Annotated in this window: 792 protein-coding genes, 4 tRNA genes, 17 pseudogenes and 2 riboswitches (1 of these 815 running past the window's edge); of the genes and pseudogenes, 467 read left to right on the plus strand and 346 right to left on the minus strand. The window is 73.3% G+C overall.

Annotation, left to right across the window (positions count from 1 at the left end; translation table 11 throughout):
• Positions 1-540: the end of a ribonuclease Y gene (gene rny / locus ACQP10_RS09815; RefSeq protein WP_386150344.1), read on the plus strand. It extends 1,071 nt beyond the left edge of the window; only the last 540 of its 1,611 coding nucleotides appear in the window; its start codon lies beyond the left edge, outside the window; it ends in the stop codon at positions 538-540.
• A gap of 188 nt (positions 541-728) precedes the next feature.
• On the opposite strand, the gene ACQP10_RS09820 is transcribed toward rny, so the two are convergent.
• The 5 genes from ACQP10_RS09820 to ACQP10_RS09840 all read right to left on the minus strand — a co-directional run bounded on the left by ACQP10_RS09820 (position 729) and on the right by ACQP10_RS09840 (position 6,210).
• Positions 729-2,609, minus strand: a complete 1,881-nt coding sequence (locus ACQP10_RS09820) for a S9 family peptidase (RefSeq protein ID WP_433541244.1) — start codon at positions 2,607-2,609, stop codon at positions 729-731.
• Positions 2,610-2,903: 294 nt separating this feature from the next.
• The gene (locus ACQP10_RS09825; RefSeq protein ID WP_346020682.1) at positions 2,904-3,854 is read right to left on the minus strand and encodes an amino acid ABC transporter permease; all 951 of its coding nucleotides are present in this window, start codon (positions 3,852-3,854) and stop codon (positions 2,904-2,906) included.
• Positions 3,851-4,519 carry an amino acid ABC transporter permease gene (locus tag ACQP10_RS09830; protein ID WP_346020681.1) on the minus strand — a complete coding sequence of 223 codons (669 nt, stop codon included), beginning with the start codon at positions 4,517-4,519 and terminating at the stop codon, positions 3,851-3,853. The genes ACQP10_RS09825 and ACQP10_RS09830 overlap by 4 nt, the downstream gene beginning before the upstream one ends.
• Positions 4,520-4,599: 80 nt before the next feature.
• Complete coding sequence (locus ACQP10_RS09835) at positions 4,600-5,412, minus strand: glutamate ABC transporter substrate-binding protein (protein WP_179818838.1); 813 nt, start codon at positions 5,410-5,412, stop codon at positions 4,600-4,602.
• Positions 5,413-5,454: 42 nt separating this feature from the next.
• Complete coding sequence (locus ACQP10_RS09840) at positions 5,455-6,210, minus strand: amino acid ABC transporter ATP-binding protein (RefSeq protein WP_433541245.1); 756 nt, start codon at positions 6,208-6,210, stop codon at positions 5,455-5,457.
• Positions 6,211-6,435: 225 nt separating this feature from the next.
• Between ACQP10_RS09840 and miaB the strand changes: the two genes are divergently transcribed.
• From miaB to ACQP10_RS09855, 3 genes are all read left to right on the plus strand, one after another.
• Positions 6,436-7,953 (plus strand): tRNA (N6-isopentenyl adenosine(37)-C2)-methylthiotransferase MiaB, encoded by a 1,518-nt coding sequence (gene miaB / locus ACQP10_RS09845; RefSeq protein ID WP_346020680.1) that lies wholly within the window; start codon positions 6,436-6,438, stop codon positions 7,951-7,953.
• A 533-nt stretch (positions 7,954-8,486) separates the two neighbouring features.
• Positions 8,487-9,008, plus strand: a complete 522-nt coding sequence (locus tag ACQP10_RS09850) for a hypothetical protein (RefSeq protein WP_433541246.1) — start codon at positions 8,487-8,489, stop codon at positions 9,006-9,008.
• Between the two features lie 44 nt (positions 9,009-9,052).
• Positions 9,053-9,730, plus strand: a complete 678-nt coding sequence (locus ACQP10_RS09855) for a class III extradiol dioxygenase subunit B-like domain-containing protein (RefSeq protein WP_346020678.1) — start codon at positions 9,053-9,055, stop codon at positions 9,728-9,730.
• Here the strand turns inward: ACQP10_RS09855 and ACQP10_RS09860 are convergent.
• Positions 9,703-10,650, minus strand: a complete 948-nt coding sequence (locus tag ACQP10_RS09860; protein ID WP_346020677.1) for a ribonuclease Z — start codon at positions 10,648-10,650, stop codon at positions 9,703-9,705. The genes ACQP10_RS09855 and ACQP10_RS09860 overlap by 28 nt on opposite strands.
• A 19-nt stretch (positions 10,651-10,669) precedes the next feature.
• Between ACQP10_RS09860 and ACQP10_RS09865 the strand changes: the two genes are divergently transcribed.
• The gene (locus ACQP10_RS09865; RefSeq protein ID WP_312873059.1) at positions 10,670-11,191 is read left to right on the plus strand and encodes a methylated-DNA--[protein]-cysteine S-methyltransferase; all 522 of its coding nucleotides are present in this window, start codon (positions 10,670-10,672) and stop codon (positions 11,189-11,191) included.
• A gap of 38 nt (positions 11,192-11,229) precedes the next feature.
• On the opposite strand, the gene ACQP10_RS09870 is transcribed toward ACQP10_RS09865, so the two are convergent.
• Positions 11,230-11,550, minus strand: a complete 321-nt coding sequence (locus tag ACQP10_RS09870) for an antitoxin (protein ID WP_346020675.1) — start codon at positions 11,548-11,550, stop codon at positions 11,230-11,232.
• A 98-nt stretch (positions 11,551-11,648) separates the two neighbouring features.
• On the opposite strand from ACQP10_RS09870, the gene miaA reads away from it, so the two are divergent.
• The 6 genes from miaA (at position 11,649) to ACQP10_RS09900 (ending at position 18,188) form a co-directional block, all read left to right on the plus strand.
• A complete protein-coding gene (gene miaA, locus ACQP10_RS09875) occupies positions 11,649-12,569 on the plus strand; it encodes a tRNA (adenosine(37)-N6)-dimethylallyltransferase MiaA (RefSeq protein ID WP_346020674.1) in 921 nt (306 codons plus the stop codon).
• Positions 12,570-12,679: 110 nt separating this feature from the next.
• On the plus strand, positions 12,680-13,489 hold the full coding sequence (gene dapF, locus ACQP10_RS09880) for a diaminopimelate epimerase (RefSeq protein WP_189244852.1): 810 nt from the start codon (positions 12,680-12,682) through the stop codon (positions 13,487-13,489).
• A 191-nt stretch (positions 13,490-13,680) separates the two neighbouring features.
• Positions 13,681-15,957 (plus strand): tetratricopeptide repeat protein, encoded by a 2,277-nt coding sequence (locus tag ACQP10_RS09885; protein ID WP_346020673.1) that lies wholly within the window; start codon positions 13,681-13,683, stop codon positions 15,955-15,957.
• Between the two features lie 154 nt (positions 15,958-16,111).
• On the plus strand, positions 16,112-16,870 hold the full coding sequence (locus ACQP10_RS09890) for an SDR family NAD(P)-dependent oxidoreductase (protein ID WP_433541247.1): 759 nt from the start codon (positions 16,112-16,114) through the stop codon (positions 16,868-16,870).
• A gap of 127 nt (positions 16,871-16,997) precedes the next feature.
• Complete coding sequence (locus ACQP10_RS09895; protein WP_433541248.1) at positions 16,998-17,360, plus strand: phosphomannose isomerase type II C-terminal cupin domain; 363 nt, start codon at positions 16,998-17,000, stop codon at positions 17,358-17,360.
• Between the two features lie 150 nt (positions 17,361-17,510).
• Complete coding sequence (locus ACQP10_RS09900) at positions 17,511-18,188, plus strand: HNH endonuclease family protein (protein ID WP_433541249.1); 678 nt, start codon at positions 17,511-17,513, stop codon at positions 18,186-18,188.
• On the opposite strand, the gene ACQP10_RS09905 is transcribed toward ACQP10_RS09900, so the two are convergent.
• The 4 genes from ACQP10_RS09905 to ACQP10_RS09920 form a co-directional block, all read right to left on the minus strand.
• Complete coding sequence (locus ACQP10_RS09905) at positions 18,189-18,569, minus strand: PepSY domain-containing protein (RefSeq protein WP_399499731.1); 381 nt, start codon at positions 18,567-18,569, stop codon at positions 18,189-18,191.
• A gap of 229 nt (positions 18,570-18,798) precedes the next feature.
• Positions 18,799-18,984, minus strand: coding sequence for a hypothetical protein (locus ACQP10_RS09910; RefSeq protein ID WP_433541250.1), 186 nt, complete (start codon positions 18,982-18,984; stop codon positions 18,799-18,801).
• Between the two features lie 2 nt (positions 18,985-18,986).
• Entirely contained in the window at positions 18,987-20,051 is a 1,065-nt protein-coding gene (locus tag ACQP10_RS09915; RefSeq protein ID WP_433541251.1) for a sensor histidine kinase, read from the minus strand.
• Positions 20,048-20,728, minus strand: coding sequence for a response regulator transcription factor (locus tag ACQP10_RS09920; RefSeq protein WP_399499729.1), 681 nt, complete (start codon positions 20,726-20,728; stop codon positions 20,048-20,050). The genes ACQP10_RS09915 and ACQP10_RS09920 overlap by 4 nt, the downstream gene beginning before the upstream one ends.
• Positions 20,729-21,151: 423 nt before the next feature.
• Between ACQP10_RS09920 and ACQP10_RS09925 the strand changes: the two genes are divergently transcribed.
• On the plus strand, positions 21,152-21,424 hold the full coding sequence (locus ACQP10_RS09925) for a hypothetical protein (protein ID WP_433541252.1): 273 nt from the start codon (positions 21,152-21,154) through the stop codon (positions 21,422-21,424).
• Between the two features lie 175 nt (positions 21,425-21,599).
• Here ACQP10_RS09925 and ACQP10_RS09930 read toward each other — a convergent pair whose 3' ends face one another.
• From ACQP10_RS09930 to aceB, 6 genes are read right to left on the minus strand one after another with little or no spacing between them, the layout of a single operon-like run.
• A complete protein-coding gene (locus ACQP10_RS09930) occupies positions 21,600-22,340 on the minus strand; it encodes an IclR family transcriptional regulator (RefSeq protein ID WP_179818822.1) in 741 nt (246 codons plus the stop codon).
• A 29-nt stretch (positions 22,341-22,369) separates the two neighbouring features.
• The gene (locus ACQP10_RS09935) at positions 22,370-23,608 is read right to left on the minus strand and encodes a (Fe-S)-binding protein (protein ID WP_433541253.1); all 1,239 of its coding nucleotides are present in this window, start codon (positions 23,606-23,608) and stop codon (positions 22,370-22,372) included.
• A gap of 1 nt (position 23,609) precedes the next feature.
• Positions 23,610-23,798, minus strand: a complete 189-nt coding sequence (locus tag ACQP10_RS09940) for a hypothetical protein (RefSeq protein ID WP_433541254.1) — start codon at positions 23,796-23,798, stop codon at positions 23,610-23,612.
• Positions 23,795-24,979, minus strand: a complete 1,185-nt coding sequence (locus ACQP10_RS09945; protein WP_433541255.1) for an FAD-binding oxidoreductase — start codon at positions 24,977-24,979, stop codon at positions 23,795-23,797. The genes ACQP10_RS09940 and ACQP10_RS09945 overlap by 4 nt, the downstream gene beginning before the upstream one ends.
• Complete coding sequence (locus ACQP10_RS09950; protein ID WP_433541256.1) at positions 24,979-26,436, minus strand: FAD-linked oxidase C-terminal domain-containing protein; 1,458 nt, start codon at positions 26,434-26,436, stop codon at positions 24,979-24,981. The genes ACQP10_RS09945 and ACQP10_RS09950 overlap by 1 nt, the downstream gene beginning before the upstream one ends.
• Positions 26,437-26,474: 38 nt before the next feature.
• Positions 26,475-28,061 (minus strand): malate synthase A, encoded by a 1,587-nt coding sequence (gene aceB / locus ACQP10_RS09955; protein WP_389997282.1) that lies wholly within the window; start codon positions 28,059-28,061, stop codon positions 26,475-26,477.
• 233 nt (positions 28,062-28,294) lie between these two features.
• On the opposite strand from aceB, the gene ACQP10_RS09960 reads away from it, so the two are divergent.
• Positions 28,295-29,098: a DUF4097 family beta strand repeat-containing protein gene (locus ACQP10_RS09960; protein ID WP_389997285.1), complete on the plus strand. Its 804-nt coding sequence runs from the start codon at positions 28,295-28,297 to the stop codon at positions 29,096-29,098.
• Positions 29,099-29,307: 209 nt separating this feature from the next.
• The gene (hflX, locus tag ACQP10_RS09965; RefSeq protein WP_346020661.1) at positions 29,308-30,765 is read left to right on the plus strand and encodes a GTPase HflX; all 1,458 of its coding nucleotides are present in this window, start codon (positions 29,308-29,310) and stop codon (positions 30,763-30,765) included.
• Positions 30,766-30,933: 168 nt separating this feature from the next.
• On the opposite strand, the gene ACQP10_RS09970 is transcribed toward hflX, so the two are convergent.
• The 6 genes and pseudogenes from ACQP10_RS09970 to ACQP10_RS09995 all read right to left on the minus strand — a co-directional run.
• Complete coding sequence (locus ACQP10_RS09970) at positions 30,934-32,520, minus strand: SpoIIE family protein phosphatase (RefSeq protein ID WP_433541892.1); 1,587 nt, start codon at positions 32,518-32,520, stop codon at positions 30,934-30,936.
• Positions 32,513-34,204 (minus strand): hybrid sensor histidine kinase/response regulator, encoded by a 1,692-nt coding sequence (locus ACQP10_RS09975; RefSeq protein WP_399499722.1) that lies wholly within the window; start codon positions 34,202-34,204, stop codon positions 32,513-32,515. Before ACQP10_RS09975 ends, ACQP10_RS09970 begins: the two co-directional genes overlap by 8 nt.
• A complete protein-coding gene (locus ACQP10_RS09980; RefSeq protein WP_399499721.1) occupies positions 34,201-35,211 on the minus strand; it encodes an ATP-binding protein in 1,011 nt (336 codons plus the stop codon). The genes ACQP10_RS09975 and ACQP10_RS09980 overlap by 4 nt, the downstream gene beginning before the upstream one ends.
• On the minus strand, positions 35,199-35,600 hold the full coding sequence (locus ACQP10_RS09985) for an anti-sigma regulatory factor (RefSeq protein WP_346020658.1): 402 nt from the start codon (positions 35,598-35,600) through the stop codon (positions 35,199-35,201). Before ACQP10_RS09985 ends, ACQP10_RS09980 begins: the two co-directional genes overlap by 13 nt.
• Positions 35,597-35,977, minus strand: a complete 381-nt coding sequence (locus ACQP10_RS09990; protein WP_218911627.1) for an STAS domain-containing protein — start codon at positions 35,975-35,977, stop codon at positions 35,597-35,599. Before ACQP10_RS09990 ends, ACQP10_RS09985 begins: the two co-directional genes overlap by 4 nt.
• 143 nt (positions 35,978-36,120) lie before the next feature.
• A pseudogene (locus ACQP10_RS09995) lies at positions 36,121-36,921 on the minus strand (STAS domain-containing protein); the annotation flags it as partial.
• A gap of 757 nt (positions 36,922-37,678) precedes the next feature.
• Here ACQP10_RS09995 and ACQP10_RS10000 point away from each other — a divergent pair.
• From ACQP10_RS10000 to ACQP10_RS10015, 4 genes are all read left to right on the plus strand, one after another.
• Positions 37,679-38,887, plus strand: coding sequence for an amidohydrolase family protein (locus ACQP10_RS10000; RefSeq protein ID WP_179818810.1), 1,209 nt, complete (start codon positions 37,679-37,681; stop codon positions 38,885-38,887).
• 244 nt (positions 38,888-39,131) lie between these two features.
• Positions 39,132-39,980 carry a DegV family protein gene (locus ACQP10_RS10005; RefSeq protein ID WP_346020656.1) on the plus strand — a complete coding sequence of 283 codons (849 nt, stop codon included), beginning with the start codon at positions 39,132-39,134 and terminating at the stop codon, positions 39,978-39,980.
• A 174-nt stretch (positions 39,981-40,154) separates the two neighbouring features.
• A complete protein-coding gene (locus ACQP10_RS10010) occupies positions 40,155-41,174 on the plus strand; it encodes a ComEA family DNA-binding protein (RefSeq protein ID WP_346020655.1) in 1,020 nt (339 codons plus the stop codon).
• A 113-nt stretch (positions 41,175-41,287) separates the two neighbouring features.
• Positions 41,288-43,636, plus strand: coding sequence for a ComEC/Rec2 family competence protein (locus tag ACQP10_RS10015; RefSeq protein WP_433541257.1), 2,349 nt, complete (start codon positions 41,288-41,290; stop codon positions 43,634-43,636).
• Positions 43,637-43,675: 39 nt separating this feature from the next.
• Here ACQP10_RS10015 and ACQP10_RS10020 read toward each other — a convergent pair whose 3' ends face one another.
• Positions 43,676-43,894, minus strand: a complete 219-nt coding sequence (locus ACQP10_RS10020; protein ID WP_346020653.1) for a hypothetical protein — start codon at positions 43,892-43,894, stop codon at positions 43,676-43,678.
• A 155-nt stretch (positions 43,895-44,049) separates the two neighbouring features.
• Between ACQP10_RS10020 and holA the strand changes: the two genes are divergently transcribed.
• Positions 44,050-45,021, plus strand: a complete 972-nt coding sequence (holA, locus tag ACQP10_RS10025) for a DNA polymerase III subunit delta (protein WP_346020652.1) — start codon at positions 44,050-44,052, stop codon at positions 45,019-45,021.
• Positions 45,022-45,260: 239 nt separating this feature from the next.
• Here the strand turns inward: holA and rpsT are convergent, their stop codons facing one another.
• Both rpsT and ACQP10_RS10035 read right to left on the minus strand, forming a co-directional pair.
• Positions 45,261-45,533: a 30S ribosomal protein S20 gene (gene rpsT, locus ACQP10_RS10030; protein WP_179818807.1), complete on the minus strand. Its 273-nt coding sequence runs from the start codon at positions 45,531-45,533 to the stop codon at positions 45,261-45,263.
• Positions 45,534-45,681: 148 nt separating this feature from the next.
• On the minus strand, positions 45,682-46,680 hold the full coding sequence (locus tag ACQP10_RS10035) for a hypothetical protein (RefSeq protein ID WP_346020651.1): 999 nt from the start codon (positions 46,678-46,680) through the stop codon (positions 45,682-45,684).
• A gap of 30 nt (positions 46,681-46,710) precedes the next feature.
• Between ACQP10_RS10035 and lepA the strand changes: the two genes are divergently transcribed.
• Positions 46,711-48,591: a translation elongation factor 4 gene (lepA, locus tag ACQP10_RS10040; RefSeq protein WP_389997312.1), complete on the plus strand. Its 1,881-nt coding sequence runs from the start codon at positions 46,711-46,713 to the stop codon at positions 48,589-48,591.
• A 132-nt stretch (positions 48,592-48,723) separates the two neighbouring features.
• Entirely contained in the window at positions 48,724-49,935 is a 1,212-nt protein-coding gene (hemW, locus tag ACQP10_RS10045) for a radical SAM family heme chaperone HemW (RefSeq protein ID WP_346020649.1), read from the plus strand.
• A gap of 18 nt (positions 49,936-49,953) precedes the next feature.
• Here the strand turns inward: hemW and ACQP10_RS10050 are convergent, their stop codons facing one another.
• On the minus strand, positions 49,954-50,769 hold the full coding sequence (locus ACQP10_RS10050) for a DUF3097 domain-containing protein (protein ID WP_179818803.1): 816 nt from the start codon (positions 50,767-50,769) through the stop codon (positions 49,954-49,956).
• Positions 50,770-50,929: 160 nt separating this feature from the next.
• Here ACQP10_RS10050 and hrcA point away from each other — a divergent pair, with 160 nt between their 5' ends.
• The 3 genes from hrcA to ACQP10_RS10065 are packed head-to-tail and all read left to right on the plus strand — an operon-like array spanning position 50,930 to position 53,887.
• The gene (hrcA, locus tag ACQP10_RS10055) at positions 50,930-51,943 is read left to right on the plus strand and encodes a heat-inducible transcriptional repressor HrcA (RefSeq protein WP_189245084.1); all 1,014 of its coding nucleotides are present in this window, start codon (positions 50,930-50,932) and stop codon (positions 51,941-51,943) included.
• A 12-nt stretch (positions 51,944-51,955) separates the two neighbouring features.
• Positions 51,956-53,098, plus strand: a complete 1,143-nt coding sequence (dnaJ, locus tag ACQP10_RS10060) for a molecular chaperone DnaJ (RefSeq protein ID WP_346020648.1) — start codon at positions 51,956-51,958, stop codon at positions 53,096-53,098.
• A gap of 57 nt (positions 53,099-53,155) precedes the next feature.
• Positions 53,156-53,887: a 16S rRNA (uracil(1498)-N(3))-methyltransferase gene (locus ACQP10_RS10065; RefSeq protein ID WP_346020647.1), complete on the plus strand. Its 732-nt coding sequence runs from the start codon at positions 53,156-53,158 to the stop codon at positions 53,885-53,887.
• Between the two features lie 25 nt (positions 53,888-53,912).
• On the opposite strand, the gene ACQP10_RS10070 is transcribed toward ACQP10_RS10065, so the two are convergent.
• Positions 53,913-54,566, minus strand: coding sequence for a hypothetical protein (locus tag ACQP10_RS10070; RefSeq protein ID WP_346020646.1), 654 nt, complete (start codon positions 54,564-54,566; stop codon positions 53,913-53,915).
• Complete coding sequence (locus ACQP10_RS10075) at positions 54,563-55,042, minus strand: SigE family RNA polymerase sigma factor (RefSeq protein ID WP_179822874.1); 480 nt, start codon at positions 55,040-55,042, stop codon at positions 54,563-54,565. The genes ACQP10_RS10070 and ACQP10_RS10075 overlap by 4 nt, the downstream gene beginning before the upstream one ends.
• 286 nt (positions 55,043-55,328) lie before the next feature.
• Here ACQP10_RS10075 and ACQP10_RS10080 point away from each other — a divergent pair, with 286 nt between their 5' ends.
• From ACQP10_RS10080 to era, 7 genes are all read left to right on the plus strand, one after another.
• Entirely contained in the window at positions 55,329-55,679 is a 351-nt protein-coding gene (locus ACQP10_RS10080) for a histidine triad nucleotide-binding protein (protein WP_179822871.1), read from the plus strand.
• Positions 55,680-55,771: 92 nt separating this feature from the next.
• The gene (locus ACQP10_RS10085; protein ID WP_179818799.1) at positions 55,772-56,833 is read left to right on the plus strand and encodes a PhoH family protein; all 1,062 of its coding nucleotides are present in this window, start codon (positions 55,772-55,774) and stop codon (positions 56,831-56,833) included.
• Between the two features lie 19 nt (positions 56,834-56,852).
• Entirely contained in the window at positions 56,853-57,335 is a 483-nt protein-coding gene (gene ybeY / locus ACQP10_RS10090; RefSeq protein ID WP_179818798.1) for an rRNA maturation RNase YbeY, read from the plus strand.
• On the plus strand, positions 57,332-58,651 hold the full coding sequence (locus ACQP10_RS10095; RefSeq protein ID WP_179818797.1) for a hemolysin family protein: 1,320 nt from the start codon (positions 57,332-57,334) through the stop codon (positions 58,649-58,651). Before ybeY ends, ACQP10_RS10095 begins: the two co-directional genes overlap by 4 nt.
• Positions 58,652-58,841: 190 nt before the next feature.
• Positions 58,842-59,513, plus strand: coding sequence for a hypothetical protein (locus tag ACQP10_RS10100; RefSeq protein WP_433541258.1), 672 nt, complete (start codon positions 58,842-58,844; stop codon positions 59,511-59,513).
• A 25-nt stretch (positions 59,514-59,538) separates the two neighbouring features.
• The gene (locus ACQP10_RS10105) at positions 59,539-59,871 is read left to right on the plus strand and encodes a cytidine deaminase (RefSeq protein ID WP_389997326.1); all 333 of its coding nucleotides are present in this window, start codon (positions 59,539-59,541) and stop codon (positions 59,869-59,871) included.
• Positions 59,872-59,888: 17 nt separating this feature from the next.
• Entirely contained in the window at positions 59,889-60,809 is a 921-nt protein-coding gene (gene era / locus ACQP10_RS10110) for a GTPase Era (protein WP_189244819.1), read from the plus strand.
• Between the two features lie 34 nt (positions 60,810-60,843).
• Here era and ACQP10_RS10115 read toward each other — a convergent pair whose 3' ends face one another.
• Entirely contained in the window at positions 60,844-62,655 is a 1,812-nt protein-coding gene (locus ACQP10_RS10115; RefSeq protein ID WP_433541259.1) for a serine/threonine-protein kinase, read from the minus strand.
• 150 nt (positions 62,656-62,805) lie between these two features.
• Here ACQP10_RS10115 and ACQP10_RS10120 point away from each other — a divergent pair, with 150 nt between their 5' ends.
• From ACQP10_RS10120 to ACQP10_RS10130, 3 genes are all read left to right on the plus strand, one after another.
• Positions 62,806-63,960: a transporter substrate-binding domain-containing protein gene (locus ACQP10_RS10120; protein WP_433541260.1), complete on the plus strand. Its 1,155-nt coding sequence runs from the start codon at positions 62,806-62,808 to the stop codon at positions 63,958-63,960.
• Positions 63,957-64,982: a hypothetical protein gene (locus ACQP10_RS10125; RefSeq protein WP_389997336.1), complete on the plus strand. Its 1,026-nt coding sequence runs from the start codon at positions 63,957-63,959 to the stop codon at positions 64,980-64,982. Before ACQP10_RS10120 ends, ACQP10_RS10125 begins: the two co-directional genes overlap by 4 nt.
• A gap of 174 nt (positions 64,983-65,156) precedes the next feature.
• Positions 65,157-66,620, plus strand: coding sequence for a serine hydrolase domain-containing protein (locus ACQP10_RS10130; RefSeq protein ID WP_433541261.1), 1,464 nt, complete (start codon positions 65,157-65,159; stop codon positions 66,618-66,620).
• Here ACQP10_RS10130 and ACQP10_RS10135 read toward each other — a convergent pair.
• From ACQP10_RS10135 to ACQP10_RS10145, 3 genes are all read right to left on the minus strand, one after another.
• Positions 66,575-67,204 carry a response regulator transcription factor gene (locus tag ACQP10_RS10135; protein ID WP_433541262.1) on the minus strand — a complete coding sequence of 210 codons (630 nt, stop codon included), beginning with the start codon at positions 67,202-67,204 and terminating at the stop codon, positions 66,575-66,577. The genes ACQP10_RS10130 and ACQP10_RS10135 overlap by 46 nt on opposite strands.
• A complete protein-coding gene (locus ACQP10_RS10140) occupies positions 67,195-68,319 on the minus strand; it encodes a sensor histidine kinase (protein WP_399499712.1) in 1,125 nt (374 codons plus the stop codon). Before ACQP10_RS10140 ends, ACQP10_RS10135 begins: the two co-directional genes overlap by 10 nt.
• Positions 68,320-68,435: 116 nt before the next feature.
• Complete coding sequence (locus ACQP10_RS10145; RefSeq protein WP_189244813.1) at positions 68,436-68,681, minus strand: DUF2630 family protein; 246 nt, start codon at positions 68,679-68,681, stop codon at positions 68,436-68,438.
• A gap of 311 nt (positions 68,682-68,992) precedes the next feature.
• Here ACQP10_RS10145 and leuA point away from each other — a divergent pair, with 311 nt between their 5' ends.
• Complete coding sequence (gene leuA / locus ACQP10_RS10150; RefSeq protein WP_179818788.1) at positions 68,993-70,705, plus strand: 2-isopropylmalate synthase; 1,713 nt, start codon at positions 68,993-68,995, stop codon at positions 70,703-70,705.
• Positions 70,706-70,906: 201 nt separating this feature from the next.
• Here the strand turns inward: leuA and ACQP10_RS10155 are convergent, their stop codons facing one another.
• Positions 70,907-72,190, minus strand: coding sequence for a phosphatidylserine/phosphatidylglycerophosphate/cardiolipin synthase family protein (locus ACQP10_RS10155; RefSeq protein WP_399499710.1), 1,284 nt, complete (start codon positions 72,188-72,190; stop codon positions 70,907-70,909).
• Positions 72,191-72,718: 528 nt separating this feature from the next.
• On the opposite strand from ACQP10_RS10155, the gene ACQP10_RS10160 reads away from it, so the two are divergent.
• Together ACQP10_RS10160 and ACQP10_RS10165 are read left to right on the plus strand one after the other, a co-directional pair.
• Positions 72,719-73,345 (plus strand): Ohr family peroxiredoxin, encoded by a 627-nt coding sequence (locus ACQP10_RS10160; protein WP_346020640.1) that lies wholly within the window; start codon positions 72,719-72,721, stop codon positions 73,343-73,345.
• 217 nt (positions 73,346-73,562) lie between these two features.
• Entirely contained in the window at positions 73,563-74,114 is a 552-nt protein-coding gene (locus ACQP10_RS10165; RefSeq protein WP_179818787.1) for a hypothetical protein, read from the plus strand.
• A 54-nt stretch (positions 74,115-74,168) separates the two neighbouring features.
• Here the strand turns inward: ACQP10_RS10165 and ACQP10_RS10170 are convergent, their stop codons facing one another.
• Together ACQP10_RS10170 and ACQP10_RS10175 are read right to left on the minus strand one after the other, a co-directional pair.
• Positions 74,169-76,436 carry a multicopper oxidase family protein gene (locus ACQP10_RS10170; RefSeq protein WP_433541263.1) on the minus strand — a complete coding sequence of 756 codons (2,268 nt, stop codon included), beginning with the start codon at positions 76,434-76,436 and terminating at the stop codon, positions 74,169-74,171.
• Positions 76,433-76,894 (minus strand): DUF6220 domain-containing protein, encoded by a 462-nt coding sequence (locus tag ACQP10_RS10175; protein WP_433541264.1) that lies wholly within the window; start codon positions 76,892-76,894, stop codon positions 76,433-76,435. Before ACQP10_RS10175 ends, ACQP10_RS10170 begins: the two co-directional genes overlap by 4 nt.
• 459 nt (positions 76,895-77,353) lie before the next feature.
• Between ACQP10_RS10175 and ACQP10_RS10180 the strand changes: the two genes are divergently transcribed.
• Together ACQP10_RS10180 and ACQP10_RS10185 are read left to right on the plus strand one after the other, a co-directional pair.
• Positions 77,354-77,575 carry a hypothetical protein gene (locus tag ACQP10_RS10180; protein ID WP_346020637.1) on the plus strand — a complete coding sequence of 74 codons (222 nt, stop codon included), beginning with the start codon at positions 77,354-77,356 and terminating at the stop codon, positions 77,573-77,575.
• Positions 77,576-77,770: 195 nt separating this feature from the next.
• Positions 77,771-78,166: a GNAT family N-acetyltransferase gene (locus ACQP10_RS10185; RefSeq protein ID WP_346020636.1), complete on the plus strand. Its 396-nt coding sequence runs from the start codon at positions 77,771-77,773 to the stop codon at positions 78,164-78,166.
• Positions 78,167-78,295: 129 nt separating this feature from the next.
• Here ACQP10_RS10185 and ACQP10_RS10190 read toward each other — a convergent pair whose 3' ends face one another.
• Both ACQP10_RS10190 and ACQP10_RS10195 read right to left on the minus strand, forming a co-directional pair.
• Positions 78,296-78,850 carry a YciI family protein gene (locus ACQP10_RS10190; RefSeq protein ID WP_346020635.1) on the minus strand — a complete coding sequence of 185 codons (555 nt, stop codon included), beginning with the start codon at positions 78,848-78,850 and terminating at the stop codon, positions 78,296-78,298.
• Positions 78,851-79,015: 165 nt separating this feature from the next.
• The gene (locus ACQP10_RS10195) at positions 79,016-79,714 is read right to left on the minus strand and encodes a TetR/AcrR family transcriptional regulator (RefSeq protein WP_389997395.1); all 699 of its coding nucleotides are present in this window, start codon (positions 79,712-79,714) and stop codon (positions 79,016-79,018) included.
• A 115-nt stretch (positions 79,715-79,829) separates the two neighbouring features.
• Between ACQP10_RS10195 and ACQP10_RS10200 the strand changes: the two genes are divergently transcribed.
• From ACQP10_RS10200 to ACQP10_RS10210, 3 genes are all read left to right on the plus strand, one after another.
• The gene (locus ACQP10_RS10200) at positions 79,830-80,180 is read left to right on the plus strand and encodes a YrdB family protein (RefSeq protein WP_346020633.1); all 351 of its coding nucleotides are present in this window, start codon (positions 79,830-79,832) and stop codon (positions 80,178-80,180) included.
• Between the two features lie 75 nt (positions 80,181-80,255).
• Positions 80,256-81,200 carry an NAD-dependent epimerase/dehydratase family protein gene (locus ACQP10_RS10205; RefSeq protein ID WP_346020632.1) on the plus strand — a complete coding sequence of 315 codons (945 nt, stop codon included), beginning with the start codon at positions 80,256-80,258 and terminating at the stop codon, positions 81,198-81,200.
• 16 nt (positions 81,201-81,216) lie between these two features.
• The gene (locus ACQP10_RS10210) at positions 81,217-82,125 is read left to right on the plus strand and encodes a Gfo/Idh/MocA family protein (protein WP_433541265.1); all 909 of its coding nucleotides are present in this window, start codon (positions 81,217-81,219) and stop codon (positions 82,123-82,125) included.
• A gap of 220 nt (positions 82,126-82,345) precedes the next feature.
• Here the strand turns inward: ACQP10_RS10210 and ACQP10_RS10215 are convergent, their stop codons facing one another.
• The 3 genes from ACQP10_RS10215 to ACQP10_RS10225 form a co-directional block, all read right to left on the minus strand.
• Positions 82,346-83,356, minus strand: a complete 1,011-nt coding sequence (locus ACQP10_RS10215) for an acetamidase/formamidase family protein (protein WP_346020630.1) — start codon at positions 83,354-83,356, stop codon at positions 82,346-82,348.
• 245 nt (positions 83,357-83,601) lie between these two features.
• A complete protein-coding gene (locus tag ACQP10_RS10220; RefSeq protein ID WP_346020628.1) occupies positions 83,602-85,008 on the minus strand; it encodes an APC family permease in 1,407 nt (468 codons plus the stop codon).
• Positions 85,009-85,093: 85 nt separating this feature from the next.
• Positions 85,094-86,182, minus strand: coding sequence for a substrate-binding domain-containing protein (locus ACQP10_RS10225; RefSeq protein ID WP_346020627.1), 1,089 nt, complete (start codon positions 86,180-86,182; stop codon positions 85,094-85,096).
• 68 nt (positions 86,183-86,250) lie between these two features.
• Between ACQP10_RS10225 and ACQP10_RS10230 the strand changes: the two genes are divergently transcribed.
• Positions 86,251-86,718 (plus strand): MarR family winged helix-turn-helix transcriptional regulator, encoded by a 468-nt coding sequence (locus ACQP10_RS10230; RefSeq protein WP_346020626.1) that lies wholly within the window; start codon positions 86,251-86,253, stop codon positions 86,716-86,718.
• 13 nt (positions 86,719-86,731) lie between these two features.
• Here ACQP10_RS10230 and ACQP10_RS10235 read toward each other — a convergent pair whose 3' ends face one another.
• On the minus strand, positions 86,732-88,117 hold the full coding sequence (locus ACQP10_RS10235) for a Glu/Leu/Phe/Val family dehydrogenase (protein WP_389997416.1): 1,386 nt from the start codon (positions 88,115-88,117) through the stop codon (positions 86,732-86,734).
• 155 nt (positions 88,118-88,272) lie between these two features.
• On the opposite strand from ACQP10_RS10235, the gene ACQP10_RS10240 reads away from it, so the two are divergent.
• Positions 88,273-89,826 carry an alkaline phosphatase D family protein gene (locus ACQP10_RS10240; protein WP_346020624.1) on the plus strand — a complete coding sequence of 518 codons (1,554 nt, stop codon included), beginning with the start codon at positions 88,273-88,275 and terminating at the stop codon, positions 89,824-89,826.
• A 103-nt stretch (positions 89,827-89,929) separates the two neighbouring features.
• Here the strand turns inward: ACQP10_RS10240 and rocD are convergent, their stop codons facing one another.
• From rocD to ACQP10_RS10265, 5 genes are all read right to left on the minus strand, one after another.
• Positions 89,930-91,150 (minus strand): ornithine--oxo-acid transaminase, encoded by a 1,221-nt coding sequence (rocD, locus tag ACQP10_RS10245; protein ID WP_389997422.1) that lies wholly within the window; start codon positions 91,148-91,150, stop codon positions 89,930-89,932.
• Between the two features lie 57 nt (positions 91,151-91,207).
• Complete coding sequence (gene ddaH / locus ACQP10_RS10250) at positions 91,208-92,002, minus strand: dimethylargininase (RefSeq protein WP_179818766.1); 795 nt, start codon at positions 92,000-92,002, stop codon at positions 91,208-91,210.
• 147 nt (positions 92,003-92,149) lie between these two features.
• Positions 92,150-92,623 (minus strand): Lrp/AsnC family transcriptional regulator, encoded by a 474-nt coding sequence (locus ACQP10_RS10255; protein WP_179818765.1) that lies wholly within the window; start codon positions 92,621-92,623, stop codon positions 92,150-92,152.
• A 151-nt stretch (positions 92,624-92,774) separates the two neighbouring features.
• Complete coding sequence (locus tag ACQP10_RS10260; protein WP_399499701.1) at positions 92,775-93,458, minus strand: response regulator; 684 nt, start codon at positions 93,456-93,458, stop codon at positions 92,775-92,777.
• Positions 93,455-94,717, minus strand: a complete 1,263-nt coding sequence (locus ACQP10_RS10265; protein ID WP_433541266.1) for a sensor histidine kinase — start codon at positions 94,715-94,717, stop codon at positions 93,455-93,457. The genes ACQP10_RS10260 and ACQP10_RS10265 overlap by 4 nt, the downstream gene beginning before the upstream one ends.
• A gap of 179 nt (positions 94,718-94,896) precedes the next feature.
• Here ACQP10_RS10265 and ACQP10_RS10270 point away from each other — a divergent pair, with 179 nt between their 5' ends.
• Positions 94,897-95,127, plus strand: a complete 231-nt coding sequence (locus tag ACQP10_RS10270; protein ID WP_346020619.1) for a hypothetical protein — start codon at positions 94,897-94,899, stop codon at positions 95,125-95,127.
• Positions 95,128-95,255: 128 nt separating this feature from the next.
• Here ACQP10_RS10270 and ACQP10_RS10275 read toward each other — a convergent pair whose 3' ends face one another.
• Entirely contained in the window at positions 95,256-95,960 is a 705-nt protein-coding gene (locus ACQP10_RS10275) for a DUF5941 domain-containing protein (RefSeq protein ID WP_179818760.1), read from the minus strand.
• On the minus strand, positions 95,957-97,543 hold the full coding sequence (locus tag ACQP10_RS10280; protein WP_346020618.1) for a CDP-alcohol phosphatidyltransferase family protein: 1,587 nt from the start codon (positions 97,541-97,543) through the stop codon (positions 95,957-95,959). Before ACQP10_RS10280 ends, ACQP10_RS10275 begins: the two co-directional genes overlap by 4 nt.
• A gap of 164 nt (positions 97,544-97,707) precedes the next feature.
• On the opposite strand from ACQP10_RS10280, the gene recO reads away from it, so the two are divergent.
• Both recO and ACQP10_RS10290 read left to right on the plus strand, forming a co-directional pair.
• Positions 97,708-98,445, plus strand: a complete 738-nt coding sequence (recO, locus tag ACQP10_RS10285) for a DNA repair protein RecO (protein WP_179818758.1) — start codon at positions 97,708-97,710, stop codon at positions 98,443-98,445.
• Positions 98,442-99,221: an isoprenyl transferase gene (locus ACQP10_RS10290; RefSeq protein WP_179818757.1), complete on the plus strand. Its 780-nt coding sequence runs from the start codon at positions 98,442-98,444 to the stop codon at positions 99,219-99,221. The genes recO and ACQP10_RS10290 overlap by 4 nt, the downstream gene beginning before the upstream one ends.
• 51 nt (positions 99,222-99,272) lie before the next feature.
• Here ACQP10_RS10290 and ACQP10_RS10295 read toward each other — a convergent pair whose 3' ends face one another.
• The 6 genes from ACQP10_RS10295 to ACQP10_RS10320 all read right to left on the minus strand — a co-directional run bounded on the left by ACQP10_RS10295 (position 99,273) and on the right by ACQP10_RS10320 (position 103,422).
• Complete coding sequence (locus ACQP10_RS10295) at positions 99,273-99,821, minus strand: CGNR zinc finger domain-containing protein (RefSeq protein ID WP_355641538.1); 549 nt, start codon at positions 99,819-99,821, stop codon at positions 99,273-99,275.
• 116 nt (positions 99,822-99,937) lie between these two features.
• Complete coding sequence (locus ACQP10_RS10300; protein WP_179818755.1) at positions 99,938-100,342, minus strand: Fur family transcriptional regulator; 405 nt, start codon at positions 100,340-100,342, stop codon at positions 99,938-99,940.
• The gene (locus tag ACQP10_RS10305) at positions 100,339-101,172 is read right to left on the minus strand and encodes a metal ABC transporter permease (protein ID WP_386150273.1); all 834 of its coding nucleotides are present in this window, start codon (positions 101,170-101,172) and stop codon (positions 100,339-100,341) included. The genes ACQP10_RS10300 and ACQP10_RS10305 overlap by 4 nt, the downstream gene beginning before the upstream one ends.
• A complete protein-coding gene (locus ACQP10_RS10310) occupies positions 101,169-101,921 on the minus strand; it encodes a metal ABC transporter ATP-binding protein (protein WP_346020949.1) in 753 nt (250 codons plus the stop codon). Before ACQP10_RS10310 ends, ACQP10_RS10305 begins: the two co-directional genes overlap by 4 nt.
• Positions 101,922-101,956: 35 nt before the next feature.
• Positions 101,957-102,949, minus strand: coding sequence for a metal ABC transporter substrate-binding protein (locus ACQP10_RS10315; protein WP_346020616.1), 993 nt, complete (start codon positions 102,947-102,949; stop codon positions 101,957-101,959).
• A 68-nt stretch (positions 102,950-103,017) separates the two neighbouring features.
• On the minus strand, positions 103,018-103,422 hold the full coding sequence (locus ACQP10_RS10320; protein WP_346020615.1) for a DUF6703 family protein: 405 nt from the start codon (positions 103,420-103,422) through the stop codon (positions 103,018-103,020).
• Positions 103,423-103,613: 191 nt separating this feature from the next.
• Between ACQP10_RS10320 and ACQP10_RS10325 the strand changes: the two genes are divergently transcribed.
• The 4 genes from ACQP10_RS10325 (at position 103,614) to ACQP10_RS10340 (ending at position 109,899) form a co-directional block, all read left to right on the plus strand.
• Positions 103,614-103,892: an antibiotic biosynthesis monooxygenase family protein gene (locus ACQP10_RS10325; protein ID WP_179818752.1), complete on the plus strand. Its 279-nt coding sequence runs from the start codon at positions 103,614-103,616 to the stop codon at positions 103,890-103,892.
• Between the two features lie 193 nt (positions 103,893-104,085).
• Entirely contained in the window at positions 104,086-105,471 is a 1,386-nt protein-coding gene (locus ACQP10_RS10330; protein WP_179818751.1) for a glycine--tRNA ligase, read from the plus strand.
• Between the two features lie 382 nt (positions 105,472-105,853).
• Positions 105,854-108,496, plus strand: coding sequence for a pyruvate, phosphate dikinase (ppdK, locus tag ACQP10_RS10335; protein ID WP_346020614.1), 2,643 nt, complete (start codon positions 105,854-105,856; stop codon positions 108,494-108,496).
• Positions 108,497-108,660: 164 nt separating this feature from the next.
• A complete protein-coding gene (locus ACQP10_RS10340; protein WP_346020613.1) occupies positions 108,661-109,899 on the plus strand; it encodes a deoxyguanosinetriphosphate triphosphohydrolase in 1,239 nt (412 codons plus the stop codon).
• A gap of 151 nt (positions 109,900-110,050) precedes the next feature.
• On the opposite strand, the gene ACQP10_RS10345 is transcribed toward ACQP10_RS10340, so the two are convergent.
• Positions 110,051-110,950, minus strand: coding sequence for a peptidoglycan DD-metalloendopeptidase family protein (locus ACQP10_RS10345; protein WP_399499809.1), 900 nt, complete (start codon positions 110,948-110,950; stop codon positions 110,051-110,053).
• Positions 110,951-111,177: 227 nt separating this feature from the next.
• Between ACQP10_RS10345 and dnaG the strand changes: the two genes are divergently transcribed.
• From dnaG to ACQP10_RS10365, 4 genes are all read left to right on the plus strand, one after another.
• Positions 111,178-113,037, plus strand: a complete 1,860-nt coding sequence (dnaG, locus tag ACQP10_RS10350) for a DNA primase (RefSeq protein WP_346020612.1) — start codon at positions 111,178-111,180, stop codon at positions 113,035-113,037.
• A 184-nt stretch (positions 113,038-113,221) separates the two neighbouring features.
• Positions 113,222-114,325: an RNA polymerase sigma factor RpoD gene (rpoD, locus tag ACQP10_RS10355; protein WP_346020611.1), complete on the plus strand. Its 1,104-nt coding sequence runs from the start codon at positions 113,222-113,224 to the stop codon at positions 114,323-114,325.
• 269 nt (positions 114,326-114,594) lie between these two features.
• Positions 114,595-115,899 carry an MGH1-like glycoside hydrolase domain-containing protein gene (locus ACQP10_RS10360; protein WP_346020610.1) on the plus strand — a complete coding sequence of 435 codons (1,305 nt, stop codon included), beginning with the start codon at positions 114,595-114,597 and terminating at the stop codon, positions 115,897-115,899.
• Positions 115,896-116,357, plus strand: a complete 462-nt coding sequence (locus ACQP10_RS10365) for a hypothetical protein (protein ID WP_346020609.1) — start codon at positions 115,896-115,898, stop codon at positions 116,355-116,357. Before ACQP10_RS10360 ends, ACQP10_RS10365 begins: the two co-directional genes overlap by 4 nt.
• Before the next feature lie 131 nt (positions 116,358-116,488).
• Here ACQP10_RS10365 and ACQP10_RS10370 read toward each other — a convergent pair whose 3' ends face one another.
• Positions 116,489-116,803, minus strand: coding sequence for a YtxH domain-containing protein (locus tag ACQP10_RS10370; protein ID WP_346020608.1), 315 nt, complete (start codon positions 116,801-116,803; stop codon positions 116,489-116,491).
• A gap of 168 nt (positions 116,804-116,971) precedes the next feature.
• Between ACQP10_RS10370 and ACQP10_RS10375 the strand changes: the two genes are divergently transcribed.
• The 3 genes from ACQP10_RS10375 (at position 116,972) to ACQP10_RS10385 (ending at position 118,804) form a co-directional block, all read left to right on the plus strand.
• A tRNA-Asn gene (locus ACQP10_RS10375) sits at positions 116,972-117,047 on the plus strand.
• Positions 117,048-117,163: 116 nt separating this feature from the next.
• On the plus strand, positions 117,164-117,787 hold the full coding sequence (locus tag ACQP10_RS10380; RefSeq protein WP_433541267.1) for an FMN-binding negative transcriptional regulator: 624 nt from the start codon (positions 117,164-117,166) through the stop codon (positions 117,785-117,787).
• 228 nt (positions 117,788-118,015) lie between these two features.
• Positions 118,016-118,804, plus strand: coding sequence for an enoyl-CoA hydratase-related protein (locus ACQP10_RS10385; RefSeq protein ID WP_346020606.1), 789 nt, complete (start codon positions 118,016-118,018; stop codon positions 118,802-118,804).
• On the opposite strand, the gene ACQP10_RS10390 is transcribed toward ACQP10_RS10385, so the two are convergent.
• Positions 118,799-119,299, minus strand: coding sequence for a DUF402 domain-containing protein (locus ACQP10_RS10390; protein WP_433541268.1), 501 nt, complete (start codon positions 119,297-119,299; stop codon positions 118,799-118,801). The two genes, ACQP10_RS10385 and ACQP10_RS10390, sit on opposite strands and share 6 nt — an antisense overlap.
• Before the next feature lie 149 nt (positions 119,300-119,448).
• A complete protein-coding gene (galK, locus tag ACQP10_RS10395) occupies positions 119,449-120,576 on the minus strand; it encodes a galactokinase (RefSeq protein WP_433541269.1) in 1,128 nt (375 codons plus the stop codon).
• A 172-nt stretch (positions 120,577-120,748) separates the two neighbouring features.
• Here galK and ACQP10_RS10400 point away from each other — a divergent pair.
• The 3 genes from ACQP10_RS10400 to ACQP10_RS10410 all read left to right on the plus strand — a co-directional run bounded on the left by ACQP10_RS10400 (position 120,749) and on the right by ACQP10_RS10410 (position 122,045).
• A tRNA-Ile gene (locus ACQP10_RS10400) sits at positions 120,749-120,822 on the plus strand.
• Positions 120,823-121,204: 382 nt separating this feature from the next.
• Positions 121,205-121,600, plus strand: coding sequence for a DUF2809 domain-containing protein (locus ACQP10_RS10405; RefSeq protein ID WP_433541270.1), 396 nt, complete (start codon positions 121,205-121,207; stop codon positions 121,598-121,600).
• A gap of 175 nt (positions 121,601-121,775) precedes the next feature.
• Positions 121,776-122,045 (plus strand): hypothetical protein, encoded by a 270-nt coding sequence (locus tag ACQP10_RS10410; protein WP_346020602.1) that lies wholly within the window; start codon positions 121,776-121,778, stop codon positions 122,043-122,045.
• 47 nt (positions 122,046-122,092) lie between these two features.
• Here ACQP10_RS10410 and ACQP10_RS10415 read toward each other — a convergent pair whose 3' ends face one another.
• The gene (locus ACQP10_RS10415) at positions 122,093-122,521 is read right to left on the minus strand and encodes a DUF6463 family protein (protein WP_346020601.1); all 429 of its coding nucleotides are present in this window, start codon (positions 122,519-122,521) and stop codon (positions 122,093-122,095) included.
• Positions 122,522-122,694: 173 nt separating this feature from the next.
• Here ACQP10_RS10415 and ACQP10_RS10420 point away from each other — a divergent pair, with 173 nt between their 5' ends.
• The 3 genes from ACQP10_RS10420 (at position 122,695) to ACQP10_RS10430 (ending at position 127,691) form a co-directional block, all read left to right on the plus strand.
• Positions 122,695-123,144, plus strand: coding sequence for a GNAT family N-acetyltransferase (locus ACQP10_RS10420; protein WP_433541271.1), 450 nt, complete (start codon positions 122,695-122,697; stop codon positions 123,142-123,144).
• 172 nt (positions 123,145-123,316) lie between these two features.
• Positions 123,317-124,189: a class I SAM-dependent methyltransferase gene (locus tag ACQP10_RS10425; RefSeq protein WP_433541272.1), complete on the plus strand. Its 873-nt coding sequence runs from the start codon at positions 123,317-123,319 to the stop codon at positions 124,187-124,189.
• Between the two features lie 328 nt (positions 124,190-124,517).
• Positions 124,518-127,691: an amidohydrolase family protein gene (locus tag ACQP10_RS10430; protein ID WP_399499693.1), complete on the plus strand. Its 3,174-nt coding sequence runs from the start codon at positions 124,518-124,520 to the stop codon at positions 127,689-127,691.
• 53 nt (positions 127,692-127,744) lie between these two features.
• Here the strand turns inward: ACQP10_RS10430 and ACQP10_RS10435 are convergent, their stop codons facing one another.
• A complete protein-coding gene (locus tag ACQP10_RS10435; RefSeq protein ID WP_399499692.1) occupies positions 127,745-129,001 on the minus strand; it encodes an MFS transporter in 1,257 nt (418 codons plus the stop codon).
• A 118-nt stretch (positions 129,002-129,119) separates the two neighbouring features.
• On the opposite strand from ACQP10_RS10435, the gene ACQP10_RS10440 reads away from it, so the two are divergent.
• Complete coding sequence (locus ACQP10_RS10440; protein WP_433541273.1) at positions 129,120-130,025, plus strand: LysR family transcriptional regulator; 906 nt, start codon at positions 129,120-129,122, stop codon at positions 130,023-130,025.
• Between the two features lie 102 nt (positions 130,026-130,127).
• Here ACQP10_RS10440 and ACQP10_RS10445 read toward each other — a convergent pair whose 3' ends face one another.
• Positions 130,128-131,126, minus strand: coding sequence for a helix-turn-helix domain-containing protein (locus ACQP10_RS10445; RefSeq protein ID WP_389997484.1), 999 nt, complete (start codon positions 131,124-131,126; stop codon positions 130,128-130,130).
• A gap of 151 nt (positions 131,127-131,277) precedes the next feature.
• On the opposite strand from ACQP10_RS10445, the gene ACQP10_RS10450 reads away from it, so the two are divergent.
• Positions 131,278-134,223, plus strand: coding sequence for a S8 family serine peptidase (locus ACQP10_RS10450; protein WP_433541274.1), 2,946 nt, complete (start codon positions 131,278-131,280; stop codon positions 134,221-134,223).
• Positions 134,224-134,305: 82 nt separating this feature from the next.
• Here ACQP10_RS10450 and ACQP10_RS10455 read toward each other — a convergent pair whose 3' ends face one another.
• Entirely contained in the window at positions 134,306-134,788 is a 483-nt protein-coding gene (locus ACQP10_RS10455; protein ID WP_399499690.1) for a DUF1992 domain-containing protein, read from the minus strand.
• A 307-nt stretch (positions 134,789-135,095) separates the two neighbouring features.
• Here ACQP10_RS10455 and ACQP10_RS10460 point away from each other — a divergent pair.
• The 6 genes and pseudogenes from ACQP10_RS10460 to ACQP10_RS10485 all read left to right on the plus strand — a co-directional run.
• Positions 135,096-135,539, plus strand: a pseudogene (locus ACQP10_RS10460) (MauE/DoxX family redox-associated membrane protein); the annotation flags it as partial.
• A 166-nt stretch (positions 135,540-135,705) separates the two neighbouring features.
• Positions 135,706-136,224, plus strand: a complete 519-nt coding sequence (locus ACQP10_RS10465) for a hypothetical protein (protein WP_346020592.1) — start codon at positions 135,706-135,708, stop codon at positions 136,222-136,224.
• Positions 136,221-138,140 carry an ABC transporter ATP-binding protein gene (locus ACQP10_RS10470; RefSeq protein ID WP_433541275.1) on the plus strand — a complete coding sequence of 640 codons (1,920 nt, stop codon included), beginning with the start codon at positions 136,221-136,223 and terminating at the stop codon, positions 138,138-138,140. Before ACQP10_RS10465 ends, ACQP10_RS10470 begins: the two co-directional genes overlap by 4 nt.
• 77 nt (positions 138,141-138,217) lie before the next feature.
• Positions 138,218-138,676, plus strand: coding sequence for a S26 family signal peptidase (locus ACQP10_RS10475; protein ID WP_346020590.1), 459 nt, complete (start codon positions 138,218-138,220; stop codon positions 138,674-138,676).
• Positions 138,677-138,751: 75 nt separating this feature from the next.
• Positions 138,752-138,913, plus strand: a complete 162-nt coding sequence (locus ACQP10_RS10480; RefSeq protein ID WP_179818726.1) for a hypothetical protein — start codon at positions 138,752-138,754, stop codon at positions 138,911-138,913.
• A gap of 257 nt (positions 138,914-139,170) precedes the next feature.
• Positions 139,171-139,881: an NADPH-dependent F420 reductase gene (locus ACQP10_RS10485; protein ID WP_433541893.1), complete on the plus strand. Its 711-nt coding sequence runs from the start codon at positions 139,171-139,173 to the stop codon at positions 139,879-139,881.
• Between the two features lie 115 nt (positions 139,882-139,996).
• Here ACQP10_RS10485 and ACQP10_RS10490 read toward each other — a convergent pair whose 3' ends face one another.
• The 6 genes from ACQP10_RS10490 to ACQP10_RS10515 form a co-directional block, all read right to left on the minus strand.
• Positions 139,997-140,455 carry a hypothetical protein gene (locus ACQP10_RS10490; RefSeq protein ID WP_399499688.1) on the minus strand — a complete coding sequence of 153 codons (459 nt, stop codon included), beginning with the start codon at positions 140,453-140,455 and terminating at the stop codon, positions 139,997-139,999.
• A 561-nt stretch (positions 140,456-141,016) separates the two neighbouring features.
• Positions 141,017-142,471: a multicopper oxidase family protein gene (locus ACQP10_RS10495; RefSeq protein ID WP_433541276.1), complete on the minus strand. Its 1,455-nt coding sequence runs from the start codon at positions 142,469-142,471 to the stop codon at positions 141,017-141,019.
• Positions 142,468-142,842, minus strand: coding sequence for a hypothetical protein (locus ACQP10_RS10500; RefSeq protein ID WP_346020585.1), 375 nt, complete (start codon positions 142,840-142,842; stop codon positions 142,468-142,470). Before ACQP10_RS10500 ends, ACQP10_RS10495 begins: the two co-directional genes overlap by 4 nt.
• Before the next feature lie 12 nt (positions 142,843-142,854).
• The gene (locus tag ACQP10_RS10505; RefSeq protein ID WP_433541277.1) at positions 142,855-144,069 is read right to left on the minus strand and encodes an amidohydrolase family protein; all 1,215 of its coding nucleotides are present in this window, start codon (positions 144,067-144,069) and stop codon (positions 142,855-142,857) included.
• Positions 144,070-144,523: 454 nt separating this feature from the next.
• Positions 144,524-146,785, minus strand: coding sequence for an alpha/beta fold hydrolase (locus tag ACQP10_RS10510; RefSeq protein WP_433541278.1), 2,262 nt, complete (start codon positions 146,783-146,785; stop codon positions 144,524-144,526).
• Positions 146,786-146,793: 8 nt separating this feature from the next.
• Positions 146,794-147,747, minus strand: coding sequence for an ABC transporter ATP-binding protein (locus ACQP10_RS10515; RefSeq protein ID WP_346020582.1), 954 nt, complete (start codon positions 147,745-147,747; stop codon positions 146,794-146,796).
• 164 nt (positions 147,748-147,911) lie between these two features.
• Between ACQP10_RS10515 and ACQP10_RS10520 the strand changes: the two genes are divergently transcribed.
• A complete protein-coding gene (locus ACQP10_RS10520) occupies positions 147,912-149,162 on the plus strand; it encodes a sensor histidine kinase (RefSeq protein WP_346020581.1) in 1,251 nt (416 codons plus the stop codon).
• Positions 149,147-149,818, plus strand: coding sequence for a response regulator transcription factor (locus ACQP10_RS10525; protein ID WP_346020580.1), 672 nt, complete (start codon positions 149,147-149,149; stop codon positions 149,816-149,818). The genes ACQP10_RS10520 and ACQP10_RS10525 overlap by 16 nt, the downstream gene beginning before the upstream one ends.
• A 259-nt stretch (positions 149,819-150,077) precedes the next feature.
• On the opposite strand, the gene ACQP10_RS10530 is transcribed toward ACQP10_RS10525, so the two are convergent.
• The 4 genes from ACQP10_RS10530 to ACQP10_RS10545 form a co-directional block, all read right to left on the minus strand.
• Positions 150,078-150,719, minus strand: a complete 642-nt coding sequence (locus ACQP10_RS10530; protein ID WP_433541279.1) for a TetR/AcrR family transcriptional regulator — start codon at positions 150,717-150,719, stop codon at positions 150,078-150,080.
• A 173-nt stretch (positions 150,720-150,892) separates the two neighbouring features.
• Positions 150,893-152,677, minus strand: coding sequence for a bifunctional metallophosphatase/5'-nucleotidase (locus ACQP10_RS10535; protein WP_433541280.1), 1,785 nt, complete (start codon positions 152,675-152,677; stop codon positions 150,893-150,895).
• Positions 152,678-152,930: 253 nt separating this feature from the next.
• A complete protein-coding gene (locus tag ACQP10_RS10540; RefSeq protein WP_389997514.1) occupies positions 152,931-153,530 on the minus strand; it encodes an NADAR family protein in 600 nt (199 codons plus the stop codon).
• Between the two features lie 178 nt (positions 153,531-153,708).
• The gene (locus ACQP10_RS10545; protein WP_433541281.1) at positions 153,709-154,230 is read right to left on the minus strand and encodes an O-acetyl-ADP-ribose deacetylase; all 522 of its coding nucleotides are present in this window, start codon (positions 154,228-154,230) and stop codon (positions 153,709-153,711) included.
• Positions 154,231-154,408: 178 nt separating this feature from the next.
• On the opposite strand from ACQP10_RS10545, the gene ACQP10_RS10550 reads away from it, so the two are divergent.
• The 4 genes from ACQP10_RS10550 (at position 154,409) to ACQP10_RS10565 (ending at position 157,867) form a co-directional block, all read left to right on the plus strand.
• The gene (locus tag ACQP10_RS10550) at positions 154,409-155,161 is read left to right on the plus strand and encodes a peptidylprolyl isomerase (protein WP_346020575.1); all 753 of its coding nucleotides are present in this window, start codon (positions 154,409-154,411) and stop codon (positions 155,159-155,161) included.
• 157 nt (positions 155,162-155,318) lie between these two features.
• On the plus strand, positions 155,319-156,080 hold the full coding sequence (locus ACQP10_RS10555) for an NUDIX hydrolase (protein WP_433541282.1): 762 nt from the start codon (positions 155,319-155,321) through the stop codon (positions 156,078-156,080).
• Between the two features lie 263 nt (positions 156,081-156,343).
• The gene (locus tag ACQP10_RS10560; RefSeq protein WP_433541283.1) at positions 156,344-157,468 is read left to right on the plus strand and encodes a GH12 family glycosyl hydrolase domain-containing protein; all 1,125 of its coding nucleotides are present in this window, start codon (positions 156,344-156,346) and stop codon (positions 157,466-157,468) included.
• 237 nt (positions 157,469-157,705) lie between these two features.
• Positions 157,706-157,867, plus strand: coding sequence for a hypothetical protein (locus ACQP10_RS10565; protein ID WP_179818717.1), 162 nt, complete (start codon positions 157,706-157,708; stop codon positions 157,865-157,867).
• A gap of 72 nt (positions 157,868-157,939) precedes the next feature.
• Here ACQP10_RS10565 and ACQP10_RS10570 read toward each other — a convergent pair whose 3' ends face one another.
• The 11 genes from ACQP10_RS10570 to ACQP10_RS10620 form a co-directional block, all read right to left on the minus strand.
• Positions 157,940-158,521 carry a nitrate reductase molybdenum cofactor assembly chaperone gene (locus ACQP10_RS10570; RefSeq protein ID WP_389997522.1) on the minus strand — a complete coding sequence of 194 codons (582 nt, stop codon included), beginning with the start codon at positions 158,519-158,521 and terminating at the stop codon, positions 157,940-157,942.
• A 330-nt stretch (positions 158,522-158,851) separates the two neighbouring features.
• Positions 158,852-159,580 carry a respiratory nitrate reductase subunit gamma gene (gene narI / locus ACQP10_RS10575; RefSeq protein WP_433541284.1) on the minus strand — a complete coding sequence of 243 codons (729 nt, stop codon included), beginning with the start codon at positions 159,578-159,580 and terminating at the stop codon, positions 158,852-158,854.
• A complete protein-coding gene (gene narJ, locus ACQP10_RS10580) occupies positions 159,577-160,203 on the minus strand; it encodes a nitrate reductase molybdenum cofactor assembly chaperone (protein WP_433541285.1) in 627 nt (208 codons plus the stop codon). Before narJ ends, narI begins: the two co-directional genes overlap by 4 nt.
• Entirely contained in the window at positions 160,200-161,879 is a 1,680-nt protein-coding gene (gene narH, locus ACQP10_RS10585; RefSeq protein ID WP_346020569.1) for a nitrate reductase subunit beta, read from the minus strand. Before narH ends, narJ begins: the two co-directional genes overlap by 4 nt.
• A 79-nt stretch (positions 161,880-161,958) precedes the next feature.
• The gene (locus ACQP10_RS10590; protein WP_433541286.1) at positions 161,959-165,624 is read right to left on the minus strand and encodes a nitrate reductase subunit alpha; all 3,666 of its coding nucleotides are present in this window, start codon (positions 165,622-165,624) and stop codon (positions 161,959-161,961) included.
• Positions 165,621-166,835, minus strand: a complete 1,215-nt coding sequence (locus tag ACQP10_RS10595; protein WP_346020567.1) for an MFS transporter — start codon at positions 166,833-166,835, stop codon at positions 165,621-165,623. The genes ACQP10_RS10590 and ACQP10_RS10595 overlap by 4 nt, the downstream gene beginning before the upstream one ends.
• A gap of 215 nt (positions 166,836-167,050) precedes the next feature.
• Positions 167,051-168,301 carry an NAD(P)/FAD-dependent oxidoreductase gene (locus tag ACQP10_RS10600; protein WP_346020566.1) on the minus strand — a complete coding sequence of 417 codons (1,251 nt, stop codon included), beginning with the start codon at positions 168,299-168,301 and terminating at the stop codon, positions 167,051-167,053.
• A 324-nt stretch (positions 168,302-168,625) separates the two neighbouring features.
• Positions 168,626-170,170, minus strand: a complete 1,545-nt coding sequence (locus tag ACQP10_RS10605; RefSeq protein ID WP_433541287.1) for a PucR family transcriptional regulator — start codon at positions 170,168-170,170, stop codon at positions 168,626-168,628.
• 151 nt (positions 170,171-170,321) lie between these two features.
• A complete protein-coding gene (locus ACQP10_RS10610; protein ID WP_433541288.1) occupies positions 170,322-171,239 on the minus strand; it encodes a neutral zinc metallopeptidase in 918 nt (305 codons plus the stop codon).
• A gap of 37 nt (positions 171,240-171,276) precedes the next feature.
• Positions 171,277-173,793, minus strand: a complete 2,517-nt coding sequence (locus ACQP10_RS10615; RefSeq protein WP_346020563.1) for a PEP/pyruvate-binding domain-containing protein — start codon at positions 173,791-173,793, stop codon at positions 171,277-171,279.
• A complete protein-coding gene (locus ACQP10_RS10620; RefSeq protein ID WP_346020562.1) occupies positions 173,790-174,590 on the minus strand; it encodes a TetR/AcrR family transcriptional regulator in 801 nt (266 codons plus the stop codon). Before ACQP10_RS10620 ends, ACQP10_RS10615 begins: the two co-directional genes overlap by 4 nt.
• 271 nt (positions 174,591-174,861) lie before the next feature.
• Here ACQP10_RS10620 and ACQP10_RS10625 point away from each other — a divergent pair, with 271 nt between their 5' ends.
• The gene (locus ACQP10_RS10625; protein ID WP_399499676.1) at positions 174,862-175,440 is read left to right on the plus strand and encodes a TOPRIM nucleotidyl transferase/hydrolase domain-containing protein; all 579 of its coding nucleotides are present in this window, start codon (positions 174,862-174,864) and stop codon (positions 175,438-175,440) included.
• Positions 175,441-175,524: 84 nt separating this feature from the next.
• Here ACQP10_RS10625 and ACQP10_RS10630 read toward each other — a convergent pair whose 3' ends face one another.
• A complete protein-coding gene (locus ACQP10_RS10630; RefSeq protein WP_346020560.1) occupies positions 175,525-175,977 on the minus strand; it encodes an NUDIX domain-containing protein in 453 nt (150 codons plus the stop codon).
• Between the two features lie 283 nt (positions 175,978-176,260).
• Between ACQP10_RS10630 and ACQP10_RS10635 the strand changes: the two are divergent.
• A pseudogene (locus ACQP10_RS10635) lies at positions 176,261-176,683 on the plus strand (RrF2 family transcriptional regulator); the annotation flags it as partial.
• 326 nt (positions 176,684-177,009) lie between these two features.
• Positions 177,010-178,203, plus strand: coding sequence for a globin domain-containing protein (locus ACQP10_RS10640; protein WP_346020559.1), 1,194 nt, complete (start codon positions 177,010-177,012; stop codon positions 178,201-178,203).
• Between the two features lie 30 nt (positions 178,204-178,233).
• On the opposite strand, the gene ACQP10_RS10645 is transcribed toward ACQP10_RS10640, so the two are convergent.
• Positions 178,234-179,811, minus strand: coding sequence for an FAD-dependent oxidoreductase (locus ACQP10_RS10645; protein WP_433541289.1), 1,578 nt, complete (start codon positions 179,809-179,811; stop codon positions 178,234-178,236).
• Between the two features lie 91 nt (positions 179,812-179,902).
• Positions 179,903-181,216, minus strand: a complete 1,314-nt coding sequence (locus ACQP10_RS10650) for an NAD(P)/FAD-dependent oxidoreductase (RefSeq protein WP_399499673.1) — start codon at positions 181,214-181,216, stop codon at positions 179,903-179,905.
• Positions 181,217-181,399: 183 nt separating this feature from the next.
• Here ACQP10_RS10650 and ACQP10_RS10655 point away from each other — a divergent pair, with 183 nt between their 5' ends.
• Positions 181,400-182,143 (plus strand): maleylpyruvate isomerase family mycothiol-dependent enzyme, encoded by a 744-nt coding sequence (locus ACQP10_RS10655; RefSeq protein WP_346020556.1) that lies wholly within the window; start codon positions 181,400-181,402, stop codon positions 182,141-182,143.
• 96 nt (positions 182,144-182,239) lie between these two features.
• Here the strand turns inward: ACQP10_RS10655 and ACQP10_RS10660 are convergent, their stop codons facing one another.
• On the minus strand, positions 182,240-182,791 hold the full coding sequence (locus tag ACQP10_RS10660) for a hypothetical protein (RefSeq protein WP_389997568.1): 552 nt from the start codon (positions 182,789-182,791) through the stop codon (positions 182,240-182,242).
• A 102-nt stretch (positions 182,792-182,893) separates the two neighbouring features.
• Between ACQP10_RS10660 and ACQP10_RS10665 the strand changes: the two genes are divergently transcribed.
• The 14 genes and pseudogenes from ACQP10_RS10665 to ACQP10_RS10730 all read left to right on the plus strand — a co-directional run bounded on the left by ACQP10_RS10665 (position 182,894) and on the right by ACQP10_RS10730 (position 194,947).
• Positions 182,894-183,292: a DUF1622 domain-containing protein gene (locus ACQP10_RS10665; RefSeq protein WP_399499670.1), complete on the plus strand. Its 399-nt coding sequence runs from the start codon at positions 182,894-182,896 to the stop codon at positions 183,290-183,292.
• A gap of 127 nt (positions 183,293-183,419) precedes the next feature.
• Positions 183,420-183,692 carry a hypothetical protein gene (locus ACQP10_RS10670; RefSeq protein WP_346020553.1) on the plus strand — a complete coding sequence of 91 codons (273 nt, stop codon included), beginning with the start codon at positions 183,420-183,422 and terminating at the stop codon, positions 183,690-183,692.
• Between the two features lie 227 nt (positions 183,693-183,919).
• A complete protein-coding gene (locus tag ACQP10_RS10675) occupies positions 183,920-184,105 on the plus strand; it encodes a hypothetical protein (RefSeq protein ID WP_179818701.1) in 186 nt (61 codons plus the stop codon).
• Between the two features lie 209 nt (positions 184,106-184,314).
• Positions 184,315-185,954, plus strand: a pseudogene (locus tag ACQP10_RS10680) (carbamoyltransferase family protein).
• Positions 185,951-187,003, plus strand: coding sequence for a glycosyltransferase family 2 protein (locus ACQP10_RS10685; protein WP_433541290.1), 1,053 nt, complete (start codon positions 185,951-185,953; stop codon positions 187,001-187,003). The pseudogene ACQP10_RS10680 and the gene ACQP10_RS10685 overlap by 4 nt, the downstream one beginning before the upstream one ends.
• Positions 187,004-187,173: 170 nt before the next feature.
• The gene (locus tag ACQP10_RS10690; RefSeq protein ID WP_346020947.1) at positions 187,174-188,271 is read left to right on the plus strand and encodes a glycosyltransferase family 9 protein; all 1,098 of its coding nucleotides are present in this window, start codon (positions 187,174-187,176) and stop codon (positions 188,269-188,271) included.
• Positions 188,272-188,350: 79 nt separating this feature from the next.
• Positions 188,351-189,544 carry a glycosyltransferase gene (locus tag ACQP10_RS10695; protein WP_179818698.1) on the plus strand — a complete coding sequence of 398 codons (1,194 nt, stop codon included), beginning with the start codon at positions 188,351-188,353 and terminating at the stop codon, positions 189,542-189,544.
• Between the two features lie 2 nt (positions 189,545-189,546).
• Positions 189,547-190,110 carry a D-sedoheptulose-7-phosphate isomerase gene (locus ACQP10_RS10700; protein ID WP_362746502.1) on the plus strand — a complete coding sequence of 188 codons (564 nt, stop codon included), beginning with the start codon at positions 189,547-189,549 and terminating at the stop codon, positions 190,108-190,110.
• Positions 190,107-191,465 (plus strand): D-glycero-beta-D-manno-heptose 1-phosphate adenylyltransferase, encoded by a 1,359-nt coding sequence (gene rfaE2 / locus ACQP10_RS10705; protein WP_346020549.1) that lies wholly within the window; start codon positions 190,107-190,109, stop codon positions 191,463-191,465. Before ACQP10_RS10700 ends, rfaE2 begins: the two co-directional genes overlap by 4 nt.
• Before the next feature lie 16 nt (positions 191,466-191,481).
• Positions 191,482-192,162 carry an SDR family oxidoreductase gene (locus ACQP10_RS10710; RefSeq protein ID WP_346020548.1) on the plus strand — a complete coding sequence of 227 codons (681 nt, stop codon included), beginning with the start codon at positions 191,482-191,484 and terminating at the stop codon, positions 192,160-192,162.
• Positions 192,153-193,343 (plus strand): glycosyltransferase family 9 protein, encoded by a 1,191-nt coding sequence (locus tag ACQP10_RS10715; RefSeq protein WP_433541291.1) that lies wholly within the window; start codon positions 192,153-192,155, stop codon positions 193,341-193,343. Before ACQP10_RS10710 ends, ACQP10_RS10715 begins: the two co-directional genes overlap by 10 nt.
• Entirely contained in the window at positions 193,340-194,302 is a 963-nt protein-coding gene (locus ACQP10_RS10720; protein WP_399499667.1) for a UDP-glucuronic acid decarboxylase family protein, read from the plus strand. The genes ACQP10_RS10715 and ACQP10_RS10720 overlap by 4 nt, the downstream gene beginning before the upstream one ends.
• A gap of 88 nt (positions 194,303-194,390) precedes the next feature.
• Positions 194,391-194,678, plus strand: a complete 288-nt coding sequence (locus ACQP10_RS10725; RefSeq protein WP_389997590.1) for a type II toxin-antitoxin system Phd/YefM family antitoxin — start codon at positions 194,391-194,393, stop codon at positions 194,676-194,678.
• Complete coding sequence (locus tag ACQP10_RS10730) at positions 194,675-194,947, plus strand: type II toxin-antitoxin system RelE family toxin (protein ID WP_346020544.1); 273 nt, start codon at positions 194,675-194,677, stop codon at positions 194,945-194,947. The genes ACQP10_RS10725 and ACQP10_RS10730 overlap by 4 nt, the downstream gene beginning before the upstream one ends.
• Here ACQP10_RS10730 and ACQP10_RS10735 read toward each other — a convergent pair.
• Positions 194,916-195,443 carry a GNAT family N-acetyltransferase gene (locus ACQP10_RS10735; protein WP_346020543.1) on the minus strand — a complete coding sequence of 176 codons (528 nt, stop codon included), beginning with the start codon at positions 195,441-195,443 and terminating at the stop codon, positions 194,916-194,918. The genes ACQP10_RS10730 and ACQP10_RS10735 overlap by 32 nt on opposite strands.
• Positions 195,444-195,506: 63 nt before the next feature.
• Positions 195,507-196,688: an ROK family transcriptional regulator gene (locus tag ACQP10_RS10740; protein ID WP_346020945.1), complete on the minus strand. Its 1,182-nt coding sequence runs from the start codon at positions 196,686-196,688 to the stop codon at positions 195,507-195,509.
• Positions 196,689-197,127: 439 nt separating this feature from the next.
• Between ACQP10_RS10740 and ACQP10_RS10745 the strand changes: the two genes are divergently transcribed.
• Positions 197,128-197,616, plus strand: a complete 489-nt coding sequence (locus ACQP10_RS10745) for a hypothetical protein (RefSeq protein WP_433541292.1) — start codon at positions 197,128-197,130, stop codon at positions 197,614-197,616.
• 53 nt (positions 197,617-197,669) lie between these two features.
• On the opposite strand, the gene ACQP10_RS10750 is transcribed toward ACQP10_RS10745, so the two are convergent.
• Positions 197,670-199,109: a hypothetical protein gene (locus ACQP10_RS10750; RefSeq protein ID WP_433541293.1), complete on the minus strand. Its 1,440-nt coding sequence runs from the start codon at positions 199,107-199,109 to the stop codon at positions 197,670-197,672.
• 44 nt (positions 199,110-199,153) lie between these two features.
• Entirely contained in the window at positions 199,154-200,113 is a 960-nt protein-coding gene (locus tag ACQP10_RS10755; protein ID WP_346020540.1) for a LysR family transcriptional regulator, read from the minus strand.
• A 157-nt stretch (positions 200,114-200,270) separates the two neighbouring features.
• Between ACQP10_RS10755 and ACQP10_RS10760 the strand changes: the two genes are divergently transcribed.
• Both ACQP10_RS10760 and ACQP10_RS10765 read left to right on the plus strand, forming a co-directional pair.
• Entirely contained in the window at positions 200,271-200,492 is a 222-nt protein-coding gene (locus tag ACQP10_RS10760; protein WP_179818689.1) for a DUF6158 family protein, read from the plus strand.
• A gap of 164 nt (positions 200,493-200,656) precedes the next feature.
• Positions 200,657-201,313 carry a neutral zinc metallopeptidase gene (locus ACQP10_RS10765; protein ID WP_433541294.1) on the plus strand — a complete coding sequence of 219 codons (657 nt, stop codon included), beginning with the start codon at positions 200,657-200,659 and terminating at the stop codon, positions 201,311-201,313.
• A 73-nt stretch (positions 201,314-201,386) separates the two neighbouring features.
• On the opposite strand, the gene ACQP10_RS10770 is transcribed toward ACQP10_RS10765, so the two are convergent.
• The 5 genes from ACQP10_RS10770 to ACQP10_RS10790 form a co-directional block, all read right to left on the minus strand.
• On the minus strand, positions 201,387-202,232 hold the full coding sequence (locus tag ACQP10_RS10770) for a patatin-like phospholipase family protein (protein ID WP_433541295.1): 846 nt from the start codon (positions 202,230-202,232) through the stop codon (positions 201,387-201,389).
• 99 nt (positions 202,233-202,331) lie between these two features.
• Positions 202,332-203,168: a carbohydrate ABC transporter permease gene (locus tag ACQP10_RS10775; protein ID WP_346020537.1), complete on the minus strand. Its 837-nt coding sequence runs from the start codon at positions 203,166-203,168 to the stop codon at positions 202,332-202,334.
• Positions 203,169-203,244: 76 nt separating this feature from the next.
• Positions 203,245-204,186: a carbohydrate ABC transporter permease gene (locus tag ACQP10_RS10780; RefSeq protein ID WP_399499662.1), complete on the minus strand. Its 942-nt coding sequence runs from the start codon at positions 204,184-204,186 to the stop codon at positions 203,245-203,247.
• The gene (locus ACQP10_RS10785) at positions 204,183-205,523 is read right to left on the minus strand and encodes a substrate-binding domain-containing protein (RefSeq protein WP_346020536.1); all 1,341 of its coding nucleotides are present in this window, start codon (positions 205,521-205,523) and stop codon (positions 204,183-204,185) included. Before ACQP10_RS10785 ends, ACQP10_RS10780 begins: the two co-directional genes overlap by 4 nt.
• A gap of 2 nt (positions 205,524-205,525) precedes the next feature.
• A complete protein-coding gene (locus tag ACQP10_RS10790) occupies positions 205,526-207,040 on the minus strand; it encodes an alpha-N-arabinofuranosidase (RefSeq protein ID WP_389997609.1) in 1,515 nt (504 codons plus the stop codon).
• Between the two features lie 175 nt (positions 207,041-207,215).
• Here ACQP10_RS10790 and ACQP10_RS10795 point away from each other — a divergent pair, with 175 nt between their 5' ends.
• Positions 207,216-208,211 (plus strand): LacI family DNA-binding transcriptional regulator, encoded by a 996-nt coding sequence (locus tag ACQP10_RS10795; protein ID WP_346020534.1) that lies wholly within the window; start codon positions 207,216-207,218, stop codon positions 208,209-208,211.
• A 155-nt stretch (positions 208,212-208,366) separates the two neighbouring features.
• Positions 208,367-208,852 (plus strand): redox-sensitive transcriptional activator SoxR, encoded by a 486-nt coding sequence (soxR, locus tag ACQP10_RS10800; RefSeq protein WP_346020533.1) that lies wholly within the window; start codon positions 208,367-208,369, stop codon positions 208,850-208,852.
• A gap of 103 nt (positions 208,853-208,955) precedes the next feature.
• Here soxR and ACQP10_RS10805 read toward each other — a convergent pair whose 3' ends face one another.
• Positions 208,956-209,834 (minus strand): sugar phosphate isomerase/epimerase family protein, encoded by an 879-nt coding sequence (locus ACQP10_RS10805; protein WP_346020532.1) that lies wholly within the window; start codon positions 209,832-209,834, stop codon positions 208,956-208,958.
• Complete coding sequence (locus tag ACQP10_RS10810; protein ID WP_346020531.1) at positions 209,834-210,757, minus strand: aryldialkylphosphatase; 924 nt, start codon at positions 210,755-210,757, stop codon at positions 209,834-209,836. The genes ACQP10_RS10805 and ACQP10_RS10810 overlap by 1 nt, the downstream gene beginning before the upstream one ends.
• A 316-nt stretch (positions 210,758-211,073) precedes the next feature.
• Here ACQP10_RS10810 and ACQP10_RS10815 point away from each other — a divergent pair, with 316 nt between their 5' ends.
• The 5 genes from ACQP10_RS10815 (at position 211,074) to ACQP10_RS10835 (ending at position 215,081) form a co-directional block, all read left to right on the plus strand.
• On the plus strand, positions 211,074-211,616 hold the full coding sequence (locus ACQP10_RS10815) for a helix-turn-helix domain-containing protein (protein ID WP_433541296.1): 543 nt from the start codon (positions 211,074-211,076) through the stop codon (positions 211,614-211,616).
• Between the two features lie 88 nt (positions 211,617-211,704).
• On the plus strand, positions 211,705-212,229 hold the full coding sequence (locus ACQP10_RS10820) for a TIGR02611 family protein (RefSeq protein WP_346020529.1): 525 nt from the start codon (positions 211,705-211,707) through the stop codon (positions 212,227-212,229).
• 189 nt (positions 212,230-212,418) lie between these two features.
• On the plus strand, positions 212,419-212,946 hold the full coding sequence (locus tag ACQP10_RS10825) for a hypothetical protein (RefSeq protein ID WP_346020528.1): 528 nt from the start codon (positions 212,419-212,421) through the stop codon (positions 212,944-212,946).
• Between the two features lie 242 nt (positions 212,947-213,188).
• Positions 213,189-213,983: an SDR family NAD(P)-dependent oxidoreductase gene (locus tag ACQP10_RS10830; RefSeq protein ID WP_346020527.1), complete on the plus strand. Its 795-nt coding sequence runs from the start codon at positions 213,189-213,191 to the stop codon at positions 213,981-213,983.
• Positions 213,984-214,070: 87 nt separating this feature from the next.
• Positions 214,071-215,081 carry a hypothetical protein gene (locus ACQP10_RS10835; RefSeq protein ID WP_433541297.1) on the plus strand — a complete coding sequence of 337 codons (1,011 nt, stop codon included), beginning with the start codon at positions 214,071-214,073 and terminating at the stop codon, positions 215,079-215,081.
• Here ACQP10_RS10835 and ACQP10_RS10840 read toward each other — a convergent pair.
• Both ACQP10_RS10840 and ACQP10_RS10845 read right to left on the minus strand, forming a co-directional pair.
• Positions 215,066-216,439, minus strand: a complete 1,374-nt coding sequence (locus tag ACQP10_RS10840; RefSeq protein ID WP_433541298.1) for an MFS transporter — start codon at positions 216,437-216,439, stop codon at positions 215,066-215,068. The two genes, ACQP10_RS10835 and ACQP10_RS10840, sit on opposite strands and share 16 nt — an antisense overlap.
• Before the next feature lie 429 nt (positions 216,440-216,868).
• Positions 216,869-217,189 carry a GroES family chaperonin gene (locus ACQP10_RS10845; RefSeq protein WP_179818675.1) on the minus strand — a complete coding sequence of 107 codons (321 nt, stop codon included), beginning with the start codon at positions 217,187-217,189 and terminating at the stop codon, positions 216,869-216,871.
• Between the two features lie 77 nt (positions 217,190-217,266).
• Here ACQP10_RS10845 and ACQP10_RS10850 point away from each other — a divergent pair, with 77 nt between their 5' ends.
• Both ACQP10_RS10850 and ACQP10_RS10855 read left to right on the plus strand, forming a co-directional pair.
• Positions 217,267-218,877, plus strand: a complete 1,611-nt coding sequence (locus ACQP10_RS10850) for a DUF885 domain-containing protein (RefSeq protein ID WP_346020524.1) — start codon at positions 217,267-217,269, stop codon at positions 218,875-218,877.
• A 4-nt stretch (positions 218,878-218,881) separates the two neighbouring features.
• Positions 218,882-220,162: an ArgE/DapE family deacylase gene (locus tag ACQP10_RS10855; protein ID WP_433541299.1), complete on the plus strand. Its 1,281-nt coding sequence runs from the start codon at positions 218,882-218,884 to the stop codon at positions 220,160-220,162.
• A gap of 6 nt (positions 220,163-220,168) precedes the next feature.
• On the opposite strand, the gene ACQP10_RS10860 is transcribed toward ACQP10_RS10855, so the two are convergent.
• A complete protein-coding gene (locus ACQP10_RS10860) occupies positions 220,169-220,507 on the minus strand; it encodes a rhodanese-like domain-containing protein (RefSeq protein ID WP_346020522.1) in 339 nt (112 codons plus the stop codon).
• Positions 220,508-220,602: 95 nt separating this feature from the next.
• On the opposite strand from ACQP10_RS10860, the gene ACQP10_RS10865 reads away from it, so the two are divergent.
• A complete protein-coding gene (locus ACQP10_RS10865) occupies positions 220,603-221,169 on the plus strand; it encodes a TetR/AcrR family transcriptional regulator (protein ID WP_346020521.1) in 567 nt (188 codons plus the stop codon).
• Positions 221,170-221,371: 202 nt separating this feature from the next.
• On the opposite strand, the gene ACQP10_RS10870 is transcribed toward ACQP10_RS10865, so the two are convergent.
• On the minus strand, positions 221,372-223,768 hold the full coding sequence (locus ACQP10_RS10870) for a helicase-associated domain-containing protein (RefSeq protein ID WP_389997637.1): 2,397 nt from the start codon (positions 223,766-223,768) through the stop codon (positions 221,372-221,374).
• 434 nt (positions 223,769-224,202) lie between these two features.
• Positions 224,203-224,718: an ATP-binding protein gene (locus tag ACQP10_RS10875; protein WP_346020944.1), complete on the minus strand. Its 516-nt coding sequence runs from the start codon at positions 224,716-224,718 to the stop codon at positions 224,203-224,205.
• A gap of 184 nt (positions 224,719-224,902) precedes the next feature.
• Between ACQP10_RS10875 and ACQP10_RS10880 the strand changes: the two genes are divergently transcribed.
• From ACQP10_RS10880 to ACQP10_RS10890, 3 genes are all read left to right on the plus strand, one after another.
• The gene (locus ACQP10_RS10880) at positions 224,903-225,763 is read left to right on the plus strand and encodes a helix-turn-helix domain-containing protein (protein WP_376770491.1); all 861 of its coding nucleotides are present in this window, start codon (positions 224,903-224,905) and stop codon (positions 225,761-225,763) included.
• Positions 225,764-226,000: a DUF397 domain-containing protein gene (locus ACQP10_RS10885; RefSeq protein WP_179818668.1), complete on the plus strand. Its 237-nt coding sequence runs from the start codon at positions 225,764-225,766 to the stop codon at positions 225,998-226,000.
• Positions 226,001-226,125: 125 nt separating this feature from the next.
• Positions 226,126-226,446 (plus strand): hypothetical protein, encoded by a 321-nt coding sequence (locus ACQP10_RS10890; RefSeq protein ID WP_389997639.1) that lies wholly within the window; start codon positions 226,126-226,128, stop codon positions 226,444-226,446.
• Here the strand turns inward: ACQP10_RS10890 and ACQP10_RS10895 are convergent.
• Entirely contained in the window at positions 226,443-227,024 is a 582-nt protein-coding gene (locus tag ACQP10_RS10895) for a histidine phosphatase family protein (protein ID WP_346020517.1), read from the minus strand. The two genes, ACQP10_RS10890 and ACQP10_RS10895, sit on opposite strands and share 4 nt — an antisense overlap.
• Before the next feature lie 196 nt (positions 227,025-227,220).
• Here ACQP10_RS10895 and ACQP10_RS10900 point away from each other — a divergent pair, with 196 nt between their 5' ends.
• From ACQP10_RS10900 to ACQP10_RS10950, 11 genes and pseudogenes are all read left to right on the plus strand, one after another.
• Positions 227,221-228,081: a Gfo/Idh/MocA family protein gene (locus tag ACQP10_RS10900; protein ID WP_346020516.1), complete on the plus strand. Its 861-nt coding sequence runs from the start codon at positions 227,221-227,223 to the stop codon at positions 228,079-228,081.
• A 405-nt stretch (positions 228,082-228,486) separates the two neighbouring features.
• Positions 228,487-229,449 (plus strand): helical backbone metal receptor, encoded by a 963-nt coding sequence (locus ACQP10_RS10905; RefSeq protein WP_179818664.1) that lies wholly within the window; start codon positions 228,487-228,489, stop codon positions 229,447-229,449.
• A 204-nt stretch (positions 229,450-229,653) separates the two neighbouring features.
• On the plus strand, positions 229,654-230,658 hold the full coding sequence (locus tag ACQP10_RS10910) for a FecCD family ABC transporter permease (protein WP_179822825.1): 1,005 nt from the start codon (positions 229,654-229,656) through the stop codon (positions 230,656-230,658).
• A complete protein-coding gene (locus tag ACQP10_RS10915; protein ID WP_433541300.1) occupies positions 230,655-231,659 on the plus strand; it encodes an ABC transporter ATP-binding protein in 1,005 nt (334 codons plus the stop codon). Before ACQP10_RS10910 ends, ACQP10_RS10915 begins: the two co-directional genes overlap by 4 nt.
• Positions 231,660-231,684: 25 nt before the next feature.
• Positions 231,685-232,362 (plus strand): adenosylcobinamide amidohydrolase, encoded by a 678-nt coding sequence (locus ACQP10_RS10920; protein WP_179818663.1) that lies wholly within the window; start codon positions 231,685-231,687, stop codon positions 232,360-232,362.
• 39 nt (positions 232,363-232,401) lie between these two features.
• Complete coding sequence (locus tag ACQP10_RS10925; protein ID WP_179818662.1) at positions 232,402-232,998, plus strand: Uma2 family endonuclease; 597 nt, start codon at positions 232,402-232,404, stop codon at positions 232,996-232,998.
• 174 nt (positions 232,999-233,172) lie between these two features.
• Entirely contained in the window at positions 233,173-234,894 is a 1,722-nt protein-coding gene (locus ACQP10_RS10930; protein WP_346020513.1) for a hypothetical protein, read from the plus strand.
• Positions 234,895-234,971: 77 nt separating this feature from the next.
• Positions 234,972-235,634 (plus strand): annotated as a pseudogene (locus tag ACQP10_RS10935) (serine/threonine-protein kinase); the annotation flags it as partial.
• Positions 235,635-235,932: 298 nt separating this feature from the next.
• Positions 235,933-236,514 carry a hypothetical protein gene (locus ACQP10_RS10940; protein ID WP_346020967.1) on the plus strand — a complete coding sequence of 194 codons (582 nt, stop codon included), beginning with the start codon at positions 235,933-235,935 and terminating at the stop codon, positions 236,512-236,514.
• A 79-nt stretch (positions 236,515-236,593) separates the two neighbouring features.
• The gene (locus ACQP10_RS10945; protein ID WP_433541301.1) at positions 236,594-237,808 is read left to right on the plus strand and encodes a sensor histidine kinase; all 1,215 of its coding nucleotides are present in this window, start codon (positions 236,594-236,596) and stop codon (positions 237,806-237,808) included.
• 159 nt (positions 237,809-237,967) lie between these two features.
• Positions 237,968-238,657 carry a response regulator gene (locus tag ACQP10_RS10950; RefSeq protein WP_179818659.1) on the plus strand — a complete coding sequence of 230 codons (690 nt, stop codon included), beginning with the start codon at positions 237,968-237,970 and terminating at the stop codon, positions 238,655-238,657.
• On the opposite strand, the gene ACQP10_RS10955 is transcribed toward ACQP10_RS10950, so the two are convergent.
• Positions 238,597-239,301: a hypothetical protein gene (locus tag ACQP10_RS10955; protein WP_179818658.1), complete on the minus strand. Its 705-nt coding sequence runs from the start codon at positions 239,299-239,301 to the stop codon at positions 238,597-238,599. The two genes, ACQP10_RS10950 and ACQP10_RS10955, sit on opposite strands and share 61 nt — an antisense overlap.
• A 425-nt stretch (positions 239,302-239,726) precedes the next feature.
• Between ACQP10_RS10955 and ACQP10_RS10960 the strand changes: the two genes are divergently transcribed.
• From ACQP10_RS10960 to ACQP10_RS10970, 3 genes are read left to right on the plus strand one after another with little or no spacing between them, the layout of a single operon-like run.
• Positions 239,727-240,656 (plus strand): alpha/beta hydrolase, encoded by a 930-nt coding sequence (locus ACQP10_RS10960; protein ID WP_433541302.1) that lies wholly within the window; start codon positions 239,727-239,729, stop codon positions 240,654-240,656.
• A gap of 33 nt (positions 240,657-240,689) precedes the next feature.
• A complete protein-coding gene (locus ACQP10_RS10965; protein ID WP_179818656.1) occupies positions 240,690-241,145 on the plus strand; it encodes a GbsR/MarR family transcriptional regulator in 456 nt (151 codons plus the stop codon).
• 9 nt (positions 241,146-241,154) lie between these two features.
• Complete coding sequence (locus tag ACQP10_RS10970; protein WP_179818655.1) at positions 241,155-241,967, plus strand: class I SAM-dependent methyltransferase; 813 nt, start codon at positions 241,155-241,157, stop codon at positions 241,965-241,967.
• A 120-nt stretch (positions 241,968-242,087) separates the two neighbouring features.
• Here the strand turns inward: ACQP10_RS10970 and ACQP10_RS10975 are convergent, their stop codons facing one another.
• Both ACQP10_RS10975 and ACQP10_RS10980 read right to left on the minus strand, forming a co-directional pair.
• Positions 242,088-242,741, minus strand: a complete 654-nt coding sequence (locus tag ACQP10_RS10975) for a TetR/AcrR family transcriptional regulator (RefSeq protein WP_179818654.1) — start codon at positions 242,739-242,741, stop codon at positions 242,088-242,090.
• 210 nt (positions 242,742-242,951) lie between these two features.
• Positions 242,952-243,797, minus strand: coding sequence for a class I SAM-dependent methyltransferase (locus ACQP10_RS10980; RefSeq protein ID WP_179818653.1), 846 nt, complete (start codon positions 243,795-243,797; stop codon positions 242,952-242,954).
• 229 nt (positions 243,798-244,026) lie between these two features.
• Here ACQP10_RS10980 and ACQP10_RS10985 point away from each other — a divergent pair, with 229 nt between their 5' ends.
• The 3 genes from ACQP10_RS10985 (at position 244,027) to ACQP10_RS10995 (ending at position 246,479) form a co-directional block, all read left to right on the plus strand.
• A complete protein-coding gene (locus ACQP10_RS10985) occupies positions 244,027-244,980 on the plus strand; it encodes an anion permease (RefSeq protein WP_399499651.1) in 954 nt (317 codons plus the stop codon).
• Positions 244,977-245,612, plus strand: a complete 636-nt coding sequence (locus tag ACQP10_RS10990) for a DUF47 domain-containing protein (RefSeq protein ID WP_312873029.1) — start codon at positions 244,977-244,979, stop codon at positions 245,610-245,612. Before ACQP10_RS10985 ends, ACQP10_RS10990 begins: the two co-directional genes overlap by 4 nt.
• Positions 245,613-245,792: 180 nt before the next feature.
• Entirely contained in the window at positions 245,793-246,479 is a 687-nt protein-coding gene (locus ACQP10_RS10995; protein ID WP_346020508.1) for a hypothetical protein, read from the plus strand.
• Between the two features lie 93 nt (positions 246,480-246,572).
• On the opposite strand, the gene ACQP10_RS11000 is transcribed toward ACQP10_RS10995, so the two are convergent.
• Positions 246,573-246,839, minus strand: coding sequence for a carboxymuconolactone decarboxylase family protein (locus tag ACQP10_RS11000; RefSeq protein WP_346020507.1), 267 nt, complete (start codon positions 246,837-246,839; stop codon positions 246,573-246,575).
• A gap of 406 nt (positions 246,840-247,245) precedes the next feature.
• A complete protein-coding gene (locus tag ACQP10_RS11005; RefSeq protein WP_346020506.1) occupies positions 247,246-247,989 on the minus strand; it encodes a class I SAM-dependent methyltransferase in 744 nt (247 codons plus the stop codon).
• A gap of 127 nt (positions 247,990-248,116) precedes the next feature.
• Between ACQP10_RS11005 and ACQP10_RS11010 the strand changes: the two genes are divergently transcribed.
• The 10 genes from ACQP10_RS11010 to trpS all read left to right on the plus strand — a co-directional run bounded on the left by ACQP10_RS11010 (position 248,117) and on the right by trpS (position 258,470).
• Positions 248,117-249,067, plus strand: a complete 951-nt coding sequence (locus ACQP10_RS11010; RefSeq protein WP_433541303.1) for a phosphotransferase family protein — start codon at positions 248,117-248,119, stop codon at positions 249,065-249,067.
• 144 nt (positions 249,068-249,211) lie between these two features.
• Positions 249,212-249,724 carry an AAA family ATPase gene (locus tag ACQP10_RS11015; protein WP_433541304.1) on the plus strand — a complete coding sequence of 171 codons (513 nt, stop codon included), beginning with the start codon at positions 249,212-249,214 and terminating at the stop codon, positions 249,722-249,724.
• 92 nt (positions 249,725-249,816) lie between these two features.
• On the plus strand, positions 249,817-250,146 hold the full coding sequence (locus ACQP10_RS11020; protein ID WP_346020503.1) for a glyoxalase superfamily protein: 330 nt from the start codon (positions 249,817-249,819) through the stop codon (positions 250,144-250,146).
• 14 nt (positions 250,147-250,160) lie between these two features.
• A complete protein-coding gene (locus ACQP10_RS11025) occupies positions 250,161-251,000 on the plus strand; it encodes a phosphotransferase family protein (protein ID WP_433541305.1) in 840 nt (279 codons plus the stop codon).
• Positions 251,001-251,245: 245 nt separating this feature from the next.
• The gene (locus ACQP10_RS11030; RefSeq protein ID WP_179818646.1) at positions 251,246-251,581 is read left to right on the plus strand and encodes a YciI family protein; all 336 of its coding nucleotides are present in this window, start codon (positions 251,246-251,248) and stop codon (positions 251,579-251,581) included.
• Between the two features lie 4 nt (positions 251,582-251,585).
• A complete protein-coding gene (locus ACQP10_RS11035) occupies positions 251,586-253,319 on the plus strand; it encodes an RNA polymerase sigma factor (RefSeq protein ID WP_433541306.1) in 1,734 nt (577 codons plus the stop codon).
• 18 nt (positions 253,320-253,337) lie between these two features.
• Entirely contained in the window at positions 253,338-255,410 is a 2,073-nt protein-coding gene (locus ACQP10_RS11040) for a DUF6421 family protein (protein WP_346020500.1), read from the plus strand.
• Positions 255,407-256,048, plus strand: a complete 642-nt coding sequence (locus tag ACQP10_RS11045) for an SDR family oxidoreductase (RefSeq protein WP_346020499.1) — start codon at positions 255,407-255,409, stop codon at positions 256,046-256,048. Before ACQP10_RS11040 ends, ACQP10_RS11045 begins: the two co-directional genes overlap by 4 nt.
• A 166-nt stretch (positions 256,049-256,214) precedes the next feature.
• Positions 256,215-257,279: a threonine aldolase family protein gene (locus ACQP10_RS11050; protein ID WP_346020498.1), complete on the plus strand. Its 1,065-nt coding sequence runs from the start codon at positions 256,215-256,217 to the stop codon at positions 257,277-257,279.
• 153 nt (positions 257,280-257,432) lie between these two features.
• Positions 257,433-258,470, plus strand: a complete 1,038-nt coding sequence (trpS, locus tag ACQP10_RS11055) for a tryptophan--tRNA ligase (RefSeq protein WP_346020497.1) — start codon at positions 257,433-257,435, stop codon at positions 258,468-258,470.
• A gap of 178 nt (positions 258,471-258,648) precedes the next feature.
• Here trpS and ACQP10_RS11060 read toward each other — a convergent pair whose 3' ends face one another.
• Positions 258,649-258,948, minus strand: coding sequence for a DUF3467 domain-containing protein (locus ACQP10_RS11060; protein ID WP_218911607.1), 300 nt, complete (start codon positions 258,946-258,948; stop codon positions 258,649-258,651).
• Between the two features lie 122 nt (positions 258,949-259,070).
• Positions 259,071-259,721 carry a DUF305 domain-containing protein gene (locus tag ACQP10_RS11065; protein ID WP_433541307.1) on the minus strand — a complete coding sequence of 217 codons (651 nt, stop codon included), beginning with the start codon at positions 259,719-259,721 and terminating at the stop codon, positions 259,071-259,073.
• Between the two features lie 120 nt (positions 259,722-259,841).
• On the opposite strand from ACQP10_RS11065, the gene ACQP10_RS11070 reads away from it, so the two are divergent.
• Positions 259,842-260,576: a DUF3105 domain-containing protein gene (locus ACQP10_RS11070; protein WP_389997697.1), complete on the plus strand. Its 735-nt coding sequence runs from the start codon at positions 259,842-259,844 to the stop codon at positions 260,574-260,576.
• Positions 260,577-260,709: 133 nt separating this feature from the next.
• On the opposite strand, the gene ACQP10_RS11075 is transcribed toward ACQP10_RS11070, so the two are convergent.
• The 3 genes from ACQP10_RS11075 to ald form a co-directional block, all read right to left on the minus strand.
• A complete protein-coding gene (locus ACQP10_RS11075; RefSeq protein WP_346020494.1) occupies positions 260,710-261,522 on the minus strand; it encodes a DsbA family protein in 813 nt (270 codons plus the stop codon).
• Between the two features lie 50 nt (positions 261,523-261,572).
• Entirely contained in the window at positions 261,573-262,049 is a 477-nt protein-coding gene (locus ACQP10_RS11080; RefSeq protein WP_389997699.1) for a vitamin K epoxide reductase family protein, read from the minus strand.
• 320 nt (positions 262,050-262,369) lie between these two features.
• A complete protein-coding gene (gene ald / locus ACQP10_RS11085) occupies positions 262,370-263,485 on the minus strand; it encodes an alanine dehydrogenase (RefSeq protein ID WP_346020492.1) in 1,116 nt (371 codons plus the stop codon).
• 367 nt (positions 263,486-263,852) lie between these two features.
• Between ald and ACQP10_RS11090 the strand changes: the two genes are divergently transcribed.
• Positions 263,853-265,079, plus strand: a complete 1,227-nt coding sequence (locus tag ACQP10_RS11090; protein ID WP_433541308.1) for a SecDF P1 head subdomain-containing protein — start codon at positions 263,853-263,855, stop codon at positions 265,077-265,079.
• An 89-nt stretch (positions 265,080-265,168) separates the two neighbouring features.
• Here the strand turns inward: ACQP10_RS11090 and ACQP10_RS11095 are convergent, their stop codons facing one another.
• Both ACQP10_RS11095 and ACQP10_RS11100 read right to left on the minus strand, forming a co-directional pair.
• On the minus strand, positions 265,169-266,545 hold the full coding sequence (locus ACQP10_RS11095) for an NCS2 family permease (RefSeq protein WP_346020490.1): 1,377 nt from the start codon (positions 266,543-266,545) through the stop codon (positions 265,169-265,171).
• A 51-nt stretch (positions 266,546-266,596) separates the two neighbouring features.
• Positions 266,597-269,008: a molybdopterin cofactor-binding domain-containing protein gene (locus ACQP10_RS11100; protein ID WP_433541309.1), complete on the minus strand. Its 2,412-nt coding sequence runs from the start codon at positions 269,006-269,008 to the stop codon at positions 266,597-266,599.
• A 96-nt stretch (positions 269,009-269,104) separates the two neighbouring features.
• On the opposite strand from ACQP10_RS11100, the pseudogene ACQP10_RS11105 reads away from it, so the two are divergent.
• Both ACQP10_RS11105 and ACQP10_RS11110 read left to right on the plus strand, forming a co-directional pair.
• Positions 269,105-269,395, plus strand: a pseudogene (locus tag ACQP10_RS11105) (PucR family transcriptional regulator ligand-binding domain-containing protein); the annotation flags it as partial.
• Positions 269,396-270,194: 799 nt separating this feature from the next.
• On the plus strand, positions 270,195-270,854 hold the full coding sequence (locus tag ACQP10_RS11110; protein ID WP_433541310.1) for a PucR family transcriptional regulator: 660 nt from the start codon (positions 270,195-270,197) through the stop codon (positions 270,852-270,854).
• On the opposite strand, the gene ACQP10_RS11115 is transcribed toward ACQP10_RS11110, so the two are convergent.
• Entirely contained in the window at positions 270,841-273,741 is a 2,901-nt protein-coding gene (locus ACQP10_RS11115) for a BTAD domain-containing putative transcriptional regulator (RefSeq protein ID WP_433541311.1), read from the minus strand. The two genes, ACQP10_RS11110 and ACQP10_RS11115, sit on opposite strands and share 14 nt — an antisense overlap.
• A gap of 991 nt (positions 273,742-274,732) precedes the next feature.
• On the opposite strand from ACQP10_RS11115, the gene ACQP10_RS11120 reads away from it, so the two are divergent.
• The 4 genes from ACQP10_RS11120 to ACQP10_RS11135 all read left to right on the plus strand — a co-directional run bounded on the left by ACQP10_RS11120 (position 274,733) and on the right by ACQP10_RS11135 (position 279,441).
• Positions 274,733-276,025 carry a helix-turn-helix domain-containing protein gene (locus ACQP10_RS11120; RefSeq protein ID WP_433541312.1) on the plus strand — a complete coding sequence of 431 codons (1,293 nt, stop codon included), beginning with the start codon at positions 274,733-274,735 and terminating at the stop codon, positions 276,023-276,025.
• A 145-nt stretch (positions 276,026-276,170) separates the two neighbouring features.
• Positions 276,171-276,797 carry a copper resistance CopC family protein gene (locus ACQP10_RS11125; RefSeq protein WP_433541313.1) on the plus strand — a complete coding sequence of 209 codons (627 nt, stop codon included), beginning with the start codon at positions 276,171-276,173 and terminating at the stop codon, positions 276,795-276,797.
• Positions 276,794-278,854, plus strand: coding sequence for a cytochrome c oxidase assembly protein (locus tag ACQP10_RS11130; RefSeq protein WP_433541314.1), 2,061 nt, complete (start codon positions 276,794-276,796; stop codon positions 278,852-278,854). The genes ACQP10_RS11125 and ACQP10_RS11130 overlap by 4 nt, the downstream gene beginning before the upstream one ends.
• A gap of 176 nt (positions 278,855-279,030) precedes the next feature.
• Positions 279,031-279,441, plus strand: coding sequence for a sensor histidine kinase (locus ACQP10_RS11135; RefSeq protein ID WP_346020483.1), 411 nt, complete (start codon positions 279,031-279,033; stop codon positions 279,439-279,441).
• 35 nt (positions 279,442-279,476) lie between these two features.
• Here the strand turns inward: ACQP10_RS11135 and map (ACQP10_RS11140) are convergent, their stop codons facing one another.
• A complete protein-coding gene (map, locus tag ACQP10_RS11140; protein WP_433541315.1) occupies positions 279,477-280,325 on the minus strand; it encodes a type I methionyl aminopeptidase in 849 nt (282 codons plus the stop codon).
• Between the two features lie 44 nt (positions 280,326-280,369).
• Between map (ACQP10_RS11140) and ACQP10_RS11145 the strand changes: the two genes are divergently transcribed.
• Positions 280,370-280,549: a hypothetical protein gene (locus ACQP10_RS11145; protein ID WP_179818628.1), complete on the plus strand. Its 180-nt coding sequence runs from the start codon at positions 280,370-280,372 to the stop codon at positions 280,547-280,549.
• A 154-nt stretch (positions 280,550-280,703) separates the two neighbouring features.
• On the opposite strand, the gene ACQP10_RS11150 is transcribed toward ACQP10_RS11145, so the two are convergent.
• On the minus strand, positions 280,704-281,282 hold the full coding sequence (locus tag ACQP10_RS11150) for a hypothetical protein (protein WP_346020481.1): 579 nt from the start codon (positions 281,280-281,282) through the stop codon (positions 280,704-280,706).
• Positions 281,283-281,411: 129 nt separating this feature from the next.
• On the opposite strand from ACQP10_RS11150, the gene npdG reads away from it, so the two are divergent.
• Complete coding sequence (gene npdG / locus ACQP10_RS11155; RefSeq protein ID WP_179818626.1) at positions 281,412-282,077, plus strand: NADPH-dependent F420 reductase; 666 nt, start codon at positions 281,412-281,414, stop codon at positions 282,075-282,077.
• Between the two features lie 156 nt (positions 282,078-282,233).
• On the opposite strand, the gene ACQP10_RS11160 is transcribed toward npdG, so the two are convergent.
• From ACQP10_RS11160 to ACQP10_RS11175, 4 genes are read right to left on the minus strand one after another with little or no spacing between them, the layout of a single operon-like run.
• Positions 282,234-282,839, minus strand: a complete 606-nt coding sequence (locus ACQP10_RS11160) for a response regulator transcription factor (protein WP_389997741.1) — start codon at positions 282,837-282,839, stop codon at positions 282,234-282,236.
• Positions 282,836-284,047 (minus strand): sensor histidine kinase, encoded by a 1,212-nt coding sequence (locus ACQP10_RS11165; protein WP_433541316.1) that lies wholly within the window; start codon positions 284,045-284,047, stop codon positions 282,836-282,838. Before ACQP10_RS11165 ends, ACQP10_RS11160 begins: the two co-directional genes overlap by 4 nt.
• Before the next feature lie 10 nt (positions 284,048-284,057).
• A complete protein-coding gene (locus tag ACQP10_RS11170) occupies positions 284,058-284,834 on the minus strand; it encodes an ABC transporter permease (protein ID WP_346020479.1) in 777 nt (258 codons plus the stop codon).
• Entirely contained in the window at positions 284,831-285,757 is a 927-nt protein-coding gene (locus ACQP10_RS11175) for an ABC transporter ATP-binding protein (RefSeq protein WP_346020478.1), read from the minus strand. Before ACQP10_RS11175 ends, ACQP10_RS11170 begins: the two co-directional genes overlap by 4 nt.
• 256 nt (positions 285,758-286,013) lie before the next feature.
• Here ACQP10_RS11175 and ACQP10_RS11180 point away from each other — a divergent pair, with 256 nt between their 5' ends.
• Together ACQP10_RS11180 and ACQP10_RS11185 are read left to right on the plus strand one after the other, a co-directional pair.
• Positions 286,014-287,186, plus strand: a complete 1,173-nt coding sequence (locus ACQP10_RS11180) for a trans-sulfuration enzyme family protein (RefSeq protein WP_346020477.1) — start codon at positions 286,014-286,016, stop codon at positions 287,184-287,186.
• Positions 287,187-287,223: 37 nt separating this feature from the next.
• Positions 287,224-288,135, plus strand: coding sequence for a threonine/serine dehydratase (locus tag ACQP10_RS11185; RefSeq protein ID WP_346020476.1), 912 nt, complete (start codon positions 287,224-287,226; stop codon positions 288,133-288,135).
• A gap of 49 nt (positions 288,136-288,184) precedes the next feature.
• Here the strand turns inward: ACQP10_RS11185 and panB are convergent, their stop codons facing one another.
• Entirely contained in the window at positions 288,185-289,030 is an 846-nt protein-coding gene (gene panB, locus ACQP10_RS11190; RefSeq protein ID WP_346020475.1) for a 3-methyl-2-oxobutanoate hydroxymethyltransferase, read from the minus strand.
• Positions 289,031-289,193: 163 nt separating this feature from the next.
• On the opposite strand from panB, the gene ACQP10_RS11195 reads away from it, so the two are divergent.
• From ACQP10_RS11195 to ACQP10_RS11225, 7 genes are all read left to right on the plus strand, one after another.
• Positions 289,194-290,396, plus strand: a complete 1,203-nt coding sequence (locus ACQP10_RS11195) for an MFS transporter (RefSeq protein ID WP_433541317.1) — start codon at positions 289,194-289,196, stop codon at positions 290,394-290,396.
• A 292-nt stretch (positions 290,397-290,688) separates the two neighbouring features.
• Complete coding sequence (locus ACQP10_RS11200) at positions 290,689-292,272, plus strand: MFS transporter (protein ID WP_346020473.1); 1,584 nt, start codon at positions 290,689-290,691, stop codon at positions 292,270-292,272.
• A 7-nt stretch (positions 292,273-292,279) separates the two neighbouring features.
• Positions 292,280-292,900, plus strand: a complete 621-nt coding sequence (locus ACQP10_RS11205) for a TetR/AcrR family transcriptional regulator (protein WP_433541318.1) — start codon at positions 292,280-292,282, stop codon at positions 292,898-292,900.
• Between the two features lie 70 nt (positions 292,901-292,970).
• The gene (locus tag ACQP10_RS11210; protein WP_399499641.1) at positions 292,971-295,076 is read left to right on the plus strand and encodes a hypothetical protein; all 2,106 of its coding nucleotides are present in this window, start codon (positions 292,971-292,973) and stop codon (positions 295,074-295,076) included.
• The gene (locus ACQP10_RS11215; RefSeq protein ID WP_346020470.1) at positions 295,073-295,573 is read left to right on the plus strand and encodes a hypothetical protein; all 501 of its coding nucleotides are present in this window, start codon (positions 295,073-295,075) and stop codon (positions 295,571-295,573) included. The genes ACQP10_RS11210 and ACQP10_RS11215 overlap by 4 nt, the downstream gene beginning before the upstream one ends.
• Complete coding sequence (locus ACQP10_RS11220) at positions 295,570-296,961, plus strand: hypothetical protein (protein ID WP_433541319.1); 1,392 nt, start codon at positions 295,570-295,572, stop codon at positions 296,959-296,961. The genes ACQP10_RS11215 and ACQP10_RS11220 overlap by 4 nt, the downstream gene beginning before the upstream one ends.
• The gene (locus tag ACQP10_RS11225; protein WP_346020942.1) at positions 296,961-297,551 is read left to right on the plus strand and encodes a TetR/AcrR family transcriptional regulator; all 591 of its coding nucleotides are present in this window, start codon (positions 296,961-296,963) and stop codon (positions 297,549-297,551) included. Before ACQP10_RS11220 ends, ACQP10_RS11225 begins: the two co-directional genes overlap by 1 nt.
• A gap of 44 nt (positions 297,552-297,595) precedes the next feature.
• Here ACQP10_RS11225 and ACQP10_RS11230 read toward each other — a convergent pair whose 3' ends face one another.
• The 7 genes and pseudogenes from ACQP10_RS11230 to ACQP10_RS11260 all read right to left on the minus strand — a co-directional run bounded on the left by ACQP10_RS11230 (position 297,596) and on the right by ACQP10_RS11260 (position 306,475).
• Positions 297,596-297,952, minus strand: coding sequence for an MmcQ/YjbR family DNA-binding protein (locus tag ACQP10_RS11230; RefSeq protein ID WP_346020468.1), 357 nt, complete (start codon positions 297,950-297,952; stop codon positions 297,596-297,598).
• 93 nt (positions 297,953-298,045) lie between these two features.
• Positions 298,046-299,830 (minus strand): NAD+ synthase, encoded by a 1,785-nt coding sequence (locus ACQP10_RS11235; RefSeq protein ID WP_386150979.1) that lies wholly within the window; start codon positions 299,828-299,830, stop codon positions 298,046-298,048.
• 147 nt (positions 299,831-299,977) lie between these two features.
• On the minus strand, positions 299,978-300,925 hold the full coding sequence (locus ACQP10_RS11240; protein ID WP_399499639.1) for a TolB family protein: 948 nt from the start codon (positions 300,923-300,925) through the stop codon (positions 299,978-299,980).
• Positions 300,926-301,035: 110 nt separating this feature from the next.
• The gene (locus ACQP10_RS11245) at positions 301,036-303,069 is read right to left on the minus strand and encodes a sensor histidine kinase (protein ID WP_433541320.1); all 2,034 of its coding nucleotides are present in this window, start codon (positions 303,067-303,069) and stop codon (positions 301,036-301,038) included.
• Between the two features lie 2 nt (positions 303,070-303,071).
• A complete protein-coding gene (locus ACQP10_RS11250; RefSeq protein WP_433541894.1) occupies positions 303,072-303,719 on the minus strand; it encodes a response regulator in 648 nt (215 codons plus the stop codon).
• A gap of 198 nt (positions 303,720-303,917) precedes the next feature.
• A pseudogene (locus ACQP10_RS11255) lies at positions 303,918-304,990 on the minus strand (AfsR/SARP family transcriptional regulator); the annotation flags it as partial.
• Positions 304,991-305,110: 120 nt separating this feature from the next.
• Positions 305,111-306,475: an MDR family MFS transporter gene (locus ACQP10_RS11260; RefSeq protein ID WP_433541321.1), complete on the minus strand. Its 1,365-nt coding sequence runs from the start codon at positions 306,473-306,475 to the stop codon at positions 305,111-305,113.
• Between the two features lie 47 nt (positions 306,476-306,522).
• On the opposite strand from ACQP10_RS11260, the gene ACQP10_RS11265 reads away from it, so the two are divergent.
• Positions 306,523-307,500, plus strand: coding sequence for an ArsR/SmtB family transcription factor (locus ACQP10_RS11265; protein WP_399499635.1), 978 nt, complete (start codon positions 306,523-306,525; stop codon positions 307,498-307,500).
• Between the two features lie 63 nt (positions 307,501-307,563).
• On the opposite strand, the gene ACQP10_RS11270 is transcribed toward ACQP10_RS11265, so the two are convergent.
• The 3 genes from ACQP10_RS11270 to ACQP10_RS11280 are packed head-to-tail and all read right to left on the minus strand — an operon-like array spanning position 307,564 to position 310,222.
• Positions 307,564-308,658 carry a terpene synthase family protein gene (locus tag ACQP10_RS11270; RefSeq protein ID WP_346020462.1) on the minus strand — a complete coding sequence of 365 codons (1,095 nt, stop codon included), beginning with the start codon at positions 308,656-308,658 and terminating at the stop codon, positions 307,564-307,566.
• The gene (locus tag ACQP10_RS11275) at positions 308,658-309,197 is read right to left on the minus strand and encodes an EF-hand domain-containing protein (protein ID WP_346020461.1); all 540 of its coding nucleotides are present in this window, start codon (positions 309,195-309,197) and stop codon (positions 308,658-308,660) included. The genes ACQP10_RS11270 and ACQP10_RS11275 overlap by 1 nt, the downstream gene beginning before the upstream one ends.
• 35 nt (positions 309,198-309,232) lie before the next feature.
• Entirely contained in the window at positions 309,233-310,222 is a 990-nt protein-coding gene (locus tag ACQP10_RS11280) for a terpene synthase family protein (protein ID WP_346020460.1), read from the minus strand.
• Positions 310,223-310,514: 292 nt separating this feature from the next.
• Here ACQP10_RS11280 and ACQP10_RS11285 point away from each other — a divergent pair, with 292 nt between their 5' ends.
• Entirely contained in the window at positions 310,515-311,876 is a 1,362-nt protein-coding gene (locus ACQP10_RS11285; RefSeq protein ID WP_179818595.1) for a glutamine synthetase family protein, read from the plus strand.
• A 91-nt stretch (positions 311,877-311,967) separates the two neighbouring features.
• Here the strand turns inward: ACQP10_RS11285 and ACQP10_RS11290 are convergent, their stop codons facing one another.
• Complete coding sequence (locus ACQP10_RS11290) at positions 311,968-312,264, minus strand: STAS domain-containing protein (RefSeq protein ID WP_346020459.1); 297 nt, start codon at positions 312,262-312,264, stop codon at positions 311,968-311,970.
• On the minus strand, positions 312,264-316,433 hold the full coding sequence (locus tag ACQP10_RS11295) for a SpoIIE family protein phosphatase (RefSeq protein ID WP_346020458.1): 4,170 nt from the start codon (positions 316,431-316,433) through the stop codon (positions 312,264-312,266). The genes ACQP10_RS11290 and ACQP10_RS11295 overlap by 1 nt, the downstream gene beginning before the upstream one ends.
• A 432-nt stretch (positions 316,434-316,865) precedes the next feature.
• On the opposite strand from ACQP10_RS11295, the gene ACQP10_RS11300 reads away from it, so the two are divergent.
• Positions 316,866-317,591 carry a PaaI family thioesterase gene (locus ACQP10_RS11300; RefSeq protein WP_346020457.1) on the plus strand — a complete coding sequence of 242 codons (726 nt, stop codon included), beginning with the start codon at positions 316,866-316,868 and terminating at the stop codon, positions 317,589-317,591.
• A gap of 238 nt (positions 317,592-317,829) precedes the next feature.
• On the opposite strand, the gene ACQP10_RS11305 is transcribed toward ACQP10_RS11300, so the two are convergent.
• On the minus strand, positions 317,830-318,702 hold the full coding sequence (locus ACQP10_RS11305; protein ID WP_346020456.1) for an alpha/beta hydrolase: 873 nt from the start codon (positions 318,700-318,702) through the stop codon (positions 317,830-317,832).
• A 369-nt stretch (positions 318,703-319,071) separates the two neighbouring features.
• Here ACQP10_RS11305 and ACQP10_RS11310 point away from each other — a divergent pair, with 369 nt between their 5' ends.
• Together ACQP10_RS11310 and ACQP10_RS11315 are read left to right on the plus strand one after the other, a co-directional pair.
• Entirely contained in the window at positions 319,072-322,122 is a 3,051-nt protein-coding gene (locus tag ACQP10_RS11310) for a bifunctional [glutamine synthetase] adenylyltransferase/[glutamine synthetase]-adenylyl-L-tyrosine phosphorylase (RefSeq protein WP_433541322.1), read from the plus strand.
• A 162-nt stretch (positions 322,123-322,284) separates the two neighbouring features.
• A complete protein-coding gene (locus ACQP10_RS11315) occupies positions 322,285-323,550 on the plus strand; it encodes a hypothetical protein (RefSeq protein ID WP_389997845.1) in 1,266 nt (421 codons plus the stop codon).
• Between the two features lie 226 nt (positions 323,551-323,776).
• Here ACQP10_RS11315 and ACQP10_RS11320 read toward each other — a convergent pair whose 3' ends face one another.
• From ACQP10_RS11320 to glnA, 3 genes are all read right to left on the minus strand, one after another.
• Positions 323,777-324,715, minus strand: a complete 939-nt coding sequence (locus ACQP10_RS11320) for an LLM class flavin-dependent oxidoreductase (RefSeq protein WP_399499630.1) — start codon at positions 324,713-324,715, stop codon at positions 323,777-323,779.
• Positions 324,716-324,727: 12 nt separating this feature from the next.
• Positions 324,728-325,504 (minus strand): C40 family peptidase, encoded by a 777-nt coding sequence (locus tag ACQP10_RS11325; protein ID WP_433541895.1) that lies wholly within the window; start codon positions 325,502-325,504, stop codon positions 324,728-324,730.
• Between the two features lie 322 nt (positions 325,505-325,826).
• Complete coding sequence (glnA, locus tag ACQP10_RS11330) at positions 325,827-327,251, minus strand: type I glutamate--ammonia ligase (RefSeq protein WP_433541323.1); 1,425 nt, start codon at positions 327,249-327,251, stop codon at positions 325,827-325,829.
• A gap of 261 nt (positions 327,252-327,512) precedes the next feature.
• Between glnA and ACQP10_RS11335 the strand changes: the two genes are divergently transcribed.
• Positions 327,513-327,974 (plus strand): RDD family protein, encoded by a 462-nt coding sequence (locus ACQP10_RS11335; protein ID WP_346020452.1) that lies wholly within the window; start codon positions 327,513-327,515, stop codon positions 327,972-327,974.
• A 33-nt stretch (positions 327,975-328,007) separates the two neighbouring features.
• On the opposite strand, the gene ACQP10_RS11340 is transcribed toward ACQP10_RS11335, so the two are convergent.
• From ACQP10_RS11340 to ACQP10_RS11380, 9 genes are all read right to left on the minus strand, one after another.
• Positions 328,008-328,814, minus strand: a complete 807-nt coding sequence (locus tag ACQP10_RS11340; protein ID WP_346020451.1) for a class I SAM-dependent methyltransferase — start codon at positions 328,812-328,814, stop codon at positions 328,008-328,010.
• Positions 328,815-328,829: 15 nt separating this feature from the next.
• The gene (locus tag ACQP10_RS11345; protein WP_179818585.1) at positions 328,830-329,510 is read right to left on the minus strand and encodes a DUF4191 domain-containing protein; all 681 of its coding nucleotides are present in this window, start codon (positions 329,508-329,510) and stop codon (positions 328,830-328,832) included.
• 163 nt (positions 329,511-329,673) lie between these two features.
• On the minus strand, positions 329,674-330,603 hold the full coding sequence (lipA, locus tag ACQP10_RS11350) for a lipoyl synthase (RefSeq protein ID WP_346020450.1): 930 nt from the start codon (positions 330,601-330,603) through the stop codon (positions 329,674-329,676).
• Positions 330,604-330,761: 158 nt separating this feature from the next.
• Positions 330,762-331,439 (minus strand): lipoyl(octanoyl) transferase LipB, encoded by a 678-nt coding sequence (gene lipB / locus ACQP10_RS11355; RefSeq protein ID WP_189244613.1) that lies wholly within the window; start codon positions 331,437-331,439, stop codon positions 330,762-330,764.
• A gap of 28 nt (positions 331,440-331,467) precedes the next feature.
• A complete protein-coding gene (locus ACQP10_RS11360) occupies positions 331,468-332,205 on the minus strand; it encodes a peptidase E (protein ID WP_346020449.1) in 738 nt (245 codons plus the stop codon).
• Between the two features lie 36 nt (positions 332,206-332,241).
• Positions 332,242-333,135: a TIGR01777 family oxidoreductase gene (locus ACQP10_RS11365; RefSeq protein WP_346020448.1), complete on the minus strand. Its 894-nt coding sequence runs from the start codon at positions 333,133-333,135 to the stop codon at positions 332,242-332,244.
• Between the two features lie 237 nt (positions 333,136-333,372).
• Positions 333,373-334,824: a 2-oxoglutarate dehydrogenase, E2 component, dihydrolipoamide succinyltransferase gene (gene sucB / locus ACQP10_RS11370; protein ID WP_433541324.1), complete on the minus strand. Its 1,452-nt coding sequence runs from the start codon at positions 334,822-334,824 to the stop codon at positions 333,373-333,375.
• A 39-nt stretch (positions 334,825-334,863) separates the two neighbouring features.
• Positions 334,864-336,243 (minus strand): dihydrolipoyl dehydrogenase, encoded by a 1,380-nt coding sequence (lpdA, locus tag ACQP10_RS11375; protein WP_346020446.1) that lies wholly within the window; start codon positions 336,241-336,243, stop codon positions 334,864-334,866.
• Positions 336,244-336,459: 216 nt separating this feature from the next.
• The gene (locus ACQP10_RS11380; RefSeq protein WP_346020445.1) at positions 336,460-337,947 is read right to left on the minus strand and encodes a leucyl aminopeptidase; all 1,488 of its coding nucleotides are present in this window, start codon (positions 337,945-337,947) and stop codon (positions 336,460-336,462) included.
• A 128-nt stretch (positions 337,948-338,075) separates the two neighbouring features.
• Between ACQP10_RS11380 and ACQP10_RS11385 the strand changes: the two genes are divergently transcribed.
• The 3 genes from ACQP10_RS11385 (at position 338,076) to ACQP10_RS11395 (ending at position 340,557) form a co-directional block, all read left to right on the plus strand.
• A complete protein-coding gene (locus tag ACQP10_RS11385; protein ID WP_346020444.1) occupies positions 338,076-338,423 on the plus strand; it encodes a GntR family transcriptional regulator in 348 nt (115 codons plus the stop codon).
• Positions 338,424-338,502: 79 nt separating this feature from the next.
• Complete coding sequence (locus tag ACQP10_RS11390; RefSeq protein ID WP_346020443.1) at positions 338,503-339,570, plus strand: hypothetical protein; 1,068 nt, start codon at positions 338,503-338,505, stop codon at positions 339,568-339,570.
• Between the two features lie 63 nt (positions 339,571-339,633).
• Positions 339,634-340,557 (plus strand): lysostaphin resistance A-like protein, encoded by a 924-nt coding sequence (locus ACQP10_RS11395; protein ID WP_433541325.1) that lies wholly within the window; start codon positions 339,634-339,636, stop codon positions 340,555-340,557.
• A gap of 7 nt (positions 340,558-340,564) precedes the next feature.
• Here the strand turns inward: ACQP10_RS11395 and ACQP10_RS11400 are convergent, their stop codons facing one another.
• Complete coding sequence (locus ACQP10_RS11400) at positions 340,565-341,386, minus strand: adenosylcobinamide-GDP ribazoletransferase (RefSeq protein WP_399499628.1); 822 nt, start codon at positions 341,384-341,386, stop codon at positions 340,565-340,567.
• 48 nt (positions 341,387-341,434) lie between these two features.
• On the minus strand, positions 341,435-342,736 hold the full coding sequence (locus tag ACQP10_RS11405; protein ID WP_433541326.1) for a bifunctional adenosylcobinamide kinase/adenosylcobinamide-phosphate guanylyltransferase: 1,302 nt from the start codon (positions 342,734-342,736) through the stop codon (positions 341,435-341,437).
• Between the two features lie 111 nt (positions 342,737-342,847).
• Here ACQP10_RS11405 and ACQP10_RS11410 point away from each other — a divergent pair, with 111 nt between their 5' ends.
• Entirely contained in the window at positions 342,848-343,054 is a 207-nt protein-coding gene (locus ACQP10_RS11410; RefSeq protein ID WP_179818572.1) for a hypothetical protein, read from the plus strand.
• A gap of 227 nt (positions 343,055-343,281) precedes the next feature.
• On the opposite strand, the gene ACQP10_RS11415 is transcribed toward ACQP10_RS11410, so the two are convergent.
• Complete coding sequence (locus ACQP10_RS11415) at positions 343,282-344,280, minus strand: aldo/keto reductase family protein (protein ID WP_179818571.1); 999 nt, start codon at positions 344,278-344,280, stop codon at positions 343,282-343,284.
• 55 nt (positions 344,281-344,335) lie between these two features.
• Between ACQP10_RS11415 and ACQP10_RS11420 the strand changes: the two genes are divergently transcribed.
• Together ACQP10_RS11420 and ACQP10_RS11425 are read left to right on the plus strand one after the other, a co-directional pair.
• Positions 344,336-345,634 carry an SMI1/KNR4 family protein gene (locus ACQP10_RS11420; RefSeq protein WP_346020439.1) on the plus strand — a complete coding sequence of 433 codons (1,299 nt, stop codon included), beginning with the start codon at positions 344,336-344,338 and terminating at the stop codon, positions 345,632-345,634.
• Positions 345,635-346,053: 419 nt separating this feature from the next.
• Positions 346,054-346,191: pseudogene (locus tag ACQP10_RS11425) on the plus strand (IS5/IS1182 family transposase); the annotation flags it as partial.
• Positions 346,192-346,206: 15 nt separating this feature from the next.
• On the opposite strand, the gene ACQP10_RS11430 reads toward ACQP10_RS11425, so the two are convergent.
• The 3 genes from ACQP10_RS11430 to ACQP10_RS11440 all read right to left on the minus strand — a co-directional run bounded on the left by ACQP10_RS11430 (position 346,207) and on the right by ACQP10_RS11440 (position 349,392).
• Positions 346,207-347,616: an FAD-dependent oxidoreductase gene (locus ACQP10_RS11430; RefSeq protein ID WP_346020438.1), complete on the minus strand. Its 1,410-nt coding sequence runs from the start codon at positions 347,614-347,616 to the stop codon at positions 346,207-346,209.
• The gene (locus tag ACQP10_RS11435; protein ID WP_433541327.1) at positions 347,510-348,613 is read right to left on the minus strand and encodes a transposase; all 1,104 of its coding nucleotides are present in this window, start codon (positions 348,611-348,613) and stop codon (positions 347,510-347,512) included. Before ACQP10_RS11435 ends, ACQP10_RS11430 begins: the two co-directional genes overlap by 107 nt.
• A gap of 167 nt (positions 348,614-348,780) precedes the next feature.
• The gene (locus ACQP10_RS11440) at positions 348,781-349,392 is read right to left on the minus strand and encodes a DUF3043 domain-containing protein (RefSeq protein WP_179818569.1); all 612 of its coding nucleotides are present in this window, start codon (positions 349,390-349,392) and stop codon (positions 348,781-348,783) included.
• Between the two features lie 148 nt (positions 349,393-349,540).
• Here ACQP10_RS11440 and ACQP10_RS11445 point away from each other — a divergent pair, with 148 nt between their 5' ends.
• The 7 genes from ACQP10_RS11445 to ACQP10_RS11475 all read left to right on the plus strand — a co-directional run bounded on the left by ACQP10_RS11445 (position 349,541) and on the right by ACQP10_RS11475 (position 355,171).
• Positions 349,541-350,398 (plus strand): PspA/IM30 family protein, encoded by an 858-nt coding sequence (locus ACQP10_RS11445; protein ID WP_281395018.1) that lies wholly within the window; start codon positions 349,541-349,543, stop codon positions 350,396-350,398.
• Positions 350,395-350,673, plus strand: a complete 279-nt coding sequence (gene pspAA / locus ACQP10_RS11450) for a PspA-associated protein PspAA (protein WP_179818567.1) — start codon at positions 350,395-350,397, stop codon at positions 350,671-350,673. The genes ACQP10_RS11445 and pspAA overlap by 4 nt, the downstream gene beginning before the upstream one ends.
• Positions 350,674-350,682: 9 nt before the next feature.
• Entirely contained in the window at positions 350,683-351,594 is a 912-nt protein-coding gene (gene htpX, locus ACQP10_RS11455) for a zinc metalloprotease HtpX (protein WP_433541328.1), read from the plus strand.
• A 4-nt stretch (positions 351,595-351,598) separates the two neighbouring features.
• On the plus strand, positions 351,599-352,171 hold the full coding sequence (pspAB, locus tag ACQP10_RS11460) for a PspA-associated protein PspAB (RefSeq protein WP_433541329.1): 573 nt from the start codon (positions 351,599-351,601) through the stop codon (positions 352,169-352,171).
• A 181-nt stretch (positions 352,172-352,352) separates the two neighbouring features.
• Positions 352,353-353,033, plus strand: coding sequence for a TetR/AcrR family transcriptional regulator (locus ACQP10_RS11465; RefSeq protein WP_433541330.1), 681 nt, complete (start codon positions 352,353-352,355; stop codon positions 353,031-353,033).
• Positions 353,030-354,256 carry a cytochrome P450 gene (locus ACQP10_RS11470; protein ID WP_433541331.1) on the plus strand — a complete coding sequence of 409 codons (1,227 nt, stop codon included), beginning with the start codon at positions 353,030-353,032 and terminating at the stop codon, positions 354,254-354,256. Before ACQP10_RS11465 ends, ACQP10_RS11470 begins: the two co-directional genes overlap by 4 nt.
• A 165-nt stretch (positions 354,257-354,421) precedes the next feature.
• Positions 354,422-355,171, plus strand: a complete 750-nt coding sequence (locus ACQP10_RS11475; protein WP_346020433.1) for an SIMPL domain-containing protein — start codon at positions 354,422-354,424, stop codon at positions 355,169-355,171.
• Between the two features lie 98 nt (positions 355,172-355,269).
• Here the strand turns inward: ACQP10_RS11475 and nadA are convergent, their stop codons facing one another.
• Entirely contained in the window at positions 355,270-356,424 is a 1,155-nt protein-coding gene (gene nadA / locus ACQP10_RS11480) for a quinolinate synthase NadA (protein ID WP_179818563.1), read from the minus strand.
• A 252-nt stretch (positions 356,425-356,676) separates the two neighbouring features.
• Between nadA and erpA the strand changes: the two genes are divergently transcribed.
• Complete coding sequence (gene erpA, locus ACQP10_RS11485; RefSeq protein ID WP_179818562.1) at positions 356,677-357,030, plus strand: iron-sulfur cluster insertion protein ErpA; 354 nt, start codon at positions 356,677-356,679, stop codon at positions 357,028-357,030.
• Positions 357,031-357,149: 119 nt separating this feature from the next.
• Entirely contained in the window at positions 357,150-358,136 is a 987-nt protein-coding gene (locus tag ACQP10_RS11490) for a carbohydrate kinase family protein (protein ID WP_346020432.1), read from the plus strand.
• Between the two features lie 60 nt (positions 358,137-358,196).
• Here the strand turns inward: ACQP10_RS11490 and ACQP10_RS11495 are convergent, their stop codons facing one another.
• Positions 358,197-358,466, minus strand: a complete 270-nt coding sequence (locus ACQP10_RS11495) for a sulfurtransferase TusA family protein (protein ID WP_179818560.1) — start codon at positions 358,464-358,466, stop codon at positions 358,197-358,199.
• A gap of 28 nt (positions 358,467-358,494) precedes the next feature.
• Positions 358,495-359,631, minus strand: coding sequence for a cysteine desulfurase family protein (locus ACQP10_RS11500; protein WP_346020431.1), 1,137 nt, complete (start codon positions 359,629-359,631; stop codon positions 358,495-358,497).
• Positions 359,632-359,845: 214 nt separating this feature from the next.
• Between ACQP10_RS11500 and ctaC the strand changes: the two genes are divergently transcribed.
• The 4 genes from ctaC to ACQP10_RS11520 all read left to right on the plus strand — a co-directional run bounded on the left by ctaC (position 359,846) and on the right by ACQP10_RS11520 (position 364,081).
• Positions 359,846-360,601 carry an aa3-type cytochrome oxidase subunit II gene (gene ctaC / locus ACQP10_RS11505; protein ID WP_355645117.1) on the plus strand — a complete coding sequence of 252 codons (756 nt, stop codon included), beginning with the start codon at positions 359,846-359,848 and terminating at the stop codon, positions 360,599-360,601.
• Positions 360,602-360,627: 26 nt separating this feature from the next.
• A complete protein-coding gene (gene ctaD / locus ACQP10_RS11510) occupies positions 360,628-362,259 on the plus strand; it encodes an aa3-type cytochrome oxidase subunit I (RefSeq protein WP_399499807.1) in 1,632 nt (543 codons plus the stop codon).
• Positions 362,256-362,651: a cytochrome c oxidase subunit 4 gene (locus ACQP10_RS11515; protein WP_179818557.1), complete on the plus strand. Its 396-nt coding sequence runs from the start codon at positions 362,256-362,258 to the stop codon at positions 362,649-362,651. The genes ctaD and ACQP10_RS11515 overlap by 4 nt, the downstream gene beginning before the upstream one ends.
• A gap of 251 nt (positions 362,652-362,902) precedes the next feature.
• Positions 362,903-364,081: a L,D-transpeptidase gene (locus ACQP10_RS11520; RefSeq protein ID WP_346020429.1), complete on the plus strand. Its 1,179-nt coding sequence runs from the start codon at positions 362,903-362,905 to the stop codon at positions 364,079-364,081.
• A 287-nt stretch (positions 364,082-364,368) separates the two neighbouring features.
• Here the strand turns inward: ACQP10_RS11520 and qcrB are convergent, their stop codons facing one another.
• The 4 genes from qcrB to ctaE are packed head-to-tail and all read right to left on the minus strand — an operon-like array spanning position 364,369 to position 368,552.
• Positions 364,369-366,009 (minus strand): cytochrome bc1 complex cytochrome b subunit, encoded by a 1,641-nt coding sequence (qcrB, locus tag ACQP10_RS11525; RefSeq protein ID WP_346020428.1) that lies wholly within the window; start codon positions 366,007-366,009, stop codon positions 364,369-364,371.
• Positions 366,006-367,112 carry a cytochrome bc1 complex Rieske iron-sulfur subunit gene (gene qcrA / locus ACQP10_RS11530; protein WP_399499622.1) on the minus strand — a complete coding sequence of 369 codons (1,107 nt, stop codon included), beginning with the start codon at positions 367,110-367,112 and terminating at the stop codon, positions 366,006-366,008. Before qcrA ends, qcrB begins: the two co-directional genes overlap by 4 nt.
• Positions 367,109-367,918: a cytochrome bc1 complex diheme cytochrome c subunit gene (qcrC, locus tag ACQP10_RS11535; protein ID WP_179818553.1), complete on the minus strand. Its 810-nt coding sequence runs from the start codon at positions 367,916-367,918 to the stop codon at positions 367,109-367,111. Before qcrC ends, qcrA begins: the two co-directional genes overlap by 4 nt.
• A 16-nt stretch (positions 367,919-367,934) precedes the next feature.
• Positions 367,935-368,552, minus strand: a complete 618-nt coding sequence (gene ctaE / locus ACQP10_RS11540; RefSeq protein WP_179818552.1) for an aa3-type cytochrome oxidase subunit III — start codon at positions 368,550-368,552, stop codon at positions 367,935-367,937.
• 197 nt (positions 368,553-368,749) lie between these two features.
• Here ctaE and ACQP10_RS11545 point away from each other — a divergent pair, with 197 nt between their 5' ends.
• The gene (locus tag ACQP10_RS11545; protein ID WP_179822795.1) at positions 368,750-369,148 is read left to right on the plus strand and encodes a response regulator transcription factor; all 399 of its coding nucleotides are present in this window, start codon (positions 368,750-368,752) and stop codon (positions 369,146-369,148) included.
• A 21-nt stretch (positions 369,149-369,169) separates the two neighbouring features.
• Positions 369,170-370,216 (plus strand): anthranilate phosphoribosyltransferase, encoded by a 1,047-nt coding sequence (gene trpD, locus ACQP10_RS11550; RefSeq protein WP_346020426.1) that lies wholly within the window; start codon positions 369,170-369,172, stop codon positions 370,214-370,216.
• A 100-nt stretch (positions 370,217-370,316) separates the two neighbouring features.
• Here the strand turns inward: trpD and ACQP10_RS11555 are convergent, their stop codons facing one another.
• Both ACQP10_RS11555 and ACQP10_RS11560 read right to left on the minus strand, forming a co-directional pair.
• Positions 370,317-370,604, minus strand: coding sequence for an Lrp/AsnC family transcriptional regulator (locus ACQP10_RS11555; protein WP_179818550.1), 288 nt, complete (start codon positions 370,602-370,604; stop codon positions 370,317-370,319).
• 42 nt (positions 370,605-370,646) lie between these two features.
• The gene (locus ACQP10_RS11560; protein ID WP_399499621.1) at positions 370,647-372,371 is read right to left on the minus strand and encodes a DEDD exonuclease domain-containing protein; all 1,725 of its coding nucleotides are present in this window, start codon (positions 372,369-372,371) and stop codon (positions 370,647-370,649) included.
• Between the two features lie 151 nt (positions 372,372-372,522).
• Between ACQP10_RS11560 and ACQP10_RS11565 the strand changes: the two genes are divergently transcribed.
• From ACQP10_RS11565 to ACQP10_RS11575, 3 genes are all read left to right on the plus strand, one after another.
• Positions 372,523-373,479: a hypothetical protein gene (locus ACQP10_RS11565; protein ID WP_433541332.1), complete on the plus strand. Its 957-nt coding sequence runs from the start codon at positions 372,523-372,525 to the stop codon at positions 373,477-373,479.
• The gene (locus ACQP10_RS11570; protein WP_433541333.1) at positions 373,404-373,844 is read left to right on the plus strand and encodes an NYN domain-containing protein; all 441 of its coding nucleotides are present in this window, start codon (positions 373,404-373,406) and stop codon (positions 373,842-373,844) included. The genes ACQP10_RS11565 and ACQP10_RS11570 overlap by 76 nt, the downstream gene beginning before the upstream one ends.
• Positions 373,845-374,138: 294 nt before the next feature.
• The gene (locus ACQP10_RS11575; protein WP_433541334.1) at positions 374,139-375,080 is read left to right on the plus strand and encodes an NlpC/P60 family protein; all 942 of its coding nucleotides are present in this window, start codon (positions 374,139-374,141) and stop codon (positions 375,078-375,080) included.
• On the opposite strand, the gene ACQP10_RS11580 is transcribed toward ACQP10_RS11575, so the two are convergent.
• The 4 genes from ACQP10_RS11580 to ACQP10_RS11595 form a co-directional block, all read right to left on the minus strand.
• Positions 375,031-376,251, minus strand: coding sequence for a sensor histidine kinase (locus ACQP10_RS11580; RefSeq protein ID WP_433541335.1), 1,221 nt, complete (start codon positions 376,249-376,251; stop codon positions 375,031-375,033). The genes ACQP10_RS11575 and ACQP10_RS11580 overlap by 50 nt on opposite strands.
• A complete protein-coding gene (locus ACQP10_RS11585) occupies positions 376,248-376,964 on the minus strand; it encodes a response regulator transcription factor (protein WP_346020421.1) in 717 nt (238 codons plus the stop codon). The genes ACQP10_RS11580 and ACQP10_RS11585 overlap by 4 nt, the downstream gene beginning before the upstream one ends.
• Positions 376,965-377,032: 68 nt before the next feature.
• Positions 377,033-377,737 carry a VanZ family protein gene (locus tag ACQP10_RS11590; protein WP_346020420.1) on the minus strand — a complete coding sequence of 235 codons (705 nt, stop codon included), beginning with the start codon at positions 377,735-377,737 and terminating at the stop codon, positions 377,033-377,035.
• Between the two features lie 134 nt (positions 377,738-377,871).
• On the minus strand, positions 377,872-379,113 hold the full coding sequence (locus tag ACQP10_RS11595; protein WP_433541336.1) for a serine hydrolase domain-containing protein: 1,242 nt from the start codon (positions 379,111-379,113) through the stop codon (positions 377,872-377,874).
• A 594-nt stretch (positions 379,114-379,707) separates the two neighbouring features.
• A riboswitch (cyclic di-AMP (ydaO/yuaA leader) is annotated at positions 379,708-379,867 on the plus strand.
• 109 nt (positions 379,868-379,976) lie between these two features.
• Here ACQP10_RS11595 and ACQP10_RS11600 point away from each other — a divergent pair.
• The 4 genes from ACQP10_RS11600 to ACQP10_RS11615 all read left to right on the plus strand — a co-directional run bounded on the left by ACQP10_RS11600 (position 379,977) and on the right by ACQP10_RS11615 (position 384,034).
• Positions 379,977-380,513, plus strand: coding sequence for a C40 family peptidase (locus tag ACQP10_RS11600; protein WP_346020418.1), 537 nt, complete (start codon positions 379,977-379,979; stop codon positions 380,511-380,513).
• Between the two features lie 201 nt (positions 380,514-380,714).
• Positions 380,715-381,521, plus strand: a complete 807-nt coding sequence (locus tag ACQP10_RS11605) for a hypothetical protein (RefSeq protein WP_346020417.1) — start codon at positions 380,715-380,717, stop codon at positions 381,519-381,521.
• A gap of 156 nt (positions 381,522-381,677) precedes the next feature.
• The gene (locus ACQP10_RS11610; RefSeq protein WP_433541337.1) at positions 381,678-382,907 is read left to right on the plus strand and encodes a M48 family metallopeptidase; all 1,230 of its coding nucleotides are present in this window, start codon (positions 381,678-381,680) and stop codon (positions 382,905-382,907) included.
• Complete coding sequence (locus ACQP10_RS11615) at positions 382,904-384,034, plus strand: glycosyltransferase family 4 protein (RefSeq protein ID WP_346020415.1); 1,131 nt, start codon at positions 382,904-382,906, stop codon at positions 384,032-384,034. Before ACQP10_RS11610 ends, ACQP10_RS11615 begins: the two co-directional genes overlap by 4 nt.
• A 92-nt stretch (positions 384,035-384,126) precedes the next feature.
• Here ACQP10_RS11615 and ACQP10_RS11620 read toward each other — a convergent pair whose 3' ends face one another.
• Positions 384,127-385,920, minus strand: coding sequence for an AMP-dependent synthetase/ligase (locus ACQP10_RS11620; protein WP_346020414.1), 1,794 nt, complete (start codon positions 385,918-385,920; stop codon positions 384,127-384,129).
• A gap of 200 nt (positions 385,921-386,120) precedes the next feature.
• Here ACQP10_RS11620 and ACQP10_RS11625 point away from each other — a divergent pair, with 200 nt between their 5' ends.
• The 7 genes from ACQP10_RS11625 (at position 386,121) to ACQP10_RS11655 (ending at position 392,380) form a co-directional block, all read left to right on the plus strand.
• Positions 386,121-386,888, plus strand: a complete 768-nt coding sequence (locus tag ACQP10_RS11625) for a metallophosphoesterase family protein (RefSeq protein ID WP_179818537.1) — start codon at positions 386,121-386,123, stop codon at positions 386,886-386,888.
• Positions 386,889-387,017: 129 nt separating this feature from the next.
• The gene (locus ACQP10_RS11630) at positions 387,018-387,455 is read left to right on the plus strand and encodes an SRPBCC family protein (protein WP_355645028.1); all 438 of its coding nucleotides are present in this window, start codon (positions 387,018-387,020) and stop codon (positions 387,453-387,455) included.
• A 73-nt stretch (positions 387,456-387,528) separates the two neighbouring features.
• Positions 387,529-388,698: an ArsA family ATPase gene (locus tag ACQP10_RS11635; RefSeq protein WP_433541338.1), complete on the plus strand. Its 1,170-nt coding sequence runs from the start codon at positions 387,529-387,531 to the stop codon at positions 388,696-388,698.
• Positions 388,691-389,341, plus strand: coding sequence for a hypothetical protein (locus ACQP10_RS11640; protein ID WP_433541339.1), 651 nt, complete (start codon positions 388,691-388,693; stop codon positions 389,339-389,341). The genes ACQP10_RS11635 and ACQP10_RS11640 overlap by 8 nt, the downstream gene beginning before the upstream one ends.
• Before the next feature lie 51 nt (positions 389,342-389,392).
• Positions 389,393-390,337, plus strand: a complete 945-nt coding sequence (locus ACQP10_RS11645; RefSeq protein WP_179818533.1) for an ROK family glucokinase — start codon at positions 389,393-389,395, stop codon at positions 390,335-390,337.
• Positions 390,338-390,470: 133 nt separating this feature from the next.
• Positions 390,471-391,178: an endonuclease/exonuclease/phosphatase family protein gene (locus ACQP10_RS11650; RefSeq protein WP_179818532.1), complete on the plus strand. Its 708-nt coding sequence runs from the start codon at positions 390,471-390,473 to the stop codon at positions 391,176-391,178.
• A gap of 68 nt (positions 391,179-391,246) precedes the next feature.
• Positions 391,247-392,380, plus strand: coding sequence for a hypothetical protein (locus ACQP10_RS11655; protein ID WP_346020409.1), 1,134 nt, complete (start codon positions 391,247-391,249; stop codon positions 392,378-392,380).
• Positions 392,381-392,500: 120 nt separating this feature from the next.
• On the opposite strand, the gene ACQP10_RS11660 is transcribed toward ACQP10_RS11655, so the two are convergent.
• A complete protein-coding gene (locus ACQP10_RS11660; protein WP_346020408.1) occupies positions 392,501-392,992 on the minus strand; it encodes a hypothetical protein in 492 nt (163 codons plus the stop codon).
• A 66-nt stretch (positions 392,993-393,058) separates the two neighbouring features.
• Positions 393,059-393,823: an alpha/beta hydrolase gene (locus ACQP10_RS11665; protein WP_179818529.1), complete on the minus strand. Its 765-nt coding sequence runs from the start codon at positions 393,821-393,823 to the stop codon at positions 393,059-393,061.
• Between the two features lie 149 nt (positions 393,824-393,972).
• On the opposite strand from ACQP10_RS11665, the gene ACQP10_RS11670 reads away from it, so the two are divergent.
• The 3 genes from ACQP10_RS11670 (at position 393,973) to crcB (ending at position 395,917) form a co-directional block, all read left to right on the plus strand.
• Positions 393,973-394,770, plus strand: coding sequence for a lysophospholipid acyltransferase family protein (locus tag ACQP10_RS11670; protein WP_346020407.1), 798 nt, complete (start codon positions 393,973-393,975; stop codon positions 394,768-394,770).
• Positions 394,771-394,877: 107 nt separating this feature from the next.
• Entirely contained in the window at positions 394,878-395,546 is a 669-nt protein-coding gene (locus tag ACQP10_RS11675; protein WP_433541340.1) for a fluoride efflux transporter FluC, read from the plus strand.
• Positions 395,543-395,917, plus strand: a complete 375-nt coding sequence (crcB, locus tag ACQP10_RS11680) for a fluoride efflux transporter CrcB (protein ID WP_346020405.1) — start codon at positions 395,543-395,545, stop codon at positions 395,915-395,917. The genes ACQP10_RS11675 and crcB overlap by 4 nt, the downstream gene beginning before the upstream one ends.
• A 178-nt stretch (positions 395,918-396,095) precedes the next feature.
• Here crcB and ACQP10_RS11685 read toward each other — a convergent pair whose 3' ends face one another.
• The 6 genes from ACQP10_RS11685 to ACQP10_RS11710 all read right to left on the minus strand — a co-directional run bounded on the left by ACQP10_RS11685 (position 396,096) and on the right by ACQP10_RS11710 (position 403,928).
• Positions 396,096-397,067: an acetylxylan esterase gene (locus ACQP10_RS11685; protein ID WP_346020404.1), complete on the minus strand. Its 972-nt coding sequence runs from the start codon at positions 397,065-397,067 to the stop codon at positions 396,096-396,098.
• Positions 397,068-397,246: 179 nt separating this feature from the next.
• Positions 397,247-398,110: a homocysteine S-methyltransferase gene (gene mmuM, locus ACQP10_RS11690; RefSeq protein ID WP_389997943.1), complete on the minus strand. Its 864-nt coding sequence runs from the start codon at positions 398,108-398,110 to the stop codon at positions 397,247-397,249.
• A 339-nt stretch (positions 398,111-398,449) separates the two neighbouring features.
• Entirely contained in the window at positions 398,450-400,042 is a 1,593-nt protein-coding gene (locus ACQP10_RS11695; protein WP_433541341.1) for a DUF885 domain-containing protein, read from the minus strand.
• 345 nt (positions 400,043-400,387) lie between these two features.
• Positions 400,388-403,024: a VIT domain-containing protein gene (locus ACQP10_RS11700; RefSeq protein ID WP_433541342.1), complete on the minus strand. Its 2,637-nt coding sequence runs from the start codon at positions 403,022-403,024 to the stop codon at positions 400,388-400,390.
• Positions 403,021-403,152, minus strand: a complete 132-nt coding sequence (locus ACQP10_RS11705) for a hypothetical protein (RefSeq protein ID WP_433541343.1) — start codon at positions 403,150-403,152, stop codon at positions 403,021-403,023. Before ACQP10_RS11705 ends, ACQP10_RS11700 begins: the two co-directional genes overlap by 4 nt.
• The gene (locus ACQP10_RS11710; RefSeq protein WP_433541344.1) at positions 403,149-403,928 is read right to left on the minus strand and encodes a MerR family transcriptional regulator; all 780 of its coding nucleotides are present in this window, start codon (positions 403,926-403,928) and stop codon (positions 403,149-403,151) included. The genes ACQP10_RS11705 and ACQP10_RS11710 overlap by 4 nt, the downstream gene beginning before the upstream one ends.
• A gap of 109 nt (positions 403,929-404,037) precedes the next feature.
• Between ACQP10_RS11710 and ACQP10_RS11715 the strand changes: the two genes are divergently transcribed.
• Positions 404,038-404,505, plus strand: coding sequence for a Dps family protein (locus ACQP10_RS11715; RefSeq protein ID WP_179818520.1), 468 nt, complete (start codon positions 404,038-404,040; stop codon positions 404,503-404,505).
• A 129-nt stretch (positions 404,506-404,634) separates the two neighbouring features.
• On the plus strand, positions 404,635-405,177 hold the full coding sequence (locus tag ACQP10_RS11720; protein WP_399499610.1) for a GNAT family N-acetyltransferase: 543 nt from the start codon (positions 404,635-404,637) through the stop codon (positions 405,175-405,177).
• An 86-nt stretch (positions 405,178-405,263) separates the two neighbouring features.
• Here ACQP10_RS11720 and ACQP10_RS11725 read toward each other — a convergent pair whose 3' ends face one another.
• Both ACQP10_RS11725 and ACQP10_RS11730 read right to left on the minus strand, forming a co-directional pair.
• Positions 405,264-406,058: an MOSC domain-containing protein gene (locus tag ACQP10_RS11725; RefSeq protein WP_433541345.1), complete on the minus strand. Its 795-nt coding sequence runs from the start codon at positions 406,056-406,058 to the stop codon at positions 405,264-405,266.
• A gap of 138 nt (positions 406,059-406,196) precedes the next feature.
• Complete coding sequence (locus ACQP10_RS11730) at positions 406,197-407,708, minus strand: glycosyltransferase family 39 protein (protein ID WP_433541346.1); 1,512 nt, start codon at positions 407,706-407,708, stop codon at positions 406,197-406,199.
• 203 nt (positions 407,709-407,911) lie between these two features.
• On the opposite strand from ACQP10_RS11730, the gene ACQP10_RS11735 reads away from it, so the two are divergent.
• The gene (locus tag ACQP10_RS11735; protein ID WP_433541347.1) at positions 407,912-408,136 is read left to right on the plus strand and encodes a DUF6203 family protein; all 225 of its coding nucleotides are present in this window, start codon (positions 407,912-407,914) and stop codon (positions 408,134-408,136) included.
• Positions 408,137-408,159: 23 nt separating this feature from the next.
• Here ACQP10_RS11735 and ACQP10_RS11740 read toward each other — a convergent pair whose 3' ends face one another.
• Both ACQP10_RS11740 and ACQP10_RS11745 read right to left on the minus strand, forming a co-directional pair.
• Positions 408,160-411,315, minus strand: a complete 3,156-nt coding sequence (locus tag ACQP10_RS11740) for a KAP family P-loop NTPase fold protein (protein ID WP_433541348.1) — start codon at positions 411,313-411,315, stop codon at positions 408,160-408,162.
• A 441-nt stretch (positions 411,316-411,756) separates the two neighbouring features.
• Positions 411,757-412,668 (minus strand): bifunctional helix-turn-helix transcriptional regulator/GNAT family N-acetyltransferase, encoded by a 912-nt coding sequence (locus ACQP10_RS11745; RefSeq protein WP_433541349.1) that lies wholly within the window; start codon positions 412,666-412,668, stop codon positions 411,757-411,759.
• Positions 412,669-412,975: 307 nt separating this feature from the next.
• Here ACQP10_RS11745 and ACQP10_RS11750 point away from each other — a divergent pair, with 307 nt between their 5' ends.
• From ACQP10_RS11750 to thiI, 7 genes are all read left to right on the plus strand, one after another.
• Entirely contained in the window at positions 412,976-413,965 is a 990-nt protein-coding gene (locus ACQP10_RS11750) for a lactonase family protein (protein ID WP_433541350.1), read from the plus strand.
• Positions 413,966-414,214: 249 nt separating this feature from the next.
• Positions 414,215-415,750: a N,N-dimethylformamidase beta subunit family domain-containing protein gene (locus ACQP10_RS11755; protein WP_399499607.1), complete on the plus strand. Its 1,536-nt coding sequence runs from the start codon at positions 414,215-414,217 to the stop codon at positions 415,748-415,750.
• Between the two features lie 452 nt (positions 415,751-416,202).
• Positions 416,203-417,228, plus strand: a complete 1,026-nt coding sequence (locus tag ACQP10_RS11760) for a 6-phosphofructokinase (protein WP_179818512.1) — start codon at positions 416,203-416,205, stop codon at positions 417,226-417,228.
• 91 nt (positions 417,229-417,319) lie between these two features.
• Positions 417,320-418,039, plus strand: a complete 720-nt coding sequence (locus ACQP10_RS11765) for a GntR family transcriptional regulator (RefSeq protein WP_346020389.1) — start codon at positions 417,320-417,322, stop codon at positions 418,037-418,039.
• Positions 418,040-418,054: 15 nt separating this feature from the next.
• Entirely contained in the window at positions 418,055-419,320 is a 1,266-nt protein-coding gene (locus ACQP10_RS11770) for an MFS transporter (RefSeq protein ID WP_346020388.1), read from the plus strand.
• 585 nt (positions 419,321-419,905) lie between these two features.
• Entirely contained in the window at positions 419,906-420,319 is a 414-nt protein-coding gene (locus tag ACQP10_RS11775; RefSeq protein WP_433541351.1) for a hypothetical protein, read from the plus strand.
• A gap of 707 nt (positions 420,320-421,026) precedes the next feature.
• The gene (thiI, locus tag ACQP10_RS11780) at positions 421,027-422,229 is read left to right on the plus strand and encodes a tRNA uracil 4-sulfurtransferase ThiI (RefSeq protein WP_179818508.1); all 1,203 of its coding nucleotides are present in this window, start codon (positions 421,027-421,029) and stop codon (positions 422,227-422,229) included.
• 29 nt (positions 422,230-422,258) lie between these two features.
• On the opposite strand, the gene aroF is transcribed toward thiI, so the two are convergent.
• A complete protein-coding gene (gene aroF, locus ACQP10_RS11785) occupies positions 422,259-423,296 on the minus strand; it encodes a 3-deoxy-7-phosphoheptulonate synthase (RefSeq protein WP_346020386.1) in 1,038 nt (345 codons plus the stop codon).
• Between the two features lie 448 nt (positions 423,297-423,744).
• Here aroF and ACQP10_RS11790 point away from each other — a divergent pair, with 448 nt between their 5' ends.
• From ACQP10_RS11790 to ACQP10_RS11805, 4 genes are all read left to right on the plus strand, one after another.
• Positions 423,745-424,365, plus strand: a complete 621-nt coding sequence (locus tag ACQP10_RS11790) for a molybdopterin-dependent oxidoreductase (RefSeq protein WP_346020938.1) — start codon at positions 423,745-423,747, stop codon at positions 424,363-424,365.
• 49 nt (positions 424,366-424,414) lie between these two features.
• Positions 424,415-424,852, plus strand: coding sequence for a hypothetical protein (locus ACQP10_RS11795; RefSeq protein ID WP_433541352.1), 438 nt, complete (start codon positions 424,415-424,417; stop codon positions 424,850-424,852).
• A gap of 17 nt (positions 424,853-424,869) precedes the next feature.
• Complete coding sequence (locus tag ACQP10_RS11800) at positions 424,870-425,616, plus strand: sensor histidine kinase (RefSeq protein WP_433541353.1); 747 nt, start codon at positions 424,870-424,872, stop codon at positions 425,614-425,616.
• Between the two features lie 93 nt (positions 425,617-425,709).
• A complete protein-coding gene (locus ACQP10_RS11805) occupies positions 425,710-426,483 on the plus strand; it encodes a LytR/AlgR family response regulator transcription factor (protein ID WP_433541354.1) in 774 nt (257 codons plus the stop codon).
• A 550-nt stretch (positions 426,484-427,033) separates the two neighbouring features.
• On the opposite strand, the gene ACQP10_RS11810 is transcribed toward ACQP10_RS11805, so the two are convergent.
• From ACQP10_RS11810 to ACQP10_RS11825, 4 genes are read right to left on the minus strand one after another with little or no spacing between them, the layout of a single operon-like run.
• Complete coding sequence (locus ACQP10_RS11810; RefSeq protein ID WP_399499603.1) at positions 427,034-428,668, minus strand: amidohydrolase; 1,635 nt, start codon at positions 428,666-428,668, stop codon at positions 427,034-427,036.
• Between the two features lie 55 nt (positions 428,669-428,723).
• Complete coding sequence (locus ACQP10_RS11815) at positions 428,724-430,007, minus strand: MFS transporter (RefSeq protein WP_346020382.1); 1,284 nt, start codon at positions 430,005-430,007, stop codon at positions 428,724-428,726.
• A 20-nt stretch (positions 430,008-430,027) separates the two neighbouring features.
• A complete protein-coding gene (locus tag ACQP10_RS11820) occupies positions 430,028-431,695 on the minus strand; it encodes an urease subunit alpha (protein WP_433541355.1) in 1,668 nt (555 codons plus the stop codon).
• Positions 431,692-432,264, minus strand: a complete 573-nt coding sequence (locus tag ACQP10_RS11825; protein WP_179818498.1) for an urease subunit gamma — start codon at positions 432,262-432,264, stop codon at positions 431,692-431,694. The genes ACQP10_RS11820 and ACQP10_RS11825 overlap by 4 nt, the downstream gene beginning before the upstream one ends.
• Positions 432,265-432,372: 108 nt before the next feature.
• Here ACQP10_RS11825 and ACQP10_RS11830 point away from each other — a divergent pair, with 108 nt between their 5' ends.
• On the plus strand, positions 432,373-433,527 hold the full coding sequence (locus ACQP10_RS11830) for a PucR family transcriptional regulator (RefSeq protein WP_433541356.1): 1,155 nt from the start codon (positions 432,373-432,375) through the stop codon (positions 433,525-433,527).
• A 134-nt stretch (positions 433,528-433,661) separates the two neighbouring features.
• Here the strand turns inward: ACQP10_RS11830 and ACQP10_RS11835 are convergent, their stop codons facing one another.
• Positions 433,662-434,510 (minus strand): deoxyribonuclease IV, encoded by an 849-nt coding sequence (locus ACQP10_RS11835; protein WP_179818495.1) that lies wholly within the window; start codon positions 434,508-434,510, stop codon positions 433,662-433,664.
• A gap of 305 nt (positions 434,511-434,815) precedes the next feature.
• On the opposite strand from ACQP10_RS11835, the gene ACQP10_RS11840 reads away from it, so the two are divergent.
• From ACQP10_RS11840 to alc, 9 genes are all read left to right on the plus strand, one after another.
• Positions 434,816-435,487 (plus strand): 2-oxo-4-hydroxy-4-carboxy-5-ureidoimidazoline decarboxylase, encoded by a 672-nt coding sequence (locus ACQP10_RS11840; protein ID WP_389997997.1) that lies wholly within the window; start codon positions 434,816-434,818, stop codon positions 435,485-435,487.
• A gap of 100 nt (positions 435,488-435,587) precedes the next feature.
• Positions 435,588-435,902 (plus strand): hydroxyisourate hydrolase, encoded by a 315-nt coding sequence (gene uraH, locus ACQP10_RS11845; protein ID WP_433541357.1) that lies wholly within the window; start codon positions 435,588-435,590, stop codon positions 435,900-435,902.
• Positions 435,903-435,910: 8 nt separating this feature from the next.
• Entirely contained in the window at positions 435,911-436,885 is a 975-nt protein-coding gene (pucL, locus tag ACQP10_RS11850; RefSeq protein ID WP_433541358.1) for a factor-independent urate hydroxylase, read from the plus strand.
• 2 nt (positions 436,886-436,887) lie between these two features.
• Positions 436,888-437,748 (plus strand): FAD binding domain-containing protein, encoded by an 861-nt coding sequence (locus tag ACQP10_RS11855; RefSeq protein ID WP_433541359.1) that lies wholly within the window; start codon positions 436,888-436,890, stop codon positions 437,746-437,748.
• The gene (locus ACQP10_RS11860) at positions 437,748-438,221 is read left to right on the plus strand and encodes a (2Fe-2S)-binding protein (protein ID WP_355644350.1); all 474 of its coding nucleotides are present in this window, start codon (positions 437,748-437,750) and stop codon (positions 438,219-438,221) included. The genes ACQP10_RS11855 and ACQP10_RS11860 overlap by 1 nt, the downstream gene beginning before the upstream one ends.
• Positions 438,222-438,340: 119 nt before the next feature.
• A complete protein-coding gene (locus ACQP10_RS11865; RefSeq protein ID WP_433541360.1) occupies positions 438,341-439,765 on the plus strand; it encodes an 8-oxoguanine deaminase in 1,425 nt (474 codons plus the stop codon).
• Positions 439,766-440,020: 255 nt separating this feature from the next.
• Positions 440,021-441,202 carry a glycerate kinase gene (locus tag ACQP10_RS11870; RefSeq protein WP_346020374.1) on the plus strand — a complete coding sequence of 394 codons (1,182 nt, stop codon included), beginning with the start codon at positions 440,021-440,023 and terminating at the stop codon, positions 441,200-441,202.
• 164 nt (positions 441,203-441,366) lie between these two features.
• Positions 441,367-442,803 carry an allantoinase AllB gene (gene allB / locus ACQP10_RS11875; protein ID WP_433541896.1) on the plus strand — a complete coding sequence of 479 codons (1,437 nt, stop codon included), beginning with the start codon at positions 441,367-441,369 and terminating at the stop codon, positions 442,801-442,803.
• Positions 442,800-443,753: an allantoicase gene (gene alc, locus ACQP10_RS11880; RefSeq protein ID WP_433541361.1), complete on the plus strand. Its 954-nt coding sequence runs from the start codon at positions 442,800-442,802 to the stop codon at positions 443,751-443,753. The genes allB and alc overlap by 4 nt, the downstream gene beginning before the upstream one ends.
• 172 nt (positions 443,754-443,925) lie before the next feature.
• Here alc and pknB read toward each other — a convergent pair whose 3' ends face one another.
• The 4 genes from pknB to thiO all read right to left on the minus strand — a co-directional run bounded on the left by pknB (position 443,926) and on the right by thiO (position 448,196).
• Positions 443,926-445,902: a Stk1 family PASTA domain-containing Ser/Thr kinase gene (gene pknB / locus ACQP10_RS11885; protein ID WP_389998009.1), complete on the minus strand. Its 1,977-nt coding sequence runs from the start codon at positions 445,900-445,902 to the stop codon at positions 443,926-443,928.
• A 175-nt stretch (positions 445,903-446,077) separates the two neighbouring features.
• Positions 446,078-446,836, minus strand: coding sequence for a thiazole synthase (locus ACQP10_RS11890; protein WP_433541362.1), 759 nt, complete (start codon positions 446,834-446,836; stop codon positions 446,078-446,080).
• A 5-nt stretch (positions 446,837-446,841) separates the two neighbouring features.
• A complete protein-coding gene (thiS, locus tag ACQP10_RS11895) occupies positions 446,842-447,036 on the minus strand; it encodes a sulfur carrier protein ThiS (RefSeq protein WP_376770490.1) in 195 nt (64 codons plus the stop codon).
• 2 nt (positions 447,037-447,038) lie between these two features.
• Positions 447,039-448,196, minus strand: coding sequence for a glycine oxidase ThiO (gene thiO / locus ACQP10_RS11900; RefSeq protein WP_346020937.1), 1,158 nt, complete (start codon positions 448,194-448,196; stop codon positions 447,039-447,041).
• Positions 448,197-448,543: 347 nt separating this feature from the next.
• Between thiO and ACQP10_RS11905 the strand changes: the two genes are divergently transcribed.
• From ACQP10_RS11905 to thiE, 3 genes are read left to right on the plus strand one after another with little or no spacing between them, the layout of a single operon-like run.
• The gene (locus ACQP10_RS11905; protein WP_389998013.1) at positions 448,544-449,701 is read left to right on the plus strand and encodes an NAD(P)/FAD-dependent oxidoreductase; all 1,158 of its coding nucleotides are present in this window, start codon (positions 448,544-448,546) and stop codon (positions 449,699-449,701) included.
• Between the two features lie 47 nt (positions 449,702-449,748).
• Complete coding sequence (locus ACQP10_RS11910) at positions 449,749-450,123, plus strand: Rv2175c family DNA-binding protein (protein WP_189244522.1); 375 nt, start codon at positions 449,749-449,751, stop codon at positions 450,121-450,123.
• Positions 450,101-450,742 carry a thiamine phosphate synthase gene (thiE, locus tag ACQP10_RS11915; RefSeq protein ID WP_399499598.1) on the plus strand — a complete coding sequence of 214 codons (642 nt, stop codon included), beginning with the start codon at positions 450,101-450,103 and terminating at the stop codon, positions 450,740-450,742. The genes ACQP10_RS11910 and thiE overlap by 23 nt, the downstream gene beginning before the upstream one ends.
• A 155-nt stretch (positions 450,743-450,897) precedes the next feature.
• Here thiE and ACQP10_RS11920 read toward each other — a convergent pair whose 3' ends face one another.
• Positions 450,898-451,965, minus strand: a complete 1,068-nt coding sequence (locus ACQP10_RS11920) for a polyprenyl synthetase family protein (RefSeq protein ID WP_179818475.1) — start codon at positions 451,963-451,965, stop codon at positions 450,898-450,900.
• Between the two features lie 257 nt (positions 451,966-452,222).
• Here ACQP10_RS11920 and metF point away from each other — a divergent pair, with 257 nt between their 5' ends.
• Positions 452,223-453,173, plus strand: a complete 951-nt coding sequence (metF, locus tag ACQP10_RS11925; protein WP_346020368.1) for a methylenetetrahydrofolate reductase [NAD(P)H] — start codon at positions 452,223-452,225, stop codon at positions 453,171-453,173.
• 28 nt (positions 453,174-453,201) lie between these two features.
• Here metF and ACQP10_RS11930 read toward each other — a convergent pair whose 3' ends face one another.
• Both ACQP10_RS11930 and ACQP10_RS11935 read right to left on the minus strand, forming a co-directional pair.
• On the minus strand, positions 453,202-453,774 hold the full coding sequence (locus ACQP10_RS11930; RefSeq protein WP_433541363.1) for a GNAT family N-acetyltransferase: 573 nt from the start codon (positions 453,772-453,774) through the stop codon (positions 453,202-453,204).
• Positions 453,775-453,850: 76 nt separating this feature from the next.
• Complete coding sequence (locus ACQP10_RS11935) at positions 453,851-454,345, minus strand: YbaK/EbsC family protein (RefSeq protein WP_179818473.1); 495 nt, start codon at positions 454,343-454,345, stop codon at positions 453,851-453,853.
• Between the two features lie 119 nt (positions 454,346-454,464).
• On the opposite strand from ACQP10_RS11935, the gene ACQP10_RS11940 reads away from it, so the two are divergent.
• Together ACQP10_RS11940 and ACQP10_RS11945 are read left to right on the plus strand one after the other, a co-directional pair.
• Entirely contained in the window at positions 454,465-455,289 is an 825-nt protein-coding gene (locus tag ACQP10_RS11940) for a L,D-transpeptidase family protein (RefSeq protein ID WP_433541364.1), read from the plus strand.
• A gap of 407 nt (positions 455,290-455,696) precedes the next feature.
• Entirely contained in the window at positions 455,697-456,143 is a 447-nt protein-coding gene (locus ACQP10_RS11945; RefSeq protein ID WP_189244516.1) for an SAV_6107 family HEPN domain-containing protein, read from the plus strand.
• 30 nt (positions 456,144-456,173) lie between these two features.
• Here the strand turns inward: ACQP10_RS11945 and ACQP10_RS11950 are convergent, their stop codons facing one another.
• The 8 genes from ACQP10_RS11950 to ACQP10_RS11985 form a co-directional block, all read right to left on the minus strand.
• Entirely contained in the window at positions 456,174-457,373 is a 1,200-nt protein-coding gene (locus ACQP10_RS11950; protein WP_433541365.1) for a PP2C family protein-serine/threonine phosphatase, read from the minus strand.
• Between the two features lie 148 nt (positions 457,374-457,521).
• Positions 457,522-458,016 carry a transcriptional regulator BldD gene (gene bldD / locus ACQP10_RS11955; RefSeq protein ID WP_179818469.1) on the minus strand — a complete coding sequence of 165 codons (495 nt, stop codon included), beginning with the start codon at positions 458,014-458,016 and terminating at the stop codon, positions 457,522-457,524.
• 234 nt (positions 458,017-458,250) lie between these two features.
• Entirely contained in the window at positions 458,251-459,219 is a 969-nt protein-coding gene (locus ACQP10_RS11960; RefSeq protein ID WP_433541366.1) for a universal stress protein, read from the minus strand.
• Complete coding sequence (locus tag ACQP10_RS11965) at positions 459,216-460,640, minus strand: amino acid permease (RefSeq protein ID WP_346020363.1); 1,425 nt, start codon at positions 460,638-460,640, stop codon at positions 459,216-459,218. The genes ACQP10_RS11960 and ACQP10_RS11965 overlap by 4 nt, the downstream gene beginning before the upstream one ends.
• Before the next feature lie 153 nt (positions 460,641-460,793).
• Positions 460,794-461,729: a carbamate kinase gene (arcC, locus tag ACQP10_RS11970; protein WP_346020362.1), complete on the minus strand. Its 936-nt coding sequence runs from the start codon at positions 461,727-461,729 to the stop codon at positions 460,794-460,796.
• A gap of 3 nt (positions 461,730-461,732) precedes the next feature.
• Positions 461,733-462,737 (minus strand): ornithine carbamoyltransferase, encoded by a 1,005-nt coding sequence (gene argF, locus ACQP10_RS11975; protein ID WP_346020361.1) that lies wholly within the window; start codon positions 462,735-462,737, stop codon positions 461,733-461,735.
• Between the two features lie 64 nt (positions 462,738-462,801).
• Positions 462,802-464,046 carry an arginine deiminase gene (locus ACQP10_RS11980; protein WP_179822775.1) on the minus strand — a complete coding sequence of 415 codons (1,245 nt, stop codon included), beginning with the start codon at positions 464,044-464,046 and terminating at the stop codon, positions 462,802-462,804.
• Between the two features lie 95 nt (positions 464,047-464,141).
• Positions 464,142-465,566, minus strand: coding sequence for an amino acid permease (locus tag ACQP10_RS11985; RefSeq protein WP_433541367.1), 1,425 nt, complete (start codon positions 465,564-465,566; stop codon positions 464,142-464,144).
• Between the two features lie 357 nt (positions 465,567-465,923).
• Between ACQP10_RS11985 and pyrR the strand changes: the two genes are divergently transcribed.
• The 24 genes and pseudogenes from pyrR to asnB all read left to right on the plus strand — a co-directional run bounded on the left by pyrR (position 465,924) and on the right by asnB (position 496,797).
• Positions 465,924-466,490, plus strand: a complete 567-nt coding sequence (pyrR, locus tag ACQP10_RS11990; protein ID WP_346020359.1) for a bifunctional pyr operon transcriptional regulator/uracil phosphoribosyltransferase PyrR — start codon at positions 465,924-465,926, stop codon at positions 466,488-466,490.
• Positions 466,487-467,422, plus strand: a complete 936-nt coding sequence (locus ACQP10_RS11995; protein WP_179818457.1) for an aspartate carbamoyltransferase catalytic subunit — start codon at positions 466,487-466,489, stop codon at positions 467,420-467,422. Before pyrR ends, ACQP10_RS11995 begins: the two co-directional genes overlap by 4 nt.
• A complete protein-coding gene (locus ACQP10_RS12000) occupies positions 467,419-468,723 on the plus strand; it encodes a dihydroorotase (RefSeq protein ID WP_389998028.1) in 1,305 nt (434 codons plus the stop codon). The genes ACQP10_RS11995 and ACQP10_RS12000 overlap by 4 nt, the downstream gene beginning before the upstream one ends.
• A gap of 248 nt (positions 468,724-468,971) precedes the next feature.
• A complete protein-coding gene (carA, locus tag ACQP10_RS12005; protein ID WP_399499596.1) occupies positions 468,972-470,204 on the plus strand; it encodes a glutamine-hydrolyzing carbamoyl-phosphate synthase small subunit in 1,233 nt (410 codons plus the stop codon).
• On the plus strand, positions 470,197-473,532 hold the full coding sequence (gene carB / locus ACQP10_RS12010) for a carbamoyl-phosphate synthase large subunit (RefSeq protein WP_433541368.1): 3,336 nt from the start codon (positions 470,197-470,199) through the stop codon (positions 473,530-473,532). The genes carA and carB overlap by 8 nt, the downstream gene beginning before the upstream one ends.
• 253 nt (positions 473,533-473,785) lie before the next feature.
• Positions 473,786-474,637 carry a dihydroorotate dehydrogenase electron transfer subunit gene (locus tag ACQP10_RS12015; protein WP_346020355.1) on the plus strand — a complete coding sequence of 284 codons (852 nt, stop codon included), beginning with the start codon at positions 473,786-473,788 and terminating at the stop codon, positions 474,635-474,637.
• Positions 474,627-475,601, plus strand: a complete 975-nt coding sequence (locus tag ACQP10_RS12020; RefSeq protein ID WP_346020354.1) for a dihydroorotate dehydrogenase — start codon at positions 474,627-474,629, stop codon at positions 475,599-475,601. The genes ACQP10_RS12015 and ACQP10_RS12020 overlap by 11 nt, the downstream gene beginning before the upstream one ends.
• Positions 475,598-476,310: pseudogene (gene pyrF / locus ACQP10_RS12025) on the plus strand (orotidine-5'-phosphate decarboxylase). The gene ACQP10_RS12020 and the pseudogene pyrF overlap by 4 nt, the downstream one beginning before the upstream one ends.
• A gap of 186 nt (positions 476,311-476,496) precedes the next feature.
• Entirely contained in the window at positions 476,497-476,820 is a 324-nt protein-coding gene (mihF, locus tag ACQP10_RS12030) for an integration host factor, actinobacterial type (RefSeq protein WP_012889515.1), read from the plus strand.
• A gap of 197 nt (positions 476,821-477,017) precedes the next feature.
• Positions 477,018-477,590: a guanylate kinase gene (gene gmk, locus ACQP10_RS12035; RefSeq protein ID WP_179822772.1), complete on the plus strand. Its 573-nt coding sequence runs from the start codon at positions 477,018-477,020 to the stop codon at positions 477,588-477,590.
• A gap of 12 nt (positions 477,591-477,602) precedes the next feature.
• Positions 477,603-477,869, plus strand: coding sequence for a DNA-directed RNA polymerase subunit omega (gene rpoZ, locus ACQP10_RS12040; protein ID WP_179818449.1), 267 nt, complete (start codon positions 477,603-477,605; stop codon positions 477,867-477,869).
• Positions 477,870-477,877: 8 nt separating this feature from the next.
• On the plus strand, positions 477,878-479,206 hold the full coding sequence (coaBC, locus tag ACQP10_RS12045; protein WP_433541369.1) for a bifunctional phosphopantothenoylcysteine decarboxylase/phosphopantothenate--cysteine ligase CoaBC: 1,329 nt from the start codon (positions 477,878-477,880) through the stop codon (positions 479,204-479,206).
• Positions 479,207-479,298: 92 nt separating this feature from the next.
• On the plus strand, positions 479,299-479,667 hold the full coding sequence (locus tag ACQP10_RS12050; protein WP_346020351.1) for a hypothetical protein: 369 nt from the start codon (positions 479,299-479,301) through the stop codon (positions 479,665-479,667).
• Between the two features lie 403 nt (positions 479,668-480,070).
• The gene (gene metK, locus ACQP10_RS12055; RefSeq protein WP_179818447.1) at positions 480,071-481,258 is read left to right on the plus strand and encodes a methionine adenosyltransferase; all 1,188 of its coding nucleotides are present in this window, start codon (positions 480,071-480,073) and stop codon (positions 481,256-481,258) included.
• 182 nt (positions 481,259-481,440) lie between these two features.
• The gene (locus tag ACQP10_RS12060; protein WP_433541370.1) at positions 481,441-483,750 is read left to right on the plus strand and encodes an ATP-binding protein; all 2,310 of its coding nucleotides are present in this window, start codon (positions 481,441-481,443) and stop codon (positions 483,748-483,750) included.
• Positions 483,751-483,874: 124 nt separating this feature from the next.
• On the plus strand, positions 483,875-484,513 hold the full coding sequence (locus ACQP10_RS12065; protein ID WP_433541371.1) for a hypothetical protein: 639 nt from the start codon (positions 483,875-483,877) through the stop codon (positions 484,511-484,513).
• Positions 484,426-485,427: a LuxR C-terminal-related transcriptional regulator gene (locus tag ACQP10_RS12070; protein ID WP_433541372.1), complete on the plus strand. Its 1,002-nt coding sequence runs from the start codon at positions 484,426-484,428 to the stop codon at positions 485,425-485,427. The genes ACQP10_RS12065 and ACQP10_RS12070 overlap by 88 nt, the downstream gene beginning before the upstream one ends.
• A 497-nt stretch (positions 485,428-485,924) precedes the next feature.
• Positions 485,925-488,086 (plus strand): annotated as a pseudogene (locus tag ACQP10_RS12075) (primosomal protein N').
• Between the two features lie 645 nt (positions 488,087-488,731).
• Positions 488,732-489,847 (plus strand): hypothetical protein, encoded by a 1,116-nt coding sequence (locus ACQP10_RS12080; protein ID WP_433541373.1) that lies wholly within the window; start codon positions 488,732-488,734, stop codon positions 489,845-489,847.
• 39 nt (positions 489,848-489,886) lie between these two features.
• Positions 489,887-491,269, plus strand: a complete 1,383-nt coding sequence (locus ACQP10_RS12085; protein ID WP_433541374.1) for a hypothetical protein — start codon at positions 489,887-489,889, stop codon at positions 491,267-491,269.
• Positions 491,270-491,476: 207 nt separating this feature from the next.
• Positions 491,477-492,025, plus strand: a complete 549-nt coding sequence (gene def / locus ACQP10_RS12090; RefSeq protein ID WP_179818445.1) for a peptide deformylase — start codon at positions 491,477-491,479, stop codon at positions 492,023-492,025.
• A 5-nt stretch (positions 492,026-492,030) separates the two neighbouring features.
• Complete coding sequence (fmt, locus tag ACQP10_RS12095; protein WP_346020344.1) at positions 492,031-492,978, plus strand: methionyl-tRNA formyltransferase; 948 nt, start codon at positions 492,031-492,033, stop codon at positions 492,976-492,978.
• 196 nt (positions 492,979-493,174) lie between these two features.
• Positions 493,175-494,620, plus strand: coding sequence for an RsmB/NOP family class I SAM-dependent RNA methyltransferase (locus ACQP10_RS12100; protein WP_399499590.1), 1,446 nt, complete (start codon positions 493,175-493,177; stop codon positions 494,618-494,620).
• Between the two features lie 320 nt (positions 494,621-494,940).
• Positions 494,941-496,797: an asparagine synthase (glutamine-hydrolyzing) gene (asnB, locus tag ACQP10_RS12105; RefSeq protein ID WP_433541375.1), complete on the plus strand. Its 1,857-nt coding sequence runs from the start codon at positions 494,941-494,943 to the stop codon at positions 496,795-496,797.
• On the opposite strand, the gene mptB is transcribed toward asnB, so the two are convergent.
• Positions 496,782-498,419, minus strand: coding sequence for a polyprenol phosphomannose-dependent alpha 1,6 mannosyltransferase MptB (mptB, locus tag ACQP10_RS12110; RefSeq protein ID WP_433541376.1), 1,638 nt, complete (start codon positions 498,417-498,419; stop codon positions 496,782-496,784). The genes asnB and mptB overlap by 16 nt on opposite strands.
• Before the next feature lie 242 nt (positions 498,420-498,661).
• On the opposite strand from mptB, the gene rpe reads away from it, so the two are divergent.
• The 12 genes and pseudogenes from rpe (at position 498,662) to ACQP10_RS12170 (ending at position 509,706) form a co-directional block, all read left to right on the plus strand.
• Positions 498,662-499,339 carry a ribulose-phosphate 3-epimerase gene (gene rpe, locus ACQP10_RS12115; RefSeq protein ID WP_179818440.1) on the plus strand — a complete coding sequence of 226 codons (678 nt, stop codon included), beginning with the start codon at positions 498,662-498,664 and terminating at the stop codon, positions 499,337-499,339.
• 161 nt (positions 499,340-499,500) lie between these two features.
• On the plus strand, positions 499,501-500,328 hold the full coding sequence (locus ACQP10_RS12120; RefSeq protein ID WP_346020341.1) for an oxygenase MpaB family protein: 828 nt from the start codon (positions 499,501-499,503) through the stop codon (positions 500,326-500,328).
• Positions 500,329-500,454: 126 nt separating this feature from the next.
• A riboswitch (FMN riboswitch) is annotated at positions 500,455-500,585 on the plus strand.
• A 150-nt stretch (positions 500,586-500,735) separates the two neighbouring features.
• Positions 500,736-501,838 (plus strand): annotated as a pseudogene (gene ribD, locus ACQP10_RS12125) (bifunctional diaminohydroxyphosphoribosylaminopyrimidine deaminase/5-amino-6-(5-phosphoribosylamino)uracil reductase RibD).
• Complete coding sequence (locus ACQP10_RS12130) at positions 501,819-502,427, plus strand: riboflavin synthase (RefSeq protein WP_179818438.1); 609 nt, start codon at positions 501,819-501,821, stop codon at positions 502,425-502,427. The pseudogene ribD and the gene ACQP10_RS12130 overlap by 20 nt, the downstream one beginning before the upstream one ends.
• Complete coding sequence (locus ACQP10_RS12135) at positions 502,424-503,089, plus strand: nicotinamide mononucleotide transporter family protein (protein WP_433541377.1); 666 nt, start codon at positions 502,424-502,426, stop codon at positions 503,087-503,089. The genes ACQP10_RS12130 and ACQP10_RS12135 overlap by 4 nt, the downstream gene beginning before the upstream one ends.
• Positions 503,086-504,477: a bifunctional 3,4-dihydroxy-2-butanone-4-phosphate synthase/GTP cyclohydrolase II gene (locus ACQP10_RS12140; RefSeq protein WP_433541378.1), complete on the plus strand. Its 1,392-nt coding sequence runs from the start codon at positions 503,086-503,088 to the stop codon at positions 504,475-504,477. The genes ACQP10_RS12135 and ACQP10_RS12140 overlap by 4 nt, the downstream gene beginning before the upstream one ends.
• Positions 504,474-504,959 (plus strand): 6,7-dimethyl-8-ribityllumazine synthase, encoded by a 486-nt coding sequence (gene ribH / locus ACQP10_RS12145; RefSeq protein ID WP_389998077.1) that lies wholly within the window; start codon positions 504,474-504,476, stop codon positions 504,957-504,959. The genes ACQP10_RS12140 and ribH overlap by 4 nt, the downstream gene beginning before the upstream one ends.
• Positions 504,960-505,283: 324 nt before the next feature.
• Positions 505,284-505,742, plus strand: coding sequence for a PH domain-containing protein (locus tag ACQP10_RS12150; protein WP_346020336.1), 459 nt, complete (start codon positions 505,284-505,286; stop codon positions 505,740-505,742).
• 180 nt (positions 505,743-505,922) lie between these two features.
• Positions 505,923-506,813: an AAA family ATPase gene (locus ACQP10_RS12155; RefSeq protein ID WP_346020335.1), complete on the plus strand. Its 891-nt coding sequence runs from the start codon at positions 505,923-505,925 to the stop codon at positions 506,811-506,813.
• Entirely contained in the window at positions 506,797-507,963 is a 1,167-nt protein-coding gene (locus ACQP10_RS12160) for a vWA domain-containing protein (RefSeq protein WP_433541379.1), read from the plus strand. Before ACQP10_RS12155 ends, ACQP10_RS12160 begins: the two co-directional genes overlap by 17 nt.
• Positions 507,956-509,062: an XdhC family protein gene (locus tag ACQP10_RS12165; protein WP_179818432.1), complete on the plus strand. Its 1,107-nt coding sequence runs from the start codon at positions 507,956-507,958 to the stop codon at positions 509,060-509,062. Before ACQP10_RS12160 ends, ACQP10_RS12165 begins: the two co-directional genes overlap by 8 nt.
• A gap of 50 nt (positions 509,063-509,112) precedes the next feature.
• Entirely contained in the window at positions 509,113-509,706 is a 594-nt protein-coding gene (locus ACQP10_RS12170; protein WP_346020935.1) for a nucleotidyltransferase family protein, read from the plus strand.
• Position 509,707: 1 nt separating this feature from the next.
• Here ACQP10_RS12170 and ACQP10_RS12175 read toward each other — a convergent pair whose 3' ends face one another.
• Complete coding sequence (locus ACQP10_RS12175) at positions 509,708-510,595, minus strand: endonuclease/exonuclease/phosphatase family protein (RefSeq protein ID WP_179818431.1); 888 nt, start codon at positions 510,593-510,595, stop codon at positions 509,708-509,710.
• Between the two features lie 227 nt (positions 510,596-510,822).
• On the opposite strand from ACQP10_RS12175, the gene ACQP10_RS12180 reads away from it, so the two are divergent.
• From ACQP10_RS12180 to ACQP10_RS12215, 8 genes and pseudogenes are all read left to right on the plus strand, one after another.
• Entirely contained in the window at positions 510,823-511,863 is a 1,041-nt protein-coding gene (locus ACQP10_RS12180; RefSeq protein ID WP_179818430.1) for an LLM class F420-dependent oxidoreductase, read from the plus strand.
• Positions 511,864-512,202: 339 nt separating this feature from the next.
• A complete protein-coding gene (locus ACQP10_RS12185) occupies positions 512,203-513,513 on the plus strand; it encodes a dicarboxylate/amino acid:cation symporter (protein ID WP_346020331.1) in 1,311 nt (436 codons plus the stop codon).
• A gap of 242 nt (positions 513,514-513,755) precedes the next feature.
• Entirely contained in the window at positions 513,756-514,853 is a 1,098-nt protein-coding gene (locus ACQP10_RS12190) for a M24 family metallopeptidase (protein WP_433541380.1), read from the plus strand.
• A 25-nt stretch (positions 514,854-514,878) separates the two neighbouring features.
• The gene (gene efp / locus ACQP10_RS12195; RefSeq protein ID WP_179818427.1) at positions 514,879-515,439 is read left to right on the plus strand and encodes an elongation factor P; all 561 of its coding nucleotides are present in this window, start codon (positions 514,879-514,881) and stop codon (positions 515,437-515,439) included.
• Complete coding sequence (nusB, locus tag ACQP10_RS12200; RefSeq protein WP_179818426.1) at positions 515,439-515,849, plus strand: transcription antitermination factor NusB; 411 nt, start codon at positions 515,439-515,441, stop codon at positions 515,847-515,849. The genes efp and nusB overlap by 1 nt, the downstream gene beginning before the upstream one ends.
• Before the next feature lie 124 nt (positions 515,850-515,973).
• Positions 515,974-516,730 (plus strand): annotated as a pseudogene (locus ACQP10_RS12205) (methyltransferase domain-containing protein).
• Positions 516,731-516,767: 37 nt separating this feature from the next.
• A complete protein-coding gene (gene dinB / locus ACQP10_RS12210) occupies positions 516,768-518,006 on the plus strand; it encodes a DNA polymerase IV (protein WP_433541381.1) in 1,239 nt (412 codons plus the stop codon).
• A gap of 147 nt (positions 518,007-518,153) precedes the next feature.
• Positions 518,154-518,552 (plus strand): DUF3040 domain-containing protein, encoded by a 399-nt coding sequence (locus ACQP10_RS12215; protein ID WP_346020328.1) that lies wholly within the window; start codon positions 518,154-518,156, stop codon positions 518,550-518,552.
• A gap of 51 nt (positions 518,553-518,603) precedes the next feature.
• On the opposite strand, the gene ACQP10_RS12220 is transcribed toward ACQP10_RS12215, so the two are convergent.
• The 4 genes from ACQP10_RS12220 to ACQP10_RS12235 all read right to left on the minus strand — a co-directional run bounded on the left by ACQP10_RS12220 (position 518,604) and on the right by ACQP10_RS12235 (position 523,456).
• Positions 518,604-518,975 carry a hypothetical protein gene (locus ACQP10_RS12220; RefSeq protein WP_433541382.1) on the minus strand — a complete coding sequence of 124 codons (372 nt, stop codon included), beginning with the start codon at positions 518,973-518,975 and terminating at the stop codon, positions 518,604-518,606.
• The gene (locus ACQP10_RS12225) at positions 518,885-521,074 is read right to left on the minus strand and encodes a transglutaminaseTgpA domain-containing protein (protein ID WP_433541383.1); all 2,190 of its coding nucleotides are present in this window, start codon (positions 521,072-521,074) and stop codon (positions 518,885-518,887) included. The genes ACQP10_RS12220 and ACQP10_RS12225 overlap by 91 nt, the downstream gene beginning before the upstream one ends.
• Positions 521,075-521,183: 109 nt before the next feature.
• Entirely contained in the window at positions 521,184-522,440 is a 1,257-nt protein-coding gene (locus tag ACQP10_RS12230; protein ID WP_389998102.1) for a DUF58 domain-containing protein, read from the minus strand.
• A complete protein-coding gene (locus tag ACQP10_RS12235) occupies positions 522,437-523,456 on the minus strand; it encodes an AAA family ATPase (protein ID WP_386151042.1) in 1,020 nt (339 codons plus the stop codon). Before ACQP10_RS12235 ends, ACQP10_RS12230 begins: the two co-directional genes overlap by 4 nt.
• A 376-nt stretch (positions 523,457-523,832) precedes the next feature.
• Here ACQP10_RS12235 and mraZ point away from each other — a divergent pair, with 376 nt between their 5' ends.
• The 18 genes from mraZ (at position 523,833) to ACQP10_RS12325 (ending at position 545,749) form a co-directional block, all read left to right on the plus strand.
• Positions 523,833-524,264 (plus strand): division/cell wall cluster transcriptional repressor MraZ, encoded by a 432-nt coding sequence (gene mraZ, locus ACQP10_RS12240; RefSeq protein ID WP_346020324.1) that lies wholly within the window; start codon positions 523,833-523,835, stop codon positions 524,262-524,264.
• A gap of 219 nt (positions 524,265-524,483) precedes the next feature.
• Positions 524,484-525,488, plus strand: a complete 1,005-nt coding sequence (gene rsmH, locus ACQP10_RS12245) for a 16S rRNA (cytosine(1402)-N(4))-methyltransferase RsmH (protein ID WP_346020323.1) — start codon at positions 524,484-524,486, stop codon at positions 525,486-525,488.
• Complete coding sequence (locus ACQP10_RS12250; RefSeq protein ID WP_433541384.1) at positions 525,475-526,131, plus strand: hypothetical protein; 657 nt, start codon at positions 525,475-525,477, stop codon at positions 526,129-526,131. The genes rsmH and ACQP10_RS12250 overlap by 14 nt, the downstream gene beginning before the upstream one ends.
• 958 nt (positions 526,132-527,089) lie before the next feature.
• A complete protein-coding gene (locus tag ACQP10_RS12255; RefSeq protein ID WP_346020321.1) occupies positions 527,090-528,784 on the plus strand; it encodes a peptidoglycan D,D-transpeptidase FtsI family protein in 1,695 nt (564 codons plus the stop codon).
• Positions 528,785-528,824: 40 nt separating this feature from the next.
• Positions 528,825-530,384, plus strand: a complete 1,560-nt coding sequence (locus ACQP10_RS12260; RefSeq protein WP_389998107.1) for a UDP-N-acetylmuramoyl-L-alanyl-D-glutamate--2,6-diaminopimelate ligase — start codon at positions 528,825-528,827, stop codon at positions 530,382-530,384.
• On the plus strand, positions 530,381-531,790 hold the full coding sequence (locus ACQP10_RS12265; protein ID WP_389998110.1) for a UDP-N-acetylmuramoyl-tripeptide--D-alanyl-D-alanine ligase: 1,410 nt from the start codon (positions 530,381-530,383) through the stop codon (positions 531,788-531,790). The genes ACQP10_RS12260 and ACQP10_RS12265 overlap by 4 nt, the downstream gene beginning before the upstream one ends.
• Complete coding sequence (gene mraY, locus ACQP10_RS12270) at positions 531,787-532,845, plus strand: phospho-N-acetylmuramoyl-pentapeptide-transferase (protein WP_179818413.1); 1,059 nt, start codon at positions 531,787-531,789, stop codon at positions 532,843-532,845. Before ACQP10_RS12265 ends, mraY begins: the two co-directional genes overlap by 4 nt.
• The gene (gene murD / locus ACQP10_RS12275; RefSeq protein WP_389998114.1) at positions 532,827-534,284 is read left to right on the plus strand and encodes a UDP-N-acetylmuramoyl-L-alanine--D-glutamate ligase; all 1,458 of its coding nucleotides are present in this window, start codon (positions 532,827-532,829) and stop codon (positions 534,282-534,284) included. Before mraY ends, murD begins: the two co-directional genes overlap by 19 nt.
• A 338-nt stretch (positions 534,285-534,622) precedes the next feature.
• Complete coding sequence (gene ftsW, locus ACQP10_RS12280; protein ID WP_312872989.1) at positions 534,623-535,855, plus strand: putative lipid II flippase FtsW; 1,233 nt, start codon at positions 534,623-534,625, stop codon at positions 535,853-535,855.
• Entirely contained in the window at positions 535,852-536,937 is a 1,086-nt protein-coding gene (murG, locus tag ACQP10_RS12285; RefSeq protein WP_433541385.1) for an undecaprenyldiphospho-muramoylpentapeptide beta-N-acetylglucosaminyltransferase, read from the plus strand. The genes ftsW and murG overlap by 4 nt, the downstream gene beginning before the upstream one ends.
• 135 nt (positions 536,938-537,072) lie before the next feature.
• Positions 537,073-538,479 carry a UDP-N-acetylmuramate--L-alanine ligase gene (gene murC, locus ACQP10_RS12290; protein ID WP_346020315.1) on the plus strand — a complete coding sequence of 469 codons (1,407 nt, stop codon included), beginning with the start codon at positions 537,073-537,075 and terminating at the stop codon, positions 538,477-538,479.
• Between the two features lie 295 nt (positions 538,480-538,774).
• Positions 538,775-539,443, plus strand: coding sequence for a cell division protein FtsQ/DivIB (locus ACQP10_RS12295; protein WP_433541386.1), 669 nt, complete (start codon positions 538,775-538,777; stop codon positions 539,441-539,443).
• A 222-nt stretch (positions 539,444-539,665) separates the two neighbouring features.
• Positions 539,666-541,087: a cell division protein FtsZ gene (gene ftsZ, locus ACQP10_RS12300; protein WP_389998126.1), complete on the plus strand. Its 1,422-nt coding sequence runs from the start codon at positions 539,666-539,668 to the stop codon at positions 541,085-541,087.
• A gap of 91 nt (positions 541,088-541,178) precedes the next feature.
• The gene (locus ACQP10_RS12305) at positions 541,179-541,883 is read left to right on the plus strand and encodes a YggS family pyridoxal phosphate-dependent enzyme (RefSeq protein WP_386151049.1); all 705 of its coding nucleotides are present in this window, start codon (positions 541,179-541,181) and stop codon (positions 541,881-541,883) included.
• 120 nt (positions 541,884-542,003) lie between these two features.
• Positions 542,004-542,507: a cell division protein SepF gene (locus ACQP10_RS12310; protein ID WP_179818405.1), complete on the plus strand. Its 504-nt coding sequence runs from the start codon at positions 542,004-542,006 to the stop codon at positions 542,505-542,507.
• An 82-nt stretch (positions 542,508-542,589) separates the two neighbouring features.
• Positions 542,590-542,877 (plus strand): YggT family protein, encoded by a 288-nt coding sequence (locus ACQP10_RS12315; RefSeq protein WP_179818404.1) that lies wholly within the window; start codon positions 542,590-542,592, stop codon positions 542,875-542,877.
• Positions 542,878-542,926: 49 nt separating this feature from the next.
• Entirely contained in the window at positions 542,927-543,784 is an 858-nt protein-coding gene (locus ACQP10_RS12320) for a DivIVA domain-containing protein (protein WP_346020312.1), read from the plus strand.
• Between the two features lie 42 nt (positions 543,785-543,826).
• On the plus strand, positions 543,827-545,749 hold the full coding sequence (locus ACQP10_RS12325) for a hypothetical protein (RefSeq protein WP_389998132.1): 1,923 nt from the start codon (positions 543,827-543,829) through the stop codon (positions 545,747-545,749).
• Between the two features lie 113 nt (positions 545,750-545,862).
• On the opposite strand, the gene ileS is transcribed toward ACQP10_RS12325, so the two are convergent.
• Positions 545,863-549,027, minus strand: coding sequence for an isoleucine--tRNA ligase (gene ileS / locus ACQP10_RS12330; RefSeq protein WP_399499579.1), 3,165 nt, complete (start codon positions 549,025-549,027; stop codon positions 545,863-545,865).
• Between the two features lie 484 nt (positions 549,028-549,511).
• Here ileS and ACQP10_RS12335 point away from each other — a divergent pair, with 484 nt between their 5' ends.
• From ACQP10_RS12335 to ACQP10_RS12345, 3 genes are read left to right on the plus strand one after another with little or no spacing between them, the layout of a single operon-like run.
• Positions 549,512-549,916, plus strand: coding sequence for a TraR/DksA family transcriptional regulator (locus tag ACQP10_RS12335; RefSeq protein ID WP_229810913.1), 405 nt, complete (start codon positions 549,512-549,514; stop codon positions 549,914-549,916).
• A gap of 23 nt (positions 549,917-549,939) precedes the next feature.
• Complete coding sequence (gene lspA, locus ACQP10_RS12340; RefSeq protein WP_433541387.1) at positions 549,940-550,479, plus strand: signal peptidase II; 540 nt, start codon at positions 549,940-549,942, stop codon at positions 550,477-550,479.
• Entirely contained in the window at positions 550,479-551,408 is a 930-nt protein-coding gene (locus ACQP10_RS12345; RefSeq protein ID WP_179818399.1) for an RluA family pseudouridine synthase, read from the plus strand. Before lspA ends, ACQP10_RS12345 begins: the two co-directional genes overlap by 1 nt.
• A gap of 168 nt (positions 551,409-551,576) precedes the next feature.
• Here ACQP10_RS12345 and ACQP10_RS12350 read toward each other — a convergent pair whose 3' ends face one another.
• From ACQP10_RS12350 to ACQP10_RS12380, 7 genes are all read right to left on the minus strand, one after another.
• Positions 551,577-552,200 carry a hypothetical protein gene (locus ACQP10_RS12350; protein WP_433541388.1) on the minus strand — a complete coding sequence of 208 codons (624 nt, stop codon included), beginning with the start codon at positions 552,198-552,200 and terminating at the stop codon, positions 551,577-551,579.
• Positions 552,149-553,216 carry a serine/threonine-protein kinase gene (locus ACQP10_RS12355; protein ID WP_433541389.1) on the minus strand — a complete coding sequence of 356 codons (1,068 nt, stop codon included), beginning with the start codon at positions 553,214-553,216 and terminating at the stop codon, positions 552,149-552,151. Before ACQP10_RS12355 ends, ACQP10_RS12350 begins: the two co-directional genes overlap by 52 nt.
• Positions 553,217-553,277: 61 nt before the next feature.
• Entirely contained in the window at positions 553,278-553,598 is a 321-nt protein-coding gene (locus tag ACQP10_RS12360) for an AzlD domain-containing protein (RefSeq protein WP_179818397.1), read from the minus strand.
• On the minus strand, positions 553,595-554,275 hold the full coding sequence (locus ACQP10_RS12365) for an AzlC family ABC transporter permease (protein ID WP_346020307.1): 681 nt from the start codon (positions 554,273-554,275) through the stop codon (positions 553,595-553,597). The genes ACQP10_RS12360 and ACQP10_RS12365 overlap by 4 nt, the downstream gene beginning before the upstream one ends.
• A 211-nt stretch (positions 554,276-554,486) precedes the next feature.
• Positions 554,487-556,772 (minus strand): protein kinase domain-containing protein, encoded by a 2,286-nt coding sequence (locus ACQP10_RS12370; RefSeq protein ID WP_433541390.1) that lies wholly within the window; start codon positions 556,770-556,772, stop codon positions 554,487-554,489.
• 49 nt (positions 556,773-556,821) lie between these two features.
• Positions 556,822-557,604, minus strand: coding sequence for a hypothetical protein (locus ACQP10_RS12375; protein WP_433541391.1), 783 nt, complete (start codon positions 557,602-557,604; stop codon positions 556,822-556,824).
• A complete protein-coding gene (locus ACQP10_RS12380; RefSeq protein WP_433541392.1) occupies positions 557,541-558,965 on the minus strand; it encodes a protein kinase domain-containing protein in 1,425 nt (474 codons plus the stop codon). The genes ACQP10_RS12375 and ACQP10_RS12380 overlap by 64 nt, the downstream gene beginning before the upstream one ends.
• A gap of 316 nt (positions 558,966-559,281) precedes the next feature.
• Between ACQP10_RS12380 and ACQP10_RS12385 the strand changes: the two genes are divergently transcribed.
• Entirely contained in the window at positions 559,282-560,202 is a 921-nt protein-coding gene (locus ACQP10_RS12385) for a chorismate mutase (RefSeq protein WP_346020304.1), read from the plus strand.
• Positions 560,203-560,331: 129 nt separating this feature from the next.
• Here ACQP10_RS12385 and ACQP10_RS12390 read toward each other — a convergent pair whose 3' ends face one another.
• Positions 560,332-561,723 (minus strand): amino acid permease, encoded by a 1,392-nt coding sequence (locus ACQP10_RS12390; RefSeq protein WP_346020303.1) that lies wholly within the window; start codon positions 561,721-561,723, stop codon positions 560,332-560,334.
• A gap of 148 nt (positions 561,724-561,871) precedes the next feature.
• Here ACQP10_RS12390 and dnaE point away from each other — a divergent pair, with 148 nt between their 5' ends.
• Positions 561,872-565,393: a DNA polymerase III subunit alpha gene (gene dnaE, locus ACQP10_RS12395; RefSeq protein ID WP_346020302.1), complete on the plus strand. Its 3,522-nt coding sequence runs from the start codon at positions 561,872-561,874 to the stop codon at positions 565,391-565,393.
• 91 nt (positions 565,394-565,484) lie between these two features.
• On the opposite strand, the gene ACQP10_RS12400 is transcribed toward dnaE, so the two are convergent.
• Positions 565,485-567,761 carry a transglycosylase domain-containing protein gene (locus ACQP10_RS12400; RefSeq protein ID WP_389998153.1) on the minus strand — a complete coding sequence of 759 codons (2,277 nt, stop codon included), beginning with the start codon at positions 567,759-567,761 and terminating at the stop codon, positions 565,485-565,487.
• 73 nt (positions 567,762-567,834) lie between these two features.
• Positions 567,835-569,151 carry a UDP-N-acetylglucosamine 1-carboxyvinyltransferase gene (gene murA / locus ACQP10_RS12405; RefSeq protein WP_179818384.1) on the minus strand — a complete coding sequence of 439 codons (1,317 nt, stop codon included), beginning with the start codon at positions 569,149-569,151 and terminating at the stop codon, positions 567,835-567,837.
• A gap of 107 nt (positions 569,152-569,258) precedes the next feature.
• Between murA and ACQP10_RS12410 the strand changes: the two genes are divergently transcribed.
• Complete coding sequence (locus tag ACQP10_RS12410; protein WP_312872982.1) at positions 569,259-569,801, plus strand: hypothetical protein; 543 nt, start codon at positions 569,259-569,261, stop codon at positions 569,799-569,801.
• Positions 569,802-569,808: 7 nt separating this feature from the next.
• Here ACQP10_RS12410 and ACQP10_RS12415 read toward each other — a convergent pair whose 3' ends face one another.
• A complete protein-coding gene (locus ACQP10_RS12415; protein ID WP_346020300.1) occupies positions 569,809-571,203 on the minus strand; it encodes an amidase in 1,395 nt (464 codons plus the stop codon).
• 132 nt (positions 571,204-571,335) lie between these two features.
• Entirely contained in the window at positions 571,336-571,836 is a 501-nt protein-coding gene (gene ybaK / locus ACQP10_RS12420) for a Cys-tRNA(Pro) deacylase (RefSeq protein WP_346020299.1), read from the minus strand.
• 99 nt (positions 571,837-571,935) lie between these two features.
• On the opposite strand from ybaK, the gene hisD reads away from it, so the two are divergent.
• The 9 genes from hisD (at position 571,936) to hisF (ending at position 578,236) form a co-directional block, all read left to right on the plus strand.
• Complete coding sequence (hisD, locus tag ACQP10_RS12425) at positions 571,936-573,243, plus strand: histidinol dehydrogenase (protein ID WP_179818380.1); 1,308 nt, start codon at positions 571,936-571,938, stop codon at positions 573,241-573,243.
• Positions 573,240-574,310 carry a histidinol-phosphate transaminase gene (locus ACQP10_RS12430; protein ID WP_179818379.1) on the plus strand — a complete coding sequence of 357 codons (1,071 nt, stop codon included), beginning with the start codon at positions 573,240-573,242 and terminating at the stop codon, positions 574,308-574,310. The genes hisD and ACQP10_RS12430 overlap by 4 nt, the downstream gene beginning before the upstream one ends.
• Complete coding sequence (gene hisB / locus ACQP10_RS12435) at positions 574,307-574,924, plus strand: imidazoleglycerol-phosphate dehydratase HisB (protein WP_189244444.1); 618 nt, start codon at positions 574,307-574,309, stop codon at positions 574,922-574,924. Before ACQP10_RS12430 ends, hisB begins: the two co-directional genes overlap by 4 nt.
• Positions 574,925-574,958: 34 nt before the next feature.
• Complete coding sequence (locus ACQP10_RS12440; RefSeq protein ID WP_179817687.1) at positions 574,959-575,114, plus strand: hypothetical protein; 156 nt, start codon at positions 574,959-574,961, stop codon at positions 575,112-575,114.
• Complete coding sequence (gene hisH, locus ACQP10_RS12445; protein ID WP_346020298.1) at positions 575,108-575,743, plus strand: imidazole glycerol phosphate synthase subunit HisH; 636 nt, start codon at positions 575,108-575,110, stop codon at positions 575,741-575,743. Before ACQP10_RS12440 ends, hisH begins: the two co-directional genes overlap by 7 nt.
• Before the next feature lie 197 nt (positions 575,744-575,940).
• Entirely contained in the window at positions 575,941-576,282 is a 342-nt protein-coding gene (locus tag ACQP10_RS12450) for a hypothetical protein (protein WP_346020297.1), read from the plus strand.
• Positions 576,283-576,286: 4 nt separating this feature from the next.
• Complete coding sequence (gene priA / locus ACQP10_RS12455; RefSeq protein WP_179818375.1) at positions 576,287-577,009, plus strand: bifunctional 1-(5-phosphoribosyl)-5-((5-phosphoribosylamino)methylideneamino)imidazole-4-carboxamide isomerase/phosphoribosylanthranilate isomerase PriA; 723 nt, start codon at positions 576,287-576,289, stop codon at positions 577,007-577,009.
• A gap of 2 nt (positions 577,010-577,011) precedes the next feature.
• Positions 577,012-577,464: a RidA family protein gene (locus ACQP10_RS12460; protein ID WP_346020296.1), complete on the plus strand. Its 453-nt coding sequence runs from the start codon at positions 577,012-577,014 to the stop codon at positions 577,462-577,464.
• 1 nt (position 577,465) lies between these two features.
• Positions 577,466-578,236: an imidazole glycerol phosphate synthase subunit HisF gene (gene hisF, locus ACQP10_RS12465; protein ID WP_179818373.1), complete on the plus strand. Its 771-nt coding sequence runs from the start codon at positions 577,466-577,468 to the stop codon at positions 578,234-578,236.
• A gap of 38 nt (positions 578,237-578,274) precedes the next feature.
• Here the strand turns inward: hisF and ACQP10_RS12470 are convergent, their stop codons facing one another.
• The 5 genes from ACQP10_RS12470 to ACQP10_RS12490 form a co-directional block, all read right to left on the minus strand.
• A complete protein-coding gene (locus ACQP10_RS12470; protein WP_433541393.1) occupies positions 578,275-578,856 on the minus strand; it encodes a DUF732 domain-containing protein in 582 nt (193 codons plus the stop codon).
• Positions 578,857-579,556: 700 nt separating this feature from the next.
• Positions 579,557-580,951: a glutamine synthetase family protein gene (locus ACQP10_RS12475; protein ID WP_399499573.1), complete on the minus strand. Its 1,395-nt coding sequence runs from the start codon at positions 580,949-580,951 to the stop codon at positions 579,557-579,559.
• A 277-nt stretch (positions 580,952-581,228) separates the two neighbouring features.
• Positions 581,229-581,390 carry a hypothetical protein gene (locus ACQP10_RS12480; protein WP_179818369.1) on the minus strand — a complete coding sequence of 54 codons (162 nt, stop codon included), beginning with the start codon at positions 581,388-581,390 and terminating at the stop codon, positions 581,229-581,231.
• 94 nt (positions 581,391-581,484) lie between these two features.
• The gene (locus ACQP10_RS12485; protein ID WP_433541394.1) at positions 581,485-581,979 is read right to left on the minus strand and encodes an ABA4-like family protein; all 495 of its coding nucleotides are present in this window, start codon (positions 581,977-581,979) and stop codon (positions 581,485-581,487) included.
• Positions 581,976-582,917, minus strand: coding sequence for a hypothetical protein (locus ACQP10_RS12490; RefSeq protein WP_433541395.1), 942 nt, complete (start codon positions 582,915-582,917; stop codon positions 581,976-581,978). The genes ACQP10_RS12485 and ACQP10_RS12490 overlap by 4 nt, the downstream gene beginning before the upstream one ends.
• An 87-nt stretch (positions 582,918-583,004) precedes the next feature.
• On the opposite strand from ACQP10_RS12490, the gene ACQP10_RS12495 reads away from it, so the two are divergent.
• Positions 583,005-583,754 carry a MerR family transcriptional regulator gene (locus tag ACQP10_RS12495; RefSeq protein ID WP_346020290.1) on the plus strand — a complete coding sequence of 250 codons (750 nt, stop codon included), beginning with the start codon at positions 583,005-583,007 and terminating at the stop codon, positions 583,752-583,754.
• Between the two features lie 41 nt (positions 583,755-583,795).
• On the opposite strand, the gene ACQP10_RS12500 is transcribed toward ACQP10_RS12495, so the two are convergent.
• The gene (locus ACQP10_RS12500) at positions 583,796-584,449 is read right to left on the minus strand and encodes a TIGR03085 family metal-binding protein (protein ID WP_346020289.1); all 654 of its coding nucleotides are present in this window, start codon (positions 584,447-584,449) and stop codon (positions 583,796-583,798) included.
• Positions 584,450-584,630: 181 nt separating this feature from the next.
• Between ACQP10_RS12500 and ACQP10_RS12505 the strand changes: the two genes are divergently transcribed.
• From ACQP10_RS12505 to ACQP10_RS12525, 5 genes and pseudogenes are all read left to right on the plus strand, one after another.
• Positions 584,631-586,472: an ABC transporter ATP-binding protein gene (locus tag ACQP10_RS12505; protein WP_346020933.1), complete on the plus strand. Its 1,842-nt coding sequence runs from the start codon at positions 584,631-584,633 to the stop codon at positions 586,470-586,472.
• The gene (locus tag ACQP10_RS12510; protein ID WP_433541396.1) at positions 586,469-588,241 is read left to right on the plus strand and encodes an ABC transporter ATP-binding protein; all 1,773 of its coding nucleotides are present in this window, start codon (positions 586,469-586,471) and stop codon (positions 588,239-588,241) included. Before ACQP10_RS12505 ends, ACQP10_RS12510 begins: the two co-directional genes overlap by 4 nt.
• Positions 588,242-588,428: 187 nt before the next feature.
• Complete coding sequence (gene ppk2 / locus ACQP10_RS12515) at positions 588,429-589,385, plus strand: polyphosphate kinase 2 (protein ID WP_392572135.1); 957 nt, start codon at positions 588,429-588,431, stop codon at positions 589,383-589,385.
• Positions 589,386-589,539: 154 nt separating this feature from the next.
• A complete protein-coding gene (hisI, locus tag ACQP10_RS12520) occupies positions 589,540-589,887 on the plus strand; it encodes a phosphoribosyl-AMP cyclohydrolase (RefSeq protein ID WP_179818363.1) in 348 nt (115 codons plus the stop codon).
• A gap of 89 nt (positions 589,888-589,976) precedes the next feature.
• Positions 589,977-590,036 (plus strand): annotated as a pseudogene (locus ACQP10_RS12525) (hypothetical protein); the annotation flags it as partial.
• An 18-nt stretch (positions 590,037-590,054) separates the two neighbouring features.
• On the opposite strand, the gene ACQP10_RS12530 reads toward ACQP10_RS12525, so the two are convergent.
• Positions 590,055-590,204, minus strand: a complete 150-nt coding sequence (locus ACQP10_RS12530) for a hypothetical protein (RefSeq protein ID WP_433541397.1) — start codon at positions 590,202-590,204, stop codon at positions 590,055-590,057.
• A gap of 95 nt (positions 590,205-590,299) precedes the next feature.
• On the opposite strand from ACQP10_RS12530, the gene ACQP10_RS12535 reads away from it, so the two are divergent.
• From ACQP10_RS12535 to ACQP10_RS12590, 12 genes are all read left to right on the plus strand, one after another.
• A complete protein-coding gene (locus ACQP10_RS12535; protein ID WP_433541398.1) occupies positions 590,300-590,512 on the plus strand; it encodes a Trp biosynthesis-associated membrane protein in 213 nt (70 codons plus the stop codon).
• A 122-nt stretch (positions 590,513-590,634) separates the two neighbouring features.
• On the plus strand, positions 590,635-591,084 hold the full coding sequence (locus ACQP10_RS12540; RefSeq protein WP_399499569.1) for a DUF4190 domain-containing protein: 450 nt from the start codon (positions 590,635-590,637) through the stop codon (positions 591,082-591,084).
• Between the two features lie 125 nt (positions 591,085-591,209).
• Positions 591,210-591,641: a DUF2752 domain-containing protein gene (locus tag ACQP10_RS12545; RefSeq protein WP_346020932.1), complete on the plus strand. Its 432-nt coding sequence runs from the start codon at positions 591,210-591,212 to the stop codon at positions 591,639-591,641.
• Positions 591,642-591,808: 167 nt separating this feature from the next.
• Complete coding sequence (trpC, locus tag ACQP10_RS12550) at positions 591,809-592,618, plus strand: indole-3-glycerol phosphate synthase TrpC (RefSeq protein WP_179818360.1); 810 nt, start codon at positions 591,809-591,811, stop codon at positions 592,616-592,618.
• Between the two features lie 51 nt (positions 592,619-592,669).
• A complete protein-coding gene (gene trpB / locus ACQP10_RS12555; RefSeq protein WP_312873378.1) occupies positions 592,670-593,860 on the plus strand; it encodes a tryptophan synthase subunit beta in 1,191 nt (396 codons plus the stop codon).
• Positions 593,861-593,931: 71 nt separating this feature from the next.
• On the plus strand, positions 593,932-594,729 hold the full coding sequence (gene trpA, locus ACQP10_RS12560) for a tryptophan synthase subunit alpha (protein WP_179818359.1): 798 nt from the start codon (positions 593,932-593,934) through the stop codon (positions 594,727-594,729).
• A gap of 535 nt (positions 594,730-595,264) precedes the next feature.
• Complete coding sequence (locus ACQP10_RS12565; protein ID WP_346020284.1) at positions 595,265-595,771, plus strand: MauE/DoxX family redox-associated membrane protein; 507 nt, start codon at positions 595,265-595,267, stop codon at positions 595,769-595,771.
• Positions 595,771-596,535: a DsbA family protein gene (locus ACQP10_RS12570; protein ID WP_433541399.1), complete on the plus strand. Its 765-nt coding sequence runs from the start codon at positions 595,771-595,773 to the stop codon at positions 596,533-596,535. Before ACQP10_RS12565 ends, ACQP10_RS12570 begins: the two co-directional genes overlap by 1 nt.
• Before the next feature lie 26 nt (positions 596,536-596,561).
• Positions 596,562-597,689 carry a prolipoprotein diacylglyceryl transferase gene (gene lgt, locus ACQP10_RS12575; RefSeq protein WP_433541400.1) on the plus strand — a complete coding sequence of 376 codons (1,128 nt, stop codon included), beginning with the start codon at positions 596,562-596,564 and terminating at the stop codon, positions 597,687-597,689.
• Positions 597,686-598,402 carry a VIT1/CCC1 transporter family protein gene (locus tag ACQP10_RS12580; RefSeq protein ID WP_346020282.1) on the plus strand — a complete coding sequence of 239 codons (717 nt, stop codon included), beginning with the start codon at positions 597,686-597,688 and terminating at the stop codon, positions 598,400-598,402. The genes lgt and ACQP10_RS12580 overlap by 4 nt, the downstream gene beginning before the upstream one ends.
• Entirely contained in the window at positions 598,399-599,583 is a 1,185-nt protein-coding gene (locus tag ACQP10_RS12585) for a hypothetical protein (RefSeq protein WP_433541401.1), read from the plus strand. The genes ACQP10_RS12580 and ACQP10_RS12585 overlap by 4 nt, the downstream gene beginning before the upstream one ends.
• A 168-nt stretch (positions 599,584-599,751) precedes the next feature.
• A complete protein-coding gene (locus ACQP10_RS12590; RefSeq protein WP_433541402.1) occupies positions 599,752-600,381 on the plus strand; it encodes a hypothetical protein in 630 nt (209 codons plus the stop codon).
• On the opposite strand, the gene ACQP10_RS12595 is transcribed toward ACQP10_RS12590, so the two are convergent.
• Complete coding sequence (locus ACQP10_RS12595; protein WP_433541403.1) at positions 600,347-601,945, minus strand: bis-aminopropyl spermidine synthase family protein; 1,599 nt, start codon at positions 601,943-601,945, stop codon at positions 600,347-600,349. The genes ACQP10_RS12590 and ACQP10_RS12595 overlap by 35 nt on opposite strands.
• Before the next feature lie 268 nt (positions 601,946-602,213).
• Here ACQP10_RS12595 and gltB point away from each other — a divergent pair, with 268 nt between their 5' ends.
• Complete coding sequence (gene gltB, locus ACQP10_RS12600; RefSeq protein ID WP_433541404.1) at positions 602,214-606,719, plus strand: glutamate synthase large subunit; 4,506 nt, start codon at positions 602,214-602,216, stop codon at positions 606,717-606,719.
• 15 nt (positions 606,720-606,734) lie between these two features.
• Positions 606,735-608,213, plus strand: a complete 1,479-nt coding sequence (locus ACQP10_RS12605) for a glutamate synthase subunit beta (protein WP_433541405.1) — start codon at positions 606,735-606,737, stop codon at positions 608,211-608,213.
• Between the two features lie 221 nt (positions 608,214-608,434).
• On the opposite strand, the gene ACQP10_RS12610 is transcribed toward ACQP10_RS12605, so the two are convergent.
• Entirely contained in the window at positions 608,435-609,082 is a 648-nt protein-coding gene (locus ACQP10_RS12610; protein ID WP_346020276.1) for an O-methyltransferase, read from the minus strand.
• A gap of 183 nt (positions 609,083-609,265) precedes the next feature.
• Here ACQP10_RS12610 and ACQP10_RS12615 point away from each other — a divergent pair, with 183 nt between their 5' ends.
• From ACQP10_RS12615 to ACQP10_RS12655, 9 genes and pseudogenes are all read left to right on the plus strand, one after another.
• Positions 609,266-611,044 carry a S8 family peptidase gene (locus ACQP10_RS12615; protein WP_433541406.1) on the plus strand — a complete coding sequence of 593 codons (1,779 nt, stop codon included), beginning with the start codon at positions 609,266-609,268 and terminating at the stop codon, positions 611,042-611,044.
• A gap of 231 nt (positions 611,045-611,275) precedes the next feature.
• A complete protein-coding gene (pyk, locus tag ACQP10_RS12620) occupies positions 611,276-612,706 on the plus strand; it encodes a pyruvate kinase (protein WP_179818347.1) in 1,431 nt (476 codons plus the stop codon).
• A 93-nt stretch (positions 612,707-612,799) separates the two neighbouring features.
• A complete protein-coding gene (locus tag ACQP10_RS12625; protein WP_346020274.1) occupies positions 612,800-613,261 on the plus strand; it encodes a hemerythrin domain-containing protein in 462 nt (153 codons plus the stop codon).
• A 235-nt stretch (positions 613,262-613,496) separates the two neighbouring features.
• Positions 613,497-614,009: an acyl carrier protein gene (locus ACQP10_RS12630; RefSeq protein ID WP_433541407.1), complete on the plus strand. Its 513-nt coding sequence runs from the start codon at positions 613,497-613,499 to the stop codon at positions 614,007-614,009.
• 688 nt (positions 614,010-614,697) lie between these two features.
• Positions 614,698-616,701: pseudogene (locus ACQP10_RS12635) on the plus strand (condensation domain-containing protein); the annotation flags it as partial.
• A 137-nt stretch (positions 616,702-616,838) separates the two neighbouring features.
• Positions 616,839-618,275 (plus strand): annotated as a pseudogene (locus ACQP10_RS12640) (amino acid adenylation domain-containing protein); the annotation flags it as partial.
• Between the two features lie 87 nt (positions 618,276-618,362).
• Positions 618,363-618,644, plus strand: a complete 282-nt coding sequence (locus ACQP10_RS12645; protein WP_433541897.1) for an acyl carrier protein — start codon at positions 618,363-618,365, stop codon at positions 618,642-618,644.
• Complete coding sequence (locus ACQP10_RS12650) at positions 618,641-619,495, plus strand: thioesterase II family protein (RefSeq protein ID WP_346020271.1); 855 nt, start codon at positions 618,641-618,643, stop codon at positions 619,493-619,495. Before ACQP10_RS12645 ends, ACQP10_RS12650 begins: the two co-directional genes overlap by 4 nt.
• Complete coding sequence (locus tag ACQP10_RS12655; RefSeq protein WP_433541408.1) at positions 619,474-620,511, plus strand: LLM class F420-dependent oxidoreductase; 1,038 nt, start codon at positions 619,474-619,476, stop codon at positions 620,509-620,511. The genes ACQP10_RS12650 and ACQP10_RS12655 overlap by 22 nt, the downstream gene beginning before the upstream one ends.
• 138 nt (positions 620,512-620,649) lie before the next feature.
• Here ACQP10_RS12655 and ACQP10_RS12660 read toward each other — a convergent pair whose 3' ends face one another.
• On the minus strand, positions 620,650-620,952 hold the full coding sequence (locus ACQP10_RS12660) for a helix-turn-helix domain-containing protein (protein WP_346020269.1): 303 nt from the start codon (positions 620,950-620,952) through the stop codon (positions 620,650-620,652).
• Positions 620,953-621,018: 66 nt separating this feature from the next.
• Here ACQP10_RS12660 and map (ACQP10_RS12665) point away from each other — a divergent pair, with 66 nt between their 5' ends.
• Positions 621,019-621,801, plus strand: coding sequence for a type I methionyl aminopeptidase (gene map, locus ACQP10_RS12665; protein ID WP_346020268.1), 783 nt, complete (start codon positions 621,019-621,021; stop codon positions 621,799-621,801).
• 150 nt (positions 621,802-621,951) lie between these two features.
• On the opposite strand, the gene ACQP10_RS12670 is transcribed toward map (ACQP10_RS12665), so the two are convergent.
• Positions 621,952-622,644 carry an aspartate/glutamate racemase family protein gene (locus tag ACQP10_RS12670; protein WP_346020267.1) on the minus strand — a complete coding sequence of 231 codons (693 nt, stop codon included), beginning with the start codon at positions 622,642-622,644 and terminating at the stop codon, positions 621,952-621,954.
• A gap of 77 nt (positions 622,645-622,721) precedes the next feature.
• On the opposite strand from ACQP10_RS12670, the gene ACQP10_RS12675 reads away from it, so the two are divergent.
• Complete coding sequence (locus ACQP10_RS12675; protein WP_346020266.1) at positions 622,722-623,642, plus strand: LysR family transcriptional regulator; 921 nt, start codon at positions 622,722-622,724, stop codon at positions 623,640-623,642.
• 20 nt (positions 623,643-623,662) lie between these two features.
• Here the strand turns inward: ACQP10_RS12675 and ACQP10_RS12680 are convergent, their stop codons facing one another.
• Positions 623,663-624,625 (minus strand): VOC family protein, encoded by a 963-nt coding sequence (locus tag ACQP10_RS12680; protein ID WP_346020265.1) that lies wholly within the window; start codon positions 624,623-624,625, stop codon positions 623,663-623,665.
• 96 nt (positions 624,626-624,721) lie between these two features.
• Between ACQP10_RS12680 and ACQP10_RS12685 the strand changes: the two genes are divergently transcribed.
• The gene (locus ACQP10_RS12685) at positions 624,722-625,300 is read left to right on the plus strand and encodes a TetR family transcriptional regulator (protein WP_346020264.1); all 579 of its coding nucleotides are present in this window, start codon (positions 624,722-624,724) and stop codon (positions 625,298-625,300) included.
• Positions 625,301-625,388: 88 nt separating this feature from the next.
• Entirely contained in the window at positions 625,389-625,529 is a 141-nt protein-coding gene (locus ACQP10_RS12690; RefSeq protein WP_346020263.1) for a hypothetical protein, read from the plus strand.
• Between the two features lie 76 nt (positions 625,530-625,605).
• On the opposite strand, the gene ACQP10_RS12695 is transcribed toward ACQP10_RS12690, so the two are convergent.
• The 10 genes and pseudogenes from ACQP10_RS12695 to ACQP10_RS12740 form a co-directional block, all read right to left on the minus strand.
• Complete coding sequence (locus ACQP10_RS12695) at positions 625,606-626,982, minus strand: MFS transporter (RefSeq protein WP_399499559.1); 1,377 nt, start codon at positions 626,980-626,982, stop codon at positions 625,606-625,608.
• Positions 626,963-630,964 carry an AMP-binding protein gene (locus ACQP10_RS12700; RefSeq protein WP_433541409.1) on the minus strand — a complete coding sequence of 1,334 codons (4,002 nt, stop codon included), beginning with the start codon at positions 630,962-630,964 and terminating at the stop codon, positions 626,963-626,965. The genes ACQP10_RS12695 and ACQP10_RS12700 overlap by 20 nt, the downstream gene beginning before the upstream one ends.
• Entirely contained in the window at positions 630,961-637,680 is a 6,720-nt protein-coding gene (locus ACQP10_RS12705) for an amino acid adenylation domain-containing protein (protein WP_433541410.1), read from the minus strand. Before ACQP10_RS12705 ends, ACQP10_RS12700 begins: the two co-directional genes overlap by 4 nt.
• Complete coding sequence (locus ACQP10_RS12710; RefSeq protein ID WP_433541411.1) at positions 637,673-640,954, minus strand: non-ribosomal peptide synthetase; 3,282 nt, start codon at positions 640,952-640,954, stop codon at positions 637,673-637,675. Before ACQP10_RS12710 ends, ACQP10_RS12705 begins: the two co-directional genes overlap by 8 nt.
• A 104-nt stretch (positions 640,955-641,058) precedes the next feature.
• Positions 641,059-641,244, minus strand: a pseudogene (locus ACQP10_RS12715) (MbtH family protein); the annotation flags it as partial.
• An 11-nt stretch (positions 641,245-641,255) separates the two neighbouring features.
• Positions 641,256-643,310: an SDR family NAD(P)-dependent oxidoreductase gene (locus ACQP10_RS12720; RefSeq protein WP_433541412.1), complete on the minus strand. Its 2,055-nt coding sequence runs from the start codon at positions 643,308-643,310 to the stop codon at positions 641,256-641,258.
• The gene (locus ACQP10_RS12725) at positions 643,256-646,873 is read right to left on the minus strand and encodes a type I polyketide synthase (protein ID WP_433541413.1); all 3,618 of its coding nucleotides are present in this window, start codon (positions 646,871-646,873) and stop codon (positions 643,256-643,258) included. Before ACQP10_RS12725 ends, ACQP10_RS12720 begins: the two co-directional genes overlap by 55 nt.
• 226 nt (positions 646,874-647,099) lie before the next feature.
• Positions 647,100-652,844, minus strand: a complete 5,745-nt coding sequence (locus ACQP10_RS12730; protein WP_433541414.1) for an amino acid adenylation domain-containing protein — start codon at positions 652,842-652,844, stop codon at positions 647,100-647,102.
• Between the two features lie 681 nt (positions 652,845-653,525).
• Positions 653,526-654,296: a transcriptional regulator gene (locus tag ACQP10_RS12735; RefSeq protein ID WP_346020257.1), complete on the minus strand. Its 771-nt coding sequence runs from the start codon at positions 654,294-654,296 to the stop codon at positions 653,526-653,528.
• Between the two features lie 62 nt (positions 654,297-654,358).
• Positions 654,359-654,432: transfer RNA gene (locus ACQP10_RS12740), tRNA-Leu, on the minus strand.
• A gap of 128 nt (positions 654,433-654,560) precedes the next feature.
• Between ACQP10_RS12740 and ACQP10_RS12745 the strand changes: the two genes are divergently transcribed.
• From ACQP10_RS12745 to ACQP10_RS12770, 6 genes are all read left to right on the plus strand, one after another.
• Positions 654,561-655,154: an ANTAR domain-containing response regulator gene (locus ACQP10_RS12745; protein ID WP_189245018.1), complete on the plus strand. Its 594-nt coding sequence runs from the start codon at positions 654,561-654,563 to the stop codon at positions 655,152-655,154.
• A gap of 523 nt (positions 655,155-655,677) precedes the next feature.
• Entirely contained in the window at positions 655,678-656,847 is a 1,170-nt protein-coding gene (locus ACQP10_RS12750; protein WP_386148674.1) for a branched-chain amino acid ABC transporter substrate-binding protein, read from the plus strand.
• A 162-nt stretch (positions 656,848-657,009) separates the two neighbouring features.
• Positions 657,010-657,978 carry a branched-chain amino acid ABC transporter permease gene (locus tag ACQP10_RS12755; protein ID WP_346020255.1) on the plus strand — a complete coding sequence of 323 codons (969 nt, stop codon included), beginning with the start codon at positions 657,010-657,012 and terminating at the stop codon, positions 657,976-657,978.
• Positions 657,975-659,123: a branched-chain amino acid ABC transporter permease gene (locus ACQP10_RS12760; RefSeq protein ID WP_346020254.1), complete on the plus strand. Its 1,149-nt coding sequence runs from the start codon at positions 657,975-657,977 to the stop codon at positions 659,121-659,123. The genes ACQP10_RS12755 and ACQP10_RS12760 overlap by 4 nt, the downstream gene beginning before the upstream one ends.
• On the plus strand, positions 659,120-659,944 hold the full coding sequence (locus tag ACQP10_RS12765) for an ABC transporter ATP-binding protein (RefSeq protein ID WP_312872973.1): 825 nt from the start codon (positions 659,120-659,122) through the stop codon (positions 659,942-659,944). The genes ACQP10_RS12760 and ACQP10_RS12765 overlap by 4 nt, the downstream gene beginning before the upstream one ends.
• Entirely contained in the window at positions 659,934-660,719 is a 786-nt protein-coding gene (locus ACQP10_RS12770) for an ABC transporter ATP-binding protein (RefSeq protein WP_246423901.1), read from the plus strand. Before ACQP10_RS12765 ends, ACQP10_RS12770 begins: the two co-directional genes overlap by 11 nt.
• A gap of 121 nt (positions 660,720-660,840) precedes the next feature.
• Here ACQP10_RS12770 and ACQP10_RS12775 read toward each other — a convergent pair whose 3' ends face one another.
• Positions 660,841-661,410, minus strand: a complete 570-nt coding sequence (locus tag ACQP10_RS12775; RefSeq protein ID WP_389998268.1) for a DUF4352 domain-containing protein — start codon at positions 661,408-661,410, stop codon at positions 660,841-660,843.
• A gap of 411 nt (positions 661,411-661,821) precedes the next feature.
• On the opposite strand from ACQP10_RS12775, the gene ACQP10_RS12780 reads away from it, so the two are divergent.
• The 3 genes from ACQP10_RS12780 to ACQP10_RS12790 are packed head-to-tail and all read left to right on the plus strand — an operon-like array spanning position 661,822 to position 664,298.
• A complete protein-coding gene (locus ACQP10_RS12780) occupies positions 661,822-662,685 on the plus strand; it encodes a transporter substrate-binding domain-containing protein (RefSeq protein WP_346020252.1) in 864 nt (287 codons plus the stop codon).
• A 3-nt stretch (positions 662,686-662,688) separates the two neighbouring features.
• Positions 662,689-663,540 carry an amino acid ABC transporter permease gene (locus ACQP10_RS12785; RefSeq protein WP_346020251.1) on the plus strand — a complete coding sequence of 284 codons (852 nt, stop codon included), beginning with the start codon at positions 662,689-662,691 and terminating at the stop codon, positions 663,538-663,540.
• The gene (locus ACQP10_RS12790; RefSeq protein WP_312872968.1) at positions 663,537-664,298 is read left to right on the plus strand and encodes an amino acid ABC transporter ATP-binding protein; all 762 of its coding nucleotides are present in this window, start codon (positions 663,537-663,539) and stop codon (positions 664,296-664,298) included. Before ACQP10_RS12785 ends, ACQP10_RS12790 begins: the two co-directional genes overlap by 4 nt.
• Positions 664,299-664,625: 327 nt before the next feature.
• On the opposite strand, the gene ACQP10_RS12795 is transcribed toward ACQP10_RS12790, so the two are convergent.
• Complete coding sequence (locus tag ACQP10_RS12795; RefSeq protein WP_386148686.1) at positions 664,626-665,048, minus strand: PaaI family thioesterase; 423 nt, start codon at positions 665,046-665,048, stop codon at positions 664,626-664,628.
• A 68-nt stretch (positions 665,049-665,116) separates the two neighbouring features.
• Here ACQP10_RS12795 and polA point away from each other — a divergent pair, with 68 nt between their 5' ends.
• The 5 genes from polA (at position 665,117) to coaE (ending at position 672,113) form a co-directional block, all read left to right on the plus strand.
• Positions 665,117-667,834 carry a DNA polymerase I gene (polA, locus tag ACQP10_RS12800; protein WP_346020250.1) on the plus strand — a complete coding sequence of 906 codons (2,718 nt, stop codon included), beginning with the start codon at positions 665,117-665,119 and terminating at the stop codon, positions 667,832-667,834.
• Between the two features lie 86 nt (positions 667,835-667,920).
• Positions 667,921-669,057, plus strand: a complete 1,137-nt coding sequence (locus tag ACQP10_RS12805) for a polysaccharide deacetylase family protein (RefSeq protein WP_346020249.1) — start codon at positions 667,921-667,923, stop codon at positions 669,055-669,057.
• 250 nt (positions 669,058-669,307) lie between these two features.
• A complete protein-coding gene (gene rpsA / locus ACQP10_RS12810; protein ID WP_179818319.1) occupies positions 669,308-670,795 on the plus strand; it encodes a 30S ribosomal protein S1 in 1,488 nt (495 codons plus the stop codon).
• 113 nt (positions 670,796-670,908) lie between these two features.
• A complete protein-coding gene (locus ACQP10_RS12815; RefSeq protein ID WP_346020248.1) occupies positions 670,909-671,415 on the plus strand; it encodes a GNAT family N-acetyltransferase in 507 nt (168 codons plus the stop codon).
• A 98-nt stretch (positions 671,416-671,513) separates the two neighbouring features.
• The gene (gene coaE, locus ACQP10_RS12820; protein ID WP_346020247.1) at positions 671,514-672,113 is read left to right on the plus strand and encodes a dephospho-CoA kinase; all 600 of its coding nucleotides are present in this window, start codon (positions 671,514-671,516) and stop codon (positions 672,111-672,113) included.
• A gap of 115 nt (positions 672,114-672,228) precedes the next feature.
• Here the strand turns inward: coaE and ACQP10_RS12825 are convergent, their stop codons facing one another.
• Positions 672,229-676,491, minus strand: a complete 4,263-nt coding sequence (locus ACQP10_RS12825) for a pentapeptide repeat-containing protein (RefSeq protein WP_433541415.1) — start codon at positions 676,489-676,491, stop codon at positions 672,229-672,231.
• A 70-nt stretch (positions 676,492-676,561) separates the two neighbouring features.
• Positions 676,562-677,986, minus strand: a complete 1,425-nt coding sequence (locus ACQP10_RS12830) for a TIR domain-containing protein (RefSeq protein ID WP_433541416.1) — start codon at positions 677,984-677,986, stop codon at positions 676,562-676,564.
• A gap of 114 nt (positions 677,987-678,100) precedes the next feature.
• Here ACQP10_RS12830 and ACQP10_RS12835 point away from each other — a divergent pair, with 114 nt between their 5' ends.
• The gene (locus ACQP10_RS12835; protein ID WP_433541417.1) at positions 678,101-679,291 is read left to right on the plus strand and encodes an SLC13 family permease; all 1,191 of its coding nucleotides are present in this window, start codon (positions 678,101-678,103) and stop codon (positions 679,289-679,291) included.
• 73 nt (positions 679,292-679,364) lie between these two features.
• On the opposite strand, the gene ACQP10_RS12840 is transcribed toward ACQP10_RS12835, so the two are convergent.
• The 6 genes from ACQP10_RS12840 to ACQP10_RS12865 form a co-directional block, all read right to left on the minus strand.
• Positions 679,365-680,330, minus strand: coding sequence for an inositol monophosphatase family protein (locus ACQP10_RS12840; protein WP_433541418.1), 966 nt, complete (start codon positions 680,328-680,330; stop codon positions 679,365-679,367).
• 56 nt (positions 680,331-680,386) lie between these two features.
• Positions 680,387-681,172 (minus strand): hypothetical protein, encoded by a 786-nt coding sequence (locus tag ACQP10_RS12845; protein WP_346020243.1) that lies wholly within the window; start codon positions 681,170-681,172, stop codon positions 680,387-680,389.
• A 9-nt stretch (positions 681,173-681,181) separates the two neighbouring features.
• Positions 681,182-682,192 (minus strand): hypothetical protein, encoded by a 1,011-nt coding sequence (locus ACQP10_RS12850; RefSeq protein ID WP_179818313.1) that lies wholly within the window; start codon positions 682,190-682,192, stop codon positions 681,182-681,184.
• A 317-nt stretch (positions 682,193-682,509) separates the two neighbouring features.
• Positions 682,510-683,283, minus strand: a complete 774-nt coding sequence (locus tag ACQP10_RS12855) for a sporulation protein (protein WP_346020242.1) — start codon at positions 683,281-683,283, stop codon at positions 682,510-682,512.
• A 162-nt stretch (positions 683,284-683,445) separates the two neighbouring features.
• A complete protein-coding gene (locus tag ACQP10_RS12860; RefSeq protein ID WP_433541419.1) occupies positions 683,446-684,726 on the minus strand; it encodes an SPFH domain-containing protein in 1,281 nt (426 codons plus the stop codon).
• Positions 684,723-686,429 (minus strand): SPFH domain-containing protein, encoded by a 1,707-nt coding sequence (locus ACQP10_RS12865; RefSeq protein WP_433541420.1) that lies wholly within the window; start codon positions 686,427-686,429, stop codon positions 684,723-684,725. The genes ACQP10_RS12860 and ACQP10_RS12865 overlap by 4 nt, the downstream gene beginning before the upstream one ends.
• Before the next feature lie 450 nt (positions 686,430-686,879).
• On the opposite strand from ACQP10_RS12865, the gene uvrB reads away from it, so the two are divergent.
• Positions 686,880-688,991, plus strand: a complete 2,112-nt coding sequence (gene uvrB / locus ACQP10_RS12870; protein WP_312872963.1) for an excinuclease ABC subunit UvrB — start codon at positions 686,880-686,882, stop codon at positions 688,989-688,991.
• 118 nt (positions 688,992-689,109) lie between these two features.
• On the opposite strand, the gene ACQP10_RS12875 is transcribed toward uvrB, so the two are convergent.
• The 4 genes from ACQP10_RS12875 to ACQP10_RS12890 all read right to left on the minus strand — a co-directional run bounded on the left by ACQP10_RS12875 (position 689,110) and on the right by ACQP10_RS12890 (position 692,345).
• The gene (locus tag ACQP10_RS12875) at positions 689,110-689,979 is read right to left on the minus strand and encodes an ion transporter (RefSeq protein ID WP_346020239.1); all 870 of its coding nucleotides are present in this window, start codon (positions 689,977-689,979) and stop codon (positions 689,110-689,112) included.
• A gap of 237 nt (positions 689,980-690,216) precedes the next feature.
• A complete protein-coding gene (locus ACQP10_RS12880; RefSeq protein WP_346020238.1) occupies positions 690,217-690,831 on the minus strand; it encodes a hypothetical protein in 615 nt (204 codons plus the stop codon).
• Positions 690,832-690,893: 62 nt separating this feature from the next.
• Entirely contained in the window at positions 690,894-691,484 is a 591-nt protein-coding gene (locus ACQP10_RS12885) for a DUF4126 domain-containing protein (RefSeq protein ID WP_346020237.1), read from the minus strand.
• Between the two features lie 195 nt (positions 691,485-691,679).
• Positions 691,680-692,345 (minus strand): TetR family transcriptional regulator C-terminal domain-containing protein, encoded by a 666-nt coding sequence (locus ACQP10_RS12890; protein WP_433541421.1) that lies wholly within the window; start codon positions 692,343-692,345, stop codon positions 691,680-691,682.
• Between the two features lie 61 nt (positions 692,346-692,406).
• On the opposite strand from ACQP10_RS12890, the gene ACQP10_RS12895 reads away from it, so the two are divergent.
• Entirely contained in the window at positions 692,407-693,888 is a 1,482-nt protein-coding gene (locus ACQP10_RS12895) for an MFS transporter (RefSeq protein ID WP_433541422.1), read from the plus strand.
• A gap of 81 nt (positions 693,889-693,969) precedes the next feature.
• On the opposite strand, the pseudogene ACQP10_RS12900 reads toward ACQP10_RS12895, so the two are convergent.
• A pseudogene (locus tag ACQP10_RS12900) lies at positions 693,970-694,722 on the minus strand (acyltransferase); the annotation flags it as partial.
• A gap of 157 nt (positions 694,723-694,879) precedes the next feature.
• On the opposite strand from ACQP10_RS12900, the gene ACQP10_RS12905 reads away from it, so the two are divergent.
• The 12 genes from ACQP10_RS12905 (at position 694,880) to rpoB (ending at position 710,138) form a co-directional block, all read left to right on the plus strand.
• Entirely contained in the window at positions 694,880-696,550 is a 1,671-nt protein-coding gene (locus ACQP10_RS12905; RefSeq protein WP_346020233.1) for a CTP synthase, read from the plus strand.
• 44 nt (positions 696,551-696,594) lie between these two features.
• Positions 696,595-697,260 (plus strand): NUDIX domain-containing protein, encoded by a 666-nt coding sequence (locus tag ACQP10_RS12910; protein WP_386148688.1) that lies wholly within the window; start codon positions 696,595-696,597, stop codon positions 697,258-697,260.
• A gap of 12 nt (positions 697,261-697,272) precedes the next feature.
• Positions 697,273-698,199 (plus strand): tyrosine recombinase, encoded by a 927-nt coding sequence (locus ACQP10_RS12915; RefSeq protein WP_179822715.1) that lies wholly within the window; start codon positions 697,273-697,275, stop codon positions 698,197-698,199.
• A 99-nt stretch (positions 698,200-698,298) separates the two neighbouring features.
• Entirely contained in the window at positions 698,299-699,258 is a 960-nt protein-coding gene (locus ACQP10_RS12920; protein ID WP_179818304.1) for a ParA family protein, read from the plus strand.
• 173 nt (positions 699,259-699,431) lie between these two features.
• The gene (locus tag ACQP10_RS12925) at positions 699,432-700,280 is read left to right on the plus strand and encodes a segregation and condensation protein A (protein ID WP_346020231.1); all 849 of its coding nucleotides are present in this window, start codon (positions 699,432-699,434) and stop codon (positions 700,278-700,280) included.
• Positions 700,277-700,837, plus strand: coding sequence for an SMC-Scp complex subunit ScpB (gene scpB, locus ACQP10_RS12930; protein ID WP_346020230.1), 561 nt, complete (start codon positions 700,277-700,279; stop codon positions 700,835-700,837). Before ACQP10_RS12925 ends, scpB begins: the two co-directional genes overlap by 4 nt.
• Entirely contained in the window at positions 700,834-702,495 is a 1,662-nt protein-coding gene (locus ACQP10_RS12935; RefSeq protein WP_433541423.1) for a pseudouridine synthase, read from the plus strand. Before scpB ends, ACQP10_RS12935 begins: the two co-directional genes overlap by 4 nt.
• Positions 702,496-702,578: 83 nt before the next feature.
• Positions 702,579-702,938 (plus strand): chorismate mutase, encoded by a 360-nt coding sequence (gene aroH, locus ACQP10_RS12940; RefSeq protein WP_399499540.1) that lies wholly within the window; start codon positions 702,579-702,581, stop codon positions 702,936-702,938.
• A 115-nt stretch (positions 702,939-703,053) separates the two neighbouring features.
• Complete coding sequence (locus ACQP10_RS12945; RefSeq protein WP_346020228.1) at positions 703,054-704,169, plus strand: prephenate dehydrogenase; 1,116 nt, start codon at positions 703,054-703,056, stop codon at positions 704,167-704,169.
• A gap of 152 nt (positions 704,170-704,321) precedes the next feature.
• A complete protein-coding gene (gene cmk, locus ACQP10_RS12950; protein ID WP_346020227.1) occupies positions 704,322-704,978 on the plus strand; it encodes a (d)CMP kinase in 657 nt (218 codons plus the stop codon).
• Positions 704,979-705,007: 29 nt separating this feature from the next.
• Positions 705,008-706,393 carry a ribosome biogenesis GTPase Der gene (der, locus tag ACQP10_RS12955; RefSeq protein ID WP_346020928.1) on the plus strand — a complete coding sequence of 462 codons (1,386 nt, stop codon included), beginning with the start codon at positions 705,008-705,010 and terminating at the stop codon, positions 706,391-706,393.
• Between the two features lie 274 nt (positions 706,394-706,667).
• On the plus strand, positions 706,668-710,138 hold the full coding sequence (rpoB, locus tag ACQP10_RS12960) for a DNA-directed RNA polymerase subunit beta (RefSeq protein WP_433541424.1): 3,471 nt from the start codon (positions 706,668-706,670) through the stop codon (positions 710,136-710,138).
• Between the two features lie 168 nt (positions 710,139-710,306).
• Here rpoB and ACQP10_RS12965 read toward each other — a convergent pair whose 3' ends face one another.
• From ACQP10_RS12965 to ACQP10_RS12990, 6 genes are all read right to left on the minus strand, one after another.
• Entirely contained in the window at positions 710,307-711,890 is a 1,584-nt protein-coding gene (locus ACQP10_RS12965; RefSeq protein WP_433541425.1) for an MFS transporter, read from the minus strand.
• Positions 711,891-711,894: 4 nt separating this feature from the next.
• Complete coding sequence (locus tag ACQP10_RS12970) at positions 711,895-712,575, minus strand: LppX_LprAFG lipoprotein (protein WP_346020224.1); 681 nt, start codon at positions 712,573-712,575, stop codon at positions 711,895-711,897.
• A gap of 211 nt (positions 712,576-712,786) precedes the next feature.
• The gene (locus ACQP10_RS12975) at positions 712,787-715,957 is read right to left on the minus strand and encodes a S8 family serine peptidase (protein WP_433541426.1); all 3,171 of its coding nucleotides are present in this window, start codon (positions 715,955-715,957) and stop codon (positions 712,787-712,789) included.
• 149 nt (positions 715,958-716,106) lie between these two features.
• Positions 716,107-716,988: a hypothetical protein gene (locus tag ACQP10_RS12980; protein ID WP_433541427.1), complete on the minus strand. Its 882-nt coding sequence runs from the start codon at positions 716,986-716,988 to the stop codon at positions 716,107-716,109.
• 98 nt (positions 716,989-717,086) lie between these two features.
• Positions 717,087-718,145, minus strand: coding sequence for a CU044_5270 family protein (locus ACQP10_RS12985; protein WP_433541428.1), 1,059 nt, complete (start codon positions 718,143-718,145; stop codon positions 717,087-717,089).
• Entirely contained in the window at positions 718,145-718,729 is a 585-nt protein-coding gene (locus ACQP10_RS12990) for an RNA polymerase sigma factor (protein ID WP_433541429.1), read from the minus strand. The genes ACQP10_RS12985 and ACQP10_RS12990 overlap by 1 nt, the downstream gene beginning before the upstream one ends.
• A 29-nt stretch (positions 718,730-718,758) precedes the next feature.
• Between ACQP10_RS12990 and ACQP10_RS12995 the strand changes: the two genes are divergently transcribed.
• Positions 718,759-718,998: a hypothetical protein gene (locus ACQP10_RS12995; RefSeq protein WP_433541430.1), complete on the plus strand. Its 240-nt coding sequence runs from the start codon at positions 718,759-718,761 to the stop codon at positions 718,996-718,998.
• Positions 718,999-719,117: 119 nt separating this feature from the next.
• Here ACQP10_RS12995 and ACQP10_RS13000 read toward each other — a convergent pair whose 3' ends face one another.
• Positions 719,118-719,597 carry a MarR family winged helix-turn-helix transcriptional regulator gene (locus tag ACQP10_RS13000; RefSeq protein ID WP_312872956.1) on the minus strand — a complete coding sequence of 160 codons (480 nt, stop codon included), beginning with the start codon at positions 719,595-719,597 and terminating at the stop codon, positions 719,118-719,120.
• Positions 719,598-719,941: 344 nt separating this feature from the next.
• A complete protein-coding gene (locus tag ACQP10_RS13005) occupies positions 719,942-720,532 on the minus strand; it encodes a malonic semialdehyde reductase (protein WP_433541431.1) in 591 nt (196 codons plus the stop codon).
• A gap of 155 nt (positions 720,533-720,687) precedes the next feature.
• Between ACQP10_RS13005 and ACQP10_RS13010 the strand changes: the two genes are divergently transcribed.
• Positions 720,688-721,677, plus strand: a complete 990-nt coding sequence (locus ACQP10_RS13010) for a cation diffusion facilitator family transporter (protein WP_433541432.1) — start codon at positions 720,688-720,690, stop codon at positions 721,675-721,677.
• Positions 721,678-721,692: 15 nt separating this feature from the next.
• On the opposite strand, the gene ACQP10_RS13015 is transcribed toward ACQP10_RS13010, so the two are convergent.
• The 7 genes from ACQP10_RS13015 to ACQP10_RS13045 form a co-directional block, all read right to left on the minus strand.
• On the minus strand, positions 721,693-722,457 hold the full coding sequence (locus ACQP10_RS13015; protein ID WP_433541433.1) for a hypothetical protein: 765 nt from the start codon (positions 722,455-722,457) through the stop codon (positions 721,693-721,695).
• 706 nt (positions 722,458-723,163) lie between these two features.
• Entirely contained in the window at positions 723,164-724,582 is a 1,419-nt protein-coding gene (locus ACQP10_RS13020) for an aminopeptidase P family protein (protein ID WP_346020220.1), read from the minus strand.
• Between the two features lie 181 nt (positions 724,583-724,763).
• Complete coding sequence (locus tag ACQP10_RS13025) at positions 724,764-726,080, minus strand: ABC transporter substrate-binding protein (protein WP_433541434.1); 1,317 nt, start codon at positions 726,078-726,080, stop codon at positions 724,764-724,766.
• Positions 726,081-726,089: 9 nt separating this feature from the next.
• Positions 726,090-727,250, minus strand: coding sequence for a branched-chain amino acid ABC transporter permease (locus tag ACQP10_RS13030; protein ID WP_433541898.1), 1,161 nt, complete (start codon positions 727,248-727,250; stop codon positions 726,090-726,092).
• Positions 727,251-727,386: 136 nt separating this feature from the next.
• Positions 727,387-728,277: a branched-chain amino acid ABC transporter permease gene (locus tag ACQP10_RS13035; protein ID WP_346020218.1), complete on the minus strand. Its 891-nt coding sequence runs from the start codon at positions 728,275-728,277 to the stop codon at positions 727,387-727,389.
• Positions 728,274-729,170: an ABC transporter ATP-binding protein gene (locus ACQP10_RS13040; RefSeq protein WP_386149446.1), complete on the minus strand. Its 897-nt coding sequence runs from the start codon at positions 729,168-729,170 to the stop codon at positions 728,274-728,276. Before ACQP10_RS13040 ends, ACQP10_RS13035 begins: the two co-directional genes overlap by 4 nt.
• A gap of 142 nt (positions 729,171-729,312) precedes the next feature.
• Positions 729,313-730,164 (minus strand): ABC transporter ATP-binding protein, encoded by an 852-nt coding sequence (locus tag ACQP10_RS13045; protein ID WP_346020217.1) that lies wholly within the window; start codon positions 730,162-730,164, stop codon positions 729,313-729,315.
• Between the two features lie 293 nt (positions 730,165-730,457).
• On the opposite strand from ACQP10_RS13045, the gene ACQP10_RS13050 reads away from it, so the two are divergent.
• The 3 genes from ACQP10_RS13050 (at position 730,458) to ACQP10_RS13060 (ending at position 733,869) form a co-directional block, all read left to right on the plus strand.
• The gene (locus ACQP10_RS13050) at positions 730,458-731,657 is read left to right on the plus strand and encodes a PucR family transcriptional regulator (RefSeq protein WP_346020216.1); all 1,200 of its coding nucleotides are present in this window, start codon (positions 730,458-730,460) and stop codon (positions 731,655-731,657) included.
• 193 nt (positions 731,658-731,850) lie between these two features.
• The gene (locus tag ACQP10_RS13055; protein WP_179818291.1) at positions 731,851-732,279 is read left to right on the plus strand and encodes a CBS domain-containing protein; all 429 of its coding nucleotides are present in this window, start codon (positions 731,851-731,853) and stop codon (positions 732,277-732,279) included.
• Positions 732,280-732,657: 378 nt separating this feature from the next.
• Complete coding sequence (locus ACQP10_RS13060) at positions 732,658-733,869, plus strand: RNA-guided endonuclease InsQ/TnpB family protein (protein WP_433541435.1); 1,212 nt, start codon at positions 732,658-732,660, stop codon at positions 733,867-733,869.
• A 29-nt stretch (positions 733,870-733,898) separates the two neighbouring features.
• Here ACQP10_RS13060 and ACQP10_RS13065 read toward each other — a convergent pair whose 3' ends face one another.
• Complete coding sequence (locus ACQP10_RS13065) at positions 733,899-737,240, minus strand: S8 family serine peptidase (RefSeq protein ID WP_433541436.1); 3,342 nt, start codon at positions 737,238-737,240, stop codon at positions 733,899-733,901.
• A gap of 452 nt (positions 737,241-737,692) precedes the next feature.
• On the opposite strand from ACQP10_RS13065, the gene ACQP10_RS13070 reads away from it, so the two are divergent.
• Positions 737,693-737,947 (plus strand): Smr/MutS family protein, encoded by a 255-nt coding sequence (locus ACQP10_RS13070; protein ID WP_179818289.1) that lies wholly within the window; start codon positions 737,693-737,695, stop codon positions 737,945-737,947.
• Between the two features lie 132 nt (positions 737,948-738,079).
• Here ACQP10_RS13070 and ACQP10_RS13075 read toward each other — a convergent pair whose 3' ends face one another.
• Positions 738,080-738,718 (minus strand): GntR family transcriptional regulator, encoded by a 639-nt coding sequence (locus ACQP10_RS13075; RefSeq protein WP_346020213.1) that lies wholly within the window; start codon positions 738,716-738,718, stop codon positions 738,080-738,082.
• Between the two features lie 109 nt (positions 738,719-738,827).
• Here ACQP10_RS13075 and ACQP10_RS13080 point away from each other — a divergent pair, with 109 nt between their 5' ends.
• The 9 genes from ACQP10_RS13080 to ACQP10_RS13120 all read left to right on the plus strand — a co-directional run bounded on the left by ACQP10_RS13080 (position 738,828) and on the right by ACQP10_RS13120 (position 750,561).
• The gene (locus ACQP10_RS13080; protein ID WP_433541437.1) at positions 738,828-740,840 is read left to right on the plus strand and encodes a beta-galactosidase; all 2,013 of its coding nucleotides are present in this window, start codon (positions 738,828-738,830) and stop codon (positions 740,838-740,840) included.
• Positions 740,837-742,219 carry an aminomethyl-transferring glycine dehydrogenase subunit GcvPA gene (gene gcvPA, locus ACQP10_RS13085; protein WP_346020211.1) on the plus strand — a complete coding sequence of 461 codons (1,383 nt, stop codon included), beginning with the start codon at positions 740,837-740,839 and terminating at the stop codon, positions 742,217-742,219. Before ACQP10_RS13080 ends, gcvPA begins: the two co-directional genes overlap by 4 nt.
• Complete coding sequence (gene gcvPB / locus ACQP10_RS13090; RefSeq protein WP_346020210.1) at positions 742,216-743,775, plus strand: aminomethyl-transferring glycine dehydrogenase subunit GcvPB; 1,560 nt, start codon at positions 742,216-742,218, stop codon at positions 743,773-743,775. Before gcvPA ends, gcvPB begins: the two co-directional genes overlap by 4 nt.
• 295 nt (positions 743,776-744,070) lie before the next feature.
• Positions 744,071-745,054, plus strand: coding sequence for an ATP-NAD kinase family protein (locus tag ACQP10_RS13095; protein WP_433541899.1), 984 nt, complete (start codon positions 744,071-744,073; stop codon positions 745,052-745,054).
• Complete coding sequence (locus ACQP10_RS13100) at positions 745,051-745,806, plus strand: SDR family NAD(P)-dependent oxidoreductase (protein WP_179818283.1); 756 nt, start codon at positions 745,051-745,053, stop codon at positions 745,804-745,806. The genes ACQP10_RS13095 and ACQP10_RS13100 overlap by 4 nt, the downstream gene beginning before the upstream one ends.
• Positions 745,807-745,839: 33 nt before the next feature.
• Positions 745,840-747,135 (plus strand): ABC transporter substrate-binding protein, encoded by a 1,296-nt coding sequence (locus tag ACQP10_RS13105; protein WP_346020207.1) that lies wholly within the window; start codon positions 745,840-745,842, stop codon positions 747,133-747,135.
• A gap of 5 nt (positions 747,136-747,140) precedes the next feature.
• The gene (locus ACQP10_RS13110; RefSeq protein ID WP_389994467.1) at positions 747,141-748,079 is read left to right on the plus strand and encodes a carbohydrate ABC transporter permease; all 939 of its coding nucleotides are present in this window, start codon (positions 747,141-747,143) and stop codon (positions 748,077-748,079) included.
• Positions 748,080-748,090: 11 nt separating this feature from the next.
• The gene (locus tag ACQP10_RS13115) at positions 748,091-748,966 is read left to right on the plus strand and encodes a carbohydrate ABC transporter permease (protein ID WP_346020205.1); all 876 of its coding nucleotides are present in this window, start codon (positions 748,091-748,093) and stop codon (positions 748,964-748,966) included.
• 2 nt (positions 748,967-748,968) lie between these two features.
• Positions 748,969-750,561, plus strand: a complete 1,593-nt coding sequence (locus ACQP10_RS13120; protein ID WP_433541438.1) for an amylo-alpha-1,6-glucosidase — start codon at positions 748,969-748,971, stop codon at positions 750,559-750,561.
• A 125-nt stretch (positions 750,562-750,686) separates the two neighbouring features.
• Here the strand turns inward: ACQP10_RS13120 and ACQP10_RS13125 are convergent, their stop codons facing one another.
• A complete protein-coding gene (locus tag ACQP10_RS13125) occupies positions 750,687-752,060 on the minus strand; it encodes a condensation domain-containing protein (RefSeq protein ID WP_433541439.1) in 1,374 nt (457 codons plus the stop codon).
• A gap of 360 nt (positions 752,061-752,420) precedes the next feature.
• Here ACQP10_RS13125 and ACQP10_RS13130 point away from each other — a divergent pair, with 360 nt between their 5' ends.
• The gene (locus tag ACQP10_RS13130; protein WP_346020202.1) at positions 752,421-754,271 is read left to right on the plus strand and encodes a glycoside hydrolase family 15 protein; all 1,851 of its coding nucleotides are present in this window, start codon (positions 752,421-752,423) and stop codon (positions 754,269-754,271) included.
• Between the two features lie 30 nt (positions 754,272-754,301).
• Here the strand turns inward: ACQP10_RS13130 and dhaM are convergent, their stop codons facing one another.
• The 3 genes from dhaM to dhaK are packed head-to-tail and all read right to left on the minus strand — an operon-like array spanning position 754,302 to position 756,503.
• Complete coding sequence (dhaM, locus tag ACQP10_RS13135) at positions 754,302-754,673, minus strand: dihydroxyacetone kinase phosphoryl donor subunit DhaM (protein ID WP_179818276.1); 372 nt, start codon at positions 754,671-754,673, stop codon at positions 754,302-754,304.
• Positions 754,673-755,452 carry a dihydroxyacetone kinase subunit DhaL gene (dhaL, locus tag ACQP10_RS13140; protein WP_346020201.1) on the minus strand — a complete coding sequence of 260 codons (780 nt, stop codon included), beginning with the start codon at positions 755,450-755,452 and terminating at the stop codon, positions 754,673-754,675. Before dhaL ends, dhaM begins: the two co-directional genes overlap by 1 nt.
• A 58-nt stretch (positions 755,453-755,510) precedes the next feature.
• On the minus strand, positions 755,511-756,503 hold the full coding sequence (gene dhaK, locus ACQP10_RS13145; protein WP_399500578.1) for a dihydroxyacetone kinase subunit DhaK: 993 nt from the start codon (positions 756,501-756,503) through the stop codon (positions 755,511-755,513).
• 194 nt (positions 756,504-756,697) lie between these two features.
• Between dhaK and ACQP10_RS13150 the strand changes: the two genes are divergently transcribed.
• The 5 genes from ACQP10_RS13150 to ACQP10_RS13170 all read left to right on the plus strand — a co-directional run bounded on the left by ACQP10_RS13150 (position 756,698) and on the right by ACQP10_RS13170 (position 762,162).
• On the plus strand, positions 756,698-757,855 hold the full coding sequence (locus ACQP10_RS13150; protein WP_433541440.1) for a hypothetical protein: 1,158 nt from the start codon (positions 756,698-756,700) through the stop codon (positions 757,853-757,855).
• Positions 757,856-757,994: 139 nt separating this feature from the next.
• The gene (locus tag ACQP10_RS13155) at positions 757,995-758,768 is read left to right on the plus strand and encodes a cyclase family protein (protein ID WP_346020198.1); all 774 of its coding nucleotides are present in this window, start codon (positions 757,995-757,997) and stop codon (positions 758,766-758,768) included.
• On the plus strand, positions 758,765-760,543 hold the full coding sequence (locus ACQP10_RS13160) for a thiamine pyrophosphate-binding protein (RefSeq protein WP_433541441.1): 1,779 nt from the start codon (positions 758,765-758,767) through the stop codon (positions 760,541-760,543). Before ACQP10_RS13155 ends, ACQP10_RS13160 begins: the two co-directional genes overlap by 4 nt.
• Positions 760,544-760,788: 245 nt before the next feature.
• Positions 760,789-761,541: a lysophospholipid acyltransferase family protein gene (locus ACQP10_RS13165; RefSeq protein WP_346020196.1), complete on the plus strand. Its 753-nt coding sequence runs from the start codon at positions 760,789-760,791 to the stop codon at positions 761,539-761,541.
• Between the two features lie 69 nt (positions 761,542-761,610).
• Positions 761,611-762,162 (plus strand): hypothetical protein, encoded by a 552-nt coding sequence (locus tag ACQP10_RS13170; RefSeq protein ID WP_346020195.1) that lies wholly within the window; start codon positions 761,611-761,613, stop codon positions 762,160-762,162.
• Between the two features lie 58 nt (positions 762,163-762,220).
• Here the strand turns inward: ACQP10_RS13170 and ACQP10_RS13175 are convergent, their stop codons facing one another.
• Positions 762,221-762,685, minus strand: a complete 465-nt coding sequence (locus ACQP10_RS13175; RefSeq protein WP_346020194.1) for a MarR family winged helix-turn-helix transcriptional regulator — start codon at positions 762,683-762,685, stop codon at positions 762,221-762,223.
• Between the two features lie 67 nt (positions 762,686-762,752).
• Between ACQP10_RS13175 and ACQP10_RS13180 the strand changes: the two genes are divergently transcribed.
• The 3 genes from ACQP10_RS13180 to ACQP10_RS13190 all read left to right on the plus strand — a co-directional run bounded on the left by ACQP10_RS13180 (position 762,753) and on the right by ACQP10_RS13190 (position 765,321).
• Complete coding sequence (locus tag ACQP10_RS13180) at positions 762,753-763,505, plus strand: dienelactone hydrolase family protein (protein ID WP_346020193.1); 753 nt, start codon at positions 762,753-762,755, stop codon at positions 763,503-763,505.
• A 111-nt stretch (positions 763,506-763,616) separates the two neighbouring features.
• Positions 763,617-764,216, plus strand: coding sequence for a DUF1349 domain-containing protein (locus tag ACQP10_RS13185; RefSeq protein ID WP_346020192.1), 600 nt, complete (start codon positions 763,617-763,619; stop codon positions 764,214-764,216).
• Between the two features lie 115 nt (positions 764,217-764,331).
• On the plus strand, positions 764,332-765,321 hold the full coding sequence (locus ACQP10_RS13190) for a serine hydrolase domain-containing protein (RefSeq protein ID WP_346020191.1): 990 nt from the start codon (positions 764,332-764,334) through the stop codon (positions 765,319-765,321).
• Between the two features lie 15 nt (positions 765,322-765,336).
• On the opposite strand, the gene ACQP10_RS13195 is transcribed toward ACQP10_RS13190, so the two are convergent.
• Both ACQP10_RS13195 and ACQP10_RS13200 read right to left on the minus strand, forming a co-directional pair.
• Positions 765,337-765,699, minus strand: coding sequence for a hypothetical protein (locus ACQP10_RS13195; RefSeq protein ID WP_346020190.1), 363 nt, complete (start codon positions 765,697-765,699; stop codon positions 765,337-765,339).
• 77 nt (positions 765,700-765,776) lie between these two features.
• The gene (locus ACQP10_RS13200; RefSeq protein ID WP_399500573.1) at positions 765,777-766,799 is read right to left on the minus strand and encodes an SDR family oxidoreductase; all 1,023 of its coding nucleotides are present in this window, start codon (positions 766,797-766,799) and stop codon (positions 765,777-765,779) included.
• Between the two features lie 351 nt (positions 766,800-767,150).
• Here ACQP10_RS13200 and ACQP10_RS13205 point away from each other — a divergent pair, with 351 nt between their 5' ends.
• Positions 767,151-767,537, plus strand: coding sequence for an SPW repeat protein (locus tag ACQP10_RS13205; protein ID WP_346020188.1), 387 nt, complete (start codon positions 767,151-767,153; stop codon positions 767,535-767,537).
• A 163-nt stretch (positions 767,538-767,700) separates the two neighbouring features.
• Here the strand turns inward: ACQP10_RS13205 and ACQP10_RS13210 are convergent, their stop codons facing one another.
• The 3 genes from ACQP10_RS13210 to ACQP10_RS13220 all read right to left on the minus strand — a co-directional run bounded on the left by ACQP10_RS13210 (position 767,701) and on the right by ACQP10_RS13220 (position 770,250).
• The gene (locus ACQP10_RS13210; RefSeq protein WP_346020187.1) at positions 767,701-768,555 is read right to left on the minus strand and encodes an alpha/beta fold hydrolase; all 855 of its coding nucleotides are present in this window, start codon (positions 768,553-768,555) and stop codon (positions 767,701-767,703) included.
• Between the two features lie 94 nt (positions 768,556-768,649).
• The gene (locus ACQP10_RS13215; RefSeq protein ID WP_346020186.1) at positions 768,650-769,273 is read right to left on the minus strand and encodes a DJ-1/PfpI family protein; all 624 of its coding nucleotides are present in this window, start codon (positions 769,271-769,273) and stop codon (positions 768,650-768,652) included.
• A gap of 2 nt (positions 769,274-769,275) precedes the next feature.
• Entirely contained in the window at positions 769,276-770,250 is a 975-nt protein-coding gene (locus ACQP10_RS13220) for a GlxA family transcriptional regulator (protein ID WP_346020185.1), read from the minus strand.
• A gap of 171 nt (positions 770,251-770,421) precedes the next feature.
• On the opposite strand from ACQP10_RS13220, the gene ACQP10_RS13225 reads away from it, so the two are divergent.
• From ACQP10_RS13225 to ACQP10_RS13235, 3 genes are all read left to right on the plus strand, one after another.
• Entirely contained in the window at positions 770,422-770,754 is a 333-nt protein-coding gene (locus tag ACQP10_RS13225) for a putative quinol monooxygenase (RefSeq protein ID WP_179818258.1), read from the plus strand.
• A gap of 231 nt (positions 770,755-770,985) precedes the next feature.
• Entirely contained in the window at positions 770,986-771,729 is a 744-nt protein-coding gene (locus tag ACQP10_RS13230) for a DUF899 domain-containing protein (RefSeq protein WP_399500572.1), read from the plus strand.
• A 277-nt stretch (positions 771,730-772,006) separates the two neighbouring features.
• Complete coding sequence (locus tag ACQP10_RS13235) at positions 772,007-772,819, plus strand: hypothetical protein (protein ID WP_433541442.1); 813 nt, start codon at positions 772,007-772,009, stop codon at positions 772,817-772,819.
• Positions 772,820-772,916: 97 nt separating this feature from the next.
• Here the strand turns inward: ACQP10_RS13235 and ACQP10_RS13240 are convergent, their stop codons facing one another.
• Positions 772,917-773,249 carry a hypothetical protein gene (locus ACQP10_RS13240; RefSeq protein ID WP_346020182.1) on the minus strand — a complete coding sequence of 111 codons (333 nt, stop codon included), beginning with the start codon at positions 773,247-773,249 and terminating at the stop codon, positions 772,917-772,919.
• A gap of 169 nt (positions 773,250-773,418) precedes the next feature.
• On the opposite strand from ACQP10_RS13240, the gene ACQP10_RS13245 reads away from it, so the two are divergent.
• The 3 genes from ACQP10_RS13245 (at position 773,419) to ACQP10_RS13255 (ending at position 776,896) form a co-directional block, all read left to right on the plus strand.
• Positions 773,419-774,579 (plus strand): acyl-CoA dehydrogenase family protein, encoded by a 1,161-nt coding sequence (locus tag ACQP10_RS13245; RefSeq protein ID WP_399500570.1) that lies wholly within the window; start codon positions 773,419-773,421, stop codon positions 774,577-774,579.
• Positions 774,580-774,749: 170 nt separating this feature from the next.
• Positions 774,750-774,974 (plus strand): hypothetical protein, encoded by a 225-nt coding sequence (locus tag ACQP10_RS13250; RefSeq protein WP_433541443.1) that lies wholly within the window; start codon positions 774,750-774,752, stop codon positions 774,972-774,974.
• Positions 774,968-776,896 carry a SpoIIE family protein phosphatase gene (locus ACQP10_RS13255; protein WP_433541444.1) on the plus strand — a complete coding sequence of 643 codons (1,929 nt, stop codon included), beginning with the start codon at positions 774,968-774,970 and terminating at the stop codon, positions 776,894-776,896. Before ACQP10_RS13250 ends, ACQP10_RS13255 begins: the two co-directional genes overlap by 7 nt.
• Here ACQP10_RS13255 and ACQP10_RS13260 read toward each other — a convergent pair.
• Positions 776,854-777,210 carry an STAS domain-containing protein gene (locus tag ACQP10_RS13260; RefSeq protein WP_389994533.1) on the minus strand — a complete coding sequence of 119 codons (357 nt, stop codon included), beginning with the start codon at positions 777,208-777,210 and terminating at the stop codon, positions 776,854-776,856. The two genes, ACQP10_RS13255 and ACQP10_RS13260, sit on opposite strands and share 43 nt — an antisense overlap.
• Before the next feature lie 139 nt (positions 777,211-777,349).
• Here ACQP10_RS13260 and ACQP10_RS13265 point away from each other — a divergent pair, with 139 nt between their 5' ends.
• Both ACQP10_RS13265 and ACQP10_RS13270 read left to right on the plus strand, forming a co-directional pair.
• Positions 777,350-781,525: a SpoIIE family protein phosphatase gene (locus tag ACQP10_RS13265; protein ID WP_433541445.1), complete on the plus strand. Its 4,176-nt coding sequence runs from the start codon at positions 777,350-777,352 to the stop codon at positions 781,523-781,525.
• A complete protein-coding gene (locus tag ACQP10_RS13270) occupies positions 781,522-781,845 on the plus strand; it encodes an STAS domain-containing protein (protein WP_399500567.1) in 324 nt (107 codons plus the stop codon). Before ACQP10_RS13265 ends, ACQP10_RS13270 begins: the two co-directional genes overlap by 4 nt.
• A gap of 197 nt (positions 781,846-782,042) precedes the next feature.
• Here the strand turns inward: ACQP10_RS13270 and ACQP10_RS13275 are convergent, their stop codons facing one another.
• Positions 782,043-783,023 carry an SPASM domain-containing protein gene (locus ACQP10_RS13275; protein WP_433541446.1) on the minus strand — a complete coding sequence of 327 codons (981 nt, stop codon included), beginning with the start codon at positions 783,021-783,023 and terminating at the stop codon, positions 782,043-782,045.
• Between the two features lie 246 nt (positions 783,024-783,269).
• Positions 783,270-784,337 (minus strand): glycosyltransferase family 2 protein, encoded by a 1,068-nt coding sequence (locus ACQP10_RS13280; protein ID WP_433541447.1) that lies wholly within the window; start codon positions 784,335-784,337, stop codon positions 783,270-783,272.
• Between the two features lie 684 nt (positions 784,338-785,021).
• Between ACQP10_RS13280 and ACQP10_RS13285 the strand changes: the two genes are divergently transcribed.
• Together ACQP10_RS13285 and ACQP10_RS13290 are read left to right on the plus strand one after the other, a co-directional pair.
• Entirely contained in the window at positions 785,022-785,732 is a 711-nt protein-coding gene (locus tag ACQP10_RS13285; protein ID WP_433541448.1) for a D-glycero-alpha-D-manno-heptose-1,7-bisphosphate 7-phosphatase, read from the plus strand.
• A complete protein-coding gene (locus tag ACQP10_RS13290) occupies positions 785,729-786,664 on the plus strand; it encodes a glycosyltransferase (RefSeq protein ID WP_346020173.1) in 936 nt (311 codons plus the stop codon). The genes ACQP10_RS13285 and ACQP10_RS13290 overlap by 4 nt, the downstream gene beginning before the upstream one ends.
• A gap of 256 nt (positions 786,665-786,920) precedes the next feature.
• On the opposite strand, the gene ACQP10_RS13295 is transcribed toward ACQP10_RS13290, so the two are convergent.
• The 5 genes from ACQP10_RS13295 to ACQP10_RS13315 all read right to left on the minus strand — a co-directional run bounded on the left by ACQP10_RS13295 (position 786,921) and on the right by ACQP10_RS13315 (position 791,423).
• The gene (locus tag ACQP10_RS13295) at positions 786,921-787,685 is read right to left on the minus strand and encodes an SDR family NAD(P)-dependent oxidoreductase (protein ID WP_433541449.1); all 765 of its coding nucleotides are present in this window, start codon (positions 787,683-787,685) and stop codon (positions 786,921-786,923) included.
• 16 nt (positions 787,686-787,701) lie between these two features.
• Positions 787,702-788,142, minus strand: a complete 441-nt coding sequence (locus ACQP10_RS13300) for a MarR family winged helix-turn-helix transcriptional regulator (protein ID WP_346020171.1) — start codon at positions 788,140-788,142, stop codon at positions 787,702-787,704.
• Positions 788,139-788,708: an NAD(P)H-dependent oxidoreductase gene (locus ACQP10_RS13305; protein ID WP_346020170.1), complete on the minus strand. Its 570-nt coding sequence runs from the start codon at positions 788,706-788,708 to the stop codon at positions 788,139-788,141. Before ACQP10_RS13305 ends, ACQP10_RS13300 begins: the two co-directional genes overlap by 4 nt.
• 163 nt (positions 788,709-788,871) lie before the next feature.
• On the minus strand, positions 788,872-790,497 hold the full coding sequence (gene pruA / locus ACQP10_RS13310; protein ID WP_346020169.1) for an L-glutamate gamma-semialdehyde dehydrogenase: 1,626 nt from the start codon (positions 790,495-790,497) through the stop codon (positions 788,872-788,874).
• On the minus strand, positions 790,497-791,423 hold the full coding sequence (locus ACQP10_RS13315) for a proline dehydrogenase family protein (RefSeq protein WP_346020168.1): 927 nt from the start codon (positions 791,421-791,423) through the stop codon (positions 790,497-790,499). Before ACQP10_RS13315 ends, pruA begins: the two co-directional genes overlap by 1 nt.
• A 103-nt stretch (positions 791,424-791,526) precedes the next feature.
• Between ACQP10_RS13315 and ACQP10_RS13320 the strand changes: the two genes are divergently transcribed.
• On the plus strand, positions 791,527-792,594 hold the full coding sequence (locus ACQP10_RS13320) for a PucR family transcriptional regulator (protein WP_346020167.1): 1,068 nt from the start codon (positions 791,527-791,529) through the stop codon (positions 792,592-792,594).
• Positions 792,595-792,772: 178 nt separating this feature from the next.
• Here ACQP10_RS13320 and ACQP10_RS13325 read toward each other — a convergent pair whose 3' ends face one another.
• Positions 792,773-793,936 (minus strand): glycosyltransferase, encoded by a 1,164-nt coding sequence (locus ACQP10_RS13325; protein ID WP_346020166.1) that lies wholly within the window; start codon positions 793,934-793,936, stop codon positions 792,773-792,775.
• 188 nt (positions 793,937-794,124) lie between these two features.
• Positions 794,125-795,984, minus strand: a complete 1,860-nt coding sequence (locus tag ACQP10_RS13330; protein WP_179818237.1) for a SpoIIE family protein phosphatase — start codon at positions 795,982-795,984, stop codon at positions 794,125-794,127.
• Between the two features lie 174 nt (positions 795,985-796,158).
• Here ACQP10_RS13330 and ACQP10_RS13335 point away from each other — a divergent pair, with 174 nt between their 5' ends.
• Positions 796,159-796,833: an ANTAR domain-containing response regulator gene (locus ACQP10_RS13335; protein WP_346020165.1), complete on the plus strand. Its 675-nt coding sequence runs from the start codon at positions 796,159-796,161 to the stop codon at positions 796,831-796,833.
• 133 nt (positions 796,834-796,966) lie between these two features.
• Here ACQP10_RS13335 and ACQP10_RS13340 read toward each other — a convergent pair whose 3' ends face one another.
• Positions 796,967-797,338 (minus strand): STAS domain-containing protein, encoded by a 372-nt coding sequence (locus ACQP10_RS13340; RefSeq protein WP_179818235.1) that lies wholly within the window; start codon positions 797,336-797,338, stop codon positions 796,967-796,969.
• A gap of 193 nt (positions 797,339-797,531) precedes the next feature.
• On the opposite strand from ACQP10_RS13340, the gene ACQP10_RS13345 reads away from it, so the two are divergent.
• The 3 genes from ACQP10_RS13345 to ACQP10_RS13355 all read left to right on the plus strand — a co-directional run bounded on the left by ACQP10_RS13345 (position 797,532) and on the right by ACQP10_RS13355 (position 800,222).
• Positions 797,532-798,308, plus strand: a complete 777-nt coding sequence (locus ACQP10_RS13345) for a SigB/SigF/SigG family RNA polymerase sigma factor (protein ID WP_179818234.1) — start codon at positions 797,532-797,534, stop codon at positions 798,306-798,308.
• Between the two features lie 120 nt (positions 798,309-798,428).
• A complete protein-coding gene (locus ACQP10_RS13350) occupies positions 798,429-798,884 on the plus strand; it encodes an ATP-binding protein (RefSeq protein WP_433541450.1) in 456 nt (151 codons plus the stop codon).
• A gap of 27 nt (positions 798,885-798,911) precedes the next feature.
• The gene (locus ACQP10_RS13355; protein ID WP_179818232.1) at positions 798,912-800,222 is read left to right on the plus strand and encodes an NAD(P)/FAD-dependent oxidoreductase; all 1,311 of its coding nucleotides are present in this window, start codon (positions 798,912-798,914) and stop codon (positions 800,220-800,222) included.
• Between the two features lie 236 nt (positions 800,223-800,458).
• On the opposite strand, the gene ACQP10_RS13360 is transcribed toward ACQP10_RS13355, so the two are convergent.
• The 4 genes from ACQP10_RS13360 to ACQP10_RS13375 form a co-directional block, all read right to left on the minus strand.
• Positions 800,459-800,641, minus strand: a complete 183-nt coding sequence (locus tag ACQP10_RS13360) for a hypothetical protein (protein ID WP_346020163.1) — start codon at positions 800,639-800,641, stop codon at positions 800,459-800,461.
• 2 nt (positions 800,642-800,643) lie between these two features.
• Positions 800,644-801,528 (minus strand): hypothetical protein, encoded by an 885-nt coding sequence (locus tag ACQP10_RS13365; protein ID WP_346020162.1) that lies wholly within the window; start codon positions 801,526-801,528, stop codon positions 800,644-800,646.
• A gap of 5 nt (positions 801,529-801,533) precedes the next feature.
• Positions 801,534-802,202, minus strand: coding sequence for a hypothetical protein (locus ACQP10_RS13370; protein ID WP_346020161.1), 669 nt, complete (start codon positions 802,200-802,202; stop codon positions 801,534-801,536).
• A 289-nt stretch (positions 802,203-802,491) separates the two neighbouring features.
• Complete coding sequence (locus ACQP10_RS13375) at positions 802,492-802,926, minus strand: hypothetical protein (protein ID WP_346020160.1); 435 nt, start codon at positions 802,924-802,926, stop codon at positions 802,492-802,494.
• 114 nt (positions 802,927-803,040) lie between these two features.
• Here ACQP10_RS13375 and ACQP10_RS13380 point away from each other — a divergent pair.
• Positions 803,041-803,114: transfer RNA gene (locus ACQP10_RS13380), tRNA-Pro, on the plus strand.
• 107 nt (positions 803,115-803,221) lie between these two features.
• Here ACQP10_RS13380 and ACQP10_RS13385 read toward each other — a convergent pair.
• Positions 803,222-803,830: a helix-turn-helix domain-containing protein gene (locus ACQP10_RS13385; RefSeq protein ID WP_346020159.1), complete on the minus strand. Its 609-nt coding sequence runs from the start codon at positions 803,828-803,830 to the stop codon at positions 803,222-803,224.
• Positions 803,831-803,917: 87 nt separating this feature from the next.
• Between ACQP10_RS13385 and ACQP10_RS13390 the strand changes: the two genes are divergently transcribed.
• Both ACQP10_RS13390 and ACQP10_RS13395 read left to right on the plus strand, forming a co-directional pair.
• Positions 803,918-804,544, plus strand: coding sequence for a class I SAM-dependent methyltransferase (locus ACQP10_RS13390; RefSeq protein WP_346020158.1), 627 nt, complete (start codon positions 803,918-803,920; stop codon positions 804,542-804,544).
• Positions 804,545-804,585: 41 nt separating this feature from the next.
• The gene (locus tag ACQP10_RS13395) at positions 804,586-805,089 is read left to right on the plus strand and encodes a DinB family protein (protein WP_346020157.1); all 504 of its coding nucleotides are present in this window, start codon (positions 804,586-804,588) and stop codon (positions 805,087-805,089) included.
• Positions 805,090-805,217: 128 nt separating this feature from the next.
• Here the strand turns inward: ACQP10_RS13395 and ACQP10_RS13400 are convergent, their stop codons facing one another.
• From ACQP10_RS13400 to ACQP10_RS13410, 3 genes are all read right to left on the minus strand, one after another.
• The gene (locus ACQP10_RS13400) at positions 805,218-805,784 is read right to left on the minus strand and encodes a hypothetical protein (RefSeq protein WP_346020156.1); all 567 of its coding nucleotides are present in this window, start codon (positions 805,782-805,784) and stop codon (positions 805,218-805,220) included.
• A gap of 228 nt (positions 805,785-806,012) precedes the next feature.
• Positions 806,013-808,016 (minus strand): family 43 glycosylhydrolase, encoded by a 2,004-nt coding sequence (locus ACQP10_RS13405; protein WP_346020155.1) that lies wholly within the window; start codon positions 808,014-808,016, stop codon positions 806,013-806,015.
• Between the two features lie 289 nt (positions 808,017-808,305).
• On the minus strand, positions 808,306-810,066 hold the full coding sequence (locus ACQP10_RS13410; protein ID WP_433541451.1) for a family 43 glycosylhydrolase: 1,761 nt from the start codon (positions 810,064-810,066) through the stop codon (positions 808,306-808,308).
• 948 nt (positions 810,067-811,014) lie between these two features.
• Between ACQP10_RS13410 and ACQP10_RS13415 the strand changes: the two genes are divergently transcribed.
• On the plus strand, positions 811,015-813,759 hold the full coding sequence (locus ACQP10_RS13415) for a beta-L-arabinofuranosidase domain-containing protein (RefSeq protein WP_433541452.1): 2,745 nt from the start codon (positions 811,015-811,017) through the stop codon (positions 813,757-813,759).
• An 80-nt stretch (positions 813,760-813,839) separates the two neighbouring features.
• Here ACQP10_RS13415 and ACQP10_RS13420 read toward each other — a convergent pair whose 3' ends face one another.
• The 3 genes from ACQP10_RS13420 to ACQP10_RS13430 all read right to left on the minus strand — a co-directional run bounded on the left by ACQP10_RS13420 (position 813,840) and on the right by ACQP10_RS13430 (position 818,459).
• Positions 813,840-815,426: a cellulose binding domain-containing protein gene (locus tag ACQP10_RS13420; protein WP_433541900.1), complete on the minus strand. Its 1,587-nt coding sequence runs from the start codon at positions 815,424-815,426 to the stop codon at positions 813,840-813,842.
• Between the two features lie 124 nt (positions 815,427-815,550).
• Entirely contained in the window at positions 815,551-816,837 is a 1,287-nt protein-coding gene (locus ACQP10_RS13425; protein ID WP_346020151.1) for a cellulose binding domain-containing protein, read from the minus strand.
• Between the two features lie 809 nt (positions 816,838-817,646).
• Positions 817,647-818,459, minus strand: coding sequence for a class I SAM-dependent methyltransferase (locus tag ACQP10_RS13430; protein ID WP_399500553.1), 813 nt, complete (start codon positions 818,457-818,459; stop codon positions 817,647-817,649).
• A gap of 407 nt (positions 818,460-818,866) precedes the next feature.
• Between ACQP10_RS13430 and ACQP10_RS13435 the strand changes: the two genes are divergently transcribed.
• Both ACQP10_RS13435 and ACQP10_RS13440 read left to right on the plus strand, forming a co-directional pair.
• Positions 818,867-819,517, plus strand: coding sequence for an MFS transporter (locus ACQP10_RS13435; RefSeq protein WP_433541453.1), 651 nt, complete (start codon positions 818,867-818,869; stop codon positions 819,515-819,517).
• A gap of 11 nt (positions 819,518-819,528) precedes the next feature.
• A complete protein-coding gene (locus ACQP10_RS13440) occupies positions 819,529-820,083 on the plus strand; it encodes a hypothetical protein (RefSeq protein ID WP_433541454.1) in 555 nt (184 codons plus the stop codon).
• A 58-nt stretch (positions 820,084-820,141) separates the two neighbouring features.
• On the opposite strand, the gene ACQP10_RS13445 is transcribed toward ACQP10_RS13440, so the two are convergent.
• The gene (locus ACQP10_RS13445) at positions 820,142-820,711 is read right to left on the minus strand and encodes a TetR/AcrR family transcriptional regulator (RefSeq protein WP_433541455.1); all 570 of its coding nucleotides are present in this window, start codon (positions 820,709-820,711) and stop codon (positions 820,142-820,144) included.
• 142 nt (positions 820,712-820,853) lie between these two features.
• Positions 820,854-821,828 carry a hypothetical protein gene (locus ACQP10_RS13450; protein WP_433541456.1) on the minus strand — a complete coding sequence of 325 codons (975 nt, stop codon included), beginning with the start codon at positions 821,826-821,828 and terminating at the stop codon, positions 820,854-820,856.
• 208 nt (positions 821,829-822,036) lie between these two features.
• On the opposite strand from ACQP10_RS13450, the gene ACQP10_RS13455 reads away from it, so the two are divergent.
• From ACQP10_RS13455 to ACQP10_RS13480, 6 genes are all read left to right on the plus strand, one after another.
• Positions 822,037-823,584, plus strand: coding sequence for a flavin-containing monooxygenase (locus tag ACQP10_RS13455; protein ID WP_433541457.1), 1,548 nt, complete (start codon positions 822,037-822,039; stop codon positions 823,582-823,584).
• Positions 823,581-824,645 (plus strand): zinc-binding dehydrogenase, encoded by a 1,065-nt coding sequence (locus ACQP10_RS13460; RefSeq protein WP_433541458.1) that lies wholly within the window; start codon positions 823,581-823,583, stop codon positions 824,643-824,645. The genes ACQP10_RS13455 and ACQP10_RS13460 overlap by 4 nt, the downstream gene beginning before the upstream one ends.
• A gap of 339 nt (positions 824,646-824,984) precedes the next feature.
• Positions 824,985-825,902 (plus strand): NADP-dependent oxidoreductase, encoded by a 918-nt coding sequence (locus ACQP10_RS13465; RefSeq protein WP_433541901.1) that lies wholly within the window; start codon positions 824,985-824,987, stop codon positions 825,900-825,902.
• 649 nt (positions 825,903-826,551) lie between these two features.
• Complete coding sequence (locus tag ACQP10_RS13470) at positions 826,552-828,465, plus strand: hypothetical protein (RefSeq protein ID WP_433541459.1); 1,914 nt, start codon at positions 826,552-826,554, stop codon at positions 828,463-828,465.
• A complete protein-coding gene (locus tag ACQP10_RS13475) occupies positions 828,462-829,088 on the plus strand; it encodes a hypothetical protein (protein WP_433541460.1) in 627 nt (208 codons plus the stop codon). Before ACQP10_RS13470 ends, ACQP10_RS13475 begins: the two co-directional genes overlap by 4 nt.
• Before the next feature lie 7 nt (positions 829,089-829,095).
• Positions 829,096-829,398 carry a hypothetical protein gene (locus tag ACQP10_RS13480; RefSeq protein WP_346020142.1) on the plus strand — a complete coding sequence of 101 codons (303 nt, stop codon included), beginning with the start codon at positions 829,096-829,098 and terminating at the stop codon, positions 829,396-829,398.
• Between the two features lie 20 nt (positions 829,399-829,418).
• Here ACQP10_RS13480 and ACQP10_RS13485 read toward each other — a convergent pair whose 3' ends face one another.
• Positions 829,419-830,480, minus strand: a complete 1,062-nt coding sequence (locus ACQP10_RS13485; RefSeq protein WP_433541461.1) for a ferritin family protein — start codon at positions 830,478-830,480, stop codon at positions 829,419-829,421.
• Between the two features lie 249 nt (positions 830,481-830,729).
• Between ACQP10_RS13485 and ACQP10_RS13490 the strand changes: the two genes are divergently transcribed.
• Positions 830,730-831,245, plus strand: a complete 516-nt coding sequence (locus tag ACQP10_RS13490) for a MaoC family dehydratase (RefSeq protein WP_179818213.1) — start codon at positions 830,730-830,732, stop codon at positions 831,243-831,245.
• Between the two features lie 20 nt (positions 831,246-831,265).
• A complete protein-coding gene (locus ACQP10_RS13495) occupies positions 831,266-832,429 on the plus strand; it encodes an acyl-CoA dehydrogenase family protein (protein ID WP_389994642.1) in 1,164 nt (387 codons plus the stop codon).
• 10 nt (positions 832,430-832,439) lie between these two features.
• Here the strand turns inward: ACQP10_RS13495 and ACQP10_RS13500 are convergent, their stop codons facing one another.
• Together ACQP10_RS13500 and ACQP10_RS13505 are read right to left on the minus strand one after the other, a co-directional pair.
• Complete coding sequence (locus tag ACQP10_RS13500) at positions 832,440-834,140, minus strand: MFS transporter (RefSeq protein ID WP_433541462.1); 1,701 nt, start codon at positions 834,138-834,140, stop codon at positions 832,440-832,442.
• 15 nt (positions 834,141-834,155) lie between these two features.
• Positions 834,156-835,301, minus strand: a complete 1,146-nt coding sequence (locus tag ACQP10_RS13505) for a polysaccharide pyruvyl transferase family protein (protein WP_346020138.1) — start codon at positions 835,299-835,301, stop codon at positions 834,156-834,158.
• A gap of 287 nt (positions 835,302-835,588) precedes the next feature.
• On the opposite strand from ACQP10_RS13505, the gene ACQP10_RS13510 reads away from it, so the two are divergent.
• The 3 genes from ACQP10_RS13510 to ACQP10_RS13520 all read left to right on the plus strand — a co-directional run bounded on the left by ACQP10_RS13510 (position 835,589) and on the right by ACQP10_RS13520 (position 838,048).
• Entirely contained in the window at positions 835,589-836,521 is a 933-nt protein-coding gene (locus tag ACQP10_RS13510) for a Ppx/GppA phosphatase family protein (protein ID WP_346020137.1), read from the plus strand.
• A gap of 103 nt (positions 836,522-836,624) precedes the next feature.
• Positions 836,625-837,383, plus strand: a complete 759-nt coding sequence (locus ACQP10_RS13515) for a DUF1206 domain-containing protein (protein ID WP_346020136.1) — start codon at positions 836,625-836,627, stop codon at positions 837,381-837,383.
• Between the two features lie 221 nt (positions 837,384-837,604).
• Complete coding sequence (locus ACQP10_RS13520; protein WP_389994655.1) at positions 837,605-838,048, plus strand: ATP-binding protein; 444 nt, start codon at positions 837,605-837,607, stop codon at positions 838,046-838,048.
• A 48-nt stretch (positions 838,049-838,096) separates the two neighbouring features.
• Here the strand turns inward: ACQP10_RS13520 and ACQP10_RS13525 are convergent, their stop codons facing one another.
• The 4 genes from ACQP10_RS13525 to ACQP10_RS13540 form a co-directional block, all read right to left on the minus strand.
• A complete protein-coding gene (locus ACQP10_RS13525; protein WP_179818207.1) occupies positions 838,097-839,086 on the minus strand; it encodes a helix-turn-helix transcriptional regulator in 990 nt (329 codons plus the stop codon).
• Between the two features lie 186 nt (positions 839,087-839,272).
• Positions 839,273-840,541, minus strand: coding sequence for a M20/M25/M40 family metallo-hydrolase (locus ACQP10_RS13530; RefSeq protein ID WP_346020134.1), 1,269 nt, complete (start codon positions 840,539-840,541; stop codon positions 839,273-839,275).
• 23 nt (positions 840,542-840,564) lie between these two features.
• Positions 840,565-842,637 (minus strand): prolyl oligopeptidase family serine peptidase, encoded by a 2,073-nt coding sequence (locus ACQP10_RS13535; protein ID WP_433541463.1) that lies wholly within the window; start codon positions 842,635-842,637, stop codon positions 840,565-840,567.
• Between the two features lie 2 nt (positions 842,638-842,639).
• Complete coding sequence (locus ACQP10_RS13540) at positions 842,640-843,818, minus strand: C39 family peptidase (RefSeq protein ID WP_346020132.1); 1,179 nt, start codon at positions 843,816-843,818, stop codon at positions 842,640-842,642.
• A 195-nt stretch (positions 843,819-844,013) separates the two neighbouring features.
• On the opposite strand from ACQP10_RS13540, the gene ACQP10_RS13545 reads away from it, so the two are divergent.
• Complete coding sequence (locus ACQP10_RS13545) at positions 844,014-844,976, plus strand: sugar kinase (protein ID WP_346020131.1); 963 nt, start codon at positions 844,014-844,016, stop codon at positions 844,974-844,976.
• A gap of 187 nt (positions 844,977-845,163) precedes the next feature.
• Here the strand turns inward: ACQP10_RS13545 and ACQP10_RS13550 are convergent, their stop codons facing one another.
• Positions 845,164-846,366 (minus strand): M20 family metallopeptidase, encoded by a 1,203-nt coding sequence (locus ACQP10_RS13550; protein ID WP_399500543.1) that lies wholly within the window; start codon positions 846,364-846,366, stop codon positions 845,164-845,166.
• 298 nt (positions 846,367-846,664) lie between these two features.
• On the opposite strand from ACQP10_RS13550, the gene ACQP10_RS13555 reads away from it, so the two are divergent.
• Positions 846,665-847,279, plus strand: coding sequence for a class I SAM-dependent methyltransferase (locus tag ACQP10_RS13555; protein ID WP_433541464.1), 615 nt, complete (start codon positions 846,665-846,667; stop codon positions 847,277-847,279).
• A 113-nt stretch (positions 847,280-847,392) separates the two neighbouring features.
• Here the strand turns inward: ACQP10_RS13555 and ACQP10_RS13560 are convergent, their stop codons facing one another.
• The 3 genes from ACQP10_RS13560 to ACQP10_RS13570 all read right to left on the minus strand — a co-directional run bounded on the left by ACQP10_RS13560 (position 847,393) and on the right by ACQP10_RS13570 (position 849,175).
• Positions 847,393-847,803: a RidA family protein gene (locus tag ACQP10_RS13560; RefSeq protein ID WP_346020128.1), complete on the minus strand. Its 411-nt coding sequence runs from the start codon at positions 847,801-847,803 to the stop codon at positions 847,393-847,395.
• A gap of 125 nt (positions 847,804-847,928) precedes the next feature.
• Complete coding sequence (locus tag ACQP10_RS13565; protein WP_433541465.1) at positions 847,929-848,510, minus strand: AAA family ATPase; 582 nt, start codon at positions 848,508-848,510, stop codon at positions 847,929-847,931.
• A 227-nt stretch (positions 848,511-848,737) separates the two neighbouring features.
• Positions 848,738-849,175, minus strand: coding sequence for a hypothetical protein (locus tag ACQP10_RS13570; protein WP_346020125.1), 438 nt, complete (start codon positions 849,173-849,175; stop codon positions 848,738-848,740).
• Here ACQP10_RS13570 and ACQP10_RS13575 point away from each other — a divergent pair.
• Complete coding sequence (locus ACQP10_RS13575; RefSeq protein WP_433541466.1) at positions 849,167-849,502, plus strand: nuclear transport factor 2 family protein; 336 nt, start codon at positions 849,167-849,169, stop codon at positions 849,500-849,502. The genes ACQP10_RS13570 and ACQP10_RS13575 overlap by 9 nt on opposite strands.
• On the opposite strand, the gene ACQP10_RS13580 is transcribed toward ACQP10_RS13575, so the two are convergent.
• Entirely contained in the window at positions 849,471-850,088 is a 618-nt protein-coding gene (locus ACQP10_RS13580) for a DUF4232 domain-containing protein (RefSeq protein ID WP_433541467.1), read from the minus strand. The genes ACQP10_RS13575 and ACQP10_RS13580 overlap by 32 nt on opposite strands.
• Positions 850,089-850,452: 364 nt before the next feature.
• Here ACQP10_RS13580 and mtnA point away from each other — a divergent pair, with 364 nt between their 5' ends.
• The 17 genes from mtnA (at position 850,453) to ACQP10_RS13665 (ending at position 870,813) form a co-directional block, all read left to right on the plus strand.
• Positions 850,453-851,433 (plus strand): S-methyl-5-thioribose-1-phosphate isomerase, encoded by a 981-nt coding sequence (mtnA, locus tag ACQP10_RS13585; RefSeq protein ID WP_346020122.1) that lies wholly within the window; start codon positions 850,453-850,455, stop codon positions 851,431-851,433.
• A gap of 308 nt (positions 851,434-851,741) precedes the next feature.
• On the plus strand, positions 851,742-852,506 hold the full coding sequence (locus tag ACQP10_RS13590) for a peptidoglycan recognition protein family protein (protein ID WP_346020121.1): 765 nt from the start codon (positions 851,742-851,744) through the stop codon (positions 852,504-852,506).
• A gap of 130 nt (positions 852,507-852,636) precedes the next feature.
• Complete coding sequence (locus ACQP10_RS13595; protein WP_346020120.1) at positions 852,637-854,445, plus strand: methylmalonyl-CoA mutase family protein; 1,809 nt, start codon at positions 852,637-852,639, stop codon at positions 854,443-854,445.
• Positions 854,442-856,604 carry a methylmalonyl-CoA mutase gene (scpA, locus tag ACQP10_RS13600; protein ID WP_346020119.1) on the plus strand — a complete coding sequence of 721 codons (2,163 nt, stop codon included), beginning with the start codon at positions 854,442-854,444 and terminating at the stop codon, positions 856,602-856,604. The genes ACQP10_RS13595 and scpA overlap by 4 nt, the downstream gene beginning before the upstream one ends.
• The gene (meaB, locus tag ACQP10_RS13605; RefSeq protein WP_179818194.1) at positions 856,588-857,556 is read left to right on the plus strand and encodes a methylmalonyl Co-A mutase-associated GTPase MeaB; all 969 of its coding nucleotides are present in this window, start codon (positions 856,588-856,590) and stop codon (positions 857,554-857,556) included. The genes scpA and meaB overlap by 17 nt, the downstream gene beginning before the upstream one ends.
• A gap of 550 nt (positions 857,557-858,106) precedes the next feature.
• Positions 858,107-859,441 carry a cytochrome P450 gene (locus ACQP10_RS13610; RefSeq protein WP_346020118.1) on the plus strand — a complete coding sequence of 445 codons (1,335 nt, stop codon included), beginning with the start codon at positions 858,107-858,109 and terminating at the stop codon, positions 859,439-859,441.
• Positions 859,438-860,322: a terpene synthase family protein gene (locus tag ACQP10_RS13615; RefSeq protein ID WP_399500535.1), complete on the plus strand. Its 885-nt coding sequence runs from the start codon at positions 859,438-859,440 to the stop codon at positions 860,320-860,322. Before ACQP10_RS13610 ends, ACQP10_RS13615 begins: the two co-directional genes overlap by 4 nt.
• Before the next feature lie 5 nt (positions 860,323-860,327).
• The gene (locus ACQP10_RS13620; protein ID WP_433541468.1) at positions 860,328-860,993 is read left to right on the plus strand and encodes a hypothetical protein; all 666 of its coding nucleotides are present in this window, start codon (positions 860,328-860,330) and stop codon (positions 860,991-860,993) included.
• A gap of 64 nt (positions 860,994-861,057) precedes the next feature.
• Positions 861,058-862,017, plus strand: a complete 960-nt coding sequence (locus ACQP10_RS13625) for a hypothetical protein (RefSeq protein WP_433541469.1) — start codon at positions 861,058-861,060, stop codon at positions 862,015-862,017.
• A 212-nt stretch (positions 862,018-862,229) separates the two neighbouring features.
• The gene (locus ACQP10_RS13630) at positions 862,230-864,713 is read left to right on the plus strand and encodes a nitrate- and nitrite sensing domain-containing protein (protein ID WP_433541470.1); all 2,484 of its coding nucleotides are present in this window, start codon (positions 862,230-862,232) and stop codon (positions 864,711-864,713) included.
• A 98-nt stretch (positions 864,714-864,811) separates the two neighbouring features.
• Positions 864,812-865,234 carry a roadblock/LC7 domain-containing protein gene (locus ACQP10_RS13635; protein ID WP_189248461.1) on the plus strand — a complete coding sequence of 141 codons (423 nt, stop codon included), beginning with the start codon at positions 864,812-864,814 and terminating at the stop codon, positions 865,232-865,234.
• Positions 865,234-865,620 (plus strand): DUF742 domain-containing protein, encoded by a 387-nt coding sequence (locus tag ACQP10_RS13640; protein WP_179818189.1) that lies wholly within the window; start codon positions 865,234-865,236, stop codon positions 865,618-865,620. Before ACQP10_RS13635 ends, ACQP10_RS13640 begins: the two co-directional genes overlap by 1 nt.
• Positions 865,601-866,206 (plus strand): GTP-binding protein, encoded by a 606-nt coding sequence (locus tag ACQP10_RS13645; protein WP_179818188.1) that lies wholly within the window; start codon positions 865,601-865,603, stop codon positions 866,204-866,206. The genes ACQP10_RS13640 and ACQP10_RS13645 overlap by 20 nt, the downstream gene beginning before the upstream one ends.
• Positions 866,207-866,401: 195 nt before the next feature.
• Positions 866,402-868,429, plus strand: coding sequence for a CehA/McbA family metallohydrolase (locus tag ACQP10_RS13650; protein ID WP_346020113.1), 2,028 nt, complete (start codon positions 866,402-866,404; stop codon positions 868,427-868,429).
• Between the two features lie 236 nt (positions 868,430-868,665).
• On the plus strand, positions 868,666-869,085 hold the full coding sequence (locus ACQP10_RS13655; protein ID WP_346020923.1) for a hypothetical protein: 420 nt from the start codon (positions 868,666-868,668) through the stop codon (positions 869,083-869,085).
• Between the two features lie 104 nt (positions 869,086-869,189).
• Positions 869,190-869,732: a phosphatase PAP2 family protein gene (locus ACQP10_RS13660; RefSeq protein ID WP_346020112.1), complete on the plus strand. Its 543-nt coding sequence runs from the start codon at positions 869,190-869,192 to the stop codon at positions 869,730-869,732.
• 127 nt (positions 869,733-869,859) lie between these two features.
• Complete coding sequence (locus tag ACQP10_RS13665; protein ID WP_433541471.1) at positions 869,860-870,813, plus strand: hypothetical protein; 954 nt, start codon at positions 869,860-869,862, stop codon at positions 870,811-870,813.
• Positions 870,814-870,871: 58 nt separating this feature from the next.
• Here ACQP10_RS13665 and ACQP10_RS13670 read toward each other — a convergent pair whose 3' ends face one another.
• Both ACQP10_RS13670 and ACQP10_RS13675 read right to left on the minus strand, forming a co-directional pair.
• On the minus strand, positions 870,872-871,144 hold the full coding sequence (locus tag ACQP10_RS13670; RefSeq protein ID WP_346020110.1) for a zf-TFIIB domain-containing protein: 273 nt from the start codon (positions 871,142-871,144) through the stop codon (positions 870,872-870,874).
• Positions 871,145-871,190: 46 nt separating this feature from the next.
• Positions 871,191-872,231, minus strand: coding sequence for an aminoglycoside phosphotransferase family protein (locus tag ACQP10_RS13675; RefSeq protein ID WP_433541472.1), 1,041 nt, complete (start codon positions 872,229-872,231; stop codon positions 871,191-871,193).
• A 293-nt stretch (positions 872,232-872,524) separates the two neighbouring features.
• Here ACQP10_RS13675 and ACQP10_RS13680 point away from each other — a divergent pair, with 293 nt between their 5' ends.
• Positions 872,525-873,334, plus strand: a complete 810-nt coding sequence (locus ACQP10_RS13680) for an HAD-IIA family hydrolase (RefSeq protein ID WP_246423893.1) — start codon at positions 872,525-872,527, stop codon at positions 873,332-873,334.
• A 55-nt stretch (positions 873,335-873,389) separates the two neighbouring features.
• On the plus strand, positions 873,390-874,028 hold the full coding sequence (locus ACQP10_RS13685; RefSeq protein WP_346020108.1) for a hypothetical protein: 639 nt from the start codon (positions 873,390-873,392) through the stop codon (positions 874,026-874,028).
• Between the two features lie 97 nt (positions 874,029-874,125).
• Here the strand turns inward: ACQP10_RS13685 and arfB are convergent, their stop codons facing one another.
• Positions 874,126-874,548 carry an alternative ribosome rescue aminoacyl-tRNA hydrolase ArfB gene (arfB, locus tag ACQP10_RS13690; protein WP_189248450.1) on the minus strand — a complete coding sequence of 141 codons (423 nt, stop codon included), beginning with the start codon at positions 874,546-874,548 and terminating at the stop codon, positions 874,126-874,128.
• Between the two features lie 304 nt (positions 874,549-874,852).
• Here arfB and ACQP10_RS13695 point away from each other — a divergent pair, with 304 nt between their 5' ends.
• The 4 genes from ACQP10_RS13695 (at position 874,853) to ACQP10_RS13710 (ending at position 878,620) form a co-directional block, all read left to right on the plus strand.
• Positions 874,853-875,701, plus strand: coding sequence for a hypothetical protein (locus tag ACQP10_RS13695; protein WP_389994729.1), 849 nt, complete (start codon positions 874,853-874,855; stop codon positions 875,699-875,701).
• A gap of 287 nt (positions 875,702-875,988) precedes the next feature.
• On the plus strand, positions 875,989-876,360 hold the full coding sequence (locus ACQP10_RS13700; RefSeq protein ID WP_433541473.1) for a hypothetical protein: 372 nt from the start codon (positions 875,989-875,991) through the stop codon (positions 876,358-876,360).
• A 264-nt stretch (positions 876,361-876,624) separates the two neighbouring features.
• The gene (locus ACQP10_RS13705) at positions 876,625-877,854 is read left to right on the plus strand and encodes a cytochrome P450 (protein ID WP_346020105.1); all 1,230 of its coding nucleotides are present in this window, start codon (positions 876,625-876,627) and stop codon (positions 877,852-877,854) included.
• Between the two features lie 193 nt (positions 877,855-878,047).
• Positions 878,048-878,620, plus strand: coding sequence for a putative glycolipid-binding domain-containing protein (locus tag ACQP10_RS13710; protein WP_346020104.1), 573 nt, complete (start codon positions 878,048-878,050; stop codon positions 878,618-878,620).
• Here ACQP10_RS13710 and ACQP10_RS13715 read toward each other — a convergent pair.
• Positions 878,580-880,013 (minus strand): MFS transporter, encoded by a 1,434-nt coding sequence (locus ACQP10_RS13715; protein ID WP_389994736.1) that lies wholly within the window; start codon positions 880,011-880,013, stop codon positions 878,580-878,582. The genes ACQP10_RS13710 and ACQP10_RS13715 overlap by 41 nt on opposite strands.
• Before the next feature lie 290 nt (positions 880,014-880,303).
• Between ACQP10_RS13715 and ACQP10_RS13720 the strand changes: the two genes are divergently transcribed.
• The 5 genes from ACQP10_RS13720 to ACQP10_RS13740 all read left to right on the plus strand — a co-directional run bounded on the left by ACQP10_RS13720 (position 880,304) and on the right by ACQP10_RS13740 (position 885,917).
• Positions 880,304-881,257, plus strand: a complete 954-nt coding sequence (locus tag ACQP10_RS13720; RefSeq protein WP_433541474.1) for an STM4015 family protein — start codon at positions 880,304-880,306, stop codon at positions 881,255-881,257.
• Between the two features lie 76 nt (positions 881,258-881,333).
• Positions 881,334-882,710 (plus strand): STM4014 family protein, encoded by a 1,377-nt coding sequence (locus ACQP10_RS13725; protein WP_433541475.1) that lies wholly within the window; start codon positions 881,334-881,336, stop codon positions 882,708-882,710.
• Between the two features lie 50 nt (positions 882,711-882,760).
• Positions 882,761-883,564: an STM4013/SEN3800 family hydrolase gene (locus ACQP10_RS13730; protein WP_346020101.1), complete on the plus strand. Its 804-nt coding sequence runs from the start codon at positions 882,761-882,763 to the stop codon at positions 883,562-883,564.
• Complete coding sequence (locus ACQP10_RS13735) at positions 883,558-884,937, plus strand: STM4012 family radical SAM protein (protein ID WP_433541476.1); 1,380 nt, start codon at positions 883,558-883,560, stop codon at positions 884,935-884,937. Before ACQP10_RS13730 ends, ACQP10_RS13735 begins: the two co-directional genes overlap by 7 nt.
• 137 nt (positions 884,938-885,074) lie before the next feature.
• A complete protein-coding gene (locus ACQP10_RS13740; RefSeq protein WP_179822671.1) occupies positions 885,075-885,917 on the plus strand; it encodes an STM4011 family radical SAM protein in 843 nt (280 codons plus the stop codon).
• A 104-nt stretch (positions 885,918-886,021) separates the two neighbouring features.
• Here the strand turns inward: ACQP10_RS13740 and ACQP10_RS13745 are convergent, their stop codons facing one another.
• From ACQP10_RS13745 to ACQP10_RS13775, 7 genes are all read right to left on the minus strand, one after another.
• Entirely contained in the window at positions 886,022-887,053 is a 1,032-nt protein-coding gene (locus tag ACQP10_RS13745; protein ID WP_346020099.1) for a DUF6745 domain-containing protein, read from the minus strand.
• Positions 887,054-887,066: 13 nt separating this feature from the next.
• Positions 887,067-887,393: a hypothetical protein gene (locus tag ACQP10_RS13750; protein WP_179818172.1), complete on the minus strand. Its 327-nt coding sequence runs from the start codon at positions 887,391-887,393 to the stop codon at positions 887,067-887,069.
• Between the two features lie 140 nt (positions 887,394-887,533).
• Positions 887,534-888,187, minus strand: a complete 654-nt coding sequence (locus ACQP10_RS13755; protein ID WP_346020098.1) for a heme oxygenase (biliverdin-producing) — start codon at positions 888,185-888,187, stop codon at positions 887,534-887,536.
• Positions 888,188-888,286: 99 nt separating this feature from the next.
• Positions 888,287-889,459, minus strand: coding sequence for an acyltransferase family protein (locus tag ACQP10_RS13760; protein WP_389994754.1), 1,173 nt, complete (start codon positions 889,457-889,459; stop codon positions 888,287-888,289).
• On the minus strand, positions 889,452-890,189 hold the full coding sequence (locus ACQP10_RS13765) for an alpha/beta hydrolase (protein ID WP_346020096.1): 738 nt from the start codon (positions 890,187-890,189) through the stop codon (positions 889,452-889,454). The genes ACQP10_RS13760 and ACQP10_RS13765 overlap by 8 nt, the downstream gene beginning before the upstream one ends.
• Before the next feature lie 266 nt (positions 890,190-890,455).
• Positions 890,456-891,112 (minus strand): response regulator, encoded by a 657-nt coding sequence (locus tag ACQP10_RS13770; protein ID WP_179818167.1) that lies wholly within the window; start codon positions 891,110-891,112, stop codon positions 890,456-890,458.
• Positions 891,109-892,416, minus strand: coding sequence for a sensor histidine kinase (locus ACQP10_RS13775; protein WP_433541477.1), 1,308 nt, complete (start codon positions 892,414-892,416; stop codon positions 891,109-891,111). The genes ACQP10_RS13770 and ACQP10_RS13775 overlap by 4 nt, the downstream gene beginning before the upstream one ends.
• 280 nt (positions 892,417-892,696) lie before the next feature.
• Between ACQP10_RS13775 and lon the strand changes: the two genes are divergently transcribed.
• The 7 genes from lon to ACQP10_RS13810 all read left to right on the plus strand — a co-directional run bounded on the left by lon (position 892,697) and on the right by ACQP10_RS13810 (position 902,824).
• A complete protein-coding gene (gene lon / locus ACQP10_RS13780) occupies positions 892,697-895,066 on the plus strand; it encodes an endopeptidase La (protein WP_346020094.1) in 2,370 nt (789 codons plus the stop codon).
• A gap of 228 nt (positions 895,067-895,294) precedes the next feature.
• Complete coding sequence (locus ACQP10_RS13785) at positions 895,295-896,428, plus strand: Fic family protein (protein ID WP_399500524.1); 1,134 nt, start codon at positions 895,295-895,297, stop codon at positions 896,426-896,428.
• 456 nt (positions 896,429-896,884) lie between these two features.
• Positions 896,885-897,847 (plus strand): ATP-binding cassette domain-containing protein, encoded by a 963-nt coding sequence (locus ACQP10_RS13790; protein ID WP_179818163.1) that lies wholly within the window; start codon positions 896,885-896,887, stop codon positions 897,845-897,847.
• Positions 897,844-898,500 (plus strand): methionine ABC transporter permease, encoded by a 657-nt coding sequence (locus ACQP10_RS13795; RefSeq protein ID WP_179818162.1) that lies wholly within the window; start codon positions 897,844-897,846, stop codon positions 898,498-898,500. The genes ACQP10_RS13790 and ACQP10_RS13795 overlap by 4 nt, the downstream gene beginning before the upstream one ends.
• Positions 898,501-898,647: 147 nt before the next feature.
• The gene (locus ACQP10_RS13800; RefSeq protein WP_179818161.1) at positions 898,648-899,487 is read left to right on the plus strand and encodes a MetQ/NlpA family ABC transporter substrate-binding protein; all 840 of its coding nucleotides are present in this window, start codon (positions 898,648-898,650) and stop codon (positions 899,485-899,487) included.
• 178 nt (positions 899,488-899,665) lie between these two features.
• Positions 899,666-901,210: an AMP-binding protein gene (locus ACQP10_RS13805; protein ID WP_179818160.1), complete on the plus strand. Its 1,545-nt coding sequence runs from the start codon at positions 899,666-899,668 to the stop codon at positions 901,208-901,210.
• 288 nt (positions 901,211-901,498) lie between these two features.
• A complete protein-coding gene (locus ACQP10_RS13810; protein WP_433541478.1) occupies positions 901,499-902,824 on the plus strand; it encodes a trypsin-like peptidase domain-containing protein in 1,326 nt (441 codons plus the stop codon).
• A 202-nt stretch (positions 902,825-903,026) separates the two neighbouring features.
• On the opposite strand, the gene ACQP10_RS13815 is transcribed toward ACQP10_RS13810, so the two are convergent.
• From ACQP10_RS13815 to ACQP10_RS13855, 9 genes are all read right to left on the minus strand, one after another.
• A complete protein-coding gene (locus ACQP10_RS13815; RefSeq protein WP_346020090.1) occupies positions 903,027-903,764 on the minus strand; it encodes an ABC transporter permease in 738 nt (245 codons plus the stop codon).
• Between the two features lie 121 nt (positions 903,765-903,885).
• On the minus strand, positions 903,886-904,770 hold the full coding sequence (locus tag ACQP10_RS13820; RefSeq protein WP_399500521.1) for an ABC transporter ATP-binding protein: 885 nt from the start codon (positions 904,768-904,770) through the stop codon (positions 903,886-903,888).
• Positions 904,771-904,807: 37 nt separating this feature from the next.
• Positions 904,808-905,122 (minus strand): transcriptional regulator, encoded by a 315-nt coding sequence (locus tag ACQP10_RS13825; RefSeq protein ID WP_346020088.1) that lies wholly within the window; start codon positions 905,120-905,122, stop codon positions 904,808-904,810.
• Positions 905,119-905,745: a hypothetical protein gene (locus tag ACQP10_RS13830; RefSeq protein WP_346020087.1), complete on the minus strand. Its 627-nt coding sequence runs from the start codon at positions 905,743-905,745 to the stop codon at positions 905,119-905,121. The genes ACQP10_RS13825 and ACQP10_RS13830 overlap by 4 nt, the downstream gene beginning before the upstream one ends.
• Before the next feature lie 122 nt (positions 905,746-905,867).
• A complete protein-coding gene (locus ACQP10_RS13835) occupies positions 905,868-906,845 on the minus strand; it encodes an amino acid ABC transporter ATP-binding/permease protein (protein ID WP_433541479.1) in 978 nt (325 codons plus the stop codon).
• Positions 906,755-907,720, minus strand: coding sequence for a hypothetical protein (locus tag ACQP10_RS13840; protein WP_433541480.1), 966 nt, complete (start codon positions 907,718-907,720; stop codon positions 906,755-906,757). The genes ACQP10_RS13835 and ACQP10_RS13840 overlap by 91 nt, the downstream gene beginning before the upstream one ends.
• Positions 907,717-909,582, minus strand: coding sequence for an ABC transporter ATP-binding protein/permease (locus ACQP10_RS13845; RefSeq protein WP_433541481.1), 1,866 nt, complete (start codon positions 909,580-909,582; stop codon positions 907,717-907,719). The genes ACQP10_RS13840 and ACQP10_RS13845 overlap by 4 nt, the downstream gene beginning before the upstream one ends.
• A gap of 21 nt (positions 909,583-909,603) precedes the next feature.
• Entirely contained in the window at positions 909,604-910,371 is a 768-nt protein-coding gene (locus ACQP10_RS13850; RefSeq protein ID WP_389994795.1) for a cytochrome d ubiquinol oxidase subunit II, read from the minus strand.
• A 15-nt stretch (positions 910,372-910,386) separates the two neighbouring features.
• On the minus strand, positions 910,387-911,571 hold the full coding sequence (locus ACQP10_RS13855) for a cytochrome ubiquinol oxidase subunit I (RefSeq protein ID WP_346020083.1): 1,185 nt from the start codon (positions 911,569-911,571) through the stop codon (positions 910,387-910,389).
• A gap of 215 nt (positions 911,572-911,786) precedes the next feature.
• Here ACQP10_RS13855 and ACQP10_RS13860 point away from each other — a divergent pair, with 215 nt between their 5' ends.
• Entirely contained in the window at positions 911,787-912,116 is a 330-nt protein-coding gene (locus tag ACQP10_RS13860; protein ID WP_346020082.1) for a PadR family transcriptional regulator, read from the plus strand.
• 153 nt (positions 912,117-912,269) lie between these two features.
• Here the strand turns inward: ACQP10_RS13860 and ACQP10_RS13865 are convergent, their stop codons facing one another.
• The 3 genes from ACQP10_RS13865 to ACQP10_RS13875 form a co-directional block, all read right to left on the minus strand.
• A complete protein-coding gene (locus ACQP10_RS13865) occupies positions 912,270-913,160 on the minus strand; it encodes a carbohydrate ABC transporter permease (RefSeq protein ID WP_346020081.1) in 891 nt (296 codons plus the stop codon).
• Positions 913,161-913,220: 60 nt separating this feature from the next.
• Positions 913,221-914,129, minus strand: coding sequence for a carbohydrate ABC transporter permease (locus ACQP10_RS13870; RefSeq protein WP_346020080.1), 909 nt, complete (start codon positions 914,127-914,129; stop codon positions 913,221-913,223).
• 213 nt (positions 914,130-914,342) lie between these two features.
• The gene (locus ACQP10_RS13875; RefSeq protein ID WP_433541482.1) at positions 914,343-915,605 is read right to left on the minus strand and encodes an extracellular solute-binding protein; all 1,263 of its coding nucleotides are present in this window, start codon (positions 915,603-915,605) and stop codon (positions 914,343-914,345) included.
• Positions 915,606-915,899 lie beyond the last annotated feature (294 nt).

Here is a 915,899-nt window from a genome sequence, read left to right on the forward strand (position 1 = left end):
GAGTCGGCCCACATCGCCGGGATCATGGCCGCCGAGCTGCGGCTCGACCCCACGCTGCTCAAGCGCTGCACCGTCCTGCACGACATCGGCAAGGCCCTCACCCACGAGGTCGAGGGCAGCCACGCGCTCATCGGCGCGGAGATCGCCAGACGGTACGGCGAGCACGAGGACGTCGTCCACGCCATCGAGGCCCACCACAACGAGGTGGAGGTCAAGACCGTCGAGGCGGTGCTGACCCAGGCGGCCGACGCCATCAGCGGCGGCCGGCCGGGCGCCCGGCGCGAGTCGCTGGAGGCGTACGTCAAGCGGCTGGAGCGGCTGGAGGAGATCGCCACCTCCTACGACGGCGTCGACAAGGTCTTCGCCATGCAGGCCGGCCGGGAGGTCCGCGTCATGGTGAAGCCCGACGGGGTGGACGACATCCAGGCCCAGGTGATCGCCCGCGACGTGGCCAAGCAGGTGGAGGAGGAGCTCACCTATCCCGGGCAGATCCGCATCACGGTCGTGCGGGAGTCCCGCGCCACCGAGTTCGCACGCTGAACCCGCCCGGCCCACTCTCCCGTCCGTCCCGGCCGGTCCGCGCTCCGGCCCGCGGGACGGCCCTGACGGGGGCCGAACCCGCCGGTCTGTGCCCACCGGTCCGCGGGGTGGCCGGGACGGGCCGGTCCGCGGGACGGCCGGGACGGGCCGGTCCGCGGGACGGCCGGGACGGGCCGGTGCCGGGCCTCTCAGACTCGGAAGATCTGCTGGTAGAAGGCGAGTTCGGTGGCCAGGGCCGCGCTGCGGGTCTCCACGCGGCGGAAACCGTGGGACTCGCCCTCGAAGGTCATGTAGGTGCACGGGACGCCGCGCTCGGCGAGCGCGTCGGCGAACGCCCGCGACTGGGCGGGCGGCACCACCGGATCGGAGAGACCCTGCAGGAGCAGCATCGGGCAGCTCACCCCGGCTACCCGGGCGAGCGGCTCGCGGGAGGCGTACAGGGCGGGGTCCTCCGGGCCGACGAGCCACTCGACGTAGCGGGACTCGAAGTCGTGGGTGGCGGCGACGAGCGGGCCGAGCGCGCTCACCCCGTAGTAGGAGACACCGCCGGCGAACGCGTCGGAGGCACAGCAGGCCGCCATGACGGTCCAGCCGCCCGCGCTGCCGCCCCGGATCGCGATCCGCGCCGGATCGGCCAGCCCCTGAGCCGCCAGCCACCCGGCGGCGGCGATCACGTCCTCGACGTCCACCACCCCCCACTCGCCGCGCAGCCGGTCGCGGTAGGCGCGGCCGTATCCGGTGGAGCCGCCGTAGTTGACGTCGAGCACGCCGATGCCCCGGCTGGTGAAGAACGCCTTCTCCAGTTCGGGTGCGCTCGTGCTGTGCGAGGTGGGGCCGCCGTGGACGGACACGATGTAGGGAGGGGCGCCCTCCCCGCGGCACCGTGGGTTCGACGGCGGGTGGACGAACGCGTGGACCCGCCGGCCGGACCGGCCCTCGATCTCCACGCTCCGCGCGACCGGGAGGTAGGCGGCCTCCGGCGGCTCCTCGGCGTCCTGCCGGAGCTCCTCGGCGCGTCCGGTCGGGAGGTCCAGGCGAACGATCGAGCGGGGCGTCGCCGGGCCGTACCCGATCCCGGCGAGTGAGCGCCCGTCGCGGTCGAGGACCGGGGCCCAGCCGGTGTAGGGCACGTCCAGGTCGGTCAGCGTGCCGTCGGCCGGGTCGAGGACGCCCAGCCGCAGGTCTCCCCGCCCGTGCAGGACCGCGATCCGCCCGTCGTCCAGCACGGCGTAGGGGTGGGCGCCGAGCTGCCACAGCGGCCCGGCGAACTCCTCCTCCGCCGGGTGGAGCGCCTCCGGAGCGGTGCCGTCCAGTGCGATCCGGTAGAGGTTCCACCAGCCCGACCGGTCGGAGACGAGGTACAGGTGGCGGTCGCCGCACCAGCGGGGGGCCAGCACCGACTCGGCGGGCCCGCCGCAGAGCGTCCGCGAGCGGCCGTCCGCCAGGCGGGTGATCCGCAGCTCTGTACCGTTCCACGGCATGCGCGGGTGGTCCCAGCAGATGTAGGCCAGGTGCTCCCCGTCGGGGGAGAGTTCCGGGTAGGCGTAGAAGTCGCTCCCGCCGACGTGCTCGTGCGGCTCGGCGGAGCCGTCCAGCGGGACCGAGACGATCGAACGGCTCACCCGGCCGTCGTCGTGGTGCCGCTCCCGGACGCACCAGACCCGGCCGTCGCGGACGGTCATGTCCGCGTAGCGGAGCGCCGCGTCCCGGTCGGGCTCCGGCGTGATCGGACAGGGCTCGCCGTCCGCGAGCACCAGGTGAAGGCGCTGGTCGGCGAGGTTGGCGAACACCACGCCGCCGCCGGGGACGACCGCGTAGGAGCGTCCGCCGTACTCGTGGACGCGGGTCCGGGCGCTCCACGGCGCGGCCAGCAGTTCGTGGAGCGCGCCGTCGGGGTCGCGCCGCATGATCGTGGTCCGCCCGCCCTCGGCGGGGCGGTCCTCGGTCCACCACACCTGCCCGCCGGCCACCGTCGGGTACGCCGGGCGCGGCCCGGACCGGGCCACCTCGGCGGTGGATATCGGCGAAGGCCAGGTGGCGTACGGCAGAACGGCCTGCTCGGGGGACATGACGTCATCCTGCCCGATAACTCGGCGCGTGTCGTCCATATGGCCCCCATCCCGCGCGGGCGTCGGACCCCGGCCCCCCGGCACGGCGCCGCGACCCCGGTACGGCCGGCACGACCCCGGTACGGCACCGCGACCCCGGTACGGCCGAAACGATCCGGTACGGCCGGCACGACCCGGTACGGCTTCCGGACGGTTCCGGGAAACGGTGGAGGGCGGTCACCGCGAGTCGCGGTGACCGCCCTCGGAAAGGCCGGTCGCGGGCGCCGCCGTACCGGCGTCCGGGGAAAGCCGGGGCTAGTCGTCCCCGGTGGCCACGCCGCCCGGCGCGCCGGGGGCGGCGACGGAGTCGGCCGGGGCGACCGGCCGGGCGGCCGTCCTGCGGCTGCGGCGGCTGCGCCGCTCCAGCCACGTGGCCAGGGCGCCGACGATCAGGTTGATGATGATGTAGACGACCGCGATGACCATCACCGCGGGGATGATGTTGTTGAAGTTGGACGGCAGCACCCGCGCGCCCGCGTTCAGCAGGTCCTCGAAGGAGACGATGAAGCCCAGGGCCGTGTCCTTCAGCAGCACGACGAGCTGCGCCACGATCGCCGGCATCATGGCCGTGACCGCCTGCGGAAGCAGGATCATCCGCATGACCTGCCCCTTGCGCAGCCCGATCGCCAGCGCCGCCTCCGACTGGCCGCGCGGCACGGACAGGATGCCGGACCGCACGATCTCCGCCAGCACCGACCCGTTGTAGAGGACCAGGCCGGTCACCACGGCCGTGAACGGGGTCACGGTCAGCCCGAAGACCGCGCTTCCGCCGTACATCACCGCGAAGATCATCATCAGCAGCGGGATCGCCCGGAAGAACTCGACCACGGCACCCGCGGGAACGCGGATCCAGGAGTGCTCGGACAGCCGGGCGATGCCGAACACGAAGCCGAACGGCACGGCGATCACCGCGGCGACCAGCGCGGCGCTGAGGGTGTTCAGCAGGCCGGGGAGGATGAGGTTGACCCACACGTCGCCCCGGAGGAAGGGGGTCCACAGGGCCGCGTCGAGCTGTTTCTTCTCGTCGAGCTTCGTGATCAACGCGTAGACGGCGAACAGCGCGACGAGGACCACCAGGACCGTCAGCACGGTGTTCCGCAGCCGCGCCTTCGGCCCGGGCACGTCGTACAGGACGCTGGCCCGCTCGGCGGGGCGGGTCCGCTCGCGCGCCGGCTTGGGTTCCGCGGTCAGGGTGGTGCTGGTCATCGGATCACCGCCAGTCGCTTGGACAGCCAGGTGAACAGCAGTCCGGTGGGCAGGGTCAGGACCAGGAACGCCACCGCGAACCCGAAGAAGATCGGCACGACCGCGTCGCCGTGCGACTCGAACAGCGTCTTCATGGTCAGCGACGCCTCACCGACGCCGATGGCGGCGGCGACCGTGGTGTTCTTGATCAGCGCGATCAGGATGCTGCCCAGCGGAGCGACCACCGACCGCAGCGCCTGGGGCAGCACGATCAGCCGCAGGTTCTGCATGAAGGTCAGGCCGATGGCCCGGGCCGCCTCCGCCTGGCCGACCGGCACGGTGTTGATCCCGGCCCTGATCGCCTCGCAGACGAACGCCGCCGTGTAGGCCGACAGGCCGATGATCGACAGCCAGAGGTAGTTGGTGGACAGGCTCGTGGAGAACGAGACGTCCAGGACCAGCCCCAGGCCCAGGCCGCAGAACACGATCACCAGGGTCAGCGGGGTGTTCCGCACGATGTTGACGTACGCCGTGCCGATCGTCCGCAGTACGGGCAGCGGGCTGACCCGCATCGCGGCGAGGATCGTCCCGAGCACGAGCGCCATGAACCCGCTGGCCAACGTGAGCCGTATCGTCAGCCAGAAGGCTTCCCTGATGGCCGGGAATTCGTCGATGAGTGCCTGCACTCGTCCCTCCAATGGCCGTCGGCCGGGGCGCGTGGACGCCCCGGCCGACTCATGGCCGATCAGTGTCGATCAGTGCCCGGTCAGTACCGCTCCACGGTCGGCGGGTTCGCGAAGAACTTGCCGAACTCGCCGAAGTTGGCGTCGACGGCCTTCTTCCAGCTGCCGTCCTGGAACATCTTCTCGATCGCCTTGTTGAGCTTCTCGCGGGTGTCCTTGTCGTCCATCTTGACGCCGACGCCGTACTTCTCCTCGGAGAAGGGCTTGCCGACGAGGCGGAACTTGCCGGGCGACTGGGCGGCGAACCCGGCGAGGATCGTCGCGTCGGTGGAGATCGCGTCCACCTGCTTGTTCTCCAGCAGCGGCAGGCAGGCGCCGTAGCCCTGCTGCTCGGTGAGGTACTGGCCCTTCCAGGCGTCGCCGAACTTCTCGACCAGGCGCGCGGGCGAGGACGAGCCCTGGGCGCCGCAGACCTTCTTGGCCTTCAGGTCCTCCACGCTGTTGATCGACGTGTCGTCCGCGCGGGTCAGGATGTCCTGGCCGGTCACCAGGTAGGGGCCGGCGAAGCCGACCTTCTTCTTGCGGTCGTCGGTGATCGAGTAAGTGGCGATCACGATCTTGACCTGGCCCTGCTGGATGAACGACTCGCGGTTGGCCGAGATGGCCTCCTTGAACTCCACCTTGTCGTCGGCGTAGCCGAGCTCCTTGGCGAGGTACTTCGCCACGTCGACGTCGAAGCCCTTGAACGAGCCGTCGGGCTGCTTCTGGCCGAGGCCGGGCTGGTCGAACTTGATGCCCACGACGAACTTGTCGTCACCGCCGCCGCTGCACGCGGTCAGGCCGGCCGCCATCGCCGCCGCCGCGAGCACCACGGCTCCAACACGACGTACACGCATACTGCTACCTCGTCTTTCGTTAAAAAAGGGGGGTCAGAGCCGTCAGTGCGTAAGGATCTTGGAGAGGAAGTCCTTGGCGCGCTCGGTCCGGGGAGCGGTGAAGAACTCGTCGGGGGCGTTCTCCTCGACGATCTGGCCGTCGGCCATGAACACCACCCGGTCGGCCGCGCGGCGGGCGAACCCCATCTCGTGGGTGACGACCACCATCGTCATGCCCTCGGCGGCGAGCCGCACCATGACGTCGAGCACCTCCTGGACCATCTCGGGGTCCAGCGCGGACGTCGGCTCGTCGAAGAGGATCATCTTGGGGTCCATGGCGAGGGCGCGGGCGATGGCCACCCGCTGCTGCTGGCCGCCGGAGAGCTGCGCCGGGTACTTCGACGCCTGCGCGCCGATCCCGACCCGTTCCAGCAGCTCCATGCCCCGGCGCTCGGCCTCGGCCCTGGCGACGCCCCGCACCTTGATCGGCCCCAGCGTGACGTTCTCGAGGATCGTCTTGTGCGCGAACAGGTTGAAGGACTGGAACACCATGCCGACCTCCGACCGCAGCCGGGCCAGGGCCTTGCCCTCGGCCGCGAGCGGCTGCCCGTCGAAGGTGATCGTTCCCCCGTCGATGGTCTCCAGCCGGTTGATCGCCCGGCACAGAGTCGACTTGCCGCTGCCCGAGGGGCCGATGACGACCACGACCTCGCCGCGGGAGATGGTCAGGTTGATGTCGTGCAGGACGTGAAGGCTGCCGAAATGTTTGTTCACGTCCTTGAGCACGACAAGAGGAGTCGCGTCCCCGTTCTCCGTCATGGAGCACAACGTAAAGCCGTGAAGGGCACCTCGGGCTAACCCTGCGGTACCAATAAGGTCACGACCTGGAGATATGCCATGAAATAGGGATGAATTCGTGTCAGGACCGTTCCGGAGTGTCAGATTCGCGCGAGAACCGCCGGGTCGGGTGCCGGTTCGCATGGTCCGGTCAGCCCGGCGGCCGTACCGGGGGGCCGCGCGGAGCGCCTACCCTTGTCTGTTGAGATGACTGCCACCGTGGAGAGCACCCGCACGTACGAGGTCCGTACCTACGGGTGCCAGATGAACGTGCACGACTCCGAGCGCCTGTCGGGCCTTCTCGAAGACGCCGGATACGTCCCGGTGCCCGAGGGGGAGACGGCCGACGTGGTCGTGTTCAACACCTGCGCCGTCCGGGAGAACGCCGACAACCGCCTTTACGGCAACCTCGGCCACCTGCGCCCGACGAAGGTGAGCAGGCCCGGCATGCAGATCGCCGTGGGCGGCTGCCTGGCCCAGAAGGACCAGGGGGAGATCGTCCGCAGGGCGCCCTGGGTGGACGTGGTGTTCGGCACCCACAACATCGGCTCGCTGCCGGTGCTGCTGGAGCGGGCCCGCGTCCAGCAGGAGGCGCAGGTCGAGATCAAGGAGTCGCTGGAGACCTTCCCCAGCACGCTGCCCACCAAGCGGGAGTCCGCCTACGCCGCCTGGGTGTCGGTCTCGGTCGGCTGCAACAACACCTGCACGTTCTGCATCGTGCCGTCGCTGCGCGGCAAGGAGAAGGACCGCCGCCCCGGCGACGTCCTCAACGAGGTGCGCACCCTGGTCGACCAGGGGGTCCTGGAGATCACGCTCCTCGGCCAGAACGTCAACACCTACGGCGTGGAGTTCGGCGACCGCTTCGCCTTCGGCAAGCTGCTGCGCGCCTGCGGTGACGTCGACGGGCTGGAGCGGGTCCGCTTCACCAGCCCGCACCCGGCCGCCTTCACCGACGACGTCATCGCCGCGATGGCCGAGACGCCCAACGTGATGCACCAGCTCCACATGCCGCTGCAGTCGGGCTCCGACCGCGTCCTGAAGGCGATGCGCCGCTCCTACCGCGCCGAGCGCTACCTCGGCATCATCGAGCGGGTCCGCGCGGCCATGCCGGACGCGGCCATCTCCACCGACATCATCGTGGGCTTCCCCGGCGAGACCGAGGAGGACTTCCAGGCCACCCTCGACGTCGTGCGCGCCTCGCGCTTCGCCAACGCCTTCACCTTCCAGTACTCCATCCGGCCCGGCACGCCCGCCGCCACCATGGACGACCAGATTCCCAAGGAGGTCGTGCAGGAGCGCTACGAGCGCCTCGTCGCCCTGCAGACCGAGATCTCCTGGGAGGAGAACAAGAAGCAGGTCGGCCGGACTCTCGAGGTGCTGGTGGCCGAGGGCGAGGGCCGCAAGGACGAGGCGACCCACCGCCTGTCCGGCCGCGCCCCCGACAACCGCCTGGTGCACTTCACGCCGAGCGCCCGGGACGGCGACGCCGCCGGGACGCCGCGCCCCGGCGACATGGTCACCGTCGAGATCACCTACGCGGCGCCGCACCACCTGGTCGCCGACGGCCCGATGCTGGGCCTGCGCCGTACCCGCGCGGGCGACGCCTGGGAGGCCAGGCAGGCCGCTCCGGCCGCCTCCGGCGGCGGCGTCCTGCTCGGCATGCCGGCGATCGGCCGGCCCGCCCCGCTGCCGCAGGAGGCGCAGGGCTGCTCCGTCCGCTCCTGATCCGCACGATTTCTCCGGCCGGCGTCCTGGCGTTCCCGGTCCCGCGCGCCCGGCGCGGGACCGCCCGCCGAACCGCCGGTCGAAGCGGTTTTCCGGGGTGACGCCGGGACGCCTCCGGCCGCCGCGACCCCGCCGGGTCCCGTCGATGACAAGTCGTGATTCCGTTGTGATCGGTGTGCGATCACACCTTTCCTGTGGCTAGTGTGGTTCGGCGCCCGCGGAAGCCGTGGAGGTTTCCCCCCGATAACCGCAGGGAGTTGTTCCGAATGCGCGTCCCCTCATCTCCGGGTCACCCTCAACAGCCCGGAGATCATGTCCCCTCGTCTCCGGGTCACCCTCAACAGCCCGGAGACCCCGTTTCCTCGTCTCCGGGCCATCCCCGACAGCCCGGAGACCCCGTTCCCTTCTCGCCGGATCACCCCCGGCGGCTCGGGGAGACCGAGATCCTCGCCGGTCCCGCCGGTGAGCCTTCCCCCGCCGGTGATCCCACCGGCAAGCCCGCCCCCACCCGCAGGCGGAAGCGCGGTCCGGCCATGACCGTCGCCTCCGCCGTCGCCGGGGTGGCGGTGGCCGCCGTCGTGGGCGGCGGCATCGTCTTCGCCGTCGCCGGTGGCGACGACCCCGCCGGCCCGTCGGCGCCGAAGGGCACCGGAACCAGCCAGGAGGCCCGGCAGGATCCGGCCTCCGGTGAGTCCGGGACCCGGTCCGAAGACGCCTCTTCGGACGGATCCGCCGAGTCCGGCGGGTCGGACGAGTCCGCCGAAGTCGGTGACTTCGGCGGATCGAGCGGCTACGACGGGTCGGGCGCCGAGGGCGCCGGCGGCGGCGACGGCGCAGCCGCGAGCGGCTCGCAGAGCGGCTCCGGCTCCTCGACCGGCAAGACGGCGAACGGCAAGACGACGACCGGAAAGACGACGAACGGCAAGACGGACTCGTCCACACCGGCCAAGGAGCACCAGAGCGGCACCGGGCAGCCCTCGAGCGAGGACGGCCTCACCGACCCCCGCTCGGACGGCCCTCCCGGCTCCGTCCCTCCGCTGTCTCCCACCCGCTGACGATCGGCGGCGGCGTCAGGCACGCGATCCCTTAGTCTGGCCGGGTGCTTGTCGCCGCCGCCGTGTGTCCTCACCCGCCGTTGCTGGTCCCCGAGCTCGCCGGCGCGGCGAGCCCCGAGCTCGACGACCTCCGTGCGGCCTGCGTAGCCGCGCTGGGCGCGCTGCGCGACTCCCGCCCCGACCGGATCGTGGTGGTCGGCGGGGCGGATCAGGCCGGCGACCACGGGGCCGACGCCTCCGGGAGCCTCGCGCCCTGGGGCGCCGGCGTCCGGACCGGGGAGGGAGAGCCGGTCCTGCCCCTCTCCCTGACGATCGGGCGCTGGCTGCTCGACCGGGCGGGAATGGCCGCCTCGGCCTTCCACGCGGTGCCGTTCGACGCCTCGGCGGCGGAGTGCGCCGCGCTCGGCGCGCGGCTGGCGGGCGGGCCCGGCCGGGTGGCGATGCTCGTCATGGCCGACGGCTCGGCCCGCCTGACGGAGAAGTCCCCCGGATACCTCGACCCCCGCGCCGAGCCGTACGAGGCCGCGATCGTCGGCGCGCTGGCCCGGGGCGCGGCCGCGGAACTCGCGGCGCTCGATCCGGACGAGGCCGCCGGGCTGCAGGTGGCCGGCCGCGCCGCCCTCCAGGTCCTCGCCGGGGCGGGCGGCGCGCTGAACGGCGAGGTGCTCCACCACGCCGCCCCCTACGGCGTCGGCTACTTCGTCGTCCGCTGGACCGGATGATCGCGGCGCGGGACCGGGACGCGCATCAGGTCGTGGGCGAGCACCACCTCGCCGTCGAAGGCCAGGCGCGCCTCCTCCGTGAAGCGGGGCTCGTCGGCGGCGTCGTAGCGTTCGGAGACGTGGGTCAGCACCAGGCGGCGCACCCCGGACTCGGCGGCGACCCGGCCGGCCTGGGCCGCGGTCAGGTGACCGTACCGCGCGGCGAGGTCCGACTCCGTGGACAGGAACGTGGACTCGATCACCAGCAGGTCCACGCCCTCGGCGAGCGCGAAGACGCCGTCGCACAGCGCGGTGTCCATGACGAACGCCGCGCTCTGGCCGGGACGGGGCTCGCTGCACTCGGAGAGGAGCACGACCGACCCGTCCGGGGCCCGCACCGAGCCCTCGCGCTGGAGCTCGCCGATCGCCGGGCCCTGGACGCCGCGCTCGGCGAGCCGCCCGGGAAGCATCCGCCGGCCGTCCGGCTCGTCGAGGCGGTAGCCGTAGGACTCGACGGGGTGGGAGAGCGGCCGGGCGGTGAGGGTCACCGGCCCGGCGTCGAAGGACGGCGCCGGACCCGAGAACGGGCACTCCTCGATCACCGAGGTGTCGGCGAAGACGCTGGCGTGGCGCAGCCGCCGCCAGTAGGTCTCGCCGCTCGCCGGGTAGGCCGCCCGCACCCGGTGGGTGACGCCGTCCCTGGCGATGCGCTGGACGACGCCCGGGACCCCCAGGCAGTGGTCGCCGTGGAAGTGGGTGACGCAGATCCAGGTGACGTCGTGGGAGCCGACGCCCGCCCGGATCATCTGGCGCTGGGTACCCTCTCCGGGATCGAACAGGAACCCCTCACCATCCCATCTCAGGAGATATCCGTTGTGGTTACGGTGGCGGGTGGGGACCGCGCTTGAGGTGCCGAGGACGACGAGTTCGCGAAGGGACACGGTGCACATGGTAGGAACGGTGGCGTTCGGAAGCGTCCCGACCCCGCTGGGGGACATGCTGGCCGCCGTCACCGAGGACGGGGTGGCGGGTGTCGGCTGGAGCCACGGCCGCGAGGAGAGGCTTCGGGAACGGCTGCTCGCCCGCCTGGGGCTGGCCGAGGTCGGCGACCCCGCGCGCACGGCGCCGGTGCTGGACGAGCTGGCCCGCTACTACGCGGGGGAGCTGCGGGTGTTCGGGTCGCCGGTGGACTGGCGGCTGACCACGCCGGTGCAGCGCAGGGTGCTGGGCACCCTGTACGAGACGGTCGGGTACGGCGAGGCCGTGACCTACGGCGAGCTCGCCGCCCGCAGCGGGACGGGCGTCCCCGCGCGGGCCATCGGCTCGATCATGGGCGCCAACCCGATCCCCGTCATCGTCCCCTGCCACCGGGTCGTCGCCGGGAACGGCCTGGGCGGCTTCAGCGGCGGCGAGGGCGTGGAGTCCAAGCGGTGGCTGCTGACCCTGGAGGGCTACCTGCAGCCGATGCTCGACTGGGGCTGACCTCCGGCCGGGCCGGCCGGGGAAGCCGGCCCGGGACCCTAAGGAGCCGGCGGCGTCCCGGGACGGCCGGGGGCCGGCGGCGCGTCGGTGTCGGCCTCGGGCCGGCCGGGCGACGTGCCGTGCTCGCCGTATCCCGCGGCGGTGCCCGCCTCGCCGTACCCGCCGGTCCGGCCGGGCTCGCCGGGCCGGGCGGTCATCCTCTCGGCCGCCTTCCGGGCCTTCTGCGCCGCGAGGTTGATCTTGTCGTCGTACTTGCCGTGGCTCTTCTGCTTGGCGATCCGCTCGGCCCTGTCGATGCCCTTCCTGGCGAACTCCCCGGCCCGTGGGTTGCTCCGCAGCATCTCCCTCAGCTTCTCCATGATCGACATGGCTGTGCCCCCGTTCGACGTGACCTGAGGTCAACCGGATGCATACCCAGCGGGCTCACCCATACCCGGGGGGTTGACACACTTGTCCCGTGCGTCAGCTACCAGTCATCGCCGTCGTCGGCCCCACGGCGGCCGGAAAGTCGGATCTCGCCGTCGACCTCGCCCTCCGGCTGGGCGGTGAGGTGATCAACACCGACTCCATGCAGCTGTACCGGGGCATGGACATCGGTACGGCGAAACTGACCCCGGCGGAGCGGCGCGGGGTCCCCCACCACCTGCTCGACGTCTGGGACGTCACCGAGACCGCGAGCGTGGCCGAGTACCAGGCGATGGCCCGGCCGCTGATCGAGGAGCTGCGGGCGAAGGGGACCGTGCCGATCCTGGCGGGCGGGTCAGGGCTGTACGTGCGGGCCGCCCTCGACGACCTGGAGTTCCCCGGCACCGACCCGGAGGTCCGCGCCCGCCTGGAAGCAGAGCTGGAGCGCCTCGGCCCGGCCCCGCTGTACGAGCGGCTGCGCGAGCGCGACCCGAAGGCGGCCGGGGCGATCCTGCCGGGCAACGGCCGCAGGATCGTCCGCGCGCTGGAGGTCATCGAGATCTCCGGGCGTCCCTTCTCGGCCACGATGCCCTCCTACGACGCCGTCTACGACAGCGTGCAGATCGGCGTCGAGGTGCCGAGGGACGTGCTGGACGAGCGGGTGGCGCTGCGCGTGGAGCGCATGTGGGAGGCCGGGCTGGTGGACGAGGTGCGGTCGCTGCTGCGGCGCGGCCTGGCCGAGGGCCGTACGGCGAGCCGCGCGCTGGGCTACGCCCAGGTGCTCCGCTTCCTCGACGGCGAGTGGACCGAGGAGCAGGCGAAGGCGGAGACGATCCGGGCGACCCGCAGGTTCGTCCGGCGCCAGGAGTCGTGGTTCCGCCGCGACCCGCGGGTGGTGTGGCTCCCGCAGGAGGACCCCGCCCTGCTCGGCCGCGCGCTGGCCGTGGTGGAGGGCGCCGCGCCGGCGAGGTGACCTCCGGGGCCTGCCCGCGATCCGGTCGGGTCAGCCCGGGGACGCTCGCGATCGGTCCGGGGCGGGTCCGCGATTCTCCTCCCGATCCGCGGCGTGCCTACAGTTGGGACATGCGATTCGTGAAGGGCCACGGCACCGAGAACGACTTTGTGATCCTCCCCGACCCCGACGGCGAGCTGGAGCTGTCGGCGGCGAGGGTGGCCGCGCTGTGCGACCGGCGCGCCGGGATCGGCGCCGACGGTGTGCTGCGCGTGACGCGGACGAAGCTCAGCCCGGAGGTGGCCGACCAGGCCGGCGAGGCCGAGTGGTTCATGGACTACCGCAACGCCGACGGCGGCGTCGCGGAGATGTGCGGCAACGGGACGCGTGTCTTCGCCCGCTACCTGGTCGAGTCGGGGCTAGCGGACGAGGGCGAGTTCGGCGTGGCGACCCGCGCCGGGGTCAAACGCGTACGGCTGGCCCGCGGCGGCGGCGACGTGAGCGTGGACATGGGCGCGCCCCGGGTGCTGGGGGAGAGCCGGGCGGTCGTGGGGGGCCGCGAGTACGAGGGTGTCCGCGTCGACATGGGCAACCCGCACCTGGCCTGCGTGATCGGCGACCCGGTGGCCGGGCTCGACCTGACCCGGCAGCCCGCGTTCGACCCCGAGGTGTTCCCACACGGGGTGAACGTCGAGCTGCTCAACGCGGTGGGCCCGCGCCGGGTCGTGATGCGGGTCCACGAGAGGGGTGTGGGCGAGACGCGGTCGTGCGGGACCGGCACCGTGGCCTCGGCGGTGGCGGCCGCGCGGCTGGCGGGGGAGACCACCGGCACCTGGGAGGTGGAGGTCCCCGGCGGCACCCTCACCGTCACCCTCGACGAGCACACCAGCCACCTCGCGGGACCCGCGGTGCTGGTCGCCTCGGGGGAGATCCTCATCTGACGGCGGGCCGGACGGCGGACGGGGCACGACCGGGCCGGACGGCGGACGGGGCACGACCGGATCGGCCGGAGGAGAGGACACGACCGGGCCGGGTGGCGAAAGGGGCACGACCGGACCGGCCGGGGCATCGGACCCGGTGAGATGGTCAAGTCGTTTGGGGCATGGTCGCCGACCTGGCAGACTGACGTCCCATGGACGTGGACATCTGGTCCTGGGTCGGCGACACCCAGCGGCAACTGCACGAAGACGGGAACACCGGCCTGGCGATGGCGATCGGCGACGTGCCCGCCCAGGCACTGGAGGGCCGGTACGCGCAGCTCGACGTGCTCGCGCCGGCCATCGCCCAGCAGGCGGGAACCATGGGGCAGCCCTGGCTCGAGTTCTACGCCCGTTACTGGCACCTGGTCGGCCGGATCGGTGACCGCGCCCAGGGCGCGGTCGCCCTCGCCGACGCCGAGGCGCTGGCCGAGTTCGCCCGGCGCGAGGACGTCCGCGACTGCCCGGCGGCCCCCGGAGCCGTCATCGCGCTGGCCGTCACGCAGGCGAACACCGACGGCCCCGGCTACGCCGCCGAGCGGCTCGCGTCCCTGGGCGCCCTCGACGTCGCGCCCGCCTCCCCGGCCTTCGCCGCCGTGGCCGAGCAGCACGCCGCGGCCCTGATCGACGCCGGCCGCCCGGTGGAGGCGGTCGCCCACGCCGAGGCCGCCGTGGCGGCGCTGCGCGAGGCCGGCCGCGAGGCGAGCTGGGAGCTGGGGGCCGCCTCGGCCCGCGCGCTGCTGGCCGCCGGGCGTCCGGAGGACGCGCTGACCGCACTGGACGCCGCGACCGACTTCAAGCCCGACGACCCGGTGGCCAAGGCGCACCGCGAGGGCGTGCTGCGGGCGTTCACGCTCGCCACGCTCGACAGGGCGCCGGAGGCCGTCGAGGCGCTGCCCGACCTCGACGTGGTGGCCGACCACCCGCGGGTGTGGCTGGAGTGGGCGCGGGCCATCCGCCTCCTCTCCGGCTCGGAGCAGATCACCAACAGCTGGCAGCTCGGCCGGGTGCTCAAGCAGTGGATCGACTACTTCGCCATGATGGGCGGCCACCGCGCCCGGGTCGACCTCGCGATCATCGCCGGTCACCTGGCCGTCGCCCGGCAGGGCGCCTGGCAGGCCCGGCTGCTCGCCGACCTCGCCGGATCCGCGGCCGGCGAGCTGCGCGAGTCCGGTGACGTCGCCGGACGGGTCGCCGAGCTGCGCGCCGCCGCCGACGCGGCCACCCCGGTCCCGGCCCCCGGCCCCGAGGCCGAACTGGTCGCCTACTTCGACGCCGCTGACGGCTTCAACGCCGACCCCGAGCGCTGGGCGGGCTGGCTGGCCCCGCTGGCCGGGCGTGACCTGGAGGCCACCCGGCGGCAGACCACCACGATGGGCTTCCTCGGCTACCCCTCCCAGGGCGCCGACACCTACTGGACCCTCCTGGTCGAGTCCGGCGACGTCGCGGCGGCCGACCCGCAGGACATCGCCTACATCACCGGCCTGCTGGTCGAGGCCCGCCAGGACGAGCGGCTGGAGCAGCTGGCCGAGATGCTGCCCGCCGCGCAGCGCCACCTGGCCCTGGGCCGCCTGCACCGGGCGCGGGAGCGCTGGGAGCAGGCCGCGACCGAGGCCGAGGCGGCGGTGACCGCCGGCGCGGGCATCGAGGCGAGGCGGCTGTGGGCCGGCGCCGTGCAGCAGTCCGGCGACAACGCCAAGGGCGCCGTGATCCTGAAGGAGATCATCGACTCCGACGAGGCCGAGGCCGAGGACGTCTGGCGGATGATCACCATGGCGACGGCCGCCGAGGACTGGGAGACGGTACGGCTGGGCGCCGCCAAGGTCGGCATGCCGCTGCAGTCGACCGAGGGGCCGATCGAGGAGGAGCTGGGCCTGGTGCGCGTCATCCTCCCCGCGCCCGACGGCAGCCAGCGGGCGGTCATCAGCCTGCGCACCGGCCCGGCCACGGCCCGGCTGGCCATCCCGCAGCCCCCCGGCATGGACTACAACGCCGGTGACCTCGTCGTCTTCGACCCGCAGCTGCTGGAGCCGATCCCGGAGAAGCCGGAGGAGCAGGAGAGCTTCATCCCGCCGTTCGCGGCGGTCAGCATGCTCCGTCCCGGCGGCTACACGAGCTGGTTCTTCGACGGCGCGGCCCCGAGCGAGGCCGACTGGGCCGAGTTCAATGAGGTCCTGGCCGAGCGCGGCTGGCCGATGTGGGTCTACAGCGACGAGAACTACACCGTGACCAACCCGGCCAACGGCGAGCGGGTCCCCGGGGTGTTCGGCTGGATCGCGGTGCCGCCGAACGTGACCCCGGTCGAGGTGGACGCCCTGCTCGACGACGCCACCGAGCGCTGGGTCCACCCGCTGGCCTGGCTCGACCTGGCCAGGTCGATCGGCGTCGAGGTGGAGCGGCACGAGCGCATCGTCAAGGAGTACGGCCTGTAGGAGGCCGAAGCCGCGGGGCCGGAGTCCCGGTCGGAACCGCCGGCCCGGAGCGCCGCGCGCGCATCGACCGCCCGTGAGGGAAGCCCCCTCACGGGCGGTCGGCGTTCACCTCTAGAATCTCGTTCGGTAATTTCCGCGAACGGGGAGGAACCGGATGCTGGACCGATTCCGGCTGGACGGCAAGGTAGCGATCGTCACCGGAGCCTCCTCGGGGCTGGGCGTGGCGTTCGCCCGCGGTCTGGCCGAGGCGGGCGCGGACGTCGTGATCGGCGCGCGACGCAGGGAGCGCCTGGATGAGACCCGCGCGCTGGTCGAGGAGACCGGCAGGCGGTGCGTCGCCGTACAGACCGACGTGACCAGCCCCGACGACTGCCGGAGGCTGGTGGAGACCGCCGTCGCCGAGCTGGGCGCGGTGGACGTCCTGATCAACAACGCGGGCGTCGGCACGGCGGTGCCGGCCCTCAGGGAGACCCCCGAGCAGTTCCGCCGGGTCGTGGACGTCAACCTGCACGGCACCTACTGGATGGCCCAGGCCTGCGCCCAGGTCATGCGTCCCGGCTCCTCGATCGTCAACGTCGGCAGCATCCTGGGGGAGACGACGGCCGAACTGCCGCAGGCGGCCTACAGCGCGTCCAAGGCGGGCGTCATCGGCCTCACCCGGGACCTGGCCCAGCAGTGGACGGGCCGCCGGGGCATCCGGGTGAACTGCCTGGAACCGGGGTTCTTCGCCTCGGAGATGACCGAGCAGTACGCCCCGGAGTACATGGCACGGCAGCTGGAGACGCGGGTGCTGATGGGCCGCGCGGGCGATCCGGCCGAGCTCGTCGCCGCCGCGGTCTTCCTCGCCTCCGACGCCGGCTCCTACGTGACCGGCGCGGTGATCCCGGTGGACGGCGGGATCCTCGTCACCTGACCGGGGCGTCACCTGACCGGGGCGAGCCGCCCGTTCACGCGGAACATGTGCGTTCGTCATGAAGGCATGCGAGAGTGCCTCTTACCCGAGTCACCTGACAGGCTCGGGGGGAGTGAATGGAGGAGACGTGCAGCAGACCGACCGGCTCGGCGCGGTTATCCGGGATGAGCGTCCCTGGGGCGGTTTCGAGCGGTACACGCTCAACGAGGAATCCACGGTGAAGATCATCGAAGTGGCGCCGGGGCAGCGGCTCAGCCTGCAGCGGCACGAGCACCGCGACGAGCTCTGGGTCGCCATCGACCCCGGCGCGGTGTTCGAGATCGACGGCGAGCGGATCGAGCCGGCCGTCGGTGACCGGGTGCTGATCCGGGCGGGCCAGACCCACCGTCTCAGCTCCTCGGGACCGGCCACCCGGATCCTGGAGATCGCCTTCGGCCACTTCGACGAGGACGACATCGAGCGGCTGGAGGACTCCTACGGCCGGGCCTGAGCCGCCGGGAGGACCAGGGGGACGAAGGGTGGCGAAGTGGGAGATGTCCTCCCGCTTCGGGCTCACCGCAGCGTTGAGGTTTTGGTGGCCGCCTGTCGGTGGTGGGGTACTTTGCCACTTCATGGGTAACGAAGCGGTGTGAGAGGTGGCATGATGCGATCGGCGCTGGGACGGAGCGCGGTCGCCGCGGCGATGGCGTTCGCGCTGGCCGGCTGCGGCGGTCTGACCGGGGCCGCCCCCGGCGACGGGCAGGGCGCGGCCGGCGGGAAGACCGCGGCCCAGGCGCTCAAGGATCTCGACAGGCTGCAGGTCAAGGGCCGGGCCCCGCTGACCGGCTTCGACCGTGAGGAGTTCGGGCCCGCGTGGTCGGACGTCGACCACAACGGCTGCGACACCCGCAACGACATCCTCAAGCGCGACCTGAAGGACGAGAGGTTCAAGTCCGGAACCCACGACTGCATCGTGGTGAGCGGTGTCCTGGACGACCCCTACAGCGGTAAGACGATCAATTTCGAGCGCGGCCAGAAGACCAGTTCGGCGGTGCAGATCGACCACGTGGTCGCCCTCGCCGACGCCTGGCAGAAGGGCGCCCGGCAGTGGCCGGAGAGCAAGCGCAAGGAGCTGGCCAACGACCCGCTGAACCTGCTGGCCGTGGACGGCCCGCTGAACAGCCAGAAGGGCGCGGGCGACGCGGCGACCTGGTTGCCGCCGCGCCGCGCCTACCGGTGCCCCTACGTCTCCCGTCAGATCCAGGTGAAGGTCAAGTACGACCTGTGGGTGACGGCCGCCGAGAAGGACGCCATGCGGACCGTCCTGAAGTCCTGCTGATCAGTCGTCCAGCTTCCGCTTGACCCGGGTGACCTTCCCGGTGGCGGCCGACACGTGGACCTCGTACTCCCAGCGGCCCTTACGCAGCTCGACCTTCCAGACCCGGCGGCCGTGCTCCCACTCCCGCTCGACCTCGGTCACCCGGGCGCCGGGCACCCGCTTCCGGGCGATCCGTACGGCCTCGCGGTAGGAGATGCCCGCGGTGGTGACGGTCGCCGCGGCGGGCATCGCCACGGTGGTGGCCGTCGCGGCGCCGGCGGAGAGGGGGGCGCCGGCCGCGGGCCGGGCGGCGGCGAGGACGGTCCCGCCCTCGCCGAACAGGAGGGCTGCGGTGGTCGCGGTGGCGGCGGTCGCGAGGGCGACCTTGGTGATCTGTCTCATGTGCCCAGGTTCGCCGCGATCACGATAGCGCCGCGTTAAGCCCGCCCTAAAACAAGCCGCGCTCTTTCCCGGGGCGCCGCCGGCCCCGAAGGACGTCACGCCTTCGCCGTACACCACCGCCGGAACGTCATGCCCGCCGGATCGCCCGCCCTCCGGGCGCGCCGCGCCGTCCCCGGGACGCGGCCATGCCGTGCGGACCCGTGCGGACCCGTGCGGACCCGTGCGGGCCCTACGCCCCGCCCAGCAGGAGGGTGACGCTCGCGCCGCCCGTGGCGGAGCCGCCCAGGGACAGCGAGCCGCCCGACGACTCGGCCGTGCGGCGGGCGATGTCGAGGCCGAGACCGGTCGATCCGGCGCCGCTCCTGCCGCGTTCCGGCGGCGCGGCGATGCCGAAGCCGGGCCCGTCGTCGGACACGGTCAGCAGCGCGCCGCCGTCCGCCGCCGCCAGCCGTACGGCGAGGCCCGCCCCTCGGGGGTGTGCGCGAACACGTTGCCCAGCAGCGCGTCCACGCAGGCGGCCAGCTCGTCGGCGGGAACCGCGACGGGGAGCGGCCCCGGGGCCAGGTCGAGGTCGAGCCGCCGGCCCTGGTCCTCGGCCAGCACCGACCAGAACGCGACCCGGGCCGAGACGACCGCCGCCGCGTCGCAGCCGGCCCGGTCCCGCGTCCGCCGCCTGGCCTCGACGATCACCGAGGTGACGGCCCGCTCCAGGGCGTCCACCCGGGCCTCGATCCGGGCCGCCTCGCCGGGGTCGGCCAGCGACTCCGCCTCCAGTCGCAGCCCGGTCAGCGGGGTGCGCAGCCGGTGGGACAGGTCGGCCGCGTTCTCCCGCTCCTCGGCGAGCAGGCCGGTGATGCGCTCGGCGAGATGGTTCAGCGCGAGGCCGACCGCCCGGACCTCCGGTGGGCCGCCGGGCACGGTCCTGGCCGCCAGATCACCGCGGGCCAGCCGGTGCGACACCCCGGCCAGGGCCGAGACCGGCCTGGTCACCGCGCGGGCCAGCCGGTCGGCGACCAGGACGCCGAGCCCGGCCAAGGCCACGCCGAGGGCCGCCAGCCCGGCCCACACCCGCGCCACGCCCTCGGTCAGGTCGGCGTCGCTCAGGTGGACCCGCACCACGGCCGTGCCGCCCGGCACGCCCTGGACGGCGACCAGGACCTCCCGCCCGCCCGGCACCGCGGCCGTGACGCTGCGGCCCCGGGCGGCCAGCTCGACGGCGGGGGAGCGCCGGGCGGGGGCGCCGACGACCCGCCCGTCCGGGAAGAAGACCGTCACCGGGTGCGCCGCCCGCTCGGTGCCGAGCCGCAGCGTCTCGACGTCCACCGAGCCGACCGTCACGGCCACCGAGTCGGCCTCGCTCTCGGCGGCGCTCATCGCCCGGCCCTCGGCCGCCGTGCGGACCAGCAGCGCGAGCGGGACGAGCAGGGCGATCAGGACGAGGGAGGTGGTCGCCGCGACCAGCAGGGCCAGCCAGCGCCTCATGCCGGGGCGGCCAGCCGTACGCCGACGCCGCGCACGGTGTGCAGGTACCGGGGAGCCGCGGAGGTCTCGCCCAGCTTGCGGCGGAGCCAGGAGAGGTGGACGTCCACCGTCTTGTCGGCGCCGCCGTAGGGGATCTGCCAGACGTGGGTGAGCAGCTCCCGCTTGGTGATCACCTCGCCGGGCCGGGAGGCCAGGTAGTGGAGCAGGTCGAACTCCTTGGGGCTGAGGTCCAGCGGCGCGCCGTCCAGGCTCGCCTCCCTGGTGCGGGCGTCCACCCGCAAGGCCCCGACGGCCACCGCGCCGTCGGCGCGGCCGGCGCCGGCGCGCCGGAGCACGGCGCGGATCCGGGCGTCGAGCTGGGCGGCGGTGAACGGCTTCACCACGTAGTCGTCGGCTCCGGCGTCGAGCAGCCGGACCATCTCCGCCTCGCCGTCCCGGGCGGTCGCCACGATCACCGGGATCCGGCTGACCGCCCGGAGCATGCGCAGCAGGTCGAGGCCGTCGAGGTCGGGCAGACCCAGATCGAGCACGACCAGGTCGGGGCGCTCCTCGACGGCCAGCCGGAGACCGTCGAGGGCGGCGGCGGCCGACGCCACCGCGTGGCCCCGGTCGCGCAGGGCGCGGGTGAGCGAGGCGCGGATCACGGCGTCGTCTTCGATGAGCAGCACATTGGACATTTGCCGCAACGGTAGCCCGGTTGTGACCCTCGGCATAAGCACGTTATCGACGTCTTAACCACGCCTTAGCCATCGCGCTGGGAGAGTGGGACCCGTGAGCAGGCGCATTCCCCTCGCCGCCGCCGCGGGCTGGCTGATCACCGCCGCCATCGCGACCGGAGCGGGCGTCACGGTGATCGGTGTCCTCGGCGAGCCGCTGGCCGACTCCGCCGGTCGTCCGCTGTCCGCGCGGGAGGTCCGCGAGGCGCTCGCCCGCGCGACCCCGGCCGCGGACGTCACCGCCGCGGGCCCAGCCCCTCCGCGGGCCCGACCGCCGCGGGGCCGGCGTCCACCGGCGCGACCGAGGCGCCCGCGGACGCCCCCGCCGAAGACCCCGCCGCCCCCGGGCCGTCAGCCACTCCCACGGCCGTTTCCGTGACCCCCGTGACCCCCGTGACCCCCGCGCCCACCGCCGCCGGGTCGCCGCCCGGCCACAGCCGGCTGATCGCCACGGCGGGCGGAAACGTGATCGCCCGCTGCGACGGGGGACTGGTGACCCTGCGGTCGTGGAGCCCGGCGCAGGGCTTCCACGTCGACAAGGTGGACCGGGGGCCGGACCGCCGGGCCCGCGTCGAGTTCGAGTCGGAGTCCGGCGAGGTGAAGGTCGAGATCCGCTGTTCGGCCTCGGACACCCCGGTGCACACCCTCGACGACTGACCCCGCGCCCGCTCCGGTCGCGGGGTACCCGCCAGGACCCGGTCCTCCCCGCCCGGACACGCGGACCCGGCCGCCCGCGTTCCCGCGGACCCTGTGATCAGAAGCCGATCGCGCGAACCCGGCGCGGACCCGGCGGTCAGAAGCCGATCCCGCGGACCCGGCGCGGATCCTGTGGTCAGAAGCCGAGTTCGGTGCGGAACGCCTCGGCGATCTCCCTCATGCCCCCGGCCAGCTCCTCCCGGTCGAGGGCGTCGATCCGCTCGGCCGGACCGGACACCGACATCGCGGCCACCACCCGCGAGCCGTCCCGCACCCCGACGGCCAGGCAGTGCACGCCCAGCTCCTCCTCGCCCAGGTCCGTCGCGTAACCGCGCCCGCGTACCCGCTCCAGCTCCGCGAGCATGCCGGGCAGGTCGGTGATCGTGTTGGCGGTCCGCCGCGGCATGCCGGTCCGCTCCACGATGGAGGCCACCTCGGTGTCCGGCCGCGCGGCCATCAGGACCTTGCCCACGGCCGTGCTGTGCGGCAGCACCCGCCTGCCGACCTCGGCGAACATCCGCAGCCGCCGCGGGGAAGGCACCTGGGCGACGTAGACCACGAAGTCGCCCTCCAGCACCGCGAGGTTGGCCGTCTCGCCGGACAGCTCGACCAGCTTCGCCAGGTACGGCTGCGCCCAGGTGCCGACCATGCGCTCGGCCACCCCGCTGAGCCGCAGCAGCGCGCCGCCCAGCGCGTACCGCCGGCCCTCGTCCTGGCGCACGTACCCGCGGTCGACCAGCGCGCGCAGCAGCCGGTGGATCGTCCCGTACGGCAGGCCCGTCCCGGCGGCGATCTCCGACAGCGTGGCCTCGCCGCCCCGCTCGGCCAGCGCCTCCAGCACGTCCAGTGCCCGGTCGACCGACTGCACGCCGCTCATGCGATTCCCCTGTCCGATCCGTCCTACGCTCACGGCACCTTCGCCAGGCCCCGCAGGGAGGCGTCCAGGACCTGCGCGGTGTGCGCGACCGGCAGCTCCGGGCCGCCCCGGCGGCGCAGGGCCGCGGTGATCTGCATGGTGCAGCCCGGGTTGGCCGAGACCAGCAGGTCGGCCCCGGTGGCCAGCACCCGTTCGGCCTTGCGGTCGCCCAGCTCGCGCGCCGCCTCGGGCTGCAGCAGGTTGTAGGTGCCCGCCGAACCGCAGCACACGGCCGCCTCGGCGACCTCCCGCACCGTGAGGCCCGGGATGGCGGCCAGCAGCGCGCGCGGCTCCGACCGTATCCCCTGGGCGTGCGCCAGGTGGCAGGCGTCATGGTAGGCCACCGAGAACCGCAGCGGGTGCCGGGGGGCCACCGGGCCGAGGGCGGCCAGATGCTCGGCCAGGTCGGCGGTCCGGATCGCGCGGGCCCGCTCGGCCCACTCGCCGCCGAGGATCTCGGCGTACTGCTTCATGGTCGATCCGCAGCCCGCCGCGTTGACCACCACCGTGTCCACGCCGACCCGCTCGAAGGCGGTGATCGTCCGGCGGGCGAGGCGTACGGCCTGCTCCTCGCGCCCCGCGTGCAGCGACAGCGCCCCGCAGCACCCCTGCGACGGCGGGATGACCACGTCGCAGCCCTCCATCGCGAGCACCCGGGCGGTGGCCGCGTTCACCTGCGGAAAGAACTCGCCCTGCACGCATCCGGTGAGCATCCCGACCGTGGCCCTGCGCCGGCCGACGGCCCTGACCCGGCGCGGCAGCCGTACCCGGGCCGGCACGTCGGGGGCGAGACCGGCCATGGCCGCCAGGGACGGGTTGATCCGCTCCAGCCGCGGCGCGATCCGGCGGCGCGCCCCCGCGGACAGGCGCAGCGGCAGCCGCAGCGCCCGCAGCCGCCGGGGGTAGGGGAAGAGCTGAAAGACGATCTCCCGCAGCGCCCGGTCGGCGGGCTCCCTGACGTGCTCGCGCTCCACCACGGCACGGGTCTGCTCGATGAGCCGGTCGTAGCGCACCCCGGAGGGGCAGGCGGTCACGCAGGCCATGCAGCCCAGGCACGCGTCGAAGTGCCCGGCCATCTCCGGGGTCAGCGGGGTGCCGCCGACGTGCTGGCCCATCAGGTGGATCCGGCCGCGGGGGGAGTCCATCTCCTCGCCCCACAGCACGTACGTCGGGCAGGTCGGCAGGCAGAACCCGCAGTGCACGCAGTCGGCGATCAGCTCGGGGTCCATGTCACATCCCTCCAGGGAGGCGGCCGGGGGACATCCTGCGGTCGGGGTCGAGGCGCTCCCTGACCCGCCGCATCAGCGGCAGCGCGCTCACCGGCCCCCAGGGGTCGACGGCGGTCATCAGCGCGGGCGGCGCGGCGACGACGGTCAGCCTGCCGCCGAGGCCGGCCAGGCCGTCCCGGACGGACGTCACGAACCCCGCGAACTCCGGCGGCGCGACGCCGGAGGGCAGCCCGGCCCGCAGAACGCCCGACGCGACCGACCCGCGCACCCGGGCGGGCAGGACGCCGTCCGCCACCGCCCGCAGCGCGCCGCCGGCCCGGCCGGGCGGGAACCGCAGCTCCAGCAGCGTCTCCTCGCCGGGCGGGACCCCCACCACGCGGGCGCCTCATCGGTGACCCGCGCCGGACAGTGTCCGTCCAGCAGGTCCCGTACGGCGCGCGCCCGCTCCTCGGCCGCGGTCCCCTCGACCAGGACGGCGAGCGAGGGCTCCCGGCCGGGGCCGGGCAGGTCGGCCTCGATCGCGCTCGGCTCGGCGGGGGAGGCGGCCAGCAGCCCGGCCAGCGCGTCCAGCGCGTCCCCCGACGGATCGGACGGCCAATCGGACGCGGGCGGCTCCGCGACGACCCAGCGGCGGACGGGCGGGACGGGGTTGAGGCGGAAGACCGCCTCGGTGATGACGCCGAGCGTGCCGTGGGAGCCGGTGAACAGCTTGCCCAGGTCGTATCCGGCGACGTTCTTGACGACCTTGCCGCCCGACCTGGCGACCGTGCCGTCGGCCAGCACGACGGTGACGCCGATCAGCAGGTCGCGAGCGGTGCCGTAGCGGAACCGCAGCGGACCCGCCTCGGCGGTGGCGAGCGTGCCGCCGACCGTGGCGCCGCCGTCGGGGACGTCGAGGCAGAGCCGCTGCCCCCGTTCGGCGAGGACGGCCGCCAGCGTCCCCATGGTCGTGCCCGCCATGACCCGGACGATCAGGTCACCCGCGGCGTGTTCCGGCACCCCGTCGAGGCGGCCGGTGCCGACCACCAGGTCGCAGCGCTCGGGTGGCAGGCCACGGTGCGGCTTGGTGCCGCCGCCCACCGGGACCACGGCGAGGTCGTGCGCGGCCGCGTGGCGCAGCAGCGCGGCGACCTCACCGGTGCTCTCCGGCAGCGCCACCCAGCGGGGCCGGACGCCGGACACGGCGTCACCGGGCCCGGCCTCCTGGACCGCGACCCCCGTCCCGTACGGCGCGGCGGCCTCGCGCGCGGCCGTCCCCGCCGCCCGGTCCGGGCCCGTCCCGGGCTCGGGGACGGTCCGCCCGGCCGTCCGATACGGCGCCGCCCCGTGCGGCGCGGTCTCCCGTGGCGTGTCCTCGCGCCGGCCGTCCATCAGAACTGCTCCGCCCGTCCTGACTCGACCAGGGGGTGCGCGCCCCTGCGGACCCCGGGGACCTCGCCGCACAGGCGGGGGGTGGGGAAGATCTTGCCGGGGTTCGACAGGCTCCGGGGGTCGAAGGCGCAGCGCACCCGCTGCATGGTGTCGAGATCGTCTTCTGAGAACATCTTCGGCATATATCGGGATTTGTCCATGCCGACGCCGTGCTCGCCGGTGATGGACCCGCCGTGCTCCACGCACAGGTCGAGGATCCGCCCCGAGACCAGCGCGGCCCGCTCGGCCTCCCCCGGCCGGGCGTCGTCGAACAGCACCAGCGGGTGCAGGTTGCCGTCCCCGGCGTGGAAGACGTTGGCCACCCGGATGCCGTGCTCCCGCGACAGCCGGTCGATGCTCGCCAGCACCCCGGGCAGCGCGGTCCGGGGCACCACCCCGTCCTGCACGATGTAGGCGGGGCTGATCCGGCCCACCGCGGCGAAGGCGGACCTGCGGCCCTTCCAGATCGCGGCGCGCTCCTCCGGGCCGTCGGCGGTCCGCAGCTCGAACGCGCCGCTCTCCCGGCAGATCCGGGTCACCTCCTCGTACTGGCGGGCCACCTCCGCGGCGGGCCCGTCGAGCTCGACGATGAGCACCGCCCCGGCGCCCTCGGGGTAGGCGCAGGCCACCGCGGCCTCGGCCGCCTCGATCGCCAGGGCGTCCATCATCTCGATGGCGGCCGGCACGATGCCGCCGCCGATGATCGCCGACACCGCCCGGCCGCCCCGTTCGATGCCGTCGAAGGCGGCCAGCAGCGTCGTCACGGCCTCCGGCGCCCGGGTCAGCCGTACGGTGATCTTGGTGGCGATGCCGAGCGTGCCCTCCGAGCCGACGAACACCCCCAGCAGGTCGTAGCCGGGGTCGTCGTCCGACAGCTCGACGATCTCGCCGTCGGGGGTGACGACCTCCAGGCCGAGCACGTGGTTGACCGTGAAGCCGTACTTCAGGCAGTGCGCGCCGCCGGAGTTCTCCGCCACGTTGCCGCCGATCGAGCAGACCTGCTGGCTGGAGGGGTCGGGCGCGTAGTAGTAGCCCAGGTCGCGCACGGCCTCGGTGATCGCGAGGTTGGTGACCCCCGGCTCCACCACGGCCCGCCGGGCGGCCATGTCGACCGACAGGACACGCCGCATCCTGGAGGTGACGATCAGCACCCCGTCGGTGCGGGGCAGCGCCCCGCCCGACAGGCCCGTGCCGGCGCCCCTGGCCACGAACGGCACACCGTGGGCGCCGCAGAGCCGTACCACGGCCGCGACCTGCTCGGTCGTCTCCGGCAGCACGACGATGCCGGGGACGGCCCGGTGGTGGGTCAGCCCGTCGCACTCGTAGGTGCGCAGCCGTACCGGATCGGTGATCACAGATCCGCGGCCGAGGACCTCCTCCAGCCGCCGGGTCAGCTCCGCGAGCGGCTCCGCCGCCATCGCCCCTCCTTCCATGCGCCCCGCGCGGTCACACCGCCTCAGGGCATCCGCGCGTAGGCGGGCAGGGTCAGGAACTCGGCGAAGTCGTCGTCCAGGGCGACCTCCTTGAACAGGGCGGTGGCCTGGGCGTAACGGGCCTCGTCGTAGCCCGGCTCCGTCCTGATCCCGTCGAGCTCCTCGTCGATGATCCGCTCGACGAGCTCCCTGGTGACCACGGCCCCGGTGTCGGCCAGTTCGATGTCGTTGTGGATCCACTGCCAGATCTGCGACCGGGAGATCTCCGCCGTGGCGGCGTCCTCCATCAGGTTGTGGATCGCCACCGCGCCCTGCCCGCCCATCCAGGCCGCCAGGTAGCGCAGCGCCACGTCCACGTTGTTGCGCAGCCCGGCCTCGGTGATCTCACCCGGCGTCTTGGAGACCGCCAGCAGGTCCTCGGCCGTCACCCGGACGTCCTCGCGCAGCCGGTCGAGCTGGTTGGGACGGTCGCCGAGCACGCCGTCGAACACCTCGCGGCAGATCGGCACCAGGTCGGGGTGGGCCACCCAGGACCCGTCGAAGCCGTCGCCCGACTCGCGGGTCTTGTCGGCCCTGACCTTCTCCAGCGCGACCCGGTTCACCTCGGGGTCCCGGCGGGAGGGGATGAAGGCCGCCATGCCGCCGATCGCGTGCGCGCCCCGCCGGTGGCAGGTGCGGACCAGCAGCTCGGTGTAGGCGCGCATGAACGGCGCGGTCATGGTCACCGCGTTCCGCTCGGGCAGCAGGAACTCCCGGCCCCGGGTGCGGAACTTCTTGATCACGCTGAACAGGTAGTCCCAGCGGCCCGCGTTGAGGCCGGCGGAGTGCTCGCGCAGCTCGTAGAGGATCTCCTCCATCTCGAACGCCGCGGGGTAGGTCTCGATGAGGACGGTCGCGCGGATCGTGCCGCGCGGGACGCCGAGCAGCTCCTGGGCCCGGACGAAGACGTCGTTCCAGAGGCGGGCCTCCAGGTGCGACTCCATCTTCGGCAGGTAGAAGTAGGGGCCCCTGCCCTTGTCGATCTGCCGCCGGGCGCAGTGGAAGAAGTAGAGACCGAAGTCGACGAGCGAGCCGGAGGCCGGGGACCCGTCGACGACGACGTGCTTCTCGTCCAGGTGCCAGCCGCGCGGGCGGACCACGATGGTGGCCAGCTCCTCGTCCGGCCCGAGCGCGTAGCTCTTGCCGCCGGAGGAGAAGTCGATGGCCCGGTCCAGCGCGTCACGCAGGTTGAGCTGGCCGCTGACGGTGTTCTCCCAGGTGGGGGCGTTGGCGTCCTCGAAGTCGGCCAGCCACACCTTCGCCCCGGAGTTCAGCGCGTTGATCGTCATCTTCCGGTCCACCGGACCGGTGATCTCCACACGGCGGTCCACCAGGCCGGGCGCGGGCGGGGCGACCGTCCATTCCGACTCGCGCACATGCGCGGTCTCGGGCAGGAAGTCCAGGGTGCCGCCCGCCGACAGCTCCGCCTGCCGCTCCTGGCGGGCGCGCAGCAGGTCGAGACGGCGGGGGCCGAACTCGCGCTGGAGGGCGGCCACGAAGGCCAGCGCCTCCGGCGTGAGGATCTCGTCGAACCTGTCCAGCACGGGGCCGGTGATCTCAACGCCGTCCATACGCTTCCTTTCCGTATTGCGGAAAAACAATTCTGGGATGTGGAATAGACGCTACTGGGCGGGTCCCGGCCGGTCAATGGTGGGGTGTTCCTCAGGGTGCGCTCGGGGGAGTCCCGGATGCCCCCGGCCGCCGGGCCGTGTGAGAGTTGTCCTCGCCTCCCCGCGGCGGGGAGCGGCCGAGGCACGGGACGGGCGGAGACCCCCCGGCCGAGGCGTGCCGAGGAAAGGGACCCATGAAGAAGAACCTGGTCGTCGCCGGGGCGCTCCTGGGCGCCGTCGCCCTGCTCTCCGGCTGCGGGGTCGGCATCGGCTTCGGCCCGTCCGAGCAGGACGTCGTCTCCTACGACGTCACCGGTTCCCTGAAGGCCCTGGACGTCGCCACGGACTCGGGGGACATCGTGGTCGGCGCCTCGGACCGGCAGGGTGTCCACGTCACCGAGACGCTCCGCTGGCGCGGCAAGAGGCGACCCGAGACCGAGCACCCGGTCCAGGGCGGCACGCTCACCCTGCGCCAGAAGTGCGCCGGCAGCTGCGAAATCCACTACAAGGTCGAGATCCCGCAGGGGCTGAACGTCGCGGCCGACACCGAGTCGGGCACCATCACCCTGCGCGGCCTGAAGGGGACGAAGGCGACCGCGAGGACCGGCTCCGGCGACATCGACGCCGGCTCCTCGGAGGTCGGGGACCTCACCGCCGAGACCGGCTCGGGCACCATCACCCTGCGGAGCCTGAAGAGCGAGGACGTGCGGGCCGAGACCGGCTCCGGCGACATCACCGCCCGCTCCCTGACCGCCCGGCGGCTCACCGCCGAGGCCGGCTCGGGGACGGTCGAGGCGGCGTTCGTCATCGCGCCGGACCAGGTCGCCGCCGTATCCGACTCGGGCGACGTCACCCTGCGGCTGCCGCGGAACACCTACGCGCTGACCCTCGACACCGGTTCCGGCGACAAGACCGTCCAGGTCGGAAACGACCCGGCCTCCCCCAGGAAGGTCAAGGCGCGCACCGGCTCGGGGAACATCGGCGTGCTGCCCTCCTGAGCCTCCCCTCCTGAACGGCCCGACCTGCGTACGGCGGGCGGCGGGCGGCGCGGATCCCGGCCCGGCGGCGGCGGAACGGCCGGGACGCGCTGCGGGTCCTTACCGCGAAACAGCCGATAACCGGGTGAGAATGGCGGTGCCCGCGTGGCACCATCGAGGGAAGATACCCGGAGGGTTCAGGCGTTGTTCTCTGTGAGATGAGGACGCGTATGAACCATGCATCTGAATGGAGCAACGACATAGACACTCGTGAGCCGCTGGACATCGACCTGTTCGACGAGCCGATCGACACCGGTGAGCTGGACCTGGCGGACCGCCAGGCACTGCGCCGGGTCGTGGGACTCTCCACCGAGCTTGAGGACATCACCGAGGTCGAATACCGCCGGCTGCGACTCGAGCGGGTCGTCCTGGTCGGCGTCTGGACCTCCGGCACGGCGGTGGACGCCGAGAACTCACTCCTGGAGCTGAAGCTGCTCGCCGAGACCGCGGGTTCCGAGGTGCTGGAAGGTCTGATCCAGCGCCGTCAGAAGCCCGACACGGCGACCTACATCGGCTCGGGGAAGGCGCAGGAGCTCGCCGACGTCGTCTCGGTCACCGGCGCCGACACCGTCATCTGCGACGGTGAGCTGAGCCCCGGCCAGCTCCGCCAGCTCGAAGACGTCGTCAAGGTCAAGGTCATCGACCGGACCATGCTGATCCTGGACATCTTCGCCCAGCACGCCAAGAGCCGCGAGGGCAAGGCCCAGGTCGAGCTGGCCCAGCTCAACTACCTGCTGCCGCGGCTGCGCGGCTGGGGTGGCAACCTGTCCCGTCAGGTCGGCGGGCGGGCCGCGGGCGGCGTCGGCATCGGCGGCCGCGGCCCCGGTGAGACGAAGATCGAGCTGGACCGCCGCCGGATCCGCGAGCGGATGGCCAAGCTGCGCCGGCAGATCGCCGAGATGACCACCGCGAGGGAGACCAAGCGGGCACGCCGAGTGCAGCGCGAGGTCCCCGCCGTGGCCATCGCCGGTTACACCAACGCCGGCAAGTCGTCCCTGCTGAACCGGCTGACCGGCGCCGGCGTGCTGGTCGAGGACGCGCTGTTCGCCACGCTGGACCCGACCGTCCGCCGGGCGCACACCCCCGACGGCCGCCTGTTCACGCTGGCCGACACCGTCGGGTTCGTCCGGCACCTGCCGCACCAGCTCGTCGAGGCGTTCCGTTCCACGCTGGAGGAGGTCGGCGACGCCGACCTGATCCTGCACGTGGTGGACGGCTCGCACCCCGACCCGGAGTCCCAGCTCGCCGCCGTGCGATCCGTGCTCTCCGACATCGAGGGCGCGCTGGACATCCCGGAGATCGTGGTCATCAACAAGGCCGACGTCGCCGACCCGGTGGTGCTGGCCCAGCTGACCGCGCGGGAGAAGCACACCGTCGTGGTCTCGGCCCGCACCGGCGCCGGGATCGACGAGCTGATGGCCGTCATCGAGCGCGAGCTGCCCCGCTTCGACCAGGAGGTCAGGATGCTGGTGCCGTACCAGCGCGGTGACCTGATCTCCCGCGCCCACGCCGAGGGCGAGGTCATCGACGTGGAGCACACCGAGGACGGCACGATCCTGCACGCCAGGGTCATGCCCAGCCTCTTCGCGGAGCTGGAGCGGACCGCCAAGCCGGTCGAGACCGTCTGAGCCGCCGTCCCCTCGGGGCCGGTCCGCGTCGCCGGACCGGCCCCGAGCCGTGTCCGAGGTCCTCCGGCGGTCTTCGTCCCGAACCGGGCCCGCGAGGCGCCCGCCGTCCCGGGCGGCCTTCGTACGGTCCCAAGCCCCTTCGTACGGTCCCGGGGTCTTCGCGCGGTCTCAGGCGGCCTTCGTGCGGCAGAACGCCACGAGGGCGACGTCGTCCTCGCGGGCGCCGAACTGCCGGATCAGCCGGTCGCAGAACAGCTCCAGGTCCTCGTCGGGCGCCTCGGCCATGGACCGCACGATCTCCAGGCTCTCGTCGAGCAGTTTGTCGCGGTCCTCGATGAGCCCGTCGGTGAACATCAGCACGGACTCCTCCTCGCCCAGGGTGAGCCGGTCGACGCGGTAGGTCTCGTCCGCCACCCCCAGCAGCAGGTTGCCCAGACCGTGGTAGCGGGTCTCGCCGCCGATCAGCAGCGGCGGGATGTGCCCCGCGTTGGCGATCTCCATCTCGCCGGTCGCCGGATCGATCAGGACCAGGCACACGGTCGCGGTCATGCGCGGGTGGTAGCACCGCAGCACGTTGTTCAGCAACGCCATGGACGCGCCCAGGTCCACGGGGCCGAGCAGGGAGGCGCGCAGCGCGTGGCGGAGCTCCGCCATGACCGTCGCGGCCAGCAGGGAGTGTCCCTGCACGTCGCCGATGGCCAGCAGGACCCGGTCGCCCAGCCGCAGCACCTCGTAGAAGTCGCCGCCGACCTCGATGTTGTCGACGGCCGGCTGGTAACGCCAGCTGATCTCCAGCCCCGGGGTGTCCGGGATCCGCGCCGGCAACAGACTCCGCTGCAGCGTCAGGGCGATCGCGTGCTCCTCGGCGTAGGCGCGGAGGGCGTCGGCGGTGAGGGCCAGGGCCTGGCCGAGCTGGCGCAGGATGTTGGTCTCGTCGGGGTCCAGCGGCGGGGCCGCGTACACCCCCAGGCAGACCGGCGGGCGGCCGACCTTGGTCCGGCAGAACACGGCCGTGGCACTGCCGCCGTCGTCGACGCCGGCGTCGGGCATCATCTTCAGCCACTCATCCGCCGGGGCCGTGAACACCTGGGTCCCCGCGGCGTTGCCCAGCGACATCGCGCCGATCCGGAGCAGCAGGTCGGGAGCGACGGCCCTGGAGACGGCCACGGTGGACGGCGGCATCACGACGAACCTGCGGGTCCGGCCGTCCGGCGGGATCGCCAGCGCCCCGGCACGCCGGCCGAGGATCCGGGAGGCGCCCTCGACGGCCGTGCTCAGCAGGGCCTCGAAGGTGTCGGCGGAGTTCATCTCCAGGGTGACCTCGGTGAGGGTCGCCAGCCGGTCCGCCATCCGCTCGGCCCGCTGCCGGGCACGGTAGTAGCGCAGCGTCGCCTCGACCGTGGCGGCGAACTCGTCCGGCTCGACCGGCTCGGCGAGGTAGGCGTCGGCCCCGCGTTCCAGCCCCTGGGTCCGGTCGGCGGGGGTGATCGCCGCCCCGGAGATCTGGATGACCGGGATCGAGGACGTCGCCTCGTCGGCCTTGATCCGCTCGCAGACCTCGTAGCCGCTCATGTCGGGCAGCCGTACGTCCAGGACCACCAGGTCGGGGCGGAGGTCCCGGACCTTGCCCAGCGCCTCCACGCCGCCGGTGGCCTGCAGCACCTCGTGCCCGGAGCGGCGCAGCCAGCTGGACAGGATGTAGAGCTTGGTCGGTGTGTCGTCCACGACCAGCACGGTCGCCGGTCCGTCAGGCATCGTCACGCCCCAGAGCCTCTCGTACGGTCTCCAGCAGGTTTTCCTTCCGCAGTCCCTGCTTGGACAGGACTCTGCTGACGCCCTGGGGGTACTGGTGGGAGGTCGCGAGGGTCACGACGATCACCGGTACGTCGCGTAGCCGCTCGTCGGAGGCCATCCGCTCGATCAGCGCCGCGCCGTCGAGGCGGGGCATGAGCAGGTCCACCAGCGCGAGGTCGGGCCGCTCGTGCCTCATCATCTCCAGCGCGACCTCCCCGTCCGGGGCCTCGTCGACGTGGGCGGCGAACCCGGCGAGCATGCGCCGCACGGTGGCCCGGAACTCCTCGTTGTCGTCGACGACGAGGATCCGCCCGACCACCGGCTCCCCGTCCTGCCGGTGCGGCAGCCGTACGGTGACCCGGGTGCCCTCGCCGAGGGCGCTGTCCAGTTGGAGCGTGCCACCCATCGCCTCGGCCAGGCGGCGCGCGTACGGCAGGCCGAGGCCGGTGCCCTTCACCTGCACCTGGATCGGTCCCGGGACCTGGAAGAACTCCTCGAAGACACGCTCCAGGTGCTCCTCGGGGATGCCGACGCCGGTGTCGGTCACGGTGAAGACCATCTCCTGGGTGGGGGCGTCGGCCCGCACGTCGAGCCTGACCTCGCCCTCCTGGGTGAACTTCAGCGCGTTGGACAGCAGGTTCCGCAGGATCCGGGTGAGCATCACCTCGTCCACCAGCATCTCCGACGCCTCGCCGGGGGCGTCCACCGAGAGCGTGATCCGGTCGTTTCCGCTGGTGGGGCGCAGCGTCATCCGCAACCGCTCGGTCAGCGCGACGAGGTCGACCCGGGACGGATGCGGTTCGAGCCGCCCGGACTCGGCCTTGGCCATGTCGAGCAGCTCGCTGACCATCGTCAGCAACGTCTCGGCCGAGGAGCCGATGAGCTGGATCTGGTGATGCTGCTCCTCGGCCAGCGGCTCGCCCCCGGGGCCCACCAGGAGCCGGACGAGGCCGATGATCGAGTTCAGCGGGGTGCGCAGCTCGTGGCTGACCGTGGCCCAGAACCTGTTCTTGGCGTCGCTCGCCGCCCGGAGCTGCCGGGACTTCTCGTCGAGCTCGGCGTACAGGGCGACCACGCCGCGGTTGGTCTCCTCCAACTCCTCGGAGAGCTGGTTGTACAGGGCGACCACGCCCTGGTTGGTCTCCTGGAGCTCGGCGTTGAGCTGCAGGACCTCCTGGAGGGTCTCGGCGAGCTCGCGGTTCTGATGCCGCAGCTCGTCGACGGCGGTCGCCGGTGTCAGCCTGGCGAGCCGCGCGCGGATCTCAGCCACCGAACGGTCGGGCCGCCCCGCGGGAAGCCGTTTCAGCATCGTCACCCGTCCCCCGGCGGGGTCGAACTCGATCTCGTCGAGGAGACGCCCCGCCAGCGTCACGCCGTCCGCCGACCGGAAACCGGTTGTCGCGGGAAGATCAATGGTCACGACCAGGGCCTCGCCGTCCAGCAGGAACGCGGCGTACGCCTCGCGACCCTCGCCCAGCACCTCCCGGCTGATCTCGCTCAGAGCGGTGGCCACCCGGATCTGGTCCTGGGAGGCCAGCCCGACCGCCTCCGCCGCCTCGCGGCCGAGCTTCCGCATGACGAAGATGTCGGAGTCGTCACGGACACGGATCCGGATCAGCTCCTCGCCGGCCGTCCGGCCCGTCATGTGCCGGTCCTCACCGCGACCACGCAGGCGTCGTCCCTGCGGGTCCCGGCGTCCCGCAGCAGCGTGGCGGCGACGACGGAGGGGGAGCGGGTGACGAGCCCCGGATAGGAGGTGATGTCCCACCGGTCCGACAGCCCGTCGGAGTGGAGCACGACCACGCCTTCCGGCGGCATGTCGTATTCGTACTGGCGCAGGGTACGGGCCTGGTGCCCGGCGATGCCCGGCACCGAGATCATCCCCTGGCGGCCGTCCTGGGAGGCGATCCAGGCGGAGACGTTGCCGAGCCCGGCGAAGGTGATCCTGCCCGCGGCCCGGTCGACGTGGGCCACCGCCGCGGCGCCGCCCCTGGTCTGCCGCATGCCGCCGTGCAGCCGTTCGAGGATGGTGACCGGGGACTGGTCCGCGTCCTTCAGGAACAGCCGCACCGCCTCCTGCGACGCCTGGGCCGCGAAACTTCCGTGCCCGAGCCCGTCGCAGAGCATCACGGTCGTCGTGGTGCCGGTCTCGACGACCGCGAACGCGTCGCCACAGACCATCTCCTCACCGATGGGGCGAGTGACCCCGCTGACCCGGGCCGCGGGCCGCGGGGCGCCGCGGGTGGCGAAGTACATGCCGAGCACAGTGCCCCGGCCGGGCATGGAATGAACCTCGTACCCATCGGCCATGCGGGCGATGCCGCCGAGGCCGATGCCGAGGGTGCCCGTGGTGGAGTAGCCGTCGCGCAGGGCGCGGGTGACGTCGCGCATGCCCGGACCCCGGTCGAGCGCGACGACCTCGATCGCCTCGGGCATCTCCGGGTGCGGCCGGATCAGCATGACCCCCTCGACCGCGTGCTTGACCAGGTTGGACGCCGCCTCGCTCACCGCGACCGCGACCCGCCCGGCGTCCTCCTCACCGAACCCCCGCGCCTCGGCGAGCGCGACCGCGACCCGCCGCAGGGCGCCGATCGCGCTGGCGTCCTCGGCCCGCCGCCAGGTGTCGTTCTGGGAACGGATCACCTTGCCCATTTGGTCACCGTCACCAGCGTCCCCTCGCCGGGAGCCGACTTGAGCTCGAACTCGTCCATCAGCCGGCGTGAACCGCTGAGCCCGAGCCCGAGCCCGCCGCCGGTGGTCCACCCGTCGGTGAGCGCCTGGTCGAGGTCGGGAATGCCGGGGCCGTCGTCGCTGAAGGCGAGCCGCAGGCCCCGTCGCACGCCGTTGTGCACGACCTCGATCCGAACCTGCCCGCCTCCCGCGTAGACCAGGGCGTTACGGGCCAGTTCACTGGCCGCGGTCACGACCTTCGTCTGGTCGACGAGAGAGAGGCCGACCTCCACGGCGGCGGTCCTGACGCGCTGACGGACCAGCACGATGTCGCTGTTGCCGTGGATGGGCAGCTCGGCGGGGGTAGTCACCGTGCTGCCGTGGCGATCTCGGAGCCGTCGATGTGGTTCAGCAATGCGACACCCTTTTCGAGGTTGAGGGCGGTGCGCACGCCGCCCAGCGAAAGGCCCAGCTCCACGAGGGTGATCGCCACGGCGGGCCGCATGCCCACGACGACCGTCTCGGCGTCGAGCATGCGGGAGATGGCCGCGATGGTCGCCAGCATGCGGCCGATGAACGAGTCGACGATCTCCACCGCGGTGATGTCGATGATCACACCGCGGGCGCCGGTCTCCACCACCTTGTTCGCCAGGTCCTCCTGGAGCGCGAGCACGCTCTGGTCCTGGAGGTCGATCTGGATGGAGACGATCAGGATGTCGCCGAGCTTGAGGACGGGTACGCGATCCATCACTCCTCCACGGTCCGCAGGGCGACGCGGGACCCGCGATTTCGGACGATCTCGACGCCGCTCTCGCGCAGCGCGTGGGCGAGGGCGTCGGCGAGCGTGGCCTTGGTCACGATGTCGCCGAACTCGATGCCCAGCGTGACGATGGTGTGGGCGATCTGCGGGCGGATGCCGGAGATCACGCACTCGGCGCCCATCAGCCGGGCCGCCACCACCGTCTTGAGGAGGTGCTGGGCGACCTGGGTGTCCACCGCGGGCACGCCCGTGATGTCGATGACCGCGTGCTCGGAGCCGGTGTCCACCAGCGTCTGCAGCAGCTTCTCCATCACGACCTGGGTCCTGGCCGAGTCGAGCGTGCCGACCAGCGGTACGGCGACGATGCCCTCCCAGAGCTTGACCACGGGAGTGGAGAGCTCGAGGAGCTGCTCGGCCTGGTCGAGGATGATCTTCTCTCGGGTCGCGCTGTAGGTCTCCATGGTGAAGAGGCCCAGGTCGTCGACGAGCCGGGAGAACCAGAGGAAGCCCTGCAGCGCCTCGGAGGAGCCGTCGTCGCTGACGCTCTCGTAGATCGCCTCCTTCAGCCCGAACACCACGGTGGCGGTCTCGGTCGGGGTGAAGCCCTGGCGGGCGCGGTTGCGGGAGAGCTCGGCGAGCAGCCCGCGCAGTTCGCTGGAGCCGTCCGGGTCGCCGGAGTCGCCGAAGGACCGGACGAGGGCGTTGTAGAGTTCACGAAGCTGACCGTTGAGGTTTCCACGGTCGACGTGCCCGCTGGAGGAAGCTCCCGCTATCTCGAGCCAACGCCTGAAGATCTGGTCTTCATGCGTGGCCAGAAGTGTTTCGATGCGATGCCGACCGGCGTCCGCGGAGACCGACAAGGTAGCTCCCATGCTTACAGCTGACGGGTGGTTCCACGAAAGATTACATGCTGGACCCCGCTTCGATGGCATTTGTGCTGGTAGGGAGGCTTGGCGGGAGGGGGCGCCCCGGGGCCGTCGCGCGGACCCGTCGTGACGCCCTCGGTCCTCCGCCGTGCGGAGCCGTACGCGCGGGATGGTGCGGGATGGTTCCGCGGCGTGCGGGCCGTACGCGCCGGGTGGTTCCGCGCCCGCCGGGGTGACCGTTTCCGGCCACGCGCCGGAGGCGTCCCCGTCGCCGCGGGTGCTCAGGCTAGATATTCCGCCGGCCGGATTTCAATGGTTCCGCTTGCGGCCGGGGGCCTTGATGGAATGGACTGAGGGTTCCGAGAAACCGTACAGAAGTTGTTAAAAGCGACATTTTCCCGCCGAGGGCGGGATCGCCATGATAAAAACTTCGGCAAGACGGCACGCCGGAAGGTGTCCCGGGGTCCGCTGTTACGGATGAGGAAAAAGTGGCCTGAGCTGCGAGAGGGTCCCTCACTCCGGGCGCGGCTCCCGGGTCGGCCGGTGGGTGGTGGTCACGGTGAAACGGCGTTCTTCCCAATTAGCCTGTACAGCAAGCTCACTTGTGAAATAACGTAACTGAACTGAAATCGCCTGATCATGATCCCGGCGCCACCGCCGCCCCATCAACGAGCAAGCGGATAAGAGCAGGAGACCCCCCGATGTCGTCCGGATGCACAGCGATCCCGGCGGGCACGGCGTCCGGCACCGGCCGGGGCGGCCCGGCCCGGTCGCGACAGGTCTCCTCCCCGACGCCTCCCCCCGCGCACAAGGCGGTGATGCGATGACGGTCCGCCTCCTGACCAACATCGGCCGGCTCTGGACCGGCAACGACGTCTGCAGCAACGGCGCGATCCTCGTGCACAACGACCGGATCGCCTGGGTCGGCCGCGCGGCCGACCTCCCGCAGAGCGTTCCCGGTGTGGTGGACGACATCGTCGACGTCGACCACGTGGAGAACCTCGGCGGCGCGCTGGTCACCCCCGGCCTGATCGACGCCCACACCCACCCGGTCTACGCGGGCAACCGCTACGCCGAGATGGCGATGCGCTCCAGCGGCTCGTCGATGTCCGCGATCACCGCCGCCGGCGGCGGTGTCGGCTCCACCGTCACGGTGACCCGCGGCACCGACCCGTGGACCATGTGCAACGGCGTCCGCGAGCGCCTGCGCGAGTGGCTGCTCAGCGGCACCACCACCGTCGAGGCCAAGACCGGCTACCACCTCACCCGCGACGGCGAGCTGGCCGACGTGCGGCTCCTGCGCGAGCTGGAGAAGGAGCCGATGATGCCGCGCGTGCACGTCACGTTCATGGCCGCGAACGTCGTCCCTCCGGAGTACTTCGGCCGCCAGCGCGACTACGTCGAGGCCGTGGGCTCCTGGTGCGCCGACGCGGCGGCGGCCGGGGCCGACAGCGTCGACGTCTACTGCGACGAGGGCCACTTCACCACCGACGAGGCCCGCTGGGTGCTCGCCTCCGGCCGCAACGTCGGCCTGTTGCCCCGCATCCACGCCGGTGTCCACAGCCGCCGCGGCGCCGTGCAGCTCGCCGCGGAGATGGGCTGCGCGTCGGCCGACCTGCTCCACCACACCTCCGACGACGACATCGCGCTGATGGCCAGGTACGGCGTTCCCGCCGTGGTCTGCCCGGGCACCGCCCTCCAGCACGGCAGCCTGCCCCCGGTGCGCCGGATGCTGGGCCAGGGCGTCACGGTCGCGCTCGGCAGCGACCACAACCCCGGCCACTGCGGCATCACCTCGATGTCCCTGGTCATCAGCCTCGCCGTGGCGGCCTTCGGCATGAGCGTCGGCGACGCGCTCCGCGCGGCCACCCTCGGCGGAGCCACCGTCCTGGGCGCCCCCGACCGGGGCGTCCTGGCCCCCGGACGGCTGGCCGACATCGTCCAGTGGGACGCCGACCACGAGGGCGCCTTCGCCTGGGCCTTCGGTCTCAAGCCCCGCCGCGTCTGGCGCGGCGGCGTCCCGGTCCAGTGACCGTCCCGGTCCGGTGAACGGGCTGCTCCCGTGATCAGGGTGGTCCGGTCACCGGGGTGGCCCGGTGGACGGGCCGATCCAGCGATCAAGGCGATCCGGTGGTCGAGGCGGTCACCCGGATGGCCCGATGAGCGGGGTGGCCCGGCGATCCCGTGATCGGGCCGGGCCGGTCACCGCGGCACCGCCCGCCGGGTCCGGCGACGGCGCCCCGCATCCGGCCGGTCCCGCCGGGTAATCTCGGCATATGCCGCCATCGGTCGCCGTCGTCACCGACTCCACCGCCTACCTCCCCGAGGAGGCCGTCTCCCGCCTGGGGATCACCGTGGTGCCGTTGCAGGTCGTCGTCGGCGGCAGAGGACTCGACGACGTGGCCCAGATCGACGGCGCGGGGATGAACGACGCGCTCGGCGAGTGGGCTCCGGTGACGACCTCCAGGCCCGCGCCCCAGCGCTTCGCGGACGCCTACGAGGCCGCCGCAGCGCGGGGCGCGGCCGGGATCGTCTCCATCCACCTGTCGGGGGAGATGTCCGGCACGGTCGAGGCGGCCCGCGCCGGGGCCGAGGACTCGCTGGTTCCCGTCGAGGTCGTCGACAGCGAGTCGATCGCCATGGGCCTCGGCTTCCCCGTCCTCGCCGCCGCCGAGGCCGCCGCGCGGGGCGCCACCCGTACCGAGGTGGCCGACGCCGCCCGCCGCCGCATGAAGGCGACCCGCAGCTTCTTCTACGTCGACACCCTCGAACACCTGCGAAGGGGAGGCCGGATCGGCGCGGCGGCCACGCTGCTCGGCTCCGCACTGCGGACCAAGCCGCTGTTGCACATCGCCGACGGCGTGATCGTCCCCCTGGAGAAGGTCCGCACCGCCTCCCGGGCCATCGCCCGCCTGGAGGACCTCGCCGTCCAGGCCGCGGGGAGCGGTCCGGTGGACATCGCCGTCCAGCACCTCGCCGCGGAGGACCGTGCCGGCGCCATGGCCGCGCGGCTGCCCCAGCGCGTCCCCGGACTCGCCTCGGTGACCGTGGTGGAGGTCGGCGCGGTGATCGGCGCCCACGTGGGCCCCGGCATGCTGGGCCTGACGGTCTCCCCGCACTGCTGAACCCCTTACCCGGCTTCCTCAGGCGTAGGGCCTTGGGAGCCCGCGTCTCCCCGCGGCGCCGGGACCGGGCGAAACCGGGCGGGCTTTTCCACAGGCCGTCCAGGGAGGGCGGGTTGTCCCCAGAACGGGATTCGGCCCGGATACGGTCGGCGAGGCCGCCGTAGCGTCCCGGATGTGCGGATCACCGACCACGACACCGAGCGGTTCCGGGCCGAGTCGCGGCTGCGGGCGCTGACGGCGCCCGGCCCCGCCGGCCCGCCCTCACCCGGCCAGTTCCGGCCTGGCGACCCGTTCACGCCGCCCGCCGGCTCGCTCCCGCCGGGTGGCTCATTCGCGCCGCCCGGCGGTCCGCTCCGAACTGGAGGCCCGCTCCGGTCCGGCGGCCTGTCTCCGCTCGCGGACGATCCGTCCTCGCCGGGCGCTCCTCTGCCCGGCGGTTCCGTCGCGCGTCCGCGTTCCGCACCCGTCCCCCCTTCCGTCCCCACCTCCTTCGAGGCCCTCCGTACGGCCATCGCCGCGCAGGCCCCCGCGCTCGCACCGAGCGGCCCCGGCCTGCGCCTGCTCCTCCTCATCGCCCTGGCCGCGGCCGTCGCGGGCGGTCTCTACGCCTGGCGGTCCCAGCCCGAGCCCGAGCCGCTCACCCCGCCCGTCCCCGTCTCCGGCGCTCCGCTCGCGGCTCCGGCGCCCCCGATTCCCTCCGCGTCGCCTGACCTCGCGCGGCAGGGCCCGGAGCCGCCGGGGCCGGGTGCCGCGGGAGCCGGCCGGGCCCCCGGAGCCGTCCCCGAGGTCGTGGTCCACATCACCGGCAAGGTCCGCCGTCCGGGTGTGATCACCCTGCCCGCGGGTTCCCGGGTCACCGACGCGGTCCGGGCCGCCGGGGGCGTCCGCCGGGGGGCCGGCACCGGCCACCTCAACCTCGCCCGCAGACTCGTCGACGGCGAGCAGATCGACGTCGGCGCACCGGGACCCGCCGCCGCGCCGGCCGGGGCCGATCCCGCGGAGGCCGTCATCGACCTCAACACCGCCACCCCGCAACAGCTCGAACAGCTGCCGGGCGTCGGCGAGGTGCTGGCCCGCCGCATCGTCGAATACCGCGACGGGCACGGCGGGTTCCGCGCCGTGGAGCAACTCCGCGAGGTCAGCGGCATCGGCGATCGGAAGTACGCCGAGATGAAGGACAGGGTGCGGGTGTGACGCGGATTCTCGGCCGGAGGGACCGGATGCGGGGTGTGGCGCGGATTCTCGGCCGGAGGAGCCGAGCGCGGGATGTGGTGCGGACCCTCGACGGGAGGGATCGTGCGGAGGGTGTGGCGCGGATCCTCGGCCGGACTCCGCGACTCGCCCTGCCCGCACTCGCCTCGTGGGCGACCGCCCTCGTCCTTCTGGGCTGCCCGGCACCGGCGGGCGCCGTCACCGCCGTGCTCGCCGCCGTGGCGGCCCTCGGTACGGCCGCGGGCGCGCGTGTGCTGAGAACGCACCCCGCCTGGCGGAACACGGCCCTCGCGGTGCTGGGCTGCGTCGCCGCGGTCGCCGGGACGGTGGCGTTCCGGGTCCACGCCGTCGGCACGGGCCCGGTGGCCGAGCTCGTCAGGAGCGGAGTCCCGGCGGGGATCGAGGCGGTGCTGACGGGAGACCCCCGGGAGCTGCCCCGGCGCGCGGGCCCCTACCGCGGGGAGAGCTTCGCGGTGCCCGCGAGGGTCGAGTCGGTCGAGACGGCGCGCGGCAGGGTGGCGTTGCGCGCCCCGGTGATGCTGCTCACCACGGGCGGGGAGTGGCGGCCGCTGCTGCCCAGCCAGCGGGTCGCCGTCCGGGGCCGGTTCGTCCACGCGGACTCCGCCGAGCTGCTCGCCGCCGTGGTGCTCGTGCGCGGGCCGCCGCGGGTCCTGGGCGCGCCCTCCTGGGAGCAGCGGGTGGCCGGGGCGCTCCGCTCCGGCCTGCGGGAGGCCGCCGCGGTGCTGCCGCCCGACGAGCGCGGTCTGCTGCCCGGACTGGTGGCCGGTGACGTCTCCGGGATGGACCGGCAGGTCACGGCCGACTTCAAAGCCGCCGGGCTCAGCCACCTCACCGCGGTCTCCGGAGCCAACCTGGCGATCGTGGCCGGAGCGGCGATCGCCCTGGCACGTGTCGCGGGGCTCCCCCTGCCGGCCAGGGCGGTGCTCGCGGCGGTGGCCATGCTCTCCTTCGCCGTGGTGGCCCGGCCGTCGCCCAGCGTGCTGCGCGCCCTCGTCATGGGCCTCGTCGCGGTGGTGGCGCTGGGCACCGGCCGGTCCCGCGACGGGGTGGCGGCCCTGTCGGCGACGGTTCTCGGGCTGATCCTCTTCGACCCCGCCCTCGCCCGCTCCTACGGCTTCGCGCTGTCGGTCTGCGCCACGGGCGGCATCCTGCTCCTCGCACCGCGCTGGCGCGACCGCCTCGCCACCCGGCTGCCCCGCTGGGCGGCGGAGGCGGTCGCCGTGCCCGCGGCGGCGCAGGCCGCCGTCACCCCCGTGCTGGTCCTGATGGCCGGGCAGCTCGAACCGGTGGCGATCCCGGCGAACCTCCTCGCCGGGCCCGCCGTCGCGCCCGCCACGCTGATCGGGTTCCTCGCCGCGCTGGTCGCCCCCGTGCAGATGGATCTCGCCCGGCTGCTGGTCCGCCCTGCGGGGCTGGCCACCGGGTGGATCATCGCGGTGGCCGGGCGGGCCGCCGGGCTCCCGCTGGCGGTGATCCCGTGGCCGGGCGGCGTGCCCGGTCTGGTGGCGCTGGCCGTCACCGTGCCCGCCGCCGTCCTGGTGCTGCGCCACCGGCGGCCGCGCCTGGTCGTCCTCGCCCTGGCGGCCGGCGCGGCCGCCGCGGTGGCCGTGGCCGGGCCGGCCATGTCCCGCTGGCCGCCCGAACGCTGGCTGCTGGTCGCCTGCGACGTCGGCCAGGGAGACGCCCTCCTGGTCGCCGCCGGCCCCGGGCGGGCCGTGGTGGTCGACGCCGGGCCCGATCCGGTGTCCACCGATCGGTGCCTGCGCGCCATGGGGATCCGCCAGGTGCCGCTGGTCATCCTCACCCATCCGCACCTCGACCACATCGGCGGCCTGGACGGGGTCCTCCGGGGGCGCGAGGTGGGAGCGGTGGTCGTCACCCCGCACGGGGGATCCGGGCCCGGACGGCTCCGGCTGAGCGGCGACCTCGCCCGCCGGCGGATTCCCGAGTGGGCGGCGCGGCCGGGCGTGAGCTGGACCTTCGGCCCCTCCCGGCTCACGGTCATCGGCCCGCCGGAGGGCGCGCCCGCCGCCGGCGGAGGGGAGGAGACGGCCGTGAACAACGCCAGCGTCGTGGTCCACGTGAGCTGGGCGGCGGGGTCGGCGCTGCTCAGCGGGGACGCCGAGACGGAGGCCCAGGCGGAGCTGCTGCGACGGGGCCTGCCCAGGGCCGACGTCCTCAAGGTCCCTCACCACGGGTCCGCCAGGGGCGACCCCGGCTTCCTCGCGGCCACCGGTGCCCGGGCCGCGCTGATCAGCGTCGGAGCGGGCAACGACTACGGTCACCCCGCCCCCGCGACCCTGGCCCGGCTCGGTCACCTGGGCGTGCGGGTCTACCGCACCGACCTGTCAGGAGATCTCGCCGTGGTGGCCGGGAAGGACGGCCTGGCGATCGTCGTCAGGGGGCGCGGTCCACCGCCGTGAGGCCCCGCCGGATTCCGCCGGGCGCCTTCCGGCCCTGGCTCAGGTCAGAGCCGGGGCCGGGGCCGGGGCCAGAGCGGGGGGCGGAGCCAGGGCCGAGGCGGAGGCCGGGGCCGGGCGGCGGAACTCGGTGTTCACGTCGGCGGCGTAGACCGAACGGCCGCAGCACGCGCAGCGGTACACGACGGGCCCCTCGTCAAGAGGCGACCCGCAGCGCGGGCAGGTGTTACGGCAGACGGCGGAGCGCATCATGGGGTTCATCGAAACTCCTTGAGCGTGGAGACCCCGGGCTTCAGCCGTGGGGAGGATGTCAACTCCCTCGGCTGCTCCACAGCGTGCCCGAGGACGACCGCGTCCGGGTCGCGAACGGCTTGCTGATTGCGATTCGGTCACCCGCACGTGGCATGCTGCTGGGCATGGCGGCGAACGACCCGGCACGGGTGACACTGGTGGTCGGCGACGAGGAGTTGCTGGCCGATCGCGCGGTGGGCGAGGTGATCGCGGCGTGCCGTGCCGCCGACTCCGGCGCGGAGGTCCACGACCTGGTCGGGTCGAAGGTCGAGCCGGGGGAGCTGACCCGGTTGTCCTCGCCGTCGCTGTTCGGCGGCGGGACCGTGGTGGTGATCCGCTCCGCCCAGGACCTCGTCAAGGACGTCGTCACCGAGATCGTCTCCTACACCGCCCACCCGGCCGAGGACACCGTGCTGGTGCTCGCGCACGCCGGCGGGGCCAAGGGCAAGGCACTGGCCGACGGCGTCAAGAAGGCCGGCGCCCACGTGGTCACCGTCACGAAGCTGACCAAGCCGGCCGAGCGGCTGGCGTTCATCAGGACCGAGATGAAGCGGGCAGGGCGGTCCATCGGCGCGGACGCGGCGGCCGCGCTGCTCGACGCGGTCGGCAACGACCTGCGGGAGCTGGCCGCGGCCTGCAACCAGCTCGCCTTCGACACCCCGGGCAAGACCATCGACGAGGCCGCCGTCGCCCGCTACCACCGGGGGCAGGCGGAGGTCAGCGGGTTCACCGTGGCCGACTCGGCCGTGGAGGGCCGGCTGGGGGACGCGCTGGAGCAGCTCCGCTGGGCGCTGGCCACCGGCACGGCCCCGGTCCTGCTGGTCAGCGCGCTCGCGGGGAGCCTGCGCTCGCTGGCCAAGGTGGGCGGCGCCCCGCGCAACCTGCGGGGCGGGCAGCTCGCGAGCCACCTCGGCATGCCGCCGTGGAAGATCGATCGGACCAGGAAGCAGCTGAACGGCTGGGGCCCCGAGGGCATCGCCCGCGCCCTGCAGGCCGTCGCCGCGGCCGACGCCCAGGTCAAGGGCGGCGGCGCCGACCCGGCCTACGCGCTGGAGCACATGATCCAGACCGTCGTCGCCAGCCGTACCGGTCGGTAGGTTCTGTTCCGTGGATCCCCGCCGCAGGCGGGACGATCCACGAAAGGGAACCCGGCCGCCCCGGCCGGCGCCGGCACGGGACCGGGGCGTACGAACGGCCGGCCTCGCCCGCTCGCGGTACGCGGCGGACGCGGTGGGCGGCCGGCGGCCCGGAGGCGGGCGGGGCGGGATACGGGGCGGGCCGGAAATGCCGGAGCGCCGCGGCCCCGAGGGGACGCGGCGCTCCGAAAGAACCGGTATTACTTGGCGGCCGACAGGGCGGCGACGCGCTGGGCGATCGCCGACTTGCGGTTGGCAGCCTGGTTCTTGTGGATGACGCCCTTGCTGGCGGCCTTGTCCAGCTGGCGGGAGGCGGCGCGCTGCAGCACGATGGCCTCGTCGACATTGCCCTGCTCGGCGGCCTCGCGGAACTTGCGGATCGCCGTCTTCAGGGACGACTTGACAGCCTTGTTACGCAGCCGGGCCTTCTCGTTCTGCCGGTTGCGCTTGATCTGGGACTTGATGTTCGCCACGAAGAAGCCTCGGTGAAAGTTGTCGGAGTGGGGCGCGCGGGCAGAGAGGGCGCGCCACACGCAGTTGAACAGGCTACCAACGGACCGGACGATCGCTCAAATCGACAGCCGGGTCAGAAGGATGCCCGACAAGCTTACCCTTCTTCCGTCAGGGCCGGAACCAGAACCGCCGGTACTCCTCCCAGTCCTGTTCCGTGGCGGCGAAGTCCACGTACAGCGCCAGCCCGAACCGCTCGCGGCGCTCGCCGTGGGCGGTCAGCGCCAGCCGCGCGCCCCGCGCCGCCGTCGCGACGCTCTCGGCCCCGTCGGACCACGACATGGCGTGGTCGTGGTAGGCGGGCGCGCCGATGAGCAGCGTCTTGTCCGGGGGCACGAGGTCCAGGGCGAAGACGGCCTGCCGTACGACGTGGCCGCCGTAGAGCAGCTCGGAGGGGAGGAAGGAGTCGTAGGTCATGATCGCGACCTGGTCGACGCGGGCCGCGACCTGGCGGAAGTAGTCCGGCGACCAGTACTTGTCGTGGCCGATGACGCCCCGCACCACCGGCCGGGTCAGCGGGAACGGCTCGATCTGCGGGGTGGAGGTGGACAGCGGGCCGTCGCCGAGGACCGGGCGGGTGCGCTCCAGCAGGTCCAGGAAGTCGGCGTCGCCGTCGCCGACCGGCTCGAAGTTGTAGTGGACGCCGTCGAAGCCCAGCGCCATGACCGAGCGCGCGCTCTCCACGACCCGGTCACGGACGGCCCGGTCGTCGAGGTCCAGGAAGCCGTCCACCTTCTGCCCGAGCCACGCCGACACCCGCACGTCCGGCAACTCGGCGTGCCACCGCTTCACGAGGTCGCGCGCCCCGGGACTCCGGTCGGGCAGCGAGCCGTCGGCGTTGAACGGCCCGGTGTGGACGTACACGTCCTTGATCCCGGTCCGGCGCAGCCGGTCGGCCAGGCGTTTGAGGTCCGCCGCGCTCTTGCGGCCGTCCACCCAGGCGTGGCCCAGCCACAGGGCGTCGTGGCCGCTCGTCTTCGCCCAGGACGCCGGGGTCCCGGTAAACTGCAGGGTGAGGGTGGCCGCGGCCACCCCCGGGAGCACAAGGAGGACGGCCGCCACCACCGCGAGAAACCGCAGGCCGCGCCGTGCTCTGGTCCGGGCAATCACCCGGACATGTCACCATGGAAGACGGCTGGGATGCCAGCCGTAGATCTCGTCAATACTGCGAAACGGACACCGGTGCGCATTCAGCCTGGCCAGACCGATCCCGCGGTGATCCGCAATTTCTGCATCATCGCGCACATCGACCACGGCAAGTCCACCCTTGCCGACCGCATGCTGCAGATCACCGGCGTGGTCGACGACCGCTCCATGCGCGCCCAGTACCTCGACCGGATGGACATCGAGCGCGAGCGCGGCATCACCATCAAGTCGCAGGCGGTCCGGCTGCCGTGGAAGGCCGGCGAGACCGACTACGTCCTCAACATGATCGACACTCCGGGGCACGTCGACTTCACCTACGAGGTCTCCCGGTCGCTGCAGGCGTGCGAGGGCGCGATCCTGCTGGTCGACGCGGCGCAGGGCATCGAGGCGCAGACGCTGGCCAACCTCTACCTGGCGATGAACGCCGACCTGACGATCATCCCGGTGCTCAACAAGATCGACCTGCCCGCCGCCCAGCCGGAGAAGTACGCCGCCGAGCTGGCCCACCTCATCGGCTGCGAGCCGGAGGATGTGCTGAAGGTCTCCGGCAAGACCGGCGAGGGCGTCCGGGAGTTGCTGGACCACGTGGTCCGGCAGGTGCCGGCCCCGGTCGGCGACGCCGACGCCGCCGCCCGCGCGCTGATCTTCGACTCGGTCTACGACACCTACCGCGGCGTGGTCACCTACGTCCGCGTCATGGACGGCCACCTGGGCAAGCGCGAGCGCATCCAGATGATGTCCACCGGCGTCTCGCACGAGACGCTGGAGATCGGCGTCATCTCGCCGGAGCCGAAGATCGCGGAGAAGGGCCTGGGCGTCGGCGAGGTGGGCTACCTCATCACCGGCGTGAAGGACGTCCGCCAGTCGCGGGTCGGTGACACGGTGACGTCGGCCGCCCGGGGCGCCACCGAGCCGCTCGGCGGCTACGAGCATCCCAAGCCGATGGTCTTCTCCGGCCTGTACCCGATCGACGGCGACGACTACCCCGAGCTGCGCGAGGCCCTGGACAAGCTCCAGCTCAACGACGCCGCCCTGGTCTACGAGCCGGAGACCTCCGCCGCCCTGGGCTTCGGCTTCCGCTGCGGCTTCCTCGGCCTGCTCCACATGGAGATCGTCCGCGAGCGCCTGGAGCGGGAGTTCAACCTCTCGCTCATCTCCACCGCGCCCAACGTGGTCTACCGGGTGATCATGGAGGACGGCAAGGAGGTCGACGTCACCAACCCCTCGGAGTTCCCCACCGGCAAGGTGGACAAGGTCTTCGAGCCGGTGACGAAGGCGACCGTGCTGGTCCCGTCGGAGTTCATCGGCGCCATCATGGAGCTCTGCCAGAACCGCCGGGGCGCCCTGCAGGGCATGGACTACCTGTCCGAGGACCGCGTCGAGATCCGCTACACCATGCCGCTCGGCGAGATCATCTTTGACTTCTTCGACCAGCTCAAGTCCCGCACCCGCGGCTACGCCTCGCTCGACTACGAGCCGCACGGCGAGCAGGAGGCCGAGCTGGTGAAGGTCGACATCCTGCTCCAGGGCGAGGCCGTCGACGCCTTCAGCGCCATCGTCCACAAGGACAAGGCGTACGGCTACGGCGTGGAGATGGCCAAGAAGCTGCGCGAGCTCATCCCGAGGCAGCAGTTCGAGGTGCCGATCCAGGCCGCGATCGGCGCCCGGGTCATCGCCCGCGAGAACATCCGCGCCATCCGCAAGGACGTCCTCGCCAAGTGCTACGGCGGCGACATCTCCCGTAAGCGCAAGCTGCTGGAGAAGCAGAAGGAAGGCAAGAAGCGGATGAAGATGGTCGGCCGGGTGGAGGTCCCCCAGGAGGCCTTCGTCGCCGCGCTGTCCACCGAGTCCTCCGCCGACAAGACCAAGAAGTAGGGTCTCCGCCGCCCGCCGCCCGCCGCCGGGGAAGCGGCGGGCGGGGTCCCGGCGATCGGCGCGTACGACGAGGCCGCCCGGGCGGTGGGGGCGCGGTACCGGGCATCCGTCCCGGGGCGGCAGACTTGACCCGTGCCATCCACACTTCCCGACGGCGACCCCGTACCGGCCTCCGGCCGGCTCCCCGGCAGCGCACTGCGCGGGCTCGGTGAGCGGCCGTTCGGCTTCTACGTCCACGTGCCGTTCTGCGTGACCCGCTGCGGCTACTGCGACTTCAACACCTACACCGCCTCCGAGCTGGGGCCCGGCGCCTCGCACGCCGACTACGCCGCGACCGCCGTCGCGGAGGTGCGGCGGGCGCGAGCCGTCCTCGGCGACGCGGACCTGCCGGTCGAGACGGTGTTCTTCGGAGGCGGCACCCCCACCCTGCTGCCCGCGGCCGACCTGGTCCGCATCCTCGGCGCGATCGACGAGGAGTTCGGGCTCGCCCCCGGCGCCGAGGTGACCACCGAGGCCAACCCCGAGTCGGTGGACCCGGCCTACCTCGCCGGGCTGCGCGACGGAGGGTTCACCCGGGTGAGCTTCGGCATGCAGAGCGCCCGCGAGCACGTGCTGCGGGTGCTGGAGCGCGGCCACACCCCCGGCCGGGCGGCGCACGCCGTACGGGAGGCCAGGGAGGCCGGGTTCGGCCACGTCAACCTCGACCTGATCTACGGCACGCCCGGCGAGAGCGACGACGACTGGCGGGCCTCGCTGGCCGCGGCGATCGAGGCGGGGCCCGACCACGTGTCGGCCTACTCGCTGATCGTGGAGGACGGCACCCGCCTGGCGGCCAGGATCAGGCGCGGCGAGCTGCCGATGCCCGACGACGACGTGGCCGCCGACCGCTACCTCATCGCCGACGCCATGCTCGCCGAGGCGGGCTTCGGCTGGTACGAGGTGTCCAACTGGGCGACCTCGGAGGCCGCGCGCTGCCGGCACAACCTCCTCTACTGGACGGGCGGCGACTGGTGGGGCGTCGGTCCCGGCGCGCACAGCCACGTGGGCGGCACCCGCTGGTGGAACGTCAAGCACCCGGCCGCCTACGCCCGCCGCCTGGCCGAGGGCGTCTCGCCCGCCCACGCTCGCGAGGTGCTGTCGGCCGAGGACAGGACGGTCGAGCGGCTGATGCTGGAGTTGCGGCTCGCCCAGGGCTTCCCCCTGGCGGAGATCGAGCGGCCGCCGGTGGTCGCCCGGGCGCTGGCCGACGGGCTGCTGGAGGTCGAGCCGTTCAAGGCGGGCCGGGCGGTGCTGACGCTGCGCGGCCGGCTGCTGGCCGACGCCCTGGTCCGCGACCTCACCTGACCGCGCCGGGCGCCGGTCTCAGCCGTCCTCCTGCGGGACGGTCACGAAGTCGATGAGCCGCTCGACCGGGCCGAGGAGCTCCGGCTCCAGGTCGGCGTAGGTGGTGACCGAGCCGAGGATGCGCCGCCAGGCGTCGGCCGGGGCGAGGTCCCAGCCCAGGGCGGCGATGACCCCCTCCTTCCACGGCACGCCGCGCGGCACCCGCGGCCAGGCGCCGATTCCCAGCACCGACGGCTTGACCGCCTGCCAGACGTCCACGAACGGGTGCCCGACGACCAGCACGTACGGCGAGGCCACCCGGTCGGCGATCCGGCTCTCCTTGGACCCGGCGACCAGGTGGTCGACCAGCACGCCCAGGCGGCGCTCCGGGCCCGGCCCGAACTCCTCGACGATCTCCGGCAGGTGGTCCACCCCTTCGAGGTACTCCACCACCACGCCCTCGACGCGCAGGTCGTGGCCCCAGACCTTCTCCACCAGCGCGGCGTCGTGCACGCCCTCGACGTAGATCCGGCTCTCCCTGGCCACCCGGGCGCGCAGCCCCTCCACGGCGACGGAGCCGGAGGCGCTGCGCCGCGGGGCGCGGGGCGCGGCGGCCGGCCGTACCAGGGTCACGACCCGGCCCTCCAGCAGGAACGCGGCCGGCTCCAGCGGGAACACGCGCCGCCGCCCGAAACGGTCCTCCAGGGTGACGGCCTCCTTGTCGCAGGCCACCACGGCGCCGCAGAAGCCGCCGTCGGCGTCCTCCACGACCAGGTCGATCTCGGCGGGGACCTGCGGGATCGTCCCCCTGCCCGGACGCCGCCAGTCACCCGCCAGCACGTCGCGTTCGTACACGCCGGCCGCACCTCCTCGCACCTCGCCGATCAAGGGGACGCTAGCAAAGGGCCGTCGCCTTATCGCACCCCGTCGGCAAGAGCCGTACACTTGGCACTCGGGAACACAGAGTGCCAGACTCCGCGTTCCCGGTTCGGCGCAGGGCAAGGAGGTGAGCACGTTGGTCGATGACCGCAGGCTTGCGGTGCTTCGGGCCATCGTCGAGGACTACGTGTCCACCAACGAGCCGGTGGGGTCGAAGGCGCTCGCCGAGCGGCACAACCTCGGCGTCTCGCCCGCCACCATCCGCAACGACATGGCGGTGCTGGAGGAGCAGGGATACATCGCCCAGCCGCACACCAGCGCGGGGCGGGTGCCCACCGACAAGGGCTACCGGCTGTTCGTCGACCGGCTCTCCCAGGTCAAGCCGCTGTCGGGCGCGGAGCGAAGAGCGATCGAGAGCTTCCTCGCCGGCGCGGTGGACATCGACGACGTCGTGACCCGCACGGTGCGGCTGCTGGCGCAGCTCACCCGCCAGGTCGCCGTGGTGCAGTACCCCACGCTGACGCACTCCACGGTCCGGCACGTCGAGCTGGTCCCGCTGAGCGAGCGCCGGCTGATGTTCGTCCTCATCACCAACACCGGCCGGGTCGAGCAGCGCGTCGTCGAGCTGCCCGAGGTGGTCGACGAGACCCGCGTCGCGCACCTGCGCGCGACCCTCAACGCCTCCCTCGACGGCTGCGGGCTGACCGAGGTCCCCGACAGGGTGGCCGATCTGCCCTCGCGGCTCCCGACCGAGGACCGCCCGCTCGCCGCCACGATCCTGTCGGTACTGCTGGAGTCGCTGGTCGAGCGGCATGATGAGAAGATCGTCTTCGCCGGGGCGGCCAACCTCGCGGGAGCCGACCTCAGCGTCGGCCTCCGTGACGTGCTGGAGGCCTTGGAGGAGCAGGTCGTGCTGATGCGCCTGCTCGGAGAGACCTCGGACCTGTCGGCGCTGACGGTGCGGATCGGCTCGGAGAACCCCTACACCGGTCTCCAGGGCACGTCCATCGTCGTCGCCGGGTACGGTTCGGGGGACAAGCAACTGGCCAGGCTCGGCGTGCTGGGCCCGACGCGAATGGACTACCCGGTCACGATGGGCGCGGTGCGCGCGGTGGCACGCTACGTCAGCCAGATCCTGGCTGCATCCTAAGAGGTCAACTAAGTGGCTAAGAGCGACTACTACGGCACCCTCGGGGTACGCCGTGACGCCAGTGCGGAGGAGATCAAGAAGGCCTACCGCAGGCTGGCGCGCGAGCTGCACCCCGACGTGAACCCCGATCCTGAGACGCAGGAGAGGTTCAAGGAGATCACGCAGGCCTACGAGGTCCTGTCCGATCCCAGCAAGCGGCAGATGTACGACATGGGTGCCGACCCGTTCGCTCCCGGCGGGGGCGCGGGCGCCGGGGGCTTCGGCGCGGGCTTCCCGTTCAGCGACATCATGGACGCCTTCTTCGGCGCGGCGGCCGGCGGCGGCGGTCGCGGGCCGCGCTCGCGCGCCCGCCGGGGCCGCAACGCCACCATCCGCGTGGAGCTGGACCTGCGCGAGGCGGCCTTCGGCACCACCCGCGAGCTGGTCGTCGACACCGCCGTGCTCTGCGAGGTCTGCTCGGGCGCGGGCGCCGCGCCCGGCACCCACCCCGACACCTGCGACATGTGCCACGGCCGCGGCGAGGTCTCCCAGGTCACCAGGTCCTTCCTCGGCCAGGTCATGACGTCCCGGCCCTGCCCCCAGTGCGGCGGCTTCGGCTCGATCATCCGCAACCCCTGCCAGGAGTGCTCCGGCGACGGCCGGGTCCGCACCCGGCGGACCATCAAGGTCCGCATCCCCGCGGGCGTGGAGGACGGCACCCACATCCAGCTCGCCGGCGAGGGCGAGGTCGGCCCCGGTGGCGGCCCGCCCGGCGACCTGTTCCTGGAGATCGTCGAGCGTCCGCACGATGTCTTCGAGCGGCGGGGCGACGACCTGCACTGCACCGTGCAGATCCCGATGACCGCCGCCGCGCTCGGCACCATCCTGGTCATGGAGACCCTCGACGGCACCGAGGAGCTGGACATACGGCCCGGCACCCAGTCCGGCCAGACGATCCCGCTCTACGGCCGCGGCGTCCAGCGGCTCAACGAGACCGGCCGCGGCGACCTGCTGGTCCACGTCAACGTCGAGACCCCCGCCAAGCTCGACCCCGCCCAGGAGGAGCTGCTGCGCGAGCTGGCCAGGCTGCGCGGCGAGGAGCGCCCGCCCGGCAAGTTCGCCCCGGGCCAGCAGGGCTTCTTCTCCCGCCTGCGGGACGCCTTCAATGGCCGCTGACCCTCGGCGGGGCGCGGGCGGCGCCTCCCGGGTCCGCCGCGGCGTCCCCGCCGCCGCATGACGGCGCCGGTCTTCCTGGCCGACCCGGCCGACCTGGGCCGGGAGGGGTTCACACTCGCCGGTCCTGAGGGCCGGCACGCGGCCGCCGTACGGCGGCTGCGCGCCGGGGAGCGGCTCGACCTGACCGACGGCGCGGGCGCCGTGGCCGAGTGCGTGGTGGACGACGCCGGCAAGGACTCCCTGCGGGTGCGGGTGCTGCGCCGCTACGAGGTGCCCGCGCCGCGTCCCCGCCTGGTCGTCGTCCAGGGCCTGCCCAAGGGCGACCGGGGCGAGCTGGCCGTGGAGATGATGACCGAGGCCGGGGTGGACGTGATCGTGCCCTGGGCCGCGGCCCGCTGCGTGACCCAGTGGAAGGGGGAGCGGGCGGCCAGGTCGCTGGCCCGCTGGCGGTCCACGTCGCGGGAGGCGGCCAAGCAGTCGCGCCGCTTCCACCTGCCCGAGGTGACCGACCTGGCGAGGACCGCCGAGGTCGCCGCCCTGCTGTCGGCGGCGGCGCTGGGCGTCGTGCTGCACGAGGAGGCCGCCTCGCCGCTGTCCGGCCTCCCGCTGCCGGCCGACGGGGACATCGTGGTGGTCGTCGGCCCCGAGGGCGGGGTCTCCGAGGAGGAGATCGCCGCCTTCCGCGCCGCCGGGGCCGCGCCGGCGCTGCTCGGGCCGACGGTGCTGCGCACCTCGACGGCCGGGGTCGCGGCCGCGGCGGTGCTCCAGGCGCGCACCGGCCGCTGGTAGGCGACCGGCGGCGGATCGCCGCCGGTCAGTGGCTCACCGGGGTGGGCGCGCCCTCGCTCGGCGTGGGAGGCTGCTCGTCCGGCTGGGGACAGCCGGACGGCGGGCACGGGCTCTCGGGCTGGCCGGTGGGCTCGGGCTCCGCGGTCGGCGTGGCCGGGCACTCCTCGGAGACGTCACCGGGCGCCGTGTCGTCCGCGGGCGCCGTGGGGCAGCCGTCCGACGGGGTGGGTTTCGGCGTGGGGGTCGTCTTGGGCGTGGGTGTCGCCTTCACGCTCGGCGCCGTGCTCTTGGAACGCTCGGTCGGCTCCGGCGGGGGCGGGGCGCTGGACGTCCTGGGGACGACCGGGACCCGGTTGTCGTTGTTCGCCGGTGGGCGCGAGGTGGCCGACATGTCGGGCGCGGTGGACTGGGTGAAGTTCACCTCGCCGCTGTAGACCTCCTGGATCACCTGCTCGCGCAGCTGGGGGACCATCATCACGACGGTCGCCGCGACAAGGACCGCTCCAGCGACGGAGGCGCCGGCGCGCCACCACACCAGCCCGCGGAGTCCGCGGAGCCCGCGACGCTCGATCCGGGCCCGGATGATCTCCAGTCCGTCGGGGGAGGGAACGACCGAGTTCGCCTCCGCGTTGAGGGCACGGCGCAGCAGCTCGCCGTACTCATCGGGGGACTCGGTCATGACAGTTGCTCCAGTGTGGTTCGTAGGGCGGCCATGCCGCGAGCCGTGTGGCTCTTGACCGCGCCTTTGCTGATTCCCATCGCGTCGGCGATCTGCGCCTCGGACAGGTCACCGTAATAGCGCAGGACCAGTGCCTCGCGCTGCCGGGCGGGCAGGGCGCGCAGCGCCTCGATGACGGCGGAGCGCTCGAACTCGCCGATCGCGCCGTTCTCGGCGCTCGGCGCGTCCGGCATGCCCTTGGGGGCGTACTTCTCCACGACCGCCCGGTGCCGCAGCACCGAACGAGATCGGTTGACGACCGATTGGCGCAGGTAGGCGAGTGCCTTGTCGGTGTCGCGCAAACGGCGCCAGGCGCCGTGGATGGCGACGAACGCGTCCTGCACGACCTCCTCCGCGGTTGCCACATCGCGGACGAGCAGAACAGCGAGACGCACGAGCGACCGATAGTGCGCGCTGTAGAGCGCGGTCACGGCCATGTCGGCGTCCCAGCCGACGGGCACCGCCCCGAGCGACCTGTCGGCCACGAGGGTCTCGGTGGTCACATCAGTGGGACGCTCGGCCTTCCCAGAGGGTTTACGCTCTTCCGGTTCATTAGGGGGCATGACCCAGTCGTGTCCTCGGCCCGGCGGCCATGTCGTGCGAATCGCAATGGTCTGTAGTTGTTGAAGTTTCGCACATCCACCATATCCGTGTGGATCTTTCTGCGCCGGGGATGGACCATCACCGATTGACAACGCCCGGACCGGATAGGGTGCCCGCATGGTGAGTGAAGCCGACTGCCTGTTCTGCAGGATCGTGGCCAAGGAGATCCCCGCGCGGATCGTTCACGAGACCGACCGCACGCTGGCCTTCCGTGATGTCAATCCGCAGGCGCCGACCCACGTTCTGGTGGTGCCGAAGGACCACTACCCCACCGCCGCGGCCCTGGCCGCCGCCGACGACGGGCTCACCGACGAGGTGATCAGGGCGGCCCACGAGGTCGCCGAGCAGGAGGGGATCGTCGAGTCCGGCTACCGGCTGGTCTTCAACACCGGCCCCGGCGCCGGTCAGACCGTCTTCCACGTGCACGGACACGTGCTCGGCGGGCGCGGCCTGAACTGGCCGCCCGGCTGACAACCGGGAGGCGTCACGGGGCCCATCACGGATACCATGGCGTAGAAGTCACACTCCGATATCTGGAGGCGAACAGGCCGAAAGGCCCGCCTATGTCCGAGACAAACGATTCCAACAGAACGTCGCCGCGGTCGAAGACCCCCGGGCGCACCCAGGCGAAGGTGGTGATTCCGGACGAGCACTCGATGGTCAGCCTGCTGGGCTCGGGTGACGAGCTGTTGCGGGTCATCGAGGGAGCCTTCCGGGCCGACATCCATGTCCGGGGCAACGAGATCACCATCACCGGCAGCCCGGAGGAGAGCGGCACCGTCGTGCGCCTCTTCGAGGAGCTCACCGAGCTCGTCCGCGGCGGCGCCGAGCTCACGGCGGACGCTGTGGAGCGCAGCATCGCGATGCTGCGGATGACCTCCGAGCGCCCCGCGGAGGTGCTCTCCCTCGACATCATCTCCTCCAGGGGCCGGACCATCCGCCCGAAGACGGTGAACCAGAAGCGGTACGTCGACGCGATCGACAGGCACACCATCGTCTTCGGCATCGGCCCGGCGGGCACCGGCAAGACCTACCTCGCGATGGCCAAGGCCGTGCGGGCCCTGCAGGAGAAGAAGGTCAACCGGATCATCCTCACCCGCCCGGCGGTCGAGGCGGGGGAGCGGCTGGGCTTCCTGCCCGGCACCCTGTACGAGAAGATCGACCCCTACCTGCGCCCGCTGTACGACGCGCTGCACGACATGCTCGACCCCGAGTCGATCCCCCGGCTGATGGCGGCCGGCACGATCGAGGTCGCCCCGCTGGCCTACATGCGCGGCCGTACGCTCAACGACGCCTACATCATCCTGGACGAGGCGCAGAACACCTCGCCCGAGCAGATGAAGATGTTCCTGACCCGCCTGGGCTTCAACTCCAAGATCGTCGTTACCGGCGACGTCACCCAGGTCGACCTGCCGGGCGGCACCCAGAGCGGCCTGCGGGTGGTGCAGGACATCCTCGACGGCATCCCTGACATCCATTTCAGTAGGCTGACCAGCGCCGACGTGGTCCGGCACAGGCTGGTGAGCGACATCGTCGACGCCTACGGCCGCTACGACGAGTCGCAACGGCAGAGCGCGCCGCAGCCGATCAAGGGCGTGGCCAAGCGTCCCCGAGGAAGATCGTGAAAGTAGTGGAGAACGACCGGTGAGCATCGAGGTCAACAACGAGTCCGGCGTCGAGGTCGACGAGGGTCTCCTCGTCTCGCTGGCCGGCCACGTGCTGGAGCGGATGGACATCAACCCGCTCGCCGAGCTGTCGATCCTCATCGTCGACGAAGAGGCCATGGCGGTTCTGCACGAGCAGTGGATGGGGGAGCCCGGCCCGACGGACGTGCTGTCCTTCCCGATGGACGAGCTGCGGCCCGGCGGCGGCAGCGGCGCCCGGCAGGAGGGCGACGCCCCCGCCGACCCGGCCCTCCTCGGTGACGTGGTGCTGTGCCCGCAGGTCGCCGCCAGGCAGGGGGCCGAGGCGGGACACGGCACCGAGGCCGAGCTGGAGCTGCTGTGCACCCACGGCATCCTCCACCTGCTCGGCTACGACCATGCCGAACCGGAGGAGCACAAGGAGATGTTCGGCCTCCAGGCCGAACTGCTCGAATCGTGGCGGGAGGTGCGCGCCCAGCGGTGAACGGTGCCAATGGGTGGTTGTTCTCGGCGGTCGTCCTGGTCGTGGTCGCCGGCCTGATAGCCAGCGCGGAGACGGCGCTGACGCGCATCTCGCGGGTCCGGGCCGAGGAGTTCGCCCGCGAGGGGCGCCGGGGCTCCGCGCGGCTGCAGGAGATCGTCGCCGACCCGCCCCGCTACCTCAACCTGCTGCTCCTGATCCGGCTGAGCTGCGAGATGATCGCCACGGTGATCGTCACGCTGCTGTGCATCGACTGGCTCGGCGACCAGGGCTGGGCCTACACCGCCGCCGCGGCGATCATGATCGTCGTCAGCTACGTCATCGTCGGCGTCTCCCCGCGCACGCTGGGCCGCCAGCACGCCGAGCCGGTCGCGCTGGCCAGCGCCTCCCCGGTGTACGGCCTCACCCGGATCTTCGGCCCGCTGCCCAAGCTGCTCATCCTGCTGGGCAACGCCCTGACGCCCGGCAAGGGCTTCCGGGAGGGGCCGTTCACCTCCGAGGCCGAGCTGCGCGACCTGGTCGACCTGGCCGAGGAGCGCAGGGTCATCGAGCCGGACGAGCGGGAGATGATCCATTCGGTCTTCGAGCTCGGCGACACCATCGTCCGCGAGGTCATGGTGCCCCGCACCGACATGGTGTTCATCGAGCGCGGCAAGACCCTGCACCAGGGCCTGTCGCTCGCGCTGCGCAGCGGCTTCTCCCGCATCCCGGTGGTCGGCGAGAACGAGGACGACGTCATCGGCATCGCCTACCTCAGGGACATCGTGCGCCGGGTGCAGGAGGCGGGCGAGGCGGGCCGCGCCGAGCAGGTCGAGACGATCATGCGTCCGGCCGCCTACGTCCCCGAGAGCAAGCCGATCGACCAGCTCCTGCGGGAGATGCAGGCCCGCCGCATCCACCAGGCCATCGTGATCGACGAGTACGGCGGGACGGCCGGCCTGGTGACGATCGAGGACATCCTGGAGGAGATCGTCGGGGAGATCACCGACGAGTACGACCAGGAGGCCCCGCGCGTCGAGCCGCTGCAGGACGGTTCGGTCCGGGTGACCGCCCGGCTCCCCGTGGGGGACCTGGAGGACCTGTTCGACGCCGAGCTGGAGGTCGACGACGTGGAGACCGTCGGAGGACTGCTGGCCCACGCGCTGGGCCGGGTGCCGATCGCCGGCTCCGAGGCCGTCGTGAACGGCCTCAGCCTGACGGCCGAGAGCCTCGCCGGGCGGCGCAACCGGATCGGCACGGTCCTCGTCCGGCGGGTTCCCCCGGAGGAGGAGGCCGACCCGGCCGAGACCGCCCCGGAGCACGACCAGAGCAGGGCCTGAGGGACCCGGACATCCGGCCGGGGCCGGGATTCCCGGCCCCGGCCGGGACCGGCCCGCGTCGCCGTACCGGAGGCGTGTGAGGCGGGTTGGCGGGGTCCTGGGTGTTTGCCGATGATTGCCGCTTTTGCCAAGAGGGAAGGAAGCGGATCGGCGGGGGCGGGGGCCCACGCCCGACATCGGGGGAACGGACATGGGGCGGGGGACTCGGACCCCGGGGATCCGGGCCGCCGCCGCGGTCGCGGTCTGCGGGCTGCTGGCGGTGGCCCCGATCGCGTGCGGCACCGGGCCGGCGCGATACACCCGGGCGGACGCCAGGGCGGAGCAGGCGCGGCTGCGCGGCCTGCTGCCGCTCCAGGAGGACATGCCGGAGGGGTTCTCGGCCCGGCCGCGGGACGGCTGGCGGCCCCCGTTCCGCGCGGAGAACCCCGAGTGCCGGACCGTCCTGAACATGGCCGGGGGCGGCTCGCCGCGCCGTACCGCCGAGCCCCGGGTCACCGTGACCTACCAGGGCGACGACGTGGGCGAGCTGGCCGGGGTCGCTCTGGTGTCCTACACCGGCGCCGGCGCCGCCCTCCGCTTCGCCGAGATCTCCGACGCCCTGGACGGCTGCCCGGTGGCGGCCGGTCCCCTCGCCGGCCGTGGCACCTCGCTGCGGGTCTCCCCCCTGGAGGTGGACGTGCCCGGCGACGTGCGGGCCGGGAGGCTGCGCGGCCGGCTGAACGGCTACCCGTACGAGCTGCACGTGGTCTTCGCCCGCGTCGGCAACACCGTCGTCTCGCTGGTGCACAGCGGGATGGCCGGGATCGACGAGGAGAGCACGCGGAGGCTCGCCCGGCTCGTGGTCGGCCGCCTCTCCGCCTGATCCGGCGGCTGAATACCCTTGTGCCGTGAGCGACGCGAACCTCGACCCCGAGGACAACAAGATCATCGTGCTGGCCCGTTCCGCCCGCGCCCGCAACGGCACCGCCGAGGGGGCCGCGGTGCGCGACGAGACGGGCCGGACCTACGTGGCGACCAACGTGGCGCTGCCCTCGCTGACGCTGTCGGCGCTGCAGGTCGCCGTGGCCATGGCCGTCTCCAGCGGCGCGGAGTCCCTGGAGGCCGCGGCGCTGGTCACCGCGGGCGACGGCCCCTCCCCGGAGGACGAGCGGGCCGTGCGCGACATGGGCGGCGAACGGCTGCTGGTGGCCGGTCCGGACGGGACACCGCGTCAGAGCTGAGCCGACGATCGGGGACAATGGGTGACGTGAGTTCTCCAGCCGCTGATTTCCACGCCGGTTTCGCCTGTTTCGTCGGACGGCCCAACGTCGGCAAATCAACGCTGATGAACGCGTTGGTCGGCACGAAGGTGGCCATCACCTCCTCCAAGCCACAGACGACCCGCCGCGTCATCCGGGGCATCGTGCACCGCCCGGACGCCCAGCTCATCATCGTCGACACCCCCGGCCTGCACCGTCCCCGGACCCTCCTGGGCGAGCGGCTCGACAGCCTGGTGCTGTCCACGCTCACCGAGGTGGACGTGATCGGCTTCTGCGTGCCGGCCAACGAGCCCATCGGCAAGGGCGACCGGTTCATCGCCGAGAAGCTCGCCGCCGTCAAGAAGACCCCGGTCGTCGCCGTCGTCACCAAGTGCGACCTGGCGACCCGCGAGCAGATCGCCGCGCAGCTGATGGCCGTGTCGCAGCTCGCCGAGTTCGAGGAGATCGTCCCGGTCTCGGCGGAGAGCGGGGAGCGGCTCGACGTGCTGCGCGACGTGCTGGTCGGCAGGCTTCCGGCCAGCCCGCCGCTGTACGAGGGCGGGCAGCTCACCGACGAGCCCGAGCAGGTGCTGGTGGGCGAGCTGATCCGGGAGGCGGCCCTGGAGGGCGTCCGCGACGAGCTGCCGCACTCCATCGCGGTCGTCGTCGACGAGATGGTGCCCCGCGAGGGCCGCGACGACCTGCTCGACATCTACGCCCACATGTTCGTCGAGCGGCCCTCGCAGAAGGCCATCGTGATCGGGCACAAGGGCAGCCGTCTCAAGGAGGTCGGCAGCCGGGCCCGCGGTCACATCGAGGCGCTGCTCGGCACCCGGGTGTACCTCGACCTGCGCATCAGCGTCGCCAAGGACTGGCAGCGCGACCCCAAGCAGCTGCGCCGGCTGGGCTTCTACGACTGACGGCGCCGGATGCGGCGGGCCCGTTCCGGAGGACTCAGGGACGGGCCTCGAAGGAGTTGAACGCGACGTCCAGCCCGGAACCGCCGCGCCGGCCCCGGGCGAAGACACCGATGGAACCGGCGGTCAGCGGCCGGGCCCGGTCCACCCGGGAGATGACCTCCTTGCCGTTGACCCGCAGGCTCAGCGTGGTCCCCGTCGCACCGCCGCGGCAGACCGCCTGCAGGACGGTGAGCCGGCCGGGACGCAGCCCCGGGACGCGCCGCACCGCCGACGGCGTCTCGCCGCTCCGGGTGATCGAGGCGCCGCCGTCGCCGGTGAGCGCGAACTCGTAGCGCTCGTCCGTCGCCTTCCGGCCGCGGCAGAACACCCCGAAGTCCCCCTTGCCGGAGATCAGGCGCGCCTTCACGGTGATGACGGTGTTCCGCAGCGAGGCGGTGACGGGGGCGGTGACCGGGAGGCTCGCGCCGGCCCGGACGGTGAGCCGGTAGGCGCCGTGGTCCGGCCGGTGCTTCCCGGCGTTCCCCGCCGCCGTGCTTCTCCAGCCGCCGGCGCCGCCGAAGTCGTCCTGGAACGGCAGGGCGCGCTCGGCGGTGGGCCGGGCGGTGCGCTTCGCGGGCGCCGGCGAGGACGGGGGCGACGATGTGGGCGACGCCGTCACGGGGGCGGGCCCGACGCTCGCCGGGGCGGTGGGCAGGGCCCGCGACGCGACGTCGCCGGGCGCCGGGTCCCGGGGCAGGAGCCAGGCGGCCCCGGCGATGACCCCGGCGAGGACCAGACCCGCCGCGGCGGGGATGAGATGCCGCCTGACCTGCCGCGCCGTGTCGGGGACCGCCGCCGCGTCGGTACGGCGGGCCGCGCCCGGATACCCGGAGACGGCCGGTACGGCGGGCGGCGGGGCCTGACCCGGAGCCGCCGCGACCGGCGGCGGGGCGGCTCCGGGACCGGGAACGGGCAGGTCGGCTCCCGGACCGGAAATGGGCGGGGAGACCGGTTCCGGAACGGCGGGCGGCGGGACCGGCGCGGCCCCCGCGGCGGGCGGCCTGGGCGGGGCCGACGCGGCGGCCGGGTCGCTGACGCCGGTCAGGGCGCGGACGATGTCGCGCACGTCCGGGCGGCGGCCGGGATCCTCGGTGAGGGCGCTCGCCACGAGGTCGCGCAGCGGGCCGGTCAGGCCGGCCAGGTCGGGCCCGGGGCGGAGGACCCGCGCGGTCTCCTCGGGGTCGCCGGCATCACCGTGCGGCTCGCGCCCGGCATGGCCGTACGGCTCGCGCCCCGTCGCCGCGTACAGGACGGCCGCGCCCCAGGAGAAGACGTCCGAAGCCGCGGTGGCCGCCTCGCCGCGCGCCCGTTCGGGCGGCGTACCGCCGCCGGGGGCGTCGTGGCGGGGAAGGAAGGAGAGACCGAAACCGCCCACCCTCGGCCCGAGCGGGCTCATCAGGATGTCGGACGGCGTCAGCCGCCCGTGTGGGACGCCCGCGGCGTGGATCGCCTGCAGGGCGACGGCGGCGGACACGGCCAGTGAGCCGAGGCCCGGCCCGGTCAGCGGGCCCTGACCCTCGACCCGCTCGCGCAGGGAGGGGCCCTCGACGTGCTCGGTGACGACGTAGGCGCGGTCACCGTCGAACCCCGCCGAGATCAGCGGGACGATGCAGCGCGGGGCGACCCGGGACGCGGTGCCCGTCTCCTGCTGGAACCGCCACCGGACGCCGGGATCGGCGGTCAGGGCCGGGTCGAGGACCTTGACCACGACCTGCTGGCCGGCGGGGTCGTGGGCGAGGAAGGCCTCACCGGCGGCGTCCCGCCCCAGCCTGCCGGCCACGCGGTACGGCCCAATGATGAGATCCATCATCCCCCGTTCCTGACATTCGGTACTGGATCTTAGGGGGTATTCCGGTCACCGCGGCGGGGAAGCGGTTTGATCTCGTCTTGATGAAGGACCTCCTCGCGGCCGGGGCCACGTCATAGCCTGCCTAACGAGCAGGGGGTCCGTGGGGTTATGACCGAAGAACATGAGGACGTGACGGCGCCGTCCGGGAAGGCCGGTCTGTTCGCCGGGAAGCGGTGGCGTCCCGGCTCGTCGGCCGGCACGCCCGACCCGCGGGCCGACGAGCCGCCGCACCTCCCGGCCGATCCCGTGCCCGACCCGTTCCCGCCGCCGGAGCCGCAGCCGGTCAAGAGGTTCCGCCGCTTCCGGATCGCCGCCTGGATCGCCCTGGTCCTGGCCGCGATCGTGGTCGGCGCGTCCATCCTGGTGACGAAGGGGCCGCCCACCGAGGCGGAACTGCGGGAGCGGGCCGGGCTGTTCAACAAGGACCGGCTCCGGATCGGCGTGAAGTCCGACACCCCCGGCATCGCGCTCCAGGAGAAGACGGGCAGGCGCGCCTTCACCGGGTTCGACATCGAGATCGCCTACATGATCGCCGCCGACCTGGGCTTCTCTCGGGACAAGGTCGACTTCCTGGCCATCGAGACCGAGGACAGGGCGCGCATGCAGGCCCAGGACGTGGGGGGCCGGTTCGTCATGGTGGACCTGGTGGTCGCCACCTTCAGCGTGACACCTGAACGGCAGCAGAACCCGGCGGTCGGCTTCAGCACGCCCTACCTCTACACCGAGCAGTCCGTGGTGACCCGGTCCGACTATCCCGGGAAGGTCACCTCGCTGGGGCAGCTGGAGGGCAAAAAGGTCTGCACGCTGGGCACCTCGACCTCCGAGGACGAGCTGGAGCAGGCGACCAGGGCCACCGTCACCGCCCGGAACCTCATCAGCGACTGCGTCGAAGGTCTCAAGAAGGAGGAGTTCGACGCGGTGACCACCGACGCGGCGCTCCTGGCCGGGTTCGTCGCCGAGTCCGGTGGCAGGCTGCGCCACCACGACATCGCGCTGGAGAAGACGGAGATGTGGGCGGTCAACGCCGGCCCCAACGCCGCCCTGCGCACACTGGTCGACCTCTCGCTCTACCGCTCCTACGCCGACCCCCAGGACCAGCGGTGGGAGCAGGCGTACCAGAGGTACATCGATCCGCTGCTGGCGGTCGAGGCCAACCGCGGGCTGAACGTGGCGCAGAAGGAACAGCCCTGCGCGCTGCCCCCGGAGGTACGCCGATGGCCGTGGGAGCGCTCGCTTCCCGTCCAGGAGTGCTCAACCCGTTGAGCGGCATCGGACGGACCAAGCGCACGTCCAGAGAGCAGCCCAGGAACCAGGAGTGGCTGCTCGCGCTGCTCCCGGCCTTCCCGCTGCTCCTGCTCACCATGCGGCTGTGGTACGCCAGCCGCCAGGACACCCAGACCCTGCTGCTGCTGGTGCAGAACGTCAGCCCGCTGGGCCTGCTCACCGCCGTGCTGCTGACGACCGTGTGGATCCTGCCGGCCCTCGTCCTGAGCGGGCGGATGCTCGGCGCCCTGTACTGGATCAGCACGCGGGGCTGGACCGGCGCGGACCGCTCCTCCTGGTTGCTGCGCGCCGCCGAGCGCCTGCCCGGCTGGGTGGTGGTGCTGGCGGTGGTGGTGGGCCTGTTCTCCTGGGAACTGCGGTTCCTGCCGACGCTGGAGATGCTGGCGCTGACCACCGCCGGGCTGACGGTGCGCGACCGCTTCCCCGGCAGGAGGACGCTGCGGGTGGCCGTCTGCTACGTTCTGCCCGCGGTGGCCGCCGTGCTCGTCTACGCCGCGCTGTGGCCCGCCATCGGCCAGGCGGTCGCCGCGCGGGACGTGACGACCTCGATCCTGCTCATCCTGCCGCCGGGGATCGCGGGCCTGCTGACCGGCCCGGTGCCGAGGGCGCTCGCCCGGCTGTTCACCCACGGGCTCGCCGTCGTCGTGGCGGTCTTCACACCGTTCCTGGTGGGCGTGGTGGTGATGAAGGCGCCGATCCTGCCGCTGACGGCGTTCCAGATGACGGCGGACGGGGAACGGGACGCGCCGCGGGTGCTCGTGGGCTACCTGGTCACCAGCGACGACCAGATGGTGACCGTGCTGGGACGCGACGGTCAGGTGAGCTTCGTCCGCGGTGACCGGCTGGAGTCGAAGGTGCTCTGCCCCGACCCCGACGGGGCGCCCATGACCTGGGTGAACCTGCACGGCTGGTACGTCGAGAAGAACGTGCTGTCGTGGCTGGCCCCGGCCCCGCTGCAGACACCGGCCGACCCGCGCTGCCAGGGCCGCTCCGCGGACTGAGCGGGTCTCCGGCCCCGCCCGCCCGTCGTCATCCGGGGCGGCGCGCGGCGGCGTTCCGGCCGTCCTGATGGGCCCGTCGGCGACCGGCGGCCCGCCGTACGACGGTTTCCCACCGCGAAAAGGGAGGTTTTTCGCAATGGTCCCGGGCCGGAACGGGCGGCTAGCGTCCGGCGGGTGTTTCTGAGAACTCTCATCGCGATCTGCATGGCCGTGCTTCCCGCGGCCGGAGCCGTCCTGCCCGGGGCCCCGCCGGGGACCTCGCCCGAAGCCGCCCCGCCCGGCGGCGTCACCCCCGCGGCGATCGCCGCGTTCGTCGCGGACTACCGCGAGGAGACGGGGCTGCCCGGGGTGGCCGTGGCGGTCACCAGGGGAACGGAGGTCGTCCACGCCTCGGGGTACGGCGTGACCGCCGCGGGCGAACCGGTGACGGCGGACACCCCCATGCCCGTCGCCTCGGTCAGCAAGTCCTTCACCGCCCTGGCCGTGATGCGGCTGGTGGAGGCGGGCAGGATCGGGCTCGACGACCCGGTCCGCCGCCACCTGCCCGAGTTCACGATGGCCGACCCCCGGGCGGCGAAGATCACCGTACGGCAGTTGCTCCACCAGACGTCGGGCATGGCGGACTCGGCCTTCCACGAGCGGAGCCTGCCCCAGCCCACCACGCTGAAGGGCGCGGTGGCCCGGCTCAGGACGGCGAGGCTCGCCGCGGAACCGGGAACCGTCTTCAGCTACCACAACACCAACTACCAGGTCGCCGCGCGGCTCGTCGAGGTGGTGAGCGGCCGGCCGTTCGCCGAGTACCTCGACGCGCAGGTGTTCGCCCCGCTCGGCATGCGCCACAGCCGGACGGTCGACACCGACCGGGACCTGCCGCCCGGCTCACGCGGCCACCTGTACATCCTCGGCCGGGCCATCGCCCTGCCGGAGCCCACCGCGTTCGGCAACGGCTCCGGCGGCGTCCTCACCACCGCGAACGACATGGCCCAGTGGCTGATCGCGCAGCGGGACGGCCGCATCTCCCCGCGGACCGTCGAGGAGATGCGCACCCCCTCCGCGCAGAACGACGAGTACGCCCTCGGCTGGATGCTCGACGAGACGAAGCGCGGCACCCCCGTCGTGGAGCACGGCGGCGACCTGTTCACCGCCACCGCCGAGCAACTGCTGATGCCGGCGTCCGGGTACGGCGTCGCGGTCATGGCGAACACCGGCATGGCCTTCGCCGACGCCGGAGCCCTGATGGACGGCCTGGTCGCCCTGATCGAGGGGGAGAAGCCGGAGATCCCCGCCTCGCCCTTCTTCGTCACGGACCTCGTGTTCGCGCTGCTGATCCTGGTGACCGCCGGGCTGGCGGCGCGGGGGGTGGCCCGCTCCGGGCGGTGGGCCGCCCGCCGCTCCGGGTGGCGGTGGTGGCTGGGGCTGCTGCCCCATCTGGGGCCGCTCGCGCTGTGCGCGGCCGTCGTGCCGATCTTCCGGATCCTCGCCCGGGGGAGCGACATCTCCTGGATCCAGGTGGTCTACTTCTACCCGAGCTTCATGGCCTGGCTGGTGACGGCCGCGGTCGCGGGCCCGGTGCTGGTGGCGGCGCGCCTGGTTCAGACGTCGAGATACCGCAGGATCGCCAGCACCCGGCGGCTGTAGCCGGGGGTCCGGGCGAGGCCGAGCTTGTCGAAGACGGCGTTGACGTGCTTCTCGACCGTGCTCTGCGACACGTGCAGCCGCTCGGCGATCGCGGTGTTGACCATGCCCTGGGCCAGGTGCTCCAGGACGGCCCGCTCCCGGTCGGTCAGCGTGTCCAGCGGGGCGCGGGTGAGCAGCCGCCGGACCACCTCGGGGTCGAACACCGTGCCGCCGGAGCCGATCCGCTCCAGGGACGCGAGGAACCCGGCCACCTCCGACACCCGGTCCTTGAGCAGGTAGCCGAGGCCCTCCCCGGGACCGGCGAGCAGCCGGGAGGCGGAGGACGGCTCGACGTACTGCGACAGCACGAGCACACCGACGTCCGGCCACCGGCCGCGGATCTCCAGGGCGGCCCGCAGCCCGTCGTCGGTGTGCGACGGCGGCATCCGCACATCGACGATCACCGCCTCCGGCCGCGTTCCGGCCACGGACTCCAGGAGCGCGGCGGCGTCGCCCACGGTCGTCACCTCGTGCCCGGCGTCCCGCAGCAGCCGGGCCAGCCCCTCGCGGAACAGCACGGAGTCGTCGGCGAGGATCAGGCGCACGGCAGCCTCGCGGTCACCGTCGTCGGGCCGCCCGGCGGGCTGTCCACCGCGAACGTCCCGTCGAGTGCCCGTACCCGCCGGGCCAGCCCGGCGAGACCGCCGCCGTCCGGGTCGGCGCCGCCCCGGCCGTCGTCGGAGACCGTCACGGTCGCCTCCTCCTCCGTCACGCGCAGGCCGACCAGGATCGCGCCCGCCCCGGCGTGCTTGCTGGCGTTGGTGACGGCCTCCCTGACCACGAAGTAGGCGCAGGTCTCCTGCTCCGGCGCGAGCCGCCCGGGTGAGTCGTAGGAGACCGTCACCGGTACCGCGGAGCGATGCGCCACCTCGTCCAGCGCGGCGCGCAGGCCCCGCGAGTCCAGCTCGGCCGGGTAGATCCGCCACGCCACGTCGCGCAGCTCGTCGAGCAGCCGCCGGGCCTCGGCGTACGCCTCGTCGATCAGGGCGGGCTCGGCCGCGTGCCGTGCCCGCCCCAGCAGCATCGCCAGCGTCACCCCTCGCTGCTGGACCCCGTCGTGCAGGTCGCGCTCGATCCGGCGGCGCTCGTCGTCGACGGCCCGTACGATCCCGGAGCGCGAGGCGGTCAGCTCGGCGATCCGGCCCCGCATGGCCTCGTCCCGCCCGAAGGGCGCGAGACGGTCGGCCAGCCGGCGCTCCAGGCCGACCAGGACGGCGCCCCAGCCGACGGACAACGCCAGCGCGGTCAGGCCGAGGACGATGCCGTACACCGAGCTGTCCCCGGTCACCCGCACACCGGGCAATCGGAGCGGGATGGGATGGGCCTCCCCCGAGACGAGCTGCCCCGCCCCGCCGTACAGCAGGAGGACGGCCAGGAACACGCCCGCGAAAACCAGGTAGCCGCCCAGGACGCCGAGGGCGCCTCGCAGCAGGAGGTAGGCGCGTCCGCCGCGCCCGCCGATGCCGCCGCCGCGGTGGTGGTCGTACCAGGAGGCCAGGCGGCGCCGTTCCAGACCGACCAGCGCGGCCGTCGCCCTCCGCGCGCGCTCGCCCCCGACCGCCCAGGAGACGCAGATCCACCCCAGCCCGGCCAGGCCGGTCGGCACGCCCGCGGCCACGCCGACGGCTCGTCGCAGCGGCGACGTGAGGGCTCGGGGCATGGCCGCAGTCTAACCGCGCGGACCGTGCCGGTCGCGGGCGCCGGCACAGCCGGACGGCGGCTCCCACCGGCCGGCTCCCACCGGCTCCTGCCGGGTTCTACCGCTTCTACCGGCTCCTACTGGCGGTAACCCTCCACCTCGCCGACCGGGCGCGGCGCCGCCGAGTCGGGGTCCTCCCCGGCGTCCCGGCGCGCCCGGCGCTGCCGCAGCAGGTCCCACGCCTGGTCGAGGGCCTCCTCGACCTGCCGGATCCGGTTGTTCTCCTCGTACGAGGAGATCCCGCCGGAGGCCAGCCGCCGGCGCAGGTCGTGCTCCTCCTCGATGAGGTCGTGGATATGGGCGAGAATGTCGGTGTCCTTCATGGTCTCCCCAGATCGGATTCGGCGGTAGCGTCACTCTAACCCGGCCGATCCGGCCCGCCCCTGGCGGCGTACCGAGCCGGACGGGGTCCCCACGGTCGGCGGCGCCGTGTCACGCCTCCCCTGTGACCTGGGACGTCTCGATTCCTGAGATACGCGGGTGTGGATTTGGGACAGTCTGCTAACGTGCTAGGCATGCTGCGCGGGCTGCTTCTTAGCTGCCGCGACGAGGGCCTGTAAGAGGCCGGCCTCCTCGTCGCGGAGCGAGCCATGCGCGTCGGCCACGATCGTTTTCCACGTCGAGGAGCCATTGCATGTATCCGCAGCAGCAGCCCAGCCCCATGCCGTTCCGGCGCTACCAGCCCTTCACCCCGGTCAGGCTCGACGACCGCACCTGGCCCGGCAAGGTCATCGAGACCGCGCCCCGGTGGTGCGCGGTGGACCTGCGTGACGGCAACCAGGCGCTGATCGACCCGATGGACGCCCACCGCAAGCTCAAGATGTTCGAGCTGCTGGTGAAGATCGGCTACAAGGAGATCGAGGTGGGCTTCCCCGCCGCCTCGCAGACGGACTTCGACTTCGTACGGCAGATCATCGAAGAGGACCGCGTCCCCGAGGACGTGGTGATCCAGGTCCTGACCCAGGCCCGGCCCGAGCTGATCGAGCGGACCTTCGAGTCGCTGCGCGGCGCCAGGCAGGCCATCGTCCACCTGTACAACTCCACCTCCACGCTGCAGCGCCGCGTGGTGTTCGGCCAGGACCGCGACGGCATCACCGCGATCGCGGTCGAGGGCGCCAAGCTGTGCAAGAAGCTGGCGGCCGAGCTGGAGGACACCGAGATCTACTTCCAGTACTCGCCCGAGTCCTTCACCGGGACCGAGCTGGAGTACGCCGTGGAGGTCTGCAACGCCGTCAACGACGTCTGGCAGCCCACCCCCGACCGCAAGGTCATCGTGAACCTGCCGGCCACCGTGGAGATGGCCACCCCCAACGTCTACGCCGACCAGATCGAGTGGATGCACCGCAACCTCGCCTACCGCGACTCGATCGTGCTGTCCCTGCACCCGCACAACGACCGGGGCACCGCCGTGGCCGCCGCCGAGCTGGGATACATGGCCGGGGCCGACCGCATCGAGGGCTGCCTGTTCGGCAACGGCGAGCGCACCGGCAACGTGTGCCTGGTCACGCTGGGGATGAACCTGTTCTCCCAGGGCGTCGACCCCGAGATCGACCTGTCCGACATCGACGAGATCCGCCGGGTCACCGAGTACTGCACCCAGCTGCCGGTCCACCCCCGCCACCCCTGGGGCGGCGAGCTGGTCTACACCGCCTTCTCCGGGTCCCACCAGGACGCGATCAAGAAGGGCCTGGAGCACCTGGAGCGCGACGCGGCCGCCGCGGGCGTTCCGGTGGACGAGTTCACGTGGGCGGTGCCGTACCTGCCGATCGACCCCAAGGACATCGGCCGCACCTACGAGGCGGTCATCAGGGTCAACAGCCAGTCCGGCAAGGGCGGCGTCGCCTACATCATGAAGGCCGACCACAGCCTCGACCTGCCGCGCCGCCTGCAGATCGAGTTCTCCCGGGTCGTCCAGGCCCGTACCGACACCCTCGGCGGCGAGGTGAACCCGGCCGAGATGTGGGAGGTCTTCGCCGACGAGTACCTGCCGAACCCGGCGCGCCCCTGGGGCAGGCTGGGCCTGCTGGCGCACCGCGGCGTGTCCACGGTCGACGAGAAGGACGTCATCAGCGTCGACCTGCGGCTGGACGGCGAGATCCGCGAGGTCGAGGGCGTGGGCAACGGCCCCATCTCCGCCTTCTGTGACGCCCTGACGCGGAGCGGCTTCCCGGTGCGCGTCCTGGACTACGCCGAGCACGCCCTGAGCGCCGGCACCGACGCCAAGGCGGCCTCCTACATCGAGTGCGAGGTGGCGGGCCAGGTGCTGTGGGGTGTGGGCATCGACGCCAACACCACCACCGCCTCGCTCAAGGCCGTCATCTCCGCGGTCAACCGCGCCGCCCGCTGAGGGCCCGGGGTCCCGGCCGGGCGGGTGAGCCCGCCCGGCCGGGACCCCGGGGCGCCGGCCGTACGGCGTGCCGCCCGGCCCTGAGGCGACGGCCGTACGGCGTGCTCCGGTCCCTCTCACGTGCGGTCGGCGGGCGAGAGGGCGTCCCGCGGCGGGCGCCGAGCCGACGAACGCCCGGCGGGATCGCACCGGAGGGTCGGCTCAGGCCGCGGACACCGGTACGGCGGCGGCGCGGGCCTTCTCGAAGTTGGCGACGTAGCGCTGGTAGACGGCCTTGTCGTTGAGCCGCAGCATGGTCTCGTCGTTGCGGCGCAGCGACGTCTCGTTGTAGTTGTGGCTGCCGGTGAAGACCCAGCGGGCGTTCCGGTCCCCGTCGTAGGAGCCCTCGACGAGCAGGTACTTGGAGTGGATGCGGCCGGGCAGCGCGTTCCCGTCGCCGAGGGCGCGCAGCTCGACGCGGGGCTCGGCCAGCAGGAGCCGCTTCACCTCGTCGTCCATGATCCCGTAGACGATCTGCACCGAGCAGCCCCGGGCGGCCAGGTCGCGGAGCCGCTCGGGGATCGCGACGCGGTAGGTGTCCCACTCCGACATCCCGACGCGGATCTTCGTGCGGCCCTCGCAGGAGACCTTGTCGAGGTACTCGGCGACGGGGTCGGTGGAGGCGTCCGTGCCCGCCCGTGGGAAGAAGTGGGCCCGCACCGAGCCGCCGGCCGCGCCGGTGGTGACGACGCGGTAGTAGTCGAGGTTCTTCCGCTCCGCCGCGAGGTCGGCGAAGTAGCCGTCGTACGCCTGGTACAGCCGCCGGTTCCCGGTCAGGACGACGGCGTTGTTCCAGTACGTCGTGGAGTTCAGGTCGGTGAGGTTGGCCGACGACTGCACGACCACGTTCGAGGCCCCGCCCGTCCGGGAGAACGTGTAGAACTTGTTGTGCTGGCCCTTGTCCCCGATGCAGGCCGCCGTGCCGCCCGACATCGGGCCGGTGCAGACGTGCACCCACGATCCGGCCGAGGTGTCCGTGCCCAGCTCGGCCGCCAGTCGCGACGCCACGGTGGCGCCGCGCTTGTCGCCGTCCAGGATCACCCGCACCTCGACGCCGCGCCGGTGGGCCCTGGCGAGCTCGTCGGCGAACTCCGTGCCGGCCGTACCGGACATGACGAAGTGCGCGACCTGGATCCGCGCCCCGGCGGGGGTCTGGTGGATCAGGTCGCAGAGCCTGCGCACGATGGCGGCCGGGTCGCCCCCGACGGGCTCGCTGAAGACGGCGTCCGTGGTGACGGGGGTGTTCGGCGCGGTCGCGCAGGTACCGCCGCTCGCCGCGGTCGTGCCGCTCGCCGGAGTCGCGTCGTTCACCGTGGTCGTGCCGCTCGCCGGGGTCGCGTCGCCTGTCGCGGTCGTGCCGCTCGCCGCGGCCACGCCGCCTCCGATGATCGTCGTGGTGGCCATGGCGGCCGCCGCGGCCAGTGCGGACAGGAACCTTCTCGGCATGGATCACTCCTCACAGAGCGACGGAATCAGCCTTCTCCGTCGTATTTCTCGAACGGGACGGTCTTCTGAAGACGGTACGTCACCGGATAGTGCATTACACGGCCGATTCGGTGCCGGTTTCCGAGACCCGGCAGAGATCCTGGACGGGCCGATGGCGGGGCCGGGAACGGCGGCCTGAAGATCTGGACAACGGCCGGCGAACTTCTCCCGAAACGGTCTCCCGCCGGCTCGACCGGTTGTCCTCGCGGGCAGGCTTCCGGCCCGCCTTCGGGGATCGGCTGCGGCCCCGACCGGTTTCTCCACGGGGTGGGCCTCGCCTCACCCGGCCCTTCGCCGTCGATCGGCCTCCGCCTTGCCCGGACCTCCTCCGGGGCCGGGTCGCGCCCCGTGTCGGTCCTGGCGTGGAGGGTAGATAAGCACCATTTCGAGTAGTTCGCGCAGGTCATGGCCCCGCGTGGTACGGCGGGCCCGTCACGACGGGGTGCCCGGCCGTACCGAGCGCGGGGATCGGGGGATCGGGGGACGACCATGAACGATGACGTGCGATTCGGACAGGGAATGCCCAACGAGGCCGCCGCGCCGAGCAGGTCGGCGGTCTCCGACCGGCCGACGGCCGACGCCTCCGACTACTCGGGACCCGGCGTCGAGGCCGAGATCCGCGTCGGCGGACCCCGGGCCGCGGCCGACGCCGGCGGACCGCGGAGCGGCGTCGGCGGACCCCCGGACGAGGGTGGCGACGGCTACGTCACCCTCTACACGGCCCGGGCCTTCTCCACGGACGGCGCGGGGCGGGTGACGACCGAGGACGGGGTGCTCGACCTCCCGGTGAAGGCCCCCCGGGAGCTCGGCGGGCCCGGCGGCGCGCCCAACCCCGAGCAGCTTCTGGCGGCGGCGTACGCCACCTGCTTCCACAACTCCCTCGCGCTGGTCGCCGGCCGGGAAGGGGTGAGCACCGCGGACTGCATCGTCGAGACGGCCGTCGAACTGCGCAAGCGCGGGAAGCACGACGACTACGCGATCGGCGTCGAGGTGGCGGTCAGCCTGCCGGGCGTGGACCGGGACCTCGCCGGCCGCCTCGTCCGGCGGGCCCACGAGCACTGCCCCTACTCCAAGGCGCTGCGCGGAAACCTCCAGGTCGGGGCGCGCCTCGCCTGAAGGGAAGCCCCGCGTCGAGCCCGGACCGACCACGACCCCGCCCCGGTCCCGGCCGGTTCCGGTTCCGGTTCCGGTTCCGGTTCAACCTTGCCCGGGACATCGCGCGATGCGAGCCGACCGCATACCCGAAGCGGGGTAGTGAACCCCCATCGCGGTGACGGCGTGGCGCCATCGGCCGGAGATCGGTGGTCCGTCACTTTGGACGGGGGGTAAAGGCATGCAACGCGACACCGTCGTGCGCTCCATGCACGACCTGGGACTGGCCATGTGGTTCGGCGGCTCGCTGATGGGCGCCGTCGGCCTGAACGGCGCGTCCGGAGCGGTCAGCGACAGGCGCGAACGGACCCGGGTGGCGAACGTCGGATGGAGCAAGTGGACCCCGGTCAACGCCGCGGGCATCGCCATGTACCTCGCCGGCTCCGTCGGCCTGCTGGCGGCGAACAAGGGCCGCGTCGCGACGCAGAAGGGCGTGGCCGGGAACACCATCGGCAAGACGGTGCTCAGCGGCGCGGCGCTGGCGGTGACCGGCTGCAGCAGGATGCTCGGCGCGAAGATCGAGCAGGCCGGCGACGTCCCCGCGGAGTCGGGCGTCGAACCCTGCGCCGAGACCCCGCCGGACGTCGCCGGCGCCCAGAAGCGGCTGCGCGTCGTGCAGTGGGTGATCCCCGCGCTCACCGGCGGGCTCCTCGTCCTGAACGCACTGCACGGCGAGCAGCAGAGGCCGGGACAGGTGTTCCAGGGAGTGCTGCGCAGGCTCCTCGCCAACTGACGGCCCGCCGCGCCGTGTCCGGGGCGCGGCGGGCCCGCGCCGGGTGAAGGGCCCTCAGCCGCCGTGGGCGCCGTGGAACGGGGTGGTCACGTCCTCGTAGTTCAGGTGCAGGACCATCCCCTGGTCGGCGTGGGCGAGGTTGTGGCAGTGGTTCATCCACAGACCCGGATTGGCGGCGCGGAAGGCGACCTCCCACACCTCGCCGGGGCGCACGTCGAAGGTGTCCAGCCAGAGCGGGCTGCCGCTCGTCGCCCGCCCGTCGCGGGAGAGCACCAGCACCCGGTGACCGTGCAGGTGCCAGGGGTGGGTGTCGCGGCTCCGGTTGACGACGGTGAAACGGATGAGCTCGCCGTCCCTGACGACCTGGGTGGGGATGGACGGGAACGCGCGGCCGTTGACCGTGTGCGCGTACAGGGGCCGGCCGCCGGAGGACGTCAGGCCGCGGTCGAGCACGAGGGTGAATCGCCGGTCGAAGCGGCTGCCGGGGCCGAACGGCGTGCCGGCCGGGGTCCCGTACCGGGTGAGGTCGAGCTCCGGCCAGCCCGCGCCGTCCCCGGCGCTCCCCGCGGACCCGGCGCCTTCTTGCGGCGACAGCCGCAGACCCTCCGTACGGTCGTCCACCGCGAGCAGCACCGTCCGCGCCGCGGGCATGGTGAACGCGAGGTCGTAGCGGCCTCCCGCGGGCAGCCGCAGCCCGACCCGGCCCAGCTCGCCGGGGCCGTTCAGGTCCTGCCCGTCCACGGCCACCAGCCGGTACGGCGTGCCCGTCAGGGTGAACCGGTGCGGCGTGTTGTCGGTGTTGACCAGGCGCAGCCGTACGGGGGTGCCGGGGGCGGCGGACCGTTCGATCGCCCGGTCGTGGTCGCCGAGCACCGTCACGCCCCCGAAGGTGTGCACCGGCAGGGTGAGGTCCAGGCCCGGCGTGGACGCGGCCGGCCCGCCGGTCCCGGCCCCGCCGTCCCGTGTCCGCCCGGTCTCCCCGTCGGATGCCGGATCTGAGCCGGACCCGGAGATCTGATCGGCCGGTCCGCCGGCCCGGCGGGTGACCACCAGCATGCCGTACAGACCCTTCCGGACGCCGATGTCGGAGACCTCGTGCGTGTGGTACCAGTAGGTCCCCACCTGATTCGCCAGGAACCGGTAGGTGAACTCCTGGCCGGGCCGTACGGCGTCCTGGGTCAGGCCCGGGACGCCGTCCTCGCCGGCGGGCACGTCGTAGCCGTGCCAGTGGATCGTCACGCCCGACGTGACGTCGGCGTTGCGTAGCCGTACCTCGACCAGGTCGCCCTCGACGGCGGTGATCGGCGGGCCGGGCACCTTGCCGTCGAAGGTCCACGCCGCCACGCGGCGCCCGGAGGACAGGGTGACGGTGGCGGTGCGGGCGGTCAGCGCGAACCGGCGCGTCGTGCCGCCCGGCGCGGGTTCGGAGGGCCCGCGCAGCGAGGTCATCGACCGGACGTCCCCCACCCCGGCATCGTGGACCTCCGGCGCGGGCTCTCCCGTGGCGCCCCCGCCGCTCCCGTGCGCCTCCGGCGCGTGCTCTCCCGTGGTGTCCGTACCCACCGCGTGCTCTGCCGTGGCGCTCCCGCCGCTCCCGTGCGCCTCCGATGCGTGCTCTGCCCCCGAGCCCGCGCCCGTGCCGGTCGCGGGCTCATCGGCGGTGTGGGTTCCGGTCGTGCCCGCCGTACGGCCGTCCGCCGGGTGCCCGGCGGCCAGGTGGCGGGTCGGCGGGCCGCCGCCCGCGTCGGTCTCCGGGGCGGGGACGAACGCCAGCCCCGTCCCGGCGAGCCCCGCCGCCAGGGCCGCCGCGACGGCGGCCCTGGCGGCGCCAACCGGCAGGGACCGGGGCGCCGAGACGATCCGCCAGGTGAGGAGCACCGCCGCCCCGACCAGGGCCACCGTGACCAGCCCGGCGCTCCAGGTCGCCGGGTAGCCGAGCAGCAGCGCGTACGCCGGCCCGGCCACGGCCGCGTAGCCGGCGCCCAGCAGCGGGACGACGACGGCGGGCCGCCCCGCCAGGTCCGCCCGGCCGCCGCGGGCCGCCCTGACCAGGCGCGGTCCCGCCACCGCCGCCGCGACGCCCCCGGCGACGGCGAGCAGCGGGAGCGTGAGGGTGACCTTCTCCTGGACGAACCACCAGCCCGCGCCGGCCAGCACGGCGGCGGTGGCGGCGCGGGCCACCGACAGGACGGCCGCCGCGACGAACAGGGCCAGCGCGATCCCGGACCGCCGGGCGGCCGCCGCCGCGCCCGCCCCCAGCCACGTCGCGGCGGTCAGGACCGCGACCAGCAGGTCGAACGTGATGAGGGTGCCGACGCTCATGGCACGCGCGCCGCGGGCTCTCCCGGTGCCGTTCCGCCGGCCGCGGCTCCGGCCGGGGCCGCGGCCAGCGCCCTGGCCCGCCGCAGGACCAGGCCGGCCGAACCCATGACGGCCATGCCGTTGATCGCGTGCAGGCCGAGGACGGCCAGGCTCGCGGTGGTGGTGTAGCCGGTGTCGTCGTTCAGCGCCCTGCCCAGGACCACGATCAGCGCCTGGACGACCACCAGGCCCAGCGGCAGCAGGGTGAGCCCGATCAGCCGCCCGGGCGCCTTGGCCAGCGCCGCGGCCACGGTGGCCAGCAGCGACAAGATCGGGATGACCATCATGCCGAACGTGTCGTGCAACGCGAACGAGCCCTCCTCCATCGGCCTGTCGAACGCGCCGACCGCCGCCAAGTAGAACTGCACGACCACGGAGGCCAGCAGCAGGCCGGCCAGCGCGACGTAGAGCTTGCGCACGGTTTCACTCCTTCCTGTCCATCACCTCCGCCCGTCATCGGACGGTCACTGGCGATGGTGTCCGACGCGGTCCGTTTCGTCGTCCGCCGGCCGGAGGCGAACGGCCTACTCTCGGGGCGGTACGGATCACCCCGTGGTGTACGCCGCCCGCGGTGCCCGCCGTAGCCGGGCCGCGGTCCCGGAGGGAGCGCCGGCCGCCGGACCGCTCGGCGGCGGGGCGGTCCGGCCGGACGGATCCGCCGGACGAGTCCGGCGACGCCCACGGCTGCGGCGGGCAGGTGGACGACGATCGCCCGGCCGAGCCCGTCCTGCGGGAAGGACTCGGCGAACGGCCCGCCCGGCCACATGTCCATGCGCTGCACTCACCGTGTCATTGAGGCCGGGACAAAGCCCTGCCTCATCAAGGTCCTGGGCAGTACGGTTCAAGGTGTTCCGGCGATCGGCGGGAGACTGGGGACCATGACCATGCGCTGCACTCAATGTGACGGTACGGACCTGGAGCCGGGATTCGTCGAGGACGCTGGAGAGCACTCACGGGGATACGGCCGCTGGATCGCGGGTCCCCTGGAGCGCGGTCCGCTCGGCAACGCCAAGCGTATGGGAAAGACGCGCTGGATCATCGAGGCGTTCCGCTGCATCCGCTGCTCCCACCTCGAATTGTTCGCCCGTTTCAAAGAATGAGGGCCCGATGCGGAGCAGGCTGGGTCTCGGGTACGGAATGCTTTTCGTCTTGCCTCGCGCATTTGAAGGGTGAGGATGGCTTTGACCGGCTGACCCGCGCGGGGAGCAACGAGCCCGCGACCTGTGCTACCGGGTTGGAAGGGGGCCGCTGAAAACTCGTTGCCGGCGGCGTGAATGCCTTCTTACGATCATTTCGTGACGATTGCATACGAGTGGCGGGGCCACTTCGACAATACGGCGATCAACGCACTGCACGCGGAGGGCTTCGGTCATGCGCCTCTGAAGGATGACTGGTGGGCTCAGGTCAACCGGCACAGCCTCGGGTGGGTCTGCGCCACGGAAGGCGGCGAGCTCGTCGGCTTCGTCAATGTGGCATGGGACGGCGCCGTCCACGCCTTCATCCTCGACACCCTCGTGACGGAAAGAGCCCGGCGGCGCGGTGTCGGGACCGAACTCATCGCCGTCGCCGTCAGAGAGGCCCGCGCAGCCAAGTGTGAATGGCTCCACGTCGACTTCGACGATGACATGAAGGACTTCTACTTCGGGGCCTGCGGGTTTCAGCCGACTCCTGCCGGCCTCATCGCTCTGTAGCCAGGCACGATACGGCAGCCGCTTTCCGGCTCGGGATCCGCGGCAGCCCTGCGACCTGTGTCGTCAACCGGAAGGGGCCAGGCAGCGCATGGCGGCAACGGCCTTCGAGGTTGTGACGCGTCCCAGACGCTAGTGGCTCTGGGCGGGTCTGCCGCCGAAGCGCCAGGGACGGACCTCCGTACGGACGTCACCGCCGGACGGCAGCAGCGCCGCGGCGGCTTCGCGGTCCGGCGCCTCTGCCAGGGCCGCCCGGCCGAGCCGCGTCTCGCCGTCGAGGGAGAGCAGCTCGCCGTACACGATCAGGTGTTTCGACGTGACCGGCGCGGGGGCGGACTCGCCCATGGCGATCACCAGGAACCGGCCGTAGCCGTCCACGGCCTCGGTGAATTCCCACATGGTGCGGCCCAGGGCGTTACGGAAGCGGCACAGCAGCACCGACTCGAAGACGCCGGCCCGGTGGTACGGCTCCTCGTAGGCGAACGTGCGGGCGGCTTCGGTGTCCGGAAGATCGACGATGTGCAGGCTGCCGGTCGGCTCGGCCTCGTCGCCATGGCCGGTCATCGTGGGGCCGCGGGCGACCAGCAGTTCGGCGTACCCGTCCATGAAGGACCAGTGCTCCTCGCTCAGCCTCACCTTGAGCCCGAACGTGCCGGGGCGGTCACGGCCGTACACGAAATACTCCATGACCGTCCAGCCTAGACGATCATGGCGACGGAGCTCCTTCGGCCGGGAACGGCGGCGGAACTCCTTCGACCGGGACGCCCTGCCCGGCGACTCCGTGATCGGCGGGCCGCCCCACGCCTCCTGGTGCGGCTCCCGGGCTAGTCCGGGAGCCGCACCAGGACGGGCTCAGAGGGGCAGGCCGAGGTAGGCGGCGTGGGAGCGCATGGCGTGGTCGAAGGCCGGGTCGCGGTTGAGGATCGCGTTGTTGAACTGGCCGAACAGCTCGAAGCTGACCCAGCCGAACAGACCGGTCCAGGCGACCAGGGCGCGGGCGACCACGTCGTCGGGGATGTCCGAGATGATCTCCCGCACCCGGGCGGCGTCCTCGGCGAACGCCGCCGACGGGGGAGGGACGACGTCCGGCGGGTTCAGCGCCCCGGCGTGGTAGGCGTCGGAGACGATGCGGCCGTAGACGACGGTGTCGCGCACGGCCGCGGCGACGGTGTCCTGCGGCGCCTGGTAGCCGGGCACGGGCGAGCCGTACAGCAGGGCGTACTCGTGCGGGTGGGCCAGCGCCCAGTCCCGTACGGCGTGGCAGACCGCCAGCCACCGGCCGGTGTGGTCCTCGCGGGGCGTGGCCGCGTCGGCGTTCTCCACGGCCTCGCCGAGGGCGTTGTAGCCGTCGATGATGAGGGTCGTGAGCAGGTCGTCCCTGGAGGGGAAGTAGCGGTAGATCGCCGAGGAGACCATGCCCATCTCCCGGGCGACGGCCCGCAGTGAGAGCCCTGCGGCCCCCTCGGTGGCGAGCTGCCGGCGCGCGATGTCGGCGATCTCCCTGGTCAGCTCGGCTCTGACCCGTTCCCGTGCTGTTCGGCTTGAGCTCATGGCCAGGACGATATCAGAGCGGCGAAAATAAAAGAGAGCACTGCTCTTGACGAGCAATGCTCTTTTGGGAGAGCATTGCTCTCGCAGCGAAGCGTCCACCTCATCGGAGCCCCCCATGCTGAACCTCGCCAAAGGCGCGAACCTCCTCGTCATGTTCCTGCTGGAGCTGGGCGTCCTCGTCGCGGCGGGGGTCTGGGGCTTCACCGCCGGCTCGAACTGGCCGATGCGGCTGCTCCTCGGGCTGGGCGCCCCGGTGGCGTTCGCCGTGGTCTGGGCGGTCTTCGGCGCGGGCGGCGGCGCCAACGCGCCGATCCCGGCCACCGGGCTCGCCCGGGTCGCCCTGGAGGTCGTCTGGTTCGGTGGCGGCGCCGTGGCCCTGGTGGCGGCCGGCCGTCCCGGCGTGGGCGTGCTGCTCGCCGCCGTCTATCTCGTCAACGCCGCGCTTCGGCTGCTGTGGAACCAGTAAGAGCCGGCGAGATCCGGTGAGCGCAGGCGAGAACCGATGAAAGCCAGTGAGAGATCAGTGAGAAGGAGAACGACCATGGGCAAGCACGTCGTCGCGGGAGCCGGGCAGGTCGGCTCGCAGGTGGCCCGGCTGCTGGCGGAGCGGGGCGACGAGGTCGTCCTCGTCAGCCGGTCCGGCTCCGGCCCCGAGCTGCCGGGCGTCCGCCGGGTCGCCGCGGACGTGGCCGACCGTGATCGGATGGCCGCCCTCACCCGGGGCGCCGCCACGCTGTTCAACTGCGTCAACCCGCCCTACCACCGCTGGGCCGAGACATGGCCCGGGATGGCCGCCTCCATGCTGGGCGCCGCCGAGACCTCCGGCGCCGGATACGTCATCCTCGGTTGCCTGTACGGCTACGCCGCCCCCGACCGGCCGATGCGCGAGAGCGACCCGCTCACCCCGCCCAGCGCCAAGGGCGCCGTCCGGGTGCGCCTGTGGCGCGACGCCCTCGCCGCCCACGAGGCCGGCCGGGTCAGGGTGACCGAGCTGCGGGCCTCCGACTACTTCGGCCCCGGCTCGCTGGACCAGGCGCACCTGGGCGAGAGGTTCGTCCCCCGGCTGCTCTCGGGCAGGGTCGTCCGCTTCGTCGGCGACCCCGAGCAGCCGCACAGCTGGACCTACACCCCCGACGTGGCGCGGGCCCTGGTGACGGCGGCCGGGGACGACCGGGTCTGGGGACGCGCCTGGCACATCCCCACCGACGCGCCGCTGTCCGCCGCGCGGGTCGCCGACCGGCTGTGCGCGCTGGCCGGGGTCCGCAACCCCGGCGTCAGGGCGATGCCGCACTGGCTGGTCCGCACCGCGGGCGCCTTCTCGCCCATGCTCGGCGAACTGGAGGAGCTTCGGTACCAGTTCACCCGGCCCTTCGTCCTCGACTCCACCGATTTCCAGACGACCTTCGGCATGTCGCCCACCCCGCTCGACGAGGCGCTGACCTCGACGATCGCATGGTGGCGGAACCGTCTCGCGGCGGCGGCGTAGGCCGTACGCTCTGAGCATGCAGATCGCCATGATCGGCCTGGGGGACATCGCGGAGAAGGCGTACCTGCCCGTACTGTCCGCATTGCCCGGCCTCGACATCCACCTCAGCACCCGCAACCGCGACACCCTCGACCGCCTCGGCGACGCCTACCGGATAGCGTCACGCTCCACCTCGGTGGACGAGGTGATCGAGGCCGGGGTCGAGGCGGCCTTCGTGCACGCCGCGACCGCCGCGCACGTCAAGGTCGTCGAGCCGCTGCTCCGGGCGGGCGTCCACGTCTACCTCGACAAGCCGATCGCCTACACCTACGCCGAGTCCGAGCGCCTGGTACGGCTGGCCCGCGACATGCGGCGGTCGCTGCTGGTCGGCTTCAACCGCCGCCGGGCGCCGTCCTACAAGAAGCTGCGCGACCTGCCCCGCGACCTGGTGGTCATGCAGAAGAACCGCAGGAACCTCGCCGAGGACCCGCGCACCGCGATCTTCGACGACTTCGTCCACGTGGTGGACACGCTCAGGTTCCTGGCGCCCGGCCCGGTCGAGCACACCCGGATCCGTACCCGGGTCGCCGACGGCCTGCTGGAGCACGTGACGCTGGAGCTGTCCGGCGACGGCTTCACCACGTTCGGGATCATGAGCAGGACGAGTGGCGCGTCCGAAGAGACCGTGGAGGTCATGGGCGGGGGCGTCAAGCGCCGGGTGGTGAACCTGGCCGACGTGATCGACTACGCCGATGAGGAGACGCTGACCCGGCGCGGCGACTGGGTCTCGGTCGGCGAGCAGCGCGGCATCGCGGAGGTCTGCCGGGAGTTCCTCGACGCGGTCCGCTCCGGCACCGTCGTCGACGCCGGCGACGCCCTGGTCACCCACGCGATCTGCGAGGACATCGTGCGGGCGGCGATCCACCCGGCGACCGACGCGCTCTAGGGTCGTCCGGACCGTCCGGGTCGTTCGAACCATCAGAGCGGTCCGGGCGGTCCGGGCCATCCGAGCCGTTCCGGCCATCGGGGCCATCAGGGCTATCGGGGCCATCAGGGCCGTCTGAGCCGTCCGGGCCGCGTCGCAGGACGGCCCGGACGGCGGTGGGGGCGGACGCCGCGGCGGGGGGAGACGTCGGACCCGCCCCCGGTCGGGAGGACGGAAAGCGTCAGCGCTGTTCCAGGTAGATACGGCCGAGGGCGCGCAGCCGCTCGTGGGCCGACTCGTAGACGGCCGGGCCCCCGAGGTACGTCTTGGGGACCTTGGCGACCATCGTGTAGTTGGTGTCGCAGACGTTGCCGACCGGCGCCTCGCCGATCTGGCTGACGAGCTGGTAGGCGTCCAGGGCGTCCAGGCCGGTGACCTCCGAGGCCCAGGTGACCAGGTCGTGCTGGCTGATCCGGTAGGCGTCCTCCAGCGGGCGGGCCGAGCCGGTCGACATCAGGTGGGTGTCGTCCTCCAGGCGCGGCCACGGGGTGGCCACCCCCTTGATCAGCTCCACCGCGACGACGGTGTTCATCGCCGCCTCGACGGCGGTGCCGCAGACCTCGCCGTGCCCCTGCCGGGCGTGGCCGTCGCCGACCCCGAAGAGGCCGCCCTCGACGTTCACGTTCAGGTAGACCGTGACCCCGGCCCGCAGCTCGGGGGTGTCCATGTTGCCGCCGTGCGTGTCCGGGGTGATCGTCATCCGCGTCTCGGACGCGGCGGGCGCCACGCCGACCGTGCCGTGCATCGGGTCCAGCGGCAGCTCGACCGTGAAGTCGCCGTTGCGCGCGTGGTAGCGGGCCACGCCCGCCTCGACGTCGATGTCGTAGCGCCAGACGACCTCCGGCAGCGTCGGGGCGAGCATCGCCGTCGTGTGGGTGGGCGTGAGCGCGCCGAAGTGCGGGAAGGTGGCCGACACCGCCCAGTCCCTGGCCGGTTCGATGGAGACGAAGTGCAGGGCGAGCGTGTCGCCGGGCTCGGCGCCCTCCACGTGGAAGGGGCCGGTGACCGGGTTCAGGTAGGGGAAGTCGCAGACGCGCGAGGGCAGGTCGTCGACGGAGCGGACCCGCCCGGCGAAGCAGTCCTCGGTGTACATCTCGACGATGGTGCCGGGCTGGATCCGCCGTACGGCGGGCCGTCCGCCGAAGGTGTAGCTCAGCTCGGAGAGCTCGGGCCGGTAGGAGACGACGTTCACCGCGCGCCTCCCGCCCGCCCGCGACGGGCCCCGGCGCCGGGTGCCGCGGGGGACGGGGCGAAGGGCGGGCTGAGGGGTGGGCACCCCTCGGCCTCGGTGAAGGTGTCGAACACGGAGATCATGTCTTTCCTTGTCTCGGTCGGGTTTCCGGTCACGGGGTTCCGCTCCGCCACCGGTCGGCAGGCCCACGGGATCGGCGGGCCGGGGCGCGCCATCCGGTCACGGCCGTGCCGGGCGGGCGGGGCTCACTTCTTCACCCAGGGCTCCGGCACGTCGTCGTGCATGCCGGACAGCCTGGGGTGGCGGCCCATGGCGTAGGAGACGGCCAGCAGCACGACGCCGAGGGCGATCCAGGACAGTCCCAGCGCCTTGGCCTCGAAGCTGGCGTTGATCACGACGTAAGCCAGGATCACGAAGCCGATGATCGGGGCGAACAGGTGCCGCCACAGGTCGCGGCTGCGCCGCCGTACGACGTAGTGGACGACCACCGACACGTGCAGCGCGAGGAAGGCGACCAGCGCGCCGAAGTTGACCAGCCCGCTGATCAGTGGGATGCCGTTGTCCGGGCGGGTGGTCAGGTACAGGCCGACGACCAGGGAGATCGCCGCCGTCAGCAGGGTGGCGTTGACCGGCACCCGGTGCCGGGGGTCCACCTTGGCCAGGAAGGAGGGGAGCTGGCGGTCGCGGGCCATCGCGTACAGCAGCCGCGAGGTGGCGGCCTGGGCGACGAGGGAGTTGGCGAAGCCCCAGGCGATGGCGGTGGCCACCGCGGTCAGGATGCCGAGCCAGCGGCCCCCGGCGAACTCGGCGACGTCGTAGAACGCGGTGCCGGCCGGGTCGCCCTGGGACAGCAGCCGGCCGCGGTCGGGGGTGAGCAGCGCGGCGACCCAGGTCTGCGCGATGAACAGCGCGCCGGCCAGGCCGAGCGCGGCGATCATCGACTTGCCCAGCCGGCGGCTGTCGACCTGGCTCTCCTCGGCCAGCGTCGAGATGCCGTCGAAGCCGAGGAAGGACAGCACCGCGATCGAGACCGCCCCGAAGACCAGCGGCCAGGAGAACGTCGAGGAGTCGAACAGCGGGCTGAGCGCCCCCACCTGGGCCTTGCCCGACAGGAGCGCGACCGCGCCGACGATCAGGAAGATCGCCAGGACGATCAGCTCCGCGACCAGCATGATCTTGGTGACGCGCGCGGTCATCTGGATGCCGGTGTAGTTCACGACCGTGTTCAGCAGCACGAACACGATCAGCCAGCCCCAGATCGGGATGAAGGGCACGAACGACGCCATCGCCGCGCTCGCGATGAGGTAGAGCAACGCCGGCACCAGCACGTAGTCGAGCATGATCGCCCAGCCGGACAGGAAGCCGGCCGGGGCGGCGATGCCCCGTCCCGCGTAGGTGTAGACCGAGCCGGCCATCGGGAAGGCGCGGGCCATCTGCGCGTAGGACGACGCGGTGAACGCCATGGCGATCATGCCGATGGCGTAGGTCAGCGCGACCATGCCCCCGGAGCCCTGGTAGACGCTGCCGAAGATGCCGAACGGCGCGATCGGGACCATGAAGATCAGGCCGTAGACGAGCAGGTCGGTGAAGGTGAGAGATCTGCGGAGTTCCTGCTGGTAGCCGAACTGCTCGAGGGAGGGCTCGGTGGTCATGGAACGAGCTCCTAAACGCCGGAGAGGGGGTCCGGTCGTACCTTAGGGGCGATTTTTCCGAATGAAAAGTTTTCTACGGAAAGTTTTAATGGACGATGTCGAAGTCCAGGCCGTCCGCCCGGCCGAGGTGGGCCTGCCGCCGCACCCCCCGGTTCAGCAGGGTCAGCCGCCCGCGCGCGGTGACGACCGAGGTGCCGTCGGCCACCGCGTCCACCGCGGGCACGGCCAGCGTCCCGGCCCGGGACGCGAGCGCGGCCAGCATCAGCACCGCCTCGTAGCACCCCTGGCCGTGCCCGTTGAGCAGCGGCGCGTCGGGGCCGAACCTGCGGACGTAGCGCTCGCCGAGGCTCAGGCTCTCGTCGGTGACCAGGCTCGCGAAATACCCCATCGCCCCGTACAGCTCCCCGGTCGCGTCGCCGCCGATGCCGAGCAGGCCGTGCTCCTCCAGCGCCCCGCACAGCCGCGGGTGCGACAGCCCGGCCTCGGCGAATGCCCGGTTGAAGGAGACGAGGTCGCTGCCGATCAGGCTGACCAGCAGGGCGTCGGCCCGGCAGGCGGTCAGCTCGGCCAGGATCGGGGCGAAGTCGCGCACGCCGTACGGCACCAGCCGCTCGCCGGCCACCTCGGCGCCGCGCGAGCGCAGGCGGCGCCGGGCCGTCTCGTGGACCAGGCGCGGCCAGACGTAGTCGTTGCCGAGCAGGAACCACCGGCGGGCCCGCCGCCGGTCGATCAGCCAGTCGAGGCCCGGCCGCAGCTGCCGGCCCGGCGTCTCACCGAGGAAGTACACCCCCGGCGCGTGCCCGCCCCCCTCGTACGGCGGGGCGTAGACGAACGGCACCCGGCCGGCCAGCGCCCGCACGACCGCGATCCGCACATCGCTGCCGTGCGTGCCGACCACCGCGTCGATCACCCCGCCGGCCGCCAGCCCCGCGACCTCGGCCGCCACCCGCGCGGCCGGCCCGCCGCCGTCGACCAGCACCAGCTCGACGGGCCTGCCGAGCATCCCGCCCGCGAGGTTGACCTCGTCGGCGGCGAGGATCGCGCAGTTGACCGCGCACGGGCCGACGAGGCCGAGGACCCCGGAGAGCGGCACCACGAGCCCGACGCGCAGCGCGGCGCTCCGCAGCAACCGGGCTTCCAGCGGTTCCATGACGGGCGTGACGGCGTCTGCCACACTGCGGAGTATCCTCCACAGCCGACGGCGCCGACAGGCCCGTCATCCAACCGAGACGGGAGCGTCACGTGGCGACCACCGGGCTGGGCTCCTCGCTCGCCTACCTGCTCAGCCGAGCCGAGCGCAGCGTCAACCGCGGGCTCGCCGCCGCGGTGACCGCCGAGGGCGTGACCGTCGAGCAGTGGCGCATCCTGCGCGCCCTCGCCGACGGCCGGGGTCACTCCATGGGCGACCTGGCCGAGGCGGTGCTGATGCCCCACCCGACGCTGACCAAGGCGATCGACCGGCTCATCGACCGCTCACTCGTCTACCGCGGCCACGACCCGGCCGACCGCCGCCGGGTCGCGGTCTTCCTCGCCGACCGGGGCGCCGAGCTGCTCGGCCGGGTGGAGGGCGGGGTGACCGACCACCACCGGCTGATCGAGGCGGCCTACGGCACCGAGCGCACCGAGCGGCTCATGCGTGACCTGGAGGGTCTGGTCGGCGCGCTGGAAGAGGAGGACCGGCCCGCCCGCGCCGGGCGGACCGGTCCCTGACCCCGGGGGCGGCTCAGGGGTAGAGGCCCCGCATCCGGTGGGTCTCGGCGACCCGGCCCACGCCGATGACGTGCGCCGCCTCACGCAGGGTGATGCCGCGCTCGGCGGACATCGCCGCGACCGCGTCGAAGGCGTCCTCCATCAGCCCGCGCAGCTTGGCGTCCACCTCGCCCGCGCTCCAGGAGCACGCCTGGAGGTTCTGCACCCACTCCAGGTAGGAGACGATCACCCCGCCCGCGTTGGCCAGGATGTCGGGGACCACCGTGGTCCCGGCGTCCGCGAGGATCCGGTCGGCCTCGGGCGTGGTGGGGCCGTTGGCTCCCTCGACGACCAGCCGGGCCCTGATCCGGGACGCGTTCTCCGCCGTGATCACACCCTCCAGCGCCGCGGGCACCAGCACGTCCACGTCGAGTTCCAGCAGCTCGTCGTGGGACAGGGCGTCGGCGTGGCGGTAGCCGTACACGCCGCCGGTCTCCTCGGCCCACGCCCGCAGGGCGTCGACGTCCAGGCCGGAACGGTCCACCACGGCACCGGTGACGTCGGAGACCGCCACCACGCGGCAGCCGGCGTCGGCGAAGTACCGCGCCGCGCCCGCGCCGACCTTGCCGAACCCCTGCACCGCGACGGTACGGCCGGCCGGGGAGCCTCCCAGGGCCTTGAGCGCGGAGATCAGCACGCCGCGCGAGGTGGCCCCGGCCCGCCCGGCGGAGCCGCCGAGGATCATGGGCTTGCCGGTCACCACGCCCGGCACGGGACGGCCGGCGTTGATGGAGTAGGTGTCCATGATCCAGGCCATGGTCTGCTCGTCGGTGCCGACGTCGGGGGCCGGGATGTCCCGGTCCGGGCCGATGATCGGCATGATCTCGTTGACGTAGCGGCGGGTGACCCGCTCCAGCTCCCGCGTGCTCAGCGAGGCCGGGTCCACGGCGACGCCGCCCTTGGCGCCGCCGTACGGGATGCCGACCAGGGCGCACTTCCACGTCATCCACATGGCCAGTGCGGTGACCTCGTGGATGTCGGTGGAGGGGTGGAAGCGGACGCCGCCCTTGGCGGGGCCGCGGGTGGTGTTGTGTTGCACCCGGAAGCCCTGCACGACGTCCATCCGGCCGTCCTCGCGGCGGACGGGCACCGAGACGGTGAGCGAGCGGCGGGGCGTGGCCAGCATCGTGCGCAGGCCGTCGTCGAGTCCGAGCCGGTCGGCGGCCCGGTCGAGCTGGAGTAACGCGGAGTCGAGCGCCTGGCGGCCCGGGCCGATGAGGGTGGTCGCCGGCGTCGTTGACGGCACCATGGTGGTCATGAAGGACAGCCTCCGTAGGGCGGGCGAGGCGCCGTTGCCCCGCCCGGAACTGTTGGTGACGATCACATTAGTAACGGGTTTTTTGCCCGCCAAGCAGGGCATGTTGCGTTCGTATGAACGTTTTTTGTGCGTTCCCCCGCTTGCGGGCCTGATCCGTTGCCACCGATCAGATCAGGCGAACCGGGCGAGGGGAACGCGCCGATCCGGCAGGCTTCTCCGTAGAAGCCTGCCGTTCTGTACTGTTTGAGGGGTCTGAGGTGCCGGAACTTGTCGTCGGTCCGATGCTGCGCTACGTGGACGAGACCGATGCGTCGGTGTGGGTGGAGACCAGCGAACCCTGCGAGGTGACCGTCGAGGTCGGCGGGACGCGGTCGCGGGCGGCGACGTTCACCGTGCACGGCCACCACTACGCGATCGTCGACGTCGCCCATGAGGGGACCTACGAGGTCCGCCTCGACGGGCAGGTCGTCTGGCCGCTGCCCGACCATCCGCCCAGCCGCATCCGCCTCCTCGGGCCGGGCGGCCCCCGCCGGGTGATGTTCGGCTCGTGCCGCACCAGCGTCCCGCACGACACGCTGCACACCATCTCCCACGGCGTGGACGTGCTGCGCGCCTACGGCTGCACGATGATGGGGGCGCCCGAGGAGGACTGGCCCGACCTGCTCCTGCTGCTCGGCGACCAGGTCTACGCCGACGAGCCGTCCAGCGAGATGCTGGAGTTCATCAAGAACCGCCGGGACGGCGAGCCGGTCGGGGAGATCGCCGACTTCGAGGAGTACGCCGAGCTGTACCGCCAGGCGTGGACCGACCCCGAGATCCGCTGGCTCCTGTCCACGGTGCCCACCGCGATGATCTTCGATGACCACGACCTGCGCGACGACTGGAACACCTCCACCACCTGGCGTGAGCAGATGGCCCGGGTGTCGTGGTGGCCGCGCCGGGTGATCTCCGGGCTCGGCGCCTACTGGGTCTACCAGCACCTGGGCAACATGTCGCCCGAGGAGCGCGCCTCCGACGACGTGCTGACCAGGTTGTGCAAGGCCGAGGGCGACGGGGCGGAGATCCTCGACGCGTTCGCCGAGCACTCCGACGCAGTCCCGACCGACAACCGGTGGAGCTACGCCCGCGACCTCGGCGACACCCGCCTGATCATGCTCGACTCCCGGTGCGCCCGCCAGCTCGATCCGGGGGACCGGCGCATGATCGACCCGGTGGAGTGGGAGTGGTTCACCGAGCAGCTCCGGCGGGAGGGCGTGAAGCGCTTCCTGATCGGCACGTCGGTGCCGTTCCTGTTGCCCGCCGGGATCCACCACATCCAGAACTGGAACGAGAAGCTGGCCCAGGGCGGCTGGGGTCCCAGGGTGGCGCGCTGGTCGGAGCGGCTGCGCCAGTACGTCGACCTGGAGCATTGGGCGGCCTTCCGCCGCTCCTTCGAGGACATGGCCCGGCTGCTGGCGCGGACGGACAAGCCGGTGATCATCCTGTCCGGCGACGTGCACTACTCCTACGTCGCCAAGGCCGACGGGCTGCCGGTCTACCAGCTCGTCTGCTCCCCGATCCGCAACCCGCTGAGCCGTACGCTCCGCCTGGCCAACATCGTCGCCCAGTTCGGCGTCGCCACGCTGATCGGCGGCTGGCTGGCGCGTATGGCGAAGATCCCCAAGCCGTCCATGAAGTGGCGGATCGCCCACGGGCCGTGGTTCTCCAACGCGGTGGCCACCCTGACGCTGGACACCGACCCGCCGTCGGCTCGCTGGGACACCGCTGCGGCCACCGAGATCTCCGAGGTCAGCACGGTCCGGCTGCCCTGACGCGGCCCGCCCTGACACGGCGCCGCCCCGGTACGGCGCCGCCCCGGCACGGCCGCGCGGACCGCGGGCCGTACCGGGGCGGCGGAGGGAACACGCCCGCCCGTCAGGCGGTGCGCTCCCGCAGCTCCCTGATCGCGTCGGCGAGCTGGTCGACGGCCCAGACGAGGTCCTCCTCGGAGACGACGATCGGCGGGGCGAGCCGGATGGTCGAGCCGTGGGTGTCCTTGGCGAGGACGCCGCGGCGCATCAGCGCCTCGGAGACCTCGCGGCCCGTCGCCACGGACGGGTCGACGTCCACGCCCGCCCACAGGCCGCGGCCGCGCACGGCCACCACGCCGTGGCCGATGAGCGTCCGCAGCCGCTCGTGCATGACCGCGCCGAGCTCCCTGGCCCGCGCCTGGTACTCGCCGGTGCCGAGCATCTCGATGACGGCGTTCGCCACCGCGCAGGCCAGCGGATTGCCGCCGAAGGTGGACCCGTGCTGGCCCGGCCTGATCACGCCGAGCACGTCCTCGTCGGCGGCGATCGCCGAGACGGGGACGACGCCGCCGCCCAGGGCCTTGCCCAGCACGAAGACGTCCGGGACGACGCCTTCGTGGTCGCAGGCGAAGGTGTCGCCGGTGCGGCCGAGGCCGGACTGGATCTCGTCGGCGATCATCAGGATGTTCCGCTCGGTGCACAGCTCCCGCACCTGGGTGAGGTAGCCGTCCGGCGGGACCAGCACGCCGGCCTCGCCCTGGATGGGCTCCAGCAGCACGGCGACGGTGTCCTCGTCGATCGCCTCGCGGATCGCCTCGACCGAGCCGTACTTCACGATCCTGAAGCCCGGCGTGTAGGGGCCGAAGCCGCCGCGCGCGTCGGGGTCGGTGGAGAAGCCGACGATCGTGGTGGTGCGGCCGTGGAAGTTGTCCTCCATCACGATGATGTTGGCCCGGTCCTGCGTCACGCCCTTGACCTCGTAGCCCCACTTGCGGGCCACCTTGATCGCGGTCTCCACGGCCTCGGCGCCGGTGTTCATCGGCAGGACCATGTCCTTGCCGGTGAGGTCGCCCAGCCCGGCCGCGAAGGCGGCGAACTGGTCGTGGAAGAACGCGCGGCTGGTGAGGGTGAGCCTGGACAGCTGCTCCTGGGCCGCTGCGATGATCTTCGGATTTCCGTGGCCGAAGTTCAGCGAGGAGTAGCCGGACAGGCAGTCCAGGAACCGTTTGCCCTCCACGTCGGTCACCCAGGCGCCCTGCGCCTCGTGGATCACGATGGGGAGCGGGTGGTAGTTGTGCGCGCTGCGGCGCTCGCTGAGTTCGATGAACTCGTTGGTGCTGGTCATCCGATGTTCGCCGTTCCTCTGGTGCGGTTCCTTGCTGTCAGGCCGTCCTGCCTGTGTTCATCCCCGGATCTCCAGCGTGCAGCACTTGGGTCCGCCGCCCGCCTTGCGCAGTTCCGACAGGTCGACGGGTACGACCTCGAAGCCGCGGCGCTTGAGCTCCAGTTGGAGGTCGGCCGCCTCCGTATTGATCACTACGTTGGTCCCGTCGCTGACCGCGTTGAGCCCCAGGACGGTCGCGTCGTCCTCGGTGGCGATGACGGCCTCGGGGAACATGGTGCGGAGCACCTCCTGGCTGCCTGCCGAGAAGGCCCCTGGGAAGTATGCCACGTTATGTCCGTTTAGCGGGAAAAGCGCGGTGTCGAGGTGGTAGAAGCGCGGGTCCACGAGCTGCAGGGTCACCACCGGCAGGCCGAGGAACTCCTGGGCCTCCTTGTGCGCGGTGATGTCGGTGCGGAAGCCGGTCCCGGCCAGGATCACGTCGTCGAGCGTGAGGAAGTCGCCCTCGCCCTCGTTGGTGAAGGCCGGCTCGCACACCCGCTCGTAGCCGTTGGAGGTGAACCAGTTCAGGTAGGCGGGCCCCTCGGCGGCGCGCTGCGGGTAGGTGAACCGCGCGCCGTACACCCGGCCGCGGACGACCAGCGCGCCGTTGGCCGCGAACACCATGTCGGGCAGGCCCTCGATCGGCTCGATCAGGCTGACCTCGTGCCCGAGTTCGAGGTAGACCTTCCGGAGGGTCTCCCACTGCAGGATCGCCCGGTCCCGGTCGGCGCCCGCCTCCGGGTGCATCCACGGGTTGATCGCGTACTCCACCGCGAAATGGTCGGGCCGGCACATGAGGTAGTGCTTGGACATGCGAAACCCCGCAAAGGACGTCGTGGTGAGAAACGGCGGCGGCCATCGGCTGAGACCGTCGCGGTGAGAACGGCTACAGCCTAGGAACGCGGGTTCACGCGGGCCAAGAGCACGACCATGCGCGTCCGCGCCGGTTCCTTGCGTGTTTCACGGGGGGAACGGGGATTCGTTGTGCGTGACGATGAGCGGGGTGTCGATGAGCCGGGAGAGCACGATGGAGCTCTTCGTCCGCACCACGAACGGCTCCGCCGCGATCCGCTCGATCACCCGCTCCACGTGCCGGACGTCGGTGGCCCTGATGTGCAGCAGCGCGTCGGCCTCGCCGGTGATGGTGCAGGCGGAGACCACCTCGGGATGGCGGGCCACGGCCACCCCGATCTCCGGCGGCGAGGTCTTGCCCGCGCAGAACAGCTCCACGTACGCCTCGGTGGTCCACCCGAGCGCCGCGGGCTCCACCCGCGCGGTGAACCCGGTGATCGCCCCCCGGTCGCGCAGCCGGTCGACGCGGCGCTTCACGGCCGACGCCGACAGGCCCACCCGCTGCCCGATCTCCGCGTAGGTGGCGCGGGCGTCCTCGACGAGCGCCCCGATGATGTCACGGTCAAGCCGGTCCAACTCCACCGCTGCTTTCTAACACAGCGGGCCGTACGGCCCGTCCGCGGCCGTCCCGGGCGCGGCCACCCCGGCCGGGACCGTACGGCCCGCCGCGCCCGTCGCACCGCGCCCGTCGCACCGCGACCGCTCCGCCGTGACCGCCTCAGCCGCGGTCGTCTCAGCCGTGGTCGTCGAGGAGCCCCGCCTCGTGGACCAGCAGCGCGATCTGGACGCGGTTGTTGAGGCCGAGCTTGGCGAGGACGCTGGAGACGTGCGTCTTGACCGTGGGCACGCTGAGGAAGAGCACCGCCCCGATCTCGGCGTTGGACCGGCCCTGGCCGACCGCGACGGAGACCTCCCGCTCACGGTCGTTCAGCACGGCCAGGCGCTCCCTGGCGCGGGCGCGCCGCAGGTCGGGAGCGGGGTCGGCCACCCGGTCGATGAGGCGCCGGGTCACCGAGGGCGACAGCACCGGGTACCCCCGCGCCACCTGGCGTATCGCGGTCACGATCTCACCGGGCGGGGTGTCCTTGAGCAGGAACCCGGCCGCCCCGGCGCGCAGGGCGCGCAGGACGTGCTCGTCGGCGTCGAAGGTGGTCAGCACGATGACCTCCGGCGCGGCGCCGCGGGCGCGCAGCCTCTCGGTGGCGGCCAGCCCGTCCATCGCGGGCATCCTGATGTCCATCAGGACCACGTCGGGGGCGTGCCGGGCGACCAGGGGGAGGACCTCCGTGCCGTCGCCCGCCTCGGCGACCACGCGGATGTCGGGGGCGCCGCCCAGCATCATCGCCAGACCGGCGCGGACCAGGGGATCGTCATCGGCGATGAGCACGCCGATCGGCATGGGGGCGGGGCCGGTCATGGCGGCCATGGTAGCCAGGCCGTCAGCCGCCGGCCGCCCGCGACGCCGGGCCCGTGCTCCAGGCGACCGCCCGCCAGGGCGACGCGCTCGGCCAGCCCGGCCAGACCCTGCCCCGGCCCCGTTCCGGGCACGGACGAGCCGGGCCCGCCGTACGCGGTCACCGCCGGTCCGGTGGGCTCTGCGGGCTCGGCGGACGCGGGCGCGGACCCCGAGGCGTCCGATGCGTCCGGCGCGGCGCCGGGTGCCTCGGGTGGAGCGGTGTTGCGCACCTCGACGGTCAGCCCCGCCCCCGGCGCCCCCGCGAGCCGGACCGTCACCCGGGCGCCGGGCGCGTGCTTGCGCGCGTTGGTCAGGGCCTCCTGGACGACCCGGTACGCGGTGCGGCCCGTCAGGTCGGGGGCGGTCCCGGTGAGATCCTCGCCGAAGGTCACCTCCATGCCCGCCCGGCTCGACTCGGCGACCAGCTCCCGGACGTCGGCGAGGGTGGGCTGCGGCAGCTCGCCGACCGGCGCCCGGAGCACGCCGATGACCTCGCGCAGGTCCTGCAACGCCTGGTGGGCGCTCTCCCGGATCACCTTGGCCGCCCGGGCGACGTCCTCGGGCGGGACGCCGGGGTTGTACTCCAGCGCGCCGGCGTGCACGCTCAGCAGCGACAGCCGGTGCCCGAGGACGTCGTGGATCTCCCGGGCGATCGCCTCGCGGACCCGGTGCTGGGCCTGCTCGGCGCGGAGCGCCGCCTCGGTCTCGGCCCGTGCCGCGCGGTCGCGCAGCGACGCCGCGAGCCTGCGCCGGTGGTGGACGAACAGGCCCCAGCCCACCGCGGCCCCCTGGAGCGAGACGCCCAGCAGGAACACCAGGAGCGGAGGGTCCTCGGGCTCGGGGCGCAACACGGCGAACCCCAGCGCCGCCACCAGGCTCAGCGCGAAGACCGCCGACGTGGTGCGCGGCGGCCGGTGCACGGCGACCGTGAACAGCACGGCCAGCATCGCGCCGCCGACCGTCTCGGAGAACGTCGACAGGACCGTCAGCACGACGGCCAGCTCGACCGGCCGGCGACGGCGCAGCCACAGCGCGGCGCAGCCCAGCGCGCCGGTGATCTGGTCGAGGTGGAACAGCCACTTCTCCGGCCGGGGGTAGACCTCCAGCCGCATCTCCGATATCACGATCCCGAAGACCACCGTCAGCAGGAACAGCAGGAAGTCCACGGCCCAGTCACGGGGGCTGCGCCGGACACCGGCGGCGGGTGCGGATCCGTTCATCCCGCCAAAGCCTAGGAGCCGGAAAGGGGACGCCGCCCGTCGCGGGCGGCGGGCGATACCAAAGTCGCACGGGACACCTACCTTCGTCCGCGGCGGCGCCCGGGAACGGCGACGCTCGTCGAAGCGGGGGATCCCGACGGCCGATCTTCGCCGGGACGCCGGTCCCTAGCGTTGGATCCATGGGCAAAGCCGTTCAATTCATCGGATTCGTCATGGTCCTCCAGGGCGTCAGCGGGACGATCGACCGCCTGTTCGTCCAGCCGTTCATGGGAGTCTTCCTCAACTTCTTCAACCGCGTCATCATCCCCCGCCTGGACTTCCTGACCGGCTACGAGGTCTACGCGAACCTGAGCCTGGCGGTCCTGGGCGCCGCCGTGCTCGTCGCCGCCGATCGGTTCGGGGCGTCATGACGGCCGCGGGCACCCCGCGGGAACCGGGGGCCGGCGGGACGGCCCACCCGGAGACGGCGAAGGGGCCGCGGTGATCCCCCGGATCCGGGGGATCACCGCGGCCCCTTCCGCGGGACCGGTGCGGCGGATCAGGCGGGCTCGCCCGTCACCTGCTCCTGCGCCTCCTCGGGGGAGGCCTCCAGGTCGTCGCTCGCGCTGGCCTGCATCGCCGACTGCTTGTCGAGGCGCACCCAGCTCGTCACGCTCTCCACGGCGAACAGCACGCCGAGATAGACGGTCAGCGCGGCCAGCACCCAGGTCAGCACGCCCAGCGCCGCGCCGGCGCCGATCAGCAGCAGCCGGATCTCCCAGCCCAGGCCGGCCCGGAACACCCAGTCGGGCGGCCAGATGCTCTGCCGGGTGCGGTACACCGTGTCGTAGGTGTGGTAGCCGATCACGTACAGCAGCACGTACATCAGCCACTTGGGCGCGTCCGCCGCCAGGCCGATCAGGATGATCGTGAGGAACTCGGTGGCCCGGATCAGCGGCGGCAGCAGCCAGTCGATCCGGCCCAGGTGGTCGCGGGCCGCGGTCGGCAGCACGAGGACGAGCATCACCACCGGCGGGAGCAGCAGGACCGGGCCGTCCTTGAGCATCCCGGCCGCCGCCATCGCGATGATCAGCACGAGCGCGGCGACCGCGGCGGGCACCGCGGGCAGCCCGGGACCGATCCTGCCGCGCAGCGCCGTCACCAGCGGGCCGTCGTCGCGGTAGGCGAGCAGGCGGGCGGTCTGGATGCGCAGCCGCTCCTCGTACGGGTCCGGGACGGGCGTGGTCTGCGGTTGGGTGATCATGCGAGCGACCTCATCAGACGTCCGGTGAGCGTATAGGTGGCGGCGATGCCGCCCCAGATGATCAGCGTGATGAAGGTGATCCTGGCGTCGAAGAGGGCGCTGACGATCGCGATCGCCGCGAAGCGCTCACCGATCGGGAAGACGATCATCTTGCGGGCCCAGTACACGGCGCGGTTCCGGCCGGCCTTGCTCCACATCCTCAGCAGCCCGCGGATGCCGCCGCTGCGCGCGATCCGGCGCTGCTCCAGCGCCAGGCGCAGGTCGGTGTCGGGGCTGATCGACAGGGGCATCGACGGCAGCGGCGACGGCGGCTTGCGCCGGTTGGCCGCGCCGAAGGAGAAGTCCAGCAGGTGCTTGGCGGACTGCAGGGCCAGCGCCACCAGCGCGAGCGTCCACACGTCGCCGACACCGGACACGGCCGCGCCGATCGCCAGGCCCGCGAAGACCACGTACTCCTTGAAGCGGTCGAAGGTGGCGTCCAGCCACGCCCCGAGCACCCCGAACTTGCGGGCGTACCGGGCGACCTGGCCGTCCACGCAGTCGAACACGAACGCGAAGTAGATCAGGATGCCACCGGCGATCATCCCGGCCCGCGCGCCGGTGGCGAAGCACGCCGCCGACGCCACGCCCAGGGCGATCGAGATCAGCGTGACCTGGTTCGGGGTGAGCCCGCGCCGGGCCGCCCAGCGGGCGATGAACCGCGAGTAGGTGCTGACGAAGAAGGTGGTGAAGAAGCCGTCGGCGCCCTTGACCGCGTTGTTCAGCCGGGCGCGGTCCTCGTCGAAGGTCGCCATCTCGGCCACGGCCTCGTCGGCCTGCTCGGGCGAGGTGACCCGGCGGAAGAACAGGTCGCGGCGGCCGCGGATGCCGACCGAGACGCCCCGCCGTACCAGGCCCAGGACCAGGAGCTGGACCAGGTCGTCCTCGGGGCCGAACAGGTGGGCCATGTCCGCCAGCTCGCGGGCGGCCTCGGCCAGCGTGGGCGCGTGCTTGCGGTGCAGGTGCAGCGGGCCGAGCGCGATGGCGTTGGGCCGGGTCACCGCGTGGAATGCCGAGCCGACGGAGATGATCCGGGACCTGGCGGCGCGCAGCCGGACCGGCAGGCCCTCGTACACCCGATCGCCGATCTCCGGCTCGGCCTCGCTGATCGGGATGTTCGGGACGATGAGATCGCCGTTCTCGTCCTCCTCGCGGTCCTCGCGGGGCTCCTTGGCGATCAGCGCCAGCGCGCCGCGCTTCGACTTGGTGATCTGGTAGATCAGCTCGTCGTGGATCAGCGAGTTGGACGGGAGGATCAGCAGGTTCTCCTCGCTGTCCTCGACCGCGTCGGCCAGGGCGCGCAGGTCGCCGGCCAGATCCGCGGTCTCGACGAGCGTGCCGGGGAAGCCGCGGTAGGCCGGCGCGTCGGCGACGCGGGCGATCGTCACCGGCGCCGGATCGAGGGAGGCGAGCTGTCCGTGCAGCTTGCCGATCACCGTGGGGCAGCCGGGGAGCGCGGGCAGCGTCAGCGCGGCGGGCGGCGCCGGCTGGCCGGGGACGTCATCGTGGCCGGGCGATGAACCCAGCAGGACCACGCGGGGCATGGCACCCTTTCGTGCGGGGGCGGGGGTGGAACATCAAGGCGGGGGGTTCGCCGAGAGCCAAAGTTTAGTTAGTTTCGGGTGAACAACGCGCACTCGTGATCGTTCCGTGCCGGTGGACCGGGTAAAACGGCCTTTCGTCCCGGTCACCGCACTAAACTGATCCGGTGAGTCTGTACCGTGACGAGGGCATCGTGCTGCGCACCCACAAGCTGGGCGAGGCCGACCGCATCGTCACCGTGCTGACCAGGCGCACCGGCAAGATCCGCGGCGTCGCCAAGGGCGTCCGGCGCACCATGTCCCGCTTCGGCGCCCGGCTGGAGCCGTTCACCCACGTCGACCTCCAGCTGCACAACGGCCGCACCCTCGACGTGATCACCCAGGCCGAGACGATCCACCCGTACGGCGAGGCGCTCGTCCACGACTACCCCCGCTACACCGCGGGCAGCGCGATGCTGGAGACCGCCGACCGGCTGATCATGGGGGAGAAGGAGCCCGCGCTCCGCCAGTTCCTGCTGCTGGTCGGCGGCCTGCGCACGCTCGGCTCCGGCGGGCACGAGCCCAGGCTGGTGCTCGACGCCTACTTCCTGCGCTCGCTGGCCGTCGCCGGCTACGCCCCGGCCCTGGAGGCGTGCGCCCGGTGCAAGGCCCCCGCGGTGCGGGCGTTCGCCATCGTGGCCGGGGGAGTGGTGTGCGGCGCGTGCCGCCCGGCCGGCTCCGCCGTACCCGCGGGGGAGACCATCGCCCTGATGAGCGCGCTGCTCAAGGGCGACTGGGCGACCGCCGACGCCTCCGAGGGGCGCCACCGCGCCGAGTGCAGCGGCCTGGTGGCCGCGTATCTCCAATGGCACCTCGAACACGGAATACGCTCTCTTCGACACGTAGAAAGGGAGCCCGCCTCGTGAACGTCCGCCCACCGGCACCGCACCCCTCCGGAGCCGTCCCACCCCCCATCCCGCGCGACCTGGTGCCCCGGCACGTGGCGATCGTGATGGACGGCAACGGCCGGTGGGCCAAGCAGCGCGGGCTGCCGCGCACCGAGGGCCACAAGGCGGGCGAGGCGTCGCTCTTCGACGTGATCGAGGGCGCCATCGAGCTGGGCGTCCCCTACCTGTCGGCGTACGCCTTCTCCACCGAGAACTGGAAGCGCTCCCCGGACGAGGTGCGCTTCCTGATGGGCTTCAACCGCGACGTCATCCGCCGCCGCCGCGACCAGCTCCACGCGATGGGCGTGCGGGTCCGCTGGGCGGGCCGCCCGGGGCGGCTGTGGAAGAGCGTCATCGGCGAGCTGCAGGACGCCGAGCGGATGACCGAGCGCAACTCCACCCTGACCCTGCAGTTCTGCGTCAACTACGGCGGGCGCGCCGAGATCGTGGACGCCGCGGTCCGCCTGGCCGCCGACATCGCCGCCGGGCGCGTCAAGCCCGACCGGGTCAAGGAGTCGACCTTCGCCCGCTACCTCGACGAGCCGGAGATCCCCGACGTCGACCTGTTCGTGCGCTCCTCCGGCGAGCAGCGCACCTCCAACTTCCTGCTCTGGCAGAGCGCCTACGCCGAGATGGTCTTCCTCAACCGCCTGTGGCCCGACTTCGACCGCCGCGACCTGTGGGAGGCGTGCGAGACCTACGCCAAGCGCGACCGCCGGTACGGCGGAGCGGTGCCCAACGAGGTCTCCCGCTGACATCGTGCGCCTGACGCCGGGCCGCCGGGCCCGGCGTCACGCGGACGGGGCTCAGGCGCGGCGGCGGGCGCGGTAGGCGGCGACGTGCATGCGGTTGCCGCAGGTGCGGCTGTCGCAGTAGACGCGCGAGCGGTTGCGCGACTCGTCCAGGAAGAAATGGTCGCAGTCGGGGGCCGAGCAGCTCCGCAGGCGCTCCCACTCGTCCTCGACGAGCAGGTGGGCCAGGGCGACGCCGAGGTCGGCCGACAGCCGCTCGGCGAGCGACGCGCCCGGCGCGAAGTAGTGGATGTGCAGGGGGTGGCCGTCGTGCTCGGCCAGGGTAGGGGTGATCCTGGTGCCGCCCAGCAGCGTGTTCAGCCGGATGATCACGGTGGCCCGGTCGGGGGCGACGATGACCCGGTGGAAGGACTCGCGCAGGGCCCGGACCTCGGTCAGGTCGGCGGCCCGCAGCCTGCCCACGTTGCTCACCTGCTGACGTTCCACGAACTCGCCGAGCGCCCGCAGGTCGCCCAGCCCCTCCTCACCTCCGACGGAGGGGGAGGTGTTGATCAGGTCGATCAGAGTGGCGAGTGAGTACACCATGTCATGGGCGAATGGCATGTTGACCCCTGTTATATGTGGTTTTCGCGGGAACACGCACGGCGACCGGCCGTTTCGGAAGCGTATCCCGCGAACGGCCCCGCGGGGGCATCTCACGGATGGACGCCGCGGACCGGTCAGGAGCGGGCCGCCGTTCCGGCGGCCTTCGCCGCCGAGCAGGAGCCACAGGTGCCGAAGACCTCGACCGTGTGGGTGACCTCGGTGAAGCCGTGCTCGGCCCCGACCGCCTCGGCCCACCGCTCCACCACGGGCCCGGCCACCTCGACCGTCCGCCCGCAGACGCGGCAGACCAGATGGTGATGATGGTCACCGCTGGCGCAGGCGCGGTAGACGGACTCCCCGTCGTCCGTCCGGAGCATGTCGACCTGACCGCCGTCGGCGAGGTTCTGCAGCGCCCGGTAGACCGTGGTCAGGCCGATCTTCGCGCCCTGCGCGCGCATCTCGGCGTACACGTCCTGGGCACTGCGGAAACCCTCGCTGCTGCGAAGGACGGCGTGTACGGCATCGCGCCTGCTGCTCATGGCGTGGACTCCTGTGATCGGCTGCGGCGTACGAATCTACCGAGCCCCAGGGCGAGGACGAACCCCGCGAGGGCGACCACCACGATGATCGCACCCGGCGGCACCTCCACGTAGAACGACGAGGTGAGCCCGCCGACCGTGGCGAGCACCCCGAAGACCATGGACAGCAGCATCGTGGCCCGGAACCCCCGGGTGAACTGCTGGCTGGTCGCCACCGGGACCACCATCAGCGCGCTGACCAGCAGCAGGCCCACCACCCGCATGGCGATGACCACGGTCAGCGCGGCGGTGACGGCGATCAGCAGGCTGAGGAAGCGCACCGGCAGGCCGCTGGCCCTGGCGACCTCCTCGTCCTGGCACAGCACGTACAGCTCGCGCCCGAAGACGGCGACCACGCCGAGCACGGCCGCGGCCAGCAGGCCGATCGCCCACACGTCCTGGGCGGTGACGCTGCTGATCGAGCCGAACAGGTAGGACATCAGGGTGGTGTTGCTGCCGCCCGGGGCCAGCGAGATGAGCAGCGCGCCCCCGGCGATGCCGCCGTAGAACAGCAGGGCGAGCGCCACGTCGCCGCTGGTCCTGCCGCGCGCCCGGACCAGCTCGATCGTCACGGCGCCCAGCACCGAGACCGCCACCGCGGTCAGCACGGGGGCGGTGCCGGTCAGGAAGCCGAGCGCCACGCCGGTCAGGGCGACGTGGCCGATGCCGTCGCCGAGCAGGGCCAGGCGGCGCTGGACGATGAACGTGCCGATGGCCGGGGCGGCCAGGCCGACCAGCAGGGCCGCGATCAGCGCCCGGCGCATGAGGCCCAGGCTCAGTAGTTCGATCACGGCGTGGGCCTCCAGTCGAGCGTGCTCACGGGGTTCTCCTCGGCGTGCGGGTGCACGTGGTCGTGGCCGGGCAGGGCGTGGGCTCCGACGGCGCGCGGCGGCGGGCCGTCGTGGCAGACGCAGCCGTCGCGCAGCACCACGGCGCGAGTGATCAACGGCTCCAGGGGGCCCAGCTCGTGCGCGACCAGCAGGACCGTCCTGCCCTGGGTGACGAGCGCGGACAGGGTGTCGGCGAGGAGCTGCTGGCTGTCGGCGTCCACCCCGGCCGTGGGCTCGTCCATGACGTAGGTGTCGGGTTCCCCGGCCAGGGCCCGGGCGATCAGCACCCGCTGCTGCTGGCCGCCCGACAGGGCCTGGACCGGGTCGCCGGCCCGGTCGGTCATGCCCACGGCGGCGAGGGCCCGTTCGGTCGCCTCTCGGTCGGCCGCGCTCGTCGGGCGGAACCGCCGCTGCCGGGCGATCCTGCCGGAGGCGACGACCTCGCGGATGGTGGTCGGCACGCCGCCGCCCACCGACAGCCGCTGGGGCACGTAGCCGATCCGCCGCCAGTCGCGGAACCGGGCGGGCGGCCTGCCGTACAGGAGGGTGGTGCCGCCGGTCAGCGGGGTCAGGCCGAGCAGCGCGCGGATGAGGGTGGACTTGCCCGATCCGTTCGCGCCCAGCACGGACACGACCTCGCCGGGTTCGACGGTCAGGTCGATGCCGCGGAGCACCGGGCGGCGGTCCAGGCTCACCTGGCCGCCCTTCATGGTGAAAACCGCTTGGTCAGAAGTCACGATGGCCCTTACGAGCAGCGGAGCGCTGCCTGGAGTGCGGTGAGGTTGCGGCGCATGGCGGAGGTGTAGTCGCCGCTCGCCGGCCGGCTCTCGATGGGGTCGAGGACGGCCGTCTTCGCGCCGACCTCGCTGGCGAGGACCTCGGCGACCTTGGGGCTGACGAGGCTCTCGGTGAAAATGGTAGTCACTTTCTCACGGCGGGCCACCTCGGCCACCTGGGCGAGGCGGGCGGGGGCGGGCTCGGCGTCCGGGTTGACGCCGCTGACCCCGATCTGACGGAGCCGGTAGCGGTCGGCGAGATAGGCGAAGGCGGCGTGGCTGGTGACGATCGCGTTCGAGGCGCACGTCCGCAGGCCCCGCGTCATCTCGCCGTCCAGGGCGGTCAGCTCGGCCGCCACCTCGGCGGCGCGCTCCCGGTACCCCTGGGCGTGGGCGGGGTCGGCGGCGGCGAGCCGCTCGCCCAGCTTGGTGGCGACCGTCGCGAAGCGGGACGGGTCAAGCCAGATGTGCGGGTCGTAGGAGATCGGGGAGCCGCCTTCCCCGGCGTGCTCGTCGCCGTGTTCTCCGGCGTGCTCCTCGTCCGTCTCCCCGGCGTGCTCGTCGGCGTGGTCGTCCCCGGCGGTCGCGGGGAGGGTCCGCACCGCGGTCGCCGCGTCGAACCCCCGGTCGGCGGCGTGCTGCTCGACCGCCTCGTCCACCGCGGGCTGCACGCCCCTGATGTAGACGACGAGTCCGGTCTCCTCCAGCCGGGCCACCTGGATGGGCGACAGCTCCAGGTCGTGCGGCTCGACGCCGGGCTTGGCCAGGCCGGTGACGGCGATGTCGGGTCCGCCCACCCGCTCGGTCAGCCACTGCAGCGGGTACATGGCCGCGCTGACGCCGAACGCGCTCCCCGCCTTACCGGAGTCGGCCGAATCGGAGTCGGCCGAACCGGAGCCGCAGGCCGCGGTGGTGGCGAGGACGGTCATCAGGGCGAGCGCGCCGGCAGTATGCATGGGCATACGTCGGGGGAAATCCGACTTCATGTCCATCAGTATGGACGTGAATGAAAATGATTGTCAAAATCAGGCTAGAAGGCTCCGAAGCGGTCGGCGGCCAGCAGGACCAGGAAGGTGACCAGCACCACCCGCAGGACGCGCCCCTTCACCCCCAGCGACGGCCACGACATGTAGGCCAGCCAGACGACGAACGCCAGCACCGGCAGCACCGCCACCCCGCCCCAGGCGGACGGCACCGCGAAGCCCACCAGGAGCAGCACCACCAGCAGCGCCGGCAGGATCCACCGGGGAAGCCCGAACAGGAAGACCAGCGGCGCCGCGCTGCGCCGCTCGACCGTGCGCCGCAGGCCCGTGGCGCCCGGGGTGAGGAAGTGCTCGCCCGGCGGGAGCGGGCGGCCGCCCCGGGGGCGTCCTCGCTCCGGGGGACGGCTTCTGGCCAGAGGGTGCGCGGGGCGCTGACTTCGTTTGTCGGCCACGGCCCGAGCCTAACGCCGCCCTCCCCGCGACGGCACGCGCGGCACGGCCCTCTCTCCGACGGCGCGCGGCGCGACCCTCCCTGAGGTGGCACGCGCGGCACGGCCCTCTCTCCGACGGCGCGCGCGGCGCGGCCCTCCCTGGGCGGTACGTGCGGCGCGGCCCTCCCGGGCGGTTCTGGCATGCTGGGCGGATGCTCGCAGTCATCCGCTACTCGGTGCCCGCCGCCCGGACCGGGGAGTTCCTGGCCCAGGTCCACGACATCGCCGACACGCTGGCCGCCCAGCCCGGTCACATCAGGGGCCGGGTGACCAGGTCGGTGGACGACCCGGAGCTGTGGGCGCTGGTCAGCGAATGGGAGGGGGCCGGGTTCTACCGGCGGGCTCTGGGCGCGGCCCGGATGGCGATGTACCCGCTCATGACGCTGATGATCAACGAGCCGAGCGCCTTCGAGGACGTCGCGCGGGCCTGACGGGCCGCCGCCGGGGGACGGGCTCCGGGGAACCGGCGGACCGCCGTCCGCCGCTTTTCCCGGAACGTTCCCGCGGGCTTTTCAATGACAAGACGGACGGGCCGGTCCGGGCGGGCACCCCGCCCGCCCGGCTCCCCTAAGCTGGAGCCCAACGATTCCTCGCCGACCTCCAGCCGGATGGAGATTTTCCCTTATGGCACGCCGTACGGACATCATGGACACCATCGTCAGCCTCGCCAAGCGACGTGGTCTTGTCTACCCCTCCAGCGAGATCTACGGCGGCCTGCGCGCCTCCTGGGACTACGGCCCGCTGGGAGTGGAGCTCAAGAACAACGTCAAGCGGCAGTGGTGGAAGGCCGTGGTGCAGGGCCGCGACGACGTGGTCGGCCTCGACTCCTGCGTGATCCTGGCCCCCGAGGTGTGGCAGGCCAGCGGTCACGTCGAGACCTTCACCGACCCGCTCACCGAGTGCCAGTCGTGCCACAAGCGCTACCGCGCCGACCACCTCGAGGAGGCCTTCGAGGAGAAGCACGGCCACGCCCCGGAGCGCGGGCTCGCCGACATCACCTGCCCCAACTGCGGCAACAAGGGCGCCTTCACCGAGCCCCGGCAGTTCAGCGGCCTGCTGAAGACCTACCTCGGCGCGGTCGAGGACGAGTCCGGCCTGGCCTACCTGCGGCCCGAGACCGCCCAGGGCATCTTCATCAACTACCTCAACGTGCAGCAGTCGGCGCGCAGGAAGGTCCCGTTCGGCATCGGCCAGATCGGCAAGTCGTTCCGCAACGAGATCACCCCGGGCAACTTCATCTTCCGCACCCGCGAGTTCGAGCAGATGGAGATGGAGTTCTTCGTCAAGCCCGGCAGCGACGAGGAGTGGCACCAGTACTGGATCGACGAGCGCTACCGCTGGTACACCGACCTCGGCATCAACCCCGAGAACCTCCGGCTGTACGAGCACCCGCAGGAGAAGCTGTCGCACTACTCCAAGCGGACCGTCGACATCGAGTACCGCTTCAACTTCACCGGCAGCGAGTGGGGTGAGCTGGAAGGCGTCGCCAACCGCACCGACTTCGACCTGACCGCGCACGGCAAGGCCTCCGGCACCGACCTCAGCTTCTTCGAGCAGGAGACCGGCGAGCGCTACGTCCCGTACGTGATCGAGCCGGCGGCCGGCGTCGACCGCGCCACGCTCACCTTCCTGATCGACGCCTACACCGAGGACGAGGCGCCCAACGCCAAGGGCGTCATGGAGAAGCGCACGGTCATGCGCCTGGACCACCGCCTCGCCCCGGTCAAGGTGGCCGTGCTGCCGCTGTCGCGCAACGCCGACCTGTCGCCCAAGGCCCGCGACCTGGCGGCCGCGCTGCGCCGCCGCTGGAACGTCGAGTTCGACGACGCGGGCGCGATCGGCCGCCGCTACCGCCGCCAGGACGAGATCGGCACGCCGTTCTGCGTCACCGTCGACTTCGACACCCTTGAGGACCAGGCGGTGACCATCCGCGAGCGCGACTCGATGGCCCAGGAGCGCGTGGCCCTCGACCAGGTCGACTCCTACCTCCGCAAGCACCTCAACGACTGACCCGCCGCCGGCCTGCTCGGCGTCCCGTCCCGTTCCGTACGGCCCCCGCCTCCCTGCGAGGCGGGGGCCGTACGCGTTCTCCGGGGATCTCGCCCCGCGCGGCCGTGCGGACGCCCGGGGCGGGAGCCGTACGGATGCCCGGGGCGGGAGGCGGGTGAATGCCCGGTGAATTGGTTTACACCAATTGGTATAAACCAATTCTACGGCGGGCCGATATGACGGTTTATTTGGCTCTCCTTTGGATTGGATTAGACCGCCAAACGCCCCCTGACAGGCCAAAACACACTGCATACCGATGGGTGACGTTTCATCATCTTTTTCGTCGGTAGAGTCCGGAGTGAGGCGGTGACACACGTCGCTTGAAGTCGCAGAAGGAGCAGCCGTGCCCAAGTACGTTTACGACTTCACCGAGGGCAACAAAGATCTCAAAGATCTGCTCGGCGGTAAGGGGGCCAACCTGGCGGAGATGACCAATCTCGGCCTGCCGGTGCCCCCCGGCTTCACCATCACCACCGAGGCGTGCCGCCACTTCCTGACGGAGGGCCGGCTCCCGGACGGGCTGGAGGAGGAGACCTCCCGGCACCTTTCGGCGCTGGAGGCGAAGATGGGCCGCCGCCTGGGACAGGCGGACGACCCGCTGCTGGTCAGCGTGCGCTCCGGGGCCAAGTTCTCCATGCCGGGCATGATGGAGACCGTCCTCAACATCGGGCTGAACGACGAGTCGGTGCACGGCCTGGCCAAGCAGTCCAGCGGCAACGAGCGCTTCGCCTGGGACTCCTACCGGCGCCTCATCCAGATGTTCGGCAAGACCGTCCAGGGCATCGACGGCGAACTGTTCGACGACGCCCTGGAGGAGCTCAAGGCCGGCCGCGACGACCTCGACCTGGAGGCCGCCGACTTCCAGCGCCTCGTCGAGACCTACAAGGGCATCGTCCGCGACCAGACCGGCGAGGACTTCCCCGCCGACCCGCACCGCCAGATGCGCATGGCGGTCGAGGCCGTCTTCAGGTCGTGGAACGCCCCGCGCGCCATCCTCTACCGCCGCCAGGAGCGCATTCCCGCCGACCTCGGCACCGCGGTCAACGTCTGCTCCATGGTCTTCGGCAACTGCGGCATGGACTCCGGCACCGGAGTGGCCTTCACCCGCGACCCCGGCACCGGCCACCAGGGCGTCTACGGCGACTACCTGCAGAACGCCCAGGGCGAGGACGTCGTCGCGGGCATCCGCAACACCCTGTCGCTGCAGGAGCTGGAGCGCATCGACAAGCCCGTCTACGACGAGCTCATGCAGATCATGGCCACGCTGGAGAACCACTACCGCGACCTGTGCGACATCGAGTTCACCGTCGAGCGCGGCAAGCTGTGGATGCTGCAGACCCGGGTCGGCAAGCGGACCGCGGGCGCGGCGTTCCGCATCGCCGTACAGCTCGCCGAGCAGGGCCTGATCAGCATGGACGAGGCCGTCACCCGGGTCACCGGCGACCAGCTCGCCCAGCTCATGTTCCCCCGCTTCGCCGGGGACGCCGACGCCAAGAAGATCGCCAAGGGGATGAACGCCTCCCCGGGCGCGGCCGTCGGCAAGGCCGTCTTCTCCTCCGAGCGGGCCGTCGAGCTCGCGGACAGGGGGGAGAACGTCATCCTGGTCCGCCGTGAGACCAACCCCGACGACCTGGCCGGCATGATCGCCGCCCAGGGGGTGCTGACCAGCCGCGGCGGCAAGACCTCGCACGCGGCCGTGGTGGCCCGCGGCATGGGCAAGACCTGCGTCTGCGGCGCCGAGGAACTGGAGGTCTCCACCCAGGACCGCTCGTTCACCGCCCCCGGCGGCGTCGTGGTCAACGAGGGCGACGTCATCTCCATCGACGGCTCCACCGGCGCGGTCTACCTCGGCGAGGTGCCCGTGGTGGACTCCCAGGTCGTGGAGTACTTCGAGGGCTCCGGCGACCACGAGGACGAGCTGGTGCGGGCGGTGGACCGCGTCATGCGGCACGCCGACGGGATGCGGCGGCTGGAGGTGCGGGCCAACGCCGACAACGCCGAGGACGCCGCCCGCGCCCGCCGGTTCGGCGCCGAGGGCATCGGGCTGTGCCGTACCGAGCACATGTTCCTCGGCGACCGGCGGCAGCTCGTCGAGGAGCTGATCCTGGCCGAGACCGACGCCGAGCGCGAGCGGGCGCTGGAGGCCCTCCGCCCGCTGCAGCAGGGCGACTTCGTGGAGCTCTTCCGGGAGATGAAGGGCCTGCCGGTCACGATCCGCCTGCTCGACCCGCCGCTGCACGAGTTCCTGCCCGACTGCACCGACCTGTCGGTGAAGGTCGCCCTCGCCGGGGACCGGGCCGACGAGAAGGATCTCAAGCTGCTCGCCGCCGTCAAGCGGCTGCACGAGCAGAACCCGATGCTGGGCCTGCGCGGCGTACGGCTCGGCCTGGTCATCCCCGGCCTGTTCGCCATGCAGGTCCGGGCGATCGCCGAGGCGGCCAGGACCGTCGAGGGGACCCGCGCGGAGATCATGATCCCGCTCGTCGCCGCCGTGCAGGAGCTGGAGAACGTCCGGGACGAGGCGCGGGCGATCCTGGCCGAGACCGGCGTCGAGGCCCTGGTCGGCACGATGATCGAGGTGCCGCGGGCGGCGCTGACCGCCGGGCAGATCGCCGAGGCCGCCGAGTTCTTCTCCTTCGGCACCAACGATCTCACCCAGATGACCTGGGGCTTCTCCCGCGACGACGTCGAGGCCGCGTTCTTCTCCCGCTACCTGGAGCTGGGCGTCTTCGGCGTCTCCCCGTTCGAGTCGCTGGACCGCGACGGCGTGGGCCGGCTCGTACGGCTCGCCGCCGAGGAGGGCCGCCGGACCCGCCCCGACATCAAGCTCGGCATCTGTGGCGAGCACGGCGGTGACCCCGACTCCATCCACTTCTGCCACGAGACCGGGCTGGACTACGTCTCCTGCTCGCCGTTCCGCATCCCGGTGGCCCGGCTGGAGGCGGGCCGCGCCGCCCTGGTCTGCGCGGACTCCGACACCCGCTGACCCTCCGGGGACCGGAGACCGGGAGACGGGGGACAGAGGAACAGAAGGGCCCGGTGGGCGGCCCGCGTGACGCGGGACCCGCCTGCCGGGCCGCCGGCGCGGCGTCCGCTGTTTTCCTGTAGTTCGGAATGGATTGGCGGACGCCGGATAAAATCACTGCACTTATGCACGGTTACGACGAACACGACCAGGCCAGATGGGTGCCGGAACCCCCCGGCAACCCGGAGCGAGGGCCGTTCGAACGCGACCGGGCGCGGGTGCTGCACAGCGCGGGGCTGCGGCGGCTGGCCGCCAAGACCCAGGTGGTCGGGCCGGGCGAGACGCTCGGCAGCGGGCAGCACATCCCCCGCACCCGGCTGACCCACTCGCTGGAGTGCGCGCAGATCGGCCGGGAGATGGGGCAGGCGCTCGGCCGCGACCCCGACCTGATGGAGACCGCCTGCCTGGCCCACGACCTCGGCCACCCGCCGTTCGGGCACAACGGGGAGGCCGCGCTCGACGAGGTCGCGGCCCCGTGCGGGGGGTTCGAGGGCAACGCGCAGAGCCTGCGCCTGCTGACCCGGCTGGAGGCGAAGGTCCTCACCGAGGACGGCCGCAGTGTCGGGCTCAACCTCACCCGCGCCTCCCTGGACGCCACGATCAAGTATCCCTGGACGCGCCGGACGAGCCCCAAGTACTGCGCCTACGACGACGATCTGCCCGTCTTCACCTGGATCAGGGAGGGCGCGCCCGAGCGGCGGGTCAGCTTCGAGGCCCAGATCATGGACTGGGCCGACGACGTCGCCTACTCCGTGCACGACCTGGAGGACGCCCTGCACGCCGGGGACGTCGTGCTGGAGGCCCTGCGCGACCCCGCCGAGCGCCGCGAGGTGTGCGTGACCACCGCCTCCTGGTACGCCCCGGACGCCGACCCCGGCGAGCTGGAGCACGTCTTCGCCCGCCTGGTCGCCCAGCCGATCTGGCCCCGCCACTTCGACGGCTCCCTCGGCGACCTCGCCGCGCTCAAGGCCCTGACCAGCGAGCTCATCGGCCGCCTGTGCCGGTCGGCGCAGGTCGCCACCCGAGAGGAGTACGGCCCGGCGGCGGGCCGCCACGACGCCGGCCTCATCGTGCCGAGGACCACCCGGCTGGAGTGCGCGGTGCTGAAGGGGCTCACCGCCCACTACGTGATGACCCGCGACGTCCACCACGCCAACCAGGCCAGGCAGCGCGAGCTCATCCGCGAGCTGGCCGACCTGATCATGCGGGGCGCCCCGGAGACGCTGGAGCCCGCCCTGCAGGCGGCCTTCGCCAGGGCCGCCGACGACGCCGGGCGGCTGCGGGTGGTCGTCGACCAGGTCGCCTCGCTGTCGGACACCGCGGCCGTCACCTGGCACCGGCGCCTGACGAACTGGACCCGCTGACCGGCGCGGGCCGCGGCCTCACCCGGTCACGCGCCCGGCCCGGCCGCGCCCGTCAGGTCATGCGTCCCGTCGGGCCGGCGGGTCCGGGCCGGTCGCACGGCCCGGTCGTACGGCCCGGTCGTACGGCCGGGTCGCGCGGAGGGTACGGAGGTCAGCCGCCGCTGAGCGTGCCCACCGTGATGTGCTTGTCGTCGGGCCGCGGCGGGCGCTCGGTGGGCTTGGACTTCGGCTTCGGCTTCGAGGCGCACAGGGTCGTGCACCTGGGTGCCGCGCCGGTCCGGTTCCTGACGGCCGTCATCTCGTCGCGCGGGGACAGGGTGCGGTTGCCGTTGAGCCAGGCGTCCAGGTAGTTCCACGGGTTGACCATGCCGCGCCGTACCCACCAGAGCGAGGGGTCGGTCTTCCAGGAGATCGCGAAGTAGAGGTTGCTGGCCGTGGAGCGGGCGTTGCCCGAGTTGCCGACCTGGCCGAGGATCTGGCCGGCGGTCACCCTCCGGCCCGGGACGATCCCCGGGGCGACCCGCTCCAGGTGACCGCCGAGGTAGCGCACGCCGTCGTCGCCGACGACGGTCACGAAGCGGCCCTCGCGGTCGGCGCCCCGGTCGGTGGAGGCGGTCCACCGGTTCTTGACGTTGACCTCGTCGACCACGCCGTTCACCGGGGAGACGAACGAGCAGCCCTTGGCCGCCCAGATGGTGGTCTTGGGCAGCACGAGGAGCTGGCTCTGGTACGTCACCCGGCACCCCTGGACGGGGAATGAGTAGGTGAAGTCGGAGAGCTTGGGTGGCGGCACCCGCACCGGCTCGTCGGCCTTGGGGCGCCGCAGGGTCTGCGGTGGCACCCGGGGGGCGGGCGTCCCCGTGGCTCCCGGTTCCGGGCTTCCCGTCGCCGCCGGGGTCTCCGGGGTCGCCGTGGCCGTCGCGGCGACCGCCTGGGAAAGGGGGGCCGGTCGCGCGCTGACGCTCGTCGTCCCGCCGGCCGAGCCGCAGGCCCCGGTGACGAGCACCGCGCCGGTCACGACGGCCAGTCGTGCTTTGTGCCCCGATCGCATGATCTCCACCCGCGTAACCTATCGAGAAACAGCCCTTACATTTGTAACCGACCTCATTGCCCGTCATGAACCATTTGGGAAAGTCCGCCGTCCCGCGGCCCCGTCCCGGCCCCCGGCCGCGGAGACGCCGCGGAGAAGCCGTGAGCACGCCTCGGGGGCGCCGCGGGGGCGCCTCGGGAACGTCGCGGGGACGCCGACCTGTCGGGACGCCCGACTAGACTCGCGGCGTGGCAGGCCGGATCAGTGACGACGACATCGCGCTCGTACGGGAGCGCTCACCGATCGCCGACATCGTGGGCGAGCACATCCAGCTCCGCAACGCGGGCGGCGGCAACCTGAAGGGGCTGTGCCCCTTCCACGACGAGAAGAGCCCGTCGTTCAACGTCACGCCCGCCCGCGGCTACTGGTACTGCTTCGGCTGCGGCGAGGGCGGCGACGTCATCACCTTCGTCCGGCGGCTGGAGCACCTGTCGTTCGCCGAGGCCGTCGAGCAGCTGGCGAACCGCGCGGGCATCCAGCTCCGCTACGAGCAGGGGGGATACGTCCCCGGCCGGGAGCAGGGCGAGCGCAGCCGGCTGATCGAGGCACACCGGGCGGCGGCGGAGTTCTACGCCTCCAGGCTGACCGCCCCGGAGGCGGCGGCCGGGCGCAGGTTCCTGTCGGAGCGCGGGTTCGAGCGGGCCGACGCCGAGCGCTTCGGCGTGGGATACGCCCCCGCCGAGTGGGAGGCGCTCGTCCGGCACCTGATGGCCCGCGGGTTCACCGCCGCCGAACTCGTCAAGGGAGGGCTGGCCAAGGAGGGGCGCCGGGGCCCGATCGACCGGTTCCGCGGGCGGCTCATCTGGCCGATCCGCGACATCACCGGCGACGTGATCGGCTTCGGCGCGCGCAAGCTCAACGACGCCGAGGACGGCCCGAAATACCTCAACACCCCCGAGAGCCCCCTCTACAAGAAGAGTGAGGTCCTCTACGGCGTCGACCTCGCGAAGCGGGAGATCTCCCGGCGCTCCCAGGCGGTGATCGTCGAGGGCTACACCGACGTGATGGCCTGCCACCTGTCGGGCGTGCCGACGGCGGTGGCGACCTGCGGCACCGCGTTCGGTGCCGAGCACATCAAGGTGCTGCGGCGGCTGCTGCTCGACCAGTCGGGCTCCCACGGTGAGGTGATCTTCACCTTCGACGGCGACGCGGCCGGCCAGAAGGCGGCGCTGCGGGCCTTCGCCGACGAGCAGAAGTTCGTCACCCAGACCTTCGTGGCCGTGCAGCCCGACGGCCTCGACCCCTGCGACCTGCGCACCGGGCGCGGCGAGGCCGCGGTGCGCGAGCTGATCGCCTCCCGCGAGCCGCTGTTCGCGTTCGCGATCCGCAGCGTGATCTCCCGCTACGACGTGACGACCAACGAGGGCCGGCTGTCCGCCCTGGACGCCGCCGCGCCGATCGTGGCCGGCATCAAGGACCGCGCCCTGCGCCAGCTTTACGCCGTCGACCTCGACCGGTGGCTGGGCTTCAACAACGAGCGGTTCGTCATGGACCGCATCGCCGAGATCTCCGTCTCCGCCGACCGGCAGCAGCAGCGGCCCCAGCGGCCCGCCGGGCCGAGGAAGGTCGCCGACCTCACCGATCCGGGCGTGCGGACCGAGGCGGAGGTGCTGAAGCTGGCCGTACAGCGTCCCGCGCTGCTCGGGCCCGGGTTCGACGCGATCGGCGCCGAGGCGTTCACGCTGCCCGAGCACGCCGCCCTGCACAGGCTGATCACCGGCGCCGGGGGCGCGGCCGCCGCCGGGCCGGGCGGGCGCGAGTGGGTCGACCGCCTCCTCGCCGGGGCGCCCGACGACCTGCGCGGTACGGTGACCCGCTTCGCCGTGGAGGAGCTGCGCGTCGGCGTGGAGATCGAGGAACGATACGCCTCGGCCATGCTGGCCGCCCTGGAGCTCATCTCGGTGTCGCGGGAGATCGAGCGGCTGAAGTCGCGGATGGAGCGGACCAACCCGGTCGAGGAGCAGCAGGAGTACAACCGCCTGTTCGGCGAGCTGGTCGCGATGGAGCAGCAGCGACGGGTACTGCGGGAACGCGCCGCGGGAAGCTGAAGCGTAATGGTCTTTGATTTCCACACCGTCATTCGGCCAAACCCTAATGAGGTCTCGATTCGATAATGATCGCGGCCTTACCTTCGGTTACAAAAATGGGTCTGCCATTTTGACTGCCTAATACAGCAGACTGTCTCCCGTGGGTGCATCGGTGCTGCCAAGTGGGCCGCCATCGGTAGACCAGGTGGCCGACCTCGTCGCGAAGGGAAGAGAGCGCGGGAGCGTCACGGTCGATGACGTGGCCGCCGCTCTCGACAAGTCCGAGCTGCCGTCCGACGCGCTCGAACGCGTCGTGCGGATGCTCGCCGAACAGGGAGTGGAGGTCCTCGAGCCCCAGGGCGACGAGGAACCGGGCCGCTCGGATGAGGAGGACGTCGGCAGACGCGCGCCGACCAGCGATCTGGTCCGCATCTACCTGCGGGAGATCGGCCGGGTGCCGCTGCTCACCGCCGAGGAGGAGGTGGAGCTCGCCAAGTCGATCGAGGCCGGGTTGTTCGCCGAGGACAAGCTGACCGGCGTCGCCTCACGCCTGGCCTTCCCGGAGTTCCGGGAGCTCGTCTGGGAGGGCAACCGCGCCAAGCAGCGCCTCATCGAGGCGAATCTGCGGCTCGTCGTCTCGATAGCCAAAAGATATGTGGGCCGCGGGATGCTGTTCCTGGACCTTATCCAGGAGGGCAACCTCGGGCTCATCCGGGCGGTCGAGAAATTCGACTACACCAAGGGCTACAAGTTCTCCACGTACGCCACGTGGTGGATTCGCCAGGCGATCACGCGGGCGATCGCCGACCAGGCGCGCACCATTCGCATTCCGGTGCACATGGTCGAGACGATCAACAAGCTCGTCCGGGTCCAGCGCCAGCTCCACCAGGACCTCGGCCGCGAGCCCGCGCCCGAGGAGATCGCGCTGGAGATGGACCTCCCGATCGAGCGGGTGATCGAGATCCAGCGCATCGCCCAGGAGCCCGTCTCGCTGCAGTCGCCGATCGGGGAGGAGGACTCCGACCTCGGTGACTTCATCGAGGACGCCGACGCCGTCGTGCCGATGGAGGCGGCCGCCTTCATCATGCTGCAGGACCAGCTCGACGACATCCTCGCGACGCTGTCCGAGCGTGAGCAGCGCATCATCCAGCTGCGCTTCGGCCTGGCCGACGGCCACCCCCGGACACTGGAGGAGGTCGGCCGGGAGTTCGGCGTGACGCGGGAGCGGATCCGCCAGATCGAGTCCAAGACGCTGGCCAAGCTCCGCCACCCGACCCGCGCCCAGATGCTCCGCGACTACCTCGACTGAGCGTCCGCCGGGACATCCGTACGGCGAAGGCCCCGGGAGCGACCTCAGCTCCCCGGGGCCTTCGCCGTTCCCGGAGCCGTTCCCGAGATGTCCCGAAGCCGTTCCCGGAGCCGTTCCCGGAGCCGTTCCCGAGATGTCCCGGAGCCGTTCCCGGAGCCCGTTTCCGGGGTGTCCCGGCGCGGTCGCGGCCCGCCCGGCGGCGGGGCGCGAATCGGCCGATAGCAGATCCGAACCTTTTCTCCTCGTCGATGCGGGAGCAGACTGGGCGAATGGAAGCGCGGCCCGCGTTGGACAACGGCGCGCTCGGGCGTGAGGCGTGGTCCGTGCTCGACGCGAACCGGACGGGCTCCTGCACCGTGCCCGCGCCCGGCCTCTACCCGCACCAGTGGAACTGGGACGCGGCCTTCGTCGTCGCGGGCCTGGCCCGCTGGGACACCCGCCGGGCCGGCACGGAGCTGCTCAGCCTGATGGAGGGCCGGTGGCGCACCGGCATGGTGCCGCACATCGTCTTCCACCCCTCCCGCCACTCCCACGCCGAGACGTACTTCCCCGGCCCCTCGTTCTGGCGGTCGCAGGACCGCCCGGAGGCCCCGAACCGGGTACCCACCTCCGGGCTGACCCAGCCGCCGTCGCAGGCCCTGGCCCTGTGGTGGGTGTGGCGGCACGCGACCGACCGCGACGAGGCCGCGGCGCTGGTCCGCCTGGTGTACCCGATGCTCGTCGCGCAGCACGACCACCTCGCCGCCACCCGGGACCTCGGCGGGGGAGGGCTGGCGGCGATCGTGCATCCCTGGGAGTCGGGAATGGACGACAGCCCCGTCTGGGACGCCCCGCTGGACGCGTTGCCGTCCCTGCGCCCCGCCTACCACGGCGGGGAGCGGAGCGGTGAGGCGCAGACCGGTCACCACGACCGTTACACCTGGCTGGCCGCCCGCTACCGCGACTCCGGCTACGACCCCGCCTACCTGCGCGACCACCCCTTCGCGGTCGAGGACCCGATGTTCAACGGGATCTGGCTGGCCTCCTGCGAGGCGCTCGCCGAACTGGCGCCGGTGGCGGGGGCCGACCCCGCTCCGCACCGGGAGGCGGCGGAGCGGATCCGCGCGGCGCTGCTGGACCGCCTCTGGCTCGACGGCCTCTTCCACGCCCGCGACCTGCGGACCGGACGGCTCAGCCCGGTCTGCGCGGTCGGCTCCTTCGGGCCCCTGCTCGACCCGGGGCTGCCGTCCGACCTGATGGCCACGCTGGTGGGCGTGCTGGAGTCGCCCAGGTTCATGGGCGCCGCCGGATACCCGGTGCCGAGCTGTGAGATCCGCTCCCCGCAGTTCGACCGTTCCCGCTACTGGCGGGGACCGTCCTGGGTGATCACCAACTGGCTGCTGCTGCGGGCGGCCGACGCGCACGGCCGTACCGAGCTGGCCCGGCTGCTGGCCGCCGGCACCCTGCGCCTGGTACGGCAGGCGGGCTTCCGCGAGTGCTTCGACCCCTTCGACGGCAGCGGCCGGGGCAGCCGCGACTTCTCCGCCTCGGCCGCCCTCACCCTCGACCTGCTCGCCGATAGCGTGGCCGTATGAAGCTCTTCAACCGCATGCCCGCAGAGGTCCGCGAGGCGGTCACACCGCCCGACCGGGTGCTCACCTACGCCGACGGACCCGACGGCTACGTCATCGCCACCGACCGGGCGCTCTACATCCGGGGGGCCCGGCTGCCGTGGTTCCGGGTGGACCGGGGGCTGTGGGACGAGGAGGGCCTGACGGTGGTCACCACGTCGGGCGAGGAGCACCGGGCGCTGCTGCCCGAGCCCGGCCGCGTCCCGGAGGCCGTGCGGGAGCGGGTGACCGCCTCGATCGTGGTGAGCCAGTATGCCCCGCTGGACGCGCGCGGGGGAGTGCGGCTGGTGGCCAGGAGGACCGACGACGACCGGACGGTCTGGGAGTTCGTCTTCGACAGTGGCATGGACCCCGAGGACCCGGGCCTGCGGGCCCTGGCCGAGCAGGCGCTCGAGGAGGCCCGCCGCAGCTTCGGCGTCTGAAGGCCGCCCGATGCCCCGGTGGCCCGGTGGCCCGGAGAGACGTTTCATGGCGGGACCGGCCGCCTCTCCACCCCGGACACGACGAAGGCCCCCGGAAAAGGGGCCTTCGTCGTGCTCGCGCACCTTGCGGTCTAGTAGGGCCCGGCCGCGGTCTGGGTCTCCTTCTGCGGCCAGCCGGTGCCCGTTTCGTCGCTCTCACCGGCCTGCGAGCCGTTCTCGGACTGCAGGAAGGGCAGCTTGTTCTTGGCCACACCGCCCACCTTGGTTCTGGCCATGTCGGTGGCCTTCGAAACCCGTGCGCCGACGAGGCCGGCGGCCTCCTGTACGGCGGGGCTGTCGGCCACCCGCTCGGCCATGCGCTTGATCTGCTCATAGCGCTGCCGACCGGCCCGGCTTCCCAGGACGTAGCCCACCGCGAGACCCGCCCCGAACATCAGTCGATACATCTCAACCTCCACATCCGCGCTTCGCGAGGACCCCCTACCCATGGATGGGCGGTCCTCTCCGACCTACCCGCGAGCTTCGATGCGACACACACTCTCAGAGTGCGCTAATCTATTCCTGCGCCGCGAGGAACGGGGAGAACTTCCCCCCCGACCAGCGCGGAGCCGCAATCCCGTGTAGCTCAATCGGCAGAGCAGCCGGCTGTTAACCGGCAGGTTATAGGTTCGAGTCCTATCGCGGGAGCCAACGAAGGCCCCGGGAGCCCCGCTCCCGGGGCCTTCCGCGTTCCCGCCGCCCGCTCTGTCTCCCGTCGGCGTCTCCAGTCTCTGCCGGACCTCCTCGACCGGAACGGAAAGAAGACCATGTACGTCCCCGCCCACTTCGTCCCCGACGCCGACGCCGTACGCGACCTCCTGGCCGACCCGGGTGCGGCGGATCTGGTCACCGTGACCCCGGCCGGGCTTCTCGCGACGTTCCTGCCCTTCGTGTACGACCCGGACAGCGGCCCGCACGGGGCGCTCCTCGGCCACCTCGCCCGCAACAACGAGCAGTGGCGGCAGCCCGCCGAGGGCGAGGTCCTCGTCATCGTCCGCGGCCCGGACGCCTACGTCACGCCCTCGTGGTACGCGACGAAGGCCGAGCACGGCCGCGTGGTGCCGACCTGGAACTACGTCACCGCCCACGTCTACGGCCGGCTGGTCGTCCATGACGACCCGGCCTGGACGGAGATGGTGGTCCGCAGGCTCACCGAGCTGCACGAGGCGGGGAACGACCCGGCCTGGTCGGTGGACGACGCCCCCGCGAAGTTCGTCGCCGGCCAGCTGCGGGCCATCGTCGGGGTCGAGGTGGTCATCAGCCGCGTCGAGGCGAAGTTCAAGCTCAGCCAGAACCGGCCGGGGCCGGACATCGACGGCGTCATCGCCGGGCTGGAGGAGCGGGGCGACACCGCGAGCGCCGAGGCCGTACGCGCCGCCCGGCCTCGATAGCCGGGCGACACGGGGCTTCGCGGGCCTGGGGCGGAGCGGCGCGGGGGTTCCGCCGGTCCGGACGGCGGGGCCGTGCCGTTCGGCGGGTGGCGTTGCGGGGCTGAGCAGAACATGGTTCGGTGTTCTGGTCGGCGCCCGTCCGGTGACGGGATGCCCGGCGGCGCAGGAGCGTTCCCCGGTGTCGGAAGGCGCTCCGATGTGAACGGCCGAGGGAAGGGACGGGCGGACATGGCGGACCCGGTGCTGTCGTCGATCGACGAGGGCGTGCTGACGCTGACGTTCAACCGCCCCGACCGCCTCAACGCGTGGACCGACGCGATGGGACGCCGCTACTTCGACCTGCTCGCCGAGGCGGATCGGGACCCGGCGGTCCGGGTGGTCGTCGTGACCGGCGCGGGCCGGGGCTTCTGCGCGGGCGCGGACTTCGAGGACCTCACCGCGGTCCTGAACGGCTCCTACCGCCGGGAGGGCGAGCCCGACCGGCGCTCCGTCACCCTCCCGGCCACGCTCGGCAAGCCCGTCATCGCCGCGGTCAACGGCGCCTGCGCCGGGCTCGGCATGGTCTGCGCCCTCGCCTGCGACCTGGTCTTCACCGCGGACGAGGCGAAGTGGACCACCGCCTTCGCCCGGCGCGGCCTGATCGCCGAGTACGGCCTGTCGTGGATCCTGCCCCGGCTGATCGGCCAGGCGCGGGCCATGGACCTGCTGCTGTCCGGCCGTACGTTCACCGGGGTCGAGGCGTACGAACTGGGGCTGGTCAGCCGCTCGGTGCCGGGGGAGAGCCTCCTGGCGGAGACCGCGGCCTACGCCCGCGAGCTGGCGCTCCACAGCTCGCCGACGTCGATGGCCGTGATGAAGCGCCAGATCCGGGGCGACTGGAACCGGACCCTGGAGGAGGCCGAGGCCGCCGCGGTCCGCCTGATGGCCGAGTCGTTCGGCCGCCCGGACGTCACCGAGGGCGTGGCGGCCTTCCTGGAACGCCGCGCTCCCCGCTTCCCCCCGCTCCCGCGCTCATGAGACCAGGGAGAGCCAGTGGGGCGCGGGGCCGAAGGGTTCGGTGCGGGCGGTGACGGCCTCCAGCAGCAGGGCGGCCGAGGCGCGGGCGCCGTCGACGACCTCGGGCGGGTAGGCGTAACGGACCCGGTGCTCCTCGAACTCGTCCTCGTCGTCCAGGATGATCCGCCCGTCGCGCATGCGCAGCACGTCGAGGTCGAGGTCGACCATGGTCACCTCGCCGTCCCGCCACTGCGGCACGGTCGAGATGTCGCAGTAGATCTCCGCCTTGTACGGCGCTGCGTTGAAGCAGGCCGTCCACCAGGCGTCGCGGGGGAAGAGCATCACGGACGCGTGCTCCCAGGTGACGGACGACTCGTGGCCCCGGCGGGCGACGGTGCCCACCGGGCAGCCGGTCCAGACACCGTGCTCGTCCTCGCCGAGGAGCACGGTGGGGTGATGCCAGTGCAGGGAGCCGTCGTACTTGCGGTAGACCACGTTCACGATCTCGGAGGACATCCCTCGACGATACGGGCCGACGGCTGTCCGCGCATTCTCCGCTTTCCGGATGAGTCGAAGGCGTCGGTGGCAGCCGCCCGGTCTGAACCCGCTCCTCCGCCGCCTCGGTGCCGAGGCCGTCACCTCGTCACCGGGACGGCAGAAGAGGGTCACCGGAGACGACGGGCTCCGGCGGCCGGGACGGCGGGGTAGATCTCCGGCCGGGCCCAGCCGCGCTCGGCGTAGGCGAGGACCACCGAGTCCTGTACGGCCTGCACCCGGTCCTCGGCGACCAGCGCGATGGCCGACCCGCCGAACCCGCCGCCGGTCATCCGCGCCCCCCGCGCCCCGCCGCGGACCGCCGCCTCCACGGCCACGTCCAGCTCCGGGCAGGACACCTCGAACTGGTCGCGCAGCGACAGGTGGGAGGCGTTCAGCAGGGCGCCGATCTCCTGGACGGCCCCGGCTCGCAGCAGCCCGATAACCGCCTCGACCCGGTGGTTCTCGGTCACCACGTGCTGGGTGCGCCTGCGCTCGTCGCCGCTGAGCCGCCCCAGGGCGGCCGCCAGGTCGGTCACGTCGCGCAGCGCGGCCACGCCCAGACGCCTGGCGGCGTCCTCGCAGTCGCGCCGGCGCCGGGCGTACTGGCCGTCGGCCAGCTCGTGGCGGACCCCGGTGTTGATGATCAGCAGCCGCAGACCGTGCGCGGCGAGGTCGAACGGGACGTTCCTGCTCCCCAGGCTCCGGCAGTCGAGGAAGAGCGCCCTGCCCTCCTCGGCGAGCGCGGAGGCGGCCTGGTCCATGATCCCGCAGGGCATGCCCACGAAGTCGTTCTCGGCCCGCTGCGCGACCTGAGCGACCTCCATCTTCGTCATGCCCAGGCCGTACAGGTCGTTGAGGGCGGTGCCGACCGCCACCTCCAGCGCCGCGCTGGACGACAGCCCCGCCCCCTGCGGGACGTCCCCGTCGATCACCAGGTCGGCGCCCCGCACCGGGCGCCCCCCCTCGCGCAGCGCCCAGAACACTCCGACGGCGTAGCGGGCCCAGCCCGCGGCCCGCTCCAGATCCTCGACGGTCTCGACACCCCCCGGCTCGGCCGCCTGGAGCGAGCGCAGCCGTACGACGCCGTCCTCGCGCGGCGAGACCGCCGCGGTGACCCCCCACGGCACCGCGAACGGCAGGACCAGCCCGTCGTTGTAGTCGGTGTGCTCGCCGATCAGGTTGACCCGTCCCGGAGCGTGCCACACCCCCTGGGGCTCCGTGCCGAAGGACTCACGAAAAGCATCAACAACGCGCATGGTCAAACACTCCTCAACAAGGTCCCTCCGTAGAGTAGCGAGTCCGGAACGCCCCTCCGACCTCGCAGGTCCCCAGAGGTCCCCAAAGGTCACAGCTTGAACGCGCCGCGCTCGCCGGATGTGCGAACGGGCCCGACCTTTGGTTGAATGCCGCAGTACGGCATGCGCGCGAGGGGCGGTAGCTCAGCCGGTTAGAGCAGGGGACTCATAATCCCTGGGTCGCGGGTTCGAGTCCCGCCCGCCCTACCTCTCGTGACCACCTCGGATGTGCCTTCAGCCTGCCTGATCGCGGGCAGGGGCGGGCTTGCGGTGTCCGATCGTCTGCGGCTGTCTCTTCCCAGCGCCTTCCTACACAGCCGCAGCACCCCCCCGCGCATCGCCCGCCGCGGCATCGAGTCCAGCCAGAGACCGGGGCGCCGCCGCTGGGTCGCCGAACGCGCAGTCTCCCGGTCGGCCGACCGCCGCCTACGCCGACGCTACGAACGTCGAGCCGACCACTCCGCATCCTTCATCGCAATCGCCGCAGCCCTCATTTGCCACCGCCGACTCGCCAGATGAGTCGCCGTCCAAGGGGCGAGCTCTATGATCGGTTCGCCCTGATCGTTGAGTTTCGGAAGGTGTCGATCCCATGCGCCGCGCCATGGTCCTCCTGGGTGGCGTCGCCCTCGCCGTCGGCGCGTTCGTCCTCTTCTACCGGGGCCCGGGGCAACCGTTCATCCGCGGCTACGTGAGCGACGTCGTCGCCACCATGCTGGTCTACGCGTTCCTGGGGCTGCTGTGGCGCACCACCGCCGCACGCCGCGCCCTGGCCACGGCCGCGATCGCCGTCGCTGTCGAGGTCTACCAAATGGTCGGCACGACCCCGCCGGGCGTCGGCGGTGTCCTGGTCGGCGCGTTCCCCGACCCATGGGACCTGGTCGCCTATGCCGTCGGTGTGGTCGCGGCCGTGGCCTGGGAACGCCGATCGGTCCGATCCGATGATCGGACCGGCGGACTCTCGGACGCCACCCCACCGGCACGCTGACGGTACGGTCCCCACGGCGGCGAGGTCATCGGATCCGTCGTCGGCGTCACCGCCGCCCGGTGCCCATGGGCGCGAGGGCGACGGCTGCCGGCCGTACCCGTGATGGTGCCGCGCCCGCCCCTTAAGTCGGACGCGGCGGGATGCGAACCGGGTTGCCGGTGGCGCTCAGCCGTCGGTGCGGCTCCAACCCGAACACGGCGTTGGCGAGCCTGGACTCGACGTCGCGACGGAGTTGTGCCCGCACCTGGCCGCCGGAATGGTCCTGAACGCCTTCCACACCGTGCTGCAGTGGTGGAGCGACAGCGACGGCACCGAGGATCCCGCCGCACTGACCGGCCGGTCCTTCGCCGTCATCGCGCCGGCCCTGGACGCCGTGTGCGTGCCTGGGCGCGAGGCTCGGGCCTGTCGCCTTCCTGGGGAGGCCCCCGGCCGGACACGGCCGTGATCCGCGCGGGTTGCGGGACGCCCCGGTCCCGGGGCGGTGAGGCTTGCTCAGGATCGGCCGCGGGGGCGGCGTCTGACGGTGATGTCCGCCGCGATGAGCAGCCCGGAAGGGATGACTCCGAGCAGGAAGCCGCTCGGCCCGATCAGGCCGACGGCCAGCGCCGCCCAGACGAGGATGGTCCAGCCGACGTACCCGGGAACGCGTTGTCCCTGCCGCCCCGCCCGCGCGACCAGCAGCCCCAGCAGCCCCAGCACCACGACGAATCCGCCGGGCAGCGCCCAGAACGTCGCCACCGAGTCGCTGTCCGGGGCAGGGTCGTGGAGGTCCCCGGCGAGCCAGCTGGACCAGGGGGCGAGGGGAGCGAATACGGCGGTGTGCGCCACGGCGATCAGGATCATGGAACGGCCGGCCCATACGGTGAGCCGGCTCGGGAGCGTGGACAACGCGGGTGGATGAGTCGTGGATGTGGTGCTCATGGTGGCCAGTTTCTCCGGGCGGCGGTCCGGTGTGCTCCCCCGTGGGAGGGATGCGGTTCCCTCGCTCCGGGGGGTGACGCACCCGGGTCCGCGCCGCCGGCTTCACATGATTAATCATGATCGCTAATGTCGTCGGTGTGTAGGTCATACTCACGACCGCACAGGTCGAGGACGTGCCCGCGCTCGTCGCCTCGGCCGCCGCGCTCTTCCGGGAGGACGGCGGCAGGCGGGATCCGTTCATGGACGTGGACTGGCCGTCGAGGGACGGGCACGACTACTACCGGGGGATGGTGACGGGCGCGAGGAGCCTGGCGCTGCTCGCCCGGACCGGTTCGCCCGACGGGCCGGTGGTCGGTCATCTCACCGCCCGGCTGCGGGGCCGGGACGAGCTCCGTCCGGACGCCGTCGTGGCCGAGCTGGTCAGCATGCGGGTGGACGAGGAGCATCGGGGGCACGGCGTGGGGGCCCGGCTCGTCGAAGGATTCTTCGCGTGGGCCGGGGAGCGGGGCGCGAACCAGGCCGTGGTGTCCGCCTACGCGGCCAACACCGGCGCCATCCGCTTCTACCGGGCGCGCGGGTTCGTTCCCGAGCACATCTCGCTTCGGGCGGACCTCGACGGGTGAACCGCCGACAGCCCTCGGCGGGCATAGACCGCCTTGGGACCGAGCGTGAACGCGGTCCTGCGACGGGTACGGCGCGCTCATCGCAAGCGGGCTCCGTCACCGGCGTCGAGCACCTGCCCGTCCGCTTCGAATTCGATGGCTTCCGCGCGGTGGTCGTCGTTACCGTGTCACGGTGATCTACGAGCATCCTTTGGCGTACGTGCTCGGGCTGGAAGGCATCGCCCTGATGCGGGCCTACACCGGCGAGCACGACCGGGCGTTCGTCGAGGCGCGCCTGGCCGAGATCCGCGGGTTCCTCGACGACGACTCCCTGGCCGGCGCCGCCGTCGAAGTGACCCGCGTTGACGCCGTGGAGGGTTACCGGATCTGGTCGCGGACCTACGACGGCCCCAACGCCACGTTCGACCTCGACGAGCCCTTCATCAGGGAGATCGTCGACGCGTTGCCGGCCGGCGACGCCCTGGACGCGGCGTGCGGCACCGGGAGGATGGCGGCCTACCTGGCCGGTCGCGGCCATCGGGTGCGCGGCGTGGACAGCTCGCCCGACATGCTGGAGCGGGCGCGCGGCAGGGTGCCGCAGGCGGAGTTCCGGCTGGGCGAGCTGTCCTCCCTGCCGGTGCCCGACGAGTCCGTCGACCTGGTGGTCTGCACGCTGGCGTTGACGCATGTGCCCGTGCTGGACCCGGTGCTGGCCGAATTCGCCCGGGTGCTGCGGCCCGGCGGACACGTGGTGATCGCCGACATCCACCCCGAGGGCGTGGCGCGGGGGGTGGTCCCGCCCGTACGGCTGCCGGACGGCCGGCCGGGGAGGGTGGCCACCTACCGCCACCTGGTCGGGGACTACATACGGGCCGCGCTGGCGGCCGGGCTCCAGGCGCGGCGTTGCGAGGAGCCCAGGCATCCGCCGGGGGAGCCGCGCGAGCGGACCGACGCCCTGCAGCCGTGGGACGTGTGGCCGTGGGCCCTGTACGACCTGGCGCCCGAGGCGGCGCACGCGGCCATCGCCGGGACGCCGTCGATGCTGTTCTGGCACTTTCAGCGCTAGGTTCCGGGTGGATCATCCCGGCCGCCGCGGTCGCCCGGGCGGGCTCGGCCCGATCCGAACCTGAGCGTGATCACGAACGGGCGGGGTCGGCCGATCGGTCCCGTCCTCGCGCCCCGGCGGGTGCCGTCCCCGGAGAGCCCCCACGGGGGCCGACCGCTCACAGATCGATCTCAACCGCTCGCCCTGCTCCATGTGCCGTTGGGCGGCGACTGGCGTCCGCTCATCGCACCGGACGCCGCCGGCTTCCATGGGACGACCGCTTCAAGGTCATGATTCGGAGATCGCGGCAAATCGCCAAAAAGCGTGAAATGTAGGAGGAAAAGCTCTAGTGCCTCCCACCCCGACGTCCCCCGACGCGCCCGTCTCCACCACCGAATCGGCGTTCCGTCCGTCCCGCCGGGCCGTCCTGGCCGGCACCGTGACCGCACTCGCCGCCACGCTCATCCCCACCACCGCCACCCGCGCCCGAGCCGACGAGGCCCGCGGCGGCGGGAACACCTCCGTCACATCCGGCACCGACTTCGCCGTCGTACCGTCACCTGACGGCCGCATGCTCGCTCTCGACATGCTCGGCGTCCTGTGGGTCTGCTCCGCTTCCGGCGGCACCGCCCGCCGGCTCACCAGTGACCTGTACGACATCGCCCAGCCCGACTGGTCCCCGGACGGGTCCACCATCGTGTTCCAGTCGTACCGCGACGGTGTCTTCAACCTGTGGACGATCCGGCCCGACGGATCGGCGATCACCCGGCTGACCACCGGCCCGTTCGACCACCGCGAGCCCCGGTACAGCCCTGACGGGCGCACCATCGTCTACTCTTCCGATGCCGGTGGCAGCTACGGCATCCACCTGCTCGACGTCGCCACCGGCGCGACCCGCGCCCTGACCGACACGTCCGCCGAGGAGTACGAACCGGCCTGGTCGCCCGACGGGACCAAAGTGGCGTTCGTCGTCTCGGACTCCAGGATCGACGTCGTCGACGTGGCCACCGGCGCCCGCAGCACCGCGGTCACCGTTCCCGCCGGCCAGGTCATCCACCAGCCATCATGGATGCCGAACGGAAGGGACATCGCCTACCACCTCTTCCACGCCGGCGCGAACGACCTGGCCAGCACCGCGGGCACGCTCGTCACCGGCGAGGAGGTCTTCCCGTTCCAGGCACGGTTCACCCCGGACGGACGCTACTTCTACACCTCCGCCGGCACCATCCGGACCCGCCGCCTCGGCTCCACGTCCGCCGGCACGGTGGGCTTCACCGCCGCGCTGACCGTGACCACTCCGAAGTACAGGAAGAACGTCCGCGTGTTCGACGCGCCCGGGACATTCCAGGCCGTCGGCATCGGCAGCCCGACCGTGTCCCCGGACGGGTCCACCATCGCGTTCCGCGCACTCAACGACATCTACACGATGCGGATCGGGCACAAGCCGGTCCCGCTGTTCCGCGACCGGTGGTGGAAGGCGGACCCGGACTTCTCTCCGGACGGACGGCACCTGGCGTTCGTCACCGACCGCACCGGCACGCTCAACATCTGGGCCCGGGACCTGACCACCGGCACGGACCGCCAGCTGACCCGGCTGACCGACTCCGCCGCCCTGTCGGTCCGGTGGTCCCCCGATGGGAAGGAGATCGCCTACCTGGATCAGGACGGCGCGCTGTGGGTCCTCGACGTCGCCACCGGGGACATCCAGAAGGTCTTCGACGCCACCTTCGAACCAGGCCGGCCGACCTGGTCGCCCGACGGGAAGACGATCGCCCTGGCCGCGGTCGTGCCGTATTCGCGGCGCTACCGCGAGGGCCTGTCCAAAATCCTTCTCGTCGACCGGGCGACCGGCGCGGGAACGTACATCGACCCGGCCCCGCACCGGTCCCTGCAGACCCGCGGCGACGACGGCCCCGTCTGGTCGCCGGACGGCACCATGCTCGCCTTCGCCATGGAATCGCTCCTGTGGGTCCTGCCGGTCGACAGGACCGGACGGCCCACCGGCCCGGCCCGCCGGATCACCCGAGAGCTGTCCGACGCCCCCGTCTGGGCCGGAGACTCCGCCACCCTGCTCTACCTGAACGGCGGGCGCCTGAAGACCGTTCGCGTCGACGGCAAGCCCGGCCGATCCATCCCGATCCCGCTGACCTGGCGAAACGACCCCGGCCCCGACCAGATCGTCATCCACGCCGGCCGCATGTGGGACGGCGCTTCCGCGACCGTCGCCCGCGACGTCGACATCATCGTGCGCGGCCAGCGCATCACCGCGATCGAGCCGCACCGGGACGGACGGCCCGGCACTCTGATCGACGCCGGCGACAAGTTCGTCATGCCCGGCCTGATCGACATCCATCACCACCGCGAAATGCAGGGTTACGCCTACGGGTCCCGGCAGGGCCCGCTGTGGCTCGCCCTCGGCATCACGACGACCCGCTCACCCGGCTCGCCCGCCTACCACATGGTCGAAGAGCGCGAGTCGGTCCAGTCCGGTGTCCGGCTCGCACCGCGCTACCTGGGCACCGGTGAGGCCATCGACGGGCCGCGCATCTACTACAACTTCATGCGCCCGACGTTCTCCCACGACCAGCTGCGGCTGGAGCTCGAACGGGCCGCCAGCCTCGACTATGACCTGATGAAGTGCTACGTGCGGCTGCCGGTCGTCTGGCACAGGGAAGTCATCGACTGGGCCCACCGCAACGGCAGACCGGTCACGTCCCACTACCACTATCCCGCGATCGCGATGGGCGGCGACCAGACCGAGCACGTCGGCGCCACCAACCGGTTCGGCTACTCGCGCACCGTCACCAATGTCGGCTCCGCCTACTCGGACGTCGTCTCCATGTTCAACGCGTCGAAGATGGCCAGAACCCCGACCCTGTTCGGCTCCAGCACCCTCTACAAGGAGGACACCTCGCTGGTCACCGACGAACGAGTCCGCCGGCTCTACCCGAACTGGCGGATGAAGAAGCTGGAGGAGTCGGTCACCTCGGCGCGGACCGCCGACCAGACGGCGACCCGGGAGAACCTGGCCAACCAGGTCGCACAGCTCGTGGCGATGGTCCGCGGCGGCGGCGTCGTCACCGCCGGCACCGACGCGCCGATCGATCACCTCGCGATCAGCCTGCACATGAACCTGCGGGCCATGGTCAAGTACGGCCTGACCCCGCTGGAGACGCTCAGGACCGCGACCGGTACGTCGGGGGCGTACCTCGGCCAGCCGCTGGGCAGGATCGGCAAGGGCATGTACGCCGACCTGGCCATCGTCGACGGCGACCCGCTGTCCCGCATCGAGGACGCCGCGAACGTCACCGCCGTCGTCGTCGGAGGGAGGCACCACACGGTCGAGCAGTTGCTCGCGCCGTACCCGTCCTCCACGACGACCGACCAGGCCTCGTCCGGTGCCCCGGCACCTCGCGGCAAGGTCAGGGCCCGCGTGCCCGCCCACCCCGGCACCGCGGACTTCTGGTGGAACAGCTCCACCGAGCTGGAAAGGGCCCGCACCTCCTGCGGCCACGACCACTAGGACCTGTCTCGTGGGCCATCTGAGCCAGGGCGGCGGGCTCTTCGGCCCCGGTCTCAACGGGCCCGCCCTCCCGGCAGGGCCGGTGTCCGGCGCAGCAGTACGGCCAGCACCCCGGTGGCCAGCAGGAGCACGGTGGCGAGCGCGACGACGCCCGGCCAGGCGGCGGCCGTCCAGGCGGGTCCGGCGAGGCTGCCGAAGACCGACGAGCCCAGGTAGTACGTGAACAGGTAGAGCGAGGCGGCCTGGCCGGTGGACACGCCGCCGGCGTGCGCGCGGGCGGGCACCCACCCGCTGGCGAGGCCGTGGACGGCGAAGAAGCCCGCGGTGAGGAGTGCCAGCCCGGCCACGACGACCGGCAGCGAGGACGGCAGGGTCAGCAGGGCTCCGGCGACGGCGAGGAGGCAGCCCAGCGGCAGTACGGCGCGGCGCCCGCGGACGTCGGCGAGCCGGCCGAAGGCGGTGGAGCTGAGGGTGCCGAGCGGGTAGACGAGGAACACCAGGCTCGCGACGCCGAGGCCGAGGCCGAACGGCGGCCCCTGGAGCCGGAAGCCGACGGTGTTGAACACGGCGACGAGGGCTCCCATGGAGCAGCCGCCGATGGCGTAGAGGGTCACCAGCCCCGGGTCGGAGACCGCGCGCAGGCTCATGCGCAGCAGGGCGCGGGCGCCGGCCGGGGCCGGGACGAACCCGCGTGAGCGGGGGAGCAGCAGGCGGACGGCGACGGCGCACGCCAGGCCGAGGACCGCGGCCGCGGCGAGCGCCCAGCGCCAGCCGGCGGCCTCTCCCACGGCGCCCGTCACGAGACGGCCGATCATGCCGCCCAGGGCGGTGCCGCCGACGTACAGCCCGGCGGCGCGGGCGTGCGTCGAGGGGTGCAGTTCCTCGCGCAGGTAGGCGGTCGCCACGGCGGGCAGCCCGGCCAGCACGATGCCCTGGAGCAGGCGCAGCGCGAGCAGGGCGGACCAGCCGGGGGCCAGCGCGCACCCCGCCGCCACGACGGCGGAGGCCGTGACGGACAGGTGGATGAGGCGGGTGCGGCCCAGCACGTCGGACGTGGGACCGGCGACCAGCAGGGCGACCCCCAGGCCCAGCGTGGTCAGCGAGACGCTCAGCGTGCTGTCCCCGGTGGAGACCCCGAACTGCGCCGAGAGCTCGGGCAGGATCGCCTGGGTGCTGTACAGCAGGGCGAAGGTGGCCACCCCGGCGGCGAACAGCGCCACGACCACGCGCCGGTAGGCGCGCGACCCGGGCAGGTAGCCCTCCGGCGGGGCGCTCGGCCGGGGCGCCGCCTCCACGGTGTGCCGACTCATACCTGTCTGTTCCTCGGTGTGGTGGATTCTCACTGACCTTCCGAGTCTCGGGCGCGACACCTGATACGTCCAATGTGCGTTCCGGTCGGTTTCGATACGCGAGGCGTATGATTAATCCGTGCTGCTCCGGGATCTCGCCTGGCTGGCCGCGCTCGCCGACCACGGGCACGTCACCGACACCGCCGCGGTCCTCCGTACCAGCCAGCCGACGCTGTCGCGGGCCCTGGCCCGCGTGGAGGCCGAGCTCGGCGCCCGCGTGTTCGAGCGGGCGCACGACGGCGTGCACCTGACGCCCACCGGGGAGATCGTGGTGGCCGCCGCGCGGGACCTCACCGCCCGCTACGACCAGCTGCTCTCCGACCTCGGGAGCGTGCTCGACCCGGACACCGGGGTGGTACGGCTGGCCTTCCTCGACTCCATCGCCACCTCGCTCGTCCCCCGGCTGCTCCGCTCCTTCCACGGGCACGCGCCCCGGGTACGGGTGCTGCTGAGCCAGGAGCCCGCCCACGAGATCGGCCGTGACCTCGGCACCGGGGCCGTGGACCTCGCCATCACCTCCCCCCGCCCGCCCGGCGACCACGGCTGGCACCCCCTGCAGGAGGAGCGGCTGGTGCTCGTCGTACCGCCCGGCCACCGCCTGCGGGACCGCGGACGGGTCCGGCTGGAGGAGCTGGCCGGCGAGGAACTCGTCACCACACCGGCCGGCTTCGGCTACCGCGTCCTGGTCGACGCCCTCCTGCGGGACGCGGGGGTCTCTCCGGCGATCTCGTTCGAGAGCCAGGACCTCGCCACCATCGAGGGCCTCGTCGCCGCCGGGCTCGGCGTGGCGATCGTCCCCGAGCCCTTCGCCGGGCAGTCGGGCACCGTCGGGCTTCCCATCGCCTCCGAGGGCGCCCGCCGTACCATCGGCCTGACCTGGCGCACCGACCGTCCGCTGCCCGCCCCGGCCGCCCGCTTCCGCGACTACGTCACCGGGTCGGCGCGCCGGCCCGCCGCTCCCGGGTCGGTGGGCGCACCGGTCTGATGGGTGTCCCGGCCCGGCCGGGGTTCGTCCGCGCCGGGTTCGCCAGAGCCGTGTTCACCCTTGCCGCGTTCGTCAGAGCCGGGTTCGTCCCTGCCGGGTTCGTCAGAGCCAGCCGCGGGCGGCGGCCGCCGCGCCGGCCTGGAAGCGGGTCGTCACGCCGAGCCGCTCGACCACGGCGGCGATCTTGCGGGTGGCCGTCCGCGCGCTGACGCCCAGGTGCCGGCCGATGGCCTCGTCCTTGAGGCCGGCGTTCAGCAACCGCAGCACGAGCAGGTCCTCCTCGGGCGGCCGCTCGTCCGTCGTCTGTGGCAGGCCCGTCAGCGGCCGGCCGCGTTCCCAGTAGACCTCGAACAGCTCGACGAGCGCGTCGAGCAGCCGGGAGGGGTGCAGCAGCGCGATGTTGTCGTACACCCCGTCCACCAGCGGGAACAGGCCGACCCTGCGGTCGGCGATGCGCAGCTTGAACGGCAGGTGCTCGACGAAGCGGGAGCGTTCGCCCTCCTCGGCCAGCCGTACCAGGGTCTCCAGGCGGCCCGGGCGGTCCAGGGAGTCGGCACAGTAGACCACGCGGATGTCCACGCCACGCGTCAGCAGGCTCCGGGTGCCCGCCAGCTCCGACTCGTTGGTGTCCGCCGAGTCGTCGGGGCGGCCCACGTAGGGCGGGCGGTCGAAGCCGAGCAGCTCGGTGCTGACCGTCCGCTGCACCTCGGTGATGACCCGCTTGACGGACTCCTCTCCCGCCAGGACCTCCACGACCCCGGCCGGGCCGGCCTCCATCCGGCCCGAGTGGTAGAGCTGGGTGAAGTCCGAGACGACCGTCCTGACCGCGGCCAGCCGCGTCTCGGTCTCCAGCCGCCGCCGGTCCACCAGCCACTCGATCGCCGCCTCCGGGGGCACCGCCTCGTACCGGCCGGGCCCGCCGCGGCGCAGCAGCCCGGCATCGGCCAGGTGGGCCAGCGCGGAACGCACCCGGGCCGGGCCGACGCCGAGTTCGGCGGCCATCTCCCCCGTCCGCCGGCCGGGCCGGCGCAGCAGCAGCCGGTACACCCGTTCGTCGAAGTCCGTGACGCCCACGGCGCCGAGCACGGACCGATCGCCCACGGAGCACCTGCCGAAATGTCGTTTTTGGTCATGTGGCCGAAAATGCCAGCACTATATCTCGACAGGGATCAACGCCGGACGCTTGACTCCGTAGCGGCCCTCCGGTGATCTCCCCGGACGGGTGACCAGTCTCTTCCCCCTCAGAGGCGCAATGTTCCGCAACCCCCGCGTCCATCGTGTGTCGGCGCTGGCCGCCGCGCTGGCGGTCACCGCCATCGCCCCGGCCGTCGCCCAGCCCGCCGCGGCGTCGGCGCCCCCCGCGACCGCCCCCACGGCGTACATCGTCACCCTGGCCGAACCGCCGCTGGCCACCTACGACGGCGGTACGGAGGGCATCGCCCCCACCAGGGGCCGCAAGGGCAAGAAGGTCGACACCACCAGTTCCCACGCCAGGCGCTACCGCGACCGCCTGACCGACCGGCAGAACAAGGTGGCCCGCAGCGTCGGTGCCGCCGCCACCGGCCACCACGCGGTCGCCTCCAACAGCTTCACCGCCCAGCTCACCCCGGCCCAGGCGCTGCGGTTGCACGCGACCCAGGGCGTGGTGTCGGTCGTCCCCGACACCCTGCGCAAGGCCCTGGACGACCGCAACTCCACCGACTTCCTCGGCCTGTCGGGCGACGCCGGCCTGTGGTCGAAGCTCGGCGGCGTCGGCAAGGCGGGCAAGGGCGTCGTCGTCGGCGTCATCGACACCGGCATCTGGCCGGAGAACCCCTCCTTCGCCGCTCCGGCCCTCGGCACGGAGCCGCCCACGAACGCCGACCCGTACCGGCCCTACCTGAAGGACGGGGCCACGGTCATGAAGAAGGCCGACGGGGCCACGTTCACCGGCCTGTGCCAGACCGGTGAGGAGTTCGCCGCGAGCCTGTGCAACCAGAAGGTCATCAGCGCCCGGTACTTCGGCGAGCAGTGGCTGAAGGGCAACCCGCCGGACAAACGCGCCGACTACGTCTCCCCGCGGGACGCCCAGGGTCACGGCTCGCACACCGCCGGCACCGCGGCGGGCGACCACGCCGTCCAGGCCACGGCGAACGGCGTCGACTACGGTGCGATCTCCGGCGTCGCCCCCGGCGCGGCCGTCGCCGTCTACAAGGCCCTCTGGCAGGGCAAGGACGGCGGCGTCACGGGCGGCTACTCCTCCGACCTCATGGCGGCCGTCGACCAGGCGGTCGCCGACGGCGTCGATGTGATCAACTACTCGGTCGGCGGCATGTTCGAGTCGGCGGCCGACGACCCGGTCCAGCGCGCCTTCCTGGCCGCCGCCGAGGCCGGGGTCTTCGTCGCGACGGCTGGGGGCAACTCCGGTCCCGACCCGTCCACGCTGGACAACACGATGCCGTGGACGACGACGGTCGCGGCCGGCACGATCGCGCTCTGGCAGGCCGAGGTCCGGCTCGGCGACGGCACGGTCGTCCGCGGCGTGAGCACCACGGTCGTCGCCCCGTTCGGGCCCAAGCCGCTGGTCACGGCACTGTCGGTGAAGACGGACACGGCCACCGAGTCCGACGCGCAGATCTGCGCGGCCGGCTCGCTCGACCCCGCCAAGACCGCCGGGAAGATCGTCTACTGCCTGCGCGGGACCACGGCCCGCGTGGACAAGTCGGCCGAGGTCAAGCGGGCCGGAGGCGTCGGCATGGTGCTGGGCAACCCGACCGACCAGAGCACCGACGCCGACCTGCACTCCGTGCCGACCGTGCACGTCAACGCCCCCGACGCGGACAAGGTCGCCGGCTACGCGGCCACCGCGGGCGCGACGGCCACGTTCGCCCCGGCCGCCTCCGGTGGCGAGCCGTACCCGCAGGTCGCGAGTTTCTCCTCGCGCGGCCCCTCGCTCAGCAACAACGGTGACCTGCTCAAGCCGGACGTCACCGCGCCGGGCGTGGCGATCCTGGCCGCCGTGGCGCCTCCCGGCAACGGCGGCAAGGACTTCGACTTCTACTCCGGCACCTCCATGGCCACCCCGCACGTCGCCGGCCTGGCCGCCCTCTACCTCGGCGAGCACCCGCTCCTGTCGCCGATGGCGATCAAGTCGGCCATGATGACCACCGCCTACGACACCAAGACCCCGGACGTGTTCGCCCAGGGCGCAGGGCACGTCGATCCGGCCCGCATGCTCACCCCGGGCCTGGTCTACGACGCGGGCGCCGAGGACTGGTACGGCTACCTGGAGGGCAAGGGCGTCAAGACCGGCACCGGCGCCAAGCCGCTGGCCGGGACCGACGTGAACTACCCGACGATCTCCGTCGGCGACCTCTTCGGCTCGCGGACGGTCACCCGCAAGGTCACCGCCGTCACCCCGGGCGTCTACCACTCGGCGATCGAACTGCCCGGTTTCAAGACCAAGGTCAAGCCGTCCACGCTGGTCTTCAAGAAGGCGGGTGAGACCAAGGAGTTCACCGTCTCCATGGAGATGCTCCCGTCGGCCACCACGGACACCGTCGTCGGGCGGCTCACGTGGACCGGCGCGGGCACGACCGTGCGCAGCTCGATCGTCGCCACCCCGCTGAGCGCGCGGGCGCCCGCCGAGGTGAAGGGCGCCGGCACCGACGGCTCGGTGGGCTTCGAGGCGACGCCCGGGACGAAGAAGTTCTCGGTCACCCCGTACGGTCTCGTGTCGGCGGACGAGGTGCCGGGCACCGTCAACGAGAGCGAGGTGTGGGGCCGCGACATCCCGGTCACGATCCCCGAGAACGCCAAGGCCGCCTCGTTCAAGCTCAGGGCGGCGAACCCCGAGGCCCAGGTCGGCGGAATCCTCTTCTACGAGGAGAACGGCACGCGCGAGCTCGTGTCGTGGGTGTTCAGCCTGGACGGCGACCACCGCGCCGTGCTGCCCCACCCGCGCCCCGGCAGGTACACCCTGGTCGCGCTCACCCTCGGGGACCTGCCCGGGACCACGTCCACCGACTTCCTCACCCAGGTCAACCTCGTGACCGCCGACAACGCGCGCGGCACGCTCACCCTGACGCCGAGCAAGCCGAAGGCGACCGTCGGCACACCGATCCCGCTGACGGCCTCCTGGACGAAGGCGACGCAGCGGACGAACACCGGCTACGTCGAGTACCCCAACGGCTTCGGGACGATCGTCACGATCAACTGACGCGGTTCCGCCGTCCGGCTCCCGGGCCCCCGTCCGCCATCCGGCGGGCGGGGGCCCGTCGGCTTCACCCTCTCCCGCGTCGTCATCCTCTCCGGCGGAACAGGCCGAACGGCCCCCGTCTCCTCGGCGGGGGAGCGGGCTCGGGCCCCGGGGTCTCCTCCCGGGCCGGATGACGGTCGCGCCAGTCGCGGACGGCCTCCTCGACGTCGAAGGGCATCAGGTTCAGCGGGGGACCGGACAGGGCCTTGCGGTGCCCCTCGACGATCTCCTCGTTGATCTCCCCGATGATCCGGCGGACCTCGTCCTCCGAGCGCGCCTCGGCGGCCGCGGCCCGCGCCTCCTCGGCCTTCTTACGCAGGGCGAGCGTGCCGGGCAGCGGGAACGACAGGCCCTCCGAGTGGAGTTTCTGCTTGATCCACCACATCTCCTCGTACGGCTCGCCCTCGCCGGGCAGCGGTTTGCCCGCGCCGGGCAGGTCGTTGAACGCGCCGCGCTCCGCGGCCTCACGGATCTGCCGGTCGACCCACGTCTCGAAGTTGACACCGAGTGGCCTGCGTTCCGTCATCGCCCGCCTCCAGCACGCCGGACAGTGGCGTTTTCGAGCATAGCCACCGGCGTCGGCCGCCCCGGCGGGCCCTGCCCGGACGGGCGGACGAACAGACGAACGGACAGACGGGCGGGCGGACGGGTGACCGGAGCCGCCGGTGCCGCGGTCCCCGCCCGTCGTCCGCCCGGTGACCCGGACAGGGCGGGCACGCGGCTCTCCGGGTTCCACCCGGGGCACGAACGCCGGTGCGGGAGGGGGCTGGCGGAATGCGGTGTATCGACATACCGTGTCATGGTCCGGTTAAGATCATCATTTCTCTGCTGACATGTCCGCTGATACGTCCGCCGGTCTTCCTCCCCCCATTCCGGAAGGCGGAGCCGTGGTCCATCTGGTCATCGGGTGCCGATTCATGATCGGTGTCATCTTCCTCATCGCCGCCGCCGGGAAGCTGGGCGGTCCCGGCCGGTTCGGCGCCTTCGTGCGGTCGCTGCGCCGGATGGAGGTGCTGCCCCCGGGCCTGGTACGGCCGGCGGCGCTGGCGTTCGCGGCGGCCGAGGTGGTGATCGTGCTGCTGCTGGCCGTACCGGCGCGGGCGACGGGGACGGCGGGGTTCGGCGTGGCCGCCGCGCTGCTGGCCGCCTTCACCGCCGGCATCGCGATGTCGCTCGCCCGGGGCAACCGGGAACCGTGCTCGTGCTTCGGCCGGTCCGAGACGCCGCTGGGCGCCGGCCACGTGGTCCGCAACCTGCTGCTCGTCGCGGTGGCGCTGCTGGGCCTGGCGACCTCCGCCGCCTCTCCCGCCGGGCGGGGCCCGGAGTTCGGCGAGGCGGCGGTCGCCGGGCTGGCCGGGCTCGTCGCGGGCGTCCTGGTGACCGTGATCGACGACCTCGTCGCGCTGTTCCGGCCGGCGCGGAACACAAGCGATAGGAGAACCCATGACCGCTCTCGTCGCCGTACTCACCGTGGTCTCGCTGCTCAACCTGCTGCTCACCGTCGGTCTGCTGCGCAAGGTCAGGGAGCAGGCCGACCGGCTGGCGGAGGTCGAGGCGGGCGTGCCGCCGATGCTGCCGGACGGCGTGGAGATCGGTGACTTCGCCACGGTCACGCTCGACGGCGAGCCGCTGACGCGGGCGGACCTCACCGGCGAGGTGTACGTCGGCTTCTTCAACTGGAACTGCGAGGTCTGCCACGACCGCCTGCCGCAGTTCATCGCCGAGGCGGAGCGGAGGGCCGACCCACGGCAGGTCCTCGCGGTGGTGCGCGGCACGCCGGAGCTGGCGGTGGAGATGACGTCACGGCTCGACCCGGTGGCGCGGGTCGTGGTGGAGGAGAAACGCGGTCCGGTGCAGGTCGCCTTCCACCTCTACGCGACCCCGGCGTTCTGCGTCCTCAACCCCGACCACACCATCCGGGCCAGCGGATACGAGCCGGGCCTGGCGGCGGCGAGGCCATGACCGGCCCGTCGGGGACCGGGGAGGAGCGCGAGTCCGGTCCCGCCGGTCCCGCCGGTCTCACCGTCCCGTCGCCGACCGGCGGCGAGCCCGCGACCCCGCCGCGGACCGGTGACGGCACGGCGGCCCGGATCGTCGAGGCGGCGCGGCTCGCCGTACGGGCGGCTCCCGGGCGGCTGGCGCTCTACGTCGTCGTGACCCTGGTGTCGGCGGCGCTGCCGGTCGGCACCGCGTGGCTCACCCGGGCGATCGTCAACGGCCTGACCGGGGACTCCAGCCTCGGTGAGCCCGCGCTGCTCGCCGGGGCCCTGGGCGCCACGGTGCTCGGGTCGATGGCGCTGACCGCCGCCGGGACGTTCCTGCGCGCCGAGGTGGAACGGGAGATCGGCGCCCTCGCCAAGGAACGGCTGTTCACCGCGGTGGCGCGGATCCGCGGTCTCGCACCGTTCGAGGACCCGGCCTTCCTCGACCGGCTGCAGCTCGCCGACGAGTCCGGCGGGCGCGGGCCGAACCGGGTGATCGAGGGACTCCTCGGCGTCTCGCGCAGCGCCCTCACGATCTCCGGGCTGCTCGGCCTGGTGAGCGCGCTGAGCCCGCTGATGGCGGTGATCGTGCTGCTGTCCGGCGTCCCGGTGCTCGCCGCCGAGCTCCTGCTCGGCAAACACCGCGCGGCCGCGTTCTGGGAGATCACCCCGGCGGAGCGGCGGGAGATCTTCTACCGCGACCTGCTCGCGACGGAACGGGCCGCCAAGGAGGTGCGCCTCCTCGGCCTGGGCGGGTTCGTGCGCGGCCGGATGCTGGCGGAACGGCGGGCGCACGAGGCGACGCAGCGCCGGGTGGACCGCCGGGAGTTCGCCGTCCGGGCGGGCCTGGGCCTGGTCGGTGTCGCGGTGCTGGTGCCGGGACTGGTGTGGGCGGTCGCGGCGGCGCGCGCCGGCCGGCTGAGCGTCGGTGACGTCGCGATGTTCATCACCGCCGTCATGGGCGTGCAGGCGGCGCTCGGCGGCGTGGCGCAGGACATCGCCAGGGCGCACGAGTCGTTGCTGCTCTTCCGGCACTACCTCACGGTGCTGCGGGGTGTCCCGGACCTGCCGGTGGCCGTACGGCCGGCCGCGCTGCCGCCGCTGCGGCGGGGCATCGAACTGCGGGACGTGTGGTTCCGCTACTCCGAGGGCCACCCCTGGGTGCTGCGCGGGGTGAACCTGGTGATCCCGTACGGCCGGGCCGTCGCCCTGGTGGGGCTCAACGGCGCGGGAAAGTCCACGCTGGTCAAGCTGCTGTGCCGCTTCTACGACCCGACCCGGGGCGCGGTGCTCTGGGACGGCGTCGACATCCGCGAGGCCGATCCGGACGCGCTGCGCGGGCGGATCAGCGCCGTGTTCCAGGACTACATGGACTACGAGCTGACCGCGGCCGAGAACGTCGGCGTCGGCGACCTGGACGCGCTGCACGACCAGGACCGCGTCGAGGCGGCGGCGCGGCGGGCGGGGGTGCACGAGACGCTCGCCGCGCTGCCGGACGGTTACCGGACCCTGCTGAGCCGCCGGTTCACCAGCGACGTGGACAGGGAGGCGGTCGGGGTCGGCCTGTCCGGCGGGCAGCGGCAGCGCGTCGCGCTGGCCCGCGCCTTCATGCGCGCCGACCGGGACCTCGTCATCCTCGACGAGCCGAGCGCCGGGCTGGACGCCGCCGCCGAGCACGAGGTGCACACGAGCCTCAAGGAGTACCGGAACGGCCTCACGAGCCTGCTGATCTCGCACCGCCTGGGCGCGGTCCGGGACGCCGACCGCATCGTGGTGCTGTCCGGCGGCGTGGTCGTGGAGGAGGGGAGCCATGACGAGCTGGTCGCCGCCGGCGGTGAGTACGCGCGGCTGTTCACCCTGCAGGCGTCGGGATACCGGTCCAGGACGGTGGTGTGACGTGGAGTCGGCGGTCCGGCACGGGGACGGCGGTGCGATGTGGGACCGGCGGGACGGGACGAGGACGGTGGTGTGACGTGTGGTGGTTGATCCCCGCGGCCCTGGCCGTGGCCGCCGCTGCGGCGCTCCGGTGGGCGCGGCGGCTCGTGGTGGCGACGGTCAGCGGGCCCAGCATGGAACCGGCCTTCGCGGACGGGGACCGCGTGCTGGCCAGGCCGGTGCGGCCGGGGCGGGTCCGGCCGGGGCAGGTGGTCGTGGTGCTGCCCGAGTACGAGGGCGTCCGGCCGCGACGGCCGGCCCGCCGGCTGCTGATCAAACGGGTGGCGGCCGTGCCGGGCGACCCGGTGCCGGACGGCCTCGGGCCGGCGCTGGCCGGGGCCGCGGGCACGCCGGTGCCGAGCGACCGGTTCGTGCTGCTCGGGGACAATCCTGGGCACAGCGTTGACTCCCGCCAGGAGGGATTCTTCGCCGCCGCCCGGATACAGGGCGTCGTGGTGAGGCGGCTCGGAGAGACCGCCGGAAATAATTCACAATGAGCGCATTGACGTATTTAGTTGATGCAAGTAAGACTATGGATAAATTAATGACCGTTCCGGCGAAAGGTCTCTGAGATGAAGCTCGTCAACGGCGTCACCGACCGGATCATCTCCCTTCTCGGCCGTAAGGCGACCGCGCACGCGACGCCCGTCAAGGGCAGCTGCGTGTCCGGATGTGGCGGCGACGGCGTCTGGACCGGCGCGAAGGCCGACGGCGGCAGGCGTCCCTGCTGCTGATCCGCGTCCGGCGTGCGGCGGGCACCCGCCCGCCGCACGCGTTCCGGAATTCCGGTCCGCGCCGTCTTGCCTCGAATCACCGTTAATCGCTCCGGAATCCGGAGGGGAATTCCTTTGCGTGGCGCGGAACGCGCGACGGCGGCCATTTCGCGTACGATCGGTTTTCCGGTGGCGCCCGCCTCCACGGCCCGTCCGGGGCCGCGCCGGCCCGCTCGTCCCGGGGCCCGGAGCGGACGGCCACGCCGCATTCCCGGAGAATCCCTGGAGCGACCATGAGGATCGGCATCATCGGCGCCGGAAACATCGGCGGCGCCCTCACCCGGCGGCTGACGGACCTCGGTCACGAGGTGACGGTGGCCAACTCGCGCGGCCCGCAGACCCTCGCCGACCTGGCCTCGGAGACCGGGGCGAAGGCGGTGACCGTCGAGGAGGCGCCGCGCGGGGCCGACCTCGTCGTGATCACGATCCCGGAGTGCCGGGTGCCCGAGCTGCCTTCCGGCCTCTTCGACGGGGTGCCGGACGACGTGGTCGTCGTCGACACCGGCAACTACTACCCCCGGCAGCGTGACGGCCGCATCAAGGAGATCGAGTCCGGCCTGCCGGAGAGCCGCTGGGTGGAAAAGCGCCTCGGCCGTCCGGTGGTCAAGGCGTTCAACAACATCTACGCCCGGCACCTCGCCGAGCACGGCCGTCCCGCCGGGGCCCCGGGGCGCGTGGCCCTGCCGGTCGCAGGCGACGACGAGGCCGCGAAAAGGGTCGTCATGGACCTGATCGACCAGCTCGGCTTCGACCCGGTCGACGCCGGCGGCCTGGACGACTCCTGGCGCCAGCAGCCCGGCACTCCCGTCTACGCCACGGACAAGGACGCCGAAGGGGTCCGCGAGGCACTGGCCGGGGCGAGCCGGGAGCGCGGCCCGGAGTGGCGGGCCACCGACGGCAGCCCGGGCACCTTCATGGCCCCGGCCTGAACCACACCGGCCCGAACGCGGTGGCCTGGACATCCTGACCCGGCGATCAAGCCCGGTCGGGGTGATCCGGGCGTTCCGGCCCGGGCGGGGCCGGAACGGTCCGGCCGGGCGCCGGTCAGCGGCTGATCGCCTCATAGGCCGCCACGGTGGCGAGGCTGTAGCCCAGATGCGGGACCAGGTCCGACAGCCAGCCCTCCGTCCCCCACTCGCGAGGGTCGGTGAGCCCCAGCGTCACCATCGGCGCGTTGCCCGCGACCATCACCGCCGCGCCCACGGCGAGCACGGCCAGCGGCCGGGGGAGACGGGGCACGGCCCGCCGGAACAGCCCGTAGGCCACCCCCACTCCGAGGCCGGCCGCCATGCCGAGCAGCGGGCCGATGCCCTCCTTGCGGTGCTCGGCGGTCTCCTCCTCGCCCAGGTCGAGGCCGGTCTTGCCGGCGAGGATCCCCGCGGCCTGCTCGGGCGTGGAACTCGGCCCCCGGCCGCGGACGGCCATGTCGAGGTAGGTCAGGGCGTTGAGGGTCACGGTTCCGGCGGCGCCGGCGATCAGGCCGTTCCTGCATGCGTGGGCCACTGCTGGTCCTCACCTTCCGTGTGGGGTCCTCCGGCGGGCCGACGGGACGCCCGCGGCGGCCGGTGGGACGGCGCGGGCGCCGCGGCGTGCGGCCTGCCGGTTCCCTACCCCGGCGTCCGGTTCGTACGGCCAGGCGTTCCCGAAGCCGTCCTCAACTCACGGCCTCGGAGAGTAGATCGCCATCGGTCCGGGCGCCGCGAAGGCGGTGACGGGGCCGAGCGGGCGCTGATGTTCTGCAGGCGGATCGGCTTCGGCGACCAGGACGTCACCGCCGGCAACGACCCCATCGAGCAGGAGAAGGCGATGCCGTGAAGCTCTCGGGGCGGCGTGGGTCGGTCCACTGCGCCACGCGGGTGCCGACCGCCTTCGGGGCGGGGCACGCGATGCCACATCCATCCCGGGTCGTCATCGCGTGCGACCGGAGTCGCACCCGGGCATCTCTCCTGTGCGACCGCGGAAGGTGGCGGGACTCCTGCGGTCGCATCTCGGCGCGGTGCCATCGGACGGTGGACTCATGTGCTTCGCGGGCCGCGGCCTGCCGGGGTCCTGGGGCTGAGCGCTTCAGACGACCTCGAAGGTGGCCATCATGACCATGTCCTCGTGTTCGAGGTTGTGGCAGTGCAGCACGTAGCGGCCCCGGTATCCGGTGAACCTGGTGATGATCTCGACTACCTGGTTGTCGCGGACCTCGACGGTGTCCTTCCACTCGGGCGTCGCGGTGACAGGCTCGCCGCCCACACTGAGTACCTGGAAGGGGACCAGGTGCAGGTGGAAGGGATGGGTCACGTCGCTGGAGATGCGCCAGATCTCGATGTCCCCCAGCCGGGGGCGGGCGTCGATCCGGTTGGGGTCGAAGGGTTTGCCGTTGATCAGCCAGCCGGTGCCGTGATGGGTTTTGCCGCTGGTGAACCGGAACTCCCGGGTCACCGCCGCCTGCCTGGGGTCCAGGCGCTCGATGCGGGACAGTGTCGCGGGAACTCTGCTGTCGTCGGGCTCGTCGCGGTCTACGGTGAAGCGCATGATCTGGGCCTGGCGGCCTTCTCCGGCCAGGTTGCGCAGCTCGATGTGATCGCCCGGGCGGTGGCCGGAGAAGTCGACCACGACATCGGCGCGCTCCGAGGGGGCCAGCCGGATCTTGTCGACCGGCCGTGGCGCGGTGAGCAGACCGCCGTCGCTGCCGATCTGGACGATCCGCGCGTTGTTCGACAGGGACAGCTCGTAGGCCCGGGCGTTGGAGGCGTTCAGCAGACGCAGCCGGTAGCGGGCTCCGGCCACCTTCAGTTCCGGCCACGGCGCGCCGTTGACCAGGATGACGTCGCCGAGTACGCCGCCCATGCAGGCCTCAAGCACCCCCATCCTGTCGGGGTGGGCCGGGTAAGGCATGGAGCCGTCCTCCGCGAAGGAACGGTCACAGATCATCAGCGGGATGTCGCGGTCTCCCTCGGGAAGCGGCAACGCCGCTTCTTCGGCGTCCTCCACCAGGAAGAAGCCGGCCAGGCCGCGCCAGACCTGGAGGCCCGTCCGGTCCATGCGGTGGTCGTGGTACCACAGGGTGGCGGCCCGCTGCCGCAGGGGAAACCGGTAGTCGCGGGCGGTACCGGGCTGCACCAGGTCGGTCGGGAAGCCATCGTGTTCGGGTGGGGTGTGCCCGCCGTGCAGATGCAGCACGGTCGGCACGCCCAGCCGGTTGATCACCCGCACCGTCGTCGCCTCCCCGCTGCGCGCCCGCACCGTCGGCCCGGGGAACTGCCCGCCGTACGTCCACACCGGTGTGCTCAGGCCCGTCAGGATCTCCATCCGAGTCTCGCGTTGCTCGAACTCGTAGTGCCCCGGCCTGATGGGCTCGGCGACCTTGGGGATCGGCAGCGGTACGGTGAACGGCCCGGGCAGCGCCGCGGTACTGGTCAGCAGCCGGGGTTGTGCGGCACGGCCGGGGATCAGCGAGCAGCCGGGGGCCGCGACGAGCGCGGCCCCCAAGCCCAGCAGGCTTAGCGCCTGCCTCCTGCTCATCGTCATGCCGCCGCCGCCTGCCGCCGTCCGCCGAACGGCGTCACCTGGCCGAGCAGAAGCATGCTGAAGCCGAACATCGCCACCCCGAGCGGCACGTGCAGCGATTTGACGTGGGCGAAACCCAGCGCCATCTGCGTGAGTACCAGTACGAGCTGGATCGCGCCGGAAACGGCGAAACGTGCCGGGCCCCGGCCCGGACGCCACACCAGGATCGCGGCCACCAGCTGGGCCACCGTGGTCAGCAGGAGGACCAGGGCGGTTGCGCTGTGCAGCGCCCGGCCATCGGGGGAGGACAACAACAGTCCGGCGGTGACGGCCTGGACGAGGAGCGCGACGGTCTGCAGCGCCACCGCGCCCCGGAAAATCTTCATGAACATGGGTCGTGCTCCTCAGCGGGTCTGGCGGACGCCGCGTCGCCAGACCTCGGCGATGGCGCGGGTGGCGGTGATGTCGCTGGTCGGGTCGCCGTCCACCAGCAGCAGGTCGGCACGCGAACCGGGCGCGATGCGGCCGCGGTCGGTCAGTCCGAAGTGCTCGGCGGGAACGCTGGTGGCGGCGGCCAGAGCGGCTTCGGGGCTCAGGCCCGCCTCAGTGAGCATGAGCAGCTCCCGGTGCATGGCGACTCCGTGCACCGGGGCGAAGAAGTTGGCGTCCGTACCGGCCAGCAGCGCCACCCCGGCCTCGTGCAGGGCCCGGGTGGCCCGGCGGGCGGTGGCGGGGCCTTCCGGGTGAACGGGCACCGCCGAGTAGTCCCGGTCGATGATGGCCTTGTCCCGATCGGACAGGCGGGCGGCGATCCGCTCGTCGCGCACCAGCTCCACCCCGGCCGGGTCCTGCGCGATCGCCTCGATGTAGGCGAGCGTGGTGATCACGAAGGCTCCGTGCGCCGCGATGCGGGCGGCCAGGTCCTCCACGGACGGGTCGCCCGGCTCGCTGTGGTGGAAGACATGCGCCAGGCCGTCGATGCCCGCATCCAGCGCGACGAGCGTGTCGTGCGCCGTCGCGACGTGCGCGATGGTCTTCAGCCCGGCCGCGTGGCCGGCCTCGACCAGAGCCGCCACGACCTCCGGGTCCATGACCGGCAGGTCCAGCCCGGCGGTGCAGCCGTCGTCGATCACGATCTTCAGGTAGTCGATGCCTTCGGACAGCCGCGCCTCCACGAACGCCTTGGCCTGCCCGGCCTCGGCGATCGTGTCGAAGGGCCCGACCGCGTCGCCCAGCCATGCCAGCGAATCGGCCTCGGCGGCCATGATCTGGCTGGGGTGCCCGTTCGGCGCGGTGGCGAGAACCCCCGCACTGCGCAGGTCGGCCACGTCGTCGCGTTCGGCAGCCAGCCGGCGCTGACGGGCCAGGTTGCCGGGCAGGCAGAACATGTCGAGCTCGGTGGTCACCCCGAAGGTCAGCGCCTGGGCGAGCATGCCGTCCGAGACGTGGGTGTGCGCGTCGATCAGGCCCGGCAGCAGAGTCTTGCCGGCGCCGTCGATCTCCACGTCCGCAGGTCGCCCGTCGGGCTCCGCGACCCGGTCATCAATGATGAGGATGTCCGCGCCGGGCAGAGTGCGCTCGCCGTCGAAGAGACGGACGCCGCGGAGAAGAGTACGCAATGGTTGCTCCTTTAAGTTGATTCCAGCCCAGATAGTACTGCATCTAACTATAAGATGCTGAACTAGATTCGGCCGCGCCCCCCTCTGACGGCTTCCGAAGACACGGCCGGGCCTTTGCCGGCTTCAAGAGGGATCCGGGGGATGAGCGGTAACCGACCGTCCAGTGGCGTTGGCGAGCGTCGGGGCGCGGCTTACCGCCACTGGCCGTTCTGATCCGGCTGGTCGCCGGCCTGTACGGTGCCGGTCGAGATGGTCGCGCCATGGCGTGCCCCATCGCATGGTGGGCGCCGTGGTGGGTGTCGTCGCCGCGATGTCCGGGCGGACAGCCGCCGTAGGGCGGCAGGCGGGTGAGGGCGGTGGGGTGGCCGAAGCCCAGGGCCACGCCGGCGACCAGGCCGATGAGCGACCAGATGGGAAAGATGTGGACGTGGAAACGGGGTCGCGCGGTCGGTGGTCACCCGGTGGCCTGGCAGGTGGTGCCCGGAGGCGGGAGTCTCAGGCTCGTCAGGTAGCGGTTGACGTGGGCGGTGACGCAGCCGCCCTTACCGTAGAGGTAGAGCATGTGGCCGTGTCCCTCGTACCGGATGCTCGACGAGCCCGGCACATGGCGGATGATGCTCGCGACCTCATCGTGATCCGTCCAGCTGCCGACCCCCAGAAACGGCGCCAGCCCACGGGCGGGCAGCGGCGCCGGCGGGTTGGTGACGGGCGCGGGCCAGCCGACGCAGGCCAGCGGCCACCACGCCCGCTGTCCCGCGAAGTTCGGCGACAGCTCCTGCGCCCTCCCGAGCGCCCTGCGGTAGGCGGCGTAGCTCCCGTACCCCGCGCCGTCCAGGCAGTGCGTCATGTTCTGCCCGATGAGCGAGGGGACTTTGGGGCTGGCCGAGGCCTGTCTGACGTAGTCGGCGAACCCCGAGGCGTCGCCGTCGGCGGCCTTCTTGATCGCGTCGGCCAACTGGACCCAGCGCGGGACCTCGGGCTCCTGACCCGGTGAGGTGAAACTGGGGGCTGCGGCGACCTTCAGGTCGAGCCCGGTGTAAGCGGCCCCGGACGGATCGTTTTTCACCGGCACCGGTGAGCGGTCCGCGGCGGTCACCAGCCGGCGCCACACCTCGCCGACGTCCTGGCCGCGCAGGGCGCAGGCCGTGGCCGAACGGCACCAGGCGGCGAACCGCTCCATCTGCCGCTCAGCCCGCTCGTACATGCGGGGCTCTTCGGCGGCGGTGTCCTCGACGTGACCGGTGGTGCCGTCCATGACCATGGCGCGGATGCGGGAGGGGAACAGGCGAGCGTAGGCGGCCGCGGGATGTCCGCCGTAGGAGTTGGCGAGGAAGCTCAGCCGTTCTTCGCCCAGGGCGACGCGGACCGCCTCGATGTCCCGTGCGACGGAGGCCGAGTCCATGTGGTCGAAGAACTCCGGATCGGCGGCGCGGCACCGTTGTGCGTGTTCGCGGTTCGTCCGCGCGAGCGCGGCGTACTCGGCACGGTCGTCCGGCAGGGTGATCCACGGGCCGGTGGCGAGGCACGCGTACGGCAGCACGCCGCCGGGCTTGACGGTGTTGCGCGGGGCAAAGCTGATCACGTCGAAGCGGTCACGCAACTGCGCGAACTTCCCGTGGAACTGCTTCAGGTCGTCGATGCCCGACGCTCCGGGGCCACCGGGGATGGAGAAGACCGTGCCGATCCGGCGTTCGCTGCCGGAGGCGGGCAGAAGGCCGAGCGGGATGGTGATCTTCCGCCCTGCGGGCTTCTTCCAGTCGAGGGGCACCTGGACAGAGGCGCACCGCATGTCCCGGGGGGCGTCCTTGTCCTCGCACGGCCGCCAGGCCGGCGAGGACGGCCCGGTATCCGCCGAGTCGCCGGAAACGGGCACCGCCACCAGGCCGGCCAGGAGCGTTGCGGCGGCGCCGACGACCATGACCCCGCCCTTGCGTCCCTTCCGCGCGGTGACCGCCGCGCCCGCCGTCAGCGCGGCGGCGAGGTAGGCGACGAGCAGCGCGGCCGCCGCCGGCGGGGACAGCAGGCCGCCGCCCACCCCGGCGATCTGGGTCGGCAGATTATCGATCATGTACGAGCCGGCCTGCGCCCGCAGCGGCGACGGCAGGGCCTGAGCGACGACCGGGAGCACCAGGAAGATCATGACGAGCGCGACCAGACTCCCGGGAGTGGAGCGGAGCGCCGCGCCCACCCCCAGCCCGATCAGCGTCGCAGCCGCCATGGACAGCCCGGCGACCACCACCGAGGCGAGCACTCCCGGGTCGGAGAGCGGGGTGCCCAGGGTCTGCCCGTCGATCAGCAACTGACCGGCGCGCTCGCCGAGCACGGCCTGGGCGGCCAGGTGCATGGCGAATGCCAGCAGCTGACCGGCGACCAAGGTGACGGCGGCCAGGCCAGGGATCTTGGCGAACAGGAACAGCTGCCGCCGCGGCACCGCCACCAGGCTCGTACGGATCATCCCGGTGGCGTACTCGGAGGTGATCGTGAGCGCGCCCAGCGTGCCGAACACGAAGTAGGCCAGAGGCAGTCCGGTTCCCAGCCCGTTCCCGTTGCCGGTGAAGCGCAACCGCTCCTCCGCCGTCTGGTGGTCGAACCCCCGGCCCATCAGGTACGCCACCCCCGCGCAGGCCAGCACGGCGAGCAGGGAGGCGGCCAGCAGATAGGCGTTCGAGCGCAGCGAGCGGAACTTGTACCACTCTGAGGCGACGGCATCCGCCATCCGGTCCATCATCGGGCCACCTCCGCGGTGACGGGGCGGGCGCCGTACTCGACGCTGTCCTCGGTGAGCTCCATGAATGCCTCCTCCAGCGAGGCGCTGCGTGGTGTCAGCTCCCGTAGCGCGATTCCGGCCCGCAGCGCCAGATCGCCGATCCCGGCGGCGTCCAGGCCCCGTACGGACAGGCCGCCGGTCCCGGGCCTGTCGTGCGTCGGCGGGTCCGCGTGCTCGGCGGTGACGGTCGCGCCGTGCGCGCGCAGGATCTGCGCCAGCCGTTCCGGGTGCGTCGCGCGCACGAGCACGTCGCGCTGGAAACGTGCGGCGAGCGCGTCCGTGGTCGTGTCGGCGATCAGCCGGCCGCGTCCGATGACGACGACGTGGTCTGCGGTGAGCGCCAGCTCGTTCATCAGATGGCTGGACAGCAGGACGGTGCGGCCCTGGGCCGCGAGCGAGCGCAGCAGGTCGCGGATCCAGCGGATGCCCTCCGGGTCCAGCCCGTTCAGCGGCTCGTCGAACATCAGCACCGCCGGGTCGCCCAGGAGCGCTGCCGCGATGCCCAGCCGCTGCTTCATGCCGAGGGAGAACCCGCCGATCCGCCGGTCCGCGACATCCTCCAGACCGACCTGGTCGAGGACCTCGGCCACCCGCCGGGGGCCGATGCCGTTGCTGCGTGCCAGGCAGCCGAGATGGGCGCGGGCCGTGCGGCCGCCGTGCACCGCCCCGGCATCGAGCAGCGCACCCATCGTGTGCATGGGCCGGCGCAGCGACGCGTAGGGGCGCCCCTCCACCAGCGCCGCGCCCGCGGCGGGGATCTCCAGCCCGAGTGCCGCTCGCATGGTCGTGGACTTGCCGGCGCCGTTCGGGCCCAGGAATCCGGTGACCAGGCCCGGTTTCACCGTGAAGGTCAGATCGTCCACGGCGAGCGTGCGACCGTACCGCATGGTCAGTCCCCTCACTTCGATCACGTCTCACCCTCATTCGTCTGTCTGATCACGCCCGACCAGCCTCGTGATCCGTGGCCTCGGCCTCCATGGGTGCGGTCCCACCGGCCGGGGTGGGAAAACGCCACCCCGGGGGTAGGTCTGGACCCACCGCCTTTCTCCTCATGGCAGGGCAGACTGCATCTGTGATGGGGACACGACCCTCGCGCGGCGGGCCGGCACGGAAGGCGGTCACCGGTCTGGCGGCGTACGCGCTGAACGGGGTGACCGGCCTGGCGTTGAACGCTGTCACCGGCCTGGCTGCGCTGACGCTGCTCATCCTGGTGTCGGCGAGCGCCGCCCTGGTGCCGGTGGCCGGTCTCGGGTCGGCGTCGCTCGCCCGCGTGCTCGTGGCCGTCCGCCACCTGGCCGGGTTCCAGCGCCGCTGGGCGGGTCAGGTGCTCGGCCTGGACAGCGCCGTGGACGGTGCCGGAGCCGGCGATCCCGGCCACTCGCGCGAGACCGGCGGGAGGCGGCGGGCCGGTCCGGCGTCCGCGCTGCGCGACCCCGGCACGCGGCGCGAGCTGGCCTGGCTGGCCGTGCACGGCGTCACGGGCCCCGCCCCCGTGGCGGTGGTGTGGGTGATGCTGTCCGCCCTGGACTACGTCTTCCTCCGGCTGCAGCCGGCCGAGACAAGCGTGCTGAACACGTTCGCTCTCAGCTTGTCCACCGTGGCCATCGCCGTGGTCGTCCTCATGGCCGTCCCGCTGTTCCGTACCGGCCAGGCACGGCTGGCGCGGCGGCTGCTGGACGCGGGGCCCACACCGGACGCGCGGATTCGGGAGCTGACCGCGTCACGGGCCGCGGTGGTCGACGCGCGCGCGGCCGAGCTACGCCGCATCGAACGCGACCTGCACGACGGCGCGCAGGCCAAGCTGATCGCCGTCCGCATGCACCTGGGACTGGCCCGCGGCTCCCGCGACCCGGACGAGATGCTGCGGATGATCGACGAGGCGCGGGAGATCGCCGGTCAGGCTCTGACCGACCTGCGCGACCTCGTGCGCGGCATCCATCCGCCCGTGCTGACCGACCGCGGCCTGGCCGGCGCCATCGAGGCGTCCGCGCTGCTCTGCCCGATGCCGGTCGAGGTCGACATCGACCTGCCCGGCCGCCCACAGCCGCCTGTGGAGTCCGCCGTGTACTTCGCCGCAGCCGAGGCACTGGCCAACGTGGCCAAGCACAGCGGCGCCTCACGCGCGTGGGTGCGACTGCGGCACACCGCCGGCGTACTCCGTCTGACCGTGGGCGACGACGGCCACGGCCCGGTCCGCCGCGACGGGGGCACCGGCGTGCGCGGCATCGAGGGCCGCCTGTCCGCCTTCGACGGCTCGCTCACCGTCAGCAGCCCTCCCGGCGGTCCGACCGAACTGACCATGGAGGTCCCGTGCGCGTTGTCATAGCCGAAGATCTCGCCCTCCTGAGGGACGGGCTGATCCGCCTGCTGTCGGCGAACGGCTTCACCGTCGTGGAGGCGGTGGACAACGGGCCCATGCTGCTGGCGGCGCTGGTCCGGCACCGCCCCGACGTGTCCGTGATCGACGTACGGCTGCCGCCCGGCTTCACCGACGAGGGCCTGCGCGCCGCGCTGGAGGCACGCGCCCGGGTTCCGGGACTGCCCGTGCTGATCCTGTCGCAGTACGTGGAACAGCTGTACGCCAGGGAGCTGCTGTCCGACCGCTCCGGCGGGGTCGGGTACCTGCTGAAGGACCGGGTGGGCGACGTCGACCGGTTCGTCGACGCGGTACGTCAGGTCGCCGCCGGCGGCACCGCGATGGACCCGGAGGTCGTCTCCCAGTTGCTGACCCGCCGCGACAGGGACGAACCGCTGGCCGCGCTGACGGCCCGGGAGCGTGAGGTGCTGACGCTCATGGCGGAGGGCATGTCCAACCTGGCCATCGCCGCCCGCTTCCACGTCACCGACAAGGCGGTCGGCAAGCACACGAACAACATCTTCGCCAAGCTCGGCCTTCCTCCGTCCGACGACCACAACCGGCGCGTCATGGCGGTCCTGACCTATCTGCAGGCCACGCCCGTCCCGCCAAGATCACCGATGTAGGCCGCCCTCTCGGGTCGCGCTCTCACGGCGCCGGCGATCAGGCCGTTCCTGCATGCGTGGGCCACTGCTGGTCCTCACCTTCCGTGTGGGGTCCTCCGGCGGGCCGACGGGACGCCCGCGGCGGCCGGTGGGACGGCGCGGGCGCCGCGGCGTGCGGCCTGCCGGTTCCCTACCCCGGCGTCCGGTTCGTACGGCCAGGCGTTCCCGAAGCCGTCCTCAACTCACGGCCTCGGAAAGTAGGTCGCCGGTGGGCCGGTGGTCAGCGACCCGGGGTGGAGGGCTCGGGCGGTCCGGCCGGCCCGGGGTCGGAAGGCGCGGGTTCGCGGGTGAGCGCGTCCATCGCCGTCGCCACGATGGCCTCCAGCGTGGCGCGGTCGGCGCCTCCCTGACCCGAGACCCGCAGCCCCGCGATCACCGCGTTGACGAAGCGGGCCAGGGAGCCCGCGTCGCGGGAGGAGGTGATGCCGCCCTCGCGCTGCCCCGCCTCCAGCGCCGCGCGCATGACGGCCAGCCGGCGCGCGGTGTCGCTTTCCAGCATCCCGGCCGCCTCCGGGTCCCGGTCGGCGAGCTCCACGACCGTGTTGACGGCCAGGCAGCCGCGCCGGTCGTCCGGGTCGTCGCCGATCACCATGGCGAACAGGGTGCGGATCCGCTCCGCGCCGGGCCTGCCCTCGTCCTCCAGGACGGCGAACTGGGCGGCGTTCATGGTCTCGATGTAGCGGGCCAGCGCGCGCTTGAACAGGTCGTGCTTGCTGGCGAAGGCGTTGTAGATGCTGCTGCGGCCCAGTCCGGTGGCGTCGCACAGGTCCTGGGTCGAGGTGGCCTCGTAGCCCTTCTCCCAGAAGGCGTGCATCGCCGCGTCCAGGGCCCGGTCCTCGTCGAACGTCCTCGGCCGTGCCATGCGGTCACCGTAGCACTTTTGGAATGATCGGTACAGTACGGCTCGCACCCCGCCGGGAGCCGCTTACGGCGAGTGGCCTTCGAGGGCCACGAGGACGGTACGGCCCACGTGGCCTTCCGGCGTACGGCCCGCGCGGCGACGACCGCCGCGCGGGCCGTACGGTCGGCCGGGGGTCAGCGCAGCGCGGTGGCCCGGTCGAGGGCCGGGGGCGTCACGGGGCCCTGGGCGAAGTGGGCGCGGAACGCCTCGTAGTCGCGGCTGCCGCGCACGGCGTCGGTGAACCCGGCGAACGCGGTGTAGCCGTCATCACCGATCAGGGTGTAGGCCAGGGCGGCGAGCCGGTAGGTGCGCCCGGTCTCCAGGGGCCTGCCGTCGATCAGGACGTCGGCGGGGTTCACCCGGTCGCCGACCGGCCGGGTGGCGTCGTAGGAGTAGCGGACGTTGCCGGAGACGGCCAGCGGGGCGAAACGCACCGAGCCGTTCGCCTGGGTCTGCCACTGCTGCTCCAGTGCCTGCTCGATCGCCGCGCCGGTGACGGAGACGGTGACCACCGGGTTGGCGTAGCCGAAGGCCGACCACGCCTCACCGAACAGCACCGTGCCGTCGGCGTCGGCCGGGTTGGTCCCCCTGGCGTACCGCAGGTCGCCGCGGAGCGCCACCGAGCCCTTGACCGGGGCGACGGCGACCATCGCGAGGTCGGCGTTCCCGCCCGGGGTGCGCCGGGAGTCGGCGTACTCGGCGTCGGCGGCGAAGTTGCCGAGCGTGCTCTCGCCGTCGGCGTCGCGGGTCCGCGTGAGGTCCCCGGTGATCGTGCCGACCGGCCGGGCGTAGGTCTGCCCGCCCCGGTTCACCCAGTGGTCGACGAGCGTGACCATCTCGGGGTCGGCGGGCACGTCACGGGTGACCGGGTGGTTGACCGAGGTGGTCGCCGAGCGGATCACGTCCCGGGTGGCCGGGTCGATCCGCAGGTTGATCTCGTTGATCAGCCTGCCGTGGTTGGCCGCCTCGACCACCGGGCGCGGGTCGCCCGCCGGGTCCGGCACCGAGCAGTTGAACAGGGCGTGCCAGTGGCCGGTGACGATCGCGTCGATGTCCGGGGTGACCTGCCGGGCGAAGTCGAACACCGGGCCCGTGGGGTTGGCGTTGCACCGGTCGTAGACGTCGCCCGCGGTGCCGCCCTCGTGCACGTTGGCCACGATCGCCTCCACGCCCCGGCGCTTCAGCTCGGCGGCGTAGCGGTTGGCGGTCTCCACCAGCGAGAGGTTGTCCAGAGTCGGCTGGTAGGAGGTCGAGCCGCCCACCGTGGTGGGGGTCGTCAGGTTGATGAAGCCCACCGGGATCTTCGGCCCGCGTTCCGGCTTCACCCACCGGATGACGTACGGCGCGAGCAGCGGCTTGTCCGACCCCTTGGCGGTGATGTTCGCCGAGGAGAACGGGAAGTCCGCGCCGTGGAAGCGCCGGCCGGTCGAGTCGGTGAAGCAGCTGTCCACGTCGACCTCGCCGAAGCAGCGGCCCTTGCCCATGTGGTCGCGCAGGAACGACGGCGACAGGTCGAGCTCGTGGTTGCCGACGGCGCTGAACTCCACGCCGACGCGGTTGAGGAACTCGATGGTCGGCTCGTCGGCGTGGTAGGCGACCTCGGTCGGCCAGCCGCTGAAGTTGTCGCCGGTGGAGAAGGTGATCGAGTTCTTGTGGCCGGCCCGGAGCCGCTTCAGGTGGGTGGCGATGTAGGGAGCGCCGCCGACCACGATCGTCCTGCCCTCGGCGTCCTTGACGGTGCCGTTGGCCGCGTCGTCGTGCGGGCGCAGATAGCCGTGCAGGTCGGTGATGGACAGCAGTTGCACGTCCACGGGCCGCTCGTGCGGCGGCCGGGCCTGGGCGATGCCCGGCTGGGTCGTGACGAGCGCGGTCAGGGCCAGGCCCGCCACGATGGGGAGCCTTCGGGGGAGGAGTCGCACGCGTGTTCCTTGGGGTCGTACGGGTTGGAGATCCCGTACAGCCGATCAGGCGCGCCTTACGACTTTCCACCAATTAGTTATCAAAAAGGAGAAATCTGAGGACTGCCCCCCAAGCTCCTTTTTGTTAATCAGTGTCGGCTTGCATCACCAAGCTGGCCTTATTTTTGAATTGTTCCTTATTTTGCCTTCTAGGGTTATTGTCCTTTTAGCCTGAAATGCACCTTTCTGTCCCCTCGATGACGCCGGTCCCGGCTCACCCCGCCCCGGGGAGGGTCGTCCCCGGCTCCCCCGGGTCGCCGTCCGCCAGGGCGTCGCGGGCGTCCATGAGGGCGAAGCCGAGGAGGTTGGACCCCCGCCAGGCGGTGGGGGAGGCGGCGCGCGCGTCGTCCGCCGCGAGCCCGATGCCCCAGACCCGGTCCACCGGGCTGGCCTCGACCAGGACCCGGCCGCGGGTACCCAGCAGGAACCCCCTCAGCTCCGGGTGCGCGCCGAACTTCGCGACACCGCCGCGCACCACGATCCCGTAGCGATGCTCGCGCCAGACGGCCTCGTCGAAGCCCCGGACCTCGCGGCCGAGCCGCTTGACCTCACCGGGATGCCGGGCGCCGAGGATTCGTTCGGCGGTCTCGTCGTCGCCGAACAACCACGCCTTGCGGGCCATCATGTAGTGCTCCGCGGAGCGGAAGACGTGCCCGTCCACCGTGAAGGGGGCCTCCCACCACTGGCTGAGGCACCCCGGGCCGACGCCTCCGCCGCGTGGCGGCCGGTGCCCCCAGAAGAACAGGTGGCGGAGCGCCACGCCGTTCCGCTCGGCGGTCACGGCCTCGGCGACCGAACGGGGGAGTCTGCTCATTCCGGACACCGGCTCACCATGTCACGCACGGCCGCGGCCGGGCCACCGGATTGACGGGCGCACCGCCTCAGCGCTCCACCGCCTCAGCGCCCCACCGCCCCGGCACGCCGCCGCCCCGGCACGCCGTACGGCTCAGCGGACACGGAACCACGGCGGGTCCGGCCGGCCGGGCACGGGACTACGGCCGGTCCAGCAGGCTGAGTGCCCGGTCGAAGGCGGCGTGGGCGTCCGCGGTGAACAGGACGAACCGCGCTTCCGACACCCGAGTGGCCGTGGCGCTCACGGTGCCGACCGCGATGCGGGCGGCGTCGTCCATCGGCCAGCCGTACACCCCCGCCGACACCGCGGGGAAGGCGACACTGGCCGCGCCGAGCTCGTCGGCGACCCGCAGCGACTCGCGGTAGCAGGAGGCGAGCAGCTCCGAACGGTCCTCGCCGGCGGAGAAGACGGGGCCGACGGTGTGGATGACCCAGCGGGCCGGCAGCTCGCCCGCGGTGGTGGCCACCGCCATGCCGGTCGGCAGCCCGTTGACGTAGCGGGAGGCGCGCAGCTCGCGGCACTCGGCGAGGATCGCCGGGCCGCCGCGCCGGTGGATCGCCCCGTCGACCCCGCCGCCCCCGAGGAGCGAGGAGTTGGCGGCGTTGACGACGGCGTCGACGTTCTGGGTGGTGATGTCCCCGAGGACCAGCGTGATTCTCATCGAAACTCCTTGAGCGTGGAGACCCCGGGCTTCGGCCGCGGGGAGGAGACCAGGCCCGTGATCTTCCACCGCGGCCGGTCTTCTCACATCCCGCCGGTGCGCCGAGCCAGGTCCTTGACGTCCTCGGTCAGATCGATTAGACCTCAGGAGGTCGTCGATCATCTCCCGGGAGGACACCATGTTCGACAGAGCGTTGCCGCGACGCGCGGCACGCGCCGCGATGGTCATGGCGGCGGCGGGCTCGCTGGTCACATCGGGAGTGATGCCCGCTTCGGCGGCCGAGGCCGGGGGCAGGCCGCCGAGGCCGACGAATGGTCCGTGTCAGTACACCCCGACCCCGGACGAGCCGGCCGCGCGCAAGGTGCCGCTGCCGGCGGACCCGCATCGCACCCCCACCCGCTCCGTCTCCGCGGTCCTCAAGACCAACCACGGCGACATCGGGCTCACCCTCGACGCGGCCAAGGCCCCCTGTACGGTGCAGAGCTTCGTGCACCTGATCCGGCACAGGTTCTACGACGCCACCTCGTGCCACCGGCTGACCGCCTATGACCGGCTGAAGGTGCTGCAGTGCGGTGATCCCGACTTCACCGGCGAGGGCGGACCGGGCTACCGGTACAAGGACGAGCTGCCCACCGATCTGCCGCCGTGGCCGGGTGACTCCACCGGGCAGCGCAGGACGTACGCGCGCGGAGTGCTGGCCATGGCCAACGCCGGGCCGGACACCAACGGCAGCCAGTTCTTCCTGGTCTACGGCGACTCCGGGCTGGCGGCCAACTACACGGTCTTCGGGACGGTCGACGCCGCCGGGCTCGCCGCCCTGGACCGCATCGCGGCCGGTGGCATCCAGCCCGTCGAGGGAGGCCCGACACCGCCGGTGGACGGCAGGCCCGCCCTCCCGGTCGACATCGGCGACGCCCGGATCCGGCACTAGTCGTCCGCGGTGACGCCTCCGCGACGGGTCGTCCGCGGAGGCGTCACCGCCGAACGCCGTTCCACCGCCGCGACCGTACGGCGGACGCGCCGGGGACCGGGCGGCGGGCACGCGCGAGGAGAGGGTGTGGGGCGTGAGGGCCGACGGAGACTCCGGCGTGCCGGGATCCTTGAGGAGGGTGCTCGCCGACGTCGCCGCCGAACGGGCCGCGCAGGACGCCATGTGGGGGATACAGGAGCACCCCGACGGCACCGGCCCCGAGGGCACGGCCGCCGCCGACCGCGCCAAGCGCGACCTCGACGAGGCCAAGCGCGTGGGCGGGGTCACCTGGCGGCACATCCTGCGCGAGGAGGTCCTGGAGGCGTTCGCCGAGGACGACCCCGACCTGCTGCGCGGCGAGCTGATCCAGGTCGCCGCCGTCGCCGTCAAGTGGGCGCAGGCCCTCGACCGGCGCGCCGCGACCGCGCCGCATCGGGTGCGCCGGACCCGGTTCACCGCGATCGTCGACGTGCACGTGATGTTCGTCCGCGACGGCGCGCTGCTGCTCGGGCGGCGGGCGAACACCGGGTACGGCGACGGCCTGTGGCACCTGCCCAGCGGGCACCTGGAGGCCGGGGAGCCGGTGCTCCGGGCCGCGGCCCGCGAGGCGGCGGAGGAGGTCGGCGTCACCGTCGACCCGGCGGACCTGACCTTCGTCCACGTCATGCACCGCGCCCCCGACCGGGTCGGGCTGTTCTTCCGGGCCGAGCGCTGGACCGGCGAGCCGTACAACGCCGAACCCGGCAAGTGCGACGGCCTGGCCTGGTATCCGATGGACGGGCTGCCCGCGGACATGGTCGACTACCCCGCGGCGGCCCTGCGGGCGATCGCGGAGGGGCGGGGCTTCGCGCTCCACGGCTGGGACGACCCGGAAAGCTGAGCCCGGGGGCGGTGAGCCCAGAGCGGTGAGCCTGGAGCGCTGAGCCCGGGGCGGCGGCCCCGGGCGTCCGGCGGCCTCCGGCAGGGTGGAGACGGGTGAAATTTTCACGGAACCCGCGACCCGCCGATGAGGATCGCACCTGGTGACCGGCCGGACGCGGCGCGGTACGACCGGGAGACCGTTTGCAGCGAGGAGACCGGACTTTATGGTGCGTCGTGCAGGAGGGACCCCACAGACGTTCGCGACCCCCGGAGCAGCGCACCATGACGGACACGAGAGAACGACGCGGCATGAGCCGGGCCGTCGCGGTGATCCTCGCCGCGCTCGGCCTGGTCCTCGCGGCGGGAGCGGTCGCCGCCCCGGCACGCGCCGACACGACCATCTGCGAGAAATACGGCTCGACCACCATCCAGAACGGCAGGTACATCGTCCAGAACAACAACTGGGGCGACGACACGACCCAGTGCATCAACGTCACGGGCACCGGCTTCACCGTCGCCCAGGCGAGCCACAACAAGCCGACGAACGGCGCGCCGGGCTCGTACCCGTCGATCTACGCCGGCTGCCACTACGCCAACTGCACCTCCGGCAGCGGCCTGCCGATGCGGGCCAGCGACAGCCGGTTCAACGGCGTCCAGACCAGCGTCAGCATGACCTACCCCGGCAGCGGGGTGTACGACGCCGCCTACGACATCTGGTTCGACCCGACCCCGCGGACCGACGGCCAGAACACCGGCGCGGAGATCATGGTGTGGCTCAACCGCGCGGGGCCGATCCAGCCGGTCGGTTCGCGGGTGGGCACGGTCAGCCTCGCCGGGGCCACCTGGGAGGTCTGGTACGGCAACATCGGCTGGAACGTGATCTCCTACGTCCGCACCTCGGCGACGAACTCGATCGGCTTCGCCGTGCGCACCTTCGCCGACGACGCGATCAACCGCGGCTACGCCCAGCGGTCGTGGTACCTCACCAGCGTCCAGGTGGGCTTCGAGCCCTGGGTGGGTCAGACCGGCCTGGCGGTGAACGACTTCTCCTACAGCGTCGGCGGGAGCGACGGCGGCGGCCCCGGGAACGGCGGGGGCGGCTGCTCGGCCGCCGGGGCCGCCCCGGCCCAGTGGTACAACGGCTACGTCGTCGATCCGGTCACCGTCACCAACACCGGCTCTGCTCCGACCAGCGGCTGGACCGTCACCTTCACCCTCCCGGCGGGGCACACGCTCTCCGGCTCCTGGAACGCCGTCGTGACCACCAGCGGGCAGACCGTCACCGCGCGCAACGCGAGCCACAACGGCTCCCTCGCGCCCGGCGCCAAGGCGAGCTTCGGCTTCCAGGTCACCCGTCCCGGCGGCAACCTCCAGGTGCCCTCCGGCTACACCTGCGCCGCGTCCTGACCCGGCCCCGGGGGCGCGGCACGCGCGCTCGGCCGTACCCCCGGGCCGTTCCGCCTCCCTCGCCCCCGACGCCTCGACCGGCATCGGGTTCAACGGCTCCTACGGCGCCGGCGACCCGGCCCCGGCCGCGCTCACCCCGAACGGCGCGCCCCGCACGGTGTCCTGAGGAGCGGAAGCGGCCGCGGCGGGTTAAACGAACTGCGAAATGTCGGTGGGGCAGGCAAGAATGATCTCATCATGGTCATCTCACCTTCGCTCCCGTTCGCGGCCACGACGTCCCCCAACGGCGACATCGTGGTCTTCTACGTCGGTCCCGAGCCGCGCATGACGCCCGAGCAGGCGCTCGCGTTCGCCGACCGGCTGCGCGACATGGCCGCCGAGCGCCTCGCACCCGCCTGACCCGCACCCGTCCCCCTCGACCGGCCTCCCGGCGTCACCGGGTGGTGAACCGGGCCGGTTCACCGTACGGCGTTACCAGGCGGTGAACCGGCTCCGCGCGGCGCAGGGCACCGGGCGTCGCTCGCGCGGGCCGGCCTGGGGAATGGTCGCCTGCACCGCGGCCACGATGTGGGCGTACGGTGATCCCTCCTCCTCCAGTTCCCCGCGCAGCTCCGCCAGGTCCGCGCGGTGCTCGCGCAGCAGCTGCACGGCCGGATCCACGGCGCCGCGGGCCGAAAGCTCGCACACCGCCGCCAGGTGGTCGGCCGGCTGCTCGCCGGACAGGCCGAACCCCGCGGTGCGGAAGGCGTTCTCGAACCGGTGCAGAGTCTCCTGGCGTTCGGCCGCGTCGCCGGGGGAGTGGCAGGCCAGGCGGAACCGGCGGTTGCGTCCCGGGCCGAGCACCGCGGTGTGGTGCGCCTCCAGGGCGGTCTGGGACGTGGCCGCCACGTGGACGAGGAAGGCGGTCAGCCGGTTGCGGACCTCGCCGAAGGGAAGCGTGGCGACCGATCTCGCCAGGAGCGGCCACGCCTCCCGCAGCCCCTCGTCGGGCCGTCCGAGCAGTACCGAGGCGACCATGTGGGCGGTGCGCACCCCGCCGTCGAGAACGCTCATGACGACGCGGCGCCCGTCGCGGCTCGTGCCGGCGCGGCCGACGGTCCTCGTCCGGTTCTCTCCCGGGCGACCTGTCGGGCGGTCATCATTGTGGGAATCCCTTCCGGACCCTGGGGCGTCATACGTGCGGGGACCAGCTTTTCGGGATGGCCGGTCGGCGCGGCAGGGTCTTTGGTCGGGCCGCTTGGGACTAAGGTCCTTAAGTTCACATAAAGCAGGAAATATCCGGTGGCACGGCCGACGGCGCGGTGCGGTGGGTGACGGCGCGGCGGGTGGCGGCGCCGCCGGCCGTACGGCGGACGCCCGCCCGCCGTACGGCCCGCGGGTCCGTCAGCGGGTCGGTTCCCATCCGCGCCGGGGCGCCGTCAGGCCGCGCCGGTCGTCCCGGCTGCGGTAGACGATGTAGGGGCGGGTGAGATAGCCGACCGGCGCGGTGAGCGCGTGGACCAGCCGGGTGAACGGCCAGATCGCGAACAGCACCAGCGCGCTGAGCGCGTGCAGCCGGAACAGCGGCGGGGCGCCCGCCATCAGCTCTCCCTCCGGGTGGAGCAGGAAGATCGACCGGAACCACGGGGAGATCGTCGTGCGGTAGTCGTAGCCGCCGCCGATGACGTTGGCCACGACCGTCGCGGCCAGGCCGAGCGCGATGGTCAGGGCGAGGACCGCGTACATGAGCTTGTCGTTGCGGGTCGTGGCGGTGAACACCGGGCCGACGGTGCGGCGCCGGTAGACCAGGATCGCCAGGCCGCCCACGGTCGCCACACCCGCCAGCGTGCCGAGCACGACGGCCGCGACGTGGTAGGCCGTCTCGCTCACCCCGGCGGCCTCGGTCCAGCCCTTGGGGACCACCAGCCCGCCGACGTGGCCGAGGATCACCAGGAGCAGGCCGAAGTGGAACAGCGGGCTGCCGGCCCGCAGCAGCCGGGACTCGTACATCTGCGACGAGCGCGTGGTCCAGCCGAACCTGTCGTAGCGGTAGCGCCATACGTGACCGAGCACGAAAACGGTCAGGGCCATGTAAGGGGCCACCACCCACAGCGCCGTGTCCAGGGCGTTCACCGGTCGCCTCCCGCGATCGCGTAGGGCTCCAGCCCGACCTCCTCGGCGGGTGGTCCCTCGGCCGCCAGGCGCAGCGCCGCCTCCTGCTCCCACGGGCGGGCCGGCGGAAGGGTCGCCTGCACCGCGGCCACGACGTCGGCGTACGGCGACCCCTCCTCCCGCAGCGCCCGCGTCAGCACCGCCAGGCCCGCGCGGTGCTCGCGCAGCAGCCGCATGGCGGGCCCGGCGGCGCCGCGCGCCGACAGCTCGCACACCACCGCCAGGTGATCGGGCAGCTCCTCGCCGGAGAGGTCGAATCCCGCCGCGCGGACCGCGTGCCTGAACCGCAGCAGCGCCGCGCCGCGCCTGCGGGTGTCGCCGTAGGCGTAATACGTCAGGTACGGGCAGCAGCGCCGTTTCAGGTCGAACGTCGCCACGTAGTGCGTCTCCAGCTCCCGCCGCGGGGTGGCGGCCACGTGGCGGAGGAAGGCGGCCAGCCGGGCGCAGACCTCCCCGAAGGGGAGCGCCTCGACCGACCTCGAAAGGAGCGGTCGCGCCTCGTACAGCCGTTCGTCGGGGTAGCCGAGCAGCACCGAGGCCACCATGTGGGCGGTGCGCAGCCCGGCGTCGTCGAGAGCGCTCATGGCTTCCTCTCATCGTCGTGACGAGGGCCCTCGTCGGGGCGGGGGAAGAGGCCCTCGGGGACGCCCTTGCCGTCCCAGTTGAGGAGGTTGACCCGGCCGCGGAGCCGGTCGGCCTCGGCCAGGCCCTCGGTGGTCTGCCGGTCCTTGAGCGCGTGGAAGGTCTCCACGGAGACCGGCGCGGGCATGCCGGACGCCTCACCGAACGGACCGCCCATGCCGGGGCCGCCCTCGCGGTCGAGGCTGCAACCGGTGGCCGTCTCCTCCAGCCACGCGCCCTGCTCGGCGTGCGCCCGGGGGATGACGTAGCGCTCGTCGTAGGCGGCGATGGCCAGCAGCCGGTACATCTCCTCGATCCGCTCGCCGGTCATGCCGACGGACTCGGCGATCGAGGGGTCCGGCTGCTGCCCGAGGTTGTCGCGCCGCATGTGGGAGCGCATCGCCGCCAGCCTGTGCAGCACCGCGCGGACCGGCTCGGGGTCGCCGGCGGTGAACAGCCCGGCCAGATAGTCGATCGGGATGCGCAGCGTGTCGATGGCGCCGAACAGGTTGCCGGCGTCCTCGCCGTCGTGGCCGGTGCCGGCCAGCGCGTCGACGACCGGCGACAGCGGCGGGACGTACCAGACCATCGGCATGGTCCGGTACTCCGGGTGCAGCGGCAGCGCGACGTTGTAGTCGAAGATGAGCTTGTACACGGGGGAGCGGCGGGCGGCCTCCAGCCAGTCCTCCGGGATGCCCTGCGCCCTGGCCGCCGCGGCCACCTCGGGGTCGTGCGGATCGAGCAGCACGCTCCGCTGCGCCTCGTACAGGTCCTTCTCATCCGGTACGGCGGCGGCCTCGGCGACCCGGTCGGCGTCGTACAGCAGCAGGCCGATGTAGCGCAGCCGCCCGACGCACGTCTCGGAGCAGACGGTGGGGATGCCCACCTCGACCCGCGGGTAGCAGAAGGTGCACTTCTCGGCCTTGCCGGTGCGGTGGTTGAAGTACACCTTCTTGTACGGGCAGCCGGTCACGCACATCCGCCAGCCGCGGCAGCGGTCCTGGTCCACCAGGACGATGCCGTCCTCGGAGCGCTTGTACATCGCGCCGGAGGGGCAGGAGGCCACGCACGAGGGGTTGAGGCAGTGCTCGCAGATGCGCGGCAGGTAGAACATGAACGCCCGCTCGAACTCCAGTTTCACCTCCTCCGAGACCTTGCGCAGCACCGGGTCGGCGGGCGCCAGCTCCGGCCCGCCGGCCAGGTCGTCGTCCCAGTTCGCGCTCCAGGTGATCTTGGTGTCCTCGCCGGTGATGAGCGACCTGGGCCGCGCGACCGGGGTGTCCTCCTGCGCGGGGGCGGAGAACAGCCGGTCGTAGTCGTAGGTCCAGGGCTCGTAGTAGTCCTGGATCGACGGCATCAGCGGGTTGGCGAAGATGGACAGCAGCTTGCGCAGCCGCCCGCCGGCCCGCAGGTGCAGCCGGCCGCGCCGGTTCAGCTCCCAGCCGCCCCTCCATTTCTCCTGGTCCTGGTAGGTGCGCGGATAGCCCTGGCCGGGACGGGTCTCGACGTTGTTGAACCAGACGTACTCGACTCCGGCCCGGTTGGTCCACGCCTGCTTGCAGGTGACCGAGCAGGTGTGGCAGCCGATGCACTTGTCGAGGTTCATCACCATGGCGAGCTGCGCCATGACCCTGGTCATCGCCCGCTCACCTCCTCCCGCTCGAAGGGCACGAAGGGCACGAAGGGTTCGAAGGGACGGCGCGGTTCCGTGGCGGGCATCAGTAGTCGACCTCCTGCGAGCGGCGGCGGACCACCGTGATCTCGTCGCGCTGGTTGCCGGTCGGGCCCAGGTAGTTGAAGGCGAACGTGAGCTGGGCGTAGCCGCCGATGAGGTGGGTCGGCTTGACCAGCAGGCGGGTCAGGGAGTTGTGGATGCCGCCGCGCCGGCCGGAGGTCTCGCTCTTCGGCACGTCCACCACCCGCTCCTGGGCGTGGTACATGTACACCGTCCCGGTCGGCATGCGGTGCGAGACGACCGCCCGCGCCACCACCACGCCGTTGCGGTTGACCGCCTCCACCCAGTCGTTGTCGGCGATGCCCGCGCGGGCGGCGTCGGCCGGGCTCATCCAGATGGTCGGCCCGCCCCGCGACAGCGACAGCATCAGCAGGTTGTCCTGGTACTCGGAGTGGATCGACCACTTGGAGTGCGGGGTGAGGTAGCGCACGACGACGCCCTCGGCGCCGCCCTCCCCGAGGCCCGGCTCGCCGAACAGCGCGGTCATGTTCAGCGGCGGCCGGTAGACCGGAAGCGCCTCCCCGGCCTCGTGCATCCAGTCGTGGTCCAGGAAGAAGTGCTGGCGGCCGGTGAGGGTGTGCCAGGGTTTGCGGTGCTCGACGTTGACGGTGAACGCCGAGTAGCGGCGCCCGCCGGTCTCGCTGCCCGACCACTCCGGGGAGGTGGTCACCGGCACCGGGCGGGCCTGGGTGTCGGCGAAGGTGATCCGCTTGTGCTCGTCGGCGAGGCCGTCGAAGGAGGTCCCGGTACGGCGGGCCAGCGTGGCGAACCCCTGCGCGGCCAGCCGCCCGTTGGTGGTGCCCGACAGGGCGAGGATCGCCTCGCACATGTCGACGTCGCGGGCCAGGGACGGCCTGCCGTCGGCCGCGCCGCCGCGGACGGCGCCGTTGAGGCTCCGCAGCCGGTCCACCTCCTCGGCCACGTCGTAGGTGACGCCCTTGGTCGTGGCGCCGAGCCGGTCCGTCAGGGGGCCGAGCGCCGCCATCTTCTCCGCGACGGCGCCGTAGTCGCGCTCGACCGTCACGATCTTCGGGAAGTCCCGGCCGGGCACGGGCGTCTCCCCGGTCAGTCGCCAGTCGCGCACCCGGCCGTGCGGGGTGGCCAGCTCGTCGGGGGTGTCGTGCAGCAGCGGCACCGCCACCACGTCCCGCCGTACCCCGAGGTGGGTGCGGGCCAGGGCGCTGAACGCCTTGGCGATGGCGGCGAACGCGGCGAAGTCGGTGCGGGTCTGCCAGGGCGGGTCGATCGCGGGGGAGAAGGCGTGCACGAACGGGTGCATGTCGGTCGACGACAGGTCGTGCTTCTCGTACCACGTCGCGGCGGGCAGCACGATGTCGGAGAACAGCGTCGTGGACGTCATGCGGAAGTCCAGCGACAGCAGCAGGTCGAGCTTGCCCTGCGGCGCCTCCTCGCGCCAGCGCACGTCGCCGGGCCGCTGGTCGGGCGCGGCCTCCTCCGCCCGCACCGAGGAGTCGGCGCCCAGCAGGTGGCGCAGGAAGTACTCGTTGCCCTTGGCAGAGGAGCCCAGCAGATTGGCCCGCCACACCGTCAGCACCCGCGGCCAGTTGCCCGGCGCGTCGGGGTCCTCGCAGGCGAAGCCGAGGGCGCCCGAGGCGACCCGCTCGGCGATGTACGGCCCCGGCTTCAGCCCCGCCGCGGCGGCCTCGTCGGCCAGGTCCAGGGGGTTGCGGTCGAACGTCGGGTACGACGGCATCCAGCCCAGCCGGGCCGACTGCGACAGCAGGTCCGCGGTGGACTTCCCGGCGAACGAGCCGTCGCCGAGCGGGGAGGAGACGGTGTCGGCGGTGTAGGTGTCGTAGCGCCACTGGTCGGTGTGCAGGTACCAGTAGGCGGTGCCGATCATCTGCCGGGGCGGGCGTGCCCAGTCGAGCCCGCCCGCGAGCTGCGCCCAGCCGGTGACGGGCCGGCACTTCTCCTGACCCACGTAGTGCGCCCAGCCGCCGCCGTTGACGCCCTGGCAGCCGGTCAGCGTGGTCAGCGCCAGGAACGACCGGTAGATCGTGTCGGAGTGGAACCAGTGGTTGGCGCCCGCCCCCATGATGATCATCGAGCGGCCGCCGGACTCCTCGGCGGTGCGGGCGAACTCGCGGGCGATCCGCGCCGCCCGCGCCGCCGGCACCCCGGTCACCGCCTCCTGCCAGGCCGGGGTGTACGGCTCGGCCGCGTCCTCGTAGGAGGCCGGCCAGCCGCCCGGCAGGCCGGGGCGGGCCACGCCGTACTGGGCGAGCAGGAGGTCGAAGACCGTGGTGACGAGGCGGTCCGCGACCCGCAGCGCGGGCACCCCGCGGCGCAGCACCCCGTCGCCGTCCGGCCGGTCGAACCGGGGCAGCGCGACCGGTACGGCCTCGGCCCCGGGCAGGCCGTGCAGGGACGCCGCCGGGTCGATGTCACCGAGGTCGAGGTTCCAGCGGCCCTCGCCCTCGGCGGAGTAGCGGAAGCCGAGCGAGCCGTTGGGCACGGCCGGCCCGCCGGTCGTCCGGTCCAGGAGCACCGTCTTGAACGCCGCCTCCGCCCCCTCCTCGCCGAGGTCGGCGGCGGTCAGGAACTTCCCGGGCACCAGGGAGCCGTCGCGCTCCTCCAGCGCGACCAGGAACGGCAGGTCGGTGTGGCGCCGGACGTAGTCGTCGAAGTACGGCGTCCGCCGGTCGACGAAGAACTCCTTCAGGATCACGTGGCCCATGGCCATGGCCAGCGCGCCGTCGGTGCCCGGGTGCGGGGCCAGCCACTCGTCGGCGAACTTGGTCGCGTCGCTGTAGTCGGGGGAGACGACCACGACCTTCTGGCCGCGGTAGCGGGCCTCGGCCATGTAGTGCGCGTCGGGGGTGCGGGTGACCGGAACGTTGGAGCCCCACAGCATCAGGTAGGCGGCGTCCCACCAGTCGGCCGACTCCGGCACGTCGGTCTGGTCGCCGAAGACCTGCGGGGAGGCGACCGGCAGGTCGGCGTACCAGTCGTAGAACGACAGCATGGTGCCGCCGATCAGCGAGACGAACCGGGATCCCGCAGCGTGGGAGACCATGGACATCGCGGGGATGGGGGAGAACCCGGCGACCCGGTCGGGGCCGTACGTCCTGATCGTGTGCACGTGCGCGGCGGCGATCATCTCCGTCGCCTCGTCCCAGGTGACGCGGACCAGGCCGCCCTTGCCCCGGGCCGACTGGTAGCGGCGGCGCCGTACCGGGTCGGAGACGACGTCGGCCCAGGCGGCCACCGGGTCGCCGAGCCGCGCCTTCGCCTCCCGGTACATCTCCACCAGCACGCCGCGGGCGTAGGGGAAGCGGACCCGGGTGGGGGAGTAGGTGTACCAGGAGAACGCGGCGCCCCGCGGGCAGCCGCGCGGCTCGTACGCCGGCCGGTCGGGCCCGACGCTGGGGTAGTCGGTCTGCTGCGCCTCCCAGGTGATGATCCCGTCCTTGACGTAGACCTTCCACGAGCAGGAGCCGGTGCAGTTCACCCCGTGCGTGGAGCGCACCACCTTGTCGTGGCTCCACCGGTCGCGGTAGAAGGCGTCGCCCTGGCGGCCGCCGATCTGATGCAGCGTCCGCAGGTCGGGGGACACCTCCCCGGGGCGCAGGTGGCGGCCCAGCCGGAGCAGGGCGTCGCTGACGGGTCCATCCACGGCGGTCATGCGGTGCCCTCCTTCGGCTCCTTCGCGCCGAGCGCGAAGCGGCAGTAGACGAACGCGGCGGCGGCGACCGTCGCAAGCAGCATCAGCCCGATGGCGTAGGAGCCGGTCGCCTGGTAGATCAGCCCCATCACGATCGGCGGCAGGAACCCGCCGAGCCCGCCGGCCGCGCCGACCACGCCGGTCGCGCTGCCGACCATCGGGCCCGGGATCATCCGCCCCAGCAGGGCGAACACCGCGCCGTTGCCCACGCCGAGCGCCGCGGCCATGGCCAGGAAGGCGGCCGTGGCCAGCGGCATCGCCGGGGTGAAGGCCACCACGACCGCGCACGCCGTCACGACCGCCAGCGCCACGGCCAGCACCGGGCGGCCGCCCAGCCGGTCGGACAGCCAGCCGCCCGCGGGCCGGGCGAGGGTGGCCAGCACCACGAACCCGGCGGCCCGGGCCGCGGCGTCGGCGGTGGTCAGGCCGTAACCGGACTTGAGGTACAGCGGCAGGTAGACGCCGAAGGCGACGAACCCGCCGAAGGTCAGCGCGTACATCGCCGCCAGCTCACGGGTGACGCGCAGCCGCGCCGCGGCGAGGAACCGGGTGGTGAACGGCTCGGCGGCCGGCCGGGTGCCCGGGGCGTTCCGGCCCACCAGCCAGAAGACCACGCCGACCACGACGAGCGCGGCGGCGACCACGAAGAACGGCGCCCTGCGCCCGTAGGAGTCCGCCAGCCACGGGGTGGCGAAGCCGGAGATCGCGGTGCCGATGTTGCCCATGCCGAAGATCCCCAGCGCCAGCCCGCGGCGCTCCGGCGGATACCACGCGTTGACGTACGGCACGCCGATCGCGAAGGTCGCCCCCGTCATGCCGAGCAGGAACCCGCCGGTCAGCAGCGCCGGGTAGTTCTCGACGAAGGCCAGGAACATCACGGGCACCACGCCCAGCAGGCTCGCCACCGCGAAGACCGCGCGCCCGCCGTAGCGGTCGGTCAGCCCGCCCAGCACGATCCGGCCCAGCGACCCGACGATGACCGGGACGGCGACCAGGATCGACACCTCGCCGGGACTCAGCCGGAGAAGCTCCTGGTAGGCCGGGCCGAGCGGGCTGAGCAGGGCCCAGGCCCAGAAGTTCACCGCGAACGCGACCGTCGCCAGTATCAGCGCGACCGTCGCGCCTCCTCCGGCTCCGGTCGCCCGCGGGGCGGTCTGCGGGGTGGTCCTCATCGCGATGAAAGCCTCCGGTCCCTGGCGGCGAGCGTTCGGAGGTACCTTCCCCGGATGGCTGGTTGAACATCAGGGTCTTTGGTCCCACCGCCTCGGCCCAATGGCACATACCGGTCAGGAGGCGGCAAAGGTTCTCATGCCACCGCCGCCCGCGCCGGGCGGCGCGGGCGGCGGTGGGTTCGCTCAGATGATGAGGTTCTCCGCGGATGGGCTCCTCAGCGGGTGGGGTCGAAGTCGCGCAGGGCCCCGGGCTGCTTGCCGGTGGTGATCTGCTCGGCGAGCATGCGCCCGGTCACCGGCCCGTGGGTGAACCCCCACATGCCGTGCCCGCCCGCGACGAACCGTCCCGGCGCGTTGGTCGCGCCGACGAGCGGCCGCCCGTCGGGCGTGACGGGGCGGGGGCCGACCCAGGTGTCGGTGCGCTCCTCCCAGGAGACGCCGGTCAGCAGCGGCCGGGCGGACTCGATGATGGACTGGACCCGCCGCGGCTCCAGGGGGGCGTCCGCGTCGCGGAACTCCATCGTCCCGGCGACGCGCAGCCCGCCCTGGTACGGCGTGCAGGCCACGCGTACGGCGGGCAGGTAGATCGGCCCCGGCACCGGCTCGGTGGTCGGCACGGTGAAGGAGTAGCCGCGCCCGGCGCGCACCGGCGTCCGCACCCCCCACTCCCGGCCGAGCACGTTCAGCCAGGCGCCGGTGGCCAGGACGACGGCGTCGGCGGTGACGCCGTCCCCCGCGCCGGACCGGACGGTGAGCCGGCCCGCGTCGTCATCCACCCCGGTCACCCGGAAGCCGGACCGGATGACGCCGCCGCGGGCGACGACCGAGCGGGCCAGCGAGCGGGTGAACTCCCCGGGGTCGACGTAGCGCTGGCCGTCCAGCCGGATCCCGACCCGCACCCCGGAGGAGAGCTGCGGCGCGTACCCGGCGAGGCGGTCGCGGTCGAGCACCTCGTAGTCGATGTGCAGCCCGGACCGGTTGATGCGGCGCAGCTCGTGCAGGAGGCCCACGGCCTGGCGCGAGGTCTCGAACCCGGCCAGGATCGGCGCCTCGATCGTGGGGGACTCGACGCCGTTGGCGGTGAGCACGTCGAACGCCTCCAGGCACTCCTCGTTGAACGGGAGGTTGGCCTGTACGGCGCGGCCCCACGACCGCCAGGTGCAGTTGGCGGCGAACCGGGTGAGGAAGGACCACAGCTTCGTGTCCAGCGTGGCCGGCACGTGCAGCGGGGCGCTCGGGTCCAGCAGGGAGCGCATGCCGTAGCGCAGCACCCCGGGCTCGTTCAGCGGGATGGCCAGCCCCGGGGAGAGCCAGCCCGCGTTGCCCCACGACGCGCCCGCGGCGACGCCGTCGCGGTCGACCACGGTGACCTCCACGCCGCGCTCCTGCAGGAACCAGGCGGTGGACAGTCCCACCACGCCGGCGCCGATCACCACCGCCGTGCGCGGTCCGCCCTCGATGCCCATGACAATCTCTCCGCTCCGACTCGTCCGCTCGCCGTACGCACGGCGTCCGGCGGACGTACGCTCGTCGTACGCCCGACGCGGGTCTTGCCCACGTGGCACGAGCATGACGCGCCCGGCGTGGGAACGGTCTGTCTGTGCCGGACAACCGGGGGCGCCGGGCTTGTCCGGCCGCGACAAACACCCGGGCCGCCGGGACGTTCCCGGAGATCCCGCATCACCTTCGGGAGACGCCGGGATGTTCCCGGGGGCCGCCGGGACGCCTTCGGGAGCCGCCGGTCCCGGGAGCCGCCGCGGACACCGGGAGGCCGGGGCCGCCGCCCGGGGTCAGGACCGCTCGTCCTGCCCGGCGGCCAGCGCGATGATCATCGCCAGCCGCTTCTCCGGCAGCTCCAGCTGCAGGTTCGTGATCTCCCTCATCCGGCGCAGCCGGTAGCGGACGGTGTTGGGGTGGACGCCCAGGCGGCTCCCGGCGGCGACCGGGTCCCCCTGCTCCTCCAGCCAGGCGCGCAGCGTCGCGATGTACCGGGTGCCGTGCTCGGCGTCGTGCCGGGTCAGCTCGGCGACGGGTCCGCGGGCCGGGACGCGCCCGGCGGAGGCGGCCGCCCGCAGGCGCTGCAGCAGGATCCCGTCCCACGACTCGTCGTAGACGACCGCCAGGTCGCCGCCGGGCCGGGCGGCCCGCAGGGCGAGGCTCTCGTCGGCCTCCTGCCGGCTCGCGGGCAACTGGCCCAGGTCCGCGGCTCCGCCGACGCCGGCGAACACGGTGACCCGCCGCGGCAGGACGTTCACGATCGAGGCGAGCCAGTCGCGGGCGGGCCCGGGGTCGCCGCCGCAGGGCAGCACGGTGTACAGGGTGTTGCCGAACAGCGCGCTGCGTCCCGGCCGGGACCAGCCGAACCCCGTGGTCGCGCGTTCGAAGGCCAGCAGGATCGCCGCGTGCCGCTCCTCGGCGACGTGGGCCTGTAACGCGATCACCCGGAACCGGCCCCGGGGCAGGCCGAGCCTGCTGACCAGGGATGGCGCCTCGGCCGTGCCCTCCAGCAGCCGGATGACGAGGTCCGACTCCACCTGGCGCTCCAGATCGGCGCCGACCCGGGACCGCAGCAGGTGCAGCGCGACGGCCCGCGCCCCGTCCACGAGGACGACCCGGCGCTCCTCGGGCAGCGGGCGCTCGCACTCCACCCAGATCGAGCCGAGCAGCTCGCGTCCGGCGCGCACCGCGACCACCATGCGTCCCCGCAGGCCGTGTTCGGGCGAGGGCTCGACGAACAGAGGCTCGTCGGAGGTCGTCAGGTGCGCGAAGACGCCCCCGCGCTCGAACAGCCGGCGCATCGCCTCCGGCACCCGCCGGCCCAGGATCGTCTCCAGCCGTGCCGGGTCGGCGGCCTGCTGCGAACCGGAGTAGGCCAGCACCCGCGACATCTGGTCCTCGATCGTCACCGCGGAGCCGACCTCGGCCGCCAGCGCGTCGGCCAGGGCGAACAGGTCGGTGGGCCCCCGCCCGGCGTCGGTCTGGCGGCCCTCGACCACCAGCCCGTACACCACGCCGGCCAGCTGGCTCCACGACACCTCCGGCTCCACCAGCAGCACGGCGATCCCGGCGTCCCGGGCGCCGGCCAGGGCCTCCTCGTCCAGCGGCGGCCGTCCGCGCACCAGCACCGCGGCGGCCCGCGCCGCCCGGGCCAGCCGTACGGCGTCGGCCGCCGAGTCCACGCCGACCGACAGGAACACGTCGCCGGTCGCGGGGTGAGGGTCGGTCGGGTCGTGCACCGCCACGCTGCGCAGCTCCACCGCCCGCGACGCCGGGGCGCAGCACAGGCGGGCGCCGTACCCGCCGAGGACGTTCACCAGCCGGTCCAGTCTCAGCACGCGCCCACCTCCCTCACCGTGCCGCCCGTGCCCGCCGGGACACCCGCGCCGCCCGTACCCGTCGTGCTACTCGTACCCGCCGCGCCGCCCCCACCCGCCGTGCCGCCCGTGCCGCCCGTGCCGTCCGTGCCCGCCGGGGCGGCTCCGCCGGTCACGACACCGCGGACGGCGGGGCCGCCCAGGTGTCGCAGGCGGCCGGGGAGACCGTGCGGAGACCGCGGTCGAACCAGTGGCCCCGGTGGGCGCCGGTGCCGTGGGTGCGCGGGCCGTCGTCACCGTCGTCGCCGGCGGCCCGGATCGCCTCCGACAGGGCCGTCCAGTCCGGCGCGGTGCGGGACAGGGAGCCGCGCACGCTGCCCAGGAACACCCCCGACAGGCAGTCCGCCTGCAGCTCGTAACGGCGGTTGAGCTCGGCCCGGCGGGTACGGTCCGCGCGGGCGCGGGCCTCGTAGCGGGCCCGGAAGCCGGTGAGGCTCTGCAGGTGGTGACCGTACTCGTGCGCCGCGATCTTCAGCGGGTACAGGTCGGTCCGGCCCTCGATCCAGTCGCCGGTGAGCGGGAACACCACCGTGGCCTTCTCCGTGCAGTAGAAGGCCGCCGCGCCGGTGGGCCAGGGTACGCCGCACACGCGCTCGGCGGGCTCCTCGTAGAAGCGGACCGTGGGCGCGCGGAAACGCAGTCCGGCACGCGCGAAGTGGCCGGACCACGACCTGTTCAGGCACCCCATGATCGCCGTGAGGTACTCCCGCGACCGGGGGATCCCGCCGTCGACGAGCGGCGGCTCCGGGCACGACGTGACCGCCGGCCTTCCCCTCCCCAGCGACGGGCTCCCGGCGGACCCGGCCCGGCCGGCCGTTCCGTGAGGCCGCGCGGCCGTCCCGTACGGCGCCGCCGCCGGGAGGACCCGCGTGGCGGCGTGCGGATCCGCGACCGAGTCGGCCCGCGCGGCCGCCCCGTACGGCACCGCGGCCAGGAAGGCGGTCAGGCAGGCGACCACCGCGGGGGCGGTCCGGCGGACGGCGGCGGCGGGGCGCCGCGGACCGGCGCCGATCGGGGGGAGGCATCGCATGACCGGCAGCTTAGAGCCCCGGCGCCGCGTGCCGCCGTCAGGCGGTGAGGACCTCCACGGTGCCGCGCTCGCCGTCCACCCTGATCCGGTCGCCGTCGCGCAGGCGCATGGTCGCGTTGCCGGTGCCGACCACCGCCGGAATGCCCAGCTCGCGCGCGACGATCGAGGCGTGCGACAGGGGCGCGCCCATGTCGGTGACGACGGCGGCGGCGCGGGGGAACATCGGGGTCCAGCCGATGTTGGTCAGCGTCGTCACGAGGATCTCGCCCGGGGCGAGCCGGTCACCGTCCTCGGGGGAGTCGATGACGCGGGCCGTGCCCTCGACGATCCCGGGCGCCCCGGGGAACCCGGTGACCGTCTCGCTCACCGGCACGCCGCCGCCCCGGGCGTCGAAGAGGTCACGCCGCCGGTCCGGGTCGGCGGCCCAGCGCTCGGGGTCGAAGCGGCCGACGATCAGCGTGGGGTAGGCGGGCAGGGCGGCGTAGCGCTCGTAGGTCGCCCGCCGTACCTCGACATGGTCCAGGGGGCTATCGTCGCCGCGCAGCAGGGCGATGACCTCCTGGATCGACAGGAAGAACAGGTCCTCGCCGCGGCCGGTGAGCTCCCCGGCCCGCAGCACGAGGTCGCGGACCGCCCAGAAGGCCCTGATCACCTCCGAGCGGGTCGCCTCGCGGTCGCGGACGACCGCGTTCCATCGCGCCACCCGCCGCCGCGTGGCGGCGACCCGGCGAGGGAAGCGTTCCCCGAACCGCCGCCAGGCCGCCTCGCCCGCCTCCCGGCGGCGGGTGAACAGCTTCTCCTCCCGGTCCTCGGCGCCGGACATGGCGGCGAGCTGCGCGTCGACCCACCGCGGGTCCTCGCCGGGCCGGGGGACCGACAGCTCGAACTCGTGCGGGCCCCGGTGCCCGTACTCGCGGGCGAACGTCTCCCGGTCGATCTCGCCCCTGGCCAGCCTGCCCAGGCCGACGATCGGGCCGAGGCTGGCCAGCTCCCCGTCGGCCCCGGCCCCGGTGAGCATCGCCTCGGCGTCGATCTCACCCACCAGCCTGCGCAGCCGGTCGCGGGTCATGACCAGGGTCGCGCCGCCCTGCCGCCCGGCGGCCTCCAGGGACCGGCACGCCTCCACCAGGTACGGCAGCAGCTCCCCCTCCCACAGGGCGGCCAGCTCGCCGGGGGAGGCCGTCGCGGCGATCCGCCCGCGCAGCCGCGCGTTGCGCTCCCGCGCCGTGGCGAGGAAGGCGGGCATCCGCGCGAGGTTGACCCGCACCCGCCGGCGCAGCGTGAAGGCCAGGGGCAGCACGGCCCTGATGATCTCCCAGCGGGAGGCGGGCAGCGGCGGCACGTCCAGGCCGGGCGGGAGCCTGCCGAAGACCTGCTCGGTCGCGCCGAGCCGCCCCTTCATGCCCAGCGCCGCGGCGATCGAGTGCATCACGCTCAGGTTCATGTAGAACCGGCCGCCGATGTTGCCGACCAGGTCGAAGCCGGGCAGCGCCGAGGCCGACATGGCCTCGGTGATGAAGAGCCGCACCACCGACCAGGTGCAGGGCGTCATCACGTCGGGGATGGCCTCGCCGAGGTTGGCGGAGGTCCACAGGTAGTCGCCTTTGAGGGTGTCGTTCCACTCCTCGACGCGTCGCCGCAGGCCGGTGACCGGGCGGGCCTGCAGGATGTGGAGCGTGCCGTCGTGCAGGGCCCACTCGACGTCCATGGGCGCGCCGTACAGCTCCTCGATCTCCTCGCCCAGCCGGGCCAGCCGTACGGCCCGCGCCCGGTCGAGCACGGGACGGCGGCGCAGGTCGTCCGGGACCGGCTCCTCGCGGGTGCCGCCGGCCGTACGGACCGTCATGACGGTCTTGTCGGCGACGCGCTCCTCGGCGACCTCGCCGGTGGACCGGTCGACCACGACCGTGTCGGGCGTCACCAGCCCGCCGACGACGGCCTCGCCCAGACCCCAGGAGGCGTTGAGCACGATCCGGTCGCGGGCGCCGGTGACCGGGTCGGCGGTGAACATGACGCCGGCCGCGTCGGCGGGCACCAGCTCCTGGACGACCACGGCCAGCGCCACGTCGTCGTGCGGGACGCCCTGGCCGGTCCGGTAGGCGATGGCCCGCTCGGTCCACAGCGACGCCCAGCAGCGCGCGACCGCCGCCACCAGGCCGTCGGCGCGGACGTTGAGGTAGGTGTCCTGCTGCCCGGCGAAGGACATCCCGGGCAGGTCCTCGGCGGTGGCCGACGACCGCACGGCGACCGGGACGTCGTCACCGAGCTTCGCGTGGGCGGCGAGGATCTCCGCGGCGGTCTCCGCGGGGACCTCCCGGCCGGCGAACAGCTCGGCGATCCGCCGGGCGGCCCGGTCCGCGGGCAGGCCGGCGACGGCGCGCGTGATCTCGTCGTGCAGGCCGTCGCGGGAGACGAAGTCGCGGTAGGCGCCGGTGGTGACGCAGAAGCCGCCGGGGACCGGCAGGCCCGCGCGGGCCAGCCGGGCGAGGGAGGCGCCCTTGCCGCCCGCGGTCGCGAGGTCGGCTGCGGCGTCGGACAACGGGATGACGTTCATCGGGGGGTCTCCTCGGTGCCCAGGGACAGGCACAGCTTGTGCCGCGCGCTCTCCAGGACGAAGTCGATGTAGCGCAGGGTCGCCCGCCGGATCTCGCGGGCGTCGTCGTCGGTGGGCGCCGTGCCGGACTCCAGCGTCCGGCCGCAGGCGTCCGCGACCAGTTCCGCCAGCCGCCCGTCGTCCGGGACGTACGTCCCGGGCAGCATGCGGGGGATGGTCAGGAACCCGTAGAGGATGGAGGAGAGGGCCGTCACGTGCTCGGCGGGCGTCAGGTCGGCCCGCAGCGCGCCGTGCCGGGTCAGCTCGGCGAGGTAGGGGCCGAACCCGGCGCGCAGCTCGGCGTCCGCCCGGTCGTCGCGCTTGGCCCGGGTGAGCCCGCCCAGCACCGCCGAGTCGCCGAGGAGGCTCGCCCGTAGCAGGGGTCTGCGGAGCAGCCCGGCTGCGAGCAGGCCGAGCAGGTCGCGGAGCCGGCCGGGGGTGTCCTCCGCGCGCCGCCGCACCTCGGCCGCCATGTCGGCCCGCTCCCGGCGCAGCAACGCGGCGAACAGCTCCTCGCGGGTCCGCCAGTGCAGGTAGATCGTGCCCTTGGCGACCCCGGCGCGCCGGGCGATGTCCCCGATGGTGGTGGCGTCGTAGCCCCGGTCGAGGACGAGTTCGCCGGCGGTGTCGAGGATGCGGTGCGCCCGCTCCAGGTGCCGGGCGGCGTCCCGCGGGGGCCGGCCGGGCCGCCTGGGCCGCGCCCCGCCTCCCGGCCCGCCTTCCGTCCCGGTCCCCGGCCCGTCTTCCGAGGCGGCCATCGGCCCGTCTCCCGGGCCGTCTTCCGCTTCGGTCCCCGAGCCGTCGTGGGGTCTGCTCTGTGCCGTCATGTCCGTGTGAACCAGCCGTCCCGAGAATTTTGACCAAAACCCGCTGTTCGGTCATTTAATTGATAGCACACCTCCGGCCGGCCCGGCGGGGAAGGGTGATCGGGAACCGCTCCCGCCGCTCCGCGGTCGTGCTCCGCGGCCGGTGACCTTCCGGTGCGTAAAAGAGGATGAACCTCTCCGGGCCCGGTGCCAGGCTGGTCTCGTGAGTGACACGCGGACCGTGGTCCTGGTCGAGGGAGTCAGTGACAAGTCGGCCGTCGAGGTGCTGGCCGAACGCCGTGGCCGGGACCTGGCGGCCGGGGGCGTCTCCGTCGTGGCGATGGGCGGTGCCACGAACATCGGGGCCCATATCGGCAGGTACGGCCCTGCCGGTCACGGTCTCCGGCTGGCCGGTCTGTGCGACGCCGGGGAGGAGGGCGACTACCGGAGGGCTCTTGAGCGCGCCGGTCTCGGATCCGATCTCGACCGGAGCGGTCTGGAGGCGCTCGGGTTCTTCGTGTGCGTCGCCGATCTGGAGGATGAGCTGATCCGCGCCCTCGGCGTCGCCGCGGTCGAGCGCGTCCTCGACGCCGAGGGTGAGCTCGGCTCGTTCCGCACGCTGCAGAGGCAGCCCGCGTGGCGCGGGCGCGCCGCGCACGACCAGCTACGCCGGTTCATGGGGGCAGGGGGCGGCCGTAAGATCCGCTACTCCGGCCTGCTCACCGCGGCACTCGAGCCCGGCCGCGTGCCGCGGCCGCTGGACATGCTGCTGGCCCACCTGCCGGGCGGCCGGGGACGGTGATCGGGCTGTCGTCCCGTCTCACCTGCCGCGCCTCCACCATGTGCCCGCCCGGCGCCAACGGGGCCGGGCCGCCCGCCAGGCCGATCACTCGCCTTTGCCGAGGATCAGAAGCCGATGTGACTCCTGCAGTCCCTCCGGGAGGTCGCTCGGTGTGAACCACTTCGCCTCCAGGATCTCGAAGGAGTCGATTTTCAGGGTGCCGCCGATGAGCGCGGCCTCGTAGGCCACCTCCACCCGCAGCCTGTAACCGCTTTTGAGATACGCGAGGTCGCCCACCTGGACCCGCAGTCCGGTCTCCTCGCGCACCTCGCGGACAACGGTCTCCTCGAACCTCTCGCCCTTGATCGCGTAACCCGTCGGCAGGCCCCACTGCCGCCCCTCAGGCCACATCCGGTGCCGAAGAAGGAGCACGCGTCCCTCCTCGTCCCGAACGATCCCGGTGACCCCGACCATGAACTTCGCCTGGAAGATCCACAGCACCCGCCACTGGATCGGCCCACGAATGAGCCGCCACGCCGCTGCGACCAGCTTCTTCACGATGATCTCCTCTGTGGTCCGGCGACCCTTCCCGGTCCTCATGCGGGCCGGGGACCTGCGACGACGCCGGTGCGGTGACGACGGTTCCGCTCGTACGAACATTCCGCAGCACCGTGCCGGACCTCAGGGGCTTCCGCAATCGGATCGGCTCAGATGCCTTCGTTCGCGGTGGAGAGACGCGGCTCCACCTGTCCTCATGGCTAGCACGGCGGCGTGGCCACGGGGGCGGGCCACGCCGTCCCGGCCGGTCGCCGGGGCCGACGGGACGGAATACCGTGATTACATGCGTCTGACCGCCTTCACCGACATCTCGCTCCGTATCGTGATGCGGCTGGCCGTGGCGGACGGCGAGAAGCAGCCCACCACCCGGTCGGTCGCCGAGGTGCTGGCCGTGCCGTACACCCACGCGGCCAAGGCGGTGGCGCGGCTGAGCGAGATGGGACTGGTGGACACGCGGCGCGGGCGCGGGGGAGGGCTGCGGCTGACCGGGGCGGGTCGCCGGGCGTCGGTCGGCGCCATCGTCCGCGCGCTGGAGGGGGACGGCGACGTGGCGGGCTGCGAGGACGCGGTGCCCTGCCCGCTGCGGGCCGCGTGCCGGCTGCGGGGGGTGCTGGCAGGGGCCAGGGAGGCGTTCTACGCCGCGCTCGACCCGATCACGGTCGACGACCTGGTGGCGGAGCCGACCGGCCCGGTGCTGATCGACCTGCTGCCGCCGAGGGTGTCGTCCGGCGGGCCGTCCGGGACGACGCCCGGGGCCGCGTCCGGAACGGAGGCCGGTGTGGTGCCCGGGACGCCGTTCGATGGGTCCTCCGAGGTGACGCCGGGAGTGTCCTCCGCCACGGTCTGACGTCCCGGCGTGGCACCGCCCCCGCCGGAACCCCGCCGAACAGCGGATTTTCGGATGATGTGACTTTCGGCCCTACGACGGGTGACTTCCGGCCCCGGGGGCGGACGGCAACGCGGTCCTTAATATGTATGTGAGATGCAAATTAAGTTGGCTGCGTCTTCCCCGCACCTGTCGTAGGAGGTCACATGCTGTCCGCGGAGTCCGCAGCGATCGTCCGTAGCACGCTGCCGGTCATCGGAGCATCGCTCGACGACATCACCGCCCGATTCTATGGCTCGATGTTCGCCGATCGGCCGGAACTGCTCGACGGCCTGTTCAACCGCGGCAACCAGGCCAGCGGAGCACAGCGCCGCGCCCTGGCCGGCTCCATCGCCGCGTTCGCCACGATGCTGCTGGACAACCCCGACGAGCGCCCCGACGCGCTGCTGGCCCGCATCGCCCACAAGCACACCTCGCTTGGGGTCACCGACGACCAGTACGTGATCGTCCACAAGTACCTCTTCGGCGCCATCGCCGAGGTGCTGGGCGACGCCGTCACCCCGGACGTCGCCGCGGCCTGGGACGAGGTGTACTGGCTGATGGCCGGCTCGCTGATCGCCATGGAGGCCCGCCTCTACGGCGAGGCGGGCATCGCCGACGGTGACAGCCGGCGTCAGTGGCTCGTCGTCGAGCGCCGCGAGGAGACGCCCGACGTGGTCTCCTTCCTGCTGCGCCCGGCCGACGGCGGGCCGGTCCCGCCCGCCCGTCCCGGCCAGTACGTCAGCGTCGAGGCGCGCATGCCCGACGGCGTGCGCCAGCTCCGCCAGTACAGCCTGTCCGGCACGGACTCCGAGGGCACCCGGCGCATCACCGTCAAGCGGGTGCGCGGCGAGGGCGGCCCGGACGGCGAGGTCTCCAACCTCCTGCACGCCACCGTCCGCGAGGGGGACGAGCTCACCCTGACGACGCCCTTCGGCGACGTGGCCCTGGAGGACGGCGACGCGCCGCTCGTGCTCGCCTCGGCCGGCATCGGCTGCACCCCCATCGTCGCGATGCTGGAGCACCTGGTCGGCACCGGCTCCACGCGGCGCGTGCTGGTGCTGCACGCCGATCGCTCCCCGGCCGACCACGCGCTGCGCGAGGACACCGAGCGGCTGGTCGCCGCGCTGCCGAACGCGACGCGGATCCTCTGGTACGAGGCCGGCGCGACCGGCGACGAGCGTTCCGGGTGGATGGACCTCGCCGGGGTGGAGATCCCCGAGGGGGCGACGGTCTACCTGTGCGGCCCGCTGCCCTTCATGCGGGTGACGCGCTCGGCGCTGATCGGCGCGGGCGTGGCGGCGCGGGACGTCCACTACGAGGTCTTCGGCCCCGACCTGTGGCTCGGCGCGGAGGACTGAGGCCCGCCCGCACCCGCGGAGCCGGCTCCGTCACCGTCCGCGGGGGTCCCGCGCGGGACCCGCTCCGGAACCGTCCGCGGGATCGGCTTCCGGACCGGCCGCGAGGCCCTCGACCGGGGCCAGCGGCTCGGTGGCCGGTCCCTGCAGGACCTCGCCGTCCACGCCGAAACGCGAGCCGTGACAGGGGCACTCCCAGGTGCGCTCTGCGTCGTTGAACCCCACCACGCATCCCATGTGGGTGCACACCGCGGACACGGCGTGCAGGCGGCCGGCCTCGTCCCGGTGGACGGCGCACCGCTCCCCGCCGATCTTGAGCACCGCGCTCTCGCCCGGCCGGAGCGCCTCGGCGTCCCCGGCCGGTCCCGCACCGAAGCGGTCGGCGACGAAGTGCCGCGCCACCGTGGCCTGCATGCGCAGCGCCGCGCCCGCCTCGCGCACCGGGTGCAGCCGGCGGGGGTCGTACAGCTCGGCCCAGGGGGATTCGCCCCCGGTGATCAGCTCGGCCAGCAGCCGCCCCGCCATGACCCCGTTGCTCATGCCCCACCCGCCGAACCCGGTGGCGACGTAGGCGTGCCGCGCCCCCGGGTGCAGGAGGCCCACGAACGGCAGCCGGTCGGTGGTGTGGTTGTCCTGGGCCGCCCACCGGTGGGACACCTGCTCGGCGCCGAACCGGTCGGCCATCCAGGAGGCGAGCCGGGTGAAGCGGTCGCCGACCCTCCCGGCGCCCGGCTTGAACGCCTCACCGGTGACGATCAGCAGCCGGCGGCCCTCGCCGTACGGGGCGGTGCGGACCGAGCGGGTGTTGTCCTCGGTGGTGACGAACATGCCCTCGGGCGCCCGGTCCGCGGGCACGGCCGCCGCCACGACCAGCTCGCGGCCCGGCTCCATCCGGGAGAACAGCAGCGCCCGGTCGAAGACCGGGTAGTGCGTGGCCACCACCACGTCGCGGGCGGTGACGGTGACGCCGTCGGCGGTGGTGACGCGGCATGGATCGCTCTCGGACAGCTCCGTCACCCGGCTGTGCTCGAAGACCAGCGCGCCGCCGGCCACCAGCGCGTCGACCAGGCCCAGGAGGTAGCGGCGCGGGTGGAACTGTGCCTGGTCGTCCACCCGCACCGCCCCGGCGACCGGGAACGGCAGCGGCGTCTCGGTGACGAACGACGCGGGCAGCCCCGCCCGCGCCGCCGCCTCGGCCTCGGCGCACAGCTCCTCGGCGCCGTCGGCCGACTCGGCGTAGGTGAACGCGGGCATCCGCTCCACCTCGGCGTCGATCCCCAGCTCGCGCGCCGTGCCGATCAGGTGCTCGATCGCCGCCTGCTGGGAGGCGGCGTACAGCCGGGCGGCCTCCGCGCCCGCCGACTTCTCCAGGTGGGCGTAGATCCGCGTGTGCAGGGCGGTGAGCTTGGCGGTCGTGTTGCCGGTGACGCCCCCCGCGACCCGACCCGCCTCCACCACCGCCACCGTACGGCCCGCCCGCTGGAGCTCCCAGGCGGCGCTGAGCCCGGCGATCCCCGCGCCGACGACCACGACGTCGACCTCCAGGTCCTGGACCAGGGTCGCGTGCGGCCGGCCGGGGGCCGATTCCATCCAGTAAGACTGCGTCGTCATGCTCGCCGCCCCTGCCCCCGCCGCCGCCCGTCACACGCGGGGACGGCTCCGCGGGCCCGCGCGTGGAGCCCGCTTCCGCCGCCGGAGCCGGTCAGCGGCCGCTGAGGCCGTCGGGCCGCTCGGGGGAGGAACTGGTCAGCGGGACCGAACCGCCCCGGACGAGGTCGAGCTGGACCATCTGGCGCGGCAGCAGCGCGTCCAGCAGCCAGTTCCCCGCGATGCGGGTCCGGCCGCCCGGCACGGCCAGCAGGTGGTAGCCCCGGGTCACCGCCTTGGCCGGCAGGCCCGACAGCGGCACGCCCAGCGGGTTCGCCGCGGCCTTGAGCCCGCCCAGGTCCACGACGAACCCCAGGTCGTTGTGCCGGTACGGCTTCCGCTCGGCGCGGCCGTAGGTGGCGGCGACGTTGCGGGCCACCTGCTTGCCCTGGCGGCTGGCGTGCTGGGCGGTCATCGCGGTGAACTTGCCGGGGTTGGTCAGGTCCGGAACCGCCGCCGCGTCGCCGCAGGCGAAGATCTCCGGGTGGCCGGGGACGTTCATGTACTCGTCCACCAGCAGCCGGCCCTTCTCGGTGGGCAGCCCCATCGACTCCACGAACGGGTCGGGTCGCACGCCCACGCACCAGATCAGCGAACGGGTCGGCACGAACTCGCCGTCGGAGAGCTTGACCCCGTCGGCGTACGCCTCGGCCACGCTGGTGCCGGTGCGGATCTCCACGCCGCGCTCGGACAGGGTGCGCTGCGCGGTGTCCGACAGCCGCCGGTCCAGCTCCGGCAGGATGCGCGGGGCCAGGTCGGCGAGGATCCAGCGGATCGGCTGGTCGCGCAGGCCCGGCCGCCGCCGGACCGCGTCGCGGGTGAGCAGCTGCCCCTGGGCGGCCACCTCGGTGCCGGTGTACCCGGCGCCCACCACGACGAACGTGCAGCGCGCCCGGCGCTCCTCGGGGTCGTCGGAGGCGTCGGCCAGCTCGATCTGGCGGATCAGGTGGTCACGCAGGTAGAGGGCCTCGGCGACGCTGCGGAAGCCGTGCGCGTGCTCGGCGACCCCGGGGACGGGCAGCAGCTTGTTGACGCTGCCGACGGCCAGCACCAGGCGGTCGTAGGACAGGTCGCGGCGGTTGCCCTCGGCGTCGACGCACGTCACCCGCCTGGCCTCGACGTCCACGGACTCGGCCGAGGCGAGCAGGTGCCGCACCCCCGGGCAGTTGCTCGCCAGCGGGATCGCGACCTTGCGCGGGTCGAGGACGCCCGCGGCCACCTCGGGCAGCAGCGGGAGGTAGAGGAAGTAGTCGGTGGGGTTGACGAGGACGATCTCGATGGCTCCCCGGGCCATTCGGGCGAGGGTGCGTGCGGCGGTGAACCCCGCGAAACCGCCCCCCACGATGACGACTCTCTGCCTGTCGGCCATTTCCGGTGGGTCCTTCCACGTCGCGGAACTGCTGTCCTAGCCGGGTGCCCGTTTTGGGAACGGGCAAGCCTCCGCGCGGGCAAAAGGGCGGGGCCGTACGGGAGGCGGGCCGTACGGAGGGCGGGTGGGGGGCCGTACCGGGGCGGGCCGTTCGGGGGCGGGCCGGGCGGGTACCGGACCCGCATGAGCACAGAGAGCACTTCGGGGCACGGCGGCCGGGAGAACGCCGAGGCGCGCCTGGCCTCCCTCGACCCCTTCGACATCTTCGACGCCGAGGCGGCCCGCCTGGACCGCTTCTTCTCCGGGCTCGACGCCGGAGGGTGGGCCCGCCCCTCGCGGTGCGGGGGCTGGTCGGTGCGGGACGTCCTCGCCCACCTGGCCGGGGAGGAGCTGTACAACCACGCCTGCCTGGACGACGACCTGGAGGGCTTCCGCGCGAGGCTCGAACGCGAGGGCGTCGGCGGCGGCTACAACGGCTTCAACGAATGGTGCGTACGGCGCCGCCGCGACGTCCCCGTCGAGGAGGTGCTCGACGAGTGGCGCCGGGCCAACGGGGAGACGCGCCGGCGCATGCGCGAGCTGGGACGCGACGCCGAGCTGCCGACCATGGCCGGGCCGTACCCGGTGGGCCTGCAGGCGTTCCACTACGACTCCGAGTACGCCACCCACGCCGACGACGTCGGGGCGCCCGTGGGGGACGACGAGGTCGGCGGGCGCGCCCGGTGGCGGGCGGCGGTGGGCGCGTTCGTCCTCACCGAGCGGGACTCCCCGGCCCGGGCCGAACCGGACGGCGACCGGGTCGCGGTGCGGATGGACGGCCGGAGCGAGCGACTGCCCGTGGCGGAGTTCGTCGACGCCACGGTCGGCCGGCTGCCCGAGGGACGTCTCGACCCGGAGCTGCGGGACGCCCTGCGCTGCCTGGCCTGAGACCCCGGGCGGGAAGGATCCGGACGGAAGGCCCCGGACGGGGCCGGCCGTCCGCCCCCGGGTCCTTCGACCTCCCGGACCGACCTCCCGGACCGGTCAGTCCTCGGTGACCTCCTCGACCAGCACGGCGGTCCCCTTCCTGAGCGTCACCTTGGCGCGGACCTCCTTGCGGGCGCCCAGCGCCTTCCTGAGCTGGTCCACGGTGCAGCGGTGCGGCACCTTCCCCTTGTCGCAGATCCTGCCCCGCTGGTCGAGCACCAGGGCGTGCGGGCTGAGCGGGACGGACTGGGTGTCACCCGCGCCGGTCAGCACGTCCAGCGTGTCCGGCTGCGCCGGGTTCATGCCGAGGTTGCCGAGCAGGTAGATGGCCTGCTCCGCGTCGTCGGCCTCGTCATCCCGGGCGGCCACGTCGGGGTCCGCCGTCGGCTCCGCGGAACCATCCGCGGAGCCGTCCGAGGACTCGTCCGGGAAGGTGGGCACGGCGGAGACCGAGGGCTCCCCGGCGGGGGTGCTCTCCGCCGGGGCGGGAGAGGAGACCGCCGGGGACGGCGGGGGAGCGGCCGCGCCGCCGTCCGCCGAACACGCGGAGAGCCCGGCGGCGAGTACGGCCAGCAGGAGGACACGGGGCATCGTCAACGAACCGCTCATGGGGCGCAACGATCTCACGCCTCCCGGCGCGAGGGCGAACTCACGCTCCGGGACCGACCGGGCCGAGGGGTCCGCGTGCCCGGCGGCGGGTAACAGCACCACATGCCGGAACTCCTGCCCGAGGAGACGCTTCGGGAGGTCGTCAGCCTGTTCGTCCGCCTCGTCGAGGCGGCGGGCGCGCTGGTCATCTTCGCCGGCGCGGCCGTGGCGTTCGTGCGGTTCCTGCTGGTCGCGGTGCGGCGGCGGGAGGAGCAGGGGTTCGTGGGCGTACGCCTGTTCCTGGGGCGGTTCCTCGTCCTCGGGCTGGAGTTCCAGCTCGCCGGGGACGTGCTGCGCACGGCCGTGGCGCCGAGCTTCGGCCAGATAGGCCAGCTCGCCGCGATCGCGGCCATCCGGACGGCGCTGAACTTCTTCCTCGGCAAGGAGATCGAAAGGGAGGGCCGCGTGGTGGACGCCGCCCGGCCTCCGGCGCCCGGAACCGCCGGAGGGCCCGGCCGATGAGGTACGGCGCCGCCCGGCCCCCGCGTCCGGCACCCTCCGGAGCCCGCCGGGTCCGGCGGATCGGGTACGGCGCCGCCCGGCCCGGCAGGGCGGGCCGGGGAGGACGGAGAGGACGGTGGGGCAGGGAATGGGAGAGATCATCCAGGCGGTCGTCAACCTGATCGTCGCCGCCGGGGTGGTCGCCGCGCTGGCGGCTCTCCCCACCGCCGGGCCTCGTACCGCGGTCGCGGTGCTGCTGGACTTCCTCCTCGCCGCGGGGCTGCTGCGCCTGTCGCAGGCGCAGACCTGGACGGCGATCGCCACCGCGGCGCTCACGGCCGTGATCCGCAAGATCGCGGTCGCGGGTTTCTCCGTGCCCGTGCGGCGGTCCCCTCCGGCGGCCGGGACGCGGCGGGACTGACGGGCTTCTCCCCGTTCGTGTGACGGCTTCCGGCGGACGGCACGGGGGCCGGTCGGGTCTCCTCCTGCTCGGGCGGCGGCCCGGTTCCGCAATATTTACCTCCGCCCGCTATAAGGGCCCGCCCGATGGATAGGGAAGCCTCCGCGTGCGAAAGGCCACGCCCCCCGGAAGCCGGGCGCGTCGTGCCGGGGTTCGGGGGGATCTTCCGAGGAGGCAGGAGAGCACCCATGACCGAGACCGATCCGGAGCGCGACAACCCGCCGGCGCAGGTGCCCGACGACCGGGTGGACACGGCCGGGGCCGAGACCCCGGAGGGCGTCGACACCGAAGGCCCCGAGCCGCAGATGATCGACGACCGCAAGGGCGTCGCCGGATCCGAGGCGTGGGACCTGGATGAGACCGAGGGGCGCTGACCCGGGGACGGCGACGGAGGGGCGGTGACCGAGGGGCGGTGACCGCCCCTCCTGTATGACACACCGACCGGGCCCGTCGGCCAGGAGAAAAATTCCACAGAGTGATGTTTAGCGATGTTTGCTTCTCTTAGAGGCTCTTTTCCCGGAATGTTCGTTTTGAGAAGCGCTGCTCTCGGTAGTTAAGTAACTACATCACGAGAGGCGACTCAATGAGATTTCTCGGGATAAATGCGATCTTTCATGATCCGGCCGCCGCGTTGGTCGTCGACGGAGAAGTGGTCGCGGCGGCCGAGGAGGAACGCTTCAGCCGCCGCAAGCACGGCAAGCGCCCGGTGCCGTTCTCGGCGTGGGAACTGCCCGAGCGGGCCGCGGCCTGGTGCCTGGCCCGGGCCGGGCTGCGCCCGGAGGACCTGGACGCGGTGGCCTACTCCTACGACCCCGACCTGGTGGTGCCCGGCGGGCCGGGCCAGGATCCGGGCTGGGAGGAGCTGCGCACCACCTACGCCCGCCGCGCCCCGTCCTTCCTGGCCGGCGCGCTGCCGGGGCTGGACGCGGCGCGGGTGCGCTTCGTGCCCCACCACATCGCGCACGCCGCCTCCGCGGGCCTGGCCGCGCCGTTCACCGACTCGGCCGTCCTGGTGTGCGACGGCCGCGGCGAGGCGGTCTCCCACCTGGCCGGCGCGTATCGCGGCGGCTCCCTGGAGATCCTCGCCGCCCAGGGACTGCCGCACTCGCTGGGCCTGCTGTACGAGAGCCTGACCACCCACCTGGGATTCCTGCACTCCAGCGACGAGTACAAGGTGATGGCGCTGGCCTCCTACGGCCGCCCCCGCTTCCTGCCCGAGCTGCGCGCGCTCGTCTACCCCACCGGGGACGGCGGGTTCCGCACCGAACCGGTGGACTGGAGCGTCTTCGCCAAACCCCTGCGCCCGCATCGGGAGTGGACGGGCGAGCACGCCGACCTCGCCGCCAGCGTGCAGGCCAGGCTGGAGGAGGTGCTGGTGGACCTGGCGCGGTGGCTGCACGGCCGTACCGGCCGGCGCGTGCTGACGATGGCCGGCGGGGTGGCGCTGAACTGCGTGGCCAACACCCGCATCGCCGAGGCCACCCCGTTCGAGCACGTGTGGGTGCAGCCCGCCGCAGGGGACGCCGGCACCGCGCTGGGCGGCGCGCTGCACCTGGCGGCGGCGGCGGGGAGCCGGTCGCGCCGATGCCGGGCGCGGATCTGGGCCGGTCCTGGAGCGAGGCGGAGCTGGCGGCCTGGCTGCGGACGGCGAACGTCTCCTGCGAGCGGCCGGCGGACCTGGCCGCGGCGGTCGCCGACGAACTGGCCGCCGACCGGATCGTGGCGTGGTTCCAGGGGCGCAGCGAGTACGGTCCCCGCGCGCTGGGGCACCGGTCGTTGCTGGCTCATCCGGGGCACGCGGCCAACACCGAGCGGCTCAACGACGTCAAGGGCCGCGAGCAGTTCCGCCCCATCGCCCCCATGGTGCTCGCCGACCGCGCGGGACGGATCTTCAGCCGGGGGCCGGTGCCGAGCCCGTACATGCTGTTCGTCCACGACGTGGCGCCGGAGTGGCGGAGCCGGATCCCGGCGGTGGTGCACGTGGACGGCACCGCCCGCGTCCAGACCGTCGAGCCGGGGAGCGAGCCGTTGCTGGCGCGGCTGCTGGAGGAGTTCGAGGCCCGCACCGGGTTGCCCGTGCTGGTCAACACCAGCCTCAACACCGCGGGCCGGCCGATGGCCGACGATCCGCGGGACGCGCTGGAGTGTTTCGGGTCGGCACCGGTGGACGTTCTGGCGCTGGGACCGTTCCTGGTGCGCCGGGCGGGGGTGTTCGCCGCATGATCACCGTGGTGGTCCCGACCGTGGGCCGGCCGAGCCTCGCCGCGACGCTCGCCGCACTGGACGCGGGCCTGGACGTCATCGTCGCCGACGACCGTCCGGAGAGCGCCCGCGCCGCACCCCTTCCGGTGCCGGACGGGGTGCGGACGGTGCGTTCGGGCGGCAGGGGGCCGGCCGCCGCCCGCAACGCCGGCTGGCGGGCCGCGGACACCCCGTGGATCGTGTTCCTGGACGACGACGTGCTGCCCGCGCCCGGCTGGGCGAAGGCGCTCCGCGCCGATCTGGACGGCCTGCCCGCCGATGTGGGGGGCAGTCAGGGCCGCATCCACGTGCCGCCGCCCGAGGGCAGGCGGCCGACCGACGACGAGCGCAACACAGCCGGGCTCGCGGGCTCCCACTGGATCACCGCCGACATGGCCTACCGGCGCGAGGCGCTGGAGCGGGTCGGCGGGTTCGACGAGCGCTTCCCGCGCGCCTACCGGGAGGACGCCGATCTCGCACTGCGGGTGAAGGCCGCCGGCTACCGCCTGGTCAAGGGCGAGCGCGTCACCGGTCATCCGGTGCGCGAGGACGGGCCGTGGGCGAGCGTGCGCCGCCAGCGCGGCAACGCCGACGACGCGCTGATGCGCCACCTGCACGGCCCGGCCTGGCGGGCGGCCATCGGAAGCGGCTCCGGACGGCTGCGCCGCCACGCGCTGACCACCTGCCTCGGCGGGCTGGCGCTCCTCGCGGGCGCGCTGCCCATGATCGCCGGGATCGCCGGCCCCGGCGCACCGGCCCGCGGCCGGGCGGCCGGACGGGCACGTGACCGGCGGGTTCGGCGTCCGGCTCTCCAGGAACGGGGCCGGAGCCCGGCGCGCGCGCTGGCCAGGGGAACCGCGGCGGCGGCCGGGGCGGGCTGGCTGGCGCTGACCGCCGAGTTCGCCTGGGCCAGGATCGCCCCGGGGCCGCGCACCCCCGCGGAGATCGGCCGGATGCTGATCACCAGCGTGCTCATCCCACCGGCGGCCTGCGCGCACCGGCTGCGCGGCGAGTTGCGGATCCGGCTGTGACGGGCCCCGTGAACGGCACGGCGAACGGCCCGGTGAACGGCCCGGTGAACGGCCCGGCGAGCGGCGACGCGGCCCGCTCCACGCCCGCCGTGACCCGTGCCGCGTCCGCCGTGACCGCCGCGACCGGCGCCCCGGCCCGTGCCGTCAACGGCGCCCCGGCCGGCACCGTCCTGGTCGTCCGCCTCGACAACGCGGGGGACGTGCTGCTCGCCGGCCCGGCCGTCCGCGCCGTCGCCGCGTCGGCCCGCCGGGTGGTGCTGCTGGCCGGGCCCAACGGCCGGGCCGCGGCCGGGCTGCTGCCCGGCGTGGACCGCGTGCTGGAGTGGCGGGCCCCGTGGATCGACCCCGACCCGCAGCCGGTGACCGGCCCGCACGTCATCCGGCTGATCAGGCTCATCCGGGAGATCGCCCCCGACCAGGCGCTGATCCTCACCTCCTTCCACCAGTCGTCGCTGCCGCCGGCGCTGCTGCTCAGGCTGGCCGGGGTGCCCCGGATCGCCGCGATCAGCGAGGACTACCCCGGCTCGCTGCTGGACGTCCGCCACATCGTGGACGAGACCGCGGACGTGCCCGAAACCGAGCGGATGCTCGCGGTGGCCCGCGCCGCCGGCTTCGGCCTGCCGCCCGGCGACGACGGCCGGCTCGCCGTACGGCGTCCGCTGCCGTCGGTCGCGCACCTCACCGGGCCGCCCGGCTACGTCGTGGTCCACCCCGGCGCCTCCGCGCCGGCCCGGGCCTGGCCGGAGGGCCACTGCGCCGAGGCGGTCCGGGAGCTGGTCCGCGCGGGCCGGCGGGTCGTCGTCACCGGGGGACCCGGCGAGTGCGAACTGACCCGGCGGGTGGCCGGCGGCGCCGGGTACGCCGGGACGGGCGGCTCCGACGCCGGAGAGGCCGTTCCGGAGGCCGGGGGAGCCGTCCCGGACACCGCGGAGGCCGTCCGGGACCTCGGCGGACGGACGTCCCTCGCCGAGCTGGCCGCGGTGCTCGCCGGGGCGAGCGCGGTCGTGGTGGCCAACACCGGCCCCGCCCACCTGGCGGCGGCGGTCGGCACACCGGTGGTCATCCTGTTCGCCCCGGTGGTCCCGGCCGTCCGCTGGGCCCCGTACGGCGTGCCGTCGGTGCTGCTCGGTGACCAGGGCGCCCCGTGCGCGGGGAGCCGCGCCCGGATCTGCCCGGTGCCCGGCCACCCGTGCCTGTCGTCGGTGTCACCCACGCGGGTCGTCGAGGCCGTCGGCCGCCTGGCGCCCGTGAAGGAGGCCGTGCCGTGAGGGGGGCCGTGGCAGAGGAGAGGGCCGTGAGGGCGCCGGCGCAGGAGGCCGTGCCGTGAGGTGTGAAGGAGGTCGTGTCATGAGGATCGCCCTGGTGTCGGAGCACGCCAACCCCCTCGCGGCCGTCGGCGGCGTGGACGCGGGCGGGCAGAACGTCCACGTCGCCGCCCTGGCCGCCGCCCTCGCCGAGCGGGGCCACGAGGTCACCGTGCACACCCGCCGCACCGCGCCCGACCAGCCGGAACACGTCTCCGCCGGACCCGGGCTGACCGTCGAGCACGTCCCCGCCGGGCCCGCCGAGGACCTGCCCAAGGACGAGCTGCTGCCGTACATGCCCGCATTCGGCGCCCATCTGGCGCGGCGGTGGGCCGAACGGCCACCCGACGTGGTCCACGCCCACTTCTGGATGAGCGGGCTGGCCGCCCTCGCCGCGGCGCGGGACCTCGGCGTGCCGGTCGTGCAGACCTTCCACGCCCTGGGCGTGGTCAAGCGGCGCTGGCAGGGCCCGGCCGACACCAGCCCGCCCGGACGCGTCGCCGCCGAGACCGACATCGCGCGCCGGGCGCACGCGATCGTGGCGACCTGCCGCGACGAGGTGAGCGAGCTGCTGCGCATGGGCGTCGGCCACGAACGGATCGCCGTGGTGCCCTGCGGGGTGGACCTGGAGCTGTTCCGCCCCGACGGGCCGGTCGCCCCGCGCGGCCCGGCGCCGCGGGTGCTCTGCGTCGGCCGGATGGTCCCCCGCAAGGGGCTGGACACCGTCGTGCGGGCGCTGTGCCGGCTGCCGGACGCCGAGCTGCTCATCGTCGGCGGCACGCCGCGCGACGACGAGGCGGTGCGGCTGGCCGGCCTGGCCACGGCCTGCGGGCTGACCGGCCGGGTCCACCTGCTGGGCAGCGTCGGCCGCGCCGAGGTGCCGGCCCTGATGCGCTCGGCCGACGCGCTGGTGACCGTGCCGTGGTACGAGCCGTTCGGGATGGTCCCGGTCGAGGCGATGGCCTGCGGGGTGCCCGTGGTCGCCTCCTCGGTCGGCGGACACCTCGACACCGTCGCCGGCTGCGGCGTGCTGGTGCCGCCCCGCGACCCGCGAGCCCTGTCGCGGGCCCTGCTCGACGTGCTGGGCCGCCCCGAGCTGCGGGCGTCGCTCGCCGAGGCCGGCCGGCGGCGCGCCGTCACCCGGTACGGCTGGCCGCGGGTGGCGGCCCGCACCGAGTCGGTCTACCTGGACGTCCTCGCGGGCCGCGGGGCCCGGGTCGCCGTGGCGGGGGGATGACCGTGCACCCGCACCTGTCGCGCCTGCGCACCGCGCTCCGCGCGATGGACGCCGACACGGCGACGATCTCCGTGTGGGGCCGCAAGCTCGCGGCCGTGCTGGGCGGCGGCGGCAGGCTGCTGGTCTGCGGCAACGGCGGCTCGGCGGCCGAGGCCCAGCACCTGACCGCCGAGCTGGTCGGCCGCTACCGCGCCGACCGGGAGCCGTACGCGGCGATACCGCTGCACGCCGACACCTCGGCGGTGACCGCGATCGGCAACGACTTCGGCGCCGATGAGGTCTACGCCCGCCAGGTGCGGGCGCACGGCCGTCCCGGTGACGTGCTGATGTGCCTGTCCACCAGCGGGCGCAGCCCGAACGTGCTGGCCGCGGCGCGCGCCGCCCGCCGGACGGGCATCGCGGCCTGGGCGCTGACCGGCCCGGCGCCCAACCCGCTGGCCGCTCTGTGCGACGAGGTCCTGGCGGTGCCCGCCGGGGACACCGCGACCGTGCAGGAGGTACACCTCGCGGTGATCCACATGCTCTGCGACGCGGTGGAGGACGCGATGGAGGAGGCGACCGGATGATCGCGCGGCCGATCGTCGTCATCGGGGACACGCTGCTCGACGTGGACGTCGAGGGCGACGCCGAACGGCTGTGCCCCGACGCCCCCGTGCCGGTCGTGGCGGGCAGCCAGGAGCACCGCCGCCCCGGCGGGGCGGGGCTCGCCGCGGTGCTGGCCGCCGAGGGCGGCGCCGAGGTGGTCCTGGTCGCCGCCTTCGGCGACGACCACCCCGGCCGCTGCCTGCTGGGCCTGCTGTCCGGCCGGGTCGAGGTGGTACGGCTGCCGCTGCAGGGCACCACGATCACCAAGACCCGGGTGCGGGCCCGGGGGCAGACCATGCTGCGCGTCGACACCGGTGACGGCCGGGCGGACCCGGCCCTCGACGCCCGCCGGGCCGGGCAGGTCGAGTCGCTGCTCCGCGGCGCGGGCGCGGTCCTGGTGTCCGACTACGGCCGCGGCGTCGCCGAGGTCCTGGGTCACTTCCTGCGCGGGGCGGCCGTACCGCTGGTGTGGGACCCGCACCCGCGGGGACCGCTGCCCCCGCCCGGCTGCACGCTGGTCACCCCGAGCGAGTCCGAGGCCCGGACGCTGAGCGCCCAGCCGCGCCTGTCGCCCGACCGGATGGCCCGCCACCTCGTCCGGACGCTGCGCGCCGAGGCGGTGGCCGTGACGCTGGGCGGGGAGGGCGCCGTGCTGGCCCGGCGGGGCGGCCGGTCCACGCGGATGCCGCCGCCGGTGTGCTCGACGGGCCCGGACGCCTGCGGCGCGGGCGACCGGTTCTCCGGGGCCGCCGCGCTCGCGCTGGCCTCCGGCGCGTCGGTGGAGGAGGCCGTCGGGACCGGCGTCGCCGAGGCCGCCCGGTTCGTGGAGAACGGCGGGGCGGCGATGGTGCGGACGCCCGCGCCCGCGCCCGGGGACCGGCCGCGCACGGCCACGGAGGTGGCCGAGGTGGTCCGGGCCACCGGCGGGCGGCTGATCGCGACGGGCGGCTGCTTCGACCTGCTGCACGCCGGGCACGTCAGCCTGCTGCGCCGGGCGCGGGCGCTGGGGGACGCGCTGATCGTGTGCGTCAACTCCGACGCCTCGGTGCGGCGGCTGAAGGGCCCGGGGCGGCCCGTGGTCGGCCAGCGGGACCGGGTGGAGGTGCTGCGCGCGCTGCAGTGCGTCGACGCCGTGGCCGTGTTCGACGAGGACACCCCGGTGGCGATGATCGAACGGCTCCGCCCCGACGTGTGGGTCAAAGGCGGCGACTACACGGCGCTGGACCTGCCCGAGGCCGAGACCGTCCGCCGGACCGGGGGAGAGAGCGTGATCCTGCCGCTGGTGTCCGGCCGGTCCACGACCAATCTGATCGCGGCCGCGAGGGCGGCCAGGTGACCGAGGGGGAACGTCGATGCTGGGGAACATCCTGATCACCGGTGGATCGTCCGGGCTGGGCCGGGCCGTGGCCGAGGCCGTGGCCAAGGAGGGCGGCCGGCCGCTGGTCGTCGACGTCCGCCCGCCCGGGAACGGCGTGGACCACGTCCTGGCCGACGTGGCGGACCGCGACCGGGTGGAGCGGGCGGTGGCCGAGCTGGCCGGGACGGCCGGAGGTCTCGACGGGGTCGTCACCGCCGCCGGCATCGACGCCTGCGGCCGTCTGGAGGACGTGTCCGCCGCCGCCTGGGAGAAGGTCGTCGCGGTCAACCTGCTCGGCACCGCCGCGACGATCCGCGCGGCCCTGCCCCACCTGACCGCCTCCGGCGGCCGGATCGTCACCTGCGCCTCCACGCTGGGCCTGCGCGCCCTCAGCGACGCCACCGCCTACTGCGCCTCCAAGTTCGGCGTGGTCGGCCTCACCCGCGCCCTGGCCGCCGAGCTCGCCGGGCAGGTGGGCGTCACCCTGCTCGTCCCCGGCGGCATGCGCACCCACTTCTTCGACGACCGTCCCGACCGGTACAGGCCCGGCCCCGACGCCGGGCTCAACGCCCCCGAGGACGTCGCGGCCGCCGTGGTCTTCGCCCTGTCCCAGCCCGCCGGCTGTGAGATCCGCGAACTCGTCGTCTGCCCCGCCACGGAGACCTCATGGCCGTGACCGGCGCCGGCCACCCGGCGAGCCCGGTGAGCGCGGACGAGGCCCGCCCCGGCACCCGGCACGAACCCGGCGCCGGAGCGGGCACGCCCGCGGACCGCGCCTCGCCCCTCCCCGGAGACGTCCCCGGAGACGTCCCCGGCGGCGCCGCCGGGGACGGGCGGCCGGTCATGGTCGTGCTGCGCGGTCTGGGCCTGGGCGACCTGCTCACCGCGGTTCCCGCCCTGCGCGCCCTGCGCCGCGCCTTCCCCGCCCACCGCATCACCCTGGCCGCCCCCGCCCCGCTGGCGGGCCTGCTGCCGCTCATCGGCGCCTGCGACGACCTGCTCGACGTCACCGGACCCGGTCCCGTCCCCCTCCACCGCCCCGACCTGGCCGTCAACCTCCACGGCAGCGGTCCGCAGAGCACCGTCGCCCTGCTGGCCACCCGTCCCAGGCGGCTGATCAGCCACGCCCACCCCGGCCTGCCCCTCCTGCCCGGTCCCACCTGGCCCGCCCGGTCGCACGAACGCGTCCGCTGGTGCGACCTGCTGACCTGGCACGGCATCCCCGCCGACCCCACCGACCTGGCCCTGAGGCCGCCGACCACGGCCGGGCACGCCCCGGGCGGGTCCACCCCGGCGGAACGGCCGGCCCTCTCCGGCCCGACCCCCTCCGGTCCGGCCCCCTCAGATCCGGCCCGCTCCGGTCCGGGCCCCGTCATCGTCCATCCCGGGGCCGCCCACCCCGCCCGGCGCTGGCCGCCGGACCGCTTCGCCGCGGTCGCCGCCGCGCTGCACCACGCCGGGCACGACGTGCTGGTCACCGGGACCGCCGCCGAACGCGGCCTCGCCCGGCGGGTGGCCGCCGCGGCCGGCCTGCCGGACGAGGCGGTGACGGCGGGCCGTACGGACGTCACCGGGCTGGCCGCGCTGGTCGCCTCCGCCCGGCTCGTCGTCTGCGGCGACACGGGCGTGGCGCACCTGGCCGGCGCGTTCGGCACGCCCTCGGTCGTGCTGTTCGGCCCGACGCCGCCCGCGCTGTGGGGACCGCCCGAAGGACCCCACGCGGTCCTGTGGCACGGCGACCCCGGCCACCCGCCCGGCGACCCGCACGCCGGCCGTCCCGACCCCGCCCTGCTGACCATCGGCGTCGAGGAGGTCCTCGACGCCGCGACCGACCTACTGGAGGTGACCGTCCGATGAACACCCGACGCGCAGTCGTCACCGGAGGCGCCGGCTTCCTCGGCTCCTACCTGTGCGAACGCCTGCTGGCCCGCGGCGCCACCGTGATCTGCATGGACAACTTCCTGACCGGATCGCCGCGCAACGTCGACCACCTCCTGGGCCGCCCCGCCTTCCGGCTGCTGGAATGCGACCTGACCGGGTTCGTCCACGTCCCCGGCGACGTCGACCTCGTCCTGCACCTGGCCTCGGCCGCCTCCCCGGCCGACTACCTGCGCCACCCCATCGAGACCCTCAAGGTCGGCAGCCTGGGCACCCTGCACGCCCTGGGCCTGGCCCGGGAGAAGGACGCCCGCTTCGTCCTGGCCTCCACCAGTGAGGTCTACGGCGACCCCCAGCAGCACCCGCAGACGGAGACCTACTGGGGCAACGTCAACCCCGTCGGCCCCCGCAGTGTCTACGACGAGGCCAAACGCTTCGCCGAGTCCCTCACCACCGCCTACCGCAACACTCACGGCACCGACACCGGCATCGTGCGGATCTTCAACACCTACGGGCCCCGCATGCGGCCCCACGACGGCCGGGCCATCCCCACCTTCATCCGCCAGGCCCTGTGCGGCGAACCCCTCACCGTCACCGGCGACGGCTCCCAGACCCGCTCCATCTGCTACGTCGACGACACCATCGAGGGCATCCTCGCCCTGGCCGACAGCGACTTCCCCGGCCCGGTCAACATCGGCAACCCCACCGAGATCACCATGATCGATCTGGCCCGCACCGTCATCGAGCTGACCGGGTCGGCCTCACCGATCCGCTTCATCGACCGCCCGGCCGACGACCCGGCCGTGCGCCGCCCCGACACGACCCTGGCCGCCACCCGCCTGGGCTGGCGGGCCGAGGTCGGCGTCACCGAGGGCCTGCGCCGCACCATCGCCTGGTTCGAGGCCGAACTCCGCCGCACCGAGGAACTGGTCGGCTGAGGGTGCCGCCCAGCCGGCCCGGTGAACGGCTCAGACGTCAATGGCCGGAATGCTGGCCGGTCTTCTGGCCAGAAGATATCGTTTCATCATGGAGATGATTCCGATCAGCGAGGCGAAGGACCGGCTGACCGAACTGGCCGACCGAGCCGCCCGGGAACACGACCACTTCACGATCACGCGTAACGGACGGCCTCACGCGGTGATCATGTCTGTGGCCGAGTGGGAGTCCCTGCAGGAAACGCTGGAGATCCTGGCCGACCCGGAGATGCGGGCCGACCTGATGGAGGCGGCGGCCGCTGGAGCGAGAGGCGACCTGACGACCGAGGAGGAGATGGCCGCTGTCATGGCGGCACGCCTCGGCAGGGCGAGCGCGTGAGCGATCGCTACACCGTTCTTCTCGCACCACCGGCCCGGCGTGCCCTGGCGACGGGTCTGCCCGAGTCGGTGGCCGGTGCGGCGTGGGAGCTGATCACCGGCGCGATCGCCGACGAGCCGTGGCGGGTGGGTAAACCGCTCCAGGAACCGTATGAGGGGCTGCATGTCGCCTGCCGGGGCACCTACCGGGTGGTCTATCTCATCGATGAAGACAAAAGGACCGTGACGATCCAGGCGATCAAACACCGTCGAGACGCCTACCGTCCATGATGGACGGCCGGGGGGTCTCCCAGACGATCTCGCCGTCCACGGTGGCGGGGGTCGGGGTGAGGCCGGCGTGGCGGGCCACGGCCGCGGAGGCGGCGTGGCCGGGGTGGATGGCGGCGGAGAAGGAGCGCACACCGTGTTCCCGCAGCCAGGCGACCATGGCGGTCGCGGCCTCGGCCGCCAGGCCCCGGCCCTGCCAGGGGGTGCCGACGACCCAGGCCACCCAGGCCCGGCCGGGGGTCACGGTGGCCTGGACGTAGCCGGCCAGGCGGCCGGTCTCCGTCACGCGGATCACCCAGTTGAGCCAGGCGTCGTCGCCGCCGGGCGGTCCGGCGACCATGCGGGCGTAGCGGTCGCGCAGCTCCCCGGCGGTCGCGGGGGAGCCGCCGGTGAACTCGTGCAGGGCGGGGTCGTCCAGCGCCTCGGCCATCTCGGCGGCGTGCTCGACCGCCAGCGGGAGAAGGGTGAGGCGCGCGGTCACGATCACTTCGGCGTTCATGGGCGGCGAGTGTCCCACGATCCGTGGCCGCCGGTCGATCGGAACACCGCCCGGCGAGGCCGGTCAGGGACGGCCGGGCACGTGGTCGGCGGCGCCGGGGGCCAGGACGTGCTCGATGACCATGACGGCGGCGCCGATCACCCCGGCGCGGTCGCCCAGGTCGCTGGCGGTGATCGTCAGGTGCTGGGTGGCCAGGGGCAGGGACCTGCTGTAGATGACCTCGCGCAGACCGGCGAGGATCTGCTCCCCGGCCTCGGCCACGTCGCCGCCGACCACGATCACCGAGGGGTTGAAGAAGTTCACGATCGAGGCGAGGACCTCGCCGATCTCCCGGCCGGCCTGACGGATGAGCTGGACGGCCTGGGTGTTGCCGCTCCGGACGAGCCGGACGATGTCGCGGCCCCCGGTCGCCTCCACGCCGGCCTCGCGCAGCCGGGCCGCCACGGCCGCGCCGCTCGCCACGGCCTCCAGGCAGCCGCGGTTGCCGCAGCGGCAGACGACGTCGAGGGTGGGGGAGACCTGGATGTGGCCGATGTCGCCGGCCGCGCCCTGGGCGCCCCGGTGCAGGCGGCGGTCGCTGATGATGCCACAGCCGATCCCGGTGCCGACCTTGACGAAGATGAGGTGGTCGGCCTCGGGGCGGGCGGCCCAGTGCTCGCCCAGGGCCATGATGTTGACGTCATTGTCCACCAGGACGGGCGCGCCCAGCCGCTCCCCGAGCCACTCCGGGACGGGGAAGCCGTCCCAGCCCGGCATTATCGGCGGATTGACCGGCCGTCCGGAGCTGTGCTCCACCGGGCCGGGCAGGCCGACCCCGATGCCGCAGACCTCCCCGACGGTGTGGCCGCTCTCGGCGAGCATCTCCTCGAAGGTCCGCTGGAGCCAGCGAAGCGTCTCCTCGGGTCCGCGGTCTATCGGCACCTCCGCCGCGCGCTCGGCGAGGACCTCGGTGCCGAGGTCGGTGACCGCGACCCGGGCGTGGGTCGCGCCGAGGTCGGCGGCGAGGACGACGCGGGCCGAGCGGTTGAAGGTGAAGGCGACGGCCGGGCGGCCCCCCGAGGAGATGGCCTCCTCGGCCGGGACGACCCACCGCTGGCTCACCAATGCGTCGAGACGCTGCCCGAGCGTCGATCTCGCCAGGCCGGTGAGCTGCACCAGCTCCGCCCGGGTACGGGCCTGACCGTCGCGCAGGATCTTCAGCAGCGCCCCCGCGCCCGCGTCGGGACCGTTCGCCTCGCTCGGCATGCGCACAGTCAACACTCCTCGTTCACGCGTGGCCGCGGCGACTTACGTCCACTCTCCCCGTCATTATGCCCAAATGATCGCTACTTTTGTACGGCCCTCGCCATAAGAGGGGCGTACAGCGGCCTCATAAGGCGGCGGCGATCTACCGGCCCGTTCTGTTCGGCCGGACGGCGGAAGGCGGGGGAGGGCGAGCCTCGCTCCGGAGCCGCTGACCGAGCGTGACGAAAACCGCCCCCGCCGTCATTCTCCGCTACCGGATGGTAAGTCGGCCGGATCAATGGTTTCCCCTTTCCTGAGAAGGACGCCGATTTCCGCTCCGATCCGGGTGGAATCCCAGTTGTACGCCGTCTCCACGCCGTCGGGAGAATCCCGGCGGCCGGCCCGGCGCCCCGTCGGCCCGGGCGCCGCCCGGGCGTGACCAACGGATATGGGGGGTCACATGATCAAGATCAGCTACGCTCTCGCCGCCGGCATCGTGGCGGGCTCCGGCCTCGTCGTCCCCGCCGCCCTGGCGGCCCAGCCCGCGGCGGCGGGCACGGCCACCACCCGCGTGGCCGTCGGCGAGCCCTTCCAGCGGTACGTAGCCGGTGACGACGGCGGGTACGGCAACGGTGGCGGCAAGGGCCACCGCTGGGACAAGGGCCAACATTGGGACAAGAGCCAGCACTGGGACAAGAGCCACCACGAGAACATGGGCCACAAGAACATGGGCCATGAGAACGAAAGCGAGAAGGGTTACGAGGGCGAGAAGAACTACGAAGGCCAGAAGGGTTACGAAGGCGAGAAGAGCTACGAAGGCGAGAAGGGTTACGAAGGCGAGAAGAGCTACGAGGGCGAGAAGAACTACGAGGGCGAGAAGAACTACGAAGGCCAGATGCCTTACGAAGGCGAGAAGGGTTACGAGAGCGAGAGCGGTTACGGAGGCTGACGACGCGCTCCTCGCTGCCGCGCGGCCGGTCCGGCCGGCCGCGCGGCCCCGCGTCAGGGGGCGCCGGGCGGACGCGGGGCCCGGCGGAAGAAGGCCGCCACCGCGTAGGGGTCGACCGGGTCGGTCAGCAGCGCCAGCATCTCCTCCCGCCGCTCCGGGGCCACCTTGAACGGGTGGCCGAAAACCCGCGGCCCCCGGCCGTCGCCCAGCAGCCGGGTCAGCATCAGGTCGCCGGGCACGGCCTGCCGCGACAGCAGCTCGTCGGTCACCGTCACCGGCCCGTTCCCCCCGGGTCCGGCGTCGCGCAGGGTGACCTCCTCCCCCTCGACGCCCAGGACCTCCCACAGGCGCAGCGGCGTGCGCCGCCAGGACTCCAGCAGCTCCACCTCGTCGTCGCGCAGCCACACGCCCCGCGCGTCCAGGAACTCTCCCACCACGTCGTTCTCGAACAGCGCGAGGTCGGCCAGGGCGGGCTCGGCCACCCGGACGCTCAGCGCCACCAAGTCGTCCACCAGGCGGCGGCGGGCCGGGCGGTCACCGTACGCGGCGAGCCGCCGGAACAGGTGCTCCGCCCGCGCGGGCAGCGGGTCGCCGGGGTCGGTGCGGCAGGCGGCGTACTCGGCCGCGTCCCGCTCGGCCGGCGCGAGGCCGGGCGCCAGGGACAGCGCCTCCCCGATGAGCCCGGCCGCCTCGAACGACCGCCCCTCGCCCTCGGCGGAGCGGGCGGCCAGCAGCAGCGCGGCCGGCTCGGTGCGGGGGAGCGCCTCCAGCACCCGGGGGGAGAGGGGCTCGCGCTCGACCTCGTCGGCGATCCGCTCCAGCACCTCCGGCGAGCGCGACAGGTACGTGACGGCCCTCGACAGGTCCGCCCCCTCGTCGTAGGTGCGCAGCGCGCTGCGCGACAGGGTCAGCCGCATGATGTCCAGCGGCGAAAGGCCGGCGACCGACCCGGTGTCCCAGGGGGTGCCCACGACGCCCACCCGGCCGCCCCGCACCTCCAGCGAGGCCCCCCGCAGCAGCGGCGCCAGCGGCGGGAGCGGGTCGGCGAAGGTCTCCGGGGCCCTGGCCAGCAGCTCCAGCACCACCGCGTCGATCGGGACGCCGGGGGAGGGCTCGATCCCCTCGGCGAAGGAGCGCAGCGCGTCGAGCGCACGCTCGCCGAACTCCTGGGCGACGAGCATCGCCCGGTCGGCGGGGAAGGAGTCGAGCTTCACGGTGGACGGCTCCAGCCGGCCGTCGCGCAGGCGCAACGCGACGACGTCCTCGGCCGCCACGTCCGCCAGCCAGCCCGCGGGCCCGGCCAGGAACGGCCCGCCCTCCTCGGCCACGGTGCGCACCCGGCCGCCGCCGGCGAGCGGCAGCCCCTCGCCGTCGGCCAGCCGCGCCCACAGCCGAAGGTCGTCGGCGGCGGCCAGCCGATCGGCCGCCAGTTCGGCCCGGGTGGCCAGGTGCGTCAGCACCGCGCCCTCGCACAGCGTCAGAACCTCGCTCATCCGACCATTGTGGTCGACCGTGCCGGACGCCGTGACACGCCCGGTCAGGGAATGGTGCCGAAGCGCGGGTTGCGGCTCAGCCAGGAGGCGTAGAAGGCGTTGCGCCGTACCGCGTCGGCATGGGCCGCCTTGGCGTGCTCGGCGACCGAGTCCGCGACCCGCGCGGGGGCCGCCTCCGGGTGCCAGCCGAGGATGTGCCGCCAGCGCAGCGGCGCGCCGGCGAGCGGCACCGCGGTCAGCCCCGGGGTCGGCTGGAAGGTCGCCTGGCACAGTACGGCGGCGCGCCCGACGGAGGCCAGGTGCAGGCACGTGGCCACGTCGGTCTCGTAGATGGTCAGGGGCGTGAAGCCGGCACGGGCGCAGGCGGCGGCGAAGCAGTCGCCGAAACACCCGTCGCCGGGGGCGACGGCCCACCGCTCGTCGGCCAGCTCGGAGAGCTCCACCTCCGCGCGCCCGGCCAGCGGGTGGTCCTCGCCGAGCAGCACGAAGACGGGGTCCAGCCCGATCGTCCGCCACATCACCGGCCCCTCCAGGGGCGGCGGGCTCTCGCCGCAGGTGCCGACGACCGCGAAGTCGAGGCGGCCGAGCGTGACCATCGTGGCGAGCTCCCTGGCCGACCACGAGGTGCAGGTGCTGACCGGTGTCGAGGGCCACTCGGTGGCCAGCCGGTCGACCAGGCCGCCCAGGACCGGCCCGTTGGTGGCGCCCAGGCGGTAGCTGGGCGCGGTGCCGCCGGCGTTGGCGAACCGCACCGCCTCCTCCTGGAGTTCGCGGGCGGCGGGCAGCAGGACTTTCGCCCTGGCCAGCACCAGCTCGCCGAGAGGTGTGGGTCGCGCGCCGGTGTGGTCGCGCCGGAACAGGGCTCCCCCGAGTCCTCGCTCTATCCGCTTGAGCTGGGCGGTCAGCGCCGGCTGGGCCAGCCCGAGGTGGGTCGCGGCCTTGGTGACGCTCCCGGCCTCGGCGACCGCCCGCACGATCCTGAGGTGTCGAAGCTCGAGGTCCATACCGGGACGGTAAAGCGACGGCGGTATACCCGCAATGTGGCGGAGTCATGAAATCTGACGGAATTTAGTGAAATCGGGTGTGGGCGAGATCGTCAACGCGGGACGGGAGGGGAGAGAGGAAGGTGAGGGAGGGCGGTGACGGGGTAGGCGAGTCCCTATGACGATGGGAATCGACCCGAAGGACCTCTCCGAGGAAGACCTGCTCCGCGAGCTGCGGCACATGCACGAGACGCGGACGGAGACGCTCATGCACGGATCGGACGACGCGCTGGCGAACCACACCGTGCGCACCGGGGAGCTGGAGCAGGAGTACCTGCGCCGCCACCCCGAGCGCGACGTCGACCCGGAACGGCTGCGCGAGGGCGCCCGGCAGCGGTGACCGTACGGCCGGCCCCCGCCGCGACCGCGCGCCGCGGCGGGGGCCGGTGACGTGCCCGGCCTCCGGCCCCTTCGCAGAACTTTCGTCCATACGGCTCAACGGTCTTCCGCCGCGCCCGATCCGCGCCTACTTTCGAGGCAGGATCCGGCCGGCGGGAGGCCTCTGTGCGCGTGCGGCGATGGAAGGCGCTCTGCCTCGTGGTCGCGTGGTCGTCCCTGGCCGCGGTGGCCGGCCCGGCGAGCCCGGCCGCGGCGGCGCGGAGCGCGGACGACATGGGCCAGGACGTCTCCACGGCGGTCTACGTCGTGGACAGCTACTGGCGGACCCACTGGTCGCGGTTCTTCACCGGCAAGTACGTCCCCCCGGCCGTGTACGGCGGCTACCGCAGGGGCGTGACGAAGCCGCCGCTGTGCGGAGGCCGGCGCCTCGGCTACGACAACGCCTGGTACTGCATCGAGGACGACTACATCGCCTGGGACCTCGACCTCATGGCGCAGGGCTACCGCATCGGCGACGCGTGGGTGTACCTCGTCGTCGCCCACGAGTGGGGCCACGCCGTGCAGGCGCGGCTGCGCGACTCGCTGGTGATGTCCACCTACGAGCTCCAGGCCGACTGCCTGGCCGGCGCCGTGCTGTACGGCGCCGCGGCCGACGGCGTGCTGCGGTTCGAGCGGGGCGACCTGGAGGAGATCGCCGAGATCCACCGGAGGCTGGGCGACGAGACATCCTGGACCGATGTGACCGACCACGGCACCGCCGCCCAGCGCACCTCCTCCTTCAACCGCGGCGCGAGGTACGGCGTGCGCGGCTGCCTGCCCTGACACCGCGCCGCCGTACGGCCCTGCCGCGCCGGACCCGCCGCCCGCCGTGTGACCGGCCCCGGCCGCGCGGCGGTCAGGCCCGCCAGACCCGGCCCACCTCGTCCGCGACCGCGGGCGCCTGGGCGAGGCCGGCCTCGAAGGCGGGCTTCCACAGGCCCGGGTCGAGGACGTCGGCGCCGAACACGGCGACGGCCGCCTCGCCGGGCGCCACGTGGGCCACCGGGACGCCGCCCAGCTCGGCGATCTCGTCCCGGTAGCGCGTCCTGGGCGTGAAGTGCGCCAGTGGCTCCAGGACGACCACGGCCGAGCTGCCCGCCGCCAGGTCGGCGTTGGTGGCCGAGCGCACCCCGCCGTCCATGTAGCGGCGCCCGCCGATCTCCACCGGCGCGAACACGCAGGGGACCGCGCAGCTGGAGGCGACCGCCGCGGCCAGCGGCGCGCCGGAGTCGCGGTCCCAGACCGTGAACTCGCCGGTCCCGGCGTCGACCGCGGTGATCAGCAGCCGGCGGTCCGGCCACTCCTTCACCGGCAGCCGCTCGCCGACCGACTCGATCCTGGCGGCGCCCTCGGCGGCCAGGGCCAGCTCGCCGATCCGCCGCCGGGCCTCCCGCGGCTCCAGCGACGGGTCGTACAGCAGGCCGAAGGCGGCCATCACCGGCTCCATGTCCACGGCCGGCCGCGCCGCCGTCCCGGCGCCCGTCCCACTGGCTCCGTTCGTCCCGTCCGCCTCGGCGGCGACCGCGCTCTCCAGGTCGGCCCCGGTGGCGACGAGCGCCCCCACCACCGACCCGGCCGAGGTGCCGACCACCAGGCCGGCCTCTCCCAGGTCCAGGCCCGCCTCCCGCAGGCCCGCCACGATCCCCGCCTCCCAGGCGATTCCCGCGATTCCTCCGCCGCCCAGCACCAGTGCTCTCGTCATACGCCCATTCTCACCGTCATCCGCCCGGACCCTCCGGCCGGATCTCGTGCGTACCCCCGGGCCGGGAGCCCATTCCGCCCCGGCCCGCCAGGGCGTCCCTCACCCCTTCAGGCCCGAACGGGAGATGCCCTCGATCACCCAGCGCTGGGCGGCGAGATAGATGACGATCACCGGGGCGCTGGCGATCACCGCGCCGGCCATCAGCAGGTCGTAGCGGACGCTGTTGGCGCTCTGGAAGTTGCCCAGGCCCGCGGGCAGGGTCAGCGACTCGGGGCTGAGCAGTACGTACAGCGGCCACAGGAAGTCGTTCCAGTTCGTCAGGAACGACAGCAGGAACAGCGTCACCAGCGCGGGGCGGGCCAGCGGCAGCGCGATGGCGGTGAAGATCTGCCACCGGTTGCCGCCGTCCAGCTCCGCGGCCTCCTCCAGCTCCCCGGGCAGCGTGATGAAGAACTGCCGCAGGAAGAACACCCCGAACGCGCCGGCCGCGGCCGGGACGATCACCGCGGGCAGGCTGTCCACCCACGCCAGCTCGTTGACGATCAGGAAGTTGGGGATCAGCAGCACCACCGGCGGCACGAACAGCGTGGCCACGATCGTCCCGAAGAGCAGGTTCCGGCCGCGGAAGCGGAGCCGGGCCAGCGCGTAGGCGGCGGGCGTGGCGGTGACCAGGACGAGCACCGCGTGCCCGGTGGCGGCGGCCAGGCTGTTGAGGAACCAGCGCAGCGCCGGGCTGTCGGCGCTGCCGAGGACCTCCCGGTAGGCGTCGAGCGTGGCCGGGTCGGGCACCCACCGCGGCTCCGTCGAGCCGGCGGCCTCGCGGGTCTTGAAAGAGGTGACGACCATGTAGACGAGCGGGCTCAGGTAGAGCGCCGCGATCACCGCGAGGACCAGGTGCAGCAGGGTACGGCGCAGCCGGCGGACGTCCCCGGTCACGGCTCCACCACCTCCGCGGGGATCACGGGGATCGTGGGGGTCACGGTTTTCCCGCCTTCCTTCCCGAGGGCCCCGGTCATGCCTTCCTCCTGTCCCGGAACGCGCCGAAGACCAGCCCGCTGGCCACCATCAGGAAGGCCGCGAGGATGAAGCTCATCGCCGAGGCGGTGCCCATGTCGAACTGGCGCAGGCCGGTCTCGGCGATCAGGTAGATCGCCGTCTTGGTCTGGTCCGCGGGGGCGCCCCGGGTGATGAGGTAGGACTGGCCGAACATGTTGGCCGAGGCCAGGATCGTGGTGTTGACCACGAACAGCATGACCGGCCGCAGGCCGGGCAGGGTCACCGCGCGGAACCGGTCCCAGGCCGAGGCACCGTCCACCATCGCCGCCTCGTGCAGCTCCCGGGGGATGTCCTGCAGCCCGGCGAGGAAGATCACCGCGTTCAGGCCGAGCGTCCACCACACCGTCACCCCGACGAGGGCGACCCAGGCGGCCGGCACGTCGGTGGTCCACTGCACGTCCAGGCCCAGGTAGTGGTTGACCAGGCCGATGTTGCCGTCCAGCAGGAACTGCCAGACGACGCCGACGACCACGACGCCCAGCACGTAGGGGGCGAAGTAGACGGCCCGGTAGAGGTTGCGCCCCCTGAACCGGCCGTTCATCAGCAGCGCCACCAGCAGCGGCAGCAGGATCAGCAGCGGGACGGAGAAGACGGTGAAGATCCCGGTGGCCCGCATCGCCGACCAGAACCGCGACCCGTCGACGCTCCCCGGGTCGAACAGGTCGGTGTAGTTCTCCAGCCCGACGAACGGCTTGGCCGGCAGGTTGATGTCCCACTCGTGCAGGCTCGTCCAGAACCCGAAGCCGATCGGCAGGATCATGAAGACGGCGAACAGCACGAGGTAGGGGGCGCAGAACGCGTACGGCGTCCAGGACCGCATCCTGCTCGCGGTCCCGGGGGACCCGCCCGGTCGCGCCGCCCCGCGTAGTTCCCCCACCCCGGCCGGCAGGCCGCTCACCGACCGTACTTCCGCTTGTTGTCGGCCAGCAGCTTGTCCGCCGAGGCCACGCCCTCCTTCAGCGCCTCCGCGGGGGACGACTGCTTCAGCACGGCCTTGGCGACGGCCAGTTCGAGGGCCTTGCTCTGCACGTCGCCGACGCCCGGGACGGCGGGGATGAAGTGGAACACGTCCGGGTCGGCGGCCAGCTTGATCTGCGGCAGGTCGGCGATCTGCGGGTCCTGGCGGGCGGAGTTGCGGGCCGGGATCATGCCGGCCCTGGCCCACTCGGCCGACAGGCGGCCCATGTGGTCGATGAAGAACTTGGCGGCCTGGACCTTGTCGGGGTCCTTGCCGGCCTGGGAGGTCATCACGAAGTTGTGCGAGGAGCTCCACATGGCGGCGGTGCCGCCGATGTTCGGGATCGGGGACATGCCCCACCTCAGCGACGGGGCGTTGGTCTTCAGGTCGTTGATCTGCCAGATGCCGTCCCAGGTGAGGCTGACCTTGCCGTTTTTGAAGGCGGCGTACTGGCTGTCCTGGGCGACCTCGGCGGGGCTGTATCCCCTGTCGATCTGCTCGACCATCCAGGCCAGGGCCTTCTCGCCCTCGGGCCCGCCCCACAGCGCCCTGGCGCCGTCCTCGCTGTAGAGCTCGCCGCCGAACTGCCACAGCAGGCTCATGAACATCAGGTGCGCCGGCCACTTGTTCGGCATCCAGAACGGGTTGGCGACGCCGGCCTTCTTCAGCTCCGTCAGCGCCTTCTCGTAGCCCTCCCGGTCGGCGGGCGCCTCCTTCAGCCCGATCTTGTCCAGGTGCTCGGTGTTCCAGTAGTCGGCCAGGCAGTGCACGTCCAGCGGCACGCTGTAGCGCTGGTCCTGATAGACGCCGGCCTTCCAGATGGCGGGGATGTAGTCGGACTCGGTCAGCCCGAGCGAGCTCACCACGTCGTCCAGCGGCAGCAGCGTCCTGCGGGCGGCGAAGGTGCCGACCCAGTCGATGTGGATCACCGCCACGTCCGGGCCCTTGCCCGCGGCGATGGCCGTCGGCATCGCCGGGTAGAGGTCCTCCCAGCGCCGGGTGACGTTGCGGACCTCGATGCGGCCGGCGAACCGCTTGTTGAACTCCTCCAGCATCTTCCGCATGTGCGGGCCGTCGCCGCCGGTGAAGCCGTTCCAGTAGTCGAGCGTCACCTTGGGGCCGGTGTACTCCCCGCCGGAGAACGCCGGCGCGGGGGAGGCGGGCGCGGAGGAGTCCGCCCCGATCTTCGTGCCGCCTCCGCAGGCGGTCAGCGCGGCGGTGAGCCCCACGGCCCCCGACAGGCCGAGGAAGGAGCGGCGGGAGAACGGACTGGTCATTGTCACTCCTGGGGGGACGCGAGGGCGAAGCGGACGATGTTCCAAGAGGAGGGGGAGAGCCGGAGCGAGGCGCGGCGGCCTTCGACGCGGGCGCCGGAGCCGGGGCGGGGGACGACGCGGCCGGGCGCCTCGGCGGAGTTGGCGGCCGAGGGGTCGTCGTCGGCGAGCTCCAGGTGCTCCACCGCCCGCATTCCCCCGGGAAGGGCGATCTCCAGGTCGCACGGGGCGTTCCGGTCGCGGTTGACGGCGAGGAGCGTCGTCTCGCCGGTCGCCTCGTCGTGGGTGGCGGTGGCCCAGATCGCCGGGACGTCGCCGTACCTGGCGGTGGGGATCAGCGCGCACTCGGGCTCCACCCGCAGCACCTGGCCGCGGGCGTGCCGGGCGGTCAGCGCGAAAGGGTGGAAGATGGTCTGCCGCCAGGCCGGGCCGCCGGGCTCGGTCCTGATCGGGGCGATGACGTTGGCGAGCTGGGCCTGGCAGGCGACGCCGACCCGGTCGGCGTTGCGCAGCAGCGTGATCAGCAGGCTGCCGACGACGACCGCGTCGGTGACGTCGTAGGTGTCCTCGATCAGCCGGGGGTGCTCGGTCCACCCCAGCGAGGACTCGCCGCCGAACCGGCTCTGGTACCAGACGTTCCACTCGTCGAAGGAGAGCATGATCTTCTTCTTGCTGCGCAGCTTCGCGCCGACGTGGTCGGCGGTGGCGGCGATGGAGCGGATCATGTGGTCCATGTCGGCGCCGCTGGCCAGGAAGGAGTCGGTGTCGCCGTCCGTGGGGTCGTAGTAGGCGTGCAGCGAGATGTAGTCGACCATCTCGTAGGTGGCCTCCAGCACCTCGGCCTCCCACGAGCCGAACGTCGGCATGCCGCTGTTGGAGCTGCCGCAGGCCACCAGGGACAGGCCGGGGTCGAAGCGCTTGAGCGCCCGCGCGGTCTCGGCGGCGAGCCGGCCGTACTCGGCGGCGGTCTTGTGCCCCATCTGCCAGGGGCCGTCCAGCTCGTTGCCCAGGCACCACAGCCGCACGTCGTGCGGCTTGTCCACGCCGTGCGAGCGGCGCAGCTCCGACAGGGCGGTGCCGCCGGGGTGGTTGGCGTACTCCACCAGCTCCAGCGCCTCGGCCACGCCTCGGGTGCCCAGGTTGAGCGCCATCATCGGCTCCACCCCGGCCTTGGCGGCCCACGCCATGAACTCGTTCAGGCCGAAGCGGTTGCCCTCCAGGCTCCGCCACGCCAGGTCCAGGCGGGCGGGCCGCTCGTGGACGGGACCGACTCCGTCCTCCCAGCGGTAGTTGGAGACGAAGTTGCCGCCGGGGTAGCGGACCACGGTGACCCCGAGCTCGCGGGTCAGCTCCAGCACGTCGGTGCGGAAGCCGTCGGCGTCGGCCAGGGGGTGGCCGGGCTCGAAGACGCCGGTGTGGACGCAGCGGCCCATGTGCTCGACGAACGAGCCGAAGAGCCGGGGATCCACCGGGCCGATCCGGAAGGCGGGGTCCAGGGTGAGGCGGGCGGAGGGGGGCACGGCAGACCTCTTCTTGCGGGGGCTTGCGTGAATAGGGAAGTTTGTACAACGTTGTTTCAACGTTGTAAACAGTCGCTGCCGCAGTCGATACCCGGGCGTTACGATCGACGGGTTCGCATCTCGCGCGGGCCGGGAAGGGCGGCGCGACCGGGGAGGATGGGAAGAGGACGTGGGAGTGAGCCTGCGCGACATCGCGCGCCTGGCGGGGGTGTCGGTGAAGACGGTCTCCAACGTCGTCAACGGATACGCCCACGTCTCGCCGGAGACCCGGGCGAAGGTGGAGAAGGTGCTCGCCGAGCTCGACTACCGCCCCAACCTGTCGGCGCGGAACCTGCGGCGCGGGCGCACCGGCGTGATCGCCCTGGCCCTGCCGGAGCTCGACGCGCCCTACTTCGCGGAGCTGTCCCGGTTCGTCATCGACGCCGCGGCCGAGCACCGGTGGCTGGTCGTCATCGAGCAGACCGACGGCGGCCTGGACCGGGAGCGGCAGGCCCTCGACGGGGTCCGCGACCACCGGGTGGACGGGGTCATCCTGACCCCCTTCGCGATCGGCGCCGAGGAACTGGCGGCCCGCACCGACGACACCGCCCTCGTCCTGCTCGGCGAGCGGATCCACGACGGCCCGGCCGACCACGTCGCCATCGACAACGTCCGGGCGGCCCGCGACGTCACCGAGCACCTGATCGGCCTCGGCCGCACCCGCATCGCCGCCCTCGGCGCGCAGGACAACTCCGCCAGCGGCACGGCGCCGCTCCGCCTGGCCGGGTACCGCCAGGCCCTGGCCGAGCACGGGCTGCCCGAGACGGTCGCGAAGGTGGAGCGCTACCACCGGGCCGAGGGCGCGGCGGCGATGGCCGGCCTGCTGGCCCTGGACCCGCGGCCCGACGCGGTGTTCTGCTTCAACGACCTGCTGGCGCTGGGCGCGATGCGCACGATCCTCGCCGCGGGGCTGCGGGTGCCCGAGGACATCGCGCTGGCCGGGCTCGACGACATCGAGGACGGCCGCTACAGCACGCCCACCCTCACCACCGTCGCCCCCGACAAGGCGGAGCTGGCCCGCATCGCGGTCGACCTGCTCCGGCAGCGCATCGACGGCCGGCCGGGCCAGCCTCCCCGGGAGGCGCGGGCCGGCTACCGCCTCGTGCCCCGGGAGAGCACCCTCGGGAGGTGAGGGCGCCGCGGTTTCCCTCGCGGCCCGGGACGGCCGCGGCTCCCGCGCGGCCCGGGACGGCCGCGGGCCGGCGAGGCGGCAGGGCGCGGCCCGCGTGGACGTCGCGGCCCGGGGCGGAACCTCAAGATTGGTGGAGGTAGCGGTACGATGCGCCCGTGCCCAACTCCGAACTCACCGTCGGCCAGCTCGCGACCCGCAGCGGCGTCGCCGTCTCGGCGCTGCACTTCTACGAGGCCAAGGGGCTGATCCGCAGTCGCCGCACGGCCGGCAACCAGCGCCGCTTCACCCGTGACACGCTGCGCAGGATCGCCTTCATCCGGGTCTCGCAGCGGGTGGGCATCCCGCTGAAGACGATCCAGGCCGCGCTGTCGGCGCTGCCCGAGGAGCGCACCCCCACCCGCGATGACTGGGCGAGGCTGTCGGCGACGTGGCGATCGGAGCTGGACGACCGGATCAAGCAGCTCCAGCGGCTCCGCGACGGCCTGACCGAGTGCATCGGCTGCGGCTGCCTGTCCCTGGACCGCTGCGCGCTGGCCAACCCCGACGACGTGGCGGCGGCCCGGGGGCCGGGCTCGCGGCTGATGGTCGGCCGCCCGCGTCCGCGCCCGTACACCGGCGAGATGTGCGAGCCCGCGGGCTGATCGTCCCGCCGTACGGCCCGCCGGAGTCGCGCGGCGAGAGGCCCGGGCGTCCCGGAAGGCCCGGGACGCCCGCCGTACGGCCGGGGCCTCCTCGCAGGAACGGTCAGAGACCGTGGGCGCGCAGCCAGTCGCGGTTGGCGCGCTGGTCGTCCAGGATGCGGCGGATGTCCTGGCCGGAGCCGGGCACGTCCTGCTCGACGACCAGCCAGCCCTCGTAGCCGTCCAGCCCGGCGAGGACCCCGGCCAGATCGACCTCCCCGGCCCCGAGGGCGGGGAAGCCACCGCCCGCGACCACCGCGGCCAGGTCGCCCCCGGCCGCCCGTACCCGGTCGCGCGCCGCGCGGTCGGCGTCCTTGAGGTGGACCTGCCGGATCCGGCCGCCCCAGTCGCGCAGCGCCGCCACCGGGTCGCCGCCCGCCAGCCACAGGTGCCCGGTGTCCAGGCAGAGGGAGACGTCGGTGAGCTCCAGCAGCCGCTCGACCTCCTCGGCGGTCTCCACCAGGGTGCCGAGGTGGTGGTGGAAGACGGGCTCCAGGCCCCGGGCGCGGCAGCGGTCGGCGGCCTCCTGGACCCGGGCGGCGAAGCCCGCCCATCCGGCGGCGGGCAGGCCCGGGGCGCCGTCGCGGGCGACCCGCGGCGGGTGGTCGGGGCAGGCGAGCGTGGGCCGCGGCGCGAACCGGCCGTCGGCGGGCGCCGCGTCGGCGAACACCGCCAGGGCGGCCTCCAGCCCCGGCAGGCCGGCCGAGAACGCCCCGGCGTCCTCGTAGCGCAGGTCCACCCAGCCGCCGGCCAGGCCCATCCCGGCCCGCTCCAGCCGTTCCCGCAGCTCATCGCCGGTGCCCAGATATCCGATCGGCCCTGAGTCGATCCCGTCGTATCCGGCTCCGGCCAGCGCGCCGAGCATGGTCGCCGGGCCTATCGGCGCGTCGTCTGCCCGGTAGATCCCGAAGTTGACGGGGGCGTTCGCGACCTTGATCGACATCACTGCTCCAGGTGTCGCCGCTCCAGGTGGGCCAGCCAGCGGAGGGGGTTGTCACGGGTGATCAGGCGGATGGTGTCCTCGGTGATCCCAGCTTCGCGCATCCTGGGCAGGAACGTACGGAACAGGTGGCCGTAGCCGGCCCCGCCGTACCGCTCGATCTCCGAGACCATCGACAGGCCGCTGCTGAGCAGCAGCCGGTGGGCGTGTCCCTCCTCGACGAGGGCGAGGGCGTGCCGGAGCCGGTCCGGCCCGAGGGAGGAGAGGCAGACGTAGCCGCCGGCCTCGGCGACCTTGTGGGGGACCGCGTGGTCGGTCCCGGCGTCGGCGACGCTGACGCGGCAGGCGGGCAGCCCCTCGCCGAGCAGGATCTCCAGCAGCGCCACGGCGCCGCGGTGGTGGACCGCGACCGGCAGGCCCGAGGCCAGGGACGCCCGGGCGGCGGCGACCGCGCAGCGCTCCTCGGCGGGGGACGGTTCGCCGTCCCAGGCGCCGATCTCGCCGATCACACCGGGCCGGACGCCGGTGCCGTCCAGGCCGTCGCGGATCTCGGCCAGCAGGTGGGCGGTGAGCGTGTCCACGTCGGCGTCGAGCGCCCAGGCGGGCGTGAACGGGCCGGCGAAGAAGCCGGTCCCGGCCACCACGCCGACCCGGCTGCGCGCCGCGACCTTGGCCAGGGCCGCGGCGTCGCGCCCGGCGCCGATGCAGCTCAGCTCGACGACCAGGCCGAGGGCGTCGTACCGGCGCAGGCCGCACAGCTCCTCGGCGACGGCGTCCTCCTCGTCCAGCCAGTGGTTGGGGTCGGAGGCCGTGCCGGCCGCGCAGCGCAGGTCGCTGCGGAGGTGCTCGCGGGGGAGGACCGCCCCCTCGATGGCCGGCGGGGGGCACGGGCCGTTGACGGTCATCACGAGATTTGCCTCATGCATGAACGGACATTAGCCCATATTTGGGGTGAAAATCGAAGAAGGCCACAGGACTTTACCTTTCCGGCTTTAGTTGGACTAGCAAACTATTGACGGGATGTGCGCTGGTGTGTGACCCTCTGGGCGTTCATGCACGTGCATCACGGGCGGTCGAAGGTCAGGGTCCCGCCCCCGACCGTGCATGGCGGTCTGACCATTGCTCCGCGAAGGGAAGCCGTACATGCGAAGAAGTCTGTTCAGCGGGCTCGCCGGGTGGTGCGCGGGGTTGGCGTGGCCATCGGTGTTTTCACGGATCGTTCCGATTCCCCTACGCCCGGTCATGGTCGGGTGGCACGACGATGGCCGGCGGCTGCGTTACCGGTACCGGCTCTATCCGGACGCCGTCCAGCGTGAGGCGTCGGCGCGGGCGTTCGGGTGCGCGCGGGTGGTGTTCAACGACGGGCTGCGCGCACGCCAGGCGGCCCGTGAGGCGGGCCTGCCGTACGTCTCCGACGGGGAGTTGTCCAAGCGGGTCATCACCGAGGCGAAGAAGACGCCGCAGCGCTCCTGGCTGGGCGAGGTCTCGGCGGTGGTGCTTCAGCAGGCCCTGGCCGACCTGAACGCCGCCTACCGCGCCTTCTTCGCCTCGATCACCGCCAGGCGGAAGGGGCCGAAGGTCGCCGCTCCCCGGTTCCGGTCGAAGAAGGACGCGGCCGGGCGGTACTTCGCGTCGTTCGTGGTCGAGACCGGCGCGGACGTGATCGTCAAGGACGCCGGCTGGAACGCGAACCTGGCGGGCGGCGCGTCCACCACCTTCGGGTTCGGCGCCTCCTCGGCCGGGGCCAACGGCGTCCCGGCCACCGTCGCCTGCACGGCGGGCTGATCCCGCGCGCCTCCGGCCGGAAAACGGCGGGAACCGGCCGGAGGGGCTCCCTCTATCCTGGAGCGAAACCGACCGTACGGGGGAGTACGTGACGATCTCCGGTGGAACGCCCGACGCCCGGGGCGGGACCGCCCGCCAGCCGAGAGCCGCGGATCTCCGCGGCGAGACCGGCGGCCCGTCCGTGGCCGGGGACGAGGACCCCGGCCACGCCGGGGACGCGACGGTCCGCCGTTCCGGCATCCAGGGATGGCTCGACGGCATCCGGTCCACCCGCACCGGACACCTCACCCTGAAGTTCGTCATCGGCGTCATCGGCGCCGTGCTGGTCATCGGCGGCCTCATCATGGTCCCGTTCCCCGGCCCCGGCTGGCTGGTGGTCTTCGCCGGCCTCGCCGTCCTGGCCACCGAGTTCCACTGGGCCCGCCGGCTGCTGGAGTTCGGCAGGCGGACCCTCGCCGCGTGGACCGCCTGGCTCGGCCGCCGGGGCTGGACGGTCAGGATCCTCGTCGTCCTGGCCGCCGCCGTCGCCGCCGCCGCCATCGTCTACTACGGCCTCAAGCTGAGCCTGGACATCGACCTGATCGAGGAGGCCCGCCGCCTCCTCGACCGCTGAACCCGCCGCCCGGGTACGGCCCGCGGCGGACGGGACCCGGCGGACGGGACCCGGCGCGGGGCGCCGCCCGCCGGTGAGTCCCAGAGCAGCCTTTACCCTGAGCCGGCGGTCACATAGCGATTCCAATGCGTCACACTCCGTAGTCTCTCTGAGTCTGATCCCCAAGGACACAAAGGAGAGTGACACTCGATGCGTGCCCTGTCTTCGATGATCGCCCTGGCGGCGGCCGGAATCGTCGCGGTGACCGGTACCGCGGCCCACGCCGACTCGGTCAACCTGCGCGCCAGGGTCATGCCCGGCCAGGAGGTGATGCTCACACCCGAGCTCATGCCCACGGCCGCCTACCGCGGCAACGTGCTGGTCAAGCTGGAGAACAACAACGTGCCCACCGAGGTGCGGGTCGCCAACTGCCGGGGCCGCTCCATCGGAAAGGTGGAGATCGCCCCCAACGACCACGCGCCCCGGGTCGCCGCGACCCTCTCCCGGCGCGCCGTCCGGAACCTGGGCCGCACGGACCAGGACGACGCCGCCCAGAGCGGCCCCGCCCAGACGGACACCCGCGGCGCCACCCAGACGGACACCCAGGGCGCCTCCCGGACGGCCGCGCGGGACGCCCAGACGGCCCCCCGGACCCACCTCGCCCAGTCCTGCCTGCGCTTCAAGGTCAAGAACCTCGGCCAGACCCCGGCGGTCATCAAGGGCATCGGCTACTTCTGACCGTGCGGCGTGGAAACGACACCTGAGTGAGGCGGGGACGGCCGGCACGGCCGTCCCCGCCTCGCCGTACGCCCGGTCCCCGCCTCCCGCAAGCCCGGCCGCCCCGCCGCGCCGTTCGGGTCGCCGTCCGCCTCGCCGTACCGGCGAAACCGCCCCCGGCCAGGGCTCGTTCCGGCCGGATGCCACCCTGGAAATCCGGGGACGCCGCCCCGGGCGAGCGAGAGCGAAGGGAAGGCGGCAAAGTGCGCATCGACCTCACCGACAGGACCGCGGTCGTCACCGGCTCCTCCCAGGGCATCGGTCACGCCATCGCCACCGGCCTGGCCCAGGCCGGCGCACGGGTCGTCCTCACCGGACGCGGTGCCTCCTCACTGGACGACGCGGCCGGGCGGCTGCGCGGCACGGTGCCGGACGCCGAGATCGTCACGGTCGTCGGGGACCTCGCCACCGAGGACGGCGCGGCCACGCTGGCCGACGCGGTCCCCGAAACCGACATCCTCGTCAACAACCTCGGCATCTACGGCTCCCGCCCGCCCCTGGAGATCACCGACGCCGAGTGGCGCGCCTACTTCGACGTGAACGTCCTCAGCGCCGTACGGCTGACCCGCCACTACCTGCCCGGGATGATAGGGCGGGGCTGGGGGAGGGTGCAGAACATCGCCAGCGACTCCGCCGTCGTCATCCCGGCGGAGATGATCCAGTACGGCATGTCGAAGACCTCCCTGCTGGCCGTGTCCCGCGGGTTCGCCAAGGCCGCCGCCGGAACCGGCGTCACCGTGAACTCCGTGATCGTCGGGCCGACCCACACCGGGGGTGTGGAGGACTTCGTCTACGAGCTGGTGGACCGGAGCCTGCCCTGGGAGGAGGCGCAGCGCGAGTTCATGCGCCTGCACCGTCCGCAGTCGCTCCTGCAGCGGCTCATCGAGCCCGAGGAGATCGCCAACATGGTCGTCTACCTCAGCTCCCCCCAGGCGTCCGCGACCACCGGCGGCGCCCTCAGGGTGGACGGCGGCTACGTCGACGCGATCCTGCCCTGAGGCCGGGCCGCGCCCGGGACCCTTGTCACGCCAACCGATCCGTTATAGATCACGAAGTATGAGGTGTATCCGGCTTAGGCTGCGGCCGTGCCCATGATCGCTGGTCTCCGCCGAACGATCCGCCGAACGGCCCGCCATACGGCCCGCCGAACGGTCCGCCGCGCCGCCGCCGTGGCCGCCGCCGTGGCGCCGGTCGCCGCCCTCGCGCCCGCCGCGCACGCGGCGCCGGCGGTGACCGCGGCGGTGGTGGTCGACGTCAAGCTGACCGGGACGGGCGTGACCGTCCACGAGAAGACGGCCGACCCGGTCAAGGTGACCTCCTACACCCTCGGCAACGTCGCCTACCTCCGCCGCAACGGCCGGTTCGCCAAGCAGATCGGCTACCAGGAGATCACGGTCGCGCCGAAGGGTCGCAGGGCCGTCGCGGTGCCCACCACCTACGTCAACGACCACGACTCGGTGCTCCTCGCCGACCTGACCGCGAACACCGGCTCGAAAGTCCAGACCGTCGCCAGGCCGCTCATCGCCAAGTTCGCCCACTGGTCGCGCGACGGCGCCAAGGCGGTGCTGACCGTACAGCGGAAGAACGGCACGAGCTGGGACACCATCGGGTTCGCGGTCGTCGACGCCGCCGCGAGGACCACGCGGGCGGTGACCGTGCCGGGGGCGGACAGGGCGGCCAGGTTCCGCTGGGGGCCCGGTGGCACGGAGGTGGTGACCGAGCACCAGGGCGGCACCCGCTTCTACGGCCTCGACGGCCGCGTCCGGCGCACCTTCGCCAAGACGGGCGCGCCCGCCGGGGGCGAGGACGCCTTCTCGCCCTCCGGGAGCGCCTTCCTGACCTGGTGCCCGCTGACCTACGCCGAGCCCGTCTGCGTCTGGAACCGCACCACGGGCGCACTGTCGGCCAAGGTGAACATCCGCGCCCAGGCCCTGCTGGGCTGGTGGGACGACAGGCACCTCATCGCCGTCGTCCCGTCCGGCACCGCCTACCGGGCCGTCGTCGCCGACCTCACCGGGAGGAGCACACGGGTGCTGGCCGACATCCCCGCCGCCGACTGGAAGGCCAGGGTCTACCTCAGCTACACCCGCCCCTGACCCGTCGTCCCGGCCTCCTCCGGCCCGCCGCGCGCACCTCGCCGCCCGGCGGGCCGTCTCCGCGTCGCGGGCCGTTCCCGCGCCGCCGGCCGTACGGCGGTCTCACCCGGAGGCCGCGGCCCCGCTCGGAGCCGGGGCGTGAACCTCCGGGGCACGGCGGGCCCGCCGCCAGCCCGCCGCGGCGAGCAGGCCGGCGAGGCAGCCCCCGCGCCCGCGACCGCGAGCGTCCGGGAGACGCCGAGGTGGTCGGCGAGGACCCCGCTGAGGATCATGCCCACTCCCTGCGCGCCGGTGAGGGCCGAGCCGGCCAGCCCGAGCAGCCGGCCGCGCCGCTCGGGCGGGGCGAGCCTGGTGAACTCGGTGTTGGCCGTCACCTGGTAGGCGCTGAGCAGCCCGCTGAGCGCCCACAGCGCCAGCGCCGGCACCAGGCCGGGGAGCAGCGCGGACAGGACCAGCGGGAGGCCGGCGGCCACGGCGAGCGGCCCCAGCGACGCGAGCCGCGCGGGCAGGGGGACGAACCGGGTGAACAAGAAGACCCCCGCGACGGTGCCCAGCGGGACCGAGGCCATCAGCAGCCCCACCTCCCGGCTGCCCAGCCCCAGCTCGGCGGCGTACGGCGCGGCCAGGGACTCGGGCACGACGTGGACGCCGGCGAGCAGCGCCAGCGCGAGCAGGCTCCGCAGCGGGGGACTGGCGAGGATCCGCCGGGCCCCGCCCTCCGGGGCGCGCGGCCGCCGCCTCCCACCGGGCCTGCCGGGCCGGGCCGCCGGCCGGTGGCGCAGCCCCCACCGGGCGACCGGCGCCATCAGCGCGAAGGCGGCGGCGTTGACGAGCAGGGAGCCGCCCGGCCCGACGGCCGCCACCAGGACGCCCCCGGCGGCGAACGCGACGAGGGCGATGAGCTGGTTGGTGAGGGTGAGAGCCGCCACGCCGAGGGAGTAGGCCTCACCGGTCAGGATGTCGGGGGTCATCGCCATCTGCGCGGTCCGCGCGGGCGAGTCGATCAGCTGGACGAGGAACACCAGGGCGCACAGGACCGTCAGCGGTATCCCGGGGACGGCGATCAGCGCGACGAGCACCGCCCGGGAGAGGGCGCAGACGGCCAGCAGCGTGCGGCGCGGGTAGCGGTCGGCCAGCCCGCCCAGGACGGACCCGCCGACGATGGCCGGCAGCAGGGTCAGCGCGTAGACCAGCGCGGTGACGGCCGGCGATCCGGTCCGCTGGTAGGCGAGCACCGCCAGGGCGACCCGGGCGATCTGGGTTCCGGCGCGTGACAGCACCGCGGTCAGCCACAGCGCGCGGAACTCCGCCACGCCGAAGACCGCCCGGTACGTCGCCGGGCGGGCGGCCTCGCTCATCGCTCTCCCCGTCGGATCGTGGGTGCGGCGCCCTCCCTCCCCGCGGACGGGAGGGCGGCCGGGGATGAGATCAGTTCCAGATGACGTCGCGGCGGATGCGCACGGGACACCTCTCCTTCACGATCGGGGGGACGCGTGATGCCTCGGACGGCACACGCGGGTCAGGTCCAGACGATGTCGCGGCGGATGCGCACGGGATTCCTCCCTTCCCGGGTTCGGCGGGCGGACCGCGGTGCCGGTCAGGGCCGAAACGGACCGGTCCGGCCCCGGCCGGATTTCCGGCGGCCGGAGATCACGGTAATGAGGCGGACGGCGGCCGTCATTGACGTCACGCGCACGGTTCCTTGCCGATTCGCGCACTCGCCGGGAGGGAAGGGGCGAGGGCGCTCAGCGGCGCCGGCGGTGTCGGGCCGGCGCCGGCGGGGCGCGTCAGAGGTACAGGCCGGTGCCGTTGTCGGTCTGCTGGGTGGCGATGGCGTGCAGGTCGCGCTCGCGCAGGACGAGGTAGATCTGGCCGTGCACCTCGACCTCGTACTGGTCCTCGGGGTTGAACAGGACCTTGTCCCCGACCTTGACCGCGCGGACGTTCGCGCCCGCGCCGCAGACCTGACCCCAGACGAGCCGGTTGGCCATCTTCACCGTCGCCGGGATGACGATCCCCGCCGTGCTGCGCCGTTCCTCTGACTCCGGCTCCACCTTCACCATGACGCGGTCGTGGAGCATCTGGATCTCGAACTTCGGGTCACCCACACCACGAAGCTTATGGGACGGGCGGGGCGGCGCCCGTCAAACCCCGGAGCCGGCCCGCGGCAGTAGGCTCACGGAGCATGACGGAGCTCTCCCCGGATCCGGTCGGCGACTACATCGACTGGTATCTCGACGCCAACCCCATCTTCGCCGCCCTCATGGGCGCCGAGGGTCGCGACAGGACCCTCGGCGACTTCACGGAGGGGGGCATCCTCGCCCGCGAGCGCGAGTCCCGCCGCTGGCTGGAGCGCCTCCAGGCGGTCCCCGGCGGGGACTTCGAGGAGCGGATCGACCGCGAGCTGGTGATGTCCGGGCTGCGCGGCGATCTGGCCCAGGGGTCCTGGCCCGCCTGGCGGCGTGATCCGTCGGTCTACACGGGGCCGATCTTCAACTCGATGTTCACCCCGTTCATGCACCGGCTGGCCCCCGAGGCCGAGCTGGTCGAGGCCGCCGTCGCCCGGCTCGCCGAGGTGCCGGGCGTCCTCTCGGCCTGCCGGGCCAACCTCGACCCCGGGCTGGCGAGCCCCCTGCTGGTCGAGCGGGGTCTGGGCCAGGCGCGGACCGCCCGGCGCCTGCTCACCGAGACGATCCCCGGCCAGGTCGCCGACGAGGCCCTGCGGGCCAGGCTGGCGGCGGCGGCCGAGCCCGCGGCGGCGGCCTTCGACGAGCTGGCCGCCTTCCTGGAGGGTTTCCGGGCCACCGGGACCTGGCGGATGGGCGAGGAACTGTACTCCACGCTGCTGCGCGACCGGGAGATGCTCGGCTACGGCGCCGACGAGCTGCTGCGCCGGGGGCAGAAGGCGTACGAGGAGCTGGACGCCGAGATGCGGGAGATCGCCCGGTTGCTGCCCGGCGGCTCCGAGGACTGGCACGCGGCCATCACGGCCCTCCAGGACGACCACCCGCCGACCCTTGAGGACATGCGGGCGGAGTACGAGGCCGAGACCGAGCGGGCCAGGAGGTTCGTGCGCGAGCGCGGCCTGGTGACCTTCGCCGACGGCGAGGAGTGCCGGGTGGTGCCGTCGCCGGAGTTCCAGCGGCCCATCCTCGCCGTCGCCTCCTACATGATGCCCCCGCCGCTGTCCACCTCCCGGCTCGGGCACTTCTTCGTGCCGTTCACCCCCGACTCGTTCACCGGCGAGCAGGTGCGCCAGCGGTTGCGCACCAACGCCAGGGCGCAGATGCCCTCCATCGCCGTCCACGAGGCATACCCCGGTCACCACTGGCACCTGTCCTGGATGGCGGGCAACCCGCGCCGGGCCCGCAGGCTGTTCCGCACGCCGTACTTCACCGAGGGCTGGGCCCTGTACGTGGAGAAGGTCATGCGGGAGGAGGGATACTTCACCACCCCCGCCCAGGAGCTCGCCCACCTGGAGTTCCGCCTCTTCCGGGCGGCCCGCATCGTCGTGGACGTCTCGCTGCACTGCGGCGAGATGACCGTCGAGGAGGCCGAGACCTTCATGACGGAGAGGACCTCGCTGACCCCGGGCACGGCCAAGGGCGAGGTCAACCGCTACTGCGCCTGGCCCACCCAGGCCCCGTCGTACCTCACCGGCGCCCTGGAGATCGACCGCATTCGCGCCGACTACCTCGCCGCCGGTCGCGGTGACCTGCGTTCCTTCCACGACGCGCTGGCCGGCTCCGGCGGCCTGCCCCTCGGGCTGGCCCGCCGGGTCGCCATGGAAGGCTGACGGCATGCGCGAGGGCGTGGCGGGCGGGGTGTCCCCCGACGAGGCGAGGGTGCTGGCGGCGATCGACGAGGCGGAGACGGTCCGGCTGCTGGCCGAGCTGGTGCGGACGCCCAGCGTGACCGGCACCGACGCCGAGTCGGAGCTGCAGCACCGCTGCGGGCGGCTGCTCTCGGAGGCGGGCATGGACGTCGACGTCTGGAAGCTCGACCTGGACGCCCTGCGCGCCGACCCCGGCTTCCCCGGCACCGAGGCCCCTCGCACCGAGGGCTACGGCGTGGTCGCCGTCACCGGGGGCGAGGGCGAGCCCGCCCTGGTCCTGCAGGGGCACGTGGACGTGGTGCCCACCGGCGACCTGGCCAAGTGGGAGGGCGGCGACCCCTTCGGCGCCCGGATCACCGGTGACGTCCTGCACGGCCGGGGCGCCTGCGACATGAAGGCCGGGCTGGCGGCCAACCTCGCGGTCGCCGCCGCCGTCCACCGCTCGGGCGTACGGCTGGCCCGGCCGCTGGCCGTGCACTGCGTCGTGAGCGAGGAGGACGGCGGCCTGGGCGCGTTCGCCACCCTGGCGCGCGGCCACCGCGGCGAGGCGGCGGTGATCACCGAGCCGACCGGCGGGGCGGTCATCACCGCGACGGCCGGCGCGCTGACGTTCCGTGTCGAGGTCGCCGGCCGGGCCGCCCACGGCGCGACCCGCTACGAGGGCGTCAACGCGCTGGAGGCGTTCTGGCCGGTCCTCACGGAGCTGCGGCGGCTGGAGGCCGACCGCAACCGCGACCCCGATCCGATCTTCGCGGGCAACCCGCTTCCCTACCCGATCGAGATCGGCACGGTCCGCGCGGGCGACTGGGCCAGCAGCGTGCCCGACCTGCTGGTCGCCGAGGGCAGGATGGGCGTGCGGCTGGACGAGGACCCGGCCGAGGCCCGCCGCGCCCTGGAGGAGGCGGTCGCCGGGATCGGCGATCCGTGGCTGCGCGCTCACCCGCCCGTCGTGACCTGGCCCGGAGGGCGGTTCGCGAGCGGCCGGGTGCCCGCCGGGCACGAGCTGCCGGCCCAGGTCGCGGCGGCGGTGGCCGACGTCACCGGGACCCGGCCGGCCGAGACGGCGGCGCCGTACGGCAGCGACCTGCGCCTCTACGCCGCGGGCGGGGTGCCGGCCCTGCACTACGGCCCGGGAGACGTCCGCCTCGCCCACGCCCCGCGCGAGCGGGTCGGCCTGCGCGAGCTGCGCGACGTCACCCGGGTGCTGGCCCTGCTGGCGGTGCGCCGCTGCGGGGTGCGCGGCTGACCGCCGTCAGTGGACGGCGACGCCCGACTCGACGGGCAGCCCTGCCTCGACCCAGTCCTGGATGCCCTCGCGGTACTTGCGGACGTTGGTGTAGCCGAGGCCGGTCAGCCGCCGGGCCACCGCCTCGCTGTTGCCGCAGGCGGGGTTGGAGCAGTAGGTGACGATGGCGGCGTCCTTGTCGGGGAGCAGTTCGGCGGCGCGGTCGGCCACCTCGTTCTCGACCAGGGCGAGCGCGCCGGGCAGGTGCTGCTGGGCGTAGTAGTCGCCGCCGAGCGCGTCCACGACGACGACGGTGCCCGTCTCGATCGCGACCCTGAGCTCGTCACGGCTGATCAGTGCGGTCATGGCTGGCCTCCTCGGCCATAAGTGGACTATAGTCCGTTTGTGTGAGCGATATGGAATTTAACGGACCGCGGTCCGCTTCGTCAAGCGAGCCGCCGGTGCCGCCCGCCACGCGGCCCAGGGAGCGGGCCGACGCCGCGCGCAACCGGGCGAAGGTGCTGGCGGCGGCGGCGAAGCTGTTCCGGGACAGGGGGGTGGACGGCGTCTCGATGGACGCGGTCGCGGCGGAGGCGGGCGTGGGCAAGGGCACGCTCTTCCGGAGGTTCGGCGACAAGTCGGGACTGGCCGTGGCGCTCCTCGACGAGCGCGAGCGCGAACTGCAGGCGGCGATCCTGTCCGGGCCCGCGCCCCTCGGGCCCGGCGCTCCGGCCGCCGAACGGCTCGCGGCGTTCGTGGACGCCTACCTTGAGCACCTGCTCGGCCACCTCGACCTGGTCCGGATGTCGGAGACCGCGAGCCCCGGCGCGCGCTACCGGATCGGCGCCTACCGGTTCTGGTGCCACCACGTGGCGATCCTGCTCGCCGAGGCCCGCCCCGGGTGCGACGCCGGCCCCCTGGCGCACGCCCTGCTCGCCCCGCTGGCCGCCGAGCACATGACGGCTCTGGTCGCCGAGTACGGCGAGGCGCGGGCCAGGGAGGCGGTCCGGGCGCTCGTTCTGGGATGAGGCCGGAACCGCGCACGCCGGCCGCCACCTCACCTCCTTCCGCCTCCGGCCGTGGCGACCGCGACGGCTTCGGCGGGGCCGGGTGGGGACGCCGCGGATCTCGGTGGGGCTGGGCGCGGACACCGTGGATCTCGGTGGGGCCGGGTGGGGACGCCGTGGATCTCGGTGGGGCCGGGTGGGGACGCCGCGGACCTCGGCGGGATCAGGCGTAGGCGCCGCGGACCTCGATGATGTCGGCCAGCGGGAACTCCAGGTAGTCGCCCGCCTCCTCGCACCACGCGTCGAGCACGCCGCTGCGCAGCTCCCCGTGGCTGACGGTGGCGGTCAGGCCGTCGGCGAGCGTGATCGCGGCCCGGACGCCGCGGTCCACCACGAAGCCGAGCAGCGACTGCTGGGCCGTCGGCAGCCGGGAGGCCATCCGGCCGATGACCGCCCAGGTCCGGCCGCCGGCCTGGGCGACGTGGTTCTCGGCCGACAGCAGCCGCCGGGCGTGCTCGCCGGGATCCGGCGGCGGCTCGACCAGCGGGTGGGGCGGCTGCTCCAGCTCGGCGACCCGGCCGCCGGGCAGCAGGATCAGCCGCCCGTTCTGCGGCTCGTCGACGCGGGCGCGGCGGACGGTGATCTCCCCGGTGTCCTCGACCGGGACCGGCGCGTAGCCGTTCTCCCGGAGCGCGGCGAGGGTACGGTCGGCGGGCTGCGCGCTGGCCAGCACGGTGGGCGCGAGCAGCCGCAGGCCCAGCCGGGACAGTCGCCGGTGCCCGGCGATCTCGGCCAGCAGGGCGGGATCGGACGCCTGCACGATGCAGGCGACCGTGGTGACGGTGACCTCGCCGTGCCGCCTGGCCACGTCGCGCACGAGGTAGTCGAGGGGCTGCGGCACCGCGCCCACCTCGGCCAGGTCGGCCAGCAGCGCGTCGGCGGTGTGCCCGGCGTCCATCGCCCGGCGCACGCTCGCCGGGGTGAACCGCCACACCGACGCGGTGCCGCGCGACTCGCGGTCGGCGGCGCGGTCCAGCAGCTCGGCCAGCTCGGCGGAGGGCGGGCCGGTCACCACGGCGGTGAGGTCGGCGCCGAACAGCGCGCTGCGGCGCACGCTGGCCAGCGCCCGGACGGAGCACTCCACCAGCACCGGGTCGTTCTCCACCGCCGGCGCGCAGTCGTCGTTCTCGTCCCCGGCGACGGCGTCCAGGGAGGCCAGCGCGCGACCGAGGTCGGTGACGGCGTCGCAGGCGACCAGCCCGAGCATCCGCGCCTCCTCCAGCACGGCCGGGGCGCACTCGGCGAGCAGCGGCATGTCGAGCAGCGGGGCGTGCCAGTGGGCCGCTCTGACGAGCCCGTCCATGTCGGTGCACGCGGTGCTCGCCGGCAGCCGGGCCAGCACGCCGAGGACGGCGCGCCGGGCGCGGGCGACCGAGGCCCCGGCGAGGTCGTCGCCGAGCACGGTGCCGTACCTGCCGTCCACCCGGCGCAGCGACGAGCGCTCCATCCGCCACCACGCCGACAGCAGCACCCGCAGCCGGGCGGCGGAGTCGTCCAGGCGCCAGCGGTCGAACTTCTCGGTCGGCATCAGGCCGCCGGCCGGCTCGTCCCAGGCCAGCAGCCGGGCCACCGCGCAGACCTCCAGCAGCAGCCGGGTCTCGTCCTCGTCGCAGCCGGTGTCCCTGGCCAGCCGCCGGACCTCGCGCACGCCGATCCCGCCCGCCTTCAGCAGCGGCAGCGGGATCTTGGCGGTGTTCTCCAGCATCGCCGAGCAGCGTTCCACCACGTGCGGGGCGGCGAGCGTCATCAGGTGGTCGACCGTCTCGGGATCGACCGGGACGCCCGCGAGGTCGGGCGGGACGGGGGTGAAGGGCGGGTGGTAGCCGGGGCCGCGTACGGCGAGCGCCACCTCCCGGGGCATCTCGGCGACGTTCCAGCTCGGCCGGAAGAGCAGCCCGTGGTCGCCGGCCCATTTCTCCGGGGTGCCCGGCGCGACGAAGCGCCCGCCGTCGACGTCGCGGACCGGGCCGTCCCAGGCGAACCCCTCCAGCAGCCGCCGGGTGCCCTCCGGCGCCCGCCCGATCATGGCCGTGACCCGGCCGGGGTCGGACAGCACCTCGATGATCCGGGTGACGGTGCGGCGCTTGGGGCCCTGCGGCAGGCCGAGCGTCCTGGCCAGGGCCCGCAGCGCGTCGGCACTGACCGTCCAGGAGTCCAGGTAGTGGGTGAGCGGCTCGCCGAGCCCGCAGGGGGCGGTCCACCACCGCGCGACCCCCTCGGCGACACGGATGCGTCCCTCGGCGTCGGGCCAGGCCAGGGCGTGGTCGAACAGCCGGTCGATCCAGGGGGCCACCTCGGCCTCGGGGACGCCCATGAACCGGGCCAGCTCCTCCAGCCAGACCCGGCCGCCGAGGGCAAGCGACGCCTGCGCCACCTCGATGGCGGGCAGCGGAAGGCCCCGCATGACCCCGATCACCGCGAAGCCGCTGCCCAGCCGCTGGGCGAGGGTGTCGATGCGGCGGGGCCACGGCGGGGCGATGGCGTCCGGCCGGTTGGCCAGCAGCCGGGTGAGGCGGTCTTCGTCGAGGGTCTTCAGCCAGCCGAGCAGGTCATCGTCCATCTCGCAGCTCTCTCAGGAATCTCGCGCGGGGACTCTCCGCGAGCCATAGGCATCCACGGTAATGCAGAGGGCATCCCGGGAGGCATGCACCGCGCAGAATGCAATGAGTTCCCCGCCGGTGACCATCTGTTCTCTGGCCGGGTCCCGGGGCCGCCCGAGGGGAGTCGGATGGCGGCCCCGGAACCGGGCCGGCGCCAGATGAGGGGAAGAGGCGGCGCCTTCCGGGAAGGACTGTGGGGTGTGCGGGCTTCAGGGAGGGGCTGGACTTCGGGAGGGGCGAGGAGGGGGCGCCGGGGGACGGCGACGGGTCGAGGGGGCGGGTCCGCCTCGCGGGACGGGGCCGGCCGTTCTCCGGCGGGGGCGTCCCGCGGCGGCCGGTCGGGCTCCGTGCCGTGGATCTCCGCGGCGGGGCGGGACGATCCACGGCACGGAGCCTAACCGAGGACGGCCCAGACGATTTTGCCGTACGGGGCCAGCGGGGCCCAGCCCCAGCGGAGGCTGAGCGAGTCGACGATGTGCAGCCCGAGGCCGCCGACGTCCAGCGGGGAGGGGTCGCGGAGCGCGGGGAAGCCGGCGCCGGGGTCGTTGAGCGCGCAGACCACGAGGCCGTCCCGGCGCAGCAGGGAGAGTCTGATGGGCTCCTTGGCGCGCGTCTCGGCCAGCCGCAGGCCGTGCCGGAACGCGTTGGTGGCCAGCTCCGAGACGATCAGTTCCATGCTCTCGCTCAGGTCGGCGAGGTTCCAGCCGGTCAGGGTGCCGGTGGCGAAGCTGCGCGCCGAGTGGACCGACTCCGCGCTCGGGGGGAGCACGAAGGTGGCGCTGGCCGGAGCCGGGGACCCGGACAGGAGGTCGCGCGCGGCGTCGGGCCACCAGCCCACGGGCGGCCACCAGTCGAGCGCCGTCCACGACGTTCTGGGGGGAGCGGTTTGGGCGGACTGCACATGGATCATCATGGTGCAAACTCCTGTGCAGGTGCAAGAGCGAATGCACGTGCATTGGGCGTGTGCAAGCGCTACGGTTACCGGTAAGTCGGTCGATCAACGCGGAAAGGGGATTTTCCGCGGCCAAGCAAGTCACGGGCCGCGAAGTGACAAACTGTCGATCAGGAAAGCGAGCGAGGAGCACCACGTGTCCATGGACCCGCCCGGTACCGGTTCCACCGTTCGGCGCATCATGCTCGGCGCGAGCCTGCGCCGCCTGCGTGAGGAGAAGGGACTCACCCGCGGGGCCGCCGGATTCCACATCCGCGCCTCGGAGTCCAAGATCAGCCGGATGGAACTCGGCCGTGTCGGTTTCAAGACCCGCGACGTGGAGGACCTGCTCACCCTGTACGGCGTGCTCGACGACGCGGAACGGCGCGGCCTGCTGGAGATGGTCCGCGAGGCGAACACCCCCGGATGGTGGCACAAGTACGGCGATCTGCTGCCGAACTGGTTCACCACCTACGTGGGGCTGGAGGAGGCGACGAGTGTGATCCGCACCTACGAGGTGCAGTTCGTGCCCGGCCTGCTCCAGACGTCCGACTACGCGCGCACCGTGATCCGGCTCGGCTACCCGGACGCGCCGGAGGCGGAGATCGAGCGCCGTGTGCACATGCGAATGCAACGGCAGGAGCGCTTCACCCGCAAGGACGGCCCGCGCCTGTGGGCGGTCATCGACGAGGCGGCCCTGCGCCGGCCCATCGGGGGCAAGGAGACCATGCGCGAGCAGATCCAGCACCTGCTGGAGGTCGCCGCGCTGCCCAACATCACCCTCCAGGTGATGCCCTTCAGGTTCGGTATGCACGCGGCCGAGGGGGGCGCGTTCAGCATCTTACGGTTTCCCGAGTCCGACCTGTCGGACGTCGTTTACGTCGAGCAGCTCTGGGGTGCCCTCTACCTGGACAAACGTGAGGACGTCGATCCCTACCTCACGGCCATGGAGCAGCTGTGCGTGGAAAGCACCACGCCCGGGGGCACCGCCGAGATCCTCGGCGACCTTCTCGGAGAGATCTAAATGGAGAAGACCTACAACGGCATGCCCGCCACCGATCTGGCGGGAGCCAGGTGGCGCAAGAGTCGCTACAGCAACTCGCAGGGCAACTGCGTCGAGCTGGCCGAGCTGTCGGACGGCAGCATCGCCGTCCGCAACTCGCGTTTCCCCGACGGCCCGGCCCTGATCTATACACGCGACGAGATCCGCGCCCTGGTGCTCGGGGTGAAGGACGGGGAGTTCGACAGCCTCACCGTGTAACAGTGTTTTTACATCCGGCTCATCTGGTTAACAGGGTCGCGCCGGAGGCGTAACCGGGGGAGCGGCACGAGGGACGAAAGTGGGTCCCACAGTTGATTGGGGGGCTTCCGACCGTGCTCGACCAGATGACCTTGTATCCCGTGTCCGACGACGTGCTGTTCGCACCGGGCGGGCGCGTCGTGATCCGCACCTACGGTGTGGCCTCGCCGGCCGCGGAGGACGGAACGCCCGCCCCGGTGACCTACCGCACGTGGGTCACCGGGGTGCGCGACAGGCCCCGCTACTGGCGGTGGCGGCACTTCGAGGAGGCCCGCCGCGGCCACCACGGGGTCATCGAATGGCTGACGGGCCGCGGACCGCAGCCCGGCCCGGCGGTCCCCGGCGAACCGGCACCCGCCGCTCCGGAGGTCCCCGCCGGGCCGGTTCCCGGCGGGCCGGTCCGCTAAAGCGGGGCGTTCCAGCTGAGCACGACCGGTTCGGCGTGCTCGTACCCCAGCCGGGAGTAGGTGCCGGTGTCCAGCCGGAAGAGCCTGCCGTCGGCGGGGGGAAGGTCCAGCCAGCGGGCGCACAGCACCCGCAGGAAGTGCCCGTGGGCCACCAGCGCCACCTCGCCGCCGGCGGCGCGGACCCGGCCGATCACCCGGTCGGCGCGGGCCCCGACCTCCGCCGCGCCCTCACCGGGGTGGTCGGCGTCGCCGGGGACCACCCCGTCACGCCACAGGTACCAGCCGGGCCGGTCCTCGCGGATCGCCGAGGTGGTGATCCCCTCGTACCCGCCGTAGTCCCACTCCCAAAGGTCGGGGTCGATCTCGTAGTCGGTGAGGCCGGCGAGCTCCGCCGTACGGCGGGCCCGCGTCGCCGGGCTGACCAGCACCAGGTCGAAGGATCGCTCCGCGACCAGCCGGGCGAGCGCCCGCGCCTGGGCCTCCCCCTTCTCGGTCAGCGGCAGGTCCGTGCGCCCGGTGTGGCGGCCGTTGCGGCTCCACTCCGTCTCACCATGCCGTAGCAGGAACATCTCTCTCATATGCCACCCATCATGCCGGTACGGCCGGCCCGGCGCCCCCGCCGCCCCGGCCGAGGCGCCCCTCGCGCGGCCGGTCCGGTGTCTTCGTCGCCCCGGCGGGAACCCCGCGCGACCGCCCGGCCCTCCCGCCGTCCGGCCCCTCCGCTCCGGTGGAGCGCCCCCGTCCGGCGGACCGCCCCGTGAGAAACTTGGGGGCGTGACGATATCTGTGGGCCTGGTGGGTGCCGGGCCGTGGGCCGAGAAGGTGCACGCGCCGATGCTGTCGGCCGGACCGCACACCCGCCTGACCGGCGTGTGGGCGCGACGGCCCGGAGCGGCGGCAGGGTTCGGCGTCCCGGTCTTCGAGCGGATCGAGGAGCTGTTCGACAGCTGCGAGGCGGTCGCGTTCGCGGTGCCGCCCGCCGTACAGGCCGAGCTGGGCGTGCGCGCCGCCAAGGAGGGCAAGGCGCTGCTGCTGGAGAAGCCGCTCGCGGCCGACCTGGAGGGGGCCCGGCGGCTGGCGGACGCCATCGCCGAGGCCGGGGTGCCCTCACAGATGGTCCTCACCTGGCGCTACTCGCCGGCCACCCGGGCGTTCCTGGCCCGGGTCTCGGCGATCGAGCCCTTCGGGGGCCGGGCGGCCCACATCTCCGGCGCCCTGCTCGGCAGCGGCTTCACCAGCCCCTGGCGGCTGGAGCGCGGCGCGATCCTCGACGTCGGCCCGCACATGATCGACATGCTGGACGCCGCGCTCGGCCGGGTCACCGCGGTCCGCGCCCACGGCAACACGCGGGGCTGGGTCGGCCTGCTGCTGGAGCACGAGGGCGGCGCGGTCAGCGAGGCGTCGCTGTGCATGAGCGTGCCGGGCGACAAGCCGCCCGCCACCGTCGAGGTCTACGGCAAGCTGGGCACGGAGGCCATGGACGGCGACCGGCTCGGCCCCGACGTCTTCTCCGTGATGCTCGCGGAGTTCGCCGAGACCGTGCACGGCGGGGGCGGCCACCCCCTCGACGCCGCCCACGGCCTGCGCCTGCAGGAGATCATCTCGGCCGCCGAGGAGCAGCTCACCCGGGCCTGACGGCCGGGCGCCGTGCCGCCCCGCGCCATGGGACACCGTGCGGCGGCGCGCGGCGCACCGCGGGCGGAGTCCGGACGTCCCCGGGCGGCCCGAGGCGTCCCCGGGCGGCGCGGGGGCGTGACCGGGCGGCCCGAGGCGTCCCCGGGCGGCACGGGGACGTGGCCGGGTGGTGCGGAGCCGATCCGAGGACCCCATGTCACGACTCCCCGGGGAATTGGTAACGTTTGCCCGACGCGCAGCGTGTAGCGAAGTCCGGTGTGAGTCCGGCGCTGTCCCGCAACTGTCATGGTCCCCAAGGGGCCGAGCCAGGTCGCCTCCGCTGTGCCGACGTCGTCAACCCTCGTGGAAAAGGGTGATCCGTCATCTCTACGGGTCTCTCGGTTCCGGCAACTGAAAGGACCTCGGTTGAGGCCCGTACGCCCCGTTCTCGCCGGCGCCCTCCTCGGCGTGCTGGCCCTGTCCGGATGCGGCCAGAACTCCTCTTCGTCCCCCGCGTCCCCCGCCGTCTCCTCGGGGACGGGCTCCGCGCCCGCCGCCCAGGCGGCCGGGTTCCCCGTCACGGTCCAGGCCGGCAACGGCTCGGTCACCATCGCCAGGAAACCCGAGCGCGTCGTCTCCCTGTCGCCCACCGCCACCGAGAGCCTGTTCGCGGTCGGCGCCGGGACCCAGGTCGTCGCGGTGGACGACCAGTCCACCTACCCGGCCGAGGCTCCCAAGACCGACCTGTCGGGGTTCAAGCCGAACGCCGAGGCGATCATCGCCCAGAAGCCCGACCTGGTCGTGCTCGCCAACGACATCGACGGCATCGTCGCCAAGCTGACCAAGGTCAACGTCCCCGTCCTGCTTGAGCCCGCGGCCACCAAGCTCGACGAGACCTACGACCAGATCGGCGACCTCGGCGCCGCCACCGGCAACAAGCCCAAGGCCGACGAGGTCGTGGCCGGGATGCGCAAGCGGATCGACGAGCTGGCCGCCGCCGCGCCCAAGGACAAGAACCTCACCTACTACCACGAGCTGGACACCACGCCCTACTCGGTGACGTCCAGCACGTTCCTCGGACAGATCTACGGGCTGTTCGGCCTGACCAACATCGCGGACAAGGCGCCCGACCCGGCCGGCGGCTACCCCAAGCTCTCCGCCGAGTTCGTCGCCCAGGCCGACCCGGACCTGGTCTTCCTGGCCGACACCAAGTGCTGCGCCCAGACCGCGGCCACCCTCGCCAAGCGCCCCGGCTGGTCCAAGCTCTCGGCCGTCAAGAAGGACCGGGTCGTCGAGCTCGACGACGACGTCGCCTCCCGCTGGGGACCGCGCGTCGTGGACCTCGCCGAGAAGGTCGGCGAGGCCGTGCGGAAGGCCGCGGCCGACTAGTTGACCCGCTCCGCCCGCTCCTCCGGTGTCCCCGGCGCCCGCGCCGGGGACACCGTCCGCACCGAGGAAGACGCCCGCGCCGGGGACACCGCTCCCGGGGGGCCGCCGTCGCACGACCCGGACCGGGGAACGGCCGGGTCCTCCCGCCGCGCGGAAACCGGCGACCGCGCCGGACACCCGGGACGCGCGGCCCGGCTCCGGCCGGTGGCGGCGCTGACCGCGGTCGGGGCGCTCCTGGCGAGCGCCCTCGCCGCGCTGCTGGTCGGCGCCGCCGACATCCCGCCGGGAAAGGTGGCGCTGCAGCTGCTCGACTGGCTGCCGTTCGTCTCGGCCGACCCGGGACTGGCGCCGGTCGAGCAGGGCCTGCTGTGGGAGCTGCGGCTGCCCAGGGTCCTGCTCGCCGCGGTCGTCGGCGGCCTGCTCGCCTGCGCCGGAGCCGCCTACCAGGGCGTCTTCCGCAACCCGCTGGCCGATCCGTACCTGCTGGGCGCCGCGGCGGGCGCGGGCCTGGCGACCACGGCGACGGTCGTGTTCGCCAGGGGCGACGACCAGTCGCTGATGATCCCGGCGGCCGCGTTCGCCGGGGCGATCGGCGGGGTCCTGCTCGCCTACGCGCTGGGCAACATCGCCGGCCCCGGCGGGGGCACCGCCACGCTCGTCCTGGCGGGCGTGGCCGTCACCTCCTTCCTCACCGCCATCCAGACCTTCCTGCAGCAGCTCCGGGTCGAGGAGCTCCAGCGCATCTACTCCTGGATCCTCGGCAACGTCGGCGGAGGCTGGAGCCAGCTCGGGCTGGTCGCCCCCTACGCGGCGGTCTCGGTGGCGATCATGCTGTTGCACGGCAGACTGCTGGACGTCCTGTCCGTCGGCGACGACGAGGCCGCGAGCCTGGGACTCAACGTGGCCAGGGTCCGGTTCGCCGTACTGCTCGCCGCCTCACTGGCCACCGCCTCGGCGGTGGCCGTCAGCGGCCTGATCGGGTTCGTGGGGATCGTGGTCCCGCACGCGGTCCGGCGTCTCGCCGGCGGGTCCTACCGGGTCGTCCTTCCTCTCTCGCTGCTCGGCGGCGGCGCCTTCCTGGTCCTCGCCGACCTCCTGGCCAGGACCGTCCTCGCCCCGGCCGAGCTGCCCATCGGCGTGGTCACCGCCTTCGTCGGCGCGCCGTTCTTCGTCGCCGTGCTCCGCGTGACCAGGAGGGCGGACGCGTGAGCGGCCGGGACATGGGCGGGGGAGCGGCGATCCGCCGAATCGCGGGTGGGAGCGGCGTGGACGACGGAGACGGCGGGGACGGCCGGGACACGGCGGGCGGTGTCGAGGTACGCGATCTCGAGGTCGTGCTGGAGACGCGGACCGTGCTGTCCGGCGTCGGCCTGCGGGTGCGCCGCGGCGGCTGGCTGGCCGTCATCGGGGCCAACGGCGCGGGCAAGTCCACGCTGCTCAAGGCGGTCGCCGGGATGCTGCCCCACTCGGGGGAGGTGCTCATCGACGGCACGCCGGTCCGCGCGCTCAAACCCCGGGAGCGGGCGAGACTGCTGGCCTACGCCCCCCAGGCACCCGCCCTGCCGGGCGACATGACCGTCTTCGACTACGCCCTGCTGGGCCGCACGCCGTACATCCCCTACCTGGGGCGCGAGGGCCGCCGCGACCGCGAGGTGACCGCGTCGGTGCTGGAGCGCCTCGACCTGTCGGCCCTGGCCCGCCGCCCGCTCGGCCGGCTGTCCGGCGGCGAGCGCCAGCGCGTCGTGCTCGCCAGGGCGCTGGTCCAGCAGGCCCCGGTGCTCCTGCTCGACGAACCCACCACCGCCCTCGACCTGGGGCACCAGCAACAGGTCCTGGAGCTGGTCGACCGGCTCCGGCTCGCCGACGGGCTGACCGTGGTCACGACCCTGCACGACCTGGGCGTCGCCGGCCAGTACGCCGACATGATGACGCTGGTCGCCGGGGGCCGGGTCGCCGCGTCGGGCTCCCCGGCGGAGGTGCTGACCGGCGAGCTGATCGCCGAGCACTTCGACGCCCATGTCCGCGTCGAGACGGACCCTTGGGGCCGGCCGCAGGTCCACCTGGAACGGCCCGGCCGCCCCGGACGGCGAGGCCGTCCGGACCGGGAGGACCGCTCGGACCGCCTGGATCGGGAGGACCGTACGGACCGGGAGGGACATCCGGACACGCCGTCCGGGCCCGGTGCCCGCGGGGAGGACCCGTGCCGCTGATCCACCGCGTTCCCCAGGAGGGCCCGTGCTGCTGAGTCACCGTGTCGAGGACGGGGTACGGCTCGCCTCGCTGCTGTGGAAGTTCGGCCCCGGCTGGCGGGCGATCTCCTCGGCCATGGTCGGCGGCGGCATCGGCCCGGTGGAGTGGGTGCTCAACGCCCAGGTCCCGGGCGGCTACGCGCGGATGGACCCGGTCGCCCACCTGCTGGAGATGGCCCCGCCGGGCCGCGGCGTCGGCATGCTGACCGCCGCGTCCGTCGAGAGGTTCACCCGGGCCGTCGACGGGGGAGTGGAGGTGGCCGCCACCACCGGGCTGCGCGTCCCGACCTGGGCCGCCGCCCCCGAGGGCGCCGCCGACCCGGAACTGGCCCCGATGCACCTGCCCGGCACGATCAACATCATCGTGGCCGTGCCGGTCGCGATGAGCGACGCGGCCCTGGTCAACACGGTCATGACGGTGACCGAGGCCAAGACCCAGGCGCTCGTCGAGGAGGGGTTCCCCTGCACGGGCACCGCCTCCGACGCGGTCTGTGTGGCCGTACGCGACGACGGGCCCGAGGAGCCGTTCGGCGGCCCGCGCTCGCTCTGGGGCGCCCGCGTCGCCCGCGCCGTCCACTCCGCCGTACGGCGAGGCGCCCGCGACTGGGCGGGGCGTGACCGGAGCATTACCCGGGGTGAGGAGGTTTCCGGAACTACCATGTGAGCGAGGGCCGGACTCCCGATACTTGGGCAGGTGACCGCTATGGCGACGACAGAACCTACGACAGGGCACGCCCCCGAACGGACGGTTCTCCGCGGAAAACCGCCGTTCAGCGTCGACGACCTGCTGACGTTCCCCGACGACGGGAACCGCTACGAGCTCTTCGACGGGAGCCTTCTGGTGAGCCCTTCTCCCACCCCCATGCACCAGCGCGCCCTCGCCCGCCTGCTGAGGCTTCTTGAGGACGCTGCGCCGCCGGAGTTCGAGCCGCTGCCGGAGGCCAACCTCGGGATCGGCCCCCGAGACTTCTTCATCCCCGACCTCGTCGTGGTGCCGACCGAGGCCGTCGAGGAGACGGAGCTCATGTTCGCCCCCGACGACATCCTCCTGGCCGTGGAGCTGGTCAGCCCGACCACCCGTAAGCGCGACCGGCACATGAAGCGTTCGGCCTACGCCGCCGCCGGGATCCCCTTCTACTGGCGGATCGAACTCGCCGAGGGTCCGTGCCTGTACGTTCACGAGCTGGCCGACGACGAGTACAAGCCCGCGGTGAAACACGAGGCCGGTGAGACCGCGAGACTGGTGGCCCCCTTCGAGGTGGGCTTCGACCCGGCGGTGCTCCTGCGACCCCGCGGCTGACCCCGGCGGCCGTCCCGCGGGCCGGTGCTCCCCGGCCCCTGGACCGGGCCCTCCCGGCCAGGTGGGACCGGGCTTCCCGGGTGTGAGCGGACGGATTCCCTCCGTATCCCTTCCGCGCCCTTGACTTCTGCTCTACGGTTGCCAGGCTGTCCTTATCCCCCCTGTGGAGTGGCCATGCGGCGGTTGGGCTCGGCTCTGGTGTTCCTCGGCGGCCTCGGTGTGGTCGTCGCCATGACGGCGCCCGCGCTGGCGCACGAGCATCCCAGCGGGATCACCGATCTGGTGACCCCCGCGGTCGTGCGGGTCGAGGCGACGGCGCGCGTCGACGTCACACTGCTCGACCACATCGGCGAGCTCGTCCACGTCGAGCGGAGCTACGAGGTGCCGATCGGTTCCGGCACCGGGACGGTCGTCACCCCCGAGGGCACCGTCGTCACCCTCACCCGGGTGGTCAAGAGCGCCAAGGACGTCGAGGTCTACGCCGCGAACAGGATCTTCGCCGAGCACCACAAGGTCAAGATCCCCGCCGACTTCGAGCGGCACCACGCCAAGGACGACCGGATCGACCACCACCTGCAGGAGTGCTATCCGCCCAAGCGGCCCACGGCGACCTGCATCTTCGACGTGACCACCGAGATCCGCGTGTTCCCGAACATCTCTCCCCCCGACCGGAAGGGGTTCAAGGCGGAGATCGTCACCACCGCCGACAGCCCCGACGGTCCCGCCGTGCTGGCCCCGGCCGGCCGCGCCGACGGCGGCACGGGCATGCCCACGGCCCCGCTGGCGGCCTCGGTGCCCGACAAGGAGGGCTCGCCGGTGTCGGTCGCCGGTTTCACCGGGCGGCCCGCCGCGAACCTGCCGGAGACCGTGGACATCGCACACCTGCGCGCCGGCGGCGCGGGCGAGGGCGGCCGGCGCTTCAAGGACCCGGAGGGCAAGGCCGACGAGCCGAAGAAGCTGGGCGCCCTCATCGACCGGGGTCTGCTCGGCGGGCCGGTGATCGAGGACCACAAGGGCGAGGTCGTCGGGCTGCTGGCCGGCGGCGGTGACGACGCCCGGATGCTCGGCGTCCGCGAGGTGGCCAGGGCGCTGGCCGAGGCCCGGGTCACGCCCCGGCGCGGCCCGATCGACGCCGCCTTCGAGCAGGCGCTGACCCGCTTCCACACCGGCTACTACGGCGACGCCGTACCGGCCTTCCAGCGGGTCCTGGAGCTGTACCCGGGGCACACCGTGGCCGCGACCCGCCTGAAGGAGGCCCAGGCCAAGCGCGGCACCGCCGAGGACAAGGGCGCCGCCCAGGCGCGGTCCTCCCTGGCCGACGACCGTCGCGGACCGCCCCTGTGGATGTTCCTCGCGGCAGGCGGCGTGCTGGTGGCCGCGGTGCTGGCCGCCGCGCTGCTGCTCTGGCGCCGCGGCGCCGCGACGGGGGCGCCCGGGACATCCGGAAGGTCCGGGACGTCCGAGGGGCCTTCCGGGGAGGAGACCGAGGTGGCGGGGCCGCCGACGCCCGTCCCGCCGCCGTTCCGGCCGCCCGCGGAGGCGGCCGACCCCACGGTGGCGGTCAACCGGTCCTTCCCCGCGCTGCCCAGGACGCCCTCCGGCCCCGGCCGTTCGGTGCTGGTCGCCCGCGACCCCGGAGCGGACCCGGGCGGGACGGGCGCCCGGAGCGCGGAGACCGGCGGGACGGGTGCCCGGAGCGCGGACACAGGCGGGACGGGCGCCCGGAGCGCGGGGACCGGCGGCGGGGCGGCGGAGGGTCGCGGCCCCGGCACCCTCTCCGAGCAGGAGACCCGGCCCACCGGGACGGGCCCGCAGCGGTACTGCACCGCCTGCGGCATGCGGCTGGGGCCCGCGCACCGGTTCTGCGGCTACTGCGGCCACCCCTGTGAGACGTGACGACCGTGAACGAGAGAAGCCTGATCGGCCAGGAGATGGCCGGATACCGCATCGAGGACGTCATCGGCAAGGGCGGCATGGCCGTGGTCTACCTCGCGGTGGACCCCCGGCTCAACCGCCGGGTGGCGCTGAAGATCCTCAACCCGTTGCTCAGCGAGGACGACCGGTTCCGGCGGCGCTTCGTGCTGGAGTCGCGGACGGTCGCGAGCATGGACCACCCCAACATCATCCCGATCTACGAGGCCGACGCCGCCGCCGACGGCACCCTCTACATCGCGATGCGCTACGTCGACGGGCCCGACCTGCGGCGCCTGTTCTACGACCGGGGGCCGATGCCGGTCAGCCAGGTCAACCGGATCTTCGCCCAGGTCGCCGCCGCGCTGGACACCGCGCACGCGCACGACCTGATCCACCGCGACGTCAAGCCCGCCAACATCCTGATCGCCGGCCACGCCGAGGGCGACCACGCCTACCTCACCGACTTCGGCATCACCAAGCACCGCACCTCGCTGTCCGGGCTGACCGAGACCGACCAGTTCATCGGCACGCCCCGCTACATGGCCCCCGAACAGATCAACAAGGAGCGCATCGACGGCCGCTGTGACCAGTACGCCCTGGCCTGCGTGGTCTACGAGGCGCTGTCCGGGCGGCTGCCGTTCGAGCGCGACAACGAGATCGCGCTGCTGTGGGCGCACCTCGCCGAGACGCCCACCCCGCTCACCGCGCTCCGGCCCGAGCTGCCCCTGGAGGTGGACGGGGTCATGGCGCGGGCGCTGGCCAAGTCACCCGAGCAGCGCTACGACACCTGCGCCCGGTTCGTCGCCGAGTTGCGCGACGCGATCAGCGGCCGGCCGTACGAGCCCGTCGCGGGCATCGCGCCGGCGGGGACGGCGGGGACGGCGGGAGCGGCGGGGCGGTCCGAGGCGCGGTCGGACCGGACGGGGAGCGGACCGGGCGGGGAGCGGGACACCGGAGAGCGACCCGGCGGGGCGCGGGCCGGCGCGGCCCGGCGGCCGGCGGATCGTCGTCGGCGCGGCGGTGGCGATAGCGCTGATCGTCGCGTTGGTGGCGACGCTGGCGACGGTCCTGCGCGGCGGCGACGAGTGGGACTCCTACCCGGGCTCGCCCGCCGTGCCGATCGCCTTCGAGCATCCCGGCGGCTGGGAGCCGCGCCCGCACGCCGACGTGTTCGTGGTGGCCTCGCCCCGGGCGGAGGACTTCCGGGCGCTGTTCGGCACGCCGGTCACCGCCGACTGGGCGACCGTCAACCGGATCATCCGGGACGCGCCGGAGGACGCCGTCGGCGTCTACGCGCAGACGCTGGGCACGCTCGACCCGCGGGGGAACGCCCAGCAGCTCCAGGAGACCCTGCAGTCGTCGCTGCCGGGCACGGTCAACGTGTTCTCCGAGGTGGTCCAGGTGCGGGTGGGCGGGCAGCCCGGTGTGCGGCTGGAGGGGTCGATCGCCGACCCGCAGCGCGGCGGCCGGCTGGACTTCACCGGCTGGGCCGTGGAGCGACCGGACGAACCGGCCCTTGTGATCTACTTCTGCGCGCCGACCGCGTGCGACGACGCGCTCGCCGACCGATTTGTGCGGAGTGTCTCATTTCAGACGTTCTGACTTGCAGGCGGCTTGCAAACGGGTTGGCCGGGCGATCCGCCCTATATGAAGAAGGGGCGCGGCGGTCTAGTCTCCCCGCATGGCGGTTCCCCTCCCCCTTCCCCGGCGCCTCCGTGCGGCGCCGCTCGTCCGGCATCTCCGCACACTGCCCACCCCCGACCTGCTGATCGGCTGCGCGGTCATCGCCCTGGGCACGCTGGAGGCGTTCACCGTGGCGGCCGACTACGGCGCCACCGAGACCCCCGAGCTGTGGTGGATCGGCCAGGCCCTCGTCACGGGCCTGCTGATCTGGTTCCGGCGCAAGGCGCCCGTCGCGGTCTTCATCCTGATGATCCTCGCCCAGTACGTCTGGCACCGGCAGGGCTACGAGGCGTGCCAGACCTGGCAGCTCGCCTCCCTGCTGATCGTCTTCCACACGGTCGGCGCCGAGCTGAACCTCAAGCGGGGCCTCGCCTGGGCCACGGCCGGGATCCTGGTCTTCGACTCCGGCGCGGTCGACCACCGCTGGCTCCCCTTCGACGAGGTCATCTTCCTGACGGTCATCTTCGGCGCCGCCTACCTCACCGGTTTGGCCGTGCACGCCTACGCCGCGCGGGCCCGCCGCCTGGCCGAGCACGCCGAGCGTGTGGAACGTGACAGGGAACGCAGGGCCGCCGAGGCGGTCGCCGAGGAGCGGACCCGCATCGCCCGCGAACTGCACGACGTGGTCGCGCACAGCGTCAGCATGATGGTCATGCAGGCCGGGGTGCTGCGCCGTACCGGCTCCGGGGACGGCGAAGCATTGCTCGGCATCGAGCGGACGGGCCGCGAGGCGGTCGAGGAGCTGCGCGTCATGCTCGGCGCGCTGCGCATGCCGCTGGACGAGGCCATCCCGCAGCCGGGCCTGGACATGCTCACCGGCATGGTCGGCACGCTCGCCTCCTCGGGCCTCAGCGTCGCCCTCGACGTGACGGGCGAGCCGGTACGGCTCGCGCCGGGCCTGGACCTGTCGGCCTACCGCATCGCGCAGGAGGCCCTCACCAACGCCGTCAAGCACGCCGGCGAGTCCGACATCCGGATCACGCTCTCCTACCTTCCCGACCGCCTGGAGATCGAGGTGGTCGACGGCGGCGGCACCGCCGCGCCGGAGCTGTCGGCCGGCCTGTCGACCGGCAACGGCCTGATCGGCATGCGGGAGCGCGCCGAGCTGTTCGGCGGCGGCTTCGAGGCGGGCCCGCGCCCCGAGGGCGGGTTCCGGGTCCACGCGTCCCTGCCGATCAGGCAGGAGGTGTTCGCCGGTGGACGGGCCGGATAGACCGGGCGGACCGGTCCGCTCCGTCGGCGGGCCGAGCGGATCGAGCGGGTCGGGCGGGCCGAGCGGGCCGAGCGGGCCGGTGCGTGAGCCGGCCCGCGGAGCGGGCGGGAAGACCAGACGATCCCTGCGGGCCGCGGCGCGGCCGGATGAGGAGCGGAGATGAACAGCGGACAGGGAACGGACACCGGCGTCGTCCGCATCGTGATCGCCGACGACCAGGCGATGGTGCGCGCGGGGCTGCGGCTCGTCGTGGAGAGTGAGCCGGGCATGGAGGTGGTGGGCGAGGCGTCCGACGGCGTGGAGGCCGTCGCGGTGGCCCGCCGTACCCGGCCGGACGTCGTGCTGATGGACATCTCCATGCCGCGCATGGACGGCCTCGCCGCGGCCGGGCAGATCCTCGGCTGGCCCGACCCGCCGAAGGTCGTCATGCTCACCACCTTCGACACCGACGAGAACCTCTACGCGGCGCTGCGCGCGGGCACCAGCGGCTTCCTGCTCAAGGTGTCGCCGCCCGAGCAGCTCGTGGAGGCCGTCCGCGTCGTCGTGGGCGGTGACGCGCTGCTCGACCCGGCCGTCACCACCCGCGTCATCGCCTCCTTCGCCGGCCGCCACGAGCCCGCGCCGCCGCCGCACCTCGCCGAGCTCACCCCCCGGGAGCTGGAGGTCCTGCGCCTGCTGGCCCGTGGCCTGACCAACGCCGAGATCGCCCGCGAGCTCTTCGTCGGAGAGGCCACGGTCAAGACCCACGTGGCCCGGGTGCTGATGAAGCTCCACCTGCGCGACCGGGCTCAGGCGGTGGTGTTCGCGTACGAGTCGGGGGTCGTACGGCCCGGCGCCGCGGTCGGGTAGTACGAGACCCACTCCTCACGGCTCATCCGGAGCATCTTCACGCCGAGCGAGCCGAGCGCGACCACCGGGGCCGCCCACAGCACCACGGTGACGGGACCGTACTCCACGAGCATGGAGGCGACGTATCCGATCCCCGCGACGAGCGGGACCCACCAGTGCGCGAAACCGGCCCGCCAGACGCCGACCAGCAGGATCGGCAGGCCGAAGATGGCGAGGAAGATCCAGGGCATCTGGAAGCCGAAGACGAAGCCGGGGAGGTCCATCATCTCGTTCAGGATGCGCTGGGCCTCCTCGGGGCTGTAGTGGCGGCCCAGCCACCACTCCACCGGGTCGCTGAGCAGCAGGCCCGAGAGGTTGACGAAGCCGAGGGCGACCAGCGGGCCCATGATGTGCCCGAAGACCGCGGCGCGGCGGCGCATCACGTGCATCAGGGCGAGGGCGGCCAGGCCGAGCAGCAGGTAGGCCCAGTGGTACAGCACCGACTGGACCTGGGCGAGCGCGGGGTTGTCGCCGTAGCTGACGGCCTCCCGGCTGTCGCCCCAGGTGCCGGGGTCGATGACGACGGCGATCGCCTGCAGGAGGGGTGCGACGATCAGCAGCGTGCCGGAGGCGACGCGCCGGAACGTGGCGGAGTCCTTGAACATGGGGTTTCCTTGCGGGTTCACGGGGCGTTTCCCACCCCGCGTCCGCGGGGCGTTTCCGCGCCCCTGATGCCTGTGCGGGGCTCGCGGCCCTCCCGGGCCGCCTGCGACGGTCCTTCTCCCGGAGCCGCCGCGGTCACGGCCCCTCTTCCGGGCCGCCCGCGACGGTCCCTCTTCTCGGGACCGTCCAGAGGAAGGTAGGCCGCTGCCCCGCCCCGGGTCGTCCGCCTCCCGGCTGATCCGCCGTCCCCCACGCGGGCTAACGCCCCGTCCGGTGACGGGGCAGACGCCGGCGGGCGCGCGGCGGCCGGAGGCAGGAGCGCGCCGGTCGGCCAGGAACACCGGCCCGGTGATGCGGCTTCCAGATTGACATTGCTAGCTATTTCAGTCATGTTTGAAATAGCTAGCAAACAAGTATGGAGCAAGCCATGGAACACGTGATCTTCAACAGCCTCGGCACCCGCTGCGCGGGCGATCTCTACCTGCCCGAGACGAACGACCCGGTCCCCGGGCTGGTGCTCGGGCACAGCGGGGTGATGGTCAAAGAGGCGCTGGCGTTCTTCGCGCCGTACTTCGTCAAGGCCGGCTTCGCGGTGCTGGCCATCGACTACCGCACGGTCGGCTCCAGCGAAGGCGAGCCGCGCGGCCTGGACCACCCGGAACGGCAGGTGGAGGACTTCCGCAGCGCCGTGTCCTATCTGCAGACCCGTCCCGAAGTGCAGCCGGAGCGGATCGGGGTGTGGGGGGTGAGCATCGGCGGCTCGGTGGCGACCCAGGCCGCCGTGCTCGATCGGCGCATCAAGTGCGTCGTCGTGCAGAGCCCCAGCGTGTGGAACGGATGGCGGTACATGGAACGCCTCCTGGGCCGTGCCGGTGTCCACGCGCTGCGCGACCGGCTGCAGCAGGACTGGCAGCGGCGCTACGAAGGCGGGCAGAGCGCTCGCGTGCCGCACCTGACGCTGGAGGGCGACAGCGTGAAGGACACCCCGGACATGTCGACCCGCCTGTTTCCCACCTACCGCAACGAGAAGACCCTCGACTCGGCCGAGCGCCTGCTCACCTTCGCACCGGAGAACCTCATCCACCGGCTCGCGCCGACGCCGCTGCTGATGATCGCCAACGGCGGCTGGGACCCGTACCACATGCTCGAGGAGGCGCAAAGCGCCTTCGCCAAGGCGGGCGAGCCCAAGCGGCTCGCGGTGCTGCCCTACGACGTGCTCGGTCTCTACACCGGCCCGGGACTGGAGGAGGCGATGGCGCTCGCGATCGACTGGTTCGACCTCTACCTGCGCAGGACCCGGCTCGCGGACATCACCCCGACACCCACCTACGAGTCGGTGGCCGCCATGACACAGTGAACCGGCACACGGTCAACAACGGAGGATACGACGATGAGCACTGAGGAACAGCAGGACCGGCTGCTCCGCTGGGTGGAGCGGGTGGCCGCCTTCTGCGTCGAGGAGTGGGGGCTGCCGCCCATCACCGGACGCATCCTCGGCTGGCTCATGATCTGCGATCCGGCCGAGCAGTCCGCCGGGCAGATCGCGGAGGTCATCCAGGCCAGCCGGGCCTCGCTCACCTCGAACATGCGGTTTCTCACGGCCATCGGCCTGGTCAAGAAGGTGAGAAGGCCCGGCGATCGCGTCTCCTACTACCGCATCGAAGACGACGCCTGGCAGAAGGTCATCCAGCGCAAGCTCGAAAGCCTGAGCGCGTTCGGCGAGATCGCCGACGAAGGGCTCGACATCGCGGGCGGCGAGGGGGACCGCACCGAGCGCATCAAGGCCGCCCACGACTCCCTGACGTGGCTGCAGAGCCTCGCGGCCCGTCATCCGCTACGCCGTTAAGGAATCCCCATGCACCGCTGGCAACCCAAGCTCGGGCTGATCCAGGAAACGCTGCTGCTCACCCTCTACGCCAGAGCCCTGGACGCCGGGCGGCCCAGCCCGATCCTCGGCGACACGCTCTCCGCCGACCTGGCCGGCGACATCGACTACGACTTCGGCAAGCTGAAGGTCAAGCCCAACCTCGTCCTCACCACGGCACTGCGCGCCAAGAAGCTCGACGGCGTCGTCCGCGCCTACATCGCCGCTCACCCCGGATGCGTGGTGCTCGACCTGGGCTGCGGCCTGGACACCAGGATGTTCCGCTGTGATCCCCCGCCCGGCGTCGACTGGTACGACATCGACTTCCCGGAAGTGGTGCACCTGCGGGCCGGATGTCTGCCCGGCCGTTCCCACCTGATCGGAGCCGACCTCACCGGCTCCGACTGGCTCACGGCCATCCCCGGTGACCGGCCGGCGATGGTCGTCGCCGAAGGGCTGCTCCCCTTCATGCCCGGCGACTCCTTCCAGGCGATGACCCGCGCGCTGGCCGGGCATTTCCCTTCGGGCGAGCTCGCGCTCAACGGCTACACCCGCTTCGCCGCCTGGGCCATGAAGTACCACCCGACCATCAAGGCGCTCGGCATCAAAGCCGCCCAGGGCTTCGACGACCCGCACGAACCAGAGTCCTGGGACGCCGGCCTCGAACTGATCGAGGAGCAGATCCTCACCCGCGCACCGGAAACAGCCCGGTTCCCGCAACCCCTACGCGCGCTGACCCGTCTCACCGCCCGCAGCACGGCCTTGTCTCGGCAAGGGGCACGCATTCTCCGCTACCGGTTCTGAGCCCGTGCGGGCGGCGAGGTCGCCAGCAACCTCCCAGACCGTCATCGACATGACGACGCTCACCCTAACGATCGATCGTCAGGACGCGGTGTGTTTCCGCCGTATTCCGGCCGTACCCGCTTAGGAGGCGGGACGCGGGGCGATGCCGCGCATGAGGGTGGTGACGACGCCCTCGGCGAAGTCCGGCTCCGCCTCGGCCGGAGCCGGGCCGGAGCCGAGCAGCAGGCGGGGCAGGACCTGCTCGTGGCAGGCGCCGACGATCAGCATCGCGGCGGCTTCGGCGGAGGCGTCCGGGGACAGGCGGCCGAGGTCCTGCTCGGCGCGCAGGTAGCCGGCCAGGATCGCCTTCAGCCCGTGCCCGTCTCCCAGCGGGTTCGGCATGGCGTCGAACAGCCGCATGACCTCGGGCTGGGAGAACAGACCCGCGAACGCGGGCAGGAACGCCGCGTGCAGGGCCAGGCCGTACCCGACGCAGGCGCGGAGGTTGGCCTCGACGTCACCCTCGCCCGCCCTGACCGGCAGGCCGCCCAGTGCCCGCTCGACGTTGCGGACGTGGGCGTGCAGGGCGAGCGCGATCAGCTCCTCCTTGCCCGCGAAGTGGTTGTAGAGGACGCCGTCGGCGACCCGCGCCTCGCGGGCGATCTCCCGTACGGTGAGCCCGGCGGTGCCGCGCCGGGAGATCAGGCGCTCGGCGGTGGTGACGAGGTGCTCGCGCAGGCTCTGCCCGCCCTCGCCCTCGCCGTCCCGCAGGACGGCCGCTTTTCTCGGTGACATCGCGTCCCATCGTAGTCAGGCGTCCCCGCCCCGGCCGCCCCCGCGGGGCCGGGGCGGGGACGGGGGACGGCCCGGCCGGGTGAGCGGGCCGCGCGGCGTCCGGGGACGGACGCCGTTCAGCAGGGCCCATGAGCGCGCCATGGGAGCGGGCCGCGCGGCGGGCGGGGACGGACCGGGCGGACCGGCCGATCGTGCGGGTGGGCCGCGAGGTCAGGGACGGGCGGCGGTGACCAGCCAGGCGGCGCCGCGCAGCCGTACGGCGCCTGCCTGCTCGAAGGGGCGCAGCGCCTCGACGAGCGCCTCGCGGGCCTGGGCGGCGGCGGCCGGATCGACCTGGTCGAGCAGGAAGCGGACCGGGCCCCAGGCGCCGAGGAACGCCCCGGCGTCCTCGGCGTCGCGCCCCCAGTGCTGGGGCGCGTCCACGGCCGTCACGTCCACCTTCCCGAATCCGGCGCCGGACAGCACCTCCCGGACGCGGCCGGGATCGGCCAGCGACTCCGGCCCGGGTCCGCCGTGCTCGGTGGTGGCGGGCCGCCGCGGCAGGTGCCGGGCCATCGCCGCGAAGACCTCGCCCAGCTCGTTGTCCTCCATCCTGCGCAGGGAGAGGAACGCGAGCCGTCCGCCGGGGCGCAGCGCGCGGCCGATGTTGGCGAACGCGGCCACGGGGTCGGCGAAGAACATGATCCCGAACCGGCTGACGGCCACGTCGGACCCGGCGGCGGGGAAGGGGTGGACCTGGGCGTCCCCCTGCTCGAAGGTCACGTTGGCCAGGCCCTCGGCGGCGGCACTCGCCCGTGCCCGCGCCAGCATCGGCGCCGACAGGTCCACCCCGGTGGCGTGGCCGAGCGGGGCCCGCCGCGCGGCCAGGCGCGTCACCTGGCCGTTGCCGCACCCGATGTCGAGCACCCGGTCGCCCTCGCCGACGGCCGCCGCGTCGAGCAGGTGGTCGTTGAACCCGCTGTTGACGGCGTCGTAGCGGTCCTGGTTGCCGGCCCAGTGCTCGCCCTCGTAGCCGTTCCACGCCTCGGCCTGGTGGGTGTTGACGACGGATCCCATCGGATCTCCTCTCGGGGCCGCCCCGGGGCGACCGTACGTGCTTCTCCAGTCGTTATGAACGTATGTTCATGAACGCTCGTTCATAATGGGACGCGCAACGGCCCGTGTCAATCACGGGTGCGGGTGGGGAATCGTCCGGAAACGGAGTCGGGGAACGCCCGGTCGGGCAAGCTTGAAGAGACGGCGCGCCACCCGACGCGGCGCCGCCGCCGGCCGGATGGGGGGACGTGTGCAGCTCGACGTCGTCGTGCTGGGCGCGGTCGCGTGCGTGTTCGCGGTCGTGTCCGGGGCGAACGACGGCGGCGCGCTGCTGGCGACCGGCCTCAAACTGCCCAGCGTGCGCCCGGCGGCGGGCATCCTCGCCCTGACGGCGGCGCTCGTGCTCGTGCCGCTGGCCTCCCAGCGGGTGGCGCTGACGTTCGTGACCCGGCTGGGCGGGTTCGGCGGCCCCGGCGGCCGGCAGGCCATGACGATCGCCGTGCTCTCCGCCTTGGTCGTCGTCGCGGTGCTCAGCGGCTCGGGCCGCCCGACCAGCCTCACGCTCGCCGTCGTCGGCGGCCTGGCCGGCGCCGGCATCGGCTGGGGGCTGCCCGTCTCCGGCGGGGCGGTCGCACTGGTCCTGGCCGTCGCCCTGGCCGCGCCGTTCGTCGGGGCGCTGGTCGCCTGGGTCGTGGCGCGGCTGCTGGGCCTCGCCACCCGGCGCGGCCTGCGCCGCTGGCACCTGGCCGGATTCGCCCTGCAGTGCGTCGCCTACGCGGCCAACGACGGACAGAAGATGCTCTCCGTCTTCATGATCGCGCTGGGCGTCTCCCGGGCCCCGTTGTCCGTCACGTCCGCCGCGGCCGCCCTGTTCGCCGCCGGGACGCTGTACGGCCTGCCCCGGGCCGGCCGTACGCTCAGCCGGGAGATCATCGTCTCCCGGCCGCTGCACGGCGTCGCCGCCGAGCTGGCCTCCGGCGCCGCGGTGGTCGGCTGCGCCGCGGCGGGGATGCCGGTGAGCATGACGCAGGCCATCGCCGGCGCCCTGATCGGGGCGGGCGTCTCCCGGGGCGGCGGCAGGGTCCGCTGGCCCGCCGCGCTCAGGATCGTCGTCGCCTGGGCGCTGACCCTGCCCGCCGGCGGGCTGCTGGCCGGGGTGGTGGCGCTCGCCGTACGGCTGGCGGAGAGGGGGGCCGGGCTGTGAGGCGGCGGCTGCGGCGGATCCGCGACCTGCTGACCGGCCGGATGGACAGCACGCTCGCCGACGCGTTGATCGGCCAGCTGGAGGCCACCAAGAAGGGCGCCTGGCTGGCCCTGTCCATGATCGGGGGAGAGGTCGGCAGGGCCGGCGCGCACGAGCGGATGCGCGCCATCGAGCACCTGGGCGACGAGGAGCGCCGGCGGCTCGTGGCGGAGCTGACCGACGCCGTCGTCACGCCCATCGACCGGGAGGACCTGTACCGGCTGTCGCGCGCCATCGACGACGTGCTCGACTCGCTGCGCGACTTCGTCCGGGAGTCGCACCTGTACCGGGTGCCCGAGCAGATCCGCTTCTCGCCGCTGCTCGACCAGGTGATCGTCGGCATCGAGGCGCTGGAGAACGCGGTGACCGGCCTGTCCGCCAGGCCCGCGGCGGTGATCGAGGACGCCCTGGAGGCCAAGAAGGCCGGCGGCGCGATCCGCAGGATGTACCAGTACGAGATCTCGCGCATCTTCTCCGGGAAGCTGACCGCCGAGGCGATGAAGGAACGCGAGCTGGTCCGCCGCCTGGAGATCGTCGGCGTCGCCATCGGCAACGCCGCCGACGCCATCGCCGACGGCGCGATGAAACGCTGACCCGCCGTCTCCCGCCTGCCGTCCCGCCTGGTTCACATCGATCATGACGATACGGCCGGCTCACCGCGGGTGCGGCGGTGACGCCGTCACGATCGACGATGCGCGCCGGCGATCGCGGCCGGTCGCGTCCCCCTGAAGGCCGCCCTTGCGGGGCCGGCGCCGGACGGCCAGACTGCGCGCATGATCTCTCACGGCGGCGGGTGGGCCGGCGAGCGGAGCGGGCGGATCGAGGAGCTGGGCGGGCTGATCCACGCGGGGCTGCGCGGCGGCGACCTCGATGCGGAGCTCGTCGTCGAGCTGGCCTTCCTGATGGAGGAGCACGGCCGGGTCGGTCCGGCCACCCGCGAGGTCGTCGAACGCCCGATCGCCCATCTCACGCCGGCCGACCTGGCCCGGTTGGGGCGGCGGCTGCTCGGCGACATCGGCTTCGGGCCGAGCTTCGTCCTCGACCCGGGCCTGTGGACGGAGCTGGAGCGGGAGCTCGGCGTCGTGGAGCGCGACGTCCGCGCCGCCGGGATCACCGGGGAGCTGCGGCTGGTCATCCCCGACTGGGACGACAGCGGTCACGCCTGGGTGGAGTTCCGGGGGGCGACCCAGGGCAACGGAATCCGGCCCGGCGGGGGAGGGCTCGCCGGGGTCGCCGACGCCGTGCAGGAGGTCGTCATGGAGATGGCCTGGACGGTCTGGCCCGTCTGCCCCGAGCACGACCGCGGCCTGCACGTCGCCCGGGAACGCGGACGGGCCGTCTGGCGGTGCACCGCGGGAGGGTCGCACGCCGTCGCCCCGGTGGGGGAGCTGGGACACGGCCGTCCGGCCGTCCGGGCCCACCGGCCGCCCGCGACACCGCCGCCCCCGGCTCCGCGCTAGGGGCTTCCGGAACGGCGTCGTCGTTCTGGCTCCGAACCGCGCGGGCCCGGCCCGATCGAACGATCTCGGGCCGGGCCGCGATTCGCCGGCCGGTCAGCTCGACAGGCCGGTGAACACGGTCGACTCGCGCCAGGCGGCGACCAGGTGGAGCCGGACCGCGGTTTCCCCGGCCGCCGCGGCGTCCTTGGTGTGGTAGTCGACGCAGAAACCGCAGCCGTTGATCTGGCTGGCCCGCAGCATCACCAGGTCCTGGACGGCCTTGGGCAGCGATGACTGCTCGATGGCCAGGGCGACGTTGTAGATCCGCTTGCTGATCTTGGCGCCGAGCTCGTTGCCCATCAGGTTCATGCGGGGTTCCATGACTTCGTCCTCACTCGTGGGGTCGCGCACCATGTGGATCATCCGCGCGGCGGCCTGACGGACATGGAGATGCCGGTGACCCGATCCCCGTGACAGGCGGGCGATGTGACGCTCGCCACTGTCCACGGGTGTCACGGAACGGGAGGGGAGACCACCTTGTGCTGCTGAGTACGGGCTCCTCGGAACCGGTGTGGGTTCCCGAAGACATCCCACGGCGCCAGGATCTGTCCGAAGCTCGGATCATGAGGCGGGCCGGTGTCCGGGGGGCGACACCGGCCGGGCCGGTGTCGGCCTGACGCGGCCCATGCCCATGCCCGCCGACCTGGCCGAGCCGGTTCGGGAACGTCCGGCAGGACGTCGTCCGATGCTCTCGTCGGTGCCGCGTCGCCAGGGACCGCCGGGCGAGCTAGCCGTCCAGCGGGAGGCGGTAGACGGACACGTGGGACGGCGAATCGGCGGTGAACTCCGTCCCGGACCAGTCGGCGTGCCTGCTCTCCAGCGCGAACCCGGCGAGCCGGGCCATGAGATCGAGTTCGGCCGGCCAGATGTAGCGGTGCGGGCTGCGGGACAGACGGGCCTGTCTGCTCTCGTCGAACCTGAAGTGGTGGGACACGACGTGCTGGCGCAGCACGTCGTAGGTGTCCAGGCCGATGTAGCCGGGTTCGTGGTGCCACACCGTGGCCTGCTGCCCCGGTGGGAGCCTGCGCAGCTCCGGCACCCAGAGTTCGATCACGAACCGGCCGCCCGGGACGAGGTGGCGGGCGGCGTTGCGGAAGCACTCGACCTGCTCGGCCTGGGTGAGCAGGTTGGAGATCGTGTTGTAGACGAGATAGACGAGTGTGTACTTCCCCGGCGCGACGGCGGTCGCCATGTCGCCGACGATCACCGGGATCGTCGTCTCGTCCGCCTTCGTCCGCAGCCGGTCGATCATCGGAGCCGACAGCTCGATACCGGTGACGGGCACCCCCCGTTCGGCGAGCGGTACGGCCACGCGGCCGGTTCCGACGGCGAACTCGAGCGCTCGTCCGCCCTCCGCCAGCTCGGCGAGGCGGTCCACGGCCGGCCCCAGGACCTCGGGAGCGAACATGCCGGTGCCCGGCGTGTCATAGCGCTGGGCGGTTTCGACGTCCCAGATCTCTTCCTGACGCATGGCGGCAACGGTGGCAACGGACGCACGGTTTGTCCAAAGGTTTTCGCTGCCCGTGGTTTTCGATGCCCGCGCCGCCGGCTGAGGAAACGGATGGAATCCGAGGCCCCGTCTTCGCCAGGATGAGGACATGAGCGTTCCCGCCACCGGCGTCCGCCTGCCCTGGCACGCCGTGCCCGAGAAGATCCGCCTGGCCGTCGAGGACCACCTGGGCGCGCCGGTCGCCGAGGCCGTGACGCAGACCGGAGGGTTCTCGCCGGGCGCCGCCGTACGGCTGAGGCTGGCGGACGGGCGGCGCGCGTTCGCCAAGGTCGTCGGCCCGGAGCCGAACCCGCGCAGCGCCGACATCCACCGGCAGGAGATCCGCATCGCCGCGGCGCTCCCCGACGCCGCGCCCGCGCCCAGGCTGCTGGCCTCCTTCGACTCCGGCGGCTGGGTGGCGCTGCTGTTCGAGGACGTGGACGGCCACCCGCCCGCCGAGCCGTGGCACGCCGCCGAACTGGAGCGGGTGCTGGACGCCCTGGACCGGCTGGCCGCCGCGCTGACCCCGTCGCCCATCGCGGCGCCCACCCCTGAGGAGCGGTTCGGCGAGGAGTTCCACGGATGGCGGCGTCTGGTCGCGGCCCGCGACGAGGGCGCCGACGACCTGGCCGGGCTCGACCCCTGGGCCGCGCGCCACCTGGACGCGCTGGCGGACCTGGAGACGGGCTGGCCGGCCGCCGCCAGGGGAGAGACCCTGCTCCACGGCGACATCAGGGCCGACAACCTGCTGCTCACCCCCGGCGAGGTGATGGTCGTCGACTGGCCGTGGGCGTTCGTCGGGGCGCCGTGGCTGGACCTGCTGCTGATGCTGCCCAGTGTCCGGATGCAGGGCGGCCCGCCGTGCGAGGAGGTCTTCACCGCCCGCCCGGTCGCCCGGGACGCCGACCCGGAGGCGGTGACGGCGGTGCTGGCCGCGCTCGCCGGTTTCTTCGTCGGCCACTCCCGGCGGCCCGCCCCGCCGGGCCTGCCCACCCTGCGCGCCTTCCAGGCGGCCCAGGGCCGGACCGCCCTGGAATGGCTCCGCGCCCGCCTGCCGTAGCCGCCGGGTCCCATGCCCGCCGACCCCGGGAGCCGCGGCCCTCCTGGCCACCGGCCCTCTGATCGCTGTCGCCGACCGGGACGGCAGGCGTTGTCCTTCGCGCGTCCGTCGTGCGACGAACCCCGGAACGACGAGGAGACGAGGATGTTTCTGATCACTGGTATCCAGGCGGCGGGGAAGTCGACCGTCGCGCAGCTGCTCGCCGAGCGGCTCCCGCGCTCGGTGCACGTGCGCGGAGACGCGTTCCGCCGCATGGTGGTCGGCGGACGGGAGGAGATGACCCCCGAGCCGTCCGAGGAGGCCCTGCGGCAGCTCCGGCTGCGGCACCGGCTGACCGCCCAGGTGAGCGAGACCTACGCCGAGGCGGGGTTCACCGTCGTCGCACAGGACGTCATCCTGGGCGGTCTCCTGACCGAGACGGTCGAGATGATCAAGATCCGCCCGCTCCGGGTGGTCGTCCTCGCCCCGCGCCCGGAGGCCGTGGCCGCCCGCGAGGCAGGACGCGGCAAGGACGCCTACGGGCTGTGGGCGATCGAGCAGCTGGACCGCGTGCTGCGTGAGGAGACGCCCCGCATGGGCCTGTGGCTCGACACCTCGGACCAGACTCCCGCCGAGACGGTGGATGCCATCCTCGCCGGCGCCCGCGGCGAACCCTGACCGCGGTCACCGGCCGCCGCCCCGCGGGTCGCCGGAGGCCGATCGGCCGTATGGCACGGACCCCGGTCGTCGTGGTCTGGAAAGATGATCATATGGATGAGCTGATCCCCGTTCTTCGGGTCGAGGACGCCGCGGCGGCGGCCGGGTGGTACGAACGGCTGGGTTTCACCAAGCAGTGGGAGCACCGGTTCGAGCCGGGCTTTCCCGCTTTCGTCGAGGTCGCCCGGGACGGGATGCGGATCTTCCTGTCCGAGCACGAGGGTGACGCGCGCCCCGGCACGCTGCTGTACCTTCGGGTGGCCGACGTCGACGCCGTGGCCGCCGAGTTCGGCGCGCGGGCGCGGGACGTGCCGTGGGGCCGCGAACTCGAACTCCGGGACCCCGACGGGAACCGCGTCCGGGTCGGCACCCCGACGGACTGACGGAGGAGCGGAACATGGACGAGCCGGTGCCCGACGACCTGCTGGAGATCGCCGACGCCCTCCTGCCGGGCGCCCCGCTCGGTACGGCCCGCCTCTTCAGCGGCGGGATGCACGACGTCGTCCTGCTCCCCGGGGTCGCGGCGGTGCGGGTCACCAAGCGCCCGTCGGGAGCCGCCGCCCTGCCGCGCCGTACCGAGCTGCTGCGGGTGATCGCCGAGGCCGGCCTGCCGTTCGCGGTGCCGGAGCCGCTGACGCCGGTGACGATGTTCGGGGAGCGCGCGGCCGTCGCCGTCTCGTGGCTCGACGGCGCCGCGATGCCCGACGGCGAAGGCGACCCGGAGAGGATCGGCGAGCTGCTGCGGGCGCTGCGGGAGCTTCCCGTCACCGCGGAGCTCCGGGCGGTGCTGGGCGCGCCGCGCACCTACACCGGCGGTGACCACTGGTCGGGGATCCTGGCCGAGGAGGTGCTCCCGCGCCTGCCCGCCAGATGGCGGGAGGAGGGCCGGCGGCGTCTCGACGACGCGCTGGCCCTGGAGGAGGTCCCCGACGCCCTCGTCCACGGCGACCTCGGCGGCGGCAACGTCCACTGGGGCGAGGACGGCAAGCTGGTCGGCGTCCTGGACTGGGACCGGGCCCACCTGTTCGACCCGGCGGTCGACGCCGCCTTCATCGGATGGATACACGGCTGGGACAACGTCCGCGCCGCCGTGGACGGCGACACCTACCGCCGCGCCCGGGTCTGGGACCGTGCGTTCGGCGTCACGCACCTCGTCGCGGCGCTCGACGGCGGGCCGATCGCGAACGCCGAGAGCTACGTCCAGCACATCGTCGCCTGGCTGGAGCAGTACGGCTGACCGCGGCGGTACGGCCGAGCGTCGGCTGACCGCGGCCCGCCGCCTCGCCGGCCATGACGATACGGCCGCATGGCCGCCGGACCCGCGGGGATCCGGCCATGTCGTCATGATCGACGCGGGCGGCCCCCGGAAGATCGATGGAGCGCGGATTTTCCCGGAGTGACGCCGTCCGGAATCGGGGGGCCGGTTCGTCATCCTGATGAGCCCCGGAACCGGGGACCGGCAGGAGACACCTGGGAGCGAAGATGAAGTACATGATGTTCGTGTGCAGCGACACCGAGCCCGACACCGACACCGGCGACATGCCCGACATCGAGAAGTGGGTGGCGGAGAACGACTCCCGGGGCCGCCGCCTGGAGGGCAGCGTGCTGGGGCCGACGTCCGCGGCCACCACGGTCCGGGTCCGCAACGGGCGGCTGCTGGTCTCCGACGGGCCGTTCGCGGAGACCAAGGAGGTGATCGTGGGCTACGACCTGCTGGAGTGCGCGGACCTGGACGAGGCGATCGAGGTGGCCCGCGCCCACCCGATGGCCCGCAACGGACGGCTGGAGCTGCGCCCGCTGGTCGACCTGGACGACTGACGGCGTGACCGATACGACGCCCGCGGCCAAGGCGGCCAAGGCGGCCAAGGCGGCCAAGGCGGCCAAGGCGGCCAAGGCGGCCAAGGCGACCAAGGCGGCCAAGGCGACCAAGGCGGCCACGACGCCCGCGGCCAAGGCTGCGGCGCCCACGGCCAAGGCCACGGCGCCCGCGACGTCCGCGGCCGCCGTGGCCGGCGCCGTCGCGGCCGCGGGCGCCGACGCCTACCCGCGGATCGTCGCCGCGCTGATCCGCGTCACCTCCGACTGGACACTGGCCGAGGACTGCGCCCAGGAGGCGATGACGCTCGCCCTGCAGCGGTGGCCGCGGGAGGGCGTGCCGGGCAATCCGGGCGGCTGGCTGATGACGGTGGCCCGCAACCGCGCGATCGACGTGCTGCGCCGCGCGTCGGTCGAGCGCCGCAAGCTGGCCGAGCTGGCGGCGCTCGCCCTCACCGATCCCGGCCCGGCCTCCGAGGAGCCGCCGGCGGAGGAGGTCGTGGACGACCGGCTGCGGCTGATCTTCACCTGCTGTCATCCCGCGCTCTCCATGGAGGCGCGGGTGGCGCTGACGCTGCGGACGGTCTGCGGCGTGCCGACCGCCGACATCGCGCGGGTCTTCCTGGTCGGCGAGTCGGCCATGACCCGCCGCCTGACCCGGGCCAAGACGAGGATCGCCGACGCCGGAATCCCCTACCGGGTGCCGACCGGCCCGGCGCTCGCCGAGCGGCTCCCCGGCGTCCTGGCCGTGCTGTACCTGCTGTTCACCCACGGCTACAACGCGGACGGCCGGCCCGCGTTCGCCGACGAGGCGATCCGCCTGGCCCGGCTGCTGCGGGAGCTCATGCCCGGCGAGGGCGAGGTGACCGCGCTGCTGGCGCTGTTCCTGTTCCAGCACTCCCGGCGCGACGCCCGCCGCGACGACCGCGGTGACCTGCTGACCCTGGACCGGCAGGACCGGCGCCGCTGGGACCGCGCCGCGATCGCCGAGGGCCTGCGCCTCCTCGCGGAGACACCGCAGGGCGGTCCGTACGCGCCGGAGGGCGGCGCATACGCGCCGCAGGGCGATCCGTACACGTCACAGGACGGCCCGTACGCGCTGCAGGCGCGGATCGCCGCCCGCCACGCCACCGCCGCCTCCGCCGACGCCACCGACTGGCCCGCCATCGCCGCGTGCTACGACCGGCTGGCCGGGATCCAGCCCTCACCGGTGGTCGAGCTGAACCGCGCGGTGGCGCACGGCTACGCGCACGGGCCGGAGGCCGGGCTGGCCCTGCTCGCCGGGGTCCGGGCCGGGGGCGCGCTGGACGGCCATCCCCTCGTCGTCGCGGCCGAAGCGGACCTCACCGCCCGCAGGGGAGGCAGGAAGACCGCGACCGGGCCGCCGCGCTGTTCCGGCAGGCCGCGGCCGCGGCGCACTCCGAACCCGAGCGCCGGGCGTTGCTCGACCGCGCTGACGAGTCGGCGCGTCGTCACCCGGCGGGCGGTACGGCGGGCCGCTGACGCCCGGACGGCGGCGTGGCGCGACGCTCAGGCACACGCGAACCCTCCTCTCCTTCACCCGGCCGCGACGCCTCCGGCCGGGTCGGTCCGCCCGTCACCCGGAGGGCGGCGCGATCCTCCGCACCCCCGTCCGGCCGCGACCTCTCCACCGGGGCGGCCCCCATGCCAGCCGAAGGATGCCGTAAGGGACATACCAAAAATCGGACAGGGTGTGTATATTTTTCGGTGCAAGGACTGATCTAAGGGAGGATTTATCGTGCGAGCGTTCCCGCGGGTGCTCTTCGACGAGGCACACAGCGAGTCATGGACGATCCGCCGGGAGGTCGCCGAGACGATGAATCCCGGGCACCCCGACGACAACAGCTACGCCCGCGCCGCCGACGTCCTGCGCCGCCTCGGCCACACCGTGACCGCGCACACCGAGGGGCCGATCACCCCGGCCCTGCTGACGGGACAGGACGTCTTCGTGATCGCCCACCCGTCGGCCGACCGCTGGGAGCGCACCACCGGCCTGGGCAGCCCCGTCTTCCCCGTGGAGGAGCTCGACGCGATCGAGGAGCATGTCCGGGGCGGCGGCGGCCTGGTCGTGCTCGCCGAGTGCGAGCAGGAGAAGTACGGCAGCAACCTCACCGACCTGCTCGCCCGCTTCGGCGTCGGCGTCGAGCACCTCACCGTCCAGGACCCGCGCAACGCCCACAACGGCGTGGCCGCCTGGGTCCTCGGCGCGCCCGCCGCGACCGAGGGCGAGAACCCGCTGGCCGGCGCCCGCCGCGCCTGCTTCTACCGCGCCGGGGTCCTCACCGCCCCCGAGGACGCGACCGTGCTGTTCTCCACCTCGCCCACCGCCGACCCGGCCGGCCGCCCGCTGGCCGTGGCCGTACGGCACGGCGAGGGCCGCGTCGTCGTGCTCGCCGACTCCGACCTGTTCGGCGACGACTCGATCGGCGACTACGACCACGCCGTGCTGTGGGGCAACCTCGTCACCTGGGCCGCGCGGATCCCCGCCGCCCGGACCGCCGCCACCGGCGAGACGGAGGCGCGGGCCGCCTTCCGCGAGCTGAAGGAGGCCGTCGAGGCGCTGAAGCCGCTGCAGGCCAAGGACGGCTCGGTCGAGCGCGACCACGGGCGGGCGGCGGAGCTGGTCGCCGAGATCGCCGGTCACGTCACCCGGCTCGCGCCCCGCTTCCCGCACGACGAGGCGTACCTCGCCGCGGTCGTCGCCGACCTGAACAGGTGGGCCGAGCAGGGTCTGGGCGTGCCCGACTTCCTGGACTCGCTCAACGCCTTCCACCCCGACACCCAGCGGGTCGACGGCCTGGAGCACCTGGTCGTCTTCCCGATGTACACCCAGAACGGCACGACCTTCCGCTACCTGGAGGCCGTCTGGATCCGCACCGTCTGGCCCGAGTGGCTGGCCGAGCTGGAGCGCACCCGCTACGACAACCCGCTGTTCGTGCCGATTGCCTTCGAGGACTTCACCTCCGGCTACGACACCAACTCCGCGGTGCTGTTCCCGGAGACCGTCGCCGTCCGCGAGACCCCGTCCCGGTTCACCTGGGGCGGCATCTTCTGCGACCGCGAGGCGGCCCGGTTCCGCGCGGTCAGCGGCGCCGCCGCGAGCACGCTGAAACTGGCGCTGCCGCCGGACGCCGCCCGGCTCGTCGCCTCCCAGGAGCTGGCCCAGGACACCTTCGTGCTGTGGGACCTGATCCACGACCGCACCCACAGCCACGGCGACCTGCCGTTCGACCCGTTCATGATCAAGCAGCGCATGCCGTACTGGCTCTACTCCCTGGAGGAGCTGCGCTGCGACCTGACCGCGTACGGCGAGGCCGTGAAGCTGGAGGCCGAGGGCGTGCCGCACGCCCGCTACGTCCAGCTCGCGATCCTGTTCGACCGGCTGTTCCGCTTCCCGATCACCGGTGAGCGGGTCCGTAACTACGACGGCCTGGGCGGGCAGCTCCTCTTCGCCTACCTGCACCGCAACGACATCGTCCGCTGGACCGACAACCGGCTGAGCATCGACTGGACCCGCGTGGCCGGTGGCGTCGCCGACCTGCGCGCCGAGGTGGAGAAGCTCTACCGCGACGGCATCGACCGCTCCAAGCTCGCCCACTGGCTGGCCGCGCACCAGCTCGTCGCGACCTACGTCGAGCCGCACCCGGCCTCGGTCTGGGCGCGCGGGGTGGACGCGCTGCCGGTGGAGGGCTTCCCGAAGGCCGTGGTGGACGCGGTGCTGCCCGACGAGTTCCCCCTGAGCATGTTCTACGAGGCCCTGCGTCGTAAGCTCACCGACGTCATCGACTCCACGAAGGGGATCCGAGCATGATCATCCTCGTTGCGGGCGCGGCGGGCCCCGCGGGCCAGGCGTTCGTCCGCCGCTTCACCGACAAGGGCCACACCGTCATCGGCGTCGACAAGTCCGGGGCCGACGGCACGCTCGCGGTCGACCTGCTCGACCTCGACGCCGTGAAGCGGCTCGCCCGCGACGTCGAGGCCGAGCACGGCCGCGTGGACGGCATCGCCCACCTGGTCGGCGGCTGGCGCGGCGGCAAGACCTTCGCCGAGACGAAGCTGGAGGACTGGGACCTGCTTCACGACCTGCTGGTCCGCACCCTCCAGCACGTCACGCTCGCCTTCGAGCCGCTGCTCAAGGCGAGCGAGAAGGGCCGGTTCGCCATCGTCTCGGCCACGGGCGCCCAGCGTCCCACCCAGGGCAACGCGGCCTACGCCACCGCCAAGGCCGCCTCCGAGGCGTGGACGCTGGCCTTCGCCGACGCGCTGTCCGGCACGAACGCCACGGCGAATATCCTGGTCGTCAAGGCCCTGGTGAACGACGCCATGCGCGCCGCGAGCCCGGAGCGGAAGTTCCCCGGCTTCACCGACGTCACCGACCTCGCCGAGGCGTTCGACGCGCTGTGGGAGACCGACGCCAACGGCACCAGGATCGACCTCACCCGCGGGTAGCGCCCGCGGGGACACCCGCGGGCGGAGTTCCCGCGGGGACGACATCCATGAGCGGCGCCCGGAGACGGGCGCCGCACCGCACGAGGTCCCCCGCCCGCGGGCGGGGGCACGACGCACGACAGCGGCCCGCCGGCGCACGGCGGGCCGTACCGTTCGAGGGGAAGACGTGACCGACGCCATCCGCAGGCACGACCCGCTGGTGAAGAGCTTCGCCAGCGACAACTACGCAGGAATCCACCCGGAGATCCTCCAGGCGATCGCCCTGGCCAACGAGGGCCACCAGATCGCCTACGGCGCCGACGTCTACACCGAGGCGCTGCAGGAGGTCTTCCAGCGGCACTTCGGCCCGGCGGCCGAGGTGTGGCCGGTGTTCAACGGCACCGGCGCCAACGTGGTGGCGCTGCGGGCGATGACCGCGCACTGGGAGGCGGTGGTCTGCGCCGAGTCGGCGCACATCCACACCGACGAGGGCGGCGCGCCGGAGCGGGCGGCGGGCCTGAAGCTGCTGACCGTGCCCACCCCGGACGGCAAGCTCACCCCCGAGCTCATCGACCGGCAGGCGTGGGGGTTCGGCGACGAGCACCGCGCCCAGCCGAAGGTCGTCTCGATCACGCAGTCCACCGAGCTGGGCACCCTCTACACCCCTGAGGAGATCAGGGCGGTCTGTGACCACGCCCACTCCCTGGGCATGCTCGTCCACCTCGACGGCTCCCGCATCACGATCGCGGCCGCCGCGCTGGACGTGCCGATGCGCGCGTTCACCACGGACGCGGGCGTGGACGTGCTGTCCTTCGGCGGCACCAAGGCCGGGATGATGTTCGGCGAGGCCGTCGTGGTGCTCAACCCCGACGCCGTCCGCGGTCTGCGCTACATCCGCAAGACCCAGATGCAGCTCGCCTCCAAGATGCGGTTCGTCTCGGTGCAGTTCGAGGCGCTGCTCGCCGGGGACCTGTGGCGGCGCAACGCCCGCAACGCCCTCGCCATGGCGCGGCGGCTCGCCGACGCCGTCCGGGAGATCCCGGGGGTGGAGGTGCCGCGCCCGGTGGAGGCCAACGCGGTCTTCGCGATCCTGCCGCGCGACGTCACCGAGCGCCTGCAGAAGCGCTACCGCTTCTACACCTGGAACGAGGCCACCGGCGAGGTGCGCTGGATGACCGCCTTCGACACCACCGAGGCCGATGTGGATGCTTTTGCCGCCGCGGTGGCCGAGGAGATAAGGTCGTCGGTATGACGACGCGCAGCACGGGGCTGTGGCGGGCCGCACATCGGCGGACCCGCTTGCCAGCCTGACTGCGCACCCGAACGGCCGCCGTGAACCGGCGGCCGTTTCGCGTTGTACGGCTCGCCGGGCGCGGACGGCCTCCTTCCACCAAAAGGAGCGACCATGACGAAACGTGTTTTCTCCGCCTTCACCGCCAGCGGCCACCTCACGCTCGGCAACCTCCTGGGCGCGATGCTGCCCGCCGTACGGCTCCAGGACGAGGCCGACTGCGTCTACGCGGTCGCCAACCTGCACGCGCTGACCGTCAAGCACGACCCCGCCCTGCTGCGGGAGCGCACCCTGGAGATGGCCACCCTGATGCTGGCCTGCGGGATGGACCGCTCGCTCGTCTACATCCAGTCGGAGGTGCCCGCGCACACCGAGCTGTCCTACCTGCTGGAGTGCACCGCTCACTACGGCGAGATGCGGCGGATGATCCAGTTCAGGGAGAAGTCGGCGGGCAACGAGGAGGTGCGGCTGTCGCTGCTGACCTACCCCGCGCTGATGGCCGCCGACATCCTGCTGCACCGGGCGCACCAGGTGCCGGTGGGGGAGGACCAGCGCCAGCACGTCGAGCTGACCCGCGACCTGGCCCTGCGCTTCAACCACCGGTACGGCGAGACGTTCACGCTGCCGGAGGCGGTGCATCCGCCGGTGGCGGCCCGGGTGATGGACCTGGCCGAGCCCACCGCCAAGATGAGCAAGTCGCGGGGATCGGCCGGGACGATCTACCTGCTCGACGACCCGGCCGACGCGCACCGCAAGGTCATGCGCGCGGTGACCGACTCCGGCGGCGAGGTCGTCCACGACCCCGCGAACAAGCCCGGCGTCTCCAACCTGCTCACGATCCTGTCGGCGTGCACCGGCAGGCCGGTGGAGTCGTTCTCCTACGAGGGCTACGGCGCGCTGAAGCGGGACGTGGCCGAGGCGGTGGTGGAGACGCTGCGGCCGATCCGGGAACGGCACGCCGAGCTGTCGGCCGACCCGGCCGAGCTGTCGCGGATCCTGACGGGCGGCGCGGCGCGGGCCGCCGAGCGTACGGCCGGCCTGATGGCCGCGGCCCGGCAGGCGATCGGCCTGCCCTCGACCGCGCTGCCCTCGACCGCGCTGCCTTCGACGGCTCCGGCCACGGCCGCACCGTCCTCCGCCGCGATCCTTTGAAGAGCGCGCCGTTCTGAAGGGCATGCCGTTCTGAAGGGCATCGCTTCAAAGGGCATCGCTCCGGAGGGCGAGGCTCTGAAAGGCGAGGCCCCGAAGGGTACGGCGTGCCCGCGGCGGCCGTCGCCCGGCGCCGGCCGAGCCGCGGGGAATCCACTCCGGCGGACGGGTCCCCCGCGGCTCAGTTCTTCTGGCCGGTCTCCTTCTCGTAGGCGGTGAGCTGCTGCTCCAGTGCCTTCATCAGCTCGAACACCTGGCTCGGGGGGAGGCGGATGCGGCTGACGATCCGGGTCGGCACGCTCACGAAGTGCTGGCCGGAGGAAGGGTCGTTGGCGAGCTGCGGCGGTCTGGTGATCACCGCGAAGTCGAGGACGAAGCCGTCCTCGGTGTGCCACACGGAGGCGAAGTTGGCGTACTGTCCCGCCTCGACCTCGGCCGAGATGCTCACCTCCAGGCGGTTCTCGGGCTCGTCGTTCACCATGGGTGCTGTCTCCTCAGGGCCGGATCGCGCCATCCCGTCCCGGCCGGAGACCGGCCATGCGGGAGCGCGGCGCAATCAAGGGGGTGGCGGTCGAAGGGGCGGTCGGGCGGTCGCGGGGGCGGTCAGCGCGTGGGAGGCAGCGGCTGGGCGCCGCGCTTCCGGAGCATGTCGGTCATCAGCGTGATCTCGCCCGTCTGGCCTTGGACGATGTGCCGGGCCAACGTCGCGACCTCGGGGCGGTCCGACTGCCTGAGCAGGGCCTCGGCCATCTCCACGCCGCCCACGTGATGCCGGATCATGAGCTGCAGGAACAGGATCTCCTGGTCCCTTCCGGCGGCCTCGCGGAGCTTCTTGAGCTCCTCCGGGGTGGCCATGCCCGGCATCTTCGCCGAGGCGGTGGCCGACCCGGCGTGGCCGTGGCCGCCGGCCATCCACGCCATCGGCGGCCGTTCGGACGACTGCTCCAGGTCCCACTGCTGCAGCCAGCCCATGAAGATCCCACGCTGGGCGGTCTGCGTGACGATGATGTCGTAGGCGAACCGCCGCAGATCCTCGTCGGTGCTGCCGTCCCGGGCGATGAAGGCCATGTCCACGGCCTGGGCGTGGTGCGTGGCCATGTCGCGGGCGAACCCGGCTTCGGCGGAGGCGTCGGTCGGGTCGGTGTTGCGGCCCATGACCAGCAGGAAGGCCACCGCCAGGACCAGGATTCCGGCCAACGCGGCGACCGCCGTACGGCGCCGGGGCTTGGGTGCGTCATCGACAAGGGGTTCCATCGCTCACCCAGAGTACCCATTGAGTTGAATCGGTGCTGTGTCACACGTTGTGATTTGTTTATTCCTGGCACACCCGCCTAGGGCATAGTCTGACCCGGAATTGGTCGCTATGGAGGGTCGATGTCGAAGGACAAGACGCAGGCGAGGCGGGAGCATCTTGCCCGGATGCGTGCGGAGCAGAAGCGCAAGGAGCGCCGGACCGCCTTTCTGATGTGGGGCATCGGTGGCGCCGTCGTCGTCCTGCTCGTCGGTGCGGTCGCCTTCTACATGGTCAACGTGCGGACGACCACCTCGCTGGACGCCGTCACCACCGCCGCCTACCCCGGCGCCCAGCACGTCGAGACCAAGGTGACCTACAAGGAGAACCCGCCCATGGGCGGGGCGCACAGCTCCGCCTGGCAGACCTGCGCCGTCTACGACCAGCCGATCAACAACGAGAACGCCGTCCACTCGCTGGAGCACGGCGCCGTGTGGATCACCTACCGGCCCGACCTGCCCAAGGACCAGGTGGACAAGCTCAAGGAGCTCGCCTCCCGCGACTACATGCTGATGAGCCCCTATCCGGGGCTGCCCGCGAATATCGTGCTCAGCTCCTGGAACCGGCAGCTCAAGGTGGACAGCGCCGACGACCCCCGCCTGCCCAAGTACATCGCCAAGTACCGCAACAGCGGTGACCAGGCCCCCGAGCTGGGCGCCTCCTGCAGCGCCGGCGTGAACACCACCACGGCCGAGGCGCCGATCCCGGCGACCGCCCCTTCGCCCGGCGCGTCGGACGCTCCCTCGCCGGGTGTGTCGGACGCCCCGAAGCCGAGCATGTCGCCCGAGTCGTCGGCCTCGCCCAGCCCGAGCTCCTGACCGCCGGTTCCTGACCGGCGGTCTCCGGCCGCCGGTTCCCGGTCACCGCGGTCCGCACGGACACGCGAAGAGGCCGCCGCCCCATCGGGCGGCGGCCTCTTCTGTGTCGTCTTCTGTGTCGTCCGAGGCGCGGCTACTGGTCGGAGGGGGCGGGGGAGGAGCCCGCCGCCGCCAGGAGCTCGTCCAGGGCGGCCGGAGAGGAGGCGATCTGCCCGACCTGCTCCTGGGTCAGGTCCTTGCCGTTGAGCTTCAGCGTCGGCGTGCCCTGCACCTTCTGCTCCTCGGCGTACTTGGTGGCCTTGTCGATGTCGGCGGCCTTCTGCATCCCCGTCACGCACTTCTCGAAGTCCGCGCTGTAGAAGCCGAGGTCGCGGGCCCAGGACAGCAGCTCCGCGTTCTCGAAGCCGTTCTTGCCCTCCACCGGCTGGTGGGCGTACAGCGTCTTGGCGTACGAGGCCCACTTGTCGGCGGGGGCGCAGAACGCCGCGTTCGCCCCGCGGCGCGAGACCGAGGGCAGGGGCTCGGCGAAGGAGGGCGCCTTGAAAAGCTGGAACGGGCGGTAGATCACCCTGGCCTTGCCCTCCGCGGCGGCCTTCAGCAGCGCGTCGCCCGCCGCCTCGTCCAGGCTCTTGCAGGCGGGGCACTGGAAGTCCTCGAAGACCACCAGGGTGGGGCCGGCGACGCCCTCCTTGCTCATGAGGATCGACCCGTCCTCCTGCCGGGTGGTCGGCGCCAGCGGCCCGGTGTAGGCGACCGCCTTCGGCGCGCCGTCGCCGTCGCCGGAGTTGTTCTTGACGACGACGAACCCGACCACCGCCGCCGACACCAGGACGAGGCCTCCGGCCACGCCCAGCAGCAGTTTGCGCTGCTTGTCGCGGGCCGCCTGGCGCTTGCGCTCCTCCGCGAGCTTCTCCCTGGCGGTTCCTTGCCGGGCGCTCTTGCTCATCGTGTCGTCTCCTGGGGAATTTTCGGTTTTCAACGGGTGGTCAGGTGTTCTCAGGTTCCGCTGCCGAGCCTGCGGTACTCGTCCGTCAGCACCAGGCCGAGCAGCAGCACGGTGATCACGTGTACGGCCGTGCACCACAGGCAGACCTTGCCGAGGACGAGTTCGGCGGTGACGAGGTACACCACGAACAGCGTTCCGACGATCACGGCGGCGAGGCGCCCCCAGCGCAGGACCGGGTGGGCCGAGGACCACGCCGCCGGGACGACCAGCGCGCCGAAGCCGACGAAGAACACCAGCCCCAGCAGGGGAACGGGGATGCCGAACAGCTTGGAGTACTCGCTGGTGGTGACGGAGGCGCAGTCGATCGTCGCGCTCTCCGAGCAGATCAGCGGCACGTCGTTGTAGTGGACGACGGTGAGGTACACGGAGACCGCCAGACCCACGAGGGTCAGCAGGCGCATCGCCGTCAGCAACCCGGGCGAGCGCACCGGTGCCGTACCGACCCGCGGGTCGATGTTTCCCACCATGAATGATCCTTCTCCTGGGCAGGGGACTGCGCTCCGCCGCCGGTCGTCCAGGCGCGGGCTCCGCAGGCCCGACACTTGGCCGGGCATCGTATGTTAGATTGCCACAGATAAGAAGATCGTTAATAAAGCGGTGGTTTGACCGCTTTCAGATGATTTCTGGTGGTCCGGGGCTCACGCGGACACAGGTGTCGCCCGGGTGCGGGTCCACCCGGGCGTGACGGCGGCCCGAAGCGCGCGCCGGACGAGAACGAACCCCCGGCGCGGGCGGACGTCAGGCGGAAACGGGCGCCGGGCGGGACGGGCCCCGGCGCGGGCGGACGTCAGGCCAGGATCCGGTCCAGCGGCACCGCCTCCAGCCCGTGCGCCTCGGCCACGGGCTCGTTCGTCAGGTGCCCCTCGTGCGTGTTCAGGCCCAGGGCCAGCGCGGGGTCGCCGCGCAACGCCTCCCGCCAGCCCAGGTCGGCGATGGACACCGCGTAGGGCAGGGTCACGTTGGTCAGCGCGTACGTCGAGGTGTGCGGGACCGCGCCCGGCATGTTGGCCACGCAGTAGAAGACCGAGTCGTGCACCTGGTAGGTCGGCTCGGCGTGGGTGGTGGGACGGGAGTCCTCGAAGCAGCCGCCCTGGTCGATGGCGATGTCCACCAGGACCGAGCCCGGCCTCATCCGCGCCACCAGCTCGTTGCTCACGAGCTTCGGGGCCTTCGCGCCCGGCACCAGGACCGCCCCGATGACCAGGTCGGCGGCCAGGACCGCGCGCTCGACCTCGAAGGTGTTGGAGGCGACGGTCTGGCAGTGCCCCTGGTAGATGACGTCGGCCTGGCGCAGCCGGTCGATGTTCTTGTCCAGCAGCACCACCTCGGACTGCATGCCCAGCGCGATCACCGCGGCGTTCATCCCCGACACCCCGGCGCCGATCACCACCACGTTGGCCGCGTGCACGCCCGACACCCCGCCCATCAGGACACCGCGTCCGCCACCGGACCGCATCAGATGGTAGGCGCCCACCTGCGCGGCGAGCCGTCCGGCGACCTCCGACATGGGGGCCAGCAGCGGCAGCGCGCCGTTCGCGGTCTGCACGGTCTCGTAGGCGATCCCGGTGACGCCCGCGTCCAGCATGGCTTTGGTGCACGGCTCCGACGCCGCCAGGTGCAGGTAGGTGAACAGCACCTGGCCCTTGCGCATCCGGTGGTACTCCTCGGAGACCGGCTCCTTGACCTTCAGCACCAGGTCGCCCTCGGCCCACACGTCGTCCGCGGAGGCGACGATGGTCGCCCCCACGGCCTCGAAGTCGGAGTCGGGGATGGACGACCCGGCTCCGGCATCCTTCTCGACGAAGACCTCGTGGCCGTGCCGGATGAACTCGTGGGCTCCGGCGGGGGTCAGGGCCACCCGGTACTCCTGGTCCTTTACCTCGCGAGGAACGGCGATCTTCATGGCACCTCCAGGTTTCGCGCCTGTGTCCTCCTTCACTCTCGGTTCCCTGCAAAGAGAGCACTACGCACATGCTGCAAGGAATCGACCCCCCTTGGTGACAGGTTGTCAAACACGGTGGATCCTCATCTTTCCGGAAGCCACCTTGACCGTCCGGTTACCCCCTCCTTTGACTGATCGGTAGGCTCGCCGCGAGCACAGCGAGGGATGCGGAGACATGCCGATGGGGAAGCACGCCGGTCCGGGCAGGCGGGCCGCGCCGAAGGGAGCTCCACCCGCGCACCCGGGGCGGGCGGAGCCCCTGACCGCCCCCCTCGGCCCACCGGGTCCGGAGGGGCCCGCCGGGGCCCCCGACCCCACGTCAGGCGGGATGCCGGACGTCCTCGGGACGTACGGCGCCGCGCCCTCCGGCGCCCCGGATCCCGCGCCGGGGAGCGCGCCCCGTCCGGGCGGCGGCGCCCCCGGGCCCGCCGGAGACGACATCCCGGGCACCCCGGGCCCGGCCGGGCCGGTCCCGCCCATCCCGCCCGTCCCGCCCGGCCCGCGCGGACCGGGCCGGCCCGGTGATCCTGGAGCCGTCCCCGGTCCCGAGGCGCCCGGCGACCCCCGGGCGAGCCGGCTCACCACGGGCGTCCTGATCGCCGCCCTCGTCGTCGTCGTGCTGGTCACCGGCGTGCTCGCCACCCTCGCCGTCCTGATGACCCGGAACCCCGACGCGCCGCTCGGCGCCAAGCCGCCGCAGCGGCTGGCCGCGCCCATCCACTTCGCGCCGGTCCTCGCGGCCCAGCCCGGCCCGTGCGCCAGCGCCGAGGACATGCCCGACGAGGCGGGGCAGACCTGCTACACGCTGGCCGAGGGGGTCAGCGTGAACGCCGTACGGAAGATCGAGACGGTCCGCGACGCGAACGGCGGCTACGCGGTCAGGATCGCCTTCGCCCCCGCCTTCCGCGACCTGATCAACGACCTGACCAAGGACGCGCTCAACCAGCAGATCGCGATGGTGGTGCAGGAGAAGGTGGTGTCGGCCCCGCGGGTGGCCCAGGAGATCACCGACGACAGCCTGAGCATCACCGGATTCGCCACCAAGGAGGAGGCGGACGCCCTCGTCTCCCGGCTGGGCGGCGTCCCCGGCACGACCGTCCCGTCCACGCCGCCCCCGGGGCGGCCCCAGCCGAACCAGTCGATCTTCACGCCCCCGGGTTCCGCGGACTCCGCGGGCTCCGACCCGGCCGCGACGCCCCCGGCGACCCAGCCCGCGACGCCCCCGGCGACGCAACCCGCGACGCCCCCGGTGACGCCGCCCGCCGCGCCCGCCACGAGCCCCGCCGCCGCGCCCGCGACGACGGCCCCACCGAGGGGGGCCACGGGCGGTCCCACCGCCCCGGCGGACTCCACCGCCACCGCGACGGGCACCGGGAGGACCACCGCGCCGGACGGCGCCATCGCGCCCGCCGGAAACGGTCACAACCCCCGGTACCGCACGTGCAAGGAGGCGGTCGACGCCGGGTACGGCCCCTACACCAGGGGCGTGCACGTCGAGTACGGCTGGTACAAGGACGTGGACGGCGACGGCGTCACCTGCGAGACCGGGAACTGACCCGCCGCCCCCGGGGCGTGCCGCGCCATCCGAACCGGCCGGCCGGCCGGGCGGGGCGGCACGTCGGTGCGCCGCCCCCGGCGGGACGCCTACTCGACCAGTGCCCGGATGCCCTCGATGCCGAAGTAGGCCACGAAGACCAGCGAGACCACCCAGAGCAGCCACGGGATGCTGCGGGAGCGGCCGAGCGCCGCCTGGATGACCGTGTAGCTGATCACGCCGGCGCCGACGCCGTTGGTGATGCTGTAGGTGAACGGCATCAGGATGATCGTCAGGAACGCCGGGACGGCCAGCGCCAGGTCGTCCCACGGCACGTTCCTGGCCTGGGTCATCATCAGCGCGCCCACCAGCACCAGCGCCGGGGCCGCCGCGGCGGCCGGGACGACCGACGACAGCGGGGTGAAGAACATCGTCACGAGGAAGACGCCGCCGGTGGTCACCGCCGCCAGGCCGGTCCTGGCGCCCTCGCCGACCCCGGCCGCCGACTCGACGAACACCGTGTTCGCCGAGGCGCTGGAGAAGCCGCCGACCGCGGCGGACACGCCGTCCACGGTCAGGATGGCGCCCAGCCGGGGCACCCGGCCCTCGGCGTCGACCAGTCCGGCCTCGTCGCTGACCCCGATGATCGTGCCCATCGCGTCGAAGAACCCCGACAGCACCAGCGTGAACAGCACGACCAGCGCGGTCACCACCCCGGCCCGGGCGAACCCGCCGAACAGGTCGATGTTGCCGATCAGCCCGAAGTCGGGCATGGCCACCACGCCTTCGGGGATCTTCGGCACCACGACGCCCCAGCTCGCCGGGTCGATCTTCGCCACGCTGTTGACCACGATCGCCAGCACGGCGGTGACCACGATGGCGATCAGGATGGCCCCAGGCACCTTGCGGACGAACAGCACGATGACCAGCAGCAGGCCGAAGCAGAACACCGCCACCGGCAGGCCCGTCAGGTGACCGGTCGTGCCGAGCTGCACCGGCGATCCCGTGCCCTTGCCGACGAAACCGGCGTCCACCAGCCCGATCAGCGCGATGAACATGCCGATGCCCACGCTGATCGCGTGTTTCAGGGCCAGGGGGATCGAGTTCATGATGAGCCGGCGCACCCCGGAGACGGCCAGCAGGATGATGACCACACCCTCCAGCACGACCAGCCCCATCGCCTGCGCCCACGTCATGTACGGTGCGGCCTGGTAGGCCACCACGGCGTTCAGGCCCAGCCCGGCCGCCACGCCGAAGGGGGCGTTGCCCACCAGGCCGATCAGGATCGTGCTCACCGCCGCGGCGACGATGGTGGAGGTGGTGAGCTGCGGGATCGACAGCTTCGCCCCGGTGACGTCGGTGGCGCCGCCCAGGATGAGCGGGTTCAGCAGGATGATGTAGGCCATCGCCATGAATGTGGTCAGGCCGCCCCTGACCTCCTGGCCCACCGTCGACCCGCGCGCCGTCAGCTCGAAGAACCGGTCCATGAAATCCCTTTCGAACAGGAATGACCGGATTTTCGCTACTTGAGTGCTATGTCAGAGTGACCGGTCCCCCGCCCAGTTACCGTACCGGCTTCCGCCCATCGCGATGTCGTGGGGGCGGATCGGCACGCGGGGCAGCCGCAGCCCGGTGGCCGCCCGCACGGCCGCCGCCACCGCCGGGGTGGACGACAGCGTCGGGGGCTCGCCCGCGCCCCGCAGGCCGTACGGGGCGTGCGGGTCGGGGTTGGCCAGGACCGACACCCGCATGGGCGGCATGTCGAGGATCGTGGGGATGAGGTAGTCGGTGAAGGACGGGTTGAGCACCCGCCCGTCCGCGACCTGGACCTCCTCCATCAGGGCCAGCCCCAGCCCCTGCGCCGAGCCGCCGTGGATCTGTCCCTCCAGGGCGATCGGGTTCAGCACCCGGCCCACGTCCTGCACGGCCGCCAGCTCCACCACCTTGACCAGGCCCAGCTCGACGTCGACGTCCACCACGGCGCGGTGCACGCACAGCGCGAGCTGGGCGTGGGAGTCGCCCTGGCCGGTGACCGGGTCCATCGGGAAGGTCGGCCGGTGCCGGTAGACCCTGGTCTCCTCGACGGCCCCGGCCCGCTCCAGCGTCTCCGCCAGGGTCTCCCCGTCCGCCCGCAGGGCCGCCAGCCGCTCCCGTACGGCTCGGCAGGCCGCCCGTACCGCGCCCCCGGTGACGTAGGACTGGCGCGACGCCGAGGTGGACCCGGCCGAGCCGACCGTCGTGTCCGCCTGCGCGACCGTCACCCGTTCGACGCCCAGCTCGGTGCGGGCGATCTGCTCTTGAACCGTCACCAGGCCCTGCCCCACCTCGGCGGCGGCGGTGCGCACCAGGACGTGCGGCTCGCCGCCGAGCAGCTCCACCCGGACCCGGGCGGTGGAGTGGTCGTCGAAGCCCTCGGAGAAGCAGATGTTCTTGATGCCCACGCCGTATCCGACGCCGCGCCGTACGCCCTCGCCGTGGGTGGTCTGCGCGACGCCGCCGGGCAGGTCCAGCAGGTCCGGCGTGGCCGCCGCGCCCGGGTCCGGGACGCTCGCCGCGTCCGGGACGCTCGTCGCGGTCACGGCCGCCGCACGGGCCGGTTCGGCGGGCGGCGGCACGGCGACCGGTCCGGCCGTACGGGACGGTTCAGGGGGCAGCGGCATGGCGGCGAGCTCGCGCAGCATGCCCGCCAGCGGCGCGGGGGAGTCGATCACCTGCCCGGTGGCCAGCCGCGACCCCTGCGACACCGCGTTGCGCACCCTGATCTCGACCGGGGACAGCCCGCACGCCTCGGCCAGCCGGTCCATCTGCGACTCGTAGGCGAAACACGCCTGCACCGCGCCGAACCCGCGCATCGCCCCGCAGGGCGGGTTGTTGGTGTAGACGCCGTAGGCGTCGATCCACACGTTCGGCACCTCGTACGGTCCCACCCCGAGGGACGCCGCGTTGCCGACGACCGCGGGGGTGGAGGAGCAGTAGGCGCCGCCGTCGAGCAGGATCTCCGCCCGGACGTACCGCAGCCTGCCGTCGCGGTCCGCGCCGTGCTCGTAGCGCATCCGGGCCGGGTGGCGGTGGACGTGGCCGAAGAACGACTCCTGGCGGCTGTAGACCATCTTCACCGGCCGCCCGGTGCGCAGCGCCAGCATGCACGCGTGGACCTGCATGGACAGGTCCTCGCGGGCGCCGAACGCGCCGCCCACCCCGGCCAGCGTCAGCCGTACCAGCTCCGGTGGCAGGCCCAGGCAGGGCGCGATCTGGTCGCGGTCCACGTGCAGCCACTGGGTGGCGACGAACAGGTCCACGCCGCCGTCCTCGGCCGGTACGGCCAGCCCCGACTCCGGCCCCAGGAACGCCTGGTCCTGCATGCCGACCTCGTACTCCCCGGTGACCACCACCGGGGCGGTGAAGTCGCCGCCGACCCGGACCGGCTGGTGGCGCACCACGTTGCCGCCGTCGTGGACCGCCGGGCAGGACGGGTCGAAGACGGCCCGGCGCGGGTCGGTGACCGCCTCGGTGACCTCGTAGTCCACGACGATCGCCGCGGCCGCCCGCCGTGCCCGCTCCGGATGGTCGGCGGCGACGATCGCGACCGGCTCGCCCTGGTAGCGGACCCGGTCGGCCGCCAGGACCGGCTGATCGCGCCGGTCCAGGCCGTAGAACAGCTCGCCCGGAACGTCCTCGCAGGTCAGTGCCGCCAGGACGCCGGGCATGGCCAGCGCCGGGCCCACGTCGACGGAGCGGATCCGGGCCGAGGGATGCGGGCCGCGCAGCGTCGCCCCCCACACCATGTCCGCGAGGTAGAGGTCGGAGGAGTAGGCGAACTCGCCCGTCACCTTCAGCGTCCCGTCGGGGCGCGGCGCGCTGCGCCCGATGCCCAGATCACGCCCGACGCCCGGACCGTGCCCGCGCTCCCGGCTCTGACCCCGGTCCGGCCGGGTCTCGGTGCCGCTCATTCCTGCAGTACAGCAGCAGGAACGGGGTCCGGACAGGCAAGGACACGACGAAACCCCGGACGGGCCCACCGGCGGTTCTTGTAGTTTCATCCAATTATGCGGATACGTGACCTGCTCGCCGTCGAGGAGCTCCGGCTCACCCTCCTCGCGGGCGAGGAACACCTGGACCGGAGCTTCACCGGCGTGCAGATCACCGACCTGCCCGACCCGGGACGCTACCTGTCGCCCGGCGAGCTGGTGCTCTCCGGGCTCATGTGGCGCACCCGCCCCGAGGACTCCGAACGGTTCGTGCGCCGCCTGGTCGAGGCCGGGGTGGCCGCGCTCGGCGCCGGCCGGGCCTGGCTCGGCGCCGTCCCCGACGACCTGGTGCGGGCGTGCCGGGAGTACGACCTGCCGCTGATGGAGGTGCCGGTCGAGGTCTCCTTCCGGACCGTCGCCGAGACGATCACCCCCCGGCACGCCGAGCTGCGCGACGCCCTGGGCCGCCACCGCCGGATCGTCGCCGCCGTCGCCGAGGGCGCGGGCCTTGAGGAGCTGTTCGCGCTGATGGACGCCGAGCTGCGGATGACCGGCGCGGTCGTCTCGGCCACCGGCGCGGTCATCGCCGGGACGCTCCCGGACACGAACACGAACACGAACACGAACACGAACACGAACACGAACACGGACGCGGGCACGGCCGCCGTTCCCGGCGCCCGGATCGGGGCCGGGGCGGGACGGGGCTCGGGCGGCGAGGCCGTCGCCGCCCGGCTCGCCCGCGAGTTCCTCACCGCGCCCCGGCTGCCCCACGTGGTCCGCACCCCGGCCGGGACCTTCACCCTGTTCGGCGTGGGTCGCGAGCACCGGGCCGCCGGGTGGGCGCTGGCCTGCGGCGGCGACCTGATCGCCGAGACGGACCTGGGCTTCGAACTGGCCGCCTGCGTCGCGCTGGAACGCGGCCGGATGGAGGAGGGGCGGCGGGTCGAACGCCGGCTCGCCGGGCAGCTCGTCGCGCTGGCCGCCTCCGGGGCGGGCGACCAGGCCGAGCTGGGGGCTGCGCTGCGGACCTGCGGGATCGGCCCGGCCGAGCCGTACCGCGTGGTGAGCGCGACCGTGACCGGGCCCGGCGCGGCCCGGAGGCCGACCCGGCCGCGCTCGGCGGCCGGATCCTGGAGGAGCTGCTGCGCCCCGGGCCACTGCCGCCGCGGTGACGCCCGACGGGGCGCTGGCGCTGGTACCGCTGGCCGCCGGCGCGGTGAGCGGCCCCGGCGGGTCGTCACGCGGCACGGCGAGCGGCCCCGGCAGGACTGCTCCGGCGGGTCAGGCGGCCGCCGGTGCGGCCGGGTCGCCGGACCGCGCGGACGGCGGGCGGCCCTGGACGGCGGACGAGCCGGCCGGGGCGCTGCGGGCCGGGACGGAGGTGCTGGCGGCGGGGCTGCCCGGCCTACGGGTGTCGATCGGGGTGAGCGCCGCGCTGACCGGCTCGCCCGCGCTCCGGGGCGGCCTGGAGGAGGCCGGGCACGCCCGGCGGCTGGCCGAGGCGCGCGGCGGGGGAGTCGTCACCAGCGACGAGATCTACACGCACGCTCTGCTGCTGGCGACGGTTCCCGGCGACGTGCGGCGGTCGTTCACCGAAAGGACGCTGGACCCGATCCTCGACTACGACCGGCGCCACCGGTCGGAGCTGCTGCGGACACTCGAGGTGTTCCTCGACTGCGCGGGGTCCTGGAACGCCTGCGCCGAGCGCCTCCACGTCCACGTCAACACGGTCCGCTACCGCATCCGCCGGGTGGAGGAGCTGACCGGACGGGACCTGTCGACGATGACCGACCGGGTGGACCTGTTCCTGGCGCTCAGGGCGTCATGACCCCCCTGCGTACGGGGGCCGCCTCCGCACCACGCGCCTCCCGCAACGCGGCCTCCTCCTCGGCCAGTTGCCTGTCCAGGTCCTTGATCCCCATCGCCTGTGCGCCCGCAACGGACCGCGCCAGATGGTCGGCGGCCTCGTCGATCTCACCGAGGAGACGCGAGGCGCGGGCCAGACCGAGCAGCAGGTAGGGCTCGGCGATGTTGGCCTTCGCGGCGCGCACACATGTCAGTGCGTTCTCGTAACAGGCCTTTGCTGAGGCGGGGTCCCCCCGGTCGACGTGGACCTCCCCAAGCTTTTCCAGCACGATGGCTTCGTGGTAGGAGCGAAACCCATCATCTTTGCGGATCTTGTCAAGGGCGTCGTTCAGGACGGCCAGTGCCTGGTCCAACCGGCCCAGCCGACGGTGCGCCAGCCCGATGTAGGCCATCGCGTAGTGCTCCCCTGACCGGTGGCCGATCGCCTTGGACACTCTCAGCTGCTCTTCGGCGCAGCGGAGCACTTCCTCATGGCGTTCTTGATAGTTGTAGATCACTGCCAGGCTACCGAGCGCCTTCTGCTCGCCGTGCGGGTCGGACAACTGCCGACAGAGATGCAATTGCCTCTGGAGGTGGGGCACGGCCTCTGCGGCGCGGTTGTTCATCTCCAGGGCGATCGCTACATAGTTGTGCGCGTTGGCCTTGATGTCGCGGTCGTACAGGCGGCGCCCTGTCTCAAGGGTCTGCCGACTGATCAGAAAAAGGTCTGAAGAGGCTCCGGAATAGTAAAGAAACCAGTAGAACGCGAAGGCCAGAGCGACGCCGAGACGAGCTGTCCGTTCCTCTGCAGCGGCCATGGCCTGCGAGGCCGCGGCCACGAGAGCGACCCGCTCGTGCTCCAACCATTCATGGGCCCCATCCGGGGAAATGAGGGGGAGGGGAGTCACGTCTACGGTGACTCCCGCCGACGTCCAGCGGGGATATCGCGGATGCTGGAGGAGCTTCGCCGCCAGGCAGACCGCCGAGATGTAGAACTCCAGCGCGCGGTTCAACATCTCGTCCAAGGCCTTGCGGGTCTCCCGATGCAAGGCCTGCTCGCTCGCGAACAGGCGCACCAGGTCGTGCAGCCGGTACCTCCCGGCCCCGTCGGCCTCCACGAGGTGGCCGTCGGCCAGCCGTTCCAGGGCGCGCTCGGCTTCTTCAGCGGGGACGTCCAGGAGGGCGCCGACGACGTGCGGCGTCACGTCGGGCACCCGCAGCACCCCCAGCGCGCACAGCGCGCGGGCGGCCTCGCGGTCGAGGTGGTCGGCGCTTCCGGTGAGCAGGTCGTAGCTGACCCCCAGGCTCGACCGCACCGCGATGTCGCCCGCCTCCAGCTCCCGCAGCCGCCTCCGCTCGTCCCGAAGCCGCTCCACCAGGTCGGCGACCTCCCACCGGGGCCGGTTCGCCAGCCGGGCCCCGGCGACGGCCACGGCCAACGGCAGTCCGCCGCACAGCTCGACCAGGCGTGCCGTGGCCTCCGGATCCCGTCCGGTCCGCTCGGCACCCGCCAGCTTGGCCAGCATGGTGGTCGCCTCCACCTGCCGCAGCCGGCCGATCGGCACGTGGACGCAGTCGTCGACCAGGGCGAAGGTCCGGCGGCTGTTCACCAGGACCGTGTTGCCCTCCGGCACCGAGAGCAGGGGGCGGACCTGGGGGAGATCGACCGCGTCGTCCAGCACGACGAGGAGATTCCTGCCGTCGAGCAGGCTGCGCCACAGCGCGGCGGCCTCGTCGACGTCGGTGGGGACGGCCTGCGGGGCGACCCCCAGGGCCCGCAGGAACCTGCCGAGCACCTCCAGGGGTTCCAGCGGTCGCAGGCCGGGGGTGGCCCCGTGCAGGTTCGCGTAGAGTTGCCCGTCCGGGAAGCGATCGCGGACCGCGTGCGCGGCCCGGATTGCCAGGGCGGACTTGCCCGCCCCCGGCGGCCCGGTGATCGCGACGACGTGGTGGGGCAGGCCGCCGTCCCAGGGGGAGAGCAACGACCTGAGCCGGACCAGTTCCTCGGCGCGGCCGACGAAGCCACCCGGGTCGCGCGGCAGCTGACGGGGGACCGGAACGTTCCCGGCGGTCACGGAGGTCCCCGCGGAACGCTCCGGTCCGGGAGACGCCGGGCGGGCGACCTCGGTGGAGGAGATGATCCGACGGTGGAGGTCCCGGAGCGTGGGGGAGGGTTCCAGCCCGGTCCTCTCCATGACGGCCTTCGCCAGCCGCTCATAGGCGTGAAGGGCGGCGGCGCGGTCCCCTGCTCCGTGCAGGGCGAGCATGAGCTGTCCCCAGAGCCGCTCCCGCGTCGGGTTGGCGCCGGCCGCGGCGCGCAGGTCCGGCACGGCCTCGGCGTATCTTTCCAGGACGAGCCGGATCTCCGAGAACTCCTCCAGCGCGGCGAGGCGCTCCTCATCCAGGCCGGCCGCCGCGTCGTTCAGGACCCGGGTTCCCCTGGCGTTCGTGAAGGGATCACCCCGCCACAGTTCGAGGGCCCGCTGGTAGTGGTGGTGAGCGGCCTCCGCCTGGTGGTCCTGGGTGGCGCGCCTTCCCCGGCGGACATGCTCGCGGAAGGCCAGCAGGTCGAGATTATCCTCGCCGAGGGTTACGAGATAGGTGTTCGCCTGGGTCTCGATCGGGGCCGAGCGGGGGGCGTCGGGGGAGAGGAGCCGCCGCAACGTGTGGACGTACGTCTTGAGGTTCTGCTCGGCGGAGGCCGGGGGCTCGTCGCCCCAGAGCGCGTCCGTCAGATACTCGAAGGATGCCGGGGTGTTGGCCTTGAGGAGCAGTGCCACCAGGAGTTGGCGCTGTTTCAGGCGGGGGATGGGGATGAGCCGTCCCTCGCCGTTGCGAACCTCCAGACCGCCGAGCATCAGAAATGTCATTCGTTGAGTCCCATGGTCAAGTGCGCCCAGGGTTCCCCGGGCGTCTCCAACGAATTCATCCAGCTTGATGGCATTCAGCTTACCGATCAAGATGTCAAGGCAAAAATTTTCCGCTCATAATGTATCCCCGGTGTATCTCAGATTTTTGTTCGCCGCTGACATCGGCGAGATGTCGAATGCATGACCCCTATGAGGCGGGGGCGGTGGAGCTGAGCGTGCTTTCCCTGGAGGGCTCCGAGGTCCGTGAGTCTCGTCCGGCGGCGACTGGCGGTCGGTGGCCGCTTTTGGAAGGGATGACTCGCAGGTCACGCGGGGTGCCGGTTGCCCTGATGCCGGATGGGAGGGGGATCAGGGGCGCAGAAGGAGTGGGGGTGGGCATGCCAAAGGGCGTGACGATTGGCATGGCCGGTCCGTTGGGTGAAGCGCATGCTTTCCTTCAGGCGTGCGGCCGAGTGTCATGTCGGAGCATCTAACGGAGGAGCCGGCTGAAAATTTCTTTCCGTGCTTCCGCTCGCTGCATTTTTGTCAAGGATTCTTTTCTTGCTTCCGATGTCTGGAAAATATTCACTCCAAGCCGGCTCGGTTTCGGTCGGCGGAGGTGTGGGAGTCGCCTCGCTCGAAGCATTTATTCACCCATGGACGAAACGGGCGCCCTATGTGTTTCCACGGTGGGGGAGCCGTGGAAGCACATAGGGCGCCGGGTCGCTGCGAGGTCACGTGGCCGGCTCCGGGGTGGAGGAGTGCGGACAGCCGACCCCGCTTCAGCCGGGCTGGTTCCAGCCGAGCATCGACCCTGCGTACAGAGCCGACGCATGCTGGGTGCTTCCCTGTAAGGGGGCAGACGAATCGGCGCTGGCGGCCGTAGCATGGCCTGCGACGGAGAACGCTGCGACCAAGAAGGCGGCGAGGGCGGGCAAAGTGAGGCGTCGGCGCACGGGGGAGGCTCCTGTCGTGGGTTCTGCTGCTGGAAAGACATTTTTCAAGGAGTAACGTGACTGGTCAAGACTTGGTCGGGCAACGCATCAAAACCGTTCGCCGACAGCGTGGCCTTTCGCAGGCCCAGCTCGCCCACCCGGAATTGTCGGATAGCTATGTCTCTCTCATTGAGAGCGGGAAGCGTACCCCGACGCCTGCGGTTCTCGAACTTCTGGCCCGCAAACTCGACTGCTCTCTCACCTATCTCGTTAACGGTGTGACGACCGAGCAGATGCAGGAGATCGAGCTCAACATCGGCTACGCCCGGATCGCCCTGGAGAACGGCGAGGTCGTAGAGGCACGGGCACGTTACGCGGAGGTCCTGGCGGATGAGGGCGTCGTCGGGCTCCCTCAGCTCAGGCAGGAGGCCGAATACGGTCTGGCACTCGCGACCGAGGCGTGCGGCGACCTGGACGGGGCGATCACCCTGCTCAACGGGCTTCGCCGGGACGACGCGGGAACGATGTCGCCCGAGCGTCACGTCGCCATCGTGGTCGCGCTCTCGCGTTGTTACCGAGAGCAGGGGGACCTGGGTCGGGCGGTGGAAGTCGTCGAGCAGATCCTGGGCGGTGCGGTACGGCCCGCCTGGACCAATGATCTGGTGAAGCTGGGCACCCAGCTTCTGGCGGCCTACATAGACCGGGGGGACATGCTCCGCTCCCGTCAGTTCGCCGCCGAACTGCTCGCCGCGGCGGAGCTTCTCGGTACCCCGCTGGCGATCTCCTGGGCGAACTGGAGCGCAGCCATCGTCGCCGTTGAGACCGGGCACGAAGACGAGGCGGTCGCATACGCGGAAAGGGCTTTCGCCGTCCAGTCCGAGCAGGAGGATCCCCGCCTTCTCGCGTTGCTCCGTACCGACTATCTCCAGGTCATGCTGCTGGCACGTCCCGCGCAAGCCGAGACCTGGCGCGAAAGCCTGGTGAAGCTGGAGGGCGAACTGCGGGAGAGTTCCTCCACCCCGATCAACAAGCTGCGTTGCACGATGAACCTCGTTCGTGCGGAGTTGATGCTCTCGCGTCCCGAGCAGGCGAATGCCCACATCCGTGCCGCCTACGACATCCTCAACGGATTGCCGCATGCGCTGCAGGCTGAGGCGCGTGTTCTCCTCTGTGAGACTTTCGCGGAGGTCGGCATGCACGAGGAGGCTCTGCGGGAGTTCGGCAAGGCGGAGCAGGCATTGACGTATCTGCCGTCCACCCGCTCCACCGCCCATCTCTGGCTGTCCGCCGCGCAGGTCCTGGAGCGGATCGACGAGCCCAAGCGCGGGGCCGACGCCTACCGGCGGGCGCTGGCCTGCGTCGACCTGTAGGCCGCCCGGTGCCTGTGAAGGCCGCACCTCAGCTCTCACACCGTCCCGCCCCGCCTCCCCGGTCCTACGGCGCCCCACGACGCGCCGTGGGACCGGGGCGGGGACTTCGGGACCGCTTGGTGGCGTCGGTAGCCTGGGAATCGCCATGAAGACTTCCCCAGTCGCGGCTGTGCTCGCGCTCCTCGCCGCTCTCGTACTCGGTACGGCGTTCGCCTCGCCGGCCCTCGCCCACGACGCCCTCAAGAGCAGCTCGCCCGCCAAGGACGCCAAGGTCGAGAGCCTCGACGAGGTGAAGCTGACGTTCACCGCCTCGGTGCGCTTCCCGGCCGTGGTCGTCCGGGGCCCGGACGACGCCGCCCACCAGGACGGCAAGCCGGTGGTCGACGGCCCCGTGGTGACGCAGAAGGTCAAGGCGGACCTCCCGCCGGGCCGCTACGTCATCGCCTACCGGGTCGTCTCCTCCGACGGTCACCCGATCGAGGGGGAGATCCCCTTCACGCTGAAGGGATCGCCCTCGCCCTCCGCCCCGGCCACTGCCGAGGCGGAGGCGTCGCCGTCCCCGGCCGCCTCCACGCCCCCGGCCGTCTCCGGCCCGGGAGCCTCCGGGGAGACCGCCGGTGCCACGGGTGCGGCGGACGCCCCGGCGGCGGCCGGTGAGCCGGCCTCCTCGGGCGGGATGCCCGGCTGGCTGTGGCTGGTCGTCGGCGGCCTGGCCGGCATCGGCATCGGCATGTTCTTCAGCCTGCGAGGAAAGGGCCGGAAGCAGTCGTGAGCACCCGGGAGGAGGCCGCGCGGGCCGTACCGGACGCGCCGGACGAGCGGGGGTGGACCACCCGGGCGGTGTGGCTGGGGCTCGCCGTCGCCGGAGCGGCCCTCGTCGCGCTGGTGATCGCCATGTTCGCCGGCGGCGCGGCGACCCCGCGCATCATCCCCGGCCTGCCCGACGAGGGCGCGGTGACCCGGTGGGGCCTGCCGGTGGCCAAGCTCACGATGGACGCCGCGGGCGTGGTCACCGTGGGCACGCTGCTGGCCGCGGCCTTCTTCTTCCCGGTCGACAAGGGCCTGCTCGGCAAGCCGGCCCTCGGCTACGTCAGGGCCGCGTCGTGGTCGGCGCTCGTGTGGGCCGGCGCGGCGGCCGCGACGATGGTGTTCACCCTGTCCGAGGTGCTGGGCCTGCCCGTCGCCGACGTGCTCGGCGGCGACGAGCTCACCAGCTTCGCCAGCCAGGTGTCCCAGGGCATCGCCCTGACCCTGGTCGTGCTGTTCGGGGTGGCGATCGCGCTGTTCGCCCGGGGGGCGATCACCGCCGGCACCGCGGCGGGGCTGCTGGCCCTGGCCCTGGTGACGATGCTGCCGCCCGCGCTGACCGGCCACTCCGCCTCCTCTCCCAACCACGACCTGGCCACCAGCGGTGTGGCGCTCCACCTGCTGGCCCTCGCCCTGTGGGTGGGCGGGCTCGCCGCACTGTGCGTGCACGCGCTGCGGGGACAGCCGCAGCTGGAGGTCGCCGCGGCCCGGTTCTCGGCGATGGCGCTGTGGTGCTACGTCGCGGTGGGCCTGTCCGGCCTGTTCAGCGTCATCGCGCGGCTCACCTCGATCTCGGAGCTCTTCACCTCCGCCTACGGCCTGCTGCTGGTCGCCAAGACGGCGGCGTTCGCGCTGCTCGGCGTCTTCGGGTGGTGGCACAGGAAGCGCACCCTCCCCGGGCTCGCCGGCGGCGGGCGCGGCGGGTTCGCCCGGTTCGCCTCCGTCGAGCTTCTCGTCATGTTCGCGACGGTCGGGCTGGCGGTCGCGCTGGGCCGTACCGCGCCGCCCCCCGCGGTCCTGCCGGTGGACCGCGCCTTCGAGGCGCTCGGCTTCAGGATGCCGCCGGAGATCTCCGTGGCCAACCTGGCCACGCTGTGGTGGTTCGACCTGTTCTTCGCCACCGTGGCGGCCGTCCTCGGCGGCCTCTACCTCGCCGGGGTCGTACGGCTCCGGCGGCGCGGCGACTCCTGGCCCTGGGGGCGCACCGTCTCCTGGTTCATCGGCGTGCTGATCCTGGTGCTCTCCACCCAGAGCGGCGTGGCCCGCTACGCCAAGGTGCTGTTCAGCGCTCACATGGCCGAGCACATGACGCTGTCCATGCTGGTGCCGATCCTGCTGGTGCTGGGCGCCCCCGTCACGCTGGCGCTGCGCGCGCTCAAGCCCGCCGCCCGGCGCGGTGACCGCGGCCCCCGCGAGTGGCTGACCACGATCCTGCACAGCCGGTTCGTCCGCTTCGTGGCCCACCCGGGGATCGCCACGGCGATCTTCATCGCGTCGTTCTACATCCTGTACTTCACCCCGCTGTTCCCGGCCGCGATGGAGGAGCACCTCGGCCACATCGCGATGACGCTGCACTTCCTGCTCAGCGGCTCCCTGTTCTTCTGGGTGATCATCGGGGTGGACCCGGCGCCGCACCGGCTGCCGCACTTCGCCAAGCTGCTCCTGCTGTTCGTCACGATGCCCTTCCACGCCTTCTTCGGCATCGCGCTGATGAGCATGGGCACCGTCCTCGCCCCGGAGTGGTACGAGCAGCTCGGCCGTGCCTGGGGCACCTCCGCCCTGGCGGACCAGCGGACGGGCGGCGCCATCACCTGGGGCTTCGGCGAGATCCCGACGCTGCTCGTGCTGCTCGCGCTGGGCTTCCAGTGGTGGCGCGACGACGACCGCAAGGCCCGCCGCAACGATCGCCGGGCCGACGCGGTGGCGGCCCGCACCGGTGGCACCGGCGACGCCGAGCTGGACGCCTACAACGACTACCTCGCCAGGCTCAACCGGCGGGACCGCACCGCCGAGCCCGAGTAGGCGGCACGGCGGACACTTCCTCCCTTTCGCGGCGATGGCTCCGGTAGCCTGAGTTCGGGGGGTTCGGGCATCCGCAGCGACGGCCGCGCAACGAGGCGCGCCGCGCCCGCTCACGGATCAGCCACGTGGCCGGCCGGAGGGCCGGCGGGCGCCACGCGCGCCGGGAAGGTCGAGGAGTGTCCGAGGAACCGCGCACGCGCGAGGGGTGGAGGCCGGCTCTCGCCGGGGAGCTCCGGGAGCGCCTGGACGCCTGGAGCGGTCGCACCGGGATCGCCGTCGAGACCTGGGCGCTGCCCGGCGAGGAGGCGTCAGCCGAGGTGGCCGGGGCCGTACTGGCGGTGCTGGAGGAGGCCCTGGCCAACGTCGAACGGCACAGCCGGGCCCGGGTGGTCTCCGTCGCGGTCACCCTGGGCCGCGGCGGCCTGCGGATGACGGTGAGCGACGACGGCGCCGGTTTCGCCGGGCAGGCCGCCGGACGCGGGGTGGACGCCATGCGCGGCCGGTTCGAGGCCCTCGGCGGCACGCTGAGCGTCCACGGCGTCAAGGGGGAGGGCACCACCGTCACCGGGACGCTGCCCCGCCGGTAGGCGGGCCCGAAGCGGCGGGGCGGGGCGGCAGAGCGTCAGGGCAGGGTCAGGATCTCGTGGCCCGTCTCGGTGACCAGGATGGTGTGCTCGAACTGGGCGGTCCGCCTGCGGTCCTTGGTCACGGCGGTCCAGCCGTCCGGCCAGACGTCGTACTCGATGGTGCCGAGGGTCAGCATCGGCTCGATCGTGAACGTCATGCCCGGCACCAGTGTGACCGCCACCGACGGGTCGTCGTAGTGCGGCACGATCAGGCCGGAGTGGAACGTGGTGCCGATGCCGTGTCCGGTGAAGTCGCGGACCACGCCGTAGCCGAACCGTTTGGCGTACGCCTCGATGACCCGGCCCACGACGTTGAGCTGGCGGCCGGGGGCGACGGCCTTGATGGCGCGGGCGGTCGCCTCGCGGGTGCGCTCGACCAGCAGGCGCGACTCCTCGTCGACGTCGCCGACCAGGAAGGTGGCGTCGGTGTCGCCGTGCACGCCGCCGATGAAGGCGGTGATGTCGATGTTGACGATGTCGCCGTCGCGCAGCACGGTGTCGTCGGGGATGCCGTGGCAGATCACCTCGTTGATCGAGGTGCACAGCGACTTGGGGTATCCGCGGTAGCCGAGGGTGCTGGGGTAGGCGCCGTGGTCGCAGAGGAACTCGTGGCCGATCCGGTCGAGCTCGTCGGTGGTGACGCCGGGCGCCACGTGCCGGCCGACCTCCTCCAGGGCCTGGGCGGCGAGCTTTCCGGCCACCCGCATCCGCTCGATGATCTCCGGGGTCTTGATGTCGGACTCGCCGAGACTGGGGGCCTTCTTCCCGACGTACTCCGGCCGCGCGATGCTGGAGGGAACCTTGCGGGTGGGTGAGATCCGTCCGGGCTGGAGCAGTGTCGTCATGGTCCCCCAGTCTAGTTGGCTTCCCACTGGGCAGGATTGCCCCCATGAGGGATCAGTGGTGGTTCTGCCTGAAGCACATGGCGGTCGAGCCCGACGAGGGCTGCCCCAACAAGGACCGGATGGGCCCCTACGGGACCCGTGAGGCCGCGGCCGACGCGATGAAGACCGCGGCCGAGCGCAACGAGGCGTGGCGGGAGGCCGACCGCGCCTGGGACGACGACTGAACGGCGGGCCGGCCGCGCCGGGGGCCGGCGGTCGGGGAGGCCGCCGGCCGCGTCCCGGGCATCCTCCCGGACATCGTTCCGGACGGTGTCCAGGAGGGTGATCGCGCGGGGGAGCGGCCGGACCGGGACCGGCCGGATGACGGCCGTCGCGCCGTCACTCGGCGACCTGGGGGCCGCTGACCCTCTCCAGCAGCCGGGCCAGCCGTTCGCGCAGGCCCGGCCGCCGGCCGGTCTCGCCCGCGGCCATGCTGACCAGGTGCTGGGCGCCGTCGAACGACAGCGGCGCCCGCTCGGGGACGGCCAGCGCCTCGTGGGCCAGCCCCTCCAGGTCGGGGTCGCCGCCGTCCAGGGCGAGGATCGTCGCGCCGGTACGGCGGGCGTCGCCGACCCGTTCCAGCAGCGCCTCGGGGGCCCGGTCCTCGGTCACCACGAACAGGGTCTCGCCCCGCCCGGCCCGTTCGATCCGGTCCAGCCCGATCCGCAGGTGCGCGGGAGCGCCCGGGGGAGGGCTCCAGCGCACCAGCGTCGGGGCGAGCTGCGGCAGGCCCGCCAGCCGGGCCTCGTCCCCGAGGTGTGCGGCCAGGTGCCAGGGCTCCTCGGCGGGGGTGCCGACCACCAGCAGGCCGCCGGGTGACCGGGTGGTGCGCAGGGCCAGGCCGAGCGCGCGGGTGCGCTCCACCCAGCCGGTCGAGCCGAGGATGTCGCGGAGGAGTGCGACCGACCGAGCGTCCATCGGATCATCGTGCACCAGCCGCCGGGGTCCCGCCAGGAGATCGCCGGACGCGCCTGGCATGATCTGGGGATGTGGCGGGGCCGGGCGTCCCCGGGCGTCCGGCCGGCCGACGATCATGAGGAGCGATGAGTGAGCACTGATATCCCGGACGTGAGCGGCATCTCGATCGGCATCCTGGGCGGGACCGGCGACCAGGGCAAGGGACTGGGCCGGCGGTTCGCCCTGGCCGGTCACACCGTGCTGATCGGCTCGCGCAGCGCCGACCGGGCGCGGGAGGCGGCCGAGAGCGTCGGCGGGCCGGTCCGCGGCGCCGACAACCGGGCCGTGGCGGCCGAGGCCGACGTGGTGATCGTGGCGACCCCGTGGGAGGGGCACCGGCCCACCCTGGAGTCCCTGCGGGACGAGCTGGCCGGCAAGATCGTGATCGACTGCGTCAACCCGCTCGGCTTCGACAAGAAGGGCGCCTACGCGCTGGACGTCGAGGAGGGCAGCGCCGCCCAGCAGGCCGCCTCGATCCTGCCGGAGAGCCGCGTGGTCGCCGCCTTCCACCACGTCTCCGCCGTCCTGCTGCTGGACCCGGAGGTGGAGCGGATCGACCTGGACGTGCTCGTGCTGGGCGACGACCGCGAGGCCACCGACACGGTCCAGGCGCTGGCGAGCCGCATCCCGGGCGTCCGCGGCGTGTACGGCGGACGGCTGCGCAACGCCCGCCAGGTCGAGGGGCTGACCGCCAACCTCATCTCCATCAACCGCCGCTACAAGGCCCACGCCGGTTTCCGGGTCACCGACGTCTGACGGCCGGCCCACCGGCCCGCCGGTCACGGCTCCCCGGGGCCGACGGGACGGGCCCGCCGCGCCGGGTTCGGCGGCGGACCCGGCGGTCCCGCGGACCCGGCCCGTCAGGTCCAGCCCGCGTCCCCGGCGGTCCTGCGGGCCCGGCCCGTCAGCCCGTCAGATCCAGCCCGCGTCCTCGGCGATCCGGATGGCGTCGACCTTGTTGCGGGCGCCCGTCTTGGAGACGGCGTTGGTCAGGTAGTTGCGGACCGTCCCGACCGACAGGTGCAGCCGCCCGGCGATCTCCTCGGCCGGGGCGCCCCGGGCGGCCTCCTTCAGCACGGCGGTCTCGCGAGGGGTCAGCGGGCTCGCGCCGTACGCGAGCGCCGAGGCGACCAGCTCGGGGTCCAGCACCCGCAGCCCCTGGGCGGTGCGCCGGACCGCGTCCGCCAGCCGGTCACCGGGGGCGTCCTTGACCAGGAACGCCTCGATGCCCTCGGCCAGGGCCCGGTGGACCTGCCCGGGCTGTCCCATCGCGGTGAGCACCAGGACCCGGCAGCCGGGCACCTTCTCCCGCAGCTCCACCGAGGCGGTGATGCCGTCGATCCCCGGCAGCTCGATGTCCAGCACCGCCACGTCCGGCCGGGACCTCAGGGCCGCGTCGACGATCTCGTCGCCGCGGGTCACCTCGGCGACCACCTCGATGTCGGGCTCCAGCCGCAGCAGCGCCCCGAGCGCGGCCCGGATCATGTGCATGTCCTCGGCGAGCAGGACCCTGATCACGTCGTCACCGCCGCGTCCCCCGTCGTCGTCTCCGGATCCCCGGCGGCCGCGTCCGGGCCCCTCCGCACCCACCGGCTCCCGTCCGCCCGCCTCCGCGGGGTCCCCGGTACGGCCGGCAGCTCCATGACGAGCCGGAACCCGTCGCCGGCGCGTTCGGCCACGACCGAGCCGCCCAGGCCCGACGCCCGTTCCCGCAGTCCGGTCAGCCCGCCGCCGTCCGCCGCGCGCCCGCGGGCACGGTCGTTGACCACCTCCAGCCGTACGGCGCCGCCGTGCGCGGAGGTGCTGATCGAGCAGGTCGTCGCCTGGCTGTGCCGTACCACATTGGTGACCGCCTCGCGCACCGCCCAGGCCAGCGCCTCGTCGGCCTCGCGCGAGACCTCGACGTCGGCCAGGTCGGTCCGGCAGCTCACCCCGGACGCCTCCAGCAGCGCCACCGCCCGGTGCACCTCCCCGGTCAGCGACATCTCCCGGTAGCCCCGCGCCACCTGCCGCACGTCCTGGGCCGCCTCCCTGGCCACGCCGACCAGCTCGGCCAACTCCGCCTCGGCCGCGGCGGGGTCGCGCCTGACCAGCCTGCGCGCGAGATCGCCCTTGAGCGCGACGGCGGTCAGGCTGCTGCCCAGGCCGTCGTGCAGGTCGCGGGAGATGCGCAGCCGCTCCCGGAGCACCGCGGCCTCGGCCAGCTCGGTCCGCGCCTGCGCCAGCTCGCGGCTGACCACGACCAGCCGGGTCACACCGTAGATGACGAAGCCGGTGATGAAGAGGGTGGTGACGCCCTGGAAGGCGTACAGGAACTTGGAACCCGGCATCCCCGCGCTCCACGCGGCGGCGAAGTGGATCACCGTCATGGGGACCAGGAACCCCAGGGCGAGCGGCGGTCGCAGGCGCAGCAGCACCGAGCCGAGCAGGATGCTCGGAGTGCCCCACCACCAGTTCCCGGTCCCGTTCGGCAGGAGCGGTATCGGGGCGTAGGCGGCGATGGTCTGCACCACGATCCCGAGGGTCACGCCGCCCGGCTCCGCGCCGCGCAGGGCGGCGCGGACGTGCCGGAAGTGGGGGACGAAGAAGGCGGGGAGCACGACCGAGAACACGGTGACCGCGGCGAGCCCGCCGGAGCGGACCATCACGATCACCGGGGAGATCGTGAAGCCCGCGGAGAGCAGCACGACCAGGCCGACGGCCAGGCGCTGGGGGGTCATTCGCATGTCACGGTGATTATTGCCTCCGGGGGTCCCAGCGGAACCAGCGGGATACCGCGAACAGCCCGATCGCCGCCCAGACGGCGAGTTTGAGCGCGGGCCCGGCCGCCGCCGCGAGGTCGCCGCCGAAGGTGCCGTCCGCCGCGTACGCGATCCGGGCGATGTCGGCGACGGCGTCGGTGGGCAGCAGGCCGAGCAGCGTGCTCACCCAGCCGGGGAGCATCTCGGTGAGCGGCCCGAAACCGCCCGCGCCGACGCCCGCGAGCAGGAAGAACGGCATCGTCATGACGGCCCCGACCTCAGGCCGGGGGACGAGCGGGGTGAACGCCGTCCCCAGCAGGCACAGGACGGCGGCGCCCGCGACCACCGCCACCAGGAGCAGCAGCGGGTCGCGCGGGACCGGCAGGCTCGTCAGCGCGTACAGCGCGACCGAGACCACCGCCGCCAGCAGGGTGTTCTGCAGCACGAGGTTGAGGACCCCGCCGCCGAGGATGTCGCGGTCGGCCATCCCGGTGGCCCGCAGCCGCTTGAGGAGGAGTTGGTCGCGGCGGGTGGTCAGGGTGTTCACCACCTGGCCGAACGTCGCGAGGACCAGCAGCATCGACAGGATCCCGAGGTGCTGGGCCACCACGGCCTCCGGGTGGCCCGGCTGGAGGCGGTCCGCCATCACCGGCAGCCCGACGCCCAGGAGCAGGAAAAGAGTCACGGACGTGCTCAGCGCCGTCCGGTCCCGCCAGAACAGGCGGGCGTCGAAGCGGGCCACCGTCACCAGATCGCGCGCCGCCACGGTCACGCCACCTCCTTCGCGTGCTCGTTCTCCGGACGCCCGTCGGCGTCCGCGGCGAGGTCCAGGAACAGGTCTTCGAGGGACGCCGTGCGGACCTCCAGGCCGTGCAGGCGCAGGCCGCGCTCGCCGGCCCAGTTCAGCAGGGTCCGCGCGGCGAGGTCGGGGTCGGCGACCCGGTACACCGCGGTCCGGCCCTCCACCGAGGACGGCGGGAGCGGCAGCTCCTCCGGCGTGACCGCGCCGGGGAGCTCGAAGGCGACCCGGCCGGTCTGGGCGGCGAGGGTCTCGGCCATGCCGCCGCTCGCCACGACCTCCCCGTGATCCATGATCGCCATGCGGGAGGCCAGCCGCTGGGCCTCCTCCAGGTAGTGCGTGGTGAGCAGGACCGTGGTGCCCTGCCCGGCGAGGTCGCGGATGACGTCCCAGGTGTTCCGGCGGGCCTCGGGGTCCATGCCGGTGGTCGGCTCGTCGAGGAAGAGCACGTCGGGCCGGCTGAGGATGGCCAGGGCCAGGTCCAGGCGGCGCTTCTCCCCGCCGGAGAGCTGCCGCACCTTCGTGCCGGCCTTGGCGGTCAGCCCGGCCATCTCCAGGGCCTCGTCACGCGGCCGGGGGGCGGCGACGAAGTCGCGCCAGGCGTCCACGGTCTGCGCCACGGTCAGGTCAGGGAAGAACCCGGCCTCCTGGAGCATGATGCCGCAGCTCCGCCGTACCTCCGTGCGGTCTTCGACGGGGTCGAGGCCGAGCACGCGCACCGTGCCGGCGTCGGGGGCCGCGAAGCCCGCCAGTACCTCCAGGGTCGTGGTCTTGCCGGCGCCGTTACGGCCGAGCAGCGCGAAGACCTCGCCCTGCGAGACGTCGAAGGAGACGTCCCGGACGGCGGCGAAGTCCCCGTAGTGCTTACGGAGGCCGTCCACCAGAATCGCTGTCATGCCTCCGATGCTGGCGGGCGGACGCGCCCGGCGACAGTGAGGAATTCACAAATCCCCCGGAAGGCATGGAAGGCGCGTGAGACCGGGCCCGGAGCCCCTGTGAGACCCTCTCCCGCCTCTTCTGGCTCTGCCGTCTCCTCCGGTTCCCCGGGCCGGGCCCCTTCCTCCCCGATCGGGGCGCGATCCGGCCGGATGACGGGCCGATCCCGTCGCGCCGGATCTGACAGCGGGCCTCCCCGCGGGTCATCCTTGTCGTATGAGCGAGCTTCGCCCCGAGACGCGTGTCGTCCACCACCCGCAGCCGTCCCTTGAGGGCAGCCGGCCCATCGCGGTGCCGATCTACCAGACCTCCGGCTTCGTCTTCGAGGACCCGTCCGTCTTCGCCGACGGGATGGGCCGCCCGGACGGTTCCTTCGTCTACGGGCGGCTGTCCAACCCGACCGTCCGGTCGCTGGAGGAGGCCGTCGCCGGCCTGGAGGGCGGTGTCGGCGCCGTGGCCACCGCCTCGGGCATGGGGGCGATCAACTCGGTGCTGCTCGGTCTGCTCAAGCCGGGTGACCACCTGATCGCCCAGCGGGCCCTCTACGGCGGCACCGCCGGGATGATCAACGACCTGGTCACGAGGTTCGGGATCACGGTCTCCTACGTGCCCGAGGACGACCCCGGGGCGCTGCGCGCGGCCGTACGGCCGGAGACGAAGGTCGTCTACCTGGAGACCATCGCCAACCCGGTCACCCAGGTCGCCGACCTGCCCGGGATGTGCGCCGCGGCGCGCGAGGCCGGGCTGGTCTCGGTCGTGGACAACACCTTCGCCTCGCCGATCCTGTGCCGCCCGCTGGAGCACGGCGCGGACGTCGTGGTGCACTCCTCCACCAAGTACCTGAGCGGGCACACCGACGTCCTCGGCGGCGTCGCGGTCTTCGCCTCCGACGAGCTGTACCGGAAGGTGTGGCACTTCGCGGTCGAGCTGGGCGCCACCGCCGACCCGTTCGCGGCCTGGCTCACGCTGCGCGGCATGCAGACCCTGCCGCTGCGCATGGAACGGCACTGCGCCAACACGCGCGAGCTGGCCACCCGCCTGGCGGGCCACCCGGCCGTCACGGCCGTCCACTGGCCGGGCCTGCCCTCCCACCCCTCGCACGAGCTGGCGGTCAAGCTGCTGCCCGACTTCGGCGGCGTCTTCTCCTTCGACCTGGCCGGCGGGCGCGCCGCGGGGGAGAGGTTCATGAGTTCGGTACGGCTGGCGCTGCTGGCCCCGTCGCTCGGCGGCGTCGAGACGCTCATCCTGCACCCGGCGACCACCTCGCACCGCTCGCTGACGGCGGAGGAGCTCGCCCGGCACGGGATCGGCGAGGGCACGGTCCGGGTCGCGGTCGGCATCGAGCACATCGAGGACCTCTGGGCCGACTTCAGCCAGGCCCTCTCATGAGGGCCCGCCGGCCGGGAACGACGGGGAGAGATCACCGATGAGCGTGTCGATCGACGACGTGACGCTGGCCGCCGGGCGCCTGGCCGGGCGGATCCGCCGTACCCCGGTGCTGGAGGTGTCGCCGGAGCTGTTCCTGAAGCTGGAGCTGACCCAGCACACCGGGTCGTTCAAGGTGCGGGGCGGTTTCAACCGGGCGCTGGCCGCGGGCGACCTGCCCGCGGCCGGGCTGATCGCGGCGAGCGGCGGCAACCACGGGCTGGCGGTGGCGTACGTCGCGCGGGAGCTGGGCGTCCGGGCGGAGATCTTCGTGCCCACGGTCTCCAGCCCGGTGAAGGTCGCCGGGCTGCGCGCGCTGGGCGCGGAGGTCACGCAGACCGGCGCCGTCTACGCCGAGGCGTACGAGGCGTCGCTCAAGCGGGCCGCCGAGACCGGCGCCCTTGAGGTCCACGCCTACGACCACGCCGAGGTGGTGGCCGGGCAGGGCACGGCCGGGCTGGAGCTGCTGGAGCAGACCGGGGGCGTCGACACGGTGCTCGTCGCGGTCGGCGGCGGCGGGCTGCTCGGCGGGATCGTCGCCGCGCTGGACGGCCGGGCGCGGGTGGTGGCCGTCGAGCCCGAGCGCATCCCCACCCTCGACCGCGCCCTGGCGGCGGGCGGGCCGGTCCGGGTCGAGGTCGGCGGGATCGCGGCCGACTCTTTGGGCGCCAGCCGGATCGGGGCCATCGGCTACGGCCTCGCCCGCGCGGCGGGGGTGCGCGGCGTCCTGGTCGGCGACGAGGACATCGCCGCCGCCCGGCTGGAGCTGTGGCGGTCCTTCCGGGTGGCCGCCGAGTACGGCGGGGCCGCCGCCTACGCGGCCCTGCGGTGCGGGGCGTACGTCCCGGCCCCAGGGGAACGGGTGGCCGTGGTCGTCTGCGGCGGCAACACCGACCCCTCGACCCTGGTCTGACCGCGCCGCCGTACCGGCCCGCGGGCCGGTACGGCGGCGCGGCGGCGCGTCAGTGGTAGCTGTGCTCGGCGGCCGGGAAGGCCCCGCCGACCACCTCGTCGGCGAAGGCGCGGACCGCCCGGTCCATCTCCCCGGCGAGGTCGAAGTACTTCTTGACGAACTTGGCGGGGTGGGGGGTCAGGCCCATCAGGTCCTGCCAGACGAGCACCTGCGCGTCGGTGGAGGGCCCGGCGCCGATGCCGACGGTGGGGATCGACAGCGACCGGGTGACCCGCTCGGCGAGCTCGGCCGGGACGCACTCCAGGACCACGGCGAAGGCCCCGGCGTACTCCAGGTCCTTGGCGTCGGACATCAGCTCGTCGCCGGCCTGGCCGCGGCCCTGGACGCGGTAGCCGCCGAAGGTGTTGACCGACTGGGGGGTCAGACCGAGGTGCGCCATGACCGGGATGCCCGCCGAGACCAGCGCCTCGACCTGCGGCAGCACCCGGCGGCCGCCCTCCAGCTTGACCGCGTGCGCCCCGCCCTCCTTCATGAAGCGGGCGGCCGTCTCCAGGGCCTGCTGGGGGGACGCCTGGTAGGAGCCGAACGGCAGGTCGGCCACCACCATGGCCCGCGACGACCCGCGCACCACGGCCGCGGTCAGCGGCAGCAGGTCGTCGACGGTGACCGGCAGCGTGGAGTCGTAGCCGTACACGACCATGGCGGCCGAGTCGCCGACGAGCAGCACCGGGATTCCGGCCTCGTCGAACACCTTCGCGGTCATCGCGTCGTACGCGGTGACCATCGGCCACCTCTCGCCGCGCTCCTTGGCGGCGGCCACGTCGCGGACGGTGACCCTTCGTCCCGCCTGGCCGCCGTAGAGAGCGGTCGGCCGGCTCGTGACGGAAGAGGACATGGGAGCCTCCCTGTGAAGTCTCGAGGCGCCCCAGTGGCGTCCCCGGACGTCTTCGATGATTGCACGCGCTCCGGAAGGTGCAACACCCCCGCACCGCCAGGTAATCCAGTGGCGATCTTGTCGGGGGCATAGGACAGAATGCACCCGGAGGTAAGCAATAAAAATGGCCATCGAACCTTACCGTCGTCTGCTCGCGCTTCCCGGTGTGCGAACGCTGCTGCTGGTGGGCATGATCGCCCGCATCCCGTCCACGGCGACGGGCATCACGCTGACATTGCACATCAACAACACCCTCGGCCTGGGATGGCTGGAGGCAGGTGGGGCCGGCGCGGCCACGACGGTGGGGATGGCCGTCGGGTCGCCGCTGGCCGGGCGGTTCGTCGACCGGTACGGCCTGCGCCCGGTGCTGTTCGTGACCACCTTCGCCCAGCTCGCCTTCTGGTCCACGGCGTGGGTGCTGCCGTACCCGGTGCTGGTCGTCGCCTCTGTGGTGGCCGGACTGCTGGCCCTGCCGGTGTTCAGCGTGATCCGGCAGTGCCTGACGGCCCTGGTCCCGCCCCACCAGCGCCGGATCGGTTTCTCCCTCGACTCGATCATGGTCGAGCTCTCCTACATGACCGGGCCCGCCCTCGGCGTCCTCGGCGTCACGCAGCTGGGCAGCGCGTGGACGATGAGCGCCGTCGCGATCGGCCTGACCGGCTCCGGCGCGGCCCTGATCCTGCTGAACCCGCCGATCCGTTCGGCCGAGGAGCTCTCGGCCCCGGCGGAGCGGGTGTCGCGCCGCCGATGGCTGACCTCCGGCGTCGTCGCGCTGCTCGGCACCGCCGCGGCGGCGACGTTCGTGCTGACCGCCTCCGAGCTGGCCCTGGTGGCGGCGGTGAAGGACGCCGGCGACACCGCGTGGAGCGGCGTGGCCATCGGGGTGTGGTGCCTGTACTCGCTGGTCGGCGGCTTCGTGTACGGCACGCTGCCCCGGGGCGCCTCGCCGCTGGTCCTGATCGGCGGGATGGGCCTGCTCACCGTGCCGGTGGGGCTGGTGAGCGGCGACTGGCGGTGGCTGCTGCTGGCGCTGCTGCCGGCCGGCCTGCTGTGCGCGCCGGGGCTGTCGTCCACGGTCGAGAGCCTCAGCCGCCGGGTCCCGGCCCCGGCGCGGGGAGAGGCGATGGGCCTGCACGGCACGGCGCTGCTGATCGGCGGCGCCGCCTCGTCCCCGATCGCCGGGGCGATCATCGACCACGGCGGGCCGGGCTGGGCCTTCGTCACCGCCGGGCTGGTGGCGACGGGGATGGTGCTCGTCGCGCTGCCCTTCTGGCGGCGGATGCCGGACGAGATCCCGGAGGAGCGGCCGGTGGCCGCCGCCGTGTGAGGCGCTCCGTCCCGGGGCGGCGAATCCGGGACGGCGAATCCGGGGCGGTGAATCCGGGACGGCGATTCGGGTGGGGGCCCGGGGCCGGCCGGGCCGGTGGGCCCGGCCCGGCCGGCGGGTCCTCCCGGCGGCCCGCCCCCGGCGGCCTGGCCTCGCCTCGGCAGCCCGGCCCCGCCCCGGGATGTTTCCGGCGGATTGACATCCGGTAAATACGAAACGAAACAGTTGCGTATCGGAACCATGAGCGATACGGTCCCGTTGCGAAACTTAATCGTATCGAAAACGGGGACCCATGGAACCGCAGCTCGGCCACCCGAGACGATGGCAGGTACTGGGAGTGCTGGTCTTCAGCCTCCTGGCCGTCGTCCTCGACAACACGATCCTCAACGTCGCCCTCAAGACGATCGCCGACCCCGAGGAGGGGCTCGGCGCGACCCAGAGCCAGATGGAATGGGCGATCAACTCCTACACGCTCGTCTTCGCGGGCCTATTGTTCACCTTCGGGGTGATCGGCGACCGCACCGGCCGCAGGCGCATGCTGCTGGTCGGCATGGCGCTCTTCGGCCTCGCCTCGCTGGCCAGCGCCTACTCCCAGGATCCGGGCCAGCTCATCGTGGCGCGGGCGTTCATGGGGGTCGGCGGCGCCGCGATCATGCCGGCGACCCTCGCCATCATCTCCAACGTCTTCCCGCCGCAGGAACGCGGCAAGGCGATCGGCGTGTGGGCCGGGGGCGTCGGCCTCGCCGTGGCGATCGGCCCGATCACCGGCGGCCTGCTGATCGAGCACTTCTGGTGGGGCTCGGTCTTCCTGATCAACCTGCCGATCGTCCTGGTCGCCATGGTGCTCATCACCCTGGTCGTGCCCGAGTCGCGCGACCCCAGGCCGTCCAGGCTCGACCCGGCCGGCGTGCTGCTGTCCATCATCGGCCTGGTCGCCCTCACCTACGGCATCATCCGGGGCGGTGAGCTGGCCACCGTCGCCAGCGCGGAGGTGCTCGTCCCGACGCTCCTCGGCGTGGCCGTACTGGGCCTGTTCGTCTGGTACGAGCGCCGCGTCGACCACCCGGCCTTCGACGTCACCTACTTCCGCGACGCCCGCTTCGCCACCGCGGTCGGCCTGATCGGCATCGTGTTCTTCGCGATGATGGGCGCGATGTTCTTCCTGGTCTTCTACCTCCAGGTCGTCCTCGGCCACACCCCGCTGCAGGCCGGCGCGCTGATGATCCCGTTCGCCGCGGCCCAGCTCATCTTCGCCCCGCTCAGCCAGCGGATGGTCCGCCGCTTCGGCGGCAAGCCGACCGCCACCCTGAGCATGCTCGTCGTGGCCGGCGCGCTGGCCTCCTACGCGCTGATGGACCGGAGCACGCCGCTCGTGGTCATCGAGATCGTCTTCTTCGTCCAGGGCGCGGCCATGGCCAACATCATGCCGCCGGCGACCACCGCGATCATGGAGGCCCTGCCCAGGGAGAAGGCCGGTGTCGGTTCCGCCATGAGCAACACCGTCCGGCAGGTCGCGGGCGCGCTCGGCGTGGCCCTGCTCGGCTCGGTGCTGTCGGCGACCTACCGCGACGAGATCGCCCCCGCGCTGGGCGGGCTGCCCGAGAGGCTCAGGCACGTCGCGGGCGAGTCGCTGACGGACACGATGGGCGTGGCCCAGCGCCTCGGCGCGCGCGGCGCGGCCCTGGTGGAGCCCGCCAAGGCGGCCTTCCTGGACGGCATGCACGTCACCGCGCTGGTCTCGGCGGCGATCGCGCTGATCGGAGCGCTGGTGGCGCTCAAGTGGCTGCCGTCCGGCGACGGCGGCGCGGCCGTCGCTCCCGCCTCCGGCTCCGCAATCGGGGAGAGGGACCGCGACAGGGAACCGGCAGTAGTGTAGACGTGCGATGAGCACGACTGACGAGACGCGAGCGGCCCGCCCGGCGGGTCGCCCCCGCAGCGCCCGGGCGGAACAGGCGATCATCGACGCCACCCTCGACCTGCTCGGCGAGGGCATGAACATCGCCGAGCTGTCGATCGAGGCGATCGCCGCCCGGGCCGGGGTGGGCAAGACCACCATCTACCGGCGCTGGGCCAACAAGGAGGACCTGTGCGTCGACGCCCTGGCCCGGCTCAAGTCGCCGCTGCCGGAGCTGCGGGGCGAGTCGGTCCGCGAGGATCTCGTCGCCTACCTCGAGGTCGTCGTGCGCGACTCGTGTGACGCGCGCCGACGATGCGTGATGAGCATCGTGATGAACGACGCCGAGCGGCACCCGCGTCTCGTCGGGCGGGTCCGCCAGGCCCTGATCGAGCCGCGCCGGGAGGTGCTGGCCGCCGTGCTGCGGAGGGGCGTCGCCACCGGCGAGCTCCGGGCCGACCTCGACCTGCCCGTCGTGATGGCGGCGCTGATCGGCACCGTCACGTGGTACATGCGCGACGCGGGATCCGACGGGGCCGTGGAGTCGCCGGTCGGCATCGCCGAGCGGATCGTCGACCAGCTCCTGGCCGGCCTGGCGCCCGCCGCCTGAGGACCGGCCCGGGCTCGATGCACGAAAACAGGCCTGGGCAAAAGATGAACATTGTTCTACTCTCGCGGCCATGCGCCCGTTACGCGGGGCCGCGACCGCCGTCGCGCTGACCCTCGCCCTGCTGCTGCCCGCCTCCGCGGCCCTCGCCCACGAGGAACGCCCCGTGAAGCTCCCCGACGGCACGGGCAGCGTCCCGGTGCACCGTACCGGGGAACCCGACCTGCTGGTCTGCAAGAGCGACCGCGCCGACTTCGGCAGGCGGATCGCGGACTTCCCGCCCGACCTCAGGCGGCGCAACCTGGAGCTGTTCGACCGCTGCCAGGAGCAGGGGTACCGCCACCTGCAGGAGGCGGTGGACAAGGTCGACCGGCCCGGGACGAACATCGCGATCCTGCCCGGCGTCTACCTGGAGGAGCCCAGCCTGCCGGAGCCCACCGGCGACTGCGCCCGCCTGCCCGCCCGCTGGTCGGCCTGGGGCTACCAGATCCTCTCCTACGAGCAGCAGCGGCAGTGCCCGCACAACCAGAACCTGGTCGCCATCCTCGGGATCAAGGACCTGCAGATCGAGGGCACCGGCGCGAAGCCGACGGACGTGATCATCGACGCGCAGTACCGGAAGCTCAACGCGATCCGCGCCGACACGGCCAACGGGATCTACTTCCGCAACTTCACCGCCCAGCGGACCACGTTCAACTCGATCTACATCCTGGCCGCCGACGGGTTCGTCATCGACACGATGCTCACCCGCTGGAACGACGAGTACGGCTTCCTGACCTTCGCCAGCGACCACGGCCTCTACACCGACTGCGAGTCGCACGGCAACGGCGACTCCGGGCTCTACCCGGGCAGCGCCTCGAACATCAACGACGGCCGGGGCCACGACGTGCCGCGCTACTCCATCGAGATCCGGCGCTGCAAGAGCCACGGCAACATGGTCGGCTACTCCGGCACGGCGGGCGACTCGGTGTACGTCCACGACAACGAGTTCTTCGACAACATGGGCGGCGCCTCGATGGACAGCGCGTTCGCCGGGCACCCGGGCCTGCCGCAGAACCACGCCCGCTTCGAGCGCAACCGGATCCACGACAACAACCGGGACTACTACCGGTACGTCGCCGACGGCACCTGCGCCAAGCCCACGGCCGAACGCGGCTACGAGCGGGGCGTCGTCTGCCCCCAGATCGGCATGCCCCGGGGCACCGGGATCATCACCGCGGGCGGCAACTGGAACGTCTTCCGCGACAACTGGATCTGGGGTCACGAGTCCGCCGCCTTCGACCTGCTCGCGGTGCCCGCCTTCATCCGCGGTGAAGGGGCCCTGGGCAAGCAGTTCGACACCTCCCACCACAACCTCTACGAGGGCAACCACCTCGGTGTGACGCCCGAAGGCGTGAGCCGCCCCAACGGCGCCGGCGTCTCGTGGGACGGGCAGGGGACCGGCAACTGCTGGCAGGACGACGCCGGCCCCTCCGCCCCGTGGGCGCTGCCCGCCTGCGGCTCGGCCGGACCGTCCCGGATCCTCGGCGAACCGGTCAAGCTCGCCAAGGGCTACCTGTGCAACGACTACAGCATCCGTGAGCGACGCCTCCCGGCCGGCTGCGAATGGTACGGCGCGGCGGGCGTGGCCAGGGTCGAGGTGCAACTCGCCCTCGCCGGGTCCCTCGCGCTCGGCCTGGTCGCGGTCCTGCTCCGGCGTCGCGCGCTCCGCTCCCGGGCCGGTCTGGCCGTCACGGTCGCCGGGCTCGCGGGCCTGACCCTGGACGTCCTCGGCGCGGCCTACGGCCACACCCCGCTGCCCGCCGCCGCCCTGGTGCTGATGGGGGCGTGGTGGATCGGCGCGGGCCTGCTGTGGCTGCGGCCCGGCGGCCGGTCACGCGCCGGGACCGGGGCCGGGGAGGCCGGAGCCGAGGCCGCCGACGGGACCGGCGCCGGAGTGGGAACCGGAGCCGAAGGGCCGCGGAGAGGCCGGGGGTTCGGCTGGTTCACGGTCGTGCTCGGCGTCCTCGCCCTGGCCGACGCGTTCGACAAGGCGGTCGTGATGATCCCGCTCCTGCCGGTCGGCCCCGGCTGGATCCGCGGCCTGCTCTGCGGGGTCTGGGTCCTCTGGGCGGTCGTCCTGCTCGCCCGCAGGCCGAGCCGTACGGCGGCGGCCCCCGTCGAGGAGGTGCCCGCGTGAGGCGTTCACCGTCCGCCGAGGGGGCGCGGACCCGTCCCGAGCCGGCCCCCGGCCTCTCGGTGGCGCGACCGGCACGCCACCGGGGAGGGCGGCCGGTGGCGCGGCGGGCCGTGACGGTCCTGGGGGCCTGCCTGCTGCTGGCCGCCTGCAACGTCTCCACCGGCCACCACAACCCCGGCACCGACCACAGCGTGGCCACCGCGCCCCCGCCCTACGACACGTACGGGGCCCCCAAGGGGCCGACGGTCGAGATCACGGTCACCGGCGGCCGGGTGACCCCGCCGCCCGGCCGCGTCGAGGTCCCCAGGGGACAGGCGGTCCGCCTGGTCGTCACCTCCGACGTCGCCGACGAGATCCACGTCCACGGCTTCGACCTCACCCGCCGCCTGGAGCCCGGCAGGCCCGTCACCCTCGACGTCGTCGCCGACCGTACCGGGCTGTTCGAGGTCGAGACCCACGAGTCCGGCCTCGTCCTGACCCAGCTCGTCATCCGATGACGCGCCTCCTCGCCCACGGACTGGGAAGCCGGCACGACCTGCCGATCCCGCTGTTCTACGCCTTCGCCGGGGCGTTCGCGGCGCTGTTCGTGTCGTTCCTCGGGCTCGCCCTGCTCTGGGCCGACTCGCGGTTCCGCGGCGGGGCGGCCGGTCGGCCGGTACGGCTCCCCGAGGGAACGCGGATCCGATGGACGCTGCGGGTCATCGGGCTGGCCGGGGCCGTCTTCACCGCGGCCTGGATGCTCCTCGGACCCGACGATCCAGGCCGGAACCCGGCGGCCCACCTGGTCTACGTGATCCTCTGGACGGGACTGATCCCGGCGTCGCTGCTGTTCGGGCCGGTATGGCGGCTCCTCAACCCGCTGCGCACGATCCACCTGCTGCTCGGCGGCCGGGACAAGGGGCCCGCGCCGTTCGGCTACCGGCCCGCCGCGCTCGGTCTGACCGCCTTCGCCTGGATGGAACTGGCCTCGCCCGCCCCCGCCTCGACGACCACGCTGGCCGTCTTCCTCACCCTGTACGGCGCCGCCCACCTGGCCGCGGCCTTCCGGTACGGGACGCGGTGGTTCGACCGGGCCGACGCCTTCGAGGTCTACTCCGCCCTGATCGGCCGCCTCTCGCCCCTCGGCCGCAGGGACGACGGCAGGCTGGTCCTGCGCAACCCCCTCGACGGGCTCGACGCCCTGCGTCCGGCCCCGGGGCTGGTCGCCGTCGTGTGCGTGCTGCTCGGTACGACCGGATACGACGGGTTCTCCGACTCCCCGTGGTGGGTGGAACTCCTGCAGACCGGGCCGCTGGGCCGTACGGTCACCGGGACGCTCGGCCTGCTCGCCGCGATCGGCCTCGTGGCGGCCCTCTACCGGGCCTGCACCGCCGCCGCGGGGCTCATCGGCCGGGTCAGGACCGGGGCCGCCGTGCCCGTGCCGTCCGGGAGAGCGGGAGGCACGGTGGGCGAGACGTCCGGCGTGACCGGTAAGGACGGAGCGGCCGGAGGAGACGGTACGGCGGGAGAAGACGGGGCGGCCGGGAGAGCCGGGGCGACCGGCGGGCGCGGCATGGCCCGGATGTTCGCCCACTCGCTGGTCCCCGTCGCGGTCGGCTACCTGATCGCCCACTACTTCTCGCTCCTCGTCATCGAGGGACAGCGGGCGGTCGTCCTCTCGCTCGGCCTGGACCGGACCGTGGACCCGGACGTGGTGGGCCCCGGCGCGATCGCCTCCGTCCAGGTGCTGGCCATCGTGGCCGGACACGTGCTCGGCGTGGTCGCCGCCCACGACCGCTCCGTACGGCTCTTCACGCCGGAGAAGGCGGTCGCCGGGCAGATCCCGCTGCTGGTCCTGATGGTCTGCTACACCATCGGAGGGCTCATCCTGCTGTTCGCGGCATGATGGACGCCGTGGGATCCTCCGTACGCAGAAGTCCGGTCCAGCAGCGCAGCGTGGAGCGGGTGAACCAGATGCTCGACGCGGCGGCGGCCCTGCTCGACGAGGGCGGCTACGACGCGTTGAGCACCCGGGCGGTGGCGGCCCGCGCCGAGGTGCCGATCGGTTCGATCTACCGTTTCTTCCGCGACAAGCGCGGCCTGGCCGACGCCCTGGCCAGACGCAACCTGGAGCGCTTCCTGGCCAGGATCGAGCGGCGGCTCACGGGGGCGGCGGACTGGCCGGACATGGTGGACCTGGTGGTGGACGAGTACGTCGAGATGAAGCGTACGGTCCCGGGCTTCGCGGTCATCGACTTCGGCGAGAACCGCGCGGTGTCCGAGTCCCTCGCCACCCACCTCGCCGACCGGCTCCTCCCGGGGACGGCGGACGGTCTCGGCGCGGACGATCTGAACCGTTCGCTCCGCGTCGCCGTCGAGGCCGCCGACGCGCTCCTCAAGTTCGCCTTCCGTGAGTCTCCCGGCGGTGACCCCTCCTACATCGCCGAGACCAAGCACCTCCTCCGCGCCTACCTGGAACGCGCCCTACCTCACTGAGCCACGGGTACCCTCCGCTGGAGCGGCTCCACCACGCGGTCCTCTCAGTCCAGGAGAGCGGACAGGCGTTCGGGGGCGACGGTTCGGTAGGCGTCGGTGACGATCTCGGCGATCTCGGCCCAGTCCTGCGGAACGTCCAGACGGACACCGAGCCAACCCCGGTGGCCGACGTACGGCGGGCGGAAGAAGCGCTCGGGGTCCTGCGCGATCAGGGCCTCCTGGACACCGGGCGGGGCGGCGCACCAGAAGGCGAGCCGATCGTCGTGGTGATGGTCGGCGTACATCACGAACGTCTTCTTGCCCCGGATGAACCAGGTCGGTTCGCCGTGGCTGAGCCGTTCGGTGGTCTCGGGCAGCGCGAGGCAGAGCCGGCGCAGGGACTCCAGCGGGTCGTCGGCCATGATCGGACGGTACTTCACCGGGAGAGGGGACGGTACCTTCCGAGCGTCTCAAGAGCAGCGGCGCGGCCTTGCCCGCCGCCGGGCGTCCGGATCTCAGGGAGCCTGTTCGCGCCAGCGGTTGGTGATGGGGAGGCGGCGGTCGCGGCCGAAGTTCTTCGGGGTGATCTTCGGGCCCGGCGGGTACTGACGGCGCTTGTACTCGGCGAGGTCCACCAGGCGGATGACCCTGGCCACCAGCTCCGGGTCGTGGCCGGCCGCGACGAGCCGGGCCGAGCCCATGTCCTTCTCGACGTAGTCGCCGAGCAGCGGGTCGAGCACGTCGTACGGCGGCAGGGAGTCGATGTCGCGCTGGCCGGGCCGCAGCTCCGCGCTCGGCTCCTTGGAGATGGAGTTCTCCGGGATCGGCGGCCGGTCGAAGCCGTACAGGAAGTCGCCGGAGGTGCCCGCCTGGGCGTTGCGCCAGCGGGACAGTTCCCAGACCTGGGTCTTGAGCACGTCCTTGATGGGCGCGAAACCGCCGGCGGAGTCGCCGTAGAGGGTGGAGTAGCCGACCGCCAGCTCGCTCTTGTTGCCGGTGGTGAGCACCAGGTGGCCGTGCTCGTTGGACAGGCCCATCAGGATCATGCCGCGCACCCGGGCCTGGAGGTTCTCCGCGGCCAGGCCGGACAGCTCGATCTCCTTCTCGAACGCCTCGACGATGTCGGCGATCGGCACCACCCGGGTGTTGATCCCCTGCCGGTCCACCAGCTCCTGGGCGTCGCTCAGGGAGTGCTCGGAGGAGTAGCGCGAGGGCAGCATGACCGTGTGCACCCGGCCGGGGCCGACGGCGTCCGAGGCGATCGTGGCGACCAGCGCCGAGTCGATCCCGCCGGACAGGCCCAGGATGACCGACCGGAACCCGTTCTTGAAGACGTAGTCGCGAAGCCCCAGCACCAGGGCCGAGTAGACCTCGGCGAGGTCGTCCAGGCGCGGCGCCACGGAGGGGGGCTGCGGGGTGTACGGCTCGACGGGGAAGGCGGCCAGCTCCACCCGCTCCACCGTGATCACGGTGCCGTCGTGGGCGTCCACCTCGAACGACCCGAGACCTCCGTACCGGGCCTCGGGCAGTTCCAGGTCGGTGACCAGGAGTTCCTCGGAGAACTGCGCGGCCCGCGCGACGAGCTCGCCGGAGGCCGAGACGATGATCGAGTCGCCGTCGAAGACCAGCTCGTCCTGCCCGCCGACCTGGTTGGCGTAGGCGAGGGCGCAGCCCGCCTCCCGCGCCCGCCGGGAGACCAGCTCCAGCCGGACGTCGTCCTTCTCCCTCTCGTACGGCGAGGCGTTCGGCACCACCAGCAGCCCGGCCCCCGCCTCGGCCACGACCGAGACCGGCCCGCCGTCCTGCCACAGGTCCTCGCAGATCGCGATCGCCACGTCCACCCCGTGCAGGCGGAAGATCGGCAGGCGGTCGCCGCGCACGAAGTAGCGGTACTCGTCGAAGACGCCGTAGTTCGGCAGGTGATGCTTGGCGGTCCTGGTGACGACCCGGCCGCGGTGCAGCAGCGCGGCGGCGTCCAGCGGGGCGCCCTTGGGCTGCCCGACCCGGGGCGCCAGGCCGGCCCGGTCGACGTAGCCCACCACCACCGGGATCTCGCCGAGGCCCTCGTCGGCCAGCCGCCGGGCGACGTCCTCGATCGCGGCGATCGACGCCTCCACGAACGAGCTGCGCAGCACGAGGTCCTCGGCCGGGTAACCGGTCAGGAACATCTCGGTGAAGACCACCAGGTGCGCGCCCCGGTCCGCGGCGCGCCCGGTCCACTCGACAAGCCTGTCCGCGTTGCCGGCGATGTCGCCGACGACGGGGTTGGTCTGGGCCAGGGCGATACGGAGTTGAGCCACGCCCCCACCCTATTCCCGGCCTCGTGGGAGGCGGCTGCGGGGCGATCGGGACGTCCCGGAGCCGGCGGGCGGCCGGTCCGGGGAGGGAGCGGCTCCCGCCGGAGCGGCCGGTGCGGGCCGCCCGGGGAAGGGGGCGGCCCGTATCCGTCAGCCGGTGACGCCGAGCAGGCCGAGCCTCCGCGCCGAGGCGGGCTCGGTGACGCGCCGGACCTCCTTCCCCGAGCGGTCGAGGACGACGAGCGTGTTGGCCGAGGCGCCCTTCACCCGGACGGCCAGGCGGCCGTCGCGCAGGTAGTGGGCGCTCAGTGCCCTGCCCTTCACCGGGAGGGCGATCTTCTTGCCGGTCATCGTGTCGTAGACCGACGGGTTGTACCAGGCGGGCCAGGAGCCGTCGCCGCCCGGGGCGTTCGCGGAGATCGTCTGCACCACGACCCGGCGCCCGTCGGGCGAGACGCTCCCCACGTGGTTGGCGAGCCCGATGCCGGGCGCCTTGCGGGAACGGTGGGTGCGGGTGTCGAGCAGGTGGACGCCGTCGGTGTCCCCGGCGTAGCCGGCGAGCGTCCGGCCGTCGGCCGACCACGCCAGGTGGCAGGGTCCGGGGGTGCGGCCGAGGACGGTCACCCGCCCGCCGGAGGCGCCGACCGCGGCCACCGTCGCGGCTTCCGAATCGCCCCTCCTGGGGAAGGCGATCCGCCTGCCGTCGGCGCTCCAGGCGGGGGTCACGCACGGCCCGCCGTAGGCCGCGCCGACGGCGACGACCTTGTCCCCGGCGGCCGACCTGACGTGCAGGCGGCCCTTGTCGTCGATCCAGGCGACGCGCCCGCCGTCCGGCGAAGCGGAGAACTGCCCGACGAAGGAACCCTTGTCCGACGGGATGGTCACCTGCCGCCCGCCGGGTCCGGTCGTCACCCGGACGCCGCCGTCCTTGTAGTCGAAGTAGACGCCGCGTACGGTGGCCGCCGCGCGGGCCGGGGCCGAGGCCGCCGCGGGGTTCGCGGCGGAGGCGGCCGTCCCGGCGGACGCCTGGGCGGGGGCGGAGAGAGCGGGGGCGGTCACGGCGAGTGCGGCGCCGGCGACCAGGGCCCGGTATTTCACAACGATCTCCTCGGAACGGTTCGTCTGCTCGTTGTTAGAGCGCCGAGTGGCGCAGAAGGTTCACATCCGCCCGGAACCGGAACGTCGTCTCCGCCCGCCCGGTGGAGGGCTCACAGCCGCCCGGCCGGGACCGGAGGTTCGCGGCCCGCCGGGAGCGGCAGGACGGCCTCCACGACGGTGCCGCCGCCCGGGGCCGCGCCGACCACGCACGTCCCGCCCAGCTCGGCGGCGCGCTCGCGCATCGACAGCAGGCCCACGCCGGAGCGGGCCGTCCCCGGCAGCCCCTTGCCGTCGTCCTGCACCCGTACCGTCAGCGACTCCCCGCGGGCCAGCGAGACCGTCGCGGTCCGGGCCCCGGCGTGCTTGCGGATGTTGGTCAGCGCCTCCTGGGCGATCCGGTAGGCGGCCACCTCCGCGGCGGCGGGCAGGTCGGACAGGTCGCCCGCCGTCTCCACGGCCACCACGGGGTCCCCCTCGGCGGCCAGCGCCCGTACGGCCCCGGCCAGGCCCAGCTCGTCCAGGGTCGGCGGGCGCAGGCCGTACACCAGCTCCCTGACCTCCCGGCTGACCGTGTCCATGGCACCGCGCAGCTCGGACAGCAGCAGGTCGGCCGAGTCGGGGGAGGTGCGCAGGGTGATCCTGGCCATGTTGATCGACATGGCCATGTCGGTCAACGCGTGCCCGAGCCCGTCGTGCAGGTCGCGGCGCAGGCGGCGGCGCTCCTCCTCGCGGGCGCTCAGGATGCGCTCGCGGGAGCGCCGCAGGTCGGCGGTCATCCGTACGGCGTGCACGACGTCCGCCACGTACGGCGTGGCCGCCGCGATGAGCCGGTCGTTGTGCGCGGCGGCGAACCGGCGGGGGCCGGGGGAGCCCAGCAGCAACCGCCCGACCGGCTCCCCGTGCCAGACCAGCGGCACCGCCCGCGGGGTGGGGCCGAGCAGCCCGATCTCCGCCGGCCTGCCCTCCACGCCGTCCGCCTCGACCGCGACCCCGGTGACGCTCAGCACGTCACGGATCACCGCGGCCATGGCGGCGAGCGCGTTCGCCGGCTCGGTCTGGGCGGACTCCGCGGCCAGCCGCGCGGTCAGCGCCCGCGGGTCGCCGCGCGTGCCGTACAGGAGCCGGTCGGCCCACAGCCGCAGCACGCGGCGGAGCGGGTGGAAGACCGCGCCGGCGAACAGCGCCGCGATCGCCCCGCCGACCGGGGCGTAGTCGGACAGGAACAGCCCGGCCACGGCGCCCGCGCCGAAGTAGACCACGCTGACCGCGGCGATCAGCCCGGCGGCCACGAAGGCGCGGCCGGCCACGGTTTCGATGCCGTAGAGCCGGTAGCGCAGCACGGCGAAGGCGATGGAGACCGGGATCAGCCCGGTGAGGACGGTCGCCGGCAGCCACCAGGCGGGACCGCCGAGCAGGACGACCACGTACAGGCCGAACGTGCTCAGCGGCCAGGCGATCTGGCGGCGCAGCACCGGGTCGGCGCCCCGGAAGCGGACGGCCAGGGAGATCAGGGCCAGGACGGCCATGGCGTTGATCGCCCACGTCGAGGCCAGGAGCATCCACTTCATGTGGGGGGCCAGCGCCTCGACGGCGAACGGGTTCGGGACGACCCTCGGCAGCGGGTAGTTCCGGAGCGACGGGGTCGGTCGGGTGATCGCGCGGAACCCCTCCGCCGCCATGACCGTGAACGCCAGCGCCGCCACCGGGCGCCAGCGCCGCGAGGGCAGCCGCCCGTCAGGGGAGTACAGCGGCAGTACGGTGGCCAGCAGGATTCCGCCGAAGATCCAGCCCAGGCCGGAGATGTGGCGGTAGTACCCGGCGGCCGCCATCGCGCCGTCGGCGCCCGAGCGCAGCATCATGGCGCCGGCGAAGGTGCTGACCGCGCAGCCGAACCCGCCCAGGCACATCAGCCACGCGGTGGGCGGGCGCGAGCGGTGGGCCAGCAGGAACGCCCCCACCAGCGGGAAGGTCACGCCGACCGACATCTCCGGGGTGGCGGGCAGGTCCCCGGCCCAGCCCGGCGGGAGCTGCCGGTAGGTGACGTAGCCGACGACGGTGAGCGTGACGGACACGACGGCCGACACGACGGCGACGACCCGCCGGGGCGAGGTGAGCAGCGCGCGCCGGGCGGACCACCCCGCCACCGCTACCTGCCCGGTCCGCCGGGGTTGACCAGCCCCGACTCGTAGGCCGCGACGACGAGCTGGGCGCGGTCGTGCAGCCCGAGGTGATCCAGGAGCCTGGTCACCGACTGCGCCACCGAGTGCTCGGGCACCGACAGGGTCGCGGCGATCTGGCGATTGGTGAGCCCCCGGGCGACCAGCTTCATCAGGTCCAGATCGGTGTCGCCGAGGCCGGCGAGGGCGGGCGGGACCGAGGGGTCGGCCCGTCCGGCGAAGGCCGCGATCAGCCGGGTGGTGACGGCGGGGTCGATCAGCGCGTCCCCCGCCTGCGCGGCCCGCATCGCGCTGATGAGCTGCTCGGGGGCGGAGGTCTTGAGCACGAAGCCGCTCACCCCGGCGCGCAGCGCCGCGTACAGGTTGTCGTCCGTGCCGAACGTGGTCATCATGATCACCTTCGGCGGCGCGTCGTCGGCCAGGATGCGCCGCGCGGCGGTCAGGCCGTCCAGCCGGGGCATCTGGATGTCCATCAGCACCACGTCGGGGGAGGTCTCGCGGACGGCCGCGATCGCCTGCTCGCCGTCCTCGGCCTCGGCGACCAGCTGGAAGCCGGGCTCGCTGTCCAGTACGACCCGCAGGCCGGTGCGGACCAGCGCCTGGTCGTCGGCCACCACCACGCGCAGCGTCCGCGGCCCGCTCGCCTCCACGGAGGCCGTAGAGGCCGTAGAGGCCGGGGAGGCCGCGGCGTCCCGGGCCTCCCCGGCGGCGGGCGACGCGGGCGGCAGGTCCAGATGGGCGGCCTGCGCCAGCATGTCGGACTCCAGGCGCTGCAGGGCCGGGCCGAGGTCCAGGCCCAGCTCCTCGCGCAGCAGCGTACGGGCGCGCCGCAGGGCGCCCAGCGCGTCCCCTGCCGGCCGCTGCGGTAGAGCGCCAGCGCGAGCAGCCGCCAGGCCTCCTCCCGCAGTGGGTGGGCGGAGGCGTGGGCCTCCAGGTCGGCCACCAGCGCGCCGGACTGCCCGAGCCGCAGGCCCGCGTCGGCGCGGCGCTCCACCGCCACCAGCCGCAGCTCCTCCAGCCTGCCCGCCTCGGTCGCCGCCCACTGCAGGTCGGAGAACTCGGCCAGGGCCGGTCCCCGCCACAGCGCGAGGGCCCGGCCCAGGCGCTCCCACACCTCGGCCGGCTCGCCCGTCGCCTTCACCGCGCGCTCGAACGTCCAGGCGTCCACCTGGTCGGGGGCCGCGCGCAGCGCGTAACCGGGCGGGGCGGAGACCAGGACCTCCGCCTCCTCCCGGGGGGCGCGGCCGGGCTCCAGGGCGCGCCGCAGGCGCGAGACGTATCCCTGGACGGTGGACAGGGCCTGGGCGGGGGGCTCACCGGGCCAGAGCTCGTCGATGAGCATGCTCACCGGTACGGCACGGCCGCCCGCGACGAGCAGCCGGGCCAGCACGGCCATCTGGCGCTGCCCGCCGAGATCGACGGGGTCCCCGCCATGGCATGCCTGGAACGGTCCCAGGGCCCGAAATGTCAGCATCGCAGGCGTAAGCGTAGAGCCACCGCGTCCAATGTCATACCAGCCCCACCTGCCATCGTTCGCCGACTGAAGAGAATCATCGGGAGTCGAAACCCCACATTCAAGGTGGGCGGCGGCACCACTTCGGTCACAGATCTCCACCCCGAAAGGGGAAAATCCCTTTAGGGGTGAAATAACCGAATATGTAGTGCTATGCCGGGAGTTGGCGGGTGCGCCGGACGGCGCGGCGGCCGCTGCCGCAGCCGATACCGCAGCCGGTGCCGAAGCCCCGGCCGGTACCGTTGTCGCAGCCGGTGCCGAAGCTGCGGCCGGTACCGCTGCCGCGGCCGGTGTCGCGGCGTTCCACGCCCAGGCCGGCGTCGCTTCCGGGGGAACCCGGCTCGGTTCGCGCATCGCCCCAGCCCTCCATTCCATGACCGGGGGACCGTACCGCGCGGGAACAGCAATCGGATCAACAACGGTTCAACGCGCCCGGCACACCGGGACCGTACGGCGGCCCGCGGCGTACCCGGCGCCGCGGGCCGGCCGCCGTGGTCACGCCTCCGGGGAGGCCGCGCGGCGGCGCAGGGCCGGGCGGATCGCGAGCAGGCCCGCCGCCGCGACCAGGATGACGCCGCCGACGGTCAGCCACAGCGTGACGGGGCCGGCCGCGAGCAGCCGGGTCCCGACCAGCGGGGCGAGCATCGCCCCGCCCGACATGGCCAGGCCGTACATGCCGGCGTAGCGTCCGCGCAGGTGGGACGGGGCGAGGATCGCCACGATCGCGCCCGGCAGCCCCGCGGTGAGGATCTCGCCCAGCGTCCAGACGACCACGCCCACCGCGTACCCGGCGATGCTGGAGACGAAGGCGGTCAGCGCGAAGCCCGCGCTGATGACGATCAGGCCGGCGGCGAACACGGTGCCGGGGTCGCGCCTGCCGACCCAGTCGCCGGTCAGCGGCTGCAGGACCACGATCAGCACGCCGTTCACCGCGATCACCAGGCCGTAGTCGACCGTGGAGAAGCCCGAACCGCTCATCGCCACCGGCAGGGTGGTGAACACCTGGGAGTAGGCCATGTTGTACAGCAACGAGATCAGGCAGTAGACGATCATCAGCCGGTCGCCGAGCAGCGCGGCGAGCCCGCCGCGCGGCGCTCCGGTGCGACCCCCGGGCGATGCCCCGCCGTCCTGGAGTCTGTCGCCCTCATCCCGGAGTTCGCCGCCGTCCTGGGATCCGCCGTCCTGGGATTCGCCGTCCCCGCCCCGGGGCCCGGTGCGGCCCGCGCGCCGGGGCAGCGTCTCGGGCACCGCCCGCCACACCAGCAGGCCGAAGGCCAGCGAGGTGAGGGCGTTGACGGCGAACATCCAGCCGTACCCGGCGCGGGCGAGCCAGCCACCGGCGACCATCGCCACCGAGAAGCCCAGGTTCAGCGCCCAGAAGAGCAGGCCGTAGGCGCGCGGCCGGTCCGCGGGGGAGACGAGGTCGGCCACCAGCGCGTTGGAGGCGGGCCGGTAGGCGTCGATCGCCAGGCCGAGCACGAACATCGACGCCACGATCGCCGGGAACGAGCTGCTCGCGCCCAGCGCCGCCATGCCGGCGGCGGTCGCCGTCATGCCGCCGGCCAGCGTGATCCGCCTGCCGTACCGGTCGGCCAGCCAGCCCGCCGGGACCTGGGAGATCAGCGAGCCCGCCCCGAACACCGTCATCACCGTGCCGGCCGCGGCCAGGGACATGCCGCGGGACTCGATCAGGTAGACGCCGATGAACGGCTGGACCATCATGCCCACCCGGTTCACCAGCGTGCCGGCCCACAGCGCCCAGAACGGCCGGGGCAGGCCGCCCAGCTTCGACCGCAGGAAACCGGGGGAACCGGGGGAGCCGGACGGTGAACCGGGCCCGGCGAGGGTCGTGCTCGTCATGACGGCAGGATTGGACAGGCGGGCGGCCGGGCGCGAATCTTTTAGCCGTGCCTAAAAAGTCCTGCCACATCGAGTGGATCTTCGCCCCCGAGGACGTCGCGCGGATCCGCTTCGCGTTCTCCCCGCTCTGTGAGCTGGTGGCCAGCCTGCGGGTGATCCGCCACCCGGCCCGGCACTCCCTGCACCTGCCGTGGGTGCGCGCGGTGCGCGACCGGGTGGCCGCGCTCGACATGGCGGAGCTGTTCGCGCTGGTCCCGGTCCGCGGTTACCTCGTCGACTTCATCACCCCCACCCCCGAGACCCCGCTGCCCGACTTCGCCGCCGAGCTGGACCGGGTGCGGCGCACACCCCCGGAACGGGCGGCCGAGGAGGCGGGCTGGGTGGAAGGGGCCGACCCCCGGATCATCGCGCGGTTCACCGCCGACCCCGAGGCCGGGGTGGCGCGCGTCGCCGACGCCCTGGAGCGGTACTGGGAGGCGGCGTTCGCCGAGTTCTGGCCGCGCGTCCACGGCCTGCTGGAGGCCGACGTGCTGCGCCGCTCCCGCAGGCTCGCCGCGGGCGGGGCCCGGGAGCTCTTCGCCGACCTGCACCCGAACGTGAGCTGGCGCGGCGACCGGCTCGCCGTCGTCCGGAACTGGGAGTACTCGGCGCCGATCGGCGGCGACGGCCTGGTGCTCGTGCCGACCGCCTTCCACTGGCCGGACACCGTCGCGATGGTCGAGCCGTACCAGCCGATGCTCGTCTACCCGGCGACGGGCGTCGGCACGCTGTGGACCGACGGCCCGCCGCCCGCCCCCGACGCCCTCGCCGCGCTGCTCGGCCGTACCCGGGCCCGGATCCTCACCGCCCTGGGCGAGCCCGCGACCACCTCGGCGCTCGCCCGGCGGATGGACCTCACCCCCGGGGCGGTCAGCCAGCACCTCACCGTCCTGGCCGGCGGGGGGCTGGTGACCCGCCGCCGTCTCGGCCGCGAGGTCGTCTACCGCCGCAGCCCGGTGGGCGACTCCCTCGCCTGCGCCCCCTGAGCCGCCGGGCCGGGTCGTGCCGATCCGGGGCGGACGGGACGCGCCGGTCCCGGGCCGCCGGACCTACCCGCTCCGGGCCACCGGCCCGTAACCGTCCCGGGCCGCCGGGCCGGCCGTGCCGTACCGGCTGGACTCCAGGAGCCACTCCAGTTGCGCCCGCGGCGCGGCCAGGAAGGCGCACGCGACCTTGCTGACGTCCCTGGCCTGGGCCGCCGACAGCGCGAACCGGTCGAACAGGCGGGGCAGCCGCCGGGCCGCGGCGCGCTGGTCCTCGGCGCGCTCGGCGATCCGGTCGCTCACCCAGGCGACGGCCTCCGTCTCCGAGAGCCCGAACGCCCGCGCGGCGACCGTCACGTAGTTGTGCACGTCGCCGTTCGCCCGCTCCTTCGGATACGACGCCACGTCGTTGCACCAGGCCGTCACGTCGTTGCAGGCGTCCAACAGCGTCCGCCAGGTCACGCTCTCCCGCAGCCCCGGCGGCACCTCCACCCCCAGGCAGGGCTCCACCAGGTCGAACAGGTACGGCCCGGCGGTGCCCCGGCGCAGCGCCGGGTACTCCGCGGGCGAAGGCACCCGCCCGGCGCACCGGTTCTCCGCCTCCGCGCGGCAGGCCGCCCCCTGGGCCACCAGCCCCCGGGCGAACCGCTGCCGCCACCGGGCGCTCATCCGCCCGGCCGTGGCCCGCCACAGGCCGGCGAACGACGCCTCCACGGGCGGGCGCTCCCCGTCGGACCCACCGGCCGGGCCCGGCACGAGCGGCGACGCCCGGGTCATGAGGCCGAGGCGGGCGAAGGCGGCGTCCACGGTCTCGGTCACCCGCCCGGCCGGCTTCTCGTCCCACTCGTCGTCGAAGCAGAACAGCCAGGTCAGCCACTTGGCGAACAGCAGCGTCGCGTCCTCGCCGGCGTCGGCGAGCGCCCGGCCCGCCATCCGCTCGAACCGCGCCCCCGGGGGCGGCTCCAGCCCCGTCTCGCGGGCCCACCCGGCGAGCGACGCCCCGATCCGGTCGATCGCGGGGTGCATGCGGCAGGGCGCGCCCATCGCCGGGACGCGCTCGACGAGGGGCAGGAGCAGGGACGCGGCCGTGACGGGGGCGTGGGCCCGGGACGGCCACCGCTCCACCTCGCGGGGCGCCGCCCCGCATGTCCTGGCGAGCACTACAGCGGCCCGAAGAGCCAGTTGCCGGCCGCGTTCGGGTCGGCGCTGGTGTAGTACTGCCGGACCGCCTCGACCAGCTCGCCGACCGAGATGACCCCGTCCCGGTCGCGGTCGAGCCGGTCGAACGCCACGTCCACGTCGTCGTGGGCGGTGCCGAAGGCGGTCAGCGCGATCCGCAGGCCGGCCGGCCGGACCGACCCGTCCCCGTCGGCGTCGCAGAGCCGCGCGACCGCCTCGGCGGCGGGCCGGAACACCGGGTCGAACCGGTCGCCCTCCACGAACGCCGAGATCATGCCCGCCCGGAAGCCCTCCGGGGAGATCACGCCGTCGCCGCCGGTCGCGGCCGACAGCGTCGCCCAGACCGCCTCCAGCCCCCCGACGAGCCGGTTGCCCGCCGGAGAGGTCGGTGACTCTCCGAAACCGACCAGGATCCTGGCGCCCAGCCCGAGCATGTCGTCCCGTACGGCCCGGCCGTCGCCGTCGACGTCCAGGTGCCCGAAGGCACGGTCTAATTTGTGCTTGAGAAGTTCGGTGCTCACGGTAGACCCCCGTGTTACGTGAATGGCGCGAACGATTACGCTAGGTGACGATAGCGAGGTGATTCCAAGAGCCATTCCAGGTAGGCCCTGGGAATGGTCAAGAAAGCGCACGTGACCTGGATCACCTCCCGGGCGGCGGCGGTGTCGAGGCCGCGTCGCTCCACCACCTGCGGGATCGCGCGGGCGGCCGTCCACAGGTCGTCCATCCGCTCGACCAGCCGGTCGGTCACCCACACCACGGGGTCCCCGCCGCCCGCGCCGTTCCCGCCGTCGGGCCCGGCCGTGCCGTTCCGGCCGCCCGTGGAGCCGGTGAGCCCCGCCGTGGTGCCGGTGAGCCCTGCTGTGGTGCCGGTGAGCCCGGCCGCCGCCGTCAGGTAGCCGCCCCCGGCCATCAGGTCCGTACACCACGTGACCACGTCGCAGCTCGCCTCGACGACCGCCGCCCAGTGCGGGCTCCGCCGTACGGCCGCGGGCGCCTCCACCCCGGCGCACGGCTCCACCAGGTCGAACAGGTAGCGGCCGAAGCGGTCCCTGCCGAACGGCGGGTAGTCCCCGGCCGCCGGGGCGGCGCGGAGCAGCGCCGCGCGCTGGGCGGCCAGCCCGGCCAGGAACCCCTCGCGCCAGCCGTCGCTCATCCGCGGCGCGCAGGCCCGCCACAGGTCGGCGAACGCCCGCTCCACCGCCGCCGGGCCCGGCTCGTCCCCGCGCGCCACCCGCGGCACCCCGGCCAGCGCCGCGGGGTCCTCGCGCGCCGCGGACATCCAGACCAGCCAGCGGGCGAACATCGTGGCCGCGTCCGTGCCGTACCGGGCGAACGCCCTCCCGGCCAGCAGGTGCGCGCCCCCGCCGGGATCGGCCCGCAGGCCGTGCCGCCGCGACCAGGCGATGGCCGCCGCCTCGATCCGGTGCACCGACGGGTGCACCGGGCACGGTACGGCCAGCGCCGCGAGCCGCTCGGTGAGCGAGATGGGCGGCGCGGCGGGCGCGGTGCCGCCCGCAGGTCCGTGCCGCAGTCCGGTGCGCATCGTCTTCCTCCCCGGGAGAACAATCGGTCCGTTCCGGCCGGGAACGAGTGACCACCTTGATCTGGTCGGCGGGGTTTTAGCCGCTTTGACCTGGGCAAACTCGGTTCCGGCTGCTGGGAGTCTCGCACCACCGGTCACGCCGGACGGCCGGGACGCGCCAGTCGCCGGGCCCGCGGGCGGTGCGGCCGATGCGCCTTCCCGCCGCTCTTCTCGTAACGTGTGCGAAACACCAAGCGGGCAGACTGATACGCGGCCAGGAGTGTCGCACCCGGTCGGTAATGGAGGAGGAGCCGTGGACCGCCAGCAGGAGTTCGTTCTCCGCACCCTTGAGGAACGCGACATCCGGTTCATCCGGCTGTGGTTCACCGACGTGCTGGGCTTCCTCAAGTCGGTGGCCATCGCACCCGCCGAGCTGGAGGGGGCATTCGCCGAGGGCATCGGCTTCGACGGCTCCTCGATCCAGGGCTTCGCCCGGGTCTACGAGTCGGACATGCTCGCCAAGCCCGACCCCTCGACGTTCCAGATCCTGCCCTGGCGCAGCGAGATGCCGGGCGCGGCCAGGATGTTCTGCGACATCCTCATGCCGGACGGGTCACCCTCCCACGCCGACCCGCGCTGGGTGCTCAAGCGCACCCTGGCCAAGGCCTCCGACATGGGGTTCAGCTTCTACACCCACCCCGAGATCGAGTTCTTCCTGCTGAAGGAACGGCCGCAGAAGGGCGCCCGTCCCGAGCCGATCGACGACGGCGGCTACTTCGACCACACCCCGCACAGCTCCGGCCACGACTTCCGGCGCAACGCGATCATGATGCTGGAGTCGATGGGCATCTCCGTCGAGTACAGCCACCACGAGGGCGGCCCCGGCCAGCAGGAGATCGACCTGCGCTACGCCGACGCGCTGACCACCGCCGACAACATCATGACGTTCCGCCTGGTCATGAAGGAGGTCGCGCTGGAGCAGGGCATCTGGGCGAGCTTCATGCCCAAGCCCTTCACCGAGCAGCCCGGCTCGGGCATGCACACCCACATGTCGCTGTTCGAGGGCGACCGCAACGCCTTCTACGAGCCCGGCGCGGAGTACCAGCTCTCCAAGGTCGGCCGTTCCTTCATCGGCGGCCTGCTCGCGCACGCCGCGGAGATCACCGCCGTGTGCAACCAGTGGGTCAACTCCTACAAGCGGCTGTGGGGCGGCGCCGAGGCGATCGCCGGGGCCGGCGGCGAGGCGCCGAGCTACATCTCCTGGGGCCACAACAACCGCTCGGCCCTGGTGCGGGTGCCGATGTACAAGCCGCACAAGGGCGGCTCGACCCGCATCGAGTTCCGCTCCCTGGACTCGGCCTGCAACCCCTACCTCGCCTTCGCGGTGATCCTGGCCGCCGGGCTGAAGGGCATCGAGGACGGCTACGAGATGCCCCCCGGCGCCGAGGACGACGTCTGGGCGCTGACCTCGGCCGAGCGCCGGGCGCTGGGCATCCGCCCGCTGCCGCAGTCGCTGGACGAGGCCATCTCGGTCATGGAGCACAGCGAGCTGGTCGCCGAGACCCTCGGCGAGCACGTCTTCGACTACTTCCTGCGCAACAAGCGCGCCGAGTGGCGCGACTACCGCCGCCAGGTCACCGAGTTCGAGCTGGGCCGCTACCTGCCGGTGCTCTGACCGGCGGGGCTCCCCGGCCCGGCGTACCACCGGCGGGGTCCCACGGCCCAGGGGCCCGGCCGGCGACGCCGGCGGGGCCCCTGGCGCGCGCCTACTCGGGTCTTCTGTCGTGGACGGTGGCGAGCTCGGCGAGCCCCGAGATGGCCAGGACGGGGGACAGCAGGTCGTTGGCGATGACCGTGATGCGGTCGGCGTGGGTGAACAGGACGCTCAGGCCCGCGCTGTCGAGATACTCGACGTCGGTCAGGTCGAGGACCAGGGGGCCCGGGGCGCGGTCGAGGGCGGCGGCGAGAACGTCGGTGTTGCTCATGTCGATCTCACCGGCGACGGTCAGGAGGGCGACCCCGTCCGGGCGGTGTCCGGGGGTGAGGGTAAGGGGCGTGGTCATCAGGCGATCCTCATGAGCATGTCGACGGTGGTGCCGGACGGGCCGGGCGTGATGGTGACCTGTTGCATCATGGCGCGCATCAGGGCGACGCCGCGGCCGCGGTGGGCGTTCGCCTCGGGCCGGGGAAGTTTCCATCGGCCGCTGTCGGCGACGGTGAGGCGCAGGTTGTCGACGAACGCCTCGGCCCTCAGGCGGACGATGTCGCCGGGGGCGTGGCGGTGGCCGTGCTCGATGGCGTTGGCGCACGCCTCACCGGCGGCGACGAGGACGTTCTGGATGGTCTGGGCGGGCAGGTCGCACTGGGCGAGCCAGTTCCGCAGCGCGCTGCGGACGGGTGCGAGCTGGGACGACTCGGCGGGGAAGGACACCTCCAGCGGCGTGGGGTGGCGGTAGAGCAGCAGGGCGACATCGTCGTTGTAGCCGTCGGCGGGCGCCAGGCGGCTCATCACCTGCGTGGCGAGATCGTCGACGGCGGCGTCCCGGCCGTCCTGGACGGCCCGGCTGGCCCGGTCGATGCCCGCGTCCAGCGGGTGACGGCGACGCTCGACCAGGCCGTCGGTGTACAGCATGAGCGTGGCGCGGGCGGGGATGACGGTCTCGCTCTCGGGGCGGGCCCTGCCCGGCCGGGCGGCCAGGGGAATGGAACGCCCGCCGTCGAGCAGGCTGGTGGTGCCGTCGGGGTGGGCGAGGATGCCCGGCGGGTGCCCGGCGCTGGAGTAGGTCAGGAGCCCGGTCACCGGGTCGAGGACGCCGCAGAAGGCGGTGGTGCACTTCGCGCCGGGGACGCCGGCGGCGAAGTGGTCCAGGGCCATGAGGGTGCGGGCCGGACTGGCGTCCTGCAGGAGCAGCGCGCGGCACGCGCTTCGCAGCTGCCCCATGACGGCGGCGGCCTCCACGCCGTGCCCGACGCAGTCGCCGACGACGATGCCGATGCGCCCGTCGGGCAGGGTGATGGTGTCGTACCAGTCGCCGCCGACCTCCAGGGGGCGGGTGGCGGGCTCGTAGCGGACGGCGAACCCGTCGGGAAGCCGGGCGGGACCGAGGATGGCGCGCTGCAGCGCGATCGCCGTCTCGCGTTGCTGGTCGATCTGGTGGGCGCGGACCAGACCCTGGGCGAGATATCCGGCCAGCAGCGACAGCAGCAACTGGTCCTCGCCGGTGAAGGGCCGGTGGCCGCCCAGATCGACCCACAGCGCCAGCGGGCCCTCGGGATGCTCCAGCAGGACTCCCATCCCGGTGCGGTCGGCGACGGGAGCCAGCGGAGGCCGCTCCCGCAGGCCGGCGAGCGCCCGGCGGTGTTCGGCGGAGAGCCCGTGCCAGCTCATCGACTCGTCGGTGGCGGTCAGGGTGGGCTCGTCGCCGTCGAAGACGGCGGCCAGCACGCACCGGGCGCGCCACAGGCCGTGCAGCTCCCGCAGGGCGCCGGCCAGCGCGTCGGGGAGGCTCACGGCCCGGGACAGGGTCGTGCTCAGCGAGGCGAGGGCGCTCTCACGCTGGATGGCGTAGTGCTCGGCGGTGACGTCGCGGAACGTGCCGACGACGACGCGGCGCCCGGTGTCGGGGTCCTGCGCGTGGTTGAAGCTGGCGCTGACCCACACCCGGTGCCCGTCGCGGTGGATGACGGGGATGGTGTAGCCGCCCTTGTCGCGGCCGAGAAGGTCGGAGAAGGCGTCGGCGACCTGCCGGTGGGCCTCCGGGTCGGTGTCGGCGTCCGGCCACCACGGGTGGATGGGCGCGTAGGGCAGGTCCTCCGGGCCGTAGCCGAGGACGTCGGTGAACGCGCTGTTGATCTCGACGACGGCGCCGTTCTCGTCGCAGACGAAGAACGCCTCCTGCAGCGAGTCCACCAGGGCGGTGCGCCAGCGGGCCTGGTGCTGGCGCAGGCGCGCCATCTCCATGTTGGCCCGCACCCGGGCGAGCAGCTCCGCGGCGGCGAACGGCTTGACCAGGTAGTCGTCGGCTCCGGCCCGGAGGCCCTCGATGGACTCCTCCTGGCCCGCCCGCGCCGACAGCAGCAGGACGGGGACGGCCGCGGTGCGCGGGTCGCTGCGCAGCGCCGAGACCAGGGCCAGGCCGTCCATGCGGGGCATCATCACGTCGCTGACCACGAGGTCGGGCGCGTCGGCGCGGATGGCGTCCAGGGCATCCCACCCGTCGCCCGCGGTGCTGACGAGGTATCCGGCGCCCTTGAGAAGACGGACGAGGTAGTCGCGCATGTCGGCGTTGTCGTCGGCGACCAGCACCCGCGCCGAAGCGGCCGGGCCGGCGCCGGGGGAGGCGGAGGCGTCGTGGGGCGGCGTCTCCGCGGCGTCCGCGGTGAACGCGGCGTCGTCCGCCGGCAGCCAGCGCAGCGCCTCCTGGACGTAGGGGGCGGCGGCGGCGGAGCCCGCGGCGGCGGAGTCGGCGGCCGTCCCGACCGCCTCGGGGGGCAGGTGCGCGGAGCCGAACGGCAGGCTGATCGTGAAGCGGGTGCCCTCGCCCTCGGCGCTGTCGGCGACGATGGTGCCGCCGTGCAGGCCGACCAGCTCCCGGACGAGGGCCAGTCCGATGCCGCTTCCCTCGTTGGACCGCGAGCGGGCGTTGTCGATGCGGTGGAACCGCTCGAACAGCCGCGGCAGCTCCTCGGCCGGGACGCCGATGCCCGTGTCGGTGACGGTCACCACCGCGTGGTCGCCCTCCCCGCGCACCGTGACGCCGATCGAGCCCTCGAAGGTGAACTTCAGGGCGTTGCTGAGGAGGTTGAGGATCACCTTCTCCCACATGCCGCGGTCGATGTACACCGGCTCGTCCGTGGGGGCGCAGTCGACCCGGAACTCCAGGGCGGCCCTGTCCACGGCGGAGCGGAAGAGGCTGGCCAGCTCGGCGGTGACCGCGGCCAGGTCGACGGGTTCGTAGTGGGCCCGCATCCGGCCGGCCTCGATGCGGGAGAAGTCCAGGAGGGTGTTGACCAGCTTGCCCAGCCGCAGTCCGTTGCGGTGGATGGCCTCCAGTTCGTCGCGCACCTGCGCGTCGGCCCCCTGCAGCCGGGTGCGCAGCTCCTCCACCGGCCCCATGATCAGCGTCAGGGGGGTGCGGAACTCATGGCTGATGTTGGAGAAGAAGACGGTCTTCGCGCGGTCCAGCTCGGCCAGCTCCTCGGCTCGCCGCTGCTGGGCCTGGTAGCTGCGGGCGCTGGCGATCCCCGCCGCGACATGTCCCGCGGCCAGCTCGATGAACCCGCGGTAGGCGTCGTCCAGGGGCCGGTACCGGTTGAGCGCGGCCACCAGGAATCCGTACGGCGTGCCGCCCTGCTGCAGCAGCGGCACCACCAGCGCCTGCGTGGGCGGTTCCGTCCAGTCCCCGGACGGGAGGTCGGTGAACGCGTCACCGCCGAGTGCCACGAGCACCGGCTCCCCGCGGGTCGGCGCCGCCGTGGGCCACATCCCGTCCGGATCGTCGAGCGGCAGGGTGGCCGGGGCGACCGGGTGCCCGGCGGGGATCCCGGTCGTCCCCGCCAGCCGCGCGCAGCCGTCGTCGAGCAGGTAGGTCAGCGTGAACGGAAGGTCCTGCAGGTTGCGGCCGAGCTGGCGGCAGGCGAAGGCCAGCATCTCCTGCTCGGTGCGGACCACACTCGGATCGGAGCCGAGGTCCCGCAGCGTCGCCATCCGCCGCTCGCCGATGACCCGATCGGTGTCCTCGCTGACGACGCACAGCATGCCGACCACCGTGCCGGCGTCGTCCCTGAGGGGGCTGTAGGAGAACGTGTGATAGGTCTCCTCCGGGTAGCCGGCCCGCTCCAGGAACAGCAGCAGGGCCTCGTCCCAGGTCGCCTTCCCCGTGGACAGCACGGTGTCGATCCGCGGGCCGATGTCGCCCCAGATCTCCGCCCACACCTCGTCGGCCGGCCGGCCCAGCGCCCACGGGTACTTCCGGCCCAGGGTGTCGCGGCGGTAGGCGGCGTTGCAGAAGAAGGTCAGTTGCGGCCCCCACGCCATCCACATGGGGAACCGGGACGCCAGCAGGATGCTCACCGCCGTCTGCAGGCTCTGCGGCCACTCGGCCGGCGGCCCGAGCGGGGTCGCCCGCCAGTCCACCACCGCCAGGTTTTCGCCGACCTCGTCGTCGGCGGCGAACACCTGAGCCCCGGCAGCTCTCACCGGTCCGTGCTCAGCGTCGTCGCGGTGCGTCATCTGACACCCTTTCTTCGCGCCGGGCCCAGCCTCGCGCGCCGGGTTCGTCACCGTGCCGCCGCACGACAGGCGCCGTCCCCGCCTGCGGAGATCGGTGGCGCGGCCTGCGGGGCCGGCTGACCGTCCACCGGACGAATCTGCATAAACCAGGGCATTGGTGAGGCGACGGTGACGGGCAGCATATCTCACCGAAGTGCGGAATCCGGCCGCGGAAGTACCGCACGGTGCCCTATCCTTGCCCTCCCGTGCCGCCGCGATCCGCGTCTCCCGGCGAGACCCGCCGACCGCCCCGCGGCCGGGAACGCCCGTGACCGGCGGGACGTCACGGACCCCTGATTCGGCGGGTACGCGATGGCTCCGGTAAAATCGGTCGGTCCGTTTAAAACGATTTCTTAACGAACCAATCGCCGTGAAGGCAATAGGAGGTGCGGCATGACGACGGCTGCCGAGCTGCAGACCGTGCTGACCGTTCCGGCGCGTTTCCGCGGGCCGGAGGGCACCGCGAACGGCGGATGGATCGCGGGCACGGTCACCGAGGCGTTGCACGGCGCCCGGCACGACTCGGCCGTCGAGGTCACGCTGCACGCGCCCACCCCGCTCGACACCGAGCTGGAGCTGCGCCACCTGGCCAACACCGCCACCCTCACCCACGACGGCACCCTCCTGGTGGAGGCCATCTCGGTCGCCGAGGAGCTCGACGCCCCGGGGTTCGTGCCGTTCAACGAGGCGGCCCGCGCCGAGGGCGGCTTCGCCGGCTTCACCGCCCACGCCTTCCCCGGCTGCTTCTCCTGCGGTCTGCGCACGCCCGGCGACGGCCTGCGGATCTTCCCCGGCCCGGTGGCCGACACCGGCCTGGTGGCCGCCGGCTGGCGGGTGCCGATGACCGTCACCGACACCGACGGCGTCGTCCCTGACGCGATCGTCTGGGCCGCGCTCGACTGCGCCACCGGCTGGGCGCATTTCAAGCCCGGCGAGTTCGCCCTGCTCGGCCGCCTCACCGCGCGGGTCCACCGCCGCGTCTACCCCGGCGGCACCTACTCCGTGGTGGCCCGCGCCACCGGCCGCGAGGGCCGCAAGATCTTCGGTGAGAGCGCCGTGTACGAGGTGGACGGCACCCTGGTCGCCGCCGCCAAGGCCACCTGGATCGCCCCCGCCTGATCCGCCGTACAGCCGGATCCTCCAGACCGCCTGATCCCTCCGGAACGTCTGGTTTTCCGGGCCGTCTGGTTTTCCGGGCCGCTCGACCCGCCCGCCGCCGTCGCGGCGGGCGGCCGTCCTCAGAGAGCGCGGGCGGCCCGCTCCCGGAGGCGGGCGCGGCCATACCCCGCCGGAACCGCCCCACCGGCCGGCGGCGCCCCGGCGCGGGGACCGTTCCGGGAGACTCCGTGCCCGCGGATCAGCGGGTCAGCCGGTCGGCGACCAGCGAGGCGCAGCGGTCGTCGAACAGGATCGTGTAGTGGTTGCAGTCGTCGACCACCTCGTCGCGCAGCCCCGGCAGCCGCCCGGCCCAGACGGCCGCGACCTCCTCGGGCAGCATGCCGACCGGCTGGTCCAGCAGCCCGCGCGGCGCCCGCAGCAGCGACAGCGGCGACCGCGCCGCACGCAGCGCGTCGCCGATCGCCTCTCCCTCGGTGAGCAGCCACCGGCCGTCCCGGCGGACCGGTTCCGCCTGGACCCGCGAGCGCACGGCCCCCTCCGGGCCGGTCGCGTCGTAGCGGACGTACTCCTCCACCTCCGGCCGCCAGGCGCCCGCGAAGGCCGGGTGGGCGCGGAAGAAGTCCACGTACGCCTCGACGCTGGGGAAAGTCCGCTCCAGCCGGGTGAGGGCCGGGCCGAGCGTGGCGGCGAGCACCGCGTCGGGGTCGGCGCCCGGGGCCTGCGGCAGCGGCAGCCCGCCGTCGATCAGCACGACCTTCGCGTAGTCGCGGCCGGCCGCGGCGAGGGCGGCGACGTAGGCGCCCATCGAGTGGCCGGTCAGCACGATGTCCCGCGCCGCGCCCACCGAGTCGGCCACCAGGTTCACGTCCTCGGCGTGGTGGGGCAGGCCGTACGGGCCGGGGAGATCGGCGCTGTGGCCGCGGCCCCGCAGGTCCATCGCGACGAGCGACCAGCCGGCCGGCAGTCGCCGGGCGACGGCGCCCCAGGACATGAGGGAGGCGGTGATGCCGTGCACCGCCACGACCACGCGCGGCCCGGTGCCGAACCGCGCGACGCGCAGCGCGCCGCCGGGGACCGCGACCTCGCCGAAGACGGGACTCACAGCGCTCACCGGCTCACCACGCTCTCCTCGGAACCCAGGTTCCGGCCAGTCTGCCACCCCGGTCACCGTCCGGTCATCACGATCCCCCGAAAAGCGGCATCGGGGACTCGCGGCGCTGCGCCGTAAGATCCGGTCATGAGGTCCTGAAGGTCACCGCCGTGCGTCTCCGGCCGCCGGGGCGGACCATCGGGGCGTCATCCGCGCTCGTGACCGTGAAGACTGCTCGTGACCATGAGACGACTCGTGACCGTGAAACGACTCGTGACCGTGAAAACTGCTCGTGACCATGAGACGACTCGTGACCGTGAGACGGCTCGTGATCGTGAAGACGACTTGTGACCGTGAGACGACGGAGGGCCGGTGGGGACCGTGCCACGCATGCAGACGACCGCCGGGCGGCTGGCCCGGCTCGGCTTCGCCGACGGAGCCAGGGCCGAGCGGCTGCTCGGTGAGCTGGGACCCGAGGCGGCCGGTGACCTGGACCTGCTCGACGCCCTGGTCGGCACGGCCGACCCCGACCTGGCCCTCACCTCCCTCACCCGGCTCGTCGAGCGGGACCCCGGCGGCCCCGGAGACTCCGGCGGTCTCGGATACCCGAGCGGCTCCGGGGACCCGAGCGGTCCCGCCGCCCCCGGCCTCCTCGGCGCGCTCCGCGCCGACCCGGGCCTGCGCGCGAGGCTGCTCGGCGTCCTCGGCGTCAGCGCCGCCCTCGGCGACCACCTGGTCAGGCACCCCGAGCACGTCGCCCTCCTCGCCGGCGAGCGGGCCGTACGGCGCCCCGCCTCCCGGGACCTGCGGGCCGGGCTGCTGCGCGCGGTCGGCGCCGACCCCGGCGACCCCCGGCCCCGCGCGGCCGGACACGGCACCGAGACGCTGTCGGCGCTGCGCGCCGCCTACCGCGGCCGGCTGCTCCACCTGGCCGCCCGCGACGTCACCGGCGCCGCCTCCCTCGCGGAGGTCACCTCCGAGCTGTCCGACCTGGCCGGGGCCGCGCTGGAGGCGGGCCTCGCCGTCGCGCGGGCCGAGCACCCCGGCTCCGAAGCGGTACGGCTGGCCGTCATCGGGATGGGCAAGTGCGGGGCCCGCGAGCTGAACTACATCAGCGACGTCGACGTCGTCTTCGTCGCCGAACCGGCCGAGGAGGGCGGCGACGAGACCGAGGCGGTCCGGCACGCCACCCGCCTGGCCCAGGGCATGATGCGGGCCTGCTCGGCCACCACCCCCGAGGGCGCGCTGTGGGAGGTGGACGCCGCGCTGCGCCCCGAGGGCAAGGCCGGACCGCTGGTCCGCACCCTCGCCAGCCACCTGGCCTACTACCGGCGCTGGGCCAAGACCTGGGAGTTCCAGGCGCTGCTGAAGGCCCGCCCGGTCGCCGGCGACACCGAGCTCGGCGAGCGGTACGTCGAGGCGGCGAACGAGATGGTCTGGCAGGCCGCCACCCGCGAGAAGTTCGTCGAGGACGTGCAGGCCATGCGCCGCCGCGTCGAGGACCACGTCCGCAGGGACACCGGCGAGGCCGCCGAACGCCAGCTCAAACTGGGACCCGGGGGCCTGCGCGACATCGAGTTCGCCGTCCAGCTCCTCCAGCTCGTCCACGGCCGCCTGGACCCGCTGCTGCGCCGCCGCGCCACGCTCCCCGCGCTCGCCGCCCTGTCCCGCGGCGGCTACGTCGGCCGCGACGACGCCAGGACCCTCGCCGAGGCGTACGCGTTCCTGCGCCGGGTCGAGCACCTGCTCCAGCTCCACCGGCTGCGCCGTACCCACGTCGTGCCCGCCGACCCCGCCGACCTGCGGCGGCTGGGCCGGGCGCTGGGCATGGCCGGTGACCCGGTGGAGGCGTTCACCGCCCGCTGGCGGCGGCACGCCATGGAGGCCCGGCGGCTGCACGAGAAGCTGTTCTACCGGCCGCTGCTGCTGGCCGTGGCCCGGCTGCCCGAGTCCGAGACGCGGCTGTCGGCCACCGCGGCCCAGGCGAGGCTGGAGGCGCTCGGCTACACCGACCCCGCCGGGGCGCTGCGCCACATCAGCGCCCTCACCAGCGGCGTCTCCCGTCGCGCGGCGATCCAGCGGACCCTGCTGCCGGTCATGCTCGGCTGGTTCGCCGACGCCCCCGACCCCGACGCCGGGCTGCTGGGCTTCCGGCGGGTCTCCGACGAACTCGGCACCACCCCGTGGTACCTGCGGCTGCTGCGCGACGAGACTGCGGTGGCCGAGCGGCTCGCCCGGCTGCTGGGCACCAGCCGCTACGCCACCGGGCTGCTGCTGAACGCCCCCGAGGCGGTGGCGATGCTCGGCTCGGACACCGAACTGGCCCCCCGCCTCCCGGAGGCGCTGCTGAGCGAGGCGCGGGTCACGGCGGGCCGCCAGACGACGGCCGAGAACGCGGTCGCCGCGGTGCGCGGCCTGCGCCGCCGCGAGCTGTTCCGTACGGCCGTCGCCGACCTCACCGGGCACCTCGACGTCGAACGGGTCGGCCAGGCGCTGTCGGCGCTGAACGACGCCACCCTCCAGGCCGCACTGGACGCCGCGATCGACAAGGTCGAGATGGAACGGCGTGCCCCGCTGGGCACGAGGTTCGCGGTGATCGCCATGGGCCGTCTCGGCGGTGCCGAGCCCTCCTACGGCAGCGACGCGGACGTGATGTTCGTCCATTCGCCCCTGGAGGGCGTCGCCGAGCGGGAAGCCACCGCCGGCGCCCACGCGGTGGCCAACGAGCTGCGGCGCCTGCTGGCGCTGCCCGCCCCCGACCCGCCGCTGCTCATCGACCCCGACCTGCGCCCCGAGGGCCGTCAGGGGCCGCTGGTGCGCACCCTCGCCTCCTACGCCGCCTACTACCGGCGCTGGTCGTCGCCGTGGGAGTCGCAGGCGCTGCTACGGGCCAGGCTCTCGGCCGGCGACGCCTCGCTCGGCACCGCCTTCCTGGAGCTGGCCGACCCGCTGCGCTACCCGGCCGACGGCATCCCCGACACCGCCGTGCGGGAGATCCGCAGACTCAAGGCTCGTATGGAGGCCGAGCGGCTGCCGCGCGGCGCCGACCCGGCCCTGCACACCAAGCTCGGCCCGGGCGGGCTGTCCGACGTGGAGTGGGTGGCCCAGCTCCTCCAGCTCCGTCACGCCGGGCGGCTGCCGTCGCTGCGGACCACCCGCACCCTGGAGGCGCTGCGCGCCGCCGTCGCCGAGGACCTGCTGCCGTCCGACGACGAGGCCGCGCTCGCCGAGGCGTGGCGGTTCGCCTCGCGCGTCCGCAACGCCATCGTCCTGGTCAGGGGCAGGGCCGCCGACTCCATCCCGGTGGACGTCCGCGAGCGCGCGCTCATCTCCCAGGCCCTGGGCTACCCGCCGGACGGCACCGAGGACTTCGTGGAGGACTACCGCCGCGTCACCCGCCGCGCCCGGCGCGTCATGGAACGGGCTTTCTACGAGGACTGACCGACGCCGCCGGACATCGGGCCCGCGGGCCGTCCCGGGGTGGTGTCCCGGGGCGAGGGTTCGTTGTGGCCGCTCCCGGTCGTCCCCGTCTCTTTCGCCGATCCCATTGCGCCCCGTGGGACGGACGTGTATCAACGGTGCGGGTGATCCACATTGATATCGGTGTACATCGACCTGGCCATCGGCCTGGTGCTTGCCTTCCTGTTCCTCTCGCTCATGGTGAGCGGAGCCAACGAGGCCCTCGTCCGGCTGTTCGGCATCCGTAGCAAGTTCCTGTGGGCCTACCTCCGCGACACCCTGGACGGCGGCCGGGGGGACGGCCGGTCATGGGTTCCGGCGAAGGTGACGGACGTCTTCGCCCGGTTGCCGTTCTCCGGCGCCGACCCGCGCCCCCGCCACGAGGCGGAGCCCGCGCCACCGGTCGTCGAGCCGGTGCCCGCCGGCGTCGCGCCCGACGCCGTGTCCGTCTCCGGGCCCACGCCCGCCGACCCCGACCCCGTCGACCTCGCGCCCGCCGATCCAGCGTCCGCCACCGGTGCCGCGCCCGCCGATCCAGCGCCCGCCACCGGTGCCGCGCCCGCGGGGACGGCGCCCGCCGCGGACGCCGTGTCCGCCGGCGTTCCCGCGTCCACCGGTGATCCCGTGTCCGCCGCCGACTCCGGGCCCGCCCCGCGGGTGGACATGACCGAGCGCCTGTACGAGCGGTTGCGCGAGATCGACCACCCCAAGGGCGCGCGGACCAGCATCTCCGACATCCCGCCCGAGCGGTTCTCCGGGGCGGTGATGGAGCTGGTCGCCGCCGAGGAGGGCGGGGTCGAGGGCCTGCTCGCCAAGCTGGAGGCCATCGGCAGCCCGCTGGCCGGCCACCTGCGGGGCGTCTGGGAGAGCGCCCAGCGCGACCTCGGCCGGTTCCGCAAGGGCGTGGAGAACTGGTTCGACGGCGAGATGGAACGGCTGTCCGGGCTGTACCGCCGCTACGTCAAGTGGGTGATCTTCGTCCTCGCGCTGGCGCTGACGCTGGTGTTCGGCATGGACTCCCTGGAGTACGGCAAGACCCTGCTGCGCGACAACGCCTACCGGGCGGGGGTGGCCGCCATCGCCGGAGGCGGCGGCGAGGGCCTCGCGGCGCTGCGGGAGAAGTGCGCCGTGTCCGGCACCGCCGAGCCGTACGACTGCGTGACCGAGGCGTTCAGCTCGCCGGCGCTGGTCAAGATCTTCGACCACTCCCTGGTGAGCGTGACGATCCCCCCGGACGGCGAGCGCGACCCCTCCTTCAACTGGAACGGCGCCTCGTGGTGGGACCGGCTGATCAGCCCCGGCCACTGGCCCGGATACCTGATCACCGTGGTCGCCCTGCTGTTCGGCGCGTCCTTCTGGTGGGACGTCCTGCGCCGCCTGACCGGCCTGCGCGACCGCCGTTCCGGATAGGGCCGGTACGGCCACGGCGGCCAGGCAGGCGCGGCCGCCGCTCCGGATAGGGCCGGTACGGCAGCGGCGGCCCGAGACGGTTCCCCGCGGTTCCGGCGGCCGTCCCCGTGGTGTCTCCGCGCCGGACGGGCCAGCCGTCGTGGTGTCTCCGCGCCGGGCGGGCCAGCCGTCGTGGTGTCTCCGCGCCGGGCGGGCCAGCCGTCGTGGTGTCTCCGCGCCGGGCGGGTCAGCGGCCCCGCAGCGCCGCCAGGATCCGGTCCACGTGGACCAGAGGGTCGTCGCCGATCGGGCGGAGCACCACCGTGCCGGCCCCCGCGGCCCACAGCGCCCTGACGTGCTCGGCGGCCTCCTCGGCCGTGCCCGCGGCCATCGGCGCCTCGTCCGGGGCGATGCCCAGGAACGACGCCGTTTCCTCGGCGGAGGGCCGGACGGCCTCGCGGACCCGCGCGGGGTCGTCGCCGACGTACAGGTGGGTGAACACCGCCACCTCGTGGCCGCCGTCCGGGCGGTCACCGCCGTCCGAGCCGTGCTCGCCGTCCGGGCCGTCACCGGCGGCCTGCCCGCCGGCGCCGATCAGCTCACGGGCTCCGGCGATCCGCTCGGGGCCGAACCCCTCCGGCAGGATCGTCCCCTGCGCCACCCGCCCGGACAGCTCCAGTGAGCGCGGTCCCATCACCCCGGCGAGCACCGGCGGCGGCACGGCCGGCGGATGCACCAGCCGCATCCCGTCGAGCCGTACGGCCCGGCCCCGCGTGGTGACCGTCTCGCCGCGCAGCAGCGCCCGGACCGCCAGGACGGTCTCCTCCAGCAGCGCCAGCGGCGAGGGCACGGCCGCGCCCGCCCGCCGCATCCAGTCCTGGACGCCGTGGCCGATCCCGGCGGCGAGCCGGTTCGGATGCATGCGCGCCAGGTTGCCCAGCTCCATGGCCAGCAGGACCGGGTTGCGCAGCGGAGCCGGGGTGATCCCGATGCCGACCCGGATCCGCCCGGTCACGGCGAGCGCGGTGGCGGCCGAGGAGACGGCCCCCGTCCAGCCGAGGTCCTCGACCACCCAGACGTCGTCCACCTCCGTGGCGTCGAGGTGGCGGCAGAAGGGGACGAGCGTCTCCGGGGGGAGGTCGCGGTCGAACATGACGCCGAGGCGCATGGGGACTCCTGAGATCATCTTCGCGGATCCTCACCGTAGCGGGAAGGCGCCCGGACGGTCACGGAGGGCGGGACGGTCCACGGCGCCGATCCGAGGGGTCGCCTCGGGCCCCAAGGGGGGCAGGTATCGGAAGTAGCCGGCGAGCCCCTTGACGGCGGTGACCGGGTCGATCCGAACCTCGGTGCCGGTCCGCAGCGCGTTCACCATCTCACCCCCGCCGACGTAGATGCCGACGTGGTGCGTCTTCACCGTACGCTTGCCGACCTTGCCGTAGAACACCAGGTCGCCGGGGCGGGCCTGGTCGGCCGGCACCCGGGTGAGCCGTCTGACGTGGTCGTCGGTGTTGCCCGGCCCCAGGACGTCGCGGCCGTAGGCCAGGTGGTAGACCCACCTGGCCAGCCCGGAGCAGTCGAGGCCCAGGGTCGTGGTGGCCGGGCAGGGCCGGATCCGGCCGGTGTAGCCCTGGCAGGTGCCGTAGGAGGGGCCGGGTGCGGCGTCGTGGCCGCCGCCCCAGGAGTAGGGGATCGACCCGCCGGACCAGCCCGGCCGGTGGCCTCCGGCCTCGATCGAGAAGGCGATGGACGTCACCCGGTTCAGGGCGGCCGGCAGGAGCGGCGCGGAACCGCTGGTGAGCACCAGGACCCCGGCGAGCACGGCCGCGACCGCCCGCCTGCGGCGCCGGTCCGGGTCGCCTGCGGCCGTCGGGTCCGCCGAGGCCGCCGGATCGCGGCGTCCGGTGCCGCCTCCGGGCCGCGCCGTGTCCACCGCGGCCCGGTCGCCCGGGTCGTTCCGCGAGATCCGCGCCATCCCGCTCACCCCCGCTCCTCGGCGCAAGTCAGGTCAATTCTGCCTAATCCACTCGCCGGTCGCGCTCGATCGTCCCTTCCGCCGGCCCGCCCGAACCGGGGGAGGAGCCATCGGGGGCGGGGAGGAGCCCATCAGGAGGAGGGGAGGAGCCATCAGGAGGAGGGGAGGAGCCGTCAGGAGGAGGGGAGAGGATCGGCGGGAGCGGAGGAGCAAACGAAGAGCCCGTGGCAAGGCGCACGGCCTTCCCACGGGCTCTTCGATTCCACGACCTCGCGGCGCCGCCTCGCGTCACTCCTCGCGAGGCCGGCCGCGCGGTGACCGATCAGACGTCGTAGTACAGCTCGAACTCGTGCGGGTGCGGGCGCAGGCGCAGCGGGTCGATCTCGTTCTCACGCTTGTAGGAGATCCAGGTCTCGATCAGGTCCGGCGTGAACACGCCACCCTCCAGCAGGTACTCGTGGTCGGCCTCCAGCGCGGCCAGCACCTCCGGCAGCGAGCCCGGCACCTGCGGGATGTCACGGGCCTCCTCCGGCGGAAGCTCGTACAGGTCCTTGTCGACCGGCTCGGGCGGCTCGATCTTGTTGCGGATGCCGTCGATGCCGGCCATGAGCTGGGCGGCGAAGGCGAAGTACGGGTTGCAGGACGGGTCCGGCACGCGGAACTCGATGCGCTTGGCCTTGGGGTTGGACCCGGTGATCGGGATGCGGATGCACGCCGAGCGGTTGCGCTGGGAGTAGACCAGGTTGACCGGCGCCTCGTAGCCCGGGACCAGGCGGTGGTAGGAGTTGATCGTCGGGTTGGTGAAGGCCAGCAGCGACGGGGCGTGCTTGAGCAGGCCGCCGATGTAGTAGCGGGCGGTGTCCGACAGGCCGGCGTAGCCCACCTCGTCGTAGAACAGCGGCTCGCCGTCCTTCCACAGCGACTGGTGGCAGTGCATGCCGGAGCCGTTGTCCCCGAAGATCGGCTTGGGCATGAACGTGACCGTGTGGCCGTACTCCTGCGCCGTGCTCTTGACGATGTACTTGTACAGCATCATCGTGTCGGCGGACTTGAGCAGCGTGTTGAAGCGGAAGTCGATCTCCGCCTGGCCGGCGGTGCCGACCTCGTGGTGCTGCATCTCCACCTCGACGCCGGCGTCGATGAGGCGGCGCACCATCTCCGAGCGCAGGTCGGTGAAGTGGTCCATCGGCGGCACCGGGAAGTAGCCGCCCTTGAAGCGCGGCTTGTAGCCGAGGTTGCCGCCGTCCTGGGCCTTGCCGGTGTTCCAGGCGCCCTCGATGGAGTCGATGTGGTAGAAGCTCGAGTGGGCGCTGGTCTCGAACCGCACGTCGTCGAAGATGTAGAACTCGGCCTCGGGGCCGAAGTAGACCGTGTCGGCGATGCCGGTGCCCTTGAGATACTCCTCCGCCTTGCGGGCCACGTTGCGCGGGTCGCGGCTGTAGGCCTCACCCGTCAGCGGGTCGTGCACGAAGAAGTTGATGTTGAGCGTCTTGTGCTGCCGGAAGGGGTCCAGGACCGCGGTGGACGGGTCGGGCAGCAGCAGCATGTCCGACTCGTGGATGGCCTGGAAGCCGCGGATGGACGAGCCGTCGAACATCAGACCGTCGGTGAAGACGCTGGCCCCGAAGTTCTCCGCGGGGAAGGTGAAGTGATGCGTCGTCCCCGGCAGGTCGGTGAACCTGACGTCGACGAACTGCACGCCTTCGTCCCTGATGAAATTCAGGACGTCGTCGGCGGAGTTGAACACGCGAACCTCCCAAGGGACACGGGCTGACAGTGCCGAACGTAGGACTGCGCCGTTACCACTCCGTGTCTCGACTGTTTCACTCATGTTAAGCACGACCTCCGTCCACGGTAGCCGCCCGGACACGCCCGGTTGCGCTGATACATCGACTTTTGCCGGAGTTTCACGTCCCGTCGCCGACTCTCGTCCGTCCTCGCCCGTACGGTCCCGGTGACCGGCGCGGGCGGATTCGGGGGCGGCGGCGCGGGCGGATACCTTTGGGGCATGAGCAGCAGGCAACCCCGCTGGACCCAGACGTGGCTCGGCGGCGTCCGATCGGCAGGAGTCGACCTCGGTCGCCCGGGGGAACGGCTCGGCCTGCCCGAGCACGGCAGCGGATCGGTCGCGGGGTTCGGCCGCAGGCTCGGCGCACTGGTGATCGACTGGCTGATCTGCGCCTGGGCCATCACCCAGGGGCTGCTGCGGATCGACCCCACCCAGGGAAGCTGGATCCCGCTCCTGGTCCTGGCGGCCGAGTACATCCTGCTGGTCGGCACGATCGGCATGACCCTCGGCATGCGCCTGCTCGGCATCCGGGTCGCCGCGCTCGGCGGCGGACGGCCGCCCTTCCTCTCCGTGGTGGTGCGGACCGTGCTGCTCTGCCTGGCCGTACCGGCCATGATCTGGGACCGCGACCAGCGCGGCCTGCACGACCGCGCGGCCGGCACCGTGGTCGTGCGCATCTGAGCTCCGCGGCGCCGAAAGGGTACGGCGCGGCGGTCAGGCGGGCCGGGCGCAGCTGAAGATCGCGGTGCCCGGCAGGTGGCGGCCGCGCAGCGGGCTCCAGCCGCCCCACTCGCGCTCGTGGCCGTCCGGCCACTCCGGCTCCACCAGCCCCTCCAGGACCAGCCCGGAGGCGACGACGTGCCCGATCCAGTCGGCCAGCGTGCGGTGGTGCTCGACGTAGGACGGCCGCCCGTCGTCGCCGATCTCCACGTACGGGGAGCGGTCGAAGTAGGACCGGTCGGCGGTCAGGCCGCGCGGGCCCGGGTCGTCGGGGAAGGCCCAGCGGATCGGGTGGCTGACCGAGAAGACCAGGCGCCCACCGGGACGCAGCACGCGGCGGGCCTCGCGGAGCACCGCCCCGGCGTCGGCGACGAACGGCAGCGCGCCGTACGCCGAGCACGCCAGGTCGAACGACTCCCCGGCGAACGGCATGGCCTCGGCGTCGGCCTGGACCACCGGCAGCGGCTCGCCGCCGTCGCCGCCCAGGTCGATCCGGCGGGAGTGCTGGAGCTGGCGGAAGGACAGGTCGAAGGCCGCGACCCTGGCGCCCCGCGCGGCCAGCCACCGGCCGCACTGCCCGGCTCCGCAGCCGATCTCCAGGACGTCCTTGCCCTCGACGTCGCCCAGCAGGCGCGCGTCGGCCTCGTCCAGGCCCTCCGGACACCAGACGAAGCCCGCGTCGCGCAGGAACCCGCCGTGCTCGGCCTGGTAGTCGTCGGCGGCGGAGTCCCACCAGCCGCGGTTGGCCCGGGAGGTGCCGGCGGCGTCCACCCGGCGCCGTGCCACCCCTGCGAGGTCCATCGGCGGGCCGGCCCGTCAGCGCATCTTCGGGCGGGGCATCCGGCCGCCGCGCGGCAGCGGGCCCTTGGGCATCGGCAGCGTCTGCGGGAGGGCCTTCAGCCGGTTGTTGACCTCGTAGACGGCGGGCTTCTTGAGGTTGCGCGGCAGCTTCATCAGGTGCCGCTGCAGCTTGCCGATCGGGATCTGCCCCTCGCCGTCACCGGACTGGATGTCGTAGACCGGGACGTCGAGCGCGACCCGCTGGACGCGCTTCTTCTCCGCGACGAGCATCCGCTGCACCCGCGAGCCCGGCCCCTCGGAGACCAGGACGATGCCGGGGTAGCCGACCACGCGGTGCACGATGTCCTGGTCGCGGTTGACCGCGACGGCCGGGGTCACCTCCCAGTTGCCGCGCATGCTCTGCAGGATCGCCGCGGCGGCGCCCGGCTGGCCCTGCAGCATGGAGTACTGGGCCCGCTGGGCGAGCTGGCCGAAGACGACCAGCCCGACGATGAGGGCCGCCATCACCCCGATGAGGAGGAGGTACCAGAACCAGCCCGTGACCAGACCGAGCACGACGAACAGCACAAGCGTGCCGAGCGCCGACGCGTAGACGATCGGCATCCCCTTGGGGTTGGCCTGCTTGATGATCTGAGCGATCATGCGGAGCTGCTTGACGCGCCCCGGGCGCTCTTGGTCTTCGGGCTTCTTCGCCATAGTTATGAAGGATACAAATCGAGTGGGCAAGAGATGAAAACGTGACCTGATGGCCGACCGGCCCGGCCCCCGCCCAGCCCCCGCCCGCGCCGCCGCGGGTACACGGTGACGCGGGCACACGGCGGGCGCGGCCGGGAGCCGTACGGCGGGCCGTACGGCGGCCTCAGGCGTTCTGGCGGGCCTCGATGGCCTGCTGGTACAGACGGCCGGCGCGGTAGGAGGAGCGGACCAGCGGGCCGGACAGGACCCCGGCGAAGCCGATGGCCTCGGCCTCCTTCTGCAGCTCGACGAACTCCTCCGGCTTCACCCAGCGGTCCACCGGGTGGTGGCGCGGGGTGGGGCGGAGGTACTGGGTGACGGTCAGCAGGTCGCACCCGGCCTCGTGGAGGTCGCGCATGGCCTGCAGGACCTCCTCGCGCTCCTCGCCCATGCCGAGGATCAGGTTGGACTTGGTCACCAGACCGGCCCGCCGGGCCTTGGTGATCACTTCCAGGGACCGCTCGTAGCGGAACGCGGGGCGGATGCGCTTGAAGATCCGCGGCACGGTCTCGATGTTGTGGGCGAACACCTCGGGCCGGGCGGAGAAGACCTCCTCCAGCTGGGCCTGGTCGCCGTTGAAGTCGGGCACCAGCAGCTCGACGCCGCAGCCGGGCACCGTCGCGTGGATCTGCCGGGCGGTCTCGGCGTACAGCCACGCGCCGCCGTCGGGCAGGTCGTCGCGGGCGACGCCGGTCACGGTGGCGTAGCGCAGGCCCATCTGCCGGACCGACTCGGCGACCCTGCGCGGCTCGTCGGTGTCGTACTCGGCGGGCTTTCCGGTGTCGATCTGGCAGAAGTCACAGCGCCGGGTGCACTGGTCGCCGCCGATGAGGAACGTGGCCTCGCGGTCCTCCCAGCACTCGTAGATGTTAGGACAGCCGGCCTCTTCGCAAACCGTGTGCAGACCCTCGCGTTTCACCAGCGACTTCAGCTCGGTGTACTCAGGGCCCGTCTTCAGCCGGGTCTTGATCCACGGGGGCTTGCGCTCGATGGGGGTCTGGCTGTTGCGAACCTCCAGGCGGAGGAGCTTTCGGCCTTCAGGAGCAACGGTCACGCCATTCAGCTTATGTCCCCGGCGGACAGCGGACGCACCCGGTACCCCGTGGCGACCTGCGGCGCGCCGCCCGCCCCGCGCGGCGGATCGGGCCCTCGGACCCCGCTCCCGGCCCGAGGTTCCCCGGCCCCGCCTCCCGGGCCGCCCCACCGGCGCGCCTAGGGGCGGAAGAGGTCCTCCTCGAACAGCTCGAAGGCCCGCGCGCCGAGCGCCTCGGCCAGGCGCTTCTCGGCGTACGGCGTGACCTCGTCCACCACGATCCGGCGGCCGGTCTCGGCCGACAGCGAGGACACCCCGGCGTCGCTGATCCCGCATGGGACGATCCGGTTGTACCAGCTCGGGTCGTTGGCGCAGTCGAGCGAGAACCCGTGCATCGTCACGCCCCGCGACACCCGGATGCCCACCGCGCCGACCCGGCGGTCCGGCAGGCCGTGCGAGGGGTCGCCGGCCACCCAGACGCCGCTGCGCCCCGGCACCTGTACGGCGGGCACCCCGAAGTCGGCGCAGACGCCGAGCAGGGTCTCCTCCAGCAGCCGGACGTAGGAGGCCACGTCGAGCGGCCCGCCGAGCTTGACGATGGGGTAGCCGACGAGCTGGCCGGGACCGTGCCAGGTGATCCGGCCGCCCCGGTCGACGTCGATGACCGGGGTGCCGTCCGTGGGCCGTTCGCCGGGGGCGGTGCGCTTGCCGGCCGTGTAGACCGGCGCGTGTTCGAGCAGCAGGCAGGTGTCGGGGATCTCACCGGCCACCCGGCGGGCGTGGAGCCGCCGCTGAAGATCCCAAGCCTGTTCGTAGGGGAAGTCGACACCGAGACGGACTATCGCCAGGTCACTCACGTACCAAGAGTAGTTGACCCGGCCCCGCTCATGCGGTGAGAAGCCGGGGCTCTATGCGGAGCTCTTTGACCCCTCCGGCGCCGTCGTGCTCGACCCGGTAGGCGTAGCCCTTCGGGGAGACGGTGACGGCCTGGATGAACTCGGTGCCGACGTAGTGCAGCCCGACGCCCTCATCGGCGGCGTAGCCGCCCGGCAGCTCGCCCGAGGCCACCGACCCGTGCAGCAGTTCGCGGCGCTGCGGGTCGGAGTCGTAGTGCACGCCGCAGGAGTAGGGGAGCAGCCCCAGGCCGTCGGCCCACACCCGGAGCTCGGGGCCGAAGGAGTCGGTGTTGCCGCCCACGTGCCAGCACAGCGCCCCGGCGCTCTGCCCGGACAGCACCACGCCCGCCCGCCACGCCTCGGCGAACGCGTCGTCCAGGCCGTGCAGCCGCCACAGCGCCGCGAGGTTGGCCACGCTGCCGCCGCTGACGTAGATGACGTCCTGGCTGAGGATCCACTCGCGCGGGTCGGCGACGTTGGGCATCGGGAACACGGTCAGGTGGCTGACCTCGACGTCCCAGTCGCGGAACGCGCCGTACATCTTCAGCAGCCAGTCGGCGTCGTCACCCGTGGCGGTGGCCAGCAGGCCCAGCCGGGGGCGGTCCTGCCCGGTCAGGTCGAGGGCGTAGCGCAGCAGCGGGCTCGCCTCGATGAACCCGTGACGCTCGGTCTGGCGGAAGGAGCCGCCCCCGATGGCGAGGATGTGCGACTGCCCGGACCTGCCCATATGTTGATCTCCCGGTGACTTCGGCGGAAACGGACCCTAGAGTACGGCGGCGAGTGCGTCGTCGAGACGGATATGCCGGAACGAGTGCCCAGCCTCCAGCAGCCGCCGCGGCAGCACCCGCTGGCCGATCAGCACGCCCTCCTCGGCGAACTCGCCGAGGACCGCGCGCAACATGAAGCCGGGTACGGCCACCGGCATCGTCGGCCGGTGCACGGCCCGCCCGAGCGCCCTGGTGAACCGCTCGTTGGTCACCGGTTCCGGCGCGGTGAGGTTGACCGGCCCCGACATCTCCGGGTCGTTCAGAATGTACCGCACGGCCCCCACCCAGTCGTCGAGGGAGATCCACGACATGTACTGCCGGCCCGACCCCAGCGGGGCGCCCGTCCCGGCCCGGAAGAGGGGCAGGATCCTGGCCAGCAGGCCACCGTCGCGGCTCAGCACCAGCCCGGTGCGCAGCAGCGCCACCCGGACGCCCGCCTCTGTGGCGGGCCGGGTCGCGGCCTCCCAGGGCACCACCACGTCCCGGGCGAGGAAGCCGGAGCCCGCCGGGGACGTCTCATCCACCTCGCGGTCGCCGGTGTCGCCGTAGAAGCCGGTCGCCGAGGCAGACAGCAGCGCCGGCCCGGCCGGCAGCTCCGCCAGGGCCCTGGCGACGGTCGCGGTCCCCTCCACCCGGCTGCGGACGATCTCGCGCTTGTACTCCTCGTTCCAGCGCCGGTCGCCGATGCCCGCCCCGGCGAGGTGGACCACGGCGCGGGCGCCCTCCAGCACGGCCGGGTCGAGAGTCCCCTCCGCCGGGTCCCAGAACGCCTCGTCCGGGCCCTGCGGCGCCCGCCGTACGAGCCTGACCACCCGTGTGCCGTCGGCCCGCAGGGACCGGACCAGGGCGGATCCCAGCAGGCCCGACGAGCCGGTCACGATGATCGTCATATCGTCCAATGTAATCGACCTCCCCTCCGGTCTTCGGAAGGCGGAGGCCGCCGGATTCACCCGGGCGCGGCCGTACCGGAAACCGGGACGGCGGGCACGCGGCGCCGTGGTGGCGACCGGGGATTCCCGGGCAGCCGGGCGTGGCCGTACCGGAACCCGGGCCGCCAGGGTCCCGGGAGAAACGGACCGGGCCGACCCGCGTGACGCGGACCGGCCCGGAACGGGGAACCGGAGTGACTAGGCGTTCAGGCCCAGCTGGTTCTCGAAGCGGCCCTCCTCCAGGCGACGCTTGATCGTCGTCAGGAAGCGGGCGGCGTCGGCGCCGTCGACCAGGCGGTGGTCGTAGCTGAGCGCGAGGTACACCATCGAGCGGACGGCGATGACCTCGCCCTCGGGGGTGTCCACGACGACCGGGCGCTTGACGACCGCGCCGGTGCCCAGCATGCCGACCTGCGGCTGGTTGAGGATCGGCGTGTCGAACAGCGCGCCGCGGCTGCCGGTGTTGGTCAGCGTGAACGTGCCGCCGGTCAGCTCGTCCGGGCTCACCTTGTTGGTGCGGGTGCGCTCGGCCAGGTCGGCGATCTTGCGGGCCAGGCCCGCGATGTTGAGGTCACCGGCGTCCTTGATCACCGGGACGATCAGGCCGCGCTCGGTGTCGGTCGCGAAGGCCAGGTGCTCGGCGTCGAAGTAGGTGACCTCGTTGGTCTCGCTGTTGATCGTGGCGTTCAGCTTCGGGTGCTGCTTGAGCGCCTCGATGGTGGCGAGGGCGAAGAACGGCATGAACGACAGCTTGACGCCCTCGCGCCGCTGGAACTCGGCCTTCGCCTGGTCACGCAGCCGCGCGATCTTGGTGACGTCGACCTCGACCACGGTGGTGAGCTGGGCCGAGACCTGCAGCGACTCCACCATGCGCTTGGCGATGGTCTGACGCAGCCGCGACATCTTCTCGGTACGGCCGCGCAGCGTGGTGTCCACCGCGACCGGCTCGGGAGCCGGGGCGGCGGCCTGCGGGGCCTGCTGCGCCTGCGGGGCGGCGGCCTGCTGGGCGGGAGCCTGGACCTGCTCACGCTGGTTGCGGGCGGCCTCCAGGACGTCCTGCTTGCGGATGCGGCCGCCGACGCCGGTGCCGTTCAGCGTCTCCAGGTCGACGTTGTGCTCGCTGGCGAGCTTGCGCACCAGCGGCGTGACGTACGGGCTCTCGCCGGCCGGAGCCTGCGGGGCCTGCTGCTGCGGGGCGGGCGCCTGCTGCGGAGCCGGGGCCTGCGGCACGGGGGCCGGGGCCGGGGCGGGAGCCTGGACCTGCGGCTGCGGGGCCGGGGCGGGCGCCTGCGGGGCGGGCTGCGGGATCGACGAGATCGGCTGGGCCGGCTCGGGCTCGGGCTCGGGCTCGGGCTGCGGCTCCGGCTCGGCGGCCGGGGCGGCCTCCTGGGCCGGGGCCGCGGCGGCCGTGCCGCCCTCGTCGATGATCGCCAGTTCGGCGCCGACCTCGACGGTCTCGTCCTCACCGACGACGATCTTGGTGAGGACGCCCGACGCCGGGGAGGGGATCTCGGTGTCGACCTTGTCGGTCGAGACTTCGAGGAGCGGCTCGTCGGCCTCGACGCGCTCGCCTTCCTTCTTCAGCCAGCGGGTGACGGTGCCCTCGGTGACGCTCTCGCCGAGCTGGGGCATCTGTACGGACTTCGGCATTGGTGTCTTCTCTCGTGCTTTCCGAGTGAGGGCCGGTGGTTAGTTGTGGACGTGCAGCGGCTTGCCGGCCAGGGCCAGCATGGCCTCGCCGACGGCCTCGGACTGGGTGGGATGGGCGTGGATCAGCTGCGCGACCTCGGAGGGCAGGGCCTCCCAGTTGTAGATCAGCTGACCCTCGGTCACCAGCTCGCCGACGCGGCGGCCGACCATGTGCACGCCGAGCACCGGGCCGTCCTTCTCGCTGATGACCTTGACCGCGCCCTGCGTCTGCAGGATCTGGCTCTTGGGGTTGCCCGCCAGGTCGTAGGTGAACTCCACGATCTCGTGGCCGCGCTCCCGGGCCTGGGCGGAGGTGATGCCGACCGAGGCGACCTCGGGGTCGGAGTAGGTGATCCGCGGCACGCCGTCGTAGTCGATCGGCACCGGGTTCAGCCCGGCGATGTGCTCGGCCACCAGGATGCCCTCGGCGAAACCGGCGTGGGCGAGCTGCAGGGTGGGGATCAGGTCGCCCACCGCGTAGACGCCCGGGACACTGGTCTGGCAGTACTCGTTCACCACGACGGTGCCGCGCTCGATCGCGATCCCGGCCTCCTCGAAGCCCATGCCGGAGGAGACGGCGCCGCGGCCGACGGCGACGAGCAGCAGCTCGGCGTCGAGGGTCTTGCCGCCGGCGAGCGTGACGACCACGCCGGTGTCGGTCGTCTTGACGCTCTCGAAGAAGACGCCCAGCTCCTGCTTGATGCCGCGGCGGCGGAAGGCCCGCTCCAGCAGCTTGGAGCTGGACTCCTCCTCCAGGGGCAGCAGATGCGGCAGTGCCTCGACGATCGTCACCTCGGCGCCGAAGGAACGCCAGACGCTGGCGAACTCCACGCCGATGACGCCGCCGCCCAGGACGACCACCGAGCTCGGAACGCGGTCCAGCTTGAGGGCGTGCTCGCTGGTGATGACCCGCTCGCCGTCGATCTCCAGGCCGGGCAGCGTCCGGGGCGCCGAGCCGGTGGCCAGCACGATGTTGCGGCCCTCGTAGACCTCCGAGCCGACGGCCACGCGGTTCGGGCCCACCAGGCGGCCCTCACCCTCGACGATCGTGATGCCCTTGCTCTTGAGCAGGCCCTGCACGCCCTTCCAGGCGCGGTTGACGATCTTGTCCTTGAACGCGTGGACGCCGTTCATGTCGATGCCCTCGAAACGGGCCCGGACGCCGAACGCCGCGCTCTCCCGGGTCTCGTCGGCCACTTCCGCCGAGTGCAGGAGGGTCTTGGTGGGGATGCACCCCCGGTGCAGGCAGGTGCCGCCGATCTTGTCCTTCTCGATCAGCGCGACGCTCTTGCCCAGCTCGGCGGCCCGCAGAGCGCAGGCATACCCCCCGCTGCCGCCCCCCAGGACGACGATGTCGTAGGGGCCGCTGCCATCAGCCACAGGAAAGCTCCTTGTCGGATCGAAATACCGTCTTCACGGTCGTGCCCGGCCCGCCCCGCGAACGGCGCGGGTGCGCCGCACGCGTCCGCCCCGCGGGGTGCGGACCGCCGCTCGCGCCGGGACCCGGCCCGTCGGCCGGGCCCCGGCGACCGCATCTTTTCATTTGTCCGCCCCGCGCGCCGCCCGCTCGGGGCACCGTCCGGGGCGGTGTGCCGGTCAGCCCGCGTAGCGCTCGGCGATGCCCACGAGGGTCCGGGTGATCGCCCCGGTGCCGCCCTTGGGGGTGTAACCGTGCGGCTCGCCCTTGTTGAAGGCGGGACCGGCCATGTCGATGTGCGCCCAGCTCACTCCGGCGGGCACGAACTCCCGCAGGAAGATGGCCGCGGTCAGCATCCCGCCGAAGCGCTCGGGGTGCAGGTTGGCGATGTCGGCGACGGGGGAGTCCAGGCCCTTGCGGAGCTCCTCCGGCAGAGGCATGCCCCACGCGGCCTCGCCCTGCTCGCCGGCGACCTCGACGACGGTCTCGCGCAGCGCGTCGTCGTTGGCCATGACGCCGGCCGTACGCCAGCCGAGCGCCACGATCTGGGCGCCGGTGAGCGTGGCGACGTCCACGATCAGGTCGGGCTCGTCCTCGGCGGCGCGGGCGATGCCGTCGATCAGGACCAGGCGGCCCTCGGCGTCGGTGTCGAGGACCTCGACGGTCTTGCCGGCGTAGCTGGTGAAGACGTCGGAGGGGCGCTGCGCGGTGCCGCTCGGCATGTTCTCCGCGAGGCACAGGTAGCCGACCGCGTTGACCTTCAGGCCGAGCCTGGCGATCGCGACGAGCGCGCCGAAGACCGCACCCGCGCCGCCCATGTCGGACTTCATCCAGTCCATCGAGGCGGTGGGCTTGAGGGACAGGCCGCCGGAGTCGAAGGTGATGCCCTTGCCGACGAAGGCGACCCGCTTGGTGGCCTCGGGGTGGCTGTAGGCGAGGCGGACCAGGCGCGGCGGGTTGGCCGAGCCCTGGCCGACGGCGACGATGCCGCCGAACCCGGCCTCCTTGAGCTCCTTCTCGTCGAGGACCTCCACCGACAGGCCCGCCTGCGAGCCGGTCTCCTGGGCGATCTCGGCGAAGCGGGCCGGCCACAGGTCGGAGGGCGGGGTGTTGACCAGGTCGCGGACGAGGGAGACGGACTCGGCCACGGTGACGGCGCGGTCGACCGCGGCCTGGGCGCCCTCGGCGCGGCTCAGCACGGTCAGCTCGCCGACCGGGGCGGTCGGCGCGTCGCCGGTGCGGTACCTGTCGAAGGAGTAGGCGCCGAGCAGGGCGCCCAGCGCGACGGCCCCGGTCCGCCCGGCGTCGGCGGCGGGCAGGGCGACCGCGGCCCGGGCGGTCCCGGCCAGCGCGCGGGTCGCGGCACCCGCGGCGCGGCGCAGCACCTCGGGGTCGTGGTCGCCCTCGGGGGCGTCGCCGAGACCGGCGACGACCAGGAGGGGAGCGCTCAGCGCGCCGAAGGTCGGAACCTTCGCGATCTCGCCCGCCTTGCCCTTGACGCCCATGGCGTCGAGGGTCGCGGCCAGCCGGCCGCCGAGCGCGTCGTCGAGGCCCTCGGCCCCCGGAGCGGGGACGGGACCGTCGGGGCTGCTGTGGACGCCGACGACCAGGGCATCGGTATCAAACGAGACAGCGTTGTCAGTTGAGTTCAGCCGCACAGTGGTCACGTCGCCCGATGCTAGTCGTGCTTGGGGCCAACCCGTAAACGCGGGTTCGTCCTACGAATCGGTGAGTCTCCAGATGGAACCATTTTTATTAGCACCATCAAGAGCATGGTGCTACTGTAACTAGCACCATGCTGCTCACTTTGGACTTGAACGATCCCCGTCCCCTGCACGATCAGGTGGCCGGGTCGATCCGGCGGGCCATCGTCGAGGGCTCCTACGCCCCGGGCGACCGGCTCCCGCCCGCCCGTGACCTGGCGGGCGCGCTCGGGATCAACGTCAACACGGTGCTGCGGGCGCTGCGCGAACTGCGGGACGAGGGCCTGCTGGAGTTTCGCCGCGGGCGCGGCGTCAGCGTGCTCAGCAGGCCCGACGCGCGCGCGGCGCTGCAGGAGGCGGCGCGCGAGCTGCTCGCCGAGGCCGACCGGTACGGCTACGGCCCCGAAGAGGTCATCCACATCATCCGGGAGCTGTCGTGAACCGGCCCCCCGTGGTGGAGCCCCTCCCGCCGGGCCGCGCCCGGCCCTCACCCCACCCCCATCTGACCGAGGAGACGCCATGACCTTCCGAAACCCCGGCAGGGGCGACATCCCGGCCGGCGCAGGCCGTACCGGCTCTGCCGCCGGGCGGTCCGGCGGCTCCGGCCGGGGCCGCCGGACCGCCGTCACCGTCGCGGCCGTCTGGGGCACGCTCATCTGCGCGGCCCTGATCGCCGCTCCCCTCGCGCTGCGCGACCGCCTGCCCGACCCCCTCGCCACGCACTGGAAATCGGCCGGTCCCGACAGCGCGATGTCCTTCGGCGCGGGCCTCGCGCCGAGCCTGGTCCTCTGGGGCGTCGCCTGGGCGTTCCTGCTCGTCTCGGCCGCCCACGGCGAGGTGCTGAACCGCCGGGGCGGACGGGCGGGCTGGTGGGGCTTCCTGGTCGGCGGGTCGGTGTTCGCCCTGGGCGTCTCGGGCTCCATCCTCCTCGCCAACCTCGACGTCGCCGACTGGCGGCAGGCCGCGATGCCCGGCTGGGCGGTCCCCGCCGTGCTCGGCACGGCCGCCGTGACCGGCGCGCTCGCCGGCTACCTCGGCCGGGGCGAGCCCGACCGGCCGATCGAGCCCGGGGACGCGCCGGCCATGCGGCTGCGGCCGGGGCAGCGGGCGGTCTGGGCCGGCCGCGCCACCAACCGCTGGCTGCTGTGGCTGTCGGCCGCGATGCTGCTGGCCGGTGTGGTCTCCGGCGCGTTCCTCGTCCTGGGGGCGCCGGTCGGGGAGACCGCCTGGGTCGCCATACTGCCGCTGCTGCCCCTGGCGGTGATCGTGTCCCTGATAAGCGATGTCCGCGTCCGCGTCGGCCCGGACGGGCTGCGCGTCGGCTTCGGCCCGCTCTCCTGGCCCGCGTTCCGGGTCCCCACCGGGAAGATCGCGTGGGCCGCCGCGGAGCGGCGCAGCCCCGCCGAGGTCGGCGGCTGGGGCCTGCGGGGCCTGCCCGGCACCGGGAGGCTCGCCGTCATGGTGCGCGGCGGCGAGTGCCTGGTCGTCCGGCGGGCCGGCGGTGGGGAGCTCGTCGTCTCCGTCGACGACGCCGAGCGCGCCGCGGCCCTGCTGAACGCCTACGCCACCGAGGAGGCCGCCGTGTGACCCACTCGGACGGCCCGATCCCCCCCCAGCCCCCCAGCCCCCGAAGTCACGAAAGGCGACGTCATGCCACGCAGATCCGCCGACCTCCCGCTGTTCCTGCTCGTCACGTTCGCCCTGTCCTGGCTGGCCGCGCTGCCCGTCTGGCTGGCCGACGCCCCCATAGGCTCCCCGCTGTTCACGGTGGTCGGCATCGTGCTGATGTTCACCCCCACCTTCGGGGTCCTGGCCGTGTGGCTGTACGGCAGGCGCCGCGGGGAACCCGGGACCTCCCCGCGCGAGTGGGCCCGCCGCACCGGGCTGACCCTCGGCGATCGCCGGGGCCGCACCCTCGGGCTGGTCGCGACGGCCTGGCTCGGCGTTCCCGTCCTCACCATCGTGGCGATCGCGCTGAGCGCCGCCCTCGGGCTGCTCTCCGTCGACCTGGACGGTCTCAGCCTGTTCCGCCAGGGCCTCCTCCGCGCGGGCCAGGAGCAGGCCGCACAGCCCGACCCCACGATCATGGCCCTCATCCAGGGCGTCACGATCTTCCTGATCGCCCCGCTGATCAACTCGATCGCGGCCTTCGGCGAGGAGTGGGGCTGGCGCGGCTGGCTCCTGCCCAGGCTCATGCCGCTGGGCACCTGGCGGGCGCTGCTGGCCTCCGGGGTGATCTGGGGCGCCTGGCACGCCCCGCTCACCCTGCGCGGCTACAACTATCCCGAGCTCGGCGCGTGGGCCGCGCCCATGTTCGTCATCTTCTGCGTGGCCTTCGGCTCCCTGCTCGGCTGGCTCCGCCTGCGCTCCGGCAGCGTCTGGCCCGCGGTCGTCGGCCACGGGGCGCTGAACGCCTCGGCCGGTCTCGTCGTGCTGGTCGGCGACGCCGCCGCGCCGCCCAACCTGGTCGTCGCCGGGATCACCGGCCTGGTCGGCTCGGCACTGATCGCCGTGCTGACCGCCGCGCTGTTCCGGCTCCGCCCGGTCACCGCGCCCGCCCCGGTCGCCGTCTGAACGACGGTCAGCCCGCGACCGCCGCGCACACCAGCAGCGCGGCGGTCGCCGCGACCTCCACGAGCGCGCCGAGCACGTCACCGGTGACCCCGCCCAGCCGCCGCACGGCCCTGCGCCGCAGCGCCCAGGCGGCGAGGAGCCCGGCGAGCACGGCCGGCGCGAACCACCCCCACGGCACGGCGTACGGCCCCCGCCACGCCACGCCGTACGCCAGGGCCGTCACCCCGGCGAGCACCGGCGCGGTCACCGCCAGCGCGGCGCCGCGCCGTACGGTGCCCGCGACCGTCGCGCCGAGCCCGTCCGGGCGGGCCGGCGGGACGGACGGCAGACAGGCCCAGGTGAGCGCCAGCCGCCCCGCCGCGCAGGCCGTCACCAGTGAGACCGGCCCCAGCCCCGCCGAGACCGCCTCCTCCAGCGCCGCGACCTGGAGCAGCAGCGTGAGGACCAGCGTCACGACGCCGAACGGGCCTATGTCGGACCGCTTCATGATCTCCAGCGCGCGGTCCGTGGGCCTGCCGCTGCCCAGGCCGTCGGCCAGATCGGCCAGGCCGTCCAGGTGCAGGCCCCGGGTCAGCAGCGCCAGGGAGCCCACGGCCAGCACCGACGCCGGGAGCGGCGAGACCCCCGCCCACAGCGCCGCCGCGAGCACGGCGGCGCCGATCGCCCCGAGCAGCGCGCCCACGAACGGCGCGGCCGTCATCGCGACCCCGGCGGCCCGGCGGTCGACCACCACCGGCGACCGGACCGGCAGGACGCTCAGCGTGCCGACCGCCAGGCGGAGCCCGTCCGCGAACGTGGACGGGCGGGGCGAGGAGGGGCCTGCGGACATGACCGCCGATCGTAGCCGCCCGTCACCCGCCGTCCGGCGACCGCGGGGTCAGACGGGCAGGGGGAGGAGGCGGCCGGCCACCACGAGGGCCACCTCCTCCGACTCCAGGGCCAGCCGCTGGTTCAGCCGGCCGAGGACGTCGCGGAACATCCGGCCGCCGGCCGTGGCGGGCACCACGCCCAGGCCGGTCTCGTCGGAGACGGCCACCACCCGGCGGCGGGTCTCCCGCCAGGCGGCGACCAGCTCGTCGCACCGGGCGGAGACCGCCCCCAGGCCGCCCACGCCGCCCACGCCGCCCACGCCGTCCGTGTGGTCCTTGTCCTGGTCCTCGTCCCGCGCGCCGTCCGGGCCGCTCTCGTCGTCCGTGCGGTCCGGGTTCTCCGGTTCGCCCGGCCAGGCGCCGTTCTCGTCGAAGACCGCGGCCACCCAGGTGCCGAGCCCGTCGACGAGCAGGGGCGGCCCCGGGGTCCGCAGCAGGCCGGCGAGGTCGATCGTCTCGGCCGTGCCCCAGTGGGCCGGCCGGCGGTCGCGGTGGGCCCGCACGCGGCGGGCCCACTCGGCGTCGCCGTCGCCGGACGGCCCGGTCGCCACGTAGAGGACCTCGGGTTCGGCCGCCAGCCGCAGCTCGGCCTCGGCCGACTTGCCCGACCGCGCCCCGCCCAGCAGCAGGGTCCGCGGCGGCCGCGGAGCGCGGGCGGGCGCGGGCCCGGCGAGGTCGAGGACCGTCCCGTCCGGTACGGCCAGCACCCCCCACAACGCGGCCCGCCGGGCGAGCTCGGCCTCCGTCGGCACCCGGTGGTCCACGTCCACGGCCACCACGCGCGTCCGCTCGTCCACCACCCCCCGCCGCCGCATGTCCCCGAGCCGTTCCGGCCGGTCCAGCACGTCCATCAGCACCAGGTCGCAGGCGTCCCCGCGCCCGCCGTCCGGGGCCGCCGAGGGGCCGGAGACAGGCGCGGAGGGCGAGAGGGACGACGGGGACGACGGCGGCGAGACGGGCGAGGCCGTCGTGTCGAGGATCCGGCCTCCGCCGGGAGTGACGAGGACGAGGCCGTCGGCGGTGGCCGAGACCCGGTGCCCCGGCGGAGGCGGGTCGCCGGCCGCGAGCGGGAGCCGTACGGCGCCGGCGGCTCCGAGGGCGGGCCCGGGAGCCGTTCCGGAGGCGGGTCCGGGAGCCGGGGCGTGGGAGGGGACGCCCGCGGCGGAGCCGGTCAGGGGGACGGACGCCTCGGTGACGACGACCTCGGTGGGGCGGCGGTGGCCGGGGGAGAGGCGGGCGCACGAGGCGCACCCGCAGCCCGGGACGGGCCACCCTCCGCCGCGCGCCGTACCGGAGATCAGGACTTTCACCGCCCCAGCGTACGGGCGCGGCCCCGCGATCATGCCCGGGGACGACCGGCGAGGTAGGGTTCGCTGAGCGGTCGGAGGGCGCCGGCGGCATCGGCGGAAGGAGCGCGGGACATGGCGTGGTACTGGCGTTACGAGGACGCGAACGGCGATCCGGTGACCGTGGAGGCCGTGCCGTCCGAGGCGTTCACCAGTCAGGCGGACGCGGAGTCGTGGCTCGGCGAGACGTGGCGCGAGCTGCTGGAGGCGGGCGTCGAGAGCGTCAGCCTCCTGGAGGGCGACCGGGTGGAGTACGCGAGGATGTCGCTGCGCCCGGCCTGAGACGCGGCAGTCCGGGGTCGACGAGGCCGGGGCGTGCGTCCCGGGTTTTCGGCGGTGAACCGAAGCCGCCGAGCGGAAATCCGGCGAGGGCCCCCGGCCCCCGGCCCCCGGCCCCCGGCCCCCGGCCCCCGGCCCCCGGCCCCCGGGCCGGTGGCCGTGGCGGCCGCGCCGGGCCGCCACGGCCCATGGTCCCGCGGTGTGCGCGGCGACCGCGGTGACCGCGGTGACTACGGGCGCTTCGCGGGGCTGACGGTCTTGGCCGGGTCCCGCTCGACGATCGGGTCGAGGATGCCGTCGATCTTCTTGAGCACCTCGGCGTCCAGCTTCACACCCGACGCCTTGACGTTGTCACGCACCTGCTCGGGCTTGGTCGCGCCGATGATGGCGGAGGCCACGTTCTGGTTCTGCAGCACCCACGCCACCGCGAGCTGGGCCATGCTCAGTCCCAGGTCGGCGGCGATCGGCTTCAGCTCCTGGACGCGGGTGAGCACGTCGTCGGTCAGCATGCGGGAGATGAAGTTGCCGCCGCTCGCGTCGGTGGCCCGGGAGCCGGCCGGCGGCGGCTGACCCGGCAGATACTTGCCGGTGAGCACGCCCTGCGCGATCGGCGACCAGACGACCTGGCTGAGGCCCTCCTTCTCGCAGAGGGGGACGACCTCGGACTCGATGACCCGCCACAGCATCGAGTACTGCGGCTGGTTGGAGACCAGGCGGTCGAAGCCCATCTCGTCGGCGATCTTCAGGGCCCGGCCGATCTGCTCGGCGGTCCACTCGCTGACGCCGACGTAGAGGACCTTGCCCTGCCGTACGAGGTCGTCGAAGGTCTTGAGGGTCTCCTCGAGCGGCGTCTCGTTGTCGAAACGGTGGGCCTGGTACAGGTCCACGTAGTCGGTCTGCAGGCGGCGCAGCGAGCCGTGGATGGACTCGGTGATGTGCTTGCGGGACAGACCACGGTCGTTCGGGCCGGGACCGGTGGGCCAGAAGACCTTGGTGAAGATCTCCAGGGACTCGCGGCGGACGCCCTTCAGGGCGCGGCCCAGAACCTCCTCCGCCTTGGTGCCGGCGTAGACGTCGGCGGTGTCGAAAGTGGTGATCCCCTCGTCGAGCGCCGCCTGGACGCACGCCTTGGCGGCGTCCTCCTCGACCTGGGAACCATGGGTGATCCAGTTGCCGTAGCTGATCTCGCTGACCATGAGACCGCTGCGGCCGAGATGCCGAAATTCCATACGCCGACCCTAGTAGGTGCCATCCGACCGACCGATTCGGGATACTCTGCCCGGCGTGCTGCGCTTGATCACTTCTCGATGGGTACGGCTCGGCCTCGCGGCCGCCGCCGCGGCGGTGATCGTCGTGGTGATCATGCGTCTGCGGGGCCGTCCGGTCGCTCCCGCCGCAGGTCCGCGACCGGTCTCCGCCCCCGCGCCCGTCTCCCCGCCCGCGCCGGGACCCGGGCCGAAGTCCGAGGGGCGGTGGCCGCCCGTCCCGATCCTCGGCGTCCCCACCGCCGACGACCTGAGGCGATACGACTCCAGGACCCGCCTGCCCCGCTTCCTGACCGCGGAACGGCCGCCGCGACGTCCCCTCGACGGCCCGGCCCGGCGCCGCCTGACCCGCTGGGGCGCCGTGGCCGCGGCGCTGGTCCTGCTGGCCGCCGGAGCGCAGGCCCTGGAGAGCGGGGTCTTCTCGGGGGGAGCCGGGGCCAGGGCGGTTCACGCGGAGAAGGACCGTGCCCAGGACGTGCCGGACTGCGAGCCCGGCTGGGGCGGCGTCGTCACCTGCACGACCCTGGAGGAGTCGTCCCTGGACTCCTTCGAGAACCCGGGCGGGTCGGAAGACGACCCGGCGGCCCGCGCCGAGGCGACGGGCGTCCCGTACCCCCCGTACCCCCCGGAGACCGGCTCCCCGAATGATCCGGCCGAGCCGTACGGGGACTCCGGCGTCCCCGACGCCGACTGCCGCCCCGGGACCGCCCGGCCCCGCGTGCGCGCCGTGCCGCCCCGGGTCACCCGGGCGGTGAACCGGCAGTGGACGCGGATCGAGCGGTGGCTGCGGAAAAACGCGCCGAAGACCTACGAGACCCTCGCCGGACCCGGCCGGGCCCGGACCATCGCGGTCGCCGAGGCGCAGATGGGCCTGCGCTTCCCCAACGACCTGCGGGCCTCCCTGCTGCGGCACGACGGCACGGTCGCGGCGGGGCGGGCCTGGCCGTTCGGGCCGCTGGACAACGGGCTCATGAGCGTGCGCGGGATCCGCGACACCTGGCGCATGCTGTGCGGGATCGACGACACCGACGACACCGCGGATCCGTCGGACCCGCGGTCGGAGTGGTGGGACGGGCGGATGATCCCGTTCGGCGCCGACGGCAGCGGAGACCACCTGGTGGCCGACTCGCTGCTCCGCGACATCGGGGAGCACGACCACGAGGGGAGCCTGGGCTTCGAGCCCGGAGGCGTCCCGGTCCGCTCCTACTACGCGCTGCTGAAGGCCACGGCCGACGCCCTGGAGACAGGCGGGACCGTCGGGTACTGGAAGCCCCTGGCAGCCGACGGCGAACTCCGCTGGGACGTGCAGGACAGCTGAGGCGGCGGTCGAGCGGCGCTACGGCGCGGCGGCGCCGTAGCGGACCCGTCCGTCGCGGCGGCGCCGTACCGGACCCGCCCGGAGCACGGGTACGGCGCGGGCACCGGGCAGGAACGCGTCGGCCCCGCCCTCCGGAAAGGGACACCGTTGGCGAAGTAGATGAGATTGAAGCGGCCCCGTGATCACTGTGAACACGGGGCCCTGTCACACGTCATGTGTACCTGGCCGGCTTCGCCGCTGAGAGCATCAACGCGCCTGCGAGGATAGGGATGAGGTGCGGGAGCTAGATGATCAGGGCGATCGCCGTTCGGATGAGAGGCTCCCTATTCGGACTCACTCCAGAGGTACCAGGGGCCGTGCCAGTGTTCGTAGAGGTCCTCGCCCGCGGACACCGCCGCCATGCCTTCGACCCGATCCGCTACAAGCGGCGCAACGTCGTCGAACGCTGCTTCAACCGGCTCAAGCACTTCAAGGGCATCGCGACCCGCTACGACAAGCTCGCCGCCCACTACCGATCAGCCGTGACCATCGCCTGCCTACCGCTCTGGCTCAGATGATCCGCAAAACAGAACCTAGGAAGGGGCTCCGCGCCCGCCGGTGCCCACGCCGGCCGCGAGATCGGCTTCGGGCCTCGGTGCGGCCGGCGCCGGGCGGCTCAGCAGTCCCCACAGGATGCGCAGCGCGACGGCGGGGGCCAGGAGCCTGGCGGGCGCGTCGATCAGGTTGAGGACGCGCAGGAACGCCGCCCCCACCACGGGGTCGGTGGTCGCGGCGGCGTGCACCCGGTTGACGTAGGCGTTGACGAAGCGGACCGTCGCCGTGCGCCGCCCCTCGACCCCCGGGAACCGCAGGTCGGTCCCCACCGAGATCGACCAGGGGGCGTCGATGATCCTGGCCGCGCCGCGGAAGAACCGCCGCGCCAGGCCGTCGGCCCCGCGGGTGAGCAGGCGGCGCAGCAGCAGCGCCTCAAGCGCGGCGACCGTCATCCCCTGCCCGTAGACGGGGTTGAAGCTGCACAGGGCGTCGGCCATCACGAGGTAGCCGTCGGGGAAGCGCCGCAGCCGCTCGTAGCGCCGCCGCACGCTGGCCGGGTAGCGCATCCGCACCGGCGCGCTCAGCGGCACCGCCGACCGCACGACCTCGGCGATCTGCGGCGCGGTGAGCGTCGCGGCGTACCGCGCCATGCCCTCGTCGTCGGTGGGCGGCTCCTCACCCAGCATGCCGGACAGGACGACGGCGAACGTGCCGTTCTCCTGCGCGGCCACGATCCCCGCGCGCGGCAGCTCCGGGGTGGCGTTGGTGAAGGCGCCCAGCAGACCGCCGAGATGGTGCGGCTCCCGCCGGTAGGTGCGGGTCACATAGGTGATGCCGACGCGCACCTGCTCCTGCGCGGCGGGCGCGTAGCCCAGCTCCTGCAGCCAGACCGGGCTTCGGGAGCCGCGCCCTCCGGCGTCCACGACCAGGTCGGCGTGGATGACCGACTCCGCGGCCGACGCCGTGTCCCCGGCGCGGGGCCGCACTCGCACGCCCGTGACCCGTCCGGAGCCGGGCGCCGCGACGAGGCCGGTCACCTCGCACCCGGCGACCAGGTTCACGCCGGGCAGCGCCGCCACCCGGGCCCGCACCACGTGTTCGAGGAGCGGCCTGCTGATTCCGAACGCCACCAGGGGGGAGGGCACCCGGCGCATCCGGTAGCCGTCGTTGTACCAGTGGACCTGCTCCTGAAGGTCGATCAGGGGCGCGCCCATGGCGGCCAGCTCCTCCGTCAGGCCGGGGAACAGCTCGTCGAACGCCTCCCTGCCGCGGGCCAGCAGGACGTGGAGCTGCCGGCCCTGCGGCACGCCGCGACGGCTCGCCGCCTCCTCGGGCAGCAGGTCACGGTCCACCACGGTGACCTCGGCATGGGTTTCGCTGAGCGCGCGGGCGGCCAGCAGCCCGCCGATGCTCGCGCCGATCACAACCGCACTGTCGGTCCGCTCCATGCTCAGCACGGTAGGCCGCCGGTCGCCGGCCCCTGTATCGCCCGTTGCTCAGTTGGCGAGCCGTCTTCGCGCCGCACCGCGAGGTCACCGGCGCGGGCTTGCCCAGAGGCAGCGACAGTGGCCCGGTCTGCCAGCGGACCGGACCGCACGCGGGTCGAGGATCGGAGATTTGGCGGATCGTGTCCGGCGGCTGCTCATCAGGAGTCCGCCAGCGCAGGTGATCGTTGATGGTCACGTACTGCTGGATCCACACGTGGCGTAAGTTCTGCACTGCGGGGATGTCGCGCAGCCATGCAGGTGCGGTCTCCGAGTAGACCGCGCGCAGCACGCCGTGCCCATCAGCTCCGATCTCGTGGCCGAGCTGGATGCGCTCGGCCTTGTTCTTGGGCAGCCGAAAGTCCTCGATTCGCACCTCGTACCGGTCAAACCGTCCGGGTTCGGCCTGGGTCAGTAGCCAGTCCGGCGCTGCCGCGGCCAGTGCACTGAGAGCGGCTCGTGCTGTTTCATGCACTTGCTCCAGCCGGTTCATCGTGCGCATGGCCATGAGCACGTGAGTGGAGTCGGTGCGCTGCCGGCCGCCGGCTCGTAGCAATCCGGCGGTGACGGCGCGCTCCAGAATCATGTCGAGCAGGCTCTGTTCAAGCGATCCCGTGATCAGGCGATCGCGGAACTCGCTGAGCACCGAGTGGTCGAAGCCGGCGTCGGTCAGCTCCAGCCCGAGCGCGTACTTCCAGTCGATCCGCGCTCGCACGGCCTCGGCCGCCTGCCGATCGGACAATCCCTCTCCGAACTGCAGGATCGACACCAACGCCAGACGGGCAGGGGACGGTACCGGGCGACCGCGGGTGGAGAAGGCTGCAGCGAAGTCCGCGTCCTCGAATAGGACGCCCAACGCATCCCGTATACGAATCGCCAGGCTCCCTTTCGGGAAAGCCGCCCGGGCCACCGCCAGAGTGGCGGCCGGGATCTGGTCTGCACCGGTCGAACGCAGCGACACCCACGACTCCATCCGCGAGCAGGAACAACGAAAGCGGCCCCGTGATCACGGATGTGATCACGGGGCCGCTGCTTTTGATCTACTTCGCCACCGGTGTCCCGGAAAGGAGGACGGGGCCACGGGCACCGGCCTTCGAGGGCCGCCGTCCGTCCGCTGTCTTCGGGCCGTTACTTCTTCGGCGGGACGGGCCTGCCGCCGGGCAGGAGGGTGGGCGGCGGGAAGCGCAGCTTGCGGATCTGCAGCCCCCGCATGGCGGCGTAGAAGCCGACGCCCCGGACGTTCTCGCCGGGGAACTTCTCCGCCGCGAGCTTCTTGACCCGCCAGGCCACCCAGACCGAGGCCAGCACCACGCCGACCATCATGACCGGCCAGCCGATCGTGACGACGGCGATGTTGACGGCGGTGCGGAAGTCCTGGTCGGGGAAGGGGATCCAGGTGATCAGCAGGACCACCACCATGAACGGCAGGAAGTACTGGCTGACGAGGCGACGGGAGTCGACCCAGTCGCGGGCGAACTTGCGGACCGGGCCCTGGTCGCGGGCCGGGAGGTAACGCTCCTCGCCGCGCATCATGCCCTCGCGGGCCCTGACGCGCTCCTTGGCCTGGCGTTCGCGGAGCTGGCGGTAGGCCTCTTTGCGGTCCTTGGGGGCGGTCACCGGCTGGCGGCGGCGGCCCTCGGCGTCGCGGCGCTTGGGTGTGGGACGCCCCTTGCCCGCAGGTTTAGGATCGGGAGCGGAGGCGGGGGAGTCGTCCGCGGTGGTCTGGGTACGTCGGAACACATCGCCAGCCTACCGGGACTGCAACTTAGTGACGCCCCCGTACGTTATGCGTAGGGTGAACCTAGGTGGATTCCGGTTGTTCTCCCAGGGGGCCGGAGATCACCCGGGTGGCCCGAAGCGCATTTGAAGAAGGGGACGGCCGACGCGCATGAGCGTGATGAAGAGACTTTCCATGATCTTCAGGTCCAAGGCGAACAACGCCTTGGACAAGATGGAGGATCCACGCGAGACCCTCGACTACTCCTACCAGCGGCAGTTGGAGTTGTTGCAGAAGGTGCGCAGGGGGGTCGCCGACGTCGCGACCTCGCGTAAGCGGGTGGAGCTGCAGATCAACCAGCTGGAGGCCCAGTCCCGCAAGCTTGAGGACCAGGGCCGCAAGGCGCTCAGCGTGGGCCGCGAGGACCTGGCGCGCGAGGCGCTGACCCGCCGCGGGGCCCTCCAGACGCAGATCGCCGACCTGCGGGTCCAGCACGACAACCTCCAGGGCGAGGAGGAGAAGCTCACCACGGCCTCCCACCGCCTCCAGGCCAAGGTCGACTCCTTCCGCACCCGCAAGGAGACCATCAAGGCCACCTACACCGCCGCCGAGGCGCAGACGCGGATCAACGAGGCGTTCTCCGGCATCTCCGAGGAGATGGGCGACGTCGGCCTGGCGATCCAGCGGGCCGAGGACAAGACCGCCTCGATGCAGGCCCGCGCGGGCGCGATCGACGAGCTGCTCGCCAGCGGCGCGCTCGACGACTTCAGCGGCCAGCGCGGCGACGACATCCAGGCCGAGCTCGACCGCATGGGCGGCGGCCGCGACGTGGAGCTGGAGCTCGCCCGGATGAAGGCCGAGCTGGGACAGGGCCCGGCGCCCCAGGGCGCGATCGAGTCCGGTCCGGCGCAGCAGGGCCACGCCCCCTCCTACCAGCAGGCGCCGCAGCAGTACCAGCAGGCGCCCCAGCAGCCGCAGCCGCACGCGCAGCCGACCCAGGAGTACGGCCAGCCGGGGGAGGGCCGGTGATCGTCCGCATCATGGGTGAGGGGCAGGTCCAGATCGCCCCGGAGGACCTCGACGTCCTCAACGCGCTCGACGGCCGGCTGGAGGCCGCGATCGAGTCCGGTGACGAGGGAGCCTTCCGGGGCTGCCTGCACGACCTGCTCGACAAGATCCGCCACGTGGGCAGGCCGCTGCCGGACGACAGTCTGGAGTCCTCCGAGCTGATTTTGCCTCCGGCCGACGCTTCCATGGACGAAGTACGGGAGATGCTCGGGGATGAGGGGCTGATTCCCGGCTAGTTTGTCCATATGACGGCAGCTCGCGATCGATTTGTCAAAGATCGGGGTCTGACCAGGCGCATGGTCCTGACCATGTTCCTGCTCGGGCTGCTGTACGTCGTGTTCGTGAGCGTGCTGATCTCCCTGGGCGTCCGGGCGGTCGTGGTGCTGCTCATCGCGGGCGGCATCCTGCTGGTGCAGTTCTTCGCCTCCGACCGCATCGCCCTGTTCGCCATGCACGGGCGGGTGGTCGAACCGCGCGAGGCCCCCGCCCTGCACGCCCTGGTCGACCGCCTGTGCGCGCTGGCCGACATGCCGAAGCCGCGGGTGGCGATCGCCGATTCGGACGTCCCGAACGCGTTCGCCACCGGCCGTAACCAGCGCACCTCGGTGGTCTGCGTGACGACCGGCCTGATGCGCCGGCTGGACGAGCCGGAGCTGGAGGGCGTCCTCGCCCACGAGATGTCCCACGTGGCCCACCGGGACGTCGCCGTCATGACGATCGCCTCCTTCCTCGGGGTGGTCGCCGGACTGATGACCCGGGTGGCCCTCTACAGCGGCCTGGGCGGGCGGGCCCGTGACGACCGGGGCGGCCCGCCGGTCGGGCTGATCATCCTGCTGGTGTCGGTCGTGGTGTACGCGGTCAGCTTCCTGCTGATCCGCGCCCTGTCGCGCTACCGCGAGCTGGCGGCCGACCGGGCCGGCGCGCTGCTGACCGGCCGCCCCTCGACGCTGGCGAGCGCGCTCACCAAGATCAGCGGGGACATGGCCCGCATCCCGACCCGCGACCTGCGCGAGGCCGAGCCGTTCAACGCCTTCTTCTTCGCCCCCGCGGTGTCGGGGCGCACGACCATGGCCGCGCTGCTGGCCACCCACCCGCCGCTGGAGCGGCGGCTGGAGCAGCTCGCCAGGATCTCCGCCGACCTTGGCCGGGGGGTGTGACGCGGTGAAGCGGTGGTGGGACGCGATGCTGGGCCGTACCGAGCCGGAGCAGCCGGACCTGGACGCGCTGTTCGCGCTGCCGTCGGCGGCGGTGACGTTGCAGGCGGCGACCGGGCTGGCGCCGACCGGACACGGGTCGGTCTGCTTCCGCTCCGCTGAGGGTGAGGCGTTCAACCGGCTGCAGGAGGAGGTCGTGGACCTGCTCGCCGCCGGGAACGGCCCGGCGGTCGAGGAGACGCAGGACCCCTACGGCTACACCTGGCTGTTCGTGCGCCATTCGCCCGACCGGCTCGGCGAGCTGGTCACCGACCTGCACGCGGTCAACTCCTCGCTGGAGTCGGCGGGGTTCGGCCCGTCCCTGCTGTGCTCGCTGGTCTGCTTCTCCGCCCCGACCGGCCGTGGCCTGGCGCTGGTCTACCTGTACAAGCGCGGCACCTTCTACCCGTTCGCCCCCCTGTCGGGGCAGCACCGCGACGGCGCACTGGAACTCCAGGTGCGCGCCGCGCTGGGGGACGAGCTGCCCGTCGAGCCCGACCTCGACCGCTGGTTCCCCCTCTGGGGCGCCCCGGGCCTTTAGGGCTGTTCCTCGAATCAGGTCCGGAGCCGGCGGAAGGCGGTGGACGTGAGTGGCGTGGCCCGCTCGCCAGGACCGGGCGCGGCCCGCGGAGTCCGTTAAAGCAATCGCTTGACTTACGACGACCCGCGTTGATTACCTGGACATGACAAAGGGGAGCGCCGGTGCGTCACGTCGGAAGTCAATGAGCGCGGTCCGGGCCGAGCGGCTCAACGCCACCCGTGAGCAGATCATGACCGCCGCCGAGCGGCTGTTCGCCGAGCAGGGCGTGTCGGCCGTCTCCAACCGCCAGATCAGCCTGGCCGCCGGTCAGGGCAACAACGCCGCCGTCGGTTACCACTTCGGCACCAAGGCCGACCTGGTCCGCGCCATCGTGCGTAAACGCACCGACGACGTCGAACTGCTGCGCCGCCGCATGCTGGCCGAGATCGAGGGCTCCGCCGACGTGCGCGACTGGGTCGGCTGCCTGGTCCGCTCGCTCACGGAGTACCTGGCCGGTCTCGGCGCCCCCACCTGGTACGCCCGCTTCGCCGCCCAGGTGATGACCGATCCCGCCCTGCGCCAGATCATGAGCGAGGAGGCGCTGACCTCGCCGACCCTGCAACGCGTCGTGGACGGCCTGCGGCGCTGCCTGCCCCGGCTGACCCCCGAGGTGCGCGCCGAACGTGCCGACATGGCCAGCCGGCTCATCGTGCACATGTGCGCTGAGCGGGAGCGCGCCCTCGCCGAAGGCCGTCCCACCGTACGGCCGAGCTGGCACGACGCCGCGACCGGGCTGATCGACGTGGTCACGGCGATCTGGACGGCCCCCGCCACCACCGCCCCGGCGGGCCGGCCCCATCGAACGGAAGGAACACCGTCATGACGGCCATCCCTGACCAGGACACACCCGGCACCCTGCCCGAGTTCCCCGGAGTCAGGGCGGCGGCGTGCCCGTTCGACCCGCCGCCGGCCCTGCAGGCGCTCCAGCGGGAGGCGCCGCTGACCCGGGTACGACTGCGCGACGGCGGCACCGCGTGGCTGGTCACCGGGTACGCCGAGCAGAAGGCGGTGCTGAGCCATCCGCAGGTCAGCTCCGACATCACCAGGCCCGGCTACCCGCTGCCGCTCCAAACCCCGAGGCGCCCCGACGGCTCGATCAGCTTCATCCTCATGGACGACCCCGAACACCACCGGTTGCGCCGCATGGTGCAAGGGGCTTTCACCGTCAAACGGGTCAAGACCATGCGTCCGGCCGTGCAGCGCATCGTTGACGGCCTCATCGACGACCTGCTGGCCGGCCCGAAGCCGGTGGATCTGGTGGAGTCGTTCGCGCTGCCGGTGCCGTCGCTGGTGATCTGCGAGCTGCTCGGCGTCCCGTACGCCGACCATGGTTTCTTCCAGGACAACAGCAGGATCGTCGTCAAGCGGGACGTGTCGTTCGAGGAGAGGGCGGCCGCGGGCGGGCGTCTGAGGCAGTACCTGGACGGGCTCGTCGGCGACAAGCTCGTCCATCCCGGCGACGATCTGCTGTCCCAGGTGGCCGCCAGGGTCACGGCGGGCGAGCTGACCCGGCAGGAGGCGGCCCAGATGGGCGTGCTGCTGCTCGTGGCCGGCCACGAGACCACCGCCAACATGATCGCGCTCGGTACTCTCGCGCTGCTCCGCCACCCCGAGCAGCTCGCCCTGCTGCGTGGGAGCGACGACCCCTCGCTTATCGCGGGCGCGGTGGAGGAGCTGCTGCGTTACCTGAACATCACCCACGGCGGACGCCGCCGGGTGGCGAAGGAGGACATCGACGTCGGCGGCCAGATCATCCGCGCGGGCGAGGGCATCATCGTGGCCAACGACATCGGCAACCGCGACCCCGAGGTCTTCCCCGCCCCGGACGAGCTGGACGTGCGCCGCGACGCCCACCGGCACGTGGCCTTCGGCTTCGGCGTCCACCAGTGCCTCGGCCAGCCCCTGGCCCGAATGGAGCTGCAGGTCGCCTATGACACCCTCTACAAGCGCATCCCCACCCTCGCCCTGGCCACCGAGTTCGAGAAGATCCCCTTCAAGCACGACGGTCAGGTGTACGGGGTGTACGAACTCCCCGTGACCTGGTGAAGACGTCACCGGCCCGAAATCTCCGGAGTGCGGTGCCTGCCACGCGCGGCGATGCGGGCCAGGCCGCCGCGCCGGCGGGAACACGCCGTAATCTGCTCCTCAAGACATGACAGGGCGCGCGGGCGGCTCCCCGGCGGGCCCGCCGCCCCGTGGTGCCATGACCCCATGATCAAGGTATTTCACGCCCTGGCCGCCGCCGCGGCGGCGGCCGCGATCGCCACGGCGGGCATGTGCGGCACGGCCCTGGCCGTCACCGATCCCGGCGTCGGCCCCGCCGTCGGAGCGGCGCGGGCGGCGGCGGACGACTACCCGCCGAAGGTCACGGTCATGGGGGAGGGCGAGCTGCTCGTCACCCCTGACATCATGCGGCTCAACGCCGGCGTCGAGGTGCGCACCGACACGCCGGGACAGGCCTTCTCCCAGGCCCGCCAGGCCGCCGCCAGGCTGACCCGGGCGCTGCTCGACGCGGGCATCGCCCCCAAGGACCTGCGGACCACCGAGCTCTCCCTCGCCCCGGTGTACGACGACTACCCGAAGATCGCCGGATACCGGGCGGCGCAGGGCGTCGAGGTCGTGGTGCGCGACCTGGACAACGCCGACAAGGCGGTGGACACGGTCGTCTCCGTCGGGCCCGAGGCCCGGCTGAACGGCGTCTCCTTCGAGCTCTCCGACAACAACGCCGCGCTGCGGGCCGCCCGGGACCGGGCGTTCGCCGACGCCAAGGCCCGCGCCCAGCAGTACGCGAGGCTGGCCGGCGGCACGCTCGGCGACGTCCTGACGATCAGGGAGCAGGACGTCACGCCGCCGCGGCCCATCATGTTCGCCGCCGCCGGGATGGCCGACCGCAGCTCGATCAGCCCGGGCCAGCAGAACGTCTCGGTGCACGTCCAGGTGGTCTACTCGATGATGGTGTAGCCGCCCGTCCCCGGCCGCCCGGGAAGCGGCGGCCGGGGACCTTCGCGGTGGCCGTGCCGGGCGCCGTCCCCGGCGGCTCCCGGACGGCCCCGGGGCCGTCAGGGCAGCGCGAGCATCCGGTCGAGGGCGACCTTCGCCCAGTGCGCGGTGTCGTCGTCGACCGTGATCTGGTTGACGACCTGCCCGGCGGCGAGGGACTCCAGCGCCCACACCAGGTGCGGCAGGTCGATCCGGTTCATCGTCGAGCAGTAGCAGACGGTCCGGTCGAGGAACGTGACGTTCTTGTCGGGGAACATCCGGGCGAGCCTCTTCACCAGGTTCAGCTCGGTGCCCACGGCCCAGGAGGAGCCCGCCGGCGCCCGCCGCAGCGTCTCGATGATGTACTCGGTGGAGCCGATGTGGTCGGCCTTGGTGACCACCTCGTGGCGGCACTCGGGGTGGACCAGCACGTTGACGCCGGGGATGCGCTCCCGGACGTCGTCGACGCACTCCGCGCTGAAGCGGCCGTGCACCGAGCAGTGCCCCTTCCACAGGATCATCTTGGCGTTCTCCAGCTGCCCGGCGGTCAGCCCGCCGTTCGGCCGGTGCGGGTTGTAGACGACGCAGTCGTCCAGGGACAGGCCCATCTCCAGCACCGCGGTGTTGCGCCCCAGGTGCTGGTCGGGCAGGAACAGCACCTTCTCGCCGCGGGAGAAGGCCCAGTCGAGGGCGCGCCGGGCGTTGGAGGAGGTGCACACGGCGCCGCCGTTGCGCCCGCAGAACGCCTTGATGTCGGCGCTGGAGTTCATGTAGGTGACCGGGACGGTGACGTCGGCGATCCCGGCGTCCTGCAGCGCCTCCCAGCACTCCTCGACCTGGTCGAAGGTGGCCATGTCGGCCATGGAGCAGCCGGCGGCGAGGTCGGGCAGGACGACCCTCTGCGCGTCGGAGGTGAGGATGTCGGCCGACTCGGCCATGAAGTGGACGCCGCAGAAGACGATGTACTCGGCGTCGGGCCGGGCGGCGGCCTCGCGGGCCAGCTTGAACGAGTCGCCGGTCACGTCGGCGAACTGGATGACCTCGTCGCGCTGGTAGTGGTGGCCCAGCACGAAGACCCGCTCGCCCAGCGCGGCCTTGGCCCGCCGGGCCCGCTCCACCAGCGCCGGGTCGGACGCGGGCGGCAGCTCGCCGGGGCAGTCGACACCGCGCTCGCTGTGCGGGTCGGTTCCCCGGCCGAGGACGAAGAGCGGAAGGCCGGTCTCGGTGGTCGTCACGACCACCACCCCCTTATCGTCGAAGTGACGACTAATGATGACACACGGCCGGGGGTTTTTGTTCCCGGGGGAGTCGATCGGGGTGAACGTCCTGATCGGGGGCGGTCACGGCCGTCCGGACGGGGCGGCGGCGGGAGACCGGAGCCCGCAGGAATGTGTAGGCCCGCGCGGGTGTTGGTAGCGTCTTAGTAGGACGTCAGAAACAGACAACCGTCCCGAACGGGCGGTTGACGCAGACGCGGGAGTCACCACATGTCGGTTGAGAGCAGCGAGACCACGGCGCAGGGCCTGATCCTCAGCGACGCCGCCGCCGCCAAGGTCAAGAGCCTGCTGGAGCAGCAGGGCGAGGAGGGGCTCCAGCTGCGCGTGGCCGTGCAGCCCGGCGGCTGCTCCGGCCTGCGTTACCAGCTCTTCTTCGACGACCGTTCGATGGACGGCGACATCGTCTCCGACTTCAACGGGGTCAGCGTGGTCACCGACCGGATGAGCGCCCCCTACCTCACGGGCGCGACGATCGACTTCGTCGACACGATCGAGAAGCAGGGCTTCACGATCGACAACCCCAACGCCACGGGCTCGTGCGCCTGCGGCGACTCTTTCAACTAGTCGCAATACGATGGCCCCGCCGGGTGAGCTGACTCACCCGGCGGGGCCGTCGTGTGTTCGCACGCCTGCAACCGCCCCCCGACCATGTTCCGGATGCCGACAACGAGGAGAAGAACCCCGTGCGCATCGCCGTCACCGGTTCCATCGCGACCGACCACCTGATGACCTTCCCGGGGCGCTTCAGCGACCAGCTGATCGCCGGCCAGCTCGATCGGGTGTCCCTGTCGTTCCTCGTGGACGACCTGCAGATCCGCCGTGGCGGCTGCGCGGCCAACATCGCCTTCGGCATGGGGTGCCTCGGCCTGCGGCCCATCCTCGTCGGCGCGGTCGGCGCCGACTTCGCCGACTACCGGTCCTGGCTGGAGCGGCACGGCGTCGACTGTGATTCCGTGCACACCTCCGAGCTGCACCACACGGCCCGGTTCCTGTGCACCACCGACGACGACCACAACCAGATCGCCTCCTTCTACACCGGCGCGATGGCCGAGGCGCGGCTGATCGAGCTCGGCCCGATCGCCGAGCGGCTCGGCGGCCTCGACCTGGTGCTGGTCGGCCCGAACGACCCCGACGCGATGCTGCGGCACACAGAGGAGGCCCGCCGGCGCGGCATCCCCTTCGCCGCCGACTTCTCCCAGCAGATCGCCCGCATGTCCGGCGACGACATCCGCCCGCTGCTGGACGGCGCCGCCTACCTGTTCAGCAACGACTACGAGAAGGGCATGATCGAGCAGAAGACCGGACTGTCCGCCGAGGAGGTCCTCGACCGCGTCGAGGTCCGCGTCACCACGCTCGGTCCCAAGGGCGTCGCGATCGAGCGCAGGGGTGAGCCGATCCTGCGCGTCCCGGCCGTCCCCGAGCTGGGCAAGGCCGACCCCACCGGCGTCGGCGACGGTTTCCGCGCCGGATTCCTGGCCGGCCTGGCCTGGGGCCTGTCCCTGGAGCGCTGCGGCCAGCTCGGCAACCTCACCGCCACCCACGTCCTGGAGCACGTCGGGGGGCAGGAGTACCGCCTCGGCCAGCGGGTCTTCCTCGACCGCTTCGCCGCCGCCTACGGCTCCGAGGCCGCCGACGAGATCTCCCGCCACGTGCGCTGCCAGCACCCCTAGGACCCGCTCCGCGGATCGCCCCGCGACGGGCGGGGCGATCCGCGGACGGGACCCGGTGGCTCAGTAGTTGCGCCGCACGTGGATGGCCCAGCCGCCCGAGGGGAGCTCGTGGCTGGCCACGTGGTGGTGCGACTTGAGGCGGCACCAGGCCGGGATGTCGGTGAACGCCGCGGGATCGTCGGCGAGGACCGACACGATCGCCTCGCGCGGGACGTCGTTGATCTGCTGGGCGAGCATGATGATCGGGATCGGGCACTTCTTGCCCAGCGCGTCGATGGTCAGCGCCGGGGGCTGCCCGGCCCCCTCCGCGGTCGTCTGGCCGGCCGTCATGTCACTTCACTCCCCGAAGAATGGTCAGTCACGGCTGCATTCCCGCGTCCTCGCGGATCCTCTTCACCATGTCCGGCAGGACGGCGAGGAAGCGGTCGACGTCCGCCGCGGAGGCTCCCCGGGGCAGCGACACCCGGAGGTTCCCGTGTGTCAGCACCCCCATGGCCTCCAGAACATGCGACGGGCGAAGCGTGCTCGCCGTACACGAACTGCCGGACGACACGGCGAACCCCGCCCTATCCAACTCCGTCAACAGGGCTTCACCGTCCACGTAAAGACACGAAAAGGTGACAATGTGCGGGGCGCGGGCCACGGGGTCGCCGATGACCTCGACGTCCGGCACGGTCCTCGGCACCTCGCTCCTGATCCGGTCCACGAGCGCGGAGAGGCGGGCCGACTCCCGGGCCGCGTCGGCGGCGACGGCCCGCAGCGCGACGGCCGCGGCGATGATCGCCGGCACGTTCTCGAAACCCGGGACCCGCCGTCGCTCCCGGTCGTCCTCCGGCAGCGGGGAACGCCACCGGACGCCCTTGCGGACCGCCAGCACCCCGACCCCGGCCGGACCGCCCCACTTGTGCGCGCTCGCGGCCAGCACCGACCAGCCGGCGGGCACCGGCGCCCGGCCGACGGTCTGCGCGGCGTCCACCAGCAGCGGCACGCCCGCTTCGGCGCACGCGGCCGCCGCCTCGGCGACCGGCTGCAGGGTGCCCACCTCGTGGTTGGCGCTCTGCAGGCAGGCCAGGGCGGTGCCCTCGACCCCGGCGGCCGCGCCGAAGGCGGCCGGGTCGACCGCGCCGGCCCGGTTCACGCCCACGGTCTCGACCGTGCCGCCGTCGCGCTCGTGCAGCGCGGCGGCGTGCAGCACCGCGGAGTGCTCCACCGCGGAGACCACCAGGCGGCGGCCCGCGCGGCGGCGGCCCAGAAGCGCGCCGAGCACGCCCAGGTGCACCGCCTGGGTGCCGGAGGCGGTGAAGGAGACCTCGTCGGGCCGGGCGCCGATCACCTCGGCGACCTCGGCGCGCGCCTGTTCCAGTAACATCCTTGCGCGGCGGGCCGGGCCGTACAGCCGAGCCGGGTCGGCCCAGCCGGCGTCGAGCGCCTCGATCAGCGCCTCGCGCGCCTGAGGATGCAACGGTTCGGTGGAGGCCGCGTCGAAGTACGCCATTCCTCAATCGTCGCACCGCGTGGTGGAACCGGGGGCTGCGCGGGGGGGCGAGCCGGGTCCGCGCTAGTGTGTCCTCCAGCGTAAAGCTGTGAACTACGAGTTGTTAATACGAACAAACGACCGCCCAGGAGTGACTTCTGGGCTTCATCTGTGGGGTAGGCGATCCGTGAGTCCGACCCGCCGTTCTGCACGGCGTCCGTTGGCCCGCCGCCGGGTGCCACGCGCTGCCGCTCTGGCGCTGCTGCTGGTGTCCGCGACGGCGTGCAGTGCCGATGAGTGGAAGCGTGCCGGCATGCCCGTCGGCGTCACCAAGCAGGCCGAGACGGTCCAGAGTCTGTGGAACGGATCCTGGATCGCCGCTCTCGCCACCGGTGTGGTCGTGTGGGGCCTGATCCTGTGGTCCGCGGCCTTCCACCGTAAGAGGAAGAACTCGAAGGAGGAGCTGCCTCCCCAGGTCCGCTACAACCTCCCGATCGAGATCCTCTACACGGTGGTCCCGATCATCATGGTCGGCGTGTTCTTCTACTTCACCGCCCGGGACGAGACCTACATCGACAAGATGTCCGGCAAGCCGGACGTGAAGGTGAAGGTCGAGGCGTTCCAGTGGAGCTGGCGCTTCACGACCGACTACAACGGCAAGCAGGTGCAGACCGTCGGCCGGCCGGTCAGCGACTACACCGACGGCCCCCAGCTGTGGCTCCCGGCCGGAAAGAAGGTCGAGTTCGAGCTGCAGTCGCCGGACGTCATCCACTCCTTCTGGGTGCCGGCCTTCCACTTCAAGCGTGACGTGATCCCGGGCGTGGTGAACAGGTTCGAGGTCGACACGCTGAACGTTGACAAGCCCACCGTTCTCGCCGGCCGATGCGCCGAGCTGTGCGGTGTGGACCACAGTCGCATGCTGTTCTCGGTGAAGCTCGTTCCCCAGGCCGAGTTCGACCAGTACGTCGCTAGTCAGGCGGGTGCCCAGTGACCGCACTTAACGAACCCCTCACCTCCATGCCGGTGCCGGACCGCAAGGGCTCCGTCATCGTGAAGTGGCTGTCCTCCACCGATCACAAGATCATTGGGCACCTCTACCTGATCACTTCGTTCGTGTTCTTCCTGATCGGCGGCGTGATGGCGCTGATCATGCGGGCGGAGCTGGCCCAGCCGGGTCTGCAGGTGACCACCAACGAGCAGTTCAACCAGCTGTTCACCATGCACGGCACGGTGATGCTGCTCATGTTCGCCACGCCGCTGTTCGCCGGCTTCGCCAACGAGCTGATGCCGCTGCAGATCGGCGCGCCGGACGTGGCCTTCCCCCGGCTGAACATGGTGAGCTACTGGCTGTTCACCTTCGGCAGCCTCATCGCCCTGTCGGGCTTCCTCACCCCGGGCGGCGCCGCCGACTTCGGCTGGTTCGCCTACACCCCGCTGTCGAACGCGATCAGCTCGCCCGGCATCGGCGGCGACCTGTGGATCATGGGCCTGACCATCTCCGGTCTGGGCACGATCCTCGGCTCGGTGAACTTCATCACCACGGTCGTCACCATGCGCGCCCCCGGCATGACCATGTTCCGCATGCCGCTGTTCACCTGGAACGTCCTGCTCACCTCGATCCTGGTGCTGATGGCCTTCCCGGTGCTCGCCGCCGCCCTGCTGGCCCTGGAGGCCGACCGCAAGTTCGGCGCGCAGATCTTCGCCACCGAGACCGGCGGCCCGATCCTGTGGCAGCACCTGTTCTGGTTCTTCGGCCACCCCGAGGTGTACATCATCGCGCTGCCGTTCTTCGGCATCGTGACCGAGGTCATCCCGGTCTTCAGCCGCAAGCCGCTGTTCGGCTACATCGGCCTGGTCGGCGCGACCATCGTCATCGCCGGCCTGTCGATCACCGTGTGGGCGCACCACATGTTCCCGACCGGCCAGGTCCTGCTGCCGTTCTTCTCGTTCATGACGTTCCTGATCGCGGTCCCGACCGGTGTGAAGTTCTTCAACTGGATCGGCACCATGTGGCGGGGCCACCTGTCGTTCGAGTCGCCGATGCTGTTCGCGGTCGGCTTCCTGGTCACCTTCCTCTTCGGTGGCCTGACCGGCGTCATCCTCGCCTCGCCGCCGCTGGACTTCCAGGTGTCGGACTCCTACTTCGTGGTGGCGCACTTCCACTACGTCGTCTTCGGCACCGTGGTGTTCGCGATGTTCTCCGGCTTCTACTTCTGGTGGCCGAAGTTCACCGGAAAGATGCTGGACGACCGGCTGGGCAAGTGGCACTTCTGGACGCTGTTCATCGGCTTCCACACCACCTTCCTGGTGCAGCACTGGCTGGGCGCCGAGGGCTTCCCGCGCCGCTACGCCGACTACAGCCCGATCGACGGCTTCACCGACCTGAACATGATCTCCTCGGTCGGCGCCTTCATCCTCGGCGCCTCCACGCTGCCGTTCCTCTACAACGTCTGGAAGACGGCCAAGTACGCGCCGAAGGTCACGGTGGACGACCCGTGGGGTTACTGCAACTCCCTGGAGTGGGCGACCTCCTGCCCGCCGCCGCGGCACAACTTCACCTCGCTGCCGCGCATCCGCTCCGAGCGTCCGGCCTTCGACCTCAAGTACCCGCACGTGACCGCTCCCCGTGAGCTGGAGGACGCCCGATGAAGGTTCAGGGCTGGTTGTTCATCCTCTGCGGCGTCTTCTTCGCCGCGGTGGACGTCGTCTACTGGTACTGGTCCAAGGAACCGGTCGGCACGACGGCGATGGCCATCTCGGTGGGCTTCGCCTTCATGATCGGCTACTACCTGATGTACACCGCCCGCCGCATCGGTGACCAGCCCGAGGACAACAAGCAGGGTGAGATCGCCGACGGCGCCGGAGAGCTCGGCTTCTTCAGCCCGCACAGCTGGTGGCCGCTGTTCGTCTGCCTGGCCGTCGCGCTCACCGCGGTCGGCCTGGTCATCGGCTGGTGGCTGTTCATGATCGGCGTCTTCGCGGTCATCATGAGCATGATCGGCTTCGTCTTCGAGTACTACCGGGGGCACTTCTCCCACTGACCGGCCCCGCCGGTCCCCGACCCCGCGCGACCCGGCCTCCGCGAACCCCCGCCACAGCGGGGACCCGCGGAGGCGGGACCTGGAAGCGGGCCACGGAAAGTTTCCGTGGCCCGCTTTTTGGCGTTTGTTAGCTGCACAAGACGGATGTCCTCCGTAGTGATCCCCTTACTCCGGGTAATAACTGAATTAGTGGTTCAGTACCGGGACAGGGAGTTCATGTGCGGCAGGCGATCCTTAGTCCGATATGGGGGGTGAGCCTGCTGGCCCTGGCGCTGGCGGCCGCCTCCTGCTCGGACAGCACCTCCACCCGGACGGCGGGCACGCCGGGCGCCACGCCGCGCGCCGACGCCGCCGTCGCCGTGACCCCTCTCAACGGGGCGGTCAACGTGCCGACCGACGCGACCATCCTGGTCTCCGCGCGCGGCGGCACCCTGAAGGACGTCACCGTCGCGGGCCGGAAGGGTCCCCTGCCGGGCGCGCTGAGCGCCGACGGCACCCGCTGGCACAGCTGGGGCACGATCCCGCCGGGGGGCTCCTACCGGGTCACGGTGACCGCGGTGAACCCCGACGGGAAGCTCACCCAGACCACCAGCTCCTTCTCGACGGTCAAGGCCCAGGAGGCCTTCTCGATCGAGAGCGTCCAGCCGAACAAGGACGACACCGGGCTGACCGTCGGCGTCGGCATGCCGATCATGCTCACCTTCGACAAGCCGATCACCGACCGCGTCTCGGTCGAGCGGAACCTGGTGGTCACCGCGTCCAAGCCGGTCTCCGGCGCCTGGCACTGGTTCGACGACAAGACCGTGCACTTCCGCCCCAAGACCTTCTGGCCGGCCCACACCAAGGTCAGGCTGGAGGCCCGCCTCGCCGGGGTCCGCGGCGGCAAGGGCCTGTACGGCAAGCGGAACCTCACGCTGGACTTCAAGGTCGGCCGCTCGCAGATCACCCGGGGCAGCACCGACACCCACTACCTGACCGTCAGGCGTGACGGCAGGAAGGTGCGGGTGATGCCGATGAGCGCCGGCCAGGGCGGCGTGTGGAAGTACTACACGACCAGCGGCATCCACCTGGCCATGTCGCGCGAGAACGTCACGGTCATGACCTCGCCCGGGATCGGCCCCGGCGAGTCGGGCTACTACCAGATGACCGTCTACGACACCGTGCGGATCTCCAACAGTGGCGAGTACGTCCACGCCGCGCCCTGGTCGGTCGGCTCACAGGGCAACTCCAACGTCAGCCACGGCTGCGTCAACGTCAGCCCGGCGGACGCCAAGTGGTTCCTCGACAACACGCTGATCGGCGACCCGATCATCATCACCGGCTCGCCGCGCCCGCTGGAGCCCACCAACGGCTGGGGCCAGTGGCAGGAGAACTGGAAGGAATGGCTGAAGTGGAGCAGCACCAAGCACTTCGTCACCGAGGAGCTGTGACCACCCGCCGGACGCCCTGAGCGGGCCGTACGGGCGACCGCCGCCCCGCCCCGGACAAGAGGGCCGGTGAGCCCGTACGGACGTCCTGGGCGGGCCTCGGGGGCCGGGTCCCGATCGAGGGGCCGGTGAGCCCGTACAGGCGCCCCGGGCGGCCGTGGGGGCGCCCTCGGTCCAAGGACCCCGCGGGACGCCGGCGGAAGAGCCCTGAGAGACCCTGTGGAGACGGAGAAGGGCCCGGACACCGTGGCGGTGTCCGGGCCCTTCTGCCGTGGCGGATCAGCGGTGGGTCAGTGGGTGAGGGACCTGTCCTCGCCCGACCCGATCGCGGCGTGCTCCTCGCCGTGGCCGTGGCCGTCGTCCAGCGGGATCTTCTCGCCGCCGTAGGCCCGGCTCAACTTGACGCGGAGCCTGCCGAGCGGGCCGCGCAGCTGCTTGGGCGGCACGCCGTCGCGCTCGCCGTCGCCGTCGGCACCGGGGAGCACAGGGACCGGCGCCTTGCCGCGCACGTGGGCCTCCATGACCGGGTTCGGCGGGACGTGGACCTCGATGTACTCACCGTTGGGCAGGCGCTTGATGACGCCCGACTCCACGCCGTGCCCGATGACCGCGGCGTCGCTGCGCTGCAGGCCGAGGCAGATCCGGTAGGTGACGTAGTAGGCGATCGCCGGGCCGAGGAAGACCATCACCCGGCCGACGTAGGTGGTCGCGTTCAGCGAGATGTGGAAGAACGAGGCCAGCTCGTCGTTGGCGCCCAGCAGCCACAGGACACCGTAGAAGGTGACCGCCGCCATGCCGATCGAGGTGCGGTGCGGGTTGTTGCGGGGCCGGTCGGCGATGTGGTGCTCGCGCCGGTCGCCGGTGACCCACTGCTCGATGAACGGGTACAGCGCCAGGCCCGTCATGATGATCCCCATCGGGACCAGCGCCGGGATCAGCACGCTCATCGGCAGGGTGAAACCGGCGATGTTGATCTCCCACGGGGGCATCAGGCGGAGGGAACCCTCCAGGAAGCCCATGTAGAAGTCCGGCTGCGAACCCGCCGAGATGTCCGCCGGGGTGTAGGGGCCGAACAACCAGATCGGGTTGATCTGGGCGAAGGCGCCCAGCAGCGCGATGACGCCGAAGGTGAACATGGTGTAGGCGCCGGCCTTGACCATGAAGGCGGGGTAGAACGGGGCGCCGACGACGTTCTCGTTCGTCCGGCCCTTGCCCGGCATCTGGGTGTGCTTCTGCACCCACATCAGGATCAGGTGGGCGGAGATGAGCGCCAGGAGGATGCCCGGGATGAGCAGGATGTGCAGCGAGTAGAACCGGGAGATCACGTCCTCGCCGGGGTACTCGCCGCCGAAGAGGAAGAACGTGATCCAGGTGCCGACCAGCGGCAGCGAGATCGCCACACCCTCGGTGATCCGCAGACCGGCGCCGGAGAGCAGGTCGTCGGGGAGGGAGTAGCCGGTCAGGCCCTCGAACAGGGCCAGAGTCAGCAGCAGGACGCCGATCAGCCAGTTCAGCTCACGCGGCTTGCGGTACGCACCGGTGAAGAACACGCGGAGCGAGTGCACCATCATGCCGCCGACGAACAGCAGGGCCGCCCAGTGGTGCATCTGCCGCATCAGCAGGCCGCCGCGCACGTCGAAGCTGATGTGCAGCGTCGAAGCGTACGCCTCGGACATCATGATGCCCTTGAGCGGCTCGTAGGAGCCCTCGTAGGGGACCTCGCCCATGCTGGGCTTGAAGAAGAACGTCAGGAACGTGCCGGTCAGCAGCAGGACGATGAACGAGTAGAGGGCGATCTCACCCAGCAGGAAGGACCAGTGGTCGGGGAAGATCTTCCTCAGGTTGCGCCTGAGGAAGTTTCCGCCGCCCAGGCGGTCGTCGAGGAAGGAACTCGTTCCCGCGATGGGCTTCGGAACGGTCGTGATGCTCACGCGTGGCCTCCGTTCTCACGGACCTCGGCCTCGGCGTCCCCGCGCTCCCAGAAGCTGGGACCGGGCGGGACGGAGAAGTCCGCCGTGGCGACGAGGAAGCCCTCCTCGTCGACGTCGATGGGGAGCTGGGGCAGAGGCCGGGCCGCCGGGCCGAAGATCACCTTGGCGCCGTCGGCGGCGTCGAAGGTGGACTGGTGGCACGGGCACAGGATGTGGTGCGTGGTCTGCTCGTACAGGGCCGCGGGGCAGCCGACGTGCGTGCAGATCTTCGAGTACGCCACGATGCCCTGGGGCGCCCAGTTCAGGTTCGTGCCGGACTTGAGCTCCTCCGGCCGGAACTTGAGCAGGATCAGCGTGGCCTTGGCCAGCGCGTTCAGGTCGTGCTCGTACCCTTCGGGGACCACGGAGAGGATGCCGCCGGGGGAGTTGAAGTCCGCCGCGCGGATCGGCGCGCCGGTGCCCTCGACGACGAGCCTGCGAGGCTTGCCGTCCTTGGTCTTCTCGCCCCAGACGGTGTGCCGGAGCTTCTCGGGGAAGTCGCTGTAGCGGGGGCCGAGGTCGCGCAGGACGACCAGCGGCACCAGGCCCAGCGGGGCCGCGGCGAGCAGCAGCGTACGGCGCAGCAACGGCCGCTTGACGAAGCCGCTCTCGTCGACGCCGTGCTTGAACGTCTCGGTGACGTACTCGCGGGTCCGGTCGTCGGAGGCCATCGGGTGGCGCTCCTGGACCATGTTGTACTTCGGCATGACCAGGCGGACCCAGACCACCATGCCGGCGGCCATGGCCAGCAGCGCGAGGGCGAGCGAGCCGCCCAGGGCCACGTTGGAGGTGCGCGCGGAGTCGATGTCCCCGACCTGGAAGACCACGTAGGAGACGATGAAGGCGATGCCCCCGAGCAGGGTCAGGAGGAAACAGAAGGCGGCGATCCGCTCGCCCTTCCTCGCGGTCGCCTCGCTCTGCGGGACGACCCCGGGGACACCCTGGTCCCCGGGGTGCTCGTCGCCGCCGAGCACGGACGTGCTCGTGGCGGGCGAGGGAGTGCCGATCACGCGCTTGGGGACGCGGCCCTCGGGCTGTTCGATGTCGTGGTTGTTGTCAGTCATTTGGCCTGTCGCTTCTTCGCGGTGATCCAGATGGCGGCCAGGACGAGCAGGCTGAGACCGACGATCCAGGCCGTCAGACCCTCGGTGACCGGGCCGATGCGGCCGAGACCCGCGCCGCCCGGGTCGACCTGGCTGCGGACGCCCGTGATGTAGGCGATCATGTCCCGCTTCTGCTCGGGCGTGATGATGCTGTCGTTGAACACCGGCATGGCCTGCGGGCCGGTGATCATGGCCTCGTAGATCTGCGTCGGGGTGGACTCCGTCAGGTTCGGGGCGTACTTGCCCCGGGTCAGAGCGCCACCGGCGCCGACGAAGTTGTGGCACTGGATGCAGTTCGCCCGGAACAGCTCACCGCCCTTGGCCGGGTCGCCCTTGGCCGGGTCGACCTGCTCGGCCGCGGGAACGGTGGGGCCGCCGCCCAGCGACTCGACGTAGGCCGAGAGCTGGCGGATGGTCGTCTCGTTGACCCACGGGGGCGGCGGCTTGCGCGGCGCCTGGGCCTCGGGCCTGGCCAGCGGCATGCGCCCGCTGCTGACCTGGAAGTCGACGGCCGCGGCGCCGACGCCGACCAGCGACGGAGCCACGTTGCTGCCTTCGGCGTTGAAACCGTGGCAGCTGGCGCAGCTCTGCTGGAAGAGCTTCTTGCCCTCGGCTACGTCGTCGGCCCGGCCCGCCGCGATGGAGGCGTCGGCACGCCCCGTCGTCGAGGCCACGAAGGTGTAGATACCTCCGAGCAGCCCGAGAGCCAGAAGCAGGACGGCGTATCTCGCGAGGGGATGCCGCCGTCCAGCGGTGATCCTAGTCACAGAGATCCCCGATTCCTTAGTGAATGCCGTAGATGGTCACGAAAAGGCCAATCCAGACCACGTCGACGAAGTGCCAGTAGTAGGACACGACGATCGCGCTGGTCGCCTGCTCACGGGTGAAGCGCTTCGCGGCGTACGTGCGTCCCAGCATGAAGAGGAACGCGATCAGTCCACCGGTCACGTGAAGGCCGTGGAAGCCCGTGGTCAGGTAGAACACCGAGTCGTACGCGGAGTGCGACAGGGTGTGCCCCTCGTGGACCAGCTGGCTGTACTCGTACAGCTGGCCGCCGACGAACACGGCGCCCATCAGGAAGCTGACGATGTACCAGAAGCGCAGCTTGGCGACCTGGCCCTTCTCGGCTGCCCACACGCCAAGCTGGCAGGTCACACTCGACAGAACCAGGATGATCGTGTTGACCAGCGAGAACTGGACGTTCAGATGAGCCTCGGGCCAGGGCATGCCCCGGCCGATGCTCACTGACCGGATGGTGAAGTACATCGCGAACAGCGCCGCGAAGAACATGAGCTCGGAGGACAGCCAGACGATCGTCCCCACGCTGACCAGGTCGGGCCTGCGGGACGAGTGTGCTGTCGTCGTCGTTGAGATTGCGGATGCTGTCGCCACGCCCAGCATTATTGCGGCTCCCCTGCTCGGGTCGCCGCACGGCCCCCCGATAGGGGCCTCGAATGCCACTGTAAACAGGACGAACAGAGTTTTCCGTCCGTCAGTGCCTCCGCCCTGGGATCGCGGGCGAGGTGACCGGTAGCATCCCAGGTGACCATACATCGACAAGGGATGAGTGAGCGCAGACCGTGAGCACCGACGACAAGATGAGGGTCCTCGTCTACAGCGACGACGCCGCCACCCGGGAGAAGGTGCGGCAGGCCATCGGCAGGCGCCCGGCCGCCGACGTGCCCCTCGTGGAGATCGTGGAGTGCGCCACCCACGCCAAGGTCGTCCAGCACTTCGACTCCGGCGAGATCGACGTGGCGGTGCTCGACGCGGAGGCCCAGCCGGCCGGCGGCATGGGGGTGGCCCGCCAGGCCAAGGACGAGGTCTACGACTGCCCGCCGATCTGCCTGCTGATCGCCCGCCGGGACGACCGCTGGCTGGCGGAGTGGTCGCGGGCCGACGCCGTCGTGCCGCAGCCGATCGACCCGGTGACGCTCGCCGACGCCATCGCCGGCCTGATGCGCCGGCGGCTGTCCGGCCGTCTGACCGCCCACTGACCCATCCGCTGGAGACCTCTCATGGACGCGCGCACCACCTGGCCCGCGCTGCTGTCGGCCCTGATCGCCGGTGAGCACCTGACGGCGGACGAGACCGCCTGGGCGATGAACGAGATCATGTCCGGTACGGCCACGCCCGCGCAGGTCGCCGGCTTCGCCGTGGCGCTGCGGGCCAAGGGGGAGACGGTCGCGGAGGTGACCGGCCTGGCGCGCACGATGCTGGAGCACGCCACGCCGCTGACCGTCGAGGGCCGCGTCGTCGACATCGTCGGCACCGGCGGCGACCGCGCCCACACCGTCAACGTCTCCACGATGGCCGCGATCGTGGCCGCCGCCGCGGGTGCGCGGGTCGTCAAGCACGGCAACCGCTCGGCGTCCTCCTCCGTGGGCGCCGCCGACGTGCTGGAGCACCTCGGGATCGTGCTCGACCTGCCGCCCGCCGCCACCGCCCGGCTGGCCGCCGAGGTGGGCATCGCCTTCTGCTTCGCGGCCTTCTACCACCCGGCGCTGCGCTTCGCCGGTCCGGCCCGCAAGGAGCTGGCCGTCCCGACGGTCTTCAACTTCCTGGGCCCGCTGACCAACCCGGCCCGGCCCCAGGCCCAGGCGATCGGCATCTTCGAGCCGCGCATGCTCCCGGTGATCGCCGGCGTGTTCGCCGAGCGCGGGGTGTCGGCGCTGGTCTTCCGGGGCGACGACGGGCTGGACGAGCTCACCACCGCCACCACCTCCACGGTCTGGGTGGTGCGCGACGGCGACGCCACGCAGACCGTCTTCGACCCGGCCGTGCTGGGCATCCCCAGGTCGGCCCCGGACGCGCTGCGCGGCGGCGACGTGGTCTTCAACGCCCAGGCCGTCCGCGACCTGGTCGGCGGCAGGACCGGGCCGGTCCGCGACGCGGTGCTGCTCAACGCCGCCGCCGCGCTGGTCGCCCACGACGGCCCGGGTGACGACCTGGACGCCGCGATGACGGCCGCCTACGCCCGCGCCGTGGAGGCCGTCGACTCCGGCGCCGCCGCCGCCCTCCTCGACCGCTGGATCGCCGCCAGCCGGTCACTGAAGCGGGTCTGAGCCCCGGGCCGGCCCCCGTGGGCCGGGCCCGCGCCCGGCCGGGAGCCCGGCCCCGGACCCGCCGGCCGGCCCCGGATCGCGGGAGCCGGCCGGGGAGACGTCAGTCGGACTCGCCGAGGCCGATCGAGAAGGCGGCGTCGAGGTCGTGCCGGGAGTAGGTGCGGAAGGCGACGTTGGTCTCGGTGTGCAGCACCCCGGGCACCTTGTTGATCCGGCCCGGGATGACCTCGGCGATCTCCTCGTAGGAGGGGACGCGCACCATCGCCATCAGGTCGTACTCGCCGGTTATGGAGTACACCTCGCTCACCCCGTCGAGCTCGGCGATCGTCTGGGCGACCTCGGGGATCCGGTCCACCTCGGCGGTGATGTGCACGATCGCGGTGACCACGGGCTTCCTCCTCGTTGAGTGCGGCTTGCAGTCCAGAAGCTATCAGCGCTCCGGGCGGCCCTCACGCGGCCGGTGGGGCTCGATCCCACGGTAGGCGTGGTCGATGCGGGCCCGCAGCCTCCCGGCCCCGTGCACCGGCAGGCTCCAGGTACCCTCCACCTGCACCAGCCGCACGCCGGGGCCCTCCAGCCAGCGCAGCACGCACTCGGTCTCCTCGGCCAGGGCGGCCGGCAGCGGGCCGGGCCCCGGCACGACGGTCTCGGCCGTGGCCACCAGCGCCTCCACGAAGGGCGTGGGGTGGACGCCGCGGGCCATGACCCCGGCCGAGACCAGCCGGCCGTGCCGTACGACGTGGACCTCCCAGGCGCCGTCCGCCGCGGGGGCGGCGGCGACGAGCTGGGGGAGGGCGGTCAGCGCCCGCAGCCGCTGCATGCGCGCGGCGACCCGGACGTAGGCGGCCAGCCGGTCGCGGTCGGCCGCGGCCTCCTCGTAGCGCTGGTCGAGCGACAGGCGCGTCATCCGCGTCTCCATCGCGGCGAAGACCGCCGAGGCGTCCAGCTCCATCGCCCGGCGCGCGGCCTCGGCGAGCTCGCCGTACTCCTCGGCGCTCTGGCGGCCCTCGCAGGGCGCGCCGCACCGGCCGATGCCGAACAGGGCGCAGGCCGGGCGCCGGGCGCGGGCGGTGATCCGCTCGGCGCACTGCCGCAGCGGGAACGTCTCGTGCAGGGCGACGCGGGCGTCCTCGGCGGCGCGGGAGCCGCCGAACGGGCCGAGGTAGGCGGCGCCGTCGTCCCTGACCTCGCGGACGACCGACAGGCGGGGGAAGGGCTCGACGGTCAGCTTCAGCCAGACCGCCCGCTCGGGGAAGCGAGAGCGGCGGTTGTAGCGCGGCTTGGCCGAGCCGATCAGCCGCAGCTCCCTGACCTCGGCCTCCAGCGGGGTCGCGCAGACGATGGGCCGGACCCGCTCGGCCAGCCCGACCATCTCGCGGATCCGCGGGCGGGTCTCGCTCGCGGTGAAGTAACTGCGCACGCGGGTGCGCAGGTCGACGCTCTTGCCGACGTACAGCGGGTCGCCGCGGTGGTCCTCGAAGATGTAGACGCCCGGGGCGGCGGGCACCGCGTCGGCGAGGTGGCGCTTGCGGCGCTGCTCGGGGGTGGGCGCGCGGGTGAAGCCGCGCAGCTCCTCCAGGGTGTGCACGCCGAAGGAGCCGGCCCGCTCCAGCAGCGCGTGCAGCACGTCCACCGTGGCGCGGGCGTCGGCCAGGGCGCGGTGGCGGGGCTCGGTGCCGCTGAAGAGCCGGGCCAGCGTGGCCAGCTTGCAGTTGGGGGCCTCGTCGCGGGTCAGCAGCCGGCGGGCCAGCACGACGGTGTCGACCACCGGGTGGTCGGGCGGGGGATGGCCGTGGGCGGCGCAGGCCGCCTTGACGAAGCCCACGTCGAACCCGGCGTTGTGCGCCACCAGCGTCGTCCCGCGGGCGAACTCCAGGAAGGACGGCAGCACCGCCTCGATCTTCGGGGCGGCCACGACCATGCTGTCGGTGATGCCGGTCAGCACGGAGATGAACGGAGGGATGGGGGACCCGGGGTCGACCAGCGTGGCGAACTCGCCCAGGATCTCGCCGCCCCTGACCTTGACCGCTCCGATCTCGGTGATCGCGTGCTCGGCCGCGGAGACGCCTGTGGTCTCCAGGTCGAACACGACGAACGTGATCTGGTCGAGGGGGGTGCCCAGCTCGTCCAGCGTTCCCTGTACGGCGTACTCCACGGCTCAAGACCATAGAAGCCCCCACCGACATTCACCGTCCGGCCCCCGGCACGCGCAGGTCGGGCCGGAGCCGGTGATCTCCGCTCAGGTCGGTGCCGTCGCGGGCTGGCCGTACCCTTGACGTCAAGACCGATCCGAGTAGGGGCCCGTGATGAGTTCAGCCGGAGAGGGCCTGTCTCGTCCGTTACCCGAGCAGGTCCGCTCACACGTCGTGGAGCTGGCGGCACAGATCCTGGGGGCGATGCCCGCCGCCGCCGTGCCCTCCCAGCTCAAGGGGATCGCGAAGTTCGATCCGCGCAAGCGGGCCAGGCTGGGCAGCGCGCCGATCGCCGCCCAGCTGGAGAACGACAAGGAGTTCCGGGAGCTGGTCGCCGAGGCGCTGGCGGCCGAGTGGCCCGACCTGGTGGCGAGCCTCGCCGAGGGCGTGGCGCCGCCGGCGGCCGAGCCGTCCCTGGTGGCCGCCGCGGCCTACCTCACGCGTCCGCCCGGCTGGGCGGACATGGTCGAGGCCGCCCGCGACGACCTGGAGCGGTCGGCCGCCGTGGCCGAGGGCTCGGCGATGGAGCAGACCGTCACCCGGCTGCGCGAGCAGCTCGCCGCGCAGAAGGCCGCCGCCAAGGAGGAGGGCGAACGGCTGCGCGAGCAGCTCAAGGGCGCCCGCTCGGAGATTTCCGACCTGCGCCGCCGGCTGCACGACGCCCGCGAGCGCGCCCGTGCCGCCGAGGCGCGGACCGCCGAGGCGGAGGAGGAGGTCCGCGAGGCCAAGGCCGCCGCCGCGTCGGCGGGCAGCGCGGGGAGAGCGAGCTGCGCCGCCTGCGCGAGCGCCTCGCCGACGCCGAGCGGCAGCTGGAGACCAGCCGCAGGGCCGCCCGCGAGGGCCGCAGCCTGGAGGACGCCAAGGTCCGCATGCTGCTCGACGCCCTCCAGGACGCCGCCGCCGGACTGCGCCGGGAGCTCGCCCTGCCCTCGGGCATCAACCGGCCCGCCGACTCGGTGCTCTCGGTGGCGCCCGGCGGGCAGGGGGCCCAGGCGGTGCCCGCGCGGGCGCTCGCCGACGACGACCCGGCACTGCTCGACCAGCTGCTCGCGCTGCCGCAGATCCACGTGATCGTGGACGGCTACAACGTCACCAAGACCGGGTACGGCACGCTCACCCTGGCCGACCAGCGCGCCCGGCTGCTCACCGGCCTCGGCGCGCTGTACGCGCAGACCCGGGTCGAGCTGACCTGCGTCTTCGACGGCGCCGAGCTGAACGGCCCGGTGCCGGTGTCGGCCCCGCGGGGGGTGCGGGTGATGTTCAGCTCCCCGGGGCAGATCGCCGACGACCTCATCCGCCAGCTCGTCCGCGCCGAGCCGGTCGGCCGCGCCGTCGCGGTGGTCTCCTCCGACCGCGAGGTGGCCGAGTCGGTCCGCCGGATGGGCGCCCGGCCGGTGCCCTCGGTGCTGCTGCTGCGGCGTCTCGGGCGCGCCTGAGGCCCGCACGCGGCCGGCGGCCACCCGTGGGCCACCGGGTGCCCGCCCGGGGCTCCGGGGCCCTTCCCGGTCCTTTCCGTGCCCGTCTCTCCTGAGCCGGCGCCGCCGCGCCGGGCGGGCCGACCGGCCGGAGTGCGCCGGATCGTCAGGAGAGATCGCTTCGAAACCAAGTAAAACCTCCGAAAAGGTGAGCCGGTCCTTACCTGTTCTGTACTATTTCGCCCCAGGTCTTCGCACTGGGGAGGCGGCACTGTGGCCGTGGCGGGTAAGCCGGTTTGGTTCGGACGTGTACCGGTGGCCGCGGGGCTCGCCCTCGCGCTGTTCCTGGTGCCGGTGGGCGGTGCGGCCGCCGATCCGAGGCCCACGGTCGCCGAGGCCAAGCGGAAGCTGGCGAAGCTCAACGACCAGGCCGACAAGATCGTTGAGAAGTACAACCAGGCGGGCGAGAAGTGGAAGAAGGCCCGCAAGAAGTACAAGGCGCTGGACGGTGACCTCGCCCGCCAGACGGCCAAGGTCGCCGACCTGCGCAAGGAGCTCGTCACGATGGCGGTCAGCTCCTACCAGTACGGCTCCGTGACCGGCTGGGAGGGCCTGATCAACCAGGGTGACCCCGGGGCCCTGCTGAGCAGCATGGCCGCGGCCGACCAGATGGCCGCCGCCCGCGCCCGGTACCTCAACGCCTTCGACGAGGCGACCAAGACGCTGCGCGACAACCGGAACCAGGCCAAGGCCGCCCTCAACGAGGCCGACAAGACACGTGACGAGCTGGCCGACGAGAAGGCCAAGGTCGAGAAGATGGTCAGGGCCCAGACCAAGCTCCTGAACGAGCTGGGCACCTACCAGCAGGGCAATCCCAACAGCACCGGGATCAAGTACAACGGCCCGGCCTCCGGCAGCGCCCGCACCGCCCTCGCCTTCGCCTACGCCCAGATCGGCAAGCCCTACCGGTTCGGCGGGACGGGGCCGGGCGGCTGGGACTGCTCCGGGCTCGTCCAGGCGTCCTGGCGCAGCGGGGGTGTCAGCCTGCCCCGCACGACCTGGGAGCAGTGGAGCTGGGGGGCGAGCCGCCGGGTGCCGGTGAGCGCCCTCCAGCCCGGGGACCTCGTCTTCAGCCACGGCCTGGGGCACGTCGGCATCTACATCGGCGGCGGGAAGATGGTCCACGCCCCGCAGACCGGCGACGTCGTCAAGATCTCGCCCCTCCGCAGCGGCCTGGTCGGCGCCGTCCGTCCCTGAGCCGGCCCTCCCCGGGTCGCGTCGACCGCGAGGCCGGCGAGGCCGGGCCGGTCTCGGCCGCCGGCGCGCCGGGAAGCCGCACCGTGACGAGGAGACCCCCGTCGGGGCGGGGGACGAGGTCGAGGGCCCCGTCGTGGGCGCGGACGATGCTGTGCACGATGGCCAGGCCGAGCCCGACGCCGGCGTGTTCGCCGGTGCGTACGCGCTCTGTTCCGCGCCGGAAGGGTTCGGTGAGGGTCGGCACCAGTTCCGGTGGGAGCCGGCGACCCGTGTTCTCGACCCGCAGCACGCTCGTGCCGTCGTGCGCCTCGGTATGGACCGTCACGGTGCCGCCGGCGGGGAAGTTGTGGACGATGGCGTTCTGGACGAGGTTCGTCACCATCCGCAGCAGGAGCTCGGCGGAGCCGTCGGCCGGGGCCGCCCCGCCGGTGACGTCCAGCGTGATCCGGCGCCGTTCGGCGAGGGGGAGCAGGGTCTCGGCGGCTTCCTCGGCGAGGAGGGAGAGGTCGACGCCCTCGCGGGTGAAGTTTCCGCGGTCGCCGCGGCTGAGCAGCAGGAGGGCCTCGGTGAGGCCGATCGCCCGCTGGTTGACGGTGCGCAGGCGTTCGATGAGTTCGTCCCGGTTCCGCGCGGGGTCCTGGCGGGCGACGTCGAGGAGCGTCCGCGAGATCGCCAGCGGGGTTCGCAGTTCGTGGGAGGCGTTCGCGGCGAACCTCTGCTGCTCGGCGACGTGGGACTCCAGTTGTTCGAGCATCGAGTCGAACGCGTCGGAGAGCTCACGGAATTCGTCCTGGCGGCCCTTCATGCGGATCCGGTGGGACAGCGACCCGTTCCCGGCCGTCCGGACCGCCTCCGTGATCTGGGTGAGCGGGGCGAGCATCCGGCCGGCGAGGATCCATCCGCCCAGCAGGCCGAACGCCAGCAGAAAGGCCAGTGCCTGGGCCGCGCGGGGGACGAAGGCGCGCTGGAGGTCGGTGCGGTTGGGTATGAGCCGCGGGGACGGCGCCCCGGGCCCGCCGCCCCACGGCCCGGTCATGAGCGTGCCGTCGGGTACGTAGCGCAGCAGGAACACCCACACCACGGCCAGCAGGAGAGCGCCGGCGAGCAGGAGGAACCCGGCGTAGCTGATGGTGAGCCTCAGCCGGGCGCTGAGCCCCGGGCGCCTGGTCACGAGTGCCGCCAGGGCGGGCGGGACCCATGCCCTGTGTCGACGCGGGTGTCGACGCCGGTGTCGATTCGGTAGCCGACGCCCGGCACCGTGGCGATGAGCCATGGTTCACCGAGCCGTTTGCGCAATGCGGAGACGGTGATGCGGACGGCGTTGGTGAAGGGGTCGGCGTTCCCGTCCCAGGCCCGCTCCAGCAGCTCTTCGGCGCTGACGACACCGCCTTCGGCGGCGACGAGGACTTCGAGCACGGCGAACTGCTTGCGGGTGAGCGCGACGTGGCGTCCGTCCCGGAAGACCTCCCGGCGGAAGGGGTCCACCCGCAGGCCCGCGATCTCCCTGACCGGGGGCCGGGCGTGCGCGCGTCTGCGGTCGAGCGCCCTCAGCCGCATCACGAGCTCCCGAAGGTCGAACGGTTTGGTGAGGTAGTCATCGGCGCCGAGCCCGAACCCCGAAGCCTTGTCGTCGATCCGGTCGGCGGCGGTGAGCATGAGGATCGGGATGCCGCTGCCGGAGGCGACGATGTGCCGGGCGACCTCGTCGCCGGAGGGGCCGGGGATGTCGCGGTCGAGGACCGCGAGGTCGTAGGAGTTGACGCTGAGCAGTTCCAGGGCGGAGTCGCCGTCGCCGGCGATGTCGGCGGCGATCGCCTCCAGCCGCAGACCGTCACGGACGGCTTCGGCCAGGTAGGGCTCGTCCTCCACGATCAGTACGCGCATGTCCGAAGCCTAGGCAGTACGACATATCGCCGGGGTATGCGAGGACGCGTGCGCACCGGGCACGCGGCTCAGTCCGCCGATGCCGGCGCGGGGCGAGGCCGCTCCGACGGCGCCTCCGCCGTGGTGCGCCACCAGCGGCGCGACGCCAGCGCGGCCAGCGCGGCGCCGGCGGCGTTGACCAGCACGTCGTCCACCGACGACACCCGGTCCAGCCACAGAACGTACTGTGCGGTTTCGACCACGACCGAGCAGCCTGCCCCGAGCGCCAGGATCCGCGGCACGGACGCCAGCGCCGCGAACCGCATCGGGGCGAAGAACCCCAGCGCCGCGAAGACCAGCAGGTTGCCGCCGATGCCGACGGGCCCCATGGTGAGCAGGTCCCGCAGCGGGACCAGACTCACCCGGCCGGGGACGACGCCCGCCCCCGGGCCCGGCATCATGGTCATCCATACGAACGGCACCGTCCCGTAGACCATGCCCACCTCGGCCAGCGACATCCGCCAGGCCGACGCGGTGTCGGCGGCACGCCGGCGGCGCGCCAGAGCCCACGCCGCCAGGGCGGCCGGCGGCAGCGCGACCAGCGTCATGAGCAGCACGCCGTTCTCCGTGTCGAGGCAGCCGTGCCACCGGCCGGCCAGGCACCTCGGAGCGGACATCATGAGCGGCCGCCGCACGACGAACGCCACGCCCGCCAGGCCGAGGATCGCCAGGCCGGCGAGCACGATGCCGCGCGCGCGGCGGAGCGGTGCTGGCAGGGATGCACTTCGGTTCATGCCTCCCATTGGAGACGGAGGGCCGTTGCGGTGGCGTATGCGATTTCGGATACGTCCGCGATACACGGAGTCCCCGGCATCACCACCCGGCACCTCCGCCCCGGGCCCGCAGCCGACTCAGCCGCCGGAACGTCTCAGCCACCACCCCCGCCGCCGGGTGAGGCCCCGGTGACGGCCTGCGTCTCCCGCCCGATCATGTCCTGCAGCGACACGCCGTCGGAGTCGCGGTTGGAGAGGATGACGCCGACCCAGCCGGTGTCGGGGTAGATGCTCCAGTTGGCGCCGACGCCGGGGTTGCCACCGGCACGCTGGAACATCCACTGGCCGTTGACGATGTCGATCGGGATCCCGTACGCCCCGAACGACGCCGGTCCGTGGGGGATCTTGGCCGCGGTGAGCACGTCGGCCCAGGGCCGGTCCAGCACCGTGCCGTCGCGCAGCGCGTGTGCGAACCGGACCAGATCCGGCGCGGTGGCGAAGCCGCCGTCCCCGGGGGCGTCGATGAAGCCGCGGCCCGGGTTCTTGCCCAGTACGTACGGGTACGGGCTGCCCCTGTCCAGGTTGCGGAGGGCGTCCACCACGCTGCCGTCGGCCAGCTTCATGTACGGGTGCGCGATGTGCTCGCCGGTGAGCCACCGCGGCCTGGTGTGGAACGCCGAGCCGGCCATGCCGCAGCGCTTGAAGATGTTCTCCTGGACGTAGTCCCAGTACGTCATGCCGGTCACGGCCTCCACGATCAGCGCGGGAATGGTGACCTCGGCCTCCGCGTGAGCGGTGGTGGGAGTGCCCGGGACGCCCACCGGTCTCGCCTGCCGGGCGCGCCGCACGTAGTGGTCGTGCACCTCGTCCCGGCTCTGGAAGACGCGTCGCACGTCCTCGTCCGGCATGTCCAGCCCCGAGGTGCCGGACAGCAGGTGGTGGATGGTCACCCGGTCGGCGATCTCCGGGGCGAAGCCCGTCAGGTGTTCGCCCACCGTGTCGGTCAGCCGCAACCTGCCCCGCTGCGCCAGCTGCAGAACGGCCACCGCGTGGAACGGTTTGCCGGCCGAACTGAGACTGAACGCGGTGTTCTCGTGGTTGCGGATCCCTCTCTCCTCGTCCGCCATGCCGTAGCTGCGGGACAGCACCGTCCGGCCCTGGTGCGACAGCAGCACCACACCGGAGAACCCGCCCTCGGCGGCCAGCCGCGCCACGTACCGGTCATAGGCCCCGCCGGGCAGGGTGTCCGGCGGGATCCGGCCGTGTCCGGACGATTCGGTGTGGCCGGTCCCGGCGCTCACCAGCGGCGTGCCGGCCGCCACCGCGCCGGCGGCCGCCAGCCCGCCCCATTTGACCAGCCGCCGCCGGTCGATGCCGGGTAACGAATCCGAGCCCATGATCATGGTCCTTTCCGGCCGATGAAGCCGGTGCCGACAGTGATGCGTGATGGTTCACGCCTTCACTGAAGACGCGGGGCCGTTGCGGCGGCGTATGCGGTTTTCGATACGTCCGCGATACACGGAGTCCCTTGCCGCGAGCCGGGTATGAGGAGGCGGCGGCATGATCGGCCGCGTCGCCTGATCCGGCGACCTGGGAACGGAGGCCATCACCCCTGCCCGGAGCGCCGCGACGGCGACATGGAGCGCGAGAACCCGTGCGTGTCCGTCCCCGGACGGCCGGGCATTCCGCCAATGATCTTAACCATTATGTGATCTGCACCACAAAAATCATGATTTTTCGGTTTGATCACAGAAGTGTGACGAGCGTCATATTCACCCGATGAAATCGGTCCCTGAACAGCGGCTCGGCGATCACCGGAAGCGTTGTCGATCTATGTTTCTTTTGCGATTCCTTTGCCGAATCGTGAGGAGCGGGGGTAACTTCTGGCGTCGCGGCGAGCAAGCCATGCCGCCGCGCCGGGCCCGGTCCGTCATGCCGGAGCCCATGAAAGATCCATTCGGCCGCCGCGCCCGGCGAGAGACGCTCCCACCTGCGGCGGCCTGCCGAGTCCGTGCAGCCAGGAGGCACGGAGCCGGGGACCCACCGGCCGTGAGACACGGCCAGGGGTGAATCGGCGCGTCCGACGCGCCGTAGGGCTTCTTCCCTGCCCGAACCCGTCAGCTAACCCGGTAGGCGTCAGCGGAAGTCCCAAGGAGAAATCCTGTCTACCACCCTGCTTAACCCCCGTTCGTCGCGCTTTCTTCGCGTTTGTGCCAGTGGTTTCGCCCTCACCGTGACCGCCTCCGCCGGAGCGGTCACGATGAGCTCCACGGCCGCGCTGGCCGACACGGAAACCGGCTCCGTTCTCCAGGTCAGAAGCACCGCCTCTCGGGTTGAGAGCCCGGTCGCCGCCTCCGCCGCCTCCGCGGCGCACGTCAGCGCCAAGAAGACGGCGAAGGCGAAGAAGACCACGCTGAGCAGGACCGCGCTGCAGAAGGTGAAGGCCGCGAGGGCCGTCTCGACGGCCAAGAAGCAGATCGGCGATCCGTACCGGTGGGGAGCCTCCGGTCCCGGCGCGTTCGACTGCTCCGGTCTCGTCCGGTACGCGTGGCGCAAGGCCGGCGTCTCCCTCCCCAGGGTCACGACCAGCCAGTACCGATCCGTGCGGAAGAAGGTCTCGTGGAGCAGCCTGCGCCCCGGTGACCTGCTGTTCTTCTACGGCAAGGGCCACGTGGGCATGTACGTCGGCAAGGGCAGGATGGTCCACTCGCCGAGCAGCGGCAAGACCGTCAGGGTCGTCCCCCTGAAGGGGTACTACCGGTCCTCCTTCTCCGGGGCGGTCCGGCCCGGAGCCTGACGGATTCCGGCCGCCGCCCGCCAGGGAGGTGACCGGGAAGACGGCCCCGCCCGTCCCGCGAAGGGACGGGCGGGGCCGCCGCGCATCCGGGGCCGGTCCGGCCCGGGACGTGCCGCGACGCCGCCGGACCCCGCGGCGCGCCCGCCGCGCCACCGGGACGCCGCCGGTCGGCGTCCGGGGCCCGTCGCTACCATCGGGCGTGTGCGCGTCCCGACAGAGCAGCGCGTCCCGGCGGAGCGTCGTGCCGTGCTCGCCGGGATCCTGGCGATGGCGGGCGCCGCCCTGGTCACCGGCGCGAGCCCGTCTCCCGCGCCGCGCGATCCGTGGCCCGGCGACTCCGTCACCGTCCGCGGCGAGCACTCCGTCGTGATCGGCCACCGTGTCCCGCCGTCCCGCCTCGCCGACCTGGCGGCCAGGGCCGACCGCGCCCGCCGTACGGTCCTCGAGGTCTGGGGGCCGGTCCGGGCGGTGGTCCTGTTCCCCGCCGACGACGCCGAGGCGGCGGCGCTGGCCGGCGCCTCGCCCGCCGCCGTCGCCGGCCTGGCCGCGCTGGCGGACGCGGGCCGGGTGATCGTCCTGCCGTCGGGGTACGCCAGGCTGAGCGGGACCGGCCGCGACGTGGTGCTCGCCCACGAGCTCACCCACGTGGCCACCGGCGCCACCCGCGGCGGCCGGGTGCCGGTCTGGCTGTCGGAGGGGTTCGCCGACTACGTCGGCTATCGTGACGCCGGGATCGCGACCGCGACGGCCGCCGCCGAACTGGCCGCGGAGGTGCGCGAGGGCCGGCTGCCCGCGCGGCTCCCCGGCCCCGCCGACTTCGCGGCGGGCGCCCCGCGGCGGGCGCAGGCGTACGAGGAGGCGTGGCTCGCCTGCCGCTATGTCGCGCAGCGGTACGGCGAGCGGGCCCTGGTGAGGCTCTACGGTAGCGATGTCGGCGGCGTGCCGGGCCTGTCCCCGGCGGAGTTCACCGCCGGCTGGCGCGACCACCTGAGGAGGGAGCTGGGTTGACGTCCTCCCCACGCCCGAGGGCGGGGTCCCCGCGACTCGGAGGGACCCGATGACGGACCCCGCGACGGGCCCGGCGACGCCGGACACGCCGGACACGCCGGAAGCGGCGAAGGCGACAGCGGCGGCAGCGGCACCCGCGGGGGTGCGGGCCGCCGGATGGGCGCTGGCCGCCCTGGGCGCGGCCACGGTCGCGGTCGTGGCGCTCACCACCCCTGGCGGGCCCTGCCGTCCGCCGCCCCGGCCGTCGCGCCGGACCCGGCGCGCGACTTCACCGCCGGGCAGATCGCCCGCTCCGAGGCGTTCGACGCCGCGCTCACCGCGCCCGCCTACCTGTCGCTCGGGCTGACCCTCCTGGTCGCCGGGGTGCTGGTGGCCACTCCGCTGGGCGCCCGGCTGCTCGGCCGGTTGCGCGGACCCTGGTGGGCGCGGGCGCTGCTCGGCGTCGCCGGGCTGTCGGCGGCGGTCGAGGCCCTGCGCTGGCCGCTGGGCATGTGGTCGGAGACGCAGCTGCGCGCCTACGGCCTGTCCACCCAGACGTGGCCGTCGTGGACCGCGGACCGGCTCAAGGACATCGGCGTCCGGACCGCGCTGCTCGCGGTCATGGTGCTCGCGGTGGTGGCTTTGGCCCGGCGCTTCCGGCGCTGGTGGATACCCGCCGCGGTCGGTGCGTTCACGCTGACCGTGGCCGCGTCCTTCGCCTACCCGGTGGTCATCGAACCGCTCTTCAACGACTTCACGCCGATGGCCGCCGGGCCGCTGCGCGACGACCTGCTGGCCATGGCCGCCCGCGACGGCGTGCCCGTCGAGGACGTCCTGGTCGCCGACGCCTCCCGGCGCACCACCGCGCTCAACGCCTACGTCTCCGGGTTCGGCGCGACCCGCAGGATCGTGGTCTACGACACCCTGCTCCGGGCGCCCGCCAGGGAGGTCGAGCTGGTGGTGGCGCACGAGCTGGGTCACGCCAAGGCGGGCGACGTGCTGTACGGCACGCTCGTCGGGGGGCTGGGCGCCGCCTTCGGCGCCTGCCTGCTGTACCTGGTGCTCGCCGCGGGCCCCGTGCGGCGGCGCGCCGGCGTCGCCTCGGCGGCCGACCCGCGGGCGGTGGGGCTGATCATGGGGCTGATGAGCCTGGCCACGGTGCTGTCCGGACCGGCGCAGAACCTGGTCAGCAGGCAGATCGAGGCCCGCGCCGACGCGCACGCGCTGGAGCTGACCCGGGACCCGGAGACGTTCGTCGCGATGCAGCGGCGCCTGTCGGTCACCAATATCTCCGATCTCTCGCCGGACTTCCTGGAATATGTTCTCTATGGTTCTCACCCGACGGCGCCGCAGCGGATCGCCATGGCGCGCTCATGGGCCCTGCTGAACGGCGTTCCGGAGCCGTGAGCCGCGCGCTGTTCCTCACCAACGACTTCCCGCCCCGGCCCGGGGGCATCCAGGCGTTCGTGCACGGCCTGGCCGCCGGCCGCCCACCGGGGTCGGTGGTCGTCTACGCCCCGCGCTGGTCCGGCTGCGAGGACTTCGACGCCCGCCGGCCGTACCCGGTCGTGCGGCACCCCACCTCGCTGATGCTGCCCACCCGCGGGGTCGCCCGCCGGGCCGCCGAGGCCATGGCCGCGTACGGCTGCGACACGGTGGTGTTCGGGGCGGCGGCCCCGCTCGGGCTGCTCGCGCCCGCGATGCGCGCCGCCGGGGCCCGCCGGATCGTCATGGTCACCCACGGGCACGAGGCGGCCTGGGCCGGCGTCCCCGGCGCCCGCGGGCTGCTGGCGAGGATCGGCGAGCACGCCGACGTGGTCACCTACCTGGGGGAGTACACCCGGCGGCGGCTGGAGCGGGTGATCCCCGCGGGGAGGCTGGCCCGGCTCGCGCCCGGCGTGGACACCGGGGCGTTCCGGCCCGGCGCGGGCGGGCGCGAGGTGCGCGCGGCGCTGGACCTCGGGGAGCGGCCGGTCGTGGTCTGCCTGTCCAGGCTGGTGCCGCGCAAGGGCCAGGACGTCCTGCTGCGGGCCTGGCCGCTCGTGCTGCGGGCCGTGCCGGAGGCCGTGCTGCTGATCGTCGGCGGCGGCCCCTACCACCGCACCCTGGAACGGCTGGCCCGGCCGCTGGGCGACGCGGTGCGGATCACCGGCCCGGTGCCGTGGGCGGCGCTGCCGGCCCACCTCGACGCCGGGGACGTGTTCGCCATGCCGTGCCGTACCCGGCTGGGCGGCATCGACTTCGAGGGGCTCGGCATCGTCTACCTGGAGGCTTCGGCCAGCGGCCTGCCCGTGGTGGCGGGCTCCTCCGGCGGGGCCCCGGACGCGGTCCTGCCGGGGGAGACCGGCGTGGTGGTGGACGGCACCCGCCCGCGGGAGGTGGCGCGGGCCGTGACCGGGCTGCTGGAGGACCCGGAGCGGGCGCGGAAGATGGGCGAGCGGGGGCGCGACTGGGTCACCCGCGAGTGGGGCTGGGACCTGGTGTCCGCCCGCTTCGCCGAGCTGCTGCGGGACCCGGCGCCCGCCGGGCCGTGAGCCGGGCTCGATGTACGGCGGCGCCCGGCCCGAGGCAGGCCGGGCGCCGATCGTGCGGCGGGACGGGACGGGGCCCCGCCGGCCGTACGGCGTCAGCCGTACAGGGCGTCGATCCGGTCGGCGAAGTCGCGCATCACGATGTTGCGCTTGATCTTGAGGCTGGGCGTGACGTGCCCGGTCTCCTCGGTGAGGTCGGTGTCGAGCACCGTGAACTTCTTGATCTGCTCGGCCTTGGACACCGAGCGGTTGGCGGTGTCCACCGCCTTCTGCACCTCGGCGAGGACGGCCGGGTCGGCGCTGAGCTCGGCCAGGGAGGCGCCCTCCCTGCCGTTGGTCTTCTTCCACTGCTCCAGCGCCTCGGGGTCGAGGGTGATGAGCGCGGAGACGAACGGCCGGCCGTCGCCGACCACCATCGCCTGACTGACCAGCGGGTGGGCGCGGATGAAGTCCTCCAGCGGGCCGGGCGCGACGTTCTTGCCGGCGGCGGTGACGAGGATCTCCTTCTTGCGGCCGGTGATGCGGAGGTAGCCGTCCTTGTCCAGCTCGCCGACGTCGCCGCTGTGGAACCAGCCGTCGGCGTCGATCACCTCGGCGGTGGCCTTCTCGTCCTTCCAGTAGCCGTGGAAGACGTGACGGCCCTTGATCAGGATCTCGCCGTCGTCGGCGATGGCGAGCGTGACGCCCGGGAACGGCTTGCCGACGGTGCCGATCTTGTTGGCGCCGGGCATGTTGACCGCGGACGGCGCGGAGGTCTCGGTCAGGCCCCAGCCCTCGAAGACCTCGATGCCCACGCCGCGGAAGAAGTGGCCGAGCCGCTCGCCCAGCGCCGAGCCGCCCGACACCGCGGCCGACAGCCTGCCGCCGGTGGCCGCGCGGAGCTTGCCGTACACCAGCCGGTCGAACACGGCGCGCTTGATCTTCAGGCCGAGCCCGGCGCCGCCGGAGGACTCGGCGCGGCTCCAGGCGATGGCGACGGCGGCGGCGGCGTGGAAGATCTTGCCCTTGCCGCCGGCGGCGGCCGTCTGCTCGGCGCTGTTGTAGACCTTCTCGAACACCCGGGGCACGCCCAGCAGGAACGTCGGCCGGGCGCCCTGCAGGTCGGGCGCGACGTTCTTCATGTTGGGGGTGTGGCAGATGATCGTGCCCGTCTCGACGAGCACGATCTCGATCATGCGGGCGAAGACGTGCGCGAGGGGCAGGAACAGCAGCGCCGCCCGGTCATCCCTGGTGAACAGGGCCTCCAGCGGGCCGGACGCCACGTTCCGCGCGGTGAACAGCAGGTTGTCGTGGGTCAGCCGGCAGCCCTTGGGCCGGCCGGTGGTGCCGGAGGTGTAGACGATGGTGGCCAGGTCGGCGATGCCGCGGGAGGTCCTGCGCTCGGTCAGGGTCTCGTCGGACACCCCGGCGCCGGCCGCGCTCAGCTCCTCCAGGGCGCCGTCGTCGATGCGCCAGACGTCCTTGAGGCCCGGCAGCTCGTCCATCACCTCGCGGACCGTCTCCTCGTGCGAGGCGAGCTCCACGAAGGCGGCCCTGGCGCCGCTGTCGGAGACGATCCACCTCACCTGGTCGGCGGAGGAGGTCTCGTAGATCGGCACGCCGACCGCGCCGGCTGCCCAGATCGCGTAGTCGGCGACGGTCCACTCGTAGCGGGTGCGCGACATCAGGGCGACCCGGTCGCCCGGCTCGATGCCGGCGTCGATCAGGCCCTTGGCCAGGGCGGCGACCTGGTCGCGGAACTCCCGGGCGGTGACGTCCTTCCACTCCTCGCCGACCTTGCGGCGCATGACCACGGTGCCCGGCTCCCGATCGGCGCGCTGGAACGGCGTGTCGGTCAGATTGGCGGAGGAGGGGACATCCACCAGCACGGGGACGCTGTACTCGCGCACGGGCACTCCTGAGGTCGCGCGGATAGATGGTCTGCCTGGAGGTTCATCGCGACATGTTACGCGTGGGTAAGGCCGCCGACCAGGCGCTGTCCGAGGCGGATTCACGGTATCAGCCTTGCCGTCCAGGGCGGCTGTGCCGTACCGGTCGCGGCTTAGTTGTTACTTATGTCCGCTTTCTTGGACTGGTTAGTATGTCCGCCATGCGGGTTCATGTCGTCAGTGATGTGCACGGTAGGACCGACGCCCTGGCCCGCGCGGGAGAGGGGGCCGACGCGCTCGTCTGCCTCGGGGACCTCATCCTGTTCATCGACTACGACGACCACTCCCGGGGCATCTTCGCCGAGCTGTTCGGGGCCGAGCAGGCCGCCCGCTTCATCGCGCTGCGCACCGCCAAGCGGTTCGGTGAGGCGCGGGAGATGTCGGCGGCGCTGTGGGCCTCCCTCGGCGGCGACCCCCGCGACCACATCGAGCACGCCGTCCGCCGGCAGTACGCGGAGATCTTCGCCGCGATGCCGATCCCGGCCTACCTCACCCACGGCAACGTGGACCTGCCCCGCCTGTGGCCCGACTACCTGCGGGAGGGCCACCGCGTGCTCGACGGGGAGACCGTGGAGATCGGCGGCCTGCGGTTCGGCTTCGTCGGGGGCGGGCTGCGCACGCCGTACCGGACGCCGAACGAGATCGACGACGAGGAGTTCGCCCGCAAGGTGGAGGCCGTCGGCGAGGTGGACGTGCTCTGCTGCCACATCCCCCCGGCCGTCCCCGAACTGCTCTACGACGTGGTCGCCCGGCGCTTCGAGCGGGGCAGCGAGGCCACGCTGGAGGCGATCAGGCGGACCCAGCCGCGCTACGCCCTGTTCGGCCACGTCCACCAGCCCCTGTCGCCGCGCACCCGGATCGGCCGGACCGAGTGCCTCAACGTGGGCCACTTCCGCGGCCGGGGGACGCCCTTCGTCCTGGAATGGTGAGCCTCGTCCCGGAGCGGTGAGCCGGACGCCACGGCGGTGATCCGGGCGGCCGGATCGGCGCCGTCCGGGAGGGAACGGCGCGGTGCGCCGGAGGTCCGCTGGGAAACCGGGAACGAGTACGGTAACCCCATGGCTGATCGAACCTCCTCCAGCATCACGATCGACGCCGCCCGTCCGGCCGTCATGGCCGTGATCGCCGACTTCCCCTCCTATCCCCGGTGGGCCGGCCAGGTGAAGGAGGCCGAGGTCCTGTCCACCGGGCCGGACGGCCGTCCGGCCGAGGTCAGGTTCGTCCTGGACGCCGGCGTCATCAACGACGAGTACACCCTCGCCTACACCTGGAACGGCGAGGAGTCCGTCGGCTGGCGGATCGCGAAGGAGGGCCGGATGATCTCCGGGCTCACCGGACGTTACGTCCTGGCCGAGCGGGGCAGCGGCACCGAGGTGACGTACGAGCTCGCCGCGGACCTCAAGGTCCCGATGATCGGAATGATCAAACGAAAGGCCGAGAAGGTCATCGTCGACACCGCCCTGAAGGGACTGAAGAAGCGCGTCGAGGCCTCGTGAGGCGCGGCGGCCGGGCTCCGGCGGCGGGCCGTACGGCGGCCGTCCCGGGCGGTGCGGCGGGCCGGGAGGTCGCGTGAGCCGGGTCCTGCTGTTCACCGGCAAGGGCGGCGTCGGCAAGACGACCGTGGCGGCCGCCACCGCCACCCTCGCCGCCCGCTCGGGGCACAGGACGCTGGTGCTCTCCACCGACACCGCACACTCGCTGGCCGACGCGCTGGGCGTGACGGCCGGGGACGGCCCCGCCGAGGTCGCGCCCGGCCTGCACCTGTACCAGGTGGACACCCAGAAGGCGCTGGAGCGCCAGTGGGGCGAGCTGCGCGACTACGCCAGGGACGTCCTCGCCGACCTCGGCCTGGACGAGATCACCGCCGAGGAGATCACGGTGCTGCCCGGCGCGGAGGAGGTCATCGCGCTGCTGGAGCTGCGCGAGCAGGCCCGCGACGGCCGGTGGGACGTGATCGTCGTCGACTGCGCGCCCACCGCCGAGACGCTCCGGCTGCTCGCCCTGCCCGAGGCCCTCGACTGGCACGTGAACCGGCTGCTGCCGACCGGCCGGCGGCTGCTGCGCGCGCTCTCGCCGGTGGTCCGCAGGGTGGCCCAGGTGAACGTGCCCGAGGACCACGTGCTCGGCGCGGGGGAGCGCCTGCACCGGAGCCTGATGGAGGTCCGGGAACTGCTCACCGGCCCCGGCGCCAGCGTCCGGCTGGTCCTCACCCCCGAGGCCGTCGTGCTGGCCGAGGCCCGCCGCACGCTCACCTCGCTCAGCCTGTACGGCTACCGCGTCGACGCGGTGATCGCCAACCGGGTCTTCCCCGCGGGCGGGGCCGACCCGTGGCGGCGCGGCTGGGTGAAGGCCCAGACCGGCCACCTGGCGGAGATCCGCCAGTCGTTCTCCCCGCTGCCCCTGCACACCGTGCCCTACCTCGACGCCGAGCCGATCGGCGCCGACGCCCTCGCCGAGGTCGCCGAGGCCGTGTACGGCGGGACCGACCCCTTCGCGCCGCCCGCCGGGGACCCGCCGCTGCGGATCACCTCTGAGGGAGAGCTGGTCCTGGCGCTGCCGCTCGCCGAGCGGGGCGAGGTGGACCTGGCGCGCAAGGGCGACGAGCTGATCGTCACCGCCGGCTCCCACCGGCGGGTGCTGGCCCTGCCCGCGGCCCTGTCCCGCAGGCGGGTGCGCGAGGCCGTGCTCCGCGACGGGCTTCTCCGGGTACGGTTCGAGTCGGGAGGGCCAGATGACTGACATGACCGACAAGACCGGCAAGGCGGAGAACGCCGGGGCCGACGCGCGCGGCGACGTGTGGGGCGACGTGAGCGACGCGGTGCGGGACGACTCACGCGGTGGAGCGCGGGACGACGTGTGGGGCGACGTGAGCGACACGGTGCGCGACGACGTGCGGGACGACTCACGCGGTGGAGCGTGGGACGAGGCGCGCGGCGTGCGGAGCGACGCGCGCGCCACCGCCGGGGACCCGCTGGGCAGCGCCGTCGAGGAGGCGTTCAAGCTCTTCGACTCCCTCCAGCAGCGGGCCGCCAGGGAGCTGGGCAAGACCCTGGTCAGGGGCGCCGTCCGGGACGTCCGGGGCACCGTGGGCGGCGTCTTCGGCGGCGGCCGTACAGCCGGCCGGGACGTCTGGGAGGAGGCGGTGTCCGAGCACGACGAGTACATCTGCCGGGCCTGCCCCGTCTGCCGGGCGATGGCGGACCGGCGGGACCGGGAACGGGAGTCGGGCGTCGCGGTCACCGACCACCTGGTGCAGGCGGGCAGCGAGCTGTTCGCCGCCTTCAGGACCGCCGTGGACGGCCTCAACCGGCCCTCGCCCGCGCAGCGGGCCCGGGAGCGCCGTCGTGACGAGACCCCGGTGGAGCACATCGACCTGGGGTGACCCCCGGAGCGGAACGACCGGGGGCGGACCCCGGCGAGAGAGGTTGAGAAAATGGCGCTGACCATCGGCGTTGACATCGGCGGCACCAAGGTCGCGGCGGGCGTGGTCGACGAGGACGGCCGCATCGTCGAGAACCTGCTGAGGCCCACCCCGGCCCAGAGCCCCGAGAAGGTCGCCGAGACCATCGCCGAGGTGGTCAGGGAGCTGTCGAAGGGCCGCTCGATCGAGGCCGTGGGGCTCGGCGCCGCCGGGTTCGTCGACGAGACGCGCTCCGTCGTGCGCTTCGCCCCCAACCTGGCCTGGCGGGAGGAGCCGCTGCAGAAGAAGGTCTCCGACCTCGTCGGCCTGCCCGTCGTGGTGGAGAACGACGCCAACGCGATGGCCTGGGCGGAGTCCCGGTTCGGCGCCGGGCGCGGCGAGACCCACCTGGTGTGTGTGACCGTCGGCACCGGCATCGGCGGCGGCATCGTGCTCGACGGCGCCCTCTACCGGGGGCGCTGGGGCATGGGCGCCGAGCTGGGCCACATACAGGCGGTCCCCGGCGGACGCCTGTGCGGGTGCGGCAACCTCGGCTGCTGGGAGCAGTACGCCAGCGGCAACGCCCTGGTCCACGAGGCCAAGGAGATCGCCACGGCCGAGCCGGGCCGGGCGGCCCGGCTGCTGGAGATCGCCGGCGGCACGCCCGACCGGATCGAGGGCCAGGAGGTCACCCAGGCGGCGGGCGAGGGAGACCCGGCCGCGCTGGCCGCGTTCTCCTCGATCGCCGGGTGGCTCGCCCAGGGGCTGGCCGACCTCACCGCGGTCCTCGACCCCGGCTGCTTCGTGCTCGGCGGCGGCGTCTCGCGCGCCGCGGAGTTCTGGTTCGACGAGGTTCGCGACACCTACGCGCGGATCGTGACCGGCAGGGGGCACCGCCCGCCGGTCGAGATCCGCCTCGCCGAGCTGGGCGCGTCCGCGGGCCTGGTCGGCGCGGCCGACCTCGCCAGGCGGCTCTGACGGGCGCCGGGCGGCAACGGGCGGGGACGGGCGCCGAAAGGTGTCGGGCGCCGAAAGGTGTCGGGCGGCGGAAGCGGGGCAGGTGCCGGACCGTGACGGTGCGGGACGACGGCGGACGCCGGGCGGTGACGCGGTGACGGTCAGGATCGCCGGCTACAACGTGCGCTCCATGAAGGACGACACCGCCGCGCTGAGCCGGGTGATCGCCGCACTCCGTGCCGACGTGCTCTGCGTGCAGGAGGCGCCCCGTTTCCTGCGCTGGCGGCGCAGGCGCCGGGAACTGGCCTCCTCCGGAGGACTGACACCGGCCGCCGGCCGCCGCTCCGGCGGGGTGGCCGTCCTGGTCGGCCCGGACGTGCGGGTGCTGCACGGCACGGGCCACCACCTGCGGTGGTTCCCCGGCCTGGAGCGGCGCGCGGTCGCGATCGCCGTGGTGGAGGCGCGCGGGCAGCGGCTGGCGGTCGGCTCGGTCCACCTCGACCTCGACCGGGGCGCCCGCCTGTACCACGCGGTCGAGGCGCTGGCCCTGCTGCGCGCGACGGCCCGCCGCTTCGACGCCCTGCCGGTGCTCGCCGGGGACCTCAACGAGCAGTCCCACGAGCCGACCTGGCGCTACCTCGCCGGGCGGCTGACCGACTGCCACCCCGTCTCGCCGCGCGGCGACGGCCTCACCTTCCCGGCGCGCGGGCCGCGGCTGCGCATCGACGCGATCTTCGCCGCCGGTGACCTGCGGGTCGTGTCCTGCGGCGGGGGCGAGGCCGACCCCGCCGACCTGGCGGCGGCCACCGACCATCTTCCGGTGGTCGCGGAGCTGAGCCGGTCGGCCGGCCGGAGCGGCTGAGCCCTTCCCGGGGTCCCGGACGGGGGAGCGGCACACGTGATCCTCTCCGGCCCCGTACCATTTGGTGCATGACCCGTCGCCTTCCGCGGCGTGCGCTGGCGCTGTGCGCGGGAGGCATGCTCCTGTTGTCCTCGCACCCGTCCGCCGCACTCGCCGAGCCCGCCGACCCGCCCTCGGCCGGGGGTGCCTGGCAGACGCCGACCAGCGCGCGCCTGAGCAGCGACGGGTCGCTGTCCGACGTGGTCGGGCTCTCGGCGAGCAGCGCCTGGGCCGTGGGCCAGCAGAGCGTCTGGGACATCTGGCAGAGCCGCGGGGCGATCGCCCACTGGGACGGCTCGGCCTGGAGCGAGGTCGGCGTCCGCAACGACCCCACCGGAGCCGGCGTCCTGCGCTCGATCGCCGCGGGCTCCCCGACGGAGCTGTGGGCCGTCGGCGAGGGTCACGACGGCCTGCCGTACGTGGCGCGGGGGGACGGCACGGGTTTCGACCGGTTCGCCGTCGACGAGCTGCGCGTGGGCGACTGGCTGGGCGGGGTGGCCGCGGGCGGGGGCCGGATGGTCTCGGTCGGCCGCCGCGGCAAGGACCCGATGATCCTCACGGTGACCTCCGCCAAGCGGAAGGTCACCAAGCTCAAGGGCGAGGGCACGCTGTACGGCGTGGCGCTCTCCGGCAAGGACGACGGCTGGGCGGTGGGCGACGACGGCGACGGGCCGCTGCTCGCCCGGCTCTCCGACGGGCGGTGGAAGACCGTCAAGGCCCCCCGCGTCCCCGACGGTTACCTCCGCGACATCCACATCGACGGGCCGAAGCGGGCGCTGGCGGTCGGCGGCGTCTACCGGGGGGAGTCCGGCGAGGCCGGCCCGCTAGTCCTGTCGTGGAACGGCAAGAAGTGGTCCCGGGTGCGCGTGCGCGGCGACCGGATGAACCTGTACGGGGTCACCGGCGACCGCAAGGGGCACTTCTGGATCTCCGGCGTGGACCTGAAGCGGCCGGGGGAGGCGTTCCTGCTGCGCTACGATGGCCGCACGCTCAAGTCGGTGCACGGCGCCCCGGCCGAGGCCCGGCGCACCGTCCGGCTCCAGTCGGTCGCCTACCTCCCCAAGGACGGCGGTGTGCTGGCCGTGGGCCACGTCGTGGACCCCAAGGGCCGCTACACCGACGTGATCGAGCGGTTCGGCGCCCCGGAGCGGGCCAAGTCCTGACCGCTCCGGGCCCGCCCCGCCGCGCTTCCGCGCTCGGCCGCCGTTCCCTCGGCCGCAGCCGTTCTCCGATCGCCGTCGTCCGGTCGGCACCGTGCCGCGACGTCCCGGCCGCGCGCCGTGTCAGACCACGGCGCCGTCGTCCCAGCCGGAATCGCTGGGCGGGCCGTCGCCCATCCGCACCACCAGCGCCACGAAGCCGCCGATGAACGCGGCGACCGCGGTGAAGAGCACCCAGCCGGGCAGGCTCCAGCCGAAGGCGGCGCTGAGCAGCAGGTAGGCGGGACCGCCGAACAGACCGAGCCAGGCGATCTTCGTGGTGGCGTCGGTCTTGGGCAGCGGGGGCGGCGGCGGGGGCACGTAGTGGCCCTCGTCGTCCGGATCCTCCCGGTTCTCCCGGTCCTCCTGGCCGTCGCCGCCGGGAGCGTCGCCGTCGCCGTATTCGTCCTCGGCGAGGAGCTCCTCGTCCGAGCGCTTGACCACCCGCCGGGAAGGCTCCGCCGGGAGGTTCTCGCTGTCCGGCCACGGCTGATCCGCCGAGTCGCGCTCGGCGGTGTCGTTGAAGGACGCGACGATCTGACGCCAGACCTCGTCCTCATCGCTCTGCGGTGTCACTTAGCTGGGCCCGTTACTCATCGGGCGGCCTCTTTCTCCCGGAAACCGCACATCCCCCACCCGCGTTCAACTTCCCTGCAAGGGTACAGAGGCGTTCGTGTCGATGAACTCCAGGCTCCTCGCAAAGATCTGTTCGGCGTCGTTGTCGAGCGTCGCGACGTGATAGCTGTCGCGGAGTTCCACCACATCGAGATTCCCCCTCGTCAGCCTCTCACGCAGAATACGCACACTGGTCGGTTTCACCACATGGTCCTGCGGACTGTGGAAGACCAGCACCGGCTGGGTGATCTTTCCCAGGTCGGCCTGGGTCAGGGCCCACAGCCGGGGGAGGGTGGCGGCGGCCTTGACCGGCGTGCGCGTGTACCCCAGTTCGGACACCCCCTCCTTCTTGATGTCCCCGGCCACTCCCGGCACGGAGGAGACCACCAGCCGCAGCAGCGGCGCGAGCCTCAGAAGTGGGACGTCGTTGGCCACCGAAGGGTTGACGACCACCACGCCCCTGATCGCCTGGCCGTGCACCTCGGCCAGCCGCAGCGCCAGGCAGCCGCCCAGCGACAGGCCCATCGCGAACACCTCGGCGCAGTCGGCCCGCAGCCGGGCCAGCGCCTTGTCCAGCTCGGCGTACCAGTCCTCCCAGCGGGTGTGGCTCATTTCCTGCCAGGTGGTGCCGTGGCCCGGCAGGCGGGGCAGCGACACGGTCAGGCCGGCCGCGGCGAGATATTCGCCCCAGGGGCGCAGCGACTGGGGCGAACCGGTGAATCCATGACAGAGCAGCACGCCTATCTGTCCACCTCTGTGGTGGTACGGTTCCGCACCAGGCATGACTGGCATCGCAGCTCCTTGTCAGGTCCGCCCGATCGTCGCACGAGTGGGCCGTGTTTTGCGAGGGGTGGATTTGGGTGGTTTCGCGGTGTAGTTGGCTGAGTCTGAAAGTGCGAAGATAACTCCAGTTCGACGCCTGTCAACCGAAGGAGCCCCGCGTGTTCTACTGGGTGGTGAAGGCCATCCTCTGGCCTTTCCTCCATCTCATCTTCCGCCCGTGGGCGGAGGGGGTGGAGAACGTACCCGCGGAGGGGCCGGTGATCCTGGCCGGCAACCACCTGTCGTTCGCCGACCACTTCTTCGGGGCGCTGCCCCTGCCGCGCAAGGTGATCACCCTCGGCAAGTCCGACTACTTCACCGGAAGCGGCCTCAAGGGGGTCGCCAGCAAGGCGTTCTTCAGCGGCGTGGGCACGGTCCCGATCGACCGCTCCGGCGGCAAGGCCAGCGAGGCCGCGCTGCGCACCGGCAAGCGCATCCTCTCCGAGGGGCACGTGCTCGCGATCTACCCGGAGGGCACCCGCACCCACGACGGCCGCCTCTACAAGGGCAAGACCGGAGTGGCCCGCCTGGCGCTGGAGTCCCGCGTGCCGGTCATCCCCTGGGTGATGGTCAACACCTTCGAGATGATGCCCCCCGGCCGCCCGCTGCCCAAGCTGGGCATCCGCCCGGGGGTGAGGTTCGGCAAGCCGCTCGACTTCTCCCGTTACCACGGGATGGAGGAGGACCACCTCGTCCTGCGGGCCGTCACCGACGAGATCATGTACGCGCTGATGGAGCTCTCCGGCCAGGAGTACGTCGACAAGTACGCCGCCACCGCCAAGGCCGAGGCGGCCCGCGCCGCCAAGGACGCCGCCCGCGCCGCCAAGGAGGCGGCGAAAGAGGCGGCGAAGGAGGCCGCCCGTGCGGCCAAGGAGGCCAAGGCCGCCAAGAACGCCAAGGACTCCGGGCACGACTAGGGCCTCCGTCCGACGGCTCCTCGCCGTGGCGGGAGCGGTCCCGGACGGCCGCCGGGGAGGGCCCGGGAGTGAAGGAAGCCCGCCGGGCGGACCCTAAGCTGGCTGTCATGGCCGCCGAGCCCATCGACTCCGACGTCGATCTCACCGACGAACGCCAGCGGGGCGAGCTGAGCCGCTCGCACCACGCCGTCCTGGCGTTCATCGCCGCCGGCGGTGCCGCCGGAGCCACGGCCCGGTACGGCGCCGGCCTGCTGTGGCCCACCCCGGACGGCTCCTTCCCGTGGACCACACTGGGCGTCAACGCGGTCGGCTGCCTGCTGATCGGCGTCCTCATGGCGGTCCTGGCCGCCGCGTCGGCGGCCCCGGCCTGGGTCCGGCCGTTCCTGGGCACCGGGGTGCTGGGCGGGTTCACCACCTTCTCCACCTTCTCGGTGGACATCCAGGGCCTGCTGCTCGGCGGGCGGCCCGGCGTCGCCCTCGCCTACCTCGCGGCCACCCCCGTGGCAGCCCTGATCGCGGTGACCGCCGGGTCACGTGTCGCCCGCGGGCTCCTGTCCGGGGCCGGTTCCGGGAGCGAAGCCGGAGGCGGTGCCGAAACCGGAGTCGGTATCGAAACCGGAGTCGGCGCCGGAGCCGGAAGCGATGCCGGTGCCGGAGCGGCGGAGCGGCGGGCGCCGTCGGAGGCGCGGAGGACGCGGGAGGCGGAGAGGACGCGGGGACCGGGGGGAGCCGGGGAGGGGCCGGAGAGGCCGAGGACCGACGGGAGGGCGCGATGAGCTGGCTGCTGGTGCTGCTCGGGGGCGCCCTCGGCGCGCCCCTGCGCTACCTCATCGACCGCGCCGTCCAGGCCCGCCACGCCACGACCTTCCCCTGGGGCACCCTCGTCGTCAACATGACCGGCTCGCTGATGCTGGGCGCGCTGACCGGGGCGGTGCTGTCCGGGATCGTGGGCACCGGCCCGCAGCTGCTGCTCGGCGCCGGCCTCTGCGGCGCGCTGACGACCTACTCGACGTTCTCCTACGAGACGCTGCGGCTGGCCGAGAGCGGGGCCAGGACGCTCGCCGTCGCCAACGTCGCCGCCTCGGTCGCCGCCGGCCTGGGCGCGGCGACCGTCGGCTTCGCGCTGGCCCGCGCCTTCACCGGCTGACCGCCGCCGTCCCCGCCCGGCTTCCCGTACGGGCTCCGGTCCGGCTTCCCGTACAGCCTCCCGTAGGGACTCCGGGCCGGCTTCCCGTACGGGCTCCGGTCCGGCTTCCCGTACAGCCTCCGGACCGGGCTCCCGTGCAGCCTCCCGTACGGGCTCCGGACCGGCGGCCCGGCCGCGTTCAGCGGCCGGCCGGCAGCTTCCGCGCCACCCTCAGGTGCTCGGTCACCTGGGCGGACTCGCCGCCCTCGTGCCCGTTGAAGTGCCACACCCGGATGTCCTTGGGGCCCGCGTAGTGGTTGTAGGCCGCGAACACCGTGGACGGCGGGGTGACGCCGTCGCGCAGCCCCACCGAGAAGAGCGCCGGGGTGGTGTTGCGGGCCGCGAAGTTCACGCCGTCGAAGTGGTCGAGGGTGGCGAACACCTGGTCGAAGCGGTGGCGGTGCGCCTTCAGGAAGCGCCCGAGCTCGGCGTAGGGGTCCTCGTCGGTGATCACGGCGGCGTGGCGGATGTGGGACATGAACGGCACGTCGATGAAGGCGAACAGCAGGTCCGGGACCATCGAGCTGACCGCCATCGCGATGGCGCCGCCCTGGCTGCCGCCCGAGACGACCACGCGGGAGGGGTCCACCAGGGGGTGGGTCCGGGCGGCCTCGACGGCCCGGACCCCGTCGGTGTACAGGCGCCGGTAGTAGTAGTCGTCCGGGTCGAGCACCCCGTGGGTGAGCTTTCCGCTCACCTCCGGGCCGGTGCCCCCCACCGGGTCGGGGGTGTCGCCGACGCGCCAGCCGCCGCCCTGCCCGCGCGAGTCCATCACGAAGACCGCCCAGCCGGCCGCCGGCCAGGTCAGCCAGTCGTGCGGCAGGCCCCGGCCGCCGCCGTAGCCGATGTACTGCACCACGCACGGCAGCGGCCCCTCGGCCGCGGCCGGCGCGAGCAGCCAGCCCCGGATCTCGTGCCCGCCGAAACCCGCGTAGCGGACGTCGAAGACGCGCACCAGCGCGAGATCGGTCTCCACCTCGGTGAAGACCGCGCCCAGGTCGTGGGCGCGGCTCTCGGCCAGGGTGCGCTCCCAGAAGGCGTCGAACCCCTCGGGCTCGTGACGGTCGGGACGGTACTCCAGCAGCTGTGCCAGCGGCATGTCGACGAACAAGAGGTCTCCCGGGATCGGGGCGTGCGCGAAGGCCGGGAGGACCCGGCCGGTGCCGCGCCGTACCGGCGGTACAAAGCGGTGTTGTTGGGGTTATTGTCGCGATTAGCCGTTGTTTGCGCCAGGGATGGGCGGCTTCCCGGAACCGCCCGGGAAGCCCGGCGCCAGGGAAGTCCCGCCGCTCAGCCGGTCCTCAGGTGCCGCCGGATCTGGCGGATGTGCTCCGGCGTGGTACGGCAGCAGCCGCCGATGAAGTTCGAGCCGGCGGCGTGCCACTCGGCCGCCGCGGCGCCGAACTCGACCGGGTCGGCCAGGCCGAGCCAGCGGCGGCCCGCCGGGTCCCAGGTCTCACCGGAGTTGGGGTAGACGATCACGGGCTTGCCCTGGACCTGCCCGATGAGGCTGTTGACGTGCCGCGGCGCCGTGCAGTTCACGCCGACGGTGATCACCTGCGGGACGCCGGCGAACAGCGCGGCGGCCTCCTTGAGCGGGGTGCCGTCGTTGATGTGCTCGCCGTCCCGGCAGGAGAAGCTCACCCATCCCCGCATCCGGGGGGTCTCGGCGAACAGCCGGGCCAGCGCCCTGGCCTCCGTGTAGGAGGGGATGGTCTCGCAGGCCATCAGGTCGGCGCCGCTGCCGGCGAGGATGTGCCAGCGGTCCCGGTGCCAGCCGACCAGACCGTCCTCGTCGAGGTCGTATTCGCCGGTGTACTCGGCGCCGTTGGCGAGGGAGGCCCCGTACGGTCCCACACTGGCCGCCACGGTGCCCTCGCCGTACTGGTCGCGGGCCTGCATGGCCAGGCGAACGGACAGCAGGATCAGGTTCTCGGCCTCGGCGGCGCTCAGCCCGCGGCGCATGAACGCCGGGACGTTGGCCTGGTAACTCGACGTGATCGCGACGTTGGCTCCGGCGCGGAAGTAGTCGAGGTGCGCCTGCCGGATCACCGAAGGGTCCTCCACCAGCAGCTTCGCCGACCAGAGCTCGTCCTTGAGGTCCGCGCCGAGCGTCTCCAGATGTGTGGCCAGTCCGCCGTCCAGAATCACCATCTCGCCACCCTAAGGCACCGGAGGCGACGTCCCGCCGTCCGGAAGATCTTCGGAAAGGGCCCGCTCGGGCCGGGAGGACAGCATTCCCGCCACCCCGCGGATCACTGGGGGCGGAGGTAATAAATCCATGTGACCGGCGTGGGTTTACCGCGGGCCGGCCGTCCGCCCGACCGGCGGCCGGTCCGCGACGCCGGGCCGTACGGGCAGGGGCCGGTTCGCGACGCCGGGCCGTACGGGCAGGGGCCGGTCCGTGACGCCGGGGCGGGCGAGGCCGGACGGGCGGGGCGTGGGCGGACCGGTCCGTGACGCCGGGGCGTGGTGGGCCGGTCCGTCCGCCGGTCAGAGCCGGCGCAGGGCCTCGGTGAGGCTCGACAGGCCCACCGGGCCCAGCTCCAGCGCCGCGGTGTGCCAGCGCCGCAGGTCGAAGCCGGCGCCCAGCCGCTGCCGGGCCTCCTCGCGGGCGGCCAGCCAGGCACGCTCGCCGAGCTTGTAGGAGGGGGCCTGCGCGGGCCAGCCGAAGTAGCGGACCACCTCGTTGTGCACCCGGTGCGGCTCGCAGCGGCCGCGGTCCCGCAGCACCTCGCACGCCCGCTCGAAGGTCCACCGGGAGCCGTCGGGCAGCGGCAGGTCCAGGTGGACACCGAGGTCGATGACGACCCGGGCCGCCCGCAGGGCCGACCCGGCCAGCATGCCCAGCCGGGTGCCCGGTTCGTCGAACCAGCCCAGCTCGTCGGCCAGCCGCTCGGCGTACAGCGCCCAGCCCTCGCCGTGCCCGCTCACCCAGGAGGCCAGGCCGAAGCGCGACAGGCCGTCGCCGACCACCCGCGTGGTGCCGATCTGGAGGTGGTGACCCGGGACGCCCTCGTGGAAGACGGTGGTCAGCTCGTTCCAGACCTCGAACCGGTCCCGCCCCGGGGTCACGGGCCAGTTGGTTCGACCGGGCCGGGACAGGTCCTCGCTGGGGCTCATGTAGGAGGCCGCGCCCGCGCTGGCGTCGAAGGACAGCACGACGTCCACCCGGCGCAGCGGCTCGGCGATGTCGAAGTGGGTGCCGTGCAGCCGCTCGATCGCCCGGTCGTGGCGCTCCTGCAGCCATTCCCGGTAGGCGTCCCGGCCCTCGACGTAGTAGGTCTCGTTGAGGATCGCGGTCGCCTCCTCCACCGAGGCGCCCGGCCGCACCCGGTCGGCCTCGGCGGCCAGCTCGGCCTCGATGCGGGCCAGTTCGGCCCAGCCCCACTCGTAGGCGTCGACCAGGTCGATGTCGGCACCGAGCTGGAGGCGCGAGTGCACGGCGTACCGCTCGGCGCCGACCCCGTCGGCCTCGCTCGCCCGGGGCGCGTACTTCTCGCGCAGGTAGCGGGCGGCCTCGGCGTAGCCCGCGTGCGCGGCGGCGGCGCTCTCGGCGAGCTCGTCCCGGAGCGGGCCGTCGCCGTAGGCGTCCACCAGGGACCCGTGCGTGCGGTCCTCCGCGAAACGCGCGGCCTGGACCGCGGCCTCCAGCGCCTGCCGGCGCGCGGCCCGCAGCCCCTGTTCCAGACCGGCGGAGAGGCTCGTCTGCCAGCCCTGGAGCATGCGGGGGATGGCCGCGAGCCGCGTCGCGACGTCGCGCCACTCGTCCTCGGTGCGGTGCGGCAGCAGGTCGGTGCTCTCCCACAGCTCGCAGACCAGCCCGAACGGCGCGCACACCGCGCGGAGGTGCTCGCCGGTCTCGTGCAGGCCAAGCTCGGCCTCCAGCCGTTCCCGCAGGTGGGCGGCGGCCCGCACGTCGGCTTCGCCGAGCGGCTCCAGGGAGGAGAGCCTGGACAGGGTCTCCTTCATCAGCGACGCGCGGGCGGCGTGGCCCTCCGGGCTGTAGTCGGTGGCCGGGGCGAACGGGACGTCCATGCCGTCCATGCCGGCGGCGACCGGGTCGAGGGCCGCCGAGCGGGTCACGTACTCATCGCAAAGCGCAAATATCGGGCTGGTCACCCCGGCACTGTAACCCACCGGTCAGCCGGGGAGCCCGGCGTTTTCCGGGCCGCCGGGCGCCCGGCCTGGACCGTTCGAGGGCATGGCGTCCCTCCCTTCCACCGGACCTGTCCCGGCCTCGGACCTGGCCTCGGACCCGTTCCCGCCTCGGCCTCGGACCCGTTCCCGCCTCGGCCTCGGACCCGTTCCCGCCTCGGCCTCGGACCCGGACCCGTTCCGGACCCGGACCCGGACCCGTTCCGCCCCGGAGCCGGGCGGCCTCCCGGTCCGGGGCGGGACGCGTCCTCCGGATCGGGAGAACGCGTCCGTTCAGCGCTTCCAGAACGGCCGGCGCCGGCCGGGCTCGCCGGAGCCTCCGGTCCCACCCGGCTCACCCGGCCCGCCGGATCCGGCGGAGTCACGGAGGGCGGACAGGACCTCGACGGCCCGGCGCCACAGCGCGTCCGGGTCGCCGCCGGCCTGCAGTTCCTCGGCCAGGGCCGCGAGCCCGGTGTGGCCGCCCAGGTACGCGGCGAGGGCCGCGAGGCGGCTGCCCAGGTCGTCCAGGTAGCGCAGCTTCGCCGCCGCCGGGAGGGACTCCGCGGCGCGCAGCCGCTCCAGCTCCTCGCCGAGCCTGACCCGCAGCGTCTCCGACGGCCGGGCCGTACCGGACACCCGCGGGGCCGGCGCCTTCGCCGCGCGGGCGAAGCCCGGGGCGGGCGCGAAGGCAGGGGCGGGGCCGCCGAACTCCGGGGAAGGGCCGGACGGGGCCGGGCCGCCGGGCGCAGGCATCGGCCCGGTGGCCGCGACCGGCATCATGGGCATCGCGGCCTGCATCATCGCCATCGGCGCGCCGCCCGATCCCGCCCAGCCGGAGGGCGGTTCCACCGGCTGGATCACGTGGTGCTCCGGGCCGCCCTCGGCGACGACCCTGGAGTCGACCGCGACGAAGGCGGTGAACCGGCAGAGCACGCCGTACCCGAGGGAGGTCGCCACGATCTCCTCCTCCAGCGACCGGTCCCCGGCGGCGTAGCGGTCCTCCAGCTCGCGCAGCCGGGCGCGCGCCCAGATCGCCCGCATGGCCGGGTTGCTCCCCCGGACGCCGGTGACCCTGCGCTCCCACGGCCGCCCGGCGGCGTCCAGTCCCCGGACGGTCAGCGCTCCGGCCGCGTCCCCCCGGTACCGGCCGTGGACGGTCAGCGGCACGCCGTGGTGGATCGAGCCGAGGCGGCCGGTCGTGTCCGGGACGAGGCTCAGCCCGTCGGCCTCGAGGGACAGGTCGGTGACCAGCGGGGCGGCGATCCTGCGGTGGATGTGCTCCATCGCCTCGTCCAGCCGGTCCTCCGACTCCACCAGCTCGCAGCGGCCCGCGCCGAGACCGGCCAGCCTGCCGAGGAACCCGGCGTTGACCGCGCGGTCGATGCCGACCGTGTGCACCCGCGTCCCCGCCAGCCCGCCGCCGATCCGCTCCAGGATCTCGTCCTCGTTGCCGACCTGGCCGTCGGTCACCAGGACCAGGACGCGGTCGGCCGGACCGGCGGCGTTGGCGGAACCGACGGCACCGGCCGGACCGGCGGGGCCGCCGGAGGGCGCGGAACCGGCGGAGGGCACGGTGCCGGCCGTCCGGGCGGGGTCCCCGGGCGCTCCGGGACGTCCGGGGGGCATGGGACCCGGGCGGCCGTTCAGCAGCGCGACGGCCTCCTCCAGCGGGGCCAGCATCTCGGTGCCGCCGCGCGCCTCCAGCCGGGACAGGTGCTCGACCGCCCGGTAGCGGTTGCGGTCGGTCGCCTCCACCAATCCCTCGCCCAGCCCGGCCGGCCGTTCCACCACGTGGTCGAAGGACAGCACGGTGAACCGGTCGCCGTCGGTGAGGGTGTCGACGATGCGCGCGGCGGCGCGCCGGGCGGCGACCATCTTCCAGCCGCCCATGCTGCCCGAGCGGTCGAGGACGAGCACGACGTCCTTGGAACCGGTCGCGGCGGGCGCGGGGCCGGGCACGACGGTCAGCGTGAACGTCCCCCCGGCCGGTTCGGCCGCGCCGGTCGTGCCGGAAGGCGTTTCGCCCGCACCGGGAACCTGCCCGGCCGCTTCGGCGCCCGTCCCGGCCGCTCCGGCGGACGTTTCGCGCGCTCCGGAAGCCGCTCCGGCCGGGTCGGGGACCAGCGTCAGGGAGGTCGAGGCGTCGAAGGCCAGGCGCAGGACGAAGTCGCGGTCCAGCCGTTCGCCGGGCCGCAGGCCGACCGTCACGCCCTCCTCGCCGTCCTCTTGGAGGACCGCGTGCAGGCTGGAGCGGATCCCCCGCAGCTCCAGCCCGGCGGGATCGACGGTGACCGCGAGCGAGAGCCGTACCGGGGCCGGGAAACCGGGCAGCAGCACCGGAGGGGTGATCCGGGAGGCGTCCGGGACCGCGTCGGTGTCCGGTGACCGGCCGTCGCCGGCGCGCTCGCCGTCGAGCGGGGCGCCGGGGATGTAGCGCGGGGCCACGACCAGCGGGAAGCGGAAGGTCGCGGCGCCGTCCTCGTACGGCAGCGGCTGGCTGAGCGTCAGGCGTACGGTGACCCGCTCGCCGGGCACGATGTTGCCGACCCTGATGGTGAAGACGTCGGGCCGGTCCTCCTCGGCGATCGCGGCCCGCCTGCCCTCGGCGAGGGCCCGGTCGTAGTCGGCCCTGGCCTGCCCCCGCTCTTTGAGGATCCCCTCGACGACCCGGCCGTCCGCCTCCATCCGGAAGGCCGTGACGGCGGCCCGGTCGGGCAGCGGGAAGACGTAGGTGGCCTCCAGCGCCACGTCGTGCGGGTTGCGGAAGACCTGGGTCACCTCGGCCCCGGCGACCAGCCCGGACACCGCGGCGGTGACGTCCACGCTCTCCAGCGGCAGGTTGCCGCGTTCGGTGGCGAGCGCGCCCAGCCCGGCGTCCGGGACCGGCGCGTACTCCTCCGGGCTGAGCGTTCCTATCGAGCTGATCATCGCTGCTCTCCTTCCGGAGGGATGAGGTCGTGTTCACGCAGGACCGCGAGGAGCGCCCGGGACGCGGCGCCGATCGCGATGAGGTCGTCCGGGGAGGGCGCGCGGCCGCCGTCGAGCAGCAGCGTCACGCCCGGTGCGAGCCGTACGCCGTGGACGGCCACGGCCGGCGGCCCGCTCGGGGGCGGGGCCTGCGGCCTCGCGGTGGCCGGCGTGTCCGGAGGCTGAGGCTTCGTGCCGGGGGACTGCGGCCCCACGGCGGCGGGCGAGGAGGTGGGCGGCCCGGCTTCCGGGTGTGGTGCGGGCCGGCTCCCGGCCGGGCGGGGCGCGCGCCGGAGGGGCCGCGCAGCGGCCCCGGGCGCCGCCGGTCGCGGGGGAGGGGCGGGTACGGCGGGCGGGCGGCCGGTGGGCGACCGCGGGATGCTCGGCGGTGCGCCGGGCGGCGCGGCCGATGACGGGGAAGTGTTCGGAGGTGCGCCGGACGGCGGGGAGGGGCGGGTACGGCTCCGGTCGCGGCGGGCGGCGTGGCCCAGAAGCGCGGGCGCGCGGCACGCGGCGCGGCCGGTGGCCCGGCGGACGGTCCGGCGGGTGACCCCGCGGGCGGCTCGGGGATGTCCGCGATCGCCTCCAGCGTCCGGTCGGTGGCTCCGGCCAGCTCGGCCTGGATCTCGGCGATGGTCCGGCCCTCGGCCTGGCGGCGCTTGACGGCGACGAGTTGGAGCAGGTGGCGCCTGCCGTACAGGGCGACGCGGCCCCGGCGGGTCAGGGGCGGGTCGAGGAGCCCGATCGTGGCGTACCACCGGATGAGGCGCTCGTTGGGCACGTCCCTGACGCGCCCGCTGAGCTGGGCGGTGGGACCCAGCAGGGCCGTCGCCTGCTCGGCCAGTTCGCCGATCGTCCACTCCATGTTCCCACAGTGACACTGTCATCATGACACTGTCAACATAAGGAGCCGTTCGGTGGGTATGGGCGTTTGGGACATAGAAGGACATAAGACGAGAACGGGGAGATATCTCATGTCCACGATCACCAGCCCGCTCACTCCCGAGAACAAGAAGGTCATCGGCGAGACCCTCCAGGGATCGCTCGTCGACCTGCTGAACCTCTCGCTCGTGGGCAAGCAGGCGCACTGGAACGTGATCGGCCACAACTTCCGCTCCCTGCACCTGCAGCTCGACGAGATCGTCGCGGCCGCCCGGGAGCACGCCGACACCGTCGCCGAACGCGCGGTGGCGCTGGGATGCAACCCCGACGGCCGGCCGTCCACGCTGGCCAACACGAACGAGCTGCCGCAGCTGGAAGCGGGCTACATAAACGACGGCAAGGTCGTCGCCGCCATGACGGACATCCTCGGGTCCATCATCCGCCGGATGCGGGAGCGCGTCGCCGCCACCGAGAAGCCGGACCCGGTGACCCAGGACATCCTCATCGAGATCACCCAGGACCTGGAGAAGCACCACTGGATGCTGGAGGCCCAGCGCTAGGTCCGCCTCGCCGCGCCGGACCCGCCCGGCGCGTCCCCGGCGCTCCGGCCTGATCGAGGCTGGAGCGCCGTTCCGTTCGGAGTTCTTATCGGTTTGCCGCCGACCGGCCCGGTCCGATAGGAAGCTCGCGTGCTGAGAGGTGACAAGGTCGGGCTCAGGGCCCGGCACGAGGACGACATCCCGATTCTGCAGACCGAGCTCTACGACGACGTGGTCAACACCTCGCGGTCCGTGGGCCAGCCGTGGCGGCCGATCACGCCCGGCTCGAAGGATTCGCAGTTCGCGGTGGACGACAAGGAGCAGGGGCACGCCTCCTTCTCGGTCGTGGAGTTGGACGGCGGCACGCTGGTCGGCGCCGCGACGCTGTGGGGCATCGACAACCACAGCCGGTCCGCGCACATCGGGCTGGGGCTGCGGCCGTCGGCCCGCGGCAAGGGCTACGGCACCGACGTGGTCGCGGTGCTGTGCCACTACGGTTTCGTCGTGCGCGGCCTGCATCGGCTGCAGATCGAGACGCTGGCGGACAACGCCGCGATGCTGCGCTCCGCCGAGCGCAACGGCTTCGTCCGCGAGGGCGTGCTGCGCTCGGCGGCCTGGGTGATGGGCGAGTTCCTGGACGAGGTGCTGCTCGGTCTCCTCGTCCAGGACTGGAAGCCGGACCCGAAGGGCTAGGCCGCGGCGCCGTCCGGGGATTCGGCCGCCATCGAAGGCCGCCATCGAAGGCCGCCATCGAAGGCGGCCACGGGGCGCCTGACCGGCTAGCCTGGCCGGACTTCGTCGCCGACTCTCAGCTCGCCGAGGTTCCTGGGCACCAGGCGGATGCCGAACCAGGTCTTTCCGTCCCAGCGACGGTGTTCGGCCAGGGTTCTCAGGGGTTCCTTGCCGCGCTCCTGAGTGGTGGGGTCCCAGATGGTGGCGGCGCAGCGGTCGCACGACTCCGAGACGCGGAAGTCGATCTCGCCGATGCCGACCGACGCCCAGGCGTCCTCCGCGAAGGGTTCCGCGCCGTCGATGACGGCGTTGGGCCGGAAGCGAGCGATGTCGAGGGGGCCCGGGGGGTGCTCCCCGCGGTCCAGGGCGCCTTCGGCGATCCAGTCGTCCAGGCGCTGGAGCGAACTCCTGGAGACGAGATGGAGGGGCCCGTCCCAAAGGCCGGCGTACTCCCCGGCACCGGCCCGGCGTGCGGGCTCGTCCAGCCGGATGAGGCGGGCGGGCCTGCCGAGCAGGCGGGTGAACCACTCATGGGCGTCGGCGTGGGCGAGCATGGCTCGGTCGAGGTTGGAGCAACCCATCGGGACCGTGTCCCCGGTGGCCGGGGGGACCCTGAGCTCGCCCATGCCCTTCGCCGACAGGCGGAGGCCGCCTTCGGGGGTCTCGGCGGCCGAGACCGAGAGGAGGCGGGGGTGTTCGCCCACCCAGATCAGTTCTCCCAGCGGGTCCACCACGCCCCAGCGGCGGTCGCCTTCCAGGCCCCAGGGGAGGACTCGGGCGGATGGGCGGAGGATGCCTTTGGTGGATTTGATGGGGTAGGTGCGGATCTCCGCTAGTTCCATCGGCCAAGGATAGGAGGAAGCGCTCTCCTGGAATATGGGAGCGTGCCCACTGGACGTCCGGAGCGGAGGCACGGGCCCGTCCGGAATGGGGGTTCGCCTGCTCTTCGGTGGCGCGGCCGTGGAATCGGTCGCCGTCCGTCAGGCCGGCGGCGCAGGTGTGGAGGTGGCGGCGTCACGGGCGCCGCCGGACCGCCGCTCCACCCCGGCGCGGGGCCGGTAGAGCGTGAGACGGATGGAGCCGAACCGCCTGGTCGGCCCGGCGGCGGAGAAGGCGCTCCTGAGCGCCACCAGACGAGGGTCGGCGGCGTAGACCCTGTTGATCCGCGCCGACACCAGCCAGATCCGGCTCGCCCCGGCCGCCGCGGCGGTGAACTCGGAGGCGGTGCGCGGCTCGTACCGGCCGGGCGCGCGGGTGAGGTCCACCAGACGCTCGTACGGCCCGCCGTAGACGGCGACGAACAGCCGGTATCGGTACGGCACGAAGAGCACCCGGTCACCGGGCCGCACCTCGGCGTCGAGGGTGGCGGCCAGGGACCGCAGGTCGTCGGGGCGGCTGTCCGGCGTGCGGAGCGCCTCGTGCGCCGGGAGGGCCGTCGCGGCGACGAGCAGGACGGCGGGCACGGCGACCGCGAACCGCCATCGGCCCGCGGTCGCGGCGAGGCGGGTCAGGCCGATCCCGGCGGCGAGCGCGATCCCGGGGACCACGACCAGCACGTACCGGGGATGGTAGATCGGCGCCACCTGCGACACGGCGAACGAGATCGCGAACGGCAGGACCGCCCAGGCCGCGACGAGCGGCGTACGGCGGGCCGACCATCCGCCCCACACCGCCAGGCCGAACACCGCCGCCGCCCCGGCCGCGCTCCCGGCCACCCCGATCGGGAAGGCCGCCAGCTCCGGCGGACCGGGGGAGCGCAGCCAGAACAACTGGGTGTCCCGCTGACCGGCCGCGACCACCACGAGCGGCGCCAGCACGACCCCGGCGCCGGCCACGGCGAGCAGCCACGGCGGCCACGGCGGCCGCAGCGGCCCTCGCGGCGGGTGTGACGTGGGAGAGGACCGGGGTCGCCGCGGCGGTCGCGTCCCGGGGACGGCCCGTCCGGCGGCGAGTACGGCGACGGCGTGCGCGGCCAGCAGGAGCAGGGCGTACAGGTGCAGCCACCCGAGCAGGGCGACCGCCGCCCCGTACCCGGCGAACCGTCGCCGTGACGGCCGCTCCAGCGCCGTGACGAGCAGCCACGTGGCCAGCACGGCGACCGCGCTGACCAGTGCGTAGCCGCGCGCCTCCTGGGCGTAGCGGGACATGATCGGCAGGACGGCGTACAGCAGGCCGCTCCACAGGCCGGCCGCCGGACCGGCGAGGCGGCGGCCCAGGACGGCCACGCCGTACGCGGCGGCGGCGAACGCGAGCAGCGACGGCAGCCGCAGCGCCAGCTCGACGGGGCCGGAGGCGCCGAGCGCGGCGAACGGCCGCATGAGCAGGTAGTACAGGGCGTGGACGGTGTCGATGTCGGCGAGGAGCGCCCGCAGCTCGGGCAGGGACATGCGGGCGGCCATGCCGGTGACCGACTCGTCCCGCCACAGCGACGGCACGGTGATCCCCCATCCGGCGATGGCGGCGGCCATCAGCGGGGGAACGGCGACGGCCACCCGGCGGCGCCATGAGGCGGTCGCGCCGCTTCCGGTCCGGGGGCGGGGTCGTCGGGGGAGGACTGCGCGCACCCGTTCACCGTAGTAGCAGGTCCGGGCAGGTCAGCCGCCATGGCCGCGGGCCGGGCGGCTGAGGCCGTCGTCTGGCATGCGGGGCGGGGGCCGGGGTAGAGGAGACGGAGGCTAGCTGAGAGAGGGAGAAGATGAAGAGGATCCTGCAGCTCGTGGTGACCCGCTGGCTCTCCAAAACGCCCCTCGGGCTCGCCGTGCTCGGGGCCGGATGGCTGATCATGCGCAAGCGCCGCCGCGACCAGGCCGCCGATCCCCGCAAGGAGACGCTGCGTCAGCCCGGCCGCGGCTCCAGGAACGTCCCCACCTGGCGGGGACCCTCCGCCCGGGGCCGCAAGCAGGCGACCGTACGGCGGTGACCGCCCCCCGGGAGGCGGGGCGTTCAGAGGAGGTGGCGGGCCAGGGCGGCGACGGGGTGCGGGAAGCGCAGCAGGTTCCGCAGCGGGTCCAGGTGGGCGACGTCCCCGTCGCCGTCCGTCCCCGGCGGTCCCCACGGCCCGGACGGTCCCGGAGGCCCGTACGGCCCCGGGGGGCCCGCCTCGCGGACCGCCGCCAGCCCGCACTCGCGTACGGCCCGCTCCCAGGCGGCGTCGTCGCCCGCGGCCGCCTCCAGCCGCTCCAGCGCGGTCGTCCCGCCCGTCTCCCGGGCCAGGGAGGTCAGCAGGTGCGGCCAGTGGATGGTCAGCGCCGCCAGCTTGGCGACCTCCCCGTCGGAGGCGGGGGCGGCCCCGGCGAGCGTCCGCCGGTAGGCGATGAACGAGTAGAAGCGGAAGACGTTGACGTAGCGCTTGATCTCCCGGGGGTTGAAGAACATCAGGGCAGGCAGGACGAACTCGATGGCCCGGTAGGCGTTCTCGTCGCTGTAGAGCTCGTCGAAGACCCGGTCGGCCGCCTCGCGGGTCGCCGTGGCCAGCCCGCCGATCGCGTCCGAGCAGTCCACGCCCAACTCCTCCTGGGCCCGCCGCGCCGCCTCGTCCAGGGTCGCGGCCGTCGGCCGGAGCGCCCAGATCGCGTCCTCCAGACGGCTCACCAGCGACGGGTCCGGCGGCCTCACCGGCCCCGGCCGGGGTACGGCGAGCGGCACGTCGAGCGGCGTGCGCGCCCCGGGGACGTCCGGGCAGGGCGTCCCGGCGGCGTTCCTGTCCCCGTCCCCGCCCGCGTCTTCGGCCTCCTCGGCCCCGCCGTTCCCCGCGGAGCGCCGGTCCCCGGCCTCCCCATCGGAACCCGTCCCCGGGGCGTCGGTGACCTCCGGCATGCCCAGCAGCGCCCGGACGAAGGCCGGCAGCCGGTCGGCGTCGTCCAGCAGCGGCACGCTCAGCGGCAACTGCACGATTTTCTCCAGGAACCGCCAGCCCAGCCCGGACCGCCCGTCGTCCGGCAGCGTCTCGGCCAGCTCCCGGTAGGCGGCCTCGACGTGCGCGGCCACCACCTCCGGCTCCATGGCCAGCACGAACACGCAGTTGGGGAACTCCCCGGCGAGGAACAGGTTGATCGCCTCGATGACCTGAGCCACCGTTCCCGGCGAGCACCGGTCCAGGTCGTCGACGAACACCACCAGGGGCCGCTCCTCGGTGGCCACCAGGTCGAGCACCTGCCGCATGTCGGTCTGCACCAGGTGCAGGAAACCCGCCCTGGACCGGTAGCCGGGGCCGCTCAGCAACTCGCCCGCCGGGCCGTCGGCCGAGCCGGGGGCGAACAGGTCCGGCTGGCTGACCAGGTCGCAGAAGGCGTTGCCGGCCGACTCCCCGAAGAACCTCGCCAGCCGTACGGCTCCCGCCCCGACGGCGGTGACCGCCCCGGCCGCGCCGACCGCGGCGGCCGCGTTCGACAGCAGGGCGGCGAACGCCGGCAGCAGAGCGGCCCCGGCGAGCAGCGCGCCGGTGAGGACCAGGGCGGCGAGCAGGCCGAGGGCGAGCGGCACCAGCCGGGTCACCGCGAGCTGGTAGGCGCGGCGGCGGACCGCCTCGGGGTCGATCCTGGACAGGTTCAGCTCCAGCCAGAACCGCTCTCGTTCGGTGCGGGGCAGCCGCCGGGTGACCTGGCTGATGATCTCGTGAGCCAGCCCGGCCCAGACCTGCTCCCCGCTCTGGTACATCCACGGGTTGAACCACACCGTCGGCCGCCAGTCGGCCCGCCGCACCGGCAGGGCCCCGGGTTCGGCCCGGCCCGCGCCGCCGCGCCGCCGCCGTCCGGCCCTGGACAGCACCTCGGCGTTGGTCAGGTCGCCCGCCCCGCCGGGGTCCGGCAGGTGGATCTCGGCGGGGCCGTCCCCGGCGGCCCCCGGGTCCAGGAGGTCCTGGATCATCCGCATCAGGGAGGTCTTGCCGGCGCCCCACGGACCCTTGACGCCGATGGTGAGCGGCGGCCGGGTCTCGGGGTGGCGGACGAACGCGGCGATCGCCTCGGCGTAGATCCGGTGGCCGAGCTGGTCGTCGGTGGTCCACCGGTCGGCGGTGAGCCTGGCCCGGGGCTGTACGGCCCGCCGCCCGGCCCGCCACCGCCGCAGCAGCGCCGACGTCCGCGCCCGCTCCGCCGGGCTCAGCCGGGAGTAGCCGAAGGCCCGCACGTCGGGGTGGGCGAACAGGGCCGTCTCGCCGAGCAGCCCCCAGTGCCGCAGCTCGGCGGCGTCGCCGAGGATCTCCTCGACCGGCTCGCCCTCCTCCAGCAGGGAGGCGCCGCGCAGCACCTGCCGGGCGTGCTCGCTCAGGTGCAGCTCGTAGACCCGCCGCACGATCTCGGTGCCCGAGGCCGGGGGAGCGGGGTCGCCGAGCACGGTGAGGGTGCGGGCGAAGGCGGCGTGCACCGGCGAGGGCGCGGGCGTGGCCGGGAGACGGGGCCGGGTCAGCGGGACGTCCGCGGCGGGGCCGTACGCCAGCAGGATGGGGGTGCGGGGGGAGGAGACGGCGGCGTAGTGGCGCAGCGCGTGGGCGTGCAGGTCGCCGACGGTGACCGCGCCGCGCGCCGGGTCGGCCGCCAGGGCGGCCAGGCCGTCGGCCAGGACGCCGGTCAGGCTGGGGGCGGGGCCGTGGGCGGGTTCGCCGAACCGCAGGGCCAGGGTGAGCGCCGCCGCGGACAGGCGGGGCTCCCCGGCCACGCCGAGCTGCCTGACCGGCGGGGCCGAGCCGTCCAGGGCGCTCCAGCCGAAGTCCACGACCAGCAGCACGGCCGCCGCCGCCGACTCGCCGACCCGCCGTCCGAACGCGCCGATCATGGAGCCGAGCTGGCCGGAGGTCCAGGCGTTGCCGCCGGGCAGCCGGATCATCAGCACGTCGCCGTCCCCGGCCGACCGCAGGAAGTCCCACACCCGGCCGCCGTCGGCCCGCGCGCCCTCGCCGGGGCGGGCGTCGACGGTGAAGCCCTCGGCGCGAAGCACCGCCGCCAGGCGGGTGTCCGGCCGTCCGGCGGCCGGGGGGTCGAAGGGCCGGTCGGGTGTGGCGGGCGGCGAGTCCAGGAAGACCAGGGCCCGTCGCGCGCCCGTCCGGGTGGCGGCCCCGGGGGTCTCGGGGATCGGGTCGGCGAACGCGAGTCCTTCGCTCAACGGTCCTCCCGGGGCGGCGGCGGGGAGTCTCACGCGGGGTCCGCGTGAGACCCATCGGATCTGGTGAGGGCACTGCCGGGTTCACCCGACAGGGGAATCGCTTCCTTGATATGGTTCCTGTGTTCGAAACGGGCAGGGCTTGTCCGTCGCCCACCTCGGCCGAGGAAAGCGAGAAGCCGCTCTCTTCGGGGAGCGAAGGAGTCACGTGGATCCACTGTGGACCCGCAGGCGTCCCCAGATGCGGATCTTGATGATAGGGCGGCCAGATTTGAAGGACGCCCACCCGTGTCCTTGCGAGAACTTTGCCTTCGCCCGGCGTGCGACGCCGCGCCGGGGGCGGCTCCACCGCACCGGCCACCGCCCGCCCCGGCTTCCGGTCATCCTCACCTGTCCGCCCTCCATCCCGACTCGGCCTCCGCCGCGCCTCCCGGGCGGAGCGCGTCAGAGGTCCATCGCCCAGATCTCCTCGACGAGGTCATCCAGCCGCCGCTCCTCGACCGGCTCGAAGCCCGCCGCGCGGTAGATCCGCCGGGCACTGGTCAGCACGCTCCTGGTCGACAGCTCCATGCGCCGGTAGCCCGTCGCCCGGGCGAAGGCCACGCACTCGCCGACGAGCCGCCCGCCGATCCCCAGCCCCCGGGCGGACGGCTCGACCAGCAGCATCCGCAGCAGCGCCGTCCCTTCGTCCTTGCGGACGCAGAACACGCATCCGGCCCGCTCGCCGTCCACCTCGGCGATCCACCCGGCCTCGCGCCGGGGGTCGTGGTGGTCCACGTAGTCGGCCACGATCCTGGCCACCAGCGCCTCGAAGTCGGCGCCCCAGCCGTACTCCTGGCTGTAGAGCACGCCGTGCCGGTGCACCACCCATCCCAGGTCGCCGGGGCGCGGCGGGCGGATGACGTACGGCTCCGCCCGCCGGGCGGGGGCGAGGACCTCCCGGATGGCCGCCATGCTCGCCACCAGCCGCCGCGCGTCCTCCTCGGTGATCCCCTCCAGCAGGCCCCGCACCTCGGCCGCCGAGCGTTCGTCGAGGGCCGCGAACGTGGCGCGGCCGGCGGCGGTCAGCGAGACCACCTGCCGCCGCGCGTCGGCCGCCGACCGCTCGCGGGTGACCAGGCCGTCGCTCTCGAACCGCCCGAGGATCCTGCTCAGGTAGCCGGCGTCGAGACCGAGCAGCCGCCGCAGCTCGCCGGTCTCCATCCGGTCTCCGCCGTTCAGCTCGAACAGCACCCTCACCTCGGTGAGGGAGTAAGGGGTGTCCAGGATGCCCTGGTGGAGCACGCCGATGACACCGGTGTAGAAGCGGTTGAACGCGCGGATCTCCGCCACACGGCGGTCGATGTCCGAAATCATGTATGACACGATCAACCATTTATGTGACTGAGTCAATGAATCAACCGGGCCCTCGCGGGAAGGCGGCACGCGGTGTCCCCCGGGCCCGGCCCGCCCGGCGCGCCTCCCGGGTCACCCGGTCCTCCTCGGAGGGGCGCCTCCCGGAACGGGCAGGGGGTGCGCTAGGTTCGCAGACTGGCGGGGACGGGCGAAAAGACCCGGGAGGGTCCGGGAACGCCCGGGAGGGCCCGGGAAGGCCCAGAACGGCACGGGAAGGTCAGGAAGGGTTCGGGGGCCGCGCGCCGGCCTCCACGGCTGCGGGAGCATGATGGCGGAGATCGCGTACATCGGCGGCTACACACCGGGCGGCACGCCGGGGACCGAGGGCACCGGCCCGGGGATCACCCTGATGGAGCCGGCCGGACTCACCCGGGTCGCGGAGACGCCCGCCCCGAGCCCGTCGTTCCTCGCCGCCCACCCCCGGCTGCCGGTCCTGTACGCGGTGGGCGAGGGGGAACCCGGCACGGTCGCCGTCTTCGCCCGTGCCGCCGACGGGACGCTCACCGAGACCGACCGGCGGCCCAGCGAGGGGAACACCCCCTGCCACCTGGCCGTCGACCCCTCCGGGACCCTGCTGTCGGTGGCCAACTACGGCGACGGCGTGGTCAGCGTGTACCCCATCGACGAGACCGGCGCCCTCGCCGCCCCCCAGGTCTTCCCGCACCGCGAGGACTCCCACGCCCACCAGTCCGTCTTCGGGCCCGACGGCGTGCTGTACGTCTCCGACCTGGGCACGGACGAGATCCGCCGCTACCTGGTCCCGGGCCCCGGCCGGGCCGGGGACCGGGTGACGCCGCACCCCGGCGGCCCGGTACGGCTGGCCGAGGGCATGGGCCCCCGGCACATGGCCCGGGTGGGGGAGCGCTGGTACGTCGCCGGGGAACTGGACGGCACGGTCCGCGCCTACGACGCCGGCGACGACGGCTGGCGGGAGGTCCGGGCCGTCCCGGCCGGCGCGGCCGATGGCGAGAACCACCCCTCGCACCTGGAGGCGTCCGGGGACGGGCGCTTCGTCTACGTCGCCAACCGGGGCCCCGACACGATCGCGGTGTTCTCCGTGCCCGACCTGGAACGGGTCGCCGAGGTGCCCTGCGGCGGCGCGTGGCCCCGGCATTTCGCCGTCGCCGGTGACCGGATGTACGTGGCCAACCAGCGGTCCGCGGGCGTGGCCGTACTGCCGATGAGGGACGGCGTCCCGGGGGACGCCGCGGGGGTGTTCGCCGTCGGCACGCCCTCGTGCGTCCTGCCGCTGTCCTGACCGGGTCCCGCCCCGGCACCCCGCCCGTCGCGGTGGTCCGGGACACCGGCCCCGTCCGCCACGGCCGTCCGGGACGCGGGGTCCGGGCCGCTCACCGGGCCCGTTCCGCCTCCGCGGCGGCCGTTCGGTCCTCGCGCCGGGTCCGTTCCGCCTCCGCGGCGGCCGCCCGGGTCCGCGTTCCGCCGCCGAAGCGCCAAGGACCGGTCAAGTCGCGGACGGGGCGCCCGGCGGGCGGCGATGATGCCGGGCATGTCTCGCGTGCCCTCGCATCTGGCGGTCACCCTGCTGGTGACCATGGCTCTGGTCATCGGGTGCGCGGCCGCCACCCGTCACCCCGCCGGCACCCTCGCGCCCTCCGGCTCCCGCTCCGCCGCGCCCGGTGACGCCCGCGGCGGGGACGCCGCCGCGGGGAACCCCGGGGCCGCCGGAGGCGCCACCGCCGCCGAGAACGCCAGGCCGGGCGACCCGCACTGGCGGCTGCGCCGCCTCGGGGCCGCGCACGAGATCGAGGGGTTCGCCGACCGGGTCAGCGTGCTGCCGGGGGAGAGGTTCCGGCTGTACGTCTCGACCACGGCCGACCACTACACCGCCACGGCCTTCCGGATGGGCTGGTACGGCGGAGCCGGCGCGCGGCGGGTGTGGCGGGTGGCCGGGCTGCCCGGCGTCCGGCAGCCTGCCCCGAAGGTCGTCGCCGCGACCCGCACGGTGACCGCCGACCACTGGAGGCCGGGACCGGAGGTGGACACCACCGGCTGGCCCGCGGGTTCCTACCTGATCCGCCTGGACGCCGCCACCGGAGGCGGCCGCTACGTCCCCGTCACCGTCAGGTCCGCCTCGGCGCGGGGGAGCATGGCGGTCGTCAACGCGGTCACCACCTGGCAGGCGTACAACTACTGGGGCGGCCGCAGCCTCTACGTCGGCCCCGGGGGTTTCGAGGAGCGTTCCCGGGCGGTCAGCTTCGACCGCCCCTACGACACCTCCGGCGCCCGGCTGTTCCTGGACATGGAGTACGACGCCATCGCCCTCGCCGAGCGCACCGGCGTCCCGCTCGCCTACCTCACCAGCGTGGACCTGGACGAGGACCCGCACGCCCTCGACGGCGCCCGGGGCCTGGTCTCCCTGGGGCACGACGAGTACTGGTCGCCGCGCATGCGCCGCGCCGTCGAGACCGCCCGCGACCGGGGCGTCAACATCGCCTTCCTCGGCGCCAACGCCGTCTACTGGCGGATCAGGTTCGCCGCGACGCGGCTGGGCCCCGGCCGGCTGGTCGTCTGCCACAAGGACGCCGCCGAGGACCCCCGCACCGACCTGTGGCGCGACCACCGCCCGGAGAGCTCGCTGACCGGGCCGATGTACGACTGCTATCCCGCCGAGGCCGCCTACGTGGTCCACCGCCCGGGGAGCTGGATCTTCCGGGGCACCGGCGTACGACGCGGCACCCGCTTCCCCGGCATGGCGGGGGTGGAGACCGACCGGATCGGCCGGGACGCGCCCCGCCCCATGGAGGTGCTGTCGGTCTCGCCCGTCGACTGCGGCGGGCGGTCCACGGTCGCGCACAGCGCCTACTACACCGCGCCGAGCGGCGCCGGGGTGTTCAACTCCGGCACGATGCGCTGGGTCTGCGCGCTGCGCGGCGCCCGCTGCGGGCACGGCGTCACCGGGCAGGCCAGGGCGTTCGTCCGCCGCAGCACGGTGAACATCCTGCGGGCCTTCGCCGCCGGTCCGGCCGGGCGCAGCCACCCGGCCGAGGACAACCTCGCCACGGTGGGCCTCGGCGCGCGCTGACCCTGCCCGGAGGGGTCCATGGCGGGGGCCCGTACGGGCGACGCCCGGAGGGCTCCGGGGCGGGGGCCGTACGGGCGACGGGCGGAGGAGCCCGCGGCGGCCCGTACGGCCGGTCCCCGGAGGCGCCGCGGCCGGATCGGGCCGGTCCCCGAGCGACATAGGGGTCGGCCCGGATCATGCGGCGGGGCCCGTGTCGCGCGGCCCGGATGGGGGAAGGTACCCCCTCGTTCCTCCCGGACCGCACCGGCCCGGCCCGGCGCCGCGGACACCCGGAAACGGGCCCGCCGGCGCACCGGCCAGGGGAGGTGCGGACATCGTCGAAGTCTCCTCCATTTGGTCTAGACCATTGGTCTTTCAGCAGGCAGAATGCGTGAAGTCGGCGCGGGAGACCCCGCCGGTCGTGTCACCCCATTCGGTTTGGCTGTCTTGTTTCGGAACCACCGGAGGATGCCATGCGTATCGGAGTGCTAACTGGGGGCGGCGACTGCCCCGGACTGAACGCCGTGATCCGCGCCGTCGTGCGCAAGGGTGTGGGCGTCTACGGACACGAGTTCGTCGGATTCTGCGACGGCTGGCGCGGCCCGCTCGAAGGTGAGACGGTGCCACTGGACATCCAGGCGGTCCGAGGCATCCTGCCACGCGGCGGGACCATCCTGGGCTCCTCCCGGACCAACCCCCTCAAGATCGAAGGCGGTGTCGAGAAGATCAAGGGCAACCTGGCCGAGGCCGGGGTCGACGCCCTGATCGCCATCGGCGGCGAGGACACCCTCGGCGTCGCCAAGCAGCTCTTCGACCAGGGCGTCAAGGTCGTCGGCGTGCCGAAGACCATCGACAACGACCTGAACGCCACCGACTACACCTTCGGGTTCGACACGGCCGTCAACATCGCCGTCGAGGCGATCGACCGGCTGCACACCACCGCCGAGTCCCACCACAGGGCGCTGATCTGCGAGGTGATGGGCCGCCACGCCGGGTGGATCGCCCTGCACGCGGGCATGGCGGGAGGCGCCAACGTCATCCTCATCCCGGAGAAGCCGTTCGACATCGACCGGGTCTGCGCCTACGTCGAGTCCCGCTTCCAGACCCGGTACGCGCCGATCATCGTGGTCGCCGAGGGCGCCCACCCGATCGAGGGACAGATGACCCTCCAGGCCGGCGAGCTCGACGCGTTCGGCCACGTCCGGCTGGGCGGCATCGGCGAGATGCTGGCCAAGGAGATCGAGAAGCGGACCGGCAAGGAGGCCCGCACCACCGTGCTCGGCCACATCCAGCGCGGCGGCACGCCCACGGCCTTCGACCGGGTCCTGGCCACCAGGTTCGGCCTGCAGGCCATCGACGCCGTCCACGACGGCGAGTTCGGCGTCATGGTGGCGCTCCGGGGCACCGACATCGTCCGGGCCGGTCTCGGCGAGGCCACCAAGGAGCTGAAGACGGTGCCGGTCGGACGCTACGAGGAGGCGGAGGTCTTCTTCGGCTGACGGGAGTCGCCGGGCCGGCCGACGGGAGTCGCCGGGTCTCTTGCCTACCGGCATAGATACAACAATGTATCTATGCCGGTAGGCTGTTTGTATGGCCGAACCCGCGAAGCGCCCCTCCGCCGCCCACACGGCGTACACGGTGACCAAGGAGCTGATCCTCTCCGGTGAGCTGCCCGGCGGCAGCCTCATCAGCGAGGGGGAGATCGCCGAGCGGGTGCGCGTGAGCAGGACGCCCGTCCGGGAGGCGTTCCTGCGCCTCGCGTCGGAGGAACTGCTGACGCTTCACCCCAAGCGCGGCGCGGTGGTGGTGCCGGTGCCGCCGGGAGAGGCGGCGGACGTGCTGGACCTGCGGCTGGCGCTCGAACGGTCCGCGGCGGAGCGCATCGCGCGCACCGGCCTGCCGGACGAGCACCACGAGAGGATGCGGGAGCTGCTGAGACGCCAGCGCGCCCTCGCCGAGACCGCCGACGTCGACCGGTTCGCCGAGGCCGACGAGTCGTTCCACCGTTGCATCGTCGAAGCGTCCGGGAACCGGTTGGCCGACCGGTTCTACGCCACCCTCGGCGACCGGCAGCGGCGCATGAGCATCTCCGCGCTGAGACCGCGACCGGAGCGGCTCTCCCTGCTGGCCGACGAGCACGAGGCCCTCCTCGGCCACCTCCGCGACGGCGACGCCGCCGCCTTCGCCTCGGCCCTGCTGAGCCACCTCACGGCGACGCACGGCTCGCCGTGGCCGTCCCGGGCGAGCGACGAAGCCCCGGCCACCCAACATTCCGTACGGCCTCAGCCGTATCCGACGAACGACGCGTAAGGTCCGACCCTCCCCATGCTCGAAACCCAGCAGGCCGTCCCGTCGCCTGCCGCCGCGCCCCGATCGGACTCCTGGCGGATCGTCGCCGCGGCGATGTTCGCCTGCGGCTGGGGCGGCAACCAGTTCACCCCGCTGCTGCTGATGTACCGCCGGCTGGGCGGCTACTCCGCGCTCAGCGTCGACGCCTTCCTCGGCGCGTACGTCGTCGGGCTCGTGCCGGGCCTCCTGCTCGCCGGGCCCGTCTCGGACCGGCGCGGGCGGCGCCCCGTGCTGGTGGCCGGCGCCGTCGCCTCGGCCGTCGCGAGCCTGGTGCTCTGCTTCGGCGGCCAGAGCGCCTGGGCCATCTACGCGGGCCGGCTGATCACCGGGGTCGCGGTCGGCACCGCCATGTCGGTGGGCAGCAGCTGGGTGAAGGAACTGTCGACCGGGGCGGACGGCGGGCTCGCCGCGCGCCGTGCCGCGCTGTGCCAGACGGCCGGATTCGCGCTCGGCGCGGGTGTCGCGGGCGCGCTGGCCCAGTGGGGGCCGTGGCCCATGGTGACCCCGTACGTCGTCCACCTTCTCCTCGCCGTGGCGATCCCCGTGCTGCTCCTGCGGGTGCCGGAGACCCGGCCGCCGCTCCCGCGCGCCACGGGTTCGGCCCGGGATCTCCTCGCGGCGCTCGCGAGCGACCTGCGCGTCCCCGCGCCGGCCCGCAGGCGGTTCCGGCTCGTGATCCTGCCGATGGCGCCGTGGGTGTTCGGCTCGGCCGGGCTGGCGTACGCGGTCATGCCCCAGCTGGTCGGCTTCCGCGTGGGGCACTGGGGGCTGGCGTACGCGACCGGCCTCACGGTGCTGACCCTGGGAGTGGGCGTGGCCGTGCAGCCGGTGGCCAAGAGGCTGCACGGCGAGGAGGGCGCCCGTACGGGACGGGCTCCGGTGGCGGCGATGGCGGTGATGCTCCTCGGCGCGGTGCTGTGCGCGGCGAACGCGCTGCTGCTGTCACCGTGGCTGGCGGCCGCCGCCGCGGTCGCCCTGGGAGCCGGCTACGGCATCGCGATGGTCTCCGGGCTGCAGGAGATACAGCGGATGGCCGGTGCGGACGACCTGGCCGGCCTGACCGGCGTCTACTACGCGCTCGCCTACTCGGGTTTCCTGCTCCCCACCGTGCTGGCCACCCTGGCGGGGTGGCTCTCCTACCCGGTCATGCTGACGGTGGTGGCCGTCGTGGCGCTGATCTGCCTGGGCCTCGTCGTGAACGGCGTCCGCGTCGCGGCGGCGGCGGTCCCGGCGCGAAGGTGACGGCGGTCCCGACGCGGGCGACGCGCGCGTCCGGACCGGACAACGCGTCCGTCCGGTATCCGTCCCCGAGTCGCCGGGGCGACGCGCGCCCGGGCCGGACAACGCCGTCCCCATCCCCGAAGTGACATGCGCGCCCGGGCCGGACAACGCCGTCCCCATCCCCGAAGTGACATGCGCGTCCGGGCCGGACGACGCCGTCGCCATTCCTCAAACGGCGGTAACTCCCGCCTTTCCGCTTCAGAAGCCGGGCGGAATCATTTCCCCCAGAACGTGGGAGCGGGCCGTGATGACCTACCCGGCCATTGCGTCCCGGGATCGTGGGAAATCTTCGCGGAGAAAGCCCGCCACCGAATGGGCGCTACATAGGGTGACCGAGTGATTTCTCTCGGTTTCCGGGTTGAATCGAAAGGTAATTCGTGCGGATCAATGCCTTTGCTTCGGTGTGATAAGCGCCGGACTTTCCGCGACTTACCGTGGGACTTGCGGTTCTGTGCCGCTCCGGCGCCGTCTTCGGCGCCGATTCCACGTCTCACTCAGCCCCGGGTGTCGGCCGGGCCGGCCCCGTACGACATGGAGTGATCTCCGATGACCAAGACGAAGAACGCGATAGCCGCCGGCGCGCTGCTGGCCTCCGCCCTCGCCGTCCCCGTGACGATGTCCGCCCAGCCGGCCAGTGCCGGAACCACCGTCGAGACCGCCTCCACGTCCGCCCTCGTCTCCGCGGCGACGCCCTGCTGGAAGAAGAGGAACCCTGAGAGGTGCTTCGCCCGCCGCGGTGGCGGTGGCGGTGGAGGCGGCGGTGGCGGAGGTGGTGGCGGCGGTGGCGGTGGCGGCGGCGGTGGCGGTGGCGGAGGTGGAGGCGGCGGTGGTGGCGGTGGCGGCGGCGCCAACGTCTCCAACACCAACACCAACATCAACACCGTCGGCGGTGGCGGCGGCGGTGGCGGCGGCGGCGGCGGTGGTGGCGGCGGCGGTGGTGGTGGTGGCGGAGGCGACTGATCCGCCCCGGTCGGCACCGATGCCGAAGAGTCGCTGAACGGTCGTGGCGCTCCTTTCCTCCCGTCCCGAGGGGCGCGCGGAAAAGGAGCGCCCGCACCGTGGAGCCGTTCCGCGTCCCAGGGCCGTTCCGCGCCCCGGAGCCCGCCTTTCGAAGTCGAACTTTCGGATCCCGCCTTTCTCGCCGGGTCTTCGCCGCGCCCTTCGCACCGGGATTTCCGTCCCGGTCCTTTCGGCCGGTCTTTTCGCTTCGGGACTTTCGTGTCGCGTGCGTCACGTGTCGCGTGCGTGCCGTGTCTCGTGTCCTCGTGCGGCGTATCCCCGCGCCGCTTTTTTCCGTGCCGGGTTCTCCTGCGCGGCGCTTTCCCGTGCCGTGCGGGCGGCCGATCCGGCCCGCCGCCCTGTGCCGTCCGCGCCCCCGGCGTCCTCCGTGCCCGCCGCCCGTGCCGCCTCGTGCCGTCCGCGCCCCCTTCGTGCCCGCCGCTGGGTGACCGCCGTTCCCGCCCCGTCCCCGCCCCCGGCCTCGCCCGTGTCCCGCCCGCGTGCCCGCCTGCCCGCCCCCGTCCTGTCTCCGTACCGCCTCCGTGCGGGCGCTGGTAGGTCATGACGGCGACTAAAGTGGCGAGGTCGAGCCATTGCCTTTACGCGGTACCACGCCAGACTTGGCCGTGCCCCTACATTCCCCTCGAAGCGCCACCGGAGGTTGCACCATGACCATGTCCGCCTTGGGCGAGCCCTGCGTGCTGCTCAAATTGGGCGAGGTCGTCCTCAAGGGGGACAACCGCGAGCTTTTCGAGCGGCAACTTCAGTCCAACATCAAGGCGGCGCTGAAGGGCTTCGGCCTGAAGCTGGACGTGCGCCAGCGACACGGCGTCATCGCGATCTTCCTGCCGGACGGCACCGGCGTCGAGGTCGCCGACGAGGTGGCCCGGCGGGTCGCCTGCGTCCCCGGCCTGGTCTGGGTCCACCGGGCCTGGCGGGTGGAGAAGGACCCCGGCGCGGTGACCAAGGCGGCGATCGAGCTGCTGGCCGACCGGGAGGACGTCAGGCGCGGCGTCTCCTTCGCCGTCCGCTCCCGCCGCCGCGACAAGCGCTTCCCGCTGACGTCCATGCAGCTCGACCGCACGGTCGGCGGGGAGATCAACGACATCTACGGCCTTCCGGTCGACCTGAAGAACCCCGGCCTGGTGGTCTCCATCGAGGTCGACCGCGACGAGGTGTTCGTCTTCACCGGCGGCCTGCCCGGCCAGGGCGGCCTGCCGGTCGGCGTCAGCGGTCGCGGCCTGGTCCTGATGTCCGGCGGCATCGACTCGCCCGTCGCGGCCTACCGGATGATGCGCCGCGGCCTGCGGGTCGACTTCCTGCACTTCTCCGGCATCCCGTTCACCACATCGGAGTCGATCTACAAGGCGTACGCGCTGGTGCGGGCGCTGGACAGGTTCCAGGGCAGGTCCCGGCTGTGGGTGGTGCCGTTCGGCAAGGCCCAGCAGTCGATCAAGGCGTCCGGGCAGGACCGCCTGGCGGTCATCGCCCAGCGGCGCCTGATGCTCAAGACGGGCGAGGAGGTCGCCCGCCGGCTCCGCGCCGGAGCGCTGATCACCGGCGACTCCCTCGGCCAGGTCTCCTCGCAGACCCTGCAGAACATCACCGCCCAGGACGACGCGGTGGACATGCCGATCCTGCGCCCGCTCATCGGCCTGGACAAGACGGAGATCATGGCCGAGGCCCGGCGCATCGGCACCCTGGAGATCTCCGAGCTCCCCGACGAGGACTGCTGCACCCTCCTGGCGCCCCGCCGGGCCGAGACCGCCGCGAAGATCGCCGATCTGAAGCAGATCGAGCGGCGGCTCGACGCCGAGGAGCTCGCAGTACAGCTCGCCGGCTCCCTCCAGGAGTACAAGATCGAGGACTGAGCCGGTCCGGCGAGGCGCGGGAGCGGGTGTCAGGCGGGCGTCAGCAGCTCGCCGGCGGCCGTCTTGCCCAGCAGCGCCGGGAACCGCCGCATGACGTCGGCCAGTTCGGCGAGGTCGCCGTCCACCAGTGCCTGGGGTCCGTCGCAGAGCGCCTGCTCCGGGTGCGGGTGGACGTCGACGATCACACCGTCGGCGCCGACCGCGACGGCGGCGCGGGTGAGCGGGAGCACCAGGTCGTGCCGGCCGCCGGAGTGGGACGGATCGACGATCACCGGCAGGTGCGACAGGCGCTGGGCGACCGGCACGGCCGAGACGTCCAGGGTGTTACGGGTGGCGGTCTCGAATGTGCGGATCCCGCGCTCGCACAGCACGACGTCCAGGTTGCCGCGCTGGGCGATGTACTCGGCCGCCATCAGCCACTCCTCGATGGTGGCGTTCATGCCGCGCTTGAGCATGACCGGCCTGCCCGACCCGCCGACCGCCTGCAGCAGGGCGAAGTTCTGCGCGTTGCGGGTGCCGACCTGGAGCATGTCGGCGTAGGAGGCGACCAGCTCGACGTCGTGGGCGTCGACGACCTCGGTCACCACCGGCAGGCCCGTCTCCTCGCGCACGTCGGCCAGGATGCGCAGGCCCGCCTCACCGAGGCCCTGGAAGGCGTAGGGGGAGGTGCGGGGCTTGTAGGCGCCGCCCCGCAGCAGGGTCGCGCCCGCCGCCTTCGCCATCTCGGCGGCCTGGAGGGTCTGCTCGGGCGTCTCCACCGCGCACGGCCCGGCGATGAGGGTCACCGTGCCGGGCCCGATGGGTACGCCGCCGACCCGGACCGTGGACCGCTCGGGGTGGTTCTCCCGGCTGACCAGCTTGTACGGCGTGCTCACCCGCATCACGTCAGCCACCCCGGGCATGGCGCGCAGGTCGAGGGCCTCGAACCGGGCGACGTCGCCCACCAGGCCGATGATCGTGCGGTTCACGCCCCGGCTGACGAACGCCTCGCCGCCGGTCGTGCCGATGATCTCCACGATCGCCTCGACGTCCGAGGGGTTCGCGCCGGGGCTCATGACGATGACCATGTCTCTCCTTGGTGGAAGTTCGCCGAAGACCGGCGGGAGATCCTCCGAAGGGCCCCGGGGAAAGCGAAAGGCCCCGGGTCCTTGGTGGACCCGGGGCCTTCGTTCGCCTGGATGTCAGCGCAGCATCCGGTGGCGATCGGTCCGACCTACGGGTCCGTCGCCATACCAAAACCAGAACGCGGTACGCATCGCGGGCAATACTAGCGCACGGCCGACGCCGGTCCGTCCCGTGAACCGCCGACGCCCTATGAACCGCCGACGGCCCGCGAACCGCGGCCCGCCCGTGACCACGCCGACCGCCCGCGAACCACGCCGCTCCGCCCCGTGAGCCGCCGCTCCGTGCCCCGGCGGCCGGTCCGCGCCGTGAGCGGCGGGAGGGGGCACCGGAACGGCGCCGGAGTCGCGGTGGCAGGATTACCCCGTGCCGTCGGGGAAGGCGAGGGGAATGATGGTGGAGCAGTCCGAACCTCCACGGGAGGAACCTCGCCTGCCTCCGGGACAGTACGTCCCCCGGGGCCGGCCGGTGATCCACTACGGCAGGGTGCCGACGTTCCGCCCGGCGACGTGGGAGTTCCAGGTCATGGGGGCGACGGCCTCCGGCGGGCAGCACCGGTTCACCTGGCCGCAGTTCTCCGAGCTGTCCCGCACCACGGTCCTCGCCGACTTCCACTGCGTCACCAAGTTCTCGATCATGGGCAACGAGTGGGGCGGGGTGGCCGCCACGACGCTGATGGAGCTGGCCCCGCCGGCGCCCGAGGCCAGGCACGTGATGATCTGGGCCGAGTACGGCTACAGCGCCAACGTGCGGATGGCCGACTTCACCCGCGACCACACGATCTTCGCGCTGGAGCTGGACGGAACACCCCTCTCCCCCGAGCGCGGCTTCCCGGTCCGGCTGGTCGTCCCCCACCTGTACGCGTGGAAGAGCGTCAAGTGGGTGCGGGCCGTGGAGTACATGGTCGAGGACCGGCGCGGCTTCTGGGAGGACCGCGGCTACCACAACGTCGCCGATCCCTGGAGCGAGCAGCGCTACTCGTATCAGGAGGAACCAGGCGAAGGCCCACCCTGATCCGGGTTTTCCCGTGTTGGGCCGTAATGGTTTGACTACGGTTTGCGCCATGTCGACCAGCGGCTGGGCGCTCCTGTGCGCCGCCAGTGTGCTCCTCGGGTTCGTCCTGTCCCGGTGGGCGGCCGCCCACCGGAAGCCGCAGGGGCCACCGGAGGAGGCGACCGAGGCGGCCGAGGCGGCTGAGGCCACCTTCGCCACCCTGCACGTCGCGGCCCGGGCGGCCCCGTCGCTGCGGACCGGCCTGAACCGCGGCTCCGCCCGCGAGGCCGTCCACCACCTGCGCGCCCTGCTGGGCGCCGACGCCGTCGCGGTGACCGACACCGAGGAGGTCCTCGCCTGGGACGGCCCGGCCGGCTGCCACCGCGGCCACGCGGTCCGGCACGCCCGCGCCGCGCTCGCCGCGGGCCGCCCGCTCACCGTGGCGGGGGACGTTGTGGCCTGCGGCACGCCGGGCTGCGCCGTACGGGGGCGGCGGTCGCGCCGCTGACGGTGGACGGCCGGGCGGTGGGCACGCTGGCCGCCTACGGCGCCGAGGCCGGCGAGCCGCTGGTCCGGACCGTCGCCGAGCTGGCCCGCTGGGTCTCCGGCCAGCTGGAGCTGGCCGAGCTGGACGCCTCCAGGCGGCGTGCGACGGAGGCGGAGACCCGGGCGCTGCGCGCGCAGATCTCCCCGCACTTCGTCTACAACTGCCTGACCACCATCGCCTCGTTCGTGCGCACCGACCCCGAGCACGCCCGTGAGCTGCTGGTCGACTTCGCCGACTTCACCCGGTACGCGCTGCGCAGCGGCGGCGACCTCACCACCCTGGCCGACGAACTGCACTGCGTGGACCGCTACCTGCAGCTGGAACACGCCAGGTTCGGCGACCGGCTCCGCTTCACCGTCGAGGTCGCCCCCGAGGTGCTGTCGGTGCCGGTCCCGTTCCTGTGCGTGCAGCCGCTGGTGGAGAACGCCATCAAGCACGGCACCGCCCTGTGCGGCGGCGCGGGGCGGGTGCGGGTGGTGGCCGTGGACGCCGGGCCCGAGGCCCACATCAGCGTGGCCGACGACGGCCTCGGGATGGACCCGGAGCGCGCCAGGACGCTCCTGGGCACCGAACCGGGCGACCGGAGGGACGGGGGCGGCATCGGCCTGTCCAACGTGGACGTGCGGCTCCGCCGCATCTACGGTGAGGACTACGGGCTGGTCCTGGAGACCGCGCCGGGCGCGGGGACGACCGTCCGGCTGCGCGTCCCCAAGCTCCTCCTCTGAGCCCCTCCCCTCCAATAGCTATTTGTAGTCATAGCATTACCTAAAGTTGACATGTCTCTTGCGGTGAGCGCGGTTCCAGAGCAGCGTGGGGGCATGCTGCGAGTCCTGGCCGTCGACGACGAGGTCCCCGCGCTGGAGGAGCTGGCCCACCTCCTGCGCCAGGACCCCCGCATCGAGCGCGTCTCCACCGCCGAGGGCGGGGTCACCGCGCTCCAGGACATGGTGCAGATGGTCGGCTCCGGAGAACGGCTCGACGGGGTGTTCCTCGACGTCCGGATGCCCGGCCTCGGCGGCTTCGACCTGGCCCGGCTCATCGGGGCCTTCCCCAACCCGCCCCGCCTGGTGTTCGTCACCGCCCACGAGGACTGCGCGCTCCAGGCGTTCGAGGTGGAGGCGGTCGACTACCTCCTCAAGCCGGTGCGGGCCGACCGGCTGGCCGAGGCCGTGCGCCGCCTGGAGTCCGCCGCGTCCCCGACGTCGCCCCAGGGGGAGCCGCACGCCGAGGACGTCATCCCGGTCGAGCTGGGCGGGCGGACCAGGTTCGTCGCCCGGCAGACCGTCCGGTTCGCCGAGGCCAAGGGCGACTACGTCCGGCTGCACACCGTGGACGGCGCCTATCTCGTACGGATGTCGCTGGCCGCGCTGGAGCGGCGCTGGGCCGCCTCCGGCTTCATCCGCGTCCACCGCAGCACGCTGGTGTCGGCGCGGCACGTCAGCGAGCTGCGCTTCGACGGCGGCCGGGTGGTGCTCCAGGTGGGCGAGGAGACCCTGCCGGTCAGCCGCCGCCACACCCGGCAGGTCCGCGAGCGGCTCGTCCGCCAGTTCCAGGACCGGCCGGTGCCCTCCGGCGCGGCCGGCGGATCATGAGTCCCGGACCCCGATGCTCATGTGTCTCATGGTGCGGACGGGGCTCATGGGGTCTCCGGCGACCGTTCGTCGTCTCCCGGGTGCCGCTCGTCGCGCCGGCACCCTCCGTACGGCGACAACTACGCGCCGCTGACCGCGCTGCGCGTGAACCCCGGCTCACCCGCGGGGGCGCCGCTCTACTGTTCTCACAACCGGAGAGCCGAAACCGCCGGGTCAGCGGGGGGGACGAGGGGCTGGAAGGCCCCTGACGTGGTCTGACGCGGCGGGATTCCGGGTGGCCGATTCCCGCGCCACCCGCGCCGGGCCCAGAGCTCGGGGGAGGGCCCGGCCGGCTCCGGTGCGACGGGACGCCCGTGCCGCCTCTGGCGGTGGGAAGCCGTGATCCGGTCCGCGGGGGCGGCCGGATCGCGGGAACGGGCGTCCCGCTCGGGCCCGCCGACCGGCGCGACCTGTCCGGCGGCGCGGGACCACCCGCGCCGCGGGGAAAGGCGCGGGCGGCGGGGGACCGCCGCGTCACGGGGGGTGGCGCGGCGGTCCGGAGGGGACGGCGTCAGCGGGCGAACCCCGCCGCGTCGTGGACCAGGACGCCACCCACCGCGGTGGCCAGCACCGTCAGGTCGCGGATGTGCTCGGCGGGCACCGCGAGCAGGTCGTCCGACAGCACGGCGAAGTCGGCGAGCATGCCCCGGGCGAGGGTGCCCTTGCGGTGCTCCTCGTGCGCCGCGTACGCCGAGCCGACCGTGTAGGCGCGCAGCGCCTGCGTGACGGTCAGCGCCTCGTCCGGGTTGAACGGGGCCCCGGACGCGGTCCGCTGGTTGACGAGGTCGTGGATGCCGAGCAGCGGCGCGCCGTCGGCCACCGGGCAGTCGGAGCTGCCGGGCAGCGTGATCCCCGCGTCGAGGAACGAGCGCTGCCGGTAGCAGCCGCGCGAGCGTTCCGGGCCCAGCGCGGCGAGCATGCCGTCGCCCAGCTCGGAGACGAACCGGCCCTGCGGGACCGGGACCACGCCCAGCCGGGCGATCCTGGCCACCTGCGCCTCGCTGGTGACCGCGCAGTGCTCGATCCGGTGGCGGATCCCGGGCCGCGGGTGCGCGGCCTGGGCCTCCTCGTAGGCGTCCAGGATCACCTCCACCGCGTGATCGCCGATGGCGTGCGCGGCGATCTGCCAGCCGGAGGCGTGGGCACGCAGGACGAACGCGCGCAGTGCCTCGGCCTCCTCCTGCAGCAGCCCCCGGTTGCCCGGCTCGCCCTGGTAGTCGCAGCACATGGCGGCGGTCCTGCCGATCAGCGAGCCGTCGGAGAACAGCTTGACGGGGCCGATCCGCAGCCGCTCGTCCCCGAGCCCGGTGCCGATCCCGAGGTCCAGTCCGAACCCGTCCGGCCCCACCTCGTGCAGGTTGGGCGAGCCCGGCATGAGGGTGGCGCGCTGCAGCAGCAGGCCGCGCCGTACGGCCTCCTGGAAGGCGGCCACGTCCCGGGCGCCGTTGCCGGCCAGGCCGCGGCCCACGCCCGGCTCGGTGAAGCTGGTCAGGCCCTCGGCGGCGGCCACCCGGCTGGCGAGCGCGATGCCCTCGACGTAGTCGTCGTGGGGGACCGGCCGCAGCACCCGGAGGGCGAGGTCCTGGGCCTGCTCGGCGAGCAGGCCGTCCGGCAGGCCCGCCGCGTCGCGGCCGACCGTGCCGCCGGGGACCTCCGGGACGTCCTCCAGCCGGGAGAACCCCATCAGGGCGAACGCCGCGGTGCTGGCGACGCCCATGTGCGCCGAGACGTGCTGCAGCCAGACCGGGCGCCCGCCCGCGGCCCGGTCGAGGGCCTCGCGGGTGGGGTGCTGCCCGCCCAGCTTGTTCTGGTCGTAGCCGGCGCCGCGCACCCACGCGTCCGGCGGCAGGCCGGCCGCCCGCTCGGCGACCTTGGCGTACAGCTCCTCCAGCGAGGAGACCCGGCCGGCCCGCAGGTCGAGCTGGCGCAGTTGCTGCCCGCGCATGCTCAGGTGGTGGTGGGCGTCGTTGAAGCCCGGCACCACCCGGGCGTCGCCGAGGTCCACCACCACGTCGGCGGTGACCCCGTCCAGCTCCTCGTCCAGGCCGGCCACCCGGCCGCCGAACACCCCCAGCCGGGTGGCCCCGGGCCGGCCGGGGTCCAGCGTGGCGAACCGGCCGTTGACGAACAGGGCGTCCAGGCGCATGACGATCCTTCCCTCCGCCCCTTCCGCGAAGGGGGCGTGCTCGGACTTGTTCTTCTCAGACGCTCGCCGGGACCGGCTCCACGGCGGCCGCCGAACGGCGGTGCAGCGCGGCGACGCAGGCCATGGTGAGCAGGATGATGACGAGGTACTGCGCGACGACGGTCCAGATCGTGCCGGACCAGCCGAGCAGCGCCTGGGCGATCATCGGGGTGGTGCCGCCGATCAGCGCGCCGCAGAGCTGGTAGGCCAGCGAGATGCCGGTGTAGCGGACCCGCGCCGGGAACGCCTCGGCGAGGAAGCCGGCCAGCGCGGCGTAGGAGGAGCCGCCGAACACGATGCTCAGCGCCAGGCCGAGCGTGGCCAGCACCGGGTCGCCGGTGCCCACCAGCCAGAACGTGATCGGCGTGCAGACGAGCAGCACCGTGAAGGCGATCAGCATGTAGCGGGCGGCGCCCATCCGCTGGCCGAGCACCGCGCCCAGCGGCTGGGTGACGAACTGCACGACCGACACGATGAGCAGCACGTTCAGCATGGTGCTCTTGGTGATGCCCAGATCGGTGGTGGCCCACGACAGGATGAAGGTGTTGGTGAAGTAGGCGGAGGCGATGCCGACGCCGCTGGCGCCGATGCCCAGCAGCACCAGCGGCCACGCCGAGCGGAAGACCTCCACGACCGGCAGCTTGGCGACCTCGCGCTGCTCGCGCATCCGCACGAACTCCGGGGACTCCTCCACCCGCAGCCGGATGACCATGCCGATCACCAGCAGCACGGCCGACGCCAGGAACGGGATGCGCCACCCGTACGACATGAAGCTCTCCTCGGGCAGGAGGCTGACCAGCGCGAACACGCCGGTGGCGAGGATCGACCCGGCCGGGGAGCCCTGCTGGGCGAAGGCCGCGTAGAAGATCCGCTTCGGCCCGGCGTGTTCGGCGGCGATCAGCACCGCGCCGCCCCACTCGCCGCCGACCGCGACGCCCTGCACCAGGCGCAGCCCGGCCAGCAGGATCGGGGCGAGCACCCCGGCCGTCGCGTAGGTGGGCAGCACGCCCACCAGCGTGGTCGCGCCGCCCATCAGTAGCAGCGTGGCCACCAGGGTGCGCTTGCGGCCGATGCGGTCGCCGAGGTGGCCGAAGATCACGCCGCCCAGCGGGCGGGCCAGGAAGCCGACCCAGAAGGTGGCGAAGGAGGCCATCACCCCGGCGGCCGGGTTGACCTCGGGGAAGAAGAGCTTGCCGAAGACCAGGGCGGAGGCGGTGCCGTAGATGTAGAAGTCGTACCACTCGATGGAGGTGCCGACGAAGGACGCGATGCCCGCGCCGCGGGCGTTCGGGGAACTCATATGGGGATCACCAGGGGGTTTCAGGCGAAGTGATGGAGACGGGCGAGCGGGACCTCGGTCGCGGGCGCCAGGTCCACCTCGGCGCCGTCCACCAGGACGGGGCCGGGCTCGCGGGGCACCTCGACCCGCGGGGTCGCGGTGTTGCGGCACATGTCGGCCCTGGTCAGACCACGTGACCGCCGGACGGCCGCGTACCGCACGCCGGTGGGCAGCGCGTCGCGGGCCTCGGCGGACTCCAGCGCCTCGTGGGCGACGAAGATCCGTGACAGCCGGCTCGGCGCGTCGCCGAGCCCGCCGAAGTAGGGGCGGTAGGAGCGCGGCTGGGTCAGCCGGGTGGAGCCCGAGCCGCTGCCCGAGACGCCGTGGGCCACGAAGCCGCCCTTGAGCACCAGTTCGGGCTTGGCGCCGAACCACGCCGGGTGCCACAGCACGATGTCGGCCAGCCGCCCCGGCAGCAGGGTGCCGACCTCGTGGGCCATGCCGTGCGCGACCGCCGGGTTCAGCGTCAGCTTGGCCAGGTAGCGCAGCGCCCGCTCGTTGCCGGCCCGGCCGTCCGGCAGGCCGGGGCCGCCCTCCCCGGCGCGCAGCGCCTGCAGGTGGGCGACCTGCCAGGTGCGGCGGACGGTCTCGGCGACCCGGCCCATGCCCATCGAGTCGGAGTTGACGATGCTGATCGCGCCCAGGTCGTGCAGCACGTTCTCGGCGGCGATGCCGTGCACCCGCAGCCGGCTCATCGTGACCTCCACGTCGCTGTCGATGTGGTGGTTCTGCCGGTGCACGGTCATGGTCATCGGGAAGAGCTCGCCGGCCGTGTTGACCGTGTAGGGGATGGTCGGCGTGGTGGAGGAGGCCAGGATGTGCGGCTCGGAGAGGACCTCCAGCAGGTCCGGGTGGCCGCCGCCGCCCTCGACGTGGTAGGCGTGCACCGTACGGCCCCGCGTGGCGGCGACGGTGTCGGCGAGATAACCCGACTCGTTCATCGAGTCCGAGTGCAGCGCCACCGGCAGGTCCGCCCCCTCGGCCACGCCCAGGCAGGTGTCCACGATGCGCGGGGTCGCCCCGAAGTCCTCATGGATCTTGAAGCCGCCGGCCCCGGCCAGCACCGCCTCCTCCAGCAGCGTCGCGGAGCTGGAGGAACCCCGGGCCAGGAACGCGACGTTCAGCGGGGTGCCACGCCAGGCGCTCATCAGCGTGTGCAGGTTGTGCGCCGGGTTGCAGCCGACGTCCCACACCCCGCCCAGGCCCATGCCCACGACCGTCGTGACGCCGGAGGCCAGCGCCGCCGGGGCGATCTCGGGCGACGACAGGTGCACGTGCGAGTCCACGACGCCGGGGGTGGCGATCAGCCCCTCGCCCGTCACGATCGCGGTGTGGGAGTCGATGACCGCGCCCTGGAACGGCACGATCCGGCCGTCCTTGACGCCGATGTGGGTCTTGCGCACGCCCAGCACCGGGTCCATCAGCACGACCCCGGCCACCACCAGGTCGAGCGCGGACTCGCGGTCGCCGCGCGGGGCGGCCAGCAGGCCGTCGCGCAGGGTCTTGCCGCAGCCGCCCAGCAGCTCGTCGCCGTGGACGACGTCGTCGTGCTCGACCTCGACCCACAGGCAGGTGTCGCCCAGCCGGATCCGGTCACCGGCGGTCGGGCCGTACAGCGCGTTGTAGGTGCCGCGGGTGACCCGGCTCATGACGACCTCCGCACGATGTGAACCTCCACGGTCTCGCCCGGCGGGAAGGCCGTCGCCGTCCCCGCCGGGATGTCCAGCCGCATCCCCGCGGCCCGCTCCCGGTCGAGGACCAGGGCGGCGTTCACCTCGGTCAGCGGGAAGTGCGAGGAGACGTAGACGGTGCGGTCGCCCTCGTTGCGGACGGTCAGCGCGGACCGCTCGCGCCCGGCGTTGAGCTCCACCGCCCCCTCGCCGGTCTCCACCCAGCCGGGTCCCCGCCCGGCTGGGGCGCCGAACGGCGCGTCCACCGCGACCAGGGCGGTGCCGCTGGGGAACAGCGCCTCCACCTGCACGTGCGTGACCAGGGACGGCACGCCGTCCATCACGTCGTCGGCGGTCAGGAGGGTCCGGGCCGCGGAGACGACCTCCTCCAGGCTCTCCCCGTCCCAGGCCCGCTCCAGGATCTCGTCGCAGATCAGGGCGATCGCCTCGGGGGCGTTGAGGCGGCGGCCCCGGCTCCTGCGGCGGCGCGCCAGTTCGGCGACCGTGAAGATGGTGAGCCGTTCCTGCTCACGGGGTGTCAGGTGCACAGCGCCGGTACCGCCCTCCGATGGCCTGGGTTTCCGCCCACCGTATGGGCAGGTCAAACGGGTAGCCAACGGTCATACAACGCGTGAACCGGCCGCTAAATTGTGCATGTGAACAATCCCGTGCTCTCCCGGCTCGCCCTCGCCCGCCTCGCCGACCTGGAGGAGGTCATCGTGGCCTGGGCCGACAAGGTGATGGCGCTTTCGCCCTACGACCAGGGGCTGGTGCCGCGCGAGGAGGTCGAGGAGGGCGCGCGGATCGGGTTCGCGCTCATCCTGCGCCGCCTCGCCGAGGGCACCACCCCGCCCGAGCTGGTCACGCACTCCGAGAGGTTGGGGGAGCGGCGCGCCGGCCAGGGGGTGCCGCTGGCTTCCCTGCTGGCCGCGGGCCGGCTGGACGCGCGGGCGCTGTGGCAGAGCCTGATCGATCGGGCCGGTCCCGGCGATCTGCCCGAGCTGCTGGGCGGCGCCCATCTGGTCTGGGAGGCGGTGGAACGGCACGTCACCGGCCTGATGGCGGGCTACCAGCGGGCTGTGCTGGAGATGGGACGGCAGCGCGAGGACCAGCGGCGCGCGTGGTTCGCCCGGCTGCTCGACAACGACGGCCGCAACCCCGACGTGGTGCGCGACGCCGGGCGGGTGCTCGGCCTCGACATCGCGGGGCGGTTCTCCGTGGTGGTGGCCGACCCGGTGGTGGGCGCCGGGCTGCGCGCCGCCGCCACCGCGGTCGCCGCCGCGGGCCTGCGCGGCCACCGCCACGAGTCGCCCACCGGCGACGTGCTCGTCGTCCAGCTCCCCACCAGGCCGGCCGACCCGGAGAAGGCCGTGCTGGGCTTCCTGCGGGAGGTGCCCTGCGGGGTGTCGCCGCCGGTGGACGGCCTCGCGAAGGTCCCGCACGCCGTACGGCTGGCCACGGCGGCGGCGCGGACCGTCCGGCCGGGCGCCGGGGGACCCCTGCGCCTGGAGGACCGCTGGCTGGACGTCTTCGCCGCGCACAGCCCCGAGCTGGCCGCCGAACTCGCCGGCCGGGTGCTGGGCCCGCTGGCCGCCGTCGGGGAGGCCGAGCGCGACCGGCTGCTGGAGACCGTGCGGACCCACCTGGCGGGCACCGGGTCGATCGCCGACACCGCCGCCGCGCTGTACTGCCACCGCAACACGGTCCAGCACCGGTTCGCGAGGTTCAGGGAGCTGACCGGGCGGGACGTGCGGGCCCCGGCCGACGGGGCCGTCGTCGCGCTGGCGCTGAGCGCCGCCGGGCTGCGCTGAACGGGCGGGGCCGGCCGGTCCCTTCGCGCGGTGACCTCTTCGCGCGGTGACCTCTTCGCGCGGTGGTCACGGCCCCCGCCTCCCGCGGTACGGCGGGCCCGCGCCGCGGCCCGCCGTACCGAAGACGCCGGGTGTCAGGCGCCGGGCGCGTCGCGGAGCTTCTTCAGCAGCTCGATGTCCTCGCGGTGCTTCTCCGGGCCGCCCGGGGTCTCCACGCACAGCGGGATGCCCGCCGCGACCGGGTGGCGCATCAGGACGGCGAACGGGTCGATGCCGATGTGACCCGCGCCGATGTTCTCGTGACGGTCCTTCTTCGACCCGTGGGGGTCCTTGGAGTCGTTGGCGTGGATCAGCCGGAGCCGCCCGGGGGCGACCGCGTGCAGCGCGTCGAGCGTCTCGGCGACCCCCTCGGCGGTCGAGAGGTCGTGGCCCGCGGCGAAGGCGTGGCAGGTGTCGAGGCAGACGCCCGCCCTGGGATGCCAGTCGAGGGCCGCGAGGTAGGCCTCCAGGTCCTGGACGGTCGCGCACAGCATCGCGCCCTGCCCGGCCATCGGCTCCAGCAGCAGGTCGGGGCCGTCCTCGGGGATCTCGTCGAGCAGGGGGAGCAGGTGCTCGTGGAGCTGGCGCATGGCGTCGTCACGAGACTGGCTGACCGCCGAGCCGGTGTGGACCACCACGCCGGGGGCGCCGATCGCGTACGCCCGCCGGAGGCCGTGCCGGACGACGGCGGTGGACTTCTCCAGGGTCTCGGCGCTCGGCGTGCCCATGTTGACGAGGTAGGGAAGGTGGATGAAGGACAGCATGCCCGACTCGCGCAGCAGGGCGTCCTGGGCGGGGTCGCCGTCGGCGAGCGCCCAGCCGCGCGGGTTGGTGACGAACACCTGGATCATTTCGGCGCCGATGTCGGCGGCGCACTTCAGGCCGCCCTTGCCCAGGCCGCCGGTGACGGAGACGTGTCCGCCGATGAGGGAGAGAGAAGACATGGTGCCGTCAGTTTAGGCGCTGGGCCCGACGTCTCCCGGCCGCTCCCCGGCGACATCCCGGGCGCCCTCCGGAGGTGACCGGTTCGTCACCGTTCCGACAGGCGGCACCGGAACCCGGGAGGCGGTCGTGGCCCACCGGCCCGCTGTGATCCGCGAGCCCGTCGCGGAACCGGGCCGCCTCCCCGCGGCCCGCCGGCCCGTCGTCGGTCTTTTGGAGCATGACACGAAAATCCGGGACGAACCTTTAGCCCGGTTGGGAGTTCCCGCTGCTGGACCGGGGCGACGGCGCTGTGTGTACTGCTCACATGCCCAACATCGACGCCACCGCGCCGGCGGGGCCCGCCGGGTTCAACGCGCTCGGGGCCGCCGGGGCCGAGGCCGGGCTGCTGGCGTGCTGCGCGTCCCCGGTCTTCGCCCGGGAGGTGGCCGCCCGGCGCCCCTACCGCGACCTCGCAGCGCTGGAGTCGGCGGTCGAGGCGGCCGTGCTCGGCCTGCCCTGGCCGGAGGTGCTGACGGCGCTGGCCGCCCACCCCAGGATCGGCGAACCGCCCCGCGACGGCGGAGCCGCGTCCGGCGCGACCGGTCGCGGCACGGACGCTCCCGGTGTGACCGGCCCCGGTGCGGACGGGGCGGGCGCGGCGGGCCGGGATGCGGCAGGTGACGGCGGCGGCCCGGTGCCGCCCGGCGCGGGCGGGCGGGAGGCGTCCTGGTCACGGCGGGAGCAGTCCGGGGTGGCGGGGGCGGACCCCGCCGTGCTCGCCGCGCTGGCCGAGGGCAACCGCGCCTACGAGGCGCGCTTCGGCCACATCTACCTGGTCCGCGCCGCCGGCCTGACCGCCGGGGAGATGCTGGACCGCCTGCGGGCACGGCTGCGCAACGACGAGGAGACCGAACGGGACGTCGTGCGGACCGAACTGGCCGGGATCGCCCGGCTGCGCGTGGCGCGGCTGCTGGAGGACCCGGAGGGAGCGGCGTGACGGCCGGGCGCCCCGGGACGGGGACCCGCCGGGCGGCCGGGCCGGGGAGACACGGGAGTCCCGCGACGGGAGCCCGCCCGGACGTGGGGGAGGGAGGCGCGTGAGCCTGTCCACCCACGTCCTGGACGCCTCGCTCGGCCGGCCCGCGACGGGCGTCGCCGTACGGCTGGAGCACGGCGGGGAGGTGCTGGCCGAGGGCGTCACCGGCGCCGACGGCCGGATCGACGGCTGGGCGACGACCGATACGGGCGCCCACCGGCTGGTCTTCGCCACCGGCGAGTACTTCGCCGCCCAGGGGATCGTGACCTTCTACCCGGAGGTGACGGTCGACTTCACCGTCGCCGACCCCGCCGAGCACCACCACGTCCCCCTGCTGCTGAGCCCGTTCGCCTATTCGACGTACCGAGGGAGCTGAGACGAGGCATGGCGGTCGTGCTGGGACCCAACCGTTACGGCAAGGCGGAGATCCGCCTGGTCCGCGTCGTCCGGGACGGCGTCGTCCACCACATCAAGGACCTCAACGTCCGCACGTCCCTCTCCGGGGCCATGGACGACGCGCACCTGACCGGGGACAACTCCGCGGTCCTGCCGACCGACACGCAGAAGAACGTCGTCTACGCCTTCGCCAGGAAACACGGCGTGGACCAGATCGAGGACTTCGCGCTGCTGCTGGCCCGCCACCACGTGGACGCCCACCCCTCGATCCACCACGCCCGGGTGGAGATCGAGGAGTACTTCTGGGACCGCGTCCCCCCGCCGGACGGCGGGGACGAACGGCACTCCTTCGTCCGCTCGGGGCGGGAGGTGCGCACCTGCGTCGTCCACCACGACCGCGACGGCACCTCCACCGTGGTCTCGGGCCTGCGGGACCTGGTGGTGCTGAACTCCACCGGCTCGGAGTTCCACGGCTTCATCCAGGACGAGTACACCACCCTGCCGCCCACCCGGGACCGCGTCCTGGCCACCGAGGTCTCGGCCCGGTGGCGGCACCTGCCGGACGGCTTCCGGCCCGCCGCCGAACCATCCGGGGCGTCCGAACAATCCGGGGCGCCCGAGCCGTCCGGGCCGCCCGGCCCGCCCGTGCCGCCCCGGCCGTACGGCTTCGGCGAGTCGTACGAGGAGGTGCGGAGCCGCCTGCTGGAGGCGTTCGCCGGGACGTACAGCCTCTCGCTGCAGCAGACCCTCTACGCGATGGGCGACCTGGTGCTCCGGACCTGCCCCGGAATCTGCGAGGTACGGCTGGCGATGCCCAACCGGCACCACTTCGCGGTGGACCTGACCCCGTTCGGCCTGGACAACCCGGGCGAGGTCTTCCACGCCGCCGACCGCCCCTACGGGCTGATCGAGGGCACGGTCCTCGACGACGCGGCCCCCGACGCCCGCTTCGCCTGGGAATGACGGTGGACTTCCTGAGGCCCGCGACCTGGGCCGAGGCGCTGGAGGCCAAGGCGGAGCGGCCGGAGGCCGTGCCCGTCCAGGGCGGCACCGACGTGATGGTCGAGCTCAACTTCGACGTCCGCCGGCCCGACGCGCTGCTCGACCTGAACCGGGTGGCCGCGCTCGGCGAGTGGGGCGCCGAGGAGGACGGGCGGCTCCGGGTCGGCGCGGGCGTGACGTACGCGCGGCTGATCGCCGAGCTGGGGGACCGGCTGCCAGGGCTGGCGCAGGCCGCCCGCACGGTCGGCTCGCCGCAGATCCGCAACCGGGGCACCGTGGGCGGCAACCTCGGCGCGGCCTCGCCCGCCGGGGACGGCCACCCGCCGCTGCTCGCCGCCGGCGCCGAGATCGAGGTCGAGTCGGCCGCCCGGGGGGTGCGGATGATCCCGGCGGAGGAGTTCTACCTCGGTGTCAAGCGCAGCGCCCTGGAGCCCGACGAGCTGATCCGGGCGTTCTGGACGCGCCCGGCGGGCGGCCCGCAGTACTTCTCCAAGGTCGGCACCCGCAACGCCATGGTGATCGCGGTCTGCTCGTTCGCGCTGGCCCTGCACCCCGCCGAGCGGCGGGCCGGCACCGGCATCGGGTCGGCCGCCCCCACCCCGCGCCGGGCGGTCGCGGCCGAGGAGTTCCTCGCCGCCGAGCTCGACTGGGACACCGTCCGGCTCGCCCCCGGGCTGCCCCGGCGGTTCGGCGAGCTGGCCGCCGGAGCCGCCTCACCCATCGACGACGTGCGCGGCACCGCCGCCTACCGCAGGCACGCCGTCGCCGTGCTGGCGCGCCGCACCCTGACCTGGGCCTGGCACGACCTGTGGAAGGAGGGCTGATGCGCGTCAGCCTCACCGTCAACGGCCGGCACCGTACGGCCGACGACGTCTGGGAGGGCGAGAGCCTGCTGTACGTCCTGCGCGAGCGGCTGGGGCTGCCCGGCTCCAAGAACGCCTGCGAGCAGGGCGAGTGCGGCTCCTGCACGGTCTACCTCGACGGCCTGCCCGTCTGCGCCTGCCTGGTCGCGGCCGGGCAGGCGGAGGGCCGGGAGGTCCGCACGGTCGAGGGGCTGGCCGGGGACGGCCGGCTCGACCCGGTGCAGGAGGCGTTCACCGAGTGCGGCGCCGTCCAGTGCGGCTTCTGCACCCCCGGCCTCGTCGTGCAGGCCCACGACCTGCTGAACCGGACTCCCCGGCCCACCGACGCCCAGATCCGCGAGGCGCTGGCGGGCAACCTGTGCCGGTGCACCGGCTACGAGAAGATCCTCGACGCGGTACGGCTCGCCGCCACGCGGAAGGCGGCGACCCCGTGACCGGCCCAGGACTCCCGGGCGACCTCCCGGACGGTTTCTCCACGGATCTTCCGGGTGGTTCCGCGGGCGGCCTTTCCGGTGGACGGGAGGCCGCGGGCGCGCCGGCCGCACCCGGGGCGGTGGGCGGTGGGCCGGCCGTACCGGGGACCGAGGCGGGCGGCGCGCTGGTGATCGAGAACGCCTATCTCGTCCCGGTGACCGGCCCGGAGATCCCATCGGGCCACATCGTCGTCCGGGGCGACCGGATCGAGGCGATCGGCCCGGGACCGGCGCCGGACCTCCCCGGCGCGCGCCGCGTCGACGGCACCGGCTGCCTGGCCACGCCGGGCCTGGTCAACACCCATCACCACCTCTACCAGTGGGCCTCCCAGGGGTTCGCCCGGGAGGCCACGCTGTTCGAGTGGCTGGTGGCGCTCTACCCCGTCTGGGCGGCGATGGACGCCGAGGTAGTCAGGGGGGCGGCCGGCGCCGGCCTGGCCCACCTCGCCCTGTCCGGCTGCACCACCTCCGCGGATCACCACTACGTCTTCCCCGCCGGGCGCGGCGACCTGCTCGCCGCCGAGATCGACGCGGCCCGCGCGGTCGGCGTCCGCTTCCACCCCGCCCGGGGCTCCATGGACCGCGGCGTCTCCGACGGCGGCCTGCCCCCGGACGAGGTGGTGGAGGACCTCGACACGATCCTCACCGCGACCGCCGAGGCGATCGACGCCCACCACGACCCCTCCTTCTCCTCGAAGCTGCGGGTGGCGGTCGCGCCCTGCTCGCCGTTCTCGGTCAGCACCGAGCTGATGACCGAGTCCGCCGCGCTGGCCAGGGACAGGGGCGTGCGCCTGCACACCCACCTCGCCGAGACCCTCGACGAGGAGGAGCACTGCCTGGCCCGGTACGGCGTGCGCCCGGTGGACCACATGGAGAAGCTCGGCTGGCTCGGCCCGGACGTGTGGTTCGCCCACGCCGTCCACCTGAGCGACGCCGACATCGACCGGCTCGCCCGCACCGGCACCGGCACCGCGCACTGCCCCAGCTCCAACGGGCGGCTCGGCGCGGGGATCGCCCGGGTCTCGGAGCTGCTCCGCCGCGGCGCGAACGTCGGCCTCGGGGTGGACGGCAGCGCCTCGGCCGAGCTGACCTCGCTGGCCGGGGAGATGCGCCAGGCGCTGCTGTTCCAGCGGGCGAGGTACGGTCCCACGGCGCTGACCGCCCGGCAGGCCCTTTCGGTCGCCACCCTCGGTGGGGCGCGGAACCTGGGCCGCGAGGCGGAGCTCGGCTCCCTGGAGCCGGGCAAGCTCGCCGACATCGCGCTGTGGCGGATCGACTCCTTCGCCGGGGCCGTCGCCGACCCGGTGCACGCCCTGGTCCTCGGTACCCGGCAGCCGCCGCTGGCCCGGCTCCTGGTGGGCGGCGAGACGGTCGTGGCGGACGACGAGCTGCGCACGACGCCGCAGGACGAGCTCGGCCGGGCGGGCGTCGAGGCCCATCGCCGCCTCGTGCGCCTGGCCGGCGAGCGGGGCGTCCCGCCTCTGACCCCGTCCCCGCGTTCATGACGTCCGTGGTGTCCGCAGAACCCGTGATGTCCGGAGAGCCCGGGGCATCCGGAGAACTCGGGACGCCCGGGGAACCCAGGACGTCCGGAAAGCCCGGGACGCCCGGAAAGCCGGGACGCCCGGAAAGCCGGGACACCCTGGAAACCCCTTTCCGAAGGGATGTGATGATGGTGGACCACCTCACCGGGCCGGGTCCGGTGCCGCCCGGGTGCGCCGGGCGGGCCGCGCCGGCCCGCCGTACACCAGGGAGCAGGGTTGTCTGAGTCGTCGGGACACGTCGTCATCGCCCCGGACAAGTTCAAGGGGTCACTGACCGCGGCCGAGGTCGCGGCGCGGGTGGCCGCCGGGCTCGGCCCGGACGTCGCCACGGTCGCGGTGCCGGTGGCCGACGGCGGTGACGGCACCGTGGACGCGGCCGTCGCCGCCGGGTTCGACCGCGTCGAGGCCGAGGTCACCGGGCCCACCGGGGAGCCGGTCCACGCCGCCTACGCCTGGCGCGAGGCCGGCGGGACGCCGACGGCCGTGGTCGAGCTGGCCGAGGCGTCCGGGCTGCGCCGCCTGCCGGACGGGCCGCGGGCGCTCACCGCGACCAGCCTGGGAACCGGCGAGCTGATCGCCCACGCCGTACGGCGCGGCGCGCGGCGGATCGTGCTCGGCCTGGGCGGCAGCGCCTGCACCGACGGCGGCACCGGCATGATGACGGCGCTCGGCGTCCGGTTCCTGGACGCGGACGGGCGGGAGCTGCCTCCGGGCGGTGCGGCCCTGGCCGATCTCGACAGGATCGACGCCTCCGGGTTCGAGGCGTCCGGACTCGGCCCGTCCGGCGGCGTGGAGTACATCGTCGCCGGCGACGTGGACAACCCGCTGCTCGGCCCGCACGGCGCCGCCGCCGTGTACGGCCCGCAGAAGGGCGCCGGCCCCGAGGACGTCGCGCTGCTGGAGAAGGGCCTGGTACGGCTCGCCGCGGTCGCCGCGCACACCCACGGCCTGGCCGGTGCCGCCGAGCACGACGGCGTCGTGCGCGCCATGGGCGTGGCCGCCCGGCCCGGCGCGGGCGCCGCCGGGGGAGTGGGCTTCGCCGCGCTGGCCTTCCTCGGGGCGGACCTGCGGCCCGGCATCGAGTACCTGCTCGACCTGCTGCGCTTCCACGACCGGCTCCCCGGCGCCCGCCTGGTGATCACCGGGGAGGGGGCGCTGGACGAGCAGACCCTGCGCGGCAAGGCCCCCGCGGGCGTCGCGGTGGCGGCGGCCAAGGCGGGGGTCCCGGTCGTCGCGGTGTGCGGGCGGCGGACGCTGGACGACGAGGAGCTGGCCGCGGCCGGCATATCGGCCGCCTACGCCCTCACCGACCTCGAACCCGACCCGGAGGTGTGCATGGCGCAGGCGGGCCCGCTGCTGGAGCGCCTCGCGCGCCGGATCACCGCGGAACACCTGTGACCATGGCCGGGAGCCCGCGAGTTCCGGAGGGACGCCTGTGACGAGAGCCGGGAAGCCCCTGCGAACAGCCGGGGAGCGCCGTTGACGGAAGCGGAGGACGGCCCGTGACGAGCCGGGGAGCGGACGAACGGAGGCCGGACCTGGTGGTCCGGTCCCGCCGGGTGATGCTGCCCGGCGGCCAGGCCCCGGCGGCGGTGGCCGTACGGGACGGCAGGATCACCGGCCTGCACCCCCACGACGCGCCCCCGGACGCCGCCGAACGGGTCGACCTCGGCGACGTCGCGCTGCTGCCGGGCCTGGTGGACACCCACGTGCACGTCAACGAGCCCGGCCGGACCCACTGGGAGGGCTTCGCGTCGGCCACCCGGGCCGCCGCGGCCGGCGGCGTCACCACGATCGTGGACATGCCGCTCAACTCGCTGCCGCCGACCGTGGACGTGGCCGCGCTCGACGTCAAGAGGCGGGCCGCCGGGGGCCGGTGCGCGGTGGACGTCGGCTTCTGGGGCGGCGCGGTCCCCGGGAACGCCGCCGCCCTGCGGCCGCTGCACGAGGCCGGCGTGTTCGGCTTCAAGTGCTTCCTGTCGCCGTCGGGCGTGGAGGAGTTCCCGCCGCTCGACGACGCGGGGCTGCGGCGGGCCATGGCGGAGATCGCCTCCTTCGACGGCCTGCTGGTCGTCCACGCCGAGGACCCGGCGCTGCTCGCCGACCCCGCCGGGCCCGGCTACGCCGACTTCCTCGGCTCCCGGCCCGGCGAGGCCGAACGGCGGGCGGTCGAGCGGGTCGTGGCGCTGGCCGGGGAGACCGGCGCGCGGGTCCACATCCTGCACGTGTCCTCGGCGCTGTGCCTGGAGCCGCTGGCCGCGGCGCGGGCGCGGGGCGTGCGGGTCACCGCCGAGACCTGCCCGCACTACCTGGCGCTGACCGCCGAGGAGGTGCCGCCCGGCGGCACCGCGTTCAAGTGCTGCCCGCCGATCCGCTCGGCGGCCAACCGCGACGCGCTCTGGCGCGGGCTGGCCGAGGGGGTGCTGAGCTGCGTCGTCTCCGACCACTCGCCGTCCACGCCGGATCTGAAGGTGCCCGACTTCGCCCGCGCCTGGGGCGGCGTCTCCTCCCTCCAGCTCAGTCTGTCCGTCGTCTGGACCGAGGCGGCGCGGCGCGGATACGGCCTGGAGCACGTCGTCCGGTGGATGGCCGCCGGCCCCGCGGCGCTGGCCGGCCTGACCCGCAAGGGCGCGATCGAGACGGGCCGCGACGCCGACCTGGTGGCCTTCGACCCGGACGCCGAGCACACCGTGGACGCCGCCGCCCTGCACCACCGCAACCCGGTCACGCCGTACCACGGCAGGACGCTGCGTGGCACGGTCCGCGCCACCTGGCTGCGCGGCCGCCTCACGGGCGGCGGGCCCGACGGCGAGCCCGGCGGGGTCCTGCTGCGGCGGCCCGCCCCGGAACAGGCCGAGCCCGGTCCCGGCACCCCGGAACGGGCCGAGCCCGGCTCCGGCGCCCCGGAACCCGGCGAGCCCGAGCCGAGCCGGTCGGAGCCGTCCGCGGCGCGTCCCCGCACGCCCTCCCGCCCCGGCACCGGAAGGACCCCGGCGTGAACGACTTCACCACCCTGCCCGACCTGGCGCTGCGCACCCACGGAGGCTCGGTCGTCGCGGCCAGCGACGAGTCCTTCGCCGAGCGGGAGAACCTCATCCGGCCCGGCCCGCCCGGCTTCCAGGCGCACACCTTCGGCGCCAAGGGCCAGGTCTACGACGGCTGGGAGACCCGGCGGCGGCGCGAGCCCGGCCACGACTGGGCCGTGGTCCGCCTCGGCGTGCCCGGCGTGGTCCGCGGCGTCGTGATCGACACCGCCTGGTTCAGGGCCAACCACCCGGCGCACGCCTCCGTCGAGGCGGCCGAGGTCACCGGTCATCCCACCGCGGTGGAGCTGGCCGGCGCCGAATGGGAGGAGATCGTCCCGCGCGCCGCACTCGCCGGGGACGCCGAGCACCGCTTCGCGGTGACCGGGGAACGGCGCCGCACCCACGTGCGGCTGAACATCTTCCCCGACGGCGGCGTGGCCCGGCTGCGCGTGCACGGCGAGGCCAGGCCGGACCTGACGGTCTACGACGGCCTGGGCCTGGACCTGGCCGCGCTGGAGAACGGCGGGCTGGTCACCGGCTGCTCCGACGGGTTCTACTCCCCGCCCGGCAACGTCATAGCCCCCGGCCTCGCCCGGCACCAGGCCGAGGGCTGGGAGACGGCCCGCCGACGCGACGGCGGCAACGACTGGCTGGTGATCCGCCTGGCCGGACCCGGCGTCATCAGGCTCGCCGAGATCGACACGACGAACCTGCTGTTCAACGCCCCGGCCGCCGTGTCGCTCCGGGGGACGGCCGACGGCCGCACCTGGACGGAGCTGCTGCCCAGGACCCCGCTGCTGCCCGACACGCGCCACCGCTTCCGCCTCGCGGACGCGCCGGTGACCACCCACGTCAGGGTGGACGTCTTCCCCGACGGCGGCCTCGCCCGGGTCCGCCTGCACGGCCTGCTCCACCGGCCCTGAGCCGTACGGCCGGCCGTGACGCGCGACCGGCCGCGAGCCGTGCCGTCCGGAACGCGCGACCGGCCGTGAGCCGTACGGCCGGTCAGACCCGCGAGCCGTACGGCCGGTCAGGTCCGCGACCCGCCGAGCGCGCGACCGGTCGAAGCACACGACCGGCCGGAGCGCGCGCCGGTCAGAACCAGAGCGTCACCTCGGTGCCAGGCGGGACCTGCTGGCCGGCCCCCGGGAGCTGCGCCACCACCATCCCCCGGCCCAGCCCCTTGCGCATCTTCACCGTCACCCCCGCGGCGCGCAGCTCGTCGCGGGCCGCCTTGACCTCTTTGAACATCACGTTGGGGATGACGATCACCTGCTTGTCGTCGCCCTCGCCGGGCTGGCCGTCGTTCTCCCACGGCCAGTGCCAGCCGGGGTTGTTGCACTGGGAGAGGGTCATCCGCACGACGGCGCCCTTGTCCACCTCGGCCCCGGGCTGGGGGTCCTGCGCGATGACCGTGCAGGGGGTGGCGGCGTCGGTCTGCTCGACGAACTCCGGCAGGAAGCCCGCGGTGCGCAGCGTGGCGTCGGCCTGGTCACGGGGCATGCCCTTGACGTCCGGCAGGAGCAGGCCCGCGCTGACCACCAGGGAGACCTTGCTGCCCTCCTTGACGGGGTTGCCCACCGCCGGGATGGTCCGGATGACCTGGTTGCGCGGCACGGTGTCGTTGCCCTGCCGCCGGATGTTCCCGGTGACCAGCTTGACCTCGGCGAGCTTCGACCGGGCCGCGTTCTGGTCCATGCCGACGACGTTGGGCACCGGGACCCGCTTGGGGCCCGCCGAGGCGATGAGGGTGAGCCGCGACTTCGGCTCGACCTCGGTGCCGCCGGCCGGGTCGGTCGACAGGACGTTGTCCTTGGGGACCTTCTCGTCGTACTGGGCCTGGCCGACCACGACGGTGAAGCCGAGCCGTTCGGCCTCGCTCTGGGCCAGCTTGACGTTCATGCCCACCAGCGAGTCGGGCACCTTGATCGTGCGGGTCTGGGAGAACCACCAGCCGGTCAGGCCGATCCCGGCCACCATGACCAGGGCCAGCGTGATCAGGAACCACGTGGGCCGCCGGGACCCGCCGCGCCGCGCGGCCGCCCTCGGCTCCGGCCCGGCCGGGGTGCCGGGGTGGCCTGCGGCGGGGGTGGTGAGCAGCTCGCCGCGCGGCTGGACCAGGGTGTGGTTGACGGCCGGCTGCACCATGGTGGCGCCCGCCGGCCCCGGGTGCTCCGCGGGCCGTACCGGGGTGGCCGGGACCTGCGGCGCGGGGCCGCTGTCCATGGGCAGCGCCCGGTGCGCCTCCACCGCGGCGACCAGCATCGCGGTGGCGTCCGCCGGACGGCCCTCGGGGTCGCGGGCCGTGGCCCGGGCCACCAGCGCGTCGAGCTGCGGGGGGATGTCGGGCAGCAGGCTGGACGGCAGCGGCACGGTGTCGTGAACGTGCCGGTAGGCCACCGACATCGGGGTGTCGCCCTCGTACGGCTGGCTGCCGGTGAGGAGCTCGAACAGCATGATCCCGGCCGCGTAGACGTCGCTGCGGGCGTCGGCGGCCGCCGCCGTCACCTGCTCGGGCGACATGTAGGCGATGGTCCCGATCATGACGCCGGTCCGCGTCTGGTTGGTCGCCTCGATCGCGCGGGCCAGACCGAAGTCCACCACCTTGATCCGGCCGTCGTCGCTGAGGAGGACGTTCTCCGGCTTGACGTCGCGGTGGATCATCCCCGTCTGGTGCGCGGCGCCCAGCGCGGCGAGCACCGGGATGATGACCTCCAGGGCCTCGCGGGCGGGCAGCCTGCCGCGGGAGCGGAGCACGTCGCGCAGGGTGCGTCCCGGGACGTACTCCATCGACAGGTAGACGTTGCCGCCGTCGGTGCCCTGGTCGAAGACGTGCACCACGTTGGGGTGCGACAGGCTCGCCACCGACTTCGCCTCGCCGATGAACCGCCGGACGAAGGAGGGGTCCTCGGCGAGGGATCGGTGCATCACCTTCACGGCGACCGTGCGGTCGAGCCGGATGTCCATGGCCAGGTAGACGGTCGCCATCCCGCCTCGGGCGATCCGGGACTCGACGCGGTAACGCCCGTCGAGGAGTCTCCCGACCAGGGGGTCAGTAACCGTCGTGTCCACCCGGCTGAGTTTACGGGCGTTTTGGCGTCCGCAGGGTGCCGGTGTTCCAAACCGATGCCGAGAAGTTGACTGTTTTCTGCGGATTCCGAGGGCATTCCGAGATCCGCGGGGCAGGTCACCGCGCCCGTCGCCGATGATCCGCCCCCGGCCGGTTGCCCCCCGGCCGGGGGCCCGCTCAGGGGGTCATGGGCGAGGACGCCTCCGCGTAGCGGCGCCGGGGGATCCGGCCCGCCAGGCGGGCGGCCCGCCCCGCGGCGACCGCCGACCGCATGGCCTGCGCCATCAGGTCGGGCCGCTGGGCCCGGGTCACCGCCGTCGCCAGCAGCACCGCGTCGCAGCCCAGCTCCATCGCCAGGGCCGCGTCGCTGGCGGTGCCGATCCCGGCGTCCAGGATCACCGGCACCCCGGCCGCCTCCACGATCAGCTCGATGTTGTGCGGGTTGCGGATGCCCAGGCCGGAGCCGATCGGCGCGCCGAGCGGCATCACCGCCGCGCAGCCCGCCTGCTCCAGACGGCGCGCCAGGGCCGGGTCGTCCCCGATGTACGGCAGCACCGTGAACCCGTCGGCCACCAGCCGCTCGGCCGCGTCGAAGGTCTCGATCGGGTCGGGCAGCAGGGTGCGCTCGTCGGAGATGACCTCCAGCTTGATCCAGCCCGTCTCCAGGGCCTCCCTGGCCAGCCGGGCGGTCAGCACCGCCTCCTGGGCGGTGAAGCAGCCGGCGGTGTTGGGCAGGACCCGGATGCCGCGCCGGCGCAGCACGTCGAGGACGGAGCCGCGGGCCGACGGGTCCAGCCGCCGCATCGCCACCGTGGTCAGCTCGGTGCCCGAGGCGGCCAGCGCGGCGTCCAGGACCTCCAGCGAGGGCGCGCCGCCGGTGCCCATGATGAGCCGGGAGGCGAACTTCTCGCCGCCGATGATCAGGTCGTCGTCCACGTCCCTCAGCCTCCCTGCACCGCGGTGAGCACCTCGACCGCGTCCGCGTCGGCGAGCGCGGTGGAGTCCCACGCGCCCCGCGAGACGACCTCGCCGTTCACGGCGACGGCCACCCCGTTCCGGGTCTCGGTCAGGGTCTTCACGGCCTCGGCGACGGTGGCCCCGGAGGGCAGCTCGTGTGCGACGCCGTTGATGGTCACGTTCAACGATGCTCCTGGAAGCGGAGGGGTGAGCAGATCTTCAGAAGGCCTGGGTCGCCGTCGCCCGCGCACAGGTCGGCGGTCAGCGGTGCGAGCAGCACCCCGTTGCGGTGGTGGCCGGTGGCCAGCCACAGGCCCGGCGGGCCGGCCGGGCCGATCACCGGGAGGTTGTCCGGCGTGCCGGGGCGCAGGCCCGCGACCGCGTCGGAGAGCTCCAGCTCCGTCACCCCGGGGAGCAGTTCCCGGGCGTCGCGCAGCAGCTCCCACAGCCCGCCGGCCGTCACCCTGGTGTCGAAGCCCATCTCCTCCTGGGTGGCCCCGACGACCAGCTCGCCGTCCGCGCGCGGGACGAGGTAGACGTGCGAGCCGTGGACCGTGCCGCGCACGCAGCGCCCCAGGATCGGCTCGGGGGAGCGCAGCCGCATGATCTGGCCCTTGACCGGACGCACCGGCGGCAGGATCCCGGGCGGCAGCCCCTCGATCGCGGCGGGCGCGCCCGCGCCGCCGGGCTCCCCGGACCACGCCCCGGTCGCCAGGACCACCCGGTCGGCCCCGACGGTCCCGCCGGTGGCCGGCCGTACCCCGGTGACCCGCCCGGCGGACGTCTCCAGGGCGGCGGCGCGCGTCCGCAGCAGGGTGACGCCCCGGCGCTCCAGGGCCGTCAGCAGGGCCGCGGTGACCTTCCTGGGGTCCACCCAGGCGTCCCTCTCGGCGAGCATGCCGCCGCGGACGGACGGGGCCAGCATCGGCTCCAGGCGGCGGCACTCGCGGCCGGTCAGCCGCCGGGCGGGCAGTCCCAGCCCGGTGGCGAACGCGGCGATCTCCTCCAGTGCCGCCATGTCGTCGGCGCCGAAGGCGACGTCGAGGGTGCCGCCGTCGCGGTAGTCGAGGTCGCCCGCCTCGCGGCCGGCGTCGGCGGCGAGCTCCGCGGCGAACGACGGCCACCTGTCCAGTGAGGCCAGGCCCAGCCGCAGCAGGGGCTCCTCGGTGTAGGTGACCTCGCTCACCGGCGCCAGCATGCCCGCCGCCGCGTGCGAGGCGCCTGAGGCGGGGGCCGGGTCCATCACCGCGGCCCGCAGGCCCCCTCTGGCGGCGCGCCAGGCCACCGAGAGGCCGATCACCCCTCCGCCGACGACCAGGAGGTCGAACCGCTGCGGCATTCCCATCCCGCTCCCTTCGCCGGCATGACCCGGATCAGGTTCCTGGCGGTCGAGGGCCCGCTCGCGGTCGCGCCCGGTCGCGGCCCGCCCGCGTCGCCCGGCGGCGCCCACCCGGGGCGCTCCGGTCGCGGTGCGTGGCTCCGCGCTCCTCGGCGGTCTCGCGGCCCTCCTCTCAGCCCGGTGCGTGCCGGGCTCCCGCGCGTCTTGACATCCCCACCATAAGGGGTGCCTCCGGTCTCTCCGACGCGGGCATGGCGCCCCGTGTGGGTTGAATGTCGGTTTCAGCGCACGTAGCAGATAGCCGGGGGTCCTCCGGACGCCTAGGCTGATGAGGTGTGAATCATGTCGTGGTGGTTGGCGCCGGCCTGGCCGGCGTGCGCAGCGTCGAGGCGTTACGGGCCCGAGGGTTCGCCGGCACGATCACCCTGATCGGGGAGGAGCGGCACCGGCCGTACGACCGCCCTCCCTTGTCGAAGGCCGTCCTGCTCGGCGGCACCGACTCCACGGTCGTCGACTCCGATCTCGGCGCCCTGGAGGTCTCCTTCCGCCCGGGAGCGGCCGCCAAGGGGCTGCGGCCCGGCGTGGTGGAGACCACCGAGGGCGAACTGCCCTATGACGGGCTGGTCATCGCCACCGGCGCCCGCCCGGTCCGGCTGCTCGGCGACGGCCCGCAGCACGTCCTGCGCACGATCGACGACGCCCTCGGGCTGCGCGCCCTGTTCGCGCCGGGGGTCAAGGTCGCCGTCGTCGGCGCGGGCTGGATCGGCGCCGAGGTGACCACCGCCGCGCGCCGGGCCGGCTGCGAGGTCACCGTGGTCGAGGCCGCCGACGTCCCGCTGGCCGCCGCCCTCGGCCCGGTCGGCGCCTGGACCGTCCCCTGGTACGAACAGGCGGGCGTGGACCTGCGGCTCGGCTCCGCGGTCGCCTCCGTCGACCACGGCGGGCTGACCCTGGCCGGCGGCTCGGCGGTCGAGGCCGACGTGGTCGTCACCGGTGTCGGCGTCCGCCCCGCGGTCGAGTGGCTGGCCGGCTCCGGCATCGGGCTCGACGACGGCGTCGTCACCGACGAGCACCTGCGCACCTCGCTGCCCGGCGTCGTCGCCGTGGGCGACTGCGCCGCCTGGTGGTCGCGCCGCTACGGCCGCCGCCTGCGGGTCGAGCACTGGGACAACGCGCTGAACGCCCCCGAGGTGGCCGTGGCCTCCCTGATGGGGGAGGAGGCGGTCTACGACCCGGTGCCCTACTTCTGGTCGGAGCAGTTCGGCCACATGGTCCAGTACGCCGGCCGGCACGACGGCGGCCGCATGGTCATGCGCGGCGACCCCGGGACCGATCCGAAGTGGGGGGCCTGCTGGGTGGACGACCGCGACCGGCTCGTCGCGGTGCTGTCCGTCGACCGGCCCCGCGATCTGGTCCAGGGCAGGCGCCTCATCGAGGGCGGCCGTCCCCTCGATGTCGAGCGTCTGGCCGACCCTGCGGTAGCGTTGCGCGACTGCGCGGCGTGACCCGCGCCGGTGTTTGGCGAAAGGCTCGATGTGGTAGTGGTGGATTCGTGACGCTTTCTGTTGCGCAGATCGACCGGGAGACCGACCAGCTGGTGGGCGAGTGGCTCACCCTGACCGAGGTGGCCCGGAGGCTCGGCCTCAGTGCCGGCCGCGCCAAGCAGCTCCTCAAGGACCGCAAGCTCATCGGGGTGCGCCGGGGCGGGGGAGAACCCCAGATCCCGGCCGTGTTCCTGTCCGACGGCGACGTCCTGAAGGGACTGCCGGGCACGCTCACCGTGCTGCTCGACGCCGGATACGACGACGTCGAGTCGCTGCGCTGGCTCTTCACCCCGGACGACAGCCTGCCGGGATCGCCGGTGGAGGCGATCGCCGCGGGCCGCCACACCGAGGTCAAGAGACGTGCCCAGGCCCTCGCTTTCTGACGCCCGCCTGTACCTCTGCACCGACGGCCGCCGCGACCGCGGCGATCTCGCCGACTTCCTCGACGCCGCCCTGAGCGGCGGCGTCGACATCGTCCAGCTCCGCGAGAAGGGCCTGGAGGCCCGCGAGGAGCTGGCGCTGCTGGAGGTCTTCCGCGACGCCTGCGACCGGCACGGCCGGCTGCTGGCGGTCAACGACCGCGCCGACATCGCCTACGCGGCCCGGCCCGACGTGCTCCACCTCGGCCAGGACGACCTGCCCGTGCCGGTCGCCCGCGACATCCTCGGCGACGACATCCTCATCGGGCGTTCCACCCACGCCCCCGAGGAGGCGTCCGCCGCGGCCGTCGAGCCCGGCGTCGACTACTTCTGCTGCGGCCCGATCTGGCCGACGCCCACCAAGCCCGGGCGGTCCGCCCCGGGCCCCGGCCTGCTCCGGCACGCCGCGGCCCTCGCGACCGACCGGCCCTGGTTCGGCATCGGCGGCATCGACCTCGCCAACCTCGACGAGGTCATGTCGTACGGCGTGCGCCGGGTCGTGGTGGTACGGGCCATCACCGAGGCCGACGACCCCAAGGCCGCCGCCGAGGAGTTCAGACGGCGGCTGACCGCCGGGGGCTGACCGCACGCGGCCGAGCCGGCCGTACGGCCCGGCCGCGACCGGTCGAGACCGGTCGCGCCGTGCCCTGATCCGCGTGCGCCACGCCCCGGGCCCGTACGGCGGGGCGTGCGTGCCCGTACGGCGGTCCTTGCGGGCCGTACGGCGGGGGCGGGCCGTCAGGTGCGGCGGGACGTCGCGGCCACGGCCAGCTCGGCCAGCGCCGTGCGGGCCTCCGAGGTGATCGGGGCGTGCTCCAGCGAGCGCAGGGCGTCGTCGAGGTACTCCTGGATCAGGTGCTCGCACGCGGCGAGCGCCCCGGTCTCCTGGATGATCTGCCGCAGCCGGTCCACCCCGGACGCGTCCAGTGCCGGGTCGCCGAGCATGGCGCGCACCTGGGCGGCCTGGGCGGGGGAGGCCGCGGCGAGGGTGCGGGCGATGAGCATGGTCCGCTTGCCCTCGCGCAGGTCGTCGCCGGCCGGCTTGCCGGTCTCCAGCGGGTCGCCGAACACGCCGAGGATGTCGTCGCGGAGCTGGAAGGCGATGCCCACGCACTGGCCGTACTCCTCGCAGAGCCGGTCGATCCACGGCTCGCGTCCCCGCGTGGCCAGCACCAGGCCCAGCCTGAGCGGCTGCTCCACCGAGTACTTCCCGCTCTTGAACAGGGCGACCCGCAGCGCGCTGTCGAAGGTGCCCTCGCCGTGGGCCTGCTCCAGCAGGTCCAGGTACTGGCCGCACATCAGCTCGGTGCGCATGTGGTCGTGGACGTCCTGGGCCGCGGCCAGGGCGGCCGGCGGCAGCCCGCTGGACCGCCACATCTCACCCGACCAGATGAGCATCAGGTTGCCCAGCAGGATGGCGGCGCCCAGGCCGAACTGCTCGGCCGAGCCGTGCCAGCCGGCGTCCTCGTGCAGTGACTGGAACCTGCGGTGCGCCGCCGGCATGCCCCGGCGCATGTCGCTGGCGTCCATCACGTCGTCGTGGACCAGCGCGCTCGCCTGGAGGAGCTCCAGGGACGCGGCCGCGTTGAAGAACGCCGGGTCGTTCCCACCGCCCGCGCCGCGCCAGCCCCAGTAGCAGAAGGCCGGGCGCAGCCGCTTCCCCGTGGAGAGGAAGTCCTCGGCGGCGGAGATGAGCGGGGCCGCCTCGGGTGCGCTGACCTGGGGCCGCTGCCGGTCGACGAACTCCCGGAGGGCGCGATCCACCTCAAGGCGGACGATGTCGAGCGTGGCTGCGGAAGTGGTCATGCCCAGACATTATCGGTCCAAGCGGACGGATTCCTATCGGCGGGACACTACGGCGTTTCGCACGCACCGTTACCGGGGGAAGGAACACCCGAAAGGCCGCCCGAGCAGGGGAGGCGCCGGGGACCGGGCCGCGCGGGCGGCATCGCCACCGCGAATCCGGTGACGCGGCGCGACCGCGCCACCGGAAACAGGGCGACGCGCCACGAAGCGCATCCGACAAGTACGGCGGGCGGCGGTGCGCCAAGTACCCTAGGGGCATGGCTTTGGGTCGCCCGTCCGTCCTCCCCGATCGCGTGCCCACCGTCCGCGAGCTTCTCGCCGCCGGTGACCGCTCCTTCTCCTTCGAGTTCTTCCCGCCGAAGAACGCCGAGGGCGAGCGCCAGCTCTGGCGTGTCATCCGGGAGCTGGAGGCGCTGCGTCCCACCTTCGTGTCGGTGACCTACGGCGCGGGCGGCGGCACCCGCGACCGCACGGTGGAGATCGTGGAGCGGCTCGCCCACGAGACCACGCTGACCCCGGTCGCCCACTTCACCGCGGTCAACCACTCCCTGCGCGAGCTGCGCCACCTGGTCGGCCGGTTCGCCGGCGCGGGCGTGCGCAACATCCTCGCGGTGCGGGGCGACCCGCCCGGCGACCCCACCGGCGAGTGGGTGCGCCACCCCGAGGGCGTCCAGTACGCCGAGGAGCTCGTCCGGCTGATCCGCCAGGCCGGCGACTTCTGCGTGGGCGTGGCCGCCTTCCCCTACAAGCACCCCAGGTCGGCCACGGTCGAGGCCGACACCGAGTACTTCGTGCGCAAGTGCCGCGCGGGCGCCGACTACGCGATCACCCAGATGTTCTTCCGCGCCGAGGACTACCTCCGGCTGCGCGACCGGGTGGCGGCCGCCGGCTGCGACACGCCGATCATCCCGGGCATCATGCCCGTCACCCAGATGAGCACGATCGCCCGGTCCGAGCAGCTGTCGGGAGCGCCGTTCCCGCCGGAGGTCGCGGCGCGGTTCGAGGCCGTCGCCGACGACCCCGCCGCCGTGCGCCGCCTGGGCATCGAGCACGCCGTCGAGCTGTGCCGGACGCTCCTCGCCGAAGGCGCGCCGGGCATCCACTTCATCACCTTCAACCGCTCCAGCGCGACCCGCGAGGTCTTCCGGGCGCTCGACATCGTCCCCGGCGCCCCCGCCGCCCCGCAGGCCGCCTCCCTGACCGCCTGAGGCGGCCCGGATCCCCGGGCCGCCCGGCTCACGTGTCCGCGGGCCGCCCGGCCATCGGCTTGAGGGGGAGCACCGTCCCGAGGATGGCGTAGCGCTCGTGGCCGCCCGGGAAGACGAACCGGGTGATCAGGTCGACGAAGCCCATGCTGTGGTAGAGGTGCCTGGCCGTGGTGGGCCGGTCGCGGGTCGACAGCACGGCGGTGCGCTCCGGCCGGCCGCCGCACACCGCGACGACCATCGCCCGGCCGATGCCCCTGCCCTGGTGGTCGGGGTGGACGTGGACCTCGGCGAGGTCGAAGGCGTCCCCCAGCCAGCCCCGCGCGCTCCCCTCGCCGTTCCGGTCGGCGAGGGCCCGCATGACCACGTCGTGCCACCACTGCCCGGGGACCCCGTGGAAGCCGTAGGCGAGGCCCACCGGCGTGCCGGCGGCGTCCTCGGCGAACACGCAGGAGAACCCGGGCTGGACGGAGTGGTTCTCCATGATCGTCCTACGCCCGGGGACCTGGTCCTTGGGCGGGCGCATCGCCGCGGTGTAGACGGCGAGGACCGCGTCCAGCCGGGCGGTGAACTCAGCGGGGCCGACCCTGCGCAGTCCGATCACCTTACGCACCCTAGCAGGGACGATGCCGCCCGAACCGGACTGAGCCGGGAAAAGAGCACCCGATGGTACGGCACTCCTACCCGGCGGTGGCCTTCTCCTCCACCTCGGCCGCGACGCCCCCGGTGAGGCGGAGCAGCTCGGCGAAGGACGTGGGGAAGACCGTGTGCGGGTGGCCCGCCGCCGCCCACACCGTCTCGTACCGGTCGAGCCAGGTGTCGACCAGGGTCCGCAGGGGGGCCGGGTGGCCGACCGGGGCCACCCCGCCGATCACCTGGCCGGTGGCCGCGCGGACGAAGTCGGGGCTCGCGCGCCGTACCTTCGCCGCGCCGACCGTCCGGGCCACCAGGGCGGTGTCCACCCGGTGCGCGCCGCTGGTGAGCACCAGGAGCGGCTCGCCGTCGGCGTCGAAGACCAGGCTGTTGGCGATCGCGCCGACCTCGCAGCCCAGCCGGGCCGCGGCCGTCGCCGCGGTCGGGGTCGCCTCCTCGAACACCACGATCTCACCGGTGGCGCCGTGCTCGCGGAGGACCGCGGCGACCTTCTCCACGTTCGGATGCAACTTTTCTGGCACGCGGCCACTCTAAACGTTCGACCAGCGCATGCCGTCTCATTTACCCGTGACGGGGACGGGACGCCGATGCACTATGGTCCCTTGATCCGAAAATCGCAGTGAAGAGGGAGATGACGCGAATGAGAGTCCGACGGCGGCTCGGAGCGGCCGCGCTGGCGGCGGCGGCCCTCCTCGTCTCCTCGCCCGGCCTCGCGAGCGCCGCGGCGGCTCCCCGGACCCCGGCGGGAGCCCTCCCGGCCGCCGCGGTCCAGGTCACCGCGGCCGGCGCGGCCGCGGCCCCGATGGCGGCGCCCGCGTTCACCGCGCCCGGCCGGACGCTCCGGCTCGGCGCCAAGGGGGCCGAGGTCAAGATGCTCCAGACGCGGCTGCGGCAGCTCGGCTACCTGCCGGGCACCGTCGACGGCCGGTACGGCGGGAGCACCCTGACCGCGCTGTGGGCCTTCCAGAAGGTCAACGGCATCGCGCCGACCAGCACCGTGGCGAGCAGGACGTGGCGGGCGCTGGAGGCCCCGCGCGCCCCGAGGGTGCTCGTGCCGGGCGGCCGGGCGACCCGGGTCGAGGTGAACCTCACCCAGCAGGTGATGGTCCTGTACGTCGGCGGGAGGGTGCGGCTGATCAGCCACATCTCCTCCGGCAGCGGGATCCCCTACTGCGAGACGGCCACCTGGAACGGCCGGACCCAGCGGTTCTGCGGTGACGCCCGCACACCGACGGGCGACTACCGGACGACCTGGCGGCGGAGCGGCTGGCACACCTCCTACCTCGGCAAGCTGTACAACCCGATCTTCTTCAACGGCGGCATCGCCCTGCACGGCGCGCTGTCGGTGCCGCTGGCCCCGGCCTCGCACGGCTGCGTGCGGCTGCCGATGAACGTCGCGTCGGTGCTGCCCAAGCTGCTCGGCGCCGGGGTGCCGGTGCACGTCCGCGGGAGGTTCGTGCGTTAGCCCCGCGGGGCGCGTCCGCCGTTCCCGTCGTGGGACCGGCGCGGCGGCCCCGCGGACAGGCCCTCCGGCCGCCTCCGAGCCCCTGTTCGGGGGTGGAGAACCCCGGGAGATCCCCTTCTCCCGGGGTTCTCGCCTTTCCGGGGGATCGAACCTTTGTTCGCTGCTTTGCTTGACAGCACAGATGATCGAATTTATGTTCGATGTAAAGGCGTGAGACTCGCGGCTCGCGTCCAGGGGCGGCCGTCCGGCGGTGCCGTCGTCACGGCGGCGCCGGCGCACCGGAACCGGACGGGGAGAGGGGAAGCTCCTCGTCCGGCCGCCCGGCGGATTTGTCGGTGGCGTCTGCGAGCCTTGACACCACCGGCGAGAACGCCGGGAGCCGCTTGCGACCAAGGAGGTTGAAGCGCATGATCCATCGACCCGGCGACTCGGGCGGGCCCCGGCTGTCGCCCACGGTCCGGGCGCATCTGGCCGATGCGCGCGACTGCCTGGAGGAGGCCGCCGCCGCGACGACCCCCGCCACCCGTTACGTCGCGGCCCACCTGGCGGCCCTGCGTGCCGCCGCCGCGGTCCTGGCCGCCCGGCCGCGCCCCATGGACGGCCGCAGGCGCAGGCTGCGCAGCGCCTGGGAGCTGCTGCCCGAGGCGGAGCCCCGGCTGGCCGACTGGGCCCCCTACTTCGAGATGAGCGCCACCAAGCGCGCCTCGGCCGAGGCCGGCATGACGCGCGTGGTGTCGGCGCGCGACGCCGAGGAGCTGATCTCCGAGGCGGAGCGGTTCGTCACCACCGTCGAGAAGATGCTCGGCGTGCCCGTCCAGCCCACCCTGCCCGGCAGCGTCCCGCTGGCCGGCTGACCCCTTCCCGCCGCGCGTCCGGCCCGGCGCTCAGGAGACCGCCGAGGGGGCCGAGGCGTCCGCCCGGTGGCGCAGCAGGAGCATCGCTGCGTCGTCGCCCAGCGGACGGCCCACGTGCCGCAGCAGGTCGGCGCGCAGGGCGTCCAGCGCCAGCTGCGGATCCGATCCGCCGAGCAGGTGCGCCCGAGCCTCCAGCGGGTAGAAGTCGCCCGCCCCGTTGCGCGCCTCGATGACCCCGTCGGTGTAGAAGAGCACCTGCTCCCCGGGCTCGAAGGGGACGCGGTACGGCGCCGGCTCGCTGACCCGCAGCACGCCCATGCCCAGGGGCAGCGCCTCCTCGGGCGGTTCGGCGAACCACTGCTTGCCGTCGGCTCCCAGCACCATGGGCGGCGGATGACCGCAGTTGACGACGGTGATGGAGGCGTCACCGGTGATCTCGGCGAGGATCGCCGTCACGAACTGCTCGCCCGACAGCTCCCTGCTCAGGGCGTTCTCCAGTCGGGTCACCACGCCCAGCAGCCCGGTCTCGTCGTGGGCGGCCTCCCGGAAGGCGCCCAGCACCACCGCGGCCGTCTCCACGGCCTCCAGGCCCTTGCCCTGCACGTCCCCGACGACGATCCGCACCCCGTGCGGGGTGGTGACCACGTCGTACAGGTCGCCGCCGATCCGTGCCTCGGCGGTGGCGGAGGTGTAGGAGACGGCCACGCCGATCTCGGGCCCGGCCCGGCGCGGCACCGGCCGCAGCAGCACCCGCTGGGCGGCCTCGGCCACCGAGCGGACGTCGGCGAGCTGCCGCTCGTGGCGGAGCCGGCCGGCGCTGGCCAGCACACCGGCCACGGTGACGCCCAGGATGGCCATCATGGTGATGTTGGTGCGGGAGCTCCACAGGACCTGGTAGTGCAGGCCGAGGGCGACGCACAGCGCTAGCGCGACGATCCCGACCACCGTCGTCCTGCCCAGGCCGCAGGCGACGCTGGCGAAGGCCGGGCCGAGGGCCAGCAGGGGGAGCAGCCCGGTCTCCGGGCCCGAGCCGAGGTCGGCCAGGGCGACCACGGCCATGACGACGAAGGGCAGCAGCCGGAGGGTGTCCTGGGTCCTGCTGGCCCCGACGGAGGTCAGCAGGCGCAGGAAGGCACGTGTCTTGGTCGAGCCGAGCACCGCCATGACGACGTCGAGGCGGCTTTTCGGGGACGGAGGAGAGTGACCATGCCGGTCTTCTCTCCGTGCCATGTTCACCACATCTCGCTAAACGCCGTATTTGCCTTTTCCTACCACAGCGGAGGTCTTCCGTGGCGGGATGCGAGTGATCTCCCAGAGAGGCGGCGTGTCGCGCTCCGCGGCCGTGGGCGCGCCACCGGCGGCGCGCCCACGGAAGGGGTCAGAACGACTCGACGGCGCGGCGCGCCTCGGGGTCGAGCACGCCCCAGTTGATGAGCTCCTCGGTGAGCTCGGCCGGGGACTTGTCGTAGATCACCGCCAGGGAGCGGAGGTCCTCCTGGCGGATGGACAGCACCTTGCCGTTGTAGTCACCACGCTGGCTCTGGATGGTGGCGGCGTAACGGGCCAGCGCGCCGGCCTTCTCCTTGGGGAGCTGGGCAAGGCGCTCAAGGTCGATGACAAGCTTCGGCGTCGGGCCGAGCGGGCTCGGGGCGGCGCCGCCGGGCAGCAGCTCCGAAACCGGCACACCGTAGAAATCAGCCAGCTCGGCAAGCTTCTGGACCGTCACGGCGCGGTCCCCCCGCTCGTAGGAGCCGACCACGACCGCCTTCCAGCGCCCACGGGACTTCTCTTCGACTCCGTGCAGGGACAGGCCCTGCTGGGTGCGGATGGCACGGAGTCGTGCACCCAGCGACTTGGCGTACTCAGACGGCATAGTGTGGCCCCCCGGCTCTGTTATGCACTGCTTTCACTTGATTGTGCTCCCTCGCAACTTATGCCCCAACCCGCTGGGTTGGTGCGCGGGGCAGGGACCTTCGGTGACTGGAGCGTCAGGGTTTACCCGATAAGGCCGCGAGGTGCGGTTACGGACAGTGACGGTAAAGCTGTGGGCGCTCAAGGTCAAGCTGATTGGAAAAAAGATGCGGAATCCGGTCCGGTGGGTTCCGCCTCAAAGGCCGCAGTTGTCCCGCATGGGCGATACGGCCCCATGGGTCGCCGTGCCGGACGGCATGGCGCCCCGGGCGCTTCCGGCCGGTTCGGCGGGCCTCGGCGGCGGGGTGCGGGGCAGCATCATCACCGGGCACCCCGACGCGCGTATGATCTTCATCGACGTGTCGCCGAGGAAGACCCGGCGCAGCGGTCCGGTCGTGCTGGAGGCGCAGACCAGCAGCGCGCCCTCGCACTCGGCGCCGCCGAGCGCGGCCGCGACGTCCCCGCCCTCCAGCACCTGCGTCGTGACCTCGACGCCGCACCCGCGCGCGGCCTCCCGGAGGTCGGCGGCGGCCCGCTCACGCAGCCGGTCGAGCGTCTGCTCGGCCGCCTTCACCCGCATCCCCCGGCTCACGACCAGGGTGATCAGGTGCAGCGGAGCCCCCAGCGCCGCGGCGATCTCCACGGCCGGCCGTACGGCGTCGTCGGAGGCGGGGCCGCGACGGTAGGCCACGGCCAGCCGCCGGATCGCGGGCGGGTGGTCCTCGGCGTACCCGCGCGGGGCCAGGGCGACGGGCACCGGGGAGGCGTGCAGGAGCTGGTCGGCGGTGCTGCCCAGCGCGATGCGGCTCCGGGCGCCCCGGGGCGCGGAGCCGATGACCACCGCGTCGGCGCCGAGCCGCCCGGCGAGCCTGACCAGCCCGCGCCCGCTGCCGCGGTCCGCCTCCAGGACGTAGTCGATCGGCACGTCCCGCACGTCGGCCAGGGCCAGCCGCGCCTGCTGCAGCGCCTGGGCGGCCTGCGCGGTGATGTAGGCCCGCCACTCGGCGTCGACCTTTCCGGGGCCCGGCGTGGGCCAGGCGGGCGGGTGGACGTGGGCGACGGTCAGCCGTGCCCCGGCCTGCCTGGCCAGCAGCACGGCCAGCGCCAGCCCGTCCCTGCCCCGTGTCTCGGGGATGAACCCGGCGAGGATGTGCTCGATCTTCATCGGACGCTCCGGTTGAGACGGGAGTGGCGGTAGCCGTACAGGAGGTAGGCGAGCAGGCCGACGGCCATCCAGGCCGCGAACGCGAGCCAGGTGACGGGCGCGAGCCCGGCCATCACGACGAAGCAGAAGATCACGCCGAGGATCGGGGTGACCGGGAAGAACGGCGTGCGGAAACTGCGCGGCAGCTCCGGGCGGGTCCGGCGCAGCACGAGAACGCCCGCGTTGACGATCGCGAAGGCGAACAGGGTGCCGATGCTGGTCGCCTCGGCGAGCTGGCCGAGCGGGACGAACCCGGCCAGCACCGAGACGAACAGGGCCACGATGAGGGTGTTGGCGATCGGGACCTGGCGGCGCGGGTCCACCCTCTGGAAGACCTTCGGGATCAGGCCGTCGCGCGACATCGCGAACAGGATGCGGGTCTGGCCGTACAGGACGGTGAGGACGACGCTGGCGATGGCGACGACCGCGCCGAAGGAGATGATGATCCCCGGCCAGGTCGCCCCGGTGGCCCGGTCGGCGACCAGGGCGAGACTGGCCTCGGTGGAGTTCGGGTCGAACAGCCGCCAGTGCATGGCTCCGACGGCCGACAGCGCCACGGCGACGTAGACGGTCGTGACGATGACGAGGGACAGGATGATCGCCCGCGGCAGGTCGCGCCTGGGGTCGCGCGCCTCCTCGCCGGCCGTGGAGGCGGCGTCGAAGCCGATGTAGGAGAAGAACACCTGCGAGGCGGCGGCGGTGACGCCGGCCACGCCCAGCGGGGCGAACGGCGTGAGGTTGCCCGTGTTGAACGCGCTGAAGGCCACCACGCAGAAGAACGCCAGCACCGCGATCTTGATGAGCACGAAGAAGGCGTTGGCGGTGGCGCTCTCGGAGGCGCCGCGCAGCAGCAGCCAGGTGGCCAGCAGCACGATCAGGATCGCGGTGAGGTTGAGCACGCCGCCCTGGTCGCCGGGGGAGTGGGTGATGGCGTCGGGCAGACGGGTGCCGGCCAGGTCCGAGAGGAAGCGGTTGAGGTACTCGCCCCAGCCGACCGCCACGGCCGCCACCGAGACCGCGTACTCCAGCATCAGGCACCAGCCGCACACCCACGCCACCAGCTCGCCCATCGTCGCGTAGGCGTAGGAGTAGGACGAACCGGAGACCGGGATCGTGCCGGCCAGCTCGGCGTAGGACAGCGCGGAGAACAGCGCGGTGACGGCGGCCAGCACGAAGGAGATCACCACCGCCGGGCCCGCCTTCGGCACGGCCTGGCCGAGGATGACGAAGATGCCGGTGCCGAGGGTGGCGCCGACGCTGAAGAGGGTCAGCTGCCACATGGTCATGGTCCGGCGCAGCTCGCCGCCCTCGCCGTGGCCGCCCTCGGCGACGATCTCGTCGGCCGGCTTGGTGCGCAGCAGCCGGCGCGCCATGGAGACCATCCGGTCCCCCTTCCCCTCGTCCCGCACGGCGCGCGGCCCGCGCCCGTCTTGTCCCTCTCGTCCCTCGCGGAGGGCACTACCCCGGCCGGGCGCCCCGAACGCCGCCGGGCCGTACGGCCGGCCCCGGACGCCGCCGCGGCCGGTCCCGCGCGGTCACAGCGTGCTGGCCAGCGGCCAGGTGGCGTTGGGCGTGACGATCGTGCCGGCCTTCCCCTCCAGGATCAGCGCCGCGTCCTCCAGCCTGCCGATCGCCGCCATGTCGCCGGTCGTCTCGACGAACCGGGCGACCGCCTCGACCTTGGGCCCCATCGAGCCGGCCGGGAAGTGCTCGGCGCGCAGCTCGTGGGGCGTGGTGTGACCGATCTCCTCCTGCCGCGGGGTGCCGAAGTGCCTGGCGACCCGCGGCACGTCGGTCAGCGACATGAACACGTCCGCCTCCAGCGCCTCGGCGAGCACCGAGGCCGTCAGGTCCTTGTCCACCACCGCCTCGATCCCCTGGAGCTGGCCGACCTCGTTGCGGATGACCGGGACGCCGCCGCCGCCGGCGCAGATCGTCAGGACGCCGTCGCGGACCAGGCGGCGGATCAGCCGGGTCTCCACCACCCGCTGCGGGGCCGGGGAGGGCACCACCCTGCGCCAGTGGGCGCCGTCCCGCTTGACGATCCAGCCGTATTCGGCGGCCAGCTTCTCCGCCTCCTCCTTCTCGTAGACCTGGCCGACGAACTTGGTGGGGTCGTCGAAGGCGGGGTCCACCGCCGAGACGAGCGTCTGGTTGATCAGCGAGGCGACCTGGCGCCCCGGCAGGGCGTTCTGCAGCGCCTGCAGCAGCCAGTAGCCGATCATGCCCTGCGTCTCGGCGCCGATCGTGTCCAGCGGGTACGGCCGGCTCAGGTTGGGGTCGTGGGCGCTCTCCAGGGCCAGCACGCCCACCTGGGGACCGTTGCCGTGGGTGACGATGAGCTCGTGCTCGACGGCCAGCCTCGCCAGCGACGCCGCGGCGAGGCGGACGTTCTCCCGCTGGACGTCGGCGTCGGGCCGCTGTCCCCGCCGCAGCAGGGCGTTTCCTCCGAGGGCTACCAGGACGCGCACGGCTCAGCCTCCCAGGGTGGCCACCATGATGGCCTTGATGGTGTGCAGACGGTTCTCCGCCTGGTCGAAGACGATCGACCGGGGCGACTCGAAGACCTCGTCGGTGACCTCCAGGGCCTCGTGGCCGGTCCTGGCGTACAGCTCCGCGCCGACGCGGGTCTCGCGGTTGTGGAAGGCCGGCAGGCAGTGCATGAACCGCACCCGGGGGTTCCCCGTGGCCCGCACCGTCTCCGCGTTCACCTGGTACGGCATGAGCAGCGCGATGCGCTCGTCCCAGACCTCCTCGGGCTCGCCCATGGACACCCACACGTCGGTGTAGAGGAAGTCCACGCCCCGCACGCCCTCCGCCACGTCCTCGGTGACGGTGAGCCGGGCGCCGGTCCGCCCGGCGATCTCCTCGGCGGGCCGGACGACCGTCTCGGCGTCCGGCCACAGCGCCCGGGGCGCCACGATCCGCGTGTCCATGCCGAACATCGCGCCGGTGACCAGCAGCGAGTGGCCCATGTTGTTGCGGGCGTCGCCGAGGTAGGCGAAGGAGAGCTCGCGCAGCGGCCGGTCGCCGTGCTCGCGCATGGTGAGCATGTCGGCGATCATCTGCGTGGGGTGCCACTCGTCGGTGAGGCCGTTCCAGACCGGCACGCCGGAGAAGGCGGCGAGCTCCTCGACGTCGGCCTGCCTGCTGCCGCGGTACTCGATGCCGTCGAACATCCTGCCCAGTACCCGGGCGGTGTCCCTGACCGACTCCTTGTGGCCCATCTGCGTGCCGGCGGGGTCGAGGTAGGTGGCGTGGGCGCCCTGGTCGTGCGCGGCGACCTCGAACGCGCACCGGGTCCGGGTGGAGGTCTTCTCGAAGATCAACGCGATGTTCCTGCCCCGCAGGCGGGGCGTCTCGGTGCCGGCGTACTTGGCGGCCTTGAGATCGGCCGACAGCCGGACCAGGAAGGCCAGCTCCTCAGGGGTGAAGTCGAGCTCCTTGAGGAAGCTGCGGTTGCGCAGGTTGAGTGCCATGTCGTCCCGTCTCTCCTGTCCCTCCGCCGTCCCCGCCGCGGCGTCGGGGCGGCCGCCGGGAACCTCAGATGCCGTCGCGTTCGAGGGGGCAGCTCATGCAGCGCGGACCTCCCCGGCCCCGGCCGAGCTCGCCGCCCGGGGTCGTGATCACCTCGATGCCGTTGGCCCTCAGGTGCTCGTTGGTGGTGGTGTTGCGCTCGTAGCCGATGACCACGCCCGGCTCGACGGCCAGCATGTTGCAGCCGTCGTCCCACTGCTCCCGCTCGGCCGCGTAGACGTCCTGCGTGGGGGTGAGGATCTCGATGTCGTCCAGCCCGATGGCGCGGGCGATGGCCCGGTGCATGTCCTCGGGGGCGTGGTCGGTGATCTTGAGCTCCTTCTCGGTGTCACCGGGCTCGACCGTGTAGGAGGGCAGCATGCCGAGACCGGCGAACTTGGTGAACACCCCGACGTCCACGTTCGTCATGACGGTGTCCAGGTGCATGAACGCCCTGGCCTTCGGCAGGTGCAGCGCGACGATCCGCTCGGCCCCGCCCCGCGCGAACAGGCTGCGCGCGAGCATCTCCACCGCCTCCGGCCTGGTGCGCTCGCTCATCCCGACCAGGACCGCCCCCCGGCCGATGACCAGGACGTCGCCGCCCTCGATGGTGGCGGGCGCCGCGGACATGCCGGGCATCCAGACGTCGTAGCCGTCCTCGCCCGGCCGGTCGTAGCCGGGGGCGAACATCGGGTGGTAGCGGTAGACCGCCTGGTAGTTGACGGTCTCGCGCTGGCGGGCCTTCCTGCGCATGGCGTTGATCGACACGCCGCCGTAGATCCAGCAGGAGGTGTCGCGGGTGAACAGGTGGTTGGGCAGCGGCGGCAGGACGAACCCGTCGGCGTCGCGCGTGTGGAACGCCAGGCTCTTGGGATCGGTGCCCCGCTCCACCAGCTCGCGCTTGGTGATGCCGCCGACGAGGTAGCGCTGCAGGTCGGCCGCCTCCATCGAGTCGAGCGCGTTGCGCAGCGCGTCGACGGCCATCGGCCCGAAGTAGCGCTCGTCGATGATGTTGTCGAGGATGTACTTGCGCGCCTCGGGGATCTCGATGGTCTCGCGCAGCAGGTCGGCCAGCAGGTGCACGGTGACGCCCCGCTCGCGCAGGATGTGCTCGAACTCCCGGTGCTCCTCCATCGCGCGCTCCACCCACAGCACCTCGTCGAAGAGGAAGTCCTCCTTGTTGGAGGGGGTGAGGCGGCGCAGGGCCAGTTCGGGCCGGTCCAGCAGGACCCGGCGGAGCCTGCCCACCTCGGAGTCGACGTGGAAGGTCATCTCTTTCATCCTCCGTGTTCCTCGATGCTCCCCGGGTGCGTTTCGGCCCGGTTCTCCGTGGTCTTCCCGGTTTTCCGGGTTTTCCCCGGCGGTCGTCATCCGGGCCGCCCGGGCGGCGGGGCGGGCGCCGTCTCCCGGGCGCCGTACTCCCCGCGTTTCGCCTTCGTCCAGATGTAGACGGGGATACCCACGAGCATCATCAGGAAGCCGATGAAGGCGGCCTCCTGGCCGGCGCCGTACAGCATCCAGAAGCCGAACAGCAGCGCCGTGACGGCGACGGCCAGGTCGCGGCCCAGGCGGGCCCCGCTGACCCGGCGTGCCCCGGTGACCAGCCAGAAGAGCTGGGCCGCGGCGGAGAAGAAGTAGGGGACGACGGTGGTGAAGGTGCCGATCAGCAGGATCTTCTCGAAGCCCCTGGTGGTGCCGAAGTAGTTGTAGACCACGACCAGGGAGGTCAGGGCGGTGCCCACGACGACGCCGAACCACGGGGAGCCGCGCCGCGACTCCCGGGCGAAGACGCGGGGGAACAGACCGTCCCTGGCCGCGGCCATGGGCATCTCGGCCACCAGCATGGTCCAGCCGTTGATCGCGCCGATCCCGGAGACGACGGCGCAGGCCGCCATGACGCCGCCCCCGACGCCGCCGCCGAACATGGTGTTGATCGCGTCGGCGAACGGCGCCCTGGAGTGGGTGAGCGCCCGCTGCGGGATGACCCCGAAGATGGCGATGGTGCTGAGCAGGTACATCGCGGTGCAGATCAGCACGCCGTAGACGCTGGCCCGGCCGACGTTGCGGGCCGGGTTCCTGATCCGCTCGGCCACGATGGTGACGCTCTCGACGCCGGAGTAGATGAACAGGGCGAGCGCGCCCGCGGTGGACAGGGCGGCGAGCCAGCCGCCGCCGGTGGCGTTGAAGGAGCCGAAGTTGGCGGCGCGGACGAAGAACAGCCCGGCGACGGCGACGAAGACCAGCGGGATGAACTTCAGGACCGTGGTGACCACGGCGAAGGTGCCGATGTTGCGCACGCCGCTCAGGTTGACCATCGCGGGGATCCACAGGGCGGCGAGGGCGAGCAGGGTCTGCGCGGCGGGGGAGTCCCAGCCCAGGAAGTAGTCGGCGTAGTTGACCCAGACGACGGCGATCGCGGCGTTGCCGATCCAGGCGGTGAGCCAGAACGACCAGGCGTTCCAGAAGCCGGGGAACTCGCCGAAGGCGTCCTTGGCGTAGGCGTACGGCCCGCCGTCCGCGGGCACCCGCGCGCCGAGCCTGCCGAACACCATCGCCAGGGCGATGGCGCCGACCGACACCAGGGCCATCGCCAGGATGCTGACGGTGCCGTAGGCGGCGAGCGCGGCCGGCAGCAGGAACACGCCGGTGCCCACGATGTTGCCGACGACCAGGGAGACGGCCGCGGGGAGACCGAGCGTGCCGCGCCCGGCGCCGGAGGCCCCCGCCTCACCGTCGCCGGGTGCGGGCCCGGCCGCCGCACCCGGCGGACGGCCCTCGGACGATCGCTCCATCTCTCGCGCCCCCCGCGCACATGTCGACTCTGTCCTCGGAGTTCGCCGGCGGCAAGGAAGGGGTCCCCGGGGATGTAACGGGCGAAACGCCATTTATCCCCATAAAGAGGATTCGCCGCGGGAGGGGTGTGCCGCGGGCCGGTCCCCGGCCGTGCCCGGGAATGCGAGAACCGTTGGGGGATTTATCGCCTGATGATACCTATAGTGATTAATGTGGCTTTAAATGATCTATATCCCGGTATGGCACTGTTGGGGGTGTGGAGGGGCTGGTTGGGAGGCATCGCGGCGCGCCTGCTACCGTGAAGCCGTCAACTCCCTTTAAGACCCGTCCCGTGAGGCGGGAAAGGTGGTGTTCTTTTGGCTGACGCCGTTTCGCATGCCCAGGACGCGCGCGCGGTCCTCGAGGGACCCGACATCAACCGCGCCCTGATCCGCATCTCCCACGAGATCCTCGAACGCACCAAGGGCGCCGAGGACATCGTCCTCCTCGGCATCCCCACCCGGGGCGTCCATCTGGCCCGCCGCCTGGCCGGCCACATCGGGCGCTTCGAGGGCCGCCCGGTGCCGGTCGGATCGCTCGACATCACGATGTACCGCGACGACCTGCGGCTGCGCCCGGCCAGGGCCCTCGGCCGCACCGAACTGCCCGCCGACGGCATCGACGGCAAGGTCGTCGTCCTCGTCGACGACGTCCTCTTCTCCGGCCGCACGGTCCGCTCCGCGCTCGACGCGCTCAACGACCTGGGCCGCCCGCAGGCCGTGCAGCTCGCCGCCCTGGTCGACCGCGGCCACCGCGAGCTGCCCATCCGCGCCGACTACGTGGGCAAGAACCTCCCCACCTCCAAGTCCGAGATCGTCAAGGTCTACCTGGAGGAGAACGACGGCCGCGACGCCGTCCTGCTGCTGAAGGGGGAGGCACGGTGAAGCGCCACCTCATCTCCGCGGCCGACCTGAGCCGCGACGACGCCCTGCTCATCCTCGACACCGCCGACGAGCTGGCCAAGATCTCGGACCGCTCGATCAAGAAACTGCCGACGCTGCGCGGCCGTACCGTGGTGAACCTCTTCTTCGAGGACTCCACCCGGACCCGCATCTCCTTCGAGGCGGCGGCCAAGCGCCTGTCGGCCGACGTGATCAACTTCTCGGCCAAGGGCTCCAGCGTCTCCAAGGGCGAGTCGCTCAAGGACACCGCGCTGACCCTGGAGGCGATGGGCGCCGACGCCGTCGTCATCCGGCACAGTGCCTCCGGCGCGCCGCACCGCCTGGCCGGCTGGGTCCGCGGCAGCGTCGTCAACGCCGGCGACGGCACCCACGAGCACCCCACCCAGGCGCTGCTCGACGCCTTCACCATGCGCCGCCGCCTGGGCCCGCTGGACGGCAGGAAGGTCACCATCGTCGGCGACGTGCTGCACAGCCGGGTGGCCCGCTCCAACGTGCTGCTGCTGAGCACGCTCGGCGCCGAGGTGACCCTGGTCGCCCCGCCGACCCTGCTGCCGGTGAACGTCGGCTCCTGGCCCTGCGAGGTCTCCTACGACCTCGACGCCATGCTGCCCAAGTCGGACGTGGTGATGATGCTGCGCGTCCAGCGCGAGCGGATGAACGCCGCGTTCTTCCCCACCGAGCGGGAGTACAGCCGCCGCTACGGCCTCGACCGCGACCGCGTCGCCAGGATGCACGACGACGCCATCGTGATGCACCCCGGCCCGATGAACCGGGGCATGGAGATCGCGGCCGAGGTGGCCGACTCACCGCGCTCGACGATCGTCGAGCAGGTCGCCAACGGGGTGACCACGCGCATGGCCGTCCTGTACCTGCTGCTGGGCGGCGCCGACCTCGGGGGGGAGATCCGACAGTGAGCGAGCAGCGAAGCACCGTCGTCAGGGGAGCGAGGATCCTCGGCGGAGAGCCGGCCGACATCCTCATCCGCGACGGGATCGTCGAGGAGGTCGGCCAGGGGCTGACCGGCGACGAGACGATCGACGCCCGGGGCCTCATCGCCCTGCCCGGCCTCGTCGACCTGCACACCCACCTGCGCGAGCCGGGCCGGGAGGACGCCGAGACCGTCGAGACCGGCACCCGCGCCGCCGCCCTGGGCGGTTACACCGCCGTGCACGCCATGGCCAACACCGACCCGGTCGCCGACACCGCCGGCGTCGTCGAGCAGGTCTGGCGCCTGGGCCAGGAGGCCGGCCACTGCGACGTGCGCCCGGTCGGCGCCGTCACCGTCGGCCTGGAGGGCGAGCGGCTCGCCGAGCTCGGCACGATGGCCGACTCCGCGGCGCAGGTCCGGGTCTTCTCCGACGACGGCAAATGCGTCTCCGACGCGGTGCTCATGCGCCGCGCCCTGGAGTACGTCAAGGCGTTCGACGGAGTGATCGCCCAGCACGCCCAGGAGCCGCGGCTGACCGCCGGCGCGCAGATGAACGAGGGCGCGGTCTCCGGCAGGCTCGGCCTGACCGGCTGGCCCGCGGTCGCCGAGGAGGCGATCATCGCCCGCGACTGCCTGCTGGCCGCGCACGTCGGCTCCCGGCTGCACGTCTGCCACGTCTCCACCGCCGGCTCGGTGGAGATCATCCGGTGGGCCAAGTCCAAGGGCTGGGACGTCACCGCCGAGGTGACCCCGCACCACCTGCTGCTGACCGACGACCTCGTCGAGGACTCCCCGGTCGGCGCCTACAACCCGATCTACAAGGTCAACCCGCCGCTGCGCACCCGCGCCGACGTCGAGGCGCTGCGCCTCGCGCTGGCCGACGGCACGATCGACTGCGTCGCCACCGACCACGCCCCGCACCCGGTCGAGGACAAGGAGACCGAGTGGTCCGCCGCGGCGATGGGCATGATCGGGCTGGAGACAGCGCTGTCGGTGGTTCACGAGGCCATGGTGGAGACCGGCCTGCTTGACTGGTCGGGTGTCGCCGAGCGCATGTCGTACGCCCCGGCCAGGATCGGCCGCCTGGCCGGTCACGGCCGCCCCGTCGAGGCGGGCGCCCCGGCCAACATCACGCTCTACGACGCCTCGGCGCGCGCCGGGGTGGACCCCTCGGCCTTCGCCTCGCGCAGCCGCAACACGCCGTACGAGGGCAGGACCCTGCCCGGCCGGGTCGTGGCCACCCTCCTGCGCGGCAGACCGACCGTCCTGGACGGCAAGCTCGTCTGACGCCCGGCCCGCCGCCCGCCGTACGGTTCACCCCGCGCGGTGGGCGCCGGGGCCGCCCGGCCCCGGCCCGCGGAGGGCGCGGGGCGCCGGGGGAGGCGCGTGGACGCTTGGTCGCCGGCCCGTGCCCGGGGGACGGGCGGGCGGAGCCGGGCGGAACGGCGCGTCTCACATCGTGGAGGCACCCTCCACCACCATGCCTGATATTTCATACTTTGCGGAGCAGTGACCGATATGATCGGGGTTTTCGAGTGACCGCAGTGCTAGTGCTGGAAGACGGCCGCGTCTTCCAAGGGGCGCCCTACGGCGCCGAGGGAGAGACCTTCGGCGAGATGGTCTTCAACACCGGGATGACCGGCTACCAGGAGACGCTCACCGACCCCTCGTACCACCGCCAGATCGTCGCGATGACCGCGCCGCACATCGGCAACACCGGCGTCAACGACGAGGACCCCGAGTCCTCGCGGGTCTGGGTCGCCGGCTACGTCGTCCGCGAGCCCGCCCGCGTCACCTCCAGCTGGCGCGCCCGCCGCTCCCTCGACGACTACCTCCGGGAGCAGGGCGTCGTCGGCATCGCCATCTCCGGCACCCGGGCCCTCACCCGCCACCTGCGCGAGCGCGGGGCCATGCGCGCCGGGATCTTCTCCGGCGACGCCCTCGCCCCCGTCGAGGAGCTGGTGGAGCGGGTCCGGCGCAGCCCCGGCATGGAGGGCGCCGACCTGGCGGAGGAGGTCTCCACCGCCGAGCCGTACGTGGTGCCGGCGATCGGCGCCAAGCGCTTCACCGTGGCGGCCGTGGACCTCGGGATCAAGGCGATGACCCCCCACCGGATGGCCGAGCGCGGCTGCGAGGTGCACGTCCTGCCGGCCTCCAGCACCGCCGAGGACATCCTCGCCGTCGACCCCGACGGCGTGTTCTTCTCCAACGGCCCCGGCGACCCGGCCACCGCCGACGGCGCCGTCGAGGCGCTGCGCGGCGTCCTCGCCGCGGGCCGGCCGTTCTTCGGCATCTGCTTCGGCAACCAGATCTTCGGCCGGGCCCTGGGCCTCGGCACCTACAAGCTGCGCTACGGCCACCGCGGCGTCAACCAGCCGGTCCAGGACCGGAGCACCGGCAAGGTGGAGATCTCCGCGCACAACCACGGCTTCGCCGTACGGGCACCGCTGGACGGGCCGTTCGACACGCCGTACGGCCCGGCGGAGGTCACCCACGTCAACCTCAACGACGACTGCGTCGAGGGGCTGCGGCTCGTCGACCGGCCGGCCTTCAGCGTCCAGTACCACCCCGAGGCGGCGGCCGGCCCGCACGACTCCGCGGGGCTGTTCGACCGGTTCTGCGACCTGATGGAGCAGGCGAGGGGACGAGCGAGCGGAGTGGGCGGCGACGAAGGAGCCGGCCGCGCAGCGAGTGAGGAGCCGAGCGCGACCGTGAACGCGGAGCAGGCGAACGCGACCATGAACACGAGGGGTGGTAAGGATGCCTAAGCGCACGGACATCCGGTCGGTCATGGTGATCGGCTCTGGGCCGATCGTGATCGGCCAGGCCTGCGAGTTCGACTACTCCGGCACCCAGGCGTGCCGCGTGCTGCGCGCCGAGGGCTTCCGCGTCATCCTCGTCAACAGCAACCCGGCCACGATCATGACGGACCCGGAGTTCGCCGACGCCACCTACGTCGAGCCGATCACCCCGGAGATCGTCGAGAAGATCATCGCCAAGGAGCGGCCGGACGCCCTGCTGCCCACCCTCGGCGGCCAGACCGCGCTGAACACCGCGATCGCGCTGCACGAGGCCGGGGTGCTCAAGGAGTACGGCGTCGAGCTGATCGGCGCCGACGTGGACGCCATCCAGGCGGGCGAGAACCGCGAGATGTTCAAGGCCATCGTCGCCAAGGTCGCCGCCGAGCGGGGCCTGAACGCCGAGTCGGCCCGCTCGGTCGTCTGCCACACCATGGACGAGTGCCTGGCCGGCGCGGCGGAGCTGGGCTACCCGCTGGTGGTGCGCCCCTCCTTCACCATGGGCGGCGTCGGCTCCGGCTTCGCCCACGACGAGGACGGCCTGCGCCGCATCGCCGGGGCCGGCCTCGACGCCTCCCCGACCAGCGAGGTGCTCCTGGAGGAGTCCATCCTCGGCTGGAAGGAGTACGAGCTGGAGGTGATGCGCGACAGGGCCGACAACGTCGTCATCGTCTGCTCCATCGAGAACCTCGACCCGATGGGCGTGCACACCGGCGACAGCGTCACCGTGGCCCCCGCGCTGACCCTGACCGACCGCGAGTACCAGAACATGCGCGACGTCGCCATCGCGGTCATCCGCGAGGTCGGCGTGGACACCGGCGGCTGCAACATCCAGTTCGCGGTCGACCCGCGCACCGGCCGCATGGTCGTCATCGAGATGAACCCCCGGGTCTCCCGCTCCAGCGCGCTGGCCTCGAAGGCCACCGGCTTCCCGATCGCCAAGATCGCGGCCAAGCTCGCCATCGGCTACACCCTGGACGAGATCCCCAACGACATCACCCGGGAGACCCCGGCGTCGTTCGAGCCCTCGCTCGACTACATCGTGGTCAAGGTCCCCCGCTTCGCCTTCGACAAGTTCCCCGGGGCCGACGCGACGCTGACGACCCACATGAAGTCGGTCGGCGAGGCCATGGCCATCGGCCGGTCCTTCCCCGAGGCCCTGCAGAAGGCGCTGCGCTCCCTGGAGAAGAAGGACGCGGTCTTCACCTGGGCCGGGGAGCCGGGCGACAAGGGCGCGCTGCTCGCCGCCTGCCGCGACCCCCACGACGGCCGCCTGCGCACCATGCAGCAGGCCATCCGGGCCGGGGCGACGCCCGAGGAGCTGTTCGAGGCCACCTCGGTGGACCCGTGGTTCCTCGACCAGCTCTTCGCGATCGAGGAGGTCGCCGCCGAGCTGCGCCGGACCCCGCGGCTCGACGCGGAGGCGCTGACCCTGGCCAAGCGGCACGGCTTCAGCGACGCGCAGATCGCCGAGCTGTGCGACATGACCGAGGAGCGGGTGCGCGACCTGCGCCACGCGCTCGGCGTGCGGCCGGTCTACAACACGGTGGACACCTGCGCCGCCGAGTTCGCCGCGCGGACGCCCTACCTGTACTCCACCTACGACGAGGAGACCGAGGTCCCGCCGGGCGAGCGGCCCAAGGTCATCATCCTCGGCTCCGGGCCCAACCGCATCGGCCAGGGCATCGAGTTCGACTACGCGTGCGTGCACGCCTCCTTCGAGCTGTCGAGGGCCGGCTACGAGACCGTCATGGTCAACTGCAACCCCGAGACGGTCTCCACCGACTACGACACCTCCGACCGGCTCTACTTCGAGCCGCTCACCCTGGAGGACGTCCTGGAGGTCGTCCACGCCGAGCAGCAGAGCGGCACGGTCGCGGGCGTCATCGTCCAGCTCGGCGGCCAGACCCCGCTGGGCCTGGCGCAGGCGCTCAAGGACGCCGGCGTCCCGATCGTCGGCACCTCGCCGGAGTCGATCCACCTGGCCGAGGAGCGCGGCGCGTTCGGCCGGGTCCTGGCCGAGGCGGGCCTGCCCGCGCCCCGGCACGGCACCGCGACCGGCGAGCAGGAGGCTCTGGAGATCGCCGCCGAGATCGGCTACCCGGTGCTGGTGCGGCCCTCCTACGTCCTCGGCGGTGCCGGCATGGCCATCGTCTACGACGACGAGACGCTGGTCACCTACATGTCCCGGGCCGGGGCCGCCAGCGACCACCCGGTGCTGGTGGACAAGTTCCTCGACGAGGCCGTCGAGATCGACGTGGACGCCCTGTTCGACGGCGAGGAGCTCTACCTCGGCGGCGTCATGGAGCACATCGAGGAGGCCGGCATCCACTCCGGCGACTCGGCGTGCTCGCTGCCGCCGATGACACTGGGCAGCCACGACATCAAGCGCATCCGCACGGCCACCGAGGCCATCGCCCGCGGCGTGGGCGTGCGCGGCCTGATCAACGTGCAGTACGCCATGTCGGCGAACATCCTGTACGTGCTGGAGGCCAACCCGCGCGCCAGCCGTACGGTGCCGTTCGTCTCCAAGGCCACCGCGGTGCCGCTGGCCAAGGCGGCGGCCCGGGTGATGATGGGGGCGAGGATCGCCGAGCTGCGCGCCGAGGGCATGCTCCCGGCCGAGGGCGACGGCGGCACCCTGCCGCTGGACGCGCCCATCGCGGTCAAGGAGGCGGTGCTGCCGTTCAACCGGTTCATCCGCAGCATGAACGACGCGGTGGACACGGTGCTGGGCCCGGAGATGCGCTCCACCGGCGAGGTGATGGGCATCGACGAGTTCTTCGGCATCGCCTTCGCCAAGTCGCAGGCCGCCGCCTACGGCTCGCTGCCGGTCAAGGGGCGGGCGTTCGTATCGGTGGCGAACCGGGACAAGCGCGCCATGATCTTCCCGGTGAAGGCGCTCGCCGATCTCGGCTTCGAGATCCTGGCCAGTGAGGGTACCGCCGAAGTGCTGCGCCGCAACGGCGTCCATGCCAAGATCGTGCGCAAGCAGAGTGACGGGCCGGGCCCCGACGGTGAACCGACCATCGGCCGGCGGATCCTGGAGGGCGAGGTGGACCTCATCGTGAACACGCCCTTCGGCAGCCCCGGCCAGTCCGGGCCGCGGCTGGACGGCTACGAGATCCGCACCGCGGCCGTGCTGCGGGGCATCCCGTGCATCACGACCGTCCAGGGTCTGGCCGCCGCCGTGCAGGGCATCCAGGCGATCGTCCGCGGCGACGTGGGGGTACGGTCCCTCCAGGAGCACGCGGAGCGGATGAGGGGACGAGCGAGCGGAGTGGCCGGTGAAGAATGAGCCGTCCGCGAAGCGAGTGAGGAGCCGGACGCGACCGTGTGGACGAGCGGATGAGGGGATGAGCGAGCGGAGTGGCCGGTGAAGAATGAGCCGTCCGCGAAGCGAGTGAGGAGCCGGACGCGGCCGTAGGCGCCGCCGAACGCGGGGATGACCGGGAAGGGCGGAGACAGGGGGCGAGCGAAGGGGACCACGGGCACGGCGGATCTGCGGGGCGACGCCCCAGGCGGAGGTGAGGAAGACGCCTGTTACTCCGGTGCAGGTGACCGGCACGGTGCTGACGACGCGCCGGGTCGACGCTTACCATGCGCTGACCGTGGTGGCGCCCGGCATCGCCGAGCGTTTCCGGCCCGGTCACTTCGTGGCGGTGGCGGTCGGCGGCGCGCGGACGTCGTCGCTGACCCGCCGCGTCTTCTTCGTCCACGACGTCAAGCCCGACTACGGCGGCACCGTGGAGTTCGTCTTCACCGTGCGCGGCCCGGGCACCGAGTGGCTGGCCGAGCGCCGGGCCCGCGACACGCTCGACCTGGTCGGCCCGCTCGGCCGTCCCTTCCCGCTGCCCCGCGACCCGGTGGGCTGCGTCCTGACCGGCGGGGAGCACGGCTCGGCCGCGCTGTTCCCGCTGGCCGACGCGCTCCAGCGGCGCGGCTGCCGGGTCGACTTCGTGCTCGGCGCGGCCTCCGCCGACCGGGTGTTCGGCGCGCTGCGCGCCCGCCGGATGGGGGAGACCACCACGCTGACCACCGAGGACGGCTCGGTGGGGATGCGCGGCAAGGTCACCGACGTGCTGCCCGGGGTGATCGCCGACGTGCGGGCCGACGCGGTCTACGCGTGCGGCCCGATGGCGATGCTGCGTGGCGTCACCGCCGTGGCGGTCGAGTTCGACATCCCGGTCCAGGTGGCCGTGGAGGAGCGGATGGCGTGCGGGATCGGCGTGTGCATGACGTGCGTGCTGCCGGTCATCGGGGACGACGGCGTCACCCGGATGGTCCGCTCGTGCGTCGAGGGCCCGGTCTTCCGGGGCGAGCGCGTCCGGTTCGACGACGTCGGAACGATCCCGTTCGACGCGCTGGGAGCGCCCGGTGGGGGATCGCGGCATGCCGGTTGACATGCGCACGTACCTGGGACATGTGGAGCTGGTCAACCCGATCACCACGGCCGCCGGGTGCGCCGCGTCGGGCGCCGAGCTGGCGCAGTTCTTCGACCTGGGCCGCATCGGCGCGCTCACCACGCGGTCGATCACGATGGCCCCCAGGGCGGGCCGTCCGACGCCCAGGATGGCCGAGACGCCCTCGGGCATGCTGAACGCCGTCGGGCTCCAGGGGCCGGGCGTGGACGCCTTCCTGGAGCGCGAGCTGCCCTGGCTGGCCCAGCGGAGCGTCCGGACGGTGGTCTCCATCGGCGGCGGCACCGTGGCCGAGTACACCGCCCTGGCCCGCAGGCTCACCGACGCGCCCGGGGTGACCGCCGTGGAGGTCAACCTGTCGTGCCCCAACATCGAGGACCGCGGCCGGGTCTTCGCCCGCGACGGCGCCGCCTCGGCCGAGGTGATCGCCTCGGTGCGCTCGGTGATGCGCTACGACGTGCCCGTGGTGGCCAAGCTCTCCCCGGACGTGCCGGACATCGTCAGCGTCGCCCGCGCGTGCGTGGACGGCGGCGCCGACGCCCTCTCGATGATCAACAATCCGCTCGGCATGAGCATCGACACCGAGAGCATGCGGCCCGCGCTCGCCGCGGTCACCGGGGGGCTGTCCGGCCCCGCCGTGCGGCCGCTGGCCGTACGCTGCGTGTGGCAGGTGCACGCCGCGCTGCCCAGCGTGCCCATCATCGGCATGGGCGGCGTGCTGACCGGCCGGGACGCCTTCGAGCTCATCCTGGCGGGCGCCTGCGTCGTCGCCGTGGGCACCGCCCTGTTCCACGACCCCTACGCCTGCATGCGGATCCTGCGCGAGCTGGAGGAACTGCTGGCGGCCCGGGGGTTCAACCGGCTCGCCGACGCCGTCGGGCTGGCCCACCGCCCGCCGGGCGCGTCGACCCGGCACCGTACAGACCTGGAGGAGAGTTCCCTGTGAGGCCCGCACCCATCGCCGTAGCCCTGGACGCGCCCGACCTGGAGACCGCGGCCCGCTGGGCGAGCCTGGTGACGCCCCACGTCAGCACGATCAAGGTCGGACTGGAGCTCTACCTCCGCTACGGCCCCGAGGTGATCGCCTCGGTGCGCGGGGCGAGCGGCGTCGACATCTTCCTCGATCTGAAGCTGCACGACATCCCCAACACCGTCGCCGGCGCCGCAAGGGCCGTAGGACGGCTCAGGCCCGCCATCCTGACCGTCCACGCCGCGGGCGGCCCCGCGATGATCTCAGAGGCCGTACAGGCCCTTCCGGACACGAGGATCGCGGCCGTGACGGTGCTCACGTCGCTGTCGGAGGCCGACCTGGAGCGGATCGGCCTCGCCGGCCCGCCCGGCGACGCGGTGCGCCGCCTGGCGGCCATGGCCGTCGGCGCGGGCGCCCAGGCGCTCGTCTGCTCGCCGCAGGAGGTCGCCGCGGTGCGTGGGGAGGTGGGGCCGGACGTCACCCTGATCACCCCGGGGTGCGCCCCGAGGGCTCCGGAAGTCAGGACCAGGCGCGGGTGGCCACGCCGGAGCAGGCGTTCGCCGACGGGGCCGACCTGCTCGTGATCGGCCGCCCGATCACCGGTTCGGCCGACCCCGGCGCGGCGGCCGCGGGCATCGCCGCGGCCCTCCGGCGGAGCGCCGCAGCGGGCGATCGGCGAGTGTGATCTTCGTCGCTGAAAACGCCCCGTAGACCGTACTTTCATCGACACCGAGTCACAATCTCGTCACGCAGGGCGACAAAGTAGATTTTCTAAGGGGAGAAACTGGCCTTGACGTTGCTTGAAACGTCATGACCAGCTAGTTTCCCTTCCCGTCCGAGTACATCGACAGGAAATTCGAGGTGACCCGGCGTGGCTCTTCCTCCCCTTACCCCTGAGCAGCGCGCCGCAGCCCTAGAGAAGGCTGCCAAGGCCCGCCGAGAGCGTGCCGAGGTTAAGAACCGTCTCAAGCACGGCGCCATCTCTCTGGCTGAGGTGCTCAAAGACGGGCAGGCTGACGACGTCATCGGCAAGATGAAGGTCTCGGCTCTTCTGGAGTCGCTCCCCGGCGTGGGCAAGGTCCGCGCCAAGCAGCTCATGGAGCGGCTCGGCATCGCCGAGTCCCGCCGCGTGCGGGGCCTGGGTGCCAACCAGCGGGCTTCACTCGAGCGTGAGTTCGGCGGAGCCGAGAGCTAGTCTCGGTTCAAGTACGACCATGTTCGTCCCGTTTCGGCGGGAAATGTCATCACGGGGGGTCTGGAGTGTCCGGAACGACGCGGCAGGGCGGAAGCCCTGCCTCGGGGAAAGCCGCTGAAAGCGGGTCCGGCGGCTCCACCTCCTCGGCCGCGGGCCGGGGGCGGGCGCGAGTCCTCCCCGGCCCGGCTGGCAGGCGCCTGACGGTCCTCTCGGGGCCGTCGGGCGTCGGCAAGTCCACGGTCGTCGCCGAGCTCCGGCGGGCACACCCCGAGGTGTGGCTGTCGGTCTCGGTGACCACCAGGAAGCCCCGTCCGGGCGAGACCCACGGCGTGGAGTACTTCTTCGCCGACGACGAGGAGTTCGACCGCCTCGTCGCCTCCGGCGAACTGCTGGAGTGGGCCGAGTTCGCCGGCAACCGGTACGGCACGCCGCGCGGCCCGGTGCTGGAGAAGCTCGCCGCCGGGGTGCCCGCCGTACTGGAGATCGACCTGCAGGGCGCGCGGCAGGTGCGCGCGACCATGCCCGAGGCCCTCCTGGTCTTCCTGGCCCCCCCGACCTGGGAGGAGCTGGAGAAGCGCCTGCGCGGCAGGGGCACCGAACCCGAGGACGTCATCGAGCGGCGCCTCGCGGCCGGCCGCGTCGAGATGGCGGCCGAGCGCGAATTCGACCTGACCCTTGTCAACACGTCCGTCCAGGATGTATGCCACCGGCTGATAGCCTTGATGGCTGATGCTCCCGAGGCCTCGCGCCCCGGCCGTTCACCTAGCTAGGGGAAATCACACGTGGCTACCAACGCCTCCTCCTATTCCGAAGGCATCACCAACCCGTCGATCGACGCGCTGCTGGACATCGTCGACAGCAAGTACAGCCTCGTGATCTTCGGTTCGAAGCGGGCGCGGCAGATCAACGCCTACTACTCGCAGCTCGGCGAGGGCCTGCTCGAGTACGTCGGCCCGCTGGTCGAGACCCACGCGCAGGAGAAGCCGCTGTCCATCGCGCTGCGCGAGGTCAGCGAGGGCCTGCTCACCGCCGAGCCGATCGAGGGCTAGTCGCACCGATGACGTCTGGCGAGGGCGTGACGGCGGGCCGCCCGGCCGCGCCGGACGAGGGCCCGATCGGCGATCCGGCCGGCGACCGGCACGGCGTCCCCGCGGACGCCGCGGCGCGCGCGGAGGGCCGGTCGCCCCGCCCCTCCGTCGTCCTCGGCGTCAGCGCGGGCATCGCCGCCTACAAGGCGTGCGAGCTGCTGCGCCTGTTCACCGAGTCCGGCCACGACGTCCGGGTCGTCCCGACCCGCGAGGCCCTGAAATTCGTCGGCGAGCCCACCTGGGCCGCGCTGTCCGGCAACCCGGTCGCCACCGACGTCTGGGACTCGGTGCACGAGGTCCCGCACGTCCGGATCGGCCAGGGCGCCGACCTGGTGGTGGTGGCGCCCGCCACCGCCGACGTGCTCGCCCGCGCCGCCCACGGGCTGGCCGGCGACCTGCTGACCAACACCCTGCTCACCGCGCGGTGCCCGGTGGTGTTCGCCCCCGCGATGCACACCGAGATGTGGGAGCACCCGGCGACCAGGGCCAACGTCGCCACGCTCCGCGAGCGCGGCGCGATCGTCATCGACCCCGCCGTGGGCCGCCTGACCGGCGCCGACACCGGCCGCGGCCGGCTGCCCGACCCCCGCGAGATCTTCGAGGTCTGCCGCCGGGCGCTGCGCGGGCGCGGCGCCGACCTGGCCGGCCGCCGCCTGGTGATCTCCGCCGGCGGCACCCGCGAGGCCATCGACCCGGTCCGCTTCATCGGCAACCGCTCCTCGGGCCTGCAGGGGTACGCCCTGGCCCGCACGGCCGTCGCCCGCGGGGCGGAGGTCACCCTGGTGGCCGCCAACGTCTCACTGCCCGACCCGGCCGGGGCGACGGTGGTCCGGGTGGAGTCGGCCCTGGAGCTGCGCGAGGCCGTCCTGGCGGCGCTGGAGGACGCCGACGCGGTCGTCATGGCCGCCGCCGTGGCCGACTTCCGGCCCGTCGCGCCGCAAGACTCGAAGATCAAGAAGACCTCGGCCGGGCCCGAGCCGGTCCACCTGGTCGAGAACCCCGACATCCTCGCCGAGCTGGGGGAGCGCCGCCGCGAGGGGCTCAAGCCGTACCCGCGGGTCATCGTGGGCTTCGCCGCCGAGACCGACGACGTCCTGGCCAACGGCCAGGCCAAGCTCGCCCGCAAGGGCTGCGACCTGCTCGTCGTCAACCAGGTGGGCGCGGGCCTGGCCTTCGGCACCCCGGACAACGCGGCCGTGGTGCTGGGCGCGGACGGGGAGCGGGCGGAGGTGCCCCGCGGCCCCAAGGAGGACCTCGCCGACGTGGTCTGGGACCTCGTCGCCGAACGCCTGGCCTGACCGGCCGCCCGCCGGTGCTTGCCGGGGCCGCCCTCCCGGCGGATACTGCGTCCGGAAGGTCGTGGAACGCGTCCGGCGGGGAGGAGTCGACCATGCCGGTGTCCGCCGCCGTCCGGGCCCGGTGCCGCGCCCTGCTGCCCCCCGGTGAGGACATCCGCTACGTCCTGCCCGCCCTGTCGGTGGGCTCGCCGGGGATGGCCACGTTCCTGATCGTGGTCTCCAGCCGGTCGATCTTCGTGCTGTCCACCCGGTTCTTCGACCAGAACATGCCGACCTCGGTGTACGCCACGCACGCGCGCCGTACCCGCCTGGGGCCGGTCGAGTTCTCGGTGGGCGCGGCCATCGCGCTGGGCGGCATGGTCTTCGAGATCGAGGAGGAGTACGCGGCGGTGGTCGCCGCCGCGGACGCCGAGGTCTTCGCACCCGAGACACTGCCCCCGGACCCGCTCCCCGACCTCTGACCCGCCCCGAGGGGGCGCCGGTGTCTGGACCGAGGAGTGAGCGAGCGCAGCGAGCGAACGACGAGGGAAGACACCGGGCTCCAGCCCCCGAGCCGCGACGCGCAGCGTCGCCATGAGCCTGTGCGAGGGGGCGCCGGTGTCTGGACTGAGGAACGCAGGAGCGGAGCGACGAAGTGACGAGGGAAGACATCGGGTCTGAGCCCCCGAGCCGCGACGCGCAGCGTCGCCATGAGCCCGCGAGGCACGATACGAGGTGCTGAGCCGGGCCCGACACGAGATGATACGAACGTGATGGTTTCGCGGCGCCGTCACAGGTGGGGCTAGACTTCGGCGAAGCGCTACTGGCGTCGTGCCGATGCCAGAGCCCTGAACGCCAGCAGCCGCTGCATGAGGAGCCACTGACTTGTCCCGTCGCCTGTTCACCTCCGAGTCGGTCACAGAGGGCCACCCGGACAAGATCGCCGACCAGATCAGTGACGCGATTCTCGACGCCATGCTCAAGGGTGACCCCAGGAGCCGTGTCGCGGTCGAGACGCTGATCACCACCGGCCAGGTCCACGTCGCCGGAGAGGTGACGACGGAGACCTACGTCGACATCCCCGGTCTCATCCGGGAGAAGATCCTCGACATCGGCTACGACGCCTCCCACAAGGGCTTCGACGGCGCCTCCTGCGGCGTCTCGGTGTCCATCGGGGCCCAGTCGCCCGACATCGCCCAGGGCGTCGACGACGCCTACGAGGCCCGCGAGGGCGAGGCCGGCGACGAGCTGGACCGCCAGGGAGCCGGGGACCAGGGCCTGATGTTCGGCTACGCCTGCCGGGAGACCCCCGAGCTGATGCCGCTGCCGATCACCCTCGCCCACCGCCTGTCCGAGCGCCTGTCCCAGGTCCGCAAGAACGGCACCGTCCCCTACCTCCGCCCGGACGGCAAGACCCAGGTCACCATCGAGTACGACGGTGACAAGCCGGTCCGCCTCGACACCGTCGTCGTCTCCACGCAGCACGCGGCCGAGATCGACCTCAAGGAGATGCTGGCGCCGGACATCAAGGAGCACGTGGTCGACCCGGTGCTCGCCGGCCTGGACATCGACACCGAGGGTTACCGCCTGCTGGTCAACCCCACCGGCCGCTTCGAGATCGGCGGCCCCATGGGCGACGCCGGCCTGACCGGCCGCAAGATCATCGTGGACACCTACGGCGGCATGGCCCGCCACGGCGGCGGCGCCTTCTCCGGCAAGGACCCGTCCAAGGTGGACCGCTCGGCCGCCTACGCCATGCGGTGGGTCGCCAAGAACATCGTGGCCGCCGGTCTGGCCGACCGCGCCGAGGTCCAGGTCGCCTACGCCATCGGCAAGGCGCACCCGGTCGGCGTCTTCGTCGAGACCTTCGGCACCGAGAAGGCGCCGATCGAGAAGATCCAGGAGGCCGTGCTCAAGGTCTTCGACCTGCGCCCGGCCGCGATCATCCGTGACCTCGACCTGCTGCGCCCGATCTACTCGGCGACCTCCGCCTACGGCCACTTCGGCCGGCCGGAGTTCTCCTGGGAGGCCACCGACCGGGCCGACGCCCTGCGCGCCGCCGCCGGCCTGTAGACCGGGCCGCGGACCATCCGCCCGGCAGCCCCCGTGAGACGGCTCACGGGGGCTGCGCCGTTCCGGCGACCTTGATCGCGAACCGGTCACCGGCGGGAGTAGTTTCTCCTTGAAGGATCTTGGGGGAGAACGTGGACGGGCGGTCGGGGGCGGGCGAACCGCCCGCGGAGATCACAGGTTTCGTGGGGCGCAAGAAGGAGGTCCGCCAGATCAGGCGCCTCCTTCAGGCGTCGAGGCTGGTCACCGTCACCGGTGTGGCGGGCGTCGGCAAGTCGCGGGTGGCGGTGGAGGCCGCCTCCGGGGTGCGCCGGGCCTTCGCCGACGGCGTCCACGTCGTGGAGCTGGCCGGGGTCGGCGACCCCGGCCACCTGGAACGGGCCGTGGCCCGGGCGCTCGACCCGACCGGCACGCTCGCCGGCCCCGGGGACCCGGGGCTGGCCGGACTCCTCGGCGACCGGCAGGCGCTGCTGGTCCTCGACTCCTGCGAGCACCTGGTGGACGCCTGCGCGGCGCTGGCGCAGACCCTGCTGGAGAACAGCCCCGAGCTGAGGATCCTGGCCACCAGCAGGCAGCCGCTCGGCGTGCCGGGCGAGCACATCGTGGCGCTGCCGCCGATGGCGCTGCCCGGCCCGCGGGCCGGGACCTCCCTGGCCGCGCTCGCCCGGCACGACGCGGTCGCGCTGTTCCTGCAGCGGGTCGCCGCGGCGAACCCCGGCTACGCGCCCACCGACGCCGACGCCGCCCGGATCGCCGAGATCTGCGTCAGGCTGGAGGGGATCCCGCTGGCCATCGAGCTGGCCGCCGCCCGGGCCCGCGAGATCCCGCTCGGGTTGATCCTGCGCTTCCTCGATGACCGGCTCTGGCTGCTGGCGGGCCGTACGGCAGGCGGGCGGCACCCGACCGTCGGGGCCACCGTCGAGTGGAGCCACGAGCTCTGCACCGCCGACGAGCGGCTGCTGTGGGCGCGGCTGCCGGTCTTCGTCTCCGCCTTCGACGCGGCCGCGGCCGAGGCGGTGTGCGCCGACGGGGAGCTGCCCGCCGAACGGGTGCTCCCGGCACTGCTGGGGCTGGTGGACAAGTCGATCGTCGTGCCGGTCAGGCAGGAGGAGGACACCGTCTACCGGCTGCCGGGCATCATCCGCGAGTACGGCGTCGCGGCCGGGGGCGTCGACCGGGAACGGCTGCGCCGCCGCCACCTGGAGTACTACGCCGGCCTGGCGCAGCGGGGCCGGCGCGCCGGCCGGTACGGCGACCAGCTGCGGATGTGGATCCGGGTCCGGCGGGACTGGCCCAACCTGCGGGCGGCCCTGGACCTGTGCGCCGAGGACGCCGCCCTGCGCGAGATCGGCCTGATGACGGCCGCCGCGCTGTGGTACCTCTGGGTGGCCTGCGGGATGCTCCGGGAGGGCCGCCACCACCTGGAGCGGCTGCTGGCCCTCCCCGGGCCGTGGGACGACGCCCGCGCCTGGGGGACGCTCACCCTCGTCTACATCGCCGAGGCCCGCGGGGACCTGGAGCCGGCCCGGTCGCTGCTGGAGGAGTGCGACAGGCACTCCCCGCCCGGAGACCCCCTGATCCCCCTGGTCCATCTCAAGATGAGCGGCACGGTGGCCTTCCTGGAGGGCGACACGCGCGGCGCGGAGCGCATGCTGGGCGAGGCGGCCGAGCGGCTCGTCCCCGACGGGGAGGTGCCCGAGGTGTTCCTGCCCGCGCTGATCGAGCTGGGCACGAGCCTCGCCTGGGGCGGGGAGACGGCGCGGGCCGGGGAGGTCTTCCTGGAGTGCCGCCGGATCTGCGCCGAGCTGGGGGAGGAGTGGGCGAGCGCCTACGCCGACTACGGCCTGGGCCTGGTCGCGCTGGCCGAGGGCGACGCCGGCCGGGCCGCGGCGTACGCGCGCGACTCCCTGCGGGTCAAGCGGCGGCTGGCGGACGCGGTGGGCATCGTCTTCTGCCTGGAGCTGCTGGGCTGCGCCGCGGCCTGCGACGGAGACCTGCCCCGGGCGGGGCGGCTGCTCGCCGCGGCGCGGGCCGGCCGGAGCGACAAGGGGCTGCCGGAGGGGGGCTATCCGGTGATGACGGCCGACAGCGCCCGCTGGGCCGAGGTGGTGGACAGGGGCCTTCCGCCCCGGGAGGCCGAACGGGCGGCCCGCGAGGGCGCGGGGATGGGCCTCGCGGAGGCGGTCGCCTACGCGCTGGGCGAGGAACCCGGAGGGGACGCCGGGGACGCCGGGGAGGTCGGAGACGCCGGAGACACGGTGGGCGCGCGGGGCGGGGCCGTACGGGACGCCGGGGACTGGGCGCCGCTGACCCGCAGGGAGCGGGAGGTGGCCGAACTGGTCGCCGACGGGCTGACCAACCGGCAGATCGCCCACCGGCTGATGGTCGTCCAGCGGACCGTCGACTCGCACGTCGAGCACATCCTGGCCAAGCTGGGCTTCTCGGCACGCGCCCAGGTCGCGGCCTGGGCGACCCGGCGCCGCCGGGACGCGTGAGCGCCGGCTGCTAGGTTCTGTTCCGCCGGAGCACCGGAGAAGCCGAGAGCCGGAGGACCGGGGACGGAGAGGGGGTGCGGCGATGACGGCACGGCCGGGGAGACGACGGCCGGGGAACCTCCCGGTGGACCTGTCCAGCTTCGTGGGACGGGCCGGGGAACTGACCGACGGCGCGCGCCTGCTGGCCGGCGCGCGGCTCCTGACCGTCACCGGTCCCGCCGGGGTGGGCAAGACCCGCACCGCGCTGCGCCTGGCCGGCGGCCTGCGCCGCCTGTTCCCCGGCGGGGTGTGGCGGGTCGAGCTGTCGGGCACGGACGACCCCGCGGCGGCCGTCGCCGCGACGCTGGGGCGGCACGCGCCCTTCCCGGCACGGGACGCGGCGCCGGGCGGGGCGCGGGATGTGGAGCCGGAGGCGGGAGGTGGCGGGCTCCGAGACGCCGCGCCGGGCACGGCACGGGACGCGGTCACCGAGGACGCGGCTCCCGGAAGCCCGGCTCCGGCGGGTACGGCTCCGGCGGCCCCGAGGCCGCGTGACAGGCGGATGCTCATCGTCCTCGACACATGCGAGCACGTCCTCGGCGAGGCGGCCCGCCTGGCCGGGGCCCTGGTGGCCGACGTGCCCGGGGTCACCGTGGTGGCCACCAGCCGCAGGCCGCTCGGCCTGCCGGGGAGCGGGTGCTGCGACTGTCGCCGCTGCCGCCCGCGGACGCCGTACGGCTGTTCGAGGACCGGGCGGTGGCCGCCGATCCCGGCTTCGCGCTGACCGCCGCCGCCGCGCCGGCGGTCGCCGAGATCTGCGACCGGCTGGACGGGCTGCCGCTGGCCGTCGAGCTGGCCGCCGCCCGGATGCGCTCGATGTCGGCCGGGGACCTGCTGGAGGAGCTGCGCCACCGGTTCACCCTGCTGGGCGGGGTGAGCAGGAGCGTGCTGCCGCGCCACCGGGACCTGCGGGCGGCCGTGCAGTGGAGCCACCGGCTGTGCGACGCCGAGCAGCGAACGATGTGGCCGCTGCTCGCGGCCCTGCCCGGCCCCTTCGACCTGGCCGGTGCCGAGCGGGCCTGCGCGACGGCGCTCGGGGCGGACCGGGTGGCGCCGGTCCTGACCGGGCTGGTCGAGTCGTCGGTGGTGCTGCGCGAGCCGGGGGACCGCTACCGGATGCCGGAGCCCTACCGGCGGTTCGACCCCGAGCACCCGGGGCGCTCCGAGTACCCCGGGCACTCCGAGTACTCGGGGACCCTTGAGCACCCGGGGCACCCGAAGCGCCTGGAGCGTCTTGAGCCCGCCGAGCACTCCGAGGCCGCCGGGCACTCCGGGCCCGCAGAGCCCGCCGAGCACTCCGAGCGCCCGGTGGGGCACCGGGTGCGGCCGTCCGCGCCGCGGCAGCCGCGCGGCGTCTGGCGGCCGGCCTGCGGGGCCCTCCAGCCGGCGCGGATGAGGCAGGCGGTCGCCGGGACGCTCAGCGCCCGGGAGCTCCAGGTGGCCGAGCTGATCACCGAGGGGCTGTCGAACCCGCAGATCGCCATGCGGCTGGGCATCGCCAAACGCACCGTGGACGCCCACGTCCGCAACATCCTCGCCAAGGGTGGGCTGGCCTCCCGTACCCAGGTGGCCGCCTGGGTGGCCGAGAGCGACCGTCCGCCGCCCGCGCGCGCCTCCGGGGACGACACCGTACGGTGACCCGGCCGCCGGCCCGGAGGCCGGTGACGGCGCGGTCACCGTATGGCGGCCGGCCTGAACGGCCGGGGGCGCCTGAGGACGGCCGGAGGCGCCCGGGGACGCCCAGGGACGGGCTAGGGGAGGGCCGGGGACGAGCTCCGTATAGGCACATCAACCGATGCGGAACGCCCGGCCGGGCCGTCATCATGGACGCGGCCAGTGGGGCACCACGCGTGTCCCGGCTTTCCGCAGCGTTCGGGTGGAGCTTGGGAGGGGTCCCCTTCCGCCTGATTGTCGCCGGGACGCGCCCCGTGTCGGGCGTGACCCACTGGCCTTCACGCGTCTTCCACCCGGTGGCGCGGCGCCGGCGCGGCCCGGGCGTCCGCCGCCGGGTGGGGTGATTCTCCCGTGCCCGGCGGGGCGTCCGGGTCTGGTAGACCAGGTGGGTGACCGAGACCCGACCCGCACCCGTCGCCCGTCCTTCCTGTGACGAGGGCGCGCTGCTGCCGCTCGACGCCGTGCGCGGGGAGCGGGCCGGGGAGGCGGCGCCGGGTGCCGTGCGGCGGGCCGGGGAGGCGGCGCCGGGTGCGGTGCGGCGGGCCGGGGAGACCGCCAGGGGGGTGCCGGAGCCGGCCGCCGTGCTGCCGGTCGCCAGGGTCGCCGTGGACACCCCGTTGCCCCACCTCGACCGGCCGTTCGACTATCTCGTCCCGGCCGCCATGGACGCCGAGGCGGTGCCGGGCGTGCGGGTCCGCGTCCGCTTCGCGGGCAAGCTCGTGGACGGGCTCCTGCTGGAGCGGACCGAGGCCAGCGAGCACCAGGGCAGGCTGGCCCGCCTGGAGCGGGTGGTCTCCCCGGAGCCGGTGCTCACCCCCGAGATCGCCGCTTTGGCCCGCGCCGTGGCCGACCGCTACGCCGGGGCCATGGCCGACGTGCTGCGCCTGGCCGTGCCCCCGCGCCATGCCCGGGCGGAGGCGGAGGAACGGCCGGAGACGCCCGGCGGTCCCGGCTCCGCGCCGACCGCGGACGGCCCGGCTTCCGAGGACACGCCCGCCGGTTCCGCCCCGGGCGACGACCCGTCCGGCGGCCCCGGTTCCCTTCCGGCTCCTGGCGGCCCCGGCCCCTGGGCCGACTACCCCGACGGGGAGGCGTTCCTTTCGGCCCTGGCCGAGGGACGCGCGCCGCGCGCCGTGTGGACCGCGCTGCCCGGCGTCACCGCCGACGGCCCCGAGTGGCCCCGCGCCGTCGCGGTCGCGGTACGGGAGACCCTCCGAGGCGGCCGGGGGCGCTCGTGGTGGTGCCCGACGGCAAGGACGTGGCGCTGGCCGACGCGGCGCTGACGGCCGTCCTGGGTCCGGGCGCGCACGTCGCCCTCACCGCCGACCTGGGGCCCGCCGAGCGCTACCGCCGGTGGCTGCGGGTCGCCCGGGGACGGGTGCGCGCCGTCGTCGGCACCAGGGGCGCGGCGTTCGCTCCGGTCGCCGGCCTCGGGCTGGCGGTCATCTGGGACGACGGCGACGACCTGCACGCCGAGCGGCTCGCGCCGTACCCGCACGCCCGCGAGGTGCTGGCGCTGCGCGCCCACCAGAGCCGCGCCGGCCTGCTCGTCGGCGGGTACGCCCGTACCGCCGAGGCCACCCGGCTGCTGGCCACCGGCTGGGCCGGCGCTCTCGTCGCCGCCCGCCAGACGGTCCGGGCCAGGGCGCCCTGGGTACGGCCGGCCGGCGAGGACGCGGAGCTGGCCAGGGACGAGGCGGCGCGGGCCGCCCGGCTGCCCAGCCTCGCCTGGCGGGCACTGCGGGCCGGCTTGGAGCGCGGCCCGGTGCTGGTGCAGGTCCCGCGGCGCGGCTACCTTCCCGCGCTGGCCTGCCTGAACTGCCGGGCGCAGGCCCGCTGCGGGCACTGCTCGGGGCCGCTCGCCCTGCGGTCGGGTCACGCCGTGCCGTACTGCCGCTGGTGCGGGCGGATCGCCGGCGACTGGCGCTGCCAGGCCTGCGGCGCGTCCCGGGTGCGCGCGCAGGTCGTCGGGGTCCGCCGGACGGCGGAGGAGCTGGGGCGCGCCTTCCCCTCGGTCCCGGTGCGGACCTCCGGCCGGGACGGCGTGCTGACCACGATCGGCTCAGGCCGGGCGCTGGTGGTCGCCACGCCCGGGGCCGAGCCGGTGGCCGAGGAGGGCTACGCCGCCGCCGTGCTGCTGGACGGCTGGGCCCTGCTCGGCCGGCCCGACCTGCGGGCCGCCGAGGAGACGCTGCGCCGCTGGATGAACGCCGCGGCGCTGCTGCGGCCCCGCGCCGAGCTGGTCGTCATGGCCGACTCCGCGGTGCCGGCCGTGCAGGCGCTGCTGCGCTGGGATCCCATCACCCACGCCGAGCGGGAACTGGCCGACAGGACAGAACTGGGTTTCCCCCCGGCGGTGCGGATGGCGACCCTCACCGGCTCGCCGGCGGCGGTCAGGGAGATGCTCGGCGAGGTGGCGCTGCCGGACGGGGCGCAGGTCCTGGGACCCGTCCCGGTCGAGACGCACAGGGGCGACCAGGTGCGGGAACGCGCCATGGTGCGGGTCTCGTGGGCGTCGGGGACGGCGCTCGCCGCCGCGCTGAAAGGGGCCGTCGGAGTGCGCTCGGCACGCAAGAGCCCGGAGCCGGTCCGGGTGTGCATTGACCCTCTCGATGTGATTTGACGTGTTTCCCCGATTCGCGGTGCCGTCGGTAAGCCGTTAATTTTCCCCTGTGTCGATCGAATGGGTGAATCGGGCCGTCGCCGACCTGCGCGAGTGGGGGCGCGCGCGGGGCGTCGACGTCGACGTCGACGAGGTCCGGCTGCTCTGCGACTACGCGAGCGACTATCTGAACGTGCACGAACTGGGGGACTTCACCCCGGTCACTTTCGAGGAACTGCTGCTCGACATCTATCCGCGGAAGGTCATCGCCCCGCCGGAGAGCGCCGCCGAGACCGTCGCCGCCGCCCGGACGCTCGTCGACTTCCTGCTCGCCACCGAGGAGATCGGCGGCAAGATGGCCGCGCGGATGCGCTCCACCCTCGACCGGATCGAGCCGGAGATGCCGGTGGCGCTCGCCGACACCTCCCTGTTCGGCATGGCCAAGAGCCTGTTCAGCGCCATGGGCGCCGACTCGCTGGAGCAAGGCGACGTGTCGGTGTCGTCGGCGGCCGAGGTCGACGGGCCGGACGGGGAGCACGGCGCCGGGTCGTGCGACTGTCCCGCCTGCTCCCCGCCGCTCCCGCCGGTACGGCTCGCGCCCCGCGAGGAGCTGGCCTCCGACGCCCTGCGGGTGCCCCTGGTGCGCGACGCCCGGCGGCTGGCCCAGTGGATGCTGGCCGGGGGCCGCACGCCGACCGTCAGGGGCGGCTGCGGGTCCGCGACGCCGCCGAGGCCCGCGCCCAGCTCGGGGTGGCCGACCCGGCCCTGCTGTGGGACCTCGCGGTCCACGCGGGCCTGGTGCGGGTCGAGCGCACCGCCGTCTTCGACGGAGACGAGCCCGGCCCGCTCGACGTCTGGGCGGCGGTCGTGGGCTTCCTGCTGACCTCCGGCACCGGCGGCGCCGTCACCGGGCACCCGGCCCTCGACGAGGAGATCTACACCCTGCTCGACATGGCGTACCGCCTCCAGGAGCCCGTGCCGCTGCCCGCGGTCGCCGAGCACCTGGAGGGGGTCGGGCTGCTGGACGACGGGCCGGTGGACCTCATCGCGCTCGTGCGGCGGCTGGCCTACTGCGGGCTGGCCGAGGCCGACGTGGACGACCACCCCGACGGCGACGGCGAGGACGACGGCGAGGCCCCGGAGGTCCTGGAGCTGACCCCGCTGGCCGTGTGGGGCATGCGGAAGCTGTACGGTGACTTCGGCATCGAGGCGCCCGAGGCGGCCGACATGGTCGCCGTCGGCGCCCCCGAGCTCATCGAGGAGCTGCTGTCGGGCATCCCCGAGGAGATGGCCGAGGCCGACATCGAGGGCTGGCTGCGCGGCAGGCCCCCGCTGGAGGCCGCCGCCGAGCTGCTCGACGCGGCCTCCGGCGCGCAGTCGGTCGTCAGGGGCGTCGCGGTGTCGATCGTCGACCGGCTCGGCCCGGAGGCCGAGGAGGCGGTCCGCGGCCGTCTGGACGAGGCCGAGCTGCGCCCGCACGCCATCCACTGGCTCTCCGCCCGTGGACTGCCCGCCCCGGCGCTCACCCCCGACGAGGCGCTGTGGATGAGCGTGGACATGCTCGCCCTGGCCATCTCCGCCGCCGAGGACGACCCCGAGGCGTTCGCCGAGAACATCTCGGCCTCAGGCCCGCCGGCCCACGTGATCGAGGAGATGTGGCGGGTGGACCACCCCGAGGTCGTCGAGGTCCTGGAGCTGCTCGGCCGCTCCATGCGGGACCAGGCGACCGCCAAGGCCGCCCGCAAGGCCGCTTTCAAGGCGCGCTCCCGCGCCATCGGTTAGCCGTACACCCGTGAGGCCCGAGTGCAGTAAGTTGCTCGGGTGGCAAAGAGCGGGAACTCCGGCAACGTCTTCGATCTCGGCGAGCTGCGCAGGCTCGTGGAGGAGCTGGGATCGGGGTCGCGCGAGGCGCGTGCCGCCGTCCTCGACGAGGTCGCCGCGGACGGCGGCGACTGCGACTGCCCCGGCTGCGGCCCCGACGCGCTGAGCTTCCCGCCGGTCCGGCTCGCCCCCGACGGGGAGCTGGCCGCCGCCGTCCTGGAGGTCCCGCTGGTGCGCGACGCCCGGCGGCTGGCCGCGTGGACCGGCACCCGCCAGGTGACGCCCGAGGGCCTGCTGCCCGACCCGTTCCTGCCCTGCGCCGAGCTCGGCCTGCCCGGCCCGTCGCGGCTGCACCTGCTGTGGGTCGTCGCGGTCAACACCCGCATGATCCGCATCATGCGGGGCGTGGCGTCGCCCGGCCCGCTGGCGCCGTCGGCCTCGCTGCCCCCCGCGGCGCTGCTGGAGTTCTGGGACGGCGTGGTGATGGACGTCCTGGACCGCGCCGACGAGTCGCTGACCGGCTCCGCCGTGGTCGACGACCACCTGGCCGAGATGCTCGCCACGATGTACGCCGTGCACGACGGCCTGTCCCGCGCCACGCTCGTCAAGGGCATCCTGCAGTCCCACGAGGTGGCCTGCCAGGCCCGCCCGGCGGAGATGCGGGCGCTGGCCGCCGCGCTGCCCGGTGAGCTGGAGGCGGCACTGGAGCTGCTGGGCTACTGCGGGCTCGTCGAGACCTCCGGGGCGGGCCTGCCCCGGCTGACCCCGCTCGGCATGTGGGCCGTCCGTCAGGACCTGCTGCGCGAGGGCCACGACGCGCCCACCGCGTCCGAGGTCGCGGTCTTCGCCGGCCTCGACGCCGCCGAGCTGGTCGAGGCGATCACCGACCGCTCGGCCGCCCCCAGCGCCGTCGCGGTGTGGCTCGCGTCCCGCGCGCCCGAGGTCGCGGCCCGGGAGCTGGTCAAGATCGCCGCGTCCGGCACGGCCGCCCAGCGCGCCACCGTCGGCTCCATCCTGGAGGAGCTCGGCCCCGAGGCCGAGGCCCCGCTGCGGGAGGCGCTCGCCGAGCCCGCGATGTGGCGTTACGCCGCCTCCTGGCTGCACATCCGCGACCTGCCCGCGCCCGCCCTCACGCTCGCCGACCGCACCTGGCTCACCGTCGACACCCTCGCCGCGATGACCTGCCCCGGCCGGGCCGCCGACGTGGCGCGCGAGTTCGACCTGCTCGAACCCGGCGAGGACCCGGTCCGGGTGATCGAGGAGATGGCCCGTGCCGGCCACCCCGAGACGCTCGCCGTACTCGACCTGCTGGCCGCCCGGCACGGCGAGCCGGCCGTCGCCAAGGCCGCCCGCAAGGCCGCGATGAAGACCCGCTCGCGCTGACCCGCCCGCCGCCCGGCCGGGGGAGACCCCGTGTACGGCGGGCCCGGTGCGTGCCCGGCCGGTCCGATCCGCGGGGGACGCGATCCCGCCGCCGGGCCTCCGCCCGGCGCGTTCCCGGCCGGACCGGTGCCGGGCCGACGGGCCCGGTGGACCCGGTCCGGGCCCTTAGACTTGGGGGAATCCCCTTAAAAGCGTGAGGAGAGCCTGTTGGCCATTCAGTCGATCCGCCTTTTCGGCGACCCGGTGCTGCGCACCCCAGCGGAGCCGGTGAAGGACTTCGACAAGGAGCTGCGCAAGCTCGTCAAGGACCTCACCGACACGATGATGGACGCCCCCGGGGCCGGCCTGGCCGCCCCCCAGATCGGCGTCGGGCTGCGCGTCTTCACCTACTACGTGGACGACCAGCTCGGGCACCTGATCAACCCCAACCTCGACCTGTCCGACGACCAGGACACCGAGGGCGAGGAGGGCTGCCTGTCCTTCCCCGGTCTGTCGTTCCCCACGCCCCGGGCGATCCGGGCCGTGGCCAAGGGGTTCAACATGCACGGCGAGCCCGTCACCCTTGAGGGCACCGACCTGATGGCCCGCTGCTTCCAGCACGAGACCGACCACCTCGACGGCATCCTGTTCATCGACCGGATGGATGCGAAGCAGCGCAAGCTCGCCATGAAGGCGATCCGCGAGGCCGAGTGGAACGGGGTGGCCGCGCCCGCGATCAAGTTCTCCCCGCACACCACCCACGGGAAGGCTCTGTAGGAACCTTGCGCCTGGTCTTCGCCGGTACCCCGGACATCGCCCTGCCCTCGCTGCGGGCCCTGCTCGACTCCTCACGCCACGAGGTGGCCGCCGTCGTCACCCGGCCGGACGCCCAGTCCGGCCGCGGCCGGAAGGTCCACCCGAGCCCCGTCGCGGAGCTGGCGGAGGAGTCGGGCATCGAGATCCTCCGGCCGCAGAAGGCGGGCGACCCGGAGTTCCTGGACCGGCTGCGCCGGATCGCCCCCGACTGCTGCCCGGTGGTCGCCTACGGCGCGCTGCTGCCGCAGGACACCCTCGACGTCCCGCGCCACGGCTGGGTCAACCTGCACTTCTCGCTGCTGCCCGCCTGGCGGGGCGCCGCCCCGGTGCAGCACGCGATCCTGCACGGCGACGAGATCACCGGCGCGACCACCTTCCGGCTCGTCAAGGAGATGGACGCGGGCCCGGTCTACGGCGTCCTCACCGAGGAGATCCGCGCCTCCGACACCAGCGGCGCCCTGCTCGCCCGGCTCGCCGAGTCCGGCGCCGGGCTGCTCGCCGCCACCCTGGACGGGATCGAGGACGGCACGCTGGAGGCCGTCCCGCAGCCCCCCGAGGGGGTGAGCTTCACCAAGAAGATCACCGTGGACGACGCCAGGGTCGACTGGTCGGCGCCCGCCATGCGGATCGACCGGCTGGTCCGCGCCTGCACGCCCGTCCCCGGCGCGTGGACGGAGTTCCGCGGCCAGCGGCTCAAGCTCGGCCCGGTGCGGCCCGCCCCCGAGGCCGCCGGCCCGGACGCCCCGGCCGCCGGCCGGATCCTGGCGTCCAAGAGGTCCGTGCTGGTCGGCACGGCCACCTGCCCGGTCGAGCTGGGCGAGGTGCAGCCGCAGGGCAAGCGCGTGATGAGCGCCCTGGAGTGGGCCCGCGGCGTGCGGCCCGGCGACGACGACCTCATGGGCGGCGCGTCGTGAGCGGCCGGGGAGCGGCGGCGCGTCCCGCGGCGGGAACGCCGGAGGCGGCGGGCGAGGCGGAAACGGCGGGCACGGCGGCGGTCGTGGTGGCGGACGCGGCGGGCACGGTCCCGGCCGGAACGGCGGTTCGGGCGGCCACGGCAGCCAGGGCAACCAGAGCGGCCGGGGCGCGGGCGGCGGCCGTTCGCGGCGGCCGGTGCGCGACGAGCCGCGCAACACCGCCTACGACCTGTTGCGCGCCGTCGACGAGCGCGACGCCTACGCCAACCTGCTGATGCCCGCGCTGCTGCGGGAACGCCGCCTGACCGGGCGCGACGCCGGCCTGGCCACCGAGCTGGCCTACGGCACCCTGCGCGGCCTCGGCACCTACGACGAGGTCATCGCCGCCTGCAGCGACCGCGCCCCCGAGGAGGTGGACCCGCCGCTGCTCGACGCCCTGCGCCTCGGCGTCCACCAGCTCCTCGGCACCCGGGTGCCGCCGCACGCCGCCGTGGGCACCACCGTCGACCTGGTACGGCTCCGCGTCGGCGTGGGCGCGTCGAAGTACGCCAACGCGGTGCTGCGCAGGGTGGCGACCCGGTCGCGCGAGCAGTGGCTGGAGATCGTGGCCCCCGATCCGGAGACCGACCCGGTCGGCCACCTGGCCGTGGTCCACAGCCACCCCCGGTGGATCGTCACCGCGCTGCGCGACGCCGTGGGCGGCGGCTTCGACGAGACGGCCGCGCTGCTGGCCGCCGACAACGAGCGCCCCCGCGTCACGCTGGTCGCCCGTCCCGGCCGCGCGTCGGTCGAGGAACTGCTCCTGGCCGGCGCCCGGCCCGCCGCGTACTCCCCCTACGCCGCCCACCTCCCCGAGGGAGACCCCGGCTCCGTCCCGGCGGTGGCCGAGGCGCGCGCCGCCGTACAGGACGAGGCGAGCCAGCTCGTCGCGCTGGCCCTGACCCGCGTCCCGGTGCCCGGCCGCGACACCCGCTGGCTCGACCTGTGCGCGGGGCCCGGCGGCAAGGCGGGCCTGCTCGACGCGATCGCCACGCACGGCGACCCGGCCGCCCTCGACGCCGGAGCCGGTACGGCCGCCGGGGCCGGGGAGCCCGCGACCACGGCGACCGGAGCCGGCGGGGACGGCCCGGAGGGGCCGGCCGGCTTCGGGGGCGGGGCCCGGCTGCTCGCCGCCGAGCTGCAGTACCACCGCGCCCGGCTGGTCCGGCAGGCCACCCGCGAGGCGGCGGTGATCACCGCGGACGGCACGGTCCCCGCCTGGCGGGCCGGGGCGTTCGACCGGGTCATGGTCGACGCCCCCTGCACCGGCCTGGGCGCGCTGCGCCGCCGGCCGGAGGCCCGCTGGCGGCGCGACCCGCGCAGCCTGCCCGAGCTGGGACGGCTGCAGCGCGCGCTGCTGGACTCGGCCCTGGAGGCCGTCCGGCCCGGCGGGGTCGTCGCCTACGTCACCTGCTCGCCGCACCTGGCCGAGACCTCCACCGTGGTCGGCGACCTGCTGCGCCGCCGCGACGACGTCGAGGCCCTCGACGCCCGCGCGTACCTCCCCGGGATCGAGGGGCTGGGCGAGGGCCCGTACGCCCAGTTCTGGCCGCACCGGCACGGCACCGACGCGATGTTCCTGGCCCTGCTGCGCCGCCGCTGAGCCGCTTTCTCAGGCCCGCCGGGCGGCCCGGCCGCCGAACCGCCTTCCGCTCCCCGGCCCGCCGGGCGGCCCGGCCGCGCGCCGGGCGTGGCGGCCGTCCCCGGGGCGGGTGACCGTACGCTGGGAGACGGGACGGGGGCCGGGCGGGCCCGCCGCGCCGCGGACTCGCTGGCGCGTCCCTGTGGACCTGACGGCCTCACCGGGTTCCAATGGTCTTTTGCGCGTTCGCGGGCGCTCACCGGCCGCCGCACCGACGTGGCGGCGGGTACGGCGGGCCGTCCCGGGCGCGTGACGACCGGCGACGGGACGAGGTGCGGAAAATGTGCGGAATCTCCGGTTGGGTGGACTTCGACCGCGACCTCGGGCAGGCGGGTCGCACCGCCCTGGCCATGACCGCCACCATGGCCTGCCGGGGGCCCGACGACGAGGGACTGTGGCTGGCCCCGCACGTGGCGCTGGGACACCGGCGGCTGGCCGTGATCGACATCGAGGGCGGCCGGCAGCCGATGGCCGCCGAGGAGGACGGCCGGCCGCTGGCCGCCATCACCTACAGCGGAGAGGTCTACAACTTCCGCGAGCTGCGCGACGAGCTCGCCGCCCGCGGCCACCGCTTCCGCACTCGCAGCGACACCGAGGTCGTGCTGCGCGCCTACCTCCAGTGGGGCGACGACTTCGTCACCCGGCTGAACGGCATGTTCGCCTTCGCGATCTGGGACATCCGCCGCGAGGAGCTGCTGCTGATCCGCGACCGGATGGGCGTCAAACCGCTGTACTACCGGCCGACCCCGGCGGGTGTGCTGTTCGGCTCCGAGCCCAAGGCGATCCTCGCCAACCCGCTCGCCCGCCCGGCGGCGGTCGACGCCGACGGCCTGCGCGAGCTGCTCTCACTCGTCAAGACGCCCGAGCACGCGATCTACCGGGGCATGCACGAGGTCCGTCCCGGCCAGATCGTCACGGTGAGCCGCCGGGGCCTGACCCGGCGCCGCTACTGGCGGCTGGAGGCGCGCGAGCACACCGACGACCTCGACACCACCGTCCGGACCGTGCGCGGACTGCTGGACGACATCGTCGAGCGCCAGCTCGTCTCCGACGTGCCGCTGTGCACCCTGCTGTCCGGCGGCCTCGACTCCAGCGCCATCACCGCACTGGCCGCGAAGGCGTCGAAGGAGCACGGCGCGGGCGGCATCCGGTCGTTCGCCGTCGACTTCGCCGGCTACAGCGAGAACTTCCGGCCCGACGAGATGCGCGACACCCCCGACGCGCCCTACGTCCACGACGTCGTACGGCACGTCGCCCCCGACCACAGCGACATCACGCTCGACTCCGCCGACCTCATGGACCACTCCGTGCGCGCCGCGGTCCTGCGGGCCCGCGACCTGCCCGTCGGCATCGGGGACATGGACGCCTCCCTGCTGCTGCTGTTCACGGCGGTCCGCCGGCACTCCACCGTGGCGCTGTCCGGGGAGTCCGCCGACGAGGTGTTCGGCGGCTACCGCTGGTTCCACGACCCGGAGACGGTCGCCGCCGACACCTTCCCGTGGCTGGTGACGCCGGGGGCCGGGCGGTTCGGCGGGCTGGCCGCGCTCCTCGACGACTCCCTGCTGCGCAAGCTCGACCTGCCCGCCTACCGCGCCGAGAGCTACCGCCAGGCGCTCGCCGAGTCGCCGCGCCTGCCGGGCGAGAGCGGCCTGGAGCGGCGCATGCGGGAGATCTGCCACCTGCACCTCACCCGGTTCGTGCAGGTCCTCCTCGACCGCAAGGACCGCATGAGCATGGCCGTGGGGCTGGAGGTCAGGGTGCCGTTCTGCGACCACCGCCTGGTGGAGTACGTCTTCAACACGCCCTGGTCGATGAAGACCTTCGACGGACGGGAGAAGAGCCTGCTGCGCGCCGCCACGGCCGACGTGCTGCCCCGCTCGGTCCTGGAGCGCCGCAAGAGCCCCTACCCCTCCACGCAGGACCCCGGCTACGACGCGGCGTTGCGCGAGCGCGCGGCCCGGCTGCTCGACCGCCGTGACATCCCCGCCGCACCGCTGATCGACGCAGGTAAGGCACGGGACGCGCTCGCCAGGCCCGCCGGCCCCGGCGGCGCCCCGGACGGGGTCCGGGCGCAGCTGGAGGGACTGCTGCCGCCCACCGCCTGGATGGCGGAGTACGACGTTCAGCTCGTCCTCTGATCCGCGCGTCCCGCTCCAGCGGGGAGCGCGGGGCCCGGCGGCAGCGGCCGGGCGCCCAGCCGCCCGGCCAGGGCCAGCGCCACGACGCAGGCGATGACGACGTCGGAGGCCAGCGGGGCCACCCAGGGGCGGTAGACCTCGGCGGCCCAGCGGACGAGCGGGGCGGGCGGGAGCGCGAGCAGCCCCACGGCGCCGGGCAGGTAGACGAGGCTCGTCACGACGCCGCGGACCAGCATCAGCCCGTCCAGGCGGCAGGCGGGCATGAGCGCGAGGAGCGGGAACAGCAGGGCGTCGTACCAGGGGTGTTGCATCGGCGAGGTGAGCAGCCAGCCCAGGCAGCACGCCAGCGCCGGCCGTACGGCCTGCAGCCCGGCCTGCGGTCCGGCCAGTGGACCGGCCAGTGGTCCGGACGGCGCGGCGGGCAGCCGGAGGCACAGCAGCGCGGCGGCCAGGACGGCCGCGCCGAGGGCGAGCCGCCCCTCCAGCGCGGCGGCCTCCGGCCCCTCGCCGAGCGCCGCCGCGACCACCCGCCACGGGTCGGCCAGCGCGCGGGAGGCGACCTTGCCGGCGACGTTCGCCAGCGCCTCCGGGCCCCGCGTGGCATAGGCCGCCGCCAGGGCCGCGAGCGTCCCGGCGGCCGTGGCCGCCAGCGTGGCGGGCGACCGGCGGGCCGCCCAGAACAGGCCGGCCCCGGCCAGCGCGAACGGCGCCTTGACGGCGGCCGCCGCGCCGAGCAGCACGCCCGCCACCAGGCCGCCGCCCACGCCGCCGCTCGCTCCGCCCCGGCCGCCCGAGCCGCCGCGCGGACCGGTGCCCAGGTCGCCACGGCGGGCGGCGAGGAAGGCCCCGAGCAGCAGGAGCGTCCCCAGCCCGTCGACGTGGCCGCCGGCCACCACGTGCCACAGCATCAGCGGGTTGAGGCTCCACAGCAGGTGGGCGCGGACCCGCCGGGCGCGGCCGGGCCCGGCCAGCCGGTCCAGGAGGAGCGCCGACAGCAGGAACGCCAGCCCGGCCATCGCCTTCCAGGCGAAGACCGTGCGGGCCATCGACGCGCCGCCCAGCCACGAGGCGGCCTGCTGCGCCCAGGTGGCCACCGGCCCGTACACCGACGGGGCGTTCCGCCAGGCCGGCGGGGCGAACGCGCCGACCGGGTCGCCCACGGCGTGCAGCCACGCCGGGGCCGTCACGTACGGGTCGTGCCCCAGCGCTGCGATGCGCCCGTAGACCGCATAGTTGAGCACGTCGGTCGAACCGGCGGGCGGCACGAGGACGAGGGCGAGGACGGCCGCCGCCGAGACCGCGAGCATCGGGCCCGGCGCGGGACGCCAGCCCCGGCGCAGCGCGTACAGCCCGGCGCCGGTCCCCAGCGCGCCGGCGACGATCGCCGCGGCGCACAGCAGGATCACCGGGGTGGCGGCGGGCGCGGCCGAGAAGGACCAGGGCGGGCCGTCGCCGCCGAGGGCGGGCACCGCGGCCGAGGGACCCGCCAGGCAGAGGAGCAGCACGGCCGCGACGGCGGAGCCGGTCAGGGCGAGCCCGGCGCGCCCGGCGAGCCGCGCGGCCCGGCGGGGAGCGGGGGCGAGCACCGGCTCCGGCATCGGCTTCCAGATTAGAACACCCACGAACGTAGATCATCTACGACGTTCCGGGGTCCGGCGTCCGGGGCGGCCCGGCGCGGGAACGGCGCTCGCCGGGCGGTGAAGGGGGGCGAGGCGATGGAGGGCGGTGAAAGGCGACGGGGAGAGCCGGTCAAGTGATCGGGAGGGCCGGCGGGGTGACCGGGGCGGCCGGGGGAGGGCCGGCGGGGTGACCGGGGCGGCCGGGGGAGGGCCGGCGGGGGCCGCCCAATAGACTCGGCCGCATCATGGCCGTACAGATCTCACCCAGCATCCTGTCCGCCGACTTCGCCCGTCTCGCCGAGGCGGCCGCGGCGGTTCCCAACGCCGACTGGCTGCACGTGGACGTCATGGACAACCACTTCGTGCCCAACCTGACCCTCGGCCTGCCGGTCGTGGAGTCGCTGCTCAAGGCCACCTCGCTGCCGCTCGACTGTCACCTCATGATCGAGGACCCGGACCGCTGGGCCCCGGCCTACGCCGAGGCGGGCGCGGGCAGCGTGACGATCCACGCCGAGGCCGCCAAGGCGCCGGTCCGCACCCTGCGCGAGATCCGCGCCGCCGGGGCGCGCGCGGGCCTCGCGCTGAACCCGGCCACCCCCGTCGAGCCGTACGAGGACCTGCTCGGTGAGATCGACATGCTGCTGCTCATGACGGTCGAGCCCGGCTTCGGCGGGCAGAGGTTCCTCGACATGGTGCTGCCCAAGATCCGCCGGTCCCGCGAGCTGATCGACGCGCACGGCGGCCGGCTCTGGCTGCAGGTGGACGGGGGCGTGTCGGAGCACACCATCGAGCGCTGCGCCGAGGCGGGCGCGGACGTCTTCGTGGCGGGCAACGCCGTCTACGGCGCCGACGACCCGGCCCACGCGGTGGACGTCCTGCGCTCCGTCGCAGGCAAGATCGGCCCGGCCGGCGAGAACGCCTGACCGGCGAGATCGGCCCGGCCCGAGAGAACGCCCGGCCCGAGAGAACGCCCGGCCGGCCCGTCCGCTCCCGCCGGGGTTCTGTCATGCTTGTGTCATAGGCCCGAGACGTGTCGCCCCCGGTCACCCGGGGGTGCCCACGCGTTCACGACGGGAGGTGACGCATGGATCACGGGCTGTTCGGACCGGGCTCGGTGACCTGGCGCGTGATGGGCGAGCCGATCCTGCTGGTCGGCGGGTTCAGGGCGCTGCTGATGCAGGGCCTGCACCCCAGGGCGATGCGCGGGGTCGCGCAGAACTCCGCGCTGATGGACCCGGCCGAGGCGTGGTCGCGCTTCCTGCGCACCTCCGAGTTCGTCCGGGTACGGACCTACGGCACGACCGCCGAGGTCGCCGCGGCCGGGGCCAGGGTCAGGAAGATCCACTCCCGGCTCCGGGCCTTCGACCCCGACACCGGGGAGCGCTACCGCCTCGACGACCCCGACGCGCTGGCCTGGGTCCACGTCGGCGAGGTCGACTCCTACCTGTCGGTCGCCCGGCGGGCCGGGGTGCGGCTGAGCGACGCCGAGGCCGACCGGTTCGTGGCCGAGCAGCGGCGCGCCGCCGAGGTCGTCGGCCTCAGCCCGGACGCCGTGCCCGGCTCGGTCCGCGAGATGCGCGACTACATCGAGGCCCGCCGTCCCGGCCTCTACTTCGCCCCCGAGGTGCCGCACCCGCTGCGCCAGTCGATCACCCAGTCCATCAGCGCGCCGCTCCCGCCGTACCTCCTGCCGTTCAAGCCGGTCCTGCCCGCGCTGACCGTGCTGGCCTTCGCCACCATGCCGCGCTGGGCACGCAGGCTGTACGGCCTGCCCGGCACGCCGTTCGGCGACCTGTGGGCCACCGCCACCCTGCGGGCGCTGCAGACCGGCATCGGCCTGGTCCCCACCCCGGTGCGCTACAGCCCCGACGCCCGCCGGGCGCGGCGCCTGACGGCCGGGCGGGCCGCCTGAGCCGTCCGGGCCGCCCTTGAGGGGGTTCCGGCATTCGGTAGGGGTGTTCCATGCGGTTTGCCGCGCGTGGCACACTGATGTACGGGGACGCCGACCTTCGGCGAGGCGTTCCTTGAAAGGCAAGAGCAGCGTGCTCCGGGGTCGGTGAAACTCCGAACCGGCGGTTACAGTCCGCGACCCGGTCGAATCCATCGACCGGTTGACCCGGTGGAATTCCGGGACCGACGGTTAAAGTCCGGATGGGAGGAAGCGCGCGAGCGGGAGGAGTGTCTTCGGGCACCCTTCCGCCGATGACGGTGCGGGCCGCCGCCGCGAGCGGCGCGCGTGCCGTCGTGATCTCCCCCGGGGCCGCCGTGGCAGGCAAAGCTACTGGCGACGAGGAGACCCGGGTGACTGATCTGGCGCACATGCGCCGGGCGATCGAGCTCGCCGCGCGCGGACACGGCACCACCAGCCCCAACCCCGTGGTCGGATGCGTCGTCCTCGACGCCTCGGGCCGGGTGGCGGGGGAGGGGTTCCACGCCCACGCCGGCGGCCCCCACGCCGAGGTGGTCGCGCTGCGCGCCGCCGGCGAGCGCGCCCGGGGCGGCACCGCCTACGTCACCCTCGAACCCTGCGACCACACCGGGCGCACCGGGCCCTGCTCCGCCGCGCTGCTGGCGGCGGGCGTCGCCCGCGTCGTCGTCGCGGTGCGCGACCCCAACCCGCAGGCCGCCGGCGGCGCCGAACGCCTGCGGCGGCACGGGGTGACGGTGGAGACCGGCGTCCTCGCCGCCGAGGCCGAGCGCGGCAACGCCGAGTGGCTGACCTCCGTACGGCTCGGCCGCCCGCACGTCACCTGGAAGTACGCCGCGACGCTGGACGGCCGCTCGGCCGCCGCCGACGGCACCAGCCAGTGGATCACCTCCCCCGAGGCCCGCGCCGACGTGCACCGCCTGCGCGCCGAGGCCGACGCGGTCGTGGCGGGCATCGGCACCGTCCTCGCCGACGACCCCTCCTGACCGCCCGCCCCGCCGGCGGGCCGCCCGCCCGGCAGCCGCTGCGCGTGGTCGTCGACTCCGCCGCCCGCACCCCCGCCGGCGCCCGCGTCCTGGACGGCGAGGCGCCCACCCTGGTGGCGGTCGCCGCCGACGCCGACCCCGTCGCGGTCAAGGCCATCGCCGGGCGGGCCGAGGTGGTGCGGTTGCCGCGGCGCGAGCCGTACGGCCTCGACCTGGCGGAGCTGCTCGCCGAGCTGCGCCGCCGGGAGGTCGTCGGCGTGCTGCTGGAGGGCGGGCCCACGCTCGCGGGCTCGTTCCTGCGCGAGGGCCTGGTGGACCGGGTCGTCGGCTACCTCGCGCCCGCGCTGCTGGGCGCGGGGGCCGCCGCGCTCGGACCGGCCGGCGTCGCCACGATCGCCGGCACCCACCGGCTGGAGTTCGAGGATGTCACCCCCACCGGCCCGGACCTGCGGCTCACCGCCCGGCCGATACCCCTTCGAGGAGATGCGGATGTTCACCGGAATCGTTGAGGAGCTCGGCGAGATCGCCGCGGTCGAGCCGCTGCCGGACGCGGCGCGGCTGTCGGTCCGCGGCCCGGTCGTGACCGCCGACGCCCGGCACGGCGACTCGATCGCCGTCAACGGCGTCTGCCTGACCGTGGTGGAGGTGGACGGCGACGTCTTCACCGCCGACGTGATGAAGGAGACCCTGGACCGCAGCTCCCTCGGGGCGCTGCGGCCCGGCTCCCCGGTCAACCTGGAACGGGCCGTCCGCGCCGACGCGCGCCTGGGCGGCCACATCGTCCAGGGTCACGTCGACGGCACCGGCACACTGCTGTCACGTGAGCCGGGCGAGCACTGGGAGGTCGTCAGGATCTCGCTGCCGGCCGAGCTGAACCGCTACGTGGTCGAGAAGGGCTCGATCGCGGTGGACGGCGTCAGCCTGACCGTGGCGGGCGTGGACGGCGAGAGCCTCACCGTCAGCCTGATCCCCACCACGCTGCGGCTCACCACCCTCGGCGCCAAGCGGCCGGGCGACCCGGTGAACCTGGAGGCCGACGTCATCGCCAAGCACGTGGAGAAGCTGACCGCCGGATACGTCCCCGGGGGCCGGGCGTGAACTGGGCGCAGGCGGGATTCGAGGTCCTCGGCACGAAGGTGCTCTGGACCGACCTGGTCGGCAACGTCGCCGCCCTGGCCACGGTGCTGCTGGCGATGCGCAGGTCGCTGTGGACCTGGCCGGTGCAGCTCACCGGCGCGGTGCTGCTGCTCGTCGCCTCCCTCACCGCGCACATCACCGGCAACGCCCTCAAGCAGGTCATGTTCGGCGGCCTGGCGATCTACGGCTGGTGGCGCTGGTCGCGCGGCATCCGCGACGGCGGGAGCCTGCCCGTGCGGCCCGCACGGCCCGCCGAACGCGCCGGGATGATCGCGACCCTGCTGATCGGCACGATCGCGGTGGGCGTCGTCTTCTACGTCGCCAAGCTGTCCTGGGGCGCGGCCGTCCCGCCGCCCGAGGGCTACTACCTGGTCGCCGCCGACGCCTACATCTTCGTCGGCAGCGCCGTCGCCACCTGGGCGCAGGGGCGGGCGCTGGTCGACTTCTGGATCGTCTGGGTGGCCGTCGACCTGGTCGGCGTGCCGCTGGCCTTCAAGTCCGGACTCGTCGTGTCCGGGGCGGTGTACGGGGTGTTCTTCGTGCTCGTCCTGGCAGGGCTCCTGAACTGGCTCAAGGAGTACCGCTCCTCCCGGGCGGCACTCGTCCCCGAGGAGGCGCTGTGACCGTGCTCGACCCGATCGAACGGGCCATCAACGACATCCGCGACGGCCGCCCCGTCGTGGTCGTCGACGACGAGAACCGCGAGAACGAGGGTGACATCATCTTCGCCGCGGCCCGCGCAACCCCTTCGCTGCTGGCCTTCACCATCCGCCACACCAGCGGCGTGATCTGCGTGTCGATGCCCGGCGAGGCCCTCGACCGGCTCGGCCTGCCGCTGATGGTGGCCGACAACCGCGAGCGGCTGCGCACCGCCTACACGATCAGCGTGGACGCCCGCGACGGCGTGACCACCGGCATCTCCGCCGCCGACCGGGCCAAGACGATCCGCACCCTGTGCGACTCGGCGACCGAGCCCTACGAGCTGGTACGGCCCGGCCACGTCTTCCCGCTGCGCTACCGCGAGGGCGGCGTGCTGGCGCGGCGCGGCCACACCGAGGCGGCCGTCGACCTCGCCAGGCTGGCGGGGCTGACCCCGGCGGGCGCGCTCGCCGAGGTCGTCAACGACGACGGCACCATGAAGCGGCTGCCCGAGCTGCGCGAGTTCTGCGACGAGCACGACCTGGCGCTGGTCTCCATCGAGCAGCTCGCCGAGTTCCGCCGCAGGACCGAGCGGATGGTGAACCGGGTCGCCGAGACCCGGCTGCCGAACCGCCACGGGATGTGGCGCGCCTACGGCTACTCCAGCGCCCTGGACGGCGGCGAGCACCTCGCCCTCGTCTACGGCGACCTGGAGGACGGCGAGAACGTCCTGGTCCGGGCCCACTCCGAGTGCCTGACCGGCGACGTGCTCGGCTCGCTGCGCTGCGACTGCGGGGTGCAGCTCGACAACGCCATGTCGATGATCGCCGAGGAGGGCCGCGGGGTGGTCGTGTACCTGCGCGGCCACGAGGGGCGCGGCATCGGGCTGCTGGCCAAGCTCCGCGCCTACAGCCTGCAGGACACCGGCAGCGACACCGTGGACGCCAACCTGGAGCTCGGGCTGCCGGTGGACGCCCGCGAGTTCTCCAACGCCGGGCAGATCCTCTCCGACCTGGGCGTGAAGTCGGTCCGGCTGCTCACCAACAACCCGGCCAAGCTGCGCGGGATGGACGGCTACGGCGTCAAGGTGCTCGGCCGCGAGCCGATGCCGGTGGCGATGAACCCGTACAACGAGAGGTACCTCACGGCCAAGCGTGACCGCCTCGGCCACGACATCGGACAGGAACCACCGGGAGGGGCGATGACCCGAGAGATCGGCGGGCGGACCGCGCCCGGCGCACCGGACGTGCCGGGCACGCCGGGCACGCCGGGCACGTGGGACGCGGCGGCGGTGCCGGGCGCCGCCGGCGCGTCGGGCACGGCGGACGTGCCGGCCGCGCCGGGCGTCCGCGGCGGGCGGGAGGACGCGTGAGCGGCACCGGAAGGCCCCCGGCCGACGCCGCCGACGCCGCCGGGCTGACCGTCGGCATCGTGGCCGCCCGGTGGCACGCGGAGATCACCGACCGGCTCGTGGAGCGGGCCGTCCAGGCCGCCCGGGACAGCGGCGCCGCCGAGACCGTGGTCCGGGTGGCCGGGTCGCTGGAGATCCCCGTCGTGGCCCAGGCGCTGGCCGCCCGCTGCGACGCGGTCGTCGCCCTCGGGGCGGTGATCCGCGGGGAGACCGCCCACTTCGACTACGTCTGCGACTCGGTGACCTCCGGCCTGACCCGGATCTCCCTCGACGAGCGGACGCCGGTCGGCAACGGCGTGCTGACCTGCGAAACCCTCCAGCAGGCGCTCGACCGCGCCGGGCTGCCGGGCAGCAAGGAGGACAAGGGCTACGAGGCCACCGTCGCCGCCCTGGAGACCGCGCTGCTGCTGCGCGACCTCGCCCCCGGCGAGGCGGCCCGCTAGGGACCCCGCGGGTCCCGGCCGCTTCCGGGGCCCGCTTCCAGGGTCCGCTTCCGGGATCGTCCCGCCCGCTCCCGGGGTTCGCGGGCCGGCCCGCCGGTCCCGTCGCGGCCAGGCGGCCCGGTGGCCCGTGCCGTCCGTGCCGTCCGGGCCGTCCGGGCCGTCCGGGCCGTCCGGGCCGTACAGACGCCCGCCGGTCCGCCGCGGCGCGGTCCGGCCGAGCCGCGGGCACGGGCCGCCGGGGGTGTGCGATAGATTTCGTCAGGTGCCGTGATTGCCGTCACAACCGCTCTGAGCGGCGGTTTCCCGAAGGATCGTGATCATCCAGTGAGCCCCGAGAGCGTCCCCGCGCCCGCGCTGCCCGTCGTGTGGCGGCCGAAGAAGGGCCGGGTCGTGGCCTACGGTTTCGCCGGGTTGGTCATGCTGGGCGCGCTGGTGATGGCGTTCGTGCTCCCCGAGCCGTTCGGCCTGGCCGACCGGATCGCGATGGTCGCGCTCGGCGGGGTGATCGCCTGGCTGCTTCACCGGCTCGGGAGGTGCCGGGTGGAGGCCGACGAGCAAGGCGTCACCGTGGTCAACCCGCTGCGGGTGCACCGCTACGAGTGGCCCGAGGTCCTGGGGGTGACGCTGGTCGAGAGCGAGCCCTGGGCCAAGATCGACTTCGCCGACGGCGCGACCGTCGGCGCCATGGGCCTGCAGGGCTCGGAGAAGGACCGGACCGTACGGCAGGTCCGCGAGCTGCTGGCGCTCATCCGGGAGCGCGGGGAGACCGAAGAGCGCCGCTGAACGCCGCCGAGCGTCACTGAGCGCCTCGGGCCCGGTCCACCCGATGGGGCCGCCGGATCCGGGAGCCGTCGAGCGCCGTCGAGCGCCGCCGGGACCGGCTGGTCCGCCGGAACCGGACACCGCCGGAACCGGACACCGCCGGAACCCCTGGAAACGGGTGGGCGGGCGTAGCCTGATGTGGTGCGGACGACCGACGTGTCAGACCTCGGCTCGCCCGGCGAGCTGGCCGGGCTGCTCGACCGGCAGGCGTACCTCGCCGGCGAGGGGCTGGCCACCGCCGCCTTCCTGGCGCTGCGGATGGGCCGCCCGCTGCTGCTGGAGGGCGCGGCGGGGGTCGGCAAGACCGAGCTGGCCAGGGCCCTGGCCGCCGTGCTGGACGCGCCGCTGATCAGGTTGCAGTGCTACGAGGGCCTCGACGGCCCCCAGGCCCTCTACGACTGGGACTTCGCCCGCCAGCTCCTGCACCTCAAGGCCGCCGAGGCGGGCGGGGCCGCCGACCCGGCCCGCCTGGAGACGGAGGTCTACGACCGGCGCTTCCTGATCGCCCGGCCGCTGCTGCGGGCGATCGAGACCTGGCCCAGCGTGCTGCTGATCGACGAGGTCGACCGGGCCGATGTGGAGTTCGAGGCGATCCTGCTCGAGGTGCTCTCCGACTTCGCGATCTCCGTCCCGGAGCTCGGCACGATCCGCGCCGAGCGCCCCCCGGTCGTCGTGCTGACCTCCAACCGCACCCGCGAGGTGCACGACGCCCTGAAACGGCGCTGCCTCTACCACTGGCTGGAGCACCCCTCCTTCGACCGCGAGGTCGAGATCCTGCTGCGCCGCCTGCCCGCCTGCTCCGAGGCGCTCGCGCGGCAGGTCGCCCGCGCGGCCGGGCGGCTGCGCGGGGCCGACCTGGTCAAGCCGCCGGGGATCGCCGAGACCCTCGACTGGACCGAGGCCCTGCTGACCCTCGGCGCCCGCGACCTCGACCCCGCCCTGGCCGCCGCCACGCTCGGCGCCCTGCTCAAGCACCGGGAGGACCACGAGGCCGCGCTCGGGAACGGGCTGTTCGATGACCTCCGCCGCTGACGGCCGTGATCCGGCCGACCGTGATCCGGGCGGCCGTGATCCGGGCGGCCGTGATCCGGCCGACCGCGACCTGGTCGCCGTCATGACCGGTTTCGCCCGGACACTCCGGGCCGCCGGGGTCCCCGCCGACCACGCCAGGACCCAGGGGCTGCTGCGCGCGCTGTCCCACCTGGACGCCGCCCGGCCCGGGGACGTCTACTGGGCCGGCCGGCTCACCCTGTGCGCCTCCGCCGAGGACCTGCCCCGCTACGACCGGGTGTTCGCGGCCTACTTCGGGGGCCTGCGGGCGGGTCCCGCCCGGTCCGCGACGGTGACCGTCACCCGGCACGTCGCCACCCTCGCCGGCGAGTCCGGCGACGGCGGCGAGCGCGAGTCCGCGGCGCGGCCGGCCGGCGCCAGCGAGCTGGAGGTGCTGCGCAACCGGGACGTGGCCAGGCTGACCGCCGCCGAGCTGGCCGAGGTGCACCGGCTGCTGGCCCTGCTCCGGGCCGGGCGCGAGCGGCGCAGGTCGCGGCGGTCCCGGCCGTCGCGGCGCGGACGGCTCGACCCCGCCGCGACGATCCGCGAGACCCTGCGGCGCGGCGGGGAGACCGCCCGGCTGCGCCGCCGCGTCCACCGCACCAGGCCCCGCCGGGTCGTGCTGATGATCGACGTCAGCGGCTCCATGACCCCCTACGCCGACACGCTGCTGCGCTTCGGCCACGCCCTCGTCGCCACCGAGCCCGGGGCCACCGAAGTGTTCAGCGCCGGCACCCGCCTCACCCGCGTCACCGCCGAGCTGCGCCGCCGTGACCCGGCCGCCGCGATGGACGCCGTGTCCCGCGCCGTCCCCGACTGGAGCGGCGGCACCCGCCTGGGGGAGGAGCTGCGCCGGCTCCTCGCGCTGAACGACGCCCGCGGCGCGACCGTGGTCATCGCCTCCGACGGGTGGGAACGCGGCGACGTCTCGCTGCTGGGCGCGCAGATGGCCCGGCTGTCGCGGGTGGCGCACCGGGTGATCTGGGTCAACCCGCACCGGGGGCGGGAGGGCTACCGGCCGCTCACCGCCGGGATGCGCGCGGCCCTGCCGTACGTCGACGACTTCGTCGCCGGGCACAGCCTGGCGGCGTTCGAGGAACTGGCCGCGCTCCTGGGAGGGGCTCATGCGTGATGTGTTGTCGCAGATCGTGCGGTGGTGGGCGGCCGGTGAGACGTTCGGCCTGGCCACCGTGGTGAGCACCTTCCGCAGCGCGCCCCGCCCGCCGGGCGCCGCCATGGCCGTGTCCGGCGAGGAGGCCGAGGGCAGCGTCTCGGGCGGCTGCGTCGAGGGCGCCGTCTACGAGCTGGCCCGCGAGGTGGCCGCCTCCGGCGTCCCGGTTCTGCAGCGGTACGGCGTGAGCGACGACGACGCCTTCTCGGCCGGTCTGACCTGCGGGGGCATCCTCGACGTGTTCGTCGAGCCGGTCTCGCGCGAGGCGTTCCCCGAGCTGGGGGAGGTGGCCGGGTCGGTGTCCGCCCGCGAGCCGGTGGCGGTGGCGACCGTGCTGTCCGGGCCCGGCCGGACCGGCGCCCGCCGGATCGTCTGGCCGGACCGGGCCTCCGGCTCCCTCGGCGGGGACCGGCTGGACGACGCCGTCGACGACGACGCCCGCGGCATGCTCGCCCAGGGGATCACCGGGATCCGCCGGTACGGCCCGCACGGCGAGCGGCGGCTCGACGACCTGGCGGTCTTCGTGCACTCCTTCGCCCCGCCGCCCCGGATGCTGGTCTTCGGCGCGATCGACTTCGCCGCCGCGGTGGCCAGGATCGGCAAGTTCCTCGGCTACCACGTGGTCGTCTGCGACGCCCGGCCGGTCTTCGCCACGGCCAGGCGCTTCCCCGACGCCGACGAGGTCGTGGTCAGGTGGCCGCACGACTACCTGACCTCGATCACCGTGGACGAGCGCACCGCGATCTGCGTGCTCACCCACGACCCTCGCTTCGACGTGCCGCTGCTGGAGGTCGCGCTGCGCACCCCGGCCGGCTACGTCGGCGCGATGGGCTCGCGCCGTACCCACGAGGACCGCCTGGAGCGGCTGCGGCAGGCCGGGCTGGGGGAGGCCGAGCTGGCGCGGCTGCGCTCGCCGATCGGGCTCGACCTGGGCGCGCGGACCCCCGAGGAGACGGCGGTCTCCATCGCCGCCGAGCTGGTCCAGCTGCGCTGGGGCGGTTCGGGACGGCCGCTCACCGGCGGCTCCGGGCGCATCCACGGGGACGGGGTCAGGCGGTGACCCGAGGGACCCCGGGCGCCCCGGGGACTCCGGAGCCCCCGGACCCGTGGATCCACGGGGCGGGCGGACCCGCCGAGCCGCTCACCGCCGGGCTGCTGCTGGCCGCCGGGGCGGGCTCGCGGCTCGGCACGCCCAAGGTGCTGGTCGAGTTCCGGGGCGAGCGGCTGGTCGACCGCGGGGTGCGGACGCTGCGCGAGGGCGGCTGCCACCCGGTGGTCGTCGTGCTCGGGGCCGCGACCGCACAGGTGCGCGGGGCGGTGACGGTGCGCAATCCCCGGTGGCGCACCGGCATGGGCTCCTCCCTGCGCGCCGGCCTGGCCGCGCTGCCGGACGACGCCGAGCGGGTCGTGATCGCCCTGGTGGACCAGCCGTTCGTCGGCCCGGAGGCGGTGCGGCGGCTGATCCGGGCCGCGCGGCAGGGCGCGTCGGTGGCCGTCGCGGCCTACGGCGGGGCGCCGAGGAACCCGGTGCTGATCGCGAGGGAGCACTTCGGGAGGGTCGCCGCGATGGCGACCGGCGACGTCGGCGCCCGGCCGTTCCTGCGGGCCCACCCCGAACTGGTCGTCGCGGTGGCCTGCGACGACGTGGGCGACCCGGCCGACATCGACACCCCGGCCGACCTGTCGGCGCTGCGGGAGCGGTGACCTAGAAGCGCAGGGTGGCCACGGCCGCGCGGTGGTCGCTGCCCGCGGCCTCCTCGACCGCCGCGCCGGTGGCGACCAGGCCGCGGTAGAGGATGTGGTCGGGCCGGGTGACGGGGAAGGACGCCGGCCAGGTGAAGCCGAGCCCCGACCCCGCCTCCTGCTGGGCGTCCAGCAGCGGGGGCACCAGGCCGGAGCGGTTGCGGTCGGTGGTGGCGGTGTTGAGGTCGCCGAGCAGGAGCAGGCGCCGGCTGGTGTCGGCGTCGATGATCCGCCGGACGTAGGAGAGGTTCTTGTCGCGCATGGCCGTCTCGCCGGGACGGGCCGAGGCCAGGTGCATGACGTAGACGGTAACCCTGCCCTTGGGGGTGCTCAGCACGGCCCGCAGCGCCCGCGCCCAGGCCAGGCCGATGTCCGCCTTGCGAGCCTCGATGATCGGGAACCGGCTCCACAGGCCCACCGTCGTGACCTGGTAGTGGTACGGGAGGGCCTCGCCGAGCGCCTTCGCCGCCGGGCCGCCCGGGGTGAGCTCCTGCACGGCGACGAGGTCCCTGCCCTCGGCCAGCGCCCGTACGGCCCGCCCGGAGGCGGCGTTGGTCACCCCCACGTTGAGCGTGGCGACCGACAGGTCGCTCGGCCCGCCGGGCGGCCTGCGCAGCAGGGCGGGGCCGAACATGACCCCCCACACGGCCGCCGGGACCAGCGCGGCGGCGACGGCCTTCCACGAGCGGGCCGGCAGCGCGCCCAGCAGCAGGAGCGGTACGGCGACGCCGAGCCAGGGCAGCCCGCTCTCCAGCACCGGTGTGAACCCGCCGAGGTCCGGCAGGAGCCCGTGGCCGCCGAGGACCAGGGCCAGCGCCCCCGCCAACACGATGATCATCCGCTCGAGCACTGCGCTGCTCCCCGCCCGCTTGACCATGATCCTCCACTGCCCCCGGAACGCGTACGCTACCGGCTTCGCGGCGCGAAGGGGGGCGCTTGGTGGCCGGCCGGTGAGTCGATAGCCTGTCCTGTGAAGGCAGCGGAACATCATTCGGTTTCCCGAGGCCGCCCGGGCGACCACGTAAGCCGGCGGGGCCCGCGGGCGGACCCGGACGCGTGCGGAAGGACGATCTCACGATGCGCATCGGCATGGCCCTGAACTACTCGGGGGGCTTCAAGGAGACGGTGGCCGAACTGGCCGACTACGAGAAGGCGGGGCTCGACATCGTCTTCGTGGCCGAGGCGTACAGCTTCGACGCGGTGAGCCAGATGGGCTACATCGCGGCGAGGACGGAACGGCTGCAGATCGCCTCCGGCATCCTGCCGATCTACTCCCGCACCCCGACCCTGCTGGCCATGACCGCCGCCGGCATGGACTACGTCTCCGACGGCCGCTTCACCCTGGGCCTGGGCGCCTCGGGGCCGCAGGTCATCGAGGGCTTCCACGGCGTGCCGTACACCGCGCCGCTGGGCCGTACCCGCGAGGTCGTGGAGATCTGCCGCCGGGTCTGGAGGCGCGAGCGCCTGACCTACGAGGGCAGGTACTACAACGTCCCGCTGCCCGCGGACCAGGGCACCGGCCTGGGCAAGCCACTGAAGATCATCAACCGTCCGGTCCGGGACCGCATCCCCATCGTGATCGCCGCCATCGGGCCCAAGAACGTCGAGCTGGCCGCGGAGCTGGCGGAGGGCTGGGAGCCGATCTTCTACATGCCGGAGAAGGCCGCCGACGTCTGGGGGGCGTCCCTGGCCGCGGGGAAGGCCAGGCGCGACCCGGCCCTGGGCGAGCTCGACGTCATCGCCCAGGCGCCGCTGGCCATCGGCGAGGACGTGTCGGAGTGGCTGGAGCTGGGCCGGCCGATGGCCGCCCTCTACATCGGCGGCATGGGCGCCAAGGGCAAGAACTTCTACAACGACCTCGCCCGCCGCTACGGCTACGAGAAGGAGGCCGAGCAGATCCAGAACCTCTACCTCGACGGCAAGAAGGACGAGGCCGCCGCGCTCGTCCCCGGGGAGCTGCTGGAGCAGATGTCGCTGATCGGCCCGGAGAGCCACGTCCGCGAGCGCCTGGCGGTGATGCGGGACTCGGGCGTCACCACGATCAACGTCGCCCCGCTGGGCCGCACGCACGCCGAGCGGGTCCGGCTGATCGAGAAGGTCAGGGACCTCGCGTCCTGACCCCGCGCGTCTTTTCCCGGAAGGGGGCACGGCTCAGGCCGGCCCCCTTCTCGCGTCCGGGGGCCCGCCGTTCCGCGCCGGTCATTGACAAACCCTCTGATCTTTCCTGAAATGTGAGGTGGATCACAGAGAAAGGGGGAATCATGGGGCGAACCGGCTGGTTTTACCCCCTCGTGAGGTTCTCTCCGGTGATCGTGTGGCTCGTCGAGCGGCTGCACGTCGATCTGTGCCGCACCAGCAGCCGTCTCTGTCGCTGACCCCGGTCCACCCTCGATCACCCCCTTTCCTCACCGGCACGACCGTGTCCGCTCCGGCGTGCCTTTTTCCGAAAGTCTCTTCATGAAGAAGTTCTCCTTCTCCCTGCAACTACTGCTGGGTCTGGCCGTCGGCATCGTCCTCGGCTTCGTCGCCCGGGCCGGCGACGTCGCCTGGCTCACCGCCACCCTGACCGAGGTCGGCAAGATCTTCGTCCAGCTCCTCAAGCTGGCCGTCCCGCCGCTGGTCTTCACCGCCGTCATCGTCAGCGTGGCCAACCTGCGCAACGTCAACGGCGCCGCCCGGCTGGCCGGCAAGACGCTGCTGTGGTTCCTGGGCAGCTCGCTGATCGCCGTGGCGTTCGGCATCGGCCTCGGGCTGCTGCTCAACCCGGGACAGGGCGTCACCATCTCCACGGCGGGCGCCAAGGCCCCCGACCTGGAGGGCGCCGGCACCTGGGTCGACTTCCTGACCGGCATCATCCCGACCAACATCGTGACCTCCTTCACCGAGGTCAACGTCCTGCAGATCGTCTTCCTGGGGGCCGTCCTCGGCGCCGCCGCCATCGCGGTGGGGGAGAAGGCCAAGCCGTTCCTCGACCTCGGCCAGTCCGTCCTGGAGCTGGTCCAGAAGGCCCTGTGGTGGATCATCCGGCTGGCCCCGATCGGCACCGCCGGCCTCATCGGCAAGTCCATCGCCACCTACGGCTGGGACCTGCTGGCCCCCCTCGCCAAGTTCAGCGCGGGCGTCTACATCGGCTGCGCCCTGGTCCTGCTCGTCAGCTACCCGCTGCTGCTGGCCCTCGCCGGCAAGGTCAGCCCGCTGACCTTCTACCGCAACGCCTGGCCCGCCATCGAGCTGGCCTTCGTCTCCCGCTCCTCGGTCGGCACCATGCCGCTCACCCAGCGCGTCACCACCGAGCGCCTCGGCGTGGACCGCGACTACGCCTCCTTCGCCGTGCCGTTCGGGGCGACCACCAAGATGGACGGCTGCGCCGCGATCTACCCGGCCCTGGCCGCGATCTTCGTGGCGCAGGTGTTCGGCGTCCCGCTCGGGGTGGGCGACTACCTGCTGATCGCGTTCGTCTCCGTGGTCGGCTCCGCCGCCACCGCCGGCCTGACCGGCGCGATCGTGATGCTCACCCTCACCCTCAGCACGCTCGGCCTGCCGCTTGAGGGCGTCGGCCTGCTGCTGGCGATCGACCCGATCCTCGACATGATCCGCACCGCCACCAACGTGGCCGGCCAGATGGTCGTGCCGGTCATCGTGGCCCGCTCCGAGGGCAGGCTCGACGAGGCGGTCCTCAACGCCCCGCCGCAGCCGCTGGACGAGGCGCCCGCTCCCGCCCCCACTCCCGGCCGCGGCCGCGGCGGAGCCGAGCCGCTTCCGGCCTGACGCCCCACGCCTGAGGGCGGGTCCCGGTCCACCGGGGCCCGCCCTCCGCGCGTTCCGCGCCGGATGCCCGTACGGGCGCCCCGCCCCGCCCGCCGGTGATCCGTACGGCGCGCCCGTACGGGGGCCGCCTCGCCCCTGCCCGCCGTGATCCGTACGGCGCGTGCCCCGTCCCGGCCGGGTGGCGCGGAAAGTCTGGCCGGGTGGCACGGGAAGAATCGTGAAACGGGCAATACCATGCCTTAATGACCGTCACCCATGCCCGGCGCCGCGAGCGCCTGGCGGCCCTGCTCCCCGCCTGCGAGGCGGACGCGATCCTGGTCACCGGCGGCGTCAACGTCCGCTACCTGACCGGCCTGGACAGCTCCAACGCGGCCCTGCTCGTCCGGGCCGACGCCCGCGCCGCGCTCGCCACCGACTCCCGCTACGCCGAGACCGCCCGGCGGGTCTGCCCCGACGTCGAGGTGATCGAGGACCGCGACGTCACCGGGGCCCTGGCCACGGCCGCCCTGGACGGCTCGCCGCCCGGCCGCCTCGCCGTCGAGGCCCACCGGATGACGGCGGACGTCTACTTCACGCTGGGCGGGGACCTGCTGCGGCTGTCCGGCCTGGTGGAGTCGGTGCGCCGGGTCAAGGACGAGGAGGAGATCGGCCTGCTGCGCACCGCGTGCGAGCTGACCGACCGGGCGTTCGCCGAACTGCTTCCCACGCTGCGGCCCGGCCTGACCGAGCGGGAGGTCGCCCGGACGCTGGAACGCCTCATGGCGGACCTGGGCGCCGACGCGCCCGCCTTCGCCACGATCGTGGCGAGCGGGCCCAACGGCTCCATCCCGCACCACTCGCCCTCGGACCGGCCCCTCGCCCGCGGCGACCTCGTCACGATGGACTTCGGGGCGCGCTACGGCGGCTACCACGCCGACATGACCCGGACGGTGGCGATCGGCGAGCCCGCCGGCTGGCAGCGCGAGCTGTACGACCTGGTCCGCGCCGCCCAGCGCGCGGGCCGCGAGGCCGTACGGCCCGGCGCCGCCACCCGCGAGGTGGACGCCGCCGCCCGCGACCTCATCGCCGAGGCCGGCCACGGCGGGCACTTCGGCCACGGCCTCGGGCACGGCGTCGGACTGGAGATCCACGAGGTGCCGTTCCTGTCTCCGGCCCCGGCCGCCGCGAAGACCGAGCCAGGGCGCGGGCACGCTAGACTAGAGGATCGAGTACCGGTCACCGTTGAGCCCGGGGTCTACATACCTGGCAGGGGCGGCGTCCGCATCGAGGACACGCTCGTGACACGTGATGACGGACCGGAACTTCTCACACGGACGACCAAAGAGCTGCTTGTCCTTTAAGAGCGGCCGTACGCAGGAGAAACTAGTGGCGACGACGAACGACCTCAAGAACGGCCTGGTGCTCAAGCTCGATGGCGGCGAGCTCTGGACCGTCGTGGAGTTCCAGCACGTCAAGCCCGGCAAGGGTGGTGCGTTCGTCCGCACCAAGCTGAAGAACATCCTGTCGGGCAAGGTCGTGGACAAGACCTTCAACGCGGGCGTCAAGGTCGAGGTGGCCAACGTCGACAAGCGGGAGATGCAGTTCTCCTACATGGACGGCGACGAGTTCGTGTTCATGGACACCGAGACCTACGACATGCTCAACGTCTCCAGGGTCGCGGTCGGCGACGCCGCGAACTACCTGCTGGAGAACATGCTCGCCACCGTGGCGATCAACGAGGGCAACGTCCTGTACGTCGAGCTCCCGGCGGCGGTCGAGCTGACCATCGCCGAGACCGAGCCGGGCCTGCAGGGCGACCGCTCCACCGGCGGCACCAAGCCCGCCAAGCTGGAGACCGGCGCCGAGATCAAGGTGCCGCTGTTCATCACGACCGGCGAGAAGGTCAAGGTCGACACCCGCACCGGCGATTACCTCGGCCGCGCCTGATGTCGGCACGCGGTAAGGCGCGCAGGCGCGCGCTCGACATCCTGTTCGAGTCGGAGGCGCGCGGCGAGGACCCTCTCAAGATCCTCGCGGAGCGCCTGGAGCGGGCCGACCCGCCGGTCAACGAGTACACCGCGGCGATCGTCGAGGGCGTGTGCCGTCACCGTGACCGCATCGACGAGCTGATCACCACGTACTCCGAGGGCTGGACCCTCGACCGCATGCCCGCGGTCGACCGCAACCTGCTGCGCGGCGGCACCTACGAGCTGCTGTGGATGCCCGACGTCCCCGAGGGCGTCGTCATCAGCGAGTGGGTCGGTCTGGCCTCGGAGCTGTCCACCGACGAGTCGCCGCAGTTCGTCAACGGGCTGATGGCGCGGTTCAAGCAGCTCAAGCCCTCCCTGGCGCTGTAGGGCCCGGCTCCGGCCGGCCCCTGCGACCCCCGCCGCCCCCGGTTCCCCGGAGGGCCGCCGGGGGCCGCGCGCGGGCGCGGCCGTAGGCTGGGCTGGTCACCGGCCAGAGGGAGGCGATCCGAAGTTGCGCGCCGTAGGCACTTCACGGCAGTCAGGTACCCCGGCGGTCCGCACCGCCGTGGTCTGGGACGTCCTGCGGGCGGTGCTCGCCGAACGGTCGTCCGCCACCGGCCGGGACCGGCTCGACATCGTCGACGCCGGGGGCGGCACGGGGGGCTTCGCCGTACCGCTGGCCGAGCTGGGGCACGCCGTCACGGTCGTCGACCCCAGCCCCGACTCGCTGGCGGCCCTGGAGCGGCGCGCCGCGGAGGCGGGGTGGGCGTGCGCGCCCTGCAGGGCGACGCCGCCGACCTCGGTGACCTGCTCCCGGCCGGCTCCGCCGACCTGGTGCTGTGCCACAGCGTGCTGGAGTACGTCGAGGACCCGGCTGGGGCGCTGGCCGCCATGGGCGGCCTGCTGCGCGCGGGCGGCGTGATCAGCGTGCTGGCCGCCAACCCGGTCGCCGCCGCGCTGCACCGTTCGGTCGCCGGCCGGTTCGACGAGGCCCGCGAGGTCCTGGGCGATCCCGAGGGCCGCTGGGGCGACCGCGACCCCACGCCCCGCCGCTTCACCCGCGAGGCCCTGTCCGGGCTCCTCGCCGGGGCCGGGTTCACCCCGGCGACGCCCACGGCGTGCGGATCTTCGCCGACCTGGTGCCCAGCCGGCTGCTCGACGGCGAGCCGGGCGCGGCGCGCGCGCTGGTCGCGCTGGAGCAGGCGGCCGCCGCGCACCCGGTGCTCCGGGACATCGCGACCCAGCTGCACGTCCTCGGCCACCGATGAGGGTTGTGCCGAACGCCTGTTCCCATAGGATGGCGGGGTGTCGAGGAAACAGCAGGTGCCACGTCCCGGGCCGGCGCTCGGCACCGACGACACCGGCTGCCCGATCCTGCACGTCGACATGGACGCCTTCTACGCGAGCGTCGAACTGCGCGAGCGCCCCGAGCTGCGCGGCGTCCCCGTCATCATCGGCGACCCCGGCGCGCGGGGCGTGGTGCTCAGCGCGACGTACGAGGCCAGGCGGTTCGGGGTGCACTCGGCGATGCCCATGACCCGGGCCCGCCGGCTCTGCCCCCGGGCGGTGGTCATCCCGCCCAGCCGGCACAAGTACGCGGAGGTCTCCCGCGGCGTCATGGAGATCTTCCGCTCGATCACCCCCGACGTGGAGCCGATCGCCTCCGACGAGGCGTTCCTCGACGTCGGCGGGGCCCGCAAGCGGCTCGGCCGCCCCGCCGTGATCGCCGCGGCGATCCGCGAGCGGGTCGTCCGGGAGCACGGGATCACCTGTTCCGTCGGGGTGGCCGGCAGCAAGTTCGTGGCGAAGCTCGCCTCCCAGCACTGCAAGCCCGACGGCCTGCTGGTGGTGCCCGCCGACGAGGTCGTCAGCTTCCTCCACCCCCTGCCCGTCGCGGCCCTGTGGGGCGTCGGCGAGCGCACCGAGCGCTCCCTGGTACGGCTCGGCATCAAGACGGTCGGCGACCTCGCCCACACCCCGGTCGACGCCCTCCGGCGCGAGCTGGGCCAGGCGGTCGGGACGCACCTGGCCGAGCTGGCCTGGGGGCGCGATCCGCGCCCGGTGCGGGCCGACGTGCCCGACAAGAGCATCGGCGCCGAGGAGACGTTCGCCACAGACGTCGGCGACCCGGTGGAGATCCGCCGAGAGCTGCTGCGTCTGTCGGAGCGGGTCGCGGCCCGGCTGCGCGAGGGCGGCCACGTGGGCCGCACGGTCAGCGTCAAGCTCCGCCGCGCCGACTTCAGCACCATCACCCGGTCGCGGACCCTGCGGGAGCCCACCGACGTCGCCCATGACCTCTACACCGTCGCCTGCGAGCTGTACACCGCCTCTGGCCTGGGCCGGACGCCGCTGCGGCTGGTCGGGGTGCGGGTGGAGAACCTCCGCCCCGCCGCCGAGACGCCCCGGCAGCTCGGGCTGGGGGAGCGGGAGAAGGGCTGGCGGGAGGCGGAGCGGGCCATGGACCGGGCGGCCCGCAGGTTCGGACGAGATGTGGTGCTCCCGGCTTCTCTTGTCCGCCCTCCGTTTGATGAAATAGATCTATGACGTCACCTCCGGTTTGGACTACGTTGGACGTTTTCTTTCGTCTACGTCTACAGCCTCGTATTCTGGGGATAACCGACCGCGAGGTTCGGACACCCCGTGTCGTCCGTCACCGTCTTCCCCGTCCTGGGGCTGTCCTTGGGAGGCGCCGTGCCGCTCTCTGAGCACGAGCAGCGCTTGCTCGACCAGATCGAGCAGGCCCTCTACGCCGAGGACCCGAAGTGGGCCAACACCGTCAGGATCAGTGACCCGCGCAGCCATTACCGGCGCCGCCTGGTGAAAGCCTCCATCGGCTTCGTCCTCGGCATCGCCCTGCTGATGGTCGGCGTCGTGATCAACAAGATCCCCATCGGTGTCGGCGGTTTCGTGGTCATGCTCGCCGCGTGTCTTTGGGGTCTGTCCAGCTGGAAGAGGATGAACGGCTTCGGCGACGCTCCAGGGGCCAAGCCGGGCCGGCAGAGGGGCCGGGCGGGCCACCGCCCGGGGCCCCGGCAGACCTTCATGGAGCGGATGGAGGAACGCTGGCGCCGCCGGCACGATGATCGCTAGGGTCCGTCCGGGCCGCCTCCGTCAGGGAGGCGGCCCGTTCCGATCCGGTGGTCAGACGCGGCCGGTCAGCCGCCCGCCGGTCAGGCCGTCCAGCCTGGCCGTCAGCCGCAGCCGTGCGCCCTCCAGCCGCTCGGTGGCCTCCAGCAGGCGCCCGCCCGTCCGGCGTATCCGCAGGAGCGTGGACGGCGGCAGCAGCACCGCGCGGATCCGCCGGCCCCGCGTCACCCGGGCCGCCAGCGCCCGCCGTACCAGACGCAGGTCCTCCCGCAGCGGGCCGGTCTCGCCGGGGGTCCGGGCGAACATCATCCGCTCCACCAGGGTGGCGATCCTGGTCAGCGCGGCGGTCTCGTCGGCGTCGAACCCGTGCTGCCCGGCCAGCCGCCCGGCCAGCGCGCGGGGGCTCTCGCTCGGCAGCCGGCCCATGCCGTAGTCGCACAGGGCGTCGTCCAGCTCGGCCCAGGCCGCCGAGACCGCCCCTCCGGCGCGCCGCGGCCGGCCCGGACCTCCGCCGCCCCGGCGGGCGCCGGCGCGGACGGGCCGCCGGGCGCCCCGGACGGGTCCCGGGAGAGGGACCTGCGGCGCCGGGAGCGCAACTCCCAGCGGAGCGCCGCCGGCACCAGCGCCACCAGCAGCACGGCCAGCAGGCCGAGGCCGATCCAGGCGGCGACCGGCACCCCCTCGTCCACCGCGACCGGCACCCCGGTGAGGTCGCGCTGCAGCGTCCGGTCGTCGCGGGAGCGGGCCGAGGGGTCGCGCGGCGTGTCCGTGCCGCCCGAACCCGTCTCCGGGGTGGAGTCCGGCCCGTCGGAGTCGCCCGTGTTCACCTGGGGGCGGGTGTAGACGGGCACCGACGCGGTGCCCTGGCCCGCCGACCCGGCGGGGGTGGGCTCGAACCGCAGCCAGCCGGTCCCCTCGAAGTACAGCTCGGGCCAGGCGTGCGAGTCGTGGGCGCGCACCTGCCAGACGCCGGAGACGTTGGTGCCGCCGGTGTAGCCGATGGCGACCCGGGCGGGGATGCCCAGGACCCGGGACAGCACCGCCATCGAGGCGGCGAACTGCTCGCAGTAACCGGTCCGGCTGCGCAGCAGGAAGTCCGCCAGCGCGGAGCCGGTGTGCCCCCGCGTGGCGAGGCTGTAGGTGAAGCCGCCCTCCTTGGTGAAGAACTCCTGGAGCTGGACCGCCTTCTCGTACGGGCCCGCGTCGTCCTTCGTGACCCGCCTGGCCAGCGCGCGGACCTCCCGCGGCAGGTCCGCGGGCAGCCGGAGGTAACGCTCGCCGACCGAGGCGGGCGGGGGCCCGGCCGCCCTGAGCGCCTCGGCGGTGGGGTTGGGCTCGGCGGTGGTGACCCGGTAGGTCATCCCCCTGGCGGTGTCGCTGGTGGAGAACACCATGAGCGTGTCCCGGTCGGGCCGCCAGTCGCCCTCGATGTCGACCCGGCCCGCGGGATACGGCAGCGGCAGGAAGCTCATGCCCCTGACGTCCTCGCTCACCGCGATCGTGGTGGTGGCGCGGGTGACCGGCGTGGCCGGGGCGAGCCCCGGCGGCGCGGGCAGCGGTCCCTCCGAGGTGCGGTCCTCGGGGCGGCCGTGCGGATCCGACATCGTCCACTGCTCGCCGTCGAAGATGTCCAGGGCGTACGTCCGCAGGTAGCGGGACAGGCCGTCGCTGCTCGTGTAGGTCAGCACGGTGGAGTTGTCCGGCAGCGACAGCAGCCCCCGCATGCTGACCATCGGGTTGGAGACGCTGATCGAGTTGCCGCCCCGCCCCCTGCCGTTGCCCACGCCGAAGCCGAACAGCGGATCGGGCTCCAGGGCGGGCAGGAACGCGGGCACCAGGACGGCCAGCGCGACCGCGGCGAAGCCGATGCGCTTGCCCGACATGCGCAGCGTCCCCGCCTCGGCGTCGGACGGTCTCGGCGCGACGAAGGAGGGGGCCCGGCGCACCAGCACGGCCTTGCCCCAGTGGCTGATCCGTTCCCGCCCGTCGGCGGCCAGCAGCCCGAGGTAGCCGGCGGCCGCGATGATGAACGCCAGCCAGTTGATCGGGTCGGCGATCACCGCCGCCGGGACGGTGAACAGCGTCAGCAGCGGCAGCCCGGCCAGCGCGGCCCGGCGCATCCGGACCGCCAGCAGATCGACGACGATCGCGATCAGGCCGACGCCGCCGCAGGTCAGCAGGACGATGCCGGGGTTCGGCGGTACCGGGGCGGCGTAACGCTGGATGTCGGTGAAGCCGGTGGCCAGCAGCCCGCCCAGCGCGCGCACGGACGAGACGGTGGGCACCAGGACGCCCCACGCCTGCTCCCGGGCGAAGGCCGCGGTCAGGAAGATCAGGACGGCCAGCAGCTGGAGCGGCGGCACCAGCCGGTTCGGCAGGGTGTAGCGGCCGGCCAGCAGGCCGGTCCCGGTCACCACCAGGATGACCCCGAGGCTCGACCAGAACCAGGCGCCGCCGGAGAACAGGGGGTAGAGGGCGATCGCGACCGCTCCGGTGGCCACGCCCGCCGCGGCGGTGAGCCTCATACGGCGCCTCCACCGGCTACGAACCGTCGCATACGGTGCGTCCGCCGGTCGCGGACCGCCCGACAAGCCCCGGCGGTGCCTCCGCCGGGTGCGAACCGTCCCTGAAGCCTCATGCGGCACCTCCACTGGTCGCGAACCGCCCGCGCTGCCCGGCCTCCGGCCACACGTCGGCGATCGAGACACCGGACGGCAGGCGCACGACGCGCCAGCCCGCCCCGGCGAGGACGGCCTGCGCCGCCCGGTACTCCTCGTTCGAACCGAGCTCCGGGCGCTCCCACCCGGCCACGTCCAGCAGCACGGCCACCCCGGTCATGTTGCCGTGCCTGAGCCGGGCCAGGGCCTCGGCCTGCTCCACGTCGATCCCGCCGAGCACGGCCACCACCAGGCCGTCGCCGCCGCCCTGCCGCAGCGCGCCCACGCCGTACTCCAGCGAGCGGGCGGAGCCGGTGCGCACCACGGCCAGGGCGTCCAGCAGCGACCAGCTCGCCCCGACGTCGTCCAGGTGCTGGGCGCCCTGGTCGGTGACCAGCCGCAGGCCCAGCCCCTCGCGGGCGAGGTGGACCCCGATGGACGCCGCGACCGAGACCGCCACCTCGAACGACGAGCGGGGGCCCTCGCCGCGGTGCGCGTACCTGCGGGTGTCCAGCAGGAGCGCGCCGCGGCTCTGCCACTGCTGCTCCTCGCGCCGCACCATCAGCTCGCCGTACCGGGCGGTCGAGCGCCAGTGCACCCGCCGCAGGTCGTCGCCCTGCCGGTACTCGCGGGGCGCGACGTCGTCGTCGCCCGCCGCGGCGACGCTCCTGGTACGGCTCTCGCCCCCGCCGCTCCACTCGCCGGAGAGGCGGACGTGCGGCAGCGCCACCACCCGTGGGGTCACCACGAGGGTGTCGCTGATGGTGAACGACCTGGTCAGCTCCACCAGGCCGAACGGGTCGCTGATCCGGACCGTCAGCGGCCCGATGGGGAAGCGGCCGCGCAGGTCGGACCGCACCCGGTAGTCGATCTCCCGGATGCCGCGCGACTCGACCCGGTCCAGGATGAACCTGGGCCGGGCCCCGAGTGCGTAGGGGACGGTGTCCTCGATCAGCAGCAGGCCGGTCGGCAACCGGGTGATGTTCTCCAGGCGGAGCGTCACGGTGGCGTCGGTGCCGGTCTCGGTCCTGGGCGGGTCCAGCCGCCGCGCGCAGCTCAGCCGGTAGCGGGTGCGGGCCACCACCACGGCCGCCAGCAGCGGCAGGGCGGCGATCAGCACGCCGATCCTGAGCAGGTCCTGCTCCCCGAGGGCGACGGCGCACAGCATCGCCGCGAGGCCGGAGGCGATGAACGACCGGCCGCGCGACGTCAGAGCCCTGAGTCCCGAGGTCACTTGGCCGGGGCCTCGGGGACGGGCACCCGCCGGACCAGCTCGGCCACCACCTGCTCGGGCATCCGGCGCTGGCCCTGGGCCTCGACGCTGGGCAGCAGCCGGTGAGCGAGCACGGGGACGCTCAGCTCCTGGAGGTCGTCGGGGATGACGTAGTCGCGGCCGGAGAGCGCGGCGTGCGCCCGGGCGGCCCGGACCAGCTGCAGGGTCGACCGGGGGGAGGCGCCCAGCCGCAGGTCGGGGGAGGTGCGGGTGGCGGTCACCAGGTCGACGGCGTACTTCTTGACCGACTGGGAGACGTAGACGGCGCGCACCGCGTCGATCAGCGCCCGCACCTCGGCGGTGGTCGCCACCGGCTCCAGCTTGTCCAGCGGGGAGGCGGCGCCGTGCACGTCGAGCATCTCCAGCTCGGCGCTCGCCTCGGGGTAGCCCATCGCGATCCGGGCGGTGAAGCGGTCGCGCTGCGCCTCGGGAAGGGGATAGGTGCCCTCCATCTCGATGGGGTTCTGGGTGGCGATCACCATGAAGGGACCGTCCAGCACGTAGGTCGAGCCGTCCACGGTGACCTGGCGCTCCTCCATGCACTCCAGCAGCGCCGACTGGGTCTTCGGCGAGGCCCGGTTGATCTCGTCGCCCACCACGATGTTGGCGAACACCGGTCCGGGCTTGAACTCGAACTCCCTGGTCTGCTGGTTGTAGGCGCTGACGCCGGTGATGTCGCTGGGCAGCAGGTCGGGGGTGAACTGGATCCGGCGCACCGGGCAGTCGATGGACCGCGCCAACGCCTTGGCGAGCATGGTCTTGCCGACTCCCGGCACGTCCTCGATGAGCAGATGGCCTTCGGCGAGGAGAACGGTGAGGGTGAGGCGGACGACGTCGCCTTTGCCCTCGATCACCGACTCGATCGCCTGGTGGATCCGCTGGGCCGTGACCACCAGCTCGTCGAGCCGGGGAGGGACGTCATGGGTTACTGCCACCAGGCCTCCATGAGGGTGCGGCGGTTTTGCGCCGGGGGTCATATTTCGGGGCTTTTAGCGCCCCTTTTCATTGTGGGTACCGACATTACGATGTCGGAAGTTCCCCGGCGACCCAATGTGGGCATGAAACCTCATTTCGGGCTCTCGGCCGCGCCGGGTCCGCGGCGGATCCCCGCCGGTCCGCCGATTTCATGATCGTTCGGCCATGGGTCGTCTTCCCGACACGCCCGTGACGTGCCGGGGCCGCCCACCCCCTCCACTCCGCTCCACCCCTCCTGACCTGGGATTTCTTCACCGAAGTCGATCGCCGGGAGATGCGGAATCAGTTGACGGTGGAGAGAAGTGGAGTATGGTGGTGCGCAGTGGAGAGCAGGGACGAAAGTGGTCTGCCCTCCGCAAGGCACGGGAGGTGGGGCCGGTGTTCCTCGGCACTCACCATCCGCGCCTCGATGACAAGGGACGGCTGTTCCTGCCGGCGAAGTACCGCGAGGAGCTGGCGGAGGGTCTGGTGATCACCAAAGGCCAGGAGCGCTGCCTCTACGTCTTTCCCGTAGAGGAGTTCAGGCGCATCACCGAGGCTCTGCGCACCGCGCCGGTGACCGCCAAGGCGGTCCGCGACTACAGCCGTGTCCTCTTCGCCAGCGCGTCCGACGAGGTCGCCGACAAGCAGGGCCGGATCACCGTCCCGCAGTCCCTGCGCGAGTACGCCGGCCTGAGCCGCGACTGCGCGGTCATCGGCGCCAACACCCGCCTGGAGATCTGGGCCTCGGGTGCCTGGGACGCCTATCTGGCCGAGCAGGAGCAGGCCTTTTCCGACCTGTCGGAGGAGGTGCTGCCAGGGATCTTGTGACTCCACGGTCGACTCATCGGTGAGAAAGTCGTTCGGCGAGGTCTCCACCCGCAACCACGCGCCCGTCAGCTGATGCACCTTCCCCGGTGTCAGGTGACGGGCCGGCACGCGGGTGCGGATGGGGACCTGGCCGGGCGGCCCGTGGTGGGGGCCAGCAGGAACACCGGTGAGCGTCGCCGCACATCCGCGAGCGATGCGGCAAGAGGGGGTTTGCGCTTCATGCGCGCTGACAACGACATGTCCGATCTTCCGGGCCCGGGCGCGGCTCCGGGCGGCCACGTGCCCGTGATGCTCGATCGCGTGCTCGAACTGCTGGCCCCCGCGCTGGCGGGTCCGGACCCGGTGGCGGTCGACGCCAATCTCGGCCTCGGCGGCCACGCCGAGGCGCTGCTGGCCGCCCACCCCTCGCTGCATCTGGTCGGCATCGACCGCGACCCCGCCGCCATCGAGCGCTCCACCGCCCGGCTGGCGCCGTACGCCGACCGGATCACCCTGGTCCGCGCGGTCTCCGACGAACTGCCCGAGGTGCTGGCCCGGCTGGGCCGGCCCCGGGTCGACGCCGTCCTGTTCGACCTGGGCGTCTCCTCGCCCCAGCTCGACGAGGCCGAGCGGGGCTTCGCCTACTCCTACGACGCGCCCCTGGACATGCGGATGGACCCCGACCAGGAGCTGACGGCCGAGGTGGTCGTCAACACGTACCCGGCCGCCGAGCTCATCCGGATCCTGCGGGATTACGGCGAAGAGCGATTCGCCCCGCGTGTCGCGCGCCTAATCATCAAAGAAAGGGGCAACGAGGCCATAACGTCTACCAAGCGGCTCGCGGAGATCGTCCGTACGGCGATCCCCGCCGCCACGCGACGGACCGGGGGCAACCCGGCCAAGAGAACATTCCAGGCGTTGAGGATCGAGGTGAACGCGGAGTTGACGGCGCTGGAACGTGCGCTCCCCGCGGCGCTCGACGCCCTGACGCTTGGCGGGCGCGTGGTGGTGCTCGCCTACCACTCCCTTGAGGACCGGCTGACCAAGCAGGTCCTGGCGGCCCGGACCAGGGACACCAGCCCTCCCGGGCTGCCGGTCCCGCTGCCGGCCCACCAGCCGCGGTTCGCGCTGCTGACGAGGGGTGCCGAACTCCCGAGCGAAGAGGAGGTGGCCCGCAACCCGCGGGCGGCCTCCGCCCGGTGCCGGGCTGCAGAGAGGATCCGTGAGGCAGTTGACGAGGAGTGACACAGACGTCCGCGCCGCGCCGGGCCGCGCCGCGCGGCCTGGGCGCGTCTCCCGCGCCGTGCCGCGGGGACGCGGGGCCGCCGCGCCCGCCAAGCCCGCGCCCGCCCCGAGTCGGCCCGTCGAACCCGCCAAGCCCGCTCAGGGCCGGTCCGCCGCGCCCGCCAAGCCCGCGCCCGTCAAGCCCGTCAAGCCCGCCGCGCCCGTCAAGGCCGCGCCCGCCAAGCGCGCGCCGAGCAGGTCCGCGCCGAGCAGGTCCGCGCCGAGCAGATCCGCCGCCCGGCCCTCCGCCGCCCGTACGGCACGGCCGCCCCGGCAGGGCAGGCCGCCGCGCGCTCCCTTCGTGCTGCTCGTGGTGGGCCTCCTCTGCGGCGGGCTGGTCAGCCTGCTTCTGCTGAACGTCGTCCTCGCCCAGGACTCCTACCGGCTCAACGAACTGCGCGACGGCATCAGCAGGCTCCAACTGCAGAAGGCGGACCGCGAGAACGAGAACGCCCGGCTCGGCATGCCCGAAGAGCTCGCCAAGCGAGCCGGGCTGCAGGGCCTGGACCGCGACTGGGACAGCATGCGCACGATCGACAGCCGGCCCGCCGGCCAGGGCCAGGCGCCCGTCACGCGCGAGCGGGTGGAGGGCACGGGCAGGTGAGGGAGACCGGCGGGCGGGGCTCCGGCCCGGGCCGCGGCGGCTCCGGCGGCCCCGCCGGAGGATCCGGCCGCCGGGTCCCGAAGGGGCCGGGCCGGCCCGGCAGACCGGGCGGCCCGGACGCCTCCAAGGGGACGTCCGGCCGGGGCGGCCCCGAGCAGGAAGGCCCCGCCGGCCGGGGAGGGTCCTCCCCGGCCGGCGGGCAGCCGTCCCCGGAGGGCTCCGGCCGGCGCCCGGACGCCTCCGGGCGCTCCGGCGGGCCCCGGCGCGCCGGGGGATCCGGGCGCCGCGAGGAGACCGGCGGGGCGGGCGGGTCCTCCCGCGGCCGGTCGCCCGGCAAGCCCGCGCGCCCCGAGGGCTCATCCGGCCGTTCCCCGCGCCCGGAGTCCGCGTCCGGGCGGCCCTCCCGCGCGGAGGGAGCCGGGGGCCGGGGCGCCCGCTCCGGCGGCGCGGGCGGATCCGCCTCCGCCGGCCGGAACGGCGGCTCCGCCGTACCGCCGGGCAGGCCCCGCGCCGGGTCGCCGGCCCGGGACGCCCGCGACACCGGGGACGGCCCCGTCCGCGGCGGGCGGCCCGGATCCGCCTCCGCGAAGCCCCCGGCCGCCAGGACCGGTCCGGCCTCCGGGAAGCCCCCGCCCCTCCGAAGTCCTCCGCCTCCGCGAAGCACCCGGCCTCCGGCCGGCCCGCGACCGGCAGGCCCGGCCCCGCCGGCGCGGCGGGCAGGCCCGGTCGTCCGCCGGGGCCCGAGGCACCCCGCAGGCCGGGCCGCTCCCCGCGCCCCGAGGAGCCGGCGGGTCCCGCGGGCCGGCCGCGCGTCCGTCCGGCCGGCGACCAGGCGCGCCCGCCCCGGCCCGCCCCGGCGACCGGCGGGAACGGAGGCGGCGGCAGGCCGCCCGCGCGCCCGCCCGCGACGCTGCGCCTGGGCAACCCCGGCCGGCGGATCAGCGTCGGCCTGATCGCGATGACCTTCGTGCTGTCCATCTTCGCCGGGCGGCTCATCCAGCTCCAGGGCCTCGACTCCAAGGTCTACGCCGCCGAGGCGGCCAAGCAGCGGGTCCAGGGCGAGAAACTGACCGCCCGTCGCGGCTCCATCACCGACGCGGCCGGGCACGAGCTCGCGCTGACCCGGGAGGCGCGCGAGGTCTACGTCGACCCCTCCGAGGTCAAACCGGCCGTGCGCGACCAGATGGCCACCTTCCTCGCCACGGAGCTGGGCCAGCCCAAGCAGGACATCGCGACCAAGCTCGCCGTACCCGGCAGCCGCTACCAGAAGCTGGCCTCCGCCGTGGAGCCGTCCGTGGCCGGGCGGATCATGCAGGGGGCGTCGAAGCTCAAGTTCAAAGGACTCGGCACCCGGAGCCGGTACGTGCGCGACTACCCCGGCGGCGACCTCGCCGGGACCCTCCTCGGCTTCGTCGGCGACGACGGGAACGGCCTGAGCGGGCTGGAGAGCACCTACGACACCCTGCTCGCCGGCCGCGACGGCGAGCAGATCATCGAGACCGGCCGCGCCGGGCAGCGCATCCCGATGACCCGCAGCACGGTCAAGGCGCCCGTCGAGGGCAGGGACGTCCGGCTCACCATCGACCGCGACATCCAGTGGGCCGCCCAGCAGGCGATCGCCGAGGAGGTGAAGGCCACCGGCGCCCGCACCGGCAGCGTCATCGTGATGGACGCCCGCGACGGCCGCGTGTACGCCATGGCCAACGCCCCCGAGCTCGACCTGAACGACTGGCGGCGGACCTCACCCGAGAACTGGGTGAACCGCGCCGTGACCGACGTGTTCGAGCCGGGCAGCACCAACAAGGTCATCACCGCGGCGGCCGCCCTGGAGTCGGGCGCGCTGCGGCCGGACACCGCCATGCGGGTCCCGGACAACATCCGGTGCGCCGACCAGGTGCTGCGCGACTCCCACCCGCACCCCGTGGAGCGGCTGACCTTCTCCGGCGTGGTCGCGACCTCCAGCAACGTCGGGACGATCATGGCCGCGCAGAAGATCGGCGACCAGCGGCTGTACGAGATGATGCGGCGCTTCGGGTTCGGCGCCAAGCCGGGCAGCGGCCTGTACCGCGAGGAGGGCGGCCTGCTGCCCGACTGGCGGAACTGGTCGGGCAGCCAGCGCTGCACCATCGCCTACGGCCAGGGCGTCTCGGTCACCGCGCTGCAGACGGCCAGCGTCTACCAGACCATCGCCAACGGCGGCGTGCGCGTCACCCCGACGATCGTGGCCGGCACCACCGACGAGCGGGGCGCGTTCACCCAGGCCGCGCCCGCCGCGCGGACCCGGGTGATCAGCGAGCGCACCGCCAGGGACGTCGCCGGGATGCTGGAGGCCGCGGTCGGCGCCGAGGGCACCGGCAACCTGGCCGCCATCGACGGCTACCGGGTGGCGGGCAAGACCGGCACCGCGATGCGCTACGACGCCGAGTGCCAGGGATACTGCGGGTACACCTCGACGTTCGTCGGCTTCGCCCCGGCGGACGCCCCACGCCTGGTGGTCCTGGCGGTCGTGCAAGATCCTCAGAAAGCCCACTACGGTGGAGAGGTCGCAGCCCCGGTATTCAAGAAAGTGATGACGTTCGCGTTGAAGAGCCAGAAGATCCCGCCCACCGCGACCAGGCCGTCGGCCTCGGTGCCGATCCGCACCGGCCGCTGACGAGGGAAGGTACGCTCTCGCCGTGCGTCCCCCGTCGTCCATGCGACCCTCAACCAGTTCGCCCCGGCCGCTGTCGGGGCTGGCGAGCCTGCTCGGCGCGCCCTCCGGCACGTCGCGGGCGCCGCTCGCCGCGGTGTCCGGGGTCACCATCGACTCCCGCCGGGTCCGGCGCGGAGACCTCTACGTCGCGCTGCCGGGCGCCACGGCCCACGGCGCCGACTTCTGCGCCCAGGCCCTCGCCGCCGGCGCCGCCGCGGTCCTGACCGACCAGGCGGGCCGGGAGGCGGCGGTCGCGACCGGCCTGCCGGTCCTCGTCGTGCCCGACCCGCGCGCCGTGCTCGGCCAGGTCTCCTCCTGGGTGTACGGCGCGCCCGCCGCCGCCATCACGCTCATCGGCGTCACCGGCACCAGCGGCAAGTCCACCAGCACCTTCCTGCTGGAGGCCGGGCTGCGGGCCGCCGGGCACACCACCGGCCTCGTCGGCGGCGTGGAGATCCGCGCCGGCGACCTGCGCTTCGAGTCCACACTGACCACCCCGGAGGCCAGCGACCTGCAGGGCCTGTTCGCCCTCATGCGCGAGCGGGGCGTCACCGCCGCCGCGATGGAGGTCTCCAGTCACGCGCTGGCCCTCGGCCGCGTCGACGGGATCCTCTACGACGTCGCGCTGTTCACCAACCTGTCGCAGGACCACCTCGACTTCCACCGCGACCTCGACGACTACTTCGCCGCCAAGGCCCGGCTGTTCACCCCCGAGATGAGCCGCGCCGGGGTCGTCAACATCGACGACGCCCACGGCCGCGAGCTCCTCGGCACGGCGAAGATCCCGATGACCACCTTCTCCGCCCAGGGGGCCGCGGAGGCCGACTGGCGCGCCACAGACGTGCGCCTGAGCGGCGACGGCAGCTCCTTCCGCGTGGTGGGCCCCGGCGGCGTCGAGGAGGACGCCACGGTGGCGCTGCCCGGCCCGTTCAACGTCGCCAACGCCCTCGGCGCGATCGTCGCCCTGGTGGAGGCGGGGGTGCCGCTGCGCGCCGCCGCGGCCGGGATCGGCACGCTGGCCGGGGTGCCCGGCCGGATGGAGCGGGTGCCGGGCGCCGACGGCTTCGAGGCCATCGTGGACTACTCCCACAAGCCCGGGGCCGTGGAGTCGGTGCTGCGCTCGCTGCGCGAGGTCACCGAGGGCCGGCTGACCGTGGTGCTGGGCTGCGGCGGCGACCGCGACCGCGGCAAACGCCCCATGATGGGCGCCGCCGCCGCCCGGCTGGCCGATGTGGCCATTCTCACCAGCGACAACCCCCGCTCGGAGGACCCTCTGCGGATCCTGGCCGAGATGATGGACGGGATCCTCGGCGTGTCTCCGGAGGAGCGGGCTCATGTGATCATTGAGCCGGACCGGGCCGCGGCCATCGATCTGGCGATCGGCCGCGCGGGTCCCGGCGACGTGGTCGTCGTGGCCGGCAAGGGGCACGAGCAGGGCCAGTACGTCGGCGACCGGGTCCTCCCGTTCGATGACAGGCAAGTGGTGGCCGACGCGATCGGCAGACGGCGGAGCCGTACCGGGCGCCAGGCGTGTATGGAGAGTAAGGAAGCCTCATCATGATCCCGTTGCCGCTGGGCAGGATCGCCGAGATCACCTCGGGCGCCCTCGCGGGCATGGCCGACCCCCGCGCGGTCGTACGCGGCCCGGTCGTCGTGGACTCCCGGGCCGTCGAGCCGGGGTCGCTGTTCGTCGCCGTCAAGGGCGGGCGGGCCGACGGGCACGACTTCGCCGCGGCCGCCGCGGAGGCGGGCGCCGTAGCCGTGCTGGCCTCCCGGCCCGTCGAGGCCCCCGCGGTCATCGTCGGCGACGTCGTGGGAGCCCTGGCCGACCTGGCCACGGCGGTCTGCGCCGGGCTGCCGGCGGCCACGGTCATCGGTGTGACGGGCTCGGCGGGCAAGACCACCACCAAGGACCTGCTGGCCCGCCTCACCGCGCGGATCGGCCCCACGGTCGCGCCGGTCGGCTCGTACAACAACGAGATCGGCCACCCCCTGACGGTGCTGCGGGCCGACGAGAGCACCCGCTACCTGGTGCTGGAGCTCAGTGCCCGGGGGGTCGGGCACATCGCCCACCTCGCCAGGATCGCCCCGCCGAAGATCGGCGTGGTCCTCAACGTCGGCAGCGCGCACATCGGGGTCTTCGGCGGCCGGGACGCCATCGCCAAGGCCAAGGGCGAGCTGGTCGAGGCGCTGCCCGCCGACGGCGTCGCCGTACTGAACGCCGACGACCCGCTGGTGGCCGCGATGGCCGACCGGACCCGCGCCCGGGTCACCTGGTACGGCCGCGGCGAGACCGCCGCGGTGCGGGCCGAGGGCGTCACCCTCGACGGGCGCGGACGCGCCTCCTTCACGCTGCGCACCCCCTCCGGGGCCGCGCCGGTCTCCCTGCGCCTGTACGGCGAGCACGCCGTGGACAACGCGCTCGCCGCGGCCGCCGCCGCCTACGAGCTGGGACTTCCGGTCGCCACCATCGCCGAGGAGCTGTCGGAGGCCGAGCCCCGCAGCCGCTGGCGGATGGAGGTCACCGACCGGGCGGACGGCGTCACCGTCATCAACGACGCCTACAACGCCAACCCCGAGTCCATGCGCGCCGCGTTCGGCGCCCTCGGGGCCATCGCCGGGGGCCGGCGCCGCCTCGCGGTCATCTCCTCCCCGAGCGAGCTGGGCGAGCACGGCGCCGAGCTGAACGAGGGCGTGGGCCGGACGGCCGCCGCCGCGGGCCTCGAAGCCCTGTTCGTCGTCGGCGCCGACGCCGGGCCCGTCCTGGCCGGGGCAGAGGCCGCCGCCGCGGAGGCCCGCGCCGCGGGCGGGCACGTCCCCCGGATAACGCACGTCCCCGACGTCGAGACGGCCGTCGCCGAGCTCTCGGCGCTCCTCGCGCCCGGCGACGTGGTGCTGGTCAAGGGCTCGCGCGTGGCCGGCCTGGAGCGGGTGGCCGAGGCCCTGCTCGGGGGTGAACGCCGATGAGGGAGATCCTCATCGCGGCGGCGGTCAGCCTGCTGCTGTCCATGTTCGGCACGCCGCTGGCGATCCGCCTGTTCTCCCGGCGCGGCTACGGCCAGAGCATCCGGGAGGAGGGACCCTCCGGCCACCACGACAAGCGCGGCACCCCCACCATGGGCGGCACCGTGATCGTGATCGCGGCGCTGATCGGGTTCGCCTGCGCCCACCTGGTCGCCTGGACCCAGCCCACCGTCTCGGCGCTGCTGGTGCTGTTCCTGATGACCGGCCTGGGCATGGTCGGCTTCCTCGACGACTTCATCAAGATCTACAAGCAGCGCAGCCTGGGCCTGCGCAGCGGCGCCAAGGCGCTGGGCCAGCTCATCGTCGGCGCGGTCTTCGCGGTCCTGGTGACCCGCTTCCCCAACGCCTACCTCATCACCCCCGCCGAGACCCGGCTGTCGTTCCTGCGGGACTTCGGTCCCTCCATCGGCATCATCGGGTTCACGATCTGGGTGCTCATCATGATCGTGGGCTTCTCCAACGCGGTGAACCTCACCGACGGCCTCGACGGCCTGGCCAGCGGCGCGACCGGCGTGGTGCTCGCCTCCTACGTGCTGATCGGCAACTGGCAGCTGCGCAACAGCTGCACCGTCCAGCTCAGCCCCAACTGTTACTGGGTCCGCGACCCGCTCGACCTGGCCGTGGTCGCCGCCGCCGTGCTCGGCGCGCTGGTCGGCTTCCTGTGGTGGAACGCCCCGCCCGCCAAGATCTTCATGGGCGACACCGGCTCGCTGGCCCTGGGCGGCGTGATCGCCGGCCTGGCCATCACCACCCGCACCCAGGGCCTGCTCATCATCCTCGCCGGCATGTGCGTGGTCATCACGATGTCGGTGATCATCCAGGTCGGGTTCTTCAAGATGACCGGTAAACGGGTCTTCCGGATGGCGCCGCTCCAGCACCACTTCGAGTTGTCGGGCTGGGCCGAGACGACCATCGTGGTCCGCTTCTGGCTGATCGCCGCCCTGTGCGCCGCCGCCGGCCTCGGGCTGTTCTACGTCGAATGGATGCCCAAGCCGTGACGGCCGCGGATCCCACCGGCATCGGGGGCGCCGGGGACATCGGGGGTGCCGGGGGCACGGTCGTCGTCGCCGGGCTCGGCGTCTCCGGGACCGCCGCCGCCCGCGTGCTGGCCGGGCGGGGCGCGAAGGTCGTCGTCCTGGAGGGCCGCGACGGCGAGCAGGCCAGGGCCGCCGCGGCGGAGCTGGCCGGGCTGGGGGTCGAGGTCCGGTTCGGCGAGCCCGCCGGGGTGCCCGCCGGCGCCTCCCTGGTCGTCACCACCGGCTGGCCGCCGCACCATCCCGTGATGGCCGCCGCCGCGGCGGCCGGGATCGAGGTGATCAGCGAGGTCGAGCTCGGCTGGCGGCTGCGCCCGGCCGGCGCGGCGCCGTGGCTCGCGCTGACCGGCACCAACGGCAAGACCACCGTGGTACGGATGCTCGCAGCCATGCTGGCCGCCGCCGGGCACCGCGCGCTCGCCGCCGGGAACGTCGGCACCCCCGTCGTGGAGGCCGTCGGCGGGCCCTGGGACGTGCTGGCCGTGGAGCTGTCCAGCTTCCAGCTGCACCGCTCGCCCAGCCTGGCCCCGCACACCGCCGCCGTGCTCAACGTGGCGCCCGACCACCTCGACTGGCACGGTTCCCTGGAGGCGTACGCCCGGGACAAGGGGCGGATCTTCGAGCGGGCCGGCACGGTGGTCTGCAACGCCGACGACGAGTGGCCGGCCCGCCTGGCCGAGCCGTACGCCGGCGGGGCCGCCCGCGTCGTCGGCTTCACGCTCGACGTGCCGCGGCCCGGACAGGTCGGCGTGGTCGAGGACCTGCTGGTGGACCGGGCGTTCACCGCCGACCCGCGGCGCGAGGCGGCCGAGCTGGCGGGCTTCGCCGACATCCGGCCGTTCGCGCCGCACAACGTCGCCAACGCGCTCGCCGCCGCGACCATGGCCCGCTCCTACGGGGTGCCCCCGGAGGCCGTACGACAGGGCCTGGCCGACTTCGTCCCCGACCCGCACCGCATCGCGCACGTCGCGACCGTGGACGGCGTCGACTACGTCGACGACTCCAAGGCGACCAACCCGCACGCCGCCGCCGCCTCGCTCGCCGCCTACCCCTCGATCGTCTGGGTCGCCGGCGGACAGCTCAAGGGCGCCGACGTCGACGACCTGGTACGGCGGGCCGCGCCGCGGCTGCGCGGCGCGGTGCTGCTGGGCGCCGACCGCGAACGGATCCGGCAGGCTCTGGCGCGACACGCCGAGAATGTCCCGGTGGTGGAGGTGGCGGGGCAAGACACTGGGGTCATGGATCGCGTCGTCACCGAAGCCGCCCGGCTAGCCACCCCCGGGGACACCGTGCTGCTCGCCCCCGCGGGGGCCTCCCTCGACATGTTCCCGAACTACGGCGCCCGCGGGGCCGCGTTCGCCAGGGCCGTCCTGGAGCGGCTGAACGGGCCGCGAGGGTCCTGAGAGCGCATGAGACCACACCCTCAAGGTCCTCGCGACGCTCGCCCGGCGGATGGCGATCCGCTCGTATCGGTCCAGGGCCGGGGCGAAGGCGAAGCCCTGACCGGGTGCCGGGTCGTGGCGGTCGCCGTCGAACCGGTCGCCGACGACGACCCGGGTACGGTGGCCGACCGGCTCTCCTGCCGTTCGGACCATGATCCTGGCTTACTCATAGGATCATTCGCGGACATTCCGGTCAATATGGATATTTGATCTCTTTAGCCTTGCGTGGGGTGCGGTGAATGATCTTCAGATCCGATCGAACGGCGGACTCTGACACTCCCCGGGAGCAGCTTGCGCGGGTGAGGGAGCTGTTGGGGCGCCCTCTCTTCTCGTACTACCTGCTCGCAGGCGTCAGCGCGCTGCTGATGGCTCTGGGGCTGATGATGGTCCTGTCGGCGTCGAGCATCGAGGCGCTCCAAACCAGGGGATCGGCGTTCGCCCTGTTCGGGCGGCAGCTCATCGCGATGCTCCTGGGGCTGCTGCTGATGTGGATCTGTTCGAGGCTCCCCGTCCGGTACTTCCGGCTCGCGGGCTATCCGCTGATGGTCCTGGCGGTGCTGGGGCTGGTCCTGGTCCTGTTCATCGGCCAGTCGGAGCTCGGAGCACAGCGGTGGATCTACATCGGCGAGCTGACCATCCAGCCGTCGGAGCCGGCCAAGCTCGCGTTCGCGCTGTGGGGGGCCGACCTGCTGGCGCGCCGGGCGCGCTCCGGGACGATGGAGTGGCGCCACCTGTTCATCCCGCTCATACCCGGCGCGGTCATCCTGGCCCTGCTGGTCATGCTGGGCAGCGACCTCGGCACCACGCTCGTGCTGATGATGATCTTCCTGGCCCTGCTGTGGGTGGTCGGGGCACCGCTGCGGCTGTTCGGCGGCATCCTGGCCGTCGCGGCGCTGGCGGCCGTCGTGATGATCAGCACCGAGGGGTACCGCCTGGGCCGGGTCGAGGCGTGGCTGGACCCGTGGAAGTACGCGCAGAGCACCGGCTACCAGGCCGTCCAGGGACAGATCGCCATGGGCAGCGGCGGCTGGTTCGGGCTGGGGCTGGGCTCCAGCCGGCAGAAGTGGAGCTGGATCCCGCACGCCGAGAGCGACTTCATCTTCTCCATCATCGGTGAGGAGCTCGGCCTGATGGGCACCCTGGTGGTGGTGGCCCTCTTCGGGCTGCTGGGCTACGCCGGGCTGCGGGTGGCCGTCCGGGTGAAGGACGCCTTCGTCCGGCTCGCCGCCGCCGCCATCGTGGCCTGGATCGTCGGGCAGGCGATCGTCAACATCGGCGCGGTGATCGGCGTGGTGCCCATCACCGGCATCCCGCTGCCGCTGGTCTCCTACGGCGGGTCGGCCCTGCTGCCCACGCTCGCCGCCCTCGGGATGCTGCTGAGCTTCGCCAAACAGGAGCCCGGCGCGCGCGAGGCCCTGGCCGCGCGTGGCCCGGGACCGGCGGCGCGGGGCCTAAGCTGGCTTGGCCTGGGTGGTCCGGCCCGCACACGGCGGCCGGCCAACGGAAGACGATACGTGAAGGGACCGACATGAGGGTGGTCCTCGCCGGCGGCGGGACGGCTGGTCACATCGAACCGGCGCTGGCCCTGGCCGACGCGCTGCGCCAACTCGATCCCGGCATCGGGATCACCTGCCTCGGCACCGAACGCGGCCTGGAGACGCGGCTGGTGCCGGCCCGGGGATACGAGCTGGAGCTCGTGCCCGCCGTACCGCTGCCCCGGTCGCTCACCCCGCAGCTGCTGACCGTGCCCGGCCGCCTGGCGGGCGCGATCGGCGCCGCGGCGGGCATCATGGAGCGGGTCGGGGCCGACGTCCTCGTCGGGTTCGGCGGCTACGTCGCGACCCCCGCCTACCTCGGGGCGCGCCGCCGCGGCGTGCCGATCGTGGTGCACGAGGCCAACCCGCGGCCCGGCCTGGCCAACCGGCTGGGCGCGCGGCTGACCGACCACGTGTTCATCGGCCAGCAGGACACGCCGCTGTCCGGCGCCGAGTACATCGGGATCCCGCTCCGCCGTGAGATCACCTCGCTGGACCGGCTGTCCATGGGCGACAAGGCGCGCTCCTGGTTCGGTCTGGAGGCCGATCTGCCGACGCTGCTGGTCACCGGCGGCTCCCAGGGGGCGCGCTCGATCAACCGGGCGGCCCTGGCCGCCGCCCCGGTGCTGCGCCGCGCGGGGATCCAGGTGCTGCACATCATCGGCCCGAACAACACGCTGGAGGAGGAGCCGCCGCCCGGCGACCCCCAGTACGTCGTGCTGCAGTACGTCGACCGGATGGACCTCGCCTACGCCGCCGCCGACTTCGCGCTGTGCCGCGGCGGCGCCATCACCTGTGCCGAGCTGACCGCGGTGGGCCTGCCCGCGGTGTACGTCCCGCTCCCGCACGGCAACGGCGAGCAGCGGCTCAACGCCGAGCCGATCGTGCGGGCGGGGGGCGGCCTTCTGGTCGACGACGCCGAGCTGACCGCGGAGTGGATCATCCACACCGTGCTGCCCGTGCTGTCCGACCCGGAGCGGGTGGTCTCCATGTCGGAGGCCGCCTCCCGGATGGGCCGCAAGGACGCCGACATGGCGCTGGCCCGGCGGGTGCTGCGGATCGCGCGGGGCGTGGAGTGACGGGGAGCGGACCCGGCTCGGCCCGCGGAGTGAGCGAGGAGTGGTGAGCGACCTTGAGCGGGCGGCGGCGAGTGACTTTTGGGCGGGGAACGGTGAACGACCGATGAATGGGAGTCGGGGAGTGGTGAGCGGCCGATGAGCCTGGTCAAGTTGGTGGATCCGGTCGCGGCCGAAGACCTGGGGCGGGTCCACTTCATCGGGATCGGCGGTGCCGGCATGTCCGGCATCGCCCGCATTCTGCTCAAGCGCGGCGTGCGGGTGTCCGGCAGTGACTCCCGCGGTTCCGAGCTGGTCAACGAGCTTCGGGGGCTGGGGGCGAGGGTCCACATCGGCCACGCCGCCTCGCACGTCCAGAACGTCGACACGGTCGTGGTCTCCACTGCGATCCGCGACTCCAACCCGGAGCTGGGCGAGGCGCTGCGCCAGGGCCTGCGGGTGATCCCGCGGGCCGCCGCGCTGGCCTCGGTCATGGCGGGCCGGACCGGCGTCGCCCTGGCGGGCACCCACGGCAAGACCACCACCACGTCGATGCTGACGGTGGCGCTGCAGAAGTGCGGCGCCGACCCGTCCTACTGCGTCGGCGGGCAGCTGGTGACCACCGGGCTGGGCGCCGACGAGGGCGCCGGGGAGGTCTTCGTCGCCGAGGCCGACGAGAGCGACGGCTCCTTCCTGATGCTGGCCCCGGACATCGCCGTGGTGACCAACGTGGAGCCCGACCACCTGGACAACTACGGCGACCCCCGCGCGGTCTACGACAGCTTCGCCCGCTTCGTCGAGCGGGTCGGCCGGACCATGGTGCTCTGCGCCGACGACCCGGGCTCCGCGGCCCTGGCGCCGGTGGCCCGCGCCCGCGGCCTGAAGGTCGTCACGTACGGCGAGACCGAGGACGCCGACCTGCGGGTGGGCGACATCACCCCGGACGGCCTGGGCGTAACCTTCACGGCCGGCGGCCTGGGCCGGGTCAGGCTGGCCGTACCGGGCCGGCACAACGCCCTCAACGCCGCCTCGGTCATCGCCGTCGCGGCCGAGCTGGGCATCTCCTTCGGCGACATCCGCGACGGCCTGGCCGCCTTCACCGGGGCCAAGCGCCGGTTCGAGGCCAAGGGCGAGGCCGGCGGGGTCGCGGTCTTCGACAGCTACGCCCACCATCCGACCGAGCTGGCGGCCGACCTGCGCGCGGCACGGGACGTGGTGGCGTCCTTCTCCGGCTCCGGCAGGGTGATCGCGGTCTTCCAGCCGCACCTGTACTCCCGGACGCGGTTCTTCGCCGACGAGTTCGGCGCCGCCCTCGGCCTGGCCGACGAGGTGGTCGTCCTGGACGTCTACGGTGCGCGGGAGGACCCCGAGCCGGGCGTCTCCGGGGCCCTGGTCGCGGGCAAGGTGCCGCTCCCGGAGGACCGGGTGAGCTACGCGCCGCAGCGGGAGAGCGTCCCCGCCCTGGTGGCGGAGCGGGCCAGGGCCGGCGACATCGTGCTCACCATGGGGGCGGGCGACGTGACCGAGCTGGGTCCGCGGATCGTGGCGGAGCTGGCCACGCGGTGACCCGGGCAGGGGGGAGAGCGGTGAGCGACCTTTGAGCCGGGAGCGAGCCGGATGCGGGAGCGGAGTGGTCCGTGAGGGACGATCGGCCCGCGGAGCGAGCGGGGAACGGTGAGCGACCTTTGAGCCGGGAGCGAGCCGGATGCGGGAGCGGAGTGGTCCGTGAGGGACGATCGGCCCGCGGAGCGAGCGGGGAACGGTGAGCGACCTTTGAGCCGGGAGCGAGCCGGATGCGGGAGCGGAGTGGTCCGTGAGGGACGATCGGCCCGCGGAGCGAGCGGGGAACGGTGAGCGACCTTTGAGCGGAGTCTGGCGCACGGCCTTCCTCGGACTGCTCACCGCGGGCGTGGTGGGCAGCGTCGTGTGGCTGGTGTTCTTCTCACCGGTCCTCGGCGTGCGGGAGATCCGGGTGACGGGCAACGCGGTCCTGCCGGTCGAGGAGATCCGGCGGGCCACGGGCGTGGCCGCCGGCCGGCCGCTCGCCACCGTGGACGTGGCCGAGGTCAAGGCGAAGGTGGGCGCGATCCGCCGGGTCGAGTCGGTCTCCGTCAGCCGCGACTGGCCGGGCACGCTGGCGGTCAGGGTCGTGGAGCGCAGGCCGGCGGCGGTGGTGCCGCAGGGGGACCGCGCCGCGCTGGTGGACCGCCACGGTGTGGTGATCGAGGTCCGGGACGTCGCGCCGCCGGGCCTTCCGACGCTGCGGGTGGACCGCCCGGGGGCGGGCGATCCGGCGACCGTCGCGGCGCTGGCCGTGGTCGGGGCGCTGCCGGAGAGCCTGGCCGGGCGGGTCGCGGAGGTGGCCGCGCCCTCGCCCGAGACCGTCTCGCTGCGGCTGAAGGACGGCCGCACGGTGGTGTGGGGCGGGCGCGACCGTTCCGCGGACAAGGCGCGGATCCTCGCCACGCTCCTGAGGAGCCGGGCGGACACCTATGACGTGAGCTCACCCGAGGTCGTGACGGTGAAGTGACGTCCTCGCCGTGGGCGCCGGGAAAAGGACAGCGCGCGACACGCCGGGCGCGCTTGGGGCCCGGTTAGTTGACCCGCCCGGAGCGTAACTCCTACTGTCCGTATCACTCCTCAGGTTGACATAAATCTAAATCTCAACTTGAGGGTGAGAGTTTTGAAAGCGACGGCACGGGACCCCGTGCCGCGGGAAATTGCAAGTCAACGAGCGGAAAGGCCCCTCGTCGTGGCAGCACCGCAGAACTACCTCGCGGTCATCAAGGTTGTAGGAATCGGCGGAGGCGGAGTCAACGCCGTCAACCGGATGATCGAGGAGGGACTCAAGGGCGTCGAGTTCATCGCCATCAATACCGACGCTCAGGCGCTGCTGATGAGTGACGCCGACGTCAAGCTCGACGTGGGGCGAGAGCTCACCCGCGGCCTCGGCGCGGGCGCCAACCCCGAGGTCGGGCGCAAGGCGGCCGAGGACCACCGCGAGGAGATCGAAGAGGTCCTCAAGGGCGCCGACATGGTCTTCGTCACCGCCGGTGAGGGCGGTGGCACCGGCACCGGCGGCGCCCCCGTGGTGGCCAACATCGCGCGGTCCCTGGGCGCCCTGACCATCGGTGTGGTCACCCGGCCGTTCAGCTTCGAGGGTCGGCGCCGGGCGATGCAGGCCGAGGCGGGCATCGAGACCCTGCGCGAGGAGGTCGACACCCTCATCGTGATCCCGAACGACCGGCTGCTGTCGATCTCCGACCGGCAGGTGAGCGTGCTGGACGCCTTCAAGGCGGCCGACCAGGTGCTGCTCTCCGGTGTCCAGGGCATCACCGACCTGATCACCACGCCCGGTCTGATCAACCTGGACTTCGCCGACGTGAAGTCGGTGATGTCCGGCGCGGGCTCGGCGCTCATGGGCATCGGCCACGCGCGCGGCGACGACCGGTCGGTCGCGGCGGCGGAGATGGCCGTCTCCAGTCCGCTGCTGGAGGCCAGCATCGACGGCGCGCACGGCGTGCTGCTGTCGATCGCGGGCGGCTCCGACCTCGGCCTGTTCGAGATCAATGAGGCCGCCCAGCTCGTCTCCAACGCGGCGGCACCGGACGCCAACATCATCTTCGGTACGGTCATCGACGACGCCCTCGGCGACGAGGTCCGCGTCACCGTGATCGCGGCCGGCTTCGACGAGCCCGTCGCGGAGGAGAAGAAGGCCGTGCCTCAGGCGGCCCGGCCGCAGCAGCAGCCGCCCGCTCGTCCGGCCACGGCTCCCGCGGCGGCTCCGCCGGCCCGTCCGGCGGCGCCCACGGTGAAGGCCGAGCCGCGGCCGGAGTTCCGGGCCGAGCCCAGGGTCGAGCAGCCGCCCGCGCCGGTCCGCCCGGTGACCCCGCCGCAGCCCGCCCCGGCGGTCGAGCACCCGCCCGTGCCGGCCCCGGCGGCCCAGCAGATCCACCCGGTCCAGCCCGCCGCGCCCGCCCACGCGCCGGTCGAGCAGCCCGAGCCGCCGCGCGCCGAGGAGCCGGCGGCCCCGCCGGTGTCGATCCCGCGCCCGGCGCCCGAACCGCCCGCTCCCACGCCCATCTCCGCGCGGATCCCGGACACCGCCCGGCGGCGTCCGGTGGTCTTCGAGGAGCAGGAGGAGGAGCTCGACGTCCCCGACTTCCTGAAGTGACTTTGCTCACGGCCGGGGGGCCCGCGGGATGCCCGGCCGTGACAGGGAAGAATGGGTTCCGCCGGTTTGTCGGGGTTCGAGCGGCGGAGAAGTGACGGATACAACGCGACGTGAAGAGATCGCGGCCGGTCTGGCCAGGGTCGAGGCGGACATCGCCGAGGCATGCCGGGCCGCCGGCCGCAGGCGCGAGGAGCTGACGCTCGTCGCGGTGAGCAAGACCTACCCGGCCTCCGACGTGCGGCTGCTGGCCGAGCTGGGGGTGGCCGACGTGGGGGAGAACCGAGACCAGGAGGCTTCGGCCAAGGCGCACGAGTGCGCCGACCTGGGGCTGACCTGGCACTTCATCGGCCAGTTGCAGACCAACAAGGTCCGCTCGGTGGTCTCCTACGCCGATGTCGTCCACTCGGTGGACCGGCTCCGGCTGGTGTCCGCGCTGGGCCGGGAGGCGGTCCGGGCGGGCCGGGAGGTCACCTGCCTGGTGCAGGTCGCCCTGGACGGCGATCCCGGACGCGGTGGCGCGCGGCCGGAGGAGGTCCCGGCGCTCGCCGACGCGGTCGCCGGGACCGGCGGGCTGAGGCTGGGCGGGGTGATGGCGGTCGCGCCGCTGGGCGGGGACCCGTCCCGGGCCTTCGCCCGGCTGAGGGAGATCTCGGAGGCCGTACGGAAGACCCACCCGGGGGCGGACGTCATATCGGCGGGGATGAGCGGCGATATGACGGAGGCCATCGCCAACGGCGCGACACACCTGCGTGTCGGTACGGCGTTGCTCGGTCGCCGGAAGCCCTTGGTCAGGTAATGTCCCTTCAAGTGGACCTTGGCGTCCGCGTACCCGGATAGAGGTCGATCGGTGGTGAGCTCCAAGGGGGTGCGGCTACCGCCCCAGGCAAAGCGAAGTAAGGCGGAGGAAGAAGCAGCGATGGCCGGCGCGATGCGCAAGATGGCGGTCTACCTCGGTCTTGTGGAGGACGACCGCTACGACAGATACGACAGCTATTCCGACGAGGAGTACGAGGAGTTCGACGACTCGCGGCGGACGGGGGAGGAGCGTCCCGGCGCGGTCCAGGACCGCGAGGACGAGGCCGATCCCGGGGTGCCCGCCCCGAGGCCCGCGACGGCTGTCATCGAGCGTCGTACGACCGATCTGGCGCGCATCACCACGCTTCATCCGCGCACCTACAACGAGGCCCGGACAATCGGGGAGCATTTCCGCGACGGCACCCCGGTCATCATGAATCTGACCGAGATGGTTGACAGCGACGCCAAGAGGCTTGTGGATTTCGCGGCAGGTCTGGTCTTTGGCCTACATGGCAGCATTGAACGTGTTACCAACAAGGTGTTCCTGTTGTCCCCAGCCAATGTCGAGGTGACCGCCGAGGACAAGGCCCGAATCGCGGAACGCGGGTTCTTCAACCAGAGCTAGAGTTCCACCATGAACAGTGACCGGCCGGACAGGTCCAGACAAGACCGGAAGCGGCGGAGCGGATCAGAGACGAGGGCGGACCTTGGGGATCGTTAGCGAGATCTTGGTCATCATCCTCTCTCTCTATCTGGTTCTGCTGATCGGCAGAATGATCTTTGAGACGGTGCAGGCGTTCGCGCACCAGTGGCGGCCCACCGGGGCCGTGCTCGTCTTGGCGGAGGCCGTGTACACGGTCACCGACCCACCTCTCAAGTTCCTCCGCCGTTTCATTCCACCACTCCGGTTGGGTACGGTGGCCTTTGACCTAAGCTTCACAGTGCTGTTCATTGTGGTCTTGGTCTTGATCCGACTCGTGTCCGCGCTTCGTTGATCGGGTACCGTCCCTCCGGACAGACTCCAAGCGCGCCAAGGAGACCGAAATGCCGCTGACGCCCGCTGATGTGCGGAACAAGCAGTTCAGTACGACCCGGCTGAGGCCGGGGTATGACGAGGAAGAGGTTGACGCCTTCCTCGACGAGGTCGAGTCCGAGCTGGACCGCCTCATCCAGGAGAACGAGGAGCTCCGCGCCAAGCTGGCGGAGTGCCTGCGGGGCAAGGTGCCCGGCAACGTCAACATGGCCATGGCTCCCGCCCCCGTCGCCGAGCCCAAGCCCGAGATGATGATGCAGCAGCCGGAGCCGATGCGCGCTCCGGAGCCCGTCCAGCACCAGCAGCCCGTCCCCGTCGCCATGGGCATGCCGCAGGCCGAGGACAACATGGACACCGCGGCACGGGTGCTCGCGCTGGCCCAGCAGACGGCCGACCAGGCGATCGCCGACGCCCGCCGGGAGGCGGACGAGACGGTGACCCGGGCCCGCCGCGAGGCCGACGAGATCCTCGGCAAGGCCCGCCGCCAGGCCGAGCAGGTCATCGGCGACGCCCGCGCACGGGCCGAGACGCTGGAGCGCGACGCGCAGGAGCGGCACCGGCAGGCCATGGGCTCGCTGGTGCAGAACCGCGACGAGCTGGAGCGCAAGGTCGAGGAGCTGCGCAGCTTCGAGCGGGAGTACCGCAGCCGCCTGAAGCTCTACCTGGAGAACCAGCTCGCCGAGCTGAACGTCGCGGGCGAGGGCAGCGGCGCGTTCCCGATCGTGGGCGGTCCCCCGGCCATGTCCCACGCCGTGACGCCGGGCGCCCCGCAGCCGATGCAGGGTGCCGCGGGTCCGTTCGGCGGCGAGCCGGCGCAGCACTCGGGTGCCTTCCAGGGCGTTGACGGTCCCCACAACGACCGGCGCTAGGGTGTCGGGTCATCCCCCTGACCCGTATCCGGGAGTTCCCCTGTGATCCTCATCAGCGCCGGTCTGGTCCTCACGGCCATCGTCCTGCTCATCGTGGGATTCGTGCTGGCCAAACCTTTTCTGGTCATGTGGTCGATCGCGATCAGCGTGCTGTCCGCGGTCTTCCTGGTGATCGGGGCGTTGTTACGCCGCCACGAACTGTTCCCCGGCGGGCGCGCCGGAGCGACCCCTCCGCTCCAGCCCAGGGAGCCGGCGCCCACCGGCCCCGTGACCGCGCCGCACATGCCACCGGGCCGACCGGCCACGCCGGTCCCCCACCCGATGGCGCGGCAGACGGCGACCGCCCCGGCTCGGCCTCGGCCGGGCCGGGTCGCCGCCTCCCCCGCCGCGAGGCGGGGCCTGCCGGACGCCGGAGCGATCGTCCTGGTGGTCCCGGGACGCAGGCGCTACCACGTCGCGGGATGCCGGCAGCTCACCGGCCGGAATCACGAGGAGCTCACCCAGGAGGAGGCGCGGGAGGAGGGCTTCACGCCCTGCACCACGTGCCTTCCCGATCAGTCCGCGGCCCCGGTGCCCCCGGCGACCTCGATGACCCCGGCGGCCTCCGCCGCCGTGGCCTCGCCCGCCGAGCCGGCACCCCCGGCTCCGGCGACCCGGCCCGCCGCCCAGGCGTCCGCCGCACCGGACGCGCAGGACGGCCCGCCTTCCGGCGCCTCGGGGACGGCCGCGCCGCCGTCTCCCGCCCGGCCCCCGCGGCCCGCGCCGGAGACCTCCGACGACCCCGATGCCACGAGCTGGTTCAGCCGTGGCGCGGCCGGTCCGGCGGCCGAGCGGACGGCCTCCGGGCCCGCTCCGGCCGGTGCCGCGCCCGCCGAGGCCGCCGAGCCGAGGCCAGGCAGGCCCGAGCCCACCGAGCCCGAGGCCGCCGAGTCCGTGCCCGCGAAGCCAGAGGCCGGCAGGTCCGAGGACGCGCCCGCTGAGGCCGGGTCCACCGCGACCGGGTCCGCGAAGGCCGGGTCCGGAAAGACCGCGATCGAGCAGCCGGAGCAGAGCGGACCCGAGGACGCCGAGCCCGAGACCGGCGAGTTCCCGGCCGTCGACCTCCGGGCGGAGGCCGGTGAGCAGGCAGCCGACGAGGAGACCGAGCCCGCCCCGAACGACGAGGCCCCGCACGACGAGGCCCCGGCCGGCGAGGTAGCCGAACCGGTCTCGCACGACGAGACCCCGGCCGGCCAGGTGGCCGGACCGGTTCCGGACGACTCCGCGGAGCGCGGCGGGTCCGTCCCCGGTGACCGCGAAACCGCCGGGACGCCTTCCGCCGAGAGCCGGAAGGCCACGAGCCGGCCCGCCCCCGCACGGGCGGCCGGCGACTCCGAGCCGGTGGAGCCGGCCGAGACCGCTCCCGGGCGCGCCGGGTCGCGGTCGACGGCCGACTCCACCTCGGCGGAACCCGGCGCCTCCGACGAGACCGGCGCCTCCGACGAGATCGACGCCTCGGACAAGGCCGACGCCTCGAAAAAGGTCGGCGCGTCCGAGACCGATGGTTCCGGCGAGACCGGCGCCTCCAAGGCCCCTGAATCCGAGGCCCCTGAGTCCGAGGCCCCCGAGGCTTCCGGCTCCGGCGAGAGCGACTCCCCGGGACCCTCGGGCCCCTCCGGAAAGTCCCCGGACCCCTCCGGTCCCGCGGACGGCGGCGACCCCGTCGCGACCGCCGACGTCTCCGGCGAAGGGGACACCGATGACGACACCGCCGATGACGACACCGCGCCCCGGGGGTTCCCCGCCGTCCGGGACGAGCCGTCCGCCGGGACGGTCAAGGTGATCGTCGGCACCCGCCGCTTCCACGACCCGTCCTGCCCCCTGGTCGGGGGAGGAGACGACGACGGCGTGGAGACGATGACCGTGGTCGAGGCCGAGGAGGCCGGGCTGAGCGGCTGCACGGTCTGCCGCCCGGGCATGGGCTGAGCCCGAACGACGCCGAAGGGCCGCCGGGAGATCCTCCCGGCGGCCCTTCGGTTTTCTCTCCCGCGTCTCCCCCGGTGGTCCTCCCGCCACTACGGGAGGACCACCGGAAGGGCTCAGGCCGTACGGCGGAGCTGGAACGCGAGCCCGAGGTCGTCGTCGCGGTGCACGGCGGGCCCGTCGGCGCTTCCCTCGGTGAAGGAGACGGCCAGCACCTCGTCGGCCACGACCGAGCCCTGGGCCCGCAGGGTCTCGGCCAGGTCGGCGCCGTCGGCCGACCACCACACGTCGATCCGGTCGGAGATGGACAGACCCGTCGACTTGCGGGCGTCCTGGAGCAGGCGGACGACCTCGCGGACCAGGCCGGCGCGGCGCAGCTCGTCGGTGATCGCCAGGTCGAGGGCGACCGTCTCACCGGTCCCGGTGCCGATGGCGCCCGTCTCGACCGCCCAGCCGGCCTTCGGCTGCTCGGTGACGATGACCTCGTCGGCGGTCAGCTCCACCGGGCCCAGCTCGGCGGCCTCGACCGTGACGGCCGAGCCCGCGCGGAGCGCGTGGGCGAGCCCGGTCGCGTCGGCGGAGGTGACGGCCGCGGCCACCAGCTTGGTCTGCGAGCCGAACCGCTTGCCCAGCGCCCGGAAGTTGGGCTTGACCGTGAAGGAGACCAGGTCGGACCCGATGCCGGACAGGTCCTCCAGCGTCTGCACGTTGAGCTCGTCGGCGATCAGCTCGCGCAGCTCGGGCGACAGGGCCGCCCAGCCGCGGGCGCCCACCAGCGCCCGGCCGAGCGGCTGACGGGTCCTGACCCCGCTGGAGGCGCGGGCCGAGCGGCCCAGCTCCACCAGGCGGCGCACCAGCGCCATCTGCTCCGACAGCTCCGGGTTCAGCAGCGCCGGGTCCGCGACGGGCCAGGAGGCCAGGTGGACCGAGGCAGGGGCGTCGTCACCGCGCAGGACGTCCCAGACGTAGTCGGTGAGGAACGGCGCCACCGGCGCCATCAGCCGGGTCACGGTCTCCAGGCATTCGTAGAGCGTGGCGAACGCGGAGACGTCGCCGGACCAGAACCGGCGGCGGGAACGCCGCACGTACCAGTTGGACAGGTCGTCGAGGAACTCCGTCAGCCGCCGCCCGGCCCGGGCGGTGTCGAAGTCGTCCAGCGACGCCGTCACCTCGGCGACCGTACGGTGCAGCTCGGCCAGCGCCCAGCGGTCGATCAGCGGCCGGTCGGCGGGAGAGGGGGCCTCGGCGAGCGCCGCCGGCGTCCAGGACTCGGCGTCGGCGTACAGGGTGAAGAACGCCGCGGTGTTCCAGTAGGTCAGCAGGACCTTGCGGACGATCTCCTCCAGGGCCGCGTGGCCGACCCGGCGGGCGGCCCACGGGGAGCCGGCGCAGGCCATGTACCAGCGCAGCGCGTCGGCGCCGTGCCGGTCCATCAGCGGGATCGGCTGCAGCACGTTGCCGAGGTGCTTGCTCATCTTGCGGCCGTCCTCGGCGAGGATCAGACCGAGGCAGAGCACGTTCTCGTAGGAGGACCGGCCGAAGACCAGCGTGCCGACCGCCATCAGCGAGTAGAACCAGCCGCGGGTCTGGTCGGTGGCCTCGCAGATGAACTGCGCCGGGTAGGCCTTCTCCAGCATCTCGGCGTTGCGCAGCGGGGCGCCCCACTGGGCGAACGGCATCGACCCGGAGTCGTACCAGGCGTCGATCACGTCCGGCACCCTGCGCGCCTCGGCCCCGCAGTCGGGACAGGGCAGGGTGACGTCGTCGACGTAGGGGCGGTGCGGGTCGAGCGCGGACACGTCGCGGCCCGCCAGCCGGCCCAGCTCCTCCAGCGAGCCCACGCACGTGACGTGCGAGTCGTCGGCGGAGCAGACCCACAGCGGCAGCGGCGTGCCCCAGTAACGCGACCGCGACAGCGACCAGTCGACGTTGTTGCGCAGCCACTCGCCGAAGCGGCCCCACTTGATCGTCTCGGGGTACCAGCTGGTCTTCTCGTTCTCGGCGAGGAGCTGGTCCTTGATCGCGGTGGTCCGGATGTACCAGGCGGGCAGCGCGTAGTACAGCAGCGCGGTGTGGCAGCGCCAGCAGTGCGGGTAGCTGTGCTCGAAGTGGCCGCCGCGGTACAGCAGGCCGCGCGCGGCCAGGTCGGCGGTCAGGTCGTCGTCGGCGTCCTTGAAGAACCGGCCGCCGACCAGGGGGACGGTGTCGAGGAAGCGGCCGTCCGGGCCGACCGGGTTGACCACCGGCAGGCCGTACCGCTTGCAGGTCGTCATGTCGTCGGCGCCGAACGCCGGGGCCTGGTGGACCAGGCCGGTGCCGTCCTCGGTCGTGACGTAGTCGCCGAGCACCACGTAGTGGGCGCCGGGGATGTCGACCAGCTCGAACGGGCGGGAGTAGGAGGTGTGCTCCAGGTCGGCGCCCAGGAAGGAGGCCAGCACCTCGGCCCCCTCGCCCAGGACGGCGGCCAGCAGCGGCTCGGCCACCACCAGCACCTCGTCGGACCCGGCGGGGCGCGCCGCGACGTAGGTGACGTCGGGGTGCACGGCCACCGCGGTGTTGGACACCAGCGTCCACGGCGTGGTGGTCCAGATCAGCAGCGAGGCGCCGAGGTCGGCCAGCGGGCCGGAGGTGGCGGGCATGCGGACGTAGACCGACGGGCTGGAGACGGTCTCGTAGCCGCCCGGCTGGCCCAGCTCGTGGTCGGACAGGCCGGTGCCGCAGCGCGGGCAGTAGGGGGTGATGCGGAAGTCGCGGAACAGCAGGCCCTTGTCGAAGACGACCTTCAGCGACCACCAGACCGACTCGACGTAGTCGGGGTCCATCGTGCGGTAGGCCTGGGACAGGTCGATCCAGTAGCCCATCCGCTCGGTCATCTCTTCGAAGGCGTCCACGTGCCGCAGCACCGACTCGCGGCACCGGGCGTTGAACTCGGCCACGCCGTACGACTCGATGTCCTTCTTGCCGGACAGGCCGAGCTCCTTCTCCACCGCCACCTCGACGGGCAGGCCGTGGCAGTCCCAGCCGGCCTTGCGCGGCACGCTGTAGCCCTGCATCGACTTGTAGCGGGGGAAGAGGTCCTTGAAGACGCGGGCCTCGACGTGGTGGACGCCGGGCATGCCGTTCGCGGTGGGCGGGCCCTCGTAGAAGACCCACGTGGGGCCGCCCGCGTTCTGCTCGACCGAACGCTCGAAGATCTTGCCGTCACGCCAGCGGCCGAGCACCTCGTGTTCGAGCGCGGGCAGGTCGACCTGCGCGGGAAGGGGACGGAAGCGGGCTGACATGACGGGCGGGACCTCCACGCTGGTGCTGGCAGTGGCGTGGAGGGACGAGACCTCGCGGCCCCGCGGTACCACCCTCCTTGACCCCTCACCGCCGGGAACGGCGGAGGGAGGCCCTCTTCCTTCGGTTCGCTGCCGGTTCTACTGAGCCCGTCGCGGGCCGTTCCTCCGGCGGCTCGGGGGTGATTTCCGTCCGGGTTCTCGCCCCGGGCTCACACCGTCCCCGGGTCGCTCGCGCGAGGGAGGCCCGGACGTACTCGTCCCCGTCAACGCCTTGCGAACTCCCACGATAACGCACCCGCCCGCCGGAAGCTTCCCGAATATCGCCGGTGCGCGCGGGGGGAGAGTACGGGGCCGGATGGTACGGGAGTGGTAAACATGTGGGCGGGTCGTTTGCCGTTCCGTTATCGCGGACCTAAGCTGCCCGCACCGTTTACCGCATCGGGTTACGGTCCGATCGAACGAGGAGGCCGGCATGGCCGCGACTGTGCGCGCAGACGAGAGCGCCGCGGGGCCGTCGCAGGACGGTTCCGCCACCTGGTCGGCCGAGGAACTGGCGGAGGTCCGCGAGCGACTGGCCGGGGAGATCGAAGAGCTCACCAAGGAGATCGTCAAGGCGGAGAGCGAGATCGCCGCCCGTGATGTGACGGACGGGGCGGGAGACGACCAGGCGGACGCCGGGGCGCGGACGTATGAACGAGAACGTGAGATCGCCCTTACCCTGAATTCACGCGACCTGGTCGCGCAGAATGAGCGGGCGATCGCCCGGATCGACGCGGGTACCTACGGAGTGTGCGAATCGTGCCACAAGCAGATCGGCAAGGAACGTCTGCTGGCGTTCCCGAGGGCGACGCTGTGCGTGGCCTGCAAGCAGCGGGAGGAGCGCCGCTGACCGGCGGCCCGGCGGAGGGGGCGGTGACGGCCGCCCCGCCGGGCAGGCGGAGGATCGCCGTCCTCGCCACGATCGTCCCGATCATCTACGGCCTGGACCTGCTCACCAAGACGGTCGTGCTGAGGACCCTGGAGGGCCGCGACCCCCTCATCCTCATCCCCGGCCTCCTCCAGTTCCGGGTGATCTTCAACTCGGGGGCCGCGTTCAGCATCGGCACCGGCATGACGATCGTCTTCACGTTCGTCGCCGCCGCCGTGGTGATCGCCATCCTGCGGACCGCGCGGCATCTGCGCAGCCTGCCGTGGGCCGTCACGCTCGCGCTGATGCTCGGCGGGGCGCTCGGCAACCTGACCGACCGGCTCCTGCGCTGGCCCTCGGGCTTCGGCCGGCCCTCGCCGTTCCAGGGGCACGTGGTCGACTTCATCGAGACCTTCCCCGGCCACTTCCCGGTCTTCAACATCGCCGACTCGGCGATCGTCTGCGGCGGGATCCTGGCCGTCTTCCTCGCCTGGAGGGGCTACCAGATCGACGGCACCCGCGACACCGGAAGAGCAGAGAAGTGATGGCTGAACAGCGGAGTCTCCCCGTTCCCGACGGCCTGGAGGGCGAGCGTCTCGACGCGGCGCTGTCCCGGCTGTTCGGGTTGTCCCGCACCCGCGCGGCCGAGCTGGTCGCCGCCGGGGACGTGCTGGTGGACGGCTCGCCCGCGGCCAAGTCCGACCGGGTCCACGCGGGCGCGTGGCTGGACGTCACGCTGCCGCCCCCGCCCACCACGCCGATGCCGGTCGCCGAGCCGGTCCCCGGCATGACGATCGTCTACGAGGACGACGACATCGTCGTCGTCAACAAGCCGATCGGCGTGGCCGCCCACCCCACCGTCGGCTGGACCGGGCCCACCGTGATCGGCGGCCTGCTCGGCACCGGCCACCGGGTGGCGACCAGCGGAGCCGCCGAGCGGCAGGGCATCGTGCACCGCCTCGACGCCAACACCACCGGCGCCATGGTCGTGGCCAAGAGCGAGATCGCCTACTCCCGCCTGAAGCGGGCCTTCAAGGAGCGGACCGTCGACAAGCGCTACCACGCGCTGGTCCAGGGCCACCCCGACCCGCTGCGCGGCACGGTGGACGCGCCCATCGACCGCCACCCGGTCGGCGACGGCCGGTTCGCGGTCGTGGCGGGCGGCAAGGACTCGGTCACCCACTACGACACGATCGAGGCGTTCCGCGCCGCGTCGCTGCTGGACATCAAGCTGGAGACGGGCCGCACCCACCAGATCCGGGTCCACATGTCGGCGCTGCGCCACCCCTGCGTCGGCGACATGCTGTACGGCGCCGACCCCAAGCTGGCCGCGCGGCTGGGCATGACCCGGCAGTGGCTGCACGCGGTCTCGCTGGCCTTCGAGCACCCGGTGACGGGGGAGTGGATGACGTTCACCACCGACTACCCCGAGGACCTGGCGCGCGCGCTGGAGCTCGTCGGCGCGGACTTCTGACGGTCTTCCGGGGCCGCGCCGGAAGACCGGTCCGCGGGCTCGTCATGACCGGTCCGCGACCGGTCTCCGGGGCCTGCCCGGCGGACCCTCGTCGTGGTGACGATCCGCCGGACGGGTCCCGGAGACCGGCCGGGCCGTCCGCCCCCGGGGCGGTCTCCCGGTCCCGGGTCACCCGGCCTCCCTACCGCCCGCCAGGACCGTGACCTTTTCCGTGCCGGCCTCCGGCGCCTTTCCCCCCGTGGCGTTCGGCCCGCTGTACGGATCGACCGAGTCCCCGCCCTGGTTCTCCCCCTGATTTCGCGTGCCCTCCTCCGTCGGCTCCCTGTCGGACTCCCGGCTGTTGCCCTCGCCGGAGTCCTCCGGTGCTTTTCCCTGGTCCTTCGGCTTCTCCGGCTTCTCACCAGAGTCCTTCTCTGGCTTCTCGCCGGAGTTCTTCTCCGGCTTCTTCCCCGCTTCCTTCTCCGCCCCCTTCCCGGGGTCCTTCGACGGCCTGTCGTCCGGCTTCGGGGCCGGGGCGTCCTCGGCCCCGCCCGCGCCGTCCCGCCGGGCGTCGCCGCCCTGCCGGGGCCCGGTCGGAGGCGACGTGGTGGAGTGCCCGGTCCCGCCGCCGTCGCGGGTGCCGGTCGGCTCCTTCGTGGCGGGGGCCTCGGACGGCTTGGCCTTCTCCGGGGCCTTCTTCTTGACGGGGACGCTCGCCGGGACGGTCTGCCGTATGGTCGCGGATCCGGGGTCGGTGACGTTCACCCAGGCGAAGGCGCCGGAGGCCAGGGTCGCGGCGAGCGCCGCGGCCACCAGGGCGCCGCCCGGCAGCCGCCGCCGCTGCGGGCGGCCCGGGGTGTACCCGGGGGCTCGCCGGGGGACTCCGGCGGCGGCGTGGCCTCCGCCCTCGCCGCCGCGGCCGCCACCGCGCCGGGCAGGGCGCCGGACGCGGCCCGGGGCCGCGGGACCGCGCCCGACGGGAGCGCGACGGGCGCGGTGGGCTGCGGCTCGGCCCCGCTCACGATCGCCTGCAGGTGGATCTGGAGCTCCTCGGCGGTCATCCGCCGCGCCGGGTCCTTGCCGAGCAGCCCGAAGATCGCCGGCGCCAGCGGCCCGGCGGACCGCAGCGGCGGCGGGTCCTGGTGCATGACGGCGCTGAGCGTCGCCAGCGGATGCGCCCGCTCGAAGGGGGAGCGGCCCTCGACGGCCATGTACATGGTCACGCCGAGCGACCACAGGTCGGAGGCGAACTCCGCCGGTCCCCCGCCGGCCCGCTCGGGCGCGATGAACGCCGGGGTGCCGATGAGCGCCCCGGTCCGGGTGACCGACGAGTCGCCCTCCAGCATCGCGATGCCGAAGTCCGTCAGCACGGCCCGGCCGTTCCTCGCGATCAGGACGTTGTCGGGTTTGACGTCGCGGTGCAGCACGCCCACCCGGTGGGCGGCGACCAGCGCCCCGAGCACGTCGAGCGCGATCTCCGCCACCCGCCTGGGCGGCAGCGGACCGTCCTCGCGGACCACGGCCCCCAGCGTCCTGGAGTCCACGAGCTGCATGACGATCCAGGGGCGGTCGCTCTCCTCGATGACGTCGTAGACCGTCGCGACGCCCGGGTGGCCGATGCGCCCGGCGGCGCGGGCCTCCCTCAGCGTCCGTAAGGTGAAGATCTCACGCTCCAGGCTGGAGAGGTCGGGGGAGGGGATGACCTCCTTGACCGCGACGTCCCGGCCGAGCACCTCGTCACGTGCCCGCCAGACCGTACCCATGCCTCCCCGGCCGATCTGCTCCAGCAGTCGGTATCGGGAGCCGATGATCACCTGAGAATCGGTCATGGGGTGCCGAATACCCAGGATTTACTATCACATTCCCGAAACTCCGGAGTCGGATCCGCTGTCAGGCGAGCAGGTGGCGCAGCACGGCCGTGACGACCGCGGCGGTGGCCAGCACGACCAGGAAGGGCGCGCGCAGCAGCAGGGCGACGACGGCCGCGCCGAGCCCGGCGGTGCGCGGCAGGTCGAAGTGGAGCGACCGGCCCTGGGCGAAGGTCTGCACCGCGACCAGCGCGGCCAGCAGCGCGACCGGCACCAGCGCCGCGAACCGCTGCACCCGGGGGTGGTCGAGCACCCGGCGCGGGGCCGACAGCCCGGCGAGCTTGAGCACGTAGCACCCGGCGCAGGTCGCCACGACGGCCCACCAGACGCCCGTGCCGCTCACGCGGGCCTCCTCAGCACCACGGCGAGCACGGCCGCCGCGGCGATCAGCACGGGCACGCCCGGCGGGGTGAACGGCGTGGTGGCCAGTGCCGCCGCCGCGCCGCCGCCCGCGATCAGCCGCAGCGTGCGGACGTCGGGCCCGCCCCCGGTGAGCCGGGGCCACAGGATGGCGAGGAAGGTCGCGGGGCCCACGGCGTCCAGGCCGAGCACGTCCGGGTCGGCCAGGCGGGAGACCCCGGCCGCGCCGAGCAGCGTGGTGGCGTTCCACGTCAGGTAGAGGGTGGCGAACGTGACGAAGAACCCGGTCCTGGCCGCCCTCGCGTCGGGCTGGGCCAGGGACACGGCCGTCGTCTCGTCGATCACGCCGTGCGCGACCGGCAGCCGCCGCCAGCCCCGTACACCCAGGATGTCCGCCATGCGCAGGCCGTACAGGCCGTTGCGGGCGCCGAGCAGCAGCGCGCCCGCGGTGCCGGCGACGAGGCTGCCGCCACCCGCGACCACCCCGACCAGGGCGAACTGTGAGGCCCCGGTGAAGGCGAACACGCTCAGCGCGCACGCCTGCGCGACGGTCAGTCCGGCGGTCGCCGCGGCCGCGCCGAACGCCAGCCCGGCCAGTCCCACGGCGATCCCCACTCCGAGGCCGTCACGGACCGCCGAGGACCGGGTGGTTTCATCCATGTCATCGAGGTTATGTGCCGTCATAAATGGTCATTTCAGTATTCCAGGTGGTGAGACCGGGTACCGCCGCGTCCGGGGGACGGCATCCGGAGCCGCGGCGTCCGAAGCCGTGGCGTTCGGGCCACGCCGTCCCCGTTCCGGGCACCGGCCGCCGGCTCGATCGGTGAGCCGGCGGCGTCCGGGCGCGCGGCGCCCCGCCCCCGGGACCCGGTCAGGGCCGGAAGCCCCGGACGATGTTGTTGAAGAGGGCCCGGTTCCAGTCGGACTCGGGGCTCTCCAGGTAGATCGCGTACGGGCGGCCCGTGGCGGTGTGGAATCCCCGGTCGAGGACGTGCGTGGGGACTCCGCCCTTGAGGTAGGTGAACTCCCAGTCGGCGGCGCTCTGGGAGAGGTACGTCCGCGCGCTGATGCCGATGCGGCGGTAGCCGGGCCACAGCTGCCTGGCCCGCCCGCTCCGCTCGACCTTCAGCCAGTGCCGGACCGGATCCTTCTCCGGGTCCTCGGTCGACTCGATCCACAGGAACGTCTTCGACCCCGGGGCCCTGAACTCCACGCGGTCCCGGTCGGGGAACCGCCGGGCGGCCCAGCCGCGCGGCACGTCGACCGTGAAGCCCAGCCGGTCGCGGTAGGTCCGCCAGCCCTTGGGCGTCGTCCGGCCCGTGCCCGCCGACGGGGAGGCGGTCGGGCGGGGCGTCCCGGAGGGCCGGGGGGAGGCGGTCGCCTCGCCGGACGGGGTGGACGTCTCCCCGGCCGTCCCGGTCGCGGGCTGCCAGTCCTGGAACACCAGCCAGCCGCCGACACCGAGCAGCACGGCGAGCGCGGCGGAACCGGCCACCAGCGCGGCCTGCGCCACCGGGAAGCGCCGGTCCCCGGGCGCGTCGTCCCCGGCGGCCCGTCCGCGGCCCGGCCGTCCGTCCGGGTACGGCGAGGCGTCCGGGTGCGCCCGGTGCCCGGCCTGCGTCGGGGCGCTCCGGTAACCGGGCCGCTCCGGGTCGCCGCCGTGCGCCGGCGGCCCGCCGGCCGCCGGGCCGCCGGGGTACGGCGACATCTCCCGGTGCGCCGCGACCTCCCGGTACGGCGTCCCGGGCTGCGGCGGGCCGGGGTGGGCCGGGCTCTCCGCGTGCGGTGCGGCCCCATGAGGGCTTCCCGTGTACGGCGCGGCCCCGTGCGGGTCCCCTCCATGGGGCACGGCCCCGTGCGGGCCCCCCGAGTACGGCGCGCCGCCGTACGGGCCGCCGTACGGCGGCGCCTCCGGATACGCCGCCGGGGCGCCGCCGTGCCCACCCGGGTGCGGCGACCCGTTCCGCTCCTGGCCGCCGCCGTACGGCGGGAGGCCCCCGTACGGCGCCTCGTCCCGGTACGCCGGCGCGGCGGGGTGACCCGGCCGTCCCCGGTGCCCGGGACCCTCGTGGAGGGCCCGCGGGTCATCCGGGAACGTGTGCCCCGGGACGGCGGCGGGGCCGTCGGGGAAGGCGTGCAGCCCCGGCTGGAGGTCGTGCCGCATCCCCTCGCCCTGCGGTTCGTACCGCGGGTGGGATCCCTGCGGCGCCGTCTCGGCGGGACCGGACCGCTCCCCGGAGCGGGCCGCCCGGGAGCCGCGGCCCGAGGGCCTCGTCGGCGGCCCGGCGGGCCCGGCGGGCTCCCCGGCGCCGGCCGCCGGGAGGACGCCCGCCTCGCTCCCGCCGGACGCCGCGGAGGACGCCCGGGTGAGCAGCGCCATGGCCTGCTCGGCCGGCATCCGCTCCACGGGCTCCCTGGCCATCAGCCCCAGGATCGCGGTGGCGAGCGGCCCGGCGTGCGACATGGGCGCTGGCTCGCCGTGCAGGACGGCCATCATGGTCGCCGCGGCCGTGGCGCGCTCGAACGGCGGGCGGCCCTCCACGGCCGCGTACAGCGTCGCCCCGAGGGACCACAGGTCCGACGCGGGGGTGGCCGGCAGCCCGTGGAGCCGCTCGGGCGGCAGGAACGCCGGGGTGCCGACGACCCCGCCGGTCCGGGTGATCCCCGTCTCCTGGGCCATCGAGGCGATGCCGAAGTCGGTGAGCACCACGCGGCCGTCGTCGGCCAGCAGCACGTTCTCGGGCTTCACGTCACGGTGCAGCACCCCGGCGGTGTGCGCCGCGAGCAGCGCGCCCAGCACCTGCGTCCCCACGGCCGCCACCCGTCCGGGCGGCAGCGGCCCCCCGGTGCGGACGACCTGTCCCAGCGACCGCGACCGGACCAGCTGCATGATGATCCAGGGACGGCCGTCCTCCTCCACCACGTCGTGAATGATGATCACAGACGGGTGGTCGAGCCGCCCGGCGCTCCTGGCCTCGCGGATGGTCCGCCGGTTCAGGTCCGCCCGGGCGGCGCCGTCGACGTCGCGGTAGCGGACCTCCTTGATCGCCACGATCCGGTCGAGGAGCTCGTCATGGGCGCGCCACACGACGCCCATGCCGCCCTCGCCGATGGGTTCGATCAGGTGGTACCGGCCCGCCACCTTCCGTTCGGTCATTGTCGCCGCCCCTCCCAAACCCAGGCATCGTAGCCCGTCGGGGCGAATCTCACTTTTTCGAGGAGAAGGACTCGGTGAACCCCTTGAAGTAGTGCAGGTTCTCGTCCCACTTCGAATCGAGGGTGTGCCAGTAGATCGCGTACCCCCGGCCGCCCTTGGTGACGAACCCCCGGTTGATGACCCGGGCCTTGCCCGAGCTCGTGTTCCAGGTGAACTCCCAGTCGGCGGCCTTCTCCATGTAGTCGGTGTTCTCGATGCGGATCCGCTTGTAGCCGGGGAACCTGCCGCGGCTGTAGGACTCCTGGTTCTCCCAGTCCTCCTTGGGGTCGGGTCCGGCCTTGTCGACGTACTCGACGAACACGAAGCTCACCCGGTCGGGGCTGCGGAACCACACCTGCTTGCCGACCCGCTTGTCCTCGTGCCAGCCCTTGGGCAACCCGATGGAGAAGCCGTTGGGGTCCTTGTGCATGCGCCAGCCCGCGGGCAGCGCGGGCTCGTCCTTCTTCTTCTCCTTCTCGTCGTCCTCTCCGCCGGTCTCCGACGCCGAGGGGGACGGGGAGGGGGCGGCGCTCGGGCTCTCGCCGGAGCCCGGGGACCCGGAGGACGTGGGGTCGGAGGTGGGCTGCCGGGACGCCTCGGAGGTCTTCGAGGTGCCGGCGGGCTCGGCCGACCGGCCGGCCCGCGCGGCCGGGGAGCCGCCGTCGTTCTCGGCGCTTCGCATCCCGAGCCACGCCGCGAGCGCCCCGACCAGCAGGATCGCCGGAACGATCAGCAGGGCCCACCGCAGCGCGGACCCGGATCTCCCGCCGTTCCCGGGCGAGGTGGGCAGCATGTCGGGCGCCGCGGACGGCGGCACGGTGGGCGGCGCGGACGACGCCGCGGACGCCGCGGACGACACAGTCGGCGGCGCAGACGGCCGGGGCCGCGCGGCGGGCTCCCGGCGCGCCGGGGGACGACGGGTTCCGGCCTGGGCGCCGGAACGGCCTCGCGCGGCCCGGGCTCCCGCTCCGGCCGGGCGGCGGGCGCGGGGTCCGGCCCGGCGCGCCGTACCGGCGGGACGGGCTCGCGTCCCGCCTTGGCCGACGGCGCGCGGCCGGTCGGGGCCGGGGCCGCGGGCGGCGCCGGCGCCGGGACGGACGGGACGTCCTCCTCCTCCGCCGGCGCGGTCGTGCCGAGCCTGGCCCCGGTGGACGGCGCGCCGCCCGCCTCCAGGCGGATCTGCGGGTCGGTCGCCGCGGCCGCCGCGTCGTCGGGGGACTCCCGCGCCTCCCGCGCCGCGCGTGGCTCCGGGGCGTCCGGCGTCTCGGCGACCGGCATGACGGTCGTCCTCGCGGGCTCCCGGGACTCCCCGGCCGGCGCGCTCCGCCGGCCGCCCTCGGCGACCTCGCGCAGCATCCGCTCCGCCTCGTCGTACGAAAGGCGCCGCGCCGGGTCCTTGCGGAGCAGCCCCTCCAGGACCGGGGCCAGCCGCCCCGCGCGTACCGGGGGGTCGGGCTCGTCGTTCAGCACGGCGTGCATGGTCGGCAGCGCCCCGCCGCGGTCGTGCGGGGCCCGCCCCTCCACGGCCGCGTACAGCGTCGCCCCGAGGGACCACAGGTCGGACTCGCGCTGGGCGCTGCCGCCCTTGATCCGCTCCGGCGCGATGAACGCGGGCGTGCCCGCGATGCCGGTCATGGTCAGCGCGGTCTCCGCCTCCAGCGTCGCGATGCCGAAGTCGGTGAGGACCACGCGGCCGTCGTCGGCCAGCAGTACGTTCTCGGGCTTGACGTCGCGGTGCAGCACGCCCTGGGCGTGCGCGGCGCGCAGCGCGTCGAGAACCTGGAGCCCTATCTCCGCGACCCGCTCGGGCGGCAGCGGACCGTCCTGCCGCAGCACCTTGCCGAGGGAACGGGACTCCACCAGCTGCATGACGATCCACGGCCGGCCGTCCTCCTCGACGACGTCGTGGACGACCACCACGTTGGGGTGCGTCAGCCGCCCGGCGGCGCGGGCCTCGCGCTTGGTCCGCCGGTTGAAGTTCTCCTGGTTGTCCTCGCCGAGCGTGTCGGCGTAGCGGACCTCCTTGACCGCGACCTCGCGGTCGAGCAGCTCGTCGTGGGCTCGCCAGACGATGCCCATGCCACCCCGGCCGATGGGTTCGAGCAGGTGGTAGCGGGAAGCAACGCGACGTCCCTCAGGTTGTGCTTCGGCCATCAACCGCACCTACCCCTTTCTAAGCCACCGAATACTCTCACAGGCCAGGTGGGATGATCGACTCTCTCGCGCACTGTGCGTTCGACATATGAGACAAATCTGCTCACCAACTGGCGTGTCGCCGGGAGATGGCCTATCGTCGATGCCATGACATGCCACTTCGCGTTTATCGGGCCGGCTCCGGGGAGCCGGTCGTGACGACGTGACGTAGCGACCTTCCGGAGCCGGCCACAGGCAGAGACCTTGAGATCTCTGCCTTTTTTGTTTCTCCGATCCGCCGGCTCGCGGGGCGCGCCGGCCCAGCCAGGGAGCCGTGATGTTGACCGCAGACTTGGAACGCCGGGCCGTGCGCCTGGGGGCGCTCACCGTGGGAGAGGGGCCCGTCGTGGTGATCGGCGGGCCGGGCGCCGAGGCGCTGCTGCTCGACCTGCGGACCCGCCGGGAGCCGGCGGGCGAGGCGCTGGCCCTGGTCCGGGCCGGGTGGGAGGGCCCGCTCCTCGTCGAGCCGTCCGCCGCGGGCGACCTTCCGGCGATCGCCGCGGCGGCCGACGCGGTGGTGGTCGGCGCGGCCTGGACGCGCGACCTGCCGCTGGTCCGCGCGGCCGCCCGGCTCGGCCTGCCCGTGGTGGTCCAGCGCGGCCCCGCCGCGACGCTGGAGGAGTGGCTGGCCGTGGCCGGGCAGTGCGCGGCCGAGGGCAACGACCGGATCGTGCTGTGCGAGAGCGGCGGCCGGGCGCGCGTCGCGGAGCCGGCCCCCGACCTGGCGTTGCTGCGCGCCGCCCGCGAGAGGTCCGGCCGGCCCGTCGTCGCGGGCCTCGGGAAGGACACGGGCCTGGCCGCGGCGGCGGTCGCCGCCGGCGCCGACGGCCTGCTGCTGTCGCCCGACGCCTCCGGGGAGGCCGTCCGCGGGGCGCTGGAGGCCGCACGGGTCGTCGGGGCGCTGACCCGCCCGGAGACGCCCGGCTCGATCCCGGCCGCCCGCGGCGCCATCGACCGCGTCGACGCCGCCCTCGCCGTCCTGCTGGAGCGCCGGGTCGGGCTCGCCGGGGTCATCCAGCGGCTCAAGCCGGTCGGCGGCTTCGCCGGCCGCGACCCCGACCGCGAGCGCCGCCTGGTCGCCGAGATGGCCCGCCGCGCCCCCACGCTGGGCGAGGAGCGGCTCGCGCCCATCATGAAGGCCGTCATCGAGGCGGGCCTGCACGTCGCCGAGGAGCGCCGGGCCCCGGACGGGGGCTGACCCGCGCGCCGCGCCGTACGCGGGGGCTCGCCGTACGCCGTGGGCCCGTCGTACGTCCTGGGACGCCGTGGGCCGCCCCGGGAACGCGCGCCCGCCGTACGCCCGGACGGCGCGTGGCGGGGCCCGGGATCAGCCGGGCGTGCGGTCGGCCAGCGGGGCCCTGGTGCGGCGGCGGGAACCGACGACGCGCCAGCCCAGGGCGATCGCCACGACCAGGACCGGGACGCAGAAGAAGGCGATGCGCTGGTCGGGATCGGCGAACGCCATGAGCACCACCACCAGCGCCAGGAAGGCCAGTGTGAGCCAGTTGGTGTACGGCGAGCCGGGCATCCGGAAGGACGGCCGCTCGACGAGGCCCCGCTGGGCGGCGCGACGCAGCCGCAGCTGGCAGTAGACCAGGGTGCCCCAGGTGGTGATCACACCGAGGGACGCGACGGCGGTGGCGATGTTGAAGGCGCGCTCGGGGACGAAGTAGTACAGCACCACCCCGGCCAGCAGCACCCCCGCGGTGATGAGGATGCCCCCGAAGGGCACGTGACGCGAGCTGAGGCGGCCCGCGACGGCGGGCGCCTCGCCCTTGACCGCCATGGCCCGCAGGATCCGGCCGGTGGAGTACAGGCCCGAGTTGCACGACGACAACGCCGCGGTGATCACGACCAGGTTCATCGCGTCGGCGGCCCAGGGCACGCCGAGGGCGGAGAAGACCGTCACGAACGGGGACTGGCCGGGACCGTAGGACGTCCACGGCAGCGCCATGCACAGCAGCAGCACCGAGCCGACGTAGAAGATCCCGATACGCCAGATCACGCTGTTGATGGCCTTGGGCATGACCTTCTCGGGGTTCCTCGTCTCGCCGGCGGCGATGCCGACCAGCTCGATCGCCGAGTAGGCGAAGACGACCGACTGCAGGCTCATCAGCACCGGCGGGAACCCCATGGAGAAGAAACCGCCGTGCGAGGTGAGGTTGCCGACCCCCGCGGGCGTCCCGCCCACCTTCGTGCCCAGCAGCACGACCGCCAGCCCGACCACCAGGAACGCGCAGATGGCCAGCACCTTCAGCAGCGCGAACCAGAACTCCAGCTCGCCGAAGAGCCGCACCGACAGCAGGTTGACGATCAGCACGAACCCCAGCGCGACGAGCGCGGTGAGCCACCGGGGGAAGTTCGGCGCCCACATCTGCACGTAGATGGAGATCGCGGTCAGCTCGGCGATGCCGGTGAAGGCCCAGTTGACCCAGTACATCCAGCCGCTGGCGAAGGCCGCCCACGGGCCGATGAACTCGGCGGCGTAGTCTACGAAGGAGCCGGAGGTGGGCCGGTGGAGCACCAGCTCGCCCAGGGCGCGCATCACGAAGAAGGCCGCCAGCCCGGCGACCGCGTACGACAGCACCAGCGCCGGCCCGCTCGCCTGCAGGCGCCCGCCGGAGCCCAGGAACAGCCCGACGCCGATGGCGCCGCCGATCGCGATCATCTGCACCTGGCGGTTGCCGAGCGCGGGGCGGTAGCCCTCGTCGGTCTTCACATGATCCCCCTGTTTGCCCAGCTCAGATAGGCCATCACTTAAGGTAGCCGAGCGTTGACCCCGCTTCGGCGCGAGGCGGAACCCGATGACGACCCCGACGCGCGTAGGCTTCCCACGCCGAGAAGTGACCAGGGGAGGGAGAGGCCGCATGCCAGACTCGTTTGTCCATCTTCACGTTCACACGGAGTACTCCATGCTCGATGGAGCCGCCCGTCTGAAGCAGATGTTCAAGCAGGTCGGAGACCTTGGCATGCCCGCCATCGCGATCACCGACCACGGCAACATGCACGGCGCCTACGACTTCTACAAGCAGGCCACCGGGGCGGGGATCAAGCCGATCATCGGCATCGAGGCGTACGTCGCCCCGGCCTCGCGGCACCAGAAGAAGCCGGTGCTGTGGGGCGAGCCGCACCAGAAGAGGGACGACGTCTCGGCGGGCGGCTACTACACCCACATGACGATCTGGGCGCGCAACGAGCGCGGCCTGAAGAACCTGATGAAGCTCTCCTCCCGGGCCTACACCGAGGGCTTCGTCCGCAAGTGGGCCCGGATGGACGCCGAGATCCTCGCCGAGCACGCCGAGGGCCTGATGGCCACCACCGGCTGCCCGTCCGGCGAGGTGCAGACCCGCCTGCGCCTGGGCCAGTACGACGAGGCCCTCGCCGCCGCGGCGAAGTACCAGGAGCTGTTCGGCAAGGACAACTACTACCTGGAGATCATGGACCACGGGCTCGACATCGAGCGCCGGGTCCGCGACGGCCTGACCCGCATCTCCAGGGAGCTGGGCATCCCGCCGCTGGTCACCAACGACTCCCACTACACCTACGAGTCCGACGCCTCCTCCCACGACGCCCTGCTGTGCATCCAGACGGGCAAGCAGCTGTCGGACCCCGACCGGTTCCGCTTCGACGGCAGCGGCTACTACATCAAGACCGCCGACGAGATGCGCGCCGTCGACTCCTCCGACCTGTGGGCCGAGGGCTGCCGCAACACCCTGCTGGTCGCCGAGAAGGTCGACCCGACCGGCATGTTCGGTTTCAAGAACCTGATGCCGACCTTCCCGGTGCCCGACGGCATGACCGAGGAGGAGTTCTTCCGGCAGCGGGTCTGGGAGGGCATGGAGCGCCGCTTCCCCGAGGGGGTCGACGAGGAGCACCGCGCCTGGGCCGAGAAGGAGCTCGGCGTCATCGTCCAGATGGGCTTCCCGTCCTACTTCCTCGTGGTCGCCGACTTCATCATGTGGGCCAAGAACAACGGCATCCGGGTCGGCCCGGGCCGCGGCTCGGCGGCGGGCTCGCTGGTGGCCTACGCCCTCGGCATCACCGACCTCGACCCGATCCCGCACGGCCTGATCTTCGAGCGGTTCCTCAACCCCGAGCGCGTCTCCATGCCCGACGTCGACATCGACTTCGACGAGCGCCGGCGCGGCGACGTGATCCGCTACGTGACCGAGAAGTGGGGCTCCGACAAGGTCGCGATGATCGCCACCTTCGGCACCATCAAGGCGAAGGCCGCCATCAAGGACGCGGCCCGCGTCCTGGGTTACCCGTACGCGCTGGGCGACCGGGTCTCCAAGGCGTTCCCGCCCGCGGTGATGGGCAAGGACATCCCGCTCTCCGGCATCTTCGACAAGGACCACCCCCGGTACAACGAGGCCGGCGAGCTGCGCAAGCTGTACGAGGAGGACGTCGACGTCAAGGCGGCGGTCGACCTCGGCCGGGGCCTGGAGGGCCTGATCCGGCAGACCGGCGTGCACGCCGCGGGCGTCATCATGTCGTCGGAGGTGCTGACCGACCACATCCCGATCATGCGCCGCGACTCCGACGGCGCGATCATCACGCAGTTCGACTACCCGACCTGCGAGACGCTCGGCCTGCTGAAGATGGACTTCCTGGGCCTGCGCAACCTCACGATCATCGACGACTGCCTCAAGGCCATCGAGGCCAACACCGGCACCATGATCGACCTGCTCAAGCTGCCGCTGGACGACCGCAGGACCTACGAGCTGCTGGCCCGCGGCGACACCCTCGGCGTGTTCCAGCTCGACGGCGGCGGCATGCGCTCGCTGCTGCGCCTGATGCGGCCGGACAACTTCGAGGACATCTCCGCCGCCCTCGCGCTCTACCGGCCCGGCCCGATGGGCGCCAACTCCCACACCAACTACGCGCTGCGCAAGAACGGCCAGCAGGAGATCATCCCGATCCACCCGGAGCTGGAGGAGCCGCTCAAGGAGATCCTCGACACGACCTACGGCCTGATCGTCTATCAGGAGCAGGTCATGGCCATCGCGCAGAAGGTCGCCGGCTACTCCCTCGGAGGCGCCGACCTGCTCCGTCGCGCGATGGGCAAGAAGAAGAAGTCGGAGCTGGACAAGCAGTACGAGTTCTTCGAGCGCGGCATGAAGGACAACGGCTTCTCCGCCGCGGCCATCAAGTCCCTGTGGGACATCCTGCTGCCCTTCTCCGACTACGCCTTCAACAAGGCCCACACCGCCGGCTACGGCCTCGTCGCGTACTGGACCGGTTACCTCAAGGCCAACTACCCCGCCGAGTACATGGCGGCCCTGCTGACCTCCGTCAAGGACGACAAGGACAAGTCGGCCCTCTACCTCAACGAGTGCCGCCGCATGGGCATCAAGGTGCTCCCGCCGGACGTCAACGACTCCGACTTCGACTTCACCCCGCGCGGCTCCGACGTCCGTTTCGGCCTGTCGGCCATCCGCAACGTCGGCGGCAACGTCGTCGACGGGATCCTGGCCGCGCGCAAGGAGAAGGGCCGCTTCGCCGACTTCAAGGACTTCCTGCGCAAGGTCCCGGCGGTCGTCTGCAACAAGCGCGTCATCGAGTCGCTGATCAAGGCCGGCGCGTTCGACTCGTTCGGGCACGTCCGCAAGGGCCTGGTCCTGGTCCACGAGCAGGCCGTCGACGCGATCATCGACATCAAGAGGAACGAGGCGATCGGCCAGGACTCCCTGTTCGGCGCGGTCGAGGGCGCCGAGGACCAGACCTTCGACGTGCAGATCCCGCCGGGGGAGTGGGACAAGACCACCCTGCTGGCGTTCGAGCGGGAGATGCTCGGCCTGTACGTCTCCGACCACCCGCTGTTCGGCGTGGAGCACATCCTCGCCTCCGGCGCGGACTGCTCGGTCGCCGCGCTCCAGGACGGCGGCCGGCCCGACGGCCAGATCGTCACCGTCGGCGGCATCCTGAGCGGCGTGCAGCGCAAGGTCACCAAGAAGGGCGACACCTGGGTCCTGACCACGCTGGAGGACCTGGAGGGCGCCATCGAGGTGATGGTCTTCCCCTCGACGTACCAGCTCTGCTCGACGATCCTCGCCGAGGACGCGATCGTCTTCGTCAAGGGCCGCCTGGACAAGCGCGAGGACGTCGGCAAGATCATCGCGATGGAGGTGACCGCCCCCGACCTCTCGGTCGAGGGCGGCGGCCCCCTGGTCGTCAGCATGCCGCTCACCCGCTGCACCCCGCCCGTGGTGGGGCGGCTGAAGGAGGTCCTGACCACCCACCCGGGCACCACCGAGGTCCACCTGCAGGTCCACAACGGCCCCCGGACGACCGTCATGCGGCTCGACGACCGCCTGCGCGTCGCCCTGTCCCCGGCTCTGATGGGAGACCTGAAGCAACTCCTCGGCCCGGCCTGCCTGGGCGCCTGAGACCGCCGTCCCCCGCCGGGCGGTGGCCGCCCGCCGCCCCGGCCCGCCTCCGGGGGCCGGCCGGGACGGGGGCGGGACCGGCCGGGGCGGGTCAGCCGTGGTCGCGCCGCCAGCGGCGCCACTCCTGCCGCCACACCCGGTAGGCGCGCTCGGCCGAGAAACGGTCCCGGTGACCGCGCCACCACCGGCCCTCCCGGCGGCCGATGGGTTCCCGCCCGCCGTCGCGCCACCCGCCGTCCCGGCCGGCCTCCTCGCGCCGTTTCTTCTTCTCGTCCTCCTCGGCCTTCTCCAGGCCCGGGGTGTGCCCGCCGCCGAAGCGCCGCATGTCGGGGGCGTGGAAGTGCCGCTCGGGGACGCCGCGCAGCGCGGCCTCCATGGAGGCCACCCAGATGGGGCCCGGCAGGGAGGCGCCCTGGACCTGGCCGTAGTACTCGCCGCCGATCGTCACGTCGCGCAGCGGGTAGCGGTAGGAGCCGCGGATGTCGCCCAGACTGACCGCCGCGGCCAGGTCGGGGGTGTAGCCGGCGAACCACGCCGAGGTGTAGCCGTTGTTGGTGCCTGTCTTGCCCGCCGCGTCCCGGCCGATGCCCTGCCCCGTCATGGTGCCCTTGGTGAACACCCCCGACAGCACGTGGTTGACCGCGTCGGCCAGGTAGGGCTCGATGGCCCGGCCGCAGCTCGGCGGCACCTCGATGCGCCGGCCCCCCTGCTCGGCGATCTCGGTGATCGCCATCGGATGGCAGTAGCGGCCCCGGGCGGCGAACGCGGCGAACGCCGCCGCGACCGTCACCGGGTCCATCTCGTTCACCCCGAGGGTGAAGGTCGGCACCTCGCGCAGGGGTTTGCCGTCCGCGCGGGCGACGCCGAGCGACTTGGCCGTCGTGACCACGTTGCACAGCCCGACCCGCTGCTCCAGCATCATGTAGAAGATGTTCACCGACTTCCACGTGCCGGTGGAGATGCTGTACGGCCCGCCGGTCCCCTCCCCGCTGGCGTTGAGGATCTCGGCGCCGGGGTCGTTGACCTTGCGGCCCCGGCAGTCGACGAAACCGTGGTCGGGGGTGAAGCTCCCCGGGGTGTTGAAGCCGTCGTCGAACCGCCAGCCCTGCTTCAGCGCGGTGGCCAGGGTGAACGCCTTGAAGGTCGACCCGGCCTGGAAGCCCATGCCGCCGCCGTGCGCCACGTCGGCCGGCAGGTTGTAGGTGGTGCGGGGGCCGTCGTTGGCGTTGCCGGAGTTGCGGCCGTACTTCTTGCTGGCCGCCATCGCCCGGATCCGCCCCGTCCCCGGCTCCACCATGGCCTCGGCCGCGACCTCGGTGTCCCTGGTCCCGACCCGTGCGGAGATCGCCCGCTGCGCGGCCCGCTGGGCGACCGGGTCCAGCGTGGTGCGCAGCACGATGCCGCCCCTGGCCAGGCGGCGTTCCCGCTCGGCGCGGCCGGCGCCGAAGACGGGATTGTTCAGCAGCTCCCGGTGCACGTACAGGCAGAAGTACGGGTAGTCGCTGCCCGCGCACCCGCCGGGCTCGGACTTCAGCCGGATCCGCAGCGGGGATCGCTTGGCCTCCTCGGCCTGCGCCCGGGGGACCATGCCGAGCTGGGCCATCCGGTCCAGCACGATGTTCCGGCGCTCACGCAGCCGCGCCCGCCGCTGCCTGCCCAGCGACGGGTCGGTGGCGTACGGCGTGCGCACCGCCCCGGCCAGCGTCGCGGCCTGCCGCAGGTTCAGCTTCGAGGCCGGGACCGAGAAGAACCGCTGGGCCGCCGCCTCCACCCCGAACGCCCCCGCGCCGAAGTAGGCGATGTTGAGGTAGCGCTCCAGGATCTCGGCCTTGCTGTACTTCTTCTCCATCGCCAGCGCGTACCGCAGCTCGATGATCTTCCGTTTGAGGTTCGGCGCCCTGGCCTGGTCGCGCTCGGCGTCGGTCTCGGCGTTCTCCACCAGGATGTTCTTGACGAGCTGCTGGGTGAGCGAGGAGCCGCCCTGCCGTACCCCGCCGGCCTGGGTGTTGGCGATCAGCGCGCGCAGCGTCCCCTTGACGTCCAGGCCCGCGTGCTCGTAGAAGCGCGAGTCCTCGATCGCCACGATCGCCTGCCGCATGATCGGCGCGACCCGCTCCAGCGGCACGATCGTGCGGTTCTCCGTGTAGAACTGCGCGAACTTGCGGCCGTTGCGGTCCAGGAGGACCGTCCGCTGGGGGAGCGGCTCCTCGTGCGGGCTGGGCGGCAGGTCGAGCAGCGTGGCGGCCACCTCGTTGCTGGCCAGACCGGCGCCGCCCGCCAGCGGCAGCACCGCGACGGCGGACAGCAGCCCGCCGAGCACACCGCAGATGAGCAGGCCCCGCAGGCAGGCGATGAGGCTTCGTCTCACCTCCGGTGGTGGCGATGTCACGCATAGTAACGTGCGTCCGGTTGATCAAAGCCAAACGTCCGGCCGGAAGAATTTACCGCTCGGGGGCGTTCTCTCTGCTGATCTTCAGCCCGAGGGAGGCGAACTGCTCGAACGGGCGGTGGTATCCCCGCTCGATGTGGTGCACCCCGCGCAGCGTGGAGGTGCCCTCCGCCGCCGCGCCCGCCAGCACCGCCGAGAAGCCCGCCCGGATGTCGGGCAGCGTCACGTCGGCGCCGCGCAGCTTCGACACGCCGCGCACGACCGCCGAGTGCTTGGCGTTGGTGTCGTGGTAGCGGCACGCGGGACCGCCCAGGCACACGTCGAAGACCTCGATCTCGCAGCCCATCTTCTGCAGCGCCGGCACGTAGACCAGGCGGTTCTCGAACACCGTCTCGTGCAGCACGGACATGCCCTGGGCCTGGGTGAACAGCACCATCAGCGGCGTCTGCCAGTCGGTCATGAACCCCGGGTGGGTGTCGGTCTGCACCGCCGCCGCCCGCAGGCCGTCCGGGGCCGAGGCCGACACGTAGTCGTCGGTGATGTCCAGCTCGGCGCCCATCCGCGCCAGGGTGGTGATCGCGGTGACCAGGCGGTCCTGGGGGCAGCCGTGCACCCGCACCTCGCCGCCGGTGATGAGCCCGGCCGCGAGGTAGGAGAACGCCTCGATCCGGTCGCCGTTCAGCCAGGTGGACGCGCCGCGCAGCCGCTCCACGCCCTCGATCACGATGCGCCGGTCCGGGCTGAGCTCGATGCGCGCGCCCATGCGCTGCAGGAACAGGGCGAGCTCGACGACCTCGGGCTCCATGGCCGCGCCCTTGAGGACGGTCTTGCCCTCGGCCAGCACCGCCGACATCAGGATCGTCTCCGTCGCGCCCACGCTCGGGTACGGGAGCTCCAGCCGGGTGCCGCGCAGCCGCTTGGCCTTGGCGTACACCCCGGTGTCGCTCACCTCGACCTCGGCGCCCATCGCGCGCAGCGCCTCGACGTGGTAGTCGACGGGCCGCCGCCCGATCGGGTCGCCGCCGACCAGCGGCACGAACGCCTCACCCGCCAGGTGCAGCAGGGGGCCCAGCATCAGGATGGGGATCCGGTTCAGACCGGTGAACGCCGCCGGGACGTGCGGATTGATCTGCTCCCCCTGGGCGATGGTGATCGCCCGGGAGGTGATCTCCACGTCGATGCCCAGCGCCCGCAGCATCCTCGCGGTGATCTCCACCTCGCCCACCTCGGGGGCGTTGTGGATCGTGCTCTCCCCGATGCCGAGCATCGCGGCGACCATGTGCTTGGACACGCCGTTCTTCGACCCGCGGACCTCGACGTCGCCCCGTAGCGGTCCGGAGGGTTCGATCAGCCATACCTCTTCGCTCACCCGGACAGCGTAACGGGATTCACCCCCGCTCACCGGGAGCACCGGGCGGGTCATGGGTAACATCGGGCGCATCAGTACAGAGGGTGAGGGGAGCCACATTGCGACACGTGCGTGACTTCGCCGTCACCGTGCTGGCGCTCGCGGCGCTGGGCGCGGCGGCCGGTGCGGTGTGGTCGCTGTTGGCACCCCGTCCGCCGTACGCGGTGACCGGGCAGGGCAGGGTCCTGGCCGACCCGACCACCCAGGCCCTCATCGCGGCCGACGGCTGGTTCGCCGTCGTCACCGGCGTCCTGGGCCTGGCCTGCGGCGTCGCCGGATACGCGCTGTCGCGCCGGCGCCGCCCGGTCGCGGTGGTGCTCGGCCTGGCCGCGGGCGGCCTGCTCGGCTCCCACCTGGCGCTGGCGGCCGGCCGGGCGCTGAACCTCGGCGCGGCGGACGTCGCCGGCTCCGGGCCGGCGGGGGTGCAGCTGGTGCCGGGGCCGCTGAACCTCACCGCCCACGGCGTGCTCTACATCTGGCCGACGCTCGCCGCCGGCCTGTTCTTCGCGCTGGAGGCCGTCGCCGGCTACCGCGACTCGCCGCTGCGTCGCCCCTTCGGCGGCGAGGAACCGTACGGCCCGCTACCCGGCTACGGCCCGCTGGACCGCTGACCCCGCGTCAGCGGCAGGGCGGGCGGCGCAGGCCGTGGCCGGTGGCCTGTTCGAAGGCGCGGGCCAGCCGCAGCACCCGCAGGTCGGCGAAGGGCCGCCCGACGAACTGCACGCCCACCGGCAGCCCGCCGGAGGTGAAGCCGCACGGCACCGACGCGGCCGGGGCGTGCAGCACGCTGATCCAGTAGGCCGAGCGCATCCACGCCAGGTAGTCGGGCATCGCCTGCCCGGCGACCTCCGAGACGTACGGCTGCTCCACCGGGAACGGCGGCACCTGGCTGACCGGCGCGACCAGGAGGTCGTAGGTCTCGAAGAAGTCGTTCATCCGCCGGTACAGGCCACTGCGCAGCCGCTCGGCCCTGGCCAGGTCGGCGCCGGTCACCTCGCGGCCCCGCTCGACGTTCCAGCGGACGTTCTCCCCGAGGCCGCCGGGTGGCAGGTCGCCGTAGGACAGCGCGTAGTACCAGGCCCGGTAGATCCGGAAGGCGTCCTCCGCGTCGGAGAGGTCCAGGTCCACCTGCTCCACCCGGGCGCCCAGGCCCTCCAGCACCCGCGGCGCCTCCGCGGTGACCTTCGCGGTCTCCGGGTCCACCGGCAGGCCGCCCAGGTCGGGGCTCCAGGCGATCCGCACCCCGGACAGGTCCTCCTCGCCCCAGGGGCCCGCGAAGACCGCGCCGCTCTCGGCGATCGACAGCGGGGAGGCGGGGTCGAACCCGGCCACCGCGCTCATCATCAGCGCGAGGTCGTCCACGGTGCGGGCCATCGGCCCGGGCACGCCGAGGGTGAACCACGCCGCGGTGTCCGAGGTGGACGGCACCCGCCCCGGCGTGGGCCGCAGCCCCACCACGTTGCAGAACGAGGCCGGGTTGCGCAGTGAGCCGCCCATGTCGGAGCCGTCGGCCAGGGCGACCATCCCGCTCGCCAGGGCCGCCGCCGCGCCGCCGCTGCTGCCGCCCGCCGATCTCGACAGGTCGTACGGGTTGCGGGTGGCGCCGAACAGCGCGTTCACGGTGTGCGAGCCGGTGCCGAACTCCGGCGTGTTGGTCTTGCCGACCGTGATCGCCCCGGCCGCGCGCATCCGGCGCACGATGGGCGCGTCGGCGGCGGGGACGTGGCCGGCGAACAGCGGCGAGCCGTACGTGGTGCGGATCCCGGCGGTGTCGGCGAGGTCCTTGTGCGCGACGGGCAGGCCGTGCAGCGGCCCGCGCAAGCGGCCGCGCGCCAGGTCGCGGTCGGCCTCCCCGGCCTCCCGCAGGGCGCGTTCGGCCACCAGCGTGACGATCGCGTTGACGCGCGGGCCGACCTCCTCGATCCGGCGCAGGTGCGCCTCCAGCAGCTCCACCGCGCTGATCTCGCGGGCGCGTAGCAGCCGGGCCATCTCGACGGCGGTCAGGTAGATCATTTTCTCCCCCGATCGTGTGCGGTCCCGCCCGGAGTCTGGCCCGGGGGGACCGCCGAGGGCACCGGCAACCCTCGACAACGCGCGGGACCGGGCGTCAGCCCGTCTCGCCGGTGGGCGCGGCGGCCGTCCGGGTCAGCCCGTCTTGCCGATGGGCGCGGTGACCGCCGCTGTCAGGCGGACCAGCTCCGCGGGGGCCGTCTCGATCTGCAGCCCGCGCCGCCCGGCCGAGAAGTAGATCGTCTCGAAGCCCAGGGCCGAGTCGTCGACCACCGTCGGCAGCGGCCTACGCTGGCCCAGCGGGCTGATCCCGCCCACGACGTAGCCGGTGACGCGCTCGACCTTGGCGGCGTCGGCCATCGCGGCCCGCTTGCCCCCCAGCGCCGCGGCGAACGCCTTGAGGTCGAGTTTGCCCGCCACCGGTACCACCGCGACCGCCAGGCCGCCCTCGACCTCGGCCACGAGCGTCTTGAAGATCCGCTCGTACGGCACGCCGAGCGCGTCGGCCGCCTCCTCGCCGTAGGCCTGGGCGTTCGCGTCGTGCTCGTAGGGATGGAGGGTGAAGCCGATCCCCGCCTTGGCCAGCGCGATCGTCGCCGGGGTGCCCTGGCCGCCCTTGCTCCTGCTCTTGCTCACGGGCGGAGTCTAGTGTCTGATAGAAATCTACATCGTAAAGGCGATGTCCGGATGCCGGACGGAACCCCGGCCGGTGGCGGGCATCCGTAGACTGGACGGGTGATTTCCCGTACCGACCTGCGCGGAGTCCTCCCGGAGGACCTGCGAGACGTGCTGCCCCGTGCCGAGCTCGACGTCGAAGCCGCCCTGGAGAAGGTGCGGCCGATCTGCGAGGACGTGCATCATCGCGGGGCCGAGGCGGTGCGGGAGTTGACCGCGAGGTTCGACGGCGTCGAACTCACGTCCACCCGTGTCCCGGCAGAGGCGATCGCCGCCGCGCTGGAGTCGCTGGACCCGCGGGTCCGCCAGGCGCTGGAGGAGTCGATCCGCCGCGCCCGGCTGGTCCACCGCGACCAGCGGCGCTCCGACGTCACCACGCGGGTGGTGCCCGGCGGCACGGTGACCGAGCGCTGGGTGCCGGTCGACCGCGTGGGTCTCTACGTGCCGGGCGGCCGGGCGGTGTACCCCTCCAGCGTGGTGATGAACGTGGTGCCCGCGCAGGAGGCCGGGGTGGCCTCGCTGGCGGTCACCTCGCCCGCGCAGCGGGAGTTCGGCGGGCTGCCGCACCCCACGATCCTGGCCGCGTGCGCGCTGCTCGGGGTGGACGAGGTGTACGCCGTGGGCGGCGCGCAGGCGGTGGCGATGTTCGCCTACGGCACCGAGGAGTGCCGGCCGGCCACCATGGTCACCGGTCCGGGCAACATCTGGGTGGCGGCGGCCAAGCGGCTGCTCAAGGGCCGCATCGGCATCGACTCCGAGGCCGGGCCCACCGAGATCGCGATCCTGGCCGACCGCACGGCCGACCCGGTGCACGTCGCGGCCGACCTGATCAGCCAGGCCGAACACGACACGATCGCCGCGGCGGTGCTGGTCACCGACTCGGCGGAGCTGGCCGACGCGGTGGAGCGCGAGCTGCCCCGGCAGGTCGCCGCGACCAAGCACTCCGAGCGGATCACCGAGGCGCTGGCGGGCCGGCAGTCGGGGATCCTCCTGGTGGACGACATGGAGGCGGGCCTGCGGGTGGTGGACGCCTACGCCGCCGAGCACCTGGAGATCCAGACGGCCGACGCCGCGGCGCTGGCCGCGCGGGTCCGCAACGCCGGTGCGATCTTCATCGGCCCCTACGCCCCGGTCTCGCTCGGCGACTACCTCGCCGGGTCCAACCACGTGCTGCCCACCGGCGGCTGCGCCTGCCACTCGTCGGGCCTGTCGGTGCAGACCTTCCTGCGCGGCATCCACGTCGTGGACTACAGCCGCGAGGCCCTCGCCGAGTCCGCCGCGCACGTGTGCGTGCTGGCCGACGCCGAGGACCTCCCCGCGCACGGCGCGGCGGTCCGTGCCCGGTTCGACTGGGAGATCCCCTCATGAGGCTCGAAGACCTGCCGATCCGCGACGACCTGCGGGGGATGTCGCCGTACGGCGCCCCGCAGATCGACGTCCCGGTCCGGCTCAACACCAACGAGAACCCCTACGGCCCATCGGAGGCGCTGGTCGCCGACCTGGCCGAGGCGGTACGGCGCGGCGCGGGCGAGCTCAACCGCTATCCCGACCGCGACGCGACGGCGCTGCGCGCGGACCTGGCCGCCTATCTCGGGCACGGCCTGACCGGTGAGCGGGTGTGGGCGGCCAACGGCTCCAACGAGGTGATCCAGCAGATCCTGCTGGCCTTCGGCGGGCCGGGCCGCACCGCGATGGGCTTCGAGCCCTCCTACTCGATGCACCGGCTCCTGTCCCTGGGCGCCTCGACCGAATGGGTCCCGGCGGCGCGCGAGGACGACTTCGGGATCGACCCGGACAAGGCCGTGGCGGCGATCGAGGAGCACCGGCCCGCCATCGTGTTCCTGACCTCGCCGAACAACCCGACCGGCACCGCGCTGGACCCGGAGGTGGTCGCGCGGATCGTGCGGGCGGCGCCGGGCATGGTGGTGGTGGACGAGGCGTACTTCGAGTTCGCCCGGACCGGCACCCCGTCGGCGCTGACCCTGCTGCCGGACCACCCCAGGCTCATCGTCACGCGGACGATGTCGAAGGCGTTCGCGATGGCGGGGACCCGGCTGGGTTACCTCGCGGCCGACCCGGCGGTGATCGAGGCGCTGCTGCTGGTGCGCCTGCCGTACCACCTGTCGACGCTCACCCAGACGGCGGCGCGGGTGGCGCTGTCCCACGGCCGCGAGCTGCTCGGCACGGTCGACGCGCTGCGGGCCGAGCGCGACGCCACGGTGACGTGGCTGCGCGGCAGGGGCCTCGCGGTCGCCGACTCGGACGCCAACTTCGTGTTGTTCGGCGGGTTCGACGACCGTCACGCGGTCTGGCAGGCCCTCCTGGACCGGGGGGTGCTGATCCGGGAGGTGGGCCCGCCCGGGTGGCTGCGGGTTTCGATCGGTACGAGCGAGGAGATGGCGGCGTTCCGCGCCGCCCTGGAGGAGATCCTGTGAGCAGTCCCGCCGGAGACGTCCCGGAGCGCCGCGGCCGGGTGGAGCGCGGCACCAAGGAGACCTCGGTGCTGGTGGAGGTCAACCTGGATGGCACCGGGCAGGTCGAGGTGTCCACGGGCGTGGGGTTCTACGACCACATGCTGAACCAGCTCGGCAAGCACGGCCTGTTCGACCTGACCGTGAAGACCGAGGGCGACCTGCACATCGACTCCCACCACACGATCGAGGACACCTCGATCGCGCTGGGCGCGGCGTTCCGCGAGGCCCTGGGCGACAAGTCGGGCATCCGGCGGTTCGGCAGCGCGTCGTGCCCGCTGGACGAGGCGCTGGCGCAGGTCACGGTCGACCTGTCGGGGCGCCCGTACCTCGTGCACACCGAGCCCGCGGGCATGGCCCCGATGATCGGCCCCGACTACGACACGACGATGACCCGGCACATCCTGGAGTCGTTCGTCGCGCAGGCCGCGATCTGCCTGCACGTCCACGTCCCCTACGGCCGCAACGCCCACCACATCGTGGAGGCGCAGTTCAAGGCGCTGGCCCGGGCGCTGCGCGAGGCGTCGGAGTTCGACCCGCGCGCCAGCGGGGTGCCGAGCACCAAGGGTGTCCTGTGACCCTCGCGGGTCCCGCGGGCGCGGGGGAGGGCTCGTGAGCGACAACTGGACGGCCGTCGCCATGGCCTTCGTGGCGCTGTTCCTGGTCGGCGGGATCGTCTCGTTCTACAAGCAGGGGCTGAAGAAGGGCGCGCTGCTGCTGGCCGTCCTGGCGGCGATGGCGACGACGGCGGCGGTGCTGTGGTGGTGAAGAAGGTAACGGTCCTGGACTACGGATCGGGCAACCTGCGTTCGGCCGAGCGGGCGCTGGCCCGCGTCGGCGCCGAGGTGACGGTGACGTCCGACTACACCGCGGCGATGGAGGCCGACGGCCTCGTCGTCCCGGGCGTCGGCGCGTTCGCCGCCTGCATGGCGGGGCTGCGCGGGGTGCGGGGCGACCAGATCATCGACCGGCGGCTGGCCGCGGGCCGGCCGGTGCTGGGCATCTGCGTCGGCATGCAGATCCTGTTCGGCACGGGCGTCGAGCACGGGGTGGTCACCGAGGGCTGCGGAGAGTGGCCGGGCACGGTCGAGCGCCTTGAGGCGCCGGTCCTGCCGCACATGGGGTGGAACACGGTCGCGGCGCCGGAGGGCAGCGTGCTGTTCGCCGGGATGGACCCCGGCACCCGGTTCTACTTCGTCCACTCCTACGGTGTGCGGTCCTGGGACATGCCGGTGGGCGACGGCTTCACCCCGCCCCTGGTCACCTGGGCCGAGCACGGCACGCCGTTCGTCGCGGCGGTGGAGAACGGCCCGCTGTCGGCGACCCAGTTCCACCCGGAGAAGTCCGGCGACGCCGGTGCCCAGCTGCTGGCCAACTGGCTCGGCGGCCTCGGGTGAGCGGCCGGGCAGGCGGGGCGGATGTCCGCCGCGAACCGCTGTGGGCGGCCGGTGGCCGCGGGTAGAGTCGGTCACGGCGAGTCGCGGCCGGTCACTCCCGGTTCCGTGCGGCTCCCGCGGCCTGCCGTGCGGTCCTCGCGGTCTTCCGCGTGGTTCCCGGGCTCCGCTGCGGGGCCGGTGGGCCGGGGCGGGCCGCGGTGAGCAGGGAACGCGCCCGGCGCAGGGCCGAGCGGGAGGCCGAGCAGGCCCGCCAGGCGGCGCTCCGCGCGGAGCGGGAGGCCCGGCTGGTCCGGCGGCGCCGGCGGATCGGCAGGGTCACCGCCCCGCTGCGCCGCAGGCCCGTCCGGATCGCCGCGCAGGGCGGCATCCGGGCCCGCCGTCGCCGGGCGCAGAACGGCGTGGTCGCGGTCCTGTTCCTCGTCGTGCAGGTGATCGCCTGGCTGTTGTGGTCCTCGTGGGCCGCGCGGCTGGGCGTGCTGGTGCTCTCGGCGCTGTTCGCGCCGCTTTTCGTCATCCTTGTCTTCGACCGGAGGTCCTGATCAGATGTCGCTAGAGTTGCTGCCCGCCGTGGACGTCGCCGACGGGCAGGCGGTCCGCCTGGTCCAGGGGGAGGCGGGCACCGAGACCTCCTACGGCGACCCCCTCTCGGCGGCGCTCGCCTGGCAGGAGGCCGGCGCGGAGTGGGTCCATCTGGTCGATCTGGACGCCGCCTTCGGCCGGGGCTCCAACCGTGAGCTGGTCGCCACCGTCGTGGGCGCGCTCGACGTCAAGGTCGAGCTGTCCGGCGGCATCCGCGACGACGCCTCCCTGGAGGCCGCGCTGGCCACCGGCTGCCGCCGGGTGAACATCGGCACCGCCGCCCTGGAGAACCCCACCTGGTGCGCCAAGGCCATCGCCCGCTACGGCGAGCGGATCGCGGTCGGCCTCGACGTCCGGGGCACCACCCTGGCCGGCCGGGGCTGGACCAAGGAGGGCGGCGACCTGTGGGAGGTGCTGGAGCGCCTGGAGGCCGACGGCTGCCCCCGCTACGTCGTGACCGACGTGACCAAGGACGGCACGCTGCGCGGCCCCAACCTCGACCTGCTGCGGGAGATCTGCGCCCGCACCGACAGGCCGGTGGTGGCCAGCGGCGGCGTGTCGTCGCTGGACGACCTGCGGGCCCTGGCCGCGCTGACGCCGATCGGCGTCGAGGGCGCGATCGTGGGCAAGGCCCTGTACGCGCAGGCGTTCACCCTGGAGGACGCGCTGGCGGCGGTGAGATCCTGACGATGCGGCACATCGGGGGGCACACGACGAGCCGCCGCTCGGGCACGCGGGTGTTCAGCGGCGGCGTCTGGGAGGAACGGTACGGCTACGCCCGCGCGGTGGTGGCCGGGCCGTGGGTGATCGTCTCGGGCTGCACGGCCGCCGTCGAGGGCGAGGTGCGGCACGTCGGCGACGCCTACCGGCAGTCGCTGACCGCCTTCGGCGTCGCGCTCGACGCGATCGAGCAGGCGGGCCTGTCGCGCCGCGACGTGGTGCGGGTCCGCTACTTCGTGGTCGACGACGACCACTACGACGAGGTCGGCCGGGCGCACGCCGAGCTGTTCGGCGGGGTGCGGCCCGCCTGCACCGGGGTGCGGGTGGCGGGCCTGATCGACCCGCGCATGCTGGTCGAGGTGGAGGTCGACGCCTACCGCGAGGCGCCCGTGACGAGCGCCCGCGTGATACAAGGAGATTGAGATGACCGTCGCGGTGCGAGTGATCCCCTGCCTGGACGTGGACGCCGGGCGGGTGGTCAAGGGCGTCAACTTCGAGAACCTGCGCGACGCCGGGGACCCGGTCGAGCTGGCCCGCCGCTACGACGCCGAGGGGGCCGACGAGCTGACGTTCCTCGACATCACGGCTTCCAGCTCCGACCGCTCGACGATGTACGACGTGGTGCGCCGTACGGCCGAGCAGGTGTTCATCCCGCTGACGGTCGGCGGTGGGGTGCGCTCGGTGGAGGACGTCGACCGGCTGCTGCGGGCCGGTGCGGACAAGGTGGGCCTGAACACCGCGGCCATCGCCCGGCCGGAGCTGCTGACGGAGGCGTCGCGGCGGTACGGCGCGCAGTGCGTGGTGCTGTCGGTGGACGCCCGCCGGGTGGTGGACGGGCCGCCGACGCCGTCCGGGTTCGAGGTGACCACGCACGGCGGCCGTCGCGGCACGGGCATCGACGCGGTGGAGTGGGCCCGGCGCGGTGAGGAGCTGGGGGCGGGGGAGATCCTGCTCAACTCCATGGACGGCGACGGCACCCGCGACGGCTACGACCTGGAGATGATCCGGGCGGTGCGGGCGGTCGTGTCGGTCCCGGTGATCGCCAGCGGCGGCGCGGGGAAGCTGGCGGACTTCCCGCCGGCGGTGGAGGCCGGGGCCGACGCGGTCCTGGCGGCGTCGGTGTTCCACTTCGGCCAGCTCAAGATCGGCGAGGTGAAGGACACCCTGCGCGCGGCGGGCCACCCCGTCCGCTGATCCGTGGGCCCGGCCGGCGCCGGGCCCACGATCGGTCCTCAGCCCCCCGGGACCAGGTTGCGGTGGCGGGGGCACAGCGCCACGATGGCCGCGCCCGTCACGAACGCCGAGGTCTCCAGCCCGTAGCGGTCGGCGTTGCCGGTCGCGACGTCGGTGAGGCTCTTGCCGTCGTCGAAGGCCTTGCACATCGACCGGCCGAGCCGCAGGAGCGTGGCCGAGTCGGTCTGCTTCAGCGCGGGCCTCTGCCGCACGGTCGTCAGGAAGATCTCCTCGTCCTCCGTCTGCTTCCCGCCACCCGAGTCGGACTCCGGCTTCGAGGTCGTCTTCGGGTCGGGGTCCGGCTCCTCGGTCGCCCGTGGCCGCCCCGTCGGCTCCTCCCTCGGCACGGTGGTCACCGCCGGTCGGGCCGCCACCGGGTCGTCGTCGCCGGTGAAGACCACCACGCCGCCGATCGCGGCCGCCAGGACCAGCACGCCGCCGCCCGCGAGCAGCGCGACCTTGAGGCCGCCGCCCTTCTTGGGAGGCTGCGCTCCGGGCTGCCAGCTCGGCGGCGCCCACGCCGCCGGGTTCGGCTGCGGGTGCTGCCAGCCCTGCGGGCCGTCCTGCCGGGGCGGGTGCATCTGCGGCTGCTGGGACTGGGACGGGTACGGGTGCCGCCCCTGAGGGCCGTACGGCGGGGCCGGCGAGCCGTACGGCTGCTGCGGGTGCTGCGGGTGCTGCTGCCCAGGCCACTGACCGCCGGGCTGTCCGCCACCCTGTCCCGGCCACTGACCGCCGGGCTGTCCACCGGCCTGCCCGCCACCCTGTCCCGGCCATTGACCATCGGACCGGCCATCGGCGTGTCCCGGCCATTGGCCGCCGGGCTGCTGCGCGGGCCCGGGCTGTCCAGGCTGTCCGGCCTGTCCGGGAGCGCCGGGCCACTGGCCGGGCTGCCGGTGCGGCTGCGGTCCGTCTGGTCCACCCGGCCCGCCGGGTCCGTTGGTCCACTGCCCAGGCTGCTGTCCGGGTTGCTGCGGGTGCTGCCCGGGCCACTGACCGGGCTGTGCGGGCCGGTCGGGCTGCGGGGGCTGACCGGGGTACTGCGGAGAGTGCATTCGCGCACCATACGCCCCCCTTCTGACAATCCGCTGCGAATTACGGCGCGAAACCCCGGAAAAGCGCCGCCCGGAACCACCGGGACGGTGCCGTCCGCCGCGCCGCGAGCGGGGACGGGACGGCCACGGGAACGGGTGAACGGAAGCGGGGCGGCCACTACGGGGACGGGCGGGGGAAGGGCTGTCCGCGGTCGCCGCCGGTGCGTCGTGGGGAGGGGCCGGCGGGTCAGAAGACGCGGAAGTGGTGGAAGAGTTCGTAGTCGGCGTCCTGGAGGGCGAAGGCGCGGGCCTCGGAGCGTTTGACGGCCAGGTAGGCCGTGGCGCGCAGCGGGCCGAGGGCGTTCATGAGGAGCTCGTCGGCCTCCAGCGCGTCCAGGGCCTCGGCGAGCGTCGTGGGCAGCCGGGGCACGCTCCCCTCGGGGAGGGTGGCGGGGTCGACATCGACCGGGTCGCCGGGGTCGAGGTCGCGGCGGATGCCGTCCAGGCCGGCGTGGATGACGGCGCCCAGCGACAGGTAGGGGTTGGCCGAGGAGTCGGAGGGCTTGAACTCCAGGTTGGCCGCCGCCTCGGCGTCGCCGCCCACGGGGGAGCAGATCCGCACCGCGGCCTCCCGGTTGTCCATGCCGTAGCAGACGTGGGCGCTCGACCACATCCCGGGCGTCAGCCGCCGGAAGCCGTTGACCGAGCCGCAGGTCAGCGCGGTCAGGGCGGGCAGGTGGGCGAGGAGGCCGCCGATGAAGCGGTAGGCGAGGGGCGACAGGCCGTAGCGGTCGCCGGCGTCACCGAAGGCGTTGACCCGCAGGTCCCGGTCCCACAGGGAAAGGTGCAGGTGGGCGCCGTTGCCGGCCTGGTCGGCCAGCGGCTTGGGGGCCAGGGAGGCCCACAGTCCCATGGCGGAGGCCACGCCGCGGACGGTCTCGCGGTAGATCACGTGGTTGTCGGCGGCGCGCAGCGCGGGGGCGTGGCGGATCGACAGCTCCTGCTGGCCGTGGCCCAGTTCGGGGTGGTAGTGCTCGACGTGCAGCCCCTGGCCCTGCAGGGCGCGCACCAGCCGCATCGTGTAGTCGTGGGCCTGGTTGAAGCCGGGGGTGGCGTAGCACAGGCTGTCGTCGACGGGGACCAGCCGGTCGAGGCCGCCGGAGGGGTGCGGCACGCGGCGGCCGAGGGTGAACTCCGGCTCGTAGGCGGCGACCAGGGCGTGACCCTCGGCGGCCAGGGCGTCGATCGCCTCCCGCAGGAAGGTGCGCGGGCAGACCTCCCAGGGGGAGCCGTCGGGGCGGCGCAGGTCCGACACCATGGCGGCGGCGCCGGGGGCGTAGGGGAGGGCGACGAAGGTGGCCGGGTCGGGGACGATGCGCACCTCGCCGACCGGGCCGAGGTGCTCGACCTTCTGGAGCTGGTCGAGCATGTTCATCGCCATCATCGCCACGGTGTGGCCGATGCCCGAGCCGAGCCGCTCGGCGAGCCGGGAGCGGGAGGCGGCCTTGCCGCGGATGACGCCTCCGTGGTCGGCGTACAGGAAGCGGACCAGTTCGATGCCCTCGGTCTCGGCGCGTTCGAGGACGCGCCGCTCGTCCGGGTCGAGCGGGTGGGCTCCGGTCACGCTGTGACGATCTGCCATGTCTCGTGCGTAACACGTCCGGTGGTACGGCGGAAGCACATCGGGGCGGTGCCGGTGACGCCATGGGGCCGTCGTGGACTCACCGGGACTCACCGGGATTCACCGGGGTCTCCGGCGGCGTCTCCACGTCGTCCCGGTGGTCCCGGTGGTCCCGGGGGCCTTGAGGGGACGCCGGAGGCGTCACGATGGCGTCACGGTGGACGCGGTGCCGGGATGCCGTGCGCTCCCGCGGGGTCGGCGGGAGCGCCAGGGGAAACGTCGGTGCGGACCCGCCGGGTCAGGTCAGCACACGTGTGAAGAACACGGCTAGTTGGTCGGCCCCCCTGATGATCCCGTCGAAGACGCCGTTCACCGCCTCGGCCGCCTGGGCCGGTTTGGTGAAGAGATAAAAGGCCACGAAGGCTATCGCCACATAGGTGAGGATCTTCTTGACCTGCATTGGGGGCCTCCTGCAGTTCCCGTCCCAGCCGTATATACCCAAATTTTAATGATCTTTGGCATCTTCGGCCCGAGTGGCTCCCGGATTTTGATCATCATACCTGTCCCGCTTCGACCGGCCATTGCGGTTTCGCGGTATCGGCATGACGCGCCTTCGCTATCGTGCGGTCGGGACGCCGCGATGTCCAACCCCTCAGGGTCAGATATACCGGTAGGGATAGGGGGGACAGCAGGATCGCGGAGATCAGGATCGGCGCCGTCACCAGCGGGTGGATCCCTCTCTCCCGGCTGTCGAGATAGATCCACCGGCCCACGAGCAGGTCCCACGAGATGATCTGCGCCCACAGGGCGGCCAGCGCCTGCGGGTCGCGGGTCAGCGCGACGAGGCCGGGCAGGGTGGGGCGGGTCACCACGGGCCAGAAGTCCGCCAGCAGGGGGACGAGCAGCGTCAGGCACACCGCGAGCGAGGGCAGCACGATCAGCGGCGAGCCGATGACCCGCCGGGTGCGCGACCACGTCGGCGCGATGATCACCAGGGCCCAGAAGGGCGCGGCGGCCAGGAAGCTGAGCTGGAAGAGGGTCTCGGTCACGGCTTCACCTCGGCGGGGGTCGCGGCAGCGGCCCGCCGGGCGGCGGGCGCGGACAGGGACGGCAGGGCGGAGAGGGCGACGGCCGCGGTGACGGCCAGGAGCAGTCCGGCGGCGGCCAGGGTCGGGCCGTCGGGCCGCAGCAGCGGCTGACCGCGCAGCGCCTGCCAGGTCACCAGGGCGGTCAGCCCGGCGTAGCCGAGGCCGCCGGCGGCGACCAGGCGCAGCCGGGCCGTCCGGTCGGCGACGCGACGGACGGCGAGGGCGAGCAGCGGCAGGGCCTGCAGGGCGTGCATGCCGACGAAGTGCGGGACGCGCAGGTCGCCGCCGATGGTGCTCCATCCCAGAAGGGGCAGGCCCGGCCCGCCGTCGGCGACGCCGACGCCGTGCGCGCCGACGGCGGTGACCACGGGGGCGGCGAGCTGGGCGGCGCTGGGCCGGACCATCAGGTAGCCCAGGGCCATGCCCGCGGCGGAGACGGCCAGCCCGATGCGGACCGCCCAGGCGTCCGCCGGCTCCGCCCGCCGTTCGCGCGCCACCAGGACCGCCGCCAGGACGTTGGCGACCATCAGCACGATGATGGTGGTGCCCATGGCGGAGTACAGGGTGGAGTCCAGCGGGGTGGAGACGTTGAAGTGGCTGCGCCGCCCCCGGGCCGCCTGGATGACGATGACCGCCATCTCGGCCAGCGCGGCGGCGGCCAGGACGGTGCCCAGCCACCGGCTCCAGCGGGCGGTCCGCGCCGCCAGGGGGATGAGGGAGATCAGCCATGACCAGGTGACCCCGTAGATCCCGAGCGAGAGGGCGAACTTCAGCGGCTTGGCCCAGACGGGCGTGCCGTCCAGGGTGCGGTCGTCGAGGAGGAGGCCGCCGGTCGCGACGACCGCGAGGGCGGCCATGACGGCGGACATGAACAGCAGGGGGCGGTGCGGGCGCGGCACGGGGGGCGTCCTTCCAAACGGATAACGGATATATCCACTATCTATAGCTAAACTCGGAGGGAACCACAAGAGGAGGACGCTGTGCGGATGGCGGAGCTGAGTCGGACGACGGGCGTCTCCGTGCCGATGATCAAGTTCTACCTGCGGGAGGGGCTGCTCCCCAGCGGGGAGCGGACCAGTCCCAACCAGGCCAGATACGATCAGCGGCACGTGCGCCGCATCATGCTGGTGCGGGCCCTGGCCGACTACGCCGGGCTGTCCATCGCCGACATCCGCGAGCTGCTCGCCCATCTCGGCGAGCCCGGCCGCAGCCTGCACGACCAGCTCGGCGTCGCGCAGAAGGCGGTCACCCCCCGCAGGGAGCCCGGCGAGGGCGAGGAGTGGGACAGGGCCGAGCGCCGGGCCAGGGAGCTGATCGAGCGCCACGGCTGGGAGGAGGAACCCGACAGCCCCGCGATGCAGGCCGTCACCGGCGTGCTGCTCACCGCGGCGGGGCTGGGCTACGACGGCATGCTGGACCGTCTCGACGAGTACGCCCGGGCGGCGGAGCTGATCGCGCGGGCCGACGTCGCGGCCGTGGCCGAGCGGACGGACCTGGAGGGCATGGTCGAGCTGGTCGTGGTCGGGACCTCCCTCGGCGACGCGCTGGTCGCCGCGCTGCGGCGGATCGCCCAGGCCGAGGCCTCGGCCCGCCTGTTCGGCGACGACTCCGAGGGGCCACGCTGCCCGGAGAGCGGTGACGGTCCCCAGGGCGGTGACGGCTCAGGGCCCCGGGACGGCTCGCGGGGCCGGGGCGGCTCGCGGGGCCGGGACGGCTCCGGAGGCGGGGACGGCTGAGCGGACCAGCCGATCCAGACGGTCCGGCCGGTCCGGCCGGCTCAGAGCCCCAGGGAGGCGTCCCGCAGGCGCGCCACCGCCTCCGGGGACCCGGCCTGCTCGACCCTGGCGTACGGCTGGCGGCCGAAGCAGAACATCACCAGCTCGCCGGGCCGGCCCGACACCTCCACCCGCGCGCCGCCCCGGGGCCCGCCGAGCAGCACGTCGCGGGAGCCCTCGCCGGCCGGGCCGCCGGTGCGGCGCAGCACCACGCCCACCGGCGACCTGCGCAGCAGCAGGCGGCCGAGGCCGCGCAGCCGACTCCACAGCAGCTCCTCGAAGCCCGGGGACAGCTCCCGCGGCTCCCAGCCCGGCTGCGCCCGCCGTACGTCCTCGTGGTGGACGAACAGCTCCACGGTGTTGACCGCGCGGTCCAGGCCGGGGACGAGGCCGTACAGCCCCGCCGGGCCGGAGCGGACCAGCTCCACCAGGCCGGCGTAGCCGTGCCGGGCCTTGAGGGACTCCTGCACCGCGGCGGTGCGGCCGGCCAGCCGCCGGATCGCGATGCCGCCCGCGGCGTCCAGGCGGCGCTCGCGCAGCACGAGGTGGGCCGCCAGGTCGAAGGCCGTCCACCCCTCGCACAGGGTGGGGGCGTCCGGGCCGACCTGGAGGAACAGGTCGCTCAGCGCGGCGCGTTCGGCGCGGGCGTGGGTCATTCGGCGATCCTAACAACCCCCGGGCCCGGACGATTTCGCCGGTGACGGGCGCTCCCGAGGAGGCCCGGGAGGGAATAAGGACATGATCTGACGTGATAGTGACTTACGTGGAAACGTACCCCCCGCTTCTTCTCTCTGAAAGGACACCTCCCGAGTGGCGAGCAAGGTGACCTCGGCGGTCATGCGTAAAGGGCTCCGCGTCCTCGGGGTGGCCATCCGGGCCGAGAAGGCGGTCTTCACGGCCGCCGTTCTGGCCAGCGCCCTGTACGGCGTGATGACGGTCGCGTCGGCGTGGGCGCTGGGCTGGGCGACCGAGCACGTGGTGCTCGCCTCGTTCCGGCAGGGAGGGGTCGGCGGCGGCGCGCTCGCCCTCGGCGCCACCCTGATCGTCGGCGTGTCGGTGCTCAAGGCGTTCGGCGTGGCCGGGCGGCGCTACTTCGCCGGCGTCATGCAGTACCGGATGCAGGCCGCCTCCCGGCGCGGCGTCACCCGCCAGTACCTGAGGCTGCCCCTGTCGTGGCACCACCGCCACCCCACCGGGCAGCTGCTGTCCAACGCGAGCTCCGACGCCGAGGCCGCCTGGGCGCCGCTGGCGCCGCTGCCGATGGCGGTCGGCGTGGTCGTCATGCTGATCACCGCGGCCGTCTCGATGGTCCTCACCGACCCGGTCCTCGCGCTCGTCGGCTTCCTGATCTTCCCCGCGATCGCCGTGCTGAACCTGGTCTACCAGCGCCGCCTCAGCCCCCTGGCCACCCGCGCCCAGCAGCTCCGCGCCGAGGTCAGCGAGATCGCGCACGAGAGCTTCGACGGCGCCCTGGTCGTCAAGACCCTCGGCCGCGAGGACGAGGAGACCGCGCGGTTCCGCGCCCGCGCCGGGGAGCTGCGCGACGCCAACGTCGCCGTCGGCCGGGTCCGCGGCCTCTTCGACCCGCTGCTGGAGGCGCTGCCCACCCTCGGCGTGCTCGCCGTGCTGCTGATCGGCTCGATGCGCCTGGAGAGCGGCGAGGTCACCCCGGGGACCCTCGTCGAGGTGGCCTACCTGTTCACCCTGCTGTCCTGGCCGATCCGGGCGCTGGGCTGGGTGCTTGCCGAGCTGCCCCGCGCGGTCGTCGGCTACGAGCGGGTCCAGGCCGTGCTGTCCGCGACGGGCTCCATGGCCCACGGCCATGCCGAGCTGCGCGGCGAGGCGCCGGCCAGGCTGGAGATCCGCGGTCTCCGCTACTCCTACGGCGACGCCGAGGTGCTGCACGGGGTGGACCTCACCGTCGAGCCCGGCCGCACCGTGGCGCTGGTCGGGCCCACCGGCTCGGGCAAGTCCACGCTCGCGCAGACCTTCGTCCGCCTGGTGGACCCGGCGGAGGGCGCCGTCCTGATCGACGGGACGGACCTGCGCGAGGCCGCCCGCGGCGAGGTCAGCGCCGCGGTCGCGCTGGTGCCGCAGCAGACGTTCCTGTTCGACGACACCGTGCGCGGCAACGTCACCCTCGGCCTGCCGGTCACCGACGAGGAGGTCCGGGAGGCGCTGCGCCTGGCCCAGGCCGACGGCTTCGTCGGCGCGCTGTCCGACGGGCTCGACACCAGGCTCGGCGAGCGCGGCGCGTCCCTGTCCGGCGGCCAGCGCCAGCGCCTGGCCCTGGCCCGCGCGCTGGTCCGCCATCCCCGGCTGCTCGTCCTGGACGACGCCACCTCCAGCGTCGACCCGCAGGTGGAGGCCAAGATCCTGTACGGCCTGCGCGACGCGGCCCGCGCCTCGACCGTGGTCGTCGTCGCCTACCGGATGGCCACCATCGCCCTGGCGGACGAGGTGGTCTACCTGGAACACGGCCGCGTCGTCGACCGGGGCCCGCACGAGGAGCTGATCGGCCGCTGCGAGGGCTACCGGAACCTCGTCACCGCCTACGAGCGCGAGGAGGCCGAGCGCGAGGCGCTGGACGAGGCGGGAACGGGGACCGGGGCCGGGCTCACCGGGGCCGCGACCGGGACCGTCACGGAGGACACGGAAGAAGAAGAGGTCAGAGCGTGAGTTCGCTTCAGGGGACCGAGCGCTCGGCGCTGGCCACCGTACGCCACGGGCTGTCGCTCACGCCCGAGTTCCGCAAGGGCCTGGCCGGGACGCTCGCCCTGGCCGTGGTCGCGACGCTCGGCAAGGTGATCGTGCCGATCGCCGTCCAGCAGACCATCGACCGGGGGCTCAAGGGATCGGTCCCGGACGTGCCCTACATCCGCTCCGCCGTGCTGCTGTGCGCGGTGGCCGTGGTGCTCACCGCGCTGTGCGCGTACCTGATGAACGTCCGCCTCTACCGGGCCACCGAGGCGTCCCTGGCCACGCTGCGGGTGCGCGGCTTCCGCCACGTGCACGACCTGTCGGTGCTCACCCAGAACACCGAGCGCCGCGGCGCCCTGGTCTCCCGCGTCACCGGCGACGTGGACCAGATCAGCACGTTCATGCAGTGGGGCGGCCTGATGATCATCATCTCGATGGGGCAGCTCCTGGTCGCGACCGTCCTGATGGCGGTCTACTCCTGGCAGCTCACCCTGCTGGTGTGGGCCTGCTTCCTGCCCCTGATGATCGTGCTGCCGCGCTTCCAGCGATGGCTGTCGACCGCCTACACGCTGGTCCGCGAGCGGGCCGGCGACATGCTGGCCGCGGTCAGCGAGTCGGTCGTGGGCGCCGCGGTGATCCGCGCCCACGCCTCCGAGGCCCGCACCGCCGAGCGGCTGGACGCCGCGATCGACGCCAGCAGGGCCGCGCAGACCCGCGCGCAGCGGATCGTCGCCACGGTGTTCCCGGTGACGGAGATCGTCGCGGCGGCGACGGTCGCCGGCGTGGTGCTGCTCGGGGTGCGGCTGGGCGTCTCCGGCGAGATGACCGCCGGCAGCCTGGTCGCCTTCCTGTTCCTGATCACCCTGTTCGTCTCTCCCCTGCAGACCGCCACCGAGGTGCTCAGCGACGCCCAGAACGCCGTGGCCGGCTGGCGGCGCGTCCTGGGCGTGCTGGACACCCCGCCCGACGTGGCCGACCCGGGCCCGGACGGGGTCGAGCTGCTGCGCGGCCCCATCTCCGTCGCCTTCGAGGACGTCTCCTTCGCCTACCCCGGCGGCCCCCCGGTGCTGAGCGACGTGTCCGTCGAGATCCCGCCGCGCTCGCGGATCGCGGTGGTGGGGGAGACCGGCTCGGGCAAGACCACCTTCGCCAAGCTGCTGACCCGCCTGATGGACCCGGTCTCCGGCCGGGTCACCGTGGACGGCGAGGACCTGCGCCGGATCCGCTTCGCCTCGCTGCGCGAGCGGATCGTCATGGTGCCGCAGGACGGCTTCCTGTTCGACGGCACCCTCGCCGACAACATCCGCTTCGGCCGCCCGCCGGCGACCGACGAGGAGATCACGCTGGCCCTGACCGAGCTGGGGCTCGCCGACTGGCTGGAGGGGCTGCCCGCCGGGCTGTCCACCCCCGTCGGCCAGCGGGGCGAGTCGCTGTCGTCGGGCGAGCGGCAGCTCGTCGCCCTCGCCCGCGCCTACCTCGCCGACCCCGACCTGCTCCTGCTCGACGAGGCCACCTCCGCGGTGGACCCCGCCACGGAGGTACGGCTGGCCCGCGCGCTGGAGGGCGTCACGCGGGGCCGTACGGCCGTCTCCATCGCCCACCGGCTGTCCACCGCGGAGGCGGCCGACGAGGTGCTGGTCTTCGACCGGGGCCGGATCGTGCAGCGCGGCCCGCACGCCGAGCTGGTCCGCCAGGGCGGCGTCTACGCCGACCTGCACGCCTCCTGGGTCGCGGCGGCCCGCTCCTGAGGGTCGTCCGGAGGAGGCCGTCCCGTAGGCCGCCGGGGGCCGCCGGGGCCGCGGCCCCGGCGGCGTCCCCCGGTGCCGCCGTCCAGGTGGCGGCGCCGTTCCGGTGGGGACGCCGAGGATTAGCGTGCGAGCGGTGAGGTAGTGCCTGTGGTGTGAACCCGACATCCGCGCCACGGGGAGAACACCGATGACGGACCTGACCGACGAGGACGCGCAGGGGCAGCGGCCACCGGTGCTCGACGTGCGCTCCGCGGCGGCCCGCAGCGAGCTGCTCGACGAGATGTCCGACCTGAGGGTCCTGGACGATGACGACGACGACCCCGTGCTGGTCAGGGAGGACGGCAGCCCGGTCGACACCTGGCGGGAGAAGTACCCCTACGGGGAGCGGATGGGCCGGGCGGAGTACGACCGGCTCAAGCGGCTCCTCCAGATCGAACTGCTGAAGCTGCAGTACTGGATCAAGGACACCGGCGGGCGGCTGGTGATCCTGTTCGAGGGACGCGACGCGGCCGGCAAGGGCGGCACCATCAAGCGGTTCATGGAGCACCTCAACCCGCGCGGCGCCACCGTCGTCGCCCTGGAGAAGCCCAACGAGCGCGAGAGCACCCAGTGGTACTTCCAGCGCTACATCTCCCACCTGCCGGCCGCCGGCGAGATGGTCTTCTTCGACCGTTCCTGGTACAACCGCGCCGGGGTGGAACGGGTGATGGGTTTCGTCTCGCCCGACGACTACCTGGAGTTCCTGGAGCAGACCCCCGAGTTCGAGCGCATGCTCGTCCGCGACGGCGTCCACCTGGTGAAGTTCTGGTTCTCGGTGTCCCGCTCCGAGCAGCGCACCCGCTTCGTGATCCGCCAGGTGGACCCGGTCCGGCAGTGGAAGCTGTCGCCCATGGACCTGGCCTCCCTCGACAAGTGGGAGGAGTACACCCAGGCCAAGGAGGACATGTTCCTGCACACCGACACGGAGGCGGCGCCGTGGACGGTGATCAAGAGCAACGACAAGAAGCGCGCCCGCATCGAGGCGATGCGCCACGTGCTCAGCCTGTTCGACTACACGGACAAGGACCGGGAGATCGTGGGCGTGCCCGACCCCAGGATCGTCGTCCAGGCGGCCGACCTGCTCGATGACGACCGCGCCCGCTGAGGTGCGGCGGGGCGTCCCGCGCGCGGTGACCGTACGGCGGGATCTCTCGCGGCGGGCCGCCCGGCGTGGGAACCGGGCGGCCGGTGCGGGAGCGGTGGCGGCCGGTGCGGGGACCGGGCGGCGGCCCGGCCCCCGGCTGCGGCAGAATTGCGGCATGTCCCTTGACCCCGCCATCGCGGCCCGGCTGAAGCGCACCGGCGACGGGCTGGTGCCCGCAGTCGTCCAGCAGTACGACACCGGCGAGGTGCTGATGCTCGCCTGGATGGACGACGAGGCGCTGCACCGCACCCTCACCACGGGTCGCGCCACCTACTGGTCGCGCAGCCGCGGCGCCTACTGGGTGAAGGGCGAGACCTCCGGCCACGTCCAGCACGTCAGGTCCGCCGCCCTCGACTGCGACGGCGACACCATCCTGCTCAAGGTCGACCAGGTGGGCGCGGCCTGCCACACCGGCGACCGCACCTGCTTCGACGCCGACCGGCTCGAGGTGACGTCCGGGTGACGGCCGCGCGGGCGTTGTGGACCTGGGTGGCGGTGTGCGCGGCGGGAGCCGGGCTGGTGCTGCTCGCCTCCGGTCGCGACTGGTTCACCGTGACGTACGGCGCCCGCGCGGTGCCGGTCGCCGCGGCGGACGTGGCCCCCGCGCTGGGACCGGCGGCCTGGGCGTCGCTAGCCGCGGTCGTCGCGGTGCTCGCGACCAGGGGTGTGGCGCAGGATCGTCGGCGGCGTGATGGCGGTGTGCGGGGCCGGGGCGGTGGTGGCGGCCTGGGCCGGATCCCGCCCGGCCGCGGCGGCCGCGGTCGCCGCCGAGCAGGCCACCGGAGCGGCCGGCCAGACCGGCGGGCTGGTCGCCGCGGTCCCGGCCTGGCCGGTGGTGGCCGGCGTGGGGGCCTGGTCCTGCTGGCCGGGGAGTGGTGGCCGCCGTCAAGGGAGGCGCCTGGCCCGGCATGTCCGACCGCTACGAACGCTCCGGCGGGGCGGGCCGCGCCGCCGCCCGGGGCACCGGCGAGCGGGCGCTGTGGGACGCGATCGACCGGGGCGCCGACCCGACGGTCGACCCCGAGACGCCGGACGACCCCGAGGCGCCGGGCAGGCCGGACGGCCCGGGTACGCCGCGTCCGTCCTGAACACCGCGCGTCCCGGGCTCGCCGTGAGGTCACGACCTGTGCACGGAAAAGGGCGTGGACCGATGGGACCGCCCTTTCTTCACTAGGATTTCGCCCCGCGGTGTCGACAAAGGGGGTATTTCATGAATTACGGGAACCAGTCCGGCGGTTATGGACCTCCGTCCGGCGGTTACGGTTCCTCCGGCGGTTACGGCCCGGCGGACGGTTACGGCGGAGGGGGCGGGTACGGCCCGGGGAACGGATACGGCGCGCCGGGCGGGTACGGGCCGCCCGGCGGCTACGACCCCTACGGTTACGGCCCGCCGCCGCCCCGCGGCAACAACGGCATGGCCATCGCCGCGCTGATCCTGGGCATCTCGGGTCTGTTCCTGTGCGGGACCACCTCGATCGTGGGCGTGGTTCTCGGCCATGTCTCGCTGAGCCAGATCAAGCGCAGCGGGGAGGAGGGGCGGGGCATGGCGATCGCCGGGCTGGTCCTGTCCTACTTCGGCATCGCCTCCTGGGTGGTCCTGCTGCTGATGTGGTTCGCCGCCTTCGGGCTCTTCGCGGGCGCGGTCTACACGGGGCTCTGACCGGCGCGCGCCCGCCCCGCCGCCGGGTCGGCGGAGGGGCGCCGGCCGGGGGTTGAGTATCGTGGCCGGTGAAGGTCGTCCCGGTGACGAGGACGCGCGGGCAGGGCGGAGGTGCGGGCGAGACGATGGCGACGGACGGGGGCGTGGTCCCGCGGGGGCCGCGGGCGAGGTCCCTGGCGGTCCCGCTGGCCGCCGCCGCGGCGGCGGCCCTGGCGGCCGCCTACGTCGGGGCCGTCGACCCCGGCGAGCCCGGTCACTACCCGCCGTGCCCGTTCCTGGCCCTCACCGGCCTGTACTGCCCGGGCTGCGGGGGGCTGCGGGCGGTGCACGCGCTCGTCCACGGCGACCCGGCCGCGGCGCTGGGGTTCAACCCGCTCGTCGTGGCGCTGGTCCCGGTGGCGGCGCTGGTGTGGGGCCGGTGGGTCCTGCTTTCCTGGCGGGGTCGGCCGTTCACCGTGAAATCCGTACAAGCTAACTATGTATGGTCATTTCTAGCTTTAATGATCCTTTTTTGGATATTGCGGAATGTACCTTTTGGGGAATTCCTAGCCCCATAGTCGGCTACGGTGTCCCCCGTGGCAGGTGGACCCGGCAAGCCCGATACCATCGGCTGGACAAGGGCAATCGATTCGGGAGGGGCCTTACTCGTGAGCGAGTGGAGCGAGCGGACCGCGGTCACGGCAGGGTTCGCTGACCTGACCTCCGAGTTTCGCGAGGAGGTCAGGTGAGCGTGCTGGACGAAATCCTCGACGGGGTGCGCGCCGACCTCGCCGAGCGGCAGCGATCGGTGTCGCTGGAGGAGCTCAAGGAGCGCGCCCGTCGGGCCGCCCCGCCCCGTGACGCCTATGCGGCGCTCGGCGGGGACCAGGTGGCCGTCATCGCCGAGGTCAAGCGGTCGAGCCCGTCCAAGGGCGCGCTGGCCGCGATCGCCGACCCCGCCGCACTCGCCGGGGACTACGAGGCGGGCGGCGCCCACGTGATCAGTGTCCTGACCGAGCGGCGCCGGTTCGGCGGCAGCCTCGACGACCTGGCGGCCGTCCGCGCCGTCGTCGACATCCCGGTGCTGCGCAAGGACTTCGTCGTCACCTCCTACCAGCTGTGGGAGGCCCGGGCCTACGGCGCCGACCTGGCGCTGCTGATCGTGGCCGCCCTGGAGCAGAACGCGCTGGTCTCCCTCATCGAGCGGGCCGAATCGATCGGGCTGGCCCCGCTGGTCGAGGTGCACACCGAGGAGGAGCTCGACCGGGCGGTCGAAGCCGGGGCGAAGATCATCGGCGTCAACGCGCGCAACCTCAAGACCCTCGAAGTGGACCGCGACGTCTTCGCCAAGCTGGCCGCCAAGATCCCCGAGGGCGTCATCAAGGTCGCCGAGTCGGGGGTGCGCGGCCCCCACGACCTGCTCGCCTACGCCAGGGCCGGCGCCGACGCCGTCCTGGTGGGCGAGAGCCTGGTCACCGGCAAGGACCCGCGGGCCGCGGTGGTCGACCTCGTCACCGCCGGAGCCCACCCCGCATCCCGACCCGAGGGGCAGTGAGCAGTGACAGAGGGAACCATCCTGACCCCCGCCGACCTCGCCGGTAACGGCGTGTACGGCGACGACCCCGACGTCCGGGGCAAGTTCGGCGTCTTCGGCGGCCGCTACGTGCCGGAGGCCCTGATCCCGGCGCTCGACGAGGTCGCCGCCGAGTACGAGAAGGCCAAGAACGACCTCGCCTTCATCCGCGAGTTCGACCACCTGCTGCGCACCTACGCCGGGCGGCCGACCACGCTCACCGAGGTGCCGCGGTTCGCCGAGCAGGCCGGCGGGGCCCGCATCATCCTCAAGCGCGAGGACCTGACCCACACCGGCGCACACAAGATCAACAATGTGCTCGGCCAGGCCCTGCTCACCAGGCGCCTCGGCAAGACCCGGGTGATCGCCGAGACCGGTGCGGGCCAGCACGGCGTCGCCACCGCGACCGCCGCCGCCCTGCTCGGCCTGGAGTGCGTGATCTACATGGGGGCCGTCGACTGCGAGCGCCAGGCGCTCAACGTCGCCCGCATGAAGCTGCTCGGCGCCACCGTCGTGCCGGTCGCCAACGGCAGCCAGACCCTCAAGGACGCCATCAACGAGGCGTTCCGCGACTGGGTGGCCAACGTCGACCACACCCACTACCTGTTCGGCACCATCGCCGGCCCCCACCCGTTCCCGGAGATCGTCCGCGACTTCGCCCGCGTCATCGGTGTCGAGGCCCGCCGCCAGATGCTGGAGCTCACCGGCCGGCTGCCGGACGCCGTGGCCGCCGCGGTCGGCGGCGGATCCAACGCGATCGGCATCTTCCACGCCTTCATCGGCGACCAGAACGTCCAGCTGCACGGCTACGAGGCCGGCGGCCGGGGCGCCGGGAGCGGCGAGCACGCCCTCACCCTCACCCAGGGCTCCGTCGGCGTCCTGCACGGCGCGCGCACCTACGTGCTGCAGGACGACGAGGGCCAGACGATCGAGTCCCACTCGATCTCCGCCGGTCTCGACTACCCCGGCGTCGGCCCCGAGCACGCCTGGCTCAAGGACACCGGCCGCGCCACCTACCACGGCGTCACCGACGCCGAGGCGATGGAGGCGTTCGCGCTGCTCGCCCGCACCGAGGGCATCATCCCGGCGATCGAGTCCTCCCACGCCCTGGCCGGGGCCCTCAAGCTCGGCCGCGAGCTGGGTCCCGAGGCGATCATCCTGGTCAACCTCTCCGGCCGCGGTGACAAGGACATGGGCACCGCCATGAAGTACTTCAACCTCTGACGACCGGCCCGCCCCCGCCCCGGCACGGGGCGGGGGAGGAACGGGCCCGAACCGCGCGACTGGAACCAGCGATGACGACTCTTCAGACGGTGTTCGCCAAGGCGAAGGCGGACGACCGCGCGGCCCTGATCGGATACCTCCCGGCCGGCTTCCCGACCGTGGAGGGCGCCGTCGCGGCCGCCTCCGCCATGGTGGAGGCCGGCTGCGATGTGATCGAGATCGGCCTGCCGTACTCCGACCCGCTCATGGACGGCCCGACGATCCAGGCGGCCGTCCACCGGGCGCTGACCAACGGCACCCGTATCGCCGACGTGATGCGCACCGTCGAGGGCGTCGCCGCGACGGGCGCCGCCACCCTGGTCATGACGTACTGGAACCCGATCGACCGCTACGGCGCCGAGCGGTTCGCCCGTGACCTGGCGAGCGCCGGGGGGACGGGCACCATCACGCCCGACCTGACGCCCGAGGAGTCCGGCGTCTGGCGCGAGGCCAGCGCCGCCGCCGGGATCGACACGGTCTTCCTCGTCGCGCCCAGCTCCACCGAGGAGCGCATCAAGGCCGTCGTCGACTGCTGCACCGGCTTCGTCTACGCCGCCTCCCTGATGGGCGTCACCGGCGCCCGCGACCAGGTCGGCTCCGCCGCCCGCGGCCTGGTCGAGCGGACCCGCCCGCACACCGGCCTGCCGGTCTGCGTCGGCCTGGGCGTCGGCACCGGCGACCAGGCCGCCGAGGTGGCCGGGTACGCCGACGGCGTCATCGTCGGCTCGGCCTTCATCCGCCGCCTGCTGGACGCCTCCGACGAGGCCGCCGGCCTGGCTTCGGTCCGCGAGCTCGCCGCCGAACTGGCCGAGGGCGTCCGCCGCCGCTGACGGCGCGCCGCCGACCACACGCGGCCGGCACCGTACACCCGCGGGTGTACGGTGCCGGCCGCGTGACGTTTCATACGCCGCCCCCCGCCCCCCGCGCGCCGCCCGCCGCCGGCCGTACGGCGTCGGCCGCGCGACACCCCGCACACCGGCCGCGCATCGGCCGCGCGCCGTCATGGCCCGCGGTCCGCGGCGGTGACACGCCGGACCCCGGGCGGGCGGGGGCCGCCCCGATGCGCGGGCCGGCGTCCAGAGCCGTAAAGAATCGTCTCCGACCGGCATATCCGCAGCTCAGAGCCCTATCTCGGATAAAATTCCCAGGTCGCCCCGTTCGGCCGCGTCCGGAGCCGGGTGGCCCGCGGCCGTCCGCCGCAGGCTTATCCGACGCTTACCGGGCCCGTGATGAGATCTCCGCGAGATGGCGGGGGTTTCCGCGACGAGCGCAGGCGGGGGCCTGGAATAGGAGACGATGATGCTCGTGACTTCCGAGAAGCCCACCAGCGTGGGAACACGGCGCGCGATTTCGGCGCTACCCTGGGTGACGACCGTTTCGCGGTTGGTGCTCGCGGGTGTGCTGATCGCCGCAGGTTGGCAGAAGATCGGCACTCCCGTGCTCTCCGTCCAGGCGGTCGAGGCATACGAACTGCTTCCTGAATCGTTGGCCAAGGTGGTCGGCTACGGCCTTCCCATCCTGGAGATCGTCGTAGGGGTGTTGCTGGTCGTCGGGCTGCTCACGCGCGTCGCGGGCATGATCTCCATGCTGCTGATGCTCGCGTTCGTCATCGGCATCGCCTCGGCGTGGGCGCGCGGGCTGCGCATCGACTGCGGCTGCTTCGGCGGCGGCGGTCAGCTCAAGGCCGGGGCCGAGCCCGACTACCTCCTCACGATCCTGCGCGACACCGGTCTCTTCGCGCTCGGCGTGGTCGTCGCCTGGTTCCCGCCGGGCCGGCTCGCGCTCGACTCCGCGCTGGGACTGACCCCCGGGCGGGAGGTGTACGACGCCGAGGGCGACGAGGAGGAGCCCCACGTGAAGGAGAACCGCTGATGGGCAAGGCCGCGCGTGACCAGTCGGTCCGCGACCGGATCAAGGCGCAGCGCGAGGAGGAGCGGCGCAGGGAGCGGCTCCGCCGTATCGTGACCATCGCCGCCGCCGCCGTCGTCACCTTCGGCGCCATCGGCGCCGGCTGGTGGTTCGCCGCCCAGGGCAGCAAGCCCGAGGAGTCCAGCGGGGTGCTCGCCCCGATCAGCGTCGCCGCCGACGGCTCGGTGGTGATGGCCAAGCCGGGCGTGAACAAGCCGGTGCTCGAGGTCTACGAGGACTTCCAGTGCCCGGCCTGCAGGGCCCTGGAGGAGACCAGCGGCTCCACGATCAAGAACCTCGCGGCCGAGGGCAAGGCGAAGGTGGTCTACCACCCGATCACGATCTTCCCCGAGGACATGAACAAGGGCGTCACCCGGGGCAACTCGCTGCGCGCCGGCGCCGCCGCGCGCTGCATCCCCGGCGGCGCCCCGTGGTCCAGGTTCCACGACCAGCTGTTCAGGAAGCAGCCGGCCGAGAACACCCCGGGCTTCTCGCTGGAGGACCTGGTCGCCTGGGGCAGGGATGCCGGCGTCACCGACCCCGGCTTCGAGCGGTGCGTGACCGGCCAGGAGAAGGCGCAGGCCCACCTCGCCGCCAGCGCCAGGATCCTCGACCAGGCGAAGCTGAAGGGAACCCCGACGCTCAAGCTCGACGGTAAGGAGGTCGACAACGAGGTGGCGTTCCGCCCGGCGGAACTGCGTCAGGAGGTCGTTGATGCGGCCAAGTAGCCCGCGACACGGTAACGTCACCTGACATGCCCCTCGCCTCGATTCCCAGCCCTTCCCAAGGGGTCTGGCATCTCTTCGGCGTCGTCCCCGTCAGGGCCTACGCGCTGTGCATCGTGCTCGGTGTCATCGTCGCCGTCATCATCGGCGAACGCCGCTGGCGGGCCCGCGGCGGGGCCCCGGGCACGATCGTCGACCTCGCCGTCTGGGCCGTGCCGTTCGGCCTGGTGGGCGGACGTCTCTACCACGTCATCACCGACTGGCAGCTCTACTTCGGGCCGGACGCCCCCAACAGGCCCATCGACGCGCTGTTCATCTGGAACGGCGGGCTGGGCATCTGGGGCGCCATCGCGCTCGGCGCGCTCGGCGTGTGGTTCGGCTGCCGCAGGCGGGGCATCTCCCTGTCCGCGGTGGCCGACACCGTCGCCCCCGGCATCGCGGTGGCCCAGGGCATCGGCCGCTGGGGCAACTACTTCAACCAGGAGCTGTTCGGCGGGCCGACCGATCTGCCGTGGGGGCTGGAGATCGATCCCGACCGGCCGGGCACGATCCCCGGGGTCTCCACCTACCACCCCACGTTCCTGTACGAGTCGCTGTGGGACCTGGCGCTGGCCCTCCTCCTGGTCTGGGCGGGTCGCAGGTTCGCGCTGCGCCACGCCAGGGTGTTCGCCCTGTACGTCGCGGGCTACACCGCGGGCCGGTTCTGGATCGAGGGCATGCGCATCGACGAGGCCCACCACATCCTGGGCCTGCGGCTCAACCAGTGGACCTCGGTCGTGCTGTTCCTCGCGGCGCTGGCCTACTTCTGGTACGCCCGCGGCAGGACCGGCGAGGAGCGGATCCTCGCCGCCGGTCCCGGCGGCGAGCCGCCCGCCGACCCCGCCCACCCGGCCGGCCAGGCCGACGGGCACGAGACCGCCGCGGCGGACGGGCCGGGCACGGAAGGCGAGACCGGTACGGCGAACGGGACCGATCCGGCAGACGAACCGGGTAAGACCGGCGAACCGGGCATAGCGTCGGCCGGGCTAGCCTTGGACACCGGAGGGGGCGCCGATCCGGCGCACCCGGCGGACCAGGCCGACGGGCCGGAAGAGCCCGCCGACTCCCGGAAGGGGGTCGCGGAGGCTGCGTCCGACGGTCGGAAAGAGAAACGATGAGCGGAGGGTCCGGCACGCGTGCCGAGATCCATCACGAGCACCGTGACGTCAACGGCGGCTGGCTGCGGCCCTCGGTGTTCGGCGCGATGGACGGTCTCGTCTCCAATTTCGCCCTGATCGCCGGCGTGGCCGGCGGCACCTCCAGCACCAAGGTCGTCGTGCTGGCCGGGGTGGCCGGGCTGGCGGCGGGCGCGTTCTCGATGGCCGGCGGCGAGTACGTCTCGGTGGCCAGCCAGCGCGAGCTCGCCATCGCCGAGATCGACATCGAGCGGCGCGAGCTGGAGCGCAACCCGCAGGCCGAGCAGGACGAGCTGGCCAGGCTCTACGAGTCGCGCGGCGTCGAACCCGCGCTGGCCGCCGAGGTGGCCCGGCAGATCTCCCTCAATCCGGAGAAGGCGCTGGAGGTGCACGCCAGCGCCGAGCTGGGAGTCACCCCGGACGACCTCCCCTCGCCGAAGATCGCAGCGATCTCCTCCTTCCTGTCCTTCAGCCTGGGCGCGCTGCTGCCGCTCCTTCCGTACCTGCTGGGCGTCACCAGCCTGGTCTGGCCGGCGGTGCTGTCCTGCCTGTCCCTGTTCGGCGCGGGCGCCCTGGTCTCCCGGGTCACCGCGCGCAGCTGGTGGTACAGCGGCCTGCGTCAGCTCCTGGTCGGCGCGGTCGCCGCGGCGCTGACGTTCGGCCTGGGCAGCCTCCTGGGAGGAACCGGCCTGTGACGACTCCCCCCGGGCGCAAGCGCCGTCGCGGCGCCTCCAGACCGGCCACCCCCGAGGCTCCGGGCGTCCCCTTCCCGCCCGGCTCCGCTGCCCCGGACACCCCCTTCCTGGACGGTCCCTTCCCGCCCGGCCCCGCCGCGGACGACCCCTTCTTCCGGGAGGCGTACGCCGGGGGCGCCCCCGCTTTCCCGGGCACGCCCGCCCGGGACGCCTCCGCCGTCCCGCCCGCGTCCGCCGCGGCGGACCCGAGGGGGTTCGCGGAGGCCGCGGGGACCGCGGAGTTCGCGGAGGAGACCGCGAGGAGCGCGGGGTCTACGGCCGGCCGGGGGTCCAGGGGCCGCGGCAGGTCCCGCCCGGAGAGGTCCCGTTCCGAGAAGCCCCGCCCGGAGAAGCCCCGCTCCGAGAAATCCCGGCCCGAGAACCGCTTCGACAGCGGCTCCCGGCTGGAGGAGTGGGGCCTGACCCCGTTCCAGCGGCGGGCCGTCGTCGCGGCCGCGGTGCTGGCCGGAGTGGTGGGCACCATCGTCGCCGTGGTCCTCGTCGTCGGCTCGCTGGGTCAGGACGTCGTTCCCGAGCGGGCCACCACCGCCGCGCTGGTCACCCGGCCCAGGCCCGACGTCTACAAGGGCTGGGCGTCACCGAAGCTGTTCACGCCGATCGCGCAGAGCAAGGCCGACCCCAAGCCGCTGACGGTCAAGGACGTCTTCGCGGCCAGGACCGTCAAGGAGGGCAAGGTCACCCTGCGGCTGGCCGCCACCGACCTGGGCGCCGACTGCCCGGGGGCGGCCTGGGGGCAGCTCGCCGACCGGCTCGCCCAGAGCGGGTGCACGCAGGTCGCCCGGGGTCTCTACACCAGTGCCGACGGCCGCTACGTCGCGATGTACGCCCTGTTCAACCTCCGTGACGCCGCCTCCGCCGACGGGCTCGTCCAGGGGATGACCACGGCGTACCGGGGCGGCTGGGTCAAGGCGCCGCAGTCGGGCAAGGCGGTCTTCCCGTCCGGGGGATACACCGAGGGCAGCGGCTACGCCATGGGCCACTACGCCGGCCTGGCCTGGGTCGGCCGCGCCGACGGCGCCGAGCCCGGCCCCAGGGACGACTTCGTCACGCTGACCCTGGCGGTCCGCGGCGCGGAGAAGGCCGTTTTCCGCCGCGTCGTCGCGGCCGACCCGGCCTCCTGACCTCCCGGGCTCCGTCTCCGTACGTCGCGACGTCCCCGGTCCGGGACACTCTGCCCGGGACACCCCACCCGGGCCGTCCCCGGCCGGGGCGCGTCCGCGCACGTACCGGCGGCCCGGATCGGCGCTCCGGCCCCGGGCGTCCCCCGCGTCCCAGTAGGCTGGTGCGTCATGCGCAAGTGGATCGCCGCAGCCGTCGCCGTTCCGGTCGTCGCCGCGGGGGCGGCGGCCTTCCTGTGGCTGCGCGGTGGAGACCTCCCCCGGCCGGCGACCCTGCGCAGCGAGACGACCAGCGCCATCTACGCGCCGATCGCCACCCGCGCCGCCGACCCCGCCCCGCTGACCGCCGACGAGGTCTTCCCCACCGGGTCGGTGGCCGCGGGCGGGTCCACCCTCGCCCGCCAGGGCACCGAGACGCTCACCGACTGCGCCGCGGCGGTGTGGGGGGACGCCGAGGAGGCGGTCGCCGGGTGCGGCCAGGCGCTGCGCGCCCGCTACGCCACCGCCGACGGCCGGGTCTTCGGACAGTTCGTCGTCTTCAACCTGGCCGACGCGGCCGCCGCCGACCGGCTGGTGCGGACGTTCTCCGGCCCCCGGGGCGGCGGTTTCGTGCGCCTCGCCCCCGGGGCCCCGGCCGGCTTCGGCGCCGCGCGGAGCTGGGCGCAGGTGCGGGCCCTGGGGCACTACGTCACCGTGAGCTGGGTCGGCCCGGTGGGCGGCGGGGGCCGGGTGGACCTGACCTACCCGCAGGTGGCGCTCGACAGCCTCAGCCTGGCCGTCCAGCGTCGCCTGACACGCTGACGCCCGCGCCGGCCTCCTCCGCCGCCCGCACCGACGCCCGTACCGCGGCCGGCAGTTCGGCGAGGCGGCCGGCGGGCAGCTCCAGGACGGTCACCTCGCCCGCCCATGGCGCGGCGGCCTCCACCAGGGCCCTGGCCTGCCTCTTGGTCAGGCCGTCCCGGATCCGGATGAGGCCCTCGCGCCAGGTGTTGGCGAGCTTGCCGTGGGCGTTGTCCAGGATGTGCCGCAGGACGCGCCCCTCGTCCGTCTCCGGGGCCGCCAGCCGTACGGCGCGCACGACGGGGCCCTCGGCGGACAGCTCGTACAGGGACGTCAGCGGCGCGCCGGGCAGGCCGCCGGGCGGCTCGGCGAGCGTGACCCGCACCTCGCGGGCGCGGGTGGCCAGCAGCAGCCGGGGGAGCGCCGCCTCCATCCCGGCGGGTACGGCGATCGCCACGCGGCGCGGGTCGCCGGCGTGCGGCTTGGCCAGCCAGGTGGCCAGCCGTGTGCGCTGCACCCGGGGGAGGATGTCCTTGGACCACTCGCCGACCAGCACCTCGGGCGCCTCCCCGGGGTCCGGCGCGGCGGCCCGCGCGGCCGGCCCCGCCGACTCGACCGACTGGGGGCCGTGGGTGTAGATCGCGGCGCTGAGACCGTCGACGCGGGCCGCCATGGCGGGCCAGGTCTTGGTGGTGGGACGCAGGACGTACAGGTCGGCGGCCGAGCCGATGGCCTCGGCGCCGAAGTAGCGGTTGAAGTCCGGGTAGATCGCCTCGCTGACGAGGTTGAGCTGGGACAGGGCGTGCTGGACCTTCAAAGCCAGGGCCGGGGTGCGCTCGCTCGCGCCGTACGCCAGCAGGACGCGGCCCTGCTCGCGGTCGCGCAGTCCCTGCACGGCGCGCGCGGTGAACAGGCCGATCCCCTCGGGGGTGTAGGGCGGGTCGGTGATCGCCAGGTCGGCCCAGGCGTGCGCCGAGGCGGGCAGGCCCAGGCGCAGGTCGGCCCAGCGGGTCCGGACGGACAGGCCGAGCCGTTCGGCATTGCCGGAGATGTGGTCCAGGATGCGCTCGTCGATGTCCACGACGGTGATCTCGACGCCCGGGTGCAGCAGCGCGGTCGCCAGCGAGGTCAGGTCGTGGTCGCCCACGCACAGCAGCCGCGCGCCGTCCAGCCAGAACCGGGCGTCCATCAGCAGCGCCCGCCGGACCACGGTGTCGGCGGTCGCGGCGACGTGGTCGAGCGCCTGGCGGCCGCGCGGAGCCCGGGCGATCAGCTCCTCCATCGTCGCGACCAGGTCGGCGTGGCCGGGCAGCAGGTGGGCCACCGGGTCGGCCGGCGCGGCCTCCCTGGTGACGCCGGCGATCCCGGCGATCCCGGACGGCGGGCGCGTCAGCCGGAACCGGTCGCCGGAGCGCTCCAGTTCGACCTCGCGCAGCAGCGCCTCGACGGTCCGCCGGGACGTCGCCGTCTCGCGGACCAGGTCGGCCAGCGTCCACCAGCGGCCCCCGGCCAGCGCAGCGAGCACCGCCCGCGGCCGCCTGCCGTCCACGCCGGCCCGCGCGATGAGGTCTTCGATCCCTTCCATGGCTCAACCCTAGAGGCGTACGGCGGGGCGTCCCGCGCCGCCGTACGCGGCACGGGGCCGTAATCCGCGCGCCATCCGCCCGTCACCGTCCGCCGGAGCGGAGAGTCACCGTAAAGGGGGAGAAAACCGTAAAACATCTGTCAAATGGTCACTATGTGGACAGGATGGCCGCGTTTTGGACGGGGTACTGTAATGTCGAAACACTACGCAGCAGGGCCAACGTCGTCCCTTGCTTGATCCAGAGCAGTGAGACGACGGGAGGGATTCAATGCCTGCTGCCCACTTCGGCTTCCCCGAGCCCCAGGGCCTGTACCACCCCGAGCACGAGCACGACGCCTGCGGGGTCGCCATGGTCGCCGACGTGGCCGGGCGCCGCAGCCACGACATCGTCGTCAAGGCCCTGACCGCCCTGTGCAACCTCGACCACCGCGGGGCCCAGGGGAGTGAGCCGGACACCGGCGACGGAGCCGGGATCCTCACCCAGATCCCCGACGCGTTCCTGCGCGCCGTGACCGGTTTCCCGCTCCCCGAGGCGGGCTCCTACGCCGCCGGCACCGCCTTCCTGCCCGCCGATCCCGAGGCCCGCGACACCGCCGTGCGGCTGATCGAGGAGATCGCCGCGGAGGAGGGGCTGACCGTCCTCGGCTGGCGCGACGTGCCGACCGACCCGTCGCTGCCCGGGCCCAGCGCCCGCGCGGTGATGCCGTCCTTCCGGCAGCTCTTCGTCGCCTCCGCCGAAGGCCGGCGCGGCCTGGAGCTGGACCGGCTCGCCTTCTGCCTGCGCAAGCGGGCCGAGCACGAGGCGGACGTCTACTTCCCCTCGCTGAGCTCCCGGACGATCGTCTACAAGGGCATGCTCACCCCCGGCCAGGTCGAGCGGTTCTTCCCCGACCTGACCGACGAGCGCTACGAGACCGCGATCTCGCTGGTCCACTCGCGCTTCTCGACCAACACCTTCCCGTCGTGGCCGCTGGCCCACCCCTACCGCTACGTCGCCCACAACGGTGAGATCAACACGGTCCGGGGCAACCGCAACTGGATGCGGGCCCGCGAGGCCATGCTGGAGACCGCCGCGATCCCGGGCGACCTGTCGCGGCTCTTCCCGATCTGCGACCCCGACGGCTCCGACACCGCCTCCTTCGACGAGACGCTGGAGCTGCTCCACCTCACCGGGCGTTCGCTGCCGCACGCGGTGCTGATGATGATCCCCGAGGCGTGGGAGAACCACACCGAGATGGACCCCGCGCGGCGGGCCTTCTACGAGTTCCACTCCACCCTCATGGAGGCGTGGGACGGCCCCGCCTCGATCACCTTCTCCGACGGCACCCTGGTTGGCGCGGTCCTCGACCGCAACGGCCTGCGTCCCGGCCGGTTCTGGGTCACCGCCGACGGCCTCGTCGTGCTCGCCTCCGAGGCCGGCGTGCTCGACATCCCGCCGCAGGACGTGGTCCGCAAGGGCCGCCTGCAGCCCGGCCGGATGTTCCTCGTCGACACCGCCCGCGGCAAGATCATCGAGGACGACGAGATCAAGGCGGAGTTGGCCGCCGAGCTGCCCTACGCCGAGTGGCTGCACGCCGGGCTGGTCCGCTTCGAGGAACTGCCCGCCCGCTCCCGCGAGATCCCCAGCCACGGCGCGCTGGTCAGGCGCCAGCAGACCTTCGGCTACACCGAGGAGGAGCTGCGGATCATCCTGGCCCCGATGGCCAGGGCCGGCGCCGAGCCGATCGGCTCGATGGGCACCGACACCCCGGTCGCGGTGCTGAGCGAGAAGCCCCGGCTGCTGTTCGACTACTTCAGCCAGCTGTTCGCGCAGGTCACCAACCCGCCGCTGGACGCCATCCGCGAGGAGCTCGTCACCTCCCTGTCCAGCACCCTCGGCCCCGAGGGCAACCTGCTGGAGCCCGGACCGGCCTCCTGCCGCCAGCTCGTCCTGCCGTACCCGGTGATCGACAACGACGAGCTCGCGAAGATCATCCACATCAACGACGAGGGCGCGCTGCCCGGCTTCCACCCGCACGTCGTCTCCGGCCTGTACGAGGTCGCCGGCGGGGGAGAGGCGCTGCTGCGCCGCCTGGACGAGATCCGCGCCGAGGTCTCCGCCGCGATCGAGGGCGGCGCCCGCGTCATCGTGCTGTCCGACCGCGGCTCCACGGAGACCCTCGCGCCGATCCCGTCGCTGCTGCTCACCGGCGCGGTCCACCACCACCTCATCGCCGAGAAGACCCGCACCCGGGTCGGCCTGGTCATCGAGACCGGCGAGGCCCGCGAGGCCCACCACATGGCGCTGCTCATCGGCTACGGCGCCGGCGCGGTCAACCCCTACCTCGCCATCGAGACCGTCGAGGACATGGTCGCCACCGGCGCGCTCGCCGGCGACCCCGCCAAGGCCGTGCGCAACCTCATCAAGGCGTACGGCAAGGGCGTCCTGAAGGTCATGTCCAAGATGGGGGTGTCCACCGTCGCCTCCTACACCGGCGCGCAGATCTTCGAGGCCCTCGGCCTCGGCGCCGAGGTCATCGACACCTGCTTCGCCGGGACCACCTCCCGCCTGGGCGGCGTCGGCTTCGACGTCCTCGCCGAGGAGGTCGCGCGGCGCCACCGCCGCGCCCACCCGCGCGTGGACAACGCCCACCGCCGCCTGGAGGTCGGCGGGGAGTACCAGTGGCGCCGCGAGGGCGAGCCGCACCTGTTCAACCCCGAGACCGTCTTCAAGCTGCAGCACGCCACCCGCTCGCGCCGCTACGAGATCTTCAAGGAGTACACCTCCATGGTGGACTCCCAGGCCGAGAGGCTCATGACGCTGCGCGGCCTGTTCCGGCTCCGCGAGGGCGTCCGCGAGCCGGTCCCGATCGAGGAGGTCGAGCCGGTCTCCGAGATCGTCAAGCGGTTCTCCACCGGCGCCATGTCCTACGGCTCCATCTCGATGGAGGCCCACGAGACCCTCGCCATCGCGATGAACCGCCTGGGCGGCAAGTCCAACACCGGCGAGGGCGGCGAGGACCCCGAGCGGCTGCGCGACCCCGAGCGCCGCTCGGCCATCAAGCAGGTCGCCTCCGGCCGGTTCGGCGTGACCTCCGAGTACCTCGTCAACGCCGACGACATCCAGATCAAGATGGCCCAGGGCGCCAAGCCCGGCGAGGGCGGCCAGCTCCCGGGCCACAAGGTCTACCCGTGGATCGCCAAGACCCGGCATTCCACCCCCGGCGTCGGCCTCATCTCGCCGCCGCCGCACCACGACATCTACTCCATCGAGGACCTCGCCCAGCTCATCCACGACCTGAAGAACGCCAACCCCGCGGCGCGCGTGCACGTCAAGCTCGTCGCCGAGGTCGGCGTCGGCACGGTCGCGGCGGGCGTGTCCAAGGCCCACGCCGACGTCGTGCTGATCTCCGGCCACGACGGCGGCACCGGCGCCTCCCCGCTGACCTCGCTCAAGCACGCCGGCGCCCCCTGGGAGCTCGGCCTGGCCGAGACCCAGCAGACGCTGCTGCTCAACGGCCTGCGCGACCGCATCGTCGTCCAGGTCGACGGCCAGCTCAAGACCGGCCGCGACGTGGTCATCGCCGCGCTGCTCGGCGCCGAGGAGTACGGCTTCGCCACCGCCCCGCTGGTCGTCTCCGGCTGCGTGATGATGCGCGTCTGCCACCTCGACACCTGCCCGGTCGGCGTCGCCACCCAGAACCCCGAGCTGCGCAAGCGCTTCTCCGGCCGGCCCGAGTTCGTGGTCAACTTCTTCGAGTTCATCGCCGAGGAGATCCGCGAGTACCTCGCCGCCCTGGGGTTCCGCAGCCTGGAGGAGGCCGTCGGCCACGCCGAGCTGCTGGACACCGCCTCGGCGGAGGACCACTGGAAGGCCGCGGGCCTGGACCTGTCGCCGATCCTGCACCGTCCGGAGCTGCCCGGCGGAGTCGCGCTGCGCCGCGTCCGCGAGCAGGACCACGGGCTCGCCGCCGCCCTGGACAACACCCTGATCCAGCTCGCCGAGGGCGCGCTGAACGACGGCCGCCCCGTCACGCTGGAACTGCCCATCCGCAACGTCAACCGTACGGTCGGCACCATGCTCGGCCACGAGGTGACCAGGCGGTACGGCGGCGCCGGCCTGCCCGACGACACCGTCGACATCCGCTTCACCGGCTCGGCCGGCAACTCCTTCGGGGCCTTCCTGCCCCGCGGCGTCACGCTGCGCCTCACCGGCGACACCAACGACTACGCGGGCAAGGGCCTGTCCGGCGGCCGCGTCACGCTGCGGCCGCACGAGGAGGCCCCGCTGGAGGGCCACATCATCGCCGGCAACGTCGCCCTGTACGGCGCGACCTCAGGTGAGATGTTCGTCCGCGGCGTGGCCGGCGAACGGTTCTGCGTCCGCAACTCCGGCGCCACCGCGGTCGTCGAGGGCGTCGGCGACCACGGCTGCGAGTACATGACCGGCGGCCGGGTCGTCGTCCTCGGGCCCACCGGCCGCAACTTCGCGGCCGGCATGTCCGGCGGCGTCGCCTACCTGCTCGACCTCGACGCCGCCCGCGTCAACCGGGAGATGGTGGAGATCGAGGCGCTCGGCGACGACGACGCCGATGAGCTGCGCGGGCTCCTGGAGCGGCACCTGGCCGAGACCGGCTCCACGGTCGCCAGGGCCCTGCTCGCCGACTGGGACCCCGGCCGGTTCAGCAAGATCATGCCGACCGACTACAAGCGGGTCATGACGGCCGCCGAGGCCGCCCGGCTCGAAGGACGAGACATCGACGAGGCCGTCATGGCGGCCGCCGTACAGGGATAGAAGGGGGCGTAACCGATGGCCGACCCGAAGGGTTTCCTCACGCACGGGCGCGAGCTGCCGGCCCGCCGCCCGGTGGACGTGCGCATCCGCGACTGGAAGGAGGTCTACCAGGACTTCCCGCGGCCCGCGCTGACCAGGCAGGCCTCACGCTGCATGGACTGCGGCATCCCGTTCTGCCACAACGGCTGCCCGCTGGGCAACCTCGTTCCCGAGTGGAACGACCTGGTCTACCGCGACGACTGGCGGGAGGCCGCCGAACGGCTGCACGCGACCAACAACTTCCCCGAGTTCACCGGCCGCCTGTGCCCCGCCCCGTGCGAGTCGGCGTGCGTGCTCGGCATCAACTCGGACCCCGTCGCCATCAAGCGGGTCGAGGTCGAGATCATCGACCGCGCCTTCGCCGAGGGCTGGGTCGCCCCCGCGCCCCCGGCCGTCCGCACCGGCAGGCGCGTCGCGGTCGTCGGCTCCGGTCCCGCCGGACTGGCCGCCGCCCAGCAGCTCACCCGGGCCGGGCACGACGTCGTGGTCTTCGAGCGCGCCGACCGGATCGGCGGCCTGCTGCGCTACGGCATCCCCGAGTTCAAGATGGAGAAGCGCCACATCGAACGCCGCCTGGAGCAGATGCGGGCCGAGGGGACCGAGTTCCGCACCGGCGTCGACGTCGGCGTCGACGTCACCGCGGCGCAGCTGCGCGAGGAGTTCGACGCCGTCGTCCTGGCCGGCGGCGCCACCCTGTGGCGCGACCTGCCGATCGCCGGCCGCGACCTGGGCGGCGTCCACCAGGCGATGGAGTACCTCCCCGAGGCCAACCGGGTCCAGGAGGGCGACCTGCGGGCCCCGGCGATCGACGCCGCGGGCAAGCACGTCGTCGTGATCGGCGGCGGCGACACCGGCGCCGACTGCATCGGCACCGCGATCCGCCAGGGCGCCGCGTCGGTCACCCAGCTGGAGATCATGCCCAGGCCCCCGGCGGAGCGCCCCGGCAGCCAGCCGTGGCCCACCTACCCCATCCTGTTCAAGATGGAGAGCGCCCACGAGGAGCTCACCGAGGGCGGCGGCACCCGCGTCTACGCCGCCTCCACCACCGAGTTCGTCGGCGACGACGACGGGAACATCAGGGCGCTGCGCCTGGTCGACGTCGAGGGCCCGGCGAGCGGCTTCGCGCCGATCCCCGGCACCGAGCGGGAGATCCCGGCCCAGCTCGTCACGCTGGCCATGGGCTTCCTCGGCCCGGAGAAGGGGTCCCTGCTGTCCGACCTGGCCGAGGACGGCGGCGAGGGCTTCTTCGACGCCCGAGGCAACGTCGCCCGCGACACCGCCTACATGTCCAAGGTGGACGGCGTGTTCGTCGCCGGCGACATGGGCCGCGGCCAGTCGCTGATCGTGTGGGCGATCGCCGAGGGCCGCTCGGCCGCCTCGGCCGTCGACCGCTACCTCACCGGCGACACGGCCCTGCCCAGGGCGATCCCGCCGACCGCCCGCCCGCTGGTCTGACGTCCGCGCCGGGAACCTCCGGCGCGGGCCACACGGCGCCGCGGAGGCCGCGCGTCCCGCACCGGGGCGCGCGGCCTCCGCCGCGTCCGGGACGCCGTGGCGGGAGCGGACCGTGCCCGCCCCTCCCGCGTGTGCCCGCCCTTCCCGCGCGGGGCCGCGCTGTCACCGGGGCCAGGGCTCGGTTCGGAGTCCTTGCCCGCCCTTCCCGCGCGGGATCGCGCTCAGCGCCGCCGGGCGAGCGTCACGCCGTCGCGCATCGGCAGCATCACCGACTCGACGCGGTCGTCGGCCACCACGATGTCGTTCATCCGGCGCATGACGACGTCCGGCTCATCCTGGAAGGACTCGTCCAGCACCCGGCCGGAACGCAGCACGTTGTCCAGCACGATCAGGCCGCCCGGCCGCAGCCGGGTGACCAGCTCCTCGTAGTACGAGGGGTAGCTCACCTTGTCGGCGTCGATGAACGCGAAGTCGATCACCGGGTCGGCCGGCAGCGCCCGGAGCGTCTCCAGCGCCGGGGCGATCCGCAGGTCGATCCGGTCCGCCACGCCCGCCCGCTCCCAGTAGCGCCGGGCCACCGAGGTCCACTCCTCGCTGACGTCGCAGGCCAGCAGCCGCCCGTCCGCAGGCAGCCCGCGGGCGATGCAGATCGACGAGTACCCGGTGAACACCCCCACCTCGACGGCCCGCCGCGCCCCCACCAGCCGGACCAGCATGGTCAGGAACGCGCCCTCGTCCTGCGTGATCTGCATGCTCGTGAAGTCGGAGAACGCCTTCCGCGTCTCGGCCGCCAGATCCCGCAGCACGTCGTCGGCCGGGGTGGAGTGGGCCAGCACGTAGTCGTTGACGGCGGGGTTCACGATGTCCATGTCGCCTCCTGGATCATTTTCTTCCGGGACCCTACCCCGCCCCTTCCGGAACCCGGCCCGGCCTGGTCTCCGGAGCCTCCCCGCCATACCGAGAAGACCCGTCGGAACGACGCCCGCGTTGCCTGAGTGGTCGAATACCGGGAAGGATGGCCCCTTGGTCCGGACAGCCGTGGAGGGGATCGGATGAGTCGCTGGAGCAGGAACCTGTCGGGCGTGACGGCGGTGGTCGCCCTGGCGAGCACTCTCGCGGTGGGCGGACCACCCGGCGCCTCGTCGGCCGAGACCGGACGGCTCCGCGACTACCTCGTCTTCTACCCCGGCGGCGGGCACGACCGGGCGGTCGCCGCGATCGGCGCGGCCGGCGGCACCGCGACCGCCACCGAGCCCAGGCTCGGCTACGTCGCCGCCCGGGGCCCCGGCGACCGCTTCGTCGAACGCCTGGCCGCCAGCGGCGCCGTCGCGGGCGTCTCCTCCGACCGCGCCATCGGCTTCGCGGCGTCCGCCCCGGCCCTCCCGGCCGGCGCCTCCGCCTTCGCGGCCATCGGCCCCCGCGACTCCCGGACCGGAGGCGCGGGCCACGCCGCCGGTGCCGCCTCCCGCGCCGGTCACGCCGGCCGGGCCGCGCAGTCCGCCTCGCGCACCGGCCTGATCGCGCAGCCCGCCTCGCGCACAGGCCGGGCCGCGCCCGCCGCCGAGCCGCTGGCCTCCCGCCAGTGGGACATGAAGATGATCGGCGCCACCGCCACCGGCTCCCACGCCACCGCCCCCGGCAGCAGGAAGGTGCTCGTCGGCGTCATCGACACCGGCATCGACGGCAAGCACCCCGACATCGCCCCCAACTTCGACCGCGCCCTCAGCCGCAACTTCGTCACCGACCGGCCCAAGGACTCCACCGGCGCGACCCTCGACGGCCCCTGCGAGTTCACCGGCTGCAAGGACCCCGTCGACTGGGACGACGACGGCCACGGCACCCACGTGGCCAGCACGATCGCCTCGCCCGTCAACGGGCTCGGCGTCGCCGGCGTCGCCCCCGGCGTCACCCTCGTCAACCTGCGCGCCGGTCAGGACTCCGGACTGTTCTTCCTCAAGCCCAGCCTCGACGCCCTCACCTACGCCGCCGACGCCGGGATCGACGTGGTCAACATGAGCTACTACATCGACCCCTGGCTGTTCAACTGCCGCGCCAACCCCGCCGACTCCAAGGCCGAGCAGCTCGAACAGCGCGGCGTCATCACCGGCATGCAGCGCGCCCTCGACTACGCCCGCAAGCGCGGCGTCACGCTCATCAGCGCCCTCGGCAACGAGTCCACCGACCTCGGCAGGCCCCGGACCGACACCGAGAGCCCCGACTACCCCGCCGATGCGCAGCGCACCCGCCGGATCGACAACTCCTGCCTGAACGTCCCGGCCGAGTCGAAGGGCGTCATCTCCGTCGCGGCCCTCGGACCCAGCAAGCGCAAGGCCTACTACTCCGACTACGGCGTCGAGCAGACCGACCTCGCCGCGCCCGGCGGCGACGAGCTCGACGGCCGCGGCATCGACGAGACCAGGACCATCCTGGCCGCCGCCCCCGAGCACGCCCTCCGCGCCCAGGGCCTGATCTCCCGCGACGGCCGGCCCACCTCCCCCTCCGTCATCCGCGACTGCCACGGCGGCACCTGCGCCTACTACCAGTACCTCGCCGGCACCTCCATGGCCGCCCCGCACGCCACCGGCGTCGCCGCCATCCTGATCAGCCGCTTCGGCAAACCGGGGAAGGGCGGTCTCACCATGCCGCCCGCCGACGTCCAGCGCCTGCTGTACGCCACCGCCTCCAAGCGGTCCTGCCCCTCGCCGCGCCGCTTCGTCTACCACACCGGGGGCGCCGGCGACGCCCAGACGTGCGAGGGGACCAGGGACCGCAACGGCTTCTACGGCAGGGGCATCGTCGACGCCGCCAGGGCCGCCACCGTCCGGCCCTGACCCCCGGCCGTACGGCTCGCACCCCGGGCCGTACGGCGTGCCCGGCCGGTCACGCACGCCGTACGGCCACCGCGCGGGGACCCACGGCGGTGACCGCGGGTGACCTGCCGGGGAGGGGAGGCCGGTTCGCCATACCCGCCCCCGGCCGGTAGCGTTGAGGTCACCGAGTTTTTCATGCCTGCTCCGGGCAATGTAACGACCAGGTGGTCTGTACCAATTAGGCTGGGAACCGTGACTCGTCGCGCGAAAATCGTCTGCACCCTCGGCCCTGCCACATCCTCACCCGAACGCCTGCGTGAGCTCATCGCCGCCGGCATGGACGTGGCCCGTTTCAACCTCAGCCACGGCAGCCACGAGCTGCACAAGGAGGTTTACGACAGGGTTCGGGAGGCCGCGGCCGAGCTCGGCCGCGGCGTGGGCGTGCTGGCCGACCTCCAGGGCCCCAAGATCCGGGTCGGCAAGTTCGAGGAGGGGCCGATCCGCCTCGGCTTCGGTGACGTCTTCACCATCACCACCGAAGAGGTCCCCGGCGACCGGGACCAGGTCTCCACCACCTACCTCGGCCTGCCCAAGGACGTCCGCCCCGGCGACAGCATCCTCGTCGACGACGGCCGGGTCCACCTCGAGGTCACCCGCATCGACGGCCCCCGCGTCACCACCCGCGTGGTCACCGGCGGCATGATCTCCGACAACAAGGGCCTCAACCTCCCCGGCGTCAACGTCAGCGCCCCCGCGCTCACCGACAAGGACGAGACCGACCTGCGCTGGGCGCTGCGCACCGGCTTCGACATGATCGCGCTGTCCTTCGTCCGCCGTCCCTCCGACGCCGACGTGGTGCGCAACATCATGGAGCAGGAGGCCGTCCGCCTCCCGCTGCTGGCCAAGATCGAGAAGCCGCAGGCCGTCCAGCGGCTCCCCGAGATCGTCGAGGCGTTCGACGGCATCATGGTCGCCCGCGGCGACCTCGGCGTCGAGCTGCCCCTCGAAGAGGTGCCGATCGTCCAGCAGCGCGCCATCGAGCTCTGCCGTGAGAAGGCCCGCCCGGTCATCGTCGCCACCCAGATGCTCGACTCCATGATCAGCTCTCCCCGGCCCACTCGCGCCGAGGCGTCCGACGTCGCCTACGCCGTGATGGACGGCACCGACGCGGTCATGCTCTCCGGCGAGACCTCGGTCGGCCAGTATCCGGTCCAGGCCGTCGAGACCATGAGCCGCATCGCCAGCGCGGCCGAGAAGCGAGCCCTCAAGGCCACCCACAGCCTCGACCGCCTGCCCGAGACCACCGGCGGCGCCATCGCCCGTGCCGCCGCCGAGGTCGGCGCCATCGTCGGCGCCAAGGCCCTGGTCGCCTTCACCATGTCCGGCGAGACCGCCCGCCGCCTGGCCCGCTACCGCTCGCCGATCCCGCTGCTGGCCTTCACCTCCTCCCCGCACGTCCGCAGCCAGCTCGCGCTGAGCTGGGGCGTCGAGACGTTCGAGGTGCCGTTCGTCCACCACACCGACGACATGGTCCGCCAGGTCGAGGCCGCCCTGCTGGCCCACGCCCGCCTGGAGAAGGGCGACAAGGTCGTCATCGTCGCCGGATCGCCCCCCGGCTCGCCCGGCTCGACCAACGCCCTGCGCGTCCACACCATCGGAGCCGCGGTCTCGCACCTCTCCTGACCAGGCCCGGCGCCCGCCGCGCGGAGAATTCTCCGCGCGGCGGGTGTAGGCCCCCTCCTCCCGGGTAGTCGGCCCCGGACGAAGGAGGGGATCATGGCACGGGACGTCATCAGCATGATCATCGCGGATCATCGCGACATCAGAGCGATCTTCGGCCGGCTTCGCCGGGAGCCGGCGGCCCGCCCCGCCCTGCTCGTCGAACTCGCCGCCAAGCTCGTCGCCCACGACCGGGGCGAGGAGGAGATCGTCTACCCCGAGATCACCAGGGTGGACCCGCGGGAGGCCGAACACGCCCGCCACTCCGTCGACGAGCACCAGCGCGCCGAGCAGAGGCTCCTCCACCTGCTGGACATCGCCCCCGCCGCCGCGGATTTCGAGCCGCAGCTGGACGACCTCGCCGACATGGTCACCCGCCACTTCGCCGCCGAGGAGGAGGGGATCCTCCCCGCCCTCGCCGCGGCGCTTCCCCGGCACCGCCTGGAGGAGCTCGGCCACGCCTTCGCCCGGCTCACCGCCGAGGAGATCCGCATCGGCCTCTCCGCGGGGAACCGCTGATCCGGGAACCCGGCCGCATCCTCGGACGACACTGACCCCGGAACCCGGCCGTGTCCCCGGATGACGTCGATCCGGGAACCTGGCCATGACTCCGAACGAGGTTGATCCGTGCCCCGGGCACGTCCCGGATGACAAAGGCCGAAAAATACGGTCTTGTCGTGTCCTGAATCCTTCAAGAGGATCGGCACAGGGCGCCCGCGCGGCGGTGCGCCCGACACCGAGCGAAGGGTTGCGGATGATCCAGGGCAGTCGGCCGGTGGACCCGGGAGAGCAGCATGGCGGCGGCGCGAGAGGTGCCGCGGACGTCCGGGGACGCCCGGGACGGCCCGTTCCGATCGCCGACCGGGTCACCGGGATGATCGAAAGCCGGCTCGGCCGGCCGGTCGACCCCGACGAGAACTTCTTCGAGGCCGGGCTCAACTCGATGGCCCTGGTCGAGCTGCACGCGGACATCACCGGCACGTTCGAGATCGACATTCCGGTCACCGCGATGTTCACCCGTCCCAACGCGCGGGCCCTCGGCCGCCTCGTTGAAAGCGCCCGCGCCGACGCCCCGGCCGCCGGCTCCCCGACGCCCGGCTCCCCGGACCTCCGCGGCGCCCCGGCACCCGGCTCCCCGGCGGGCGGCTTCCCGGCGGGCGGAGCTTCGGAGCAGGCCGGAGACGACCCCTCGCGGCCCCGCCCGTCCGGCGGCGGCCGAAGGGACGTCCGGGCCCGCATCCGCCGGGGGCCGGGAGCGTCCCGGTGACGGGACGCCGGTCGATCGCGGTGATCGGCACGGGGCCGCACGGACCGCTCTCCACGGCGTCCGCCGAGGCCGCGCTGGGCGACGCCGGGCACGACCCGTCGCGGCCCCCGGCGTCCTCGCCCTGCACGAGAGCGTGGAGGCCGCGTGCCGGGCCCTGCTGTCCGGCGGGTGCGACGTGGCGGTCACCCGGGCGGGCGCCGCCCTGGCCGGGCTGGGACCGGCGGACCGCGCGGTCGCGCTGCGGAGGCTGGGGGAGGCGCTTCTCGACGGAGATCCCGTGCGCGCCGTACTCGACACGGACTCCGCGTCCGGTCGCCCGGTGGCGGGGGAGGGCCTTCCGCCGGTCCTCCTGTCGTCCGCCGCCGGGCCCCGCGTGGTCGTCTGGTCCGGGCGCACCGCGGAGGAGGCCGACGCCGTACGGCGAAGCCTGGCCGGCTTCTTCGCGTCGCTTCCCCAGGAACGGTTCGCCGACGCCGTCGCCACGCTCCAGCGGGGCCGCACGCCGCATCCGTTCCGGGGAGCGGTCGTCTGCTCGACCGCGGCCGAGGCCGCGCGCGCCCTCACCACCGCCGCCACGGTCCCCGAACCCGCCCAGGACGGCGCCGGGGTGCGGTTCGTCTTCCCGCCGGGCGGGACCGGGCGGCTGGGCGCCGCCCTGTACGGGGTGGAGCGGTTGTTCACCGAGTCCATGGACGTCTGCCTGGAGGAGTTCGAACGGCACGGGATCGACCTCCACGACGAATGGCTCGCCGGGAAGAGGGACGACGCCCCGGTCACCTTCGCGGTGACCTGCTCGCTGGCGGCCACCCTGACCGGCTGGGGCGTCACGCCCGTCGCCTGCTCGGGAGACGGTTCGGGAGCCGGCGCGGGGGAGGGCGTGGGGGAGATCGCGGCCGCCGTCGTCGCCGGGAGACTGGAGATCGGTGAGGCGGTCGCCCGGGTGGCCGGCGGCGGGACCGCGGCCCCCGGCCCGGCGGGGACGGACGGGGCGCCGGGGCCCGGCGAGGTGGCCGGCGGCAGGACACCCGTCCCCGGTACGCCGGAGACGGACGGGGAACCCACCCTGGTCCTCGGCCCGGCCGCGTCTTCCTCGGGCGGGCCGGCGATCGACTGCGGAGACGACCGGCACGGCCTGGCGGCGGCGCTCGCGCGGCTGTGGACGCTCGGCTGCCGCGTCGACTGGGAGGCACTCGACCCCGACCATCCCCTTCAGCGGCTGTCCATCCCCGGCGGTTCCGATCCCGTCCAGGAGGAGGCGGTCGCCGAAGGACCGGCGGAGCGTACGGGTGGCCTCGAAGGACCGGCGGGGCAGGCCGGTGGGGTCGAAGGGCCGGCGGAGCAGGCGGGCGGACCCGAAGGATCCGCGAGGAAGGCGGGCGGGCTCGAAGGGCTGCCGGAGTCGGTCGAGCCCCCGCGCCCGCCGGGGGCCGTGCCGTACTCGTTCTGGGTGCTGGAGCAGCTGGCGGGCGGGAGTGGCGTCTCCAACCTGGCGGTGGCGTTCCGGACCCGCGAGCCGCTGCGCCGCTTCCCCCTGCAGAACGCCGTCAACCGTCTCCTCCGGCGGCACCCGGCCCTGCGCCTGCGGTTCCCCGAGGTGGACGGAGCCCCGGTCCGGCACCTCACCGCGCCGCAGGACGCGCGGATCACGCTGGCGACCGCGGCCACCACGGAGGAGACGATGGTCGCCGACCTGCAGGCGTTCCTGGACGAGCCCTTCGACCTCGCCGGGGACCTGCTGTTCCGGGCGGGCCACTTCACCTTGCCGGACGACGGCGGAAGCGTGGTCTGCCTGGTCGCCCACCACATCGTGGTCGACGCGACGTCGATGCAGTTCCTCGTCGAGGAGCTTGGCGCCTTCTACGACGCCCAGACGGGCCAGGCGCCGCTGCCCGCCGGGCTCGCGGGCCCCGCCCCGATGCTGGAGCCGGGCCGTGCGTCGCGGGAGTCGATCGGCTACTGGCTCGACCGGCTGGAGGGCGCCGACCCGGCCGCCATGCTGCTGCCCGGCAGCCGGCCCTCTCCGGTACGGCCCACGTTCGCCGGGCACACCTGCTCCTGGGAGGTGGACGCGGCGACCCGGCGGGCGCTGGACACCCTGCGGACCCGGCTGCGCACCACCGACAACATGGTGCTGACCAGCGCCTTCCTGCTCGCCCTGCGTTGCCACGGGGCCGGCCCCGACATGGTGGTCGGCGTGCCGGTCAGCACCAGGACCGCCGCGACACGCGACCACGTCGGCTACGGCGTCAGCACGATGCCCCTGCGGGTGCGGACCGATCCGCGGGAGGGGTTCGCGGCCCTGGTCAGGAGGGTGGAGGACGCCTTCTTCGAAGGGGTGGAGCACGCCGACGCCTCCGTCGAGGCCGTCCTCGTCGAACGCGGGCACGGCACCGGCGACTGGCGGGTGCCGCTCTTCCGGCACATGTTCAACTACCGGCCGTGGACCGACGAGCGGGTGAGCATCCAGGGCTCCGTGCCCGAATACGTCGAGGACCTCTTCGACCGCAGCCGTCTGGACCTGCAGTGCATCGCCGTACACGAGCCGGACCGGCTCACCGTCCGGGTGTGGCACAGCACGGAGGTCCACGACGAGACCGAGATCACCGCCTTCGTCGCACGGATGGCCTCGCTGCTGCGGCAGGCGGCCGAGGACCCCGAACGGCCGCAGCGCGCCCTGGAGGCGTTCTCCCCCGGGGACCGGGCGCTGCTGGACCGCCTGAACGACACCGGCCGCCGCCGGAGCGGCCCGCCCGCGCTGCCGGAGCGGATCGCCGCCCACCGGGGGACGCCGTCGCCGTCGTCGACGGCGACCGGGAGGTCCGCTACGGGGAGCTGCTGGACGCCGCCGCGGGCGTCAGGGACGCGCTCCTCTCGCGCGGGGTCGGGCCCGGTGACATCGTGGCGCTCGGCCTCGGACGCTCGGTGGAGCTGGTGGCGGCCGTGCTCGGCGTGTGGGCGGCCGGAGCCGCCTACCTGCCCCTGGACCCGGGCCATCCGGAGCTGCGCCTGGCCTACCAGGTCCGGGACGCCGGGGCCCGCCTGGTGATCGCCCCCGCCGGGGTCCCGTGGGCGGGGGAGGTGCCCGTCCTGACGGTTCCGTACGGCTCCGCCCCACCCGCCGCCGGCTCCGCGCCCGGCCCGGTGCCCGTCTCCGATCCGGTGCCCGCCGGTTCCGCGCCCGCCGGTTCCGCGCCCGTCCACGGCGCCGCGGTCCTCGCCGATCGCGTGCCCGTCCCGGGCACCGCGTCCGTCTCCGCTCCGGCCGCCGGGGACGCGCTCGCGTACGTGATCTACACCTCCGGGTCCACCGGGCGGCCCAAGGGCGTGGCCGTGACCCACGGCAACCTGGCCAACCTCGTCCTGGACTTCGCCGAGCGGCTGGGGCCGGACGCCGCGGCCCGGGTGCTGTGGTCCACCACCCCCTCCTTCGACATCTCGGCCCTGGAACTGCTGCTGCCGCTGGTCGGCGGCGGCACCCTGGTCATCGCCTCCGACGCCGACCGGCTCCGGCCGCGCGGGCTCCTGGACCTCGTCGTGGCGCGGGACGTGCGCGTCGTGCAGGCCACGCCGACGGCGTGGCGGCTCGCCGTACCGGAGGCGGGCGGCGAGTTGGCCGGGCGGACCGTGCTGTGCGGCGGGGAGCCCCTGCCGGCGGCGCTCGCCAGGGACCTGCTGGCACTGGGCTGCCGCCTGTTCAACGTCTACGGGCCCACTGAGACGACCATCTGGTCCACCGCGGCCGAGATCGCGGAGGCCCCGCGCGATCCGGTGCCGATCGGCGCGCCGCTCGCCAACACCCGGATCTTCGTCCGGGACGCCGACGGGCGCGAGGCCCCGCCGGGGGTCCCCGGGGAGCTGTGCGTGGCGGGCGACGGGGTCGCCGCGGGATACGTCAACCGGCCCGAGCTGACCGCCGAGCGGTTCGGCGCGCACCCCCGCCACGGCCGCTTCTACCGCACCGGCGACCTGGCCAGGCTCCGGCACGACGGAGCCCTCGAACTGCTCGGCCGTGACGACCGGCAGGTCAAGTTGCGCGGGCACCGGATCGAGCTGGGCGAGGTCGAGGCGGTCCTGCACGACCACGAGACGGTCGGGGCCGCCGCCGTGATCGTCCGCGGCGACACGATGACGGCGTTCGTGCGGCCCGCGCGGGAACCGTCCGACCGGGCGGCCTGGCGCGAGGAGCTGTGGCGCCACGCCCGGACCCGCCTGCCCGACTACGCGGTCCCCTCGGGGTTCGTGCTCGTCGACCGCTTCCCGGAGACCGGCAACGGCAAGATCGATTACCGGAGTCTCACCGTGCCCGAGGAGGAGCACCCGGCGGCGGCGCCCGCCGCGACGGGCTCGCGGCTGGTGGACGGGGTCCTGCGGCTCTGGCGGGAGGCGCTCGGGCGCCCCGGGCTCGGCGAGCACGACAACTTCTTCCTCAGCGGGGGGCACTCGGTGCTCGCCGTACGGCTGATCGCCCCGCTGGAGGAACTCGTGGGGCACCCGATCGGGGTGCGCGCGATCTTCGACCACCCAACCCCGGCCGGGCTGGCCGCGTTCGCCGGGACATCCGCCGGGCGGACCGGGGCGTTCACCGGGCGGGCCGGGACGTCCACCGGGGAGACCGAGGAAGGAGCGGGCCGTTGACCGCACCGTGGTTCGTGCCGGTCGGGGAGCGGCCCGAGGGCCGCGTCCGGCTGTACGCCTTCCCCAACGCCGGGGGAGGCCCGGCGTCGCTCACCGGGCCGGCCGCCGCCTTCCCGCCCGAGGTCGAGGTGTGGTCGGTGAACCTGCCGGGCAGGCAGGCCAGGCTGGCCGAGCCGCCCCGCGACGACCTCGACGGGCTCGTCGAGGACCTGGCCCGCGACCTGCTGGCGACAGCGCGCCCGCCGTACGCGCTGTTCGGCTACTGCAGCGGCGCGCTGCTGGCGTACCTGGTCTGCCGTCGGCTGACCGAGCTGTCCGCACCCGGCGGACCGCCACCGGCCCCCGGGCGGCCTGTCTCCGGACCGTCGCCGGGCGCCGGCTCTCGGGCGGGGTCCGTCCCGGGACCGGCCGCGGAGCGCCCGTCCCTGCCCGAGCGGCTGCTGGTGGGCTCCTTCGCCGCGCCGGACGTCGCGCTCCTGCTGCGCAGGCTGCCGTCCCTGCCGTCGTGGCTGTTCTGGGAGCAGCTGATCGAGCTCGGCGGGGTCCCGGCCGAGGTCGCCGAACGCGAGGCGCTCAGGCCCATCCTCGAACCCGCGCTCCGCGCCGACTTCGGCATGCTCGCCGGCTACCGGCACGTCCCCGCCCCGCCGCTGCCCGTCCCCATCACCGTCCTGTACGGCGGGCGCGACCGCTCGGTCTCCCGGGGCGGGCTGCTCGGCTGGCGCAGGCAGAGCGTCCACCGGCCGTCGCTGCGCGAGCTCGACGCCTCCCACTGGCTGGCCGAGGAGGCTCCCGACCGGCTGGCCGCCGCCATCACCGAGGAGATCGGATGCGTCTGGGCTACAGCATGAGCTACTGGGGCGGGGCCGGGCTCGGCCCCGCCGACCACCTCGCCCTCGTCCGCGAGGCCGAACGGCTGGGGTACGGCTCGGTGTGGGCCGCCGAGACCTACGGCACGGACCCGGCGAGCCTCATGGCCTGGATCGCGGGCCGTACCGAGCGGATCGGCCTGGGCACCGGCGTGCTGCAGATGTCGGGACGCAAGCCCGTGGTCGCGGCGATGACGGCCGCCACGATCGACCAGGTCTCCGGCGGCCGGGCCCGGCTGGGCGTGGGCGTCTCCGGACCCCAGGTCGTGGAGGGCTGGCACGGCGAGCCCTTCGACCGGCCGGTGGAGCGGGCGCGCGACTACCTGTCGGTGCTGCGGCTCGCCCTGGCCGGACGGCCGGTGAGCCACTCGGGGCCGACCATGACGCTGCCGCTGCCCGGCGGCCAGGGCAAGGAGCTCTCGCTCGCGGTGTCCCCGGTGCAGGAGCGGCTGCCCGTCTACCTGGCCGCCATGGGGCCCAGGACGACGGCCCTCGCCGGTGAGCTGGCCGACGGCTGGCTGGCCATCCACTTCCCGCCCGGCCACCTCGCCGAGCGCACGGCCGAGCTGCGCCGAGGCGCCGAACGGGCGGGCCGGAGCCTGGACGGCTTCGACGTGGTCCCGATGGTCCTGACCATGGTGGACGAGGACGAGGAACTGGCCTACGACATGATGCGTCCCATGCTCGCCCTCTACCTGGGGGGCATGGGCTCGCGCCGGACCAACTTCTACAACCGCCTGGCCGGCACCCTGGGGTTCGGCAAGGAGGCCGAGGCGGTGCAGGAGGCGTTCCTGGCCGGGCGGCAGGGCGAGGCGATGTCCCTGCTGCCCGACGCGCTGGTCGACGCGATGACGATGTGCGGTCCGCCGGGCAAGTTGCGCGAGCGGGTGGCCGCCTACCGCGAGGCGGGGGCGACCGGCCTGGTCGTCGGCCTGGTCACCCCCACCCTGCGGCTGCGCCTGGAGCAGCTGGAACTCGTCGCGGGCCTGGTGGCCTGAGCCCCGTTCCGCGGATCCTCCCGGCGGGCGGGACGGTCCGCGGAACGGGCCCTGAGACGCGCCGACCGGGGACATCGGCCGGAAGCCGTGCCCGCGCCCCCTCTCCCGCCGCCACCGGCGCGGTCGCGGAACCGAGGCTCAGGAGGCGATCCGCTCACGGGTGCCGTGACCGGGGCCGGTCGGTTCGGCATCGTGTTCGGGCCGGCTGATCTCGGCCCACACCTCGTCGAGGGAGAGGCCGAGGACCTCGGCGATCGCCGCGATGGTCGAGAAGGCGGGGGTGGCCACGCGGCCCGACTCGATCTTCCGGAGGGTCTCCGGTGAGACACGTGCGTCGAGCGCGGTCCCGAGCATCGAGCGCTCTCCCCTGGCCCGGCGTAGGAGGGCGCCGAGGCGCCGTCCGCGTTCGACCTCTGCGGGAGTGAGCGGCAGTCTGACCATGACTCCGATTCTAGTACCGGTATAGTATGGCCGGTATAGTTATTGGTTGCATGAGAAGGACACCCCATGATCGAGATCCTGAACCCCACCCTCCTGGCCCGGGCAAGGGACACGGGCGCCCTGGTCGCCGACATCCTGCAGACGCTGAAGAGCCGCAGCACGGTCGGCACGAGCCTTCTGGACATCGACCGGTGGACCAAGACAATGATCGCCGAGGCGGGGGCGCTGTCCTGTTACGTCGACTACGAGCCGTCCTTCGGGCGCGGCCCGTTCGGCCACTACATCTGCACGGCCGTCAACGACGCCGTACTCCACGGACGGCCGTACGACTACACGCTCGCCGACGGCGATCTGCTGACCCTCGACCTCGCCGTCTCCAAGGGCGGAGTCGCCGCGGACGCCGCCATCAGTTTCATCGTGGGCGACACGAAGCCCCCGGAGAGCGTTGCGATGATCAGTGCGACCGAACGCGCGCTGGCCGCGGGGATCGCCGCCGCCGGGCCCGGGGCCCGCGTCGGCGACATCTCCCACGCCATCGGCACGGTCCTCAGCGAGGCGGGGTACCCGATCAACACCGAGTTCGGCGGCCACGGCATCGGATCGACGATGCACCAGGACCCGCACGTCTCGAACACCGGGCGGCCCGGCCGCGGGTACAAGCTGCGCCCCGGGCTGCTGCTCGCCCTGGAGCCGTGGGTCATGGCGGACACCGCCAGGCTCGTCACCGACGCCGACGGGTGGACGCTCCGAAGCGCGACGGGCTGCCGGACGGCCCACAGCGAGCACACCATCGCCATCACCGACGACGGAGCCGAGATCCTCACCCTGCCGAAGCAGGCGCGACCGTGAGGCCGAAGCCACAGGCCCGGCCGCGGCACCACGACCACCGCTTGTGGAGACCCATGGTCTCCGCCGGTCACGGGTTGATCATCACCGGAAGTACGGCGACGGCCGGCTGAACGACCATCGATCAGCGGGCCCCGGCGCGGGCCGCGCCGTTCACCGCGACGCCAGGTCGACGGCGTGTTCGACGTGGATGCGGGTGGAGTCGAACACGGGAACGGCGCTGTCCTGAGGGCCGATGAGAAGGGTGATCTCGGTGCAGCCCAGGATGACCCCCTGGGCGCCGCGCTCGGCCAGATCGGCGATGATCCGCCGGTAGGCCTCACGGGAGGAGCCCTCGACGCGGCCCTGGGTGAGTTCCCGGTAGATGACGTCGTGCACGAGCGTGCGGCCGGGCTCGTCGGGCACCAGGATCTCCAGCCCGTGCCTGAGCATCCGGGATCGGTAGAAGTCCATCTCCATGGTGAAGCGGGTGCCCAGCAGCCCCACGGTCGTGAGGCCGGCGCGGGTGATCCGTTCCGCCGTCGCGTCGACGATGTGGACGAAGGGAACACCGATCGCCGCCTCGACGGCCTCGGCGACCCGGTGCATGGTGTTGGTGCACAGCAGGACCATCTCCGCCCCGGCCTGCTCGAGGGTCTTGGCCGCCTGGGCGAGCCGCCGCCCGGCGGCCTCCCAGTCTCCCGCGCGCTGCATGGCTTCTATCTCGGCGAAGTCCAGGGTCAGCAGCAGGCTCCGGGCGCAGTGATGGCCGCCCAGCCGCCTGCGGGTCTCCTCGTTGAGCAGCCGGTAATACTCGGCGGAGGATTCCCAGCTCATGCCGCCGATCAGGCCGATGGTCCGTGTCATGGACCCATGGTGGCCCACGGGCGAAGCTCATAGGTAGACCTGTGTTCCTTGGGCGACCCCCAAGCAATACTTATGGCATGGATGCCCACCGCCTGCTCATCTTCCGGCAGATCGCGCATTCCGGATCGATCGCGGGGGCGGCCCGCTCTCTCGGGTGGACGCAGCCAGCGGTCAGCCAGCATCTGCGCCATCTGGAGCGCCAGGTCGGGATGGCGCTCGTGCTGCGCCGCCCGCGCGGGATCCAGCTCACCGAAGCGGGCACGGTTCTGCTACGCCACGCCGACGCCATCGCCACACGGCTGCACGCCGCCGATGACGACCTCGACGCGCTGGCCCAGCTGCGGGAGGGCACCGTCAGGCTCGCCGCGTTCCCCTCGGCCAGCGCCGCGCTCGTTCCCGCCGCCATGAGCCTGCTGGCCCAACGCCATCCCGGCATGGACGTACGGCTCCGCGAGGCGGAGCCCCCCGAAGCGCTGGACCTCCTCGCCACCGGTGAGGTGGATCTGGCCCTGACGTTCACTCACGCGGGAGAACACCCGGCCGACCACCCCGGGTTGGTGCGGGTCGTGCTGGGGGAGGACCCGGTCCGGCTGGTTCTGCCGCGATCCCACCCCCACGCGCACGCCGCACCGCCCGACCGGCCGGTGAACCTGCGGCTGCTGTCGGAGGAGAGGTGGGTCGGGGGGTGTGAACGGTGCACCGCGAACCTGCTTCAGACCTGCCGGGACGCGGGCTTCGTCCCGGACATCCGCCACAGCACCGACGACTACGTGGTCACCCAGGCACTGATCGCCCGCGGTCTGGGGATCGGGTTGCTCCCGCAGCTCGCCCTCGACGCCTTCCGGAATCCCGGCGTCACCGTTCGCGTGGCCGCGCAGCTTCGTCCCCGGACCGTGCACCTGATCCATCATCGCGAGGCGGATCACATCCCCGCGGTCCGCAGCGCCGTACGCGCCCTTCACGACACCGTCTCTCCCCCGCCACCGGGCTCGTCGTGAGTCACGGCTTCCGGGCGGCCTCAGCCGTCCTGGCGGAAGACGATCGCGACGCCCAGTGCGGCGCCGGCGGGCACGAACATCTCCTCGGGGCCGGTTCGGATGACCGGGACGTCGTTGTCGCGCAGGAGTTCTTCGGTGGCGGAAAGGTCGCGTACGGCCACCGCGTAGGCGACGAACGCGGGCAGGGCCGCCGGACGCTCACCGGGTAGCAGGCCGGCGAGCGCCGATGCGGCCACGACGGTGACGTTCGCCCGGCCGAAACGCGTCACCCGACCGTGTCGTGCCCGGCCGAAGTAGCTTTCGTAGCGGCGCGCCAACTCGGGCAACGCCGTGTCGGCCACGCACAGCACGCATTCGACCAGCCCGGTCGCGCCGTTGGGATGGTCGGTGCGCCGCCGATCCCAGGGCGCCTTGACCGGCGCGTTCTCGGCGAACCCGATCCTGCCCTCCGGTACGCGTCCCGGTGACGGATGGAGGCGGGTGATCTCCAGGTAGCGAGCAGGCTCCATTCTGGTCCCCGTGGCGGTCTCGACGGGCCGCTGGATGTCATGGACGCCACCGTGGCCGACGTCGTCGGCCGTCAGCCGCGCGGCCACGCGATCGATGTCGGGCGTGTCGGCGATCATGATGTGCACGCCCTGGAAGCGCTGCAGGAAGGACGCGATGTCGGCCGCGGTGGCGCGGATGGCGGCCCTCAGTCCCGGCACTTTGTCGTCGGGTACCCGCAACGGGATCGGGCGCGCGTTGCCGGGCATGCGGCCGGGGTCACCGATGACGGCCACCAGTTCGACGAAACCGCACGGGAAGTACACGTGGGCGTTGGCCACTCCGAACGGCTCCGCGGGGCCTCCCGGTGTGGCCGGCATGACGGGATAGGCGGGGGCGGCCACGGTGAAGCCGAGCTTCCGGTAACGCTCCATCGCCTGGTCCATGTCCCGCACGATGTGGCCGACGTGGTGCAGGCCGTTGACGTCATGGCCCATGACGGGCACCTCCGGATCTCCCTGGTCCGATAATTGTGAGAGTCTACTATCAATTGAGAGAGAACCCTTGTTTGTGTGCGCAGTACAATCTTCTGCGTGACCGAGATCGGACTGCGCGAGCGCAAGAAGGCCAGGACCAGGGAGACGATCCTGCGTGAGGCGTTCAGGCTCTTCCGCGAGCGCGGCTACAACGTCACCACCATCGAGCAGATAGCCGAAGCGGCCGAGATCTCCCCGGCCACCTTCTTCCGCTACTTCCCGACGAAGGAAGACCTGGTCGCACTCGACCGCTTCCCGCCTCTCATCGAGGCGCTGGCCTCCCAGCCGCCGGGCCCCCCGATCACCGTGCTGCGCGGCGCGTTCCACGCGGCGTTCGCCGCCCTGTCCGCCGAGGAGATCGCCGCAGGGTACGCACGGGAAGTGTTCGCGGCCACCGTGCCCGAGCTGCTGGTGGCCAACCTGCGGAGAAGTCCGGACCTGATCGGCGAGGTCTGCGCCGTCGTGGCGGACAGGGCGGGATGCGCCGGGGACGACCCGCGGATCCGGAACGCGGTCGGCGCCGCCTTCGGTGTGGTGGCCATGGTCTGGGTGCAGTGGGCACGGAATTCCGGCCTGGACGGTCCGGCCGAGATCGACAAGGCGCTGGCCCACCTGGAGTCGGGCCTGAGCTTGTAGACCGAGCGCCCGGGGCCGGCCACCTGGCTCTCATCATCGGCCATGAGCACGGCCTCCTGCGGTGCGCAACGCCGCCGGGCCCTTGGCCATGTCGGTTGACGACCTGTTCGCCCTGCACATCGCCAACGAGACACGCCTGCTCCAGGCCCTCGACCGCGACCAGGCGGACGGGCTGGCCGACGCGCTGCGCACCCTGCCGCAGTCGCTCGGCGACACCTCCCTCACCTGAGACGAACAGGCCGGCGACGAGGCCGGATGCGGGAGCCAGGCGGTCCGGCGGATCAAGGCGTCGTGCGCTCCAGAACCTATTCCCGGGGGCCGGTGGGGATCTCCTTCGTCCCAGGGATGGGGGAGAAGACCAGCAGCAGGATCGGCAGGATGGCACCGGCGACCACCGCGACGAGGATGGCGAAGCGCAGGCCGACGGCGTCACCGAGCAGGCCGGCGCCCAGCGCCCCGAGCGGCGCGGGGATCAGGCCGAGGGAGTAGATCGTGCCGATCACCCTGGCCTGCAGGCGCGGCGGGGTGATCGACTGCACCAGCGTCATGTTGCTGACGAAGAAGACCTGGTTGCAGGCCCAGACGACGAACTGGGACGCGCCGAGCATCACCGCGGCCGTCCAGACGGAGCCGGAGGCGAACGGCACCAGCAGCAGCGAGCAGTTGCCGATCACCGTGCTCCACAGCAGGGTCGGGCCGAGGCCCAGGCGGCGCATCGTCCGCACCGACAGCGTCGCGCCGAGGATCGCGCCCACCCCGCCGGTCGCCATGACGGCGCCCACCCACTCCGGCGGCAGGTCGGGGCCGCCCCTGAGCAGGAACAGGATGTAGATCGACTGCATCGCGCCCATGACGAAGAACGAGTACAGGCCGCTGGCGATCGCCAGCGGGCGGATCATCGGCTGCGTCATCACCCAGCGGAAGCCGGCCCAGATGGCCCGGTGCACGCTGCCGGCCGTCTCGTCGTCCGGCTCGGGCCGGGCCTCGGGACGGCGGATCAGCAGCACCGCCGCCGCGGAGAACAGGTAGGAGAACACGTCGATCAGGATCAGCATCGGCGCGGCCATGACCTTCAGCAGCGCCGACGCGGCGCCCGGACCGGCGGTCTGCGCCAGCGACTCGCTGAGCTGCAGCTTGCCGTTGCCCTCCGCCAGGTGCGACAGCGGCACCAGCGAGGGGAAGTAGGAGCGGTAGGCGACCTGGAAGAGCACCGACAGCAGGCTGAGGACGAACACCACCGCGTACAGCGCGCCCAGCGTCAGGGAGTCCATCACGTACAGCAGCGGCACCAGCGCCAGCACCACGGCCCGGCCGAGGTCGGTCCAGATCAGCACCGGGCGCTTGCGCATCCGGTCGACGTAGACGCCGAACAGCAGGAAACCCAGCATCGGCAGCCGGACCAGCGCGCCGAGCACCCCCATCTCGGTCGCGCTCGCACCCAGGGTGACGACGGCGACCAGCGGGATCACCACGTAGGAGATCTGCGAACCGGCCTGGGACAGGGCCTGCCCGGCCCAGAGTCGCAGGAAGTCGTTGTTGCGCCAGAGCGTGCCCCCGCCTCCGCCCTCGGATCCGGGGGAGGGACGCACGTCCTCGGCCCGGCCGTCTTCGCCGTGCCCGTCCCCGGCCGTCCCGGGACCGTCCCCGGCCTCCCGCGTGCGCTCAGCCTCCGGTGACACCATCGTCGATCCAGCTCCTCACTTTGGCGGCCGCCTCGGCGACCAGGGGTTCGAAAAGGACGACCACGCGCTCGCCGGGGATGGGCTCGATCGCGAGCGTCCCCTTGACCACGGACCTCCAGCCCAGGTCGGGCCGGTCACCGACGGGCGCGAACAGCGCCACGTCCCCGTCGTAGGGGTCGTGGCGGTAGCGGCCGACGGCGTGCGCGTTGGCCCGGAACACCCGCAGGTAGCGCCGCGCCTGCTCGACGTCGGCGGTGTCCGGGGCCAGCCGCCGCTCCCGGCCGGCGGCCTCGATGACCGCCAGCAGCATCTCCTCCGGGCCGAGGCCCGCGAACTCGGCCGCGTCCGTCTCAAGCGGCCCGCCGGCCAGCGCGTGCGTCATGAGCGAGGCGTCGTCCTCCAGCGAGCTGGTGATCACCGGCTCGTCGGCGTCCGAGTAGAACAGCACCACCAGCGGCACCTCCTCACCGAGGGCGCGCAGCCGCCTGGCCGTCTCCAGCGCGATGTTGCCGCCGATGCAGAAGCCCCCCAGCACGTACGGCCCGGCCGGCCGCAGCTCGCGCAGCCGCGCCACGTAGTCGGCGACCATCTCGGCCATGGTCGGGTGCGGGTCCTCGCCGGAGGCCAGGCCGCTGGCGGCGATCGCGTACACCGGCTGGTCGGGGCCGAGCCTGCGGGCCAGCGGCAGGTACCGGAAGACCTGCCCGCCGAGCGCGTGCACCAGGAAGATCGGCGGCCGGTCGCCGCCGGCGTTGAGTGTGACGATCCGCTGCTCGGCCGCCAGGTCCTCCGGGCCGCGCAGCACGTCGGCCAGGCCCGCGACGGTCGGCGAGGCCAGCACGGCGGCCACCGGCAGCTCCCTGCCGAACTCGCGCCGGATCCGCGTGGCCAGCCGCAGCGCCAGCAGCGAGTGCCCGCCCAGGTCGAAGAAGTCGTCGAACACGCCGACCGCGGTGACGCCGAGCACGTCCTCCCAGACGGCGGCCAGCCGGCCCTCCACCGGATCCCTGGGCGGCACCCGGTGCCGGTCCGGCTCCGGCCGTTCCGGCGCGGGCAGCGCGGCGCGGTCGAGTTTGCCGTTGGCGGTGAGCGGCAGGGCGTCCAGCGTCACCCACGCCGACGGGATCATGTGCTCGGGCAGCCGGTTCCGCAGCCGCGACCGCCACTCCACCGGAGCGTCGCCGGTCACGACGTAACCGACCAGGCGGTCGCCGTCCGCGACGACCGCCGCGGCGCGCACCTCGGGCTGGTCGAGCAGTACGGCCTCGATCTCTCCGGGTTCGACGCGCATGCCGCGGATCTTGAGTTGGTCGTCGAGGCGGCCGAGGTAGTCGAGTTCTCCGTCGGGGCGCCAGCGGGCGCGGTCTCCGGTGGCGTAGAGGCGGGAGCCGGGGGGTCCGTAGGGGTCGGGCAGGAAGCGTTCGGCGGTGAGGGCGGGTCTGCCGAGGTAGCCGCGGGCGAGTTGGACGCCGCCGATGAACAGCTGCCCCGGCGTGCCCACCGGCACCCGCACCATCCGCTCGTCGAGCACCTCAAGACGGGTGTTGTCCACCGGGCGGCCGATCGGGACCACCGGCTCGGCCGGGTCGCACCGGTGCCAGGAGACGTCCACCGCGGCCTCGGTGGGACCGTACAGGTTGTGCAGCTCCACCCCGGGCAGCCGGTCGGCGAAACGGCGCACCAGGTCGGCCGGGAGCGCCTCGCCCGAGCACACCACCCTGCGCAGCCCGCCCGCGGCCAGCCCCGGCAGGTCTCTCGACAGGTCCTCCGGAGGGTCACGGTCCTCCGGTGAGCCACCGTCCTCCGGAAGGTCTCTCAGCAGGTCCTCCGGCAGGTCGAGGAACGCCTCCAGCATCGACGGCACGAAATGCGCCGTGGTGACCCCTTCACCGGCGATCAGTTCGGCGATGCGGCCGGGGTCGTAGTGACCGCCCGGCTCGGCGACCACCAGTCCCGCGCCGGTGATCAGCGGCCAGAACAGTTCCCACACCGACACGTCGAATCCGGCCGGGGTCTTGTGGAGTACCCGGTCGGCGGGGGTGAGGCGGTAGGTCTCCTGCATCCAGCGCAGCCGGTTGACGATGGCGCGGTGGGAGACGCCGACGCCCTTGGGGCGTCCGGTCGACCCGGAGGTGAAGATCACGTACGCGAGGGAGTCCTCCGGGACGTCCTCCCCGGTGAACGGCTCGGAGCCGGCGGCCTCCTCCGCGGTGGACAACTCCAGGCCGGTGGCGTTCCCGGGCCCGTCCGCGGCGGGCGTCGCGGCGTCCGCCGGGAGCGGTTCACCGTCCCAGCCGTCCGGCAGCGTCACCGTGCGGGCGGCCGGCGGGGCCTGCCCGGCGAGGGCGGCGGAGGTGAGCACCACCGAGGCGCCGGCGTCGGCCAGCATGTCCCGCAGCCGCCCGGCCGGATGCCCCGGCTCCATCGGCAGATACGCGCCGCCGGCCGCCAGCACGCCCAGCAGAGCGGCGGGCAGGTCCAGGCTCCGCTCCAGGTGGACGCCGACCGGCTCGCCGGTCCGTACCCCGGCCCCGCGCAGTGCCGCCGCCACCCGCGCCGCCCGCCGCGCCAGCTCGCGGTAGGTGATCCACTCGCCCGCGAAGCCCACCGCCGGGGCGTCCGGGGCCGCGGTCGCGCGGGCGAGCACCAGGCCGTGCAGGGTGCCCCCGGCGTGGTCGCGGCCGGTGGCGTTCCAGCGGGTGATCGCCGCGATGTCGGCCTCGCCGACCTGCGGCGTACCCGTGACCGCCTCCAGCACGTGAGCGGCCAGGACTTCCATCTGCCCGCGCGGGAACTGGGCGCCGTCGTAGGAGACGGTGAGCGTCAACCCGCCGCCCGGGACCCGGACGAAGGCCACCGTGCACGGCACATCGGTCTGCTCGAAGAACTCCTGCCCGGTGACGGCCGGGCCGTCCTCCGGCAGCCCGCCGTACACGTGGAAGTCCCTGAAGTCGAACAGCGTGTCCAGCAGGGGGGAGCGGCCGGCGAGCCGCTGGATCTCGAACAGCGGATAGTGCCGGTACGGCACGGCCGCCACCTCGGCGTCGAACACCCGCCGCACCAGTTCGGCCCGGTCGGCGGCGTCCAGCCGTACCCGTAGCGGCAGCGTGTTGAGGAACAGGCCGAGCACCTCGCCGCCGCCCTCGCTCTCCGGCCTGCCGTGCCCCAGCACGCCGGTCATCACCTCGCGCTCACCGGTCACCAGGCCCAGAGCCAGCAGGCAGGCCGTCAGCAGGATCGTGCGCGGCGGGACCCGCAGCTCGCGGGCGTCGCGTTCCAGCGCGGCCACCGCGGGCGCGGGCACCGGTACGGCCAGCACCTCGGCGGCGCGCGGTCCGCCCGAGGGGAATCCGGGCAGCCGCGGCAGGCGGCAGTCCGGGGCGTCCGCCACCCGTTCCCGCCAGAACTCCCGCGCCCGCTCCGAGGCCACGGCGGCCCGCTCGGCCGCCACCAGGTCCCGGAACGCCGCCCGCGGCGGGGCGAGGCCGCCGGCCCGCTCCTCCGGGCCGGCGGTGTAGCGGCGCAGGATCTCGGTGACCAGGGCGGCGACGCTCCAGCCGTCGAGGATCGCGTGGTGGAAGCTGAGGCTGAACGCGAACTCGCCGTCGCCCAGCACGTGGGCGTGGGCGCGCATCAGCGGGGGAGACGTCCAGTCGAACCCGGTGCGCTTCTCCGCCTCCCGCCACTCGGCCAGCCGCTCCCGCGCCCCGTCGCCGCGCAGGTCGGTGACCTCCAGCGGGATGACGGCCGCGTCGTGGACGAGCTGCAGCGGCTCGCTGAACCCGGTCAGGTCGAAGGAGGTGCGCAGCACCGGGTGCCGGGCGGCGACCTCGGCCAGCGCCCGCTCCAGCGCGGCGGCGTCGAGACCCCCGCGCACGGTGATCGTCATCAGGTCGTGGTAGGTGGAGCCGCCGGTGTCGAGCTCGCTGTGGTACAGCATGCCGGCCTGCAGCGCGGCCAGCGGATACGCGTCCTCGATCATCGGTCGCCTCCCGTGAGTTTGGCCAGGTCCTCCGGACCGAGCAGGCCGAACGCCTCCGTCGCCGGCGCGTCGGCCGGCCCCGGTCCGTCGCCGCGGGTGAGTGCGGCGGCCAGCTCCGCGACGGTCTGGTGGGTGAACAGCCGCTGCAGGTCGAGCCGGTAGCCCCTGCGCCGCAGCCCGGCCACCACCGACAGGCTGCGGATGGAGTCGCCGCCCACGGCGAAGAAGCCGTCGTCGCGGCCGATGCCGTCCACGCCCAGCACCTCCCGCCACACCTCGGCCACGTCGCGTTCCGCGTCGGTGCGGGGCGGCTCCGGGGGAAGGCCGCCGCGGCCGTCCGGTACGGGCAGCGCGGCCCGGTCGAGTTTGCCGTTGGCGGTGAGCGGCAGGGCGTCCAGCGTCACCCACGCCGACGGGACCATGTGCTCGGGCAGCTCCCGGCGGAGCCACTCGCGGAGGTCGGGACGCTCCGCGCCGGAGCCCCCGTCCCCGTCACCGTCCCCGTCACGCCAGACGGCGTAGCCGACCAGGCGCGCCCCGGCGGCGTCACGCCACACGCCGACCGCGGACGCCTCCAGGCCGGGGTGCCGGGCGAGTACGGCCTCGATCTCTCCGGGTTCGACGCGCATGCCGCGGATCTTGAGTTGGTCGTCGAGGCGGCCGAGGTAGTCGAGTTCTCCGTCGGGGCGCCAGCGGGCGCGGTCTCCGGTGGCGTAGAGGCGGGAGCCGGGGGGTCCGTAGGGGTCGGGCAGGAAGCGTTCGGCGGTGAGGGCGGGTCTGCCGAGGTAGCCGCGGGCGAGTTGGACGCCGCCGATGAACAGCTGCCCCGGCGTGCCCACCGGCACCGGCCGCAGCGTGTCGTCCAGCACGTACAGCCGGGTGTTGTCCACCGGGCGGCCGATCGGCACGGTCTCCTCACCCGGCGCGTAGCGGTGCCAGGAGACGTCCACCGCGGCCTCGGTGGGACCGTACAGGTTGTGCAGCTCCACCCCGGGCAGCCGGTCGGTCAGCCGCCGCGCGGCGGCGGCCGTCAGCTCCTCGCCGCTGCAGACCACCCGGCGCAGCGACCGGCAGTCCTCGATCCCCTCCTCGGCGGTGAAGGCGGCCAGCATGGACGGAACGAAGTGCGCCGTGGTGACGCCCCGGCTCCGCACGAGATCGCGCAGGTAGGCCGGGTCGCGATGGCCGCCGGGCCGGGCGACCACCAGCGCCGCGCCGGTGATCAGCGGCCAGAACAGTTCCCACACCGACACGTCGAATCCGGCCGGGGTCTTGTGGAGTACCCGGTCGGCGGGGGTGAGGCGGTAGGTCTCCTGCATCCAGCGCAGCCGGTTGACGATGGCGCGGTGGGAGACGCCGACGCCCTTGGGGCGTCCGGTCGACCCGGAGGTGAAGATCACGTACGCGAGGGAGTCCTCCGGGACGTCCCCCAGGGCGGCCTTCGCGACGGACGGCCCCGGCCCGGGGGTGCGCTCCAGGACCGCGGTGAGCTCCCTCGCGCCGGCCTCGTCCAGCATGAGCCGGACGCGCCGCTCCGGCAGGCCGGGGTCCAGGGGCAGGTAGGCCCCGCCCGCCTTGAGTACGGCGAGCAGGCGCACGGGCAGGTCGAGCGAGCGTTCGGCGCGCACGGCGACCACGGAGTCCGGCCCCGTCCCGCCGCCCACCAGGCCGGCGGCCAGCAGGGTCGCCCGCGCGTCCAACTCGGCGTAGGTCAGCGTCCCCTCCTCGGACACCACCGCCGTGGCGTCGGGGGTGCGCGCCGCCTGTTCCTCGAACAGGCCGTGCAGCGTGCCGCCCGGATGGTCGCGGCCGGTGGCGTTCCACCGGTTCAGCACCAGGTCCCGCTCCTCCGCCGGGAGCACCTCCAGCTCCGACAGCGGGGTGCCCGGGGCGGCGACGACGGCGCGGAGCAGCGAAAGGAAACCGCCGGCGAGACGCTCGACGGTGTCCGGCCGGAACAGGTCGCGGTCGTAGACGAACCTGGCCGCCACGCCGTCACCGGTCTCCGCGGCGTACAGCTCCAGGTCGAACCGGGCCGTGGTGGTGCGCAGCGCGAACGGCTCCGCCCGCCGCCCGCCACGCGTCCCCGCGGCCTCCGCAGACCCCGGGGAGCCCACCGAGTCCGCCGAGTCCGTCCGGGGCATCGTGTCCAGGTAGCTCTGCAGGGCGAACAGCACCTGCGCCAGCGGCGGGCGGCTCGTGTCCCTGGCCACGTCCAGCTCGGCGACGAGCTTCTCGAACGGCAGCTCCTGGTGGGCGTAGACCTCCAGCACGGCGTCCCGGGTGCGGTCGAGCAGCTCCCCGAAGCCCGGGTCGCCGGACAGGCGGGCCCGCATCGGCAGCAGGTTGACGAACAACCCGACCATGTCCTCCAGCTCGGCCAGGTCCCGCCCGGACAGCGGAGAGCCCACGGCGAAGTCGCGCTGCCCGGACCAGCGGGCGAGCGTCGCCTGGAACGCCGCCAGCAGCGCCATGTAGAGGGTCGCGCCGCGGGCGCGGGCCAGCTCCGTCAGTCCGGCGACGAGGCCGGCTTCCAGCCGCAGGTCATGCCACGCCCCCCGGTGCGCCGGCCGTAGGGCCCTGGGCGCGTCCGCGGGCAGGTCCAGCGCGGGCAGCCCGGCCAGCTCCTCCCGCCAGAAGTCCAGGTGCCGCTCCAGGTACGGCCCGGCCAGCCGCTCACGCTGCCGGAGCGCGTAGTCGCCGTACCCGGCGCGCGGCGCACGCGGCCGCCGCGTCCCGCCGAGCAGCTCGCCGAGCAGGATCTCGGCCGACCAGCCGTCGGCGACGATGTGGTGCAAGGCGACCACCAGGACGTGGTCGGCGGGTCCGAGCCGCACGAGCGTCACCCGCAGCAGCGGACCGGCGGCCAGGTCGAAGGGACGTTCCGCGTCGGCGCCGGCGATCCCGCGCGCCTCCTCGATGGAGGCGGCCTCGGCGACGCGCAGCGGGACCCGCGCGTCGGGGTGCCCGGCGGGGACGACGCGGACCTCCGGCCGCCCGTCCGGGGCGGCGGGGAAGCGCATGCGCAGGCTCTCGTGCCGGGCCACGGCATCGTCCAGCCGGTCCTGCAGGGCCGCGGCGTCCACCGGCTCACGCAGCCGTACCGCGGCGGGAAGCACGTACGTCGAGGTGCTGGGGGTGAGCTCCTCCATGAACCAGATGCGTTCCTGCGCGAACGACAGCGGCGGCGCCGTGCCCTCCGGCCGCCGGGACAGGGCGGGACCCGCCTGACCGTCCCCGGCGAGCAGGTCCAGCTCGCGGGCGAGCCGCCGGGCCGACGGGTGGGTGAAGACGAGCTTGAGCGGCACGTCCAGGCCCGTCGCGGCCGAGAGCCGGGCGACCGCCCGGGTGGCCAGCAGCGAATGGCCGCCGAGCCGGAAGAAGTCGTCGAGCGCGCCGACCCTCTCGGCCCCGAGCACCTCGGCCCACACCGAGCACACCAGCTCCTCGGTGACGGTGGCCGGGGGCAGGTGGGCGTGCCCCGCGCGCGGCCCGGGAGCGGGCAGCGCCGCCTGGTCGACCTTGCCCGAGGGGGTCAGCGGGATACGGTCCACGACCACGACGGCGCCGGGCACCATGTACGGCGGCAGCTCCGCCGCCAGGCGCGCGAGCAGCTCGTCCTCCGCCAGGTGTCCGGTCGGCTCGTCTTCCGCCTGGGGCACGACGTAGGCGACCAGGCGGCGGTCGCCGGGGGTGTCCTCCCGGACCGTCACCACCGCCCGCGCCACCCCGGGGAGGGACAGGAGGCGGTCCTCGATCTCACCGGGTTCGACCCGGTAGCCACGGATCTTGACCTGCCGGTCGACGCGGCCGAGGATCTCCACCCGCCCGTCCGGACGCAGCCGCGCCCGGTCGCCGGTGCGGTAGAGGCGCGACCCCGCCGGGCCGTACGGGTCGGGGACGAACCGGGCGGCGGTCAGGGCGGGCGCCCCCCGGTAGCCGCGCGCCACCCCGGCCCCGCCGACGCACAGCTCACCGGCCACCCCGACGGGGACCGGCGAGCCGTGCTCGTCCAGCACGTGGACGCGGCCGCCGGTGAGCGCGTGGCCCACGGTGGGCCGCCGGGACGCCTCGGAGGGGTCCAGTTCGGCGGCGGTGGCGATGATCGTCGTCTCGGTGGGGCCGTAGCTGTTGACCAGGGTGACCCGCTCGCCGTGCACGGCGTACCAGGCGGCGAGCGCCGGGGCGGGCAGCGGGTCGGCGCCCAGGATGAGCAGGCGCAGCGTCTCGGGCCACGCGACGCGGGCGGCGGTCAGCTCCTGCCAGTAGGAGGTGGGCAGGTCGATGACGGTCAGCGACCGCCCCGGAGGGGTCCGCAGGAAGTCGGGCAGTGGCTCGTCGGGGGCCAGCACCAGCTCGGCCCCCGACGTGAGCGCGGGGTAGACCTCCTCGGCGTGCGTGTCGAACCCGGCGGAGGCGAACTGCAGCACCCGGTCACCGGGCCGGATGCCGTACTCGCGGCGCATCCACGCGACACGCGCGTCCAGCGCGCGCCGCTCGACCTCCACACCCTTGGGCCGGCCGGTCGACCCGGAGGTGTAGATCACATACGCCAGGGTCGCCGGATCACCCGCCCGCGGGCCGGGGGAGGCGACCGCGGATGCCGGGACGGGGGAGGGGACCGCGGACGGCGGGCCGTCCGGGGTGACCGCCGGGGGGCCGTCCGCGACGCCGTTCAGGGTGACCGCCTGGGGAACGTCCGCGACGCCGTCCAGGGCGATCACCGGCGGGGCGTCCGCGACGCCGTTCAGGGGGATCACCGGCAGGTCGTCGCACTCCAGCAGGCCGTCCTGGGCGAGCAGCAGCGACGCCCGCGCGTCGCGCAGCATCCAGCGCAGCCGTCCGGCGGGATGGGCCGGGTCCAGGGGGAGGTAGGCGCCGCCCGCCTTCAGTACGGCCAGCAGGGCGACGACCAGCTCGGGGCTCCGCCGGGCGCACACCCCGACCACCGTCTCGGCCGTCACACCGGCGGCGACCAGCCGCGCGGCCAGCCGCTCCGCGCGGTCACGTAGCTCGCCGTAGCCGAGACGCCGGTCGCCGTGGCTGACCGCGACCGCGTCCGGGGCCAGCCGCGCCCGCCCGTCGAACAGGGCGAGCACCGTCGCCGTGCCGCCCGTGCGCTCCGCGCCCCCGGAGCGGTCCGTGCCGGGCCCGCCGGGCGCGTCGTCCGCACCCGCCGTGTCCACCGTGCCCGTCGCGCCCGCCGTGGTGTCCGTGCCGGTCCGCCGGGAGGACGGCAGGGACGCGGTGGCCGCCGGTACGCGGTCCTCGGGCAGCAGCATCGCGGCGCGCAACCGCGACAGCGGGATGTCGCGGTCATCGACCACGGCCTCCAGCATCCGCTCGTACCTGCGCAGCATCCTGGACACCGTGCCGGTCTCGAACAGGTCGGCGTTGTAGGACAGCATCGCGTACAGCGAGCCGGAGCGCGGCGTCACGTCCAGCATCAGGTCGAACTTCGCCTGACGCGCCCCCGGGTCGAACACGTCGGTCTCGACCCCGGCGATCGCCAGCTCCGACGCCTCCCGGTCCTGCATCACGAACATGGCCTGGAACAGCGGCGTGGTGCTCAGGTCACGCTCGACCCGCAGCTCGTTCAGCAGCCGCTCGAACGGGATGTCCTGGTGGGCGAACGCCTCCAGCACGATCGTCCGGACGCGGCCGAGCAGCTCGCGGAAGCCGGGGTCGCCGGACAGGTCGCCACGCAGCGCGAGCGTGTTCGGGAAGAACCCGACGACCTGCTCCAGCTCCGGACGGTCCCGCCCGGCGATCACCGAGCCCACGCACACGTCGTCCTGCCCGGAGTGCGCCCCGAGCAGGGCCTGGAACGTCGCCAGCAGCACCATGAACGGCGTGCACCGCTCCTCGGCGGCCAGCCGTTCCAGCCGGGCGGTCAGCTCGCGGCCGAGCCGCCGCACCTCGTAGTCGCCGTTCGACGACCGCACCGCGGGCCGGGGCCGGTCGGTGGGGACGTCGAGGACCGGCACCCCGGCGAGTCGTCCGCTCCAGTAGTCCAGCTGCTTCCGCACGGCGGTCTCGTCCAGCCGCGCCCGCTGCCAGGCCGCGTAGTCGGAGTAGCGCAGCGCGACGGGCGGTAGCCCGGCCTCACGCCCCTCCAGATGGGCGGCGTAGCAGGCGGCGAACTCGCGCAGCAGGATCTTCAGCGACCAGCCGTCGGCCACGATGTGGTGCAGCACCACGCACAGCACGTGGTCGGCCGGCGACATCGTGATCAGGTGGACCCGCAGCAGCGGCCCGGCCGCGAGGTCGAACGGCCGGTTGGTGAGGTCGGCGACCAGCCTGGTCGCGAGGCCCTCCCGCTCGGCCGCCGGAGCTCCGCCGAGATCGAAGACCTCCGGCTCGACCGGCTCCGGCGGGACGGCCTCCTGCACCGGCCGCCCCTCGCGGACGGTGAAGCGGGTGCGCAGCGTCTCGTGCCGCTCCACCAGGCGGCCGAAGGCGTGGCGCAGCGCGTCCACCGAGACCGGCCCGCGCAGCCGCTGCACCATGAACATGTTGTAGGAGGCGTCCTCCGGGTCGAGCCGCTGCAGGAACCACAGCCGCTCCTGCCCGAAGGACAGCGGCGCCGGGCCGCCGGGCTCCGGCCGCGGCGGGATCTCCTCCCGCCGCGGCGCCGCCTTCCGCCGCAGCTTCTCCTCCAGCGCCGCCCGCTGCTCGGGACTCAGTCGCGCCAGCCTCGCCCTCAGGTCACCCATCCGCCGGGTCCTCCAACGCGGCCAGCAGTTCCTCCAGCTCGTCGTCTCCGCTCATCCGCAGCTCCAGCAGGGCCAGCGCGTGCCCGGCCACCGTGGTGACCTCGAAGCAGCGCCGCAGCGGCATCTCCACGCCGTAGTCCTCCCGGTAGCGGGTGACCAGCAGCACCGCCAGCAGCGAGTGCCCGCCGAGCTGGAAGAAGTCGTCCTCGACGCCGATCCGGTCACGGCCCAGCAGCTCACCCCAGAGCGCGCACAGCTCCTCCTCCAGCGGGGTGCGCGCCGCCACGTACGGCGTGCCGAGATCGGCCCGGCCCGAACCGCCCGGCGACGGCAGCGCGTCACGGTCGAGCTTGCCGCCGGGGGTCAGCGGGACGTCGTCGATCCCCACGAACGCCTGCGGGACGAGCGCGGCGGGCAGCCGACCGGCCAGGTGCCTGCGCAGCTCGGCGGTGAGCGCGGCGGGGTCGCCGTCCCAGCCGACGTAGGCGACCAGGCCCCGCCCGCCCGGGGCGTCGTCGCGCAACGCCACCACCGCCCGCTGTACCTTCGGGTGCTCGGCGAGCAGCGCCTCGATCTCGCCCGGCTCGACCCGCCAGCCGTGCACCTTCACCTGGTCGTCCAGGCGTCCCAGGAACTCCAGGTCGCCCTCGCCGTTCCACCTGGCCGCGTCGCCGGTGGCGTACATCCGCGACCCGGGCGGGCCGTACGGGTCGGGCACGAACCGGTCGGCCGTCAGGCCGGGCCGCCCCGCGTAGCCCGGCGCGACCTGTACCCCGCCGATGTGCAGGTGCCCCGGCACGCCGGCCGGGACCGGCTGGAGGTGGTCGTCCAGGACGTACAGCCGGTTGCCGGGCATGGGCCGGCCGATCGGCAGCGTGTGCCGGGACCGGCCCGGCTCCACCCGCCAGGCCGACACGTCCACCGCGGCCTCCGTCGGCCCGTAGAGGTTGTGCAGCTCCACGCCGGGCAGCCGCTCGGCGAACCTGTCCGCCAGGTGCGGCGTCAGCTCCTCGCCGCTGCAGATCACCCGCCGCAGCGACCGGCACGACTCGATGCCGGTCTCCTCCAGGAACAGCGCCAGCATCGACGGCACGAAGTGCATCGTCGTCACCGCGTGCTCCTTGACGAGGTCACGCTGGTGGCCCGGGTCGCGGTGCCCGCCGGGCCGGGCCGCCACCAGCAGACCTCCGGTGACCAGGGGCCAGAAGAACTCCCAGACCGACACGTCGAAGCTCGCCGGGGTCTTCTGCATGACCGCCTCGCCGGGGGCGAGGCCGAACCTGCGCTGCATCCAGCCGAGCCGGTTGACCACCCCCCGGTGGGTGTTGACCACCCCCTTGGGGCGGCCCGTCGACCCCGAGGTGTAGATCACGTAGGCGGGGTGATCGGGTCCGGCGACCGGGGCGGGGGAGTGCGGCGGCTGGTCCTCCCAGGCGCCGGGCTCGTCCAGCAGCACCGGCTTGACCGCTCCCTGGGGAAGCAGGTCACGCAGGTGCCGCTGGGTCAGCAGCACCCGGGCGCCGCTGTCGGCCAGCATGAACGCCAGCCGCGCCCGCGGGTACTCCGGGTCCAGCGGGACGTAGGCCCCGCCCGCCTTCACCACGGCCAGCAGGGCGACGACCAGGTCCGCCGACCGCTCGGCGCAGACCGCCACCGGGGCGGCGGGGCCCACGCCGATCCGGCGCAGCCAGTGGGCCAGCCGGTTGGCGCGTTCGTCCAGCTCGGCGTAGGTCAGCGTGACGCCGCCCGCCACCACGGCCGGGGCGCCGGGCGTCCTGGCCACCTGGGCCTCGACGAGCGCGCCCAGCGTCGCGCCGTCGGCGGCGTGGTCCGTCTCCGCGAGGCTCCCGTCCGGGCCCGCCGTACTTCCGGCGCGCGTCGCGTCCGCGCCGTCGGCGGCGTGGTCCGGGGAGCCGGCGTCCGTCCCGGTGCCGAGCGCCAGGATCCGCTCCCGTTCCGCCGGGGTGAGCAGCGGCAGCCGGGAGATCGGCGCGCGCGGGTCGGCGACGGCTCCCGCCAGCAGGGTCTCCAGGTTCGCCGCGAACCGGTCCATCGTCGCCCGGTCGAACAGGTCCGTGCTGTACTCCAGCCGGGAGTGCAGCCGCCCCCCGCGCATGTTCAGGTCGAGCTGCAGGTCCACCTTGGCGGTGCCGTTGGCGATCTGGCCCTCGTTGGTGTCCACCGCCAGGTTGAACATCACCTGGTAGATCGGCGGCACGCTCAGGTCACGCGTCGGCTGCAACGCCTCGACCAGCCGCTCGAACGGCAGCTCCTGGTGGTCCAGGGCGTCGGCAACCGTGTCGCGCACCCTCGACACCGCCTCGGCGAACGTCGGGTCGCCGCCCAGGTCGGTACGGAGCGCCACGGCGTTGACGAACATCCCGATGACCGGCTCGGTCTCCGGCAGCACCCGCCCCGCCACGGGCGTGCCCACCACGATGTCCCGCTGCCCGGACCACCGTGACAGCACGGTGGCGAACGCGGCGAGCAGCACCACGAACAACGTGGCGTTCAGCTCCTTGGCCAGCCGCTCCACACCCTCCGACAGCTCCGCGGAGAACACGCCGAGCCGCATCTCCCCGTGGTAGGTACGGCGATGCGGGCGCGGCCGGTCCGCGGGCAGCGCCAGGTCGGCCGGTATCCCGGCGAGCCGCTCCCGCCAGTGGGCCAGCTCGCCCTCGACGAACTCCCCGGTCAGCCGGCCGCGCTGCCACGCCGCGAAGTCGGCGAACTGGATGGGCAGCTCGGGAAGCCTCGGCTCCCGGCCCTCGCCCAGCGCGTCGTAGCACTCCTCCATCTCGTTGACGAAGATCAGGCTCGACACACCGTCGAAGACCGTGTGGTCGAACACGCAGACCAGCCGCAGGTCGTCGTCGGCCATCCGCACCTGCCGCATCCGCCACAGCGGCGCCCGGTCCAGCGTGAACGGCTCGGCCGCGTCGGCTTTGGCGAGCCTCGCCAGCTCCGCCTCCCGCTCCGCGGCCGGCAGGGGGGTCAGGTCGGTCTCGGTCAGCCGCACCTCGGGGGACTCGCCCGTGACGACCTGCACCACCTGGCCGTCGCGGAACTCGAAGACCGTGCGCAGCACCTCGTGGCGACGCACCACCCGGGCGATGGCCCTCTCCAGCCGGCGCGGGTCGACCGGCTGGCGGGCGCTCATCGGGATGAGCATGCCGATGTTGTAGACGGCCAGGTCGGGCTCGAAGCGGGCGAGGAACCACATCCGCTCCTGGCCGGAGGACGACGGGAAGACGTCCACCGCCTGCCCGCTCACCTCCCGGCCTCCGTGCCCGCGCCCGCGTCCGTGCCCGCGCCAATGCCCGTGTCCGCGTCCGTCTCCGTCCTCGCGTCCGTATCCGCTCCCGCGCCGGCGGCCATGGCCTCGCGCAGGCTCCGCGGCCGCATGTCGGTCCACACCCGCTCGATGTGGGCCAGGCACTCCTCCCTGGACCCGGTGAAACCCTCGTCGTGCCAGCCGTCGGGGTTGCTCCGGCCGGCCGGCCAGACCGAGTACTGCTCCTCGTCGTTGACGACGACCTTCGTGTCGGCGACCTTCGTGTCCATGACTGACTCGCTCACTGCTGCTCGCTCCTGCGGGGAAGCCGGGGGATGACGGTTTGACCGGTGGGCGCGGACGGGGCGTCCGCCGCCGTGGCGGCGCGGGTCTGCTCGATCAGCGCGGTGACCCCCGCGACCGTGGGCTCCTCGAACAGGCTGCGCATCGGCAGCCGCACGCCGAGCTCCTTGCGGATCAACGCGATGAGCTGCACCGCGATCAGCGAGTTGCCGCCGAGTTCGAAGAAGTCGTCGTCGACGCCGATGCGTTCACCGCCGAGCACCTCGCCCCACAGCCTGGCGACGGCGGCCTCGACCTCACCGCGCGGCGCGACGTAGCCCTCGTCCGCCGGCCGGGCGGGCCGCTCCGCCACCGCCGCCGGGTCCAGCTCCGTCTCGACCGTCTCCTGGGTGACCGAGCCGACGTTCGCCAGGTAGCCGGCCAGCGGCGTCGCCGCGACCACCACCTGCGGTCCCAGCGGGACGGCCAGCAGGCGGCGGAACGCGTCGGCGCCGTCGGCCGGGCGGATGCCCACCTCGCTCGCCGTGTCCGCCCCGCCCGCCGCCGCGGCCCGCCCGTCCCGCCCGGCGGACCCCTCCGGCGCGGACGGCTCGTCCGGGACGCTCCCGTCCGCCGCCGCGCGTTGCGCGCCCGCGTGGGCCGTCACCCCGGCCACCACGGCGTCGGTGTCGATCCGCCGCAGCACGTAGTCGGACATCTCCGCCAGGACCGTGCCGTCCATCCCGATGAACGTCACGTCCACCGCGAGCACCTCGTCGGTGTCGCTGTCCCGGAACCGCATGTGGCTCCAGAACGACCTCGGCAGCCGGTCCCGGACCGTGATCCGCCCGTAGCCGAGCGGCAGGTAGTGTCCCTGGATGTCCACCCAGGTGAAGGACGTCGCGCTGTCCATCAGCGCCGGGTGCAGCCCCCACCGGTCCAGGTCCAGCGCCACCAGGTCGTCGGCCTCGAACAACCCCAGCGCCTCGTTCCGCCCGATGTGGCAGCCCCGCATGTTGCGCCCCCAGTGCGGGCCGAGCTCCAGCAGCCCCGACAGCGGAACCCCGCCCTGGTCCGTCCCCGCCGGAGCGCACCGCGCCGCGATCGCCGCCACGTCCACGTACGGCGCCGGCCCCGGATCGACCCGGGCCGCCGTGCCCCGCGCGTGGACCCGTTCCCGGCCGCCGATGACGCTGCGCACCTGGAACTCCGCGCCCTCGGCCTCCGGCGCGAACACCACCCGGATCTCCGCCGACGCGCCGTCGGCCACCGACAGCGGCTCGACGAACACCACGTCACGCAGCTCCACCACCCCGCCGGACGGCGGCAGCACCGCGTCGCTCGCACACCGGGCCATCTCCACGTGCCCCGTGCCCGGCAGCACCGGCACGCCGGAGATGCGGTGCTCGTCGAGCACCCAGTGCGTCTCGGGGGCGACGTGCCCGCCGACCCAGCCCAGGCCGTCACCGTCCGGCTCGTGCCGCGCCGTCAGGATCGGATGGTCCACCGCCCGGATCCGGTCGCCGCGCCGCAACGCCACGAACCCGGCCGGAGCGGCGACCTCGGCCGCCATGCCGACCTCCAGCCACCTGCCCCAGTTGACCGACACGACCGCCGCCGCCCGCCAGCCGTGCTCGCCCCTGGCGTGCGCGTCCAGGAAGTTGTTGGCCGCGCAGTAGTCGACCTGCCCGAACCCGCCCGCCACCGCCGTGATCGACGAGCACAGCACGACGGCCTCCAGGTCGAGGTCGCCGAACGCGTCACGCAGCGCGAGCGTGCCCGCCACCTTGGGCGCCAGCACCTCCTCGGCCGCCGCCCGCTCCTTGACCTCGGCCATGCCGCCGCCGGGCAGCCCCGCCGCGTGCACCACCACGTCCACCCGGCCGAACCTGGCGAGCACCTCGTCCCTGACGCGCCGCATGTCGTCCGCGCGGGTCACGTCGGCCGCGAGCACCACCACCTCCGCCCCGGCGGCCTCCATCCGGCGGATCGCCGCGATCGCCCGGCCCGCCCGGCCCGTCACGTGCGCATCCCACTCCGACCGGTCCGGCAGCCCGGACCTCGACAGCAGCACCAGCCGCACCCGCGCCCGGGACGCCAGGTCGGCGGCCAGCGAGATCCCGATGCCCCCAGGCCGCCGGTGACCAGGTAGACCTGCCCGTCCCGCGGCCCCGCCCCGGCACCCGGCCCCGCGGCGCCCGGCTCCCCAGTGACGTCCGGCACGGCGGGCACCTCGACCGGCTCGTAGTGCCGCAGCCAGCGCCGCCCGCCCCGCAGCGCCACGGACGGCAGCAGCCCCGCCTCGTCCGGCTCCGGCCGCCTGCCCAGCTCCGCCGCGGCGTGCCGCGCCCAGTCGCCCCGCCCGCCGGCGTCCACGTCCACGTGCCGCACCCGCAGCCACGGCGTCTCCAGCGGCACCACCCGGGGGAAACCGGCCAGCGTCGCGTGCTCCGGCCGGAGCAGGTCACCGCCGACGACGTCCTCGGTCCCCGAGGTCACCAGGTCCAGCTCGACCTCACCGGAGGGCTGCGCCGCCGTCAGCGCCTGCACCAGCGCCAGCACGCTGAAGAAACCCCGGTCCTGCGCCCGCCACACCTCACCGGCCCCGTCCGCCGGGTCGCCGCCGGCCGTCCAGGCGTGCACCACCCTGCCCGGCGCCGAACCCAGCTCCGCCAGCAACGCGTCGTAGTCGGCCCGCTCCGCCGGCCGTACGGTGAAACCCGCCTCCGACGCCGAGAACGCCGCACCCGGCCGCACCTCGGTCACCTCGGCCCCGGCCGCGCGCAGCGCCGCCACCAGCGCCGCCGAACCCTCGTCGGCGAACACCAGCGCGCGGCCCACCGGCACGGACGCCACCGGCACCGGAGCCGCCTGCCGCCACACCGGCACGCTGAACCACTCCGACGGCGGCAGCTCCCCACCGGCCGGCGCCGCGTGGTTGGCCACCCCGCCGACGAACGCCCCCTGCGGATCCGGGTCGATCCACGCCCTGCGCCGCTCCCACGGGTAACCCGGCAGCGACACCCGGCGGCCCGGATCCCCGAACTCGCCCAGCTCCAGGCCGTTCACCCACAGCGTCCCGACGGCGGCCGACAGCACCCGCACATCGTCGCCCACGTCCTTCGGGCCGGGCAGCGACGCCAGCGGAGCCACCCCGCCCGCCGGAACCTGCGCCCCCGCCAGCCCGGCGAGCTGCCCGCCCGGACCGCACTCGATCATGATCCACTCACCGTCGGCGAGCAGGTTCGCCACGCAGTCACCGAACCGCACCGGCTCACGCAGGTGCCGCGCCCAGTAGGACGGGTCGGTCGCCTCCTCCGCCGTGATCCAGGTGCCGGTCACGTTCGACAGGAACGGCAGTCCCGGCGCCGACCGCTCCACCGAGGCCACCAGCTCCCGGAACTCTCCCAGAACCGGCTCCATCATCGCCGAGTGGAAGGCGTGGGAGGTGCGCAGCACCACCCCGCCCACCCCCTCCTCCTCCAGCTGGGCCGCCAGCTCCTCGATCGACGCCGACGGCCCCGCGACCACGCACGTCCCCGGCCCGTTGACCCCCGCGACCGACACGTCGTCCGGCAGCAGCGGGCCGACCTCCTCCGGCATCAGCCGCACCGCCAGCATCGACCCGCCCGGCAGCCCCTGCACCAGCCGCCCCCTGGCCGCCACCAGCCGCAACGCGTCCGGCAGGCCGAACACCCCCGCCACCGTCGCCGCGACGTACTCCCCGACGCTGTGACCGATCATGGCCGCCGGCTCCACGCCTAGCGACCTCCACAGCACCGCCAGCGCGTACTCCACGGTGAACAGCGCCGGCTGGGTCAGCTCGGTCCGCCGCAGCCGCTCCCCGGCCTCCTCGCCCCCGTCGAAGATCAGCTCCCGCAGGTCCTCGCCCAGCACCGGCAGCAGGATCTCCGCGCACTCGTCGACCGCCTCGGCGAACACCCGCTCCGTGCGGTACAGCTCCGCGCCCATCCCCGCGTACTGCGAGCCCTGCCCGGAGAACAGGAACGCCACCCCCGGGGCGCGCCGCGACGCCGTACCGGAGATCACCCGCCGCGGATCGGCCAGCGCCGCCACCGCGTCGGTCACGTCGGACGCCACCACCGCCAGCCTGCGCGGCAGCTCCCTGCGCCCCACCCGCAACGTGTGGGCCACGTCGCCCAGCCGCAGGTCCGGACGCTCCGCCAGATGCCCGGCCAGCCGCTCGGCCGCCGCCGCCAGCGCCGTGTCGGTCCGCGCCGACAGCCGCAGCAGATGCGCCGACCGCGCCCCCGAACCCCCCGGGCCGTCTGTGCCGTCCGTGCCGTTCACGTCCTCGCGCTCGACGGCCGGGGCCTCCTCCAGCACGATGTGCGCGTTCGTGCCGCCGATCCCGAACGAGCTCACCCCCGCCCGCCGCGGGAAACCGTCGCGCTCCCACTTCGTCGGCGCGGCCGCCACATAGAACGGGCTCGCCGCGAAATCGATCTTCGGGTTCGGGCTCCGGTAGTGCAGCGTCGGCGGGATCAGCCCGTTCTCCAGCGCCAGCACCGCCTTGATCAGGCTCGCGATGCCCGCCGACTGGCCCAGGTGCCCGATGTTGCTCTTCACCGAGCCGATGCCGCACCACTGCGTGTCGGCCGTGTCCTGCTGGAACACGCTGCTCAGCGCCGCCACCTCGATCGGGTCGCCCAGCGCGGTGCCCGTGCCGTGCGCCTCCACGTAGGTCACCGTCCGCGGGTCCACCCCGCCCACCCCGAGCGCCTGCGCGACCACGGCCGCCTGGCCGTCCATGCTGGGCGCCGAGAACCCGACCTTGCCCGCGCCGTCGTTGTTGATCGCGTTGCCCAGGACGACGGCCCGGACGTTGTCACCGTCGGCCAGCGCCTCCGACAGCCGCTTCAGCACCACCACCCCGCCGCCGCTGCCCCAGATCGTGCCCGCCGCCTTCGCGTCGAAGGCCCGGCAGTGACCGTCGGGGGAGACGATGCCGTCCTCGTCGTAGACGTACCCCTGCCCCTGCGGCAGGTCCAGCATCGCGCTGCCCGCCAGCGCCATGTCGCACTCGCCGTTGCGCAGCGCCTCCGCCGCCACGTGCACCGCCACCAGCGACGTCGAACACGCCGTGTGCAGCGTGTAGCTCGGACCCCGCAGGTCCAGCTTGTACGACGCCAGCGTGGCGCAGTAGTCGACATGGTTGCCCACCATCACGGCCAGCCAGCCCGCGTTCGCGTGCGCCTGGGCGTTGCTGCGGATGTTGATCCACTGGTAGAAGTCCGAACCCGACCCGGCGTAGACACCGATCTCACCCGGATACCGGAACGGGTCGTAACCGGCGTCCTCCAGCGCCGTGTGCGCCAGCTCCAGGAAGAGCCGGTGCTGCGGATCCCGGATCTCCGCCTCCCGGATCGACATGCCGAAGAACGCGGCGTCGAAATCCTGGTGGTCGTCCAGCATCATCGCGGCCGGGACGAAGTTCGGATCCTCCAGCACCCGCTCCGAGACGCCCAGCGCCCGCTGCTCCTCCAGGGTGAACCGCGTCAGCGACTCCACCCCGTCGGCGAGGTTGCGCCAGAACTGCCCGGCGTCCCCGGCTCCCGGCACCCGGCACGAAAGACCGATGATCGCGATCGGCTCCACCGTGGGTTCCTCGGCCATGCGTTGGGTCCCTTCCCTCTCACTCACGAGCTCTCCTGCGGCCCGGCGGGCCTCGCGGTTCCGTGGCCCGCCGGCGCGGCGGTCCCTCTTGGGGCCTCTTCGGGGGCGCTTTCTACGGCTTTCTGTGGTTCTCCGGCTTTCCTCTGCGGCTTTCCTCTCCGGCACCCGCGGCCGGGCGCGGGCACCGCACGCGGCGCGGCCCCGCCGTACGGCGGGACCGCCCGGCTCAGTCAGGTCTGCGGGCCCGCCCCCTCATCCGGTCCCGCCGTACGGCGAGCCGCCGCGCGGCCCGGTCCAGACCCGGGCTGTCACCCCCGCCGTCCAGATGCGCCGCCAGGGCCCGCACGGTCGGATGACGGAACAGGTCCACGACCGGAACCTCCCGGCCGAGCACCCCCGCCAGCCGCGCCTGCACCGCGGCGATCGCCAGCGAATGACCGCCGATCTCGAAGAAGTTGTCCGTCGCCCGCACCCGGGGCACACCGAGCACGGCCCGCCACACCTCGGCCACCGCCCGCTCCGTCGGCCCCGAGGGCTCCCCACCCGGACCACCACCCGCACCGCGCCCCGGCACCCTCGCCGGACCGCCACCGGGACCACCGGCCGGGCCGTGGCCCCGCCCCGCGGACATCGCCGCCGGATCGAGTCCCGGAACACCGGCCGGACCACCGCCGGGACCGCCGTCCAGGCCGTGGCCCCGCCCGGCGGACATCGTCGCCGGACCGGGCGCCCGCAGACGCAACGCGGCACGATCCACCTTGCCGTTCGGCGTCAACGGCAACGCCGCCACCACCTCCACCCCGGCGGGCACCGCGTACTCCGGCAGCACGCCCCGCAGATGCTCCAGCAGCCGCGCGGACGACACCCCCGGCCTGACCGGGACGGCGTAGCCGTACAGCACCGCCTCACGCCCGCCACCGGCACCGCCGGCGCCGCCCACCGCCACGACCGCCGCCGACCGCACCGCCGGATGAGCCGCCAGCGCCGCCTCCACCCCGCCCGGCTCCACTCGGAAGCCCCGCACCTTCACCTGGTCGTCCCGCCGCCCGGCGAGCGTCACCGTCCCGTCCGGGTTCAACCGCCCCAGGTCACCGGTCCGGAAACCCTCCGCGGTGAACCGCGCCCGGGTCAGCTCGGCGTCGAGGTAGCCGTCCGCGAGGTTGGCGCTGCGCACCACCACCTCGCCCAGCTCACCCACCCCCGCCCGGCCACCGTGCCCGGCCAGCACCAGCAGCTCGCTGCCCTCGACCCCCCGCCCGGCCGGCACCGGCTCCGCGCTCTCCGCCGCGCCGGGCGGAACCTCGTACCACGCGTGCGCCTGCGGCGTCTCCGTCGTGCCGTAGAACGCCACCACACGCGCCGCGGGCGCCAGGCGACGCAACCGCCCGGCGTCGGCGAAGGTGAGACGGTCACCTCCCGTCGCGATCAGCCGCACATCCGGCAGCACCCCGCCCGTCCCGCACAGCATCCGCGCCAGCTGCGGCGTCAGATGCAGCACGGTCACGCGGCGCTCACGCAGCCATTCCGCCAGCCGCAGCGGATCACGTACCGTCGCCGCCTCGGGGACGCACAGCCGCGCACCCGCCACCAGCGGCACGAACAGGTCCCGCAGCGCCGGATCGTGCGCGAGCCCCGACAGCAACGCGAAACGGTCGGCCGGCGACACCCCGAACGTCTCCACGTACCAGTGCGCGAAGTGCGCCAGCGGACCCTCACCCGTCACCACCGGCTTGGGCTCACCCGTCGTGCCCGACGTCAGCGACAGATACCCCCGCGCCGGACGCGGCTCCGCCCCCGGCGCATCCGCCTCCGGTGGCGCGGTCTCCCGCGCGTCAGGCGCTTCGATCCTCCGTACGCCGGGCGGCGCGGTCTCCCGCGCACCGGGCGGCGTGGCCCCCCGCGCGTCAGCCGGTGCGACCTCCCACCCGTCGAGCGGCACGATCTCCCGCAGACCCGCGGGCATCGGCAGGTCCGCGTCGCCCGGCGTCCCCGGGCAGCGCAGCACCGCCACGGCCCCCGCGGCCTCCACCTGACGCGCCAGCACCGCCACCGGATACGCCGGATCGAGGACCACCCACCTCGCCCCGCTCACCAGCACGCCCAGCAGCACGCCCGGCAACTCTGGAACCCGCGACGCCAGCACCGCCACCGCCTGCCCCGGCTCCACCCCCGCCCCGCGTACCGCCCCGGCCACCCGGTCCCGCAACGACGCCAGCGCCGCGCCGTCCAGCACCCGCCCCGAACCCTCCGCCACCGCGTCCGCCCGCAGGGACTCCGGCAGCCCGGGACCGTCCCACGCGGGTGGCGACTCGGACGCCACCGGCTCTCCGCCCGCCGGGTCCTCCGCAGTCCGCGCCAGCCGTACCGGCTCGTCCGGACGCGCCAGCAGATCCTCCAGCAGGCACGCGTAACCCGCCAGCAGGGCCTCCATCCGCGCCGCGGAGAACAGATCCGGGTTGTACACCAGCTGCAGGGCGTAACCTCCCGCGGACCCGGGCCCCGGCTCAGCACCCGACCCCGCCTTCGGCCCCGGTCCCGGTTCGGGCCCCGGCTCCGCCGCGACGTACAGCGTCAGGTCGAACAGCGAACCCGGCAGGCCCGCCGCCAGCGGCTCCGCCGTACATCCCGGCAGGTCCAGCTTCGCCCCGGCGAAGTCGTACATGTTGAACAACACCTGCGTCACCGGGTTCCGCCCCAGATCCCGGGGCACCCGCAACGCCTCCACCACCCGCTCCAGCGGCACGTCCCCCCGCGCCACCACCTCCGCCAGCTCGTCCCGGCACCGCAGCACGGACTCGGCGAAGGACGCGTCGCCGTCCTGGCGCAACCGCAGCGGCAGCATCCGCACGCACATCCCCACCAGCTCCGCGAACGCCGCGCGCCCCCGATCGGCGTACGGCGTGCCGACCAGCAGGTCCCGCTCACCGGTCAACCGGGCCACCAGCTCACCGAACGCCGCCAGCAGCACCGGGTACGGCGTCACCCCAAGCTCCGCCGCCAGCCGCCTGACCCGCCCGCCCAGCTCACCGTCCAGCCCCGCCCGCCGTACGGCGCCGCGGAACGTCTGCACCGGCGGACGCGGCGCGTCCCTCGGCAGGTCCACCACCGTCGGCGCGCCCTCCAGATGGGCACGCCACCACTCCAGTGCCTCCCCGGAGGCTCCACCCGCGGAGACCCCGCCCCCGGAGATCCCGCTGCCAGAGGCCCCGTCACCGGTGGCCTCAGCCCCGGAGGCCCCGTCCACGGGGAGCCCCGCCCCGGAGGCCCCGCCGTCCCGCTCCCGCGCCCACCGCACGTAGTCGCCGAACGAGACCCCCACCGGCTCCAGCGCCCCACCCCGGTAGGCCACGCCCAGATCCCGGAAGAACACATCCTGCGACCAGCCGTCGAACACGATGTGGTGCACCGTCACCGCCACCACGTGCTCGTCCGCCGCCAGCCGCACCAGCCTGGCCCGCAGCAGCGGCCCCGCCGCCAGGTCGAACCGCTCCCGGGCCTCGCGGTCCAGCACCCGCGCCAGCGCCGCCTCCCGCGCGTCCGTCGCGAGACCGGACAGATCCTCCACGGGCAAAGGCACCGGCCCCGCCGGAGCCACCGACACCCGCGGCACACCGTCCTCCGCCGGAACCCGCCACCGCAACGCCTCGTGCCGGGCCACCACGGCCTCAAGCGCCCGCTCCAGGGCACCCGCGTCCAACGGGCCCCGCACCCGCTCCGCCATCGCGATGTTGTGCGCCGGGGTGTCCGGCGCCAGCCGCTCCACGAACCACATGCGCCGCTGCGCCGCCGACAGCACCGGCCCCACGGCGGCACCGGCGGCATCGGCCGACGGCACCGGCCTCGCGGCGGCACCGGAGGCGCCGGGGACGCCGTCCCGGACATCCTCGTTCTCCGGAGGAGCCCCGTCCTCCGCGAGACCCCCGCCCCGGCCGGAGCCCCCGACACGCGGCGCGCCCGCCACCCTCGCCGCCAGCGCGCCGTACACCCGGGCCGAATGGACGTCCTCGACCGAGATCTCCCGCCCCAGCTCCGCCCGGACCGCCGCCACCAGCCGCATCGCACGCAGCGAGTGCCCGCCGACGGCGAAGAAGTCGTCGTCCGCCTCAGGCGGCGGAGCCTGCAGCACCCGCGACCAGATCGCCGCCAGCCCGCCGTCCCCCGCCTGCCCGGCGAGCCCCGGGACATCGGATGAGCCGGCCGTACCATCCGGAAGCCCGGCCGCCGCAGCGGACCCGGCGGCCACCGGGCCGTACGCGGCCCGCAGCGCGCCCAGATCCACCTTCCCCGACGCGTTCAGCGGCAACGCCGCCACCCGCACCACCCTCGTCGGCACCATGTACGGCGGCAGCCGCGACGCGCAGTGCTCCCGCAACGCGGCCAGGTCGGGCGCGTCCAGCGGCGCCACGTACGCCACCAGCTCCCCGGGCGCGTCCACCACCGCCTGCAGCACCCCCGGGTGAGCCCGCACCACCGACTCGACCTCGCCGATCTCCACCCGCTGCCCCTGGACCTTCACCTGCCGGTCCAGCCGCCCCATGAACGCGATCCGGCCGTCCTCCTGCCAGGCCACCCGGTCACCCGTCCGGTACAGCCGCGCGCCGGGCTCAGCCGAGAACGGATCGGGCACGAACCGCTCGGCCGTCAGCCCCGGACGACCCAAATACCCCCGGCTCACCTGCGGACCGCCGATGTGCAGCTCACCCGGCACCCCCACCGGGCACTCCCGCATCCGATCGTCCAGCACGTGCGCCCGGCAGCCGGCCAGCGGGCGGCCGATCGGCAGCGGCCGGTCCCACACCCCCGACAGCTCCGCCCCCACCACGCACACCGTCGTCTCCGTCGGCCCGTACCAGTTGTGGAACCGCGCGTACGCCGACCACCGGGCCACCTGCTCCGGCCCCGGAGGCTCCCCGGCCGTCACCAGATCCCGCAGAAACGGCAGCCGCGCCGGATCCACCAGCGGAAGCAGGGCGGGCGGCACGAACCCCCACGTGACCTCGTGCGCCTCCAGGAACCGCTGCAACCGGCCCGGATCCACCCTGTCCTCGTCCGGCACGAGCCGCACGCACCCGCCCGCCGCCAGCGGCGCGAACATGTCGAGCACCGACACGTCGAACCCCAGCGCCGAGAACGCGATCGACCGGCACGAGGCGTCCAGCCCGAAACGCGCCACCGCCGCCGTCACGAACGCCACCGCCGAGGCGTGGTCCACCACCACGCCCTTGGGGCGGCCCGTCGAACCCGACGTGTACAGCACGTACGCGGCGTTGCCGGGACGGGCGTCCCCGGAGACCGGAACCCCGCCGGAGACCGAAACCCCGGAGCCGGGGACTCCGGAGGACGGATCGCCGGGAGGCCGGCCGGTGAGGATCGGCTCGGAGGGGAGCGGCCCGGCGGGGGAAAGCCCGGCGGGGGACGGCTCGGCCGGGGACGACACGATCTCCGGGACGACCAGCGTGCGCCCGCACTCCCGCAGCAGGCCACGGCCGTCCTCGTCGGCCACGACCACGCCGATCGCCGCGTCCTCGATCACCTCCTGGAGCCGGCGACGGGGATGCCCCGGGTCCAGCGGGACGTAGGCGCCGCCCGCCAGCATCACGCCGAGCGCCGCCACCGGCATGAGCGGGGTGCGCCGCAGGCACAACCCCACCCGGACCTCGGGGCCGACCCCGAGGGCACGCAGCCGAGCCGCCAGCGCGGTGGCCGAGGAAAGCAGGTCACGGTAGGTGAGAAGGGCGTCCCACTGGCGGACGGCCGGGGAGCCGGGGGAGCGGGCCGCCTGCGCGGCGATGAGGTCGCACAGCGTGGTCCGGGGGGAGACATGGGACGGTCCCGACGTCCATTCGACGGGAACCGGGGTCGCCGGCGGTGTTCCCGCGGGTGCTTCCGCAGGCGTCTCCGCCGGAGATGAGACGTGTCGCGTACCTGGCAACGAGGCGGACGAGGGGTCCTCCCGCATCGCTTCGAGCATCCACCCCCCATAGTCCTAAACAGGGGTTTTGCCCCGTAAAGTATTAATAGCGGTAAGGCACGTTATTCCTACGTTTCCGGGGTAATCCGCGTCAAGAGATGAATCTTCAAGCATGTTCGAATGCCGGTTTCGGGTCTGAGTGAAGACCGGGAAGTCTGGGAACGGCTTGACATAACCGCATGTCACAGCGGGATAACGCGGAGAGCCGGGCCGGTCGGCCCCGCGGCGTGGTCTCGCGTCTCACCTGCCGGGCACCCAGCGCAGTGGTGGGCTACGAAGAGCAAGTGACCGAAAATGGTATTTCGGACACGGACATATTTCGCCATATTTCGGTCTTATGCCCCCGAAGCCCCTCCGGGCCCTCGCACCCGCCGAACCCCGCGTCCCTGGCCGGTCCCCACCCCCGGCCGAACCCCACGCCCCGTCCCGTCCCGCGTCACCCGCCTCCGCGCCCGGAGGGCGGCCGTACCCGGAAGGCGGCCGTGCTGGAGGGCGGCCGTGCCGGAAGGGTGGCCTCGGCTTGATCGAACCGGGACCGCCCGGCCGCCCGGCCGGGCGTGAAGAGCGGAGCGTCCACTGCCGGGGACGGGGTCCGAAAGCGCGGAACCGGCCGTGTGCGCTCCAGGGTTCCGGCGCTCCGGCGCTTCAGGCCGCCAGAGCGTCGGGCGCCCGGACATCGCCTCAGTACTTCGGCCCCACGAACTCGTCCAGCCGAGCGACGGCCTCCCGTCTGGCGATGGAGATGGCGTTGGGCTTCGAATGGCGCCACTTCACATCGAGAAGGTCGAGCGCCTTCCCGCACAGCTCCAGGATGTCGCGGGATTCGTTGACGAACAGATAGCGAGGGTATTCGTGGAAACACGTCTCGTCGGCCGATTTTCCCTTCACTCTGTTGGCCAGACGGCATCCATCGGAATGCATGAGACCTCGGACGAGGTTGCCGGGATTCGCGTCGACGATCTGCTGCTGCCATTCTTCCAGCCTGATCGGGCGATCCTGCTTCTTCCCCGGACCGTGCTGCGGGAACAGGTGGGGCCAGTGCTTGGAGAAGGAGTTGATCTCCGTGCAGCCCTGTCGGGGGAGTCTGCGCACCTTGTTGTCGGGCCTGATGGCGAGAAGCGCTTCGGCGCACTCGTCTTGGAGGCCTGGCCAGGAATCCGCGCACATGATGCGTAATGACCAGACCTGTTTCGCCGGATCACCGATGACGCTGATACAGCCGTCCCCAAGATGGAGGCCGAGGAGATAGGCGTATGCGCTCTGCGGTTCAGGGGGTCTCGGAACGGTCTCGCACCGGGGGCAGAGAGTCGTTTTCGCAGAGGGGCGCCATTGGGAGTCCCGCCGACCCCTGATCGTGGAGTGGGGAACTCCTGTCAGACGGCTGACCGCGCTGATGGTCTCACCGGTCGCCAGAAGCCGACGCACTCTTTCACGGACGGTGTCGGTGTGCATGCGCAGAGTTTCTCGGGGAGGTACGAAAAAACCGCTCGCCTCGAAAGGCGAGCGGTTTTCAGTGCCCCGAGTGGGACTCGAACCCACACTTAATGGATTTTGAGGCCATCGACTCTGCCAATTGGTCTATCGGGGCATAAATCCGGACTTGTCCGGTTTTGTCGTCGGCTAGAGCTTACCCAGAACTGGATCGGACTCGGACACCGGCGTGGTCCCAATCTAGCGGACGTCGGTACCCTCTTGCTCGTGAGTACGCAGCGGCGAGTGGTGATCGCGGAAGACGAGGCCCTGATCCGCCTCGATCTCAAGGAGATGCTGGAAGAGGACGGTTACGCCGTCGTCGCCGAGGCGGCGGACGGTGAGGCCGCGGTGCAGCTGGCGGCCGAGCACCGGCCGGATCTGGTGATCCTGGATGTGAAGATGCCGGTGTTGGACGGTATCTCGGCGGCGGAGCAGATCGTGGCGCGGCGGATCGCGCCGTGTCTGATTCTGACGGCGTTCTCGCAGCGTGATCTGGTGGAGCGGGCGCGGGACGCCGGGGCGATGGCGTATCTGGTGAAGCCGTTCACGAAGTCGGATCTGGTGCCGGCGATCGAGATGGCGGTGAGCCGGCATGAGGAGATCGCGGCGCTGGAGCGTGAGGTCGGGACGCTGTCGGATCGGCTGGAGACGCGGAAGTTGGTGGAGCGGGCGAAGGGGCTGCTGATGGCGCAGCATGGTTGGTCCGAGCCGCAGGCGTTCCGGTGGATTCAGAAGGCGTCGATGGATCGGCGGTTGAGCATGCGTCAGGTGGCGCAGATCGTGGTCGACGGTGTGTCGGAGGGGCCGGGGGAGGAGCAGGGGCCGTCGGAGGGTTGATCCGTCTGCGGGTGGTTTGTTCGTAGTCGGCCTGTTCCTGGATGGTCCGCTCGGGGGCGGACTGTGGGGTGGCCGGTTCGGGGTGGGCGGCCGGTGTGGGGACCGGTGGTCCTGGGTCGGGTGACGGGGTCGGGGGTCGGTTCGGGGACCGGTTCGGGGTGGGCGGTGTGCCCGTTGTGGCGGGTGCCGGGGTGTCTTGGTGTTTCGTGGGTTTCGGGGCCCGCGTGCTCTTCGGGTTCGAGGGGGTGCGCGGGTCTTTCGCGTACTTGGAGTGACCTCCCGATGCGGTGCGGGGTCATGGATGACCATGGCTTTTGCCTGGGTAGCCGTAAAGAATCGGTGTAATAACGAAACGGTTACGGGGGCGCTTCCTGTATCGACCCGTGACATGGGCTGGTTGTACTAACCGTCAACAACCCCCTGGCCACTCCGTCAGGGAGGGCATCTGTGAACCCGGTCCCGACTCGGGGGTCCGGGCGAAAGGAAGGCAACTTTGCGGCCTAGGACTGCTCGCCTCGGTGGGTTGCTCGCTGCCGGTCTGGCGCTCTCTCTCGGTCTCGCCGCCTGTGGTGACGGTGGCTCGAGCGCGGAGCCTTCGGAGGGCGGCTCCGGTGCGGCCTCCGGCACGGTCAAGATCGGTTTCATGGGAGACCTGACCGGCCCGAACTCCGGCATCGTCATTCCGCCGAAGAACGGCGCGAAGCTCGTGTTCGACGAGTACAACAAGACGAATCCGTCCGTGAAGATCGAGCTGGTCGAGTACGACAGCCAGGGTGACGGTTCCAAGGCCGTCGGTCTGGCTCAGCAGGCGATCAAGAACGACAAGGTCGCGGCCATGATCGGCCCGGCCTTCTCGGGTGAGTCGGCGCAGGTGGGGCCGGTGCTGGAGGAAGCGCAGCTGCCCAGCATCACGGCGTCGGCGACGAACACGAAGCTGGCTCAGAACGGCTGGAAGTACTGGCACCGCATCCTTCCGAACGACAGCGTGCAGGGTCCCGGTATCGCGGACTTCATCGCGGGTGCCGCGGCGTCGAAGAACGCGTTCGTGATCGATGACAAGTCGGACTACGGCAAGCCGCTGGCCGACGCGGTCAAGGGGCAGCTGGAGACCAAGGGTGTGAAGGTCACCACCGACTCGCTGGACCCGCAGGAGAGCGACTACTCCTCGGTGGTGAACAAGGTCGCGGCGACCAAGCCGGACTCGATCTTCTTCGGTGGTTACTACGCGGCGGCGGGCAACCTGCTGAAGCAGCTGCGTGACAAGGGCGTGAAGGACGCGAAGTTCTTCTCGGCCGACGGTTCGCTGGACAAGGGCCTGATCGACGGCGCCGGTGCGCCGAACGCCGAGGGCGCGCTGGTGGGCTGCCCCTGCTACATCGCCACGGCGGACGTGACCGACGAGAAGGTGAAGAAGTTCGCGGACGCCTACAAGGCGGCCTACAGCGCCGACCCGGCGATCTACGCGGCGGAGGGTTACGACGCGGCGTCGGTCCTCGTGGAGGCGGTGAAGGCGGGCAACACCACCCCGGAGAAGATCAACGAGTTCATCAAGACCGTTGATCTGGCGGGTGTCTCCAAGCAGGTGAAGTTCGGGGCCAACGGTGAGGTCGAGGCCAAGGACATCTACATGTACCAGGTGAAGAACGGCGCGATCACGCTGCTGGGCAAGGCGTCCGAGGCGAAGCTGGGCTAGCGCCGGCCGACGAGAAGAGTAGGTAGTCGACGCGCGGGGAGCGGGAGCGCCGAAGTGCGGTCCCGCTCCCCTTGTGCGTCCGGGCCGGGTTCACGAGGCCCGGGCCGGTGACGTGGGCTACCGGCAGTGCAGGCGACCCCCGCTGGAAGTGGTATCCCCCAAGTGTTCAGTGACTTCATCAATCAATTCTGGCCGGCGTCGATCGACGGCCTGGCCTTCGGTTCCATTTACGCTCTGATCGCGCTCGGCTACACGATGGTGTACGGCGTGCTGCGGTTGATCAATTTCGCGCATTCCGAAGTGTTCATGATCGGTACGTTCGGCGCGATGTTCGTTCCGTTCACGTTGGGCATCGACTCGACGCTCACCGGCATCGCGCTGGTGGGCGTGATCCTGGCGATGATCGCGGCGGGCATGCTGGCGTCGGCGGGTACGGCGATCGCGCTGGAGCAGGTGGCCTACAAGCCGCTGCGCAAGCGTGGCGCGTCGCGGCTGGCGGCTCTCATCTCGGCGATCGGCGCCTCGATCTTCCTTCAGGAGCTGTTCGCCCTGGTGGTGATTCCGGGGGTGTTCGACCGTCCGGAGCGGGGCCGCATCCAGATGGGTCTGCCCCGGTTGATGGAGCGGTCGGAGCTTTTCTCGATCGCGGGTCATCCGGTGCGGGTGGACCAGGTGGTGGTGATCATCGCGGCGATCGGCATGATGATCGCGCTGGACGCGCTGGTGAACCGGACGAAGATCGGCCGTGGTATCCGTGCGACCGCGCAGAATCCGGAGGCGGCCACCCTGATGGGGGTGGACATCAACAACATCGTCCGGATGACGTTCCTCATCGGCGGCGCGATGGCCGGTGTGGCCGGCGCGCTGTACCTGATCTCGTACGAGAACACGAACTACTACATCGGGTTCCTCTTCGGCATCAAGGCGTTCACCGCGGCGGTGCTGGGCGGTATCGGCAACCTGCGTGGTGCGCTGGTCGGCGGGGTCGTGCTGGGTCTGGTGGAGAACTACGGTGCGATCCTCGTCGGTTCCGACTGGAAGCACGTGATCTCCTTCACGATCCTGATCCTGGTCCTGATGTTCCGTCCCACCGGAATCCTCGGTGAATCACTCCAGCAGGCGCGCGCATGAACAAGAAGACTTCCTCGGCGGGTTTCCGTCATCAGCTGAGTCACTTCGGTGACGTCATGCACGACCGGTGGCTGCGGGCGCCGGGCTGGCAGCGGTGGATCGTCTATCTGCTGCTGATCGTCTGTGCGTTGCTGCTGCCGTCGGAGAGCATCGGCAGTTTCATGTCGCCCGACACCGACTGGGCGACGATCCTGTTCTTCCCGATCGGCACGTACGTGGTGCTGGCGATCGGCCTGAACGTGGTGGTGGGCCAGGCGGGTCTGCTCGACCTGGGTTTCGTCGCGTTCTACGCGGTGGGCGGCTACGCGATGGCGTTGCTGGGCACCAGGATGGGCTGGGACTTCTGGGTGATCCTGGTGGTGGGCATCGGGATCTGCGCCCTGTCGGGCATCACGCTGGGAGCTCCGACGCTGCGGCTGCGCGGTGACTATCTGGCGATCGTCACGCTGGGCTTCGGTGAGATCATCCGGATCACGGCCCGTAACACCGACTCGATCGGCGGTCCGACGGGTATCAGCGGCATTCCGCACCCGCCGAATCTGAGTGAGGACTTCGAGCTGTTCGGCGTCAAGATCTTCAAGTACGGCGTGCTGGACCCGAGGCCGTACTACTACCTGCTGGTGGCGCTGGCGGTCATCGTGATCATTCTGGTGAAGCGGTGGGAGAAGAGCCGGGTCGGGCGTGCGTGGGCGGCGATCCGTGAGGACGAGGACGCGGCCGAGGTGATGGGCGTGCCGACGTTCCGGTTCAAGATGCTGGCGTTCGCGATCGGCGCGTCGATCGGTGGCGCGATGGGTGTGCTGTGGGCGGCGAAGTCGGTGTCGCTGAATCCGAACGACTTCCAGTTCCTGCTGTCGGCGACGATCCTGGCGGCGGTGGTCATGGGCGGCTCGGGCAATCTGCCGGGCGTCATGCTGGGGGCGTTCGTGGTGGCGTGGCTGCCTGAGCGTTTCCGGGAGCTGAAGGACTACCGCATGCTGATCTTCGGTGCGGTGCTCGTGGCGCTGATGATCTTCCGTCCGGAGGGGCTGTTGCCGTCGCGGCAGCGCAAGGCGGAGTTCAAGGAGGGCTCCGGCGGGATGGGGACGCTCGGTGCCGAGGTGCCCGGGCCGGAGTCGCACGGTGAGGAGGTGGCCTCCAGGTGAGCACCGAGGTGAGCACGGGGGCGAACGCGGAGGCGGGCCGGGAGGGCCGTCGCGCGCTGCTGGAGCTGCAGGGGCTGACGATGCGGTTCGGCGGTGTCACGGCGCTGAAGGACGTGGGCCTGACGATCGGTGAGGGGGAGATCTTCGCCCTGATCGGTCCGAACGGCGCGGGCAAGACGACGGTCTTCAACGTGGTGACCGGGGTGTACCGGCCCACGGAGGGCCAGGTGTTGTTCGGGGGCGAGAGGATCAGCGGTCTCAAGCGCTTCAAGATCACGAAGCGCGGTGTCGCCCGGACGTTCCAGAACATCCGCCTGTTCCACAACATGACGGCGCTGGAGAACGTGATGGTGGGCTCCGACGTCCACCATCGCGCGGGCATGGTCAGCGTGGCGCTGGGCCTGCCCTGGCACCGGCAGGCCGAGCGGGAGGGCCGGGCGCTGGCGATGGAGCTGCTCGACTTCGTCGGGGTCTCCCATCGGGCGCACGACTACGCCAAGAACCTGCCCTACGGTGACCAGCGGCGGCTGGAGATTGCCCGCGCGCTGGCGACGGACCCGAAGCTGCTGCTGCTGGACGAGCCGGCCGCGGGCATGAACCCGGCGGAGAAGGTGGCGCTGCAGCAGCTGATCCGGGACATCCGGGACGCCGGCCGGACGATTCTGATCATCGAGCACGACATGAGCCTCATCATGGGCATCAGCGACCGCATCGCGGTGCTGGACTTCGGCCAGAAGATCGCCGACGGGCTGCCGGATGAGGTGCGGAACGACCCCCGGGTCGTCGAGGCGTATTTGGGGGCTCCCGCAGATGCTTCTTGAGGTCAAGGACATCCACGTCCACTACGGCAAGATCGAGGCCCTCAAGGGCATCTCGGTCGAGGTGAACGAGGGTGAGATCGTCACGCTCATCGGGGCGAACGGGGCGGGCAAGACCACGACCCTGAAGACGATCTCGGGCCTGCGGGGCCTGACGTCGGGCAGCATCGTCTTCGACGGCAAGGACATCTCCAGGATGCCGGGCCACAAGCGGGTCGTGGCGGGCCTGGGGCAGGCCCCCGAGGGCCGTGGCGTCTTCCCCGGTATGACGGTGCACGACAACCTGCTGATGGGCGCCTACACCCGCTCGGGCAGCTTCTCCGCGGAGCTGGCGGAGGCGTACGAGCTGTTCCCGCGGCTGGCCGAGCGCCGCAACCAGGCGGCCGGCACGATGTCCGGCGGTGAGCAGCAGATGCTCGCGATCGGTCGCGCGCTGATGGCCAAGCCGAAGGTGCTGCTGCTGGACGAGCCGTCGATGGGTCTGGCGCCGCTGATGGTGCAGCAGATCTTCTCCATCATCGAGGAGATCAACCGCCGGGGCACCACGGTGCTGCTGGTGGAGCAGAACGCCCAGCAGGCGCTGAAGCTGGCGCACCGGGCGTACGTGCTGGAGACCGGGAAGGTGGTCAAGAGCGCGCCCGCAGCCGACCTGCTGAACGACCCGGACGTGCAGGCCGCCTATCTCGGCGGCGGTCTGGGGCACGACGCGCCGGAGGAGCCGGCCGTGTCCCAGGAGCGGGCCGTGCCCGAGGAGCGGAGCGGCGCGCCGGAGGCGTGACGTCCCGTGCCGGCCGGTCCGGTCCGCCGCCACGGGGTGAGCCCCGCGGCGGCGGACCGCACGGCCGGCGCGGGTCGCCTGCGGCTCTTTGTCCCCTGCCGCCCTCCGCCGCCCCCGGGGGTCAGCGGAGCGGCACCTCGGCGCCCTTGGTGGTGCCGCCGACGCCGAGCGGCGGGTCGCCGAACAGGCGGATGCCGGTGACCCGGGCGTCCTTGGGGATGTCGAACCACAGGTCCATCTCGATCCTGACCTCGGCGCCGAGGGGCAGGGTGTCGGGCTGGCGCTTGATGGCCTGGGCGAAGGCGTTGACGGCGTGGGCGGTGCCGTCGGCGGTGAGGAGCCGCTGGCGTTTGGCGTCGAACCGGGAGTTGGTGCGGCCGGGGTTCTCGGCGACGATCCGCACGACCACGTACTGGCCCTTGGCCTGCCACTCGCCGTGGCTGCCGACGAAGCCGTCGAGGCCGGTCTGCAGGCCGATGACCTGGAAGCGGGTGTCGCCGTCGGTGACCGGGGCGGCGTGCACGGCCCGTTCGCCGGGCCGTACGTGGCGGGTCGGCAGGTCGTAGGCGGGCGCGGGGGAGGCGCCGCGGGCGGCGGTCGCGGCCGGGGCCGGCGGGTCCGCCGCTGAGCAGCCGGAGAGCAGGAGTGCGGTCAGCGCGGCACCGGCGAACGCGGTAGGGGGGTTGCGCACACCGGGCAACGTAACCGAGGCGGTCGCGGAGATCAATGAGTCCGGCGCGGGCACGTGAACCGTGTCGGGGCCGCCGGTTCCGGCGGGCGTCCGGAGCTTGGGGCGCCCGGTGGGGAGCGTGTGAACGGGGACACACCGCTCTGAAGTGCGAATATAGTTCGTTTACATTGTTTGGGGACGCGGCCTGACCGGCCGCCGTTCTTACAGGCCGGCGCGAAACCGGGCGTTGGCCGTCGGATGAAGGAGGCGCCGGGATCGATGCCGGAACAGGCGGCGACCGGGCGGCTTCGAACGTGACTGTTGTCCGAATTGTGTCGTATCGGTGATCTGCATGGCCATGCGGCTGGGAAAGCATTCCCAGCACTGAGGTATCTGTTTCCGGATGCGACACCGATCCGTAAGGAGGCCGTTGTGGGCCTGAGTTCTGTTCTCCGCCGTCGGACGCTGGCGGTGGGCGCCATGGTCGTCGCCGGCGCGCTCGGCCTGTCGGCCTGTGGCGGTGACGGTGGCGACACCACCGCGTCGAACGGGGGCGCCTCGTCGAACGCGTCCGCCGCGGGCGGCGTCAAGGTGGTCAACCCCGGCAAGCTGACCGTCTGCACCAACCTCCCCTATGAGCCCTTCCAGTTCAAGCAGGGCGACAAGACCGTCGGCTTCGACGTCGACATCATGGACCTGGCGGCCAAGAAGCTCGGCCTGACGCAGGAGATCGTGGACATCGACTTCGCCGTCATCAAGAGCGGCGCGGCGATGGCGACCGGCAAGTGCGACGCGGCCGCGGCCGGCATGACGATCACGCCGGAGCGCAAGGCCAACATCGACTTCTCCGACCCCTACTTCGACGCCACCCAGGCGCTGCTGGCGAAGAAGGGCAGCGGCGCCGCCTCCCTCGACGACATCAAGAGCAAGAACCTGCGGCTCGGCGCGCAGGCCTCCACCACGGGCCTCGACTACGTCAAGAAGCAGGGTCTCAACCCCAAGGAGTTCGCCGACTCGCCCAAGGAACTGCTGGGCCTGCAGTCGGGTCAGGTCGACGTGATCGTCCAGGACCTGCCGGTCGTGCTGACCTGGCTGAAGAAGCCGGAGATCGCCGACAAGTTCGAGATGGTCGCCAGCCTCGACACCGGTGAGCAGTACGGCATCGGCCTGAAGAAGAACGCCGACCCCGTCCTGCTGAAGACCATCAACGAGTCGATCGCCGCCGCCAAGTCGGACGGCACCTACGACGAGATCTTCATGAAGTGGTTCGGCAAGAAGCCCGGAGAGCTCGGCTGATCCATGACCGACCATCTCAAGGCGGCTGAGCCGTCCCGTCCGGCCGGAACCCCCTCCGGCCGGACGGGCCTCAGCCCCCGCAAGAAGCAACGGATCAGCCGGGCCGTCCAGTACGTCGTGCTGGCGGCCCTGGTGGTCTTCCTCGCGCTGCGCGTCGAGTGGGGCCCGCTCGGCCAGAACTTCGCCAAGGGCGAGGTCGCCGGGGAGATGTTCCCGGACCTGTTCACGGTCGCGCTGAAGAACACGATCATCTACTCGGTGGGCGGCTTCGTCTTCGCCTTCCTGCTGGGCCTGGTGTTCGCCCTGATGCGGATGTCGTCGGTGCGCCCCTACCGGTGGATCGCGGTCGCCTACATCGAGATCTTCCGCGGGCTGCCCGCGCTGCTGATCTTCCTGCTCATCCTGTTCCTGCCGCTGGCGCTGCCGGGCTTCGAGGTTCCGGGCGGTACCTACGGCCAGGGCATCCTGGGCCTGACGGTCGTCGGCGCGGCCTACATGGCCGAGACGCTCCGCGCGGGCCTGCAGGCCGTACCCAAGGGGCAGATGGAGGCGGCCCGCTCGCTGGGCATGTCGCACGCCAGGGCCATGGTCAGCATCGTCATCCCGCAGGCGGTGCGGATCGTGATCCCGCCGACGACCAACCAGTTCGTGGCGCTGCTCAAGGACTCCTCGCTGGTGCTGTTCCTCGGCGTGTCCGGCGAGTACGTCGAGCTGACGAAGTTCGGCAACGACATGGCCTCCACCTACGCCAACGCCACCCCCATCCTGGTGGTCGGCATCACGTATCTCCTGGTCACCATCCCGCTGGGCTACCTCGCCTCCCGGCTGGAACGTCGTCAGGCGAAGGGACGGTGAGCGGGGTGGAGCACGCGGTCGAGATCCGCGACCTGCACAAGTCGTTCGGCGAGCTGGAGGTCCTCAAGGGCATCGACTTCTCCGTCGAGCCCGGCCAGGTCGTCTGCGTCATCGGCCCCTCGGGGTCGGGCAAGTCGACGCTGCTGCGGTGCGTGAACCTCCTGGAGCAGCCCACCTCCGGCCGGGTGGTCCTGGAGGGCATCGAGCTGACCGACCCCGACGTCGACCTCGACGCGGCCCGCCGCCGGGTCGGCATGGTCTTCCAGCAGTTCAACCTGTTCCCGCACATGACGGTGCTGGAGAACGTGATGATCGCCCAGCGGCGGGTGCTGAAGCGCGGGAAGGCCGAGGCCGACCGGGTCGCCCGGGAGAACCTGGAGAAGGTGGGCATCGCCGAGAAGTGCGACGCCTACCCGGCGCAGCTGTCCGGCGGCCAGCAGCAGCGGGTGGCCATCGCCCGGGCGCTGGCCATGAACCCGGCGCTGATGCTCTTCGACGAGCCCACCTCGGCGCTGGACCCCGAGCTGGTCGGCGACGTGCTGGCGGTCATGCGCAAGCTGGCCGAGGAGGGGATGACGATGCTCGTGGTCACCCACGAGATGGCGTTCGCCCGCGACGTAGCCGACCGGGTGGTCTTCATGGACGGCGGCGTGATCGTCGAGGACGGCCCGGCCGCCCAGGTGATCGGCGACCCGCAGCAGGAGCGCACCAAGGCGTTCCTGCGCCGGGTGCTGGACCCGACCCACACCGACGTCTGAGGCGTCCCGCACGTCCGGCACGGCCCTCGCGGCCCCGCACCCCGGTGCGGGGCCGCGAGGCCGTTCCCGGGGCCCGGGGGAGGCCTTTGGCGCCGTGCAGAGCTTCCCCGACCCTGCGCGTTTTCTACTCGGCCTCCCCGCGGGCACCGCTGTCACCCACCGTAGCGACCCATGTGCCGATAGTGCAAAGATGTACGGCCCGGATCCGGCCTCGCAACGTAAAGGATCGGCGGTCCCGCGCGGAGCGGGCACGCGCCTGGAGGCCCGCCGGCCCCGCGTGGCCCGGGAGGACCGCCGGAGGCGCGGACGGCGCGGGGCCGTACGGGGTCAGCGGTCGCGCAGCACGCAGGTCAGGCGCGAGGTGCACACCAGGCGGTCCTGCTCGTCGGTGATCCGGATGTCGTAGGTGGCGAGCGTGCGGCCGCCGTGGATCCGGGTGGCGACGCCGGTGACGTGGCCGGAGGTGGCCGAGCGGTGGTGGGAGGCGTTGATCTCGACGCCCACCGCGATCCGGCCGGGCCCGGCGAACAGCGCCGCCCCGGCCGAGCCGAGGGTCTCGGCCAGCACGCAGGAGGCGCCGCCGTGCAGCAGGCCGTACGGCTGGACGTTGCCCTCGACCGGCATCCGGCCGACCACCCGGTCCGGGCCGGCCTCGACGATCTCGATGCCCATCCGGCCGATCAGGGTGTCGGCCTGGGAGGCGCCGAGCCGCTCCCACAGCCGGCGGGCGACCTCGTCGGGGTCCGTCATGGTCAAGGGGATGCCTCCTGTCGTACCGACCCAGGTTTTCTGTCGCACCAGGAGACTAGGCTTTTGGTGTGCCGAAGAACGAAGCGACCCCCTCTCGTCCGTGTCTGCTGCTGCTGGACGGTCACTCCCTGGCCTACCGGGCGTTCTACGCCCTGCCGGAGGAGAACTTCTCCACGACGACCGGGCAGACGACCAACGCGGTCTACGGTTTCACGTCGATGCTGGTCAACGTGCTCCGCGACGAGCAGCCCACGCACGTGGCGGTCTGCTTCGACCGGTCGGAGCCGACGTTCCGGCACGAGGAGTACACCCCCTACAAGGCCAACCGCAGCGCGAGCCCCGACAGCTTCCGCAGCCAGATGAGCCTCATCCACGAGATGCTCGACGCGCTGCACGTCCCGCACATGTCGCTGCCGGGGTACGAGGCCGACGACCTGATCGCCACGCTCGCCACCCGCGCCGCCGACCAGGGGATGAACGTGCTGGTCGTCACCGGCGACCGCGACGCGCTGCAGCTCGTCGACGACCGGATCACGGTGCTGATGACCCGGGTGGGGATCAGCAACATGACGAGGTTCACGCCCGAGGCCGTCGAGGAGAAGTACGGCCTCACCCCGGTCCAGTACCCCGACTTCGCCGCGATCCGCGGCGACAGCAGCGACAACCTCCCCAACATCCCGGGCGTGGGGGAGAAGACCGCCGCCAAGTGGATCCGCGAGTTCGGCTCGCTGGAGGAGCTGGTGAACCGGGTCGACGAGGTCACCGGCAAGGTCGGCGACAAGCTGCGGGCCCACCTCGACCAGGTGCTGCTCAACCGCCGCCTCACCCACCTGCTGCGCGACGCGCCGCTGGAGCAGGACGTCGCGGCGCTGACGATCGGCCGGTGGGACCGCGGGGAGATCGACAAGATCCTCGACACGCTGGAGTTCCGCGGCGAGATCCGCGACCGGCTGTTCAAGACGCTCGGCACGGCCGAGGCCACGGGCGAGGACGGCGAGGCGTTCGAGGTCGACGTCGTGCGGCTCGGCCCCGACGAGGTCGCCGCCTGGCTCGCGGCGCTGCCCACCGGCCCGGATCACCGCGCCGGCCTGGCCTTCACCGGCTCCTACGCCAAGGGCGCCGGCCGCCTGGACGGCATCGCGATCGCCGTGCCGGGCGACGGCGCGCCGGGCCGAGCGGCCTTCGTCGACCCCGTGGCGCTCACCGAGTCCGACGAGGCGGCGCTGCGGGCGTGGCTGGCCGACGAGTCGGCGGCCAAGGCCGTCCACGACGCCAAGGGCCCCATGCTGGCGCTGTGGTCCCAGGGGATGGAGCTGCGCGGCCTGACGTGCGACACGGCGCTGGCCGCCTACCTCGCCATGCCGGGGCAGCGCGCCTTCCCGCTGGAGGACCTGGCGCGCTCCTACCTCCAGCGGGAGCTGCGCGGCCAGGCCGACGACGGCGGCCAGGCGAGCCTGTTCGACGACCTTGAGGAGGAGGCCGCCCGCGACCTGGGCCTGCGGGCGCTGGCCGTGGCCGAGCTGGCCGACGCGCTGGAGGCGTTCCTGAAGACGCGCGGCGGCGCCGGCCTGCTGCGCGACGTGGAGCTGCCGCTGGTGGGCGTGCTGGCCGAGATGGAGCGGGCCGGGATCGCCGCCGACGGCGACCACCTCGGCCGGCTGGAGGCCGAGTTCGGCGCCGCGGTCAAGCAGGCCGTGGAGGCGGCGCACGCCTGCGTCGGCGAGCAGTTCAACCTCGGCTCGCCCAAGCAGCTGCAGGAGATCCTGTTCGTCAGGCTCGGGCTGCCCAAGACCAAGAAGACCAAGACGGGCTACACCACCGACGCCGACGCGCTGGCCTGGCTGGCCACCCAGACCGACCACGAGCTGCCGACGATCATGCTCCGTCACCGCGACCAGGCCAAGCTCAAGGTCACCGTCGAGGGCCTGATCAAGGAGGTCGCCGACGACGGGCGGATCCACACCACCTTCAACCAGATCGTCGCGGCCACCGGGCGGCTCAGCTCCGAGAAGCCCAACCTGCAGAACATCCCGATCCGCACCGTGGAGGGCCGCCGGATCCGGCAGGGCTTCGTGGTCGGCTCCGGCTACGAGACGCTGCTGACGGCCGACTACAGCCAGATCGAGCTGCGGATCATGGCGCACCTGTCCGGCGACGAGTCGCTGATCGCGGCCTTCGAGTCGGGTCACGACTTCCACCAGGCCACCGCCGCGCGGGTGTTCGACATCGCCCCCGGCGAGGTCACCGGGGAGATGCGCGCCAAGATCAAGGCGATGAACTACGGCCTGGCCTACGGCCTGTCCGACTACGGGCTGTCGGCGCAGCTGAACATCCCGGTGGCCGAGGCCAGGGGCCTGAAGGAGGAGTACTTCGAGGAGTTCGGCGGCGTCCGCGACTTCCTCAACGCGATCGTCGCGCAGGCCCGGCAGGACGGCTACACCGAGACCATCCTGGGCCGCCGCCGCTACCTCCCCGACCTCAACAGCGACAACCGCCAGCGCCGCGAGATGGCCGAGCGGATGGCGCTCAACGCCCCGATCCAGGGGTCGGCGGCCGACATCATCAAGGTCGCCATGCTGGGCGTCCACCGCGCGGTCAAGGAGGCCGGTCTGCGGTCGCGGATGCTGCTCCAGGTCCACGACGAGCTCGTGTTCGAGGTGGCGCCCGGAGAGCTCGACACGCTGCGCGACCTGGTCGTCGGCCGGATGAACGCCGCCTACTCCCTGCGGGTCCCGCTGGAGGTCTCCGTGGGCGTCGGGCGCACCTGGGAGGACGCCGGCCACTGAGCCCCGGCGGTCGGGATCGTCCGGCCCGCCCGGATCTGCTCTAGGGTGGGTCATCGAGCCGACATCTTCGACGTCACGGGGGTTTCGTGCGGAGTCTGACGCCGTTCGCACAGGTCATCATGCTGGTGAACGTGCTGGTGGTGGCCGTCGCGGTGGTGGCGCTCCTGGTGCTGCCCCCGGCGACCACGCCGGTCGCCGACTGGACGAGGGGGCGGGCGACGGATTCGCCGTCCGCCGCGCCGGACCCCTCGGGGTCTCCGGGCTCCGCGGAGTCCGCGGACCCCGCCCTGCCGTCGGCCGAGCTGCCGCCGCCCGTCCCGGCCACCCCGGAGTTCGCCCGGCAGGTCGGGGCCAACGAGGCCGGGATGGTCCCGGTGCTGATGTACCACCGGATCGTCGCCAAGCGCGCCGCCTCCATCGACCGCACGCCCGCCCAGCTGCGCAAGGAGCTGGAGAGGCTCGCCGAGGACGACTACGTGCCGGTCACCGCGCGCGAGTTCGTCACCGGCCGGATGGACATCCCGGCCGGCAAGCACCCGGTCGTGCTGACCTTCGACGACGGCCACTCCAGCCACTTCGCGCTGGACGACTCCGGCGCGCCGGTCAAGGACACCGCCGTCGGGGTCATCTACGACGTCGCCAGGAGGTACCCGGGCTTCCGCCCGGTGGCGACCTTCTGGGTCAACCGCGAGCCGTTCGGGCTGCGCGCGGAGAAAGACCAGAAGCGCGCGGTGGACTGGCTGGCCTCCCACGGGTTCGAGGTCGCCAACCACACCTGGCGTCACCCCTACCTCCCCGCCATGCCGAAGAAGAAGGTCGCCGAGCAGCTCGCGCGGACCGAGCGGCTGCTCGGCCGGCTCGGCGTCGGGCCGTCGGAGACGCTGGCCCTGCCCTACGGCGCGATGCCGCGCAAGAGGTCCATCGTGCAGGCCGGCAAGTGGGACGGCGTCACCTACCGGTTCAAGGGCGTCTTCCTGGCCGGGGCGCAGCCGTCGGAGTCGCCGTTCACCAAGGGATACGACTGGCGGGCCATCCAGCGGATCCAAAGCAACGGTAAAAAAGGCGAATGTCGTCGATGGTGCTCGCAGTACTGGCTGGAGTGGCTGCGCGACCACCCCGACCGGCGCTACACCGCCGACGGTGATCCGGCCCACATCTCCGTTCCCAAAGGACTTCGCGGTAAGATCAGCTCCCGGAACAGGGGACGGGTGATCGTCTACTGAGCGACCCCGATCACGGTCCGGATCAGCTGATTTCCGGTCCGGACCCCCGGCGTGTCGTGCCCCCGGATTGACCAGGCTCGTCTGGTCTCATATGCTGATCGCTGCGCTGTGGGCTCGTGCGTGTCTCGGACCGAGTGGGCTCGCGCTCGATCAAGTCGGCGTAATCCTCCGGATTCTCCGGCTGATCGGTAAGAGGCCTGCTGCGTGTTCGCCACATCGACATCTGTCCGCGTTCGGAGCACTTCCACACATGACGAGCAGCACTGAGGCCACCTCGAGCACCCCGCAGGTAGCGGTCAACGACATCGGGTCCGAGGAAGAGTTCCTCGCAGCGATCGACCTGACCATCAAGTACTTCAACGACGGCGACATCGTCGAGGGCACCGTCGTCAAGGTCGATCGAGACGAAGTTTTGCTCGACATCGGCTACAAGACCGAGGGTGTCATCCCCTCGCGTGAGCTCTCGATCAAGCACGATGTCGATCCGGCGGATGTCGTCGAGGTTGGCGAGCACGTCGAGGCGCTCGTCCTCCAGAAGGAGGACAAGGAAGGCCGTCTGATCCTGTCCAAGAAGCGCGCTCAGTACGAGCGGGCCTGGGGCACGATCGAGAAGATCAAGGACGAGGACGGCATCGTCACCGGCACCGTCATCGAGGTCGTCAAGGGTGGTCTCATCCTCGACATCGGCCTCCGTGGCTTCCTGCCGGCGTCCCTGGTCGAGATGCGCCGGGTCCGCGACCTGCAGCCGTACGTCGGCCGCGAGCTCGAGGCGAAGATCATCGAGCTCGACAAGAACCGCAACAACGTGGTCCTGTCCCGCCGCGCCTGGCTGGAGCAGACCCAGTCCGAGGTTCGCCAGACGTTCCTCAACACCCTGCAGAAGGGTCAGGTCCGCAAGGGCGTCGTCTCCTCGATCGTCAACTTCGGCGCGTTCGTCGACCTCGGCGGCGTCGACGGTCTGGTGCACGTCTCGGAGCTGTCCTGGAAGCACATCGACCACCCGTCCGAGGTCGTCGAGGTCGGCCAGGAGGTCACCGTCGAGGTTCTCGACGTCGACATGGAGCGCGAGCGGGTCTCCCTGTCGCTCAAGGCGACGCAGGAGGACCCCTGGCAGCAGTTCGCCCGTACCCACCAGATCGGCCAGGTCGTGCCCGGCCGGGTCACCAAGCTGGTGCCGTTCGGTGCGTTCGTCCGGGTCGAGGAGGGCATCGAGGGCCTCGTCCACATCTCCGAGCTGGCCGAGCGTCACGTCGAGATCCCCGAGCAGGTCGTCACGGTCGGCGAGGAGATCTTCGTCAAGATCATCGACATCGACCTCGACCGTCGCCGGATCTCGCTGTCGCTCAAGCAGGCGAACGAGTCCGCGATGGGCGCCGACGTCGAGTTCGACCCCACGCTGTACGGCATGGCGGCGACCTACGACGACCAGGGCAACTACATCTACCCCGAGGGCTTCGACTCCGAGACCGGCGAGTGGCTCGAGGGCTTCGACAAGCAGCGCGAGGAGTGGGAGCGGCAGTACGCCGAGGCCCAGAACCGCTTCGAGGCCCACAAGCGCCAGATCGAGGAGGCCCGCAAGGCCGACGCCGAGGCCGAGGCGGCTCCGACGTCCTACACCGGTGAGACCCAGTCGGCCGGTTCGAGCGGCGGCGGTTCCTCCGCTCCGGCGGCCGGCGCCCTCGCCTCCGACGAGGCTCTCGCCGCTCTGCGCGAGAAGCTCGCCGGCGGCCAGAGCTGACACCGGTCCCGCCGGGCGCAGGCCCTGAGCGAGTGATGTGAGGAAGGACCCCGCTTCGGCGGGGTCCTTTTCACGTTCCGGCCGCCTCCGGCCGCGGAACCGCGCTCAGGACCGTGGAGACCCGCCCCCGTCGCACGGTACGGCGGTGCCGTAGGGTGGCGGCCGTGACCATGATCGAACGGGCCGGTCCCGGGGACGCCGGAGAGATCCTGACCGTGCAGCGGGCCGCCTACGTCAGTGAGGCCCAGCTCTACGGGGATCCGTTCATCCCGCCGCTGGTGGAGTCGGCCGAGCAGGTCCGCGCGGCCGTCGAGACCGGCGTCGTCCTCGTCGCCCGACAGGGGGAACGGATCGTCGGCGCGGTCCGCGGGAGGATGTCCGGCACCACCTGCCTGGTCGGCCGCCTCGTGGTCGCACCCGACGCCCAGGGCCGTGGCGTCGGCGGGGCGCTGCTGTCCGCCCTCCACGCCGAGGCCGCCTCCGCGCGGGCGTTCGACCTGTTCACCGGTCACCTGTCGGAGGGCAACCTCAGGCTGTACCGGCGTCACGGCTACCGCGAGACCCGCCGGGAGCGGATGAGCGACCATCTCACGCTGGTCCACCTGCGCCGCGAACCCTGACCCGCCCGGGACCCGTCCGCCGGGGTCGGCGCACGCGGAGGCAGCCCGGCCGAGTCCGCTCCCGCCGTCCCGCCGCCCGCCGCGTTATGCTGCCCGTCATGCTGAAGGTGGGACTAACCGGCGGAATCGGGTCCGGCAAGAGCGAGGTGTCGCGGCGGCTGGCCTCCCTGGGGGCCGTGGTGATCGACGCCGACCGGATCGCCCGCGAGGTGGTCGAACCCGGCACCGAGGGGCTGGCCCGGGTCGTCGAGGCGTTCGGCGCCGGGATCCTCCGCGCCGACGGCACGCTCGACCGGCCGAAGCTCGGCTCGATCGTCTTCTCCGACCCCGAGAGGCTCGCCGTCCTCAACGGCATCGTGCACCCGCTGGTCGGCGCGCGCGTCGCCGAGCTGCAGGACCGGGCGGACGCGGACGCGATCGTGGTCTACGACGTCCCGCTGCTCGCCGAGAACGGTCTCGCCCCCATGTACGACGTGGTCGTGGTGGTGGACGCCGCCGACGACGTCCGGATCGCCCGGCTGGTGGAGCTGCGCGGCATGGCCAGGCAGGACGCCGAGGCCCGGATCGCCGCCCAGGCGAGCCGTGAGGACCGGCTCAAGGTCGCCGACATCGTCGTGCCGAACGAGGGATCGCTGGAGGAGCTGACGGCCCGCGCCGAGGAGGTCTGGGCCGAGCTGACCACCCGCGCCCGCGCCTGAGCCCGCCCGCGTCGCCAGGGGCGCCCGGAGCCCGTCCGCCGGACCGTTCCGGCGCCCGTCCCACCGCGGGAGGCCCGTCCCACCGCGGGAGGCCCGCGCGGCCCGGGGCCGGGCGTCAGAACTCGGCGTCCAGCGGGATCCGGCCGGCCACCGGCAGGTAGGCGTCCAGTTCCCCCGGCTCGAACCGGCGGGTCCCCACGGCGTACCAGAACTGGCCCGCCACGTCGCCCACCAGCTTGTACCGCCCGTCCGGCGCGATGGCCGCCCACCCCTCGGCCAGTCCCAGGAGCGAGACCCGCCGGGCGGGAGCCGTACCGGGGCGCAGATCCCACAGGATCACCACGCCGTCGTCGCCCGCGCTGGCCAGCAGGTCCCCGCCGGGGGCGAAGGCCAGCGACCAGATCCGCCGGGTGTGCCCGGTGAGGGAGTGCAGGTGCCGGCCGGTGCGGGCGTCCCAGAGCCGCACCGACAGGTCGTCGCCGCCGGTGGCCAGCAGCGAGCCGTCCGGGCTGCAGGCGGCGGTCCACAGCCGCCCGGAGCCGCGGGTGAGGGCGCGCCGGAGCTCCGGGTGTTCCCGCCGCAGGTCCCACACCAGGGCCTGGCCGTCGTTGCCGGCGCTGAGCAGCTCGTGGCCGTCCGGGCTGAAGGTCACCGCGTACACCCGGTCGGTGTGCCCCTCCAGGACGGCGACGCACTCGCCGCTCCCGATCTCCCAGATCCGCACCAGCCGGTCGTCGCAGCCGGTCGCCAGGCGCTCGCCGTCCGGGCTGAACGCGATGGAGCGGACCCGGCCGTGGTGGTCGGCGAGCCTGACGACCCGCCGGCCGCTCGGCCGGTACCAGACGCAGACGCTGTCGTCGTCGTTGGCGGTGGCGATGTGGTCCCCGGCGGGGCTGAACGCCTCCGCCCACACGTGGTCGGTCTCGACGTCCAGCTCCCGCTCGTAGTCGCCGGTGGCGGCGTTCCAGAAGTGCACCCCGCCGTCGTTGCTGGCGGTGGCGAGCGTGGGACCGGCCGGGCTGAAGTCGGCGGAGATGAGCCGGTCGGCCTGCCCGGTGAGCTCCCGCAGGCGGCGGCCGGTGCGCGGCTCCCAGATCCGCACGACCCCGTCGTTGCCGCTGGTCGCCAGCATGCTGCCGTCGCCGCTGAACCGCACCGAGGTGATCTTCCGTCCGTGGCCGCGCAGCACGTGCCGGCACTGCCCGGTGACCGGGTCCCACAGCCGGGCCGTGCCGTCGTTGCTGACGGTGGCGAGCCGGCCGCCGTCGGGCCGGAAGGCGAACGGCCAGACCGAGCCGCGGTGCCCGGTCAGCTCCACCCGGCCCCGGTCGTCGGAGACGTCGCGCAGGTGGACCGCGCCGTCGGAGTCGGCGCTGGCCAGCAGCGCGGAGTCGGGGCTGAACGCGACCTGGTAGACCGCCGCGCGGTGGCCGGCGCGCACGCCCCGCGAGGCGCCGGTGACCGGGTCCCACAGCCGGATCTCGCCCTCGGTGTCGCCGGTCGCCAGCAGCCGCCCGGACGGGGTGAAGGCCAGCGCGTAGACGCGGCCGGCGTGCCCGGTCAGCTCGTGCAGGACCCGCCCGTCGCGGGGGTCCCAGATCCGCACCGCGCCTTCGCGACCCCCGGCCGCCAGGAGCGTGCCGCCGGGGTCGTAGGCGAGGCGATAGACCCGGCCGCGGTGACCGGTCAGGGTCCGGACGAGCGAGCCGGACCGCACGTCCCACATCCGGATCGTCCCGCCGGCGTCGCCGGTGACGAGCGTGCCGCCGCCCGCGTCGAACGCCGCGGTGTAGATCGGCGCCCGGTGCCCGGCCAGCTCCCGGTACGGCAGGCCGGTGGCGGTGTCCCAGAGCCGCACCACGCCGTCGGCGCCGCCGGCCGCCACCAACCGGCCGCCGGGGCCGAACAGCACCGGCCACACCCCGTCGCGGTGCCCGGTGAGCACGTGGGACGCCTGCGCGGTGACCGGGTCCCACAGCCGGACCGTGCCGTCGCTCGCCCCGGTGGCCAGCAGGTCGCCCGAGTCGGCGAACGTGACGGCGTAGACCCGCCCGCGGTGGCCGCGCAGGTTCCTGATCGGCAGGCCCGTGGAGCCGTCGCACAGCAGCACCCCGCCGTCGTCGCCGCCGATCACCATGGTCTCGCCGTCGGGGCTGTAGGCGACGGGCTCGGGCAGCCTGCCGCTTTGAAAGTGGTAGCCGTACGGCACGCCGATCGCCGCCGGGGCGAGCTCGATCTCCACCGGGTGGCCCGGCGCGATCGCGGCGCCGCGCAGCTCCGGGACGCCGGTCACCGTACCGGTGACGTCGATCAGCGCGGCCCGCTGCCAGCGGCTGCCCGCCAGCGCCGCGTCCCGCAGGTCCGCCCTGGCCAGCCGGGCCCGGGTCAGGTCGGCGCCGCGCAGGTCGGCTCCGGTGAGCCTGGCCTCGTCCAGCACGGCCCCGGTCAGCCGCGCGCCGCGCAGCACGGCGCGCGACAGGTCGGCCCCGGCGAGGACGGCGTCGGTCAGGTCGGCGCCGGTGAGGTCGACCTCCCGCAGGTCACGCTCGGACAGATCCTCGCCGCGCAGCACGGCGCCCCGTAGGTCGGTCATCGCGGGCGTGCGCAGCCTGGTGGTGATCCTGACGGCGTTGGCCCGGGCGACGTCGCCGGCGTCCGGGTCGGCCAGCACCCCGGCCGCCCAGGTCCGGCAGGCGCGCACGTCGGCCAGGTCGCACAGGAATTCCACCGTCAGCTGCGACAACGGCCTGCGGGCGAGCGCCGCCGGGTCGGGGAACGTCGCGGCGACGTGCCGGGCGACCAGCCACTCCACGACGGAGGAGTGGATGAACCCGAACAGGCCCTCCTCGGTGCGGACCAGCAGGCTGCCCGTCCCGACCGCGTGCGCGGTCTGCCCGCCGGTCAGCTGCCCGTCGGCCAGGCCGGTCAGCGTCTCGGCGGCCTCGGCCAGCTCGGCGGGCCGCAGGTACGCCTCGCCGCTCTCCCACAGCCGCAACGCCAGCGCCGTCACCGCCTCGCGCAGCTGCCGGGCGCGCAGCCCGGTGGTCGCGCCCGGCACGCCGTGCACCCGATGCTCCTCGAAGGCGAGCCAGGAGCCGATGATCTCCTCGTACAGCAGCGCCGCGCTGATGGTGTGCCGGGCCCGGGCGACGGTGGCCAGGCGCTGCCCGTCGAGGTCGGCGATGAAGCCGAGCATCCGCGGGTTGCTCGCCAGGCCCAGCAGGTCCCCGATGTCGCTCATCAGCGAGAACCGGTCGCCCGCAGCGTCCTCGTCGCCGCCGTAGCGGTTGACGAGGTAGGAGTGGATCTGCGGCCGGGTGAAGTCCTCGATGCTCAGCAGCCGCCGCTGCGGCAGCAGCCCCACCCTCTCGCCGAGCTTGGTCAGCACCTGCGCGCTGGACTTGAAATGCTGGGTACGGCCGGCCACGACGATCTTCGCCTTGTCCTCGGCCGCCTGCAGCAGCGTGTCGAGGTGGTCGGCGGCGCGGTCGTAGGTCACCCGGGTGACCAGCTCGTCGAACCCGTCGAACAGCAGCACCACGCGGCCCTGGCGGAGCATGTAGTGGAACGCCTTCAGGTCGATGACGTCCTCGCCGTGCCCGGCCAGGTGCGCGGCGACCAGCCCGTCCACCGAGTGCGCCTTGTCCAGGGAGCGCAGCTCGATCAGGATCGGCACCAGGTGCGGCAGCTCCACCGGGATCCGCCGGGCCAGCTCGCGCAGCGCGAAGGTCTTGCCGTGCCCGAAGTCGCCCAGCAGCAGCAGGAACCGGCCGTGGTCGGCGGCCAGCAGCCGCATCAGCTCGTCGGTCAGGCCCTCCCGGACCTGCCCGCCGGGGCGGTCCAGCTCCCGGAACCGCTGCGGCACGTACAGCTCCGGCGGGTAGCGCCGGTCGGCGCGCAGCCGCGCCGTCTGGTCGGCGACGTATCCCGTCAGGTCCATCAGCCCCTGGAACTCGGTGAAGCTGCGCAGCCGCAGCCCCCGCCGGGCCGTCTCCTCGCGCAGCGCCGGCGCCGGCGGCGGCCCCTGGTAGACCAGCTCGGCGCCGTGCTCCATCCCGGAGGCGTGCACCTGGCCGGCGAACGCCTCCACCTCGCGCCGGGTCGGCTCCCCGGCGTGCGCGCCGATCCGCAGCTGCCGGACGAAGCCGTCCTCGGGGTAGGTGACCAGCAGCTGCGGAACCTCGCCGGGAATCTTCCTGATCTTGACCCGGTCATGCCGGGCCTCGCACACCTCGGCGATCCGGTCGAGCAGCAGCATCGACGGGGACGGCGCCCGCTCCGGCCCGGCAGGGCCGGGCCCGGCCGGCGGCAGGGCGGCGGGGCCGGCGAGGCCCTCGGGGAGTCGGCTGGGGCGAACGTCAGCCCCGTCGCGTGCCACCGGCGTGTCACCTCCTCGGTGGGCGCCGGGTCGTCGCGGTCGCGGTCCCAGCGGCGCAGGCCGTCCGCGGTCACCTCGATGATCCGGTGGCGTCCCGGGGCCAGGGCGGGCAGGCGCAGCGCGTCCCGCGGCCCGGCGCCGCCCCCGTCTCCGGGCCGTCGGCGGCGGACACGCCGCGCGTGCCGCCGGCGCCGTGCAGCAGCAGGTTGAGCCGCCCGGCCAGCAGCCGCTCGACCGTCGCGGCGTCACGCAGGTGGGGCGTGGCGGGCGGGTGGCCGACCGCGCCGACCCGCAGCCAGCCCGCCTCCTCGAACGGCCGCAGCCGCTCGGCGAACCACGCGGCCTGCGCCTCGCCGACGAAGCCGTAGCCGTCCTCCTCGCGGTGGCTCATCGCCATCGTGGAGTTGAGCCCGGCCACCACGACCTTCAGGTCGGGGACGGCGAAGAGCGTCCACGGCTGGGCGCTGTCGAACTCCGGCCCGTCGAGCCCCAGGTAGAGCTCCTCGAACAGGGCGGCGAAGTGCCGCCACTTGGGCCAGTAGGGCGGCTGCGGGCGCACGTCGTCGGCCTCGCAGTTGCTGAAGTAGGCCCGGCAGGCGGCCTTGGTGACGTCGCGGGGGCCGGGCACGACCACCAGCCGCTGCGGCTCCAGGCCGAGCAGCACCCGCAGCCCGGTCAGGAACGCCGCGGCCTCGCCGAACTCGCGGCGGCTGCCCGACTCGGTGAGGTCACCGGTCACGATCATCAGGTCGGGCCGCGGCGCCCCGGCGTCCCGCATCCGGGTCAGGTCGGCCCAGATCCGCGGCTGCAGCTCCTCGGCCGTCAGCGGCTCGTCCTCGGCGGCCAGCCCCCGGCCGAACCGGGGGCCCGCCACGTGCAGCAGCGTCACCGGCCCGCGCGGGCCCCGCGCCGGCGGCCCGGCCGGGTAGGCGGGCGGCGCCACCGGGGTACGGCGGGCCCGCGCCGGCCCGTGCCGGGACGGCGCCGCCGGGACCTCGCCGGGGACGGCCGCCGTCCCGCCGGTGAGGGCCGGGCCGACGGGGAAGGACGGCCGGTCCAGCGGCTTGGCACGGCCGGCCAGCGCCTGCTCGATCCGGTTCAGCAGCAGCGCCCGCGCCTCGTCGGCGCCGGTCACCCCGACCAGGTCCACCCAGGTGATCGTGGCCAGCAGCCCCTCCAGCGGGCAGTCCTCCAGCCGGATCGTGACCAGCTTGTTGGAGGGGTTGTCGGGGTCGGCGCGCAGCGCGGCCTGCCACTCCATCCGCCCCCAGCGCGACCTGAGGTAGTTGCGCGACAGCACCGCGACCACCAGCGCGGCCTCGCTGACACCGCGGTCCATGAACTCGATGAACTGGGTCCCCGGCACGAAGTCCCACGCCTGGATCATCGTGCGGTAGCCGGCGGCCTCCAGCTCCCAGGCGATCCACGACGCCCAGCGCTCGTCGGCGGGGGAGTAGCTGACGAAGATGTCGATCGGCCTGTCGTCGCGCGCCATAGCGATCACACCCCTCGCCGCCGTCCAACGGGAGTCCAGTATCGCCCGCCGTACCGGCGATTCGAAGGGGTTCGATCAAGGACGGGCGTGCGATCTTGACCGGCCTCGTGGATCATGGTCGGTGTGCTGCGGCGACTGAGCGTTCTGGACTGGATTCGGATCGGCCTGCTGGCGCTGGGTCTCCTGTCCGTTCTGACCGGCCTGCTGCCCATCGGGGACGCCCGGGCCGAGCTGACGCGGATAGCGCCCATCCTGCTGTTCCTCGGCGCGGTGATCGTGATGGCCGAGCTCGTCAAGGAGGCCGGGGTCTTCGACGTGATCGCGGCGAGGCTGGCGGCGGCCGGGCGGGGGAACTACGCGGCGCTGTTCCTGCTGTGCACCGCCTTCGCCGCCCTGGTCACCATGTTCCTCAACCTCGACACCACCGCCGTGCTGCTGACGCCGGTCATGCTCGCCCTGGCCGCCAGGACCGGCATCGCCGCGCTGCCGCTGGCCATGACCACCGTCTGGCTGGCCAACACCGCGAGCCTGCTGCTGCCGGTGTCGAACCTGACGAACCTTCTCGCCATGGACCGCCTGGGCATGTCCACCAAGGAGTTCGCCGGGCGGCTCTGGCTGCCGCAGGCCGCCTCGATCGCGGTCACCATGGTCTTCCTGTGGGTGTTCTTCTGGCGGCGCGGCCGGCGCGGCGCCGGCCGCTACGTCCCGCCCGGTCCCGTCCCGGTCGCCGACCCGCTGCTGTTCCGGGTCGCGGCCACGGTGTGCGTGCTGTTCATCGCCGCGCTCCTGCTGGAGCTGCCGATCCAGCTCGCCGCCCTCGCCGCGGCGGTGCTGATGATCGCCGCCTTCGCCTGGCGCGACCGGTCCAAGCTCACCCTCGCCCTGTTCCCCTGGCAGCTCCTGGTCTTCGTCACCGGCCTGTTCCTGGTGGTGCCCACCCTGAGCCGGTACGGCCTGGCCGACCTCATGGGCGCGCTGACCGGCACGGCGGGCGACAGCGGCGGCGCCTACCGGGCGGCGGTCACCGGCGGCGGGCTGGCCAACCTGATCAACAACCTGCCCGCCTACACCGCGGTGGAGGAGGTCGTCCCGCCCGGCAACCGCGACCAGCTCCTCGCCCTGCTCATCGGCACCAACATCGGACCGGTGGTCACCCCCTGGGCGTCGCTGGCCACCCTGCTGTGGTTCGAGTGGTGCCGCCGCCGCGCGGTGCGGGTGCCGCCGCTGACGTTCGTGCTGGCCGGGGCCGGGCTGGCGGTGACCGGGGTGGTCGCCGCCGTGGCCGCGCTGCTGCTCACCGCCTGACGTCCGCGAGGGGCGCGGGGTTCCGACGGGGGATCCGGCGGGGGCCGTGGGAGTCAGTGGGAGTCAGCGGGAGTCACGGCGCGGCCTCCCGGACGGCCCCGGCCTCCTTCAGGACCTCCTCCAGCAGCTCCTCCCGCAGCCCGGCCCGCCCGGCGACGAAGTCGCACCCGCTCCCGTCCAGCGGGACGCGGTCGAACGGCGCGCCGTCGAAGCCGCCGACCACCGCCCCGGCCTCCCGTGCGATCAGCAGGCCGCCCGGCAGGTCGACGACCCCGGTCCGGTAGCCCACGATCCCGTCGATGTCCCCCCGGGCCAGCATCACCCAGGCGAGCAGAGGGGCCCACAGCCGCAGCACCCGGCGGGCACGCAGGTCGAGCGCCGCCTTCAGCGCCGTGGCCACGGGGTCGCCGCGCCGCACGCCGTACCCCTGGACCCAGGCCAGCACCGGGCCGGAGCGGCCGGGCCGGTACGGCGGAGCCGACAGCGGGCCCGCCGGGCCGACCGCGCCCCGGCCCCGCACGGCCGACCAGGTACGGCCGGTCACCGGCTCGTGCACGACCCCCAGCTCGGGCCGCCCGCCGCGGCACAGCGCCAGGCCCACGGCGTACAGGGGCAGGCCGATCGCCACGTTGTTGGTGCCGTCGAGCGGATCGATGACCCACGTCCACTCCGACCCGGCCTCACCCAGCACGCCCGCCTCCTCGGAGATCACCGCGTGCCCGGGGAACGCCGAGAGGACCCGGCCGACCAGCAGCCTCTCCGACGAGAGATCGAGGTCGGTGACCACGTCGCCGTCGTCGCCCTTGGGGTTGACCACGAGGGCCGCCCGGGTGCCCTCGGTGATCAGCCAGCCGGCCGCCCGCGCGGCGTCCACGGCGACCCGGAGGGCGCGCTCCAGATCCGCCGGCGCGGCGGCGTGATCCTGGTCCCGCTCCGCGGCGCCGCCCCTGGTGTGCTCCCTGTCCCGCTCCGTGGCGCCGCCCCCGGTGTGCTTCCCATCCCGCTCCCCGGCGCGGCCCTCGCTCGTCTGCCGAACCATGTGGTCCTCCTCGGTCGTGTCGTGGACCGGCGCCCGCCGGTCCGCCCGGTGGGCGGTCAGGACAGGCGTCCCGCCGCGTGCAGCGCGGCCCGCGCGGTCTCCCGCGCGTCGCAGCGGTGGCGGGGGACCAGGTGGGCGCCGAGCCCGAGCGGGCCGAGCGACAGGTCGCTGCGGCCGGGACGGCCGTGGCCCAGCGCGATCGTGGCGGTCTCCCCGCCGGGTACGACGCTGGAGTGGAAAACCCCGGCGGGCAGCGTGTAGGTCTCGCCCGGCCCGTACACCTCGCTCACCCCGGGGGCGCACCGGACGGTGCGCGGGGTCGGCAGGATGCGGTCGCCGCCCGCGTCGCTGACGACCTCGAAGACCCGGTGGGTGGCCCCGGGCGGGACGGTCGTCCCGCCGCCTCCGCCCGCGGCCTCTCCGGCGTGCCCGGTTGTTCCACCGTCTCCGCCCGGGGCCTCTCCGGCGTGCCCGGGGATCCCGCCGGCCGCGCCCGCGACGCCGTCCCCCGTGTCCCCCGCACCGCCGCCCGCGTCGCCGACGTCGGCGCGCACGTTCTCCACCCGGCCGTACAGCACGTGGCTGACCAGGTCCCAGCTGTGGCAGTGGATCTGGGAGGTGGTGGAGGCGGCGCGCGGCAGCGCGCCGGACCAGATGTGCAGGCACACGCCGTACTCCCCGGTCCGCTCCAGCGGCAGGCAGAGGAACCCGAGCGGATGGCGGACCCCGGCGACCGGGGAGGCGCCCGACGCGATGTCCCGCAGCACCCGCCCGGCCCAGCCGCGCAGGGCCTCGCCTCCGCGGCCACCGGTCATCTCCTCGTACAGCTCCTGGTATCTCATCTCGTCCCGTCAGGGGTAGGGATTCTTGGCCCGGAGCGCCTTGCGCGTGAGGTCGGCGACATCCCTGTCGGTGTAGGACCGGGGGAGGGGCAGGCCGAGGGTCTCGAACAGCTTGCGCACCTCCTCGATCGTCGGCTCGTCGCCGAGCGGGACCGACCTGGCCAGCTCGATCGGCACCCGCCTGGCCTGCTCCAGGCTGGCCATCAGCTCGGTGGTGCAGCTGTCGTAGTAGAAGGACCGCCGCCCGGCGAGCAGCGCCCGCCGCGGGTCCTCCCCGGTGATGATCAGCGAGGAGGCCGACAGGTCCCAGCGGAACGTCGTCATCGTGGCCGACAGCCCGATGTGGATCTCCAGCAGGCCGAACCGCTGGTGGTACCAGCAGCCCGCGAGGATGGTGGCGAACGCCTCCTTGCGGGTGCGCTCGGCCGTCCAGACCTCGCCCGTGCCGTCCGGCTCCTGCGACATCGACCGGCGGAAGCGGGCGTACGCCTCGCAGACCCGCTCGTCGGCCGGGTCGATGATCTCCAGGCGCATCAGCAGCGCGCGCCGCTGCGCCCGCGCGGCCGCCACGCACTCGGGCAGCGTCACCGCGCGGAGATACGTGCCCGTACCGCCCTTGAAGGTCCAGCGGTCGGTGCCGGCGCGCGCCTCCGCGTGCGCCTTGGCGATCTCCTCCGCGCCGTTGAGGACCTTGACGACCGACAGGTCCGCGAGGGCCCGCCCGGCCTCGGAGACCACGCCCTCCAGCCGCTGCATCCGCTCCGGCAGCGTGGAGGTCCTGGCGAAGCTCTCCCGCATCGCCGTCTCGGCCGGCTCCTGGCGCCAGCGGTCACGCAGGATCGCGGTGGTCAGCAGGGCCAGCACCAGCAGGGTCCCGGACTCGATCACCTGGTCGCGCACGGCCTTGTCGATGGCGTCGTCCAGCAGGCCCACCACGCCGACGCCCACCGCGAGCAGCAGGGCGATGAAACCGTCGGCGTTCTTGCCGAGCCATGTCCCGAACCGTGCCATCCGACCCATGCGCGCTCCGCCCGTCCGCCCGCCCGTTCACCGGGTCCACCGGCCCGCCCGATCCGCCGGGTCCGCGTCTCGTCCTCGGTCCCGCCCGATCCGCCCCGGTTCACGCTTCGCCCGCGGCCCCGCCCGGGTCGCCGCCCCGCGCGGCCGATGTCCCCGCCGTCATAGTAGGACCGGATCCCGCCGCGCTCCAGGCACGGAACGGGACGGGATCGGGTCGCCTCGACGCTCTCCCGGAAAACGGGCGTCCACGCCCGGGTCTCCCGTACGGCCGGCTCACCGGCGGGGCGCCGGCCGTACGGGGAGGGTGACCGGGGCGGTCAGAACCAGCCGCGCCTGCGGGCCATCGACTCCAGCCCCGCGCGCAGTGACTGCTCCACCTGGCCCGGGTGGTCGTCATGCCGGACCGTGAACCGGTCGTAGGTGTCGCCGCCGGAGGACAGGAAGCCGCCACGCTTGTCGGCCTCCAGGATGACGTCCATCGAGTGCGGCCCGGTGATGAACGTCAGCTCCAGCTCGCTGAAGTGCCGGCCGTACTCGTGGCCCGCGTGGTACTCGATCTCCTGGAAGAACGGCATCCGCGAGCCGCGCAGCGTGCCCCGCTCCAGGTCGGCCTTCTTGAAGTGGAAGCCCATCCGGCTCAGCGCGCCGAGCACGTTGTCCTGGGCGGGCAGCGGGTTGACGAACAGCGGGTCGAGGTCGCCCTTGTCCAGCGCCCCGGCCAGGGCCAGCTCGGTGGCCACGCCGAGCCGCATGCCGCGCAGCGGGTGGCCGCCGACGGCGCTGATCGGGGTCTCCCACGGGACGGCGATCTCGAACGGCGCCGAGTGGGCCGCGCCCGCCGCGAGCCGGAACGGCCCGGCCACCTGCTCGCGCAGGAAGCTGTAGGTCGCGTGGTGCTCGTTGTCGCCGCTCTCGACCTCGACGACCGCGGTGAAGTCGATGAAGATGCCCTCGACCTGGTGGTCGGAGCCGCCGCCGCGGAAGTCGACCCGTCCGCGCAGGATCTCGCCGGGGCGGACGTGGGAGTTCTGCAGGATCGTGTCGACTTCGACGCCCGCGCCGAACGCGGCCATCAGCTTGCGGAAAACCATGGGGACTCCCCGGGTGTCATCTGATGTGAGGTGGAACGCGCCCGGTCAGGGGGCGCGGGTCGGAAAGGGTCTGGAGCGGGGCGCGCCCGGCCGGGACGCGCGTGGCCGGGACGGATCCGAGGTGGGACGCCCCGGCCGGGGCGGGGTCCGGCCGGGACGGGCTCAGCCGGGCTGGGTGGACGGCCTGGCCTGGCCGTTCACACCGTTCCCGCTCCCGGCGCCGCCGTCGCCGATGCCGCCGATCCGCGGCAGGAGCTGGGCCAGGAGCATCGTGGACAGCGCCGACGAGTCGCCGGAGGTGCCGTCGGTGCGGACCACCAGGGGACGCGGGGCGCTCTCGGCGAGCCTGGCCCCCACGTCGAGGCGGCGGCGGGCCAGCTCGTACTGGAGCACGGCCCGGTTGTCGCGGTAGGAGTCGGCCAGCCTGCGCAGCCCCCGGGCCTCGTTCTCGGCGGAGGTGAGCTCGGCCCGGCCCTTCGCCTCGATCTCCCAGCGCACCCGCTGGGCCTCGGTCTCGTGCTCCTCCAGCATGCGGGCGACGTCCTTGCGGGCGGTGTTGGCGGCGGCCCGCACCTCCACGATCCGCGCGTCCCGCGTCTTCTTGGCGCGCTCGATCTCCATCAGCAGGGTGTCGATCCGCCGCTTGCGGGTGAGCTCCCACTCCCGTTCGAACGCCGACAGCTCCTTGGCGACCTTCTCCCGGGTGGCCAGGTGCTGCTGGTAGGCGTCGGGCAGCTGCACGTCGGGGATGTTGGCGCCGGTGATCCGCACGCCGTACCGGCCGAGCTGGCGGGTCAGCAGCTCCTGCATGTCGCCGACGTCGGACCCGCGCAGGTCGTAGGCGCGCTCGGTGTGCACCCTGCGGCTGCGCTGGCGGATGGCGTCCTGTACGGCGCTGCTCAGCACGAGGTCGAAGTTGCTCGCCCCGATCGTCCGGACGAAGGCCACCGGGTCGACGATGCGGAACTTCAGGAAGAACTCGATCGACTTCAGCGGCACGTTCTCCGCGGTCGGGCAGGCCACGATCGGCGCCGAGTAGGGGATCTCGGTGGAGGTGTCCACCACCGCGTCCACCCGGTCCCACGGCAGCCACAGGTAGTGGCGGCCCGGGGGCAGGGTGCCGGTGATCGCGCCCCAGCGGCTGCGCACGCCGGTGGTGCCCTCCTCGATCTCGATGATCGCCCGTCGCCACACCCAGACCAGCGAGGCCAGCAGCAGGACCACCGCGCCCGCCGCGGCCAGGAAGGAGATCAACCCGCCGGCCAGCACCGCCGTGCCGGCGAGGTAGAGCGCGGCGAACGGCAGCGTCAGCCAGGCGAAGCCGCGGCGGTCCTTGGGGATGACCACCGGGACCAGCCGGCCCGACTCGCCGCCGCGCAGCAGCTGGCGGATCTCCGACCAGGAGGCCAGGGATTCCTTGATCTTGGAGAACTCCGCGCTCATCGCACGTCCTCACCTTCCCGGGCCGCCGGCCCGCCCTGCGCCTCGGCCGCCCGGAGCGTCCGCTCCGACGGCTCCACCCGCCCCGCCTGTGACGTCCCGGCCGGGCCGGTCCCGCCCGCCGTACCGGTGCCGCCGGTGCCGTCTGCCCCGCCTGTCCCGCCTGCTCCGCCGGTCTCCGGAGCCGGGTTCAGCAGGGCGGCGATCTCCGATCCTCGCTCCTCGACCCGCCTGCCGATCTCGGTGACGCGCGCCCTGATGGCCGCCATGTCCTGCTCGGAGAACAGCTGCGTGTCCCTGCTGCCGACGAGCTGCCTGGCCAGGGTCAGCAGGTCGATGTCGGGCCGCTCGCCCACCTGCACCATCCGGGGCAGGTGCGCGGCCACCGCCTCCAGCTTGTCGAGCAGGTCCTGCTGGAACCGGTAGTCCAGGATCTCCGGCGCCTGGGCCGCGCTCAGCGCCCGGATGTCCAGCGCCTGCGCCTCCAGCAGCGCCGCGTTGGCCTTGGCGGTGGACTCCGCCTCCACCAGCCGCTGGCTCGCCTGCGCCTTGGCCTGGTAGGAGGCGCGCTCCAGCGCGGTGTCCATCCGGGCCTGGTATCCGGCGATCTCGGCCTGGATGGCCGACAGCTGCTCCTGCAGCCCGGCGAGCTCCCTGACGAGGTCTCCCTCGTTCTGCTCCTTGCGCAGCTGCAGCTCGTACTCGTAGGTGTACGCCTCCTTGGCCACCCTGATCATCTCGGGGGCGGCGAGGTCCATCCGGTACTCCTGGCTCGTCGGCTCGGCGTGCGTGATGTTCACGTCGGTGAGCCGTACGGCGGGCAGGAACTGCTGGTTGAGGCTGTCCAGCATGCCCAGGGTGCTCTCGCCGACCAGGTCGTAGATCTCCTCGGCGCGCTGGGCGTAGATGAGGGAGCGGGTGACCTCGCTGATGGCGTTCTGCAGCTTGGCCTGGAAGCCGCCGACCGAGCCGAGGACGAAGATGAACTCGGCCGGGTCCTCGATGCGGAACTGCAGGAACAGGTCGACGCTCGCCTTGACGCCCTGCTGGGTCGGGGCCTCGCTGATGGGCGCGTTGAAGGGGTACTCACGGGTGGTGTTGACGATGTAGCTGACCCGCTTCCACGGGTTGAACAACGTCACCCGGCCCGGCTCGGCGATCTGCACGAGTTTGCCGAACTTGGTGATCAGCGCCTTGGCGCCCTCGGGGACCATGACCACGCTGCGCCGCCACCACAGGAACGCGGCGGCCAGCACCAGGACCAGCCAGTAGTGCGGGCCGAACAGCACCCGCGCGCCGTCGGGCAGCCCCGTGGCCACCAGCCCGGCCAGGCCGAGGACGGCCAGGACCACCAGCGGGACGATCAACCGCGCCGTCGTCCCCTTGGGGATCACCACCGGTGAGATCACATGGGCCGGCCGTCCGTCCGGCCCGGCCGCGGTGAAGCTCCGGCTGAGGATCTCACCGGCCTCGGCCAGCGAGGCGCTGCGGGCCTCGATGACCGTCCCGGTGGAGATGTCCTGGTCGCGGGCCGCGGCGAAGTCGGCCGGATCGAGCGCGAAGCCCTTCTCGCCGGGCGCCTGGCCGGTGAACTGGCCCGCCAGCCGGCCCATGGCCTGGCCGGCCATCTGGCGTGGGTCACCTCCCTGCCCCATCGCCTGGGCGGCCGCCGCAGCGGTCCGCATGACCTGTTGTGACCGGGACATCTGACCTCCGGGGGGTTAGTCGTGCGAGATAGTCCGATATATCAGTCTTTGGGGGATTCTGTTTGGCGTATCACGGCGAGGCACCGGGCGGTGGAGCCGTATCCGGCAGTGAAGTCCGCCGGGCTTGACGTCGGCTTGCCACCGGATTGAAGCCGTCCGGCCCATCCTGGAAGCCACCCGTCAACCCCGTGTCTCCGTCCCGCGCCCTCGCCCGTTCGGACGCCCTTTTTTACGCTCTCTTTACGCCCAACGCGCCCGGAGGGCCGAAGGTGCCCGTACGGCCGGACGGATCGTGGACGCGCGGCCCGCCGTACGGCCGGGCGGATCGCGGACGCGCGGCCCGCGCGCCGTACACGCACGCCGGACCGTGGCCGTCCGCCCGTCCGGTCGGGCCGCGGCCGGCCGGTCGGGCGGACGGAAATGTCGGTGGGCCCGCCTACAGTGGGTGGAGTGAGGCCGGTAACTGATTTGCAGCGCAAGGTGGCGCCCTTCCAGGTGGTCACCGAGATGACCCCGTCGGGCGACCAGCCCGCAGCGATCGCCGATCTGGAGCGGCGCGTGGGCGCGGGGGACAAGGACACCGTCCTGCTGGGCGCCACGGGCACCGGCAAGACCGCCACGATCGCCTGGCTGATCGAGCGGCTGCAGCGGCCGACCCTGGTCATCCAGCCCAACAAGACGCTCGCCGCGCAGTTCGCCAACGAGCTGCGCGAGATGATGCCGAACAACGCGGTCGAGTACTTCGTCTCGTACTACGACTACTACCAGCCCGAGGCGTACGTCCCGCAGAGCGACACCTACATCGAGAAGGACTCCTCGATCAACGACGAGGTCGAGCGGCTGCGCCACTCGGCGACCAACTCGCTGCTGACCCGCCGCGACACGATCGTGGTGGCCTCGGTGTCGTGCATCTACGGCCTGGGCACCCCGCAGGAGTACGTCGACCGCATGGCCCGCCTCCAGGTGGGCCAGGAGATCGAGCGCGACCGGCTGCTGCGCCGCCTGGTCGACATGCAGTACACCCGCAACGACCTGGCCTTCACCCGGGGCACCTTCCGGGTGCGCGGCGACACCATCGAGATCATCCCGAAGTACGAAGAGCTCGCCGTGCGCATCGAGATGTTCGGCGACGAGATCGAGAAGCTCTCCACGATGCACCCGCTGACCGGCGAGGTGATCACCGACGACGACGAGGTCTACATCTTCCCGGCCTCCCACTACGTCGCGGGCCCGGAGCGGATGGAGAAGGCCATCGCCGGCATCGAGGCCGAGCTGGCCGAGACGCTGGAGAGGATGGAGCGCCAGGGCAAGCTCCTGGAGGCGCAGCGGCTGCGCATGCGCACCACCTACGACCTGGAGATGCTGCGCCAGATCGGCACCTGCTCCGGCGTCGAGAACTACTCGCGCCACATGGACGGCCGCGCCCCCGGCAGCGCCCCCAACACCCTGCTCGACTACTTCCCCGAGGACTTCCTCCTCGTGCTGGACGAGTCGCACCAGACCGTGCCGCAGATCGGCGCGATGTACGAGGGCGACGCCTCCCGCAAGCGCACGCTCGTCGAGCACGGCTTCCGGCTGCCGTCCGCGATGGACAACCGCCCGCTGAAGTGGGAGGAGTTCCTGGAGCGGATCGGCCAGACCGTCTACCTCTCGGCCACCCCCGGCCCCTACGAGCTGGGCCGCTCCGGCGGCGACGTGGTCGAGCAGGTCATCCGGCCGACCGGTCTGGTCGACCCCGAGGTGATCGTCAAGCCCACGACGTCGCAGATCGACGACCTCGTCCACGAGATCAGGATCCGCGCCGAGAAGGACGAGCGGGCCCTCGTCACCACGCTGACCAAGAAGATGGCCGAAGACCTCACCGACTACCTCCTGGAGCTCGGCATCCGGGTCCGCTACCTCCACAGCGAGGTCGACACCCTGCGCCGCATCGAGCTGCTCCGCGAGCTGCGCTCCGGCGAGTTCGACGTGCTGGTCGGCATCAACCTCCTGCGCGAGGGCCTCGACCTGCCGGAGGTGTCGCTGGTGGCCATCCTCGACGCCGACAAGGAGGGCTTCCTGCGCTCGGAGACCTCGCTGATCCAGACGATCGGCCGCGCGGCCCGAAACGTCTCCGGTCAGGTGCACATGTACGCCGACCGGATCACCCCGTCCATGGAGCGGGCGATCGAGGAGACCAACCGCCGCCGGGCCAAGCAGATCGCCTACAACGAGGCCCACGGCATCGACCCGCAGCCGCTCCGCAAGAAGATCGCCGACATCCTCGACTCGCTCAACCGCGAGGACGCCGACACCGAGCAGCTCCTCGGCGGCGGCGGCCGCCAGCAGACGCGCGGCAAGGCGCCCGTCCCCGGCTTCGCCTCCAAGGCCGCCGGCCAGCACGCCAAGGCCATCGCCGGGGAGATGCCCCGGGCCCAGCTGGAGGAGCTGGTCGCCTCGCTCACCGAGCAGATGCACCAGGCCGCGGCCGACCTGCAGTTCGAGGTAGCCGCCCGGCTCCGCGACGAGATCAAGGAGCTCAAGCGCGAGGTCCGCGACATGCGCGAGGCCGGCGTCTCCTGAGCCGACCGGCCGCCCCGGGAGCGAGACCTCCGGGGCGGCCCGAGGAGATCCTTCCCGCTGTGAACCCCCATGGCGGGGAGGTGACGCCGTTCGGCGACGGCATGATCTGGTCCGTGGGCTAGCGGGGCCCGGCCATGTCGGAGGACTCCGCCGCGGCCTTCCCGCCGGGCTGCCGGTCACCGGCGGACGCCTGCAGCTCGTCGATCTTGGCGTGCAGGCGGGCCAGTTCCCCGGCGATGACGGTGAGCGTGTCCTCGACGCGCTGCTCCTCGGCCGAGGTGGTCTGGTCGTCCATGGCGTTGACGACGACGGCGATGAACAGGTTCAGCACCACGAAGGTGGTCAGCGGGATGTAGCCGACGAAGAACACCCACGCCCAGGGCTTCTGCCCCATCACCTCGGAGGCGATGTCGGGCCATCCCTCGCCGGTCATGACCTGGAACAGGGAGAACAGCGAGGTGGGCAGCTCGGCGAAGTGCTGAGGAGCGATGTCGCGGAACAGATGCGTCGCCAGCACCGCCGAGACGTACACCAGCAGGATGATCAGGCCGACGATCGAGAGCATGCCGGGAGCGGCCGCCATCAGGGCGCCGATGACCTTCCGCATGCTGGGCACGGCCGACACCAGGCGCAGCGCCCGCACGATCCGCAACGTGCGCAGCACCGAGGTGGAGGCCGACGCGGGGGCGAAGGAGACCGCCACGACGAGTGTGTCGAACCAGTTCCACGGGTCGCGGAAGAACTTCCCACGGTAGGCGTACAGCCGGGCGGCGAGCTCGGCGGTGAAGACGGCCAGGGTGACCCGGTCGATCACGTGCAGCAGGCCGCCGATCCGCTCGACGAGGAGCGAGGAGGTCTCGCAGCCGATGGTGACCGCGTTGAGGACGACGACGACGATGACGACCCGCTGCAGGCGGGGGGTTTCGAGGATGCGGCGTACACGTTCCCGTGCCGATGCCCGGCCGGCTTCCGTAGGGGGAGGGATCACCGGCCGATCATCCCAAATCCGGCACGGCACCTTTTCGGTGGACCAACGGACACCCCGTTCGAGCGGGAGAGCCGGGACGTCGCCCGCGGCGGGGAGAGGGCCGCCGTACGGGTGGAACCGGGGCGGGGGGCTCCTACGGAGCCTTTCCTCCCATGTACGTGCTCAGGTCTAGGCCGATGTCCACGTCGAACCCGACGTACGTCCGCAGCCGTCCCCGGTTGATCGCCCCGCCTTCCGTCAGCGGGGCTCTTCCCGCTGGGGGCGGCTGAGCATGGTGCGCCGGTAGAGCTCGTCGATCTGGTCCAGCGGGTCGGGGGCGCGGCGGCGGGCCTCGATCTCCAGGTCGGTGCGGCTCTGGAGGTCGGCGATGACCCCGGCCGAGTGCGTCATCTGGTCGTTGAGCAGGTCGGCGCGGATGCGGGAGCAGGAATCGGTCAGCTTGGCGTGGTGGTCGCGCAGCAGGCCGAACGAGTGGCGGTCGGAGTTGGACGGCATGCGGGCGTGCCGGGCGTAGAGGCCGAGCTGGGCGTCGAGCTGGTCGGCCTGTACGGCGATCTCGGCCATCAGGTGGGGCAGGTCGCCCAGGCCCCAGCCGTCACGCAACGCCTGCTCGACGGCCTGGCGGGTCAGGGAGACCTCCCGGCGCAGGTCGATGCGCATCCGCTCGGCCTCGGCGGCCTCGCCGGTGCCCATCGACGCCACGTGGGTGGCGACCCGGTCGCCGACCTTGCGGGCCTCCTTGGTGGCCTTCTTGCCGACCTTGACCAGGAGGTAGATCCCGGCCGCCGAGGCGAGAAGGACGAACAGCAGGATCACCAGCGCGATGGTGATGAAAGTGCCGATGGGAGCCACCTCCTGACGGGGGCGAGACGGGTTCTTCGAGCATATCCCCGGGGACGGGGACGGGGACGGGGTCAGGCCGGACTTCGGCGCAGGGCGCGGCGGCGCCGTACCTTGCGGATCGCCCACCAGCCGAACAGGGCGAGGATCGCCACGCCGACGATCACCAGGACCGGCAGGAAGACGGCGACCAGGCTCATGCCGAGCGAGCCGGCGTCCTCCAGGGTGCTGACCACGGGGGCGCCCACCCCGGCGGTCGAGACGTTGACGACCGGCCTGGCGGTGGACTTCATCAGGTGTACGGCCAGCGCGATCGCGATGCCCAGCACCCAGCTCAGCCAGGGGTTGTGGCTCATCCAGGTCGAGCCGTCGAGCCGGGCCGCCGCCTCGGTGGCGCTGAACACCACACCGCCGGAGGCCGGGCGGACGACCGTCTGGATCATGTCGTTGACGCTGTCGACCGCCGGGACCTTGTCGAGCACGATCTCGGCGAGCAGCAGCACGCCGATGATCGCGAGCACCCAGCCGTTGGACAGCCAGGCGAACTCGTTCGGCAGCCGTACCTCGTCGGTGAGGTTGGCGAGCACGCCGACGACCAGCAGCGGGATGTAGGCGTTGAGCCCGGCCGCCGTGGACAGCCCCAGACCCGTCAGTGCCGCGAGCATCGTGCCTCCTCCGTCTGTCGCCCTTCCCCCAACGAACCACCCCCGCGGAAAGATCCCGTGCCCCGGGCGGAGGGGCGGACACGTGGATCGCGGCAGAGCCCGTGCCGTGGGCCCGGTGGGGCCGGACGGTCATCCGGGACGGTTTCCGGGCGAGGCTGATGGTCATCCGGGGTGCTTCCCGGCGGGGCCGTACGGTCAGGCGGCGGGGGAGAGGAGACCGTCGACCACGCGGCGGACCTTGTCCATGGCGTCCCTTTCGCCGAGGCGCAGCGCGGTGTTGGCCGCGCAGAGCACCGCGTCGATCTGGAAGGCGGCCAGGTCGGCGTCCGGACCGGAGATCTCCCCGGCCCGGGCGGCGTGGCGCAGCTCACCGGTGAGATGGGCGAGCCAGTCGCCCCGGTGGCGGAAGAGCGCGTCGCGGACCGGCCCCGGCCTGCTGTCGAAGTCGGCGAGGTTCGCCACCCAGAAGCACCCGCCCGGGAACAGCGGCGTCTCCGCGTAGGCGATCCAGTGTTCGACCAGCGCGCGCAGCCGGGCCGTCCCCCGGGGCGCGGTCTCCGCGGGACGGACGACCTCTTCGGTGAACACCTCGTGCGCGATCTCGATGGCGGCGAGCTGCAGGTTCTCCTTCGTCCCGAACAGCGTCTGGACCCCGCTCTTGCTGAGCTCCAGGTCGGTGGCGAGCCGGCCGAAGCTGAGCCCTTCGAGCCCTTCGAGTGAGGCCACGTCGACGGCGTGGCGGGCGATCGTCCGCCTGGCCTGGACGCCGCGCAGCAGGCGGCGGTCGGTCACCGCCTCGTCCGCCCGGACGGAGGGTCCGGCGCCGGCGTCCCGGCCCGGTCGCCGTACGAGATCGCTCATCGGCCTCATCCTGCCACACCTCCCGTTGCAGAATACGTACGTACGACCGTATGTTTACTTTATGAATGAGATCACGGAGTCCCCAGCGGAGCTCTCCGACCCCCTCCTCCCGTCCCCGGCCGACGCCGCGCGGTCGCCGGCGTCGTCCGGCGTGCCGTGGCAGGTGGTCTCGATCATGATGGCCGGCACGTTCATGGCGATCCTCGACTCGTTCATCGTCATCGTCGCCGAGCCGGTGATCCAGGCCGACCTCGGCGCGTCCGGCGGCCAGCTGCAGTGGACGCTGGCGGGCTACCAGCTCACCTACGCGGTGTTCCTCATCACCGGAGGGCGACTCGGCGACCTGTACGGGCGCAGGCGCGTCTTCGTCCTGGGGACGGCGATCTTCACGCTGGCCTCGGTCGCCTGCGCCCTGGCCGGGACGGCGAACGGCCTCATCGCGGCGCGACTCGCCCAGGGCCTGGGCTCCGGGGTGATGGTCCCGCAGGTCTTCGCCGTCATCACCGCGCTGGTCCCGGAGCGGGGCCGCCACCGTGTCTTCGGCGTCCTCGGCATGGTGATGGGACTGGCCACCGTCAGCGGTCAGCTCGTCGGCGGCCTGCTGATCGGCGCCGACCTGTTCGGTTCCGGATGGCGGCCGATCTTCTGGATCAATCTCCCCGTCGGACTCGCCGTGATCCTGGCGGCGGCCGTGCGGGTCCCCGAGACATGGGGGACCCGCGCGCGCCGGATCGACGTCCCCGGGGTCGTGCTCCTCACCGTCGCGTCGTCCCTGGCGATCTTCCCGCTCATCGAGGGCCGCGAGGCCGGATGGCCCCGGTGGACATGGGCCTGCTTCGCCGCGAGTGCCGTGCTCTTCGGGGTGTTCGCCCGTGTCGAGCGGAGGGTCGGCGAGCGCGGCGGCGACCCCCTGGTGCGGCTCTCCCTTTTCTCGAGGCGGCCGTTCTCCGTCGGCCTCGTCCTCGTTCTCGTCCTCTACGCCTGCATCACCTCGTACTACCTCGTCCTGTCGGTGTCGTTGCAGGACGGGCTGGGCATGACGGCGCTCGGGGCGGGGCTGACCTACACGCCGGCGGCGGCGATGTTCTTCGTCTTCAGCATGGTCGCGGGCAGGCTCGTGCCGAGGTACGGCCGCCGCGTGCTGATGACCGGCGCGGTCGTGCTCGCCGCCGGGTACGCCTCGACCGCGATCGTCCTGCTGTCGGGGGTACGGTTCGCACCGGGAGCGGTCATCCCGACCCTCATGCTGCAGAGCGTCGGCGGGGGGCTGGTCATCACCCCCTCGCTCAACGCCGTCCTGGCGCGGATCGACCCGCGCGACGCCGGTCTCGCCTCCGGGGTGCTCTCCACCGCCCAGCAGGTCGGCGGCGCGCTCGGCGTCGCGATCATCGGGGTCGTGTTCTTCGGCTCCTTCCACCCCTCCGCCGGGGGCGCGGACACGGCCGCGGCGCACGCGCTGGCGATGTCCTCTGTGTTCACCTGCGCCGCCGCGCTCGTGGCGACGGTGCTGGTGTGTCTCCTGCCCGGCGGCCGGCGCGGGTAGCGGACGGCCCGCCGGGCGCGGGCCGTCCCCGCCGACGGCGCCCCGGAGGTTCCGTGGTCCCGAGGAGTCCCCGGGATCAGCCGGTGCCGACGGGTTCGGCGGGCTCCGGGGTGTGCCGACACCGTGCGGACCGATGCCGTGCGGACCGGTGCCGTCCCCGGCGTCCGCCGATCCGGCACGGTCGGCGACCCCGGCGGCGAGGTGGGGCGGCAGCCAGCCGTGGCCGGGGACGTGGTGGCGGACCACCCTCGCCGGGACGCCGGCGATCACGCTGTGGTCGGGGAACTCGCCGCGGACCACGGCCCCGGCGGCGACCACGCACTGCCGGCCGATCCGGGTGCCCGGCAGGATGATCGCGCCGGTGCCCAGCCAGGAGCCGGAGCCGATCGCCACGGGGTTGTTGCGGGGCCACTGGCGGCCGATCGGGGTCTCGGGGTCGTCGTAGACGTGGTTCTGGTCGGTGATGTAGACGTAGGGGCCGGTGAAGACGTGGTCGCCGATGTCGATCGACTGGTGCCCGACGATGTGGCCGCCCCGGCCGATGGAGCAGTGGCCGCCGATCCGCACGACGCTGTCGGGGCCGAGGTCCACCCCGGGGCCCATGCCGGCGGAGATGGAGACCCGTTCGCCGACGAGGGTGTGCTCGCCGATCTCGATCCACTGCTCGCCGAAGACGGCGCCGACGGGAAAGGCCAGGCAGGCGCCCTCGCCCAGGCGGCGGAACCGGTAGCCGCCGGGGCTGGCCGGGGTGACCGCGCCGGCCGCGCGGAGCGCGGACCAACCGCGGTGGACAAGAGTGCCGAGGGCGCGCCTCAACACCCCATGTAGTGACATAGGGGGATAAGTTACCGTTCGAGGGTTTACCTGGGAAATGCGGGGCAGGGCAGGTGACGGGGCGGTTCGCGGCGGCCGTTTGATATTCTGAGAGCCCGTGGACAGTAGGCCCCCATCAGGGGGTGCCTGCAGCTCTATCGCGACCACGGGAGACTCCTTGCGCAGCGCCGCACAAACCAAGCATCTGTTCGTCACCGGCGGCGTCGCCTCCAGTCTCGGCAAGGGACTGACGGCGTCGAGCCTCGGGCGCCTACTCAAGCTGCGTGGCCTGCGAGTCACCATGCAGAAGCTCGACCCCTACCTCAACGTCGACCCCGGGACGATGAACCCGTTCCAGCACGGTGAGGTCTTCGTCACCGACGACGGGGCCGAGACCGACCTCGACGTCGGCCACTACGAGCGCTTCCTCGACACCGAGCTGCACGGCTCCGCGAACGTGACCACGGGCCAGGTGTACTCCAACGTGATCGCCAAGGAGCGCCGCGGCGAGTACCTCGGTGACACCGTCCAGGTCATCCCGCACATCACCAACGAGATCAAGGACCGCATCCGGTCCATGGCCGGCCCCGACGTCGACGTGGTCATCACCGAGGTCGGCGGCACCGTCGGCGACATCGAGTCGCTGCCCTTCCTCGAGGCCGTCCGCCAGGTCCGCCACGAGGTCGGCCGCGACAACGTGTTCTTCCTCCACGTCTCGCTGCTGCCGTACATCGGGCCGAGCGGCGAGCTGAAGACCAAGCCGACCCAGCACTCCGTGGCCGCGCTGCGCAGCATCGGCATCCAGCCCGACGCCATCGTGCTGCGCTCGGACCGGCCGGTCGGCACCTCGATCAAGCGCAAGATCAGCCTGATGTGCGACGTCGACGAGGACGCCGTCGTCTCGGCCGTGGACGCCGCGAGCATCTACGACATCCCCAAGGTCCTGCACACCGAGGGCCTGGACGCCTACGTCGTCCGCCGCCTCGGCCTGCCCTTCCGCGACGTCGTCTGGAAGGAGTGGGAGCAGCTCCTGCGCCGGGTGCACCACCCGGCCAGGGAGGTCACGATCGCGCTCGTCGGCAAGTACATCGACCTGCCCGACGCCTACCTGTCGGTCACCGAGGCGATGCGCGCCGGCGGTTTCGCCAACGACGCCCGCGTCAACATCCGCTGGGTCAAGAGCGACGACTGCGAGACCCCCGAGGGCGCCGCCCGCGAGCTCGACGGCGTGGACGGCGTGCTCATCCCCGGCGGCTTCGGCGTACGCGGCATCGAGGGCAAGCTCGGCGCGGTCCGGCACGCCCGGGAGAACAAGGTCCCGCTGCTCGGCATCTGCCTGGGCATGCAGTGCATGGTCATCGAGGCCGCCCGCAACCTCGCGGGCATCGAGGACGCCGGCAGCACCGAGTTCGACCCCGAGACGCAGCACCCGGTGATCTCCACCATGGCCGACCAGAAGGACGTCGTCGCCGGCGACCGCGACATGGGCGGCACCATGCGGCTGGGCCTCTACCCCGCCAAGCTCGCCGAGGGCTCGCTCGCCCGCCAGCTGTACGGCAAGGCCAGGGCCGACGAGCGCCACCGCCACCGCTACGAGGTCAACAACGCCTACCGCGCCGACCTGGAGAAGATCGGCATGGTCTTCTCCGGCCTGTCGCCCGACGGTCGCCTGGTGGAGTACGCCGAGCTGCCCACCGACGTCCACCCGTTCTTCATCGGCACCCAGGCGCACCCGGAGTTCCGCTCCCGGCCGACCCGCTCGCACCCCCTGTTCAAGGGCCTCGTCTCCGCCGCCCTGGCCTACGCCGAGGCCCGCGGCACCACGGCGAAGGCCGGGCGGGGCAAGTGAGCGCCCCCGAGCCGCGGGCGGACCGTGCGGACGACTCCGGGCGGGTGACGGCGGACCGGGCGGACGCCTCCGCCGGTCCCGGGGTCCCCGAGGTCGTCGACGTCCCGGCGGAGTGGAAGGTCGTCTCCTCGGCCGGGCACTTCTCCGGGCGGGTCATCACCGCGCTGACCGACCGGGTCGTCATGCCGGGCGGGGACGGCGAGGACGAGGTCGTCGCGCGCGACTACGTCCGCCACCCCGGGTCGGTGGCCGTGGTGGCGCTCGACGACGAGGACCGGGTCCTGATGATCCGCCAGTACCGCCACCCGGCCCGGCGGCTGCTGTGGGAGCTGCCCGCCGGGCTGCGGGACGTCGACGGCGAGCCGCTGCACGCCGGGGCGGCGCGGGAGCTGGCCGAGGAGGCGGGCTACCGCGCGCGGACCTGGCACACCCTCGTCGACGCCTTCACCTCGCCGGGGATGACGGACGAGCGGACCCGGATCTTCCTCGCCAGGGACCTCAGCCCCATCCCCGAGGGGGAGCTGGACTTCGTCCGGCGGCACGAGGAGGCCGACATGCCGGTGGTGTGGATTCCCCTGTCCGAAGCGGTTCGGCGTGCCCTGGCGGGAATGATCCACAATTCCCAGGCCGTGGCCGGTATTCTCGCCGCATACGCCGCTTCGGCGGACGCTTTCGCCTCTCTGCGGCCCGCCGACGCACCGGAGGCATGACGGGAGGACACCCTGAGCGAGACGGAGGCCGTCCTCGAGAGCTACCTCGCCCACCTCGCGGTGGAGCGGGGGCTGGCCGCCAACACACTGGCCTCCTATCGCCGTGACCTCCTGCGCTACACCGCGCACCTGAGGAGCCGCGGCCGCGTCACCCTCGGCGAGGTCGTCGAGGGCGACGTCACGGCCTTCCTGACCGCGCTCAGGGACGGCGACGAGGACCACCAGGCCCTCGTCGCCAGCTCCGTGGCGCGCGCCGCCTCCGCCGTACGCGGCCTGCACCGCTTCGCGCTGCGCGAGGGCCTGTCCCGGCAGGACCCCGCGCACGCGGTGCGCCCGCCGCGCCGCCTGCGGCGACTGCCCAAGGCGATCAGCGTGGCGGAGGTGGAGCGGCTCATCGCCGCCGCCGGGCCCGAGGGCGCGCCGCTCACCATGCGCAACCGGGCGCTGCTGGAGCTGCTGTACGGCACCGGCGCCCGCATCTCCGAGGCCGTCGGGCTCGCCGTGGACGACCTCGACCTGGGCGCCGAGACCCAGCGGGTACGGCTGCGCGGCAAGGACGGGCGGGTCCGCGCGGTGCCGCTGGGCCGCTTCGCCAGGGAGGCGCTGGGCGCCTATCTCACCCGGGGGCGCCCCCGCATCGCCGCCCAGGGCGGGGGCGGTCCGGGGCTGTTCCTCAACGCCAGGGGCGGCCGGCTGACCCGCCAGGGCGCCTGGGAGGTGCTCCAGGCCGCCGCCGAGCGCGGGGGACTGGCCGGAATCTCCCCGCATATCTTGCGACATTCGTTCGCAACACACCTCCTGGACGGGGGTGTGGACGTTAGGGTGGTTCAGGAGCTGCTCGGCCACGCCTCGGTGACGACCACGCAGGTCTACACCCTGGTCACGGTCGACAAGCTCCGGGAGGCGTACGCCGCCGCGCGCCCCCGCGCGCGGCATTGAGCTTGCCTGCGTTCGGGCGTGCCGCCTTGCCGCATACGTGTTGACGCCATAGTGTCCGTCCGGACGGTCCGGTTCGAGGCCGTCAGGGAGGTTCAACTGGTGACTGTGACCACCGACGGTTCTGCTCGGGGAACGACCCCCGGAAACCCCGAGAATCCCTGGGGCGACACCAAGACCGCGGGGACCCCTCACCCGGGGGGAGTCCTCGGCCCCACCGGGCGGCCCCGCCCGGTCTTCCCCGACCCGCCCTCGCGCACGGTGCACGGACCGGCGCGCATCGTGGCCATGGTGAACCAGAAGGGCGGCGTCGGCAAGACCACCACCACCATCAACCTGGGCGCGGCGCTGGCCGAGGCCGGGCTGAGGGTGCTGCTGGTCGACTTCGACCCGCAGGGCGCCCTGTCGGTCGGCCTGGGCATCAACCCCCACCAGCTCGACCTGACGGTCTACAACCTCCTGATGGACCCGCAGATCACCGCCAGGGAAGTCCTGATGGAGACCGGCGTCGAGGGCATGGACCTGCTGCCGAGCAACATCGACCTGTCCGCGGCCGAGGTCCAGCTCGTCACCGAGGTCGCCCGTGAGCAGGTGCTCGGCCGGGTGATCAAGCCGCTGCTGCCCGAGTACGACGTCTGCCTGATCGACTGCCAGCCCTCGCTGGGCCTGCTCACGATCAACGCGCTGGCCTGCGCGCACGGCGTCATGGTCCCGCTGGAGTGCGAGTTCTTCGCGCTGCGCGGCGTCGCGCTGCTCATGGACACCATCATGAAGGTCCAGCAGCGCATCAACGAGGACCTGGTCATCGAGGGCCTGCTCGCCACCATGTACGACGCGCGCACCCTGCACGGCCGCGAGGTGCTGGCCCGGGTGGTCGAGGCGTTCGACGAAAAGGTGTTCCACACCGTGATCAACCGTACGGTCCGCTTCCCGGACGCCACGGTGGCCGGCGAGCCCATCACCAGCTTCGACCCCTCCTCGCTCGGCGCCAGCGCCTACCGCGAGCTGGCCCGCGAGGTCCTGGCCAGGTGGAGCGCCGAGGAGCGCGCCCAGGAACGGTGACCCGCCGTACGGCGGAGAGCGGCCACGGGCGGGGCACCCGGGGCCGGTGAACGCGACCCGGGACGGCGGACGCGACGGGCACGGACGACGGCGGGCGCCGCGGCGTGCCGGGGAACGGGCGCGATGGCGCGCCGGGGGCGATGAGCGCGGCCGGGGTGCGGGACAATGGCGGGATGACCGAGCAGCCGCAGCCGGAGCCACAGCCGGACGGGCGGCCGGAACCGGCCGCCGACATCTTCCGGGTCCGCCTGGAGGTCTTCGAGGGGCCCTTCGACCTGCTGCTCGGCCTGATCGCCAAGCACAAGCTGGACATCACCGAGGTCTCCCTCAGCCAGGTCACCGACGAGTTCATCGCCTACATCCGGGCCAGGGGACCGGAGTGGGACCTCGACCAGACGAGCCACTTCCTGCTCGTCGCGGCGACCCTGCTCGACCTGAAGGCGGCCCGGCTGCTGCCGTCCGGTGAGGTGGACGACGAGGAGGACCTCGCCCTGCTGGAGGCCCGCGACCTGCTGTTCGCCCGCCTCCTGCAGTACCGGGCCTACAAGGAGGTCGCGAAGGTCTTCTCCGGCCGGATGGCCGAGGAGGCGCTGCGCTTCCCCCGGCTCGTCCCCATGGAGGCGCGGTTCGCCGGCCTCCTGCCCGAACTGGTGCTGGGCATCGGCCCCGAGCGCCTCGCGGAGATCGCACGGCGGGCCTTCACCCCCAAGGCGCCGCCCTCGGTGTCGGTCGCCCACATCTACCAACCGCTCGCCAATGTCCGCGAGCAGGCGGTTATCCTTGTCGAGCGGCTGAGGCGGATCCGCCGGGCGACGTTCCGGGCGCTCACCTCCGACTGCGCCGGCACCTTCGAGGTCGTCGCGCGTTTCCTGGCCGTCCTGGAGCTCTACCGGGAGGCGGCCGTCTCCTTCGAGCAGATCGAGCCCCTGGGAGAGCTGCACGTGACCTGGACGGGCAGCGACGACGGCGACATCGCCGTGGCGGACGACTACGACGAGAGCGGCGGGAAAGAAGCTTCATGACCGACGTGGTGCCCGAGGCCGGCCTGCGCGCCGGGCTGGAGGCCATCCTGCTCGTGGTGGACGAACCGGTCGCCGAGCGGACCCTCGCCCAGGTGCTCGAACGCCCCGTTCCGGAGATCGCCGCCGCGTTGCGCGCGCTGTCGGCGGAATACACCGCCGCCGGACGGGGTTTCGACCTGAGAGAGGTCGCGGGCGGCTGGCGGTTCTACACGCGGGCCGAGCACGCGTCCCTCGTGGAGCGGTTCGTCCGCGACGGCCAGCAGGCGCGGCTCACCCAGGCCGCGCTGGAGACCCTGGCCGTGGTCGCCTACCGCCAGCCGGTCAGCCGGGCCAGGGTGGCGGCGATCCGGGGCGTCAACAGCGACGGCGTGATGCGCACGCTGGTGGCGAGGGGGCTGGTCGAGGAGGCCGGCACCGACTCCGAGAGCCAGGCCCTTCTTTACCGCACGACCTCGTACTTTCTCGAACGGATGGGCCTCCGGGAGCTTGAGGAGCTTCCCGAGCTGGCACCGTTCCTTCCCGACGACGTGGAAAACCTAGAGGAGCAGAAGCAGTGAACGACAGGCGTAGCACCCCGTCCGGTGATGGACGCGGTCGAGGCCGCGGCGGAGCCCCGCGCGGCGGCGGCCCCCGCGGAGGCGGCGGCACCCGAGGAGCATCCGGGGCCGGCGGCTTCCGCGGCGGATCCCGGGGCGGTTTCCGCTCCGACGCGCCGCGCCGCGACGACCGCTCCGGCGGCCCGCGCCGCGACGACCGGTTCGACGGACCCCGGCGTGACGACCGTGAGGGTTTCCGGGCCGAGCGCGGCGGTTCGCGGAGCCGGTACGGCTCCGGCCGCGACGACCGCCCCGGCGGCCCGCGCCGTGACGACCGTCCCGGTGGTTTCGGCGGTTCCGGTCGTGAGGAGCGTTCCGGCGCGCCGCGTCGCGATGACCGTTCCGGCGGCTTCCGCCGCGATGAGCGCGGCGGTTCCCGTTCCGACGCGCCCCGGTTCCGTTCCGACGCGCCCCGGCGTGACGACCGCGGGGGCTTCCGGGCCGAGCGCGGTGGTTCGCGCGACCGCTTCGGCGGTCCGCGCCGTGACGACCGTCCCGGTGGTTTCGGCGGTTCCGGTCGTGACGACCGTTCCGGCGGCCCGCGTCGTGACGACCGCTCCGGCGGTTTCGGCGGTTCCGGCCGCGAGGAGCGCTTCGACGCCCCGCGCCGTGACGACCGCTCCGGCGGTCCGCGCCGTGACGACGCCCCCCGCGGCGGTTCCCGTGCCCGGTACGGCAGGACCGGCCGACGGGACGAGGTCCAGACGATCGGCGGCGCCCGGTCCGGCTCGTACGGCGAGCGCCGCGGTACGGCCGGCCGCGCGTCCGGGGCGTCCGCCGGGCGCAGGCCCGGCGGGGTCGAGAACGACCGGTTCAAGACCGCCCGCCAGCCGCGCCGCGACCCCGACTTCTACGAGGCCGGCTACGCCGACGAGCGCGACACCACCGAGGTCCCCGGCGGCGTCCGGCTGCAGAAGGTCCTCGCCCAGGCGGGCGTGGCCAGCCGCCGGGCCTGCGAGGAGATGATCGGCGAGGGCCGCGTGACGGTCGACGGTCAGGTCGTCCGCCGCTTCGGCGCCCGCGTCGACCCGGCCAAGCAGGTCATCCACGTGGACGGCAAGCGCCTGCCGACCATGCCCGACCTGGTCTACCTCGCGATCAACAAGCCGATCGGCATCGTCAGCACCATGTCCGACCCCGAGGGCCGCCCCTCGCTGGCCGACTACGTCGCCGACCGCACCGAGCGGCTCTTCCACGTCGGCCGCCTCGACACCGAGACCGAGGGCCTGATCCTGCTCACCAACGACGGCGAGCTGGCCAACCGGCTCACCCACCCCAGCTACGGCGTGCAGAAGAAGTACTGGGCGAAGGTGCCGGGCAAGATCGAGCGCGACCTCGGCCGCCGCCTGCAGAAGGGCATCGAGCTGGAGGACGGCATCGCCCGGGCCGACTCCTTCAGCGTGGTCCAGGAGCACGGCCAGCAGGCGCTGGTGGAGATCGTCCTGCACGAGGGCCGCAAGCACGTCGTGCGCCGCATGCTGGAGGAGGTCGGCCACCCGGTCATCGACCTCGCCCGCATCGAGTTCGGCCCGGTCAAGCTCGGCCGCCTCAAGCCGGGCACGGTCCGGGCGCTGACCCTCAGGGAAGTCGGCGAGCTCTACGCCGCCGTCGGCCTGTAACCTTCGGATACACACGCGTTCGGGGTCCGCCGGACCCGTCCCGTCTCGGGCGGGTCCGGCGGGCACGCAAAGGAGGAACGGCGATGGTGCGGGCGATCCGCGGGGCGGTCCAGGTCGATGGGAACGACCGGGAGTCCATCCTGTCCGGCGTCACCGAGCTGGTCACCGAGGTGATGGAGCGCAACAGGCTCACCACCGACGAGGTGATCAGCGTCATCTTCACCGCCACCCCCGACCTGACCGCTGAGTTCCCCGCGCTGGCCGCCCGCAAGCTCGGCTTCCACGACGTCCCGCTGATCTGCGCCTCCGAGATCGGCGTCCCGGGCGCGCTGCCCCGCGTCGTCCGGCTGATGGCCCACGTGGAGACCGACCGGCCGCGCCGGGAGATCCAGCACGTCTACCTGCGCGGCGCGGCCGCCCTGCGGGTGGACATCGCCCAGTGAGCCCGGCGGCGGTCCGCCCGGCGATCCGGACGGGGATCCGGGCGGCGGCCTCCGCCGCGATCCCCGCGGAGATCCCGCCGGCCCCGCCGCGGGTCTTAGCACCCTAAGGACAGACGTGAGCGGCCTCGAAAACGTCCTCGTCGTCGGCACCGGCCTGATCGGCACGTCGGTGGCCCTCGCCCTGCGCGGGCAGGGCGTCACCGTCCACCTCGCCGACCGCGACCCGGCCGCCGTACGGCTGGCCCGCGAGCTGGGCGCCGGCGTCGAGTGGGCCGGTGAGAGCGTGGACATGGCGGTCATCGCGGTCCCGCCGCAGGTGGTGGCGGGCCAGCTCGCCGAGCTGCAGCGGGCCGGGGCGGCCCGTTTCTACACCGACGTCGCCAGCGTCAAGGCGCTCCCGCTCCGGCAGGCCGCCGAGATCGGCTGCGACCTGGCCACCTACGTCGCCGGGCACCCCCTCGCGGGCCGGGAGCGTTCGGGCCCCGCGGCGGCCCGCGCGGACCTGTTCCTGGGCCGCCCCTGGGCGCTGTGCCCGACGGGGGAGACCTCGCCTGACGCGGTGGAGGCCCTGCGTCTGCTGATCAAGCTCTGCGGCGGCGAGGCCGTGCAGGTCGACGCGGTCGAGCACGACCGGGCCGTCGCGGTCGTCTCGCACGCCCCGCACGTGACCGCCTCGGCGGTGGCCGCCCGGCTCGCCGAGGCCCCGGCCGCCGCGCTCGGCCTGGCCGGGCAGGGCGTCCGCGACGTCACGCGCATCGCGGCCGGGGACCCGAACCTGTGGACGGGCATCCTGTCGGGCAACGCGCTGCCGGTGGCCGACGTGCTGGAGGCGGTGGCGGCCGACCTCGCCGCCGCCGCGGCCTCGCTGCGCGCCTCGGCGGGCCCGGCCGCCGGAAGCGCCCCGGGCGCGGGGGACGCCCCGGCGGATCCGGAGGCCATGGGCAGGGTCACCGAGCTGCTGCGCCGCGGCGTCACGGGTACCGGTCGCATCCCCGGCAAGCACGGCGGCCCGGCGCGCGCCTACGCGACCGTCCAGGTCATCATCGGCGACCGTCCGGGCGAGCTGGCCCGGCTGTTCCAGGTGGCCAGGGACGCCGGCGTCAACATCGAGGACGTCCGGCTGGAGCACGCCCCCGGCCTGCCGCTGGGCGCGGCGGACCTGCTGGTGCAGCCGGAGGCGGTGCCGGCGCTGTCGGAGGCGCTGCGCGCCCACGGCTGGCGCCTGCCCTGACCCCGGCACCTGACCCCGGCACCTGACCTGGCCCGCCGGCGCCGGTCTCCTGGCCGCCACCCGGACCTCGCCCGGCCTCCGATGCGAGGTTGCGGCCCGGCTGCCGGTAGCCTCGTACAGACAACTGAAGCGGGCTGTAAGGGAGAGGCGCCGTGGCCGGACTGGTCGTCGCCATGGACGGCCCTTCGGGGTCGGGCAAGTCGAGCGCGTCGCGCGGGGTCGCGCGGGCGCTGGGGCTGCGTTATCTCGACACCGGGGCGATGTACCGGGCGATCACGTGGTGGATGCTGCAGGGAGAGGTCGATCTCACCGACCCCGCGGCGATCGCGGCCAGGGCCTCGGAACCGGTCCTTTCGATGGGCACCGACCCCGACGCGCCCACGGTCGCCGTCGACGGCGTCGACGCCGCCGGGCCCATCCGGACGGCCGAGGTCACCGCGGCGGTCTCCGCCGTCAGCGCGGTGCCCGAGGTGCGGCGCCGGCTGGTGGCCGAGCAGCGCGAGATCATCGGGGCGGGCGACATCGTCGTCGAGGGCCGTGACATCGGCACGGTCGTGGCCCCCGACGCCCCGGTCAAGATCTACCTGACCGCGAGCGCGGACGCCCGGGCGCTTCGCCGTACGGCGGAGCTCACCGGCACCACGGTGGAGGCGCAGAAGGCCGCGATGGCCCGGCGCGACACCCTGGACTCGACGCGGAAGACCGACCCGCTGGCGATGGCGGCCGACGCCGTCGAGCTCGACACCACGGCGCTGAACCTGGAAGAGGTCATCGCCGAGGTGCTCCGTCTGATTAAGGAAAAAGTGTGAGTGAAGAAAGCGGCTGGATCGAGGCTGAGCTGACCGATCCGGGTACCGACGACAGCTCCCCGGAGGCGGGCCCCGATCTGGGTCCGCAGCCGGTCGTGGCCGTGGTGGGCCGTCCCAACGTGGGCAAGTCCACCCTGGTCAACAGGATCATCGGCCGCCGCGAGGCGGTCGTGGAGGACGTTCCGGGTGTGACCCGCGACCGGGTCACCTACGACGCGGCCTGGCGCGGGCGCAGGTTCACGGTGGTCGACACCGGCGGGTGGGACCCCGACGCGACCGGCATGGCGCTGCGGATCGCCGAGCAGGCGCAGATCGCGGCCGACCTGGCCGACGTGATCCTGTTCGTGGTGGACGCGACCGTGGGCGTGACCGACGCCGACGAGATCGTCGGCCACGTGCTGCGCGGCTCCGGCAAACCGGTCATCCTCGCCGCCAACAAGGTCGACAACCAGCAGATGGAGCTGGAGGCCGCCGCGCTGTGGTCCCTCGGCCTGGGCGAGCCGTATCCGGTCTCGGCCCTGCACGGCCGGGCCAGCGGCGACCTGCTCGACGTGATCCTCGACGCGCTGCCGGAGACTCCGAAGCAGGTCTTCGAGGCCGAGCGCGGCCCGCGCCGGGTGGCCCTGGTCGGCAAGCCCAACGTCGGCAAGTCCTCGCTGCTGAACAAGCTCGCGGGGGAGGAGCGCGTCCTCGTCGACCCGATGGCCGGCACCACCCGCGATCCGGTGGACGAGCTGATCCAGCTCGGCGGCCGGACGTGGCGCTTCGTGGACACCGCCGGCATCCGCCGCCGCGACCGCGAGCTGAAGGGCGCGGACTTCTACGCGAGCATGCGCACCCGGGCCGCGCTGGAGCGCTCGGAGGTCGCGGTCGTGCTCATCGACGCCGGCGAGGTGCTGACCGAGCAGGACCTGCGGATCATCTCCCTGGTCATCGAGTCCGGCCGGGCCATGGTGGTGGCGTTCAACAAGTGGGACCTCGTCGACGAGGACCGCCGCTACTACCTGGAGAAGGAGATCGACCGCCAGCTCGTCCGCGTCCCGTGGGCGCTGCGGGTCAACATCTCCGCCATGACCGGCTGGCACGTCGACCGGCTCGTCCCGGCGCTGGAGAAGGCGCTGGACTCCTGGTCCACCCGCGTCCCGACGGCGCGGCTCAACGCCTTCCTCACCGAGCTGGTCGCGGCGACCCCGCCGCCGGTCCGGGGCGGCAAGCAGCCGAAGATCCTCTTCGCCACGCAGGCGTCGACGGAGCCGCCCAAGTTCGTGCTGTTCACCTCCGGCTTCCTGGAGGAGACCTATCGCCGTTTCGTCGAGCGGCGGATCCGCGAGGAGTTCGGCTTCGCCGGGTCCCCGATCGAGGTCACCATGAAGATCCGCGAGAAGCGGCAGCCCTCGGGGACGAAGCGGAAGTAGCCGCCGTCGCGGTGTCACGGGCGGCCCGGCACGCGCCGGGCCGCCCGTCGTCTTTCGCGGGACGCCCCGGGCGACCGTGAGAGTTGACGGGTCCGATCCGCCTGTGGCATCCTGAAGGTGGCACCGAGGTTGACATACCTAATAGGTTTGGACATCCGTTTCCTATTTGCGTTATGCTGCTGCCTCGCGCTACCCTTCGACGCCCTGGATCCCGCCGGGGCGTTTTGGCGTGCGCGCAGTTCGATTCCATCCGTGCTCTCCGGAAGGACGTCTGTTGGCAGCCTCGCGCAACGCCTCCGCCGTACCCGCTGGTCCCCGTCGTGTGTCGTTCGCACGCATCCAGGAACCGCTTGAGGTTCCCGACCTTCTCGCTCTGCAGACCGAGTCGTTCGACTGGTTGCTGGGCAACGAGAAGTGGAAGGGGCGGGTCGAGGCGGCTCGCCAGGCCGGGCGCAAGGACGTTCCGGCCCAGTCGGGTCTCGAAGAGATCTTCGAGGAGATCAGTCCCATCGAGGACTTCTCCGGGACCATGTCCCTGTCGTTCCGCGACCACCGGTTCGAGCCGCCCAAGTACTCCGTTGACGAGTGCAAAGACAAGGACATGACCTACTCCGCCCCGATGTTCGTCACGGCGGAGTTCATCAATAACACCACCGGTGAGATCAAGAGCCAGACCGTGTTCATGGGCGACTTCCCGCTCATGACCGGCAAGGGCACCTTCATCATCAACGGCACCGAGCGTGTCGTGGTCTCCCAGCTGGTCCGCTCTCCCGGTGTCTACTTCGACCGCAGTGTCGACAAGACCTCCGACAAGGATCTGTACGGCTGCAAGGTGATCCCCTCGCGGGGGGCCTGGCTGGAGTTCGAGATCGACAAGCGTGACAGCGTCGGGGTGCGCATCGACCGCAAGCGCAAGCAGGCGGTCACGGTGCTGCTGAAGGCGCTGGGCTGGACCAGTGAGCAGATCCTGGAGCGGTTCGGCCAGTACGAGTCGATGCGCGCCACGCTGGAGAAGGACCACACCGCCGGTCAGGACGACGCGCTGCTGGACATCTACCGCAAGCTGCGGCCGGGTGAGCCGCCGACGCGGGAGTCGGCGCAGGCGTTGCTGGAGAACCTGTACTTCAACTCCAAGCGCTACGACCTGGCCAAGGTCGGCCGCTACAAGATCAACAAGAAGCTGGGCGTCGACGCCGACATCACCCAGGGCACGCTGACCGAGGACGACATCGTCGCCACGATCGAGTACATCGTCAAGCTGCACGCGGGCGAGACCTCCATGCAGGGAGCCGGTGGCGGTGAGATCGTCGTGGAGACCGACGACATCGACCACTTCGGCAACCGGCGGCTGCGCAACGTGGGCGAGCTGATCCAGAACCAGGTCCGGCTGGGCCTGGCGCGGATGGAGCGCGTGGTGCGTGAGCGGATGACGACCCAGGACGTCGAGGCGATCACGCCGCAGACCCTGATCAACATCCGCCCGGTCGTGGCGTCGATCAAGGAGTTCTTCGGCACCTCCCAGCTGTCGCAGTTCATGGACCAGATCAATCCCCTCGCCGGCCTGACCCAGAAGCGGCGGTTGAACGCGCTGGGTCCGGGTGGTCTGTCGCGGGAGCGGGCCGGCTTCGAGGTCCGTGACGTCCACCCCTCGCACTACGGCCGCATGTGCCCGATCGAGACGCCCGAGGGTCCCAACATCGGCCTGATCGGCTCGCTGGCCTCCTTCGGCCGGGTCAACTCCTTCGGCTTCGTCGAGACTCCCTACCGCAGGGTGGTGGACGGGAAGGTGACCGACCTGATCGACCACTTCACCGCCGACGAGGAGGACCGGCACGTCATCGCGCAGGCGAACACGCCGCTGAACCCCGACGGTTCGTTCGCCGAGCCGCGCCTCCTGGCCCGCACCAGGGGCGGTGAGACCGAGCTCGTCCGGGCCGAGGAGGTCGACTACATCGACGTGTCACCGCGCCAGATGGTGTCGGTGGCGACGGCGATGATCCCGTTCCTGGAGCACGACGACGCCAACCGCGCGCTCATGGGCTCCAACATGCAGCGCCAGTCGGTGCCGCTGCTCAAGAGCGAGGCGCCGCTGGTCGGCACGGGCATGGAGTACCGCGCCGCCACCGACACGAGGGATGTGATCAACGCCGAGAAGGCGGGTGTGGTCGAGGAGGTCTCGGCCGACTACGTCACGGTGATGAACGACGACGGCGCCCGGACGACCTACCGGGTGGCGAAGTTCAAGCGCTCCAACCAGGGCACCTGCTTCAACCAGAAGCCGATCGTGGCCGAGGGTGACCGCATCGAGGCCGGTCAGGTCATCGCCGACGGTCCCTGCACCGACGACGGTGAGATGGCGCTGGGCAAGAACCTCCTGGTGGCGTTCATGCCGTGGGAGGGCCACAACTACGAGGACGCCATCATCCTGTCCCAGCGGCTGGTGCAGGACGACGTGCTGTCGTCGATCCACATCGAAGAGCACGAGGTCGACGCCCGCGACACCAAGCTGGGCCCCGAGGAGATCACCCGGGACATCCCGAACGTGTCGGAGGAGGTGCTGGCCGATCTCGACGAGCGGGGCATCATCCGCATCGGCGCCGAGGTCGTGCCCGGTGACATCCTGGTCGGCAAGGTCACCCCGAAGGGGGAGACCGAGCTGACGCCGGAGGAGCGGCTGCTGCGCGCGATCTTCGGGGAGAAGGCCCGTGAGGTGCGTGACACCTCGCTGAAGGTGCCGCACGGTGAGCAGGGCAAGGTCATCGGTGTGCGGGTGTTCTCCCGTGAGGAGGGCGACGAGCTGCCGCCGGGCGTCAACGAGCTGGTCCGGGTCTATGTGGCGCAGAAGCGCAAGATCACCGATGGGGACAAGCTCGCGGGCCGGCACGGCAACAAGGGCGTCATCTCCAAGATCCTCCCGGTGGAGGACATGCCGTTCCTGGAGGACGGCACCCCGGTCGACATCATCCTCAACCCGCTCGGTGTGCCGGGCCGGATGAACGTCGGGCAGGTGCTGGAGACCCATCTGGGGTGGATCGCCGCCCGGGGCTGGGACATCTCCGGCATCGAGGAGGCCTGGGCCGAGCGGCTGCGTGAGCGGGGACTGGACCGCGTCGAGCCGGGCACGAACGTCGCCACCCCGGTGTTCGACGGCGCCAGCGAGGAGGAGATCGTCGGCCTGCTCGGCAGCACGCTGGTCGACCGGGACGGGGATCGGCTGGTGGGGGGCACCGGCAAGGCCAGGCTGTTCGACGGCCGCAGCGGCGAGCCGTTCCCGCATCCCATCGCCGTGGGCTACATCTACATCCTGAAGCTGCTCCACCTGGTGGACGACAAGATCCACGCGCGGTCGACCGGCCCGTACTCCATGATCACCCAGCAGCCGCTCGGCGGTAAGGCCCAGTTCGGCGGCCAGCGCTTCGGTGAGATGGAGGTCTGGGCGCTGGAGGCCTACGGCGCCGCCTACGCCCTGCAGGAGCTGCTGACCATCAAGTCCGACGACGTGCTGGGCCGCGTGAAGGTCTACGAGGCCATCGTCAAGGGCGAGAACATCCCCGAGCCGGGCATCCCCGAGTCCTTCAAGGTGCTCATCAAGGAGATGCAGTCGCTGTGCCTGAACGTCGAGGTGCTCTCCAGCGACGGCATGTCCATCGAGATGCGCGACACCGACGAGGACGTCTTCCGCGCGGCGGAGGAGCTCGGCATCGACCTGTCCCGGCGCGAGCCGAGCAGCGTCGAAGAGGTCTGACGTCTCCTGCGACGTGACCGGGTCCCGCCGCGGGGCCCGGTCACGCCGTGGGGCCTCCGTGTGCCGGTGGGGCGGGTACGCACGACGTGCTCGCCCCGCTCGTGGCAGGCTCAGGGCCACCCGGGACGACGGGTTTCGCCGAGGCGAGGGGATCACCGTGCGGAGGACTCACGGTTCCCCGGGACGGTCCCGCTCCGCCGGGGCGGGACGGCCGCGCGGCAGCAGCGTCGCGGCCAGCGCGCCGACCACGCACAGGACGGCGGTGATCAGGAAGATCTCGCCGTACTCGGTGTGCAGGGCCGCCTTGACCTGGGTCTCGTAGGCGGCGAGCCGCCGCGCGTAGACGGCGGGGTCCACACCGAACGGCAGCGGCGTGTCCAGGTTCGCGGTGAGCGACTGGAACCGGTGGAACCCCCAGGCCGACAGCGCCGCGATCCCCAGCAGCATGCCCATCATCCGGGCCACGACCACCGCCGAGGACGCCACGCCGTGCCGGGCCGCCGGCACGGCCCGCAGGACCGCCGAGGAGACGGGGGCGATCACCGCGCCGAGGCCGAGCCCGGCCACGACGAGGTCGACGTCCACCCGGAGACCGGCGGAGGCCAGGTCGAGCGGCCACCCGCCGATGCGGAGGTAACCGGCCGCGGCCACCGCCAGCCCGGCGACCGCCACCGCGCGCTCGCCGTACCGGCGGACCAGCGGGCCGCCCAGCAGGGCGGCCACGCAGAGCGCGGCCAGGAAGCGCGACAGCACCAGCGCGCCGTCCAGCGCGTCCAGCCCGAGGAGGGTCTGCGCGGTCAGCTGCGCGTCCACGAGCGTGACCATGAGCGCCGCGCCGGTCAGCGCGCTCACCCCGAGCGTGGCGAAGAAGGGCGTGCGCGCCACCCCCGCCAGGTCGAACAGGCGGACCCGGGCCCGCCGCTCCCATACGGCGAACCCGGCGGCGGCCACCGCCCCGGCCGCGACCAGGGCCGGCCCCCACGGCGGCAGGACCGACCGCCCCGGGTCGGGGTTGTACAGGCCCGCCACGAGCAGGCCCAGCGCGGCGGCCAGCAGCAGCCCGCCGACGAGGTCGACGCGGGCGGCCGGGGACGCGGCGCGGTCGCGGGGCGGCACGGCCCGCCGTACGGCCAGCGCGGCCACGGCGGCCAGCGGGACGTTGAGCCAGAAGATCGACCGCCAGCCGCCGAGCGGGAGGCCGCCCAGCCGCAGGGACACCGGGACCGCGGCGGCGAGGGCCGCGCCGTACAGGGGGCCGAGCACGCTGCCGAGCTCCTGGGCCGCGCCGAGCGCGCCGAGGGCGAGCGGGCGGTCGCGGTCGCCCCACAGGTCGGCGACCAGGGCCATGGTGACGGGCAGCAGCGCGCCGCCCGCGACGCCCTGCAGCGCCCGCCCGGCCGTCAGCCAGGGGACGGTGTCGCCCAGCGCGGTGACGACCGAGCCGGCCGCGAAGCCCGCGAGGCACAGGTGGATCAGCGGGCGCCTGCCGTACCGGTCGGACAGGCCGCCGAGCAGCGGCATGGCCGCGACGTAGCCGAGCAGGAAACCGGTGACGATCGGGGTGGCGCGTTCCAGGTGGTTGAGCGGCACCCCGGCGTCCCCGGCGACGTCCACCAGGATGGTCACCACGACGTAGGCGTCCAGGGCGGCCAGCAGCACCGCGACGCCGCCGACGCCGAGGGCGACGCGGCGCCCGGCGGTCCGGGATGCGGGGGAGGGGGCGTCGGCGGGAGCGGGGACGGGGGCGGTCACCGGGTCACCCGGCCGGCGCGGTGATCCGCACCGGCACGCCGTAGTCGTGGAAGGCGACGGTGACCTTCCCGCCGTCCATCGGCAGGTCGGCCCTGAGCAGGCGACTGGTGGCGCGGTCGATCCAGAGCGTGCCGTTCACGTCCTGGCCGAGGCCCGGGACCATCGTGACGAGGATCCGGTGGGGGAGCGTGGCCGAGACCTTGTAGGCGTCGGAGCCGTCCACCTTCTCCGCGGCCTCCGTCCGGGGGTTCACCGCCCCGGACATCAGCTGGACGACCCCTCTGTCCGGGTCGAGGATGGCGGACGGGTCGTAGATCGTGGCGAGCTGGCTGCGCGGCATCTTCTGGAAGCCGCCGGTGACGCCCTTGAAGTGGACGGTCTCGCCGAGGAGGACGAACTGGATCTCCTGGAGGGTGCCCATCAGACTGAGCTGGATGGTGCCGTCGGCGTCGCCGGTGCCGCTGAGGCGGCCGGTCGCCTTCTTGACCGGCACGGCGGGGCTGCCCTCGGTCTCCAGGGAGAAGGCCACGGACGTGACCGCCCGCATCGACTCCGCCGACTTCCGCACCAGCTCCGGCCCGCCGGGCAGGCTCGGCCCGTCGGAGCCGCCGCACGCGGCGGTCAGGGACAGTACGGCGAGCACCGCGGCGAGCGCCGCGGTGAGGGGGATCCGGCGACCAGGCATGGCCGGATAGTAACGATCGCGGAGCCGCCGGACGATGCCGGAGCGATATCGGTTTCGCCTTCCCCGGTTCCCGCGCGGACGGCCCGGCGCGGGCGGGAGCGCTCCCGGCGGACCGGCGCCGCGGTCCTGGAGTCGGATGCCTGCGAAGCAGGGCGGCTCCTCCGCGGCGAACGAGGCTCACGCCTTTGGAGGAACCGCCCTGCGGGGAGGGCTATCCGACCGCGTAGGCGCGGTGGACGGTCTGGCTGACGGTGTTGCCCGCGGTGTCGGCCGACGTGGCGCGCAGGGACACGAAGCCCGCCGTGCGCGGGTTGGTCAGCCGCGCCGTCCAGCCCGAGCCCTTGGCTCTGACCCGGATGTCGCGCCAGGTCGCTCCGTCATCGACGGACATCTGCAGGCGGATGGACTTCACGGCCGCCGCCGGAGCGCCGGGATTGCGTTCGATCCGGATCGGCAGCCGGGTTGACGATCCGGGCCTGGCGCGGTTGTACTCGTCCAGCCCCTCCGGGGCGAAGCGGACCGCCGCCAGGGCGAGCGCTTCCGGCTCGACGGTGCTCGCCGAGCGGAACGTCCACGTCGCTTCCACCTTCGTGGACAGCGTGGAGTGCGGCACCTGCCGGCCGGCCGTCGCCCTGAGCGTGTACGTGGCGGGCTCCGCGGGAAGGTCGGCGGTCAACCGGCAGGAGTCGACCTCCCACGGCCCGCACCTGGTGTAGTCGATCGTGGAGACGACCTGACGACCCCTGGCGAGGCTGACGGTGCCGGTGGCCGCGCCGTCCGTGCCGACCCGGCCGGGCACGCCCTCGGAGAACAGCCGGGCGCCGTCGAACGCCACGGTGTTCCCCTCCCGCCAGGCGCCCAGGGTGGCGAAGGACGGGCCGCTCACCGCGACGCCCCACGTCTGCCGATCGCCGTCGCCGATGGGTCCCGTGGCCCCCGTGACCACGGATTCGCCGACGCGCAGCGCGCTGGACCACCTGCGCCCTCGCGTACGGTATTCCGTCAGCTCGCCCGGCAGCGGCACATCGTTCGTGGGGGTCAGGAATCCGTCAGAGACGCCTTCGATGGCGGTCGCCACGAAGTAGGCGCCCTTCGCGGCCGTTCCGGCGCCTCGGAAGGTCGTGGTCACCTTGTCGAGGTCCTTCACCCTCGCCGCGTACGTGGGGTCCTCGGGGATGCCGTCGCGTCGTTCGTCCACCAGGTCGTAGCGGACGGGGGTGGGAGAGGCGCCCTTCTTGTGGAAGTGCATCCTGGTGACGTACTTCAGTCCGGGCTGCTTGGAGCCGAGCAGGAAGTACACCGCGCTGGGGTCGGGCCTTCCTCCGGCCCAGCCGAGGTACCACGAACCGTTGATCACCCACATCTCGGTCCACCCGCTGATGACAGCCGTGGGCTCGTCCAGGGTGAACCTGATCGGTTTGGCCCGGCGCGTGTCCAGGACGATCTCCGTGCCCTGTTCGCCGACCTTCACCGGCAGGTGCGTGGTCGTGATGCGCGTGCCTTCGTAGATGTCCACGTACAGGCTCCACTCGCCGGCGGGGAGCCGGTAGGTGTCCGGTGCGCCGCGAAGGACCATCCGGAGACTCTCGCCCTTGCCGTTGTAGAACTCCCCGACCGCGTCGACGGGCCGGCCGTCGGTGCCCAGTGCGCTGATACTCACGTCGTAGGCTTCCGGCTCCACGTACGCGGTGGCGACGGTACGGACGAGAAGGTCACCCGATCGGGCCGTGATGGTGCCCGGGTGGTCACCGGGCTGCCTGCCGGTCGCGTCGATCGTCACGGTGACCGACGCCGTGCCCTTGGCGGGCACCTCGACCCGCTGTGCCGAGGTGCTCAGCACGTCGCCGTCCACGGTGAGGTCCAGCGTGACCGGAGAGTCGCCGGCGTTGGTGTAGGTGATCTCCCTGGTCGCCTGCCGCTCGCCGGATCCGTTCCAGCGGAAGACCGTGCCGACGTTCGCGGGACCGGCGTACACCTGCTGCCCGATCGCCCGGACCACGTCGACGCGCCCGGCGCCCTGGTCGAAGTGCGTGGCGCCGGCCTGTGGCGCGGCGCTGCCGATGAGCGCGGCCTTGAGCTGCTCGCCGTTCCAGTCCGGGTGCCGCTGGGCGAGGATCGCCGCCGCGCCCGCGACGTGCGGTGCCGCCATGGAGGTGCCGCTGTGGGCGACGTACGGGCCGTCCGCCGTGCCCTGCGCGGCCGCCGCCATGATGCCGACGCCGGGAGCGGTCACCTCGGGCTTGATCGCGTGATCGCCCAGCCGGGGGCCGCGGCTGGAGAATTCGGCCATCCGGTCGGACCCGTCGACCGCGCCGACCGTGAGTGCCGCATCGGCGCTGCCCGGGCTGCTGACCGAGCCGGGTGCCCCGTCGTTGCCCGCCGCGATGACGAACAGCGCTCCCGTACGCGCTGACAGGGTGTTGACGGCGTGCTCCAGCGGATCGATGCCGGGTGTGTCCGGACCGCCGATGCTCATGTTGATGATCTTCGCTTCGACCTCGGCGGTGGCCCATTCCATGCCCGCCAATATGGCCGATTCGCTGGCGTACTCTCCGCCGACCTTGCCAAGCGCGATCTTCGCGCCCGGCGCGACGCCCCGATACCTCTCTCCGGCTCCGGCCACGATGGAGGCGACATGGGTGCCGTGGCCGATGCCATCGGTGACGTCGGGTTCGTCGGAGAAGTTCCGCGACCGCGTGACCACGTCCTTGAGATCGGGATGGGTGGCGTCGTAACCGGAGTCGAGCACGGCGACTGTGACACCGGCTCCGGTCAGCCCCTGTTGCCACGCCTGCGGGGCCCCGATCTGCTTGGCACTCCGGTCAAGGGTGATGGGCCGCTTCCCGTCCAGCCAGATCTTCGACCTGCCCGCGGCCAGTGATCGGGCGCCGCCGACCAGGCTCTGCCAGGTCTGGCCCGCCGTCGCCTTGGAGACGCTCGTGGTGGCCAGTCCCATCCCGGCCAGTTCCCTGACCTTCGGTGCTCCGCTGAGCGCCTGTGCCGCCTTCCCCTCGGCGGCCTGGACGATCAGCGGTATCTGCGCCTTGTAGGCGTCGCCGTACCGCCAGGCGAGCAGCTGCGTGACGTCGAACAGGCGCTCATCCAGCAGGCCCTGGGCCAGCAGCCGTTTGGCGTCCTCCGGAATGACGTGAAGATGACCCTGACGGCGCTGAACGTCGAATCGTTCTTTTCTGCCCGGCCCAGGCTCGATCCGGTGACCGTTCGCCGTGACGGTCACCCGGTCACCGGTCAGCAGCGTCACCGAGCCCGACATCCCGGTCACGGGAGCCGCCGGCTCGGCCGCCTGCGCGGCGCTCGTGGTGCCGCCTGCGATCACAGATACCGCCACGATCATGGCGAAGGTTCCGTGGATTGATCTCATCTGCTCTCTCATGGTCGGTGTGCGGAGAGTCGACATCGGTTCTCGACCCCGCGGCGGGAAGGCGGCCATCGCCGGTCGGTGGCGGGGCGACGGCCGGATGTCGCGGGGGTGCCGCTCGCGCGCCACGAACGGCACCCCGGAGCGCCGCGTCAGACGAGCTTGCGGTGGATCCGGGACGGGACCGCCTGGGCCGCGCCCTCCCGGCCGAACTCCTGGTAGACCCGCGACGTGATCTCCATGGCCTTGGGAGAGTAGGCGGGGTAGAAGTCCTTGCCGCACTCCAGGTCCTTCAGCGCCGTCTTGATCTCCTTGTCCAGGTACGGCCTGGCCTGCGCGGGCTTCAGGTTCGGCCGGAAGACGACGGTCCTGCCCTTGGGCGCCTCGGGCAGCTCACCCTTCCACGTCTTCCTGGCGACGTCCGAAGCCTGCCGCAGGATCTTCGTGTGGCTCAGGCCGTCCAGCGCGGTCGGCCTGGTCTCGCCGACCCCCAGACACGTGGCGAACCGCTCACCCAGCCGCACGAGGTCCTTGTCCTGGTCGAGGACGCTCAACGACTTCCGCACCGCCGCTTCGAGCCGGTCGTAGTAGTCCTCCTGGGAGGTGACGGACTTGCCCAGCACCTCCTTGACCGCCTGGGAGAAGCAGGACTCGTCGGCGGCGCGCCACTTCTTCAGCTCGCCGGCCGAGAGCGCCATCAGCGTCTTGTCGTTCGGGTTCTCGTGCTGGACGGGGTTGACGACCCTGTCCTTCGGATGGACGTTCGGGGACCAGACGCCGAAGCCGTACTTGGCCCGGTACGCCCGCAGTGCCTCCAGGTCACCCGCGAGCCGCTCCCGCTCCCCGGGCTGCCACTCGTGCCGGGGCTCCGGGGAGGCCACGTAGTCCAGGCCCCGCTCCGTCATGCAGGCGACGCGCTCGGCCTCCAGCCGCGTCTGCCTCTCGTACGCGGCGGCGTCCCCCGACGGCGGCGAGGTGAGGCCGCCGAACGAGCCGGCGAGCAGGGTGACCGCGACCGCCTTGGCGATGAACATGCAGGTACTCCTTCTTCCTTGAGGGCATGCCGGATCGATCCGAAGGCATGCGAAACAGAACTCACGGCCGGAACGGCCGGATCAGATGGGGAAAAGTCTCAGCAGGGGATCTTCATGCGGGACGCCTTCGGCGACACCTCGGGCAAGCCGGGGGCGAGATCGACGGCGAGCACCGCGGTGCCGGTCGCCACGCCCTTCATCTCGGTGTACTCACCGCCGGAAGGCGTCCTCACCTCGCGGTCCCTCGTGTTCACCGTGCGCTCGCCCAGGTAGCGGTAGGTCGTCCGATCGAAGATCAGCTCGGACCGGGTGCCGTCGCCCTCGTCCATGGCGACGGCCAGGCCGGGGCGGCCGGCGGCGTCCACGGCGTCGTGGACGAGCATGATGCCGTCCAGTCCAGCCGCGACCCGGTACAGCGCGGCGCCCAGGCTGGGCCGTACCACGGACTCGCGGACCAGGCTCTGGAGGGAGTGCCAGACGCGCAGCGGCTCCTCGCCCGTGTCGGCCACGATCTTCGCGCGTACCTGGGCGGGGTCCGTCGGCCAGGCGCCCAGCCGCGCGTAGGCCGGCCGGCCGGGACACGCCCCCGGCTCGGACACGATGTCCTCGACACCGCGGTCCCAGTACTTCCGGGGCGCCGGTCCCGTGCCCGACAGGTTCCGGCTGCGGCTCAGCCAGGGCTTGCCCAGGTCGGCGGCCTCCCAGCGCTCCTCGTCGACCATCACCCTGGTGTACTGCGTCGTGCCCAGCCTGTCCTTGGTGTACAGACTGTGCTGGGCCAGCGTCCTGGTGTGGACGTACTGGCCGCGGGACGGCACTATGTCGCGTTGGCCGGCGGCGGCCCGCGCGGCCAGAGTGAGCAGCGCCTTGGCGTCGGCCGGAGGGGCTGCGATCAGGTACCCGGGGGTACGCGGGTCGGAGCCGCCCAGACTCACCTGGGTGACGATGATGCCGCCGGTGAGCACCAGCGCCATGGCGCCGACCAGGGCGACGCGCCGGATCGGCAGCGCGGCGGACCACCTGCGGCGTGGACGGCCCGACCGTGACGCCTGCGCCTCGCGGGTCAGACGGAGGAGGCGGTCACGCCCCTTCGCCGCCGCCTCCGGCGTGGGATCGGGCTCCGCGAACGCGGCCTCGATCAGCTTCAGTTCGTCCATCACCACTCCCCGATCGGGTTGACGTCGCCCAGGGCCTTGCGCAGCTTCTTGCGCGCCCTGTTGATCCGGGACCCGACGGTCCCCACCGGTATGCCCAGGGCCGTGGCGATCTCCTCGTAGCCCAGCCGGCCGAACACGAACAGGAACACCACGTCGCGATCGCCCTTCGCCAGGCCTTTCAGCCCCCGTACGAGCTCCGGCCTGCTGGCCTGCGCCGCGAGCTGCGAGGTCACCCGGTCCTCGTGCCCGTCGGAGGAGTCCTCAGCCGCGATCTTGCTGAGCGCGTTCAGGCGGCGCCCCTCCCTGCGGCGGTGCCGGGCCACGATGTTCGTGGCGATGCCGAACAACCATGACCGTACGGAGCCCCGCCGCGGGTCGAAGTCGCGTCTGCCGTCGAACGCGAGCAGGAAGGAGTCCGCGACCAGGTCCTCGGCCTGCTCGCCGCCGAGCCGGGCGGCCAGATAACGGTAGATCTCCGTGAAGTACCGGTCGTACAGGAGGGAGAAAAGCTCGGGATCGTCCAGCGACCGCTCGACCACGGTGACGTCTTCCATCACATCGTTGGCGTCAGGTGGTGCAGCCATGGCGTCCTTCCGAAGGCGACTGTCGCCCAGTGTTCGCCGCTCGGCAGGTTTTCTTCACGCCGATTTCCGGCGCGGACATCGAGGCGACCCGGCGGGAAAGCATCCTCAACGCCGAGGACGGCCGGCCGGCCTCCGTGCTCATGGCCCTGTCCGGCCACCGGAACCCGCGCACCTTGGGTGTTCACGTCCAGCCCGGTCCAGCCCGGCCCGGCACCGAAGCCGTCGCCGCTGCGCCCGCTGACCAGGACCCAGGCCGTCGACGCCGCTGATCATCCCTGTCGCGTGATGAATGCCTGAATCGGGCTGACGCGATCGCGTGTACCCGGTGACAGCGGTCTCACCGACACCCGCCCCGGAAGGACCGGTCCCGGGAGGGCACCGGGGCCCGTCAGCCTCCGCTCGCCGTCCGCAGGCTCTTGAGGTGCTCGACCACCGGGGCGTAGGCGGACTCCAGCGCGTGCAGCTGGTCGTCGGTGAGCAGGTCGATGAAGTGCCGCCGAACGCTGGCCACGTGGTGCGGGGCGACCTTCTGGATGGTGGCCCAGCCGTGCTCGGTCAGCACGGCGAAGGTGCCGCGCCGGTCGTCGGCGCAGTTCTCCCGGGTGACCAGCCCGGCCGCCTCCATCCGGGAGATCTGGTGGGAGAGGCGGCTGCGGGACTGGATCGTCGCGCTCGCGAGGTCGCTCATGCGCATCCGGTGCTCGGGGCTCTCCGACAGGTTGACCAGGATCTGGTAGTCGTTGATGGACAGCCCGAAGGACTGCAGCTCGCGATCGAGGCGGTGCTCCAGGAGCCGGTAGGCGTCGAGGTAGGCGCGCCAGGCGCGCTGCTCCATGGAGCTGAGCCAGCGGGTCTCCTCGTCGTTCACCGGTCGCTCACCTTCTCTCCCCGCCACACGGGACGGCCCGGGCGAGGCGCCCGCCGTGCCCGCGCCCGCCGTGTCGGTTCCGCTCCCCGTCCATGGATCAGAACTTACCGGAAAACGGTGGAACGCCCTTTCCCCGGGCCGGGAACGCGCCACACCGGCGGGGCGGGCGTCTTCCGTACGGGGTCCCGTCTTCCGTACGGTCCCGTCTTCCGTACGGTCCCGTCTTCCGTACGGTTCCATCCTCCGGGCGGTTCACGGGCGGGCGGTTCACGGGCGGGCGGTCCGCAGGCGGGCGGTTCACGGGCGGGCGGTCCGCAGGCGGGCGGCTCGCGGGCGGGCGGTTCTCAGACGGTGGTGACGACCTCGTCGTAGGGGAGGCGGGGAAGGCGGTCGAACCAGGCGTTCTCCCCGGGCCTGCCGATGTTGACCACCGCCATGACGGTGTGGGCGTCGTCGAGGAACTCCTTGTCGATGCCGTCGGCGTCGTAGCCGGCCATCGGCCCGGCGGCCAGGCCCGCGGCGCGGACCCCGAGGATGAAGTAGCCGACCTGCAGGGCCGCGTTGAACGTGGCGGTGCGGGCACGGCTCGCCTCGTCGGCCGCGAACCGCTCCCTGGCGCCCGTCGCGTGCGGGAAGACCTTCGGCAGCTCCTCGTGGAAGTCCAGGTCGGCGGCGAGGATGGCGACCAGCGGGGCGGCGGCGGTCTTCGCCTGGTTGCCGGGGGCCATCAGGGACACCAGGCGATCCCGGGCCTCGGCGGAGCGCACCAGGACGATGCGGAGGGGCTGGCCGTTCATGGCGGTCGGGGCGTACTTCACCAGGTCGTAGATCGCCCGCACCTGCTCCTCGGTGACCGGCTCGTCGCTGAAGGTGTTCGCCGTACGGGCGTCGCGGAAGAGGAGGGCCTGTGCTTCGGGGGAGAGGGTGAGTGACATATGTACTCCTAAGCGGCTTGTGTCCCTTTTTTCTCCGCAACATGGGTGAAGTTTCAACTATTCCCGGCGGTTCCACCCCCGGCCTGCGAGGTTTCGCCCTCCGGCTGGGAGGAACGAGACACCGGGCGTACAGTGGCCAGACAGCGGAGATTCCAGTGAACGATCCCGAAGCGGACAAGGACGGCCAGGAGAAGCCCGGCTCGGAGAGCCTCGGCACCGTCGTCGTGGCCGGTCTCGCCAACCTCGCGATCGCCATCGCCAAGCTGGTCGCCGGCCTGATGAGCTCCTCGGCGGCGATGATGTCCGAGGCCGCGCACTCCGCCGCCGACACGGTCACCGAGGCGCTGCTGTTCGTCGCGGTCCGCCGGGCCGGCAGTCCTCCGGACGTCCGCCATCCGTTCGGGCACGGCATGGCGGGGTTCTTCTGGGCGCTGATGGCGGCCTTCGCCACCCTCATCGGCGGCGCCGGCTTCTCGATCACCCACGGCGTGCAGGAGATCATCAACGGCGAGGAACTCGCCGACCTGCGGGTCTCCTACGCCGTCCTCGTGATCTCGTTCGTGATCGAGTCGGTCTCCTTCTTCAAGGCGCTGTCGCAGGTGCGCTCGGAGGCCGCCCGGGTCAGGGTCACCCCGCAGCGCTACGTCGCCCGGACCTCCGACACCGCTGTCAAGGCCGTGCTCTTCGAGGACGCCGCCGCGCTGGCGGGCCTGGTGATCGCCGCCTGCGGCCTGCTGGCCTACGAGATGACCGGCGACCCCGTGTGGGACGGCATCGCCTCGGTGGCCATCGGCCTGCTGCTGCTGGGCGTCGCCGCCCACCTCATCTACGCCAACGCCTCCCTGCTGATGGGCCAGGCCGCGCCCGAGCGGATCAGGAAGGAGATCGAGCGGGAGATGCTCGCCCAGCCCGAGATCGAGAACGTGGTGGAGCTGCTGACCATGATGCTCGGGCCGGGCGAGGTGATGGTCGCCGCCCGCGTCGACTTCCTCGACGAGACCACGGGGGCCGCCCTGGAGCGGGCCGCCGACCGGGTGGAGGAGCGGCTCCGGGAGCGCTTCCCGTCGATCTCGCACGTCTTCCTCGACCCCACCCCGGGCAGGCCGTCCCGCGGCCACCACCGGGTGGCGGGCCGTGACTCCTGAGGCGGGACCCGGGTCCTACTCGTCCTCTCCGGAGTCGTCCGCGGAGTCGTCCCCCGGGGCGTTCCCGGAAGGGCCGGGGGACGGCGTCACGATCCGGCCCTGGGGGTCGGTGACCAGCTCGTCGGCCGCGCCCATGACCGTCGTGCCGTCGACCTCCCAGCGCCCGCCCGCCCTGACCAGGTCGAGCCGCATGTAGGTGCCCAGGAGCCGCCGGGTGCCCGCGGTGCTGGTCACCGTGGAGTCCACCACGGTGACCGCCCTCGCCCGTTCCGGGGTGACCCCGGAGACGTAGACGTCCCGCACCGAGGCGGCCGAGCGCGCCCGCAGCGAGATGATCGCGTCCCTGAGCCTCGCGAAGACCTCGTCGTAGGTCCTCTCGAACCGCTCGCTGGACACGGCGCGGACCCGGTCGCGGCAGGCCCGCAGGTCCGCGTAGTCGTAGGTCTGCAGCGCCACGGCGAACTCGCGCGCCCGCGCCGCCACCGCCGCGCGCTCGGAGTCCTCCTGCCGGAGCCGGTCGGCGGTCCTCCACTGGAGCGCGGCCGTCACGGTGGCCGCGAGCATCCCCGCCACGGCCGCCGCCGCGATGACACCGGCCCGGCCGGCGGTCACCCGGCCCGAGGCCACCGGACCCCTGCCCACCCGGGCCGCGGCCGTCCCACCCGGAACCGCCGGACCCGCGTCCGCCCGGTGCGGAACCGCCGTGCCCGCGTCCGCCCGGCCCGGATCGGGGCTCGCCCGGTCCGGCTCCATCCGGACCGGACCGATGTCCGGTTCCATCCGGTCCGGGTCGGCGCCCGACCGGTGCGGACCCGCTCGGGCCGCGGTCGCGTGACGGGCGGCCGGGTGTCCCGGGTCCGTACCGCCGGGCCTGGCCTCAGGGCTCGGCTGGGTGGGGGGTCCCCCGTCGCCGAAGGCCAGGTCGCCGCCGGGAGCTTCGCCGTGACCGGGAGCTTCGCCGTGGCCGGGAGCTCCGCTGCGGCCGGGGGCTTCGCCGTGGTCGGGAGCTTCGCCGTGGTCGGGAGCTTCGCCGTGGTCGGGAGCCCCGCCGTGGTCGGGGGTCCCGCCGCGGTCCGGGCCCGCCCCCCGGGGAGCAGCCCCCTCGCCCGGCTGCCGAGGCGCCTGGCTCAACTGCTGCTCCTGATCACGGCGGCCCTGCTCCCGATCGCGGCGGTGCGGCGACCGGCGGGCGGCGGGGCTCGCCGTATCGCCTCCGGGCCCCCGTACGGCGGCCCTCCACGGCAAGTCTTCCCTGGCGGAGCGTGCCCGGCACGTCACGTACCGTCCTAATTTGGTACGTTTTGTGCGCCTCGGCCGGGCAATCATGGTTCCTCATCGCCCGGACGCCGCCCTCTGGGCACGCCGCCCGGACGCCGATGCCTGGGCACGCCGCCGGTCAGGGCACGCCGTACGGACGCCGCCGCCCGGGTGCGCCGTACGGACGCCGCCTGGGCCCGCCGTACGGAGATCGTCGTACGGCGGGCGGTCAGGCGGAGAGTGCGGCCATCCAGCCCTCGACCTCGTCGGGGTGACGGGGCAGTCCGGCCGACATCAGGCGGGCGCCGTCGGCGGTGATGACGAGGTCGTCCTCGATCCGCACGCCGATGCCCCGCAGCTCCGGCGGCAGCGTCAGGTCGTCCGGCTGCAGGTAGAGGCCGGGCTCGACGGTGAGCACCTGACCCTCCTCCAGCACGCCGTCCAGATAGACCTCCGCGCGGGCCCTGGCGCAGTCGTGGACGTCCATGCCGAGCATGTGGCCGCTGCTGCACAGCGTGTAGCGGCGGTACAGGCCGCTGCCGGTCTCCATGGCCTCGTCCGCGCTGATCTTCAGCACGCCCCAGTCGCGCAGCCCCTCGGCGATGACCCGCATGGCCGTCCGGTGGAAGTCGCGGAACCGCGCCCCGGGCCGCAGCGCGTCGATCGCCGCGCTCTGAGCCTCGTAGACCAGCTCGTAGACCTGCCGCTGGACCGGGCTGAACCGTCCGGAGATCGGCATGGTCCGGGTGACGTCGGCGGTGTAGAGGCCGTCGGTCTCCACGCCCGCGTCGAGCAGCAGCAGGTCGTCGGGGTTCAGCCGGCCGTCGTTGCGGATCCAGTGCAGCACGCACGCGTGGGCGCCGGAGGCGACGATGCTCTCGTAACCGACCGCGTTGCCCTCCAGGCGGGCCCGCAGGCCGAAGACCCCCTCCAGGTAGCGCTCGCCGCGCCGGTGGGCCAGCGCCGCGGGCAGCGCCCGGACGACGTCCTCGAAGCCGCGCACGGTCGCGTCCACCGAGAACTGCAGCTCGGCGACCTCCCACTCGTCCTTGATCAGCCGCATCTCCGAAAGGAACGCCTCCAGCTCCGCGTCCCCGTCGTGCGGGGCGACCCGGGCGTCCACCGAGGCGTCCACCCCGCGCAGCACCCGCGCCGGGCCGCCGAGCGCGTCGTCCAGGCGGTCGATCGGCGCGCAGTCGAGGAGGTAGAGCGCCTCGGCCTCGGCGAGGTCGGGGCGGCGGCCCACCCAGAACTCCCCGTAGCGGCGGTCGCGGTAGAACTCCTGCCCGGCCGTCCCGGGGGCCGAGCGCGGCGAGCGGGGGCGCAGGAACAGCGTCGCCTCCCCGGACGGGTCGATCACCAGGACGTCGTCGGGCTCCTGGTCGCCGGTGAGGTAGGTGAACGCGCTGTGCGGGCGGAACCGGTAGTCGCTGTCGTTGCTGCGGACCTTGAGCGTGCCGGACGGGATGACGAGGCGCTCGCCGGGGAACCGCGCCGCGAGCGCGGCGCGCCGCTTGGCCGTGTAGGCGGCCACCGGCAGCGCCGCCACGTCGTCGCGGCGGCTGTCGGCCCAGCCGGTCGTCATGAACTCGGCGAGTGCGTCGGAGACCGGCAGGTCATGGCTGCCGGTGTTCAGCTTGTCGGTCATCGGATCCCCGGGGCGAAGGCTTGTGGTATTTCACACGCTACCGCCGGGAGGTGCGGCCCGCATCCCCGATGCGGGGACGCGGGCCGTCCGGCCGGCCGCCACCCGACGATTCCCACCCGACCGGGCGGCCGGTCCTCGCTTCGCCAGGCCGTCCGGCCGGTGACCCGCTTCGTGTGAACGGTCAGCCGACCGGTACCCGGTACTCCTTCGCCAGGTCCGACACCGCCGCCTCCTCGAACACCACGGCGCCGCCGATCGCGTCCCTGTCCGGCCTGGTGACGAACGACGCGCGGGAGGCGGGCCGGTCGAACACCGTGAAGTCCATCGGCACGCCGTACTCGCCGCCCCAGGAGGACCGGGTGCGGTGCGCGGCCACGACGCCGGCGCGGCTCAGGTCCTTGGCCGCGCACGCCTCCCGCAGCGCGTCGCCGACCATCGCGGCGGCGGAGTAACCGGTGGCCACGCCGCTGTCGATGGCCTGCTCCGGATATCTGGCCCGGTAGTCGGCGGCGAGCCTCTTCATCGCGGGCAGCGGGGAGCTGATCGGGGCGCCGCCGGTCATGACGTAGAAGTCCTTCAGCAGCGCGGGCCCGGCCGGGGTGGTCAGCAGTTGCGGGGAGTAGGCGGAGTTGCTGCCGACGAACGGCACGTCCATGCCCCTGGCCAGCGAGACGCCCACGAGGGAGGCGGTCTGCCGGGGGCCGACCGACACCAGCACCGCCTTGACGTCCTCGGCCTTGAAGGCGGCGACCTGGGCGCTCATGTCCTGGTCGGTCGCCTTGATCTTCTGTTCGACGATCTCCAGGCCGAGTTTCTCCGCGGCGTACCTGGAGCCGTTCAGCGCGCTCTCGCCGTAGTCCCCCTCGAAGTACAGGTGGCCGATCCTGTCCCCCTTCTTGATCCCCTTCTTCCTGACCAGGAAGTCCACCCCGTTGATCATGTCGATGTCGTAGGTGGTGGCGGTCACCTGGATGGGCCTGCTCCCCAGCAGCCCGGTGGCCCAGGCCATCGGGACGGTGAACATCTGGTCGGCCTCGATGCGCTGTTTGAGGGCCACGACCATGGGAGAGCCGATGAAGTGGGCGATCGCCACCGACCTCGGGGCGATCTCGGTGTAGGCGGTCACGGCCTTCTGCACGTCGTAGCCGTGGTCGCGCACCATGGCCTGGATCTTCCGGCCGCACACCCCGCCCGCCGCGTTGACCTGCTCGAAGTACAGCTGCTGTGCCTGGGTCAGGCTCTTGCCGAAGGAGGCGTAGGGGCCGGTCAGGTCGGTCATGACGCCGACCGTGATCGTGTCCGCCGTGACGCCGGGACCTGTCTTCACCCCGTCGCCGCCGACGGCCGGACCGCCGCCGGTGGCCTTCCCGCTCGCGCACGAGGCGACCGCGGGTGCGAGGGCCAGGACGAGGACGGCGAGCGCCGCGATCCGCCGGGCCGGGGCCGCGGGCGTGCCCGCGCGGCCCGGCGGGGGAGCTGAGGGGAGGGTGGAGGGCAACGTCGGCTCCTAGTCATCGGGGGACGGATTCAACGAGGTCTTGCCGGACTTCTCCGGCTTCCCGGCCCGCCCGGTCTCCGCGGCGGGTACGGCCCGGCGGTCCGGGTCCGGGTCCGCCGGGCCTGCCGGGGAGGTACGGCGAACGGGGGAGGTGCGGCGGGCCGGGGAGGTGCGGCGGGCCAAGCGGGGGCGCAGCCGGCCCGCCAGGCCCAGCAGTCCGCCCGGCAGGAACAGCACGACCGCGACGACCGCGGCGCCGTACAGGATCCGGGCGGCCTCGGCGGGGGAGATCCCACCGGAACCGGGCTCGGCGACCAGCGGCAGGGAATCGCCGTATCGGGTCAGCAACTGGGGCAGCATCGAGACGAAGACGGCGCCGGCCACCGCCCCCGCGACCGACCCGAGTCCGCCGATGACGATCATGGCGAGGTAGTCGAGGGAGAGCAGGATGCCGAAGTACTCCGGCACCGTCCGCTGGAAGGCCAGGGCGAGCAGCACCCCGGCCAGCCCGCCGTACATCGACGACAGCACGAACACGCCCGCGCGGTAGCGGGCCACCGGCACGCCCATCACCCCGGCCGCGATCTCGTGGTCGCGGATGGTGTTCATGGCCCGGCCCGGCCGCCCGGCCAGCACCCCCCGGGCGAAGACGGCCGCGCAGACCAGTACGGCCAGCCCGAGGAACCACAGCCGCTCCAGCGCCCCGAACGGCACCCGGGCGACGACGAGGGCCGGGGAGTCGGCGAAGACGAAACCGAACAGTTCCATGGGCGGCACCGGGCGGCCGTTGTAGCCGCCCGTCACGGGGGTGGCGTTGAACAGGACGTGCTGGCCGAGGAAGATCAGGGCGAGCGTGGCGATGCCGAGGTAGGCGCCCTTCAGGCGGCCGGCGATGGGGCTGAACACCCCGCCCGCGACGCCCGCGGCGAGCACCGCCAGCACCGCCGCCAGCGGGGTGGGCAGGCCCAGCCCGCCTAGCCCGCCCAGGCCGTCCTCCGGCTCGGCGGAGAGATGGACGTAGCAGTAGGCGCCGACCGCCAGGAAGAACGCGTGGCCCATGGAAAGCTGGCCGGTCGCGCCGGTCAGCAGGTTGAGGCCGATCGCCCCGACGGCCGCCGACATCGCGAACAGCCCCGCCTGGAGCCAGAAGCCCTCCAGGTAGAACGGCACGGCGACCGCGACGGCGACCGCCGCCGACCGGGTGAGGACCCTGGCGAGACCGTTCCCGGTGAGCCCGCGGGTGAGCGCCCCGGTGCGTCCGTCCCCGGCGAGTCCGTTCCCGGTGGACCTGTCCTCGGTGAGCCTGTCAGACACGCGCCGGCTCCTTCGTCCCGAACAGCCCCGCGGGGCGGATGAGCAGCACCACGACCATCACCAGGAACGGCGCGACGTCACCGGCGCCCCGGCCGAGGAAGGCCAGGTCGTTCTGGTAGCCGGTCACCAGGGTCTCGGTCACCCCGATGACCAGGCCGCCCGCCAGCGCCCCGGTGGTCGAGTCCAGGCCGCCGAGGATCGCCGCGGGGAACGCCTTCATGGCGGCGAAGGCGGTGCCGCGGTCCAGCCCCGGCGTGGGGAACACGCACAGGAACAGGGCCGCGACGGCGGCGAGGGCCCCGGCGACCGCCCAGGCGCCCATCGACACCCGCCCGCGCCGCACGCCCATCAGCGCGGCGGCCTCGGCGTCCTCGGCGGTGGCGCGCATGGCCACCCCCCAGCCGGTGTGCCGGAACGCGAGCAGGAACGCGGCGATGAGGGCCGCCGCGACGGCCAGCGCGACGAGGCGGGTCTCGGCGACGCTGACGGACCCCAGGCGCACCACCCGGTCACGCCACGGGTCGCCCAGGGCGAGCACGTCGGTGCCGATCCGCCGGGTCAGCTCGGTCGTCAGCACGATGTCCACGCCGATCGTCACGATGGCGAGGACGCCGTGGGAGGCCGTGTTCGCCCGGCGGATGATCAGGAACTCGACCAGGGCCCCGACGGCGGCCGCGGCCGCGACGCCGGCCGCCAGCGCGGCCCAGAAACCGACCGACGGGTGCAGCCGCGCGACGACGTAGCCGCCGGCCAGCAGCAGTGAGGCGTGGGCGAAGTTCACCACCTCGGTCGCCCTGAAGATGATCACGAATCCGAGGGCTATCAGCGCGTACACCGCGCCGATGGAGACCCCGTTCACCAGCAGCTCCAGGAAGGTGGTCACGGGGCGTCCTCCCCGTCCGGGCCCGCTTCCCCGCTTCGGCCCGGTTCCCCGTCCGGCTTCCCGCCCGGGTCCACCGCCCCGTTCCGGCCCGCCGCCTCGTCCGGGCCCGCCGTGCCCAGGTAGGCCCGGACGACTCCGGGGTCGGACTGGACCTCCTCCGGAGGTCCGTGCGCGATGCGCCGGCCGAAGTCCAGGACCGTGACGGTGTCCGCGAGCCGCATGACCATCCCCATGTCGTGTTCCACCAGCAGGATCGAGATGCCGAGGCTCTCCCGGACGGCGGCGATCAGCCCGGCCATGTCGCGCCGCTCGCCGCCGGTCATGCCGGCCACCGGCTCGTCGAGCAGCAGCAGCCGCGGCTCCATGCACAGGGCACGGGCCAGCTCGACCCGCTTCCGCACGCCGTACGGCAGGAGCCCGACCGGTGTGGCGAGCAGGCCGGTGAGGCTGACGAAGGCGGCGATCTCCTCGACCCGCTCGCCGTGACGGGCGGCCTCCCGCCGGGCGGACGGCAGCCGCAGCCCGCACGACAGGAACCCGGCGCGGGTCAGCCGGTGCCTGCCGAGCATGAGGTTGTCCCGCACCGGCAGACGGGGAGACAGGGCGATGTTCTGGAACGTCCGCGCCACGCCCAGGGCCGCGATGCGGTGCGGCGGCAGGACGGTCAGCTCCGCGTCGCCGAACCGCACGCTGCCCGAGGTGGCCCGGTAGGCCCCGGACAGCACGTTGAAGCAGGTCGACTTGCCCGCCCCGTTGGGGCCGATGACCGCGTGGACGCTTCCGGGCTCGACGGTGAATCCGACCGCGTCGAGCGCGGTGAGCCCGGCGAACCGCACGGTGAGGTCGCGTACGGCGAGCCGCACGGGCGGGCCGCCGTCCCCGCGGCCGGCGATGCCCTCGGCGCCCCTGGCGCCCCCGTGGGAGCCGGGGGCTTCGGCGGGGGAGGACCGGGTCCCGAGAGGCAGGACCGTACCGTCCGGTTGGTATGTATCGCTCACGGGTGCTCTCCGAAGGGTCGCCGGGACGCGTCGAGGGTCATCCCGGCCACCTGGCCAGGGCGGGCCGGGCCGCGGGGGCTCCGCCGGCCGGGGCGGCGGGGTCGTCGCCGATCCCCAGGTAGCGGCGGCGCACCTCGTCGCTCGCGGCCAACTCGGCTGCGGGACCGGACAGGGCCACCTCGCCGACCTCCAGCACGTAGGCGTGGCGGGCGAGCGACAGGGCCAGGGCGGCGTTCTGCTCCACCAGGAGAACCGTCGTCCCCTGCGCGTTGATCTCGCGGACGGTGGCGGCGATCCGCGCCGCCGCCATCGGCGCCAGCCCCAGGGTCGGCTCGTCGAGCAGCAGCATCACCGGCCTGGCCATCAGCGCCCGGCCGATGGCCAGCATCTGCTGCTCGCCCCCGGACAGCAGGCCCGCGCGCTGCCGGGCGCGCTCGGCCAGCACGGGGAAGAGCGTCAGCACCCGGTCCCTGGCCTCGGCCGCGGCCCGGCGGCCGCGCGCGCCGCGTGCGCCGAGCGCGCCGGCCCGCAGGTTCTCCGCCACGGTCATCCGCGCGAAGATCCGCCGCCCCTCGGGTACCTGGACGACCCCGCACGCCACGACCGCCGAGGGGTCCGCGCCGGACAGCCTCCTCCCGCCGAAGGAGATCTCACCCGCCGCGATCCCGCCCCGGTGGAAACGGAGGGTGCCGGAGACGGCGCGCAGCAGGGTCGACTTGCCGGCGCCGTTGCCGCCGAGCACCGCCACGACCGAGCCGCGGGGCACCTCCAGTGAGACGCCGCGCAGGGCCGTCACCGGGCCGTAGCCCACCGCCAGGTCCCTGACGACCAGCCCGGCCTCCGCGGGCTCCGCGGCCTCCGGGGGTTCGGCGGCCTCCGCGGTTTTCACGGGTCCTGCGGGTCGCGCGGGCTCCGAGGGCTCCGGGGACTCCGCCGGTGGCGGGGAATCGTGGGCGTCCGTGCGCGCCTCCTGACGGCGGGCCTCCATGCGTTGCCTCCCCTGGCCTCCTGACAGCCGATGAACGCACCCAACCCAGGCGGCCCGCCGGCCGTCCATAGGCCCGGGTGAAGTCGGGGCTCGCGCCCACACGCGGTGGGTGGAGGTTGTGCGCCTGCACAGCGACGGATCACAAACGGGACAGAATCTTGTTCCGCAACGGCGGGGCCTGACACGATTGACAGATGGGGACACGCGGAGCCGTGGACGCCGAGGTCGGCCGGATCATGTCCCTGGCCGCCCGACCGCTGCTGCGACGCCTCTCCGAGCTCACCGACGAGCTCGTCGCCAGGACGCGCGACACCGACGAGGCGTACCGCCGGCTGGTGCCCGCCGACGACCACTGGCAGAGCGTCCACGACGCCATGCGGCACGGGATCGGCGCGATCCTGCTGCCCCGCGAGGAACGCCGCGACGTCGCCCAGGCCGAGGCGACCGCCCGGTGCCGCGCCGAGCAGGGGCTGCCCATGGACTCGCTGCTGCGCAGCTACCGGGTCTCCGCCCAGGTGGTGTGGGAGGGCCTCATCGAGGTCGTCGCCGGCGAGGAGCCGGAGAGCCTGCCGGTGCTCGTCCGCGGCGCCACCCGGTTCTGGCACGCCATCGACCGCCAGGCGGTCGCCGCGGCCGACGCCTACCGCCGCCGCGAGGCTGAGATGTGCGGCCGTACGGCGGAGCGGGTCCAGGCGCTGCTCGACGCCCTCCTGGAGGACCGGGCCGACGCCGCCCTGGTCCGCAGCGCCGCCGCCGCGCTCGACGTGCCGGAGCTCGCCCGCTACGCCGTGGTCGTCACCCGGCCGCCGGGACGCCAGGGCCACGGGCGCGACGCCCCCCGGCCGGCCGTGCTGGGGACCATGCGGCTGCTGTGGCGGATGCGCTCGGACCACGAGGTCGCCGTCGTCCTGCTGCACGACGCGCAGGCCGGCGACTTGATCCGCGGGCTGGAGCCCCACGTCGCCGGGCACGCCGGGATCAGCCCGGTGGTGGAGGGCCTGGCCGAGCTGGGCAGAGCCCGCCGCCTCGCCGAGGTGGCCCTGCGGACCTGCGCGGGGGAGGGGCCGCAGGTGGCCAGGCTGGAGGACCGGCTGCCGGCGGCCCTGGTGGTGAGCCAGCCCGAGCTGGCGGGGCACCTCAGCGCGGCCGTCCTGCGGCCCCTGCTCGCCCTCGACCCGGGTGACCGGGAGGTCCTGCTCGGCACCCTTGAGGCGTGGCTGCGCTGCGAGGGCTCGGCGGTGCGCGCCGCCGGGCGGCTGTACTGCCACCGCAACACCGTCTTCAACCGCATCCGGCGCATCGAGCAGCTCACCGGGCGCTCACTGACCCGCCCGCTGGACATCGTGGAACTGGCTCTGGCCCTCGACGCCGTCCGGCTGCTGCCCGCACCGTGACACACCGGCCCCGCGTCGTGACACGCCGGCCCCGCGTCGTGACACGTCGGCCCCGTGTCACGAGGCACCGGTCCCCGGCGGCCGTGACGGACGGTCCCGCCACCGGGACAGGGCACGGGCGGAGGCTTAGCCCGGAAGCCCGCCGGGCAGGAAACAGACACCCCCACCCAGCCCGCACACCCAGGTGGTCTCGATGCTCATCGGTGCGCTCCTCGCCAAAAAGGGAAACCACGTGGTCACCGTCCGCCCCCGCGCGACGGTGACGGAGCTGCTGGCCGTACTGGCCGACAACAACATCGGCGCCGCGGTGGTCTCCGACGACGGCTCCTCGATCAGCGGCATCGTCTCCGAGCGCGACGTGGTCCGCGGCCTCAACGACCGCGGCGCCGCCGTGCTGGACGCGCCCGTGTCGGCCATCATGACCACCGAGGTCCGCACCTGCGGCCCCGGCGTCAAGGTGGAGGACCTGCGCCAGACCATGACCACGCACCGCATCCGGCACGTGCCGGTGGTGGTGGACGACCGGCTCGCCGGGATCGTCAGCATCGGTGACGTGGTCAAGAGCGCCATCGAGGCGCTGGAGACCGAGAAGGCGTACCTGGTGGACTACCTCCACCGCTGAACGGCTCCGCCCGGCTCCCGTCCCGCCCGTCCCGCCCGGCCCGCCGCGTCGCCGGACGAGTCCTCGCGCGGGCGCCCGGCGGGGACGCCCGCCGGACGCCGGTGGGGCCTGGCACCGGGTGCCGGGCCCCACGGACCGCCGTCGCGTGCCGCTACCGAAATGCGGGTCGGTGCTCCGGCCTCGGGCCGGAGGTGAAGGCCCGCGCGGGAGTGCCCGCCAGGGCGTGAGCGTGTCCTGACCTTCCCGGTTTTGCCGCTCGGTCCATCGGGCGTAGGGCGCCAGGACGGTGAAGGGCCGGCCGCCTGCGTTCGATGATGTGTTCACGGATCGCCCGGATTTCCCTACGCCCGGTCATGGTCGGGTGGCACGATGATGGCCGTGCGGCTGCGTTACCGGTACCGGCTCTCCCCGGACGCCGCCCAGCGCCAGGCGCTGGCGCGGGTGTTCGGGTGCGCCCGCGTGGTGTTCAACGACGGGCTGCGCGCACGCCAGACGGCGCGTGAGGCGGGCCTGCCGTACGTCTCGGATGGGGAGTTGTCGAAGAGGGTCATCACCGAGGCGAAGAAGACGCCCGAACGGGCATGGCTGGGCGAGGTCTCCGCCGTCCTGCTCCAGCAGGCGCTCGCCGACCTGAACGCCGCTTACCGCACCTTCTTCGCCTCGATCACTGGTAAGCGGAAGGGTCCGAAGGTCGCGCCGCCCCGGTTCCGGTCGAAGAAGGACAACCGGCAGGCGGTTCGCTTCACCCGCAACGCCCGGTTCACTGTCACGGCGGGCGGGAAATTGCGCCTGCCGAAGATCGGGGAGGTGCCGGTGCGCTGGTCACGCAGCCTGCCGTCGGAGCCGTCATCGGTGACCGTGGTCAAGGACGCGGCGGGGAGGTACTTCGCGAGTTTCGTCGTGGAGACGGCCGACGAACGGCTTCCCCAGGCCGCAGCCGAGGTCGGCATCGACCTGGGACTGACGCGCTTCGCGGTCACCTCCGACGGCCGGAAGATCGACAATCCCCGGCTTCTGCGCCGGGCGGCGAAGAAGCTCCGCAAGGCGCAAAAGGCCCTCAGCCGCAAGGCGAGGGGGTCGAACAACCGCAAGAAGGCCAAGTTGAAGGTCGCCAGGGCGCACGCCCGGGTGGCCGACGCGCGCCGGGACTTCGCTCACAAGCTCTCCACCGCGTTGATCCGTGACAACCAAGCGATCTACGTGGAGAACCTGTCAGTGAAGGGCCTGGCGCGCACGAAGCTGGCCAGGAGCGTCCATGACGTGGGCTGGTCGCAGTTCGCGGTCATGCTGGAGTACAAGGCCGCCCGGTACGGGCGGACCTTCGCGAAGATCGACCGCTGGTTCCCGTCGTCGAAGCTATGTTCGGCATGCGGCGCCCTCGCCGCGTCCATGCCGTTGAACGTCCGGTCGTGGACCTGCCCGTGTGGCGTGGTCCACGACCGGGACGTCAACGCGGCGCTCAACATCCTGGCCGCCGGACGGGCGGACAGGCTAAACGCCTGTGGAGACCCGGTGAGACCACCGCTTGAGGTGGCGCGGGTCGGCGAAGCAGGAAGCCTCAGGGGTGCCGCGCGATGCGGCACGGGCTGAATCCCCGGGCCTTCAGGCCGGGAAGCGCGTCAACGGACGGTTAGCTTGTCGACCTCGATGGTGAGGCCCTCCACCTCGGGTGTCGAGGTGCCGGTGGTCACCGTGCCGACCCCTGTCGCGACCCCCTTGACCTTCATCGTGTAGGTGAGGGTGCCGCCCGGGGCGCCGGGCGTGCTGTTCACCCGGAGGTCCTGGGTCGGCGGGCCGCTGATCTGCGTTCCGGCCGTGCCCTCGGTGTTCTCGGCGCCCACGGTCAGGCCGTAGCCCGCCGGGGTGTCACCGGGCAGCCGCTCCGGGTCGTAGGTGTAGGTGATGTCCTCGGTGCCGTTGAGCCCGATCCACTGCTGGAACACCTTGGCATCGGTGGTGCCGTAGAGGTTGACCCGCCACTCGACGACGAGCCAGTCGTCGACGCCGTCGGTGAGGGTCGCGACGTAGACGCCGGGCGCGCCGGTGCCGTCCAGGTCGGTCCAGTAGGGGGCGAGCACGTTGTTGGGAGCCGCCGGGTCGGGCAGGGTCTGCGGGACGGGCTCGATGTCACCGGAGCCCGAGGTGCCTCCCGCGACCGTGTAGCCGTCGGAGACGACGCCGATCCGGGTGTAGGTCCGCCCGGCGTACGTGAACGCCGGGACGGTGAAGTTGAGCGCCTGCTCGTCGCCGATCGGCGTCGGCGCGATGCCGAAGGCGTCCAGCGGCAGGTACGGCGCGGGCCCGGTGCCGGGCGTGACGACGGGCCTGTCCGGCTGCCTGCCCGCCAGGGTCGCCTTCGCCGTGGCGATCTGGGAGCCGATCTTCGTGGCCCCCGTGACGCCGTTGAGGCGCAGCCTGGCGTCCAGGGTGCTGACCGCCGTCACCTCGGTGTCGTTGAACGTGTCGTTGCGCACGCTCACCGTGCAGGTGGACTCGCCGGTGTTCCGGGCGATGGTGTCCGGCGTGCAGGTCTGGTCGACCGGGACGGCGCCCTCCTTGCGGAAGAACGCCACCGGCAGGTGCAGGTCGCGGTTCCCGCCGACCTGCTTGAGGTCAACCTGGCCGAAGTACTGGCCGTCGGGCAGGTCGGGGGCGGTGACCACCACGGAGATCTTCGCGCTCTTGCCCGGCTTGACGCTGAACAGCGGCGGCAGCACCGCGATCTTCGCCCCGCTGACGGTCCTGCCGGTCGCGGTATAGGTGAGCGTCCTGTCGGTGACGTTGGTGACCGTCCGCTTGACGGTGATGAGCCCCGGCATGGTCGGGGCGTTCACCGACGGCAGGTTGAGGTTGATGCGGTTCCGCTCGTCGGTGGCCGAGGCGGCGAAGTTCTCCGCGGTCTCGTCCAGGGTCAGCCCGGGGTCGCCGGCCTTCGTCAGGTCGATGCGGCCGCCGCCGAGGTCGAACGGGTCGGCGGCGGTGACGCGGTCCTGCTTGGTGACCGACGTCTTGGCCGTGGTCTCCAGCGCGGACTTGACCTGGCCGGGGGTCCAGTCGGGGTGCAGCGCGAACACCAGGGCCGCGGCGCCCGCGACGTGCGGCGACGCCATCGAGGTGCCCGCGATCGCCTGGTACAGCTGGCCCTGCGGGCCGCCCGCCGGGCCCTCCAGCGTCGGCGTCTGGCCCGCCAGGATGTGCAGGCCGGGCGCGGTGACGTCTGGCTTGAGGAAGTCCCCGCCCGGCCCGCGGGAGGAGAACGTGGTCATGGCGTCGCCCTGCCAGGTGGTCTTGGCTCCCTGCGGGAACGACGCGGTCGCGCCGGGGTTGGCCGACAGGAAGGCCAGCAGGGCGTCGGTCTCCGGCTTGTCGATGTGGACCGTGGGCAGCCAGTGGTTGTCGGTCATCACGTCGAGCGGCGTGGTGTTGTAGAGGATCATCCCCGCCGCGCCGCCCTGACGCACGTTGAAGCCCTTCAGCACCCGGCCGGGGCCGCGCTCACAGGCGACGATCTTACCGGTGAACAGGCCCGGAGGGGCCGGGACCGTACAGAGCGGGTTGGAGTACGGCGGAGCCGAGGCGAGCACGACCCGCTGCGGGGAGGTCACCCCGGCGGTGATGGAGGCGCCCTTGAGCGTGGCCGTCGCGCCGCCCGTGCCGGTCAGCGTGACGGTGGACTGGAACGTCCTGGACTGCGTGGAGGCCGCCACCGTGGTCACCCACGGGCCGCGGTGGTCGGTGGTCCCCGCGCCGGGGCCGGAGTTGCCCGCCGAGGCCGACACGAACACGCCCGCGGCGTAGGCGTCGAGGAAGGCCAGCTCCACCGGGTCGGTGTAGGGGGAGCCGCCGCCGGAGATCGAGAAGTTGATCACCCGGACGCCGTCCAGGATCGCCCGGCCCACGGCCTGTGCGGAGTCGGAGGGGAAGCAGCCCTCCACCCCGCACACTTTGTAGATCGACACGTGCGCCGCCGGGGCGATGCCGTGGATCGGGCCGCGGCTGATGCCCAGGGGGTCGGCGTCGGCCACCGGGCCGCCGGCCGAGGTGGTCGCGGTGTGGGTGCCGTGGCCGTTGGAGTCGCGCGCGCTGTCGGGGTACACCTCGCCGCCGAACACCGCGTTGTAGGTCTCCAGGAACGGCGCGCCGCCGATGAGCTTGTCGTTGCAGGTGAACGGGTCGGCGGCCGGGGTCAGCGGGTTGTCGCCGAAGTCGCAGACGCGCGGGGAGCCGTCCCGGGTGGGCGGCGCGGCGGGCAGGTTGCCGGGGTCGGCGAACTGGGGGTGCTCCGGCCAGACGCCGGAGTCGAGGACGCCGACGACGACGCCCTTGCCGGAGGAGGAGCTGCCGCCCAGCTTGCTGTAGATCGCCGGCGCCCCGATGAAGTCGGAGCTGGAGTCGGTCAGCGGCTTCTCGGGCTTGTCGTGCTGGACCGCCGCGACCCCGGGCAGCTTCAGCACCTCGGCCGCCTTGTCGGCGGGGATCCGCAGCGCGATGCCGCCGTAGACGGTGCGCAGCTTCTGCCCGGCCCGGGCGCCCGGCACCTTCCTGGCCAGCTCGGCGAGGAAGGCGTTCTCCACCCGCTCGATGTGCTTCTCGTACTTCTTGGCGGTCGCGCCCCTTACGTCGAGCGCCCTGCCGGTCTTCGCGGGACTCGTGGCGGGAAGTCCTTCGAGGTCGCCCTGGTAGGCGGCGTACGAGTCGTAGTCGAGTTTGACCATCACGTTGACGGGGGCGCTCGACGTCGACTTCAGCAGCGCCGTGTCGCTCCGGGCGAGCCTGCCGGTCGCCGACTTGGCCCCCTGGACCGGCTCGCCGCCGGCCAGCGGGGTCGCCGTCCACTTCTTCGGGGCCGGCGTGGGGGCGGGATCCGCGCTCGCCGGCGGCGTCATCGCCGCGACGAGCCCGAGGCCGGCGGCGAGCACCGCCACCCGCCTGATCCGGGGCAGCTGGGGGGTACTGGGCAAGGAGACCTCCCTGTGGGGGACACATGAGCGCGTCACCCCGCGTGGAGGTCCCGGGTCACCCGGCCGTGCCCGGCCGCGGGCATGACTGAGGAGGTCTCGGCCCTCCCCGTGGGTGACGAGCGATCGACCGTCCGTGAGGGCGGCCGACCTGACTGGGAGACTAATCAGCGGCCATTTGCTTGGCTAGAGACGGAAATTGCCACAATAAACACCCTGCTTGGGCAAATCTGATCACACGATCGCCGACGACCCGGTGGCGGGCCACTGCGGCCCGGGGCGCCTGTCCCGCGGGCCGTGGTCCGGGGGAGTGGGGCGGCCGGCTCCCGGAAGGGGCGGGCCGGTTCCGGCCCGGAGCGGCCGTTCCATGGGCCGCGGGTGAGGCCGTAGCCTTACGGTGCCGGTTCCGGCGCGGTCCGCCGCGCGCACACCCGGGGGCCCGCGAGGAGGATGTTGTGAAGCTCAAGCTCGACCTGCACCCGATCTTCAACCGCGGTGGTGAGATCGACAAGGCGCTGCGCGGCATCATCGACGAGGCGATCAGGAAGAGGGCCACCGAGGTCGAGATCATCCCCGGGAAGGGCTCCGGCCAGCTCAAGAAGAAGGTGCTGCGCTTCCTGGAGCAGAAGGAGATCAAGGCCCTCTACCACCGCATCGACAAGGACTCCAAGAACCACGGCCGGCTGTTCGTCTACTTCCGGCACAAGTAGGCGCGTGCTTCCGCCGCGGACGGGTGTGCGCGGGCGGGCCCGTGCTTCCGCCGCGGGCGGGCCGTGCGGCGGCCGGGCCGGGCGGCGGTCGCGCGGGTGGGTCGTGCGGCGGCCGGCCGGGCCGGGTGGCGGTCAGGGGATGCGGGCGATCATCCGCTCCATGCCGTTGACCCAGTTGTCCCGCAGGGCGCTCACCGCGCCCTGAAGGTCGTCTTCGAGCAGCCGTTCGGCGATCCGGCGGTGCTCCTCGGCGGCGCGTGCCATCGGGGTGCCGTCGCCGGACATCAGGTGGGTGTAGCGGCGCATGCCCGCCTTGACGCTGGTGATCAGATCGAGCAGCCGTTCGTTGCCGCAACCGCTCAGTAGCAGGTCGTGCCACTCGTCGTCGTGGCGTTCGATCTCCTGACGCGCGGCGACGTCGGCGGAGAACTCCCGGGCGAGCCGGAGCAGCTCCGGGGCGACCTCGCGCAGGTGGGCCGGGTCGGAGCTCTCCAGGGCCAGCGCCTCCAGGGCCGCCACGATCGCGCACAGCTCCCTGAACTCCTTGCGGCTGACCGGTGCGAACCGGAAGCCCCTGCCCTGGTTGCTCTCCAGCACGCCCTCCCCGGCGAGGGTGATCAGGGCCTCGCGCAGCGGGGTCCGGCTGACGCCGAGCTCTCCGGCCAGGACGGCCTCGTTGATGTCGGTCCCCGCGGCGAAGTCGCCCCGTTCGAGCCGGAGCATCAGCTCCTCGCGGATCTGCTCGCGGAGGGGGCGCCGCTCGATCGCCATTGCACTCCTTGGATTGATCTTGGCTGAAGCCTACCGCTTGACGGCATTCAGCACACTGCACTATGAATTCTGCATACAAAATATTACATGTCACAGATTGGAGTTTCGGGTGGGGCTGACCAGGGTTTCCGGTCTGCTGTTCGGCGGTGACTACAACCCCGAGCAGTGGCCGGAGCACGTCTGGGAGGAGGATGTCCGGCTGATGGCCGAGGCGGGCGTCAACATGGCGACCGTCGCCGTCTTCTCCTGGTCCCGGCTCGAACCGCGCCCCGGGGAGTACGACTTCGGCTGGCTGGACCGCGTCCTCGACCTGCTGCACGAGCACGGCGTCGCCGCCGACCTGGCCACCGCCACCGCGACCCCGCCGCCCTGGCTGGTCCGCGACCACCCCGAGGTGCTGCCGGTGGACGCCGCCGGGACGCGCCTGGAGTTCGGCTCCCGGCAGAGCTACTGCCCCAGCTCACCGGTCTTCCGCGACGCCGCCGTCCGGCTGGTCCGCGCCATGGCCGCCCGGTACGGCCGGCACCCCGCCCTGGCCCTGTGGCACATCGGCAACGAGTACGCCGACCACGTCCTCGAATGCTTCTGCGCCGAGTCGGCCCGGCACTTCCGGACCTGGCTGGAGAGCCGCTACGGGACGGTCGACGGGCTGAACGCCGCCTGGGGCACCTCCTGCTGGGGCCAGCACTACACCGCGTTCGACCAGGTCGAACCGCCCCGCAAGGCCCCCGGGCCGGTCAACCCCACCCAGGTCCTCGACTGGCGCCGCTTCTGCTCCGACGCGCTGCTGGAGTGCTTCGAGCTGGAGCGGGCCGTGCTGCGCGAGGTCACCCCGGACGTGCCGGTGACCACCAACTTCATGAGCATCCTGCACGGCCTGGACTACTGGAAGTGGGCCGCCGCCGAGGACGTGGTCAGCGACGACGCCTACCCCGACCCCGCCGACCCCGAGTCGCACGTGGCGGTCGCGCTCAGCTACGACCTGATGCGCTCGCTGAAGCGGCGGCCGTGGATCCTGCTGGAGCAGGCCGCGAGCGCGGTGAGCTGGCGGGAGGTCAACGCGCCCAAGCCGCCGGGCATGATGCGCCTGCACAGCCTGCAGGCCCTGGCCCACGGCGCGGACGGCGCGATGTTCTTCCAGTGGCGGCAGGCCCGCTACGGCCCGGAGAAGTTCCACTCCGCGCTGCTCCCGCACGGCGGCACCGCCGCCCGCGGCTGGCAGGACACCCTTCGGCTCGGCGCCGACCTGCGGCGCCTCGCCGAGATCGCCGGAACCGGGACGCGCGCCGACGTGGCGCTCCTCCTCGACTGGGACAGCTGGTGGGGCCTGGAGGCCCCCGAGTCGATGCCGTCCGACCGGCTCAGGCTCAAGGACCTCCTGCTGTCCTGGTACCGGCCGCTGCACGCCCGCGGCGTCGCGGTCGACCTCGTCCCCGCGGGCCGCGACCTGTCCGGCTACCGGGTGGTCATCGCGCCCAACCTCTACATGTGCACGCCGGAGCAGGCCCGGCACCTGGCCGCCTTCGACGGGCACCTCGTCGTCGGCCCGTTCAGCGGCGTCGTCGACGCGGCCGACCAGGTGCACGACGGCGGCGCCCCCGGCCCGCTGCGCGAACTGCTCGGCCTGACGGTCGACGAGTTCTGGCCGCTCCCCGACGGACAGGTCCAGCGGGTCCGGCCCGTCGCCGGGGCGGTCACGGGGGCGTACGCGGACGCGGCGGCCGTGCCGGCGCGGACCTGGGCCGAGTGGCTGCGCGTCGAGGACGCCGAGGTGCTCGCCCGCTACGAGGGTGGCGACCTCGACGGGCAGCCGGCGATCACCCGCCGCGGGCGGGCGACCTACCTGAGCTGCCTGCTCGACGACGTCACCCCGGTGCTGTCGGAGGTCCTGGCCGCCGCGGGCGTCCGGCCGGTGGCCGACGTGCCCGAGGGCGTGGAGGCCACCCGCCGGGGCCCCTACCTCTTCCTGCTCAACCACGCGACGACCCCCGCCCGGCTGGACCTCGCCGAGCCGGGGACCGACCTGCTGACCGGCCGTGACCTGCGCGGCCGCATCGAGATCCCGGCCCGCGACGCGGTGGTGCTCCGCACCGGCGCCGGACCGACCGAAGGAGAACGGTGACACACCCCTACATCCCGAACGCCGAACCCGGCGTGCGGGCCGAGATGCTGGCGGCCATCGGCGCCGCGAGCGTCGAGGAGCTCTACGCCGCCATCCCGGCGGACCTGCGCCTGGACCGGCCTCTGGACCTGCCCGAGCCGCTGGTCTCCGAGCACGAGCTGGTCGCGCACATGCGCGGGCTGCTGGGCCGCAACACCGACACCACCGAGGCGCTCAGCTTCCTCGGCCACGGCTGCTACCCGCACCACGTGCCGGCCGTCTGCGACGAGATCAACGGGCGCGGCGAGTTCCTCACCGCCTACGCGGGCGAGCCGTACGAGGACCACGGCCGGTTCCAGGCCCTGTTCGAGTACGTCAGCATGATGGCCGAGCTGCTGGAGATGGACGTCGTCAACGTCCCCACCTACGACGGCTACCAGGCGGCCGGCACCGCGATCCGGATGGCCGTCCGCTACACCGGCCGGTCGAAGGTGCTGATCAGCGGGGCCGTCGCCGCCGACAAGATGAGCAAGCTGCACGACTTCCTCGACCACGACGTCGAGCTGGTCGTCGCCCCGGTCGGGCCGGGCGGCGAGATCGGCGACGTGCGGATCGACGAGACCTTCGCCGCGATCTACCTGGAGACCCCGAACGTCTACGGCGTCGTGGAGACCCGGGGCCGCGAGCTCGCCGAGCTCGCGCACGCCGCCGGCGCGCTGCTCGTCGTCTCCGCCGACCCGATCTCGCTGGGCGTGCTCGCCCCGCCCGCCGCCTACGGCGCCGACATCGCCTGCGGCGACATCCAGTCGCTCGGCATGCACCAGGCCCACGGCGGCGGCCACGCCGGGTACATCGCCACCCGCGACGAGGAACGCCTGGTCGCGGAGTTCCCCTCGCGGCTGTTCGGCCTCGCGCCGACCGAGGTCCCCGGCGAGTACGGCTTCGGCGACGTCTTCTACGACCGCACCTCCTTCGCCCACCGTGAGGAGGGCAAGGAGTGGGTGGGCACCGCGGCCGCCCTGTGGGGCATCACCGCCGGGGTCTACCTCGCGCTGATGGGCCCCGAGGGCATGCGCGAGCTCGGCGAGACGATCCTGGCCCGCACCCGCTACGCGATGGAGCGGCTCGCCGCCGCCGGCGCCCGGGTGCTGCACCCCGACGCGGTGCACTTCCGCGAGTTCGCGATCGAGGTGCCCTCCGCGGACGGCCTCCTCGCCGCGCTGCGCGAGCACGGCATCTTCGGCGGCGTCCGGCTGGACGACCGCACGCTGCTGGTCTGCGTGACCGAGCGGCACTCCAGGGACGACATCGACCGGCTGGCGGCAGCCGTGCGGGAGGGGCTCGGCGTGAGCGGAACCATCGAGGGCGCCGGGACGCCGGCGGCGGGGGAGACGGCGTGAGCGGGCACGCGGGCGAGCCGTTCGCCGAGCTGCCGGTCGCGCCCAAGCCGCGGCTGCGCCGGTTCCACCAGGCCCGCTGGGACGAGCCGATCATCTTCGAGCAGTCACGCCCCGGACGGCGGGGCATCGCCGTACCGGCCCCGGGCGTGCCCGCGGTGGAACTGCCCGACACGGTACGGCGGGCCGAGCCGCCCAGGCTGCCGGAGATGTCGCAACTGCACGTGCTGCGGCACTACGTCCGGCTGTCGCAGGAGAACCTGGGCGTCGACCAGGCCATCGCGGTCGGCCAGGGCACCTGCACGATGAAGTACAGCCCGAAGGTCAACGACCGCTTCGTCACCGACCCCAAGGTGGCCGAGCTGCACCCGCTCCAGCCCGACGACACCGTGCAGGGCGTACTGGAGATCTACTGGCGGCTGGAGCGGATGCTCGCCGAGATCTCCGGCATGCACCGGGTCTCGCTCCAGCCCGCCTCCGGTTCGGCGGCGATCTACGCCAACATCGCGATGATCCGCGCCTACCACGCCTCCCGCGGCGAGGGGGAGCGGCGCGACCAGGTCATCACCACGATGTTCTCGCACCCGTCCAACGCGGCCTGCGCCAAGACCGCCGGGTACGAGGTCATCACGCTGATGCCGGACGAGAACGGATACCCCGACATCGAGGCGCTGCGCGCCGCCGTCGGGCCCCGCACCGCGGCCCTGATGATCACCAACCCCGAGGACACCGGCATCTTCAACCCGCGCATCGCCGAGTTCGTCGCGCTGGTGCACGAGGCGGGCGGCCTGGCCTGCTATGACCAGGCCAACGCCAACGGCCTGCTCGGCGTCACCCGCGCCGCGGACGCCGGGTTCGACCTGTGCCACTTCAACCTGCACAAGACCTTCTCCACCCCGCACGCGTGCGGGGGACCGGCGGCCGGCGCGAGCGGCGTGTCCGAGGCGCTCGCCCCGTTCCTGCCGGGGCCGACCGTGGAGTTCGACGGATCGCGGTACCACCTCGACGCCGACCGCCCGCTCTCCGTCGGCAAGATGCGCCCGTTCCTCGGCGTCACCCCGAACGTGGTCCGCGCCTACGCGTGGATCATGGCGCTGGGCGCCGCGGGCCTGCGCGAGGTCGCCGAGACCGCGGTGCTCAACAACAACTACCTGATGCACAAGGTCCTGCAGATCAAGGGGGCCTCGGCGCCCTGGGGACGGAACCGCCTGGAGCAGGTCCGCTACTCCTGGCAGGAGCTGTCGGAGGAGACGGGCGTCCACTCGGAGGAGATCGGCGTGCGCGCCGCCGACTTCGGCGTGCACTACTGGACCAGCCACCACCCCTACGTGGTCCCCGAGCCCTTCACCCTGGAGCCGACGGAGTCGTACTCCAAGGAGGACCTCGACGAGTACGCCGCGATCCTGGAGCACGTCGCCGACGAGGCCCGCCGCGACCCCGGGCTCGTCAAGGGGGCCCCGTACAACCAGACGATCCACCGGATCGACCCGTCGTCGCTGGACGATCCCGAGCGGTGGTCGCCCACCTGGCGCGCCTACACCCGCAAGCACCTGTCATGACCACCGACCGGCCGGACCCCTCCCGCACCGTCGCCGGGCACCCCGGTTCCTCCCGCGCCGCGGGGGGAGCCGGGGACCCGGGGCGGGCGGCCCGCCCCGGGTCCCCGGGCGGCGCGGCCTTCACGGTCGGGTTGATCGTCAACCCGGTCGCGGGGATCGGCGGCCCGGCCGGGCTCAAAGGCAGCGACGGCGCCGGCGTGCAGCTGGAGGCCCTCGCCCGGGGCGCGTCCCCCGGGCGGGCGAGCGGGCCGCGCTGGCCGTACGGGCGCTGCTGGCCCGCCGCCCGGACACCAGGATCGTCACCGTCGCGGGCCCGATGGGCGAGGACAGCGTGCGCGCCGCCGGAGGCGTCCCCGAACTCGTACGGCAGGCCCCCGGCGACCCCTCCTCGTCCCGGGACACGACCGCGGCCGTCGAGGCGATGCGGGACGTCGACCTGCTGCTGTTCGCCGGAGGGGACGGCACCGCCAGGGACGTCCTCGACGGCTCGCCGTCCTGCCCGGTGCTCGGCGTCCCGGCGGGCGTCAAGGTCTACTCCGGCTGCTTCGCGGTCAGCCCCGCCGCGGCGGGGACCACGGCCGCCGAGTTCGGCCGGGACGCCGGACGGGCCGGGGGCCCAGGGAGCACGGGAGGCACGGGGAGCACCCTCGCCGCCGAGGTGGTGGATCTCGACGAGGACGCCTACCGGCGTGGCCGGGTCAGCCCCCTGCTCTACGGCACCCTGCGGGTACCCGCCGCCCGGGCGCGGCTGTCGGGCCGCAAGGTCGGCTCCTCCGCCGCCGCCCCCGGGTCGGCCGAGGCGATCGCCCGGGAGGTCGCGGCCCGGATGCGGCCCGGCGTCCGCTACGTCCTCGGTCCCGGCGCCACCACCATGGCCGTGGGACGGCTGCTCGGCCTGGCCACCACGCTGCTCGGCGTGGACGTGGTCCAGGACGGCGAGCTGGTCGCCGCGGACGTGACCGAACGACGGCTGCTCGGCCTCGTCGACGGGCACGAGACCTGCGCGGTCCTCTCGGTCATCGGCGGGCAGGGCTTCGTGCTCGGCCGGGGCAACCAGCAGATCGGTCCCGCCGTACTCAAAAAGATCATGGCTTCCGGGGGGCTGCTCGTCCTGGCCACCCAGCAGAAGCTCGCCGGTCTCGGCGGCCGGCCGCTGCTGGCCGACACCGGAGACCCGGAGGCGGACGCCCTCGTCGCGGGCCACGTCTCCGTCATCACCGGACACCGCGAGAGCGCGGTGTACCGGATCCGACCCGCTACCGAGGAGTTCCCAGCATGACCGCCCTGACTGACAAGGTCGCCATCGTCACCGGCGGCGCCTCCGGCATCGGCCGGGCCACCGCGCTGCTCTTCGCCCGCCAGGGCGCGGCCGTGGTGGTCGCCGACATCGACGGCGCCGGCGCCGCGGCGGTCGCCGAGGAGATCGGGAACGAGGGCGGCAGGGCCGTGGCCGTCGAGACGGACGTGGCCGCCGAGGCCGACTGCGCGCGGGCCGTACGGACCGCGGTGGAGACCTTCGGCGGGCTGCACGTGCTGTTCAACAACGCCGGGATCATCCGCCGCACCACCGCGCTGGACCTGTCGGCCGACGAGTGGGACCGCGTCATGGCGGTCAACGTCAGATCGGTCTTCCTGATGTGCAAGCACGCGATCCCCGCCATGAAGGACGGCGGCTCGATCGTGAACACCGGCTCCGGCTGGGGCCTGAAGGGCGGCGGCAACGCCATCTCCTACTGCGCCTCCAAGGCCGCCGTGGTCAACATGACCCGGGCCCTGGCCATCGACCACGCCAAAGCCGGAATCCGCGTCAACTCCGTCAACCCCGGCGACACCGACACCCCGATGCTCCGCGACGAGGCCCGCCAGCTCTCGGAGGACTGGGCGGTCTTCGCCGCCGACGCCGCCGACCGGCCGATGGGCCGCGCCGGCTCCCCCGACGAGATCGCCCAGGCCGTCCTCTTCCTGGCGAGCGACGCCGCCAGCTACGTCACCGGCGCGGCCCTGGTCGTCGACGGCGGCGGACTCGCCTAACCCACCCCCCGCAAAACCCCCAGGAGGCACCCCGTGTCTTTCCCCCCGTCCAAGAAGACCCTCGCCGCGGCGGCACTGGCCCTGACCGCCGCCGTCACGACCGCGTGCAGCGGCAGTGGCGCCGGCGGCCCGGCCGCCGCCGGGAAGGTCACCATCCGCTGGTCGACCTGGGGGTCGGCCGAGGACGTCGCGTTGTACAAGACCTTCAACGACGACTTCATGAAGCGCCACCCGAACATCGTGCTGAAGATGGAGACGGTCCCCAAGTACGAGGACTACCACCCCAAGCTCCTGACCCAGCTCACCTCGAAGACCGCGCCCGACGTCTTCTTCGTCGGCGACGACAACATCGGCAAGTTCGTCGCCTCCGGGGTGGTCACCCCGCTCAACGACCGGCTCGCCGGCCCCGCCAGCAAGAGCAGGCCCGAGGACTTCTTCGAGGGCATCTACGGCGGCGCCAAGAAGGACGGCAAGATCTACGGCGTCCCGAACGACACCAACCCCGAGGTGCTCTGGTACGGCAAGAAGGCGCTCCAGGAGGCCGGGATCACCGAGGACCCCGCCGAGCTGAACGCCGCCGGCAAGTGGACCATGGCCAAGTACCTGGAGATGAACGCCAAGCTCAAGGCCGCGGGCAAGGCCGGTTCGATCTTCTGGAACTGGTACGGCTCCACCTACAGCGTCATCGGCGGCTTCGGCGGCAAGGTCTGGGACGGCGGCAGGTTCGTCGCCACCACCGACCCCAAGTCCCGCGAGGCCCTGCAGACCCTGGCCAAGGGGTACGCCGACAAGACCTTCCTGTCGGCCGACGTGCTGCCCGCCAGCAACGGAGCCAACACCCAGTTCCTGCGCGGCAAGGCCGGCTTCTACGCCGGCGGCCGGTGGATGATCGAGGTGGTCAAGAAGGGCGGCGACCAGGCGAACTACGACATCGTGCCGTTCCCGTCGGAGACCGGCGCCCCGATGCCCGGCGCGGTCGCGGCCTCCTACCTCGCGCTGAACAAGGACTCCCGCAACCCCGACGAGGCGTTCACCTTCCTCACCGAGTTCGCCAGCAAGGAAGGCCAGCTCCTGCGGCTCAAGAGCGGCGGCGCGGTCCCCTCCATCAAGGGCGCCGAGCAGGTCGTGCTGGAGGGCGGTTACCCGGCGCACGCCCAGACCCTCCTCGACGTCCGGGACACCGGCTTCGCGAACTATCCCGAGGAGGTCGCGGTGCCCGGCCTGACCAAGGACATCAACGACGAGCTGATGAAGGTCTGGACCGGCAAGGTCGGCTTCGACGAGGGCATGACCAAGCTGCAGGCCCTCGTCGACGGCAGGATCGGATAACGGCCGTGGGCGTCGTCACCCCGGCGCGCCCCACCACCGGGACCCGGCCCGCGCGCGCGGCGGAGCGCGTGCGGAACCGGGACGGCTGGTGGGCCGCGCTCTTCCTCGCGCCGCAGGTGCTGGGCCTGCTGGCGTTCCTCGTCTTCCCCCTCGGCTTCGCGATCGTACTCGCGTTCATGAGATGGGACGGGCTCGGCGAGAAGTCCTGGGTCGGCTTCGACAACTTCGCCGCCCAGCTCACCGACCCCGAGTTCGGCACGGCCGTCTGGAACACCGTCAAGCTAGCCCTGCTGACGGTCCCGATCGGCCTGACGCTCGCGCTGCTCGTCGCCCTCGCGCTGAACAGCGTGCGGGGGAAGACCTTCTACCGGGTCGTCTACTTCCTGCCCGTGGTGACCAGCTCCGTCGCGGTGGCCGTGATGTGGCAGGTCATCCTGGCCAGCGGCGACTACGGCGTGCTCAACAGCACCCTCCACAGGTGGTTCGGCGTCACGCCGCCCGACTGGCTGGACGACCCGGGCTGGGTCATCGTGGCCATCGCGGTCGTGACGATCTGGTCCTCGCTCGGCCTCAACGTGGTCATCTTCCTGGCCGGGCTGCAGACCATCCCGCCGTCGCTGACCGAGGCCGCCCGCATCGACGGCGCCGGCCCGGTCCGCGTCCTCCGCTCGGTGACGCTGCCGATGATCTCCCCGACGATCTTCTTCTCCACCGTCGTCGCGGTGATCAGCTCCTTCCAGGCGTTCGACCAGATCTACGTGCTGGTCAACCCCGCCCACAACGAGGGGGCCCGCACGATCGTCTACCAGGTCTACGACCTGGGCTTCCAGAAGTTCGAGTTCGGGATGAGCAGCGCCGCCGCGCTGATCCTGCTCGCGCTGACGCTGCTCGTCACCTTCGTCCAGTTCGCGGCGCAGAAGCGCCTCGTCCACTACGACTCCTGAGGGGACCGTCGATGGCTGTGATCCCTGCCCCTCCTGGTTCCCGACGCCCGGCCTCTCCCGGTCCCCGCCGTCTGGGACGGATCGGCCTGCACGCCGCGCTCGCCGCCGGCGGACTGCTGATGCTGTTCCCGTTCGTCTGGATGCTGCTGACCTCGTTCAAGGGCGCGCACCAGATGCTCAACACACCGCTCGACTGGCTGCCGAACCCGTGGCGGGCGCAGAACTACCCCGACGCGTTCGGCACGCTGCCCTTCGCCCAGGCCTACTGGAACAGCTTCTACATCGCGATCCTCAACGTGGCGCTCACCCTGTTCACCTCCGCGATGGCCGCCTACGCCTTCGCCAGGATCCGCTTCCGCGGCTCCGGACTGCTGTTCGGCCTGTTCCTGGCGACCCAGATGGTCCCGCAGCAGGTGACCGTCGTCCCGCTCTACCTGATGCTGGCGGAGCTGGGCTGGGTCGACTCCCACCTGGCGCTGATCGTGCCGGGCTTCGTCAACCCGTTCGCGGTGTTCCTGCTGCGGCAGTTCATCCGGGCCGTGCCCATCGAGCTGGAGGAGGCCGCCCGCCTCGACGGCGCCGGCCGGTGGACGATCTTCTGGCGCATCGTGCTGCCCAACGTCCGGCCCGGCCTGGGCGCGCTCGGCATCATCGTCTTCCTGGCGAGCTGGAACGGCTTCTTCTTCCCGCTGATCTTCCTGAACTCGCCGGAGCTGGCCACCGTACCGCTGCTGGTCAGCCAGTTCGCCGGGCGGTACGGCGCCACCGACTACGGCCTCATCCTCGCCGCCTCGGCCATCTCGGTCATCCCGATGATGATCGCCTTCCTGATCGGCCAGCGGCGCATCCTCAACAGCATGGCCATGTCCGGCCTGGGAGGACGCTGACGATGCTCGACCTGAGAGTCACCCCCTTCACCGAGCGGGGCTCCCGGCTGCTGGTGCTGGCCGAGCCCGACGGCTCGCTCCGCGTCGCCCGCGCCGAGTACGAGACCCGGCTGTCGGAGACGACCGTGCTCACCGGGCTGCGGCTGTTCTCCGGCGACCGCGAGCTGCCGGTACGGCGGGCCCTCCCCGACCGGGTCTCCTTCGGGGACGGGGTGGACCTGCTCTTCGCCGACCCCGGGACGCTGGTGCTGACCGGCTCGGGGGCGCGGGCCGTCTGGGACGGCGGCGCGGGCGAGATCGACGGAACCCTCGTGCTCGTCGGCCAGACGGGCCCGCACGACGCCGGGGAGCTGCTGGCGCGGGCCGCGGAGCGCCGCCGGGAGTGGTTCGCGCGGATGCCGGCCGTACCCGCGGAGCTGCGGGAACGGGCCGAGCAGGCGTGGTGGACGCTCGGGGTGAACCTGCTGTCCGTCGCGTTCGCCGGGGGCCGCGAAGGCGTGGTCCCCTCCAAGCTGGGATACGTCGGCATCTGGAACTGGGACTCCTACTTCCACGCCGTCGCCCTGCGCCACGCCGACCCGGAACTGGCCCGTGACCAGCTCCGCATCCTCCTCGACCACCAGCGCCCGGACGGGCTCATCCCCGACGTGGTCCACGACCGGGGCGTGCTCGCCGAGACCACCGACCTGCCCCGCTCCGACCACGACCGGCTCGCCCAGCACGTCGGCGGCCCCGCCGCGCCGGGCGAGCCGATCGGCGGCGTCGTCCCGGTGACCAAGCCGCCGCTGACCGCCTGGGCCGCCTGGAAGATCCACGAGGCCGCCCCCGACCTCGGCTTCCTCGACGAGGTCTACCGGCCGATCGCCCGTTCCCAGCGGTGGTGGCTGACCGTCTCCGATCCCGACGGGGACGGCCTCGCCGAGTACCTCCACCCCTACTCCTCCGGCCTGGACGACAGCCCCATCTGGGACCACGGCCCCCGGGCCGAACCGCCGGACCTCAACTCCTACCTGGCCCTGCAGGCCGACCGGCTGGGCGACATCGCCGAGGCGCTGGGCCGTACGGCGGAGGCCGAGGAGTGGCGGCGGCAGGCCGCCCGGCACGTCGAACTGCTGGTCGCCCGCCGCTGGAACGGCAGCCGGTTCGTCACGCTGACCAAGTTCGCGTCCGGCGCCGCGGCCGAGGTCGCCACCCGCACCCCGCTGGAGCTGATGCCCCTGCTCACCGGCCGCCTGCCCCGGGAGATCGCCGAACGGCTGGTGGCCGACCTGCTGTCGCCGGCCTTCTGGGGCGAACGCCCGGTGCCCACGGTCGCCTTCGACGACCCGGCCTTCGACCCGGACGCCATGTGGCGCGGCCCGGTCTGGCTCAACGTCAACTACCTGCTGATCGAGGGCCTGCGCCGGTCCGGCTTCGCCGCCGAGGCCGTGGAGCTGACCGGCCGGACCCTGGACATGGTGAACGCCGGCGGCGGCCTGTACGAGTACTGGAACCCGCTCACCGGCGCCCGCGCCCGGGGGGCCACCACCGGGTTCGGCTGGTCCGCCGCGCTCTTCCTGGACCTGGCCCACCGTCGGGCCGGGCACCGCCCGTGAGGCGATCCCCGCGGTGAGGTGTTCCGTACGGCGGGGGTTCCATGCGGCGAGATGTTCCATGCGACGGGGCGTTCCGTGTGGTGGGGCGTTCTATGCGGCGGGGCGTTCCGTGCGGTGAGGCGGGGTCAGGGCGCGCCGTCGACCAGGGCCGGAAGCGCCGACAGCGGTGTGCCCTCCGTCGCCGCGCCGACGACGAGCGCCTCGACCGCGTGCAGGAACCGGTCCACCAGGCCGGGCGGCATGGTGACCGTGTCCGCGGTCAGAGCGACCCCCGGGGCACCGTCCTCGTCGTCGACGAGGTGAACGCAGAACCCGCAGTTGAGCCGCTCCACGCCGGGCGGTCGCCGGATGCGGGTCTCCGCCCGGGCCGCGACCACCTGCCGGGGATCCGCGGGCGCGTCCCGCCCCAGCGGATCGGCGGCCCGCTGGTCGTTGAAGCAGCAGCCGGGAAAGACCGGGAGCCCGCGTTCCCCGCTCACCGCGTCCACCATGCGGTACCACTCGGCCTGGTCGTACCGGGCGTACCGGTAGGCCTGGAGGGCGAGGTGCCTGGTCCGGGCGAGCAACTCGTCGAACGTCGCCGCCCCGGTCGCCTCGATGTCGAGCACGAACAGGCCGAGCTGGCACAGTGAGGTGACGAGCGTCCTGCTCTCCGGCGCGAACCGGTTGTTCACCAGCGGGGTGACCGCGACCGTCCGGTGACCCGAGACGGCCGGGACCAGTGCCGCCACCGCGGTGAGCAGGACGGTCGCGGTGCTGACGCCGTGCCGCCGGGCGAGCGTCCTGGTCGCCAGGTCGATCGCCCGGGACACGATCACCGCCTGCTGGAAGCGCGGGCGCCCGGGGGCTCCCCGCGCCTCCGGGAACATCGTGTGCGGGATCGCCCGGTAGTGGCCGGCCCAGTACCCGAGCGCGGCGGCGCTCCCGCGCGCCGCGCGCCCGCCCTGGGCGGCGACCAGGTCCATCAACTGGTACGGCGCGGGCGGCGCGCCGCCCCTGAGCAGGAGCCGCAGATCACGGACGACGACGTCGGCCGCGAAGGCGTCGGCGGCCAGATGGCACAGGACGAGGACCACGTGGCTGACGACGCCGCCGCCGGTCACGAGGCCGGCGCGCAACGGCAGGTCATCGGAGTAGGAGAACCGGCGGCTGGCCAGCCGTTCGCGGAGTGTCTCCGCCGCGGCGCCGGCGCCGTCCGGTGGAGCCTCGGCCACCTCGACGGCGACGGCGCCGCGGGCCTCCACCGTCTGCAGAGGATCGGCCTGCCCGTCCTGGCGCAGGCGGCTGCGCAGCGCGTCGTGCCGGGCCAGCAACCGCCCGATCGCCGCCACCGCCGCGTCGGGGCTGATCCTCCAGCCACGCGGGAGGCGCACGATCCTGGGCACGTTGTAGTAGTGGTCGCTTCCCGGGCCGACGTCGCGTATCGCGCCCCAGATGGCCCGCTGTCCCCAGGCCAGGGGAACCGTCCCGGCCCGTTCCGTGGCGAAGCGGGCCTCCATGCTCGTCCTCCCAGAGGATCGCGGGTCCCGCCGGTAAGCCGATCATGGCCGGGGCCCGGCGGCGGTTCCGGTGGGAACGCTCCCAGCTCTGGGAAGGCTAGAGACAGCGCCGACGCCCCGTCAAGGTTCACCGGCGTCCACCACCGGATTCCGGCGGCCTTGACACGCCGGGCCGGGGAATCCGTTCATCCGCGGGCCGGAGGTGGCGTGGACGGCCGGGGATGCCCGCACAGGACGTCCCCGGCCGTCCACGCCCCCTCGCTTTCCCGAAACCTTCCCCTCCCTTGGCGCCGGCCGGGCCGTGGCCGCGGGCGGCGGCACTACCGTGAGGTCATAGGGCCCGACGACGGAAGGCCGCAGATGACGGCAACCGAGTTCGCGGACCGCCCGGACGCGCCGGACGCGTCGCGCGCCGGCCGGTACCCGCCCATCGCCGACCACGGGCTGATCGGCGACCTGCGCACCGCCGCGCTCGTGGACACGCGCGGCACGATCGACTGGTACTGCTTCCCGCGCTTCGACGCGCCGAGCGTGTTCGCCGCCATCCTGGACGCCGACCGGGGCGGGGCGTTCGAGCTGGCCGCCGACGTGCCCGCGAGGACCAGGCAGTTCTACTTCCCCGACACCAACGTGCTGATCACCCGGTTCATGGCCCCCGACGGGGTCGGTGAGATCCATGACTTCATGCCGGTCACCGGGGACACGTGCGAGATCGACCGGCACCGGCTGATCCGCCGGGTGAGATGCGTGCGCGGGACGCTGCCGTTCCGGGCGCGGGTGGCCCCCCGGTTCGACTACGGCCGCCAGACCCACACCGTGGACCTGCGCGAGGGCCGGGCCGTCTTCACCTCGCCGTCGCTCTCGCTCACCCTGACCTCCAGCGCGCCACTGGAGACCGACGGCCGCGACGTGCTGTCGGTGTTCAAGCTGACCGAGGGCGAGTGCGCGGTGTTCGCCCTCGACCGGTACGGCGACGGCGTCGAGACGCGGGCGTGCCCCCTCGCCGAGGCCGAGGAGGAGTTCGTCGCCACGGTCGCCTACTGGCGGCGCTGGGTGTCCCGGTCACGCTACCGGGGCCGCTGGCGGGAGATGGTGCACCGCTCGGCGCTGACGCTGAAACTGCTCACCTACGCGCCGACCGGCGGGACCGTCGCCGCGGTGACCACCAGCCTGCCCGAGCGGGTCGGCGGCGAACGCAACTGGGACTACCGCTACGTCTGGATCCGCGACTCGGCCTTCTGCATGTACGCGCTGATCAGGCTGGGCTTCGACGAGGAGGCCGCGGCGTTCATGGGCTTCCTGTCCGAGCACGTCAGCTGCGGCTGCGAGGGCGCGGCGGGCCCCCTTCAGATCATGTACGGCATCGACGGCCGCACCGACCTGCCCGAGATCGAACTGCCACACCTCGCGGGCTACTGCGGCTCCGCTCCGGTGCGGGCCGGGAACGCCGCCGCGGGCCAGCTCCAGCTCGACATCTACGGCGCCCTCATCGACTCCGTCTACCTCTACGACAAGCTGTACCAGCCGATCTCCAGCGACCAGTGGGAACAGACCTGCACGCTGGTCGACTGGGTGTGCGCCAACTGGGACCAGCCCGACGAGGGGGTCTGGGAGACCCGCGGCGGGCGCCGCGACTTCGTCTACTCGCGGCTGATGTGCTGGGTGGCGATCGAACGGGCCATGCGGATGGCCCGCCGCCGTGGACTGCCCGCCGACACGCAGCGCTGGCAGTGCTCCCGCGACGAGATCTACCGGCAGGTCATGCGGCGCGGCTGGTCGGACCGGCTGGGCGCGTTCGTCCAGCACTTCGACGGCGACGTCCTCGACGCCGCCGTGCTGATGATGCCGCTGACCAAGTTCATCGCCCCCACCGACCCGAAGTTCCTGTCCACCCTCGACGCGCTCCGCCGTACCCTTGTCGCCGACTCGCTGGTGTACCGCTACGACCCCGGCGAGAGCCCCGACGGGCTGAGCGGCGAGGAGGGCACGTTCTCGATCTGCTCGTTCTGGTACGTCGAGGCGCTCACCCGCGCCGGACGGCTCGACGAGGCCCGGCTCGCCTTCGAGAAGATGCTCACCTACGCCAACCACCTCGGCCTGTACGCCGAGGAGATCGGCCGGACCGGCGAGCAGCTCGGCAACTTCCCGCAGGCGTTCACCCACCTCTCCCTGATCAGCGCCGCCGTCAACCTCGACCGCGCCCTCGGCTGACCTCATGGCGCGAAGCTCCGCGGGCGTCCCTCAGAGCTTGCGGAAGGTCCTGGCCTCCTCGGCCGCGGCGACCACGTCCTCCAGCGAGGCGCCGGAGCCCGCCGAGACGACCGCCGCGATCGTGCCCTCCACGAACGGCACGTCCGCGATGACCACGCCGGGGCCTTCCATGAGCCGGGCGGTCAGCACCGAGCTGCCCAGGTCCGGGATCAGGACCACCCCGTCGCCCCGGTCCACCTCCTCGATCGCCCTGGACACCAGGTCGGGGCTGGTGCCGAGGCCGCCGTCGTCGGTGCCGCCCGCCCCGGCCAGCGGCACGTCCGCGCCGCCGATCTGCCGGGCCAGCCGTACGAGCTCGTCGGCCAGCGGGCCGCTGTGGGAGACGAGGACGACGCCCACCATCACGCCGGTCCTTCCGGGGCCCACCGGGACGTCTCGCCCGGGGCGCCCGCCGTACGGGACACCGCCGCGTGCAGCGCCCGGACGATGAGGGCAGTGGATGCGGCGCCGGGGTCCTCGTGCCCCACGCTGCGCGGGCCGAGGTAGCTGGCCCGGCCCTTGCGGGCCTGCATCGAGATCGTGGCCTGCGCCCCGGCCAGCGCCGCCTCCGCCGCCGCGCCGACCGCCTCCGCCGGGTCCTGCCCCTCCTGTACGGCCTGCGTCAGCGCCCGGAGCGCCGGGGCGAGCGCGTCCACCATGGTCTTGTCGCCCTCGGTGGCCGATCCCAGCTTCCGTATCCCGGCCAGCCCGGCGGCCAGCGCCTCGTCGAGGTCGGCGAGGGAGACCGTGGGGGCGTCGCCCAGCGCCTTGCCCGCCTCCCGGAACGCCATGCCGTACAGCGGCCCGGACGCCCCGCCGACCTTGCGGATCAGCGTGTTGCCCACCAGGGACAGCAGCGCCCCCGGGGTGTCCGGCCGGCCGCCGGCCAGCGCCTCGGCGACCGCGGTGAAGCCCCGGTCGAGGTTGGCCCCGTGGTCGGCGTCGCCGATCGCGGAGTCCAGCGCCGTCAGCCGGTCCCGGTCGGCCCGGACCGCCGCGGCGATCTCCTCGGCCCACGCGGTGAAGAGGGCGGCGTCCAGGCCACCGCTCGTGCCGCCCGCGCGGGGCGTGTCGTTCGCGGCGCCCGCCTTGTGCGTGCCACCAGAGCCGCCCGTGCCGCCTGTGCCGTTCGTGTCGCTCATCCCGTCGGCGTTCCCCGTGCCGCCCGTGTCACGCGCGCGGTCGTCCGGTCCGGCCATGTCAGCGGCCCCACCGCAGCGCGGGCGTCTGCACCGGCGCGTCCCACAGCCGGGTCAGCTCCGGCGTCAGCAGGCAGGCCGTGACCGAGAAGCCCTGCATGTCGAGGCTCGTGATGTAGTCGCCCACCAGGTTGCGCGACAGCGTCGCGCCCTTCTCATCCAGGTAGGCGGCCACCTCGGCGAAGGCGACGTACAGCTCGATCAGCGGGGTGCCGCCCATGCCGTTCACCATGATCAGGACGTCCCCGTCGAGCGGCATGTCCTCGTGGAGGGCGTCCATCGCGACTCGCACCAGCTCGCGCGCCCCGCGCATGGCCGACCGGGTGCGGCCGGGCTCCCCGTGGATGCCGATGCCCAGCTCGACCTCGTCGTCGCCCAGCTCGAAGGTGGGCACGCCCGCGGCGGGGGTGGTGCAGGCGCTCAGCGCGACGCCGAACGACCGGCTGCGGGAGTTGACCTCCTCGGCCACCCGCCGTACCTCCGCCAGCGGCGCCCCGGCCTCGGCCGCGGCTCCGGCGATCTTCTCGACGAAGACCGTGGCGCCGGTTCCTCGGCGGCCCGCCGTGTAGAGGGAGTCGCGGACGGCCACGTCGTCGTCGACCACCACGGTCGCGACCTCCACGCCCTCGTCGGCGCACAGCTCGGCGGCCATGCCGAAGTTCAGGACGTCGCCGGTGTAGTTCTTCACGATGTGCAGCACCCCGGCCCCGCCGTCCACGGCGCTGCTGGCCGCGATCACCTGGTCGGGCACGGGCGAGGTGAAGATCTCACCGGGGCAGGCGGCGTCGAGCATGCCGTACCCGACGAAACCGGCGTGCAGCGGCTCGTGCCCGGAGCCGCCGCCGGAGACCAGGCCGACCTTGCCCCGGCGCGGCCCGGAGGCGCGTGCCACGAACTGGTTCTTCACGTCGACCCGCAGGTCCGGGTGCGCGGCCGCGAACCCGCGCAGCGCGTCGGTGACCACCGAATCAGCACTGTTGATGAGCTTCTTCACATCCCGAAGATCTGCCCGTTCGGCGGGGAGGGCAAGCGCCGCGACCGAAAAACCTCGGCACCCGCCGCCGTGTGCGGCCTGCTCGTCGCGGCCGGGCTCGCCCTCGGCGCCTATCTCTGAACGGCCGTCCTGCGGGGTTTCGCCGGGCGCGCAGCGCCGGTGCCCGCGCGGGCATAGCCGTACAATTCGCTGCCATGAGGTCCCGGGTGGCGGTCCTGGCCGTCTGCTTGGTCATGCTGGGTTGCGCCGCGGAGCCCCGGCCCGCCGCGTCGACCCCCTCGCCGTCGGGCACACCTGCGGTGCCGGCCCCTTCCGCATCGGGCACGTCTGCGGTGCCGACCCCCTCGCCGTCGGCCACACCCACCGTGAAGTTCTCCGACAGGTGGGTCCGGGTCCCCGGCCTGCCCAACGACGACGAGTGGGAGCGTGGCCTGCGTGACGTGAGCGCCGCCGGCCCGGAGCCGGCGTGGGCGGTGGGGTACACCGGCTGGGAGGACGGCGTGGCGACCTCGCTGCGCGTCTGGGACGGGTCGCGATGGCGCGCGGTGCCCGTCCGGGGAGGCCTGGGCGGCCTGGCGAGCATCGACTCCGACGGGCCGCGCAACGCGTGGATGGTGGGCGGAGGCTTTTACGGAAGCTCGGTCGTCCAGCACTGGGACGGGCACACCTGGCGGCGGCACCGGGTCCGGGGGTATGTGCGGGACGTGGCCGTCGACGGCCGCCGGACGGTGGTGATCTCGGACACCGCGGTTCTGACCTGGAACGGCGCCGCCTTCGTCACCGAGAGAACGCTCGGTGACGACGAGACGAGGCTGCTCGCGGTGGACACCGGCGCCGGTCACACCTGGGTCACCGGGATACGGGGGGACCGGCCGGTGATCTGGCACGGGTACGGAGGCAGGTACGAGAAGACCGTGCTGCCCAAGGGCTCCCTCAACGCGATCCTGCAGATCGGACCCGACGGCGTCTGGGCGGTGGGCGGGGCCGATGAGCGGCCCCTGGCGCTGCACTGGGACGGCCGATCCTGGCGGCGGCCCGCCATCCCGCCGTGGAAGGGCGACCTGAAGAGCGTGACCGCGTTCGGGCCCGACGACGTCTGGTTCGCGGGCGAGGACCGAGACGCGCCCGCCTGGATCGAGGGCGACGCGTCCGGCGGGGACGATGACTACGACGAGTCCGGTGGGATCTCGGTCCTGCACTGGGACGGCCGGAGCTGGACGAGAGAGAGGCCGCGGGTCAGGGCGGCGCACCACGCGGTGATCGAGCGGATCCCCGGCACCTCCCGGCTGTGGCTGACGGTCAACGTGGAGAACGGCGATTCCGAGTCGATCGTCACCTTCCGGCGGGAGTAGCGGGGCGCCATCCCGCCGGGACGCACCCGGGCACCCGGAAGGGCGGGGCGAGCCGTGGCCGACACGGCACGGAGGGATGGCGGACGCTTCCGGCGTGTAGGAGGATCCGTCCAGGCCATCTCCCGACCTCGGAGGCGTCATGTCGGTGCTGCGGAACCTGGTGGAGAGCATCCGGAACGGCGGGATCGAGGTGATCGACCTGACCGCGCCGCTGTCGTCCGAGACGCCGATCCTGCGGCTGCCGGAGCCGTTCGCCGACACGGTCCCGTTCACGCTGAGGGAGATCAGCCGCTACGACGACCGCGGCCCCGCCTGGTACTGGAACGACTTCACGACGGGCGAGCACGTGGGAACGCACTTCGACGCCCCCGTCCACTGGGTGACCGGCAAGGACGGCGAGGACGTCTCGCAGGTGCCGCCGGAGCGGCTGGTCGCCCCGGCCGTCGTGCTGGACCTCGTGGGCGAGGCGGCCGGGGATCCCGACTTCCTGCTGGAGATCGGTCACGTCGAGGCGTGGCAGAAGGCGAACGGGCCGCTGCCCGACGGCGGGTGGCTGCTCTACCGCACCGGGTGGGACGCCCGCTCCCACGACCAGGAGGGTTTCCTCAACGCCGACGAGACCGGCCCCCACAGCCCCGGGATCTCGGTGGAGTGCGCCAGGTGGCTGGCGGAGGAGACCCCGATCGCCGGGATCGGCGTGGAGACCGTGGGCACCGACGCGGGCGCGGCGCACGGCTTCGACCCGCCCTTCCCCTGCCACTCGTTCCTGCTCGGCGCGGGCAAGTACGGCCTGACCCAGCTCCGCAACCTCGACCGGCTCCCGGTCACCGGCGCGGTGGTCGTCGCCCCGCCGCTGCCCATCGTCGGCGGCTCGGGCAGCCCGGTGCGGGTGCTTGCCCTGGTCGAGCGGTGAGCGCCGGAACCGTCGCGGAGACCGTCGGCGCCGTCCTCGCCTCGCTGGGCGTGGACACCGCGTTCGGGGTGGTCGGCAGCGGCAACTTCCACGTGACCAACGCGCTGGTCGCGCACGGCGTGCGGTTCGTCGCCGCCCGCCACGAGGGCGGGGCGGCGACCATGGCCGACGCCCACGCGCGGATGACGGGCCGGGTCGGCGTGCTCAGCGTCCATCAGGGGCCGGGGCTGACCAACGCGCTGACCGGCGTCACGGAGGCCGCCAAGAGCCGCACGCCGCTCGTCGTGCTGGCCGGTGAGGTGACCGCCCCGCGGTCCAACTTCTTCGTGGACCAGGCCGCGCTGGCCGCGGCGGTCGGCGCCGTCCCGATGCGGGTCGGCTCCGCCCCGGACGCCGCGGCCCTGACGGCCGAGGCGTTCCGCGCCGCCCGCGACGGGCGCCGCACCGTCCTGCTCAACCTGCCGCTGGAGGTGCAGGCGCTGGCGGTCTCCGGCCCGTCCGGGGCCGGGGGCCGGGAGACCGGCCCGGCCGGGGCCGCCGGGTCCGCCGAGGCCGGTGGGTCCGCCGGTCTCGCGGGCCGCACCGGCGAGGCGCGTCCGCTTCCCGCCGGGCCGGACCCCGTCGAGGCCGCCCGGCTGGCGGAGATCCTCGCGGGCGCGCGGCGGCCGGTGTTCGTGGCCGGCCGGGGCGCCCGTACGGCCCGGCGTGAGCTGGAGGACCTCGCCGACCTGACCGGCGCGCTGCTCGCCACCTCCGCCGTCGCCAAGGGGCTCTTCCGGGGCAGCCCGTGGGATCTGGACGTCAGCGGCGGGTTCGCCTCGCCCCTGGCCGCCGAACTCATCCGCGACGCCGACGTGGTCGTCGGCTGGGGCTGCGCCCTGAACATGTGGACCACCCGGCACGGCACGCTCGTCGGCCCGGACGCCGTGGTCGTCCAGGTGGACCTGGATCCGGAGGCCCTGGGCGCGCACCGCCCGGTCGACCTCGGTGTGACCGGCGACGTCGCCCGCACCGCGCGGGCCGTCGCGGACCTGCTCGGCGACGGGGCCGCGGCCCGTCCGGTGCCCGGCGCGCCGGCCGGGGAACGCGGCGGGACGCGCGCCGTACCGGACGGGCCCGGGTACCGGTCGGAGGCGCTGGCGCTGCGGATCGCCCGGGAGGTCCGCTGGCGGGACGTCCCGTACGCCGACGAGAGCGGTGACGGCCGCATCGACCCCCGGACCCTGACGATCGCGCTCGACGACCTGCTGCCCGCCGAGCGCGTCGTCTGCCCCGATTCCGGAAATTTCATGGGATATCCGGCGATGTTCATGGATGTCCCAGATGAAGGGGGCTTCTGCTTCACCCAGGCGTTCCAGTCGATCGGCCTCGGCCTGGCGACCGCGATCGGCGCGGCCCTCGCCCGGCCGGACCGGCTGGCGGTGGCCGCGCTCGGCGACGGCGGCGCGCTGATGGGCGTCTCCGAGCTGGAGACCGTCGTACGGCTCGGCCTGCGCATGGTGGTCGTGGTCTACGACGACGAGGCGTACGGCGCCGAGGTGCACCATTTCGGCCCGGACGGCCACCCCCTGGACACCGTGGTCTTCCCGCCCGCCGACATCGCCGGCATCGCCCGGGGGTTCGGTTTCGAGGCGGTCACCGTACGGGCCCCCGGGGACCTCGCGGCGGTGGCCCGGTGGCTGGACGGCCCGCGGGAGCGTCCGCTGCTGGTCCACGCCAGGGTCACCCGGGCGCGCGGCGCGTGGTGGCTGGAGGAGGCGTTCCGCGGCCACTGAGGCGGTCCGGGAGGTCGCCGGGCGGTCGCTGAGCGGTCACCGAGGCGGCCGCGGACACGGTGACCGCCCCGGCCGGCCACGGGTCGCCGGACCCCGGCCCGCCCCGGCCCCCACGGTCCCGCCACGGGCCGTCGGACCCCGGCCCGTCCCGGGCCCGTCACGGTCCCGCCACGGGCCGTCGGGCCCCGGCTCGTAGCGGGGCCGTGACAGGCCGGGGCGCGGGGGAGCTGAGGTACGGTTCAGCCATGGCTGAGATCGTGTATCCCCCGGTCATCGGGGCCGCGCGGACGTTGTTCCGCGCTCTGGATTTGAAGATCCGCGTCGAGGGCGCCGAGCGGATACCGAGGACCGGGGGCGCGGTGCTGGTCAGCAACCACATCAGCTATCTGGACTTCATCTTCGCCGGCTTCGCCGCCCTGCCCGCCAGGCGGCTGGTCCGGTTCATGGCCAAGAAGGAGGTCTTCGACCACCGGATCTCCGGCCCGCTGATGCGCGGCATGCACCACATCCCGGTGGACCGCGCGGCGGGAGCCTCGGCGTTCGGCGCGGCCATGAAGGCGCTCAAGGCGGGCGAGGTCGTCGGCGTGTTCGCCGAGGCCACGATCAGCCGGTCGTTCACCGTCAAGGACATCAAGAACGGCGCGATCCGGATGGCCGTGGCCGCCGGGGTCCCGGTGATCCCGGTCGCCCTGTGGGGCACGCAGCGGCTGTGGACCAAGGGCCGCCCCAAGAAGCTCCTCCAGCGGCACGTCCCGGTCACCATCCTGGTCGGCGAGTCGATGCATCCCAAGCGCGGCGACGACTACGACGCCGCCACCGTCGACCTGCGCACGCGCATGGCCGAGCTGCTCGACCGGGCCCAGCGGACCTACCCGGAGCAGCCCCAGGGCGTCTGGTGGCAGCCCCGTCACCTCGGCGGGACCGCCCCCACCCCGGAGGAGGCCGCCCAGATGGACGAGGCCGAGGCCAAGGAGAGAGAGGCCCGCCGCCAGGCGTGAGCCGGAGGGCGGCCCGCCGCAAGCCGGAGGCAGGTGATCCGCAAGCGGCCGGGTGCATCTTTCCGTCTCATGAACGACGCGCTGGAAAGCCTCCTCGACGGCATGGAGCCCGGGCCGACCCCGGGCCCCGGCCGTACCCCCGGCCCCATCGGCATGACCGTCCTCCTGGTCTGCTGGCTGGCCCTGGGCCTGATGCCCTTCGTCTTCGCCGTGGACGACCTGGAACTGGCGGCCGGCCGGACCGGCACGCCGGGCACGCTCACCGTCGTCTCCTGCGCGTCGCTGGGGGAGGGACGCTACGACTGCCGGGGGAGGTTCGCGCCCGACGGCGGCGGCGCCGCGGTCGCGGTGGCGGCCTCGCCCGACTCCACCGCCGGGGACGTCAGGCGCGCCCGGCTCGCCCCCGGGCGCGACCGCGCGGTCCCGACCGGGACGGCGGGCCTGCTGGCCGCGCTGACCATGCCCTTCCTCGGCGCGGGCGTGCTCGCCTTCCTCCCCTACGTGGCGCTGTACGCCCTGCGGATCCGGCGGGGCCGCCGGGGCGCGGTGATCTTCGGGTCGCTCCTGACGTCCGTCGCGGTGGCCGGGATGGTGGCCGGCATGGTGGCGTCGTACTCCTGACCGCCTCTGATCTCCTCTGTCCCGGGAGGCCGACGTCCGCCGGGGCCGGAGCCGGCGGTCACAGGCGATCGGCGACGCGTTCCAGCAGGGGCAGCGCCTCGGCGAGCAGGCGCCGTTCCCGGTCGTCCAGAGCCTCGCCGAGCGCGCGTTCCAGCCGTTCGGTGACGGCCTGGGTCCGGTCGTCGTGGGCGCGCAGCCCGGCCTCGGTGAGCCGGCTGACGATCTTCCGGCCGTCCCGCGGGTCGGGTTCGCGGGCGATCAGGTCCCGCCTGGCCAGGGCGCCGAGCGTCGTGCCGATCGCCTGGGGGGTGATCTGCTCGGAGTCGGCGAGCTCGGCGGAGGTGGAGGGGCCCCGGCGGTGCAGCCGGGACAGCACGGCCAGCTCGGTGAAGGTGAGGTCGCTCGCGCTGTCGGCGACGCCGTAGAGCCGTCTGATCTGCCGGGCGAGACGGCCGACGGCGATCCTGAGGTCGCGCGCCGTGTGATCCGGCCGGGCAGAACCGGGCGGGGTGTCGTGCGTCATGATGCCAAGGTTAGCTTTATCAATCTGGCTTTGCTACTTTCTCGGCATCCACCGAAAGGACACGCCCGTGTGCTACGACGATGACGCCACCCCGCCGGTCGCCTCCACCGGCACGCCCGTCACCTCCGGCCCGCTGACCCTGACCTCCGCCGACGGCACCCGCCTCGCCGCCTATCTGGCCGTTCCCGAACGGCCCACGGGCACCGGGGTGGTGGTGATCCCCGACAACCGGGGGCTGGCGCCCTTCTACGAGCGCCTGACCGTACGGCTCGCCGAGCACGGCCACCCCGCGATCGCCTACGACCACTTCGGCCGCACCGCCGGCCCGTCCACCGAGGACCGGGGCGGCGACTTCCCGCGCATGGAGGACTACGCCGCACTCACCCGGTCCCGGCAGCAGGACGACATGACCGCCGCCCTCGGCAGGCTGCGGGAGCTCGGCGGCGCCCAGGTGGCCCTGGGCTTCTGCATGGGCGGACGGCTGGCCTTCTTCGCCTCCGAGCCGCGCTTCGGCCTGGCCGGAGTGATCGGCTTCTACGGCCACCCCGGCATCGCCGGCCCGTACGGCCCCGGGCCCGCCCAGCACGCCGCCGACCTGTCGGCCCCCGTCCTCGGCCTGTTCGGCGGGGCCGACGAGGGCATCCCGGAGAGCGCGGTGAAGGAGTTCGGCGACGCCCTCACCACCGCCGGGGTGGAGCACGAGTTCGTCGTCTACCCCGGCGCCCCGCACGGGTTCTTCGACGTCAGGAACGACGAGCACGCCGACGCGTGCGCCGACGCCTGGCGGCGCGTCCTGGCGTTCCTGGACCGGGTGGGCTGAGCACGGTTCCGCCCGCCGGTGACCCGCCTCGCGGGAGCGTTCCCGTGACAGACTAGGCGCGTTCCGAAGATCGAAGGGCTTGGCCGAGAACCCGTACCCCGGGGAGATCCGATGACGGAACCCGCCGTCCTGCCCGCCTTCCCCGCCCCCATGCGCTGGCTGCACGAGCCGGTCGCCTACGAGGTGGCGGGAGAGGACGCCCTCTCCATCACCGCGGGGCCGAAGACGGACCTGTTCTGCGACCCCGGCGGCCCCGGCCGCTTCGACAACGCCCCCGCGCTGGTCGGCCGCCTCGACGGCGACTTCACCCTCAGCGCCCGCGTCCGGCTCGACCTGCTGTCCACCTACGACGCGGGTGTGATGCTGCTGTACGCGAGCCCGGACCACTGGGCGAAGTTCTGCCTGGAGCTCTCCCCGCAGGGCAGGCCCACGGTCGTCACCGTGGTGAACCGGGGGGTGTCCGACGACTGCAACGCGTTCACCGTCGAGGGCGACGACGTCCGGCTGCGGATCTCCCGGATCGGCTCCGCCTACGCCTTCCACGTCGCCGCGGGTTCGGACTTCTGGCAGCTGATCCGCTACTTCGCGCTGGACGGTGACCCCGAGGTCGGTTTCCACGCCCAGTCCCCGACGGGGGAGGGCTGCACCGTGCGGTTCGAGGACGTCCGCCACTCCGCCGAGCGCCTGGCGGACCTGCGTAGCGGCGTCTGACGTCGGGGCGGAAACCGGTTGGAAATCCGGCTGCCCCCTGTGGGAGGCTGCGTGGCCGGTGTGTCCGGTGTGTCCGGTGTGTCCGGCGTGGCCGAGTGAGACGGAGGAGATTCGCATGTGGCGGCAGGCCGACCCCGAGGAGGCGGGCTTCGCGCCCGACCTGGCCGACCGGTTCGACGCTCTGGTCCGGAAGCACCCGCCGGGCCCGCACGGCGTGGTGGTGGTCCGCCACGGCGTCCCGGTGCTGGAGCGCTACGGCAGCGGCCCCGACTTCGCCTGGGGCACCCCGCTCGGCACGGTCGACTTCGGGCCGGACACCCTGCACGACGTCCGCTCGGTCACCAAGAGCGTCGTCGGGCTGCTGTACGGCCTCGCCCTGGCCGACGGCCTGGTGCCCGACCCCGCCGAGCCGCTCCTGGCGCAGTTCCCCGAGTATCCCGACCTGGCCGCCGACCCCGGCCGCGCCCGGCTGACCGTCGGGCACGCGCTGACGATGACGCTCGGCCTGCGGTGGGATGAGAGCGCGCCGTACACCTCGCCGGAGAACGACGAGATCGGCATGGAACTGGCGCCCGACCGGGTCCGCTTCGTGCTGGAGAGGCCGGTCGTCGAGGAGCCGGGCCGGCGGTGGCACTACAGCGGCGGCGCCGCCGCCCTGGTCGGCGCGCTCATCGCCCGGGGGACCGGGCGCCCGCTCGCGGACTTCGCCCGCACCGAGCTCTTCGAGCCGCTCGGCGTCGGCCCCTTCGAGTGGGCGGCGGGTGCGGACGGGGTGGCCTCGGCGGCCTCCGGCCTGCGGCTGACCCCGCGCGGCATGGCCAGGATCGGCCAGGCCGTGCTCGGCCGCGAGGTGGCCCCCGGGTGGATCGGGGAGATGCTGCGCCCCCGGGTGCCGGCCTGGGACGAGGTCTCCTACGGCTGCCTCTGGTACGTCGCTCCGGACGGGGCGGCCACGGCCATGGGCAACGGCGGGCAGCGGATCTTCGTCGTCCCCCGGCTCGACCTCGTCGTGGCCGTCACGGCGGGCGACTACGACGGCGCGGAGCAGGGCGCGCTGCCCCGGGCCGTCATGGAGGACGTCGTCCTGCCGGCCCTGGGCGCCTGACGCCCGGACCGGCCCCTACCGCTCCCGGGCCGGCTTCTGGTGGCGGTCGGTCCTGGCGTGGGTCCAGCCCATCGTGTCGTCCATGATCCTGATGGCCCTGCCCACCGGGATCATGAGGATCACCGCGGCGAGACAGCTCCAGAACAGCGCCATGTTCCCGATGACCAGGGCGAGACCGCCGGCCGCGAAGAAGACCAGGAAGGCGGCGACGAACGCCCAGGAGACCGGACGGCCGTGCGGGCGTCCCCGGTCGGAGACGGGCTTCGGCTCGCTGCGCGGCACCGGCCTGAGGGCCCGCGGTGTTTCCCCGGGGGCGTCCGGCGTGTCCCGGGGATCGTCCGGCGTGCCGTCGAGGGCACGCGGCGTTTCGTCGTTCACGGGATGCTCCTGAACTGCTGGAAACGGTTGCCGGCCGTGGCCCCTCTCCCGAGGGCCACGGCCCGTGCGGTTCCGGCTCATGTGGTCCCGGTGCGCCGGGCGAGCCAGGTCAGACCGGCCAGCCCCGCCGCGGCTCCGGCGGCGGTCACCAGGCCGCGGTGCTCGGAGACCCAGACCTGGGGGCTGCGGGAATGCGAGCGGGAGTCGAAGCGCCCGTGTGCCCCGTAGTCCTCGCCGCCCTCGTCGTCGGCGGGCTCCCACAGGTTGGCCGGCCGTCCGGCCCTCCGGTGCTCCGACGTCTGCTGGGAGGAGTAGCCCGTTCTGGCCAGGTACCTGTCGAGCAGGGCGGGCGCCACCCGGTCGGCCAGCAGCGTGGCGGCCGTCATGGCCCCCACCCAGAACTCCTTGCGCTCGGGGTGGTCGGCGGCGAACACGATCGCCCGCGCCGCGACCTCCGGCTGGTAGATGGGCGGCACCGGCTGCGGGCGGTTCGGCAGGCGGGACAGCACCCAGTCGAACTGCGGGGTGTTGACCGCGGGCAGCTGCACCATCGTGACCCGCACGCCGCTTTTCTCATGCATCAGCTCGCAGCGCAGGGACTCGGTGAACCCCTTGATGGCGTGCTTGGCCGCGCAGTACCCCGACTGCAGCGGGATGGCCCGGTAGGCCAGCGCGGAGCCCACCTGGACGATGGCGCCCTCACCGCGGGGCAGCATCCGGTTCAACGCGGCCTTCGTGCCGTACACGTAGCCGAGGTAGGTGACCTCGGTCATCCGCCGGTACTCCTCCGGCTCGATCTCGGTGACCGGGGCGAAGACCGTGCTGAACGCCACGTTCACCCACACGTCGATCGGGCCGAGTTCCTCCTCGACGCGCCGGGCCGCCTCCTCCACCTGGCGGTGGTCGGCGACGTCCACGGATATCGGCAGAGCCTGCCCGCCGGCCGCCCGGACCTCCTCGGCGGCGGCGTCCAGGCCTCTCTCACCGCGGGCGAGCAGCGCCACGGAATCTCCCCGGGCGCCGAAGGCACGGGCCGCGGCGCGGCCGACACCGGCGCTCGCCCCGGTGACGACCACGGTCCTGGGACTCTCTTTCGTCATGTCTCATCACCTCGCCGGATCTCGATACCCGGAGAGGGCGGGCTCATACGGGACCGAGGCGTCCACGGGATCCGGGCGTCCGGGCGGGCCCCGCCGCGGGGCCACGGCCGACACGTCGCGGGACCACGGCCGAAAGCCTTCCGGCGCGCCGTACCCGCACTCACCGGAACGCGCCACGCCGGGACATTCGCACAACTAGGACCGGGCTTTGTCCAACCATTGCGTCCTGCGCGAGTCGTCGCCTCCGGAGTGGATACGGAATAAGTGGTGGGATACCAGCCTGAAGAAGGGGTGGCGGGAACCATGACACATTCGCCACTGGGGATGGAACAACATCCTGACATAGCGGAGATGCGTGCTCGCTACGACCGCGCGACCCAGACACCGGTCGCCCAGGTCGTCGGTGGACTGACCTTCCTGGCCGGTCTTTACCTGGCCATCTCGCCGTGGGTCGTCGGCTTCAGCGGCCGCCCCACGATCACCGTCAACAACCTCGTCACGGGGCTCGCCGTGGCGGCGCTGGCGGTCGGGTTCGCCTCGGCCTACGGCCGCACGCGCGGGGTCGCCTGGGTGACGCCCATCATCGGCCTCTGGACGATCATCGCTCCATGGGTGGTCTCCCCGCACTCGGCGCCCGCGTCCGTCATCGTCAGCAACGTCATCGTCGGAGTCATACTGCTGCTCTGCGGGCTGGCGGAGATCGCGATCGGCATGCGGTCGTCACGACGGAAGACGTGACGCCGGGCCGCCGGACCGTCGCCGGCCCGGCCGCGCGCCGCCGCACCGAGGGGCGCCGGGCGCTGCTGAGCAGGATCTCCTGACCGGCCCCGCCCCCGCTCCGGGGGCGGGGCCGGCCGGCGAGGAGACCGGAGGACGGTCCCGTGCCCAGGCGGGGGAGCGGTCACGACAGGAAGCCGCCGAGGGCGTCGAGCCAGCGGTCCGGCTGGTCGACATGGGCCATGTGCCCCGCCTCCTCGATCACCACGGCGCGGGCGTCCGGCATCATCGCCGCCGCCTCCTCCGCCAGGGCCGCGGGGAACGTCATGTCCTGGCGGCCGTGCAGCAGGAGCATCGGGACGCCGAGGTCGCGCAGCCGCCGCGCGGCGTCCTCGGGACGGGCGGACGGCAGGACGCCGGCACGCCAGGGGCGCATCCACTCCGCCGAGAAACGGACCTCCGCCAGGCGGCGGAGATAGCCCGGCAGCGCCTCCGGGCGCCAGACATCCGTCGTCGCTGAGGCGACCGCCGCCGCGCGGGTGAGGTCCGGTCCGGACAGCGCGGGGTCGGACCACACGTCGGCCTCCGCGGCGAGCCGCTCCTCTCGTTCACGCCAGCCCGCGAAGGCGTCCGGGGGGACCGGCGGGACGCTGCTGGAGGCGATGACCAGCCTCCGCACCCGCCCGGGTACGGCCAGCGCCAGGCGCTGCGCGAGCAGCCCCCCGTAGGAGAACCCCAGCACGTCGGCCTGGGGACAGCCGAGCGCGTCCAGCAGGGCGACCAGGTCGCCGACGACCGCGTCGGGGGTGTAGTGCCCGTCGGCCAGGCCGCGCGTGGAGCGCCCGCAGCCCCGCAGGTCGGGCAGGACGACCCGGTGCCGCCCGGCGAGCGCGCTCAGGGGTTCGCGCAGGTAGGTGTGGTCCCAGTCGGGCCCTCCGTGGATCACCAGCAGGGTGCGGCCGGCGGGGCCCGGGGTCCGCGCGGTGAACAACTCGACCGCCGGGTCCGCGGACACCGCCACGAGGCTCTCGGTGAACATCCCGGCAGTATCCCGGCCGCCGCGGCCGCCCGCCAGGCCGAACCGGGCCGCGGAGAGGCGGGGAACGGGCGTGTCCTCCGCGGGCCGGGGCCGGTCAGGCGATGAGGCCGAGTGCCCGCTCCCGCAGGTCCGCCGGGGCGCCGCCTGCGGAGCCGGAGTCGAACGGCGGATCCGGGTCGTACTCGATCGCGAGCTGCACGGCCCGCGCCGTCTCCGCGTCGCTCAGCCGGGCCAGCAGCGTCAGGGCCATGTCGATGCCGGCCGAGACGCCGGCCGCGGTCACGATCCTGCCGTCCACGACCACCCGCTCGCTCACCGGTTCCGCCCCGAAGGCCGCGAGCCGGTCCAGCCACCCCCAGTGCGAGGTCGCCCTACGGCCGGCCAGCAGGCCCGCGGCACCCAGCAGGAACGAGCCGCTGCAGACCGAGGCGGTCCACCGGGTGCGCTCGTGGGCCCGGCCGATCCAGCCGACCAGCTCGCGGTCGGACAGGGCCTCGACCGTCCCCGGGCCGCCGGGCACGATGATCACGTCGGGGTGCGGCAGGTCGGCGTAGGAAGCGGTGGCCGTCAGCCCTGACCCGCCGCGGTCGTCCGGCACCGGCCCGGGGGAGGCCGCGACGAAGGTGACGGTGAAACCGGGGGCGAAAGCCATCACGGTGTACGGCCCGACCACGTCGAGGGCGGTGAAGCGGGGATAGAGGGGGACCGCGATGTGCACTCTCAGCTCTCCTTCGTGTGAAACCGGCGACGGTGGTCGCCGGGTGAGATCCGCCAGTGGCGGCGGAAGGTCCGGTAGAGGGTCTCGGGTGTGCCGAGCCCGGACTCCCTGGCCACCCTGTCCAGGGGGTGCCCGGTCGTCTCCAGCAGCCGCCGCGCGGCGTCGGCGCGGCTGCGCTCCACGTAGCGGCCCGGGGAGATCCCCACCTGCCCGGTGAAGACCCGGGAGAAGTGGCGCTCGCTCATGCCCGCGCGCCTGGCGAGGGCCGGAACGCTCAGGTCCTCCGCGGGGTTGGCGTCGATGAACGCCTGGAGTTCCCTGAGCGGTTCGCTGCGCGGGGTGAGGGCGCGCATCGGCGTGCTGAACTGGCTCTGTCCACCGGGCCGGTGCAGATACGCCACCAGCCCGCACGCCACGTCCTTGGCGAGCGCGTGGCCGTGGTCCCCCGCCACCAGCGCCAGGGCGAGGTCCACCCCGGCGAGGACCCCGGCCGAGGTCCACACGTCCCCGTCTCCGACGTAGACGGAGTCGGCGTCCACCTCGACCCTGCCGTACCGGGCGGCCAGCTCCTCGACGGCCAGCCAGTGGGTGGTGGCCCGTCTGCCGTCCAGCAGTCCGGCCTCGGCCAGCAGGAAGGCGCCCGTGCAGACCGAGGCGGTCCGGCGGGCGGAGCGGGCCACCCGGGAGATCTCCCCGACGAGCTCCCGGTCGTCCGCGTGCCCGGCGGCGGACAGGCCGCCCACGACGAGGAGCGTGTCGACCGGCCCGGTGACCTCGCCGAGCGCGGTGCCGGCCGTGACCGTCATCCCGTTGCCCGCGGTCACCGTTCCGGCTCGGACGGCGGCCACCTCCAGGCGGTAGCCGCCCACGGGGACGAGGAGGTTCGCCGTCGCGAAAACATCGGCCGGTCCGGCCAGATCGAGCAGTTGGAAGCCGTCGAAGAGGACGATCACGACGCGTCGGTTCACGGCTCCCATGCTGGTCGCGGGCGTTCATGGCGTCAATGACACGGATATTGCAGATCACGCCATGAGCCGTCCGTGCCCGGCCCGCCGCGTTGGCCCGGTCCGCGGGCGATCGGCCAGACTTGGGGTCTGGAGCGGGGCGGACCAGGGCGGTCCGTACCCGCCCGTCGTTGGAGGAGAACAATGATCTTCATTACCGCGAAGTTCCGGGTGCTGCCCGAGCACGCCGACCGGTGGCCCGAGATAACCGCCGAGTTCACCCGGGCCACCCGGTCCGAGCCGGGCTGCCTGTGGTTCGACTGGTCCCGCAGCGTCGAGGACCCGACCGAGTACGTCCTGGTCGAGGCGTTCCGCGACGACGACGCCGGGGCGGCCCACGTGGGGTCGGAGCACTTCAGGAAGGCCCAGGAGACGCTGCCGCCGCACCTCGCCGAGACTCCCCGGATCGTCAACACCACGGTCCCGCAGGACGACTGGTCCCTCCTGGGGGAGATGGCCGTGCCCGAGCGCGGCTGAGCCGCGCCTCCCGGCCCGCCCCGGCCGCTCCGGGACGGGCCGGGGCCGGTCGCAGGCGGTTCCGCCGGGACCGAAAAGGGCCGGCGCCCCTCCGTGATCCGCCCGCGCGTCGCGGCCCACGGACCCCGCCACCGGATAGGGGTGACGGATCTTCGTGTCCCCTGGAAACGCGCGCCGGCTTCCGGGAAACTCGCCCTGATCCCGGAAAACCCATATCGAAGGGGCAGCGCGATGAGCAACCCGGTCGTGTCGCGAGAAGAGTGGCTGGTCGCCCGCAGGAGGCTGCTGGAGCAGGAGAAGGAGGCGTTCCGGGTGCTGGACGCCGTCCGAGCCCGGCGGCGGGAGCTGCCGGCGGTCACGGTGGACAAGGACTACCGCTTCCAGGGGCCGTCCGGCGAGGTGGGCCTGGCCGACCTGTTCGAGGGCCGCCGCCAGCTCATCGTCTACCACTTCATGTTCGACCCCGCCTGGGACGAGGGCTGCACGAGCTGCTCGTTCCTGACCGACAACATCGGCCACCTGGCGCACCTGCACGGGGCGGACACCACGCTGGTCCTGGTCTCCCGCGCGCCGTACCCGAAGATCGAGCCGTTCCGCGAGCGGATGGGCTGGGAGGTGCCGTGGTACTCCTCCCACGGCGGCGACTTCAACTACGACTTCCACGTGACCAACGACGAGGCCGTCGCCCCGGTCGAGTACAACTACTACGACCGCGAGGCTCTGGAGCGGCGCGGTCTGACCTCCTTCATGAAGGGCGAGGCCCACGGCGTGAGCGTCTTCGTCCGCGCCGACGGGGACGAGGCCGGGGACGGTGCGGTGCTGCACACCTACTCCTCCTACGGTCGCGGCCTCGACCTGCTGCTCGGCACCTACAACTACCTGGACCTGACGCCGCTCGGCCGGCAGAAGTACGTCAACGAGTTCAGCCACCACGACCGGTACGGCGCCGCGGAGGCGGCCGGCTGCCACCACTGACGGCCACCAGTGGGCCGTACGGCGGGCGCGCGGCTCGCCGTACGGCCCGCGGCGGATTTTTTCGGTCCCGCGGATCCGCGGGTTGAGCTGGCGGGGAGCGGCGGCCCGTGAAGGCCGCCCGGCGGGGCGGCCGCATGGGGCGGGCGGAAGCGGGAAGTGGGCGGAATGCCCGTTAGGAGATCATTGCGGCTGGTTGCCGTGATCGTCATCCCGGGGTGGGTGAGGCGCGCCTCGCCGGCTCCGCGGGCGCTCAACCGGACACCGTAGACGGGAGGACATGGTGACATCGACCAACCGTGACACGTTGAACGAGCGGGGCCCGGCCGGGGCGGGCGGGCCACGCCGGGCGCTGGCCGTCGCGGCGACCGCGGTGCTGCTGGCGTCGGGCGGCATCGGGGTGACGGCGGCGTCGGCGGCGACGCCCGTGCCGCCGCCGACCCCCACCCCGACGGGTACGGCCGACGGGACGCCCGCGACGACCCCGGTCCCCACGGAGACCGTGACCGAGACGCCCACCGAGACCGTGACCCCCACGCCGACCCCCACCGCGACCGAGCTGCCCGCCGTGCACCCCCTGCAGTTCGCCGACACGGCGCACGGCGAGTTCGTACTGGGGACGAAGGACCCCTGCGCGTTCGTCACGGTGTTCGCCCAGACGGGCAAGGTGACCGCCGTGGACGAGGGCTCGATCACCGTGCGCAGCCGCGACGGCTTCGAGCAGGCGTACACGCTCGTCGACGACACCCGCGTCGTGGCGGGCAGGCGCGGGAACGGAGAGGTCAGGCAGGGCGACTGGGTGACCCTGACCGCGCTGCGGCAGGCGCAGGAGGCCACGGCCGCCTACGTCTACGACCTGTCGCAGCCGGGCAAGGGCAAGCGCGGCGCCTGGTGGTCCCCGCGGCAGGGCTGGCCCGGCGCGGGCAAGTGGCGGGCTCCCAAGCCCTGCCCCACCCAGCCGCAGACCCCGTCCCCGACCCCCACGAACGGCGGCACGCCCACCGCGCCGACCACCCCGAGCCCGACGTCCTCGGACACGCCGGCCCCGCTGCCCAGCGAGACGCCGACCCCCACCCCGACCGCCGGCTCCTGAGCCCCGGCTCCGGTCCCCGGCGGCCATCGCGTGACGGCCCCGGGCGCGACATCCCCGCGCCCGGGGCCGTTCTGCGTGCCGGGGAGCCGGGCGGCGCTCAGCGCGGCCCGTCCTGGAGCATCTGGCGGACCTGTTCGTGGGAGCACCCGGCGTGCGCGGCGATGCGGCGCAGCGACCAGCCCTCGCCCCGGGCCTGGCGCATCGCCTGGCGCAGCGCCTCGTCGGCCACCTCGTCGAGGGCGGCGCGCAGGTCGGCCAGGGAGCGCAGCCGGGAGGCCGGGGCCTGGACGGCGAGCCCGGCGCACGCGGCGCCGACCTGCTCGGTGAGGGTGAGCAGCAGGGGATCGGCGGACGGTTGCCGGTCGCCCGGCCGCCGTGAGCGGGAACGGTGGGGGAGCATCGACTTCTCCGGTTTCAAAGCGGGGTTCATGGCTTTCACCTGGAGCAGCGGCATCGAGGGCCGCACAAGAGGAGGACGGGCGGTCGACCGGGCGGGAGACACACCGTTGTGCGCCCGCGCCCGACGTCAACTATCTTGACATCCGTAAGCGGCGGAGAACGTCGGCACCGGGGCCGACGGGGTCATCACAGGAGCGGCAATGACGCGGATCGAACTGGGTGCCGCGCTCACGGCCGCCCGCGAGGTGGCCCGCGATGTCCTGGCGGAGCAGGCCGCCACGGCGGACGTCGAGGGACGCTGGCCCGAAGAGGGCATGGCCGCGCTGCGGTCCCGGCTCGGCGGGCTGGTGGTGCCCGAGCGGTTCGGCGGGATGGGCCACGGCCTGCTCGCCGTCGCCCAGGTCGGCGAGATCACCGGCCAGGTCTGCGCCTCGACGTCGATCTGCTTCGGCATGCACCTGGTGGGCTCGGCCGTGATCGCCGCCAAGGCCGACCGGTCCGGGCAGCACGACCGCCTGGCCGCGATCGCCGCCGGACGGCACCTGACCACGCTGGCGCTGTCGGAACCCGGTACGGGAGCGGAGTTCTGGCTCCCGCAGACCCGGATGGAGCGGGCGGACGGCGACCGGCTGCGGCTGAGCGGCACCAAGAGCTTCGTCACCAACGGCGGCCACGCCGACTCCTACGTGATGTCGGCGGCGGCGGCCGGACCGGGGGCCGTCCCCGGCCGGTTCTCCTGCGTGGTCGTCGACGCCGGAACCCCGGGGCTGAGCTGGGGGCCGCCCTGGCACGGGCTCGGCATGCGCGGCAACGCCTCGCGGGGCGCGCTGCTGGAGGACGCCGAGATCCCCTGGGCAGACCTGCTGGGGGAGGAGGGCGACGAGATCTGGTACGTCTTCAACGTCGTCGCCCCCTACTTCCTGACGGCCATGGCCGGCACCTACCTGGGCGTCGCCGAGGCCGCGCTGCGGGAGGCCCGCACCCACCTGCTGCGCCGCAGGCACGCCCACAGCGGCCGGAGCCTGGCCGCCCAGCCGCTGGTCCAGCACCGGCTGGGGAAGATGTGGGCCGTCGTCGAACGGACCCGGCGGCTGATCTACCACGCCGCGGCCGAGGGCGAGACCGGTGGCCCCGACGCCCTGTCGGCGCTGTGCTCGGCCAAGGCGGAGGTCGCCGAGGCCGCCGAGGCCGTCGTCAACGACGCCCTGACGCTCGTCGGCGGGGCGGGATACTCCGACGGCTCCGTCCTGCACCGGCACCTGCGCGACGCCCGCGCCGCGCACGTGATGTCCCCGATCACCGACGTGCTGCGCGTCTGGGTCGGCCGGGCGCTGCTGGACGAGCCCCTGCTGGAGGGGTGACGGTGCCGCCCGCGACTCCCCCCGGACCGCCGTCCCCTGAACCGATGCCTTCCGAATCGCCGTCCCCGGGATCGCCCGGTCCGTCCGGGGCGCCTGGGTCGTCTGAGCCGTCCGATACGTCCGGTCCGTTCGGTCTGTCCGATCCGTTCGGGCGGCGGCGCGTCCTGCTGGTGCGGGCCGGAGCCGAGGCCGAGGCGCGCCTGTCCGGCCTGGCCGAGGCCGGCGTCGAGGTGGTGAGCGTCTCCGCCGGGCAGGCCCTCGATCTGCTGGGCGCGGACGGTCCGCCCGGCGGGCGCCGCCCGACCCTGGTGGTGCTCGGCGCGGAGCTGCCCGCCCCGGTCGGCCTGGTGCACGCCCTGCGGCCCGACCCCGCGACCTGGCCGTCGTCGTGCTGACGACGCCCCGCAACCAGGAGCGGGCCGCGGCGCTGCCGCTGCTGGCCCCGGCCCGGCTCGTCTGCGCGCTGCCGCATGACAGGCTCGGCGACCTGCCGGGCCTCGCCCGCCGGCTGATGGAGCAGGTCGACCGCGAGCGCGCCTACGCCGCCACCCAGGCCGCCATGCAGGAGTCCCTGGCCTCCGGCGGTCCCACTCCCCGGCAGCCGGGACGGCACCTGCTCGGCGCGATACTCGGCCAGGCGCTGACCGGCGCCCTCCTGCTCGATCCCGGCCTGCGGCTGGTGGCGTGGAACCGCCGGGCCGCCGGCCTGTTCGGGCTGGAGGAGCCCGGCTCCATCGGCCGCCCCCTGGACGGGTGGTTCCCCGCCGAGGCCCGGGAGCGCCTGCGGGTCTACCTCGGCGGCCCGCCCGCCGACGCGTCCGGGACCGGCCTCGCCGGAGCCCACGCGCCCGGGACCGACCCGTCCGGAGCCGATCCGGTCTTCACCCGTGTCACCGGCGACGGCGCCGAGCAGGTGCTGCGGCTCAGTCCCCAGCCGGTGACCGACCCCGGGGGCGCCGAGCAGATCCTCGTCCTGGCAGAGGACGTCACCGAGGCCGTCCAGGCACGGCGGGCCCTGGCCGAACGCACCGGCCAGGCCCTGCTCAGCGGGGAGGTCGCCGCGGCCGTCACCGCCGACGAGCCGCTGGAGCAGCGGCTGCGGCGGTGCGTCCAGGCCCTCGCCGGTCACCTGGACGGCGCCGTGGCCGCCGTGTGGATCCTCGACCCGCAGACAGGCACGCTGCTCCTGTCGGCCGACGCCGTACGCGGCGTCGTCCTGGACGACCGGTGCGCCCGCGTCTCGCTGGGGGAGTCGACGATCGGCCGGATCGCCGCCGCGCGCCGACCGTACGTGACCTCCGAGGCGATCGGCGACCCGCACGTGGAGGAGCAGGACTGGGTGCGGCGCGAGTCGCTGACCGCGTTCGCCGGCTACCCGCTGGTCACCCAGGGGCAGGTGATGGGCGTCCTCGCCGTCCTGGCCCGCCACCGCCTGCCGGACACCGGCGTGCGGGCACTCGCCGGGATCGCCGACCAGATCGCCGTCGCCGTGCACCGCGACCGGCTGCTGGAACGGCTGAGCGCCACCGCCGACGCGCTGCAGCGCCCCCTGCTGCCGCCGCGGCTGCCCGAGCCGCCCGGCGTCGAGCTGGCCGCCCGCTACCGCCCGTACGGCGACGGTCTGCAGATCGGCGGCGACTTCTACGACGCCTTCCCGCTGCCCGGCGACCGCTGGGCCGTCGCGCTGGGAGACGTGTGCGGCAAGGGACCGGCCGCGGCCGCCGTCACCGGCCTGGTCCGCCACACACTGTGGGCCGCCGCCCAGCAGGACGCCGACCCCGGCCACGTGCTGCCGCTGGTCCACCGCGCCCTGCGGCGCGAGAACAGCCCGTTCTGCACGCTCGCCTACGCCGTCGTGGACTGCTCCGCCGAACCCGTCCGGGTACGGCTGGCCTGCGCCGGGCACCCCTCCCCGATCCTGCGGCGCGCCGACGGCGCCGTCGCCATGGTCATGGAGGCACTGGACGGCTACGGCCCGGCGCTGGGCCTGTTCGACGGGGCGCACTACCCCGCGCAATCACTGGACCTGCGTCCCGGCGACAGCCTCGTGCTCTACACCGACGGCTTCGTCGAGGGCGGCGCCTCCCACCGCCAGCGCCAGCCCGACGACCTCGCCGCCACGCTGGCCGCCCACCTTCCGCCCGGACCGGGTGACCGGCCGGCCGACCGGCTCGTCGAGGTCCTGATGGCCGACGCCCTGAACCGGTGGGGCGAGGGGCTGCGCGACGACCTGGCGGTCCTGGCGCTCGCCGCCGTGCCCCGGGCCGGCGGAGGTCAGGCCGACAGGGCCCGCACCGCGTCCTCGGCGGTGTCGTAGAAGGACAGCAACCGGTCCAGGCCCATGATGCGGAAGACGCGGGCGATGTCGGGGTCGATGCCGGCCAGCGCCAGGGAGGCCCCGGCCGCCTGGGCGCGCTGATGGGCCGCGATGAGCACGGCGATGCCGGTGGAGTCGCAGAACGTCAGGGCCGACAGGTCGACCACCACGCCGGACCCGGCCTCCAGGGGGAGCTCCTCCACGGTGTCCCGCAGGCCAGGGCTGGTGTGATGGTCCAGGTCACCCGTCACGACCAGCAGGCGAGGGCCGGCGGGATGAGACCGGAGGGTGACGGTCAGACCGTTGTGCACCATGACTCCTGAAGAGGGGACTGCGGTCGGGTGGGCGCTGGCGGGGCCAGGGGCAACGTTAATGCCCCCATAGTGGTTTGCCCTATCCTACGTAATCGTTGAACTGGAGACTTACCGGCCGGCGCGTTGAGGAAGGCGGGCGATGAGCGGGTTGGAGCGCTCCGGATCGGCGGAACTGATGTTCCCCGGAACCAGTGAGATGGCCCGGCGGATGCGCGCCTACCCGTGGTCCTCGATCTCCATGGGCGAGCCGGACACCTGGCCCACGAGCCTGCGCACCGCCTGCCGGATCTGCCTGACCTCGCGCTTCCCCATGATCGTCTGGTGGGGGGAGGAGCTGCGCTTCCTCTACAACGACGCCTACCTCCCGCTGCTGGGATCGAAGCATCCCGCCCTGGCCAAGACGGGCGAGGAGGTGTGGGAGGAGATCTGGCCCACCATCGGGCCGATGCTGCGGTCGGTGATGGCCTCGGGGGAGGCGACCTGGTCGGAGGACCTCCTGCTGTCGATGAACCGGCACGGCTACTGGGAGGAGACCTACTGGACCTACTCCTACAGCCCGCTGCACGACGACGACGGCACCGTGCGCGGGGTGTTCGCCGCGGTCAGCGAAACCACCGAGCAGGTCATCGGCGGACGCCGCCTGGCCGTGCTGCAGGACCTGGGCGCCCAGGCGGGCCACGCCCGCAGCGTCACCGAGGCGTGCCGGCTCGTGGCCCGGGTGCTGGAGCGGGCCGGCCGTGACGTGCCGTTCGCCGCGATCTACCTGCGCCGGCCGGGCGACGACGAGCCGGTGCTGACCGCCACGAGCCCCGAGGGCGCAGAGGTCTTCCCCCTGGCGGACGGGCCAGGGGACTGGCCGTTGCGGGAGGTGCTGGACACCGGGCGGCCCGTCACGATGACGGACGTGGCGGAGCGGTTCGGCGCCCTGCCCGCCGGAGGCTGGCAGACCCCGCCGACGCAGGCCATGGTGCTGCCGCTGGCCGGCGAGACCGGCGGCCGGAACATCGGGGTGATCGTGCTGGCGGCCGGCGCCGGCCGGGCCCTGGACGAGGCCTACGAGTCGTTCCTCGGTCTGATCGCGCGGCAGACCGCCGCCCTGGTCAACGCGGCGGTCGCCTACCAGCTCCAGCAGCGCCGGGCCGAGGAGCTGGCCGAGCTCGACCGGGTCAAGACCGCCTTCTTCTCCAACGTCAGCCACGAGTTCCGCACCCCGCTGACCCTGATCATGGGGCCGGTGCAGGAGCTGCGGGGCGCGCTGGCCGGCGCGGACGCGCGGGTGCGCGAGGACCTCGAGGTCGTCCACCGCAACGGGCTGCGCCTCGGCAAACTGGTCAACACCCTGCTCGACTTCTCCCGCATCGAGGCGGGGCGGACGCAGGCCCGCTACGAGCCGGTGGACCTCTCCGCCGTCACCGCCGAGCTGGCCAGCGTCTTCCGCTCCGCGATCGACAAGGCCGGGCTGGCCTTCGATGTGGACTGCCCGCCCCTCCCCGAGCCGGTCCACATCGACCGGGGCATGTGGGAGAAGGTGGTGCTGAACCTCCTCAGCAACGCGCTGAAGTTCACCTTCGACGGCTCGATCCGGGTCGCGCTGCGCGGCGACGGCGAGCACGCCGTCCTCACGGTCGCCGACACCGGCGTCGGGATCTCCGAGGAGGAGCTGCCGCGGCTGTTCGAGCGCTTCCACCGCGTGGAGAGCGCACGGTCGCGCTCCAACGAGGGCAGCGGCATCGGCCTGGCCCTGGTGCGGGAGCTCGTCGGGCTGCACGGCGGCGCCATCACCGCCGAGAGCACGGAGGGCGAGGGCACCACGTTCACCGTCCGCCTGCCCTTCGGCGCCGCGCACCTGCCCCCCGGGAACATCGTCCCGGCCGGCGCGGCGGAGGCGGTCTCCGCCACCGCCGACCCGTTCGTCGAGGAGGCCCTGCGCTGGCTGCCCGGTGACGCGCCCGCCCGGGACACCGGGAGCGCCGGGGAGCTCACCGGGGCCGGGCGGGACGGCGCCGCCGGGCAGACCCCGGAGGGCCTTCCCGCGCCGGAGGACGGCGGGGCCGGGCGGGCCCGGGTGCTGATCGCCGACGACAACGCCGACATGCGCGACTACCTCACCCGGCTGCTGCGCCCGGCCTACCGCGTCACGGTCGTCACCGACGGCCAGGACGCCCTGGAGGCCGTCCGCGCCGACCCGCCCGACCTGGTGGTCAGCGACGTGATGATGCCGCGCCTGGACGGCCTGCAGCTGGTCGCCGCGCTGCGCGCCGACCCGCGCACCGCCGGCGTGCCGGTGCTGCTGTTGTCGGCCCGCGCCGGGCAGGAGGCGTCCATCGAGGGCCTGGAGGCCGGCGCCGACGACTACCTCGTCAAGCCCTTCTCCGCGGCCGAGCTGCTGGCCCGGGTGCGGGCCAACGTGGAGCTGGCGCGGCTGCGCGGCCACCACGCCCGGTGGCGCAACGCGCTGATCGACTCCCTGCAGGAGGCGTTCTTCGTCTGCGACGAGGACGGCGCCGTCATCGAGATCAACTCGGCGTTCACCGACATCCTCGGCTACGACGCCGACGGCCTGCCGTACCGGCCGATCCACCCGTGGTGGCCCGAGGAGATCGACGACCCCGAAGGACACCGGCTGGTCGGCGACGTCTTCTCCCGGCTCCTGGACGTCGGGAGGGGCAGGGGCGTGATACCCCTCGCCCACCGTGACGGGCACCGGGTGTGGGTGGCGGTCACCTTCAACGACGTCCTCGATCCCGACACCGGCCGCCGCCGGGTCGTCGGCACCCTCCGCGACGTCACCGCCGAGCACTACGCCGTGCAGCGCGAGAGCGCGCTGGCCGCCCTCAGCGTCCGCCTGTCGCAGGCCGGCAGCATGACCGACGCCCTGAGCGGGGCGCTGGAGGAGCTGCGGGAGGTCTGGCACGCCCGCCAGGTGCTGGCCGCCCTCTGGGACGGTGACGACCGGCCCGCCCTGACCTCCACCGCCGCCGGAGCCGACTGGCGGACCCTGCCGCCGGAGCTGCGCGCCTCGCTCGGCGCCCTGCGCGAGCAGCCGCCGCTGCGCCCGTCCGCGAGCGAGGCCGGCGGCGCGGGCGTCACCCTGGAGCATCCCGCCGGGCTGCTCGCCGTCTGGATCGACCTCGACCAGAACCGGCCCTTCACCGCCGAGGACCAGACCCTGCTGGCGCTGCTGGCCGGCCACCTCGGTCAGGGCCTGCACCGGGCCCACCAGCTCGACCGGCAGCGCGAGACCGCGGTGGCGCTGCAGCGGGCCATCCTCGGCCCGTCCCGGCTGCCCGACGGCTTCGCCGTACGCTACGAACCGGCCGGGCGGCCCCTGGAGGTCGGCGGCGACTGGTACGACATCGTGCCGCTGCCCGACGAGCGCATCGGCATCGTGGTCGGGGACTGCGTGGGCCGGGGACTTGAGGCCGCGGCCGTCATGGGGCAGCTGCGCAGCGCCTGCCGCGCCCTTCTGCTGCAGGAGGCGGGCCCGTCCCAGGTGCTCACCGCCCTCGACCGGTTCGCCGCGCAGGTCCCCGGCGCCCGGTACACCACCGTCTTCTGCGGCGTCCTGGACACCGCCACCGGCGACCTCGCCTACTCCAGCGCCGGGCATCCGCCGGGCATCCTGGTCCTTCCCGACGGCGCCACCCGGCTGCTGCGGGACGGCCGCTCCACCCCGCTGGCCGCCCGCCCCGGCCGGGCGCGCCCCGAGGGGGCCTGCACGATGCCGGCCCGCTCCACCCTGCTGCTGTACACCGACGGCCTGGTCGAGCGCCGCAGCCGCCCGCTCACGGACGGCATCGACCAGGCCGGCGCCGCCGTCCAGGACGGCCGTTCCACCCCCATAGAGGACCTCGCCACCGAGGTCATGACCCGCATGAAGCCGGACAGCGGGTACAGCGACGACGTCGCGCTCCTCCTGTACCGCCAGCCCGCGCCGCTGGAAGTGGCCTTCCCCGCCGAGTCCGGCCAGCTCGCCCCGGTGCGCACGGCGCTGCGCGACTGGCTGAACCGCTGCGAGCTCAGCTCCTCGATGATCCAGAACGTCCTGGTCGCGGCCGGTGAGGCCTGCGCCAACGCCATCGAGCACGGCCACCGCAACAGTCCGGGCGACACGATCCGGCTGCGGGCGGTCGCCACCGGCCGCGACCTGCACCTGACCGTGGTCGACAGCGGGCGGTGGAAGACCCCGCGGCCGGAGGCCAACTCCCACCGCGGCCGGGGTGTCGCCCTCATGCGCGCCCTGATGCATCACGTCACCATCGAACCCGGCGCCGCAGGCACCACCGTCGACATGCACACGAGGATCACCCGATGACCACCCCCTTGTCGATGGCCGCCTCGCGGCGGCCCGACGGTACCCAGGTCCTCACCGTCACCGGTGAGATCGACATGAGCAACGCCGGCACCTTCGACGCGGCCCTGACCCGGGCCGCCGACGACGGCCGCCTCGTCGTCGACCTCGCCGCGGTGGACTACCTCGACAGCGCCGGACTGACCGTCCTGTTCGACCACGCCCCGCACATCGAGCTGGTCGCCAACCCCCTGATCGCCCCGGTCCTGTCCATCTCCGGGATCGTCGACGTCACCACCGTGCACGGCCTCGGCTCCGGCCCGGACGGCGACGGCCGGCTCTGACGGCGCCGGCGGAACCGTACGCCGGGGCGGTCGGCGGCGGGCGGGCCTGACGGCGTGGGCGGAACCGTACGCGAGGCCGGGCCGGTCGGCGGCGTCCGGGTCGGGGTTCGGGGCCGAGTTCGGGTCCGGGTTCGGGGCCGGGGCCCGGAAGATCCGTGCTCGCGAGGGGGCGTGACTCGGGCGAGGGGAGCGCGTCTTCAGAAGGTGCCGCGGTAGAGCGCGCAGCCGCGGCAGACCTCGGGCGGGTCGTCGCCCGTCAGCCGGCGGCGGAACTCCCGGTAGGGCTCGCCCGCCCAGATCTCCTCCAGGGACTGGCTGCGCAGGTCCCCCAGGGCGATCCGGTCGTCGCCCATGACCATGCAGCACGGCTGGACCACCCCCTCGCTGGTGACGTACGCCGCCTCCCACGGCCATGAGCAGCCCGGCTCGCCCGGCCGCCGCCGCGCCGGGCGCTCCTCCAGTCCGGGCAGCCGGAGGCGGACGCCGTGCTCCGCGGCCACCGTCTCCGTCTCGGCGAACACCTCGGCCGCGCGGGACCGGTCCTCGCCGTTCCACAGCGACTCGGCCTCGGTGAACGCGCGGATCTCCGCGTAGCCGCCGTCGGCGTCCTCGAACGTGTGCGCCAGGTTCTGCACGCGCAGCTCGTCCACGCCCCATCCGGCGAGCAGCCGCACCACGTCGGGCAGCTCGCCGAGGTTGCGGCGCATCGCGACGAACACGACGCGCGTCCACGGCAGCCGCGCGCCCGCCGCCCGCTTGGCCTGCCACAGGCCCCGGAGGTTGTCCGCCACCGCGTCGAACCGGCCGCCCTCCCGGATCGCCTCGTAGGTGCCCGCGGTGGCCCCGTCCAGTGAGACGTGCACCCAGTCCACCCCGAGCCCGACCAGCTCCGCCGAGCGGCGGGCGGTGAGCAGCGTGGCGTTGGTGTTGAAGCCGGCCTCGATGCCGCGCCGCTTCGCCTCCGTCAGCATCGGGATCAGATGAGGGTGGAGCAGCGGCTCGCCGAGACCCTGCAGGGTGAGCCGGCGCAGTCCCGGCAGCGCGTCGAGGATCCGGCGGAACAGCTCCGGGGACATCGCCCCCTCGATCTTGTTGACCGGGGGGCGGTAGCGGACCAGGCACATCCGGCAGCGGAGGTTGCACGCCGAGGTCACCTCCAGCTGGAGGTGAGACGGCATGGGCGGCACCTCGGCCGCGCCCCTGCTGAGGACCATCATGAAGATGGTTACCCGCCGGTACGGCGAGCAAACGCGCAGGTCAGGCGGTATAAGCCGGACAGGCGGGTGGAAGCCGGGCGGGCGGGTGGAAGCCGGGCGGCGCGGGCCGGACCCCACCCCGACCGCCGACGCCGGTGACCCGGCCGGCGACGGAAGCCGGTCAGGCGGCGGGGCCGGGCACCGGGCCCGGCCCCGCCGCGGCGGCCGTCATCGGCGGGCCCGCCACTCGCCCAGCAGCCGGTGCGCGCAGGCGGCGGGCGGGATGAGCATGCTGGTGAGCAGCGTCTGCCGTATGTCCTGCCGGGTACGCGGCCCCGGGGCGATGTGGGCCCAGGCGGACTCCGCGGTCAGCGCCAGCCAGCCCGCTCCGGCCAGCGCCGCGGCGCCGCGCAGCGCCCCGGCGGCGCGCGGCCCGCCGCGTGCGGCGACACCGCCCGCCAGGCCGCCGGCCAGCAGGCCCAGCGCTCCCAGCCCCGTCGTCAGCGCGTGGCGGCGCAGCCCTCCCGGCCCGCCGCCGACGGCCGTCCGCCAGGCCGGGCCGTGCAGGCGGCGCATCAGCGCGTCGTCGGCGTTGCCGCGCTGGCTGCGCACACCCGCCCACGGCCCGTCGTGCCGGGACGGGTGCCGGGCGACACGCTCACCCCTGACCAGGCGGTGACCGGCCGCCGTCACCCGCAGCGCGAGATCGGCGTCCTGCCGGAAGGCGCCGGAGAAGCGCTCGTCGAACCCGCCGGTCCGCTCCAGCACCTCCCGCCGGTAGGCCATGTCGGCGGTGGTCCAGCCGGCGACCGCCCGCCCGGCGTCGAGCCCCTCACCGGCCGGCCGCCCGGCGGTGCCGCGCCTCACGTCGCCAGGTCGTTCGGCCTCAGGCGGTGCCTCGGCGCGGCCCTGGCTGCCGGCCACGTCGGCGGGGAGGTCCGCCAGGTCGGCGCGGAGCGCCCGCACCCAGCCGGGGGCGGGGATCACGTCCTCGTCGAGGAACACCACCCACGGGGTGTCCGCGGCCCGCCAGCCGGCGTTGCGGGCGGCGGCCCGCCCTCGTCCGCCCGAGCGCACCACCCGGATCGGCTGCCCCGCCTCGCCGTCGCGGCCGGGTGAGCGCGCCTCGGCCAGGCCCGGCAGCTCGCACATCACGGCGTCGGCCAGGTCGGTACGGGGGTCGGGCACGTGCTCGGGCCGGTCGTCGACGACGATGACCTCCGGGCCCGGGTCGAGCGCGGCCAGCGTCGCGGCCAGGCCGGGGCGGCCCACGGTCGGGACCACTACGGTGATCATGCGGTGAGCACCTCCGCCCGGCGGGCCGGACACGGCTTCCCGGCCGTCGCGGTCCTCGCAGCCTTCGGGGCCCTCGCAGCCGTCGGGGCCGCGCGTCCGCCGGTGGCCGGTGCGGCGGCAGGATCATGAGAGATCTGATTCATCACGATAAATCGCATTCCGCCCCCTTTTTGAGGTACGCGCACGACTACCGAGAGAAGCGCCTCCCAAACCTCGGATTTCCGGGAAGAGAAGGTAGACGAAGCGCAAGCCGCGTCTTGTCCTGGTAAGCAGCCGTTTGGCGAGCCCCGGGGCAGGGAAATCGCAGACCATCCCGGGCGGCCCTCCGGGGAGCCCACGGCGCCGGGAACGCGCAGCCCGCCCGCGCCGAGACGACGTCGCCCACCCCGTCCGGAGGTACCGCCCGTCCGCTCGGAGGCGCCGTTCACCGACAGGCGGATCCCGGGCGGAGATCCGCCGCCGTCCGTCCGCTCGGAGGTGCCCTTGCCCACCCGCCCGGAACCGCCGCCCCCCGTCCCGGGAGCGCCGCCGCCCGCCCACCCGGGAGCACCGCCTCCCGTCCTGGAAGCGCCGTCCCTCGGTCCGGAAGCGCCGTCCCCCGTCCCGGGAGCGTCGCCGCCCGCCCGTCCGGAGACGGCATCCGTCCGCCCGGGTGAACCCACGCCCGCCCGCCGCCCGGCCGCGGTGCTCTTCGACCGGGACGGGACCCTCATCGAGGACGTCCCCTACAACGCCGACCCCGGCCGGGTGCGGCCGGTGCCGGGCGCCCGCCGCGCGCTCGACCGGCTGCGCCGGGCCGGGGTCCCGGTCGGGGTGGTGACCAACCAGTCGGGGGTGGCCAGGGGCCTCGTCAGCCCGGACGCGCTGGAGGACGTCAACCGGCGCGTGGAGGAACTGCTCGGCCCGTTCGCGGTCTGGGCGGTGTGCCCCCACGGTGAGGACGACCGGTGCGCCTGCCGTAAACCCGCCCCCGGGCTGGTGCTGCACGCGGCGGCCGTTCTCGGCGTCGACGCCCGCGACTGCGTGGTCGTCGGCGACATCGGACGCGACGTGGAGGCCGCCCGCGCGGCCGGGGCGCGCGGCATCCTCGTCCCGACGCCGGTCACCCTGCCCGAGGAGGTGGCGGCGGCTCCCGAGGTCGCCGCCGACCTCGCCGTCGCCGTGGACCTGGCGCTGCGCCCCGCCCCGGCGTTCCCGGACCTCCCCGCGTCCCCCGGCGCCCCGGCCGTTCCCGCCGCCCCCGTTCCCGCCGCCTCCGAGTCCACCGCCCTCGCGCCCACCGCTCCCATCTCCACCGCCCCCGCGTCCGCCGCTTCTGAGTCCACCGCCCCCGCCTCCCCCGCGTCCATCGTTCCCGCCGCGACCGCGCGGGCCGACACCGAGGAGCCGGCGTGAAGATCCTGCTGTGGCACGTGCACGGATCGTGGGCCACCGCGTTCGTCCAGGGCGGCCACGACTACCTGGTTCCGCTCGTCCCGGACCGCGGCCCCGACGGCCGCGGCCGGGCCCGCACCTTCCCCTGGCCGCCGAACGCCCGCGAGGTGCCGTGGGACCGCCTCCGCGACGAGGAGATCGACGTCGCCGTCCTGCAGCGGCCCCACGAGCTCGAACTCGCCGAGCACTGGCTCGGCCGCCGCCCGGGACGCGACCTGGCGGCCGTCTACGTCGAGCACAACACCCCCGCCGGGGACGTCCCGCGCACCCGCCACCCGCTCGCCGGCCGCTCCGACATCCCGCTGGTGCACGTGACGCACTTCAACGAGCTGTTCTGGGACTCCGGTCTGGCCCCTGCCCGGGTCATCGAGCACGGCGTCGTGGATCCCGGGCACCGCTACACCGGGGAGCTGCCCCGCGCCGGGGTCGTGGTCAACGAGCCGGTCCGCCGTACCCGCGTCGCCGGCACCGACCTGCTCCCGCGCTTCGCCGCCGCCGTGCCGCTGGACCTCTTCGGGATGAAGGTCACCGGCCTGCCGTACGGGACATTCGAGGACCTGCCGCAGCGGCGGATGCACGCCGAGCTCGCGCGGCGTCGCGTCTACCTGCACCCCTACCGGTGGACCTCGCTGGGGCTGTCGCTGATCGAGGCCATGCTGCTCGGCATGCCCGTGGTGGCGCCGGCCTGCACCGAGGCCGTCGAGGCCGTGCCCGCCGGGGCCGGGGTGATCTCCACCCGCGTCGCCACCCTGGTCGCCGCCCTGGAGGTGTTCGCCGCCGACCCCGTCCTGGCGGCGCGGACGGGCGAGACCGCCCGCGCCGCCGCCCTCGCCCGCTACGGCCTGGGCCGCTTCCTGTCCGACTGGGACCACCTGCTGGGGGAGACGGCCTGACCCGGCGGTCACACCGGCGCCGTCGCGCCGGTCAGGGCTCGGCGGCCGCCGAGGGGAGCCGCCAGAGGGGGTACGGCAGACCGGCGAGCCGGTTGATGGCGAACCCCTGCGCCGTGATGAGCACCACGGCGGCCATCAGGACGACCAGATGGTCGGGCGTGCGCAGCAGGCCGAGGGCGACGATCAGGGTCGTGGCGGCCGGGCCGGTCGGTGACGTGCCGGTCTGTACCGGGGCGAGCGCCTGCGGGGCGGCGGGTCAGCCGGGGGAGAGGAAGTGGCCGTCGGTCCTGATCGCCTCGCCGGTGGTGTTGGTGTTGGCGGCCGAGCACAGGAAGACGATCATCCGGGCGACGTCCCCGGGGTGGGTGACGCGCCCGGTCGCCGCGGCGGCGGCGGCCTTGTCGAGAAGCTCCTGCGGCATGGGCCGGTCACCGGGGGTGAAGCCCGGCATGACGACGTTGGTGAGGATGCCCGCGGCGGCCAGTTCCCTGGACATCACCCGGTTCAGGCCGTGCAGGCCCGCCTTGGCGGCGACGTAGGAGACGTTGCCAGGGAAGCCGTCCTCGACCAGGCCGGTGGAGACGTGGACGACGCGGCCCCATCCGTGTTCCCGCATGTCGGCGACGGCGGCGCGGGCGAGGAGGTACGGGCCGACGAGGTTGGCGATGACCGAGGTGGTGAACCGCTCGGGGGGCGCGGTCTCGAACAGCTCACCGGGTTCGGGCCAGTCCGGCCAGCGGACGGCGTTGTTGACCAGGACGCTGATCGGCCCGAGCCGGTCGCGGACCTGGTCGATCGCCGCGTGCAGGGAGCCGGGGTCGCCGAGGTCGAGCCGCCAGGTGATCGCGGTGGCGCCGCGCCGCTCGGCCTCGGCGGCGGTCTCCTCGGCGGCCTTCAGATTGGTGTGGTAGCCGACGGCGACGTGTGCCCCCTCGAAGGCGAAGGCGAGGGCGGTGGCCCTGCCGATGGTCGTGCTCGCGCCGGTCACCAGGACGACTTTTCCGGCGAGTCCGAGTTGCATGGTTTTCTCCCGTGGTTCAGGCGAGGTTGTCGCGGACGGAGTTCAGCAGCCGGATGAGGTGGGCGATCTCGTCGCCGGAGAGCCCGGCCACGGCCTTGCGGTCGGTCTGCTCCCAGGCGTCCACGATCGCGCCGACCACGGCCTCGCCGCGTTCGGTCAGCCGGATCCGGGTCACCCGGCGGTCGCCGGGGTCGGGGATCCGCTCGACGAACCCGGCCCGCTCCATGCGGGTGACCGCCTTGGCGATGGTGGGCTGCTCCATGCCGATCCGCTGGACGAGTTCGGCCTGGGTGGTGCCGGGGTTGTGGTGCAGGTCCACGATGAGCAGCTCCTGACCCAGATGCAGGCCCAGCTCGGCCATCCGGTGCTGCAGCTCGGCACGGTGGGCCCGGGTGACCTGCGCCAGGGCGTAGCCGAGCGGCCCGCTCGCGGAGGCGACCTCCCGCCCGGCCGTCACGCCGGCACCGCCGGGCGGGAGGCCGCCACGCGGGTGAGAACGCGCTCCCACAGGCGGGCGATGTCGCGCCGGATCTCCTCCGACGTCAGGCCCCCATCGAAATCCCGGTACAGGTGGGCGGAGCCGACGGCGACCTCAAGGTCCGAGAGCACTTCCGCGCCGGCCCGCCGCAGCAGGTCGCCGAGCTGCAGTTGGGCGAAGGCGCCGCCGAACCGGTGCGGCGAAGCGCTCATCAGCGCCACCGGCTTGCCGGTCAGCGGACGCGGAGGGGCGAGGATCGACAGCCAGTCGACGAGGTCCTTCATCTCACCGGGGACGGAACGGTTGAGCTCGGGGGTGACCAGCAGCAGGACGTCGGCCGCCGCCACCCGGTCGCGCAGGGCGGCCACGGCCGACGGGAAGGGGCGCTCGCGGGTGGCGTCCAGGCGGGGGATGGAGGCGTGGTCGTCCCACACCTCCACCCGCAACGGGGTCTCGGCCAACCGGAGCGCGGTCCGCAGCAGCGATCGGTTGAGCGAACCCTCACGGGTGCTCCCACAGATCGCCAGAACATCGATCATTTCCATAGTCGGCTATGTTATAGCCGGCTATGAAAATGTGGAAACGTTCGATGCCGCCGCGTGGCGCCGACGGCGCACGCGCGGAAAAGGGTGACGCCCGGGTCTCGTCGTTGAGACCCGGGCGTCACCGCTTCCCAGGGGGCGTCCGGACCGGCCGGTCCGTGGAAGGTCAGCCCATGTGCGGGTAGCGGTAGTCGGTCGGCGGGACGAACGTCTCCTTGATCGTGCGGGAGTTCACCCAGCGGATCAGGTTGTAGATCGAGCCGGCCTTGTCGTTGGTGCCCGAGGAGCGGGCGCCGCCGAAGGGCTGCTGGCCGACGACCGCGCCGGTGGGCTTGTCGTTGACGTAGAAGTTGCCCGCCGCGAAGCGCAGCCGCTCCGACGCCGCCGCGATCGCGTACCGGTCGCGGGCGATGATCGAGCCGGTCAGCGCGTACTGCGAGACGTTCTCCATCTGGTCCATCACCGCGTCGAAGTCCGCGTCGTCGTAGACGTGGACGCCGAGGATGGGCCCGAAGTACTCCTTGGCGAAGATCTCGTCGGCCGGGTCGGAGCACTCAAGGACGGTGGGCCGCACGAAGTAGCCGGTGGAGTCGTCGTAGGAGCCGGTCAGCACGTCGATCGAGTCGAGCGAGCGGGCCCGGTCGATCGCCGCCCTGTGCTTGGCGAATGCCTGGTCGTTGATGACCGCGCCCATGAAGGTCGACAGGTCGGCGGACACGTCGCCGACGGTCAGCGCCTCGGCGGTGCCGACGAGCTCGTCGCGGATCAGCGACCACAGCGACCGCGGGACGTAGGCGCGCGAGGCCGCCGAGCACTTCTGGCCCTGGTACTCGAAGGCGCCCCGGACCAGCGCGGTGGTCAGCACCGCCGGGTCGGCCGAGGGGTGGGCCAGCACGAAGTCCTTGCCGCCGGTCTCACCGACGAGGCGCGGGTAGCTCCGGTAGGAGGCGATGTTCGCGCCCACCGTGGACCACAGGTGCTGGAAGGTCGAGGTGGAGCCGGTGAAGTGGATCCCGGCGAGCTGCGGGTGGGTGAGAGCGACCTCGGAGACGGCCTGCCCGTTGCCGGTGACCATGTTGATGACGCCCGGCGGCAGCCCGGCCTCCTCCAGCAGCCGCATGGTGAAGTGCGCGGCGAACTGCTGGGTGGGGGAGGGCTTCCAGACGACGACGTTGCCCATCAGGGCCGCCGAGGTCGGCAGGTTGCCGGCGATGGCGGTGAAGTTGAACGGGGTGATCGCCAGGACGAAGCCCTCCAGCGGGCGGTACTCCATCCGGTTCCACACCCCCGGCGACGACACCGGCTGGTCGCTGTAGAGCTGCCGGGCGTAGGAGACGTTGAACCGCAGGAAGTCGATCAGCTCGCAGGCGGAGTCGATCTCGGCCTGCTGCGCCGACTTCGACTGGCCCAGCACCGTCGCGGCGTTCAGCGTCTGCCGCCACGGGCCGGCCAGCAGGTCGGCGGCGCGCAGGAAGATCGCGGCGCGCTCGTCGAACGACAGCGCCTGCCAGGCCGGGGCCGCCGCCAGCGCGGCGTCGATCGCGGCCCGCACGTCACCGGCCGTGGCGTCGGCCGTACGGCCCAGCACCGAGGCGTGGTTGTGCGGCTGCACCACGTCGATGGAGGCGCCGCCGCCCATGCGCTGCTCGCCGCCGATCGTCATGGTCAGGTCGAGCTGGGCTCCGGAGAGCTCCTTGACGCGGTTCTCGAGCGCGGCGCGCTCGGCGCTGCCGGGCGCGTAGCCCAGCACCGGCTCGTTGAACGGAGCCGGGACGTTGGAGATGGCATCCATCACTTGCCTCCAAGGGCGCGGAGAAAGAAGGCGATGTTGGCGGGGCGCTCGGCCAGCCGGCGCATGAAGTAGCCGTACCAGTCGTCGCCGTAGGGGATGTAGACGCGCATGGTGTGACCCGCCCCGGCCAGGGCCTGCTGCTTGTCGGTCCGGATGCCGTAGAGCATCTGGTACTCGTAGCCGCCCCGGGGACGGTCGAACCGGTCGGCGAGGGTCTCGGTGATCGCGATCAGCCGGTCGTCGTGCGTGGCCACCATCGGGTAGCCCTCGCCGGCCATCAGGATGCGCAGGCAGCGGACGTAGGCCCGGTCGACGTCGCTCTTGCCCTGGTGGGCCACGGAGGCGGGCTCGGCGTAGGCACCCTTGACCAGTCGGACCCGCGAGCCGGCGTGCGACAGGTCGCGGCAGTCGCCCTCGGTGCGGAACAGGTACGCCTGCAGGGCGACGCCGGTGGAGGGGAAGTCCTCGCGCAGCGCGCGCAGGGTCTCCAGCGTGGAGTCGACCGTGGTGTGGTCCTCCATGTCGAGGGTCATGGTCGCCCCGGCGGCACGGGCGGCCTCGGCGACCCGGCGGGCGTTGTCCAGAGAGATCTTGTCGCCGTCCGCGCCGAGCGCCTGGCCGACGGCCGACAGCTTCACCGACACCTCGGCGCGGTCGCCGAGCTCCAGCTCGCGCAGCGCGCCGAGCAGCGTGACGTACGCGTCGGCCGTCTTGGTGGCCGCATCGGCGTCCCGGGTCTCCTCACCGAGGTGGTCGACGGTGACGGCCAGACCGGCGTCGGCCAGCCGGTGGACGGCCTCCACCGCCTCGCGGGTGCTCTCACCCGCGACGAAGCGGTCGACGACCTTGCGTGTCAGGGGGACGCCGGAGACCGCGCGCCGCACGAGCGGCATCCGCGAACCGGCGAGAAGTAGGGAACCGAGCATGCTTCCATGCTAAAACCGCAGGTCAACAAAGGCGCATGTGCATGTGCAACGATCAGCCGGTGGCGCTTTCCGACATTTGTCCAAAGTGTCGGACAATGGAACGGTGCTGCAGGAGACCATCGACGAGATCGCCGCCCGGCTGGGGGCTTCGGCCACGCTGGAGGACCGCTCCTTCCAGCTCCTCGCCTACGGCGCGCAGAGCGGCGACATCGACGAGGTGCGCCAGGAGTCGATCCTGCGCCGCCGCGCGACCCCCGAGGTGCGGGCCTACTTCGAGGGGTACGGCATCGCCGCGGCGCGCGGCCCGGTCCGCATCCCCGCCGACGCCGCGCTGGGCGTGCTCGCCCGGGTGTGCATGCCGCTGCGCCACAACGACGTCACCTACGGGTACCTGTGGCTGCTCGACGACGGGACCCTCGGCGACGACGCGCTCGCGTCGGTGGCGCCGCTGGTGGCCCGGGCCGCCGCGATGCTCGCCCAGGAGGCCCGCCGCCGCCAGGACCTCGGCGGGAACCTGCGGGGGCTGTTCTCCTCCGACGCCGAGGAGCGCTCCTGGGCGCTGTCCAGGCTCGACCTGCCCGGCCCGGTGGCGGCGATCGCCGTCCGCGGCTCGCTGGACCGGGTGGCCGCGCTGTGGGCCCTGCCGCGCGCCGTGCTCGCCGATCCCGGCGTGGTCGGCGAGGGCGAGCCCCTGGTCGCGCTGCTCGCCCCGGCCGGTCAGGCCCGGGAGACCGCCTGCCGGGTCCAGGCCATGTACGGCACGGCCGCCGGGGTCGGCGGCGCCCGCGGCGAGCCCGCCCAGGCGTGGCGGAGCTGGCGGGAGGCCGTCAGCGCGCTGAAGGTGGCCGACCGGGTGCCGGCCCTCGCGCCCGTCGCGTCCTGGCCCGACCTCGGCGTCTACCGGACGCTCGCCCGCCTGCCCCGGGACGCCCTGCGGGAGCTGGCCGAGGAGACCGCGGCGCTGGCCCGCGACCCGGAGGTGGCCAGGACGGTGGAGGAGTACCTCGACCGGGCGGGACACGTCCAGCAGACCGCGGCGGCGCTCGGCGTGCACCGCCAGACGCTCTATTACCGGCTGGCCAAGGCCGGGAGGATCACCGGCCGCGACCTCGACGACGGCGCGGACCGGCTGCTGGTCCACCTCTCCCTCAAGGCGGCCCGCCTGCTCTGATCCCCGCCACGCCGTACGGGGCCGCCGCGCCGTACGGGCCACCGGGGGAGGGACCGGGACGGGCAGGGAGCGGACCGGCGGCCGGGCGGGGGCAAAAAAACAGGGCCCCGAAGGGCCCTGGCTTTCGAGTCCCCCGAAGGGGACTCGGCGGGTGTCCGCCGGCGACGTCGGCGGCGGACTAGGCGGCCATCGCGTGCCGCGTGGCGAGTACGCCCTCGTACACCTGGGTGAACTCCTGGGCGATCCGCTCCCACGAGTAGCGCGAGCGGGCGCGGTCGGCGCCGGCGAAGCCGAGCGCGGTGCGGCGGGTGGGGTCGGCGAGCAGCTCCCGGGTGAGCCGGGCGGTCTGCGCCGGGCGGTCGGCCGGCACCAGCAGGCCGGTCACGCCGTCGACGACGGAGTCGAGGTGGGCGCCCACCGCGGAGGCGATCACCGGCACGCCGCACGCCATGGACTCCAGCGCCACCGCGCCGCTGCCCGCCTCGCGCGGCAGCGACAGCACCACGTCGGCGCTGCGCATCAGCTTGGCCACCGTGGTGTGCGGCACGTGCCCGAGGAGCGTGACGCGGTCCTCCAGCCGCATCTCCTTGGCCAGCAGCGTCAGCCGGTGCGCCTCGGCGTCGTGCTCCAGCTCGGCGGCGGCGGGGCCGCCCGCGACGAGCAGCTCGGCGTCCGGGATGCCCTCCAGGGCGCGCAGCGCGGTGTGGACGCCCTGGCCGGGGGCCAGCGAGCCGACGTGCAGCAGGCGCGGACGGTTGCCGCGGGCCGCGGCCGGGCCCTGGCGGCGGAAGCGCTCGACGTCGACGCCGCAGGGGATCACCGAGATCGCGTTGCGCGGCACGCCCAGCCGGATCAGCATGGACTCCTCGTCGCCGCACCCGGCGACCACCGCGCCGGCCCGGCGGGCGATCGCGCGCTGCACGCGGACCTTCTTGGCGTCACGGGTACGGCAGGCGCCGAAGCTCTGCACGAGCGGCACGTCGAGGCCGTCCGTTCCGGCGATGGCGGCCAGCCCGCCGATCCAGGAACGGGCGTGGACGACGTCCGGGCGCTCCTGGCGCCAGCGGAGCATCAGCTGGTCGCCGAGACGGGACAGGTGGGGCAGCAGGCCGTCCTCGGGGAGGTCACCGGCAGGTCCGGCGGAGAGGTTCTCCACGGTGACGCCGGGGGAGACGCGGACGCGGTCCCGGTCGTCCTCGGAGGTCTTCCGGGAGTAAACGGTGACCTTGTGGTCACGACCGAGCTCACGGGCGACGGACAGAAGGTGCTCACGCTGCGCGGCGATGTCCGACCGGCTCTGAGAGGGAGACACGGTGTCGAAGGAGACGAATGCAATGTTCATGGCACACCTCTGGGAGGACGTATAGGCGTGGGGAGCCTGTGATTCCTTCAGGGGTGCCTGCGTCTTAGGCACTCATCTGTATGAGGGAAACCATACCCCTTTATCTACCGAAGGCAAACCCGCCCTGCCGGGGCCGGGCCGGCACGCGGCCGGCCCGGCCGCCTGACCAGGTGTTCCGCCGGCCGGGATCACACCGCGCGCAGGGCCAGGATGACGACCTCGTCCCAGACCCGCCCGCCGGAGAAGGCGTTCCGGTCGTCCTCGATCGCCTTGACCACCGTGGCCGGCGCCTGCGCCACCGACCGGGCCAGCACGTCGGCCAGGCGGTCCTCGCCGTACGGCTCGCCCTGCTCGTTCTGGGAGGCGACCAGCCCATCGGAGTAGAACACCAGGGTCTGTCCCCTGGTGAGGGTGATCTCCTCGCCGAACATCTCCGCCTCGGGGTCGATGCCGAGCGGCACCCCGCCGCCGGCGGTGAAGCGCACCCCGCCGTCAGGCTGCAGCAGCGCGGCCGGGTGGTGCCCGGCGCTGGCCAGCCTGATCTTGCGGCCCCGGACGAACCCGGCCGCGGCCATCACGAACATGCCGCTGTTCTGCGCGGTCAGCGCCTGGTTCATCTTGCGCAGGGCCTCGGCCGGCTCGGACTCCCAGACGCTCAGCACGCGCAGGCCGTTGCGGACCATGGCGGTGACCGCCGCGGCCTCCTCGCTCTTGCCCACCGCGCCGCCCAGGGCGAAGCCCCACCCGTCGCGCACCGGGAAGGCGTCGTAGAACTCGGCGCCGACCGAGGAGGAGCCCGCGTGGTAGACCGCCGCGGCCTCGAAGCCCGGGATGTCCGGCAGGGCGCGGGGGACCACGCTGGTGCGCAGCGCCTCGGCGGCCTGGAACCGCGTCTGGAAGTTGCGGCGGGCGCGCAGCGCCAGCCCGAGGTGGACGCCGATCTCCTCCATCAGGCCGAGGTCGGCCAGCGTGAACGGCTCGCGGTCGCGCAGCCGTACCAGGGTCAGCGCGCCCAGCGCGCCCGCCTCGCCCTGGATCGGCACGATCAGCACCGACGCGGCGCCCATGACCCGCAGCAGCGGCGGGCCGCCCGGGACCGACCCGAGCAGCGTGTCGTCCTCCAGCATCTCGTGGACCACGCCCGACCCGCCGGTGAGCACGTGGGCGACGGCCGGCGCGGTCAGCGGGTTCAGCCCCTCGACCACGCGGACCAGCTCGGTCACCGGCTTGTCGCTCGGGCCGAGCACGGTGGCCCGCCGGGGCATGCCGTCCCGGACCACGTCGGCGATCACCCAGTCGGCGGTCTCGGCCGCCAGCAGCCGGGCGGCCCGGGTGACGGTCACCGGCTGGCGCAGGCTCTCCTCGTCGAGCAGCAGGCGGGTCATCCTGGCCAGCAGCTCCTGGCGGCGGGCGGAGGCCAGCATCAGCGAGGCGTCCGACCGGGTCACCGGCCCGGCGGGCGCGGTGGAGACCTGCGTCTCCAGCGGCAGGATCACGACCGCGGTCATCGCCTGCGGCTCACCCGGCATCGTCAGCCGGATCACCGCGAGCTGCACCGTGTGCGCCCGGCCCTGGTGGCTCAGCCGGGTCTGGAACGTCGCGGTCTCGCCGCCGCGCTGCACCGCCGTCAGGTGCGAGCGGAACGCCGCCCGCCGCGAGACGTCCACGAACAGCGGGAAGGAGCGGCCGATCAGGTACCCCGCGGGACTGCCCAGCATCCGGGAGGTCTCCGCGCTGATCCGCCGGACCACCCCGGAGCCGTCCAGCACCACCACGGGGACCGGGAAGGTGCGGAACACCTGCCGCAGCAGCTTCAGCTCGCGCTGCGAGCCGCTCTCCCGCTCCCCGGAGCGGCGGGGCGCCCTGCGCAGCTCGCGCAGGGACGCCTCCAGCAGTTCCCCGGCGGTGTCGAGCTCGGCGAGCGCCGCGTCGAGTGTGGACCGGGGGTCGGCGGGGTAGGCGGACCTGGCCTCACGCAGGGAGGAGACCCTGGTCGTGAGCGCGTTCAGCGCGTGCTCCAGGGCCTGAAGGCCAATGGCGTCGGTCAATGCTCGTCCTCGTCAGCGGCCGTGAGGCGGGTTTCGTCGTAGACGGTACGCCACCCGGTGGGCCGAATCGATGCGCGGTCGGATAGTGGTTAAGTTAGCGACATCGGGAAGGGAAATCGCCCCATGGACATGGTCACACCTGTTCTCGCCCGAGACCTCGCTGCCCTGGGGCGGGTGAGCGAGGAGACATCGAGCGAGAGCGTGCTGCGCGGCCTGACCGCGACCCTGGCGGGCGGGGTGCCCGGCTGCGCGGGCGGGTCCGCCGAGCTGTGGCGCCAGGAACGCCTCGTGGTGTCGGCCTCGCACAGCGAGCTGGTCGTGCTCGTCGACAGCGAGGGCGACCTGGGGGAGGGGCCCTCCACCGAGGCCCGCGGGACCGGCCGCCACGTGATCGTCCAGGACGTCCTGCGCGACTCCCGGTGGCCCGCCTACACCGGCATGGCGGTCCGCTTCGGGGTCCGCTCGATCCTGGCCCTGCCGATCACCATCGAGCGCGCCGTCCTCGTCCTCGGCCTGTACGGCGTGCGGCCCGGCGTGTTCGCGGCCCGCAGCGTCCCGCCGCTGGCCGACATGCTCGCCGAGCAGGTGAACGTGGCCCTGGCCAACATGTGGGACTACGACGAGGTCCGCACCGACGCCGCCCAGATGCAGGAGGCGCTGGCCGGCCGGGCGATCATCGACCAGGCCAAGGGAATCATCATGAAGTCCAGCGGGTGCTCGGCCGAGGCGGCCTTCGACGAGCTGCGCCGCATCTCCCAGCACCACCAGGTGAAGGTGGTGGACCTGGCCCGGCTGCTCGTCGACGAGCACCAGCGCAACCAGCGCAACCGGCACGAGGAGGCCGGCTGACGGCACGGGAACCGGCCGGGGGCGCGTGAGGACCCGCCGGCGGCCCGCCGTACGGCCGCGGGCGTCCCCGGGGCCCTCCGGGCGTCCCGGAGCCGCTTCCCCGGGCAGGGGCGTCTCCGGCCCGCGCCCGGCCTCAGCCGAAGGCGGCGAGCGCGTCGTCGATCGTGTCGTAGAGCGGCAGCCGCTGGGCCAGGCCGGTGATCCACATCACCTTGGTCTTGGCGTACTCCACCCCGATGAGCGCGAACTTCCCGCCCGCGCCGGTGCTGAGCTGCCAGTGGTGGACGATCAGGCCCAGCGCCCGGGAGTCCATGAAGGTCACCCCCGCCAGATCCAGCGCCATGTCAGGGCCGTGCTCGTCGAACTCGGCCGACAGGTAGTCGGCGAACTGGTCCCTGGTCGTCGCGTCCAGCAGGCCCGTCACCCGGATCACGTTGACCCCGTCGGCCAGCGCCGACGTCAGAGTCAGGGCTGACGCTCTCTCGCCGTTCTCCGACACCGTCACTCAGGTCCTCCTCGACATTCGATTAGCAACCTTACTGTTACCTGCGAGCGAGCAATACTCCCGGAATCGGGGTAATACTAGAACCGAGGTCCAGCAGAGGGCCTCGCCTCGAAGACAGGTCGAGGCGATGCCGTCTGCCCGGATACTGCTCCGCGCCGATGGCTTCGCCCGGCAGTTATACCAAGGAGCAGCGATGTCTGTTCAGGCCCTCGAAATCACCGACATGACGGCCGAGGATCTCCTCGCCGAGATGTCCGCCCCCGAGATCTCCGAGTACCGCGCCGAGCGTCTGCGTGAGCGCCTCGTCGAGATGCACCGGCCGCTCGCCATGGAGATCGCCCGCCGTTACCGCTACCGCGGCGAGCCGCTGGAGGACCTCCTCCAGGCCGCCTACGTCGGGCTGATGAAGGCCATCAACGGCTTCGACGCCACCCTCGGCCACCCCTTCCGCGGCTACGCCGTGGTCACCATGACCGGTGAGGTCAAGCGCCACTTCCGCGACCGCACCTGGGCGATCCGCGTCCCCCGCGTCTACCAGGAGCGCCGGGCCGAGCTGAACCGGCTCGTCGCCGACCTGAGCCAGGACCTCGGCCGCGCCCCGACGGTCGCCGAGCTGGCCGCCAAGATGAAGATCTCCGAGGAGGACGTCCTGCTGACCCTGGACGCCTCCGCCGCCTACAGCGCCCTGTCGCTCGACGCCCCCCTCGGCTCCGACGACGACGCGGCCGCGCTGGGCGACGTCATCCCCGACGAGGACGACGCCATGGGCGCGCTCGTGGACCGCGAGGCCGTCAAGCCGCTGATCGACAAGTTGCCGGCCCGGGAGAAGAACATCCTGCTCCTGCGCTTCTTCGGTAACATGACCCAGGCTGAGATCGCGGCGGAGTTCGGTATCTCCCAGATGCACGTTTCCCGTATCCTGCGGAAGGTGCTCGACCAGCTCCGCGCCGAACTGGTGGCGGAATGCTGAATACACCGGTCCGCATCGGGCACCCAAGTCGGCGACGGCGTGGTGTGGCATAGGGTGCTTCTGGATGATCCCCGGATGCTGAGGACGATCGCGCGCTGGGACAGGGGAGGCGGATCTCGCGTGAACGAGGACGGTGCTCGTCCGGCTCGCTTCATGGCGGGTGACGACCGTTCCCGGCCGCGCCCCGACGGAGCCCCCGTGGCCGAGCTCGCCTTCTGCCTGCCCGACCTGCCCGACGTGCGCGACTTCGCCGCCGCCCACGCGCTGCGCGGCGGGATGCGCGAGGAGAACCTGCCCGACTTCCTGGTGGCGGTGAACGAGGTCGCCACCAACGCTGTGACCCATGGCCACACCACGGCCAAGGCCGTGCTGAGAATATGGACCACCGGCCGCGCCCTCGTCGTGGAGATTCACGACGAGGGCCGGTGGTTCCCCACCGAGCCTCCCGGCCAGACGCCCCCCGGCCCGCACGCCACCAGCGGCATGGGGCTGTGGGTGGCCCGAATGGTCAGCCTGGACATGCATTTCAGAACGGGGACGGCGGGAACGTTCATTACCATGACCTTCCCGATTTGAGAGGTTTTTCCGGGTACAAGCCGATTTATGACTGAAGCTCCCCGCATTCTGATCGTCGGCGGCGGATATGTCGGCCTGAACACCGCCCTGCGTCTGCAGCGCAAGCTTCGTCGTGGCGAGGCCCGCATCGCGGTCCTGGACATCGACTCCTATATGACCTACCAGCCGTTCCTGCCGGAGGCGGCGGCCGGCAACATCGAGCCGCGCCACGTCGTCGTCTCCCTGCGCCGGGCCCTGGACAGGTGCGCGATCGTCAACGGCATGGTGACCGGCGTCGATCCCGTGAGCCGTACCGTCGCCCTCCGCCCGCAGCTCGGGCCGGCCCGCGTCATGGAGTACGACATCCTCGTCTACGCGCCGGGGTCGATCTCGCGGCTGCTGCCCATCCCCGGCCTCGCCGAATGCGGGATCGGCTTCAAGAGCCTGGAAGAGGCCATCCACCTGCGCAACCATGTCCTCGGCCAGCTCGACCTGGCCGAGTCGACCAGCGACCCCGAGATCCGCGACAGGGCTCTGACCTTCGTCTTCGTCGGCGGGGGCTACGCCGGCGTCGAGGCGCTCGCCGAGCTGGAGGACATGGCCCGGTACGCCTGCCGCTACTACCGGACGATCGATCGCGGCGACATGCACTGGGTCCTGGTAGAGGCCACCGGTCGCATCCTGCCCGAGGTGGGCCCCGAGATGGGACGCTGGACGCTCCAGGAGCTCCGCGCCCGCGGCATCGACGCGCGGCTGGAGACCCTGATGAAGTCCGCCGAGGGCGGCCACATCGTGCTCAGCGACGGCACCGAGCTCGACTCCGACACCCTGGTGTGGACCGCCGGGGTCAAGCCGAACCCCCTCAACCAGTCCAGCGGCCTGCCGCTCGACGAGCGGGGCAGGATCAGGGCGACCGCCGAGCTGGTCGTCGAGGACCACGGCGGCGTCTTCACCGCCGGGGACTGCGCCGCCGTACCCGACCTCACCAAGCCGGGGGAGATGTGCGCGCCCAACGCCCAGAACGCCGTACGGCAGGCGCGCACGCTGGCCGACAACGTGGTGGCCACGCTCAGGGGCAGGCCGCTGAAGGCCCACCGGCACGCCTACGTCGGCTCGGTGGCCGGTCTGGGGTTCGGCAAGGGGGTCGCGCAGATCTACGGCCGTAAGCTGCACGGGCTGCCCGCCTGGGTCATGCACCGCGCCTACCACCTCACCCGGGTGCCGACCTTCGACAAGAAGATCCGCGTCCTCACCGACTGGACCCTCTCGTTCCCGTTCCGCAGGGAGGTCGTCTCGCTCGGCGCGTTGAGCCGCCCCCGCGAGGAGTTCGAGCGCGCCGCCCGGTCGGGCGCGCGCTGAGGCGCCGTCGGCTGCGTCGGCTCCGTCCGCTGCGCCCTGTGCCGAGGGGCCGCCCGAGCCGAGGGGCCGCCTGTGCCGAGGGGCCGCCCGAGCCGAGAAAAGGGGAGCGTCGGTCGCCCCGAACCGGCTGACGAGAAAAGAGGGGGTGCCGCCCGGGTCGGGCGGCACCCCCTCTCCGTTCGGCCCCGTACGGCCCCGCCTGGCCCTGCCCGGCTGCGCGAGACCGTGGAGCCCGCTCAGTGCCGTCGGCGCCAGGCCTGGCTCCATGCCCCCGGCGTCCCCATCCCCGCCTGGTGCAGCGCGAGGAGGAGCAGCGCCAGCACCAGGAAGGCCGGGCCGCCGACCCCGGCGATCCGGCCGTCGGCCAGGCCGAGCAGCAGGCCGAGGACGAACACGATTGCCGCGGCGATCGCGAACATGGTCACCTCGTCCCGGACGACAGGTTCAGCAGCTGCTCCAGCGTCGCCCGGTAGTCGCGCAGCGCGGTGCGGAGCCGCTCGGTGTCGTGCTCGTCGCCGTCCCACCGCTGCCTGAGCGAGGCCGTCCTGCGTTCCAGGGCGGTCCGCAGCGAGCCGACCAGCTCCTCCAGGAGGGCGTCGGCGCGGGTGACCGAGTCGCGCGGGTCGTCGACGAAACCGACCTGGACCTCCTGCCAGCGCCGCCGGATCCCGTCGGCGTCGTGCTCGAACAGCGGGTCGCCGCCGGTGGGGGAGTGGCCGTTGCCGCGCGCGGGGGAGGGGCCGCCGGGCGCGGGAGAGACCCCATCGGGAGTGGGGGAGGGGACACCGCGTCCGGGAAGGGGCGCACCGTGCGCACCGTGTGCATCGGGCGCGGCGTACGCGGCGGTCACCGGTGAGGGCGCACCGGAGCCGTCGTGCGCGGGATCGGGCCGGCCGGGCCGTACGGCCTCACCGGCGGGGACGCCGGGCCGGTCGGCGGCCTCCGGAGGGCCGGGCGGGTACTCACGCGGGGCGGTCTCTCGGTGGCCGGTCATGTCGTCGTGCCGGTCGGGGGTCTCCCGGTGGCCGGGCGCGTCACCGGGCCGGTCGACGATCACCGTGGTCGGGGCGGTGTCGTCGTCGGCCAGGCCGTCGCGTGCCGGTTCGTCACGGCGGCCGGCGACGAGCCGGTCGCCCGGGAGCACGCCGGCCGGGGAGGCTTCCGCCTGCTCCGGCGGCCCGGCGGGCGCGCCGTCGACGGGCCGGACCGCCCCCTGCCGCGCGGTCTCCTCCCGGACCGTCTCCTCCCGGGTCTCGCCGGTCCCGTGGACCAGCCGATCCTTGATCCGTTCGAGCTTCTCGTTCATCGCGGTCACCGTCCCCGGGTCTCGTGGCGGTCGATCCTGTCCTCGGCGGTCGTGTCCGCCCGGTCCGGTGCGGAACGACCGTCATGGGCGGTGTCCGTCCGGTCCGGCCCGGCGTGCGGTGCGGGACGGTCGCCGTCGGGGCTCCCGGTCGAGAGGAGCTCCTCGAACAGGACGCGGTAGTGCACCATCGCCTGGCGCAGCTCCTCGGTGGACGCCTCGGTGCGGGCCGCGCGGTTGCTGATCTCGTGGGCCTGCCGGTAGTGGTCGAGGGTGCGGCCGTGCTCGACCGACAGGTCCGAGAGCCGCTGCTGGAAGTCGTCGGTCGGGTAGCCCCGCTCCGCCATCACGGACGTCACCAGGTGGTCGGCCTCGGTCACCGCGAACCCGGGGGCGTCCACGAACCGCTCCTGGACCTCCGTCCACTTCCTGGCGTAGGCGTCCCGCGTGCCCGGGTCGAGCGGCCGGATGTCGAGGGAGCTGAAGCGCTGCTCGCGGGCGAGGAGCTCCTGCTCGGCCTCCTGGCGGCTTTCGCGCTCGCGGACGGCGCGGTCGTACTCCGGGCCGAACCGGTCGCGGAGCCGGCGCCTGCGCTGCTGCCCCGTCATGAAGTAGCCGACTGCGATGATCGCCACCACCGCGACCGCGATGACGACCACCCAGATCACGGTGGACATACCTGCCTCCGGTTGTATAGCGGTTGTTCTCGTGCGCTGCCCCCGGGGCAGACCTCGAAACCGCTCGGAGATGTCCGTGACTCACCGTCGATGACAGCTTTGTACGAAGTTCCGGGAAGCTTTGTCCGGCACGAGGATTCCGCCGTCCTCCTGCGGCTTTTCTCCCGGTTCGCCGCCACCGGCCCTTCGGCCTCTTCCGGTGCCGCGCGCCGCCGTCACCGGTCCTCCGGCCTCTCCGGTACCGCGCCGCCACCGGCCCTTCGGCCTTCTCCGGTGCCGCGCGTCGTCGTTACCGGTCCTCCGGCTTCTCCAGCGCCGCGCGGACCTCGGCCAGCAGGCCCTCGACGAGCGACCGCCCCGGAACGGCGGGCACCTCCGCGAACCCCCGTCCCGGCTCGTAGGCGATGTCCAGCCCGCCGGACACCAGCCGGTCCGCCCAGCGCAGCGCGGTGTTGAGCTTCTCCGCCGGGATCGCCCGGCCCTGCGCCGCCGACGACAGGTTCCGCAGGTTCGTCGCCGGGCCCGACTGGCTGTGGGCGCGGTCGAGCTTCCACGGGATCGCGCGGGAGTGGTCGAGCATCGGCTTGGACAACCCCGCCGCCCGCTTGGCCTGCAGGATCCCGGACTCGCTCACCCCGAACCGGGAGGCCAGCTCCGCGTTGGACAGCCCCTCCGCGACCAGCCTCCGCAGCTCCCGCTGGTCGATCACCGCCTTGCGTCCCACCCGTCCCTCGCTTCTCATCCGTCCGCACGCGTACGGCGGGCACCGTCGTGTGCGCATGTCCGCCAGATCTGCGCTAAGGTTATGACGTCCCGCCCGAGAGGGCGCCGGACATACCGGGACGTAGCGCAGCTTGGTAGCGCACTTGACTGGGGGTCAAGGGGTCGCAGGTTCAAATCCTGTCGTCCCGACGGTATTAGGGCAGGTCAGAGCCACAATTCCCAAGACTGGGAATTGTGGCTTTTCTGTTGTTCCACCTGGACGTCACCGAGAGCGGATGCGGAGTCTCCGGCCGAGTTCACCGCCGGCCCCCGCCGTGAGATGACCGATGAGGGCCGGCGCGTACGTGCGAACGCACCCCTTGCGGGCCGAACAGGATGAGAAGCTCGACCACGCCGCCGTCGGCGCCGCCCAGCCAGTGCGGCAGGGACGTGTCGAACTCGGCCGCCTCACCGGGCGGCAACGTCAGGTCGCGCTCGCCGAGCACGAGTCGCAGGTGACCGCTGAGCACGTACAGCCACTCGAAGCCTTCGTGGGTCTGCGGAGTCGGTTCGAGGGGTTCCGGCCGGGCGGGGATGATCATCTTGAACGCGTGTATCCCGCCCGGCCGCCGGGACAGGGGCACGAAGGTCATCCCGAACCGTCTCATCGGCTTGAGGTGTATCCGGGGGTCGCCGGTGTGCGGGGCGCCGACCAGGTCGTCCAGCGGAACGCCGTAGGTACGGGCCAGCGGCAGCAGCAACTCCAGGGTCGCCCGGCGCCGCCCGCTCTCCAGCCGGGAAAGGGTGCTCTCCGAGACGCCGGTCGTCGCCGCGAGGGCGGCGAGAGTGATGCCGCGGTCACGACGCAGCGCACGAAGCCGCGGCCCCACCGCGTCGAGCACGTCGTCGTCCGTCCTGCGATCCACGAGGCCATCTTGCCAGAACCGCAAGTTTCCGTGCCAGAACGCGGTACGCCTGGTGAGACTGGGCGCATCCCGACAGAAGGAGTCTTGATGAGCACCACCGATGCGGTCACGTTCTGGGACGACCTCTACGCGGCCCGGCCGGCGGCCGGCGACCCGCAGCCGAACGCGCGTCTCACCGAGACGGTCGAGGGCCTGCCGCCCGGCGACGCGTTGGACCTCGGATGCGGCGACGGCGGCGACGCGCTATGGCTCGCCGGCCAGGGGTGGCGCGTCACCGCCGCCGATATCTCGGCCGTGGCGGTCGAGCGGCTCGCAGCCCTCGCCCGCTCACGCGGCCTGGGCGACCGGGTCATCGCCCAGCGGCATGACCTGCGCGAGTCCTTCCCACGGGGCGGATTCGACCTGATCTGCGCCCACTACCTGCACACCCCCTTCGACCTGGACAGGGCGACCGTCCTGCGCTCCGCCGCGCACGCGCTGCGTCGGGGTGGGCGGCTGCTGGTCGTCGACCACGGCTCGGCCGCGCCGTGGTCGTGGAACCAGGGTCCCGACGTCCGGTACCCGAGCCCGCGGGAGGTCGCCGCGGGCATCGACCTGGACCCGGCGACGTGGACGGCCGAGCGGGCCGACGCACCCCGCCGGATCGCGACCGGACCGGGAGGGCGCACCGCCGAGGTCACCGACCACGTCCTGCTCATCCGCCGCACCGCCTGATACGGCGACCGGCGCCACCCCGATGAAGAAGGGAGACCACTGTGCCCGGCTCCACGCGCCGCAACCGCCGCGGTGACACCCCGCCGCCCCGGACCGGAGGCGGCGAGACCGAGACCCTGCGCGGATTCCTCGACTACCTCCGGAACTCGGTCGCCGCGAAGGTCGACGGCGCCCCCGAACCACAGGTGCGAACAGCCGCGGTGCCGTCGGGCACGAACCTGCTCGGCCTGCTCAACCACCTGACCTTCGTCGAACGCTCGATGTTCCTCGGGGACGACGTCACCGACTGGCCGGCGACGTTCCAGGCCGCACCGACCGACAGCGTGGCCGATGTCCTCGCCCGTTACAGGGAGACGGTCGAACTGGCGAACCAGGTGCTCGACGGGTGCACCGATCTCGGTGCGCCGATCCCTCGTCGACCGCGGCCGGAACGCCCCGCTCCCAGCGTCCGCTGGGCCCTCACCCACATGATCGAGGAGACCGGCCGTCACGCGGGCCACGCGGACATCCTCCGCGAACTGATCGACGGCGCGACCGGGCGCTGACCCCGAGGGCGCTCGACCGGTCACAGGTCTTCGATTCGGTGATCCGTGGGTCATGGATGCGGCCGGTCTCGGCGACGATGGTGCGCCACCCACCGGCCGTGTGAGGGGTTCCGCGAGACCGGCCGGGCCTAGTTGGTGCAGTCCTGGTTCTTCAGGGCCAGAGTCAACTCGTAGACCTTGCCTCGGTGCGACAGGAAGTAGTACAGGGCCTTCGGGTTGCCGGGAACGCCGGCGACGGGGTAGTTGCCCGTGGTGTCGAGCCGGGGGTAGGCCTTCTTGACCTGCTTCATGGTGGAGCCGACCGTGATGCCCTCGGGCGTCTTGGCGCCCTTGGGCGCTGAGATGAGGGCGACCCCCAGTTTCTTGGAGATGTAGAGGCCCACACTGTCGCGGCCGGTCGGGTGCGCCTTGAGATCCCACCCCGAGCACTGACTCGCGCCGCGCTTTCTTACGATCTTGCGGGTCGCCTCGGCCTGCTTGGGAGTCATCCCGAGCCGCACCCCTCCGTAGCCGTACGGGCCGAACCTGCCGCTCGCACCGGTGGTGGCGTCGGTGGCCGCGCCGGCGGACGTCGCGGCGGCGCTCGCCGCCGTGACGCCGGTCAGTGCCATGCCCGCGGCGAGCGCCGCCGCGATGACCGGGCGTCCCAGCCGGACCAGCTTGTGCTTGCGGTTTCCTCTGTGACCGTTGTTCATGCCGTATTGGAGTGCCGCCCGGCCGGGAAAGTTCGCCGCAGATCGCCAACCGGTCGTCTCAGCGGCACAGGAGGAGGCGAACGGTCATCGTGCCGCCCTTCCCCGCCGCGTGAGGACGGCGGCGCCGGCAGGCCCGGCGGCGGTACGCCACCGGTTCACACCGGCCAGGACCGGCGGCCCCCGGAGGGCGCGGTGCGCGCCCTCCGGGGGCCGCCGTGGGCGATGGTGTCAGGGCGTGGTCAGGTCGAACCGGTTGACGGTGACCGCGCCGCCGAGGGACTGGGTGGCGTAGTTGAAGACGGCGTAGCGGTAGCCCATGAAGAACTGCCAGGCGTTGCCCATCGTGAAGGCCGGCCCGAAGGAGGTGAAGTTCACCCCGTCGGTGCTGTAGGAGAACCTCGCCTGCCGGCCGCTGCCGGGCCGGATGTCGGCGTTGACCCGCAGCCAGATCCGCCCGCCGGAGACCGCGGTGGAGGCGACCTCGGTGCCGGTGGAGGTGGTCTGCCAGCTGCCGTTCATGGTCAGGTTGTTGGTCACGACCAGGCGGGTCTGGCCGTTGTCGCGTCTGACGCCGATCCAGGCCGAGGAGTCGCGGAACATCGCCAGCCCGGCCCGGTCGCCGTCGCGCATCGCCGAGTGGTCCAGCTGGATCGTCGCCGTCGAGGACGGCCCCAGGATGCGGTGGGTGAGGGTGTTGCGCGCCGAGTACAGGTCGTTGGTCACCGTGGCGGTCTGCAGCCGCAGCCCGTTGCCGACGCTGTACCTGGTGGTGTCGGGGTTGTGGTTCCACTCCCACTCCGGGCCGAGCCCGGTGCCGGCGAAGGTGTCGGTCCCGGTGGGGGACTTCACCTGCCGCGGCGGGCGCGGCACGTTGGGGTAGGGGTAGGAGCCGCCCCAGGCGCCGTTCACGGTCTGCACGGTCGGCCAGCCGTCGGAGGTCCAGGTGATCGGCGCCAGTACGGGGATCCGCCCGCCGGGGTAGGCGTCCTGGAAGGCCAGGTAGTACCAGGCGCCGTTCTGGGTCTGCACCAGCCCGCCCTGGTGCGGCACGCCGCCGCCGGAGACCGGGCCGGGCATGTTGAGCAGCACCTGGCGCATCTCGTACGGGCCGAACGGGCCGTTGGTGGACTTCAGCACGTACTGGCCGTTGGCCGGGCGGGTCAGGAAGATGTAGTAGGCGCCGTTGCGCCTGTACATCCGCGACCCCTCCAGCGTGCCCACGCTGGACGGCGTGGAGAACACCTGCTGGCTGCGGACCTCGGTCTTCCCGTCGGCCGACAGCTGGGCCACGCTGATCTGGGTGTTGCCGTAGGCGACGTACATCGTGTCGTTGTCGTCGACCAGCAGCCCTGCGTCGTAGTAGCACTTGTCGATCGTGGTGTGCCGGTTCCACGGGCCCTCGGCGGAGGTGGCGGTGTAGATGTAGGTCTTGCTGAAGTCGACGCAGCCGCCCCAGTAGAAGGTCCTGTTGCTCTTCCGGTAGTTCAGGAACGACGCCCAGATCCCGTTGACGTACGCGCGCCCGCCGTTCAGGTCGTACTTCGACCCGAAGTCCAGCCTGGGCACCGAGTGGCCGGCGTACTCCCAGTCGACCAGGTCGTAGGAGCGCAGGATCGGCGCGCCGGGCGAGTAGTGCATCGTGGAGGCCGAGTAGTAGTAGGTGTCGTCGACCCGGAAGACGTCGATGTCGGCCAGGTCCTGCCACAGCACCGGGTTGGAGAACGTCGGCGACGGCGGCCACGGCCCGCCCGTGGGACCGGTCGACGGGCTGGTGCTGGGCGAGGGGCCGGTGCTGGGGCTGGTGCCGGGCGAGGGGCTGACGGTGCCGCCGCAGACGGTGCCGTTCAGCGCGAAGCTCGTCGGCGCCGGGTTGGACGAGGTCCAGGTGCCGTTGAAGCCGAACGACGCGCTGCCGCCGGTCGCGATCGTGCCGTTGTACTCGGCGTTGGTCACGGTGACCTGGGCGCCGGACTGGACGTGGGTGCCGTTCCACAGCTGGGCGACGGTCTGCCCGGCGGGGAACGACCAGGTCAGCTTCCAGTCGTCGACCGGGTCACCGAGGTTGTCGATCGTCACGTTGGCTCCGAAACCGCCGGACCATTCGTTGGTCACGGTGTAGGTGACCCGGCAGCCCGCGGCGGCGTGGGAGGAGCCGGCCGTCGCGATTCCGAGGGCGCCGAGCGCCACCGCGATCGCGGCCGCGAGCCGGCGCCGATGTCGGCTGAAGCGCATTGATGTCTCCTGGGAGGTGGGGGTCGTCGGGCGATGCGTCAGGAGAGGGTGCAGGCGGCTCCGTTGAGGGTGAACGCGGTGGGCTTGCCGGTGTCGCCGGTGTTGGTGACGGTGGGGTTCTCGGTCGGTCCGGTGTTCCAGGCGTTGACGGTGACGCCGACCCGGCAGGCGCCCGGTTCACCGGGGGACGCCGGGGTGGTGCTGGGCGAGGGGGTGGTGCGGCGGGGCGTGCGCGGTCATCCGTACCGTCCGGTGGCCCGGACGCGCGCGGATCACCGCCCCGCCGCCCTCAGGAGGCGGTGCAGGTGAGGGACGGCGCCGACGGCGCGCCGCCGGCGAGGAAGCCGAACGTCGTGGAGGCGGACGGCTGGAGCGAGCCGTTGTACGAGGCGTTGCTCACCGACACGGCCGAACCGGTGGTGCTCAGCGTGCCGCCCCAGACCTGGCTGACGGTCTGGCCGTCGCCCAGGTTCCACCTGACGGTCCAGCCGTCGATCGCCGAGGCGCCGGCCGTCACCGTGACCTCGCCCTGGTGGCCGCCGGACCACGAGCCGGTGGTGCGGTAGGTGGCGTCGCAGGCGCCGCCGGGGGTGGGCGTGGCCGTCGGTGTGACCGTGGGCGTGATCGTCGGTGTGGGGGTGGGCGTGGCCGTCGGCCCGTCGGAGCCGAACTGCCACCAGTCTACGTTGAACAGGTAGCCGCTCCCGCCGGTGTACCTGAAGTACAGGTCGTGGGTGCCCGTCGCGCCGTTCACCCCGCAGGACACGGTCGTCCAGGACTGCCAGCCGCCGGTGCCCGGGACGGCGCACGTACCGGCCAGGGCGCCGTTGACGCCGTCCAGGCGAAGCTCGATCCTCCCGCCGCCGGACCCCGAGGCGACCCGCGCGGTGAAGGTCTTCGCTCCGGCGCCGAAGGCGACGCCCTTGACCTTGATGTGGTCGCCGTTCTCGATGTACCCGACGTTCATCCCGCCCCCGCTGGAGGGCTCCGTCTCCACGCCGGACTCCCAGGCGATCGTCTCCGCCTCCTGCCGGACGTACGGGTTCAGCGTGTCCACCTGCGGCGCCCCGGTCGCGGTCATGTTGATCACCGGGATCGTGCCGTCGGCGTTGTAGGCGAACCTCTCCACGGCGACCGAGCGGGTGAAGCCGCCGCCGCCCGGCAACGCGCCGTTGTGGTAGAAGAAGTACGAGTTTCCGGCGAAGTCGATGACGCCGGCGTGGTTGGTGAAGCTGCCGCCCTGGGTGGGCATGATCGTTCCCCGGTAGGTCCACGGCCCGGTGGGGCCGGGGGCCGTCGAGTAGGCGATGAACTCGGAGCAACACTTCGCGGCGAACACGTTGTAGTACAGGCCGCCCCGCTTGTAGACCCAGGGCGCCTCTTCGAACAGGGTCGGACGGTTCGCGTCACCGGTGCGGGTGCCGAACCCCGCGGTGGTCAGGGGGATCTTCGTCGGGCTGCCGGAGTACGAGGTCATGTCGGCGTTCAGCTTCACGTACCACAGGTTGGGGTTGCCCCAGTACAGGTAGGCCTGGCCGTTGTCGTCGACGAAGACGGTGGGGTCGATCTCGCCGTTCTCCACCAGCGGGCGTCCGATGGCGTCCTTGAAGGGCCCGGTGGGGCTGTCGGACACCGCCACGCCGATGGCCATCCTGCCGGTCGCCCGGTTCTTCGTGGGCACGTACCAGTAGAACCTGCCGTTCCGGTGGATCGCCTGGCCCGCCCACGCGTCCGCGCCGGCCCAGCTGAAGCTCGACACGCTCAGCGGGGAGCCGTGGTCGGTCCAGTTGACCATGTCCGCCGACGACCAGACCCGCCACTCCTTCATGGTGAAGTACGTCGAACCGTCCTCGTCGTGGCCGGTGTAGAGGTAGACCCGGCCGTTGTGCACCAGCGGCGCCGGGTCGGCGGTGTAGACGGTCTGGACGATCGGGTTGTCCGCCCTGGCGGCGGCGGCCGGAAGCAGCATCATGACGGAGAGCAGGCTCATGATCCAGGCGAGCCCGCGCCTGGACGGGATCCCGCTCGGACCCGGACGTGCGATTCGCATGGGTCTCCTCTTCGGGGGGTGGTCGCTCATGGGAGCCGTCACTCCGGTGCGCCGTCCTCCCGGGAACGGCTCGATCGGTGACGGACCTGAGGGGTGACGGGCCGGGGGCGCGGGAGGTGACGTCCTGCCGGTCGGCGGCCGAGGCGAGGGCCGCCGTGGTGAGGCCCTTCCGGGCCGGAGCCACCGGGGGACCGGTCCGTCCTACAGGGGCGGACCGGTGAATGTTAGCGTTAACATATTTATCGGAGCCAGCCCTTCCTGGGGTGCCGTCGGTTGGTGGCGGTGGTGTCGCGGAGCAAATACGAGGCCGTTGAACCTGTCAAGCCCCGGTGCCCGTTCCCCGTCCCCGCCGATCGCGGTCCGGGTCCTCTTGCTGGGCACGGTCACGCCGGGGCGCTCCCGCGGGGAATGAAACTTTCACGGACGGGCGGCTCACGCGGCGAGCGCGGATCGCTGGGGAGGCGCGCCCACCGGGCCGGCTCGGGCGCGCCTCTCCCGGCGAAGCCGTACCCGGGAGCCTGGAAGGAAGCCTTGACAAGCTCCGGAATGGTTTCGAAACTGACTCCCAGTCGGCCTCCTGCCGGGTCGGCGGTGGAACGGCAGGAGCGCTTCGGCGCGCGGCGTCTTTCCGGCTGGATCGATGTGATCCGGCCGTTTCCCGACATGTGACGACCCCGCGCCGCGGTCCGCCGGTGTCGATCCCGTACACCGTGGACCGCCGGAGCCACGCCGCGCATGCCGCCGGGACCGCGGACGGCGCCCACCTCGCGCCCGCCCCCGGCGGCGGGAAACGCCCGCTCGCCGGCCCGGGCCGGCTCGTCGCCCACCCGTCGCGCCTCACGCCCGTGGACGCGGGACGAACCGCGAATCCGGCATGCCGCCAGGTCCGTTCCGCATGGCCGATTCCTGCCCGCGTCCGTCCGACCCCCCACTTCCCAGGAGGCCCACGTGTCATCCACACCCCTCAGCCGCCGCCGGCTGCTCCAGGCCGCCGGCGTCGCCGTCGTCGCCTCCACCGCCGGCCAAGCCGTCGGCACCGCCGCGGCCCGGGCCGCGGTCGCCCCGGCGCGACCCGACATCGGCGTGTCGGCCTACCCGTTCGACCTCGGACAGGTACGGCTGACGGCCGGCCGCTGGATGGACAACCAGAACCGGACACTGTCCTACCTGCGGTTCGTCGACGTCGAACGGCTGCTGTACAACTTCCGCGCCAACCACCGGCTGTCCACCGGCGGCGCCGCCGCCAACGGTGGCTGGGACGCCCCCTCGTTCCCGTTCCGCACCCACGTGCAGGGGCACTTCCTCACCGCGTGGGCCCAGGCCTACGCGGTGCTCGGCGACACCGTCTGCCGGGACAAGGCCACCCGCATGGTCGCCGAGCTGGCCAGGTGCCAGGCCAACAACGCCGCCGCCGGCTTCGGCACCGGCTACCTGTCCGGGTTCCCCGAGTCCGACTTCACCGCGCTCGAGGCCCGCACGCTGAACAACGGCAACGTGCCGTACTACTGCATCCACAAGACCATGGCCGGCCTGCTCGACGTGTGGCGCCTCATCGGCAGCACCCAGGCCCGCGACGTGCTGCTGGCGCTCGCCGGCTGGGTCGACCGGCGGACGGGCAGGCTGACCGCCGCCCAGATGCAGGCCATGCTGGGCACCGAGTTCGGCGGCATGAACGCGGTGCTGGCCGACCTGTACCAGCAGACCGGCGACACCCGCTGGCTGACCGCCGCCCAGCGGTTCGACCACGCGGCCGTCTTCGACCCGCTGGCGGCCGGCCAGGACCGGCTCAACGGCCTGCACGCCAACACCCAGGTGCCCAAGTGGATCGGCGCGGCCCGCACGTACAAGGCGACCGGCGCCGCCCGCTACCGGGACATCGCCGCCAACGCCTGGAACATCACGGTCGGCGCGCACACCTACGTGATCGGCGGCAACAGCCAGGCCGAGCACTTCCGCGCCCCCAACGCCATCGCCGGGTATCTCACCAACGACACCTGCGAGCACTGCAACAGCTACAACATGCTCAAGCTGACCCGCGAGCTGTGGCTTTTGGACCCGAACCGGGCGGCGTACTTCGACTTCTACGAGCAGGCGCTGTTCAACCACATCCTCGGCGCGCAGAACCCGGCCGACGGCCACGGGCACGTCACCTACTTCACCCCGCTCAAACCGGGTGGCCGCCGCGGCGTGGGCCCGGCGTGGGGCGGCGGCACCTACAGCACCGACTACACCTCCTTCTGGTGCTGCCAGGGCACGGGAGTGGAGGTCAACACCGCGCTGATGGACTCCATCTACTTCCACAACGGCACCACGCTGACGGTGAACCTGTTCACCCCGTCGACGCTGAACTGGACCCAGCGCGGCATCACGGTCACCCAGACGACGTCCTTCCCGGTGAGCGACACCACCACCCTGCAGATCACCGGCAGCGCCGGCGGGTCGTGGACGATGCGCGTCCGCATCCCCGCCTGGACCACCGGCGCCACGATCAGCGTCAACGGCGCCCAGCAGAACGTGGACACCACCCCCGGGACGTACGCCGTCCTCACCCGCTCCTGGAGCTCCGGCGACACCGTCACCGTGCGCCTGCCCATGCGGGTGGTCACGAAGCCCGCCAGCGACAACGTCGGCGTGGCGGCGATCACGTACGGCCCGGTGGTCCTCTCCGGGAACTACGGCGACACCTCTCTGTCGGCGCCGCCCACCCTGAACACCGCGTCGATCAACCGGACCAGCGCCACGGCCCTGGCGTTCACGGCCGGCGCGAACGGAGCGCCGGTCGACCTCGGCCCGTTCTACGACGCCCACGGGCACAACTACACCGTCTACTGGAACGTCAGGGCAGGCGGCGACACGGGCGGAGGCGCGAGCTACCGCCTGCTCAACGCGGCCAGCGGCCTCGCGCTGGGCATCCAGAACATGTCCACCGCCGACGGCGGCCTGGCGCTGCAGTGGACCGACAACGGCACCGCCGACCACGACTGGGAGATCATCGTGGACGGCGGCGCCGTACGGCTCCGCAACGTCAACAGCGGCAAGGTGCTCGGCGTGGAGAACATGTCCACCGCCGACAACGCCCGCGTCCTGCAGTGGACCGACAACGGCACCGCCGACCACCGCTGGACCCTCATCGACGCCGGCGACGGCTCCCACAGGATCCGCAACGTCAACAGCGGCAAGCTGCTCGGCATCCAGGGCGGCTCGACCGCCAACGGGGCCCAGGCCGTACAGGACTCCGACAACGGCGGCCCCGACAACCAGTGGCGGTTCGTGCCGAACGGGGCCCGGCGCATCCAGAACCTGGCGAGCGGCCTGGTGCTGGGCGTGCAGGACATGTCCACCGCCGACGGCGGCTCGGTGATCCAGTGGGGCGACACGGGCACCGCCGACCACCTGTGGACCGCCGTCGTGGACTCCGGTGGCTACCTGCGCCTGCGCAACTCCAACAGCGGCAGGGTGCTCGGCGTGGAGAACGCGAGCACGGCCTCCGGCGCCCGGGTGCTCCAGTGGGCCGACAACGGCAGCGCCGACCACCGGTGGCGGCTGCGGTACGGATCCAACGGGTGTTTCCGCATCCAGTGCGCCAACGGCGGCCGGGTCCTCGGCGTCAGCGGCGGCTCCACCGCTCAGGGCGCCCAGGTCGTGCTCGCCGACGACGACGGGGCGAACGACCACCTGTGGCGGTTCCTCTAGCCCACGGTACGGCCGCGAGAGCCCGCGTACGGCCGCAGGCTCTCGCGGTCCCGGCGGCCGTACGCTCGCCTCGCGTTCCGCTACGGGCTCGTGCAGGTCATGCCGGTGGGCGCGGCCGAACCGCTGCCGTCGGCGGTGAAGCCGAACGTCGCCGACCCGTTGCCGGCGACGGTGCCGTTGTAGGGGGCGTTCCTGACGGTGACCGTGCCGCCGGTGCCGGTGTTCACGCCGTTCCACAGGTTCGTGATCGTCTGTCCGCCGGGCAGCGTCATCTTCACGGCCCAGCCGTTGAGCGGGGCCGACCCGGTGTTGCGGACGGTCACCTCCCCCTGGAAGCCGGAACCCCAGTCGCCGGCCAGCCGGTACGTCGCCGTGCACCCGTCCTGCCCGCCCGGCGTCGGGGTCGCCGTCGGAGTCGCCGTCGGAGTCACCGTGGGGGTCGCCGACGGGCTCGCGCCGCCGCTGACCCGGTACACGACGGTGCCGTGCGGCGGCACACTGGCCGAGATGGCGCCGGTGCTGCCGCTGACGGCGTTCGTCCACGCGTCGCGCAGGGTGAACGACCCGCCCTGCAGGCCGATCGCGGACGCGGTGGTGCCGACCGTGGTGGTGCCGCCGCCCTGGTTGAACAGGGCGACCGCGACGTCGCCGTTGGCGAGCCGCTTGGCCAGCACCCGCCGGGTCCCGTCGTTGCTGATTTGGCGGGCCTGCAGGGCGAGCGGGTCCTGGTTGACGGCGATCAGGTTCTGGTTCTTCAGGATGGCCGTCGTCGCCGGGTCCATGGAGCGCAGGTCGTTCCCGGCGATCAGGGGCGAGGCCATGACCGCCCAGAGGGCGAAGTGGCTGCGCATCTCGGTGTCGGTCATGCCGCCCCGGCCGACCTCCATCATGTCCGGGTCGTTGAACGCCCCCGGCCTGGCGTACGACGCGAGCGGGACGGTGACATCGACGATGTTCCGGATGCCCATCGGGTACCCGTTGGTCTGGCCGGTGTCCCACCTGTTGGTGATGTCCTCGGTGGTCCGCCACATGTTGGCGACGTCGCCCCAGTCGCGCTGCGGTCCCGTCTTGGCGTGGATGCTGTTGGGGTTGATGCTGTAGACGATCTGCCGCCCGGTCGCCGCCAGCGCGTCGCGCATCTTCGCGAACGTCCGGACCTGGTCGTCGATGGTGCCGCCGGGGGAGCACCAGTCGTACTTCAGGTAGTCCACGCCCCAGGCGGCGAACTGCCTGGCGTCCTGGACCTCGTGTCCCTGGCTGCCGGTCGCGCCCGGGTAGCCGCCGAAGTACTGCGCGCAGGTCTTGTCCACCGGCACCTGGTAGATGCCGAACTTCAGCCCCTTGGCGTGCAGGTAGTCGCCGAGGGCCTTCATCCCGCTGGGGAACCGCGACGGGTCGCCCCGCAGGTTCCCCGCCGAGTCGCGGGCGGGGTCGAACCAGCAGTCGTCGACCACGACGTACTGGTAGCCCAGGTCGCGCAGACCGGAGCCGACGATCGCGTCGGCCATCTGTTTGATCAGCGTCTCGTTGATGTTGCAGCCGAAGGTGTTCCAGCTGTTCCAGCCCATGGGCGGCGTGCGTGCCACGCCGTTCTCCAGGGCGTCGGCCTGGCCCTGCAGGGCGACCAGGCCGCCCGCGAGAACGCCGGCGGCGAGTAGGGCTCCCACCTTGCGCAAGGTTCCTCCCTGAGGTGATTGACGGACATCCGGCGGAAGCGGCCTGATCGCCGCTTCGGGCCGAGGGCGGCCGGCGCCGGTGAGGTGGCGCCGGCCGCCGCGCGTGGGCGACGGGTCAGGGGCTGGTGCAGGTGGCGGTGGGGGTGGCCGCGGCGCCGTCGGCGGTGAAGCCGAAGGTGGTGGAGGACCCGGCCTCGATGGAGCCGTTGTAGGGGGCGTTGCGGACGGTCACGGCGGGGCCGGACACGGTGTGCGTGCCGCTCCACAGGCTGCTGATCGTCTGCCCGCCCGGCCAGGTCCACTTCACGGTCCAGCCGTCGACCGGCGCGCTGCCCGCGCGGACCGTGGCCGTCGACTGGAACCCGCCCGGCCAGCTGTTGGTCGTCTCGATGGTCGCCGAGCACGCGCCCCCGATCGGAGACGGCGAGGCGGTCGGCGTGACGCTCGGCGAAGGCGTCGAGGGCGGCGGCGTGGTGGTGCTCTGGAACTGGGTGAAGAACTTCCAGACCTCCGCGGGGACCCAGGTCCTGGAACCGCTGTCGCCGGGGGCCCCGTCCTGCGGGGCGGCGATGTGGCCCTCGTCGAACGCGGCCCACACCACCGGGTACCCGGCCCGGCACCCCGAGTAGGCGGTGACCCGGTGCGTCAGGCCGCCCTGCGCCGGCTCGGACGGGTTCTGGGCGGCGCAGCCGTTGTTCCTGACGAACCTGTCGCGCATCGACCGTCCGCCGGAGATGTTGAGCACGCCGTCCCGCAGGCCGTGGATTCCCATGTACGCGATGGGCTGGGAGCCGTCGCCGCAGCCGCTGAGGACCCCGCCGGACTGCACCGCGACCGCGCGGAAGACGTTCGCCCTGGCGCAGGCGATCGCGTACGACATGGCGCCGCCGTAGCTGAAGCCGGTGGCGAACAGCTGCGAGGTGTCGACGCAGAGGGCGCCCTCGATCTGCCGGACCAGGTCGTCGACGAGGGTCAGGTCCTCGCCGCCCGGGTTGGCCCAGCCGTTGTTGAGTCCCTGGGGCGCGACGAAGATCGCGCTGTTGTTCGCCAGGCGCTGGAGCCCGTAGTAGGACCAGACGTCCCGCTGCACGGTCTGGCCGGTGGCGACGTCGGTGGCGGTGCCGCCCAGCCAGTGGAAGCCGAAGATCAGCCGGTAGGGGTGGCCGCTGTCGTAGCCGTCGGGGACCCGCAGGATGTAGCTGCGGTTCTTGCCGCCGCTCTGGATCGTGTGCGTGCCGCTCGCCAGCCCGGGGGCCTTGCCGCAGCCGGCGGTCGCCGCGAGGGCGCCGGCCGCGCGCGTGGGGGTCCCGGCGATGGCGGAGCTCAGCGCCGGGCCGCTCGCGGTCAGGACGGCGAGTGCCGCGACCGCCAGGGCGACGAAGAGGGATCTGCGTTTCGGCATCGTGTGACTCTCTCTGCCGGCCGGACGCCGGCGTGCGTCGATGGGGGTCGGTCACAGGGGGAGGCGCCGGCCGCCCGGTGAGGCGGTGGACGACGCGGTGCGGAGTGGTGCGGACGTGTTCGTCCACACCTCAGGGGGACGCGGCGGCCACGGCCGCGCGGTGGTGACGCCGACCGCGGAAGACCTGGATCGGCCGGCACCGTCATCGGCGTTCATGAGAATGCGAGGAAGCCCGGCCCGGCGGACTCGCGGCCCGGTCCATACCGGTGCGGCGCGGACGGCGTCGCGACCGGCGCCCCCTGCCGGTCACCACCGACTCCGGCAAGGGGGCCATTTCGGACTGAGTGTGGAAACCTCGACGAAACCTGTCAAGGCCCCGATGGAAGCGCTTCGACGGAACGGACGGGGTCGTCACCCCGGCCCGCGGTGACGGGCCGTTCGGATGACGAGGGCTTCCGCCCCCTCATCGGAGGGCGCCCTCCGGCGGGCGGTCATCCGGTCGTCGCGGGGTGGTTCCGTGAAAGTTTCATCCGCCGCGCCTCGCGTGTGATCGGGTTCCGCCTGGTGGGAGTGGGCGGGACCCGCCCGGTGGGCCGGGAGGGCGGTGGGGGAGAGGGGTGGCGGCCCTTGACGGGGCCGTCCCGCGTCGTGTTTGCTCCCCGGCATCACCACCACACGCTCCGAACGAAGGAGGACCGGGCTCGCGGATGACTTGTTAGCGCTAACAGTGATTGGAGCATCGTATCGGAGTGAGGCGGGAGCACCCGCCGGCGGCCGCCGCCGCGGGGTGAACGTGGTCCGCTACGGCGTCAGTCGGCCTGGAGCACGAAGAACAGGAAGCACAGGAAGGCCCCCGAGGGCCTGTCCGCGAAGACGTCGGGGAACAGTTCGCGGGCGCCCGGTGCGGGGAACGGCTCGCTGATGACGGAGATCCGGAAACCGGCCGCGGTGAAGGCGTCGGTCATCGCGCGCAGTGGCCGGCTCCAGAAGCCCAGCAGGGCGGTGTGCCCGCCGAGGGTCCATTCGTCGAAGGTCTGGCGGGTCGCGAAGTAGTCGGTGCCGGGACCGCCCGACAGGTAGTCGGCGAAGGGGTGGTTGACGGACACGATCAGCCGGCCGCCGGGCGTCAGCACGCGCCGCAGCTCGGCCAGCGGCGCCGTCCAGTCCTCCAGGTAGTGAAGGACCAGGGACGCGACGACGTCGTCGAACGCGGCGTCGGGGAACGGCAGCGGGTCGCGCAGGTCGGCGAGGTGCAGGTCAGCGTCGTCGCCGAGCCGCCGCCGGGCCAGCTCCAGCATCTTGGCGCTGGAGTCGAAGCCGGTCACGATGGCGCCCCGGTCGCGCAGCGCCGCCGCCAGGGGGCCGGAGCCGCAGCCGGCGTCGAGGATCCGCCGGCCGGTCACGTCACCGGCCAGGTCCAGCATCGCGGGCCGCTCGTAGTAGGCGTTGAGGAGGCTGGTCTCGTTCTCGGCCGAGTACCCCTCGGCGATGCCGTCGTAGTCGTTGAGCGCGGCCCGCTCCGCGGGCCCGATGGAATCCTCGGCGACAGGACGGATCCACGACTGCGTGTCGGGGGCAGGGGTGTTCGCCTGCTCGTCGGAACCCTTGGGCGTGGAAGTCATACGGGCGATCCTGACACGCCCGGCCTGTCCCGCACCGGGTGTTTCGTGATCTTCCTGCGCCCCATGGGCGCCGATCGGCCCTGCACAGGGCGAATGTTCTCCGACGCGGCACCGCATGCGGCCGGGCTTCGCGCCCGCCGGCACCCCGCCGGTGCTCAGGCGGTCCCGCCGGGCGATCCCAGGCACGTCTCCGTGGTCTCCGGCGACGGCATCCCCCCGATCGTACGGCGCCGCAGGAAGGTTGAACGGCGTCGGCCGTACGGCGATGATCGAACCCGGGACGGCGCCGGAGAGGGCGGGCGGCGCCCGGCCGGGGCGGCCGTGGACGTCCGGCGCCGGGCGGCGGCCCCCGCGACCGGTGCCCGTGCCCGGACCCCGCCGTCGCGACCTCGTATGAAGGAGCGCCCATGAACCCCCTGCCGGCGTCAGGCACATCGGAGCCGGGTGAGGAGCTGCGGTCGCGCACGCGGTGGGCGGCGATCGCCGTCGTCTACCTCTGCGGGGTCGTCGCGGCGATGGGCTTCGGCAAGTTCGCCTCGGTCGGGCCGATGGTGGCGGCCGGGCTCGGGCTGTCGCTGCCGGAACTGGGCTGGGTGATCTCGGCCGTCGTCGGGGTGGGAGCCGTGGCCGGCCTGCCCGCCGGGTACCTGGTCCGCCGCTTCGGCGCGGAGCGGTCACTGGTCGCGGGTCTGGTCCTGATCGCGGCGGCGGGCGCGGCGAGCGTGGCGGCGGGCGGGTTCGCCTGGCTGCTGGCCCTCCGGGGTGTCGAAGGCGTCGGATACCTCCTGGTCACCATCGCCTGCCCGGCGCTGGTCCTCCGCCTCGCCCGCGAACGGGACCGCGGCACGGCCCTGTCGATCTGGGCCACGTTCGTCCCGGTGGGTCTCGGGCTGAGCACGCTGGCCGGTGGCGCGGCCGGCTCCGCCCTGGGCTGGCGCGGCTGGACCGGGCTGATCGCCGGCCTGACGTTCGTGATGGCGCTGGCCGCCCGGGCGCGGCTGCCGCGCGGGTCCGGGGGCGGGCGGCGGCCGGGGCCGTCCCCGGGGCGAGAGCGCTGACGTGGCCGGTGGTGCTCGCCGCGTCCTTCTGCCTGACCGCGCTGGTGACCGTTCCGGTGGTCGTGCTCCTGCCCACGCTCCTCGTCGAGCAGTACGGACGTTCGGCCGCCGCCGCGGGTGCCCTGACCTCGGCGATCTCACTTCTCGGCGTGCCCGGCGGGCTGGTCGCGGGGATCCTGCTCCGGCGGGGCGCGCCGCTCGGGGCGCTGGCGGCGTCCGGGTTGCTGGTCGTGCCGGCGGCCTGGTTCGTCTACTCCGACGGCACGCCCCTGGCCGCCGCGGCGACCGGCGCGGGGGTCATCGCGCTGGAGAACGGGCTCCTCGGGGCGCTCGTCTTCGCCGCCCTGCCGCTCGTGCTGGAGCGCCTCGACCACGCCGACGTCGGCAACGGCGTGGTCGCCCAGGCCGGAAGCCTCGGATCGCTGCTAGGTCCCCCGATGTTCGGTCTGGTGGCCGGCGGGTTCGGCTTCCCGTCCCTCGTGCCGGTCATCGCCGCCGGGACGCTGGCCGCCGTCGGAGCGCTGGCGCTGGTCGGCACGCGAGCGGTCCGGCGTACCGCCGGTTGAGCCCGCCCCGACCCGTACGACCGGCCGGAGAGGACACCCGCCGGGGGAGGCGCGGGGTTCAGGCGCGTAGCGCGGCGAGGGCGATGTCGAGCTGCTCGATCAGGTTCGACTGGTCACCGTACGTCTTGGCGCGCAGTGCGGCGCCCTCGAAGGAGTCGATGAGGAAGGCGGCGAGCGTTCTGGCCGGGCGGGTCGCGGTGATCTCGCCGGCCGCCTGGCCCGCTTCGATCACGTCGGCCACGGCGTCGGTCCAGGCGTCGAGGACCTCGCGGACGGCCACGTGGACCTGGTCTCCCGCGCTGGCGCACTCGCCGGCGAAGGTGCCGAGGAGGCAGCCGAACTCCACTCCGGTGGCGCGGGTCCGCCCGGCCTGGGTGAGGAAGTGCTCGCGCAGCCGCTCCAGGGAGGGCCCGCCGCCCTGGAGCATCGAGTGGTCGGTGCCGTGGGCGTAGCGCCGCACGATCTCCGCGGCGAGCGCCTGCTTGCTCTCGAAGTGGTTGTAGAACGACCCCTTGGGCACGCCCGCGGCGCCGGTGATGTCCTGCACGCTCGCGCCGTTGAACCCCTGGCGGCGGAAGACGTCCTCGGCACTCTCGATCAGCTTGTTCTTCACGCTTGGTCGCGGCATGGCTTCAATATGACCATTCGTCTTATACGTGTCAAGCGTTCGGCGGCGCCGGATCCCCGTGGGGCGGGCATCCGGCGCCGCCGGTGGCGAGGTGGATGCGGTGTTCTTTCGCATGCGACCGGTCATCTCGAGAAGGGCGAGATCAGGCGTGCCGGAGGCGCTTCACGCCGTGGCGTCGCGGCAGCCGGACCAGGGCGAGCGAGCGGGCGGCGATGCCCCCGATGACGCCGGTGGCGAGCGCCACCGCGAGCCAGGCGATCACGGTGCGCGGCGGCGAGGGTGTGAGCGTCAGCAGCCGCACGCCGTAGGTCGCGCTCGCCGCCGTGGTGAAGGTGAAGGCCCAGAAGCCCAGCACGAAGGGGATGCGCGCGTAGCGGCGGAGCAGGAAGAGGTGGGGCGGCAGCAGCGCGGCGAGGGTGCCGAGCAGGACGTCGTGCACGGTGCCGTGCTGCGGGCCGGCGATCGCCCACCAGGCGTTGCCGGCGACGGCCGGCGGCGCCGAGAAGATCGCCAGCGTGGGCATGAGCGGCCCGGGGAGCGCGGGGCCGGTGGCGAGCCGGGCGAGGAGGACGGCCCCGACCAGCAGCCAGAAGAGGATCCCCGCGGAGAACAGGGCGGTGGCCGCCGCCCGGTGGCCGATGATCGCGAGGGACTGCGCCGAGATGAGGGAGGCCGCGACCGTCGGCAGGAGGTGGCCGCCGTGCAGCGTCGCGGGCTCGCGGGGCACGGTGAGCATCGAGGCGAGGAACCACGCGCCGAACGCCGTGGTGGCCGCCAGCATCGCCCAGACCAGCGCCGCGCCGAGGGTCGGGAGGAACGCCGAGAGGTGGGCGGCCAGCAGCGAGCCGGTGGCGGGGGCGAGGGCGGCGAACGGCCCGAGGACCGGGTGCCGCAGGTCCTCGGCCACGTCGCGGAGACGCGAGACGCCCGCGCCGTACCGGGCGAGTGTGCCGGCCCACAGGGCCGCCGCCACCACCCACAGTGCCTCACCGGCGGCCGCCGGGGCGCCGAGGGCGGCGCCGGCCGTCGTCCAGGTGCCCGCGAGCCCGGAGAGCCCGAAGCCGATGCCGAGTGCGTTGAGGGGGAGCCGGGTGGGGGCCGGCGTCGTGCTGGCCATGATCGGCCTTCTTTCTGCTCATGACTGCCTGGGGGTGCTTCCCGGGGATGTCTCGTCTCTCGGGGACGACGCGAGAATAATATGACCGGTCGTCTTAAAACGTCAATCTCGACGGCTCATCCGGGATGGTCCTTCGGGCGGTCTATCGGGGAATTCAGGTAAGACTGAAGGGGTAAGTCCGTTCTGACCGCTTCCTGGGAGCGCACCGGTGAGCAACGCCGTCCCTGAGCACGTCGACGTCCTCGTCGTGGGAGCGGGTCTGTCCGGCATCGGCGCCGCCGCCCACCTCCGGCGCGAGTGTCCCCGGAAATCCTTCGCGATCCTGGAGTCGAGAGGCGCCATCGGGGGGACGTGGGACCTGTTCCGCTACCCGGGGATCCGCTCGGACTCCGACATGTTCACCCTCGGGTACTCCTTCCGGCCCTGGACCGACGCCAGGGCCATCGCCGACGGCGAGTCGATCCGCTCCTACGTCACCGACACCGCCCGCGAGTACGGCCTGGACCGGCACATCCGCTTCCGCCTGCGCGTCACGCACGCCTCCTGGTCGTCGGAGACGGCGCGCTGGACGGTCACCGCGGTGCGCACCGGGCCCGGCGAGCAGGGTCCCGGCGAGCAGGGTCCCGGGGAGGGCTCCGGAGGGCAGGTGACGTTCACCTGCTCGTTCCTGATGGCCTGCACCGGCTACTACCGCTACGACGAGGGGCACCGCCCCGCCTTCCCCGGCGAGGACGACTTCCGGGGACCGATCGTGCACCCGCAGCACTGGCCGGACGACCTCGACCACACCGGCCGGCGCGTCGTCGTCATCGGCAGCGGCGCGACCGCGGTGACCCTGGTGCCCGCGCTGGCGGAGAAGGCGGCACACGTCACGATGCTGCAGCGCTCACCGACCTACGTCGCGGCCGTGCCGTCCCGCGACCGGCTGGCCGACCGGATCCGCCGCCACCTGCCGGCCCGTACGGCCTACCGGATCGTGCGCTGGAAGAACGTGCTGTTCTCGATGGCCGTCTACCGGCTCAGCCGCCGCCGGCCGAAGCTGATGAAGGCCGTCCTGCGCCGGGGCGCGGCGGCCGCGCTGCCCGCCGGCTTCGACGTCGACACCCACTTCGCGCCGTCCTACGACCCGTGGGACCAGCGGCTGTGCGCCGTACCCGACGGCGACCTGTTCCGCGCCGTCCGGGAGGGCCGGGCCGACGTCGTCACCGACCACATCGAGCGCCTCACCCCCGATGGTGTCGCGCTCCGCTCCGGCCGGCACCTTCCCGCCGACGTCGTCGTGACCGCGACCGGGCTCAACCTCCTGGCGATCGGAGGCATGCGCCTGAGCGTCGACGGCCGGGACGTCGAACTGCCGGAGACCCTCGTCTACAAGGGCATGATGCTGTCGGGCGTGCCGAACCTCTCCCTCACCGTCGGCTACATCAACGCCTCCTGGACGCTCAAGGCCGACCTGGTCGCACACTACGTGTGCCGGCTGCTCAGGCACATGGACGCGCACGGACACCGGGCCGTCACCCCGGTCGCCCCCGACCTGAAGGGGCGGGACGGCCTCGCACCGCTGATCGACCTGAAGTCCGGGTACGTGCTGCGAAGCGCCGGGTTGCTGCCCAGACAGGGCCCCGCGGCGCCGTGGCGGCTGTACCAGAACTACCTCCGCGACGTGCGCCTGATGCGGGGCGGGCCGGTGACCGACGGCGTCCGCTTCACCGGGGCAGCCCGTCCCGCCGATCGCCTTCCCACCACCGAGAAATGAGGTTCACCACTGTGCGCACCATGCTCGCCGGACGGCTCCACCTGTCCACCGGCCCCCGTACGTTCGGGGTGGAGGAGGTCCCCGTTCCCGTCCCCGGACCGGGGGAGGTGCTGGTCGAGGTCAGGGCGGCGGGGGTCTGCCTGTCCGACGTCCACCTGATCGACGGCAGCCTCAGGCCCCTGCGCCTCTCCGACGCGGTCACCCTCGGCCACGAGGTCGCCGGGGTCGTCCACAGTCTCGGCCCGGACGTCGCCGGGGACTGGGCCCCCGGTGCGCGCGTCACCCTGCAGGCCGGGCAGTCCTGCGGCCGGTGCGCCGACTGCCTGCGCCGCCGCCCGTGCCGCCTGCCGCTCACCCGGGGCGTGGACTACGACGGGGGCTGGGCCCAGTACGCGCTCGCCCGCGAGGACACGCTCGTCCCGATCCCCGACACGCTGCCGTTCGACCAGGCCGCCATCATCCCCGACGCGGTCTCCACCCCCTACGCCGCCGTCGTGCAGACCGGGCAGGTCCGCCCGGCCCAGGCCGTCGGAGTCTGGGGCGCGGGCGGCCTGGGCGCGCACGGAGTGCGGATCGCCCGGATGGCCGGGGCGGCGCCCGTCATCGCCGTCGACCCGCTGCCGGGTGCCCGCGAACGAGCGCTCGCCTTCGGCGCCGACGTCGCCCTCGACCCCGCCGACCCCGGCTTCGCCGCCGCGGTGAAGGAGGCCACCGGCGAGCGCGGCCTGGAGGCCGCGTTCGACTTCGCCGGTGTCCCGGCGGTCCGTGAGCAGGCCGCCGCCGTCCTGGCCCCCGGCGGGGTCCTCGTCCTGGCCGGGCTCACCCCGCAACCGCTCACCGTCACCGACGGCACGCGGTTCAGCTACCGCCAGAACCAGATCCGCGGCCACTACGGCTCCTCGCCCGAGCACGTCGAGCAGCTCGTACGGCTGGCCGCCACCGGCCGCCTCGACCTGGCCCCCTCCATCACCGGCCACGTCCCGCTGGCCGACGCGGCCGACGCCGTCGCCCGGCTGGAGAACAAGACGGGCGACCCGATCCGCCTCATCCTCGTGCCGTAGCCACGGCGTCCCGGAGGACGCGACGGCCGTACGGTGTCGTGCGGTCGGCCGTACGGTCCCGCGCGGCAGGCCGTACGGTGTCGTGCGGCCGGCCGTACGGTCCCGCGCGGCAGGGCGGACGGTGCCGGGCGGTGCCGCGCCGCAGGCCGTACGGTCTTGCGCCGCAGGCCGGGCGGTGCCGTGCGACGCCGCCATGTGCGAAGCCTCACATTTGGAGATCGACGGCCTGGGTATCCTGCGCTCATCGGTGAGGCGCCGCGGGACGAGCCGCGTCGGCGGTGGCCTCCTCATGGGAGGTGAGCGATGTCCGGCGGTGGAGACGCGGGTGCCGGGAACACCATGCGGGCGATGGCGTACGACGCCTACGGCGGCACCGAGGTCCTCGCCCCGGCACGCCTGCCGCGTCCCAAGGTCGGACCCGGCGAGGTCCTGGTGCGCGTGCGCTGCGCCGCGGTCAACCCGGTCGACTGGAAGCTCATGTCCGGCGGACTCGACGCCCTGATGGACACCGTCTTCCCCGTCGTCCCCGGATGGGACGTCGCCGGCGTCGTCGAGCAGGTGGGCATCGACACCCCCGAGTTCGCGGTGGGCGACGAGGTCTTCGCCTACGCCCGCAAGGACTACGTCCACGGTGGCACCTTCGCCGAGCTGGTCACCGTGCCCGTGCGCGCGCTCGCCCGCAAGCCCGCCTCGCTGACCTGGGAGGAGGCCGCCGGGCTGCCGCTCGCCGGTCTCACCGCCTACCAGCTGCTGACCCGGCTCGGCACCGGCGAGGGCGACACCGTGCTGATCCACAACGCCGCGGGAGGCGTCGGCTCGCTGGGCGTGCAGATCGCGGTCGCCCTGGGCGCCCGGGTGATCGGCACGGCCTCCCCGGCGAACCACGACCGGCTGCGCGCCCTGGGGGCCGAGCCGGTGGCGTACGGCGAGGGCCTGGCCGAGCGGGTCCGCTCCCTCGCCCCGGAGGGCGTCGACGTGGTCGCGGACTTCGTGGGCGGCGTCCTGGACGACACCCTGGCGGTGCTCGCCGAGGGCGGCCGGCACGCCTCGATCGCGGACGACTCCGTCGTCGCCGCCGGCGGACAGTGGATGTGGGTGCGCCCCAGCGGCCCCGACCTGGCCACCCTCGGGGATCTCGCCGACGCGGGGAGGCTCACCGTGCCGGTGGCGCGCACGTTCGCCCTGGAGGAGCTGGGCGAGGCGTTCGAACTGAGCCGGTCCGGCCACGTCCACGGCAAGCTCGTCGTGCGGGTCTGAGGGGGAGAGCCGCGCCGGTCTGACGGGGGAGCGTTGTGCGGGTCTGACGGAAGAGCGGCCCGCCGCCTCCCCGGTCGGCCGCTTCCCGCTTCCCGGCCGACCGACCCCCGCCCTCTTTCCGCAGGGACGCGGGCGGAACGGCGAGCGCCGTACGGCCCCGTTTCCGGAACGGTCATATCTCCGAGGACCATTGCGGCGGCAGGTGATCCCCGTCCCCCGGGGCGAAAACCAAGGAGCCTCCCGGGAAGGGATAACAAGGGAAAAAACCGGATTTAATGCTCGCCGGAACGGTTCCGCTGATTCTGAGGACGGCCGAAATCCGCCGATGATCTTTACGATCCGATAGATTGAAATTAATCTTGTCGCCGGAGTTGCCGCATTCCACGGACCGAGCCGGAGCCCAGGCCCCATGACTCAGCCATCGCCCAGCCCGTCCCCGCTGGCCGCCCCCGTCCCGGTGCCCGGTTCCCTCTCCGCGCTCAGACCCTCATCGGTGCCGAGCCCCTCGCCGCAGCCCAGTCCGTCGGGCAGGCCGCAGCCGTCCCCGGCCGCCTCAGGGGCGGACGAGAGCCGGGCCCCGGCCCATCCCCAGCCGACCCAGCCCCCGCCGTCTGTGAACGGCGAGTACTCCGGGATCGACCCCGCGGCGATGGACGACTTCGAGCGGGGCCTCGGCCGGGCCGAGGACACGCTCGGCCGGAACGAGCCGCGCATCCGCCGCGCCCTGGAACGGCTCGACCTGGACACCTCGGGGTTGGGCGTCCTGCGTGAGACACGGAGCTGGATCGAAACCAGCCGGCCCGACCTGCGGCGCCGGAGCGAGACGATCCGCAAGGAGCAGACCGGCTGGGGGGCATCACCCGGCGGCGTCCCGGCCGGGCCCGTCGCCTTCGACGAGGCCCTGTACGGCAAAGCCGCCCGCGATCCGGACGTCTACGCCGCGACCACCAGGCTGGCCGAGGCCGCGAGGAGCGGTGAGATCGACGGGAAGACTCTGGCTGAGCTGGAGAAACGTACCGGGGACGCGACGTTCGCCGCGGCGCTGATGAACGCGCTGGGCGCGACCCGCTTCCGCAAGCTGATGACGGACACCGTGGGACCGGGGCGGGAGAACGACAAGCAGGCGAAACGGCTGCAGACGGCTCTCGGCAGGACACTCGGCACGGCCGGCTCGAAGCTCGGTAAGGCGTGGTACGACGAGCTCACCTCCGACCTCGATCCCGCGGGGAAGGCCGGCTACACCGACTGGAAGAGGGGCTACGCGACCGTGCTGGCGCTCAAGCACGGCACCTTCGGCAGCGCCTTCCTGCTGACGATCGCGAAGAGGATCGACGCATGCGACCGGCAGGCGCCCCTGCACCCGAACGTCATGGCGGACCTCATGGGCGCGCTCGGTCGTGACCCGGCGGCGGCCCAGGACTTCTTCGCGAGCGACCCCTCCGCGCTGAAGCACTACCTGACCGAGCGTTCCCTGGGCGACGGCGGCGAGGCGCTGGGCAAGGCGCTGGAAGCCGCCACCCTCACCTTCCGCGACCACGACGGCTCGCCGGACAAGCCCTCACGCGGCTACCTGTCGGCCAAGCTGGCCTCGGAGTTCGTCCACCTCGAAGCCGAACGGATCGCGAACGGCGGCGACTCGTTCGTGAAACCGGTGAGCACGGGACGGATCCTGGCGGGGTACATCGGTGACATCGATCGCGTTGCTCAGAAAATCAGCGATACCGTCGCGCCTGGTGTCCGAGGCTCGGACAATCCCAGCGTGCCCGGTCAGGACCCATGGGGCGCGGAGTTCAACAAGCAGGAGCTGCGTCAGGTGATGAAGGAGGCGTTCGCCGACCCGAAGGCGTTCGCCCCTGTTGTGGCAGCTCAAACGGCGTTCTCCGGCTGGCTTCTCGACCACGGCGCAGCGAAGATGTCCTCTACGGGAAGGAATGAGATTCTCAGGAGCAATGCAAAGCAGGTGGGAGCGGGTTTCGGAATCATCACTGACGCCGCAGGTCTTGCCCGGATAGAGGAAGGTAAAAACCTGGATGAGGCGCAGCAGCACAACATGAAGTTGCTTACGGCGGCGGTCAACACCGGCCTTGCTTTTCCTCAGAAGAGGGCTTGGCCGATCGTGGCCGGAGTCATCGGAGCGTGGACCGGCCTGATCGAGGACAGCATGAAGGGAGACGCGGAGACCAAGGCTCGTAGCGAAGCCAACGCAGCTGTTGACCAGGCCCGTAACCTTCTACATGACCTGACCGCTCAGGCCATGCTCAAGCATGGTCTGTTCGGCACGGCTGATCCTCCCGCCAAGACTCATCCCTGGGCTTCATTGGAAGATCTGAAGAAGGGAGATGATCCTCGGGATAATCCCAACAACTTTCTTCGAGATGATGGCCGGACTCTCATGCCCAAGAACGAGATGATCAGTAAGGCGGCTCCCGGCGACTCCGATGACCGGCGACTCGAAGCTTACGAACGGTGGCTCTACGACGGGCCGTCCGGGGAGCCTTGGCAGAACATCGAGGGGCGCATGGACCAGAGCTTCTCCGAGGCTTTCGCTCAGTACGGATCATGATGAGAAAAGCAGTAGGCCCCACGTCGGCGCTGATGTGCGCATTGATTCTCTCCTCCGCCTGCCAGAATGACGAGAAGAAGGTTGACCGTAGTCCTCTGCCGACGGTGGCCGCTCCGCCGTATATCTGTGATCACGTTCCGCTGAAGGCCGTGGAGTTGATGACCGGGGTGCGTAATCCACTGGTTCGCGGTTACTTCGATCTGACACCCGCCGGAGGGCTCGGTGACGGAAGCTGCGTGGTCTATCAGCGGGAAGGCGACAGGCCGAAGGTGTTGCGGATCAGCCTTACACCGGGAGGGTACAAAGAAGAGATCGATGAAGGAATCGAGGATGGTGCCACACCGCTGCCGGCGATCGTCCCAGGTTCCATCGGTTATTACTTCAAACCTGCGAACAGTACTGGTAATGCCGCGTCCGCCATCCTGGTCCGAGGTGAGGCCGAGCTCGTCATTGAACTGGACATAGGCGTCGAAGGGCGGGACAACGCCGCGGATGTGCTCGCGCTCATGAAGCTCATCGCGCCGAAGCTCATCACCGACGCCAGCGCCCCCTCCGCGAAGACCGCGTCCACGGCGTCCCCCTCTCCGAAGAGCAAGGACTCCGCCTCCCCGAAGGGAGACTGACCGGGCCATGGCCGAGATGGTGCCCAATCCGCTCCACGAGGCGCTGGGGGAGACCCTGCGGACGGTCGAGCCGCTGGTCCGGGAGATCGAGAACGGTCTCGACGTACCCTGCCGGGAGTTCCACTCCGGCAAGGTGTGGACCGGACCGGTCGCCAAGCGGTTCGACGCCGAGCTCGCCTCCCGCCACGCACGTGTCCGCGACTCGGGGGACAGGATCCTGGCCGACCTCCGCCAGGCCATGGCCCGCACGCCGCGCCAGGTGACCGAGGAGGAGGCCAGGGCGATCAGGAGCAGGTACGGCCTGACCTGAGATCTGCCCTGAGAACTGCGTCACCCGCCGGCCGGGCAGTTCGCGCGGAGTCCGGACAGGGCGTCCTTGAACTCCCGGGCGTGCCGCAGCTTGTCGCGGGCGATCTCGGAGAACCGTTCCGCCGCCGCCCGGTCTCCGGCCGCCGCGGCCTGGCGGGCGTAGCCGGGGTAGGCATCGGTTCCCTCGGCGGTCTCCCCGGCGGCCGACTCGCACAGGTTGGCCGCGGTGGAGCGGACCAGCCCGGCGAGCCGCGCCTCCTCGGCGAAGTGCTCGGTGAGCTCGACCTGTGCGGCGTGCTCGAACAGCATGGCCAGCCTGGGGCGGCCGTTCGCCCGGGCGTGCTCGGCGTACAGGCCGTACCTGGCGTGGGCGAGCGCCTCGCCGCGCATCGCGGCCCGCAGGTCCTCCAGCGTCCGCGACGACACCCGGGGCGATCCCTCCGGAACGCTCACCGACCGTGCCGCCGGGCCTACGGGGACGGACGCCCCGGACGACGGGTGCTCCAGGGCCCGCAGCGCCTGGGCGGACCGGGCGCGGTGGCCGGCCTCGTCCTCGGCGATCTCGGAGAAGAGCCTGGCCGCGTTCCGGTCACCGGCGGCCCGGGCCTGGGCGGCGAATCCCGGGTACATCGTCTTGGCCTCGTAGGACGCTCCCGAGATGGCGGCGCGCAGGTTGGCGGCGTCGTCGCCGGTGAGCCCGGCGAGCCTCGCCTGCTCGGTGAGGTGCTCGCGCAGCTCGACGCGGGCGACGCGCTCGTACAGGGCCTGGACGTCCGGCAGGTTCTCCCGGCAGGCCTGCGCGGCGTAGGCGCGGTACTTCGCGTAGGCGAACGCCTCGCCCTGTATCGCCTTCGTCAGGTCGGCCCGGGTCGGGGCCGAGGCACCGCCCGCTCCGGGGCCGCCGCCGTCTCCGAGGTCGCCGCAGTCCTCGGGACCGCCGTCCCCGGGGTCATCGCCCGCCGCCGCGCCGATGACCGCCCCGGCCGGCAGCGCCGCAGCTCCGGTGGCCGCCCCGGTCAGCAGCGCCGCCGCACCGAGAACGGCGATCCCGGCCGTCCGCCATGCCCGAACCCGTTCTCTCATGTGACACCCTCCGTCGAGTCTTCGGCGCGAGGGCGGACGGGTCGCTTTCCGCCGGGCGGCCGGGCGGTCCGGTTCCGCGCCGCCACCAGGTGTATTTACCCTATGTGCTTAATAAGTCACAAAAAGCGAAGGAAGGGGTTTTTGGGGCATGCACAGTCCTCCCGGGGGACGGCGCGGGAGCGTTGACCGCCGGAACGGGCGATCATTAGTGTGATGGCCTGACGCCCGCCGAGCCTCGGGGAGCCGCCCGTGACCGTGCACGAGGCCCGCATCGGCCGCTACTACGAGGACTTCGTGGTCGGGGACGTCTACCAGCACCCGCTCGGCCGCACGATCACCGAGGCCGACAACACGTGGTTCAGCCTCCTGACGATGAACACCAACCAGAACCACTTCAACGCCCACTTCGCCGAGCGCGCCCCCTACGGCAGGATCATCGCCAACTCCGGGTTCACCGTGGCCGTCGTGCTCGGTCTGTCGGTCATCGACGTGAGCCAGACGGCGATCATGAACCTCGGGTGGGAGGAGATCAAGCTCAGCCACCCCGTCTTCGTCGGCGACACGGTCTACGCCGAGTCGGTCGTCCTGGGCAAGCGCGAGTCGGCCTCCCGCCCCTACGCCGGCATCGTCACCTGCCGCACCCGCGGGCTCAACCAGGACGGCGACGAGATCATGTCGTGGCGGCGGACCGTCATGGTCTACAGGCGCGACGCGCCGCACGACAAGGGCTACTTCCCGCAGGCCAGGAACGGGCCGCTGGCTTAGATCCCCTCCCGAGGAGCGACATGGACTTCGAGCTGACCGAGGAGCAGCGGGCGTTCCGCGAGACGCTGCGCGCGTTCGTGGACAGGGAGATCGTGCCGGTCGCCGCGGAGTGGGAGCGCTCCGGCCGCTATCCCACCGAGATCGTCGAGACGATGAAGCGGATGGGTCTGTTCGGGCTCTCGATCCCCGAGGAGTACGGCGGGCTGGCGGCGGACATGGTCTCCTTCGCCCTGGTGTTCGAGGAGATCGCCCGCGGCTGGATGGGGGTGGCGGGCACGATCGGCTCGCACTCCCTGGCCTGCTCGATGATCGCCCGGTACGGCACCGCCGAGCAGAAGGCCGCCTACCTGCCGGACCTGGCCACCGGTGCCCGCCGTACCGGGATCGCGCTGACCGAGCCGGGCGCCGGCACCGACCTGCAGGGCATCACCACGACCGCCCGCCGCGAGGGCGGCCACTACGTGGTGCGCGGCGCCAAGACCTGGATCACCAACGCCCGCCACGCCGACCCGCTGCCGGTGCTGGTGAAGACGTCCCGGACCGAGCCGGCGCACCGGGGCATGTCGGTGCTGCTGGTGGACGCCTCCGCGGAGGGCTTCACCGTCGGCCGGGACCTGCCCAAGCTCGGCTACAAGGGGACCGAGTCGTGCGAGGTCGTGCTGGACGACGTGCGGGTGCCGGCCGCGAACCTCCTGGGCGGCGTCGAGGGGCGCGGCATGCAGCAGGTGCTGTCGGGGCTGGAGCTCGGCCGGATCAACATTGCGGCCCGCGCGGTCGGCGTCGCCCAGGCCGCCTACGACGCCGCACTGGACTACTCCCGGCAGCGCGCCGCCTTCGGGCGGCCGATCGCCGACTTCCAGGCGATCCAGCTCAAGCTGGCCGACATGGCCACCGAGATCCAGGCCGCCCGGCTGCTCACCTACTGGGCCGCCACCCGCGCCGACGCGGGGGAGCGGATCGACATGGAGGCGGGCATGGCCAAGTACTTCGCCTCCGAGGTCGCGATCAGGGCGTCGCTGGAGTCGATGCGCGTCCACGGCGGGTACGGCTACTCCCCGGAGTTCGTGGTCGAGCGGCTCTACCGCGACGCGCCGATGATGGCGATCGGCGAGGGCACCAACGACGTCCAGCGCATGGTCATCGCCCGCGCCCTGATCTCCGGCAAGGGCAGGCTGGGCTGGTGAGGGCGGGCCCTCAGCGGGGGCGGAGCAGACTGGCGATGCTCCTCAGCTCGGGCCCCTCCGCCCCCGGACCGGGCAGGGCCGCGTAGGACCAGATCAGGTGGCGCACCTGCGGCCGGGTGCCCGGGGAGACCAGGGCGAGCGCCCGGTCCTGCAGCTCCCGGTCCCGGATGGTGCCCCGCTCGAAGTGCTGGCGCAGGTGCTCGTAGGCGGTCGCGACGGTGAACGTCTCGACGAAGACGTCCGGGTTCTCCATGTCGCGGAACAGGCTCCACATGGTCGCCCCGGTGCGGCGCCGGGCCTGGCCGACCGGCCGCATCGCCGCCGCGAACGCCGCGGCGTTCTCCGGCGGGACGCACCATTCGATCACGACCAGCACCGGCCCCTCGTGGCTGGCCAGGTCGCTGGGCGGCTCGGGGAAGTGGCGCGCCTGACGCATGTCGAGGTGGGCCGTCGGCAGCGGCACCCGCCGCAGCCCGATGGGCGTGCTGAGCACCAGCACGGCGGCCGGCAGGAGGAACGCCACGGCCAGGCCGGCGCGGCCGGCCAGCGCGCCCCACACCAGCGCGCCGATCGCCTGGCCGCCCATGAACGCCAGCTGGTAGTAGGCCAGCGCCCGGGCCCGCGTCCACTCCGGCAGCAGCAGCAGGGACGAGGCGCCCAGCGTCGACAGGACGGCGATCCACGTCATGCCCGACAGGAACAGGGCGGCGATGACGACGGCGAGGTTCCCCGCGGTGCCGATCACCGCCATCATCACGGCGTAGCTCACCGTGGCGGAGGCGACGATCGCGTTCCGTCCCAGCCGGACGCCGAACCTGGGCAGTGTGAACGCGCCCGCGATGGCGCCGAGGCCGACGGCGCCCAGCAGCGTGCCGTACCCGCCGGCGCCCAGGCCGAGCGGGCCGCGGGCCAGGGCGGGCAGCAGGGCCCACATGCCGCTGGCGAAGAAGGCGAAGGTCACCGTGCAGCACAGCACGGCTCCGAACGACGGGGCGCTGCGGACGTAGCGGGCGCCGGCGCGGATCGCGTCGTGGATGTACTCCGCGCCCAGCGGACGGTGGTCGGGCGGGCGGCGCCAGGCGAAGAGGACCGCGATGACGCCCAGGAAGGACGCGGCGTTGAGGGCGAACGTCGCGGCCGGGCCGGAGAGGGCGATGAGCACGCCGCCGAGCGCGGGCCCCACGGCCCGGGCCAGGTTGCCGTTGGCCCCATTGAGCAGTGCCGCCTGGGGGATCTCCTCCCGGCCGACCAGCTCGGGCTGGATGGCCTGGAAGGCCGGGGTGGAGAACGCCTGGCCGACGGCCATCAGCGCGCTGAGGGCGAGCAGGAGCACCTGCGTGGTGACACCGATGGCGGTCAGCGCCGCGAGCGCGGCGGCGCCGGTGAAGGTGATCGCCTGGCTGACCAGCAGCAGGTGGCGCCGGTCGAGGATGTCGCCCAGCGCCCCCGCCGGGACGACCAGCAGGAAGACCGGCAGCGTGGTGGCGGTCTGCACGAGGGCGATGGAGAAGGCGCCGCCGCCGAGGTCGCCCATGAGCCACTGCGCGCCCACGATCTGCATCCACGTGCCGGTGTTCGCCACGAGCTGGGCGATCCACAGCGCGCGGAACAGACGGCGGCGCAGCGGGGCCCACAGCGAGCCGGGCCGGCCCCGGTCCGGCGTCTCCGACGGCCCGGGGGCCGCTCCGTTCTCCGCCTCCCCGGTTCCCAAACGTCGTTTCCGATCTCAGACGGCCCGGACCGGGACGCGCGACGTGCGGCGGTCGAGCTGGTCGAGGAAGTACTCCGCCGTCGTGGCGGCCATGGCGCGCAGGGCCGGGATGCGGGCTTTGATCCGCTCGGTGTGCGCCGGCCGCTCGTCCCACACCCGGTCGACCTCGGCCAGCAGCGGGCCGGCGGCCTCCCTGACCACGCCCCGCAGGGCCGGCGAGCCGATCCGCTGGGCGAAGTCGAAGACCTTCCCGGCGTACGGCAGCGGCAGCAGCGGGACGCCCCGCATCGCGGCGAAGATCAGGAAGTGCAGCCGCATGCCGACCGCGAGGTCCAGGTGCCGGGTCAGACCGAGGATCTGCCGCGGCCGGTAGTCGCCGTGCAGCACCCGGCAGCGGGCGGCGGCGTTCATGTGGGACACCACGGCGTGGGAGTGCCGGATGTCGTCGCGTTCCATCGGCACGAAGACGACGTCGGCGTCGAGCCGGCTGACCAGGAAGTCCCCGAGGTGCGCGAGCAACTCGTGGTATCCCTGCACGTCGAGGTGCTCGGCGGCGCAGCCGGGCTCGCGCACGTTCATTCCGACGAGCCGCGTGCCCTCCCGGATGCCCTCGGCGCGCAGCATGTCCCGGCCGAACGGCTCGGGTTCGAGCAGCAGGGCGGGGTCCGCGGTGACGATGATCGGGGACATCACGCCGGCCTCCTCCAGCGCCAGCCGGGACTCCTCGTCGCGGACGGTGACGGTGACGGCGGACGCCAGGATGTCCCGCGCCATCGTGCAGTCGGTGCGGGTGGTGAGCGGCCCGGCTCCCAGGGCGTAGGTGAAGACGGGGACGGCCCGCTCCAGGGCGAGCTGGGCCACCCGCAGGTAGCGGCGGGCCTCGGTGTCGTAGAGGATGCCGCCGCCGCCGAGGAGCAGCATGTCCAGGCGGGCGACGACCTGCGAGACGGGTTCGCGGCTCATCCCCTCCCATCCCGTCACCTCGACGTCCGGGTAGTGGGCGCGCGTGTGGTCGGGGCAGCGGGAGAAGACCAGGGCGCTCGCGTCGGGGCGCTCTCGCCGGATGCCGTCGAGGATGCTGGTCAGGATGGCCTCGTCCCCGAGGTTGCGGCCGCCGTACGAACCGAGGATGCCCACGGTCGGCCCCAGAGTTTTATTCATATTTATCCCTCCTTTCGTCATTTATAGGTATTTGTCCGCCTTGAAAGTCAGTACCCCTGCGGAAGAACCGCTACGCCCTGCGGGAGGAGATCCTTGACCGATCCGGGGAGGGCGTTTCCGGACCCGAGGGTGGCGTCCTCGGCGACGGACGTGACGGGGGAGCCGGGCCGACGCCGGAACGGCGCCCGGTGACGTGGGACGGCGACCCCTGGGACAGGTGCGGTCACGCCGCCGGCGTCCACCGCCGCGCGGTCCGGCCGGGGGACGAAGAGTAGTAATTTCATCCCATGCGACTGGGCGTTCTCGACATCGGTTCCAACACGGTGCACCTGCTGGTGATGGACGCCCACCGGGGCGCCAGGCCGCTGCCCGCCTACTCCCACAAGGAGGAGCTGCGGCTCGCCGAGCACATGGAGGACGGCGATCGGCTTTCGGAGACCGGGGCCGAGCGGCTGCTCAAGTGCGTCGAGCACGCCGTGCGGATCGCCGAGGACAAGGGCGTCGAGGACCTCATGGCCTTCGCGACCTCCGCGGTCCGGGAGGCCGCCAACGGTGAGAAGGTCCTCGAACGGGTCAGGGCCGCCACCGGCGTGGGCATCGAGGTGCTGTCCGGCCAGGACGAGGCGAGGCTGACGTTCCTGGCGGTGCGGCGCTGGTTCGGCTGGTCCTCCGGGCGGCTGCTGGTGCTGGACATCGGCGGCGGGTCGCTGGAGATCGCCTCGGGGCTCGACGAGCAGCCGGACGTCGCGGTGTCGCTGCCGCTGGGTGCCGGGCGGCTCACCCGCGGCCGGTTCACCGCCGACCCGCCCCCGCCCGCCGAGGCGCGGGAGCTGCGCCGGCACGTGCGGGCGGAGATCGCCCGGACCGTGGCCGCCGTCACCCGGTACGGCCGGCCCGACCACGCGGTGGCCACCTCCAAGACCTTCCGCCAGCTCGCGAGGATCGCCGGGGCGGCGCCCTCCGCCGAGGGGTTCGGCGTCCGCCGGGTGCTCAGGCACGCCGACCTGGTGGAGTGGGCCGGCCGGCTGGTCACGATGAGCGCGCGCGAGCGGGCGGCGCTGCCCGGGGTCTCCGAGGGGCGGGCGCCGCAGCTTCCGGCGGGGGCGATCGTCGCCGACGCCGCGATGGACCTCCTGGAGGTCGATGAGCTGGAGGTCTGCCCGTGGGCGCTGCGCGAGGGCGTCATCCTCCGGCGGCTGGACGCCATGCCGGAAAGTTGAGGGCGAAGTTTACCATCCCTTGAACCGGTAAGAGCGCATGAGTATGAACAGCGCTCAGGCAGAGGTGGAAGGCGCCGCGCACAGGGCGGCGAACAGTCGGACGTTGGAGAGGCTGACCCGGCTCGGACTTGCCTGCCGTGGCGTCCTCTACGGACTGATCGGATTCCTGGCCCTGCAGATCGCCTTCGACGGCGGCAGCAAGGGCAAGGAGGCCGACAAGACCGGCGCGATCGAGATGGTGGCCGAGCAGCCCTTCGGCACGGTGCTGCTCTGGCTGATGGTGGCCGGATTCGCCGCGCTGACCATCTGGCAGCTGTCGGAGGCCATCATCGGCCGCGGCCGGACCAAGGACCGCGTCGAGTCGGTGGCGCGCACGGTCGTCTACGGGCTCATCGTGGCGGCGCTGCTCAACACGCTGCTGCGGGGAGACCCGGGGAGCTCCACCGACGAGAGCTCCCATGACCTCACCGCCAAGGCGATGGACCTGCCCGGCGGGCAGTTCCTGGTCGGCCTGGCGGGGCTCGGGGTGATCGCGCTCGGCGCGTACTGGATCCACCGGGGATGGAAGAAGAAGTTCCTCAAGGACATGCGCACCGGCGAGATGCCGCCGAAGGTGCGGAGCCTGGCCGACAAGCTCGGCATGGCCGGCTACATCGCCCGAGGCGTGATCGCGGCGATCGCCGGGGTCTTCGTCATCCAGGCCGCGGTCACCTACGACCCGGACAAGGCCAAGGGCATCGACGCGACGCTGCGCGCGCTGGCCGACGCCCCCGCGGGCCCGTGGCTGCTCGCCCTCATCGCGATCGGCCTGATCCTCTTCGCGGTCTACTGCTTCTTCGAGGCGCGCTGGCACCGGGTGTAGGGCACCGGGCGCGCGACCGGCGTTTTCCCGCGAGGCCGCATCCGTTCCCCCTGGGACGGGTGCGGCCTTCTGATGTCCGGGAGGCGGTCATGCAGGCGGCGGCCCTCCTGGCAAGCCCGACCTGGCTATCCGGTGAGCGATCGGATTCCTACTTTTGTGAGACATCTCCCTCTTCGGGCGTCGCGTCCTCTCAGTGCGCGGACCACCTCGGAGGGGGCCAGATGGACGTCTCATCGGAGTACGACGGCGGCGAATGGGTTCTCCGCCTTGCGGGTTCTCCCGACCAGGTGGTGCGGGCACGCCGGCTGGTGTCGGTCACGCTCGGGCGCGACCACCCGCTCCACGACGACTGCGTGCTGCTGACCAGCGAGATCGCCACCAACGCGATCGTCCACTCCCGGTCGGGGAACGGCGGGGCGTTCACCGTCACCGTCGCCTGCTCCGCCTCGGGCGTGCGGGTCACCGTCCAGGACGAGGGCTCCTCCACGGCGCCCTGCGTGTGCCGCGCCCCGGCCGACGCCACCGGCGGTCGCGGCCTGCCGCTGGTGGAGGCGCTGGCGCACCGCTGGGGCCTGGTACGGGAGCCCGGCTCCAACCGGGTCTGGTTCGAGCTCGTGCTGGAGCCGGCCGCGGTGCCCGGGCCCCGGCTGGCCGGCGTCCGCTGACCGCCGGGCCACCCGGCGGGAGACGCGGGCGGCCGGCCCGCCCGGCCCTCAGACGAGCAGCCGGCACAGCCCCTCGGCCAGGGCCCTGGTGGTCAGCCGGGTCCGGCTCTCGCAGCCCAGCTTGGCGAAGATGTGCTCCAGGTGGGTGGTGACGGTGCGGACGCTCAGCACCAGCGCCGCCGCGATCTGCGGGTTGGAGTCGCCGAGCGCGACCCGGGTGATCACCTCGATCTCCCGCGCGGTCAGCTCGTACGGCAGCGCGCACGGCCGCTCGGCGATCACCGCCCCCTGGAGGGCGCCGTGCGGCCCGACCCCGGCGCGCAGCAGCCGCACCTCGCGCCAGCATCCGGTGGCGTCGAGCCAGAGGCCCCGCCGGTTGAGCTCGCGCGAGTCGATGAACTCCCGGGCGAGCCCGGCCATGGCGGGCTCGGCGGCGACGGCCGCCGAGTGCGGGGCGCCGGCGACGTCCCGGCGGTCGCCGTTGCGGTCGAACGCCGCCGCGTGGAAGCCCGGCGGCACGCCGACCGGGTTGACCACGCAGCGGCTCAGGTCGGTGACGTGGGCCAGGACGGGGGAGACGGCGCCGATCAGCGTGCCGGTCCCGGATGGGAAGGCGCCGGGGGCGCGGGCGTTCAGGTGGAGCAGGCCGGTGTAGCGGCCGTCTCCGTCCCCCTCCGTCAGGAACAGGGGGGCGGTCAGCCCGGAACGCCAGCCGTACGGTTCCAGGTGGCGGCGGAAGTAGCGCTCGGTGCCGGGGGCGCCCATGGGCAGCGGCACCCGCAGGTCCCTGGCCCGCCGGTAGGGGGCGAGCCGGGCGTACTCCTCGGCGGCGTCGTCGTCCACCCGGGTGTAGCCGTCGGAGAACAGGCTGCGGTGCCGGTCGGTCGCGGGATCGTAGGCGACGAACTCGTAGGCGTCCAGGGGGACGACCTCGCGCAGGGCGCGCATCGCGCCGGCCGCGCCACCGCGCCCGGCGATCTGGAAGCCCACCTCGGTGAACGCGTGGAGGTGGCGCGGGCTCAGGGTGATCTGGTCCATGTCTCCTCCACGCACAGACTGCCGCAAACCAACCCGAATAGGAAGTACGTAAGTTATCTGATGCGTCTTCTGTGACCCTTTGAGCCGTTCCTGCCGCGCACCGGGGTGTTCCCCGGCGCGCGGCAGGCGGTGCCACCGGCAGGCGGTGCCACCGGCAGGCGGTGCTCCCGGTGCGCGGCCGGGCGGTCAGGCGGCCAGGAGGCGGTCCAGGACCCGGACGCCGAACTCCAGGCCCTCGACGGGGACGCGCTCGTCCACGCCGTGGAACATGCCGTAGTAGTCGAGCTCGGGGGAGAGCATCAGGGGCGCGAAGCCGTACCCCCTGATGCCGATGTCGGCGAAGGACTTGGCGTCCGTGCCGCCGGACATCACGTACGGCACCGGCCGTGCCGCCGGGTCCTCGGCGACGAGCGCGTCGCACAGCCGGTCGAAGAACGGCGCGTCCAGCGGTGCGGAGGGGGCGTCCTCGAAGCTGACGAACTCGCGGGTGACCTTCGGGCCGAGCAGCCGGTCGATCGTCTCCAGGAACTCCTCCCGGTATCCGGGCAGGAACCGGCCGTCCACGTGCGCGGTCGCGGTGCCGGGGATCACGTTGACCTTGTAGCCGGCCTCCAGCATGGTCGGGTTCGCCGAGTTGCGGATCTGCGCCGAGAACAGCGCGCCGACCGAGCCCAGCCGCTCGGCCTCCTCCTCCAGCCGGTCGAGGTCGATCGGCTCGCCCAGGACGTCGCCCAGCTCGTTCAGCAGCGCCGCCACCCCCGGGGTGAGCCGTACCGGCCAGCGGTAGGCGGCGATCCTGGACAGCGCGTGGCACAGCTCGGCCACGGCGTTGTCCTTGGGCGGCTTGGAACCGTGGCCGGCGACGCCGGTCGCGGTGAGCCTCATCCACGCGGTGCCGCGCTCGCCCACCGCGACCGGGTAGATCCGCGCTCCGGAGGGGGCCTGGACGCTGTAGCCGCCGGACTCGCTGATCGCCTCGGTGCAGCCCTCGAACAGGTCCCGGTGCCTGGTGGCCGCGTACCGCGCGCCGTACTCGCCGGTGGCCTCCTCGTCGGCGAGGAAGGCGAGCACGAGGTCCCGCTTCGGCCGCACGCCGCGCCGGGCCCAGTCGCGGACCAGGGCGAGCGTCATGGAGACCGTGCCCTTCATGTCCACCGCGCCCCGGCCCCAGACGCAGCCGTCGGCGACCTCGCCGGAGAACGGGTGGATCCGCCAGTCGGCCGGCTCGGCCGGGACGACGTCCAGGTGGCCGTGGATCAGCAGGGCCTCGGGCGAGTCGCCCGGGATGCGGGCGACCACGCTGGTGCGGCGCTCGGCCGACTCGAACACCACCGGCTCGATGCCGGCGTCGGTCAGCAGCTCGGCGACGTGCTCGGCCGCCGGTCGCTCACCGGAACCGGGGTTGGTGGTGTCGAACCTGATCAGGTCCGAGCAGATCTGGGCGACCTCGTTCATCGAAAAACTCCCCCGAAAGTGGATTATTGGTGCATACCCTTAAGTGCCAGGGGCGGCACCTCGGGCGTCGGGAAGTCGAAGATCAGGCCGTAGAAGGCCAGCTCCGCCTCCAGGGCGGCGACGATCGTCTCCTCCCGGCGCCAGCCGTGCTGCTCGCCGGGGAAGGTGATGTACGCCCACGGCGTGCCCGCGCGGTCCAGCGCCGCGACGAACCGCTCGGCCTGGACCGGGTCGACGATCGCGTCCTCCAGGCCGTGCATGAGCAGCGCCGGACCGGAGGCGCGATCGGCGTGCAGCGTGGGGGAGCGGTCCAGGTAGCGCTGCCGGGTCTCGGGCAGCGGGCCGATCAGCCCGTCGAGGTAGCGCGACTCGAAGTCGTGGGTCTCGGCCGCCCAGCCCTCCGGGTCGGTGATCGCGTAGTGGGCCACCGCGCCCCGGAACACCGTGCTGTGCACCAGCGCGGCCACCGACGTCCAGCCGCCCGCGCTGCCGCCCCGGATCGCGATCCGCCCGGCGTCCGCCCGCCCGGCGGCGACCAGGCCGCGCGCCACCGTCTCGCAGTCGCGCACGTCCACCACGCCCCACTCGCCGCGCAGCCGCTCGCGGTAGGCGCGGCCGTACCCGGTGGAGCCGCCGTAGTTCACGTCGGCCACGCCGATGCCCCGGCTGGTGAAGTAGGCGATCTCCAGGTCCAGGACCATGGTGCTCGCGCCGGTCGGGCCGCCGTGCACGAAGATCACGTAGGGGGCGGGGCCGGTGACGCCGCGCGGCGGGTAGACGTGCGCGTGCACGCCGTCGAACGTCACCGCCTCCGGCTCCGGCAGCACCTCGCGCGGCGGCAGCTCCTTGCGCGCCGACAGCACCTCGTGCCCGCCGGTCCGCAGGTCCACCCGGAAGACCTCGAACGGCGTGTACGGCGAGGCCGCCACGCCCGCCACCACGTCGCCCGCGGCCGAGACGGTGGGGTTCCAGTAGGTCGGCGGCGCCTCGACGTCCTCGATCCGCCCGGTCTCCGGGTCCAGCACGCCCAGGCGGCGGCGGGCCGGGGTGCCGTGCAGCAGGACGATCCGGTCGCCCGCGAGCGCGAAGCAGGTGTTGCCCAGCCGCCACGGCGCGTCGCCGCACTCCTCGGCGAGCGGGGCGAGATTACGGGGCTCCCCGCCGTCCAGCGGCACCAGGTGCAGGTTCCACCAGCCGTCGCGGTCGGTCAGCGCGTACAGCGCGCCGTCGTCACGCCACTCGGCCTGGATCACCGACTCCTCGGGCCCGCCCGCCACGACCCGGTACGGCCCGGCCGCGCCGGCGGCGTCCAGCGGGGCCACGCACAGCTCGGTGCCGTCCCACGGCATGTTCGGGTGGTCCCAGCCGATCCAGGCGACGTGCGTCCCGCCGGGGGACAGGCGCGGGCCGGCCAGGAAGTGCTGGGCGGCGACGATCACCCGCACCGGGCCGCCGTCCAGCGGGACCGCCACCAGGTCGCGGCGGGGCCCGGCGGCGAATCCGGACGCGGATCCGGAACCGTCTGCGGCTCCGGCGGCGGGCGCGGACCCGGACGCGGGGTTCGCGCCGGACCCGGCGGGGTGCGTCTCGCGCACCGCCCACACCTCGGCGCGGCCCGGCGGCAGGTACAGGTCGCCGTATCGGGAGCCGTCGTCAGGGGTCAGCGGCACGGGGACCGCGTCCGGCGCGGTGTCCCGGACGGTGTCGGGCGCGGCGCCCGGGACACCGGCCGGAGCGGACGAGACGACGGCGTCGCCGGCGGCGTCCAGGACGGGGGAGGCGGCGCCGGCCGCGGCGGGCCTCCCGTCGTACCGGTAGATCCGCTGGTCGGACCAGTTGGTGAACACCACGCCGCCGTCCGGCAGCGGACGCCAGGAGCGCCCGCCGTACTCGATGAGGCGGTTGCGGGAGTTCCAGCCCTGGGGGATCGCGTCACGCGGCACGCCGTCCGGGCCGCGCCGGACCACGCACCTGCGCCCGCCCTCGTGCGGGCGCGGCTCGTCCCACCACACCTCCTCCCCGCAGATCTCGACCCAGAGGGGACGGTCGTCCACCCGGGCCACGTCGACGGGGCGGATGGGAGAGTCGTTCAGCATGATCACCAGTTGCCGTCGGAAGGGGGCAGGGAGAAGCCGGGCGGGTGGATCACGTGCGCGACCCCCCCGCTGCCGGACGAGCGGAGCCAGACGTCGCCGAACGCGGCCCGCGGATAGACCCGGCGCACCTCGTGGTCGCCGGGCGCGGCGGGATCGTTGACGATCACGTCGCCGTCCGCGGTGAAGCCGACGACGACCATGATGTGACCGCCGGTGGAGTAGCCGGAGCCGGGCAGCTCGTGCTCCCGGAACGACTGCGAGGTGATGACCGGGACCCCCGCGCGGACCAGGCGCTCCAGCTCGGCGAGCGAACGCAGCCGGGTGACGAACCCGGCGAGGCCGTAGCGGCCGGCGTAGGCGACGCCGAACGGCCAGTTGCCGGTGCCCTGGTAGCCGTGGTCGTACATGCCGCGGGCGGCGTGGTCCACGGCCGGGCACGGGTCGTCCGGCGGGACCCAGCCCAGCTCGGCGGCGGAGGGGCCGCGGCCCCAGTAGGCGACCACCATGCTCGTCGAGGCGGGGGCGCACCAGTTGGCGCCGCCGCCGTCCCACTGCGGGAAGTGCCCGGCGTGGACCTTCTGCGACCGGCACGGCACGTCCAGCTCCACGTGCCCGGCGGGGTCTTGGTGGCCGGCGTCCGGATGGGCGGCGCCGACGTGGGAGTCCGTGCGGACGGCGTCCGGGGGAGCGGCGTCCGCCGACGCCGTCCGGGCCGTCGGCGCCGAGGCCATCACCGCGGCCCCGTGGACCCGCGCGCCCGAGCCGTACAGGGTGAACCTGAGCCTGAAGGCCGTCACCGGGCGGGCCGCCACGTAGGTGTCCACGGCGACGTCGCCGTGCTCGTCGCCCTGCCCGGGCAGGGAGGTGCGGTGGACGTCGCCGTCCTCCTCGGCCCAGCGGCCCATCACGTACCAGCGGGTCAGGTCGCCCGACGCGGTCCGGGCCCGCAGCTCGACCTCGATCCACGACCCCGGCGGGGCGCTCGCCGTCCACGACGGCACCAGCTCGGCCGCGGGGAAGCCGAGCGGCGTCTCCTCACCGGTCCAGCGGGCGTACTTCCAGGTCGTGACGGCGTCGCCGAACGGGTCGCGATAGTCGGCCAGCCCGATCTCCTGGGGCTCCACGTCCGCCCACCGGTGCAGGGCGACGCGGCGCGCGCCGACGGATGAGGACGTGGTCACGCCGCCCAGTGTTGCCGCTGGGACGGATGCGGCGCATCGGATGGTTTACGTATCGCCGGGCCCGTGCCCGGCCCGCGCGCGTTTCGAGCCGGTTTCCAGGGGCTCCTGAAGGCCAGCCGGATGGCACACTGGTCGCCGTGCCGATCCGGTACGGCGGCAGCAGACCGATGGACGAACACCCAGCAGAGAGAGGCCGTGGCCGTGGCCGAGGTCGTGACGTACGGGGAGTGCATGCTCCTGATGGTGGCCGAGCCCGGGGTGCCGCTGGCCCGCGCCCGCAGCTTCCGCCGCTCGGTGGCCGGAGCCGAGGGCAACGTGGCGATCGGGCTCGCCAGGCTCGGCCACGCCGTACGGTGGCTGGGCCGGGTCGGCGCGGACCCGGCGGGCGAGGCGGTGCTCACCGACCTGCGCGCGGAGGGCGTCGACCTGTCGCACGCGCAGACCGACGAGCGGTACCCGACCGGGGTGCTCATCCGTGACAGCCATCCCGCCCGGGCGATCGACGTGCAGTACCACCGGGCCGGGTCGGCGGCCTGCCACGCCTCCGGCGACTGGCCCGGCCCCGGGACGCTGGACGGCGCCCGGCTGCTCCACCTGACCGGCATCACGCCGATGCTGTCGGAGGACACCCGCCGGGCGACCGGGCGGCTGCTGGAGCTGGCCCGCGAACGGGGCGTCACGGTGTCCTTCGACCCCAACGTCCGCCGCAAGCTCGGCGACGCCGACCGGTGGCGGGAGGTCGTGGGGCCGCTGCTGCGCCGCGCGGACATCCTGCTGGCCGGCACGGAGGAGCTGGAGCTCCTGACCGGCCGGCGCGCCGCCGAGGCCGTCGCCGACCTCCGGGCGGACGGCGTCGGCACCGTGGTCGTCAAGAACCCCGACCGGTCCGCGACGGCCGTGACCGCCGAGGGCTCCTGGAACCGTCCCGCCTTCGACGTGCCCGTCGTGGACCCGGTGGGGGCGGGGGACGCGTTCGCGGCCGGGTTCCTGTCCGCCACGCTGCGCGGGCTCGGCCCGGAGCGGGCCCTGGCGGAGGGCGCCACGGTCGCCGCCCTGACGATCCAGTCGGTCACCGACGCCGAGGGCCTGCCGTCGGCGTCCCAGCGCGACCGCGCGCTGGCCGCGTTCATCGACGGCGGCGAGACCGTGCACCGCTGATCCGCCGCGTTCCGGAGGCGGCCGTCCTCCGGAAGGTGATGGCCGCCGTGTTCCGGAGGCGGCCGTCCCCCGGGAGGTGACGACCGCCGGACGGGCACGGAGGGCGAGCCGGCCCGGCCGACGGACGAAACCGGTGGCGGGCCGGACACCCGAACCCGGCCGGGAGGGCGCACCGGCGACGGGACCGTCAGGCGGACGCGGCGGCCGAGAGCCGCCGCTCGGCCAGCTCGGCGTAGACCGCGGCCCCGTCCGCCAGCACGCCGTCGTCGTAGACCGCCTCGGGCGAGTGGTTGTAGGGCATCCGGCCCGGATCGGCGTCCCGGGGACAGGCGCCCAGGAAGACGAACGCCGACGGCACCCGCTGCCCGACGAAGGAGAAGTCCTCCGACCCGGTCAGCGGCCGGGGCATGGGACGGTGGCGGTGCTCGCCGAGGAGCTCGCGGACCGTCGCCTCCACGTGCCGGGCCTCGGCCGGGTCGTTCACGGTGACCGGGTAGTTCACCACGTAGTCGGCGTCCACCTCCAGGCCGTGGGCCGCCGCGACGCCGCGCACCAGCGCCGGCGCCGCCTCCCGCACCCGCGCGTGCGCCTCGGCCGAGAACGACCGCAGGGTCACCTCGAACCGGGCCTCGTCGGGGATGACGTTGTCGGCGGTGCCCGCGTGGAAGCTGCCCACCGTCACCACCACCGGGTCGAAGACGTCGAAGCCCCGCGTCACCATCGTCTGCAGCGCGGTCACCATCTCGCACGCCGCCGGGATCGGGTCCTTGGCCCGGTGCGGCGCCGAGCTGTGCCCGCCCCGGCCGCGCACGGTGACCTTCAGCTTGTCCGCCGCCGCCATGGCCGTCCCCGGCCTGGAGGCGAACAACCCGTGCGGGATCTCCGCGCTGATCACGTGCATCCCGTACGCGGCGACGGGCAGCTCGCCCGACAGCTCCAGCACCCCCTCGTCGAGCATGATCCTCGCCCCGCCGTCCCCCTCCTCGCCCGGCTGGAACATGAACACCACCGAGCCGGCCAGCCGGTCCCGGCGCGCCGACAGCAGGTGCGCCGCCCCGGCCAGCATCGCGGTGTGCAGGTCGTGCCCGCAGGCGTGCATCACCCCCTCGACGGCCGAGCCGTACGGCAGGCCGGTGCGCTCGGTCACCGGCAGCGCGTCCATGTCGCCCCGCAGCAGCACCGTCGGACCCGGCAGCGCCCCGCGCAGCACGGCGGTCACCGAGCTCAGCGCCCGGCCCGTGCCGATCTCCAGCGGCAGGCCGTCGAGGAAGCCCAGCACCTTCTCCTGGGTGCGCGGCAGGTCGAGGCCGATCTCCGGCTCGCGGTGCAGGTCGTGGCGGAGCCGTACGAGCTCCTCGTGCAGGTCGTGCAGGTCGGCGCGCTGGGACACGGGCGTTCTCCTTCGAATGGCCCGTCGGGGGCCGTCACGGGGCGGGGCCTCGATGATGCACCGGCCGCGGCCCCGTTCCAAGAGCGGTGCCGCGTCCGTGCGGTCCCCGTTCCGAGAACGGTGTCGCGTCCGTACGGCCACGTTCTCCGTACGGCCACGTTCTCTGTACGGCCCGCGTTCCCTGTACGGCCCGCGTGATGATCGCTACGGTGGAGGCCCCGGCCGGAGGACCTGCCCGGGGTCCGGAGGCCGTTGATCGGCCCGGAGTCCGGAAGCCATCGGGGGAGGCGGGCGTCAGGTGTCGCGGTGGAACCACAACGTCCACTACCACCCGGTGATCCTGACGGCCCTGCCGGGCGGGTGCGGCCGGGTCCTCGACGTGGGCTGCGGCGAGGGCGTCCTGTCACGCGAGCTGCGCCGGGTCGCCGCGCACGTCACCGCCATCGACCTCGACGAGCCCAGCATCGACCTCGCCCGGCGGCGGGACGACGGCTCGGGCGTCGAGTACGTCCTCGGTGACTTCCGCACCCACCCCTTCGAACCCGCCTCCTTCGACGCGGTCGTCTCGGTCGCCACGCTCCACCACATGGACGCCGTCCCGGCGCTCCGGCGGATGAGCGACCTCCTCCGCCCCGGCGGGACGCTCGTCGTCGTCGGCCTCGCCCGCTCCCGGCTCCCCGCGGATCTCCCCTGGGAACTCGCCGTGGCCGTCGGCACCCGGCTGTACAAGCTGAGGCGGACCTACTGGGAGCACTCGGCCCCCATGGTCTGGCCGCCGCCGGAGACCTACGCCGGGATGCGCCGCATCGCACGGGAGACGCTTCCGGGCGCGCGCTACCGCCGCCACCTCCTGTGGAGATATTCGATCGTCTGGCGCAAGCCCCCGGAGCCGGCCGCCTCGATCGGCCGGTAGCGCCCGCCGGTCACCCGCCCGTCTCGGTCACGATCCGGCCGGCCGGTCCGTGGACGACACCCCGATCCGGGCGCGGCCGGGCCGCGGTCCAGTGGTCAGGTCGTGTCCGGTGGTCAGGCCGGGGAGGCGGTGTCCCGCGTCCGGGGGCGGCGCGCGTCGACCTCGATCTCGATCCTCATACGCGGGTCGGAGAGGCCGCACACCAGCATCGTCGCGGCCGGGCGGACCTCTCCGAAGTGCCGGCGCAGCACCGGCCAGCAGGGCTCGAAGTCCTCGCGGTCGGGCAGCAGGTACCGCACCCGCACGACGTCGGCGAACGAGCAGCCCGCCTCGGCCAGCGCCGAGCCGATGTTACGCAGGCACTGCTCGGCCTGCTCGACCACGTCGTCGGAGATCGTCATGGTCGCGTAGTCGAACCCGGTGGTGCCCGAAACATGGACCCGGTCCCCGTCCACCACGGCCCGGGCGTAACCGATCTCCTTCTCGAAGGTGGAGCCACTGAGGATCGCGCGTCGTTCCGTCACGGGGAAACCGTACCGCCGTGGAACGGGATGGGGCGATCACGGGAATCGTGCCGTTCCGGAGTGGAGCGGGGTGTGGGGTGCGCGGGGTTTCCGCCCGGGGGCCGACGCGCCCGGGGCCGGGAGGGTCACGTGGGAGACCCTGGCTCACGAGGCGCGGCGCGTGCCGCGGCGAAGGCGACGATGTCGGGCAGGGGCGGGTCGTAGCCGCCGGTGGTGTCCACGGTCAGCGCCGGCAGGTCCATGCTGATCCAGCCGAAGGCGGCCAGGTCGCGCTCGCCCGCCGCGATCGCCTTCAGCAGGTCGTGGTCGGCGTGGGCGGCCCGGTGGGCGTCACTGGCGGCGCGCCGGGCGATGCGCTCGCCCGCGAGCGCGGCGTCGACGACGCAGCGGATGACACGGATCCGCGCGAGGCCGATGAGCGGCTGAAGGTTCGGCCGCCATACCCGGTCCTGGAACGCGGCCTCGGCGACCACGCTGACCCCGGCCCGCGTGAGCAGGCCGAGGACGTCGAAGAACACCTTCAGGACCGGCAGGTTGAGCGCGGCTCCCGCATCGGGGCCACGGTCACCGGCGGCGTCCGCCATGCCCTGCTTGATCTCGTCACGGATGATCGCCGGATGGCCGAGTTCCCGGGCGAGCCGGTGGGCCAGGGTCGTCTTGCCGGACCCCGGAGGCCCGCTCACCACGGTCAGCGTCGGCAGTGCCATGGTGCATTCTGGCACGCCGCCCCGGACGGCCCGCCGAGCATGGAAACGCCACCGGTACGGCGACCGCACCGGTGGCACATGGCGACTCAGTCCGCGAACCTCCTGGCATCCCCGCCGGGAAGAGGTTTCGATGCCGCCGGAGCCGGAGCCGGAGCCGGAGCCGGAGCCGGAGCCGGAGCCGGAGCGCCGTCTACCGGAACCCTGCTCTGCTCACGGGCGGATATTCGTCAGCGGTCCTGTTCGCTCGCTTCGTCGAACATGTCGTGCACGGTCTGGGCGGTCGCCGCGCGGGTCACCCAGGTCTCCAGGAGGGTGAGGTCGGTGCAGGAGGTGATCCGGGCGCGGACGCCGTCCGGCACGTCGAGGCCACGGGCGTCCATCACCAGCAGAACCAGCTTGGCGGCTTCTTCCGCCTCGCCTTCCGCCTTGCCTTCCGCCTTGCCTTCTGCTTTGCCTTCTGCCAGGCCGCGGCCGTAGTGCTCGCGGGCGAAGGGGCTGTGGACGGGCCAGTCGGTGGACGTCATGATCTCCTCCAGGAGGTGCCGCACCTCGGGCACGGACATGTCGTAAGCGTGTTCATAGTACTTCGCAGCGTAGTCGTGGGGTAGCTCGGCGAGCGCTGAGGCGAAGGCCTCGACGACCTTGCGGTCGCGGCCGTGGGCCATGACCGCAAGGGCCGACAGCTCCGGATGGGCGGCGGCCTGCTGGGGGTCGGTGATGGCCGGGATGCCGCCGGGTCCGAGCACCCGGAGACCGTCGTCGCGGAGTACGAGCTGGCCGGGACGGTGACCACCACCGGCCTTCGCGGCGCCGCGTCCTTCGTCGCGGTGCTCACCGTGCGCGGCGGGAAGGTCGTGCGATGGCGCGAGTACCGGAACACCGCCGCCATCGCCGCGGCCACCGGAACGCTCCCCGCGCTCCTGGCCGCCTACGGCGACGCCCCGGCCGCTGGGGTGAGGCTCAGAGGCGCGCCCCCGGGGCCGCCGGGGTGAGGTCGATGCGCCCGTCGTCGCAGACCCGCGCCGAGAAGGGGACCGTCAGGTAGACGGTCTCGTCCGGCGGGATGACCATCAGCCGCGCGGAGGCCGGGCAGGTGGTCTCCCGCCCGCTCGGCACCTCGGTCCAGTGCATCCTGAAGTGGGCCGAGGCGCCGGGCCGCAGGGTCACCCGTTGCGGCCGGACGTTCTCCCGCCGCGGCCTGGTGCGCAGCGCGTCGCCGTTGCGGTCGATCGTGACCAGGCCCGGGAAGCCGTACACCCAGCAGGTCCGGGTGGACCCGTTGGTGAACACCAGCGGCGCGTACCGCTGGCCCGCGCCCGCGTCCACCCGGCCGACCCGGGCCGAGAGCGCGCCGGTCCGGCAGCGCCCGGGTGCCGCCGCGCCGGAGAGGGTGGCGGCGCCGGCCGCCGGGACGGCGCTCGCGGGCCGCGCTTCCCCGCCGTGCCCGGTGCGGCGTTCCCGGGCACGGCCGTCACGGCGCTTCCGGCCGCGATCGGCGCGGCGCCCGCGGACCGCGCGTCCCCGGCCGCGTTCCCCGCCGGGGAGATGTCCCGCTGGGCGGGCGTCGCCGAACCGCACGCGGCCGAGGCCATCAGCACGCCCGCCACCACCATCGAGAGGGCCGGGAGGCGTCCGGCGCCGTTGGATCGTCTCATGTCTCCCTATGACGTCCTGCGGCCTCGTCTTGTTCGCCGGGCCGCGGGGACGTCGGGGGCACGCGGAGCGGGCGCCTTCGCGCGCGCCGTACCGGGTCTGCCCGTCCGACCTGGGCGGACGGTCGTCACGGAAGCTCGGTGCGTGCCGGTCCGGCCTGTCCGGAAGGACAGGCTCCCCTGACGCCGGTGGCGTACACGTCTGTCCTCCGCGTCCCCGTACGGCCGTGGCCCGCCGGGCCGGAACAGGGGTGGCGGACCCCCCGGGGAGCGGGCGTAGATTGCCGGACATGCGGACGATCGACTGGGCCGGCGACGCCGTCGAGCTCGTGGACCAGACCCTGCTGCCCGGCGAGTGCGCCGTCATCCGGGTCGGGACGGTGGACGGCCTCATCGACGCCATCCGGCGGCTGGCCGTGCGGGGGGCGCCCGCGCTCGGCGTGGCCGGGGCGCTCGGCGTCGCGCTCGCGGCGGCCACCGAACCGGATCCGGCGGCCGCCGCGGCCCGGCTGCGGGCCGCCCGGCCGACCGCGGTCAACCTCGCCTGGGGCGTGGACGAGGCGCTGAAGCACCTCGACGAGGGGTTCGAGGCGGTGCTCGGCCGCGCGCTGGAGATCCGTGACGCCGACATCGCGGCCTGCCACGCCATGGGGGAGCGGGGCGCGGACCTGGTGTGCGAGCTGACCGGCCGCGACCGGCCGCGGATCATGACCGTCTGCAACACCGGCGGCCTGGCCGCGGTGGAGCGCGGCACCGCGCTCGGCGTCGTGCAGACCCTGCACGAACGGGGACGGCTGGCCGGGGCAATAGCCCTGGAGACCCGGCCGTTGCTGCAGGGCGCCCGGCTCACCGCCTGGGAACTGGGCCGGATGGGCGCGCCGTACCGGCTGGTCGTCGACTCGGCGGGGCCGTTCCTGCTGGCCAGAGGCGAGGCCGACGCCGTGCTGATCGGCGCCGACCGGATCGCCGCCAACGGCGACACCGCCAACAAGATCGGCTCCTACGCGCTGGCCTTGGGCGCCCGCCGCGCCGGGGTGCCGTTCGTCGTCGTCGCCCCGGAGTCCACGGTGGATCTCGCGACCCCCTCCGGGGACCTCGTCGAGATCGAGGACCGCGACCCGGAGGAGGTGCTCGGCGTGCGCGGGGTACGGCTGGCGCCGGAGGGCGCGGCCGTGCTGAACCCGGCCTTCGACGTGACGCCGCGCGACCTGATCACCGCCATCGTCACCGAACGCCGGGTCATCCGCCCCGACCGGGGCGAGACGCCGTAGCGGGGCGGTTCGCCCCGGCCTCGGCGGGTCGTCGTGGCCCGTGCTCCTCGCCTCCGACCTGCGATCTCTCCCTGGCGGCGGGCCCGCGCGGGAGCGGACCGGCCTCGCGCCGCGGGACGCCGGTGGTTTCGACCGCTCCGGCGGTGGAAGTGGTACGTCCATGTTCGGGGCGAAAACCGTCATCGGCCCCGCATGTGACAGAGATGCGACTGGTGGTATTTGCGAAACGCGCCCCGCCTCGCGGGACACTACGGATAACGTCGGTCGCGCGGTACATCGAGCAGTTCGCGTTCCCCCTGGAGACACCTGTGGCCGACATCGTGAAACGCCGCGAATGGGGCGCCCGCGCCCCGCGCGGCTCATACTCGAGGATCTCCTCCACCAGGGGTGTGAAGGTCCACTACACCGGCGGGCGCGTCGACCCCGGCATCGTCGACGACCACGCCAAGTGCGTCGCCCTGGTCCGGTCCATCCAGAACCAGCACATGGACGGCAACGGCTGGCTGGACATCGGCTACAGCATGGTGGCGTGTCCGCACCGGAAGGTGTTCGAGGGCAGGGGGCCGCACCACCTGCCCGCGGCCAACGGCCCCGGTCTCAACAGCGGCCACTACGCGGTGCTGGGCCTGGTCGGCTCGACCGGGCTCACCAAGCCCACCGACGGCATCCTGCACGCCGTCCTCGACGCGGTCGAGTACCTGCGGGCCGAGGGCGGCGCGGGCCGGGAGATCAAGGGCCACCGCGACGGGTACGCCACCGACTGCCCCGGCGAGCCGCTGTACGCGTGGGTGAAGCGGGGCGCGCCCCGCCCCGGCGCCACCCCCGCCCCGCCGGAGCCGCACCCGGTCTTCCCCGGCCGCGTCCTCAAATATCCGCCGGTCATGGAGGGCGAGGACGTCCGCACCTGGCAGCGGCAGATGCGCGAGCGCGGCTGGGACCTCGACGCCGACGGCCTGTACGGCGAGGAGTCCCAGCGGGTCTGCCGCAAGTTCCAGGACGAGAAGGGCCTGCCCGCCACCGGCGCCGTCGACCGCGCCACCTGGAACGCCGCCTGGGAGGAGCCCGTCACCTGACGCGCCCGGATCCCTGCGCCCCGGACACCCGGGGAGAGGCCGCGGGAGATCCGCCGCGCGGCGGCCGGGACACACCCGGGCGGGGACCCCGGGAGGCCGTCACCGGGCCGTGGGGCTTACCATCCCAGGCATGACGGTGCCGCCTGAGGAACTTCGATGGACCGCCGGCTTCCCCCCGGCCACGCGGGAGCGGTGGCGGGAGCTGGCGCTCGGGGTCCTGCGCAGGTCGGGCGTCGAGGCGGCCTCGCCCGAGGAGGCGCTGGCCTTCACGACCCACGACGGCGTCACCATCGCCCCGATCTACGACGCCTCCGACCTGCCGGGCGATCCGGGCCTGCCGGGCGTGGCCCCCTACGTCCGCGGCTCCCGGTCCGGGGGCGGGAGCTGGGAGATACGGCAGCGCCACGAGGCGGCCGACCCCGAGGCGGTGCTCGCCGACCTGGAGAACGGCGTCACCTCGCTGTGGCTCGCCGTCGAGCCCGAGGACCTGCCCCGCGTCCTGGAGCGGGTCCACCTGGAGCTGATCTCGGTCGCGCTGGACGCGGGGGAGCGCACCCGCGAGGCGGCCGAGACCCTGTTCGCGCTGGCCGCCGGGCAGGCCGCCCGCGAGCGGCCGACCCGGCCGGAGGCGCCTCCCGGGAGCGGTGACGGCGGGCCCGCGGCGGGTTTCCTGACCGGCACCTTGGGCGCGGATCCGCTGCGCGACCCGGAGACCGCCGCGGACCTGGCCCGGCGCTGCGCCGCGGGCTTCCCCGGGCTGCGCGCGGCCGTCGTGGACGCCACGCCGTACCACGACGCCGGCGGCGGCGACGCCGAGGAGCTGGGCTGCTCCCTGGCCGCGGGCGTCGCGGCGCTGCGGGTGCTGACCGGCGCCGGGCTGAGCGAGGAGGAGGCGTTCGGGCAGCTGGAGTTCCGCTACGCCGCCACCGCCGACCAGTTCCTCACCATCGCCAAGCTCCGCGCCGCGCGCCTGCTGTGGGCCCGCGTCGCCGAGGTGTGCGGGGTGACGCGGAACGCCGGGCAGCGGCAGCACGCGGTGACCTCCTCGGCCATGATGACCGCCCGCGACCCGTGGGTGAACATGCTGCGCACCACGCTCGCCTGCTTCGCGGCCGGCACCGGCGGGGCCGACGCGGTGACCGTGCAGCCGTTCGACGCCCGGCTGGGCCTGCCGGACGCCTTCGCCCGCCGCATCGCGCGCAACACCCACTCCCTGCTGCTGGAGGAGGCCCACGTGGCCCGGGTGACCGACCCGGCCGGCGGCTCCTACTACGTCGAGCGCCTCACCCGCGACCTGGCCGAGCGGGCCTGGGAGTGGTTCCAGGAGATCGAGCGCGCCGGCGGCGCGGGGTCGCGGGCCGGGGACGACCTCGTCGCCCGGCGGCTGGCCGCCACCCGGGAACGGCGTTCGGAGGCCGTCGCGCACCGCCGCGACCCGATCACCGGGGTGAGCGAGTTCCCCGACCTGGCCGAGCGCCCGCTGCGGCGTCCCCCGCACCCGCGTCCGGTCGCCGGCGTCCACTACGCCGGGGAGTTCGAGCGGCTGCGCGACCTGGCCGACGCTCAGCCGGTCCGCCCCCACGTGTTCCTGGCGACCATCGGGCCGGTCGCGGCGCACAACGCCAGGACGTCGTTCGCGGCCAACCTGTTCCAGGCCGGCGGGATCGCCACCGTGTCGGGCGGCCCGCTGACCGACCCGGAGGAGATCGCCGCCGCGTTCACCGCCTCCGGCGCGCGGGTCGCCTGCCTGTGCTCCGCCGACCGCCTGTACGGCGAGCACGCCGGCCCGGTGGCCGCCGCGTTGCGCGCGGCCGGGGCCAGGCGGATATGGCTGGCGGGGCGGGGGAAGTACCCGGGCGTGGACGCCCTTCTGTACGCCGGGTGCGACGCGCTCGGCGTGCTCCGCACGACCTTCGACGACCTGGGGGTGACCCGATGATTCCCGACTTCTCCGCGGTCCCGCTGGACGGCGGGGCGAGCGCCGCCGGGCCCGCCGTACGGCGGGCCGCCGGGGACGGCACGGCCGGGCCGGTGTGGGAGACCCCCGAGGGGATCGCCGTGAAGCCCCTCTACACCGCCGCCGACCTCGACGGGCTGGACTTCCCGGCGACCTACCCGGGCGTGGCGCCGTACCTGCGCGGGCCGTACCCGACGATGTACGCGACCCAGCCGTGGACGATCCGGCAGTACGCCGGCTTCTCCACCGCCGAGGAGTCCAACGCCTTCTACCGGCGCAACCTCGCCGCGGGACAGAAGGGCCTGTCGGTCGCCTTCGACCTGGCGACCCACCGGGGCTACGACTCCGACCACCCCCGGGTGGCCGGCGACGTCGGCATGGCCGGGGTGGCGATCGACTCCATCTACGACATGCGGCAGCTCTTCGACGGCATCCCGCTGGAGAAGATGAGCGTGTCGATGACCATGAACGGCGCGGTGCTGCCGGTGCTCGCGCTGTACATCGTGGCCGCCGAGGAGCAGGGGGTGGCGCCCGAGCAGCTCGCCGGGACCATCCAGAACGACATCCTCAAGGAGTTCATGGTCCGCAACACCTACATCTACCCGCCGGGGCCGTCGATGCGGATCATCTCCGACATCTTCGCCTACACCAGCGAGCGGATGCCGAAGTTCAACTCGATCTCGATCTCCGGGTACCACATCCAGGAGGCCGGGGCCACCTGCGACCTGGAGCTGGCCTACACCCTCGCCGACGGCCTGGAGTACCTGCGGGCCGGGGTCGGGGCGGGCCTGGACGTCGACGCGTTCGCGCCGCGCCTGTCGTTCTTCTGGTGCATCGGCATGAACTTCTTCATGGAGGTCGCCAAGCTGCGGGCGGCCCGGCTGCTGTGGGCGAGGCTGGTGTCGGGGTTCGGGGCGGGGAACCCCAAGTCGCTGTCGCTGCGGACGCACTCGCAGACCTCCGGCTGGTCGCTGACCGCCCAGGACGTCTTCAACAACGTGGTGCGCACCTGCGTGGAGGCGATGGCCGCCACCCAGGGGCACACCCAGTCGCTGCACACCAACGCGCTGGACGAGGCGCTGGCGCTGCCGAGCGACTTCTCGGCGCGGATCGCCCGCAACACCCAGCTGCTGCTGCAGCAGGAGTCGGGCACCTGCCGGGTGATCGACCCGTGGGGCGGCTCCTACTATGTGGAGCGGCTCACCCACGAGCTGGCGCGGAAGGCGTGGGGGCACATCGAGGAGGTGGAGGCGGCCGGGGGCATGGCCAGGGCGATCGACGCCGGGCTGCCCAAGCTCCGCATCGAGGAGGCCGCCGCCCGCACCCAGGCGCGCATCGACACCGGGGCGCAGCCGGTCATCGGCGTCAACAAGTACCGGCCCGACGCCGACGAGCCCATCGAGGTGCTCAAGGTGGACAACACCGCGGTGCGGGCCCGGCAGCTCGACAAGCTCCGCCGGCTGCGCGCCGAGCGCGACCCGCGGGCGGTGGAGGAGGCGCTGGCCGCGCTGACGAAGGGCGCGGCGGGTGACGCGAACCTGCTCGCGCTGTCGGTGGAGGCGGCCCGCGCCAAGGCGACCGTCGGGGAGATCTCCGAGGCGCTGGAGAAGGTCTTCGGCCGGCACGCGGGCCAGATCCGCACGATCTCCGGGGTGTACCGCGAGGAGGTGGGTTCCGGCGTGGACGAGGTCCGCGGCATGTGCGCCGAGTTCGAGCGGCTGGAGGGGCGCCGCCCCCGGATCCTGGTGGCCAAGATGGGCCAGGACGGTCACGACCGGGGCCAGAAGGTGATCGCCACGGCCTTCGCCGACCTCGGGTTCGACGTGGACGTCGGCCCGCTGTTCCAGACGCCCGAGGAGGTCGCCCGCCAGGCGGTCGAGGCCGACGTGCACGTGGTCGGGGTCTCCTCGCTGGCGGCCGGGCACCTGACGCTGGTGCCCGCGCTGCGCGACGCGCTGGCCGGACTCGGCGCCGAGGACGTCATGATCGTGGTCGGCGGGGTGATCCCGCCGGGCGACTTCGACGCGCTGCGCGCCGCCGGGGCCTCGGCGATCTTCCCGCCCGGCACCGTGATCGCCGACGCCGCCCGCGGGCTGCTCGCCGACCTGCTCACCCGGCTGGGTCATGGCGCGGACGCTTGACGACTACGTCACGGGGGTGAAGGAGGGCTCCCGGGCGTGGATCGCGCGGGCGATCACCCTGGTGGAGTCCTCCCGGCCCGACCACCGGGAGCTGGCGCAGCGGCTGCTGGTCGAGCTGGCCCCGCTGGCCGGCCGGGCGCGCCGGGTCGGCATAACCGGCGTGCCGGGGGTGGGCAAGTCGACGTTCATCGACGCCCTCGGTGTGCGGCTGACCGGTCAGGGGCACCGGGTGGCGGTGCTCGCCGTCGATCCGTCGTCGACCAGGACCGGCGGCAGCATCCTCGGTGACAAGACGAGGATGGCGCGTCTGGCCGCCGACCCGGACGCCTTCATCCGGCCCTCGCCCACCTCCGGCACCCTGGGCGGCGTCGCCCGGGCGACCCGGGAGGCGATGGTCGTGGTGGAGGCGGCCGGCTACGACGTCGTGCTGGTGGAGACCGTCGGCGTGGGCCAGTCCGAGACCGCCGTCGCCGACATGGCCGACACCTTCCTGCTGCTGGCCCTGGCCCGGACGGGCGACCAGCTCCAGGGCATCAAGAAGGGCGTGCTGGAGCTCGCCGACGTGATCGCGGTCAACAAGGCCGACGGCCCGGGGGAGGCCGACGCCCGCAAGGCGGCCCGGGAGCTGGCCGGGGCGCTGCGGCTGCTGCGCTCGGAGCGTACGGTGCCGGTGCTGACCTGCAGCGGGATGTCGGGCGCCGGCCTGGACGAGCTGTGGGCGCGCGTCGTCGCCCACCAGGACGCGCTGGCCGCCTCGGGTGAGCTGGAGGAGCGCCGCCGCCGCCAGCAGGTCCGCTGGACCTGGTCGCTGGTGACGGACCGGCTGCTGGCGGCGCTGCGCGAGCACCCGCGGGTCGCCGAGATGACCGCCGAGGTCGAGCGGGACGTGCGGGCCGGGACGCTGACGCCGTCCCTGGCCGCCGACCGGATCCTGGCGGCCTTCCGCGAGTGAGCGGGTCCCGGGCCGATGGGCCGGGGGTTCGCGAGCAGGGGTCCCGCCGCGACGACCGGCCTGTCATGCCCGGTGGCGGCGCCGGATCGGCCGGGCCCCAGGTGACCATCCGCCGTGGCCGGATGTCAAGGCGAAAGTTGACATCCAGCGGATCCTATCTTGTTAATTTGGGACCAATGACCGGTGTTGGTGGCACTGATGCACTTTATGATTTTATCATCACTTGATCACGAGTGGTGGATCATGTAATGTTTCGCGCCAAGAGTTGCAAATGTCGTAATAGTGCGCTCAGTGAATACCGCAAGGACGGAAAGCGCATGACGGTGCGCGGGAAGGTCGCGCGAGGGCTGTCCTCCGGCAGGTCCTGACCTGTTTTCTCCGCGCGGGAACCGGCCGTGGCGAGGTGGCCGGACCCCGCCGTCGGATCCCGTACGGCCCGCACCGTCGTGGGCGGTCTCGTGCTGCGCGGATTCGGGGCGCCGGTGGGGAGACCTTGGCGATGCCGACAGATGTGGCCGTCCTATCCGCCCGGCGGGCGAGGTCAGTTCCGATGTATCGGGCACTCCCGGCCCTGCTCCGCGGTCCCGCGGTCGCCCTGGCGGGCATCGCCCGGGAGTCCGGCGGGGAGGTCGTCCGGCTGGGACTGGGGCCGTTCCGCCCCTACCTGGTCTCCCACCCCGACCACGTCCAGCAGGTGATGCGCCTGGAGTGGACGAACTACCAGCGGATGGGGATGTTCTGGCGGCCCCTGGAGCGGCTCTTCGGGCACAGCATCATGGGCGACGGCGAGCAGTGGAGCATCAGCCGGAAGATCCTGCAGCCGATGTTCACCACCCGGTACATCGCCACGATCGCCGAGGAGGTCTCCCGCCGCGTCGCCGGGCGCATCGAGGAGTGGGACGACCATGCCCGGACCGGGCAGAGCTTCGACGCCGCCACCGAGATGTCCACCATCCTCACCTACATCGTCAACCGGGTGCTGTTCGGCGACAAGCTGGACCGCAAGGACGGGGAGGACATCATCCCCGCCTTCGACACGGTCGCCAACTCCCTCGTCTACCGGTTCCTCATGCCGTTCATGCCCTACACGGTCCGGGTGCCCCGCGACCGGGCCCTGGAGAAGGCCGTCCAGCGGATCGACGACGTCGTGTACCCGATCGTGCGCCGGGCCATGGACCACCCCGACGACAGCACCGACGTCATCTCGATGCTCTGCCGCTCCACCGACGACAACGGCGACCCGCTCACCGCCAAGCAGATCCGCGACGCCCTGGTCAGCGTCTACGCCGCCTCCTCGGAGACCACCGCGATGGTCATCACCTGGCTGTGGCTGCTGCTGAAGGAGCACCCGCAGGTCGAGGCCCGGCTCCAGGCCGAGATCGACGAGGTGGTCGGCGACGGCCCGGCCCGGCCCGAGCACCTCCCGCGGCTCGCCTACACCCGGATGGTGCTGCTGGAGACCCTGCGGATGTACCCGGCGGGCTGGCTGCTGCCGCGCCAGGTCATGGAGGACGCGGAGGTCGGGGGCGTGCGGATCCGGCGCGGCTCGACGGTGTTCATCTGCCCCTACGCCACGCAGCGGCTGGACGGGTTCTGGGAGCGCCCGGACGAGTTCGACCCCGAGCGGTTCGCGCCGGCCGAGGGGGAGCGCAGGCACAGGTACTCCTACTTTCCCTTCGGCGGCGGGCCGCACAAGTGCCTGGGCGAGCACCTGTTCTACGTCGAGGCGCCGCTCGTGGTCGCCTCCATCCTCAGCCGGTACCGCGTGTCGGTGCCCACCCCGGGGCCGTACCCCATGGGCTGGGCGGCCTCGCTGCGCCCGAAGCAGAAGATCATGCTGAAAGTGGCCTTCGCCGGACACGACCGGGTCGGGGCCGCGCGATGACGGCCGTGCCCGCCCGGGACGCCTGGCCGCCGGCCGCGGAGTGCGGGGCGGTCTGCGCCGGAGCCGGACGCGCCCAGCGGGACATGCGCGAGTGGGCGGCGGCCTATCCGGAGCTGTTCTCCGCCAAGCCGTTCGACGCCGCCCTGTACAGCACACTCTCCCTGGCGATGGCCTTCAGCGGGCCGTGGCTCGGCGCCGACCGGCTGCGGATGGCCAACAAGGTCACCCTGTGGGCCTTCGGCCTGGACTGGCTCGTCGACTACGTCGCAACCTCCCGGGAGGAGGTCGAGGACATCGCCCGGCGCTGCGCCGACGTGGCCGAGGGCGCCCCGCCCTCTCCCGGCGACGACCTGACCCGCATGCTGGCCGACATCCGCGACGAGCTGTCCGCCTCGCCCGCGTACGGCGTGCTCGGACCGGTCTGGCGCGACGAGCTGCGGCGGATGCTGGACGGCATGCTCACCGAGTGGCGCTGGAAGAGCGAGAAGGCCCGGCCCACGCTGGAGGAGTACCTCGCCAACGCCGACAACCTCGGGTTCTCCTTCGTCCTCGCCGCCCACTGGATCCACGTCGCCGACGGCGCGGCGGTCTCCGACGTCGAGCCGCTGCGCGAGGCGAGCCGGGCCGTGCAGCGGGTCATCCGCCTCCTCAACGACCTCGGCACCTACGAGCGGGACGTCGCCTGGGGCGACCTCAACGCGATCCCGCTCGACCCCGGCGGCCACACGGGGATCGAACGGCGGGCCACCGAACTCGCCGCCCACGCCAGGGAGCTGCTGACCGCGCTGGACGCCCACCCGGAGCTGACCCGCTACATGGAGCGCCAGATGGACTTCTGCGCCGGGTTCTACCAGGTCGGTGACTACTGGGGGACGCTGTGAACGCCGTGGGCGCCGTGAGTGCCGCCGCCCGGCCCGCCCCGGCGCCCGGCCGGCTTCCGGCTCCGGGCGACCTGCCCGCCGCGGCACGGGAGCTGGTGGCCGGGCTGCTGGCCGCGCCCTGGGGACAGGTGTCGGCCTCGCCGTACGAGACCGGCCGGGTGGTGAGCCTGGCGCCGTGGCTGTCCGGGCACGCCGGGCGGATCGACTTCCTGATCGCCACCCAGCGAGGGGACGGCGGCTGGGGCCCTCCGGGCCACCACGGCCTCGTCCCCACCCTCAGCGTGGTCGAGGCGCTGCTGGCCGAGCGCCGGCGGGAGTCCTCCCCGGCCGACCGAGAGCTGCTGGCCAAGGCCGCCGCCCGGGGGCTGGAGCTGGTGCGGGCCGGGGCGGTCGCGGGCCGGGAGGAGCCGCTGCCGGACATGCCGGCGATCGAGCTCATCGTGCCCCACCTGCTCTCCCTGATCGGTGATCACCTCGCCGCGGAGGACCCGGACACCGCCGGCCGTCTCGGCCCGGCGCCGGGGCCGTTCCCCGGCGCGGACGGCGCCAAGCTGGCGGCGGTCAGACGGTGGATGGCCTCCGGCGCGGCCGTCCCGCAGAAGCTGGTCCACGCGCTGGAGTCGGCGGGCCCGGAGGGGCGGCCTCGCCGGGCGTCGTCCCCACGCCGATGACCGCCGGCATGGCGGCCGTCGGCGCGTCGCCCGCGGCGAGCGCCGCCTGGCTGGCCGCGGCCCCGTGGCACGCCGGGCCGGAGGGGACGCCTCCGCGGGCGGCTCCGGGGACGGCGCGCGCCCGCCCGGCGCGGCGGCCCCGGTGCGGCGGTACCTGGAGGAGGTGGTGTCGGTCTCCGGCGGGCCTGTGCCGTGCGCCCTCCCCATCACCGTGTTCGAGCGCGGCTGGACGCTGAGCTGGCTGCTGCGCGCCGGCCTCCCCGTGGAGGCGCCGCCGGAGCTGGCGGCGAGCCTGCGCGAGGGGCTGGGACCGGACGGGGTCGCCACCGGGCCGGGGCTGCCGGCCGACGCCGACACCACCTCCGTGGCGCTGTACGCCCTGGCGCTGCTCGGCGAGCCGCGCGAGCCGGAGGGGCTGTGGCCGTTCGAGCTGGAGACCCACTTCTGCACCTGGCGCGGCGAGGAGGGGATGTCCCCGACGACCAACGCGCACGTGCTCGACGCCTTCGGCGAGTACGTGCGCCGCCGCGGCGGCGAGCCCCGGCACGCGGCCGTCGTCGCCAAGCTCGCCTCCTGGCTGCGCGGCCGGCAGGACGGCGAGGGGAAGTGGACGGACCGCTGGCACGTCTCGCCGTACTACGCCACGGCCTGCTGCGCGATCGCCCTGACCGAGTTCGGCGGCCCGGAGTCGCGGGAGGCGGTCGGCCGGGCCGCGGAGTGGGTGCTCGACACCCAGCGCCCGGACGGCTCCTGGGGCCGCTGGGAGGGCACCGCCGAGGAGACCGCCTACGCGCTGCAGACCCTGCTGCTGACCGGCGCCGCCCGCGGCCGGGAGCGGAACGCGATCCGGCGGGAGCGGGACGCGGTACGGCGCGGCCGCGAGGCGCTGCTGGCCGCTCGGGACCACCGTCCGCCGCCGCTGTGGGTCGACAAGGATCTCTACCTGCCGGCGGCCATCGTCCAGGCGGCCGTCCTGGGGGCCCTTCACCTCTCCGGGAGGGAGATGGGCGCCATGCCGGAGTGAGCATCGGAAAAACCACTAGTGAACCCCCCGAAAAGGACAGATAGGCATTATTGCTCACGCCTCGCCTTGAGGGTATTTGGGGATATTGCTAGGGTTTGCCGGGTGCATTGGGGATGTACCACTTATCCCTGCAAGGCGGCGACGGTGACTCATATGTGCTGACCGGTCCGCGATGAAATGGCCATTTCTCTGCTTTTTCCGGGGTTGATGCTATGCGCGTGCGTGACCCACGCCTGCGGACCAAGGTGACGGCGCTGCTGGTGTCACTTGTCGCGCTCTGGGCGTTCACCGCGTGGGTGACCGTCCGTGACGGCCTCAACATGCTGGGCGTGGCCACGCTCAGCACCGAGGTCGCCGACCCCGGCGAACAGCTCATCGTCGCCCTGCAGGCCGAGCGCCGCCTCACCGCCGTCACGCTCGGCAGGCCCGGCGGGCCGCGCCAGCGGCAGCAGGTGCTGGCCACCCAGCGCGGGCGCACCGACAAGGCCACCGCGAACTTCCGCACGCTCACCGCCGGCCGCGCCGTGGAACTGCTGGGCGGCGACGCGCTCGGCAGGCACCTCGACGAGACCCGCCGGCTGCTCGACGACCTGGCCGCCGCGCGCGCGGCGATCGACAACGGGCAGATGGACCGCGCCCGCGCGGCCGCCATGTTCACCGGCATCGTCGACGCCGTCTTCCGCGTCTACGACTCCATGGCGACGCTGGACGACGAGGAGATCGCCGGGGACACCCGGGCGCTGATCAGGATGAACCGGGCCCGTGACCTCCTGGCCCAGGAGGACGCCCTGGTGGCGGGCGCCCTGACGGCGGGGCGGCTCACCGGCGCCGAGCGCGTCCAGCTCACCCAGCTCGTCGGCAACCGGCAGCTTCTGATCAACCAGTCGATGGACGAGCTGCCCGACTCCGACCGGGACGCCCACCGGCGGCTGTCGGAAGGACAGCAGTTCACCCGACTGCGTTCCCTGGAGACCCTGCTGATCGGCAACGACCAGGCGGTGCCCTCCGGGCTGGTCGACGCCCAGCAGTGGAGCGCGGTCGCCCAGCCGGCGCACTCCCGGCTGGCCGAGGTCGTGCTCGCCTCCGGCGCCGGCGTGGTCGAGCGGTCCGGGCCGGTCGCCACCGGCGTCATCGTCCGGCTGGCGCTGGCCGGCGGACTCGGCCTGATCGCCGTCATCTCCTCGATCGTGCTGGCCATCACCACCGCCCGCGCCCTGGTCCGGCAGTTGGAGAAGCTGCGCGACGCGGCCCGGGAACTCGCCGACGAGCGGCTGCCGTCGGTGGTCGAGCGGATCGGCCACGGCCAGGACGTCGACGTCGCCGCCGAGGCCCCCGAGCTGGAGTTCGGCAGCGACCAGATCGGCCAGGTCGGCCAGGCGTTCAACGCCGTGCAGCGCACCGCCATCAAGGTCGCCGCCGAGCAGGCCCAGCTCCGCCGCGACATCGCCGACATCCTGCGCAACCTCGCCCGCCGCACCCAGTCGCTCGTCCACCGCCAGCTCAGCGTGCTGGACGTCATGGAACGGCGGGAGAACGACCCGCAGGAGCTGCGGGACCTGTTCCGGCTCGACCACCTGGCGACCCGCATGCGGCGCTACGCCGAGAACCTCCTGGTGCTGGCCGGCGCCTCGCCCGGCCGCGCCTGGCGCGACTCGGTCCCGATGATCGACGTGGTCCGCGGCGCGCTGGCCGAGATCGAGGACTACACCCGGGTGGACGTGCTGCCCCTGGGAGACGCCAGCCTGGAGGGACGCGCGGTCGGCGACGTCATCCACCTGGTGGCCGAGCTCGTCGAGAACGCCGCGTCCTTCTCCCCGCCCTACACGACCGTTCAGGTCAGCGGGGGCGTCGTGGCCCACGGCTACGCCCTGGAGATCGAGGACCGGGGCCTGGGCATGAGCCCGGAGGACATCGCCGCCGCCAACGAGCGGATCGCCAACCCCCCCGAGCTGAAGCTCGCCGGCAACGCCCGCCTGGGACTGTACGTGGTCAGCAGGCTGGCCGAGCGGCACGAGATCCGGGTGGCGTTCAAGATCTCGCCGTACGGCGGCACGACGGTCGTCGTCCTCATCCCCCAGGAACTGGTGAGCGAGGGCGAGGACGGCGAGGACGGCGGCCGGGACAGGTCCGGGGACGCCGGGATCCCCGCCGGCGTCACGATGGAGAACTCCGTACGGGTCCCCGAGGCGGTCTTCTCCGCCGCCCCGCGGACGGGACTCCCCGCGGAGCCGTCCCCGGCGGCGGCCGTCTCCTCCGCACCGGGCTCCGCCTTCCGGGAGAGCCGGACCCGGGAGTCCGCGCGCCGGGCCGCCGAGGTCGCCCGTACCGTCCCGGTCACCGGCGAACGCGACGGGGACGGCGGGGACGGCGAACCGGTGGCGGCACGCCGTACGGCCGCCGACACGCCCGCGGCGCCGCCGGTCCTGCCGCCGCCCGACACCAGCCACACGCCCGGCGGCCTGCCGCGCCGCGTCCCGCAGACCAACCTCGCGGCCCCCCTCCAGGAGGAGCGCCCCTGGCCCGCCGAGCCCCAGGAGACGGCCGAACCCGGCGACGGCGAACCCTCGCCGGACGCGATCCGCGCGGCCATGGCCTCCTTCCAGGCCGGCACGCGCCGGGGCCGGTCCGAGGCCGCGCAACTGATCTCCGACGAGAGCGACCCGGCGGACGGCCCGTTCCGGGAACAAGACCGATGACGATTCCGTGACGACTCCGATCCGCGCCGGCGTCGGGGGCCGCCGCGGCGGGCGATCTAAGGCCCTTTCAGCAGAATTAAGCAGAAAGAGGACAACGAGTGGTGCAGGGAACAGGATCTTTCACCGACCTGGCCTGGTTGCTGGACGACCTGGTCGCGAGGGTGGAGGAGGCCGAGCACGGCATCGTCTTCTCCACCGACGGCCTGTTGCTGGCCGCCTCACGGGGGTTCGACCGGGCCGACGCCGAGCACCTGGCCGCGGTGGGGTCGGCGATCCAGAGCCTGGGCCGGGGGGTCAGCGACCGCGTCGAGGGCGGCGCGGTGCGCCAGACCATCATCGAGATGCGGTCGGCGTACCTGATCGTGACCGCGGCCGGGCAGGGAGCCTGCCTGGCGGTGCTCTGCGCCCACCAGGCCGACGTCGGCCTGGTGGCCTACGAGATGGCCATGCTCGTGACCCGGGTCGGCCAGTACCTCACCTCACCGGCGCGATCGGACCTCGCCGGGAACGACGGCCCGTGATGCCCGCCTCCGACGAGCATCCCGACACGCAGTGGGTGGGGGAGGCGGCCGGAGCGATCGTCCGGCCCTACGTCCTCACCCGCGGCAGAACCGAGCCCACCCGAGGCCGGTTCGACCTGATCACCCTGGCGGTGGCCGTGGGCCCCGCCCACGCGGGGACGGGCGGTCTCGATCCGGAGTGCCAGGCCATCGTGCGCTTCTGCCGCCGGCCGCAGTCGGTGGCGGAGATCGCCGCGCACATCAACCTCCCGGCGGGCACGGTCCGCGTCCTGCTCAGCGACCTGCTCGACCAGGGGCTCATCGCCACGCAAGAACCTCACTCGGAGACGGACATGCACGACGAGAAGCTCTACAAGGCGGTGCTGGATGGACTCCGTGCGCTCTGATCGCGACGCGGGGCGCGTCACGCTGCCCAAGGCGATCAAGATCCTGGTCGCCGGCGGCTTCGGAGCCGGCAAGACGACCCTGGTCGGGTCGGTGTCGGAGATCGAGCCGCTGCGCACCGAGGAGACCCTGACCCACCAGGGCATCGGGATCGACGACCTGTCGGGCGTGGAGGGCAAGAAGACCACCACGGTCGCGATGGACTTCGGCCGCATCACCATCGGCGACGACTACCGGCTGTACCTGTTCGGCACGCCCGGCCAGGAGCGGTTCTGGTTCCTGTGGGACGAGCTGGCCCTCGGCGCGCTGGGCGCGGTCGTGCTCGCCGACACCCGCAGGCTGGCCGACTGCTTCCCCTCCCTCGACTACTTCGAGCGGCGCGAGACGCCCTTCATCGTCGCGGTCAACTGCTTCGACGGCGCCCGCCGCTACGACCTCGACGAGGTACGGCTCGGCCTGACCCTCCACGAGGACATCCCGATCGTGATGTGCGACGCCCGCCGCCGCGAGTCCGGCAAGGAGGTCCTGATCACGCTGGTGGAGCACGCGATGCGGATGCGCCTGGGCCCGGCGCCGAGCAGCCGCTGAGCCGGGTTCCCGGCGGCCTCCGGCGTCCGCTCCGGGAGGGCCGCCGGAACCGGGGAAAGATCGGCCATGGTGGGTTGGCTTTTCTACTACTAAGTAGTGATAAATCATCCCGATGGGCGTGACGGGTCCATAGCGGTCCGTGTCCAGGTGCCACGATGACGGCGATCGTCAGGCGCCTCGTCACGGGGAGGAACCATGTGTCACGACCCGCTCCTGCCGCCCGCCGTCGCCCGGGCCGCCGAGGAGTACCGCCGGCTGCTGGCCGAGCACGGCGTCACCTGGGGCGAGAACCCCATCTTCTACGTCAAGTCCATGGCGACCGACGCCTACCTCATGGGCACCGACACCTTCTGGGACGTCTGCCACGCCATGGTCGCCGCCCGCCACCCGGACCTGTCCCCCCAGGAGCGGCGCACCCGCCTGGTCGGGCTCGACATGGACGAGATCGTGCGCAACGTCCTGGACGGACGGGTCCGTGACAACCTCGCCGCGCTCCGCCTCACCCCCGGCGGCCACACCCTGGAGGCGCTCCCGCAGGCCGTACTGGACGACCGGCCGCTGCGCACGACCCTGCTGCTCGACTCCGCCCGCGACGAGAAGACCACCGTCACGGTGGACGGCGAGACCCACGAGATCGCCCCGCGCGGCGCCCGGCTGGTCGGGATCACCAGTGCGAGCGAGGTCGTCGCCGACGGCCGCCGCGTGGACCTCTCGGCGCTGACCCGCCCGGCCGCCGCCGCCCGCCTGCGGCTGCGCGCCGGGTTCCCCTGCCGGTGGAGCGTCCACGGTGAGCACGAGCAGGGCTGGTACCCCGAGGGCGTCCCCGCCCGCCGCGACTACCACGTGCTGCCCTACTTCCACGGCGACGACGTCGTGCTGGACGTCCCCGCCGAACCGCTGACCGTGCGGGTGACCCGGGGCATGGAGTACGGCGCCGCCCAGGTGGAGGTCACCCCGGCGGCCGGCGAGGAGACCCTGGTCGAGCTGACCCCGGAGCGCCTCTACGACGCCGCGGCGCGCGGCTGGTACGGCGGCGACATGCACGTCCACCTCAACTGGGCCGGCGACACCGTCGGCCTGCCCGAGCACGCCGCCGCCATCCAGCACGGCGAGGACCTGCACGTGCTCAACCTGGTCGCCGGGAACGTCTCCTCCCCGCGCGTCTACGACGCCGAGGCGCTGGAGCACTGGGCGGGGCGGGACCTGCCGTGGTCGGACGCCACCCACCTGGCCAGGCTCGGCGTCGAGTACCGCAACGACCTGCTCGGCCACCTGTACGCCTTCGGCGTCTCGGCCCCGCCCTCGCGGTTCCACACCGGCTTCGCCGGCGCCGCCGACTGGCCGCCCAACGCCGCCGGCTGCGAAGAACTCCGCGGTCTCGGCGCGCTCCTCGGCTACAGCCACCCCTTCCACGCCGCGGCCACCGACACCGACGGCCCCGAGGTGGGCCTGGCATCGGGCCGCAACTGCACGGCGCGGGAGATCGTCGCCGACGCCGCGCTCGGCCTGGTCGACAGCCTCGACGTGCTCAGCCAGACCACGATCACCGGGCCCGCCGCGATCTACCGGCGGCTGATCGGCGCGGGCAACCGGCTCGCGGTCACCGCGGGCACCGACGCGATGATCTCCTTCGCCCGGCGGGGCAACCAGTCCAACCCGCCGGGCTGGGCCCGCGTCTACGCCCGGGTGGACGGGCCGCTCACCGCCGCCTCGTTCGCCGAGGCCGTACGGCGGGGCCGCACCTTCGGCACCACCGGCCCCTGGCTGGAGCTGTCGGCCGGCGGCCGGGGGCCCGGCGAAACCCTGGACCTCTCGCCCGGCGACCGGGTCCCGATCGTCGTGCGCTCGATCGGCCCCGAGGTGGAGCGGCTGGAGATCCGCACCGCCGACGGCGTCCTGGCGGAGGGGCCGCCCGGCGAGCTGACCGCGGAGCTGGTCGCCGGCGACCCCACCTACGTCGTCGCGGTGGCCGTCGGCGGCCCGCACGAGCGGTCACTGACCGGTGAGGGCGTCCACGCCCACACCAGCCCGGTCTACCTCGACGTGGCCGGCCGCCACGTGGCCAGGCCCGAGGACGTCCGCTGGTGCCTGGACTGGCTGGACGGACTGGAGGCGATGGTCCGCGACCTCGGGGTCTTCGACCGTCCCGGGCAGCTCGACGACCACCTGGCCCTCTACGAGCGCGCCCGGCGCGTCTACCGCTCCCGCCTCGCCGGCGCCTGACCGCCTCGCCGGCGGTTCCGGGCCCCGGCCTCCCGATCTCACCCCGGCCCCGCCTCGGCCGCCCCGGCCCCGCCTCGGCCGCCCCGGCCCCGCCTCGGCCGCTCCGGCCCCGCTCCGGCCCCGCTCCGGCTCCGCTCCGGCGCCGTCCGCCGGAGCGGGGCCCCGGACGCCGCCGGGCCGTACGGCGGTGCCCTACGGGGCGGCGTCCGTGCGGGCTCGCTACGCTGAGCCGGGTGATGTACCGAACGGGGCTGGTCGCCCTGCTGCTGGTGGCGCTGGCCGGGGGCTGTGGCTCCGGAAGCGCCGTCAAGGACGTCGGCACGGTCTTCCACGGGAGCGTCGGCAGGACCGTGGACGTCCGGGTCACCCCGGGCGCGCGGTTCGCGCTGGCGGTGGACGACGACGAGCGGGCCGGCGACGACTGGGAGATGGGCGACCTGCCCGACGTCGTGGTGGCCTCCTTCATCAGCGAGGAACCCAGCCCCGCCTCCGGCGCCGCGGGCCCGGCCCGCTACTTCATCTTCAACGCCAAGCACCCCGGCACGACCACCGTCACGATCTCCAACTGCCGCCGCTGCCAGAACGGCCGGACGCCCCCGGACGACGCGAGCAGACGCGCCTCGGGCGACGCCGTCTTCCGGATCACCGTCGGCTGACGGCCGTCCGGGAGACGGACGCGTGGAAAAGGCGGCCGTGTGGGAAGACGGTGAGACGGCCGGCCGCGCGGGAAGGCGAGAGGCCGTACGGGAAGGTGGTGCGCATGCGGGTGAGGTCATGGCTGAGCAGGCTGGACCGGAGGCTCTTCGCCGCGGTGGCGGGGGCGCACCTGCCCGGCCTGGAGCGTTTCGTGCCCGCGCTGTCCCGCGCCGCCGACAACTCGCTGCTGTGGGCCGGGCTGGCCGGGGCGCTGGTGGCCACCGGCCGCCGGCCGCTGCGCCGCGCCGCGACGCGCGGCCTGCTCGCCATCAGCCTGGCCAGCCCGCTGGTGAACCTGGTGGGTAAGCAGATCTTCGGCCGCACCCGCCCCTCGGCCGAGGGGCTGCCGCTGGAGCGGCTGATCCGCAGGCCGGTGTCGGCCTCGTTCCCGTCCGGCCACTCCGCCTCCGCCGCCGCGTTCGCCACGGCCGTGGCGCTGGAGGCGCCCCCGGCGGTCGCGGTCCCGATCGGCGCGCTGGCCGCGGGGGTCTGCTTCTCCCGCGTCTACACCGGCGTCCACTACCCGGGCGACGTGCTCGCCGGGGCGGCCACCGGCATGGCGGCGGGACTGACCATCCGGCGGCTGCTGCCGGGCGCCCATGAATAGCGCATTTTTCGCTTTGAAGGAAAATTCATCTTGCTGAGCGCTATTTATCTGCATTGGTAGATATAGCGGTGGTGGGCTGGGGATCCGCCATTGACGTGCGATGATCTATCAGGCGATAGTGGGACAGGTGACCACCCCCCGGCTGCTTTCCTGTGTCGTGATCACCGCCCTGACCCTGTGCGCCTGCACGGCAGGCGACCGCGAGCCCGCCGCAGACCGGCCCGCGACCGGCGCGGGGGCCGACGGGACGACCTCCTCCTCCGGCACGCCGGCCCCCGCCGCCCTGACCGCCGAGGAGTACCGGAGCGAACTGGAGAAGGCGCGTGGCCCGGTGCGCGACGCGCTGCGGAAACTCGCCGCGACCGACGGGCCGAAGAGCCTCGACGGACGGCTGGAGCGGACCTCGACCACGGTGAACGACGCGGTGACCCGGCTGGCGGAGCTGACGCCGCCCACCGAGGTCAGGACCGCGCACGACGCCTATCTGACGGCGCTGCGCCGGTTCGCCGCCGCCTTCGACACCGCGCGCCAGGAGGCGCAGAACCAGGAGATCTGCACCGGCCCGGCCGTGCTGACCAGGATGGAGCGCGAGGACGAGCTGACCGCGGTGCGCGAGGCCGCGCGCTCGCTGAGCGGATACCCGGCCGACGTCGTGCCGGTCAAGGCGGCCGCGCAGCGCACCCGCCGCCTGCCCAACGGCCGCTACGTCCGCTCCGAGAGCCGCACCGGGCGCGGCTACCTGGAGCTGCGCAACGGCAACCGCCAGGACGCCGTCGTCGTCCTGGTGCGGGGGAAGAAGAAGGTCGTCACCGTCTACGTGCGCAAGAAGTCGAAGTTCAAGGTCCGCGGCGTGCGGGACGGCAGTTACAAGGTCTACTACACCCTCGGCGACGACTGGGACTCCAGGGCCCGGACCTTCACCCGGTCGTGCGCCTTCGAGCGGTTCGAGAAGGCGCTGCGGTTCCGGACGACCTACACCGCCACCCAGATCAGCTGGAAGAACTGGACCCTCACCCTGAACCCCGTCGTCGGGGGCAACGCCCGCTCCCGGCGGGTCAAGCCGGGCGACTTCCCGACCTGATGGCTCGCCCGCCCCGGGCGGGCGAGCCGCGCCCGCCCGGGGCGGGCGCGGCGACCGGTCAGGTCGAGAAGAGCATGCCCACCCAGCTGCGCTGGCGGTGGTGGCCGTAGTGACCGTGGTGCGGCGCGCCCCAGCCCGGGGCGCCGTGCGCCGGCGGGGGAGGCGGCGGCGGCGCGGAGTGGTGCTGCTGGGACCACTGGCTCTCGATGCGGGTGAGGGTCTCCAGCTCGCCGTAGTCAAGGAAGATCCCTCGACAGCTCTCGCACTGGTCGATGTGGACGCCGTTGCGCTCGTAGGTGCGCATCAGGCCCCGGCACTTCGGGCACTGCATGTGGCCGATCTCCTTGTTGTTCGCGTTTCCTTGAAGTACCCATAACCTACTGCGCGGGTGCGCCGTGGCAGGCGTTTCTGGCCCGGGCAATCTTCTCGCACGTGTCGAGGAGGGCGTGCTCGACCTCGTCCAGCGGCCGGCCGGCCCGCTCGGCCTTGTCGATCGAGGCCGCCGCCAGCTGCACGGTCATCGCCTGGGCGGGCAGGTCGAGCCGCGGCCACGGGTCGTCGCCCTCGGCTCCGGCGGCGCGCCCGCCGGCCGCCCGGTAGGCGGCGAGGAAGCCGTGCCAGACGGACGGCTCCAGCAGCCCGGCCGCGAACCACGCCGCGGGCCGCGCCAGGTCCCAGGCCGGGTCGCCGGTGCCCAGGTCGTCGATGTCGATGAGGGTCCACTCGCCCCCGACGCTGACGAGCTGGCCCATGTGCCAGTCGCCGTGGGCGAGCGAGCCCGCGGCGGCGGACGCGCCGGGCTCGTCCGGGTGGCCGGGGACGCCGGAAGAGCCGGGAGCGCCGGTGGAGTCGAGAGGGACGCGAGGGCCGGGCAGCCGCGCGCCGGGAGCGGGGAACACGCCGGGAAGGTCGCCGGGGGAGGCGGGGGAGCCGGGCAGGGGCAGACAGGCCAGGGTGCGGCGCACCAGGTCCGCGGCGGGGGAGCGGCCCTCCAGCCGGGCGACCGTCGCCGCGACCCGGGCCGGGCCGCCCGCCGGGGGCAGCGGGGGCAGTGCCCGCGCCGGTACGGCGTGCAGCCGGGCCAGCAGCCGTGCCGCCGCCGTCCACGGGGCCGCGTCCGGGTCGCCCGGGTCCACCGGGGTGCCCGCGGGCCACACGGTGACGAGCCTGCCGCGCACGACGGCGACCTCCTCGGTCACCGGCCCGAGCACGATCCCGCGCAGCGCCGGGTGCGCCGCGGCCCGCACCCGCAGCTCCAGCGGCTCCCTCCGGGCGCCGGGGCCGTGCGCCTTGACCACGATGGACCCGGCCCGGACGATCACCACGTCCGGCCGGGTCGGGACGACCTCGGCGGGGCCGTCGCCGTGCCGCTCGGCCAGCCGCCGGAGGTCGTCGATGAGATCGTCGCTGTCGCTCACCCGCCAAGTGAACCACCCGTCACCGGTCCCGCCGTACCGCTGGATCGGCGCGAGCGGGGGGCGCCTCGGCGGCATCGACCAAAAAATCTACAACGTAAAGGAGGCGGTTCGGGAAGCCGGACGTCGACCCGGTGGAGCCGACGCGCCGCGCCGAGGCGACGCCGGAGGCCCTCGCGCCCTGACCTCCGGGCCTTCCGGCCTTTCATGTCCTGGCCCCCGTGTCCTGACCTCCCGCGCGCCGCCCGCACCCCTCCTGCCATCCTTGTCCCGTTGGACTGTTTGATCCCGATGCCATGGAAGATGGGGGAACGGTGGAGATGCGCAAGCCGATCGAGTGCTGGCTGTCGGACATGGACGGGGTGCTCGTCCACGAGGGGCACCCCGTGCCCGGCGCCGACGAGTTCATCCGGCGCCTGCGCGAGTCCGGCAAGCGGTTCATGGTCCTGACCAACAATTCCATCTACACGCAGCGGGACCTGGCCGTACGGCTGCGCGCGGCGGGGCTGGACATCCCGCCGGAGGCGATCTGGACGTCGGCGCTCGCCACCGCCCAGTTCCTCACCCTGCAGCGCCCCGGCGGCTCCGCCTACGTGATAGGGGAGGCCGGGCTGACCACCGCGCTGCACGAGGCGGGGTACGTGCTGACCGACATCGACCCCGACTACGTGGTGCTCGGCGAGACCCGCACCTACAGCTTCACGCAGATCACCCGGGCAATCCGGCTGATCGAGGGCGGCGCCCGGTTCATCGCCACCAACCCCGACCCGGTGGGCCCGTCCAATGAGGGGTCGCTGCCGGCCACCGGCGCGGTCGCGGCGATGATCACCAAGGCGACGGGCGTCTCGCCGTACTTCATCGGCAAGCCCAACCCGATGATGATGCGCAGCGCGCTGCGGGCCATCGACGGGCACAGCGAGAGCACCGCGATGATCGGCGACCGGATGGACACCGACATCGTCTCGGGCATGGAGGCGGGGCTGCACACGATCCTGGTGCTCACCGGCGTCATGGGCGGTGACCAGGTGGACCGCTACCCGTTCCGCCCGTCCCAGGTGGTCAACTCGGTGGCGGACCTGGTCGACATGATCGATTCGGGGGTCTGACGGGCCGGCCGTACCTGACGGGTGCTGTCACGTTCCGGTGGCACGCTGGGGCGGTATGACGGATGTTTATCTGGAGATCGGCCCGAAGAAGGTCTTCGCCTGCGCGATCGGGTGGCCCGGCTGGTGCCGCATCGGCCGGTCGGAGGAGTCGGCGCTGGAGGCGCTGGCGGACTACGCGCCGCGCTACCGGCCGGTCGCCGAGCGCGCCGGGCTGGTGTTCGAGCCGGGTGACCCGGTGGTCGTGGAGCGGGCCCGGGGTGGCACGACGACCGACTTCGGGGCGATCGAGGCGATTCCGGAGCTGGACGGCAAGCCGGTGGAGGCGGCCGAGGCGGCGCGGGCCGCCGCGCTGGTCCGGGCGGCGTGGGAGCTGTTCGACGAGGCGGCCGCGGCCTCCCCGGAGGAGCTGCGCAAGGGCCCGCGGGGCGGTGGCCGGGACCGCGACAAGATGGTGGCCCACGTGATCGAGGCCGAGCGCTCCTACGCGCGGAAGATCGGGGTACGGCACCGGCCGTTCCGCGACGCGGCGGGCCTGGCGGCGCTGCGGACGGACATCGCCGCGGTGCTGGCCGAGCCGTCCCAGGGCGGGCCCGTGGTGCCGGGCGGCTGGCCGGCCCGCTACGCCGCCCGCCGGATCGCCTGGCACGTCCTGGACCACCTGTGGGAGATGGAGGACCGCCGGCCCGCCCCGTGAGCGGGTCGTGCGCCGGCGGCCGGGCGGGGGCGTGTCCTCCGGGTGCTCATCGGGCTCCGGGGCCGTCCCCCGGCCGGGCGGTGGATCCTGTCCCGGCTCAGGGGCCGTCGCGGCGCAGGCGCTTGAGCTCCGAGCGCCGCTTCTTGTCGGCGATGCGGCGTTCGACGGCGCCCCGGCTGGGCTTGGTGGGGCGGCGCTTCCTGGCCGGCGGGGCGATCGCCTCGCGCAGGAGCTGGGCCAGGCGCATCCCGGCGGCCTCCCGGTTGCGCAGCTGGGAGCGGAACTCCGAGGCGGTGACGGTGATGACGCCGTTCACCAGGCGGGGGCCGAGGCGGGAGAGGGCCCGGTCCTTGAGGGCCGGGGGGAAGGCGTCGGTGGCGGCGAGGTCGAAGCCGAGCTCGACCCGGCTGTCGGTGGTGTTGACCCCCTGGCCGCCCGGACCCGAGGAGCGGGAGAAGCGCCAGCGGAGCTCGGTCTCGGGCACGATGACCGAGCCGCTGATCTGAAGCGGACCGGGCATGGCGACTGGCTCCTCGTCATCGGTGCGGATTGCGGCGGGGGTCTCCCCGGAGAAGGGTTCCAGGATAACCAGCGGTCAAACCCGTCGATCAAGCGATTTATGGCATGTACGGCCCCGGCCGGCGGGAGACGCTCTTGTGGCGCGCCCCGGCTTCCGCCACAGTGACATGCGGCCCGGTTGATCACCGGGCGCCGGCGGTGCGGGGCTCCCCGGGCGGGACGCGGGCGGGACGCGGACGGCCGCCGGCGCCGGTGCCCGGGCGACCGGGGGCGGGCGCGGATCGGCCGAGCGAGGGACGGGGTACGTGGAGAAGATCGTCGGTGTGCACGGGATAGGCAAGTACCACTACTACCGCGACGCCGGGGGCTCCGTCGCGGGGGCCGCCACCGTGATGCGCGGCAAGTGGGACCGTTACCTGCACGCCGGGCTGACCGGCGGCCGGCCGTACGGCGGGGAGCGCTACCTCACCGAGATCGCCTACTACGCCCACCTGCTGGGCGGGCACGGGAACGAGGCGCCGCGGGCGGTGGAGCGCATGGACGCCGGGGCGCAGGAGGTCTTCGTCGCCTGGGCCAGGCAGCTCGACGCGGTGGGGGAGGGGCTGACCGGGGCGCTGAACCGGATGACCCGCTGGCTGCTGGAGCGCATGCGGGCCGACGCGGCCGGTTTCGCCGGGTTCTTCTGCCCGGAGGTCGCCGCCTACCTCGCCGCGGACGGCGGGGTGCGGGCGAAGGTGCGGTCGGCGGTGGCCGAGGTGATCAGGCGCAACCGGCCGAAGGCGGTGATCGCGCACTCGCTCGGCAGCGTGGTGGCCTACGAGACGCTGTGGTCCGACCCCGGTCTGGAGGTGGAGCTGCTGATCACCCTCGGCAGCCCGCTCGGCATGCGCGACGTGATCTTCGAGCGGCTGCTGCCCGCGCCGGTCAACGGCTGGGGCGCCCGGCCGCCGGGGGTCCGTCGCTGGGTCAACATCGCCGACAAGGACGACATCGCGGCGATCCCTCCGAGCCTGCGCGCCTGCTTCACCGGGGTGGACCAGGAGGCCCTGGTGAACCTGGACCGGTTCGACTTCCACACCGTGGAGAAGTATCTCGGCTGCGGCGCGCTCAACGCCCACCTCGCGCCGTACCTCGGCGTCCCGGCGCCCGCCTGACACCGCGCCCCGCCGTACGGCCGCGGGCGGACGGCCCCGGGTGGACGGCCGCGTCGAATTCGTTCCGGACAACCCGGGGAATCCCGATGGTTTTGATGGATGATGCGGCTTATGAGCTACCTCCCCAAGAGGCTCGCCGCCGCGGCTCTCGCCGCGGCGGCGGGCGGCACCCTTCTCGTCCCCGCCTCGCCGGCCGCCGCGGCGGCGGCGCCCCCGCGGCGGCCCGGGCCGTCACCGCCGCGGCCGCCCGGACCGCCGCCGCTCCCCCGAGGAACTTCCGCTACGACGTGTACTTCCCCAAGTACACCCACCGGGGCGGTTACCTCACCTACACCGTCAAGGTCCGCAACAAGAGCGCCAAGGGACAGCACTACATGGCGCTCACCGGCGACTTCTCCCGCGCCTTCCGCGCGGTCAAGGTGATCGGCAAGCCGCGCAGCGTCAAGTGCTCCACCAGGGGACGCTCCGTACGGTGCCTGGTCACCTCGCTCGACAAGGGGGACTCGACGACCGTCAAGATCCGGGGCTGGGTGGTCCGCCGCCGCGGCACCGCCGTGGCGAAGTTCGGCGCGGCCGTCACCTCCGACCGGCACGTCTCGCTCGGCGCGCTCGCCAAGACGGTCCGCAGCCGCGTCACCGCGAAGTCGAAGGTCCGGTGAGGGCGTAGCCGAGGAGCGCGTCCCCGGCGGCGACGGCCAGGGTCGCCGCCGCCGGACGGACGCTGCCCCGGTGCCGGGACGGCCCGCCGAGCCCGCCGGGGACGCGGAGACGAACGGTCCGTGAGGATCCGGGCATCCGGTTCACAAGGAGATGAAATCCCCGCGGCCGGCGCGGGTACGGGTTGCGCTATATCACAGTCCGGTAAGGTAAAGACCTGGTCAGGGGCGATCGCCTTAGATAAAGGCCATGTCAGGATTGAGGTCATGCGCATCGACCTGGCTGATCTCGACTTCTGGCGTCGCCCGCCCAAGGAACGTCACGAGGCGTTCGCCCGGTTGCGCGCCCTGGACCGGCCGGTGTTCTTCGCGGAGAAGCGCGTGCCGCTGCTCCGCTCCGGCAAGGGCTTCTACGCGCTGGTCCGGCACGCCGACGTGGTGGAGGCCAGCCGCAACGCCAGGGTGTTCTCCAGCGAGCCGGGCGTGACCAGCCCCGAACCACCCGGCTGGGTCAAGCACGTGTTCGGCGAGTCCATGGTCAACATGGACGACCCCCGGCACGCCCGGCTGCGCCGCATCGTCTCACGCGCGTTCAGCCCCAAGATGCTCGCCGGGCTGCAGGGCGACATCGAGGCCGCGTGCGCCCGGATCGTCGACGACGTGCTGGCCGAGGGGCCGCGCGACTTCGTCAGCCAGGTCGCCGCCCGGCTGCCCATCCACGTCATCTGCGACATGATGGGCATTCCCGACGATATGCGGGCCGCGGTGCACCGGCAGGTGGACATCTCCACCGCCTACAGCGGGATACGGCCCAGCCTGCCGCACACCGTGCGGATGGCCGCGCAGAACACCGTCGCGCTCCTCGCCCTGCAGCGCCTGGTGATCCGGCTCGGCCGGGAACGCGCCAGGGAGCCGCGCGGCGACCTGATCTCGGCGCTGGTCACCGCCAACGTGGACGGGGAGAGGCTCACCGACCGCGAGCTGGGGTCGTTCTTCGCGCTGCTGCTCGTCGCGGGCAACGAGACGGCCCGCAACACCATGGCGCACGGCATGAAGCTGCTCACCGACCATCCCGGCCAGCGCAGCGCGCTGCTGGAGGACTTCGAGGGGCGCATCGGCGGGACGATCGAGGAGATGGTCCGCTACGTCTCGCCCATCATGCAGTTCCGCCGCACCGTCACCCAGGACTACGACCTGCGCGGCCTGCGCCTGAGGCGCGGGGACAAGGTCGTGCTCTTCTACGGCTCGGCCAACCGCGACGAGGCGGTCTTCCCCGACCCCGACCGGTTCGACATCACCCGCGACACCAAGCCGCACGTCGGGTTCGGCGGGCCGGGCCCGCACTTCTGCCTGGGGGCCAACCTCGCCCGCATGGAGATCCGGACGATGTTCCGCGAGCTGTTCACCCGGCTGCCGATGATCCGCACGGTCGGCGAGCCGGAACTGCTGGTGTCCAACTTCGACAACAGCGTCCGCCGGCAGGCGTTCACCTTCTGACCCGGCGACCCGGCGACCCGGCGACCCGGCGGGCCCGGACCGGTTCGGGCGCGGGCCACGGGACGCGGGGAGGTCACCCCCGCGGCCCCGCAGCCCCGCGTCCCCGTGGTTCCGGGGGAGGCCACGGGGGTACGTCGGTGCCGTCGGCCGGTTTCCCCGGGGGTGGGACGCCGGACGGAGGGGGGAGCGAACGATGCGGGCACTCGTGTGGCTGAAGGACGAGGGCGCCGAGTACGCGGAGGTGGACCTCGCGTCCGAACTGGTGGCGGTCGGGGTGGCGATCGGCGCGGATCCGCTGCCCTACCGGCTGGAGTACACCCTGCGGACCTTCCCCGGTTACCTGACCGAGACGCTGTCGGTACGGGCCCACGGCGCGGGCTGGCACCGGGCGCTCGACCTGCGCCGCTCCGAGCACGGCACCTGGTCGTGCGAGACCAAGGAGGTGGGGCACCTGGCCGGGCCGTCTCCGGGCGGGAACGTCCAGGCCCTCAACGGCGCGCTCGACTGCGACCTGGGCCTGTCGCCGCTGACCAACACGATGCCGGTGCTGCGTCACGGCCTCAACGAGTGCGAGGGACGGATGGACCTCGTCATGGCCCTGGTCGAGGTGCCCCACCTGCGGGTGCTGCGTCACGCCCAGCGCTACACCCACCTGGAACCCGGTCTGGTGCGCTACGAGAGCGAGGGCTTCACCGCGGACCTGTCCCTGGACACCGACGGGATCGTCACCGACTATCCGGGCCTGGCCCGGCTGGTGCGCCGCTGAGCGGTGCGCCGTCCTCTCCGGCCAGGACGTTGCGGCGGATGGTCCAGAAGGCGGCCACCGCGGCGGCGGCCATCATCACCGCGCCGACCAGCATCGTCACGCGGAACCCGGCGGTGAAGGCCGTGGGGTCCCGCAGGGCGTCGCCGGTCAGGCCCACCAGGGGCGGGATCGCGGCGACCGCCAGCAGCCCGCCGGTCCTGGCCAGGGCGTTGTTGACGCCGCTGGCCACGCCCGCGTAGCGGTCGGCGGCGCTGGCCAGCACGGTGGCGGTGAGCGGAGCCACCGCCGCCGACAGGCCCAGGCCGAACAGCGACACCGGCAGCAGCACGCCCGTCACGTAGGAGGAGCCTGGGCCGATCCACGACATCGGCACCAGCGCGGCGGCGCACAGCAGGATGCCGCCCGCCATCGGGACGCGCGGGCCGATCCGCCTGGCCAGCTCGCCCGCCGCCGGCGACAGCAGCAGCATCAGCACGGTGATCGGGATCATCGCCGATCCGGCGACCATCGGCGAGAAGCCGGCCGAGACCTGGAGCTGGACGACGAGCAGGAAGAACACCACGCCCATCGCGGCGTACATGACCAGCGTGACGGCGTTGACCGCGACGAAGACCGGCGAGGCGAACACCCCGATCGGCACGAGCGCGTCCGGTGAGCGCCTGACCTCCAGCCAGGCGAACACCGCGCCCAGCGCCGCGCCCGCCACGATCCAGGGCACCGACAGGCCGATCAGACCGTAGGTGATCCCGGCCAGCGCCAGCGCGGCCAGCGCCGCGCCGAGCACGTCGAACCGCCCGGTGGCTCCGGCGTCCCGGCTCTCGGGCACGTGCCGTACGGTCACCGCCACCACGAGCGCGGCCAGCGGCAGGTTGATCAGGAACACCCAGCGCCAACCGGCCGTCTCCACCAGCCAGCCGCCCAGCAGCGGCCCGACGGCCGCCGCGACCCCGCCCAGCCCCGACCAGGCGCCGATCGCGCGGGGCCGGTCCTCGGGGGCGAAGGACGACTGGATGATCGCCAGCGACCCGGGGGTCAGCAGGGCGCCGCCGACGCCCTGCAGCGCGCGGGCCGCGACCAGCGCCTCCACCCCGGGCGCCAGGCCGCACGCGGCCGAGGCGAGCGCGAACCACACCACGCCGACCAGGAAGACCCGGCGCCTGCCGTACCGGTCGCCCAGTGAGCCGCCCAGCAGGATCAGGCCGGCCAGGGTGAGGGTGTAGGCGTTGACGGTCCACTGCAGGCCCGCCATGTCGGCGTCCAGGTCGCGGCCGAGCGCGGGGAGCGCCACGTTCACGACCGTGCCGTCCAGTAGCGCGATGCCGGAGCCGAGCACGGTGGCGGTGAGCACCCACCGGCCGGCGGCCGAACGGAGCCGGAGATGACCGTTGTCCATGATTGTCACAATCACCGGGGTTCCGCGGTTGTTCCGGCTCGCCGCCGGTGTTTGCGGCTCGCCGCCCGCGCGGCCGGAAACGGGGACCCGTCGCCGGTCACCCGATGTCCCCGGAGGGGCGCCGCCGGTCACCGGACGCCTCCGGGGAGATCCCGCTTCCGGGCGGGGGAGGGTGTTCTGGACCCCCGCCGCCGGTCCCCTCCCGACGCCGGCGGGGGCCGCGATTCCTGGAGTGTCGGCGATCTCTGGTAGGACGTCTTCTGCCGCATTCCAGCTGACGGGAGCCCCCGATGGACCACACCGAGTTCACCGACCGCGTCGACGGTCTCTACGACGGCACTTACGCCGGCCTGCCGATCGCGGTCCCGGACTCCGGCGACCGGACGCCCGCCGCCGACCAGGCGGCGTGGCGGATCGCGGAGAGCGTTTACGACTCGGGTGAGGGCTACGAGCAGCGGTTCACCACCTTCCTGGAGAAGACGGACACCGCCGCGGTGAAGGCGCTCATCATCGGCGGCTGGGAGGAGGCCTACGACACGGGCAGCTCGCGGGTCGTCGAGCTGCTCGCCCGTAACGCCGACCGCCTCCCGGCCCTGCGTTCCCTGTTCCTCGGCGCGATGCCGTCGGAGGAGTGCGAGATCTCCTGGATCCAGCAGAGCGACGTCACCCCGCTGCTGGAGGCGTTCCCGCTGCTGGAGCGGCTGGAGGTGCGCGGGGGCACCGGGCTCACGCTGAGCCCGGTCCGCCACGGCAACCTCAGGGTGCTCCGGTTCGAGACGGGCGGGCTGCCCGCCCAGGTCGTGCGCGGCGTCGCGGCGTCCGACCTGCCCGCCCTGGAGTACCTGGAGCTGTGGCTGGGCGTCTCGGAGTACGGCGGAGACGCCACCGTGGCGGACCTGGCGCCGATCCTGTCCGGCGAGCGACTGCCCGCCCTGCGCCACCTGGGCCTGCAGGACAGTGAGATCCAGGACGAGATCGCCGCGGCGGTGGCGTCGGCGCCGGTGGTGGCCCGGCTCACGTCGCTGGCGCTGTCGATGGGCACGCTGACCGACGCCGGCGCCGAGGCCCTGCTGTCCGGCCAGCCGCTGACCCACCTCGCGCGCCTCGACCTGCACCACCACTACCTGAGCGACGAGATGACCGAGCGGGTCCGGGCGGCCTTCGCCGGCACCGGCGTCGAGGTCGACCTGTCGGAGCAGGAGGATCCCGACGACGACTGGCGTTACGTCGCGGTGGCCGAGTGACCGCTCCCGCCGCTCCCTCCCGGCTCCGACGCCGATCCCGGCTCCGATCCCGATCCCGACCTCGTAAGGACGCCAGGTGACCGAACACGGTGATCGCACGCCGGTCCGGACGGCCGTCGTCGGGACGCCCGGCGACCGCAGGGTGACCCTGTTCGCCGCAGCCTGCGCCCGGTACGGCCTGCCCGCGCCCGCGGTCGTCCCCTGGACCGGTGTGCTGCGGGACGAGGAGATCCGGTTCGAGCCGGGGACGCTCGTGCGGATCGAGTCGCCCGGCCAGGACGCCGAGGCCGACGCGTTGCTGCGCGGCCCCGGACGGCCGACCCGGGCCGGCGGGGGAGCCGCCTGGCACGCGGCCCTGACAGCCGGGCTGGACCGGATCCGCCGGGCCGTCGCCCGCACCCCGGGCGCGGTGCTGCTCGCCGACGTCGACGAGATCGCGGTGATGTTCGACAAACGGCGGTGCCACGCGAGGCTGGCGGCGGCCGGGGTGCCGGTGCCGCCCGCCCTGCCCGGGCCGGTCGGTGGCTACGCCGAACTGCGCGAGCGGATGGACCGGGCCGGCTGGCGGAGGGTGTTCGTCAAGCCCGCCCACGGCTCGTCGGCCTCCGGGGTCGTCGCCCTTCAGGTCGCCGGGTCCAGGATCAAGGCCGTGACCTCGGCGGAGCTGATCCGGGGCGGAGCGGCCGGGGCCGGGCCGTACGAGGGCGAGCGGGCCGGAAGCGGGCCGCACGGGGACGGGTGGGCCGGAGGCGGGCTACGCGAAGACGAGCGGGCCGCGGTGGAACTGCACAACTCGCTCCGGGTGCGTTCCTACGGGGACGAGGACGAGGTGGCGGCGATCATCGACCTGCTGGCCGCCGACGGTCTCCACGTGGAGCGGTGGTTCCCCAAGGCGGGCTTCGGCGGCCGGGTGATCGACCTGCGGGTGGTCACCGTCGGCGGCACGCCCACCCACGCGGTCGTCCGCGCCGCCCGCGCCCCCATGACGAACCTGCACCTCGGCGGCGTGCGCGGCGACCTCGGCGCGGTCCGGGCGCGGCTCGGCCCGCGGGGCTGGGAACGGGTCCTGGACGCCTGCGCGCGGGCCGCGGCGTGCTTTCCCGGCAGCCTGTGCGCCGGGGTGGACGTGATGGTGGGCGCCGACTGGCGCGGCGTCGCCGTGGCGGAGGTCAACGCCTTCGGTGACCTGCTGCCCGGCCTGACGGGCCTGCCGGGAGGCGTGGCCGAGGGGCTCGACACCTACGCGGCCCAGGTCCGGGCGGTCCTCGCCCGCCACGTGCCCGTCCACCCGCCCGCCGGCGCGCCGGCGGGCCACCCGTCCACCGGTCACCCTTCCGCGGGCCATCCGCCCGCGGGCCACTCGTCCATGGGCCATCCGTCCGCAGGTCACTCGCCCGCGGATCCCCCGTCCGCAGACCACGCGGCCGTTTCCCACGCGGCGGTGACGTGGTGAGCGGCGGGACGAGGGGCGGCCGGGGCGGCGCTCCGGGCGCGACCCGGGACATGAACGCGATCGTGGGCAGCCACGACCTGCTGCTGGTGACGCTCGACACGCTCCGCTACGACGTGGCCGACGAGCTGATCAGGGCGGGGAGGCTGCCCACCCTGGCCCGGGCGCTGCCCGGCGGACGATGGGAACGCCGGCACAGCCCCGGCAGCTTCACCTATGCCGCGCACGCCGCGATCCTGGCCGGTTTCCTGCCCACCCCGGCCGCACCGGGGCCGCATCCCCGGCTGTTCGCGGCGGCGTTCCCCGGCAGCGAGACGACGGCCGAGGGCACCTGGGTGTTCGACGCGGCGGACCTGCCCGGCGGGCTGGCCCGGGCCGGGTACCACACGGTCTGCGTGGGAGGGGTGGGCTTCTTCAACAAGCTCACCCCGCTCGGATCCGCGCTTCCGGGACTGTTCGCCGAGAGCCACTGGGAGCCGGCGTTCGGGGTGACCTCGCCGACCTCGTTCGAGGCGCAGATCGAGTGCGCCGAGCGGGCGGTGCGGGGCGCCCGGGGACCGGTGTTCCTGTTCGTCAACGTCTCGGCGCTGCACCAGCCGAACTGGTTCCACCTTCCGGGGGCGGCCCGCGAGCACGGCGACGACCTGCGCAGCCACGCCGCCGCGCTGGAGTACGTCGATCGGCACATCGGCAGGCTGTTCGCCCTGATGAGCGCCAGGCGGCCCGGCTTCGCGATCGTCTGTTCCGACCACGGCACCGCCTATGGCGACGACGGATACGTCGGGCACCGGATCGGCCACGAGGCCGTCTGGACCGTCCCCTACGGGGAGTTCACGATGAGACAGGGAGAATGGTGACGGCCACGAGCCCCTACCAGGGATACGTCTACGCCTACCCGCACAAGACGGCCTACCGGCCGCTGGACCCGCGCCCGCCGCTGCGGCGGGTGTGGGAGGGCGAGCCGATGGACAGCCTCTCCCTCTACCTGCACATCCCGTTCTGCGAGATGCGCTGCGGGTTCTGCAACCTGTTCACCCGGACCGGCGCGCCGGACGAGCTCGTCGCCGCCTACCTGGACGCCCTGGAGCGCCAGGCCGGCGCCGTACGGGAGGCCCTGGACGCCGCCCTGGACAGTGCTTCCGGCGGTGACCCCGGCGCCCCCGGCGGCGCCCCGGGCGGACCGGTGTTCGCGGTCGCGGCCGTCGGCGGCGGCACCCCCACCTACCTGAGCGCCGCCGAGCTCACCCGGCTGTTCGACCTGGCCGAGCGGACCATGGGCGTCGACCTGCGGACCGTGCCGCTGTCGGTGGAGACCTCACCGGCGACCGCGACCGCCGACCGCCTGGCGGTCCTGGCCGAGCGGGGCACCACCCGGATCTCGATCGGCGTGCAGAGCTTCGTCGACGCCGAGGCCCGCGCGGCGGTCCGGCCGCAGCGGCGCGCGGAGGTCGAGGCGGCGCTCGGCCGGATCAGGGAGGCCGGGTTCGAGACGCTCAACCTCGACCTCATCTACGGCATCGACGGGCAGGACGCCCGGTCGTGGCGTCACTCGCTGGACGCGGCGCTCGCCTGGAAACCCGAGGAGATCTACCTCTACCCGCTGTACGTCCGGCCGCTCACCGGTCTCGGCCGCCGCGCGCGCGACTGGGACGACCACCGGCTGGGCCTTTACCGGCGGGGACGCGACCACCTGCTCGCCGCGGGGTACGAGCAGGTGTCCATGCGGATGTTCCGGCTGCCGGACCCCGCCCGCACGGCGGCCCCCGCCCACACGACCGGCTACTGCTGCCAGAGCGACGGCATGGTCGGGCTCGGCTGCGGCGCCCGCTCCTACACCTCCACCCTGCACTACTCCCACGAGTACGCGGTCGGCACCCGCCAGGTGCGGGCCATCATCGACGACTACGTACGGCTGGCGCCCGGCGACTTCACCGCCGCCAACGTGGGGTTCCGTCTGGGGGACGACGAGCGCCGCCGCCGCCATCTCATCCAGTCGCTGCTCCAGGCCGAGGGACTCGACCCGGCCGCCTACCGGGCGCGTTTCGGCACCGAGGCGACGGCCGACTTCGGCGCCGAGTTCGACCGCCTCGCCGCCCGGGGGTGGCTGGAGACGGACGCCGCCGGGTGGCCGCGGCTCACCGCGGAAGGACTGGCGCACTCCGACGCGATCGGCCCGGCGCTGTTCTCCGGCGCGGTCCGGGAGCTGATGGCGGGATACGAGGCGCGGTGAACGAGCGAGAACGACCCCGCGAGCTGCCCGTCCTCACGGTGCACGACCGTGCCGCACACGACCGTGCCGCGCCCGGTGCGTGTGACCGCGGCGACACGGCGCGGGACCGAGCTGCGCCCGGCCGCGACGCCGGCCACCTGACCGTCCTCTACCGGGGGCCCCTGTCCAGCTGCGACTACGACTGCCCCTACTGCCCGTTCGCCAAGCGCCGCGACGACCCCGCCCGGCTGCGCCGCGACCGGGCGGCGCTGGAGCGGTTCACCCGGTGGGCGGCGGAGCGCGACCACCCTGTCTCGGTGCTGTTCACCCCCTGGGGCGAGGGGCTCGTCCGGTCGTGGTACCGGCGGGCGATGGTAGGGCTCAGCCACCTGCCGCACGTCCGGCGGGTCGCCATCCAGACCAACCTCAGCTGCCGCACCGGCTGGCTGGGCGAGGCCGATCTCGGCACCCTCGCCCTGTGGGTCACCTACCACCCCGGGCAGGTCGGCTACGAGCGGTTCCTCGGCCGGTGCCGCGACCTGACCGGGATGGGCGTCCGTTTCAGCGTCGGCGTCGTGGGGCTGCCCGAGCACCTGGACCACGCCCGCCGGCTCCGTGACGACCTGCCCGCCGAGGTCTACCTGTGGGTCAACGCCGCCGAGGGGCACTCCTACACCGACGCCGAGGCGGCCGAGTGGACGCGGCTCGACCCGCTCTTCTCCTACAGCCGCACGCCGCACCGCAGTGCCGGGCGGCCGTGCCGTACGGGGGACACCGTGATCTCGGTGGACGGCGAGGGCACCGTACGGCGCTGCCACTTCGTCCCGGAGGTCCTCGGCAACCTCTACGACGGGACGTTCCGGCCGCGCGCCCGGCCGTGCCCGGCCGCCCTGTGCGACTGCCACATCGGCTACGTGCATCTGGAGCCCACCGGCCTCTACGACGTCTTCGCCGGGGGGATCCTGGAGCGTGTCCCCGCCTTCCACGGCCGGGCCCGCTGAGACCGGAGGCCGGATCGGGGCCCTCGCCGGCGCACCGGCCGGACGGGCGCGCGTGACCGGACCCCGCGTCGCGCGCCCGCCCGGCGGGGTCGACGTCGCCGGGCTCAGGTCTCCCTGACCGGCCGGTAGTCGGTCTCGGTCATGCCGAAGGTCCAGGCCACGCCCTCGCGGGCGGTGCGGGTGGACGGCGGGACCCGCAGCCAGTATTTACGGAAGGTCCCGTCGGGTTCGGCGGTGGAGTTGACCACCTCGACCATCGTCACCGGCTCGTCGTCCGGCAGGACGATCCGCCACAGCACGCCCGCCTCGTCGCGGTGCACGGGGACGGCGCCGGACTCGGCGAGGTAGCGGTCGTAGCCGAAGTGCTCCAGCATGACCCGGCGCAGCTCGGCGTTCTCCTCGGCGTCGATCCGCTGCACGGTCAGCGCCGCCATGGTGGCGGCGAAGCCGGCGGGGACCGGCATGCCGCCCCAGGCGTGCACGGCGAAACCGTCGGGGAACGACAGCGCCGGACCGCCGGCGCGGTGCAGGCGCGACATCCCGTCGCGGTGCAGTTCGGCGGGGCGCTCGCACACGACGGCCACCCGCTCGAACGGCCACCACCAGCCCGCCGACCGCGCGACCCGGGCGAGCCCCTCCGTCTCCGGCCGGTCCAGGGCGTCGAACAGCGCCAGCCACGGCGCGTCGTGCTGGCCCAGCACGGCGTCCAGGGTCGAGGCGCGCAGCGCCGCGGCGGCGGTCTGCGACTCCTCCGCGGCGGCGACGCCCTGACGGATCCGGGTGACGATCCCGTTGACCGGGTCCCAGAGCCTCCCTCCGGTGAGGGCCCAGGCCAGCGCCCAGCCCGTCGGGCCCAGGGCGGCGTACGCCTCCGCCCTGGCGCGTTGCCACGGGCCGGTCCGCACCGCGTCACGCACGGACCGGCCGGTGTCGAGCAGGGCGGCGGCCCGGGCGCCGGCGAGGGGGGAGTCGGCCCAGACGATCTCCCCGGGTTCGGCCAGCCCGGCGGCCCGGTAGGCCAGCCGTACGCCGGCCTCCGCCTCGGGGCGGTCGGCGGGCCCGGCCCGGAAGGCGACCTCCTCCCAGCGCTGCGCGGCGGCGGCCAGGACGTCGGCGAGTTCGGTGGTGACGGTCATGCTCGGGGGCTCCTCAGTCGGCGACGACGCGGAAGGCGCCGGGGATGTACTCGCGCTGGCGCTGCACGCGGTACCACCCCCTGGGCAGGGGGATCGCGGCGTGCTCCTCATGGACGACGCGCCCGCCGCCGGGCAGATGCAGGTGGTCGGGGTCCATCGGGTGCAGGCCGCGGACGAGCGTGCCCGGGCCCACCACCGCGTGGGCGTGGCCGGTGGCCTCGCCCAGGGCCAGGACCAGGCGGCCCCGGGCGTCGCGCGGCGCGGACGGCGCGGTCCTGACCGAAGGCGGCACGGCCTCCTCGGCGACGGGAACGATCAGGATGTCACCCTGGCGGTACATCGGCGGTCTCCTCGGGATCGGGATGATCGGAAACTAGCCGCCGTCACCGACATTTCCCGCCCGTCACGAAAGCCGCTGTCACCGGCACCTCCCGCCCGTCCCGACAGTCGGCCCAGTCCGTGGTGACCCGCGCTCGCGGATCAGGCGGCCGGTTCGGCGCGGACGGTGCGGCCGAGGTCGGCCAGCACCTCGGTGGTGAGCCGGAAGGCGAGCCTGGCCTCCTGGACGATCCGCCGCCGCTCGTCCTCACCGGCGGGCAGGGCGTCCAGCCGGGCGCGGTACTCCCGCCTGAAGCGGGGGATGCTGCCGATCGCGTCGAAGCGGTAGGAGTCGGCGCCGCCGTCCGGCCCGTAGCCGTAGATCCGCCGCAGCTCCCGCCGGATGAACTGCCCGCCCGACAGGTCACCCAGGTAGCGGGTGTAGTGGTGGGCGACGTAGCCGCCCGGCCAGGCGGCGACGTGTTCGATGCGGGCCACCAGGGCCAGGGTCGGCGCCGACGGCTCGATCACGGACCGCCAGCCGGGGCCGTAGACCGTCTCCAGATCACGCGCCAGCGCCTCCCCCCGGTACAGCTCGGGCAGGACGAACGGCGCGGCCACCGGGTCGTCCGCCAGGGTCCGGGAGACGCGGTCGAGCGCGGTGTAGACGAAGTGGTTCTGGGCGACCATCGCTCCGTAGCCCTCCGGGCTGAGCCGGCCGGCCAGCAGCGCGACGAGGTAGTCCTGGTTCTCGGCCGCGGCGTGGTCGTCCCGGGTGGCGTTCCTGAGCACTTCGGAGAACGGTGCCTGACTCAATATCGCTCCGTGTGGAAGGGGGTTTGCGCTGACGTGGCTCCCCAGCCTCACAAAGCCCCCCAAACCCGTCAAACTCGCAGCGACCTTCCGCTCACCGGTTCACCCGGGCCCGGGACGTCCGCCGCGGAGCCGCCCGGCTGCGCGGACGGCCGGCACGACGAGGGCCAGCAGCGCGGCGAACACCGGCAGCCAGGCCAGCCGGTGCGCCAGCCAGGCCGGGCCGGTGGGCGCCTCCACCAGACCGGGAAGCCCGCCGAGGCGCAGCACCGCCAGCGCCGCCGCGGCGAGAACGGTCTGGTGCCACAGGAAGACGGTCATCGCCGACAGGTTCACCAGCGCGACCGCCGCCCACAGCCGGGGCCGCCGCATCAGCCGGGCCAGCGGCCCGCGTACCAGCAGCGCCAGTCCCACCTGGGCGACCCCGAAGCAGACCACGGCGAGCGTGGGCGGGCTGAGGTTGGACACCTTCGCCCCGGTGACACCGACCATGCTCGCCGGATACCCGAACCAGGCGACCAGCGCCGCGGTCCCGGCCGCGCCCGCTGCCAGCATGCCCGCCGCCACCCGGCGCGAGGTGAGCGCCCCGCCCGCCCAGGCGACGCCCAGCGCGTACGGCACCAGCCACCCGGCCACCACGTTCACCCAGCCCGGCCAGGACGGCCCGCCGAGCCCGAACCGGACCGCGTCCGCCGCGAGCACGACCGCGGCGGCCGAACCGGCCACGGCGAGCGGCGCGGCCCGCAGCAGGGGGGTGGCCGCGGTGAGCGCGGCGAAGACCGCCAGGAACCACACCGGTCCGACCGCAGGCTGCACCAGCGACCGGATCGGCCCGATCGGCATGCCGCCCACCGCCAGTCCGGCGGCGACGCCCGCCCACACCAGGGCGGGCAGGCCCACCGGACGCAGCAGCCGCCGCATCCTGGCCCGCACCCACACCCGGTATCCGGCGGCCGACCGCAGGCTCCGCGCCGCCGCGTACCCGCCCACGAAGAAGAACACCGCCAGCGTCTGCAGCACCCACGAAGCGGGCGTCAGCCAGGGCATGTAGGCGAGCGGGCTGGAGACGCGCACGGTCCCGCCGGGGCGGGGCGTCCACGCCGTGACCAGCCAGTGGCCGGTGACCACCCCGGCGACGGCCAGCGCCCGCAGCGCGTCCACCCCGCGGTCCCGGCCGGCCGGGGTTGCGGCCTCGATCCGGGCGGCGAAGGCGGCGAGAGCGCCGGGAGCGGGCGCGGGCGCGGGCCGCCGTGCCGGTACGGTGCGGTCAGCCACGGGACACCTCGCCGGTCCGGCCGAGGGCGATCAGGGTGAGGTTGCGCAGCGACTCGGTGCCCGGGTGCAGGTAGCCGCTGTGTCCCACGTCGCCGGTGGCGAACACGTCGCCCCCGAAGCCCGGCGCCGCCGGGTCCGGCCCGAAGCCCAGCGGGCCCAGCCGTACCTTCGGCACCCGGCGCATCCAGTCACGGCTGCCGCTGCCGGCCCACAGCGGGACGCCCAGTTCCGCGGCGGACGAGACGCCGAGCCCCGGGCTGCCGAAGACGGCGAGGCTCTCCACCCCCGACCCCGGGGCGGCTCCAGCGCACACCACCGAGCCGTAGCTGTGGCACAGCAGGCTGACCCGCTTGCCGCGAAGCGTCCCGGCGAGGTAGCGCCGCAGCTCCTCCGCTCCCCGCCGGGCGGCCCGGTCGGTCAGCACGCTGACGCTCGCCGTGTCCGGGCTGTCGTACCCGAGCCAGGCGACCGCCGCCAGCCGTGCCCCGGGGTCCAGCGCCCGCGCCTCGGCCAGCACGCTCCGGGCCCCGAACGCCGGCGTGCTGTACGGGTCGGCCCGGCCGCCGTCGAAGTTGGCGGCCGTGGTGTCGGAACCGGGGACGACGACCACGACGCGCTCGGCCGCGCGCAGATCGCCATAGACGCGGATGATCCGGTCGCCGTGGGCGGCTGGAACGGCCGTGCAGGCCAGGGCGGCGACGGCGACGACGGTGAACGCGCGGTAGAGCATGGGACCTCCGGTCCGATCGGGGGGATCGGACAGGACGCTATGAACCGGGGCCTGTCGCTCGCGTCACCCCGGCGTGCTCACCCGCCGGGTCACCCCGTGGGGGGAGGGGGTCACCCCGGGGCCGGACGCGCGGTGGCGCCTCGGGCGCCGCTCGCCGTACGAGGTCCCGGCCGGGTGGGCCGCATCCGGCCAGGGCCTCGGGCGCCGCTCGCCGTAGGGGTCCCGGCCGGGTGGGGCCGCGTCCGGTCGCGCGGTGGAGCCCCGGATCAGCCGCCGGGGCGGACCAGGCCCGTCTCGTAGGCGTAGACGATCGCCTGGGCGCGGTCGCGCAGGTCCAGTTTGGCCAGGATGCGGCCCACGTGGGTCTTGACGGTCTGCTCCGACACCACGAGCTGTTCGGCGATCTCCTGGTTGGAGCGGCCCTGGGCGATCAGGGTGAGGACCTCGGTCTCGCGCTCGGTGATGTCGGCCGGCCGGGCGCGCGGGCGGCGCGGCCCGACGCGGGCGAACTCCGAGATCAGCCGCCGGGTCACCGACGGCGCGAGCAGCGCGTCACCGGAGGCGACGACCCGGACCGCCTCGGCGAGCTGCTGGGCGGAGGCGTCCTTGAGCAGGAACCCGCTCGCCCCGGCCCGCAGCGCCTCGTACACGTAGTCGTCGAGGTCGAAGGTGGTCAGGATCAACACCTTCGGCTTCGGGCCGTCCGCGTCCAGGATGGCTCGGGTGGCGGCCAGGCCGTCCATGACCGGCATCCGCACGTCCATCAGCACGACGTCCGGCCGCAGCTCGGCCGTCCGGGCCATGGCCTCGCGCCCGTCGGCGGCCTCGCCGACGACCTCGATGTCCGGCTGGGAGCTGAGGAACACGGTGAAGCCGGTCCGCACCATGCCCTGGTCGTCGGCGATGAGCACCCGGATCGTCATGCGCCGCCCTCCGCGTCTTCCATGATCGGAAGTATGGCGGTGACCGCGAAGCCCTTCCCGACCGGCCCCGCCCACAGCTTCCCGCCGAGCATGGAGACCCGCTCCCGCATGCCGAGCAGGCCGTGCCCGGCGTTGCCCGGCGTGCGCTCGCGGCCGTCGACGCCGGGGCCGTTCGCCACGTGGACGCGTAGCTCGTCGCCGGAGCGGGTGATCCGCACCGAGACGGCCGAGCCGGGCGCGTGGCGCATGGCGTTGCTCAGCGCCTCCTGGACGATCCGGTAGGCCGAGAGACTCACCGCCTCGGGCAGCCCCAGCAGGTCGCCGCCCAGCCGGAGCGTCACGGTGAGCCCGGCCGACCGCGCGGTGGCGACCAGCTCCTCAAGCCGGCCGAGGCCCGGCTGCGGCGCGGTGTCGGCGCGTTCGTCGCCGTCGCGCAGCACCCCCAGCACGCGGCGCATCTCGGTCATGGCCGCCAGTGACAGCGCGCGGATCTCCGCGAGCCCCTCCTCCAGCACCCGGGGGTCCCCGGCGGCCTTCAGCGGCACGGCTTCGGCCTGGATGGCGATCACCGACATGTGGTGGGCGACGACGTCGTGCAGCTCCCGGGCGATCCTGGTCCGTTCCTCCAGTACGGCCTGCGCCGCCAGGGCCCGCTCGCTGCGCCGTTCCTCCTCCGCCAGCCGGCCGGCGGCCAGGCGCCTGCTCCGCACGTTGTAGCCCAGGAGCGCGGTCACCGTCAGCAGGCCGGAGCCCAGCACGATCTCGCCGCCGTTGGTGCTGACCACGACCAGGGCGAACACCGAGACGAGCCACGTCCCGAGGGTGGTCTCGCGGTCGCAGCGCACCGCCACCGAGTAGACGACCAGCAGGTAGGTGATGATGCCCGCGGTGGAGTAGGAGTGTGAGGACAGCCGGCCCACGAAGTGGGCGGCCAGGAGCATGCCGCCGGTGGCCAGCCGCCAGGCCGCCAGCGGCCACCGGTCGCGCAGCGCCAGGGGCAGTGCGGAGACGACCGCGCAGAGGAGGAGGACGTTCACGTTGATGCCCGGAGCCGGGACACCCGGCATGGGCGGCTCGTCGTTGACGGTCAGCAGGACCGAGTAGCCGCTGGCGAACAGGATCCAGGCGAGTACCAGGTCGGCCACCAGGACCAGGTCGACGGTCCGGAACGGCAGCAGCCCCAGGAAGGCCGGCGTCCGGAACCTCAGGCGCCGTGAGCGGGGGAACGGCGGGCCGGGCTCTCCCTTCACCAGGGCGCGGACCAGCGGCCGGGAAAGCCGGGAGAGAGCGTCACGCGGGGGCATCGGCCCAGCCTAGGGGGAGCGCGGGCGGCCGGCGTCCCACCCAGGAGTGATGCGTTCCGTCCCACCGTGGGGTGATGCCTATCGTCCCACCCGGGAGTGATCCCTCCGGAAGCCCGCCCGGGAGTGATCCCTCCGGAAGCCCGCCCGGGAGCCCGTCCGGAAGCTTGCCCGGAGGCGTCGATTACAGAATTACGATCGCTCACGGCGAACACGCTCAATCCCGGGAACATATAGCCGCTCTCATTAATTGAGTCGGTATAACTCAACCCTTGGAGTGCGCATGAGTGAGAGCTTGATCCTCCCGGTTCTCCCGCTCGACGACCAGGTCGTGCTGCCGGGAATGGTGGTCCCGCTGGATCTGTCCGAGGCCGAGGTCCGGGCCGCGATCGACGCGGCTCAGGCACTGACCGACAACAAGGGACAGGTCCTGCTCGTTCCCCGCATCGACGGCCGCTACGGCTCCGTCGGCGTCAAGGCCGTCGTCGAGCAGGTCGGCAGGCTGCCCGGAGGCGAGCCCGCCGCCGTGGTGCGCGGCGTCGACCGCGTGCGCGTCGGCGCGGGCACGACCGGCCCCGGTGCCGCGCTGTGGGTGCAGGCCACCGTCATCGAGGCCGTCCCGGCGGGCGAGCGCGCAGCCGAGCTGGCCAAGGAGTACAAGGCGCTGACCACCACCATCCTGCAGAAGCGGGGCGCCTGGCAGGTCGTCGACGCCGTCAACCAGATGGACGACCCGTCGGTCCTGGCCGACAGCTCCGGCTACGCCCCCTGGCTGGGCACCCCGCGCAAGGCCGAGATCCTCGAGACCGCCGACCCGGCGGACCGGCTGGCCAAGCTGGTCGAGTGGGCGCGCGAGCACCTCGCCGAGCTCGACGTCGCCGAGACGATCCGCAAGGACGTCCAGGAGGGCATGGAGAAGCAGCAGCGCGAGTTCCTGCTGCGCCAGCAGCTCGCCGCCGTCCGCAAGGAGCTGTCGGAGCTCAACGGCTCCTCCCCGGAGACCGAGGAGGAGGACTACCGCGCCCGCGTCGAGGCCGCCGACCTGCCCGAGAAGGTGCGCGATGCCGCGCTGAAGGAGGTCGACAAGCTGGAGCGGACCTCCGACCAGTCCCCGGAGACCGGCTGGATCCGCACCTGGCTCGACACCGTCCTTGACATCCCGTGGAACACCCGGACCGAGGACTCGTACGACATCGCCGCGGCCCGCGCCGTCCTCGACGCCGACCACACCGGCCTCGACGACGTCAAGGACCGCATCATCGAGTACCTCGCCGTCCGCGGCCGCCGCGCCGCCCAGGGCCTCGGGGTCGTCGGTGGGCGCCGCAGCGGCGCCGTACTGGCGCTGGCCGGACCTCCCGGGGTGGGCAAGACCTCCCTCGGCGAGTCGGTGGCCCGCGCGATGGGCCGCAAGTTCGTCCGCGTCGCCCTCGGCGGCGTCCGCGACGAGGCCGAGATCCGCGGCCACCGCCGCACCTACGTCGGCGCGCTGCCCGGCCGGATCGTCCGCGCCGTCCGCGAGGCCGGCTCGATGAACCCGGTCGTGCTGCTCGACGAGGTGGACAAGGTCGGCTCCGACTACCGCGGCGACCCCACCGCCGCGTTGCTGGAGGTGCTCGACCCGGCGCAGAACCACACCTTCCGCGACCACTACCTGGAGGTCGAGCTCGACCTGTCCGACGTGCTGTTCCTGGCGACGGCCAACGTGCTGGAGGCCATCCCCGGCCCGCTGCTGGACCGCATGGAGATCGTCACCCTCGACGGCTACACCGAGGACGAGAAGGTCGCCATCGCCCGGGACCACCTGCTGCCCCGCCAGCTCGACAAGGCCGGCCTGACCGCCGAGGACGTCGTCATCGGCGAGGACGCGCTGCGCCGGCTGGCCGGCGAGTACACCCGGGAGGCCGGCGTGCGGTCCCTGGAGCGCTCGATCGCCCGGGTCCTGCGCAAGGTGACCGCCAACGTCGCGCTCGGCGCCGGGGAGCTGCCGGTGACGGTCACGGACCTCGTCCCCTACCTCGGCCGCCCGCGGCACGTGCCGGAGTCCTCGCTCCCGGAGTCCCGCCAGCGTACGGCGGTGCCCGGCGTGGCCACCGGCCTGGCGGTCACCGGAGCCGGCGGCGACGTCCTGTACGTGGAGGCGTCGCTGGCCGACCCGGAGACCGGCGACACCGGCCTGACCCTGACCGGCCAGCTCGGCGACGTCATGAAGGAGTCGGCCAGGATCGCCCTGTCCTACCTGCGCTCGCGCGGCGCGGAGCTGGAGCTGCCGGTGTCCTCCCTCAAGGACCGCTCGGTGCACATCCACTTCCCCGCCGGCGCCGTGCCCAAGGACGGCCCGTCGGCCGGCGTCACCCTGATCACGGCCCTGGCCTCGCTGCTGTCGGGCCGCCAGGTCAGGAGCGACGTGGCGATGACCGGTGAGGTCTCCCTCACCGGCCGGGTGCTGCCGATCGGCGGGGTCAAGCAGAAGCTGCTGGCCGCCCACCGGGCGGGCATCACCACCGTGCTGATCCCGGCCCGCAACGAGCCCGACCTGGACGACGTCCCCCAGGCGGTGCGCGACGAGCTGACCATCCACGCGGTCAGCGACGTGCGGGAGGTCCTGGAGATCGCGCTCACCCCGGCCAAGGTCGCCGACCGCGCCGCGGCCTGATCCGGCTCACGCGGTCCGGCCGGTCACACGTGATCCGACCGGCCGCGCGCGGCCTGACCGGCCGCCCCCGTGACGAACGGCCCGCCCTCCGGGGGGCGGGCCGTTCGCCGTTCCGGGCGGTGAGCCGACCAGAGGCCGCTCACCGGCCCGGCCGGCTCCCCGAAGGACATAAATGGACGAATCATTCATTCGCTTGAACGGATGTTCCGTCCATGCTGTCATGAACGCATGCTGTACGGCACACCTCGCCTGGAGGCCATCGACGACAAGGTCCTCGGCGAGATCGAGGAGATGCGGCGTGACCTGAAGTATCGTCTCGCCGAGACCCACCGCTGGGACGGAAGACTCCGGCGCCACCTCCAGGCCCTGGCCATCCAGGGGTCCAACTCCATCGAGGGCTACCGCGCCAGCGTCGAGGACATCGAGTCGATCATGGCCGGTGAGGACCCGCTGGAGACCCCCGCCACGGTGGCCAGGGAGATCGCCGGCTACCAGCAGGCGCTCACCTACATCCGGATCCTCTCCCACACCCGGGCGTTCCGGTTCGACACCGGCCTGCTCCACGCGCTCAACTTCATGATGATCGGCCACCACGTGGACAAGACCCCGGGCGCCGTACGGCCCGGCGGCATCTACGTCCGCAACACGGCCACCGGCGAGGTCGTCTACGAGGGCCCGGACGCCGAGGAGGTGCCGGAGCTGCTGGAGGAGCTGACCGGCTGGCTCAACTCGGGCGACCTCGACGCGCCGAGCTACGTGCGGGCGGCCATGGCCCACTTCAACCTGGTGAGCATCCACCCCTGGCGCGACGGCAACGGCCGGATGTCCCGGGCGCTGCAGACGCTGGTGCTCGGCCGCGACCAGATCACCACCCCGGAGTTCTCCTCCATCGAGGAGTGGCTGGGCCAGGGGAGGGCCACGTACGACTACTACGACGCCTTGGCCCAAGGGCAGGGCGGCCGGTGGAACCCGCACGGCGACACGCTGCCCTGGGTGCGGTTCTGCCTGCGAGCCCACCACCTCCAGGCCCAGCAGGTCGGGCGGCGGCTGGCCGAGGCGGGGGAGGTGTGGACGATGCTGGAAGAGCGGGTCGACGCCGACGGGCTGAACCCGCGGACCGTCTCCGCGCTCTACGAGGTGTTCGTCAACCGGCGGCTGCGCCGCAGCCGGTACCAGGCCGACGAGGCGCTCAGCCAGGGCCAGGCGGCCAGGGACCTGCGCGACCTGGCGGCCGGAGGGTGGCTGCGGCCGTACGGTGAGACCAAGGGGCGCTTCTACGCGCCCGGCCCGCGGATGCAGGAGATCAAGGACGCCTTCGCCGCGCGGGCGGTCCCGCTGCGCGACCCCTACCGCCACGTCTGAGCAGGCGGCGCGCCGCGCGGTCTTCGGGAAGGCCGGGTGATGCGCGAACGGCACGCCGCGCGGCCCCCGGAGAGTCCCGGGAGGCCGCTTCGCCCGTTCTCCCTGGTCAGCCCTATTTCGGTAAAGTGACCTGAATCACATGAAATATCAGGAATAGGGTTTCGAGGGCATGTGTTGACGCGGACGTGAAGACGACCCGCCGTGCCGCGCCGACCTCGACGAACCGAGGGTCGTGTCGCGGCATGTGCATGTGTGAGATGCGCCGGACCCGCTCCGCGCGCTGACCCCGCCCCGCCCCGTCCTCTTCGCGACTTCACGAAGGCTCCCACCATGACCTGCCCCGCGGACCGTTTCGTTCTGCGCCGCCTGAGCCACCTGCCCTTCCACCCGGGCACCCGCTAGCCCTTCCCCCGCTCGACGTCCTTTTTTCGACATCCGTTTGGGGGATTCACAGCTGTGATCGACGTGTCAGGCCTGCGCAAGGTCTACCGGGATCGTGGACGCGAGGTGGTCGCCGTCGACGGCGTCGACCTCCGGGTCCGCGACGGTGAGATCTTCGGTGTGCTGGGCCGCAGCGGCGCGGGCAAGAGCACCCTGCTGCGCTGCGTGAACCTGCTGGAACGGCCCACCGAGGGCACGGTGACCGTGGCCGGCCGGGAGCTGACCGCGCTGGGGGAGGGCGAGCTGCGCCTGGCCCGCCGCGGGATCGGGATGGTGCACCAGCACTTCGCGCTGATGTCCTCCCGCACGGTCGCCGGGAACGTCGCGTTCCCCCTTGAGGTCATGAAGGTCGGCCGGGCCGAGCGCGCCCGGCGCGTCGCCGAGCTGCTGGAGCTGGTGGGCCTGGCCGACAAGGCGAAGGCGCACCCCGGGCAGCTGTCCGGCGGCCAGAAGCAGCGCGTCGGCATCGCCCGCGCGCTGGCGGGCAGGCCCGCGGTGCTGCTGTCGGACGAGGCCACCTCGGCTCTCGACCCGGCCACCACCCAGTCGATCCTCGCCCTGCTGAAGAGCCTCAACCGCGAGCTCGGCCTGACCATCCTGCTGATCACCCACGAGATGAACGTCGTCAAGTCGATCTGCGACTCGGCCGCCATCATGAAGGACGGCCGGATCCAGGAGTCCGGGGCCATCCCCGACCTGCTCGCCCGGCCGGGATCCCGGCTGACCGAGGAGCTGTTCCCGCTTCCCCCGGCCGAACCCGGCGCCGTCACGATCACCTTCGCCGGACAGGCCGGCGAGCCGGTGATCTCGCAGGTGGTCCGCAAGTTCGACGTGGACGTCAACATCCTCGGCGGGGCGCTGGAGGAGGTCGCCGGGGTCGCGGCCGGACGGCTGCGCGTGCACCTCACCGGCGGCGGGCGGGAAGCCGCCCTCGCCCACCTGACCGAGCGCGGCCTGCTGGTGGAGGAAGCCCGATGACCTGGGACGAGATGGCTCCCCTGCTGTGGGAGGCGACCGGGCAGACCGCCGAGATGGTCGCCTGGTCCACGCTGTTCACCGTGCTGATCGGGCTGCCGCTCGGCGTCGCGCTGGTCGTCACCGACCGCGGCGGGCTGCTGCCCTCCACGCCGCTGAACCGGGTGCTCGGGCTGGTGGTCAACATCGGCCGGTCGCTGCCGTTCATCATCCTGATGATCGCGGTGATCCCGCTGACCCGGATGATCGTCGGCACCACCATCGGGACCACCGCCTCGGTGGTCCCGCTGACCCTCGGCGCCGCGCCGTTCTTCGCCCGGCTGGTGGAGACCGCCCTGCGCGAGGTCGGCGACGACAAGGTGCAGGCCGCCCAGGCGATGGGTGCGAGCCGTACGACGATCGTCGGGAAGGTCCTGCTGCCGGAGGCGATGCCCGGCCTGGTCGCGGGTCTCACGGTGACCGTCGTCGCGCTGATCTCCTACTCGGCGATGGCCGGCGCCATCGGCGGCGGAGGGCTGGGCGACCTGGCCATCCGCTACGGCTACCAGCGTTTCGAGACCCCGTTGATGATCGTCACCGTCGTCGTCCTGATCGTCATCGTGCAGCTCGGCCAGATGCTGGGCGACTTCGTCGCCCGCCGCCTGGCCCGTCGCTGACCTGTCCCAGCGCCTCTCCACGCCCTTTTCCGCCCCCCGGGGGGTCCCGCCGCGGGCGGGGCCGCTCCCGGAGGACCTCTTTCTCCGTCTCCCGGAGGCCCCGCCGCGAGCGGGCCGCCGGACGCCGTATCAACAAGGAAGCACACCATGCGCAAGCTCTTCGGCATCGTCTCCGCGATCATCGCGCTGACCCTGGCCCTGGCCGCCTGCGGCTCGGGCTCGTCCGGGTCCGGGTCCGGCGACGGAGGCACGTCCTCGGCCTCCGACGTCCTCAAGGTCGGCGCCAGCCCGGTCCCGCACGCCGAGATCCTGAAGTTCGTCAAGGACAAGCTCGCCGCCAAGGAGGGCCTGAACCTCCAGATCGTCGAGTTCACCGACTACGTCCAGCCGAACGTCCAGCTCGACGACGGCCAGCTCGACGCCAACTTCTTCCAGCACAAGCCCTACATGGACGACTTCAACGCTTCCAAGGGCACCAAGCTGACCTTCCTGCAGCCGGTCCACCTGGAGCCCCTGGGCCTGTACTCCAAGAAGATCACCAGCCTGGACGCGCTGGGCTCGAACGCGACCGTCGCCGTGCCCAACGACGCCACCAACCTCGGCCGGGCGCTGAAGCTGCTCGCCGACAACGGCGTGATCACCCTGAAGGAGGGCGCCGGCACCGCGGCCACCGAGCGGGACGTGACCGGCAACCCCAAGAACCTGAAGTTCCAGCCGCTGGAGGCCGCGCAGCTGCCCCGCTCGCTGGACGACGTGGACGCCGCCGTCATCAACGGCAACTACGCCCTGGAGGCCGGTCTGACGCCGGCCGAGAACGCGCTGGTGCTGGAGAAGGCCGAGAACAACCCCTACGCCAACGGCCTGGTCGTGGCGGCGGGCAAGGAGAAGGACCCGCGCGTGGTCAAGCTCGCCAAGCTGCTCGCCGGTCCCGAGGTGAAGCAGTTCATCGAGCAGCAGTACAAGGGCGCGGTCATCCCCGCCTCCTGACCCCGCGCCCGTGCGCGATCGTGCGGTCCGTACGGGGCCCGCGCACCCCGCCTGACGGCGCTCCCCGTACGGCCGCGCACCCCGCGTGCCGCGCGGCCGGGCCGCGGTCCCGAACCTCCGGGACCGCGGCCCGGCCGTCTCTTCTCACCCGGCAACCGGCAGAGTAATGTTCGGTTGCATGCACCCGGGAGCGATCGCCGCCACCTCGCCGGACAAGCCCGCCGTGATCATGGCCGACTCGGGGCGGGTCGTCACCTACCGTGAGCTGGACGAGGAGTCCAACCGGCTGGCCCACCTCCTCCGGGCCGCGGGGCTGCGGCCGGGCGACCACATCGCCTTCATCCTGGAGAACCACCCGCTGTTCCTGACGATCGCCTGGGCCGCCCACCGGTCGGGTCTCTACTACACGGCGATCAGCTCCCGGCTGCGGACCGACGAGCTGGCCTACATCGTCGACAACTGCGGGGCGCGGGTCTTCATCTCCTCGGCCTCCCTGGCCGACGTGGCCGCCTCCGTCACCGCCCTGACCCCGAAGGTCGAGCTGCGGCTCATGCTCGACGGCGTCCCGGAGGGGGCGGAGGGATTCGTCTCCTACGAGGAGGCGGTGGCGGCGCACCCGCCCACTCCCATCGCCGACGAGTGCCAGGGCGCGGACATGCTCTACTCCTCGGGCACCACCGGCCGTCCCAAGGGCGTCGAACCCGTCCTGTCCAAGGCGCCGCTGGACGCGCCCGGGGGCCTGCTGCAGCTCGTGCGGCTGCTGTTCGCGCCGTCGGCCGACAGCGTCTACCTCTCCCCGGCCCCGCTGTACCACGCCGCCCCGCTGCGGTACTGCATGACCTTCCAGCGGCTCGGCGCGACGGTCGTGGTCATGGAGAGGTTCGACCCCGAGCGGGCCCTCGCGCTCATCGAGCAGTACGGCGTGACCCACTCGCAGTGGGTGCCGGCCATGTTCATCAAGATGCTCAAGCTGCCCGCCGGGACCCGGGCCCGCTACGACCTGTCGTCGATGAGGTGCGCCATCCACGCCGCCGCCCCCTGCCCGATCCCGGTCAAGGAGCAGATGATCGAATGGTGGGGGCCGATCATCCACGAGTACTACGCGGGCACCGAGGGCAACGGCTTCCTGCACGTCGGCTCCGAGGACTGGCTCAAGCACCCGGGCACGGTCGGCCGCGCCCTGCTCGGCACCGTGCGCATCCTCGACGAGGAGGGGGAGGAGCTGCCGCCGGGCGAGCACGGCACCGTCTACTTCTCCGACGGGCCGCAGTTCGTCTACCACGGCGACGATGCCAAGACGCGGGCGTCACGCGACCCCCGGGGCAGGGGCTGGACCACCCTCGGCGACATCGGCCACCTCGACGAGGACGGTTTCCTCTACCTGACCGACCGCCGCTCCTACATGATCATCTCCGGCGGGGTGAACATCTACCCGCAGGAGGCGGAGAACGTCCTGTCGGTCCATCCGAAGGTCGCGGACGTCGCGGTCTTCGGCGTCCCCGACGAGGAGATGGGCGAGCAGGTCAAGGCCGTCGTCTCGCCGGTCTCGATGGACCTGGCCGGTCCCGCGCTGGAGGCGGAGCTGATCGCCTACTGCCGGGAGCGGCTCGCGTCGTACAAGTGCCCGAAGTCGGTGGACTTCCGCGAGGAACTGCCCCGCCACCCCACCGGCAAGCTCTACAAGCGCCTGCTGCGCGACGAGTACTGGCCCGCCCGGCCCTGACGCGCGCCGTCACACGGCCCGGCCTTCACCCGGTCCGCCCCCGTACGGCCGCCCTCGCGCCCGCTCCGGCACGGCCCGGCCCGGTCCGGCGTGAGATCCGTCACGGAAATCCGGAGTGCGCCGGGCCCGCTGACCACGGCGCATAAAGGCCGCGTGAGAAGAGCGCTTCTTTCCCGATCATCCTCTTAACCTGGTCTTACACCCTCTCCGGCATCTTTGGAGGCACTGGAGTCAGCGGTCGCCGCCCCGGCTCGGCATGGGCGACGCGAGGAGTTGGGGGATCAAGACATGGAACCGAACAAGGATGGGCAGGACACCACCCCGGCCGATGCGACCGGGTGGAGCCAGTTCGGCAAGGTGCCGCCGCGCGCGGGAGGCTTCGCCGCCTCCAGGCCCGCCGACCCGCAGCCGACGCTGATCCACCCGGTGCCGGAGGCGCTCACCGCCCCGGCGCCCGGGGCCGTCCCCGCCCAGCGGACGCGGCTCACCGCCGCGCAGAAGATCGGCGCGGGACTGGCGCTGGCCGTGGCGGCCGTCGGGGGCGGCGTGGTCGGCTCCGTCGCCACGGCCTCCTTCGGCGACGGCCCCGCGACCGCGCCGGCCGCGGTGTCGGCGCCGCTGGCCGCTCCGGCGGGCAACGTGACCACGGTCGCCGACGTCGCCGCGGCGGTCCAGCCGTCGGTGGTGTCCATCCAGGTCAAGGCCGCCGGCGGGAGCGGCGAGGGATCGGGCGTGGTGCTGACGGCGGACGGCATGATCCTGACCAACAACCACGTGGTCGAGGCCGGCGGGCAGGGCGGCGAGGTGACCGTCAAGTTCAGCGACGGCAAGACCGCCACCGCGCGGATCGTCGGCACCGACCCGGCCACCGACCTGGCGGTCATCAAGGCGAACGGCGTCTCCGGCCTCACCGCCGCGTCGCTCGGCGACAGCGACAAACTCAAGGTGGGCGACTCCGTGCTCGCCGTCGGCAGCCCGCTGGGCCTGTCCGGCTCGGTCACCGCCGGCATCGTCAGCGCCCTGGACCGTACGGTGACCGTCGGCGGACAGCAGCAGCAGCCGCAGCTCCCGCCCGGCTGGGGCGGTGGCTGGGGCGGCGGACAGCAGCAGCGGGCCGAGAGCGGACCCACCACGATCGGCCACGCGATCCAGACCGACGCCGCGATCAACCCCGGCAACTCCGGCGGCGCGCTGGTCGACACGCGCGGCCAGCTCGTCGGCATCAACTCGGCCATCGCCACCAACGGCGGCGACGGAAACATCGGCGTCGGCTTCGCGATCCCGATCAACACCGCCAAGCAGGTGGCCGACCAGCTCATCAAGAGCGGCAAGGTCTCCCACGCCTTCCTCGGCGTGAACCTCGCCCAGGCCACCGGCGACACGACCGGCGCCCTCGTCGCCCAGGTCACCGCGGACAGCCCCGCGCAGAAGGCCGGGATCAAGCAGGGCGACGTCATCACCAAGATCGGCGGCACCGCGGTCGACGGCCCCGACACGGTGGTCGGCGCGGTGCGCGGCCTCAAGCCGGGCCAGGAGGTGTCGCTCACCTACCTCCGCGACGGCCGCGAGCAGAACGTCCGGGTGACCCTGGAGGAGAAGACCACCACCTCCTGACCTCCCGCCGCGCCGGCCCGCCGTACGGCCCGGCCCGGACCGTGCGGCGGCACGCGCCGCCGTACGGCCCGGCGGGAAAGCCCGGGGACGGATGCTGCTCGCTTCCTGGAGAAGGACGTGCCGCCGGACGGAGGGGATCCGGCGGCACGTCCTCGTTCTCACGGTGCGGGAGCCCGCGGAGGGCCGGGGCGACGCGGCCGCCTCAGGAGAAGCGGCGGCCCTCGTCGCGGCGGTAGGCCCAGACGGCCAGCGCCCCGGCCACCACGGTCCACACCGCGAGCATGACCAGGGGAAGCGCCCGGGGCGCGGGCCCGCCGACCGCCGCCCAGACCAGCTCGGCCCCGCCCCGGGTGGGCAGGAAGGGGGCGACGGCCGCGATGAAGGCGGGCGGGTCCGTCGGGCTCATCAGCAGGCCGCCGCCCACCGCCATCGGCAGCAGCACGAGCTGGACGACCGCGATCGCGGCCTTGGCCGGCAGCAGGTAGCCGACGAACAGGCCGATCAGGGTGAACGGGATCGACGCGACGAGCAGCGCGCCCAGGCCGAGCAGCAGCTGCGCCGGGGTCACGGTCGCCTCGGTGAGCGTGGCGGCGATGACGAGCACCGGCAGGATGCCGAGCAGCGTCATGATCAGCCCGTTGAGGATGTTGGATCCGAACCTCGGCCACGGGCCCGCCGGGAGGGTGCGCGTGTACGGGTCCCACGGCTGGGCGCGGTCGTCGGCGACCCCGAGGCCGTGCGTGAACAGGGCGGTGGACATCACCGAGAACGTCATCATCGACCCGGTGGCGAGGGTGGCCAAGAGCGGGTCCTCCCCGGTGAACGGGACGACGAAGAACAGCATCGAGGCCGAGGGGAAGAAGGTGTTGCCGACCACCGCGATCGGGACCCGGATGGTCTCCAGGAACCGGTACTTGGTGTGGGTCAGGAGGAGCGACATGGGGGCGTCCCTTTCTCGGGAGCGTGAGAGCCGGGGAGGGGCCGGGAACGGGCCGGGAACGGGCCGGCGGGGCGGCGCGCCGGGGGCGCGAGGGAACCGTGGCCGGGCCCGCGGAGGGGGTTCAGGCCGCCTGGGGCTCGTGGGCGGTGATGGTCAGGAACGCCTCCTCCAGGGAGGTGGGACGGATCTCCAGCCCGGTGAAGGGGACGTCGGCCCGGACCAGTGCCCGGACCAGCGCGTCGGCGTCGGCGGTGAGCAGCAGGACGCGGGAGCCGTCCCGCTCGGCGCGTACGACGCCGGGCAGGTCGGGCAGCTCCCCGGCGGTCAGCGTGACGTGGCGCATCCCGGCGATGTCCCGGACCGCGGCCACGGTGTCGTCGGCCAGGACCCTGCCCCGGTCGACCACCACGACCCGCTCGGCCAGCGCCTCGACCTCCTCCAGGTAGTGGCTGGTGAGCACCACGGTGCCCCCGCCGGCGTGGAAGTCCCGGACTGCGTCCCACAGCGCCCGGCGCGCCTCGACGTCCAGGCCGGTGGTCGGCTCGTCGAGGAAGACCAGCCGCGGGTTCCCGGCGAAGGCCAGCGCCACCGCGAGCCGCCGTTTCTGGCCGCCCGACAGCCCGCCGATCTGCCGGCGCTCCATCCCGGTCAGCCCGAACCGCTCCAGCAGCTCCCCGCGGGCGGCGCCGCGCGGGTAGTGGGCGGTGACGAAGTCGACCACCTCGCGGACCCGCAGGGTCGACGGAAGCCCGGTCTCCTGCGGGGTGACGCCGATGTCGCGGCGCCGTACGGGGTCGGCGGGGGAGCCGCCGAACAGCTCGACCCGGCCCGAGTGGGGCCTGCGCAGCCCGGCGAACAGGTTGATCAGGGTGGACTTGCCCGCGCCGTTGGGGCCGAGCAGTCCGACCAGCTCGCCCTGGCGGATGTCGAGCGACACCCCGTCCAGGGCCGTCACGCTGCCGTAGCGGCGGGTGACCTCGATGGCGCGCGCCAGCGTCTCCATCATGGGGCCTTTCATGTCGTGGGGGAGTCGGGGAGGTGCGTCAGCCTTCGGCGGGCGGTGCCGCGGCGTCGAGCAGCGCGCGGATCTCGGCGGTGTAGTCCTCGAAGGCCAGGCGGCCCCGCCGGGTGAGGGCGACGTAGGTGACGGGGGTGCGGCCCCGGTGGGTCTTGGTGATCTCGACGTACCCGGCGTCCTCCAGCTTGCCGAGGTGCACCGAGAGGTTGCCGGCCGTCATGTCGAGGAGGTCGCGCAGGCCGGGGAAGGTGACGGTGTCGCCCTCGCGGAGGGCGTTGAGCGTGGCGACCACCCGCAGCCGGGCCGGCGCGTGGATCACCGGGTCGAGGCCGCGGGTCATCTCCGCCTCATCCGCCGCAGCAGCAGGCCTGCCACGATCGATCCGCCTCCGCCGCCCGCCGCCATCAGCAGCGCGTGCCAGCCGGGACCGGCCATCACGCCAACCGCGTTGAGCACGGCCATGCCGACCCCGAAGAGGAACATCGTCCGCTCGTGCCAGACGGCGCCGCCCGCCACGTAGAGCATGGCGACCGTCATCATGGACAGGCCGGCCCACAGCAGGCCGGTCTCGGCCTCGGGAAGCTGCTGGCCGAACCGGATGCCCACCGTCCACACGCCGAGGAAGCCCATGGCCCAGGCCAGGCCGTACATCGTGCCGCGTTCCTGGGACGGCCCGCGCACCGGGCTGCGCAGCTGCCACATGGTGGCCGCGCTGATCACCATCGCGGCGGCCGTCAGCACCCACAGCACCGTCAGGGCCACCCAGAACGGCACCGGCGCGTACGGCCTGCCGGACAGGCCGTAGTGCAGGAACAGCGCGCCGAACCCGGCCAGCCAGGCCACACCCCAGGCCAGGAAGTGCGGCACCGGGTCGGGGACGAACCGCTCGGCGGCGGCCGTCTCCTGCTGCTCGATGAGCCGGAGCATCTCCTGCGGGCTCAGCGCCCGCTCGTCGTCGTCCACGGTGCCCCTTCGAGGGATAAACAAGTTTGTGACGCAAACCTTGTGGTTTGAACTGTAAACCGGATTGCGTCGCAAACTCAACTCCCGTGGCCGGATTCGCCGGGAAGATCCGGCCGGGTGCCTCAGCGGCGGGAGACCATCTCCTCCGACCGCCACAGGTCGCCGTAGTAGCCGGGGACGCCCACCAGCTCGTCGTGGGTGCCGCGCTGCGTCACCCGGCCGTTCTCCAGGACGACGATCTCGTCGACCTGCTCCAGCCCGTGCAGGCGGTGCGTGACCAGCAGCGTCGTACGGCCCCGCGTGGCGTCCAGCAGGTCGGCCATGAGCGCCTCGGCCGTCTCGGTGTCCAGCGCCTCGGCGGGCTCGTCCAGCAGCAGCACCGGCGGGTCGTGCAGCAGGGCCCGCGCCAGCGCCAGCCGCTGGAGCTGCCCGCCGGACACCGTCCGGGCGTCCTCGCCGAGGACGGTGTCCCAGCCGGTCCGCTCCACCCACCGGTCCAGGCGGGCCCGCCGTACCGCCTCCGCCAGCTCGTCCGGGCCGGCCTCGGGGCCTGCCAGCAGCAGGTTGTCGCGCAGCGACGCCCGGAACACGTACGGGTCCTGGGTGAGGCCCGTCATCACCGCGCGGACGTCGTCGGAGGCCAGCTCGCGGATGTCGGTCCCGTTCAGCCGGACCACGCCGGACTCCGGCTCCACCAGGCGCATCAGGGCCGAGAGCAGCGTGCTCTTGCCGGCCCCGCTGGGGCCGACCAGGGCGACGCGCCTGCCGGGGGTGAGGGTCAGGCTGACGCCGTCGAGCGCGGGGGCGCGGCCGTCGCCGTGCCGGACCACCAGGCCGGAGACCTCGACGGCCGGCGGGCCCGCCGGGACGGGGCGGGGCCGGGCCGGCTCGGCGACGGCCGGCGGAGTCGCGCGGATCTCCCGCAGACGGCGCAGGGCGGCCAGCACCCCGGTCAGCCGCTCCCCGGCCGCGGCCATCGGCAGCACCGGCTCGAAGGCCACCAGCGCGGTCAGCGCGAGCACCGCCGTGGCGACCGGGCCCGTCCCGGCGCCCCGGGCGACCAGCACGACGGCCAGCACGGTGAGGCCCTGGGTGAGCACGCCCGCACCGGTGGCCAGCGCGTTCCCCGCGCCTGGCGGCGCTCCAGCCGGGCCAGACGGGCGTCCGCCTCGGCGCAGGCCGAGAGCGCCCGGTCCCCGGCGCCGTAGGCCGCGAGGTCGGCCGAGCCGTGCACCAGGTCGGCGACCCGGGCGGCCAGGTCGGCGCGGGCCGGGGCGATCCGCTCCGCCCAGCGGCGCGCCGCGGCGGCGGTGCCGGCCGGGATCAGCGCCCCGGCCACCGCCAGCCCGGCCAGCAGCGCCAGGGCCGCCGCCGGGAGCAGGAACGCGGCGAGCACCACGGCGGCGAGCGTGGTCACCAGCGCCGCCGCCGCCGGGAGCAGGACGCGCACCAGCAGGTCCTGGGCGGCGTCGGTGTCGTCCACCATCCGGCTGAGCAGGTCCGCGCCGCGCCGTCCGGGCAGCCCGGCGGGGATGAGCGCCTCGTAGAGCCGCTCCCGGGTCGTGGCCTGGGCGCGCAGCGCCACGTCGTGCCCGGCCAGACGCTCGCCGTAGCGCAGGACGCCCCGGGTGGTCGCGAACGCCCGCACCCCCACGATCGCCACGCTCAGCGCGGCCAGCGGCGGCTGCTCGGCCGCCCGGGTGATCAGCCACGCCGCCGAGCCGATCAGCCCGAGCCCGGCGAGCTCCGCCGCCGCGCCGGCCGCCGCGGCCAGGGCCAGCCGCCTGCCGGGCCGTACCGGCGCCTTCGCCCGGACGGCGGTCCCCCCGCCGGCCCGTACCGTCGCGGTGTCCTCCAGGGGCGCGGTCCCTCCGGTCCGCGCCGTGGCGACCGTGTCGTCCCGGCCCGTGTCGTCCCGGCCCGTGTCGTCCCGGTCCACCGCCGTGTCCTCCCGCTCCTCGTCCCGCCGGCTCATCGCGCCTCCCCGGCCGGGGCGGCGGCCACCACGCGCCCGTCGGCGATCCTGATCACCCGGTCGGCGATGTCGATCATCGCGGGCCGGTGGGCCACGATCACCGCGGTGCGGCCCTCGGCCAGCTCCCGGGTCGCGGCCACCACGGCGGCCTCGCTGCGGCCGTCGAGCCGGGCCGTCGGCTCGTCGAGCAGCAGCAGGCCGGCCGACGGGCGGCAGAACGCCCGGGCGAGCGCGACCCGCTGGCGCTGCCCGGCCGACAGGTTCGCCCCGCGCTCGCCCAGCACCGTGCCGTAGCCCTCGGGCAGCGCGGAGACGAACTCGTCGGCGTGCGCGGCGCGGGCCGCGGCCCGGACCTCGGCGTCCGTCGCGCCGGGGGCGCCGAGCCGGATGTTGTCGGCCACGGACGCGGCGAACAGGTGCGGCCGCTGCGGCACGAACGCCAGCCGGGCCCGCCAGGCGTCGAGCCCCATGAGCCCTGGAAGCCCCGCCGGTTCCGCGCGGTTCCCGTCTTCCGCGAGCTCCGCGGGCTCGCCGGCCCGGGGCTCGCGGAGCCCGTGGAGTTCGACGCCGTCCACGAGGACCCGGCCCGAGGCGGGTTCGACGAACCCGAGCAGCAGATGCAGCAGCGTGCTCTTGCCCGCGCCGCTCTCACCGACCAGCGCGACCCGCTCGCCGGGCGCGATCACCAGCGAGACGTCCTCCAGCGCCGCGTCCTCGCGGCCCGGGTAGCGTACGGTGACGTTCTCCAGCCGGATCTCCGGCGCCGCGCCGCCGTCCGCGCCGTCCGCGCCGTTCTCCGCCCTCACGCGGTCCATCGCGCCCGCGCCGGTCACCGTACCGATGGTCGCGCCGTTCCCGGAGCCCGCGCCGTTCCCGGAGCCCGCGCCGGCCGCAGGGCGCTGCTCCGCCCGTTCCTCCGCCGGGGGATCGGCCCGCTCGTCCAGTACGGCGAACGCCTCGTCGGCCGCGGCGACCCCCTCCATGGCCGCATGGAACTTGTTGCCCATGACGCGCAGCGGCAGATAAGCCTCCGGCGCCAGCAGCAGCACCAGCAGCGCGGCCGACAGGTCCAGCGACCCCGACAGCAGCCGCAGGCCCACCGGCACGGCGACCAGCGCCAGCGACAGCGACGCCGCCAGCTCCAGCACCAGCGACGACAGGAACGCCACCCGCAGGGTGCGCATCGTCGCGGCGCGGTGGGCGTCGGCCACCCTCGCGATCACCTCGGCCTGGTAGCGGGCCCGGCCGAAGGCCCGCAGCGTGGGCAGGCCCCGGACCACGTCCAGGAAGTGGCCGCCGAGCCGGGCGAGGGCCCGCCACTGCCGCTCGGTGACGGCCTTGGTGTGCATGCCGACCAGCGCGCCGAAGATCGGGATGAGCGGCACCGTGACCAGCACGATCAGCGCGCTGGTCAGGTCGGCGGCGAACAGCCGGACCAGTACGGCGACCGGCACCACGCCGGCCACCGCGACCGCGGGGAGGTATCCCGACAGGTAGGGGTCGAGGGCGTCCAGGCCGCGGCCGGTGAGCGTGACCAGCTCGCCGGAGCGGTGGGCGGCCAGCCGGGCCGGGCCCATGTCGCGCAGCCTGCCCAGCAGCCGGTGGCGCAGCGCGGTCTTCACCCCCGCGACGGTGCGCCCGGCGGCCACGCCCTGCAGCAGGCCGAGCGCCGCGCGGACCGCGACGACCAGCGCCAGCAGCCCCAGCGCGGAGGTGGCGAACCGCCCGGACAGCACCCCGGCGAGCAGTTCCGCCTGGGCGAGGACGAGCAGCCCGGCGAGGACCGCCGCGGCCAGGCAGAGGGCCAGGTGCCCGCGGACGGCCCGCTCGCCGCGCGCCAGCCGTAGGAGATCCTTGTGCATGGAAACCTTAGAAGAGCGACGCTAGAAGAACGACGGCATCCGGTCGGCGGCGCTCCGGGGACCGAAGGCGCGCCACACCCATACTTGCGCACCGACCATCAGGGGTGTGAACGGCAGGATTATGACACTGAGCACACCCAGCGTCCCGGCCGGCGCGGCGCGCTCCAGCAGCCACGGGGCGGTCGCCGCGGCCACCGCCGCGGCCGGCGCGGCGGCCACGCACGCCGACACCAGCAGCGCCCTTCCGGTACGGCGCGCTCCGGTCGGGCCGTCCGGCAGCCGCCAGGAGGCGAACGTCCAGCCGTGGAAGGCGAACGCCGCGGCCACCAGCAGCCCGGCACCGAGGCCGGGCAGCCCGACCGCGGGCCCGGACAGGCCGCCGGCGATCGCCGCCAGCGCCATGCCCCAGCTCAGCGCCAGGCCCGCCGAGCCGGCGAAGATCGCCCAGTCCCAGGCCGCCCGCCAGGCGGAGCCGTCGAGGCGGCGGCGGAACCACAGGCCGGCGTCGCGCACGATCCACGACAGGAGCAGGGAGACCACCAGCGGGTAGAGGCCGAACAGGGCCTCGCCCTCGGCCGCGGGGAAGGCGCCGAACAGCACGCCCGCCACCGCCACCAGCCACACCTCATTGGCCAGCACGAACGGCGCCATGGCGGCGACGATCCGGTCGCGGTCCCGGGGGGTACGGCCCAGCACGGGCAGCAGCAGGCCGAGGCCGATGTCGAAGCCTTCCAGGGCGAAGTAGCCGATCAGCAGCAGGGCGAGCACGCCCAGCCAGAGGATGTCCATGTGCCTTCCCGGGGGTCAGAGGCTCAGCGCGGGCGCGCGCTCGGCCGGATCGGCCGGGTCGGGGGCGCCGAGGGCGACGGAGGAGGGGCCGCGCCGTACGGCGCGGGCGATCAGGAGGTAGTCGACGACGGCCAGCAGGCCCAGCACGCCGGCGAACCCGATGAGCGAGGCCGTGACCATGCCGGGGGTGAGGCCGGGGGACATGGCGTCGGCGACGGTCAGCCTCTTGTTGATCAGCCACGGCTGGCGGCCGACCTCGCGGGCCAGCCAGCCGAAGATCGCGGCGAGGAACGGCAGCGGGGTCATCGCCATCAGCAGGGGCTGCGCCCACCGCCAGCGCGGCAGCCAGTACACGGCGGGCAGCAGCACGAAGGCGAGCAGGAGCTGGAGCGTCTGGCCGATGAGGATCATCAGGCCGAGTCCCATCCCGGCCAGCGGCTCGGCGCTGAACTTGCCCGGCTGGTACTGGCCGAGCATGCCGAACTGGGCGTAGCCGAAGCCGACCGTGACGAGCGAGCCGACGGACGCGACGATCACGCCGAACCGGAGCGAGCCGGTGAAGAACTCCCGGTCGGCGGTGCGCCGGAACAGGTGGTAGGCGCTGGCGCCCATCATCACGAAACCGCCGGCCCACAGGGCCGCGCCGATGACATGGGGCAGGGACATGGCCAGCGCCGGGTTGGTCAACAGCGCCCCGAAGTCGGTCAGCACCAGCCGGCCGCCCCGCTCCACGGCGCCGACCGGGTTCTGCAGGAACGAGTTGGCCGCCATGATCCACAGTGCGGAGGCGTAGGCGGTCAGCGTCACCAGCCAGATGCAGGCCACGTGGAGCCACTTCGGCAGCCGGTGCCAGCCGAAGATCCACAGGCCCAGGAACGTGGACTCCAGGAAGAACGCGCCGAGCGTCTCGATGGCCAGCGGCGCGCCGAAGACGTCGCCCGCGTAGTGCGACAGGCCGCTCCAGCTCAGGCCGAACTGGAACTCCATCACCAGCCCCGTGAAGATCCCCAGGGCGTAGTTGATCACGTAGATCTGGCCCCAGAACCGGGTCCGGCGCTCGTGGAGCGGCCTGCCGGTCAGTGCGTACCGCGTGTGCATGATCGCGACCAGGGGGGCCAGGCCGAGGGTCAGCACGACGAACAGGAAGTGCAGGCTTCCCGTCACGGCGAACTGGGTCCGGGCCAGGTCGAGCACGTCCACGATCTCACCTCCGTCACATCTCTTGTTGTGTCTGTCTACCTATAGACACTCTACATGTAGCACGCCTACATGTAGGATGCCTATTCGAGAGGTAGGGTGACGAGAGTGAGCGAGCGAGCCGACAAGAGTGACGGCGCGAGGGCCGTGCCTCCCTCACGTCCCACGCCTTCCGCCTGTCCCGCGCGTCCCGCCGGGGAGAAGACCGGGGAGGCCATGTGAACACCGACGCCCTCCGCGGACACATGGACGCCCTGCTGCTGTCGGTGCTGGAGAACGAGCCCCTGCACGGTTACGCGATCATCGAGGCGCTCCAGGAGCGCAGCGGGGGCGCGCTGAACGTGCCGACCGGCACCGTCTACCCGGCGCTGCGCCGCCTGGAGCAGGCCGGATACCTCGCCAGCGAATGGGCCGTCGTGGGCGGGCGCAAACGGCGCACCTACCGGCTGACCTCCTCCGGCCGCACCGCCCTGGCCGAGGAGCGCTCCGCCTGGCGCGCGTTCACCGGCGCGATCGGCAGCGTCCTGGAACCCCGCGGCACCCGCTGACCCGCGCCCCGCCGTACGGTGTGACGGCCCCGCGGAGCGGCGGGCCGTACGGTGCCGCGGTGCGCGCGGGCATGCCGCCGGCCGGAACGCGACGCGGCCCGCGCCCCCCTTCCCGAGGGGACGCGGGCCGCGCGGTGTTCCGGCGTCAGGGCGTCACTTGATGGACCCGGCCGTGAGACCGCCCACCACCTTCCGTTCGATCAGCGCGAACAGGATGATGACCGGGATCGTCGCGATCACCGATCCGGCGAACAGGTTCTGCCAGTCCACCTCGTACTGGCCGATGAACGAGTTGAGCGCCACGGTCAGCGGCTGCCGCTCCGGCGTGGTGGTCAGCGTCAGGGCGACCACGAACTCGTTCCACGCGGCGATGAACGTGAAGATCAGCGCGGTGACCACCCCGGGCGCCGCGAGCGGCAGTGTGATCCGGAACAGCGCGCCGAACCGGCCGTTGCCGTCGATGAACGCCGCCTCCTCCAGCTCGCGCGGGATCGAGGAGAAGTAGGCGTGGAGGATCCACACCGCGAAGGCGAGGTTGAAGCCCCCGTTGACCAGGATCAGCGACCAGATCGAGTCGACCATGCGGAACTGGAAGAACTCCCGGTAGATGCCGACCAGCAGCGCGGTCGGCTGGAACATCTGGGTGATCAGCACCAGCACCAGGAACGCCGTACGGCCCCGGAAGGCGTGCCGGGCGGTGTAGTAGGCGGCGGGCAGCGCCACCAGCAGCACCAGGACCGTCGAGCTCGCCGCGACCTGCAGCGTGACCAGCAGGTTGCCCGTCAGCCCGCCGGACCAGAAGGCGGTGAAGTTCTCCCAGGCGAAGACGCTCGGCAGGTAGGACGCCTTGAGCAGCTCCCCCTGCGGGCGCAGCGCGGTGAGCACCATCTCCAGGTAGGGGAAGAGGAAGATGAACGCGATCAGGTACGCCGTCGCCGCGACGAGCACCGTCCTGATCCTCGGGAGCCGTCGCGCGGGAGCCCGGGACGCGGTACGGCCGGCGGTCGCGCCGGCCGCCGGGCGCGCGGCTTGGGTGGTGGTCATCGAATCTCCCTGGAACGCGGAGCCCCCGCCGCGGGACACGCAACCTCGATGGCGGACATTTCAGGACACCTCGGTCTTCCACTTGCTGACCTTGAGGAAGATCGCCACCAGAACGATCACCATGCCGAAGTTCACCACGGACATGGCGGCCGACTCGCCGATGTCGGTCCCCTTGAGGATGTACATGAAGATCGTGGACGTGGCCGTCGAGTAACCCGGCTGGCCGTGGGTCATCGCCCAGATGATCGGGAAGCTGTTGAAGACGTTCATCACGTTGATGAGCGTCGCCACGGTCAGCGCCGGCCGCAGCAGCGGCAGCGTGACCGACCAGTAGATCCGCAGCCGCGACGCGCCGTCCATCCGCGCCGCCTCGTAGACGTCGGCCGGGATCGTGGCCAGCCCGGCCAGGAGCGCGTAGGTGGTGAACGGCAACGACACGAACACCGCCACGGCCACCAGCCACGGCATCGCCGTCGAGGCCCGGCCGAGCGGGTCGGCGTCCGCGCCGCCCAGCGCGTCGAGCAGGCCGAGGTCGTGCAGGATCATGTTGATCAGGCCGACCTCGGGGTCGAGCATCCACTTGAAGATGATCGCGGTCATCAGCACCGACGCGGCCCAGGGCGCGATCATCGCCCAGCGGGCGATCCGGCGGCCGGGGAAGCGCTGGTTGAACAGCTGGGCCAGGGCGAGCGAGATGAGGACGGTGAGGGTGACCACCGCCACCACCCACACCAGGCTCCGGAACATCACCCCGCCGAAGTCGGGTTCGTCGAACAGCTTGGTGTAGTTGTCCAGCCCGTTGGAGCCCTGGGTCACGCCGAACCGGCTGATCTTCATGAACGACGACTGGATCATCGTGACGACCGGCCACACGACCACCACGCCGATCAGCACCACCGCCGGGCCGATCCAGGGCAGCGGGCTGAGCGCGCGGATCACCCGTTTCAGGATGGATGTCTGCTGCTGCATACCTTTTGCTTTCTAACAGGGGGGCGGGCTCGCCGTGACGATGGCGCTCACGCCCCTCGCGAAAGACGAGCTCGCGAGGGGCGCGTCGGCGACTGGACTGACGAGTGCCGGGAGCGTGGCGACCAGAGCGAGGAGGGAAGGAGCCGACTCCGGGCGCCCCGAGCCGCGGCGCGCAGCGCCGCCATCGACACAGCCGCCATCAACACAGCACGACTAGCCGGCGTCGGCGACCTTCTGGATCGCGCCGAGCACCTGGGCGGGGTCACCGGTGACGGCGTTGCCGACCGTCTGCTTCATCTGCGTGTTCACCTCGGACCACTTGGGGTCGGTGAACGGGTAGAAGGTGGCGTTGGGCAGCGCGGTGAGGAACGGCTTGAGCTTCTCGTCGGAGGAGAGCTTCTCGATGCCCGACGTGGTCACCGGCAGCAGCTTGTAGGTGTCGCTGATCTTCTGCACGGCCGAGGAGGAGTAGAAGAAGTCGAAGAACTTCTTGATCTCCTCCTTGTGGCCGTTCTTGTTGAAGGCCATGATCCAGTCCATGACGCCGAGGGTGGTGTCCAGCGGACCGGTCTTGCCGGCGATCGGGGTCACGCCGAAGTTCGTCAGGCCGCCCTTCTCGAAGATCGGGATGGACATGGGGCCGCCGTTGACCATGCCGACCTTGCCCGCGGCGAAGTCCTCCCAGACCTTCTTGCGGTCCTTGGTGCCGGGGTTGGGCGTGGTGAGGCCGGCGTCGACCATGCCCTTGAGGAAGGTGAACGCCTCGACGTTCTGCGGGGAGTTCACCGTCCACTTGCCGGAGGCGTCCTTGTAGCCGCCGCCGTTGCCCATGAACCACAGGAACGACTCGGCCTGCGCCTCCTCCTGGCCGAGCGGCAGGCCGAACGGCTGGGACACCCCGGCCTTCTTCAGCTTCTCGGCGTCGGCCTTGAGCTCGTCCCAGGTCTTGGGCGGATCGGAGATCCCGGCCTTGGCGAAGAGGTCCTTGTTGTAGAACAGGGCGCGGGCGGAGGAGACGAACGGGATGCCGTAGGCGGTGCCGTCCACCTTGCCGTAGTCGGCGAACTTCGTCAGCAGGTCGGACTGCGTCTGGGGGGAGAGGACCTCGTCGGTCTTGTACAGCAGGCCGTCCTTGACGAAGCCGGAGTAGTCGCCGGTCTGCAGGATGTCGGGCACCTGCCCGTTCTGCACCATGGTCGCGACCTGCTTGTCGATGTCGTTCCAGTTGATGACCTGGACATCGACCTTGATCTTGGGGTTGGCGGCCTGGAACTCGTCGACGACGCCCTTCCAGAACTTGTCGCCGCCGTCCGGCGAGCTGGGACCGCCGCCGTAGTCGGCGGCGACGAGCTTCAGCGTCACCGAACCGTCGGCCGCCTTCTCGCCGCCGCCCTCGCCACTGCCCGAGCCGCAGGCGGACAGGGCCAGCGCGGCCGCCACGCCGGCGCCGGCCACGCCGATGATCCTCTTGTTCATGTCATAACCACCTTGGAAATGGGGGGCTGGTCCGTACCGGCTGGGAGGGGCGAGCAGGCGCCCCTCGCGTACGGCTCCGCCAAGGTAAACCGGAATCGGGGGGCCGGTCTATACCAGCAAGTATCGAATTCACAACGAGGCGGTACGGCTACGCCGACTGGTCTATACCGGAGAGGCTCGCCGGGCGAGGGGTCGGCGTGAGGCGGAGCGCGACCGGACGGGCCACTCGGCGGGCCCGGACGGGCGCTCGTGTCTTAGGAGCGCGGCCGAGATCCCATACGGCGGTCCCCGTGG

The organism is Streptosporangium sandarakinum (assembly GCF_050942225.1).
Classification (GTDB): Bacteria; Actinomycetota; Actinomycetes; order Streptosporangiales; family Streptosporangiaceae; genus Streptosporangium; species Streptosporangium nondiastaticum.

What these genes read in the sequence shown, in the direction of transcription:
- ACQP10_RS09820 (WP_433541244.1), bottom strand. Translation starts at nt 2,609, where the DNA reads ATGTCCCCCGAGCAGGCCGTTCTGCCGTACGCCACCTGGCCTTCGCCG.
- ACQP10_RS09825 (WP_346020682.1), bottom strand. Translation starts at nt 3,854, where the DNA reads ATGACCAGCACCACCCTGACCGCGGAACCCAAGCCGGCGCGCGAGCGG.
- ACQP10_RS09835 (WP_179818838.1), bottom strand. Translation starts at nt 5,412, where the DNA reads ATGCGTGTACGTCGTGTTGGAGCCGTGGTGCTCGCGGCGGCGGCGATG.
- ACQP10_RS09840 (WP_433541245.1), bottom strand. Translation starts at nt 6,210, where the DNA reads ATGACGGAGAACGGGGACGCGACTCCTCTTGTCGTGCTCAAGGACGTG.
- miaB (WP_346020680.1), top strand. Translation starts at nt 6,436, where the DNA reads ATGACTGCCACCGTGGAGAGCACCCGCACGTACGAGGTCCGTACCTAC.
- ACQP10_RS09850 (WP_433541246.1), top strand. Translation starts at nt 8,487, where the DNA reads ATGACCGTCGCCTCCGCCGTCGCCGGGGTGGCGGTGGCCGCCGTCGTG.
- ACQP10_RS09870 (WP_346020675.1), bottom strand. Translation starts at nt 11,550, where the DNA reads ATGGAGAAGCTGAGGGAGATGCTGCGGAGCAACCCACGGGCCGGGGAG.
- dapF (WP_189244852.1), top strand. Translation starts at nt 12,680, where the DNA reads ATGCGATTCGTGAAGGGCCACGGCACCGAGAACGACTTTGTGATCCTC.
- ACQP10_RS09885 (WP_346020673.1), top strand. Translation starts at nt 13,681, where the DNA reads ATGGACGTGGACATCTGGTCCTGGGTCGGCGACACCCAGCGGCAACTG.
- ACQP10_RS09890 (WP_433541247.1), top strand. Translation starts at nt 16,112, where the DNA reads ATGCTGGACCGATTCCGGCTGGACGGCAAGGTAGCGATCGTCACCGGA.
- ACQP10_RS09900 (WP_433541249.1), top strand. Translation starts at nt 17,511, where the DNA reads ATGATGCGATCGGCGCTGGGACGGAGCGCGGTCGCCGCGGCGATGGCG.
- ACQP10_RS09905 (WP_399499731.1), bottom strand. Translation starts at nt 18,569, where the DNA reads ATGAGACAGATCACCAAGGTCGCCCTCGCGACCGCCGCCACCGCGACC.
- ACQP10_RS09915 (WP_433541251.1), bottom strand. Translation starts at nt 20,051, where the DNA reads ATGAGGCGCTGGCTGGCCCTGCTGGTCGCGGCGACCACCTCCCTCGTC.
- ACQP10_RS09920 (WP_399499729.1), bottom strand. Translation starts at nt 20,728, where the DNA reads ATGTCCAATGTGCTGCTCATCGAAGACGACGCCGTGATCCGCGCCTCG.
- ACQP10_RS09930 (WP_179818822.1), bottom strand. Translation starts at nt 22,340, where the DNA reads ATGAGCGGCGTGCAGTCGGTCGACCGGGCACTGGACGTGCTGGAGGCG.
- ACQP10_RS09935 (WP_433541253.1), bottom strand. Translation starts at nt 23,608, where the DNA reads ATGGACCCCGAGCTGATCGCCGACTGCGTGCACTGCGGGTTCTGCCTG.
- ACQP10_RS09945 (WP_433541255.1), bottom strand. Translation starts at nt 24,979, where the DNA reads ATGGACGGCCGGCGCGAGGACACGCCACGGGAGACCGCGCCGCACGGG.
- ACQP10_RS09950 (WP_433541256.1), bottom strand. Translation starts at nt 26,436, where the DNA reads ATGGCGGCGGAGCCGCTCGCGGAGCTGACCCGGCGGCTGGAGGAGGTC.
- aceB (WP_389997282.1), bottom strand. Translation starts at nt 28,061, where the DNA reads ATGGACGGCGTTGAGATCACCGGCCCCGTGCTGGACAGGTTCGACGAG.
- ACQP10_RS09960 (WP_389997285.1), top strand. Translation starts at nt 28,295, where the DNA reads ATGAAGAAGAACCTGGTCGTCGCCGGGGCGCTCCTGGGCGCCGTCGCC.
- hflX (WP_346020661.1), top strand. Translation starts at nt 29,308, where the DNA reads ATGAACCATGCATCTGAATGGAGCAACGACATAGACACTCGTGAGCCG.
- ACQP10_RS09970 (WP_433541892.1), bottom strand. Translation starts at nt 32,520, where the DNA reads ATGCCTGACGGACCGGCGACCGTGCTGGTCGTGGACGACACACCGACC.
- ACQP10_RS09975 (WP_399499722.1), bottom strand. Translation starts at nt 34,204, where the DNA reads ATGACGGGCCGGACGGCCGGCGAGGAGCTGATCCGGATCCGTGTCCGT.
- ACQP10_RS09980 (WP_399499721.1), bottom strand. Translation starts at nt 35,211, where the DNA reads ATGGGCAAGGTGATCCGTTCCCAGAACGACACCTGGCGGCGGGCCGAG.
- ACQP10_RS09990 (WP_218911627.1), bottom strand. Translation starts at nt 35,977, where the DNA reads ATGGATCGCGTACCCGTCCTCAAGCTCGGCGACATCCTGATCGTCTCC.
- ACQP10_RS10000 (WP_179818810.1), top strand. Translation starts at nt 37,679, where the DNA reads ATGACGGTCCGCCTCCTGACCAACATCGGCCGGCTCTGGACCGGCAAC.
- ACQP10_RS10005 (WP_346020656.1), top strand. Translation starts at nt 39,132, where the DNA reads ATGCCGCCATCGGTCGCCGTCGTCACCGACTCCACCGCCTACCTCCCC.
- ACQP10_RS10020 (WP_346020653.1), bottom strand. Translation starts at nt 43,894, where the DNA reads ATGAACCCCATGATGCGCTCCGCCGTCTGCCGTAACACCTGCCCGCGC.
- holA (WP_346020652.1), top strand. Translation starts at nt 44,050, where the DNA reads ATGGCGGCGAACGACCCGGCACGGGTGACACTGGTGGTCGGCGACGAG.
- lepA (WP_389997312.1), top strand. Translation starts at nt 46,711, where the DNA reads ATGCCAGCCGTAGATCTCGTCAATACTGCGAAACGGACACCGGTGCGC.
- ACQP10_RS10065 (WP_346020647.1), top strand. Translation starts at nt 53,156, where the DNA reads ATGACGGCGCCGGTCTTCCTGGCCGACCCGGCCGACCTGGGCCGGGAG.
- ACQP10_RS10070 (WP_346020646.1), bottom strand. Translation starts at nt 54,566, where the DNA reads ATGACCGAGTCCCCCGATGAGTACGGCGAGCTGCTGCGCCGTGCCCTC.
- ACQP10_RS10075 (WP_179822874.1), bottom strand. Translation starts at nt 55,042, where the DNA reads ATGGCCGTGACCGCGCTCTACAGCGCGCACTATCGGTCGCTCGTGCGT.
- ACQP10_RS10085 (WP_179818799.1), top strand. Translation starts at nt 55,772, where the DNA reads ATGTCCGAGACAAACGATTCCAACAGAACGTCGCCGCGGTCGAAGACC.
- ACQP10_RS10100 (WP_433541258.1), top strand. Translation starts at nt 58,842, where the DNA reads ATGGGGCGGGGGACTCGGACCCCGGGGATCCGGGCCGCCGCCGCGGTC.
- era (WP_189244819.1), top strand. Translation starts at nt 59,889, where the DNA reads ATGGGTGACGTGAGTTCTCCAGCCGCTGATTTCCACGCCGGTTTCGCC.
- ACQP10_RS10115 (WP_433541259.1), bottom strand. Translation starts at nt 62,655, where the DNA reads ATGGATCTCATCATTGGGCCGTACCGCGTGGCCGGCAGGCTGGGGCGG.
- ACQP10_RS10120 (WP_433541260.1), top strand. Translation starts at nt 62,806, where the DNA reads ATGACCGAAGAACATGAGGACGTGACGGCGCCGTCCGGGAAGGCCGGT.
- ACQP10_RS10140 (WP_399499712.1), bottom strand. Translation starts at nt 68,319, where the DNA reads ATGCCCCGAGCCCTCACGTCGCCGCTGCGACGAGCCGTCGGCGTGGCC.
- ACQP10_RS10145 (WP_189244813.1), bottom strand. Translation starts at nt 68,681, where the DNA reads ATGAAGGACACCGACATTCTCGCCCATATCCACGACCTCATCGAGGAG.
- leuA (WP_179818788.1), top strand. Translation starts at nt 68,993, where the DNA reads ATGTATCCGCAGCAGCAGCCCAGCCCCATGCCGTTCCGGCGCTACCAG.
- ACQP10_RS10155 (WP_399499710.1), bottom strand. Translation starts at nt 72,190, where the DNA reads ATGCCGAGAAGGTTCCTGTCCGCACTGGCCGCGGCGGCCGCCATGGCC.
- ACQP10_RS10160 (WP_346020640.1), top strand. Translation starts at nt 72,719, where the DNA reads ATGAACGATGACGTGCGATTCGGACAGGGAATGCCCAACGAGGCCGCC.
- ACQP10_RS10165 (WP_179818787.1), top strand. Translation starts at nt 73,563, where the DNA reads ATGCAACGCGACACCGTCGTGCGCTCCATGCACGACCTGGGACTGGCC.
- ACQP10_RS10170 (WP_433541263.1), bottom strand. Translation starts at nt 76,436, where the DNA reads ATGAGCGTCGGCACCCTCATCACGTTCGACCTGCTGGTCGCGGTCCTG.
- ACQP10_RS10180 (WP_346020637.1), top strand. Translation starts at nt 77,354, where the DNA reads ATGACCATGCGCTGCACTCAATGTGACGGTACGGACCTGGAGCCGGGA.
- ACQP10_RS10190 (WP_346020635.1), bottom strand. Translation starts at nt 78,850, where the DNA reads ATGGAGTATTTCGTGTACGGCCGTGACCGCCCCGGCACGTTCGGGCTC.
- ACQP10_RS10195 (WP_389997395.1), bottom strand. Translation starts at nt 79,714, where the DNA reads ATGAGCTCAAGCCGAACAGCACGGGAACGGGTCAGAGCCGAGCTGACC.
- ACQP10_RS10200 (WP_346020633.1), top strand. Translation starts at nt 79,830, where the DNA reads ATGCTGAACCTCGCCAAAGGCGCGAACCTCCTCGTCATGTTCCTGCTG.
- ACQP10_RS10205 (WP_346020632.1), top strand. Translation starts at nt 80,256, where the DNA reads ATGGGCAAGCACGTCGTCGCGGGAGCCGGGCAGGTCGGCTCGCAGGTG.
- ACQP10_RS10210 (WP_433541265.1), top strand. Translation starts at nt 81,217, where the DNA reads ATGCAGATCGCCATGATCGGCCTGGGGGACATCGCGGAGAAGGCGTAC.
- ACQP10_RS10220 (WP_346020628.1), bottom strand. Translation starts at nt 85,008, where the DNA reads ATGACCACCGAGCCCTCCCTCGAGCAGTTCGGCTACCAGCAGGAACTC.
- ACQP10_RS10235 (WP_389997416.1), bottom strand. Translation starts at nt 88,117, where the DNA reads ATGCCCTGCTTGGCGGGCAAAAAACCCGTTACTAATGTGATCGTCACC.
- rocD (WP_389997422.1), bottom strand. Translation starts at nt 91,150, where the DNA reads ATGACCAGCACCAACGAGTTCATCGAACTCAGCGAGCGCCGCAGCGCG.
- ddaH (WP_179818766.1), bottom strand. Translation starts at nt 92,002, where the DNA reads ATGTCCAAGCACTACCTCATGTGCCGGCCCGACCATTTCGCGGTGGAG.
- ACQP10_RS10260 (WP_399499701.1), bottom strand. Translation starts at nt 93,458, where the DNA reads ATGACCGGCCCCGCCCCCATGCCGATCGGCGTGCTCATCGCCGATGAC.
- ACQP10_RS10265 (WP_433541266.1), bottom strand. Translation starts at nt 94,717, where the DNA reads ATGAACGGATCCGCACCCGCCGCCGGTGTCCGGCGCAGCCCCCGTGAC.
- ACQP10_RS10270 (WP_346020619.1), top strand. Translation starts at nt 94,897, where the DNA reads ATGGGCAAAGCCGTTCAATTCATCGGATTCGTCATGGTCCTCCAGGGC.
- ACQP10_RS10275 (WP_179818760.1), bottom strand. Translation starts at nt 95,960, where the DNA reads ATGATCACCCAACCGCAGACCACGCCCGTCCCGGACCCGTACGAGGAG.
- ACQP10_RS10280 (WP_346020618.1), bottom strand. Translation starts at nt 97,543, where the DNA reads ATGCCCCGCGTGGTCCTGCTGGGTTCATCGCCCGGCCACGATGACGTC.
- ACQP10_RS10295 (WP_355641538.1), bottom strand. Translation starts at nt 99,821, where the DNA reads ATGCCATTCGCCCATGACATGGTGTACTCACTCGCCACTCTGATCGAC.
- ACQP10_RS10300 (WP_179818755.1), bottom strand. Translation starts at nt 100,342, where the DNA reads ATGAGCAGCAGGCGCGATGCCGTACACGCCGTCCTTCGCAGCAGCGAG.
- ACQP10_RS10310 (WP_346020949.1), bottom strand. Translation starts at nt 101,921, where the DNA reads ATGAAGGGCGGCCAGGTGAGCCTGGACCGCCGCCCGGTGCTCCGCGGC.
- ACQP10_RS10315 (WP_346020616.1), bottom strand. Translation starts at nt 102,949, where the DNA reads ATGCCCATGCATACTGCCGGCGCGCTCGCCCTGATGACCGTCCTCGCC.
- ACQP10_RS10325 (WP_179818752.1), top strand. Translation starts at nt 103,614, where the DNA reads ATGCTCGCAGTCATCCGCTACTCGGTGCCCGCCGCCCGGACCGGGGAG.
- ACQP10_RS10330 (WP_179818751.1), top strand. Translation starts at nt 104,086, where the DNA reads ATGGCACGCCGTACGGACATCATGGACACCATCGTCAGCCTCGCCAAG.
- ACQP10_RS10340 (WP_346020613.1), top strand. Translation starts at nt 108,661, where the DNA reads ATGCACGGTTACGACGAACACGACCAGGCCAGATGGGTGCCGGAACCC.
- ACQP10_RS10345 (WP_399499809.1), bottom strand. Translation starts at nt 110,950, where the DNA reads ATGCGATCGGGGCACAAAGCACGACTGGCCGTCGTGACCGGCGCGGTG.
- ACQP10_RS10360 (WP_346020610.1), top strand. Translation starts at nt 114,595, where the DNA reads ATGGAAGCGCGGCCCGCGTTGGACAACGGCGCGCTCGGGCGTGAGGCG.
- ACQP10_RS10365 (WP_346020609.1), top strand. Translation starts at nt 115,896, where the DNA reads ATGAAGCTCTTCAACCGCATGCCCGCAGAGGTCCGCGAGGCGGTCACA.
- ACQP10_RS10370 (WP_346020608.1), bottom strand. Translation starts at nt 116,803, where the DNA reads ATGTATCGACTGATGTTCGGGGCGGGTCTCGCGGTGGGCTACGTCCTG.
- ACQP10_RS10380 (WP_433541267.1), top strand. Translation starts at nt 117,164, where the DNA reads ATGTACGTCCCCGCCCACTTCGTCCCCGACGCCGACGCCGTACGCGAC.
- ACQP10_RS10385 (WP_346020606.1), top strand. Translation starts at nt 118,016, where the DNA reads ATGGCGGACCCGGTGCTGTCGTCGATCGACGAGGGCGTGCTGACGCTG.
- ACQP10_RS10390 (WP_433541268.1), bottom strand. Translation starts at nt 119,299, where the DNA reads ATGTCCTCCGAGATCGTGAACGTGGTCTACCGCAAGTACGACGGCTCC.
- galK (WP_433541269.1), bottom strand. Translation starts at nt 120,576, where the DNA reads ATGCGCGTTGTTGATGCTTTTCGTGAGTCCTTCGGCACGGAGCCCCAG.
- ACQP10_RS10405 (WP_433541270.1), top strand. Translation starts at nt 121,205, where the DNA reads ATGCGCCGCGCCATGGTCCTCCTGGGTGGCGTCGCCCTCGCCGTCGGC.
- ACQP10_RS10415 (WP_346020601.1), bottom strand. Translation starts at nt 122,521, where the DNA reads ATGAGCACCACATCCACGACTCATCCACCCGCGTTGTCCACGCTCCCG.
- ACQP10_RS10435 (WP_399499692.1), bottom strand. Translation starts at nt 129,001, where the DNA reads ATGAGTCGGCACACCGTGGAGGCGGCGCCCCGGCCGAGCGCCCCGCCG.
- ACQP10_RS10450 (WP_433541274.1), top strand. Translation starts at nt 131,278, where the DNA reads ATGTTCCGCAACCCCCGCGTCCATCGTGTGTCGGCGCTGGCCGCCGCG.
- ACQP10_RS10455 (WP_399499690.1), bottom strand. Translation starts at nt 134,788, where the DNA reads ATGACGGAACGCAGGCCACTCGGTGTCAACTTCGAGACGTGGGTCGAC.
- ACQP10_RS10465 (WP_346020592.1), top strand. Translation starts at nt 135,706, where the DNA reads ATGACCGCTCTCGTCGCCGTACTCACCGTGGTCTCGCTGCTCAACCTG.
- ACQP10_RS10470 (WP_433541275.1), top strand. Translation starts at nt 136,221, where the DNA reads ATGACCGGCCCGTCGGGGACCGGGGAGGAGCGCGAGTCCGGTCCCGCC.
- ACQP10_RS10480 (WP_179818726.1), top strand. Translation starts at nt 138,752, where the DNA reads ATGAAGCTCGTCAACGGCGTCACCGACCGGATCATCTCCCTTCTCGGC.
- ACQP10_RS10495 (WP_433541276.1), bottom strand. Translation starts at nt 142,471, where the DNA reads ATGACGATGAGCAGGAGGCAGGCGCTAAGCCTGCTGGGCTTGGGGGCC.
- ACQP10_RS10500 (WP_346020585.1), bottom strand. Translation starts at nt 142,842, where the DNA reads ATGTTCATGAAGATTTTCCGGGGCGCGGTGGCGCTGCAGACCGTCGCG.
- ACQP10_RS10510 (WP_433541278.1), bottom strand. Translation starts at nt 146,785, where the DNA reads ATGGCGGATGCCGTCGCCTCAGAGTGGTACAAGTTCCGCTCGCTGCGC.
- ACQP10_RS10520 (WP_346020581.1), top strand. Translation starts at nt 147,912, where the DNA reads ATGGGGACACGACCCTCGCGCGGCGGGCCGGCACGGAAGGCGGTCACC.
- ACQP10_RS10530 (WP_433541279.1), bottom strand. Translation starts at nt 150,719, where the DNA reads ATGGCACGGCCGAGGACGTTCGACGAGGACCGGGCCCTGGACGCGGCG.
- ACQP10_RS10540 (WP_389997514.1), bottom strand. Translation starts at nt 153,530, where the DNA reads ATGAGCAGACTCCCCCGTTCGGTCGCCGAGGCCGTGACCGCCGAGCGG.
- ACQP10_RS10545 (WP_433541281.1), bottom strand. Translation starts at nt 154,230, where the DNA reads ATGAGAATCACGCTGGTCCTCGGGGACATCACCACCCAGAACGTCGAC.
- ACQP10_RS10550 (WP_346020575.1), top strand. Translation starts at nt 154,409, where the DNA reads ATGTTCGACAGAGCGTTGCCGCGACGCGCGGCACGCGCCGCGATGGTC.
- ACQP10_RS10560 (WP_433541283.1), top strand. Translation starts at nt 156,344, where the DNA reads ATGACGGACACGAGAGAACGACGCGGCATGAGCCGGGCCGTCGCGGTG.
- ACQP10_RS10565 (WP_179818717.1), top strand. Translation starts at nt 157,706, where the DNA reads ATGGTCATCTCACCTTCGCTCCCGTTCGCGGCCACGACGTCCCCCAAC.
- ACQP10_RS10570 (WP_389997522.1), bottom strand. Translation starts at nt 158,521, where the DNA reads ATGAGCGTTCTCGACGGCGGGGTGCGCACCGCCCACATGGTCGCCTCG.
- narJ (WP_433541285.1), bottom strand. Translation starts at nt 160,203, where the DNA reads ATGAGCGCTCTCGACGACGCCGGGCTGCGCACCGCCCACATGGTGGCC.
- narH (WP_346020569.1), bottom strand. Translation starts at nt 161,879, where the DNA reads ATGACCAGGGTCATGGCGCAGCTCGCCATGGTGATGAACCTCGACAAG.
- ACQP10_RS10590 (WP_433541286.1), bottom strand. Translation starts at nt 165,624, where the DNA reads ATGACCGCCGTGGATGGACCCGTCAGCGACGCCCTGCTCCGGCTGGGC.
- ACQP10_RS10595 (WP_346020567.1), bottom strand. Translation starts at nt 166,835, where the DNA reads ATGAGGACCACCCCGCAGACCGCCCCGCGGGCGACCGGAGCCGGAGGA.
- ACQP10_RS10600 (WP_346020566.1), bottom strand. Translation starts at nt 168,301, where the DNA reads ATGGGCATCGAGGGCGGACCGCGCACGGCGGTGGTGATCGGCGCCGGC.
- ACQP10_RS10610 (WP_433541288.1), bottom strand. Translation starts at nt 171,239, where the DNA reads ATGCGATGCCTCCCCCCGATCGGCGCCGGTCCGCGGCGCCCCGCCGCC.
- ACQP10_RS10615 (WP_346020563.1), bottom strand. Translation starts at nt 173,793, where the DNA reads ATGAACGTCATCCCGTTGTCCGACGCCGCAGCCGACCTCGCGACCGCG.
- ACQP10_RS10620 (WP_346020562.1), bottom strand. Translation starts at nt 174,590, where the DNA reads ATGGCCGCCTCGGAAGACGGGCCGGGGACCGGGACGGAAGGCGGGCCG.
- ACQP10_RS10640 (WP_346020559.1), top strand. Translation starts at nt 177,010, where the DNA reads ATGCTGTCCGCGGAGTCCGCAGCGATCGTCCGTAGCACGCTGCCGGTC.
- ACQP10_RS10645 (WP_433541289.1), bottom strand. Translation starts at nt 179,811, where the DNA reads ATGACGACGCAGTCTTACTGGATGGAATCGGCCCCCGGCCGGCCGCAC.
- ACQP10_RS10650 (WP_399499673.1), bottom strand. Translation starts at nt 181,216, where the DNA reads ATGGCCGACAGGCAGAGAGTCGTCATCGTGGGGGGCGGTTTCGCGGGG.
- ACQP10_RS10655 (WP_346020556.1), top strand. Translation starts at nt 181,400, where the DNA reads ATGAGCACAGAGAGCACTTCGGGGCACGGCGGCCGGGAGAACGCCGAG.
- ACQP10_RS10660 (WP_389997568.1), bottom strand. Translation starts at nt 182,791, where the DNA reads ATGAGCGGTTCGTTGACGATGCCCCGTGTCCTCCTGCTGGCCGTACTC.
- ACQP10_RS10665 (WP_399499670.1), top strand. Translation starts at nt 182,894, where the DNA reads ATGCCGGAACTCCTGCCCGAGGAGACGCTTCGGGAGGTCGTCAGCCTG.
- ACQP10_RS10670 (WP_346020553.1), top strand. Translation starts at nt 183,420, where the DNA reads ATGGGAGAGATCATCCAGGCGGTCGTCAACCTGATCGTCGCCGCCGGG.
- ACQP10_RS10675 (WP_179818701.1), top strand. Translation starts at nt 183,920, where the DNA reads ATGACCGAGACCGATCCGGAGCGCGACAACCCGCCGGCGCAGGTGCCC.
- ACQP10_RS10685 (WP_433541290.1), top strand. Translation starts at nt 185,951, where the DNA reads ATGATCACCGTGGTGGTCCCGACCGTGGGCCGGCCGAGCCTCGCCGCG.
- ACQP10_RS10695 (WP_179818698.1), top strand. Translation starts at nt 188,351, where the DNA reads ATGAGGATCGCCCTGGTGTCGGAGCACGCCAACCCCCTCGCGGCCGTC.
- rfaE2 (WP_346020549.1), top strand. Translation starts at nt 190,107, where the DNA reads ATGATCGCGCGGCCGATCGTCGTCATCGGGGACACGCTGCTCGACGTG.
- ACQP10_RS10710 (WP_346020548.1), top strand. Translation starts at nt 191,482, where the DNA reads ATGCTGGGGAACATCCTGATCACCGGTGGATCGTCCGGGCTGGGCCGG.
- ACQP10_RS10715 (WP_433541291.1), top strand. Translation starts at nt 192,153, where the DNA reads ATGGCCGTGACCGGCGCCGGCCACCCGGCGAGCCCGGTGAGCGCGGAC.
- ACQP10_RS10720 (WP_399499667.1), top strand. Translation starts at nt 193,340, where the DNA reads ATGAACACCCGACGCGCAGTCGTCACCGGAGGCGCCGGCTTCCTCGGC.
- ACQP10_RS10725 (WP_389997590.1), top strand. Translation starts at nt 194,391, where the DNA reads ATGGAGATGATTCCGATCAGCGAGGCGAAGGACCGGCTGACCGAACTG.
- ACQP10_RS10735 (WP_346020543.1), bottom strand. Translation starts at nt 195,443, where the DNA reads ATGAACGCCGAAGTGATCGTGACCGCGCGCCTCACCCTTCTCCCGCTG.
- ACQP10_RS10740 (WP_346020945.1), bottom strand. Translation starts at nt 196,688, where the DNA reads ATGCCGAGCGAGGCGAACGGTCCCGACGCGGGCGCGGGGGCGCTGCTG.
- ACQP10_RS10745 (WP_433541292.1), top strand. Translation starts at nt 197,128, where the DNA reads ATGATCAAGATCAGCTACGCTCTCGCCGCCGGCATCGTGGCGGGCTCC.
- ACQP10_RS10750 (WP_433541293.1), bottom strand. Translation starts at nt 199,109, where the DNA reads ATGAGCGAGGTTCTGACGCTGTGCGAGGGCGCGGTGCTGACGCACCTG.
- ACQP10_RS10755 (WP_346020540.1), bottom strand. Translation starts at nt 200,113, where the DNA reads ATGGACCTCGAGCTTCGACACCTCAGGATCGTGCGGGCGGTCGCCGAG.
- ACQP10_RS10760 (WP_179818689.1), top strand. Translation starts at nt 200,271, where the DNA reads ATGACGATGGGAATCGACCCGAAGGACCTCTCCGAGGAAGACCTGCTC.
- ACQP10_RS10770 (WP_433541295.1), bottom strand. Translation starts at nt 202,232, where the DNA reads ATGACGAGAGCACTGGTGCTGGGCGGCGGAGGAATCGCGGGAATCGCC.
- ACQP10_RS10785 (WP_346020536.1), bottom strand. Translation starts at nt 205,523, where the DNA reads ATGACCAGTCCGTTCTCCCGCCGCTCCTTCCTCGGCCTGTCGGGGGCC.
- ACQP10_RS10805 (WP_346020532.1), bottom strand. Translation starts at nt 209,834, where the DNA reads ATGTCGATCAAGGTCGCGAACGCCCCCGTCAACTTCGGGATCTACCGG.
- ACQP10_RS10810 (WP_346020531.1), bottom strand. Translation starts at nt 210,757, where the DNA reads ATGCATGAGGCAAATCTCGTGATGACCGTCAACGGCCCGTGCCCCCCG.
- ACQP10_RS10815 (WP_433541296.1), top strand. Translation starts at nt 211,074, where the DNA reads ATGGTCGGGTGGCACGACGATGGCCGGCGGCTGCGTTACCGGTACCGG.
- ACQP10_RS10825 (WP_346020528.1), top strand. Translation starts at nt 212,419, where the DNA reads ATGCGTGCCCTGTCTTCGATGATCGCCCTGGCGGCGGCCGGAATCGTC.
- ACQP10_RS10840 (WP_433541298.1), bottom strand. Translation starts at nt 216,439, where the DNA reads ATGAGCGAGGCCGCCCGCCCGGCGACGTACCGGGCGGTCTTCGGCGTG.
- ACQP10_RS10850 (WP_346020524.1), top strand. Translation starts at nt 217,267, where the DNA reads ATGACGGAGCTCTCCCCGGATCCGGTCGGCGACTACATCGACTGGTAT.
- ACQP10_RS10855 (WP_433541299.1), top strand. Translation starts at nt 218,882, where the DNA reads ATGCGCGAGGGCGTGGCGGGCGGGGTGTCCCCCGACGAGGCGAGGGTG.
- ACQP10_RS10860 (WP_346020522.1), bottom strand. Translation starts at nt 220,507, where the DNA reads ATGACCGCACTGATCAGCCGTGACGAGCTCAGGGTCGCGATCGAGACG.
- ACQP10_RS10870 (WP_389997637.1), bottom strand. Translation starts at nt 223,768, where the DNA reads ATGGACGATGACCTGCTCGGCTGGCTGAAGACCCTCGACGAAGACCGC.
- ACQP10_RS10875 (WP_346020944.1), bottom strand. Translation starts at nt 224,718, where the DNA reads ATGATCCATGTGCAGTCCGCCCAAACCGCTCCCCCCAGAACGTCGTGG.
- ACQP10_RS10880 (WP_376770491.1), top strand. Translation starts at nt 224,903, where the DNA reads ATGGACCCGCCCGGTACCGGTTCCACCGTTCGGCGCATCATGCTCGGC.
- ACQP10_RS10885 (WP_179818668.1), top strand. Translation starts at nt 225,764, where the DNA reads ATGGAGAAGACCTACAACGGCATGCCCGCCACCGATCTGGCGGGAGCC.
- ACQP10_RS10890 (WP_389997639.1), top strand. Translation starts at nt 226,126, where the DNA reads ATGACCTTGTATCCCGTGTCCGACGACGTGCTGTTCGCACCGGGCGGG.
- ACQP10_RS10895 (WP_346020517.1), bottom strand. Translation starts at nt 227,024, where the DNA reads ATGAGAGAGATGTTCCTGCTACGGCATGGTGAGACGGAGTGGAGCCGC.
- ACQP10_RS10925 (WP_179818662.1), top strand. Translation starts at nt 232,402, where the DNA reads ATGGCGACGACAGAACCTACGACAGGGCACGCCCCCGAACGGACGGTT.
- ACQP10_RS10930 (WP_346020513.1), top strand. Translation starts at nt 233,173, where the DNA reads ATGCGGCGGTTGGGCTCGGCTCTGGTGTTCCTCGGCGGCCTCGGTGTG.
- ACQP10_RS10945 (WP_433541301.1), top strand. Translation starts at nt 236,594, where the DNA reads ATGGCGGTTCCCCTCCCCCTTCCCCGGCGCCTCCGTGCGGCGCCGCTC.
- ACQP10_RS10950 (WP_179818659.1), top strand. Translation starts at nt 237,968, where the DNA reads ATGAACAGCGGACAGGGAACGGACACCGGCGTCGTCCGCATCGTGATC.
- ACQP10_RS10955 (WP_179818658.1), bottom strand. Translation starts at nt 239,301, where the DNA reads ATGTTCAAGGACTCCGCCACGTTCCGGCGCGTCGCCTCCGGCACGCTG.
- ACQP10_RS10960 (WP_433541302.1), top strand. Translation starts at nt 239,727, where the DNA reads ATGGAACACGTGATCTTCAACAGCCTCGGCACCCGCTGCGCGGGCGAT.
- ACQP10_RS10965 (WP_179818656.1), top strand. Translation starts at nt 240,690, where the DNA reads ATGAGCACTGAGGAACAGCAGGACCGGCTGCTCCGCTGGGTGGAGCGG.
- ACQP10_RS10970 (WP_179818655.1), top strand. Translation starts at nt 241,155, where the DNA reads ATGCACCGCTGGCAACCCAAGCTCGGGCTGATCCAGGAAACGCTGCTG.
- ACQP10_RS10975 (WP_179818654.1), bottom strand. Translation starts at nt 242,741, where the DNA reads ATGTCACCGAGAAAAGCGGCCGTCCTGCGGGACGGCGAGGGCGAGGGC.
- ACQP10_RS10980 (WP_179818653.1), bottom strand. Translation starts at nt 243,797, where the DNA reads ATGGGATCCGTCGTCAACACCCACCAGGCCGAGGCGTGGAACGGCTAC.
- ACQP10_RS10995 (WP_346020508.1), top strand. Translation starts at nt 245,793, where the DNA reads ATGATCTCTCACGGCGGCGGGTGGGCCGGCGAGCGGAGCGGGCGGATC.
- ACQP10_RS11000 (WP_346020507.1), bottom strand. Translation starts at nt 246,839, where the DNA reads ATGGAACCCCGCATGAACCTGATGGGCAACGAGCTCGGCGCCAAGATC.
- ACQP10_RS11005 (WP_346020506.1), bottom strand. Translation starts at nt 247,989, where the DNA reads ATGCGTCAGGAAGAGATCTGGGACGTCGAAACCGCCCAGCGCTATGAC.
- ACQP10_RS11010 (WP_433541303.1), top strand. Translation starts at nt 248,117, where the DNA reads ATGAGCGTTCCCGCCACCGGCGTCCGCCTGCCCTGGCACGCCGTGCCC.
- ACQP10_RS11015 (WP_433541304.1), top strand. Translation starts at nt 249,212, where the DNA reads ATGTTTCTGATCACTGGTATCCAGGCGGCGGGGAAGTCGACCGTCGCG.
- ACQP10_RS11020 (WP_346020503.1), top strand. Translation starts at nt 249,817, where the DNA reads ATGGATGAGCTGATCCCCGTTCTTCGGGTCGAGGACGCCGCGGCGGCG.
- ACQP10_RS11025 (WP_433541305.1), top strand. Translation starts at nt 250,161, where the DNA reads ATGGACGAGCCGGTGCCCGACGACCTGCTGGAGATCGCCGACGCCCTC.
- ACQP10_RS11030 (WP_179818646.1), top strand. Translation starts at nt 251,246, where the DNA reads ATGAAGTACATGATGTTCGTGTGCAGCGACACCGAGCCCGACACCGAC.
- ACQP10_RS11045 (WP_346020499.1), top strand. Translation starts at nt 255,407, where the DNA reads ATGATCATCCTCGTTGCGGGCGCGGCGGGCCCCGCGGGCCAGGCGTTC.
- trpS (WP_346020497.1), top strand. Translation starts at nt 257,433, where the DNA reads ATGACGAAACGTGTTTTCTCCGCCTTCACCGCCAGCGGCCACCTCACG.
- ACQP10_RS11060 (WP_218911607.1), bottom strand. Translation starts at nt 258,948, where the DNA reads ATGGTGAACGACGAGCCCGAGAACCGCCTGGAGGTGAGCATCTCGGCC.
- ACQP10_RS11065 (WP_433541307.1), bottom strand. Translation starts at nt 259,721, where the DNA reads ATGGAACCCCTTGTCGATGACGCACCCAAGCCCCGGCGCCGTACGGCG.
- ACQP10_RS11070 (WP_389997697.1), top strand. Translation starts at nt 259,842, where the DNA reads ATGTCGAAGGACAAGACGCAGGCGAGGCGGGAGCATCTTGCCCGGATG.
- ACQP10_RS11075 (WP_346020494.1), bottom strand. Translation starts at nt 261,522, where the DNA reads ATGAGCAAGAGCGCCCGGCAAGGAACCGCCAGGGAGAAGCTCGCGGAG.
- ACQP10_RS11080 (WP_389997699.1), bottom strand. Translation starts at nt 262,049, where the DNA reads ATGGTGGGAAACATCGACCCGCGGGTCGGTACGGCACCGGTGCGCTCG.
- ald (WP_346020492.1), bottom strand. Translation starts at nt 263,485, where the DNA reads ATGAAGATCGCCGTTCCTCGCGAGGTAAAGGACCAGGAGTACCGGGTG.
- ACQP10_RS11090 (WP_433541308.1), top strand. Translation starts at nt 263,853, where the DNA reads ATGCCGGACGTCCTCGGGACGTACGGCGCCGCGCCCTCCGGCGCCCCG.
- ACQP10_RS11095 (WP_346020490.1), bottom strand. Translation starts at nt 266,545, where the DNA reads ATGGACCGGTTCTTCGAGCTGACGGCGCGCGGGTCGACGGTGGGCCAG.
- ACQP10_RS11100 (WP_433541309.1), bottom strand. Translation starts at nt 269,008, where the DNA reads ATGAGCGGCACCGAGACCCGGCCGGACCGGGGTCAGAGCCGGGAGCGC.
- ACQP10_RS11115 (WP_433541311.1), bottom strand. Translation starts at nt 273,741, where the DNA reads ATGACATTTCTGATGCTCGGCGGTCTGGAGGTTCGCAACGGCGAGGGA.
- ACQP10_RS11125 (WP_433541313.1), top strand. Translation starts at nt 276,171, where the DNA reads ATGAAGACTTCCCCAGTCGCGGCTGTGCTCGCGCTCCTCGCCGCTCTC.
- map (WP_433541315.1), bottom strand. Translation starts at nt 280,325, where the DNA reads ATGACGACACTGCTCCAGCCCGGACGGATCTCACCCACCCGCAAGGTT.
- ACQP10_RS11145 (WP_179818628.1), top strand. Translation starts at nt 280,370, where the DNA reads ATGAGGGATCAGTGGTGGTTCTGCCTGAAGCACATGGCGGTCGAGCCC.
- ACQP10_RS11150 (WP_346020481.1), bottom strand. Translation starts at nt 281,282, where the DNA reads ATGGACGCTCGGTCGGTCGCACTCCTCCGCGACATCCTCGGCTCGACC.
- ACQP10_RS11165 (WP_433541316.1), bottom strand. Translation starts at nt 284,047, where the DNA reads ATGCGAATGACCCCCCAGCGCCTGGCCGTCGGCCTGGTCGTGCTGCTC.
- ACQP10_RS11175 (WP_346020478.1), bottom strand. Translation starts at nt 285,757, where the DNA reads ATGACAGCGATTCTGGTGGACGGCCTCCGTAAGCACTACGGGGACTTC.
- ACQP10_RS11180 (WP_346020477.1), top strand. Translation starts at nt 286,014, where the DNA reads ATGAGCGAGCTTCGCCCCGAGACGCGTGTCGTCCACCACCCGCAGCCG.
- ACQP10_RS11185 (WP_346020476.1), top strand. Translation starts at nt 287,224, where the DNA reads ATGAGCGTGTCGATCGACGACGTGACGCTGGCCGCCGGGCGCCTGGCC.
- panB (WP_346020475.1), bottom strand. Translation starts at nt 289,030, where the DNA reads ATGTCCTCTTCCGTCACGAGCCGGCCGACCGCTCTCTACGGCGGCCAG.
- ACQP10_RS11195 (WP_433541317.1), top strand. Translation starts at nt 289,194, where the DNA reads ATGGCCATCGAACCTTACCGTCGTCTGCTCGCGCTTCCCGGTGTGCGA.
- ACQP10_RS11200 (WP_346020473.1), top strand. Translation starts at nt 290,689, where the DNA reads ATGGAACCGCAGCTCGGCCACCCGAGACGATGGCAGGTACTGGGAGTG.
- ACQP10_RS11205 (WP_433541318.1), top strand. Translation starts at nt 292,280, where the DNA reads ATGAGCACGACTGACGAGACGCGAGCGGCCCGCCCGGCGGGTCGCCCC.
- ACQP10_RS11210 (WP_399499641.1), top strand. Translation starts at nt 292,971, where the DNA reads ATGCGCCCGTTACGCGGGGCCGCGACCGCCGTCGCGCTGACCCTCGCC.
- ACQP10_RS11220 (WP_433541319.1), top strand. Translation starts at nt 295,570, where the DNA reads ATGACGCGCCTCCTCGCCCACGGACTGGGAAGCCGGCACGACCTGCCG.
- ACQP10_RS11225 (WP_346020942.1), top strand. Translation starts at nt 296,961, where the DNA reads ATGGACGCCGTGGGATCCTCCGTACGCAGAAGTCCGGTCCAGCAGCGC.
- ACQP10_RS11230 (WP_346020468.1), bottom strand. Translation starts at nt 297,952, where the DNA reads ATGGCCGACGACCCGCTGGAGTCCCTGCGCCGGCTCTGCCTCGCGCTG.
- ACQP10_RS11260 (WP_433541321.1), bottom strand. Translation starts at nt 306,475, where the DNA reads ATGACGAGCACGACCCTCGCCGGGCCCGGTTCACCGTCCGGCTCCCCC.
- ACQP10_RS11280 (WP_346020460.1), bottom strand. Translation starts at nt 310,222, where the DNA reads ATGCGCACCGGACTGCGGCACGGACCTGCGGGCGGCACCGCGCCCGCC.
- ACQP10_RS11290 (WP_346020459.1), bottom strand. Translation starts at nt 312,264, where the DNA reads ATGACCACGCCCCTTACCCTCACCCCCGGACACCGCCCGGACGGGGTC.
- ACQP10_RS11295 (WP_346020458.1), bottom strand. Translation starts at nt 316,433, where the DNA reads ATGACGCACCGCGACGACGCTGAGCACGGACCGGTGAGAGCTGCCGGG.
- ACQP10_RS11300 (WP_346020457.1), top strand. Translation starts at nt 316,866, where the DNA reads ATGACGACGGCTGCCGAGCTGCAGACCGTGCTGACCGTTCCGGCGCGT.
- ACQP10_RS11310 (WP_433541322.1), top strand. Translation starts at nt 319,072, where the DNA reads ATGCAGACGACCGCCGGGCGGCTGGCCCGGCTCGGCTTCGCCGACGGA.
- ACQP10_RS11320 (WP_399499630.1), bottom strand. Translation starts at nt 324,715, where the DNA reads ATGATCTCAGGAGTCCCCATGCGCCTCGGCGTCATGTTCGACCGCGAC.
- ACQP10_RS11325 (WP_433541895.1), bottom strand. Translation starts at nt 325,504, where the DNA reads ATGGCGCGGATCTCGCGGAACGACCCGGGCGACCGGGCCGCGGTGGAC.
- ACQP10_RS11335 (WP_346020452.1), top strand. Translation starts at nt 327,513, where the DNA reads ATGAGCAGCAGGCAACCCCGCTGGACCCAGACGTGGCTCGGCGGCGTC.
- ACQP10_RS11340 (WP_346020451.1), bottom strand. Translation starts at nt 328,814, where the DNA reads ATGGACCTCGCAGGGGTGGCACGGCGCCGGGTGGACGCCGCCGGCACC.
- ACQP10_RS11345 (WP_179818585.1), bottom strand. Translation starts at nt 329,510, where the DNA reads ATGGCGAAGAAGCCCGAAGACCAAGAGCGCCCGGGGCGCGTCAAGCAG.
- ACQP10_RS11360 (WP_346020449.1), bottom strand. Translation starts at nt 332,205, where the DNA reads ATGGGCAGGTCCGGGCAGTCGCACATCCTCGCCATCGGGGGCGGCTCC.
- ACQP10_RS11365 (WP_346020448.1), bottom strand. Translation starts at nt 333,135, where the DNA reads ATGACGATCATCGTGACCGGCTCGTCGGGCCTGCTGGGATCCGCCCTG.
- sucB (WP_433541324.1), bottom strand. Translation starts at nt 334,824, where the DNA reads ATGCCGAAGTCCGTACAGATGCCCCAGCTCGGCGAGAGCGTCACCGAG.
- ACQP10_RS11385 (WP_346020444.1), top strand. Translation starts at nt 338,076, where the DNA reads ATGCTGCTCACTTTGGACTTGAACGATCCCCGTCCCCTGCACGATCAG.
- ACQP10_RS11390 (WP_346020443.1), top strand. Translation starts at nt 338,503, where the DNA reads ATGACCTTCCGAAACCCCGGCAGGGGCGACATCCCGGCCGGCGCAGGC.
- ACQP10_RS11395 (WP_433541325.1), top strand. Translation starts at nt 339,634, where the DNA reads ATGCCACGCAGATCCGCCGACCTCCCGCTGTTCCTGCTCGTCACGTTC.
- ACQP10_RS11400 (WP_399499628.1), bottom strand. Translation starts at nt 341,386, where the DNA reads ATGTCCGCAGGCCCCTCCTCGCCCCGCCCGTCCACGTTCGCGGACGGG.
- ACQP10_RS11410 (WP_179818572.1), top strand. Translation starts at nt 342,848, where the DNA reads ATGGCGTGGTACTGGCGTTACGAGGACGCGAACGGCGATCCGGTGACC.
- ACQP10_RS11415 (WP_179818571.1), bottom strand. Translation starts at nt 344,280, where the DNA reads ATGGAATTTCGGCATCTCGGCCGCAGCGGTCTCATGGTCAGCGAGATC.
- ACQP10_RS11430 (WP_346020438.1), bottom strand. Translation starts at nt 347,616, where the DNA reads ATGGAGCGGACCGACAGTGCGGTTGTGATCGGCGCGAGCATCGGCGGG.
- ACQP10_RS11445 (WP_281395018.1), top strand. Translation starts at nt 349,541, where the DNA reads ATGAGCGTGATGAAGAGACTTTCCATGATCTTCAGGTCCAAGGCGAAC.
- htpX (WP_433541328.1), top strand. Translation starts at nt 350,683, where the DNA reads ATGACGGCAGCTCGCGATCGATTTGTCAAAGATCGGGGTCTGACCAGG.
- ACQP10_RS11465 (WP_433541330.1), top strand. Translation starts at nt 352,353, where the DNA reads ATGAGCGCGGTCCGGGCCGAGCGGCTCAACGCCACCCGTGAGCAGATC.
- ACQP10_RS11470 (WP_433541331.1), top strand. Translation starts at nt 353,030, where the DNA reads ATGACGGCCATCCCTGACCAGGACACACCCGGCACCCTGCCCGAGTTC.
- ACQP10_RS11475 (WP_346020433.1), top strand. Translation starts at nt 354,422, where the DNA reads ATGATCAAGGTATTTCACGCCCTGGCCGCCGCCGCGGCGGCGGCCGCG.
- erpA (WP_179818562.1), top strand. Translation starts at nt 356,677, where the DNA reads ATGTCGGTTGAGAGCAGCGAGACCACGGCGCAGGGCCTGATCCTCAGC.
- ACQP10_RS11495 (WP_179818560.1), bottom strand. Translation starts at nt 358,466, where the DNA reads ATGACGGCCGGCCAGACGACCGCGGAGGGGGCCGGGCAGCCCCCGGCG.
- ACQP10_RS11500 (WP_346020431.1), bottom strand. Translation starts at nt 359,631, where the DNA reads ATGGCGTACTTCGACGCGGCCTCCACCGAACCGTTGCATCCTCAGGCG.
- ctaD (WP_399499807.1), top strand. Translation starts at nt 360,628, where the DNA reads ATGCCGGTGCCGGACCGCAAGGGCTCCGTCATCGTGAAGTGGCTGTCC.
- ACQP10_RS11515 (WP_179818557.1), top strand. Translation starts at nt 362,256, where the DNA reads ATGAAGGTTCAGGGCTGGTTGTTCATCCTCTGCGGCGTCTTCTTCGCC.
- qcrA (WP_399499622.1), bottom strand. Translation starts at nt 367,112, where the DNA reads ATGACTGACAACAACCACGACATCGAACAGCCCGAGGGCCGCGTCCCC.
- ctaE (WP_179818552.1), bottom strand. Translation starts at nt 368,552, where the DNA reads ATGCTGGGCGTGGCGACAGCATCCGCAATCTCAACGACGACGACAGCA.
- ACQP10_RS11545 (WP_179822795.1), top strand. Translation starts at nt 368,750, where the DNA reads ATGAGGGTCCTCGTCTACAGCGACGACGCCGCCACCCGGGAGAAGGTG.
- trpD (WP_346020426.1), top strand. Translation starts at nt 369,170, where the DNA reads ATGGACGCGCGCACCACCTGGCCCGCGCTGCTGTCGGCCCTGATCGCC.
- ACQP10_RS11565 (WP_433541332.1), top strand. Translation starts at nt 372,523, where the DNA reads ATGAGTTCAGCCGGAGAGGGCCTGTCTCGTCCGTTACCCGAGCAGGTC.
- ACQP10_RS11585 (WP_346020421.1), bottom strand. Translation starts at nt 376,964, where the DNA reads ATGCGCGTACTGATCGTGGAGGACGAGCCCTACCTGGCCGAAGCCGTC.
- ACQP10_RS11590 (WP_346020420.1), bottom strand. Translation starts at nt 377,737, where the DNA reads ATGAACCGAAGTGCATCCCTGCCAGCACCGCTCCGCCGCGCGCGCGGC.
- ACQP10_RS11595 (WP_433541336.1), bottom strand. Translation starts at nt 379,113, where the DNA reads ATGGGCTCGGATTCGTTACCCGGCATCGACCGGCGGCGGCTGGTCAAA.
- ACQP10_RS11600 (WP_346020418.1), top strand. Translation starts at nt 379,977, where the DNA reads ATGAGCTCCACGGCCGCGCTGGCCGACACGGAAACCGGCTCCGTTCTC.
- ACQP10_RS11610 (WP_433541337.1), top strand. Translation starts at nt 381,678, where the DNA reads ATGGGCGCTGGCCGCCCTGGGCGCGGCCACGGTCGCGGTCGTGGCGCT.
- ACQP10_RS11625 (WP_179818537.1), top strand. Translation starts at nt 386,121, where the DNA reads ATGCGGGTTCATGTCGTCAGTGATGTGCACGGTAGGACCGACGCCCTG.
- ACQP10_RS11630 (WP_355645028.1), top strand. Translation starts at nt 387,018, where the DNA reads ATGGCTGATCGAACCTCCTCCAGCATCACGATCGACGCCGCCCGTCCG.
- ACQP10_RS11640 (WP_433541339.1), top strand. Translation starts at nt 388,691, where the DNA reads ATGACTGACATGACCGACAAGACCGGCAAGGCGGAGAACGCCGGGGCC.
- ACQP10_RS11645 (WP_179818533.1), top strand. Translation starts at nt 389,393, where the DNA reads ATGGCGCTGACCATCGGCGTTGACATCGGCGGCACCAAGGTCGCGGCG.
- ACQP10_RS11655 (WP_346020409.1), top strand. Translation starts at nt 391,247, where the DNA reads ATGACCCGTCGCCTTCCGCGGCGTGCGCTGGCGCTGTGCGCGGGAGGC.
- ACQP10_RS11665 (WP_179818529.1), bottom strand. Translation starts at nt 393,823, where the DNA reads ATGCCAGTCATGCCTGGTGCGGAACCGTACCACCACAGAGGTGGACAG.
- ACQP10_RS11675 (WP_433541340.1), top strand. Translation starts at nt 394,878, where the DNA reads ATGGCCGCCGAGCCCATCGACTCCGACGTCGATCTCACCGACGAACGC.
- crcB (WP_346020405.1), top strand. Translation starts at nt 395,543, where the DNA reads ATGAGCTGGCTGCTGGTGCTGCTCGGGGGCGCCCTCGGCGCGCCCCTG.
- mmuM (WP_389997943.1), bottom strand. Translation starts at nt 398,110, where the DNA reads ATGGTGATTCTGGACGGCGGACTGGCCACACATCTGGAGACGCTCGGC.
- ACQP10_RS11700 (WP_433541342.1), bottom strand. Translation starts at nt 403,024, where the DNA reads ATGATCAGCTCGATAGGAACGCTCAGCCCGGAGGAGTACGCGCCGGTC.
- ACQP10_RS11710 (WP_433541344.1), bottom strand. Translation starts at nt 403,928, where the DNA reads ATGGAGTGGACGATCGGCGAACTGGCCGAGCAGGCGACGGCCCTGCTG.
- ACQP10_RS11715 (WP_179818520.1), top strand. Translation starts at nt 404,038, where the DNA reads ATGTCCACGATCACCAGCCCGCTCACTCCCGAGAACAAGAAGGTCATC.
- ACQP10_RS11725 (WP_433541345.1), bottom strand. Translation starts at nt 406,058, where the DNA reads ATGGAACTAGCGGAGATCCGCACCTACCCCATCAAATCCACCAAAGGC.
- ACQP10_RS11735 (WP_433541347.1), top strand. Translation starts at nt 407,912, where the DNA reads ATGAAGAGGATCCTGCAGCTCGTGGTGACCCGCTGGCTCTCCAAAACG.
- ACQP10_RS11745 (WP_433541349.1), bottom strand. Translation starts at nt 412,668, where the DNA reads ATGATTTCGGACATCGACCGCCGTGTGGCGGAGATCCGCGCGTTCAAC.
- ACQP10_RS11750 (WP_433541350.1), top strand. Translation starts at nt 412,976, where the DNA reads ATGGCGGAGATCGCGTACATCGGCGGCTACACACCGGGCGGCACGCCG.
- ACQP10_RS11755 (WP_399499607.1), top strand. Translation starts at nt 414,215, where the DNA reads ATGTCTCGCGTGCCCTCGCATCTGGCGGTCACCCTGCTGGTGACCATG.
- ACQP10_RS11760 (WP_179818512.1), top strand. Translation starts at nt 416,203, where the DNA reads ATGCGTATCGGAGTGCTAACTGGGGGCGGCGACTGCCCCGGACTGAAC.
- ACQP10_RS11765 (WP_346020389.1), top strand. Translation starts at nt 417,320, where the DNA reads ATGGCCGAACCCGCGAAGCGCCCCTCCGCCGCCCACACGGCGTACACG.
- ACQP10_RS11770 (WP_346020388.1), top strand. Translation starts at nt 418,055, where the DNA reads ATGCTCGAAACCCAGCAGGCCGTCCCGTCGCCTGCCGCCGCGCCCCGA.
- ACQP10_RS11775 (WP_433541351.1), top strand. Translation starts at nt 419,906, where the DNA reads ATGACCAAGACGAAGAACGCGATAGCCGCCGGCGCGCTGCTGGCCTCC.
- thiI (WP_179818508.1), top strand. Translation starts at nt 421,027, where the DNA reads ATGACCATGTCCGCCTTGGGCGAGCCCTGCGTGCTGCTCAAATTGGGC.
- aroF (WP_346020386.1), bottom strand. Translation starts at nt 423,296, where the DNA reads ATGGTCATCGTCATGAGCCCCGGCGCGAACCCCTCGGACGTCGAGGCG.
- ACQP10_RS11790 (WP_346020938.1), top strand. Translation starts at nt 423,745, where the DNA reads ATGGTGGAGCAGTCCGAACCTCCACGGGAGGAACCTCGCCTGCCTCCG.
- ACQP10_RS11795 (WP_433541352.1), top strand. Translation starts at nt 424,415, where the DNA reads ATGTCGACCAGCGGCTGGGCGCTCCTGTGCGCCGCCAGTGTGCTCCTC.
- ACQP10_RS11805 (WP_433541354.1), top strand. Translation starts at nt 425,710, where the DNA reads ATGCTGCGAGTCCTGGCCGTCGACGACGAGGTCCCCGCGCTGGAGGAG.
- ACQP10_RS11810 (WP_399499603.1), bottom strand. Translation starts at nt 428,668, where the DNA reads ATGCGCCTGGACGCCCTGTTCGTCAACGGCCGGTTCGCCACGCTGGAC.
- ACQP10_RS11815 (WP_346020382.1), bottom strand. Translation starts at nt 430,007, where the DNA reads ATGAGTTCCCCGAACGCCCGCGGCGCGGGCATCGCGTCCTTCGTCGGC.
- ACQP10_RS11820 (WP_433541355.1), bottom strand. Translation starts at nt 431,695, where the DNA reads ATGAGCCGGGTCACCCGCGGCACCTACAACGCGCTGTACGGCCCGACC.
- ACQP10_RS11835 (WP_179818495.1), bottom strand. Translation starts at nt 434,510, where the DNA reads ATGTCTTCTCTCTCCCTCATCGGCGGACACGTCTCCGTCACCGGCGGC.
- ACQP10_RS11840 (WP_389997997.1), top strand. Translation starts at nt 434,816, where the DNA reads ATGCCCAACATCGACGCCACCGCGCCGGCGGGGCCCGCCGGGTTCAAC.
- pucL (WP_433541358.1), top strand. Translation starts at nt 435,911, where the DNA reads ATGGCGGTCGTGCTGGGACCCAACCGTTACGGCAAGGCGGAGATCCGC.
- ACQP10_RS11860 (WP_355644350.1), top strand. Translation starts at nt 437,748, where the DNA reads ATGCGCGTCAGCCTCACCGTCAACGGCCGGCACCGTACGGCCGACGAC.
- allB (WP_433541896.1), top strand. Translation starts at nt 441,367, where the DNA reads ATGCTGCCCGGCGGCCAGGCCCCGGCGGCGGTGGCCGTACGGGACGGC.
- thiO (WP_346020937.1), bottom strand. Translation starts at nt 448,196, where the DNA reads ATGCCGCAGCGGTTCGACCTCCTGGTCGTCGGCGGAGGGGTGATCGGC.
- ACQP10_RS11920 (WP_179818475.1), bottom strand. Translation starts at nt 451,965, where the DNA reads ATGACCACTTCCGCAGCCACGCTCGACATCGTCCGCCTTGAGGTGGAT.
- metF (WP_346020368.1), top strand. Translation starts at nt 452,223, where the DNA reads ATGGCTTTGGGTCGCCCGTCCGTCCTCCCCGATCGCGTGCCCACCGTC.
- ACQP10_RS11940 (WP_433541364.1), top strand. Translation starts at nt 454,465, where the DNA reads ATGAGAGTCCGACGGCGGCTCGGAGCGGCCGCGCTGGCGGCGGCGGCC.
- ACQP10_RS11945 (WP_189244516.1), top strand. Translation starts at nt 455,697, where the DNA reads ATGATCCATCGACCCGGCGACTCGGGCGGGCCCCGGCTGTCGCCCACG.
- ACQP10_RS11950 (WP_433541365.1), bottom strand. Translation starts at nt 457,373, where the DNA reads ATGGCACGGAGAGAAGACCGGCATGGTCACTCTCCTCCGTCCCCGAAA.
- bldD (WP_179818469.1), bottom strand. Translation starts at nt 458,016, where the DNA reads ATGCCGTCTGAGTACGCCAAGTCGCTGGGTGCACGACTCCGTGCCATC.
- ACQP10_RS11960 (WP_433541366.1), bottom strand. Translation starts at nt 459,219, where the DNA reads ATGAAGATCGAGCACATCCTCGCCGGGTTCATCCCCGAGACACGGGGC.
- ACQP10_RS11965 (WP_346020363.1), bottom strand. Translation starts at nt 460,640, where the DNA reads ATGGTCTCCATGGCGCGCCGGCTGCTGCGCACCAAGCCGGCCGACGAG.
- argF (WP_346020361.1), bottom strand. Translation starts at nt 462,737, where the DNA reads ATGGCACTCAACCTGCGCAACCGCAGCTTCCTCAAGGAGCTCGACTTC.
- ACQP10_RS11980 (WP_179822775.1), bottom strand. Translation starts at nt 464,046, where the DNA reads ATGACCTTCCACGTCGACTCCGAGGTGGGCAGGCTCCGCCGGGTCCTG.
- ACQP10_RS11985 (WP_433541367.1), bottom strand. Translation starts at nt 465,566, where the DNA reads ATGGAGCGATCGTCCGAGGGCCGTCCGCCGGGTGCGGCGGCCGGGCCC.
- carB (WP_433541368.1), top strand. Translation starts at nt 470,197, where the DNA reads ATGCCTAAGCGCACGGACATCCGGTCGGTCATGGTGATCGGCTCTGGG.
- ACQP10_RS12020 (WP_346020354.1), top strand. Translation starts at nt 474,627, where the DNA reads ATGCCGGTTGACATGCGCACGTACCTGGGACATGTGGAGCTGGTCAAC.
- coaBC (WP_433541369.1), top strand. Translation starts at nt 477,878, where the DNA reads ATGACGTCTGGCGAGGGCGTGACGGCGGGCCGCCCGGCCGCGCCGGAC.
- ACQP10_RS12050 (WP_346020351.1), top strand. Translation starts at nt 479,299, where the DNA reads ATGCCGGTGTCCGCCGCCGTCCGGGCCCGGTGCCGCGCCCTGCTGCCC.
- asnB (WP_433541375.1), top strand. Translation starts at nt 494,941, where the DNA reads ATGTGCGGAATCTCCGGTTGGGTGGACTTCGACCGCGACCTCGGGCAG.
- rpe (WP_179818440.1), top strand. Translation starts at nt 498,662, where the DNA reads ATGGCCGTACAGATCTCACCCAGCATCCTGTCCGCCGACTTCGCCCGT.
- ACQP10_RS12120 (WP_346020341.1), top strand. Translation starts at nt 499,501, where the DNA reads ATGGATCACGGGCTGTTCGGACCGGGCTCGGTGACCTGGCGCGTGATG.
- ACQP10_RS12130 (WP_179818438.1), top strand. Translation starts at nt 501,819, where the DNA reads ATGTTCACCGGAATCGTTGAGGAGCTCGGCGAGATCGCCGCGGTCGAG.
- ACQP10_RS12160 (WP_433541379.1), top strand. Translation starts at nt 506,797, where the DNA reads ATGACCTCCGCCGCTGACGGCCGTGATCCGGCCGACCGTGATCCGGGC.
- ACQP10_RS12165 (WP_179818432.1), top strand. Translation starts at nt 507,956, where the DNA reads ATGCGTGATGTGTTGTCGCAGATCGTGCGGTGGTGGGCGGCCGGTGAG.
- ACQP10_RS12180 (WP_179818430.1), top strand. Translation starts at nt 510,823, where the DNA reads ATGCGCATCGGCATGGCCCTGAACTACTCGGGGGGCTTCAAGGAGACG.
- ACQP10_RS12185 (WP_346020331.1), top strand. Translation starts at nt 512,203, where the DNA reads ATGAAGAAGTTCTCCTTCTCCCTGCAACTACTGCTGGGTCTGGCCGTC.
- ACQP10_RS12190 (WP_433541380.1), top strand. Translation starts at nt 513,756, where the DNA reads ATGACCGTCACCCATGCCCGGCGCCGCGAGCGCCTGGCGGCCCTGCTC.
- nusB (WP_179818426.1), top strand. Translation starts at nt 515,439, where the DNA reads ATGTCGGCACGCGGTAAGGCGCGCAGGCGCGCGCTCGACATCCTGTTC.
- ACQP10_RS12220 (WP_433541382.1), bottom strand. Translation starts at nt 518,975, where the DNA reads ATGGGCCGGCTGCCGAGCGAGAGCCCCCGCGCGCTGGCCGGGCGGCTG.
- ACQP10_RS12225 (WP_433541383.1), bottom strand. Translation starts at nt 521,074, where the DNA reads ATGAGGCTCACCGCCGCGGCGGGCGTGGCCACCGGAGCGGTCGCGATC.
- ACQP10_RS12235 (WP_386151042.1), bottom strand. Translation starts at nt 523,456, where the DNA reads ATGACCCCCGGCGCAAAACCGCCGCACCCTCATGGAGGCCTGGTGGCA.
- rsmH (WP_346020323.1), top strand. Translation starts at nt 524,484, where the DNA reads ATGCGCGCTGACAACGACATGTCCGATCTTCCGGGCCCGGGCGCGGCT.
- ACQP10_RS12255 (WP_346020321.1), top strand. Translation starts at nt 527,090, where the DNA reads ATGACCTTCGTGCTGTCCATCTTCGCCGGGCGGCTCATCCAGCTCCAG.
- ACQP10_RS12260 (WP_389998107.1), top strand. Translation starts at nt 528,825, where the DNA reads ATGCGACCCTCAACCAGTTCGCCCCGGCCGCTGTCGGGGCTGGCGAGC.
- ACQP10_RS12265 (WP_389998110.1), top strand. Translation starts at nt 530,381, where the DNA reads ATGATCCCGTTGCCGCTGGGCAGGATCGCCGAGATCACCTCGGGCGCC.
- mraY (WP_179818413.1), top strand. Translation starts at nt 531,787, where the DNA reads ATGAGGGAGATCCTCATCGCGGCGGCGGTCAGCCTGCTGCTGTCCATG.
- murD (WP_389998114.1), top strand. Translation starts at nt 532,827, where the DNA reads ATGGATGCCCAAGCCGTGACGGCCGCGGATCCCACCGGCATCGGGGGC.
- murG (WP_433541385.1), top strand. Translation starts at nt 535,852, where the DNA reads ATGAGGGTGGTCCTCGCCGGCGGCGGGACGGCTGGTCACATCGAACCG.
- murC (WP_346020315.1), top strand. Translation starts at nt 537,073, where the DNA reads ATGAGCCTGGTCAAGTTGGTGGATCCGGTCGCGGCCGAAGACCTGGGG.
- ACQP10_RS12310 (WP_179818405.1), top strand. Translation starts at nt 542,004, where the DNA reads ATGGCCGGCGCGATGCGCAAGATGGCGGTCTACCTCGGTCTTGTGGAG.
- ACQP10_RS12320 (WP_346020312.1), top strand. Translation starts at nt 542,927, where the DNA reads ATGCCGCTGACGCCCGCTGATGTGCGGAACAAGCAGTTCAGTACGACC.
- ileS (WP_399499579.1), bottom strand. Translation starts at nt 549,027, where the DNA reads ATGTCAGCCCGCTTCCGTCCCCTTCCCGCGCAGGTCGACCTGCCCGCG.
- ACQP10_RS12345 (WP_179818399.1), top strand. Translation starts at nt 550,479, where the DNA reads ATGGCTGAACAGCGGAGTCTCCCCGTTCCCGACGGCCTGGAGGGCGAG.
- ACQP10_RS12355 (WP_433541389.1), bottom strand. Translation starts at nt 553,216, where the DNA reads ATGACCGATTCTCAGGTGATCATCGGCTCCCGATACCGACTGCTGGAG.
- ACQP10_RS12365 (WP_346020307.1), bottom strand. Translation starts at nt 554,275, where the DNA reads ATGGATGAAACCACCCGGTCCTCGGCGGTCCGTGACGGCCTCGGAGTG.
- ACQP10_RS12370 (WP_433541390.1), bottom strand. Translation starts at nt 556,772, where the DNA reads ATGACCGAACGGAAGGTGGCGGGCCGGTACCACCTGATCGAACCCATC.
- ACQP10_RS12375 (WP_433541391.1), bottom strand. Translation starts at nt 557,604, where the DNA reads ATGCTGCCCACCTCGCCCGGGAACGGCGGGAGATCCGGGTCCGCGCTG.
- ACQP10_RS12380 (WP_433541392.1), bottom strand. Translation starts at nt 558,965, where the DNA reads ATGGCCGAAGCACAACCTGAGGGACGTCGCGTTGCTTCCCGCTACCAC.
- ACQP10_RS12385 (WP_346020304.1), top strand. Translation starts at nt 559,282, where the DNA reads ATGTTGACCGCAGACTTGGAACGCCGGGCCGTGCGCCTGGGGGCGCTC.
- dnaE (WP_346020302.1), top strand. Translation starts at nt 561,872, where the DNA reads ATGCCAGACTCGTTTGTCCATCTTCACGTTCACACGGAGTACTCCATG.
- ACQP10_RS12415 (WP_346020300.1), bottom strand. Translation starts at nt 571,203, where the DNA reads ATGATCTACCTGACCGCCGTCGAGATGGCCCGGCTGCTACGCGCCCGC.
- ACQP10_RS12430 (WP_179818379.1), top strand. Translation starts at nt 573,240, where the DNA reads ATGAGGCTCGAAGACCTGCCGATCCGCGACGACCTGCGGGGGATGTCG.
- priA (WP_179818375.1), top strand. Translation starts at nt 576,287, where the DNA reads ATGTCGCTAGAGTTGCTGCCCGCCGTGGACGTCGCCGACGGGCAGGCG.
- ACQP10_RS12460 (WP_346020296.1), top strand. Translation starts at nt 577,012, where the DNA reads ATGCGGCACATCGGGGGGCACACGACGAGCCGCCGCTCGGGCACGCGG.
- hisF (WP_179818373.1), top strand. Translation starts at nt 577,466, where the DNA reads ATGACCGTCGCGGTGCGAGTGATCCCCTGCCTGGACGTGGACGCCGGG.
- ACQP10_RS12470 (WP_433541393.1), bottom strand. Translation starts at nt 578,856, where the DNA reads ATGCACCCGCCCCGGCAGGACGGCCCGCAGGGCTGGCAGCACCCGCAG.
- ACQP10_RS12475 (WP_399499573.1), bottom strand. Translation starts at nt 580,951, where the DNA reads ATGGCAGATCGTCACAGCGTGACCGGAGCCCACCCGCTCGACCCGGAC.
- ACQP10_RS12480 (WP_179818369.1), bottom strand. Translation starts at nt 581,390, where the DNA reads ATGCAGGTCAAGAAGATCCTCACCTATGTGGCGATAGCCTTCGTGGCC.
- ACQP10_RS12495 (WP_346020290.1), top strand. Translation starts at nt 583,005, where the DNA reads ATGGCGGAGCTGAGTCGGACGACGGGCGTCTCCGTGCCGATGATCAAG.
- ACQP10_RS12500 (WP_346020289.1), bottom strand. Translation starts at nt 584,449, where the DNA reads ATGACCCACGCCCGCGCCGAACGCGCCGCGCTGAGCGACCTGTTCCTC.
- ACQP10_RS12505 (WP_346020933.1), top strand. Translation starts at nt 584,631, where the DNA reads ATGCGTAAAGGGCTCCGCGTCCTCGGGGTGGCCATCCGGGCCGAGAAG.
- ppk2 (WP_392572135.1), top strand. Translation starts at nt 588,429, where the DNA reads ATGACGGACCTGACCGACGAGGACGCGCAGGGGCAGCGGCCACCGGTG.
- hisI (WP_179818363.1), top strand. Translation starts at nt 589,540, where the DNA reads ATGTCCCTTGACCCCGCCATCGCGGCCCGGCTGAAGCGCACCGGCGAC.
- ACQP10_RS12540 (WP_399499569.1), top strand. Translation starts at nt 590,635, where the DNA reads ATGAATTACGGGAACCAGTCCGGCGGTTATGGACCTCCGTCCGGCGGT.
- ACQP10_RS12545 (WP_346020932.1), top strand. Translation starts at nt 591,210, where the DNA reads ATGGCGACGGACGGGGGCGTGGTCCCGCGGGGGCCGCGGGCGAGGTCC.
- trpA (WP_179818359.1), top strand. Translation starts at nt 593,932, where the DNA reads ATGACGACTCTTCAGACGGTGTTCGCCAAGGCGAAGGCGGACGACCGC.
- ACQP10_RS12570 (WP_433541399.1), top strand. Translation starts at nt 595,771, where the DNA reads ATGGGCAAGGCCGCGCGTGACCAGTCGGTCCGCGACCGGATCAAGGCG.
- lgt (WP_433541400.1), top strand. Translation starts at nt 596,562, where the DNA reads ATGCCCCTCGCCTCGATTCCCAGCCCTTCCCAAGGGGTCTGGCATCTC.
- ACQP10_RS12580 (WP_346020282.1), top strand. Translation starts at nt 597,686, where the DNA reads ATGAGCGGAGGGTCCGGCACGCGTGCCGAGATCCATCACGAGCACCGT.
- ACQP10_RS12590 (WP_433541402.1), top strand. Translation starts at nt 599,752, where the DNA reads ATGCGCAAGTGGATCGCCGCAGCCGTCGCCGTTCCGGTCGTCGCCGCG.
- ACQP10_RS12595 (WP_433541403.1), bottom strand. Translation starts at nt 601,945, where the DNA reads ATGGAAGGGATCGAAGACCTCATCGCGCGGGCCGGCGTGGACGGCAGG.
- gltB (WP_433541404.1), top strand. Translation starts at nt 602,214, where the DNA reads ATGCCTGCTGCCCACTTCGGCTTCCCCGAGCCCCAGGGCCTGTACCAC.
- ACQP10_RS12605 (WP_433541405.1), top strand. Translation starts at nt 606,735, where the DNA reads ATGGCCGACCCGAAGGGTTTCCTCACGCACGGGCGCGAGCTGCCGGCC.
- ACQP10_RS12610 (WP_346020276.1), bottom strand. Translation starts at nt 609,082, where the DNA reads ATGGACATCGTGAACCCCGCCGTCAACGACTACGTGCTGGCCCACTCC.
- ACQP10_RS12615 (WP_433541406.1), top strand. Translation starts at nt 609,266, where the DNA reads ATGAGTCGCTGGAGCAGGAACCTGTCGGGCGTGACGGCGGTGGTCGCC.
- ACQP10_RS12625 (WP_346020274.1), top strand. Translation starts at nt 612,800, where the DNA reads ATGGCACGGGACGTCATCAGCATGATCATCGCGGATCATCGCGACATC.
- ACQP10_RS12630 (WP_433541407.1), top strand. Translation starts at nt 613,497, where the DNA reads ATGATCCAGGGCAGTCGGCCGGTGGACCCGGGAGAGCAGCATGGCGGC.
- ACQP10_RS12655 (WP_433541408.1), top strand. Translation starts at nt 619,474, where the DNA reads ATGCGTCTGGGCTACAGCATGAGCTACTGGGGCGGGGCCGGGCTCGGC.
- ACQP10_RS12660 (WP_346020269.1), bottom strand. Translation starts at nt 620,952, where the DNA reads ATGGTCAGACTGCCGCTCACTCCCGCAGAGGTCGAACGCGGACGGCGC.
- map (WP_346020268.1), top strand. Translation starts at nt 621,019, where the DNA reads ATGATCGAGATCCTGAACCCCACCCTCCTGGCCCGGGCAAGGGACACG.
- ACQP10_RS12670 (WP_346020267.1), bottom strand. Translation starts at nt 622,644, where the DNA reads ATGACACGGACCATCGGCCTGATCGGCGGCATGAGCTGGGAATCCTCC.
- ACQP10_RS12675 (WP_346020266.1), top strand. Translation starts at nt 622,722, where the DNA reads ATGGATGCCCACCGCCTGCTCATCTTCCGGCAGATCGCGCATTCCGGA.
- ACQP10_RS12680 (WP_346020265.1), bottom strand. Translation starts at nt 624,625, where the DNA reads ATGGGCCATGACGTCAACGGCCTGCACCACGTCGGCCACATCGTGCGG.
- ACQP10_RS12690 (WP_346020263.1), top strand. Translation starts at nt 625,389, where the DNA reads ATGTCGGTTGACGACCTGTTCGCCCTGCACATCGCCAACGAGACACGC.
- ACQP10_RS12695 (WP_399499559.1), bottom strand. Translation starts at nt 626,982, where the DNA reads ATGGTGTCACCGGAGGCTGAGCGCACGCGGGAGGCCGGGGACGGTCCC.
- ACQP10_RS12700 (WP_433541409.1), bottom strand. Translation starts at nt 630,964, where the DNA reads ATGATCGAGGACGCGTATCCGCTGGCCGCGCTGCAGGCCGGCATGCTG.
- ACQP10_RS12705 (WP_433541410.1), bottom strand. Translation starts at nt 637,680, where the DNA reads ATGGGTGACCTGAGGGCGAGGCTGGCGCGACTGAGTCCCGAGCAGCGG.
- ACQP10_RS12725 (WP_433541413.1), bottom strand. Translation starts at nt 646,873, where the DNA reads ATGGCCGAGGAACCCACGGTGGAGCCGATCGCGATCATCGGTCTTTCG.
- ACQP10_RS12730 (WP_433541414.1), bottom strand. Translation starts at nt 652,844, where the DNA reads ATGCTCGAAGCGATGCGGGAGGACCCCTCGTCCGCCTCGTTGCCAGGT.
- ACQP10_RS12735 (WP_346020257.1), bottom strand. Translation starts at nt 654,296, where the DNA reads ATGCACACCGACACCGTCCGTGAAAGAGTGCGTCGGCTTCTGGCGACC.
- ACQP10_RS12760 (WP_346020254.1), top strand. Translation starts at nt 657,975, where the DNA reads ATGAACAAGAAGACTTCCTCGGCGGGTTTCCGTCATCAGCTGAGTCAC.
- ACQP10_RS12770 (WP_246423901.1), top strand. Translation starts at nt 659,934, where the DNA reads ATGCTTCTTGAGGTCAAGGACATCCACGTCCACTACGGCAAGATCGAG.
- ACQP10_RS12785 (WP_346020251.1), top strand. Translation starts at nt 662,689, where the DNA reads ATGACCGACCATCTCAAGGCGGCTGAGCCGTCCCGTCCGGCCGGAACC.
- ACQP10_RS12795 (WP_386148686.1), bottom strand. Translation starts at nt 665,048, where the DNA reads ATGACGGACCCCGACGAGGTCGCCCGCCGGCTGTGGGAGCGGCTCGGC.
- rpsA (WP_179818319.1), top strand. Translation starts at nt 669,308, where the DNA reads ATGACGAGCAGCACTGAGGCCACCTCGAGCACCCCGCAGGTAGCGGTC.
- coaE (WP_346020247.1), top strand. Translation starts at nt 671,514, where the DNA reads ATGCTGAAGGTGGGACTAACCGGCGGAATCGGGTCCGGCAAGAGCGAG.
- ACQP10_RS12830 (WP_433541416.1), bottom strand. Translation starts at nt 677,986, where the DNA reads ATGGCGCGCGACGACAGGCCGATCGACATCTTCGTCAGCTACTCCCCC.
- ACQP10_RS12835 (WP_433541417.1), top strand. Translation starts at nt 678,101, where the DNA reads ATGGTCGGTGTGCTGCGGCGACTGAGCGTTCTGGACTGGATTCGGATC.
- ACQP10_RS12840 (WP_433541418.1), bottom strand. Translation starts at nt 680,330, where the DNA reads ATGGTTCGGCAGACGAGCGAGGGCCGCGCCGGGGAGCGGGATGGGAAG.
- ACQP10_RS12845 (WP_346020243.1), bottom strand. Translation starts at nt 681,172, where the DNA reads ATGAGATACCAGGAGCTGTACGAGGAGATGACCGGTGGCCGCGGAGGC.
- ACQP10_RS12850 (WP_179818313.1), bottom strand. Translation starts at nt 682,192, where the DNA reads ATGGGTCGGATGGCACGGTTCGGGACATGGCTCGGCAAGAACGCCGAC.
- ACQP10_RS12855 (WP_346020242.1), bottom strand. Translation starts at nt 683,283, where the DNA reads ATGGTTTTCCGCAAGCTGATGGCCGCGTTCGGCGCGGGCGTCGAAGTC.
- ACQP10_RS12860 (WP_433541419.1), bottom strand. Translation starts at nt 684,726, where the DNA reads ATGAGCGCGGAGTTCTCCAAGATCAAGGAATCCCTGGCCTCCTGGTCG.
- ACQP10_RS12865 (WP_433541420.1), bottom strand. Translation starts at nt 686,429, where the DNA reads ATGTCCCGGTCACAACAGGTCATGCGGACCGCTGCGGCGGCCGCCCAG.
- ACQP10_RS12885 (WP_346020237.1), bottom strand. Translation starts at nt 691,484, where the DNA reads ATGCTCGCGGCACTGACGGGTCTGGGGCTGTCCACGGCGGCCGGGCTC.
- ACQP10_RS12890 (WP_433541421.1), bottom strand. Translation starts at nt 692,345, where the DNA reads ATGAGCGATCTCGTACGGCGACCGGGCCGGGACGCCGGCGCCGGACCC.
- ACQP10_RS12895 (WP_433541422.1), top strand. Translation starts at nt 692,407, where the DNA reads ATGAATGAGATCACGGAGTCCCCAGCGGAGCTCTCCGACCCCCTCCTC.
- ACQP10_RS12925 (WP_346020231.1), top strand. Translation starts at nt 699,432, where the DNA reads ATGACCGAGCAGCCGCAGCCGGAGCCACAGCCGGACGGGCGGCCGGAA.
- scpB (WP_346020230.1), top strand. Translation starts at nt 700,277, where the DNA reads ATGACCGACGTGGTGCCCGAGGCCGGCCTGCGCGCCGGGCTGGAGGCC.
- aroH (WP_399499540.1), top strand. Translation starts at nt 702,579, where the DNA reads ATGGTGCGGGCGATCCGCGGGGCGGTCCAGGTCGATGGGAACGACCGG.
- ACQP10_RS12970 (WP_346020224.1), bottom strand. Translation starts at nt 712,575, where the DNA reads ATGCCTGGTCGCCGGATCCCCCTCACCGCGGCGCTCGCCGCGGTGCTC.
- ACQP10_RS12975 (WP_433541426.1), bottom strand. Translation starts at nt 715,957, where the DNA reads ATGAGATCAATCCACGGAACCTTCGCCATGATCGTGGCGGTATCTGTG.
- ACQP10_RS12980 (WP_433541427.1), bottom strand. Translation starts at nt 716,988, where the DNA reads ATGTTCATCGCCAAGGCGGTCGCGGTCACCCTGCTCGCCGGCTCGTTC.
- ACQP10_RS12985 (WP_433541428.1), bottom strand. Translation starts at nt 718,145, where the DNA reads ATGGACGAACTGAAGCTGATCGAGGCCGCGTTCGCGGAGCCCGATCCC.
- ACQP10_RS12990 (WP_433541429.1), bottom strand. Translation starts at nt 718,729, where the DNA reads ATGGCTGCACCACCTGACGCCAACGATGTGATGGAAGACGTCACCGTG.
- ACQP10_RS13005 (WP_433541431.1), bottom strand. Translation starts at nt 720,532, where the DNA reads ATGTCACTCACCCTCTCCCCCGAAGCACAGGCCCTCCTCTTCCGCGAC.
- ACQP10_RS13015 (WP_433541433.1), bottom strand. Translation starts at nt 722,457, where the DNA reads ATGGAACCGGACATCGGTCCGGTCCGGATGGAGCCGGACCGGGCGAGC.
- ACQP10_RS13020 (WP_346020220.1), bottom strand. Translation starts at nt 724,582, where the DNA reads ATGACCGACAAGCTGAACACCGGCAGCCATGACCTGCCGGTCTCCGAC.
- ACQP10_RS13050 (WP_346020216.1), top strand. Translation starts at nt 730,458, where the DNA reads ATGGGGACACGCGGAGCCGTGGACGCCGAGGTCGGCCGGATCATGTCC.
- ACQP10_RS13055 (WP_179818291.1), top strand. Translation starts at nt 731,851, where the DNA reads ATGCTCATCGGTGCGCTCCTCGCCAAAAAGGGAAACCACGTGGTCACC.
- ACQP10_RS13075 (WP_346020213.1), bottom strand. Translation starts at nt 738,718, where the DNA reads ATGGCGATCGAGCGGCGCCCCCTCCGCGAGCAGATCCGCGAGGAGCTG.
- ACQP10_RS13100 (WP_179818283.1), top strand. Translation starts at nt 745,051, where the DNA reads ATGACCGCCCTGACTGACAAGGTCGCCATCGTCACCGGCGGCGCCTCC.
- ACQP10_RS13115 (WP_346020205.1), top strand. Translation starts at nt 748,091, where the DNA reads ATGGCTGTGATCCCTGCCCCTCCTGGTTCCCGACGCCCGGCCTCTCCC.
- ACQP10_RS13120 (WP_433541438.1), top strand. Translation starts at nt 748,969, where the DNA reads ATGCTCGACCTGAGAGTCACCCCCTTCACCGAGCGGGGCTCCCGGCTG.
- ACQP10_RS13125 (WP_433541439.1), bottom strand. Translation starts at nt 752,060, where the DNA reads ATGGAGGCCCGCTTCGCCACGGAACGGGCCGGGACGGTTCCCCTGGCC.
- ACQP10_RS13130 (WP_346020202.1), top strand. Translation starts at nt 752,421, where the DNA reads ATGACGGCAACCGAGTTCGCGGACCGCCCGGACGCGCCGGACGCGTCG.
- dhaM (WP_179818276.1), bottom strand. Translation starts at nt 754,673, where the DNA reads ATGGTGGGCGTCGTCCTCGTCTCCCACAGCGGCCCGCTGGCCGACGAG.
- dhaL (WP_346020201.1), bottom strand. Translation starts at nt 755,452, where the DNA reads ATGAGCGACACGAACGGCACAGGCGGCACGGGCGGCTCTGGTGGCACG.
- ACQP10_RS13150 (WP_433541440.1), top strand. Translation starts at nt 756,698, where the DNA reads ATGAGGTCCCGGGTGGCGGTCCTGGCCGTCTGCTTGGTCATGCTGGGT.
- ACQP10_RS13155 (WP_346020198.1), top strand. Translation starts at nt 757,995, where the DNA reads ATGTCGGTGCTGCGGAACCTGGTGGAGAGCATCCGGAACGGCGGGATC.
- ACQP10_RS13165 (WP_346020196.1), top strand. Translation starts at nt 760,789, where the DNA reads ATGGCTGAGATCGTGTATCCCCCGGTCATCGGGGCCGCGCGGACGTTG.
- ACQP10_RS13170 (WP_346020195.1), top strand. Translation starts at nt 761,611, where the DNA reads ATGAACGACGCGCTGGAAAGCCTCCTCGACGGCATGGAGCCCGGGCCG.
- ACQP10_RS13175 (WP_346020194.1), bottom strand. Translation starts at nt 762,685, where the DNA reads ATGACGCACGACACCCCGCCCGGTTCTGCCCGGCCGGATCACACGGCG.
- ACQP10_RS13185 (WP_346020192.1), top strand. Translation starts at nt 763,617, where the DNA reads ATGACGGAACCCGCCGTCCTGCCCGCCTTCCCCGCCCCCATGCGCTGG.
- ACQP10_RS13190 (WP_346020191.1), top strand. Translation starts at nt 764,332, where the DNA reads ATGTGGCGGCAGGCCGACCCCGAGGAGGCGGGCTTCGCGCCCGACCTG.
- ACQP10_RS13200 (WP_399500573.1), bottom strand. Translation starts at nt 766,799, where the DNA reads ATGACGAAAGAGAGTCCCAGGACCGTGGTCGTCACCGGGGCGAGCGCC.
- ACQP10_RS13205 (WP_346020188.1), top strand. Translation starts at nt 767,151, where the DNA reads ATGCGTGCTCGCTACGACCGCGCGACCCAGACACCGGTCGCCCAGGTC.
- ACQP10_RS13210 (WP_346020187.1), bottom strand. Translation starts at nt 768,555, where the DNA reads ATGTTCACCGAGAGCCTCGTGGCGGTGTCCGCGGACCCGGCGGTCGAG.
- ACQP10_RS13220 (WP_346020185.1), bottom strand. Translation starts at nt 770,250, where the DNA reads ATGGGAGCCGTGAACCGACGCGTCGTGATCGTCCTCTTCGACGGCTTC.
- ACQP10_RS13225 (WP_179818258.1), top strand. Translation starts at nt 770,422, where the DNA reads ATGATCTTCATTACCGCGAAGTTCCGGGTGCTGCCCGAGCACGCCGAC.
- ACQP10_RS13230 (WP_399500572.1), top strand. Translation starts at nt 770,986, where the DNA reads ATGAGCAACCCGGTCGTGTCGCGAGAAGAGTGGCTGGTCGCCCGCAGG.
- ACQP10_RS13235 (WP_433541442.1), top strand. Translation starts at nt 772,007, where the DNA reads ATGGTGACATCGACCAACCGTGACACGTTGAACGAGCGGGGCCCGGCC.
- ACQP10_RS13240 (WP_346020182.1), bottom strand. Translation starts at nt 773,249, where the DNA reads ATGAACCCCGCTTTGAAACCGGAGAAGTCGATGCTCCCCCACCGTTCC.
- ACQP10_RS13245 (WP_399500570.1), top strand. Translation starts at nt 773,419, where the DNA reads ATGACGCGGATCGAACTGGGTGCCGCGCTCACGGCCGCCCGCGAGGTG.
- ACQP10_RS13260 (WP_389994533.1), bottom strand. Translation starts at nt 777,210, where the DNA reads ATGGTGCACAACGGTCTGACCGTCACCCTCCGGTCTCATCCCGCCGGC.
- ACQP10_RS13265 (WP_433541445.1), top strand. Translation starts at nt 777,350, where the DNA reads ATGAGCGGGTTGGAGCGCTCCGGATCGGCGGAACTGATGTTCCCCGGA.
- ACQP10_RS13270 (WP_399500567.1), top strand. Translation starts at nt 781,522, where the DNA reads ATGACCACCCCCTTGTCGATGGCCGCCTCGCGGCGGCCCGACGGTACC.
- ACQP10_RS13275 (WP_433541446.1), bottom strand. Translation starts at nt 783,023, where the DNA reads ATGCCGTCTCACCTCCAGCTGGAGGTGACCTCGGCGTGCAACCTCCGC.
- ACQP10_RS13280 (WP_433541447.1), bottom strand. Translation starts at nt 784,337, where the DNA reads ATGATCACCGTAGTGGTCCCGACCGTGGGCCGCCCCGGCCTGGCCGCG.
- ACQP10_RS13295 (WP_433541449.1), bottom strand. Translation starts at nt 787,685, where the DNA reads ATGCAACTCGGACTCGCCGGAAAAGTCGTCCTGGTGACCGGCGCGAGC.
- ACQP10_RS13305 (WP_346020170.1), bottom strand. Translation starts at nt 788,708, where the DNA reads ATGGAAATGATCGATGTTCTGGCGATCTGTGGGAGCACCCGTGAGGGT.
- pruA (WP_346020169.1), bottom strand. Translation starts at nt 790,497, where the DNA reads ATGGATGCCATCTCCAACGTCCCGGCTCCGTTCAACGAGCCGGTGCTG.
- ACQP10_RS13315 (WP_346020168.1), bottom strand. Translation starts at nt 791,423, where the DNA reads ATGCTCGGTTCCCTACTTCTCGCCGGTTCGCGGATGCCGCTCGTGCGG.
- ACQP10_RS13325 (WP_346020166.1), bottom strand. Translation starts at nt 793,936, where the DNA reads ATGAACATTGCATTCGTCTCCTTCGACACCGTGTCTCCCTCTCAGAGC.
- ACQP10_RS13345 (WP_179818234.1), top strand. Translation starts at nt 797,532, where the DNA reads ATGTCTGTTCAGGCCCTCGAAATCACCGACATGACGGCCGAGGATCTC.
- ACQP10_RS13355 (WP_179818232.1), top strand. Translation starts at nt 798,912, where the DNA reads ATGACTGAAGCTCCCCGCATTCTGATCGTCGGCGGCGGATATGTCGGC.
- ACQP10_RS13360 (WP_346020163.1), bottom strand. Translation starts at nt 800,641, where the DNA reads ATGTTCGCGATCGCCGCGGCAATCGTGTTCGTCCTCGGCCTGCTGCTC.
- ACQP10_RS13365 (WP_346020162.1), bottom strand. Translation starts at nt 801,528, where the DNA reads ATGAACGAGAAGCTCGAACGGATCAAGGATCGGCTGGTCCACGGGACC.
- ACQP10_RS13370 (WP_346020161.1), bottom strand. Translation starts at nt 802,202, where the DNA reads ATGTCCACCGTGATCTGGGTGGTCGTCATCGCGGTCGCGGTGGTGGCG.
- ACQP10_RS13390 (WP_346020158.1), top strand. Translation starts at nt 803,918, where the DNA reads ATGAGCACCACCGATGCGGTCACGTTCTGGGACGACCTCTACGCGGCC.
- ACQP10_RS13400 (WP_346020156.1), bottom strand. Translation starts at nt 805,784, where the DNA reads ATGAACAACGGTCACAGAGGAAACCGCAAGCACAAGCTGGTCCGGCTG.
- ACQP10_RS13405 (WP_346020155.1), bottom strand. Translation starts at nt 808,016, where the DNA reads ATGCGCTTCAGCCGACATCGGCGCCGGCTCGCGGCCGCGATCGCGGTG.
- ACQP10_RS13410 (WP_433541451.1), bottom strand. Translation starts at nt 810,066, where the DNA reads ATGCGAATCGCACGTCCGGGTCCGAGCGGGATCCCGTCCAGGCGCGGG.
- ACQP10_RS13425 (WP_346020151.1), bottom strand. Translation starts at nt 816,837, where the DNA reads ATGCCGAAACGCAGATCCCTCTTCGTCGCCCTGGCGGTCGCGGCACTC.
- ACQP10_RS13430 (WP_399500553.1), bottom strand. Translation starts at nt 818,459, where the DNA reads ATGACTTCCACGCCCAAGGGTTCCGACGAGCAGGCGAACACCCCTGCC.
- ACQP10_RS13435 (WP_433541453.1), top strand. Translation starts at nt 818,867, where the DNA reads ATGAACCCCCTGCCGGCGTCAGGCACATCGGAGCCGGGTGAGGAGCTG.
- ACQP10_RS13445 (WP_433541455.1), bottom strand. Translation starts at nt 820,711, where the DNA reads ATGCCGCGACCAAGCGTGAAGAACAAGCTGATCGAGAGTGCCGAGGAC.
- ACQP10_RS13450 (WP_433541456.1), bottom strand. Translation starts at nt 821,828, where the DNA reads ATGGCCAGCACGACGCCGGCCCCCACCCGGCTCCCCCTCAACGCACTC.
- ACQP10_RS13460 (WP_433541458.1), top strand. Translation starts at nt 823,581, where the DNA reads ATGAGGTTCACCACTGTGCGCACCATGCTCGCCGGACGGCTCCACCTG.
- ACQP10_RS13465 (WP_433541901.1), top strand. Translation starts at nt 824,985, where the DNA reads ATGCGGGCGATGGCGTACGACGCCTACGGCGGCACCGAGGTCCTCGCC.
- ACQP10_RS13470 (WP_433541459.1), top strand. Translation starts at nt 826,552, where the DNA reads ATGGACGACTTCGAGCGGGGCCTCGGCCGGGCCGAGGACACGCTCGGC.
- ACQP10_RS13475 (WP_433541460.1), top strand. Translation starts at nt 828,462, where the DNA reads ATGATGAGAAAAGCAGTAGGCCCCACGTCGGCGCTGATGTGCGCATTG.
- ACQP10_RS13480 (WP_346020142.1), top strand. Translation starts at nt 829,096, where the DNA reads ATGGCCGAGATGGTGCCCAATCCGCTCCACGAGGCGCTGGGGGAGACC.
- ACQP10_RS13485 (WP_433541461.1), bottom strand. Translation starts at nt 830,480, where the DNA reads ATGAGAGAACGGGTTCGGGCATGGCGGACGGCCGGGATCGCCGTTCTC.
- ACQP10_RS13495 (WP_389994642.1), top strand. Translation starts at nt 831,266, where the DNA reads ATGGACTTCGAGCTGACCGAGGAGCAGCGGGCGTTCCGCGAGACGCTG.
- ACQP10_RS13505 (WP_346020138.1), bottom strand. Translation starts at nt 835,301, where the DNA reads ATGAATAAAACTCTGGGGCCGACCGTGGGCATCCTCGGTTCGTACGGC.
- ACQP10_RS13510 (WP_346020137.1), top strand. Translation starts at nt 835,589, where the DNA reads ATGCGACTGGGCGTTCTCGACATCGGTTCCAACACGGTGCACCTGCTG.
- ACQP10_RS13520 (WP_389994655.1), top strand. Translation starts at nt 837,605, where the DNA reads ATGGACGTCTCATCGGAGTACGACGGCGGCGAATGGGTTCTCCGCCTT.
- ACQP10_RS13525 (WP_179818207.1), bottom strand. Translation starts at nt 839,086, where the DNA reads ATGGACCAGATCACCCTGAGCCCGCGCCACCTCCACGCGTTCACCGAG.
- ACQP10_RS13530 (WP_346020134.1), bottom strand. Translation starts at nt 840,541, where the DNA reads ATGAACGAGGTCGCCCAGATCTGCTCGGACCTGATCAGGTTCGACACC.
- ACQP10_RS13535 (WP_433541463.1), bottom strand. Translation starts at nt 842,637, where the DNA reads ATGCTGAACGACTCTCCCATCCGCCCCGTCGACGTGGCCCGGGTGGAC.
- ACQP10_RS13565 (WP_433541465.1), bottom strand. Translation starts at nt 848,510, where the DNA reads ATGGCACTGCCGACGCTGACCGTGGTGAGCGGGCCTCCGGGGTCCGGC.
- ACQP10_RS13570 (WP_346020125.1), bottom strand. Translation starts at nt 849,175, where the DNA reads ATGGCCCACGGCCGCGACCGCAAGGTCGTCGAGGCCTTCGCCTCAGCG.
- mtnA (WP_346020122.1), top strand. Translation starts at nt 850,453, where the DNA reads ATGCGGACGATCGACTGGGCCGGCGACGCCGTCGAGCTCGTGGACCAG.
- ACQP10_RS13595 (WP_346020120.1), top strand. Translation starts at nt 852,637, where the DNA reads ATGACGGTGCCGCCTGAGGAACTTCGATGGACCGCCGGCTTCCCCCCG.
- scpA (WP_346020119.1), top strand. Translation starts at nt 854,442, where the DNA reads ATGATTCCCGACTTCTCCGCGGTCCCGCTGGACGGCGGGGCGAGCGCC.
- meaB (WP_179818194.1), top strand. Translation starts at nt 856,588, where the DNA reads ATGGCGCGGACGCTTGACGACTACGTCACGGGGGTGAAGGAGGGCTCC.
- ACQP10_RS13610 (WP_346020118.1), top strand. Translation starts at nt 858,107, where the DNA reads ATGTATCGGGCACTCCCGGCCCTGCTCCGCGGTCCCGCGGTCGCCCTG.
- ACQP10_RS13615 (WP_399500535.1), top strand. Translation starts at nt 859,438, where the DNA reads ATGACGGCCGTGCCCGCCCGGGACGCCTGGCCGCCGGCCGCGGAGTGC.
- ACQP10_RS13630 (WP_433541470.1), top strand. Translation starts at nt 862,230, where the DNA reads ATGCGCGTGCGTGACCCACGCCTGCGGACCAAGGTGACGGCGCTGCTG.
- ACQP10_RS13640 (WP_179818189.1), top strand. Translation starts at nt 865,234, where the DNA reads ATGCCCGCCTCCGACGAGCATCCCGACACGCAGTGGGTGGGGGAGGCG.
- ACQP10_RS13645 (WP_179818188.1), top strand. Translation starts at nt 865,601, where the DNA reads ATGGACTCCGTGCGCTCTGATCGCGACGCGGGGCGCGTCACGCTGCCC.
- ACQP10_RS13650 (WP_346020113.1), top strand. Translation starts at nt 866,402, where the DNA reads ATGTGTCACGACCCGCTCCTGCCGCCCGCCGTCGCCCGGGCCGCCGAG.
- ACQP10_RS13655 (WP_346020923.1), top strand. Translation starts at nt 868,666, where the DNA reads ATGTACCGAACGGGGCTGGTCGCCCTGCTGCTGGTGGCGCTGGCCGGG.
- ACQP10_RS13660 (WP_346020112.1), top strand. Translation starts at nt 869,190, where the DNA reads ATGCGGGTGAGGTCATGGCTGAGCAGGCTGGACCGGAGGCTCTTCGCC.
- ACQP10_RS13670 (WP_346020110.1), bottom strand. Translation starts at nt 871,144, where the DNA reads ATGCAGTGCCCGAAGTGCCGGGGCCTGATGCGCACCTACGAGCGCAAC.
- ACQP10_RS13680 (WP_246423893.1), top strand. Translation starts at nt 872,525, where the DNA reads ATGGAAGATGGGGGAACGGTGGAGATGCGCAAGCCGATCGAGTGCTGG.
- ACQP10_RS13685 (WP_346020108.1), top strand. Translation starts at nt 873,390, where the DNA reads ATGACGGATGTTTATCTGGAGATCGGCCCGAAGAAGGTCTTCGCCTGC.
- arfB (WP_189248450.1), bottom strand. Translation starts at nt 874,548, where the DNA reads ATGCCCGGTCCGCTTCAGATCAGCGGCTCGGTCATCGTGCCCGAGACC.
- ACQP10_RS13705 (WP_346020105.1), top strand. Translation starts at nt 876,625, where the DNA reads ATGCGCATCGACCTGGCTGATCTCGACTTCTGGCGTCGCCCGCCCAAG.
- ACQP10_RS13710 (WP_346020104.1), top strand. Translation starts at nt 878,048, where the DNA reads ATGCGGGCACTCGTGTGGCTGAAGGACGAGGGCGCCGAGTACGCGGAG.
- ACQP10_RS13715 (WP_389994736.1), bottom strand. Translation starts at nt 880,013, where the DNA reads ATGGACAACGGTCATCTCCGGCTCCGTTCGGCCGCCGGCCGGTGGGTG.
- ACQP10_RS13720 (WP_433541474.1), top strand. Translation starts at nt 880,304, where the DNA reads ATGGACCACACCGAGTTCACCGACCGCGTCGACGGTCTCTACGACGGC.
- ACQP10_RS13730 (WP_346020101.1), top strand. Translation starts at nt 882,761, where the DNA reads ATGAACGCGATCGTGGGCAGCCACGACCTGCTGCTGGTGACGCTCGAC.
- ACQP10_RS13735 (WP_433541476.1), top strand. Translation starts at nt 883,558, where the DNA reads ATGGTGACGGCCACGAGCCCCTACCAGGGATACGTCTACGCCTACCCG.
- ACQP10_RS13745 (WP_346020099.1), bottom strand. Translation starts at nt 887,053, where the DNA reads ATGACCGTCACCACCGAACTCGCCGACGTCCTGGCCGCCGCCGCGCAG.
- ACQP10_RS13750 (WP_179818172.1), bottom strand. Translation starts at nt 887,393, where the DNA reads ATGTACCGCCAGGGTGACATCCTGATCGTTCCCGTCGCCGAGGAGGCC.
- ACQP10_RS13765 (WP_346020096.1), bottom strand. Translation starts at nt 890,189, where the DNA reads ATGCTCTACCGCGCGTTCACCGTCGTCGCCGTCGCCGCCCTGGCCTGC.
- ACQP10_RS13770 (WP_179818167.1), bottom strand. Translation starts at nt 891,112, where the DNA reads ATGACGATCCGGGTGCTCATCGCCGACGACCAGGGCATGGTGCGGACC.
- ACQP10_RS13775 (WP_433541477.1), bottom strand. Translation starts at nt 892,416, where the DNA reads ATGCCCCCGCGTGACGCTCTCTCCCGGCTTTCCCGGCCGCTGGTCCGC.
- lon (WP_346020094.1), top strand. Translation starts at nt 892,697, where the DNA reads ATGAGTGAGAGCTTGATCCTCCCGGTTCTCCCGCTCGACGACCAGGTC.
- ACQP10_RS13785 (WP_399500524.1), top strand. Translation starts at nt 895,295, where the DNA reads ATGCTGTACGGCACACCTCGCCTGGAGGCCATCGACGACAAGGTCCTC.
- ACQP10_RS13795 (WP_179818162.1), top strand. Translation starts at nt 897,844, where the DNA reads ATGACCTGGGACGAGATGGCTCCCCTGCTGTGGGAGGCGACCGGGCAG.
- ACQP10_RS13800 (WP_179818161.1), top strand. Translation starts at nt 898,648, where the DNA reads ATGCGCAAGCTCTTCGGCATCGTCTCCGCGATCATCGCGCTGACCCTG.
- ACQP10_RS13805 (WP_179818160.1), top strand. Translation starts at nt 899,666, where the DNA reads ATGCACCCGGGAGCGATCGCCGCCACCTCGCCGGACAAGCCCGCCGTG.
- ACQP10_RS13810 (WP_433541478.1), top strand. Translation starts at nt 901,499, where the DNA reads ATGGAACCGAACAAGGATGGGCAGGACACCACCCCGGCCGATGCGACC.
- ACQP10_RS13815 (WP_346020090.1), bottom strand. Translation starts at nt 903,764, where the DNA reads ATGTCGCTCCTCCTGACCCACACCAAGTACCGGTTCCTGGAGACCATC.
- ACQP10_RS13820 (WP_399500521.1), bottom strand. Translation starts at nt 904,770, where the DNA reads ATGATGGAGACGCTGGCGCGCGCCATCGAGGTCACCCGCCGCTACGGC.
- ACQP10_RS13825 (WP_346020088.1), bottom strand. Translation starts at nt 905,122, where the DNA reads ATGACCCGCGGCCTCGACCCGGTGATCCACGCGCCGGCCCGGCTGCGG.
- ACQP10_RS13840 (WP_433541480.1), bottom strand. Translation starts at nt 907,720, where the DNA reads ATGAGCCGGCGGGACGAGGAGCGGGAGGACACGGCGGTGGACCGGGAC.
- ACQP10_RS13845 (WP_433541481.1), bottom strand. Translation starts at nt 909,582, where the DNA reads ATGCACAAGGATCTCCTACGGCTGGCGCGCGGCGAGCGGGCCGTCCGC.
- ACQP10_RS13850 (WP_389994795.1), bottom strand. Translation starts at nt 910,371, where the DNA reads ATGGACATCCTCTGGCTGGGCGTGCTCGCCCTGCTGCTGATCGGCTAC.
- ACQP10_RS13865 (WP_346020081.1), bottom strand. Translation starts at nt 913,160, where the DNA reads ATGACCACCACCCAAGCCGCGCGCCCGGCGGCCGGCGCGACCGCCGGC.
- ACQP10_RS13870 (WP_346020080.1), bottom strand. Translation starts at nt 914,129, where the DNA reads ATGCAGCAGCAGACATCCATCCTGAAACGGGTGATCCGCGCGCTCAGC.
- ACQP10_RS13875 (WP_433541482.1), bottom strand. Translation starts at nt 915,605, where the DNA reads ATGAACAAGAGGATCATCGGCGTGGCCGGCGCCGGCGTGGCGGCCGCG.